The sequence below is a fragment of the Streptomyces sp. R-07 genome (genome assembly GCF_049913175.1).
Taxonomy (GTDB): domain Bacteria; phylum Actinomycetota; class Actinomycetes; order Streptomycetales; family Streptomycetaceae; genus Streptomyces.
In genome coordinates this window covers 7,571,166-8,477,495 of record NZ_CP183978.1, presented here as the reverse complement: position 1 = coordinate 8,477,495, position 906,330 = coordinate 7,571,166, and the positions used below count along the sequence as shown (strand labels likewise).

768 protein-coding genes, 69 pseudogenes and 1 riboswitch (2 of these 838 running past the window's edge) are annotated in these 906,330 nt (G+C 71.6%); of the genes and pseudogenes, 391 read left to right on the top strand and 446 right to left on the bottom strand.

Annotated elements, in window-relative coordinates; all coding sequences use genetic code 11:
- Positions 1-465 carry the 3' portion of an Acg family FMN-binding oxidoreductase gene (locus tag ACN9M0_RS38700; RefSeq protein WP_366041214.1) on the top strand. The gene continues 534 nt to the left of window position 1, outside the view, so only the last 465 of its 999 coding nucleotides appear in the window; its start codon lies beyond the left edge, outside the window; it ends in the stop codon at positions 463-465.
- 230 nt (positions 466-695) lie between these two features.
- On the opposite strand, the gene ACN9M0_RS38695 is transcribed toward ACN9M0_RS38700, so the two are convergent.
- Positions 696-1,274 (bottom strand): TetR/AcrR family transcriptional regulator, encoded by a 579-nt coding sequence (locus ACN9M0_RS38695; RefSeq protein WP_426405189.1) that lies wholly within the window; start codon positions 1,272-1,274, stop codon positions 696-698.
- Positions 1,275-1,474: 200 nt separating this feature from the next.
- On the opposite strand from ACN9M0_RS38695, the gene ACN9M0_RS38690 reads away from it, so the two are divergent.
- Positions 1,475-2,125, top strand: a complete 651-nt coding sequence (locus ACN9M0_RS38690; protein ID WP_426405188.1) for a CatB-related O-acetyltransferase — start codon at positions 1,475-1,477, stop codon at positions 2,123-2,125.
- Between the two features lie 21 nt (positions 2,126-2,146).
- Here the strand turns inward: ACN9M0_RS38690 and ACN9M0_RS38685 are convergent, their stop codons facing one another.
- Positions 2,147-2,554: a hypothetical protein gene (locus ACN9M0_RS38685; RefSeq protein ID WP_426405187.1), complete on the bottom strand. Its 408-nt coding sequence runs from the start codon at positions 2,552-2,554 to the stop codon at positions 2,147-2,149.
- Positions 2,555-3,032: 478 nt separating this feature from the next.
- Entirely contained in the window at positions 3,033-3,347 is a 315-nt protein-coding gene (locus ACN9M0_RS38680; protein ID WP_399694752.1) for a hypothetical protein, read from the bottom strand.
- Between the two features lie 254 nt (positions 3,348-3,601).
- Between ACN9M0_RS38680 and ACN9M0_RS38675 the strand changes: the two genes are divergently transcribed.
- The gene (locus ACN9M0_RS38675) at positions 3,602-4,441 is read left to right on the top strand and encodes a slipin family protein (protein ID WP_366041219.1); all 840 of its coding nucleotides are present in this window, start codon (positions 3,602-3,604) and stop codon (positions 4,439-4,441) included.
- Positions 4,442-4,672: 231 nt separating this feature from the next.
- On the opposite strand, the gene ACN9M0_RS38670 is transcribed toward ACN9M0_RS38675, so the two are convergent.
- The 3 genes from ACN9M0_RS38670 to kdpF (ACN9M0_RS38660) form a co-directional block, all read right to left on the bottom strand.
- Positions 4,673-4,819, bottom strand: a complete 147-nt coding sequence (locus ACN9M0_RS38670; protein WP_426405186.1) for a hypothetical protein — start codon at positions 4,817-4,819, stop codon at positions 4,673-4,675.
- Between the two features lie 232 nt (positions 4,820-5,051).
- Positions 5,052-5,201, bottom strand: a complete 150-nt coding sequence (locus tag ACN9M0_RS38665) for a hypothetical protein (RefSeq protein WP_426405185.1) — start codon at positions 5,199-5,201, stop codon at positions 5,052-5,054.
- 238 nt (positions 5,202-5,439) lie between these two features.
- The gene (kdpF, locus tag ACN9M0_RS38660) at positions 5,440-5,529 is read right to left on the bottom strand and encodes a K(+)-transporting ATPase subunit F (protein ID WP_426405184.1); all 90 of its coding nucleotides are present in this window, start codon (positions 5,527-5,529) and stop codon (positions 5,440-5,442) included.
- A 501-nt stretch (positions 5,530-6,030) separates the two neighbouring features.
- Here kdpF (ACN9M0_RS38660) and ACN9M0_RS38655 point away from each other — a divergent pair.
- Positions 6,031-6,555 carry a hypothetical protein gene (locus tag ACN9M0_RS38655; protein ID WP_426405183.1) on the top strand — a complete coding sequence of 175 codons (525 nt, stop codon included), beginning with the start codon at positions 6,031-6,033 and terminating at the stop codon, positions 6,553-6,555.
- Positions 6,556-6,958: 403 nt separating this feature from the next.
- Here the strand turns inward: ACN9M0_RS38655 and ACN9M0_RS38650 are convergent.
- Positions 6,959-7,720 (bottom strand): annotated as a pseudogene (locus tag ACN9M0_RS38650) (collagenase); the annotation flags it as partial.
- A gap of 1,364 nt (positions 7,721-9,084) precedes the next feature.
- Between ACN9M0_RS38650 and ACN9M0_RS38645 the strand changes: the two are divergent.
- Both ACN9M0_RS38645 and ACN9M0_RS38640 read left to right on the top strand, forming a co-directional pair.
- Positions 9,085-10,578 (top strand): hypothetical protein, encoded by a 1,494-nt coding sequence (locus tag ACN9M0_RS38645; protein ID WP_399694759.1) that lies wholly within the window; start codon positions 9,085-9,087, stop codon positions 10,576-10,578.
- A 23-nt stretch (positions 10,579-10,601) separates the two neighbouring features.
- Positions 10,602-10,716, top strand: a pseudogene (locus ACN9M0_RS38640) (IS5-like element ISNeu3 family transposase); the annotation flags it as partial.
- 315 nt (positions 10,717-11,031) lie between these two features.
- On the opposite strand, the gene ACN9M0_RS38635 reads toward ACN9M0_RS38640, so the two are convergent.
- Positions 11,032-11,631 carry a hypothetical protein gene (locus tag ACN9M0_RS38635; RefSeq protein ID WP_426405409.1) on the bottom strand — a complete coding sequence of 200 codons (600 nt, stop codon included), beginning with the start codon at positions 11,629-11,631 and terminating at the stop codon, positions 11,032-11,034.
- A gap of 16 nt (positions 11,632-11,647) precedes the next feature.
- On the opposite strand from ACN9M0_RS38635, the pseudogene ACN9M0_RS38630 reads away from it, so the two are divergent.
- A pseudogene (locus ACN9M0_RS38630) lies at positions 11,648-12,046 on the top strand (DUF4232 domain-containing protein); the annotation flags it as partial.
- Between the two features lie 15 nt (positions 12,047-12,061).
- Here the strand turns inward: ACN9M0_RS38630 and ACN9M0_RS38625 are convergent.
- Both ACN9M0_RS38625 and ACN9M0_RS38620 read right to left on the bottom strand, forming a co-directional pair.
- A pseudogene (locus ACN9M0_RS38625) lies at positions 12,062-12,292 on the bottom strand (integrase core domain-containing protein); the annotation flags it as partial.
- Positions 12,293-12,436: 144 nt separating this feature from the next.
- A pseudogene (locus ACN9M0_RS38620) lies at positions 12,437-12,607 on the bottom strand (IS481 family transposase); the annotation flags it as partial.
- A 169-nt stretch (positions 12,608-12,776) separates the two neighbouring features.
- Here ACN9M0_RS38620 and ACN9M0_RS38615 point away from each other — a divergent pair.
- Complete coding sequence (locus ACN9M0_RS38615) at positions 12,777-13,235, top strand: hypothetical protein (protein WP_366041223.1); 459 nt, start codon at positions 12,777-12,779, stop codon at positions 13,233-13,235.
- Here ACN9M0_RS38615 and ACN9M0_RS38610 read toward each other — a convergent pair.
- A pseudogene (locus ACN9M0_RS38610) lies at positions 13,230-13,670 on the bottom strand (transposase); the annotation flags it as partial. The gene ACN9M0_RS38615 and the pseudogene ACN9M0_RS38610 sit on opposite strands and share 6 nt — an antisense overlap.
- Before the next feature lie 141 nt (positions 13,671-13,811).
- Here ACN9M0_RS38610 and ACN9M0_RS38605 point away from each other — a divergent pair.
- Entirely contained in the window at positions 13,812-14,306 is a 495-nt protein-coding gene (locus ACN9M0_RS38605) for a DUF3237 domain-containing protein (RefSeq protein WP_366042768.1), read from the top strand.
- A gap of 160 nt (positions 14,307-14,466) precedes the next feature.
- Here the strand turns inward: ACN9M0_RS38605 and ACN9M0_RS38600 are convergent, their stop codons facing one another.
- The 3 genes and pseudogenes from ACN9M0_RS38600 to ACN9M0_RS38590 form a co-directional block, all read right to left on the bottom strand.
- Positions 14,467-14,880, bottom strand: a complete 414-nt coding sequence (locus ACN9M0_RS38600; RefSeq protein WP_399694765.1) for a DUF6193 family natural product biosynthesis protein — start codon at positions 14,878-14,880, stop codon at positions 14,467-14,469.
- A 366-nt stretch (positions 14,881-15,246) separates the two neighbouring features.
- Positions 15,247-15,859, bottom strand: a pseudogene (locus tag ACN9M0_RS38595) (SOS response-associated peptidase).
- Between the two features lie 316 nt (positions 15,860-16,175).
- On the bottom strand, positions 16,176-16,499 hold the full coding sequence (locus ACN9M0_RS38590) for a hypothetical protein (RefSeq protein WP_426405182.1): 324 nt from the start codon (positions 16,497-16,499) through the stop codon (positions 16,176-16,178).
- Positions 16,500-16,870: 371 nt separating this feature from the next.
- On the opposite strand from ACN9M0_RS38590, the gene ACN9M0_RS38585 reads away from it, so the two are divergent.
- Entirely contained in the window at positions 16,871-17,455 is a 585-nt protein-coding gene (locus tag ACN9M0_RS38585; RefSeq protein ID WP_426405181.1) for a DinB family protein, read from the top strand.
- A gap of 83 nt (positions 17,456-17,538) precedes the next feature.
- Here ACN9M0_RS38585 and ACN9M0_RS38580 read toward each other — a convergent pair whose 3' ends face one another.
- On the bottom strand, positions 17,539-17,769 hold the full coding sequence (locus ACN9M0_RS38580) for a hypothetical protein (protein ID WP_426405408.1): 231 nt from the start codon (positions 17,767-17,769) through the stop codon (positions 17,539-17,541).
- 315 nt (positions 17,770-18,084) lie between these two features.
- Between ACN9M0_RS38580 and ACN9M0_RS38575 the strand changes: the two genes are divergently transcribed.
- From ACN9M0_RS38575 to ACN9M0_RS38565, 3 genes are all read left to right on the top strand, one after another.
- Positions 18,085-18,375, top strand: coding sequence for a hypothetical protein (locus ACN9M0_RS38575; RefSeq protein WP_426405180.1), 291 nt, complete (start codon positions 18,085-18,087; stop codon positions 18,373-18,375).
- Between the two features lie 218 nt (positions 18,376-18,593).
- Positions 18,594-20,102, top strand: a complete 1,509-nt coding sequence (locus ACN9M0_RS38570; protein WP_399694770.1) for an APC family permease — start codon at positions 18,594-18,596, stop codon at positions 20,100-20,102.
- Position 20,103: 1 nt separating this feature from the next.
- The gene (locus ACN9M0_RS38565) at positions 20,104-20,541 is read left to right on the top strand and encodes a universal stress protein (protein ID WP_426405179.1); all 438 of its coding nucleotides are present in this window, start codon (positions 20,104-20,106) and stop codon (positions 20,539-20,541) included.
- A gap of 54 nt (positions 20,542-20,595) precedes the next feature.
- Here ACN9M0_RS38565 and ACN9M0_RS38560 read toward each other — a convergent pair whose 3' ends face one another.
- Complete coding sequence (locus tag ACN9M0_RS38560; protein WP_366042774.1) at positions 20,596-21,636, bottom strand: LacI family DNA-binding transcriptional regulator; 1,041 nt, start codon at positions 21,634-21,636, stop codon at positions 20,596-20,598.
- A gap of 141 nt (positions 21,637-21,777) precedes the next feature.
- On the opposite strand from ACN9M0_RS38560, the gene ACN9M0_RS38555 reads away from it, so the two are divergent.
- The 4 genes from ACN9M0_RS38555 to ACN9M0_RS38540 are packed head-to-tail and all read left to right on the top strand — an operon-like array spanning position 21,778 to position 25,318.
- Positions 21,778-22,683 (top strand): ABC transporter substrate-binding protein, encoded by a 906-nt coding sequence (locus tag ACN9M0_RS38555; protein ID WP_366042775.1) that lies wholly within the window; start codon positions 21,778-21,780, stop codon positions 22,681-22,683.
- A complete protein-coding gene (locus ACN9M0_RS38550; protein WP_426405178.1) occupies positions 22,683-23,792 on the top strand; it encodes an amino acid ABC transporter permease in 1,110 nt (369 codons plus the stop codon). Before ACN9M0_RS38555 ends, ACN9M0_RS38550 begins: the two co-directional genes overlap by 1 nt.
- A gap of 6 nt (positions 23,793-23,798) precedes the next feature.
- A complete protein-coding gene (locus ACN9M0_RS38545) occupies positions 23,799-24,542 on the top strand; it encodes an amino acid ABC transporter ATP-binding protein (RefSeq protein WP_399694779.1) in 744 nt (247 codons plus the stop codon).
- A 26-nt stretch (positions 24,543-24,568) separates the two neighbouring features.
- The gene (locus tag ACN9M0_RS38540) at positions 24,569-25,318 is read left to right on the top strand and encodes a type 1 glutamine amidotransferase (protein ID WP_399694781.1); all 750 of its coding nucleotides are present in this window, start codon (positions 24,569-24,571) and stop codon (positions 25,316-25,318) included.
- A 241-nt stretch (positions 25,319-25,559) separates the two neighbouring features.
- Here the strand turns inward: ACN9M0_RS38540 and ACN9M0_RS38535 are convergent, their stop codons facing one another.
- From ACN9M0_RS38535 to ACN9M0_RS38515, 5 genes are all read right to left on the bottom strand, one after another.
- Complete coding sequence (locus ACN9M0_RS38535) at positions 25,560-26,291, bottom strand: dienelactone hydrolase family protein (RefSeq protein WP_399694784.1); 732 nt, start codon at positions 26,289-26,291, stop codon at positions 25,560-25,562.
- Positions 26,292-26,445: 154 nt separating this feature from the next.
- The gene (locus ACN9M0_RS38530) at positions 26,446-27,381 is read right to left on the bottom strand and encodes a GNAT family N-acetyltransferase (RefSeq protein WP_366042718.1); all 936 of its coding nucleotides are present in this window, start codon (positions 27,379-27,381) and stop codon (positions 26,446-26,448) included.
- A gap of 115 nt (positions 27,382-27,496) precedes the next feature.
- Positions 27,497-27,844: a YciI family protein gene (locus tag ACN9M0_RS38525; protein WP_389674950.1), complete on the bottom strand. Its 348-nt coding sequence runs from the start codon at positions 27,842-27,844 to the stop codon at positions 27,497-27,499.
- Complete coding sequence (locus ACN9M0_RS38520; protein ID WP_399694787.1) at positions 27,841-28,776, bottom strand: virginiamycin B lyase family protein; 936 nt, start codon at positions 28,774-28,776, stop codon at positions 27,841-27,843. The genes ACN9M0_RS38525 and ACN9M0_RS38520 overlap by 4 nt, the downstream gene beginning before the upstream one ends.
- Positions 28,773-29,450 carry a CatB-related O-acetyltransferase gene (locus ACN9M0_RS38515; protein ID WP_399694789.1) on the bottom strand — a complete coding sequence of 226 codons (678 nt, stop codon included), beginning with the start codon at positions 29,448-29,450 and terminating at the stop codon, positions 28,773-28,775. Before ACN9M0_RS38515 ends, ACN9M0_RS38520 begins: the two co-directional genes overlap by 4 nt.
- A gap of 291 nt (positions 29,451-29,741) precedes the next feature.
- On the opposite strand from ACN9M0_RS38515, the gene ACN9M0_RS38510 reads away from it, so the two are divergent.
- Positions 29,742-30,671 (top strand): LysR family transcriptional regulator, encoded by a 930-nt coding sequence (locus tag ACN9M0_RS38510; protein ID WP_426405177.1) that lies wholly within the window; start codon positions 29,742-29,744, stop codon positions 30,669-30,671.
- Here ACN9M0_RS38510 and ACN9M0_RS38505 read toward each other — a convergent pair.
- Both ACN9M0_RS38505 and ACN9M0_RS38500 read right to left on the bottom strand, forming a co-directional pair.
- A complete protein-coding gene (locus ACN9M0_RS38505; protein ID WP_426405176.1) occupies positions 30,644-31,702 on the bottom strand; it encodes a hypothetical protein in 1,059 nt (352 codons plus the stop codon). The genes ACN9M0_RS38510 and ACN9M0_RS38505 overlap by 28 nt on opposite strands.
- A 284-nt stretch (positions 31,703-31,986) precedes the next feature.
- Entirely contained in the window at positions 31,987-32,610 is a 624-nt protein-coding gene (locus tag ACN9M0_RS38500) for an MFS transporter (RefSeq protein ID WP_426405396.1), read from the bottom strand.
- A gap of 456 nt (positions 32,611-33,066) precedes the next feature.
- Here ACN9M0_RS38500 and ACN9M0_RS38495 point away from each other — a divergent pair, with 456 nt between their 5' ends.
- Both ACN9M0_RS38495 and ACN9M0_RS38490 read left to right on the top strand, forming a co-directional pair.
- Positions 33,067-33,603 carry a 2'-5' RNA ligase family protein gene (locus ACN9M0_RS38495; RefSeq protein ID WP_426405175.1) on the top strand — a complete coding sequence of 179 codons (537 nt, stop codon included), beginning with the start codon at positions 33,067-33,069 and terminating at the stop codon, positions 33,601-33,603.
- Between the two features lie 431 nt (positions 33,604-34,034).
- A pseudogene (locus ACN9M0_RS38490) lies at positions 34,035-34,211 on the top strand (FAD-dependent oxidoreductase); the annotation flags it as partial.
- Between the two features lie 490 nt (positions 34,212-34,701).
- Here the strand turns inward: ACN9M0_RS38490 and ACN9M0_RS38485 are convergent.
- The 9 genes from ACN9M0_RS38485 to ACN9M0_RS38445 form a co-directional block, all read right to left on the bottom strand.
- On the bottom strand, positions 34,702-36,168 hold the full coding sequence (locus ACN9M0_RS38485; RefSeq protein ID WP_426405174.1) for a non-reducing end alpha-L-arabinofuranosidase family hydrolase: 1,467 nt from the start codon (positions 36,166-36,168) through the stop codon (positions 34,702-34,704).
- Positions 36,168-36,911 carry a cupin domain-containing protein gene (locus tag ACN9M0_RS38480; protein WP_426405395.1) on the bottom strand — a complete coding sequence of 248 codons (744 nt, stop codon included), beginning with the start codon at positions 36,909-36,911 and terminating at the stop codon, positions 36,168-36,170. The genes ACN9M0_RS38485 and ACN9M0_RS38480 overlap by 1 nt, the downstream gene beginning before the upstream one ends.
- Entirely contained in the window at positions 36,908-37,768 is an 861-nt protein-coding gene (locus tag ACN9M0_RS38475; protein WP_366039857.1) for a PmoA family protein, read from the bottom strand. The genes ACN9M0_RS38480 and ACN9M0_RS38475 overlap by 4 nt, the downstream gene beginning before the upstream one ends.
- Positions 37,765-38,811 carry a Gfo/Idh/MocA family protein gene (locus ACN9M0_RS38470; RefSeq protein WP_366039856.1) on the bottom strand — a complete coding sequence of 349 codons (1,047 nt, stop codon included), beginning with the start codon at positions 38,809-38,811 and terminating at the stop codon, positions 37,765-37,767. The genes ACN9M0_RS38475 and ACN9M0_RS38470 overlap by 4 nt, the downstream gene beginning before the upstream one ends.
- The gene (locus ACN9M0_RS38465; RefSeq protein WP_366039855.1) at positions 38,808-39,866 is read right to left on the bottom strand and encodes an endo-1,4-beta-xylanase; all 1,059 of its coding nucleotides are present in this window, start codon (positions 39,864-39,866) and stop codon (positions 38,808-38,810) included. The genes ACN9M0_RS38470 and ACN9M0_RS38465 overlap by 4 nt, the downstream gene beginning before the upstream one ends.
- A gap of 26 nt (positions 39,867-39,892) precedes the next feature.
- Positions 39,893-41,242 (bottom strand): glycoside hydrolase family 30 protein, encoded by a 1,350-nt coding sequence (locus ACN9M0_RS38460; protein ID WP_426405173.1) that lies wholly within the window; start codon positions 41,240-41,242, stop codon positions 39,893-39,895.
- 104 nt (positions 41,243-41,346) lie between these two features.
- A complete protein-coding gene (locus ACN9M0_RS38455; protein ID WP_426405172.1) occupies positions 41,347-42,177 on the bottom strand; it encodes a carbohydrate ABC transporter permease in 831 nt (276 codons plus the stop codon).
- Positions 42,174-43,070, bottom strand: coding sequence for a carbohydrate ABC transporter permease (locus ACN9M0_RS38450; protein WP_399695655.1), 897 nt, complete (start codon positions 43,068-43,070; stop codon positions 42,174-42,176). The genes ACN9M0_RS38455 and ACN9M0_RS38450 overlap by 4 nt, the downstream gene beginning before the upstream one ends.
- 205 nt (positions 43,071-43,275) lie before the next feature.
- Positions 43,276-44,568: an extracellular solute-binding protein gene (locus tag ACN9M0_RS38445; protein WP_366039851.1), complete on the bottom strand. Its 1,293-nt coding sequence runs from the start codon at positions 44,566-44,568 to the stop codon at positions 43,276-43,278.
- Between the two features lie 234 nt (positions 44,569-44,802).
- Between ACN9M0_RS38445 and ACN9M0_RS38440 the strand changes: the two genes are divergently transcribed.
- The 4 genes from ACN9M0_RS38440 to ACN9M0_RS38425 all read left to right on the top strand — a co-directional run bounded on the left by ACN9M0_RS38440 (position 44,803) and on the right by ACN9M0_RS38425 (position 51,232).
- A complete protein-coding gene (locus tag ACN9M0_RS38440; RefSeq protein WP_366039850.1) occupies positions 44,803-45,816 on the top strand; it encodes a LacI family DNA-binding transcriptional regulator in 1,014 nt (337 codons plus the stop codon).
- 9 nt (positions 45,817-45,825) lie between these two features.
- Entirely contained in the window at positions 45,826-48,045 is a 2,220-nt protein-coding gene (locus tag ACN9M0_RS38435) for a glycoside hydrolase family 3 N-terminal domain-containing protein (protein WP_426405171.1), read from the top strand.
- Positions 48,042-49,511, top strand: coding sequence for a glycoside hydrolase family 43 protein (locus ACN9M0_RS38430; protein WP_426405170.1), 1,470 nt, complete (start codon positions 48,042-48,044; stop codon positions 49,509-49,511). Before ACN9M0_RS38435 ends, ACN9M0_RS38430 begins: the two co-directional genes overlap by 4 nt.
- A 272-nt stretch (positions 49,512-49,783) precedes the next feature.
- Positions 49,784-51,232 (top strand): endo-1,4-beta-xylanase, encoded by a 1,449-nt coding sequence (locus ACN9M0_RS38425; RefSeq protein ID WP_426405169.1) that lies wholly within the window; start codon positions 49,784-49,786, stop codon positions 51,230-51,232.
- Positions 51,233-51,289: 57 nt separating this feature from the next.
- On the opposite strand, the gene araD is transcribed toward ACN9M0_RS38425, so the two are convergent.
- The 4 genes from araD to ACN9M0_RS38405 all read right to left on the bottom strand — a co-directional run bounded on the left by araD (position 51,290) and on the right by ACN9M0_RS38405 (position 56,907).
- Positions 51,290-52,003 (bottom strand): L-ribulose-5-phosphate 4-epimerase AraD, encoded by a 714-nt coding sequence (gene araD / locus ACN9M0_RS38420; protein WP_399694813.1) that lies wholly within the window; start codon positions 52,001-52,003, stop codon positions 51,290-51,292.
- Between the two features lie 26 nt (positions 52,004-52,029).
- Positions 52,030-53,538 (bottom strand): L-arabinose isomerase, encoded by a 1,509-nt coding sequence (gene araA / locus ACN9M0_RS38415; protein ID WP_426405168.1) that lies wholly within the window; start codon positions 53,536-53,538, stop codon positions 52,030-52,032.
- Between the two features lie 73 nt (positions 53,539-53,611).
- Positions 53,612-55,318: a ribulokinase gene (gene araB / locus ACN9M0_RS38410; RefSeq protein ID WP_399694816.1), complete on the bottom strand. Its 1,707-nt coding sequence runs from the start codon at positions 55,316-55,318 to the stop codon at positions 53,612-53,614.
- Positions 55,319-55,860: 542 nt separating this feature from the next.
- The gene (locus ACN9M0_RS38405) at positions 55,861-56,907 is read right to left on the bottom strand and encodes a LacI family DNA-binding transcriptional regulator (RefSeq protein ID WP_366039843.1); all 1,047 of its coding nucleotides are present in this window, start codon (positions 56,905-56,907) and stop codon (positions 55,861-55,863) included.
- Between the two features lie 228 nt (positions 56,908-57,135).
- Here ACN9M0_RS38405 and chvE point away from each other — a divergent pair, with 228 nt between their 5' ends.
- The 3 genes from chvE to mmsB are packed head-to-tail and all read left to right on the top strand — an operon-like array spanning position 57,136 to position 61,126.
- Entirely contained in the window at positions 57,136-58,245 is a 1,110-nt protein-coding gene (gene chvE, locus ACN9M0_RS38400) for a multiple monosaccharide ABC transporter substrate-binding protein (RefSeq protein WP_399694819.1), read from the top strand.
- Positions 58,242-59,885 (top strand): multiple monosaccharide ABC transporter ATP-binding protein, encoded by a 1,644-nt coding sequence (gene mmsA / locus ACN9M0_RS38395; protein ID WP_399694821.1) that lies wholly within the window; start codon positions 58,242-58,244, stop codon positions 59,883-59,885. The genes chvE and mmsA overlap by 4 nt, the downstream gene beginning before the upstream one ends.
- Positions 59,882-61,126: a multiple monosaccharide ABC transporter permease gene (gene mmsB, locus ACN9M0_RS38390; RefSeq protein ID WP_366039841.1), complete on the top strand. Its 1,245-nt coding sequence runs from the start codon at positions 59,882-59,884 to the stop codon at positions 61,124-61,126. The genes mmsA and mmsB overlap by 4 nt, the downstream gene beginning before the upstream one ends.
- Positions 61,127-61,201: 75 nt before the next feature.
- On the opposite strand, the gene ACN9M0_RS38385 is transcribed toward mmsB, so the two are convergent.
- The 5 genes from ACN9M0_RS38385 to ACN9M0_RS38365 form a co-directional block, all read right to left on the bottom strand.
- Positions 61,202-62,260 (bottom strand): aldose epimerase family protein, encoded by a 1,059-nt coding sequence (locus ACN9M0_RS38385; protein WP_426405167.1) that lies wholly within the window; start codon positions 62,258-62,260, stop codon positions 61,202-61,204.
- 126 nt (positions 62,261-62,386) lie between these two features.
- Entirely contained in the window at positions 62,387-63,394 is a 1,008-nt protein-coding gene (gene yjfF, locus ACN9M0_RS38380) for a galactofuranose ABC transporter, permease protein YjfF (protein WP_399694825.1), read from the bottom strand.
- Entirely contained in the window at positions 63,391-64,506 is a 1,116-nt protein-coding gene (locus ACN9M0_RS38375; protein ID WP_426405166.1) for an ABC transporter permease, read from the bottom strand. Before ACN9M0_RS38375 ends, yjfF begins: the two co-directional genes overlap by 4 nt.
- Complete coding sequence (locus ACN9M0_RS38370) at positions 64,503-66,065, bottom strand: sugar ABC transporter ATP-binding protein (RefSeq protein ID WP_426405165.1); 1,563 nt, start codon at positions 66,063-66,065, stop codon at positions 64,503-64,505. The genes ACN9M0_RS38375 and ACN9M0_RS38370 overlap by 4 nt, the downstream gene beginning before the upstream one ends.
- Positions 66,066-66,131: 66 nt before the next feature.
- Complete coding sequence (locus tag ACN9M0_RS38365) at positions 66,132-67,133, bottom strand: ABC transporter substrate-binding protein (protein WP_366039834.1); 1,002 nt, start codon at positions 67,131-67,133, stop codon at positions 66,132-66,134.
- Between the two features lie 810 nt (positions 67,134-67,943).
- On the opposite strand from ACN9M0_RS38365, the gene ACN9M0_RS38360 reads away from it, so the two are divergent.
- Positions 67,944-68,108, top strand: a complete 165-nt coding sequence (locus tag ACN9M0_RS38360; protein ID WP_426405164.1) for a hypothetical protein — start codon at positions 67,944-67,946, stop codon at positions 68,106-68,108.
- Positions 68,109-68,248: 140 nt separating this feature from the next.
- Here the strand turns inward: ACN9M0_RS38360 and ACN9M0_RS38355 are convergent, their stop codons facing one another.
- Both ACN9M0_RS38355 and ACN9M0_RS38350 read right to left on the bottom strand, forming a co-directional pair.
- Positions 68,249-68,770, bottom strand: coding sequence for a universal stress protein (locus ACN9M0_RS38355; RefSeq protein WP_366039832.1), 522 nt, complete (start codon positions 68,768-68,770; stop codon positions 68,249-68,251).
- A 3-nt stretch (positions 68,771-68,773) separates the two neighbouring features.
- The gene (locus ACN9M0_RS38350; RefSeq protein ID WP_426405394.1) at positions 68,774-70,072 is read right to left on the bottom strand and encodes an SLC13 family permease; all 1,299 of its coding nucleotides are present in this window, start codon (positions 70,070-70,072) and stop codon (positions 68,774-68,776) included.
- 172 nt (positions 70,073-70,244) lie between these two features.
- Here ACN9M0_RS38350 and ACN9M0_RS38345 point away from each other — a divergent pair, with 172 nt between their 5' ends.
- From ACN9M0_RS38345 to zapE (ACN9M0_RS38325), 5 genes and pseudogenes are all read left to right on the top strand, one after another.
- Positions 70,245-70,829: a non-reducing end alpha-L-arabinofuranosidase family hydrolase gene (locus ACN9M0_RS38345; protein WP_426405163.1), complete on the top strand. Its 585-nt coding sequence runs from the start codon at positions 70,245-70,247 to the stop codon at positions 70,827-70,829.
- Positions 70,787-72,943, top strand: a complete 2,157-nt coding sequence (locus ACN9M0_RS38340; RefSeq protein ID WP_426405162.1) for a glycoside hydrolase family 9 protein — start codon at positions 70,787-70,789, stop codon at positions 72,941-72,943. Before ACN9M0_RS38345 ends, ACN9M0_RS38340 begins: the two co-directional genes overlap by 43 nt.
- Positions 72,944-73,282: 339 nt before the next feature.
- Positions 73,283-73,453 (top strand): 50S ribosomal protein L32, encoded by a 171-nt coding sequence (rpmF, locus tag ACN9M0_RS38335; RefSeq protein ID WP_366039830.1) that lies wholly within the window; start codon positions 73,283-73,285, stop codon positions 73,451-73,453.
- A gap of 73 nt (positions 73,454-73,526) precedes the next feature.
- Positions 73,527-73,832, top strand: a pseudogene (locus tag ACN9M0_RS38330) (GTP-binding protein); the annotation flags it as partial.
- A gap of 109 nt (positions 73,833-73,941) precedes the next feature.
- The gene (zapE, locus tag ACN9M0_RS38325; RefSeq protein ID WP_426405161.1) at positions 73,942-75,063 is read left to right on the top strand and encodes a cell division protein ZapE; all 1,122 of its coding nucleotides are present in this window, start codon (positions 73,942-73,944) and stop codon (positions 75,061-75,063) included.
- Between the two features lie 111 nt (positions 75,064-75,174).
- Here zapE (ACN9M0_RS38325) and ACN9M0_RS38320 read toward each other — a convergent pair whose 3' ends face one another.
- Complete coding sequence (locus ACN9M0_RS38320; protein WP_426405160.1) at positions 75,175-76,278, bottom strand: PP2C family protein-serine/threonine phosphatase; 1,104 nt, start codon at positions 76,276-76,278, stop codon at positions 75,175-75,177.
- Positions 76,279-76,530: 252 nt separating this feature from the next.
- On the opposite strand from ACN9M0_RS38320, the gene ACN9M0_RS38315 reads away from it, so the two are divergent.
- A complete protein-coding gene (locus ACN9M0_RS38315; protein ID WP_426405159.1) occupies positions 76,531-77,349 on the top strand; it encodes an SDR family NAD(P)-dependent oxidoreductase in 819 nt (272 codons plus the stop codon).
- Positions 77,350-77,539: 190 nt separating this feature from the next.
- Here the strand turns inward: ACN9M0_RS38315 and ACN9M0_RS38310 are convergent, their stop codons facing one another.
- The 3 genes and pseudogenes from ACN9M0_RS38310 to ACN9M0_RS38300 all read right to left on the bottom strand — a co-directional run.
- Positions 77,540-78,013 (bottom strand): transposase family protein, encoded by a 474-nt coding sequence (locus tag ACN9M0_RS38310; RefSeq protein WP_426405158.1) that lies wholly within the window; start codon positions 78,011-78,013, stop codon positions 77,540-77,542.
- A 245-nt stretch (positions 78,014-78,258) separates the two neighbouring features.
- Positions 78,259-78,687, bottom strand: coding sequence for a hypothetical protein (locus ACN9M0_RS38305; protein WP_366039824.1), 429 nt, complete (start codon positions 78,685-78,687; stop codon positions 78,259-78,261).
- 230 nt (positions 78,688-78,917) lie between these two features.
- Positions 78,918-79,161 (bottom strand): annotated as a pseudogene (locus ACN9M0_RS38300) (transposase); the annotation flags it as partial.
- A 128-nt stretch (positions 79,162-79,289) separates the two neighbouring features.
- Between ACN9M0_RS38300 and ACN9M0_RS38295 the strand changes: the two are divergent.
- The 8 genes from ACN9M0_RS38295 (at position 79,290) to ACN9M0_RS38260 (ending at position 87,672) form a co-directional block, all read left to right on the top strand.
- Positions 79,290-79,868 carry a hypothetical protein gene (locus ACN9M0_RS38295; RefSeq protein ID WP_426405157.1) on the top strand — a complete coding sequence of 193 codons (579 nt, stop codon included), beginning with the start codon at positions 79,290-79,292 and terminating at the stop codon, positions 79,866-79,868.
- A gap of 23 nt (positions 79,869-79,891) precedes the next feature.
- Positions 79,892-80,722, top strand: coding sequence for a DUF5995 family protein (locus ACN9M0_RS38290; RefSeq protein WP_426405156.1), 831 nt, complete (start codon positions 79,892-79,894; stop codon positions 80,720-80,722).
- 555 nt (positions 80,723-81,277) lie between these two features.
- The gene (locus ACN9M0_RS38285) at positions 81,278-82,576 is read left to right on the top strand and encodes a sulfatase family protein (protein WP_426405393.1); all 1,299 of its coding nucleotides are present in this window, start codon (positions 81,278-81,280) and stop codon (positions 82,574-82,576) included.
- Positions 82,570-82,821, top strand: coding sequence for a hypothetical protein (locus ACN9M0_RS38280; RefSeq protein WP_426405155.1), 252 nt, complete (start codon positions 82,570-82,572; stop codon positions 82,819-82,821). Before ACN9M0_RS38285 ends, ACN9M0_RS38280 begins: the two co-directional genes overlap by 7 nt.
- The gene (locus ACN9M0_RS38275) at positions 82,818-83,615 is read left to right on the top strand and encodes a sulfatase (protein ID WP_426405154.1); all 798 of its coding nucleotides are present in this window, start codon (positions 82,818-82,820) and stop codon (positions 83,613-83,615) included. Before ACN9M0_RS38280 ends, ACN9M0_RS38275 begins: the two co-directional genes overlap by 4 nt.
- Positions 83,543-85,006, top strand: coding sequence for an MFS transporter (locus ACN9M0_RS38270; RefSeq protein WP_426405392.1), 1,464 nt, complete (start codon positions 83,543-83,545; stop codon positions 85,004-85,006). Before ACN9M0_RS38275 ends, ACN9M0_RS38270 begins: the two co-directional genes overlap by 73 nt.
- A gap of 37 nt (positions 85,007-85,043) precedes the next feature.
- Positions 85,044-85,943 (top strand): alpha/beta hydrolase fold domain-containing protein, encoded by a 900-nt coding sequence (locus tag ACN9M0_RS38265; RefSeq protein ID WP_426405153.1) that lies wholly within the window; start codon positions 85,044-85,046, stop codon positions 85,941-85,943.
- Between the two features lie 271 nt (positions 85,944-86,214).
- Positions 86,215-87,672 carry a cellulose binding domain-containing protein gene (locus ACN9M0_RS38260; protein ID WP_426405152.1) on the top strand — a complete coding sequence of 486 codons (1,458 nt, stop codon included), beginning with the start codon at positions 86,215-86,217 and terminating at the stop codon, positions 87,670-87,672.
- A 183-nt stretch (positions 87,673-87,855) separates the two neighbouring features.
- Here the strand turns inward: ACN9M0_RS38260 and ACN9M0_RS38255 are convergent.
- Positions 87,856-87,999, bottom strand: a pseudogene (locus tag ACN9M0_RS38255) (helix-turn-helix domain-containing protein); the annotation flags it as partial.
- 1,080 nt (positions 88,000-89,079) lie between these two features.
- Between ACN9M0_RS38255 and lanKC the strand changes: the two are divergent.
- Positions 89,080-91,680 carry a class III lanthionine synthetase LanKC gene (gene lanKC / locus ACN9M0_RS38250; RefSeq protein ID WP_426405151.1) on the top strand — a complete coding sequence of 867 codons (2,601 nt, stop codon included), beginning with the start codon at positions 89,080-89,082 and terminating at the stop codon, positions 91,678-91,680.
- 712 nt (positions 91,681-92,392) lie between these two features.
- Here the strand turns inward: lanKC and ACN9M0_RS38245 are convergent.
- From ACN9M0_RS38245 to ACN9M0_RS38235, 3 genes and pseudogenes are all read right to left on the bottom strand, one after another.
- A pseudogene (locus ACN9M0_RS38245) lies at positions 92,393-92,647 on the bottom strand (ATP-binding protein); the annotation flags it as partial.
- 233 nt (positions 92,648-92,880) lie between these two features.
- On the bottom strand, positions 92,881-93,309 hold the full coding sequence (locus ACN9M0_RS38240; protein WP_426405150.1) for a nuclear transport factor 2 family protein: 429 nt from the start codon (positions 93,307-93,309) through the stop codon (positions 92,881-92,883).
- On the bottom strand, positions 93,306-94,427 hold the full coding sequence (locus ACN9M0_RS38235; protein ID WP_366039815.1) for a M24 family metallopeptidase: 1,122 nt from the start codon (positions 94,425-94,427) through the stop codon (positions 93,306-93,308). The genes ACN9M0_RS38240 and ACN9M0_RS38235 overlap by 4 nt, the downstream gene beginning before the upstream one ends.
- A gap of 144 nt (positions 94,428-94,571) precedes the next feature.
- Between ACN9M0_RS38235 and ACN9M0_RS38230 the strand changes: the two genes are divergently transcribed.
- Positions 94,572-96,614, top strand: coding sequence for a hydantoinase/oxoprolinase family protein (locus ACN9M0_RS38230; protein WP_426405149.1), 2,043 nt, complete (start codon positions 94,572-94,574; stop codon positions 96,612-96,614).
- Positions 96,611-98,296: a hydantoinase B/oxoprolinase family protein gene (locus tag ACN9M0_RS38225; RefSeq protein WP_366039813.1), complete on the top strand. Its 1,686-nt coding sequence runs from the start codon at positions 96,611-96,613 to the stop codon at positions 98,294-98,296. Before ACN9M0_RS38230 ends, ACN9M0_RS38225 begins: the two co-directional genes overlap by 4 nt.
- 54 nt (positions 98,297-98,350) lie before the next feature.
- On the opposite strand, the gene ACN9M0_RS38220 is transcribed toward ACN9M0_RS38225, so the two are convergent.
- The 3 genes from ACN9M0_RS38220 to ACN9M0_RS38210 are packed head-to-tail and all read right to left on the bottom strand — an operon-like array spanning position 98,351 to position 102,392.
- Positions 98,351-99,910, bottom strand: coding sequence for a PucR family transcriptional regulator (locus tag ACN9M0_RS38220; protein WP_366039812.1), 1,560 nt, complete (start codon positions 99,908-99,910; stop codon positions 98,351-98,353).
- On the bottom strand, positions 99,907-101,031 hold the full coding sequence (locus ACN9M0_RS38215) for a DUF917 domain-containing protein (RefSeq protein WP_366039810.1): 1,125 nt from the start codon (positions 101,029-101,031) through the stop codon (positions 99,907-99,909). The genes ACN9M0_RS38220 and ACN9M0_RS38215 overlap by 4 nt, the downstream gene beginning before the upstream one ends.
- Positions 101,028-102,392 carry a hydantoinase/oxoprolinase family protein gene (locus tag ACN9M0_RS38210; protein ID WP_426405148.1) on the bottom strand — a complete coding sequence of 455 codons (1,365 nt, stop codon included), beginning with the start codon at positions 102,390-102,392 and terminating at the stop codon, positions 101,028-101,030. Before ACN9M0_RS38210 ends, ACN9M0_RS38215 begins: the two co-directional genes overlap by 4 nt.
- Positions 102,393-102,991: 599 nt before the next feature.
- Between ACN9M0_RS38210 and ACN9M0_RS38205 the strand changes: the two genes are divergently transcribed.
- The 3 genes and pseudogenes from ACN9M0_RS38205 to ACN9M0_RS38195 form a co-directional block, all read left to right on the top strand.
- Positions 102,992-104,356: an MFS transporter gene (locus ACN9M0_RS38205; RefSeq protein WP_366039808.1), complete on the top strand. Its 1,365-nt coding sequence runs from the start codon at positions 102,992-102,994 to the stop codon at positions 104,354-104,356.
- Between the two features lie 157 nt (positions 104,357-104,513).
- Positions 104,514-105,047: pseudogene (locus ACN9M0_RS38200) on the top strand (cation:proton antiporter); the annotation flags it as partial.
- Between the two features lie 46 nt (positions 105,048-105,093).
- Positions 105,094-105,306, top strand: a pseudogene (locus ACN9M0_RS38195) (hypothetical protein); the annotation flags it as partial.
- Positions 105,307-106,061: 755 nt separating this feature from the next.
- Here the strand turns inward: ACN9M0_RS38195 and ACN9M0_RS38190 are convergent.
- The 4 genes and pseudogenes from ACN9M0_RS38190 to ACN9M0_RS38175 all read right to left on the bottom strand — a co-directional run.
- On the bottom strand, positions 106,062-107,153 hold the full coding sequence (locus ACN9M0_RS38190; protein WP_366039807.1) for a MarR family winged helix-turn-helix transcriptional regulator: 1,092 nt from the start codon (positions 107,151-107,153) through the stop codon (positions 106,062-106,064).
- 131 nt (positions 107,154-107,284) lie between these two features.
- Positions 107,285-108,262, bottom strand: a complete 978-nt coding sequence (locus ACN9M0_RS38185) for a hypothetical protein (RefSeq protein WP_366039806.1) — start codon at positions 108,260-108,262, stop codon at positions 107,285-107,287.
- 86 nt (positions 108,263-108,348) lie between these two features.
- Positions 108,349-108,723, bottom strand: coding sequence for a peptidase inhibitor family I36 protein (locus ACN9M0_RS38180; protein ID WP_366039859.1), 375 nt, complete (start codon positions 108,721-108,723; stop codon positions 108,349-108,351).
- Between the two features lie 515 nt (positions 108,724-109,238).
- Positions 109,239-109,643: pseudogene (locus ACN9M0_RS38175) on the bottom strand (transposase); the annotation flags it as partial.
- A 14-nt stretch (positions 109,644-109,657) separates the two neighbouring features.
- Here ACN9M0_RS38175 and ACN9M0_RS38170 point away from each other — a divergent pair.
- The 7 genes and pseudogenes from ACN9M0_RS38170 to ACN9M0_RS38140 form a co-directional block, all read left to right on the top strand.
- Positions 109,658-109,999 (top strand): annotated as a pseudogene (locus tag ACN9M0_RS38170) (TolB-like translocation protein); the annotation flags it as partial.
- 365 nt (positions 110,000-110,364) lie between these two features.
- On the top strand, positions 110,365-111,348 hold the full coding sequence (locus ACN9M0_RS38165) for an ABC transporter permease (protein WP_366039805.1): 984 nt from the start codon (positions 110,365-110,367) through the stop codon (positions 111,346-111,348).
- Between the two features lies 1 nt (position 111,349).
- On the top strand, positions 111,350-112,249 hold the full coding sequence (locus ACN9M0_RS38160) for an ABC transporter permease (RefSeq protein ID WP_366039804.1): 900 nt from the start codon (positions 111,350-111,352) through the stop codon (positions 112,247-112,249).
- Entirely contained in the window at positions 112,246-114,348 is a 2,103-nt protein-coding gene (locus ACN9M0_RS38155; RefSeq protein ID WP_366039803.1) for an ABC transporter ATP-binding protein, read from the top strand. Before ACN9M0_RS38160 ends, ACN9M0_RS38155 begins: the two co-directional genes overlap by 4 nt.
- Before the next feature lie 76 nt (positions 114,349-114,424).
- Entirely contained in the window at positions 114,425-116,122 is a 1,698-nt protein-coding gene (locus ACN9M0_RS38150; RefSeq protein ID WP_366039802.1) for an ABC transporter family substrate-binding protein, read from the top strand.
- A gap of 441 nt (positions 116,123-116,563) precedes the next feature.
- Positions 116,564-116,836 (top strand): annotated as a pseudogene (locus ACN9M0_RS38145) (SDR family oxidoreductase); the annotation flags it as partial.
- 328 nt (positions 116,837-117,164) lie between these two features.
- Positions 117,165-117,674 carry a GNAT family N-acetyltransferase gene (locus ACN9M0_RS38140; RefSeq protein WP_366040160.1) on the top strand — a complete coding sequence of 170 codons (510 nt, stop codon included), beginning with the start codon at positions 117,165-117,167 and terminating at the stop codon, positions 117,672-117,674.
- 624 nt (positions 117,675-118,298) lie between these two features.
- On the opposite strand, the gene ACN9M0_RS38135 is transcribed toward ACN9M0_RS38140, so the two are convergent.
- On the bottom strand, positions 118,299-118,760 hold the full coding sequence (locus ACN9M0_RS38135; protein WP_366040159.1) for an SRPBCC family protein: 462 nt from the start codon (positions 118,758-118,760) through the stop codon (positions 118,299-118,301).
- Between the two features lie 233 nt (positions 118,761-118,993).
- Here ACN9M0_RS38135 and ACN9M0_RS38130 point away from each other — a divergent pair, with 233 nt between their 5' ends.
- Positions 118,994-119,632 carry a hypothetical protein gene (locus tag ACN9M0_RS38130; protein ID WP_366040158.1) on the top strand — a complete coding sequence of 213 codons (639 nt, stop codon included), beginning with the start codon at positions 118,994-118,996 and terminating at the stop codon, positions 119,630-119,632.
- On the opposite strand, the gene ACN9M0_RS38125 is transcribed toward ACN9M0_RS38130, so the two are convergent.
- On the bottom strand, positions 119,629-122,097 hold the full coding sequence (locus ACN9M0_RS38125) for an FUSC family protein (RefSeq protein WP_366040157.1): 2,469 nt from the start codon (positions 122,095-122,097) through the stop codon (positions 119,629-119,631). The genes ACN9M0_RS38130 and ACN9M0_RS38125 overlap by 4 nt on opposite strands.
- Before the next feature lie 283 nt (positions 122,098-122,380).
- On the opposite strand from ACN9M0_RS38125, the gene ACN9M0_RS38120 reads away from it, so the two are divergent.
- Both ACN9M0_RS38120 and ACN9M0_RS38115 read left to right on the top strand, forming a co-directional pair.
- On the top strand, positions 122,381-123,877 hold the full coding sequence (locus ACN9M0_RS38120) for an MFS transporter (protein ID WP_366040156.1): 1,497 nt from the start codon (positions 122,381-122,383) through the stop codon (positions 123,875-123,877).
- Complete coding sequence (locus tag ACN9M0_RS38115) at positions 123,874-124,515, top strand: TetR family transcriptional regulator (RefSeq protein ID WP_366040155.1); 642 nt, start codon at positions 123,874-123,876, stop codon at positions 124,513-124,515. Before ACN9M0_RS38120 ends, ACN9M0_RS38115 begins: the two co-directional genes overlap by 4 nt.
- Positions 124,516-124,648: 133 nt before the next feature.
- On the opposite strand, the gene ACN9M0_RS38110 is transcribed toward ACN9M0_RS38115, so the two are convergent.
- From ACN9M0_RS38110 to ACN9M0_RS38055, 12 genes are all read right to left on the bottom strand, one after another.
- Positions 124,649-125,635 (bottom strand): aldo/keto reductase, encoded by a 987-nt coding sequence (locus ACN9M0_RS38110; protein ID WP_366040154.1) that lies wholly within the window; start codon positions 125,633-125,635, stop codon positions 124,649-124,651.
- Positions 125,636-125,773: 138 nt separating this feature from the next.
- Entirely contained in the window at positions 125,774-126,085 is a 312-nt protein-coding gene (locus ACN9M0_RS38105; RefSeq protein WP_366040153.1) for a hypothetical protein, read from the bottom strand.
- Between the two features lie 4 nt (positions 126,086-126,089).
- The gene (locus ACN9M0_RS38100; RefSeq protein ID WP_366040152.1) at positions 126,090-127,007 is read right to left on the bottom strand and encodes an ATP-grasp domain-containing protein; all 918 of its coding nucleotides are present in this window, start codon (positions 127,005-127,007) and stop codon (positions 126,090-126,092) included.
- Positions 127,004-127,840 (bottom strand): hypothetical protein, encoded by an 837-nt coding sequence (locus ACN9M0_RS38095; RefSeq protein ID WP_366040151.1) that lies wholly within the window; start codon positions 127,838-127,840, stop codon positions 127,004-127,006. Before ACN9M0_RS38095 ends, ACN9M0_RS38100 begins: the two co-directional genes overlap by 4 nt.
- Positions 127,837-129,681 (bottom strand): M6 family metalloprotease domain-containing protein, encoded by a 1,845-nt coding sequence (locus ACN9M0_RS38090; RefSeq protein ID WP_366040150.1) that lies wholly within the window; start codon positions 129,679-129,681, stop codon positions 127,837-127,839. Before ACN9M0_RS38090 ends, ACN9M0_RS38095 begins: the two co-directional genes overlap by 4 nt.
- 236 nt (positions 129,682-129,917) lie before the next feature.
- Positions 129,918-130,907, bottom strand: coding sequence for a nucleotidyl transferase AbiEii/AbiGii toxin family protein (locus ACN9M0_RS38085; RefSeq protein WP_426405147.1), 990 nt, complete (start codon positions 130,905-130,907; stop codon positions 129,918-129,920).
- Positions 130,904-131,515, bottom strand: a complete 612-nt coding sequence (locus tag ACN9M0_RS38080) for a hypothetical protein (RefSeq protein ID WP_366040148.1) — start codon at positions 131,513-131,515, stop codon at positions 130,904-130,906. The genes ACN9M0_RS38085 and ACN9M0_RS38080 overlap by 4 nt, the downstream gene beginning before the upstream one ends.
- Positions 131,516-131,657: 142 nt before the next feature.
- Positions 131,658-132,740 (bottom strand): hypothetical protein, encoded by a 1,083-nt coding sequence (locus ACN9M0_RS38075; protein ID WP_426405146.1) that lies wholly within the window; start codon positions 132,738-132,740, stop codon positions 131,658-131,660.
- Positions 132,741-132,800: 60 nt separating this feature from the next.
- On the bottom strand, positions 132,801-133,361 hold the full coding sequence (locus ACN9M0_RS38070; protein WP_366040146.1) for a hypothetical protein: 561 nt from the start codon (positions 133,359-133,361) through the stop codon (positions 132,801-132,803).
- Between the two features lie 106 nt (positions 133,362-133,467).
- Entirely contained in the window at positions 133,468-135,102 is a 1,635-nt protein-coding gene (locus ACN9M0_RS38065) for a HEAT repeat domain-containing protein (protein WP_426405145.1), read from the bottom strand.
- A gap of 235 nt (positions 135,103-135,337) precedes the next feature.
- Positions 135,338-136,714, bottom strand: coding sequence for a pyridoxal phosphate-dependent decarboxylase family protein (locus ACN9M0_RS38060; RefSeq protein WP_399694902.1), 1,377 nt, complete (start codon positions 136,712-136,714; stop codon positions 135,338-135,340).
- A 164-nt stretch (positions 136,715-136,878) separates the two neighbouring features.
- Complete coding sequence (locus ACN9M0_RS38055) at positions 136,879-137,754, bottom strand: FadR/GntR family transcriptional regulator (protein WP_366040143.1); 876 nt, start codon at positions 137,752-137,754, stop codon at positions 136,879-136,881.
- A 157-nt stretch (positions 137,755-137,911) separates the two neighbouring features.
- Between ACN9M0_RS38055 and ACN9M0_RS38050 the strand changes: the two genes are divergently transcribed.
- The 5 genes from ACN9M0_RS38050 (at position 137,912) to ACN9M0_RS38030 (ending at position 145,515) form a co-directional block, all read left to right on the top strand.
- Positions 137,912-139,330: an MFS transporter gene (locus tag ACN9M0_RS38050; protein ID WP_426405144.1), complete on the top strand. Its 1,419-nt coding sequence runs from the start codon at positions 137,912-137,914 to the stop codon at positions 139,328-139,330.
- 63 nt (positions 139,331-139,393) lie between these two features.
- Positions 139,394-141,034, top strand: a complete 1,641-nt coding sequence (locus ACN9M0_RS38045) for an amidohydrolase (RefSeq protein WP_399694907.1) — start codon at positions 139,394-139,396, stop codon at positions 141,032-141,034.
- A 271-nt stretch (positions 141,035-141,305) separates the two neighbouring features.
- Positions 141,306-141,398, top strand: a complete 93-nt coding sequence (locus ACN9M0_RS38040) for a putative leader peptide (protein ID WP_352028280.1) — start codon at positions 141,306-141,308, stop codon at positions 141,396-141,398.
- A gap of 127 nt (positions 141,399-141,525) precedes the next feature.
- Positions 141,526-142,929, top strand: a complete 1,404-nt coding sequence (locus ACN9M0_RS38035) for a sulfatase (protein WP_399694909.1) — start codon at positions 141,526-141,528, stop codon at positions 142,927-142,929.
- A gap of 486 nt (positions 142,930-143,415) precedes the next feature.
- On the top strand, positions 143,416-145,515 hold the full coding sequence (locus ACN9M0_RS38030; protein ID WP_399694911.1) for a SpoIIE family protein phosphatase: 2,100 nt from the start codon (positions 143,416-143,418) through the stop codon (positions 145,513-145,515).
- Between the two features lie 14 nt (positions 145,516-145,529).
- Here ACN9M0_RS38030 and ACN9M0_RS38025 read toward each other — a convergent pair whose 3' ends face one another.
- The 4 genes from ACN9M0_RS38025 to ACN9M0_RS38010 form a co-directional block, all read right to left on the bottom strand.
- Positions 145,530-146,396, bottom strand: coding sequence for a hypothetical protein (locus ACN9M0_RS38025; protein ID WP_399694913.1), 867 nt, complete (start codon positions 146,394-146,396; stop codon positions 145,530-145,532).
- Entirely contained in the window at positions 146,396-146,818 is a 423-nt protein-coding gene (locus tag ACN9M0_RS38020) for a hypothetical protein (protein ID WP_399694915.1), read from the bottom strand. The genes ACN9M0_RS38025 and ACN9M0_RS38020 overlap by 1 nt, the downstream gene beginning before the upstream one ends.
- A 13-nt stretch (positions 146,819-146,831) precedes the next feature.
- A complete protein-coding gene (locus tag ACN9M0_RS38015; protein ID WP_399694917.1) occupies positions 146,832-149,741 on the bottom strand; it encodes a CHAT domain-containing protein in 2,910 nt (969 codons plus the stop codon).
- 116 nt (positions 149,742-149,857) lie between these two features.
- Positions 149,858-150,637 (bottom strand): NAD(P)H-dependent oxidoreductase, encoded by a 780-nt coding sequence (locus ACN9M0_RS38010; RefSeq protein ID WP_426405143.1) that lies wholly within the window; start codon positions 150,635-150,637, stop codon positions 149,858-149,860.
- Between the two features lie 140 nt (positions 150,638-150,777).
- On the opposite strand from ACN9M0_RS38010, the gene ACN9M0_RS38005 reads away from it, so the two are divergent.
- Positions 150,778-151,626, top strand: coding sequence for a helix-turn-helix transcriptional regulator (locus tag ACN9M0_RS38005; protein WP_366040134.1), 849 nt, complete (start codon positions 150,778-150,780; stop codon positions 151,624-151,626).
- 208 nt (positions 151,627-151,834) lie between these two features.
- Positions 151,835-152,458 carry a phosphoribosylanthranilate isomerase gene (locus ACN9M0_RS38000; RefSeq protein ID WP_366040133.1) on the top strand — a complete coding sequence of 208 codons (624 nt, stop codon included), beginning with the start codon at positions 151,835-151,837 and terminating at the stop codon, positions 152,456-152,458.
- A 40-nt stretch (positions 152,459-152,498) separates the two neighbouring features.
- Here the strand turns inward: ACN9M0_RS38000 and ACN9M0_RS37995 are convergent, their stop codons facing one another.
- A complete protein-coding gene (locus ACN9M0_RS37995; protein WP_366040132.1) occupies positions 152,499-153,014 on the bottom strand; it encodes a hypothetical protein in 516 nt (171 codons plus the stop codon).
- Positions 153,014-153,259, bottom strand: a complete 246-nt coding sequence (locus tag ACN9M0_RS37990) for a helix-turn-helix transcriptional regulator (RefSeq protein ID WP_055639523.1) — start codon at positions 153,257-153,259, stop codon at positions 153,014-153,016. The genes ACN9M0_RS37995 and ACN9M0_RS37990 overlap by 1 nt, the downstream gene beginning before the upstream one ends.
- 362 nt (positions 153,260-153,621) lie before the next feature.
- Between ACN9M0_RS37990 and ACN9M0_RS37985 the strand changes: the two genes are divergently transcribed.
- The 11 genes from ACN9M0_RS37985 (at position 153,622) to ACN9M0_RS37935 (ending at position 170,527) form a co-directional block, all read left to right on the top strand.
- Positions 153,622-154,491, top strand: coding sequence for a D-alanyl-D-alanine carboxypeptidase family protein (locus ACN9M0_RS37985; protein WP_366040163.1), 870 nt, complete (start codon positions 153,622-153,624; stop codon positions 154,489-154,491).
- 543 nt (positions 154,492-155,034) lie between these two features.
- Complete coding sequence (locus ACN9M0_RS37980) at positions 155,035-155,274, top strand: hypothetical protein (RefSeq protein ID WP_366040131.1); 240 nt, start codon at positions 155,035-155,037, stop codon at positions 155,272-155,274.
- Positions 155,275-155,395: 121 nt separating this feature from the next.
- Complete coding sequence (locus tag ACN9M0_RS37975; RefSeq protein ID WP_366040130.1) at positions 155,396-156,202, top strand: HlyD family efflux transporter periplasmic adaptor subunit; 807 nt, start codon at positions 155,396-155,398, stop codon at positions 156,200-156,202.
- A 155-nt stretch (positions 156,203-156,357) separates the two neighbouring features.
- Positions 156,358-158,475, top strand: coding sequence for an NHLP family bacteriocin export ABC transporter peptidase/permease/ATPase subunit (locus tag ACN9M0_RS37970; protein WP_399695663.1), 2,118 nt, complete (start codon positions 156,358-156,360; stop codon positions 158,473-158,475).
- A 1-nt stretch (position 158,476) separates the two neighbouring features.
- Positions 158,477-161,434, top strand: coding sequence for an NHLP bacteriocin export ABC transporter permease/ATPase subunit (locus tag ACN9M0_RS37965; RefSeq protein WP_426405142.1), 2,958 nt, complete (start codon positions 158,477-158,479; stop codon positions 161,432-161,434).
- A gap of 86 nt (positions 161,435-161,520) precedes the next feature.
- Positions 161,521-162,471, top strand: coding sequence for a class A beta-lactamase (gene bla, locus ACN9M0_RS37960; RefSeq protein WP_426405141.1), 951 nt, complete (start codon positions 161,521-161,523; stop codon positions 162,469-162,471).
- 830 nt (positions 162,472-163,301) lie between these two features.
- The gene (locus ACN9M0_RS37955; RefSeq protein WP_426405140.1) at positions 163,302-164,696 is read left to right on the top strand and encodes a rhodanese-like domain-containing protein; all 1,395 of its coding nucleotides are present in this window, start codon (positions 163,302-163,304) and stop codon (positions 164,694-164,696) included.
- A gap of 102 nt (positions 164,697-164,798) precedes the next feature.
- Entirely contained in the window at positions 164,799-165,383 is a 585-nt protein-coding gene (locus ACN9M0_RS37950; protein WP_426405139.1) for a rhodanese-like domain-containing protein, read from the top strand.
- Complete coding sequence (locus ACN9M0_RS37945) at positions 165,380-166,294, top strand: sulfite exporter TauE/SafE family protein (RefSeq protein ID WP_426405138.1); 915 nt, start codon at positions 165,380-165,382, stop codon at positions 166,292-166,294. Before ACN9M0_RS37950 ends, ACN9M0_RS37945 begins: the two co-directional genes overlap by 4 nt.
- A 78-nt stretch (positions 166,295-166,372) precedes the next feature.
- Positions 166,373-166,615 carry a metal-sensitive transcriptional regulator gene (locus ACN9M0_RS37940; RefSeq protein WP_366040162.1) on the top strand — a complete coding sequence of 81 codons (243 nt, stop codon included), beginning with the start codon at positions 166,373-166,375 and terminating at the stop codon, positions 166,613-166,615.
- Between the two features lie 264 nt (positions 166,616-166,879).
- On the top strand, positions 166,880-170,527 hold the full coding sequence (locus tag ACN9M0_RS37935) for a hypothetical protein (protein ID WP_426405137.1): 3,648 nt from the start codon (positions 166,880-166,882) through the stop codon (positions 170,525-170,527).
- A 54-nt stretch (positions 170,528-170,581) separates the two neighbouring features.
- Here the strand turns inward: ACN9M0_RS37935 and ACN9M0_RS37930 are convergent, their stop codons facing one another.
- Together ACN9M0_RS37930 and ACN9M0_RS37925 are read right to left on the bottom strand one after the other, a co-directional pair.
- Positions 170,582-171,250, bottom strand: coding sequence for a DUF4232 domain-containing protein (locus tag ACN9M0_RS37930; RefSeq protein ID WP_366040122.1), 669 nt, complete (start codon positions 171,248-171,250; stop codon positions 170,582-170,584).
- 257 nt (positions 171,251-171,507) lie between these two features.
- Entirely contained in the window at positions 171,508-171,903 is a 396-nt protein-coding gene (locus ACN9M0_RS37925) for a hypothetical protein (protein WP_399694936.1), read from the bottom strand.
- Between the two features lie 87 nt (positions 171,904-171,990).
- Between ACN9M0_RS37925 and ACN9M0_RS37920 the strand changes: the two genes are divergently transcribed.
- The 7 genes and pseudogenes from ACN9M0_RS37920 to ACN9M0_RS37890 form a co-directional block, all read left to right on the top strand.
- Complete coding sequence (locus ACN9M0_RS37920; RefSeq protein WP_426405136.1) at positions 171,991-172,332, top strand: carbamoyltransferase C-terminal domain-containing protein; 342 nt, start codon at positions 171,991-171,993, stop codon at positions 172,330-172,332.
- The gene (locus ACN9M0_RS37915; protein ID WP_426405135.1) at positions 172,329-173,384 is read left to right on the top strand and encodes a hypothetical protein; all 1,056 of its coding nucleotides are present in this window, start codon (positions 172,329-172,331) and stop codon (positions 173,382-173,384) included. The genes ACN9M0_RS37920 and ACN9M0_RS37915 overlap by 4 nt, the downstream gene beginning before the upstream one ends.
- Positions 173,385-173,480: 96 nt before the next feature.
- Positions 173,481-173,993, top strand: coding sequence for a topology modulation protein (locus tag ACN9M0_RS37910; protein WP_426405134.1), 513 nt, complete (start codon positions 173,481-173,483; stop codon positions 173,991-173,993).
- Between the two features lie 31 nt (positions 173,994-174,024).
- Positions 174,025-174,774: a class I SAM-dependent methyltransferase gene (locus tag ACN9M0_RS37905; RefSeq protein ID WP_426405133.1), complete on the top strand. Its 750-nt coding sequence runs from the start codon at positions 174,025-174,027 to the stop codon at positions 174,772-174,774.
- Positions 174,775-174,870: 96 nt separating this feature from the next.
- Positions 174,871-174,942, top strand: a pseudogene (locus ACN9M0_RS37900) (hypothetical protein); the annotation flags it as partial.
- A gap of 45 nt (positions 174,943-174,987) precedes the next feature.
- A complete protein-coding gene (locus ACN9M0_RS37895) occupies positions 174,988-175,320 on the top strand; it encodes a hypothetical protein (protein ID WP_426405132.1) in 333 nt (110 codons plus the stop codon).
- A gap of 22 nt (positions 175,321-175,342) precedes the next feature.
- Positions 175,343-175,777, top strand: a pseudogene (locus ACN9M0_RS37890) (IS5 family transposase); the annotation flags it as partial.
- Positions 175,778-175,918: 141 nt separating this feature from the next.
- On the opposite strand, the gene ACN9M0_RS37885 reads toward ACN9M0_RS37890, so the two are convergent.
- Together ACN9M0_RS37885 and ACN9M0_RS37880 are read right to left on the bottom strand one after the other, a co-directional pair.
- Positions 175,919-176,338 carry a hypothetical protein gene (locus tag ACN9M0_RS37885; RefSeq protein WP_426405131.1) on the bottom strand — a complete coding sequence of 140 codons (420 nt, stop codon included), beginning with the start codon at positions 176,336-176,338 and terminating at the stop codon, positions 175,919-175,921.
- A 70-nt stretch (positions 176,339-176,408) separates the two neighbouring features.
- A complete protein-coding gene (locus ACN9M0_RS37880; RefSeq protein WP_426405391.1) occupies positions 176,409-177,365 on the bottom strand; it encodes an SDR family NAD(P)-dependent oxidoreductase in 957 nt (318 codons plus the stop codon).
- Positions 177,366-177,493: 128 nt separating this feature from the next.
- On the opposite strand from ACN9M0_RS37880, the gene ACN9M0_RS37875 reads away from it, so the two are divergent.
- Both ACN9M0_RS37875 and ACN9M0_RS37870 read left to right on the top strand, forming a co-directional pair.
- Positions 177,494-178,084 carry a TetR/AcrR family transcriptional regulator gene (locus ACN9M0_RS37875; RefSeq protein ID WP_366040115.1) on the top strand — a complete coding sequence of 197 codons (591 nt, stop codon included), beginning with the start codon at positions 177,494-177,496 and terminating at the stop codon, positions 178,082-178,084.
- A 1,143-nt stretch (positions 178,085-179,227) separates the two neighbouring features.
- The gene (locus tag ACN9M0_RS37870; RefSeq protein ID WP_366040114.1) at positions 179,228-181,264 is read left to right on the top strand and encodes a SpoIIE family protein phosphatase; all 2,037 of its coding nucleotides are present in this window, start codon (positions 179,228-179,230) and stop codon (positions 181,262-181,264) included.
- Between the two features lie 94 nt (positions 181,265-181,358).
- Here ACN9M0_RS37870 and ACN9M0_RS37865 read toward each other — a convergent pair whose 3' ends face one another.
- Complete coding sequence (locus tag ACN9M0_RS37865) at positions 181,359-182,006, bottom strand: alpha/beta hydrolase fold domain-containing protein (protein ID WP_366040113.1); 648 nt, start codon at positions 182,004-182,006, stop codon at positions 181,359-181,361.
- A gap of 703 nt (positions 182,007-182,709) precedes the next feature.
- Here ACN9M0_RS37865 and ACN9M0_RS37860 point away from each other — a divergent pair.
- Positions 182,710-183,015: pseudogene (locus tag ACN9M0_RS37860) on the top strand (hypothetical protein); the annotation flags it as partial.
- Position 183,016: 1 nt separating this feature from the next.
- Here ACN9M0_RS37860 and ACN9M0_RS37855 read toward each other — a convergent pair.
- Positions 183,017-183,422 (bottom strand): annotated as a pseudogene (locus ACN9M0_RS37855) (IS701 family transposase); the annotation flags it as partial.
- 396 nt (positions 183,423-183,818) lie between these two features.
- Positions 183,819-184,199: a hypothetical protein gene (locus tag ACN9M0_RS37850; RefSeq protein ID WP_426405130.1), complete on the bottom strand. Its 381-nt coding sequence runs from the start codon at positions 184,197-184,199 to the stop codon at positions 183,819-183,821.
- 886 nt (positions 184,200-185,085) lie between these two features.
- Between ACN9M0_RS37850 and ACN9M0_RS37845 the strand changes: the two genes are divergently transcribed.
- Both ACN9M0_RS37845 and ACN9M0_RS37840 read left to right on the top strand, forming a co-directional pair.
- A complete protein-coding gene (locus ACN9M0_RS37845) occupies positions 185,086-185,481 on the top strand; it encodes a hypothetical protein (protein ID WP_426405129.1) in 396 nt (131 codons plus the stop codon).
- A 668-nt stretch (positions 185,482-186,149) separates the two neighbouring features.
- Positions 186,150-186,829, top strand: a pseudogene (locus ACN9M0_RS37840) (IS110 family transposase); the annotation flags it as partial.
- On the opposite strand, the gene ACN9M0_RS37835 reads toward ACN9M0_RS37840, so the two are convergent.
- From ACN9M0_RS37835 to ACN9M0_RS37825, 3 genes are all read right to left on the bottom strand, one after another.
- Positions 186,787-188,382 carry a GAF domain-containing protein gene (locus ACN9M0_RS37835; RefSeq protein ID WP_366041095.1) on the bottom strand — a complete coding sequence of 532 codons (1,596 nt, stop codon included), beginning with the start codon at positions 188,380-188,382 and terminating at the stop codon, positions 186,787-186,789. The pseudogene ACN9M0_RS37840 and the gene ACN9M0_RS37835 sit on opposite strands and share 43 nt — an antisense overlap.
- 113 nt (positions 188,383-188,495) lie before the next feature.
- On the bottom strand, positions 188,496-189,860 hold the full coding sequence (locus ACN9M0_RS37830; protein ID WP_366041094.1) for an MFS transporter: 1,365 nt from the start codon (positions 189,858-189,860) through the stop codon (positions 188,496-188,498).
- 106 nt (positions 189,861-189,966) lie between these two features.
- Entirely contained in the window at positions 189,967-190,761 is a 795-nt protein-coding gene (locus ACN9M0_RS37825; protein ID WP_426405128.1) for a 3-hydroxybutyrate dehydrogenase, read from the bottom strand.
- Between the two features lie 400 nt (positions 190,762-191,161).
- Here ACN9M0_RS37825 and ACN9M0_RS37820 point away from each other — a divergent pair, with 400 nt between their 5' ends.
- From ACN9M0_RS37820 to ACN9M0_RS37790, 7 genes are all read left to right on the top strand, one after another.
- Positions 191,162-192,655 (top strand): extracellular catalytic domain type 1 short-chain-length polyhydroxyalkanoate depolymerase, encoded by a 1,494-nt coding sequence (locus ACN9M0_RS37820; protein WP_426405127.1) that lies wholly within the window; start codon positions 191,162-191,164, stop codon positions 192,653-192,655.
- A gap of 170 nt (positions 192,656-192,825) precedes the next feature.
- Positions 192,826-193,629, top strand: coding sequence for a CoA transferase subunit A (locus tag ACN9M0_RS37815; RefSeq protein ID WP_366041092.1), 804 nt, complete (start codon positions 192,826-192,828; stop codon positions 193,627-193,629).
- Positions 193,629-194,288 carry a CoA transferase subunit B gene (locus tag ACN9M0_RS37810; protein ID WP_426405126.1) on the top strand — a complete coding sequence of 220 codons (660 nt, stop codon included), beginning with the start codon at positions 193,629-193,631 and terminating at the stop codon, positions 194,286-194,288. Before ACN9M0_RS37815 ends, ACN9M0_RS37810 begins: the two co-directional genes overlap by 1 nt.
- Positions 194,289-194,465: 177 nt before the next feature.
- Positions 194,466-197,279: a class IV lanthionine synthetase LanL gene (gene lanL / locus ACN9M0_RS37805; protein WP_366041090.1), complete on the top strand. Its 2,814-nt coding sequence runs from the start codon at positions 194,466-194,468 to the stop codon at positions 197,277-197,279.
- 205 nt (positions 197,280-197,484) lie between these two features.
- Entirely contained in the window at positions 197,485-197,640 is a 156-nt protein-coding gene (locus ACN9M0_RS37800; RefSeq protein WP_366041089.1) for a VenA family class IV lanthipeptide, read from the top strand.
- A gap of 130 nt (positions 197,641-197,770) precedes the next feature.
- Entirely contained in the window at positions 197,771-198,904 is a 1,134-nt protein-coding gene (locus ACN9M0_RS37795) for an ATP-binding cassette domain-containing protein (protein ID WP_366041088.1), read from the top strand.
- Complete coding sequence (locus ACN9M0_RS37790) at positions 198,901-199,755, top strand: ABC transporter permease (RefSeq protein WP_366041087.1); 855 nt, start codon at positions 198,901-198,903, stop codon at positions 199,753-199,755. The genes ACN9M0_RS37795 and ACN9M0_RS37790 overlap by 4 nt, the downstream gene beginning before the upstream one ends.
- 14 nt (positions 199,756-199,769) lie before the next feature.
- Here ACN9M0_RS37790 and ACN9M0_RS37785 read toward each other — a convergent pair whose 3' ends face one another.
- Positions 199,770-200,114 (bottom strand): hypothetical protein, encoded by a 345-nt coding sequence (locus ACN9M0_RS37785; RefSeq protein ID WP_366041086.1) that lies wholly within the window; start codon positions 200,112-200,114, stop codon positions 199,770-199,772.
- A gap of 247 nt (positions 200,115-200,361) precedes the next feature.
- Between ACN9M0_RS37785 and ACN9M0_RS37780 the strand changes: the two genes are divergently transcribed.
- Positions 200,362-201,402, top strand: a complete 1,041-nt coding sequence (locus tag ACN9M0_RS37780; RefSeq protein WP_366041085.1) for a vWA domain-containing protein — start codon at positions 200,362-200,364, stop codon at positions 201,400-201,402.
- A gap of 70 nt (positions 201,403-201,472) precedes the next feature.
- On the opposite strand, the gene ACN9M0_RS37775 is transcribed toward ACN9M0_RS37780, so the two are convergent.
- The gene (locus tag ACN9M0_RS37775) at positions 201,473-202,084 is read right to left on the bottom strand and encodes an HAD-IA family hydrolase (RefSeq protein ID WP_366041084.1); all 612 of its coding nucleotides are present in this window, start codon (positions 202,082-202,084) and stop codon (positions 201,473-201,475) included.
- 245 nt (positions 202,085-202,329) lie between these two features.
- Here ACN9M0_RS37775 and ACN9M0_RS37770 point away from each other — a divergent pair, with 245 nt between their 5' ends.
- Positions 202,330-203,637, top strand: a complete 1,308-nt coding sequence (locus tag ACN9M0_RS37770) for an MFS transporter (protein ID WP_366041083.1) — start codon at positions 202,330-202,332, stop codon at positions 203,635-203,637.
- 158 nt (positions 203,638-203,795) lie between these two features.
- On the top strand, positions 203,796-204,698 hold the full coding sequence (locus ACN9M0_RS37765; protein WP_366041082.1) for an NAD-dependent protein deacetylase: 903 nt from the start codon (positions 203,796-203,798) through the stop codon (positions 204,696-204,698).
- A 69-nt stretch (positions 204,699-204,767) separates the two neighbouring features.
- Here ACN9M0_RS37765 and ACN9M0_RS37760 read toward each other — a convergent pair whose 3' ends face one another.
- From ACN9M0_RS37760 to ACN9M0_RS37750, 3 genes are all read right to left on the bottom strand, one after another.
- On the bottom strand, positions 204,768-205,241 hold the full coding sequence (locus tag ACN9M0_RS37760; protein ID WP_399694973.1) for a hypothetical protein: 474 nt from the start codon (positions 205,239-205,241) through the stop codon (positions 204,768-204,770).
- A gap of 9 nt (positions 205,242-205,250) precedes the next feature.
- Complete coding sequence (locus ACN9M0_RS37755) at positions 205,251-205,499, bottom strand: hypothetical protein (protein ID WP_366041080.1); 249 nt, start codon at positions 205,497-205,499, stop codon at positions 205,251-205,253.
- A 106-nt stretch (positions 205,500-205,605) separates the two neighbouring features.
- Entirely contained in the window at positions 205,606-206,442 is an 837-nt protein-coding gene (locus ACN9M0_RS37750; protein WP_426405125.1) for an SDR family oxidoreductase, read from the bottom strand.
- Positions 206,443-206,537: 95 nt separating this feature from the next.
- On the opposite strand from ACN9M0_RS37750, the gene ACN9M0_RS37745 reads away from it, so the two are divergent.
- The 6 genes from ACN9M0_RS37745 (at position 206,538) to ACN9M0_RS37720 (ending at position 211,207) form a co-directional block, all read left to right on the top strand.
- Positions 206,538-207,275 carry a VOC family protein gene (locus tag ACN9M0_RS37745; RefSeq protein ID WP_426405124.1) on the top strand — a complete coding sequence of 246 codons (738 nt, stop codon included), beginning with the start codon at positions 206,538-206,540 and terminating at the stop codon, positions 207,273-207,275.
- Positions 207,276-207,700: 425 nt separating this feature from the next.
- The gene (locus ACN9M0_RS37740; RefSeq protein ID WP_366041077.1) at positions 207,701-208,543 is read left to right on the top strand and encodes a hypothetical protein; all 843 of its coding nucleotides are present in this window, start codon (positions 207,701-207,703) and stop codon (positions 208,541-208,543) included.
- A 232-nt stretch (positions 208,544-208,775) separates the two neighbouring features.
- Complete coding sequence (locus ACN9M0_RS37735; protein ID WP_399694980.1) at positions 208,776-209,216, top strand: DUF6086 family protein; 441 nt, start codon at positions 208,776-208,778, stop codon at positions 209,214-209,216.
- A gap of 230 nt (positions 209,217-209,446) precedes the next feature.
- On the top strand, positions 209,447-210,175 hold the full coding sequence (locus ACN9M0_RS37730; protein ID WP_399694982.1) for an SDR family oxidoreductase: 729 nt from the start codon (positions 209,447-209,449) through the stop codon (positions 210,173-210,175).
- 190 nt (positions 210,176-210,365) lie between these two features.
- On the top strand, positions 210,366-210,884 hold the full coding sequence (locus tag ACN9M0_RS37725) for a DUF7639 domain-containing protein (RefSeq protein WP_426405123.1): 519 nt from the start codon (positions 210,366-210,368) through the stop codon (positions 210,882-210,884).
- 38 nt (positions 210,885-210,922) lie between these two features.
- On the top strand, positions 210,923-211,207 hold the full coding sequence (locus ACN9M0_RS37720; RefSeq protein ID WP_366041074.1) for a cupin domain-containing protein: 285 nt from the start codon (positions 210,923-210,925) through the stop codon (positions 211,205-211,207).
- Positions 211,208-211,336: 129 nt separating this feature from the next.
- Here ACN9M0_RS37720 and ACN9M0_RS37715 read toward each other — a convergent pair whose 3' ends face one another.
- A complete protein-coding gene (locus ACN9M0_RS37715; RefSeq protein ID WP_366041073.1) occupies positions 211,337-211,558 on the bottom strand; it encodes a DUF6458 family protein in 222 nt (73 codons plus the stop codon).
- 215 nt (positions 211,559-211,773) lie between these two features.
- Here ACN9M0_RS37715 and ACN9M0_RS37710 point away from each other — a divergent pair, with 215 nt between their 5' ends.
- Together ACN9M0_RS37710 and ACN9M0_RS37705 are read left to right on the top strand one after the other, a co-directional pair.
- Positions 211,774-211,923, top strand: a complete 150-nt coding sequence (locus tag ACN9M0_RS37710) for a hypothetical protein (protein WP_366041072.1) — start codon at positions 211,774-211,776, stop codon at positions 211,921-211,923.
- Between the two features lie 571 nt (positions 211,924-212,494).
- The gene (locus ACN9M0_RS37705) at positions 212,495-213,544 is read left to right on the top strand and encodes a mechanosensitive ion channel family protein (RefSeq protein ID WP_426405122.1); all 1,050 of its coding nucleotides are present in this window, start codon (positions 212,495-212,497) and stop codon (positions 213,542-213,544) included.
- 34 nt (positions 213,545-213,578) lie between these two features.
- Here the strand turns inward: ACN9M0_RS37705 and ACN9M0_RS37700 are convergent, their stop codons facing one another.
- From ACN9M0_RS37700 to ACN9M0_RS37690, 3 genes are all read right to left on the bottom strand, one after another.
- Positions 213,579-214,019, bottom strand: coding sequence for a VOC family protein (locus tag ACN9M0_RS37700; RefSeq protein ID WP_399694986.1), 441 nt, complete (start codon positions 214,017-214,019; stop codon positions 213,579-213,581).
- Positions 214,020-214,600: 581 nt separating this feature from the next.
- Positions 214,601-214,951: a hypothetical protein gene (locus ACN9M0_RS37695; protein ID WP_399694988.1), complete on the bottom strand. Its 351-nt coding sequence runs from the start codon at positions 214,949-214,951 to the stop codon at positions 214,601-214,603.
- A 590-nt stretch (positions 214,952-215,541) separates the two neighbouring features.
- Entirely contained in the window at positions 215,542-216,486 is a 945-nt protein-coding gene (locus tag ACN9M0_RS37690) for a MurR/RpiR family transcriptional regulator (RefSeq protein WP_366041068.1), read from the bottom strand.
- Between the two features lie 125 nt (positions 216,487-216,611).
- On the opposite strand from ACN9M0_RS37690, the pseudogene ACN9M0_RS37685 reads away from it, so the two are divergent.
- Positions 216,612-216,825, top strand: a pseudogene (locus ACN9M0_RS37685) (SAM-dependent methyltransferase); the annotation flags it as partial.
- 85 nt (positions 216,826-216,910) lie between these two features.
- On the opposite strand, the gene ACN9M0_RS37680 reads toward ACN9M0_RS37685, so the two are convergent.
- Entirely contained in the window at positions 216,911-217,300 is a 390-nt protein-coding gene (locus tag ACN9M0_RS37680) for a hypothetical protein (protein ID WP_426405121.1), read from the bottom strand.
- 539 nt (positions 217,301-217,839) lie between these two features.
- Here ACN9M0_RS37680 and ACN9M0_RS37675 point away from each other — a divergent pair.
- Positions 217,840-218,991 carry a hypothetical protein gene (locus ACN9M0_RS37675; RefSeq protein WP_366041065.1) on the top strand — a complete coding sequence of 384 codons (1,152 nt, stop codon included), beginning with the start codon at positions 217,840-217,842 and terminating at the stop codon, positions 218,989-218,991.
- A gap of 141 nt (positions 218,992-219,132) precedes the next feature.
- Here the strand turns inward: ACN9M0_RS37675 and zapE (ACN9M0_RS37670) are convergent, their stop codons facing one another.
- From zapE (ACN9M0_RS37670) to ACN9M0_RS37660, 3 genes and pseudogenes are all read right to left on the bottom strand, one after another.
- Positions 219,133-219,489, bottom strand: coding sequence for an AFG1/ZapE family ATPase (gene zapE / locus ACN9M0_RS37670; protein ID WP_399694993.1), 357 nt, complete (start codon positions 219,487-219,489; stop codon positions 219,133-219,135).
- A gap of 221 nt (positions 219,490-219,710) precedes the next feature.
- Positions 219,711-219,788, bottom strand: a pseudogene (locus ACN9M0_RS37665) (hypothetical protein); the annotation flags it as partial.
- A gap of 270 nt (positions 219,789-220,058) precedes the next feature.
- On the bottom strand, positions 220,059-221,276 hold the full coding sequence (locus ACN9M0_RS37660) for an alpha/beta hydrolase family protein (RefSeq protein ID WP_426405120.1): 1,218 nt from the start codon (positions 221,274-221,276) through the stop codon (positions 220,059-220,061).
- Positions 221,277-221,558: 282 nt separating this feature from the next.
- Between ACN9M0_RS37660 and ACN9M0_RS37655 the strand changes: the two genes are divergently transcribed.
- Entirely contained in the window at positions 221,559-222,221 is a 663-nt protein-coding gene (locus tag ACN9M0_RS37655) for a hypothetical protein (RefSeq protein WP_426405119.1), read from the top strand.
- 108 nt (positions 222,222-222,329) lie between these two features.
- Positions 222,330-223,070 (top strand): ATP-grasp domain-containing protein, encoded by a 741-nt coding sequence (locus tag ACN9M0_RS37650; protein WP_399695667.1) that lies wholly within the window; start codon positions 222,330-222,332, stop codon positions 223,068-223,070.
- Positions 223,071-223,115: 45 nt separating this feature from the next.
- On the opposite strand, the gene ACN9M0_RS37645 is transcribed toward ACN9M0_RS37650, so the two are convergent.
- Positions 223,116-224,006 carry an oxygenase MpaB family protein gene (locus tag ACN9M0_RS37645; RefSeq protein ID WP_399694997.1) on the bottom strand — a complete coding sequence of 297 codons (891 nt, stop codon included), beginning with the start codon at positions 224,004-224,006 and terminating at the stop codon, positions 223,116-223,118.
- A gap of 242 nt (positions 224,007-224,248) precedes the next feature.
- Between ACN9M0_RS37645 and ACN9M0_RS37640 the strand changes: the two are divergent.
- The 3 genes and pseudogenes from ACN9M0_RS37640 to ACN9M0_RS37630 form a co-directional block, all read left to right on the top strand.
- Positions 224,249-224,443, top strand: a pseudogene (locus tag ACN9M0_RS37640) (12-oxophytodienoate reductase); the annotation flags it as partial.
- A gap of 373 nt (positions 224,444-224,816) precedes the next feature.
- On the top strand, positions 224,817-225,212 hold the full coding sequence (locus ACN9M0_RS37635) for a hypothetical protein (protein ID WP_366041059.1): 396 nt from the start codon (positions 224,817-224,819) through the stop codon (positions 225,210-225,212).
- 110 nt (positions 225,213-225,322) lie between these two features.
- Positions 225,323-226,801 (top strand): glutamate--cysteine ligase, encoded by a 1,479-nt coding sequence (locus tag ACN9M0_RS37630; RefSeq protein ID WP_366041058.1) that lies wholly within the window; start codon positions 225,323-225,325, stop codon positions 226,799-226,801.
- Here the strand turns inward: ACN9M0_RS37630 and ACN9M0_RS37625 are convergent.
- A pseudogene (locus tag ACN9M0_RS37625) lies at positions 226,789-227,253 on the bottom strand (dihydropyrimidinase); the annotation flags it as partial. The gene ACN9M0_RS37630 and the pseudogene ACN9M0_RS37625 overlap by 13 nt on opposite strands.
- Positions 227,254-227,265: 12 nt before the next feature.
- Between ACN9M0_RS37625 and ACN9M0_RS37620 the strand changes: the two are divergent.
- Positions 227,266-227,562 (top strand): annotated as a pseudogene (locus tag ACN9M0_RS37620) (hypothetical protein); the annotation flags it as partial.
- Between the two features lie 16 nt (positions 227,563-227,578).
- Here ACN9M0_RS37620 and ACN9M0_RS37615 read toward each other — a convergent pair.
- Positions 227,579-228,388 carry an alpha/beta fold hydrolase gene (locus tag ACN9M0_RS37615; protein ID WP_366041057.1) on the bottom strand — a complete coding sequence of 270 codons (810 nt, stop codon included), beginning with the start codon at positions 228,386-228,388 and terminating at the stop codon, positions 227,579-227,581.
- Positions 228,389-228,470: 82 nt separating this feature from the next.
- A complete protein-coding gene (locus ACN9M0_RS37610; RefSeq protein ID WP_366041056.1) occupies positions 228,471-229,364 on the bottom strand; it encodes an RNA polymerase sigma-70 factor in 894 nt (297 codons plus the stop codon).
- A 180-nt stretch (positions 229,365-229,544) separates the two neighbouring features.
- Here ACN9M0_RS37610 and ACN9M0_RS37605 point away from each other — a divergent pair, with 180 nt between their 5' ends.
- Positions 229,545-230,024 carry a carboxymuconolactone decarboxylase family protein gene (locus tag ACN9M0_RS37605; RefSeq protein ID WP_399695003.1) on the top strand — a complete coding sequence of 160 codons (480 nt, stop codon included), beginning with the start codon at positions 229,545-229,547 and terminating at the stop codon, positions 230,022-230,024.
- 127 nt (positions 230,025-230,151) lie between these two features.
- Here ACN9M0_RS37605 and ACN9M0_RS37600 read toward each other — a convergent pair whose 3' ends face one another.
- From ACN9M0_RS37600 to ACN9M0_RS37580, 5 genes are read right to left on the bottom strand one after another with little or no spacing between them, the layout of a single operon-like run.
- A complete protein-coding gene (locus ACN9M0_RS37600; RefSeq protein WP_399695005.1) occupies positions 230,152-230,820 on the bottom strand; it encodes an HAD family hydrolase in 669 nt (222 codons plus the stop codon).
- Entirely contained in the window at positions 230,817-231,902 is a 1,086-nt protein-coding gene (locus ACN9M0_RS37595; protein WP_426405118.1) for an ABC transporter ATP-binding protein, read from the bottom strand. Before ACN9M0_RS37595 ends, ACN9M0_RS37600 begins: the two co-directional genes overlap by 4 nt.
- Before the next feature lie 3 nt (positions 231,903-231,905).
- The gene (locus tag ACN9M0_RS37590; protein ID WP_426405117.1) at positions 231,906-232,829 is read right to left on the bottom strand and encodes an ABC transporter permease; all 924 of its coding nucleotides are present in this window, start codon (positions 232,827-232,829) and stop codon (positions 231,906-231,908) included.
- A complete protein-coding gene (locus ACN9M0_RS37585) occupies positions 232,817-233,710 on the bottom strand; it encodes an ABC transporter permease (RefSeq protein ID WP_426405116.1) in 894 nt (297 codons plus the stop codon). The genes ACN9M0_RS37590 and ACN9M0_RS37585 overlap by 13 nt, the downstream gene beginning before the upstream one ends.
- The gene (locus ACN9M0_RS37580) at positions 233,710-234,855 is read right to left on the bottom strand and encodes an ABC transporter substrate-binding protein (RefSeq protein WP_426405115.1); all 1,146 of its coding nucleotides are present in this window, start codon (positions 234,853-234,855) and stop codon (positions 233,710-233,712) included. Before ACN9M0_RS37580 ends, ACN9M0_RS37585 begins: the two co-directional genes overlap by 1 nt.
- A gap of 263 nt (positions 234,856-235,118) precedes the next feature.
- Here ACN9M0_RS37580 and ACN9M0_RS37575 point away from each other — a divergent pair, with 263 nt between their 5' ends.
- The 5 genes from ACN9M0_RS37575 (at position 235,119) to ACN9M0_RS37555 (ending at position 238,990) form a co-directional block, all read left to right on the top strand.
- Positions 235,119-235,868 (top strand): GntR family transcriptional regulator, encoded by a 750-nt coding sequence (locus tag ACN9M0_RS37575; protein ID WP_399695010.1) that lies wholly within the window; start codon positions 235,119-235,121, stop codon positions 235,866-235,868.
- A gap of 70 nt (positions 235,869-235,938) precedes the next feature.
- On the top strand, positions 235,939-236,322 hold the full coding sequence (locus ACN9M0_RS37570; protein WP_366041051.1) for a VOC family protein: 384 nt from the start codon (positions 235,939-235,941) through the stop codon (positions 236,320-236,322).
- A 105-nt stretch (positions 236,323-236,427) separates the two neighbouring features.
- Entirely contained in the window at positions 236,428-236,955 is a 528-nt protein-coding gene (locus ACN9M0_RS37565; RefSeq protein ID WP_366041097.1) for an NUDIX hydrolase family protein, read from the top strand.
- Positions 236,956-237,040: 85 nt separating this feature from the next.
- Positions 237,041-237,709, top strand: coding sequence for a HEAT repeat domain-containing protein (locus tag ACN9M0_RS37560; protein ID WP_426405114.1), 669 nt, complete (start codon positions 237,041-237,043; stop codon positions 237,707-237,709).
- Between the two features lie 6 nt (positions 237,710-237,715).
- On the top strand, positions 237,716-238,990 hold the full coding sequence (locus tag ACN9M0_RS37555) for a HEAT repeat domain-containing protein (RefSeq protein ID WP_426405113.1): 1,275 nt from the start codon (positions 237,716-237,718) through the stop codon (positions 238,988-238,990).
- 58 nt (positions 238,991-239,048) lie between these two features.
- On the opposite strand, the gene ACN9M0_RS37550 is transcribed toward ACN9M0_RS37555, so the two are convergent.
- The 3 genes from ACN9M0_RS37550 to ACN9M0_RS37540 all read right to left on the bottom strand — a co-directional run bounded on the left by ACN9M0_RS37550 (position 239,049) and on the right by ACN9M0_RS37540 (position 241,373).
- On the bottom strand, positions 239,049-239,567 hold the full coding sequence (locus ACN9M0_RS37550) for a dihydrofolate reductase (RefSeq protein ID WP_366042166.1): 519 nt from the start codon (positions 239,565-239,567) through the stop codon (positions 239,049-239,051).
- Positions 239,564-240,361 carry a thymidylate synthase gene (locus ACN9M0_RS37545; RefSeq protein WP_399695016.1) on the bottom strand — a complete coding sequence of 266 codons (798 nt, stop codon included), beginning with the start codon at positions 240,359-240,361 and terminating at the stop codon, positions 239,564-239,566. The genes ACN9M0_RS37550 and ACN9M0_RS37545 overlap by 4 nt, the downstream gene beginning before the upstream one ends.
- Positions 240,362-240,425: 64 nt before the next feature.
- Positions 240,426-241,373, bottom strand: a complete 948-nt coding sequence (locus tag ACN9M0_RS37540) for a nitrilase-related carbon-nitrogen hydrolase (protein ID WP_399695019.1) — start codon at positions 241,371-241,373, stop codon at positions 240,426-240,428.
- A gap of 181 nt (positions 241,374-241,554) precedes the next feature.
- Here ACN9M0_RS37540 and ACN9M0_RS37535 point away from each other — a divergent pair, with 181 nt between their 5' ends.
- Positions 241,555-243,105 carry a serine hydrolase gene (locus ACN9M0_RS37535; RefSeq protein ID WP_366042169.1) on the top strand — a complete coding sequence of 517 codons (1,551 nt, stop codon included), beginning with the start codon at positions 241,555-241,557 and terminating at the stop codon, positions 243,103-243,105.
- Positions 243,106-243,129: 24 nt separating this feature from the next.
- Here the strand turns inward: ACN9M0_RS37535 and ACN9M0_RS37530 are convergent, their stop codons facing one another.
- From ACN9M0_RS37530 to ACN9M0_RS37515, 4 genes are all read right to left on the bottom strand, one after another.
- Positions 243,130-243,732: a hypothetical protein gene (locus tag ACN9M0_RS37530; protein WP_426405112.1), complete on the bottom strand. Its 603-nt coding sequence runs from the start codon at positions 243,730-243,732 to the stop codon at positions 243,130-243,132.
- A complete protein-coding gene (locus ACN9M0_RS37525) occupies positions 243,729-244,667 on the bottom strand; it encodes a hypothetical protein (RefSeq protein WP_426405111.1) in 939 nt (312 codons plus the stop codon). Before ACN9M0_RS37525 ends, ACN9M0_RS37530 begins: the two co-directional genes overlap by 4 nt.
- A 271-nt stretch (positions 244,668-244,938) precedes the next feature.
- On the bottom strand, positions 244,939-246,537 hold the full coding sequence (locus ACN9M0_RS37520) for a TROVE domain-containing protein (RefSeq protein ID WP_426405110.1): 1,599 nt from the start codon (positions 246,535-246,537) through the stop codon (positions 244,939-244,941).
- 230 nt (positions 246,538-246,767) lie between these two features.
- Positions 246,768-248,300 (bottom strand): hypothetical protein, encoded by a 1,533-nt coding sequence (locus ACN9M0_RS37515; RefSeq protein WP_426405109.1) that lies wholly within the window; start codon positions 248,298-248,300, stop codon positions 246,768-246,770.
- A 118-nt stretch (positions 248,301-248,418) separates the two neighbouring features.
- Here ACN9M0_RS37515 and ACN9M0_RS37510 point away from each other — a divergent pair, with 118 nt between their 5' ends.
- Together ACN9M0_RS37510 and ACN9M0_RS37505 are read left to right on the top strand one after the other, a co-directional pair.
- Positions 248,419-249,603, top strand: coding sequence for a sensor histidine kinase (locus ACN9M0_RS37510; protein WP_399695025.1), 1,185 nt, complete (start codon positions 248,419-248,421; stop codon positions 249,601-249,603).
- A complete protein-coding gene (locus ACN9M0_RS37505) occupies positions 249,600-250,271 on the top strand; it encodes a response regulator transcription factor (protein ID WP_366042174.1) in 672 nt (223 codons plus the stop codon). Before ACN9M0_RS37510 ends, ACN9M0_RS37505 begins: the two co-directional genes overlap by 4 nt.
- A 94-nt stretch (positions 250,272-250,365) precedes the next feature.
- On the opposite strand, the gene ACN9M0_RS37500 is transcribed toward ACN9M0_RS37505, so the two are convergent.
- Complete coding sequence (locus tag ACN9M0_RS37500) at positions 250,366-250,866, bottom strand: MarR family winged helix-turn-helix transcriptional regulator (RefSeq protein ID WP_426405108.1); 501 nt, start codon at positions 250,864-250,866, stop codon at positions 250,366-250,368.
- 39 nt (positions 250,867-250,905) lie between these two features.
- Here ACN9M0_RS37500 and ACN9M0_RS37495 point away from each other — a divergent pair, with 39 nt between their 5' ends.
- The 6 genes from ACN9M0_RS37495 (at position 250,906) to ACN9M0_RS37470 (ending at position 257,369) form a co-directional block, all read left to right on the top strand.
- On the top strand, positions 250,906-252,177 hold the full coding sequence (locus ACN9M0_RS37495) for an MFS transporter (RefSeq protein WP_426405107.1): 1,272 nt from the start codon (positions 250,906-250,908) through the stop codon (positions 252,175-252,177).
- A gap of 100 nt (positions 252,178-252,277) precedes the next feature.
- Positions 252,278-253,753 carry a hypothetical protein gene (locus tag ACN9M0_RS37490; RefSeq protein ID WP_426405106.1) on the top strand — a complete coding sequence of 492 codons (1,476 nt, stop codon included), beginning with the start codon at positions 252,278-252,280 and terminating at the stop codon, positions 253,751-253,753.
- 355 nt (positions 253,754-254,108) lie between these two features.
- Positions 254,109-255,185, top strand: coding sequence for a peptidoglycan-binding protein (locus tag ACN9M0_RS37485; protein WP_426405105.1), 1,077 nt, complete (start codon positions 254,109-254,111; stop codon positions 255,183-255,185).
- Positions 255,186-255,455: 270 nt separating this feature from the next.
- Positions 255,456-255,818 carry a hypothetical protein gene (locus tag ACN9M0_RS37480; RefSeq protein WP_366042179.1) on the top strand — a complete coding sequence of 121 codons (363 nt, stop codon included), beginning with the start codon at positions 255,456-255,458 and terminating at the stop codon, positions 255,816-255,818.
- A gap of 101 nt (positions 255,819-255,919) precedes the next feature.
- Positions 255,920-256,501, top strand: a complete 582-nt coding sequence (locus ACN9M0_RS37475) for a hypothetical protein (protein ID WP_426405104.1) — start codon at positions 255,920-255,922, stop codon at positions 256,499-256,501.
- A gap of 142 nt (positions 256,502-256,643) precedes the next feature.
- Entirely contained in the window at positions 256,644-257,369 is a 726-nt protein-coding gene (locus ACN9M0_RS37470; protein ID WP_399695035.1) for a Type 1 glutamine amidotransferase-like domain-containing protein, read from the top strand.
- On the opposite strand, the gene ACN9M0_RS37465 is transcribed toward ACN9M0_RS37470, so the two are convergent.
- From ACN9M0_RS37465 to ACN9M0_RS37440, 6 genes are all read right to left on the bottom strand, one after another.
- A complete protein-coding gene (locus ACN9M0_RS37465) occupies positions 257,350-257,955 on the bottom strand; it encodes a hypothetical protein (protein WP_426405103.1) in 606 nt (201 codons plus the stop codon). The genes ACN9M0_RS37470 and ACN9M0_RS37465 overlap by 20 nt on opposite strands.
- Positions 257,952-259,592 (bottom strand): serine/threonine-protein kinase, encoded by a 1,641-nt coding sequence (locus ACN9M0_RS37460; RefSeq protein WP_426405102.1) that lies wholly within the window; start codon positions 259,590-259,592, stop codon positions 257,952-257,954. Before ACN9M0_RS37460 ends, ACN9M0_RS37465 begins: the two co-directional genes overlap by 4 nt.
- A gap of 205 nt (positions 259,593-259,797) precedes the next feature.
- Entirely contained in the window at positions 259,798-260,997 is a 1,200-nt protein-coding gene (locus tag ACN9M0_RS37455; protein WP_366042184.1) for a S8 family peptidase, read from the bottom strand.
- A 240-nt stretch (positions 260,998-261,237) separates the two neighbouring features.
- Entirely contained in the window at positions 261,238-262,395 is a 1,158-nt protein-coding gene (locus ACN9M0_RS37450; protein WP_426405390.1) for an RNA polymerase sigma factor, read from the bottom strand.
- Between the two features lie 8 nt (positions 262,396-262,403).
- Complete coding sequence (locus tag ACN9M0_RS37445) at positions 262,404-262,811, bottom strand: YciI family protein (RefSeq protein ID WP_366042189.1); 408 nt, start codon at positions 262,809-262,811, stop codon at positions 262,404-262,406.
- A 140-nt stretch (positions 262,812-262,951) separates the two neighbouring features.
- Positions 262,952-263,599, bottom strand: a complete 648-nt coding sequence (locus tag ACN9M0_RS37440) for a GNAT family N-acetyltransferase (protein WP_366042185.1) — start codon at positions 263,597-263,599, stop codon at positions 262,952-262,954.
- Positions 263,600-263,801: 202 nt separating this feature from the next.
- Here ACN9M0_RS37440 and ACN9M0_RS37435 point away from each other — a divergent pair, with 202 nt between their 5' ends.
- A complete protein-coding gene (locus ACN9M0_RS37435) occupies positions 263,802-264,563 on the top strand; it encodes a MerR family transcriptional regulator (RefSeq protein WP_366042186.1) in 762 nt (253 codons plus the stop codon).
- 290 nt (positions 264,564-264,853) lie between these two features.
- Here ACN9M0_RS37435 and ACN9M0_RS37430 read toward each other — a convergent pair whose 3' ends face one another.
- On the bottom strand, positions 264,854-266,956 hold the full coding sequence (locus tag ACN9M0_RS37430) for an AAA family ATPase (RefSeq protein ID WP_426405101.1): 2,103 nt from the start codon (positions 266,954-266,956) through the stop codon (positions 264,854-264,856).
- 485 nt (positions 266,957-267,441) lie between these two features.
- Between ACN9M0_RS37430 and ACN9M0_RS37425 the strand changes: the two genes are divergently transcribed.
- Together ACN9M0_RS37425 and ACN9M0_RS37420 are read left to right on the top strand one after the other, a co-directional pair.
- Positions 267,442-268,308, top strand: a complete 867-nt coding sequence (locus ACN9M0_RS37425) for a terpene synthase family protein (RefSeq protein WP_366042906.1) — start codon at positions 267,442-267,444, stop codon at positions 268,306-268,308.
- Positions 268,309-268,705: 397 nt separating this feature from the next.
- On the top strand, positions 268,706-269,323 hold the full coding sequence (locus ACN9M0_RS37420) for a hypothetical protein (protein ID WP_366042387.1): 618 nt from the start codon (positions 268,706-268,708) through the stop codon (positions 269,321-269,323).
- Between the two features lie 45 nt (positions 269,324-269,368).
- Here the strand turns inward: ACN9M0_RS37420 and ACN9M0_RS37415 are convergent.
- Positions 269,369-270,213, bottom strand: a protein-coding gene (locus tag ACN9M0_RS37415) for an IS5 family transposase (RefSeq protein ID WP_426405100.1) whose coding sequence is annotated in 2 segments (ribosomal slippage) — positions 269,369-269,854 and positions 269,857-270,213 — 843 coding nt in all. Because the reading frame shifts where the segments join, the coding sequence is not laid out codon by codon here.
- A gap of 36 nt (positions 270,214-270,249) precedes the next feature.
- On the bottom strand, positions 270,250-270,540 hold the full coding sequence (locus ACN9M0_RS37410; protein WP_366042389.1) for a hypothetical protein: 291 nt from the start codon (positions 270,538-270,540) through the stop codon (positions 270,250-270,252).
- A gap of 154 nt (positions 270,541-270,694) precedes the next feature.
- Between ACN9M0_RS37410 and ACN9M0_RS37405 the strand changes: the two genes are divergently transcribed.
- The 3 genes and pseudogenes from ACN9M0_RS37405 to ACN9M0_RS37395 all read left to right on the top strand — a co-directional run bounded on the left by ACN9M0_RS37405 (position 270,695) and on the right by ACN9M0_RS37395 (position 272,471).
- Complete coding sequence (locus tag ACN9M0_RS37405; protein WP_366042390.1) at positions 270,695-271,291, top strand: hypothetical protein; 597 nt, start codon at positions 270,695-270,697, stop codon at positions 271,289-271,291.
- 39 nt (positions 271,292-271,330) lie between these two features.
- Positions 271,331-271,612, top strand: a pseudogene (locus ACN9M0_RS37400) (helix-turn-helix domain-containing protein); the annotation flags it as partial.
- A 39-nt stretch (positions 271,613-271,651) separates the two neighbouring features.
- A pseudogene (locus ACN9M0_RS37395) lies at positions 271,652-272,471 on the top strand (IS5 family transposase).
- On the opposite strand, the gene ACN9M0_RS37390 reads toward ACN9M0_RS37395, so the two are convergent.
- Entirely contained in the window at positions 272,461-272,817 is a 357-nt protein-coding gene (locus ACN9M0_RS37390; RefSeq protein WP_426405099.1) for a hypothetical protein, read from the bottom strand. The pseudogene ACN9M0_RS37395 and the gene ACN9M0_RS37390 overlap by 11 nt on opposite strands.
- Positions 272,818-272,864: 47 nt before the next feature.
- On the opposite strand from ACN9M0_RS37390, the pseudogene ACN9M0_RS37385 reads away from it, so the two are divergent.
- A pseudogene (locus ACN9M0_RS37385) lies at positions 272,865-273,353 on the top strand (transposase); the annotation flags it as partial.
- A 64-nt stretch (positions 273,354-273,417) separates the two neighbouring features.
- Here ACN9M0_RS37385 and ACN9M0_RS37380 read toward each other — a convergent pair.
- Positions 273,418-273,996 (bottom strand): TetR/AcrR family transcriptional regulator, encoded by a 579-nt coding sequence (locus ACN9M0_RS37380; RefSeq protein ID WP_426405098.1) that lies wholly within the window; start codon positions 273,994-273,996, stop codon positions 273,418-273,420.
- A 91-nt stretch (positions 273,997-274,087) separates the two neighbouring features.
- Here ACN9M0_RS37380 and ACN9M0_RS37375 point away from each other — a divergent pair, with 91 nt between their 5' ends.
- Both ACN9M0_RS37375 and ACN9M0_RS37370 read left to right on the top strand, forming a co-directional pair.
- Positions 274,088-274,483, top strand: a complete 396-nt coding sequence (locus tag ACN9M0_RS37375) for a nuclear transport factor 2 family protein (RefSeq protein ID WP_399695055.1) — start codon at positions 274,088-274,090, stop codon at positions 274,481-274,483.
- A complete protein-coding gene (locus ACN9M0_RS37370) occupies positions 274,483-275,625 on the top strand; it encodes an NAD(P)-dependent alcohol dehydrogenase (RefSeq protein ID WP_399695057.1) in 1,143 nt (380 codons plus the stop codon). Before ACN9M0_RS37375 ends, ACN9M0_RS37370 begins: the two co-directional genes overlap by 1 nt.
- Positions 275,626-275,678: 53 nt before the next feature.
- On the opposite strand, the gene ACN9M0_RS37365 is transcribed toward ACN9M0_RS37370, so the two are convergent.
- On the bottom strand, positions 275,679-276,470 hold the full coding sequence (locus ACN9M0_RS37365) for a DUF4239 domain-containing protein (protein ID WP_426405097.1): 792 nt from the start codon (positions 276,468-276,470) through the stop codon (positions 275,679-275,681).
- A gap of 374 nt (positions 276,471-276,844) precedes the next feature.
- Here ACN9M0_RS37365 and ACN9M0_RS37360 point away from each other — a divergent pair, with 374 nt between their 5' ends.
- The 3 genes and pseudogenes from ACN9M0_RS37360 to ACN9M0_RS37350 all read left to right on the top strand — a co-directional run.
- Positions 276,845-277,219, top strand: a complete 375-nt coding sequence (locus ACN9M0_RS37360; protein ID WP_366042396.1) for a hypothetical protein — start codon at positions 276,845-276,847, stop codon at positions 277,217-277,219.
- Between the two features lie 429 nt (positions 277,220-277,648).
- Positions 277,649-278,459, top strand: a pseudogene (locus ACN9M0_RS37355) (IS5 family transposase).
- A gap of 11 nt (positions 278,460-278,470) precedes the next feature.
- A pseudogene (locus ACN9M0_RS37350) lies at positions 278,471-279,220 on the top strand (Tn3 family transposase); the annotation flags it as partial.
- On the opposite strand, the gene ACN9M0_RS37345 reads toward ACN9M0_RS37350, so the two are convergent.
- Both ACN9M0_RS37345 and ACN9M0_RS37340 read right to left on the bottom strand, forming a co-directional pair.
- Positions 279,217-279,402 (bottom strand): hypothetical protein, encoded by a 186-nt coding sequence (locus ACN9M0_RS37345; protein ID WP_366042397.1) that lies wholly within the window; start codon positions 279,400-279,402, stop codon positions 279,217-279,219. The pseudogene ACN9M0_RS37350 and the gene ACN9M0_RS37345 sit on opposite strands and share 4 nt — an antisense overlap.
- Before the next feature lie 243 nt (positions 279,403-279,645).
- Positions 279,646-280,656, bottom strand: coding sequence for a quinone oxidoreductase family protein (locus ACN9M0_RS37340; protein ID WP_426405096.1), 1,011 nt, complete (start codon positions 280,654-280,656; stop codon positions 279,646-279,648).
- Between the two features lie 245 nt (positions 280,657-280,901).
- On the opposite strand from ACN9M0_RS37340, the gene ACN9M0_RS37335 reads away from it, so the two are divergent.
- The 3 genes from ACN9M0_RS37335 (at position 280,902) to ACN9M0_RS37325 (ending at position 283,399) form a co-directional block, all read left to right on the top strand.
- Positions 280,902-281,819, top strand: coding sequence for a recombinase family protein (locus ACN9M0_RS37335; RefSeq protein ID WP_366042399.1), 918 nt, complete (start codon positions 280,902-280,904; stop codon positions 281,817-281,819).
- A 257-nt stretch (positions 281,820-282,076) separates the two neighbouring features.
- Complete coding sequence (locus tag ACN9M0_RS37330; protein ID WP_426405095.1) at positions 282,077-282,451, top strand: hypothetical protein; 375 nt, start codon at positions 282,077-282,079, stop codon at positions 282,449-282,451.
- A gap of 417 nt (positions 282,452-282,868) precedes the next feature.
- Positions 282,869-283,399 carry a hypothetical protein gene (locus tag ACN9M0_RS37325; protein WP_366042401.1) on the top strand — a complete coding sequence of 177 codons (531 nt, stop codon included), beginning with the start codon at positions 282,869-282,871 and terminating at the stop codon, positions 283,397-283,399.
- 891 nt (positions 283,400-284,290) lie between these two features.
- On the opposite strand, the gene ACN9M0_RS37320 is transcribed toward ACN9M0_RS37325, so the two are convergent.
- On the bottom strand, positions 284,291-285,121 hold the full coding sequence (locus ACN9M0_RS37320) for an IS5 family transposase (RefSeq protein ID WP_426405389.1): 831 nt from the start codon (positions 285,119-285,121) through the stop codon (positions 284,291-284,293).
- A 66-nt stretch (positions 285,122-285,187) separates the two neighbouring features.
- Between ACN9M0_RS37320 and ACN9M0_RS37315 the strand changes: the two genes are divergently transcribed.
- Positions 285,188-285,817 carry a class I SAM-dependent methyltransferase gene (locus ACN9M0_RS37315; protein ID WP_399695069.1) on the top strand — a complete coding sequence of 210 codons (630 nt, stop codon included), beginning with the start codon at positions 285,188-285,190 and terminating at the stop codon, positions 285,815-285,817.
- Between the two features lie 43 nt (positions 285,818-285,860).
- Here ACN9M0_RS37315 and ACN9M0_RS37310 read toward each other — a convergent pair.
- A pseudogene (locus tag ACN9M0_RS37310) lies at positions 285,861-286,416 on the bottom strand (IS5/IS1182 family transposase); the annotation flags it as partial.
- Positions 286,417-286,426: 10 nt separating this feature from the next.
- On the bottom strand, positions 286,427-286,750 hold the full coding sequence (locus tag ACN9M0_RS37305) for a hypothetical protein (RefSeq protein ID WP_366042404.1): 324 nt from the start codon (positions 286,748-286,750) through the stop codon (positions 286,427-286,429).
- Between the two features lie 206 nt (positions 286,751-286,956).
- On the opposite strand from ACN9M0_RS37305, the gene ACN9M0_RS37300 reads away from it, so the two are divergent.
- Together ACN9M0_RS37300 and ACN9M0_RS37295 are read left to right on the top strand one after the other, a co-directional pair.
- Entirely contained in the window at positions 286,957-288,531 is a 1,575-nt protein-coding gene (locus tag ACN9M0_RS37300) for a carbohydrate-binding protein (RefSeq protein ID WP_366042405.1), read from the top strand.
- Positions 288,532-288,740: 209 nt separating this feature from the next.
- Positions 288,741-289,600, top strand: a protein-coding gene (locus ACN9M0_RS37295; RefSeq protein WP_399702165.1) for an IS5 family transposase whose coding sequence is annotated in 2 segments (ribosomal slippage) — positions 288,741-289,083 and positions 289,083-289,600 — 861 coding nt in all. Because the reading frame shifts where the segments join, the coding sequence is not laid out codon by codon here.
- Positions 289,601-289,621: 21 nt separating this feature from the next.
- On the opposite strand, the gene ACN9M0_RS37290 is transcribed toward ACN9M0_RS37295, so the two are convergent.
- Entirely contained in the window at positions 289,622-289,918 is a 297-nt protein-coding gene (locus ACN9M0_RS37290) for a barstar family protein (protein ID WP_399702163.1), read from the bottom strand.
- A gap of 55 nt (positions 289,919-289,973) precedes the next feature.
- Positions 289,974-290,792 (bottom strand): hypothetical protein, encoded by an 819-nt coding sequence (locus ACN9M0_RS37285; protein WP_426405094.1) that lies wholly within the window; start codon positions 290,790-290,792, stop codon positions 289,974-289,976.
- 252 nt (positions 290,793-291,044) lie between these two features.
- Between ACN9M0_RS37285 and ACN9M0_RS37280 the strand changes: the two genes are divergently transcribed.
- Positions 291,045-293,528: a SpoIIE family protein phosphatase gene (locus tag ACN9M0_RS37280; RefSeq protein ID WP_426405388.1), complete on the top strand. Its 2,484-nt coding sequence runs from the start codon at positions 291,045-291,047 to the stop codon at positions 293,526-293,528.
- Positions 293,529-293,610: 82 nt separating this feature from the next.
- Here ACN9M0_RS37280 and ACN9M0_RS37275 read toward each other — a convergent pair whose 3' ends face one another.
- From ACN9M0_RS37275 to ACN9M0_RS37205, 15 genes are all read right to left on the bottom strand, one after another.
- Positions 293,611-294,354 carry a 4'-phosphopantetheinyl transferase family protein gene (locus ACN9M0_RS37275; protein ID WP_426405093.1) on the bottom strand — a complete coding sequence of 248 codons (744 nt, stop codon included), beginning with the start codon at positions 294,352-294,354 and terminating at the stop codon, positions 293,611-293,613.
- 7 nt (positions 294,355-294,361) lie between these two features.
- Positions 294,362-295,654 (bottom strand): MFS transporter, encoded by a 1,293-nt coding sequence (locus ACN9M0_RS37270; RefSeq protein ID WP_426405092.1) that lies wholly within the window; start codon positions 295,652-295,654, stop codon positions 294,362-294,364.
- A gap of 183 nt (positions 295,655-295,837) precedes the next feature.
- On the bottom strand, positions 295,838-296,227 hold the full coding sequence (locus ACN9M0_RS37265) for a hypothetical protein (protein WP_426405091.1): 390 nt from the start codon (positions 296,225-296,227) through the stop codon (positions 295,838-295,840).
- A complete protein-coding gene (locus ACN9M0_RS37260; RefSeq protein WP_426405090.1) occupies positions 296,224-297,561 on the bottom strand; it encodes a glutamate synthase-related protein in 1,338 nt (445 codons plus the stop codon). Before ACN9M0_RS37260 ends, ACN9M0_RS37265 begins: the two co-directional genes overlap by 4 nt.
- Complete coding sequence (locus tag ACN9M0_RS37255; RefSeq protein ID WP_426405089.1) at positions 297,558-298,562, bottom strand: asparagine synthetase A; 1,005 nt, start codon at positions 298,560-298,562, stop codon at positions 297,558-297,560. The genes ACN9M0_RS37260 and ACN9M0_RS37255 overlap by 4 nt, the downstream gene beginning before the upstream one ends.
- 222 nt (positions 298,563-298,784) lie before the next feature.
- Positions 298,785-300,098, bottom strand: a complete 1,314-nt coding sequence (locus ACN9M0_RS37250) for a methylaspartate mutase (protein WP_366042901.1) — start codon at positions 300,096-300,098, stop codon at positions 298,785-298,787.
- The gene (locus tag ACN9M0_RS37245) at positions 300,095-300,505 is read right to left on the bottom strand and encodes a cobalamin B12-binding domain-containing protein (protein WP_366042900.1); all 411 of its coding nucleotides are present in this window, start codon (positions 300,503-300,505) and stop codon (positions 300,095-300,097) included. The genes ACN9M0_RS37250 and ACN9M0_RS37245 overlap by 4 nt, the downstream gene beginning before the upstream one ends.
- A 163-nt stretch (positions 300,506-300,668) precedes the next feature.
- Complete coding sequence (locus ACN9M0_RS37240) at positions 300,669-300,884, bottom strand: MbtH family protein (protein WP_426405088.1); 216 nt, start codon at positions 300,882-300,884, stop codon at positions 300,669-300,671.
- Positions 300,881-308,026: an amino acid adenylation domain-containing protein gene (locus ACN9M0_RS37235; protein WP_426405087.1), complete on the bottom strand. Its 7,146-nt coding sequence runs from the start codon at positions 308,024-308,026 to the stop codon at positions 300,881-300,883. The genes ACN9M0_RS37240 and ACN9M0_RS37235 overlap by 4 nt, the downstream gene beginning before the upstream one ends.
- 558 nt (positions 308,027-308,584) lie before the next feature.
- Positions 308,585-314,140, bottom strand: a complete 5,556-nt coding sequence (locus tag ACN9M0_RS37230) for a condensation domain-containing protein (protein WP_426405086.1) — start codon at positions 314,138-314,140, stop codon at positions 308,585-308,587.
- A 95-nt stretch (positions 314,141-314,235) separates the two neighbouring features.
- Positions 314,236-316,194, bottom strand: coding sequence for a non-ribosomal peptide synthetase (locus ACN9M0_RS37225; protein ID WP_426405085.1), 1,959 nt, complete (start codon positions 316,192-316,194; stop codon positions 314,236-314,238).
- Between the two features lie 8 nt (positions 316,195-316,202).
- The gene (locus ACN9M0_RS37220; RefSeq protein ID WP_366042744.1) at positions 316,203-317,237 is read right to left on the bottom strand and encodes a TauD/TfdA family dioxygenase; all 1,035 of its coding nucleotides are present in this window, start codon (positions 317,235-317,237) and stop codon (positions 316,203-316,205) included.
- 48 nt (positions 317,238-317,285) lie between these two features.
- Entirely contained in the window at positions 317,286-318,074 is a 789-nt protein-coding gene (locus tag ACN9M0_RS37215) for a thioesterase II family protein (protein WP_366042745.1), read from the bottom strand.
- Positions 318,071-327,592 (bottom strand): amino acid adenylation domain-containing protein, encoded by a 9,522-nt coding sequence (locus ACN9M0_RS37210; RefSeq protein ID WP_426405084.1) that lies wholly within the window; start codon positions 327,590-327,592, stop codon positions 318,071-318,073. Before ACN9M0_RS37210 ends, ACN9M0_RS37215 begins: the two co-directional genes overlap by 4 nt.
- Before the next feature lie 263 nt (positions 327,593-327,855).
- A complete protein-coding gene (locus tag ACN9M0_RS37205; RefSeq protein ID WP_426405083.1) occupies positions 327,856-329,199 on the bottom strand; it encodes a helix-turn-helix domain-containing protein in 1,344 nt (447 codons plus the stop codon).
- A gap of 338 nt (positions 329,200-329,537) precedes the next feature.
- Between ACN9M0_RS37205 and ACN9M0_RS37200 the strand changes: the two genes are divergently transcribed.
- Positions 329,538-329,759 (top strand): hypothetical protein, encoded by a 222-nt coding sequence (locus ACN9M0_RS37200; RefSeq protein ID WP_366040514.1) that lies wholly within the window; start codon positions 329,538-329,540, stop codon positions 329,757-329,759.
- A gap of 47 nt (positions 329,760-329,806) precedes the next feature.
- On the opposite strand, the gene ACN9M0_RS37195 is transcribed toward ACN9M0_RS37200, so the two are convergent.
- Positions 329,807-332,857, bottom strand: a complete 3,051-nt coding sequence (locus ACN9M0_RS37195) for an AfsR/SARP family transcriptional regulator (RefSeq protein WP_426405387.1) — start codon at positions 332,855-332,857, stop codon at positions 329,807-329,809.
- A 185-nt stretch (positions 332,858-333,042) separates the two neighbouring features.
- On the opposite strand from ACN9M0_RS37195, the gene ACN9M0_RS37190 reads away from it, so the two are divergent.
- The gene (locus ACN9M0_RS37190; RefSeq protein ID WP_366040513.1) at positions 333,043-333,441 is read left to right on the top strand and encodes a nuclear transport factor 2 family protein; all 399 of its coding nucleotides are present in this window, start codon (positions 333,043-333,045) and stop codon (positions 333,439-333,441) included.
- A 104-nt stretch (positions 333,442-333,545) separates the two neighbouring features.
- On the opposite strand, the gene ACN9M0_RS37185 is transcribed toward ACN9M0_RS37190, so the two are convergent.
- Positions 333,546-334,115 (bottom strand): histidine phosphatase family protein, encoded by a 570-nt coding sequence (locus ACN9M0_RS37185; protein WP_399695095.1) that lies wholly within the window; start codon positions 334,113-334,115, stop codon positions 333,546-333,548.
- A gap of 97 nt (positions 334,116-334,212) precedes the next feature.
- Between ACN9M0_RS37185 and ACN9M0_RS37180 the strand changes: the two are divergent.
- Positions 334,213-334,532: pseudogene (locus ACN9M0_RS37180) on the top strand (helix-turn-helix domain-containing protein); the annotation flags it as partial.
- Positions 334,533-334,715: 183 nt separating this feature from the next.
- On the opposite strand, the gene ACN9M0_RS37175 reads toward ACN9M0_RS37180, so the two are convergent.
- On the bottom strand, positions 334,716-335,126 hold the full coding sequence (locus ACN9M0_RS37175; protein WP_426405082.1) for a DUF3995 domain-containing protein: 411 nt from the start codon (positions 335,124-335,126) through the stop codon (positions 334,716-334,718).
- Positions 335,127-335,287: 161 nt separating this feature from the next.
- Between ACN9M0_RS37175 and ACN9M0_RS37170 the strand changes: the two genes are divergently transcribed.
- Both ACN9M0_RS37170 and ACN9M0_RS37165 read left to right on the top strand, forming a co-directional pair.
- Positions 335,288-335,914, top strand: a complete 627-nt coding sequence (locus ACN9M0_RS37170; RefSeq protein WP_366040510.1) for a hypothetical protein — start codon at positions 335,288-335,290, stop codon at positions 335,912-335,914.
- A 130-nt stretch (positions 335,915-336,044) separates the two neighbouring features.
- Positions 336,045-336,875 (top strand): alpha/beta fold hydrolase, encoded by an 831-nt coding sequence (locus tag ACN9M0_RS37165; RefSeq protein WP_366040509.1) that lies wholly within the window; start codon positions 336,045-336,047, stop codon positions 336,873-336,875.
- 84 nt (positions 336,876-336,959) lie between these two features.
- On the opposite strand, the gene ACN9M0_RS37160 is transcribed toward ACN9M0_RS37165, so the two are convergent.
- Both ACN9M0_RS37160 and ACN9M0_RS37155 read right to left on the bottom strand, forming a co-directional pair.
- Positions 336,960-337,943 carry a GNAT family N-acetyltransferase gene (locus ACN9M0_RS37160; RefSeq protein WP_426405081.1) on the bottom strand — a complete coding sequence of 328 codons (984 nt, stop codon included), beginning with the start codon at positions 337,941-337,943 and terminating at the stop codon, positions 336,960-336,962.
- Positions 337,944-337,985: 42 nt separating this feature from the next.
- Positions 337,986-338,156: pseudogene (locus ACN9M0_RS37155) on the bottom strand (IS256 family transposase); the annotation flags it as partial.
- A gap of 129 nt (positions 338,157-338,285) precedes the next feature.
- Here ACN9M0_RS37155 and ACN9M0_RS37150 point away from each other — a divergent pair.
- A pseudogene (locus tag ACN9M0_RS37150) lies at positions 338,286-339,019 on the top strand (transposase family protein).
- A gap of 58 nt (positions 339,020-339,077) precedes the next feature.
- Here ACN9M0_RS37150 and ACN9M0_RS37145 read toward each other — a convergent pair.
- Entirely contained in the window at positions 339,078-340,586 is a 1,509-nt protein-coding gene (locus ACN9M0_RS37145; protein ID WP_426405080.1) for a right-handed parallel beta-helix repeat-containing protein, read from the bottom strand.
- A 247-nt stretch (positions 340,587-340,833) separates the two neighbouring features.
- On the opposite strand from ACN9M0_RS37145, the gene ACN9M0_RS37140 reads away from it, so the two are divergent.
- Positions 340,834-341,391, top strand: coding sequence for a hypothetical protein (locus ACN9M0_RS37140; protein ID WP_399695101.1), 558 nt, complete (start codon positions 340,834-340,836; stop codon positions 341,389-341,391).
- Between the two features lie 23 nt (positions 341,392-341,414).
- Here the strand turns inward: ACN9M0_RS37140 and ACN9M0_RS37135 are convergent, their stop codons facing one another.
- The 3 genes from ACN9M0_RS37135 to ACN9M0_RS37125 form a co-directional block, all read right to left on the bottom strand.
- Positions 341,415-341,798 carry a hypothetical protein gene (locus tag ACN9M0_RS37135; RefSeq protein WP_366040504.1) on the bottom strand — a complete coding sequence of 128 codons (384 nt, stop codon included), beginning with the start codon at positions 341,796-341,798 and terminating at the stop codon, positions 341,415-341,417.
- Between the two features lie 194 nt (positions 341,799-341,992).
- The gene (locus ACN9M0_RS37130; RefSeq protein ID WP_399695104.1) at positions 341,993-343,390 is read right to left on the bottom strand and encodes an APC family permease; all 1,398 of its coding nucleotides are present in this window, start codon (positions 343,388-343,390) and stop codon (positions 341,993-341,995) included.
- 373 nt (positions 343,391-343,763) lie between these two features.
- Positions 343,764-344,699, bottom strand: coding sequence for an AraC family transcriptional regulator (locus ACN9M0_RS37125; RefSeq protein ID WP_426405079.1), 936 nt, complete (start codon positions 344,697-344,699; stop codon positions 343,764-343,766).
- 89 nt (positions 344,700-344,788) lie between these two features.
- Here ACN9M0_RS37125 and ACN9M0_RS37120 point away from each other — a divergent pair, with 89 nt between their 5' ends.
- The 7 genes from ACN9M0_RS37120 to ACN9M0_RS37090 all read left to right on the top strand — a co-directional run bounded on the left by ACN9M0_RS37120 (position 344,789) and on the right by ACN9M0_RS37090 (position 351,930).
- The gene (locus ACN9M0_RS37120) at positions 344,789-345,736 is read left to right on the top strand and encodes an NADP-dependent oxidoreductase (RefSeq protein ID WP_426405078.1); all 948 of its coding nucleotides are present in this window, start codon (positions 344,789-344,791) and stop codon (positions 345,734-345,736) included.
- Between the two features lie 91 nt (positions 345,737-345,827).
- The gene (locus tag ACN9M0_RS37115; RefSeq protein WP_366040500.1) at positions 345,828-346,262 is read left to right on the top strand and encodes an ester cyclase; all 435 of its coding nucleotides are present in this window, start codon (positions 345,828-345,830) and stop codon (positions 346,260-346,262) included.
- Positions 346,263-346,437: 175 nt separating this feature from the next.
- Positions 346,438-347,085 carry a hypothetical protein gene (locus tag ACN9M0_RS37110; protein ID WP_426405077.1) on the top strand — a complete coding sequence of 216 codons (648 nt, stop codon included), beginning with the start codon at positions 346,438-346,440 and terminating at the stop codon, positions 347,083-347,085.
- A gap of 114 nt (positions 347,086-347,199) precedes the next feature.
- The gene (locus ACN9M0_RS37105) at positions 347,200-347,682 is read left to right on the top strand and encodes a MarR family winged helix-turn-helix transcriptional regulator (protein WP_426405076.1); all 483 of its coding nucleotides are present in this window, start codon (positions 347,200-347,202) and stop codon (positions 347,680-347,682) included.
- Positions 347,679-348,125 carry a MarR family winged helix-turn-helix transcriptional regulator gene (locus ACN9M0_RS37100; RefSeq protein WP_399695115.1) on the top strand — a complete coding sequence of 149 codons (447 nt, stop codon included), beginning with the start codon at positions 347,679-347,681 and terminating at the stop codon, positions 348,123-348,125. Before ACN9M0_RS37105 ends, ACN9M0_RS37100 begins: the two co-directional genes overlap by 4 nt.
- 472 nt (positions 348,126-348,597) lie before the next feature.
- Positions 348,598-350,601 (top strand): ATP-binding cassette domain-containing protein, encoded by a 2,004-nt coding sequence (locus ACN9M0_RS37095; protein WP_426405075.1) that lies wholly within the window; start codon positions 348,598-348,600, stop codon positions 350,599-350,601.
- Positions 350,602-350,862: 261 nt separating this feature from the next.
- A complete protein-coding gene (locus ACN9M0_RS37090) occupies positions 350,863-351,930 on the top strand; it encodes an NUDIX hydrolase (protein WP_426405074.1) in 1,068 nt (355 codons plus the stop codon).
- A gap of 53 nt (positions 351,931-351,983) precedes the next feature.
- On the opposite strand, the gene ACN9M0_RS37085 is transcribed toward ACN9M0_RS37090, so the two are convergent.
- Positions 351,984-352,952: a hypothetical protein gene (locus tag ACN9M0_RS37085; protein WP_426405073.1), complete on the bottom strand. Its 969-nt coding sequence runs from the start codon at positions 352,950-352,952 to the stop codon at positions 351,984-351,986.
- Positions 352,953-352,966: 14 nt separating this feature from the next.
- Between ACN9M0_RS37085 and ACN9M0_RS37080 the strand changes: the two genes are divergently transcribed.
- The 5 genes from ACN9M0_RS37080 to ACN9M0_RS37060 all read left to right on the top strand — a co-directional run bounded on the left by ACN9M0_RS37080 (position 352,967) and on the right by ACN9M0_RS37060 (position 359,729).
- Complete coding sequence (locus ACN9M0_RS37080) at positions 352,967-354,169, top strand: CapA family protein (RefSeq protein ID WP_426405072.1); 1,203 nt, start codon at positions 352,967-352,969, stop codon at positions 354,167-354,169.
- Positions 354,170-354,339: 170 nt separating this feature from the next.
- Entirely contained in the window at positions 354,340-356,583 is a 2,244-nt protein-coding gene (locus tag ACN9M0_RS37075; RefSeq protein WP_426405386.1) for a HAMP domain-containing protein, read from the top strand.
- 7 nt (positions 356,584-356,590) lie between these two features.
- A complete protein-coding gene (gene pgsB / locus ACN9M0_RS37070; RefSeq protein ID WP_426405071.1) occupies positions 356,591-358,078 on the top strand; it encodes a poly-gamma-glutamate synthase PgsB in 1,488 nt (495 codons plus the stop codon).
- A gap of 64 nt (positions 358,079-358,142) precedes the next feature.
- Complete coding sequence (locus tag ACN9M0_RS37065) at positions 358,143-358,628, top strand: poly-gamma-glutamate biosynthesis protein PgsC/CapC (RefSeq protein WP_366040491.1); 486 nt, start codon at positions 358,143-358,145, stop codon at positions 358,626-358,628.
- A gap of 30 nt (positions 358,629-358,658) precedes the next feature.
- A complete protein-coding gene (locus ACN9M0_RS37060) occupies positions 358,659-359,729 on the top strand; it encodes a C40 family peptidase (RefSeq protein WP_366040490.1) in 1,071 nt (356 codons plus the stop codon).
- Positions 359,730-359,801: 72 nt separating this feature from the next.
- Here the strand turns inward: ACN9M0_RS37060 and ACN9M0_RS37055 are convergent, their stop codons facing one another.
- From ACN9M0_RS37055 to ACN9M0_RS37045, 3 genes are all read right to left on the bottom strand, one after another.
- Positions 359,802-360,533, bottom strand: a complete 732-nt coding sequence (locus ACN9M0_RS37055; RefSeq protein WP_426405070.1) for a hypothetical protein — start codon at positions 360,531-360,533, stop codon at positions 359,802-359,804.
- Positions 360,530-361,237, bottom strand: coding sequence for an HAD family hydrolase (locus ACN9M0_RS37050; RefSeq protein WP_399695127.1), 708 nt, complete (start codon positions 361,235-361,237; stop codon positions 360,530-360,532). The genes ACN9M0_RS37055 and ACN9M0_RS37050 overlap by 4 nt, the downstream gene beginning before the upstream one ends.
- Before the next feature lie 98 nt (positions 361,238-361,335).
- Entirely contained in the window at positions 361,336-362,364 is a 1,029-nt protein-coding gene (locus tag ACN9M0_RS37045; protein WP_366040487.1) for a helix-turn-helix domain-containing protein, read from the bottom strand.
- Positions 362,365-362,471: 107 nt separating this feature from the next.
- Between ACN9M0_RS37045 and ACN9M0_RS37040 the strand changes: the two genes are divergently transcribed.
- Positions 362,472-363,368, top strand: coding sequence for an alpha/beta hydrolase (locus ACN9M0_RS37040; RefSeq protein WP_366040486.1), 897 nt, complete (start codon positions 362,472-362,474; stop codon positions 363,366-363,368).
- Between the two features lie 202 nt (positions 363,369-363,570).
- A complete protein-coding gene (locus ACN9M0_RS37035; RefSeq protein WP_366040517.1) occupies positions 363,571-364,689 on the top strand; it encodes a serine hydrolase domain-containing protein in 1,119 nt (372 codons plus the stop codon).
- 89 nt (positions 364,690-364,778) lie between these two features.
- Here the strand turns inward: ACN9M0_RS37035 and ACN9M0_RS37030 are convergent, their stop codons facing one another.
- From ACN9M0_RS37030 to ACN9M0_RS37005, 6 genes are all read right to left on the bottom strand, one after another.
- Positions 364,779-366,056, bottom strand: coding sequence for an alpha/beta fold hydrolase (locus tag ACN9M0_RS37030; RefSeq protein ID WP_426405069.1), 1,278 nt, complete (start codon positions 366,054-366,056; stop codon positions 364,779-364,781).
- Between the two features lie 91 nt (positions 366,057-366,147).
- Entirely contained in the window at positions 366,148-367,533 is a 1,386-nt protein-coding gene (locus tag ACN9M0_RS37025; protein ID WP_426405068.1) for an aldehyde dehydrogenase family protein, read from the bottom strand.
- Between the two features lie 108 nt (positions 367,534-367,641).
- Positions 367,642-368,550, bottom strand: a complete 909-nt coding sequence (locus ACN9M0_RS37020) for a dihydrodipicolinate synthase family protein (protein WP_399695135.1) — start codon at positions 368,548-368,550, stop codon at positions 367,642-367,644.
- 77 nt (positions 368,551-368,627) lie between these two features.
- Positions 368,628-370,208 (bottom strand): FAD-dependent oxidoreductase, encoded by a 1,581-nt coding sequence (locus ACN9M0_RS37015; protein WP_426405067.1) that lies wholly within the window; start codon positions 370,206-370,208, stop codon positions 368,628-368,630.
- Positions 370,189-370,503, bottom strand: coding sequence for a (2Fe-2S)-binding protein (locus tag ACN9M0_RS37010; protein ID WP_184930662.1), 315 nt, complete (start codon positions 370,501-370,503; stop codon positions 370,189-370,191). Before ACN9M0_RS37010 ends, ACN9M0_RS37015 begins: the two co-directional genes overlap by 20 nt.
- Positions 370,504-370,537: 34 nt before the next feature.
- Positions 370,538-371,695 (bottom strand): NAD(P)/FAD-dependent oxidoreductase, encoded by a 1,158-nt coding sequence (locus ACN9M0_RS37005; RefSeq protein ID WP_426405066.1) that lies wholly within the window; start codon positions 371,693-371,695, stop codon positions 370,538-370,540.
- 206 nt (positions 371,696-371,901) lie between these two features.
- On the opposite strand from ACN9M0_RS37005, the gene ACN9M0_RS37000 reads away from it, so the two are divergent.
- The 6 genes from ACN9M0_RS37000 (at position 371,902) to ACN9M0_RS36975 (ending at position 378,920) form a co-directional block, all read left to right on the top strand.
- On the top strand, positions 371,902-373,647 hold the full coding sequence (locus ACN9M0_RS37000; protein ID WP_426405065.1) for an ABC transporter substrate-binding protein: 1,746 nt from the start codon (positions 371,902-371,904) through the stop codon (positions 373,645-373,647).
- The gene (locus ACN9M0_RS36995; protein ID WP_366040479.1) at positions 373,644-374,591 is read left to right on the top strand and encodes an ABC transporter permease; all 948 of its coding nucleotides are present in this window, start codon (positions 373,644-373,646) and stop codon (positions 374,589-374,591) included. The genes ACN9M0_RS37000 and ACN9M0_RS36995 overlap by 4 nt, the downstream gene beginning before the upstream one ends.
- Complete coding sequence (locus tag ACN9M0_RS36990; protein ID WP_366040478.1) at positions 374,588-375,574, top strand: ABC transporter permease; 987 nt, start codon at positions 374,588-374,590, stop codon at positions 375,572-375,574. Before ACN9M0_RS36995 ends, ACN9M0_RS36990 begins: the two co-directional genes overlap by 4 nt.
- Entirely contained in the window at positions 375,574-376,578 is a 1,005-nt protein-coding gene (locus ACN9M0_RS36985) for an ABC transporter ATP-binding protein (RefSeq protein WP_399695144.1), read from the top strand. The genes ACN9M0_RS36990 and ACN9M0_RS36985 overlap by 1 nt, the downstream gene beginning before the upstream one ends.
- A complete protein-coding gene (locus tag ACN9M0_RS36980) occupies positions 376,575-377,564 on the top strand; it encodes an ABC transporter ATP-binding protein (protein WP_366040476.1) in 990 nt (329 codons plus the stop codon). Before ACN9M0_RS36985 ends, ACN9M0_RS36980 begins: the two co-directional genes overlap by 4 nt.
- Positions 377,565-377,654: 90 nt before the next feature.
- A complete protein-coding gene (locus ACN9M0_RS36975; RefSeq protein WP_426405064.1) occupies positions 377,655-378,920 on the top strand; it encodes an NAD(P)/FAD-dependent oxidoreductase in 1,266 nt (421 codons plus the stop codon).
- 65 nt (positions 378,921-378,985) lie between these two features.
- Here ACN9M0_RS36975 and ACN9M0_RS36970 read toward each other — a convergent pair whose 3' ends face one another.
- From ACN9M0_RS36970 to ACN9M0_RS36960, 3 genes are all read right to left on the bottom strand, one after another.
- The gene (locus tag ACN9M0_RS36970) at positions 378,986-379,882 is read right to left on the bottom strand and encodes an ornithine cyclodeaminase family protein (RefSeq protein ID WP_399695683.1); all 897 of its coding nucleotides are present in this window, start codon (positions 379,880-379,882) and stop codon (positions 378,986-378,988) included.
- A 146-nt stretch (positions 379,883-380,028) separates the two neighbouring features.
- Entirely contained in the window at positions 380,029-380,988 is a 960-nt protein-coding gene (locus ACN9M0_RS36965; protein ID WP_366040473.1) for a proline racemase family protein, read from the bottom strand.
- 83 nt (positions 380,989-381,071) lie between these two features.
- Complete coding sequence (locus ACN9M0_RS36960) at positions 381,072-383,432, bottom strand: collagenase (protein ID WP_426405063.1); 2,361 nt, start codon at positions 383,430-383,432, stop codon at positions 381,072-381,074.
- 403 nt (positions 383,433-383,835) lie between these two features.
- Here ACN9M0_RS36960 and ACN9M0_RS36955 point away from each other — a divergent pair, with 403 nt between their 5' ends.
- Positions 383,836-385,221 carry a sensor histidine kinase gene (locus ACN9M0_RS36955; RefSeq protein ID WP_366037690.1) on the top strand — a complete coding sequence of 462 codons (1,386 nt, stop codon included), beginning with the start codon at positions 383,836-383,838 and terminating at the stop codon, positions 385,219-385,221.
- Between the two features lie 7 nt (positions 385,222-385,228).
- Complete coding sequence (locus ACN9M0_RS36950; RefSeq protein WP_366037691.1) at positions 385,229-385,909, top strand: response regulator transcription factor; 681 nt, start codon at positions 385,229-385,231, stop codon at positions 385,907-385,909.
- A 30-nt stretch (positions 385,910-385,939) separates the two neighbouring features.
- On the opposite strand, the pseudogene ACN9M0_RS36945 reads toward ACN9M0_RS36950, so the two are convergent.
- Positions 385,940-386,201: pseudogene (locus ACN9M0_RS36945) on the bottom strand (phosphatase PAP2 family protein); the annotation flags it as partial.
- Between the two features lie 243 nt (positions 386,202-386,444).
- Here ACN9M0_RS36945 and ACN9M0_RS36940 point away from each other — a divergent pair.
- Positions 386,445-387,149: an esterase/lipase family protein gene (locus tag ACN9M0_RS36940; RefSeq protein ID WP_366037692.1), complete on the top strand. Its 705-nt coding sequence runs from the start codon at positions 386,445-386,447 to the stop codon at positions 387,147-387,149.
- 10 nt (positions 387,150-387,159) lie between these two features.
- Here ACN9M0_RS36940 and ACN9M0_RS36935 read toward each other — a convergent pair whose 3' ends face one another.
- Positions 387,160-388,224 carry a C45 family peptidase gene (locus ACN9M0_RS36935; protein WP_366037693.1) on the bottom strand — a complete coding sequence of 355 codons (1,065 nt, stop codon included), beginning with the start codon at positions 388,222-388,224 and terminating at the stop codon, positions 387,160-387,162.
- Between the two features lie 119 nt (positions 388,225-388,343).
- Between ACN9M0_RS36935 and ACN9M0_RS36930 the strand changes: the two genes are divergently transcribed.
- Positions 388,344-389,357 (top strand): LacI family DNA-binding transcriptional regulator, encoded by a 1,014-nt coding sequence (locus ACN9M0_RS36930; RefSeq protein ID WP_426405062.1) that lies wholly within the window; start codon positions 388,344-388,346, stop codon positions 389,355-389,357.
- Here the strand turns inward: ACN9M0_RS36930 and ACN9M0_RS36925 are convergent.
- From ACN9M0_RS36925 to ACN9M0_RS36915, 3 genes are read right to left on the bottom strand one after another with little or no spacing between them, the layout of a single operon-like run.
- Complete coding sequence (locus ACN9M0_RS36925; protein WP_426405061.1) at positions 389,314-390,936, bottom strand: FAD-dependent oxidoreductase; 1,623 nt, start codon at positions 390,934-390,936, stop codon at positions 389,314-389,316. The two genes, ACN9M0_RS36930 and ACN9M0_RS36925, sit on opposite strands and share 44 nt — an antisense overlap.
- A 57-nt stretch (positions 390,937-390,993) precedes the next feature.
- Positions 390,994-391,953, bottom strand: a complete 960-nt coding sequence (locus ACN9M0_RS36920; RefSeq protein WP_366037696.1) for an AurF N-oxygenase family protein — start codon at positions 391,951-391,953, stop codon at positions 390,994-390,996.
- A gap of 54 nt (positions 391,954-392,007) precedes the next feature.
- Positions 392,008-393,519 carry a flavin-containing monooxygenase gene (locus ACN9M0_RS36915; RefSeq protein ID WP_366037697.1) on the bottom strand — a complete coding sequence of 504 codons (1,512 nt, stop codon included), beginning with the start codon at positions 393,517-393,519 and terminating at the stop codon, positions 392,008-392,010.
- A gap of 152 nt (positions 393,520-393,671) precedes the next feature.
- Between ACN9M0_RS36915 and ACN9M0_RS36910 the strand changes: the two genes are divergently transcribed.
- From ACN9M0_RS36910 to ACN9M0_RS36885, 6 genes and pseudogenes are all read left to right on the top strand, one after another.
- The gene (locus tag ACN9M0_RS36910) at positions 393,672-394,427 is read left to right on the top strand and encodes a TetR/AcrR family transcriptional regulator (RefSeq protein WP_426405060.1); all 756 of its coding nucleotides are present in this window, start codon (positions 393,672-393,674) and stop codon (positions 394,425-394,427) included.
- A 117-nt stretch (positions 394,428-394,544) separates the two neighbouring features.
- A pseudogene (locus tag ACN9M0_RS36905) lies at positions 394,545-395,331 on the top strand (MMPL family transporter); the annotation flags it as partial.
- An 11-nt stretch (positions 395,332-395,342) separates the two neighbouring features.
- On the top strand, positions 395,343-396,290 hold the full coding sequence (locus ACN9M0_RS36900; protein WP_426405059.1) for a helix-turn-helix domain-containing protein: 948 nt from the start codon (positions 395,343-395,345) through the stop codon (positions 396,288-396,290).
- Positions 396,291-396,295: 5 nt separating this feature from the next.
- Positions 396,296-396,946 (top strand): helix-turn-helix transcriptional regulator, encoded by a 651-nt coding sequence (locus tag ACN9M0_RS36895; RefSeq protein WP_399695166.1) that lies wholly within the window; start codon positions 396,296-396,298, stop codon positions 396,944-396,946.
- Complete coding sequence (locus ACN9M0_RS36890; RefSeq protein ID WP_366037701.1) at positions 396,946-397,584, top strand: DUF4255 domain-containing protein; 639 nt, start codon at positions 396,946-396,948, stop codon at positions 397,582-397,584. Before ACN9M0_RS36895 ends, ACN9M0_RS36890 begins: the two co-directional genes overlap by 1 nt.
- Positions 397,581-399,680, top strand: coding sequence for an ATP-binding protein (locus ACN9M0_RS36885; RefSeq protein ID WP_426405058.1), 2,100 nt, complete (start codon positions 397,581-397,583; stop codon positions 399,678-399,680). Before ACN9M0_RS36890 ends, ACN9M0_RS36885 begins: the two co-directional genes overlap by 4 nt.
- 79 nt (positions 399,681-399,759) lie before the next feature.
- Here ACN9M0_RS36885 and ACN9M0_RS36880 read toward each other — a convergent pair whose 3' ends face one another.
- Both ACN9M0_RS36880 and ACN9M0_RS36875 read right to left on the bottom strand, forming a co-directional pair.
- Positions 399,760-400,206, bottom strand: a complete 447-nt coding sequence (locus tag ACN9M0_RS36880) for a hypothetical protein (protein ID WP_426405057.1) — start codon at positions 400,204-400,206, stop codon at positions 399,760-399,762.
- Between the two features lie 241 nt (positions 400,207-400,447).
- The gene (locus ACN9M0_RS36875) at positions 400,448-401,377 is read right to left on the bottom strand and encodes a hypothetical protein (RefSeq protein WP_426405056.1); all 930 of its coding nucleotides are present in this window, start codon (positions 401,375-401,377) and stop codon (positions 400,448-400,450) included.
- Between the two features lie 429 nt (positions 401,378-401,806).
- Between ACN9M0_RS36875 and ACN9M0_RS36870 the strand changes: the two genes are divergently transcribed.
- The 5 genes from ACN9M0_RS36870 to ACN9M0_RS36850 all read left to right on the top strand — a co-directional run bounded on the left by ACN9M0_RS36870 (position 401,807) and on the right by ACN9M0_RS36850 (position 404,786).
- Positions 401,807-402,064 carry an eCIS core domain-containing protein gene (locus tag ACN9M0_RS36870; protein ID WP_426405055.1) on the top strand — a complete coding sequence of 86 codons (258 nt, stop codon included), beginning with the start codon at positions 401,807-401,809 and terminating at the stop codon, positions 402,062-402,064.
- A 64-nt stretch (positions 402,065-402,128) separates the two neighbouring features.
- Complete coding sequence (locus tag ACN9M0_RS36865; protein WP_366037704.1) at positions 402,129-403,709, top strand: phage tail sheath family protein; 1,581 nt, start codon at positions 402,129-402,131, stop codon at positions 403,707-403,709.
- A gap of 65 nt (positions 403,710-403,774) precedes the next feature.
- Positions 403,775-404,218, top strand: coding sequence for a phage tail protein (locus ACN9M0_RS36860; RefSeq protein ID WP_030693830.1), 444 nt, complete (start codon positions 403,775-403,777; stop codon positions 404,216-404,218).
- Positions 404,218-404,637 carry a hypothetical protein gene (locus ACN9M0_RS36855; protein WP_366037705.1) on the top strand — a complete coding sequence of 140 codons (420 nt, stop codon included), beginning with the start codon at positions 404,218-404,220 and terminating at the stop codon, positions 404,635-404,637. The genes ACN9M0_RS36860 and ACN9M0_RS36855 overlap by 1 nt, the downstream gene beginning before the upstream one ends.
- Positions 404,634-404,786 (top strand): DUF6760 family protein, encoded by a 153-nt coding sequence (locus ACN9M0_RS36850; protein WP_366037706.1) that lies wholly within the window; start codon positions 404,634-404,636, stop codon positions 404,784-404,786. Before ACN9M0_RS36855 ends, ACN9M0_RS36850 begins: the two co-directional genes overlap by 4 nt.
- 1,037 nt (positions 404,787-405,823) lie before the next feature.
- Here ACN9M0_RS36850 and ACN9M0_RS36845 read toward each other — a convergent pair.
- A complete protein-coding gene (locus tag ACN9M0_RS36845; protein ID WP_399695174.1) occupies positions 405,824-406,177 on the bottom strand; it encodes a hypothetical protein in 354 nt (117 codons plus the stop codon).
- 697 nt (positions 406,178-406,874) lie between these two features.
- Here ACN9M0_RS36845 and ACN9M0_RS36840 point away from each other — a divergent pair.
- From ACN9M0_RS36840 to ACN9M0_RS36805, 8 genes are read left to right on the top strand one after another with little or no spacing between them, the layout of a single operon-like run.
- On the top strand, positions 406,875-407,591 hold the full coding sequence (locus ACN9M0_RS36840) for a hypothetical protein (RefSeq protein ID WP_426405054.1): 717 nt from the start codon (positions 406,875-406,877) through the stop codon (positions 407,589-407,591).
- Between the two features lie 44 nt (positions 407,592-407,635).
- Complete coding sequence (locus ACN9M0_RS36835) at positions 407,636-408,073, top strand: phage tail protein (RefSeq protein ID WP_189801457.1); 438 nt, start codon at positions 407,636-407,638, stop codon at positions 408,071-408,073.
- 1 nt (position 408,074) lies between these two features.
- On the top strand, positions 408,075-408,815 hold the full coding sequence (locus ACN9M0_RS36830) for a LysM peptidoglycan-binding domain-containing protein (RefSeq protein ID WP_426405053.1): 741 nt from the start codon (positions 408,075-408,077) through the stop codon (positions 408,813-408,815).
- Positions 408,812-410,626, top strand: a complete 1,815-nt coding sequence (locus ACN9M0_RS36825) for a VgrG-related protein (RefSeq protein WP_366037710.1) — start codon at positions 408,812-408,814, stop codon at positions 410,624-410,626. Before ACN9M0_RS36830 ends, ACN9M0_RS36825 begins: the two co-directional genes overlap by 4 nt.
- Positions 410,627-410,656: 30 nt before the next feature.
- The gene (locus tag ACN9M0_RS36820; RefSeq protein ID WP_366037711.1) at positions 410,657-411,055 is read left to right on the top strand and encodes a GPW/gp25 family protein; all 399 of its coding nucleotides are present in this window, start codon (positions 410,657-410,659) and stop codon (positions 411,053-411,055) included.
- A 10-nt stretch (positions 411,056-411,065) separates the two neighbouring features.
- Positions 411,066-413,054 carry a putative baseplate assembly protein gene (locus tag ACN9M0_RS36815; RefSeq protein ID WP_366037712.1) on the top strand — a complete coding sequence of 663 codons (1,989 nt, stop codon included), beginning with the start codon at positions 411,066-411,068 and terminating at the stop codon, positions 413,052-413,054.
- On the top strand, positions 413,051-413,620 hold the full coding sequence (locus ACN9M0_RS36810; protein ID WP_426405052.1) for a phage tail protein: 570 nt from the start codon (positions 413,051-413,053) through the stop codon (positions 413,618-413,620). Before ACN9M0_RS36815 ends, ACN9M0_RS36810 begins: the two co-directional genes overlap by 4 nt.
- A 5-nt stretch (positions 413,621-413,625) precedes the next feature.
- Positions 413,626-414,903, top strand: coding sequence for an NADase-type glycan-binding domain-containing protein (locus tag ACN9M0_RS36805; protein ID WP_426405051.1), 1,278 nt, complete (start codon positions 413,626-413,628; stop codon positions 414,901-414,903).
- 72 nt (positions 414,904-414,975) lie between these two features.
- On the opposite strand, the gene ACN9M0_RS36800 is transcribed toward ACN9M0_RS36805, so the two are convergent.
- Positions 414,976-417,015, bottom strand: coding sequence for a calcium-binding protein (locus ACN9M0_RS36800; RefSeq protein ID WP_426405050.1), 2,040 nt, complete (start codon positions 417,013-417,015; stop codon positions 414,976-414,978).
- A 287-nt stretch (positions 417,016-417,302) separates the two neighbouring features.
- Here ACN9M0_RS36800 and thpR point away from each other — a divergent pair, with 287 nt between their 5' ends.
- Positions 417,303-417,920 (top strand): RNA 2',3'-cyclic phosphodiesterase, encoded by a 618-nt coding sequence (thpR, locus tag ACN9M0_RS36795; protein WP_366037716.1) that lies wholly within the window; start codon positions 417,303-417,305, stop codon positions 417,918-417,920.
- Here the strand turns inward: thpR and ACN9M0_RS36790 are convergent.
- Both ACN9M0_RS36790 and ACN9M0_RS36785 read right to left on the bottom strand, forming a co-directional pair.
- Positions 417,881-418,804, bottom strand: coding sequence for a GNAT family N-acetyltransferase (locus ACN9M0_RS36790; RefSeq protein ID WP_426405049.1), 924 nt, complete (start codon positions 418,802-418,804; stop codon positions 417,881-417,883). The genes thpR and ACN9M0_RS36790 overlap by 40 nt on opposite strands.
- Positions 418,805-418,930: 126 nt before the next feature.
- The gene (locus ACN9M0_RS36785; RefSeq protein ID WP_426405048.1) at positions 418,931-419,494 is read right to left on the bottom strand and encodes a hypothetical protein; all 564 of its coding nucleotides are present in this window, start codon (positions 419,492-419,494) and stop codon (positions 418,931-418,933) included.
- A 312-nt stretch (positions 419,495-419,806) separates the two neighbouring features.
- Between ACN9M0_RS36785 and ACN9M0_RS36780 the strand changes: the two genes are divergently transcribed.
- On the top strand, positions 419,807-420,364 hold the full coding sequence (locus ACN9M0_RS36780) for a DinB family protein (protein WP_366037719.1): 558 nt from the start codon (positions 419,807-419,809) through the stop codon (positions 420,362-420,364).
- Between the two features lie 79 nt (positions 420,365-420,443).
- On the opposite strand, the gene ACN9M0_RS36775 is transcribed toward ACN9M0_RS36780, so the two are convergent.
- From ACN9M0_RS36775 to ACN9M0_RS36750, 6 genes are all read right to left on the bottom strand, one after another.
- The gene (locus tag ACN9M0_RS36775; protein WP_426405047.1) at positions 420,444-423,254 is read right to left on the bottom strand and encodes a hypothetical protein; all 2,811 of its coding nucleotides are present in this window, start codon (positions 423,252-423,254) and stop codon (positions 420,444-420,446) included.
- A complete protein-coding gene (locus ACN9M0_RS36770) occupies positions 423,251-424,372 on the bottom strand; it encodes an ATP-binding protein (RefSeq protein ID WP_366037721.1) in 1,122 nt (373 codons plus the stop codon). The genes ACN9M0_RS36775 and ACN9M0_RS36770 overlap by 4 nt, the downstream gene beginning before the upstream one ends.
- 68 nt (positions 424,373-424,440) lie before the next feature.
- On the bottom strand, positions 424,441-425,820 hold the full coding sequence (locus tag ACN9M0_RS36765; protein ID WP_426405046.1) for a VWA domain-containing protein: 1,380 nt from the start codon (positions 425,818-425,820) through the stop codon (positions 424,441-424,443).
- Positions 425,817-427,211 carry a hypothetical protein gene (locus ACN9M0_RS36760; RefSeq protein WP_426405045.1) on the bottom strand — a complete coding sequence of 465 codons (1,395 nt, stop codon included), beginning with the start codon at positions 427,209-427,211 and terminating at the stop codon, positions 425,817-425,819. The genes ACN9M0_RS36765 and ACN9M0_RS36760 overlap by 4 nt, the downstream gene beginning before the upstream one ends.
- Entirely contained in the window at positions 427,211-427,714 is a 504-nt protein-coding gene (locus ACN9M0_RS36755) for a hypothetical protein (protein ID WP_426405044.1), read from the bottom strand. The genes ACN9M0_RS36760 and ACN9M0_RS36755 overlap by 1 nt, the downstream gene beginning before the upstream one ends.
- A 189-nt stretch (positions 427,715-427,903) precedes the next feature.
- Entirely contained in the window at positions 427,904-428,626 is a 723-nt protein-coding gene (locus tag ACN9M0_RS36750; protein ID WP_426405043.1) for an ArsR/SmtB family transcription factor, read from the bottom strand.
- A gap of 129 nt (positions 428,627-428,755) precedes the next feature.
- Here ACN9M0_RS36750 and ACN9M0_RS36745 point away from each other — a divergent pair, with 129 nt between their 5' ends.
- Positions 428,756-429,274, top strand: coding sequence for a GNAT family N-acetyltransferase (locus ACN9M0_RS36745; protein WP_426405042.1), 519 nt, complete (start codon positions 428,756-428,758; stop codon positions 429,272-429,274).
- Between the two features lie 6 nt (positions 429,275-429,280).
- On the opposite strand, the gene ACN9M0_RS36740 is transcribed toward ACN9M0_RS36745, so the two are convergent.
- Entirely contained in the window at positions 429,281-430,414 is a 1,134-nt protein-coding gene (locus ACN9M0_RS36740; RefSeq protein ID WP_426405041.1) for an FAD-dependent monooxygenase, read from the bottom strand.
- Positions 430,415-430,613: 199 nt separating this feature from the next.
- Here ACN9M0_RS36740 and ACN9M0_RS36735 point away from each other — a divergent pair, with 199 nt between their 5' ends.
- Both ACN9M0_RS36735 and ACN9M0_RS36730 read left to right on the top strand, forming a co-directional pair.
- Positions 430,614-430,907 (top strand): hypothetical protein, encoded by a 294-nt coding sequence (locus tag ACN9M0_RS36735; protein ID WP_366037728.1) that lies wholly within the window; start codon positions 430,614-430,616, stop codon positions 430,905-430,907.
- Between the two features lie 93 nt (positions 430,908-431,000).
- On the top strand, positions 431,001-431,699 hold the full coding sequence (locus tag ACN9M0_RS36730) for a nucleotidyltransferase domain-containing protein (RefSeq protein ID WP_366037729.1): 699 nt from the start codon (positions 431,001-431,003) through the stop codon (positions 431,697-431,699).
- 72 nt (positions 431,700-431,771) lie between these two features.
- On the opposite strand, the gene ACN9M0_RS36725 is transcribed toward ACN9M0_RS36730, so the two are convergent.
- From ACN9M0_RS36725 to ACN9M0_RS36710, 4 genes are all read right to left on the bottom strand, one after another.
- Positions 431,772-431,906, bottom strand: a complete 135-nt coding sequence (locus ACN9M0_RS36725; RefSeq protein ID WP_426405040.1) for a hypothetical protein — start codon at positions 431,904-431,906, stop codon at positions 431,772-431,774.
- A 102-nt stretch (positions 431,907-432,008) separates the two neighbouring features.
- A complete protein-coding gene (locus ACN9M0_RS36720; RefSeq protein ID WP_366037731.1) occupies positions 432,009-432,230 on the bottom strand; it encodes a hypothetical protein in 222 nt (73 codons plus the stop codon).
- A gap of 115 nt (positions 432,231-432,345) precedes the next feature.
- Positions 432,346-433,287: a M48 family metalloprotease gene (locus ACN9M0_RS36715; RefSeq protein ID WP_399695204.1), complete on the bottom strand. Its 942-nt coding sequence runs from the start codon at positions 433,285-433,287 to the stop codon at positions 432,346-432,348.
- The gene (locus ACN9M0_RS36710; protein ID WP_366037733.1) at positions 433,284-433,658 is read right to left on the bottom strand and encodes a BlaI/MecI/CopY family transcriptional regulator; all 375 of its coding nucleotides are present in this window, start codon (positions 433,656-433,658) and stop codon (positions 433,284-433,286) included. Before ACN9M0_RS36710 ends, ACN9M0_RS36715 begins: the two co-directional genes overlap by 4 nt.
- Before the next feature lie 227 nt (positions 433,659-433,885).
- On the opposite strand from ACN9M0_RS36710, the gene ACN9M0_RS36705 reads away from it, so the two are divergent.
- From ACN9M0_RS36705 to ACN9M0_RS36695, 3 genes are read left to right on the top strand one after another with little or no spacing between them, the layout of a single operon-like run.
- On the top strand, positions 433,886-434,554 hold the full coding sequence (locus ACN9M0_RS36705) for a DedA family protein (RefSeq protein ID WP_399695206.1): 669 nt from the start codon (positions 433,886-433,888) through the stop codon (positions 434,552-434,554).
- A complete protein-coding gene (locus ACN9M0_RS36700) occupies positions 434,554-435,159 on the top strand; it encodes a phosphatase PAP2 family protein (RefSeq protein WP_426405039.1) in 606 nt (201 codons plus the stop codon). Before ACN9M0_RS36705 ends, ACN9M0_RS36700 begins: the two co-directional genes overlap by 1 nt.
- Before the next feature lie 31 nt (positions 435,160-435,190).
- A complete protein-coding gene (locus tag ACN9M0_RS36695; RefSeq protein WP_426405038.1) occupies positions 435,191-435,847 on the top strand; it encodes a phosphatase PAP2 family protein in 657 nt (218 codons plus the stop codon).
- Positions 435,848-436,116: 269 nt separating this feature from the next.
- Here the strand turns inward: ACN9M0_RS36695 and ACN9M0_RS36690 are convergent, their stop codons facing one another.
- From ACN9M0_RS36690 to ACN9M0_RS36670, 5 genes are all read right to left on the bottom strand, one after another.
- Entirely contained in the window at positions 436,117-440,166 is a 4,050-nt protein-coding gene (locus ACN9M0_RS36690) for a tetratricopeptide repeat protein (protein WP_426405037.1), read from the bottom strand.
- A gap of 99 nt (positions 440,167-440,265) precedes the next feature.
- Complete coding sequence (locus ACN9M0_RS36685) at positions 440,266-440,595, bottom strand: trypco2 family protein (RefSeq protein ID WP_366037738.1); 330 nt, start codon at positions 440,593-440,595, stop codon at positions 440,266-440,268.
- A gap of 54 nt (positions 440,596-440,649) precedes the next feature.
- Positions 440,650-442,299 carry a hypothetical protein gene (locus tag ACN9M0_RS36680; RefSeq protein WP_366037739.1) on the bottom strand — a complete coding sequence of 550 codons (1,650 nt, stop codon included), beginning with the start codon at positions 442,297-442,299 and terminating at the stop codon, positions 440,650-440,652.
- A 237-nt stretch (positions 442,300-442,536) separates the two neighbouring features.
- Complete coding sequence (locus ACN9M0_RS36675) at positions 442,537-443,961, bottom strand: DUF4157 domain-containing protein (protein ID WP_399695684.1); 1,425 nt, start codon at positions 443,959-443,961, stop codon at positions 442,537-442,539.
- Positions 443,962-444,608: 647 nt separating this feature from the next.
- Positions 444,609-445,040, bottom strand: coding sequence for a subtilase-type protease inhibitor (locus tag ACN9M0_RS36670; RefSeq protein WP_366037740.1), 432 nt, complete (start codon positions 445,038-445,040; stop codon positions 444,609-444,611).
- A 344-nt stretch (positions 445,041-445,384) separates the two neighbouring features.
- On the opposite strand from ACN9M0_RS36670, the gene ACN9M0_RS36665 reads away from it, so the two are divergent.
- A complete protein-coding gene (locus ACN9M0_RS36665; RefSeq protein WP_399695216.1) occupies positions 445,385-445,723 on the top strand; it encodes a thioredoxin family protein in 339 nt (112 codons plus the stop codon).
- Between the two features lie 129 nt (positions 445,724-445,852).
- Positions 445,853-446,089, top strand: a complete 237-nt coding sequence (locus ACN9M0_RS36660) for a HutD family protein (RefSeq protein ID WP_366037742.1) — start codon at positions 445,853-445,855, stop codon at positions 446,087-446,089.
- A 504-nt stretch (positions 446,090-446,593) separates the two neighbouring features.
- Here ACN9M0_RS36660 and ACN9M0_RS36655 read toward each other — a convergent pair.
- Positions 446,594-446,944: a hypothetical protein gene (locus ACN9M0_RS36655; RefSeq protein ID WP_426405036.1), complete on the bottom strand. Its 351-nt coding sequence runs from the start codon at positions 446,942-446,944 to the stop codon at positions 446,594-446,596.
- A gap of 188 nt (positions 446,945-447,132) precedes the next feature.
- Here ACN9M0_RS36655 and ACN9M0_RS36650 point away from each other — a divergent pair, with 188 nt between their 5' ends.
- Genes ACN9M0_RS36650 through ACN9M0_RS36635 form a run of 4 tightly spaced genes read left to right on the top strand, consistent with a single transcriptional unit; the run spans position 447,133 to position 451,374 of the window.
- Positions 447,133-448,350: an MFS transporter gene (locus ACN9M0_RS36650; protein ID WP_426405035.1), complete on the top strand. Its 1,218-nt coding sequence runs from the start codon at positions 447,133-447,135 to the stop codon at positions 448,348-448,350.
- A 32-nt stretch (positions 448,351-448,382) separates the two neighbouring features.
- On the top strand, positions 448,383-449,162 hold the full coding sequence (locus tag ACN9M0_RS36645; RefSeq protein WP_426405034.1) for an aldo/keto reductase: 780 nt from the start codon (positions 448,383-448,385) through the stop codon (positions 449,160-449,162).
- The gene (locus ACN9M0_RS36640) at positions 449,138-450,505 is read left to right on the top strand and encodes an APC family permease (protein WP_426405385.1); all 1,368 of its coding nucleotides are present in this window, start codon (positions 449,138-449,140) and stop codon (positions 450,503-450,505) included. Before ACN9M0_RS36645 ends, ACN9M0_RS36640 begins: the two co-directional genes overlap by 25 nt.
- A gap of 5 nt (positions 450,506-450,510) precedes the next feature.
- Positions 450,511-451,374 (top strand): carbon-nitrogen hydrolase family protein, encoded by an 864-nt coding sequence (locus ACN9M0_RS36635; RefSeq protein ID WP_426405033.1) that lies wholly within the window; start codon positions 450,511-450,513, stop codon positions 451,372-451,374.
- A gap of 15 nt (positions 451,375-451,389) precedes the next feature.
- Here ACN9M0_RS36635 and ACN9M0_RS36630 read toward each other — a convergent pair whose 3' ends face one another.
- The 3 genes from ACN9M0_RS36630 to ACN9M0_RS36620 are packed head-to-tail and all read right to left on the bottom strand — an operon-like array spanning position 451,390 to position 454,581.
- Complete coding sequence (locus ACN9M0_RS36630; RefSeq protein ID WP_426405032.1) at positions 451,390-452,502, bottom strand: PP2C family protein-serine/threonine phosphatase; 1,113 nt, start codon at positions 452,500-452,502, stop codon at positions 451,390-451,392.
- A gap of 1 nt (position 452,503) precedes the next feature.
- Entirely contained in the window at positions 452,504-453,985 is a 1,482-nt protein-coding gene (locus ACN9M0_RS36625; protein WP_426405031.1) for an MFS transporter, read from the bottom strand.
- Positions 453,982-454,581, bottom strand: coding sequence for a TetR/AcrR family transcriptional regulator (locus ACN9M0_RS36620; protein WP_366039654.1), 600 nt, complete (start codon positions 454,579-454,581; stop codon positions 453,982-453,984). Before ACN9M0_RS36620 ends, ACN9M0_RS36625 begins: the two co-directional genes overlap by 4 nt.
- 323 nt (positions 454,582-454,904) lie before the next feature.
- Between ACN9M0_RS36620 and ACN9M0_RS36615 the strand changes: the two genes are divergently transcribed.
- The 6 genes from ACN9M0_RS36615 (at position 454,905) to ACN9M0_RS36590 (ending at position 460,670) form a co-directional block, all read left to right on the top strand.
- On the top strand, positions 454,905-455,489 hold the full coding sequence (locus tag ACN9M0_RS36615; RefSeq protein WP_426405030.1) for a TMEM165/GDT1 family protein: 585 nt from the start codon (positions 454,905-454,907) through the stop codon (positions 455,487-455,489).
- 186 nt (positions 455,490-455,675) lie between these two features.
- Positions 455,676-456,194, top strand: a complete 519-nt coding sequence (locus ACN9M0_RS36610; protein WP_426405029.1) for a hemerythrin domain-containing protein — start codon at positions 455,676-455,678, stop codon at positions 456,192-456,194.
- A gap of 73 nt (positions 456,195-456,267) precedes the next feature.
- Complete coding sequence (locus ACN9M0_RS36605) at positions 456,268-456,885, top strand: TetR family transcriptional regulator (RefSeq protein ID WP_426405028.1); 618 nt, start codon at positions 456,268-456,270, stop codon at positions 456,883-456,885.
- Entirely contained in the window at positions 456,869-458,527 is a 1,659-nt protein-coding gene (locus ACN9M0_RS36600) for an acyl-CoA dehydrogenase family protein (protein ID WP_366039659.1), read from the top strand. The genes ACN9M0_RS36605 and ACN9M0_RS36600 overlap by 17 nt, the downstream gene beginning before the upstream one ends.
- 114 nt (positions 458,528-458,641) lie before the next feature.
- Positions 458,642-459,172, top strand: coding sequence for a VOC family protein (locus tag ACN9M0_RS36595; RefSeq protein WP_426405027.1), 531 nt, complete (start codon positions 458,642-458,644; stop codon positions 459,170-459,172).
- 181 nt (positions 459,173-459,353) lie between these two features.
- Positions 459,354-460,670 (top strand): M20 metallopeptidase family protein, encoded by a 1,317-nt coding sequence (locus ACN9M0_RS36590; protein ID WP_426405026.1) that lies wholly within the window; start codon positions 459,354-459,356, stop codon positions 460,668-460,670.
- A 10-nt stretch (positions 460,671-460,680) separates the two neighbouring features.
- Here the strand turns inward: ACN9M0_RS36590 and ACN9M0_RS36585 are convergent, their stop codons facing one another.
- Positions 460,681-461,565: a LysR family transcriptional regulator gene (locus ACN9M0_RS36585; RefSeq protein WP_426405025.1), complete on the bottom strand. Its 885-nt coding sequence runs from the start codon at positions 461,563-461,565 to the stop codon at positions 460,681-460,683.
- Between the two features lie 130 nt (positions 461,566-461,695).
- Here ACN9M0_RS36585 and ACN9M0_RS36580 point away from each other — a divergent pair, with 130 nt between their 5' ends.
- The 3 genes from ACN9M0_RS36580 to ACN9M0_RS36570 all read left to right on the top strand — a co-directional run bounded on the left by ACN9M0_RS36580 (position 461,696) and on the right by ACN9M0_RS36570 (position 464,034).
- Entirely contained in the window at positions 461,696-462,949 is a 1,254-nt protein-coding gene (locus tag ACN9M0_RS36580) for an MFS transporter (protein WP_426405024.1), read from the top strand.
- Complete coding sequence (locus ACN9M0_RS36575; RefSeq protein ID WP_366039726.1) at positions 462,949-463,266, top strand: cupin; 318 nt, start codon at positions 462,949-462,951, stop codon at positions 463,264-463,266. Before ACN9M0_RS36580 ends, ACN9M0_RS36575 begins: the two co-directional genes overlap by 1 nt.
- Positions 463,267-463,413: 147 nt before the next feature.
- Entirely contained in the window at positions 463,414-464,034 is a 621-nt protein-coding gene (locus ACN9M0_RS36570) for a TOPRIM nucleotidyl transferase/hydrolase domain-containing protein (RefSeq protein ID WP_366039665.1), read from the top strand.
- Positions 464,035-464,172: 138 nt separating this feature from the next.
- Here ACN9M0_RS36570 and ACN9M0_RS36565 read toward each other — a convergent pair whose 3' ends face one another.
- A complete protein-coding gene (locus tag ACN9M0_RS36565) occupies positions 464,173-464,940 on the bottom strand; it encodes a cache domain-containing protein (protein ID WP_426405384.1) in 768 nt (255 codons plus the stop codon).
- 175 nt (positions 464,941-465,115) lie between these two features.
- The gene (locus ACN9M0_RS36560; protein ID WP_426405023.1) at positions 465,116-465,967 is read right to left on the bottom strand and encodes a FadR/GntR family transcriptional regulator; all 852 of its coding nucleotides are present in this window, start codon (positions 465,965-465,967) and stop codon (positions 465,116-465,118) included.
- Between the two features lie 129 nt (positions 465,968-466,096).
- On the opposite strand from ACN9M0_RS36560, the gene ACN9M0_RS36555 reads away from it, so the two are divergent.
- The 4 genes from ACN9M0_RS36555 (at position 466,097) to ACN9M0_RS36540 (ending at position 470,170) form a co-directional block, all read left to right on the top strand.
- On the top strand, positions 466,097-467,134 hold the full coding sequence (locus tag ACN9M0_RS36555) for an ABC transporter ATP-binding protein (RefSeq protein WP_426405022.1): 1,038 nt from the start codon (positions 466,097-466,099) through the stop codon (positions 467,132-467,134).
- 64 nt (positions 467,135-467,198) lie between these two features.
- The gene (locus ACN9M0_RS36550; protein WP_426405021.1) at positions 467,199-468,398 is read left to right on the top strand and encodes an ABC transporter substrate-binding protein; all 1,200 of its coding nucleotides are present in this window, start codon (positions 467,199-467,201) and stop codon (positions 468,396-468,398) included.
- Between the two features lie 10 nt (positions 468,399-468,408).
- Entirely contained in the window at positions 468,409-469,332 is a 924-nt protein-coding gene (locus tag ACN9M0_RS36545) for an ABC transporter permease (RefSeq protein ID WP_426405020.1), read from the top strand.
- A gap of 22 nt (positions 469,333-469,354) precedes the next feature.
- A complete protein-coding gene (locus ACN9M0_RS36540) occupies positions 469,355-470,170 on the top strand; it encodes an ABC transporter permease (protein ID WP_366039670.1) in 816 nt (271 codons plus the stop codon).
- 579 nt (positions 470,171-470,749) lie between these two features.
- Here the strand turns inward: ACN9M0_RS36540 and ACN9M0_RS36535 are convergent.
- From ACN9M0_RS36535 to ACN9M0_RS36525, 3 genes are all read right to left on the bottom strand, one after another.
- A complete protein-coding gene (locus ACN9M0_RS36535) occupies positions 470,750-471,124 on the bottom strand; it encodes a CU044_2847 family protein (protein ID WP_426405019.1) in 375 nt (124 codons plus the stop codon).
- Between the two features lie 79 nt (positions 471,125-471,203).
- The gene (locus tag ACN9M0_RS36530) at positions 471,204-472,559 is read right to left on the bottom strand and encodes a L,D-transpeptidase (protein WP_366039673.1); all 1,356 of its coding nucleotides are present in this window, start codon (positions 472,557-472,559) and stop codon (positions 471,204-471,206) included.
- Between the two features lie 136 nt (positions 472,560-472,695).
- Positions 472,696-473,181 carry an SRPBCC family protein gene (locus tag ACN9M0_RS36525; RefSeq protein WP_366039674.1) on the bottom strand — a complete coding sequence of 162 codons (486 nt, stop codon included), beginning with the start codon at positions 473,179-473,181 and terminating at the stop codon, positions 472,696-472,698.
- Between the two features lie 181 nt (positions 473,182-473,362).
- Between ACN9M0_RS36525 and ACN9M0_RS36520 the strand changes: the two genes are divergently transcribed.
- Both ACN9M0_RS36520 and ACN9M0_RS36515 read left to right on the top strand, forming a co-directional pair.
- Entirely contained in the window at positions 473,363-473,956 is a 594-nt protein-coding gene (locus ACN9M0_RS36520) for a PadR family transcriptional regulator (RefSeq protein WP_366039675.1), read from the top strand.
- Between the two features lie 102 nt (positions 473,957-474,058).
- Positions 474,059-474,508 carry a peroxiredoxin gene (locus ACN9M0_RS36515; protein ID WP_426405018.1) on the top strand — a complete coding sequence of 150 codons (450 nt, stop codon included), beginning with the start codon at positions 474,059-474,061 and terminating at the stop codon, positions 474,506-474,508.
- Between the two features lie 390 nt (positions 474,509-474,898).
- On the opposite strand, the gene ACN9M0_RS36510 is transcribed toward ACN9M0_RS36515, so the two are convergent.
- Entirely contained in the window at positions 474,899-475,339 is a 441-nt protein-coding gene (locus ACN9M0_RS36510) for a DUF6325 family protein (RefSeq protein WP_366039677.1), read from the bottom strand.
- A 206-nt stretch (positions 475,340-475,545) separates the two neighbouring features.
- On the opposite strand from ACN9M0_RS36510, the gene ACN9M0_RS36505 reads away from it, so the two are divergent.
- From ACN9M0_RS36505 to ACN9M0_RS36490, 4 genes are all read left to right on the top strand, one after another.
- Positions 475,546-475,947 carry an SHOCT domain-containing protein gene (locus ACN9M0_RS36505; protein WP_366039678.1) on the top strand — a complete coding sequence of 134 codons (402 nt, stop codon included), beginning with the start codon at positions 475,546-475,548 and terminating at the stop codon, positions 475,945-475,947.
- A 341-nt stretch (positions 475,948-476,288) separates the two neighbouring features.
- Positions 476,289-476,915, top strand: a complete 627-nt coding sequence (locus ACN9M0_RS36500) for a hypothetical protein (protein ID WP_426405017.1) — start codon at positions 476,289-476,291, stop codon at positions 476,913-476,915.
- A 36-nt stretch (positions 476,916-476,951) separates the two neighbouring features.
- Positions 476,952-477,401: an RrF2 family transcriptional regulator gene (locus ACN9M0_RS36495; protein WP_366039681.1), complete on the top strand. Its 450-nt coding sequence runs from the start codon at positions 476,952-476,954 to the stop codon at positions 477,399-477,401.
- Positions 477,402-477,472: 71 nt separating this feature from the next.
- Positions 477,473-478,660 carry a globin domain-containing protein gene (locus tag ACN9M0_RS36490; protein WP_426405016.1) on the top strand — a complete coding sequence of 396 codons (1,188 nt, stop codon included), beginning with the start codon at positions 477,473-477,475 and terminating at the stop codon, positions 478,658-478,660.
- Between the two features lie 210 nt (positions 478,661-478,870).
- On the opposite strand, the gene ACN9M0_RS36485 is transcribed toward ACN9M0_RS36490, so the two are convergent.
- From ACN9M0_RS36485 to ACN9M0_RS36465, 5 genes are all read right to left on the bottom strand, one after another.
- Positions 478,871-479,659: a polysaccharide deacetylase family protein gene (locus ACN9M0_RS36485; RefSeq protein ID WP_366039683.1), complete on the bottom strand. Its 789-nt coding sequence runs from the start codon at positions 479,657-479,659 to the stop codon at positions 478,871-478,873.
- A 190-nt stretch (positions 479,660-479,849) separates the two neighbouring features.
- Entirely contained in the window at positions 479,850-480,293 is a 444-nt protein-coding gene (locus tag ACN9M0_RS36480; protein WP_366039684.1) for a hypothetical protein, read from the bottom strand.
- Positions 480,294-480,344: 51 nt separating this feature from the next.
- Positions 480,345-481,892 (bottom strand): ATP-dependent DNA ligase, encoded by a 1,548-nt coding sequence (locus ACN9M0_RS36475; RefSeq protein WP_426405015.1) that lies wholly within the window; start codon positions 481,890-481,892, stop codon positions 480,345-480,347.
- A 49-nt stretch (positions 481,893-481,941) separates the two neighbouring features.
- Positions 481,942-483,072: a DUF6397 family protein gene (locus tag ACN9M0_RS36470; protein WP_426405014.1), complete on the bottom strand. Its 1,131-nt coding sequence runs from the start codon at positions 483,070-483,072 to the stop codon at positions 481,942-481,944.
- 154 nt (positions 483,073-483,226) lie between these two features.
- Positions 483,227-483,640, bottom strand: coding sequence for a roadblock/LC7 domain-containing protein (locus tag ACN9M0_RS36465; RefSeq protein ID WP_366039687.1), 414 nt, complete (start codon positions 483,638-483,640; stop codon positions 483,227-483,229).
- A gap of 167 nt (positions 483,641-483,807) precedes the next feature.
- On the opposite strand from ACN9M0_RS36465, the gene ACN9M0_RS36460 reads away from it, so the two are divergent.
- Complete coding sequence (locus tag ACN9M0_RS36460) at positions 483,808-484,233, top strand: PPOX class F420-dependent oxidoreductase (protein WP_366039688.1); 426 nt, start codon at positions 483,808-483,810, stop codon at positions 484,231-484,233.
- Positions 484,234-484,382: 149 nt separating this feature from the next.
- Positions 484,383-486,980: a rifamycin-inactivating phosphotransferase gene (rph, locus tag ACN9M0_RS36455; protein WP_426405013.1), complete on the top strand. Its 2,598-nt coding sequence runs from the start codon at positions 484,383-484,385 to the stop codon at positions 486,978-486,980.
- Positions 486,981-487,062: 82 nt separating this feature from the next.
- Here rph and ACN9M0_RS36450 read toward each other — a convergent pair whose 3' ends face one another.
- From ACN9M0_RS36450 to ACN9M0_RS36425, 6 genes and pseudogenes are all read right to left on the bottom strand, one after another.
- On the bottom strand, positions 487,063-487,680 hold the full coding sequence (locus tag ACN9M0_RS36450; RefSeq protein WP_366039690.1) for a GTP-binding protein: 618 nt from the start codon (positions 487,678-487,680) through the stop codon (positions 487,063-487,065).
- Positions 487,661-488,077 (bottom strand): DUF742 domain-containing protein, encoded by a 417-nt coding sequence (locus ACN9M0_RS36445; protein WP_366039691.1) that lies wholly within the window; start codon positions 488,075-488,077, stop codon positions 487,661-487,663. The genes ACN9M0_RS36450 and ACN9M0_RS36445 overlap by 20 nt, the downstream gene beginning before the upstream one ends.
- A 13-nt stretch (positions 488,078-488,090) precedes the next feature.
- Positions 488,091-488,525: a roadblock/LC7 domain-containing protein gene (locus ACN9M0_RS36440; protein WP_366039692.1), complete on the bottom strand. Its 435-nt coding sequence runs from the start codon at positions 488,523-488,525 to the stop codon at positions 488,091-488,093.
- Positions 488,522-490,432, bottom strand: a complete 1,911-nt coding sequence (locus tag ACN9M0_RS36435; protein ID WP_426405012.1) for an ATP-binding protein — start codon at positions 490,430-490,432, stop codon at positions 488,522-488,524. Before ACN9M0_RS36435 ends, ACN9M0_RS36440 begins: the two co-directional genes overlap by 4 nt.
- Before the next feature lie 58 nt (positions 490,433-490,490).
- Positions 490,491-491,159: pseudogene (locus ACN9M0_RS36430) on the bottom strand (nitrate- and nitrite sensing domain-containing protein); the annotation flags it as partial.
- 494 nt (positions 491,160-491,653) lie between these two features.
- A complete protein-coding gene (locus ACN9M0_RS36425; protein WP_366039694.1) occupies positions 491,654-492,487 on the bottom strand; it encodes an MHYT domain-containing protein in 834 nt (277 codons plus the stop codon).
- 161 nt (positions 492,488-492,648) lie between these two features.
- Here ACN9M0_RS36425 and ACN9M0_RS36420 point away from each other — a divergent pair, with 161 nt between their 5' ends.
- From ACN9M0_RS36420 to ACN9M0_RS36400, 5 genes are all read left to right on the top strand, one after another.
- On the top strand, positions 492,649-493,254 hold the full coding sequence (locus tag ACN9M0_RS36420; RefSeq protein WP_366039695.1) for a class I SAM-dependent methyltransferase: 606 nt from the start codon (positions 492,649-492,651) through the stop codon (positions 493,252-493,254).
- Between the two features lie 226 nt (positions 493,255-493,480).
- A complete protein-coding gene (locus ACN9M0_RS36415) occupies positions 493,481-495,310 on the top strand; it encodes a bifunctional serine/threonine-protein kinase/glutamate ABC transporter substrate-binding protein (protein ID WP_426405383.1) in 1,830 nt (609 codons plus the stop codon).
- Positions 495,311-495,442: 132 nt separating this feature from the next.
- A complete protein-coding gene (locus tag ACN9M0_RS36410; RefSeq protein ID WP_426405011.1) occupies positions 495,443-495,778 on the top strand; it encodes a hypothetical protein in 336 nt (111 codons plus the stop codon).
- A 99-nt stretch (positions 495,779-495,877) separates the two neighbouring features.
- The gene (locus ACN9M0_RS36405) at positions 495,878-496,741 is read left to right on the top strand and encodes a hypothetical protein (RefSeq protein ID WP_426405010.1); all 864 of its coding nucleotides are present in this window, start codon (positions 495,878-495,880) and stop codon (positions 496,739-496,741) included.
- A 140-nt stretch (positions 496,742-496,881) separates the two neighbouring features.
- Entirely contained in the window at positions 496,882-498,258 is a 1,377-nt protein-coding gene (locus tag ACN9M0_RS36400; protein ID WP_426405009.1) for a tannase/feruloyl esterase family alpha/beta hydrolase, read from the top strand.
- A 61-nt stretch (positions 498,259-498,319) separates the two neighbouring features.
- Here ACN9M0_RS36400 and ACN9M0_RS36395 read toward each other — a convergent pair whose 3' ends face one another.
- The gene (locus tag ACN9M0_RS36395; protein WP_366039699.1) at positions 498,320-498,865 is read right to left on the bottom strand and encodes an MOSC domain-containing protein; all 546 of its coding nucleotides are present in this window, start codon (positions 498,863-498,865) and stop codon (positions 498,320-498,322) included.
- 88 nt (positions 498,866-498,953) lie between these two features.
- Positions 498,954-500,042 carry a fatty acid desaturase family protein gene (locus ACN9M0_RS36390; RefSeq protein WP_366039700.1) on the bottom strand — a complete coding sequence of 363 codons (1,089 nt, stop codon included), beginning with the start codon at positions 500,040-500,042 and terminating at the stop codon, positions 498,954-498,956.
- A gap of 260 nt (positions 500,043-500,302) precedes the next feature.
- Here ACN9M0_RS36390 and ACN9M0_RS36385 point away from each other — a divergent pair, with 260 nt between their 5' ends.
- Together ACN9M0_RS36385 and ACN9M0_RS36380 are read left to right on the top strand one after the other, a co-directional pair.
- Positions 500,303-503,341: a DEAD/DEAH box helicase gene (locus ACN9M0_RS36385; protein ID WP_366039701.1), complete on the top strand. Its 3,039-nt coding sequence runs from the start codon at positions 500,303-500,305 to the stop codon at positions 503,339-503,341.
- Positions 503,338-504,708, top strand: a complete 1,371-nt coding sequence (locus tag ACN9M0_RS36380) for an SWF or SNF family helicase (protein WP_426405008.1) — start codon at positions 503,338-503,340, stop codon at positions 504,706-504,708. The genes ACN9M0_RS36385 and ACN9M0_RS36380 overlap by 4 nt, the downstream gene beginning before the upstream one ends.
- On the opposite strand, the gene ACN9M0_RS36375 is transcribed toward ACN9M0_RS36380, so the two are convergent.
- Together ACN9M0_RS36375 and ACN9M0_RS36370 are read right to left on the bottom strand one after the other, a co-directional pair.
- Positions 504,689-505,552: a hypothetical protein gene (locus ACN9M0_RS36375; protein ID WP_426405007.1), complete on the bottom strand. Its 864-nt coding sequence runs from the start codon at positions 505,550-505,552 to the stop codon at positions 504,689-504,691. The two genes, ACN9M0_RS36380 and ACN9M0_RS36375, sit on opposite strands and share 20 nt — an antisense overlap.
- A gap of 65 nt (positions 505,553-505,617) precedes the next feature.
- Positions 505,618-506,472: a bifunctional 5,10-methylenetetrahydrofolate dehydrogenase/5,10-methenyltetrahydrofolate cyclohydrolase gene (locus ACN9M0_RS36370; RefSeq protein WP_366039704.1), complete on the bottom strand. Its 855-nt coding sequence runs from the start codon at positions 506,470-506,472 to the stop codon at positions 505,618-505,620.
- A 28-nt stretch (positions 506,473-506,500) separates the two neighbouring features.
- A riboswitch (ZMP/ZTP riboswitch) is annotated at positions 506,501-506,608 on the bottom strand.
- A gap of 103 nt (positions 506,609-506,711) precedes the next feature.
- Here ACN9M0_RS36370 and ACN9M0_RS36365 point away from each other — a divergent pair.
- From ACN9M0_RS36365 to ACN9M0_RS36355, 3 genes are all read left to right on the top strand, one after another.
- Entirely contained in the window at positions 506,712-508,031 is a 1,320-nt protein-coding gene (locus ACN9M0_RS36365) for a GAF domain-containing protein (protein ID WP_426405006.1), read from the top strand.
- A gap of 44 nt (positions 508,032-508,075) precedes the next feature.
- Positions 508,076-509,599, top strand: a complete 1,524-nt coding sequence (adh, locus tag ACN9M0_RS36360; protein WP_426405382.1) for an aldehyde dehydrogenase — start codon at positions 508,076-508,078, stop codon at positions 509,597-509,599.
- A 606-nt stretch (positions 509,600-510,205) separates the two neighbouring features.
- Positions 510,206-510,736, top strand: a complete 531-nt coding sequence (locus tag ACN9M0_RS36355; protein ID WP_426405005.1) for an NUDIX hydrolase — start codon at positions 510,206-510,208, stop codon at positions 510,734-510,736.
- 68 nt (positions 510,737-510,804) lie between these two features.
- Here ACN9M0_RS36355 and ACN9M0_RS36350 read toward each other — a convergent pair whose 3' ends face one another.
- Positions 510,805-511,776, bottom strand: a complete 972-nt coding sequence (locus ACN9M0_RS36350) for an ArsR/SmtB family transcription factor (RefSeq protein ID WP_426405004.1) — start codon at positions 511,774-511,776, stop codon at positions 510,805-510,807.
- A gap of 56 nt (positions 511,777-511,832) precedes the next feature.
- Between ACN9M0_RS36350 and ACN9M0_RS36345 the strand changes: the two genes are divergently transcribed.
- The 5 genes and pseudogenes from ACN9M0_RS36345 (at position 511,833) to ACN9M0_RS36325 (ending at position 515,276) form a co-directional block, all read left to right on the top strand.
- Positions 511,833-512,654 carry a class I SAM-dependent methyltransferase gene (locus ACN9M0_RS36345; protein WP_426405003.1) on the top strand — a complete coding sequence of 274 codons (822 nt, stop codon included), beginning with the start codon at positions 511,833-511,835 and terminating at the stop codon, positions 512,652-512,654.
- Positions 512,655-513,264: 610 nt separating this feature from the next.
- A complete protein-coding gene (locus ACN9M0_RS36340; protein WP_366039711.1) occupies positions 513,265-513,609 on the top strand; it encodes a DoxX family protein in 345 nt (114 codons plus the stop codon).
- Between the two features lie 831 nt (positions 513,610-514,440).
- Positions 514,441-514,782: pseudogene (locus ACN9M0_RS36335) on the top strand (helix-turn-helix domain-containing protein); the annotation flags it as partial.
- A 76-nt stretch (positions 514,783-514,858) separates the two neighbouring features.
- The gene (locus ACN9M0_RS36330) at positions 514,859-515,026 is read left to right on the top strand and encodes a hypothetical protein (RefSeq protein WP_366039729.1); all 168 of its coding nucleotides are present in this window, start codon (positions 514,859-514,861) and stop codon (positions 515,024-515,026) included.
- Between the two features lie 16 nt (positions 515,027-515,042).
- On the top strand, positions 515,043-515,276 hold the full coding sequence (locus ACN9M0_RS36325) for a hypothetical protein (protein WP_366039713.1): 234 nt from the start codon (positions 515,043-515,045) through the stop codon (positions 515,274-515,276).
- A 191-nt stretch (positions 515,277-515,467) separates the two neighbouring features.
- Here ACN9M0_RS36325 and ACN9M0_RS36320 read toward each other — a convergent pair whose 3' ends face one another.
- Both ACN9M0_RS36320 and ACN9M0_RS36315 read right to left on the bottom strand, forming a co-directional pair.
- Positions 515,468-516,193 carry a peptidylprolyl isomerase gene (locus ACN9M0_RS36320; protein ID WP_426405002.1) on the bottom strand — a complete coding sequence of 242 codons (726 nt, stop codon included), beginning with the start codon at positions 516,191-516,193 and terminating at the stop codon, positions 515,468-515,470.
- A gap of 303 nt (positions 516,194-516,496) precedes the next feature.
- Positions 516,497-516,676: pseudogene (locus ACN9M0_RS36315) on the bottom strand (LLM class F420-dependent oxidoreductase); the annotation flags it as partial.
- 516 nt (positions 516,677-517,192) lie between these two features.
- Between ACN9M0_RS36315 and ACN9M0_RS36310 the strand changes: the two are divergent.
- Positions 517,193-518,035, top strand: coding sequence for a PP2C family protein-serine/threonine phosphatase (locus ACN9M0_RS36310; RefSeq protein ID WP_366039715.1), 843 nt, complete (start codon positions 517,193-517,195; stop codon positions 518,033-518,035).
- A 115-nt stretch (positions 518,036-518,150) separates the two neighbouring features.
- Complete coding sequence (locus ACN9M0_RS36305; RefSeq protein WP_426405001.1) at positions 518,151-519,170, top strand: MASE1 domain-containing protein; 1,020 nt, start codon at positions 518,151-518,153, stop codon at positions 519,168-519,170.
- A 404-nt stretch (positions 519,171-519,574) separates the two neighbouring features.
- Here ACN9M0_RS36305 and ACN9M0_RS36300 read toward each other — a convergent pair whose 3' ends face one another.
- From ACN9M0_RS36300 to ACN9M0_RS36285, 4 genes are all read right to left on the bottom strand, one after another.
- Positions 519,575-519,859: a helix-turn-helix domain-containing protein gene (locus ACN9M0_RS36300; protein WP_426405000.1), complete on the bottom strand. Its 285-nt coding sequence runs from the start codon at positions 519,857-519,859 to the stop codon at positions 519,575-519,577.
- Positions 519,860-520,211: 352 nt separating this feature from the next.
- Positions 520,212-522,674, bottom strand: coding sequence for a GH92 family glycosyl hydrolase (locus ACN9M0_RS36295; protein ID WP_426404999.1), 2,463 nt, complete (start codon positions 522,672-522,674; stop codon positions 520,212-520,214).
- Between the two features lie 1,312 nt (positions 522,675-523,986).
- The gene (locus tag ACN9M0_RS36290; RefSeq protein ID WP_426404998.1) at positions 523,987-526,146 is read right to left on the bottom strand and encodes an alpha-galactosidase; all 2,160 of its coding nucleotides are present in this window, start codon (positions 526,144-526,146) and stop codon (positions 523,987-523,989) included.
- 37 nt (positions 526,147-526,183) lie between these two features.
- Complete coding sequence (locus ACN9M0_RS36285) at positions 526,184-528,523, bottom strand: discoidin domain-containing protein (protein WP_426404997.1); 2,340 nt, start codon at positions 528,521-528,523, stop codon at positions 526,184-526,186.
- A 388-nt stretch (positions 528,524-528,911) separates the two neighbouring features.
- Here ACN9M0_RS36285 and ACN9M0_RS36280 point away from each other — a divergent pair, with 388 nt between their 5' ends.
- The 5 genes from ACN9M0_RS36280 (at position 528,912) to ACN9M0_RS36260 (ending at position 534,582) form a co-directional block, all read left to right on the top strand.
- Entirely contained in the window at positions 528,912-530,057 is a 1,146-nt protein-coding gene (locus tag ACN9M0_RS36280; protein ID WP_366039721.1) for an ROK family protein, read from the top strand.
- A 66-nt stretch (positions 530,058-530,123) separates the two neighbouring features.
- Positions 530,124-531,404 (top strand): ABC transporter substrate-binding protein, encoded by a 1,281-nt coding sequence (locus ACN9M0_RS36275; protein WP_366039722.1) that lies wholly within the window; start codon positions 530,124-530,126, stop codon positions 531,402-531,404.
- 147 nt (positions 531,405-531,551) lie between these two features.
- On the top strand, positions 531,552-532,409 hold the full coding sequence (locus tag ACN9M0_RS36270) for a carbohydrate ABC transporter permease (RefSeq protein ID WP_426404996.1): 858 nt from the start codon (positions 531,552-531,554) through the stop codon (positions 532,407-532,409).
- Positions 532,406-533,251, top strand: coding sequence for a carbohydrate ABC transporter permease (locus tag ACN9M0_RS36265; RefSeq protein WP_366039724.1), 846 nt, complete (start codon positions 532,406-532,408; stop codon positions 533,249-533,251). The genes ACN9M0_RS36270 and ACN9M0_RS36265 overlap by 4 nt, the downstream gene beginning before the upstream one ends.
- Positions 533,248-534,582 carry an alpha-L-fucosidase gene (locus ACN9M0_RS36260; RefSeq protein ID WP_426404995.1) on the top strand — a complete coding sequence of 445 codons (1,335 nt, stop codon included), beginning with the start codon at positions 533,248-533,250 and terminating at the stop codon, positions 534,580-534,582. Before ACN9M0_RS36265 ends, ACN9M0_RS36260 begins: the two co-directional genes overlap by 4 nt.
- Positions 534,583-534,736: 154 nt before the next feature.
- On the opposite strand, the gene ACN9M0_RS36255 is transcribed toward ACN9M0_RS36260, so the two are convergent.
- From ACN9M0_RS36255 to ACN9M0_RS36200, 12 genes and pseudogenes are all read right to left on the bottom strand, one after another.
- On the bottom strand, positions 534,737-534,967 hold the full coding sequence (locus ACN9M0_RS36255; RefSeq protein WP_426405381.1) for a hypothetical protein: 231 nt from the start codon (positions 534,965-534,967) through the stop codon (positions 534,737-534,739).
- Between the two features lie 225 nt (positions 534,968-535,192).
- Positions 535,193-535,471, bottom strand: a pseudogene (locus ACN9M0_RS36250) (TatD family hydrolase); the annotation flags it as partial.
- Positions 535,472-535,525: 54 nt separating this feature from the next.
- On the bottom strand, positions 535,526-536,221 hold the full coding sequence (locus ACN9M0_RS36245; protein ID WP_366040907.1) for a FadR/GntR family transcriptional regulator: 696 nt from the start codon (positions 536,219-536,221) through the stop codon (positions 535,526-535,528).
- Positions 536,222-536,309: 88 nt separating this feature from the next.
- Positions 536,310-537,209, bottom strand: a complete 900-nt coding sequence (locus tag ACN9M0_RS36240; RefSeq protein ID WP_426404994.1) for an amidohydrolase family protein — start codon at positions 537,207-537,209, stop codon at positions 536,310-536,312.
- Positions 537,206-537,517, bottom strand: coding sequence for an L-rhamnose mutarotase (locus tag ACN9M0_RS36235; RefSeq protein ID WP_366040909.1), 312 nt, complete (start codon positions 537,515-537,517; stop codon positions 537,206-537,208). Before ACN9M0_RS36235 ends, ACN9M0_RS36240 begins: the two co-directional genes overlap by 4 nt.
- Positions 537,514-538,164 carry a LutC/YkgG family protein gene (locus tag ACN9M0_RS36230; RefSeq protein ID WP_426404993.1) on the bottom strand — a complete coding sequence of 217 codons (651 nt, stop codon included), beginning with the start codon at positions 538,162-538,164 and terminating at the stop codon, positions 537,514-537,516. The genes ACN9M0_RS36235 and ACN9M0_RS36230 overlap by 4 nt, the downstream gene beginning before the upstream one ends.
- Positions 538,161-539,618 carry a LutB/LldF family L-lactate oxidation iron-sulfur protein gene (locus ACN9M0_RS36225; RefSeq protein WP_426404992.1) on the bottom strand — a complete coding sequence of 486 codons (1,458 nt, stop codon included), beginning with the start codon at positions 539,616-539,618 and terminating at the stop codon, positions 538,161-538,163. Before ACN9M0_RS36225 ends, ACN9M0_RS36230 begins: the two co-directional genes overlap by 4 nt.
- Positions 539,615-540,355 carry a (Fe-S)-binding protein gene (locus ACN9M0_RS36220; protein WP_366040912.1) on the bottom strand — a complete coding sequence of 247 codons (741 nt, stop codon included), beginning with the start codon at positions 540,353-540,355 and terminating at the stop codon, positions 539,615-539,617. Before ACN9M0_RS36220 ends, ACN9M0_RS36225 begins: the two co-directional genes overlap by 4 nt.
- Positions 540,355-541,353: an aldo/keto reductase gene (locus ACN9M0_RS36215; RefSeq protein WP_426404991.1), complete on the bottom strand. Its 999-nt coding sequence runs from the start codon at positions 541,351-541,353 to the stop codon at positions 540,355-540,357. The genes ACN9M0_RS36220 and ACN9M0_RS36215 overlap by 1 nt, the downstream gene beginning before the upstream one ends.
- The gene (locus ACN9M0_RS36210) at positions 541,350-542,111 is read right to left on the bottom strand and encodes an SDR family NAD(P)-dependent oxidoreductase (RefSeq protein WP_366040914.1); all 762 of its coding nucleotides are present in this window, start codon (positions 542,109-542,111) and stop codon (positions 541,350-541,352) included. Before ACN9M0_RS36210 ends, ACN9M0_RS36215 begins: the two co-directional genes overlap by 4 nt.
- Positions 542,108-543,472, bottom strand: coding sequence for an enolase C-terminal domain-like protein (locus ACN9M0_RS36205; protein WP_426404990.1), 1,365 nt, complete (start codon positions 543,470-543,472; stop codon positions 542,108-542,110). Before ACN9M0_RS36205 ends, ACN9M0_RS36210 begins: the two co-directional genes overlap by 4 nt.
- A gap of 11 nt (positions 543,473-543,483) precedes the next feature.
- Positions 543,484-544,335, bottom strand: a complete 852-nt coding sequence (locus ACN9M0_RS36200) for a fumarylacetoacetate hydrolase family protein (RefSeq protein ID WP_426404989.1) — start codon at positions 544,333-544,335, stop codon at positions 543,484-543,486.
- A gap of 439 nt (positions 544,336-544,774) precedes the next feature.
- Here ACN9M0_RS36200 and ACN9M0_RS36195 point away from each other — a divergent pair, with 439 nt between their 5' ends.
- The 4 genes from ACN9M0_RS36195 (at position 544,775) to ACN9M0_RS36180 (ending at position 549,345) form a co-directional block, all read left to right on the top strand.
- The gene (locus tag ACN9M0_RS36195) at positions 544,775-545,815 is read left to right on the top strand and encodes a sugar ABC transporter substrate-binding protein (RefSeq protein ID WP_366040917.1); all 1,041 of its coding nucleotides are present in this window, start codon (positions 544,775-544,777) and stop codon (positions 545,813-545,815) included.
- Positions 545,816-545,938: 123 nt separating this feature from the next.
- Positions 545,939-547,504 carry a sugar ABC transporter ATP-binding protein gene (locus ACN9M0_RS36190; RefSeq protein ID WP_426404988.1) on the top strand — a complete coding sequence of 522 codons (1,566 nt, stop codon included), beginning with the start codon at positions 545,939-545,941 and terminating at the stop codon, positions 547,502-547,504.
- Positions 547,488-548,519, top strand: a complete 1,032-nt coding sequence (locus tag ACN9M0_RS36185; RefSeq protein WP_366040919.1) for an ABC transporter permease — start codon at positions 547,488-547,490, stop codon at positions 548,517-548,519. Before ACN9M0_RS36190 ends, ACN9M0_RS36185 begins: the two co-directional genes overlap by 17 nt.
- A gap of 118 nt (positions 548,520-548,637) precedes the next feature.
- On the top strand, positions 548,638-549,345 hold the full coding sequence (locus tag ACN9M0_RS36180; protein ID WP_426404987.1) for a FadR/GntR family transcriptional regulator: 708 nt from the start codon (positions 548,638-548,640) through the stop codon (positions 549,343-549,345).
- 70 nt (positions 549,346-549,415) lie between these two features.
- Here ACN9M0_RS36180 and ACN9M0_RS36175 read toward each other — a convergent pair whose 3' ends face one another.
- From ACN9M0_RS36175 to ACN9M0_RS36165, 3 genes are all read right to left on the bottom strand, one after another.
- Entirely contained in the window at positions 549,416-552,268 is a 2,853-nt protein-coding gene (locus tag ACN9M0_RS36175; RefSeq protein ID WP_426404986.1) for a glycosyl hydrolase family 95 catalytic domain-containing protein, read from the bottom strand.
- A gap of 409 nt (positions 552,269-552,677) precedes the next feature.
- A complete protein-coding gene (locus ACN9M0_RS36170; protein WP_426405380.1) occupies positions 552,678-553,886 on the bottom strand; it encodes a glycosyltransferase in 1,209 nt (402 codons plus the stop codon).
- Between the two features lie 439 nt (positions 553,887-554,325).
- The gene (locus tag ACN9M0_RS36165; protein WP_426404985.1) at positions 554,326-554,856 is read right to left on the bottom strand and encodes an SRPBCC domain-containing protein; all 531 of its coding nucleotides are present in this window, start codon (positions 554,854-554,856) and stop codon (positions 554,326-554,328) included.
- A 139-nt stretch (positions 554,857-554,995) separates the two neighbouring features.
- Between ACN9M0_RS36165 and ACN9M0_RS36160 the strand changes: the two genes are divergently transcribed.
- The 11 genes and pseudogenes from ACN9M0_RS36160 (at position 554,996) to istB (ending at position 570,201) form a co-directional block, all read left to right on the top strand.
- Complete coding sequence (locus tag ACN9M0_RS36160) at positions 554,996-555,403, top strand: winged helix-turn-helix transcriptional regulator (protein WP_366040922.1); 408 nt, start codon at positions 554,996-554,998, stop codon at positions 555,401-555,403.
- Between the two features lie 103 nt (positions 555,404-555,506).
- Positions 555,507-556,131, top strand: a pseudogene (locus ACN9M0_RS36155) (integrase core domain-containing protein); the annotation flags it as partial.
- Between the two features lie 317 nt (positions 556,132-556,448).
- Positions 556,449-560,141 carry a S8 family serine peptidase gene (locus tag ACN9M0_RS36150; protein WP_426404984.1) on the top strand — a complete coding sequence of 1,231 codons (3,693 nt, stop codon included), beginning with the start codon at positions 556,449-556,451 and terminating at the stop codon, positions 560,139-560,141.
- A gap of 514 nt (positions 560,142-560,655) precedes the next feature.
- Positions 560,656-562,929 (top strand): hypothetical protein, encoded by a 2,274-nt coding sequence (locus ACN9M0_RS36145; protein ID WP_426404983.1) that lies wholly within the window; start codon positions 560,656-560,658, stop codon positions 562,927-562,929.
- A 463-nt stretch (positions 562,930-563,392) separates the two neighbouring features.
- Positions 563,393-563,690 (top strand): annotated as a pseudogene (locus tag ACN9M0_RS36140) (IS21 family transposase); the annotation flags it as partial.
- 312 nt (positions 563,691-564,002) lie between these two features.
- Positions 564,003-565,235 carry a tyrosine-type recombinase/integrase gene (locus tag ACN9M0_RS36135; protein ID WP_426404982.1) on the top strand — a complete coding sequence of 411 codons (1,233 nt, stop codon included), beginning with the start codon at positions 564,003-564,005 and terminating at the stop codon, positions 565,233-565,235.
- Positions 565,235-567,958, top strand: coding sequence for a tyrosine-type recombinase/integrase (locus tag ACN9M0_RS36130; protein ID WP_426404981.1), 2,724 nt, complete (start codon positions 565,235-565,237; stop codon positions 567,956-567,958). Before ACN9M0_RS36135 ends, ACN9M0_RS36130 begins: the two co-directional genes overlap by 1 nt.
- Complete coding sequence (locus ACN9M0_RS36125; protein WP_366040930.1) at positions 567,915-568,229, top strand: GNAT family N-acetyltransferase; 315 nt, start codon at positions 567,915-567,917, stop codon at positions 568,227-568,229. The genes ACN9M0_RS36130 and ACN9M0_RS36125 overlap by 44 nt, the downstream gene beginning before the upstream one ends.
- 36 nt (positions 568,230-568,265) lie before the next feature.
- Positions 568,266-569,081: a Mu transposase domain-containing protein gene (locus tag ACN9M0_RS36120; protein WP_366040931.1), complete on the top strand. Its 816-nt coding sequence runs from the start codon at positions 568,266-568,268 to the stop codon at positions 569,079-569,081.
- 26 nt (positions 569,082-569,107) lie between these two features.
- Positions 569,108-569,413 (top strand): hypothetical protein, encoded by a 306-nt coding sequence (locus ACN9M0_RS36115; protein ID WP_366040932.1) that lies wholly within the window; start codon positions 569,108-569,110, stop codon positions 569,411-569,413.
- Positions 569,410-570,201, top strand: coding sequence for an IS21-like element helper ATPase IstB (istB, locus tag ACN9M0_RS36110; protein WP_426404980.1), 792 nt, complete (start codon positions 569,410-569,412; stop codon positions 570,199-570,201). The genes ACN9M0_RS36115 and istB overlap by 4 nt, the downstream gene beginning before the upstream one ends.
- A gap of 26 nt (positions 570,202-570,227) precedes the next feature.
- Here istB and ACN9M0_RS36105 read toward each other — a convergent pair whose 3' ends face one another.
- A complete protein-coding gene (locus ACN9M0_RS36105) occupies positions 570,228-570,752 on the bottom strand; it encodes an SMI1/KNR4 family protein (protein WP_366040934.1) in 525 nt (174 codons plus the stop codon).
- 750 nt (positions 570,753-571,502) lie between these two features.
- On the opposite strand from ACN9M0_RS36105, the gene ACN9M0_RS36100 reads away from it, so the two are divergent.
- Positions 571,503-572,132 (top strand): hypothetical protein, encoded by a 630-nt coding sequence (locus tag ACN9M0_RS36100; protein ID WP_426404979.1) that lies wholly within the window; start codon positions 571,503-571,505, stop codon positions 572,130-572,132.
- 76 nt (positions 572,133-572,208) lie between these two features.
- Positions 572,209-572,634, top strand: coding sequence for a hypothetical protein (locus ACN9M0_RS36095; RefSeq protein ID WP_366040936.1), 426 nt, complete (start codon positions 572,209-572,211; stop codon positions 572,632-572,634).
- Between the two features lie 621 nt (positions 572,635-573,255).
- Here the strand turns inward: ACN9M0_RS36095 and ACN9M0_RS36090 are convergent.
- Complete coding sequence (locus ACN9M0_RS36090) at positions 573,256-573,453, bottom strand: transposase (RefSeq protein WP_426404978.1); 198 nt, start codon at positions 573,451-573,453, stop codon at positions 573,256-573,258.
- A gap of 121 nt (positions 573,454-573,574) precedes the next feature.
- The gene (locus ACN9M0_RS36085; RefSeq protein WP_426404977.1) at positions 573,575-576,424 is read right to left on the bottom strand and encodes an AAA family ATPase; all 2,850 of its coding nucleotides are present in this window, start codon (positions 576,422-576,424) and stop codon (positions 573,575-573,577) included.
- 117 nt (positions 576,425-576,541) lie between these two features.
- On the opposite strand from ACN9M0_RS36085, the gene ACN9M0_RS36080 reads away from it, so the two are divergent.
- The 4 genes from ACN9M0_RS36080 (at position 576,542) to ACN9M0_RS36065 (ending at position 583,408) form a co-directional block, all read left to right on the top strand.
- Entirely contained in the window at positions 576,542-579,394 is a 2,853-nt protein-coding gene (locus ACN9M0_RS36080; protein WP_426404976.1) for an AAA family ATPase, read from the top strand.
- A 49-nt stretch (positions 579,395-579,443) separates the two neighbouring features.
- A complete protein-coding gene (locus tag ACN9M0_RS36075) occupies positions 579,444-580,439 on the top strand; it encodes an alpha/beta hydrolase (protein WP_426404975.1) in 996 nt (331 codons plus the stop codon).
- A 384-nt stretch (positions 580,440-580,823) separates the two neighbouring features.
- Positions 580,824-582,191, top strand: a complete 1,368-nt coding sequence (locus ACN9M0_RS36070; protein WP_426404974.1) for an FAD-dependent oxidoreductase — start codon at positions 580,824-580,826, stop codon at positions 582,189-582,191.
- A 65-nt stretch (positions 582,192-582,256) separates the two neighbouring features.
- Positions 582,257-583,408: a low temperature requirement protein A gene (locus ACN9M0_RS36065; RefSeq protein ID WP_426404973.1), complete on the top strand. Its 1,152-nt coding sequence runs from the start codon at positions 582,257-582,259 to the stop codon at positions 583,406-583,408.
- A gap of 157 nt (positions 583,409-583,565) precedes the next feature.
- On the opposite strand, the gene ACN9M0_RS36060 is transcribed toward ACN9M0_RS36065, so the two are convergent.
- Positions 583,566-584,537, bottom strand: coding sequence for an alpha/beta hydrolase (locus ACN9M0_RS36060; protein ID WP_366040942.1), 972 nt, complete (start codon positions 584,535-584,537; stop codon positions 583,566-583,568).
- 394 nt (positions 584,538-584,931) lie between these two features.
- Here ACN9M0_RS36060 and ACN9M0_RS36055 point away from each other — a divergent pair.
- Positions 584,932-585,290, top strand: a pseudogene (locus tag ACN9M0_RS36055) (GNAT family N-acetyltransferase).
- Positions 585,291-585,430: 140 nt separating this feature from the next.
- On the opposite strand, the gene ACN9M0_RS36050 reads toward ACN9M0_RS36055, so the two are convergent.
- From ACN9M0_RS36050 to ACN9M0_RS36030, 5 genes are all read right to left on the bottom strand, one after another.
- Positions 585,431-586,225, bottom strand: a complete 795-nt coding sequence (locus ACN9M0_RS36050; protein WP_366040943.1) for a helix-turn-helix domain-containing protein — start codon at positions 586,223-586,225, stop codon at positions 585,431-585,433.
- Positions 586,226-586,478: 253 nt separating this feature from the next.
- Positions 586,479-586,643, bottom strand: coding sequence for a hypothetical protein (locus ACN9M0_RS36045; protein ID WP_366040944.1), 165 nt, complete (start codon positions 586,641-586,643; stop codon positions 586,479-586,481).
- A gap of 19 nt (positions 586,644-586,662) precedes the next feature.
- Positions 586,663-586,899: a helix-turn-helix domain-containing protein gene (locus tag ACN9M0_RS36040; RefSeq protein WP_426404972.1), complete on the bottom strand. Its 237-nt coding sequence runs from the start codon at positions 586,897-586,899 to the stop codon at positions 586,663-586,665.
- 947 nt (positions 586,900-587,846) lie between these two features.
- Positions 587,847-588,701, bottom strand: coding sequence for an alpha/beta fold hydrolase (locus ACN9M0_RS36035; RefSeq protein ID WP_366040946.1), 855 nt, complete (start codon positions 588,699-588,701; stop codon positions 587,847-587,849).
- A gap of 73 nt (positions 588,702-588,774) precedes the next feature.
- On the bottom strand, positions 588,775-589,500 hold the full coding sequence (locus tag ACN9M0_RS36030) for an alpha/beta fold hydrolase (RefSeq protein WP_426404971.1): 726 nt from the start codon (positions 589,498-589,500) through the stop codon (positions 588,775-588,777).
- A gap of 440 nt (positions 589,501-589,940) precedes the next feature.
- Between ACN9M0_RS36030 and ACN9M0_RS36025 the strand changes: the two genes are divergently transcribed.
- The 4 genes from ACN9M0_RS36025 (at position 589,941) to ACN9M0_RS36010 (ending at position 593,266) form a co-directional block, all read left to right on the top strand.
- A complete protein-coding gene (locus ACN9M0_RS36025) occupies positions 589,941-590,366 on the top strand; it encodes an SsgA family sporulation/cell division regulator (protein ID WP_366040948.1) in 426 nt (141 codons plus the stop codon).
- Between the two features lie 163 nt (positions 590,367-590,529).
- Positions 590,530-590,796: an SsgA family sporulation/cell division regulator gene (locus ACN9M0_RS36020; RefSeq protein ID WP_426404970.1), complete on the top strand. Its 267-nt coding sequence runs from the start codon at positions 590,530-590,532 to the stop codon at positions 590,794-590,796.
- Positions 590,797-591,245: 449 nt separating this feature from the next.
- Positions 591,246-592,277, top strand: coding sequence for a helix-turn-helix domain-containing protein (locus tag ACN9M0_RS36015; protein WP_426404969.1), 1,032 nt, complete (start codon positions 591,246-591,248; stop codon positions 592,275-592,277).
- A gap of 74 nt (positions 592,278-592,351) precedes the next feature.
- A complete protein-coding gene (locus tag ACN9M0_RS36010; protein WP_426404968.1) occupies positions 592,352-593,266 on the top strand; it encodes an alpha/beta hydrolase in 915 nt (304 codons plus the stop codon).
- A gap of 76 nt (positions 593,267-593,342) precedes the next feature.
- Here ACN9M0_RS36010 and ACN9M0_RS36005 read toward each other — a convergent pair whose 3' ends face one another.
- The 16 genes from ACN9M0_RS36005 to ACN9M0_RS35930 form a co-directional block, all read right to left on the bottom strand.
- Positions 593,343-594,011: a DUF4232 domain-containing protein gene (locus tag ACN9M0_RS36005; RefSeq protein ID WP_426404967.1), complete on the bottom strand. Its 669-nt coding sequence runs from the start codon at positions 594,009-594,011 to the stop codon at positions 593,343-593,345.
- Between the two features lie 84 nt (positions 594,012-594,095).
- The gene (locus ACN9M0_RS36000; RefSeq protein WP_366042791.1) at positions 594,096-594,716 is read right to left on the bottom strand and encodes an FMN reductase; all 621 of its coding nucleotides are present in this window, start codon (positions 594,714-594,716) and stop codon (positions 594,096-594,098) included.
- On the bottom strand, positions 594,713-595,798 hold the full coding sequence (locus tag ACN9M0_RS35995; protein ID WP_366042789.1) for an LLM class flavin-dependent oxidoreductase: 1,086 nt from the start codon (positions 595,796-595,798) through the stop codon (positions 594,713-594,715). Before ACN9M0_RS35995 ends, ACN9M0_RS36000 begins: the two co-directional genes overlap by 4 nt.
- A gap of 221 nt (positions 595,799-596,019) precedes the next feature.
- Entirely contained in the window at positions 596,020-596,856 is an 837-nt protein-coding gene (locus tag ACN9M0_RS35990; protein WP_366042787.1) for an alpha/beta fold hydrolase, read from the bottom strand.
- 320 nt (positions 596,857-597,176) lie between these two features.
- Complete coding sequence (locus ACN9M0_RS35985; RefSeq protein WP_366042786.1) at positions 597,177-599,489, bottom strand: helix-turn-helix domain-containing protein; 2,313 nt, start codon at positions 599,487-599,489, stop codon at positions 597,177-597,179.
- Positions 599,490-599,572: 83 nt separating this feature from the next.
- Complete coding sequence (locus ACN9M0_RS35980) at positions 599,573-600,298, bottom strand: alpha/beta fold hydrolase (protein ID WP_366042740.1); 726 nt, start codon at positions 600,296-600,298, stop codon at positions 599,573-599,575.
- Positions 600,299-600,348: 50 nt separating this feature from the next.
- Entirely contained in the window at positions 600,349-600,675 is a 327-nt protein-coding gene (locus tag ACN9M0_RS35975) for a GNAT family N-acetyltransferase (protein ID WP_426404966.1), read from the bottom strand.
- Positions 600,676-600,718: 43 nt separating this feature from the next.
- Positions 600,719-601,483 carry an acetate uptake transporter family protein gene (locus tag ACN9M0_RS35970; RefSeq protein ID WP_426404965.1) on the bottom strand — a complete coding sequence of 255 codons (765 nt, stop codon included), beginning with the start codon at positions 601,481-601,483 and terminating at the stop codon, positions 600,719-600,721.
- Between the two features lie 16 nt (positions 601,484-601,499).
- Positions 601,500-603,365 (bottom strand): amidohydrolase, encoded by a 1,866-nt coding sequence (locus ACN9M0_RS35965; RefSeq protein ID WP_426404964.1) that lies wholly within the window; start codon positions 603,363-603,365, stop codon positions 601,500-601,502.
- 38 nt (positions 603,366-603,403) lie between these two features.
- A complete protein-coding gene (locus tag ACN9M0_RS35960; RefSeq protein WP_426404963.1) occupies positions 603,404-604,357 on the bottom strand; it encodes an alpha/beta hydrolase in 954 nt (317 codons plus the stop codon).
- 35 nt (positions 604,358-604,392) lie between these two features.
- Positions 604,393-604,761, bottom strand: coding sequence for an alpha/beta fold hydrolase (locus ACN9M0_RS35955; RefSeq protein WP_426404962.1), 369 nt, complete (start codon positions 604,759-604,761; stop codon positions 604,393-604,395).
- Positions 604,758-604,913 (bottom strand): hypothetical protein, encoded by a 156-nt coding sequence (locus tag ACN9M0_RS35950; protein ID WP_426404961.1) that lies wholly within the window; start codon positions 604,911-604,913, stop codon positions 604,758-604,760. The genes ACN9M0_RS35955 and ACN9M0_RS35950 overlap by 4 nt, the downstream gene beginning before the upstream one ends.
- 65 nt (positions 604,914-604,978) lie before the next feature.
- Positions 604,979-606,406: a dihydrolipoyl dehydrogenase family protein gene (locus ACN9M0_RS35945; protein ID WP_426404960.1), complete on the bottom strand. Its 1,428-nt coding sequence runs from the start codon at positions 606,404-606,406 to the stop codon at positions 604,979-604,981.
- A complete protein-coding gene (locus tag ACN9M0_RS35940; protein ID WP_366042731.1) occupies positions 606,406-606,990 on the bottom strand; it encodes a Dps family protein in 585 nt (194 codons plus the stop codon). Before ACN9M0_RS35940 ends, ACN9M0_RS35945 begins: the two co-directional genes overlap by 1 nt.
- An 82-nt stretch (positions 606,991-607,072) precedes the next feature.
- Positions 607,073-607,594, bottom strand: a complete 522-nt coding sequence (locus ACN9M0_RS35935; RefSeq protein ID WP_426404959.1) for a DoxX family membrane protein — start codon at positions 607,592-607,594, stop codon at positions 607,073-607,075.
- A gap of 5 nt (positions 607,595-607,599) precedes the next feature.
- Positions 607,600-608,262, bottom strand: a complete 663-nt coding sequence (locus ACN9M0_RS35930; protein ID WP_366042729.1) for a hydrolase — start codon at positions 608,260-608,262, stop codon at positions 607,600-607,602.
- 659 nt (positions 608,263-608,921) lie between these two features.
- Between ACN9M0_RS35930 and ACN9M0_RS35925 the strand changes: the two genes are divergently transcribed.
- Positions 608,922-609,212, top strand: a complete 291-nt coding sequence (locus ACN9M0_RS35925; RefSeq protein ID WP_426404958.1) for an alpha/beta hydrolase fold domain-containing protein — start codon at positions 608,922-608,924, stop codon at positions 609,210-609,212.
- A 9-nt stretch (positions 609,213-609,221) separates the two neighbouring features.
- A complete protein-coding gene (locus ACN9M0_RS35920; protein ID WP_426404957.1) occupies positions 609,222-610,181 on the top strand; it encodes a helix-turn-helix domain-containing protein in 960 nt (319 codons plus the stop codon).
- 412 nt (positions 610,182-610,593) lie between these two features.
- Here the strand turns inward: ACN9M0_RS35920 and ACN9M0_RS35915 are convergent, their stop codons facing one another.
- Positions 610,594-611,916 (bottom strand): NB-ARC domain-containing protein, encoded by a 1,323-nt coding sequence (locus tag ACN9M0_RS35915; RefSeq protein WP_426404956.1) that lies wholly within the window; start codon positions 611,914-611,916, stop codon positions 610,594-610,596.
- Positions 611,917-611,938: 22 nt separating this feature from the next.
- Positions 611,939-612,601 carry an AfsR/SARP family transcriptional regulator gene (locus ACN9M0_RS35910; RefSeq protein WP_426404955.1) on the bottom strand — a complete coding sequence of 221 codons (663 nt, stop codon included), beginning with the start codon at positions 612,599-612,601 and terminating at the stop codon, positions 611,939-611,941.
- A 149-nt stretch (positions 612,602-612,750) separates the two neighbouring features.
- On the opposite strand from ACN9M0_RS35910, the gene ACN9M0_RS35905 reads away from it, so the two are divergent.
- Positions 612,751-613,395, top strand: a complete 645-nt coding sequence (locus ACN9M0_RS35905; protein WP_426404954.1) for a L,D-transpeptidase — start codon at positions 612,751-612,753, stop codon at positions 613,393-613,395.
- 178 nt (positions 613,396-613,573) lie between these two features.
- Here ACN9M0_RS35905 and ACN9M0_RS35900 read toward each other — a convergent pair.
- The 6 genes and pseudogenes from ACN9M0_RS35900 to ACN9M0_RS35875 all read right to left on the bottom strand — a co-directional run.
- Positions 613,574-613,812: pseudogene (locus ACN9M0_RS35900) on the bottom strand (IS630 family transposase); the annotation flags it as partial.
- A 189-nt stretch (positions 613,813-614,001) separates the two neighbouring features.
- Positions 614,002-614,832 carry an SGNH/GDSL hydrolase family protein gene (locus ACN9M0_RS35895; protein WP_426404953.1) on the bottom strand — a complete coding sequence of 277 codons (831 nt, stop codon included), beginning with the start codon at positions 614,830-614,832 and terminating at the stop codon, positions 614,002-614,004.
- Positions 614,833-614,867: 35 nt separating this feature from the next.
- The gene (locus ACN9M0_RS35890) at positions 614,868-615,710 is read right to left on the bottom strand and encodes a formylglycine-generating enzyme family protein (RefSeq protein ID WP_426404952.1); all 843 of its coding nucleotides are present in this window, start codon (positions 615,708-615,710) and stop codon (positions 614,868-614,870) included.
- A 161-nt stretch (positions 615,711-615,871) separates the two neighbouring features.
- Positions 615,872-617,212: an MFS transporter gene (locus ACN9M0_RS35885; protein ID WP_426404951.1), complete on the bottom strand. Its 1,341-nt coding sequence runs from the start codon at positions 617,210-617,212 to the stop codon at positions 615,872-615,874.
- A 113-nt stretch (positions 617,213-617,325) separates the two neighbouring features.
- A complete protein-coding gene (locus ACN9M0_RS35880) occupies positions 617,326-619,092 on the bottom strand; it encodes a sulfatase (RefSeq protein WP_426404950.1) in 1,767 nt (588 codons plus the stop codon).
- Positions 619,089-619,682: a PadR family transcriptional regulator gene (locus tag ACN9M0_RS35875; protein WP_426404949.1), complete on the bottom strand. Its 594-nt coding sequence runs from the start codon at positions 619,680-619,682 to the stop codon at positions 619,089-619,091. The genes ACN9M0_RS35880 and ACN9M0_RS35875 overlap by 4 nt, the downstream gene beginning before the upstream one ends.
- An 848-nt stretch (positions 619,683-620,530) precedes the next feature.
- Here ACN9M0_RS35875 and ACN9M0_RS35870 point away from each other — a divergent pair.
- Positions 620,531-621,313: a hypothetical protein gene (locus ACN9M0_RS35870; RefSeq protein ID WP_426404948.1), complete on the top strand. Its 783-nt coding sequence runs from the start codon at positions 620,531-620,533 to the stop codon at positions 621,311-621,313.
- Positions 621,314-621,432: 119 nt separating this feature from the next.
- On the opposite strand, the gene ACN9M0_RS35865 is transcribed toward ACN9M0_RS35870, so the two are convergent.
- Positions 621,433-621,624: a hypothetical protein gene (locus tag ACN9M0_RS35865; RefSeq protein WP_426404947.1), complete on the bottom strand. Its 192-nt coding sequence runs from the start codon at positions 621,622-621,624 to the stop codon at positions 621,433-621,435.
- A gap of 625 nt (positions 621,625-622,249) precedes the next feature.
- On the opposite strand from ACN9M0_RS35865, the gene ACN9M0_RS35860 reads away from it, so the two are divergent.
- Positions 622,250-622,783 (top strand): EF-hand domain-containing protein, encoded by a 534-nt coding sequence (locus ACN9M0_RS35860; protein ID WP_366042106.1) that lies wholly within the window; start codon positions 622,250-622,252, stop codon positions 622,781-622,783.
- A gap of 67 nt (positions 622,784-622,850) precedes the next feature.
- Here the strand turns inward: ACN9M0_RS35860 and ACN9M0_RS35855 are convergent, their stop codons facing one another.
- The 5 genes from ACN9M0_RS35855 to ACN9M0_RS35835 form a co-directional block, all read right to left on the bottom strand.
- Positions 622,851-623,810, bottom strand: coding sequence for an SAM-dependent methyltransferase (locus tag ACN9M0_RS35855; protein WP_426404946.1), 960 nt, complete (start codon positions 623,808-623,810; stop codon positions 622,851-622,853).
- Positions 623,807-624,919 (bottom strand): NAD(P)-dependent alcohol dehydrogenase, encoded by a 1,113-nt coding sequence (locus tag ACN9M0_RS35850; protein ID WP_426404945.1) that lies wholly within the window; start codon positions 624,917-624,919, stop codon positions 623,807-623,809. The genes ACN9M0_RS35855 and ACN9M0_RS35850 overlap by 4 nt, the downstream gene beginning before the upstream one ends.
- The gene (locus ACN9M0_RS35845) at positions 624,916-626,325 is read right to left on the bottom strand and encodes an aldehyde dehydrogenase family protein (protein WP_426404944.1); all 1,410 of its coding nucleotides are present in this window, start codon (positions 626,323-626,325) and stop codon (positions 624,916-624,918) included. The genes ACN9M0_RS35850 and ACN9M0_RS35845 overlap by 4 nt, the downstream gene beginning before the upstream one ends.
- Before the next feature lie 8 nt (positions 626,326-626,333).
- A complete protein-coding gene (locus ACN9M0_RS35840; protein WP_366042101.1) occupies positions 626,334-627,089 on the bottom strand; it encodes a (5-formylfuran-3-yl)methyl phosphate synthase in 756 nt (251 codons plus the stop codon).
- A 614-nt stretch (positions 627,090-627,703) separates the two neighbouring features.
- Entirely contained in the window at positions 627,704-627,976 is a 273-nt protein-coding gene (locus ACN9M0_RS35835; protein WP_366042100.1) for a hypothetical protein, read from the bottom strand.
- Between the two features lie 92 nt (positions 627,977-628,068).
- Here ACN9M0_RS35835 and ACN9M0_RS35830 point away from each other — a divergent pair, with 92 nt between their 5' ends.
- Positions 628,069-628,221 (top strand): hypothetical protein, encoded by a 153-nt coding sequence (locus tag ACN9M0_RS35830; RefSeq protein ID WP_366042099.1) that lies wholly within the window; start codon positions 628,069-628,071, stop codon positions 628,219-628,221.
- Positions 628,222-628,255: 34 nt separating this feature from the next.
- On the opposite strand, the gene ACN9M0_RS35825 is transcribed toward ACN9M0_RS35830, so the two are convergent.
- Together ACN9M0_RS35825 and ACN9M0_RS35820 are read right to left on the bottom strand one after the other, a co-directional pair.
- Positions 628,256-629,842, bottom strand: coding sequence for a phospholipase D-like domain-containing protein (locus ACN9M0_RS35825; RefSeq protein WP_426404943.1), 1,587 nt, complete (start codon positions 629,840-629,842; stop codon positions 628,256-628,258).
- A gap of 198 nt (positions 629,843-630,040) precedes the next feature.
- A pseudogene (locus ACN9M0_RS35820) lies at positions 630,041-630,167 on the bottom strand (IS5/IS1182 family transposase); the annotation flags it as partial.
- Positions 630,168-630,378: 211 nt separating this feature from the next.
- Between ACN9M0_RS35820 and ACN9M0_RS35815 the strand changes: the two are divergent.
- Positions 630,379-633,036, top strand: a complete 2,658-nt coding sequence (locus ACN9M0_RS35815; RefSeq protein ID WP_366042097.1) for a WD40/YVTN/BNR-like repeat-containing protein — start codon at positions 630,379-630,381, stop codon at positions 633,034-633,036.
- Between the two features lie 683 nt (positions 633,037-633,719).
- Here ACN9M0_RS35815 and ACN9M0_RS35810 read toward each other — a convergent pair.
- From ACN9M0_RS35810 to ACN9M0_RS35800, 3 genes are all read right to left on the bottom strand, one after another.
- Complete coding sequence (locus ACN9M0_RS35810; RefSeq protein ID WP_426404942.1) at positions 633,720-634,301, bottom strand: DUF6529 family protein; 582 nt, start codon at positions 634,299-634,301, stop codon at positions 633,720-633,722.
- 5 nt (positions 634,302-634,306) lie between these two features.
- Complete coding sequence (locus tag ACN9M0_RS35805; protein WP_366042094.1) at positions 634,307-634,852, bottom strand: COG4315 family predicted lipoprotein; 546 nt, start codon at positions 634,850-634,852, stop codon at positions 634,307-634,309.
- Between the two features lie 302 nt (positions 634,853-635,154).
- On the bottom strand, positions 635,155-635,871 hold the full coding sequence (locus tag ACN9M0_RS35800) for an MFS transporter (protein WP_366042093.1): 717 nt from the start codon (positions 635,869-635,871) through the stop codon (positions 635,155-635,157).
- 367 nt (positions 635,872-636,238) lie between these two features.
- Here ACN9M0_RS35800 and ACN9M0_RS35795 point away from each other — a divergent pair.
- Positions 636,239-636,892 (top strand): annotated as a pseudogene (locus ACN9M0_RS35795) (transposase family protein).
- On the opposite strand, the gene ACN9M0_RS35790 reads toward ACN9M0_RS35795, so the two are convergent.
- Both ACN9M0_RS35790 and ACN9M0_RS35785 read right to left on the bottom strand, forming a co-directional pair.
- The gene (locus tag ACN9M0_RS35790) at positions 636,880-637,524 is read right to left on the bottom strand and encodes a hypothetical protein (RefSeq protein ID WP_366042092.1); all 645 of its coding nucleotides are present in this window, start codon (positions 637,522-637,524) and stop codon (positions 636,880-636,882) included. The pseudogene ACN9M0_RS35795 and the gene ACN9M0_RS35790 overlap by 13 nt on opposite strands.
- Complete coding sequence (locus tag ACN9M0_RS35785; RefSeq protein WP_426404941.1) at positions 637,508-637,705, bottom strand: zinc finger domain-containing protein; 198 nt, start codon at positions 637,703-637,705, stop codon at positions 637,508-637,510. Before ACN9M0_RS35785 ends, ACN9M0_RS35790 begins: the two co-directional genes overlap by 17 nt.
- Positions 637,706-637,954: 249 nt before the next feature.
- On the opposite strand from ACN9M0_RS35785, the gene ACN9M0_RS35780 reads away from it, so the two are divergent.
- The 6 genes and pseudogenes from ACN9M0_RS35780 to ACN9M0_RS35755 all read left to right on the top strand — a co-directional run.
- Positions 637,955-638,380 carry a hypothetical protein gene (locus tag ACN9M0_RS35780; RefSeq protein ID WP_366042091.1) on the top strand — a complete coding sequence of 142 codons (426 nt, stop codon included), beginning with the start codon at positions 637,955-637,957 and terminating at the stop codon, positions 638,378-638,380.
- 101 nt (positions 638,381-638,481) lie between these two features.
- A complete protein-coding gene (locus ACN9M0_RS35775) occupies positions 638,482-638,892 on the top strand; it encodes a hypothetical protein (RefSeq protein WP_366042090.1) in 411 nt (136 codons plus the stop codon).
- 522 nt (positions 638,893-639,414) lie between these two features.
- Positions 639,415-639,810 carry an ML domain-containing protein gene (locus tag ACN9M0_RS35770; RefSeq protein ID WP_366042089.1) on the top strand — a complete coding sequence of 132 codons (396 nt, stop codon included), beginning with the start codon at positions 639,415-639,417 and terminating at the stop codon, positions 639,808-639,810.
- Positions 639,811-640,115: 305 nt separating this feature from the next.
- Positions 640,116-640,635 (top strand): annotated as a pseudogene (locus ACN9M0_RS35765) (IS5 family transposase); the annotation flags it as partial.
- A gap of 165 nt (positions 640,636-640,800) precedes the next feature.
- Positions 640,801-641,736, top strand: coding sequence for an MBL fold metallo-hydrolase (locus ACN9M0_RS35760; protein WP_426405379.1), 936 nt, complete (start codon positions 640,801-640,803; stop codon positions 641,734-641,736).
- A 260-nt stretch (positions 641,737-641,996) separates the two neighbouring features.
- Positions 641,997-642,536: pseudogene (locus ACN9M0_RS35755) on the top strand (IS5 family transposase); the annotation flags it as partial.
- A gap of 304 nt (positions 642,537-642,840) precedes the next feature.
- Here the strand turns inward: ACN9M0_RS35755 and ACN9M0_RS35750 are convergent.
- The 3 genes from ACN9M0_RS35750 to ACN9M0_RS35740 all read right to left on the bottom strand — a co-directional run bounded on the left by ACN9M0_RS35750 (position 642,841) and on the right by ACN9M0_RS35740 (position 646,845).
- On the bottom strand, positions 642,841-644,871 hold the full coding sequence (locus ACN9M0_RS35750; protein ID WP_426404940.1) for a serine/threonine-protein kinase: 2,031 nt from the start codon (positions 644,869-644,871) through the stop codon (positions 642,841-642,843).
- A 275-nt stretch (positions 644,872-645,146) separates the two neighbouring features.
- Positions 645,147-646,100 carry an IS481 family transposase gene (locus ACN9M0_RS35745; protein ID WP_366042240.1) on the bottom strand — a complete coding sequence of 318 codons (954 nt, stop codon included), beginning with the start codon at positions 646,098-646,100 and terminating at the stop codon, positions 645,147-645,149.
- Between the two features lie 85 nt (positions 646,101-646,185).
- The gene (locus ACN9M0_RS35740) at positions 646,186-646,845 is read right to left on the bottom strand and encodes a hypothetical protein (RefSeq protein WP_366042239.1); all 660 of its coding nucleotides are present in this window, start codon (positions 646,843-646,845) and stop codon (positions 646,186-646,188) included.
- Positions 646,846-646,933: 88 nt separating this feature from the next.
- Here ACN9M0_RS35740 and ACN9M0_RS35735 point away from each other — a divergent pair.
- Positions 646,934-647,269 (top strand): annotated as a pseudogene (locus tag ACN9M0_RS35735) (transposase); the annotation flags it as partial.
- Between the two features lie 16 nt (positions 647,270-647,285).
- On the opposite strand, the gene ACN9M0_RS35730 reads toward ACN9M0_RS35735, so the two are convergent.
- Entirely contained in the window at positions 647,286-648,248 is a 963-nt protein-coding gene (locus ACN9M0_RS35730) for a DUF1206 domain-containing protein (RefSeq protein ID WP_366042238.1), read from the bottom strand.
- Between the two features lie 227 nt (positions 648,249-648,475).
- Here ACN9M0_RS35730 and ACN9M0_RS35725 point away from each other — a divergent pair, with 227 nt between their 5' ends.
- The 6 genes and pseudogenes from ACN9M0_RS35725 to ACN9M0_RS35700 all read left to right on the top strand — a co-directional run bounded on the left by ACN9M0_RS35725 (position 648,476) and on the right by ACN9M0_RS35700 (position 651,975).
- Positions 648,476-648,631 carry a DUF6131 family protein gene (locus ACN9M0_RS35725; RefSeq protein WP_317595294.1) on the top strand — a complete coding sequence of 52 codons (156 nt, stop codon included), beginning with the start codon at positions 648,476-648,478 and terminating at the stop codon, positions 648,629-648,631.
- 50 nt (positions 648,632-648,681) lie between these two features.
- Positions 648,682-648,918: a hypothetical protein gene (locus ACN9M0_RS35720; protein ID WP_366042237.1), complete on the top strand. Its 237-nt coding sequence runs from the start codon at positions 648,682-648,684 to the stop codon at positions 648,916-648,918.
- A gap of 917 nt (positions 648,919-649,835) precedes the next feature.
- Positions 649,836-650,276: a hypothetical protein gene (locus ACN9M0_RS35715; RefSeq protein ID WP_426404939.1), complete on the top strand. Its 441-nt coding sequence runs from the start codon at positions 649,836-649,838 to the stop codon at positions 650,274-650,276.
- A gap of 111 nt (positions 650,277-650,387) precedes the next feature.
- Positions 650,388-650,756, top strand: a pseudogene (locus tag ACN9M0_RS35710) (ATP-binding cassette domain-containing protein); the annotation flags it as partial.
- Between the two features lie 90 nt (positions 650,757-650,846).
- On the top strand, positions 650,847-651,536 hold the full coding sequence (locus ACN9M0_RS35705; RefSeq protein WP_366042235.1) for a class I SAM-dependent methyltransferase: 690 nt from the start codon (positions 650,847-650,849) through the stop codon (positions 651,534-651,536).
- Positions 651,537-651,609: 73 nt separating this feature from the next.
- Complete coding sequence (locus tag ACN9M0_RS35700) at positions 651,610-651,975, top strand: MazG-like family protein (RefSeq protein WP_426404938.1); 366 nt, start codon at positions 651,610-651,612, stop codon at positions 651,973-651,975.
- Between the two features lie 215 nt (positions 651,976-652,190).
- Here the strand turns inward: ACN9M0_RS35700 and ACN9M0_RS35695 are convergent, their stop codons facing one another.
- From ACN9M0_RS35695 to ACN9M0_RS35685, 3 genes are all read right to left on the bottom strand, one after another.
- The gene (locus ACN9M0_RS35695; protein WP_366042233.1) at positions 652,191-652,337 is read right to left on the bottom strand and encodes a hypothetical protein; all 147 of its coding nucleotides are present in this window, start codon (positions 652,335-652,337) and stop codon (positions 652,191-652,193) included.
- Between the two features lie 102 nt (positions 652,338-652,439).
- Complete coding sequence (locus tag ACN9M0_RS35690; RefSeq protein WP_366042232.1) at positions 652,440-652,736, bottom strand: IclR family transcriptional regulator domain-containing protein; 297 nt, start codon at positions 652,734-652,736, stop codon at positions 652,440-652,442.
- Positions 652,737-653,270: 534 nt separating this feature from the next.
- Complete coding sequence (locus ACN9M0_RS35685; protein ID WP_366042231.1) at positions 653,271-654,605, bottom strand: M64 family metallopeptidase; 1,335 nt, start codon at positions 654,603-654,605, stop codon at positions 653,271-653,273.
- Between the two features lie 177 nt (positions 654,606-654,782).
- Between ACN9M0_RS35685 and ACN9M0_RS35680 the strand changes: the two genes are divergently transcribed.
- Both ACN9M0_RS35680 and ACN9M0_RS35675 read left to right on the top strand, forming a co-directional pair.
- Complete coding sequence (locus tag ACN9M0_RS35680; RefSeq protein ID WP_366042243.1) at positions 654,783-656,123, top strand: helix-turn-helix domain-containing protein; 1,341 nt, start codon at positions 654,783-654,785, stop codon at positions 656,121-656,123.
- 795 nt (positions 656,124-656,918) lie between these two features.
- Positions 656,919-658,042 (top strand): annotated as a pseudogene (locus tag ACN9M0_RS35675) (IS110 family transposase); the annotation flags it as partial.
- 148 nt (positions 658,043-658,190) lie between these two features.
- On the opposite strand, the gene ACN9M0_RS35670 reads toward ACN9M0_RS35675, so the two are convergent.
- Positions 658,191-658,439, bottom strand: a complete 249-nt coding sequence (locus ACN9M0_RS35670) for a hypothetical protein (protein ID WP_366042229.1) — start codon at positions 658,437-658,439, stop codon at positions 658,191-658,193.
- A gap of 176 nt (positions 658,440-658,615) precedes the next feature.
- On the opposite strand from ACN9M0_RS35670, the gene ACN9M0_RS35665 reads away from it, so the two are divergent.
- Positions 658,616-659,071: a hypothetical protein gene (locus tag ACN9M0_RS35665; RefSeq protein ID WP_366042228.1), complete on the top strand. Its 456-nt coding sequence runs from the start codon at positions 658,616-658,618 to the stop codon at positions 659,069-659,071.
- A 129-nt stretch (positions 659,072-659,200) separates the two neighbouring features.
- Here ACN9M0_RS35665 and ACN9M0_RS35660 read toward each other — a convergent pair whose 3' ends face one another.
- Positions 659,201-659,671 carry a DUF6326 family protein gene (locus ACN9M0_RS35660; protein WP_426404937.1) on the bottom strand — a complete coding sequence of 157 codons (471 nt, stop codon included), beginning with the start codon at positions 659,669-659,671 and terminating at the stop codon, positions 659,201-659,203.
- Positions 659,672-659,854: 183 nt separating this feature from the next.
- Here ACN9M0_RS35660 and ACN9M0_RS35655 point away from each other — a divergent pair, with 183 nt between their 5' ends.
- The 4 genes from ACN9M0_RS35655 (at position 659,855) to ACN9M0_RS35640 (ending at position 663,196) form a co-directional block, all read left to right on the top strand.
- Positions 659,855-660,997 (top strand): sensor histidine kinase, encoded by a 1,143-nt coding sequence (locus ACN9M0_RS35655; RefSeq protein WP_426404936.1) that lies wholly within the window; start codon positions 659,855-659,857, stop codon positions 660,995-660,997.
- A complete protein-coding gene (locus tag ACN9M0_RS35650; RefSeq protein ID WP_366042242.1) occupies positions 660,994-661,650 on the top strand; it encodes a response regulator transcription factor in 657 nt (218 codons plus the stop codon). Before ACN9M0_RS35655 ends, ACN9M0_RS35650 begins: the two co-directional genes overlap by 4 nt.
- Positions 661,651-662,266: 616 nt before the next feature.
- Positions 662,267-662,533, top strand: coding sequence for a DUF6087 family protein (locus ACN9M0_RS35645; RefSeq protein WP_366042225.1), 267 nt, complete (start codon positions 662,267-662,269; stop codon positions 662,531-662,533).
- A gap of 165 nt (positions 662,534-662,698) precedes the next feature.
- Positions 662,699-663,196 carry a TnsA-like heteromeric transposase endonuclease subunit gene (locus tag ACN9M0_RS35640; protein WP_366042224.1) on the top strand — a complete coding sequence of 166 codons (498 nt, stop codon included), beginning with the start codon at positions 662,699-662,701 and terminating at the stop codon, positions 663,194-663,196.
- 158 nt (positions 663,197-663,354) lie between these two features.
- Here the strand turns inward: ACN9M0_RS35640 and ACN9M0_RS35635 are convergent, their stop codons facing one another.
- Positions 663,355-663,780: a hypothetical protein gene (locus ACN9M0_RS35635; RefSeq protein WP_366042223.1), complete on the bottom strand. Its 426-nt coding sequence runs from the start codon at positions 663,778-663,780 to the stop codon at positions 663,355-663,357.
- Positions 663,781-663,992: 212 nt separating this feature from the next.
- Here ACN9M0_RS35635 and ACN9M0_RS35630 point away from each other — a divergent pair, with 212 nt between their 5' ends.
- The 4 genes from ACN9M0_RS35630 to ACN9M0_RS35615 all read left to right on the top strand — a co-directional run bounded on the left by ACN9M0_RS35630 (position 663,993) and on the right by ACN9M0_RS35615 (position 666,681).
- A complete protein-coding gene (locus tag ACN9M0_RS35630; protein WP_366042222.1) occupies positions 663,993-664,376 on the top strand; it encodes a sigma-70 region 4 domain-containing protein in 384 nt (127 codons plus the stop codon).
- Positions 664,373-664,978, top strand: a complete 606-nt coding sequence (locus ACN9M0_RS35625) for a hypothetical protein (RefSeq protein ID WP_366042221.1) — start codon at positions 664,373-664,375, stop codon at positions 664,976-664,978. Before ACN9M0_RS35630 ends, ACN9M0_RS35625 begins: the two co-directional genes overlap by 4 nt.
- Before the next feature lie 157 nt (positions 664,979-665,135).
- Entirely contained in the window at positions 665,136-665,315 is a 180-nt protein-coding gene (locus tag ACN9M0_RS35620) for a hypothetical protein (protein ID WP_366042220.1), read from the top strand.
- A 1,027-nt stretch (positions 665,316-666,342) separates the two neighbouring features.
- Positions 666,343-666,681, top strand: a complete 339-nt coding sequence (locus ACN9M0_RS35615) for a MerR family transcriptional regulator (RefSeq protein WP_366039363.1) — start codon at positions 666,343-666,345, stop codon at positions 666,679-666,681.
- Positions 666,682-666,889: 208 nt separating this feature from the next.
- On the opposite strand, the gene ACN9M0_RS35610 is transcribed toward ACN9M0_RS35615, so the two are convergent.
- From ACN9M0_RS35610 to ACN9M0_RS35600, 3 genes and pseudogenes are all read right to left on the bottom strand, one after another.
- The gene (locus tag ACN9M0_RS35610; protein WP_426405407.1) at positions 666,890-667,204 is read right to left on the bottom strand and encodes a hypothetical protein; all 315 of its coding nucleotides are present in this window, start codon (positions 667,202-667,204) and stop codon (positions 666,890-666,892) included.
- A gap of 336 nt (positions 667,205-667,540) precedes the next feature.
- Positions 667,541-667,672 (bottom strand): annotated as a pseudogene (locus tag ACN9M0_RS35605) (transposase family protein); the annotation flags it as partial.
- 357 nt (positions 667,673-668,029) lie between these two features.
- Positions 668,030-668,590, bottom strand: a complete 561-nt coding sequence (locus ACN9M0_RS35600; protein WP_426404935.1) for a TetR/AcrR family transcriptional regulator — start codon at positions 668,588-668,590, stop codon at positions 668,030-668,032.
- Positions 668,591-668,701: 111 nt separating this feature from the next.
- Between ACN9M0_RS35600 and ACN9M0_RS35595 the strand changes: the two genes are divergently transcribed.
- From ACN9M0_RS35595 to ACN9M0_RS35580, 4 genes are all read left to right on the top strand, one after another.
- Entirely contained in the window at positions 668,702-669,388 is a 687-nt protein-coding gene (locus tag ACN9M0_RS35595; protein ID WP_426404934.1) for an SDR family oxidoreductase, read from the top strand.
- A gap of 126 nt (positions 669,389-669,514) precedes the next feature.
- Positions 669,515-670,519: an NADP-dependent oxidoreductase gene (locus tag ACN9M0_RS35590; protein WP_426405378.1), complete on the top strand. Its 1,005-nt coding sequence runs from the start codon at positions 669,515-669,517 to the stop codon at positions 670,517-670,519.
- A gap of 174 nt (positions 670,520-670,693) precedes the next feature.
- Entirely contained in the window at positions 670,694-671,512 is an 819-nt protein-coding gene (locus ACN9M0_RS35585; protein ID WP_426404933.1) for an alpha/beta fold hydrolase, read from the top strand.
- Positions 671,513-671,576: 64 nt separating this feature from the next.
- Positions 671,577-672,140: an Imm21 family immunity protein gene (locus ACN9M0_RS35580; protein ID WP_426405377.1), complete on the top strand. Its 564-nt coding sequence runs from the start codon at positions 671,577-671,579 to the stop codon at positions 672,138-672,140.
- A gap of 79 nt (positions 672,141-672,219) precedes the next feature.
- Here the strand turns inward: ACN9M0_RS35580 and ACN9M0_RS35575 are convergent.
- Positions 672,220-672,415, bottom strand: a pseudogene (locus ACN9M0_RS35575) (MarR family transcriptional regulator); the annotation flags it as partial.
- Positions 672,416-672,570: 155 nt separating this feature from the next.
- Positions 672,571-673,308: an alpha/beta fold hydrolase gene (locus ACN9M0_RS35570; RefSeq protein WP_426405376.1), complete on the bottom strand. Its 738-nt coding sequence runs from the start codon at positions 673,306-673,308 to the stop codon at positions 672,571-672,573.
- Between the two features lie 268 nt (positions 673,309-673,576).
- Between ACN9M0_RS35570 and ACN9M0_RS35565 the strand changes: the two genes are divergently transcribed.
- From ACN9M0_RS35565 to ACN9M0_RS35555, 3 genes and pseudogenes are all read left to right on the top strand, one after another.
- Positions 673,577-674,086 (top strand): GNAT family N-acetyltransferase, encoded by a 510-nt coding sequence (locus tag ACN9M0_RS35565; protein ID WP_366039357.1) that lies wholly within the window; start codon positions 673,577-673,579, stop codon positions 674,084-674,086.
- Between the two features lie 253 nt (positions 674,087-674,339).
- A pseudogene (locus tag ACN9M0_RS35560) lies at positions 674,340-675,233 on the top strand (sigma factor).
- A gap of 607 nt (positions 675,234-675,840) precedes the next feature.
- Positions 675,841-676,368: pseudogene (locus ACN9M0_RS35555) on the top strand (hypothetical protein); the annotation flags it as partial.
- Between the two features lie 254 nt (positions 676,369-676,622).
- Here ACN9M0_RS35555 and ACN9M0_RS35550 read toward each other — a convergent pair.
- The 8 genes from ACN9M0_RS35550 to ACN9M0_RS35515 all read right to left on the bottom strand — a co-directional run bounded on the left by ACN9M0_RS35550 (position 676,623) and on the right by ACN9M0_RS35515 (position 682,117).
- Entirely contained in the window at positions 676,623-677,318 is a 696-nt protein-coding gene (locus ACN9M0_RS35550) for a DUF6766 family protein (RefSeq protein WP_426404932.1), read from the bottom strand.
- 83 nt (positions 677,319-677,401) lie between these two features.
- Positions 677,402-677,782, bottom strand: coding sequence for a hypothetical protein (locus ACN9M0_RS35545; protein ID WP_426404931.1), 381 nt, complete (start codon positions 677,780-677,782; stop codon positions 677,402-677,404).
- Positions 677,783-677,835: 53 nt separating this feature from the next.
- Positions 677,836-678,312 (bottom strand): hemerythrin domain-containing protein, encoded by a 477-nt coding sequence (locus tag ACN9M0_RS35540; RefSeq protein ID WP_426404930.1) that lies wholly within the window; start codon positions 678,310-678,312, stop codon positions 677,836-677,838.
- Between the two features lie 14 nt (positions 678,313-678,326).
- The gene (locus tag ACN9M0_RS35535) at positions 678,327-678,602 is read right to left on the bottom strand and encodes an isoamylase early set domain-containing protein (RefSeq protein ID WP_366039353.1); all 276 of its coding nucleotides are present in this window, start codon (positions 678,600-678,602) and stop codon (positions 678,327-678,329) included.
- Positions 678,603-679,184: 582 nt separating this feature from the next.
- Positions 679,185-679,550: a cytochrome P450 gene (locus ACN9M0_RS35530; RefSeq protein WP_366039352.1), complete on the bottom strand. Its 366-nt coding sequence runs from the start codon at positions 679,548-679,550 to the stop codon at positions 679,185-679,187.
- 174 nt (positions 679,551-679,724) lie between these two features.
- The gene (locus tag ACN9M0_RS35525; protein WP_426404929.1) at positions 679,725-680,345 is read right to left on the bottom strand and encodes a hypothetical protein; all 621 of its coding nucleotides are present in this window, start codon (positions 680,343-680,345) and stop codon (positions 679,725-679,727) included.
- Positions 680,346-680,541: 196 nt separating this feature from the next.
- Positions 680,542-681,522 carry an NADPH:quinone reductase gene (locus ACN9M0_RS35520; RefSeq protein ID WP_366039350.1) on the bottom strand — a complete coding sequence of 327 codons (981 nt, stop codon included), beginning with the start codon at positions 681,520-681,522 and terminating at the stop codon, positions 680,542-680,544.
- A 22-nt stretch (positions 681,523-681,544) separates the two neighbouring features.
- On the bottom strand, positions 681,545-682,117 hold the full coding sequence (locus tag ACN9M0_RS35515) for a PadR family transcriptional regulator (protein WP_366039349.1): 573 nt from the start codon (positions 682,115-682,117) through the stop codon (positions 681,545-681,547).
- A gap of 113 nt (positions 682,118-682,230) precedes the next feature.
- On the opposite strand from ACN9M0_RS35515, the gene ACN9M0_RS35510 reads away from it, so the two are divergent.
- Both ACN9M0_RS35510 and ACN9M0_RS35505 read left to right on the top strand, forming a co-directional pair.
- Positions 682,231-682,650, top strand: coding sequence for an ester cyclase (locus ACN9M0_RS35510; RefSeq protein WP_366039348.1), 420 nt, complete (start codon positions 682,231-682,233; stop codon positions 682,648-682,650).
- Between the two features lie 793 nt (positions 682,651-683,443).
- Positions 683,444-685,660 carry a molybdopterin oxidoreductase family protein gene (locus ACN9M0_RS35505; RefSeq protein WP_366039347.1) on the top strand — a complete coding sequence of 739 codons (2,217 nt, stop codon included), beginning with the start codon at positions 683,444-683,446 and terminating at the stop codon, positions 685,658-685,660.
- Here the strand turns inward: ACN9M0_RS35505 and ACN9M0_RS35500 are convergent.
- Positions 685,652-686,206 carry an isochorismatase family cysteine hydrolase gene (locus tag ACN9M0_RS35500; RefSeq protein WP_366039346.1) on the bottom strand — a complete coding sequence of 185 codons (555 nt, stop codon included), beginning with the start codon at positions 686,204-686,206 and terminating at the stop codon, positions 685,652-685,654. The two genes, ACN9M0_RS35505 and ACN9M0_RS35500, sit on opposite strands and share 9 nt — an antisense overlap.
- Positions 686,207-686,410: 204 nt before the next feature.
- On the opposite strand from ACN9M0_RS35500, the gene ACN9M0_RS35495 reads away from it, so the two are divergent.
- The 5 genes from ACN9M0_RS35495 (at position 686,411) to ACN9M0_RS35475 (ending at position 691,515) form a co-directional block, all read left to right on the top strand.
- Positions 686,411-687,211: an SDR family NAD(P)-dependent oxidoreductase gene (locus tag ACN9M0_RS35495; protein ID WP_426404928.1), complete on the top strand. Its 801-nt coding sequence runs from the start codon at positions 686,411-686,413 to the stop codon at positions 687,209-687,211.
- An 87-nt stretch (positions 687,212-687,298) separates the two neighbouring features.
- Entirely contained in the window at positions 687,299-687,928 is a 630-nt protein-coding gene (locus tag ACN9M0_RS35490; protein WP_366039344.1) for a flavodoxin family protein, read from the top strand.
- A 38-nt stretch (positions 687,929-687,966) separates the two neighbouring features.
- Positions 687,967-688,860 carry an SDR family oxidoreductase gene (locus ACN9M0_RS35485; RefSeq protein WP_426404927.1) on the top strand — a complete coding sequence of 298 codons (894 nt, stop codon included), beginning with the start codon at positions 687,967-687,969 and terminating at the stop codon, positions 688,858-688,860.
- The gene (locus tag ACN9M0_RS35480; protein WP_366039342.1) at positions 688,857-689,858 is read left to right on the top strand and encodes a PHP domain-containing protein; all 1,002 of its coding nucleotides are present in this window, start codon (positions 688,857-688,859) and stop codon (positions 689,856-689,858) included. Before ACN9M0_RS35485 ends, ACN9M0_RS35480 begins: the two co-directional genes overlap by 4 nt.
- A gap of 604 nt (positions 689,859-690,462) precedes the next feature.
- On the top strand, positions 690,463-691,515 hold the full coding sequence (locus tag ACN9M0_RS35475) for a MerR family transcriptional regulator (RefSeq protein WP_426404926.1): 1,053 nt from the start codon (positions 690,463-690,465) through the stop codon (positions 691,513-691,515).
- A 66-nt stretch (positions 691,516-691,581) separates the two neighbouring features.
- Here the strand turns inward: ACN9M0_RS35475 and ACN9M0_RS35470 are convergent, their stop codons facing one another.
- From ACN9M0_RS35470 to ACN9M0_RS35450, 5 genes and pseudogenes are all read right to left on the bottom strand, one after another.
- Positions 691,582-692,160 carry a sigma-70 family RNA polymerase sigma factor gene (locus tag ACN9M0_RS35470; protein WP_426405375.1) on the bottom strand — a complete coding sequence of 193 codons (579 nt, stop codon included), beginning with the start codon at positions 692,158-692,160 and terminating at the stop codon, positions 691,582-691,584.
- A 330-nt stretch (positions 692,161-692,490) separates the two neighbouring features.
- Entirely contained in the window at positions 692,491-693,864 is a 1,374-nt protein-coding gene (locus ACN9M0_RS35465) for a cryptochrome/photolyase family protein (RefSeq protein WP_426404925.1), read from the bottom strand.
- A gap of 340 nt (positions 693,865-694,204) precedes the next feature.
- On the bottom strand, positions 694,205-696,280 hold the full coding sequence (locus tag ACN9M0_RS35460; protein ID WP_426404924.1) for an MMPL family transporter: 2,076 nt from the start codon (positions 696,278-696,280) through the stop codon (positions 694,205-694,207).
- Positions 696,281-696,802: 522 nt separating this feature from the next.
- On the bottom strand, positions 696,803-698,335 hold the full coding sequence (locus tag ACN9M0_RS35455) for an SDR family oxidoreductase (protein ID WP_426404923.1): 1,533 nt from the start codon (positions 698,333-698,335) through the stop codon (positions 696,803-696,805).
- Between the two features lie 297 nt (positions 698,336-698,632).
- Positions 698,633-698,734, bottom strand: a pseudogene (locus ACN9M0_RS35450) (fasciclin domain-containing protein); the annotation flags it as partial.
- A 686-nt stretch (positions 698,735-699,420) separates the two neighbouring features.
- On the opposite strand from ACN9M0_RS35450, the gene ACN9M0_RS35445 reads away from it, so the two are divergent.
- The gene (locus ACN9M0_RS35445; protein WP_366039336.1) at positions 699,421-700,512 is read left to right on the top strand and encodes a PP2C family protein-serine/threonine phosphatase; all 1,092 of its coding nucleotides are present in this window, start codon (positions 699,421-699,423) and stop codon (positions 700,510-700,512) included.
- Between the two features lie 509 nt (positions 700,513-701,021).
- On the opposite strand, the gene ACN9M0_RS35440 is transcribed toward ACN9M0_RS35445, so the two are convergent.
- The 4 genes from ACN9M0_RS35440 to ACN9M0_RS35425 form a co-directional block, all read right to left on the bottom strand.
- Positions 701,022-703,418, bottom strand: a complete 2,397-nt coding sequence (locus tag ACN9M0_RS35440) for a SpoIIE family protein phosphatase (protein ID WP_426405374.1) — start codon at positions 703,416-703,418, stop codon at positions 701,022-701,024.
- 443 nt (positions 703,419-703,861) lie between these two features.
- Positions 703,862-703,990, bottom strand: a complete 129-nt coding sequence (locus ACN9M0_RS35435; RefSeq protein WP_366039333.1) for a hypothetical protein — start codon at positions 703,988-703,990, stop codon at positions 703,862-703,864.
- Complete coding sequence (locus ACN9M0_RS35430; RefSeq protein ID WP_426404922.1) at positions 703,972-706,206, bottom strand: hypothetical protein; 2,235 nt, start codon at positions 706,204-706,206, stop codon at positions 703,972-703,974. Before ACN9M0_RS35430 ends, ACN9M0_RS35435 begins: the two co-directional genes overlap by 19 nt.
- Positions 706,203-707,033 (bottom strand): hypothetical protein, encoded by an 831-nt coding sequence (locus ACN9M0_RS35425; RefSeq protein ID WP_366039331.1) that lies wholly within the window; start codon positions 707,031-707,033, stop codon positions 706,203-706,205. Before ACN9M0_RS35425 ends, ACN9M0_RS35430 begins: the two co-directional genes overlap by 4 nt.
- Positions 707,034-707,401: 368 nt before the next feature.
- Here ACN9M0_RS35425 and ACN9M0_RS35420 point away from each other — a divergent pair, with 368 nt between their 5' ends.
- The 4 genes from ACN9M0_RS35420 to ACN9M0_RS35405 all read left to right on the top strand — a co-directional run bounded on the left by ACN9M0_RS35420 (position 707,402) and on the right by ACN9M0_RS35405 (position 711,970).
- Positions 707,402-708,286, top strand: a complete 885-nt coding sequence (locus ACN9M0_RS35420; RefSeq protein ID WP_426404921.1) for an alpha/beta hydrolase — start codon at positions 707,402-707,404, stop codon at positions 708,284-708,286.
- Positions 708,287-708,514: 228 nt separating this feature from the next.
- The gene (locus ACN9M0_RS35415; protein ID WP_366039329.1) at positions 708,515-709,249 is read left to right on the top strand and encodes a D-Ala-D-Ala carboxypeptidase family metallohydrolase; all 735 of its coding nucleotides are present in this window, start codon (positions 708,515-708,517) and stop codon (positions 709,247-709,249) included.
- Between the two features lie 187 nt (positions 709,250-709,436).
- Positions 709,437-711,188, top strand: a complete 1,752-nt coding sequence (locus ACN9M0_RS35410; protein ID WP_426404920.1) for a glycoside hydrolase domain-containing protein — start codon at positions 709,437-709,439, stop codon at positions 711,186-711,188.
- Between the two features lie 446 nt (positions 711,189-711,634).
- A complete protein-coding gene (locus ACN9M0_RS35405; protein ID WP_426404919.1) occupies positions 711,635-711,970 on the top strand; it encodes a hypothetical protein in 336 nt (111 codons plus the stop codon).
- Between the two features lie 20 nt (positions 711,971-711,990).
- Here the strand turns inward: ACN9M0_RS35405 and ACN9M0_RS35400 are convergent, their stop codons facing one another.
- From ACN9M0_RS35400 to ACN9M0_RS35380, 5 genes and pseudogenes are all read right to left on the bottom strand, one after another.
- Positions 711,991-713,043: a polyprenyl synthetase family protein gene (locus tag ACN9M0_RS35400; RefSeq protein WP_366039371.1), complete on the bottom strand. Its 1,053-nt coding sequence runs from the start codon at positions 713,041-713,043 to the stop codon at positions 711,991-711,993.
- Positions 713,044-713,162: 119 nt separating this feature from the next.
- Positions 713,163-714,314, bottom strand: coding sequence for a tetratricopeptide repeat protein (locus ACN9M0_RS35395; protein ID WP_426404918.1), 1,152 nt, complete (start codon positions 714,312-714,314; stop codon positions 713,163-713,165).
- A gap of 147 nt (positions 714,315-714,461) precedes the next feature.
- Entirely contained in the window at positions 714,462-714,695 is a 234-nt protein-coding gene (locus tag ACN9M0_RS35390; RefSeq protein ID WP_426405406.1) for a hypothetical protein, read from the bottom strand.
- Between the two features lie 222 nt (positions 714,696-714,917).
- Positions 714,918-715,642, bottom strand: a pseudogene (locus ACN9M0_RS35385) (response regulator).
- 146 nt (positions 715,643-715,788) lie between these two features.
- Positions 715,789-715,983 carry a hypothetical protein gene (locus ACN9M0_RS35380; RefSeq protein WP_426404917.1) on the bottom strand — a complete coding sequence of 65 codons (195 nt, stop codon included), beginning with the start codon at positions 715,981-715,983 and terminating at the stop codon, positions 715,789-715,791.
- Between the two features lie 292 nt (positions 715,984-716,275).
- Between ACN9M0_RS35380 and ACN9M0_RS35375 the strand changes: the two genes are divergently transcribed.
- Positions 716,276-718,966, top strand: coding sequence for an ATP/GTP-binding protein (locus ACN9M0_RS35375; protein WP_426404916.1), 2,691 nt, complete (start codon positions 716,276-716,278; stop codon positions 718,964-718,966).
- Here ACN9M0_RS35375 and ACN9M0_RS35370 read toward each other — a convergent pair.
- The 6 genes and pseudogenes from ACN9M0_RS35370 to ACN9M0_RS35345 form a co-directional block, all read right to left on the bottom strand.
- Positions 718,942-719,070, bottom strand: a pseudogene (locus ACN9M0_RS35370) (TIGR03842 family LLM class F420-dependent oxidoreductase); the annotation flags it as partial. The gene ACN9M0_RS35375 and the pseudogene ACN9M0_RS35370 overlap by 25 nt on opposite strands.
- 386 nt (positions 719,071-719,456) lie before the next feature.
- Positions 719,457-720,329: a MurR/RpiR family transcriptional regulator gene (locus ACN9M0_RS35365; protein ID WP_426404915.1), complete on the bottom strand. Its 873-nt coding sequence runs from the start codon at positions 720,327-720,329 to the stop codon at positions 719,457-719,459.
- Between the two features lie 164 nt (positions 720,330-720,493).
- Positions 720,494-721,708, bottom strand: a complete 1,215-nt coding sequence (locus ACN9M0_RS35360; protein ID WP_426404914.1) for a M20 family metallopeptidase — start codon at positions 721,706-721,708, stop codon at positions 720,494-720,496.
- Entirely contained in the window at positions 721,705-722,457 is a 753-nt protein-coding gene (locus ACN9M0_RS35355; protein WP_366039369.1) for an amino acid ABC transporter ATP-binding protein, read from the bottom strand. Before ACN9M0_RS35355 ends, ACN9M0_RS35360 begins: the two co-directional genes overlap by 4 nt.
- A gap of 8 nt (positions 722,458-722,465) precedes the next feature.
- Entirely contained in the window at positions 722,466-723,431 is a 966-nt protein-coding gene (locus ACN9M0_RS35350; RefSeq protein ID WP_366039320.1) for an amino acid ABC transporter permease, read from the bottom strand.
- A gap of 2 nt (positions 723,432-723,433) precedes the next feature.
- Positions 723,434-724,381 (bottom strand): ABC transporter substrate-binding protein, encoded by a 948-nt coding sequence (locus ACN9M0_RS35345; protein ID WP_366039319.1) that lies wholly within the window; start codon positions 724,379-724,381, stop codon positions 723,434-723,436.
- Positions 724,382-724,888: 507 nt separating this feature from the next.
- Here ACN9M0_RS35345 and ACN9M0_RS35340 point away from each other — a divergent pair.
- Positions 724,889-725,191, top strand: coding sequence for a hypothetical protein (locus ACN9M0_RS35340; protein ID WP_366039318.1), 303 nt, complete (start codon positions 724,889-724,891; stop codon positions 725,189-725,191).
- Positions 725,192-725,308: 117 nt separating this feature from the next.
- Here the strand turns inward: ACN9M0_RS35340 and ACN9M0_RS35335 are convergent, their stop codons facing one another.
- The 5 genes from ACN9M0_RS35335 to ACN9M0_RS35315 form a co-directional block, all read right to left on the bottom strand.
- Positions 725,309-725,737, bottom strand: coding sequence for a tyrosine-protein phosphatase (locus tag ACN9M0_RS35335; protein ID WP_426404913.1), 429 nt, complete (start codon positions 725,735-725,737; stop codon positions 725,309-725,311).
- On the bottom strand, positions 725,734-726,057 hold the full coding sequence (locus tag ACN9M0_RS35330) for a tyrosine-protein phosphatase (RefSeq protein ID WP_426405373.1): 324 nt from the start codon (positions 726,055-726,057) through the stop codon (positions 725,734-725,736). The genes ACN9M0_RS35335 and ACN9M0_RS35330 overlap by 4 nt, the downstream gene beginning before the upstream one ends.
- 556 nt (positions 726,058-726,613) lie before the next feature.
- Positions 726,614-727,771 (bottom strand): PP2C family protein-serine/threonine phosphatase, encoded by a 1,158-nt coding sequence (locus ACN9M0_RS35325; protein WP_426404912.1) that lies wholly within the window; start codon positions 727,769-727,771, stop codon positions 726,614-726,616.
- A 206-nt stretch (positions 727,772-727,977) separates the two neighbouring features.
- Entirely contained in the window at positions 727,978-728,337 is a 360-nt protein-coding gene (locus ACN9M0_RS35320) for a DoxX family protein (protein ID WP_426404911.1), read from the bottom strand.
- A gap of 154 nt (positions 728,338-728,491) precedes the next feature.
- The gene (locus ACN9M0_RS35315) at positions 728,492-728,986 is read right to left on the bottom strand and encodes a cupin domain-containing protein (RefSeq protein ID WP_426404910.1); all 495 of its coding nucleotides are present in this window, start codon (positions 728,984-728,986) and stop codon (positions 728,492-728,494) included.
- Between the two features lie 81 nt (positions 728,987-729,067).
- Between ACN9M0_RS35315 and ACN9M0_RS35310 the strand changes: the two genes are divergently transcribed.
- From ACN9M0_RS35310 to ACN9M0_RS35300, 3 genes are all read left to right on the top strand, one after another.
- A complete protein-coding gene (locus ACN9M0_RS35310) occupies positions 729,068-729,919 on the top strand; it encodes a LysR substrate-binding domain-containing protein (RefSeq protein ID WP_426404909.1) in 852 nt (283 codons plus the stop codon).
- A 627-nt stretch (positions 729,920-730,546) separates the two neighbouring features.
- Positions 730,547-731,449, top strand: coding sequence for a GNAT family N-acetyltransferase (locus ACN9M0_RS35305; protein ID WP_426404908.1), 903 nt, complete (start codon positions 730,547-730,549; stop codon positions 731,447-731,449).
- A 37-nt stretch (positions 731,450-731,486) separates the two neighbouring features.
- Positions 731,487-731,903, top strand: a complete 417-nt coding sequence (locus ACN9M0_RS35300) for a transposase (protein ID WP_426404907.1) — start codon at positions 731,487-731,489, stop codon at positions 731,901-731,903.
- A 106-nt stretch (positions 731,904-732,009) separates the two neighbouring features.
- On the opposite strand, the gene ACN9M0_RS35295 is transcribed toward ACN9M0_RS35300, so the two are convergent.
- Positions 732,010-732,501 carry a DUF6221 family protein gene (locus ACN9M0_RS35295; RefSeq protein ID WP_426405372.1) on the bottom strand — a complete coding sequence of 164 codons (492 nt, stop codon included), beginning with the start codon at positions 732,499-732,501 and terminating at the stop codon, positions 732,010-732,012.
- A 63-nt stretch (positions 732,502-732,564) separates the two neighbouring features.
- Here ACN9M0_RS35295 and ACN9M0_RS35290 point away from each other — a divergent pair.
- A pseudogene (locus ACN9M0_RS35290) lies at positions 732,565-732,736 on the top strand (GntR family transcriptional regulator); the annotation flags it as partial.
- A gap of 345 nt (positions 732,737-733,081) precedes the next feature.
- Positions 733,082-734,098, top strand: coding sequence for a LacI family DNA-binding transcriptional regulator (locus tag ACN9M0_RS35285; RefSeq protein WP_366039308.1), 1,017 nt, complete (start codon positions 733,082-733,084; stop codon positions 734,096-734,098).
- A 174-nt stretch (positions 734,099-734,272) separates the two neighbouring features.
- Here the strand turns inward: ACN9M0_RS35285 and ACN9M0_RS35280 are convergent, their stop codons facing one another.
- From ACN9M0_RS35280 to ACN9M0_RS35240, 9 genes are all read right to left on the bottom strand, one after another.
- The gene (locus ACN9M0_RS35280) at positions 734,273-735,355 is read right to left on the bottom strand and encodes a LacI family DNA-binding transcriptional regulator (protein ID WP_426404906.1); all 1,083 of its coding nucleotides are present in this window, start codon (positions 735,353-735,355) and stop codon (positions 734,273-734,275) included.
- 16 nt (positions 735,356-735,371) lie between these two features.
- Positions 735,372-735,524, bottom strand: a complete 153-nt coding sequence (locus tag ACN9M0_RS35275; RefSeq protein ID WP_426404905.1) for a non-reducing end alpha-L-arabinofuranosidase family hydrolase — start codon at positions 735,522-735,524, stop codon at positions 735,372-735,374.
- A gap of 91 nt (positions 735,525-735,615) precedes the next feature.
- On the bottom strand, positions 735,616-738,282 hold the full coding sequence (locus ACN9M0_RS35270) for an NACHT domain-containing protein (RefSeq protein WP_366039306.1): 2,667 nt from the start codon (positions 738,280-738,282) through the stop codon (positions 735,616-735,618).
- A gap of 266 nt (positions 738,283-738,548) precedes the next feature.
- Entirely contained in the window at positions 738,549-739,022 is a 474-nt protein-coding gene (locus ACN9M0_RS35265) for a hypothetical protein (RefSeq protein ID WP_426404904.1), read from the bottom strand.
- 245 nt (positions 739,023-739,267) lie between these two features.
- Positions 739,268-739,765 (bottom strand): GyrI-like domain-containing protein, encoded by a 498-nt coding sequence (locus tag ACN9M0_RS35260; protein WP_366039304.1) that lies wholly within the window; start codon positions 739,763-739,765, stop codon positions 739,268-739,270.
- Between the two features lie 99 nt (positions 739,766-739,864).
- On the bottom strand, positions 739,865-741,052 hold the full coding sequence (locus ACN9M0_RS35255) for a low temperature requirement protein A (protein ID WP_426404903.1): 1,188 nt from the start codon (positions 741,050-741,052) through the stop codon (positions 739,865-739,867).
- 398 nt (positions 741,053-741,450) lie between these two features.
- A complete protein-coding gene (locus ACN9M0_RS35250) occupies positions 741,451-742,656 on the bottom strand; it encodes a M6 family metalloprotease domain-containing protein (RefSeq protein ID WP_426404902.1) in 1,206 nt (401 codons plus the stop codon).
- 73 nt (positions 742,657-742,729) lie between these two features.
- Positions 742,730-742,864 (bottom strand): hypothetical protein, encoded by a 135-nt coding sequence (locus ACN9M0_RS35245; protein WP_426404901.1) that lies wholly within the window; start codon positions 742,862-742,864, stop codon positions 742,730-742,732.
- 479 nt (positions 742,865-743,343) lie between these two features.
- Entirely contained in the window at positions 743,344-744,501 is a 1,158-nt protein-coding gene (locus tag ACN9M0_RS35240; RefSeq protein WP_426404900.1) for a M6 family metalloprotease domain-containing protein, read from the bottom strand.
- A gap of 139 nt (positions 744,502-744,640) precedes the next feature.
- Between ACN9M0_RS35240 and ACN9M0_RS35235 the strand changes: the two genes are divergently transcribed.
- From ACN9M0_RS35235 to ACN9M0_RS35205, 7 genes and pseudogenes are all read left to right on the top strand, one after another.
- On the top strand, positions 744,641-745,609 hold the full coding sequence (locus tag ACN9M0_RS35235; RefSeq protein WP_366039298.1) for a LysR family transcriptional regulator: 969 nt from the start codon (positions 744,641-744,643) through the stop codon (positions 745,607-745,609).
- Between the two features lie 535 nt (positions 745,610-746,144).
- Positions 746,145-746,288: pseudogene (locus ACN9M0_RS35230) on the top strand (SDR family oxidoreductase); the annotation flags it as partial.
- A gap of 482 nt (positions 746,289-746,770) precedes the next feature.
- Positions 746,771-747,331 carry a hemerythrin domain-containing protein gene (locus tag ACN9M0_RS35225; protein WP_426404899.1) on the top strand — a complete coding sequence of 187 codons (561 nt, stop codon included), beginning with the start codon at positions 746,771-746,773 and terminating at the stop codon, positions 747,329-747,331.
- A 187-nt stretch (positions 747,332-747,518) separates the two neighbouring features.
- Positions 747,519-748,022 carry a hypothetical protein gene (locus ACN9M0_RS35220; RefSeq protein ID WP_366039296.1) on the top strand — a complete coding sequence of 168 codons (504 nt, stop codon included), beginning with the start codon at positions 747,519-747,521 and terminating at the stop codon, positions 748,020-748,022.
- Between the two features lie 953 nt (positions 748,023-748,975).
- On the top strand, positions 748,976-750,205 hold the full coding sequence (locus tag ACN9M0_RS35215) for a chitosanase (RefSeq protein ID WP_426404898.1): 1,230 nt from the start codon (positions 748,976-748,978) through the stop codon (positions 750,203-750,205).
- 209 nt (positions 750,206-750,414) lie between these two features.
- A pseudogene (locus ACN9M0_RS35210) lies at positions 750,415-751,197 on the top strand (Tat pathway signal sequence domain protein); the annotation flags it as partial.
- A complete protein-coding gene (locus tag ACN9M0_RS35205; RefSeq protein ID WP_366039365.1) occupies positions 751,180-751,905 on the top strand; it encodes a discoidin domain-containing protein in 726 nt (241 codons plus the stop codon). The pseudogene ACN9M0_RS35210 and the gene ACN9M0_RS35205, both read left to right, overlap by 18 nt.
- Before the next feature lie 406 nt (positions 751,906-752,311).
- On the opposite strand, the gene ACN9M0_RS35200 is transcribed toward ACN9M0_RS35205, so the two are convergent.
- The 4 genes from ACN9M0_RS35200 to ACN9M0_RS35185 form a co-directional block, all read right to left on the bottom strand.
- Positions 752,312-754,201 carry an NAD-binding protein gene (locus ACN9M0_RS35200; RefSeq protein ID WP_426404897.1) on the bottom strand — a complete coding sequence of 630 codons (1,890 nt, stop codon included), beginning with the start codon at positions 754,199-754,201 and terminating at the stop codon, positions 752,312-752,314.
- 139 nt (positions 754,202-754,340) lie between these two features.
- A complete protein-coding gene (locus tag ACN9M0_RS35195) occupies positions 754,341-754,802 on the bottom strand; it encodes a hypothetical protein (protein ID WP_426404896.1) in 462 nt (153 codons plus the stop codon).
- 282 nt (positions 754,803-755,084) lie between these two features.
- Positions 755,085-755,684: a hypothetical protein gene (locus ACN9M0_RS35190; protein WP_426404895.1), complete on the bottom strand. Its 600-nt coding sequence runs from the start codon at positions 755,682-755,684 to the stop codon at positions 755,085-755,087.
- A 164-nt stretch (positions 755,685-755,848) separates the two neighbouring features.
- Entirely contained in the window at positions 755,849-756,382 is a 534-nt protein-coding gene (locus ACN9M0_RS35185; RefSeq protein ID WP_426404894.1) for a hypothetical protein, read from the bottom strand.
- Between the two features lie 686 nt (positions 756,383-757,068).
- On the opposite strand from ACN9M0_RS35185, the gene ACN9M0_RS35180 reads away from it, so the two are divergent.
- Positions 757,069-757,272, top strand: a complete 204-nt coding sequence (locus tag ACN9M0_RS35180; RefSeq protein WP_356153383.1) for a cold-shock protein — start codon at positions 757,069-757,071, stop codon at positions 757,270-757,272.
- A 293-nt stretch (positions 757,273-757,565) separates the two neighbouring features.
- Here the strand turns inward: ACN9M0_RS35180 and ACN9M0_RS35175 are convergent, their stop codons facing one another.
- Positions 757,566-758,381: a VOC family protein gene (locus ACN9M0_RS35175; protein ID WP_426404893.1), complete on the bottom strand. Its 816-nt coding sequence runs from the start codon at positions 758,379-758,381 to the stop codon at positions 757,566-757,568.
- Positions 758,382-758,538: 157 nt separating this feature from the next.
- Positions 758,539-759,150, bottom strand: coding sequence for a type III effector protein (locus ACN9M0_RS35170; protein WP_426405371.1), 612 nt, complete (start codon positions 759,148-759,150; stop codon positions 758,539-758,541).
- Between the two features lie 239 nt (positions 759,151-759,389).
- Here ACN9M0_RS35170 and ACN9M0_RS35165 point away from each other — a divergent pair, with 239 nt between their 5' ends.
- From ACN9M0_RS35165 to ACN9M0_RS35155, 3 genes are all read left to right on the top strand, one after another.
- A complete protein-coding gene (locus tag ACN9M0_RS35165) occupies positions 759,390-759,824 on the top strand; it encodes an Hsp20/alpha crystallin family protein (protein ID WP_366039288.1) in 435 nt (144 codons plus the stop codon).
- Positions 759,825-759,929: 105 nt separating this feature from the next.
- Positions 759,930-760,313, top strand: coding sequence for a DUF2267 domain-containing protein (locus ACN9M0_RS35160; RefSeq protein WP_366039286.1), 384 nt, complete (start codon positions 759,930-759,932; stop codon positions 760,311-760,313).
- Between the two features lie 363 nt (positions 760,314-760,676).
- Positions 760,677-761,090: a DUF5133 domain-containing protein gene (locus ACN9M0_RS35155; RefSeq protein WP_426404892.1), complete on the top strand. Its 414-nt coding sequence runs from the start codon at positions 760,677-760,679 to the stop codon at positions 761,088-761,090.
- A gap of 281 nt (positions 761,091-761,371) precedes the next feature.
- Here ACN9M0_RS35155 and ACN9M0_RS35150 read toward each other — a convergent pair whose 3' ends face one another.
- Complete coding sequence (locus ACN9M0_RS35150) at positions 761,372-761,533, bottom strand: hypothetical protein (protein WP_426404891.1); 162 nt, start codon at positions 761,531-761,533, stop codon at positions 761,372-761,374.
- 345 nt (positions 761,534-761,878) lie between these two features.
- On the opposite strand from ACN9M0_RS35150, the gene dnaK reads away from it, so the two are divergent.
- Entirely contained in the window at positions 761,879-763,732 is a 1,854-nt protein-coding gene (gene dnaK, locus ACN9M0_RS35145; protein ID WP_426404890.1) for a molecular chaperone DnaK, read from the top strand.
- A 29-nt stretch (positions 763,733-763,761) separates the two neighbouring features.
- Entirely contained in the window at positions 763,762-764,715 is a 954-nt protein-coding gene (locus ACN9M0_RS35140; protein WP_366041708.1) for an NmrA/HSCARG family protein, read from the top strand.
- Between the two features lie 136 nt (positions 764,716-764,851).
- Here ACN9M0_RS35140 and ACN9M0_RS35135 read toward each other — a convergent pair whose 3' ends face one another.
- Positions 764,852-765,310, bottom strand: coding sequence for a GNAT family N-acetyltransferase (locus tag ACN9M0_RS35135; RefSeq protein WP_426405370.1), 459 nt, complete (start codon positions 765,308-765,310; stop codon positions 764,852-764,854).
- A 220-nt stretch (positions 765,311-765,530) separates the two neighbouring features.
- Between ACN9M0_RS35135 and ACN9M0_RS35130 the strand changes: the two genes are divergently transcribed.
- Together ACN9M0_RS35130 and ACN9M0_RS35125 are read left to right on the top strand one after the other, a co-directional pair.
- Complete coding sequence (locus tag ACN9M0_RS35130; RefSeq protein WP_426404889.1) at positions 765,531-766,376, top strand: thiamine pyrophosphate-binding protein; 846 nt, start codon at positions 765,531-765,533, stop codon at positions 766,374-766,376.
- Positions 766,377-766,378: 2 nt separating this feature from the next.
- On the top strand, positions 766,379-766,669 hold the full coding sequence (locus ACN9M0_RS35125; RefSeq protein WP_426404888.1) for a hypothetical protein: 291 nt from the start codon (positions 766,379-766,381) through the stop codon (positions 766,667-766,669).
- Positions 766,670-766,968: 299 nt separating this feature from the next.
- Here the strand turns inward: ACN9M0_RS35125 and ACN9M0_RS35120 are convergent, their stop codons facing one another.
- From ACN9M0_RS35120 to ACN9M0_RS35075, 10 genes are all read right to left on the bottom strand, one after another.
- Positions 766,969-767,991: a hypothetical protein gene (locus tag ACN9M0_RS35120; protein ID WP_426404887.1), complete on the bottom strand. Its 1,023-nt coding sequence runs from the start codon at positions 767,989-767,991 to the stop codon at positions 766,969-766,971.
- A gap of 125 nt (positions 767,992-768,116) precedes the next feature.
- Complete coding sequence (locus ACN9M0_RS35115) at positions 768,117-770,657, bottom strand: DUF4118 domain-containing protein (protein WP_426404886.1); 2,541 nt, start codon at positions 770,655-770,657, stop codon at positions 768,117-768,119.
- Between the two features lie 54 nt (positions 770,658-770,711).
- Positions 770,712-771,410: a response regulator gene (locus ACN9M0_RS35110; RefSeq protein WP_426404885.1), complete on the bottom strand. Its 699-nt coding sequence runs from the start codon at positions 771,408-771,410 to the stop codon at positions 770,712-770,714.
- Positions 771,411-771,537: 127 nt separating this feature from the next.
- Entirely contained in the window at positions 771,538-772,209 is a 672-nt protein-coding gene (locus tag ACN9M0_RS35105) for a potassium-transporting ATPase subunit C (RefSeq protein ID WP_426404884.1), read from the bottom strand.
- Between the two features lie 6 nt (positions 772,210-772,215).
- Complete coding sequence (gene kdpB, locus ACN9M0_RS35100; RefSeq protein WP_426404883.1) at positions 772,216-774,366, bottom strand: potassium-transporting ATPase subunit KdpB; 2,151 nt, start codon at positions 774,364-774,366, stop codon at positions 772,216-772,218.
- Positions 774,363-776,027, bottom strand: coding sequence for a potassium-transporting ATPase subunit KdpA (kdpA, locus tag ACN9M0_RS35095; protein ID WP_426404882.1), 1,665 nt, complete (start codon positions 776,025-776,027; stop codon positions 774,363-774,365). The genes kdpB and kdpA overlap by 4 nt, the downstream gene beginning before the upstream one ends.
- Before the next feature lie 8 nt (positions 776,028-776,035).
- The gene (gene kdpF / locus ACN9M0_RS35090) at positions 776,036-776,125 is read right to left on the bottom strand and encodes a K(+)-transporting ATPase subunit F (protein ID WP_366041700.1); all 90 of its coding nucleotides are present in this window, start codon (positions 776,123-776,125) and stop codon (positions 776,036-776,038) included.
- 412 nt (positions 776,126-776,537) lie between these two features.
- Positions 776,538-777,290 (bottom strand): DUF4118 domain-containing protein, encoded by a 753-nt coding sequence (locus tag ACN9M0_RS35085; RefSeq protein ID WP_366041699.1) that lies wholly within the window; start codon positions 777,288-777,290, stop codon positions 776,538-776,540.
- A 184-nt stretch (positions 777,291-777,474) separates the two neighbouring features.
- Entirely contained in the window at positions 777,475-777,954 is a 480-nt protein-coding gene (locus tag ACN9M0_RS35080) for a hypothetical protein (RefSeq protein ID WP_366041698.1), read from the bottom strand.
- A gap of 201 nt (positions 777,955-778,155) precedes the next feature.
- Complete coding sequence (locus ACN9M0_RS35075) at positions 778,156-779,949, bottom strand: protein kinase domain-containing protein (RefSeq protein ID WP_426404881.1); 1,794 nt, start codon at positions 779,947-779,949, stop codon at positions 778,156-778,158.
- Between the two features lie 517 nt (positions 779,950-780,466).
- Between ACN9M0_RS35075 and ACN9M0_RS35070 the strand changes: the two genes are divergently transcribed.
- A complete protein-coding gene (locus ACN9M0_RS35070; protein WP_426404880.1) occupies positions 780,467-781,753 on the top strand; it encodes a lipase in 1,287 nt (428 codons plus the stop codon).
- A gap of 131 nt (positions 781,754-781,884) precedes the next feature.
- Here ACN9M0_RS35070 and ACN9M0_RS35065 read toward each other — a convergent pair whose 3' ends face one another.
- On the bottom strand, positions 781,885-782,472 hold the full coding sequence (locus tag ACN9M0_RS35065; RefSeq protein ID WP_366041695.1) for a GNAT family N-acetyltransferase: 588 nt from the start codon (positions 782,470-782,472) through the stop codon (positions 781,885-781,887).
- A 103-nt stretch (positions 782,473-782,575) separates the two neighbouring features.
- On the opposite strand from ACN9M0_RS35065, the gene ACN9M0_RS35060 reads away from it, so the two are divergent.
- Positions 782,576-782,710, top strand: coding sequence for a hypothetical protein (locus tag ACN9M0_RS35060; RefSeq protein WP_426404879.1), 135 nt, complete (start codon positions 782,576-782,578; stop codon positions 782,708-782,710).
- Positions 782,711-782,808: 98 nt separating this feature from the next.
- On the opposite strand, the gene ACN9M0_RS35055 is transcribed toward ACN9M0_RS35060, so the two are convergent.
- From ACN9M0_RS35055 to ACN9M0_RS35025, 7 genes and pseudogenes are all read right to left on the bottom strand, one after another.
- Positions 782,809-783,168, bottom strand: coding sequence for a hypothetical protein (locus tag ACN9M0_RS35055; protein WP_366041693.1), 360 nt, complete (start codon positions 783,166-783,168; stop codon positions 782,809-782,811).
- 72 nt (positions 783,169-783,240) lie between these two features.
- Positions 783,241-783,432, bottom strand: a pseudogene (locus ACN9M0_RS35050) (IS5/IS1182 family transposase); the annotation flags it as partial.
- 31 nt (positions 783,433-783,463) lie between these two features.
- Complete coding sequence (locus ACN9M0_RS35045; protein WP_426404878.1) at positions 783,464-784,153, bottom strand: DUF6445 family protein; 690 nt, start codon at positions 784,151-784,153, stop codon at positions 783,464-783,466.
- 229 nt (positions 784,154-784,382) lie between these two features.
- The gene (gene rpsR, locus ACN9M0_RS35040; protein ID WP_366041691.1) at positions 784,383-784,619 is read right to left on the bottom strand and encodes a 30S ribosomal protein S18; all 237 of its coding nucleotides are present in this window, start codon (positions 784,617-784,619) and stop codon (positions 784,383-784,385) included.
- A gap of 43 nt (positions 784,620-784,662) precedes the next feature.
- Positions 784,663-785,814, bottom strand: coding sequence for a CobW family GTP-binding protein (locus ACN9M0_RS35035; RefSeq protein ID WP_366041690.1), 1,152 nt, complete (start codon positions 785,812-785,814; stop codon positions 784,663-784,665).
- The gene (locus tag ACN9M0_RS35030) at positions 785,814-785,948 is read right to left on the bottom strand and encodes a 50S ribosomal protein L31 (RefSeq protein ID WP_426404877.1); all 135 of its coding nucleotides are present in this window, start codon (positions 785,946-785,948) and stop codon (positions 785,814-785,816) included. The genes ACN9M0_RS35035 and ACN9M0_RS35030 overlap by 1 nt, the downstream gene beginning before the upstream one ends.
- Positions 785,949-786,169: 221 nt before the next feature.
- Positions 786,170-786,349: a BBE domain-containing protein gene (locus ACN9M0_RS35025; protein WP_399702090.1), complete on the bottom strand. Its 180-nt coding sequence runs from the start codon at positions 786,347-786,349 to the stop codon at positions 786,170-786,172.
- A 710-nt stretch (positions 786,350-787,059) separates the two neighbouring features.
- Here ACN9M0_RS35025 and ACN9M0_RS35020 point away from each other — a divergent pair.
- A pseudogene (locus ACN9M0_RS35020) lies at positions 787,060-787,365 on the top strand (IS5/IS1182 family transposase); the annotation flags it as partial.
- Positions 787,366-787,380: 15 nt separating this feature from the next.
- Here the strand turns inward: ACN9M0_RS35020 and ACN9M0_RS35015 are convergent.
- Positions 787,381-788,988, bottom strand: a complete 1,608-nt coding sequence (locus ACN9M0_RS35015; protein ID WP_366041687.1) for an amidase family protein — start codon at positions 788,986-788,988, stop codon at positions 787,381-787,383.
- A 434-nt stretch (positions 788,989-789,422) separates the two neighbouring features.
- Here ACN9M0_RS35015 and ACN9M0_RS35010 point away from each other — a divergent pair, with 434 nt between their 5' ends.
- Both ACN9M0_RS35010 and ACN9M0_RS35005 read left to right on the top strand, forming a co-directional pair.
- Complete coding sequence (locus ACN9M0_RS35010) at positions 789,423-789,674, top strand: EF-hand domain-containing protein (RefSeq protein ID WP_366041686.1); 252 nt, start codon at positions 789,423-789,425, stop codon at positions 789,672-789,674.
- Between the two features lie 181 nt (positions 789,675-789,855).
- Positions 789,856-790,199: pseudogene (locus tag ACN9M0_RS35005) on the top strand (response regulator transcription factor); the annotation flags it as partial.
- A gap of 15 nt (positions 790,200-790,214) precedes the next feature.
- Here the strand turns inward: ACN9M0_RS35005 and ACN9M0_RS35000 are convergent.
- On the bottom strand, positions 790,215-790,415 hold the full coding sequence (locus ACN9M0_RS35000) for a hypothetical protein (RefSeq protein WP_366041685.1): 201 nt from the start codon (positions 790,413-790,415) through the stop codon (positions 790,215-790,217).
- A gap of 106 nt (positions 790,416-790,521) precedes the next feature.
- On the opposite strand from ACN9M0_RS35000, the gene ACN9M0_RS34995 reads away from it, so the two are divergent.
- Together ACN9M0_RS34995 and ACN9M0_RS34990 are read left to right on the top strand one after the other, a co-directional pair.
- The gene (locus ACN9M0_RS34995; RefSeq protein ID WP_426404876.1) at positions 790,522-792,666 is read left to right on the top strand and encodes a glycoside hydrolase family 3 C-terminal domain-containing protein; all 2,145 of its coding nucleotides are present in this window, start codon (positions 790,522-790,524) and stop codon (positions 792,664-792,666) included.
- Positions 792,667-792,974: 308 nt separating this feature from the next.
- Complete coding sequence (locus ACN9M0_RS34990) at positions 792,975-794,273, top strand: extracellular solute-binding protein (protein ID WP_426404875.1); 1,299 nt, start codon at positions 792,975-792,977, stop codon at positions 794,271-794,273.
- A 143-nt stretch (positions 794,274-794,416) separates the two neighbouring features.
- Here the strand turns inward: ACN9M0_RS34990 and ACN9M0_RS34985 are convergent.
- Positions 794,417-794,512, bottom strand: a pseudogene (locus ACN9M0_RS34985) (transcriptional regulator); the annotation flags it as partial.
- Between ACN9M0_RS34985 and ACN9M0_RS34980 the strand changes: the two are divergent.
- A pseudogene (locus ACN9M0_RS34980) lies at positions 794,507-795,167 on the top strand (SDR family NAD(P)-dependent oxidoreductase); the annotation flags it as partial. The pseudogenes ACN9M0_RS34985 and ACN9M0_RS34980 overlap by 6 nt on opposite strands.
- A 33-nt stretch (positions 795,168-795,200) precedes the next feature.
- Here ACN9M0_RS34980 and ACN9M0_RS34975 read toward each other — a convergent pair.
- A complete protein-coding gene (locus ACN9M0_RS34975; RefSeq protein ID WP_366041683.1) occupies positions 795,201-796,466 on the bottom strand; it encodes a PP2C family protein-serine/threonine phosphatase in 1,266 nt (421 codons plus the stop codon).
- Between the two features lie 297 nt (positions 796,467-796,763).
- Here ACN9M0_RS34975 and ACN9M0_RS34970 point away from each other — a divergent pair, with 297 nt between their 5' ends.
- The 3 genes from ACN9M0_RS34970 to ACN9M0_RS34960 all read left to right on the top strand — a co-directional run bounded on the left by ACN9M0_RS34970 (position 796,764) and on the right by ACN9M0_RS34960 (position 797,926).
- A complete protein-coding gene (locus ACN9M0_RS34970) occupies positions 796,764-797,219 on the top strand; it encodes an SsgA family sporulation/cell division regulator (RefSeq protein ID WP_366041682.1) in 456 nt (151 codons plus the stop codon).
- A 68-nt stretch (positions 797,220-797,287) separates the two neighbouring features.
- Positions 797,288-797,548 carry a WhiB family transcriptional regulator gene (locus ACN9M0_RS34965; RefSeq protein WP_399697125.1) on the top strand — a complete coding sequence of 87 codons (261 nt, stop codon included), beginning with the start codon at positions 797,288-797,290 and terminating at the stop codon, positions 797,546-797,548.
- Positions 797,549-797,626: 78 nt separating this feature from the next.
- Positions 797,627-797,926: a YkvA family protein gene (locus ACN9M0_RS34960; RefSeq protein WP_366041681.1), complete on the top strand. Its 300-nt coding sequence runs from the start codon at positions 797,627-797,629 to the stop codon at positions 797,924-797,926.
- A gap of 106 nt (positions 797,927-798,032) precedes the next feature.
- On the opposite strand, the gene ACN9M0_RS34955 is transcribed toward ACN9M0_RS34960, so the two are convergent.
- Positions 798,033-799,835 carry an ATP-binding SpoIIE family protein phosphatase gene (locus tag ACN9M0_RS34955; protein WP_366041680.1) on the bottom strand — a complete coding sequence of 601 codons (1,803 nt, stop codon included), beginning with the start codon at positions 799,833-799,835 and terminating at the stop codon, positions 798,033-798,035.
- 243 nt (positions 799,836-800,078) lie between these two features.
- Here ACN9M0_RS34955 and ACN9M0_RS34950 point away from each other — a divergent pair, with 243 nt between their 5' ends.
- Positions 800,079-800,942 carry an SCO6745 family protein gene (locus ACN9M0_RS34950; RefSeq protein ID WP_399697127.1) on the top strand — a complete coding sequence of 288 codons (864 nt, stop codon included), beginning with the start codon at positions 800,079-800,081 and terminating at the stop codon, positions 800,940-800,942.
- 84 nt (positions 800,943-801,026) lie between these two features.
- Here the strand turns inward: ACN9M0_RS34950 and ACN9M0_RS34945 are convergent, their stop codons facing one another.
- The 19 genes and pseudogenes from ACN9M0_RS34945 to ACN9M0_RS34855 all read right to left on the bottom strand — a co-directional run bounded on the left by ACN9M0_RS34945 (position 801,027) and on the right by ACN9M0_RS34855 (position 835,412).
- A complete protein-coding gene (locus tag ACN9M0_RS34945) occupies positions 801,027-801,569 on the bottom strand; it encodes an NADPH-dependent FMN reductase (RefSeq protein ID WP_366041965.1) in 543 nt (180 codons plus the stop codon).
- Complete coding sequence (locus ACN9M0_RS34940) at positions 801,566-802,300, bottom strand: 4'-phosphopantetheinyl transferase family protein (protein ID WP_426404874.1); 735 nt, start codon at positions 802,298-802,300, stop codon at positions 801,566-801,568. The genes ACN9M0_RS34945 and ACN9M0_RS34940 overlap by 4 nt, the downstream gene beginning before the upstream one ends.
- Positions 802,297-803,118 carry a thioesterase II family protein gene (locus ACN9M0_RS34935; RefSeq protein ID WP_366041967.1) on the bottom strand — a complete coding sequence of 274 codons (822 nt, stop codon included), beginning with the start codon at positions 803,116-803,118 and terminating at the stop codon, positions 802,297-802,299. Before ACN9M0_RS34935 ends, ACN9M0_RS34940 begins: the two co-directional genes overlap by 4 nt.
- Before the next feature lie 5 nt (positions 803,119-803,123).
- Entirely contained in the window at positions 803,124-803,744 is a 621-nt protein-coding gene (locus ACN9M0_RS34930; RefSeq protein ID WP_366041968.1) for an NADPH-dependent FMN reductase, read from the bottom strand.
- A gap of 57 nt (positions 803,745-803,801) precedes the next feature.
- Positions 803,802-805,403, bottom strand: coding sequence for an MFS transporter (locus ACN9M0_RS34925; RefSeq protein WP_426404873.1), 1,602 nt, complete (start codon positions 805,401-805,403; stop codon positions 803,802-803,804).
- A gap of 59 nt (positions 805,404-805,462) precedes the next feature.
- Positions 805,463-810,808 carry an SDR family oxidoreductase gene (locus ACN9M0_RS34920; RefSeq protein WP_426404872.1) on the bottom strand — a complete coding sequence of 1,782 codons (5,346 nt, stop codon included), beginning with the start codon at positions 810,806-810,808 and terminating at the stop codon, positions 805,463-805,465.
- Between the two features lie 21 nt (positions 810,809-810,829).
- A complete protein-coding gene (locus ACN9M0_RS34915) occupies positions 810,830-812,386 on the bottom strand; it encodes an acyltransferase domain-containing protein (RefSeq protein ID WP_426404871.1) in 1,557 nt (518 codons plus the stop codon).
- Between the two features lie 54 nt (positions 812,387-812,440).
- Positions 812,441-813,634 (bottom strand): cytochrome P450, encoded by a 1,194-nt coding sequence (locus ACN9M0_RS34910; protein ID WP_366041973.1) that lies wholly within the window; start codon positions 813,632-813,634, stop codon positions 812,441-812,443.
- On the bottom strand, positions 813,631-815,352 hold the full coding sequence (locus ACN9M0_RS34905; RefSeq protein WP_366041974.1) for a thioester reductase domain-containing protein: 1,722 nt from the start codon (positions 815,350-815,352) through the stop codon (positions 813,631-813,633). The genes ACN9M0_RS34910 and ACN9M0_RS34905 overlap by 4 nt, the downstream gene beginning before the upstream one ends.
- A 20-nt stretch (positions 815,353-815,372) precedes the next feature.
- Complete coding sequence (locus tag ACN9M0_RS34900) at positions 815,373-823,595, bottom strand: amino acid adenylation domain-containing protein (protein ID WP_426404870.1); 8,223 nt, start codon at positions 823,593-823,595, stop codon at positions 815,373-815,375.
- 585 nt (positions 823,596-824,180) lie between these two features.
- Positions 824,181-824,639: a DUF5990 family protein gene (locus ACN9M0_RS34895; protein ID WP_366041981.1), complete on the bottom strand. Its 459-nt coding sequence runs from the start codon at positions 824,637-824,639 to the stop codon at positions 824,181-824,183.
- Positions 824,640-824,681: 42 nt separating this feature from the next.
- Positions 824,682-825,020: pseudogene (locus ACN9M0_RS34890) on the bottom strand (alkaline phosphatase); the annotation flags it as partial.
- 36 nt (positions 825,021-825,056) lie between these two features.
- Positions 825,057-825,758, bottom strand: a complete 702-nt coding sequence (locus ACN9M0_RS34885; RefSeq protein WP_366041976.1) for an HAD family hydrolase — start codon at positions 825,756-825,758, stop codon at positions 825,057-825,059.
- Between the two features lie 43 nt (positions 825,759-825,801).
- Entirely contained in the window at positions 825,802-828,861 is a 3,060-nt protein-coding gene (locus ACN9M0_RS34880) for an alpha-mannosidase (RefSeq protein ID WP_426404869.1), read from the bottom strand.
- Positions 828,862-828,939: 78 nt separating this feature from the next.
- Complete coding sequence (locus tag ACN9M0_RS34875) at positions 828,940-830,877, bottom strand: glycoside hydrolase family 5 protein (RefSeq protein WP_426404868.1); 1,938 nt, start codon at positions 830,875-830,877, stop codon at positions 828,940-828,942.
- A gap of 95 nt (positions 830,878-830,972) precedes the next feature.
- The gene (locus ACN9M0_RS34870) at positions 830,973-831,818 is read right to left on the bottom strand and encodes a carbohydrate ABC transporter permease (protein ID WP_366041979.1); all 846 of its coding nucleotides are present in this window, start codon (positions 831,816-831,818) and stop codon (positions 830,973-830,975) included.
- Between the two features lie 7 nt (positions 831,819-831,825).
- Positions 831,826-832,824 (bottom strand): carbohydrate ABC transporter permease, encoded by a 999-nt coding sequence (locus tag ACN9M0_RS34865; protein WP_426404867.1) that lies wholly within the window; start codon positions 832,822-832,824, stop codon positions 831,826-831,828.
- Positions 832,821-834,104, bottom strand: coding sequence for an ABC transporter substrate-binding protein (locus ACN9M0_RS34860; RefSeq protein ID WP_426404866.1), 1,284 nt, complete (start codon positions 834,102-834,104; stop codon positions 832,821-832,823). The genes ACN9M0_RS34865 and ACN9M0_RS34860 overlap by 4 nt, the downstream gene beginning before the upstream one ends.
- Before the next feature lie 117 nt (positions 834,105-834,221).
- Entirely contained in the window at positions 834,222-835,412 is a 1,191-nt protein-coding gene (locus ACN9M0_RS34855) for an ROK family protein (RefSeq protein WP_426404865.1), read from the bottom strand.
- A 180-nt stretch (positions 835,413-835,592) separates the two neighbouring features.
- On the opposite strand from ACN9M0_RS34855, the gene ACN9M0_RS34850 reads away from it, so the two are divergent.
- Together ACN9M0_RS34850 and ACN9M0_RS34845 are read left to right on the top strand one after the other, a co-directional pair.
- Positions 835,593-837,719 (top strand): alpha-galactosidase, encoded by a 2,127-nt coding sequence (locus ACN9M0_RS34850; RefSeq protein ID WP_426404864.1) that lies wholly within the window; start codon positions 835,593-835,595, stop codon positions 837,717-837,719.
- 139 nt (positions 837,720-837,858) lie between these two features.
- Positions 837,859-838,704, top strand: a complete 846-nt coding sequence (locus ACN9M0_RS34845) for an alkaline phosphatase family protein (RefSeq protein WP_426404863.1) — start codon at positions 837,859-837,861, stop codon at positions 838,702-838,704.
- Between the two features lie 4 nt (positions 838,705-838,708).
- Here the strand turns inward: ACN9M0_RS34845 and ACN9M0_RS34840 are convergent, their stop codons facing one another.
- Together ACN9M0_RS34840 and ACN9M0_RS34835 are read right to left on the bottom strand one after the other, a co-directional pair.
- Positions 838,709-839,590, bottom strand: coding sequence for a diacylglycerol/lipid kinase family protein (locus ACN9M0_RS34840; protein WP_426404862.1), 882 nt, complete (start codon positions 839,588-839,590; stop codon positions 838,709-838,711).
- Positions 839,591-839,719: 129 nt separating this feature from the next.
- Complete coding sequence (locus ACN9M0_RS34835) at positions 839,720-841,315, bottom strand: FAD-binding oxidoreductase (RefSeq protein ID WP_366041476.1); 1,596 nt, start codon at positions 841,313-841,315, stop codon at positions 839,720-839,722.
- Positions 841,316-841,389: 74 nt separating this feature from the next.
- Between ACN9M0_RS34835 and ACN9M0_RS34830 the strand changes: the two genes are divergently transcribed.
- Together ACN9M0_RS34830 and ACN9M0_RS34825 are read left to right on the top strand one after the other, a co-directional pair.
- A complete protein-coding gene (locus ACN9M0_RS34830) occupies positions 841,390-841,995 on the top strand; it encodes a TetR/AcrR family transcriptional regulator (RefSeq protein ID WP_366041477.1) in 606 nt (201 codons plus the stop codon).
- Positions 841,992-843,560 carry a glycerol-3-phosphate dehydrogenase/oxidase gene (locus ACN9M0_RS34825; protein ID WP_366041478.1) on the top strand — a complete coding sequence of 523 codons (1,569 nt, stop codon included), beginning with the start codon at positions 841,992-841,994 and terminating at the stop codon, positions 843,558-843,560. The genes ACN9M0_RS34830 and ACN9M0_RS34825 overlap by 4 nt, the downstream gene beginning before the upstream one ends.
- A 67-nt stretch (positions 843,561-843,627) precedes the next feature.
- Here the strand turns inward: ACN9M0_RS34825 and ACN9M0_RS34820 are convergent, their stop codons facing one another.
- From ACN9M0_RS34820 to ACN9M0_RS34800, 5 genes are all read right to left on the bottom strand, one after another.
- Positions 843,628-844,419 (bottom strand): DUF4239 domain-containing protein, encoded by a 792-nt coding sequence (locus ACN9M0_RS34820; RefSeq protein ID WP_426404861.1) that lies wholly within the window; start codon positions 844,417-844,419, stop codon positions 843,628-843,630.
- A gap of 162 nt (positions 844,420-844,581) precedes the next feature.
- Positions 844,582-845,442, bottom strand: a complete 861-nt coding sequence (locus tag ACN9M0_RS34815; RefSeq protein WP_366041481.1) for a hypothetical protein — start codon at positions 845,440-845,442, stop codon at positions 844,582-844,584.
- Positions 845,439-847,214 carry a GMC family oxidoreductase gene (locus tag ACN9M0_RS34810; protein WP_426404860.1) on the bottom strand — a complete coding sequence of 592 codons (1,776 nt, stop codon included), beginning with the start codon at positions 847,212-847,214 and terminating at the stop codon, positions 845,439-845,441. Before ACN9M0_RS34810 ends, ACN9M0_RS34815 begins: the two co-directional genes overlap by 4 nt.
- Positions 847,211-847,597, bottom strand: a complete 387-nt coding sequence (locus tag ACN9M0_RS34805; RefSeq protein WP_426404859.1) for a hypothetical protein — start codon at positions 847,595-847,597, stop codon at positions 847,211-847,213. The genes ACN9M0_RS34810 and ACN9M0_RS34805 overlap by 4 nt, the downstream gene beginning before the upstream one ends.
- A gap of 300 nt (positions 847,598-847,897) precedes the next feature.
- Complete coding sequence (locus ACN9M0_RS34800) at positions 847,898-848,227, bottom strand: TfoX/Sxy family protein (RefSeq protein WP_366041484.1); 330 nt, start codon at positions 848,225-848,227, stop codon at positions 847,898-847,900.
- A gap of 140 nt (positions 848,228-848,367) precedes the next feature.
- On the opposite strand from ACN9M0_RS34800, the gene ACN9M0_RS34795 reads away from it, so the two are divergent.
- Both ACN9M0_RS34795 and ACN9M0_RS34790 read left to right on the top strand, forming a co-directional pair.
- Positions 848,368-849,855 carry a SulP family inorganic anion transporter gene (locus tag ACN9M0_RS34795; RefSeq protein WP_426405369.1) on the top strand — a complete coding sequence of 496 codons (1,488 nt, stop codon included), beginning with the start codon at positions 848,368-848,370 and terminating at the stop codon, positions 849,853-849,855.
- A 157-nt stretch (positions 849,856-850,012) separates the two neighbouring features.
- Positions 850,013-851,074 carry an NAD-dependent epimerase/dehydratase family protein gene (locus tag ACN9M0_RS34790; RefSeq protein ID WP_426404858.1) on the top strand — a complete coding sequence of 354 codons (1,062 nt, stop codon included), beginning with the start codon at positions 850,013-850,015 and terminating at the stop codon, positions 851,072-851,074.
- Positions 851,075-851,652: 578 nt separating this feature from the next.
- Here the strand turns inward: ACN9M0_RS34790 and ACN9M0_RS34785 are convergent.
- On the bottom strand, positions 851,653-852,765 hold the full coding sequence (locus tag ACN9M0_RS34785; RefSeq protein ID WP_426404857.1) for a sensor histidine kinase: 1,113 nt from the start codon (positions 852,763-852,765) through the stop codon (positions 851,653-851,655).
- A complete protein-coding gene (locus ACN9M0_RS34780) occupies positions 852,762-853,613 on the bottom strand; it encodes a response regulator transcription factor (protein WP_366041487.1) in 852 nt (283 codons plus the stop codon). The genes ACN9M0_RS34785 and ACN9M0_RS34780 overlap by 4 nt, the downstream gene beginning before the upstream one ends.
- A 116-nt stretch (positions 853,614-853,729) precedes the next feature.
- Between ACN9M0_RS34780 and ACN9M0_RS34775 the strand changes: the two genes are divergently transcribed.
- The 3 genes from ACN9M0_RS34775 to ACN9M0_RS34765 are packed head-to-tail and all read left to right on the top strand — an operon-like array spanning position 853,730 to position 855,728.
- Positions 853,730-854,431 carry a glycosyltransferase family 2 protein gene (locus tag ACN9M0_RS34775; RefSeq protein WP_366041488.1) on the top strand — a complete coding sequence of 234 codons (702 nt, stop codon included), beginning with the start codon at positions 853,730-853,732 and terminating at the stop codon, positions 854,429-854,431.
- Positions 854,428-855,066, top strand: coding sequence for a TIGR04282 family arsenosugar biosynthesis glycosyltransferase (locus tag ACN9M0_RS34770; RefSeq protein ID WP_366041489.1), 639 nt, complete (start codon positions 854,428-854,430; stop codon positions 855,064-855,066). The genes ACN9M0_RS34775 and ACN9M0_RS34770 overlap by 4 nt, the downstream gene beginning before the upstream one ends.
- The gene (locus ACN9M0_RS34765; protein ID WP_366041490.1) at positions 855,063-855,728 is read left to right on the top strand and encodes a class I SAM-dependent methyltransferase; all 666 of its coding nucleotides are present in this window, start codon (positions 855,063-855,065) and stop codon (positions 855,726-855,728) included. Before ACN9M0_RS34770 ends, ACN9M0_RS34765 begins: the two co-directional genes overlap by 4 nt.
- 90 nt (positions 855,729-855,818) lie before the next feature.
- Here ACN9M0_RS34765 and ACN9M0_RS34760 read toward each other — a convergent pair whose 3' ends face one another.
- Both ACN9M0_RS34760 and ACN9M0_RS34755 read right to left on the bottom strand, forming a co-directional pair.
- Positions 855,819-856,292: a hypothetical protein gene (locus ACN9M0_RS34760; protein ID WP_426404856.1), complete on the bottom strand. Its 474-nt coding sequence runs from the start codon at positions 856,290-856,292 to the stop codon at positions 855,819-855,821.
- Positions 856,289-857,455 (bottom strand): molybdopterin-dependent oxidoreductase, encoded by a 1,167-nt coding sequence (locus ACN9M0_RS34755; protein ID WP_366041492.1) that lies wholly within the window; start codon positions 857,453-857,455, stop codon positions 856,289-856,291. The genes ACN9M0_RS34760 and ACN9M0_RS34755 overlap by 4 nt, the downstream gene beginning before the upstream one ends.
- A 113-nt stretch (positions 857,456-857,568) precedes the next feature.
- On the opposite strand from ACN9M0_RS34755, the gene ACN9M0_RS34750 reads away from it, so the two are divergent.
- The gene (locus tag ACN9M0_RS34750) at positions 857,569-858,972 is read left to right on the top strand and encodes a glycosyltransferase 87 family protein (protein WP_426404855.1); all 1,404 of its coding nucleotides are present in this window, start codon (positions 857,569-857,571) and stop codon (positions 858,970-858,972) included.
- Between the two features lie 31 nt (positions 858,973-859,003).
- Here ACN9M0_RS34750 and ACN9M0_RS34745 read toward each other — a convergent pair whose 3' ends face one another.
- The gene (locus ACN9M0_RS34745; RefSeq protein WP_426405368.1) at positions 859,004-860,251 is read right to left on the bottom strand and encodes a geranylgeranyl reductase family protein; all 1,248 of its coding nucleotides are present in this window, start codon (positions 860,249-860,251) and stop codon (positions 859,004-859,006) included.
- Between the two features lie 831 nt (positions 860,252-861,082).
- On the opposite strand from ACN9M0_RS34745, the gene ACN9M0_RS34740 reads away from it, so the two are divergent.
- Together ACN9M0_RS34740 and ACN9M0_RS34735 are read left to right on the top strand one after the other, a co-directional pair.
- Complete coding sequence (locus tag ACN9M0_RS34740; RefSeq protein ID WP_426404854.1) at positions 861,083-862,717, top strand: ABC-F family ATP-binding cassette domain-containing protein; 1,635 nt, start codon at positions 861,083-861,085, stop codon at positions 862,715-862,717.
- 79 nt (positions 862,718-862,796) lie between these two features.
- Entirely contained in the window at positions 862,797-864,425 is a 1,629-nt protein-coding gene (locus tag ACN9M0_RS34735; RefSeq protein ID WP_426404853.1) for an ABC-F family ATP-binding cassette domain-containing protein, read from the top strand.
- 231 nt (positions 864,426-864,656) lie between these two features.
- On the opposite strand, the gene ACN9M0_RS34730 is transcribed toward ACN9M0_RS34735, so the two are convergent.
- Together ACN9M0_RS34730 and ACN9M0_RS34725 are read right to left on the bottom strand one after the other, a co-directional pair.
- Complete coding sequence (locus ACN9M0_RS34730; RefSeq protein WP_366041496.1) at positions 864,657-865,844, bottom strand: amino acid aminotransferase; 1,188 nt, start codon at positions 865,842-865,844, stop codon at positions 864,657-864,659.
- Positions 865,837-866,856 (bottom strand): DMT family transporter, encoded by a 1,020-nt coding sequence (locus ACN9M0_RS34725; RefSeq protein ID WP_366041497.1) that lies wholly within the window; start codon positions 866,854-866,856, stop codon positions 865,837-865,839. Before ACN9M0_RS34725 ends, ACN9M0_RS34730 begins: the two co-directional genes overlap by 8 nt.
- 201 nt (positions 866,857-867,057) lie before the next feature.
- Here ACN9M0_RS34725 and ACN9M0_RS34720 point away from each other — a divergent pair, with 201 nt between their 5' ends.
- Positions 867,058-867,555 carry an Lrp/AsnC family transcriptional regulator gene (locus tag ACN9M0_RS34720; RefSeq protein WP_366041498.1) on the top strand — a complete coding sequence of 166 codons (498 nt, stop codon included), beginning with the start codon at positions 867,058-867,060 and terminating at the stop codon, positions 867,553-867,555.
- A gap of 152 nt (positions 867,556-867,707) precedes the next feature.
- On the opposite strand, the gene ACN9M0_RS34715 is transcribed toward ACN9M0_RS34720, so the two are convergent.
- Together ACN9M0_RS34715 and ACN9M0_RS34710 are read right to left on the bottom strand one after the other, a co-directional pair.
- Complete coding sequence (locus ACN9M0_RS34715) at positions 867,708-868,307, bottom strand: hypothetical protein (protein ID WP_366041499.1); 600 nt, start codon at positions 868,305-868,307, stop codon at positions 867,708-867,710.
- A gap of 650 nt (positions 868,308-868,957) precedes the next feature.
- On the bottom strand, positions 868,958-869,539 hold the full coding sequence (locus tag ACN9M0_RS34710) for a TetR/AcrR family transcriptional regulator (RefSeq protein ID WP_366041500.1): 582 nt from the start codon (positions 869,537-869,539) through the stop codon (positions 868,958-868,960).
- A gap of 202 nt (positions 869,540-869,741) precedes the next feature.
- Between ACN9M0_RS34710 and ACN9M0_RS34705 the strand changes: the two genes are divergently transcribed.
- Positions 869,742-869,948 carry a hypothetical protein gene (locus ACN9M0_RS34705; protein WP_366041501.1) on the top strand — a complete coding sequence of 69 codons (207 nt, stop codon included), beginning with the start codon at positions 869,742-869,744 and terminating at the stop codon, positions 869,946-869,948.
- 214 nt (positions 869,949-870,162) lie between these two features.
- On the opposite strand, the gene ACN9M0_RS34700 is transcribed toward ACN9M0_RS34705, so the two are convergent.
- Complete coding sequence (locus tag ACN9M0_RS34700; RefSeq protein WP_366041503.1) at positions 870,163-871,764, bottom strand: M4 family metallopeptidase; 1,602 nt, start codon at positions 871,762-871,764, stop codon at positions 870,163-870,165.
- Positions 871,765-872,024: 260 nt separating this feature from the next.
- On the bottom strand, positions 872,025-873,005 hold the full coding sequence (locus ACN9M0_RS34695) for a LysR family transcriptional regulator (RefSeq protein ID WP_366041504.1): 981 nt from the start codon (positions 873,003-873,005) through the stop codon (positions 872,025-872,027).
- Positions 873,006-873,658: 653 nt separating this feature from the next.
- Here ACN9M0_RS34695 and ACN9M0_RS34690 point away from each other — a divergent pair.
- The 4 genes from ACN9M0_RS34690 to ACN9M0_RS34675 all read left to right on the top strand — a co-directional run bounded on the left by ACN9M0_RS34690 (position 873,659) and on the right by ACN9M0_RS34675 (position 878,327).
- Positions 873,659-874,279, top strand: coding sequence for a carbonic anhydrase (locus tag ACN9M0_RS34690; RefSeq protein ID WP_366041505.1), 621 nt, complete (start codon positions 873,659-873,661; stop codon positions 874,277-874,279).
- A complete protein-coding gene (locus ACN9M0_RS34685) occupies positions 874,276-874,932 on the top strand; it encodes an L-threonylcarbamoyladenylate synthase (protein ID WP_399697205.1) in 657 nt (218 codons plus the stop codon). The genes ACN9M0_RS34690 and ACN9M0_RS34685 overlap by 4 nt, the downstream gene beginning before the upstream one ends.
- Positions 874,933-875,152: 220 nt before the next feature.
- Positions 875,153-876,700, top strand: coding sequence for a FadD3 family acyl-CoA ligase (locus tag ACN9M0_RS34680; protein ID WP_426404852.1), 1,548 nt, complete (start codon positions 875,153-875,155; stop codon positions 876,698-876,700).
- Between the two features lie 13 nt (positions 876,701-876,713).
- A complete protein-coding gene (locus ACN9M0_RS34675) occupies positions 876,714-878,327 on the top strand; it encodes a flavin-containing monooxygenase (RefSeq protein ID WP_366041508.1) in 1,614 nt (537 codons plus the stop codon).
- A gap of 88 nt (positions 878,328-878,415) precedes the next feature.
- Here ACN9M0_RS34675 and ACN9M0_RS34670 read toward each other — a convergent pair whose 3' ends face one another.
- The 10 genes from ACN9M0_RS34670 to hsaA (ACN9M0_RS34625) form a co-directional block, all read right to left on the bottom strand.
- Positions 878,416-879,330, bottom strand: a complete 915-nt coding sequence (locus ACN9M0_RS34670) for an alpha/beta hydrolase (protein WP_426404851.1) — start codon at positions 879,328-879,330, stop codon at positions 878,416-878,418.
- A gap of 160 nt (positions 879,331-879,490) precedes the next feature.
- Entirely contained in the window at positions 879,491-880,255 is a 765-nt protein-coding gene (locus tag ACN9M0_RS34665) for a glucose 1-dehydrogenase (RefSeq protein ID WP_426404850.1), read from the bottom strand.
- The gene (locus tag ACN9M0_RS34660; protein WP_426404849.1) at positions 880,255-881,037 is read right to left on the bottom strand and encodes a glucose 1-dehydrogenase; all 783 of its coding nucleotides are present in this window, start codon (positions 881,035-881,037) and stop codon (positions 880,255-880,257) included. Before ACN9M0_RS34660 ends, ACN9M0_RS34665 begins: the two co-directional genes overlap by 1 nt.
- Positions 881,038-881,045: 8 nt before the next feature.
- Positions 881,046-882,725 carry an FAD-dependent oxidoreductase gene (locus ACN9M0_RS34655; RefSeq protein WP_426404848.1) on the bottom strand — a complete coding sequence of 560 codons (1,680 nt, stop codon included), beginning with the start codon at positions 882,723-882,725 and terminating at the stop codon, positions 881,046-881,048.
- 176 nt (positions 882,726-882,901) lie between these two features.
- Entirely contained in the window at positions 882,902-883,771 is an 870-nt protein-coding gene (locus tag ACN9M0_RS34650; protein WP_399697214.1) for a MaoC/PaaZ C-terminal domain-containing protein, read from the bottom strand.
- The gene (locus ACN9M0_RS34645; RefSeq protein WP_366042680.1) at positions 883,771-884,259 is read right to left on the bottom strand and encodes a flavin reductase family protein; all 489 of its coding nucleotides are present in this window, start codon (positions 884,257-884,259) and stop codon (positions 883,771-883,773) included. The genes ACN9M0_RS34650 and ACN9M0_RS34645 overlap by 1 nt, the downstream gene beginning before the upstream one ends.
- Entirely contained in the window at positions 884,247-885,140 is an 894-nt protein-coding gene (locus tag ACN9M0_RS34640) for a VOC family protein (protein ID WP_426404847.1), read from the bottom strand. Before ACN9M0_RS34640 ends, ACN9M0_RS34645 begins: the two co-directional genes overlap by 13 nt.
- Positions 885,141-885,165: 25 nt before the next feature.
- Positions 885,166-886,038: a 4,5:9,10-diseco-3-hydroxy-5,9,17-trioxoandrosta-1(10),2-diene-4-oate hydrolase gene (gene hsaD / locus ACN9M0_RS34635; RefSeq protein WP_426404846.1), complete on the bottom strand. Its 873-nt coding sequence runs from the start codon at positions 886,036-886,038 to the stop codon at positions 885,166-885,168.
- 12 nt (positions 886,039-886,050) lie between these two features.
- Complete coding sequence (gene hsaA / locus ACN9M0_RS34630; RefSeq protein ID WP_426404845.1) at positions 886,051-887,217, bottom strand: 3-hydroxy-9,10-secoandrosta-1,3,5(10)-triene-9,17-dione monooxygenase oxygenase subunit; 1,167 nt, start codon at positions 887,215-887,217, stop codon at positions 886,051-886,053.
- Positions 887,218-887,336: 119 nt separating this feature from the next.
- Positions 887,337-888,506, bottom strand: coding sequence for a 3-hydroxy-9,10-secoandrosta-1,3,5(10)-triene-9,17-dione monooxygenase oxygenase subunit (hsaA, locus tag ACN9M0_RS34625; RefSeq protein WP_426404844.1), 1,170 nt, complete (start codon positions 888,504-888,506; stop codon positions 887,337-887,339).
- Positions 888,507-888,688: 182 nt separating this feature from the next.
- On the opposite strand from hsaA (ACN9M0_RS34625), the gene ACN9M0_RS34620 reads away from it, so the two are divergent.
- Complete coding sequence (locus tag ACN9M0_RS34620; RefSeq protein ID WP_426404843.1) at positions 888,689-889,570, top strand: IclR family transcriptional regulator; 882 nt, start codon at positions 888,689-888,691, stop codon at positions 889,568-889,570.
- A gap of 53 nt (positions 889,571-889,623) precedes the next feature.
- Here the strand turns inward: ACN9M0_RS34620 and ACN9M0_RS34615 are convergent, their stop codons facing one another.
- From ACN9M0_RS34615 to ACN9M0_RS34570, 10 genes are all read right to left on the bottom strand, one after another.
- Positions 889,624-890,400 carry an SDR family oxidoreductase gene (locus ACN9M0_RS34615; protein ID WP_426404842.1) on the bottom strand — a complete coding sequence of 259 codons (777 nt, stop codon included), beginning with the start codon at positions 890,398-890,400 and terminating at the stop codon, positions 889,624-889,626.
- Positions 890,401-890,422: 22 nt separating this feature from the next.
- Positions 890,423-891,469: a 2Fe-2S iron-sulfur cluster-binding protein gene (locus tag ACN9M0_RS34610; protein ID WP_426404841.1), complete on the bottom strand. Its 1,047-nt coding sequence runs from the start codon at positions 891,467-891,469 to the stop codon at positions 890,423-890,425.
- Positions 891,462-891,764: a hypothetical protein gene (locus ACN9M0_RS34605; RefSeq protein WP_426404840.1), complete on the bottom strand. Its 303-nt coding sequence runs from the start codon at positions 891,762-891,764 to the stop codon at positions 891,462-891,464. The genes ACN9M0_RS34610 and ACN9M0_RS34605 overlap by 8 nt, the downstream gene beginning before the upstream one ends.
- A 1-nt stretch (position 891,765) precedes the next feature.
- A complete protein-coding gene (locus tag ACN9M0_RS34600) occupies positions 891,766-892,920 on the bottom strand; it encodes a Rieske 2Fe-2S domain-containing protein (RefSeq protein ID WP_426404839.1) in 1,155 nt (384 codons plus the stop codon).
- Positions 892,921-892,946: 26 nt separating this feature from the next.
- On the bottom strand, positions 892,947-893,969 hold the full coding sequence (gene dmpG, locus ACN9M0_RS34595) for a 4-hydroxy-2-oxovalerate aldolase (protein ID WP_399697231.1): 1,023 nt from the start codon (positions 893,967-893,969) through the stop codon (positions 892,947-892,949).
- A 9-nt stretch (positions 893,970-893,978) separates the two neighbouring features.
- Entirely contained in the window at positions 893,979-894,890 is a 912-nt protein-coding gene (locus ACN9M0_RS34590; RefSeq protein WP_426404838.1) for an acetaldehyde dehydrogenase (acetylating), read from the bottom strand.
- A 7-nt stretch (positions 894,891-894,897) separates the two neighbouring features.
- On the bottom strand, positions 894,898-895,683 hold the full coding sequence (locus ACN9M0_RS34585; protein WP_426404837.1) for a 2-keto-4-pentenoate hydratase: 786 nt from the start codon (positions 895,681-895,683) through the stop codon (positions 894,898-894,900).
- Positions 895,684-895,922: 239 nt separating this feature from the next.
- Entirely contained in the window at positions 895,923-896,471 is a 549-nt protein-coding gene (locus tag ACN9M0_RS34580) for a YceI family protein (protein ID WP_426404836.1), read from the bottom strand.
- Entirely contained in the window at positions 896,468-896,908 is a 441-nt protein-coding gene (locus tag ACN9M0_RS34575) for a YybH family protein (protein WP_426404835.1), read from the bottom strand. Before ACN9M0_RS34575 ends, ACN9M0_RS34580 begins: the two co-directional genes overlap by 4 nt.
- Positions 896,909-896,983: 75 nt before the next feature.
- Positions 896,984-897,454 carry an allene oxide cyclase barrel-like domain-containing protein gene (locus ACN9M0_RS34570; RefSeq protein WP_366041300.1) on the bottom strand — a complete coding sequence of 157 codons (471 nt, stop codon included), beginning with the start codon at positions 897,452-897,454 and terminating at the stop codon, positions 896,984-896,986.
- Between the two features lie 142 nt (positions 897,455-897,596).
- Here ACN9M0_RS34570 and sigJ point away from each other — a divergent pair, with 142 nt between their 5' ends.
- Complete coding sequence (gene sigJ, locus ACN9M0_RS34565; RefSeq protein ID WP_426404834.1) at positions 897,597-898,535, top strand: RNA polymerase sigma factor SigJ; 939 nt, start codon at positions 897,597-897,599, stop codon at positions 898,533-898,535.
- A gap of 111 nt (positions 898,536-898,646) precedes the next feature.
- Here sigJ and ACN9M0_RS34560 read toward each other — a convergent pair whose 3' ends face one another.
- Both ACN9M0_RS34560 and ACN9M0_RS34555 read right to left on the bottom strand, forming a co-directional pair.
- Positions 898,647-899,561 carry an SDR family oxidoreductase gene (locus tag ACN9M0_RS34560; RefSeq protein WP_366041298.1) on the bottom strand — a complete coding sequence of 305 codons (915 nt, stop codon included), beginning with the start codon at positions 899,559-899,561 and terminating at the stop codon, positions 898,647-898,649.
- 28 nt (positions 899,562-899,589) lie between these two features.
- The gene (locus ACN9M0_RS34555) at positions 899,590-900,366 is read right to left on the bottom strand and encodes an SDR family oxidoreductase (RefSeq protein WP_426404833.1); all 777 of its coding nucleotides are present in this window, start codon (positions 900,364-900,366) and stop codon (positions 899,590-899,592) included.
- Between the two features lie 78 nt (positions 900,367-900,444).
- Here ACN9M0_RS34555 and ACN9M0_RS34550 point away from each other — a divergent pair, with 78 nt between their 5' ends.
- The 5 genes from ACN9M0_RS34550 (at position 900,445) to ACN9M0_RS34530 (ending at position 904,618) form a co-directional block, all read left to right on the top strand.
- Positions 900,445-901,230 (top strand): enoyl-CoA hydratase family protein, encoded by a 786-nt coding sequence (locus ACN9M0_RS34550; protein ID WP_426404832.1) that lies wholly within the window; start codon positions 900,445-900,447, stop codon positions 901,228-901,230.
- A gap of 14 nt (positions 901,231-901,244) precedes the next feature.
- A complete protein-coding gene (locus tag ACN9M0_RS34545; RefSeq protein WP_366041303.1) occupies positions 901,245-902,093 on the top strand; it encodes a CoA transferase subunit A in 849 nt (282 codons plus the stop codon).
- Positions 902,090-902,875 carry a CoA-transferase subunit beta gene (locus ACN9M0_RS34540; RefSeq protein WP_366041295.1) on the top strand — a complete coding sequence of 262 codons (786 nt, stop codon included), beginning with the start codon at positions 902,090-902,092 and terminating at the stop codon, positions 902,873-902,875. Before ACN9M0_RS34545 ends, ACN9M0_RS34540 begins: the two co-directional genes overlap by 4 nt.
- Entirely contained in the window at positions 902,872-903,972 is a 1,101-nt protein-coding gene (locus ACN9M0_RS34535) for an NAD(P)H-dependent flavin oxidoreductase (RefSeq protein ID WP_426404831.1), read from the top strand. The genes ACN9M0_RS34540 and ACN9M0_RS34535 overlap by 4 nt, the downstream gene beginning before the upstream one ends.
- A 100-nt stretch (positions 903,973-904,072) precedes the next feature.
- Complete coding sequence (locus tag ACN9M0_RS34530) at positions 904,073-904,618, top strand: VOC family protein (protein ID WP_426404830.1); 546 nt, start codon at positions 904,073-904,075, stop codon at positions 904,616-904,618.
- On the opposite strand, the gene ACN9M0_RS34525 is transcribed toward ACN9M0_RS34530, so the two are convergent.
- Together ACN9M0_RS34525 and ACN9M0_RS34520 are read right to left on the bottom strand one after the other, a co-directional pair.
- Positions 904,602-905,759, bottom strand: a complete 1,158-nt coding sequence (locus tag ACN9M0_RS34525) for an acetyl-CoA C-acetyltransferase (protein ID WP_426404829.1) — start codon at positions 905,757-905,759, stop codon at positions 904,602-904,604. The two genes, ACN9M0_RS34530 and ACN9M0_RS34525, sit on opposite strands and share 17 nt — an antisense overlap.
- Positions 905,760-905,792: 33 nt before the next feature.
- A protein-coding gene (locus ACN9M0_RS34520; protein WP_366041291.1) for a TetR/AcrR family transcriptional regulator crosses the window boundary here: on the bottom strand, positions 905,793-906,330 show its 3' portion. Its footprint extends 50 nt past the window's final position; the window shows 538 of its 588 coding nt (coding positions 51-588); the start codon falls outside the window, past its right edge — the gene reads right to left on this strand; its stop codon occupies positions 905,793-905,795.

Below are 906,330 nucleotides of genomic sequence, written 5' to 3'. Positions count from 1 at the left end.
GAAGCCGTACGGGCCGAGATGGCTGCCTGGATACGCACAGGCGCGGCCGGGGAAGGCCCGGCCACCGAAGGCATCCCCGCGTACGCCTTCGGCCCGCGGCAGTACGACGTGACGTCCCCCGTCAGGGACTTCGACAGTCCCCGCCAGGTGCCCGGCCGGACCTCGGCGCGCTTCGAGAAGAGGCCTCAGATCGCGCTGCTCGGCACTGCCGAGGACTCCCCGGAGGATTGGCTGAGGGCCGGACAGGCCATGCAACGGGTCCTCCTGCGGGCCACCCTCGACGGCCTCGCCACCTCTCTCATGTCCCAGCCGCTGGAATGGCCCGAACTCCGCTCCGACGCGCGCGATCCCGGCTCGACGATCAGCTTCGTCCACATGGTGATCCGCCTGGGCTACGGTCCCCAGGGGAGGGCCACGCCCCGCCGACCCGTCTCCGAGGTACTCGCCTTCGACCCACGCGCGTGAACATGGCGCGCCTGATCAGCGTGCAGCGGCGATCACCAGGATCTGCGGATCACGATGCCGGGCTCTGTCCGGCCGCCGGTGGACTTGTCCGGCCGCCGGTGGGCTGTCCGGCCGCCGGTGGACTGTCGGAGGGGCCCGCGAGCGTCACCTCGGGCAGTGATCGGGCGAGCGGAGCGGGCAACCGCCAGGCCCACCTGGTGAGCGTCAGGGCGTCCTGCTGAAAACGCAGTTCACGGCCGTGGTCCCATCCCTGTGAAGAGGGCGTCGAGAATCCGGTCGACGTATTCGTGGGTCAGTGGTTCCTGCGTGATCAGCAGACGGAAGTACAGCGGTCCGGAGAGGATCGCCATCGCCACGTCCAGGTCGAAGTCCGGGGACAGTTGGTCCTGGTCTCGTGCTGCCTTCAGGCGTGCGACGGTCTTGTCCGCTTGTGGAGCGATGAAGCGCTCGTTGAGCGCCGCGGCAACGCCGGGGTCGTGCTGAGCCTCGCCGACCAGGGCCTTGAAGAAGGGGCTGAACGGCGCCCCGGCCAGCAGGTCGACGGCCTCGTAGATCTGCGTGCGCAGGTCCACGAGGAGGTCGCCCGTGTCGGGATAGTCCAGGGCTGACTCACTGAGCGACAGCAGCGAGTCGAGCAGCAGGGCGCCCTTGGAGGGCCATCGGCGGTAGATGGTGTGTTTGCCGACACCGGCCCGGGCGGCGATCGCTTCGATGCTGAGCTTGGCGTAGCCCAGCTCCTGCCCGAGCTCCAGTGTGGTTCGCATGATGGCTTCGGTCAGCTCGGGGCCGCTACGACGGGCATTGGTCATGCCTCCACAGCAGCGGCACGGCACGTGCCGTGCCTTTGAGAGCGAGGCGCGTGAAGGCTGCTGTGCCATAGCGGGTGCGGGGCCGACGGGCCTGACGCCCGCCGGAGAACGGCACACGCCGGCGTGCGTCCCCTGCCATCCACACCAGGCAACCACCGACCACACACTGAACCCCGTCACACGCCATGAGGGAGCCCGTCATGCCCGTCCCTGCCGACCCCACCGTTCTCCACCCGATGCCCGACCAGCCGAGGGTGGTACTGCTCAAGCCGTTGGTCACGTCCCCGCTGATCGAGGTCGGGGAGTACTCCTACTACGACGACCCCGACCACGCGACCGCGTTCGAGACCCGCAACGTCCTCTACCACTACGGACCGGAGAAGCTGATCATCGGCAGGTTCTGCGCGCTCGGCACGGGAGTGCGGTTCCTCATGAACGGCGCCAACCACCGGATGGACGGCCCCTCGACCTTTCCCTTCCCCACCATGGGCGGCTCCTGGGCCGAGCACTTCGACCTGCTCACCGGACTGCCCGACCGCGGGGACACCGTCGTCGGCAACGACGTCTGGTTCGGCCACAGTACGACCGTCATGCCCGGCGTACGCATCGGACACGGCGCGATCATCGCCAGCGGCTCCGTGGTCACCGCGGACGTCCCCGACTACGGCATCGTCGGCGGAAACCCGGCCCGCCTCATCCGTACCCGGTACGACGCGGAGGACATCGCCCGACTGCTCGCACTGGCCTGGTGGGACTGGCCCGCGGAGCACATCACCACGCACGTACGGACACTCATGTCCGGCAGCGTCGACCAGCTGCAGAAGGCGGCGGCCTCCCTCCCGCACCCGTGATCCACCCGCGTACCCACGCCCTCACCATTTCCCTCGCGGAAGTGCCACCAGCATGCCCCCTGCAAGCGACCGAACGCCCTTCACCGACTGGCTCCGCGGCCATGCCACCCCGCTCAGCCACCTCGACCCGGCAGCCCCCCCCTGGACGACCTGGAACCGCTGCGCGACATCCTCGACGGTGCCCGGGTGGTCGCCCTGGGCGAACACTGCCACTTCATCGACGAGTTCGCCGCCATGCGCCGGCGCATCCTGCGGTTCCCCATCGAACACTGCGGCTTCACCGTCCTCGCCTTCGAGTACGGCTTCTGCGAAGCCATCCCCCTCGACGCCTGGGCGCAGGGCCAGGGCGCGGACGACGACCTCTCCGCACTTCTGGCGACTGCGCTCCCCATCGGACTCCAGGAGGCGGCGCGCCTCATCCGTCGGCACAACCGCACTGCCGCGGCACCGGTCCGCTTCGCGGGGATCGACATCCCGTTCGGCCGGCGGGTCGCTGCTCCCCGCACTGACACCTGTCGCCGACTATCTCCGCCGGATCGATCCGGAAACCCTCCCGACGGTCCAGAGCGCGAACACGATCGCCGCATCCTTCGCCGGAGACTCCGCAGCAGTGGCCGCTCCCGCATGGGCGCGTCTGCCCACCACCGACCGGGACACCCTGACTGCCGTACTGCCGGCGGCTTTCTGCCACGGTCCGCGCCCACGTCGCTTAGTCGTCGGCCGGCTGCCAGTACGCCATGAGGGCGGCGATCTCGCCAGGGTCGTCGGTGAAGGAGTCCAGCTCGACGGCCGTCAAGGTTCCCCCTCGGCGCGGTGGCGATCTCCGGGGCCTGCCATGGGAGGAGAAGGCGGATGACCAGCCTGGGAATATCACGGCCATCCACACCACGTGTCGCCGGCGGCTCCTTCAGGACGTACCGCCGGGCTTTCGCCCACCGCTCATCACTTGGCCCGCGATCATGACGCCCAGGCCGGCCAGGAGCATCACGCCACCGGTCGACGTGCCCCACATCCGGACGTCGGGGTCGCCGGCCGGCATGCCGAAGACCAGCTGCCAGAACAGGGCGAAGGCCACGAGCAGTTGGCCCCAGCCGTACAAGTGAGGGCGGCGGATGTGGCGTCGGTTCATCGGAAGCACCCAGCCGCGCGTGACCGCCGCGATGCCTGCGGCGGCGATCAGCAGGGCCACGAGGACAAGAGGTATCGCGAGGTAGGGGTTCATGGGTGCTCTCTCTCACGCGTCGGACCCGCTCCGGACGCCGGCGTGATCACGGCAGCGGCCGTGGTCCGCGTCCAGCCGGTGTCCCCCCCGGTACCTCTCACGGAGTTGTGGCCCGCCGAGCGGCTTCTGCGGCGGCGCAGTCGGCGAAACCGCCGCCGAAACCTTGACCTGTTCCTGACGCGGAGAACGCATCCAGGGGGCCCGTTCGGCCGTCCTGACCAGTGCCGAACCAGTTTCACGAAGGAGGCGTTCCCATGGAGAGCGCGGTTGCCGGAGTCGTCGTCGTGGTCGTCTTCCTGCTGCTGTTGTTGCGCAGCGGGATGCGTGTGATCAATCAGGTCGAGCGGGGCGTCGTGTTCCGCTTCGGAAAGGCGCTCCCCGGCCATCGACAGCCCGGCATCACCTTCCTGATCCCCGTCGCGGACCGCATGCGGAAGGTGAACGTCCAGGTCGCGACCCTGCCGATCCCGACGCAGGAGGGCATCACCCGGGACAACGTCTCGGTGAAGGTCGACGCGGTCGTCTACTACCGCGTGACCGATCCCGCTCGCGCCACGATCGAGGTGCAGGACTACGCCTTCGCCGTCGGCCAGGTCGCACAGTCCTCCCTCCGCTCGATCATCGGCAAGAGCGACCTGGACGACCTCCTGTCCGACCGGGAACGGCTGCACGAAGGGCTCGCGTTGATGATCGACAGCCCGGCGGCCGGCTGGGGCGTCCACATCGACCGGGTCGAGATCAAGGACGTACAGCTGCCGGAGTCGCTGAAGCGGTCGATGTCCCGGCAGGCCGAGGCAGAACGCGAACGGCGGGCCCGCGTGATCACCGCGGACGGCGAGTTCCAGGCGGCACAGCAGCTCGCCAACGCCTCGCGGATCATGTCCGACACCCCGGAGGCGATGCAGCTGCGGCTTCTGCAGACCGTCGTCGAGGTGGCCGCCGAGAAGAACTCCACACTCGTGATGCCCTTCCCGGTGGAGCTGCTCCGCTACTTCGACCGGGCCGCCCGCCAGTTCGACGCCGCCCCGACATCGACGCCGGACACTCCCACGGGCGCCGTGCCGGAGCAGCCGGACGCGACGGACGCCTCCTGACCGACGGCGGCCGGGCCGGCCGGTGAGTGCGTCCTTGGGCCGACGGGTGGCCGGGCCGACCCGTGGCCGGAGCGCAGTCGACGAGGACCGCCGCCCCGGGCCGGCTCCGGCCGCCGTACGAGCCGTTCCATCCGTATCCGCGTGGTCACGTCGTCCCCGTCGTCGCTCCCGGGAGGGAAGGCAGCGCTTCGGCATCCATGCGCAGGCTGAAGCACACGGCGTCGTCCCGGATCAGTCGGCTGCCTCGCCTACCGACCCCTTCAGCAGTCGGTTCAGCTCGTTCTCGGCGTCGCCGTATCCGGCGTCCGAGATCCTTTGCAGCTCGCGCAGGTCACCGGTCGCAACGGCCCGTCGCGTGAGCAGGAGCCCGGCTCTCATGGACCCCTCGTCCAGCAGCTCGCTCAGTTCCTCCAGGCCGCCGGCAGCGTCGACGAGGTCGGCCAGCCGGTCCAGAGCCGTCTCGGCGCCTCGACACGCTCATCCGCACGCGCCTGAACCAGTGAATCGGCATGGCGGAAGCACCCGATCCGGCTCGCTCACCGAGCCGCCCTCGTGGCTCCGCCGGCGCAGCGCGTCTCCAGCCGTACGCAGGGCAGGCCGATGACCATGGTCAGGCCGCCGCCCGGTGCGTGGTGATGACGTCTATACCGGCCGCGAGAAACTCGCCCACGTCCTGCCGACGACGCGCGATTCTGCAGCCGAGGTCGTTGGGGTGGGCGAGGTCGTCGACCAGGACGACCTCGGGCCGCCGGCGCAGCACCGCGTCGAGATCCAGTGCGCGGCCCTGTGACGCGACCTGTCCAGCCTTCGAGGAGGGTGACGGTGTACGGGCGTCCGTGGCACTCCACGAACCCGGCAACCACGTCCGTTCCCCGTGCGGCCCTGCGGCGGCCCTCCTCAAGCATCCGGCAGGTCTCGCCCACGCCCCTTCGCGACCCCGAGGTGGACCTTGGGCCGGCCGACGCGACCACGGGCCGCCTCGGCAGGGTGGTGGGCGTTCAAAACTTCTCAGGTTCGATGAAGGCTGCCACCAGGTACCCGACCAGGGCGACCGCGACGATCAGTCCGACGACGTTCTCAACACTCATGTCCCACACTGCCCCTTCGCCTGCGCGGCATTTCCTCGGAGTTGCGCTCGTGTCGCACGCGCCCTTGGAGGAGACGCCTCCCGCCGGGTATCGCGCAGCCACTTTGACGGCCCTCTGGCGTGCCGGGCCGCGATGCTGACAGCCCCTTGACGCGATCCCTACGGGCGTTGCCCGCGGTCCGAACGGACCGTCCGGCAGGCGGCAAGGTCGAGAACGGGCCGGGGTGCCGTTCCAGGAGTGCGTGTCAGAACTCCCGGGACACCCCGGCCCGCGGCCGGCCCGACCCGCGATCCCCCTCAGGGTCACGGGTCGGGCGGGGCCCCTGGCCGGACGGCCGTCGCATGGCGTTGGGCTTCAGTCGGCGGCAGGGTGCCGTCCCTCTCGTTCCCGTTCCTCTGTCCGCTTGTCCGTCCGACGCACCCGGACCTCCTGGTGCGTCCTGCCGGTCCAGCCGTCGCCCGCCGTCCCGGGCGGCGGCTCCTTCATGAAGGTCCTGACCCCATGAATCCCCCCGCTCCAGTCCAGCAGGCGCCTTCCTTCCCGCCCACCGCACATCGACCACGGCGCAAACGCGGTGTGGAGGGCGGGCTGCTCGACCCCGCCCAGACGCTCAGCTCGTTCCCCGACGCCCTCCGGAAACTTCATCCACGGCACCTGGTCCGTAACCCGGTGCTGTTCGTCGTCGGGGTCGGATCGGTCCTCACCACCCTGTCCGCGGTCGTCAACCCGTCCGTGTTCACCTGGGTGATCAGCGTCTGGCTGTGGCTGACGGTCGTCTTCGCCCACCTGGCCGAGGCGGTCACCGAAGGACGAGGCCGGGCACAGTCCGAGTCGCTGCGGAAGGCCCGTACGGACACGGTGGCGCTGAGGCTGACGCACTGGCGCTACGGAACGAATCTCGACCGGGCCGAGACGGAAGCCGTGGCCGCCACGGATCTGAAGATGTTCGACTTCGTGCTCGTCGAGGCGGGCGAGCTGATCCCGAACTCTTCGCGTCCGCTCTCGCCGTCCTCGGAACGCTGTTGAGTGCCGGCGTCGCGCACCGCTACCAGGAGAAGCCCACCGTCCGGTCCGCAGCCCGCGCCGAACGCGAGCGAAGCCAGCAGCTCCTCCTCGACGCGTGTGCCGACTTGAGCCGAGTCGGAGGCGGCCCTCGCGGCCCGGGCGGAGTAGCACCGCCTCTACGCCGAGGTCCGCCGCCGCTCCGTGGCGGCGGCGGACCGAATCGAACGGATGGAACGGACGAACGGTCGGGGAGAGGCCGACGGCAGGGCGGCCGCCGGCCTCTCCCTCATTCCTGGCCGGCTGTGCGACGACGAGGGCTTCGGGCTAAATCGTCGCCGTCACACGTGACTTCTGAGAGTGCGCCTCGGTGGAGCCTTCCTGCAGCCGACGGGGAAATCGGCGTCAGCGGGCGCGCGGGTCAGGCGCCCGCCGCCACGTCCGTCAGCCAGGCGTTCCAGTCGTTCTCGTAGTCCAGCGAGGTGAGGAAGGAACGAGCGGCGGTCCAGTTTCCGGTGCGGTAGTAGCCGAGGACGGTGGCGACGTCCGCCGGGTGGTTCTCGGTCATGTAGCGGGCGGCGAGGTAGCCCCAGTTGTAGGTGCGGTTGACGTCGCTGTTGGCGTAGGTGGTGTCGAACAGCGTGCGCAGGGAGTACGTGTGGTTGCCGGCCTCGGCCAGCGCCTTGGAGTAGGTGACACCGCGGTAGGAGTAGGAGACGTACTCCGCGATGCCCTCGCCCCACCACACGGTCGGGGTGGTCTGGCTGGCGTTGAAGTCGCCGTACAGGTCGAATCGGCCGTCGAGGTAGTGGGTGTACTCGTGGTTGAGGTTCCAGATCTGCCAGCCGGGGCTCACGTCGGTGCGCTCGTAGCATATGAACCGGGGCTGGTTGCCCGCCTTGGCGGGGTCTCCCTCCAGATACATGCCGCCGTTGTTGGTGTCGATGCCGTAGATCCTTCCCGCGTAGGCCTTGTAGTCGGCGCTGGAGTTGAAGACATCGACCTCGAGGGTGGTGTTGTAGTCGTTCGCGACCGGACCCGAGTCCCCCACCACACCGTGGAAGTAGGCGTCCTGGCCGGCCAGGCTCGCGCAGGTGGCCGTCAACTGGGCCGCGGTGATCTCCTGGGCGCGAATCCGCAGTGACGGGCTGCAGTCGTGGACGATCGGCAGGATGCGTGATTCGAGCCTGCCGCCGGTGGTCCCGGTCGCGTTGAGGGTGTCTTTGGCGTTGCCGTGGGCCGGGCGCTGGCCGGGGTCCGCGGAGACGTGGGGCGGCTGGGGGTCGGCCTGGGCGGCCTGGGCGGCGGGAGCGGCCGCTACGGCGGCGAGGAGCAGAGCGGTGGCGATGGCCATGGCGCGCAAGATGCACTCCTGAGAGGGGGAATGGGGTTCCGTCAGCAACGGACTGCGCAGTAAAATGGCACATGTCACATAGCTTTTCAATGGTGTTCACAAGAACACCCCCCGGAGCCCGATGTCGTGGCCGGGCGCCGAGGCCGGCATGTGGCACACGCCTGCGCGTCGGCGACCTCGCCGTCGTCGGGCTTGCGGATCACGGTCGCGCTCCGGGCGAGAGCCCACTCGTGTCGGCGTGCGGCCGAGGCCGCGCCGGTCGATGACCGACGAGCCGTTGCGCGCCGGCCGCGACCGCGAGCATGCCCGCCGTGGACGTCTTCCCGTGCGTCCCGAGCACGCCGTCGCGGGGGTGCCGGCCATCGCCGCGTTCAGCGCCGTGGACCGGCGGGCGAGCGGGATCCCGCGGAGTCGAGTCTCCCGGATCTCCGGGTTGCTCGCGTCAACCGCGTACGCGAAAACGACGGCGTTCGTGCCCTGCGGCACGTTGCTCGCGAGGCGGCCGCGGTGGAGGGCCACTCCCCACTGGCCGAGCTCGTTCGAGCGAGGCGCGCGAAGGCCTCCACGGCCAGGACGCGGGCGAGGGGCAGCATCCCCGCGCCACCGACGCCGACGAAGTGAACCCTTCTCAGGTCGGGCGCCGCGTCCAGCACGGTGGGCGCGATCGTGGGTACCGCAGCCTCCATGGACAGCCTCCTCCGGGCGCCAGACCCCGCCTCCAGCGGGACCGGCACCGTCATGGACAGGCATGTCGGTCATCTACGCCTTCTGGGGGCGCGGGCCCCATTCGCACCCCTCGCATACGGCGCGACACCTCGGAGGCCCGGGTCGGCCGATGGATCCGGTTGGGAGCAAACCCGCGACCTCCGGTACCTGTGCTCCTGGCCGGCCTTCCGACGGTCCAACTCGAGAAGCAGTGCACTCGGCCTCTCCAAGCCCTGTGACTTGCAGGTCCATCTGGAAGCGCCGAGCATCAAGCCCTGCTTCTCAGCGCGAGGCACGCCCGCCTGCCACCGGACAACTTCGCGGCCCGTCTCCCCAACAGCGCGACACAGATCCCACTGCCCCCCCCGCATCGCCCATGTGACTGCCCCGCCCTCGCTCCAGTGGCGCGAGGCAGTCCGTCCCCGCACGTCGAACCATTACCTTGAACTCCGGCGGAAATCACAAGCGGCCATCAAGGCATGGGAGTTGACTCAATGGCGACAGACCCGGCAGATACGGCGTCCGTCAGCGGGGTCGGGTTCGAGGACTACTACCGGGCGCATGCGGGGCCCCTCGTCGCCCTGTCGCTGCTGCGGGGCGCGGACCTGGTGGAGGCGGCGCGACTCGCCCAGGACTCGATGACGGTGGCCCGGCGGTGGATGGACCTGCTGGGCGCGAACGCGGCCGGGGCCGCGAAGGACACCAGGGCCCCCACGGTCACCGCGCAGGCGCTGCGGACCTGGACGTGCCGGATGACCGTCGGCGGTGGCTGCGGGGCGCTCCGCCCTGTGCACGGGACGGTGCCCGCCCTCCTGGGGAAGGGCAGCACCGACGCCCTGGTGCAGGCCCGGACGGTGGTGGCGCTCGCCCCGCTGAGAGAGTTGAACGAGCGCCAACTCAACGTCACCGCCTTTCGGTTGGCCGGCTGTGCGCCGGGAGCGATCGGGTACGAGCTGGGCCTGTCGATGCCGAAGGTGCACCGCACCCTGCGCCACGTCGGCAAGCTGCTCGGAGCGGAGACGGGCGCACGGCAGGCCGGAGGTGCCGAGGCGCCGGGGGAGGCCGAGAGGTCCGGGGCGGCCGAGGGGTCCACCGAGGCAGACGTCAGGTTCGCGGAACTGCTGGGCGAGCTGGCCGCCGCGCTGGATCCCGTACTCGACCTGCGGGCCGGGCTGGACGAGGTGAGCGGCTCCACTGATGCGGACGGGGCCCCCGCTCCCCGCGCCCCCGTACCGCCGCTGTGGAACCTCGACCCGTCGCTCCCCGTGCCGCCCTTCGGCGCACCCGTACTGCACTCGTTCGCCGAGCCCGCGCCGTCCGGGGTACGGGCGTACGCGGCCGGCCTCGCCCGGTGCGACGCACAGGGCCGCGAGGCCGCGCTCGGCGGGTTTCCCGCGGCCGAACTGGCGGCTGTACGGCTCGGAGCGGTGCTCGCCCTTCAGGTGGAGCGGTTCCGGCGAGAGGCCGAGAGGTCCTGGACACGGGCCACCAGGGACGAGTTCCGGAGGGAGGACGCCCGGGCGTTCGCGGTCGCACTGGCGCAGGACGCCGCGCTCGCCGCGCCGATGTTCGACGCGGTGAAGGACCTCGACGTCCCGCGCCGCGTCGGCTTCCTGGCGTCGGGCCTCGCCCATGACGACCCCTGGACCAACGAGGTCTCCTACGACGGGATCGAGGCGTCCCTCGCCCTGGCCCGGTTCCGGCGCGCGGCGGTGCAGGCGGCGCTGCGCGCGTCGCACCGGCCCGGTGCGGACACCTCCCCTCGGTCCGGCGGCCCGCTCGCCGAGGCCCTCACACAGTCCCTGAGCGACACACACCGGATGATCCACCAGCTCGACGAACTGAACGGCGACCTCTCGCGTGCCGAGTCGACCCTGCCGGACGGCTACTACGTCGACATGACCCGGGACTTCGACCTCCACCAGAGCTTCCACGCGGACCTGGCCCTCGGCATCGACGCCGTCCGGGAGGCCCTGTCGCAGCTCTAGGGAGAGTCTTTCCGATCACCGGCCTCAGACGCTCCCGCGGCGGACTGACCAGCAAGATCCACCTGGCCTGCGACAGACAGGGCAGGCCGCCGGCCTTCACCCTGACCGGCGGGAACGTCAGCGACTGCACCCAGCTCGAACCCGTCCTGGCCCGGGTCCGGGTCATCCGGCCCGGGCCGGGACGCCCCCGCACCCCCACCGGCTCGTGGCCGACAAGGGCCACTCCGCCCGCAAGAGCCGCGCATACCTGAGCGGACGCGGCATCGCCGCCACGATCCCCGAACGCATCGACCAGATCGACGGACGCCTCCGGCGAGGTGAGAGCCTGTGCCGGCTCAACCGCGCCGTCTACCCGGCGACGCAACGTCGTCGAACGCTGCTTCCACCGCCTCAAGCAATGGCGCGGCATCGCCACCCGCTACGACAAACGACCCGACCGCCACCCGGCCGCCATCACCCTCCCCAGCACACCCTCATCTGGCTCGACCAGTGATCGACAAGACGCCCCCCTAGTACGGCAACGACGCCAGGCCAAGGCGGTGCTACAAGCTCGGGGCCGCCGGCCAGGACGAGGCCCGGGCTCTGGTGCCGAGGGACCGGGCGGGCGTACCTTGAGGGCATGGTCGAGGCACGTTCGAGCCTGCCCGGCGGTGCAGGGGCGGGCGAAGTGGAACCGCGTGGGCGCGGACGACGCGGGAGGCCGCCATGGTCGGCCTCCCGTGGATGGAACGCGGCCGACCCGAAGTCTTCACGGCCGAGGGCGTGGAAGAGCAAGGCCGCACTTCCGGTCGTCGTCCTCGCCGCCGCGTCGCTGGCGTTGACGGCCTGTTCGTCCTCCTCCACCCCGAGCGCCCCCACCCCGGCTCCGTCGACGTCGTCGGCCCCGTCGAACCCGTCGGCTCCATCGACCTCGTCCGCGCCGCCCAGCGGTACGAGCTCCTCGCCGTCGTCGCCTTCATCGCCTTCATCGCCGTCGTCGCCGTCGTCGCCGTCGTCGCCGTCGCCGTCGTCGGGCGGGAGTACCCGGACGACCCACCCGAGCGGCCCGCCCAAGGAATGCAGGACCAGCCAGCTCTCGGCTGCCCTGACGAGTCCCGAACCCGCCGCGGGTTCGATCTACGCGACCCTGGTGTTCACCAACAGCTCCACCGTCACGTGCACGATGACCGGCTACCCGGGCGTGTCCTACGTGGCGCAGAACGGTGTGCAGTCCGGCAACGCCGCCGTGCGGGAACCGGGGACGGTCACCACTGTCACTCTCGAGCCCGGCGGACGGGCGAGCGCCAAGCTGCGCGACGCGAACGGCATCAGCGGTTACGACCCGGCGCAGTGCAAGCTCTCTCCCGCCGAGGGCCTGCGGATCTACCCGCCGGATCAGAAGGCCGCGCTCTTCGTCCCGTGGAAGACGGAGCACTGCGCGGGACCGACCGTGCACTCGCTGACCATCGGGCCCGTCCAACCGGGCTGACCTGATGGACACAGCCTAGGTGTATCGACCGGCAGGGTTGTTGGCTCGGCTGAAGGGTGCGTGTCCGTCGAGGGCGGTGTGGCGACGGTGGTGGTTGTGGGTGTGGAGGAGGTCTGCCAGGGCCGCTGTTCGCTCGTCGTTCCAGGTGAAGGGCCGTAGGGAGGCCCACTCGTCGAGGTGGGTGCGGTTGAAGCGTTCGACCTTTCCGTTGGTCTGCGGCCGGTAGGCACGGGTCAGCTTTCCGGTCGTGTCGAGATCGGAAGGACGGCCTTCCAGGCCAGGCCGTTGCCGTAGGCCCAGGCATTGTCCGTCGGCACCCGCTCGATCCGGTCGATGCCGCAGGCGTGGGAGAGCGCGGCCGCGCGGGCGGCGGATCACGGTGCCGGTCGCCCAGTCCAGCCGGTTCAGCCGGTGGCGGGTCAGGGTCCGGGTCCGGTGAACGGTCGAGGCGGGCAGGCGCAGGATCGGGCTGATCCTGGCAGGCCCGACCTTGCGGTCCGTCCGCAGCCGGCAGACCCGGGCTTCGATGTCGGACGCGGTCCGGTGCGGGCGGGGTCGTGGGCCGTGCATCGAAGACGCCATAGCCGCAGAGTTGAACGCGTTCAATAGGTCTGGCAATGTACCTCTCCACGGCCACTCCTATCGGTTGGCTGATGCGGGCTGAGGGTGGGAGGTCCTGGTGGCGGGCGGAGGCAGGCTGCGTTCGTGGGGGTCGGCCCTCGGTGTCTTGATGGCGGTTCTGGCTGCGCTGACGGCGTGCGCCGGCCCCTATCAGTACTACGAGGGAACAGGGACCCACGACGCCACGGCGGCCGAAGTCGCTGGAGGCTGGGACAACGTCGAGGGGACCCGCATGGTGCTTCGTAAAGACGGAACGGCCCTTCTCGAAAAGCTCGACGGGCAGGACTTCGACTTCGAGGACGGCTGGCGCCTCTCCGGTACGGGAACCTGGCAACTGACCGACGACGACGGCGGACAGGTCGTCCGACTCGCACTGACAGCCCGGACCCGAGTCGAGAGCCGCTCCCCCGCGACGGTCACTGACACCTCGACGCCTGAACCCCCATCGACATACTCATGGCTCTTCTACGTGGACCGCGATCAGCATGACGAGTTGAAGCTGTTCTTCTTCTTCGGCGATCCTGACGTCGGGAACATGTACGTGATGACGCGCGAGACAGCGTCATAGCCAGTCGCTGATGGCAGCGATGAGGACGGTCACCTCGTAGCGGACCGCCGGCTTGTCGTAGCGTGTGGCGACAGCGCGGTTCCTCTTGCGGCGGTTGATCCCTCACTCGTCCGCATGACGCTCGCGGTAGTCGACCGGACCGAAGCGCGGCGGCCGGCCGCCGCGGGAGCCGAGCTTCTGGCGGTTGCGGGCCTCGTCGGCCTTGTCCGGAATGGTGCAGAGCGGATCCCGCGGCGGCGCAGGTAGGCCCGGTTCTTGCGGGAGGCGTACGCCATGTCAGCCCGCACGCGATCAGGGCGGACGCGCGGCCGGCCCGGCCCGATACCAAGCACGTGGACCTTCCCCGGCACGGGCTCGAAACTGCGGTGAGTCCCCGCGCTGCCCACCCGTCGCCACGATCGACATGGGCTTCTGCCCCGGCTCGACGGCCAGGTGGGGGTTCCGCCTGTGTGCTTGGTGGCCGCTGAGCTGCAACGGCGCAGAGCTGCGTTATGTCAACGCCGTTGACCGGGTTGGGTGTGGCTTGTTTAGGATCTGCCGTACCGCCGCGCCAGCCCTGCAGCCTTACGGAGTGCCGTGATTGCCTCAAAGCCGCAGACCGTCGTCGGGCCGGGTTTCACTCCCGCTCTCGACTTCGCTTTCGAGGTCCGTGTCTTCCTCGCCCCCTCTTTGCACGTCGGGCATGGTGCCGGCGAGATCACCGAGTACGTCCCCATCACCGGGGGCACTGTTGATGGACCCCGCCTGCGCGGCACTGTCCTGGCCGGCGGCGGCGACTGGTGCGACAGACGCCGCGGGGTCTACCAGCTCGATGCCCGATACCTCCTTCAAGCCGATGACGGCGCGGTCATCGACATCACCAACCGCGGCTATTACCACGAGGACGATCCCGCTGTCCCTGCCCAGTACGACGGCGTCCTGCAGGTGGCCGAGGCGGGCGTGTACTACCGGACCTCCCCCGTCTTCCGCACCGACGCCCCCGCCCATCTCTGGCTCGCCCGCACCGTCTTCATCGGTCTCGCCCGCGGCGACGACTCCGAAGTCGCCATCCGCTTCTATTCCGTGGCCTGACCGCCGTCGCGACCACTCCCCACCCCGCGTGGCCGCACCACGAGAAGTGGACCAGAGCCGGTTCTCTCGCGAACAAAACCAGGTGGGGAAATTCAAGGCTCTGACCGTGGTTCCGTGAACGACCTCGGGCGCTGGTGTCGATGGCTGTCGTCGCGCGTCGTCACGCGTGTTCGTCTGCGGATGCAGTGACGGCTGGATCGGAGTCGTCGGGCAGGAGTTCAAGCACTAGGGTCACGGCTTCCTCGGCGGTGTCGACCTCGCCGATCACGGCGGAGGGAGAGCGTCGGCGAACCTTGAAGCGTCCGTTGTGCAGGGGCTCGATCGATCCGGCCTGCATGCTCCAGGGGTAGCTGATGGAGCTGCTGAAGAGCAGGGTGAAGTGGCTGGTGAACGGGTACAGCCGCCGGAGTCGTGGTTGGGCGGCAGCAGCCTCCATCAGTGGGACGACGCCCGGATACGGGCACCCGGGCGAACGAACCTGATGTACTGCCTGCATCCACCGCCAGCTGAGTCGTAGGGACTCCCAGCGGGCCTCGACTGCCTCAGTCAGCCCGCGACTGCGTGCTGCGGCCATGTCCGGCAGAACAGGTCTTGGAGGCAGCGGTAGGTGTCGGCTGGAGGTCTCTTCGGTCGCGTCCACTGCCACAGTTTCGCGGATGGAGCCTGAAAGCGGTGCTCTGATGACGGAGATCACGACCGGGTAAGGACGCGTATCCGGAGGAGCCGAAATGACACTTGGCCACACATGGCTCTCTTGCCCGTTTTGATGTGGTTGACGTTGCCCTCGACCTTCCCGAAGCTCCGTTCCAGGGTGAGGCCGGCGGTGCCGGCAGCGAGGTCCTGGCAGAGGAAGCCAGCGAAGGAGCGCACCGGTGCGGGGCTGCCAAGCAGAAGAGGCGGCTCGCCACGTGGTCCCCCCCGCAAGGTGCGGGGTGGCCGGTCAGGTCGCAGCGTCGAGGAGGTGGGCTCCGTTGTTGCGGACGTTGTTGACGGCTGTGGAGACGGGCCGGGCGTTGAGCCTGCCGTCTGCGGGCCGGGTGAGCAGGGCGTGGAGGTCGTCGGTGTCGTGGTGGTGGGGGTCGAGCCAGGTGTCGTAGTGGTCCGGGGTGAGGGCGAGTGGCATGCGGGGGTGTACGCGGCCGGCTTCGTCGGTGGCCTCGGTGGTGATGATCGTGCAGGTTGTCAGCCAGGCGTCGGGGTCGTCGTCGCTCGTGACGTCGGGGTTGCGCCAGTACTCGTACAGACCCGCCATGGCCATCACCTGACCGTCGGAAGGATGGATGACGTAGGGCTGCTTGCGGGTCTTGCCCGTCGCCTCGTCCTTCACCGGTTCCCAATTCATAGAACCCGTCGGCCGGCAGCAGGCAGCGGCGCTTGGCGAAGGCACGCCGGTACGCGGGCTTCTCGTGCACGGTCTCCACCCGGGCGTTGATCATCCGGGCGCCGACTCCCTCTGCCTGCCCTGGACCACCTGGCAGCACGGCGCGCACAGGGGGTTCTCTGGGGCGCCAGATGTAGTGCGGGACGTCGGTAGAGGCGTCTGCCCAGGTCAGCGCCGGTGTCTTCGACTTCTTGTCGTGCAACAGGTGTGTGGCGCCATCGCTGAAGCGAGCGGCAACCCGGGGCACGCCGTGTCCTCGACACCGGAAGCCGTGTGGCATCCGCCGGGCACCGGGGCGGGAGGCCGCGGAGGTGGCACCAGACCACCTCGGGGCGGCGGGAAGACGCGGGCCTGCCACAGTGGCGCAACCGCGGCGAGGACCATGCGGTGGAGGCGGAGCGCCGGGGCTGGCTCCAGGCCCCGCAGCAGATCCTCGTACTTCTCCCGTGTCGACTACAGCTCGGTGCCGACGGACCGTGGAGCCGGGTCTACGACCTGCTCCGTCGATGGCAGCGGAACGGCACCTGGCAGAGGATCCTCACCCAGCTCCAGTCCCTGGCCGACGCTGAGGGTGCGATCACATGGGGGCACTGCTTCTTGAGGCGCCGCCAGCCGATGATTGCGCAGCCGAGGGTGAGGATGGTCTGGTGGATGTCAGCGCGGATTTCCCAGCGGATGCGCAGTCGGCGGAAGCAGCGCGGAATCACGAAGGCCGCTTCGACGACCCAGCGGTTCTTGCCCAGGCCGCTTCCATGCTCGGTGCCGGGCCGAGCGATGAAACACGATCCCGCACATGGCTCTGCGCTGGTCAAGCCGTTTACCTCCGGGATAGCGATAGCGCCGCTTCACTACCGGCAGCAGCGGTTCAACTCGCCCCCACAGCCCGTCCTCGACCTCCCACGGCTTGTGCTTCATCGCCCCGGAAATCTGTCGCACACCCCCACACCCCGCCGATATCGATACGAGGAGATCGCAAGCTGACAGATAGTCATTCCCAGGAGCTCATGGTGTGAGGAGTCCTAAAGAGAGGGACGACCTGAGAGGTTGTTTCACCTGGCACGTTTCGCGAGATTCTTACAGCAGGTCAGGGCGGGTCCCATGGCCAGTCCTCGGCTCTGGCGGTCGTTGCGGAGCACCTACGGGATCTTGAGAACACGATCATCCCATGGCAGGCTCATGCCTCATGATCGATGAATTCGCGAAAGACACCCTGCACGGGAGACTGCGGCGGGACCGTGAGGCGCTGCTCTGGAAACTCGACGGCTTGTCCGAATACGACGCCCGCCGACCTTTGACAGCGACCGGGACCAACCTCCTCGGCCTGGTCAAACACGTGGCCACCGTCGAGGCCAGGTACTTCGGCGAGGTCTTCGACCGCCCTTCCCCGGAACCGCTGCCCCGGTGGCAGGACTCCGACGGCAGCGATCAGTGGGCGGCCGAGGACGAGACCCGCGATCAAATCATCGGGTTCTACCGGCGCACATGGGAACACTCGGACGCGACGATCAACGAGCTTCCCCTCGACGCCCCCGGCCACGTGCCGTGGTGGCCGGAGCCTTATCCCGACACGAACCTGTTCGCCATCATGGTCCATGTCCTCGGCGAGACCATCCGGCATGCCGGGCACGCCGACATCCTGCGCGAGGGCCTCGACGGCCGGACCGGGCTGCGCGCCGAACACGAGAAGCAGATCGACGAGGAAGCCCGCGCAGCTCACCGCGCGAAGATCGAGCAGGCCGCCAGGACGGCCGCATCGATCAAGGCTTAGTTCGACATACCAAGCAGCCTGACATCAGCTCCCCTTCCGGCGCTTGCGATTTCCGAGCACCCCGGCCACCCGCTATGCCCGCGTCACCCGATGTGGGCGTTCGGTCCACGCCTTCGTCGGACCTCGTCCAGCTCGGGCGCGTCCGGGTCGCGCGGCGGGCGCAGCGCGCCGGCGGCCGGGGTCGAGACGGTAAAGCTGTAGGGGCCGAGCAGGTTCAGGTTGCGGTGCTTGCCGCCGGTCTGGCGGGCGGTGTCGAGGACTCCGCCGCCGGAGCCCGGGCGTTCGGCCAGCACGTTCTTCAGGAGCAGGGCCACGGAGCTGTTCCGCCGCAAATGGAGGTGACGCCGCGACGCTGTCGGTGGGGCCATACCGGCGCGGCGGAGGCCGTGCGCCGGCACCGAGGCCACGATGGTCTGCTACGAGCCGCCTGACGACGGCCGCATCCCAGCGGCGGCAGGCACAGGACACCATGACCGAGGACCTGCAACGGCTGTGGGACACCCCCGCCGGGCCGGTCCTGGACGCGCCGGGCCATCTCGGGCCGCCCCCGGCAGGCGCCGACTGGCCGCAGGTGTGGTGGGCACCAGGTGGACTGCTGGGGCTGCTGCCCCTCCACGCTGCCGCCTACCGTGCCGACCCGCCGGCGCCCCCACCGGCGCCCCATCATGGACCGGGTCATCTCCTCCCACGCCTCCACCGTCCGCGCCGTGCGTTACGTCCGCCGGCACACCCGGGAACACAACCAGCACCCGGACACGATCACCCAGGGGGATCGTCGCGATGCCCACCGTCCCCGGCCTCCCTCGCACGGCCGGCTGTACCACGTCAGTTCCGAGGGCGAGATGGTGTGGCGTCATCTGCCCCGCACCGTACTGCTGCGCGCGTCCTGTGGGCCGCCCCACCTCCACGCCGGGGCCTGACAGAGGACGACAAGCAGTGCCCGGAGTGGACAGCCGTTCCCCGCGCCGGCGAGGGCGCCGCGTACGGCCCTCGGTCGTGCATGGACAGGTTCGTCAGCTCGTCGGTGACAACGTGAGTGGGGCGCCGCCCGCTCCTGCGCATGCACGCCTGATCCAGCCTCCCTACGCTGAAGGCATAGGTCTCGCTGTTCTGTCCGGCTCGACGGGAGCGAGAGAACATGGCCACAGAGGACTCGGCGCCCGCCGGACGACCCGTGGGTTTGAAGGCCAACGCCATTGGTTTCGTCGATGCCCTCGTCATCGGGCTCAACGCCACCTCTCCGGCCTACTCCCTCGCGGCCGTGATCGGCCCCGTCGTCGCCTTGGTCGGGATCTACGCACCCGGCGTCATGGTCGCGTCCTTCGTCCCGATGCTGCTCATCGCGTCTGCGTTCTACTACCTGAACAAGGTCGACCAGGACTGCGGCACCACCTTCTCCTGGGTGACGCGCGCCATGGGCCCGTGGGCCGGCTGGCTCGGCGGATGGGCCATCACGATGACCGGAGTCCTGGTCGTCGGCTCGCTCGCCGACGTGGCCGTCAGTTTCGCCCTGCTCGCCTTCGGCCTGGACGGCTGGGTGGACAACACCTTCGTCCGCCAGCTGCTCACCGTACTGCTCATCCTCGTCATGACGGCCGTGTGCGTCATCGGCACCGAGCTGTCGGCCAAGGTGCAGAACGTCCTCATCCTGGCCCAGGTCGCCTGCTTGCTGATCTTCGTGGGCGTGGCGCTCCACAGCGTCTACGGTGGCACGAGCAAGTACGCCGCTGTGGAGCCTGCCCTCAGCTGGCTGAATCCGTTCGGCGCCGGTGGTGCGGCGCTCACAAGCGGGCTGCTTCTCGGCGTCTTCATCTACTGGGGCTGGGAATCGGCGGTCAATCTCACCGAAGAGATCGAGGACTCCGCGACCGCCCCCGGCAAGGCCGGGCTCTGGTCGACCGTCATCCTGCTGGTGACCTACGTGTCCGTGGGATTCGCCGTCGTGGCGTACGCCGGTCCCACGTTCCTGGCCGAGAACGCGGACGACGAGGAGTTCGTCTTCGCCCGCCTCGCCACGGACGTCCTCGGCGGCTGGGACTGGATCCTTCTCCTGGCCGTCTCCACCTCCGCCATCGCCTCCACCCAGACGACGATCATCCCGGCCTCGCGTACGGCGCTGTCCATGGCCCGCCGCCGGGCGCTGCCCTCCCCGTACGGCCACATCAGCCCGCGCTTCCGCACCCCCGACGTGAGTACGTGGTGGGTCGCCGGCATCGCCATCGCCTGGTACCTCGCGGTGAGCCAGATCAGCTCCAACGCCCTCTTCGACTCGCTCACCGCGCTCTCTCTGCTCATCGCGTTCTACTACGCACTCACGGGAGTCGCCTGCGTCGTCTTCTACCGTCGCCACCTCTTCGCGAGCGTCCACAACCTCCTGTTCATCGGGCTGGGCCCGCTGGTCGGATCCGGACTGCTCGCGTGGCTCCTGGTGCGGTCGGTCACCGACATGGCCGATCCCGCCAACTCGTACAGCGGAATCTCGTGGTTCGGCCTCGGCCCCCCGCTCGTCATCGGTCTCGGCATCGCCCTCACCGGAGTGATCATCATGATCGCGTGGCGTCTGCGGGCTCCCGCGTTCTGGCGGGAGCGCCCGAGCGTGGCCGACCCCGCCCTGGTCCACTCCCACGGCGCGCGCGAGGAGTCCTGAGATGTCGGTCGTCCTGGGCTGCGACGAATCCCCCGGCGCCGCCCGGGCACCGCGCATCGCGGTCGAGGTGGCGGCGGCCTTCGACGAGCGGCTCGTGCTCGTCGACGGGGCAGCGGCCCCCGGCCCGGTCGGTGAGGAGTGGGCGTCCCCCTACCAGGCCGTCCGTCAGGCCGGCCGCGCCGGTCTGGAGCACGCGGTCACCGAGGCCGATCGTGCGGGTGTGCCGACCGTCCCCGAGGTGATCGACGACCAACCCGCCCCGGGCCTCATCGACGCGGCGACCCGCCACGCCGCGCGAATCACCCGCGAACCCGCCGTCCGTGCCCGTACCCCCGCCGCCGGCACTGACGCGGCCGGCCGGACGGACTCGGGCGGCGGCAACTGCGACAGGCCATGGCTCACGGGAGGATCCTCTCCCCGGCGGACGGGCACGGGCTAGGCATCCTCGGACGGCACACGGCACACGGCACACGGCACACGGCGCGCTTACCGCTCAGCCCCGCTGCGTCGACTCCCCCGGGACGAGTCGGCACGGCACCGTGATCGGTTCGGGTTCGGTGCCTGTCAGGCGGTCGATGAGGGCCGCCGCGCAGACCGAGCCGACCCGCCGGGGGTCCAGGCTGAGGGTGGTGAGGGCCGGCCGGGTGCCCGGTTCGGCCTCGTCCATGACGGTGACCATGAGGTCCCCCGGGATCGAGAGGCCAAGCTCCCGGGCCGCGGCCAACACCGCTTCGCCGTACGTGCGGTTGAGGGCGTGGACGGCGTCGGGGCGGGTGGCGAGAAGCCGGCGGGCGGCGTCGCGGGCGGGCTCGCCGGGGGCGGTGCGCTCGACGGCGGCCGGGAGGTGCCGGGCGGTGCACCACTCCGCGTAGGTCTGCTCGCTGTCGAGGGTGAACGAGTCGAGCTCGGATCCGCTGAGCAGCCCGATCCGCCGGGCGCCCGCGTCGTGCAGATGGTCCATCACCAGCCCGATGCCCGTGACGATGTCGCTCTGTACGTACGGGAGTTCGGCGTGCGACGGGTCGATCGGGCGGCCGTCGGTGACGACGGCGAGGCCGCGGCGCAGGGCCTCGTCGATGACGGGGTCACCGGCGATGGGGTCGACGACGATCAGGCCGTCCATCGGGATGCGGGTCCACAGGTCCGTACCGGGGCCGACGGGCACGACGACCAGGGCGTAGTCGCGGTCGACGGCCTCGACCATGGCGCCGGCGGTGAACGCCGCGTAGTAGGGCCGGTAGGTGCGCTCCCAGGGTTCGGAGCTCTGGTGTCCGGCGGCGAGGCCGATCACTCCCGTGCGGCCGGAGAGCAGGACCTGGGCGGCGGGGTTGGGGCGGTAGCCGAGCTCCTCGGCGACCTGCTGGACCCGCTCGCGGGTACGGGTGCTGACCTGGCCCTTGCCGTTGAGGGCGTGCGAGACCGTGGTGATGGACAGACCGGCCGCCCGGGCCACGTCCTTGATGCCGACGGTGCGTCCGCCTTCGACACCCCGCCCCGCCCCGGCCGTCCGGCCGGTGTCCTTGCGCCCGCCCATCGCCGGGACCTCCTCACCCTTGACTCCCAAAACCTTTTGGGTCAGCATACTCGACATTCCGCCACCCAAAAGGTTTTGGGAATCCCCTCCCCTCCCCGCCTAGCCCCCTTCTTCCTCCCTTCTCCGACCCCGGGAGCCCCCGTGCGCCGTCCCCTTCCCGCCCTGCTCCGATCCCCCGCCCGCGCCGCCGCCCTGCTCGCGGCCGCAGCCCTCACCCTCACCGCCTGTTCCTCCGGCCCCGGCGGTGACGCCACCAGTGCCGACACCAAGGCGCAGGGCAACCGTTACGGCGACTGCACGGTCAGCGGCAAGCGGGGCGAGCTGAAGCTGAAGACCGTCACCCCCGGCGCCCTCACCGTCGCCGGCGATCTGCCCTCCGCCGGATGGTGGAACGGCAACACCGTCGCCGACATCAAGAGCGGCTTCGAGTACTGCCTCGCCGCCGAGATCGCCCACCGCGCCGGTCTCGACACCCTCACCATCCGCAACGTCTCCTTCGACGCGATGGTCGCCGGCAAGGCACAGGGCTACGACCTCGCGCTCGCCGAGGTGTCCATCACCGACGCACGGCGCAAGGTGGTCGACTTCTCCACCCCGTACTTCGACTCCAACATCGGCGTCCTCGCCAAGCCGGGCTCCGTCACGTCCGCGAACATCCGCGGGTTGCGTCTCGGCGTCAAGCAGGCCACCTCCGGCGCGGCCTTCGTCAAGGACGAACTCAAGCCCGAGAAGCCGGTGTCCGTGTTCCCCGGCGACCCCGAGATGCTCGCCGCGCTCCAGTCCGGGCGCATCGACGCAGTTCTGACGGACACCGCGATCCTGCTCGGGCAGGCGGCGAAGTCCAAGGGCGCGTTCTCCGTCGTCGGCCAGTACGCGACCGGCGAGTCGTACGGCGCGATCCTGCCCAAGAACGGCCCCGACACCGCCGCCCTCGACGACCTCCTCGCCGCCCTGAAGCGCGACGGCACGCTCGACCGCCTCTCCCGCGAGCACCTCGCGAAGGCGTTCGGCGGCGACCCGGCCACCATCCCCGTCTGGAGCCTGTGATGAGCGCCGCCACCACCACCGCCAAGCCCCCCGTCACCGCTCCCCCGCCCTCCGTCCGGCTCCCGCGCACCCTGCCGCCGGCCGCGCTCGCCGTCGCCGTGCTCGTGTGCCTGGGCGCCGCCTGGACCGCCGCGGTCCTGTGGCAGGCCGCGCCCGCCGACGGCGCCTGGTCCTGGACGCTGCGCGCCGTGGCCGTCGCCGGCGGGCTCGGCGCGCTGGCGGTGCTGAAGCCGGCCGGTCAGGCGGTGCGTGCGGCCAACAGGGCCCGCAAGGCGGCCGTCGACCGCGCACGGCTCGCCGAGGCGCGCGCCGAGGCGGCCGACGCCCGCGAGTCGGCCTGGGTCACGGTGGGGGCGTCGGCAGCCGTGCTCCTGCTGACCTCGCTCACGCTCTTCCTGCTCGCCAACGACCACGCCGTCCAGGCCACGTTCTTCAGCCCCGAGGCGATCGCGTCGAGCGCCGCCGACGTCGCCCGCGCCTTCGGCACCAATGTGTTCATCGCCGTGGCCGCCGAGGTCCTGGTACTCGCCTGGGGTCTGCTGCTCGCCGTCGCCAAGCTGGCCCCCGGCCGCGCCGGGCGCCCGCTGCGGCTGCTGGCCACCGCGTACATCGATGTCTTCCGCGCCGTGCCGAGCATCGTCGTCATCTACCTCATCGGCTTCGGCCTGCCGCTCGCCGAGATCCCCGGACTGAGTGCCCTCACCCCCACCTGGGCGGCGATCCTCGCGCTCACACTCACCTACGGCGCGTACGTCGCCGAGGTGTACCGGTCCGGCATCGACTCCATCCACTGGAGCCAGACCGCGGCCGCCCGCTCGCTCGGTCTGTCCCACTCCCGCACGCTGCGGCACGTCGTCGTCCCGCAGGCGGTGCGCCGGGTCGTGCCGCCGCTGCTCAACGACTTCATCGGGCTGCAGAAGGACACCGCCCTGGTCACCGTCATCGGCACCATCGACGCCTTCAACCAGGCGCGGATCTACGCCTCCAACGACTTCAACCTCTCCTCCGTGACCGTCGTGGCCGCGCTCTTCGTCGTGATCACGATCCCGCAGACCCGGCTCGCCGACCGGCTGCTCGCCCGGTCCGGCACGGCTTCGAAGGGCGACTGAGACCCCATGGCATTTCTCGAGATCGAAGGCATACGGAAGTCCTACGGCGCCCACGAGGTGCTGCGGGGCCTGGATCTGACGATAAATCAGCACCAGGTGGTCACCCTCATCGGGGCTTCCGGCTGCGGCAAGTCCACCCTGCTGCGCTGCGTCAACGCCCTGGAGACCATCGACGCCGGACGGATCGTCCTCGACGGGGACCCGGTGTCCGGCCGCGGCGTCGACGTGGACGGGCTGCGCCGGGACGTCGGCATCGTCTTCCAGCACTACAACCTCTTCCCGCACATGGACGTCCTCCACAACATCACCCTCGCGCCGACCGTGCTCGGCGTCCTGGGCGAGGAGGAGGCCGAGGAACGGGCGATGGAGCTGCTGCGCCGGATCGGCCTCGCCGACAAGGCGAAGGCGCTGCCCGACCGGCTGTCGGGTGGACAGCAGCAGCGTGTCGCGATCGTCCGGGCGCTCGCGATGCGGCCCCGGCTGCTGCTCCTGGACGAGATCACCTCGGCGCTCGACCCCGAGCTGGTCGCCGAGGTCCTGAACATCGTGCGCGACCTCGCCGAGGACGGCATGACGATGCTCCTCGCCACCCACGAGATGGGCTTCGCGAAGGAGGTGGCGCACCAGGTGTGCTTCCTCCACCAGGGCACCGTCCTCGAACAGGGCCCACCGGAACAGATCTTCGGCGACCCCCGGGAAGAGCGCACCAAGGCGTTCCTGCGACGCATCGTGGAGGCGGGACGACTGTGACGCACCTGTCCGCACACCCTGTCCTGGTGGTCCAGCACGAGGCCGACACCGGTCCCGGCCTGGTCGGCGAGCGGCTCCGCGAGGCCGGGCTCGATCTGCGGGTCCACCACCCGTGGCGTGGCGAGGAGTTGCCCGCCGACCTGTCCGGCTGGGCGGGCATGCTCGTCCTCGGCGGCGCGCCCAACTGCGAGGACGACACGGCCGCACCCTGGCTGCCGCGCCTCAGGGAGCTGATGAGGGAGGCCGTCGACGCCCGCCTCCCGGTCCTCGGCATCTGCCTCGGCGGCCAGATCCTGGCACATGCCCTCGGCGGCCGGGTCGTCCGGCGCCCGCAGGGCCCCGAGGTCGGGGCCGTACCGCTGCGCCGGCTGCCCGCCGCCGACGCCGATCCGGTGCTCGGCGAGGTGCCCGAGGGGGCGCTCGCGGCCCAGTGGCACTGGGACGAGGCCGAGACGCTGCCCGTCGGCGCGGTGCCACTGCTGACCGGGGACGACTGCCCCTACCAGGCCTTCCGGGTCGGGCCCCGGGCGTGGGGCGTGCAGTTCCACCCGGAGGTCCTCGCGGACGTGATCGCCGACTGGGCGGAATCGGACGGGCCGGCCGTACGGGCGGCCGGCGGCGACCCGGACGGTGCCGTCACCTCCGTACGGGAGGCGGAGCCCGGGCTGCGCGCGGTCTGGGGCGCGATGGCCGGGGCGTGGGGCGCCGTCGTACGGGAGGCCGCGGAGGCGGAGGGCGTCCGTATCCCGGTGCCGGTGCCCGGCGCGCGCGAATGAGGGCGCGCCCGGGGGCGCGGGAATGACGGGACGGTCCGTGCGCAGCCGTTCGTGTGCGCACGGACCGCAGTCAGTCCGCGGTCTCGGTCCCCTTGAAGGGCCGGGCGTCGTCGTTCCAGACCTCGATCCAGTTCTCGTGCCGTCTTGAGGTCGTCGAGCGAGCAGAACACTCCCACGACGTCACGGACATAGGGCTGCCCGGCGGCTCTTGGCCTGACAGCCCCGTGCGCGTTCAGGACGGTTAGAGGTGCGCGTCCAGGGCGGCGTAGACCTTCCGCCAGGCGTCCGCGCCCGCCTGGGGGTCATAGTCGGCCGGGCGGTCCGCGCAGGCGAAGCCATGGACGGCGCCCGGGTAGCTCACCAGTTCGTGCGGCACCTTGGCCTCGGTCAGCCGCTGCTCGGCCTGCTCCCATTCCTCGGCCGGGATGATGTGGTCCAGCTCGCCCCGGAAGCCCAGCAGGAAGGCGCCGCCCTCGGCGATCCGCTCGCTGGTCTCCAGCGGGGGCACGGGGCCGACCAGCGGGAAGCCGCTGTTCAGCAGCCAACCCGGGTAGAACACCGCGGCCAGCTCGAAGCGCAGCTCGGTCGCCGCCCGCACCGCGATGTGGCCCCCCATGCTCAGCCCGAGGAAGGCCACGCCCCGCTCCCCTGCTTCGGCACGCGCCGCCGCCAGTGCCGCCGTGGCGTCGGCCACCAACTCGTCGCGGTCCAGCGCACGCATCAGCACCAGGCCGTCTTCGCGCTCCTCGGCCGAGTACCCGAGCTCGGTGCGGCGCGCGCTGCGCCAGTAGTAGTCGGGGGCCAGCGCGACGTAACCGGCCGCCGCCAATTCCGCGCAGGTGTCGCGGGCGTAGGCGTTGACTCCGTACAGCTCGGAGCAGACCACCACCGCACCCCGGACCTCACCCACCGGACGGTGTACGTACGCCTCGATGCCGCCCGGTTCGCCGAGCGTCTCCCACTGACCAGTCATCAGATTCCCCCACGCCTCGATTGCTCAATGCTGCCTGAATCATAGGCTCAAGCTCACCCATAGCCTGGTCACGGGATTCGGCTGACGCTTACGTGAAAGTCGCGCGGGGCGACGGCCGTTGGGGGCCGGAATCGCGGCGGAGGAGCTGGGACGGTCAGTCCCAGACCAGATTGAGGGAGCGCTCGAAGTCGGCGTATCCGGCGCGGGAGAAGGCTTGTGCCATGGGGACATTGCCGAGGTCCGTCGATGCCCTGATCCGGTCGACGCCCTCGGCGGCCAGGATGCGGGTGCCCTCGGCGAGGATCTCGTCGATGTAGCCGTTGCCGCGGTGTGCGGGCAGGACACCGATGTACGCGATGATCGGGTGGTAAGTGTTGCGGGCCGGGACTACGAAGCCCACCGGATCGCCACCGTCGGCCAGTTCGGCGATGCGCCACCACTTGTGCGGGCTCTTGAAGTTGGCGAACTCGCCGTCGTAGTGCCGTTCGGCCGCCTCGCGCGGGGTCAGACCGGATGTCAGGTCAGCCTGACCGTGGGCGTCGAGGGTGCCCTCCATGACCGGGGCCATCAGGGCGAGGAGGTCCTCGCGGTCGACCACCGGGCGGAAGACGAGACGTTCCCTGAGTTCCGGGAGCTGGGACGAGGGGGTCCACTGCAGCCGCAGTCGCTCGACCAGGAGCCGTGCGCCCGTGCTCTCCAGCACGCGCGTGCGGGATTCCACCACCTCGCGGGCTGCGGGGTCCTCATGCCAGTTGGGCGGGACGAAGCGGCCGTACTCCGGCAGCTTCGCGCCCGCCGGGAAGACGGCCGCCGTCGCCGTCTTGAACAGCCGCAGGCCGATCTCGTCGCGGTCGGCCCTGGACAGCGTGTCGTCGATGTCGAAGAAGTCGAACTGCAGCGGCATGTCACCGCCCGGGGTCGTCCACCAGGCGAGCCGGGCGAGGAGACGGTCGCCGTCCAGGGCCACCCAGGTCCACTCGGGGCGGCGGCATCCGTTGGCGAAGTCTTCGGGCAGTTCGTGGTCGAGGACGTAGGAGAGCCGGCAGAAGAGGTCGATCTCCTCCGGGCCGGTCAGAGGTCGATAGCTCATCGATGTCGGTATCAAGTCAACTCCTGGGAAAGGGTGGTGCGTTGGAGCCCCTCAGGTCCGTGCTGCTCAGGCACTCGGGGCGTCAGGGCAGAGGATGGCGAGGGCCACCCGCCGTTCAGGCCGACTCGAGGACCGGGCGGATTTCGAGCGCCTCCGGGGTGGGGAAGCCGCGGGCCAGCTCGATCGCCTCGGCGTGGTCGGCCACCTCCAGCACGAACCAGCCGCCGAGGGTCTCCTCGCCGCTGTGCACGGGCCCTTCGGTCACCGCCACGGATCCGTCCGCCGTCTTGCGCACGGTGACAGGGCCCTGGTGCTCGGTGTCGAGGGCGTCGCCGCCGGCCAGCTTGCCCGCTGCCGCGAGCTCGCCGATCCATGTCTCGTACGCCTTTCGGTAGGCGTCGCGGTCGGCCTGGATCCGGGCGCGTGACGCGTGCGTCTCGAAGATCACGAGGGCGTATTTCATGAGGTGTTCCTCTGTTCGGTGTTCCTGATGGTGCTGCCGGTTCTGGTGGAGGTCGGTTCGATGCGGGCCAGTGCGCCTGTCTCCAGGGCCGCCCACAGGGCGCCGTCCGGGCCCACCGTGATCCCGTGCGGCTCGGAGGCCGGGGTGGGCAGGTCGTGGACGGTGATCGTGCCGTCGGAGGTGATCGAGCCGACGCGGTTGCCGCCCCACTCGGTGAACCACGCGGTGCCGTCGGCGTCGGTGGTGACGGCGTGCGGCCTGGCCGTGCGGTCGGGCAGCGGGTACTCGGTGATCCGGCCGTCGGGTGCTCGGCGGCCGATCTGGCCGGCCGCGATCTCGGTGAACCAGACGCCGCCGTCCGGCCCCGCGGCGATACCCACCGGCGCGGCCGCCTCGGTGGGCAGCGCGTGGATCGTGATGCAGCCGTCCATGCCGATGCGGCCGATGGCGTTGGCCTGGTTCAACGTGAACCACATCGCGTCCTCGGCCGCGGCGATCGCCGAGGGGAACGCGCCGGTGCACGGCAGCGGGTACTCCGTGACCGACCCGTCGGTGGAGAGACGGCCGATGCGGTCGGCGGCGGTCTCGGTGAACCACAGCGCGCCGTCCGGCCCCGCGGCGATACCGAAGGGACCGCACCGCGCGGTCGGCAGCGCGAACTCCGTCACCTCGCCGGCCGTCGTGATCCGGCCGATCCGGTGCGCCCGGTACTCGGTGAACCACAGGGCACCGTCCGGCCCGTTGCTGATGACCGTCGGGCCGCTGTCCGGGGCGAGCTGATGACTGGTCGGCTCCTGCCCGGGGACGAGCCGGCCGATCTGGCCGCTGTGCACCATGGTGAACCACAACGCACCGTCCGGTCCCGTGGTGAGCGCGTACGGGCCGCTGTCGCGACCGGACACCGCGTGCTCCTCGACGGCCCGGGGCGTCACCGCTGCTCCAGACCTTCGGCGGCGGCGATGCGCGCGATGTCCTGCGGGGAACCGGACATGATGACGCGGGCGTGCGCCGTCACCAGCTCGACGGGCCAGTCCCACCAGGCGGCGCGCACGAGCCGTTCGATGTCGACGTCGTCGAAGCGCTGCCTGATCGTTCTGGCCGGGTTCCCGCCCACGACGGTGTACGGCGGGACGTCGGCGGTGACCACCGCACCGGCCGCGATCACCGCGCCGTCGCCGATCCGTACTCCCGGCATCACGGTGGCTCCGTATCCGAACCACACGTCGTTGCCGACCACGGTGTCCCCGCGGCTGGACATGCCGGTGACGATGTCGAGAGTCTGCTCGGCCCACTGGCCACCGAACATGGTGAAGGGGAAGGTGGACACTCCCATCGAAGGGTGGTCGGCGCCCGCCATCAAGAACCTGGTGCCCGTGGCGATCGCGCAGTACTTGCCGATGATCAGCCGTTCCGGGCCATAGGCGTACAGCACACTGCGCTGCACGAAGTCGGTCGCGCCGTCCGGGTCGTCGTAATAGGTGAAGTCACCTGCCACGACGTTGGTCCCGGCGACCAGTGGCTTGAGGAAGACGACTCGTTCGTGGGCAGGCAGCGGATGGAGGGTGGCCGGGTCAGGTGTCCGGCCGGCGCTCGGGACAGATGTCATGCGGGAATCACTCCGTGGGGGTTCGTGCGCGGCGGGCAGAGCCCTGGGTGGCGAGGATCCGGGCCGATGAGGCAAGCGCCTCCCGCGCGGTCCGTGTCTTTCGGGCCGTCAGCTGAATCGAGCGGGTCGATTCAGCAGTCTCGTACGGTTCATGTCGCCCACCTGCGGAAGGCGGCTCCGTGTTCGGTAACCAGCATGCGCAGCGAGCAGCACGGGAACAACGGCCGATCTTGTTAGGGTCGTTAACCCAGAGGTTCACGAATTCAAGGGCCACGAGGGGACCGGGACGGGATGGAACTGCGGGACATAGAGATCTTCCTGACGCTCGCGGAGGAGCTCCACTTCGGCCGCAGCGCCGAACGCCTGCATGTCTCCCCAGCCCGTGTCAGCCAGGCGATCAAGAAGCAGGAACGCGTCATCGGCGCTCAGCTCTTCGAGCGGACCAGCCGCCACGTGCGGATGACCCCCGTCGGAGAGGTGCTGCTCCGGCGGCTGAAGCCGGCATACGAGGGCATCCAGGAAGCCATCGCCGAGGTGACCACCATCGCCCGCCACTCGGCCGGCACACTGACGCTGGGGGTCATGGGGGCACAGATGCACGACATGCGCCCGGTTCTGAGCCACTTCCGCGCCCGGCACCCGTCCGTCGAACTCCGCTTCAAGGAAGTGTTCTTCAGCGATCCGTTCGGAGCCCTGCGGGCCGGTGAGGTCGATGCGGTCACCACCTGGCTGCCGGTTCGCGAGCCGGACCTGACCGTCGGCGTGGTGCTGCGCGAGGAACCGCTCCACCTGATGGTGGCCGGGGACCACCCGCTCGCCCGGCGGAAGTCGGTGAGCATGGAGGTGCTCGGCGACCACGTCGTACCGCGACTGGCCGGCCCTCTTCCCGCCTACTGGGAAAGCGCCGTCCTGCCGGCCCGCACACCGGCTGGCCGCCCCGTCCGCCGCGGCCCGGCCGCCTCCACCTTCTACGAGATCCTCGCCCTCGTCGCGGCAGGCGACGCGGTGTGCACCGTCCCCGACGAGGGACGGCGCTACCACGCGCAACCCGACGTCGCCTTCCTCCCCCTCCACGATGCCCCGCCCGTCCAGTGGGCCCTCATCTGGCGCACCGACCGCGCGACCCCACTGGTACGCGCACTCGCCGAGGCGGCGACGGACTGCGGAGACCCGACGGGGCGCCAGGGAGGCGGTCAGCCGGTCGGCAGGCCCAGCCCGTAGTAGGTGACGTCGTAGCCGTCCACGTACCCCGCTTCGCCGCCGACGATCAAGTCGGTGGGATCGCTCGCGCCCGCCGCCCTGGCCGTGGCCACGAGCATCTCGGCGAGGGCGTGGCCCTTCGGCTCGCCGGGGCCGCCCGCGTCCACACGCCAGACCGGATCGTCGTCGCCGAAGACCGACGCCGTGTGCGGGAATTCGGCGACCGTGCCCCAGCCGAGTGCGGCCGGATCGACGTCGTCCGGGGCGAAGCAGGCGATCGAGAGCCGGTCGCCGCACACCACGTCGAAAAGAAGGGGCGCACTTCGGCCGTTGCGCCCGTAGAACGGCATCCCGATCCGGACCCCCAGGGCGGTGGTCTCGGCAGGCAGCGCTCCCAGGAACCCTCCCAGCGACCGGGTGACGGTTTCCCAGCTACGGGCGGTCCACCCGCCCGGGAATCCGAGGCCGACGTTGGCCCGATCACGGTTGCTGCCGAAAAAGCCGCTGATCGCGTGCTCCTCGCCAACGCCTTGGCGCCAGAACCAGTTCTCCGCGGGGTCGGTGGGCTGCAGGACCAGCTCCGGCCCCGACTTCCCGGCACGCAGTTCCAGCGTGTCCGGCCTGCCGCGCCAGCGCAGGAAGGGAGCGCCCCAGAGCGGCTCGCTGTCGTAGAACGGGCCCATGTCACCGTGCGAGCCCATGATGGACGGCTTGCCCAGTGCGGCGGTCACTTCTTCCTTCGCAGCGCGGAAGGCCGCCGCCTGCGCTGCGGCGTCCGGTGCGGGATCCGCTACGGGGACCGCGAGCTCCACGTACGACTCGCCGTCGACGTAACGCTTCTCGTAATCGCCGACCGGGCGCAGGCGAGCATCGCCCGAGGGCCGACCAGTGATCAACACAGGAGCGTCCGACGTGCCGCCCCAAGCCCACCCCAGCTCGGCCGCAAGAACCCTCACGCCCTCCGGCGTCCAGCCGCCGGTGTCTGCCGCGACGAGTCGCCGGGCGAGCTCCCCGATGGATTCCTGTGCCGTGCTTCCCTGTTGTGCGTTCATCGGGCCATCGTGCCGTATCCCAGGCTGGATCCCTGCAGGGGTGCGCACCGGCAGCCCCCTGCACAGGCGACGGCTCACCTCCTGCAGATGGTCGGCAGCAGGCGCAGGACTTCCGGGCTGTCCTCTTCACCCATCGAGCCCTCTCAGCCGCGGGTGAAATTGGGCCGGCTACCTCAGGAACCGGGCAGTCGCGGTCTCTGCTTCCGCGGTCGCCATCGCTTCGGCGATCGTGCGTGACTCGTCGGCGCCGCTGGCGGCCCGGGTCCCGACACAGGACGAGCGGATCAGGCGGCGCGCCTGTCCGAGTCCATGCCGGCGGTCAACAGGCCGCAGGTGACCACGGCCGCCACCGCGGGGACCATCAGCCGACGGCGCGGACGTGTCCTGCCGCACCGGTCCGCCAGGTTGCCGAAGGCGACGGCCCCGACGATGCCGGCGAGGATCACCCGAGCGGCCTTCGCGCCTGACTCCGCCGTGGACAGGCCGTAGGCGCGGCCCAGGTAGCCGGGAAGCCAGGAGTACAGGGCGGACAGCACGATCAGGTTGAGCGCCCCGCCCAGGTAGCACCAGGCGGCGGTCCGGGACCGGAACAGCTCACCGAAGGTCGCGCGCAGTCCGAGGGGCGCGGCCGGAGCGGAGGCCGCAGGAGCCGCTTCGCTCCGGTCCGCCGCTGCGGGCATGCGGTAGTCGCGAACCACCAGGAAAAGCAGTGCCGGCAGCAACCCGGGCACACCGAAGGCGCCCGGGGTCACCCGCCAGCCCCATCGCTCGGCCATCGCGCCACCGACGACCACTCCCAGTACTGATCCCAGCGGACCGGCCGCCATCACCAGGCTGAGCACCGTCGCCCGCAGCCTCTGAGGGAAGTAGCTGGACACCAGAGCGCCGCCGGCCGGTGCGAACCGGATTCGCCCACCCCGAGCGGGCCCCGGGCCACGAAGAGCTGCGCGTCGTCCTTCTCCCGCTGGTTCCGCGAAGAGTTCGGCGCCAGCCCCACGGCGTGGCGCGCGGCCCAGCGACGCGAGTCCAGCTGACCTGCGTCAGCACTCTTCGCGGGCCGGCACGTGCGGCTGCAAGGAAGCGGGCATCAGCGCGAAGCGGCAAGCGCGCAGGGGAAGGCGTCTCCCAAAGCCCCCGGAGAGCGTGTGGAACCACCACGGCCTCACGCTCCACGAGCGGGCGGCCCCGTCAACACCTCGAGCGGCGCTCGTTGAACCCTCCCACTCCGTTGAGCTCCGGATCGCATGAGGTCCGACCGCTCCCTGAAACCGGTGTCGCAAACGGAAGCCGTCCGAGATCATGCAGCCGTGTCCCAAGACGAGTCAGGACGTTACCGAGCAGGGCAGACCGCTTTGCTCGCCCCCGTGGCAGAAGCCGAACCGCTGGTCGAGCACTGGCGTCGGCGATTCGACGCCTCCGCGGCGGCCGGGATTCCCGCCCACGTGACGGTGCTCTTCCCGTTCCTCGACATTGATCTCATCAGTGCCGAGGTCATCGGCGATCTCACGGCCCTGATCGCCGGGCACGGCCCTTTCACGGTCCGGTTCGACGAGTGCGGACGCTTCCCCGACGTGCTTTACCTGGCGCCGACCCCAGACCAGCCGTTTCGCGCGCTGACCGAGTCCATCGCCGCGCGATGGCAGGAGGCGCCGCCCTACGGGGGACAGTTCGCCGAGATCATCCCGCACCTGACCGTCGCCCACGAGCAGCCACCCCGAGTCCTCGACGAGGTGGAGGCCGCGCTGGCCACCCGACTTCCCGTCCTCGCGACGATCTCGTCGGTCGGCCTGTTCGTGAGTGACGGTCACAGCTGGAGGCGCCACGCGGAGTTCCCGATGCGCGGCGCGTCGAGCAACACGTCACCCCGTCAGCCTGGCAGCCGCTCAATCCACAGCTCTTGACAGTTGCTCCACCAGGGGGGCGTGCGAGACGGACGGAGCGCGGATCGCGGCGATCAAGCCGGCCTCGTCGCGTGCGTGAACTGGAGACGGCCGGGATCACCAGGGGCTACCGCGCGGACGTCGGTGCCCCAGCTCCGGGATACGGGTTCGAGGTCCTGCTCTTCGCGACAGCCCCGCCGTGCTGGCGACGCACGGCGGGGCGGAGGTGCGATACCGGTCGTTTGCCGACGATCAGGCGAGCGTCGTGACGACGTCGACGGGGCTGATCAGGGTGTCGCGGATGGGCGAGCGGTTCTCGACGAGGGCGACGAGTTCCTCGATCTGCTCGCGCGGGATGTCCGGCGCGTCGACGTGGAGGCGGACGCGGACCTGCTGCAGACCGGGGCGGATGGTGGGGTCGATGCCGAGGATCGCTCTTCGGCCACCGTCTCTACCAGCGGCCGACCCTCCACGGCCGCCTGCACTGGGCGTCGACCGAGACGGCGACCGAGTACGCCGGACACATCGAAGGTGCTCTCGCCGCCGGAGAACGCGCGGCGCGGGCCGTCCTCGCAGCGCCCGCCGACGCGAACGACACCGCTCTGGGCGCCACCGCCCCCAGCAGGTAGGCCACCGGCCCGACGCCCGAAGCGGCCGTGGATCGGCGCGCGGGTTCCGTACGGCTCACCGCATGCAGCACCGCGCTCCTCAGCCGTGCCCGGCTTCTTTCCCCATCCCGACACCGCGGTCCCGGAAGAGGCCAGAGGCCGCCGCCCGGGCCTGGCCGCCGGCTGTCTCGCCGGGGCGATCGGCTCGGTCGGCGTCATCACCGCCGCCGGCGGAGCGCCATGCGCGCGCCCACGTACGTCGTCCAAGTGACGGTCGGGGAGACGCCGGAGGCGGACATCCATCGCCCCGAAGGAGCCGGCCGTATGCCTCGCGAATTCCGGGGGCGTCGGAGCGGCAGCTCCTGAGGTCGATGGTCTGGACGAGGGCGGCGCGGCGCTCGGCCCGGACGCGGCTGCGCGGGTTCCAGACGAAGAGCGGGGTGTGGCGGGCTCGGCCGCCGACGAGCCCGCCGGCCCGGCTCCACACCGGAGCCGGGCCGGCGGCACGTCGTCAGCGCTGCAGCGTCAGCAGGCCTGGCCGGTAGGGCCACTGGCCGTAGTCGCCGCCGGAGCTGGGATCGCGTCCCTGGTAGAGGAACCGGAGGCTGCAGGGATCGACGGTCATGGTCTGATCGGGGCTGGTGCGGATCAGTTCGCCATGGCTGATGTCGTTGGTCCAGGTGGCGCCGCTGTTGGCCTTGCCGGCGAAGGGGTTGCTCTCGGTCGCGGCCTGGGGTGTCCATGAGCCGTTCAGGCTGGTGGCCGTGAACGAGCGGAAGTACCGGCCCTGTGAGCCGATCGCCTCGACGATCATGAGGTAGCGGTCCTGGCCCTGGAGCTTGTAGACCTGCGGGGCTTCGAACAGGTTGTTCGTCGTGTCGCTCATGACGACGGTCGAGGTCGTGCCGAAGCTGCCCGGGAAGTTCCCGATCGGCATACTGGCCCGATAGATCTTGCCGTTGTCACCGGCGAAGAACAGGTACATGTTCGTCCCGTCACCGATGAGGGTCTGGTCGATGGGGCCCGTCCCGGAGTCGGCGATGGTTCCGGAGAAGAGTTCCTTCGGTGACGACCAGCCATTCGGGTTGGTGGGGTCGCTCGACGTCCGGTAGGAGAAGGCGCTCCCACCCCACTGGTAGGCGAGCACCCAGATGTTCTTCGGCGCGAAGTAGAAGAGCGTGGGTGCGACGGCGGAACTCGACATCGTGTTCTGGCCGGCCGAGGCCATCTCCGACCAGTCGGTGAACGGGGTGAAGTTCATCGAACCCCAGCCCGTTCCCGCGGCGCCGTGCGTCGTCGCGTAGACGAGTTGCTTGCCGTTGTAGGGGGCGACGGTGAAGTCCTTGAGCGAGGCCCATCCCGCCTTGGGCTGCGCCAGCGCGCCCGTCGACGTCCAGCGGTATGTCGCCGGAAGGGCGCACGCGCCGGGGGTGCCGCCGCCGACCTTGACGAGCTGCCACTGCTGGTTGGCACCACCCCAGTCGTCGTACTGGACGATGTTCGCGCCGTCGGCCGTGGAAGCGCCCTGCACTTCGAGGGCCTTGCCGCTGTGGCGCGCGATCAGCCTCACGTAGCCGTCCGAGCTGTCGGCCAGCCGCCACTGCTGGTTGTCAGCGTTCAGGTCGGTCCACTGGACGATCGGACCGCCGTTGGCGGTGGACCGGTTCTGGACGTCCAGCACCTTGCCGGAGTGGCGGGACTTGATCCGGTAGTAGCCGCCGCCGGAGTCGACGAACTGCCACTGCTGCTGGTTCTGGTCGTTCCTGGTCCACTGGGTGATCCGGGCGCCGTCGGTGGTCGCCAGGTTGTAGACGTCCAGGGCCTTGCCGCTGTTGCGGTTGACCAGTACGTACGCGGCGTCGGGCTCGACGGTGGCCGCGGCGGCGGGCGGGGCACCGAGGAGAGCGGCCCCGAGCAGCAAGGACGACAGGACCGCGAGTACGAGACTCACGACCAGGGATGGATGGCGAAACCGCATCAGAGGAGCTCCTTAGGGGGACGGAGGTGAGGTGCCCCCGACGAACCGCGGGGCGGCCGCGTCGGGAGGGCGGGGACGGGATAGGGGTGAAGCAGGCCGCACATGCCGAAGAGGGGGTGCTCCGGGCGCTCGAGTCGCGACACTTCGCCGTGACCGAGGTGGGAGAGGTCGCCGGCCTTCAGCCGTTCCAGCTGACGGCCGGTCGTGACGGCCGCGGCCAGGGCGCCGTCACGCCAGCGGATCCGCCAGTCGTCGAGGAGCTCACTCTTCAGGCGGTGGGCCGCGATGTGGAACTCCTGCAGTCCGCCTTCGCGCAAGGCCTGGAATCCCTCGAGTGCGAGGTCGCGGCGGCGGCGCGCCGCCGCGGCGTGGTCGCCGGTCAGGGCGGCCGCCGCATGGTAGGCGTGGGGGTCGGCCAGCACGGGAGCGGGGAAGGTGAAGACGGCGTCGCCTGCCTCGGGGAGTCCGCTGTTCTGCATGAGCACCACGAGGCGCAGGCCGCCGGCGTTGACGAGGCGGTGGATCGTTCCGGGGGTGAACCAGACGACGTCGCCGGGGTGCAGCGGGGTGTCGGCGAAGCCGGTGGTGGTGAGGGTCTGGACGCTGCCCGCGCCGCCTGTGACGACGTAGGCTTCGGAGCAGACGAGGTGCATGTGGGGCGTGCCCCCGCACAGCCCGTCGGCGGCCTCCCAGTCGTACACGGTCAACCCGGAGATGCCCACGCCGCCGGGGAGCGGGGTCACCACGAGTGTTCCTCGACGTGGCGGGACAGGCGCGCGGGGGTCCAGGCGCCGTCGGCCACGACGATCCGGTAGCGGCGCGACAGCGTGTCGCCCGGGGCGAGCGGCAGTTCCCTGTCGAACGCCAGGGACGGGTTGACGGCGGGGATGGGCTCCCTGCGGACGAACCACTGGCAGGGGGCGTCCGGATCGTCCAGGAACAGGAGCGTGGAGGAGCGGTCGACCTCGTCATGCGTGCCGATGAAGGCCAGCCAGTCGCCCTTCTCGCCCATCGCGGGGCCGATCACGTCGCCGCCGGTGAAGTCGCGCGGACCGCGCCAGAACAGACCGGAGTATCCGGCGAGCTCCCTGCCCTGGGTGCCGGGGCTGCCGAACATCAGGGCGGCGTCGTGGACGTTGGTCAGCGCGGTGGTGACGTCCAGGGTCCAGGAGTCGGCCTCGACGTCGTGGGCGGTGAGGGTGCGGCGCTCGTCGATCCAGTGCTCCCCCGCCATCGTGTGCCAGGCCAGGTCCTCGGTGATGACGGCGCGGTCGTGGCCCGCTTCGGCGGATACGGTGAGGCTGCGCATCGTGCCGAGGTTCGGCAGGTCCACGTAGCCCTGGCCGCGCAGGTAGGTGCCGCCGCCCCAGAAGTTCTGCCCCGACACCCACGACGCCGTGATCTGGAGCCCCTTGTGCCAGCGGTGGTCGTGCGGCCGGTACCCGGTGACCACGTCGCCGGCGAGCGTGCGCACCGGATGCAGATAGGGCTTCGGCGCCTCGAAGGGGTCCATGACCGGCCGGTGCACATACCGGAAGAGGTCGACGCCGCGCGCTCGGACGATGAGCGAGTCCTCGTTCTCGATGAGTCCGAAGGTCATCGGAACACCCCCGGGAGCCCTCCGTTGAGCGAGCCGTAGAACGGGTCGGCCGCGTCGATCTCGCCGCGCCGGACCGGCAGTCCGGTGATCGCGGCCTTGTACAGGGCGGTCACCAGTTCCATGGTGGGCCTGCCGAGGTCGGGCCGGTTGCCCGCCTCGTAGCCGTCCAGGAAGTCCGCGAGCTGGGCGGTGTGCGAGCTGGGCAGGTCCCCCGGCGGGTCCCACTTCACGCCGGACGACCTGGCGGTGAACGTCCAGTCCGCGTTGGAGTAGCCGTACAGATGACGCAGCTCGACCGTGGCCTCGGTGAGGTCGAACCGCAGGTAGCTCTCCTCACGTGGGGAGAGGACGCTGTTGACGACCGTCGCGATGGCGCCGTTCTCGAACCGGACCAGGGCCGTGGACACGTCCTCGGTCTGGACGTCGCGCTCCAGGCGGCCGGCCATCGCGCGTACCTCGGCCCATTCGCCGAGCACCGCGAGCATCAGGTCCATCTGATGGATGCCGTGGCCCAGTGTCGGGCCACCTCCCTCGCTCTCCCATGTGCCGCGCCAGGGCACGTCGTAGTAGGCGTCGTCGCGGTACCACGCCGTGACGCACTGCGCGACCAGCGGGCGGCCCAGCGTCCCGGCGGCGATCCGGTCGCTCAGGTACCGGGCCCCCGTGCCGTACCTGTGCTGGAACACCGCGCCCGCGACGGCGGGCCCCTCGGCGGCACGGATCCGGTCGAGCTCGGCAAGGGACAGCGCCACCGGCTTCTCGCACCACACCCATGCCCCCGCCTCCAGGCAGGCCACCGCCTGGTCGGCATGGAGGAACGGGGGCGTGCAGAGGTGGACGAGGTCCGGCTGCTGCTCCTGGAGCATCGTGGAGAGGTCGGTGTAGACCGCGGGAATGCCGTGTTCGGCCGCGAACGTCTGGGCGCGCGTGGCGTCCACGTCGACGGCCGCCACGATCTCGGCCCGGTGTGCCTGGGCCCGGAGGGCGGGAACGTGGCAGATGCCCGCGATCCCGCCCGTACCGACGATCGCCGTTCGGATCATCCGCCCAGCACCTCCCTGATCGCCTGATAGGCGGGCTTGGGCCGCAGGTTCTCGTCGTAGGGCAGGGCCGCGCCCTCACCGGGGAAGACGGAGGGGATCCACGAGTACTTGTCCGTGTAGTCCCAGATGGTGATGCCGACGCACTTCTCGACCGCCAGGCAGGCCTTGACGTAGTCCGCGTACCAGGTGGCCTGGGTGGCGAGCTGCTCCGGGGTCGCGGGGAGGGCCATCCGGATGTCGAGCTCGGTGACCGCGACCTCGACACCGAGGTCGGCGAAGCGCTGCATGTTCTGCTGGACGTCGGCGGGGAAGCCGTACTGGAGCGCCAGATGGCCCTGGATGCCGAGGCCCTCCACCGGGACGCCGTCGGCCTTCAGCTGCTTGATCAGGGTGTAGTAGGCGTCGCTCTTGGGGCCGATGCCGTCGACGTTGTAGTCGTTGAGGTACAGCTTGGCGTGGTGGTCGGCTTCGTGGGCCCAGCGCAGGGCGTCGGCGATGTAGCCGGGGCCGAGCGTCTTGTAGAAGAGGGACTCGCGGTAGGTACCGTCCTCGTTGAAGGCCTCGTTGACGACGTCCCAGTGGATCACCTGGCCCTTGAAGTGCCGGACCACCGTCTGGATGTGGTTCTTGAGGACGGCGCGCAGCTCGTCGGCGGTCCAGGTGCCCTCGGTGAGCCAGGCGGGGAGCTGGTTGTGCCAGAGGAGCGTGTGGCCGCGGACCTTCTGGTGGTGGGCCTTGGCGAAGGCGACGACCTGGTCGGCGGCGGTGAAGTCGAAGACGCCGCGCTCGGGCTCGGTGGCGTACCACTTCATGGCGTTGCCGGGGGTGGTCTGCCCGAACTCGCTGCCGAGGAGCTTCAGATAGGCGGCGTCGGTGAATTCGGGGTTGTCGGTGGCGGATCCGAAGTACTTGTGGTGCTTCTTGGCCAGTTCGCCGAGCGTCGCGGGACGGGGATCGGCGGCTGCGGGCACGGCGGCGAGGCCGGCCGCGAGGCAGGCGGCGGCGGACAGGGCGGTGAGCATCCGGGACGCGGTGAGAATCCGGGACTTGGGCATGGCGGTCTCCTCGTGGGGTGGGCGGTTCAGTCGAGGACGATCGTGGTGAGCGCGCGCGGGGCGAGCTCGGCCGTGAGGGTCGTGCCGTGGGTGGAGACGATGTCGGCCGGGGTGATCGAGCGGGTCTCGTCGGTGACGTAGGCGTCGGGGTGCCCGTCGTGGCCGCTGTGCAGAGAGAAGTCGGCGGAGTTCTCGGTGGACGCGGTGTTGAGGATCTCGATCACGCGGCTGCCGTCGGTGTTGCGGAAGGCCGTGATCCGCAGTGCCGGGTCGGCGTTCGTGACGGGTACGCGGACGGCGCCGGGGCGGATGAACCGGCTGAAGGCGGCCAGCGCCCAGTACCGCTTGGACACCCGGTAGTCGTCGCCGGGGTTGGCGAGCTGGATGAGTCCTCGGGTCGCGCCGAGGGACGCGCCGGTCCAGTAGACGTAGGCGTTGGCGTTGCCGACGGTCAGGGTGTTCTGGATGTCGGCCGCGACGGTGAGACCGTCGTAGCCGCTGCCGTCGTCCCAGTTCTCGTTCCAGGTGGAGCCGTCCGGCGACCATTCCGACATCCACACGCGCTTGTCGGTCGGCTGGGGGACGTCGGTCGGACCGCTGTAGCGGTGGCCGGTGATGGTCCGTACGGCCTTGTCGGCCGCGGGGTCCGCCTCGACGGCCTGCGTGTAGGCGACCTGGCGGTCCCAGCCGGCGACGTCGCAGCAGACCAGCTGGGTCTTCAGTCCGGATGCGCGGACGGTCGGCCCGAGCACCTTGAGGAAGTCGACGGCCTGCCGCGGGGTGAAGCGCATCGAGGCGTAGGTCGCCGTCCAGTCGGGTTCGTTGGTGAACCCCAGGTCGGTGATCCCGATGCCTTCCTGGCGGTAGAACTTCGCGTACTGGACGAGGTAGTTCGCGTAGGCCTGACGCCATTCGGGCCGCAGCTCGCCGCCGTCGTTCTCGCTTCCGTTGGTCTTCATGAAGGCCGGGGCGCTCCACGCGTCGGCGAAGAACCGTTTCACGCCGTAGGCCTTGGCCTCCTTGGCGAGCCAGACCTGGCCGCCGTCCCAGCCGTCCCAGACGTACTTCGGCGTGGCGTCCGGCCCGCCGGGATCGGCCGGCAGGATCGTCGGCATGTGGTCGTAGGCCCTGTCGGTCGACGATCCGATGCCCAGGCGCAGGATCGAAAGGCCCGCACCCCTTTCCTTGCTGAGCAGCAGGTCGAGCACCTCGCGTCGCTTGGCCGGGCTGAGGCCACGCGCGCCGTGCAGCAGGTCGGCCCGCTGGAAGGCCATCGAGAATCCGAATCCGTCGATGGGCTGGAGTGCGGTGCGGAAGTCGATGGCGGGTCGGGCGGGGTCGGCGACGGGCCGGGCCGGGCCGGCCGCGGGTTGCACGGGATCGGCCGCCGCCTGTGATGTGAGCGCTAACATCATGACGGCCGTCAGTGCGGTAAGGCGTTTCACAAGGTCTCCTCGGGGTGGAGCTGACGCGGGGCGGGTCAGCCCTTGGTGGCGCCCGCGGTGAGGCCGCCGATCAGCTGGCGCTCGGCGACGGCGTAGAAGGCCAGGGCCGGGACCATGGCGAGCACGATGTAGGCGAGGACGAGCGCGTAATCGGTCGAGTACTGGCCCTGGAACTGCTGGACGCCGACCGGGATCGTCTGCCATTTCGGGTCGTTGAACACCAGCAGCGGCAGGAAGAAGTTGTTCCAGCTCGCGACGATCGCCAGCACCGAGACCGTGCCGAGCGCCGGACGTGCCATCGGCAGCAGGATCTTCCAGAAGAAGCGGAACTTGCCGCAGCCGTCCATGATGGCCGCCTCCTCGACCTCCGCCGGGATCGTCCGGAAGAAGCCACGAAGAATGATGATCGTCATGGGGAGCCCGAAGGCTGCCTGCGGGAGGATCACTCCGAGCGGGTTGTCGAGCAGGCCGAAGGTGCGCAGCAGCAGGAACAGCGGCAGGACCGCCACCGCGAACGGGAACATCAGCCCGATCGTGAAGAGCATGTAGAACAGTTCCCTGCCCCGGAAGGCATAGCGGGCCAGCACGAACGCCGCCATGGCGGAGGCGGCCACCGTGCAGAATGTCGTGCCGATCGCGATGCCGGCGCTGTTGGCGATCTGCCGCCAGAACGTTCCGTCGCCGAGGATGCCGGTGTAGTTGCCGGTCTTCCAATGCTCCGGCAGCCCGAACGGATTGGTCGTCAGCTCGCCGGTGCTCTTGAACCCGGAGATCACCGCGTAGATCAGCGGTACGACGACGAACGCGCCGATCAGCCAGACCACGGCGTGCAGCGACAGACCGCGTGCCGCCCTGCGGGCGTTCATCGGCCACCTCCCGTGGTGACGGCCCCGCTCAGGTCACGGCGGAGCACGTAACGCTGGTAGAAGAGGGAGAAGACCAGACTGATCATGAACAACACCACGCTGATCGCACTGGCGTAGCCGACCTGGTAGCGCTTGAACCCGAACTGGAACATCGAGATCGCCATCGTCTCGGAGGAGTGGTTGGGACCGCCCGCGGTCATGACCCAGACGAGGTCGAAGAGCTGGACGGCCCCGATGACCGAAAGGAAGACGCTGATCCGGATCGTCGGGCCCAGCAGCGGCAGCGTCACGTACCGGAAGCGCTGCCAGGCGCCGGCGCCGTCGATGGAGGCGGCATCGAGGATCTCGCGCGGGATGCTCTGCAGCCCGGCGAGGAAGAGCATCATGTGGAAGCCGAAGTACTTCCAGGTCATGACCACGAACAGGGTCGGCATGACCGTCGAGGGGTCGGCGAGCCACTTGCCCTGCAGCCCCTCCAGACCGAGGGCGCCGGCGAGATGGTCGGCCATGCCGTCGCCGGGCAGGAAGATCATGGCGAAGAGGACCGCCGTGACCACTTCGGACAGGATGTACGGCGCGAAGAACAGCATCCGGTAGACGGCCCGGCCGCGCAGCTTCTGGTTGAGCAGGACGGCGGTGAACAGCGCGAAGGGCAACTGCACCGTGATCGACAGGATGATCAGGTACAGCCCGCGCCCCATGTCGCCGAGGAAGACCTGATCGGCGAACAGCCTGGCGTAGTTCTCGAAGCCGACGAAGTCGTCCATGGGGCCGATCCCGCCCCACTTGAAGAAGCTCGTGTGGACGGCGACGACGATCGGGGCGAGGACGAAGACGAGGAAGAGGACCAGAGCCGGGACGAGGAACCAGGCGATCGACGCCCAGCTGCCCAGCTCGCGCGGGAGGGACCGGGCCGGGGCCGGCGGGCGCGCCCGTACGGCGTCCTGCGGCCGCTCGTCGTCCGGCTCGTCGGTCGGACCCTTGCCCGGGTCCTTGGTCGAGCCTTTCCCCGAGTCTTTGGTCGGGTCCTTGTCCGGGTCCTTGTCCGGGTCCTTGGTCGGGTCCTTGCCCGGGTCCTTGGTCGGGGTGGCCACGGAGCTAGGCACTCTTCGCAGCCTCGGTGATCGACTGGGTGACCTGCTCGGGCGTCTTCTTGCCCGCGATGAGGTCGGCGACGCTGTCGTTGACCTCCTGGCCGACCGCCGGCGGGTAGGCCTGGTCGAGGAAGAGCTGGAAGCCCGTCGCCTTGACCAGGCTGTCGGCCACCACCTTCTTGTTCGCGTCGGTGAGCTGGCTCTCCGCGCCCTTGACCACCGGCAGGTAGCCGTTGGAGGCCAGCAGCTTGGACTCGTTCTCCAGAACGAAGAACTTCAGGAAGTCCAGCGCCTCCTTCGGGGCGCCCTTGCGCAGCGCGAAACCGCCGCCTCCGCCGAACACCTCGCCGGCCTTGCCGACTCCGCCGTCGACGGTCGGGAAGGGGAAGAAGCCGAGGTCCGCTCCGAGGTCGGCGCCCGCGTCCTTCTGCACCGACGGTGCCCACTGCCCCATCAGCTCCATGGCGGCCTTGCCGTTGCCCATGGTCGCGGCCTGGCCGCCCGGGGTGGCGTAGCCGGCGCCGAGGAAGGCCGCCTGGAAGGGCTGGAGGTCGACCAGCTCCTTGAGGTGGGCACCGGCCTGGACGAAGCCGGCGCCGGTGAAGTCCTTGGCGGTCGCGGCCTGTTGCAGTGCGGGAAGGCCCGCGACGCGCATCGCGAGGTAGGCCCAGTAGTAGTGGCCCGGCCATTTCTCCTTGCCCGCGAGGGCGATCGGGGTGACGCCCGCCGCCTTGAGCTTCCTGACGACGTCGAGGAACTCGGCCCAGGTGGCCGGCGGCGCGGTGATCCCGGCCTTGGCGAAGAGCTTCTTGTTGTACCAGAAGCCGACCATGCCGATGTCGTAGGGAACCCCGTAGGTCCGGCCCTCGATCTGATAGGCCTGCAGCGACACCGGGGTGAGTTCGGACGACCAGCCGAACGCGTCGGTGAGGTCCTCGACCAGCCCCGCGTCCACCTGCTGCTGCAGCACTCCGCCGCCCCAGGTCTGGAAGACGTCGGGGAGCCTGCCGGACGAGGTGGTGGCGGTCAGCTTGGACTTGAACGCCTCGTTCTCCAACGAGGTCGTCTCGATCCCGATGTTCGGGTGAGCGGCCGTGAACGCCGAGGCGATCTGGGGGAAGAGGGACTTGCCCGGTTCCGTCGTGGCGATGTTCCACCACGAGAAGGTCACCTTGCCGTCGGCCGCCGGCCTGCCGTCGGAGTCGCCGCCGCCGCAGGCCGCGGTCAGCGAGACGGACAGTGCGGTCAGGCCCGAGAGCGCAAGGAAGCTTCGTCGGCTCGGGGGGATGCTGGCCATGGGACCTCCGGGGTGGGGAATGCCGATTCGAGCCCGAAAAGTTTTCGTAATACTCTCGAATTCTGTGCTGCCACAAACTAGGAACATGAGGCTTCTCGGTCAAGACCTCGTGCCGAACTCTCCTTAAACAACCGGCCCTTCCAGGGTTGACAGGCAGGTCACGCCGATCCGAAACTCTTCGAAACGTTTGCGGTATCTGTCGCCGACCCAAGGCGTTCGCACAGAGGAGAGAAGTTGAGCGAGCAGCGCCCGACCCTGGCCGTCATCGCCGCGGAGGCAGGGGTCTCCCAGGCCACCGTGTCCAAGGTGATCAACGGCCGCTCCGATGTCGCACCCTCGACACGCGAACGGATCGAGACGCTGCTGCGGTCCCACAACTACCTGCCCCCCGGCCGGCAGGGCAGGGCCCGCAGGTCGGGCCTGGTCGACTTGATCATCGGCGGTCTGGACAGCGCGTGGGCGGTGGAGATACTGCGCGGCGTCGAGGCCGAGTGCGCCCAGCGGAGCGTCGGCACCGTCGTGTCGCTCGTCCCGCCGGGCGAGGCCACGCCGTCGAGCTGGGCCGCACTGCCGGTCCTGCACCACAGCGACGGCGTCATCCTCGTCACCGCCTCGGTCACCCAGGCCCAGCGCGCCCAGGTCGAACGGGCCGGGGTGGCGCTGGTCGTCATCGACCCGATCGACCTGCCGGGCAACGGTGTGCCGAGCATCGGCGCGACCAACTGGGCCGGCGGCCTCGCCGCCACCGAACACCTGCTGGAGAGGGGGCACCGCCGGATCGCCGCGATCGGCGGGCGCAGGGAGATGCTCTGCAGCCAGGCCCGCATCGACGGGTACCGGGCGGCGCTGGAGCGGGCCGGGGTCGAGGTCGACCGCGACCTGATCCGGTTCGGCGACTTCCAGCACGAGGGCGGCTTCCGGCGCGCCCAGGAACTGCTCGCCCTCCCCGACCCGCCGACCGCCATCTTCGCCGGCAGCGACCAGCAGGCGATGGGCGTCTACGAAGCCGCCCGGCAGGCCGGGTTGAGCATCCCGGAGGACCTCAGCGTGGTCGGCTTCGACGACCTGCCGATGTGCGAATGGCTGTCACCGCCGCTGACGACGGTCCGTCAGCCGCTAGAGGAGATGGGCCGGCTCGCCGCCCGCACACTGTTCCAGCTTCTGGAGGACCAGCCCCTGGTCAGCCCCCGGATGGAGCTCTCGACCGAGCTCAAGGTCCGGCTCTCCACCGCCCCGCCCCGTCACTAGGAGAACCCCTTGACCGAGCCCTGGCGTGACCCCCTCCTGCCCGCGTCCGTGCGAGTCGCCGATCTGCTGAAACGGATGACGATGGAGGAGAAGGCGGGGCAACTCGCCGGCTTCTGGGCGTTGCCCTCGAATCCGGGAGCACCCGTCGCGCCGATGGAGGACGATTCCGGCGAGTCCGCGCCCGGCTTCGACGACCTCGTCGCCCACGGCCTGGGCCAGCTCACCCGTGTGTACGGCACCGCGCCGATCACCGCGGAAGCCGGGATGGAGCGGCTCGCCTCGCTCCAGCGGCAGGTGACCGGATCCGGCCGGTTCGGGATCCCTGCGGTCGCTCACGAGGAGTGCCTGACCGGGTTCATGACGTTCGGGGCGACGGTGTTCCCCGGGCCGCTGGCCTGGGGTGCGTCCTTCGATCCCGGGCTCGTGCGCCGGATGGCCGCCGCCATCGGCGCGGGGATGCGGCGGGTCGGCGTCCACCAGGGGCTGGCTCCGGTGCTCGACGTGGTCCGCGACTACCGGTGGGGCAGGACCGAGGAGTGCATCGGCGAGGATCCCTACCTCGTCGGAGCGATCGGCACCGCCTATGTGCAGGGCTTGGAGGGCGCCGGGATCGTGGCGACGCTCAAGCACTTCGCCGGGTACTCGGCCTCGCGCGGCGGCCGGAACATGGCACCCGTCTCCTCGGGGCCGCGCGAGTTCGCCGACGTGCTCGTCGAGCCTTTCGTACGGGCGTTGCGCGAGGGGGGCGCCCGGTCGGTGATGAACAGTTACACCGACGTGGACGGTGTCCCGGTGGCCGCCGACGAACGGCTGCTGACCGAACTGCTCAGAGGTGAGCTCGGTTTCAGCGGTGTGGTCGTCGCCGACTACTATGCCGTCTCCTTCCTGGAGACCCGGCACGGCGTCAGCGGATCGCGCGGCGCGGCCGGCGCGCTGGCGCTGACCGCCGGGATCGACGTCGAGCTGCCCACGGCCCGCTGCTACGGCGAGCCGCTGACCGAACTCGTACGGGCAGGAGCCGTACCCGAGGAGCTCATCGACCGGGCCGCGGAACGGGTCCTCCTCCAGAAGGCCGAGCTCGGCCTGCTCGACCCCGGCTGGGAACCCGTCAAACCCGAGCCGGTCGAACTCGACCCGCCGGAGAACCGTGCACTGGCCAGGCTCCTGGCCGAACGGTCCACCGTGCTGCTCGCCAACGACGGCACCCTGCCGCTGCGGCCGTGCCGGGTCGCGATCAGCGGGCCGTACGCCGACGACCCCCAGTCCTTCCTCGGCTGCTACTCCTTCCCCAACCACGTCGCACTGCCCGGCGACCTCGGCCTTGAGATCCCGACGCTCGGCGAGGCGCTCACCGCTGCCGGGTTCACGGTCACGGCGGACGATCCGGACGTGAACGTGCTGGTCCTCGGAGACCGGGCCGGCATGTTCGGCCGGGGCACCTCCGGAGAGGGCTGCGACGCCGAGACCCTCGACCTGCCCGGCGACCAGGCCGCGCTCGCCTCCGCCGTGCTGGACTCCGGGGCGCCGACCGTCCTGGTCCTCGTCTCCGGACGGCCGTACGCGCTCGGCACGCTGGCGGAGCGCGCATCGGCCGTGGTGCAGGCCTTCTTCCCCGGCGAGGAGGGCGGGACGGCGCTCGCCCGGATCATCAGCGGGGCCGCGGAACCGTCCGGGCGGCTGCCCGTCTCCATTCCCCGCCAGGTCGGCGGCCAGCCCGGCACCTACCTGCGCTCCAGGCTCGGCGGGCACACCGACTGGAGCTCGGTGGACCCGACCCCGTTGTTCCCCTTCGGACACGGGCTGAGCTGGACCAGCTTCACCTGCTCGGAGCTCGCGGTGGATCCCGTCGCCGCGACGGACGGAACCGTCTCCGTCTCGGTCACCGTACGCAACGTCGGCGAGGTGGCCGGGACGGAGGTGGTGCAGCTGTACCTCTCGGACCCCGAGGCGTCCGTCGTCCGGCCACAGCGGTGGCTCGCCGGATTCGGCAGGGTCGAGCTGCAGCCGGGCGCGGCCGCCCGGATCACCTTCTCCGTCCATGCCGACCGGACCTCTTTCACCGGGATCGACCTGCGGAGGAGGGTGGAGCCCGGGGAGATCGGTGTGGCCGTCGGACGGTCCAGCGGCGATCTTCCGCTCCGGGGCTCCTTCACTCTGCACGGCCCCGTACGTCACCCGGGGGCCGACCGGGTGCTGTCCGTGCCGGTCGAGATCGTCCGCGTTCCATGACCACGTCGTTCGGGGATCCCGTGCTGCCGGGGTTCCGCCCCGACCCGTCCGTCTGCCGAGTGGGAGCGGACTACTACCTGGTGACGTCCAGCTTCGAATGGTTCCCGGGCCTTCCCGTGTTCCACAGCCGCGATCTGGTGAACTGGCGGCGCCTCGGCTCCGCGCTCGACCGGGCGTCTCAGCTCGACCTCGACGGGTGCGGGCCCTCACGGGGCCTGTTCGCACCGACGATCCGGCACCATGACGGGGTCTTCCATCTCGTCTGCACGCTGATGGACGGCCCCGGCCATTTCGTCGTCACGGCGACCGACCCGGCGGGGCCGTGGTCGGAACCGCACTGGCTGGACGGCGAGGGCTTCGACCCGTCGCTGTTCTTCGACGACGGGCCGGACGGCGGCGACGGCCGGGCCTGGTTCACCGCCGCCCGCGTACTGGACGAGGCCGCCGGTCGCACCGAGATCTGGATGCGTGAGTACCTTCCCCGCGAACGACGACTCACAGGACCCGAGCACGTCCTGTGGTCGGGAAGCCATCCGGGCGCCCGATGGTCGGAGGCTCCGCACCTCTACAGGGTCGACGGCACCTATCTTCTGCTCACGGCCGAGGGCGGCACCGATGTGGACCACAGCGTGGTCGCCGCCCGCGCCGACCACGTGACCGGCCCCTACAAGGGCACCGCCGGCAACCCGGTGCTACCACCCTCCGAGGGCCCGGTCACCTGCACCGGGCACGCCGACCTCGTCCAGACCCCGTGCGGCGACTGGCGGGCCGTGCTCCTGGGCGTCCGCCCGGGCTCCGCCATCGGCCGCGAGACGTTCCTCAGCCGGATCACCTGGGACGACGGCCGGCCGGTCTTCACCCCCGTCGTCCACACCGGCCGTCGCCGCCCCCTCCACGACGACTTCGCCACCCTCTCCGCCGACTGGAGCACGCTCCGCACCCCGACCGCGCGGTTCTGGACCACCGGCGACGGGCTCCGCCTCCAGCTCCGCCCCGAACGCCTCGGCGAACGCACCACCCCGTCTCTCCTGGCCCGCCCCCAGGAAGAGCCCGACTGCGACGTCTCCACGGAGCTGCACTTCACCCCGGGGGCGCCGGGTGAGGAGGCGGGCCTCGCCGTAGTCCTCGACGACGACAGACACCTCGTCTTCCTTCGCACCGCGGAAGGGCTCACCCTCCGCCACGGGACCGAGGTCCTGACCGGTGTACCCGTGCCCCCGGGCCCCATCCGCTTGGGGGTCCGTATCCGCGGTTTCCGCCACACCTTCGCCCATGCGGCGCCCGACGGCGCCTGGCAGGACCTGGCCACCGTCGAAGCGACCTTTCTCGCTCCGCTGTTCACCAGCGTGCATATCGGTCTCTACGCCACCTCCAACGGCCGCCCGTCCACCAGCCAGGCGCTTTTCACGTGGTTCGACCTCGCATATCCGCGTACATCCGCGTCAGGCCCGGATTTCTCGCTGTGAGTGGCGGCTTTCGCAGCGAGGCTCATCGATAGGCGCAGATCAAGGGCGCTCCGCATCGAAAGAATTTCGATGCGGAGCGCGCTCTCGAAATCGTTTCGAAACTCTTGACATGTATCCGCCGAGTTTCCACACTGAATCCTGAGGCGGCGTCTCCCCATTCCGGTAAGCCCTGATGGCGCACGTCATTTGTCGAATCGACAGATACGTCACCGACGCGGATTCGTTCTGCCGCCCTCACTTCCTTCCGCGATTTCCATCCTGGAGGTTCAGTCATGCGCTCATCCGCCATTCCCCCGTCCACGGTCCGCCGGAAAACAGGCGGCCTGTGCGCGGCGCTGATCGTCGGCGTCCTCGGCTGCGCCACCGTGCTGGTGGCGCAGCCGACCTCACACGCCGCCGAGAGCACGCTCGGCAGCGCGGCGGCGCAGAGCGGACGGTACTTCGGCACCGCCATCGCCTCGGGCAGGCTCGGCGACTCGACGTACACGACGATCGCGTCCCGCGAGTTCAACTCGGTGACGCCCGAGAACGAGATGAAGATCGACGCCACCGAGCCCCAGCAGGGCCGGTTCGACTTCACCGCCGGCGACCGCGTCTACAACTGGGCCGTGCAGAACGGCAAGCAGGTGCGCGGCCACACCCTGGCCTGGCACTCCCAGCAGCCCGGCTGGATGCAGAGCCTCAGCGGCAGCACGCTGCGCCAGGCGATGACCAGCCACATCAACGGCGTGATGGCCCACTACAAGGGCAGGATCGGCCAGTGGGACGTCGTGAACGAGGCCTTCGCCGACGGCAGTTCGGGAGCCCGGCGCGACTCCAACCTGCAGCGCACCGGCAACGACTGGATCGAGGTCGCCTTCCGCACCGCACGCGCCGCCGACCCGGCCGCCAAGCTCTGCTACAACGACTACAACATCGAGAACTGGACCTGGGCCAAGACCCAGGCCGTGTACGCCATGGTCCGGGACTTCAAGCAGCGCGGCGTGCCCATCGACTGCGTCGGCTTCCAGTCCCACTTCAACAGTGACAGCCCCTACAACAGCAACTTCCGCACCACCCTGCAGAGCTTCGCCGCCCTCGGCGTCGACGTGGCCGTCACCGAACTCGACATCCAGGGCGCCTCGCCCACGACCTACGCCAACGTGACCAACGACTGCCTGGCGGTCCCGCGCTGCCTCGGCATCACCGTGTGGGGTGTGCGCGACACCGACTCGTGGCGAGCGGAGCACACGCCGCTGCTGTTCAACGGCGACGGCAGCAAGAAGCCGGCCTACACCTCCGTACTCAACGCGCTCAACGCCGTCTCCCCCACCCCCACTCCGACCCCCTCCCCCGGCTCCGGCTCCGGACCGATCAGGGGAGTCGCCTCGGGCCGCTGCCTGGACGTGCCCGGAGCCGTCACCACCGACGGCACCCAGCTCCAGCTGTGGGACTGCAACAGCCGCACCAACCAGCAGTGGACCTACACCGCCGCCGGTGAGCTCAGGGTCTACGGCGACAAGTGCCTGGACGCCGCCGGAGCCGCCAACGGCGCCAAGGTCCAGATCTACAGCTGCTGGGGAGGCGACAACCAGAAGTGGCGCCTCGACTCCGACGGATCCATCGTCGGCGTGCAGTCCGGCCTCTGCCTCGACGCCGCCGCCAACGGCACCGCCAACGGCACCCTGATCCAGCTCTACTCCTGCTGGAACGGCGGCAACCAGCACTGGACCCGCAGCTGACCCACTGCGGCGCACCATGGAGGGGAGCCAGGATGATCCTGGCTCCCCTAGGTGTGGTCAGGCAGAGGGAGGGTTGCCGTAGTAGGCGTCCGGGCCGTGCTTCCGTGTGAAGTGGCGGTCCAGGACGTGCTGCGGGGGTTCGACCGAGCCCAGGGCGATGGTGTGGAGAGCCATCTCGGCCACCGCCTCGCAGATGATGGCGTGCTCCAGGGACGTGGTGGCGTCGATGCCCCAGGTGAAGGGGCCGTGGTGGGCGACCAGGGCGCCGGGCACTTCCCTGGCTCGGGTGTCGTCACGGCCCAGCAGGTCCACGATGACCTGGCCGGTGTTGTACTCGTAGTCCGTGGCGCACTGCTGGGGGGTGAGGGCCGCGGTGACGGGGACGGGGCCGTTGAAGGTGTCCGCGTGCGTCGTACCGAGCACCGGTATCGGACGCCGGGCCTGGGCGAAGGCGACGGCGTGGGTGGAATGCGTGTGCGTCACGCCTCCTATGGAGGGGAAGGCCAGGTAGAGACTGCGGTGCGTCTCCGTGTCGGTGGACGGGCGCAGGTGGCCGTCCACGACGCTCCCGTCGGACAGGGAGACGACGACCAGGTCCTCCTCCCTCAGGACGTCGTAGGCCACACCTGAGGGCTTGATGACGAAGACTCCGGCTTGTCGGTCCACACCGCTCACGTTGCCCCAGGTGAGGGTGGCGAGCCCGGCTCGGGGGATGCGGAGGTTGGCCTCCAGGACCTCTCGGCGCAGCTCCTTGGAAACGGTGGTGATCACGGAGGACTCCGTCCTGGTGGGGGTGTTCACAGGCTCTGGGCCAGACGGTGGTACGCCTGGTTCCAGCGCAGCTCACGCGTGAAGCGCCGGATGGTGGTGTCTTCGTCGATGACGGCGAGTTCGGTCCGCAGCATCTCGGCGAGGTCCTCGAGCTCCTCGCCGCCGAGAGCGGTGGTCAGGACGGTGTGGTGCGGTGCTCCGGCCGTCAGCCAGGCCTCGGTGGAGGTACGGAGGTCGGGGCGGGGTCGCCAGACGGCGCGGGCGACGGGAAGCCGGGGAAGCGGCTCGGGCGGGGCGACGACGTCGATGTGGTTGGCGACGAGGCGGAACCGGTCGCCCATGTCGGCGAGACCGACGACGACGGCCGGACCGGGGGCCGCGTCGAAGACGAGGCGGACCGGGTCCTCGCGTCCGCCGATGCCGAGCGGATGGATCTCGCAGGTGGGCGTGGCCGTCGTGAGGGAGGGGCAGACCTCGAGCATGTGGGCACCGAGGATGAGCTCCTGGCCGGGCGTGAGGTCGTAGGTGTAGTCCTCCATGAAGGAGGTGCCGCCGGGCAGCCCGTGGGCCATCGCCTTCAGCGTGCGCAGCAGGGTGGAGGTCTTCCAGTCTCCTTCGCCGCCGAAGCCGTAGCCGTCCGCCATCAGGCGCTGCACGGCGAGGCCGGGCAGCTGGCGCAGGCCGCCGAGGTCCTCGAAGTTGGTGGTGAAGGCGCGGAACCCGCCTTCCGTGAGGAAGGTGCGCAGGCCGGCTTCGATGCGAGCGGCGTAGCGCAGGGAGTCGTGGCGCTCGCCGCCGGGCCGCAGCTCGGGCGCGAGGGCGTAGAGGTCCTGGTACTCCTTGACGAGGGCGGTGACGGTGTCGTCGGGGGTGGCGTCGACCGCGGCGACGAGGTCGTTGACGCCGTAGGTGTTGACCGAAACCCCGAACCGGAGCTGTGCCTCGACCTTGTCGCCTTCGGTGACGGCGACGTCGCGCATGTTGTCGCCGAACCGGGCGAGTTTGAGGGTGGTGAGTTCGGATCGGCCGACGGCGGCGCGGGCCCATCCGGCGATGCGGTCGACGACGTCCGGGGTGGAGACGTGGCCGGCCACGGTCTTGCGCGGGACACCGAGGCGGGTCTGGACGAAGCCGAACTCCCGGTCGCCGTGGGCGGCCTGGTTCAGGTTCATGAAGTCCATGTCGATGGTGGACCAGGGCAGTCGGCGGTTGGACTGGGTGTGCAGGTGCAGCAAGGGCTTGCTCAGGGCGTCGAGGCCGGCAATCCACATCTTGGCCGGGGAGAAGGTGTGCATCCAGGCGATCAGGCCGATGCAGCGGTCGTCGGCGTTGGCCTCCAGGCAGACCGCGCGGATGGCGGCCGCGTCGGTGAGGACCGGTTTCCACACGAGGCGGACGGTCATCTGGGGCTGGTCGGCGAGGGTGTCGCGGATGACGCGGGACTGGTCGGCGACCTGGGCCAGGGTGTCGTCGCCGTAGAGGGCCTGGCTGCCGGTGAGAAACCAGATCTCGCGGTCGGGCTGGGCGAGCGTCATGTCGGGTGTGCTCCTCGGAGGTGCTGGGGCGGAGAGGTCGGGCCGATGGAGGCTGCGGGGGGAGATGGTCCGGTCAGCCGGTGGTGGTGACGCGTGCGGTGTTGCGCATCCGTCGCAGGCGGTGCAGGAGGAGGTCCGCGCCGGTGCCGAAGTGCTCGTGGAGGGCGCGGTACTCGCCGAACAGCGCGTCGTAGGCGTCCGCCCGTGCGGGGTCGGGCAGGTACGCGTGGCGCTGGACGCTTCCCATGACGGACGCGGCGGAGCGGACGTCGGGGTAGGCGCCCGCGGCGACGGCGGCGTGGATGGCCGAGCCGAGCGCCGGCCCCTGTTCGGAGGTCCCGAGGGAGACGGGGCGGCGGAGCACGTCGGCGTATATCTGCATGAGCAGCGCGTTCTTCTTCAGGCCCCCGGTGACGATGAACTCCTCGACGGGGATCCCGCCGTCCTCGAAGGTCTCGACGATCATCCGGGTGCCGTAGGCGGTGGATTCGAGCAGGGCCCGGTAGACGTCTTCGGGGCGGGTGTCGAGGGTGAGGCCGGCGATGACTCCGGAGAGGTGGTGGTCGACCAGGGGGGAACGGTTGCCGTTCATCCAGTCCAGGGCGACCAGACCGTGCGCGCCGACCGGCTGATCGGCGGCCTTGCGGGTCAGGAGTTGGTGCAGGTCCTCCCCCGATGCCTCTGCCTCGGCGCGGTAGTGGTCCGGGACGCCCTGGCGGAGCCACCAGGCGAAGATGTCACCGACCGCGCTCTGGCCGGCCTCGTAGCCGTAGGCACCCTCGACGATGCCTCCGTCGACGACCCCGCAGATGCCGGGGACCTCGGCGAGGGCGGCGCCGTTGAGGACGTGGCAGGTGGAGGTGCCCATGATGGCGAGCATCCGGCCGTTCTCGACGGCGCCCGCCGCGGGCGCGGCCACGTGGGCGTCGACGTTGCCGACGGCGACGGCGATGCCCTCGGGGAGGCCGGTCCAGTGCGCGGCCCGGCCGCTCAGTCCGCCGGCACGGGAGCCCAGGGCTGACAGCGGGTGCTCCAGGCGTGTGGCGGGGAAGTCGGCGAATTCCGGGTGGAGTCGGGCGAGGAAGCCGGGCGAGGGGTAGGCGCCGTCCTGGTGGATGCCCTTGTAGCCGGCGGTGCAGGTGTTGCGGGACTCGGTGCCGGTCAGCTGCCAGACGATCCAGTCGGCGGCCTCGATCCAGCGGGCGCAGGCGGCGTAGACGGCCGGGTCCTCTTCCAGGACCTGCAGGGCCTTCGCGTACTGCCACTCGGAGGAGATCTTGCCGCCGTACCGTGCGATCCACTTCTCGCCGTGGGCGTGAGCGAGCGCGTTGATCCGGTCGGCCTGCCCCTGGGCCGCGTGGTGCTTCCACAGTTTGGGCCAGGCGTGCGGGCGGTCGGCCCACTCGGGCGTCAGGGCGAGCGGGGTGCCGTCCGGGGTCGTCGGCAGGACCGTGCAGGCGGTGAAGTCGGTGGCGACGCCGATGACGCGGGCCGGGTCGACTCCGGCGTCTGCGAGCGCCGCCGGAACGGCGGTACGCAGGACGTCGCGCCAGTCCTCGGGGTGCTGCAGCGCCCAGTCGGGGGGCAGGGGGGCGCCGGTGGAGGGAAGGCGTTCCTCGATGACTGCGTGGCGGTACTCGTGGACCGACGAACCGAGTTCGGCGCCGTCCCGGACCCTGACCACGACGGCGCGCCCGGAGAGGGTGCCGAAGTCGACTCCGATCGTGCAGGCCTCGGGATGGTGACGGACTGCGGGGTCGGAAAGGGCGTGTGTGGTCACGATGCGGTCTCTCTCGTCATGAGCAGGGGTCGGAGGAGCATCCTGATTGTTAACGCTCACAATTGTGTTGGACAAGAGCTGGGTGCAGTTCTGTCGAACATTCGGCAAGAAATGAGGCCTCTGAAGTGAGCGCTCACTTCTGCGTCAGAGGTGTCCCACGGCGCCGCGACCGGTCCGGCAGGAGGTGGGGCGGTCGGGCAGGGAGGAGCCGGGCGGCTGGTGGAGGGAGAGCGGCCGGTAGGGGGCGGCGGGGGCCCTGCGCAGGCGGACCGACGCGCGTGCGCCGCCGGACGCCGCACGGCTGACGACCGGCGCCCGACGGTAGGCGGGAGGGCACCGACGGAAGGCGGGAGGCGAGAGGCCACCGACAGAAGGCGGGAGGCCACCGACAGAAGGCGGGAGGCCACCGACAGAAGGCGGGAGGCCACCGACAGAAGACGACCGACGACCTACGACCGACGGGAGGCCACCGGCGGGGAAGGCGACCAGCGGGAGGCCTGTCACCGGCGGCCGGCAGGCGGCGGCGAGAGCCGCCCGCCGCGTCAGCCCTCGTCCGAAGGGCGCGTGCTCGCCCGCATGATGAGCTGCGGTTCCACCAGGAGATGCTCGGCCTTCCGGGCGCGACCCTCGATGTGGTCCACCAGGAGCCCGATGCTCCGCCGCCCGATGGCGGCGAAGTCCTGGCGGACCGTCGTCAGCGGCGGAGGGAAGTACTCGGCCTCCGGGATGTCGTCGAAGCCGGCGACGGCCACCTGTCCGGGGGTGCGGATCCCGCCCTCGCGCAGCGCCCGCAGGACGCCGAGCGCCATCTGGTCGTTGGCGACGAAGACGGCCGTGACCGGTGTCGCCCCGCGGCGGGCCAGGGCGAGTCCCGCGAGTTCCTGTCCCGCCCGGTACCCGGACAGCGGGCTCCAGTCCCCCGTCAGTACGCGGGGAGGCCGGATGCCGCTCTCCTCCAGGACGGCGCGCCAGCCCGCGGTGCGGGCCTCGCTCTCCAGCCAGTCCTCGGGGCCCGCCACGTGCCAGACGGTGCTGTGCCCGGCGGCGAGCAGGTGCTCCGTGACCATGCGGGCGCCGAGCTCCTGGTCGAGGGAGACGCCGGGCAGGTCGAGCTGATGACCCCCCTCCACGGTGACCACGGGGAAGGGCGCGTCCAGCTCGGCGAGCGCCTGCACGTGCGAGCGTTGCGGGGTGATGGCGACGACACCCTCCACGCCCCAGGACGCCAGGTGGTCGATGGCGTCCTTGAGCCCCTGTCCCTCTCCGGTGCGCAGATTGACGGTCGAGACGAGGTAGCCCTCTTCCCGGGCCGCCTCCTCCAGGCCGGTCAGGGTGCTGGCAGGGCCGTACAGGGCTGTGTTGACGGCGATGACACCCAGCGTCCTCGTACGGCGCGTCACCAGGGCGCGTGCGGCGGAGTTGCGGCGGTAGCCCAGCCGCTCGATGGCCACGGTGACCTGTTCCCGGGTGGCCGCGCGCACGTTGGGGTGACCGCTCAGCACCCGGGAGACGGTCTGGTGGGAGACCCCCGCCTCTCGTGCGACGTCGGCCATCGTCGGCGGGCGGACGTCTTCCGCAGGATGCGCCACGTTCGCCTCCCTTCTCCCTGCTTACGGCTGTGTATCGATGCGAGAAAAACCTTAGCGCCTCTTGTATCACGCCGTTGTGAGCGCTAACAATCTACCTCGACCGGGGCGCCGACGCCCCTGGCCACCCAGCCGGAACGGCGCCGTCCCGGTGGTGCGAGGACACGCGCTGCCATCGAGCCCGTCCCCGGTCGGAGCCGCTCTCGACGACGGGATTGCCAGGTAACGCCCATGAAGAAGTTCCGATCCGTATCCGCCCTCCTGGCCGTGACCACCGGCTGCGCCCTGCTCCTGACCGCCTGCGGGCAGAACAGCGAGGGGGGCAGCCAGGAATCGAAGGACAAGAAGGACCTCACCATCGGCATCGCCATGCCCACCAAGTCCTCCGAGAGGTGGATCGCCGACGGCCGGAACATGACCGCGAGCCTGAAGAAGGCCGGCTTCTCCACGACCCTGCAGTACGGGGAGGACGACCCCGACCAGCAGGTCGCCCAGATCGAGAACATGATCACCCAGGGCGTCGACGCCCTGGTCGTGGCCGCCATCAACGGCGAGGCCCTGTCCAACGTCCTGCAGCAGGCGGCGGACGCCCACATCCCGGTCATCTCCTACGACCGGCTCATCCTGGGCTCCTCCCACGTCGACTACTACGCCTCCTTCGACAACGAGAAGGTCGGCGAGCTCCAGGCCACGTACATCGTCGAGAAGCTGGGACTCAAGGCCGGCGCGAAGAAGGGCCCCTTCAACATCGAGCTGTTCGCCGGGTCCAACGACGACAACAACACCAAGTACTTCTTCAACGGCGCCATGAAGGTGCTGAAGCCCTTCCTCGACAAGAAGCAGCTGGTCGTGCGCTCCCAGCAGACCCGGCTCAACCAGGTCACCACGCTGCGCTGGGACGGAGGGACGGCGCAGAAGCGCATGGACGACCTGCTGACCTCCTCGTACTCCACGGCCCGGGTCGATGCCGTCCTCTCCCCCTACGACGGCATCTCCATCGGCATCCTCTCCGCCCTGAAGTCCGACGACTACGGCAGCGCCGCCAAGCCGCTGCCGGTCGTCACCGGCCAGGACGCGGAGGTCGCCTCCGTGAAGTCGATCATCGCGGGCGAGCAGACGGAGACCGTCTACAAGGACACCCGTGCACTCGCGCAGGTCGCCGCGGACATGGTGACCGCCGTCCTCGCCGGCAAGAAGCCCGAGATCAACGACGACACCACCTACGACAACGGCAAGAAGGTGGTCCCGGCCTTCCTGCTCGACCCGGTGAGCGTCGACAAGTCGAACTACCGGAAGGTCCTGGTCGACTCCGGCTACATCGACGCCGGGGAGCTGCGGTGACCCCCGCCGCGGCCCACTCCCCCGACGCTCCCGCCCCGGTCTCGCCCCCGGCCGGCCCCGTCCTCGAAATGCGGTCCATCGTCAAGACCTTCCCCGGAGTCAGGGCGCTGTCCGAGGTGACCCTGTCCGTGGAGCGCGGCGAGGTGCACGCCCTGTGCGGAGAGAACGGTGCAGGCAAGTCGACCCTCATGAAGGTCCTGTCCGGCGTCCACCCGCACGGGACCTACGAAGGCGAGATCCTCTTCGACGGCGAGCCGTGCCGTTTCAAGGACATCAGGGCGAGTGAGCAGCACGGCATCGTCATCATCCATCAGGAGCTCGCACTCGTTCCCTACCTGTCGATCGCCGAGAACATCTTCCTCGGCAACGAGCCGTCACGGCGGGGGATCATCGACTGGCGCGAGGCGCTGCGCCGGGCGTCCGAACTGCTCAGGCGGGTCGGTCTCGACGAACACCCGGAGACCCGAGTCGCCGACATCGGTGTCGGCAAGCAGCAGCTCGTGGAGATCGCGAAGGCGCTGGCGAAGGACGTCCGGCTGCTGATCCTGGACGAGCCCACCGCGGCGCTCAACGACGAGGACAGTGCGAAGCTGCTGCGGCTGATGCGGGAGCTGAAGAGCCAGGGCATCACCTCGATCATCATCTCGCACAAGCTGAACGAGATCGCCCGGATCGCCGACTCCGTCACCATCCTGCGCGACGGTCGCTCCATCGAGACCCTCGATGTCAGGGACCCGGCCACCACCGAGGAACGCATCATCCGCGGCATGGTGGGGCGGGACCTCGACAGCCGTTTCCCCGACCGCACGCCGTACGAGGGCCCGGCCGACGCCGACCCTGTCCTGGAGATCCGGGACTGGACCGTGCGCCATCCGCTCGACCGCGGCCGCAAGGTCGTCGACGGGGTCTCGCTCCGGGTCCGCCGCGGGGAGATCGTCGGCGTCGCGGGACTCATGGGGGCCGGCCGGACCGAACTCGCCATGAGTGTCTTCGGCCGTTCCTACGGTCACTACGAGCGGGGCGCCGTGTTCAAGGACGGCCGCGAGGTCCGCACACGTACGGTTCCCGACGCTGTCGCCCACGGCATCGCGTACGTCACCGAGGACCGCAAGCACTACGGGCTCGACCTCGGGGACTCCGTGAGCCGGAACATCTCGCTCGCGTCCCTCGGCACCCTCGCCCGTCGCGGAATCGTCGACGGGCACGAGGAGCGCAAGGTGGCCGAACGGTACCGGCGGACCATGAACATCAAGGCTCCGAACGTCCTCGAACCGGTCGGCCGCCTTTCCGGCGGCAACCAGCAGAAGGTCGTTCTCAGCAAGTGGATCCTCGCCGGACCGGACGTCCTCATCCTCGACGAGCCCACGCGCGGAGTCGACGTGGGAGCCAAGTTCGAGATCTACACCGTGATCGACCGGCTCGCCGCCGAGGGCAAGGCGATTCTCTTCATCTCCTCCGAGCTGCCCGAACTGCTCGGCATGTGCGACCGCATCTACACCATGGCCGCCGGACGGCTGACCGGCGAGGTCACCCGTGAGGACGCCACGCAGGAAGTGCTGATGCGGCACATGACGCAGGACTCCCCCGCACCACCGGCGGTCACCGCAGGCGCCGCCTCCAGCGAAGGACACCAGGCATGAGCACCGACGTCAGCACGAAGACGACCACCCCGGCGCCCCCGGGCAACGGGTTCCCTGCCACCGGGAACTCGATGGCCCGGGTGCTCCTGGACGGCGTCCGGCGGAACATGCGCCAGTACGGAATGCTCTTCGCACTCGGCCTGATCGTGCTCCTGTTCCAGATCTGGACCGGCGGCGACCTCCTGCTGCCGCGCAACGTCTCCAACCTGGTGCTGCAGAACAGCTACATCCTCATCCTGGCCATCGGCATGATGATCGTCATCATCTCCGGGCACATCGACCTGTCGGTGGGTTCTCTGATGGCCCTGGTCGGCGGCATCGGGGCGGTGCTCATGGTCGAGCACCATGTCTCCTGGCCGGTAGCGGTGCTCCTCACCCTGCTCCTCGGAGCCGTCGCCGGCGCACTGCAGGGATTCTTCATCGCGTACGTCGGCATACCGTCGTTCATCGTGACCCTCGCCGGCATGCTGCTGTTCCGCGGGCTCACGGAGATCTTCCTCAAGGGGCAGACGCTCGGCCCGTTCCCGGACGGACTGCAGAAGGTCGCCAACGGCTTCCTGCCGAAGGCGGGGCCGCAGACCAACTACCACAACCTGACCCTGCTCCTCGGCGTGGGACTGATCGCCTACGTGGTCTTCCAGGAGGTGCGGGACCGTCGCCGTCAGCGGGAGTTCTCCCTGGAGACGATCCCCACCGGCCTGTTCGCGCTGAAGGTGACGGCACTGGTCGCCGCGGTCCTGGTCACGACCCTGCTGCTCGCCAGCTACAAGGGCGCCCCCGTGGTCCTCCTGATCCTGGCCGCGCTGCTGGTCGGCTTCGGCTACGTGATGCGCAACGCGGTGATCGGCCGCCACGTGTACGCGATCGGCGGGAACCTGCCCGCCGCGAAGCTGTCCGGGGTCAAGGACAAGAAGGTGACCTTCGCGGTGTTCCTCAACATGGGAATGCTCGCGGCGCTCGCCGGACTCGTCTTCGCGGCGCGCTTCAACGCGGCCTCGCCGAAGGCCGGCGTGAACTTCGAACTCGAGGCCATCGCCGCCGCGTTCATCGGCGGGGCGTCCATGAGCGGCGGCGTCGGGACCGTACTGGGAGCCATCATCGGCGGCCTGGTCCTCGGCGTGCTCAACAACGGCATGAACCTGGTGGGGGTGGGCACCGACTGGCAGCAGGTCATCAAGGGCCTCGTGCTCCTCGCGGCGGTCGGCTTCGACGTGTGGAACAAGCGACGGGCGGGCGCCTGACACCGCTCCGGACACGGCTGTGCCCGCCGGTTCCTCCACCGGCGGGCACAGCCGTGTCGACGTGTTCGTACGCGGTCAGCCGCGGGTACCGAACCGCAGGACCGTCCTCGACCGGTACTCGTCGCCGGGGCGCAGCACCGGGGACGGGTCACCGGGGCGGTTCGGGGAGTCGGGGAAGTGCTGGGTCTCCAGCGCGATGCCGGCGCCCGCCCGGTAGGGCGTACCGCTCTTGCCGAGGACCGATCCGTCGAATTGCCCCGCGGTGTAGACCTGGAGGCCGGGCTCCGTGGTCAGCACCTCCATGCAGCGGCCCGTTGCCGGCGCGTGGAGGAAGGCGGCGCGGTGCAGTGTTTCGTTGCCGTGCGCACTCAGGACGAAGTTGTGGTCGTAGCCGCCGCCCGCGTCGGGGCGGGCCAGGGCCTCACCGATCCTGAGCGGCCGGCGGAGGTCGAACGCGGTGCCGGACACGGGGCGGTGGTCCCCGTGGGGGATGAGATCCCCATCGACCGGTGTGTAGTGGGCGGCGTCGACGGCCAGTTCGTGGTCGAGGATGTCGCCGGCGCCCTCGCCTTCGAGGTTGAAGTAGGCGTGGTTGGTCAGGTTGACCGGGGTGGGCGCATCGGTGACCGCGGCGTACGAGAAGGAGAGTTCGTTGCCGCGGCCGATGAGACAGCTGACCGTGACGTCCAGGTTTCCCGGAAATCCCTGGTCGCCGTCGGGGCTGCGGAGGTGCAGAAGTACACCGGTCCACTCCGGGGTGTGCACGCTTTCGGCTTCCCAGAGCCGGGTGTCGAAGCCGTCCGTTCCGCCGTGCAGGCAGTGGCCGTCCTCCTGCGTGGTCAGCTGGTACGGCTTCCCGTCCAGGGAGAACCGGCCTTGTGCGATGCGGTTGGCGTAGCGGCCGACGGTGGCGCCGAAGTATCGGGCGGCGGCCGTCCGGGCCGGGTCGCGGGGAGCGAGGACGATGTCTGCCGGGGTGCCGTGCCGGTCCGGCACCCACAGCCCGTGGAGTCGGGCACCGCGGGTGTGGACCTCCGCCGTGAGTCCGCCGGGAAAGCCGAAGGTCCAGCGTTGCCCGGCATCCGTGCCGGGGTGGCAGACCGGTGGGCCTCCGGTGAAAGGGGAAGGGGTCATGGGAGTTCCTTGTTCGGAGTGCGGCACGGCCGGGAAAGGGGGCTCAACGCCCCGCGTTCCCGGCCGCTGTCGTGAGGGTCGGTGGTCAGTGGTCTGTCCGCTCGGGATCCGGGCTCGGCCGGGAGGTCATTCCGTCGGGCGGGACCCTCCGAAGAGGCGTTGGAGGAGGATGAAGACGAACAGCAGACCGCCGATGACGATGCGCGTCCACCACGAGCTGAGCGTGCCCTGGAAGCTGATGATGGTCTGGATCAGGCCGAGGACCGTCACGCCCAGCGCGGTGCCCAGGACGAAACCGGAGCCCCCGGTCAGCAGTGTCCCTCCGATGACGGCGGCCGCGATGGCGTCGAGTTCCATGCCGACGGCGTGCAAGGCGTAGCCGGACAGCATGTAGAAGGTCAGCAGCAGACCGCCGAGGGCGGAGCACAGACCGCTCACGGCATACACCGCGACCTTGGTGCGTCCCACGGGCAGGCCCATGAGACGGGCCGAGGACTCGTTGCCGCCCAGGGCGTAGACGCTGCGGCCGAAGCGGGTGTGGTGGAGGACGACGAAGGCGAGCGCCAGTACGACCAGGGCGATGACCACGGCGGGTGAGACGAACAGTCCCCCGGGCAGGAGCACCCGTGTCTGGGCGATCCGCGTGGTCGTCGGGTCGGTGAGGGAGATGGACTCCGTGCTGATCATGTAGCAGAGGCCGCGGGCGAGGAACATGCCCGCGAGGGTGACGATGAAGGGCTGGATCTCGAAGGCGTGGATCACCCAGCCCATGAGGGCGCCGCCCCCTGCTCCGACCAGCAGGACCAGCGGCACCGCCAGGGCGAGCGGCACGCCGTTCTGTTCGACGAGCCAGGCCGTCAGCATGGTCGACAAGGCCACCATGGAGCCGACGGACAGGTCGATTCCACCGGTGAGGATGACGAACGTCATGCCGATCGCCACGACGAGCAGGAAGCCGTTGTCGATCAGGACGTTGAGCAGGACCTGCGCGGAGAAGAAGCCTTCGTACTGCAGGGAGCCGAGCGAGAACATCGCGATCAGCAGAGTGGCCGTCACCATGAGCGGCAAGCGGGTGGCATGCCGTACCGAGAACCGCTGGAGCGGCCTGGTGAGGGAGCTGAGGGGGGTACTCACGGGTGGACCTCCTGCTGGCGGGCTCCCACGTCGCCGGCCGCGGGGGCCGGGTCCGGGGCGGCCGGTCGGCGACGGCGTGGGAGTCGCGCGCGGAACGCGGGCGACTGGACGAGACACACGACGATGACGACCAGGGCCTTGAAGACGAGGGTGGTCTCCGGCGGGACGCCGAGGGTGTAGATCGTGGTCGAGAGGGTCTGGATGACCAGCGCGCCCAGGACCGTCCCGCCGAGGGAGAAACGGCCGCCCGTGAGAGCGGTGCCGCCGATGACCACGGCGAGGATCGCGTCCAGCTCGATCCACAGGCCCGCGTTGTTGCCGTCGGCGCTGGACACGTTGGAGCTGATCATCAGGCCGGCCACCGCGGCGCACACGGCGCTCACGACGTAGACCATGACCAGGAGCCCGGCCGCCCGGATGCCGACGAGTCGGCTCGCGACCGGGTTGCCGCCCACCGATTCGATGAGCATGCCGAGCGCGGTCCGCCGGGTGACGAGGGAGGTCACCGCGACGAGGGCAGCGGCAAGCAGGACGGCGAAGGGGAGGGTGAGCCAGTAGCCGCCGCCGATCATCTTGTAGGCGCTGCTGGACACGCTGATGATCTGGCCGTCGGTGATCAGCTGGGCCACACCGCGCCCTGCGACCATGAGGACCAGCGTGGCGACGATGGGCTGGACGCCGAGCCGGGCGACGAGGAAGCCGTTCAGCAGTCCGATCGCGGCGGCCACGCCGACCGCCACCGCGATCGCCGAGATGACGGTGGGCAGACTTCCGGGGTCCTTCGCGGTGGCGATGTGCTCGCACGCGAGGGCGCCGGCGATGGCGACCGTCGAGCCGACCGAGAGGTCGATGCCCCGGGTCGCGATGACCAGCGTCATGCCGAGCGACACCAGGATCAGGGGGGCGCCGAACTGGAGGATGTCGATCAGGCTGCCGTACAGGTGCCCGTTCTGGACGCGGACGGCGAAGAAGTCATGGGTGAGCGCGACGTTCCCCAGCAACAGGGCGGCCAGGACGGCGGCGGGCCAGAACAGGCGGTGCTCGGTGAGCCGCCGGCCGCCGGGCGCCCGGGCCGGACGCACCCCGGCGCCGGTGTCGTCAGGTGGTGTCATGAGGTGGCTCCGGTGGCGATGGCGCCCAGGATCCGGTCGGGCGTCAGGGTCGTGTCGTTGGAGAGGGTGGCGACGAGCCGGTGGTCGCGCAGCACGCCGACCCGGTGGCTCAGCCGCAGCACCTCCTCCAGTTCGGCGGAGATGAAGAGGACTGCGGTGCCCTCCGCGGCCAGGCGGGTGACCAGCTTCTGGATCTCCGTCTTGGCGCCGATGTCGATGCCCCGGGTGGGCTCGTCAAGGATCAGCAGCTCGGGGTCGGTGAGCAGCCATCGGGCGAGCAGCACCTTCTGCTGGTTGCCTCCGCTGAGATTGCGGACCTGGGCCTCGGGGTTGGCCGGACGGATGTCCAGGACCTCGATCCACCGGGCGGCGATCTCGTCCTGTCGGGTGCGGGAGAGGGGTCTGGTCCAGCCGCGTGCGGCTTGCAGGGCCAGCACGATGTTCTCGCGGACCGTGAGTTCGCCGATCAGGCCCTCCGCCTTGCGGTTCTCCGAGCAGAAGGCGATCTTGTGGGCGATCGCGGCGCGCGGCGAGCGCAGGACGGCGCGCCGGCCGTCGATCCGCAGTTCGCCTCCGTCGGCGTGGTCGGCGCCGAAGAGCAGCCGGGCCGCCTCGGTACGTCCGGATCCGAGGAGTCCGGCCAGGCCGATGACCTCGCCGCGGTGGATGTCCAGGTCGTACGGCTCGATGGAACCGGCCCGGGCGAGTCCGCGGGCGCTCAGGAAGGGGGCGTCCGTGGAGTCGGGGACGTCGACGGTGCCGGTGTGGGACGTCTCGGCCAGTTCGTCCAGGGTGCGCAGTTCGCTGCCGACCATGCGGTGGACGAGGGTGACGGGTGTCAGCTCGTCGATGCGGTACTCGCCTTCGAGGCGGCCGTTGCGCAGGACGGTCACGCGGTCGCACAGGTCGAAGACCTGGTCGAGGAAGTGAGTGACGAAGAGGATCGCGACGCCCCGGTCACGGAGTCGGCGTACCAGTGCGAACAGTTGGGCGACTTCGTCCCGGTCGAGGCTGGAGGTGGGCTCGTCGAGGACGAGCACCTTCGCCTCGATGTCCACGGCACGTACGATCGCGACGAGTTGCTGGACGGCGAGGGAATGCGCGCTCAGCGGCAGGCGGACGTCGAGGTCGAGTTCCAGCTCGGTGATGAGCTGTGCCGCGCGCCGGTGGAGAGCCGACCAGTGGACGAGTCCCAGTCGCCGGGGTTCACGGCCGATGAGGATGTTCTCGGCGACGGAGAGGTTGGGGCACAGGTTCACCTCCTGGTAGACCGTGCTGATTCCGGCGTGCTGTGCTTCCAGTGGTTCGGCGAACCGCTGGGGGGTGCCGTCGACGGAGACCGTTCCCGCGTCGGGCGGGTGGACCCCGGTGAGTACCTTGATGAGGGTCGACTTGCCGGCGCCGTTCTCGCCCATCAGCGCATGGACCTCGCCCGGGAAGAGGCGCAGGTCCACGCCGTCGAGGGCGAGGACGCCGGGGAAGGCCTTGCGGATGCCGTGGGCCTCCAGGACCGGCCGGTCGGTGCGTGTGGGTGTGCGGGGGGTGGGTGGGGCTGCCATCCGCCCTCCTCTCCTGAGGGATCGGGGGCGGCGCGAGGCCGCCCCCGGTCTGCTGCGGGCGGTGGGTCAGTACTGGCGGCCGGGCAGGGCGGCCGCGGCCTGGTCCTGGGTGAAGACGCCCTCCTTGACCTCGACCCGTCGCGGGACGCTCTCCCCCGCCGCGACCTTCTTGGCGAGTTCCATGAGCTGGTCGCCGAGGAGCGGGTTGCACTCGACGACCACGTTGATCTTCTTCTCCTGCATGGCGACGAAGGCGTCCTTGATGCCGTCGACGGAGATCACCTTGATGTCGACGCCCGGCTTCTTGCCCGCCTCCTCGATGGCCTGGATGGCGCCGAGGGCCATGTCGTCGTTGTGGGCGTACAGGACGTCGATGTCCTCGTGGGACTTGAGGAAGGCCTGCATGACCTCCTTGCCCTTGGCTCGGGTGAAGTCCCCGGTCTGGGAGGCGACGACCTTGAACTTGGGGTCGCCCTTGATGACGTCGGCGAAGCCCGCCTTGCGGTCGTTGGCGGGTGCGGAACCGGTGGTGCCCTGGAGTTCGACGAGGTTGACCGGCGCGGAGGTGCCCTCGTACTCCTTGACCAGCCACTTGCCGGCCTCCTGTCCCTCCTTGACGAAGTCGGAGCCGAGGAACGTCCGGTAGAGGGAGGTGTCCTGCGAGTCGACCGCACGGTCGGTGAGGATCACCGGGATGCCGGCGTTCTTGGCCTCCTTCAGGACGGTGTCCCAGCCGGACTCCACCACCGGCGAGAAGGCGATGACGTCCACCTTCTGCTGGATGAAGGTGCGGATCGCCTTGATCTGGTTCTCCTGCTTCTGCTGCGCGTCGGAGAACTTCAGCGTGACACCGGCCTTCTCGGCCGCCTCGCGTACGGACTTGGTGTTGGCGGTGCGCCAGCCGCTCTCGGCTCCTACCTGGGCGAACCCGAGCACCAGCTTGCCGTCGGAGGAGCCCTTGCCGGTGCCGCCGGTGCTGCCGGTCGTCGCGGGCTCGGTGGTGCAGGCGGTCAGCACACTGCCGGCCAGGGCGGCGGCGGCGATGACGCGGAGGGCTCTGTGGGCCATGTCGTGGTTCCTCTCGGGACGTGCGTCGGACCAGGCGGAGCCCTGAAGGAGATGGGCCCGGTGAAGGCGTGGCTGCGCAGGGGTGGTTGAGCCGGGCGGAGGCAGAACGAAGCGTCTGCCTCGACGATCGGCGCTGGCGAATGCGTCACATTGTGAGCGCTAACAGAGTTGTAACTCAAGGGCTCGTGCGGCCGTTACCCGTTCTTGATACGCAGGAGCGAGTCGGCGATGGAGTACGGGAAGACCCGCAAGCCAGGAGGAGCACGCAGTCAGCGAGGGCACCTTGGCCCTCCGAGTGGGCCCGTACGATCCCCCTCGGATCGAGACGCCTCCTCCGCCGCCTACAGACCCGATGCAGCGACCTGACATGGGAAATCGACCCAGAGTTGTGAGCGTTAACACTCATGGTCACCCCTTCCGTGCACGCAAGCCGGAGGAGCCGTCGACATGCGTGCCGCTCGCGCGCGTGCCACCGGCCGAACGGTCGCCGGGGGATCGCCACGAGCTACTCAAAACCCGCCGGAGTGAGGACCGTTGACACGTTCACACCACACTTCATATCGTCGCGACACAATCTCGAACATCGTCCGAGATGTCGAACAGCGGGAGTCTTCCCATGGGTTCCACTCGGTTCAGCACCCATGCGAGGGGACCCGACGACGAGGCGGCCGACCGGAACAAGGCCGGCGGCTCTCCGAGCCCGGCTCCGACCTTGCCGTCGCCGCCCGAAGCCGAGGCCGACCCCGACCGCTTGTTCGCTTCCCACCGACGCGGCCCCGGCACCGAATTCGTTCCTGAGACCACCGCCGGATGCCGCCCGCGACAAGCCCCTACGCCGTACGCGCCTTCTCCGCGGCACGGCTGACGCCACTCGAACTCCTGACGCACCAGCTGGGCATCGACGAATTCGAGCGGGCCGTGGAACTCATGGGCGGCGGCGATCCCCGCGTCGGGAAGGTTCTGCTGCACCCGTAGAACTCCGTGCCCGATCGCACGACCGCGAGTCTCCCGGGCGCCGCGAGATCCGGCGGTCCGTCGACGTCCCGGCGCCGCACGGCCCCCGCCGGGGGGCCGGCGGACCTCGGCGCCTGGGGCGCGTGGGGCTTCGTCGCCCGTCAGGTGGTGTGATGAGGGGGAGGCGCCGGCATGGTGGGCAGCCCCGGCGGCGGTTCGGGCCAGACCAACAGCACCGGACAGGGAGCGTGGTCCACGACGAAGCGTGCGGCCGGGCCGAGGCTGTGCGGTCCGAGGTGGGTGCGGTCGCCGTCGCGGGCCAGGATCAGCAGGTCGCAGCCTTCGGCCGCGGCGACGACCTCGCGTTCTACGCGTCCGGTGCGCTCGTTGCGGGCACAGGGTCGGTCCAGGCGGTCGGCGGCGTCCTGGAGCAGCTGCTGTGCGGAGGCGGCGGCAAAGTGTTCCAGGCGCGTGCCGGGGTCCCTCCCCCAGCCTTCGGCCGGGCGGTGCCCCGCGGGGTGGCCGCGGCCGAGGAGACCGGCGAAGGCGCCGTGTGCCGCGCCCGGGACGTCTGCCGGGGTGACGTGCAGGAGGACGATGTCGGCGTCCGCCGGGGTGTGCGCGCGGGCGGCGTCCACGCAGGCGTGCCATGTGCCCTCGACGATCCAGACGACCACGGCCATGGGTCAGCCTCCTCCGATGACGGTCAGGGAAAGCCACAGTGCCAGTACGGCGACGGCCAGGCTCGCGGGAACCGCGTACACGCCGAGCCGGGTGAACTCCTTGAGCTCCACCTCGCCGTCGTGGGCGTGGACGATGCGTCGCCACAGCAGGGTGGCCAGCGAGCCGGCGTAGGTGAGGTTGGGTCCGATGTTGACCCCGATCAGCACGGCGAGGACCGCGCCGGGCCCCGACGGAGCGGTCAGCGGCAGGAGTACCAGGACCGCGGGCAGGTTGTTGATGACGTTCGCGAGGACGGCGGCCAGTCCGGCGAGAGCGAGCAGTTCCGCCAGTCCCGCGCCCTCGGGGATCAGGTGTCCCAGCGCGTCGTCGAGACCGTTGTCCACCACCGCCAGGACCACGATCCCGAGGGCCAGGACGAAGGCGAGGAAGGGCACGGAGGCGGCGCGGACCAGCGCCAGGGGCGTGGTGCGGCGCCGGATGAGAGCCCGTACGGCGAGGGCCAGTGCCCCTGCCAGGGCGGCCCACGCCGGGTCGATGCCGACCGCCGAGGTCAGCACGAAGCCGACGAGCGTGCATCCCACGGTCACCAGGGCGAACAGCGGCAGCGGCGGGGGTTCGACGGCGGCGGGGGCCTGCGCGCCGGCGTCCAGGTCGGTGGCGAAGAAGCGCCGGAAGACCAGGTACTCGACGCCGATCGCCGCCGCCCAGGGCAGGGCCATCAGCGCGGCGAACCGGGTGAAGCTCAACCCGCTCGCCGTGAAGGCCAGCAGGTTGGTGAGGTTGGAGACGGGCAGCAGCAGGGAGGCCGTGTTCGACAGGTGGGTGCAGGCGTACACGTGTGGTTTGGGGCGGGCGCCGATCCGGGCCGCGGTGGCGAACACCACCGGGGTGAGCAGCACCACCGTGGCGTCCAGGCTGAGCACGGCCGTGATCACCGACGCGGCCAGGAACACCTGGACGAGGAGACGACGTGGCCGGCCCGCCGCCGTACGCCCCATCCACGCCCCGCACGCCTGGAACAGCCCTTCGTCGTCGCAGAGCTGAGCCAGCACCAGTACGGCTGCCAGGAAACCGATCACCGGACCGAGTCGTTCCGCCTCGGCCAGCGCGTCGTCGAAGGAGAGGGCCCCGGTGGCGATCACCAGTGCCGCAGCCGGAACGGCCACGACCGCCTCCGGCCATCCGAAGGGGCGGATGACCGCACAGGCCAGCACGAGGACGAGCAGAGCCACGGACAACGTCTCCGCGAGCTGGGGGTTCAGGATCCGGTCCTTCCGTGGCGGCGGACAGGCCGCCCGCATCATCACGCCGAACGCTACCTCCTCGTGAATCGCCCCCCGCGCATTGACCGGAGGCCGACGTCCCGTCGTGTGGTGGAGCCCGTTGACGGTGGCGGCAGGCGTGATTACTGTGCGCTCCAGATCTCCCGACCTATCGACCAGGTTCGACACTTCGCCGTTTGGGAGCGCTCCCATGCACGGTCACGATCGACGAAGGAGAAGACGGGATTGGCATGCGCACTACATCCATGAGTGCCCGGTGGCAGCCCGACAGGCGGACTGCGGCGCTCGCCACGACGGCCGCCCTGCCGGCCGCACTTCACGGCGGACGCGGAGTCACGGGCACGGCTCGGGCGGCCACCGTCGACACGAACGCCCGGCACGCCCTGGTCGACCGCGACAGCGGAAAAGCCGTCGAGGTCCAGGGCGGCTCCACCGCAGACGGCGCCAAGGCCAGCTGGGCGCCTCTAGGGGGTGTCCGGCGGACGAGCCCTTCGCCGGCCGCGCCGACGTCACTTTCCCCGGTGGCGCCTGGACGCAGGACATCAGCCACGGCGCACTCGTCCGCGCCGGAAACGACCAGACCCTGACCATCGATCCATGCCGCCTCCCGTACGAGTACCAGGACATGGACCCCACCGCCGAAGGCGACCACCTCCGCCTGCCCGGCGGATGGACCTGCTCGCCCAGACCGACTCCCCCTGCTGATCCCCCACCGACACACAGGAGCCGCTCATGCCATCCTCTCGGTCGTTACGCCTCTCCACCGCCCTGCTGACGGCGGCCCTCCTCCTCGGCGGCCTCACGCTCGCACCGGCCGCCGCGGGCGTCCCTGCCACCGCGCCCGCCGCCGCGGCGGCGACTACGGCCGTCCGCGTCAACCAGGTCGGCTACCTGCCTGACGGCCCCAAGCGCGCCACCGTCGTCACCACGGCGACGCAGTCGCTCACCTGGCAGCTGCGGAACGCGGCCGGGACGGTGGTCGCCTCCGGCTCGACCGTCCCTCACGGCGCCGACACCCCCTCCGGAGAGTCCGTCCAGACGGCCGACTTCTCCTCGTACCAGACCACGGGCTCGGGATACGTCCTGGCGGTGGACGGCAGCAGCAGCGCACCCTTCGACATCCGCGCGGACCTCTACGACGCGCTGCGCTCCGACAGCATGGCGTTCTTCCACCACCAGCGCAGCGGCATCGCCATCGACGCCTCCCTCGTGGGCACCGCGTACGCGCGCCCGGCGGGCCACCTCGGCGTCGCGCCCAACCAGGGCGACATCTCCGTCCCCTGCCAGGCCACCGTGTGCGACTACACCCAGGACGTCAGGGGCGGGTGGTACGACGCGGGCGACCACGGCAAGTACGTGGTGAACGGCGGCATCTCCACCTGGCTGGTCGTCAACTCCTTCGAGCGGGCCAAGCAGGCGGGCAAGGACGCGGCGCTCGGCGACTCGACCCTGCGGATCCCCGAGCGCGGCAACGGAACGCCGGACGTCCTGGACGAGGCGCGCTGGGAGCTCGACTTCCTGATGCGGATGCAGGTGCCCGCGGGCAAGCCGTACGCCGGCATGGCCTTCCACAAGGTCCATGACGCGGCCTGGACCGGCATGCCCATGCGCCCCGACCAGGACACCCAACCCCGCGAGCTGCACCGCCCGTCCACGGCGGCGACGCTCAACCTCGCGGCGGCCGCGGCCCAGTGCGCCCGGGTCTTCCGTCCGTACGACTCCGGGTACGCCGACCGCTGCCTGTCCGCCGCCCGCCGGGCCTGGGCGGCGGCCCTGGCCAACCCGACCCTGTACGCGCCGGATTCGGACAGCACAGGAGGCGGGGCATACGGCGACTCGCAGGTCACCGACGAGTTCTACTGGGCGGCTGCCGAGCTGTACGTGACGACCGGCGAAAGCACCTACCGGGACGCGGTCACCTCCTCGTCCTGGCACACCTCCGCCGACGCCTTCACCCCGTACGGCTTCGGCTGGGCGGACACGGCCGCGCTCGGCCGGCTCACCCTCGCCACGGTCCCCAACGGGCTGCCGACCGCCGAACTGACCCGTATCCGCTCCTCGGTGACCGCGGCCGCCGACGGCCACCTGTCCAGGATGGCCGCCCAGGGCTACGCGGTACCCGTGCCGGCGGACGGCTACTTCTGGGGATCGAACGGCGAGGTCGCCAACGACGCGATCGTCATGGCCGTCGCCGGTGAGCTGACCGGCGACAGCCGCTACCGCACCGGAGCGCTGGAGACACTGGACTACCTGCTCGGCCGCAACGCCCTCGGCCAGTCCTACGTGACCGGCTACGGCGAGACGTCCTCGCACAACCAGCACCACCGTTTCTGGGCCCACCAGTACGACGCCTCGCTGCCGAATCCGCCGGCCGGTTCGCTCGCGGGCGGCCCGAACAGCGGCCTCCAGGACCCCGTGGCGGAGGAGAAGCTGCCCGGCTGCGCCCCCGCCGCCTGCTACGTCGACGACATCGGCTCGTACTCCACCAACGAGGTGGCGATCAACTGGAACGCCCCGCTGGCCTGGCTCTCCGCCTACGCCGCCGAGCGGACTTCCACCGACGGGCCACCCACGGCGGCCTGCGCGGTGACGTACACCACGAGTGCCGTCTGGAGCACCGGCTTCACCGCGACCGTCACCGTCAAGAACACCGGTCCGACCGCCGTGGACGGCTGGCAGCTGGCCTGGACCTACCCGGCCGGCCAACGCGTCACGAGCGCCTGGAACGCGACCGTCACCCAGAACGGCACCACCGCCGTCGCCCGCAACGCCGACTGGAACCGGACGATCGCCCCGGGTGCGACCGCGAGCTTCGGAGTCCAGGGGACGTACAGCGGAACCAACCCCTCCCCCACGGCCTTCACGCTCAACGGGAGCGCGTGCGCCTGATCCACTGCGGGCCGGGCCCGGGCGGACGATTCCACCCGGGCCCGAGCCGCCGTGGCATCACCGCCGCACGTTCCCCATGCCGGCTCCTCGCCTGCTTGACAGCGGCTGCTGCCGGCGGTGTCCCTCCGCCATGACAGGGGCCCTGGCCCCGACTTGTCAGGGAGGCGACCCGGGCCCGCACCGACAAGCTGCCGGCTGGATCACCCGGGCCGACCCTCTCCTCAGCCACATGGAGAAGCACCGGCACCCGGACCCCCTCTACGGATCGGATCGAATTGATAATGACACCCATTTTCATATAGCCTCAGGGCGTCATCCCGCGAGACCGAGGAGCTCCCCATGGCCGTACCCAAACGGAAGATGTCCCGCAGCAACACCCGCCACCGCCGCGCCCAGTGGAAGGCGACCACGACACAGCTCGTCCCCGTGACCGTGGACGGCTCGGTGCACCTCGTGCCTCAGCGTCTGGTGAAGGCGTACGAGCGCGGCCTCATCCACCCCGAAGGCTGACCGTGACGTCGTACGACCGCCTGCCGGTGACCGTTCTCTCCGGCTTCCTCGGCGCGGGGAAGACCACCCCCGCGGCACGTTCGGGCGCGTCCTGCGCTCCAAGGGGTTCTTCTGGCTCGCCAGCCGGCCCCGGGTGACCGGCCAGTGGTCGCAGGCGGGCGCGGTGGCCCGGTTCGAACCCTCGGGCGCCCGCGGCCCGGAGACCGCGCAGGGACAGGAACTGGTCTTCATCGGCACGGGCCTGCGCACCGAAGCACTGCGCGCGGCCCTGAACTCCTGCCTGCCGGCCCCGGACGAGCCGGTCCCCGCCGACGACGACTTCCCCGCCTGGGAGACGTACGGCATCGAGGACGCCTGCGCGCACGAACACGCGGCCTGACCCCAGGCCGGAAGACTCCGGGCCGGGAACAGCTGCCCGTCTACCGCGCCCCGCTGGTGACGTGATGGGCACCCTGAGAGATGATCATCCTCCATACACGGGGGGCACGATGCTGGGCGACTTCGAACGGGCGGCGGAACGCGACGGATTGGTGCTGGACAGTGCCCAACTGGCGGTCGCCGCCCGGCTGGCGAAACTCGGCCAGGCGGTGGAACGGGAGGGGCCCCGGCGCTGGTTCCGGCGGTCAGCGCCCGAGCCCGCGCGCGGTGTGTATCTGTGGGGGTCGGTGGGCCGCGGCAAGAGCTGGCTGTCCGACACGCTGTACGACCTGGTCCGGGTGGAGAAGCAGCGGGTGCACTTCCACGAGTTCTTCCGCCAGTTCCACGCCGCCTACGCCCGTCACCGGCAGCGGCCCGGGGCCGTGGAGCACGCCGTGGCGGAACTCCTCGGGGAGTGCCGGTTCCTCTTCTTCGACGAGTTCCATGTGCACGACGCGGGCGACGCGATGCTGATGGGGCGGGCGGTCAGCGGGCTGTTCGAGCGCGGCACGACCCTGTTGGCCACCTCGAACTACCCGCCGTCCAGGCTGCTGCCCAACCCGGTGTTCCACGAGATGTTCCAGCCGACGATCGCGCTGCTCGAACGCTCCCTGGACATCGTCGAGATCCCGGCCGGCCCGGACTACCGTACGTCCGGTACGGCTTCCCGGCGCCGGTCCGGTTTCTCCGCCGGCCGCTACCTGCGGCCCGGGGCGCCGTCCGCCCCGGTCCCGCCGGCCCCCGGCGAGGAACAGGCGGTGCCGGTGGGCAGCGGGCAGGTCAGGGCCCTCGCCGTACGTGACGACCTCGTCTGGTTCGACTTCGCCGACCTGTGCGACCGTCCCCGCTCGACCATCGACTACCTCACCCTCGCCGACGCCCACCCCCGCTGGGTGGTCTCCGGACTGCCCCGCCTCACCGAAGCCGGTCCCGACGCGGCCCAGCGCTTCGCCAACCTCGTCGACGTCCTGTGCGACCGCGACGTCCACCTCACCCTCATGGGCCGGTCCACCCTGGCCGACACCCTGAGCGGCACCGGCCTGCCACCCGACATCAACCGCACCGCCAGCCGCCTCGCCCTCCTCACACAGGAGCCCGCCACACCCCGGGCCGCGGAGACCCGCACCGGCGCCTGGGCCGAGGCGGACGTCCCCGTCGCGACCCCGCTCCCGCGCGGGGGCCTGGAGGCGTGATGGCGCGACCTCACGCACGTGGCCGAGGCCCGGGCCAGTGCCTCCGCGCGGTGACGCGGCCCGGTGCCGGGGCTCCCTGCCGGTCGGACGCGGCGCCGGGGCTCTGTCCCGTCAGCCCGGCCCGGAGGCGTCCAAGGTGAGGATCAGGAGGGTGACGTCGTCCTGGATCTTGGGGGCGAAGCGGCTCAGGTCGGCCCAGATCTCGTCGGGCAGCTGGTCCAGGCCGACATCGGCCATGCGGGCCAGACGCTCGACGAAGGGATAGAAGGCGCCAGAGCCGTCCCGCGCCTCCATGACACCGTCGGACGCCAGGAGCAGCCGGTCCCCGGGCAGCAGCTGCGCCGTGGCCGCGGTTCCGGGCATGGCGTCGGCGAGGCCCAGCCCCAGGGGCGGTCCGGGGTCGAGTTCCAGGGTGCTCACGGCTCCGCCGCGCAGCAGGACCGGCGGCGGGTGGCCGCAGGTCAGGACGCGGACCTCCCGCCCGTGCGGCGCGAAGTCCAGGAGGACGGCCGTGGCGAAGAGTTCCGCGTGCTCCGCCCCTGCCGAATCGACCACGAGCCTGCGGTCCAGCCGCGCCGCGATCGCCTCCGCGTCCACGTCGTCCAGCACGGCCTCGCGGAACGCCCCCAGGACGGAGGCGACCGTCGCGACGGCGGACAGACCGTGCCCCTGCACGTCGCCGAGGACTGCCCGCACCCCGTGGGGGCCGGGCCGGACGTCGAAGAAGTCGCCTCCCACCAGCGTGCCGCGCTCGGCGGCCCGGTACAGGCTCGCGCAGCGCACCGGTCCGACCCGCCGCCGTACGTCCGGGACGATGGCCCGCTGGGCCGTCTCGGCGACCGTACGTTCCAGGTCGAGCTGCTCGTCCCGGCGCCCGCGGACGAAGGAGACGAAGACGCTCAGGGTCGCGACGAAGCCGAGGGTGAAGAGGTCGGTGTTGCCGGGCTGGTTCAGATGGAAGAAGGGAACGGTCAGCAGCACGATCGTCGCGGCGCCGAGGAAGGCCGTGGCCAACGGTCCGTAGGCCAGGACGGCCAGCGGAGGCACCGCGCCGAGCAGAAAGCCGATGTCCGACGGAGCGGAGTCGGTGAGGGAGGCCGCTCCGACCCCGACGAGCAGCAGCACGGGCAGGACCCGCACCCACCAGGGCGGCGGGGCCCCACGCAGCCAGCTCCGCCGGTACGCGCCGGTCGCCGACTTCCTTGGCTTCACCACACCACCAGGCTCCTATGCCGGAGCGCTCCGCGCACTCCCCAGCCGGCGCCGCCGGGAGCGGGAGCACCGCAGTCCCCGTACGACAGTCGCCCTTCGACGCGGCCTACGGTCGCCGACCCTTGTCGTCCCGGCCATCGGCATCGGGCGCGCCAAGATCCGGACCATTCCCGGACCAGCTCCCTCCAAGGAACGGCACCGCCTAAGATCGCCGGGACGGGGGGCGGCGGACGAGAAACAGGAGAGGCGGCGGACATGACGGACGAGCGCGTGTACCTGGTGACCGGCGGCGGAACGGGGATCGGGGCCGCGACCGCGCAGTCACTGGCCCGGGCGGGGCACAAGGTGGCGGTGTCCGGGCGCCGCCCCGAGCCGCTGCGGCTGGTCGCCGAGGAGACCGGCGCCCTGCCCGTACCGTCGGACATCGGGGACCCCGCCGCGGTGGCCTCGCTCGTCGAGACGGTGCTCGGCACGTACGGGCGGCTCGACGGTCTGGTGCTCAACGCCGGCATCGGGCGGGGCGGCGGGGTGGGCGAGGTGACCCTGGAGGACTGGGACGAGGTCATGCGGACGAACCTCACCGGTCCGTTCCTGCTGCTGCGCGCCGCCCTCCCGCACCTCCTCGACGCCCGCGGCGCCGTGGTCGCCGTGGCCTCGGTGTCCGCCCTGCGCAACGGCGTCGGAAACGCTGCCTACGCCACCTCCAAAGCGGCTCTGCTCCAGCTGTGCCGCTCACTCGCGGTCGACTACGGGGGCGCGGGGCTGCGCGCCAACACCGTGTGCCCGAGCTGGGTGCGCACCGACATGGCGGACCGCCGGATGAACCGGTTCGCCGACGAGGCGGGCCTGGGCGGGGACGGTCTGGAGGCGGCGTACGAGGAGGTGACCCGGGTCCTGCCCGCCGGGCGGCCCGGCGAGCCGCACGAGGTCGCGGAGGCCATCGCCTGGCTGCTGTCGCCCGCCGCCTCGTTCGTGAACGGTGCGGTGCTCACCGTCGACGGCGGCGCGACCGCACTCGACCCGGGCACCCTCGGCTTCGAGTTCCGGCTGGAGCCACGCACCCCGCGGGCCTGACCGACCGCCACGGCCCAGGCCACCGGCCACCTACAACCGACCCGGCCACGCGTCCTCCCGCACGGCCGGGGGCAGTCGCGGTCATCCCGCACTGTCGGGACGGCCAGCCGGGCGCCGTCCGAAGGCTCGCGCCGCTGGTGACGGAGGCACCAGACGACCACGATCAGCGGCCAGAGCGACTGGAGACAGGTCACCATGCGTTCGGCCACGCCCATGACACCGTGCGGGTCGGCCTCCACCACGAACCGAACAACTGCCGCGCCCCTCGACGCCGTCGCCGCGACGGCGTCGGCACGCTCGGGAGCGAGCCACAGGGCATGGACCTCGGCGCGGATCCAGCAGGCGCCGCGGGGTACGGGGCAGCCAGCGGCGAGAACCGCTCAGCAAACGTCCGACGCGGACAGTCCGCCGAGCCACAGATGGAACGCCGGACCACCAACCGGATCACTAAGCCCTGCTCAGCCAGCGGAAGAACTTTCAACCTGCGGCGATAGCGGTCGTGCACCCGGTCCGAGAAGCGGCCGCAGTCCGGACACTCCGCCCCGGCCACCCGGCCCCGCGCCACCACCTCGACCGTACCGAACAAGGCGGTCACCGCCTCGACGCCCACGTCGTGGATCCCGTCGAACACGAGTGAGTCCCAGAACGATGCGTTGGTCTGCATGACCGGCACGATCACCGCCCACGGCCGACCACGGCAGGGACCATCAGGGAGTTGATGGAGCGTCACTTTCGGCTGCCGGGCATCCAGGCGTACGCGGTCTCACGCGACCCAGCCCCTCACAATCGAACACCAAGGTGACGCTCCGAGACCGCTCCCCAAGATCTGCGCCAGATCCCGGTTCCGACTTATGCAGCCATGGGAGTTGAGTGCCAGACCCGTCCCCTCATCACCCGGTTCCCGGCTGATCACCAGGAGAACCAACCGGGAGTGGCCGAGTAGACCTGCGGCGTGTAGTCACAGGTGCGCTCGTTGAAGGGTTCGGCGGCCATCGTCGCTGCCAGCCGTTCGCCGCTGGCGTCCACCTTGTCGGCTGCCACCACGAGGGCCAGGGCGGCCACCATGCAGGCAATGAGGAACGGAGGGCGGGAAGGCTTGCTCCTCATTGTCGCTGTCGCCGCGCCGACGACGGCCGCAAGGAATGCGCCTGCTACCAGTACGAGAGCCACGAGTGTGAGGTGGTTCAGATCCGGCGACTCGTGGCACAGCACGTATTGGCGGCCCGACCGGAAGCCCTGCACCCGCTCGAAGAGCGCGACCAACCCCAGCGCCGAGCCGAACGTCATGGCGTGCCACGGTTGCATGGCAGCGTGCTGATCAGCCTTGATGTCGCTCACAGCGCCTCGCCCCCAGTAGCCACCTCACCCAAATCTGTGCCGCACCTTACAGAGCGGGAGGCACAGTGGCTCCAACTGGGAGCCGCATACCTCGGAAGTGCAGGAGGCCCCGGATCTCTCCGTGGCCTCCGATTGTGCGCCCTCGGCAGGACTCGAACCTGCAACCTTCTGATCCGTAGCTCTAACGGCAACGGTCAGCGAGGGTTATACCGGGCGCGTCGAGGCCCCGGACGGCTCCGGCCCCACCGGGCGAACCGGCGGTAGAACGTGGGCAGGCCGGGCCGAACACCGGCAGAATCTGCCGCCACGTGCAGCCCGACGTCGCCACGAAGATGATCGCGGCCAGGGCCTCTTGGTCGCCCGCCCGACGCCGGCCCCCGCCCTGCGGACGCGTGACCACCGTCGGCGCGGCACCACCCGCCTGAACAACACCCACAACTCGTCCGGCACCAGCCGCTCAATGAGATCAGCCATGCACAGCTCAATGACCGATCGCGCCATAAGGAACGCCGTAAGAACCTCATTCTGAAACGATCAGTAAGTGGCTGAGCCGCCCAGGGCCATCATTCACAGTGCGTGATGATATGCTACACACTGTGACAATGGAGCCCGAGGGCATCCCTCGACACCACACGACCGCGCCCAACCGCGTCTATTACTTCGACATCGGGACCGGCACCTGGCATGGAAAAGCCACCTTCCGCGTCACTTCCTGGCGTCGTCTCATGCGCAGCCGCATCGGATTGGCGAACAAGCTGCTCGCGACCACCATGCACACCATCGAGCTGCTCACCGGTGCGCCACGGCAGAGTTCGACGATCGTGGCGAAGCCGGACGAGGGCGAGTTCGGCCAGGCCGACAATGTGGTCAGGATGTCCAAGTTCGGCGTGACCCTGTACCTCTTGGAAGAGCAGTACGTACTGGACAGCAACGGAACCGGAGTCACTGTCCACGCGAACGAGAGGCTCGGCCCCGTGCCGGGCCTGCTCACGCGGACCTTCACCTACTCTGCGGAAATTCGCGACGAAGGCATGGCCGCGACCTACCACATGCCGTTGCTCGAAACCCCTTGGACGGCGGACTATCAGGTCGCACCCGACCGCCAGAGCCTCTTCGCGGAATTGGTGTGCGACTGGGGCAGGGCGACCGAGGAAACCCGCCGAATCAGCGCGCCGGCTTAGCGGGCGGCAGGAACATACTCCCGATGACCGCCGAGCCCACACTCCCCGCCGAAAAGGTCACCCTGGTCGCCGGATTGCTTGCCGACCGGGTCAGGCAGTACGACACCACACACGATCGCCGGGCCGCGTTCGCCTACACCTACTACCGCCTCACGACGACGCTCGCCACAGCCCTGGATACGGTCACCCCCGCGTTCAACGACCCGCCGTGGGTCGCCGAGCTGTGTGAGACGCTCGCCTCGGCCTACTTCACCGCGATGGACAGCATCGACGAATGGCTGGCAGGACGACCCGGTGGCTCCGCAGACGAAGTTCAGCCCAGTGATCTGCCGGACTCCATCCCCCAACCATGGCGAGATGTCTTCGCCGCTTCGAGTGTCCGGCGCTCCTACACGCTGGAAGACGTTCTCTTCTCCATGATGGCGCACATGTCATACGACTTGCCGGAGGCATTGCGGCGCATGGCGACATCCATGGACGACCGCAGCCACATCGCGGACTTCCACCGCATGAACGACGTGCTGGGGTCCTGTATCGACAGGGTCCAGGACGACCTTTCGTCCAGGTACATTCACGGGCTCAGCTCTTTGGACAGGCTGTTCACCCGTAGTGACGAACTGTTGACCAATTACGGGATCCGGGTCGCACGGGGCTTGGCCTGGTACAACTGCGACAGACTTCTGGACCCGGATGCGACCAAGGAAGCGTCGCGGTCGATCGGCAGGAGCACCGGCGCGCTCATCTCCGAAATCCGCTCCCCCGGCGACTGGAAACTGCGCGCCGGCTTGTGGATCCTGCGCCGGTTGATTCCCGAACGCAGGCACTGGCCCGAAGCGACTACGCCCCTCGCGTAGAAGCCGAAGCCTGTACGGACCGGGCCCGCTGCCAAGCCGGCCGGCATCGCCAACCTCACGGAAGCCCTGCGCGCCAACCTCGAACGCGCTGGCAGCCTCAACGTCGCAGGAGGCCAAGTCACCGCCTCCGGCTTTCGACGGGCCCGGCGGTGTGCCGATGAGCCCGGACGATCGTGGAGTCGACCGCGACGACCCGGTCGAGATCGCCTTCGGCGTCGGCCTGGGCGAGCAGGGCGGTGAAGGCTTTCTCCGAGGTGCCGTCGGCGGCTCACTCCGCAGGCGGTTTTGGGCGCCTTTCCACGAGCCGAAGTGCTCCATGCCAGGCAGCTCGGCTTCGGCACGTGCTTCCCGTCCCCGCTCGTCGCCTCGATCGGGATGGCCTGCCGGTCGAAAGCCGTGCCCCATATCGGACAGCGGGAACGGTCGCCGCACACGCGCAACGCCCGGGACCAGGCTCACCCCGCTTCCGAGCCGGGTCTCCGCGCCGCCCGCATGCGCGGCTCGACGATGTGCGGTACTCCTCGGAGGTGAGGGACGGTGAGCCTCGGCCGATAGCTGCCGACGTCCATTGTCCGTTCAACGCCCCACCTCCAGAAGCTCGCCGACAAGTCGGTCGTCTTCGACCGCTACTACTGCTCCGACTCGCCCTGCTTGCCGTCCCGGACCGCCCTGACCAGCGGACAGTTCGGGATCACCAACGGCGTCATCGGCCACTACGGCGCGGACGCGCAGTTCCGGCTCGACTCCGGCCACGGCCCCGAGCCCGACCGGCCGCTCCTCGGCCAGCGGCTCCAGCTCGACGGCTACTACACTGCGGCCGTCTCCGTCTTCGCCGAGCGCCACCGCGCGTACTGGTTCCACGGCAACTTCCGCGAGTCCGTGCGCGCCACCGGGAACTGGGGCGACGAGGACGCCGCCGACGTCAACCGCGCCGCCCTCGACTGGATCCGCAGGCACGCCGAGGACGACAACTGGTACCTCCACCTCACCTACTGGGACCCGCACACCGACTACACCCAGCCCGCCGAGTGGACCGAACGCATGGCGGCCTCCGCCCCCGTGCAGTCCTGGCCGGACGAGGAGACGATCCAGGAGCATGCCGAGATCTACGGCCCGCGCAGCGCCCTGGACCTGCACTACTCGCTCACCAGCGGCGGCGGCACCTCGCCCGTGCCACACAACATGCCCGACGCGATCCGCTCCCGCGCCGACTTCGAGCACCTGATCAACGGCTTCGACGGTGCCATCGCCTACTGGGACCACCACTTCGGCCGGCTCCTGGCCACCTTGGAGGAGCTGGGCATCGCGGGCGAGACGGCGATCGTCGTCAGCGCCGACCACGGCGAGGCGTTCGGCGAACACGGCATTTACGCGGAACACGGACTGGCCACCGAATCCGTCCAGCGGATCCCCCTCGTCGTGTACTGGCCCGGGCTCACCGACACACTTCCCGACGACGCCCGCCGCAACGACGCCCTGCTGTACAACATCGACCTGGCGCCCACCCTGTGCGACCTGCTCGGCCTCGACGCGCCCGAGGGCTGGCAGGGCGCCTCCTTCGCGGACGCGGTGCGCGGCGAGGAGACCGGCTCGCGACCGTACCTGGTCCTCGGCCACGGCGCGCACACCTATCAGCGTGCCGTCCGCACCCGCGACCACCTCTACATCCGCACCTATCACCCCGGGTGCTTCAAGACGGCCTGGGAGCAGCTGTACGACGTCACCGACGACCCGTACCTGACCCACGACCTCCTGGGCGAGGAGCCCGCTCTCGCCGGGACGATGCGCTCCCACCTGGCCGAGTGGTGCACGAGCACGCCGGCCACCCCGGCTGTCTGCCCGATCCGATGCTGAGCAATCTCCAGGCCGGCCCCGTCTACTACGCCGGTCCCACCCGGTACGCCCGGCATCTGCGCGACACCGGCCGGGCCCACCTGGCCGAGGACCTGGAGCAGCGTCTGGCCGTACCCCGCGCCTCGGTGCCGGTCCCCTGGCACGCACCGGCACCACCGCGTTCCGCGGAGCTCTTCGGGCGGTGGATGGAGATCTTCCAGGAACGCGCCACCAAGAAGGCTACGGAAGGGAAGTCCGTCCGATGAGGGCGATCATGGTGATGTTCGACAGTCTCAACCGGCGCATGCTGCCGCCGTACGGAGGAGACTGGACGCACGCCCCGAACTTCGCGCGGCTCGCCGAGCGCACGGTGACCTTCGACAGGGCGTACGCGGGGTCGATGCCGTGCATGCCGGCCCGCCGCGAACTGCACACGGGGCGCTACAACTTCCTGCACCGCAGCTGGGGACCGCTGGAGCCGTTCGACGACTCGATGCCCGAACTGCTCAAGCAGAACGGCGTGTACACGCATCTCGCCAGTGACCATCCCCATTACTGGGAGGACGGCGGCGCCACCTACCACGGCCGGTACAACTCCTGGGAGTTCTTCCGCGGCCAGGAGGGCGACCCGTGGAAGGGGCAGGTGGCCGACCCGGAGATGCCCGAGGACCTGAAGGGGATGCGCTCCGCCGCGTACCGGCAGGACTGGGTGAACCGCCCCCACATGGCGACCGAGGACCGGCATCCGCAGACTCTCACCTTCGACGCCGGCCTGGAGTTCATCCGCACCAACCACGCCGAGGACCGCTGGTTCGTGCAGATCGAGACCTTCGACCCGCACGAGCCGTTCTTCAGCCACCAGCGGTACAAGGACCTCTACCCGCACGCGTACGACGGGCCGCACTTCGACTGGCCCGACTACAGCAGGTGGTGGAGACGGACGAGCAGGTCGCGCACGCCGGCTACGAGTACGCCGCCCTGCTGTCCATGTGCGACCACTCGCTGGGCCGGGTCCTCGACGCCATGGACGAGTACGGGCTGTGGGACGACACGCTCCTGATCGTCAACACCGACCACGGCCTGCTCCTGGGCGAGAGGGGCTGGTGGGGCAAGTCCGTCCAGCCCTGGTACAACGAGCTCGTCCATGTGCCGCTGTTCGTATGGGACCCGCGGTCCGGCGGCGCGGGCGAGCGGCGCGACACCCTCGTACAGACCATCGACCTGGCGCCCACACTCCTGGAGTACTTCGGCGTCGAGCGCCCGGCCGACATGCAGGGCGCGCCGCTGCCCACCGCCCGGGACACGCCGCTGCGCGAGGCCGGCCTGTTCGGTGTCCACGGCGGGCACGTGAACGTCACCGACGGCCGGTACGTCTACATGCGCGCGCCCGTCGCCGCCTCCAACACCCCACTGGAGGAGTACACGCTGATGCCGACGCACATGCGCGGCCGCTTCACCCCCGCCGAACTCGCCGACGTGGAACTGGCCGAGCCGTTCGGCTTCACCAAGGGCGTCCGCACCTTGCGGACGGCCGGCCGCACCTTCGTCAACCCGTACCACCACGGCAGCCTGCTCTTCGACCTGGAGAACGACCCCGCGCAGCTGAACCCGCTCGTCGACGACGCCACGGAACTGCGCCTGGCGACGCTCCTCGGGGAGCTGATGCGACGCACCGAGGCCCCACCCAGCCAGTACGAACGCCTCGGACTACCCGCCGAAGGCCCGGTGACTGACACGCACCTTCTCGTCCGGCCGCAGCGCGAGCAGGCACGGCGGGCCGCGCTGCCGCTGCCGCGCGCCGAGGACTATCCGGAAGGACGGCTGTCCCTGCGTACGCCGGTCGCGACGCTGATCGGCGATCCGGTGGCGGTGGAGATCCTCAAGCGGCACCTGCCCGGGATCACCGACTCGGAACTCCTGCAGTTCCTGGGGCCGACCCCGCTCATCGACATCGCCGCGATGTCGGGCGGAATGATCCCGCTCGGCCGGCTGCGCCTGGTCGCCGAGGAACTCACTTCAGGAAGCCTCGTCTTCCTCGTGACGCTGCCCCTGTTCGGCACCCTGTCCGACCGCGTCGGACGCAAGCCCGTCCTGTACGGCTCGTACATCGGCGGAGCCGTCCTGGCCTTCCCCCTGAACTGGTTCATCCAGGACCAGGTGTGGCAGCTGGCCGTGTCGATGACGACGGCCATGCTCTTCATGTCCGCCGGCGCGGCGATCACCCCTGCGGTGTTCGCGGAGATGTTCCCCACCCGGCTGCGCACGACGGGTGTGGGCTTCCCCTACGCGATCGCCGTGGCCGTCTGCGGCGGCAGCGCCCCGTACCTTCAGACGTGGCTCACCAGCAACGGGAAGGGCGACCTCTTCCTCGGCTACACGGTGGTCCTGCTGCTCCTCGCTCTGGCCGTGGTGCACCGGATGCCCGAGACGAAGAACACCGACCTGACGTGACACCGAAGAACACGGACTGTGGGAACGGAGCCGTACCGTGCCGAGCCTGACCAGCAGAGCGATGCCGGCCGTCGTGCGGCTCCGCGGGGCCAAGAAGGTGTTCAGCTCGGCGGAAGCCGTCAGGGAACAGGTCCTCGCCCGTTCCCTGCGGCCGACCGGGTACGCGCCGCCGGCCGGACTGGGGCGCACGGTCGACCTCGCCGTACGCCGGGTGGCCGGATGGCCCGTCTACGAGGTCACCCCGCGCGGCACTCCCGACCCCCGACGGCGGGCCGTCTATCTGCACGGCGGCGCGTACATCAACGAGATAGCGCCCCAGCACTGGAAGCTGATCGCCCACGTGGCCGCCGAGACCGGCACCCAGGTCACGGTGCCGATCTACCCCCTCGCTCCCCTGGCGACCGCAGCCGAAGTGGTACCGGCCGTCACCGACCTGGCCGCCCAGCTCCTCGACGACGCGGCCAACACAACCGTCACTCTCATCGGAGACTCCGCCGGCGGCGGGATGGCCCTCGCCGTCTCCGTCCACCTGCGGGACCGAGGACTGCCCGCACCCGCCCGCACCATCCTCGTCTCCCCGTGGCTGGACATCAGCCTGACCGACCCGCGCATCGCACTGCTCGAGGACCGCGACCCCTGGCTCGCCGTCCCCGGCGCGCGCTACGCCGGGGACCTCTACCGCGGCGCACTCCCCGCCGACCACCCTCATGTCAGCCCCCTCCTCGCCGACTTGACGGGGTTGAACCCGATCACGCTGTTCAGCGGAACCCGCGACATCGTCAACGCCGACGCCCGACGGCTGGCCGCCCGCGCCACGGCCGCGGGCGTCGAGCTGGACTTCCACGAGGCGCCGGAGATGCTGCACGTCTACCCCCTCCTGCCGATCCCCGAAGGCAGAGCGGCCCGCGCCGCCCTCTGCACCGCCCTGCGGAGCTGACGCACACCGTCAACGGCCGTCCGGACAGATCGGTATGCGCGGCGCATCCATCGGGGTTCCGCAGCTGCGCCGGATGATCGGGCACGTCGTCGTCCATCGCTGTCCATGGGTCACGTCTTCCGGTCGCCGGGCCGGGGGTTGACGCCACCATTGGTCTATGCCAACTTCTCCTCGGCGCATGATCAGCCTTTCCCCACAAGGGTGTTGAAACATCGGACTTCGCCCGCGGCGCCGTGCTGCCTTCCCCCATCACCTCCCCGAGAGGAACCCCATGCGCAACGGAACGAACCGCCGGAAGCCCGGCATGCGCACCGCGCTCGCCGCCGCCGTGATCGGTCTCGGCGCCACCGCGCCGACCGCCCTCCCGGCCGCCGCCGCGGACGAGAGCATCGCCGTCCAGTACCGGCACGGCGGCACGGGCAGCGACCAGGCGGCGCCCTGGTTCACCGTGGTCAACACCGGGACGACAAGCGTCCCGTTGAGCCAGGTCAAGCTGCGCTACTACTTCAAGTCCGACCCCGGCGCCTCGTACACCTACGCGTGCGACTGGGCCGTCAAGGGCTGTACGCACCTCACGGGCACGTTCGGCACACCGACCGCCCCCACCGCCACAGCGGACCGGTACCTGGAGGTCGGGTTCACGACGGGGGCAGGCTCCCTGGCGCCGGGCGCCGACACCGGGGACGTACAGCTGCGCTTCCACCGTTCCGACTGGCAGCCGCTCGACCAGTCCGATGACTACTCGTTCGGACCCGCGCAGACCACGTACGGGAACTGGGCCAAGGTCACCGCCACCATCGGTGGAGTCCAGGTCTGGGGCACCGCCCCGGCCGGCAACGAGGCGACCCCGACTCCGACCCCGACCCCGACCGCGACACCTACTGATCCCTCCCCCACGGCCCCGACCACTCCCCCGGCCGAACAGGGTGTCCTCTTCGACGACTTCGACTACACCGGCCACACCGACCCTGCGATCACCGCACACGGCTGGACCATCCGTTCCGGCGGAGGCGGCCCCGGCGTCGGCGACGCGACCTGGGCGCCCGAGAACGTGACCTTCGCCAAGGAAGGCACGAACTCCTTCATGACGCTGCGCATGTCGACCGCCGGCACCGGCGCGTCGACCCGGCAGACCGAAGTCCACACCGCCGCACGGAAGTTCGAGAACGGCACCTACGCCGCCAGGGTTCGCTTCGCGGACACCCCGACCAGCGGCCCGGACGGCGACCACCTGGTCCAGAGCTTCTTCAGCATCAACGACCTCACCGCACCGATGGCGGACGACTACGCCGAGTACGACTTCGAGTACCTCCCCAACGGCGGCTGGGGCGAGACGGCGAACGTCCTCTACACGACCTCCTGGGAGACCTTCCGCCCCGCCCCCTGGGAGGCGGTCAACCAGCACACCGAGGCACGCACGAGCCAGGCCGGCTGGCACGACCTCGTCCTGACCATCGACGACACGGCACTCGTCTACTACATCGACGGCAAGGAGTTCGCCCGGCACGACACCCGCTACCTGCCCGAGCGACCCATGTCGATCCACTTCAACCAGTGGCTGATCGACTTCGCCGGACTGAGCTCCACCGCCACCCGCGCCTACGAGGAGCGGGTCGACTACATGCTCCACGTGAAGGACGAGGTCCTCACCCCGGCCCAGGTGGCCGCGAAGGTCGCCGGCTTCCGCACGTCCGGGACCGTCTTCGAGGACTCCGTACCCAGCTCCTGAACGAACCGGCCGGCGCCGGACTGTGGCGGCGCGACCGACCGCGGGGTCGGCCGTCGTCGTTGTCGGCCCCGTCATGGGCAGCGCCTGTGAACCGACCGGTCCACCGGGCCGGGGCAACGGAATGCCGGCCGGGAAGGGGGCCTTCGCGATGGGCTCGCCGTTCACGGCCAAGCGCAGCTGAAGCATGGAGACGAGCCGCTGATCGGGGTCGTCGATGCTGATCCCACTCAGGGCGACCGCCTTGCGGACCCGGTAGCGCGGAGTGTTCGGGTGGACGTTGAGCGCCTCAGCGGTCCATGTCACATCGCCGAATCCGTCCAGGTACGCAAGGAGGGAGCGTGCTGCCCCTCACGAAGATTCGGACCATACGCGGTCCAGCGCCCCAACAATGACGCGACAGACCATCATTCCCGCTGGTCAGGCGGATGCCTGCCCTGTGCCACCAGCAGACGAAGAATCTACTGGTCAGCTACTCGCCGAAGAACCTCGGGTTCTTCTAGAAGCACGACAAGAGACGCCGCCGTTCCCACGATCGCTGACGGGCTCACCGCGGCAGCACTCAGGCGCCGTTGGCGCGACGCGCCATCTGAGCTGCACACATGCGGATCAGGGTTGTAGGCATGGTCCGGCATGGGCGTCTTCAGAGCACATCGACGGGCTCGGCAGCAACGTCATGAAGGACCAGCAGGCCACGAACAGGATGACGAAGCGGATCGCCAACCTGGACGTCCATGTTGACGCGTTGAGCGTCCGCCGACCGCGCGAGTGAATTCACGGTACGCCCGTCACCCGCCACCCCGACCGGGAACCCGCCCGCGAACTGAAGCGCCTCGGCGTCGACGGCACGGCGAGCATCGGCTGTTCACAGGCCTTGGGCTCCGCCGTTCGCAGCTGTTCCCGCTCGGAAGCGGACAGCCGGTCCAACAGGCTCATGCCGAGTCCTCCTCCGCGGCGACCGGTTTGAGCGTCCGCCCGCCGCCCGGTCGGGCGTGCCCCCACGTGCGGTGTGGCCGCGAATGGCCAGCAACCGACGGGGATCACACCAGCTCACAAGGGCATCCGGCGACAGTCCTTCCCCGTCGGCTGCCGGCCGGAGCCCGTTCACTCACTGCCCCTCCCCAGTCAGCCACCATCACCCCTCCGCGGCACGCCAGATCCTGGTGCGGAGGGTGGCTCCCCGCCCTCGTACCCGAGGAAGGCCTTCTCTCTCATCGGCGAACACGGCGAGGACGTCGACCGGCTCGCCGGACGTGCGACGGCCCACAAGATCTTGTGGGTTGCCCCGGAGGTGCTCTCGCCCGATGCTGGTCGCACACCGCCGTCCGAACCGCCGCCCTACCTGCCGGTTCTGGCGTCCGGCGCGCGAGACCCTTGTGGCGGCCCACTACCACCCTGTGAGGAGATCCCGTGCTCGAAGGCTTCGGCGAGGCGCTCGCGGACCGGGAGTACTACCTGCCGCTGCCCAGCGTGGCCGACGCCGGGCCGCGCTTCGCTCCTGGCGAGGTGCCGCCGGGCCTGCGCGGCTCCGCCCAAGGCATCTGGACGGTCTGGGGCAGTCCGCGGACCGGGCTCGCCGAGCAGGGCTGGAAGATCCACGTGTCGGCACGGCTGGACCGGGCGCAGCACGTGCTCGACACGGTCGCCGGGATCTGCTTCTCCGAAGGCGTGCCGTTCAAACACCTGAGCGCCCGGCTCTTCTTCCTGTTCCTCCATCACAAGCACGCCGGGCGGGCCCAGTCGGGCAAGTTCTGCGCCGTCTACCCACCGGACACGGCGACCGCCCGCCGGCTCATGGAACGCCTGCGCGACGCACTCGACGGGGAGGAGGGGCCGTACGTCCTCACAGACCGGCGCTTTCGCGACTCGCGGACGGTCCACTACCGCTACGGCTCCTTCGACGGCGCCCGCAGCCGGCTCCGGGCCGACGGCACCCGGGAGGGGATGATCCGCGACGGCTCCGGCCGCGAGGTCGTGGACTCGCGGCTGCCCACCTTCCATTTGCCCGCGGGGATCACGGACCCCTTCGTCGAGCAGGAGGAGCAGCCGCACGCGGGCCCGATCCTGATCCGCGACTACGAGGTGACCCGCGCGGTGTGCCTGAGCAACGCGGGCGGCGCCTACCAGGCCCGCGACCGGCGGACCGGCCGCACCGTCTTCCTCAAGGAGGCCCGCGCCCACAACGGCCTGGTCTTCGACGGGACCGACGCTCAGCATCGGCTTCGGCACGAGTACGACGTGCTGCGCGAGCTGCACGCGGCGGCCCCAGGGGTGGGTCCAGAGCCGCTGGACCACTTCACGGAGTGGGAGCACGACTTCCTCGTCACCGAGTACGTCGCGGGGCAGTCGCTGGTGGGCTGGCTGAGCCGGTCCTCCCCGCTGGCCCGCGCCGACCGCACGGCCGACTCCGTCGCCGCGTACTACGAGGCGGGCCGGCGGCTGCTGGCTGCGCTGGACGTCTCGCTCGAGCGCCTGCACGCCGCCGGCTACCGGTTCGGTGACCTCAGCCTGGGCAATGTCCTGGTCACGCCGTCGGGCGGGGTCCGTCTTGTGGACTTCGAGGCGGCCTCGGCGCTGTCCGCGGCCCCGTCCGGGATGGGCACTCCGGGGTTCACGCCGCCGCCCGGCCTGCGCCGGGCCGACACCGATCCGCTCCTGCAGGACCGGTACGGCACATCGGCAGTCGCGCTCGCCTTCCTGGCGCCTTTCAACGAGATCGCCGAGCACGCGCCCGCCAATCTCGCACTGCTGCGCCGCGATCTGGCGGACGTGGCTCCGCCGCAGGACCTGTGGCAGCGGGCGACCGCCTTCCACCTGACGGAGAACAGGGCGCAGGAGCACGACGGCTCCTACCGCCCGCCCTCCCCCGTCGAGCTGGACACCGATCCGCGCGGCTGCCTCACCCGGCTGGCCGAGAAGGTGGCCGCGGGGCTGCTGGAGATGGCTGACGCCGACCGGCCGGACTGGGCCTTCCCGCCCTCGCCCGAGGCGTTCCGGACCAACAACGTGTGCCTGGCCTACGGCACAGCCGGGGTGGTGCACGCCCTGCACCGCGCCGGGGCTGCGGTGCCGGAGGAGATCCGCGAACGGCTGCGCCACGACACGCTGACGCTGCGCGACTCACTGCCCCCCGGACTGCTCGTCGGCTCCGCAGGCATCGCCCAGGTGCTGGCAGGCCTCGGCCGGCTGGACGAGGCCTTCGACCTGCTGCGGGACGCCGACGGCCACCCGCTCACCGCATCCTGCGGCACGCTGGCCGGCGGACGGGCCGGGGTCGGCCTGGGCTGGCTCGCCCTGCACCGGCTGACCGGCGAGGCCGGCCACCTGGAGCGAGCCGCCGCGGCGGGGGAAGCCCTGCTGCGCACCCCCGACCTGCCGGCCGTCCTGGGCGAGCACGACGCCCGCGGCCTGCTGCACGGCCGCTCGGGGGTCGCCCTCTACCTCCACCGGCTTGCCCGCGACACCGGCGATGCCCGCTTCCTGGAGGCGGGCCGCCTGCTGCTCCACCAGGAGCTGGACCGGACCTTTCCGCTGGACGACGGCGCGCTGTCCATCTCCGACAACGCACAGCTCACCCGTGCCATGCCGTACCTGGCCACGGGCGCGGCCGGTCTCGCGGCGGTGCTCACCCGCTACGTGGCCACCGCGCCGGACGAGCGCTGCGCCGCGGCACTGCCGCGGCTGGTCGCCGGCATCCGGGTCTCCTGCGCCACGAAGGAGGCGGGCCTGTACCGGGGGCTGGCCGGACTGACCTGGTCTCTGACCGAGCACGCCGAGCTCACCGACACGGACGCCGCCCGCAAGGACGCCGTGCGCGCCGCAACCGGCCTACTGAAGTACGCCGTCCCGTACCGGCGCGGTGTCCGCTTCCTCGGAGCGGGTTCGCAGCGGTTCACCGCCGACCTGTCCAGTGGCGGGGCCGGTGTCCTGCTGGCCCTGCACCGCCTGCTGGCCGGACCGCTCCTGACGGAGCCCCACCACGCGCGTCCCCGGCTCCCGGCAGCCGCCTGACGCCACCGGACGGGCCTCCCATGAACCCCTCGGCACGGCAGCGAACACCCCCGTGCCGAGGTATGCAGTGACCAACCGATACAACCCTGACCGGAAAGAGGAGATCACCATGAGCCAGATCCTCGCACTCCAGGCCCTGGACACCGAGCAGGAGGCCGACGCCTTCCTCCCCCCCTGCTTCAGCGTCGCCTGGAGCATCACCGACATCTTCCCCGAGCCGATGTAGCAAGCCGGTACCCACGAGGGCCGGAACCGGTGGTCCTGCCACCGGTTCCGACCCGCTCCGTTCGCCTGCCGAGAGGTCCTGCGGGTTCGGCCCCTGGGCCCGGGTCGCCGCAGGCTTTGGAGAAGGCTCAAGGTGAGTGACGTCAGCGCCGCCTCCCTGCGCCGCCGGGAAACCAACCGCCGCGCTCCTCTACGAGGGGGCGTTCGTCGCCGCGCGGTTCACGGCAGGGGCGCCTTCGTGGACCAGCACCCGACCAAGGGCTCCCCCGGTCTGGATCCGACAGTGTTCGGCATCGTCTCGCGCGCCGGCATCCCGCTCACCGGCTCTTCGCCAGGGCTACTGCCGGGGCCCAGGCCAGCAGGGAGGCGGCGTCAGGTCCGCTTTGTCCGTCGACCGGTGGGGCCGGCCGCTTACGCCCAGGTCGCCTCTGCCAGTACGTGCCCCCGCCGGACCGAGCCGTTTTGCCGTTGCGGGCTGTCAGGGCGCTCACGATGTCGAGCCCTCTTCCGCGCTCGTCCGAGAGGGTGTCTCCGGTCGGCCGGGGCCGGGGCCGCTGTCAGCCACGGCGCCCCTGAGACTGCCTCCTCGTGGGGCGAAGGACAGTTCCAGTGCCACGGCGAGGGGAAGCGCGTGCACCATCGCGTTGGTGACCAGCTCGGAGACCACCGGGAGGATGTCGTCGACGGAGTCCTGCGGCACATGCCGCTCCACCAGCAGCGCGCGGATGCGAGCGCAGGCGGGGGAGGTGCTCCGGTCCGCCGGTCACCGACCATACGAGCCGGCCGTCCGCGGCCGCCACGAAGGTACGAGGCTTTCGGCGTCGCAGGTGAATTCGGTCGGGACGGGTGGCCGTGTGGGGGGCATGGCTGCGCCTCCGGACAGGGGCTGGGTCGTGGTGGTGTGTGGCTCATTGGGGATGTGCGTGCGCCCCAGAGTTCCTGGATCCGGCTGTGGGGGCGAGGCCGGTTCGGGTGTCAGCCGGCGTGCCCGCCGGTCTGCACGACGTCCTCGTGGAGGTGGAGGATGCGCCAGCGCCCCGAGGCGCGGATCAGTACGGCAGTGTTCCGCACCGTTTCCGGCACGAGCGACCGCCCTTGACTGTCGGGGCGGAACGTCACGATCAGCCAGTACCGGACGAGGGCGAGCTCACCGAAGACGTCGATGACCGGGCGGACGGCTTCCACCGATTCCTCCACCGGGCCTTCTCCTGGAGCCGGGCGGGCACGGCGGACCTCGTCCAGTTCCGCCTTCCCTCGGATCAGGTCCGGCCGGGCGGAGTCGAAAATGGTGGCAGCGGGGTCGAGGAACGTGTCGACGGCCTCCGGTTGTCCTGCCATGTAGGCGTCGTACATGCCGGTGAGGCAGGCCCAGAGCTCGTCGCGCTCGTGCGACGCCGCGGTCATCGGACCACCGCCAGGTCGCGCGGGCTGTGGTTCAGGCGTCGTGCGCCGTCCTCGGTGCAGACGACGATGTCCTCGATCCGTACGCCGAATCGGCCCGGCAGGTAGATTCCGGGTTCGATCGAGAAGCACATTCCCGGCTCCAACGGCTGCTTCTCACCCGCCACGAGGTACGGCGGTTCGTGCGTGGTGACGCCGATGCCGTGCCCGGTGCGGTGGATGAAGTACTGCCCCCAGCCGGCCTCCTCGATGACGGTGCGCGCCGCCCGGTCGACGGCCTCGCACGTCACACCGGGGTTCACCGCCTCGAATGCGGCCTGCTGCGCGGCCAGCACCACGGCGTGCACCTCTTTTTCGAGGGCGCCCGGTTCTCCCACGTGCACGGTGCGGCTGATGTCCGAGCCGTATCCGGCGACGAGCCCGCCGAAGTCGAGCACCACGGTGTCACCGGTCCGTATGAGACGCTCGCCCGCCTCGTGGTGGGGGTTCGCCCCGTTGGGTCCCGAGCCGACGAGGGTGAAGTCGACCCGGCCGTGTCCGTGCCGGGTCAGCAGCCGGGCGAGATCCTCCGCCACGTCCGACTCCCGTCGGCCGGCGAACCGCACCTGGAGGATGTCGGTGTAGGCCGCGTCGGCGGCGGCTCCGGCAGCCGCGAGCCGTCCCGTCTCGTGCTCCTCCTTGACCGCTCGGAGCATGGGAAGGACGTCACCCGTCGCCACGAGCCGGACGCCCGTCGCCGCGCCTTGGAGTCCCAGTACGTGCAGGGCCCAGGCCTCGTCGGACACGGCGTACCGCCCCGGCCTCAGCAGACCGGCGGCGGCCTCGTGGGGGTTCTCGCCGTCCTGCCAGGCCACCATGCGCACTGCGGCCGCCGCCGGGGCGGCCTCCGCGTCGGCCCGTTCCAGGAGGGGGACCAGCAGTCGGGGCGTCTCCCCGGTGCTCAGGGCGAGCGTCGTCAGACGCTCGGTCGGCGGCGGGAGGTATCCCGTCAGCCAGGTGAGATCGGGGCCGGGCAGTACGACGAGCCCGGAGAGCCCCGCCGCCTCCGCCGCCGCGGTCGCCCTCGCCATGCGTGCCGCGTACACGTCGCTCCCGAAGGCCGTTTCGTTGGGTTCGCTCATGTCTCGAATGATCGGCATGCACCCGCGGAGCCGGCTGTGCGCCGTGCACTGCCGCACGCGCCGGGAGGGTGCGAGACGCACACGACGCGTCGACGCCGCGTGGCTAGCGTCCCTGCCAGTTCCTGTGAGAAGCCGGGAGGCACAATGACTTTTCGAGTGGCCATGGACATCGGTGGAACGTTCACCGATGTCGTCGCCTATGACGAAGACCGCGGCACTTTCCATGCCTCGAAGGCACCGACCACACCAGGTGATCTGGCAGAGGGCGTGTTCTCCGCGCTTTCGCTTGAGGTCGATTCCCCGCAGCGCATCTCCTTCTTCGTGCACGGCACGACCCAGGGACTCAATGCGCTCCTTGAGCGCAAGGGTGCGAAGGTGCTGCTCCTGACGACCGCCGGTATGCGCGACGTCCTGCACATCGCCCGCGGCAACCGGAACGACATGTTCGAGTTGCACTACCGCAAGCCCACGCCGCTCGTGGACCGGTCCGCGACCGTGGAAGCGGCCGGCCGCCTGGACTGGCGCGGCACCGAGGTCGAGCCGCTGGACGAGGACGCCGTGCGGCAGGCCGCCCGGAAGGCGCGTGCCGAGGGCTACGACGTCGTCGCGGTCTGCTTCCTGTTCGCCCACGTCAACCCGGAACACGAACTGCGGTCGGGCGCCATCCTGGCCGAGGAGCTCGGAGAGAACACCATGGTGGTCCTCTCCCACCAGGTCGCCCGGGAATGGCGCGAGTACGAGCGCACGTCCACCACGGTGCTGGAGGCCTACACCGGCCCGGTCGTACGCCGCTACCTGAGCCACATCGAGGAGCGGTTCGCCGAACGGGGCCTGACCGTCCCCGTACAGGTCATGCAGTCCTCGGGCGGCATCGTCAACGCCGCCTTCGCCCGGCGCAGTCCCCTGCACACGCTGCTGTCCGGACCGGTCGGCGGCACGATGGGCGCGGCCGCCGTGACCGCGACGCTGGGGCGTCGCAACGCGGTGTGCGTCGACATGGGCGGCACGTCGTTCGACGTGTCCCTCGTCCTCGACGGACGCCCGGACATCTCCAGCGAGGGCACGGCCGACGGTTTCCCCGTCCTGATGCCCCTGGTCAACCTGCACACCATCGGCGCGGGCGGCGGCTCCATCGCGTACTCGGAGGCCGGCGGCCTTCGGGTCGGTCCGGAGTCGGCGGGCGCCACGCCCGGCCCGGCCTGCTACGGACGCGGCGGTACGCAGCCGACCGTGACGGACGCCAACGCCGTCCTGGGGCGGGTCGACCCCGAGTGGTTCGCGGGCGGCCGGATGACGCTCGACGTCGACGCGGCGCGGCGCGCGGTGGGCAAGCTCGCTGACGAGCTGGCCATGAGCGCGACCGAACTCGCCGACGGGATCTGCGACGTCGCCAACGCCAAAATGGCGCAGGCGATCCGTACGCTCACCGTCGAGCACGGTCTCGAACCGCGTGAGTTCACCATGCTCGCCTTCGGTGGTGCCGGTCCCCTGCACGCCGTGGCCATCGCCCGCGAACTGGGGATCGGCGAAGTGGTCATTCCCCGTATGCCCGGTGCCTTCTCCGCCTGGGGGATGCTCGGCACCGACGTGCGTCGCGATCTGTCGCGCCAGTTCTTCGTCTCCGGCGCGGCGCTCGACGGTGCGGCGATGTCCGGTGCGCTGGCCGAGCTGGCGCGGGAGGCACTGGCGGAGCTCGCCGACCAGGGCGTTCCGGCCGCGGACTGCCGTGTCGAGCACAGCGTCGACATGCGCTACGAGGGCCAGGACTACACGCTGCCCGTGCCTCTGTCCGGATCGGACGAGCCGCTCGGCGAGGGATTCGCCGCCGAGATCGCCGAGCGTTTCGCGCAGCTGCACGAGGCCCGCTACGGCCACGCCACTCCGCACGCGCCCGTGGAGTTCGTGACGCTGCGCACCACGGGGCTGGGTGGGCTGTCCCGGATCGCGCCCGGCCCGTACCCGACCGAGGCGGCCCCCTCCCGGGACGCCTCGATCCGCCAGGTCGTCTTCGACGGCCAGGTGCATGAGACGGCCATCCTGCGCCGTGAGCACCTTCCCGCCGGCCACCGGCTCGCCGGACCCGCCGTCGTGGTGGAGGACACCTCCACCACGGTCCTGCCCCCCGGCTCCTCCGCACTGGTGGACGCGAACGGATTCCTCGTCATCACGGTTGGAGCATCGGCATGAGCGCCATCGACCCGGTCACCACGGAAATCATCCGCTGCGCCCTGCTGCAGGCCGCCGAGGACATGAACACCACCCTGATCCGCTCGTCCTACACACCGACGATCTACGAGGCCAAGGACTGCGCGGTCGCCCTGCTCGACCACGAGCACAACGTCCTGGGTCAGTCCTCCGGCCTGCCGATCTTCCTGGGCAATCTGGAGGAGTGCACTCGGGCCACCGAGCGCGTCCACGGCCGTGACGTGTGGCAGCCGGGCGACGTATGGGTCCTCAACGACTCCTACATCGGTGGCACCCACCTCAACGACGTCACCGTGTACGCGCCGATCTTCTCCGAGCCCGCGGAGCCCGACGAGGCACCCGCGCTGATCGGGTTCGCCGCCTCCCGGGCGCACTGGATCGACATGGGCTCCAAGGACCCGGGCGGGTCGATGGACTCCACCTCCATCTACCAGGAGGGCCTGCGTCTGGGACCGATCAAGATCTACGAGGACGGTGAGCCCTGCGATCAGGTGCACTCCCTGATCGCGCGCAATGTGCGGTTCCCCGAACCGACGCTGGGCGACATGCGTGCCCAGGTCGCATGTGCTCGTACCGGCGCACAGCGACTGACCGAGATCGTCGGACGCTGGGGCCTGGAGACCGTGCTGGCGGCACGGGACGCCGTGTTCGCCCAGACCGAGCAGATGGAGCGGCAACGGATCGCGGTCCTGCCGGACGGTGTCTACGAGGCGAGTGGCTGTCTCGACAACGACGGGATCGACCTGAGCACCCCGCTGCCGGTGACCGTGCGGGTGACCGTCTCCGGTGATCGCATGGCCGTCGACCTGACCGACTGCGCCGAACAGGCCACCGGCCCGGTCAACTGCGGCGCGGCGCAGACCGTGGCGGCCTGCCGCGTCGCGTACAAACTGCTGGTCAGCGGCGACGTCCCGCTGAACGGCGGCTCGTTCAAGCCGCTGGACGTCGTCACCAGGCCCGGAACCATGGTGGCTGCGGTCGAACCCGCTGCCTGCCAGTACTACTACTCCCATCTCGGTCTGATCATCGATCTCGTCGTCAAGGCCCTCGCTGCCGCGCTGCCCGACAAGGCGGCGGCCGCGAGCTACGGCGATTCCATGATCGTTCAGTTCACCGGGACAGACCCGCGAAGCGGCCGCCCGTTCGTCTCCCAGGAGGCCACGGTCGGCGGATGGGGGGCTTGGCGCACCGACGACGGCGAGAGCTGCCTGATCAACAACGTCAACGGATCGCTGCGGGACATGCCCGTCGAAGTCCTGGAGACGCTCTTCCCCGTCCGCGTCACCCAGTACGCCATCCGGCCCGACTCCGGGGGCCCGGGCCGCACCCGGGGCGGCAACGGCGTCATCCGCGAATACCGCTTCGAGGCCGATCAGAAGCTCTCGCTGTGGTGGGAACGCTCCACCACCCCGGCCTGGGGTCTGTTCGACGGCGCCGACGGCGCTCCTCCGCTCGTACGGCTCAACCCCGGAACGCCGCGCCAGCGCACCCTGCTGAAGGCCAACGCGGTCGACGTACGGGCAGGGGACGTCCTGCGCTGCGAGAGCGGCGGGGGCGGCGGCTTCGGTCCCGCGGCCGAGCGTCCGCGCGCGGCGGTCGTCGAGGACGTCCGCGAGGGCCTGGTCAGCGACGACTGGGCGCGCACCGCGTACGGCCTCGTCTGACCTCGCCCGCAGGAGGCCGCTCCCCCGCGCCCACGAGGGGAGCGGGCCTTGCGCTCAGTGCGGGGGCGTGCCGAGCACGTGGCAGGCCAGATGCAGTGCGAGGCGCTGCTGCGGATCGTCGATGTCGTAGCCCAGCGCGCGGATCCTGTCCATGCGGGCCGCGACCGTGTTGCGGTGCACACCCAGGCGCACCGCCGCGGCGGACGGCGCCGCTCCGGTGTCCAGGACGGCCGTGAGCGTCTGCCGCAGGCTCCCGTCGGGATCGACGGCGAGCAGCCGTGCCATGACCGCCTCGGCGGTGCCGCGCAGTTGCGCGGCCGGTACCGCGGCCAGCATCTGCGCGGGACCCAGCTGATCGGCCCGGACGACGGTGCCCGCGCCTGCCGCCGCCGCGACCTGCGCGGCGGCGTCCGCCGATTCCAGCAACGGCGTCAGCTCGGCGAGGTCCCCTCCCGGACCGGCGACGGCCGCGGCCAGCGGCGCGTAGCCGGCCAGCACCGTCACGACCTTCCGCACGTCCTTGACCGCCTGGCGCAGGCGTGATTCCTCCTCCGCCCTGGTCTCCTCGCCCTCGGTCCCCTCGTCCCCGGGCTGCCGGGCCGGGGTACGGGGCCCCTGCCACGCCACCCACGTGTCGTCGTGGACGACGAGCGGCCCGTGGCCGCGCGACGGCCACACGGCGCGCAGTGCCGCGTCGATGTCGCTGCGGTCGGTGTCGGATTCACCGGCCTGCCGGATCGCGAAGGCGACGAGCGGACCGGAGACCGGCCACCCCAGGGCGACCGCTTCGGCGCGCAGGGCGGGGTCCGGTGCGCCGTCGGCGAGAAGGCGGCGCAGCAGTGCTCCGGCGAAGCGGCTGTCGCGGTCCGCCAACAGGCGTCGCTCGGCCGCCCAGGCGGTCAGAGGGGCCACGGCGAGCCTCAGGACGTCCTCGACGGTCCCTGGCCAGCCCGGTGCGTCCCCTCGCACGGTCGCCACCAGGCGTCCCAGGACACGGCGGTCCGGGCCGGGGACCTCGACGGTCACCCTGGTCACCGGGGGCGGTGAGGAACGGTCCTTCGAGGCGTCGAGTGCCGCACGGCGGCCGGCGAGCAGGTTGCCCGCGCCGTCGGTCAGCGCCACGGTGGTGGCGGAGAGCACCGCGTGGAGCGTGGAGAGCACGGCGTCCGCGCGCGGGCCCGCGTCGGCCAGTTCCTGCGCGGCACGAGCCAGCAGCGCCGTACGACCGGCTTCCGGGCGCGCGACGGCGGAAGCGATCCGTACGGCGGCGGCCAGCGTGTCCTCGGAGGTCAGGAGCAGAGGGACGGCCAGCCGTTCGGCGAGCGTTCCCACCGACTCCTCGTCGGTCGCGAGGTCCGGCACGACGACACAGGCGGCCGCGTGTTCCCACGCCTTGCGGAGCGCCATCTCCACCGTCCAGCCCGTACGGGCGACGGTCCCGGCGAGCACGACGGCGGTGTGCGGGCGCAGGGTGTCGAGGGCGTCGAGCTGGTCGACGATGCGGACGTCGTGAACCTCGCCGCCCGTGCCTGCGGCTCCGATGATGCGCACGCCGGGCAGCGGCCCGTGCGCCAGCTCGGCCACGGTCAGGGCGGCGGAAGCGGGGCGGTTCACCTTCGGGTACCTCTCGTGGGGCCGGCTGAACGAGCCGGACTCATCGGTGCCGGCACTACTCCCTCGGCCGCGAGAGCGAGGCCTTCCGGGGTGTGCCAGGCGGGGTGGGCGTCGATGGCGACGACCTCGACCTGAACGCCGGGGGCGAGATGCTCGACTCCCAGCACTCGCCGGTCGGCGGCTGACAGGGTGAGGATCTGGTCGGGAGACTCGGCGATGACGGCGCCGTCGGCCAGGACCAGCAGGATCTCGTTCTGGGCCTCCAGCCGGACATGACGGCGCAGTCCTTCGGTCTCGGTGACGACGACGCTGGTCCGGCGTGAGGGCAGGGCGCCCTGGCGGCCGGTGAACCCGGCCGGGCCTCTGGCAAGCGCATGCTCGGGGTGTTCGACGGCGGCGATCCGTCCCCGGCACAGGGCGCGCGGTCGCCAGGGGGCGAAGCGGGCCGCTCCGGTGGCGCGTCCCGCGGCCAGCAATCGGGTGAACGAACCGGGCACCGCGCCCCGCGCCACCGCGTCACCCGGCATGGGGTAGCAGACCACCAGCGCCCACCCTCCGGCCGCCATGACGAGCGGCCGCACGAGATTCTCGATGCGGGTGCCCGCGTGCTCGATGACGACGACGTCACCGGTGGAGGTCGTCATGGCCAACGGCAGCGGCGCATGGCCGTCCAGCGTGAACGTGGTCTGCTCAAGCAGGGGAAACACCCGGCCACAGGCATCGCCGTCCACGAGGGAGGTACCCGAGTCGGCCGCCGCTGCCGCCGCGAGCATCGCGTTCTCGGCCGCACTGTTCAGAGCGACGAGGGCGTCGGGCCGTCGCCCGGTGCAGCGGGTAAGGGCCTCGAGGGCGCTCGCGGCCTCCCGTCCGGACGGGAGCTGTTCGGCCAGGGCAGCCGAGGACCCGACGAGCGTCACGGTGGCACACGCCAGATCCGCCGGCAGCCGGGACGGTGCGAGGAGAGGGACGCGTCCCCGTTCCCGGACCGCTGCCCGGGCCCAGTCACGGGCGACGGCAAGGGCCGACTCCTCCGATCCTTCGGCCAGGACGGTCGATCCCTCGGCCAGCGCGTCGACGTCTTCGGCGTCCAGGTACGCGTCGCCCGGCGTCTGCGGTGTCATTCCGCCTCCTCGCCGGCGGTGCCGACCGCGCGGACACGGATGCGGTGGACGCCACCGGGCAGATACGACACCGGCGCGTGGGCGACGCTGCCGATACGGGCGCTGACGGGCTTCGCCCCGGCCGCGATCACTGCCGCCAGAGCTCTGCCGCTCACGGATTCCACAACGCGCTCCAGCTCTGTCCTGCCTGCGGCCACGGCGACCTGCGCCACCTCGGCGGCGATGTCGGAGGCCGCCGCCTCGTACGCCGCGGCGGTCTGCTGCTGCCAGGGTTCCAAGGTCGTCTCCGGCAGCATCCAGGCGGCACCGCCGGCGGCGATCACGGGGGCGCCGGGAGTCCGCTCCCTGACGCGAGCGACCAGGCGGCCGATGTCTTCGCGTGCCTGTCGCAGCAGCTCCGCAGGAACCGCGGCCGCGGAGCCGCCGCGGCTGTCGAAGGACAGCGTCTCGATCTCCGGGGCGTCCACTCCCAGCCGGATGCCACCCGGTCCCGAACGGCTGTCGCGGACCGTGATCTCGGAGTCGTCGACGGTCCCGCACCTGACGTGTTCCGCCGCCATGTCGAGGACGACGGCGCGCTGCGCCGCGGCGTAGCGGGCGGCGCCGCGCAGGACGGCGGCGGTCGTGGAGTCGCTCGCGATGACCGGGAAGCGGCGGAAGTACTCGGCCGACACCCGACCGCCGGTGTCACGGCCGAAGAACAGTGGGGCCGCGACCCCCACGGCGGCCAGGGAGCGGCGGGTCTCGTCCACGACGCGCGTGGCTTCGTCCCGAAGGGCCGCGTTGACGACCGTCGCGTTCTCGCGTTCCCGCAGCCCGATACGGCCGATGTCCCGGGAGAGACTGATACGGGCACCTGGGACCGTCTCGACGATGATCTCCGCCGCGGCCGCTTCGATCTCGGGACGGGTGACCGCCCCGGCCGCCGTCACCGCGAACGCGGTGACGCCCTGCTCAGCGGCTCGCGCGGCGAAACGAGCGACATCGTCACGTGCCAGGGGCTCCAGGTGCAGCCCGGTCAGCGAAGCACCTCCGTCGACGATCGCGACCACCGACCCCACGGCGGCGGCCAGGGCCTCGGGCCAGCCCGCCAAGGGCGCCAACGCGGGATGGCACGGAGGGGAGATCCGCAGGGCCGCCACACCGGCCAGACCGGTCGGGCGCGCGGACAGCTCCGCCGTCGTCACGCCCACGGCGGCCACCGAGCCCAGCAGCGGGCGCGGCAGGCCGACGAGCACCGCGTCCAGGCTGCTGGCGTAGGCGGCCCTGGTGGCGACGACAGCATGATCCGCGATCGTGCCGTCGGATCGGACGAGGACCGCCACGGTCGTACACCGGCCGACGTCGACTCCAAGCCTCACGCACTTCATGCTGGTCCCTCCGCCCGCGCCGTGCCACCCCGCTCCGACGGCCCCGCCGCCGTGCGGAGCCCCGGCGTCACCCGGCCCTCCCTGCTCGGCGGCGACCGGGGCGGGAGATCGGGCCCATGCTAGGGATCCGATGTCCGGCGGGGTCGTGCGCGACGCACGCCCCGCCAGGACCCGGCAGTGCCGCCGGCACTGCGCGTCGCGCGGGGCGTCCGGAGCAGCTTCCTGGCACACGGTGTTCTGGGGAGGTCTGTGACGGCACCGGCACCGCACCCTGTCCGGGTTACCCTGCAATCGCTGACGAAGGCGGTGACGGTCTTCTCTTGGTGGCCCGGCTCGGACACCTCCTGCGGGCAGAGGCAACCGCCCGCCCCCGAGGTCGCCTCGGTCCCACGGCTGTCGACCTCGGCACCGAGATACCGGGGCAGCCGTTCGAAGCGCGGGACGTTCTTGTCAGTGCCTGGTCTCTCCGCACGGTCACGACCGAGCCGACTGTGCGATCGGCACAGGTTGCCGACGAGCGGGTCTGTCTACTGTGCCGGTCAATCGCCGAGCCGGTTCGGCGTGATCGCCCATTGGGAGACGAGGTATTCATGGACGCAGTGTCCGCCAGAGCAGGTGGCCCGGGTGCGGAGACCGACGATGTCCGTCCGGTCGACGCTCCGCAGCAGGTCGGTGCGTTCTTCGAGCGGATGGCCTTCGGCCGTGTGCACGTCGGGATCATCGCAGCGCTGTTCATCGCCTTCGTGATCGAGTCCTGGGAGCAGCTGGCTCTCGTCTACATCTCCGACGACCTCGGCACCGCGTTCCACGTCGACAGCGGCCGGATCGGCTGGGCGCTGTCGGCCGTCGCGCTCGGCATGATCCCCGGCGCACTGGTCTGGGGCCCGGTCTCGGACCGGGTGGGCCGCCGGGGAGTGTGCGTCTGGAGCCTTGCCGGCTACGGCGTGGCAGCCATGCTCACGGCGTTCGCGCCGAACTTCGGCGTGCTGATGGCAGGACGTGTCCTCTCCGGCCTGGCGCTCGCCGGGGTGTACACGATGACGTTCCCCTACTTCCTGGAACTGATGCCGACGCGACTGCGCGGCAAGGCCGCCGTCTATCTCTCGATCGGCTGGCCGATCGGTGTGCTCGCGGCCGTGGGTGCGACGCAGGCGCTGCACGGGCTCGGCTGGCGTGTCGTGGTGATCGCGAGCGGGCTCGCGTGCCTCTGGGTCCTCGCGATCCGCGCCTGGGTGCCCGAGTCCCCCTACTGGCTCGTGGCGCAGGGCCGGCACGACGACGCCCGTCGCGTGCTGCTGCGACTGGGGGCACAGGTGCCCGACGGAACGAGGTTCGCCCACTCCGAGCACGAGGAGAAGGCCGGCAAGCCGCTGGAGCTCTTCCGCGGTGGACTGGCCCGCATCACCGTGCTGATGCTGGTGCTGAACTTCGCGTTCAACTGGGGCTACTGGGGCCTGCAGACCTGGCTGCCGACGCTGCTTCAGGAGAAGGGTCTCAGCCTGTCCAGCAGCCTGGGGTTCGTGGCCCTGAGCGCCCTGTTCATGATCCCCGGGTACGTGTCGGCCTCGCTGCTGACCGCGCGCTTCGGACGTAAGAAGGTCTTCCTGCCCTACGTCGCGGCCGCTGCCGTCGCGGGCGTCGCCTTCGCCTACTCGGGCACGCTGACCGAGCTCTACATCGCGAACTTCGCTCTCGCCTTCTTCAGCCTGGGCGCGTGGGGCGTCTGGAACACCTGGAACGGCGAGTTCTACCCGACCGCGCTGCGCGGCACCGGCTACTCGTGGGCGACCGCCGCCCAACTCGCCGCGACCACGTTCGCCCCCTCGGTTGTCGGCTTCCTGCTCGCGCGTGCCACCGGCTTCTCCAGCACGGTGCTCTTCATCACTGCTTTCCTGGTGGTGACGCTCCTGGTCGCGATCCCGCTGCCGGAGACGGAGGGGCGCGAGTTGGACTGAGCCCGGCCGAGAGACCACACCCCCCTCTTCCTTCCGGACCGTTGTCCGGGACGCGCTTTGGACCGCCGCTTCACGGGCGGGCCTCTGGGCGTCCCTGGGCGCGAAGGCCGTCCGTCGGCGCCGAGCGCGGAGGCCGGGACAACCGGAGAGTCTGCTCATGACGGGTTCTTCCACCTCGGGTGCCGGAGGCGAGAAAACGTTCATGAGCAGCGTGTGGCAGGCCGCGAGTGCGGGGAAGGACGGGCCGTGCCGTGGCAGGACGGGCTGCGCTGTCACGGGGCACCCCACAAACCTTCCGCGGAGCTATAGAGCGGGACCGCCGAGGAGAGGGTCGACCCCGGTGCTCCAGCCGGCGGGGGGCGTGCTGCTGGGATTCGTGCCCTGGCCACGGGAGACGGAGCTGCCGCCCGACGTCCTGCTGCTCGTCTTCCTCCCGGTGCTCCTGTACTGGGAGAGCGTGACGACCTCGCTGCGGGCGATCCGCCGGGACCTGCGCGGCATCGTGCTCACCGGCACAGTGCTCGTCGCCGTCACCGCGTGGGCGGTGGCGGCCGTCGCCCACGCCCTCGGACTACCGTGGGGCCCGGCCCGGGTCCTTGGGGCGGCCGTCGCCCCGACAGACGCCACCGCCGTCGGAGTGGTCGCACGACTCCTGCCGCGCCGCAACGTCACTCTGCTGCGCGCCGAGAGCCTGATCAACGACGGCACGGCCCTCGTCATCTACAGCCTGGCCGTCGGTGTCACCGTCACCGCCGAACACCTCAGCGTCCCGCACGTCGGGGGCAAGCTGCTGCTCTCGTACGGGGGGAAGCATCGCGGCCGGAGTCGTCACGGCGTGGCTGGGCATCCAACTCCGCCGTCGGCTCCGTCACCTGGACGACGCCCTCCTCGGCAACCTCGCGATCACCCTGCTGCCCTTCGCCGCCTACCTGCTCGCCGAACTCGTCGACGCATCCGGGGTGCTCGCCGTGGTGGTGTGCGGGCTGATCATGAGCCAGGCCGGACCGAGCCTGGGCCAGGCGGACGCCCGCCTCCAGACCCAGGCGTTCTGGGTCGCTCGCGATGTACCTGCTCAACGGCGCCCTGTTCGTCCTCGTCGGCCTGGAGGCACAGGCGGCCGTACGTGGCCTGTCCGCCGCGGGCCTGGGCAGCGCTCTCGTCCTGGTGGCGGCGGTCGTCGTGGCGCTGGTCGTCGTCCGCTACGCGTTCCTCGTCGTCTCGGTGTACACGATCCGCATCGGGGACCGGGGACCGCAACAGCGCGAACGTCGCATGGGACCCCGCGTACGCGTCGTCAGCGCCCTCGCGGGCTTCCGGGGCGCGGTCTCTCCGGCCCTTGCCTCTCCGTGCCGTACACGGTCGACTCGGGTGCGCCCTTTCCTGATCGTGACACGATCGTCTTCGTCACCGCCGGCGTCGTGGTTGTCACCCTGGTGGTCCAGGGACTCGTCCTGCCCGGGGTGGCACGCTGGGCACGGCTCCCAGATGACACGGACGGAGACCGAGAACTTCACCTGGCCCAGACCACCGCCACCGAAGCGGCCCTGACGGCACTCCCCGACGCCGCGGCCGAACTGGGCACCGACCCGGACGTCGCAGAGCAGCTGCGTACCGAGTCGTACCCGATCAGCAGGCCCTCCGGCTCCCCAGCCACCTCAGCGACGAACTCGGAGATCATCTACAGGACAGCCCTTAGCCAGGCAGGTCAGGGCCGTCCGGAGGGCGCGTTAAGCACCGCGATGCCCGTGGGGGTGGCGACATGGGCGGTCGTCCGACGGTCCCGGTGGGTGTCGATCAGGCCCGCGTTGCGCAGTGTCGTGGCGTGCTCGCTGGCGCTGGCCTTGGCGATGCCGACGAGCGCGGCGAGTTGCTGGGTCGAGCAGCCCGGATGACGGGCGATGGTGCTGAGCACCGCAGCCCGGGTGTGGCCCAGCATGGATCCGACCACGTCGACCGCCGGCGCCGCCCGGCCACCGCCGGACGGGAAAGCCGCGAACAGCGGCGTGGGCGTGCCCTCCTGGAGCTGAGCCACCGGATAGGTGAGGACGGGTTGCGGCACCGCGTCGAGGTCGACGATCGGGGCCTCGACGGCGAACACCGACGGCTGGAGCAGCATCCCCTGTCCGGCCAGGTGCACGTCGGCGTCCAGACCGGAGACCATCGCGATCTCCAGCACGGGCGCCCGCCAGCGGACCCGCCGCGGGTTGATGCGGGCGAGAAGGGTCTCGACGCCGCCGCTGAGCATCTGGCGGGAACGCATCGCGGCGTCGGCCGCCGTCATGGCTTGGATCTCCTGCCAATGAGGGTTGAGGGCGTGGCCGGCCACGTGCTCCAGGCTGTCGCACAACTGCTCCAGTAGCAGCGGGTCGTCGGGCAGCCGGTGGGCCCATGAGGGCAGGGGCTGGTGCTGAGCCGTGTGCTCCAGGCTGGCCCGTAAGCGGCTGCGGGGCGTGGAACGGATCTGTTCGAGCAGCTCGGTGGGTGTCGCGCCGTTCGCGCCGCTCAGGAAGTCCGTTGTCCGCCCGCGACTTGGCATGAGCGCGAAGACCATGCGCGAGGCGGGATGCAGGGCTGACAGGGTGCGGTGGCGCCAGGCCCCGAGCCGTACCAGATGCGTGCGTTCCTGCAGTTGCCGTGCCGCGGTGCTCAGCTCGATGCAGGGTGCAGGCCCGTCGGCGATGCGGGTGCGCGCGAGATCCCCCACGGTGAAGTGAATGCGTAACGGCACGTCGTCGCCATCTCCCGAAGCCCGACCGGCCTCTGCCGGTGCTGCCGTCGTCCTGCGCTCGACGGCCATCCTCGTCGAGAGTGGGCGCGCGGGCCAGTAGGGATCGAGCCGACGGCCGAAGGGGCGGTCGGCTCTGCGGGGAAGAGCCGAAGGGGCTACGTGCCGCCGATGACGACGAGCTGACGACGGGCGCGGAAGGCTCAGCGCCCTGCCAGTCGGGCTGCGGCCTGCTCACGCAGTGTGCGGTAGCTCGCGATCTGCTCGGCGTGTTCCTGGGTGACCTGGCGTCGGTACTGGGCTTCGAGGCCGCGCAGGGTACGCGCACGGCCGGCGCGGGCGTCGCATGTTGCGTCGGCGACGGCGACGGCGATCTCCCGGCGCCTGAGCCGGTCAAGGTCCTCAGGCCGAGCGCCGGGCCCGCCGGTGACGGCCTCGTACGCGGAGAACACCGCCGCTCGTGATTCCGCCGGGTCCCTGTAGGGGAATCCACGGGCCTTCATGCAGTCGCGCCACAGGGGCAGGGTCCGCGCGGCACGGTTGTCGTCGGCCGCCTTGCGGCTGACCTCGCCGGCCAGGTTCATCACGGTCATCTGGGCCTTCAGCCACAGGGTCAGGTCGCCGTACAGCTGCCGCTCGGCGTGCGCGACGCAGCCGTCCGCGTTCATGAAGGCCACGCCGTCGGCGAGGTTCACCTCGATCCGGTGGGATGGTGTCCCGAACAGTGCCGCGCCGTAGGCCTTCGCCTCGTCCGGGGGCAGTGTCCGCACGTAGTCGCCGTTGGGGTCCGCGGCCCGTGCCGGCCTGATCACCGAGGGGCCGCCGTACCCCTCGCGCCGGCGCGCCGCGACATCGTCCCCCTGGGTGTCGTCGCCGTCGCCCGGCTCTGGCGCGTGCCAGGCCAGGGGTTGGTACGGCCGGCCGCGACCGCGCATGCAGGCGGCGACCAGGCGTTCCTGGGCCTCGAACAGGAGCCGCTGTTCCGCCGGGTCGCCTTTGGGGTCGCTCCGGGGGTCGGGTGCGGAACCGTACACCGGTGAGGTCACCGTTGATCTCGTCGCTCGTGACGACGCCCCAGGGGCCGGGCGGTCGTCGGACGGCGTGCAGGAGGCCAGGAGAAGCAGCACGGTCGTCCCTCCGAGCAGGAGGGCCGTACGGCGCGGCAGGCGGGACCGGAACATGCGGGGCACCTCGTCGTCGGCTCGAGGACGGTCCCCGAGCGGCGTGGGCCGCTCGGGGACCGTCAGGGTGGGGCAGGGGAGCGGTGTCAGCAGCTCCAGGTCCACTTGTTGCCTTCACCGTCGTCGTTGGGGCGGTGCTGGGTCCAGCCCCGGCCGGCCGGCAGGCATCCCAGGGGGCGGCTGTAGCCCTCGTCGCCGTAAAGGATGACGCCCATGCCCGACGTACCGCCGTTCCAGGACGACGAGTCGTCGTTGAAGATCGCCCAGCTGGCCCAGCTGGAGTTGTTCCCGCCGAACAGGTACTCCCGGCCCTCGTAGTTGGCGTCCCAGTACACGCAGTAGTAGCCCGGGTCGCAGGTGTTCGCCGCGGTGGCTCCTGCGGTCGTCTCGGCCGCTGCGGCGCCCGGCGCCCCGAAGAGACCGGCTCCCAGAAGGACCGTTCCTGCCAGTGCGGTGAGCATGCGCTTCACGATGTGCTCCTTGTCTGCCGTGCTGTCCGCTTCGAAAGGCGCGGGCAGCGTCGCTGCGTTCCAGGCTGGCCGGGCCGAGCCGGCCGATCGAGACGATTCGGCGTGGCCCGAACACCTCGACGGCTGCGATGAGGAGGGTCGCCTCGTAGCGGACCGCGAGCTTGTCGTAGCGGGTAGCCGCAGCCCGGTGGCGGTCGGGTAGCCGGGTCACGTCGCCGTGACCCGGCCCCCTCGGAACCGGACGTGCCTGTTTCCGGGCATCACGGCTCAAGCAAGCCCGAAGACTCCACAGGTCCTGCGCTTTTCCGGTCGCCATCGCCTGAGTGGTGCCGGCGATGGCATTCCGAGTGGACGAGCCGAAGATTCTTGCTCTCATCGGAGCCGCCATGCCGCCGGCAGGTGAAGACGGCCAGGTGCAGCTTGGCGGTGAACCCGCCTCGCGAGCGTCCCGGCGCGTGGTCACCGGGCTCGGTGAACACGCCGCCCGCCCCGCCGCGGAACTCCGGTCCGCCCGTCACGGACACGACAAGCGGGTTCCGTGCCGGTCGACGATCAGGTGATGTCTGGAGCCGGGGCGACCGCGGTCGACCGGCGATGGCCCGACATGTTCCCCCCCTTGAGGGCCCTGACATGGGAGCCGCCGCCGACGTTGCAGTCGTCCATCTTCAGCAGGCCCGCCTTGCGTAGTTCGACGAGGAGTTCGGTGTGCATCCGGGGCCAGACACCGGCGTCGGTCCAGTCCCGCAGGCGGCGCCAGGCGGTCACGCCGGAACAGCCCACCCCCGGTGCGGGTCCATCCCGCCAGGCCACACCCCTGCGCAGCACGTAAACCATGCCCGCCAGTGCAACCTGGTCAGGCACCCGAAGCCGGCCTGGGTCCGGCGACTTCGCTCGGGCTGCGATGGCGGCAGTGGGGCTGTGCGCTTCCACGGGTCATCAGACCTACCTCGCGCGGGGAGACCTCGGCGCGCGCACCGTCACTGCCTCCACCAGAACGTCGAGTGCCCGTCGCTCTCCCCCGACGAGACCCGGAGCGTCTACAAGAAGCGCGTCCCGGGCGCACCCGCCGACGCGCCCCGGCGGCTGTCCCCCCCTGGACCTGGCCACGCTGCGCGAGACCCCGCTCGCCGACCGTCGCAGCGTCGGCGACCAGGCGGTCTGGCTGGACGGCCACCCGGTCGCCCACTCGCTCCCGGGCGGCTACGGCGCCGGCCTCTACACGACCCCCGCCGACGGCACGGGCACCCCGAACCGCCTTCTGACGGCCGGGCCCGGTACCGATCGTGCTGGGCGGGACGGAGGTGGTAGGGACGGCCCAGTAGGAGCGCGAGCGGGCGATTGTGACGTGCGCCTTTCAATCGCATGTCAGCCACCTGTGATTGCTTCCAGGGGAGCGGATCGCGGCACAAGATGATGCGAAACCGGGTCTCGTTCCCCTCCGATTCAGAGGGGAACCGGGGTCCGGCGTCACGTCGTCCGCACCGCGCCGCCCGATCGGCCGCGCGTGTCCGCCCCTCAGAAAGCCACGTCGAGCATGCGCAGAACCGGCACACACCCGCCGGCCCCCCGAACGGCCTCCCCCGCCGCACCTCGTCACGCCTCCGTCACCGCGGCGCGCGGGAAGGCGGGGTCATGCTCCGCCACGTGATGCGCAGGACGGCCGGCTGGCTGGCCATGATCGTGGTCGCCACCAACGTCACGTACGTACTCGCCGCCTGGTTCCTCGACCCGAGGTCCAACTACAAGGACACGCGCCCGGTGCGCTCCGAGGCGGAGATCGACCAGGCGCTGGCGCCCTACAACCTGGACCCGCGGGTGCCCCTGGTGGAGCGGTGGTGGCAGTGGTTCGGTGACGTCGTGCTGCACTTCGACTGGGGGAAGTCCCCGGTCGGGGCGCCGGTGAACTCCGAGATCGGGTTCCGGGTGCTGGTGAGCGGGCAGCTGGTCACCGCCGCCACGCTCCTCTCGGTGCTGATCGGGGTCGGTCTGAGCGTGTCCACGGCGTCGCGGCAGTACGGCTGGTGGGACCGGATCACGCAGCTGGTGTCGGTGTTCCTGTTCAACATCCCCACCGCCGTCGCCGCGTTGGGCGTGGTCCTCGTCGGGATCTGGCTCAACCAGAGCCTCGGGCTGCGCTTCCTGTACGTGGCCGGGGAGCAGTCCCCGACCGTCGAGGGCCTGCTGCCGACGGTGGTCGACCGGGTGCAGCACCTCGTCCTGCCGACGCTGAGCCTGACCCTGCTGGGGTACGTGGGCTATCACCTGACACAGCGCACGCTGCTGCTCGACGCCATCGGCTCGGACTTCGTGCGCACCGCGCGCGCCACCGGGCTGACCCGCTCCCAGGCGATCCGACGGCACGCGCTGCGCGCCTCGCTGATCCCGACCGCCACCTCCGTGGCGTTCGGCATCCCCGCCATCTTCACGGGCGCGGTCATCACCGAGACCGTCTTCGGCTGGAACGGCATGGGCCAGTACTTCATCCAGACCATCGGCAAGAACGACGTGCACGGCGCCGTCGCGGTGGCGGCGTTCGGCGCGGCCATGACCGCGGTCGGCGCGATCCTCGCCGACATCGCCGTCGTCCTCCTCGACCCCCGGGTGCGGGTGAGCTGACATGACCGCCCTCGTGACCTCCCCGCCCGAGCCCCGTGCCCCCGGCGCCGGGCGGCTGTACCTGCGCCGGTTCGCCCGCAATCGCGCGGCCCTGCTCGGTGTGGCGCTCTTCGTGCTCCTGGTGCTGTTCAGCGTGCTCGGCGGTCTCCTCACCCCGTTCGCGTACACCGACGCGGACTTCACCGCGCTCACCCAGCCGCCGAGCGCGGCCCACTACTTCGGCACCAACCAGGGCGGGAACGACGTGTACGCCGAGGCGGTGCACGGTCTGCAGCGTTCGCTGGTGATCGCGGTGAGCGTGTCGGTGCTGACGATGGTGCTGGCCGCGGTGATCGGCGCGGGCGCCGCGTACCTCGGCGGCCGGGTGGAGAAGCTGACCCTGGTGGTCATCCACTTCCTGCTGGTGGTCCCGTCGTTCCTGATCCTCGCGCTGGTATCGCACCGCCTCGCGGGCGACTGGCGGGTGCTGATCCTCGTGCTCACCGTCTTCGGCTGGATGACCACGGCCCGCGTCGTCTGGTCGCTGTCCACCTCGCTGCGCGAGCGCGACTATGTGCTGGCCGCCGAGTTCATGGGGGTGCGGCCGTGGCACATCGTGCTGCGGCACATCATCCCGAACCTGGGGTCCCTGCTCGTGGTCAACCTGACCCTCGGGGTCGTCGCCACCGTGCTCAGCGAGACGGCCCTCTCGTTCCTCGGTTTCGGGGTCCAGACCCCGGACGTGTCGCTGGGCACCATGCTCGCCGACGGCTCCGGCAGCATCACCAGCGCCCCGTGGCTGTTCGCGTTCCCCGCCGGCCTCGTCGTGCTGCTCACGGTGTCGATGACGCTCGTCGGCGACGGGCTGCGCGACGCCCTCGACCCCACCTCCGTATCGGCGGCCTCGGGAGGCGCGCGATGACGTTCACCCTCCTGCCCGCCCCCGAGTCGCCGTCGCACGGCACCGGGCCCTCCCCGGTCCTGTCGGTGCGGGACCTGCGGATCTCCTTCCCGTCCGAGGCGGGTGCCGTCGAGGCCGTGCGCGGCATCGACTTCGACCTGCTGCCCGGCCGGACGCTGGGCATCGTCGGCGAGTCCGGGTCGGGCAAGTCGGCGACGGCGATGGGCGTCATGGGGCTGCTGCCGCCGACCGCCCGGGTGTCGGGCGAGGTGCTGCTCGGCGGACGCGACCTGGTCGGTCTGAACGACGCCCAGCTGTCCCGGGTGCGCGGCAAGTACATCGGCATGGTCTTCCAGGACCCGCTGTCCGCACTGACCCCGATCTTCTCGGTGGGCCGTCTGCTGTCCGACGCGCTGCGCGTCCACCAGGACCTGACGAAGCAGGCCGCGTGGAAGCGCGCGGTGGAACTCCTCGACCTGGTCGGCATCCCCGAACCGCAGCGCAGGGCACGTTCGTTCCCGCACGAGTTCTCCGGAGGGATGCGCCAGCGCGTCGTCATCGCCCTGGCCATGGCCAACGCCCCGTCCGTCATCGTGGCCGACGAGCCCACCACCGCCCTCGACGTCACCGTGCAGGCGCAGATCCTGGACGTGCTGCGGACCGCGCAGGCCGAGACCGGCGCGGGGGTCGTGCTGATCACGCACGACCTCGGTGTCGTCGCCGGGTACGCCGACGACGTCGCCGTGATGTACGCCGGGCGGATCGTGGAACGGGCCGGAGCCGACGCGCTGTTCCGGCGCCCCACCATGCCGTACACGATCGGTCTGCTGGGCGCGGTGCCCCGCCCCGACGCCCCGAAGGACCGCCCGCTGGTGCCGATCGGGGGCGAACCCCCGTCACTGGTGGCGCTTCCGGCCGGATGCGCCTTCGCCGACCGGTGCCCCGCCGTGCTCGACCGTTGCCGGACGCACGAGCCCGCCGAGACTCCCGTCGCCGGGCACGGGCACGTCGCCTGCCTGCGCGCCGACGAGATCGCCGACGGCCGACTGGAGGCGAGCACGCTCTTCCCGGCTCCGGACGACACCGCCGCCGAGGGCGGCGCGCACGGAAGCGGTGCGCCGGGCGAGACGGTGCTCAAGGTGTCGGGCCTGACCAAGACCTTCCCCGTCACGAAGGGCGCGTTCCTCAAGCGCCGCGTCGGCACGCTCCACGCGGTCAGCGACGTCGGGTTCGAGCTGCGGGCCGGTGAGACTCTTGGTCTGGTGGGCGAGTCCGGCAGCGGCAAGACCACGACGCTCCTGGAGATCCTGCGGCTCAGGCCGCCGGAGGGCGGCCGGATCGAGGTCGCCGGCACGGACGTCGCCGACCCCGGCTCCGCCGAGCGGCTGCGGGAGCTCCGCGGCGCGGTGCAGATCGTCATGCAGGACCCCATGAGCTCCCTCGACCCGCGGCTCCCGGTCTTCCAGCTGCTCGCCGAGCCGCTGCAGGCCGTGGGGGTCGACCGGCCGGCGATCCGGGCCCGGGTGTCCGAGCTCCTGGGCCTGGTGGGCCTCGACGCCTCGCTCGCGGACCGTTTCCCGGGCGCCCTCTCCGGCGGGCAGCGCCAGCGTGTCGGGATCGCCCGCGCCCTGGCGACCCAGCCGCGGATCGTGGTCCTGGACGAGCCGGTGTCGGCCCTGGACGTGTCCGTACAGGCGGGCGTCGTCAACCTGCTCGCCCGGCTCAAGCGCGAGCTCGGCCTGGCGTACCTGGTCGTCGCGCACGACCTGGCCGTGATGCGGCACTTCGCCGACCGCATCGCCGTCATGTACCTCGGGCACATCGTCGAGACCGGCAGCACCGAGGCACTCTTCGAGAACCCCCGGCACCCGTACACCGAAGCCCTGCTCTCGGCGATCCCGGTGCCCGACCCGCGGCTCGAGCGCTCCCGCGAGCGGATCGTGCTCCAAGGCGAGCAGCCGAGCGCGTCGAACCTCCCTCAGGGCTGTGTCTTCGTCGCCCGCTGCCCGCTGTACCGGCTGCTCGACGACACGGCTCGGGAGCGCTGCCGTACGGAACGGCCCACCCTCGGCCCGGTGACGCCCGGCTCCGGACACCGGCACGCCTGCCACGCCCGCTGACATCGGGCCCCAACCCGGCGGCACCGCACCCCATGGTGCCGCCGCACCCCATGAAGGAATGAGGATCCACCCCGCCATGCGATCGAGAATCGCCGTCCCCACCGCCGCGCTCACCGCGGCCCTCGCGCTCGCCGTCTCGGCGTGCAGCGCCTCCGGCTCCGGCACCACGGACTCCGGCAAGGCCCCCGGGAAGGGGGCGACCCCCGCCGCGGCCTCGGCGAAGGTCGACTACAACCCGCAGCCCTACGACAACGTCAAGGACGGCGGCACCTACACCACCGCGGGCACCATCGACGACCAGGGCAACCCGTTCAACGCCAACGCCACGCTCACCGCCAAGCGCGTCTGGTTCTGGTACAACCCGGATGTCATCACGTACTCCCCCACCGGTGAGGCGCAGTACAACCCGGACTACCTGAGCGACGTGAAGGTGAGCGTCACCGGCGGGAACCAGCGCGTGGTCCTCACCCTCAACCCCAAGGCCACGTACAACGACGGCACCCCGATCGACTGGACGGCCGTCAAGGCGACCTGGCAGGCGAACAACGGCACGGACAAGAAGTACAACGCGAGCGACACCGAGGGCTTCAGCCACATCACCTCGGTCACGCGCGGCGCGGACGACAAGCAGGCCGTCATCGACTTCAAGGGCGCCGCGCCCTGGTGGTCGAGCCTGTTCACCACGTTCCTGCACCCCAAGGCCGCCACCGTCGCCGGCTACAACGACGCCTACGTCAAGAAGGTCCACCCCGAGTGGGGTGCCGGGCCGTACACCGTCGGCGCGTTCGACGCCAAGGGCGGCGACCTCACCTTCGTGCGCAACCCCAAGTGGTGGGGCAAGAAGGGCAAGCTGGACAAGCGCGTCTACGTCAACCTGGAGTCGGACGCCGCGGCCAACGCCTTCAAGAACGGCCAGATCGACTACACCTCGGCCGGCGACGCGGAGGGCCTGAAGCGCCTCTCCGGCGTCCAGGGCACCGAGATACGCCAGGGCGGCAGCCCCTTCGCGTACTCCTTCTACGTCAACGCCAAGTCCCCCAACCTGCAGGACATCCAGGTGCGCAAGGCGCTCCTGGAGAGCATCGACCGGACCCAGATCGCCAAGATCCAGTTCCAGGGCCTGGGCGACTACAGCGAGCCGCTGCCCGGCTCCCTGCTGCTCTTCAGCTTCCAGAAGGGCTACTCCGACAACGTCGGCGCCGTGATCAAGCACGACCCGGAGAGCGCCAGGAAGACCCTGGACGCGGCCGGCTGGAAGCCGGGCGGTGACGGCATCCGCGAGAAGGACGGCAAGAAGCTCACCGTCACCTACACACTGCGCGGCGGCGACCCGCTGGAGAAGGCCACCGCCGGCGCCCTCGTGCAGATGCTCAAGCCGGTCGGCATCCAGGTGGAGCTCAAGACCTCCACCGACGCCGACTTCGCCAAGATCCTCACGGAGCGCAGCTTCGACATCTTCCTCGTCGGCAACCGCTCCCCCGACCCGTTCGGTGCCCGCTACCTGTGCGAGTTCTACTGCACCGACAGCGGCTCCAACATCGTGAGTATCGGCAGCCCCGCACTCGACAAGGAGATCCGCGCCGTCTCCGCGATCTCCGACCCGGCCCAGCAGACCGACCGGGCCAACGCCGTCGAGCGCAAGGCACTGGCGCAGTACGGCTACCTGCCGCTGTTCAGCGGACCGTCCATCTACGGCGTCAAGAACGGTCTGGCCAACGTCGGCGCCACCATCTTCGGCACCCCGCTGCCGGAGACCGTGGGCTGGCAGAAGTAGCCGTCGGGGCGGTCCGCGTTCCGGCCGCACACGCCACAGCGCCGCACCGGTCGCCCACCGGTGCGGCGCTCGTGTCGTCCAGCCCCGGGCGGGGCCGCCCGTGGGCGGGAGTTGCTGGGGGAACGCGGCCAGCAGCTCCCTGGTGCAGGGCGCGGTCGGCGCGTCGAAGACGGCGAGGGTCTGCTCCACCGTGCGGCGCGGGTTGAGCGGCGCGTAGGGGTCCTGGCAGACCAGCTGGACGTCCCGGCTCAGCTCTCGGCGCAGCCGCGGGCTCGTCGCGGCCCCCGAGATGTCCCTGCCGTCGAAGCCTCGCCGCCGGTGGGGACCCCGAGCGGGCCGTGGGACCGTTCTCCTCCCCGGCTGAGTGCTCGACCGCGTGCCCGGCGCCAGACCCCGCCCTCGGCTCCGCTCCCCCGACCGATGCGCCCTGCCGTGTGGTTCGATATGGCGGACCGCCGGATGAACCGGTTCGCCGACGAGGCGGGCCTGGACGGGGACGGTCTGGAGGCGGCGTACGAGGAGGTGACCCGGGCCCTGCCCGCCGGGCGGCCCGGCCAGCCGCACGAGGTCGCGGAGGCCATCGCCTGGCTGCTGTCGCCCGCCGCCTCGTCCGTGAACGGTGCGGTGCTCACCGTCGACGGCGGCGCGACCGCACTCGACCCGGGCATCCTCGGCTTCGAGTTCCGGCTGGAGCCACGCACCCCGCGGGCCTGACCGACCGTCACGGCCCAGGCCACCGGCCACCGGCCACCTACAACCGACCGGCCACGCGTCCTCCCGCACGGCCGGGACGGCCGGCCGGGCGCCGTCCGAAGGCTCGCGCCGCTGCCGCGCCTGCATGGCCAGTGCGCTTTGCCGCCATGGGAGGGGCCTGGGGGGCGACGCCGGTGCCAGGGGTCGCGTCCCTGGTCCCGCTGGGAGCTCGGCTGGGCCCCTCGGGGCCCGTGTCGTGCGGACCCTCGCCGCCGGCCTTGGCCTGCCGCTCGCCGCGGCGGCCCGGGGTCCTCACGTCACGGCATCCCGGGAACCGTAGGCTCCGGACATGACAGTGCTGTGCGGCAACGCCCTCGAACTCCGACCTTCCGAGACCCACGACGTCCCCGGGCTGGCCGCGATTCGCGCCACCCCCGAGGTACGGGCCCGCTGGCGCGGCGGCCCCGACCTTGAAGCCGAGGTCGCAGAGGAGCTGGCCGATCCCGGCACCCACTGCCTGACGATCTACCAGCAGGACCGGATCATCGGCATGATCCAGTGGCACGCCGAGGAAGAGCCCGACTACCGGCACGCCGGCATCGACCTCTTCCTGGACCCTGCGGTACACGGCCGGGGCCTGGGCACCGACGCCGTGAGAACCCTCGCCCGGCACCTCGTCCACGAGGCCGGTTTCCACCGGCTCGTCATCGACCCGGCCGCCGACAACGCCGCCGCCATCCGCTGCTACGCGAAGGTCGGTTTCCGGCCCGTCGGCATCATGCGGAAATACGAACGAGGCGCCGACGGAACCTGGCACGACGGCCTGCTCATGGACCTGCTCGCCGAGGAACTCACATGACCGAGGTCTCCCGGACGCCGTGACGCGGGCAACCGCCGCAGACGTCAGGAATCGGCGCGGCGCTGGTGTACACCGTCGCAGCAGAGAGTCACGGGCGGCTCCTGTGACGGCCGCGCCCGTCGGATCCCGGCGACCGCGGCGGGAGGGCATCCGACGGACTCCGGGTACAGGCCGACGCGAGCGGCCGACCTGATCACCCGGGACCTTCGCGTCGGGCTCCGGCGTCGCCCGCATGCATCAGCGAGCGGCGGGCGGGCGCGGTCACGGGCTGTTCCACAGCTCGTTCAGTTCGGTCCAGTCGGGTGGGCTGACGGGCTGATCGTTCGGCGTTGAGGGGTTCTGAAGGCCGATCAGGGCGAGGTCCAGGTAGCACAGGTGCAGCTCGACCGCGCGCCGGCCGGTCGTGGGCAGGCGGGGGCTGAGGTGAGCGAGCCGCAGCAGGAGGTCCGCCGAGCCGAAGTCCTTGCGCAGTGTCCGCGTATTTCGACTCGCGCCGCAGCCCTGCCCCGTCCCCTCCCTGTCCCGTGCGCCGCACCGGGGCAGGTTGATCGGGACCGACGCGCGACGGGCCGGCCAAGGATCGGGCCGAAACGCGAGATGCGCGATGCATCACCGGCCGAAGGTCTATGACGGGACTTCAGCAGTGCTGCGGTGCTGCTCCTGAACGGCGATCCTTGCGAGTTTCGTCAGCATCATGCCGTTGCGGATGGAGACGATGTAGTCGACGGGGAGCCCGTGCATGCGGGTGCCTGGGCCCCGCAAGGGATGCCACTCGAGAAGGAAGAGTGTGTTCTCACCCCAGGGAATGAGGTTCATGGCAATGCGGGCAGCACCGAAGGGCTCTGCCTTGGCCTCCAGTTCCAGACGGCGCTCGGGCTCGCAGATGCGGACGACGCAGGTGTCGTCGAGGGTGAGGGGACCGACGCCCACCCGGACACGGAGCCGGGCGCCCACCTGGGGCCAGTGCGGGTCGGTGGTGATGACCTGTTGGGTTCCCGAGACCCACTCCCCGTAGCGATGGCCCTCGGACAGCAGGCTCCACACTCTGGATGGCGGGCTCAGGATCAAGCGGCGATTGCGGGACACTGCGACCGCCTTCTTTCGTCTCGTCGGGAGCGGCGACCGTGGTCCAGACCGACGCTATCCGCAACGCGCCTCCCCGGCACGCGCAGCGGGCCGTATGTCGGCCGCCCGGGGCACAACCACGACCTGACCGACGAGCTCGGCGAGAAGAACCCGTCGGCCGACAGCTCTCATGGAAATATGCCCCTGACGGAGGGGTGCCGACCACCCCGGACGAACCAGGGAAGGGTTCTCACATGGGGGACATATCAGCCGAGCGGCGTCGCATCCTGCAGTCACCTCCACCCGCGCTCGTCGCGGAAGCTGCTGCGAATCCGGGCGGGTCGGTGGCGGCGATCGATCCCGACCTCATCGGAGACCCCGACGGCTACGTCCCGGGAGAAGCCGTCCAGGGTGTCTGGGTAGTCGATAAGGACGGAAAGCTGACCGGCGAGTTCGTGGAGAATCCGAACTACGGTCCGCCTCAGGACGACTTCGCCAAGCTCGCCGATTCCGAGCACTGGCTGGACTGGCTCGGTGAACAGCCCAGCGTGGCGGTCCGCGACTCGATCGTGGGGATCCTGGACGAACAGGTCCCGGGAGCGGTTCTGGAGTGGATCAAGATCCTCGCCACTCCGCGCTACCTCACCGGAGGCCGCCCCGACCCGAACGACGCGAGCCACCTGATCGTCACCCGGGCCGGCATCGCCTTGTCCTTCGCGCTCTCCGTCACCAGCCCCGGACGCAGCCGAGAGACCCTGCAGGGCGCGTTCTCCTGGGTCGCCGTCGGCCTCGACCAGCCCGGCGAACGCAAGGACCAGGTCTGGCTCGACCTACGAGTCGACCTGGACCAGGCCGAGACGGAACTCCGCGAGCGGATCTATCGCGTCGGTTAGGCCCCGGCGGCACGCGAGTCCCGCCTCTTCCGGCTTTCGGCCGTGGAACCCGGTGGCGACCGGAAGATGCTGCGCGTGCGGCGCGAACGCCGCACGCCAGGAGGCGCGTTGGCACTGGTGTCGGGGGCATCGGTGCCGGGGTCGGGGACTGTGCCGGTGCCGGGGACTGTGCCGGTGCCGGGGACTGTGCCGGTGCCGGTGCCGGTTTCGGGGTCGTGCGCTGTGCCGGCGCCGGTGTCGATGCCCGTGTCGCCTGTGAGCCGTACCAGGTCCGTCGTCAGTGAGGCCAGCCAGGACACCGTCGCGTAGTACACGCGCGGTGCGCCCGGCGGGTCGTCGGCCATGGTGGTGGAGGCCGTCGGGGCGTGGCGCGGGACCGTCGTCTCCACCGTGTCCCCGGCGGGGTCCAGGCGGGCGGAGGTCAGCAGCATGCCCGCCGCGACCCGGTCTCCCGTGCGGATGACGGACTCCGCGGCTTCTCTCCCCAGCGGTGGAACCACGACCGGCTCGGGAGGCACGAGAAGCCGGTCGGCGCCCCACAGCGTGTGGTGCCCGGCGATCAGCGCGGCCTGCCAGTCCTGCCCGACCGGTGGCGGGGTGGGCCCCGTGGGTTCGCTCTGGTACTGCGCGTACGCCGACTCCGCCATGACCAGGGCGTGCTGCAGCGAACGGTGCCCCGGTGCGGTGGCCACCGGCACCCGCCGCCCGCCCGCCGTGATCTGCGCCGTCGTGGCCACGACGATCTCCGCGGCGTTCCGCAGCAGCACCGCCACCGACCGCCGCAGCTCGTCATGGGCGCCCCGCGGCCAGGCCAGCAGACCGAACACAGCGCCGATCGCGCTTCCCGCCAGTACGTCGAGGAGCCGGAACTCGGCGAGCTGCCAGGTGGCCGGCGCCAGCTGGGCGAAGACCAGGGCGACCACCACCGTGAACAGCGCCTGCGCCCACCCGACGCCCTTCAATGGCCCCAGCGTGAAGGTGACCAGCATCAGCGGCGGCAGTGCCACCGCGTAGACCTCGATGTCGGTCCCGACCAGCGCCAGCAACGCCGCCGCGACCAACGCACCGACAAGAGTGCCGGTCAGCGCCATCCGCTCCGTCGTCCGGGTCTCCCGTACCGTCGTGCGCGTCAGCGTCAGGGTGGCAAGCAGCACCCAGAAGCCGTGCGGGAGCGTGTCGAGGCCCGCGATCAACCGGGCCGCCGCCAAGGCCAGACTGATCCGTACGGCGTTCTGGAAGAACACCGACCTGCCGCCGACGTGGCCCGACAGGCGCCGCCACCACAGCCCTGGTGCCCGCATCCGCGCGTACCAGAACCGGCCCGGCGCCGGTGCGTCGGCCGCTCTGCCCCGTACCGCGATGTCGGCCGCGGTGGACATCGCGAGTGCAGCGTCCGCCACCTCCAGGAGCGCCGCATTGCGGCGCAGCACCGCGGGAGAGCCGTCCTCGGCCGCCGTCAGCGCCTGCCGGACCTGCCGCAGACGGGCATGCGCCCGGCCGTCGGGGATTCCGCCCCGTAGCCGGGCAGCGGTCTCCCTCGCGACATCCGCGACCGTCCGCAGCGGGTCCGGGCCCCCTGTCTCCGACACCTCGGCCGCCCCGGCCTGGCCGTCCCGGCCCGCACCTCCCCCTGCCGCAGTTGCTGCTGCCCCCGTTCCCCCTGCCGCGCCCGCCCCGGCTCCGGCCGCCCGGGGCCCGACCGCGCCAAGGGGAGGTGGCGGCAGCACCGTCAGCCGGCCGAGCAGGGTGCGTGTCGCCAGGCCCGTGTGCGCCAGCGCCCTCGGCCGTAGACCCGCTCCGGCCGGCCGTTCCGCCTCCGGGACCTGGGAGGAACGAAGCCCCGTGCTCCATGCGCGGGCGGTGCGCAGCGTGGCCTCCGTCAGCGTGTACGGGGCGGAACGCAGCCGGTCCGCGCAGAGTGCCGCACCGTCGGCGGCCCGGGCTGCCCGTTCCCGGTAGGGCAGGGCCGCCGGCTCGGGCAGCAGCGTCATCTCCGCGGTGATCAGCAGGACGAGCCCGAAGGTCGCCCCCGCGAGCCGTTCGCCCAGCGACCCGGGGTCGTAGGGCGGGAACGACGGCAGGATGTACATCAGCTGCAACCCCGTGGCCGCGCCCGCGAATCGTGGTCCTCCGACGGCCGTGAACGCCAGCGCGAACCCGACGACCAGCATGCCGACAACGGCACTCCACGTCCGCACGGACAGGTATGTGCCGAGGGTGATGAGGACCCAGCACACCGGCACCGCGCCCACCAGCAGCAGGGCCCGCTGAAGCCCGGAGCCGGGGAGGTGCGACAGCCCGGCCATGGCGATCGCGCCGAACAGTGCGTACGTCGCGCCGACCGCCGAGCCGAAGCCGTAGAGAAGCACGTAGAACCCGGCCGAGGCGGCGATCGTGACGCGCAGAGCCCGCCGCGCCGCCGCCCGGTAGGCGGGCGGCGGCCGTCGCAGGTACGGGCCACCCATGCCCCCAGCATCACCCGCCCCGCCGCACCCGGCACGACGGGAGGTGTGCGGATGCACGGCCCGGCAGCTGTCCGTCCCGGGACGGACACCACGGTTCCGAAGATGCCGTCTCCCCGGTATCGCTCGTCGGCCACGGCCACCGTCACAGCCACGGCCGGCGGTGCAGCGCTTGGCGAGTGCAGGGGCCACCGGTCTTGGCAGGGGGTGTACGCATGTTTACCCTGGGGGTGAACATGCGTACACCCCTGCCTCTTCCCCGCTCTCGCACCGCCTCTGGAGCACGATGACCTCCGCGATATCCGCGCCCGGCACGACATCCGGACCCGCCCGCTCCCGGCTGGTCGTCCCGGTCCTCGCCTTCTGCGGCACAGTCGTCGCCGTCATGCAGACGCTCGTCGTGCCGCTGCTGCCGCACGTGCCCGAGCTGACCGGGGCGAGCGCGGGCGCAGCGGGCTGGCTCGTGACCGTCACCCTCCTCACCGGCGCGGTGTTCACTCCGGTGCTCGGCCGGGTCGGCGACATGTACGGCAAGCGGCGGGTCCTCCTCGCGTCGCTCGGGGTGCTCACCGTCGGTTCCGTACTCTGTGCGGTCAGCTCCGACATCGGCGTACTGATCACCGGCCGGGCCCTCCAGGGCGCGGCTCTCGCGGTGATCCCGCTCGGTATCAGCATCATCCGCGACGAGCTCCCCGCCGAGCGCGTACTGCCGTCGATCGCGCTCATGAGCTCCTCCCTCGGCATCGGCGCGGCGATCGGACTGCCCCTGGCCGCCGTCGTGACGGAGAACTTCGACTGGCACACCATGTTCTGGGCATCCGCCGCACTCGGCATGCTCGACCTCCTGCTCGTGCTGTGGATCGTGCCGGAGTCGGCCGTGCGCTCCCGGGGACGCTTCGACGTGCCGGGCACGCTGGGCCTCGCCGTCCTGCTGGGCGGTGTGCTTCTGGCGATCACCCAGGGCTCCGTCTGGGGCTGGGCCTCCGCACTGACGCTCGGCCTGCTCGGCGCCTCGGTGGCCGTGGGTCTGCTCTGGGGCTGGTACGAACTGCGAACCCCGTCCCCGATCACGGACCTGAGGGTGTCCGCCCGGCCCGCCGTGCTGCTGACCAATGTCGCGGCTCTGCTCATCGGCTTCGCCTTCTACGCCAACTCCCTGGTCACCGCCCAGCTCGTACAGGAGCCCACGAGCACCGGCTACGGCCTCGGCGCCTCCATCGTCGTCAGCGGACTCTGCCTGCTGCCCGGCGGAGTCGCGATGGTGGCCCTGTCTCCGCTCTCGGCGCGGATCTCCGCCACGTACGGGCCCCGCACCGCGCTCGCCGTCGCGGCTGTCGTCATGACCCTGGGCTACGTGGTGCGCTTCTTCACCAGCCACAGTCTCTGGCTGATCGTCGCCGGCGCCACCGTGGTCGCCTGCGGCACGGCCGTCGCGTACTCCGCGTTGCCCGCCCTCGTCATGAGGGCCGTTCCGGTGAGCGAGACCGCGTCGGCCAACGGGCTCAACACCCTGATGCGGTCGGTGGGCCAGGCCTGCTGCAGCGCCGTGGTCACCGCAGTGCTGGCCCGGGTGACCTTCGTGGCCCACGGCCACACCGCACCGACGCTCCACGCCTACCTGCTGATCTTCCTGATCGCCGCCGGCGCGGCCCTCGCCGCCCTCGTCGCCACCCTCCTCCTGCCGTCCGACCGGCCGGGCCGGGACACCCCGCGCGACGGCGACCGGCGGGGCGGTACGGTCGCTGCGTCACCACCCACCAGCGCCGCCCGAGGGAACGCATGAGCACCGCCGAAGAACCCACCTCCCTGACCACGGCCGACGCGGATCGAACCGTCCGTGGGGAAGCGGAGGGCTCCCCCGCGGACGGAGGGGAAACGGGCCCGGAGACCGGGCGCGAGGCCATCATCCGCGCCGCGCGGCGGGCGTTCACGCTCAAGCCGTACGCCGAGGTCACCATGCGCGGCATCGCCGCGGCGGCCGGGGTGAGCCCGTCCTTGATCGTCAAACGCTTCGGCACCAAGGAAGCCCTGTTCAACACGGTCCTCGACTTCCGCCCGGCCGCCGCCGAACTCTTCGGCGCCCCGCCGGCCGAGCTCGGCCGACACCTCGTCCTGACCATGGTCGACCTCCGCGACCGGCTCCGCGGCGACCCGCTCCTGCGCGTGGTCTTCTCCCTCGGCATCGAGGACGAACGCACCCTGCTGCGCGCCCGCTTCCGCGAGCAGATCACCGATCACCTCACCGACGTCCTCGACGGCCCCGACGCCCGGCTGCGCGCCGAACTCATCGCCGGCCAACTCCTGGGCCTGGGCGCCACCCTGAGCCTTCATCGCCCCGACGGCGCCACCGCCGGCACGACCGCCGAACGACTCGCGGACCTCTACGCCCCCGGCATCCAGCACCTCGTCGACGGGAGCTGAGCAGCGGCACCTTCGCCACGACTGCAGGACCCGCCTGGCCGGCGCCAGAGGCCGGAAAGGGCCTTCAGCGCTTGGCCCGTCCCGCGATGCAGGGGGCCGACCTCGCAAGCCCGGGTGGTGAGCCGCGCCAGGCTCAGCCGTCGACGAAGGTGAGGCTGGTCGCGTCGTATCGGGTGCCCGCGATCTGCTCCGGCGGGGCGGCTACCTCGATGGCGGCGAGGTCCTCGGCCGACAGATCCACGGCCAGGGCCGCGAGGTTCTCCTCCAGGTAACTCTGCCGCCGGGTGCCCGGGATCGGCACCACGTCGTCGCCCCGGTGCTGCACCCAGGCCAGGGCGAGCTGTCCGGTGGTGATTCCCTTCGCCTCGGCGAGCTCGTCCAGCTTCGCGACGATCGCCAGGTTGCGTTCGAGGTTGCCGTCGGCGAAACGCGGCTGGCTGCGCCGCACGTCGGTCTCGGCCAGACCTTCGACCGAGTTGTACCTGCCGGTCAGGAAGCCGCGCCCGAGCGGGGAGAAGGGGACGAGGCCGATGCCGAGCTCGCGGCAGACCGGGGCGATCTCCGCCTCCAGGTCGCGGGTCCACAGTGACCACTCGCTCTGCAGCGCGGCGATCGGGTGCACCGCGTGCGCCCGCCGGACGGTGTCCGGGCCGGCCTCGGAGAGCCCGAGATGGCGGACCTTCCCGGCCTGTACGAGTTCGGCCATCGCCCCGACGGTCTCCTCGATCGGCACCCGAGGATCGACCCGGTGCTGGTAGTAGAGGTCGATGTGGTCGACCCCGAGCCGCCGCAGCGACGCCTCGCACGCCTGACGCACATAGGCGGCGTCGCCGCGGACCTCGGTCGGCTCGCCCAGCCGGTTGGCGAAGCCGAACTTCGTGGCCAGCACCACCTCGTCGCGGCGCCCGGCGACGGCCCGGCCGATCAGCTCCTCGTTGTGCCCGGCGCCGTAGAAGTCCGCGGTGTCGAGGAGCGTCACGCCGAGATCGAGAGCATGGCGCAGGGTCGCGAGGGACTGCGCGTCGTCCGAGGCGCCGTACCCGTGGCTCATGCCCATGCACCCCAGGCCCTGCGCGGAGACCGCCAGGGCGCCCAGATGGCGGGTGGGAAGGTCGGTCATGCTGTTGCCTCCTGAGCTCGTCGTCATCACTCAGGACGCTAGGTGTTGGAGCACACTCCAAGTCAACCGGGCACCGCCGACCGGTGATCGCGTGCCGGGAAGCGGTCCTGTGACGCGCCGTGCGTACGGCCGGGTTCGTCATGAGGGCCGCTCGACGCGGAAGTCGCCGGTGGCCGGGTGGGGTTCCGCCAGGATGTCGCCCGAGGAGCCGAGTCTGGCCCGGAGGTGGAGTGTCGCCCCGAGTACGACGTCCTGGAGGAGCTCGCGCCGGATGCCGAGACTCAGCCGGGAGCCCGTGAGGTTGGGGGAGATCAGGTCGGCCATGCCCGGTACGGGGACGGAGGCGAGTACCTGGCAGGTGGCGAGGTCCCAGTCGTCGAGCCGTGGGTGGGCTGTCCGGGCCAGGAGCCGGAGGGTGAGCGCCGTGAGGTTCTCGACGGCCTGGACCACGTGTTCACACCCCCGCGGGAACCGCGGCCTGGCGGCCGTCGAGGTACGCGACGAGCGCCGAGGAGATGGGCAGGCCGGTGTGTGCCTCGTAGTAGCTGTAGGCCGGCATGGGATTGACCTCGAAGCACACCCACGCGCCGTCGGGAGTGCGGCGCAGGTCGATGCCCGCGAGCGGCAGGCCGAGCGAGGCCGCGAGGTCGACGCAGCGCCGGGCCGTGTCCGGGGGCAGGTCGTACGGGGCGAGCCGGGCGGACCTCCCGTCCTGGTCGGCGTAGCGGTAGTCGATCGCGTCGCTGTCGACGGCGGCGGCGTAGGTGTCCTCGCCGACGACGTGGACGCGCACGTCCTGACCCGGGACGTAGGCCTGGAACTGCGTCGGGAGCCCACGGACGAGGGCGAGACGGCTCTCGTCGGCGTCGGTGAACTCCCTGACGATGGAGCGGATGCCGCTGACCGACTTGTAGACGATCCGGCCGTGCCCGGCGCGGAAGGCGAGGATCTCGTCGGGGTCGTCGCTGACCAGGGTCTCCGGTACGGCGAAGCCGGAGCGTCCGATGAGCTGGGCCTGGTACGGCTTGGAGGAGTTGGACTCCATGGCGCGGGGCCGGCTGACCACGACGGCCGGGGCCGTGTCGAGCCAGCCGACGAACCACTCCTGGAACGCCGCCGCCCGCGCCCGGGCGGCCGGGTCCCCGTCGGCGGGCGGCTCCAGCGGGCGGGCGTACACGGCCGACACGTCGCCGAGCGGGACCCGCATCCCCTCGACGGTCAGCCGGGCGTCCAGCGCGTCCGTTCCGACGACGAGGTCGTACCGGGCGATGTGTGCCTGGTCGATCACCAGGTGCCGCAGGCCGGCGTCCCGTGCGGCGCTGATCGCGCGGGTGAGGGGCGGGTCGTCCGTACGGCCGAAGAACAGGATCACTCGGGCCTCCTCGTGGGACCTTCGGCGACGGCCACCATGAAGGAGGCCGTGGCCGCGACGTGCAGCGGATCGTCCAGGCGCGGGCACAACCGCACGTCCGTCACGACGGCGCCGGTCGCGCGGGGCGCGAACCGGAGCTCGAAGTGCCGTGTGCCGAGCGCGTCGGCGAGGCGTCGGCAGCGCTCGCCGTGGTCGTCTGCACGGGGGCCGATCACGCGGTCCCCGGCGACGAGCAGAGTGTCGCGGTACGCCGCCGGCGCCGTCGGCAGCACGTCGACGGGGACCGGCGATGCGGGGCCGCCCGGCCACGCGAGCCGCGGCACGTGCCGTTCCCCGGGTGCGGGCGGGCCCACCAGGCCGCCGCGCGTCGCCCCGCCCCGCCGGGCGACCGGCAGGCCGCACTGTTCGGCGTGGACGAGGGCCGTCGTCGGGGAGACGGTCCCGTTGGCGGTTCCGTACGCGCTGATCAGGCCGATCACCCGGGGCGCGAGGGACAGCAGCCAGCTGGCGACGAGCGCCTGCCGCTCGCTGTGCCTGTACAGGGCGTCCTTGGCGCGGGGGCCGTTCGCGGCGTCTGCGGCGAGCGGCATGCCCGGCAGGCGGTGCAGCACCGCGCCGATGGTCCGGTCGTCGAGCACCTGACCGGAGGGCAGGGTGATCCGGGTGGACGCCTCTCCCCCGCCGGTCACCCGGTGGCTCCACCGGGCGCGGGCGAGGTCGGCGGGCGTGAGGGTCAGGACGCCTCCGTGGCCGCCCCTGGCCGACAGCGCGCGGGCCACCGCCGCCGCGCCGCCGTCGCCGGGTGCGGCCAGGAGCAGCAGGGTTCCGCTCACTGCGGGGGGAGGCTGTCGTACGAGCGCTTGGCCTGTGCGTCGCCTGCCTCGACGGCTTCCCGCAGCGCGTCGGTGCCCTGTCCGTACTGCGGTCCGCCGATCAGGTCGGGTCGCAGTTCGGCGCCGATGAACGGCTCGCCGGGGTCGTCGGAGCCGCCGGCGCCGCCCACTGTCTGCTCCAGCGCGGCGAGCCGGGTCTGCAGGTCCACGATGGCGGCGGCGGTGGCGTCGCCCTCCCCGCCCGTCGGTCGCGCCGTCCCGCTCGGAGGGTTGTCGAAGTCGTCCTTGATCTCCTTGAACGGCGGCTTGCCCTCCCTGCGGTCCTTCAGGTCCTTGTGCTCCTTGAACGGTTCCTTGGTCTTCACCTCTCCGTCCTTGCGGTCCTTGAAGTCCTTGACCTCCTTGGACGGTTCCTTCGCCTCCTTGAACGGTTCCTTGATCTCCTTGTGCTCCTTGATCTCCTTGATGGGGGCCTTTCCGCAGGAGACCGCCACGGAGGCCGTCATGGTGGCCGCCGACGGCGAGATCCGGGTGACGGAGACACAGGAACTGGCGCCCGCGTAGGACTTGGAGTCGGGTGCGCTGGTGGAGGTGAAGGTGGTGTTGCCGCTGCTTCCGGGGTACGGATCACCGTCGTCGCCGCGGTTCTGGTTCAGTTCGAGGTTGCGGTGGTTGTCGGCCTGCACCAGGCCGACCTTGTAGTGGTTCTCGTCCCGGTTGTTCGGCTGGTTCTCGTCGATGTGCCAGATCAGCAGCCCGTCTCCCGGCAGCGAGGAGTCGTACCCGGTCCGCTGGCGGTTCTCGAGGAGGAAGTACTCGCTGCCGCCCGCGCCGTTCTTCCAGAGCCGGTGGACGGTGTGGCTGGATTTGACGTCCGGGAAGGACTCGCTGCCGCTGGTGGTGATGACCTTGGTCGTGGCCCAGCCCTGATTGACCTTGCACCAGGCGGACGGGTGCGTGGGGATGTCTCCGCCGCCGCCCCAGGAGCCGGCTCCCATCAGGCACCACGAGCCGACACCCTCAGAGCTGTCGTCCGTGTCGTAGAGGTCGGGGAAGCCGAAGAGCAGATGTCCGAGTTCGTGTGCGCAGACGCCGATCCGCGCGTTCTCGGAGATGGTCAGATAGCCGTAGACGTTGGTGCCGTCGCTCTGGTGCACTTCGGGCAGGGTCGACTTGTGCGACCAGATGTGGAAGGGCTTTCCGGTCTCGTCGGCGGCGGGCCCGGCGTGCACCACGATGAAGGCGTCGACGTAGCCGTTCCCGTCGTTGTCGAACGGCGCGAAGTTCACACTCGGGTCCGCGGCCTCCACGGCGGACTTCGCCATCTCCGGTGACCTGAACGGCCCGCTGGGCCTGCCGATGCCGAAGTTGCCGGCCGCGTACCAGTCCATGGTCTCGGGCATGCGGTACGGGCCGTGGACCTCGCCGACGAGGTCGACCAGGCCGTTCGTGACCTCGCGGTAGTACTCGCGCACGCTGCCATGCGGCATCGCGCCGAGCGAGAAGAACAGCTTGTCGAGGTCCGCCGCCGTCTTCGTCATCGGCTTGTCGGAGAAGTCGACCAGGACGACGACCGCCCGGATGGTGCCGCGCAGCGGCGCCCGGTCGGCTGCCGCCGCGCTGATGGCGGCGCGAGGGGTCCCCGGCGGAAACTCCTCCGGCGGGAAGATCGTTCCGTCGTCGAAGCCCAGAGGCGTGGGCGTGCTCGTGAAGCCGAGGAGGTTCGTGAGCTCGCCGGGACCACCGCGCACCTGGTCGAGTTCCTCCAGCATGCGGCGGCGTAGTTCCGGGCTGGGGGCGACGGCACAGAACGAGGAAGGGGCGGCGGCACGGTCGGCCATGTCGACTCCAGAGAGTGATCGGATGTCGCTTAACGTAGCCACGGTAATCCTCGCCGGTTACGGGGGCGCGTCGAGTGACCGAGCCGCCGAGAGATGCGCTCCCCTGGGCGGCGTGCGCGGCACACGGGAACGCGCCGATGTGCGCCCCCCTGCGCGACCGCCATCGAGGGCCACCGCTCAGAACGTGCCCGCATGCCGGCCCGTCACCGGTCGCGGCCAGGGGCACGGGACAGCCCTCAGGGCGTCCCGAGCACCGGAGCGAGGGCCGCCAGCAGACGGGCGCCGAGGTCCCGCCGCGCGGCCAGCGTGTCCGGGTGGGTGTCGTCGAAGCCTGTCCAGTCGACCTCGCGGACGGCGTTCTCGAACATCCCGAGGTTCAGCGGCTCGTTCAGGTGGCCCGGCCACTCGTCCGCCTCGCTCAGCACCGTCTCCAGGAGGGCGAGGGGCAGGACGCAGCTCTCGGCGAGGAGGACCGCGTCGTACAGGTCCTTGGCCTGCGGATACATGTCGCAGCTCAGCCACATGAGCTTCCAGGCCAAGGACAGCTCCCGGTCCGCGGCCGGCACGCGGACGCCGGCGACCTCGGTCGGCCGGGGCGGGGTCGGGAGGTTCTCCTGGAAGACGAAGTCGAGCTGGACCTGACCGCCGGGCAGCCCGGGGGCCGTCCACGGCAGGACCAGACGGTGACCGGGCACCCGCTCGTACGTCCAGATGTACTCGGAGACGGCGCCGGCCGCCGAGATCGACAGGTCCGAACCGCTGACCTCGGCAAGGCGCTCCGCCGCCTCGGCGATGCCGTCGAGCATGGCGCGGGTGCGCGGCTCCTCGATGCGCCAGGTCCCCGGGACGACGACGAAGTCGATGTCCTTGGGGGCGCGGGCGGCCTCGCCGAACCAGGCGGACATCAGCATGCTGCCACGCAGTACGAGGGAGTCGGCCCACGGCGAGCCGGCGACGGCCGCGAGAACGAGCTCCAGGGCCGCACGCCGGGCCACCCGCCACCGTGCCCGCAGCTCCGGGTCCTCGACGACGCCGTCACCGGGCCGGTAGGCCTCGTCGAAGTGCTTGAGGGCCGGGTCGAAGACCAGGTGCCGGACGGCCGCGTCGCCGATGCCGGCGGTCAGGGTCTGCGGGTGCCCGTCCTTGCGGCGCACGTGGTCGGCGCGGGGCTCCGCGCCGGTGCCCGGCCCGTCCGGGATCGACGGCGTCCACGGCTTCTCGTTCATACGGCCTCCTCCAGCCAGCCCTCGTCCCACGACAGGTCGCTGTCGGAGAGGACGAACTCCCGTTCCTGCGCGAGCAGATCGTGTCCGGCGGCGACCAGCTCTGCGACGAGCGCGTCGCAGGCGCGTCCAGCCGCGTCCGCGGGCCCCGGGTGCCGCTGGGTCACGAAACGCTCGTGCCGCCCGCCCGGACCGGGCAGAACCCTGCGGGCGTTCCACGAGACGTGGGCACCGTGCGGCATCACGAGGACCTCCAGCGCGGCCCGGTCGTACGCGGCGGGCAGCCCCAGCTTGAGGTGGTGCTCGTAGTAGCCCCCGCCGGGACCTGCGGGCTCCCTGCTCCACGGCACCGTCTCGACCTTGACCCGCACCGGCTCGAAACCGGCCGCCCGCAGCCCGGCCACGACCGCCGGGTGACCGGTCCGATCGGGCAGGGTCAGCATAGGCTGGACCGGCGTCCGGCCCCGGGCGAGGACGATCGTGGTGGCCTTCAGACCCCGGTCCGCCGCCCACTCGCCGAGTCGGGCCCGCTCCCCCTCGGTCCGGCAACGGACCGTCACATGCGTCTCGTAGACGTCGTCGACCTCGTACATCTCGAACCCCTCGTACACCGCAGCGATTCTGGCAGACAGGACGGCGGGGGCTCATCCGGGTTTCCGGCCCGAGCGGACGTGCGCGCGGCGGACGGCAGGCTTCTCGACGACTCGGGCGGCTGTGAAGCACGGCGCAGGGGCGGCCCGGAGGCCGGTCGGGTCACTGGAAGCTGAGCCTGTGCGGGTGGGTCGGGTCGGTCGGGCAGGTGTGGATGCGCATGAGGCCGCGGCCCAGGTAGACGCCGACCGGGTCGATCACCCGCGGGTCGTCCGCCGCGTCGCGGTCCTCGACCGGCAGCCAGCTCCGCGAGGCGCCGTCGCATTCCACCGTGGCGACCGTGAGCAGGGGCGGCATCGGCGTCCCGCACGCGGGGCAGCCCATCGGCCTGGGGTCGGTCAGGTGCCAGGAGGCGAAGCCGCCGGCCTTCCAGCCCGGGGCGATCGAGAGGTCGCTCATGTAGTCGATCTCTTCGGGCTCCTGCGCGCGGGCGGCGGCCATGGCGGCCTCGTACTCCTCGTACGTCGCGTGGTTCGCGGGCGGGGACGAGTCGTACGCGCCTTCGTCGTCGACCTCGTCGAGGAGGTCTTCCTCCCACTCGGCGATCTCGTCCTGGAGGTCCTCCCCCAGCAGCCCGAGGTACTCGTGCTCGACGACCTGCTCCGGGTGGAGGACACAGGACGTGGGGACGCACTCCTCACGGCCCGCGACAGGTGGTTCGGGCTGCGGGGCCAGTACCGCGCCGACATCGGCCGCGCGGCGCCACCGCAGTTCCACGTCGATGGACCGCTCCGGGCCGTGGACCTCGAAGGGGCACCAGAACACCTGGAGCAGGTCGGGGCCCTCGGGGCCGACGAGGTCCGGCACGTCCCGGACGTAGAGCTGGGCGACGGCCAGCATCGGCAGCGGGTCCTCGTCGCAGAGCCCCGGGACGTGCCTCCTCCGTGTCATTCCGTCGAGGAGCCGCCTCTCCTCGTCGGTGAAGTCCCGCCCCCGGGCCTCGTCCTGGACGCGTCTGCGGAGCCGCACGTCGGACAGGAGGTGCCCCTTGGCCTTGGGGTGTACGGAGGTGCACACCGGCCACGGCTCGTCGGCGGGCCACAGCAGCGGCCCCGCCACCGAGCTGTCCTCCGGCTTCGCCGTGCCCTGCCGGGGGTGCAGCCGCGTCGTCGTCCGCCGGTGCCGGGCGAGGGCGGGGAACACCGCCTCGATGTCGACGGGGCGCGGGGGCGTGGTGCGGGTCATCCGCGGCTCCTCCAGGGGCGGTTCGGATGTGAGCTGTCGGCCCCGTGGGGCGCGCCGGTGTCAGCGCCGGGACGCTCCAAGGGTCTGGTCGGCCGACGAGAACCGGTGCTCCGTCGGCTTCAGTACTTCGTAGAGGTAGCCGAAGTACGCCGTATCCGCAGTTCCGGTGAGCACCGCCTGCAGGAAGGCCAGGCACCCCATGTCGTGGTGCTCCCACAGCGGGCCGCGCCCCTCGTTGTAGAGCACGGTCCACTCGTCGGGCTGCTGATGGGGCCGTGCGAGCCAGTACAGGAACGCCCCTGTGCCCTCCTCGAACGCCCACGGCAGGACCCTGGCCCCCGCCTCCAGCAGGCCGGCGGGCTTCGCCTCGAACTCCCACAGGTCGGCCAACTCCTCGTCCCGTTCCCTCACCTGCGTCTGCAGGTCGCATTCGCTGTAGGCGGAGTCGGGGACGAGCAGCCAGATCGTGTCGTCGAAGATTCCGTCGCCGTATGCGTCGACGAGCCGCTTGTAGTCGGTCGGCAGAGGCGAACCCAGGGCCCGCTCGGCCTGCGCCCAGTCCACCGGCGACGGATCGGCGGGCGGCGGGCAGAGACGGACGAGGGCATCGAAGGCGGTCACGGGTAGGACGCTACTCGACCCGCCCGTGCGCGTCGGGGGCCCCGCGATGCCTACGGCGTTGCGCACGACGGCGAGCGGCACCGGTCGACCGTCCGCGGCGCTGCCGTCAGCCCCGGCAGCCATACGCCGCGGACACCTCCGCCAGTCCTTCCAGACCGCCGTCAGCGCCGCCGCCCATGCCCACGCGGGCGAGCAGGAGCACCCGGGCCGGCACGCCTGCGGCCGCGTAGGCGGCGAGCCGGTGGTGGCCGTCCAGCACCACGCCGATCAGCCACCGCTCCTCGTGCCGGGCCTCCACGTACCGGTCGTCGATCCAGCCGAGGGCCACGGCGGCGGGCCGCTCCCCCGCCGCGATCGCGGCCGCGTGCCGGGCGACGGTCGCCGCATCGAGCGCCTCCGGCGGCTGCGAGGGCAGAACGGCGCCGTATGTGTGGGGCACCCGGCCGCCGGGGACGGGCGCGGCGAGCTGGAAGTGCGCGACGCCGGGCCAGTGATCCTCGGGGCTGTCCTCGGCGTACTCGGAGACGTCGTCCTCCTCCGCCCCGGCCGCCACACGCCGGAACCACCACGACCGGGCCGGCTCGGTCACCCGCTCCAGCGGGAGGTCGAGCAGCAGAGCGCGGTAGTGACCGGTCTCCAGCTCGCCGAGCACGGGGCTGAATTCGGCGAGCAGCGCGGCGTCGATCCGGTCCAGGCGAGCCAGCCGCCCGCGCATGCGGGCGGCGATCCGGGCCGCCTCGTCGTCCGGCCAGTCCAGCAGTGTCAGACCCAGCTCGCACGTGTCGCACAACGAGCCGACCCCGTACAGCGGCTTCCCGTCGAACGTCAGGGACCGGTCCCAGCGTGGCCAGGCGCCGCCGGGCGACGGCGGGTCGAAGTCGCCCCGGATCCGGCCGGCGCCCCCGTCGACGGAGAACCGGGCCAGAGCGGCGGACTCGACGACGAGGTTGCGCACCGTCGCGGGCGCGCGCTCGGTGCGGCCGTCGGCCCAGGCGGCGCGTACGGCTGCCGCGTACGCCGCCCGGTTCGCCCCCTCCGGCAGGAGCGGGTCGCGTCCGGTGAGCCGTACGAGCGCGTGGTGGACGTCGTACACCCGCTCCTCGCCGCTCTCGGCCAGCCATCGCAGCAGGTGCGGTACGGCGGCGGGATCATCCATCAGCTCCAGGGCGACGACGAACGCGGTGTGGCCGAGCCCGGTCACCTCGGACAGCCGCCCGGCGATCTGCTCCGTCCACTCGCGGGCACCGAGGCGGCCCAGCGCGAGCGCGGCCCGGTCGCGCGGCGCGGCGGGGTCCCCGAGGAGGGCGCCGAGGCGCGGCAGGAAGGACGGATCGCCGGAAAGGCCCATGGCGTCGACGAGCTCGGGGGCGGGCGCGACGCCGGCCCGAGCGCCCTCCCCACCGGAGGCCGGGGCCTGCCCCGCGTACGCGTGCAGCAGTTCGGCGGGCAGCCGCAGGCCGCGCGAGACGGCGGTCGTCAGCAGGTCCCGGCGGTCGTCGGCGGGGAACTCGGGCTCGGCGAACAGCCGCAGCAGCACCGCGTCGCCGGGCTCGCCGAGGGTCCGAAGGAGCCAGGTGAGGTACGGGCGGGAGGCCCGGTCCGTGTCCGACCGGTACAGCTCCTCGACCGCCTCGGCGAGACCGCCGGGTCGGTCGGCGTTCGGCGCGAACAGCGCGGTCCACGGGTCGTCGGCGCACAGGGCGGCGCGGAGACGTTCCTTGACGGTGTCGTGATCCCCCATGCAGGCAGTATCCGCCACGAACGGCTCGGCAGCGGTGGCTGCTGGACGGCAGCGGGTAGGGGGCTCTCCGGTGACCTCCAGGTCCAGCGGGGCACCGGCCTGATCGACACGGCACCCCCCAGGACCCGTTCGGCGGTCACCGGGTCGCCGGCGAACTCGGCGAATCGACCACCGGTGGTCGGCGCAGGCCCTCGCCGGGACGGCCGAAGAGTCCCCGGTCCGGTCGCCGAGGTCGTCAGGCGCCCTGGGTCAGGGAGTTGATGATCGACTCGACCGTCTCCTCCGTGATGCCGGGGTGGAGGAAGGCCAGGCGGGCGACCGTCTCCCCTTCCCAGACGCTCGGGGTGACGAAGGCGAGTCCGGAGGCGAGGAGCTGCTTCGACCAGGCGTAGTAGTCCTCCGGGTTCCAGCCGGCGCGGCGGATCAGGACGACCGTCAGCTCCGGCTCCCGGAGCAGTTCGAGGCCTTCGTTCGCTTCGACGAGGCGGGCCGTGTGCTGGGCGATCTCGGCGCCTCGGGCCACGGCGTCGCGGTAGGCGTCGGTGCCGTGGACGGCGAGGGAGAACCACAGGGGCAGGCCGCGCGGGCGGCGGGTCAGGTGGTAGGCGTAGTCGCTGGGGTTCCAGTCCGCTTCGTGGTCCTCTCCGTCCGCTCCGTGGATGGCGTCGAGGTAGGACGCGTCCTGGGTGTGCACGGCGCGGGCGAGGCGCGGTTCGCGGTAGAGGAGGGCCCCGCAGTCGAACGGCGCGAACATCCACTTGTGCGGGTCGACGACGAGGGAGTCCGCGTGTTCGATGCCGCGCAGGCGCGCGCGGAGCTCCGGTACGAACAGGGCCGCACCGCCGTAGGCGGCGTCGACGTGCAGCCACAGGTCACGGGTCCGGGCCTGTTCGGCTGTGCCGGCGAGGTCGTCGATGATGCCGGCGTTCGTGGTGCCGGCGGTGGCGACGACGGCCACGACCGGCGCGCCGCCGTCGGACGCCGCCGTGTCGAGCGCCTCCGCGAGGGCTGCGCCCGTGAGCCGGTGGTCGGCGGTCGGAACGACCAGCGGTTCGACGCCGATGATCCGCAGCGTGTTGCCGACGGAGGAATGGACCTGGTCGCTCACCGCGATCCTGACGGGAGCCGTCGCGGCCAGGCCCAGCCGGCGCCTGCCGGTGTCCCGCGCCACGACCAGCGCGGAGAGGTTGCCGGCCGAACCACCGCTGACGAAGCACCCACCCGCGCTCTGGGGCATTCCGGCCAGGTCGGCGAAGAGCCGCAGGACCTGGTTCTCCGCGGCGACGGCGCCCGAGGCCTCCAGCCAGGACACGCCGTGGAGCGAGGAGGCGGAGAGGACCATGTCGAACAGGGCGGCGGCCTTCGTCGGTGCCCCGGGGATGAACGCGAGGAAGGCGGGGTGATCGCAGGAGACGACCGTCGGCTCCAGCGCGTCCGTGTAGGTCCGCAGCACCTCGGCCGGTCGGCGCGGCCCGCTGCCGATGGCATCCTTCAGCGCCAGGGCGAGCTCCTCGTGCTCGCCGAGCCGGCCCAGCGGCGGAGGGTCGAGGCGGAGCCGGTCAAGGAGATGGCCCATGACCTGCTGGGTGAGGTCCTCGTCGTAAGCGTGCACGGAGGGCTCCTGTCGGAACGAGCGAATTAATGGGTCTGTAGCAAACCCAATTCGGACCCTAGGCGTCCGCCCCCGCGCTCGTCAACCGCTTCGCCCGTCGCAGCCGATCGCGAGGCGGGCGGTGCCCCCGGAACCAGATACCGCCGCCGCGCCCGGGACGCCCGTCAGTCGGAGGCCGAGGCGAACTGGTCCAGGAGGGCGAGGAACTGCCGGTGGGACTCCTGGAGGTGCTCGCGCATCCGGCGCTCGGCGGTCTCCCCGTCGCCCGACAGGACCGCCAGGGCGATCGCCTCGTGCTCCTCCCGGAAGGCGCGCCCGAAGTCCCGGTCGGTCGGATAGACCGGCGTCCAGTCGGAACCCAGCCAGAGCGCGTTGCCCGCCACGAACATCTCGGTACGCGCCCGCGTGACGGCCTCCGCGAGCACCTCGTTGCCGCCGGCCTCGGCGACGCCGAGGTGGAAGCGGGTGTCCGCGCGGTGGTACTCGCCGAGGTCGGCGACCTTCGCGTCCAGCATGTCGACCAGCCCCCGCCGGCCCGACGCCGCGCCGCGCTCGGCCGCGAGACGGGCCGCGAACGGCTCGATGGCCTGGCGGTACTCCATGTAGTCACGCAGCGAGGCCCGGATGCCGGCAGCGATCACCGCCCGGCCGTGGCGGCCGCCCGGGGGTGCCGGGGCGACCCGCGTACCGCCGGAGCGGCCCAGGGTGGTGACGACGAGTCCCTCCTCGGCCAGTTCCCGTACGGCCTGGCGGACCGTGTTGCGACCGACCCCGAAGACCGTCGCGAGGTGCCGCTCGGTCGGCAGCTTGTCCCCGGGGCCGAATCCGCCGAGCGCGATCCGCTGGCGCAGCGCCTCGGCCACGACGGCGTGCGAGGGCGCCTGCCTGGCCGCGGCGCCGCTCACCCCTGCGGCGCCGTTCGTCCCTGCGGCGCCGTTCGCTCCCGCCGCACCCCGCTCCCCTGCCCCGTCCCCCTGCTTGCCCGGGCCCTCGTTCCGCTTGCCCGCGCCGTCGTTCCGGCTCACGCTCGTGCCGCCCATGGCCTGCCCCTCGACTCTCGATTCCGTTCCGCTCCGCCCGGTCAGTCTATTGGGATCGGACCGAACCCTATTGACAGCCCACTGGGAGGGACCTAGCGTCGCCCCATCGTTTTTGGGTCCACACGGAACCCAATCGATGTCCCCCAAGGAGCCACGTATGAGTCAGTCCACGGGCGCCGCAGCCCCCGCCGCCGCGGCGCCACGCCGCTCCGGGCCCTGGAAGATCGCCACGGCCTCGATGATCGGCACGACCGTCGAGTGGTATGACTTCGGCATCTACGCCACCGCCGCCGCACTCGTGTTCCCCGAGCTCTTCTTCCCCGAGATGAACCGGGCGCTGGGCACCGTGATGTCCTTCGCGACCCTGTTCGTGGGGGCCCTCGGCCGCCCGCTGGGCGCCGTCCTCTTCGGTCACATCGGCGACCGGCACGGCCGCAAGAAGGCGCTCATCTGGTCGATGACGCTCATGGGCGCCGCCACCGTGTGCATCGGCCTGCTGCCCACGTACCACCAGGCCGGTGTCCTCGCACCCCTCCTCCTCGTGCTGATCCGCATGATCCAGTCACTGGCCGTGGGAGGCGAGTGGGGCGGAGCGGTTCTGTTCGCGGTCGAGCACGCGCCGCCGCGCCGCAAGGCCTTCTTCGGATCCTTTCCGCAGGTGGGCGATGGTGTCGGCTACTTCATGTCGACCGGTGTCTTCGCCCTCATCGCACTGCTCGGGCACGACGCCCTGGCCGACTGGGCGTGGCGCCTTCCATTCCTGCTGTCCGCGGTGCTCGTCGTGGTCGGTCTCGTCATCCGCCGCTCCATGGACGAGTCGCCCGAGTTCGAGGCAGCCCGGCGTGCCCAGGCGGCCGCGGGCCCCGGCGGCCGGGACAAGGAGAGCGCCCCCGTGGTCGGCGTACTGCGGCACGCCTGGAAGACGTGGCTGCTGGCCACGGGCGCGTTCCTGATCACCGTCGGCGGCTACTACGTCGTCGTCACCTTCATGTCGACCTACGCCGTCACGGAGCTCGGCTTCACCGACGCCCAGGCGGCCGGGGCCGGAACCGCCGCCTCCGTCGTCGTCATCGTGTGCACCCCGCTCAGCGCGCTGCTCGCCGACCGGTACGGCCTGCGGCGCGTCACGCTCATCGGCGTCCTGCTGCACCTGGTCGCGGCCTTCCCGATGTTCTGGCTCGCCGACACCCGCTCGATCGCCGGCCTGTGGCTCGCCATGTGCCTGCCCATGCTCGCCAGCACGATCGCGTACGCCTCCCTGGGCACCCTCGCCGCGGGCTGGTTCGCGCCGCGAGTCCGCTACACGGGCCTGTCCATGAGCTTCCAGACCGCGGGCCTGCTCGGCACCCTGGCCCCCGCGGCGACGACCTGGCTGTACTCCGCCTTCGGCGACTCCTGGGTTCCCGTCGCGCTCGCCTTCGCGGGCATGGCGGCCGTCAGCGCCGTGTGCCTGATGGCATGCCGCCCGGCACCGGACGCGGGGCCGTCCCCCGACGCGACCGCCACGACCGCCACGACCGCGGAAGACGCGCTCTCCGGCGGTTCGGCCGATGCCGTGGGCGTCACCCGCACCTGACGGGCGCACACCCTCCGCCCCCGCTTCTCCCCGACCCTCACCCGCTGATCCGAAGGAGCCTCCGTGAGCCCCGCACCCGATCTCATCCTGACCCGGGCCCGCGTCCACACCGTCGACCCCGACCTCCCGCGCGCCGAGGCCGTTGCCGTGACCGACGGCCGGATCAGCGCCGTCGGCACGCACGCCGAGGTCTGCGCGCTCGCCGGACCGGCGACGGAGGTACGCGACCTCGGCGGGCGCATGCTGCTCCCGGGCTTCGTCGACGCGCACAACCACGTGCGCCTCGGCTCCGACTCCGACTCCGTGCAGCTCGCCGGAGCCCACACCCTGGAGGAGGTGCACGCCCGCATCGGGGCATGGGCGGCCGCGCACCCCGACGCAGAGTGGATCGAGGCGGAGGCCTTCGACTACGGGGCGATCCCCGGCGGCCGCATGCCCACCGCCGCCGACCTGGACCCGGTCACCGGCGACCGGCCCGCGTTCGTCTTCACGTACGACGTCCACAGCGTCTGGCTCAACACCGCCGCTCTCCGGCGCCTCGGCATCACCCGGGACACCGGCCGGCTGCCGTGGGGAGTCGTCCAGAAGGATCCCGCCACCGGCGAGCCGACCGGCTTCGTCACCGGGTTCGCCGTCCTCGGTCTCGCCCGCCGCGGCCAGCGCGCGCTGGCCGAGTTCCTGCCCTGGGCGAGCGAGGAGCGCCGCTACAAGCGCCTGTGCGCCTCGCTCGACATGGCCGCGGAGAACGGTCTGACCACCGTCGTCGAACCGCAGAACTCCCCCGACGACCTCTTCCTCTTCGAACGGGCCAGGAGCGAGGGACGGCTGCGTTCGCGGATCATCGCCGCGCTGTTCCATCCGCACGGGACCACCGCCGAAGAGCTCGACGAGTTCCAGGGGTGCGCCAAGCGGTTCGACGACGACCGGTTCCGTGTCGGTCCGCTCAAGCTCTACATCGACGACGTCATCGAGCCCCACACGGCCGCGCTGTTCGAGCCGTACGCCAACGAGCCCGGCAACCGGGGCCGTACGTTCTACGAGCCCGGGGAGTTCGCGGACGTCCTGACCGAGCTGGACCGGCGCGGGTTCCAGACGTTCACGCACGCCACCGGTGACCGTGGCATCCGCACCGCCCTCGACGCCCACGAGGCCGCACGCGCCGCCAACGGGCCCCGCGACGCCCGCCACCAGCTCGTCCACGTCGAGTGCCTGCACCCCCAGGACGTCGGCCGGTTCGCGGCCCTCGACGTCGTGGCCTGCATGCAGCCTCGGCACTGCGCCCCGGACGTCGCCGGCCCCGGCAAGGACTGGGCCGAGGGCGTCGGCGAACACCGCTGGCCGCATGCCTGGGCGTTCCGCAGTCTGCGTGAGGCGGGCACGCGGCTCGCCTTCTCCAGCGACTGGAACGTCGCCGAGATGAACCCGCTCGCCCACCTCTACACCGCCGTCACCCGCCGCGCCCCCGACGGCGGGGACGCGTGGGTGCCCGGCCAGACGATCGACCTGGCCGCAGCGATCGAGGCGTACACGATGGGCAGCGCCTACGCCAACTTCGTGGACGGGGACCGCGGTTCGGTGGCCGTCGGCAAGTACGCGGATCTGGTCGTGATCGACCGGGACCTGTTCGCCGTCCCCACGGAGGAGATCAAGGAAGCGTCGGTCGACGAGACGATCGTCGAGGGGGTCACCGTCTTCCGCCGCTGAGCCGACGGCCGCGCGCCGACGCCCCATACCTGTCGTATCGTCGCCGCCCGCCCGCCTCGGCACTCCCTGCACTCTCCGCTCTCTGCCCTCCCTGCACACCGAACGGCCCCGTCCGCGCCCTGGTCGCCGACGGGGCCGCGGACCGTCGGGAGCGATGTCGCCCCACGCTGCTCCCCGGGTTTGCGAGGGCGTTTCGATCATGCGAACTACGCGCGTCGACCAGCCCGTACGCCGTTGACGCCCCCGTCCGCCCCGACGAGACTCCTGCCTCATGCAGCCCCCGCGTGACCGCTCGGTCACCCTCGTCCAGCGCCGGCACGTGGACCTCGTCCGTGTCGCGAGCGCGGTCTGTCGCTGCGCCTGACGGCTCGGCTCCCGCTCACCGCGCCGCACCCTCACGGTCCTCCGCCCGCCCCGCCCGCGGCGCCGTCCCCCGCCCGCCGGGCCCCGGAGGCACGCCCGTACGTCCGCACGCCCTTCTGGAGATCCGTATGTCCACGCCCCTGTCCCGCCGCGCCCTCGGCGGGGCCGCCGCCGGTGCCGCCGCCGCGGCCGCCCTCGGCGCCAGCGCGCCCGCCGCACAGGCGACGCCCTCGACCCACCCGCAGGAGCGTCCCTTCCGGGCCGCGCACCCGCGCCGCCACTCGCGGCGCCCCAACATCCTCTTCATCCTGGGCGACGACCTCGGCTGGGCCGACCTCTCCTCCTACGGCTCCCCGCACATCCGCACCCCCCACCTGGACCGTCTCGCCCGCGAGGGCGTCCGCTTCACCGACGCCTACTCCGGTTCCGCGACCTGCTCCCCCACCCGCTTCAGCCTCTACACCGGCCGCTACCCGGGCCGTACGAAGGGCGGTCTCGCCGAGCCGATCGCCGACAGGTCCGCCGGCCTCGAGCCCACCCATCCCACGCTCGCCTCGCTGCTCCGGGACTCCGGCTACGCCACCGCCCTCATCGGCAAGTGGCACTGCGGCTACCTGCCCGACTACTCCCCCACCCGTTCCGGCTGGGACGAGTTCTTCGGCAACTTCGGCGGGGCCCTGGAGTACTACTCCAAGCTCGGTCTGGGCGGCGAGTACGACCTCTACGAGGGCGACGCCGAGTACAAGGACCTCCGCTACTACACGCGGATCATCACCGAGCGCGCGGAGGAGTACGTCAGCCGCGAGCACGAGAAGCCGTGGCTGCTCAACCTGAACTTCACCACCCCGCACTGGCCCTGGATCGCCGACGGCGACAAGGAGACGAGCGACGAGATCGTGCGCCGCATCAAGGCCGGCGACCGCTCCGCCCTCTGGCACCAGGACGGCGGCTCCGTCGAGAAGTACAAGGAGATGGTCGAGGACCTCGACCGCTCGATCGGGCAGGTCCTCAAGGCGCTCAGGCGCTCGGGCCAGGAGCAGGACACCCTCGTCTTCTTCGCCAGCGACAACGGCGGCGAGCGCTTCTCCTACAACTGGCCGCTCGCCGGGAACAAGGGCTCGCTCCAGGAGGGCGGCATCCGCGTCCCCTCGATCCTGCGGTGGCCCGCCCGGATCGACGGCGGCCAGGTGAGCGACCTGCCGGTGTTCACGCCCGACTGGACGGCGACCCTGCTCGACCTGGCCGGGGCCCGCCCCCACCCCGCTTACCCCCTCGACGGCACCAGCCTCGCCGGGCACCTGCTGCGCGGTGCCGAGGTCCCCGAGCGGGACCTCTTCTGGCGGGTGCGGGGCGAGCGGGCGCTGCGCCGCGGCGACTGGAAGTACTACCGGGGCAAGTCCGGCCGCGACCAGCTCTTCCACCTGTCCGAGGACTCCCGCGAGCAGGCGGACCGGGCGCCGTACGAGCAGGCGCGGCTCGACGGGCTGCGGGCCGCCTGGGAACGCATCGACGCGGGGCTCCTCCGCTACTGAGATCCCCCCTTTCCGAGGCGCTGAACAACACGGTCCGGCACGCGCACGCGGACCGGGCCGAGGCCGCGGTGATCCTGGCCGGTGACGCGGTCACCGTCGAGATCCGCGACAGCGCGGACGCCGTCCCGGCGGAGCGCGGCAAGGGCGTCGGGCTCCGCTCGACGGCGGAGCGGGCCGAGGATCTCGCGGCGCGTTCGAGCTGGTCGACACGGGTGCGGGCACACTCGTACGTGCCGTCATGCCGGGCGGCCGAGCCGGAACACATGTGGGACCTGAGGATCAGGCGCCTGGGACAGGCACCTGAGGAGACTGAGGCATGTCCGTACGGCCCGCCCGGCCGCGCCCGCCTTCCGGGGCCCGTCGACCCAGCCGGACGAGCCCCGGTCGCGGCCACGCGACGGAGTCCTCCGCTCGTGAGGTGCACGGTGGAGAGGGCACCATGGAGGGTGGCCGGTCCTCGGGCGCCGCCATGGAGGGAGCCGGGAGATGGAGCTGGATGGATCCGACGGGGCCGACGTGCAGGCCCGTGAGACCGGGCCCCTCCCACCGGGCGGGCTCCTCGATCTGCTGAGCGTGTCCGCGGTGGTCCTGGACAGCGGCGGACGGATCGTGTTCTGGAGCCCGCAGGCCAACGACGTCTTCGGCTACACCGCCGAGGAGGCGCTGGGCCGGCACGCGGCCCGTTTGCTGGTCCACGAGGAGCACAGCGATCTGGTCAGCCGGCTGTTCGCCGAGGTCATGGCCACCGGGGCGAGCTGGGCGGGGGCGTTCCCCGTACGGCACAAGGACGGCAGCACGCGGCTCGTGGAGTTCCGCAACATGCGGCTGACGGACGATCTCGGTGATGTCTACGCCCTGGGCATCGCCGCTGATCAGGTCGCTCTGGAGGGGATCGAGGCCCGGCTCGCGCTCTCGGACCGGCTGGTGTCCCAGTCGCCCATCGGTGTCGCCTTCCTGGACACCGACCTGCGCTATTCGATGGTGAACCCGGCCCTCGAGCGCATCAACGGCGTTCCCGCCGCCGATCACATCGGCCGCCGCCCCAGGGACATCCATCCGTTCTCCGGCATCGACACGGTCGAGTCCGCGCTGCGGCAGGTCCTGCTCACCGGCACTCCGCTGATCGACCAGTACGTCGTCGGCCGCACCCTGGCCGATCCGGACCGCGATCACGCCTGGTCGGTGTCGTACTACCGGCTGGAAGGAGCCAACGGGCGGGTGCTCGGTGTGGCGAACTCGGTGGTCGACGTCAGCGAGCGCCACCGGGTCACCATCGAGGCGGACCGGGCCCGGCGCCGTCTGTCGCTGATCGCCGAGGCCTCCGCCCGCGTAGGGACCACTCTGGAGGTGGACAGGACTGCTCAGGAGCTGGCCCAGGTCGCCGTACCGGACCTGGCCGACCTCGCGGCGGTCGACGTCCTCGACGCCGTCCTCGCCTTCCGCCGCACCAACGGCCCGCATGACGGGACGGAGCTGTTCCGGGCGCTCGCCGTCGCCTCCGCCCACCCCACCGAGGCCCTCGCCGCGGCGGACGCGGTGGGGGATCTCGCCGCCTACGGGGCCGACCGGCTCATCACCCAGTGCGTCCACACCGGCCGGCCCGTCGTCGTCGCCCACACGGGACCGGACGACCTGCTGCGCATCGCCCGCGACCCGGACGCCGCCAACGCCTTCGCCCGGGCCGGCGTGCACTCCTACCTCGCGGTGCCGCTGATCGCCCACCACGAGGTTCTCGGCGCCTTCGACCTGATGCGCACCCGCAATCCCCTGCCCTTCGACGACGACGATGTGATCCTCGCCGGGGAACTGGCCGCCCGTGCCGCGGTCGCGATCGACAACGCGCGCTGGTACCAGAGCGTGCGCAACTCCGCCGAGACCCTGCAACGCAGCCTGCTGCCCGGCCGGCACCCCCGTCTCGCCGGCCTGGACGTGGCCTCGCACTACCAGCCGGCCCAGGCCTCCAGCGAGGTGGGAGGCGACTGGTACGACGTCATCCCGCTGACCGGCGACCGTACGGCCCTGGTGGTCGGCGACGTGATGGGCAGCGGCATCGACGCGGCCGCGGCCATGGGGCGGCTGCGGACCGCCACCTGCGCGTACGCCGACCTCGACCTCGCTCCGGACCAGGTCCTGCACCATCTCGACAAGATCACCAGCGGGCTCGAGCACTACATCGCCACGTGCCTCTACGCCGTCTACGATCCGCACCGGCGCCGGTGCGACATCGCCAATGCCGGACACCTCCCGCCGGCCGTGGTCCGTGCGGGGCGGCCCCCCGAACTCCTCGACCTGCCCACGGGCGCGCCCCTGGGTGTCGGCGGGGTGCCATTCGTCACCACCGCCTTCGATCTGGGTCCCGGCGACCGGCTCGTGCTGTACACCGACGGTCTCGTCGAGACCCGCTTCCACCCGATCGACGAGCGTCTGGACACCCTGCTGGAAAGCCTCGGCGGACCGCATCGTCCCTTGCAGGACCTCTGCCGGTGGCTCCTGGAGGCCCTGCGGCACCCGGACGACCACGACGACGTCGCCCTCCTCATCGCCCAGGCCCGGCCCCTGACCCCGGCGGACACCGCCGCGTCGTAACCCGTGCCCGTACGTCAGGGTGGCGGCGGTGTGCCTTCGTCCGGGCGGGGCATGTAGGCGCCTTTGGCGAGGATGCCGTCGATCTGCCGGCCTTCGGCCGTGGTCACGCGCTGGTGGGGCAGCGGGACCCCCACGATGTGGGCCAGGCGCCGGAGTTGGACGTCGATGGCGGCCTCGCAGCTGACGCAGAAGTCGTCGGCGCCGCGGCGCCCCTGGGACCAGCCGAGGAGCACCAGTCCGAGGGCGAGGGGGGCGGCGGGCCACCAGAAGAGGGAGACGAGCAGGTAGGGCACGGCCCAGGCGACACGGACGGTGGCGGCGGCGTAGTCGTCCCAGGCGGCGGAGACGACCTTGGGGGTGCGGTCGTCGCGGAGTTGCCAGAGGCGGGGCCACACCCGGGCGAGGGACACGCCGTACTGGGCGGCGACCCGCTCGTCCACGAGCGCGAAGCGGTCGCCGATCCAGGTGGCGCGGTGGGGCAGATAGCGCTCGGGCACGGCGTAGCCGCCGCGGCGGGCGGTGTCGAGGGCGAGTCGGCGGCGCCGCCGGATGCCGGCGCGCATGAGCCGGCAGAGGGCGGCGGACCTGCCCAGCCAGAGCCGGTTCACGACCAGGCTCAGTTCCCTGACGAGGACGGCGACCACGGTGACGGCGGCGACGAGCAGGCAGCCGATGACGATGCCCTTCGTGGTCCGGGCGGTGGCGGCGAGGGTGTCCAGGCGCCGGACCAGGACGTCGAGGTCGAGTGCGTGGGCGGGGCCGGAGGGGGCCATCGCCCACGCGACGATCACGGCTGCGGCGAAGGGCACGCCGGGCAGGATCAGGAAGGCGAACCAGCGGTCGGCGATGCGCTTGCCGAGGTCGGAGAGGATGCCGTCCATCAGCCACCGTCCTCGGCGAGCATCGGGGTCCCGTCGAGGTGGCAGCGCGGTTCGGTGGCGTCGGCGTTGCGCCCCCGTGCGGGGCAGCGGCCGTGCGGGCAGCGGAACCGCTCGATGACGGGCCGCTCCTGCCAGGTCTCCTCGGCCGGGAGCCCGGAGGCGCGGGATCCCTCGCGCCGAAGTCGGAGTTCGCGCAGGGCTTCGGTGGCGGCCTTGCCCGCGCGGACCTCGGACAGTTCCCGGTCGAGGTCCGCCCGCCATCCGAACCTGTCGGCCTTCTGCCTGAGGTCGGGAAGGTTGACACAGAGCCAGCCCAGGGCGGCCTGTTCCTCGGTGACCTCGGCGGCTCGCCGGTCTTCGGTGTCCGGGGCCGTTCGGCGCGGCCGTCGCTGCCAGGGCCAGCGTCGTGCGGGGCTGGGCACGTGATGCACTCCTCTACGGTCCGATGTGCAGGAGGGAAGACCAGACGTCGACGTCGCGCGGGGCCGCGCGACGCAGCGACTGTGCGGCGTTGTGGACGGCCTGTGCGGCGCGCGTGCTGTCGGGTGCGCCCTGCTCGGTGAGCGTCCGGTACACCTCCCGGGCCGCGTGCCGGGCCTTGTCGCTGTCGACCTCCCACAGGGTGCCCACCACGTGGACGAACGACTGCAGGTGGAGCAGTGCGGCCAGGTGCACGGATTCGTCGTAGGCGCGTGGGTCGGGGGCGGCGGTGCTGCAGGCCGACAGGTAGCAGAACTCGGCGTCCGCCAGGCGGAGGTCGGCCAGCTGGTCGAGGGTGACCACGCCGTCGGTGACGGCGAGTCCGGAGGCGTCGGCGTGGCAGGCGAAGTGGACCCAGTGGGCGCCGCGCAGCTGTGCGAGGACGTCGGCGACGTGTGCGGGGTTGAGCGGCACGGCGTCGGGGAAGTGCCGCAGGAACTCCCCGGCCTCCTCGTCCACGGCAGGCAGGTCGGGCCTGCCGGGAGTGTGGCGTGCGGCGACGGCGAGGCTTCCCCGGGGCTCCACCACACGCTCGCCGGATCGCAGGAGGGCGCTGATCGTGGGGGTGTAGGAGGAGACGACCTCGTCCAGCAGGGCGGGCCCGTCGGGCCGGGTGTGGTGTCCGGCGGCGTGGAGGGGCAGTGCGGCCAGCGGTCCGGTCGGGCACCAGCGGATGCGTCGCTCGTCCCCCAGGTGGGGGGCGACGACACGCAGGACGGGAACCGCGAGGTCGTCCCAGAGGCGTGGAGCGATCACGTTGAGCATGGCCTGATGCCGGCCGTCGGGGTCGACCGACTGCTGGGCCCATGCGACGAGTTCGGCGTGGTCGAGCCTGTCGAGGGGTACGAGCACGGGCTTGGCGTCCGGGAGGAGGACGATCGCGTCGCACCGTGACGGGCTGACGTTGATCACCACGACGGGCCCGTCGGCCGCTGCTGCGGAGAGTTCCCGGTAGTCGCGCCGTCTGCTCATGCCGAGGGACGCGGACAGTTCGTTCCACTCCCGGCCCAGGCGGATGCGTCGCTCCACGTCGGCGCCCGCCTGGTTGAATCGCCACCCCGGCTCGTCGGGTACGTCGAGTTCGGCTCGGATCTCGTCGAGGCGGCGGGCCAGTTCGGGATCGGAGGCCCGGGTGGCCTCGACGCCGCCTCGCAGTCGGGCGAGCTGCCCCCACATCACGGCGCGCCCGTGTTCCAGGATCTCGACCGCCTCTTCCACGTGGCCGGCGGTGATCGCGGCCGCGGCGGCGGCTGTGGACGCGCCCTGCCAGCGGCTGAGCAGCCACCGTTGGTCGTCGCGGCGCAGCCCGACCCAGGCCAGCTGGGGCAGGAGCTCGACCGCTGTCCCGTAGCCCTCGGCGGACAGGGGTCCTCCGGCGCCGAGTTCACCGAGGCTCATCGCGGCGGCCAGCCTCTCCTGCAGGGGGGAGGAAGGGCTGTCGGCCGCCTCCCGCAGGCAGCGAGCGGCCTCCTCGGTGGCGCCTGACGCGGCGAGCGCCTGGGCGTGGACCGTCAGGCAGACGGCGTGCCCCGGGCTGCCGAGTCCGTTCTCCCGTACGAGGCGCCGGGCCAGGTCCTGTGCCTGGACGAGGTCGTCGTGGTCGCCGTGGGCCGTGAACCGTTCGAGGAGGGCTCGGACCATGTGGGGGTCGGGTTCGGCGCGCCGTCCCGTTCGGACGGCTTCGGTCAGTGCTGCCGGGTCCCCTGTTTCCCGGTAGTGCAGGAGATGGAGCTCAAGAAGGTGGTTGGCCGCCGTGGACGGGTACCGCCGCCTGACTTTTCGTACGAGGGCGAGGGCTCGGTCGAGGTCGGCGGGGTCCCCGCGCAACTCGTACCGGGCCGTCAAGGCGCGGGCCGTGGTGCGGCAGACGGAGTGCCATTGGGCCAGGGTGAACCAGAACCAGGGGCGGGGTCGGGCCGCGAGGGGGGTGAGGAGGGTGATCGCTCGTTCGAGATCGACCACCGCCCCGGTCCATTCGTAGCGGAGGATGAACGCCCGCGCCACGGTGTGCTGGATTCCCGGTCGGCCGATCGTGGCGAGGATCCGCTCGAAGGTGTGTTGCGGAGCACCCAGCGCCGAAGGGCCGTCCCCCAGCAGGCGGTCGAGGACGTCGGTGTCGTTTCCCCGCTCGGCCATCAGGTCGATCAGCGCCTCGGTCCGCCATGCCCAGGCCAGCGAGGAGAGGTCGTGGGAAGCGGACAGCCGGAACCGGTCGGCCTGCTGCGCCACTCCCCGAAGGGCTTCCTGTCTGGCGGTACCGGCGGCGACGCGGTCTGAGCGTGCGGCCTGGATGGCCAAGACGACCTCCACCAGTCCGAACAGCCGGTGCGCCGCCCACGGGGCGTACACCAGCAGGAGCGGGACCGCCATCTGGCCGACGCAGACGGCGACGAAGATCGCGGTGGGCCGGTCGGCCAGGAGGTCGTCCAGCTCCTCGCCCTTGCCCAGGAAGGGCAAGGCCAACGCGATCCAGGTCAGGCCCAGGAACAGGAGGTACCGGAGCAGCATCGCAAGGGGCCGCCGCACGAAGGCGAGCCAGGACTCCCCCACCATCCGGCGGTGCTTGACGGTCCAGCTCACCGCGACCACGGTGAGCGCGAAGCAGCCCGCGCCCACGAGCGGCACGACGTACGGCATCTGAGGTGGGTCGGGCGTGTACCACTGCAGTCGGTACGAGTCGAGATCGCGCCACGCGCCCGACCCCGGTTCGTAGAGCGCGTTGCGTTCGGCGTCGTACACCGGCTGGTCGTGCGGGCCGAACCGGAAGAGCCGGTGCTGTACCAGCCATATCCCCCAGGTCGCGCCCGCCAGTGCGGCGAGCGCGGTCAGACCCCACACGGCGAGCCGCCGTTTCCCCCGTTTCATCGCACAGAGGATACGGCCGCGGAAGCAGCCGTACATCTCCGGGAGTTGGAAGGGAGCGGCTCGCGGTCGGCCTGGTTCCGGCCGGGGCGGGAACTCGGCGTGTGGTCGGGCGGCGGTCAGCCGTCCACGTGCAGCCCGAATCCGGTGCGGCCCGCCGGCTCCAGGCCCTCCTTCAGGTGCAGCGAGGGGATCTCGTAGTCGCCGAAGTTCTGCTTCCGGAAGGCGATCGGCTCGGTCGACTCCAGGGTGAGCAGGCGCTGTTCCCAGGCCTTGGCGACGTCGCCGTAGTCCTCGTCGCTGATCCGGTCGGTGCCGTACAGCACGAACGGCGGAAGCACCTCGATGCCCGGGTAGTAGAGGATGCCGTGGTGGATCGGGAACAGCAGGTCGTCGATGGGGCCGTTGATCCCGCGGGCGGAGTAGTGCGACTCCGGGCCGCCGACGGTCACCGACAGGAGCGCCTTCCGGCCCGCGAGGGTGCCTTCGCCGAAGCGCTCGCCGTACTTGGTGTCACTGTGCTCCCCGACGCCGTACGCGAAGCGGTACGTGAACACCCGGTCCACCCAGCCCTTGAGGATCGCGGGCATCGTGTACCACCACAGCGGGAACTGGAAGATGACGGTGTCGGCCCACAGCAGCTTCTCCTGCTCGGCGCGGACGTCCTCGGTGAGCGTCCCGGCGTCGAAGGCCCGGCCCGAGTCCAGGGCGACCTTCAGCCGGCCTTCGACCGCGGGGCCGTAGTCGGCGGCGTCCACGACCGCCTTCCAGTTCATCGCGTACAGATCGCTCACCCGTACCTCGTGCCCGGCGGACTCCAGTGTGGACACGGCGAGGTCCTTCAGGGAGTTGTTGAGCGACTGCGGCTCCGGGTGGGCGTGGACGATCAGCGTCTTCATGGGGACTCCTTCAGGTCGGATGCCTTCGATCCTGGGCGCCACGGCGCCCGGTGTTCAGGGGCGCGTCTTCCGTCGGACCGGGCTTCCTGGTATCCGCAGGGCCACCCTCGCGGGGTGCCGCCGAGGCCATACTGGGGGGCATGGACGATCTTGCGGGCTTCCTGCGGACCCGGCGTTCCCGCATCGACCCGGCGGCCGTCGGTATCCCGACCGACAGCCGCCGCCGTGTCGAAGGGCTGCGCCGCGAAGAGGTCGCGCACCTGTCCGGAGTGAGCGTCGACTACTACGTACGGCTGGAACAGGGCCGCGCGACGCAGCCGTCCGAGCAGGTCCTCGACGCGCTCGCCCACGTCCTCGGCCTCGACGAGACCGAACGCGGGCACCTCTACCGGCTCGCGCGGCAGCGCCGTCGCCCCGTGAAGACGCCAGGCGGGCGCCTCCGGCCGGAGGCGCTGCGCGTCCTCGACCTGGTCGCCGACGCACCCGCGCTGATCATGAACCACCGTCTGGACGTCCTCGCCGGGAACCGTCTCGCCCGACTCCTCTACGGCCGGCCGATACCCGGCCTGAACACCGCCCGGCACATCTTCCTCGAGGAGGCCGAGCGGGGCCTCTACGCGGACTGGGAGAACTGCACCCTCGACGTCGTCGGGCATCTGCGCCTGGCCGCCGGCAAGCACCCCGACGACCCCCGCCTGGCCTCACTCATCGGCGAACTCGCGATGGGCAGCGAACGCTTCCGCCGGCTCTGGGCACGCGCGGACGTGCGCGCCCGCACGCATGGACGCAAGACGTACCGGCACCCGCTGGTGGGCCGTCTTGAACTGCACCATGAGAACTTCGCGCTGCCCGAGGAATCGGGCATGGAGCTGCTGGTCCTGTCCGCGGCCCCCGACAGCCCGGCCGAGGACGGACTACGACTGCTCGCGAGCCTGGACCAGAAGAGCGGAGACGCCCGGCGGAGGGCCAGGGACCAGGTCCACGAGTGAGGCGCGGGGCTGAGGCGACGTCGGACACCAGAAGCGGACCCTTCGGCACCGGGGCCCACTGGGAGCCGGTGCCGACATGTGCAGGACCGGCAGGACTCGTCGTACGCCTCAGAACACCGCGGCCACAGCGCCCCTGGTCCCCGTCGCGGTTGGTCCCGGGGTGGGTAGGCTCGGGGCTGACGTGCCGGGTTCAGTGGAGGAGAAGCACGTGTTCGTGAAGGTGTGTGGGCTCGGGACGGTCGCCGACATCGATGTGTCGGTCGCGGCCGGCGCGGACGCCGTCGGTCTGGTGATCAGCGGCACCAGTGTGCGGGGCCTCGACCGGGACCGGGCCGTGCGGCTCGCCGCACACGTGCCGCCGGGTGTCCTGTCCGTTCTCGTGGTCAACGACACCCCGGCCGCCGACGCCGCCCGCATCGCCCGTGAACTCGGTGTCGGTGCGCTGCAGTTGCACGGCACCGCGTATCACGCGGAGGACTTCACGGCCGCCGCGGAGATCTTCCCGCGCCTGTGGCGGGCCACGTCCTTGAGCGACCGGCCCGACACGCGCGTCGGCGCCTACGGCGAGGAGGTCCTCCTCCTCGATTCGCCCCGGGCGGGTTCGGGTGAGCCGTGGGACCTGTCCCTGCTCGAGGCGGCCCGCCCCGAGGGCACCTGGCTGCTCGCCGGCGGACTCTCACCGCACAACGTCGGCGAGGCGATCGGCCGGGCGCGTCCCTGGGGGGTCGATGTGTCCAGCGGCGTCGAGTCCGCCCCGGGCGTCAAGGACCACGAGCTGGTCCGTGCCTTCGTCACCGCCGCGAAGCGGGCCGCCGCCCCGCAGGAGGCCTGATCCCGGCCGGGCGCGGCCGGTCGACGGCCGCGCCCGGGCTTCAGGACTCGTCGCCGACGTCGTCGCCCAGGTCGTCCTGGACCCGCAGCCCCGCCACCCACAGCGGCATGATCCAGTGCACGGCGATCACGCCGACGAGGACCGGGGTCGCGGCCGCCCGGAGGGGTGCGTCCACCAGGACGCCGTAGGCGCCGGTGCCGAACGCGACGGCCAGGAGCAGCCACAGGGTGATGCGGTGGGCCAGGGCGCGGACCCGGTCGCGTTCGACCAGCTGGCGCTCGTCGAGCATCCGGCCACGCAGTTCGAGGAGTCCGCGTGTGGAGCCGTTGAGCATGCCGGTGAGCAGGATCCAGGGGAGCAACACCACGGCAACCACGACGGCGGGTCCGTATCCGGGCCCGAAGACCGTGGCGATCCAGGCGCCCACTCCGGTGACGGTGAGGGCGACGTGCGCCCCCACGAGGAGCCGGCGCCGGGTCACGGTGGCGTAGGCGGCTGCCGCCCGGCGGTCGTTCATCACGGCGTACATCCGCCGGTCGTAGCGCGTCGCGGTCATCACTGCTTCCTCCCGTAGACCTCGTCGGTGAGCGGCTGGAACGGCTCCAGGGAGAACAGCGCCTCCACCGGCAGCCCGAAGAACCGGGCCACCTTCAGGGCCAGGTCGAGGCTGGGGTTGTACTGGCCGCGCTCGATGTAGCCGATGGTCTGGTAGTGGACTCCCACTGCCTCGGCCAGTGCCTGGCGCGACACTTTCCGCTCTGCCCTGACAACGGCCAGCCTGTTGTGCACCTGCTCGCTCATGTATAAGAAGTACTACATCTCGCCGTAGACGCACAACATTGCTGGGTCGGGTTGACGCGCTCACGGTCGTCGTTCGCTCAAGGCGCGGTACGGAACGAACGTCCGGCGGTCACCCCGAAGTTGCGGTCCTCCGGCCGGCCCCTCGGAGCGCCGCCGAAACGTGTGGAAGGAAACAGCCCTCACCGCGCATCCCTTGAGCCCTTTCGTACGTCTTCCATGCGCCGGGTCCGTGTCCGGCGCCGTCGCAGGACCCTGCTGCACCTGGGCCGGCTCTCCCGCGCGACCCGTGTCGGGCCCCTGCGGACCCGGAAGACATCGATCTCTACCAAGGGCAGAAGACTTTGCTGACTCCGACACTCGGCCTGCGCAGTGCCGTGACCGTCTCGCTCACGGCCTCGGCCGTACTGGCCGGCGGCCTCTTCGCCGGCCAGGCGCACGCCGCCGCGCCGCCCACCCCGTCGATCACCGCCCCGGGCGGCTTCGTCATGAACAACGGGACGGGTACGACGCTGTTCGGGAAGGCCGCGGACACCCGCCGGTCGACCGGGTCCACCACGAAGATCATGACCGCGAAGGTGGTGCTGTCCCAGCCGAACCTCAACCTGGACGCCAAGGTCACGGTCCAGAAGGCCTACAGCGACTACATCGTCTCCAAGAACGCCTCCTCGGCCCGGCTCATCGTCGGGGACAAGGTGACCGTCCGGCAGCTCCTCTACGGCCTCATGCTGCCGTCGGGGTGCGATGCCGCCTACGCGCTGGCCGACAAGTTCGGCACCGGCACGACGCGGGCGGCCCGGGTCAAGTCGTTCATCGGGAAGATGAACGACGAGGCGAGGCGGCTCGGCCTGCGCAACACCCACTTCGACTCGTTCGACGGGATAGGGAGCGGGCAGAACTACTCGACTCCGCGCGATCTGACGAAGATCGCGAGCAGCGCGATGAAGAACTCCACGTTCCGCACCGTCGTCAAGACGAAGTCCACGCAGCAGAAGGTGACCACGAAGACCGGCGGTTACCGGTACATGTCGTGGACGAACACGAACAAGCTGCTGAGCACGTACAGCGGTGCGATCGGCGTGAAGACCGGTTCGGGTCCGCAGGCCAAGTACTGCCTCGTCTTCGCGGCGACCCGCGGCAGCAAGACGGTCATCGGCGCGGTGCTCGCCTCGCCGTCCGAGACGAACAGGGCTGCCGACGTCAAGAAGCTGCTGGACTACGGCTTCGCGAGGTAGGGGTAGAGGCAGAGGAACGACCACCGGCGGCCGGCGCTCCACCGCGCCGGCCGTCACCGGCTGCCTCCCGTTCGACGGGAGGCAGCCCGGCACCGGCGACACGCACCTTTCCGCACCACACGGACGCCACGACGGCCGCGCGATGGCGCGCCGGGCGGGGGCCACGCGGGCGCGCGCCGGGCGTCGGCGCCTGACCCGCCCCGGTCGGAAGCGCACCTTCCGGAAACCTGCACAACGTGAGCGTGTGGAGGGGCGGCGCCTTCACCGTTTCCCGACACCACGGGGGCCCGGGCCGCCCGGACAGCACCCTTCTGCCCCTTTAAGTTCCCCGCGCGAGGCGGGGCGGCCGAATCTGTTACTCGGATCCGAGGAGAAGGTGTCGGCGTTCGGTGAAATTGAATGCACGGCCGCTTCCCGGCGTGCAGAGACACCCGCTCCCGGGCGTCAACCGAGTTTCTCCGGTCGGCCGTTCGCGTGATTGGATCAATCTCGCTGCGGCCGCAGAAGACGGATTCCCCCCCCCATGAACGAAGGGTGCGCATCATGCGTCACGACCTTGAGACCGTTGAGATCTCCGACGCCGACCTCGACGCCGTTTCCGGCGGTCTCGTCACCGTCTCGGGCGGCCTCGTCGGCGCTGTGACCGGCGACGTCACCACCATCCTCGGCACCGTCGGCTCCCTGCAGACGGTCCAGGGCGTCGAGGGCCTCGTCGGCGGCGTCCCGGGCCTGGCCTCCGGCATCACCGGCGTCCACGTGAACGCGGGCATCGCCGGCATCTGAGCCGTGCATCGGCCGTGAACCCCGGAACCATCCCGGTTCCGGGGTTCACGGCCACCCTTGAGACCGGCCGCGGAAAACCCGACCGCGGAAATGCGAGAGAATGCAGCCGAGGGAATAGTCCGTGCAGTTCCGCCGCAATGCGCTTTCCAAGCTGCAATCACCCGAAGAACTCGACGTGCCCGTGCGTTTCGCGCGCCCCCAGGGCCGCCTCGTGCTCGCCGTCACCGTCGTCGTCATGGCCGCCGCGGGCTTCTGGGCCCTCACCGGCACCGTGACGTCCAAGGTGAACGCCCCCGGCCTGCTCACCCACGCCGAGGGCACCTACCTGCTGCAGAGCCCCGTCGCCGGACAGGTCACGGATGTCCTCGTCGAGGAAGGCCGTCCGGTCGCCGCCGGCGCGCCCCTGGTGACCGTCCGCACGGACCGGGGAGACCGGCCCGTCCGCGCCGTCGCCGGAGGTCGCGTCACCACGCTGTACGCCAGGCTGGGTTCGGTCGTCACCACCGGTGCCGACGTGGCGACCGTCGAGCGCGTGACCGACCCCGACGCCCCGCTGAGGGCCGTCCTGTACCTGCCGGGCGACACCGCCGCCACGATCCGTGTGGGCGCCCCGGTGGACCTCGGTGTCCAGTCCGTGCCGCGCGACCGCTTCGGCGTGCTGCGCGGCCGTGTCGCCGCCGTCGGCCGCACCCCCCAGACACAGGCGCAGCTCGGTTCCTTCCTCGGCGACGCGGGGCTCGCCGCACGGTTCTCCCGCGAGGGCGATCCGGTCGCGGTGCTCGTGACCCTGGACCGCTCCCGCGCGACCGCCTCCGGATACGCCTGGTCCTCCACGGACGGTCCCCCGCACGCCCCCGCCTCCGGCACGCCCGTCAGCGGCGCCGTCCATCTCACCGCGCAGCGCCCCGTCGACTGGCTGCTGCCGTGAGCGCGTCGAGGGCGGCCGCCCCGTCCCGGGCCCGTTCCGGCGGCAGGTCGCGGAACACGTCCCGCGGGCTCCCGCCCGCCGACGGGCCCCGACGCCGTACGCCCGCCGCCAAGGGCCGACGGCCGAGGACCGTCCGCACTCCCACCGTGCTCCAGATGGAGGCGGTCGAGTGCGGCGCCGCCGCCCTCGCGATGGTGCTCGGTCATCACGGCCGCTTCGTCCCGCTGGAAGAGCTCCGCATCGCCTGCGGCGTCTCCCGCGACGGATCCCGGGCCGGCAACCTCCTCAAGGCGGCCCGCGGTTACGGTCTCCAGGCCAAGGGCATGCAGATGGACCTGGCCGCGCTCTCCGAGGTGGCCGCTCCTGCAGTCCTGTTCTGGGAGTTCAACCACTACGTCGTCTACGAGGGCACGGGCCGCCGTCTCGGCCGGCCCGGTGTGTACGTCAACGACCCCGGCAGCGGACGCCGGTTCGTCCCCATGGACCAGTTCGACACCAGTTTCACCGGCATCGTGCTCACCTTCGAACCGGGCCCCGGGTTCCGCGGCGGCGGCAGCCGGCCCGGTGTCCTCGCCGCCCTCCCCTCCCGGCTGCGCGGCACCTCCGGGACGATGGCCGCCGCGGTCGTCGCGAGCCTGCTCCTGGTGGCCGTCGGCGCGTGGGTGCCGGCCCTGAGCCGTACGTACATCGACATGTTCCTCATCGGGAACCAGACGTCCCTGCTCGGTGTGGTCTTCGCGGCGATGGCGACCGCCCTCGTCCTCACGGCGACGCTCACCGCTCTCCAACAGGCCAATCTGCTGCGCGGCCGCCTCATCGCCTCCACCCTGGGCAGCGCCCGCTTCCTGCGGCACCTGCTCCGGCTCCCGCTCGCCTTCTACGCCCAGCGGAACCCGGCGGACCTCGTCCAGCGCCTCCAGACGAACGACGCCGTCGCCGAGACCCTCGCCCGCGACCTGGCCGCCGCGGCCGTCGACGCCGTCGTCGTGCTGCTCTACGCGGTGCTGCTCTGGACGTACGACCCGCAGCTCACCGTCGTCGGCGTACTGATCGCCCTGCTCAACGTCCTCGCCCTGCGCATCGTCGTCCACGTACGGGCCACGGGCACGCAGAAACTGCGCGCCGAGAGCGCCCGGCTGACCAACACCGCGTACAGCGGGCTCCAGCTCATCGAGACGATGAAGGCCACCGGCGGCGAGGACGGATTCTTCCGCCGCTGGGCCGGACAGCACGCCACCACCCTCGACGTGCAGCAGCGGCTCGGCGTGCCCAGCGCCTGGCTCGCGGTCGTCGCGCCCACCCTCGCCGCGCTCAACAGCGCGCTGATCCTCATGATCGGCGGGTTGCGGGCCGTCGAGGGGCACCTCACCGTCGGCCTGCTCGTCGCCTTCCAGGCGCTCGTGACCGGCTTCACCGCGCCGATCACCCGGCTCAACGGAGTGGCCGGCCGCATCCAGGACTTCGCCGCCGACATCGCCCGTCTCAGGGACGTCGAGAACTTCCCCGTCGACCCGGTCCACACCCGGCGCGCCCCGCAAGCCGCCGCCCGCCGGCTCACCGGTCACGTCGAGCTGGAGGGCGTCACCTTCGGCTACAGCCCGCTCGACGCCCCGCTGCTGAAGGACTTCTGGCTTTCCGTCGGCCCCGGGCAGCAGGTCGCCCTGGTCGGCGGCTCCGGCAGCGGCAAGTCCACCGTCTCGCGGCTGATGTCCGGCCTCTACACCCCGTGGGAGGGCGCCATCCGCATCGACGGGATGCGTCTGGAGGACATCCCGCGCAGCGCCCTCGCGGCCTCCGTCTCCTTCGTCGACCAGGACGTCTTCCTCTTCGAGGGCACCGTCCGCGACAACGTGGCGCTCTGGGACCCGTCCATCCCCGACGAGGCCGTCGTCGCCGCCCTCCAGGACGCCGCCGTGTACGAGGAGGTCGCCCGCCGTCCCGGCGGCATCCGCAGCCGCGTCGAGCAGGACGGCCGCAACTTCTCCGGCGGCCAGCGCCAGCGGCTGGAGATCGCCCGTGCCCTGGTGCGCCGCCCCAGCGTCCTGATCCTCGACGAGGTGACCAGCGCCCTCGACGCGGCGACGGAACAGATCGTCATCGACAACCTGCGCAGGCGGGGCTGTGCCTGCGTGGTCATCGCCCACCGGCTGAGCACCGTGCGCGACAGCGACGAGATCGTCGTCCTCGACCGGGGCACGGTCGTGGAGCGGGGGCGCCACGAGCAGCTCGTCGCGGCACAGGGCCACTACGCCGGCCTGGTCAAGGAGCACTGAGGTGAACTTCCCCCACCCGTCCGCCGAGTTCGCCGGCGCACGGCACGGCGGCGGCGCCCCGGACCCGGTCGTCGCGGCCCTGGGCGCCCTGGGCACGGCGGTCGACTGCGCCGGCCTGGGCAGCCTCGCCCTCGAAGGACCGCACGTCCTCTGGCTCGTCGTCGACGGCGCCATGGACCTCTTCGCCGTCGACGCGGCGCGGCTCGGCCCCTGGCACTTCCTGGGCCGCCTCGAAACGGGCACGCTGCTGCTCGGCCCGGTGGACGGCCCCGCGCACACCCTGATCGGCCGGCCCGCGCAGGGATGCCGGCTGCGCCGCGTCGAGCTGCGCGAACTGCCGTACGTGGCCGTCGAGGAGTACGGGACGCACGGGTACGGGGAGCAGGGGTACGGCGGCCGGTGGTACGAGGGCCAGTGGTACGAGGACCAGAGCACGTACGGCATGCCGGCCGAACCCCCGCTCAGCCCCCTGGAACACGCCTTCGCGCTCGGCATCGGGCGCGGGCTGCGCGTCCTGTACCAGGCCGCCGTCGACGACAGCCCTGGCGGAGCCTCCGGCGCGGCCGACGACGACGTCCTCTGGATGCGGATCACCCCCGGCAGCATCGCGTACGGAGCCGCCTACGCCACGGGCCATCAGGGTCACGGGGCGTACCAGGGCGACGGGTCCGGCACCCTCCTCGTCGACCCCGCGACCTGGCAGGGCATGGTCGACCAGCAGTACCGGCTGCTGTACGCCCTGGACGGCTGGATCGAGCAGCTCGAACGCGATCACGAGGACCGCGCGGCCGCCGGGATCGAGGCCGGACGGGCTGCCAGTACGCGGGCCGACCGCACCCTGCTCGCCTCCATCGGCCGCTCCGGCGACCGTGCCGGCGGCTCCTCGCGGGACCGCACCGACGACGCGGTCTACGCCGTGTGCCGGGCCGTCGCCGACGAGGCGCGCATCATCCTCGCGGAGCCCGCCGACACCGGCGCGGACCCCGGCCACCTCGACCCCGTCGAACGCATCGCGCTCGCCTCCCGGATCCGCACCCGCGGCGTCCGGCTCGGCGACCGCTGGTGGCGCGAGGACAGCGGACCCCTCGTCGGCCATCGCGCGGCGGACGGGACGCCCGTCGCCCTGCTGTGGCGGCGCGGCCGGTACGTGGCGTTCGACCCCGCCACCGGCGAGCGGGAGCCCCTCGGTCGGACCGGCGCCGCTGCCTTCGCGCCGCGCGCCGTCATGTTCTACCGGCCGCTGCCCGACCGGTCCCTCGGCCTGCTGCGGCTGCTCCGGTTCAGCGCCCGGGGAACGCGCGCTGAGCTCCGTGACCTGCTGCTCGGCGGGCTCGTCGCGGTCGCCCTCGGCGCCCTCGTGCCCGTCGCCACCGGCAAGGTGCTCGGCACGTACGTACCGGCGGGCGAGACCGGACTCATCGTCCAGGCCGGCTTCGCGATCATCGCCACCAGCGTCGTGTCGGCCGCGTTCATGCTGCTTCAGAACACCGCGATCCTCCGCATGGAGGGTCGTATCGAGGCCACCCTCCAGCCGGCCGTCTGGGACCGCCTCCTTCGCCTGCCGACGACGTTCTTCGCCGGGCGGTCGACGGGCGAACTGGCCGCTGCCGCCATGGGCATCAGCTCCATCCGCCGGGTCCTGTCCGGCATCGGCCCGGTCGTCGTCCAGGCGGGCACCGTCGGCACGGTCAACCTGGTGCTGCTCCTCGTCTACAGCGTGCCCCTGGCCCTCGTCGCCCTCGCCCTGCTGCTCGCCACGGCCGTGGTCTTCCTGGGCCTCGGGCTCTGGCAGCTGAGGTACCAGCGACAACTGATCCGGCTCGGCAACAAGCTCGACAACCAGGCCTTCCAGACCCTGCGCGGCCTGCCCAAGCTGCGCGTCGCGGCGGCCGAGAGCTTCGCGTACGCCGCCTGGGCGGGACAGTTCGCCCGCACCCGCGAGCTGCACCGGCGCGTCGGGCGGATCAAGAACATCCTCGCGGTCCTCGGCGCGGTCTGTCTGCCGCTGTGCACGCTCGTGATGTTCGCGCTCCTGGCCGGTCCGGCCCGCGGCACCCTGTCCGCGAGCGAGTTCCTCACCTTCAGCACCGCCGTCACCATGATGCTGTCCTCGGTCACGCAGCTGACCGGCGCGCTTCTCTCGGCCGCCGCCGTACAGCCCATGTTCGAGCAGATCAGGCCGGTGTTCCGGGAGACGCCCGAGGTGCGCGGCTCCAGCGCCCGGCCCGGCGAACTGACCGGGGCGATCGAGGCCGAGAACCTGTCCTACCGCTATGCGGAGGACGGTCCGCTGGTCCTCGACGGGGTGAGTCTCCGGGTGCGTCCGGGCGAGTTCGTCGCGATCGTCGGGGCCAGCGGCTGTGGCAAGTCGACACTCCTGCGGCTGCTCATCGGCTTCGACCGGCCGGCCTCCGGCACCGTGCGGTACGACGGTCAGGACCTCGCGGCGCTCGACCAGGCGGCCGTGCGCCGCCAGTGCGGCGTCGTCCTTCAGAACGCGCAGCCGTTCTCCGGCTCCGTCCTCGACTGCATCCGCGGCGCCGGGACGTACCCGCTGGAGGACGCGTGGGCGGCCGCCGCGATGGCAGGCCTGGCGGAGGACATCAAGGCCATGCCGATGGGCATGCACACGATGCTGTCCGACGGCGGAGGCACCGTCTCGGGCGGTCAGCGCCAGCGGCTGATGATCGCTCAGGCGCTCATCCGCAGACCCCGCGTCCTCTTCTTCGACGAGGCGACCAGCGCCCTCGACAACGAGGCGCAGCGGACCGTCATCGAGTCGACCCGCGCACTGAACGCGACGCGGATCGTGATCGCGCACCGTCTGTCCACCATCATGGACGCGGACCGGGTGATCGCCCTGGCGGACGGCCGGGTCGTCCAGGAGGGCACCCCCGCCGAACTCCTCGCCGACACGACCGGGCTCTTCCACGAGCTGGTCCGGCGCCAGCTGGGCTGAGGTGGCCCGAGGCGCGCGTGGCGGAACCGGACGGATGGTCGTGGGGGTGTACACGTACGACAGTGATCGCTGCGGAAGGAAACACCTTGCACTCCCCCGGATCAGATCCGTCCCGCCGTACCGCCCTGGCCCTGGGCGTCGGCACGGCACTCACGGCCGCGCTCGCCGCGAGCGGCGGAACCGCACAGGCCTTACCCGAGGCGGGGGGCATCGTCGCCCGGCTCAGGCACCTGGAGCGCGAACACACCGCGCGACTGGGCGTGTTCGCCCGTGACATGCGCACGGGCAGGACCGTGGCCCACCGGGCGCACGAGCGCTTCCCGATGGCCTCCGTGTTCAAGACGCTCGCCGTCGCGGCCGTGCTGCGCGACCTGGACCACGACGGGGAGGTCCTCGCCCGGCGCATCCACTACACGGAGGCGTACGTCGCCAGGTCGGGCGCCTCACCGATCACGGGTCTCGCCGAGAACATCTCCGGCGGCATGACCGTGTCCGACCTCTGCGACGCCGCCATCCGCTTCAGCGACAACACCGCCGCCAACCTGCTCCTCAAGGAGCTGGGCGGCCCCACCGCCGTCACCCGCTTCTCCCGCTCGATCGGCGACCGCGTCACCCGGCTCGACCGGTGGGAGCCCGAGCTCAACTCGGCAGAGCCCTGGCGGGTCACCGACACCACCACCCCGCACGCCATCGGCCTGGGCTACGCCCGTCTCGTGCTCGGCGACGCGCTGGAGCCCCGCGACCGCGAGCGGCTCACCGACTGGCTGCTCCGCAACACCACCAGCACCGAGAAGTTCCGCCGCGGCCTGCCCGCCGACTGGCTCCTCGCCGACAAGACCGGCTCCCCGCGCCACGGGGGCGCCAACGACGTGGGCATCGCCTGGCGACCGGACGGCACGCCGATCGTCCTGGCCGTCCTCACCACCCAGCCCGAGGAGGACGCCCCTACGGACAACGCGCTGGTGGCCGGGACGGCCGCGCTGCTGGCGGAGGAGTTCGACCGAGGGGCCGTACGGGACGCAAGCTCCGGCGGCTGATCGGTAGAACCACACCCCGGAGGGGGTGGTCGTACGGCCGGCGGCAGCCGCTCGGGGGGCGGATCGGACGGGCGGCGCGCCGGCGAGCGGAGGACGCGCCGGTCTGTCTCGACGCCCGGCGGGCGGACTGCCGCTCCCCCGCCCGCTGCAGTCGCGCTTCTTCGGCGCCCGGCACGGGCGGGCCGTGCGCGAACTGCCCTGGACCCCGCCGAACGGGGCCACCCACGATGTCGCGGTGCGAGAGCTCCCACGCGAGGACTGCCGCGACGAAGCGACGCCGATGAGCTCCGGGACGGGGCGCAGGCCGTAGCTGGCGGCCAGGTAGCCGACGAGCAGGGCGTTGGCGCCGAACGCGGTGTATCCGGCGGCCTCGGCCCCGGCGTGGTGACAGTGGGCGTGACGTCCACGAGCGGTCGCCTCCGCGCCAGTGAAGCATGTACTCCCAGGTCGAAATACCCCACGGGGTACCTCTCTCGCACCGCCGAGCACGCTTCCACCTGGGATCCACAATACCCTGGGGGGTATTTGACTTTCCCGGCGACGCCACCTTACGGTCGAGTACGTAAATACCGGTGGGGGTATTCGAGAGGCACCCATGACGACCGGAGCAGGCCACCGAACATCTCGCGGTCCTCAACCCGGACGCCGCCTCCACCGGGGCCGGCACCACCCGCTCGCACACGGTCCGGCCGCCCGCGCCGCCCGAGCATCCGGGGCCACCGGACCTCGGCCCGTCACACCCCTCACACCTGTCACACCCGGCGCGCGACCGCCCCGCGCCCCAGCACCTCCGCACCCACCCGGTGCGCGCTCCTGATGAAGGGACTGCCGTGTTCTTCGCCCAGTACTACCTCGACTGCCTCTCCCAGGCGTCGTACATGATCGCCGACGAGACCACCGGTCAGGCCGTGGTCGTCGACCCGCGCCGCGACGTCTCCGAGTACCTGGCCGACACCACCGCGCACGGGTTCACCGTCGTCGGCGTCATCAACACCCACTTCCACGCCGACTTCGTCGCCGGCCACCTGGAGATGGCGGACGAGACCGGTGCCTGGATCGGCTACGGCCGGCGCGCCGAGACCGAGTACCCCATCCGGAAGCTCGCCGAGGGCGAGCGGATCTCCCTCGGTGACGTCACCCTGGAGATCGTGGAGACCCCCGGACACACACCGGAGTCGATCAGCGTCCTCGTGTACGAGCGGGCCGAGGACGAGGTGCCGTACGGGGTCCTGACCGGCGACGCGCTGTTCATCGGCGACGTCGGCCGTCCCGACCTGCTCGCCTCGGTGGGCGTGACCGCCGAGGAGCTCGGCGCGATGCTGTACGACAGCGTGCAGCACAAGCTCATGGGGCTGCCGGACGAGGTACGTGTCTTCCCCGCGCACGGCGCCGGATCGGCCTGCGGGAAGAACCTGTCGACGGAGAAGCAGTCGACCGTCGGCGAACAGCGGGCGACCAACTACGCCTGCGCCCCGATGGACCGCGAGGAGTTCGTCGCGCTCGTCACCGCCGGCCGGCCGGCCGCGCCCGGCTACTTCGCGTACGACGCCGAGCTCAACCGCAAGGACCGGGCCCGCTACGACGGATCGGCCCCCCGTCCGCTGCCGCTAGCCGAGTTCACCGGACTGCGGGCCGGCGGCGCGATCGTCGTGGACGCACGGGACCCGCAGGAGTTCGCGGCCGGGCATCTGCGCGGCGCGGTGAACGTGCCCGCCGACGGCCGCTTCGCCGAGCAGGCCGGCACCGTGCTCCGCCCGACCGCCGAGCTGGTCGTCATGGCGCCGCAGAACCGGGAGGAGGAGGTCGTCACGCGCCTCGCCCGGATCGGCTTCGACCGGGTCGTCGGCTACGTGCGCAACCCCGAGGACGCCCTGGAGGCGCTGGCCGACGAGGTCGCCCCGGCGAGCCGGGTCACCGCCGCGCACCTGCGCACCGCCCTCGCGGGCGAGCAGCCGCCGGTCGTCGTGGACGTGCGCACCTGTGGCGAGCGCGAGGCGAACGGCTTCATCGGGTCCGCCCTGCACATCCCGCTCAGTGAACTCCCGGACCGCGCGGACGAGTTGCCCGGCGACCGGCCCCTGGTCCTGCACTGCGCCGGCGGCCACCGCTCCTCCATCGCCGCGAGCCTGCTGCGGCAGCGCGGCTTCCAGGACGTCTCCGACATCCTCGGCGGATACGCCGCCTGGGCGCTGATGGAGTCGGCGGCCGGGGCCGTCGGCGCCTGACCGCCACCGCGCCCCTCCCCCGGGCCCGCGGCCGACCTGGGCCCCTCACCCTCTCGCATATCCCCCCCCGGTATCTGCCCACCCGACTCGAAGTGGAATCCCATGAGCCCCACCCCCTCCCCTGCCACCTCCCTCACCCCGGCCGCGCTGCACAGGCTCGTCCAGGAAGGGCGCGCGCCGCGCCTGCTCGACGTGCGGACGCCGGGTGAGTTCCGTACGGCGCACATCCCGGGCTCGTACAACGTGCCCCTGGACACCCTGCGCGAGCACCGCGCCGAGCTGCTGACCCACCTCGACGAGGACGTCGTGCTCGTGTGCCGCTCCGGGGCCCGCGCCTCCCAGGCCGAGAAGGTCCTGGCCGAGGCCGGGCTGCCGAACCTCCGCGTGCTGGAGGGCGGCATCGTCGCCTGGGAGACGGCCGGCTCGCCCGTCGACCGGGGACCGGAGCGATGGGACATGGAGCGCCAGGTCCGGCTCGTGGCCGGCTCGATCGTCCTGGCCACCGGCCTCGTCGGGGTGCTCGTTCCCGGCGCCCATCTGATCGGCACCGCGGTCGGGGCCGGCCTGACCTACGCGGCCCTCAGCAACTCCTGTGCCATGGGCGTACTGCTGTCGAAGCTGCCGTACAACCGCGGGCCCCGCCCCGACGTCCGCACGGTGATCGCGGAGCTGCGGAGCGCCTCGTGACCGCCCTGATCGTCGCGGCATCCCTGCTCGTCGGCGTCAGCCTCGGCGCCCTCGGGGGCGGCGGCTCGATCCTGACGGTGCCGATCCTGGTCTACCTGGCCGGACAGGACACCAAGGAGGCGATCGCCACCTCCCTGTTCGTGGTCGGCGTCACCAGCCTCGCCACGCTGGTCCCCTACGCCCGGGCCCGCCGGGTCCGCTGGCGGACCGGCCTGCTCTTCGGCGGGTTCAGCATGGCCGGCGCATACGGCGGCGGACGCCTCGCCGAGTACATTCCGGGCACGGCGCTGCTCGTCGCCTTCGCCCTGGTGATGCTGGCCACGGCGGTCGCGATGCTCCGCAAGCCACGGCACGGCCGGGAGAAGGCGCGCCGGGTCCATGCCGACCTCCCCGTGAAGCACATCGCCGTGGAGGGTCTCGTCATCGGTGCGGTGACGGGCCTGGTCGGCTCGGGCGGCGGGTTCCTCGTCGTCCCGGCGCTCGCCATCCTCGGCGGGCTGCCGATGGGCATCGCGGTCGGCACCTCGCTCCTGGTCATCGGGATGAACTCCTTCGCCGGGCTCGCCGGGCACCTGTCGGGCGTCCAGATCGACTGGAGCCTGGCCCTGACCGTGACCGCCGCGGCGGTGGTCGGGAGTCTCGTGGGCGGCCGGCTCGCGGGCCGCATCCCGCAGGACGCGCTGCGCACGGCGTTCGGCTGGTTCGTCGTCGTCATGGGCGTCCTCGTACTCGCGCAGCAGCTCGACAGCGCCGTGTGGACCCATCCCGCGACATGGGCGGTACTCGGGACCGCACTGACCGGCGCGGCCACCGTCCGGCTGTGGCGGACGTCGAGGGCGCCGCGGGCCCATCCGCGACGAGCCGGTCGCGGGGCTCCGCGCCCGTGGAGGGACATGAGGGGCACACCGTGACGTCCTGATTTATACCCCACGGGGTATTCTTGCCAGCAGGGGGTGAAGGAGGTTTCCGTGCAAGTGGACGAAGAATCGATGCGGCCCGTCCTGAACCGCCTGCGGCGGGCTCAGGGACAGCTGGCAGCCGTGATCACGATGGTCGAGTCGGGCCGCGACTGCAAGGACGTCGTGACCCAGCTGGCAGCCGTCTCCCGCGCCCTGGACCGGGCCGGATTCAAGATCGTGGCGAGCGGGATGCGGCAGTGCCTCACCGACGACTCCGACACCCCGCCCATGACGCAGGAGGAGCTGGAGAAACTCTTCCTCGCCCTCGCCTGACCCTCACCCCGGCCCCCGTCCGGTCGGCAGCGCTCGCGTGCGGCCGGACAGGGACGTTTGAGACGCGGAGAGGATCTGCGGTGCGGCCGACTCAGTAGCGGTGGTCGGGCCCATGCGGGCCTTCCCAGCATGATCCGTGAGGTCTCACGGCCGGTGGGACCTGAGCGTCACTGGAGCGGAGCGTCGGTGGGGCGGAGTGTCGGCCGTGCGACCGGTCCGAAATTCTCTGGGGGTGAGGCCGGGACGTCAGGCACAATGCCCGCGATGATCTCCACTGCCGAACAGCTGCTCGCCGCCCTCGAAGCCCTGCCGCACGCCGCCCGGCTCCGGTTCACCGCCGTCACCGCTCATCGGCTCGCCGCCGCAGGCGGACTCCGCCCCCTCCTCACCGCTCTGGACGCGCTCGGCCCGTACGAGCGCCGGCTCGCGGCGCTGGCGGCCCTGACCGCCGGGGAGTCGGACCACCTGGGAAGCCGGCTCGGCGATCCCGACCCGGTGGTCCGCCGCTACGCGCTGCGCGGCGCCCGGCGCCTGCCCCTCGCGGACGCCGCCGTCGAGGCCGCCTACGACGACGCGCCCGCCGTGGTCCGCGCCGACCTCGCACGGCTGCTGCGTGACGGACGGCGGCCCGCACTCGCCGAGCGGCTGGTGCTGCGGGTACGCACCGAGTACGGCGAGGAGGACGCGGCCCGCCTGCTGCCGGGTTGCTCGACGGAGTTCACCGCGCGGCTGCTGCCCGAACTCGCGGGGGCGCTCGCGTTCGAGGACTGGAGCACGCTGGCCGTGCGCCATCCCGTCGCCGTCCTCGACCACGTGGAACGGGAACTCACGGCCCTCCCCGAGCGGTTGCGCGAGCTCTGGTGGAGGCGGCACGCCACCGGAATCGCCGCCGCCCTGCCCGCCGCGCCGGGCCGCGTGCTGGATCTGCTGGAGCGGTACGGCCCCGACAACCTGCCCGGCCCGGTGTCCGACCGGCTTGCCGAGCTCGTCGCGGTCGACGCCGAGCGCGTGACGCGCTGGATCGCCGACCCCGGCCGGGCGGCCGCACGATGGGAACGGACCCCCGGCAGGGCGGTCGTGCGGCAACTGGTCGCGGCGGATCCGCCGTCCCTGCCCAGGCTCGGGGCCCGGTGGTTCCACAGGGCGGCCTTCGGGGTTCTGCTGCGGTCGATGCCACCGGCGCGCCGGTCCGACTTCGTGGACGCCGTCGTCGCCGCGGGACATCCGCACAGGAATGTCCGTGCGCATGAAGGGGTGCTCGCCCTGCTGCCGGCCGGCGAGCGGCACGCGCGGGCCCGCACCGCGATCGAGGCGGGTCGCGCCGAGCGCCACTCGGCCTGGGACCTCTGGAATCTCCTCGCCCTGCTGCCGCCCTCCGAGGCCCGCCCACACCTGCTGACCGCCCTCGCCACTGGTGACGCCGAGGAGCGCGGCACCCTGTGGGACCGGCTGGTCGCCAACGCCGGCCTGGCCCGTGATCCGGAGCAGGTCGCCGAGGTCCTCGCGCTGGCGGCCGGCCGACTGACCAACGAGCGCGACCCCGTACGCGGGGAGGCCCTGTCCGCCTTCACCGAGCTGCCGGCGCCCTTGCTCGCGGCAGCCCTCGGGGCGCGCGCGTCCGCCGGGGGGCGTGCCGGATCCGGGTCCGGCTCCGCGGTCGGCGGGACGGACGCACCCGCCGTAGGCCGTACGGGAGCCGACTCTCTGGAGCGGCTGTGCCTGGACGCGCTGAGGGCCCGGGACTGCTCGCCCGGGACCCGGGACACGATCCGTGACCTGGCCGTGAACCTGCTCTCCACCGCCGGGCAGGAGGACGCAACGGGCGATGCGACCGCCACAGCCGCACCCGTCGGCGACGACGTCGGTTCCACCGCCCTGCGGACGGCCGTACGCCTCGTCGAAGCGCTGACCGCTCACACCGGAACGATGGAACTCGGCCGCCTGGGCGACCTGCCGCGCGGCCGCGGGGCAGGCGCCTGGCTCGAGGCACTCGGACCGTGGCTGGACCGTGCCACCGGCGGCGGCGACGTCGGGCCCCTGCTCGCGCTGGTACGGTCCGGCGGAAGTCGCGCGTACGGGATCCCGGAACTCAAGGACCGTCTCGAACAGGCCCTGCGGACCTGCCCGGACGGGGTCTTCGGCGAGGTCGCCGCGGCCTGGCTGGCCGACCCCGCGACCCGGGGCGACCGCGCGGCCGAGTTGCTGGCAAGGGAGCCGTCCGCGGCCTTCGTCCCTCAGGTGCTCGCCGTACTCGCCGCGGAGCGCACGGACCTGCTGGACAGCGCCCTGGCCGAGATCCCGGTCCCGGGTGGCCGGTTCCCCACGGCCGGCGCACCCCGGCCGTTGCCGCCGTTCCGGTACGCCGACCGGTGGCTGCCCCGGCAGCAGGAGGCCGCGGTCCGGCTGGCCGCGGCCGCCGTCGCCGACGCCGGCCGGGGTCTCGACGAACGTGCCGCCCTGCTCCGTGCGGTGGCGCCGGTGCCGGAGCACGGGAGGGCCCTGCTCCAGCGCTACACCGCCGCGGCGCCGACCGGTGCCGGAACAGAGGACGCGCCGAGGACCTCCGTCGACCGTGTGGGGACTGAGGAGACTACGGAGCCCTCTGCCGACCGCACCGGCCCCGAGGTGACAGCGGGGACCTCCGCCGACCACGCCGAGTCCGCGCTGACGGCCGCTGCTCTGGACGCGGCCGCCCACACCGACGACCCGGCCTCGGCCCTCGGTGCCCTGCTCGACCATGCGGGCGACGACCGGGCCGCAGCCGCCTGGTCCGCCGCTGCCCGCGCCGCCTCCCACGCCCGGCCCACCCAGGTCGCCGCCCTGCTCCATGACGTCCTGACCCGCGAGACCGGGGTGAAGGTCACCGTGAGGAAGGCGGCCGCCCGGCTCGCCGCCCGCCGTCTGCCCCCGGGGGCCGCCACCGCGCTGCTGTCCGCCGTCGGCCGCACCCCGGGCGTCCATCCGGACGTGCACGCCACCGTCGTCGGTCTGGCCACGACGCTGCTGCCGGCCGAGGAGATGTGGACCCTCCTCGAGTCGGCGACCACCGAAGGACCCGAGGCCGCGCGGCGCACGCTCCTGGACCTGAACCCGGCGGACCTGGCCCCGGCGCACCGGTCGCGGTACGGGGAGCTCGTCGCGCGATTGGTCTTCGTCGCCGAGGAACAGGTGGCGAACCAGGCCCTGTTCAGCCTGCGCGACTGGGCGCAGTACACGCCCGCGGCGGGCACCGCGCTGGCCCGTGTCTACACGGACGTCTCCTCGCCGCTGAGGCCCTGGACGGCGAGCCACGCCCTGACCGAGCTCGCCCAGTCCGAGCTCGCCCACCCGCTCGGCGGCGTCGAGCCCGGCAGCCTGCTGCACGACGTCGTGGACCGGCTTGTGGCGCTCATCGCGGCCGGGGAACCGGAAGGCGGTGGGCACGGTGGGGATCTGCCGGCCCGACGTCGCCTGCACTCCCTCCTCAGCTCGTCGCTCCGGGACCACCGGATGTGCGCCGTCCTGGCCCGGCGGCTGAAGGCCGAGCCGGACCTCACCGCCACCCGTACCGCCCTCCTCGTACGGGCGATCGACCTGGAGGCGGCAGAGCCCGAACTACTTCACTCGCTGGGCGAGTTGACCGCCGCGATCGAGGGCCGACCCGTCCTCGCGGCCCGGGTGGCCGAGGATCTGGAGGAAGCGCACCGGTACGGCAGACCGCTCGCCGACCCCGCCGCCGCGCTGGCCGCGCTCCGTGTCCTGAACAGCGACGGCGGTCTCGTGGAAGGCCTCCTCGCCGTCGGCCTCGCCACGACCCTCGGAGCCCGGCTGAGCTGGCCGGAGACCTGCCGCGCAGCCGTTGTGGAACTGCGCCGCCACCCGGAGCGGGAGGTCCGGGAGACGGCGTACGACACGGTCCTGGGCGAAAGCTGAACCCACGACGATCGGAACGGGATCGACGCGGGACGCTCACCGGCCGGGGCCTGGCTACAGGCTGAGCGCGTCCTCGGCGTTGTCCATCCACGCGGTGACGGAGTTCTCGGTGGAGACGTTCAGGCCGGGCGTCGAGGCCTTGAGCGGCACCTGCGTCAGGTCGGACTCGGTGTCCATGGTCATCGCGATCGAGGAGACCGTCTTGCTCTTGGCGTCCTTCAGGCCGCCCATGAGCCCCGCGTAGGCGGTCTGGCCCGGGGCGAGCCGGATGGCCTCCTCGATGCCGGGGGCGGCGCCGCGCTCCGTCGCGTGACCGTCCAGGTCGCCGAAGGTCACGATGGGGTGGCCGAGCACACGACACGGCTTGCCGGTCTTGTTGGTGACCTTCAACAGGTAGCTGCTGGTCGTGGGCTCGGCCAGGCTCGCGGTGAACGTCAGGTCATAGGTGCTGCAGGGGAAGACGTCGTAGTCCGGGTCGGTCGACGGCGAGGCGGTCTTCGCGGGCGTCGGCGGCTTGACCGGCTTCGAGGGCTTGGCGGACTCCGTCGGCTCGGCGGCGGGCGTCGAAGGCTTGACCGGCGCGGTCGGGGAGGTGGAGGCGGGGGGAGTCGTGGTCGGCACGTCGACACCTCCGGCGGCTCCGTCCTCGGAAGGCCCGCAGGCGGTCAAGCCCAGCGCGGACACGGCGACGAGGACGACGGCGACTCTGCGAACGGTACTCATGGCGGTACTCCCCCCGATGACAACGCACTCACTGCGCTGTGGTGACCACCAGGTTCGCGCGCGTGCTTCACGGTTCTGTGACGGCCTCTTTCCGAATTCACCACGGTTCGCCACAGGAGTCCTGCGACAACGGGCTCGACAAAGTCGGGACCGGGTCCCCCCATAACGCCGAACCGCGGTACGTGCGCGGCGGCGGCGCTCCCGTCTCGCGCCCAGGCCCCCGCGCCGTCCAGGGTCCGAGCGGAGCTGGTCCCTGGTCAGAGTGTGTATGGGTAAAGCATGGTCCTCTCGCGATCGATGAAGATTTCCACCCATCGATCGGCGACATCTTCAGGGAGCGGATCAGCAAGGTCCAGCAGGATGTTCGTGCCGTCGAGGCCGAGCACGGCGGCCCCATCCTCGGTGAGGCTCAATCGTCCCCGCAGAACCACGTCGTGCCCGTCGGTCCGAAGTCCAGGACCGATGCCGGCAGCCGGCTTGGCGTTCTGACCCCAGACGATGTCCTCGTCGATCGTCCACTCGACGCGGTACTCACCGGGCTCCGCCGCACGATCCCCGCACCATCGGACCAATATGCGGCCGAGCGGGGTTCGGACCTCTGCAAGGCACAGATGTCCGGAATCCTTTGCAACCTTCACGAGTTCGATCAGCACCGCTCGATCATGCAGCACCGCGTGCCTGCCGGAACCGGCCCGCTCCGGGCGCCATGGGCCGCGAGTCCGTTCCGTCCCTTCGCCCCCATGGTGCTGGCCGAGCGGGCTTCGGAGTTCTTCACCCTCGGCCAGGAGGCGCCGTACATGTCGATGGCGTCCGGTGTGACCGACAAGGCGCGCGAGCTGGTGCCGGTCATCGTGCACGCGAACGGCACCTCCCGCCTGCAGACCGTCACGCGCTCGCAGAACCCGTTCGTGCACGAGGTCCTCCGCGCCTTCGCCCGGCGCACGGGCGTGCCGGTGTTGATCAACACCTCCCTCAACGTCAAGGGCGAACCGATCTGCGGGACACCGGAGATGGCCCTCGATTGTCTGGTCAACTCGGGGTTGGACGCCCTGCTGCTGGAAGGGCGGTGGATCACCAAGTGAGGATCGGATACAGCTTCTGGGGTTTCCTGGGCAACGGAATCACCGACACACCGGACGGGGGCCGCAGCCACCGCCGCCCCCTGATCGACGCCCTCCTCGACCGGGGCCACGAGATCGTCTTCCTCCAGGCCAACCGCGACCTGATCGAGGCCGGAGACGGCCTGGGCAATGTCTACACCTTCCACAGCGGCAGCCCGGACATCGACGCCCTGTTCCTGGAGTGGCGCTGGGCGATCCACGGACGCAACACCACACCGTGCGGCGCCGAAGGGCACATGTGCGACCTGCATCGCCAGGCCGAACTGGTCACCCGGTACACCGTGCGCAGGAAGACGCCGACCGTGATCTGGGACAAGGACCGCAAGCTCCGGGGGGGCGAAAGCGTGTGGCGGCGCGTCCCCCATGCCACCGTCTACGAGGCCGCCCTCGAACCGACGCCTGGAGCGCAGCGCCTGCTCTTCCCAGTCGACGACCGTCTGCTCGCCGAGGCGGATCCGGTCGCGCTCGCCAAGAGGCCTCGTGACCTCGTCCTCGGGTACGTCGGCAACCAGTACGACCGCGACGAGCACTTCGACCGCTTCTTCGCACCGGCCGCAGCGTGCTTCGATCACCTGGTCGGGGGCAAGTGGACCAAGACCGGCCGCTGGCCGCATGTCCGGTTCCTCGGCAGGCTCCCCTTCGAGGCGGTCCATGGCGTGCACGGCAGGTCGTTGGCGACGATCCTCATGGTCCCCGAGACGTACGCGGCCGTCGGGCAGATGACGCAGCGGATCTTCGAGGCCGTGCTCGCAGGCTGCCTCCCGCTCGCACCTGCCGACATCGTGCACGCCGACCGCTTCGTGCCCAAGGAGCTGATCGTCAGCTCCGGGAGCGAGGTGATCGAGCGCCTGGCCCATCTCCAGCGGATCTCCGGCACCCAGCAGCACGCGGACTTGATCGCGTCCTGTCTGGACCGCCTGGACCTGTTCCGGCTGAGCCGACAGGTCAACGTGCTGGAAGCCGTCCTGGACACGGCCGCCGGCCCCCTCGCGATCGAACGCGGGGCGGCCTGATGCAGCTGAGCAGCCAGGCCACCGTGTCTGGATCATCCGAACGTGCCCAGGTGTCCGGTCCGACCCGGCATCCGAGCACCTCTACGCTGGAGCATCATGAAGAAGGTCGCCATCGTCGGCTGCGGAGGCAGCGGCAAATCGTACCTGGCGCGGGAGTTGGGCAGGATTCTCGACGCCCCGGTGACGCACCTGGACGCCGCGTTCTACGACGACGAGTGGAACGAGCTGCCCATCGAGAAGTTCGCCGACCTGCAGCGGGAGCTGGTCGCACAGCCGAGGTGGGTGATCGACGGGAACTACAACTCGACCCTGCAGACCCGACTCGAAGCCTGCGACACCGTGGTCCTGATGGACGTCTCGACCGTGGCCGCACTGTACGGGATCTTCTCCCGGCAGATCCGGCACGGGGCCGGGCACAAGGGCAACGGGGTGCACAACCGCATCCACTGGGGCGTGGTCAAGTACGTAGCGACGTACCGCCGCAAGATGCGCCCGCGGGTCATGGCCAAGATCGAGCAATTCGCCTCAGGTCGTGCCGAGGTGGTGCTGCTGCCCAGCCGACGGCAGACGCGCCGCTGGCTGCAAAGGGTTGCCGCCGAGCGCCGCTGATCGTCCCTTGCCCCCGAGAGGAGGGCGCGGCGTGAGCGGCACCAACCCCTTCCTCGACCCGACGCGCCAGGCGGAGCTGTACGGGCACGCCTCTCGACTGGCCGGGCGCTCCAACGCCTTGATGCGAGCGAAGACCGCCGGACGCCCCGTACCGGAGGCGTTCGTCGGGCTGGTGCGTGCCCATCACGAGCGGCCGGACCGTCTCGGCCTGGCTCTGGACCTCGGCTGCGGTCGCGGCACGAGCAGCCTGACCCTCGCGGAGGGACTCCGGCCCCGGCGCGTCGTCGGTCTCGATGCCTCCCCCGCCCTGATCGAACAGGCCCGCCGGCGCACCCGGCGGCTGCCCGACCTCCCGGTGACCTTCCACCAGGGCGACTTCCACCGTCTCCCCGTGACCGCCGGGTCGTGCGATGTCGTCGTCGCCGCGTTCTGCCTGTACCACTCATCCAATCCGCTGACCGTAGTCGCGGAGATCGGTCGCGCGCTGGCTCCTGGCGGTCTGGCCGTGCTCGTCACGAAAGGGCTCGACAGCTATCGGGAGATGGACCAGCTGGTTGCCGCCGCCGGCCTCGACCCGCGAGCCGAACAGCACGAGAGCCTGTACATCTCGGCGCACAGCGGCAATCTCGCCGACCTGGCCACCGCGTCGCTCGATGCCACGGATCGCGAGCGGCTCGACGACTTCCTGGCCCTGCACGCCGTCCTCACTGCTCCGTATGCCGGGCGCAACGGCTATCGCGACTGCTGGACAGTCCGACCCTGCCCCCGAGGTTCCGCATGATCACCACAGAACTCGTCTTCGTCCGCCACGGCGAGGCTCAGTGCAACGTCGACGTCCTGGCCGGCGGCCCGCGCACACCGTGCCCTCACGGCAGCCCTGACCGGTCAACCGCTCCGTCTGTACGGTGACGGTCACCAGCGCCGGCACTTCACGTACATCGACGACGCAGTCTCGGCCACCATCGCAGCAGCCACCGGCCCGACGGCGCAGGGCGTGATCAACGTGGGCGGCGGTTCGGGTGCCTCCCTTCTCGAAGTGATCAACATCGCGCGCAGCCTCACCGGGCACGAGGTCCAGGTTCACCAGGAGCACCCGTGCAGCGGCGACGTCCTCACCACCCGTGCCAACCGGGGCCGCGCCCAAGAAGTCCTGGGCTGGCAGCCCCAGGTCAACCTTCACAACGGCATGCACGCCCACATGAGGGCTCTGGCCACCGAACTGCAGGCCGAAGAACCGAGGAGCCACGGGTTGCACGCGTTCGACGGCTCCGCCCCGTCGGCCGCCCTCGCCGACCTTGCCCTCCTCCCTCGTCCCACCCATTCCTGACACCCACCGACGGGAGTACGCCCGCGCCCGTCCCGGGTCCAAGCACCACCTGATCGTCGACCGTCATGGAACCCCGGTCGCTGTCACGCTCACCGGCGGGAACCGCCACGACGTCACGCAACTCCTGCCCTTGTTGGACGCGATCCCTCCGATCCGCGGACTGCGGGGACGTCCCCGCAGAAAGCCGCGGCGGGTGTACGCCGATAGGGGCTACGACTTCGACAGGTACCGTCGCCTGCTCTGGAAACGCGGCATCAAGCCGATCATCGCCCGCCGCGGTGTCGCACACGGCTCCGGTCTCGGCAAGGTGCGCTGGGTGGTCGAGCGTGCCTTCGCCTGGCTGCACCAGTTCAAGCGTCTTCGAGTCCGCTACGAACGCCGAGCCGACCTCCATCAGGGCCTGCTCGACCTCGCCTGCAGCATCATCTGCCTCCGACGCCTCCGTAGATCATTCTGAAACGATTAGTAAGCCGTGGGGACGAGCATCGACGAAACATCGATCAGCACGTACTGTCACGTTGGCGATCTTGTGGCGGGGTCCTGTCGCCTCGCTGACTGGCGAGCGCACCGCGGGCGACCGCGCGGGCAATGTGCTTCGTCAGCTGGCCAGGATCACGGAGGCGACCGTCCGCCATCCCGCGTCGGTACGGGCGGCCAGGTAGAGCACACGGACACGCTGGAACTCCCGCCCCTGGCTGTCCTGGCGCGCCCAGGTCACCTCGAATTGCGCGGCCCGCTCGTTGAGCACGCGTACCACCGGGTCGAGGGCCTTGCTGCCCCCGTAGTCGGCGTCGCGCAGTGCGCGCAGCTCGTGTGCGAGTCCCTGGGAGAGCGCCTCGGCGGAGGTGAGAGCGGTGTGGGCCGTGCCCGTGGTCATGCTGATCGGCACCGAGAAGTAGCCGAGGAGCGGCGCGGGATCGGTGCTCCCCTTTGCTGCCAGTCCGATGAACGTCTCGACGTAGCTGTCGAACCATGCCTGTGCTTCGTTCGCGACGGCGGCCAGATCGGTGTGCGTCATGATTTCGTGACCCTTCTTGCAGAGATTTCAGGTGCGGGCTTCTTGGAGGGGAGTGCGCTATGCCGTCGTGTCACCGGTTCGCGAACGCGTTGGTGCCGGTCAGCTGGGCGGACAGGGTCCACAGGCGTGCGGCCTGTTCGGGGTCGACCGCGTAGGGCCGTACTCCGGGTGCGTCGTCCTGGGAGAGCGGGGCGATGTCGCAGTCGTTCAGGTAGACGCCGCCGGTGTGGGCCAGCTGCGGGGAGGCGGCCGCCCAGACCTGGGTAGCGGCACCCTGTTCGGGGGTCTTGAAACTGGGGGCCGTGTTGCCCTGGTCGTCGATCCAGCCGAAGGCGATCATCTCCTCGCGGGTCATGTGCCGCTGGAGCGGGGTCATGACGGCACCGGGGGCGACGGCGAAGGCCCGCACCTGGTGCTCGCGGCCGAGGGCGTCGAGGTGGACGGCGAACAGCGCGATCGCGGTTTTGGACTGTCCGTAGGCGACGGCCTTGTCATAGTCGTTTGCGAACATGACGTCGTCCCAGCGGATCGGCGAGTAGCGGTGTCCGGCAGAGCTGAGCGCGACCACGCGCGCGCCGCCGTCGGCTGCCAGGGCGGGCCACAGCCGGTTCGTGAGTGTGTAGTGGCCCAGGTGGTTGGTGGCGAACTGCGCCTCCCAGCCGGGTCCGAGGCGGGTCTCGGGCAGGGCCATCACGCCGGCGTTGTTGATAAGGATGTCGATGCTGCGGCCGCTTGCCAGGAACTCGTCCGCGAAGGTGTGCACGCTGGCCTGGTCGCCCAGGTCGAGACGGCGCACCTCGACCCCGTCCACTGCGGTGAAGGCTTCCGCGGCCGCTTCCGGGCGGCGGACGGCTGCGACGACAGTCGCGCCAGCGCCCCGCAGGGCGCGTGTGGTCTCCAGCCCCAGTCCGGAACTACCGCCGGTCACGACTGCGAGCTTTCCGGTGAGGTCGAGGCCGGCCAGGACGTCGGCCGTGGGGCTGCGGGCCCCGAAGCCGGAACCGATGGGCTGCTGTGCTGTCACGATCGCCATTCCTTGCGCGTGGAGCGTCACGGTCAACGCCGTAACCGGGGAGTTCCCCGGTTGGTCGTGACGGTAAGCGGGGAACTCCCCGGTTGTCCAGTTAGAATGGTCCCTCGATGAAGGGACCAGCCTTGACCACCAAGCCGAGCGTGTTGCGCGCCGATGCCCGCCGCAACCGGGAGCGCATCCTCGAAGCGGCCGTACGCGCCTTCTCCGAGAAGGGCCCGGACGTCGCGATCGACACGATCGCTAAGGCCGCGGGCGTCGGCTCGGCCACGCTCTACCGCCACTTCCCCACGCGCGAGGCGCTTGTCGAGGCGGCCTACCGCAACGAGCTGGCCCGCGTCTGCGACAACGCCGCGAAGCTGCTGGCCGACAACCCGCCCGACCGGGCGATCCGCCTGTGGATGGACGACTTCATCGACTACCTGGCTGCCAAGCAGGGCATGGCGGACGCGCTGCGAGCCGCGGTCGCATCCGGTGCGGACCCCTTCGCCGAGACCCTCGACAAGCTCGCCACCGCGCTGGGCACCCTGCTGCACGCCGGCGCCGACGCCGGTCTCCTGCGCCCGGGCATCGACCCCTTCGATGTCGGCTTCAGCCTGGCCGGCATCGGGCTGATGACCAGCGCTCCCGACCAGCGCGAACGGGCCGGACGCCTCCTCGACCTGCTCCTCGACGGCCTCCGGTACGGAGCGGACGGATCGGCGTCCAGCTCGTGACCCGGCTTTGGCCGCAATCCTCGCCGGCTTTGTGACGTCAGCGGTCCAGCAGCCCCGACCGCGTTGCGGAGCGCGAGCCACTGGCACGGGTCAGGAAATGCGAAACAGGCACTGAATCGGTTTCGGACCCATCGGACAGGCCCTAAGGCTCGTCCCGCAAACGAACGGACAGCCCTGCTACGCGCTTCCGGCGGTTGCGGACGATCCGCGGAACGGTTACCGACCGCTCGCACAATGGAACTTCTGCGGCGCGTTCAGGGGAGCCGTCCCGTGCCTGTCGCCCCCCTGTCGGAGGCGCCGTACCCGATCTTCGACTCCGCCGGTCCCGCCCTGAGCGTGCTGTAGGGCATGACCGGTTTCGAGATCGACGTTGAAGCCGGGCATGCGGGCGAAGGCGAACCCGGCGATGGAGGCGCCGTGCGTGTCGGTGTACACCGTGCTCGTCCTCCTCGAGGCGCAGGACACCGACCGCTTCCAGGGCGACGGCGTCGTCGAACGCGGCCACGGGTCCTGGTCGGCGAGTGCGGAGGCCGTGGCAGGCGGCGCGGTGAGGCCCAGGACCACGACGGCGCGGGCGAGTGGCAGAGCGGTGGCTGGCGGTCGTGTCATGAGCAGAGTGACGATCCGGAACACGACTTGTGGTCCCAGCTCGGGGACCAGCCCGGCGTTGGCGGCGGTCGCCTCCAGTCGCTGCGCGGATACGGTCCAGGTGAATTCCCGCGGGGCAGCGGGTTGCCGGCGGTCGCGTCGTAGCACGAGTCCGCTCAAGCCCGTGAGGCCCGGCCAGGCGTCACGCCCCTCCTGGGACACAGAGCCCCTGATCTCCTCCCCGGCGGTGAAGGATCCGGCAGCACGACGGCAGTGGCCGCTTCCGAACTGGTCCGACTCAGCCGGCCGTGCAGCACCCTCTTCGACACCGGTCTCGCCCTTCGCAGCCCGTATCACCCCACGCACAGCGCACAACCCGCCAGCTGCCGTCGTGATGTCCGAACCCCGGACGGCGGGCAGAATTGACGTGAGGTCCCCGACCGCGACGAGTGGCGCACTCGGCTTCCGCGTGTGCGCCTGAAAGGGCACCTGGTGTCATCGAATCCAAGGGGGGAAGTGCAGGCTCCCGGGCCGCTCTGGTCGGAGCCGGGAACCTTGCTGGAGCACGTGGCCGTCGCCGTGCTCGGGATGGATGACGAGGACCGGATCTGCTACTGGGGACCCGGTGCGCAGAGACTTTTCGGATACGAGGCCGGGGACGTCCTGTCCAAGCCCGCCGCAACGCTCTTCCCCGCCGCCCCCGTGGACGGGACCAGTGCGGCAGAACGGCTCGCGGAACGCGGCCGCACCTTGGGTTACTGGCGGGTAAGAATGCCCGCCCTGCACCAGGACGGAAAGGTCTTCGACTGCGGGTTTCGGGTCTTTCCGGTGACGGGCGACCAAGGCCGCACCGTCATCGTCGGCCTGGCCAGCAGGGGCGACGAACTCGACCGGGTGAAGACCAACCTCACCTTCCTCGACGCGCTTTTCGAGACGTGCCCGATCGGCCTCGTCATGCTCGACGAGGAGCTGCGGTACGTCCACCTCAACCAGGCCCTCGCCGACATGGACGGCATCCCGATCGAGGACCACATCGGGAGACGCATGGAAGATTTCATGATCACGTCCGACGGCGGCGAGTACCAGCGCATGCTGCACGCCGTCGCCGACGGGGGGCAGCCCGTGGTGAGCGCGCTGGTCGTCCTTCGCACGCCGGGCCGTCCCGACCGGGACCAGGTGCGGTCGGTGAGCTTCTTCCCGTTGAGCCAGGCGGGCGATACGCGGCCGGGGCTGGGCGGTCTCCTCGTGGACGTGACCGACCGCGAGCAGGCCATCGTGGAAGCGGCGGCCGGACGGCAGCGGCTGGCTCTGCTGGACCGGGCCGCGGCCCGGATCGGCACCACTCTGGACGTGGACGTCACCGCCCGTGAGCTGGTCGAAGCAGCTGTTCCGGAGTTCGCCGACGCCTCCGTCGTGGAAGTCGTGGAGTGGATGGACGAACCCGAGGTGTTCGACCCCGACATGCCCCTGGTCACGCGACGGATCGCATCCGGTACCAGTCTGCCGCCTCCGGCCCCCGAACTCGTCGGCGGACTGGAACGCGTGACGTACCCACCGGGCTCCACGATCCACGAGACACTGAGAACGGGGCTGCCCGTCTGCGTCCCCGTGAACGAGGAGTTCATGACACGGACCGTGATCCACCAGGCCCGGAGTCGGTTGCTGATCGACAGCGGCCTGACCTGCCTCCTCATCGCTCCCCTCATCGCCCGGGGCACGGTCCAGGGAATCACCATGTTCGGCCGCTCCGCCGCCCGCCCCGTCTTCACCGAGCAGGACCTCAGCCTGGCCGGCGAACTCGCCTCGCGCGCCGCCCTGTGCCTGGACAACGCCCGCCTCTACAGCCAGGTCCAGGAGATCGCGCTCACCCTCCAGCGCGCGCTGCTCCCCACCGCCCTGGCGACCAGCCCGTCGCTGCGCATCGCTCACCGCTACCTCCCCGGCAGCCACGTCACGGAGGTCGGGGGCGACTGGTACGACGTGATCGACCTGCCCGGCGGCCGGGTGGCCCTCGTGGTCGGCGACGTCATGGGACACGGCGTACCGGCGGCCGCGGCGATGGGAAGGCTACGGATCACCGCCAAGGCACTGGCTCGCCAGAACCTCGAACCCGACGACCTCCTCATGGAACTCGACGCCTGCGTCCAGGAAGCGGGCATCGAGCTGGCAACCTGCCTCTACATCCACTACGACCCCGCGACGGGCCGCGCCCACATCGCGAACGCCGGCCACCCCCCACCCCTCGTACGCGAACCGAACGGCACGGTGAGGATCATCGACAACGTGCCGGGAGTTCCCCTCGGTGTCGGCGGCTTCCCCTTCGGCACGATCGAGATCGCACTCCACGAGGGAGACGTCCTGGCCCTCTGCACCGACGGCCTCATCGAGGCGCGCGGCAAGGACATCGACGAGGGCATCGAAGCACTCCGCACCCAACTGGCCGGTGTTACGGGTACGTTGGAAGAGATGGCGGACAGCATCCTCACACACCTGCTACCGACCGGCCCGACCGACGACACCGTGCTCCTCCTCGCCCAGGTCACTGAGCATCGCCATCCGCCGGCCTCGACACCGACGGACGACGACGCCTGAGTCCGGGCGGGTCGAAGACGCGTGGGACACGACGGCTTCGGCACCGAGTACCGGGCACCGGGCACCGGGCCTTACGTGGATTGCGTCGCAGAGGTCAGCTGCCTGCACGGCCAGTTGACGCCGGCCGTCCGGGCCTCGGGTGCGAGTACCGACTGGGGCAGCAGCTGCTCGAAGCCGTGGAAACCGCCGGACCACACGTGCAGTTCGGCGTCACCGCCCGCCCGCCAGAGTCCGTCAGCGTACGCGACGACCTCGTCGCGAAGGTGTCGACGGAGCCGACGTCGAGGTAGGCCGGTGGGAGGCCGGAGAGGTCGCCGGCCAAGGCCGGGGAGGCGTACGGGGAGACGCCCACACCATGGTCGCGCCCGGGCAGGTACGCGGCCCAGCCGGTGTCGTTGGCATGGCGGTTCCGGAAGCTCTGGCCCGCCATCTGGTGGCTGGAGGAGGTGCTGTTGCGGTGGTCCGGCATGGGGCAGATCAGCATTTGCGCCGTGATGGCGGGGCCTTGTCGGTCGCGGGCCAGCAGGGCGGCCGCGGCCGCCAGTCCGCCGCCGGCGCTCGCGCCACACAGGAGAACCCTCCCGGAGTCGCTGCCGAGTTCCGCCGCGTGGGCCGCGGTCCACTCCAGGCCGGCGAAGCAGTCGTCCACCGCCGCCGGATAGGGATGCTCGGGTGCGAGCCGGTACTCGACGGACGTCACCACCAGGCCGGCCTCCTGGGCGATGTCGAGCACGGCCCTCATGGACGACCGGTTGCTCCCGGCGATCAGCCCCCCGCCGTGGATGAAGTACAGGACGGTTGGCCACGGCACGCAGCACGGCGCGCAGCTCGAAGCCGTCGTCGGCGAGCGTCAGGCCCTCGTGGGGTTCCGCGCCGACCGCGTACGTCAGCACCTTCCCGTCGGGCAGTGCGGTGGCGAGAGCGTCGACGAGGCTGACGACACGGCCGGAGAGGACGGTGGCCGAGCCGCCGACCTGGATCCGCGCATCCCTGACCGCACCGCCGATGAGCGCGATCCGGCCGCCGGCCGCCGGCCGCCGGGGCGAGCGGCAGCACACTGTCCGGGTTGCGCAGCAGGACGAACGAGCGGGCGGCGATCTCCTTCGCCAGCCGCCCGCCATCGACGGGGGCGGGCAACGCGTCGGCGGGCACGGCGGGTTCAGCACCGCCCAGCAAGCCGGCGCGCGCCGCGAGCCGCAGCACCCGCCGTACGGCGTCGTCCACCATGGTCTCGGGGACGTGGCCTGCCGTACGGCGTCGGCGAACACCGGGCCGAAGACGGTCACCAGTCCCGGCATGGCGACGTCCAAGCCGCCGACGATCACCCCCACGGTGTCCCGGACGGCCAGCCAGTCGGCCGTCCCCGGTAAATGCCGGTCGGGCACCCGAGGGGTTGTATCGGCGTCTCCCCTTGAGATTGCTCGTGTACCACCGGCCGCGAACCCACTGTCGCGCGGGCCGCGGCCCGCGCGGACCGGGAGCTCCCGGAACAGCTGGTGGCCACGCTTGCGGTGCCGAAGGGGAAGCGGTTCTCGGAGCTGTAGCGGCTGCGCCGTCCGCCGACGCAAACGACGGGCACGGCGTTCGCCCGCGCGCTGGAGCGGGTGGACGAGATCGGTGCGTTCGGCTTGGGCCGGGTGAAGCTGAACAAGATCCCGCCGAACCGGCTGGCGGCGCTGGCGCGGTACGGGCTCGGCTCGAAGCCGGCCGGGCCGAAGCGCACCGCGATGCTGACGGCGGTGATGCGGCACTGTGCCTGTGTCGGGCTGTTGCCTGGTGTTGTCGGCGCCAGGTTGACCAGTGCAGCAGTCTGGCCGCGGTCAGGGCTGGTGGGTCGAAGGCGGCGGCGAGTAGGTGGCAGATCTCCGGGACGGTCAAGGGGATCGGTTCGCTGCTGCGGGCTGGGCGGTGTGGATCAGTGGGCCGTTTCGGTGCCGCGTCGGTGGCGATGGCGGTCAGAAGGCCAGGGCGAGCACGGCGAGGGTGATGTGCCGGCGCCATGAGGTCCAGTTGCGGACCTGTTAGTGGTCGAGTCCACCCTGACCTTAGCGGCTGGAAGCATTTCCCGACGCTCCAGCGGACCCCTGCGACGCGGACCAGTTCCGCGAGGGTGACCGTGGTGAGGGACCAGCAGGTAGAAGGCCAGTTCACCACTGGTGCCGACCTTGGGCCGCCAGGGCCGCCCGAGGGCCCGGTAGATCCACCCGGCGTCGCGCCAGTCGTCGGCGATGAGGGTGCCGCGGGCGTCGATCACCTTCGGGTTCGCGACGCGGGAGGCGAGGCGGACGGAGTCGATGTGCCGGTACGCGGGCCACCCGCCACCCGCCCCGCCGTACGCCCCTGGCCGGCGGGCCCACCACCTGGCGGGCACGGGCCTGACGGCGTATCTGCCGCCGCACGATAACCGGCCTGCCACGTTCGCAGATGTCCACGCAGAGGGGCCAAGCCCAGCACGATCCGTACCCAGGGGCCCGGGAGCCTGCGCCCCCACCGGGCCGACCCCCAGACGGCGTTGCGGGCCTGGGTACGAAATCGACGATACCGAGATCAGGGACTATTCGTAAATGTACTCCCATTCGGAGCAGGCAACCGGAGTCGTGTCCGAGGCGCCATCCACCGTGCACACCCGCATCTTGTAGGTGTAGATGCTGTAGAGGTTTCCGTCGGTCTTGTAGACGCCGCCGGCGTCAGCCCCCTTGCCGTTATACCAGGAGGCCCACGGCGACTCGCTCTTTTCTACATAGGAACGCACGCCGTGACCGTCGGCAAGGTAATCAAAGAGGCCGAAGTCATCGCCGTCGTCGTAGAAGTGCAGAGCTCCGGCGAGCTTGCCGCCACTGTAGAGGTATACGGCCTGGTCCGTAGCGGAGGCCGGAGTGGCGATGCCCACCAGGAGGGCGGGTACGGCCAGGAGAGTAAGCCATTTCTTGGACATGGAGACATCCTTGATTCGTTTCAGTGGACAGATCGCACTGCACGGCAAGCGTTCCATATGGGACATGGTGGAAGGTCGCAACTGACAGCCACTTCAAGGGAGTGCGGAAATAGCCGACCCCCCGAAATATCTGTGCGAGCCGTTGCTCTCGCCGACAGGCCAAGAACGTACACCGACCCGAACCCTCGCGCTACGGGTTTGCACCCAGGAATCGGCAATGATCATTTTCATGTTTTCCGTGCAATTTCAGACAACTATTCACCGCCCTATCGTGGGAGTTCAAGCGGGGGTGCGGACCGGACCCTGCGCCGACCGTGGCGCACCGAGCGTACCTCCCTCCTCGGGGAATTGACGGCCCATGCGGTTCAAGTCGCCTGTATCCGGCGGTAGTTCACGCGAACCACCCACCCATAGCAGGGTCCGCGCACGGTGCTCGAGTACACGGCCGCCAGCCACCCAGTGCCGAAGTCCATGCCCACGCAAAGGAGATGGCCGTCATCCGCGGCGGCGCCACGGCGTTGGCTCGCGGACGCCCGCAACATCCCCAACACTTGCAGAGCCTGGCGATCAACCAGTCCTGTTGCGTGATTTATTGAGGTTTTCTTGAGCTTTGGCGGGCTGACAGTGAAGGGAAGTCCGAAATTTCCCGGAAAACATGAAAATGATCATTGCCGATTCCTGGGTGCAAACCCGTAGCGCGAGGGTTCGGGTCGGTGTACGTTCTTGGCCTGTCGGCGAGAGCAACGGCTCGCACAGATATTTCTGGGAGTCGGCTATTTCCGCACTCCCTTGAAGTGGCTGTCAGTTGCGACCTTCCACCATGTCCCATATGGAACGCTTGCCGTGCAGTGCGATCTGTCCACTGAAACGAATCAAGGATGTCTCCATGTCCAAGAAATGGCTTACTCTCCTGGCCATACCCGCCCTCCTGGTGGGCATCGCCACTCCGGCCTCCGCTACGGACCAGGCCGTATACCTCTACAGTGACGGCAAGCTCGCCGGAGCTCTGCACTTCTACGACGACGGCGATGACTTCGGCCTCTTTGATTACCTTGCCGACGGTCACGGCGTGCGTGCCTACATCGAGGTGAGCGCGGGCACTGAACATTGGTATGAGTGGGGCAGCTTCTACAACGGCAAGGGAGCAGACGCCGGTGGCGTCTACAAGACCGACGGAAACCTGTACTCCATCGACGTTTACAGGATGAAGGTGTGCACGGTGGATGGCGCCTCGGACACGACTCCGCTCAAGTGCTCCGCCTGGCAGAAAATCTACGAGTAAATCGCCCACGCAGATGTGGCGTCCACTGCCGCTTGGCTTCGGCTGTTCTGACTGCCGAGCCTGACGGATAGGCAGCCCCTCGAACGCCGCCGGGTCGCGGCTATGCCGAAGGCGCGGACCGGTCACTCGGTCCGCGCCTTCGGCACACCTTCATCCCCGGTTCCACAGCGGTGCGCACCCTGCCCTGCGGCTGGCGCAGGACGGGCGCCTGGATGCGCCCTTCGGCCGCCCGACGGCACCCGGCTGACCATCGACCCGGCGGAGTACTTCTTCCGCCTGGAGTCCCACACCTGGCTCGTCGCCGACGGGCAACTGGTCACCGAGCAGTTGCTCGGCGCGCAGGAGACCGCTGAACAAGGTCGAGCTGGACGGGCACATCTCGAACGTCGGCACCTGCTGGTTCTTCCCCGCCGCCACCTCCGTCGTCTTCGACCTGGGGGCACGCCTGCCAGGGGCCTGCGGGCATTCCGAGAGTGCGGCGTGCAGTGCTCACGGAACCGGCTGCCGGCCGTTCACCACACGGATGCCGTTCGGGTGTTCCAGCTCGCCGTCGAGCGCGGTGCCCGCGCCGGCCGCTAAGACCGGGTCCTACATGGTCAGTTTGAGGAGCCGTTTGTAGCAGCAGAGTGCGGCGGCGAGGCCAAGAAAGGCGGACGCCGCAGGTGGGTGGGGCCGCTCTGACCCGTCACCTGCGGGCCGAGGGCATCGAGGTGACCGAGGTCAACCAGCCTGACAAGGCCGCCCGACGCCGTCACGGCAAGACCGACGCCATCGACGCTGAGGCCGCCGCCCGCGCAGTGCTGACCGGACGCGCCACCGCCGCGGCGAAGACCGGCGACGGACCAGTCGAGATGCTCCGGCTGTTCAAGCTGGCGAAGGGGTCCGCGATCAAGTCCAGGACCCAGGCGATCAACCAGCGCAAAAGCGTCCTGGTCTCAGCTGACTCCGCTCTCCGCGAGTCGCTGGCCGGGCTGAGTAACCCGCACCTGTTCAAGCGGTGCGCCGACCTGGACCCCCAGCACGCGAGAGGGCCGGCCGGGGCCGCCCGTTACACCTTGAGGCTGCTGGCCCGCCGCATCCAGCACCTGGCCGAGGAGATCGACGACCTCAACAAGCGGATAGCCGAGGCCGTCGAAACCAGTACGCCAGGTCTGCTGGAAGTCCGCGGCGTCGGCCGGACAGCGCCGCTGCCCTGCTCATCTCGACTGGCGACAACCCTGAGCGACTCGTCAGCCAGGCGTCCTCCGGGAAGACACAGCGACGCAGGCTGAATCGAGGCGGCGACGGCCAGGCGAACGCCGCTCTCTACCGTATCGTCCTCAGCCGTCTGCGCTGGGACGAGCGCACGACGTGGCCGTGCCGGATGCCCGCCAGACCGCCGAGCCGGCGGGCTGTGCGGGCGGTCTCGGCGGCGAGCCGCGGGCGGAGGGCCGGCTCGCTGTCGAGGACGGCGACGGCGTGCGGGTGCGTCAGGTCGACTCCGAGGCGACGGGCACGCAGCGCGAGGTTTCCGCCGTCCCAGCGCGGCGAGGCGGTGGGGTCGGCGAGGAGGTCGTCGAGCAGTTCGCCGCGTACCCGGTCCTCGGTCTCGGCGACGGACCGCCGCATGAGGAGCAGCATCGCGGTGACCAGTGCGGCGCGTTCGTACAGGCGCCGGTCGGCCTCGGGGAGGTCGGCCCGGCCGGTCAGGACGATGCTCCCCAGTGATTCCGTACCGGCCAGCACGGCGCAGGTCCAGACGCCTTCGGCGTGGATCGCGCGGCCGTCGGTGCGCGACGCCGCCAGGGTCTCGGCGGAGGGCGTGACCGGTCCGGTGCCGGACCGGGCCAGCTCGCTGCCGTCGGTGTCGTGGACGGCCACTCCCCCGCGGAGCAGCGCCGCGATCTCCGCCGCCACGTCGTCGATGCCCGCGCCGCGCAGGACGAGTCTGGTGAGGCGGTCGTGGGCGTCGGAGGCCAGGTGCAGCGCCTCGCCGTGGGCGCGGGCCGTCGCGTTGGCGGCTTCGAGCCGTGTGAGGGCGTTGCGGGTCTCCTCGAGACGGCGGGCGCTGTCGATCGCGACGGCGGCGTGGTCGGCGAGCGAGCCGAGGAGGGCGATGGCGTCGGGGGTGAACTCGCGCGGGGTGCGGTCCGCGGCGAAGAGGACGCCGATGATCTCCTCCCCCAGCCTCAGGGGGACTCCCAGGATGCCGCGGAGGCCTTCTTCGGCGACGCCGTCGTCGATGGTTCCGGTGTGGCGGTAGCGGTGGTCGGTGCGGTAGTCCGTGCTGGCGTACGGGCGCGCGGTCTGCGCGACCAGTCCGCCCAGGCCTTCTCCCATGCCCAGGCGGAGCTGCTGGAACGCCGCGGACACGGATCCGTCGGTGACGCGCATGAACGTGTCGTGGGCGAGCGGGTCGTTGAGGGTGAGGTAGGCGATGTCGGAGCCCAGCAGGGTTCTCGCCCGGCGGACGATGGCCCGGAGCACGGCATCGAGGTCCCGCAGCCCGGCCAGGTCGCCCGCGGTGTCGAACAGTGCCACGAGCTCCGCCTCCCGGCGGCGGTACTGGTCGAGTACGCGCCGGACGGCGAGGGCGGTGTCGGTGGTCTCCTCGATCCACGGGATGTCCGGCGCGGTGACGCCGGCCGCGCGTGAGCGGGCGGCTTGGGAGGCGAGTTCCTCGGCGGGCGCGTCGGCGGCGAGGAGGTCGAGCAGACGGCGGGCGGCCCCCTCGGCGGGGGCAGACGTCCGAACAACCGCCGGTACGGACGTCCGGACCTCCGCGTCGACAAGGGCAGGTGACCGGGCGGCCCTGCCGGTGCGTACGGACCCCTGGCCTTCCGCCTCGGCAGGTACGGACGTCTGACGTGCCGACTCGGCTGATGTGGACGTCTGGGCGTCGGCTCGGTGGCCGGCGGTCATGGGGCCTCCTCGCGGCCGTGTACGGGGGAAGGCGGTGGTCCACCGCTTGGCCCGGTCCGCCGCGTTCATGCCCGTCAGGGCGGCGGACCGGGCTGCTCACGGTTGCTGCGGTGCTATGCGCGGTCCCCCGCGGGGACCGCGGGCGCGCCCGCCGGCTCCTCGTCCCGCGAGCTGCGGAGATCACGGCCCCGGGTCTCCCGGGTGACCGCCACGGTGATGGTGGTGATCACGGCGGCCACGCAGAGGTAGACGCTGATGGGGGTCGAGGAGTCGTAGTCCTTGAGGAGTTCCACGGCGATGATCGGGGCGAGGGCGCCGGCGACGATCGAGGCGAGCTGGGAGCCCATCGAGGCGCCGGAGTAGCGGACCTTGGTGTCGAACATCTCGGAGATGAACGCGGCCTGCGGCCCGTACATCGCGCCGTGCAGCAGCAGCCCCGCGGTGACGGCCAGGGCGATCACGGGGAACGACTTGGAGTCGAGCAGTCCGAAGAACACGAACGCCCAGGCGGCCATGCCCACGGATCCGATCAGGGTGACCGGCCGCCGTCCGACGCGGTCGGACAGCGCGCCCCACAGGGGGATGGTGACGAAGTGGACGGCGGAGCCGATGAGGACGGCGTTCAGGGCGGTGCTCTTGGGCAGTTCCAGGTGGACGGTGACGTACACGAGGAGGAAGGAGGTCAGGATGTAGTACGAGATGTTCTCGCCGAAGCGGGTGCCGATGGCCGACAGCACCTCGCGCCAGCTGCGCCGGAACACCTCGACGACCGGGGCCTTCTCCTTCACGCCCTGGGCGGCAGCGGCCTCGGCCTGGGCCTGGGCGGCGAGGAAGACCGGGGACTCGGACACCGACACGCGGATCCACAGTCCGATCAGGACGAGGACGCCGGACAGCAGGAAGGGGATGCGCCAGCCCCAGGCCTGGAAGGCCTCCTCCGACTGGAACGCGGCGAGCAGCGCCAGTACGCCGGTGGCGAGCAGGTTGCCGCCCGGGGCGCCGGCCTGCGGCCAGGAGGCCCAGAAGCCGCGGTTCTTGTCGCCGCCGTGTTCGGAGACGATCAGGACGGCGCCGCCCCACTCGCCGCCCAGTGCGAAGCCCTGGACGAGGCGCAGCACGGTCAGCAGGATCGGGGCTCCGGCGCCGAGGGTCTCGTAGGTGGGCAGCAGGCCCATCGCGAAGGTCGCGCCGCCCATCATCAGCAGGCTGACCACCAGCAGCTTCTTGCGCCCGATCTTGTCGCCGAAGTGGCCGAAGACGATCCCGCCCAGCGGTCGGGCGGCGAAGCCGATGGCATACGTGATGAACGCGATCAGCGTGCCCACCAGCGGGTCGGCGCTGGGGAAGAACAGGGTGTTGAACACGAGGGCGGCGGCCGAGCCGTACAGGAAGAAGTCGTACCACTCGATGGTCGTGCCGATCAGGCTGGCGGCGACGATGCGGCCGATGCCGCCTCTCGGCGTGGTGGTGTCAGACATGGGTTCACCGGGTTTCACGAACGGGACGGGGCGGAGGAAGGGGGTGGTTCAGGGGTGCACCGGGGTACGGGCGTGGTGCGGGTCGGTGCGTGGCGACCGCGGTGGGTCAGCCTGCGGTCCAGCCGCCGTCGAGCGGCAGGGAGGTTCCGGTGAGGTAGCCGGAGTGCGGGCCGCACAGCCACAGGACGGCGGCGGCGACTTCTTCGGTCTCCAGGAGCCGCTTGACGGGTGAGCGCGCCAGCATCACGTCGGAGAGCACGTCGCCCTCGCTGATGCCGTGGGCGGCGGCCTGGTCCCGTACCTGGCCCTCGACGAGGGGGGTACGGACATATCCGGGGTTGACGCAGTTGCTGGTCACGCCGTGCGGGGCGCCTTCGATCGCGGCGACCTTGCTCAGCCCCTCCAGGGCGTGCTTGGCGGCGACGTAGGCGGACTTGTAGGCGCTGGCCCGCAGCCCGTGGACGCTTGAGACGTTGACGAGCCGGCCCCAGCCCCGGTCGTACATGTGCGGCAGGACGCGGCGCATCAGCAGGAACGGAGCGGTGACCATCACCTTCTGGATCAGTTCGAAACGCTCCGTGGGGAACTCCGTGAGCGGGGCCACGTGCTGCAGGCCGGCGTTGTTGACCAGGATGTCGACCTCGGTCGGCAGGAGGTCGATGGCGGCCGCGTCCGCGAGATCGGCCACATGGGCCTGGCCGCCGGCGATCTCCGCGACCGCCTTGGCCGCCCCGGCGTCCCGGTCGACCACGTGGACGGCGGCTCCCGCCTGTGCCAGGGCGAGCACACTGGCCCGGCCGATGCCGCTGCCGCCGCCGGTCACCAGGGCCGTACGACCGCTCAGATCGAGCGCCGCGGCAGGTGGCGGCAGCGGAATCGGCGTGGGAAATGTGTTCGTCATGGCCGGAAACAGTAGGGAGAGCCCCCGGCTCGTCCCATGTCATCAGCCGCCATAAACCACTGCCCAGGGGTGGTGGTTTCAGCCATGAGCCGCGCCATGAGCCCTGCGATGGGACACGCGATCGGACCCGCGATCGGACCCGCGATCGGACCCGCCATGAACCATGTCATGGCCCAAGCCATGGGACCGGGTGGGGCGGGCGCTCGCGGTACCCGGGTCGTCTCCGGGGCGGCCATGGATCGCTGTCACACAGGGCCGCCGCCAAGCCTGTTTGCCCCGCCCATGTCAGCGTCGGCGCGGGCGCCCCGATGATTCACGCCACACCGACCGCCACACCGACCGCACGGTCGCAGGCCGACATCGGTGCACCCCGTGTCCACCACCACAGGAGGCAGTCGTCATGGGACAGCCGCACCCTCCGTTCCGCTTCACGAAGAGCCGCCGCCTCGTCAGCGGCATCCGCCGCTGGGTCACCGCCGCCGCGGGGGCGCTGGCCCTGACCGGCGGCCTGGTCGCCGTCGGCCCGCAGGCGTCCGCCGCCGGTCTGACCCAGGTCTCCGGCTTCGGCTCCAACCCGGGCAACCTGTCCATGTACGCCTACGCGCCCGACGGGTTGCCGTCCGGCGCTCCGCTCGTGGTCGCCCTGCACGGCTGCACGCAGAGCGCGAGCGACTACTACGCGCACTCGGGCTGGCCGACGTTCGCCGACCGCTACGGCTTCGCGCTGGTCCTCCCGCAGACGAGCAGCGGCAACAACTCCAACTCCTGCTTCAACTGGTTCGAGCCGGGCGACAGCGCGCGCGGTCAGGGCGAGGCGCTGTCGATCAAGCAGATGGTCGACAAGGCCGTCGCCCAGTACGGCAGCGACACCCGGCGGGTGTACATCACCGGTCTCTCCGCCGGCGCCGGCATGACCGCGAACATGCTCGCCGCCTACCCCGACGTCTTCGCGGGCGGTTCCATCGACTCCGGGCTGCCCGCGTTCTGCGCGAACAGCGTGTCCACGGCGTACACCTGCATGTACAGCCCGCCGGACAAGAGCCCGGCGCAATGGGGTGCCCTGGTGCGCTCGGCCGCCCCCGCCGGCACCACGTCCTGGCCCCGGGTCGCGGTCTGGCAGGGCACCGCAGACACCACCGTCAAGCCCGCCAACGCCACCGAGCTGCGTGACCAGTGGACCGACGTCTGGGGCATCGGCCAGACGCCCTCCCGCACCGAGAGTCTCGCCGGGGGCACCACGCTGAGCGAGTACGACGACGCCTCCGGCGCGCCGGCCGTCCAGGTCTACTCCGTCTCCGGCATGGCGCACGGCCTCGCGGTCGACCCGGGCAGCGGCCCGGATCAGTGCGGCAGCACCGGCACGTACTACCTCGACACCATCTGCTCCAGCTACCACACCGCCCGCTTCTGGGGGCTCGACGGCGCCGGCCAGGAGCCGGGCCCCGGTTCCCTGCCCGCCCCCACCGGTCTCGCGGTCGCCGCGGTCACCGACACGACCGCGTCCCTGAGCTGGAATTCGGTGGCCGGCGCGGCCTCGTACCAGGTCTACCGCGGCGGTACGAAGACGGGCACCACCACCTCGACCGGCTACACCGACACCGGCCTGGCCACCGGGACGGCGTACGGCTACACCGTCGCGGCCGTCGGCGCCTCGGGCGCGGCGGGCCCGGTCTCGGCGGCCGTGACCGCGACCACCACCGGTTTCACGCCGACGTGTCACACGGCCACCAACTACGACCACACGGTCGCCGGACGCGCCTACCAGAGCGGCGGCAACACCTACGCCACGGGCTCCGGTCAGGCCATGGGGCTGTGGAACACGTTCACCACGCACACCCTCGAGCAGACCGCGCCCGGCTTCTACGTCGTGGCGGATTCGGGCTGCCCGGCCTGACCTCACGCCCCCCGGTGGAGGTGGTGGTCACCACCTCCACCGGGGGTGATGTGTGGATGGCAGCCATGGTCCCGCCTCCGGCGCCTGCCTAGGCTCGCTGCCCGTCGGTTGTGGTGGCACCGGCCCTGACCAGCACGGTCGGCCCGGCTGCCCGAGGGAAAGGGACCTGAATGGGTCTGGACAAGACAGTCGCGAGCACCGCGGAGGCGGTGGCCGACATCCCCGACGGCGCCTCGCTCGCGGTGGGCGGCTTCGGGCTGTGCGGCATACCCGGCTCGCTCATCGACGCTCTGTGGCAGCGTCAGGTGCGGGACCTCAGGATCGTGTCGAACAACTGCGGCGTCGACGACTGGGGCCTCGGGCTCCTGCTCGCGGCCGGGCAGATCTCCCGCATGACGAGTTCGTACGTGGGCGAGAACAAGGAGTTCGCCCGCCAGTACCTGAGCGGAGAGCTCGAGGTCGAGCTCGTGCCGCAGGGCACCCTGGCGGAGCGGCTGCGGGCCGGCGGCGCCGGGATCCCCGCCTTCTACACCCCCGCCGGAACGGGCACCCAGGTCGGCGAGGGCGGACTGCCCTGGCGGTACGACACTGGGGGCACCTCCCGGACGGAGTCTGGGGGAGGGTCGGTCGCGGTGGCCTCACCGCCCAAGGAGACACGGGAGTTCGACGGTCGCCCGTACCTGCTCGAACACGGCATCACCACCGACTTCGCGCTGGTCCGCGCGACCATCGGCGACCGGCACGGCAACCTCGTCTTCCGCTCCTCCGCCCGCAACTTCAACCCGCCGGCCGCCATGGCCGGCCGCATCACCATCGCCGAGGTGGACCACCTCGTCGAACCGGGCGAACTCGACCCCGACGAGGTCCACCTCCCCGGGGTCTTCGTCCAGCGCATCGTCCGGATCACGCCCGGCGATCCCGCCGCCGAGCGGCGCATCGAGCGCCGTACCGTCCGACAGGAAGGCGACGTCTGATGGCTCTCACCCGTGTGCAGATGGCGGCCCGCGCCGCCCGCGAACTGAGGGACGGTTCGTACGTCAACCTCGGCATCGGGCTGCCCACCCTCGTCCCCAACCATCTGCCGCCCGGGATCGAGGTGGTCCTGCAGTCCGAGAACGGCATCCTGGGCGTCGGCCCCTACCCGGCGGAGGACGAGCTCGACGCCGACCTCATCAACGCCGGCAAGGAGACCGTCACCACCCGGCGCGGTGCCTCGTTCTTCGACTCCGCCCTGTCGTTCGGCATGATCCGGGGCGGCCACATCGACACCGCGATCCTCGGCGCCATGCAGGTCTCCTCCGGCGGCGACCTCGCCAACTGGATGATCCCCGGCAAGATGGTCAAAGGCATGGGCGGGGCGATGGACCTCGTCCACGGCGCCGGCCGGGTCATCGTCCTGATGGAACACACCGCGAAGGACGGCACCGCCAAACTCGTGGATGCCTGCTCCCTGCCGCTGACGGGCCGGGCCGTCGTCCACCGCGTCATCACCGACCTCGCCGTCATCGACATCACCCCGGGCGGCTTCGTCCTCGCCGAACTCGCTCCGGGCGTCACCGTGGAGGAGGTCCGGGCCGCCACGGCCGCGGACCTGGCCGTAGCGGCCGACGTCGGCGGCGTACGGGCGGGCTGAACGGACACGAGCGACGGACACGAGTGTGCGCCGCCCGCTGCGCCGGGCGCGCCTCTCGGGAGAGGTACCGCGTCGCGCGCTCGCTGGATGAAGTGAATCCGGAGGGGTGTGTGTTGGTCCGCTTATGTCACCGGGCACGTTCCCGCCAGCGGTTCTCACCGTTGAGAGGGACACGCAATGACGAGCCACGCTACCGAAGTCGAGTTGGAAGGCCTCCTCCGCGAGGCGCTGCACGCCACGGGTACGGGTGCGCGCTGGGCGGTCGAGGCGGACGAGATGTGGTGCCGGGTCGCTCCGCGCTCCGGGACGCGGCGTGAGCAGGGGTGGAAGCTGCACCTGTCGGCGACGGCCGCCTCCGCACCGGCCGTCCTCACGAAGGCCCTGGGCGTGCTGCTGCGGGAGGGATCGGGGTTCAAGTTCGCCCGGTCCCTGGAGCAGGTGAGTGCGCTCAACTCCCGTGCGACGCCGCGCGGAAGCTCGGGCAAGTTCATCACCGTCTACCCGCGCTCCGACGCCGAGGCGGCCGGGCTCGCGCGTGAGCTGCACGGGGCGACGGCGGGGCTTGCCGGGCCCCGCATCCTGTCCGATCAGCCCTACGCCGTGCGCAGCCTGGTGCACTACCGCTACGGGTCCTTCGTCGGCCGGCGGCGGCTGTCGGACGACGGTCTGCTGGTGTGGTTCATCGAGGACCCCGACGGCAATCCCGTGGAGGACAAGCGCACCGGCCGGTACTCCCCGCCGCCGTGGGCGGTCTGTCCGTTCCCCGCCGCGGTGCCTGTGGCGGTGGCGGGGAACGGTGGGGACGCGACGAGTCGTCCGGTGGTGCTCGGTGGTCGCTTCGCGGTACGGGAGGCGATCCGGCAGACGAACAAGGGCGGCGTGTACCGGGGCGGCGATGCCCGTACGGGTGCGGGCGTCGTGATCAAGGAGGCCCGGCCACATGTGGAGGGCGACGCCTCCGGCGGCGATGTCCGGGACTGGCTGCGCGCGGAGGCCCGGACGCTGGAGAGGCTCAAGGGCACGGGGCTGGCTCCGGCAGCGGTGGCCCTGTTCGAGCACGGCGGGCACCTGTTCCTGGCCCAGGACGAGGTGCCGGGCGTGACGTTGCGTACCTGGGTGGCCGAGCACTTCCGTGACGTGGGAGGCGAGCGCTACCGCGCCGACGCGCCGGCCCAGGTCGCGCGCCTGGTGGACCTGGTCGCGGCGGCACACGCCCGCGGTCTGGTCCTGCGGGACTTCACGCCGGGCAATGTCATGGTCCGCCCGGACGGCGAACTGTGCCTCATCGACCTGGAGCTCGCCGTGCACACGGATGAGCCCGCGCTGCCCACACGTGTGGGGACGCCCGGGTTCAGTGCACCCGAGCGGCTGTCCGACGCGCCGGTCTGTCCGACGGCCGACTACTACAGCCTCGGCGCCACCGCCTGCTTCGTCCTGGCCGGGAAGGTGCCGAACCTGCTGCCCGAGGAGCCTGCCGGCCGGGCGGCCGAGCAGCGGCTCGCGACGTGGCTGTCCGCCTGCAGCGGGCCGCTCGGGCTGCCGGACGGCATCGTGGACATGATCCTCGGGCTGATGCGGGACGATCCCGCGGAGCGGTGGGACCCGCTCAGGGCCCGCGAGGCCCTGCGGAAGGCGGAACCGGCGGCGCGGCCAGGAGACGCGGCGAGGTCCGCGGTGCGATCGGGAGGCGAGGGCACGGAGGAGGCCGCCGTGACGCCGGGGCCCGACAGCGCGGCGGGGGCCGCCGTACAGCCTGGCGCCAGGAGCACGGCGGAGGCTGCCGTACGGCCCGGGGCCTCGACCGTCGCCCACCCCGTACGGGACAGCGGGGCGCAGGATGACCTGGTGGCCCGGTTCGTGGACCACCTCATCGGCTCGATGACTCCGTCGGACGACCGGCGGCTGTGGCCCGTCTCCACCCTGGCCGGCGAGAGCGGCCCCTGCACCGTGCAGCAGGGCGCGGCCGGTGTCCTGGCCGTACTCACGCGGTACTTCGAGCTCACCGGCGACCCGCGACTCCCCGGGCTGCTCTCCACGGCGGGCCACTGGATCGCGGACCGCACCGACATCCGGTCCACCCGCCCCGGCCTTCACTTCGGCGGCCGCGGGACCGCCTGGGCGCTCCACGACGCCGGATGCGCCATCGACGACCGGCGGCTCACCGACCACGCGCTGGCTCTGGCGCTGGCACCGCAGCAGGTGACGCTCCATCACGACATCACCCACGGCAGCGCGGGCAGCGGGCTCGCCGCCCTCCACCTGTGGCAACGCACCGGTGATACGCGCTTCGCGGAACTGGCCGTCGAAGCGGCCGACCGGCTGACCGCCGCCGCCCGGCGCGATGCGGCCGGGGTGGGCTGGCCGGTTCCCGCCGAAGCCGATTCCCCGGAGGGCGGCAAACGCTACCTCGGCTTCGCCCACGGCGCGGCGGGCATCGGCTTCTTCCTCCTCGCCGCCGCGGACCTCTCGCGGCACCCCGCTCACCTGGCGCCGGCCATGGAGGCCGGCGAGCAGCTGCTGGCCGACGCCGTACGCGTCGGCGAAGCGGCCCAGTGGCCCGCCCAGGCCGGTGACGTGCCCACGGCCCCGTACTGGTGCCACGGCGCGGCGGGCATCGGTACCTTCCTCGTCCGGCTGTGGCAGGTCACCGGGGACGACAGGTTCGGCGACCTCGCCCGCCGCAGTACGCACGCCGTCACGGAACGCGCCTCCCGCGCCGCGCTCGGCCAGTGCCACGGACTGGCGGGCAACGGCGACTTCCTCCTCGACATGGCCGACGCCACGGGCGATCCGGTCTACCGGACGAGGGCCGAGGAACTGGCCCGCCTCGTCCTGGCCGAAAGGGCCCATCGCCACGGCCAGGTGGTCTTCCCCACCGAGTACGGGGACGTCTCGACCAGCTGGAGCGACGGGTCCGCCGGGATCCTCGCCTTCCTCCTGCGGATCCGTCACGACAGCCCCCGGCACTGGACGGTCGATCCGGCGGTCTGAGCCACGGAGGCACGCGGGCACGGTCACACGCCCTTCCCCAGGAGTACGCCGGAGGCCTCGACCGGCCGGCACGACGCGTCCTGCGTCGTCCCCTCGGCCCGCCTCCCGCGGACCCGTCCCACAGACTCCCGGCGCTGGACGGTCCAGATGCCGGGCCGAGCGGCAGAAGAGTGCTGCCGCCACCTCACAGTAGAAGGAGAATCCCATGGAGAACCAGGACCTCGAACTGCTGGCCCGCCTCCACGCCCTTCCCGAGACCGACCCCGTCGGCGTCGACGGAGTGCCGTTCGCCGCGACGTGCGAGTGCGTCGGCCTGCTGACCCTCCTCAACACCGTCTGCGTCGGCATCAGCTGCGCCTAGGACAGGCGGCAGCACACCATCCGGCCGGCGGCTGTCCCGGGCAGCCGCCGGCCGGTACCACCAGGGGAACGGCCGCCTGCTCCGCAACGTGGACGCGGGTCGGCGGACCCGGAGACGAGGACCAGAGCACATGCAACGACACGCCGATGACGACGATCTCGCCCCACCGGCCCCGAGAGCGGCCGCCCCCGCGCGTCCGCACGCCGCACAGTCCTCTCCGGAGCCCGCGTACGCCGTGCGTACGCGAGGTCTGGTCAAGAGCTACCCGGGGCCGGAGGGCACCGTCACCCACGCCGTACGCGGCCTGGACCTGGAGGTGCGACAGGGCGAGACGTTCGCCTTCCTCGGCCCCAACGGCGCGGGGAAGTCCACCACGATCGCCCTGCTGTGCGCCCTGGCCCGCCCCAACGCCGGTCACGCCACCGTGGCCGGTGCCGACGTCGTCACCCAGCCCCACGAGGTGCGTCGACGGGTCGGCATGCTCTTCCAGCACAGCGCCGTGGACCCGGATCTGACGGCCGAACAGAACCTCTACATCCACGCGCGTCTCTATGGTCTGTCCCGCCGTCACGCCCGCCGGCGCGCCGCCGAGGTACTGGAGACGGCCGGGCTGACCGACCGGCGCCGCTCCCCCGTACGCACCCTGTCCGGTGGCATGCGGCGGCGTCTGGAGATCGCCCGCCAGCTGCTGCACGCACCCGGCGTGCTGTTCCTGGACGAGCCGACCACCGGGCTCGACCCCCATGCCCGCGCCCAGGTCTGGGAGCACCTGCGCGCCCTGCGGGAGCGGCACGGCAGCACGCTGTTCGTCACCACCCACTACCTGGAGGAGGCGGAGAACTGCGATCGCATCGCCATCATCGACCGCGGCCGGCTGGTGGCACAGGGCACGCCTCGTGCGCTGAAGGCCGCGATCGGAGACGACCGGGTCGTGCTGCGCACCGGCGACGACGCGGCGGCACAGGAGGTCGTACGCCGCGTCGCGCCGGCCGACAGGGCCGTCACCGTCGAGGCGGACGGCATCTGGCTGCGGGTTCCGGGCGGCAGTGCCTGGATCCCCCGCCTGTGCGCGGCGCTGGAGGCACACGGCATCGCGGTGCGCGCGGCTTCCGCGACCCCGCCCACGCTCGACGACGTCTTCTTCCACCACACCGGCCGCAGCCTCGACGCGACGGAACCGGACCGGACGCGCGTCACGCCTGCGCCCACAGCTACGCCTGCGTCTGCGTCTCGGGCCGCGGCAGAGACCGGCGGCGGCCGATGACCAGCCTCACCGGGACGTCCTCGGTCACGCCCCGCCCCGAACGGGCCACCCGCCTGCGGCACGAGCTGCGCGCGGTCCACGCGCTGATCCACCGCGATCTGCTGCGCCTGGCGGGCCAGCGCACCCACACCGCGCTGATGCTGCTCCACCCCGTGCTCTACCTCTTCATCCTCGGAGGCGGACTGGCCGCCCTCATCCCCCGCTCCTCCCTGGGTGTCGGCTATCAGACGTACCTCTTCCCGGGCATGCTGATGATGACGGTGCAGACCCCCGCCATCATGGTCGGCATCCGGCTGATCACCGACCGGGAGAGCGGCTACCTGCGAGAGCTCCTGATGGCCCCGGTCCACCGGTCCACCCTGCTCCTGGGGAACTGCGCGGGCGGCACCCTGACCGCCGCCGTCCAAGGCTCCGTCCTGCTCAGCCTGGCCGGCGTGGTCGGTCTGCCCTACGACCCGCTCCTCCTCGTGCTGCTTCTCGGCGGCATGATCCTGGCATCCTTCACCATCACCGCCCTCGCCCTGGCCCTGGCCGTGGGCCTGCGCCGAGCCGAGACGTTCCACACCCTGCTCGGCCTGGTGATGATGCCGCTGCTGTTCCTCTCGGGCGGGTTCTTCCCCCTCACGGCCCTGCCCGGCTGGGCCCGCACGCTGTCCGACGTCAACCCCCTCGCGTACGCGGTGGACCTGCTGCGCCGCACCATCGCCCTCCGGGTACCGGACCAGGCGGCCGCCGCCGGCCTCGAATGGGCCGGCCGGCAACCACCCCTCCTCCTCGAAGCCGTCCTGCTCCTGACGAGCGGCACCATCGCCCTGCTGTGGGCCGCGCATCGCTTCGGCCACCCAGAATGACCCCCTGAGACGCGTCAGAGGCGGTCGAACCTGCTGAGCCACCGCCGGAGCACCTGGTGTGTGGTGTCGTCCAGCGTGCACAGGGCTTCGACGGCGTCGCGGTCGCCCGGCAGGGGCGCGATGCCCGCCGTGGTGAGAGCGGCGTGAAGCTCCAGCCGGCGGCGGTCGGCCGGCGCCAGGTGAACGGCCGGGTGGCTGGAAAGCGCGGTCACCGGCGGCGCGTCGACACGGCGGGCGACGGCCTCGCGGACCGTAGGCGGCTCCTCCTGCCGATCGTCGATGTACACGGCGGGGAATCGGTACGGGTCGAGGTCCACCAATGCCGCCGGAGTCGCGGTGACAGCCTGGAACACGGTCATGAATGCCTCCTCAGTCGTCGTGCAACCTGAACAGGACGACGGCAGTGTGGCCGGGAACAGTTGCGGCACGGGAGCACATCCACCCGGTTGTCCCCTACGCCATCTCGTCACAAGACAGATGACCTGACGAGTCGCCAGGCTAGGGCGGAGAACCGCGCCTTCGTGGCCGCCCACCGGCGGCCGAGGTCGATTGTCAGTGGTGGGTGAGACGGTAGGAGCATCACGTCGGAAAGAGGGGGAAGCTGTCTTGTCCGGAGCGCAGAACTACATCAATCACGTCGCCCTTGTACTGGACGCCAGTTCGTCCATGTCGCACCTGAGCCGCAAGGTCGTCGAAGTCGCCGACCAGCAGATCGCCTATCTCGCCCGCCGGTCGAGGGAACTGGACCAGGAAACCCGCGTCACGGTGTACGTCTTCGCGGACAAGGTGGAGTGCGTCATCTACGACAAGGACGTGCTGCGAATGCCGTCGTTGAAGCAGTTGTACCGGGCCGGTGGAATGACGGCTCTGCTGGCGGCCGCGCTGAAGTCGCAGGGCGAGCTGGCGCAGACGGCCCAACTGTACGGGGACCACAGCTTCCTGACGTTCGTACTGACCGACGGACAGGAGAACGCCAGTCACCGTTGCCCGGACGCCCCGGCCGGAAAGCCGAGTGAACTGGTGAAGGCCGTGGCCGACATGATCGCGGCGCAGCAGGACAACTGGACGCTGGCTGTCCTCGTGCCGGACCAGATGGGCAAGCGCGAGGCGATGAACTGCGGTTTCCCGAAGGAGAACATCGCCATCTGGGACGCCACGAGCACCCAGGGTCTCGAGGAGGCCGGGCAGGTCATCCGGGAGGCCACCGAGAAGTTCATGGTGGGCCGCACCCAGGGGATCCGTGGATCGCGGGCGGTGTTCTCCACGGGGGCGGAGGCGGTCAACAAGGACACCATCAAGGCGGCCGGTCTCACGCCGGCGAAGCCGTCGGAGTACCAGTTGATTCCGGTGGCCCGTGACGCGGCGATCCGCGAATGGGTCGTCGAATCCGGGCACACGTACCGCACGGGTTGCGCGTTCTACCAGCTGAGCAAGCCGGAGAAGATCCAGGCGCGGAAGCAGATCGCGGTACTGGAGAAGAAGACGGACCGGGTGTTCACGGGGCCGCAGGCCCGGGCCCTGCTGGGCCTGCCGGACGTGGAGACGCGAGTGAAGCCCGACCACAACGACGACTTCACCATCTTCGTGCAGAGCACCAGCGTCAACCGGAAGCTCGTCCCCCAGACGCGGCTTCTCCTCATGGTCTGACACGAAACCCGCCCAGCCACGGAATTCGGACGAGCGCCGACCACCTGGAATGCGGGGGTCGGCGCTCGGCTCAAGGGCGGCTGTCGAGATGGGCAGCGATACGTGCGATGGTGCGGGCATTGTCCTCGAAAAGGTGCGCCTGCATGCCCGCCGCCCGTGCCGCCGCGACGTGGACCGCCGCGTCATCGATGAAGAGGCAGTTCTCCGGACGGACGTCCAAGGTGGTCCATGCGGCCTCGAAGGCAAGCAGGTCGGGCTTCTCGATGCCTATTTCATGCGAGTAGACGATCTGCTCCACGAGCTCGTCGAATCGATAGAGCCCCGTCTCCCGTTCCCGGGCGCCGACGAAACTGTTGCTCAGGATGCCCAGCCTGCACCTACCGTGCAGTCCTCGCACATAGTCGATGAGCTCTTCGTTCGGGGTCCCGAGATACTCCGTCCAGAGATCGTCCATGAAAGCGTCGATTTGGGGGCCGGAAAGACCCAGACGGGCCGCCACCTGCGCGTGCACCTCTTGCTCACTGATGTTCCCGACACTGCCGGCCTGCCACACATCGCGCATCCGCTCGTTCACGGTGCCGCGTGGCAGGGAGAGTCGCTCTTCCCACCGTTGCACCCATCCCGTTTCCGGCGTCATCTCCAGCACGCCGCCGATGTCGAGAATGACGCAGGTCGCGGTCACGCGAACTCCCCCTCTTCGTCCTGACCCGATCTGCGAGCACCCTGCCGGCTCGCATGATCGGCAGGGACACTGTCATCTCTCCCTCCGGGGCGTGGTCAAGCGATCTTCGAAGCCTGTGACAGCCCTGTCGCAATCCGACGGCCCGGCCCGACAAAGCCGGATGACTCCGGACCGCGGCTCACGAATCGGGAAATGGTCCACACCGCTCGGAGGGTCCTGAAAGGGGCGCTGCCAGCCTGCACCCCGTGATCGGGACGGGCTCCAAGCAGCGGACATCCAGGGCAGTGGCGCCGTACGGTCCGCAGCGTGCTCTGATCATCGCGAGCTTCGTCAGTCGGGTGGGCAACGGGCTGTTCAACACCGCCGCGGTGCTCTGCTTCACGCTGGTGGTGCACCTGCCCGCCGCGCAGGTCGGTGTCGGCCTCACGATCGCCGCGGTGACCGGGTTGCTGGCCGGTATCCCGGCAGGGAACCTGGCCGACCGATACGGGCCGCGCACGGTCTGGCTCGCCTCTCTCGCGATGCAGGTCGCGACGATGGCCGCCTTCGTCTTCATCGACAGCTGGGCCACGTTCACGCTCATCGCCACCCTTGACCGGTTGGCGGCAACGGTGGGCGGCGCCGCAGGCGGTGCGCTCATCGCCCGTGCCGGTGGCGAACGCCCGGCCGCGTTCAGGGCGAGACTCCGTACCTTCGTCAACCTCGGCGTGGTCCTGGGCACGCTCGGCGCCGCCTTCGCCGTCTCCGTCAACACCCGCCCTGCCTACACCGCGCTCATCCTCGCCAATGCCGTCAGCTTCGCCTGCGCCGGACTGATCGCCCTGATCGGCGTCCCGAACTACCGGCCCCTGCACCGTCCCAAGGAGCACCGCAGCTGGGCCGTCCTGGCCGACCGGCCGTATGTGTCGTTCGTCGCGCTCTACGGCGCCATGGGCCTGCAGTACCAGACCGTCTCCCTGCTCCTGCCGCTCTGGCTCTCCGCTCACACCGACGCGCCCCGCTGGACCGTGGCGGCCGTCTACGCGGTCAACAGCGGGGTGTGCGTGCTGCTCCAGAGCAGGATCGGCTCCCGGGTGGAAACGCCGCGCCAGGGCGGCCGGGCCTTCCGCGTCGCCGGGCTGCTCTTCCTGGTCAGCTGCCCCTTGATGGCGCTGACCGCGGACGTTCCGTCCTGGGTCGCGCCGGGGGCTCGCCATCCTCGCCGTCTGCGTGCACAGCCTCGGAGAGGTGTGGGAGTCCTCGGCCGGCTTCGCGCTCGGCTTCGGTCTCGCCCCCGACCACGCCCAGGGGCAGTACCAGGGCCTCTTCGGCATCGGCTTCGACGCAGCTCAGGCCTTGGCCCCGGTGATCCTCACGGCGGTGGTCCTCGGGCTCGGGCACACAGGCCGGCTGCTGCTGGGCGCGTTCTTCGCGGCTCTGGGGCGGGAGGCCCGCTGGTCGCCGCGTGGGCGGAGCGCACCCGTCCCGCGGGCCAGGATCCTGCCTGCGCTGCACATGGCGGGTCGAGCGAAGCCCCGCTGCTCGACGCCGAGGAGAACCGTTCCAGCAGGTGACCCCAGACACCGGCGCCAAGCGGTCAGGGCCGGCGCTCGCAGCGCCTCCCGCCGGAGAAGCCGGGGCCCGGCAGGACGACCGCTCGCCCGCTGCGGGGCGGCCCCGCCGGGGGCTTGCTGGGAGGCGGTTCTCGGCGGGTGTTCCGTACCCTGGCGGCATGCGTATGCGGCCCACTCTGACCTGGACCCCCGACGAGGACCTGCCACCGGGTACGACGGACCTGGGGCCGGTCGCCGACGCCCTGGGCGCCGGCGGTGCGCTGGTGCTCAGTGGCGCCGGCATCTCCACGGAGTCGGGCATCCCCGACTACCGGGGCCGGGGCGGGAGCCTGAGCCGGCACACCCCGATGACGTACCAGGACTTCACCGGGAGCACTCAGGCCCGGCGCCGGTACTGGGCGCGCAGCCACCTCGGCTGGCGCACCTTCGGCCGCGCCAGGCCCAACGACGGACACCGGGCCGTGGCCGCCTTCGCCCGGCGCGGCCTCCTCTCGGGCGTGATCACGCAGAACGTCGACGGCCTGCACCAGGCAGCCGGCAGCGGAGGGGTCGTGGAGCTCCACGGCAGCCTGGCGCGGGTCGTCTGCCTCGCCTGCGGCACGTACAGTCACCGCTCCGAACTCGCCCGGCGGCTGGAGGAGGCCAATGCCGGCTTCGAGCCGGTGGCGGCCGGGATCAACCCCGACGGTGACGCCGACCTGACCGACGAGCAGGTCGGAGATTTCCGGGTGATGCCCTGCGCGAACTGCGGCGGCGTCCTCAAGCCCGACGTGGTCTTCTTCGGCGAATCCGTCCCGCCCGAGAGGGTCGAGCACTGCCGTGCACTGGTCAGTGAGGCGGCCTCACTACTGGTTCTCGGCTCCTCGCTCACGGTGATGTCAGGGCTCCGGTTCGTCCGCCAGGCCGCCCAGGCCGGGACACCGGTACTGATCATCAACCGGGACCCGACCCGCGGCGACCGGCACGCCCTCACCCGCATCGCGCTCCCTCTCGGCACAGCCCTCACGGCCCTCGCCGAGCGGCTGGGCGTCCCGGCCGACGACGGGGCACGACTGGACTGAATGTCCGCCGGCCGCGCAGGGGCCACCGGATCCTCGGTCCGGGGGCCTTCTCCTCTGGCCGGTCGGCGCTCAGGGAGACGCCGCGATCCAGGCGTCGAGCTGTTCCTGCGTCGTGGCCGGGTCGGCCACCAGTTCGGCCAGGGTGTCGTCGGCGCGATGGCGGGTCGAGACCGCCGGGCAGCGCAGGCAGGCGGCGATGCCGGTCTGGGTCCACCACTGGCACCGGGTCCGCAGGTGACACCGTGGGACGGAACCGTCCTCGCGCGCGACCGGCCGCGACAGTACGCGCTCGACCAGCGTGCAGTCGGCGCCCCTGCGGTTCACGCAGTCGCTCACGCAGTGCGAGGCGAAACGCAGGATGCGGCGCGGTTCGATGCCCTCGGGCACCTCGCCGAGCACCTCGGACGCCGGCACCGGATCGGCCAGGTAGACCACGCCTCCGTCCTGCCCGGACCGTACGCCCAGGACGACGGACTCCGGCGTGTGCGCGTCTCCGCTGGGACACCACGTCTGCATCGGCTCGCTCCCGCCCACGGTGGTCACCTCCCCGCCTCAGCAGGCAGCGCGGTTCGGGAGCCGCGTCGCCTGGCCGCCGGTGTTGCCGCCGATCTCGGCGGCCCCGTCCTGCCGCTCCAGCTCGGCGGCGACGCCGATGCTCTCCTTGAGCTGGGCGACCGTCGTGATCCGATCGGACCTGGCCGGCGCCGACTCGCTCTCCGCGCCGGCCACCACGGCCACAAGGCCGGCGGCCAGCAACGCGGCAGCCCCGGCCGCAGCCGCCCTACGCGTCGGACTCTCCATGACGTACTCCTGTCTCGCGGTGGTTGGGAGTCAGGAGCGTAGGTAGGCCGAACACCCGCGAACGGCACTCGACGGCGGCAACCTCCCGGCAGTTCCACCGACAACATCAGTCGTCGGCGGCTTCGGGGCGGAGGAATTCCCTGACTCCCCGGAGCAGGGTGGCCAATTGGCGCTGGGTCTTGCGGCCGTCGAGGACTACTCGGAGTCCCCCGGACAGGTCGGTGTCGGCGCGGCGCCCGGTCACCAGACGGGAGGCGTCGAGGCCGTCGCGCTGCGCGATGAGCGTGCCGAGTTCGTGGCGGGTGACGGCCTCCGGCCCGGCGAGGTGGAAGACGCCGACCGTGTCGGACCGGGTGAGTTCCCAGAGCGCGGCGGCCAGGTCGCGCACGTGGACGGGACAGCGGACGTCATCGGTGAACAGGACACCGCGCCGCGTGCCTGCCGCGAGCTCGTGCACCCGGCGCTCGTGCTCGGACCGGCCGTCACCGATGATCAGCGAGGTCCGCGCGACGACCGCGTCCGCGCACCACAGCCGTACGGCGGTCTCGACCGTCGCCTTCGCCGCCCCGTACGGGCTGACCGGGTCGGGGAGGCACGTTTCGTCGTACAGGTCGCGGCGCCCCGAGAACACGGCGTCGGTGGAGACGTGAACCAGCCGGACGCCGCGCTGCGCCGCGGCCTGGGCCAGCCGCATGCCGCCTTCGGCGGTGACCGCCCAGTCGGCCCCGCCGCTGCTCGCGTTGATCACCGCGCTCGGATCCACGGCATCCAGGACCTCTCGCAGGCGGGCGGGGTCACGCAGATCGAGGCGGTGCCACGACGCACCGGCGGCTTCACCGGGATGAGAGCGGAAGGTTGCGGCCACATCCCCACCCGCTGAACTCCCCTGGTGGGCCAGCTCGGTGCCGAGGTAGCCGCTGCCGCCGACAATCAGTACCGTCATGCCGTCCGAGGCTATGCCGGCGAGCGCGGTCCGGGGAACGGTCAGGTCGCCCTCTCGCCTGAACGCCGATCCGCGGCAGATTCTAAGATCTGCGCATGGCGACACGACTCGTGCAGATCACCATGAAAGCCCAGGACGACGCGCTGCTCGGTCGGTTCTGGGCGGAGGCACTCGGCTGGGAGGTCGGCAGCGAGGCCCCCGGTGTGACCAACCTCGAACCCGTGGGCTTCACCTACCCCGACCCCGTGGCCGTCTGCGTCGACATCGTGCACAGCCCGGAACCCAAAACGGTGAAGAACCGGGTGCACCTTGATCTGGCCACTGACTCGGCCTCTCATCACGCGGAGTTGGTCGCTCGCCTGCAGGATCTCGGCGCGACGCTCGCCGACGTGGGGCAGGGTGACGTCCCGTGGACGGTCATGGCCGACCCGGAGGGCAACGAGTTCTGTGTCCTGGAGCCGCGTCCGGTCTACCGCGGCACCGGACCGATCGCCGCTGTCGTGGTCGACTGCACCGACCCACGAGCGATGGCCCGATTCTGGGGAGAGGCCATGGACTGGACGGTGCACGAGGTCACCGACGGCCACGCGACCATGCGTTCCTCCAAGGGTGTCGGCCCCTACCTGGAGTTCCTCCGCACTCCCGACACCAAGCACGTGTGGAACCGCGTCCACCTCGACGTCCGCCCCTACCCCGGTGACGACATGGCCGCGGAGGAAGCCCGGCTGCGCTCCCTGGGCGCCACCGACCCCGGGATCGACCAGTCCGTGCTCTCCTGGACGGTACTTACCGATCCCGAAGGCAACGAGTTCTGCCTCCTCACCCCTCGCTGACCTTGGGCAACGGCCCTGCTCGGTCGCAGGCCGACGGCGAAGGCCGTGCGTCCTTCGCTCCGCTGCGGCCGCACCGCAGGTCTCCCACGGCCTTCCGCCCAAGGGCCTCGCACGCGATCTGCCAACCCCCGGGCACGCAGTGGCCGGCCCCGATCAACGTCGCCTCGGACCGCTTCCCGTCCCGCAGAGAGGGCAGATACCGGGTCGCGGGAGGCATCATCCACAAAGACAGGGTGCTCAACAGCCGTACGGAGATCGGCGACGCGATCAGAGTCACGCCATGAGGAGGTCCAGCCCGGACGCGGCAGCTTGATGTCAGCAGTCCTGGTAGGAGACCTGCGACGGCGCCGACGCCGAGGACGCTTTCGTCGTCCCGGCGGCGTTGCACTCGGGCGGCGTTCGGCGGGACGTCTAGTCTCCGGCCTGTGGAGCAGCCCTACCAGCGTGCCGAAGGCGCCGGACCGTTCACCACCCGCCTCACCTGGCAGCCGCCCGGCGGCGGCACCGCCGTCTGGGAATCCCGACCCGCCCGGCGCCGAGGTCTCCTCGCCGTCCACCCGCCCGGCGCGGCCGGCTCCCGTCACGCCAGCGCCGACGACACCGCCCTCGCTCGGCTGCGCAGGCTCAACGCGTTGGCGGCCACCGCCTTCATCATCGGCGGAGCACTCTTCGCGGCCGGTGCCGCCGTGGCTCAGTTCGGCTCAGGCGACGCCACCACATGCGCCTCGATCTACTTCGCCGGTGGGCTGTTCTTCAACACGGGCGGCTACGTGTCCCTGCTCCAGGTCGTCAACGCGCCGCGCCACGTACCCGGTGGAGACGCTGCCCTCGTCACCCGACGGTGGCGGTGGTGGAGCTACGAGCCGATGCGGGTCGACTGGCTGAGCGCCTTTGTCCTCTTCGCCGGCACCCTGGTGTTCGCGGTCGATCTGTTCGACTCCTTCCTGCAAGGTCTGACCGTCCAGCAGACCAACCGGCTCGTCTGGGCACCCGACGTGATCGGTTGTGCGCTCTTCCTGATCTCCGGGCATCTCGCGTTCGCCGAGCTCTGCCATGGCCGGCGCTGCGTCCTCCGGCGCAACCTCGGATGGTGGATCGTCGCGGTGAACCAACTGGGCTCCGTCCTCTTCATGGTCTCGGCCCTCGCCGCCTACACCCGCCCCGCCACCGGCAGCCTGATCAACGCGGACATCGCCAACTGGGGCACTCTGACGGGCGCCCTCTGCTTCTCCGCGGGCGGCATCCTCCAGCAGTACGAACGTCCTTGACCAGGTCTCCAACCGCGAAGGCGTACGCACCCCGGCGGGTAGCGTGCCTGGACGCCTCCACGGCGCGGTTCTCCGTCGAGAACGCGTAGTGGCGCAGCCCTCCGCGCCGCAGCGCGACATGGACCGCAGGTCGGAAGTCTGTGCGCTTCGTCCGTGGCACGCGCGTACGGCTGACGACGGCATCGGCTCGGCCGGATACGCTGGTCTGTCATGACCAGTTGAAAGGGCCGCGATGAGCCAGTACTTCGACCTGGGCGACGAGACGTTGTGGAACCCGTCCAACGGCGCGTCGCGCTTGTTCCAGCGCCAGGTAGCGGTCTTCGAGGCGGAGCTGGACCTCTCGTCGGGCATCGGGCCGATGGAGAACGACGAGTGCCAGATCAGCCTCGACTCGTTCGAGACCTTCGTGAACGCCCTCCTCGCGAAGCACCGGACAACGAGCCACACCATCTGGCTCGCGCTCTCCGACGGCTTCACTGCCACAGTTCTGGTTCTTGCAGAGCGCGCCGGGATCACGGTGGACTGGGCACGGCATGGAGCCGCCCCGGAAACACCGTTCGAGGACGTGCAGGTCTCCGCCCTCACCGGGATGTCCGTCCCCGCGGACGCCGAAGCCTGGGCCGCGGGCCTGCGCGCGAGGGCCCGGGAGCTGGCACGGCGCATGCCTCGCTGACCCGAGCCCCAGCGTGCGACGGCGATCGACCGCCATCTCCTCCTGAGGAGTTCGGGAGGCGTTCGGCTCGCACTCGGAGGAGTCCGGGAGGCGTTCGGCTCGTACTCGGAGGTGGCCTCCCGCCTGCTCACTCGTCCTCCCATGGGACCGCTCCGTCAGGGCGAGACCAGAAGTCGGCGCGCCACGGGGCTAGGGTCGTGTTGCTCATCGTGGAGTGGAGGGGGTACACCATGGATCTCACCGGGCGGAGAATGGTCATCACCGGGGCGGGACGCGGGTTCGGGCGCGCGTTGGCGTTGCGGGCCGGGCGGCTGGGCGCGCAGGTGTTCGTGTCCGCGCGCTCGCTGGAGACCGCCCGGAAAGTGGCCGACGAGGTGGCGGGGGACAGCGGTGCGCCTGCTCACCCGTTCGTCTGCGATCTGGCGGACCCTGCCTCGATCCAGGGCTTCGCCCGAGGTGTGGCGGGCCACACCGACCGGGTGGACGTACTGGTCAACAACGGCGCCCGCTACCTTGACGGTCCCGACCTCTTGGACGCCGACGACGACGCGATCGGCGACACCGTCGCCTCGGGAGTCACCGGCACACTGCTGACGAGCAAGCACTTCCTGCCGCTGCTGCGTGCCTCCGCCGGCGCGGACGTGGTCAACCTGGTGTCCTCGGCCGCAGAGCCCCGCGATCACCGCTCTCAGGCGCACCCCGCGTTCTACGCTGCAAAAGCGGCCCAGGCAGGATTCGCCGACATCGTTTCGCAGCGGCTGCGCCCCGAAGGCATTCGCGTCATCTCCCTCTACCCTCCCGACTTCAGCGACGGCGACCCGCTGGCCTCGTCCTGGGACGATGCTCCCCGGACCGCCGACGATCCGTTGACCGCCCAGTCCGTCATCGACTGCGCCCTGTTCGCGATCGGCCAGCCGAGGGACTGCTTCATCCGTTCCTTCCATTTCGAGCAGCTGTGACATCCGGCCTTGTGCCGGCCGGCTGGAACCGACGCGGGCGCCGTTCGGCGATCCGTCCCGCAGAGAATCAAGGTCGACTCGACGCACCACGGACGGCGTCCGTATACCCCGGACCTGGTGGCCCACTTTTATCCGGAACGGCCGTTACTTCCTCACCGAGCTGTTCATCCCCGGCGGGGCACAGGCGTCCGTGCACGGCTTGGTGCGCTGGAAGTTCAGCGAGGTGCGGAGTCAGCTCACTGCTCACCAGCTGATCGCCGAAGTCCGCGACACCATCGACCAAGCTGCGCCCCGTGCCGCGTTCCTGGCCACCCCGGCCCTCCAGGCGCCGTACTCGCTGGTCGACATGGACAGCAAGGACTGGCCGCTACGCGTCCTGGTGGCCCCCGGAGGCCGGACCTATCTGCCGAGCGACCCTTGCCTCAGCACGCGAACTCGCGGCCGGTGCACCTCTCCGCGACGGCTGGGATCACGTACGCACCGCCGTCATGACCAGCCTGCTGCGCGCCAAGTACCACCAGTGGCCTGCTGCAGAGCACGGCCCCATGGTGTCGACGACCCGAGCGGACTCGAACCCAGCATGCTCCTGCGCCTCCGTCGAACCCGTCGACGCCTCAGGGTGGGCCATGAACCCTGGTTCAGGGGGGGCGGGTCCCCCTCATGGCGAGCGAGGCGAGCGGCTAACCTGCAGATCAGGGCGTCGGCCTGACGCGGCGCCCGGAACCGACGAAGGCGAAGAGAGCGACCATGCCCACCACGGCCCGCGCGACGAAGCAGTACGAGGACGACCGGGTCCGGGTCACCCGCTGGGACTTCGAGCCGGGTCAGTCCACCGGCCGTCACGTTCACGCATACGACTACGTCGTCGTCCCCGTCACTGACGGGCGGACCCACGTGATCACCCCCGACGGCAACGTCACCGTCTCCGAGCTCAGGGCGGGTGAGTCCTACGCTCGTCCGGCCGGCGGCGAGCACGAGGTCGTCAACGCCGGCACCGCCCCGCTGGCTTTCGTCGAGATCGAGTCGAAGTAGCACCTTCGCAGGCTCCGGGGCCAGTACCTCGCGAACAGCCGACAGCCCCGCACCGGAGGAACCACGGTGCGGGGCTGTCGCATGGCCGCCGGCCCGCATCGGAGCCTGCGACCGAACGTGCCGGCCGAGTCAGAGCAGGCCGCGCCGGTCGTCGGTGACCGTCGGGTCCACTGGCGGGACCACCACCCGGCGACGCCGGAGAACGCTCGTGTAGACGGCGGTGCCGAGGAAACCGACGGCCATCAGGATCAGTCCGACCAGATCGAGGTCGACCGATTCGAGTTCCCAGTCGGTCGCGAACGTGAGAATGGCACCGACAGCGATCATCATGATGAACAGTCCCAGACGCATGGTTGCTCCCTCCAGAGCGGGGTTGCACCGTCCGCCTACCCGGGTCCCCGGGGATCACGCCGCCTCACCCTGGCGCCGTTCGACACATGCCGAGGAGCTTCTGGGTGGTGTGGGACGGCCTCGACGGGCAACACGGAAATGGCAGGGCACAACGCCCAGTGGCACTGCTCGCCCCATGGAACGACGTTCCATACCTCCGGTCGAAGGAGAATCCCATGACCGCACTGCTGGCCCGCATCAAGCGATTCACCCGAAGCCCTCAGGGCCGCAACGCGGCGGCGTCCCTCCGTCGGGCTGCCGCCGACCCCCGAAGGCGCGCCCAAGCCCAGCGCCTCCTCGGCAAGCTGCGCGGCAACCATCGCTGACGGCTGCTCAGGCCGGGCCGGGATCCGCGTGGCTGCTGTTCGAGGAGGGGAGGACCGCGCTCGTTCGAGGCGCACCTGTCGAACCTGTATCTGACCCAGGCGCTCGCGGCGGGTCCGGCGCTCCTGGTCGGCCCACCGGCCGAGCACGTGTTCCGCCTACGGAGTGACCGGCACCCATGCGGCCACCTGAGCCCCGTCATAGGGCGTCTTCCGGTCTCGGGGCTGGTAGGCGGGTCGGGGACTGATCGGTCTGGGGGTCGACGGGTCGGGATCCGGCGTCCAGGGTCCAGATCGGTGCGCGGCCTCACAGAGCCCCTCGTCCGTGCACTCGCCGAGGGCCTCCCTGCGCCCGAAGCCCAGCGCCGCCTGATCCACCGGATCCTCGTTCACCAGGACCGCCGTCTGCATGACGACGCCACCATCCTCCGGGCCGATGACACCGTCGGCGCACGGGCTCGCTCCCGTGCCACGGCCCGGGGCGGCCTCCCGGGCATGACCACCCTGTGTTTGCCGACCGCCCTCGTGGTGAGGCGAGAGGGACGACCACGTTTCCTTCGTCGAGTGGGGAGTCATGGAAAGCGTTGTTCGACTGGCGATCGTCCTCGGCTGCTCGGTGCTGGTAGCACTGGCCGTCGGCAGGGCGGCGGAGCTCTTCGCGCGGTACGCGGACGCGCGCCACCCCGACACTCCGCTCTGGGGGTTGCTGAGGCGCTGTCGTACCCCGCTCTACACCGTCCTGCTGTGCGCCGTGTTCCGGTGGTCCTACCGCGTGACCGATTGGCCACCGCTGCTGGATCGTGCCGCAGTCCTGGACCACGCCCTCCTGCTGTGCCTGATCGGGGGCGGCGCCTGGCTGACCGTCTGCGTGGTCTCGGCCGTCGTCGAGTCCGCGTACGCGCGGTACGCGGGTCGTACGCGCGACACCGCCCGGCTGCGCCGCGTCCGGACGCAGGTCACGCTGCTCAGCCGGGTCGTGTCGGTGGCCGTGGGGGTGATCGCCGCCGCCTTCGCACTCGTCACGTTCCCCACGTTCCGCGGGCTCGGCACGTCGCTGCTCGCCTCCGCCGGCATCATCGGCATCGTGGCGGGCGTCGCGGCGCAGTCGACGCTCGGCAACCTCTTCGCGGGTTTCCAGATCGCCTTCGGCGACATGGTCCGCATCGGGGACACGGTGGTCGTCGACGAACAGTGGGGCACCGTGGAGGAGGTGACGCTCACCTTCCTCACCGTCCGGACGTGGGACGAACGCCGCGTCACCCTGCCGGTCTCCTACTTCACGTCCCGGCCCTTCGAGAACTGGTCGCGCGGCGGCACCGAGCTGACGGGAACGGTCTTCCTCCACTGCGACCACTCCGCGCCCGTCGATCTGATGCGCACCCACCTGCGCAAGTTCCTCGGCACGTGCCCCGGTTGGGACGGCCGGGCGTGGGACCTCGCCGTCACCGACACTTCACCGACCGGCATCACCGTCCGCGCCCTCATGACTGCCAAGGACCCCGACGATCTGTGGACGACCCGCTGCGCTGTTCGGGAGGAACTCGTCGACTGGCTCGTCAGGGAGTACCCTGGCGCGCTCCCCCGCATCGTCACCGCCCGGGCGGCCGACACCCCACAGCCCTGACACCCGTCCGACGTGACAGCGGCCCTGCGGGATCTCAACCGATCTGTTCGGCCAGGGCGACGATGATGCCCGAGGGGCCGCGGAGGTAGCAGAGTCGGTAGATGTCTTTGTACTGCGCCACCTCGCCGATCAGTTCGGCGCCGTGAGGGCGCAGGCGGGCGAGGGTGTCGTCGAGGTCGTCGACGGCGAACATGACGCGGTGCAGGCCGAGCGTGTTCGGCTGTGGGTTGCGCGATCCGTCGCGCACGGCGGCCGGCGCCTGGTACTGCGCGAGTTCCAGTTTGCTGTGGCCGTCGGGGGTCCGCATCATCGCCATGTCGCTGCGTACCCCGTCGAGTCCGACGGCCTGATCCGCGAAAAGGCCTTCGATCTGTGCCTTGCCCTCGACCTCCATGCCCAGTTCGGTGAAGAAGGCCACGGCGGCGTCCAGGTCCTCGACGACGATGCCGACGTTGTCCATCCGCTGAAGCGTCATGACGGTTCTCCCTGTGTGTTGCGCGGCCCCGTGAGGCCACCGGTATACCGGGGACGGAGCCGGCGGCCCCTTCTCGACACCGGTGAGTGGACCGAGTTCCGAAATCCCGCGTCCGGCCCCGCATCAGAGTGCCCCAACCATCGGAGCCGACCCTGGCCAGACACACGAAACCAGTGGGCAGGAAGCCGATGGGTGGTCTGCTCGTCCAGGACGGCGAAGACTTCCTCGACGAGCCGCTCGGCCGTCCCCGGTGCCTCTCGGGGTCGCGGGTGCGGCTCAGGTGCGCAGCAAGGCGGCGGTGTCCGAGGGGAGGGTGCCGGCGGGGTCGAGGGGGGCCGCTGGCGAGGAGGAGTTCGTCGTGGGCAGGGAAGGCGGCGGGGCCGTCGGAGAAGTCGACCACGCAGGTCAGGCCGTGTGCGCAGACGGCGAGAGCACCGACTTCTTGCCGAACGCGTGGCAGTCCGTGCGCAACTCTCGGAGCTAGAGCTCGCAGCGACCCGGCCGGCGGCCGCCTCCACGGCCCACGAGGCGGCCAGTCCGGCGGCTCCCTGTCACGCGGGAACAGCGGGGCGACCGCTCGCTCACGCTCCTGGAAGATATGCGTCCTGGGACTGAGGGTCCCAGATGACCAGGCGGAACTCCGATGCGAGCTCCTCAATGACCTTGAGTGCCGCGTCGCTCCGCGAGGAAAAGCTCAGGTTCATGACTACGTGATCGATCCCGATCGCCAGCGGCGTCGATGTCCCTGGCGACTCCGTGGAGTAAGGAGGGCGGTCCGGGAACTGATCACGCAGCCGTTCATGGAACCCGACCACCCGCTCATCCAGCTCCCCCTCGCCGTGCCGGCCAGAGGTGCACCGCTCGAACATCGCGCGCGCCGTCGCAGCGTCGGCCGATTCGTCCATCGCAAGAACCGCAAGATCGAAACTCACGGGGCCATCCTTCACCCCGTCGTCATCGACGCGACGCACAGGGCGAACGTTGGCTGATGCGGAACTGGTCGACGACGTTCGGAGGGGATCAGGCTAGTGGTCTGGAGGTCTCCAGCCATTCCGTGGTCGGAGATGGGCGGACAACGCCGGATGGCGGTCGTGATCCATCCCGCCCGGTCGTCGTGGGCATGTGCCTTTCGACCGTCCGGTGCCTTCGAGATTCCGCTGCCTTTCGAGTCTCCGGCAGCAGTGCACCGCCCATCACGAGAGCTGGGCTGTCCGGCTGTGCTCTGTGCGGCGGCTCCGACCCAGGGGTTGATCGGAGCCGCCACAGAGCGTCCGCGAAAACGCGGCGCGGACCGCCGAGAACATCGGGGCCGTCTGAGGAGGAGGGGGCGACCTTCGATGTTCCGTTCGGGCCCGTGGGGGCTCCTTTAGTAAATATATATACCGTCAAGTAGGCAAGGGCATGAAAATTTTCATTCCAAACGATCACGCGGAGAGGCCAGAACCCGGCCCGGCCGCCTCGGTCGGCTTCAGCCGGTCAGTCGGTTTCGAGCGATTTGTCCGGTTCAGCCGGTTAGTCGGTCTCAGTCGTCCAGGAAGAAATCGTGCTGTTCCGCCGCGTGCTCGTACTTCTCGAGCCGACCCTGCGTACGCTCCGGGTCCGCGTCCGCCATGGCCTGCAGAATGCCCGCGGACAGCACCCCCGGCGCCGCGTACGAGTCGAAGACGAGCCGCGAGCCTGTGCCCGCGGTGAACACCTCATCGGCCTCGTCGGCCAGCGGCCCGAGCGCGAGGTCCGTGATCAGCGCGACACGCAGCCCGACACCGCGGGCGGCACGCACGACGGCGAGGGTCTCCTTGGCGTGCCGAGGCATCGCGAAGGCCAGCACCCACGTGCCGCCCGCCTCGCGCGCCTGCAGCAGCCCGTCGTAGGCAACGCTGCCACCGCGCGTCACCACCCGGACATCGGGGTGGATGCGCCGCGCGGCGTACGCGAAGTACTCGGCAAGGGAGACCGAGATCCGCAGGCCGACGACCGTCAGGGGGACCGAACGGGCCAGCTCGCGGCCGATGCCGACGATCCGGTCAGGGTCGGCGAGGGCGCGACGCAGGGACGTCAGGTTCTCGATCTCGGCGTCGATCGCCGACTGGAGCTCGTTGCGGTGCCGCTCCTCCCCCTCGCCAGGCGCGCCGGCGACCGCGCTGAGCGCGATGGGCTGGAGCGCCTCCCGGAGCGCGGGGTAGCCGCTGAATCCCAACGAGGAGGCGAACCGGGTCACGGACGGCTGGCTGACCCCCACGCGCTCCGCGAGCTCGGTGATGGACAGGAACGCGGCCTCGGTGAGGTGATCGGTCAGGAACTGGGCGATACGCCGCTGCGCGGGAGACAGCCGGTGCCCTCCGAACAGCGCCCGCACCCGGTCGGCAGGAGAAGCCGCCACCGCCTCGGCCACCGCCTCCGCCTCGGACGAGCTCCTGCCCGGCGTGATCGCAGCTGCCTGTGCACGCGCCTGCTGCCCGGATGCCACGGGTATCTCCTTCTCGTATCGCTGCCGCCCAAGATAGTTCACCCGCGCCCGGCCCCCACGAGCCCGAGTCATGAGCAGCAGGCGCAAACGGGTGACAGCGACCCGCATCGCGGACCACCCCCGAAGCGGCGCGTCACCTCGTACCCGGCGGCCGATTCGTCAGCGAACTGGGCGTGCCACCCCTGTGGTTCCTGCCATCCGGCCAGATCACGGTGCCCTTCGACGCCTCTCTCCGAGCGGCTCCTCGGCTTCGTCACCTTCGACCTGGTCGTGCGGATCCTCGTCTCGTACCCATGCACGAGCGACAGCGCAGACGGCGGCTACCGCCGGAGCAGCTCCGGCAACGCACCCGCAGGGCGGAGGGTAGGTCGGGGCCCAGGAAGCCGTCCGACCACTCACACGGTCTCGCCCGCGCAGAAATCACCTAAGGGCGATCCAGTCGGCTGAAGCCCGCCTGAAGGGTATGGACGGTGACGGACGCGCCGCCGAGGTACTCGGCCTTCTGGCGGAGCCGGTCGACGACCGCTGGGCTCGGCTGTCCGTACACGTCGATGGAGCGCATACGGATCAGCGCGCCGAACGCGCGGAACTTCGGCCCACCGAGCTCCAGGTGTCGCTCCATCGACGCGGAGTCGGGATGCACGGCGACGACACTCATCGTGGACTCGGCCTCGTCGAGATAGCAGTGGTACGCCATGAGTTGCGGCTCGCGCTCCGCCACGAACGCGGCCAGGTCCAGCATGCCGGCCCTGGCCTCTTCGATCCTGCCTTCCAGGATCGAAGAGCGGTCGACGTAGAAGAGGGGTTCCGTCATGGCCCGAAGCTAGCGCGCGGCCTTCTCCGCGCCTGCGCGACGCGCTCCGCGTCCTGGTGCCCGCGTCGCCCGCCCCCGTCCACGGCGCCGCCGCACGAGCGCCTGGGTCGAGCGGGCGAGCTCGTCAGCCGGCGCTTCGGTTCGCGGCGAGCAGCCACATCCAGCGGCGGCGTTCCGTGACCACGGTCGCGGCGGCCAGTACGGTCCCTTTTTTTGTGGCTCCGCACTGGCGTGAGCGACGGTCTGCTGGGCTCGTCGAGCGCGACGGCACTGTCCAGGTCCACGTCGGCCGCTGCCGGCACGCCCACGGCCCTTGCTCCTCCGCGTGAGAGGCACCGTTCCCCGCCCGCGGGCGGGGGCGGCGCCCGGACATGATCCGCTGCTGTGTGAAGTCGGCCGACTCGGATTTCCGCGCGGTCGTCGTGCGGTCGTCCCGCGGTCTCGGCGGACGAGTGCGCCGCCGGGCCGGTGCGGCCTGGTGGACCCGCCCACCCGCGGACCATACTGGGCGTGCCCTGATCACCCCAATGAACGGTTCCATGGCCAAGAACAGCATTCCATCGACCACGGCCCCCGCCACCGCGTGGCTCGGGCGTGGACGTCATCTCGGGCCCGAGGCGGAGCGGGACGTCCGGCGTAACCTGATCGCGCTCAAGACGGCCCGTGTCATCGACGACTTCCTGGACCTCGACCCCGTCGAGGCGGCCCGCTCCACCGATCTGTTCCCTCGGGACGAGTCCGCCGACCCCGGTCCGTCGGCCCGCCGCCTCTTCGAGGCCCGCTGGCGCGTGGCCGAGGGTGTCACCGTACGCGCTCAGTTGACCACGTACGAGCCCGAGTCCCGTCGTACCAAGGGCGAGGGCACCACGTGGGTCCTCGCCGCCGAGGCGGAGCAGGCGTGGGAAGCGGACTGGCCCTCCCCCGCCACCATGTTCTGGCCCGACAGCGACCAGATCGCCTGGGACCACGCGAAGGTGCCGGGCGTGCGTCTGCGGACGACGAACCACCTGCCCAAGGACGACGGCGAGCTACGCCGCCTGCTGCGGGAGTGCACCCAGCAGAGCTGGTTGATCCACGTCGTGGTGCACGAGGCGATGACGCCGGACGCGCCGGGGAGGCGACCGGTCACGTCGTTTCTGCCACCGAGCCTCAAGCACCGGGTCGTCGAGCACCGGGCGACGCCGGATCAGGCACTGATCGCCGACTTCGCGATGAAGCGTGAGCTGGGTGTGGGGCTACCGCGCGGCGGCGCCGTCATCCTGCCCCCACTGCCACAGGCGCCGGACTACGACGCGGAGCACTTCGCAGTTCGCGATGTCTTCCTGGACGGCACGGAACCGACCAAACTCCTCGCAAAGATCAAGGAGTTCGCCTCTCTGCCACGGCAGCTGCCGGCCGACGCCGAGCAGGCCCTGACACGGCTGCGCCAAGGCTGGCACCTGCTCACCCCGGACGAGGAGCTGGTCCACGCGCGGGCCATGGTCACCAAGTACGCCAAGGCGCTTGAAGCCATGACGGAGTCCTGCAACCTGTATCAGGAGGCGGCCGAGGCGGCGCTCGCCGCGCTGGCCGAAACAACCGGCGGCGCCCAGCCGCCCCGGAGCCCCACGCCGACGGCGGCCCAGCAGGACGCCTCCCCCATGAAGGCCCTCACGAAGACACTCAACGTCTTCCGGCGCCCGAACCGGTAGAGCCGGATGGGGGATCCGGTGGCGTCCGCCCCGGCACCAGATGCTCGCGGTCGCTGCCGGGGCGGGCGGTCCGCACCCGGGAGGGCCTGGGGGTGCCGGACGGGCAGGCCGGGGCGTCGGAGGCTCATCGCGCCGCCGCCCTCAGTGCGCCGCCGGTTCGGACTCCTCGGTCAGCAGTGCGAGCCGGCTCGCTGTGCGGTCGACGTCGGTGGGAAGGCCGTCGCCGGTGAGGGCCTCGGCCGGCGACGTGCGGCCGATCAGCGTGAGGTGGACATCGCGGTCGCACAACACGTCGACGAGGTTGGCGAAGCGCTGGGCGGCGTCACGGCCGGCCTCGGCGAGGCGGGGCAACCCTGAGAGCACCCGGCGCGGATGGGCCTCCGCCAGCGCGAGGTGGTCGATGGTCGAGTTCGGCCGGTCACACAGGTCGGTGAAGTCGAACCGGACCAAGTCGTCCCGTACGGCGAGGGCCTCGACGGTCCCATGGCTGATCGGCACCGGCCGCCGCTCCTCCGGCCGCGGCGGTGCCGGCGCCGGCGACGGCACCGGGGCCGCGCCGCGCGCGTTGAGGTCACCGCTGCGCCGGAGGTACCGGCCCACGGCGAATCCGGTGCGCTCCCGTCCCCGAGCAGTTCGGCCACCGCGAGCTCGCCCGCCCACTCGTCGCGATGCCGGGCGTAGGCGGCGTGGAACTGACGGAAGAACTCGTGGAAGTGCGGCCGTTTCTTCTCCTCGACGCGGACGGTCTCGAACAGCGTGTCGGACAGCCGGCTCTTGCCGCGGCCGACCGATCCCACAGGTACACCCCGCGCACCGGCTCGGCCGCGGCCCGGCCGAACCGGCGCCGTCGTCCGCCACGCTCCAGCGCCTCGCCCAGCTCGGCGAGGCGTGCGGCGACCGAACGCTGTCCGGCGTCCAGCACCAGGCCGTCACGTTCCGCCGCCTGCTCGAACCGATCCACCACGCCCCCCGGGGCCGCCCGGGCCGGGGCTGGATGTGCAGGGCATCGGCCGCGGCGGATGCGCTCCGCACGACAGACCTCGGCGTCACGTCACGGGCTCAGGTCCTCACGGGAGGAAGGTGACTGCCGGGAAGGCCGGGGACGGACCGTCGAGCAGGTGCCTGTGACGGTGGCGCAGGTGCTCGTCGAAGAAGGCGAGTGGGTAGGCCTGCTGGATCTTCACCGCCTGGTCCGGATCGAGGGTGCCGATCACGTCCTGGAGCTGCCGGCCACTCCAGCCGAACAGCTTCGCCACCTGTGGAAACAGCGCCTCGTTGTCGCCGTAGGAGATGTGGGCGGCGCCTTGGGCCTGAAGGTTGAGGCGCCAGCCCCGCAAGTGCGACCAGAACGCGGCGACCTGCGGATCGGTGGTGCGGGTGAACTCGGCGGACATCATCATGAACGGCCTTTCCAAGTCGCCGGTCAGCGGCGGGTTCATCTGCATCGGCCCGTCGAGGCTCAGCCCGGCCCGGATGCGCTCGTCGGCGAGCGTGGCGCAGGCGGTGGCCGTCCCGCCCTTCGACCAGCCGAACGCACCCATGCGCCGCGGGTCGAGGGAGCCGAGCAACCCGGCCGGCAGTGCCCGCCGGTCGACGTCCGGATTGCATCCGGCGGCGAGCTGTTCGACGCAGTCGAGAACGAAGCGCAAGTCCGCCGCGAAGTCTCCGGGCAGAGTCGGTGCCTTCCGGTCGTAGAGCGGGACGGTGACCCGGCCGTCCGGGAAAACGGTGTAGGTGTCGTACGGGTGAGCGACCGTCACCACCGCGTATCCATGGCTGGCGAGCTCCTGGACCACGATGGTGTGGTCGCCCTGGTGGCTGTGCGCACCGTGCGAGAACACGACGACGGGAAGCCGCCGGTTCGACCGCCGCACCGGTGCGCCCACGTGGCCGGAGGTGGACGGCGCCAGAGGGGCCAGGGCGCTGAACCCCACGTCGGCGAGGAACGCCTGGAGGGCACCGGCCGGCATCCAGGGCGCCACCGGGAATCGCTCGACGTCCCGGGCGGGGTACCAGACAGTGGCCATCAGCTCGCGGAAGCGGCCGGGGCCCGCGATGTCGTCCGGCCGTGCCCTGTCGACGAGGCGCAGTTCGACTCTGCCCACCGGGTACGGCCCGGTCGGCGAGGGCAGCACGAGCCGCGTCGGGGCGGCGTCCGCGGCCGGGTCGGCCCAGGCGGGGCCGGCCACAGTGGCGAGTGGCACGGCGGCCCCGGCGGCCAGCGCAGCCCCCAGCATGCGACGGCGCGTCATACCCCTCCGGCTGATGAACGGTGTGATGGTCATGGCCCTCCCTGGCTCAACGGATCGTCAACCGCGTTGTGACGACCAGTCCGTGAATGCACCAGAACGGTGCCACCAGCCCCTCCCCTGCGGCATCAGCCCAGCGGCTACACCGTCAAGACGGGCATCGGCCCACGGGCTTACTACCCGGGTCGCACGATCAGCGATGGATGGCTTCCCCAGGATGACCGGCGCTGCTGAGCACCTGCGGAACCGTCGGAGCCACGAGCCCGTGACAGACACCCGGTGTGGGGAGAGGGTTCCCGCGTCCGTACGGTGGCCGTCATGACGATCAACCGTCCGGGACTGCCGGAGGACCTTCCGCCCGCCGAGAGGCTGTGGGCCCGCTGGGCCCTGCTCGCCGCGCTCGGGGCGACCGCCGACGACGAACGCCGCCCCAGCGCGCACCGCACCGGTCGCTGGATCGACGACGACGGGCTCCACTGGGACGACGCCGGCTGCACCTGGTGGGTGATGTCGAGCATGGGCGAAGGCCGTTACGTGCTGTACGGCGAGGACGAGTCGAGCGGCGTGAAATGGCACGAGCCGCCGGTCGACATGCTCGCCGGTGGCCCGGCGTGGCTGCCATGGGACGAGCTGCGCGACCGCTTGTCCGGCTACGAGCTCGGCTGCGTCTACTGGTACGAGAACGGGGTCTGGGCCCGCGCGCCCTACCCGGACACCCTCGACGACGACGGCCTGGATTGTGGAATGGGCACGCTGGCCGACCGTGCGGAGGCGGTGGAGCTGCTGGCCGAGCGCCTCGCGCCGGTGGACGGCGGGCCCGACGCCGACACTTTCCTCGCCCAGGCGGAGGCCGGCCGGCTCCGGGACGTGGACGCGCTGCTGGCGCGGGTGCGCGACCCGGACGACGACGAGCCGGACCCGTCCGCCGTGGCCCGCTCCCTCGTTCGCTCCGGCCTGGCGAGCGAGAGCATCACCGGCTGACCAGAACTCGGGTGTGACGGGGACCGGGGTGGAGCTGGCGTGGCGGCCTCGTACATCGTGGACAAGGGGGGTGCGGTGCTCGTCATGCCCGGTCGGCGGACGTCGACGATGGAACTGTTGGCCGGTGAGGCGGCGCAGCGGGGGATGGTGGTCCTGGCGGCGGAGGAGACCGGTGAAGCGGTGGGACCGGCGTACTGGTACGGCGGTCCGGTCGCGGGGGCGCGATTGGCCGGACGGCTCGGGTTCGCGTTGCTCGAACCTGCGGACGACTGGCTCCCCCGGCTGCCGGAGGAGTTCACCGGGCGCAAGGTCCGTGCGGCAACCCTCGCGGACGCGTGGGCGGTCGACCGGCCGACGTTCGTCAAGCCGCCGCGGGACAAGTCCTTCGCGGCGGACGTCTACGACGATGGCTCACGGTTGCCCACGGATCTGGACCCGGCGACGCCGGTGCTGCTCTCCGAGGTGGTGACGTTCGCTGCCGAGTACCGACTGTTCCTGCTGGACGGGCGGATCGCCGCGGGCAGTCGGTACGCGGTGTTCGGCCGGCTTGACCCCCGCCCGCTCGACGGGCACGGGGCGGTCGCAGGGGAGCTCGCCGAGTTCGTCGACCATCTGCTCGCCGGGGCCGGGCCCGCCCTGCCCAGCGCCGTCGTCGTGGACGTCGGACAGCTGGTCGACCCGTACCGTCCGGGCCACCGGTGGGCCGTGGTGGAGGCCAACATGGCGTGGTTCTCCCACGCATACGCCGCTGAGCCGGCGCGCGTGCTGGACGTGGTGCTGCGGGCGGCGGGGCCGCACGAGGGGGTGCAGCCGGAGGATCTGGCCTTCGTGCGGCACGGCGCCCCTTGACGGGCCTCGCGTTGCGCCGTACCGGGCGGTCCGGTCGGAGAGCGGTCAGGGCGGCGCGGTGAGCTCCTCGCGGGAGGGAAGGGCACCCATCGCCCAGCGGATCGTCCCCGTCAGGGCCTGCCCGGACAGGCGTACGAGACCCTCCGGGAGGTACGGCGCCACGTGCAGGCCCAGCAGCGAGCGGGCCCACGGCGGCAGCAGACGGACCGCGTTCGAGGCGAGTACGGCGTAGGGCCCACGGGCGACCCAGGGAAGCGGGGGCTCGCGGAGTACGAAGCGGGCCGCGTCCCGGGCCTGGGGTGTGGCACGCAGTTCGGGCCGGTAGCGGGCCAGCCGGGCCGCAAGGGCCTCGCGGTCGCGGGGCGGATCGGGAACGCCCAGGGCGCAGGCGACCAGAGCCGTGTCGGCGATGTACGCGTCGCAGCCCGCGCCGTCCAGGGGGCGGGCCCCGAAGCGCTGGTGTGCGCGCAGGAAGCTGTCGACCTCCGCCACGTGCACCCAGCACAGCAGGTCCGGGTCGGCGGCATGGTAGGGATCCCCGGCGGGGGTGGTCCCCCTGATCCGCTCGTGCACCTCGCGGACGTGGTCCACGGCGCGCTGGGCGTCCTCGGCGGTGCCGTAGGTGGTGAAGGCGAGGAAGGTACTGGTGCGCTGCAGGCGGCCCCAGGGATCGCCCCGGAAACCGGAGTGCGCGGCGACCGCGGCCATCGCGCGCGGGTGCAAGGACTGCAGGAGGAGCGCGCTCAGGCCGCCGATGAACATCGACGCGTCCCCGTGGACGGTCCGGATCGGCCGCTCGGGGCCGAACCATCGAGGGCCGGGGGCGCCGTGGATACGGGCCCGGTTCTGCGCTCCCGCGGGCCCGGCGACGTGGCTGAACAGGCTGGAGCCGACCCGCTCACGCAGGCCGTGGCCCGGCTTCTCGGGCATGCTCATGCTTCCATCCTGCCGCGCGGCCCGGACGGGACGCGGAGTCCCCGGTCCGCGGGGGGCGTGTCACGGGTCGGTGCATCGGCGCCCGGGTGCCCCGCGAAGGGGCGGCGGTGAGCTGGTCCCCGACGTCAGGGACGGCGGCGGGCGCGCGCCCGCCGGGCGCGGACCTCGGCGCCCTCGACCGACACGATGCATCCTGGACCTATGGACAGCACCCCGACAGTCGCCCATCAGCCCTCCCCCACGGTTCGGTCGGTCTCGACGGCGACTTCATCCACGCCTTCGCGGGCGAGGGCGCGCCGGTTCAGGGCATCGACAGCCTCCTCGACCGCCTGGAGCGCGACGAGTTCGACATGGTCGCCGTCGGCGGCGCGCTGCTCCAGGACCCGGAGTGGGCGGCGACGGTCCTCGCGGGCCAGACCGACGGACTGAAGCCGTACGCGTCGTGTTGCCCCTTGGGCGGGGAGTGCCCTGCATGTGGGGGGGGAAGGCGACCGCATCACGGCGTCGCCGCCGCCATCAGGCTCGCGAGCCGAACCAACTCGGACCTGCGCCTCTCCTGGGTACTCGAACCCGCACCGACAGCGGATGGCAGACGAACATGCCACACTGGGAAAAAGGTGTGGCACACGGCCATTTCAGTGATCCGGGTACTGTTTCGTCCAAGCCGCCGCTGCTTCGCACCCCCGACGAAGTGCACTGCGTCGCTCACTGCTTCCCGCAAATCGCCGCGCGAGTCGGAACGTCTCCTCCTCCCACGTCGGCTGTCGCCCCCGCATTCCCCTTCCGGCTCGCTCGAAGGAGGTGCGTTCCATGTCCAGGACCATGCGAGTCCGCCGACTGGTGGCGGGTGCCGCCGCGTCCGGCCTGCTGGCGGGCGGTGCCGCACTCGGGATGTCCGGCTCGGCGGCGGCTGCCCCCGCCCCGACGTCCGTCGCCACGACTGTCGTGACCAGTGACCACGGCGACCGGCACGACCATCACGACCGGTGCGAGTGGAAGAAGGGCCACTGGGAGAAGACGTGGGTCAAGGGTCACTGGGAGAAGAAGCGGGTCAGGCACGACACCTGGCACCAGGGCCGGCACGGCGACCACGGTACGTCGCACCACGGCCACTGGGAGCACACCAAGTCCTACAAGTGGGTCTACGTTCCCGGGCACTGGGACCACGTCTGGGTGAAGGGGCACTGGGACTGCCACCACCGGTGACATGGTCGCCGACCAGGGCGCCTGGTGGGGGTGGCCGGCTCGGTGGTTGGGTCGTCCCTGAAGTGGGACGCTGAAGAGAAGGGTCTGCCGACGAGTCCCGGGAGGACCGAATGGGACGCGACGTCCCGGCGCTGGAGTTCACCCGTGACGACCGTCGCCGGTTCCGGAACAAGATGCACACGTGCCTCGACGTGTTCGCTCAGATGCTGAGGGAGTCACGGTTCGACTTCGAGCGACCGCAGGTCGGGTTGGAGATCGAACTGAACCTCGTGGACGAAGCGGCGGAGCCCGCCATGCGCAGCTCGGACGTCCTCGAGGAGCTGGCCGACCCGTCCTGGTCGACCGAGCTGGGGCGGTTCAATCTGGAGATCAACATCGATCCGCGGCAGCTCACCGCGGGCGGCCCCGGATCGTGGGAACAGGAGATCCGGGACGCGCTCAACCACGCCGAGGAGAAAGCTGCGGCGATCGGGGCGCACCTGGTCATGATCGGAATTCTGCCGACGCTGGATCTGAAGGACGTGGGTGCTGCGTCGCTTTCCGAGAACCCGCGGTACCACCTGCTGAATGAGCAGATCTTCGCCGCGCGGGGCGAGGACCTGTTGATCTCGGTGGACGGGGTGGAGAGGTTGCGCACCTACGCGGACACGATCACGCCGGAGGCGGCCTGTACCAGCACTCAGTTCCACCTGCAGGTGTCGCCGGACGAGTTCGCGGACTACTGGAACGCCGCGCAGGCCGTCGCCGGGGTACAGGTGGCCCTGGCCGCGAACTCTCCGTTCCTCTTCGCCAAGGAGCTGTGGCGCGAGACGCGCATTCCGCTTTTCGAGCAGGCCACCGACACCCGGCCGGAAGAGATCAAGGTGCAGGGAGTCCGCCCCCGGGTGTGGTTCGGCGAGAGGTGGATCACCAGCGTCTTCGATCTCTTCGAAGAGAATGCGCGGTACTTCCCGGCGTTGCTGCCACTCTGTGAGGACGAGGACCCCCAGGAGACTCTCGACCGCGGAGGGATCCCCGATCTTGCCGAGCTCACCCTGCACAACGGGACGGTCTACCGGTGGAACCGCCCCGTCTATGCCGTCGTCGACGGCGTACCGCACCTGCGGGTGGAGAACCGCGTACTGCCCGCAGGTCCCACGGTGGCCGACGTTCTGTCGAACGGCGCCTTCTACTACGGCCTGGTCCGCGCTCTGGTCGACGAGGACCGACCGGTCTGGTCGCGGATGTCGTTCTCGGCGGCCGAGGACAATCTGTATGCGGCAGCCCGGCATGGAATCGATGCACAGCTGTACTGGCCCGGGATGGGTGAGGTCCCCGCGACCGAACTGGTCCTGCGCCGCCTGCTGCCGCTTGCAGAACGTGGTCTGGAGCGGTGGGGTATGGACAGTACCTGGCGGGAGCCGCTGCTGGGGATCATCGAGCAGCGGTGCGTCAGCGGTCGGAACGGCGCGGTATGGCAGTCGGAGATGTTCCACCACATCCAGGACATCGACCACGTGGACCGGCATCAGGCGCTGCGGCGGATGACGCAGCAGTACCTCGACTACATGCACATGAACGCTCCGGCGCACACGTGGCCGGTCGATTGAGCAGCGGCGAAACAGAACGGGCAGTGGTCGGTGGACACCATCTGGAGGTCGTTCGTCCGCACGCCCCGCCACAGCGCCGCCTGGTGCTCCTTCGGCTCAGCGGGGTCGAGCGCAGACGTACTTGGCGCGCCCTCGAAGTCCGGCTCGGCCAGGTCGTCCGTCGGCAGGTAAAGGTACTGCGGACAGGTCTCGCCGAAGACAGGCAGGCCCGTGTCCCGGGCCACCGCCAGTTCCGCCACGGCCTCCTCGTCCGAGACGTGGACGACGACGACATAGAGCGGCGCACCGGCCACCCGGGCGAGCTGGATCGCCCGGTGCGCGGCCTCCGCCACCAACAGCGCCTTGCGGACCTCCCCGTGATAGCGCGGATCGGTCTCGCCCCGGGCGAGAGCCTGCTCGACGAGGACGCCGATCGCGATGCCGTTCTCCGCGTGCATCGTGATCAGACCGCTCGTGTCGCCGGCCACGACAAGGACGTGATCGAGTACGTGGTCCCCAACCTCGTGACCGCCATGCGCCAGATGCCCAGGAGCATCCGCCCCGAGGCCATCCCCACCATGGCCGGGCTGCTCATCGCGGCCGGCACCGGCCTCGGCACCGGCCTGTGGCGTCAGCAGTACGGGGACTGGACCCGGGAGAAGATGAACCCGCTGGACGCCACCGCCTTCCTCCTCGCGGAGGTCATCAACCGGATCACCGACGACCACGACTTCGCCACCCGCCTGGTCACCAACGCCCTGTCCAGAGCGGACGAGCACTGACCTGCCCCCGGGGGACTCATGTGCGGTCGGCCATGAAGGCGGTCAGGTCGCGGAGTACGCGGTCCGGGTCCTCCCAGTACGCGACGTGCCCCACGCCCTCGTAGACGAGGAGCCGGGAGTCCGGGATCGCGTCGAGGATCGTCTGCTGGTCCTCGCGGGTCAGGACGGGGTCCCGGTCGCCCCAGACGACGAGGGTGGGGACGAGGATGCCCGACAGGGTGGCCCGGAGGTCGGTTTCCAGCAGGCCGCGCAGGGTTTCCCGCCAGACATGGGCCGGGGCCTTGAGGTTCTCGTCGACGATCGTCTTCAGGAAGCCGCGCCCCACGGGCGTCGCCGTCAGACCGACGGCGAGGTCCTCGGCGAGCGCACGGTCCACGGGGTCCCGCAACTCCCTTACCAAGTCCCAGAATTCGGCGGCCTGTGGTTTGTCGGAGAGGGACGCCGGGACGCCCAGGAGGACGAGCCCGGCCACCCGGTCCGGTCGACGGCCCGCGACGATGCGGGCCTGCACTCCGCCGCTCGATCCGCCGACCAGTACCGCCCGCTCCATGCCCACGCTGTCCATGAACGCGATCAGGTCGTCGGCGAAGTCCTCCGGCAGATACCCGTCGGGCGGCTTGTCGGCGTCGCCGTGGCCGCGCTGCGTGGGAGCGTACGCGTGCAGACCCGGGGGCATGCCGCGCAGCATCGGCTCGAACGTCCACCAGGAGTCCAGGTAGCCGTGCACCAGGACGAGCGGTGTGCCCCCTGGACGGCCCGACTCCGCGTACGGGAGCGTCGGGCGCCCCTCCCCCAGGTCGGCGCTGTGCACGGCGACGGTGGCCATCGCGGCCCTCCTCACCTCTCCTTCTCCAGCATAGGAAGGAGGGCGGTGGGGGGACAGTCGGGGCGTTCGGCGGGGGCCGGGCTCAGCGGCGCAGGCTGGTCTCGCGGTCCAGGTGCGACAGCTTCTCGGGGTTGCGCACGGCGTAGAGACCGGTGATGAGGCCGTCCTCGATGCGCATCGCGAGGACGGTGTCGATCGCTCCGTCCAGCCGGACGATCAGCGCCGGATCGCCGTTGATCCGCGCGGGCTCCAGCGCCGTCGTGGGGGCGATCCTGCCCAGGAGCCCCGCCACCTGGTCGGCGCCGACGACGGGTGTCAGTGCGGCTTGTACGACTCCCCCGCCGTCGGTCAGCAGGACGACGTCCGGCGCGAGGACGTCGAGCAGGCGTTGCAGGTCGCCCGTTTCGACCGCTCGCCGGAACGCCTCGACGGTACGGCGGGTCTCCGCGTGGGAAGCGACCGCACGCGGTCGGCGCGCGGCGACGTGGGCCCGTGCCCGGTGTGCGATCTGGCGGACCGCGGCCGGGGTCTTGTCGACGGCTTGGGCGATCTCGTCGTACGCCAGGTCGAACACCTCGCGCAGGACGAACACCGCCCGCTCCGTCGGGGTGAGGGTCTCCAGGACGAGGAGCATCGCCATCGAGACGCTGTCGGCCAGCTCGGCGTCCTCGGCCACGTCGGGCGTGGTCAGCAGCGGCTCGGGCAGCCAGGGGCCGAGGTAGGACTCCCTGCGGCGGCCGAGCGTGCGCAGGTGGGTCAGTGCCTGGCGCGTGGTGATCCGGACCAGGTACGCGCGCTGGTCCCGTACGGTGCCGGGTTGGACGCCCACCCATCGCAGCCAGGTCTCCTGCAGGACGTCCTCGGCGTCGGCGGCCGAGCCGAGCATCTCGTACGCGACGGTGAAGAGCAGTCTGCGGTGGGCGACGAACGCCTCGGTGATGTCACGCATCGCGTCGTTCCTCGTTCGGTCGGTCATCTCCGGCTCCTGCCCGTCGCGCTCGAGTGCGCCCTGCACCAGACGCCGGCCGCCGCCGTTCTGTGACACGCGTGACCGGTGACTCACGCCACAGCGCCCCGCCGTCACACGGACCGGGCCGCCGGTGTCTTGTGTTCGCCCCGTGCAGGAGCACACGACATCACGAGTGAGGACGACGTCATGGAACACCGTTTCGACCTGTTCGACAGCCCGACCGCCGCGAAGGTGGCCAAGCGCTTCTACAACACCTCCCTGGTGCTTGAGGAGTCGACTCTGCCGAGGTCCCTGCGGGAGCTGGTGCAGCTGCGGGTCGGCCAGATCAACGGCTGCGGATTCTGCGTGGACGCCCACGCCAAGGAGGCCGCGGCCGAGGGTGAGTCCGCGGTCCGGCTGAGCCTGGTCGCCGCCTGGCGGCACAGCACCGTCTTCACCGAGGCCGAGCGCGCCGCGCTGGCGCTCGCCGAGGAGGGCACGCGGCTCGGCGACCACGGCGTGTCCGACGAGACCTGGGCCGAGGTGCGCAAGCACTACGACGACGACCAGGTCGGTGCGCTGGTCTGTGTGGTCGCCCTCATCAACGCGGCCACCCGGATGGCCGTGATCGTGCGCAACCCGGGCGGCTCGTACGAGCCCGGGCTGTTCGCCCGTACGGCCGGCTGACCGACGAACCGGCTGACCGGCTGACCGGCTGACGAGGTGCGGGCCCGTCCCTGGATCGTTCGATCCCGGGGCGGGCCCGCTGCGCGCGGGGCGCGTGGAGGTTCCGTGTCCTCCGCCCGGCTGCGTGTCAGGCGCCGGCCCCCCTGGCGCGGACGTGGCGGCGCAGGCCGTCGAGGGTCACGTCCTCCAGGCTGTCCGCGAAGACGCGGTCCGGGCCCGGTGGCACCGGGAGGAGGGAGGGGACGACGAGGACGGTGCACCCCGCGGCGTCGGCCGAGGCGGCTCCGTCCGGCGAGTCCTCGACGGCCACGCACGCCGCGGTCGCGACCCCGAGGCGCTGGGCGGCCGTGCGGTACGGGTCGGGGTGCGGTTTGGTCCGGGGGGTGTCGTCGGCGGAGAGGGTGAGGGCGAAGGGGACGTGCGCGAGCGCGCCGCCGATCACCGAGTCGACCACCGATCGGGGTGACGCACTGACCAGGGCGAACGGCAGCCCTGCCCGCTCCAGTTCGGCCAGCAGCCGATCGGCTCCCGGGCGCATCGGCGCCCCCTCGTCGACGCGCCTCTGGAAGGCGGTGGTCAGTGCCGTCGCGACGCCGTCCGTGTCGGGGGCGCCGGTGGCTCGTACGAGGTGGGCGGCGGTGTCCTCGACGGCTCGTCCGACGACCTCGGGCGCGTCGGCGTCCGAGAGCCGGTGGCCGAGGCGGGCGGCGACCTCCTCCGTGGCCTCCCACCAGAGGACCTCGGTGTCGACGAGGGTGCCGTCCATGTCGAAGAGGACGGCGGCGAGTCCGCTCACCGCTCCGTCCTCGGTACGACGAGGGCGGGGTGCGGGGCGAGGCCGAGGGTGGCGCGGGAGCCCGGGGTCAGTTCGCCGGCGTCGCGGGACGGGAGGTCGGCCTTGACCGTCGTACCGCGGTGATCGAGGTGGACGCGGGTGACGGAGCCGAAGAACGAGGTGGAGACGATCACGGCGTCGCCGTCGGCGTCGGCGGTCACGGTGACGTTCTCGGGGCGGACGAGTACGTCGACCTCGCGGGTGTCGGGGACGTCTCCGTCGACGGGGAGCCGGCTGCCCGCCGCCTCCACGAGTCCGGAGTCCGTGAGGTGGCCGGGCAGCCGGTTCATGGTGCCGACGAACTCGGCGACGAAGGCGGTCGCCGGCCGGCGGTACAGCTCGGCGGGGGCCGCGCACTGCTCCAGCTTCCCGGCGTTGAGGACGGCGACGCGGTCCGCCATGGACAGCGCCTCCTCCTGGTCGTGGGTGACGAACACGGTGGTGATGCCGAGGGAGAGCTGGAGCCGTCGGATCTCCTCGCGGAGGCTGAGCCGGACCTTGGCGTCGAGCGCGGACAGGGGTTCGTCCAGGAGCAGGACGCGGGGCCGCAGGGCGAGGGCCCGTGCCAGGGCCACGCGCTGCTGCTGGCCGCCGGACATCTGGTGCGGGTAGCGGTCGCCGTGCTCGGGCAGGCCGACCAGGTCGAGGAGTTCGGCGGCGCGGGCGTGGCGCTCGGCCGCCTTGGCCTTGCGTACGCGGAGGCCGAAGGCGACGTTGTCGCGGGCGGTGAGGTTGGGGAAGAGGCTGTACGACTGGAAGACCATGCCGGCGTCGCGGCGGTTGGCCGGGACGCGGGTGATGTCCGCCCCGTCCACGAGGACCTCGCCGGCGTCGGGGCGTTCGAAGCCGGCGAGGACGCGCAGGGCGGTGGTCTTGCCGCAGCCCGACGGGCCGAGGAGCGCGAGGAGTTCACCCGGCTCGACGGTGAGGTCGAGTCCGTCGAGCGCCACGGTGGTGCCGAACGCGCGGCGCAGGCCGCGGAATTCGACGCGGGCGCCGGTGGCGGCGGTGGGCTCTGTCCGTTCCGCTGTTGCAGAGGTCATGGGTCAGGACTCCTTGCGGGAGGTGCGGGGGGCTCCGGGCGTGCCGGCCGACGCCGTTCCGGCCCGGGACAGGACGAGCAGCAGCAGCCAGGTGATGAGGAGGCTCAGGAGGGAGACGGCCACCGACATGCGGGCCTGGGCGCCGGAGATGGAGACGATCCACACGGCGAACGGCCGGAAGCCGAGGACGGAGGCGATGCTGAACTCGCCGAGGACCAGGGCCAGGGTGAGGAAGGCTGCGCCGGCGAGCGAGGAGCGCAGGTTGGGCAGGATCACCCGGAGCATGACGTACGGCCAGGAAGCCCCGCAGTTGCGGGCGGCCTCGACGAGCGTGGGCACGTCGACGGCGCGCAAGCCCGCGTCGAGGGAGCGGTGGACGAACGGCAGGGCCATGACGGTGTACGCGAGGACCAGGACGACGGGGAAGTCCTCGTTCTGGACGGCGAGGAACGTCTGGTAGAGCGGGGTCCGCGACAGGTGGTCCGGGCCCCAGCGCAGTACGGTGCTGATCCCGGTGACGAGCGCGATGGGCGGCACCACCAGCGGCAGCATGCACATCACCTCGACGACCGGCCGCAGGCGCGGTGCGCCGAGCCGGACCGCGACCAGGGCGGGCACGGCGAGCAGCAGGGAGAGCGCGATGGTGGCGGCGGCGAGCCCGAGGGACAGCAGCAGACTCTCGGTGAAGCCGTCGGCGGAGAGCAGCGCGGTGTACGCCTCGAAGGAGAGGCCCTGGCCGGGGGTGTGCACGGTGAACACGAACGAGGCGACGAGCGGGACGAGGAAGTACGCGCCGCCGAGGCCGAGGACGAGACCGCGCCACAGGCAGGGCCGGCGCCGGGTCCGTACGGGGGTGGTGGGCGCGGCCGCCGCGCGTGCCCCGGACTCCGGGGTGACGTCCGGGGCGGTGGGGGTCATCGCAGCCATCGGGCGCTCCTGCGCTGGAGGGGGAGGTAGACCGCCATGACCAGGCCGGCGATCAGGATCATGTCGAGGCCGAGGGCGAGCGCCACGTTCTCCTGGCCGACCATGACGTTGCCGGAGAGCGCGTCCGCGATCTTGAGGGTGACCAGGGGTACGGAGCCGCCGACGAGCGCCGCGGCGGTCGCGTGGGCGGCGAAGGCGCTGCCGAAGAGCAGCACGAACCCGCCGAGCAGCGAGGGCGCGAGGACCGGGATGCCGACGTGGCGCCAGTACTGCCATCCGCCGGCGCCCGCGTTCTGCGCGGCCTCCCGCCACTGGGGGCGCAGGCCGTCGAGGGCGGGCAGGATGACCAGGACCATGAGGGGGATGAGGAAGTACAGGTAGACGACGGCGAGGCCGCCGAAGGAGTACAGGTTCCAGCCGAGGCTGGTCAGGTCGGCGAGCTGGGTGACCACGCCGGAGATGCCGACGGTCGCGATGAACGCGAACGCGAGGGGGACGCCGCCGAAGTTGGCGAGCACGCCGGAGGCGGTGAGGACGGCGCTGCGCAGGGCCTGGGACCGGGAGGTGACGACGGCCTGGGCGATGAGGACGCCGAGGACCGAGCCGATCAGGGCGGTGAGCGCGGAGAGCTGCACGCTGCCGAGGAGCGAGCCGAGGTAGGGGCCCTGGAGCGAGCGGCTCAGGTGCTCGCCGGTGAGGGCGGTGGCGCCGGTGGCCGGGTCGGTGTGGGTCACGGCGCCGAACAGGAGGGCGCCGAGGGGCAGTCCGAAGGCGAGGCCGGTGAAGGCGATCAGCGGGAGGGCGGCGAGCCAGGTGCGCGGGCCGCGCCGCCGGCGGCTGCTGCCGCCGGCGGTTCCCTGGGTGGGGGTGGCTGAGGACATCAGGAGAGGGCCTTGTCCCACTTCTCGGCGAGGGTGGCCTTGGCCTTGTCGAGCTCGGCGGAGGCCGGGAAGGCGGGGGTGCCCTCGACCTTGGGGAGCTTGGCCACGAAGGTCTTGTCGGCGCTGCCGTCGGTGGTCATGGCCGGCAGCAGGACGGGCCGGGCGTAGCCCTTGAGCCAGAGGTTCTGTCCCTCGGTGCTGTAGAGGAACTCCATCCACAGGCGCGCGGCCGCGGGGTGCGGGGCGTCCTTGTTGAGGGCCTGGGAGTAGAACTGCGCGTACACGCCGTCGGTGGGGACGGCCACCTGCCAGTCGACGCCCTTGCCCTTGAACTGGTCGGCGTAGCCGGCGTTGAGGTAGTCCCAGTCGATGCTGATGGGCGTCTCGCCCTTCTCGACGGTGGCCGGGGTGGACTCGACGGGGATGAAGTTGCCGCTCTTCTTCAGGGTGCCGAAGAAGTCGATGCCGGGCTGGATGTCGGCGAAGGAGCCCTTGTTGGCGAGGGCGGCCGCGTAGACGCCGCCGAAGGCGGAACCGGACTTGGTCGGGTTGCCGTTGAGGGCGACCTTGCCCTTGTACTCGGGCTTGAGGAGGTCCGCGAAGGTCTTCGGGCAGTTCGGGATGCGCTTGGCGTCGCAGCCGATGGAGACGTAGCCGCCGTAGTCGTTGTACCAGCGGCCGGCCTCGTCCTTCTGGGCGCCGGGGATCTTGTCCCAGGCCTCGACCTTGTAGGGGGCGAACAGGCCCTCCTCGGCGCCGCTGCGGGCGAAGGCGATGCCCAGGTCGAGGACGTCGGGCGCGCGCTTCTGGCCCGTGCGGGACTTGACGGCGGCGATCTCGTCGGCGCTGGCGGCGTCCGGGTTCTCGCTCTCGACCTTGATCCCGTACTTCGTCTCGAACGCCTTGATCAGCTCACCGTAGTTGGCCCAGTCCGGCGGCAGAGCGATGACGTGCAGCGCGCCCTCCTGCTTGGCCGCCTTGACGAGGGCGTCCATGCCGCCGAAGTCCTTGGCCGACGCCGCGGTGGCCGACTTCGCGCCCTCGGCACCGGTCGCACCCTCGGGAGCGGCACCACAGGCGGTGACGGTGGTCAGGACGACGGCGCCGAGCAGGATGGCGGCGCCGCGGACGGGGGTTCTGCGCACGGGTTCTCCCAGAAGCGAGTGACGGAACTTGTCTGAACAAGCCGCCCCTAGTTCGCCCGCGCTTCCTGTCCGGAAAATGAACGGCACATGGCGAGATTCGGGCGCCTCCCGGAAGAGCCGGGTGCGGTGAACCTCAGGTGACGTCCCTGGACTTGAGGTGAACCGGCGGGGCCGTACGGCGTCGGATCGGCGGGTTAGGGTGGGGCGTCGGGAAGCACACCCCGTGACCGGGTGCGCACAGCCAAGTACCAGATGGGGGCATTGTGACGGCGCTCTACGTGGAGATCGCGGAGGCACTCCGCCGCTCGATCCTCAGCGGCGAGTACGCCGTCGGTGCCCGTCTGCCGTCCGAGAGCGACCTCGCCGACCGCTGGTCCGCCTCACGCGGCACGGTGCGCCAGGCCGTGGCCCTGCTCACCTCGGAGGGCATCATCGGCTCGCGCCAGGGCGCCCGCCGCATCGTGCTCCGCAGGGAGCGCCGGCACAGCTTCGCCGAGCTGCACAGCTTCGCCCAGTGGGCGCGGACCATGGGCTACCGGTCGGCGAGCCGGTTCCTGCGGCGCGAACGCCGCCGGGCCACCACCGACGAGGCGCGGCGCCTCGCCCTGCCGGAGGGAGCCGTGGTCCTGGACGTCCTGCGCCTGCGCTGCCTGGACGACGAGCCGGTGATGGTGGAGCGGACGGCGTACGCGGAGTGGGTCGCACCCACCGTCGAGTCCCTGCCGGTCGACTGCGCCTCGATCATGGACAGCATGGCCGAGGACGCGGGGATCGTCGCCCACTACGGCGAACACCTCATCGACGCCGTCCCCGCCGGGAGCGACGACGCGCGCCTGCTCCGCGTCCGCCGCGGCAGCCCCCTCCTGCGCCAGCGGCATCTCACCAGCAACCAGGACGGCCGCCCGATCGAATGGACGGAGGACCGCTACCGAGCGGGGAGCGTCACGTTCAACGTGAGCAACTCGGTGGGCACGGCCCCCCTGGTACGGGACCCCGGCTCGCTGCTGATGTGAGGGCCAACACGGGCCCCCGGATACGTATCTGACGGTGTGTGATCATCCGTCCCCACGTACACTGACGGGCATGGCATGCCGCATCAGCGAACTGATCCTCGACTGCGCCGACCCCGAGCGGCTCGCCGCGTTCTGGAGCGAGGTCCTCGGGTACGTCGAGATCGGCCGGGAGGACGACGGCAGCATCCAGATCGGGCCGCCCGGCGCCGCCTGGGGCGGACCGCAGCCCACCCTGCTCCTCAGCTTCAGCAGCGACCCGCGGGCCGGGAAGCTACCCCTGCACATCGACGTCAACCCCACCGACCGCGACCAGGACGCGGAGCTGGAGCGACTGCTCGCCCTCGGCGCCAAGCCCGCCGACGTCGGCCAGGACCCGACCGTGACCTGGCACGTCCTGGCCGACCCGGAAGGCAACGAGTTCTGCCTCCTGCGGACCCGGATCCAGCCCCTCTGACCCACCTCCCCTCTCGCGGAGACCGCACCGAACTCCCACCCGGCTGGCAGACACGCGGCCTGGGCCGAAGCGCAGACCGGAAAGTATGATCAAGCGATGTCTGACATGACCGAGACCACGCCCGGCTGGCTGACCACCGACGAACTGGACACGGCCAGGGCCCGGATGCCGATCCTCTACGTCGAGGCCGTCCCCGTGCGCGTGGACGCCAGCGGCGAAGTCACCAGCATCGGACTGCTCCTGCGGATCGGAGCGGAGGGAATGATCAGCCGCACCCTGGTGTCCGGCCGCGTCATGCACCACGAACGGGTCCGTGACGCGCTGCTGCGCCACCTGGAGAAGGACCTCGGGCCCGTGGCCCTGCCCCGCGTCCCCGCCTCCCTGCAGCCCTTCACCGTCGCCGAGTACTTCCCCACGGCCGGCATCACGCCCTTCCACGACCCGCGTCAGCACGCCGTCTCCCTCGCGTACATCGTCCCGGTCACCGGCGACTGCCGGCCGCGGCAGGACGCCCTCGACCTCGTGTGGTTCAGCCCGCAGGAAGCGGCCTCCCCGGCCGTGCAGAACGAGATGCCCGGGGGTCAGGGAACGCTCCTCAGGCAGGCCCTCGCCCACGTCGGACACGCCTACTGAACCTCGCTCCCCCGCGGTGCCGCCCGGCTCCGGTTGACCTTGACACGGTGACAAGGTCTTCACTGTCGCCGAGGAGGTGGTCCCGATGACCATGGCGAACGAGGACACGAAGGCGATGCGGGCTCTGCGGGGGCTCGAGAGCGACAACGCGTCGGTCCGGCTGCGGGCGGCGCTGGCGGTGGGAACGGAACCCGACCCGCACCGCGTCGACGAGCTCGTCGGACGGTGCGCGGTCGAGCCCGATTTCCAGGTGCGGGAGATGCTCACGTGGGCACTCACCCGCCACTCCCCGGCGCTGACGCTCCCCCGGCTCGTCGATGAGCTCCGCTCGGAGCGGGCCCAGGCACGGAGCCAGGCCCTGCACACCCTGTCCAAGATCGGGGACGGGCGTGCCTGGCCGGCGATCACGCGGGAGCTCCTGACGGACGCCGACGACGAGGTGGCCCGCAGCGCCTGGCGAGCGGCGGTCGTGCTCGTACCGGAAGGCGAGGAGTCCGAGCTGGCCGGAGCCCTCGCGACCCAGCTCGGGCGGGGTGGGCGTGAGACGCGGTTGAGCCTCAGCCGGGCCCTGATCGCGCTCGGCGAGGTCCTGACGCCGGCCCTGCGCACCGCGATGTCCGATGCCCGCCCTCACGTACGTCAGCACGCGATCGCCACGGAGCGGCTGTCGCGCGACCCGGACGCCGGGTTCGACTTCGCCGTCGAGGAGGCGAAGCGGATCGTGGCCCTCGGCACGACCGGCCAGGAGGAGTGACAGGCAGTGTTGATCGGTGACGTGGCGCGGCACTCCGGGGTCAGTGCCCGCATGCTCCGGCACTACGACTCGCTCGGCCTGGTGCGGCCGACGGGTCGTACCGGCGGCGGCTACCGGGAGTACTCCGAGGAGGACATCCGGCGGATCTTCCACATCGAGAGCCTGCGGTCCCTGGGCCTTTCGCTGCGCGAGGTCGGACGCGCGCTCGACGATCCCGGCTTCGCGCCCTCGGAGCTCGTCGACGGCCTCATCCGCCAGACACGGGAACGCATCGCGGCCGAGACGGAGCTGCTCACCCGGCTGCGCCGGATCGGTTCCGCCGAGCCCGCCGGCTGGCAGGACGTCCTCCAGATCGTCGCGCTCCTCCAGGCGCTGGGGTCGACGAGCCCCGGGACGCGCCAGCGCGCTGCCCTGTCCTCGGCGGACGAGGCCCCGGTGCCGGTGGAGGCGCTGGTGGAGGCGGTGCTGAGCGAGACGGACCCGAACGTCGCGGGAGCCCTCCGCTGGGCGCTGGCGCGCTCGGGCGAGGGGGGACTGCCGCTCCTCGCTCGGGGGCTCGGCTCGCCGGTGGCCGAGGTGCGGAATCGTGCCGTCCAGGCCGTCGCCGAGATCCCGGGCGGCCAGGCGACCGCCTTGCTGCGGGAGGCCCTCGCGGACCCCGACGTCGCGGTCCGCCGGTACGCGGCCCTGGAGCTGGGGGCGCGTGGTTCTGCCGACGCGGTCCCTACGCTCATCGACATGATCGTCGAGGAGGCGAACGACGTCGCCGCGGCGGATGCGCTCAGCACCCTTGCGAGCGGTCCCGCACCGGCGGACCGCGTCACCGGTCGTCCGTCGTCGGAGGACCGCATCACCGGTCGTCCCACGTCGGAGGACCCCGTCACCGGCCGTCCCACGTCGGAGGACCGCATCACCGGCCGTCCCACGTCGGAGGACCGCATCACCGGCCGTCCCACGTCGGAGGACCGCATCACCGGCCGTCCCACGTCGGAGGACCGCATCACCGGCCGTCCCACGTCGGAGGACCGCATCACCGGCCGTCCCACGTCGGAGGACCGGAACACCGCTCGTGCCACCGCTGCGGACCGCATCACCGGCCTGCTCGTCGACCGCCTCGCCCACGGCACAACCCCGCCGTCCGCGCGTCGACGGCTCGCACAGGCCCTCGCGGACATCCCGGGACACGCGGCGTCACGCGCCCTCGCGAAGCTGTCCCGGGACGAGGACCGTGGCGTGGCGCTGACCGCGACGTACATCCTGGGGATGCGCGAGGTGCGCTGAAGGACGTCGCCCCGGCACGGCCGGGGGCGACGCCCGAGGGCTGTTCGGAGTCGGTCGTCTACGGCCGGGTGTAGCGGCGGATGCGGTAGCGCAGGCCGGTCGTGGAGTCCCGCCAGCCGGTGTCCTCCGAGACCTGCCAGTCAGGATCGACGGACGGGGCGTAGGTGTCGCCCACCACCGGGGTGTCGACCTCCGTCACCGACAGCGTCGTGGCGTGGGACAGGGTGGCCCGGTAGATCTCGCCACCGCCCATCACCCAGGCGGCGGCCTCGTCGGACGGCTCCGGCGATCCGGCCGCCAGCTCCAGCGCCGCGTCGATGGATCCCGCGCGCTCCGCGCCCTCGGCCGTCCACTCCGCGTCCCGGGTGACCACGATGTTGCGGCGGCCCGGCAGGGGACGGAAGCGGGCGGGCAGCGAGTCCCAGGTCTTGCGGCCCATGATCACGGGGCGGCCGAGGGTGGTCGCCTTGAAGTGGGCCATGTCCTCGGGAAGGCGCCACGGGATCGCGTTGTCGGCGCCGATCACGCCGTCCGTGGTCTGCGCCCAGATGAGACCGATGTTCGTACGGTTGCTCATACGGCGACCGGAGCCTTGATGGCCGGGTGGTGCTGGTAGCCCACGACCTCCACGTCGGAGTACGCGTAGTCGAACAGCGACTCGGCCTTGCGGAGGCGCAGCTCGGGGAAGTCGTACGGGGTGCGGGTGAGCTGCTCGGTCACCTGCTCGACGTGGTTGTCGTAGATGTGGCAGTCGCCGCCGGTCCAGATGAAGTCGCCCGGTTCGAGGCCGGTCTGCTGCGCCACCATGTGGGTGAGCAGGGCGTAGCTGGCGATGTTGAACGGGACGCCGAGGAACAGGTCCGCGCTGCGCTGGTACAGCTGGCAGGAGAGCTTGCCGTCGGCGACGTAGAACTGGAAGAAGGCGTGGCACGGGGCGAGCGCCATCCGGTCCAGCTCGGCGACGTTCCAGGCGGACACGATCATCCGGCGGGAGTCCGGGTCGCGGCGCAGCGTGTCGAGGATCTGGCTGATCTGGTCGATGTGGCTGCCGTCGGGCGTGGGCCAGGAGCGCCACTGCACGCCGTAGACGGGGCCGAGCTCGCCCTTCTCGTCGGCCCACTCGTCCCAGATGGAGACGCCGTTCTCCTGGAGCCAGCCGACGTTCGAGTCGCCGCGGAGGAACCACAGCAGCTCGTACACGATGGACTTGAGGTGCACCTTCTTGGTGGTGACCAGCGGGAAGCCCTGCGAGAGGTCGTAGCGGAGCTGGTGCCCGAAGACACTCCGGGTGCCTGTGCCCGTCCGGTCGGCCTTGGCCGTCCCCGAGGTGAGCACCATTTTCAACAAGTCTTCGTACTGGGTATCCGCCACGGTCGCCGAGTCTACCGCCGGCCACGCAGCGACCTCGACGTGGGCGGGTGGGGCGCCGCGGCCTTCACCCGCTGGTCACGGTGGTGCGGGCGGTCTCGTCGACGTGGAGGGTGAAGACGTCGGGGCGGGCGTAGTGGCCGGTGACGTCGAGGTCGAAGCGGGCGCGGTCCAGCTCGTCGAGGTCGAGCTCGGCGGTCAGGATGCCCTCGCCGTCGCGCAGCGGCCCGGCGAGGACCTCGCCCAGCGGGGAGACGATGACGGAGCCGCCACCGATCAGTACGGTCTCGGGCGCGTCGCCCTGGACGGGGTGGAGGTCGGCCGGGAGGGCGTCGCGGCGCAGGTACTGGCAGGCGCTGAGGACGAAGCAGCGGCCCTCCAGGGCGATGTGCCGCATGGTGGCCTGCCAGGCGTCGCGGTCGTCGACGGTCGGCGCGCACCACAGGTCCACGCCCTTGGCGTACATCGCGGTGCGCAGGAGCGGCATGTAGTTCTCCCAGCAGATGGCCGCGCCGATGCGCCCGGCACCGGTGTCCACGACGGGCAGGGTGGATCCGTCGCCCTGGCCCCACAGGTAGCGCTCGGCGGCGGTGGGCATGAGCTTGCGGTGGAGGCCCAGGTAGCCGTCGGGACCGAAGAAGAGAGCGACGCAGTACAAGGTGCCGCCCTGGCGTTCGACCGCGCCGATCACGGCGTGGCAGCCGAGTTCCCGGGTCACGGCGGCGAGCGTCTCGGTCTCGGGGCCGGGGACCTCGACGGCGGCGGCACGGTAGCGGCGGAAGAGGTCGCGTCCCGCCGGAGTGCGGCTGCCGACGGTGATGCCGAAGTCCAGCCCCTTGGGGTAGCCGCCGATGAACGCCTCGGGGAGGACGACGACCTCGGCGCCCCGGGCGGCGGCCTCGCGGACGAGTTCCTCGGCGCGGGCCACGGCCGCCGGGGTGTCGAAGAGCGGAGCGGCGGCCTGGGCGACGGCGACGGTCACGGTGCGGCGGGGTTCGGCAGAGATCGGAGTCATGCTCCGACGCTACGGGGTCGCGACCGCCCGCCGGGCAAGCCCCACCTCGCAACCCGCCCGCCGGGCAAGCCCCACCTCGCGATGGTCGGCCTCGCGGGTTTCGCACCGGACGTGGCAGGCGGAGACGCGGGCGGCTCCGGCAGCGCGCGACAGACGTCGGGGCAGGCCTTTGAATGGAGATATGAGCACCGTTCGATGGCTTGCCGCGGCAGGACTGGCGGCGGCGCTTATCGGCGCCGCAGCTCCCAGCCCCACGCCGCCTCCCCCGCAACCCCCGCCCCAGCTCGACGACGCCGATGTGCAGCGCGCCGTCGACCAGCTCGACGGAGTGGTCAAGGACGCCATGAAACGCACCGGAGTGCCGGGCGTTGCCGTCGGCGTCGTCCACGACGGCAAGGTGATCTACCTGCAGGGGTACGGCGTACGGAAGGTCGGCGAGAGTGCAGCCGTCGACGCCGACACCGTGTTCCAACTGGCCTCCGTGTCCAAGCCGGTGGCCTCCACCGTCATGGCCGGAGCCGTGGGCGTCGACGGCTGGGCCAAGCCGGTCGCCCCGAACCTGCCGGACTTCGCGCTCAAGGACCCGTGGGTCACCTCCCACGTGACGGCCGCCGACCTGTTCGCGCACCGCAGCGGTCTCCCCGACCACGCGGGCGACCTCCTCGAAGACCTCGGCTACGACCGCGCGTACGTCCTGTCGCATCTGCGATACGAGCCCCTCACCCCCTTCCGTGCCAGCTACGCGTACACCAACTTCGGCCTCACAGCAGCCGCCCAGGCGGTCGCCAACGAGAAGGGTGTGTCCTGGGAGAAACTCTCCGCCGACACGCTCTACAAGCCGGCCGGCATGAACTCGACCAGTTCCCGCTTCGACGACTTCGCGAAGGCCACCGACCGGGCCTGGGGCCACGCCAAGGTCGACGGCGCCTGGAAGGCCGAGTTCGTACGGAATCCGGATGCCCAGTCCCCCGCCGGCGGAGTCAGCTCCAGCGCCCGTGACATGACCACCTGGCTGAAGCTCCAGCTCGGCAACGGCAAGCTCGACGGCAAGCAGATCATCGCCGCCGACGCCCTGGAGCGCACCCACTGGCCCGAGGCGGTCTCCAACCCGCCGCACGCCGCGGCCGGCCGGACCGGTTTCTACGGCCTTGGCTGGAACGTGAGTTACGACGACGAGGGCCGGCTCAGGCTCTCGCACACGGGAGGGTTCGAGCTGGGCGCGCACACCAACGTGACGATGCTGCCCGGCGAGCAGCTCGGCATCGTCGTCCTGACCAACGCCTCACCGGTCGGCGTCGCCGACGCCGTCGCGCTCGACTTCTTCGACATCGCGCAGACCGGCAAGGTCAGCCGTGACTGGATCCCCCTCGTGGACGCGGTGTACCAGCAGCAGACGGACGCGCTCCGGTCGAAGACCGACTACGCCAACCCGCCGTCCGGTGCCGCGCCCGCGCAGGCCGCCGACACGTACGCGGGCACGTTCGAGAACTCCTACTACGGACGCGCGAAGGTCGTCGCGGGCACGGACGGCACCCTGACGCTCCAGCTGGGCCCGAAGCCCCAGATGTACCGGCTCACGCACTACGAGGGCAACACGTTCAGCTTCCCGACCGCCGGCGAGAACGCCGTGGGCCCGACGGGGGTCACCTTCACCCCGGACGGGAACTCCTTCACTGTCGAGTACCTGAACCACGAGGGTCTCGGCACGTTCACGCGTACCGGCGGCACATGACGGCGCGGGGATGACCCACCCTCGTCAACGACGGGAGCTCTCTCGGTGATCCACCGGAGAGCCCCCGTCGTTCCTGCGACCGTAGCGTGCCCGGTGCCAGGCCACCTGCTCGGCGCTCATCGATGAAGTGATGGCGTAGACATCACCGAGACGTTTGCCGCCACGCCGACGCCTCCCCCTCTCATGAGCGCGGCACACCAGGACGGACACGTGAGAGACGGGTTGCCAGTGCAGGGTGTAGGCCGGGGCGTTGGAATCCGGGACGTCCTCCAGGCTCACTCCGCGCCTGGCCAGCAGCCGCCCGAGTCGGTCGAACGGAAGACGGCGGTCGAAGCGGCCGTACCGTTCGCGAATCGCCGCGTTGACGAAGCTGCCGCCCACGGACGAGAGCCGATGCACCTGCAGGGTGAAGTGGTGTCCCACCCACGGGTGGTCGCGCGATTCCCGGCTCCAGAAGAACTCGGCGATTCCGTAGTCGCGCCACATGCTCTGGTCGTCGAAGGAGTTCTCGGCGAAGTCGGTACCCAGGATGGCGCTGACCTGGTCGGGACCGTCCGTCGGCTTGGCGCCGAGCACCGTTCCGGTCGTGATGACGTCGATGTAGAACGCGAGGGAATGCGGAGTCAACTGGTCTTTCCTTGTGGGGTGTCGCGGTACGTGCGCAGCCGTGGGGTGCGTACGGCGGGCAGCCCGGCCAGGGTGTACTCGAAGGCACCGTGGTGGGGCGTCAGTGGGCACCAGGGGTGCGGCGGCAGGGGGTAGTCGTCGCGCAGGACGCCCTCCGGGAGCACTCCGGTCGCGGGCATCGGCGAGGTCTCGGCGGGGTGGGCGAGGTACGCCCAGACCCCGCTGTCCAGCGGCACCACAGCCCCCTCGTCGCCGGGCGGGCGCCACGGCACGCCCGTGACGGGGTGGCGGGGGACGAGGAGGACGTCACGGCGGGGCCGTGGCGTGGGGATCGTCGGGCCGGCGAGTCCCACGGACCGGCCCCCGGGTCCGGCAGGGAGGTACCGGCCGACGGCGTGGCCGAGCAGTTCGGCGACAGGGCCCGCTGGGAGGGTCGCCGGGTGGCCCTCGGTGGCCGCCACGAGGTGGGCCAGCGCGACGCCGACCGCCGCCTCCCAGCGGCGGCTCCACGACCCGTCGGGTTCGACGGGTGGGACGCGGTGCTCGGGGCGCGTCAGTTCGTCCCAGTCGGGAGAACGACCGGCCGGGGACCCTGAGGGGCGGCGAACGACCGCGTCGGGCTCCAGCCACACCGCCTGCCACTGGCCGCAGTCGTCCATGCGGGTCGCCACGGCCCGACCGCAGCCCTCGCACGCGAGGTTGGGGCCGGCCCGACCGTCCACACCCCGACAGTAGCCCTCGCACTTCTCGGGGATCAGGGTCAGGGACCGGGAGTCGCCGGGGGCGATGACGATCCTGTCCCGCGCGCCGAAGGAGACGGAGTGCACCGGCGCGTACACGCCCTGCCGGGCAGCCGCGTCCTCGCCGATCTCCTCCCACGACCGCCAGGGCGGTCCGGTGGGCCGGGGGTCGACAGCGTACGTCGCGGGCTTCATCAGCGGAGGATGGAGTTCCTCCCACCTCCCGTGGTGGGCGTGGACGGGCAGGGCGACCCGGGACACCATCGCCGTCAGCTCCCTGCCGCACCCGGCACACGCGAACACGTCAGACGTAAGCGGCTGCTCGGCCGGGCCCGGCGTGCGCCACGATGACTTCTTCATGCCGGAACCCGCCGCCTCCGCCGGCTGCCAGCGGGTGGGCAGGGAGCCCGTCGCCTTCTTCGAGCGGCACCTCGCCTGAGCCACGGCCCGTTCGGGGGCGGGCCGTTCACGGCGTCCACGGCCAGGCGGCCTCGCGGCCGGCCTCGATCAGGGCGACCATCCGGAACGCGGCGTCCGTGAGGCCGCCGAAGGTGTGGCGGTGGGGGCCCGTGGGGCCGTGGGCGGGCCGGTACCCCGCCAGGTTCCATGTGTAGACCGGGATGTCGGCCGGGACCGCTTCGGTCGGTCCGACGGGCTCGTAGGGGGCGACCTGCTCGTCGGTGACGATCAGGACCCGGTCGTGCTCCCGGTAGTGCTTCCGCACCGCCTTCGCGGTGTAGGTGCCCCCGAGGCTGCGGAAGCGTTTCAGTACCTCGAGCACCGGCTCGCCCGGCGCGAACGGCACCGCCGCGCTGCCCCAGCCGAATTCCACCAGGTCCGCCTGCTCGGCGCGCATGGCCAGCGCGGTGCCGAACACGGCCGCCGCGTCCGCCCTGGTCAGCTCCGACCGCTCGGAGACGGTGTCCCAGAACATGGAGTCGGACCGGTCCACCAGGACCAGCGTCCGGCCGGGCAGCGCCGGTACGTTGGCCAGCGAGTGGCCCAGGGCCCGCTCCAGCGCCGCGGCCCAGCGCGGCGACGGCGCGTGCTGGTGGGCGGCCAGGTAGCGGAAGGGGAACTGCCGGGACCGCGCGACCTCGGAGGCGTCCGAGAGACGTGCGGCGACCTGGCTCGCGACCTCGTCCGAGACGCCCGCCCGGTCGAAGTTCCGCAGGTTCCGCAGGAGCGCCATCGGCCCCATCGTGGGAATCACGGCCTCCCAGACGGCGGCATCCATCGGTCCGTGGAGCCAGCCCGCGAGGGCCTCCCACGTCATGCCCGCCGCGGCCAGCCGCTCGGAGCCGCCCGGCCCGGTCACCATCGCGCGCCGCTCCTCCGGCGGCGACTCCATCAGCGCACGGTGGGCGGTCAGCAGCTGGTCGGAGGCCGGCGGCACCGCTTGCTCCGGGTGGTGGCGGCGGTCCAGGGCGTGCCGGAAGAGCGCGCCCTGCCAGGGCTTGTCCGGGTCGGGCGAGGCGTGCACCAGGTTGAGCACGTCGCCGAAGCGGAAGCCCTTGGACGCGGTGTCGTACTTGAGCAGGGACCGGGACGTGTACAGCCGGCGTACAGCGTCGGCGATGCCCCGTTTCACGGGCTGCGGCACGTTGCGCCCGTACGCCGTGATCCAGTGGGCGAGCAGCTCGCCGGGCTCGTCGGCACGCTGGAGCACCGAGTCGATCACGGAGCGGTTGGACGGGCCTCCGGTCGCCCCGGCCGTGAGCCGGGCCCGCACGTACGCGGCGGCGCCCACCAGGGACGCCGTCCGCATGTTGCCCTCGCCGCGCAGCCGGCGCAGCAGGCCGGCCGTCCACTCGGGGTCCTGGACGGCGAGTTCGCCGACGAGACGGGTGTAGCGGGCGTCCCGTTGCTCGCCGCTCTCGTAGAACGTCTGCTGGGAGACGAAGTTGCCGACCGCGAGGAGGAGGAGTTCGTCGCGCGGTTCCCGGACGAAGGCCGGACCGCCCGCGTAGGTACGGGGGTCCGGCCCGCCGGGCCTGGGGTGGTGCCGTGGTGCCGATGGGGGCATCGCGCGGGCGGCCGCCGAGATGTGCGGGGCCACGAGCATCTCGGACCACATCTTGGAGACGCGTGGGGTGTGACGAGGCAGTGAATCCCCCCGGATTCAAAGGATCGGACGGCCCCGGCCACGACGTCCGGCGGGGCGAAGCGCCCGCGCCTTCCGAGATCGAAAAGGGCGGCGGCACTTGGTTTCAGAAGGAAGTAGCCGCAGCCGAGCGCATCGGAGGCGCGGTCGCGACGCCAACGTACAAGCCACACCGGCCCGCGTACCAGCGATTATCGCGGGTCGGGCCTCCAGGCGTCGCTCTTCGGCAGCCGGCGCAGCGCCAGGCCCAGGAGAATCGCCGTGTACGCGCCCAGTACGCCGACTCCGGCCCACCAGGGAAGCGGGAAGTAGCCGGTGGAAGGAGCGTAGTGCGCGATCACCTGCGGATACTCGACGAGGGTCTGCTGGGTGGCGAAGCCGGCGGCCGGGGTGAGGCGCAGCAGCCACTGTGACGGGCCGTCGGCGAGCAGCGGGACGGAGGTCGCGGCGTACGGGACGACAACGGTCAGGACCGCGACGGCGATCGCTGCCCAGGCGCGGCGCAGCAGGGCACCGAGTGCGAGGGCGAGCACAGCGGCGAGGGCGAGCACGGCGGCCGTGCCGACGACGACGCGCACTTCGGTGACCGCGGACACCCCGATGACGGGAATGCCGTTGCCCTTCAGGACCGCCGCTCCGACGGGCACCACGATGCCGACGGCGAGCAGACCGGTCGCGAACGCGACGGCCGCGACGACGCCCGACTTCGCCGCGAGTTCCGTGCGGGTGACCGGCGTGCCGCCCGTGGCCGCGCGGCGGTACGCGGAGGTGCCGAGCCGCACCGCGACCACCAGCACGAACAACAGCCCGAGGGCCAGGCCGCCGAGGGTGCTCTCCACCGGTCGGGCGCCGTCCTCGGCACCCGCCGGACCGATGTCACCCGCTCCGGTGACCGTGATCGTGCCGTTCCTCTCCACGGCGCCGGATGCCTGGTGGTACTTCTCCCAGTCGGTCCGGTTCATCTCGCCGACCACATCGCTCCTCCAGGCCGCGGCCCCGGCCGTGCCCTTGAGGCCGACGTGGTCGAAGACACCACCGGCCTGGGTCCAGCGCACCTGCTCCGTGACGCCGCCGAGGCCGACGGGCCGCAGTGTCAGGTCGCCGGGAGAGGTGGCGAACAGCCCGACCTGCACGTTCTCGGGCAGTTTCGGCAGTCGTACGGCTCCGACCACGGCCCACCGCTCGCCGTCGGCGGACTCGTGGCCGGTGATGGTGTCGCCCGAGCGGGTGAGCCGCAGCCAGCGCGGGGTCCGGGCCGAGGCCCCGCCGCCGCTGCCCGCGATGTCATGGCGGTAGTCGTACTGCATGCGCACGCCATGGCTGCCGGTGACCATCAGCGCCGCGTACGTGGATCCCTGGCGGACCCCGTCCTTGATGATGATCCCGGCCTTGGCCCACGGCACGAGGCCCGGGACGATCTGGTCGTGGTGCGGCGGCGGGTAGGTGATCGTGCCCGCCATGGACGTCATCCTGACGGTGATGCTGCCGTTCCCGCCGAGGTCCTGGTGCAGGAAGGCGAACTGGTCGTGGACGAGGGAGCCGTCCGGTCCGGTCGGCTCGGCGGCGCACAGGCCGTCGCAGGAGGCGTGGTTGCCGAACGCGTAGAGCAGGCCGAGGGCGAGGACGGCCAGCGCCGCGGCCGCGATGGCGATCAGCCGGCCCGGACGCCGGAACGCGGTCCACTCCCGGCGGACCGCGGGGAGCATGTCGTGGGTCGAAGTCATGACCACGGTTCTACGGACGTCGCCGTGACAGGGGCCGAACCGCGCCTGTCACCTCGTTGTTAGGTGCGGCGGGGCATGCTGGGTCCGGCCGGACACGAGCGGGAAGAGGAGCATGGGCATGCTGCGGGGCGGGACTGTCGGACGGCGCTTCACGATCTTGTACGCCGCGGGGTTCCTCGGGTCCGGGATCGTACTGCTCTCCCTGACCTACCTGATGTCCGGTGTCCGGCTGTCCACACGCGCCCCCGAGGACCTCCCCGCGCACGTCCCGGGCGGTCCGTCCGGTCTCGCCGCCGCCGAGCAGCAGATCCGGGATCTGCAGAGCCGGCTCTCGGACGCGCACGGGCAGCAGGAGCAGCGGTTGCTCGTCGCCTCCCTCATCGCGCTGGCGGTGACGGCGGGCCTCTCGCTCCTGCTCGGCCGCGCCCTCGCCGTCCGGGTCCTGCGCCCGCTGCGGCTCATCACCGCGGCGACACGGCGGATCTCAGCGGAGAACCTGCACGAGCGGCTCGCGGTCACCGGCCCCGCCGACGAGGTCAAGGAGCTCGCCGACACGGTCGACGGCCTCCTCGAACGCCTCGAAGCCTCCTTCGCCGCGCAGCGCCGCTTCGTCGGCAACGCCTCTCACGAACTGCGTACGCCGCTGGCGACGATCCGGGCGTCGCTGGACGTGGCCGTCGCCAAGCCGGAACCCGCCGCGCAGACCGTGGCGTTGGCCGGTCGGCTGCGGACCGAGCTGGACCGTGTGGACCACCTGCTCGACGGCTTCCTCGTCCTCGCCCGCGCGCAGCACGGCGCCTTCACCGACCGGACCCTGGTGTCGCTGGGCGAGCTGACGCGGGAAGCGCTGGGCCACAGGGCCACCGACTTCGCGGCGAAGGCCCTGGTCCTCGACACCGAGGTGCGGCCGGCGGCCTGGACGCGGGGCAGTGCGGTGCTGCTGTCCCGGATGGTGCAGAACGTGCTCGACAACGCGATCGTGCACAACCAGGAGAGTGGTTGGATCCGGGTCACCACCGACGGCGACGGCTCCGAGGCGCGCCTCGTCGTCGAGACCGGCGGGCGCGTCCTGGACCAGGGCCAGGTGGACCGGCTCGGGCAGCCGTTCGAGCGGCTCGGGGTCGCCCGTACGGGGCCGGAGGGGAGTTCGGGCCTCGGGTTGTCGATCGTGGCGGCGATCGCCGCCGCGCACGGCGGCCGCCTCGCACTCCTGGCACGCCCCGAGGGGGGCCTGCGCGTCACCGTGACGCTGCCGGCGGCGGCGCCGGAAGGTGACGCGATGAGGGCGGGGATGGTGGCGTGAGGATTCTTGTCGTGGAGGACGCGCGGTCGCTCGCCGAGGTCGTCGCCGAGGGACTGCGGGATCAGGGGATGGCCGTCGACCTCGCGCACGACGGTCTGACGGCCGCCGCCAAGCTCGACGTGAACGCGTACGACGTGGTGCTCCTGGACCGCGATCTGCCCGGCATCCACGGGGACGTGCTCTGCCAGATGGTGACCGGGCGGGACGACCGCCCGATGGTACTGATGCTGACGGCGGCCGGGACGCCCGGCGACCGGGTCAGTGGTCTCACCCTCGGAGCCGACGACTACCTCGCCAAGCCCTTCCACTTCCCCGAGCTGGTCCTGCGCGTCAGGGCCCTGGCCCGCCGCAGACCGGCCGCCCGGCCCCGTACGCTGCGCGCCGCCGGTCTCGAACTCGACCCGGTACGCCGCACCGCGCTCCGGGACGGCCGCCCACTCGCGCTGTCCGTCAAGGAGTTCGCCGTCCTGGAGGCGCTCCTGCGCGCCAGTCCGGGGTTCCTGAGCGCCGAGGACCTGCTGGAGCAGGTGTGGGACGAGCACGCCGATCCGTTCACGAACACCGTGACGGTCACCGTCGGGCGACTGCGCCGCAAGCTGGGCAGCCCGCCGGTCATCACGACGACGACCGGCGTGGGCTACCGGATCGCCGACGCGCAGCCCGACTGACGGGTTGACGGGCCGACGGGCTGAACGGCTGACACGCTGACGTGCAGACGTGCAGACGTGCAGACGTGCAGACGGTGCTCACCGCTCCGGAGCCTCAGTCGTCGCCCGTCGGCAGCGTGCGGGCGAGCCGTTCCAGCAGGTGCGCCAGCTGCGCCTGCTCGTCCCCGTCGAGCCCGTCGAGGAGCCGGCGCTGGTTGTCCAGGTGGACGGCGATGAGTTCGTCGGTCAGGGCGACGCCTTCGTCGGTGAGGGTGATGAGGCGGCCGCGCGAGTCGGCCTCGTCGACGGTCCTGGCGACCAGGCCGCGGGCTTCGAGCCGGTCGACGCGCTTGGTGATCGCGCCGGTGGTGACGAGGGCGGTACGGCTGAGTTCGCCCGCGGACAGGGCGTACGGCTCGCCGGCCCGGCGCAGCGCGGCGAGCAGGTCGAAGTCGCCGCTGCCCAGGCCGGCGGCGGCGAACGGCGGTCGCAGGCGCTGGTCGAGCGTGTGGGTGAGCCGGAAGAGCCGGCCGATGACGAGCATCGGCGACGCGTCCAGATCGGGGCGCTCGCCCTTCCACTGATCGACGATGACTGCGATGGCGTCGGGCTGCATCCCTTCACTCTATCTTCCACGGATGATAAATTATCTTCCGTGGAAGATACTCGCGTTGTTCAGGTCGCCCCCCAGACCGCGCACCCCTCCGGCACCGGCGTCCCCGCGCGCCGCCGTCTCATCGCCTCCAGCCTCGCCACGTCGATCGGCGACGGCATCTACGTGCCCCTGACCATGCTGTTCATCCATGGACTCACCGGCCTGTCCCTCACGTCGATCGGCACGGGACTCACGGTCGCCGGGCTCAGCGCCCTTGCCTTCATGCCTGCCGCGGGCATCCTCATCGACCGTTTCGGCGGCCGCCGCGTACTCATCGGCGTGCTCGCCCTGCGCGCGATCGGCTTCGCCGCCTACCCGTTCGCCGACTCCTACCCCGCCTTCCTGACGATCGCCCTGGTGGTGGCGGTGGGGATGTGGGCCTCGTCCCCCAGCCAGCAGTCACTCATCGGGGACATCGCCCAAGGCGCCGAGCGCGACCGGCTCCTGGCGTGGGACCGCAGCCTGCGCAACGCCGGAATGGGCTTCGGCAGCCTCGCCGCGGCCGGCATGCTCGCCTGGAACGGAACCGCGGGCTTCATCGTCGCCGCCGAGGCTCTGGCGGCGGTCTTCGCCGTCGCCGCGGTACTCGTCGCCCGGATCCCCCACGTCCGCGGCGTCGCCGAGCGGCCGGACACGCGCGGCGGGTACAAGCAGGTGCTCGCCGACCGGCCGTATCTGCTCATCACCACGGCCAACTTCCTCATCGCCTTCGGCTACACCACCCAGGCCATGGCCCTGCCGGTCTTCCTCACCCGCGACCTCGCCATGCCCGACGCCCTGGCCGGGGCCGTCTTCGCGGTCAACACCGTACTGATCGCCGCACTCGGCGTCCTCGCCGCCCGCCTGACCTCGCGCGGCAGACGCACCCGTACGGCGGCGCTCGGTGCGGCCACCTTCGCACTCTCGTTCGCCGCCTTCGCCGTCCTCCCCCAGCTCGTGCGCGGCGCGGACGCCCTCATCGCCGTCCTGGCGGTCGCCGCGCTCTACACCGCCGGCGAACTCGTCCACTCCGCACCCTCGCAGAGCCTGTCCGTCCAAGCGGCCCCCGACCACCTGCGGGGCCGGTACCTGTCGGTCTACCAGCTGTCCTGGTCGGTCTGCCGCACCATCGCGCCCATGCTCCTGGGATTCCTTCTCGACGCGGGACCGTGGCACCTGTGGACGGTGCTCGCGCTGCTGGTACTGACGGGCGCGGCGATCCTCCTGTACGCGGAGCGGTCGCTCCCGGCACACGCGAACAACACGGGCCACACTCGTACGCTGACGATATGAGGTGGACTCACCGGCCGGCCTTGCTGTTGCATCGTCCCGTGGTCGGCACCCACGAGCGGTGGCGCCGGGATCGACACCGTATTCCGCCGGGGAGGACCGTGTGCGGGACGCACTGCTGGGGCTGGCCGAGAACCCGGCTCTGAGCGGCGACCTGTTCGCCCGGCTCGTGGCATGCGGCGACGAGGACGTTCTGTACGCGCCGGCCACGCGCGAGCGCCTGACGCCCTCGCAGGTCGACGCACTGCTCGCCCTCGGCGATACCCCGCTCACCAGGCATCTGGTGCGGAGCGGGCCGGTGCCGTGGCCCGACGTTCCCGAAGACCATCCGGGACGGACACTCGACGCAGTACTCGGCGGGGTGGCGCCGGGCGCCGTCTGGTGGGAAGCCGCCCGCGATCCCGATCCGGAAACCCGCCAGGAGGTCGGCTGCGAAGACCTCGACGCGCCCGCCGACGTCATCGCCACCCTCGCCCACGACCCGGACCCGCGGGTCGTGGCGAGCGCCGCCGGGAACCCCCGCCTCCCTCCCGTGCTGCTTCCCCGACTCGCCCGCCACCCCAGCACCGTCGTACGAGAGGCCGTCGCCGGCAACGAGAACGCGCCCGCCGCCCTGCTCTCCGCCCTTCTCGCCGACGGCGGTCACCCGGCACCGACCCGCTGCGGCGCCTGCCACCGGCGCGAAGCGGCCTGCCCCGACCACGCTCCCGGCGTCCGGCGCGTCCGGCTGGCGGCGGCCGGTCACCCTGCCGTGCCGCCCGCGGGACTCGCCGCGTTCCTGGACGCTCCCGAGGTCTGGACGGTCACGACGTTCGCGGCCCGCACGGACCTGCCGACCGAATTCCTCGACCGGCTCGCCGCACACCCCACCGCCGACGTCCGCGCCGTGATCGCCGCCAACTCCGCCGTCCCCGAAGCCCTGCTGCGTACCCTCGCCTCCGACCCCGCTCCTGAAGTCCGCCGTGCGATCACCGAGAACCCTGCCGTCCCGCTCGACCTGCTCGTCACCGTCGCCACCCACGAACGGCTGCCCGGCGAGCCGGCGCCCCGCGTCGAATCCGCCACGGAGCTCGAACTCCGCACCCTGGCCTCCAGCCGGGTGGCCCAGGTCAGGGCGCTCGTCGCCGACCGAACCCAACTGCCGGGCGACCTCGTCGAGCGACTCGTCGCCGACCCGGACCCCGGGGTGGCCCGACGGATCGCCGCGCGCCCGGAACTGGCGCCCGATCAGCTCGCCGAACTGGTGGACCGGCACGGTCCGCACGTCTTCAGCTCTGTCGTCGCTCACCCCGACTGCCCCGCCGCCCTGTTGCACCGCATGGTGACGAACCCGGCCACCGGCTGTCGCGTACGGCGGCAGATCGCCCGCCACCCGGCCGCACGCCCCGAGACGCTGCTGCTCTGCCTGGCCGCCGAAGACCCGGACGTACGACGGTACGCGGCCGCCCACCCTGCTCTCCCGGTCCCGGTCCTGGAGTCGCTGATCGCCGGCCCCGACGAGACGCTCGCCGGCGCCGCCGCGGAGAACCCGGGGCTGCCGACGCCGCTGATGGAACGGATCGCCACGCACGCACGGTGAGAGGCGAGCCGCCGGCCTCGTGATGCCGCCGGGTCCTTCCTCCGGGTGAGTCGGTCCTTCAGTGCCCCGCCGTCCGGGCACTCGTACGGGTGAACCCGGGTCGTCCACCAGGGTCGCCGCTCCAGCCGTCCCCGAGTGCGGGGGCGGGCGTGGCCTCGCGGTCGAGGACCCTGCCGGGGCTTCGGGCGGGCGGCATGTGACCGTACGGGAGGGCCGGACGGCCTCGTTACGATCAGCGCCGCTGCCGCCGATGCATCGGCGCCTGCCGTCATGCACAGACCTGACCTGCTGTTATGCCGCCATGCAGGCGGTGCGGAGGCCGGCTGTTCCGCGTGACGACAGGGAGGACACGTACATGGAGCAGGCACAGAGCGCCTCGGCGCAGCTGGCGCGGCTGTTGCGCCGCTGGTGGGAGGAGGCCGGGAGCCCGACCGGTGGCACCCGGCCCACACAACAGGCCCTGGCCGCACGGTTGGGCGTCGATCAGACGACACTGTCGCGCTACCTCAACCCGAAGCACCTCTCGACCGCTCCCCTGAGGGTGGTGGAGACACTGCACACCCAGTTACGTGCTCCGGCGGCGGAACTCGAGGAGGCGCGGGCGCTGTTCCGGGCCGCCCTGCGGGAGAACGGCCGCCAGCGGTCCGCCGACGGCGGCCATGCTCCCTCCGCAACCGCCTCTGCGGCAGGCGACGACCCTCCCGTACCCGACGCGCTCGATGTACCCGACGTACCCGACGAGCTCGACGGGGAACACTCACCTGGCCGAGCCGGCCCGCACGGCCCAGGCGCCACCGGCCGGCAGCGTTCTCCGTGGCTGCGGCCGGTCCTGGTCACGGCGGCCATGGTGCTGGCGTTCACCGCGGGTGTCGTCGTCAACGAACGGCTCTCCGCCCGGGACCGCGAGGCCACGACCGGCGGTACGGCCGGTGCCGTCTCCGCGAGCGAGGCGCCCTACCAGTGGCCCTTGCTGGTCATGGGCGAGGAGGACCAGTTCACCCGCGCCCGCGCCCTGCAGCACCTGCTCAACGCGCACGGCTACAAGGTGCGGGCCGACGGGTTCTTCCGGGAGGACACCCGGGAAGCCGTGATGGACTTCCAGCAGCGGCACGACCTGCCGGTCGACGGCAAGGTGGGCGCGCTGACCTGGCCGGAGCTGGTGAAGGTGATCGGCCACGAGTCAGGGACCTCCGAGGTGCGCGCCGCGCAGGAACTCCTGAACAACGTGGGCCAGGGCGGTACGGCGGTGTCGGGGAGGTTCACCGCGGCCACCGTCCAGGACCTGAGGTTCTTCCAGCGCACGCACCGCCTCGCCGAGACCGGCCGGGTCGACGTGGACACCTGGCTGGCCCTTCTGGTGGAACAGCGCCCTCCCGTCAGGGCACCCGCCTATCAGAGGGGCGCGAGCCCGCTGCCCTCCGCCTCGGTGTGAGGGAGGGGCGGAGAGCGCGCCGCCCGAGCATGCGGTGAGCCTCGGGCAGCCGTCATGCACCGGGACATGACACCAGGTCAGAGCCCTGCCATGCAGGCTGCATCGATGCGCCTCGGCAAGCGGACGGGATCGTCTTCCCGCACCCGGCCGCCCCGGCGATGCTGGTTCGGCGGCCGGCACTCCCGGACGGTCCGCCCCTTCGGCGGGCGACTCGTCCGGGTCCGCATTCCGGTCCGCTTCCTGTCAGCACGCTGCCCGAAGGGGTCCCCCATGTCCGCTGTCCTCAAGACCATCACCTCCGTCGTCTCGGCCTCCGTCCTCGCCGGTGGGCTGGCGCTCGGCACCGCCGGCCCGGCGAGCGCGGCCGCCTGTTCGACCTCCGCGTCCCCGGTGATCGGCGGGGCGTCGGCCGGCTGGTCCATCCGCTGCACGGGCGACCAGCTGACGGTGTCCGGCTGGCTCCAGGACACCCGCGCCGACGGGAAGTGCGCCCTGGTCCGTATCAACGCGAGCAACGGCGTTTCTCGGCGGAAGAGCGCGTGCGGCACCGGGGTCCGGGAGCAGTTCTCCTTCACGTTCAGGGGCGGGTTCGGCGGAGAGAAGAAGGCGGAGGTACGCCTGGCCGTCGCCTGACCGCGCACCGGGGGCGGGCCGCACGGCCCGCCCCGCCCAGCGTCACCCCCAGACATGCGCGGCCTGGGCACCGGGCCGTGCGGAGAGCACGAGGGAAGCACATGAACAGCAACGGACGTCACCTGCGCGGGACCCTGATCGCCGGGGCCTTGGCGACCGTCCTGGCCCTGGCGCCGGGCGCCGCCGCACAGGGGCCCGCCCCGGTACCGACGCCGACCGGTCCGACGACGCTGGTCTTCGACAAGAACCCGGAGGACCCCACCGACTCGCGGCTCCTGGTCTACAAGGGCAGGACCGACAAGCCGTGGGCCGTCTACCGAGCCGGATCGGGCCTCGGCTTCACGGACGACTGCAAGCGGGCCAAGGGCTGGCTGCCGAACGGCAATTGGAAGATCAGGCTCAAGTCCACCACGTACAACGGCAACCTCGTCAAGGGCTACGCCGTCTACCTCCAGGACATGAAGTGCTCCAAGGGCACCCTCACGCGGACGGAGATGCTCATCCACTCCGAGATGAACCGCGACGGCAGCCAGGGCAGCACCGAGGCCCGCCGCTGGGACGGCGCCCGCGACTACAAGTCCAACGGCTGCGTGAAGCTGAGCCCGGACGACATCAAGAAGATGTTCCGCCTCTTCAACCGCGACGGCTTCGGCTGGCCGACCCACCTGCGCGTGGTGTCCTGACGGCGGGAGGGTCGCGGCCCGCACGGGGAAAGCGATGAGCGCCGGAGCCCTCCCGGCTCCGGCACAGCTCTTGCGCCGGCGGTCCGTCCGGCGAAAGGATCAACCCGTCGCATCGTGTCGGAGTTGTGTGAGGAGGCACCCCGTGGCTGCCGTTCCCGAGCGTCGGCTGGCTCTTCTCGGTGGCGGTTTCTCCACCGACGACGACGGTCTGCTGGACGATTGGGTACTCGATCAGGTGCGCACCGCTCGGCCCAGGGTCTGTTTCGTCCCCACGGCGAGTGGTGACGCCCCCGCCTACGTCGAGCGGTTTCTCGCGGCGTATCGGTCGCGCAGCTGTGAGCCCAGCGTCCTCTCCCTCTTCCGCCGCGAACTCGACGACGACGCCCTGCGAACGTTCCTGCTCTCGCAGGACGTCGTGTACGTGGGTGGGGGCAACACCGCGAACCTGCTCGCGGTGTGGCGGGCGCATGGTGTGGACCGCCTGCTGTGCGAGGCGTACGACCGAGGGACCCTGCTCTGCGGGATCAGCGCCGGCGCCAACTGCTGGGCCGACGGCTCGCACACCGACTCCTTCGGGCCGCTGACGCATCTGTCCGACGGACTGGGCCTGCTGCACGGCTCGGTCTGCCCCCACTACGACAGTGAGCCGGGGCGGCGCGCTTCCTACCGGGCGGCCGTGGCGACGGGTGCGCTTCCCGCCGGGTGGGCGGTGGAGGACGGGGTCGGTGCCCTGTTCACGGGCGGTGTGCTGTCGGACGCCGTGAGCCGCGTCCCGGAGGCCCGGCTGTACCGCGTGGAGGCGGGGCCGGGCCGCGACGTCAGGGAACGTGTCCTGTCCTGCCGTCTTCTCACCCGCAGCGGTACGTGAAGGTGCCCTCGGCTGTGTGGGGGGTGGGGGACGTGAGTACCAGGCGAGCCACGGCGCGGTGGGCGCCGGGGCCCTGGAAGGTCCACAGGAGGTGGAGCCGGGCCTCCTTCTGGCCGGCCGACAGCGTCTCGCGCAGGGGGGCGGAGTGGGTGCCGTCGCTGCGTTCCCAGTGGTACGTGAGGGTGCCCGGGCGGCCGTCGGTGCGTACGACGCCCACCACGTTCGCCGTGCCGTCGCAGCCGAGCGTCCCCTCGGGGGCGGTGACCGCGACGTCCCGGACCGAGACCCGGGGGCCGTACTCGCGCCAGGCGAGGAAGGCCAGGACGGCGAGCAGCACCACGGCCGCGGGCGCGTACCGCAGCGGCCACCGCGAGCGGGGCCGGCGGGGTGGCGGGGTGCCGGGCAGGGTGCCGTGCCAGATCTGTGCCGCGGTGGGGGTGTTCTCGGCGCGTCGCGCGGCGGCCGCGGTCACCCCCGGGCCGAAGCGCAGCACTTCGCCCTCCACCCGGTCGGGCGTCGGCTCCGGTGTCGGGCCCTCGAACCAGTGGCTGCCGAGTTCGGTGGCGCTGTAGGCGTCGTCGTTCATGTGATCACACACCGCCTGATGAAGATCTGTTGCAGGGAGCCGCCGTTCGCGGCGGCGGGGTCCGTGGTCGCGCGCACGCCCCAGTAGCAGCCGGCGCCCCCGACCACGTGCGGAAGCGTCAGGGTGTACCGGCCGGCCCCCTCGCGCCGGAGGGTCTCGGAACCGTCCGGCGTGCCCGGCGCGCCCTTCTCGTCGCCGGTGAACCACTCGACGAGGAGTGTCACCGGCCCCGTTCCGTCCGTCGTGATGTCGATGGTGGCCTCGGCTGCCGTCGGCCCGGTCTGGCGCAGGCTCGTGACGGAGACGTCCGTGACCGAGGCGGGCGGCCGCGTCGGGGCCGTGGTGGGCGGGGTCGTCGGTGGCGTGGTGGGTGGGGTGGTGGCGGGTGTGGTGGTGGGCGGGGGCGTCGGATCGGTGGTCGTGGGCACGGGCTCGGTCGTCGTCCCGTACGTCGGGGAGGCCTCGGGGGTGTCCGACGGAGTCGGGGGCTCCTCGGTTGTCGGAGTCGGTGTGGAGGTGGGTGTCGGGGGCGGTGTACTCGTCGGCGACGCGCTCGGGCCCGGTGACGTGTGCGTCGTCGCGAAGGCCTGGGCCGCCACGTCCCCGTCCGCTTCCTCTCCCCCGGCCCGGGCGGCGAGGGCGAGCAGCAGCGCGAGGAGCAGTGCGGCCGCTCCCGCGGGCAGCCCGCGGGGGAAGCGTCGACGGAGGCGTGGCGGCGGTCCGGTCAGGGTCGTCGTGGCGAGCGCGGTCGTGCCCTGGGCCGTACCGCCCGAGGACGGGAACAGGAGCGGCAGGAGGGCGGCGAGCGCGGCGAGCCGGCCTCGTCCCCGCTCCTCCCAGTCCGGTCCGTACGCGGCCGTGGCGACCGACTCCAGTTCGCTGACGAACGCGTCGGCGTTCTCCGGCCGCTCGTGCGGGGCCTTGGCGAGGCCCCGGCGGATGAGCGGGCGCAGCGGCTCCGGGGCCTGTCCGTCGGGTACGGGCGCCTCCAGGTGCTGGAGGGCGAGTTCGGCGAAGTTGTGGCCCGCGAAGGGCTTGTGTCCGGTCAGGCACTCGAAGAAGGTCGCGGTCGCGGCGTAGACGTCGGCCGCGGGCGAGGCGGGAGCGCCGTTCCACTGCTCGGGTGCCATGTACGCGGGTGTCCCGGCGATGCCGGGGCGGCTGTCGCGTCCGGCGGCGATCCCGAAGTCGACCAGTTTGGAGGACCCGTCGGCGGCGACGAGGACGTTCTCCGGCTTGTAGTCGCGGTGGACGACGCCCGCCCGGTGAGCGGCGGCGAGGCCGAGGAGCGAGCCCTTGAGGACCGCGAGGGCGGCCTCGGGGCCGGTCGAGCCCTCCCGGGCGAGGAGGGCGCGCAACGCGACGCCGTCGACCAGCTCCATGACGATGGCCGCACCCTGCGGCGCCTCGACGTACTCGTAGAGCCCCACGACGTGAGGGGTGTCGAGGGTGCCGAGGAGCCGCGCCTCGGAGCGGAATCCGCGGACGAACGTCTCGTCCGAACGGAGGCGCTCGCTGAGGTACTTCACGGCGACCGGCACGCCGGTCGCGTCGTGGGTGGCCAGTGCCACGCGTCCGCTGCCGCCCGCGCCCAGCTCGCGGGTCTCCGTGTATCCCGGGACCACCCATGCGCTCATGCCCGTCCCCCTTCGGCGCCGCGGGAGCCTTCGTCCACAGGGACAGATTCTCGCCACGGCCGGTTCCCGGCGACAGGGGGCATCCTGTGGGCGTGTACGGAGGGAGCCAGCGGACCTGTACGGACGGCTGCCGCTGGGCGCGTACGAAAGGGGATGGCCCCCCACGGTGTGGAGGGCCATCCGGTGTGCGTTCAGGCGGTGCGGGTTACGGCGTCACCTTCAGCAGCTTGTTCGCCGTGCCGGAGGAGGCGTTCTTGATGGCGTCCGGCGTGGCCGCGCCGGTCAGTGCGGCGGCCGTGTCGGCGGGCGTCGCCGACGGGTGGGCCGCCAGGTAGAGCGCCGCGGCGCCCGTCACGTGAGGCGTGGCCATGGACGTCCCGGAGATCGTCTTGGTGCCGGTGTCGCTGTCGTTCCAGTCGGACGTGATGTCCGAGCCGGGGGCGTACAGGTCCACCACCGCGCCGAAGTTGGAGAAGTCCGACTGCTCGTCGTCCTTGGTGCTGGAGGCGACGGTGAGGGCCTCGGGCACCCGGGCCGGCGAGCCCTGGCCGGCGTCGGAGGACTCGTTGCCGGCCGCGACCGCGAAGGTCACGCCGGAGGCGATGGCGCGCTGGACCGCGGCGTCGAGCGCCTCGTCGGCACCGCCGCCCAGGCTCATGTTCGCCACCGAGGGTCCGGAGTGGTTCTTCGTCACCCAGTCGATGCCCGCCACGACCTGCTCGGTGGTGCCGGAGCCGTTGTCGTCGAGCACCCGCACGGCGACGATCTTGGCCTTCTTGGCGACGCCGTGGGAGGTGCCGGCGATGGTTCCCGCGACGTGGGTTCCGTGGCCGTTGCCGTCGTCGGCCGAGTCGTCGTTGTCGACGGCGTCGAAGCCGTGGGTGGCCCGGCCGCCGAAGTCCTGGTGCGAGATCCGGACGCCGGTGTCGATGACGTACGCGGTGACGCCCTCTCCCCCGCCGTCGGGATACGTGTACTTGTCGTCGCCGGCCGTCTCGGTCTGGTCGATCCGGTCCAGACCCCAGGACGGGGGCTTCTCCTGCGTCTCCTTGATGCTGAAGCGCTTGTTCTGGACGACCGTGTCGACGGCCGGGTCGGCGGCGAGCCGCTTGGCCTCCTCGACGGTGAGTCCCGATGCCGAGAAGCCGTTGACCTTCGAGCCGTACGAGCGCTGGAGGGTGCCGCCGTACTTCTTCGCGAGGTCCGCCTTGTTCGCGGATGCGTCGAGGATGACGACGAAGCTGCCGTTGACGGCGCCCGGGGCGCCGAGTCCGTACACGGTCCCTTCGGCCGGGGTGGCTGCCCCGGCGAGATTGCTCGCGAACAGCGCCGCGGTGGCGGCACCGGCCACACCTGTGGCTATGACCGCGTTGCGAAGACCGTGGGATCGCTTGTGAGTTGCCATGAAAGTGGTTCTCTCCTCGTGTTGACGTGTGGGGCGTCAAACGTTCGAGAGAACCCTGTGCGGATTGGCAGGAGCAAATCAAGAGCGAACCAGGGGTAAGGGGTTCTTCAACAAGGTTTCTCAATAGGCTCTCCGCACCGCCTCCACGGTGCACACGCCGTGTCGTGAACTCCTCCGTGAAATAGGCACGTTCGCCGGAGAACCGAGTGAGGTGGGGCCGGGCAGCGAGAAGGTGTCCCGTCAGTGAGCCCGATGGGCGTTGAGGCGGGTGTTGAGCCGCGCGGCCTGACGTGTCAGGTGGTCGCGCTCCAGGATGTCGGTGGCCTTCTTCGCCGCCTCCGCGTACAGATGCGCCGCCGTCGTGAGGTCGCCGGCGCGTTCGTGGAGGTACGCCGCCACAGCCGCGTACCGGGGCAAGGAGTCGTCCAGTTGCGCGAGCGCCGCCAGGCCGGCGCGTGGTCCGTCGGCCTCGCCGACGGCGACCGCCCGGTTGAGCCGGACGACCGGACTGTCCGTCAGGCGCGCGAGTTCGTCGTACCACTCGACGATCTGCACCCAGTCGGTCTCCTCGGCCGTGGGCGCGTCGGCGTGGAGCGCCGCGACGGCGGCCTGCGCCTGGAACTCGCCCAGGCGGTCGCGGGCGAGGGCCGTCTGCAGGATCTCGACGCCCTCGGCGATGGCGCCGGTGTCCCACCGGCCGCGGTCCTGCTCGGCGAGCGGCACCAGACTGCCGTCGGGCGCGGTCCGCGCGGCGCGGCGGGCGTGGTGGAGCAGCATGAGGGCGAGCAGTCCCGCCACTTCGGGGTGGTCGATCGCGGCGGCGAGCTGCCGGGTGAGCCGAATGGCCTCGGCGGCGAGGTCGACGTCACCGGAGTAGCCCTCGTTGAAGACCAGGTAGAGGACGCGCAGCACGGTGGCGACGTCGCCGGGGCGGTCGAACCGGACACCGGAGATCGTGCGCTTGGCCCGGCTGATGCGCTGCGCCATGGTCGCCTCGGGCACCAGGTACGCCCGGGCGATCTGGCGGGTGGTCAGCCCGCCGACGGCGCGCAGGGTGAGCGCGACCGCGGACGACGGCGTCAGTGACGGGTGGGCGCAGAGGAAGTACAGCTGGAGCGTGTCGTCCACCGCGGGGGCGGGCCCGGGCTCCGGCTCCTCCTCCACGAGGTCCTCGCGTCGTCGCCGAGCGGTGTCCGCGCGAGTCGCGTCCAGGAACTTGCGCCAGGCCACCGTGACCAGCCAGCCCTTCGCGTCCCGGGGAGGATCGGCCGGCCAGACGCGGACCGCCTCCACCAGGGCGTCCTGGACGGCGTCCTCGGCCGCCGCGAAGTCGGCTCCGCGGCGGACGAGGACGGCGAGCACGCCCGGGGTGAGGCTCCGGAGCAGGGCCTCGTCCATGGAGGTGGTCACTCCGTGATGGTGGGCGGCGCGGACAGGAACGGGCGCAGCTCCAGCCACTCGTGGATCGGCTTGCCGCCGGCCCCGGGCGCGGCCGAGAGTTCCCCGGCCAGCGCGACGGCGCGCTCGTAGCTGTCCACGTCGATCACCATCCAGCCGGCGATGAGGTCCTTGGTCTCGGCGAACGGGCCGTCGGTGACCGGCGGGCGGCCCTCTCCGTCGTACCGGACCCACGTCCCCTCGGGCGCCAACGCCTGGCCGTCGATGAACTCGCCGGTCTCCTCCAGCCGGGCCGCGAAGTCGTGCATGTACTGCATGTGCGCCGAGATCTCCTCCGGCGTCCATTGGTCCATGGAGACGTCGTTCGCCGGTGCCGGGGCGCCGCGGTAGTGCTTCAGCAGCAGGTACTTCGCCATGGTGTTCTCCTCGGTGCTGGTGCGACCCATTCTGGTCGCTCTCACATCGGGGACGGAGCGGACCACGCGTTCTCGACATCGCCGCCCGAAGTTTTTCGGTACGAGTTCCTCGGCGCCGGAGCGCACGTCGGCGGTGGCTCTTACGGGCGTCCGCCGGAGGCGGCTGACGGTGCCGTCGTGGGCCTGCCCAGGTACCAGACGGGGCCGGGGTCGTCCACGGGCAGCAGCCGGAAGCCGAGACGGTCGTAGAAGGCCCGCGCCGGGGTGTTCGCGCGCACCATGCAGAGGTGCACGGCGGGGACCCCGTGCCGTCGCAGGGCCTCCAGGAGGGTCCGGACGAGGGCGCGGCCGTACCCCCGGCCCTGCCACGCGGGCAGCAGGTCGATGTGGAGGTGGGCCGGGAACCCGGTCAGTTCGTCCCGGACCATCCGTTCCGGCGTGTGCAGCAGCCCGGTCATCTCCTCGGCGGGCGTGCGGGCCGCTCCCGTGGGCGCCGGATACCGGTCCGTCACGCCGGGCAGCCACTCGGTGCGGAAGCGTCCGGCGAAGACCGCCGTGTCCGCGGCGCCGAGGACGTAGCCGACGGCGTTGCCGGCGCCGTCGTCCAGGACGAAGGCGAGGTCGGGTTCCAGCTCGACGTAGGGGTACGCGAAGATCGTCGGCATCAGCTCCGGGTCGGGGTACAGGGACGACGAGTCGCCGCCCTCGTGCGCCGTCCTGACGCAGATGTCACCGAGCGCGGCGCGGTCCGAGGGCCGGTACGGGCGGATGAACGGTTCGGTCGTCACCCGCCGCACCCTGCCAGCTTGGGAGCGCTCCCGCAGGGTTTTCCGCCGGTTGGAAGCCCCGCCGGAACCGGTCCACCGGCGTCTGTCCGCGGGCCGGTAACGTCCCGGACCGTGGGGTTGTAGTTGCCGTTGCGGCAGCTTCTACCGTCCTGACCAGGGCCGGAGAGACCGGCCCTGCGACGCACTCGTGTGGGAGGCGGCGATGGACTGGCCGATCGCGGAGGTCGCCCGGATGTCGGGCGTGACCGCCCGCACCCTGCGGCACTACGACGAGATCGGGCTGCTGCCGCCGGCCCGGATCGGCGCCGGCGGCCACCGCTACTACGGGGAGCAGCAGCTCCTGCGGTTGCAGCAGGTCCTCGTTCTGCGAGCCCTGGGCCTGGGACTGCCCGAGATCGGGCGGATCCTCGCCGAGCAGGTCGACGAGGTGGAGGCCCTGCGCGGCCACCACCGACGGCTGCTCGCCGAACGGGACCGGCTCGACGCCCTGGCCGGCACCGTCTCCCGCACGATCAGCGAACTGGAGCAGTCCAGGAAGGACGGCACATCCATGACCGCGATCAACCGACCCGAGAACCTGTTCGAGGGCGTGCAGCCCGCCCAGTACGAGGAGAGCCTGCGCGACTTCCCCGAGCACGCCGAGGCGGTCGCCCGCCGGGTGACCTCGATGACCCCGCAGGACGTCGAGGCCGGGCAGCGCGAGCGCACGGCCCGGATGGTCCGGCTCGCCGAACTGATGGCCGCGGGCCTGCCGGCCGACGCGGAAGCCGTACAGGCCGAGACGGACGCCCAGTACCGGGCCCTGACGGAACTGCGTACCGTCTCCGTCGAGGAGTACCGGGCCATCGGGCGCTCCTGCGTGGACAACGAGCAGTGGCGCGCGGCGTACGAGGCGATCGCCCCGGGCCTCGCCGCGTACCAGCGCGACGCGATCGAGGCGTACGCCGCGGCCGGGCTGAGCTGAGCTGAGCCGAATCAGACAGCTCACGGAGCGGGGCTGGGCTGACTGGCTGGCTGGCTGGCTGGCTGGCTGGCTGGCTGGCTGGGCCGAACGAGGCGTACGGCGAGTCCGGGCCGAACTGAATCAGGCGTCCGCCGCGTTCAGGCTGAGCTGAACGAGGCGTACGCCGCGTCCGGGGCGGCCCGGGCCGGGACAGGGTCGCCGCTGTGGGGGGACGCCCCCTCGGTGGCGGCCCTTGCCTTCGTGGCCCTTGCCTTCGTGGCCGGCCGGGGCCGTCCTGACTCCGAAGGTGCTCACCTCTGGGCCAGGCTGGCCGCGGCCGGAGGGGTCTGCGCTCCCTCGCGGGGCCCGGGGACATGCGGGCGGGGGTGCCGCATCGACGCGCCGGTCGCCGTCGCTTCGAGGTCCAGGGCGGCAAGGAGAAGGCGCAGGGCACGGCGGGCCTGCGGCGCGTCCAGCCGGGCGTCGAGGTCCGCCAGAGCGCGCCGGGCGCGGTGCCGCGCGCGGCCGGTGCGCCCGGCGCGGTGGTCGGCGAAGGCGCGGGCGTAGTGGGCCAGCGCCGTGGCCCAGGCGTCGTTCGCGCAGTTCGGCTGCGCGAGCGCCCGGCGGGCGGTGCGCGCCGCCGCCCCGGGGGCGTGGTGGGCCTGGACGACGGCCAGGGCGGCCAGGCTCACGGCCGCCGGCGGGCCTCCGGGCGCGCCGCTGGGCGTGGTGTCCGCCGCCTGCCGGTAGTGCTCGGCGGCCGCTGCGGGATCCTGCCGCTGCCACGCCAGGGTTCCGTGCACGTGGGCGATCCGGCCGAGGAGGGCGTCGTCGCCGGCGAGCACGGCCGCCGGCCAGGCGAGGGACAGCAGGTGGTGCGCCCCGCGGGGGTCCCACGCCGCGCTGAGCCAGGCCGCGAGCCATCGGGCCCGGGCCAAGAGCGGGCTGTCGGCGGGCAGTCGGGGCAGCAGTACGTGCAAGTGGGCGCTGCCTTCTCTGGCGTGGTCGTGAACCGCCCACCAGAACCAGAGGTGCAGCAGGATCTCCAGGGCCGTCTCGGCGTGACCGGCCCCGTCCGCGGCGCGATGCACGAGCGAGGTGAGTTCCTCGTGCTCGTCCTGGACGGTCTGGAGCGCCTGTCGTTGGAGGCCCGTGTTCCACAGGGTCTCGGCGACGGCCGCCACACCGCGGAAGTGGACGGCGTGCCGGTCGCGCGTCATCGGCCGCTCGCCCGCCGCCGCGAGCCGTTCCGTACCGAAGTCGCGTGCGGCCCGGGCCATGCGGTAACGGGGCGGGCACACCGCGCCCGGGTCCCCTGGCGTCTGCAGCACGCCCGTGGCGCTCAGCGTCGCCAGGGCGGGGGGCACCTCGTGCGGTGCGAGGTCGGAGCCCGAGCACACGAACACCGCCGCCGCCTCGGTGAAGGGCCCGGCGAAGACGCTGAGCCGGCGCCAGACCTTGCGCTGCGCCGGTTCGCACAGGGCGTGGACGGCGCCGATGGAGGTGCGCAGGGTGCGGTGCCGCAGCAGGAGCGGGGCCGGGTCGGCCAGCCGGCACTGACCGGATTCGAGGTGGGTGGCCAGCTCCTCCATCGTCCACTCCCCGAGCCGGCCCGCTGCCAGTTCGAGGGCCAGGGGTACGCCCTCCAGGAGGTGGCACACCCGGGCCACGGCCGCCGGGTCGTGTTCCTCGCTCCATCCGCGCTCCCGGGCGCGGGAGACCAGGAGTTCCGCGGCGGGGGAAGGTCCCGCCCGGCCCGGTGCCGTCTCCACCGGCAGGGGCTCCAGCCTGATCACCTTCTCGTCGCCCAGCCCGAGGGGCCGCCGCGCGGTGACCAGGACCCGTACCTCGGGCTGGGCCATCAGCAGCGTCTGGACGAGGCCGATGCTTTCCGTGTGCACGGGATCGACATCGTCGAGGAAGAGCAGCATGGCACCGGCCGGACCGGCGTGAGCGGGCGCGGCGCGACCCGTACGAGCCGGATCGGGGTGAGCGGGCACGACGAGGTCCGTACGTGTCGGATCGAGGTGAGCGGGCACGACGAGGTCCGTGCGTACGGGACCGGCGTGAGCGGGCTCGGCGCGGTCCGTACGTACGGGACCGGCGTGAGCGGGCTCGGCGCGGTCCGTGCTGCGTACCGGCTCCCAGGGCAGGCCGGCGCTGCTCAGCGCCCGGGCGACCCGCGCCGTCAACGCCCGGCGCCCCACGGGAATCCCGTCGTGCCACCGCACCCGGACCACCGTCTGCCAGGGGCCGTCGAGGGGTGACGTGACGGCGGCGAGGGCCAGCCGGCTCTTCCCCGTCCCGGCAGCTCCGGTGACGGTGACCAGCCGGTGCCGGGACACGGCGTCCCGAAGCCCGGCGAGCTCCCCGTCACGTCCGACCAGGGCGTGAGCGTCCCGGAAGCAGTCCACGAACCGGGCATCGTGTCCCTCGCCCCGAGTCCACATCTCCGGCACCGCGCACCATCCAGATCTTCGCTCTCGTCACCGACCCACCAAGACCGGGGGTCGACGCAGAACCCGCAGGTCCCGAATGCAGAACCGTCACTGCACCGGGTGTCACGGCAACCCCAACGCGCTCCCCCGCCCACGGTTGCGCGGACACCGGACGAACCACTCCCGACGACGAACGAGGGAACATGCGACCGACACCACGCACCCGTTACCCGGGAGCCGATCCGGAGGCCATTCCTCCGTTGGCTTGAAAGCTATCTGCGTGACGCTCCTGGCAGTTGATGATCAATTCAAGTACTCTTCGATCGCGCCGGGGGTGTTCGGTGATCACCCCCGGATCAGAACTTGGGGGGTTGATGTCCAACGCCGCGTTGCTCGATCTACCGTTCCCGCCTCGCAGCAATCCGCACCAGATGTCCATAGGGCCGCGCCACCAGCGGTGGTTGCTCCACCACGAAGGGCTTGCGGCCACCATCGACCTGCCCGCGTACGGCAGGTGGGACGTACCGCGGCTCGCCGCCTTCACCAGCCCCGACGTCGCCGCGGACGACCTCGTCCTCGCCGCGGACCTGCTCAGCTTCTACTTCCTCTTCGACGACCGGTTCGACTCCGACCTCGGCCGGGCGCCCGCCCAAGTGGCCGAGATATGCACCCGCCTGACGGGCCTTCTGCACGGGGACGGCCCCGCGCCCGACGTCCGTACCCCCGTCGAGCAGGCCTTCGCCGACCTCTGGGAGCGCAGCGTCCGCGGCATGTCGGCCCGGTGGCGCGCCCGGTCCGCCTACAACTGGGAGTGGTACTTCGCGTGCCACCCCGCCGAGGCCGCCGGCCGGCTCTCCGGCCGACTCCCGGACCGGGAGGGCTATCTGGCGCTCCGCCGGGGCACGGCCGCCATGGAGACGCTCTTCGACATGGTCGAGCGGCTCAACCGGTTCGAACTGCCGCAGGAGATCCTGCACCACCCGGCCTTCCGACGGATGCGCCAACTGGCCGCCGATATACCCTCGTTCACCAACGACGTGCACTCGTACGCCCAGGAACTCGCGCGGGGTGACGTCGCCAACCTGGTGATGATCGTCCGCGAGGAACGCGGCGGGACCCCCGAGGAGGCGGCCGTCCAGGTGATGCGCGAGGCGCAGATGATGGTCGACCGTTTCGTGGAGCTGTCGTCCGAAGTCCCGGAGATCTGCGACGTCCTCGGCCTCACCCCGGCCGGACGCGAGGCGGCCCGCCGGTACGTCGACGGCCTCGCCGCCTGGATCGCCGGCTACCACCGCTGGGAGATAGACACGGGCCGCTACGACCACTGAGTCGCACTCCTCCGCCATCACCCGCGTACCGCCCCGCCATCGGGAGCGGACGAGGCGGGTCTGCACGGCGGGGGGGACGCCTCGTCATGCCCGGCCTCGGGGGGATGAGGACGACCTTGCCGAGGTCACGGCGGGACTCGACCGGCTGACCCGGGCGCACGAGGCGTAGCGCCGCGCTAGGCCGTTTCGTTCGGATTACATGCCGTCGGCTTCGGTCACAACCGTGTACACCGGGACCGCGGTCGGAGCCGCGGTTCATGCACTGGCAGGAAGGCCCCGTCTGGGTGCAGCGCGCCGCTCCTCTCCGCAGGCCCCTCTGGCCAGGCAGCCCACATGTGCGCAGGTCGTCGATCCGGTGCAGACGAAATCAGTTGACGGCGTCGGCAGAATGCCTGGCATGGGTACAGACATAAGCGGCTTCCTCGAATATCGGGCGCCGCGGGACAATCAGGAGCCGACCTGGTACACCGCACACGACCTCAGCTCCCTTTACGGGGGCCGTGACTACGACGCTTTCGGTTGCCTCTTTGGGGTCCGCAACTACGCGAACTTCCGTCCCTTGGCCGCATACCGGGGTCTGCCCGCCGATGCCTCGGCCGCTGCGACTGCGCGGTTCGCCCAGCTGACCGAGTGGTACGGCGAGGATGGCTTTCACGGCACCACGTGGATCACGTGGGCCGAGGTGAAGGCCGTCGACTGGGACGAGCCCGCCGAAAAGCCCGACAGCCGGCTTCACGAGTACCGCCAGACCCCGAGCGGGCTCAGGATGACAGGCAAAGCCTCCTGGAGTCGCGCATTCGCCGAAGCTGTCGGTCTCAGAGCGGGCGAGGTACGGGAGTGGCCCGAAGGAAGTGAGTGGCTCGTTCGGGACACGCTCTACAGATCAGTCATCATCCGCCGCAGAGATGCGGTCTCCGAAACCGGCGAGTGGCAACCTGTTTGGAAAGCCATGAAGGAACTCGCAGCACAGCATGGGGATGGCAACGTGCGCCTCGTCGTGTGGTTCGATGACTGAGCAGGACACTGCGATCGCGCATCGCCGCTGGGCGCCCCTTCCGGATCATCTCGCCGACCAGAGAAAGATGCCCGCGACGTGCAGTCCGACCAGGTAGATGGCCGCTGACTTCTCATAGCGGGTGGCGATCCCGCGCCACTGTTTCAAGCGGTTGATGCAACGTTCGACGGTGTTGCGCTGCTTGTATGCCTCGCGGTCGAAGGCGGGCGGTCTGCCACCCCTGCTGCCGCGTCGCAGACGGTGGCCGCGTTGATCGGCTGGAACGGGGATGACCGCGCGGATGCCTCGCCGCCGAAGGTGTTCACGGATGGCCCGTGACGAATACGCCTTGCCGGCCAACCCGGCCACTGGCCGGGTCCGAGGTCGTCCACGCCTTCGCGGAACTCGCAGGCGGGCCATCACGTCAGCGAAGGCAGGTGCATCACCGGCCTGTCCGGCAGTGAGGTGGAAGGCCAGGGGCCGGCAGTTGCCGTCGGCCACGAGATGGATCTTCGTGGTCAGCCCGCCGCGGGATCGCCCGATGGCGTGGTCGTCCGGCTCACCAACCGGGGCCCCTTTTTACGGGCCCCGGCCGCGTGCTGGTGGGCCCGCACAATCGTGGATTCCACCGAGACGACCCAGTTCAGCTCCTCGTCGACGTCCGCCTGGGCCAGAAGCGCGGTGAACACCCGCTCCCAAGTACCGTCGACGGACCACATCCGCAGCCGGTTGTATACACCCCGCCAGTTGCCGTACTTCTCCGGCAGCCGCATCCACTGTGCCCCGGTCTGAAACTTCCAGGCGATGGCGTCGATGACCTCTCGGTGGTCCCGCCACCGGCCACCCCGCTTCGGCGCCCGGTCCGGAAGCAACGGCTCGATCCGCGCCCACTGCGCGTCAGTCAACGGCACACCCGGACAAACGATCAGACGATCTGGAAGAAGCGGCTACACACAGCCGGCGCCATCGGCCCTGCCGACAGATGTCCACCAGGCGATCAATCGGCCGGCCATTGCGTCTGGCCTCAGGCCCAGTGGGTCGAGACCGAAGTGATCCTCCAGCTCGTACCGCAGGAACTCCCCGATTTCCGCCTGGTCGGCGCCACCACGGAGGCGCTGGAGCAAAGGGGCGAGCATGCAGTCGTACTCGTCCTGCACGTCGTCACCGACGCCGATCGGATCCCACTCATTGAGCAGGTGCCGCAGGTCGTTCTCAGTGACGTCGGTTCCAGATCCCATCGCTCCAGGGTGCCACCCGAGAACCACCACCATCACTCACCCCCACCTTGATCCAAACGAAACCGCCTAAGGGCTGTCCCGCAATGACCTGGAGGCTCGAGTCAGGGCTCGAAAAGATGTGATGCCGTGCACGCAGCGTGTGTACGGTGCCGGAGTGATCGACTTTGATGGCGCTTGGTTGGGTGCGGAGGCCGCGCGGCGGTTGGCGGAGGCGGACTGCTGTGAGATAGCTCCAGGGCTCACGGAGGAAGAGTTCAGCCGGATCGAGGCGACCTATGAGCTCGAGTTCTCCCCGGAGCATCGTGCTTTTCTAGCGGCAGGGCTGCCGGTCGCTTCACCTCCCGAGGAAGGCGCGACGTGGCAGCAGCCCTGGCCCGACTGGCGTCACGCTGATGAAGACGACCTGCGCCATCGGCTGGAGTGGCCGGTACGAGAAATGCTGGGCGACGTCGCTCATGGCAGCTGGCATCCGGCCCTGGGAGCGCGTCCCACCTCCAAGGAAGAGGCTCTGGAGGTGGCCCGAGCGGTACTTGCACGAGCGCCACGACTCGTTCCCGTCTACGCGCACCGCTTCATACCCGCAGGTCGTGACACTCCGGGACATCCGGTCCTATCGGTGTGGGGAACCGACATCATCTGCTACGGCCACGATCTGGCCGACTACATCGACCGCGAGTTCGGCGAGATCGACGAGGACGCGCCCTGGAATCCGCAGGCATCCGTCCCGCTCTGGAAGGACTTCCTCGGCTGAGATTGCCCCCGGCTGATGCCGATGTAAATGATCTCTGTCGTGCCTGGTGTGATCACGGCCTCGGAGCCGTCCTGGATAGTCCCGTTCACCGGTGTGGCTCCGCGCCAGTTCAACCGGGTGGTGCGTGCGCTGCGGCGCGAAGGCGCCGACATCGCTCGGCGCGGCCGGCCGTGGGGGATTCCGCTGGAAGACCGGTTGCTCCTGGTGGCCGCGTACTGGCGCACCAACCTGACACTGCGCCAGCTCGCACCGCTCTTCGGCGTCTCGAAGTCCGCGGCCGGCCGCATCGTCGGCCACCTCGGCCCCCGGCTCGCGCTTAAGACGTCGTTTCTTATGGCGTGATCGCTCGTTGAACCGTGCATGACGGATCTCGTTGAGCGGCTGGTGCCGGACGAGTTGTGGGTGCTGTTCAGGCGTGTAGTACCGCCCACGCTGGTGATACGTCCGCAGGGCGGTGGTCGGCGCCGGGCAGGTGACCGCGAGGCACTGGCCGCGATCATCTTCGTGGCGACCTCGGGCTGCACCTGGCGGCAGCTGCCGCCGGTGTTCGGCCCGGCCTGGCCCACGGTCTACCGTCGGTTCGCCCAGTGGAGCCGGGACCGGGTCTGGGCCCGGCTCTACCGCGTGATCCTCGACGAACTCGGAGCGCGAGGCGAGCTGGACTGGTCGCGGTGCGCGATCGACTCGGTCAGCCTGCGGGCCGCAAAAGGGGGCCACTGACGGGACCGAATCCGACCGATCGCGGCAAACTGGGATCGAAGATTCACCTCATCACTGACAGGAACGGGGTGCCGCTGTCGCTGGCATCTCCGGGGCGAACATGCATGACAGCCAGGGCCTGGAGCCGCTCGTTCGCGGCATCCCACCGATCCGCTCCCGACGAGGCCCACGCCGTCGGCGCCCGGCAAAGCTGCATGCCGACAAGGGTTACGACTACGACCACCTGCGCCGATGGCTCCGCCGACGGGGAATCCGCCACCGCATCGCCCGCAAGGGCGTCGAGTCCTCACAGCGGCTGGGCCGGCATCGCTGGGTGGTTGAGAGAACCGTGTCCTGGCTGGCAGGCTGCCGCCGGTTGCACCGCCGCTACGAACGCAAGGCGGAGCACTTCCTGGCCTTCGTCGGCATAGCCGCATCCCTGATTGGCTACCGGCGATTGATCACGCCGCTCAGGGCCTGAGTCGGTCCTGCTGCACGTCGAAACAGATCAGCCCCATCTTGTCCGCCAAGACTGCTGCGTAGGCCGACGCTTCCTCGGCCCTGCTCCAGCCCATCCCGAAGTAGATGAGCGGACCGCTTGCGCCGCTGATCAGCGGCCCGACTGACCAGGGCGAGGTCCCTTCTTCATCCTCGGTGATGTCGCACCACCGCTCAAGAAGCGTGGTCACGTAGGCCGCGATGAGTTCGGACGGAGACTCCAGGTCCTCACCGTCGAGGTAGCGGTCATACAGGTCGCTGAAGACCTGGCCGGCGGTCTTGTCATCCGCCGGCCTCTCGCCTTCCCAGACAGCCAGGTCGTAGCTCATGACCGGAGACTCTCATGCCGCTCTGACAGCCATAAGAAACGACGTCTAAGCCCCGCAGACGGTTCCGCAAGGACACCGTGCTCATCGTGGACGGAACCCTGGTCCCCACCCGCGACCACACGGTGGCCGAGCGCCAAGAACTACCGGTACTCCACCAATCACCAGGTCGTCATCGACGCCGACACCCGGCGCGTCGTCGTGGTCGGCCAACCGTTGCCCGGCAACCGCAACGACTGCAAGGCATGGGCACTGTCCGGAGCCGAGGAGGCCGTCGGCCGCACCACCGTCATCGCCGACGGTGGCTACCAAGGCACCGGCGTGATCATCCCGCACGTCGCGAACGCGGGCAGAGCGAACTGCCGGCCTGGAAGGAAGAACACAAATATTCCCACCGCCAGGTCCGCGCCCGCGTCGAGCACGCCTTCGCCCGCATGAAGACCTGGAAGATCCTCCGCGACTGCCGCTTGAAGGGCGACGGCGTCCATCACGCGATGAGAGGAATCGCCCACCTGCACAACCTCGCACTCGGCTGTTAGGCGAGCCGAGCGGACAGCAGCCGATCACGGCCCTACTGACTCGAAGATCTTTACGGGACAAGCCTTAGGCGAGGCCGAGGCCGGAGTCGATGATGTGCTCCGCCAGGTCGCGGGACGCGGCGGCGGGTTCGATGTCGGGGCGGGTCGCGCCTGCGGCGAGGAGGCCGTCGACGAGGATGAGCAGCTGGTCGGCGGCGAAGCCGGGCCGGGCGTGCCCGAGGGCGACGAACTCCTCCGCGAACAGGCCGTGGACGCTCCGCCGGTACTCCCGGGTGACCTCGTGGCCGGGGTGCTCCGGGTCCGTGAGCGTGAGGTCGGCGGCGAGGTACCGGCACCCGTGGAAGTCCGGGTCGGCGGCGACGCGGCCCAGCCGGTCGACGACCGCGAGCAGCCGGGCCCGGGGGTCGTCTCCCGCGGCGTCCATGGTGGAGCGGTAGCGCTCCACATCCTCGGCGGTGCTGCGGCGCAGCACCTCGGCGATGAGGCCGTCCTTGCCGCCGAAGTGCTCGTACAGCGAGCGGCGGGCGACACCGGCCTCCTTGAGCAGGGCGTCCACGCCGACGCCGACACCCTGGGCGTAAGTCAACTCCTGGGCGGCGAGGAGGAGTCGCTCGCGGGGGCCCGGCTTCACGGATGTGGTCATGACGCAATTCTGCAGCACTTGACACGGTAGATCAACCGGTCTATCTATAAAGCCAGTAGACCGAATGGTCTATCTCTTCCGAGGAGGCGTCATGTCCGTACGCACCACCGCCGAAGTCATCGATCGCTTCAACCGCGCGTTCACCGACCGCGAGCCCGGCCTGCTGGCCGACCTGATCGCCGAGGACTGCGTCATGGAGAGCGTCCAGCCCGCGCCGCGCGGGGAGCGGGTGACCGGGCGCGACGCGTGTACGGAGTGGTGGACGGCCCTCGTCGAGGACGTCACCTCGCAGTTCACGCCGCAGGAGGTGCTCGTGGTGGGCGACCGCGCGACGATCGTGTGGACCTACCGCTTCGGGGACGGCCCCGATCAGTGGGTGCAGGGCGTCAACGTCATGCGGGTGACGGACGGCCGGATCGTCGAGGCGCTCGGCTTCAGCAAGACCGCGGGAGAAGTCCCGCTGGCCGCCGAGTCCGACGAAGCCTGATGTCCGGAGCGGGCATCCACGCGGAGCAGCCGGGCCACTCCCCCATCCCCATCGCCGCGACCCGGGCCACTCAGATCACCCATGTCACCCATGCCACTCAGGTCACGCAGGTATTAGGAAGGGCACGACCGATGCGGAGCTACCACCTCTCCCACAGCGGGGCCGGACTGTCCGGTCTCACCGTCCGCGAGCACGACACCCCCACGCCCGGTCCGGGCCAGGCCCTCGTGGCCGTGCGCGCCACGTCTCTGAGCTTCCGTGAACTCATGGTCCTCGAGGGGACCTACGTCCTCCCGGTCAAGCCGGACGTCGTCCCCGTCTCGGACGGCGCCGGCGAGGTGGTCGCGGTCGGCCCCGGTGTCGACTCGGTACGCGTCGGGGACCGCGTCGCCGCCACGCTCTTCCCGTCGTGGCAGGACGGCCCGTTCGCCGTCGAGCACCTCCCGCAGCGCGGTGGCTCGTTGGACGGCATGCTCACCGAGTTCGCTCTCGTCGACGCGGACTCGCTCGTGAACGTACCCGCGCATCTGACGTACGCGGAGGCCGCGACCCTCCCCTGCGTGGCGGTCACGGCGTGGAACGCGCTGACGGGCGACGGAGCCGGTGTCCGCCCGGGCGACACCGTGGTCGTGCAGGGCTCCGGCGGTGTCTCCCTCTTCGCGCTCCAGTTCGCCGTCGCGCTCGGCGCGCGCGTGATCGCCACGACCAGCAGCTCCGTCAAGGCCGCGCGGCTGCGCGACCTCGGTGCCGACGCGGTCGTCGACTACTCGGTCACCCCCGACTGGGCCGGCGAGGTCCGTGCCCTCACCGGCGGCCGCGGTGCCGACCGCATCGTCGACGTCGCCGGGCTCCTCCACGAGTCCGTTCGCGCCGTCGCCCTGGCCGGCACGATCGCGTGCGTCGGCTTCACGGGCAGGACCGCCCCGCCGCTCGACCCGTACGCCCTCTTCGCCTCCGGAGCCACGATCCGCAGCGTGGCGGTCGGCAGCCGCGCCCAGTTCACCGCCATGAACGCCTTCATCGGGACGCACGCACTCCGGCCCGTCGTCGACCGCGTCTTCCCGTTCGACGAGGCGGTCGACGCCTATCGCCACTACGCCGACGACGCCCCCTTCGGCAAGGTGGTCATCGGGCACTCCTGACCACGGCACCGTCGCCATCCGCCATCCCCGACCTCGTGACCGCGCCCCGGCGCTCAGCCGTTCCAGTACCGGGCGAGCGCCCCCTCCCGGTACGGGGCGGGGCTGACGCTGAGTTCGCCGGCGAAGGGCCGGTCGAGGACGAACACGAGCAGGAGACTGAAGCCGATGAGTCCGGCGACCGAGGCGACGAACAGGAGCTGGATCCGGAGCTTGCGCATGCCGTAGAGGAAGGTGAGCGGGACGAGGACGATCGCGCCGCCGAAGGCCAGGACCTGCAGCAGGGGCGGGAGTTCCTGCTCGGCCATGTTCAGGCGGGCGCGGCGCTGGGCGGCGACGCCGTTGAGGTGGGTGACGGCCTGCTCGTAGAAGACCTCCTCGCGCGGGGACTTCGGGTCGTACGCCTGGAGGACCTCGAAGGCGTTCACGAGGTGCGCCTCCGTGGCCCCGTAGCTCGGCTGCCCGTCGCGCATGCGGGGCCACTGGTCCTCGACGACCGCGTGGACGTAACCACTGAGCGCCGAGTCGAGGTCGGCGCGGACCGGGGGCGGGAAGGCGGCGGCGTCGCGGGCGATCAGCGCGGTGTCGGTGGCCTCGCTGGCGACGATCGTCTGCGTGCCGTCCAGCTGGGTCCAGAGGGTGACGATGACGAAGGCCAGGATGATCCCGTAGATCGCACCGAACATCCCCAGCGTCACCCCGACCATGTCATTGTGCTCGCCCCGGGCCAGCGACGGATATCTGCGGCGGAGCAGCACGCTGCCGGCGACGGCGAGCACGACGGTCCCGCCGACGACGACCGCGGCGAGGGTGAAGGTGCTGAAGTGGTTGAGGAGCCAGAGCGACATGTGCGGGGAGTCTAGGTCCGGCGCACAGCCGATCTTGCACCATGGCGGCCATGACGGTGAATGATCACTCGCCCGTGTCGGCGATGGAACACGCTGCCGTCAGGGCGGCGTTCGCACCGCGGCGCTCGAGGCCGCGCGACGGATGGGCCCACAGGAGTGACGGCGGCGCCGTCGAGGGGAGCAATGTTGACGGCGACGTACAGACCGCCCTGGATGGGCGCAGCGCCCAGATACAGGAGAGCTTCCCGCAGTGCGTCCCGGGCGGTTGTGCTGGAGGCGAGGGCCGGGGCCGCCCGCGCGGCGGGTTCACAACCAGCTCCACCTACCCGTGGATCATCTTCACCGGTCTTGTGCGACCTGCATACGGTGACGGCATGACGACGATCCTGCGACACCGTCGACCTGGATTGATGTGGGATTGGTGGGCAGCGGATGCTCAGGGCTTCCTCGTACAGTTCAGCTGCGGGCCTGCTCCCGAGTGCCTGCTGGCGGATGTGGATCATGTCGACGCCGCAGCTGCGTGGGCAGAGGAGAACTGCCCCTCATGGTTCAGCGATGGCCCCCCGCCGCTACACGCCTTCAGCTGCAACAGCGAGCTGCCGACCCACACCCGCAACGGTGTCCCGGACTCCCCATTGCGGCTGTCCGACGCGCCGGCGGCCATTGCAGCCGTCGCGGCCTTGGTTGAACTGCACCGGACAGTGGGAGACACCTGGAAGGTCTACCTCGACGAGGGACGGGTTTACTGATCGTTTCAGAATGGCTGCTGCGCTGGTCGCCGCCTCACGTCAGGTGGGGTCCTTCTCCGAGTAGTTCTGCGACCTGCTGGGCGGCCTCGTCTGGTGGTAGCTCGGCCGGCCAGGGGAGTCGTTCGGTGCCGCCCTGGACTGGTTTCTCATCACGGTCCAGGGGGATGAACCGCCAGTCTCGGCCGTGCCGCCAGAACACGATCACCCCGTGAGGCCACGCAGGACGGCTGGTGGTCCACCAGAAGGCTGTCCCGCGAGCTTCCTCGTGGCGCTCGTCGGGGCCGTGACCTATTGCAATGCAAGCCGCGGCGAAAGCGGCATCGGCGGTGCGTCGATCAGGCCGGAACAAGGCCACTGGCCGATCCTATCGATGGCTTCAGCGAGTCTGCGATCTTGCGTCTGACGATCTTGATCGGCAGGGTGTTGCGGGTGCATGCTGACCTTGTGTCGGATGCCCTGTGGGAGCCCGTCGCGCCGCTGCTGCCGCCCGTTCCCGAGCGTCGTTTTCGCTACCCCGGACGTCTGCGCGTTCCGGACCGGATAGCGCTCGCAAGCGTGCTGTACGTGCTGCGGACCGGGGTTGCCTGGCGCGACGTGCCAGCAGAGACCGTGGGCTGCTCCGGAGTCACGGCATGGCGCAGGCTGCGGGATTGGACCGAGGCCGGAGTGTGGCCCCGACTGCACGCCGCCCTGCTGACCGAGCTTCGGCGAGCGAGCCTGCTGGACCTGGACGACTCCGCCGTTGACGGCTCACACGTCCGAGCCCTGAAAGGGGGGATCATGTTGGTCCCTCACCGGTCGACCGTGCCCGTCCCGGCTCAAAGCACCACCTGATCGTCGATACCGCAACGGTACCCCGCTGGCCGTTACGCTCACCGGCGGCAACCGACACGACGTCACCCAGCTCCTGCCGCTGGTAGATGCGGTCCCATTGATCCGGGGTCTGCGAGGGCGGCCGCGCCGCCGGCCCCGGCGACTGTACGCCGACCGGGGCTACGACTTCGACAAGTACCGCCGCCAGCTGTGGAAGCGCAGCATCAAGCCGATGATCGCCCGACGCGGCATTGCTCACGGCTCCGGACTCGGCAAAGTGCGCTGGGGCGTGGAACGCGCGTTCGCCTGGCTGCACCAGTTCAAGCGCCTGCGCATCCGCTACGAGCACCGGGCAGACCTTCACCAGGGGCTCCTCGAACTCGCCTGCTCAATCATCTGCCTGCGGCGGCTCTCGCGATCATTCTGAAACGATCAGTGTACTCCGACATGGTGTTCGGCCTGTTCAAGATCCTCGGCTACAACTTCAGCCCGCGGTTCCGCGACCTGGACGACCAGCGGTTCTGGCGGGCCACGATGCCCGGCGTCCAGACCGGAACGTACGGCGCGGTGGAGGACCTGGCCCGCAACCGCGTGAATCTGAACAAGGTGATCACGCACTGGCCGGACACGCTGAAGGTCGCCGGTTCCCTGGTCACCAACCAGGTCCGCGCCTACGATCTGCTGCGCATGTTCGGACGCGACGGCCGCCCGACCCCGCTTGGGGCGGCGTTCGCCGAGTACGGGCGGATCGCCAAGACCGAGCACCTGCTGCGAGTGGTCGACCCGGTCGACGACACCTACCGCCGTCAGATGAACCGGCAGCTCACCGTGCAGGAATCCCGCCACAAGCTGGCGAGGGACGTGTGCCACGGCAAGCGCGGCACCATCCACCAGGCGTACCGCGACGGCATGGAGGACCAGCTCGGCGCGCTCGGCCTGGTCCTCAACGCCATCGTGCCCTGGACCACGAAGTACATCGACGCCGCCGTCGCCCAGCTCCGCGCCGAGGGCCACGACATCCGCGACGAGGACATCGCCCGCCTCTCCCCGCTCAAGCACCGCAACCTGAACCTGCTCGGCCGCTACAGCTTCACCGCCAGCGTCCCGGCCGCTGGCGCCCTGCGCCCACTGCGCGACCCGGACGCGCCGGAGCTGGACGAGGACGACGACGGGGGCCAGCCGGACTAGTCGTGGCCGACCAGCGCGGTGATGAGCTTGCGGGCCCTCGCCTTGGTCAGCCGCTTCGCGGCCGTCGCGCACCGCTGCCGGGGAGCGCGCGGGGCGATGTCACTGCCCTTGATCACCTTGGCGAACTCGGCGTCGAACCGCTCCTTGCCGACCTTCTTGGCGAACGTGGTCAGGTACTTCACCTGCGTGGCGATCGTTGGCTCCGTCTTGTGGTGAACTAGGTGTTCTGTCCCGGGAGGTTGTGGACGGGTGAGCCAGGTCTCGGCTGAGGGATCTTGAAAGGGCGTGACAAAGATGCGCCAGAAACCCGCCAGAACTTGATCTTGGCCTGCTGAGTGCCTGACGCTGTCGGGGATCTTGGCGATGACGGTCGGCAATGCCCTCGACATCCCAGCCTCCAAGATCCCCGACCTCGTCACCCGCGATCAGCTCTGCGTTTCCTCGCGGCGTCCAAGAGCGGCCGCATCGGGTACGACGAGCAGCTTGCCGGTGGTACGCCGAGCCTCCAGATCGCTGTGGGCCTGGGCGGCCTCGGACAATGCGTAGCGGCCCGTTACGGTGACCTCAAGCGCCTTGGAGCGCACCCACTCGAACACATCGGCGGCCCGTCGGAGCAGTTCGGACCGATCGGCGATGAAGTCCCCGAGGCTGGGCCGGATCAGGGTCAGCGAACCGCCGTGAGCGAGCCGAATCGGATCAAACGGAGGCACGGCACCACTTGCCGCGCCGAAGAGCACGAGATGGCCGCGGGTTCGCAGGCTGGCGAGGCTCGCATCGAAGGTGTGCGCGCCGACGCCGTCGAAGACAACCGGCAGTCCCTGACCGCCGTTGAGCCGCCTCACCTCAGCTGCGAGATCGTCGACTGCAGAGGAAAGGATCACCTCAGCGGCCCCGGCACGCTTCGCCAGCTCGGCCTTCGCCGTGGTCGACGTCGTGCCGATCACCCTGCCGCCGAGATGGGTGATGAGCTGGGTCAAAAGCAGCCCCATGCCACCAGCAGCCGCATGCACGAGCACCGTGTCGCCCCCCTGAACCGGGTAGGCGTCCTTGACGAGATAGTGCGCGGTCATGCCTTGGAGGAGCACGGCGGCGGCTATCTCGAAGCCGATATCGTCGGGCAGCGGCACCAGCCGGGAGGAGTCCACGACGGCCCGCTCGGCATACGTGCCGGGAATCTCCACCCAACCAACCCGGTCCCCGACTGCGACGTCAGCGACGCCGGGTCCAACTTCGACGACCGTGCCGGCGCCCTCAGTGCCCGGGGTGAAGGGCAGCGGGAGGCTGTACCGGCCTTCGCGGTGGTAGACGTCGAGGAAGTTGACCCCGGATGCGGCGACCTCCACGATCGCCTCGCCCGGACCCGGCCGCGGCTGGTCCACCTCGGCCTCCTGCAGCACCTCGGGACCGCCCACTTCGTACACCTGAATCACTCGCATGGCCCTCCAATAACGGCTTTTCCCCCACCAACCCCGTTGATGGCGATCCGATTCCCGGCAAGCAGACCAGCCCGCCGCCCCCGCCGAGAGCTCGCCATCGTTTGACGACAGGCGGTCGACACGTCCAATGAACCCCCGCAATCCGGGGGTTCGCGGCGCCGCGAATCCAAACAGATCCGATGGTGATTGCTGACAGGGTTTGACGACAGATAGGGTCCGATCCTCCGTACGGAAGGGGCCCCTCGGTGGCGAACCTGGTCTACAAGCGGGGCTCGACCGACCAGCAGTCCACCGCCCGGCAGAACCTCGTCCTGGACGAGGCCGGGATCGAGGACCCGGTCGTCTTCGAGGAGGACCCCGGCACCTCCAGCCGCCTCCACCCGCTCCAGCGGCCGAGGTTCCGCGCGCTCCTCGACTACACGCGGCCGGGCGACACCCTGCCCATCTCCGAGATGTTCCGCCTCGTGCGCGGCACCGGCCACATCCTCGACGTGCTCGATGTCCTCCACCGCGACCAGGTGGCGCTGCGCATCCACGACGGCGCGTTCTCCGCGATGGACCTCACCGCCCGCCACCCGCGCACCGGCGAGCTGCTGTCCACCGTGAAGTTCATGGTGCAGACCCTCGCCGCCGCTGGCGAACTTCAGCGCGACCTCCAGCGCGAGCTGACGTACGACGGGCTGCGGGCAGCAGAGGCCAAGGGCAGCAAGGGCGGCCGCCGCCCCGCCGTGCCGGCCGACAAGACCGCCGACGTACGCACCGCGTACCTGGAAGGCCGCTCCATCGCCGCCCTCGCCCGCGAGCACCGGGTCAGCCGCGGCGCCCTCCGCACGGCCGTCGCCGACCTCCTGCCCGACCACACCGCCAACGAGGAGGACACCCCCGCCCCGGAGCTGCCGGTCACCCTCGACATGCCGGGCAAGGTCGCCGACTACCTCCGCACCACCGAGCTGGAGCCCTCCGAGCGTGCCGCGCTCGACCAGGGGACGACCGTACGGCGCGGCCAGGGCTACACCCTGCGCGTCAGCGCCGTCCCCGCCGTGCACCGAGGGCTCCTCGCCCGCTGCCAGCCGCTCGACGGCAGCCAGGGCCTTCCCGCGGTCCCGGCCCAGCGCAAGGCCCGCCGCGAGTACGAGAACAGAGTCAGCGCCCTCACACCCTGAACAAGATCGGTCTCACCGATAACCGCTGTACCGATGTTCCCCGAGGCCGTACATGCCGCGCGACGACGGCTGGGACGACAACGCCGCCGCCGGCCTCACCTGACCGCCAGCACACGAATCAGCCCCGGTCGGACCTGTTGGAGCCAATAGGTCCGACCGGGGCTGACGTGCTTCTACGGGCCCACGTCCAGGCGCTCCGGAACGCCTCCGGGCGCTCCGCGTACCGCCAGGGAGCCGTCCTTCGTCCTGCTGACCGAGTGCAGGGCCAGCTCCGGCGAGGAGTAGAGGAGGCCGCCGTCGAGGTAGAGGTCGAACCCGTAGCGGGAGCATCGTTCCAGGGCGCGGCGCTGCTCGGGATCGGCGTCGGGGAGGCACAGCTCGGCGGAGCCCCGGCCGTTCTCGTAGACGCCCTGGCAGGTGATGGCGCCGGTGGCGGTGATGGCGTCGTCGTCGAACCCAGCGGGTCAGCTCGGGCGAAGGGTTCGGAGGCAGACAGCTCCGAACCGGCTTGGCTCTACAGCGCCCTGCGCGGCGCCGCCTACGCCACCGGCGCCGGCGCCGTTGGCCTCGCCTTTTGGTGGGTGGCTCTGTTCGCGAGAACGGGGTTCTGGTTCAACTTCTGTGAATGGTGACGCTACGTCACGAAACCCGCCTTCCGGGATAGGCGGAGAGGGTTGTCAGTGGTGAGTGTCATGATCGGAGTCGTGGAGCGTTACACAGCATTACGCAGCCGATCAGATTCAGGTGATCACCCTCGGCCGGAAGCTCAGAACTGCCCTTGCCCACCCGGAACCGGCCCCGACTTCTACCGCCTCGCCAGCACCTGAGGGCGTACCGAAGAGCAGGCCCAGACCGGTTGACCGCCAGGCGCTACCTGCGTCCCCATAGGTCGGATTGATCCGGTCGGGGCGGGTCGGAAACGGACTACAGGCAACGGCAGTTGGCCGCCCTTCTCAGGCCGCGCGATAGGGTGAGCAAGGAGCCGTGACGGCTCCGGCCGCGCTCATCCATTCGCACCGGCCACACACCACGCACGGGGGAGAATGACCATGCTCAAGCACGCCACACGCATACTCGCCGCACTATCGATGACGGCTGCCGCCCTCGGCACCGGAGCCACTCAGGCCAGCGCGCAGTCCTCACCCACGGGCGGCATCTGCTACAAGGCGCACGTGCAGGACATCGGTTGGATGGACTGGAAGTGCGACGGTGAATGGGCGGGCACCCAAGGGCGCGCACTGAACATCGAAGCGGTCCGCATCCACATCAACTCCCCGAGCGACTACTTCAAGGTCTGCGCCAAGGCCCACCGGTCCAACTACGGTTGGGACGACCACTACGAGTGCGCTAGTAACAACCACGAGATCGAGATCGGCACCACCGGAACCACCGGGTACTACAACCCGATGGAAGCCATGCGGGTCTACTTCGACACGACCCCGGACACGCCGGACGGTAATGCCTACGTCAGGAACACCGGCTGGCTGTCCGGACCCAGCTACTTCGTGAACAACTGGCTGGTCATGGAGATCGGCACCACGGGTCGTGGCCTGCCGATGGAGATGTTCTGGCTCAAGTAGGCTTCGTGATCTGAGTCAGCAAGGCGGCGCCGACCTTGTTGTCATCGACCACCAGCGCCAGCAGTCGAGCCGGAGCCGAGGCCGGCTGATCTCTCCGCTGCCTGACGCGACGGCCCGCCGCCCGAAGGGCGGCTGGCCGTCCCCATGCACTGATGCTATCTCTCGGGCTCTGGCTCAACTTCTGTGAAGTCGAGCCGATCCTCACCCCTGAGGTCGGCGGTCCTGGCGAACCAGCAGGTCGGCGACTTACCCAGAGGCGGGGTGCAAGCCCGGTCGGCGTGGTTTCAGGAAATGGGAGCCAGAAGCAAAACTCGTGAACATCCAACGCCCCAGTGAACGCCCATCGCTGCCCGAAATCAGGTTCTGGTCCAACTTCTGTGGTGTGCCTACTCCCTGTGACTGTTGGTTGTGCTGGTAGGTCTCGCGCATTCGTCTGGAAACTGCCGGTGCCGACTGCGTTCGGGCTGATGGTTCTGGGCTGTGCGCGAGTTACTGCTCCGGCTGGAAGAGCTGCTCTTCCTGGCGGCTCCGGAGATCAGGGTGATGTCGGTGCAGGACGATGGCGAGGTGATCCGAGTCGGTGTCAGATGGAGGAAAGCCGGGGCTCAGTGCCCAGACTGCGGAAGCTGGTCGGGGCGGGTGCACGGCTCCTACCTGCGGTTTCCCGCTGACCTCCCTGTGTCGGGACGCGGGTGGTGCTGCGGCTTCTTGTCCGGCGCTTCACGTGCGAAGACACCTCCTGCGGACGGCGGACGTTCGTCGAGCAGGTCGTGGGCCTGACTCGGCGGCACAGCCAACGGACCGAACGAATGCGGTCGGTGCTGACCGAGGTCGGCCTCGCTCTGGCCGGGCGAGCCGGTGCCCGGCTGGCCGACGTCTTAAGCCAGAGGATCAGCGAGGCCAGTACGACTCCGGCCCGGTAACGGGTGGCGAGTTCGTCGAACCTGGTGGCAATCGCACGGAACTACTTGAGACGGGCGAAGCATCGCTCGACCACGTTGCGGTCGCGGCAGATCTCCTTGTCGAAGGCGGGTGGGCGGCCGCCGAGGTTCCCATGTCGACGGCGGTTAGCCACCTGGTCCGGCGTTCGGAATCGTTGCGATGCCCCGCCGCCGCAGCAGGTGGCGGATCCTCCGGCTGGAATTCGCTTTGTCGCCCCGTACCCGTGTCGGCGTCGTGCCCGGGCGGCCCCGTGGCGATGCGCGGGATGCGGATCTCGTCGAGAACCTGGGCGAACGCGGTGGCGTCGTTGGCGTTGCCAGGCGTGAGCACGATCGACAATGGCAGACCTCGACCATCGACGGCGAGGTGGACCTTGGTGGTCAGGCCGCCTCGGGAGCGAACCGAGGGCCTGGCACTCCTGTGAGTTTCCCGGGGCCTCCAGCTCGTCCCTGTCTGCGGCCCCGTTCTTTCTGCCGGAACCGGCAGCGTGCTGATGGGCCCGGTTGATCGTGGAGTCGACCGCGACGGTCCACTCCACCCGGCCCACCGCGTCGTCGCGGACTTGGACGTGCTCCAACAGCTTGCCCAGGTGCCGTCCGCCTCCCAGCGGGCGAACCGCTCGTAGACGGTCTGCCACGGCCCGTACCGCTCGGGCAGGTCGCGCCGAGGAGCCCCGGTCCGCAGCCGCCACAGCACACCATTACCCCCCTGCCGATGATCACGCCACGGACGGCCACGCCCGTCCGCCTGCGGCAACAGGGGCTCAATCCGCTCCCACACCACGTCCGTCACCTCACCTCGACCTGTCACAAGATCAATTATCAGACCGGCTATAGGGTCCTACCTGTGGCGAATCATCAGGACGAGACCAAGGCGGCCTATGACGGAGTCGTCGAGCTGTACGCATCGCTGTTCGCAGACCGGCTGGAGACACAGCCGTTCGCCCGGGCCATGATCGGCACCTTCGCAGAACTGGTTCGCGCGACGGGAAACTTGCGGGCAGCGGACGTCGGATGTGGGCCCGGACATCTGACGGCCATGCTGCACGAACTGGGCCTGGACTCCTTTGGACTCGACCTCTCCCCCGGCATGGTCGACCACGCCCGGCGGGCTCATCCGGCGCTGCGCTTCCAGGAGGCGCGGATGGAGTCCCTGCCGATCGAGGACGGCGCGCTCGGCGGCGTACTCGCCCACTACTCGATGATCCACACCCCTCCGCGGGAACTGCCGGAGCTGCTCGCCGAGCAGGTACGCGTCCTGGCGCCAGGCGGTCTGCTCCTGGTCTCCTTCTTCGGGACCGACGGACCAGAGCCGGTCCGGTTCGACCACAAGGTGGCACCTGCCTACAGCTGGCCGGCGGACCAACTCGCCGAACTGATGACCGACGCCGGGCTCGTTCCCTTCGCCCGGTTGCTCCACGATCCGGCCTCCGAACGGGGTTTCCTCGACGCCCATCTACTGGCCCGCCGTTCGTAGGTCCTGTCCGGCAATACCCGCCAGGTGTCGGCGCGCCTCGGGACTACCTGCTCGACGGACGCTCGCTGATTCGAAGGCAGTTGGCTGCGAGGTGGAGTGGGGTCTGGTGGGCGATGGCGAGTTGTCCGTTCGTACGGCCAGGTCGCGCCACCGCCTGAGCCGGTTGACGCATCGTGCGACCGCGTTCCGCTGCCTGTAGGTCTCGGCGTCGGCAGCCGGCGGGCGGGCGCCGGCGCGGCCCCGCCTCAGACGGTGGCCGACCTGGTCGGAGGACCGAGGAATGACGGCGCTGATCCCACGTCGGCGAAGGTGGCTCCGGATCGCGCGGAACGAGTACACGCGGTCGGCAAGGACGGCATCCGGCCGACTCTTCGGTCTTCCCGGCATGCTTCGCGGGACCCGGGTGCCGGCCATGAGGGCCTCGAAGGCTGGTGCGTCGCCCGCCTGGTCTGCGGTGACACGGACGGGCATCGGCCGTGCGTGGCCGTCGCCGGTCGGGTGGGGTTTCGTGCTCAAGTCGCCGCGGGAGCGACCGTGGTCGTCGGGCCCGGCCCGGTCTGGCGGGCCTTGCTCGCTCCGGCGGCATGCTGGTGAGCCCGGCGCTCCGGCTCAAGGGCGCCGGCGTCTGGCGCGCAGGCCGTCGATCCGGTGGCGGAGGGTCTTCCGGGCGCGTGGCGGGGAGCGGCGTGCCGCTTCGGCTCGGGTGGGGGTCCAGCGGTCGTCCGGGGAGAGGAGTGGCGCCTTGCGTGAGGCCTGTGCCTGGATCTCGTAGTGGGATTCGTACGCCGTCACGCGGAACGCCTCGTCGTGGGCGGCCAGTGCCGCCGCGATGCCCGCGCCCGCGCCGCCCCGGCGCCGCACGTGCGCGGCCAGCCAGGTGAAGAGGCCCATGACCCCGGCAAGGGCACCGACGAGGACCAGAACTGCCGTCATATCGCCTTCGCTCCTTACTTGTCGGGTGAACGTCGGGGCCCCGATCTCCGTTCCATGCCTACCTCAGTCCCGTAAATGTTCAATAGTGCGTACGGCATTCACGTACATGACCATTGACGTGTCCGCGGCAGCACCTCTAGCTTCCGGAGAAAGCGCTTTCTCGTCCAGTCCCGGAACGCCGTCCATCCCCCTCCTGGAGCCCCCAGATGCATCTGCGATCCGTCACGGCCTGCGTGAGCCTGCTGGCCGGCACGCTCGTCGCCCTGTCCGTGAACACCGCGCACGCCGCGTCCACCCTGTACGAGGCCGAGACCTCGCCCGCCGTCTGCAGCGGCACCGTGGACTCCGACTGGTCCGGCTACACCGGCAGCGGCTTCTGCAACGGCACCAACGCCGTCGGCGCCTACGCGCAGTTCACGGTGAACGCCCCCGCCGCCGGAACGGCGACGCTGGTCGTACGCTTCGCCAACGGGACCACCACGGCGCGGCCCGCCGGCCTCGTCGTCAACGGGTCGACCGTGCAGACGCCGTCGTTCGAGTCCACGGGCACCTGGTCCGCCTGGACCACCAAGGCCCTGACCGTGTCACTCAAGGCGGGCAGCAACACCGTCCGGCTCGACCCCACCACCGCCGCCGGCCTGCCCAACATCGACTCCATGAACGTCACGGCCGCCGACGCCCCGCCCCCGACGGGCGGCGCGCTGTACGTCGATCCGAACGGCACGGACGGCGCGTCCGGAACGCAGTCCGACCCCACGACGCTCGCCTCGGCCATCAGCCGCGTCGCCGCCGGCGGGACCATCTACCTGCGCGGCGGCACGTACCGGCCCTCCACGACCATCACCGTCCCGGCCGGCAACAACGGCACGGCGGGCGCCCTGAAGACCCTCTCCGCCTACCCCGGCGAGACCCCGGTCCTGAACTTCTCGGCCATGACCGAGGACCCGGCCAACCGCGGCCTCGCCCTGAACGGCTCGTACTGGCACGTCAAGGGACTCGTCGTCGAGCGCGCCGGCGACAACGGCATCTACGTCGGCGGCAGCGACAACGTCATCGAGCGCACGGTCACCCGCTTCAACCGCGACACCGGCCTCCAGCTCGGCCGCATCGCCTCCACCACGCCCCGCGACCAGTGGCCGTCCGACAACCTGATCCTGAGCGCGGAATCGCACGACAACGCCGACTCCGACGGCGAGGACGCCGACGGTTTCGCCGCGAAGCTCACCGTCGGCACGGGCAACGTGTTCCGGTACGCCGTGTCGCACCACAACATCGACGACGGCTGGGACCTCTACACCAAGACCGACACCGGCCCCATCGGACCCGTGACCATCGAGGACTCCCTCTCCTACGACAACGGCACCCTCAGCGACGGGTCCCAGGCCGGGGCCGGTGACCGCAACGGCTTCAAGCTCGGCGGTGAGGACATCGCCGTCGACCACGTGGTGCGGCGCACGATCGCCTTCCACAACGGCAAGCACGGCTTCACGTACAACAGCAATCCCGGCTCGATGACGGTCTCGAACAACATCAGCATCGACAACGCCCAGCGCAACTTCTCCTTCGACGCGGGCACTTCTGTCTTCCGGAGCAACACCTCCTGCCGCAGCACCACCGGCGGGACGAACGACCGGACCCTCGGTGACGTCGACGCCTCGAACCAGTTCTGGTCCGGCTCCAACGGCTCCCGGTGCTCCTCGTACAGCGGGGCTCTCAGCTGGTCCTACGCCTCGGACGGCCGCCTCGTCGTGGCCTTCGGCGGCCGCACGGTCACGTGGTGAGCACCCGGAGATGAACGGTCGCGCCGGCCCCGGGTCCTGTCACCCGGGGCCGGCGTCCCCATGTCAGAAACCGCCGCCACAGCTGAACCCGCCGCTGAAGCCGCCCGTGCCGCCGGTGGCGGTGCCACCGGAGGGGTTGCGCCGGGAGGGGCGCCGTTCGGGAGGCGGCTAGAGCGTGTCTCTTTGATGGGTTGATCAGTTGATCGGATATGTCTGTCCGGTTAGTGATCACTGATGCGATGTGGGACCGGATCGAGCCGCTGATGCCGGCCGATCCGGTTCGTGGCCGGCGGTGGGCCGATCACCGCCGCACCCTTGAGGCCATCGCGTGGAAGTACCGCACCTGTTCGCCCTGGCGGGATCTGCCGGACGAGCTCGGCTCGTTCCAGACCGCCCACAAACGCCTGATCAGGTGGGCCGTGGACGGCACCTGGGAACGCATCCTTGCCGCGGTGCTGGCAGCGGCCGAGGGGGCTGACGACATCGGCTGGACCGTGTCGGTGGACTCCACCGTCTGCCGGGCTCACCAGCACGCCGCCGGCGCCCGGAAAAAGGGGCTCCAGGCCGGGTCGAACCCGACGACCACGCGCTCGGACGCTCCCGCGGCGGCCTGAGCACAAAGGTCCACCTTGCCAGCGACGGCCACGCACGGCCCTTGGCCCTTCGCGTCACCGCGGGTCAGGCGGGTGACGCCCCGGCCTTCGAGACCGTCATGGCCGCCATCCGTGTTCCGCGCACCGGCCCCGGACGACCGAGAACCCGACCCGATGCCGTCCTGGCAGACCGCGCATACTCATCCCGCACGATCCGGAGCCACCTGCGTCGACGCGGCATTCGCGCTGTCATCCCTCAGCCCTCCGACCAGATCGGCCACCGTCTGCGGCGAGGCCGCGCCGGAGGCCGCCCGCCCGCCTTCGATGCCGAGACATACAAGGAACGCAATGCCGTCGAGCGGTGCATCGCCCGGCTCAAGCAGTGGCGCGGCCTGGCCATGCGGACGGACAAGCTCGCCATTGCTTACCAGGCCGCACTGCACCTTGCCGCGATCCTCATCTGGACCCGGCGCTGAGCAAGGCGTCCGAAGGGTTCGTCAGGCCGACCGATGGACGACGAGCCGGTTCTGTTCTCCGTCGAAGATGCCAGCCAGGATGTTGGCCTCCTGCCGGTGCCCGTTGAAGAGGCCCAGCTGGTCGACGTGCACGATCAGGATGTCGTACATGTCGATCACTTCAGAGATGCCCCGGGTCTGAATCGTGTCCGACCACGCGTCCAGGTTCCGGCCGAACCACTCCGGCAATCCGCACGGCTCGCTCACCGCGTCCCAGAAGTCGTCGAGTGTCTCGATCAGCCGACCGCGCAGGTCAATGATCAGCTCGCTGTCCGTCATCGCAGCAGACTAACCAGACCCACCACGAGTTACTCACCAGTCAAAGAGACAGGCTCTAGGTGAAGGTGCGGTGGTCCTCGTAGAACTGGTCCCGCCACCAGCGCCCGAAGCCGACGTCCGCCAGCTCGCGCTCCGTCTCGGCGAGCGCGGCCGCGTCCCACAGCACGTCGGGCAGTGCGAGCTCCTTGAGTGCCCGGCGCGGCCCCGGCAGGTCGACACCGGGGCTGTCCTGCGGGAGGGCCGAGGCGGGCGCCTCCGCGGGAGGGACGTCGTGACGGAAGACGTACACGGCCGTCCCCCGGGGCTCCGTCACCACCGACCAGCCCCACACGGTCCGCTCTGCGAGCCGCGCGCGCCGCAGCCTGGCCTCCTCCGCCTGCCGGACCCGTTCGCGCGCGGACGCGGCGGCTCTCTCCTCCGCCGCCCGAACGGCTTCCCGGATCGCGTGGCCGACGGGCTCGTACGCCTCGGCGGCCTCCCGCATCGCCTCCTCGTAGCGCTGTCTGGTCGCCTCCCAGTCGGCGAAGGCGCGGCGTGCGGCGAACTCCCGCCGCCAGGGGACGGATGCGGCCCGACGGTGGGCCGCCGAGAGTTCGGCGGTGACGCCGTCCACGGCGGTGACGTAGGCGACGGCGGCCCGCATCCAGCGTCGGCACTCCTCAGGCGTGCACGCGACGAGGGACCCCGAGCCGTCCCGGGGACCCGGGGCCCGCACGAGGAAGACGGAAGGTGCCCGTTCGCCGTCGAGCAACCTGCGGAAGGAGTGTTCGTAGACACGGACCGTGCCGTCGGCCGGGTCGATCCGGGTGTGTTCGTCCTGCCTGGGGTACGGCTTGCCGTGGTGGGTGAGGTACGGCAGTTTCCGGCGACTCATCGGCTCCACCCCCGCGCTTCCGCACTACCCGGCCTCCCGTCAGCGTTCCCACGGCGCCGGTCCCCCACGCTCGGACACCCCCTCGACGACGGATGGCAACCGGGTCGTCATGCACCGTGACGGACAGGTGCGGACTGTCCTCGTCCGGGCCCGTCCGGGCACCGGGGTGCGTTCTGGGCCCGGCGTGGCATGCTCAGGTGTATGGAGGGCGATTTCGTGGCCCCCGACGCAGCTGAGGGCGCGGCACCCGAGGTGCTGGCCTTGGCCAAGGTCGTTGCCAGACTGCGTGCCGAGGTCGTGGACCTGGAGAGCGGCGCCTCGATGACCGCCGTCCTCGAACGGGCCAAGGGCGTCGTCATGGCTCAGATGGGCCTGGCGGCGGAGGCTGCCCAGGAGCTCCTCCTCGACCGGGCCGAACAGCACCGGCGGACCCTCCTGGAGGAGTGCTGGATCACCCTGGGACGGATCCGGGGCGAGGCCGGTACGGGGCGCGCTCGGCCCGCGCCGAACGCACCCGGCCTGCCGAGGGAGAACGTCCTTCCTCGGGAGCGCGGCCTCCCGCAGGAGAACGGCCTTCCTCGGGAGAACGGCCCGTCGCCCTTCCGCAGCGACCGCTACTTCGTCGGCGGTGCCCGGCCGGCCGGGCACCGGACGGCCTTGGCCGTCCTGGCCAAGGGACTGACGGCCGCGCGGACCCCGGACGACGTCGCACAGCTGCTCCGGGCCGCCCTCGGCGCCACGGCAGCCGTGGGCGGGGTGATGATCTACGCCGTGGCGACGGCGGGGAGTCTGGAGCTGGTCGGCAGCGCCGGTGTCGGCGACGCGCTCGCCGAGCAGTGGAGCCACATCCCTCCCCTCAGCGGTGTCGCCGCGCTGGAGGCCGTCGGCCTCCAGGAGGCGCTGTGGCTCGACGACCCGGAGCGGGACTCCGCCCGATACCTCCTGATCGGGGACCCGCCCGAGCGGTGGCCCTCGCGGGCCTGGATCCCGGTGCCCGGCAGTCTGCCGATGACGACGGTCGTCGGCTTCTTCCGCACTTTGCCGGGTCCCTTCGACGCGCGGACCCGGACCCTGCTGCGCCGGGCCGTCAGGCTGTGCAGCGGGCCCTTGAGGGTGGACGGGGGGCAGCACGCGACCCGCCCGTCCGACGAGGACGTCGCCGCCGTCCAGACGATCTTCGACGCCCTGACGGGCCCCGCGGTCCTGCTGACCCCGCTACGGTCCGGGACCGGGGACGTCGAGGACTACCTGATCGACGCCGCGACGCCGGAGGCGGTCGACGTGGCAGGCCGGCGCGGCAAGGAACTGGTGGGCCGGCGGATCCTGGAGACGTACCCCACCATCGCGGGCACCTCCCTGTGGGAGGGATACCTGGACACGCTCGTCACCGGCGCGGTCCACGAGGGCGATCCCTTCACGTACGAGGAGGTGACCGCGGGCGTCCCGCAGAAGTCCGTGTACTCGGTCCGCGCCTCCCGGCTCGGCGGACGGCTCGTGGTCTCCTGGATCCGGCACGACACCGCCGCGCGTGAGACCCGCCGTCTCGCCGACATGCAGCGCCTGGGAAACCTGGGCTGGGCCGGCTGGAACCTGTCCACGGGCACCATCACCTGGTCCGACCAGGTATACGTCATCTTCGACCGCGAACCGGCCCTGGGGCCGATGCCCTTGGAGGAACTGCCCCGGCATCTGGTCGCCGAGGACCTGCCGCGGATCGGCACGGCGGTGCGGCGGCTGCTCGTCGAGGGCCGGGCCGTCGACGAGAGCTTCCGCATCTCCACGGCGCACGGGGTGCGACACCTGCGGATCGTCGCCGAGGCCCAGCGGGACGCGGACGGCACCCCCGTCGAGGCGCACGGCTTCTTCCAGGACCTCACCGCGCAGAAGGGCACCGAACTCGCCCTGCGCGACAGCGAACGTCACAACCTCGTCCAGCGCGGCATGCTCAAGGCCGAACGGGCGCTCGGCGCCCGCCTCCAGGACACCCTGCTGCCGATCCCCGAGCAGTCGCTGGAACTCGCGGACCTGTGCGTCGACGTCGCCTACTTCCCGGCCGACCGGGGCCTCAATGTCGGCGGCGACTGGTACTCCGCGATCGAACTGCCCGACCGGAGCGCGCTGTTCGTCGTCGGCGACGTCGCCGGCCACGGCCTGGCGGCCGTCGGCACCATGGCCCAGCTCCGGTTCACCGCCAAGGGCATGGCGATCACGGGCTCCGGGCTCCCCGACGTCCTCGACAGGCTCAACGCCCTCCTCCTGCACACGGCCGCCGACGAGCGGGCCACCACCGCGACCATGGTGATGGGGCGCTACCAGCCCTGGGACCACCGCCTGTCCTGGGTCCGGGCCGGGCATCTGCCGCCCCTGCTGATCCGGGACGGCGAGGCGAGGTTCCTGCCCCAGCCCGAGGGGTGTCTCCTCGGCGCCTCGCACGGCTCCCGGTACGAGGAGTCCGAGCTCGCCCTGCTGCCCGGGGACCACCTGCTGCTGTACACGGACGGCCTCGTGGAGGAGCCGGGCGAGGACCTCTCCCAGGGTCTCGACCGGCTCGCGGTGAAGGCCCTGCGTCTCCTGCGAGGCGGCCACCCGATGCTCGCTCGAACGCTCGCCGCGACGGGCACGGGTGCGGGAACGGGCACGGGTACGGGTACGGGTACGGGCAACCGGGACGACATCTGCGTCCTCGACATCCATCTGCCCGACGGCGCCGGCGAGGGCCCGCTCCGGGAGGCGTGAGCCCGTACGCACGTGCTCACGTGCTCACGTGCTCACGTGCTCACACCGCCCGGCCCCCCCCGGTCCAGTGCCCCGGGGGCCCTCACCGCCGGAGCGCCACGGCCGCGTGGTGACCGTCCGGGACGGCGACATCGGCGAGCAGCCATCCCGGCGGCGCGGCGGGAAGCGGTCCCGCGCCCACGTACTCGGAGGACGGATCGGCGCCCAGGCCGATGCCGAGCCCCTTCAGGTAGGCCTCCTTCCTGGTCCACACCCGCGCGAACGCGGCGGGGCGGAGGGCGGGGGTGAGCGCGGCGAGTTCCGCCGACTCGGCCGGGTGGAGGACCTCCGACGCCTCCGTGACCGTGTGCGGCGCCGGCACCCGCTCGATGTCCACGCCGACGGGGGTCGACGCGACGGCGATCAGGCTCAGCCCCTCGCAGTGCGAGAGCGAGAAGTGCAGGCGCCCGTCGGGCAGTACGGGACGGCCGTGCGGCTCGCCGCAGCACGGGCACGGCGCCCGGGCCACCGACACGGTGCGGGGCCCGACGCCCAGGTGCGCGCCGAGCAGGCGCCGGAGCCCGACGTGCGCGCACAGGTAGGTGGCGCGGTCGCCGGAACGGCGGAACTCCCCGGCGCGGGCCAGTTCGCCCGTGTCCAGGACAAGGGGCGCGTACCGGGTGACGGTGTCCTGGTGGACGTCCGTGGCCACCAGCCACAGCTGCGGCCGGGCGGGACGGAGCCCGGGCAGCCGCGGCAGGGCCGAGGTCAGGGGCGGAAGCGCGGAAGGGATCAGGAGGCCGGCCGGAGGAGCTGCCGGCGGTGGCGGGGAAACCAGCTGGATCATGTCTGCCTCACACGGAAGTGGCGGTGGGCTCCGGTGCGGTACGGGCACGGGCGTCGGCGCGCGGCGCGGCGCCGGCCGCCCCGCCGCGCAGGGCGACGGCCGCGGCGACCGGCGAGAGGAGGGCGAGGCCCGCGCAGAGCAACCAGGTCCCGGTCACCCCGAGGTAGAGCGAGACGGGGCTGAACACGGCCAGGGACAGCGGCGCCGCGCCGATGCCGGAGAGCGCGAAGGTGGACATCGCGGCGCCCATCCGGCCCTCGGGGACGGCCTGTTGGTAGGCGGTGACCAGGGCCGGTCCGTTGAGGCCGGAGAGCAGGCCGACGGCGCCGGCCGTGGCGGCCAGGACGACGGGCGAGGGGACGAGCGCCATGGCGGCCATGCCGGCCGCGAGGCCGACACCGGTCACCACGAGCTTGGTGTGCGCCGGGATGCGGTGGGCGAGGGCCGCGCCCAGGGCGGCGGAGGCCAGCGCGCCGGCGCCGAAGACGGACAGGACCATGGCGACGGCACCGACGCCCCAGCCCTCGTCGGCGGCCCGCAGGGGCAGCGCGACCTCGGCGGGCCACAGGAACGCCAGGTCCATGCAGAAGCAGGCCACGAACATCCACCGCAGGCGCGGGTGCGCGGCGAGGAGGCGGAAGCCGTCGCCGGAGCGGCGCAGCAGGGACGGCCCCTGGGGGACGCGCTCGGGCCGTGCCATGCCGTGGGTGACGTGGGTGGCGCAGGCCAGCCAGACGGCGCAGCCGGCGGCCGCTGCCGTCATGGCCACGGGCAGTCCTCCGACGACGACCAGCCAGGCGCCGAGGGGCGATCCGGCGATGGGGGCGAGGCGCAGCACCATGGAGAAGAGGGAGTTGGCGCGGCCCAGCTGTTCCTGGGGGGCGAGGCGGGGCAGCAGGACCCCCGAGGCGGGGCCGGTGAGCCCGAGCAGGACGCCGTCGACGAGGGCGACGGCGATCAGCGGCCAGAGGGTCTCGGTGGTGGCGGTCACCACCGTTCCGGCCGCGAGGACGAGGACGCGGACGCTGGTCGCGCGGAGCAGGACGGCCCGGGGGCCGAGCACGTCGGCGAGCGCTCCGCCGAACAGGAGCAGCAGGGCGCGCGGCAGGGTGGCGGCGAGGGTGACGTACGTGACGGCTTCACGGCCGCCGAGCTGGACCGCCGTCCAGCTCATGGCGATCAGGAGGGCGAAGCTGCCCGCCTGCACGGCGGCCTGGCCGATGACGAGACTGCTGACGCGGCGCCAGTCGACGGCGGACTTTTCGCCTGCCGGTGCGCTGGTCGTGGGGGTCGTTCCCATGGGGTCGGCTTTCTGTGGTCGAGGAAGGCGGAGCCAGGACGGGTGCGTGGTGGGGCCGGGTCGCGGGGCGGGCTGGGGCAGGGGTCGAGGGAGTGCGGAGTCGGCCCCGGTCAGAGGGGCGTGCGGGGGGGGCGGGTGAGGTCGCGGGGCGACGGCGGCGAGGGAGTGCGGCGACTGCCCCGGTCAGAGGGGCGGACGGACGTGGACCCGGACGCCGGCGGACTCGCCCCGGAGGGTGGCGGCGACGGCCAGGGCGACGGCGCGGTCGGCGGCCCGGCGCACGGCGCGTCGCCGGCGCGTGCCGAAGGCGCTGGGCCGGGACGTGGGAGGGGCGGGGGGCCGGGGCGTACGCAGCTCGACGCGGCCGCCGAGGTAGCCGCGGCCGGCCTCGGCGAGGGCGCGCTGCGCCGTGTGCCGGGCCGTGGCGACGAGGCCGGTCCCGTCGTGGGAGACCGCCACGGCGCCACCCGCGGTCTCGTCGTGGGAGACCGCGACGGTGATGCCCGGGGCCTCCCGGACGGAGAAGCAGGCGTGGACGGCGCGGTTCCGGCCGCGCCGCCGGTGCACGGTCATGACGTCGCTCCCGCCGGGTCGGTGACGACCGCGGGCGCCGGGTCGACGGCGCGATCGGCGTGGGTGGGGTGGCCGTCGGGCCACCACAGGTCCTCGGGGTCCAGGGCGTCGACGGTGTACTTGCCCAACGCGCTGATGAGCAGCCGCAGTTCGAGGGCGATGCTGTCGGCGAGGCGCTCCAGGCCGTGTTCGGGGTCCTCGTCGACGGCCACGAGGGCGGCGCGGCCGAGGCCGACGGCGGTGGCGCCGAGGGCGAGGGCGCGGAGGGCGCGGCCGCCTTCCCACATGCCGCCGGTGGCGAGGAGGCAGCCGTCGGGGCGGCCGATGCGGCGCAGGCATTCGGCGAGGGGCAGGCCGACGTGGTCGAGGAAGACACCGGGGGCCCAGCCGGTGCCGCCTTCGGCGCCGTCGACGGTGACGGCGTCGGCTCCGGCGGACCAGGCGGTGCGGGCGGCGCGGGCGATGTCGCGGCCGGGGTGGAACTTCACCCAGGTGCGGGCCTTGGGGAAGTTGTTGCGCATGAAGCGCAGCTGCTGGCGGAGGATCTCGTCGGTGAAGGTTCCGGGGGTGGCGCAGCGCAGCTGGCGTTCGCCCTCAGGGTCGAGCACCTCCCGCACCGTGAAGCGGCGGGCGAGCTGCTCGGCCTCGGCGCGGTCGACGACGGTCATGCCGCCGAGGCCGGGTTTGGCGCCCTGACCGGTCTTCAGCTCGAAGGCGAGACGTCCGGTCTCCAGGAGGGGCCGGAAGGCGGGGTCGCTGTAGAGGAGGTTCCAGACCTCGGAGTCGGCGTCCTCGGTGGACTGCTGGACGACGATGCCGCCGGCTCCGTCGGGTGCGGCGTCGAGGTAGGCCTCGACCCGGGCGAGGAGCGCGGAGCGGGTGGCGTCGCCGGCGCGGCGGTAGCCGTGGACGGGGATCATGTTCTCCCCGATGACCATGGGGATGCCGAGGCGCGCGGCCTGGCGGCTCGCGTGGACGGCGAGGTCGCCGCTGCCGGCACGGGTGGAGCCGAAGGCGGACAGGTAGAGGGGCAGCCGTGCGGTGAATCCGCCGACGCGCGAGCCGAGGTCGACGTCGGTGAACTCCGGTTCGCGGGCGAGGTCGATGAGCTTCTCGAGGCGCTGGGGCATGAAGACGGGCGGGACGATGCGGGCCCGGTCGAGGGAGTCGGGGACCGCGGCCCGGTCGAGGGCGTCGGCAGTGGCGGTGCCGGCGCCCGGTCCGTACAGCCTCGTGCCGTACGTGGCGGAGTCGGGGAAGACCTCGGCGGTGCCGTTGCGGGCCCGGGCGCGGATCGCGCGCTCCGGGAAGCCGGGGGCGCTGAGGGCGGTCACGGGGCCACCACCCCGGGGAGCTTCGGGTAGGCGCTGACCTGCCACAGGGCGTCGAGCCCGGTGAGGAAGCGGACCAGGCGCTGCAGGCCCATGCCGAATCCGGCGCTGGACGGCATGCCCTCGCGGGCCTCCTTGAGGTACCAGGCGTACTTGGCGGGGTTCTCCCCGCTCTCCCGCATGCGGGTGACGATGGTGGCGTAGTCGGCCTCGCGCTCGCTCCCGGAGACGAGTTCGCCGTATCCGTGCGGGGCGATCAGGTCGAAGTTGCGCAGGACGCCGGGGCGGTCGGGGTCCTCGCGGTCGTAGAAGCCGCGGGAGCCCTTGGGGTAGTCGTTGACGAAGAAGGGGCGGTCGCTCTCCAGGGAGAGGAGCCGCTCGCCGGCCCAGTCGATCTCGCCGTCGGGATTCTGCGGGTGACCGGCGGCGAGGAGGCGGGCCACGGCGTCGTCGTGGGTGCAGACGTCGTACTTGCCGGAGCGGACGTCCGTGAAGTCGCCCTCGATCCGGCCGAGTTCACCGAGGATCTCGGGGACGGCGGTCCACACGTGCTCGGTGACGTGGGTGAGCAGGCCGGCGGCGATCTCCTGGGCGTCCTCGCGGGTCCCGTCGGCGATCTCCACGTCGATCTGGTGGAACTCGACGAGGTGACGGCCGGTGGTGGCGGTCTCCTCGGGTTCGACGCGCACGTTGGGGGCGACGTAGAAGAGCCGGGGGAAGCCGCGGAGGGACGCCTGCTTGTAGAGGATGGCGCTGGTCATCAGCTTGTACGGGTGACCGTAGTAGTCGACGTCGAGGGCCTTGGCGCCGCGGCCGCCGGGGTCGGTGACGGGGCCGACGAGCGGGGGCAGCAGCTCGGTGAAGCCCTCGCCGCGGAGGAACGCGCGGGCGGCGTGGAGGGCCTCCTGCTGGACGAGCATGGCGGCGCGCAGCCGGGGCGAGCGGAGGTGCTCGCCCAGCGGGGGCGGGGTGGCCGGTGCGCCGGTGAGGTGGGGCTGGTCCATGGCGGGGCTCCTGTTCGGTGGGTCACGGGCGGTGCGGACGGCGAGCGGGCGGTGCGGACGACGAGCAGGTGGTGCGGACGACGAGCAGGTGGTGCGGACCGCGAGCGGGTGGTGCGGACGACGAGCGGGCGGTGCGGACGACGAGCAGGTGGTGCGGACCGCGAGCGGGCGGTGCGGACGACGAGCAGGTGGTGCAGACCGCGAGCAGGTGGTCCCGGGCGTTCAGACGGTCAGCGGGGTGGCCTGCGGGCGGTCGTGGTCCTCGCCGTCGTCGCGGTGCCGGGGGCTGTCGTAGTGGTCGGCGACGTGGTGGAGGGCGGCGAGCAGCCCGGCCGAGGTGAGGGGGGCCGCGTCGGCCGCCGTGTCCGGGCGGATCGGCATGGCGCCGGTGCGGGCCCAGCGGAGGCGGCCCTCGGGGTCGACGAACCCCAGGGAGCGGCCGGCGTTGTCGGGGTGGAGGCAGAAGGGCACGTCGAGCAGCCCTCGTTCGAAGGCGGCGGGCAGGGCCCGGGACAGGTCGGGGTGGAGGCCGAGGACGGTCTCGACGAGGGTGCGGGCCTCCTGGTACACCTCGCCGTCCCCGGCGTCCGTGGGGCCGGGTGCCGGGGGCCCGGCGAGCGCGGCGGCCGCGGCGGCGGTCTCCAGGGCCCGGACGTTCTCCTCGACGGTGGGGATGCGGTGGGCCTCCGCGGTGGTCTTGACGATGAGGCGGCCGGCGCCGGAGCGCACGGCGAGGCGGGCGGACGCCTCCAGGAGGCGGGTGGCGCCCTGCTCGGTGCGCGGGTAGACGCCCATGTACGTGTAGAGGACGACGTGGTGGTCGATGTCGCCGGGCAGGAACTCGGCTGCGAGCCGGTGCAGGGCGCGCAGGGCCTCCTCGTCCTGGGCCGGGTGGGTCTGCTGGGCGTAGCTGAGCGAGACGCTGCGCAGCCCGTACCGGACGAAGAACAGGCACTCCAGGAGGCTCGTGGCGACCAGCAGGGCGGGCGGGCAGAGCTGTCCGAGGAGGCAGCCGCCGAAGCTCTCCAGGTGGGGTACGGCGCCGGGGCGCGCGCCGGTGGCGAGCAGTTCGCAGGCGCGGGCCCAGGCGGCGACGGACTCCCGCAGGGGGGTGCGGCCGTAGGGCAGGCAGTAGGAGACGGGGCCGCCTTCGGTGGCGTCGAGGCCGGCCTCGGTGAGCGCCCGGACGATGGCGAGGGGGCGGGCGGAGCCATGCCGGACCTGTACGGGGAAGTCGGCGTCGTGGAGTCCGTCGAGGACGGCCCGGGTGGTGGCCGGGGAGTGTGCGGCGATCGGGTAGCCGTTGAGGCGGCTTCCCTCGGCGACGGCGGCGCGGGCGGCGGCGAGGTCGCCGACGCGGGTGTAGCTGTCGACGGTCAGGGTGCCCGCGGTGTGGGCGGTGGCGGCCCTGGTGCTCGCGAGTCCGGCCCGCATGCGGGTGGGGTCGCCGAAGCCCATGCGGGGCTGGACGACGAGCCGGCCGGCGGCTCTGGACTCCGCGACGAAGCCGCCGAAGTCGGGGGCCGGGGCGGTCAAGCCGGCACCTCCCTGCGGGCGCGGGCGGCGAGGAACTCGCGCAGGGCGTCCAGGTCCTCGCCGAGCACGGCGTCGCAGCCGGCCTCGGTCAGCCGTGCCACGTCCGCCTCCTGGCGGTGTCCGACGACGCCGAGCTTGCCCCCGAGCACCACGGGGAGGCCGGCCAGGGCGGGTTCGGCGCGCAGCCCGCGGACGGCGGCCAGTCCGTCGCGGTAGCCGTGCCCGTTGACACTGCTGAGCACGACCGCGTCGGGCGCGTGCCGCAGGCAGCCGGCGACGAGCAGCTCGGCCGGGGCGCAGGGACCGAGCCCGACGACCTCGTAGCCCTGTTCCTCGAGGAAGAGACGGAGGTACACGAGATTCCATGTGTGGGAATCCGATGCGGTTCCGCTCAGAAGTATCTTCATGTGTCGAGGATAGATTTCCGGGGATTCCGGAAGGGGAAGTAGGACCGGCAGCACGGACCGGCACTTTCGCTCCGGAATTTCCACTCCGTCACCTTGCCGGCGGGAACGGGAAAAGCGCCGTGCCCCGCATCGGCTGCGGGGCACGGCGCTCGGCCGGGGTGGGTCAGGCGTACTGGGCGACGAGGCTGCGCGGGCGGATGTCCGTCCAGTTGGTGGTGATGTACTCCAGGGCGTCGCCGCGGTTCCCGGCGCCCCAGACGCTGGTCCAGCCCGCGGGGATGTCCGCGAAGGCGGGCCACAGGGAGTGCTGTCCCTCGTCGTTCACGACGACGTGGAAGGTGCCCTCGGCGTTGTCGAAGGGGTTCACGGACTCGCTCATGACTGGCTCCTCGTTTCTTCTTTCTGAAGCGCGGAGAGTTTCTCCGCGACTATTCTTCCGATTCTTTCGAGAGGTTCCGGTTCGGCCATCTGGAGATGTCCGCATTCGACGGTGTGGTTGTCGACGACTCCGTCGGTGAAGGGAATCCAGGTGGCGGCGAGAGCGCCTTCCCGCTCCCCCGGTCTGCGGGCGGTGAAGAACACCGTGTCGGTGTCGGCGACGCCCGGCACGTGACGTGCCATGAGAGCGGCGTGGGTCTCGGAGGCGCGGAGCACCGCGCGGAGTTCCGCGTCGGAGAATCCGGCGAGGACGGGGTCCTCGCGGCGGATGTCCTCCATCGCCGTGGCGAGGTCGCCGGGATCCGCCGGTGCGGCGGCCGCCGTCCGCTGCTCGGGCGGGAGTACGGAGACGCTGCCGGGTCCGGTCTGGTGGACGTCGAGGAGCGCGAGCAGTTCGACGCGCTCGCCGGCCTCGCGGAGCCGTACCGCCATGGTGTGGGCGACGAGGCCGCCGTACGACCAGCCGAGCAGCCGGTAGGGGCCCCAGGGCTGGATCCGCCGGATCTGCTCCAGGTAGCCGTCGGCCATCTCCTCGACGCTGCGCGGCCGGTGGTCGGGTTCGCTCAGCGCGCGGGCCTGGAGCGCGTACAGCGGCTGGTCGTCGCCGAGATGACGGGCGAGGCCGGCGTAGGCCCAGCCGACGCCCGTACCGGGGTGGACGCAGAACAGCGGGCGGCGGGTGCCGCCGGTGCTGAGCGGGAGCAGGACGCCCAGGGCTGCGGCCGCGCCGTCGCCGTCGTCCTCGGACCGGCCGAGGAGTCCGGCGGGGGTGGGCAGGCGGAACAGGTCGCGGACGGTGCGCTCGATGCCGAGGACACCGCGGACGCGGTTGACCAGGCGGACGCCGAGCAGCGAGTGGCCGCCCAGGGCGAAGAAGTTGTCGTCGATGCCGACCCGGGGCACGTCGAGGATCTCGGCGAACAGCGCGCACAGCACCTCCTCGCGGGCGTTCCGGGGCCGGCGCCCGCCCTCGGCGGCGGGCCGGTGCGGGGCGGGAAGGGCCGTGCGGTCCGGTTTGCCGTTGACGGTCAGCGGCAGGGCGTCGAGGACGACGACGGCGGACGGCACGAGGTGCTCGGGGAGCGTGGCGCGCGCCTCGGCGAGCAGCCCGGCCTCGGTGACCGCCGCGTCGGCGCGGGGGACGACGTAGCCGACGAGGCTCTTCTCGCCGGGCCGGTCCTCGCGCACCACGACGAGCGCCTGGCCGACGGAGGGATGCGCGGCGAGGGCCCGCTCGACCTCGCCGGGTTCGATCCGTACGCCACGCAGCTTGATCTGGCCGTCCGCCCGTCCGAGGAACCTGAGTTCGCCGGCGGGCGTCCACAGGACGCGGTCGCCCGTGCGGTACATGCGGCTGCCGTCCCGCTCGAACGGGTCGGGGACGAACCGCTCGGCGGTCAGACCGGGCCGGCCGACGTAGCCGCGGGCCACGTGCGAGCCGGCGATGTACAGCTCGCCGGGGACGCCCGGCGGGACGGGGCGCAGCGCGTCGTCGAGGACGTGGCTGCGGGTGTTGTCCATCGGCCGGCCGAGGTGGAGCCCGGTGCCCCGCAGCGCGCGCTCGCCGGTGCCGAACCACTGGTTGTGGGAGGCGAAGGTGGTCTCGGTGGGGCCGTAGGAGTGGACGAGGACGGTGTCCGGGCAGTGGGTGAGGACCCGCTGGACGGCGGCCGGGGCGGCGACGTCGCCGCCGGTCCACACCTCGCGGAGCAGCCGCAGGGTGTCCAGGCCCTCGTCGGCCATGACGTGGAAGAGTCCGACGGTGAAGTACGCGGCGGTGACGCCGTGTTCACGGACGGCGCGGGCGGTCTCGGCCAGGTCCGTGCCGTCGCCGGGGGTGACAACGAGGCTGCCGCCGTTCAGGAGCGGCACCCAGATCTCGAAGACGGAGGCGTCGAATCCGGTCGCCGAGTGGACCAGCATCCGGTGCGGTCCGCCGGCGCGGACGTCACGGTCGGCGGCGAGCTCCACCACATTGCGGTGGGTGACGCCGACGCCCTTCGGCCGGCCCGTCGAACCGGACGTGAACATCACGTACACGAGGTCGTCACCGGTGGCACGGGGGTCCTCGCCGAGGGGCTCGCCCGCGCCGGGCGCGTCCACGAGCACCAGGGCCGGGGCGGCGACGTGCGGCGCGTGCCCCGAGTCCGTCGCGACCAGCCGCACCCCCGCGTCCTCCACCATCAGGCGGAGCCTGGCCTCCGGCAGCCGCGGGTCGAGCGGGAGGTAGGCGGCGCCGCACTTCAGGACCGCGAGTGCGGTCACCACCAGGGGTGTGCCGCGTTCGAGGAGGACGCCGACGGTGTCGCCGCGGCGCACCCCGGCGGTCCGGAGACGGGCGGCGAGAGCTCCGGCGCGGGCGTCGAGTGCTCCGTAGCCGACGGTCTCCTCGCCGGTGATCAGAGCGGGCGCGTCAGGAGTGCGTGCGGCCCGGCGGGCGATCAGCCCGTGGATCGTGTCCGGGGCGGCGGGGACCACGGATGCGGTGTCGTTGTACTCGGTGACCAGCCGGAACCGGTCGGCGGCGGTGAACAGGGCGACGTCCCCGATCCGTACCCCGGGATCGGCGGCCGCGGCCCGCAGGGTCTGCTCCAGGTGGGCGGCGAGCAGGGCGGCGGTGGGGGCGTCGAACAGGTCCGTGGCGTACTCCAGGCCGCCGGCCAGGCCGGCGGGCCGCCCTTCCGCGTCCCGCCGCTCCCCCAGGGCGAAGGTCAGGTCGAACTTGGTGGAGACGGTGTCGAGGAGCGCCGGTCCGCCCTCCTGGAAGAGGCTCTTCGCGGCGGCCGAGCCGGGGACGTCGCCCGTGTAGTCGTGGTGGAGCTGGACGACGATCTGGGCCAGCGGGTGGTGGGCGGTGGTGCGGACCGGGTTGAGGTGCTCGACGACCCGGTCGAAGGGGAGTTCCTGGTGCCCGTACGCGGCGAGGTCGGTCTGCCGGACCCGTTCGAGGAGGTCGGCGAAGGTGGGGTCGCCGGAGGTGTCGGTGCGCAGCACCAGGGTGTTGACGAAGAAGCCGACCAGGTCGCCGAGCGTCTCGTCGTCCCGTCCGGCGGTCATGGTGGCGAGCGGCAGGTCGGTGCCCGCGCCGTGCCGGGTGAGGACGGCGGCCAGGGCGGCCTGGAGGACCATGAAGAGGGTGGCGCCGCTGCGCCGGGCCAGGGCTTCGAGGGTCTGGTGGGTGGCGGCGTCGAGGGTGACGGGGGCGCGTCCGCCGCGGTGGGTGGCCTCGGCGGGGCGGGGGCGGGCGGAGGGGAGTTCGAGGACGGCGGGAGCGCCGGCGAGGTTCTTCTCCCAGAAGTCCAGGTGGGCTTCGGCGGCCGGGCCGTCGATCAGGTCGCGCTGCCAGAGGGTGTAGTCGGCGTACTGGACGGGCAGCGGGTACCAGCTGGGGTCACGGCCTTCGACGCGGGCGCCGTAGGCGGTCGCGAGGTCGGCGAGGAGGGGTCCGGTGGACCAGCCGTCGGCGGCGATGTGGTGGACGAGCAGGACGAGGACCTGTCCGCTCCCGTCGTCGGGGATGACGAGGGTGGCCCGCAGGGGCGTCTCCTCGGCCAGGTCGAAGACGTGTCCGGCGGCTTCGGCGACGGCGGCCGGCAGCCGGCCGGCGGGGACGGACCGTACGTCGAGGGCGGGCCGGACGGCGCGCAGGATCTCCTGGTGGGGTTCGCCGTCGATGGTCCGGTAGCGGGTGCGCAGCACCTCGTGCCGGTCGGACAGGTCGGTGAGGGCCTCGGCGAGCGCGGCGGCGTCGAGGGGCTGTGCCGGCCTGAGGACGAGCGGGATGTTGTAGGAGGCGCTGGGGCCTTCGAGGGTGTCGATGAACCACAGCCTGCGCTGGGCGTACGACAGGGGGATGTGTTCCGGCCGGTCCGTACGGGGGACGGGCCGCGGGCGCGCGGGTTCCGGTGCACCGGGCGTGCCGTCCGCGTCGGGGGTGGTGGAGCGGTCGGCGATGCGGCGGGCGAGGGCATCGGGGGTGGGGGCGAGGAGCAGGTCGCGGACCTGGACGTCGGCGCCGAGGCGGGCGCGGATCCGGTTGGCGAGGCGTACGCCGCTCATGGAGTGGCCGCCGATGGTGAAGAAGCCCTCGTGGGGGCCGACCTGGTCGAGGCCGAGGACCTCGGCGAACAGCTCCCGCAGGGTGTCGGTGTGGGCGGCGGGCGGCTCCGTGCCGGTGCGTGCGGTCGCCTCGTCGGCGGCCTCGGCGGAGCGCGCGGCGGTGCGGGCGCGCCGTTCGTCCAGGGCGTGGCGCGCGTCGGGGTCGACGAGGCCGGTGTCCGGGATCCGCGCCTCGGGGTGCCCGGCGGCGGCGCGCAGGGCGCGCTCCAGGGCGGCGAGCAGGATACGGGCGGTGTCCTCGTCGAGGACGTCGCGCGCGTACTCCAGGCCGCACCGCAGTCCGGCGGGGGCGCCGTCGGGGTCCCGGAGCTCCTCGAAGGCGGCGGTGAGGTCGAACTTGGTGGTGGCCGGTCCTTCGCCGGCGAAGCGGCCCTCGATCGGGCCGAACCGGAAGGGGCCGCCGTCGGGGCCCGTGGTCCGCAGGGTGAGCATCACCTGGAAGAGCGGGTGGACGCCGGGCGTGCGGGGCGGGTTGAGGTGCTCGACCAGGAGGTCGAAGGGCAGCCGCTGGTGAGCGAAGGCGGCGAGGTCGGTGTCCCGGACCCGCCGGAGGAGATCGGTGAAGGCGGGGTCGCCGGAGGTGTCGGTCGGCAGCACGAGCGTGTTGACGAAGAAGCCGACGAGGTCGTCCAGGGCCTCGTCGTCGCGCCCGGCGACGGGGGTGCCGAGGACGGTGCGCTCACCGGCTCCGGCCGCGCGCAGGGCGAGGGCGAGCGCGGCCTGCAGCACCATCAGCAGGCTGGCGTCGTGCTCCTCCGCGAGGAGGGCGAGCCGCGCGTGGAGGTCCGGTGCGAGGATGGCGGTCACCAGGCCGCCGTCGTGGTCCCGTACGGCGGGCCGGGGGCGGTCGAGGGGGAGGTCGGTCGCGGCCGGCAGGCCGTCGAGGGCGGCGCTCCAGTGGGCGAGGCCCCGGGCCACGACGGAGTCGGGGTCGTCACTGTCGCCGAGGAGGTCGTTCTGCCAGAGGGTGTAGTCGGCGTACTGGACGGGCAGCGGCTCCCGTTCGGGGGCGCGGCCCTCTGTGCGGGCCGCGTAGGCGTGGGCGAGGTCGGTCATCAGCGGTTCGAGGGACCAGCCGTCGCCGGCGACGTGGTGGAGGAGCACGGCGAGGGTCGCACCGGGGCCGTCGTCCGGCAGGAACAGGGCGACGCGCAGGGGGAGTTCGCGGGCGAGGTCGAAGGTCTCGGCGGTGAACGCGGCGACGCGCGCCGCGAGTTCCTCCGCCGGGCACTCGACCGTGCGCAGCCGGACGGCGGTGGGGGCGAGGACGTGCTGGTACGGCTCGTCCTCGGGGGCCGGGAACACGGTGCGCAGCACCTCGTGCCGTTCCACGACGTCGGCCACCGCGGCGGCGAGCGCGGCCCGGTCGGGGGCCGTGTCCAGGTCGAGGACGATCGGCATGTTGTAGGCGGCGGACGGTCCGTCGAGCTGGCCGACCAGCCACAGCCGGCGCTGCGCGTGGGAGAGAGGGACCCGGTCCTCGGCGGGCAGGGGTTCCTCGTCGACGACGGGCAGGCGCGGGTCGGCGGTGCGCAGCGCCTTGCGGTTGATCTTTCCGGAGCTGGTACGGGGCAGGGCGACGACGATCGAGACGGCGGGCACGGCGGCGGCCGGCATGAGCGCGCGCACCCGGTCGCGGAGCTCCTCCGCGCCCGTGCCGCCCTCGGTCACCACGAACGCGACGAGGCGCTTGACGCCGTCGCCGTCCTGCTGGGCGACGACGGCGGCCTCACGGACCTTCGGATGGCCGGCGAGGACGGAGTCGACGGCGGCGGGGTCGATGCGCTGGCCGCCGATCTTCACCTCGTCGTCGAGGCGGCCGTGGTACAGGATCTGGCGGTCCTCACCGATGGTGACGAGGTCGCCGGTGCGGTAGGCCCGTTCGCCGTCCAGCTCGGTGAAGCGGCGGGCGTTCAGCTCGGCGCGGTGGAGGTAGCCGCGGGTCAGGCCGCCGCCGAGGAGCCAGAGTTCGCCGTCGACCACGGCCGCGCGGACGCCGGGCAGCGGCCGGCCGATGGGGATGGGACCGGAGTCGTGCCGGCTGAGGTCGGCCACGGTGGCCACGACGGTGGTCTCGGTGGGCCCGTAGCCGTTGAGGAGGCGGACCCGGTCGCCGGCGAGGCCGCGCCACTGGGCGACGCGCTCGGGCAGCGCGGCCTCGCCGTAGATCATCACGGTGCGCAGGCTGTCGGGGAGGCGGACGGAGCCGGTGGTGAGGACGTAGACGAGCTCGTGCCAGTAGGCGGCGGGCAGGTCGAGGTAGGTCACGCCGTACCGGGAACAGCCGGCCAGGAGTTCGGCGACGTCGAGCATGTCGTCGGTGCGCAGGACGAGGGTGCCGCCGGCGCCGAGGGTCGTGAAGATCTCCTGGATGCTGGCGTCGAAGTGCAGCGGGCTGAACTGGAGGACCGCGTCGTCGGGGCCGATGCCGTAGGCGGGGGTCGCGCCGGCGATGAAGTGGGCCAGGGAGTCGTGGGCGACGACCACGCCGTTGGGGGTGCCGGTGGACCCGGAGGTGTAGATGACGTAGGCCGCGCCCTCTCCGGCGCCGGCACCGCCGAGAACGAGTTCGCCGTGCCGGGCGACGTCCGCGGGGGCCGGTGCCAGGTCGCCGCAGGCGTCCTTGAGGATCGCCTCGTTGCGGGCGGCCGGGGCCTGCACGTCGAGGGGCAGGTAGGCGGCTCCGGTGGTGAGGACCGCGAGGAGGCCGACGATCGCGTCGATGCCGCGGGGCCGGTGCAGGGCGACCAGGCGGCCGGGTCCCGCGCCCTGCGCGGTGAGCTGCCGGGCCCGTTCCCGTACGGCCGCGGCGAGCTCGGCGTAGGTCAGGCGGGCGTCGGCGTGGACCAGGGCGGGGGCGTCGGGGCGGGTACGCGTCTGGTGGGCGATCAGGTCGAGCACGGGCGGCGCGGGGGCGGGAGAGGGTCCGCCGTCGAGCAGGTCTTCCGTTCTGCTGGGGGGCATGCTGAGTTCCTCCGGTAAAGGGCCGAGAGACCGGGGCGAACGGTTCCTCTCGCCTCCGTGCCCTTCACGCTAGGCGCGCCGCCCCCGCTCCCCGGGCAGTCGGCCCGGCAGCTCGGAGCGGCAGAAGCGCCCTACCCGGAGCTGCCGGTCCGTCCCGGCCGGACCCTGCCGCGCGGGCCCGCACCCGGCGGGGCCTCGCCGCGTGCGCCCGCGCACGGAGCTGCCAGCGCCGGACCGAGCCACGCTCGACGGAGCCTCGCCGTGCGGGCTGGCCCGCGCCCGGCTGGGCGGTGCCCCCGCCCACCCGCCGTGTGGGCAATCGTCCCGCAGGGCGGGACGGGTGGGCACACGGGACGGCGCCTTCAGCGGCGCCTCCGCCCCCCCGTACCGACCCGCACCACGAGAGCGGCACACCAAGGGGTGCGGGTCAGGTCGTGGAAGCTTCTGGCGCCGGCAAGGGCGCCGTCCGTCGTGCCCACCCTCCCCCAAGCTCTCGGCTCCGCTCGAGCAGGGCGGACCCCCATCGCCCCGGCGGAACGCCTGCCCACAACGGGGGCGTCAGCCGGGTCGGCGGGCCCCCGCGGCCGTGCGGCGGCGCAGGGCCGGGGCGGCCGGCGGGCGGGCCGGCACCGCGGCGGACCCGGACCCGTCAGGGGACCCCTCAGCGGCCGCGTCGGCGTCCGCCGCGGCCAGGCGGAGGGCCAGCGCCGCCGCCGTCGGGTTGCGGAAGACGTCCCGCAGCGTGAGGTCCTGGCCGAATTCCGCGCGGATCCGGTTGAGCAGCCGCACCGCGAGCAGCGAGTGCCCGCCCGACTTGAAGAAGTTGTCGTCCCGGCCGACGGGGCGGCCGCCGAGGACGTCCCGGAAGACCCTGAGGAGGCGTTCCTCCCGCCCGTCCGGGCCCGCCTCCGCGCCCGGCGTCGCCGACTCGGGAAGGGCATCGGCGTGTTCGCCGGGTGCGGGCAGTCGGGGCACGGCGACGACGCGGGCCGGGGCCAGGTACTCGGGCAGCCGCTCGGCGGCCCAGCCGCGCAGCGTCGCCTCGTCGGCTCCCCCGGGGACGCGGGTGACGTAGGCGTGGAGCCGGTCGTCGCGGACGGCGACGGACGCTCCGGTCACGTCGGGATGCCGGCCGAGGACGTCCTCGACGTGTCGGGGCTCCACCGCGTAGCCGCCCGCGGTGAGGGTGGCCACGAGCCGCAGTGCCCCGTCGGCCGTGGCGTAGGCCCTCCGGCCGGTGGCGCGCAGGCCGCCGCCGGGGGTCCGTTCGTGGACCTCGCCGGGTACCCGTACCGGCGCGGGTCGTCCCCGCTCGTCCACGACGAGCTCGCGCCCGCCGGGGACCGCCGCGCCGCCGTACGGCGTCCCGGAGAGCGCGGCGCCGGGGTCGGCGGCGAACGCGTCGAGGGTCTCGGTCAGACGGCGGGCCAGGAGGGCGGCGGTGTCGGCGTCGTAGAGCGCGGTGGCGTACTCCAGGGCGCCCCGCAGGCCGGCCGGTCCCCCGTCGGCGTCGACGAGTTCGGTGAGGGCGAAGGTGAGGTCGGACTTGGCGCCCGCCGCGCTGAACGCGACCGGTTCGCCGTCCAGTACGGACGGGGCCGCGGTCCCGGTGGCCGCCGCGTGGACCTGGAGCATCACCTGGACGAGCGGGGCGTGGGCGGCGGAGCGGTGCGGGCTGAGGTGTTCGACGAGCCGGTCGAAGGGGAGGTCCTGGTGGCTGTAGGCGGCGAGTCCGGACTCGCGGACCCGGTGCACCAGGTCGGTGAAGGCGGGGTCGCCGGAGGTGTCGGTGCGCAGGACGAGGGTGTTGACGAAGAAGCCGACGAGCGGGTGCAGGGCGTCGTCCGCGCGGCCGGCGACGGTGGTGCCGATCGCGATGTCGGTGCCCGCGCCGTGCCGGGTGAGGAGGGTGGCGAGGGCGGCCTGCACCACCATGAAGAGGGTGGCGCCCGTGCCCCGGGCGCAGCGCAGCAGGGCGCGGTGGGTGGCGGCGCTCACCTCGAAGGGGGTGAGGGCGCCGGCGCCGTCGCTCAGTGCGGGGCGCGGCCGGTCGGTGGGCAGGGCGAGGAGCGGCGGCAGCCCGTCGAGGGCGGTGCGCCAGTGGGCGAGTTGTTCGCCGGCGACGCCGTGTTCGCCGTCGAGGAGGTCGTGCTGCCAGAGGGTGTAGTCGGTGTACTGGACGGGCAGCGGCTCCCAGCCGGGTGCACGGCCCTCGGCGCGGGCGCGGTAGGCGGTGTCCAGGTCGGCGAGCAGGCAGCCGGTCGACCATCCGTCGCCGGCGATGTGGTGGACGAGGAGCACCATGGTCTGGCCACCGTCGCCGTCCGTCACCAGCCAGGCCCGGAACGGGATCTCTGCGTCGAGGTCGAAGACGTATCCGGCGGCAGCGTCGACGGCGGCGCGCACTGCCTCCGGGCCGTCGGCCCGGACCTCCTGGAGTACGGGCGTCTCGCCGGTCAGGACCTGCTGGTACGGCTCCCCGTCCGCCGTCCGGTACACGGTGCGCAGCACCTCGTGCCGGTCGGCGACGTCCGCGAGGGCGGCGGCCAGGGTGGCGGGCTCGACGGGGTGGCGGAGCCGGGTCACCACGGGGATGTTGTACGTGGCGCCGGGGCCTTCGAGGCGGCCCACGAACCAGAGCCGGAGCTGCGCGGCGGACAGTGGGACGCGCGCGGGACGGAGCGCGTCGGGGACCGGACGCAGCGGGGGGCGGGCGGGTCCGTCGCCCCGTTCGCCGATGCGGCGGAGCAGCTGCCGGGGCGTGGGGGCGAGGAAGACGTCACGGATCGCGGCCTGGAGGCCGAGGGCTCCGCGGATGCGGTTGGTGAGCTTGCCGGCGAGCAGGGAGTGCCCGCCGAGCTTGAAGAAGTTGTCACCGGGCAGGACCTCGTCCCGGTCGAGGACCTCGGCGAAGAGGCCACGGAGGATCTCCTCGCGCGGATCCCCCACGGAGCGCGCCCCGGCCCCCTGGCCGTCCCGGGCTGAGGAGCGCCTTCCTTCGGCGAGGGCGAGAGCCGACGCGAGCGCGTCGTGACGGCGGTCGATGCCCCGGCGCTCCTCGTCGCTGAGCAGGTCGATCTCGCTCAGGGGCGTGTCGCCGGCGCGCTCGGCGAGTGCCGTCAGGGCGCGCCGGAACAGCGCCAGGAGGAGCCGCGCGGTGTCCTCGTCGTACAGGTCCGTCGCGTACTGGAGCCCGAGCAGCACTCCCCCGGACTCGCCGGCGGTGTCGTGCGTCTCGACGCAGTTGAAGGCGAGGTCGAACTTGGCTCCGGCGAGGTCGGCGCCCTCCGCCACGCCGGCGATCCCGCCGAGGCGGACGGCGGTGTCCTGTGCGGTCTGCGCGCTGACCATCACCTGGAAGAAGGGGTGCCTGCCGAGGGACCGTTCGGGGTTGAGGTCCTCGACGAGGAGGTCGAAGGGCAGGTCGTCATGGGCGAAGGCCGCCAGGTCCCCGTCCCGCACGCGCCGCACCAGTTCGGCGAGGGTGGGGTCCCCGGACAGGTCGGTGCGCAGGGCCAGGGTGTTGACGAAGAACCCGACGAGCTCGTGCAGGTCCTCCTCGGGCCGGCCCGCCACCGCGGTGCCCACGACCACGTCCTCGCCCGCGCCCGCCGCCCGCAGGGCGAGGGACAGCGCGGCCCGGACGAGCATGAAGAAGGTGACCCGGCGGCCGCGGGCGACACCGGTCAGCGCCTTGTGGACCGCGGCGTCCAGCTCGGCCGTCACCACCGCTCCCCGGTGGCTGGGTTCCGTGAGCCGGGGCCGGTCGGCGGGCAGCCGGGTCTCGGCCGGGATCCCGTCCAGGGCCTTGCGCCAGTAGGCCGACTGGGCTTCGCGGATGCCGTGTTCGCCGTCGAGGAGCTCACGCTGCCAGAGGGTGTAGTCGGTGTACTGGACGGCCGGCGGCTCCCAGTCGGGAGCATGGCCCCCGGCGCGGGCGCGGTAGGCGCTGTCGAGGTCGGCGAGCAGGGAGCCCACCGACCAGCCGTCCGTGGCGATGTGATGCACCGAGAGGACGAGCACGGCCGTTCCGTCCGCGACCGTGAACAGCCGGACGCGGAGCGGCAGTTCATGTGTCACGTCGATCGGAATCCTGGCGAATTCGGTCGCCCGCGCCCGCGCTTCCTCGCGCGCGGCGCACATCTCGACCTCGACCCGCACCTCCGGGTCGTCGAGGACACGCTGGTACGGCTCTCCGTCCCGTACCGGACAGACCGTCCGGAGCGCTTCATGACGGCCCATCACATCCCTTACGGCCGCCTCCAGGACGGTCGCGTCGGGCTGTGCGTCGAGGTGGAGCACCATGGGCGCGTTGTACGCCGGGGAGGAGCCTTCGAGGCGGTTGAGGAACCACAGCCGACGCTGGGCGTACGACAGGGGGACCGGGTCGGGGCGGCGCTCGTCCGGCACCGGCCGCAGCTCGGGGCGGCGGGGGCCGTCGCCCCGCAGGCCGAGGCGGCGCAGGAGCTGCCGGGGGGTGGGGGCGAGGAAGACGTCACGGATCGCGGCCTGGAGGCCGAGGGCTCCGCGGATGCGGTTGGTGAGCTTGCCGGCGAGTAGGGAGTGCCCGCCGAGCTTGAAGAAGTTGTCGCCGGAGCGCACGTCGTCGCGGTCCAGGATCTCCGCGAACAGGCCGTTCAGGATCTCCTCGCGGGGGTCCGTCACGGACCGGGACGCGGTCCGCTCGTTCCCGTGCGGCTCCTGCCGGTCGGCGGTGCGGGTCCGTGCCGCCTCGGCGAGAGCACGGTGGCGGCGGTCGAGGGCGTCGCGCTCGTCGTCGGTGAGGAGTGCGATCCTGCTGAGCGGAGTGGTGTCCCGCTGTTCGGCGAAGGCCGTGAGCGCGCGGCGGAACAGCGAGAGCAGGAGTCGTGCGGTGTCCTCGTCGTACAGATCGGTCGCGTACTGCAGCCCGAGCAGCACCCCGCCGGGCTCGCCCCCGGCGTCCAGCGTCTCCTGGCAGTGGAAGCTCAGGTCGAACTTGGCAGTGGCCAGGTCCGCGTCGTCGAGGACGGCGGGGACCGTCCCGAGCCGGACGGTCGCGTCCTGCTGCCGGGTCTGCGCGCTCAGCATGACCTGGAAGAACGGGTGTCGGCCGAGGGACCGTTCGGGGTTGAGGTCCTCGACGAGGAGGTCGAAGGGCAGGTCCTCGTGGGCGAACGCGACGAGGTCCGCCTCGCGGACGCGGTCCACGAGCGCGCCGAGGCCGGGGTCCCCCGAGAGGTCCGTGCGCAGGGCCAGGGTGTTCACGAAGAACCCGACGAGGTCGTGCAGGTCCTCCTCGGGGCGGCCCGCCACGGGTGTGCCCATCACGATGTCTTCGCCGGCGCCCCCGGCCCGCAGGGCGAGGGCCAGTGCGGCCCGGGCCACCATGAAGAACGTGCCCCGCCGGGCGCGCGCGACGGCGGCGAGGCCCCGGTGGGTTCGGGCGTCCAGCTTCGCCGAGACGATCGCGCCCCGGTGGCTGGGCTCCGTGGGCCGGGGCCGGTCGGCCGGCAGTCGCGTCTCGGCCGGGATGCCGTCCAAGGCCTTCCGCCAGTGGGTGAGTTGCTCGTACGCGGCGCTGTCGGGGTCCGCCGGGTCGCCGAGCATGTCCCGCTGCCACAGCGCGTAGTCCGCGTACTGGACGGGCAGCGGCTCCCAGCCGGGGGTGCGGCCCTCGACACGGGCACGGTAGGCGGTGTCGAGGTCGGCGAGCAGGCACCCCACCGACCAGCCGTCCGTGGCGATGTGGTGCACGAGGAGCACGAGGACGGCCGTCCCGTCCGCCGTCGTGAACAGCCTTACACGGAGGGGGAGTTCGCGCGTCACGTCCACGGGGAGCCGGGCGAACGCCGTCGCCCTGGTCTCCACGTCCTCGCCCGCGGAGCACTCCTCCACGTCGAAGCGCACGTCGGCGTCGTCGAGGATCTTCTGGTACGGCTCCTCGTCCCTGGCCGGGTACACGGTCCGGAGCACCTCGTGACGCTCCACCACGTCCCGTACCGCCGCTTCGAGGGCCGCCGGGTCGGGCGTCGGTCCCAGCCGGAGCACCACGGGCGCGTTGTAGGCGGAGGAGGAACCCTCGAGGCGGTTCAGGAACCACAGCCGACGCTGGGCATAGGACAGGGGGATCACGGTTGCTGCTCCTCGTGAGTGGCGGGGGCGGGCGGGTGGACCGGCGACAGGGACCGCTATGCCGACGGGAACTGTTCTGCCGTCGGGAACTGCGGTCAGGCATCCTGCGCGGCCAGCAGCTCCTCGATGTGGGCGGCGAGGTCACGCAGCCGCGGGTGGGTGTACACGGCCTTGACCGGGAGTGCCACGGACAGCTCGATCCGCACGCGGGAGACGAGCTTGATGGCGAGGAGGGAGTGGCCGCCGAGCTTGAAGAAGTTGTCGTCCGGTCCGATCGACGCGGCACCGAGGACCTGGGTCCACACGCGCGCGATCAGCTCCTCCGCGCGGCCGTCGAGGCTGTCGGTGCCGGCGGCCTGGGGCTCCTCGTCCGCCGGGGTTTCGAGGCGGGTGGGCAGCGCGGACCGGTCGAGCTTGCCGCTGGGCGTCGTGGCGAACCGCTCGACCGCGACGAACGCGCTCGGCACCATGTAGGCGGGCAGGGTGTCCGACAGCGCGGCACGCAGGGCGGTGGCGTCCCCGCCGCGGTGGTAGGCGATCAGGCAGCCGGTGCCGCCGGCGTCCTCGCCGAGGAGCACGGCCGCCTCGGCGACGCCGTCCACCCGGGTGAGGGCGGCCTCGATCTCCGGGAGTTCGATGCGGTGTCCGCGCAGTTTGACCTGGCCGTCGGCGCGACCGAGGTAGACGAGCCGGCCGTCGGGCAGGAGCCGGCAGCGGTCGCCGGTGCGGTACATGCGCCCGCCGGAGGCGCCGTCGGCGATGTCGACGTCACCGGCGATGTCAGCGACGAATCGCTCCGCCGTGAGGCCGGGCCGGCGCCGGTAGCCGCGGCCCACGCGCGGGCCCGCGAGGTACAGCTCGCCGGACTCCCCCGGTCCGACCGGAACGAGCTTCTCGTCGAGCAGCCGCATCCGGAGCCCCGGAAGCACGGCGCCGATGTGCGGCTCCCCCGGCCCGTCGATCCAGCCGGCGGTGGCGTCGACGGTGCACTCGGTCGGCCCGTACACGTTGAGCGCGCGGAGCAGGCCCGACCGGTGGGCGGCGACCAGCCGGTCCCACAGCGCCGGGCTGATCGCCTCGCCACCGACGAGGAGGGTCAGCGGGCGCGGGCCGCCGTCCTCGGTCAGCAGGTCGAGGAGCGGGTCGGCGTGCGAGGGGGTGATGTCCAGGTCGGTGAGGGCCTGTTCGTCGACGAAGGCGGCGAGCAGCGACGGGTCGCGGCGGGTCTCCTCGTCGATCACGACGAGGGTGTCGCCCCGGCAGAGCCGCGTCCACTGCTGGACGGAGGCGTCGAACGACGGGGAGGCGTTCCAGCCGACCCGGCAGCCCTCGCCGGTGGCGGCACCCGCCGCCTCCAGCTCCTTCAGCAGCAGGGAGGCGGCGGCGCGGCCGATCTCGACGCCCTTCGGGCGGCCGGTGGAGCCGGAGGTGTAGATGACGTAGGCGAGCGTGTCCGCGGAGACGGGGACCGGCGTGTACGGGGCCGGGGCACCGCTCGGGGCGGCCGTCAGCTCGGTGACCGTCACGGTGCGGGCGCCGGGGACCGGGGAGCTGTCCGTGCCGTCCACGACCACCAGGTCGGCTCCGGAGTCCTCGACGAGGTACCGGCGGCGGTCGGCGGGCAGCGACGGGTCGACCGGCAGATAGGCGGCGCCGGCGGTGAGCGTCCCGATGATCGCGGTGACCAGGGCGGCGCCGCGGGGCAGGCAGAGCGCGACGACGCTCTCCGGGCCGATGCCGAGGGCACCGAGCCGGGCGGCGATCACGGCGGCCTCGGAGCGCAGCTCGTCGAAGGTGAGGCGGTCGTCGCCGGCGACGACGGCGGTGCGGCCGCCGGGGGCGGTGGCGAGCCGGGCCAGCAGGTCTGCCGTACCGGTACCGGCGGCGGTACGGGCGGCGGCGGAACCGGCAGCAGCGACATCGGCGGCGACGCAGGAGCCGCAGACGCACGTGCCCGGGGAGCAGGGACCGGAGGCGGGCGAGGAAACGGGGTCGGAGGCCGGGGCGGGGGCGGAGGCCGGGGCGGCGGAGCGCTCGGGGAGGACGGCGGTCATGGCGGGGCTCACCTTCCGTACAGGGTGGTGGAGGGGGCGCTGGTCGGGGAGCAGTCGGACAGCTGGACCGGCTCGCCCATGGCGACGAGGATCTTCCGGTCCCCGGTGTACGACTCCCGGCCGTGCGCGCAGAGGATGTTGTCGACGAGCATCACGTCGCCGGCCTGCCAGGTCTCCCGCAGGGTGACCGCCTGGTAGACGTCGTTGATCGCGTCGACCTCGGCGTCGGTGAGGGCGGTGCCGTCGCCCAGGCGGGTGTCGAAGGGCAGGCCGTCCGCGCCGAACGTGTCGGTGAGGACCTCGCGGACGTCCTCGTCGAGGCTGCGGGCGTTCCAGAAGGCGAAGTGGTTGAACCAGGACCGCTCGCCGGTCACCGGGTGGGTGATGATCGCGGAGCGGCGCTGGCGGGTGCGCAGGGTGTCCTCGTCGAGCCACTCGTAGCCGATCGCGTGGGCGTCGCAGTACTCCTCGGCGCCCGCGGGTTCGTCCGACGAGAACGCCTTGCGCCAGGGCATGCCCGCCAGGTCGGAGTAGTTCCGTACGAGGAGCCAGCCGGCCTCGGCGAACCGGGCGACCAGGTCCTGCGGCAGCATGGCGAGGGCCTTGCGCATGTCGCCGACGGTGGTCGCGCCGCCGGTCTCGGGGGCGGTGACGCAGCCGAAGAGCAGGACGCCGGGGAAGTCCAGGGTGTAGCTGTTCTCGTTGTGGAGGCGGATCGGCTGGGCGGCCGGCAGGTCGGTGGAGGAGAACACCCCTTCGCCGAAGTCGGTGCGGGGAGTGGCCTTCTCCTTGTATCCGGCGCGCTGGGCGACGAGCGCGTCACGCGCCTCGGCGAACGTCGCCGCGTCCGTCACCGGAAGCCCGCGCAGCATGACCGCGCCGGAGCGGTGCAGTTCGGCCTGGACGGCGGGGAGCTGGGCGGACAGCCAGGCGGTGGCCTCCGCCATGGTGTCGAAGGCGGGCGTCTCGACGAGAGCCGGCTTGCCGGGCTCCCGGACGACGGTGATGCCGGCGGTGGCCGGGCTCTGGGCGTACGTGGTCATGATGGGTTCCTCGTCATCCCTCGGGTGGGTAAGTGACTTGATGACCGGTCAGGCGTTGCTGGGGGCGGAGGCGCGCAGGGTGTCCAGGACCGGGTTCAGGCGGGCGAAGAAGCCGGGCAGGTCCTGCTGGAAGTAGAAGTGGTCGCCGGTCAGCACCTCGGGCACGATCTGGTGTCCGGCCACCAGGGACCAGCCGTCGAGCAGGTCGACCGGGACGATCGGGTCGGCGTCCCCGCCGAAGACCGCGACCGGGCAGTCGAGCCGTACGGCCGGGGCGGTGCACTGATAGGCGTCGTCGATGGCGAAGTCGGCGCGGATGGACGGCAGGACGATCTCGCGGAGCTCCTCGTCGTCGAGGATGCCGTCGTCGGTGCCGCCGCGCTCCTTGATGGCCGCGACCAGCTCGTCGTCGTCGAGCCGCTCCGGGTGCACCGGGCACTGGTTGGGCAGCACCGGCGCCCGGCACGCGGAGGCGATCAGGCCCTGCGGGGTGCGGCCGACGGCCTGCAGGGCGCGGGTCACCTCGAAGGCGACCAGGGAGCCCATGCTGTGCCCGAGCACCACCAGGGCGCCGGTGTCCGCGGGGAGGGCGTCGACCACGGGCAGCGCCAGGTCGTCGACGGACTCGGGCAGGTCCTCGCTGAAACGGGCGCCCCGGCCGGGGTACTGGCCGATGAGCAGCCGCACGTCGGCGGGCAGGTGCTCGCGCCACGCGCTGTACGCGTGCGCGTTGCCTCCGGCGTGCGGCAGCACGAGCAGCGACAGGCGGTGCGGCAGGTCGCCGGGCAGGTCCCAGACGACGTCCTCGGGGGCGGGGGTCGGAGAGGAGTGGCTCATGAGCTGATCCGTTCTGTCGCTGTGGCGGTCTGCTTGGCGGTCTCGGTGACCGCCTCGGTCTGGGTGCGGCGGCGGAGGGCGGGGCGGGCCTTCCGCGCCGGCGTGGCCTTCAGGGATTCGATGTGCGCGGCGAGCCGGGCGGGGGTGGGGTGCTGGAAGACGTCACGGATGGTGAGCCGGACGTCGAGGGCACCGGCGATGTGGTTGGTGAGGCGGGCGCCCAGGAGGGAGTGGCCGCCGTGGTGGAAGAAGTCGTCGTCGACGGTGAGGTCGGCGGTGGTGTCGAGGGTGCGGGCGAAGAGGGCGAGGAGGGTCTCCTCCAGCGGGGTGCGCGGGGCACGGCCGGCGGAGGCGACCGGGGCCGGCTCGGGCAGAGCCCGCTTGTCGACCTTCCCGTTGGGGGTCAGGGGCAGCCGTTCCAGGACCACGAGGTGGGTGGGGACGAGGTGCTCGGGCAGCCGGCCGGCCACGTGCCGACGGATCTCGCCGAGGTGCGTGTCCCCGTCGGCGACGACGTAGGCGGCGAGCTGTTCGTGGTGGACGGTGACGACGGCCTGCGTGACGGCGGGATGGGTCAGGAGCGCGGCCTCGGTCTCACCGGGCTCCACGCGGAAGCCACGGATCTTGATCTGGTCGTCGGCCCGGCCGTCGTAGTGCAGCTGACCGCGCCGGTCGAAGTGGGCCAGGTCGCCCGTCCGGTAGAGACGCCCGCCCACCGCACCGAAGGGGTTCGGTACGAAGCGGGTGGCGGTCAGATCGGACCGGCCGAGGTAGCCGTGGGCGAGACCCTCACCCGCGAGATACAGCTCACCGGTCACCCCCGGCGCGCACAGCTTCAGGTGGGCGTCCAGGACGTAGGCCGCCTTGTTCACGAGCGGAGCGCCGACCGGGATGACCGCATCACCTGGATGCACGGTGTACGTGGTCGTGAACCCCATGGACTCGGCCGGCCCGTACCCGTTGACGACCCTGATCCCGGGCCTGAGCTCCTGAAGCCTGCGCACGTGTACCGGGGAGGCCGCTTCGCCGCCTGTGAAGGCGACGGTGACGGTGTCGAACGCCTCCGGGTGCTCGTCGACCAGGAAGTTGAACAGGCTCGCCGACAGCTGGAGCATCGTCACCTTGTGCTGACGGGACAGCCCACTGATCAGCACCGGCTCGGGCCGCTGCCCCGGCTGCAACACCGTCACCCCGCCGTGCAGCAGAGCACCCCAGAACTCCAGACTGAACGCGTCCCACGACACCGGCGAGCACTGCAGGAACACCTCACCCGCACCGAACTCCCCGTACGACTGCCCGCTCACCGTCGACACCAGATTCCGATGCGACGACAAGATCGCCTTCGGCCGGCCCGTCGAACCCGACGTGAACATCAGGCAGGCGGGGTCCTCGGGGCTGAGCCGCACATCAAGGTTGCCGGGGCTGCGGGACAGGAGCTCGCCCGGGGCCTCGGTGTGGGTCTGCCACGGTCCGTCGACGCGCCCTGCGAGGGCCGGCGCGGTGACGAGGTGGCTGATTCCGGCGTCGGCGGCCGCCGATCGGAGCCGCTCGTCCGGGAAGTCCGGGTCCAGGAGCGTGTAACCCGCCCCCGTCTTGACCACCGCGATCACCGCCGCCGCGAACTCCACCCCGCGCCCAAGCAGCACACCCGCCATGTCGCCGCGGCCCAGACCGTGCGCCCGCAGGTGGTGCGCCCAGCGGTTGGCCATCGCGTTCAGCTCCGCGTACGACACCTCGCGGTCGCCGTCGAGCAGGGCCGTGCTCTCCGGCCGGCGGACGACCTGCTCCTCGAAGCGCTCGACGAGAGAGGCGTCACCCACCTCCGCGACGGTTCCGGCCCACGGTCCGGTCAGCAGCTCACGCTCCGAGCTCGACAGCACCTCCAGGGACGCGAGCGGCACGGCCGGGTCGTCGAGCACCTGAGCCAGCACCTGGCCGAGCACCGACGCCATCCGGCGTATCGAGTCCTCGTCGAAGATCTCGGACGCGAAGAGGATCGCGCCGTGCAGGCGCCGGCTGTCGTCGGAGCGGAGGAGGAATTCGAGGTCGAACTTCGACGCCCCGTTCGTGAGACCGGAGATCTCGGCGGTACGGACGCCGGGCAGGGTCAGCTGCGGAACGCCGCCCACTTCGAGGCCGAGGCAGATCTGGAAGAGGGGGTGGCGCGCGAGGCTCCGGGTGGGGTTGACCGCTTCGAGGACGAGGTCGAAGGGAGCCTCCTGGTGGGCGAAGGCGTCCAGGTCCGCCGTTCGGACCCTGCGCAGGAGGTCGCGGAAGCTCGGGTCACCGGCGCTGCTGGTCCGCAGCACCAGCGTGTTCACGAAGAACCCGACCAGATCCTGCAACGACCGCTCGCCACGGCCCGCCACCGGCGTACCGATCGCCAGATCAACCCCCGCGCCCAGCCGGGTCAGGGCCGCGACCAGGGCGGCGTGCACCACCATGAACGGCGTGCACCCCTCCGAGCGGGCGAGCACGGCGACGCGCTCGAACAGATCCGCGCCGAGGTCGAGCTCGACCTGACCGCCCCGATGCGAAGCCGTGGCCGGCCTCGGACGGTCCAGATTCAGCCCGTGCTCCTCCGGCAGCCCCTCCAACGCCCCACGCCAGAAGCCCAGCTCCCGACCCAGGACACTCTCCGGATCGTCCGCCGAACCCAGCACCCGCCGCTGCCAGGCCGCATAGTCCGCGTACTGCACGGCCAAGGGCTCGAGGACCGACCCCTCGGCGCCGGCCACCCGGGCCGCATAAGCCCGCTGCAGATCACCGAAGAACACACCGTTCGACAGGCCGTCTATCGCGATGTGGTGCACCACGAGCGACAGCACCACCGAGCCGTCACCCAGCTCGAACACCACCGCCCGCAGCGGAAGCTCCACCGCCAGATCGAAGACACGCCCGGCCGGCTCCGCCAACTCCGCGGCGACGTCGGGGGCGGCGACGCGCCGGCGCTCCACCGACACCCGGGCCTGCTCGGGCGGAAGGACCCGCTGGCGCGGTTCGCCCTCGACCGACTCGAACACCGTCCGCAGCGGAGCATGGCGCTCCACCACATCGCTCAGTGCGGACTCCAGCGCCCCGAGGTCAAGGCCGCCCTCGCACCGCACCACCATCGGCACGTTGTAGGCCGCATTGTCACCGTCCAGCTGAGCCAGCAGCCACAACCGCCGCTGGGCGAACGACGCCGGGACGAGTTCGCCGGCCCCCTCCCCCGCGACCAGCGGCGGGAGGGCCCCTCCCGCACCCCGCTCGGCCACCAGCTCCGCGAGCCCCGCAACCGTCGGGCGCGCGAACACGTCCCGAATCGTCAGCCGCGTGCCCAGCACCTCGGCGATGTGGTTCGTCAGGCGTGCCGCGAGCAGCGAATGGCCTCCGTGGTGGAAGAAGTCGTCGTCGACGGTGAGGTCGGCGGTGGTGTCGACGGTGCGGGCGAAGAGGGCGAGGAGGGTCTCCTCCAGCGGGGTGCGCGGGGCACGACCGGCGGAGGCGACCGGGGCCGGTTCGGGCAGAGCGCGCTTGTCGACCTTTCCGTTGGGCGTCAGGGGCAGCCGCTCCAGGACGATGACGTGGGTCGGCACGAGGTGCTCGGGCAGTCGGTCCGCGAGGTACCGACGCACCTCCTCAGGGTCGGTGTGCTGACGGGTGACGACGTACGCGGCGAGCTGTTCGTGGTGGACGGTGACGACGGCCTGCGTGACGGCGGGATGGGTCAGGAGCGCGGCCTCGGTCTCACCGGGCTCCACGCGGAAGCCACGGATCTTGATCTGGTCGTCGGCCCGGCCGTCGTAGTGCAGACGGCCCTCACGGTCGAAGTGCGCCAGGTCCCCCGTCCGGTACAGCCGATCACCGGCCGTCGCGAAGGGGTTCGGTACGAAGCGGGTGGCGGTCAGATCGGACCGGCCGAGGTAGCCGTGGGCGAGACCCTCACCCGCCAGGTACAGCTCACCTGTCACCCCCGGCGCGCACAGCTTCAAGTGCGCGTCGAGAACGTACGCGGCCTTGTTCACCAGGGGCGAGCCGATCGGGATCAGCGCTTCACCGGACTCCACGGTGTACGTGGTCGTGAACCCCATGGATTCCGCCGGCCCGTACCCGTTGACGACCCTGATCCCGGGCCTGAGCTCCTGAAGCCTGCGCACGTGCGCCGGAGAAGCCGCCTCGCCGCCCGTGAAGGCCAACGTCACCGTGTCGAACGCCTCCGGGTGCTCATCCACGAGGAAGTTGAACAGGCTCGCCGACAGCTGGAGCATCGTCACCTTGTGCTGACGGGACAGCCCACTGATCAGCACCGGCTCGGGCCGCTGCCCCGGCTGCAACACCGTCACCCCGCCGTGCAGCAGAGCACCCCAGAACTCCAGACTGAACGCGTCCCACGACACCGGCGAGCACTGCAGGAACACCTCACCCGCACCGAACTCCCCGTACAACTGCCCGCTCACCGTCGACACCAGATTCCGATGCGACGACAAGATCGCCTTCGGCCGGCCCGTCGAACCCGACGTGAACATCAGGCACGCCACGTCGTCGGCGCTCAGATCGATCCCGAGGTTCTCTCCGCTGAGCTCGCTCAGCTGCTCGGAGGAGCAAGCGGCCGTGTCCCAGGGCCCGTTCAGACGGGCGGCAAGTCCGGGATCGGTGACCAGGACGCCGATGCCGGCGTCCGTGGCGGCCGACCGGAGCCGCTCGTCCGGGAAATCCGGGTCCAGGAGCGTGTAACCCGCCCCCGTCTTGACCACCGCGATCACCGCCGCCGCGAACCCCACCCCACGCCCAAGCAGCACACCCGCCATGTCGCCGCGCCCCAGTCCGCGGGACCGGAGGTGGCGGGCCCAGCGGTTGGCGGCGGCGTTGAGCTCGGCGTACGTGACCTCGCGGCCCTCGCCGAGCAGCGCCACCCGGTCGGGGAACTGTGCGGCCTGCTCCTCGAACCGCTCCACGAGCGTCGTGTCCACCGCGTCCGCCAGCGGGCCGGCCCACCGGCCCGTCAGCAGCTCGCGCTCCGCCTCCGACAGCACGTCCAGTGCCGACAGCCGCAGTCCCGGCTCGGCGAGGACCTGGGCCAGCACCTCGCCGAGGACGGTGGCCATCCGACGTACCGTGACGTCGTCGAACAGCTCCGCCGCGAAGAGGACGGTCGCTCGCAGCTCCTTCTCGTCGTCGGAGCGGAGGAAGAACTCCAGGTCGAACTTGGCGGATCCGCTGGAGAACTTCTCCACCGGTCCGGTCCGGACTCCGCTGAGCCCGAAGGCGGGGCCGCCGTCGGTCTCCAGGCCGAGGCTGATCTGGAAGAGGGGGTGACGCGAGAGGCTCCGGGTGGGGTTGACCGCTTCGAGAACGAGGTCGAAGGGAGCCTCCTGGTGGGCGAAGGCGTCCAGGTCCGTCGTACGCACCCGCGCCAACAGCTCACGGAAGCTCGGGTCACCGGCGCTGCTGGTCCGCAGCACCAGCGTGTTCACGAAGAACCCGACCAGATCCTGCAGTGCCGGCTCACCGCGACCCGCCGCCGGCGAACCGATCGCCAGGTCCGTCCCCGCACCGAGCCTCGTAAGGGCCGCCACCAGCGCCGCGTGCACCACCATGAACGGCGTGCACCCCTCCGCCCGGGCGAAGGCGGCGACCTTCGCGAAGAGGTCCTCGCCGAACCCGACCTCGATCTGACCGCCCTGGTGGGAAGCCCTGGCCGGCCTCGGACGGTCCAGATTCAGCCCGTGCTCCTCCGGCAGCCCCTCCAACGCCCCACGCCAGAAGCCCAACTCCCGCCCCAGGACACTCTCCGGATCGTCCGCCGAACCCAGTACCCGCCGCTGCCAGGCCGCATAGTCCGCGTACTGCACGGCCAAGGGCTCGAGGACCGACCCCTCGGCACGGGCGACCCGGGACGCGTACGCCCGCTGCAGATCACCGAAGAACACACCGTTCGACAGGCCGTCCGTCGCGATGTGGTGCACCACAAGCGACAGCACAGCCGAGCCGTCACCGAGCTCGAACACCGCTGTCCGCAGCGGGAGTTCCATCGCCAGGTCGAAGACACGACCCGCCGCCGCGGCCAACTCCCCGTCCAGCGCACCGGCGTCGACACGGCGCCAGTCGACCGAGACGCGCGCCCGCTCCGGCGGAAGGACCCGCTGGCGCGGCTCCCCGTCCACCGACTCGAACACCGTCCGCAGCGGAGCATGCCGCTCCACGACGTCACTCAGCGCGGACTCCAGCGCCGTCCGGTCCGGCACGCTCCCCAGCCGCACCGCCATCGGCACGTTGTAGGCCGCGCTGTCCCCCTCCAGCTCCGACAGCAGCCACAACCGCCGCTGGGCGTAGGACGCCGGGACGAGTTCGCCGGCCCCCTCCCCCGCGACCGGCGGCGGGACAGCCCGTACGGCACTGTGCCGGCCGAGCAGCTCGGCGAGCCCCGCCACCGTCGGGCGCCCGAACACGTCCCGAATCGTCAGCCGCGTGCCGAACACCTCGGCGATGTGGTTCGTCAGGCGTGCCGCGAGCAGCGAATGGCCTCCGAGGGCGAAGAAGCTGTCGTCGATGCCGACCGGGCCGCTCGTCTCCAGGGTCCGGCCGAACAGTGCGGCCAGGATCTCCTCGGTCTCGCCGCGCGGAGCACGGTCCGTTCCCAGGACCGTCGTCGGCGCCGGCAGCGCCCGCTTGTCGATCTTCCCGTTGGGCGTGACGGGCAGGCGGTCGAGCGCGGTCAGGTACGCGGGGACGAGGTGCTCGGGGAGCCGGTCGGCGACGTGCCGGCGGATCTCTTCGGGGTCCGTGTCCCCGTCCGCCACGACGACGTAGGCGGCGAGCCGCTTCTCGTGGACGGTGACGACGGCCTGGGTGACGGCGGGGTGGGTGAGGAGGGCGGCCTCGGTCTCGCCGGGCTCGATGCGGAAGCCGCGGATCTTGATCTGGTCGTCCGCCCGGCCCTCGTACAGGAGGCGTCCGTCCCGGTCGAAGCGGGCCAGGTCACCCGTCCGGTACAGCCGGCCGCCGGCCGGTCCGAAGGGGTCCGGTACGAAGCGGGTGGCGGTCAGGTCCGGTCGACCCAGGTAGCCGTGGGCGAGGCCCTCGCCCGCCACGTACAGCTCGCCCGTCACCCCGGGCGGGCACAGGTTCAGGCGGGCGTCCAGGACGTAGGCCGGCTTGTTGACCAGCGGGGTGCCGATCGGGATCACCGCGTGCGGCTCGTCCCCGGCCTCGATGGTGTGGGTGGTCGCGTAGATCATGACCTCGGCGGGACCGTAGCCGTTGAGGACGGTGATGCCGGGCCTCAGCTGCTGGAGCTTGTGCACGTGCGCCGGAGAGGCGGCCTCGCCGACCGTGAAGGCGGTGGTGACGGTCGCGAAGGCCTCGGGGTGTTCGTCGGTGAGGTAGTTGAAGAGGGTGGCGGAGAGCAGGAGGGTCGTGACGCGGTGGCGGCGCGCCAGCTCGGTCACGAGGGCCGGTTCGGGCTTCTGTCCCGGCTGGAGGACCGCCGTACCGCCGTGCAGGAGCGCGCCCCAGAACTCCAGGCTGAACGCGTCCCAGGACACCGGCGAGCACTGGAGGTAGACCTGGTCCGGTCCTGCGGGCAGGTAGGGCTGGCCGATCAGGGTCGACACCAGGTTGCGGTGGGAGGACAGGATGGCCTTGGGCCGGCCCGTCGAGCCGGAGGTGAACATCAGGCAGGCGGGGTCGTCCGGGGCGAGCGGCAGGCGGAGGTTGCCGGGGTGGCGGGACAGGAGTTCGCCCGGGGCCTCGGTGTGGGTCGCCCAGGGCCCGGCGACGCGCTCGGCGAGGACCGGACGGGTGACGAGGTGGCTGATGCCGGCGTCGGTGGCCGCCGAGCGCAGCCGGTCGTCGGGGAAGTCCGGGTCGAGGAGGACGTGGGCGGCGCCGGTCTTCAGGACGGCGAGCAGCGCGGTGGCGAAGCGGGTCCCGCGCTCGAAGAGGACTCCGGCCAGGTCGCCGCGCCCGAGGCCACGGGACCGCAGGTGGCGGGCCCACCGGTTGGCGGCGGCGTTGAGTTCGGCGTACGTGACCTCACCCGCCTCGTCGATGAGCGCGACCCGGTCGGGGAACCGTGCCACCTGCTCCTCGAACCGCTCCACGAGCGTCGTGTCCACCGTGTCCGCGACCGGCCCGGCCCACCGGCCCGTCAGCAGCTCGCGCTCCGCCTCCGACAGCACGTCGAGGTCGGCGACCTTGCGCTCGGCCGGTCGCTCGGTGGCGAGGACGGTGGTGAGGAAGGCGGCGAACCGGTCCTGGTGGGCGGCGACGGCGGTCACGTCGACGCCCTCGACCGGCGTGTCGAAGTCGATGCGCAGGCCGTTCGCGGCGCCCAGGTCGAGCACGGCGACGCTGAGGTCGTCGACCGGGCCGTTGCTCACGTTGTGGTTGACCGTCGGGTGGCCGCACACGGTGAGCTCCGCGTGGAAGCCCATGATGTTGAGGACGGGTGTGGCGAGGCGGCGGGAGCCGTCGATGACACCGGCGTCGCGGCACAGGTCCTCGTACCGGGTCATCTGGTGGCGCAGACCGTGCTTGACCTCGGCTCCCACCGAGCGGACCAGGTCGCCGAGCGACTCCTCGGGGCGGATCCGGAGCCTCAGCGGGACGACGTTCGACGACATGCCGGGGGTGCTCCGCGCCAGTCGGGACGTCCGGCCGGTCACCGGCAGGGCGATCACCAGCTCCGCACTCCCCGTGACGCGGTGCATGTAGACGCTGAACAGCGCCACGAGCAGGACGGACCAGGAGGCGCGCTCGCCGCGTGCGACCGTGCGGAGCCGGTCGGCGTCCGCCGGGGACACCCGTACGCTCCGCCGGGCGAAGGGCAGGCCGCCGTGCGCCGCCGGCGCCCGCCCGGTGCCCCGGACGAGACCCGCGGGGGCGTCCGGTGCTCCGGCGAGGTGCTCCCGCCAGGCGGCGCGCTCGGCGGCGGCCTGCTCGGACGTCCGGTACTCCGCGTCCTCGGCGAGCAGTTCGGCCAGACTCCCGAACGGGGTGGGGCCCCAGGGCTCGCCCGCGACGGCCCGCTCGTACAGCTCGATCAGCCGCGCCAGGGCCATCGAGACGCCCACGCCGTCGACGACCAGGTGGTGGAAACCGTAGAAGTAGAAGTACCGCTCCTCACCGAGCTTGATCAGCGCGCAGCGGACCGGCGGCTGGTCGGTGAGGTCGAAGGGGGCGCAGATCAGCGCGTCGACGGTCCGCCAGGCCTCGCGCTCCGGGTCGTCGGTGGCGCTCAGGTCGGTGTACGGCAGGCTGCGCGAGCCGGCGTCGGTGTCGACCAGCTGCCACACCTGCTCGCCGTCGTCCTCGAAGCGGCGGATGCGGAGGAAGTCCGCCTCCTCGACGAGCCTGCGCCAGGCGGCCGCCATCAGCTCCGGGTCCACCGGGCCGTTGATCTCGCGGCATTCGGCGACGTTGTACTTCACGCCGGTGGGGTCGAGTGCATGGGCCGTCCAGATGTCACGCTGGGCCACCGAGAGCGGCAACCGGACGGCAGCCGGAGCGGGTGCGACGGGCGTGTCGAACGGCATGAGGGGCTCCTGTGGAAGTCACGACAGAGGAGGGGCGGCACGGGAAGAGGGGCGCGGGTGGCGCGTTCGCGGTGGGGCGGTCGCGGGCGGGGCAGTCGCCATACAACCCGTGGGCCGGGGCCGGGAGCGGCAGTTGATCCGGCGGTACGGCAGCGGTTCGGCGGCCGGGAGGCAGTCGGGCGGCAGCGGTTCGGCGGCCGGGAGGCAGTCAGCGGCAGCGGTTCCGGCAGTCGTACCGACGCCACGGAGTACGGTGCCGCCGATCAAGGGGACGGTGTCGTCACCGCGGGCACGTCCGCCGCCAGCGCGCGGACCACGCACAGCACGCGGAACGCGGAGCGGCCGCCGTCCGTGCCGGACCGGATCACGCCGCTGACCAGCAGGTCGCGGACCAGACGGCCGCAGTGCGGCAGGGGCATGCCGGTCAGCCGGACGACGTCCTCCAGGACGAACCGGTCCTCGTTCGCGGCGCGGAGCGCGCCGATCAGCTCCCGGTGGCCCTCGGGCAGCGCGGCGAGGGTGCGGGCGACGCGCTCGCGCAGACGGGAGCCGGACCGGCCGTCGGCCAGGTGGTCGAGCAGCGGCGCCGGGTCGGACTCGACGATGCCGCGCAGCGTGGGCAGGTCGCAGACGGTGAGCCAGGAGGCCGCCGCGGAGAGCGCGAGCGGGTGACCGTCGAGCCGGTGGCAGACCCACGCGATGTCCGCGAGGACGCGGTCGTCGGGGACGATGTCGGGGCGGACGTGGCGGAGTCGGCTGAGGAAGAACCGGGCGGCGGGCGCGTCGGACCGGATGCCGTCGGACGGGTCCGGCGCCTCCAGCGGGGAGAGGAGGAAGAGGCGTTCGCCGGGGACGTTCCAGGGTTCGTCGGCGGTGACGAGCAGGCGGAGTCCGGGCAGCTCGCGCAGCAGCCGGCTCAGGCGGTGGAAGTCGAGCGCTGCGGTGTCGACGCCGTCGAGGACGAGGAGCACGGGGCGGTCGCCGAGCGCGCCGGCCAGGTCGGGGGCCAGGTCGTCGGCCGGTCCTTCGCCGTGGAGGAAGGCGGCGCAGTCGGCCGTCAGGGCGGCGAGCCGGTCGTCACCGGCCGGCAGGCAGTCGGCGACCGCGTCGGGGGCGGTGTGCCACAGCACCGGGAAGCCGGCGTCGTGCAGCCGGGCCGCCGCCTCCAGGGCGAGTCTCGTCTTGCCGACGCCGCTGAGCCCCACGACGGTGATCAGCCGTTCGGCTCCGGAGCGCAGTTCGTCCGTGAGGACGGTGGCCTCGGCGTCCCTCTCGATCAGGGGGTGCAGCGGTACGGGTGGGGCCGGCCGCTCGGCGCCGAAGTGCCGGCTGCCGACGCCGCCCCGGTGTCCGCGTCGGACCGCGTCCTCCAGGGCCGTACGGGCCCGGGGGCCCAGGCGCAGGCCGTCGGCTATCAGCCGGATCGTGTCGGGTCTCGGCCGCTGCGCCTTCCCCTTCTCCAGGTCGCGGATGGCGCGGACGCTGATGGTGGAGAGGTCGGCCAGCTCCTGCTGGGTCAGGCCGATGCGAAGCCGGTGGCCGCGGATGAGGGTTCCGATCGCGGCGGTGGCCGTCACGGTGTCCTCCGGGGAGAGACTGGTCGTCATGAGAAGCTCCCGCTCGTCGAGTTGGGGCGGGCCTCCGGCCGCCAGCCCGGTCGGGCCGCCGACCGGGGGCTGCGCCGCTCCGTCTGCTGGGATCCATCGTCCGGACGCGACTATTCAGGGGGCATCCCCGCACTAACCCTCTGCCGTCCCCTTCGGACGGGGAGGCGCCCGGGGCGGGATGGCGGGCGATAGCGGCCCGAGGCCCCGTGATAGCGGTGCGGGCGGGGGGTCGTTCCGTGATAGCGGGGTGATAAGGCAGCGAGCGGTGCCGTGAATCCGCGTGTTCCTAACGTGGTGGTCACAAGGAAACGCCGCACACCACCGAGAGGCAGAATCCGATGACGTACACCACCGCCGCCGCCCGCAACTCCGTCCGCAACTCGGTCCGCGCCGCCGTCACCGCCGCGCTGATCGTGATCCTGACCGGCGCCGGCGTCCAGGCGAGCTGGGCCGACGATGCCACGGGCACGACGACGGACACCACCCCGGTCTGCACGACCACGGTCACCGCCACCGGCACCGTCACCACGTGCAGCAGCGACAACAACCCCTGGGACTGAGCCTCGTCCGATCCGACCGGTCTGGCCGGTCCGACCGGTCCGCGCCGTCAGCAGCCGGTCGCGAGCAGCCTTTCCGCCTCGGCGAGTTCCCGCCCCATCCGCCGCTCGCGGAACACCTCGACCGCCGGGACGAGCAGCTCCCGGGAACGCCCCGGCTCCGCGTCGAGGAGACGGGCGAGGTCAAGGCGCGCCAGCGCGCCACCGCCAAAATCCATGACCCCCTCCCGCGCGGTCACCGCACGGTCGTAGAAGTCCCTGGCCCGGTCGGGCCGGCCCATCATGGCGAACGCGTGGCCCAGATCGCGGAGCAGATGCCCCTCCCCGATCACGTCGCCGGAATCCCGGCACAGTTCGAGCACTTCCGTGAACGTCAGGACCGCGAGGTCGCTCCGGCCCTGTTCGAGCAGCAGCTGACCGACGCGCCGCAGTGTTCTCGCCCGGCCGCCCGTGTAGCCGACGCCTTCGTAGATGTCGAGCGCCTCGTCCAACTGGCTCTGTGCCGCCCCGATCTCGCCCTGCCGCATGCGGATGTGCGCGCTCTGCGTCAGGACGATCGCCCGGCCCACCACGTCGCCCGCCCGGTCGAAGTCGGCCAGGGACCTCCGGTACAGCTCGAGCGCCGCGGTGTCGTCGCCGCTCGTGCGCGCGATGAGCGCCATGTCGCGCCGGCACAGGGCCTCGCCCATCGGCTCGTCGAGCGCCTGGAAGACGTCGAGCGCCGAGTTCAGTGCCTGCCGGGCCGTGTCGAACTGGTTGCGGCTCATGTAGAGCGAGCCGAGCGACGCCCGTACGGCGGCGGTGCCCCGCAGGTTTCCGGCCTTGCGGACCGCGGCGAGGGCGCTCAGATGGGTCTGTTCCCACAGGTCGTAGTGGCCGCGCACCTCGAACAGCGTGACGAGCGAGGTCGCGAGGTCCCAGCTGAGGTCGTGGAGGCCCGCGTCGGCGGTGTGCTCGACCATCCCGCACAGGGAGGCCTGTTCCGCGTCGAGCCAGGCCAGCGGGTCGGCGAGCACCTGGTCCGTGTAGGAGGCCGGGGGTTCCCAGCGGGGCGCGTCGCCGTGCAGGACGGTGAAGTCGCCCCCGTACACCGTGCGGTGGGCCTGCTGAGCCAGGTGCATCCAGCCGCCCGCCATCCGGGCGAGGGCCTCCTGCCGTACCTCGGGTGTGTGGTGGGCCGCGAGCTGTTCCCGTGCGTAGACCCGGATGATCTCGTGGAAGCGATACCGGAAGCCACCGGTCCGCTCCACTCCGGCGACGTCCAGCATCTGCACGTCGACCAGCGGTTCCATCAGGTCCGAGGGAAAGGGGCGGCGGTCGTCGAGCAGCGCTCCCGCCAGCCAGCTCGGCAGCGTCGGGGCCTGCGCCATGCTCAGGAGCCGCAGCAGCCGGCGGTCCTCCGCCGCCAGGCCCTCGTAGGTCAGCGACAGGCTGGCGCGCATCGTCATCTCGCCGTGCGTCAGTTCGTCGAGCCGGTGCCGTTCGCTGGCCAGTCGCTGCACCATGGACGCCAGGGTCCAGTGCGGGCGGGCCGCGAGGCGGGCGGCGACGATCCGCAGGGCCAGCGGGAGCCGTCCGACCGTGCGGACCAGGGCCTCCGCGGCGGCGGCCTCGCCCGCGACCCGCTCCCGTCCGATGATCCGGGAGAGGAGTTCGAGCGCTCGGTCCTCGGCGAGCACGTCGAGCTCCACGCGGTGCGCGCCGGGCAGGGCGGTGAGGCGGGCCCGGCCGGTGACGAGGACGGCGCAGCCGCGGCTGCCGGGGAGCAGCGGCAGCACCTGGCCCTCGCCGGCGGCGTCGTCGAGGACGACCAGGACCCGGCGGGAGGCGAGTCGGGTGCGGTACATCTCGGCCCGCTCGTCGAGGGATTCCGGGATCAGCTGGCCGGGGATGCCGAGCGCGCGCAGGAAGCGGCCCAGGACCTCCTCGGGGGTGGCCGGGGTGCCGGTCGTCCCGCGCAGGTCGCAGTAGAGCTGGCCGTCGGGGAAGCCGGTCTCGGACAGCATGTGGGCGACGTGCACGGCGAGGGTCGACTTGCCGGTGCCGGGCTTGCCCGTGATGGCGGCGAGCCCCACGGTGGTGCGGCCGGGCCGTCCGGTCAGCGCCTCTTCCAGTGCGGCGAGCTGGCCGGCGTCGGACACGAAGTCGGCGACGGCGGCGGGAAGCTGGTGCGGTACGGCGTCCTGCCGTACGGACTCCGGGGCGGGCGGGGCCGTGGGCGCGGGCGGCTCGGCGTCGTCCTCGGCCCGTCCCGTCGCCGTCTCCTGCTCGGCCTTGTCCTTCGGTACGCGTACGGGTACGGGGGTGGCACCGGCGGGCGCCGGGAGGCGGCCGGCGAGGATCGCCGATTCGAGCTCCCTGAGCTCCCGGCTGGGTTCCAGACCGAGTTCCTCGGCGAGGAACCGTCGCGCGGTGCGGAAGGCCTCCAGGGCTTCGGCCTGCCGTCCCGACCAGTACAGCGCCTGGATCAGCTGGCCGCGCAGCTTCTCCCGCAGCGGGTGTTCGTGGGTGAGCCTCTGCAGTTCGCCCACGAGGCCGTCGTACCGTCCGAGTTCGAGTTCGAGCTGGATGCGGAGTTCGACGGCGGTCAGGCGTTCCTCGTTGAGCTGTCGGGCCTTGTTCGCGAGCGGGCCGCTGTCGAGGCCGGACAGGCAGTCGCCCTGCCACAGGGTCACCGCGTCCCTCAACAGCGTGACGGCCTTGTCGAGTTCGCCGAGTTCGCGCAGCCGGCGGGCTCGTAAGACGAGGTTGGTGAAGAGCGCGGCATCCACGTTCGCCGCGTCGGTGTGCAGCACGTATCCCGGCGGCCGGGTCGTGATGGAGACCTCGCCGTCCGCCCCGGCGAGGAGTTTCCGCAGCCGCGAGACGCAGATCTGCACCTGGGTGCGGGCGGTCTCGGGCGGGTTGTCCTCCCAGATGAGGTCCACCAGGTGGTGGGTGCTGACCACCCGGTTCGTCTCCAGGAGCAGCGCGGCGAGGATCACCTCCTGGCGCCCGGGAGGGAGCCGCAGGGGTCCGTCGGGGCCGTGGACCTGCAGGGGTCCCAGGACCCTGAAGGCAAGGGGCGACTTGTCCGGGAGTTCCTGGGATCTGTCCCCGATGTCGTCCGTCACCGATTCCCCCACCAAAGAAACGAGTTGACACGTCAGGACCGAGTGAGGACAGTCTCCACAACCACCCCCGCCCTGTCCATGCCGTGAAGATCCCGGTCGGAGATAGAGGGGGGATAACGCGGAGTTGGCGGCTCCCCCCAGAATCCTGGCCGAGAGTGAAAGGGGCTCAGCCGTTGAACCGCCAAGATGACACGAGCACCGGGCTGCCGGGACCGGCCGATCTGGTCACCGCCGCAGGAATCGACCACGTGCGCCTGGTCTACGACTACCTCGACGCCGGTGACCTGGACTCGTGCGCGTCCCTGCTGCACGACGGCGTGGTCCTGGAACTGCCGGGGCTGCCTCCGGTCCGCGGTCGTACGGCGGTGCTGGACGCCCATTTCGGGCGCAGCCTGCCGAGGGCGCGCTACGAGATCGACCGGGTGGTGGGGCAGGACCGCAGTGTGGTCGCCACGGGGCGCCGCGTGGTCCCGGGCACCGACGGGCAGGACCTGCGGTTCGTCGACCTCTTCACGATCGCCGACGACGGCATGGTCCTGGCCTGTACCCGGTACTACCACGTGGCGCCCTGAGGAACGCCCGAGGACGGACCCCACCCGTCCTCGGCCGCATGTCTCGACGGGGCATCGGGTGATCTATGGCCGCGTCAGACGACACCACGGCACCGATCCCCGTACTACGGCACGTTCCACGCGAGAACGACCGGCAGAGTGTGCTCGTAACCCAACGTGTTGATCGTCCCCGGATGCGGGTGGCCGAACTGCCGTGCGGCTGAAGCGTCGAGTCCGAGCCAGCGCGCGGTGAGGATGCGTGACAGGTGGCCGTGCGCGACAACGGCCACGTCGCCCTTGTCCAGAACCGGCCGGACCCGGCCGAGAAAGGCGTCGACCCGCACGGTCACGTGCCCGAGGTCCTCGCCTGCGTCGACGCCGTCGCGCCACAACTCCCAGCCCGGCTTGAGCTCCTGGATCTGCTCGGCGGTCAGCCCCTCGTAGCGGCCGTAGTCCCACTCGATCAGGTCGGCGTCGGGTTCCGCGCCGCTCAGCCCCGCGAGCTCGGCCGTCCGAACGGCCCGGGTCAGCGGGCTGCTGTAGACGGCGGCGAACTCCCGTCCGGCCAGCCGAGGCGCGAGCGCACGTGCCGCTTTCTCCCCCGCCTCGGTCAGCGGCAGGTCGGTGCGGCCGGCGTGCCGGCCGGTCCGGCTCCACGCGGTCTCACCGTGCCTGATCAATATCAACTCGCCCATGGCCGGGGACCATATCCCACGGAGAGCACAGGCGAACGTTGTTTGACGCGGATCCAAAGCGTGTTGCAGAAGGCTGCGGTGCGGGCATTCTCGCTGGATGCGTGGGGTGTTGAGGGGTGGAGCCGTTGTGGGTGGGGACGTTCACGGGCCTGCGGATGTGGCAGTTCGATCGGCCGCTGAAGGTGGTCCGGGAACGGGGCGGGGACCGTCCTGGTGGTGGCCGCCCGTGGTGTCTGCCGCCGGCGGACCGGGTGCTGCCGGTGGCCGTCCACCACCGCACGAACCACACGATGCGGCAGCTCGCGCCGCTGTTCGGCTGTTCGCCGGCGACGGTGTGCCAGGTGATCAAGCGATTGCGGCCGCTGCCGGCGATCGAGCCGGCCGGCCGACGCGGTGGAGCGGTCGTGGATCGTGGACTACAAGTTCCTCCGTGACTGCCGCCAGCGCGGCAACGGCCTCCACCACGCGGTGCAAGCCGTCACCCACAAGCACGGTCTCGCTCTGGCCACATGACCAGAACGGCCACAGCCCCGACCCTGACCTACCCGGACACGGCCTTCTGCAACACGCTTTGATGTGAAGCGTGTTGCGAAAGTCGCATCACTGCGCCACGACGAGCACGCACAGTCCCAGGACCGCGCACAGCGGCGAGTAGGCGATGAGATTCCACCGGGCGAACTCGCGGCCCGCGCCCTTGCTGAGGAGCGGACCAGCGATGCCGCGCAGTAGGAGTGCCGAGGTCAGGACCCAGATCCCGACGCGATAGAGCCAGTGCGGCCCGACCTGCGGCCAGATATCGGCGACGGCGAGGACGCCGTAGGCCGCGATCAGCAGAGCGCCTCCGACGGCCAGGCACGGGGTTCGGGACGGCATCCCCGGCCCGCTGTAGACGAAGCTCGCCAGTTCGTCGCGGTCCCGTGCCGGCCAGGGGCTGAACCCCCAGACCACGTGCAACACCCCGATCGCGGCCAGAGCCACCGTGGAGATCGCCCCCACGACCTCATGCCACATGGGCCTTCTCCCCACTCCGCCGAGCTGCGACCAGCGCGAGCCCGCCGATCCCGAGGACGAGCCATCCGCCGGACACCGGCTGGAGCGCGACTATCAGTGCGCCGATGGCCAGCAGCCCCCCGGTCCTCGCCGGATGTCGAGACCGAACTAACCTTCGGGCCATGGCTTTGCGACCTGACGAGTTCTACGATCACACGCTTGCAGCTGCGGACGGCGAGCGTCGGCTCCCGCTCGCACGCATGACAGGGTGGGATATCAGCCCCTTCGAACCGGACGGATTGCGGGTCGCGCCGCTGCGCCCTCCGGTTCTGCCCGAGCCTCCACGACACGGCGAGGACCCGTCGAACTGCGACGCGTGCCGTGACCGAGGCGATGGGATCTGGTTCAACGACAGTTGGCGGCTCACCCGCATCGCGGGAGTGGGTGTGCCGCTGGTGCTCATGCTGCATCCGCTTGAGCACTATGACATGGCTGACCTGCCCGATGAGTTGGCAGCCGAGTTGGGTGTCCTGTCCACTCACATCGTCCGCCACGTGCAGGACCTGCCGCACATTTCGCGAGCCCACGTCTACCGCATCGGAGATGGAGGCGCACACCTGCACATCTGGTTCTTCGCCCGGCCCGAGGGACAGACCCAGCTGTACGGATCATGGATGCCCGTCTGGGACGATCTGCTGCCGGAATACCCAGCAGACGTTGCAGAGGCGGATGCGGCGATCGTGGCAGACGCGTTGGTCGCCTCCATCGGGGGTCGTCGCTCGGCTGCCAACGAATCGCCGCACGTCTGATCTGCCGGCAAACGCCAAAGCTCTGCCTGCCGCATGACCCCGGAGGTAATCGACCGCCGCGGGGCCCGAGGCCAGGATGGTTGTCGTACCGGACAGCCGCTGACAGCCACTGCCTGAAGGGACCCCCGCCATGCCGTACTTCGAGTCCGCCACCGACGGCACCCGCCTCCACTTCGTCGACTACGGCCCCTCGGACGGCCCCGTCATCGTCTTCGTCAACAGCTCGTACTTCGGTACCGAGATGTGGGAGTACCAGATGCTGCCGCTGGCGGCCGAAGGTTTCCGCTGCGTGGGCTTCGACCGCAGGGGACACGGTAGGTCCGAGGACGTCTGGGGCGGCTTCGACCTCGACACCCTCGCCCGGGATCTGGGCTCGCTGCTCGATCACCTGGACCTGCGCAACGTCACCTTGGTCGGGCATTCGGTCGGCACGGTCGAGGTGGTCCGGTACCTGACCCTTCGCGGTACCGAGCGGGTGGCGCGCGTCGCCCTCGTCGCCGGAATCGCCCCGGGGCCGGCCCGCTCCACGGACCACTCGGAGGGACTGGACCCGGAGCTGATCCGCGGGTTCAACGAGACCTTCCGGCAGGACCGGGCGAAGTTCTTCGCCGACGGCGCCGACGCGTTCTTCGCCCGCCACCTGCCCGGCCCGCAGGTGTCGGACGCGTACGTGGCGTACATGGTGGACCGCTGTCACGGGGCGACGGCGCGCGCCGCCACCGCCCTGGGGGACCTCCTCCCCACCCTGAACCTCGTCCCGGAGCTGGTGAAGATCGACTGCCCGGTCCTCGTCATCCACGGATCGGACGACGCCTCCGCACCCCTGGCCCTCACGGGCCGCCGCGCGGCCGACCTGATCCCGGGGGCGGAGCTGCACGTGTACGCGTACGCGGGTCACGGGCTGTTCGCGACCCACGCGGACCGCCTCAACGACGACCTGCGCGCCTTCGCCCGCGCCTGACGGCGACCTCCATGGTGCATCCCGGGCACGGGTGAGGAATTGTCAAATCCTGTGGACTGACCCGACAGCCCAATGGCCGATCGATCAAGCAAGCGGCTTGCGGTAACGGACGTACTCGTTCTGCCGCCGGAACCCCACACTCTCGTAAAGGTCGTAGGACCGGTGCGGATTCGCCGTGCCCGTGAACAGCCGAGCGGTCGTTGCACCCTGCTCGCGAAGGCTCCGCAGCCCGTCCAGCAGCAGGACCCGGCCGATTCCGAGGCGTCGCTGATCCGTCCGGACACTCAGCTCTTCCACCTCGCCCACGGTGTGGTCGTGACGGTGGATGGAGCAGAGGGCGACACCGACCATGTCCTGCCCGTTCCAGGCAGCCCTCCAGCATGCCGGGTCGGCGGTGTCGACGAAGTCCTGGAAAGGCCATCTCTGAGTGAAACCGGGGTCCGCGTACGAATCGACGACCGTCCTCCAGGCTGCACGGTAGTGGCTTGTCCCGATCGGCCCTGTCCGTATCCCGGCTGGCAGCTCGCTGCCCGGCTCGGGCACCTGCTGCAGATCGCCCAGCTCCAGCTCGACCAGGCTGAAGACACGTCGGTAGCCGGCTGCGCGCAGAAGTGCCGTGGCATCCTGCTCGGAGACCATGGCGTTCGCACCGATCACTGCCGTCCGCGCCGTTCCATGCTGTTTGACGAGCTGGCGGATCCGCTCTTCAGCCCAGCTCAGCACGGCTGAGCCGATGCCCTGGCCGCGATGCTCGGGCAAGAGGTAGCCGCGGTGCAGGTACAGCCACGTATCGTCCCGCTCTTGCCACCACCGGATCGTCGAGTAGCCGACGACGCTCCCGTCGAGCACCACCAGGATCTGGTTCTTGGACGGCTCCTCCAACTTGGCAGAAGCCTCGGCGATCTCGGCCGCTGTCGGGAGCCCTTCCACTACCGAATGGACATCGACCCGGTCCCGTTCAACACACCCCAGCCGCACCGCGGCCATGGCGCCGTGGTCTTCGTCGCCGCGATACGGCAGGAACCCGAAGCCGACCGGAAGGTCCTGTCCTGCCGTGCCATCCCACATGACCGGATGTTCTCGAACTCCGAGGCAGGTCCGCCACCCTATTCACGCCGCGGTCGTCCGCGGCCGTTCAACGAGCTGACCGCGTTCAAAGCGGGCCCCCGCGCGGACGAGGGCAACGAGGTGGGGTGCATTCACGGCTCGCCAGCGGGCCAGGGCGGACTCGACGAGCTTGAAGACCATCGCCAGGGCGGCGGCCCGGGATCCGGCGCCCCGGCCAGACCGGCCGAGCCTGGATGGCTCCGTGCAAACGAACGAACGCGGGACCTGACAGCATGAATTCGCCGCGGGCACAGTGGCCGCGATCGCTCGGCACCCGGCAAAGACGGTTGAGACGATCTTGAGGTGGCTGGTGCGATCACGGCGTCGGAGCCGTCCCGGACAGGTCCGTCTACCGGGCTGAGCCCGCGACAGTTCGGGAAGCTCGTGACAGCGCTGCGGCGGGAGGGCACCGACCCGGTGTGCAAGGGCCGGCCGTGGAGCCTTCCGCTGGAGGACCGGGCCCTGCTGGTCGCGGCGTCGGGCATTTTCCCTGCCTGCGTGGGGTGCCGGGTGATCAAGCGCTTGCGGCCGCTGCCGGCGATCGAGCCGGCCGCCCGCCCGTCCGACGCGGTGGAGCGGTTGTGGATCGTGGACGGCACGCTGATCCCGGTCCGTGACCGGAAGGTCGGCGCGTCCTCGGTGACTTCCGGTTCTCGGCAAACGTGCGGGTCATCATCGTTGCCGACACCAAACTGGTGGTTGCTGCGGCCCGCCCGGCGCCCGGCAACACCGCGGACGCGAGGGCCTGGCGGGACTCCGGCCTCGCCCGGCACTGCGACGGCGTGACCGTGCTGGCCGACGGCGCCCACATCTACACCGGGCCCGTCGCCCCACACCGCAAACGCCCCGGACGAGCCCTTCTTCCCGGCGAGGAGGAGGACAACGCCGAGCACCGCAGAGTCAGGGCCCGCGTCGAGCGCGCCTTCGCCCGCATGAAGCACTACAAGATCCTCGGCGACTGCCGCCAGCACGGCAACGGCCTCCACCACGCAGTCCAGGCCGTCGCCCACATGCAGAACCTCGCGATGGCCGCGTGAGCAGGTCAGCCCCGAAACCGGCCCTGACCTGCCCGGACACAGCCTTCTGCAACACGCTTCAGAGCCCCGGGCCGTTGTAGGCGCCGCGGTGCGGCTTCGTGGTCGCGCTCACCGGGTTCGCCCAGTAGTCGCGGCCTCCGTTGCCGCTGATCACGGAGCCGTTGTTCAGGGCGGGGGACGTGGAGCGCAGCTTGTAGCCGTCGGCGGAGTGGATCGTGTCGCCGCCGGTGCCGGGGTTCACGAACTGCGGGTCGCCGGCGATGCCGTTGGCGGTGGGCCGGGGCACGCCCTGGAAGACGTTCCACAGCCAGGAGATCCCGGCCCCGGTGGGCAGTCGGGAGTCGCTGGTCCCGACCCAGATGTTGTTCTCGACGACGCTCTCGTCGGGGAGCGTGACGCTGAACTTCTTGTCCGTGCAGTAGAGGACGTTGTTGTACATGTGCAGCGCGGAGCGTCCGGCGCTGACGCTGCTCATGCGGCAGTCGTTCTCGGAGATGTTGTAGCGGATGACCTGTTGGGCGGCGCCGATGGTGCCGCATCCGTCGCAGTCGAGGAAGAAGCCGCCGATGTTGTCGCGGCTGAAGTTGTACTGGATCAGACAGGTGCCGGTGTTGCCCCAGTCGCAGTCGAACGCCTGGCTGTCGGCGACGGACATGCGTGTGATGCCGTACACGGCGTTCTTCTGGATGGTCGGATCGTGGTCGCCGAGCACCCAGATGCCGGCGAAGTTGCCGCCGGAGAAGGGGTAGACGCCGTTGCCCATGCCGGAGGCGTTGTTGTACTGGATCACGGGCGCGTCGGCGTAGCTGGCGATGATGCCGTCGCCGCCGACGTCCTTGATCACGTTGTTCTCGATCAGTACTCCGGTGCCCTTGACGGCCATGGCGCCGACGCGGATCTTGAGGCCGCCGCCGCCCGTGTTGCTGATCTGGTTGTCGTGGACGTGGACGTCGTCGAGGGTGGAGTTCGTACCGCTCGCGCCCGTGACGACGCCGGCGGACTGGACGTAGTCCTCGGTGGTCGGGCTGTTCTTGCTCGTCTGGCCGGCCACCCGGTCGATGACGAGGCCGCCGATGTCGAAACCGCGGTGCGCGGTTCCGTCGGTGGCGGAGATCCGGAGTCCGGTGCGGCGGGCGAGCGAGGAGGCGGGGTTGGTGAGCTTGAGGTTGCTGATCCGCCAGTGGTCCTGATTGGTGAGGGAGACCGCGTCCGGAGCGCCTCCGCCGTCGATCACGGGCAGGGCGCCGGTGCCGTAACCGGTGAGGACGATGGGGGCGGCGGCGGTGCCGCTGCCCCGCGGGGCGAGGGAGCCGGTGCACGCGGTGCCGGAGGCGAAGGCGAGCGTGTCCCCGGGGCCGTACGTCTTCCCGTTGGCCTGGCCGATGCTGTTGAACGGCGCCGCCTGACTGCCGTCTCCGGCGGCCGGACGTGAGCAGTCCACATAGGTGACGCTTCCTGCGGCAGCGGCGGGTGAGCCGGGGAGTACGGCGCTTCCGCTGAACGCGAGGGCGACGGCGAGGAGCCCGCGCCCCGTCAACTGCCGTGCCGTCAAAGCTCTGATGGTCATGACGCAACAACCTTTCTGGCGGTCGGGTGCGGCCAGAAGCTAGGTGCGAGCGGTGATCGAGTCAATGCGTTCTCGTCGATTGATCGAGTTTCGATCAGTGAGTGGGCGATTGGTCGATCTGACGGGCGGCCAGCAGGATCCGGCGAAGCGTCGGCCGCCCTCCGCGCTTGTGTGCGACGCCCACGCAGGGAAGAGTTCCCTCGGTCGCCCGCCTCGGGGCGAGGTCGAGCGAGACAGGGACAGACGGATGTGCGTGGTGAATGCGGAGGCCAAGGAGGCCGCCGTCGCTCGGTTCCTTCGCGAGCATCCGGAAGCGGGGAAGCCGGCATCCGCCCATCCCGCACTTCAGAGCTGTACCGACGCCGTCTGGTCCGGAGTCGCCGGGTGTCCGGCCGGGATACCCGCCCTGTTCCACTGCCTGCCCGATCAGGCCGCCGGTCCCGAGGCCGTCGCCGTACTCGGCAACGTCCTGATGGACGACATCTTCCACGTGAGCGCGGCGATGCCGGCCGCCCTGCCGTTCCTGATCGGCCTCGCCGCGGACCCCGACATCCCGACGCGGTCCGACGTGGTGGACCTCCTGGCCCTCGCCGCGCATCTGTCCGCACCCGTCGACGCGGACGACGAGCGCAGCGTGCTGTTGCTCGGCCACGACGACGACCACCCCGAACGCGGACGGTGCAGGGCCGCGTTCCGTGAACACGCGTCCGCGCTGCGTGCCCTCCTGGACGACACGACCCTGCCCGACGGCTTCCTCAGCGCAGACGACCGCGAAGGGCTGCGGGCAGCCGGGGCGCTGCGCTGAGACCGGTACCCCGATCCGTTCCGTCAGCAGCCGGCGGCGGCCGGCAGGAGCCAGGTGCGGCAGACGTCCAGCGCGCTGTCGACGTGGACCCCCAGGCCCGGGTCGGGAGCGAGGACGGAGAGGCGGTGCATGGTCAGCATCGCTTCCCAGGCCGACGTCCTGGCCAGCGGTGACGTGCCCCATGAGACGCCTTCGAGGTGCGTCCAGAGATGGGCCCCGAAGCCCAGGTGAATCGTTCCTGCCCGGGACTCCTCCTCGTCGAGGGCGCGACGCGCGGCGGCCAGGAAGGCGACGGCACCCGAGGGGCCCAGCGCCGAGACGATGACCCGGAGGTGGGACGCGGTCAGGGACGTGACCTCCGGCCAGTCGGCCGCGTCACCGAAGCGCTCGCACAGACGTGCGTTCAACAGGTGTTCCATGTCAGTGGTCATGCATGCACAGATACGTTTCCGCTGCCCACCGCGCCCGTCACGACACGCGGGACGTGCGGTCCGACCCCCGTACGGAGTGATCGTCGGGCGCGGCGGGGCCGGCCGGGCACGGCCCGAGGGCCGGGGCGCAAGACGCGCCCCGGCCCTCGGGTGGGATGCTGGCGGCAGGGTCAGAGCTGCTCGTCCTCGGGGATGCTGACCAGCCAGCGTGTGTCCTTGCGCGGCCGCAGGTACAGCGCCCAGTAGAGGGTGGCCACCGCCGTGATGCCGCCGGTCCAGAGCAGGTACTCCACGTCCTGCATGTACAGGATGTACGCGAGCACGCCGATGAGCACCACCGGGACGGCCGGCCACAGCGGCATCCGCCACGCCGGGACCTCGCGGTGCGCGCCCCGGCGGCTGAACAGCGCCGCCACGGCGACCAGCAGGTACATGCCGGTGACGGAGACGCCGGTGACGCCGTAGAGGGTGTCGAGGTTGACGAAGCACAGGGCCGCGCCCGGCACGCCGACGACCAGGGTGGCGACCCACGGGGAGCCGAAGCGGCCCAGGCGGGAGAGTCCCTTGTTGACGGGCTCCGGCCAGGCCTTGTCACGGGCGGACGCGAACAGCACGCGGGAGTTCTGGATGACCATCACGATGCCGGCGTTGATGATGGCCAGCGCGACGCAGAGGCTGATGAAGGTGCCGACGGCGGAGTTGGACCAGGCCGCGATCATGCCGCTGATGTCGCCGCCGGTGAGGGTCTCCAGGTCTCCGGCACCGAGGGTGATGGCGACGACGGGCACCAGGATGACGGCGGTCGAGATGGCGAGGGTGGCGAGCACGGTGCGGGCCACGTTGCGGCGCGGGTTCTCCAGCTCCTCGGAGAGGTAGACGGCCGTCGAGAAGCCCTGGGTGATGAAGAGGGCGATGGCGAGGCCGGAGACGACCATGGCGCCGGTGACCAGCGAGTGCGTGCCGCCCTCGGCGGCGACCTGGCCGTGGATGAGGGAACCGACGCCCCGCTCGGAGTGCGAGAAGCCCAGGATCGCGACGAGGCCCGCGGCGATCACCTCGAGTACGAGGAAGATGCCGGTGATCCAGGCGTTGGCCCGCAGGTCGAGGAGGCCCGCGAGGGTCGCGAGGAGCATCACGCCGGCGCCGGCGAGCGGGGCCGGGATGTGCACGAGCGGCGCGAGGTAGTCGGCGGTCCCCATGGCGATCACCGGGGGCACGATCATCACCACCAGCAGGGACAGGACGAACACCAGCCAGCCGGCCAGTCGGCCGGAGAGGGTGGAGACGATGGCGTACTCGCCGCCCGCGCTCGGGATCAGGGTGCCCAGCTCCGAGTAACAGAAGGCCACGCCGATACACAGCAGCGAACCGATGGCGATCGTCAGGGCCGCGTACGTGCCGACCCCGTCGAACAGGTCCGGTACGACCACGAAGAGCGTGGAGGCGGGCGTCACGCACGACAGCGTGAGCAGCGTGCCGCCCACGACACCGATGGAACGCTTGAGCTTCTGCGGCACGGGCTCGGTCTGGGGGGCCAACGCGTGCGGCGCGCTGAGGGTGTCGGTCATCAGGCGGTTCCGATCGATGCGAGCGGTAGTTCTGAGCGGGAGCGGTATCGCCTCCGAGGCGGCTGGTGATCAGGTGGTTCCTTGAGCTCCCGGCTGAATGGAAGCGTGAGCAGAACCGCAGGTCAATGGCCCATCCGCTGCGGAATCCGTTGTTCCGACACGCCCGGGCGGCGCCACAGGGCGCTAAGAACGCGCCAAGACGGCGGAATCGCTCCGTGCGGGAACCGCAGCGCTCGGGCCAGGACTTTTCCCGCGCTTTACCGCCGCTCCACATTCCGGAACGCCCTACCCGCCGGTACCGGGAACTCCCGACCCGCCGGTACTCGGCAGGGAGCCCCCGGTCTCGACACCGAGCCGCCGGAGGTCGCCCCGCTCAGTTCCCGCGCCGATAGGCGCCCGGAGCGGTCCCATGGGTGCGTTTGAAGGCATGCGCGAAGGCGAACTCGGAGCCGTACCCCACCTGGGCCGCGACGGTCCGCAGCGGTGCGTCCGATGCCCGGAGCAGGCGCGCCGCCGTGGTCATCCGCCACCAGGTCAGATAGCCGAGGGGCGGCTGGCCGATCAACCGGGCGAAGCGTCTGGCGAAGGGGGCCCGGGAGAGCCCGGCCTCGGCGGCGAGTGCCGCCACGGTCCACGGGGCCGCAGGGGCCTGGTGGATGGCGTGGAGGGCGGCGGTGACCGCCGGGTCGTTCAGCGCGGCCGCCCACCCGGTGCTCTCCTCTCCGGCGGGGCGGCCGGTGAACCAGATCCGCAGGATGTACAGCAGCAGGGTGTCCAGGAGGGCGGGGACGACCGCGTCCGTGCCCAGGTGGGGAGTCTGCAGCTCGGCGGTCAGCAGCGTGACGGCCGCGTCCAGCTCGGGGCGGCGGTCCGGGTGTGCCGGCAGGTGGATCAGGTCCGGCAGGGTCAGCAGCAGGGGGTGGGCGCGGGTCGGGTCGAGTCGGTAGGCGCCGCAGAGCACGACGGTGACCGGGCCGCCGCTTCCGCTCCTGTCGACGCTGTCCGAGGCGTAGGCGTCGTACGACCCGGAGTCGTCGGGGCTGCAGGCGGGGGCCGTCACCAGCCACTCGGGGCTGTCCGCCAGGGTGTGCCCGCTCCCGTGGGGCAGGAACACGACGTCGCCCGTGCCGAGCCGGACGGGCTCGGTGTCCGGGGCCTGGAGCCAGCAGGAACCCTCCAGGATCACCTGGAAGCCCGCCGATCCGGGTACGGAGGCGAACTCCTGCCCCCACGGCGCGTGCCATCGGACCTGGGCCGACCGGGGCCGGCCCGTCCGCGTCACCGCGATCACGTCGCTGAGTACGTCCATGGGCCGAGCGTACGGGTGCGAGACGGATGCGCATGAAACAGGCTCTCCGGCACATGGATCGTCTTCCTCGGGCGTCCTGGATTCGCTGCATGACGACGAAGACGATCAAGACGATGACGGCCGCACGCATCCACGCGTTCGGCGACGCCTCCGTGATCCGCCACGACTCCGTGCCGCGCCCGCGCCCCGGCGCCGGCGAGGCCCTCCTCCGTGTCGCGGCCACCTCGTTCAATCCGACCGAGGCCGCGTTGCGCGCCGGAATGCTGCAGGCCTTCCTCCCCGTCGACCTGCCCTACACGCTCGGCTGGGACGTCGCCGGCACGGTGGCCGAGGTCGGTGCGGGGGTGGAGGGGCTCTGCGTCGGCGACCGGGTCGTGGGCCGGCTGGACAGTGGGGGCGCGGCCGCCGAGTACGTCCGGGCCCCTGCCGCCCTGCTCGTCCCGGCACCGGCGTCCGTTCCTCTCGCGAGCGCCGCAGCGCTTCCGGTGGCCGGCCTGACGGCGTGGCAGGCGGTGTTCGAGCACGGCAAGGTGGCCGCGGGACAGCGCGTGCTGGTCAATGGTGCGGGTGGCGGCGTCGGGGGCTTCGTGACGCAGCTCGCCAGGCACGCGGGGGCCGTGGTGATCGCCACGGCGAGCGCCCGAAGCGCCGACGCGGTCCTGCGGCAGGGAGCCGGGCGCGTGATCGACTACAACGCCGGACCGGTCGGCGCCGCGCTCGACGCGCCCGTGGACACCCTGCTCAACCTGGTCCCCCTGAGCCCGTCGGACGCCGCGGCTCTGGCACCTCTGGTGCGGCCCGGCGGGCGGATCGTGTCGATCGCTACGCCGATCGAGCCGGCGGCCGAGTCGGGGGTGACCGCCCTGCACATGGTCGCCCGCAACGACGTCGGGGATCTGGCGGCACTGGTGGAGCTCGTCGACGGGGGCGTGCTCGGCATCGACGTCAGCGCGTCACGCCCGCTGGCCGACCTCGCCGAGGTCCACCGCCTCGGTGAAGCCGGCCGCACGCGGGGCAAGATCGTCCTCTCCCCCTGAGCCCGGCCGCCGCGCGCGGCATGACACGCTCCCGGCCGCCGTGCCGTCGTACCGCGTGACCGCCCACCTCCGTACAGAGGGAGACCCCGTCATGTCGGCAACCGAGGCAGCGAGCAACATCGCGGCGCTCCACCGCTTCCACTCCGCCACGAACAGCGGCGACCCGGCTCTCGTCGCGAAGGCCGTCGACGAGTTCACCACGCCGGACCTGCTCTTCCACGCGCCGGTACCGATGGGCGCGACGGGACCGGAGGCCCTGAAGCGGGTGTGGGAGGCGCTCCTGCGCGCCTTCCCCGACATCCGCGTCACCGTGGAGGAGACGGTCGCGGAAGGCGACAGGGTCGTCTCCAGGAACACGGTGACCGGGACCCACCGGGGCGAGTACCGGGGCCTGGCGCCCACCGGGAGGACCGTGACCTACAGCGAGATCTTCGTCCTCCGTTTCGTGGACGGGCGGATCGCCGAGATCCATGGCGTCGTCGACGTCCTCACGCAGCTGCGTCAGCTCGGCGCCCTCCCGTCCTGACGAGGCCGGCCAGGAAGAGACCCGTCCAGGGTTCCGAGCGGCCCCGGGGCGGCAGCTCGGGGCCGAGCTCAGAAGTGGCTCAAGTCCCTTGTTCCGGCGGGCTCCTCGAAGGCAAGGTCAGCTCGGGCCGTCGACCAACGGCCCCAGCTTTCAGGGGGAATCGAGCATGAAGATCATGAAGACAGGCCTTACGGCGTGTGCCGTCGCCGCGCTGCTCACCGGCGCGGTCGGCTGTACGTCCGGGAGCGGAGCGGCGACCGCACGGGCCACGCCCACGACCGGAACGGCCTGCGCGGACGGCACGTACACGTGGTTCAACATCGACTCGCGGGAGGTGCTGACGGGCGTCGCCGAGAAGCAGAAGCTCGGCAAGGGGGGAGGCATGCTGACGCACGAGCTGGCACGGCTCCACCACCCGATCACCGCCGTCACCTTCGAGAAGGGCCCGCGGGTCGACACGAAGGCGACACTCCGCTCGCTCGGCGACCGCGTCGGAGAGACGGACGCCCTCGACGCCGACGCCTACGGGTTCGCGGACGTCCAGAGGGCCGTGCCGAAACTCCAGTCCCGCACCACCACCGTCGAGGGCTCCGGAACCTTCGTGGACTACGCCTGGGTGCGAGAGATCACCGGGGACTTCCGGTACGAATGCCGCGACGGCAAGCGGGCGACGGGCCGTGCGGTCGGGTGGACCACGGACGGCTCGGGCGTCCTGGAGTGCTCCACCCCGATCGAGAACGCGGGAGCGGAGGACACGGGCGCGGAAGCGGCCCGCATGTCCTGCGGGCCCGGTAGCCCCGCGGCGAAGACGAAGAAGGGCTGAAGAAGGGACCGGGGGCCGGCAGCTGCCGCCGGCCCCCGGTGGCCGCCTACCGGTCGCCGGGTACGAGCCAGAAAATAGTAGCCATGTACATGGTAGCCATGTACGGTATCTCTCATGAGTTCAGCAAACGAGAGCGCCACCGCAGGCTTCCTGGTCTGGCGCCTGTCGATGAAGTGGCGCGTGGCCGTCGACCGGGCGGTCGCACCACTGGGACTGACCCACGCCCAGTACGCGTTGATGGGGTCCCTGTACGGCATGGCGCGCTCGGGACGGCAACCGAGCCAGCGTCAGCTCGCCGACCACACCGGACTCGAACCGTTGTACGTCTCCAAGCTCGCCCGCGCGCTGGAGGCGGCCGGACTCGTCACCCGCACCCGGGACCCCGACGACCCGCGCGCCATGCAGCTGTCGCTCACCGAGCAGGGCCGCGATGTCACCCGCCGCGCCATCACGGTGGTCCAGGGCCTCCTGGATCAGATGCTGGAGCCCCTCGGCGGACAGGACAGCCCGCGCGCACGGCAGTTCACCCGCGAGCTGGCGAACCTGCTCGACGTACCTCTTGATCCGCACACCGAGAACGACGAGGAGCAGTCATGACCACCACCGCACCCACGACCAACGGCCGGGTCATCGCCCTGGCACACTACGCCGCGCGAGCCCTCCTGGAGGGCGTACTGACCCGCCACGGCGCCACGTTCGAGCAGAGCGTGACGCTCCGGGCCGTCGTGTCGGCGGGCGACTCCGTCGAACGGGACGCGCTCGTCACCGACGTCATCGGCTCGCTCAAGACCGGGGAGTCGACCGTGCTCGGCGTGATCGACGGGCTGACGGCGGCGAAGCTGCTGGAACAGGACCCGGCACAGGCCTCCCGACTGCGGCTCACTCAGGCCGGACGGGAACTGTACGAGTCCACCACCGCCGAGACCGCCGAGATCTCCGCCCGGCTGTACGCCGACATCCCGGCCGAGGACCTCGCGGTCGCGGGCCGCGTACTGACCCTCATCACGCAACGCGCCAACACCGAACTCTCCGGAGCCTGAGCCCCCGCGGCCCGCGGCCCACGACCTCACCGTGCCGGTTCCGTCCGTGCCGGTGGCGCAGGATGGTCAGGTCCGTACCGCCAGGGGGCAGGGGAGCAGCGCAGTGGCCGAGCGGAACGGAACGGACCCTGAGGCGCGTGGGGGCCGGATACGGAAGCGGGACCCCTGAGGCCCGCTGAAGCCCGGTGTCGGCGTTTCGGCCACACCCCGCGAGGCCACGACCCTTCTGGCGTAAGGATCGATGCACCCGGCACGAACGCGCTTTCGCTCTTTCTCGGGGTTCGCACGGCGTCCGAAACACATGTGTTCGACCCGCCGGGCCTTCTCGTTGAGCTCTCCGACAGCCCAGCCCCCGGCTCCCGGAGAACGCCATGAGCCCCCTTCCCGACCCTAATGACACTCCCCTTGGCCCACCCCTTCGCCGGCGCGCCGGTTCGTCTCGCTCGGTACGTCCGGATGCGAGGTGGGCCGTATGACGGCGACCACGGACGACGCGTCGTCGACGGCCCCGGCGGAGACCGTCTCCGCGTCCGAGCGGCTGCTGTTCGGCGGTGAACTCGCCTACGACCAGGGGTGGAGCCAGCACCGCGGGACCTGGGTGAAGCTCGGCATGTGGAACATGGCCGTGAGCTTTCCCCGGCAGGTCGGGATCGCCGTGCGCCTGGCCCGGCAGGCCGACCGCCGTGCCCTGTACACGGTGGCGGTCAGCGAGATCGGCCGCGGTGTGGCGCAGGCGCTCTCCCTGGTGGCGGTGAACACGCTCCTGACCGAGCTGCTGGCATCGGGCATCCTCGTCGACCGGCTCCGGGCCGCCCTGCCGTCGCTGGTGTTCGTGTCGGTCATGGCGGTCGTCTCCTCGCTGCTCAAGTCCGCGTCGACGGCCTCGACCGGAATCCTGGAGCCGAAGGTCCAACGGGTCGCCACCGAGCGGTACCTGGGGCTCGTCGCCCGGGTGGAGATGGACGCGATCGAGGACGACGCCTTCCACAAGTTGATGGACTCGGCGCAGTGGGGCGCCGACGGGGCCCGGCGGATGGTGGGCTACTGCACGGCCGTGGTCGCCTCGGCGATCTCCCTGGTCGCCGCCGCGAGCGTGCTGACGGTCCTGCACCTGGCGCTGCTGCCGCTCCTGGTCGCGATGGCGCTGCCGAGCGCGTGGGGATCCCTGACGATGGCCCGGGCTCGGTACGAGAGCTGGCACCGGTTCGTCCAGCACGCGCGCGCGGCGCAGCTGCTCAGCCGGCTCCTGATCGATCAGCAGGCGGCGGGCGAGGTCCGGGTCCACGACGTGGGGCCGTTCCTGCTGGAGCACTTCCGGGGCATGGCGGAGACCAGCGAGCGCGAACAGACACGGCTCGCGTGGGTGGGGGCCCGCACGGGGCTGTTCGCCGACGGTGCCCGTGGTGTGGCCACGGTCACCGCGTACGCCGTGCTCGGTCTGCTCCTGTGGAACGGGCAGATGGCACTCGCGGTCGGCGGCACCGCGGTCCTCGCGATCCGAGCGGGGTCGGCGAGCATCACCGACCTGGTGCTGCGGGTCGCCGACATCCAGGAGGAGTCCCTCTTCGTCGCCGACCTGGAGCGGCTGTGCACCGAGGCCGAGCGGCGGGCGATCCCGGAGACGGGCCTTGAACTGCCGGAGGACTTCGACGCGATCCGCTTCGAGAAGGTCACCTTCTCCTATCAGGGAGCCGAGGAGCCGTCGCTGCGGGAGGTGGACCTGGTCATCCCGCGTGGCAGGACCGTGGCCCTCGTGGGGGCGAACGGATCGGGCAAGACCACGGTGTCCAAGCTGCTGTGCGGCCTGCACATGCCCGCGACCGGCCGGGTGATGTGGGGCGAGGTGGACGCCGCCGAGGCCTGCCGGGCGCGGCTCTTCTCGCGGGTGGCGATGGTCGCCCAGAACTTCCAGCGCTGGCCGTTCACCGCCAGGGTGAACATCGGCATCGGCCGGCCCGGCAGCGCGATCGACGACCGCGACGTGGACGCCGCGGCGGCCTACGCGGGCGCCGACGACGTCGTGGCGAAGCTGCCCCGCGGCCTGGACACGCTGTTGGCCCGCGGCTACCGGGGCGGTCAGGAGATCTCCGGCGGGCAGTGGCAGAAGGTCGGGCTGGCGCGGGCGCGCTACCGGAACGGACAGGTCCTGGTCGTCGACGAGCCGACCAGCGCCCTCGATCCGGTGGCCGAGCAACGGGTCTTCGACCAGATCCACCGGCTCGCCGGTACGGGCCAGACCACCGTCCTGATCACCCACCGGCTCCACAGCGTCCGTCACGCGGACCTCATCTACGTCCTGGAGCGGGGCCGCGTCGTCGAGCACGGCACGTTCGAACAGCTCATGGACCCGGCCGCCGGCACCGGGGCGTTCCGTGAGGCGTACAACCTGCAGGCCCGCCAGTTCCTGGCGCCCGCCGTTCCCGGGCAGTCCGAGCGCGCCACCGCGGACAGCGCGCAGGAAGAGACGCCTGCCTAGCCCGTCGGTCCACGGAGTCCTCGTTCTTCCCGGGCGAGAAGGAGTACGAGGCGGCGCTGGAGGTGGAGTGGGCCGCCTCCTGGCGCAGCTCCTGCCGGGACCTGGGCCGCCAGGGCCGCCCCCTGGCCCTCCGGGAGACACTCGGATGCGGCCGGTGACACCGGTTGGCACTCCCGGCGCGGCGAACCACCCGCCGCCCGTCCGGCGTTCGTTCGTTCGTTCCTTCAGCGTCCCTCTGGGGCATCACGCGATCGGAGAGAGATGACCACCACATCGATGAGTGACGAGGAGTACGGGGCCGTGCGCGCCGCGGCCGCCCTGTGGGTCGGGACCTCCGTACTGATCACCGACGCGCGCGGAAGGGTGCTGATCCAGCACGTCGACTACCGCGACACCTGCCTCCTGCCGGGCGGTGCCGTCGACAAGGGCGAGTCGCCCTCCCGGGCCGCCTCCCGTGAGGTACGGGAGGAACTCAGCGTCGCGATGGCGGTCACGCGGGGACTCGCCGTCGACTGGGTCTCCGCCGACAGCGTGGACGCGCCGCCCGTGATGCGGTTCAACGGCGAGATCCTGCACGTGTACGACGGCGGCACATGGGACGAGGAGCAGATCGCCGCGATCCGGCTGCCCGAAAGCGAGGTCACGGCCGTCGAGTTCGTCGAGCCCGCCCGCCTGCCCGACCTGATGTCCCCCGGCGACGCCCGCCGCGCCCTGTCCGCGCTCCGCGCCCGTATCGACACCGCCGGCCCCGTGCTCCTGGAGAACGGCCTCCCGATCACCCCCACCGTGCTCGACAGGACCGGCGTCCTGCGCACGGCCCGTCCCCGGCACCACCTTCCGTTCCATGCCCTCCCGGCCCCCGGGAACCTCCCCGTACGGCAGTCCTGGGGCTGGCTCCTGGCGCCCGACGGCCGCGTTCTCGTCGTGCTCGATCCGGACACCGGCGGGGCGTGTCTCCCCGGGGGCACACCCGAACCCGAGGACAAGGGCGACTCCGTGGCCACCCTGCGCCGCGAAGTCCGCGAGGAGGCCGCCGCCGCGTTCGGCGAGCCGGTGTATCTGGGGTATCTCTCCGACCCGGGCCCTCCGTGCGCCCGCGTCCGCTACGCCGCCGTCCTCACGAGCGTCGGCCCGGCGGGCGTCGATCCGGCCATCGGACGCCCCTACACCCGCGTGCTGGCCACGCCGGAGCAGGCGCTGGAGCTCTTCGACTGGGGGCCGTCGGCCGCCGCACAGCTCGCCGCCGTCCATCAGGCCCGCGAACAGCTCGGCATTCCCCGGGCCGCCCACCGCCCCGTCACCGAAATCAGCGCGCCGACCACTTGGTAGCCCGCACACCGGCCCGGCTTCCGGGCATCCGGTCACCGGCGCTCCGGCCCGGGTCAGCGTTCTGCGGTCGACCAGGCTTCGAGGAGGGCGGTGAGGGCGGTTCGTGCCTGGGTTGCCTTCCGGTCGTTTCCCCTCGCCGCCGGAGACAGTTCGGCGTGGATGAAGGTCGTGTTGTGGCCTTTCGCCGTCTTTCCCTGGACGTTCATGGTTCCTTCCAGGGGGCAGCGGTCGGCCCAGCCCCTGCAGACGCGGAGGCCGCGCGTTTCCATGTGGGCCGCCAGGGACGCGGCCTCTTCGGGTGCGGTCTGCGCGGCGCCGGTGGAGAGGATGGCGTCGTAGGGGCGGTCCGACGTCCTGGCGAAGCCGTGCAGCTGAAGGCCCGGAATGCCGCGTTTTTGCAGTTCCGTGACGATCGCGTGGAAAACGCTGTCGGTGCGGTGGGCGACGTCCGCCCGGTCTCCCCGACCGGCGGTGCGGTGGGCGCCGGCGAGGACGAGGGTGCCGCCCGGCGCGTCCTCCAGCAGCCGGGCGCCGAGGGCTTCGGTGCCGCGGTCGGCCACCGGGTGGGGCACCTGCACGCTCCAGCGGACGGCGGCGTCGGCGTCGACGTACAGCCGTCCCCATCGCGCCTCGTCCCCCGGCTCGACCGCGGCGACCTCGTCGTAGCGGCGACCCGAGGCGGAGTCCGTCAGCCTGGTCACGCGGAAGCCGACGGCGGCGAGGAGCTTCTCGGCCTCGGGGAGCTCGCCGTCAAGGAGGTGGCCGACGCCTTCGGCGAGGCGCTCCCGCTGGGCGTCACTGGGGGGCGTGTACGGCGCGCGGGCTCCGGCCCGCTGTGCGTACTCGACGATCCGGTCGTGGAGGTTCACGAGCTCGCGGGCGGGCGGGCGCCCCGCTTCCGTGGCGTCGCGCGCCGTGGATCGGCAGCCGAAGAGGGACAGCGCGATTCCGATGACGGCGAGAGAGTAAAGAAAACGTGATGGTCTCGTGACGCCCCGAGTATAGTCGATCTTGGTCCTCATGTGAAGATCGGCCGGTGACATTCTGCGATTCTCTCCCCATCGGTCGTGCACTGGCAGTGACGGCGGCCCTCGCCGTACTCACCGCCGGCTGTGCGTCCACGCCCTCGGAGCCGCAGAGCAAGCCGGGCGGACGCTCGTTCACCGTCGCCGCCGCGGGAGATGTTCTCATCCACCCGGAGCTGGTGGAGCAGGCCGCCCGGGACGCGAAGGAGACGGGCGAAGGGGAGGCCGGGCTGGATTTCGGCCCGCTGATGGCCGGTGTGAAGCCGGTGATCAGCAAGGCCGATCTGGCCATCTGTCACCTGGAGACTCCCGTGGGCTCCCCCCGGGGGCCCTGGGAGGGGTATCCGGAGTTCCTGGTGCCGCCGCAGATCCTCACGACCTTGAAGGACGTGGGCTACGACACCTGCTCGACGGCCTCGAACCACACCAACGACCACGGCCTGAAGGCCATCCGCAGCACCCTGGACGCGATGGACCGGGTCGGGCTCGGACACACCGGCTCGGCCCGTACGCCCGAGGAATCGCAGAAGGTCAACATCCGCGACGTCAAGGGCGTCAAGGTGGCCCACCTGGCCTTCTCGTGGGAGTCGTTCCTCAACCCGACGTCCCAGAAGGAACGCTGGTCGTTCAACCGGATCGGCACGGACGAGATCAAGAAGGCCGAGAAGCGGGCCCGGGCGCAGGGCGCCGAGGTGGTGATCCTCTCGCTCCACTGGGGCCTGGAGCACTACAACGAGCCGAGCGTCCCCCAGCTGCAGCTCGCGGAGCGGCTCACCAAGGAGACCGGGATCGATCTCGTGATCGGCCACCACGCGCACGTGGTGCAGCCGATCCAGAAGCTGAACGGCACCTGGGTCGCCTACAGCCTGGGCAACCAGGTGGCCCGGCACTCGTCACCCACGGGGCTGACCGAGGAGGGGGCGATCGGCTGGTTCGAGTTCCGGGAGACGGCCTCCGGGTGGGATGTGTCCGCCCGCTACCGCACCACCCTGGTGGACGTCCCTCCCGAGGCCGAGCCCGGTGAGGAGCTCCCCGAGGGCGCCGTCGAGGACCACCGGCTCGTCGACGTCCGGCAGATGCTCGACGACCCGGGCGACCTGACCTCGGACCGGCTCTCCCGCTACCGCCTCGCCGCCGAACGGACGCGCGGCTTCCTCTTCAACCGAGGGGCTCCGGGGGGCGACGGCCTGGCCGAGCTCTCCCTCAAGGACTGAGCCGTTCCCCCGTCCGTTCCGTGCGTTCATGACCGCGGCCGCCCGGGCCCGCGTCAGTGGCGGCCCGCGTGTGCGGCGACCGTAGGAATCAGGAAAGAGCAGCAGTGACATCGACCAATGCCGCGTACCGCGTGCGAGGAGGGCGGCGACGGAGCCGCCGGCGCGCGGACATGCCGCTCCTGGGCGGCATCCGTCCGCCGATCGCGGTCCTCTGCGTGCTGATCCTCGCCCTGGCCGGCCTGACGGCCAAGGTGCTCGGTCCCAGCAAGGACACGGTCGTGCCGCAGGCGGTGCTGTCCTCACAGCAGTACTTCGCCGAGGACGGCGCCATCGCCCTGCGCGCCTCGATCGACGAGCGGGTCACCGACCTGGAGCGGACCGCCGCGGCGCTCAGCGCCGGGCAGCCGGTGAAGCCCGAGCGGATCCTTTCGGACCTGGGCCGGACCTACCAGAAGTGGACCGGCACCAGCGTCGTCGACCTGGAGAGCGGGGACGTGCTCGCCGAGCGGGGCGAGGCGATTCCGCTCTCCTGGCTGGACAAGGACGTGCTCACCGGGAAGCAGGCCCTGACGCCCCGGATGGTGCGGCTGAAGACCGGTGACGTACGCCTGATGACGATGGCCGTACTGGACTGGGCCGACCGGCCGCAGCAGCTGCTGCTCGCGTCGAGCAGCCTGTCCGTGCCCGCCATCAACCTCGGCCCCTTCCGCAGCATGGCCGTGGTGGCCGAGAACGGCGAGGTCCTCGGCACGGCCGGCTTCGAGCAGGCCGAGGCGCTCAACTCCGACCAGGAGCGCCAGGAGCTCTCCTTCCTCCACAAGCAGATGAACCGTCTTGCCGACCAGGCCGCGGTGCGCACCGAGCAGCACCCCGTCCGCGCGAAGGAGCCCGGCTCGCGGGGCTACCCCGGCGTCAGCGGCACCCTTCTGGGCGGCGATTACAACGGGCGCGTCGCCACGGCGGGGTACGCCTCGCTCGCCTCCGCCGACCCGGAGGAGAAGCCGAGTCAGGCCGCCGGTCTCGGGCTCACGGTCGTGGCCCTGCTGCCCGTGGTGCAGCAGCAGACCTCCGACCAGGGCCGCGAGCTGTTCGGCCTGGCGGCCGCGGGCGTGCTCGTGCTGCTCGGACTCCTCGCGGCGACCGTCCTGTGGGCGACCGTGCAGCGGCCCCTGCTGCGGCTGTTCCTGGAGTCGCGCCGGCTCGCCCGCGGCGATCTGACCCGGCCGGTCTCCGTGCCCCGCTGGGGCGAGGCCGCCCGCATCGGCGCCGCACTCGAACGCCTGCGACGGCAGCTCGCCGGTGACGGTGCGGCCCCCGGCGCCGGCCCGCGCCGGCGGATCCTGGTCGGCGGACGCGGTCCGCTCGTGGTGACGGCGGCGCTCCTGCTGCTCTGGTGCGTGCCCGTCGGCCTGCTCCTGAACCGCACGGACGACTCGGTCAGCGTGCCGACCACCATGGTCAACGACCAGCGCGACCGTACGGACCTGATCGCCGACCGCCTCCGCAGGGCGCTCAACGAGGCGCAGGCCGACCTCGTCTCCACCTCCCGGCTGATCGGCGAGGAGGACCACGAGGACACCGGCCGGCTCCTCGAGGAGACCCTCCTCAAGCACCCCCGCTACCGGGCCCTGTACGTCGTCGACGCCGGTGGTGACATCAGCGCCCGGGCGGGGTCGGATCCGCACGACTGGAGCCGTGGCGAGGACCTGCCGCTGGTCCGGGTGTCCGGGAAGGGCGGCAAGGAGCCGATCATCCAGGCCGGCGCTCCGCTGCCGGAGCGCGCGGGCGGCACCCTGGTCGGCGAGATCCGGGTGGAGTTCCTCGACTCGCTGCTGGCCCGGCCCGGACTCGGGGATGTCCGTGTGGTGGACTCCGCGGGCCTGACCATCGCCGCCGGCAACGGCTTCCTGGCGTTCGAGGAGCTCCCCGAGGGCCCCGTCACCGACCTCGTCCGGGCCGCCGGCATGCGGGTCGGCGCGGGTCCCGTCGAGAACGGTCTGCTGATCCGCGAGGGGAACGGCGTCACGGTCGCCGCGGCGGCCCCGTTCTCCGGCGGCGGCGTCACGGCCGACATCGGCTGGACCGTCGTCAGCCGGCAGGACGCCTCGCGCTTCCAGATCGCCCCCTACGAGCGCGAGGACCGCAGCGTGCTCGCCGGCATGCTCGGGCTCGCCGCGATCATCTTCTGCCTCGGCTGGATCTACCTCGTGGTCGTACGGCCGCTGCGCGCCCTCGCCGTCAGTGCCGAGCAGCTGGTGGACGGCGACCTCAAGACGGTGCTGTACCCCCGGTACCAGGACGAGGTGGGCGCCGTCGTCCGCAGCCTCGAACTGCTGCGCCAGCAGGCGCAGGCCCACAGACACAACCAGGCGCGCCGGCCGGCGGAGACCCGGTCCGGCGTCGGCGGAAGGTGACAAGGCCATGCTCTACCTCTACTTCGTGCTGCTGGTCAGCGGGGTGCTCCTGCTGATCGCGGGCATCGTGGAACAGCGCAGGCACTACGCCGCCCTCCACACCATCCAGACCCGAGTGCTCGTCAACGGCATCCGGGGCAAGTCCTCCATCACCCGGCTGTGCGCGGGGGCCCTGCGCGGCGGTGGTCTCGTCACCGTCGCCAAGACGACGGGCACGGCGGCGCGCTTCATCCACCCGGACGCGACCGAGGAGCCGGTCTACCGGAAGTTCGGCATCGCCAACGTGGTGGAGCAGATCGGCATCGTGCGGCGGGCCGCCACGTACCGGCCGCACGCCCTCGTCATCGAGTGCATGGCCGTCATGCCCGCGCTGCAGGAGGTCAACCAGAGCAAGCTGATCCGCTCCACGATCGGTGTCCTCTGCAACGTGCGCGAGGACCACCTCGCCGAGATGGGCCCCACGCTGGACGACGTGGCCCGCTCCCTGTGCCGCTCGATGCCGGAGAACGGCATCTGCGTGACCGCGGAGAAGGAACGCTTCGCCATCCTGCAGGAGGAGGCGGACGCCCGGAACTGCCGGCTCGTGTACGCCGACCCCGAGACGGTCAGCGACGCCGAACTGCGCGGCTTCAGCTGGTTCACCTTCAAGGAGAACGTCGCGATCGCGCTGGCCGTCGCGGAGCTCCTCGGCATCGACCGGCAGGTCGCGCTGCAGGGCATGTACGACGCGCCGCCGGACCCCGGTGTCCTGTCGGTGGAGCGCTACGTCACGCCCGACAACCGGCGGCTCGCCTTCGCGAACGTCTTCGCGGCCAACGACCCCGAGTCCACCCTGATGAACGTCAACCAGCTGCTCGACCTCGGGGCCGTCAGCCGCCCCCTGAACGTCGTGATCAACTGCCGTCCCGACCGCGTCGAACGCAACGGGCAGATGGGCGAGATCATCCCCGACCTGCGGCCGGACAACGTCTTCGTCATCGGTCACCCCGCCAAGAGCGCCATCGACGCCATCCCCGCCGCCTGGCGGGACCGGGCGGTCGACCTCGGCGGCGACCGGCGCCCCGCCGAGGAGTTCATGCCCGCCCTGCTCGGCCGGATGCCCGACGGATCCTCGCTCGTCGCCATCGGCAACATCCACGGCCAGGGCGAGGAACTCCTCGAATACCTCGCCGAACTCCCGGCTGACGACAGCGCCCACACCGGCGCCGACGACGCCCGTCCGCAGACCGCGGCGGGGCCCGTCCAGCCGCCGCGCCTGGACCCGTACGCCTCGTACCCCCTGGCCCGGGAGGAGCGGTACCAGACCGCCCAGACCCAGGAGATCCCGATGGTGCGGATCCCGCTCCAGCCGGCCGAACAACCTGCCGGTCCGGTGGTGCTCACGGCCCGTCGCGGCCCCGACGACGGGTGGACCGTGCCCGGACCCGAGGAGTCGTTCGGCTGGTTCCGCCAGCCGCCCCACAAGGGCGACGACCGCACGCATCCGCACCCCTGACATCGGCTGACGCACGACCGCCGACCGCCCGCCTCGCCACCCGTAACCGCGCCCGGAGCCCCCGTTGACCACCGCCGCCCTGACCCCCGAGATGGCCGCCCTGGGCATCGCCATCGGTCTGTTGTTCTCCCTGCTGTGCTACCTCACCACCAACCTCTCCCCCGGCGGGATGATCACCCCGGGCTGGCTCGCCCTCACCCTCATCGAGGACCTGCAGCGCGCGGCCATGGTCGTGGGCGTCACCGCGCTGACCTACGCGGGCACCAAGGTCATGCAGCGGCTGGTGATCCTGTACGGCAAGCGGCTGTTCGCCGCGGTGGTCCTCCTCGGTGTGCTGCTGCAGGCCACGGTGATGATCGTCCTCTCGCTCGAGTTCCCCCTGATGTACGGCAACCAGACCCTCGGGTTCATCGTGCCCGGCCTCATCGCCTACCAGCTGGTCCGCCAGCCCAAGGGGCCCACGCTCCTCGCGACGGCCTCCGTCTCGCTCCTGGCCTACATCGTCGTCGCCGCCGGCCTGCTGCTCGGCGTCATGCCCGCCGCCGCCTGAGAATCGCCGCCTGAGAACCAAGGAAGAACCATGGCAGGGAAGAAGAAGTCACGCCCGCTCCTCTCGGGCCTCGCGGTGCTCGGGCTCGTCGCGACCTCGGGGTACCTCACCCTGGAGCTGCGCAAGCAGGAGGAACAGGGCGTCACCGAGGTACGCAACGTCGGCGTGCTCAACGGCACCCGGCAGCAGACCGAGGACACGGCCGTCGAACGGTGGTCCCGCCTGGAGAACCCCGCCCGCAGCGTGCTCCGCGGCGCCGACGGCCAGGTCCAGGCCGTCCTCACCGACGGCGCCCGGACCGCGAAGCTCACGGGACCGGCCCGTACCTTCGCCGAGCCGACCGCCACGGCGTCCAAGGTCTCCACGACCGACTGGATCCGGCTCATGCCGGAGCCCTGGTCCAAGGGCGCGGAGAAGAAGAAGTGGTTCAAGGACTGGTACGCCGAGTTCGCGGACAGCAAGGAGGACGACATCTTCGCGTTCGCCTTCCAGTACGTGGCGGGTGCGCCGCAGCGCAAGGACGAGAAGGGCCTGCCCTTCGCGGGTGACGCGAACTTCGGCCCGCTGAACACCACCGGCGCCGAGGGCGGCGACCTCCGCCTGGAGCAGTCCGACTTCTACGACTACCTCGGCGTCCCGTACCCCTTCCGGGACGGCGCCGTCGGCACGCCGGAAGCCCTGCGGGCCCGATCCCTCGACTGCTCCGGCTACATGCGCATGGTCCTGGGCTTCCGCGCGCGCTACCCGCTGATGTCCTCGGACAAGTCCGGCGACGGCCTGCCGCGCACGGCCAACGGCATGGCCCGGTCCGAGCGGGGCGTGGACGTCCTGCCGCTGACCGGCATCGCCGCCCAGAACCGCCCGTCCGCCATCGACCAGCTGCAGCCGGGCGACCTCGTCTTCTTCAAGCTCGACACGCGCACAGGGCAGCGGCTCGACCACGTCGGCATGGTCCTCGGCCACGACACCGAGGGGCACCTGATCTTCGTCTCCAGCCGCGAGGAGGTCAACGGACCCACCATCGGTGACATCGGCGGTGTCTCCCGCCTGGACGGCAACGGCTACTACGCCAAGACGTTGCGCAGCGCGAAGCGCCTCTGAGGGCCGGCGGCCGGTCCCGGTCCGTCTCTCCGACCAGCCCCGACATCCGCCCCCGACTGCGGCGCCCCACCTCTACCGCCCTCGCATCAGCTCCAGGTCCTCGCCCCATGCGTCGAGCACCGCACCGTGTCCGCGCTGCCGGGCCGCTGCCTCGACCTGGGCGAAGAGTCGCCGCTGAGCCGAGACATCACCCGATCCCGAGACACGCTCCACGGCGTCGAGCAGCGCGTCGGTGTCCCAGCCGGGCAGCGGGTGCCGGGCGAGCTCCCACTCCAGGTACTTGTTGTAGGGGCGGGGGCGACGGTCGAGGGAGAAGAGCAGCTCCAGCAGGTGGCTGATGCTGTCGGCGGCGTCGAGTCGGGCCGCGAGTCCGTGTCCGTCCCTGTCGTTCTTGAGCGAGCGGTAGAGGGAGTTGGCGTAGGCGTCGAGCCAGTGGGCGGCGGCACGAGAGGCCTCGTCGGCGGTGAGCCGTGCCTTGGCCGCAAGGATCCGGGCGATGTCCCCGTCGAGCCGGTCGAGCACGACCTGGGCGCGGGCGAGGGCGTACCGCTCGAATCCGGGCATTCCCGCGGCCCGGAACTCGTCCAGGGTGAGGAGGACGAGGTCGAGTTCTCGCGTGCGGTGCCCCGCGAACCTCGTGAGGGTCGTCGGCACACCGTCGGCGAGGACGACGTACAGGTCGTGGTCGGAGTGCTCGGTGGTCATGCCCTCGTGCGCCCGGGACCCCTTGAGGACGAGTCCGACGACGGCCGTGTCGGCGGAGGCGAGTTCGACGAACGTGTCGTACGTCAGAGGGGTGGTCATCGGGAGATCCCGTTGTCGGCAGCGATCCCGCACGCTCCGAGGACCAGGTGCAGGCGCTGCTCGGTGGTCCCGGTCAGGGGTGGGAGGAGGAGGGTCGTCAGGCCGGCTTCGACGGCTCCGCCGTCGCGGGCGGAGCGGTCGCCGACCATGAGGGTCTCCTCGGGGCGCGCCCCGAGCTGGTCCAGTGCCACGCCGAAGAAAACGGGGTCGGGCTTGCACAGGCCGTGCTCGAAGGACAGGGCGTAGCCGTCGACGTACGCGTCGAGGCCGGCCTGCGCGAACGCGGGGCGGACGTCGAAGTGGATGTCGCTGATGACCGCCACCTTGAGGCCGGCGCCCTTCAGCGCCGCCAGGGTGGGTTCCACGTCCGTGGCGAACGGGTTGCCGGAGGGGTCGGAGAGGGTCGCGTACAGCGCGTCGGCCAGGGCCGCGTCGATCCCCGCGGCCCGCACCCACCTGGTGTAGCCGTCGCGGTGTGCGTCGGCCGACGCGTCGGACCAGCCCCGTGCCACGTCCGGCCGGCTGCCGGCCTCGCTCAGGGACGTGCTGAGTCGCCGTATCTCCGACTCGGACGTGTCGCGGCCGAGCAGGAGCAGGGACCGTTCGATCCACGGGGCCCCCTTCGGCCGCCCGGGGGCCGGGCCCCACTTGGGGACGACGAGTGTTCCGACCCAGTCGAGCAGCACGGCTTTGAAGTAGGGCATGTCTCCCCCGAGAGTCCCGAAGCGCGTTCAGTTCGTGATCGCCGGCAGCCTGTCAGCCGCGCACGGGGGCGTCAATGCGCTCGTGTCCGCCTGGTCGCTCAGTCATTGAGCAGTCTCCATGTGGTGAGGGCGAGTCTCGCGCGGGTCAGGCCCGTAGGGGTGGTCAGGTCCAGGGCCAGGGTCTTGCCGATGTGGTCGAGGCGGCGGCCGATGCTGCTGTGGTGGAGGTGGAGGAGGTCGGCCGCACGGCGGACGGAGGCGGTGGCGCAGTAGGTGTCCAGCGTCTCCAGGTCCTCCGGGGACAGCCGCTCGATCGCGGTCACGTCGGGGTTGTCCCGTACGGCGTCCTCGGGGATGTCCGCCAGGAGCGCCAGCGCGCCCAGGTCGGCGTGGCGGACGACGGGTTCGCGCGCGGTGGTGAATCGGAGGGCCGTGCGGGCCTGGCGCCAGGAGCGGTCGGCGCTCTCGCCGGCGCCGATCCCCGCTCGTACACCCGCGGGGAAGCCGGTCCGGTCCAGGGTGGTGGCCAGGAGGACGCCGACGTCGGCGAGCGGGGCCGCCTTCACCGGGCGGGCCGGGCAGACCAGGGTGCCGATGCGGTCGAGCGGAAGCCGGGTGCGTACGGCGACGACGTGGACGGGGAGGTCGGGGGCGAAGCCCAGGAGGCGCAGCGCCCGGGCCCGGGCGGCGTCGTCGCTGTCGGAGCTGATGGCCAGTTCGACGAGGGCGGGGTCGGCCATGGTGGTGCGGGCGGGGCCGTAACGTTCGGCGGCTGCCGCGGCGGCGATGGCGAACCGGTCGAGGAGGACCTCGTCGAGCGGGTTGGGCGGGCCGGGGCGTTCCAGCCAGACCGTGCCGATCTCCTCCTCGTCGAGGGTGACCGGCGCCTCGGTGGACGCGGGCGCCGGCGGGGTGGAGGCCTGGGTGCCGTGGGGCGAGACGCGGGTCGACCGGCCGGTGCCGTGGAGCCGTATCCCGGCGACGCACTCGGCCAGGCCCGCCGACGCCCGGGCGAGCGCCGGGAGGTCCACCCGGCGGCGCATCAGGGTGTCGTAGAACGCGACGATGCGCATCGCCCCGTCCACGTACGGATCGAGTCCCGACAGCCGTACGGCCAATGCCTCCATGCCAGAAGGATAGGAGGACGGGTGCGCGCCGATCGGCGCGTGATCGGGGCGGGATGCGCGACGGATGGCGGATGCCCGCTCGGAGGCGGGCCCGGAGGATGGTCGTCATGGATCCCGAACTCGAAGCGTTCATCCCGTTCTTCCCGAAGACCGACCTGTCCGACCCGGTCTCCGCCCGCACGTACTTCGCCGGTCTGGCGGCGGCCGTGCCGGCGCCGGACACCCCCGAGTTGGAGGTCGAGGACCGCGTGGTGCCCGGCGACCCGGATGTGGTGGTACGCGTCTACCGGCCGCGCCAGGCACAGGGAGCCGTGGTCTGGCTGCACGGCGGCGGATTCGTCATGGGGGACGTCGACACCGAGCACCCGTGGGCCACGCGCCTCGCGGAGAGCTCCGGCGCGGTGGTGATCTCGGTCGGCTACCGGCTGGCGCCTGAACACCCGTTCCCTGCGGCCCTGGACGACGCTTACACCGTACTGAACTGGACGGCCGAGCACGCGGCCGAACTCGGCGTCGACCCGGCGCGGATCGCGGTCGGCGGCCACAGCTCCGGCGGCGGGCTCGCGGCAGCGGTGGCGCTGCGGGCGCGTGACGAGCAGGGGCCGCCGATCTGTTTCCAGCTGCTCAACCAGGCGGGACTCGACGACCGGCTGGAGACGTGGTCGGCGCGGAACTTCACCGACACGCCCTGGTTCCACCGCGGCAAGGCGATCGCCGCGTGGGGCCACTACCTGGGCTCCCGGTCCGCCACGCCGTACGCCGCTCCCTCGCGGGCCGCCGATCTGTCCGGGCTCCCGCCGGCCTACGTCGCCTCCGCCGAGTTCTGCCCGAATCGCGACGAGGACATCGCCTACGCCGTCCGCCTGCTCCAGGCGGGTGTGTCCGTCGAACTCCACCAGTGGCCCGGCACGTTCCACGGGTCACAGGCGATCCTCTCCGCCGATGTCTCGCAGCGGCAGAACGTCGAACTCGGCGCCGTGCTGCGCCGCGCCCTCGCCGGATGAGCCCTGCTCCCCGATCCCTTCTCCCTTCCCTCCGTTGATCGTGAAAGGACTGATTGTCTTGAAGTTGCGACTGGTGCTGTGTGGAAGCGTGGCCGCGCTCGGTGTCTGCGCGGGCGTGGTCACCGCGGCGGCCTCTCCCGGCGACGCTGGGCCCGTTCCCGCCGGGAGCGCGCGTACCTCCGCCGGGCTCGATCCCGCGGAGCTGAAGTCCGCCCTGGACGGTGTCCACGGCGCGGGGGTGCCGGGCGTCTTCGCCGAGGTGCGGGACGACGGACGGACCTGGCGCGGCGCCTCCGGGGTCGCCGATGTCACGACCGGCCGTCCCGTCAGGTCCGACATGCGGCACCGTGTCGGCAGCGTCACCAAGACGTTCACCGCCGCCGCCGTCATGCAGCAGGTCGAGCGGGGGCGGATCGGACTCGACGCGCCGATCGCGGACTACCTGCCGCAGCTGGTGCCGGGCGAGCGGGGCAGGAAGATCACGGTCCGGATGCTGCTCAACAACACGAGCGGCATCCCCGACTACCTGCCCTATGCGTTCCCGTCCCTCCGGGCGTTCCCGTCTCTGCCGGACGTCTCGACGGAGAGTCTGGACGACAACAGGTTCCGGACGTTCCGTCCCGGCGAGCTGATCGCGATGGGGCTGTCAGCGCCTCCCGTCGGCGAACCCGGCGGGCCCACCGGGGTGTACTCGAACACCAACTGGCTGATCCTCGGCGAGCTCCTGGAGGAGGTGACCGGTGTGCCGGCCGAGGAGTACATCACCCGGAACGTGATCGAGCGGGCGGGACTGCGGCACACCGGATTCCCGACCGGGCCGCGCATCGAGGGGCCGCACTCGCGGCTGTACGAGTCCTTCTACGGTCTGATCGACCCGCCGCGTGACTACAGCGTCTACGACATGTCCTGGGTGGGGACGGGCGCCGCGCTGGTGTCGACGATGGAGGACCTCAACCGTTTTTACGCCCGGCTGCTCGACGGCCGGATCGTCAGCCGGTCCTCGCTCGCGGAGATGCAGCGCACGATCCCGGTCCGCGCCCTGGACGGATCGATGATCCAGTACGGTCTCGGACTGCACAGGGTCGAGACCCCCTGCGGCACCTTCTGGGGTCACGACGGCACCGTCTGGGGAGCAGGAACGATGTCCCTGACCCGCGCCGACGGCAAGCGGCAGATGTCCGTGGCGATCAACCTCATCAGGTGGAACAAGCCGGACGCCTCCGGGAAGCCCCAGCCCCACCCCATCGACGGCGCCATCAAGTCGCTGTACCAGCAGGCGATGTGCGGCGGGTCCTCCACGGCCGCGGAGACCGCTCCGTAGAGAGGCCCGACCTGACCGTCGCGTGAAGAAGGGCCCGGACTGACCGTCGCGTGAAGAAGGGCCCGGCCTGACCGTCGCGTGGGGAACGGTCAGGCCCTGCCGGCCGCCATCTCCATCAGGCGGGCGAGGACGCGGCCGCCCGAGGCCGACACGCCGTCGTGCTCCCACTCGTTCGTGACCCACACGCGCGTGGCGCCGACCTCGCGGGCCGTGCGCAGGGAGAGGCCCGCATCGACGTACATGTCGTCGTGGTAGACGATCGCGGCGAGCGGCACGTCGTTCGCGGCCAGGCGGCGCGGATCGTACAACGGCGGCCAGTCGGTGCGGGCGGCGAGCAGCTCCGCGGCGTCCGCGAAGGGGCGCAGGCCCCTGATGTCGCGGAACATCCAGGGGTACATCATCTCCCCGGTGAGCAGGAGGGGATCGGCGTCCTCGGTGAACTCGGGGAAGTCACCCAGGGCGCGGGCGGCGGCCCAGCCGGTCGGTCCGCCTCCCTGCCCGTACAGGGTCTCCTGCAGGACGGCGAAGAGCGGGTTGTCGGTGAAGCCGGTCAGGGACATCACCTGCTGGAGGAAGGTGTCGCTCAACTCGCCCTTGGAGCCGGAGGATTCGTCCAGGGACTCGTCGAGGAGCCAGTGGAGGCGCTCGAATCCGTCGCCCATGCCGAGCGCGAGTCCGAGCATGCGCAGGCGGCGCGGGGTGAGCCGGTCGCCGTCCGGCAGGCGGACGTCGTCGGCCGCGAGGAGGTCGGCGATCCTTCGCAACCGGGGAGCGTCCTGCCGGTAGCGGGCGTAGAAGTCGTGGACCCGGTCGCGGACGCGGGGATACGTGCGGGCGTACACGTCGTCGGCGGTGGCGGTGAGACCGGGCAGCCCGCCGGCGACGTAGCAGGCGCGCAGCCCCTCGGGCGCCCGGGAGAGATAGGTGAGGGTGAGGAAGCCGCCGTAGCTCTGCCCCAGGGTCTCCCAGGGGACGTCGCCGCAGAGTTCGCGCCGTATCAGTTCGGCGTCGGCGACGATCGCGTCCGCCCGGAAGTGCGCGAGGTGGCCGGCGAGGCGCTCCGGCGAGCCGAAGCGGGCGGCGGTGCGCGCGGTGACCGGGCTGGAGCGCCCGGTGCCGCGCTGGTCGAGGAGCAGCACCCGGTGGGTCTTCAGGGCGTGGGGCAGCCAGCCGGGCGAACCGGCGGACGGACGGGGCGACTTACCGCCGGGTCCGCCCTGGAGGTAGAGGAGCCAGGGGAGTTCCTCGCCCGCGCGGGCCGGGTCGGAGACCTCGCGGGCGAAGACCTGGAGGGTGGGCCCGGTGGGGTTCCCGTGGTCCAGGGGGACGGTGAAGGTGTGGTCGACGGTCGCGTACGCGGGATGCATGGGTTCCCTCGATGAGATGGGGCGCGAGAACAGCTGCCCGTGGTGCGTACGGTGGTGATCCCGTCGGGCCCGGCATCACCACCGTACGAAATCAGGCCGCGGGGCCCGCGGGGGTCAGGGTGTACGTCCGGCCCGACGTGTAGAACTCGAGGCCTGCCCTGCCCTGCTCGCGCGGCCCGTGGCTGGAGGCCTTGGAGCCGCCGAACGGCAGGTGGAAGTCGACGCCGGTGGAAGGGGCGTTGATCCGGATCATCCCGGTGTCGAGCAGGTCGAGGCCGTGCAGGGCCGTGTTCAGGTCGGCCGTGTGGACCGAGGTCACCAGGCCGTACGGGACGGAGTTGGTGATCCGGATCGCGTGGTCGAGATCGTCGGCGGCGAGCAGGGACGCCACCGGGCCGAAGACCTCTTCGCGCAGCAACGGGTGTCCGGGGGACACCTTCTCGACCAGGGTCGGGGCGGCGTACCAGCCGGGCCTGTCGAGCGCGGCGCCGCCGGCGAGCGTGGACAGGCCCCGGCAGGTGTCGACCAGCCGGTCGCGGGCGCTCTCGTGGATGAGCGGCCCGCAGACGGTGGCGGGGTCGGCGGGGTCGCCGACCGGCATGGCCTTCAGCGCTTCGGAGAGGGCCTCGCGCAGCGGGTCGAGGGCCGCGCCGACGGCGATGACACGGCTGGTGGCCGTGCACTTCTGGCCCGCGTACCCGGCGATGGAAGCGGCGAGGTGGCCCGCCGCCTGCTCGATGTCCGCGTCGGGCAGGACGATCGCCGCGTTGAGACCGCCCATCTCGGCCTGCGCCGGGATGCCCCGGGCGGTCGCGGCCCTGGCCACGGCCTGGCCGACGGGGGTGGAGCCGGTGAAGGAGACGACGTCGGCGGCGGAGACGAGTGCGTTGCCCTCGGTCGCACCGCCGGGAAGGACGGTGAACACCGCTTCCGGGACGGCCTGTCGGACGATCTCGGCCAGGCGCTGGGCACACGCGGTGGCCTCGGGGGCGGGTTTGAGCACGACCGTGTTGCCGGCCGCGAGCGCCGGGGCGGCCTTCCAGGTCGGGATCGCGAAGGGGAAGTTCCAGGGCGTGATGAGCCCTGCCACGCCGTGCGGGCGGCGCCGGGTCAGGAGGAGTCCCGCCCCGGCCGCGGTCTCGTGGACGGCGCCGGTGGGCTCGTACGGGGCCTGGGCGTAGTAGCGCCAGATCGCGGCGGTACGAGCCACCTCGGCCCGGGCCTCGGCGAGCGGCTTGCCCACCTCGCGTACGGCGAGCTCGGCCAGTTCGCCGGCCGCGGCCTCGACGGCGTTGGCGATCGCGCCCAGGGCGGCCGACCGGGCGGCGGCTCCGGCCAGCAGCCAGCCGGGCTGCGCGGCACGGGCCCGTTCGACGGCGTCGACGACCGCGAACGCGCCGGGCGCGGGGATCCGCAGGAGCACGTCGGCCGGGTCGGCCGGATTGCGGGACGTGAGGGTGGAGAGTGCGTCGGTCACAGGAGGAGGCCTCCAGGGGAAGGGATCGTCCGGGGGGGGACGGATCGTCCAGGGGAAGGAGCGTCCGGGGGAAGGATCGTCCGGGTCGGCGAGAGGGGGCGGCGCGCGTCAGCAGTGGCCGTCGGCGACGGCCTTCTCCGTGGCGGTCCGCACCGCGGCCTCGATCGCGCCGGTGAGCGGGTGACGCGGCGGGCGGGTGGGGCCTCCGGGGCGGCCGGCGATGTCCATGGAGAGCTTGATGGACTGGACGAACTCCGTCTTCGAGTCCCAGCGCAGCAGGGAGTGCAGGGACTTGTACAGCGGGAGGGCCGTGGCCAGGTCGCCCGCGACGGCGGCGTGGTACAGCTCGGTGCAGCTCGCGGGGAAGGCGTTGGGGTAACCGGCGATCCACCCGACGGCGCCGGCCACGGCCAGCTCCAGGAGGACGTCGTCGGCTCCGATCAACAGATCGAGTTCCGGGGCGAGTTCGGCGATCTCGTACGCCCGGCGGACGTCGCCGCTGAACTCCTTGACAGCGACGATGCTGCCGTCGCCGTGCAGGCGCGCGAGGAGGTCGGGGGTGAGGTCGACCTTGGTGTCGAAGGGGTTGTTGTACGCGACGATCGGGATCCCGACGCCGGCCACCTCGGTGTAGTGGGCGCGGACGGCCGTCGCGTCGGCGCGGTAGGTGTTGGGCGGCAGGAGGAGGACCGAGCCGCAGCCGGCCTCGGCGGCCTGCTCGGCCCAGCGGCGGGACTCGGCGCTGCCGTAGGCGGCGACGCCGGGCATGACCCGTGCCCCGTCCCCGGCCGCTTCGACGGCGGTACGGACGACCTGGGCGCGCTCCGCGTCGGTGAGGGTCTGGTACTCACCGAGGGAGCCGTTCGGGACGACGCCGTCGCAGCCGTTGGCGATCAGCCAGGCGACGTGCTCGGCGTAGGCGTCGTGGTCGACGGAGAGGTCCTCGCGGAAGGGGAGGGTGGTGGCGACCATGATGCCGCGCCAGGGTCGGTCGGTGTTCCAGGTGGTGGCGGTCATGTCGATGACCTTTCTATAGTGTGTGACATTTTATAGGTGGGTAAGAGGAAAGGCCCGTCTGGGCCTCTCCCCCGGCTCTAGGAAGCTTCGGGGTGCGGATCGGGCGGGCCGGCCGGGTCGTCGCCGAGCGCGGCCAGCGTCGAGAGCCGGACCGGTACGGCGAACGGGCGCCGCTCCGCGGGCGGTTCGGCGGTTCCGCCGCGCGCGGCGAGGCAGGCGACGGCCGTCCCGCACATCCGTCCCTGGCACCAGCCCATCCCGGCCCGGGTGAGGAGCTTGACGGTGCGCGCGTCCCGCGCGCCGAGCTCGACGACCGCCTCGCGGACGCGGCCGGCGCCGACCTCCTCGCAGCGGCACACGTCCGTCTCGTCGGTGAGCCAGTCCTGCCATCCGGGGCCCGGGGCGTGGGCCGCGGACATCACGTCGGCGAAGGCGCGCATCCGGTCCCGGCGGCGCCGCAGTTCGCCGGTCCGGCCCTCGCCGGAGCGGCCCTCGCCGGAGCGTGCCTCGCCGGGGCGGCTGCCGAGGAGTCGTGCGGCGATGGCCCGGGCGGCCAGCTCGCCTTCGGTGCGGGCGAGTTCGGCGCCTCCTACGCCGCCGGTCTCGCCCGCCGCCCACAGGCCGGGTTCCGAGGTCTCCTGGAGGTCGTCCAAGGCGAGGCCCAGGGTGCCGTCGGGGAGCCGTCGGGTGGCGCAGCCGACCGTGGTGGCCAGTTCGATCTGGGGGACGAGGCCGTGACCGACGGCCAGGGCGTCGCACGCGATCCGGCGACCCGTCCCCGGCACGGGACGCCAGTCGGCGTCCAGGCGGGTGACGGTGACCGCCTCCACCCGGTCGGTGCCGTGCACCTCGGTGACCGCGCTGCGCGCCTGGACGCGCACGCGGTGCCGGAGCAGTCCGGCTCCGTGCAGCAGGGCTTCGGCCGCTTTCCCCGGGTTGCCGACGAGCGCCCGGGGGCTGCGGGCGTACCGCAGGTAGCCGGCGGCCTCGACCACGGCCGGCACCCGCGCGCCGGCGGCGGCGAGGGAGGTGGCGACGGCGAGCAGCAGCGGGCCGCTGCCGGCCACGACGATGCGGCGACCCGGCAGCACGAGGCCGGACTTGAGCATGGCCTGCGCCCCTCCGGCTCCCACGACGCCGGGCAGGGTCCAGCCGGGGAAGGGCAGTTGACGCTCGTACGCTCCGGTGGCGAGCAGCAGGGTCCGGGCCCGGACGCGGACGGGACGCTCGTCGGCTCCGTCGGCCCCGGTGACGGCGTGCACCGTCCAGGTCCCGTCGCTCTCCCGCACCGTGGACCACACGTGGTGGCCGGCCAGGTGGGCGATGTCGCTCGTGGCGAGCCGTCGCCTCAGGTCGGAGAAGGCGGACCAGTCGTGGTGCAGGGCCTCGGGCCGTACGGCCCCCAGCGCGGGCGCCGGGTGCCGGTAGAACTGCCCGCCGGGCTGGGTGGAGGTGTCGAGGAGCGCGACGGAGAGGCCGAGTTCGGCGGCCGTGACGGCGCCGGAGAGTCCGGCGGACCCCGCTCCGACGACCGCGAGGTCGAACGGCTCGGGCCACGCCTGCGGCTCGGAAAGTGAGGCGGTCTCGGGCCGCGCCTCCGACTCAGACGGTGAGTCGGTCCCGCGCCACGCCTGCGGCTCAGACGGTGAGGCGGTCATGGCCGTGTCCCTCCTGGGTGGTGATCGCGTCGCCGGGGCGGGCCGGGACCAGGCAGGCGCGCCGGTTGGGTTCGCCGTTGACGGTGGCGAGGCAGTCGTAGCACTGGCCGATGCCGCAGAAGGCGCCGCGCGGCCGGCCGCCGTCCCGGGTGGTGCGCCAGGCCAGGATGCCGGCGCCCCACAGGGCGGCGGCGACGGTCTGGCCCGGCAGGGCGGTGACGCGACGGCCGTCGAAGGTGATCTCGAACGGCGGATCGGGCTGTGCGCCGACGAGGTCGGCGGGGGTGCGGGCCACGGGCCCTCCTCTCGTGACGGTGGGTGCGCGCACCTCAGGGTGCGGTGTCGCCGAAGCGCTCGGGCCGGAACGGGTGGATGTCGAGGGGTGGTTCGCCGCCGGTGAGGCAGGCGGCGACGATCTGCCCGGTCACGGGGGCGAGTCCGATGCCCGCGCCTTCGTGGCCGCAGGCGTGGAGCAGGCCGGGGACGCGCGGGTCGGGTCCGATCGCGGGCAGGTGGTCCGGCAGGTACGGGCGGAAGCCGAGGTAGGTGCGGATGGCGCGTACGGTGCCGAGGACGGGGAACAGCGCGGTGGCTCCGGCGGCGAGCCGGCTCAGGACTTCGGTGGAGAGGGTCCGGTCGAAGCCGACGCGTTCCCGGCTGGCGCCGATCAGGACCGGGCCCGCCGGGGTGCCCTCGACGACCGCCGAGGTCTGGAGTGCGGCGGAACCGCTGGCGACGTCGGCCACGTAGTCGGCGGCGTACACCTTGTGGCGGACCACGCGCGGGAGTGGTTCGGTGACGAGGACGAAGCCTCGGCGGGGCAGTACGGGCAGGTGCGCGCCGGCGAGGTCGGCGAGGGCGCCGCCCCAGGTGCCGGCGGCGTTGACCACGTACGGGGCATGGATCTCGCCGGCCGTGGTCCGCACGCCGCGGATCTCTCCGGCGCCGCCGGTGAGCAGGCCGGTGACCTCCTCGCCGAGGCGCAGCCGGATCCGTTCGCCTCCCGTGCGCAGCAGCTGGGCCGCTGCGTGGGCGGGCATCACCTGGGCGTCCTGGGGGTAGTGGAAGCCGCCCGCCAGGGTGGGTGCGAGGTGGGGCTCCAGGTCGTGGAGCCGGTCCGCGGGCACTTCCTGGCTGGTGACGCCCGCCTTCTCCTGGCGGGCCGCGAAGTCGCGCAGGGCGCGCATCCCGGGCTCGCCCGAGGCGACGACGAGGCCTCCCTTGGCCTCGTACTCGACCTCCGGTGGGAGGAGTTCGGCGAGCTCCCGCCACAACGCGGTGGCGATGAGGGCGAGTTCGAGCTCGGGCCCTGGTTCCTTGTCGGAGACCAGGAGGTTTCCCTCGCCGGCTCCCGTGGTTCCGCCGGCGACGGAACCGCGGTCGACGACGGTGACGGAGAGGCCGGTCCGGGCGGCGTAGTGGGCGCAGGCCGCGCCGACGACGCCGGCGCCGACGACGATGACATCCGAGGTGTTTCTCGTGGGCACGGCAGTAATATTTCACATGGCACTGGAGTTGCCAAGACCCGGAGGGAGCTTCTCAGTTGCCTCGCGGCCGCCGCCTCCGCCGCATGGACACGGATGAGTAACGGAGCGCCCGACACCTTGTCAGTACAATTTCACATTACTATGTTACCGGTCACATTCCAGCCGACGCCGGCTGTCCGACTGCTGCTCTCCCGGAGTGACCACCCATGAACAAGCACACCCGCACCTTGGCCACCGCCCTGGTGACGACCCTCGCCCTCGGCGTGACCGGCTGCTCCGGCGGAGGGAAGTCCGGCGGCTCCCCGGACCGCAAGAACCCCGCGGCCTCCACCAACGGCGCGATCGTCGGAGGGACTCCGCAGAAGGGCGGCACGCTGACGGTCCTGTCCAACCAGGACTTCACCCACCTCGACCCGGCCCGCAACTGGGTGATGGGCGACATGGACTTCGGCACCCGGCTGCTCTACCGCACCCTCCTGGCGTACAAGGCGGAGCCGGGCGCGAAGGGCGGGGAGCTCACCCCCGACCTCGCCGAGGACCTCGGCACCTCGTCCAATGGCGCCAAGACGTGGACCTTCAGGCTCAAGCCGGGGCTGAAGTACGAGGACGGGTCGCCGATCACCGCCCAGGACGTCAAGTACAACGTGGAGCGGTCCTTCTCCCCCGACCTGCCGGGCGGCCCCGACTACGCGGCCCGCTACCTCGTCGGCGCCGAGGGCTACCAGGGCCCGGCGAAGGGCAAGCACCTGGACTCCGTGAAGACCCCGGACGCCCGCACGATCGTCTTCGAACTCCGCAAGCCCTTCGCCGAGTTCCCCTACGCGACCGTGCTGCCCACCTTCGCGCCCGTGCCGGCGTCCCAGGACAAGGGGCCCCAGTACGACAACCGTCCCTTCTCCTCCGGCCCGTACAAGATCGACTCGTACGCCAGGGACAAGCAGCTCGTCCTCGTCCGCAACACCCACTGGGACCCGAAGACCGACGCCGTGCGCAAGGCCTACCCGGACCGGATCGTCGTCACGATGGGCCTCAAGGCCAACCAGATCGACGACCGGCTCATCGCCGCCGCCGGCGCCGACGCCTCCGCGGTCGCCTGGGACAAGCTCCGCCCCGAGTCCACCCCCAAGGTCCTCACCAGGCCCGAGGTCAGGGGGCGGCTCCTCGCCGAGTCCAGCAGCTGCACCGAGATGGTGCAGATGCACACGGGCCGGGCACCCTTCGACGACGTCAGGGTCCGGCGTGCGGTGCAGTACGCCCTGGACCGCGAGGCGATCCTCACCGCCTCCGGCGGCCCCGCGCTCAACGACCCCGCCACCGCCCTGATGCCCGCCTCCCTCTTCGGCGGCAAGCAGCCCGACACGCTGAAGATCCCGCTCACCGGTGACCCGGAGAGGGCGAAGCAGCTGCTGAAGGAGGCCGGGAAGGCCGGCGGCTTCTCGACGAGCATCACCGTCTCCAACGGCGACAAGTCCGTGGGCGAGGCGATCCAGCAGTCCCTGGGCCGCGCCGGGATCAAGGTCACCATCGAGACCGTCGACCCCTCCGCCTTCTACGACACGATCGGCGACACCAAGAACCGCACGGACCTCGTCTACACCGGCTGGTGCCCCGACTTCCCCTCCGGCTCGACCTTCCTGCCCTTCGTCTTCGACGGCCGCTACATCAAGGAGAAGGGCAACTCCGGCAACCACTCCCTCTTCCGCGACGACGCCACCATGAAGCGGATGGACGCGATCGCCGCGATGACCGACGCCACGCAGGCGAACAAGGCCTGGCAGGAGCTGGACGGCCAGATCCTCGCCAAGGCACCGACCATGCCGGTCGTCATCGAGCGCCGGCCCCTGCTGCTCGGCACCAACGTCGCCGGCGCCTTCGGCCACACCTCCTTCGGCGGGCAGATCGACTTCGCGACGGTCGGCCTCAAGGACCCCGCGAAGAGCACGCGTCGATGACCGGGACGACCATGACCACGACCCCGACCGCCCCGCCGGAGACGGCGGGCAGCGGGCCCTGGCAGCTCGCCCGGGCGGAACTGCGCCGCCGTACCTCCGTGAAACTCTCGCTCGCCGTCGTCGCGTTCTTCGCCCTCCTCACCGTGGCCGCCCCGCTGATCGGCTCGCTGGGCGGCTGGGGCCCGGAGGAGTTCGACAAGAGCGCCGTCGATCCCTACCTCGGCGGCCAGCCCATCGGGCCGCTCGGCGGCGTCTCGGCTCAGCACTGGCTCGGCGTCGAACCCGTCACCGGCCGCGACCTGTTCGCCCGGGTCGTGCACGGCGCCCAGGTCTCCCTCCTCATCGCCTTCTCCGCGACGGCGATCGTCGTCGTCGCCGGGACGGCGGCCGGCATCGCCGCCGGCTACTTCGGCGGCCGCACGGACACCGTCCTCTCCCGGCTGATGGACCTCACCATGTCCTTCCCCTCCCTCATCTTCATGATCGCGATGATGTCGGTGGCGAGGGACGTCAACCGGATCGTCCTCATGACCGCCGTCATCGGCCTCTTCGGCTGGCCCGGCATCGCCCGCGTCGTCCGCGGCCAGACCATGTCCCTCAAGCACCGCGAGTACGTCGACGCCGCCCGCGTCGGCGGCTCCGGCCCCTGGCGGATCCTCGCCCGCGACATCCTCCCGGGCGTCGCGGGGCCGGTCATCGCGTACACCACCCTGATCGTCCCGGGGATGATCGCCACCGAGGCCGCCCTCAGCTATCTCGGCGTCGGCGTCCGCCCGCCGACCCCGTCCTGGGGCCAGATGATCGCCGAGAGCGTCGCCTACTACGACACGGATCCCATGTACTTCGTCGTCCCGAGCCTCTGCCTCTTCCTCACCGTGCTCGCGTTCACGCTCCTCGGCGACGCGCTGCGGGACGTCCTCGACCCGAGGGGGAGCAGCGCGTGATCCTCTACCTCGGGCGCCGGCTCCTGGGCGTGCTCGGCGTCCTCCTGGCCATCGCCGCCGTCACCTTCACCATCTTCTACGTCCTGCCCTCCGACCCGGCCGCCGCGGCCTGCGGCAAGTCGTGCAGCACCGAACGCCTGGAGGCGATCCGCGCCCACATGGGCCTGGACGCCCCGCTGTGGCGGCAGTTCACCGACTTCGTCACCGGCATCTTCACGGGCCGCACGATGGGCAGCGGCCCGTACGCCCTGCACTGCGACTTCCCGTGCCTCGGCTACTCGTACGAGAACAGCCAGAGCGTGTGGGACCTGCTCGTCGACCGGCTGCCGGTCTCCGCCTCGCTCGCCCTGGGCGCCGCCGCGATCTGGCTGGTCCTCGGGCTCTCCGCGGGGGTCACGGCAGCCCTGCACAAGGACACGCTCACCGACCGGGCCCTGATGGTCGGCGCGGTCGCCGCGGCCTCGCTGCCCGTCTACTTCACCTCGGTGCTGCTGATCTACGGGCTCATCCGGGTCTCCGGACTCCTCCCCTACCCGCAGTACGTGCCCTTCGGCTCCGACCCGGTCTCCTGGGCCACCAACCTGCTGCTCCCCTGGCTCGCGCTCGCGATCCTGTACGCCGCGATGTACGCGCGCCAGAGCCGCAGCTCGATGATCGAGTCCATGGCGGAGCCGTACATCCGCACCGCGCGCGCCAAGGGACTGCCGCGCCGCACGGTGGTCGTCAAGCACGGGCTGCGCGCGGGCATGACGCCGATCCTGACCATCTTCGGGATGGACCTGGGCGGTCTCCTCGCGGGCGCGGTCATCACCGAGTCCATCTTCGGGCTGCCCGGCATCGGGCGCCTCTTCTACGGGGCCCTGTCCACCGGCGACCAGCCCGTCATCCTCGGCGTGACCCTCCTCGCCGCCACCTTCATCGTCGTCGCCAACCTGGCCGTCGACCTGCTCTACGCCGTCGTCGACCCGCGAGTGAGGTACTGATGGGCGACTCCGCCCCCCTGCTGTCGGTACGGGACCTCACGGTCACCTTCCCGACCAAGCGCGGCCCCGTCCGGGCGGTCGACTCCCTCTCCTTCGACGTCCGGCCCGGGCGCACCCTCGGCATCGTCGGCGAGTCCGGCTCCGGGAAGTCCGTCACCTCGCTCGCCGTGATGGGCCTGCACACCGGCGCCGAGGTCACCGGCTCCGTCGCCCTGGACGGCCGCGAACTGATCGGCCTCCCGGAGCGCGAGCTCAACCGGCTGCGCGGCCGGCGGATGGCCATGATCTTCCAGGACCCGCTGTCCAGCCTGCACCCGTACTACACCGTCGGGGAGCAGATCGCCGAGCACCACCGGGTCCACTTCGGGTCCCGTCGGGCGGCCGCCCGCGAGCGGGCCGTCGAGGCGCTCGGCGAGGTCGGCATCCCCGAACCCCGCCGCCGGGCCGGCGAGTACCCGCACCAGTTCTCGGGCGGCATGCGCCAGCGCGTGATGATCGCGATGGCGCTCGCCTGCGAGCCCGATCTGCTCATCGCCGACGAGCCGACGACGGCCCTCGACGTCACCGTCCAGGCCCAGATCCTGGAGCTGATCGCCCGGCTCCAGCAGGACCGGGGACTCTCCGTCGTCATGATCACGCACGATCTGGGGGTGGTCGCCCGGGTGGCCCACGACGTCCTGGTGATGTACGGCGGCCGGGCCGCCGAGCACGCCCCGGTGGACGGCCTGTTCGCGGCCCCGGCCCATCCGTACACCCGGGGCCTGCTCGACTCGCTGCCCCGGCTCGACGACCCCGACGACGCACCGCTCCGGGCGATCCCGGGCAGCCCGCCGTCCCTGCTCGATCCCGCACCGGGCTGCGCGTTCGCTCCCCGGTGCCCCCGCGCGGCCGCCGGCTCCGCGGAGGAACGGGCCCGGTGCGCGGGCGAACGCCCGCTGCTCGGCGGCCCGGACGGACACCCGGCCGCCTGCCACTTCCCCGCGTACGAAGGCGTCGCCTCATGACCACCACACCTGCGCCCCTGCTCCGCGTCCGGGACCTGACCGTCACCTTCCCGGGCCGCCGCGCCCGCTCGGCGCCCGTCCGGGCGGTCGACGGCGTGTCCTTCGACGTGGCGGCGGGCGAGACCCTCGGGCTCGTCGGCGAGTCAGGCTGCGGCAAGTCGACCACCGGCCGCACGATCGTGCGGCTCCTGGAACCGACCGCCGGCTCCGTCTCGTACGACGGGCGCGACATCAGCCACCTGTCCCAGCGGGAGCTGAAGCCGCTCCGGCGCGATCTGCAGATGGTCTTCCAGGACCCGCACTCCTCGCTCAACCCCCGGCAGACCGTGGCCCGGATCATCTCCGATCCGCTGCTCGTCCAGGGGAGTCCGGCCTCCGAGGCGCGCAAGCGGGCCGCGGAGCTGATGGAGCTCGTCGGACTCATCCCCGAGCACATCGACCGCTATCCGCACGAGTTCTCGGGCGGGCAGGCCCAGCGCATCGGCATCGCCCGCGCGCTGGCCACCGGCCCCCGGCTCGTCGTCGCCGACGAGCCGGTCTCCGCCCTCGACGTCTCCGTCCAGGCGCAGATCGTCAATCTCATGGAACGACTCCAGAGCGAACTCGGCCTCGCCTACCTCTTCATCGCGCACGACCTCTCGGTCGTGAAGCGGGTCTGCGACCGGATCGCCGTGATGTATCTCGGCCGGATCGTGGAGATCGGCGAGAAGGAGCGGGTGTACGCGGCGCCCGCCCATCCCTACACCCGGGCGCTGCTCTCCGCCGTGCCCCTGCCCGACCCGGCGGCCGAGCGGGCCCGGGAGCGGATCACGCTGCTCGGGGACCCTCCGAGCCCGGCCGCTCCCCCACCGGGCTGCACCTTCCACCCGCGCTGCCCCAAGGCACAGGAGATCTGCCGCACCGAGGCGCCGCTGCTGCGGATCGCCGCACCGGGCGAGGCCCGGCAGGTCGCCTGTCACTTCCCCGAGGGTCCGCAGGGGAGGTGAAGGCGCACGGGAGGTCTTGACAACTGCTCATGTTCCTCGTCCTCATGTTCCTGACAGAAGTGGCACCACACCACGGGGGACGATCAGCGCATGACCAAGCCTGAGAGCGCGGGGCTCGACTACGACGTCGTCATCAGCGGGGCCGGCCTCGCCGGCAGCGCGGCAGCGATCCTGCTCGCCCGGCGCGGCTCCCGCGTGGCACTCCTCGAACGCCGCTCGGACCCGGCGGCGTACAAGGCGCTGTGCACCCACTCGATCACGGCCAACGCCACCCCGGTCCTTGCGGAGCTCGGCCTGCTTCCCGCGCTGGAGAAGGCCGGGGCCGTCCGCAACGAGGCCCGCTGGTACACCCGTTGGGGATGGATCGAGCCGAGTGCCGCGCCCGGCCCCGAGCTGCCGTACGGCTACAACGTCCGGCGCAGCACCCTCGACCCGTTGATCAGGTCCCGCGCGGCCGAGACCCCCGGGGTGGATCTGCTCCTCGGGCATCAGGTGACCGGGCTCGTCCAGGAGGCCGGTCGCACGGTGGGGGTGCGCGCGTCGACACCCGAGGGCGAGCGCGAGATCCGGGCCCGCCTGGTGGTCGGTGCCGACGGGAAGGACTCGCCCGTGGCCAAGTACGCCGGGGTGCCCTCCCGACAGCACGAGAACGCGCGGTTCGGCTATCTCGCGCACTTCCGGAACCTTCCGCTGCGCGACGGGATCAGTCACGCGTGGTTCCTGATACCCGACATGGCCTACGCGTTCCCGAACGACGACGGGGTGACGGTCGTCGCGGTGCTCCCGGACAAGAAGCGGCTGCCGGCCTTCCGGGAAGACCTGGAGGGCAGCTTCCTCGACTTCGTGCGCGGTCTGCCCGAAGCGCCGGACATCGATACCGCCGAGCGCGTCACGAAGATCACCGGAACGGTCGACTACCCGCTGCACACCCGCAAGGCGACCGCACCGGGCCTCGCCCTCATCGGCGACGCCGCCCTGACCGGCGACCCCTTGTGGGGTGTGGGATGCGGGTGGGCCCTGCAGTCCGCGCGGTGGCTGGCGGAGGCGGTCGGCCCGGCCGCGGCCGGGCGGGGCGACCTCGACCGCTCGCTCGCGGTGTACGCGCGCCTGCACCGGCGCCGGCTCGCCGGTCACCAGTACCTGGCCGCCGACTTCGCCAAGGGCCGGCCGTTCAACCCGATAGAGCGGCTGATGTTCTCGGCGGCGGCGCGCGACGGGGCCCTGGCCCGGCACATGCACATGTTCGCGTCCCGCCTGATCGGTCCGCTGCGCTTCCTGAACCCCGCGGTGGTGGCCAGGGCCGCGGCCGTCAACCTCCGGCACCGAGGGGCGGCCGGGCGGCCCACGCAGGCGTGACGGGCTCCCTCAGGACACGGCGACGCCGGCACCGCATGCGAGGAGCGGTGCCGGCGTCGGCGTGTTCAGGCCTCGCGGGCCGCCCGGTACAGGGCACTGGCGACGGCCAGGTCTTCCCAGGCCATGCCCACGCTCTTGAAGAACCGCGGTCGCCCGCCGGGGGCACGGCCGTTCACCAGGTCGGCGAGGGTGCCCGCGACGGGGTCCTCGCCGACCGCCCCCTCGCCCATCGGAACCAGCAGGTCGCCCGCCTCGCGGAGCGCCGCGGAGCGCGCCTCGACGTACACCTCGGCGCGGGTCACGAGAGCGGTGTCGGTCTCCCTCGCCGTGGGCTCGTGCGAGCCGACCGCGATGACGGTGGCGCCGGGGGCCACCAGAGTGCCGTCGAAGAGCGGTTCGCGGGCCGTGGTGCAGCAGACGACGAGGTCGGCCCCCGCCACGTCGTCGGGCGCACCGGCGCGGGCGGACACGTCGAGGGACCGCGCGTATCCGGCGAGGGCCCGCGCGCCGACGGGGTTGCGCCCGACGACGACGGCCTCGGCGACCTCGCGGGCGGCGAGAACGGCCTCCAGGTGACCGTACGCCTGGGGCCCGGTGCCGAAGAGGACGAGGCGCAGCGGCCGGTCGTCCGGCGTCAGGTGGCGCACGGCGAGCGCGGAGACCGCCGGGGTGCGCAGCTCCGTGAGCGCGGCGCCGTCGAGGAGCGCGAGGGGCTGGAGGTGCGCGCCGTCGAGGAGCAGGTAGGAACCGGTGATGCGGGGCAGGCCTAGGGCCGGATTGCCGGGGGCCACGCCCGCGATCTTCACTCCGGCGTGGGAGCCGAAGGCGGCGGGCATGAGGAGGAGCTCACCGGCGGGGACGGGGACGGCGGTGCGGGCCGGGGCGGTCTCGGGGTCGAATCCGGAGCGCAGGACGTCGGCGAGGACGTCGGCCGTCGCCGCCGGGGTCAGCAGGCGGGTCATGGTCGCGGCGTCGATCCGGAGCAGATCGGGCACGGCGGCCGTCGTCGTCAGAGTGGTCGCAGAGGGCACAGCAGTCAGGGCGGTCGCAGGAGTCACGGCAGTCATGGCGGTCTCAGAAGTCACAGCGGTCCCAGAAGTCGCAGCAGTCACAGCAGAAATCCTGTCCCCAGCTCGTCGTGGGGGTCGAGGACGAAGGTGTGGGTGCCGGTGCGGTGCGTGGCTCCGGTGACCTCGGTGACGCCGCCGGGCAGCAGCCGGCCGGTGAACACCGTGTCGGCCACGGACTCGTGCGTGAGGGTGTCCCCGGGGGCGAGGAGCCCGTCCTCGCCGAGCAGGGCGAGCCGGGCGGAGGTGCCCGATCCGCAGGGCGAGCGGTCGATCTGCCCGTCGGCGAAGACGGTGACGTTGCGCTGGTGCGGGCCGGTGGGGGTGTCGGGCAGCTCCTCGTACAGGATCACGCCGTAGACGTCGTGCTCCGGGAACGCGGCGCGGATCTCCCGTCCGGCCCGGACGAGCGCGGGCAGGGAGGCCCGCGTGGTGTCGAGGCCGAGGGCCCGTGCGGGGACGGAGACGTAACAGGCGCCGGAGTCGGCGAGGTCGACCTCGACGGTGCCGTACGTGGTGGTGACCGGGACCTTGCGGGCGAGGACGCGCGTCGGGACGTTGCGGAAGGTGACGCCGGTGGTGCGGCCGCCCGCGCGGTGCACGGTGGCGGTGACGCGCCCGGAGGGCACGTCGATGCGGACGGGGACGTCGCCGTCGTCGGGCGCCGGGACGCGTCCGGTGTCGACGGCCCAGGCGCCGAGCGCCATCGTGCCGTGGCCGCAGGCGGTGGAGTAGCCGTCCTTGTGCCAGAACAGCACGCCGAAGTGGGCGCCGTCGTCGTCGGGGGGAACGATGAATCCGCCGTACATGCCGGAGTGTCCGCGGGGTTCCCGGACCAGCAGGCGGCGCAGCTCGTCGAGCGGTCCCAGCCGGAGGGCGAGGGCGCGGCGCTCGGCGACGGTGTCGCCGGGGATCGGGGGCAGGTCCTCGTCGACGATCCTGAAGGGCTCGCCTGCGGTGTGGTAGTCGGTGGTGCGGACCGGGTGCGGGGTGGTGCTCACGGAGTACGGCCTCCAGAAGGGGAGTCTGCGGTGCCGGGCCGGCCCCTCCCCAGTGGAGGGACCGGCCCGGTCGGTGGGGCGGGTCAGCTGCGGAGGGGGCCCTCACAGCTGTAGCTGGACGTGCCCGCGACCTTGGTTGACCAGATCTCGACGGCGCCGAAGCTGCAGTTCATGTCGGCCAGGTTGTTCGAGGCCGCGCCGGCACGGTCGAGGATGAAGTAGTCGACCGTCTCGGACATGTCCTTGAAGTTCTGGTCGTCGCTGGCCCAGTTGGACAGGTTGGCGGTGATCCGCCCGGTGCAGAGGAAGCGGCGCTTGCCGGGCTCGCCGTTCTCCACGCAGTCGGGGGTGTTGTAGGTGGCGGTGGCGAAGGTGGACTTCACGGACGCGAGGTCCGCGTCACGCAGCTGGGCGTTGGGCGTGAACGTGGTGTTCGGGACGTACAGCTGGTCGACCTTGGCGATCTGCGTGTCGAGGAAGCGGTCGTAGTCGCGCTGGAGGCCGGCGTCGGAGCCCATCCGGTTGCGCCAGGCGTCGTACGCCGCCACGTCGTTGGCCCGCAGGTGGGTGTACATCTCGCGGAGCAGCGAGGGCTTCTCGGTCCAGAGGAACTCGAAGAACGTACCGGCGTAGTTGTAGAAGCGGAAGCCGTCGCCGTCGTAGGTGGCGTGGAGGATCTGGTTGAGGTTCATCCGCGGGCCGCCGCCGGCGGTGTCGTTGATGATGCCGCGGACGAGGGACTTGCGGACGGCGATGCCGTTGTCGCGGGTGGCTCCGTCGAAGAACTCGGCGGTGCCCTCGTCCATGGCGGTGGTGCGGTCGCCCTGGTACCAGGGGCCCTCGCCGAAGAAGCCGGGGACGGCCCAGCGGCCGTTCAGGTAGTGGGTGTACTCGTGGCGGAAGAGCTCTTCGAGCGTCAGCGAGGAGTCCTGCGGGACGCGCCGCTGGTACGTGTAGAAGGTGGCGCCGCGCTCGATGTAGATGCCGCCGTTGTTGGTGCCCATGCCGGTGAGGATGGGGTGGTAGTTCTCGTAGTCCGCGCGGGAGGCGTAGAGCACGATGTTGAGGGTGGTGTTGTTGTCGCCCGCGAGCGGCTGCTCGGTGCCGAGGACGCGGTGGTACTGCGCCTTGACCTGCTTGCTCGCGTAGTAGAGCTGGTCCACGGTGGCCCGGTCGAGCGCGGTGCGGACCTTGATGGCCCCGTTGTCGTAGGTGTACGTGTACGGGAAGAGCTGCTTCTCGATGTCCTCCTTGCACACGCCGTACGGCTGGCAGGCCTCGTAGGTGTTGAGCCAGGAGACGACCTTCGCCCACGGCTCGCTGCCGCGGCCGAAGGTGTCGACGACGGTGGTGAGCATGGCGCCGAGGTCGGCGACGACGCCGTCCTTGAGGCCCTCGACCTGGCCGAAGCGGCCGTACTCGCTCACGGCGTCACGGGCGACCCAGGCGTTCGCGGTCCCCTTGAGGTGGCCGTAGCGCGCGAAGGCCTTGAAGGTCGCGCGGTAGGCCGGGTCGGCGGCGACGGCCGCATGGAAGGCGCTGTCCTGGTTGCCCGGGTAGACGCCGAGGTAGTTGACCGAGAGACCGGCGAGTGCGGCACCCGCCCAGGCAGGGTCGAGGTTCGTGGCGGTGTGCGAGGGGTCCATGGTGGCCAGGACCCGCTGGATCAGGCCGAGCTGGTGCTGGCGCAGTCCAGGTGCGCTCGCCGCGTAGAGCGCTTCGCGCAGGGTGTTCGCGTTGGTCTTGGTGACGTCGAAGGCGTGGGCGGCGGCGCCGAAGTCGGCGACGGCCCGGCGGACGGCGTCCACGGTCGGGGCGTCGGTGGTGTCGATCTCGTCCCGCGCGTAGTCGTGGTAGGCCACGGCGTGCAGGTACGTGAACATCTCCTCCAGGTGGGAGGAGTTCCGTCCGTCGTGGGCGGCGGACAGGCTCGATATGCGGCGGGCGACGGCCTGGACGTGGGCGTCGGACATGACCGGAGCGAGCCGGGCGTCCCAGGTCCAGATGAGACCGCGGAGACAGCCGTCGGCGGTGACCGCCGGGTCGGCGAGGAAGTCGGCGAACTGCTCCGGGGCGAGGCCCGTGATCCCGTCGAGCGTGCAGGGGACGCCGGCCGCGGTGGTGCCGGTGGCGGCCACGGCGAGCGACCGCGCGGTGGCGGCGGCCGGTGCCCGGCCGGGCACCCGGCCCGTGGCGTGGCCGCCGGGGGCGGGGGCCGGTCCGAAGGTGGTGCGCGGGGCGGAGGCCCGGTGCTCGACCTCGTCGAAGGGGTTGGCTCCGGGCTGCGCCCGCGGGGCCGGCGCGCCGAGCGCGGGGGCCGGGGCGGGGGCGGGCTTGTCGTCCGTGCCCGCCGCGGAGGCGCCGGCCTGGCCGGCGGAGCCGAGGAGGGTGACCGCGATGGCGGAGGCGAGCAGGGACGAGCGCACACGTCTGTGGAGGGACAACAGAACTCCTGCTGGTGAGGGGGGTAAGTGCGGGGATGCGTTCGCGAACTGGTCTGGTTCGCACGGCGTATGACGGAGGTTCATCGAACCGTGTGCGCTGTAACATAGTAATGTGAAATTGCACTGACAACCCCTGGGACGGCATCACTTCCCCGGCGGTGCGGGCAGGCCTGCCGCGAAGAGGGCCAATCCGTCACACAAGCCTCAGGATTCGGCTGCCTCCCACAGCAACGGCTCCGCCTCGGGGTTCGGTGCTCGCCGGTCACCGGCGCAGAAATGGGACTTTCGGCAGTGTCGGAGGGCGCCCCATGTCCGTACCGTCACCTCCGTGGACAGCACAATGACCAACGGCGAGACTGCGACCGGAACAGCTGTGTTACGGCGGGGATTTGATCCTGGGACCATGCTCACGGCGGCCACCGCGGTGGCTGCCGGTCTGAGCGTGATGAACCTGTGGTGGGCTGCCCCCACCGCCATCGCCGCGTTCCTGACAGGGCGACGGCCCGGGCGGACGGCGCCGACAGTGCTCGCCCTCGTCGGGATTCTCGCGGTCGGTGTGATGGCGTTGTCCGTCGTTCCTGCGTGGCTCCCTCTGGCCGGCCGGTTGGTGACGGTGGTGGTTGCCGCCACGATGCTGCCCTGGTTCGCGGGCCGGTTCTGGTGCCAGTATCAGCAGCTTGTCCGGGCCGGGTGGGAGCGTGCCGATCAGCTGCAGCGGGAGCGGCAGCTGATCGCCGATCAAGCCCGGCTGCGCGAACGGACACGTATCGCCCAGGACATGCATGACGTACTCGGCCATGACCTCAGCCTGATCGCCCTGTCGGCCGGCGCACTCAAACTGGCGCCGGACCTTGAAGAACACCACCGAGAGGCCGTGGGGGACATCCGAGCCAGAGCCGCGGCCGCGGTGGAGCGTCTCGGGGAGGTGATCGGTGTTCTGCGTGAGGAGACCGACACAACGCCGATGGACCCCGACGACTCCAGCCTCACGCGTCTGATCTCCGAGGCTTCCGGGGCCGGCCTCACGGTGGAGTTGCGCATCGACGGCGAGGCGGACGACCTGCCGCCCGTGGTCGAACGGGCGGTCCACCGGGTCGTGCGGGAAGCTCTGACCAACGTTGCCAAGCACGCGTCCGGCGCGACCGTGACGGTCCATGTGACGCATACGGCGGCAGAGACACAGGTCGTGGTGGAGAACGGCCCGCCCTCGTCTGCGGCCGACCAGCGGCCCCGGCTCGGGAGTGGAGGGCGTGGCCTTGTCGGTCTCGAAGAACGTATGCGGTTGACCGGCGGCTCTTTCGACCACGGCCCGCGCGACGGAGGCTACGCAGTCGTCGCGCGGATCCCGCACACACCCTCGCCACCACTGTCGCTCGCGCCCTCAGCCTCTCCCTCTCCCTCTCCCGGTGACGAGCTGCCGCAGGAACATCTCCGTGCTCGGCGCCGGGTCGGCCGGGCCCTGGTCGCCGCGGTCATGGTGCCCCTCGTCACGGGAGCTTTGCTGAGCGGAGCACTCATGGGATGGGAGATGCTGTCGGCGTCACAGTCGCTCCTGGACCCACGCGCCTATGCCCGCCTGCACGTGGGGCAAGATCGCTCCGAAGTGGAGCGTCACCTGCCGGACCGGCAGACGAACCATCGACCGCCGGCTGCCGAGCCGACAGGAGACGGCATAACGTGCGAGTACTACGCGATGACGGCCGACCGGTTCGACGACCGGTCCGGCGACGCCTATCAGCTCTGCTTCCGGAAGGACACCCTGGTGTCCCTGGAAACGATCACCCCGTGAGCGTTCGATGATCCGGGTGCTGATCGCAGACGACGAACCGATGATCCGCGCAGGGGTACGCGCCGTTCTCGCCACGGATCCGGACATCGAAGTCGTCGCCGAAGCCGTCGACGGGCACGACGCCGTGGAACTGGTCCGGCGCCATCGTCCCGCGGTGGCCGTACTCGACATCCGCATGCCGGGAATCAACGGCATCGACGCCGCCGCGGAAATCCGCAACACAGTGCCGACCACGAGTGTCGTCATTCTGACGACCTTCGGGGAGGACGACTACATCCTCAAGGCGCTCGGCGGTGGTGCGGCAGGCTTCCTGATCAAGTCGGGCGAGCCCGAGGAACTGATCACCGGGGTCCGAGCGGTGGCCGAAGGCGCCGCCTACCTGTCACCGAAGGTCGCGGCCCGGGTCATCGCGCACCTCGCCGCGACGGGCGCGGGCACCCTGGCCGGTCGGCGCTCCGCCGCCCGCGAACGGGTCGCCGCCCTCACCGCCCGGGAAAGGGACGTACTGGCCTTTCTCGGAAGCGGCCTGTCCAACGGGCAGATCGCCCGGCGGCTCCATGTGGTGGAGGGAACGGTCAAAGCCCACGTGAGTTCCATCCTGGCGAGGCTGGGCGTGGACAACCGGGCCGCTGCCGCGGTCGTGGCCCACGAGGCCGGGATCGTTCCACCTCAACCTTCCCAGCCGTGATGCAGCCGACTGAGCAAGGGGCGTGAACGCGAGCAGCACGGCAGCCACGACAGCGCCGCCGAGCGTCGCGCCGGCGAGCACGTCGTGCGGGTAATGGACTCCCACCAGCACCCGCAGTAGCGCAGCGGCCCCGGCCGGCGGCAGCGTGATCGCGGCGAGGCGGGGCCGCAGCACGGCGAGACCGACGGCCGGCCCGGCGGCCAGGGTGGCGTGATTGCTCGGGAATGACCAGTCCCCGGCTCCCGGGGCATTCCGTGGCAGGTTCGGCGCCTGCGCGCAACGCACGGCAAGAACACCGGACCTCGACGATCGTCAGGGTTGACGGCCGCATCCCCGAGTTCATCCGCGAACTCATCGTCCAGGGCACCCGCGAGGGCCTGGCTGCGCCGCCCGCGCCCGCAGCCGGGTCGGCGGCCGCCCGAGCGTCATCCGACGGACCCAGGGTCGGCGAAGCCGCGCAGGGGGCTGGAAATCCGCCCCCTCAGCCCCCACCATGCTCCTGACTACTCGTGCGTAACTCACCTTAGGGGGAAGCGTGTTGAGACTCCGTGGCCGAATCGCCGTTCCGCTGCTCGCCGTCGTCGCGTCCCTGCTCCTGCCGGCCGTGCCGGGCCACGCCGACGCACCGGCGCTCGGCGCGTCCTCCCGTACCCCCGTCGTGTTCGTCCACGGCTACAACGCCGACCCCGGCGTCTGGGGCGGCCTGCGGGCGGACTTCAAGGCCGACGGATACACCGACGCCGAGCTGTTCTCCTTCGGATACGACACCCATCGGTCCGTCAACGAGTTCCTCTCCGGTGAACTCGCCGCGTACGTCGAGGGCGTCAAGCGGCAGACCGGGGCGAGCCGGGTCGATCTCGTCGCCCACTCCTTCGGCAGCCTCGTCACCCGCTGGTACGTGAAGTTCGACGCCGCCGGCCAGTCCTCCGTCGCCCACTGGGTCTCCCTCGCCGGCCCCAACCACGGCACCGGTACGGCCTGGGCGTGCGCGCTGTGGGACCAGGCCTGCCGCGACATGACCCCGGGCTCCTACGTCCAGAAGAAGCTGGCGGAGGGCGACGAGACCCCCGGGGCCGTGCGCTACGCCACCTGGTGGTCGAACTGCGACGAGGTCATCGATCCCGACAGCAGCGTGCCGCTGGCCGGCGCCGTCAACAACGGCGCCGGCTGTCTGGACCACAACGCACTCCTCGGGGACGACGCGGTCTCCCAGGGGGTCCGCGCCTTCCTCCGTACCTAGGTGGAGCGGGTCAGAAACGCGCGAGGCCCGTCGTCGGGGCCTCGTGCGGCGCGCCGGCCAGGTAGTCGATCGCGCAGTGGGTGACGTCGAGACCGATGGTGAGCAGGGTGCCCCACTGCTCGTGCGTCGGCTTGTGCTCGTCGGGCCTCATGCAGACGACGGCCTCGGCCCCGCCCTCGCCGCAGAAGGCCTTCGCCCGCTCGGCGGGATTGAGCCCCGGCATCGCGGCGCGGACCGCGCGCAGGTGGGCGAGCCGCTCCGCCGTCATCGAGTCGGCCGGTCCGGTGTCCGCCGCCGCGAGGCCGGCGTCGAGGAAGTGGTTGGTGTGCAGCAGCCAGCCGTCCTCGGCCGCCGGGACCACCGCCAGGCCGGCCGGGGAGAGCTCCAGGCTCGCGGCACGGGAGTCGGCGGTGACCACGGTCAGCGAGGTGGAGGCGCTGACGCGTGCCGTCGAGGCGATCTCGACGGCCTGGTCGAGGGTGTCCGCCTCGTCGAGGATGCGGCGGGCGACGGCGTGCACGGGCACGCCACCGCTCGCGGAGTCCGACGCGTGGAAGAGGATGTTGAAGTGCACGCCGAGGCCCGCGCTGTTCACGCCGATCTTGCCGGGGGCGCCGAACTCGGTGAAGAGCTTCACCTTGCGGCCCTGGCTCGGCGTCAGCTCGTGCAGCAGCGCGTCCGGGACGAGCAGGTCGTGCCAGTCCCAGGTCTGCACCGTCTGCGGCGCCGCTCCCCCGGGCGCGAACACGGCGGTCGAGCACTCGCCTTTCCCGGGCGACGGGCAGCCGGCGAGGATCTCGGTCCGGGCGCCGACGGCGGCGACGGTCCAGCGTTCGACGCCGGCCGCGTCGGCGCAGGCGTCCGACTCCTCGGCGAGGGACGGCGCCCAGGCCCGGAGCGCCTCGTGGCTGCGGGTGGCGATGTCGCGGACCCGGTCCGCGGGCAGGCCGAGGACGGCGAAGTGCTCCCGGTAGAGCTCCGCGACGCGCCGGACCCGGTCGCCGAATCGGGTGCCGAGGAGGGTTCCGCGCTCGCGGGGGTCGGTCGTCCCGGTGGTGAGGGTGTGCAGTTCCACGCGTGTTCCTTCGGGGCTGGTGAGGCCGCGGGCCAACGCGGCGGCACACGTCAAGCTAGGAACGTAAAACGTTTTATGCAACGCTTGGCGGAGGAATTCCTTTCACGACGGGCGGCGCGGTGGCACGGACGCGGGGCATCACGATCAAGGACGTGGCGCGCAAGGCGGAGGTCTCCATCACCGCCGTCTCGCACGCCCTCAACGACAAGGGCACCCTCAGCACGGCCACCCGCGCGCACATCCGGCGCGTCGCCGACCAGATGGGGTACGAGGCCGACGCCCTGGCCCGCGGGCTGCGCCGCTCCACGATGGGGGCGGTCGGTCTCGTGCTGCGTTCGCTCGACGCCCTGGGCGACTACGCGCCGGCGGGCGTGGACGTCTTCGAGCGCTTCGTCGGGGCGGCCGCCTCACAGGCCCTGGCCCGCGGCCTCAGCCTCATGCTGGTGCCGGACCTGACACGGGCGCCGGTGCCGCCGCTCGCCTTCTCCCTGGACGGCTACATCGTCACCAACCCGCACGTGGACGACCCGGTCGTCGCCCGCCTGGAGGAGCGCGGCATCCCCTACGTGACCTACGGACGCCCGCCCGGACGCCCTGACTTCACGCACTGGGCCTCGGAGGACGACAGCGCCTCCGCCCGCCTGGTCCTGGCCCACCTGGAGGCCGCCGGGGCCCGCTCCGTCGCCCTCGTGCGGGGCACCGACCCGAACTCCTGGAACCTCGAACACCAGGAGGTCTACCTCCGCTGGTGCGCGGAGCGCGGCAGCACGCCGCGGCTGTACGAGCTCCCCGAACGCGCGGGCGTCGAGGGCGGTGTGGCGCTGGCCGGCCGGCTCGCCGACGACGGGCTGCCGGACGCCGTCTTCTGCCTCACCGGACGGCACGCGGCCGGCGTCCAGCGCGGCCTCATGGCGCGTGGCGTGCGGGTTCCCGGTCAGACGATGGTGGTCGCCGGCTCCGACTCCGAGCACGCCCGGAACAGCCGCCCCGCCATCTCGGCCCTGGAACTGAACCCGGTCGACAGCTCGGCGGCCCTCCTCGACATCCTCCAGTCGCTCATCGCGGGACGCCCCGCCGACTCCCCCCGCCTCACACGGGCCCGCTTCCACCCGAGGGCCTCGACCCGGCGTTAGGGGAACGGAGCGGGCGGCGCCCGGCGGCGGAGCGTGCGGCGGCGAGCAGGTCCTCCCGGTCGACGAGCTTGACGCGGGGGCGTCCCTGGCGTCGGCCCGCGGCACGTTCCGCCTCGTCGATCGCCCGCCAGCCGTCGAGGCCGACGGCATCCGGGTGCGCGCCCGGCACCGGACCGCCGGCGGCGGGGGCGGTGAGCAGGCCGGCTTCGAGATCGTCGAGGAGTACGGAAACGGTCTCCTGGGCGCAGGACTTGTTGGTGCCGATGAAGCCGTTGGGGCCGCGTTTGATCCACCCGGCCACGTACACGCCCGGCCGGACCCGGCCCCGGTCGTGGGGCACCGTACCGGTCGTCTCGTCGAAGGGGAGGCCCGGGACGGGCCGGGCGCGGTAGCCGATCGCGCGCAGGACGAGTGACGCCTCGACGGTCTCTGCGGTCTCTGCGGTCTCGACCGTCAGGCCGGTCACCCGGTCGTCGCCGAGGATCCGTGTCGGGCGGGTCCGGAAGCGCAGGACGATGCGGCGGCGCCCCGGTACGGGCGTGCGGGCGGCGAGCTCGGCGAGCACCCGGGTCTTGGGGGTGGCGTCCGCGGGCTCGTCCTCCGGCCATCCCTCGACGAGGACGTCGACGCCGTCGAGGGCGGCGAGCGCGAGCAGTTCCGGCAGGGTGAACGCGGCCTCGGCCGGTCCACGGCGCCCGAGGACGAGGACCTCGCGCACGCGGCTCGCCCGCAGCGCGGCGAGCGCCCGGTCGGAGATGTCGGTACGGGACAGGGTGTCGGGGTCGGCGGTCAGGACGCGGGCCACGTCCAGGGCCACGTTGCCGTTGCCGATGACGACGGCCCGTTCGCCGTCCAGGGCGTAGGAGGCGGAGCCGTGGTCGGGGTGGCCGTTGTACCAGGCCACGAAGTCGGTGGCGGAGGCGCTGCCGGGCAGGTCCTCGCCGTCGATGCCGAGACGCCGGTCCGTGGCCGCGCCCACGGCGTAGATGACGGCGTGGTGGTCGCGGAGCAGGTCCTCGTGGTGCAGGTCGCGGCCGATCTCCGTGTTCAGCCGGTACGAGAAGCCGGGCTGGCTCTCGACGGCGCGGAAGAGCCGGGCGACCTGCTTGGTGTCCTCGTGGTCGGGCGCCACGCCCGCGCGGGCGAGCCCGTACGGGGTGGGGAGCCGGTCGTGGACGGTCACGGTCACGCCCGGGTACCGGAGCAGCTCGTCGGCGGCGAACAGCCCGGCGGGCCCGGCGCCGACGACGGCCACCCGCAACTCGGTGGCGGAGGTGCGGCGTTGCGGGGGCACGACGGCCATCGGCGTGCGGTCCTCGTGCGGATGGGTTTCGTAGTAGGCGCGGTTGAGTTCGAGGAACGGCAGCTCCGCGTCGGTGAGCCGGGTGTGCGGCTTGAGCGCGTCCACCGGGCAGGCCGTCGTGCAGGCGCCGCAGTCGACGCAGGTGCGGGGGTCGACGTACAGCATCTCGGTCTGCCCGAAGCCCGGTTCGCCGGGGGCGGGGTGGATGCAGTTGACCGGGCAGGCGAGGACGCAGGAGGCGTCGGCGCAGCACGACCGGGTGACGACGTAGGTCATGGGGAGGGCTTCTCCGTTCGCGGGACCGGTGGGACGCCGGACTCTCGGTCGGCTCCGTCAGGCGGCGTGCGGGGCGGGTTCGCCGCGGTGGCGGGAGGGGCGGCCGTCGATGCGCAGGGCCTTCCACACCCGCCGTGAGGTCCTGTTCATCAGGCCGATGTCCTCGGCGAGCATCCGCACGTCGGAGAAGAGGTCGCGGAGCATCTTCTCGCCGTCGGGCGACTTCCAGAAGATGTCCTTGATCACCCAGTGGGGCACGCCTATCGTCTCGGCGGTCTTCCGGTCGGGGACCATGATGACGTCGCCGAGCACCCGCATGATCACCGGGAAGGCGACCGACAGCGCGCCCCTGCGCGCCCTGCCGTAGCCGGGGACCTTGACGCGCAGGAACTCGTGGGCGAAGGAGATGTGGCGGGCCTCCTCGGCGACATGGATCTGCATGAGCCGGCGCATCAGCGGATGGATGTCCTCGCCGCCGCGCAGGATCGCCTTCTGGAGGTGGTCGATGGGCTCCTCACCGGCGAGGACGCCGGTGAAGAACGACTCGGGGATCAGTGAGCCGGCCAGCGGCAGGAAGCGGCTGAGCACGCGGAAGGAGCGCCGGCCGCCGGGCACGTCGGCGCCCGCGCGGTTCACGAACTCCTGGAACATCTGGGTGTGGTGGCACTCCTCCGTGACCTCGTGGGTGAGGTAGCGGAACTCGGGGTTCTGGTTGCGCAGGGCGAAGACGTAGTCCATCACCCCGCGGATGAGGACGTTCTCGAACTGCATGCCCACCTTGACGATATTGGCGTACCGCCACAGTCCGATGCGCGTCCGGACCTCGAGGGGCTGCTCCTGGTACCACGGGTGGCCGCCCAGGGGGTCGGCCGCGGGGAGCACCCAGCGGGGGTCCGCCGGATCGATGGCGAAGTCGGGGTGGTCCCAGTCGATGTCGGTGAACGCGTCGAAGTGGATGTGCACCGAGGCCTCGGACAGGGTCCGGAGCCTCTCGTGATAGCTCTGCACGCTGGTCATCGTCGTCCTCGGTCTCTCGCGGTCGGCTGTCCGGAGGCGCTGTTCTCGGGGGCGTCAGGCCGCGGGGGTCCGGTCCTGTCGCGCGGCGGGGCGATCGTCGGGGGCCGCGCGGTCGAAGCGGAGCGCGGGGTCCTGGATCGGGGACCGGCGCAGCGCGCGGCGGTCGCGGTAGTAGTTGTTCCAGATCCGCCACGGGTCCCGGGTGCCCTGGCGGGGCATGATCGCGTCGCCGCGCGCGATGTAACCGGACGTCAGCGACTCGCCCATGACGGAGACGGAGGAGCGGTCGGCCTCGGTGGCGACGGGGGTGACGGCGGTGTGACCGTGCCGGTCCATGTGGGCGATGAGCCGGCTGACGTAGGCGGCGGCGAGGTCGGCCTTGAGCGTCCAGGAGGCGTTGGTGTAGCCGATGATCATCGCCAGGTTGGGGACGCCGTCGAGCATCACGCCCTTGTAGAGCAGGTGGTCGCGGGTGACGACGGGCTTCCCGTCGACCGCCAGCTCCATGCCGCCGGCGAGCTGCATGCGCAGGCCGGTGGCCGTGACGACGATGTCGGCGGGGATCTCCTCGCCGGACCCGACCTTGACGCCGGTCTCGGTGAACGTGTCGATGTGGTCGGTGACCACGGAGGCCCGGCCGCTCCTGAGCGTCGTGAAGAGGTCGCCGCCGGGCACGACGCACAGCCGCTGGTCCCAGGGCTTGTACGAGGGGGTGAAGTGGCGCATGTCGACGCTCTTGCCGAGCCGGGCCCGTACCGAGCCGAGCAGCACCTTGCGCATGAGGCGGGGTGCCTTGCGGCACAGGGCGTAGAGCCCGCGCTGCATCGCGATGTTGCGGGCGCGCCCGACCCGGTGGACGAGCGCGGCCGGGACGCGCAGGCGGCGCAGGAGGACGGAGAGGGGGTCGTCGGCGGGGAGCGCCAGGATGTACGTGGGCGAGCGCTGGAGCATCGTCACGTGCGCGGCTTCGGGGGCCATCGCGGGGACCAGGGTGACGGCGGTGGCGCCGCTGCCGATGACGACGACGCGCTTGCCCGTGTGGTCGAGGTCCTGGGGCCAGTGCTGCGGGTGCACGAGGGTGCCCCGGAAGCGCTCCTCGCCGGGGAACTCCGGGCGGTGGCCGGCGTCGTAGTCGTAGTAGCCGGTGGCGCCGACGAGGAAGCGGGCGGTGAGGACGCGGGTCTCGCCGGTGGCCTCGTCGCGGGTCTCGACGGTCCAGCGCCCTTCGTCGCTCGACCAGTCGGCCCGGACGGCCCTGCGGCCGAAGCGGATGTGGTCGGCGACGCCGTGCTCCTCGGCGGTGGCGCGGATGTAGCGGCGGATGTCCGTGCCGCCGGCGAGGACCTTGGTGCCGTGCCAGGCGCGGAAGCCGTAGCCGAAGGTGTACATGTCGGAGTCCGAGCGGATGCCGGGGTAGCGGAACAGGTCCCAGGTGCCGCCGATCCCGCTGCGCCGCTCGATGATCGCGTACGTGGTTCCGGGGTTCCCGGCGAGCAGGTGGCAGGCGGCACTGATCCCGGACAGCCCCGCGCCGATGATCAGCACGTCGACGTGCTCGTTCTCCATGTCCATCCCCTCCGCGACCGGTCGTACCGGTGGGCATTCTTCCTCAGGCCCCGGAATTTACCTGTGTCACCGCGTCCAAGATACTGGCGGTAACGTGACCTGCGCCACCCCTTGCGGTCGCCCCGTCACAGCTGCCGGGTACGATCCACGCCGTGGCCGAGGACAGACACACACGCAACGACGGGCGCCCCGACGGCCGCGACACACGCTGGACCGGCCACCGCGCCGAGCGCCGGGACCAGGTCCTGACCGCCGCCCTCACCGTCATCGGGCGCGAGGGAACGGCGGTCAGCGTGGCGGCGATCGGCGCCGAGGCCGGGATGCCCCGGTCCGTCGTCTACCGGATCTTCCGCAGCCGCGAGGACCTCGACGAGCAGATCCGCGCGCGCATCACCGACGACCTGATGGCCGCCCTGTCCCCCGCCCTCGACCCCAAGGGCACGATCCGGGAGGCGATCGAGCTCGCCGCGGCCACCTACGTCGGCTGGGTGGCGCTCCACCCCCACCTCCACCGGTTCCTCGGCACCGGCTCGCCGGGAGAGCCCGCCACCGGCTCACGCGCCGTCGCGGGGACCCGTACCGCCGTCGCCCTCCACCTGGCCCGACTCCTGGACACGTACGCCGAACGGCTGCTCGACGGCGAGCCGGCGCCCACCGGCTTCAGCTCCAACCTGGCCTTCGGCATGGTCGGCCTGGTCGACGGCGTGGTGAACCAGTGGGCCGCCCACCCCGGGTCGAGGAGCTCCCTCGACGACCTGACCCACTTCCTGAGCGACTCCCTCTGGGGGGTCCTCGCGGGCGCCACCCCGCGCCTCGGCATCAAGCTCGACCCCGACCAGCCGATCGGCCCTGCCCCGGAGTCACCGCGGCTGGGCTCCGCGTACCGCATGGAGAGCGACGGCCCCTGACCCCGCGTACGGAGAAACCGGCCGCGCCGAACGCCCTGTTGTCCACCGGTCGGTGGACAACGGGTTCAACCGGCCGAGCCTGTCGGCGGGACCGCTCCGCCGACGAGTCTGGGACGCATGACGAACCCGACCGTACGCATGGCCCGCCTCAGCGCCCCGCACCCCTGGCGCGCGCTCCTCGGCCGGCTCCTCTTCGTGGCCCTCTGCCTGGGCGCGGGCATCGCCCTCGGCGCCCGCCCCGCGACCACGGAGGACTTCCGCATCGGCGAGGCCGGCCGTGCCGAGGCCCTCGCCGCCGAGGGCGGGCTCCAGCAGAAACCCCTCGAACGCGTCCTCATCACGGCCGCGCCCGGCACCGGCCCCCTCGACCGGGCCGACGCCGCGGCCGCCGCACGCGAGATCGGCACCCGGATGCGGCAGTTGCCCGAGGTGCTGTCCGTCTCCGACCCGGTCGCCGATCCGCCGTACACCGCCCCTGCGCGTCGACGTCACCATGAGAGGCGCCGAGTTCGACGGCAAGAAGCACGTCGACGCCCTGCTCGCCGAGACCGCCGAGGTCCGGGCCGCGCACCCGGGGCTGCTGGTCGAGGAGGTCGGAAGTCCCTCCATCGGCAAGGGCGTCGACGAGCTGCGCGGCGACGACCTCTCCCGTACGGAAGTCATCGCGCTGCCCGTCACCCTGATCACCCTGCTGATCGTCTTCGGCTCCGTGGTGATGGCCGTCGCGCCGCTGCTGCTCGCGCTCTCCTCGATCGTCGCCGCCGTCGGCCTGTCGATGGTCGCCTCGCACGTCTTCCCCGACGCCGGCGTCGGCACCCACGTCATCCTGCTCATCGGGCTCGCCGTCGGCGTCGACTACACCCTCTTGTACCTGAAGCGGGAGCGTGAGGAACGGGTGCTCGCGCCGGCGACTTCGTGCTCTACACCGGCGCGCGGCCGTTCCGGCTCGAACTCGGCTCCTCGCACCGGTACTTCGTGCTGTCCCTGGACGCCGGTACGGCCGGGCAGCCGGCGCGGGCGGACGGTGCGGTGACGGCCGACGCGGAGCTGCCGCGGTCACCGAGCGGGCGGAAGCTCCTCGCGGTGCTCGGCGAACCGGCCGAGCGGGCGACCGGGTTCGGTCCGCTGGCGCGCCGGGACACGGGCGAGCACGTGTCGGCGATCCTGCGGACGCTGCTGCGCGAGACGGGCGGCCCGGGACCGGTCCCGGGCGCCGGGTCCGCGGGCGCCCTGGAGCGGATCCTCGCGTACGTCGACGAGCGGCTCGCGGAGGACCCGTCGCCGGGGACGATCACGGCGGCGCACCACATCTCCGTACGGCATCTGCACGCCCTGTTCCGGGAGTCGGGCGTGACGGTGAGCGATCATGTGCGGCGGCGGCGCCTGGAGCGGATCCGCCGGGACCTCGTCGACCCGTCGCTCGCCCGCCTGCCCGCGTACGTCCTCGCGGGGCGCAGGGGTCTCGGCGAGGCGAGTCACTTCAGCCGGGTGTTCCGGGCCGAGTTCGGTCTGTCGCCGCGCGGTGCGGGAGCAGGCGCGCACCCGCCCCGAGCTGCGACGACGGCCCGCCCGGCCGTCCGTCCTGTGCACCAAGTGGCGGGCGCCACACGGGAAGAGAGTTGTCGCGGGACCGGGCACGAGGTTCCGAAGTGCGGCAGCGGGGCGTTAGCGAGACGTGAGTACCGCGCGGGAAGCTGGCGGGGACCATCGTGGCCGGTGTACCGGCCACGGACCAGCAGACCACGGGGAGCCTCACCGTGCGTGGCGGGCACCGGCCGGGAGGCCGCTGCCGTCGCCGCGCCGGCCGCTTCCGGGCGCCTGACCACGCCCGGACGGTCGAGGCGCGCGAGAAGGAGCAGGTAGCGGAAGTGCTCACCACACGGGTGACGGTGACCGTCCACGCGTCCGATCCGCTCAGCCGGGCCGGGCTCATCAGCCATTTGCGGCACCAGCCGAGCATCGACTTCGTGCCCGAGCACGACGACGGGGGCCGCGAGGCACCCGCGGTGGCCGTGATGCTCGCGGACCGGATCGACGAACCCACCACCGCGGAACTCCGGCGCCTGCTGCGCGGCCGCGACCAGCGCGTCGTGCTCGTCGCGCGCGAGCTGCGCGAACCCGACCTCCTGACGGTCGTCGAGTACGGAGTACGGGCCATCATCTGGCGCCACCAGGCCACCGAACAGCGGCTGTTGAGCGCCGTGCACAGTGCGGCACGGGGCGAGGGCGAACTACCGCCCGACCTCGTGAGCCGCCTCCTGAACCAGGTGGGGCGGCTCCAGCGGGCGACGGCGGCGGGAACGGGCACCGGCGGGGCGGTGCCGCTCTTCGGGATGGCGCCGCGCGAGGTGGACGTGCTGCGGCTGCTCGCGGAGGGTCTGGACACCCGGCAGATCAGCGAGAAGCTCGCCTACTCCGAGCGCACCGTGAAGAACATCCTGCACTCGCTCATGACCCGTCTCCAGCTCACCAACCGGGCGCATGCCGTCGCGTACGCGCTCCGCGAAGGCTACATCTGATGATCCACGAGATAGACGAGGCGCTGCGCCGGCTGCTCTCCCCCGCCGTCACGGGCGACGTCGCCTTCGACGCGCCGACCCGCGACTGGGCGGCCCGCCGCAACGCCCCCACCCTGAACGCCTACCTGTACGACATCCGCGAGGACGTCGCCCGGCGCGAGCGCGGCCCCGTCGCCGAGCGGGACGCCGCCGGGATCGTGACGCGGAGGCGACAGCCGCCGCGCTGGTTCCGGCTCTCGTACCTGGTGACCGCCTGGACCTCCCGGCCCGAGGACGAGCACCGGCTCCTCTCGGGCGCGCTGGCGCTGCTCCTGCCGCACGAGACGCTCTCCGGCGACGCGGTGCCGGAGTCCGTGCGGCCGATCGCCGCGACCCTGCCCCTCTCCGTCGCGGTGCCGCCCGCCGAGTCGCGCTCGCTCGCGGACATCTGGTCGGCGCTCGGCGGCGAGCTCAAGCCCTCGCTCGACGTCGTGGTCACCACACCGTTCCCGGTCACGCCGGTGTACGAGGTGGCGCCGCCGGTCACCGAGGCGGAGGTCCTCGTGCGCGGGATCGACGGCGTGCCGGGCGACTCCAGGCCCCGGCTGCGGCGACGCGTCGGGGGCGTGTCCGAGGCGAAGCGGGAGGACGGCGCGTGAGCGAGGACGAGGACCGTACGGGTCCGGGCGGCGTGCTCGGCCTGGTCTCCGCGCTGCGGGTCCGGGTCGCCGCGCTCGTGGACGCCCGGAGCGCCGGGGACCCCACGGCGGGCGATCCGCTGCGCGGTCTGTACGTCACCGGGGAGACGGCCCGCCGGATCGCGGCGGAGCCGGTGCCGTCGGCGGCTCACGACGACGGCGTCCCGCTCCCGGACACCGGCGGAACGGACCGGCTCGCCGGCCTGGCGCGGGCCTTCGGGCTCACGGCGCTCGACGCGCACATCCTCGTCGCGGCGCTCGCGCCCGATGTGGACCGGGGCTTCGAGGCGCTGTACGGGTACCTCAACGACGACGTGGGCCGGCGCCGCGCCACGGTGGCGCTGGCCCTGGACCTCGCGGGCACGGGCCCCTTCGACCCGGCCGCCCGCGACCGCTTCCACCCGGCCGCGCCGCTGCGGTCCGGCGGCCTCGTCGAGGTCGAGGACGAGGACCGTCCGCTGCCCGGGCGGGCGCTGCGCGTGCCCGAGCGGGTGGTGGCGCATCTCCTCGGCGACGACGGACGTCTCGACGCGCGACTCCTCGGAGTGGGCGTGGAGTTGCTCCCGCCGCGCGGGGCGGGCGCGGACACGACGGACGGGGCCGCGGACCCGGTCGACGTGGACCCGGCCGACGTGGACGCGAACCCAGCCGACGCGAACGCGGCCGACGCGGACCCGGCGGCCACGCCGCTGGGTGCGCGGGTCGTCGCCGCCGGGCCCGTCACCGTACATCTGCGGGAGCGCGTCCCCGGGGCCGCCGCCGACGGAGTGGTGGCGGCGCTGCGGGGCGCCGGGCGGCCCGTGCTGCGGTACCGGCCGGAGTGCGTGGACGAGGGGGCGGCCCGGGCGCTGCTGCGTGAGGCCCGGCTGCGCGGCGCCGCCGTGGTCGTCGAGCCGCTGCCCTCGGCTCCGGGGCCGCTGGTGCGTGCCCTCGCCTCGTCGGGTGCGACGGTGGTCCTCGCCGGCACCGAGGCGCCCGATCCCCGGTGGGCGCCGGACGCGGAACTGATCGCGCTCGACGCGCCGGGCGAGGCGGCCGGCCCCGGCGACCTCTGGCATCGCGAACTCGAGGGGACGGACGTCGACTTCGACCTGGACGCGGCCACCGCCCCGTACCGTCTCAACGGCGACCAGGTGCGCCGGGCGGCGCGTTCCGCCCGGGCGTTCGCCGCGTTCGAGGGCTCGGCGCTGACCCTCGCGCAGGTGCAGCGCGGCGCCCGGCTGGTGTCGGCCCCACTCCTCGACAGCCGTGCGCGGCGGATCCGGCCGGCCGTCGGGTTCGCCGATCTCGTGCTTCCCGAGGAGCCGCTGGGGCTGCTGCGCGAGCTGACCGGCCGGGCCCGCGACCGGGACCGGGTGCTCGGCGAGTGGCGGCTTCGGACGGGGGGCGGGCGCGGGCGCGGTGTCGTCGCGCTGTTCGCCGGGGAGTCGGGCACGGGCAAGACGCTCGGCGCGGAGGTCGTCGCGGGCGAACTGGGCCTGGACCTCTACGTGGTGGACCTGTCGTCGGTCGTCGACAAGTACGTCGGCGAGACCGAGAAGAACCTGGAGCGGATCTTCGCCGAGGTGGACCGCACGGACTGTGTGCTCCTCTTCGACGAGGCCGACGCGATCTTCGGCAAGCGGTCGGAGGTCAAGAGCTCGCACGACCGGTACGCCAACCTGGAGAGCGCCTATCTGCTCCAGCGCCTGGAGGCGTTCGACGGGATCGCGGTGCTCACGACCAACCTGCGGGCCAACATCGACGAGGCGTTCACCCGCCGGCTCGACCTGGTCGTGGACTTCCCGTTCCCCGACCCCGGACAGCGCGTCTCGCTCTGGCACTCCTGCCTGGCGGGCACGCCGAAGGCGGAGGGCCTGGACGGGGAGATCGCGCGATGCGCCCAGGAGTTCGAGCTGGCGGGCGGCGCGATCCGCTCGGCGGCGGTGACGGCGGGCTATCTGGCGGCGGCCCGCGGCTCGGCGGTGACCGGCGCGGACGTACGGGCCGGGGCACGGCGTGAGTACCAGAAGGCGGGACGCCTGGTCCTGGACGCGGGCGCGCCCTGGGCTCCGTGACGTCACTGTCAGGTGAACGGCCGAGGGGGCCACCCGTGCGGGTGGCCCCCTCGGCCGTTCGTGTTTCCTGCCCGGCAGGTCACATCACGCTGCCGCCGATCATCTTCTTGAGCGTCTCCCAGTCGACGGTGCCGGTCGCGCGCAGTCCGACGGCCGTCTGGTACGAGCGGATGTGGTCGGCGACACCGCCGCTGTACGTGGTGGTCTTCTGGGTCCCGCTGCGGAAGTGGTCGATGCCGTACTGGGCGTTGGTGCGGGCCACGTCGAAGTCGTGGTCGTCGAAGCTGCGGTTGAACGCCATCCAGTAGGCCGCCATCAGCTGGGTGGTCTCCCAGGTGGTGGCACCGGACTTCACCTTGTCGGGCGTGATTCCCTGGGCCCACAGGGAGGTGAGGGTGGCCCGGCCGAGGGTGCCTTCCTTGTCGGTCTTGAAGATCGCGGCGGAGTTCTTGCCGTTCTGGAGTCCGTCGGCGACGACGGCACGCTGGTAGCAGACGAGGGAGGCCCTGGTCGGTCCGTCGATCACACCGCGGGACCAGCCGGGCTTGAGGTCGCAGCTGTTGTCCAGGGCGGCCAGCCGCTCCTGGGCGAACTCGACGACGAGGTCCTTCGGGTCGCCGGGGTACCACGGCGGAAGGGTCCTCTGGGCGGCGGGCGGAGGCGGGGGCGGGGCGGGCTGGTTCCCTCCGTTGCCGGGGTCCGTCCCGCCGCCGGGGGGCGGGGCCGTGGTCGCGGCGCCGCCGCCCGGCTGGTCGCCCGATCCGCCGTCACCGCCGGCGGGCGGAGGCGCGCCCCCGTCTCCCGGGGGGCGGGGTCCCGCCGGGCGGCGGGTCGCCTCCGGGCGTGGGTCCGCCGCTCCCGCCGGGCGGGGGCGGTGCGTCGGGAAGCGCGTCTCCGCTGCCCTGCGGCGCGGGCCTGGGCGCGCCGGTCGCCTGGATCTCCTTGGCGGCGCTGACGATCTTCGGGGAGAAGCCGAACCAGAGCACGGCGAAGGCGATCGCGGCGGTCACCAGGAGTCCGCCCACCACGACCAGCCAGTTCCCGAAGACGGGCCGCTGGTCGTACGTGCCCTCCAGGTCGAGGGCGGTGTCGTCGCCCGCCCGGCGGACGGCCACGGTGAACCGGTGCGACTCCTCGGCGCCGGTCCACCGGACGGCCTGGGGCCGTACGACGAGTTCGCCGAAGGCGGCGCGGCCGGGGGCGATCTGCACGGCGTTCGGGCGTACGTCGAAGGTGAGCCGGTTGGCCTCGTCACGGGCGATCAGGGACGCCGTGAGCGGGGTGTTGCCGAGGTTGTCCACGGCGACGCGGGCCCGGCCCCGGAAGCGTCCGACGAGCGCGGGCGGCAGCAGCTCGGCCCGGGTCTCGGCGAAGGGCGTGACGGTCAGCCGGCCCTCCACCACGTCGCGGGCCGCGGCGTTCTCCCGGGGGTCGACCCGGATGCCGTACGCGAGGGGTCCGGCCTCCACGTCCGAGGAGCGGGGAGGGGCGAAGGTGATCTCGGCGGTCCCCTCGCTGCCCGGGTAGAGGCGGAGGACGTCCGGCTCCACCCGGGACCAGCCCGAGGGTTTGCCGACGAGGGAGAGCCGGTACTCCTCGACGGTGTCCCCGGTGTTGCGCACCCGCAGCCGGGCGGAGGTCCGGGCCCCCGGCTCGATGGTCACATCGGCCGGGTCCAGAGAGGTCCACATGGTCATGACCGCAGGCTAAGGCGGCGGGGGTGGGTTCCGGCTGCCCGAAAGTGCCGGTGCGGGGGCAACACGGCCTGCCCCCGCGCCCCTCGGGAGGCGTTCGGGGCGGGCGGTGGGCCCCGGGGCCGGTCACGGCCGGGAGTACGTCTCCGGCCCTACCCTCGCACGCCCGGGCGCCGTGTCAAGGGGTACGCGGGTCCCCCGCCGTCGTACGGCCCCGGGAGCCTCGACCGGACCGGCGCGGGCTGGACCGGCCCCGCGAGCGTGACCGTTGGGGCAGCCCCGGCTGCCCTCGCGAGCGCCCCTTCTTCCCTGGTCGGGACGGCCGGGGCTCGGCGAGAGTCGGAGCGTTCGACCGCTGTCCACCAGCGGGTTCGACCTCTGTCCACAAGCGGGATCGACCGCTGTCCACGAGCCGAGGGGAGGGCAAGCACGATGGAGCCGAAGCACCACGACAGCCCGGGAGCGGACCGGATCGCCCACCCGGCGCCGCGCCCGGCCCGTCAGTCCCCGCCGGCGGGCGCGGCACGGCTCGCCGCCTCCGGCGGGACGGCGCACCCGGCACCGGAGGCCGCGGCCCGGGCCTCGGCGGCCGAGGTGGGTGCCCGTGCGTACACCTCGGGTTCCCCTGTGGTCGTCGGCGGGGGCGGCGGCGACCGGCACACGCTCGCGCACGAGCTCATGAACCCCTGACACGGCCCCGTGACCGGTTCGCCGGCCCCGCACGACCCACCCTCTCCGAAGGAGCACTCCGCGCATGCCCACCTACCTGTCCCCCGGCGTCTACGTCGAGGAAGTCGCCAGCGGCTCCCGTCCCATCGAGGGCGTCGGCACCTCCGTCGCCGCCTTCGTCGGGCTCTCGCCGGCCGGGCCGCTGAACGAGCCGGTGCTCGTCACCAACTGGTCGCAGTACGTCGCGTCGTTCGGTGACTTCACGGACGGGTACTACCTGGCCCACTCCGTGTACGGCTTCTTCAACAACGGCGGCACCGCCGCGTACGTGGTGCGCGTGGGCGGCGGGGACGCCCAGGGCGCCACGGAGCCCGTCGGGGCCGGCGACGCCGCGCCGCGGGAGCTCGCCGCCGGTGAGGCCGTCGCGCTCGGCACCTTCCGTGTCGCCGCGATCGCCGCCGGCTCCGAGGCGGGCGGGGCGCTCACCGTGGAGGTGCAGGACGTCGAGGGCGAGGCCGAGCGGTTCAAGCTGGTCGTCAAGGACGGCGAGAAGGTCGTCGAGAGCTTCGACGCCTCCGCCAAGAAGAGCGCCCGCAACTACGTCGTCGCGCAGGTCAAGCAGCGCTCGAAGACCATCGTGCTCGAAGAGGCCGTGGCCGGCGGGCAGCTCGCCAGGCCCGACGCGCAGACCGTGACCCTCGCCCCGCCCGCGCAGCTCCCCGCACCGGTCGCGGCGCGGGCCGACGCGTCCGCCGCGATGGAGTCCGGGCAGTTCATCGGCGACTCCGCGGACCGCACCGGCTTCGGCGGCCTGGAGGCCTTCGACGAGATCAACATGGTCGCCGTGCCGGACCTGATGGCCGCCTACCAGCAGGGGCTCATCGACCTGGAGCAGGTCAAGGCCGTCCAGCTCGGTCTGATCGCGCACTGCGAGCTCATGGGCGACCGGATGGCGATCCTCGACCCGCCGCCCGGTCTCAACGCCCGGGACATCCGCAAGTGGCGCCAGGACGTCGCCGGTTACGACTCCCGGTACGCGGCGCTCTACTACCCGTGGATCAAGGCGTTCGACCCGGCCGGCGGCCAGACCCGCACGGTGCCGCCGTCCGGCCACATGGCCGGCGTCTGGGCGCGCAACGACTCGGAGCGCGGTGTCCACAAGGCCCCCGCCAACGAGATCGTGCGCGGCGCGGTCGACCTGGAGCTCCAGATCACGCGCGGCGAGCAGGACCTGCTCAACCCGATCGGCGTGAACTGCATCCGTGCCTTCCCGGGCCGGGGCATCCGGGTGTGGGGCGCGCGGACGCTGGCCTCCGACCCGGCGTGGCGCTACCTGAACGTCCGCCGCTACTTCAACTACCTGGAGGAGTCGATCCTCGTCGGGACGCAGTGGGTGGTCTTCGAGCCCAACGACCAGTCGCTGTGGGCCCGCATCCGCCGCAACATCTCCGCGTTCCTGGTCAACGAGTGGCGCCAGGGTGCCCTGTTCGGCCAGCGCGCCGAGGACGCCTTCTACGTGAAGTGCGACGCGGAGACCAACCCGCCGGAGTCGGTGGACCTCGGCCGGGTGGTCTGCGAGATCGGCATCGCCCCCGTGAAGCCCGCCGAGTTCGTGGTCTTCCGCCTCGCGCAGTTCCAGGGCGGCGGCGGCGAACTGGAGGAGTAGTCCTCCGCCGCCGCCCCCGACCCCTCCCCCGATCCACGACCCCCTCATGAACAGGAGTGAACCGCATGTCCCTCGACACCGGTGACGCCCTCACCACCCACAATTTCGGCCTGCAGATCGACGGCGTCATGGTCGAGACCCTGCAGGAGATCAGCGGCCTCACGATGGAGCAGGACGTCATCGAGTTCCAGCAGGTCTCGGCGGACGGCAAGCCGATCATCAAGAAGCTGCCCGGTGTGAAGAAGGCCGGCGAGTGCACGGTGACCCGCGGGGCCACCCAGTCCGCCGCCTTCACCGAGTGGATCTCCGCATCCATCGCCGGCGACATGGGCTCGGCCCGCAAGGACGCGTCCATCATCTTCCTCGACTACCAGCTGACCGAGGTGAAGCGGTACAACCTCCGCAACGCCTGGTGCACCAAGGTCGAGCTGAGCTCGACCAAGGCCGGTGACGCCGCCGCCCTGACCGAGCAGGTCACCATCACCTTCGAAGAGCTGACCCTCGGCTGATGCGACGCGAAGGATCGGCGGGATCGCAGCCGGACCGCCAACAGGAGCCGCTGCGCACGGAGTTCGAGTTCGAGCTGCCGCGCGGGTTCGTCGACGAGGCGGGCACCGTGCACCGCCGCGGGGCGATGCGGCTGGCCACGGCCCGGGACGAGCTGCTCCCGCTGCGGGACATCCGGGTCCGCGAGAACCCGGCCTACCTGTCGGTGGTGCTCCTCGGCCGGGTGATCACCCGGCTGGGCACGCTCCCGTCGGTCCACGACGGGACGGTGGAGAACATGTTCGCCTCCGACCTGGCGTTCCTCCAGGACTTCTACCGGCAGATCAACGCGGAGGGCCACACGAGGGCCGCCGTCGCCTGCCCCCACTGCGAGGAGTCCTTCGAGGTCGAGCTGGCCGGGAGCCGCCTGGGGGAATCGTGACGTACGCGGCCGACCGGATCGAGGAGGAGACCGCGTACCTCGCCTACCACTTCCACTGGGGCATGGACGACATCCTCGACCTGGAGCACGCGGACCGGCGCAGGTACGTGGCACAGGTGGCCTCGCTGGTGGAGCGGTCTCAGGCGTAACGGCAGTACAGGGAAGGGAGGTTGGAGAAGGTGGGGATGTTCGAGAAGTGGCGGGCGCGGAAGTCGTCCGGAGCGGACGCCGGCACGCCCGCGGGGAACACGGCGCCCGACGCCCCGGCCGCCGCGCCCGGGGACGCGTGGCTGGCGTTGCCGCCGGTGCAGCGTGTCCTCGACGGTGGTCCGCGCACCATCACGGAGCACGGCTTCGCCACGTCGCTCGCGACCCACTGGAACCCCTCCTTCCAGACCGACCTCGGCCATGGCGCGGTGCCGGACGCGCCCGGAGGCGTACTGCTCGACGCGGTGCGGCCCGTACGACAGCCGTCGGGCGCGCCGGCACCGGAACTTCCGGGCCTGCGGCTGCCGGTGGCCGGGACGACGTCGGCGGACGGCCAGGCGACAGCCGGGCAGTCCGCAGGCGCCACGGCGCCGTCACCCGTACAGCGTGCGATCGCGACGCCGGGCGTTCCGCGCGTGGGGCAGGCGCCTGGTGTTCAGCGCGTGGGGCGGACCCCCGATGTTCAGCGCGGGACAAAGACGCCGGGCGCTCCGCGCGCGACCGACGCGCCGGGCGTTCCGCGCGCGACGGAGGCGACCGGCGGACGGAGCGCGGAGGTCGCTCGACGGGGCCGGAGCGAGGCGGCGGCTCCGGTACGGACTGACATGGCTGCCCGGGGACGGGCGCAGGCGACCGGCGCGGCGCCGACGGACGGTCACGCGGCCGTACGGGGTGACGCGGCGGCTCCGGTACGGAGTGCTGCACCCGCTCCGGAACGAGGCGAGGCACCCGCTCCGGTACGGGGCGACGCGGCCGGTTCCGTACGGCCCGGCACTGCGGCTCCGGTACGGGACAGCGCCTCCGCGCAGGTTCGGGACAGCGCGCCGTCGGCAGTAGGGGGCGGCGCGGCGGTGCGGGGTGGCGACGCCTCTCCGGTACGGGCTGACGCGTCCGCGTCGGTGCGGAACAACGCGCCCGCGCCGGTACGGGGCAGCAGCACCCCGCCCGCAGCTGCGCCCCGCTCCACACCTGCCCCCGTTCAGCGTGCCGCCGCCGCGCCCGCGAGCGCTCCGGTCCGGCCCTCCGGACCGTCCGTGAGCGAGACCGTCGGCACGCCGCGCGCCGGCACGTCGACCGCGCGTCCGACACCCCCCGGCCCGGTCCGGCCCGCGTCCGCCCGGCGCTCGCCGCTGGTCTCGGCCCGGCCCGTACAGGCGCCGCGCCGCCTGGCTCCTGCCGGTTCCGCACGGGCGGACGGCACACCCGCGCCTGGCACCGCTTCCGTCCAACGGGCGGCAGCCCCCGCGCGTACGACCGCGAGCGGTGCCACGACCCCGCCCGCCTCGGCACCCACGACCGCACCCGACACCGCCGCGCCGGAGCCCTCGGCCACCGGGCGGTCCCAGAACGTCCCGGGCCCTGCTTCCCCCGCTGGGCCCGGGACTCCCGTCGGCGCGCGCGACGCTGCTGTGCAGCGCCGTCCCTCGGTACGGCGTTCACGGCGCGCCCCGGGTGCCGACTGGCGCACGGCGTCGACTCCGGGGACGGAGCCGGGACCTGCGGCCGTCCCCGTACCGCCGGCACCTGCCGGGAGTCCGTCGGCTCCCGCCGCAACACCCCCGGCCCGGCCGGGACTCGGCGCGCCCGTGCAGCGCTCCACCGGCGACTCCCCCGCGCCGTCGGCCAAGGCCGCACCCCGCCGGTCCCCGATCGGGGCACCGATCACGCGGACGTCCGCCACCCCGGACACCGCCGCTTCGCCCACCCCCGCGGCGCCCGAAGCCGCGGGGCAGCGGGCGAAGGCGCCCCAGCCATCGACCCCGGCATCACGCGCGGCCGATCCGGGCACCCCGCCGGTCCAGCGCGCCGCTGCTCCGCTCCCGGTCACCCCCTCGTCGCAGACACCGACGCCGACGCCCCCGTCGCCCTCTCCCGTACGGGCCGAGCCGAGCCCCGCCGTACAACGCGCCACGGCGACGCAGCGCCCTCAGAGCTCCCCCCATCCCCCGGCGCCCGGGACGTCACCGACCACGCCGGCATCGGCATCGGCATCGGCATCGGCATCGTTCAAGGCGCCCGCGCCCCTGCCCGTGGTCACCGTCACCGACGTCCCCCGCGCCACCGCGCCCACCGTCCAGCGGCGTTCCGCCCTGCCCCTCGCCACCACCCGGCCGCTCACCCCGAGCCTCCCCGGCACGGCGAGCGAGCCCACCGGCCCCCGTGCGTCCACCGGCTCCGCCCCGGCCCCGGCGACCGTCCCCGTCGCCACGCCCGGCGCCCCGGCGGTACCGCTCTCGCGCCCTGCCCCTCAGCCCACCGCCGCCGTCCCGCCCGCCCGCACAACCCCGCACCCCGCCCCCGCCGTCCAGCGTTCCACCGCCCCGGCACCCGCCGGCGGCGCCCGTCCCGTCGTCGTCCCCCTCTCCCAGCCGTCCGCCGCGCGGCCCGTCGCCCGCCCGGTGGTCGTCCAGCGCCAGAGCGCGCCCGGGCCCGTGTCCGCCCCCGCGGCCGTTCCGGTCGTCCCCGTTCCGATCCAGCCGACCGCCGCCCCTCCCAGCCCGGCTCCCCGAGCCCCGCGCGCCACCACGGTCGCCCGTACCACGCCCGGCTCGCCCCCCGTGCAACGCAGTGCCGAAGCGCCGCCCGCACCGGCCTCCACCCCCTCGACCCCCGCCGCCCCCGGTGAATCACCCACCCAGCTGGACGAGTTGGCCCGTCGGCTCGTCACCCCGCTCTCGCGTCTCCTGCGCGCCGAGCTGCGTGCCGACCGCGAGCGCGTGGGCCGGCTCCGCGACCACGGCCACTGACCAGTACCCGCACCCCGACCCCGCCTACCCGAGAGACCCGCCTCATGCCCACGCAGCTGGACCCCGCATCCACCGTCTTCTTCAAGCTCACGATCGACGGCCAGGACCTCGGCCTGTTCAACGGCTGCGACGGCCTCTCCTCCGAGGTGGAGGTGGAACAGCGCCGCGAGGGCGGCAACAACGGCTTCGTCTGGCAGCTCCCCACCCGCGTCACGTTCTCGACCATCCGCCTGACCCGCCCCCTCACCCCCGACACGGCGAAGGTCGCCGCCTGGATCTCCTCGCTCGCGACGGGCATCACGCGCCCGACGGCGCAGATCGCGGCGTTGCGCGCGGACGGGTCGACGGTGGCCCAGTGGGGTCTCGTCGAGGTGCTGCCGGTGCGGTGGACGGGGCCGACGCTCGACCCGGCGAGTCCGGCCGTCGCCACCGAGACCCTGGAGATCGCACACCACGGCTTCACGGACGCGGGGGGCGCCTGAGATGGCCGGGATCATGGGCGCGCTCGCGGCCCGCGGACTGTCCCGTGCCTCGCTGTCCATCCACCAGCCGCCGACGGACCTCGGTGGCTCGATGGGCGGCCGGATGGGCGAGGTGAGGTTCCAGTTCAACCCGGACCAGCTGCAGCTGAGCCGGTCCGCGAACTGGCACACGGAGCCGGCCGTCGCGTACACCCGTGGCGCGCCGCCGAAGTTCACCGGCAGCGAGCCCGCCCGGCTCCAGCTGGAGGTGTTCCTCGACCGTTCCGACGATCCGTCCTCCAACGACGTGCAGCAGCAGGTGGAGCTCCTGCTGTCCTGCTGCGAGGTGACCCAGCAGAGCATCAGCGCGAAGGCGCCGTCGCCGCCGTGGGTGGAGTTCTCGTGGGGTTCGTTCTCGACGGTCCGGTTCGTCTCGTACGTGACGTCCGTCTCCGCGACGTACACCCTCTTCAGCCTCAGCGGCATCCCGATCCGCGCCACGTGTTCGCTCTCCCTCACCGAGGTCGCCACCGCGACCAAGAAGCAGAACCCGACGTCCGGGGCGCTGTCGGCCCGCAAGGCGCACCGCACGGTCGCCGGGGACTCCCTCGCCTCGCTCGCCTGGCGGGAGTACGGGGACGCGACGCGCTGGCGGGTCATCGCCGAGGCGAACGGCATCGACGACCCGATGCGGTTGCGCCCGGGCACGGAACTGCTGCTCCCGTCCACCACCGACATGCCGGAGACCGAGGGCGCCTCATGAGCGAGAAGACCTTCACCACCGTCCTCCACGTGCAGCTCGACGGCACGCCCCTCCCGGACCCGCTGGCGGTCCGGCTCACCGAGGGCTGGGTGGACGCGAGTGTCAACGTCCCGTCCGCCTTCCAGCTGACCTTCAGCGACAAGGACGGGACGCTCACCGAGAAGTTCCCCTATCTGAAGGTCGGGGCCATGGCGGTGCTGTCCCCGTTCACCGACGGGCGGCTCGGCGAGCCGATGCTGACCGGCGAGGTCACCGCCGTGGAGGTGGACGCGGCTCCCGGCCACGGGCGGTATCTGATCCTGCGCGGTTACGACCCCGGCCACCGCCTGCTGCGCAACCGGCGTGTCGAGGGCTATCCGAACATGACGGCGTCGGACATCGTCCGGAAGCTCGCCGCGCTCAACCGCATCCCGCTCGGCAAGGTCGAGGCGACGCCCACCGTCTACGAGCTGGCGACCCAGCCCAACATCACGGACTGGGACTTCCTGTCCCGGCTCGCGCGGGAGAACGACGTCCGGCTCTCCGTCGACGCCGCGGGCCGGCTCGTCTTCGCCGCGCTGCCGCCCGCCTCCTCCGCGCCGGCCGACACCACGCCGGCGGCGGCCAGTCCGTACGTGCTGGACTTCGGTGCGAACACCCTGCACAGCCGGGTGTCGGTGACGGCCGCCGGGCAGGTGGGGAAGGTCGACGTGCGGGGCTGGGATCCCCGTACGAAGCAGGCGCTGTCCTCGCCGACGCCGACGGTGGCGAGTCGGGACATCGTCTCCGACATCACCCCGGCGCAGCTGTCGGCGCCTTTCGGGGCGGCCGAACTCGCCGCCACCGGTACGCCGTTCACGACGCAGTCGGAGGTGACGCAGGCGGCCGCCGCTCTCGCCGACGACGTCACCGGCTCGTTCGCGGAGGTGGAAGTCGCCGTCACGGGCAATCCCTCGCTGAAGCCGGGACAGCCGGTGGCCGTGAAGGGCGCGGGCTTCCCGTTCGAGGGGCGCTACACCGCGACCGGGGTGCGTCATGTCTTCGCGTCGGGGCGGCAGTTCACGACCTGGCTGACGGTGTCGGGGCGGCAGTTCCGTTCGCTGTACGGGACGGCCTCGGGCGGCGGGGAGCCGGCGCCGCCCATGCCGGGTGTCGCGGTCGCGCTGGTCACGAACACCAAGGACCCGCTCGCGCAGGGCCGCGTCAGACTGCGGTTCCCGTGGCTCTCGGCGACGTACGAGAGCGGCTGGTGCCGGGTCGCCCAGCTCGGCGGGCGCGGCGGGGGCGGTCTCGTGCTGCCCGAGGTGGACGACGAGGTGCTGTGCGCCTTCGACCGGGGATCGCTCGAACATCCCTACGTGCTGGCGGGTTTGTACAACGGCGTCGACCGGCACACGCCGGCGACGGACCGGGTGGCGCCCGTCGATCCGACGAGCGGGCGTGTCCAGTGGCGTGCCCTGACCTCGCGCACCGGGCACACCGTGGAGCTGCGCGAGGAGGGCGGCCGGACCCGCGCCTCGCACGGCATCCGGCTGCGGACGTCGAAGGGCGGGCTGAGCGTCGAGCTGAACGAGGCCCGTACGACCCTGACCATCGACAGCGACGGCACGGTCACGATCACCGGGGCCCGGGGGGTCACGGTCGAGTCGGGGATGGATCTGACGCTCTCCGCCGCCGGGAAGATCCGGCTGAGCGCGGGCCTCGGCGTGGACATCAAGGCCGGGGCGAAGTTCAAGGTGTCGGCGCTGACCCAGGCCGTCGTGAACGCGCCGATGTTCGTCACCTCGACCGTCCCGATGCCCAACCCCGTCGCGGCGAACCTGCCGTTCTGATCCCGCCGTTCCGAGCAGAAGGAGGAAGCGATGAGTGAGCACTTCGTCGGTGCCGGCTGGGCCTTTCCCCTGCGCACCGGGCCGAGTGGCTCCATCGCCCTGGTCCGGCGCGACCGCGAGATCGAGGAGTCGATGCGCCTGGTCCTGGCCACGGCGCCGGGCGAGCGGCCGATGCGGCCCGAATTCGGGTGCGCGGTCCACGAGTTGGTGTTCGCCCCGGTGAACGACGCGACCATGGGCCGGGTCCGGTACGAGGTGATGTCCTCGCTGGACCGCTGGGAGCCGCGCATCGAGGTGGAGGAGGTCACGGTCGCCCCCGCACCCGGGGAGCCGACCACGCTGTACATCGACGTCCGTTACCGGGTGCGCGGCGCGAACAACCCGCGCAACCTCGTCTTCCCCTTCTACGTCATCCCCTCCGAGGACTGAAAGAGCCGCCATGGCCCTGCCCGCACCCCATCTCGACGACCGCCGCTTCCAGCAGTTCGTCGACGACGCCAAGCGCTACATCCAGCAGGCGTGCCCCGAGTGGACCGACCACAACGTCTCCGACCCGGGCGTCACCCTGGTGGAGGCCGTCGCGCACATGGCGGACCAGCTGGTCTACCGGCTCAACCGGGTCCCGGAGAAGAACCACCTGGCCTTCCTCGACCTGCTGGGCGTGACGCTCTTCCCGCCCGCCGCCGCCCGCGCCGACGTCACCTTCCGGCTCTCCGCGCCGCAGCCCGAGCCGGTGCTGCTGCCCGTCGGCACGGAGGTGTCCACCGGGCGTACGGAGACGGAGGAGGCGGTCGTCTTCGCGACGACGGCCGATCTGACCGTCGTCCCCTGCGAGCTGACCCGCCTGCTGCGGCAGGAGGCCGGGGGCACGCCCGAGGACCGCTCGCACGACATCGTGGGCGGGGAGGACGTCCCCGCCTTCTCCCCGATGCCGCGCGTCGGCGACGCGCTGCTCCTCGGGCTCTCGGCCGCCGTGCCCGACTGTGTGCTCGTCCTCGACCTGGACAGCAGGGTCGACGGCGTCGGCGTGGACCCGCGCCGGCCGCCGCTCGTGTGGGAGGCGTGGTCGGCGGCCGAGGGCTGGGTCGCGTGCGAGGTGGACGAGGACTCCACGGGCGGACTCAACCGGCCGGGCGAGGTGGTGCTGCACATGCCGTCCGGGCACGCGGTGTCTCGGCTCGGCGGGCACGAGGCGGGCTGGGTCCGCTGCCGGGTCGTGGACCCGGTCGAGGGCCTGCCGTCGTACAGCGAGTCGCCGACCGTACGGGCGGCGGGCGCGTTCACCATCGGCGGCACGGTGCGGGCGGCGCACGCCGAGGCCGTGCGGGACGAGCGCCTCGGCGAGTCCGAGGGCGTCCCGGGACAGCGGGTTCGGCTCGCGCACGCGCCCGTCGTGGACCGGCCGCCGCTGCTCCTCCAGGTCGCCGAGCGGGCGGACGGCGGCGGTGACGAGGAGGACCCGGAGGCCGGCTGGCAGGAGTGGACCGTCGTCCGCGACTTCGCCTCCTCGCGCCCCGGCGACCGGCACTACACCCTGGACGCGACGACCGGCGAGATCGCCTTCGGCCCCTCCGTACGCCAGCCGGACGGCACCCTGCGGCAGTTCGGTGCGGTGCCGCCGAAGGGCGCGGCGATCCGCGCGGTCCGCTACGGCACCGGCGGCGGCCGCGCGGGCAACGTGGCCCGGTCCACGATCACCGTCCTGCGCAGCTCCATCCCGTACATCGCGCGGGTCGAGAACCGCGAGGCGGCGCGGGGCGGGGTCGACGGGGAGACCGTCGAGGAGGCGAAGTCCCGGGCGCCCGTCACCCTGCGGGCGCAGGAACGGGCCGTCACCGCCCGCGACTACGAGGAGCTGGCCCGGCGGGCCGCGCCCGAGGCCGCGCGGATCGCCTGCCTGGCCGCGGACGGCACCGAGGCGGGCGAGAACGCGGTGCGGGTCCTCGTGGTGCCGCAGGCGGTGCCGGACCGGGGCGGGCGGCTGCGGTTCGAGCAGCTGGTCCCCGGCGACGAACTCCTGTCCCGGGTGACGGGTTTCCTCGACGAACGGCGTCCCCTCGGCACCCGGCTGGCCGTCGGCCCGCCGTTCTACCAGGGGGTGACGGTCGTCGCGACGCTGCACTCGTTCCGGGCGGCCGAGGCGGAGCGGGTGCGCGCCGAGGCGCTGAACACGCTCTACGCGTACCTGGACCCGCTGACGGGCGGGGCGCACGGCGAGGGATGGCCGTTCGGGCGGCCGCTGCGCGCCGGTGAGGTGTTCGCGGCGCTCCAGCGGGTGCCGGGTGTGGAGCTGGTGGACGAGGTCCTGCTGCACCCGGCCGATCCGCTGACCGGCCGGCGGGGCGACACGACGGACCGGATCGAACTGGCGCCGTCCGCGCTGCTGTTCCCGTTCGACCACCGTGTCCGTGTGATCGAGGCGCGGTGAGCGGCTCCGCGAGGGGTACGGTCCCCGGGCTCGCGACCCCCTACCCGCTGGGGGCGGCGCTGCCGGCCGTCTACGCCGAGGACGATTTCGGGCAGCGGTTCGTGTCCGGTCTCGACGTCGTCCTCGCTCCCCTGTTCAACGTCCTGGACTCGCTGGAGGCGTACTTCTCGCCCGCGCTGGCCCCCGCCGACTTCGTGGACTACCTGGCGACCTGGGTGGGTGCGGAGCTGGACGGCAGCGAGCCGCTGCCGCTGCGGCGGCACGCGGTCGCCTCGGCCGTGGTGCTGCACCGGGTCCGCGGCACCCGGCAGGGGCTGGCGGCTGCGGTACGGCTCGCGTTCGGCGTCGCCCCGGAGATCACCGAGAGCGGCGGCGCGAGCTGGTCGGCCCGTCCGCTCGGCCCGTTCCCCGGGGCGCCCGTGGCCGGGCTGCACGTCGTCCTCCGGGTCGCCGACCCCGCCGCCGTCGATCCGCACCGGCTGCGCGCGGTCGTGGCCGCGGCCCGCCCCGCGCACCTGCCGTTCACGGTCGCGGTGACCTCTTCCCGTACATCCGAAGGAGCTTGACCCCCATGAGTGACGCGCCCCAGTCCCGTCCCTGCCCGGACTGCGCGAGCCCGGTGCGGACGACGGACCAGTCGTTCTGCGACAGTTGCGGAGCGTTCCTGCGCTGGGACACCCCGGCCGGAGCCGCGCCGGCCGCCGGGCGGTCCGCGCCTGAGCCGAGCCGCGCGCAGGGTCCGCCCGAGCCGACCGGGGAGGCACCGGAGGCCTCGGCCGCGCCGGAGGTCATGGCCCCTGCCGAGTCCGCGCCTGCGACCGGGTCCGCTGCCGGATCCGTGTCCGAGGCCGGGTTCCCTGTCGGGTCGGAGGAGGTCACCGCCCCGCTGCCCGCCGTGCCCTCGTCCGCCGAGGCACCCGCGCCCGTGCCCGTGACGGAGACGACGGCCCCGGTCGAACCGGCCGCTCCGGCGGCCGTGACGGCCCCGACCGCCCCCGCCGCCGGGCCCTCGGAGACGGTCGCGCGCTCCCTCCTCGTCCCGGTCCCCGAATCCCGGCCGGCGGAGCCCGCCGTCGTCGCTCCCGTGCTCCCCGCGCGTCCGGAGGCGGCGCGTCCGGCGGTACGGGCCGCCGCGGCGCCCGCCCCCGTCGAGGGCGGCACCCCGTGCCCGGCCTGCTCGCTCGCCAACACGCCGGGCCGTCACTTCTGCCGCTTCTGCGCGACCCCCATGGCCCCGGAGCGGCTCTCCACGGCCGAGGGCCCGTACGCGGGGCGTCGGCCCGGGCTCGCCCGTGACCGGAGCCGTGTGCTGGTCCGCGCCCTGATCGCCGCGGCGGTCGTGGTCGTGGTGGTCGGCGGTGTCTTCGGCGGCCCGCCGGCCGCCCGCGCGGTGCAGGACCACTTCGCCACGCGCGTCCCCGTCCACCCCGTGGCCTGGGTGGCCTCCCACTCCGCGCCGGGGCGGGACCCCAAGTTGGCGGGCGACGGGTACTCCAACACCTGGTGGGGCACGGGGTACGCGGGCGACTCGGCCGGACAGTACCTGGAGGCACGTTTCGCCGAGCCGACCGATCTGCTCAGCCTCCTCATCACCCCCGGCAGCGCGAAGAACACCACTCAGGCGGACGGCCAGGCGACCCCGCAGACCTTCGACCTCGTGGTCAAGGACGCCGCGGGCGAGCTCCACGTCTCGCACCACCGCATCAACGACGGCGGCACCCAGCGCGTCGACCTGCGCGTCCGGGACGCCCTGTCGGTCCAGCTGGTCCTGCGCACGGCCTGGCGCGCCGACCCGCGCAAGCAGGTGGCGGTCGCGGAACTGGAGTTCTTCGGCAGGTCCGTGTCCTGAGCCCCGGACGGCCGGCCACGGACGAGTGCCGTCGGCGCGGGGGCGGCGACGGCACTCGGAGGCGGGGCGGGGTCAGGGGCAGCTGATGCGGATGTCGCCCGGGTCGGTGGTGCAGGTGTCGGTTCCCATGCCGCCGTTGGCGGTGTCGTTGCCGGAGATCCCGTCGGTGGTGGTGAGGCGGTCGTTGCCGTAGTAGCCGGTCAGGGTGTCGTTGCCCGGGCCGCCGTTGAGGGTGTCGTCGCCGAAACCGCCGTCGATGTTGTCGTCGCCGTAGCCGCCGTGGACGGTGTCGTTGCCGTAGCTCGCGCGGATGGTGTCGTTGCCGCCGAGTCCGCAGATGACGTCGTTGTAGTAGGTGCCGTTCAGGGTGTCGGCGCCGCTGGTGCCGATGATCGTGCAGCCGCGGGCGTTGTTCACCGAGGTGGTCGCGGTGGCCGTGTTGCCGGAGGTCACGGGGTCCGGCTGGGTGGCGCTGACACTGGCCGTGTTCGTGAGCGTGCCGGTGGCCCGGGGTTCGGCCGTGACCGTGACGGTCGCGCGGGCGCCCGGGGCGAGGGAGCCGAGGGCGCAGGTGGCGCCCGTCGCGGTGGTCGTGCAGGTGCCCTGTGAGGGGACCGCCGAGATCAGGGTCGCACCGGTGCCGGAGAGCGTGTCCGTCAGCGTGACACCCGTCGCGGTGGCGGTGGAGGAGGCCGCGTTGGTGACCGTCACCGTGTAGGTGGCTCGGTCGCCGATGCTCACGGTGGTCGTACCGGACTTCGTCACCGACAGGTCGGCGTACGGCGGGGGCGGGAGCGTGCCGTCGCCGCCCTGGTAGCGGGCGAGGGCGAAGGCGAAGCCCGCCCCGTAACCGGCCGCGACGATCTTGCCGTCCGGCTGGACGAGCACCCCTCGGGCCTCGTCGAAGTCGTTGAAGCCGGTGACCACGAAGCCGTCCCCGCCGAAGCCGGTGTCGACCGTGCCGTTCGGCTGGAAGCGGACCAGGCCGAAGTCGTTGGCCTCGGAGCTGTTCGGGTCGTCGGCCCGGCCGGCGAGCACGATCTTGCCGTTCTGCTGGAGCGCCATGGCGTACGCGAAGCCGCCGTCGCCCGGGGAGTTGACCGAGGTGCGTCCGGCCGTGCCGAAACCGGCGTCGGGACTGCCGTCGGCGTTGTAGCGGAGCAGGGCGTATCCGGCGCCGCCGGCGCCCGCGGCGAGGATCTTGCCGTCGGGCTGCACCGCGACGGCGTTGCCGAACTCGGTGCCGCCGAAGTCGGCGGTGACCATGCCGTCGCCGCTGAAGGTGGTGTCGAGGGTGCCGTTGCTGTTGTAGCGGGCCACGCCGATGTCGAAGGCGGTGTTGCCCACGTAGCCGACGGAGACGATCTTGCCGTCGGACTGGAGGGCCATGCCCCGGGCGGTGCCGCCGGCGTCCTGGGGCGAGGTGGGCGTGAAGCCCGCGACGACGGCCCCGTCGCCGCCGAGGCCGGGGTCGAGGTGCCCGTTGGTGTCGAGGCGGACCAGCGCGAATCCGCCGCCGGCGCCCTTGCCCGCGGCGACGATCCGGCCGTCGGGCTGCACGGCGACGTCGGAGCCGTCCGCGGAGCCGCCGAACTCGTCGACCCGCACGAGGCCGCCGTCGCCGAAGCCCGTGTCCGGGCTGCCGTCGGTGTTGTAGCGGGCCACCGAGAAGAAGCAGCAGCCTCCGCCCTCCTCGGCGATCACCTCGGTGGTGCCCGCCACGACGATCTTGCCGTCCGAGGGCTGGATCGCGACCGCGTTGGCCGAGTGGGTGCCACCTCCGAAGTCGCTGGTCGCGATGCCGTCGCCACCGAAGGTGGGGTCGAGGCCGCCGCCGGTGTCGTAGCGGGCGAGCGTGAAGCCGGCCTCGCTCGTCCCCGCCACGACCAGCTTCCCGTCGGCCTGCCGTGCGATGTCGTGGCCCTCCGCGTACCCGGTGATGGGGGTCGTCACCCGGCCGTCGGGCCCGAAGGTCGGGTCCAGGTCGCCGGGGGCCGCGAAGGCGGTACCGGGCAGGGCGAGAACGAGCGCGAGACCGAGCGCGACCGGTACCCCGGCCCTCCCGCCCGGTCTGCGGCGCCGCGCCGCGGGTCTGAGAAGTGCGTGGGTCATAGAGGGAGGAACCTCCGTCTTCGCAGGTGAACAGGGAACGGGCCACAGCTTCGACCCGGAGCCCTCCGCGCCCGCGCGGACCGGGCCGCGCTGCGCCCCACTGGCCCCCGGGGAACCACCCCGGCGGGGGAGCGCGTGGGGGCGCGCGGGCTGCGGGGCGCCCCCGAGTCGGCGACAGGAAGGGTTCGGGGTCGGGTCGGGGTGATCCCCGGCGCCGGTCCCGTCGCGCCCACCGCGTACCCTCGCCTCCGACGGTGGCGGGACGGACGGTGGGCAGGGAACGGAAGATGGCTGAGGCGCCCGGGCAGGGTACGGAGTCCGGTGACGGCGGCAGGGCACGAGCCGCGACCGTGCGCGTGTTCGTCGCACTCGCCCCGCCCGATGACGCGAAGGACGAGCTGGCGCGCGAGCTGGGCCCGGCGTACGAGGCGTACCCGCGCATGCGGTGGAACCGGATCGAGGACTGGCACATCACCCTGGCGTTCCTCGGGGAACTCCCGGTGGAGACCGTTCCTCTGCTGCGGCCGCCGCTGGCGGAGATCGCGGCGGCGCGACGTCCCGTGGAGCTGGCGCTGCGCGGTGGCGGGCACTTCGACGACCGGGTGCTGTGGAGCGGGATCGACGGCGACCTCGACGGACTGCACCGGATCGCCACCGAGGTGCGGACCGTCGTCAAGGAGTGCGGCATCCCCTTCGAGGACCGGCCGCTGCGCCCCCACCTGACGCTCGCCCGGGCCCGCCGCGACGATCCGACGTCCGTCCTTGAGGCGGCCGCCGGGCTCGCCGGCTTCACGGGCCGCCGGTGGGCCGCCGAGCGCCTCCATCTCGTCGGCAGCGACTACGGCCGCGGTCCGGGCCCGATCCGTTATCGCGACATCGAGTCGTGGGCCTTCGCCCGGCGGTAGCCGTGGGTGCGGCACTCGACGGTGAAGCCGAGGGAGCCGTACAGCCGCGCGGCCGGGGCGTTCTCGGCGTCGTGGTTCACCGTCACGCGCCGGAGACCGAGCTCGGCCATGCGCCGCATCGACTCGGCCATGACCGCGCGGGCCAGGCCGCGCCGGCGGAAGGCCTCGTGGGTGCCGACGGGCTCGAAGTGCCCCAGACCGTTGCGTCGGTCGACCCAGTAGACGGTGTAGGCGCCGATGCGTCCGTCCGGGGCCTCGGCCACGATCTCGCGCGCCGGGTCGTACCCCGGCCGGGTCATCATGCCGTCCCGATAGGCCGTGCCCGTCCAGTCGGAGCCGAACGAGGCGTTGCGCGCCTCGGCCAGGGCTTCGGCGTCGTCGAGGGTGGCGGCCCGGACGGTGAATCCGTCGGGCACCACTACGGGAGGGAGATCGGTCAGGTCGCGGGTGTTCACGTCGTCCCAGACCCGGAAGCGGGTGAAGCCCAGTTCGTACAGCAGACGTCCACGGGTCGTGTCGGTCTCGAAGAGGTCGCTGAGGACGTACTCCTCGTCCTCCGCCATGTACCGGGTGGTGGTGTCGGCGGCGAACGTCAGCATCGTGCGCTCGGTGTCGCCGCCGCGCAGTTCCGGCGCGCAGAACGCGTCGAAGGCCGAGCCGAACCGCAGGCAGATCGTGACGCCCCCGATCCGGCCGTCGTCCTCGTCCTCCCAGACGTGCACGAGGTCACCGACGGGCGGGCCGCCGCGCAGGTTGTCGTACACGCGGTGCGGCAGCTCGCCGACGTGGTCGTAGGCGTCGCGGCCTGCGGTGGCGATCCACTCCGCCACGGTCTCCTGAAGACGGGGCATGTCGGTGGGGCGGAACGGACGCGGTGTGAACATGATCGCCTTATATCCGGCCCGATCCGGCAGGTACAAGCGAGTTTCCGCTCGGCCGGAGGGCGGTCGAGGGCCTGCCTTTCGGATCAGCCCCCGCCAGCCCGGCCTGATCGACAAGACACCCCTCGGTCAGCGGCCGTACAGACCGCGGCAGAGGCCGGCCGCGCCCATGGGGGCCTGGATGTCCTCGGCCTGGCGGCAGAGGCGGCGCATCTCCGGCGGCCGGGCGTCCGTCCGCGCGTGCGGGCGGGCCGGGACGGACCGGTTCTTGTACGGGGAGCGAGGTGTACTCCTCGTACCCGAGCTCCGCTTGGCCGGCCTGCGGTTCGTGGGCTTCCTGTTCGCGGGCTTCCGGGGCTCGGCCGCCGTGGTGTGCGGGCGACCGTTCGCGGGCGCCCTGCGAGCGTGCGGCCTCCGGGCGGCCGGTTCCCCGACGGCCGGGTCGGCGGCCTTCCGGCCGGGGGCCCGGGACGGCGGGGACGCCGGGCGGGGGTCGGTGGCCGTGAGGGACTCACGAGGGGCGGGTTCTGTCGGCGCGGGCCAGGTCGGGAGCGGGGCGGGGGCCCGGTCCGCAGCCGGCGCGAGGCCGCCGGGGCGGGCCGGTGGGGGCGGCGCGGAGCCGTGCGGGACGGCCACGCATCCGGTGGCGAGGAGCGCGAGGAGCAGGAGGAACGTCGTGCGGCGGGCGTGCATGGGAGTCACGGTGCCCGAGCCTCGGCGGACACGGACGGCGGCTCGGCCCGAGTCCACCGTGACGAGTGAACCGCCGCCGTGCGTGGACGGGCGGTGCGGCCGTGTGAGACCGGGTCGTGTAGCCCTCCGCCGACGCCCTCCTCGGTAGCGACGACGAGACCATGGGCGGCTCCGTTCAGACCCTGCCGTTCTGCGCGACCTGGCCCGGATCGCGCGAGGGTGCGGCCGGCCCTGTCCCCGGGCCGCCGCACAGCCCGGAGGGGTCGGAGAATCCCCTGGCGAGTCCGCGCTCTCGTGCATGAGGATGAGCGCATGAATGATCAACCCGAGCGTTGGGGCCGGGCGACCGTCTACCCCGACATGTGGGCGGACCCTGCCGACGACCCCCGCGACCACGACGGCGAAGGGCCGGAGGGCGAGCTCGCCACTCTCCAGGACTTCCTCTCCGGCTACCGTCTGACCCTGCGGATGAAGTGCGAGGGGCTGGACCCGGAGCAGCTGGCCCGCCGTTCGGTCCCGCCGTCGACGATGTCGCTGCTCGGCCTGATCCGGCACCTCGCCGAGGTGGAACGGGACTGGATCACCTGGATCACCGGTGAACCGCTGCCGAAGGTGTACGGCAGGCGTGACGCGGACTTCGACGAAGCCGTCGCCGACCAGGCGGTGGTCGACGCCGCGTACGCCGATCTGGAGCGCGAGCAGGCCGCGGCCGACGCCGCCCTCTCCGGGCACCCCGACCTGGGCGAGCGGCTCCCGAAGGACGGGATCGCGGTGCGGGAGCTGATGGTGCACCGGATCGAGGAGTACGCCCGCCACTGCGGGCACGCCGACCTGTTGCGCGAGTGCGTCGACGGAAGGGTCGGCCAGTAGCAGGTCCCCGCCGTCAGGGACGGGCCACGGCTCACGCGGGCCGTGAACCGTCCCTGTTCCGCCGGCCGGACCAGCGTGGTCATCGGGCCGTGAGGACGCACGCCAGTGCGTCGACGGTGGCCGGATGAGTGGCGAGGAGTGCCGCGCGCGGTCCGGCCGTAGCCGATACGTCCGCCGCTTTCCAGCCCTCCGCGCAGCCCAGGAGCTCCGCGAGGGCGTCACAGGTCGTCGGGTGCGCGGGAAGGAGCGCCGCTCCCCGCGGGGCGGCGGCCGCGGTGACGGCGCGCGGGGTGGCCGGTTGCCGGTGCCACGGCGGGACCCAGGTGTCCAGGGCCTCGAGCCGGGCCGGGAAGATCCGTCCCGCCTCGCGGATGAGCAGCGGGGCCAGCTCCGCCGCGTGGGAGCGGAGGGTCGTGATGAGCACCGGGAGCCACGGCAGCAGGACGGCGTCCGGCAGGCGGCCGAAGGCGTTCGACACGGCCTCCACCACCACGTCCGCGAGGCCCGGCACCGGCTCCAGGGCGTGGACGAAGCCGCTGAGGTAGCGCGGGTAGGAGGGCACGACCAGCGGGTTGGCGAGGAGTGCGTCGCAGCGCGCCCGCAGCGCGCCCCGGGAGAGGGTGCCCAGCTGCACCTGCGCCGCCCACAGCAGGGCCGTCTTCGCCGGGTCCTTCGGGTGCGCCTGGGCGACCGCCAGTTCCAGCTGTGTCCTGTCGCAGCCCAGGGAGAGCGCCAGGCTCTCCATGCTGAACAGAAAGCCCAGCATCGCCGCCACCTGGCCCACCGTCGCGTCCTCGTCCCGGAACGCGGTCGGCAGCAGCGTGCAGTAGTGCGCGTACCCGGTTCTGACGAAGGACTCGATCCACGGCGGCAGCACCGGCTCGCTCGTGCGGTAGTACGCGAGGAGCCCGCGCACCCGGCGCAGTACCTCCGGCGCCCCGTCGACCGTGCGCTCGCCGGCCAGGACGTCGAGGGCGCGGGTGCCGAGTTCGTCGGCGAGCCGCCGGCCGCCCAGGTACAGCGTGGCGTCCTCGACGGCCGCGAGGACCTCGGCGGTCGTCGCCCGCGGCCCGTACGCGGTGCGGCGCAGGCGCTGCTCCAGGACCTGTTCGAGGCTCACCCCCTCGTAGCCGAGCTCGATGAGCGCGCGCTGGTGGGTGCCGAGGGCGAGGTCCCAGGACTCCTGGATCGACCGCTCGCCGAGCCGCCGCTCCCCCATGACGGGCCGGGCGGCGCCGTGCGGCATCAGGCGGCGCAGCATCCACAGGACGTCCGAGCAGGCCCGCAGTTCCGGCCGGGAGGTCATGTCGAGCAGGGCCCTGCGCACCCCGCGCTGCTGGAGGTTCAGCTCCAGGGGTGCCAGCCGGTCGTGGACGTCCCTGGCGAGGGGCGGCAGCGCTTCGTAGCCGACCTGCCCGATCCGGTCGCCGCCCATCATGTTCTCGACGAGGCGGCGCACGTCCCGGCGCCCGGGCACGCTGTCCTTCTCGATGCAGGTGACCGCCGCGTCCTGGAAGTCGTACGGCGTGGGCTTGGCCCGGTCCCGCATCCCGGCGAGCAGGATCGACGTCTCGAAGACCGCGATCGCGTCGGCGGTGGAGGCCAGGTAGCCGTTGCGGCGGGCGGCGCGGACGATGTCCACGGACCAGCCGAGCAGTTCGGTCTCGTCGAGGGTGTCGAGGACGGGCGGCCGCTGGAGGAAGCCGGAGAGGCGGTCCTCGGCCGGCGTCGCCGTGGGGAGCGCGGTCGCCGCGGTGGCCTTCGTGCCCGTCTTCTTCGTGCCGGCCTGTCCTTCCAGGCGGTACGGCTTCACCCCGGTCCGCTTGAGGTTCTTCGCCCACTGCGTCGCGGCGATCGACACGGAACCGGACGCGAGGCCGAACTGTGCCTCGATCGCCGTGTTGCTGGAGGGGATCAGACCGTACTGCCAGGTCGTGGCCGTACGCGGCGAGATCTCGAAGCCGTCGCCGCCGTGCACGCCGAACTCGTCGACGCGGCTGGCCGCGTGGAAGGCCCCGCAGACGTAGAGGCAGTCCGCCGGGTCGGTACCGGTCGCGGCCAGGTGTTCGCGCATCCGGGTCCACATGTAGCGCTCGCGGTCCTCGTCGACGCGGACGCGGTCCCCGTCGCCCGGGGCGAGCCGGCGGAACAGGCTGCCGATCAGGAACATGACCTGGCGGTAGGTGTCGTGGTCGCTGTCGCCGAGCGGAACCTCGACGTACTGGTGCCACCACTCCGACCAGTGCCGCACCTTGCCGTGGCGCAGCAGGTGCTCCTCCAGTTCGGCGAAGCGCGGCCGCAGGTCGCCGATCTCGACGCCGACGGCCTCGCCGTGGAGCGCGGCCTCGGCCTCGGTGCCGGTCGCTGTCCCGGTCTCCGTCGCGTCCTCTCGGACCGGGTCGTCGGCACGGTCGTGCCGGGCGTCCCACTGGAAGACGTGGTCGGAGGAGCGGTCGACGAGGACCAGTTCCACACCGGGGGTGTCGAGGGCGTACGCGACGGCCTGGTACTCGGCGGAGGCCTCCGTGAGGGGGGCGACGACGGACAGCGGCGCCCAGCCCTGCGGGAAGCCCTCGATGTCGCTCGCGAACGCCTGCACCGCGACCGGCAGCCGGCAGTTGCGCAGCTCGGTGAGGAGCGGCGCCATGTCCTCGCACAGCTCCAGGTAGACGACCTTGGGCTGCTTCTCGCGCAGCCTGCGGGCCATGGCGAGGGCGGAGGCGGGCGAGTGGTGGCAGACGGGGAAGATCTCCAGCGGTTCCGCGACGGCGCGGTCGACGTCGTCGACCAGGCCGAGGAGGATGCCTTCCAGGGCGTCCGCCCCGCCGGCGAACTCGGCCGCCGCCTCGTGCAGTTGACCGCGCAGGGCGGTGAACGGGGTGCCGGTCACGACAGCTTCGCGATCGCTTCGCGGCCGCCTTCGAGGAACTCGGGCCAGGAGCCGCCCTCCTCCTTGCCGCGCGGCTCGACGACGCCGTGCAGGTACTTGTTGAGGATGGCGAGGTCCTCCGGCTCGCGCCGGGCGAGCGTGCCGACCAGTGAGGAGGCGAGGGCGCGGGCGGTCAGGGTGCGCTCGCCGAAGAAGTTGCTGTGCAGGATCGAGTCCTCCAGTACGCCGATCTGCTCGGCGGTCGAGAGGGCGGACTCCAGCTTCTCGTCGTCGCTGCCGGCCGCGGCGGCGGAGGCCCGCAGGTCGGCGAAGCTCTGGAGGAGGACGTCGAGGAGGGTGGGCGGCACGTCCAGTTCGATGGCGTGGCGGCGCAGCAGCTCCTCGGTGCGGAAGCGGACGATCTCGGCCTCGCTCTTCTTGTTCGTCACGACCGGGATGCGGACGAAGTTGAAGCGGCGCTTGAGCGCGGAGGAGAGGTCGTTGACGCCGCGGTCGCGGCTGTTGGCGGTGGCGATGACCGAGAAGCCGGGCTTGGCGAAGACGATGTTCTCGCCGTCGGCGCCGTCGAGCTCGGGGACCGAGATGTACTTCTCGGAGAGGATGGAGATCAGCGCGTCCTGGACGTCGCTGGTGGAGCGGGTCAGCTCCTCGAAGCGGCCGATGGTGCCGGTCTCCATCGCGGTCATGATCGGCGAGGGGATCATCGACGCGCGGGACTGGCCCTTGGCGATGACCATCGACACGTTCCAGGAGTACTTGATGTGGTCCTCGGTCGTGCCGGCCGTGCCCTGGACCACCTGGGTGGAGTTGCGGCTGATCGCGGCCGAGAGGAGCTCGGCGAGCCAGCTCTTGCCGGTGCCGGGGTCGCCGATGAGGAGCAGGCCGCGGTCGGAGGCGAGGGTGACGATGGAGCGCTCGACGAAGCTGCGGTCGCCGAACCACTTCTGCGCCACCTCCCGGTCCAGACCGTCGGCGCGCTCGGAGCCGAGGATGAAGAGGCGGACCATCTTCGGGGACAGGCGCCAGGAGAAGGGCTTGGGGTTGTCGTCGATCGACTCCAGCCAGTCGAGTTCCTCGGCGTACTTGATCTCGGCGGGAGCGCGGAGCAGGTCGGACATGTGACGGGGCCTTTCGGTCTCGGGACTGAGGTCTGAGGTCTGAGGTCTGAGATCTCAGGACTCAGGGCTCAGGTGAGGAAGGTCTTGAGTTCGTGCACGAGCTTGGCGATGTGGCCGGAGACCACCGGGGTGCCGAGCGCCTTGAACCGCTCCCGGAACCAGGGGTTGACCTCCTGTCGTCCGGAGCTGGTCACCGAGCCCACGGGGATGAACCGGACCCCGGAGCGGTGGACCTCCTCGATGCCCTCGAACAGCGGCTGGGAGCGGCTGAACTCGTAGAAGTCGGAGATCCAGACCATGACGGTGTTCTTGGGCTCGGCGATCTTCGGTCTGGCCATGGCCATCGCCACCGGACCGTCGTTGCCGCCGCCGAGGTTGGTGCGCAGCAGCACGTCGAACGGGTCGTGCACCCACGGGGTGAGGTCGATCGCACGCGTGTCGTACGCGACGAGGTGGACGTCCACCTTGGGGAGACCGGCGAAGATCGAGGCGAGGATGGTGCAGTTGACCATCGAGTCGACCATGGAGCCGGACTGGTCCACGACGACGATCAGCCGCTGGGGTGTGGTCCTGCGGACGGTGTGCCGGTAGTAGAGGCGGTCGACGTAGAGCCGCTCCTCCTCCGGGCTCCAGTTGGTGAGGTTCTTCCAGATGGTGCGGTCGAGGTCGAGGTTGCGGAAGACCCGCTTGGGCGGGACCGAGCGGTCGAGCTCGCCGACGGTGGCCTTCTCGACCTGGGTGCGGAGCACCTCGGCGACCTCGTCGACGTACCGCCTGATCAGGGCCTTGGCGTTGGCCAGTGCCACGCCGGAGAGGTTGCCCTTGTCGCGGAGCAGCTGCTCGATCAGGGACATGCTGGGGGTGAGCTGGGCGGCAAGGGTGGGATCGGCCAGGACTTCGCGCAGGTGCATGCGCTGGACGAGGTCGGCCTCGATGGCGCCGAGTTCGGCTCCGAGACCTCCGCCGGTGAGGGCCGCTCCGGCCGTCTTGCCGCCGCGCAGTCCGCCGGGCGGGCAGCCGTGAGCGCGCTCGAGCCAGCCCGCGTCCGACTGCCAGCGGGCCAGTTGTCCGGCGGAGACGGTGCCGGAGCCGGTGGCGAAGACGTTGAGCAGCAGCTTGGACGCGAGCGCGGCGCGCCGTACTTCGGCGGCCCGGTCGCGCGTGCCGTCCGGCTCGGGCTCGGGGGTCATGAGGCCGTCGAACTCGTCGGCCAGGTCGGGGTGGCGCTGGACGACGGAGTCCACGGAGGCGCCCGGGTCGAGCAGCGCGGACGGCAGGCCGATGTCCTCGACGACGGCGAGGCTCGCCGCTTCCAGGGCGACCTGCTCCTCGGGGTCGAAGAGCCGGGCGAGGAGCCGCCAGTAGAGGACCTGGCGCCGGTTGTCGTCGGGGTCGGGCCCGGCCGGCGCGGACGGGGTGGGGCCGACGGGGAAGGTGGGGTCGGTCATGAGCGCAGCAGCTTTCCGGCTCGCTCGCGCAGGACGGCGACCGAGTCCGTGGCCGCCTTCTCCGCACGGACTCCGGCCTTGTCGGTGGTGCCGCCGGCCCACGCGCCCGCGTGGACGGCGACGGTCTTCTTCCGGACGGTCGTCTCGACGGCGAGCGGCTGGAGGAGGAACTCTCCGGCGTCCCACCGAAGGAGACCCAGACACGCGCCGGACGCGGCGATCGCCTCCGCTGTGAGCGGGCCGGCGGCGGGCACGCGGTCGCTGTCGACGGCCAGCCGGTGGCCCGCGACCGTGAACGTCAGCGGCCCGTCGTCCTCGCGCTCCGCCGCGTACCCCTCCAGGAGGACGGGCACGGCGATCCGGACGGGGTGCCGGTCCAGCGGCGCGGTGATCGGGTCGGTCGCGGTCGCGAGGACGACCCGGGCCGTGGCGAAGGGGTCGGCGGGCGCCCCCGCGCGGGCGCGCTCGTCGTCCCAGACGAGGTCGCCTTCGGCGGTGACGGGCATGGCGTCGAGTTCCATGGCGCGGCCCTCGCTCACGGCGGCGAGGAGGGACATGCGCGGCCGGAGCAGCTGCCAGAGCCCGGCGCCGACGACGGTGTCCGGCTTGGGAGCGGACACGGCCGCCCGGACCAGGCGCGGCGGCGTGCCGTCGGCCGGCTCGAACACCGCGTGGACCTGGGCCTGCACGGCGGTCGCGTGCTCCTGCACGTCGACGCCCAGGGGCAGCAGACGGCCGGTCGCGGTGGAGACGGCGGGCGTGCGGGCGGCTCCGGGCAGGGTCAGCAGCAGGGCGCGCGACCACAGGTCGGCCCAGCGGCGCACCGGTACGCGCTCCAGGGTCGCCCCCGGGCAGGACGCGGCGAGTTCGGCCGAGAAGCCGTCGAGGAGCGTCGCCTGCCGGCGCAGCAGCGGATCCGGAAGCATCGCGGAGACGACGGGCGCGGCGCCGCCGACCAGCTCGTGGTCGATGCCCTGCCAGCCCGTACGGGCGAGGTCGCACAGCCAGGCGCGGGCGGCGGCGAGCACGTTCGCGGCGGGTTCCTCGCCACCGGTGGGCCGCTCGGACTCCTCGGCGGCCGGGCGGCCGGTGACGTCCCCGACGCGGGCCGTCAGCGCGTCGTGGACGGAGCCCATGAGCGCGGTGCGGGCGGCGGCGAGCGCCACGAAATGGTCCTCACCGGCAGCGCCGGCGGCCACCTTGTCGGCGGCCTCGGCGACGAGGGAGGCGAGGGGCGTGCCGGCGAGGGCGTCCGCGAGCGCGGCGAGCCCGTCGGTCTGCCCGGGCTGCGGACGGAGCAGCCCGGCGACGAGGGCGTCGTCGAAGGCGTCCACGGCGGCCAGCGCCTCGTCGAGTCCGTCGATGGGGTCGTCGAGCAGGTCCGTACGCATCAGGCGGCCGCCCTCGTCGGCGGGAACCACTGCATCTCGGGCAGCGGCGCGGTGACCGGCTCCAGTTCGAGGTAGGCGAGGTGCCTGAGGAACCGGCTGAACACGGGGGCCGCGGCCGAGGTGTCGCCCTGCGGCGGGCGCGTGGCGGTCATCACCGGGACGAGCGCGTGGGCGTCGGGCTCCCCGCCGGGCGTGTCGACCTTCAGGGCGCGGGCGACGCGCTGCGCGCCGTACTGCAGGACCGCCTCGGTGACGAGGGCGCGGATGTGGTTGCAGAACGAGCCGCGCGCGCCGCCGCATGGGCGGTTGTTGTTGGTGCTGCACGCGAACGCGTACGTCCCGGCGGCGATCGAGGACACGTACACGCGCCCGATGTCCGACCCGCTGGACACGACACCCTGCAGGCGTCCGTCGGCCAGCTCGACGAACGGCACCTTGGCAAGCTTCCGCGGCCGCGCGGGCGGTACCACCCGCGCCGAACTCGACCTCTCCCAGACCGACAACGCACTTCTCCCATGCACGTCAAAGGGGATGTTCACGCCGGAGCGGCGGAACATCGACAACGTATCCCCGCCCACTGACAACGCCTCGGATCGCCGTCGCGCGAGGACAGTTGGCGATGCGTCACGTCGGCCCCGGAGCGGGTGTCCGGGCCCTCGGAGGGAGTCGACGGGAAGTCGTGCCGGGCAGGGTCAGAGATCGGCCGGTGACAGGCCCAGGTGGTCCTGGAACGCCCGGCGACCGGCGGCGGTCACGGCGAGCGCGCGGGTCGTGCCGATCCGCGTGACCCAGCCGGCGGTGAATGCGTGGCCGGACAGGGCGGCGCCCACGGCGCCGGCCAGGTGGGGGCGGCGCTCGGTCCAGTCCAGGCACGCGCGCACCAGCGGCCTGCGCGAGCCGTTCGGCACGGTGATACCGGTCTCGGCCAGCCAGGCCGTGCCCCGATCGGTCAGACTCGGCTCGGTCCCCCAGGCCAGCAGCTCGCGTCCGACCATGGCGTCGGTGATCGCCAGCGCGACGGATCCGGCCAGGTGGTCGTAGCACAGCCGCGCCCGTGCGAGTGCCTGCTGCCGGCCGGAAGCCGACAGGGATCGCGGTCGGGGGGCGTTCCGCGGGGCCAGCTCGGCGAGGCTCTCGATCAGCTCGATCACGCGGCGGTCGGCCAGGCGAAGGTAGCGGTGGCGTCCGTGCCGCTCCTCGACGAGGAGTCCGCCGCCGACGAGGCGGTTCAGATGCGATGTCGCGGTGGAGGGCGCGATCCCGGCATGCCGTGCGAGCTCGCTCGCCGTCCACGCCCGGCCGTCGAGCAGCGCCAGACAGAAGGCGGCCCGGGTCCCGTCGGCCAGCAGTCCGGCCACGGCCGCCAGGTCCACGCCGACGTCCTGACCTGCGCGCTCGATGTCCATGTCCCCCATTGTCGCCGTCCTCGGTTCGACGTCCGTCGAAGCGTCCGCGCCTTAGCGTCGCCGGACGCACAGGGCACACCCGGACGCCCTGCGACCGCACCGGGGGCGCGCCGCCTCCGCTCACACCCTGGAGGAACCATGCCCGCATCCGACACCACGGCCGGCGTGCCACCGCGTCCCGGACCCCGGACGGACCTCGTGGTCACCGATGCCCCGACGCCCGCGGACATCGCGGTGATCTCCGGAGCACTGGACCGGTTCAACGTCGAGAAGACGGGAGTCGACGACCGCAGACCCCTCGCCGTCCTCGTCCGTCATCCCGGGACGAAGCAGGTGATCGGCGGACTGACCGGCCGCACCTCGCTCGGGCTGTTCTTCCTCGACCTCCTCTTCCTGCCGCCCGAGCTGCGCGGCGGCGGGCTGGGCGCGGAGCTGCTGCGACAGGCCGAGGACGAGGCCCGCGCCCGCGGCTGCCGCGCGGCCGTGCTCTACACGATCAGCTTCCAGGCCCCCGGCTTCTACCGGAAGCAGGGGTGGGAGCGCATGGGCGAGGTGCCCTGCGATCCGCCGGGCACCAGCCGCGTCTTCATGACCAAGGAACTCACTGCGCGGAGCGGCGGCGGAGTCCGATCGGGCGACGCGGCGAACGTCGCCTGACACGCCCTAGTAGGGCTTCACCAGGACGTGGGCGGCGCCGGGGATGCCGATCTCGAGGAGCGCGTCCTCCTCGGGGGTCGTCGGTGCGCCCATCTCCTGCTTGAGGACGGCCCGTGACATGGCCTGCACCCACAGGGCACGGGGCCGGCGCCGCGCCTCCCAGGCCTCCAGGGCCTCGGGAACGGAGCCCGCCGTGTCCAGCGACTCGGCGAGGACGAGGGCGTCCTCGACGGCCATCGCCGCTCCCTGGGCGAGGTGCGGGGTGGAGGCGTGGGCGGCGTCACCGGCCAGCACCACCCGGCCCACGTGCCACGGCTCCTCGACCGTCACCTGGGAGATACGGGAGTACACCACGGCCGACGGGTCGGTGACCGCGCCGAGTGCCTCGGCGACGGGGCCGGAGAACGCGGCGAGCCGCTCGGCGAGCTCCTCGTGGGCGCGGGCCGGGTCCGGACGGTGGTCCTCGGCCTCCGCGAACACGGCGCCCAGGTACATGAGTTCGTCCGTGATCGGGGTGAGCAGGGCTTTCGCCTCCTTGCCCGCCGTGGCCATGACCACGCCCCGTACGTCGGGGTGACGGGGCACGGTGGCGCGCCAGTTGGCGAATCCGGTGTACGCGGGCGCGTACCGGTCGCCGTAGAGGCGGGCACGCAGCGGGGAGCCGATGCCGTCGAAGCCGACGACCAGGTCCCAGCGGTCGGTGGATCCGTCGGAGAGCGTCACGGTGACACCCGTACCGTCGTCGTCGAGTCCTGTGACGGTCACGGCGAAGCGGACCTTCGCGCCTGCGGCGACGGCGGCGTCTCCGAGCACGCGGGCGAGGGCGGGCCGCGGAATGCCGTTGGCGGCCGGCAGGTCACCCATGCGCGGCTGGGGTATCCGAGCCAGCGTGTTCCCCGCGGGGTCGGCGATGGTCAGCGCCTCCCACTCGAACCCCGCCGCGAGGCAGTCGTCGAGGACTCCGAGCTCCCGCATGACGTGCAGGGCGTTGGACGGCTGGATGATGCCCACGCCGAGGCCGTCGAGCTCCTCCCGGACCTCGGCCACCTCCACGGTGTGGCCACGCCGGGCGAGCGCGGTGGCGAGCGCGAGGCCGCCGATGCCTCCGCCGTGGATCAGAACGCGCAGGGGTGATGCCATCTCGAAAGTCTCCAGTACGTGATCGAACAGGGCGGTGGAGTGTAACCCCCGGGTGCGGACGGGGGGTTGCACGGCGGGCCACCGCCCCCGAGTCCGGACGGGACGAGCCATCGTCGCTCTGCGAACTCGCCCGATCACATACGGCTAGGATCGCGGGCGTTGCCGCAGTCATGCGGTGGACCGAGAAAGGGGCATACCGATGGCCATCATCGTCACGTTCGACTTCCCCGGCGCCGGGCAGGAGCTCTACGACGCCGTCATCGACCGCATCACCGACGGCCGGGGCTTCACGCGGTTCGCAGACCTGCCGGTCGTCGGTCTCGTCTCTCACGCGGCCGGGTCGGCCGACGGCGTGTTCCGCGTGACCGAGGTCTGGGAGAGCATGGAGGCCCTCGAAACCCACGCGAAGACCTTCGGCCCGATCCTGGCCGACCTCGGCCACGCCGACGTGCAGCCCACGATCATCCCGGCGCACAACGTCGTCGTCCGGTAGGAGCACACGGGTTCCGGCTCGACCTCCGGTGTGGCAGTGGGCGAGGAAACCGACCGGCACGGCCTCGTGACGCGGGCACATACGCTGGTGGTCATGAACGACCCCTTGCTCACCGCCGGCGAACTGGTGCGGGAACGGTTCCCCGCCGCCCTGGCGGCCTTCCTGGCCGGCAGCGTGCTGACGGACCGCCGGACGCCGACCTCCGATCTGGACATCGTGGTGCTCCTGGACGGGCCGCCGGCGCCCCACCGGGAGAACCTGCTGTACCGCGGCTGGCCGGTGGAACTGTTCGTGCAGACCGAGGAAGTCTGGCGTCGCTTCGTCGACCAGGAGACCGAGAAGCGGAATTCCCCGTTGCTTTCGATGTGTTCCGACGGCGTGCTCCTCGTGGACACGGAAGGCCTGGGCGCGTCCCTCCAGGCCGAGGCGCGAAAGCGCTGGGCTGCGGGCCCGCCGCCGCTCTCGGACCGTGAGCGGGACTACCAGCGTTACATCCTGACCGACCTGCTCGACGACCTCCGCGGCTGCACGGACCCTGCCGAGCGGGTGCACCTGGTCGCGTACACGCTGCAACGCGCCTCTGAGCTCGCCCTCCTGGTCGGCGGCCACTGGCTCGGCGGAGGCAAGTGGCTGTCGCGTCGGCTGGCCGCGGCCGACCCCGGGCTGCACGGCGCGCTGACGGAGGCCGCCACTCACGCAGTCGCCGGGCGGACGAGCGCCTTCGCCACGGCCGTGTCGGAGGTACTGGACCGGGCCGGCGGGCCGTTGTGGGACGGGTACGCCATCCGATGAGCCGCCGGCGACAGGGGGGTGGGGCGGCGGTCCTGTCGCCGTTGGGCCAGACGTAGAGCCACCCGCGAGCTGCTACTGCCGTTCGGACAGGTACCGTACGTCCACCTCGTGGGACCGGAGCCATTGGACGGCGTCGTAGACGTCCTTCGCCGTGGACACGGCGCCCACGACCGGGATCGCCTTGCTGTCGACGAAGTCGACGACCACCTTGGTGCCCTTCCAGGCGAGCTCACCCGCCCCTCCGCAGGTACTTCAGCACCCTCTCGCCGGTCATCCCCTTGCTGGGCTTGATCCCGACGGCCTGCATGGTCAGCCGGCCGCTTGTCGGGGAAGGAGCGCGGTGAGTGCGGCGTCGACCATGCCCGCCCGCTCGCCCGGAACTCCGTCGTACAGCGGCGGCAGCTGGGGTGTGAGACGTTCGATCGCCGCCTGCAACTGCTCCCTGGGGCCGAGCCGCTGGACCAGGACCGGGTCGGGCAGCGTTCCGGCGCGCAGGGCGGCGGGTTCGGCGCCGAGCAGCCCTGATCGCACGCCCCGGCGGCCCGGACGCGGTCAGGCCGAAGGACGCGACGGGCGGGCACGTTCATGAAAGTGCGCCCCTACAACTCCCAGCCTGACCAGGAGCCCGTCACGGGCGAGCCGTGCCTCAGTCCCAGGGGTGTTCTCCTTGCGCGATCTCCACCTCGCCGTGCAACCAGACCGCGCCCGCCAGGGAGGAGGCGCCGGCGGTCGTGCAGACGAGCAGCATGACCAGGAGGGGCAGGGCGATTCGCCGTACCGGTGACTGGACGAGGAGGGCCCTGACCCGGGCCGGCACGGGCCCTGTCGTCCCGCCCGCGGCGACGGCCGGGCGCCGGGACCCCGCATCGCGGGAGGTGGCCGCGAGTGCGGCGCGACCGACGGCCCGCGCGGCCAGTCGCCGGTCTCCGCAGGCTCGGGCGGCGGCCTCGTCCGCGGCGCGTTCGGCGGCGTAGGAGACGTCCGGGACGACGGCCGCCAGGGCCGGGTGGCACCAGCCGGCGAGCTGCGCCGCCGCGAGGAACAGGTGGTGGCGGGCGGCCAGGTGGGCCCGTTCGTGCCCGAGGAGCGCCTCGCGTTCGCGGACGTCGAGCGCGCGGAGCATGCCCGCGGTCACGACGATCCGGTCGGCGCCTCGCGGGCCGCCGGGCAGCGCGAAGGCGTCCGGCCGGTCGTCGTCGAGGACACACAGGCCGTCGGACTCCGGCAGTCCCGCCACCCTCGCGTGAGCACGGCGCAGGCGCGCCGCTTCGGCCACCGCGCCCCTCGCTCCCACGGTCACGGCCACGGCGAGCGCGGCGGCTGCCAGCGCGGAGGCGCCGAGCGTGAGAGCCGGAGGCCCTGCCTGGACGGGGTGGATCAGTTCGGCGAGACCGGCGACCAGCGGGAGGTGGAGGGCCAGCGGAAGGAGGAGTACGCCGAGACAGGCGACCACGCCGAGGGCCAGGGCGGCCGTGGCGGCGGTGACGGCCGCGAGGGCGATGTCCGGACGGACGCGGTCCACGGTCCGCCGCGCCAGTGGCGGGAGGGCCCAGGGCAGCAGGAGAGGGATGAGGAGCAGGGTGATCACTCGCGGTCTTCCTCCAGCAGACGGCGCAGCTCGGCCTCGTCGTGCGGGGTCAGTCCCTCGACGAAGCGGGCCAGCACCAGGCTGCGATCGTCGCCGACCTGGTCGAGTGCGCGGTGCATGCGCCTGGCGGTCAGGCCGTGCGCGTCCTCCACCGCGAAGTAGACGAATCCGCGCGTGCCGGGCCGCCGCCCGATGACTCCCTTGTCGTGCAGGCGGGCGAGCAAGGTCGCCACGGTCGTGCGCGCGAGGTCCTGGGGTATCGCGGCTCTGACCTGCGCCGCGGACTGTGGCGCGCCGGCCGCCCAGAGTGCCGCCAGCACGCTGGCCTCCAGCTCGCCGGCGGGCCTGCGCTCACCCTCGGAATCCGTCATGGAACCCCCGTCCACCACGTTGCGTCTACAGCCGCGTAGACCGACTACTGTTCTGTAGACAGGATAGGCGCTCACCGCCGGTCCGCGCCCTCCGAGCACCCAGCCCCGCCCCCGACGGCGTCTCCACTGCGGCAACGTCTACAGTCAAGTAGACTGTCTACAGCCTTGTAGTCATCAAGCTGTTCACATGCCTTCGCCCAGCACCCCTCCCCTGAGAGGCCCCTCGCATGGCCCCTTCCGTGAACGCCGCCACCGACCTCGCCGTCAACGTGCTCGACGCCCACTCCCTCCTGGCCGCGTTCGGCGTGCTCGGCATAGCGGTGGTGATGTTCGCGGAGACCGGACTGCTGATCGGGTTCTTCCTGCCCGGCGACTCACTCCTGTTCACCGCGGGCCTGCTGTGCGCCGGAAGCGCGGACCAAGGGGCGACGCTCTCGCTTCCGATGGTCCTGGTCGCCTCCGTGGCCGGGGCGCTGGCCGGGGCGCAGGTGGGATACGTGATCGGGCGCCGTGCGGGCGGGGCCCTGCTGACCCGCAGCCGGTCCAGGCGCCTCCACGAGGGCGCCGAGCGCGCGGGGGAGCTGCTGGAGAAGTACGGACACGCCAAGGCGATCGTGCTGGCGCGCTTCGTGCCGGTGGTCCGCACCGTCCTCAACCCACTCGCCGGCGCGCTCGACGTCCCGGTGCGCGTCTTCACGCTCTGGCAGGCCGTCGGCGGTCTGGTCTGGACGGTCGGGCTGGTCCTTGCGGGATACGCACTGGGGTCCTCCGTCCCGAACGTCGACCGCTACCTGCTGCCGATCGTCGGCCTGATCGTCGCCGTGTCCCTGCTGCCTCTGGCGATCGAGGTGCTCCGCTCGCGGCGGGCCGGCAGGCACCAGAAGGGTTCCGTCTGATGCCTCCCGCGTACGACGGTTCGCACGTCGACGGCTCCGCCTACACCGAGGTGATCGATCTCGCCCAGCGCACTCCGAGCTGGCTGGACAGCCTGATCACCGCCTGGTCGACCTACGGCCTCGCCCTGTTCGCCGTACTGATGGCGGTGGCATGGTGGCGCGCCCGGCGTTCGGGCACATCCCGCGTGCTCGTCGCACTCACGGTCCCGCTGATCACACTGCTGGCCTTCGCCGTGGACGCCCTGGTCAAGCTCGGCGTGCGCGAGGACCGGCCGTGCCAGACCCTGCGGGTGGCCACCCTTGAGGCCTGTCCCGCGCCCGGCGACTGGTCCTTCCCCAGCAACCACGCCGCGCTCGCGGCGGCGGCCGCCGTCGCGCTGTTCTTCGTGTCACGGCGGCTCGGCGCCCTCGCCCTGGTCGCGGCGGTGCTGATGGCCGGCTCCCGGGTCTGGGTGGGCGTGCACTACCCGCACGACGCTCTCGCCGGGTTCCTCGTCGGCACGGTCGTGGCCTGCGTCTCGGCCTGGGCGGTCCGGCGCCACCAGGACGCGCTCGCGAGGCGGTTGAAGCAGGGTCCGCTGCGTCCCCTCCTGGCCGGCACGTGACCCGGTCCGGGGTCGCCCGCCCGGCCGGTACGTGACCCGACGCCGGGTCGCCCGCCTTGCCGGGTGGGCGGCCCTGACCGCCGCGGCGCTCTTCGCCCTGCTGGCCGTCCGGGTCGTACGGGCCCCGGGCCGGCTGCTGCCCGCCGACGAGGTCCTGCACCGCTGGTCGGTGGAGCACCGCCCGCCGGTCGCCGAGGCGCTGGCGCGCGCGATCACCGGTACCGGCACGGGGGTCGTCCCGTACGCCCTCCTCGTCCTGGCGGGCCTGTACGCGGGCCGCACCGCCCGGCAGCGCGCCTGGACGGTCACCGCGTTGACGCTCTGCCTCGGGGCGGGCCAGGCGCTGCGGTACGCGACGATGACGGCGATCGCACGTCCGCGCCCCGAGATCGGCGACTGGGCGGCACGCGCTTCGGGCTGGTCCTTCCCCTCGGGCCACGCCGCCACCGCCGCGATGACCGCCGGACTCGTGATCGCAGCACCGCTCCTGCGAGGCCCCCGCATGCCCGGGACCGCGGTCGTGCTGATCGGCCTCTGGGGCGCGGCCGTCGGTCTCACCCGGGTCTATCTCGGGGTGCACTGGTTCACCGACGTCCTGGGCAGCTGGCTCTTCGCCACCGCCTGGCTCTGCCTCCTGGCGTCCACGTACGCGAGCATCAGGCGCGCCCCGCTCCCGCAAGCACTCTGACCTGCGACGACGCGGCTCACCCCTAGGTATCAGTCACCACTCGAGTGCTTGGTCTCGCCGGTGAGGAGGTCGACGAACAGGCCGCGCGGTTGCACGGCGATGTCGCCGGTGAGCAGTCCGTCCGGTCCTGGGCGAGAGAGCTGGAGTGAAAGCCGGTGTGGACCAGGGGCTTGTCCCGGCCGCTGGTCGCCGGCCTGGAGGAGACCCACCGCAAGGACCTCCAGTGCGGTACGGGCTGGAGGGCCTGCGCAGCCCGACATCGGCCGCCGTCAGGTGGGGCGACGCCGACGTGAGCGCGTAGACCTTCTCCTTCCGCCGGCCCTCGGTGCCTCGTACGGCCCGTCTCGCCGTCTGCCCGGCCGCCTCCACGACGGACGGTCACCGTCGTGGCCACCGCGGTCGGCGTCGCGGGCGGGGGGCGTTCCGTTGGCTGCCGCCTCGACGATGGCCTTCCTCAGGGTGGCGCAGTCCCGCATCTCCGCTTCGTACAGCTGCGGATCCAGCGGCGCCAGTGCCGTGAGGCAGCGCTGCGTCTCCTCGACCTCGTGCAGCGCCTCGTCGAAGGCACCGCTGCTCGCCAGGGTGTCGGCCAGGTTGTGGTGGCAGCGGGCCATGACGAGCGCGAACTCCGCGGGGTCCGCGTCCGGGGCCGCTTGTGTCGCGACGGCGAGGGCCTCCCGCAGGTGCGGCAGGAGCTCGTGGCGACGGCCGTCCCGGGCGAGGGCCCGGCAGTATGCGGCGAGGGCGGAGGCCAGCCGCAGGTGGTCGGCTCCGCGGCCGCTGATCCGTACCAGGTGGCGTCGGACCCCCACCGCTTCGGCCCGCAGGGAGAGGGCTTTCGACCTGCGTCCTGCCTCTTCGCATGCCTTGGCGCACTCATCGAGGGTCGACACCAGCTCGTCCACATGGAGTTTCGGGTCGTGACGGGTCAGTACACGTTGTACCGCCAGCAGCTGTCGGCGGTGCGCGCTCGCCACGCGTGGGCGTCCCATGAGCAGGGCGACGTCCACGGAGGAGGACAGAGCGTCGGCATAGTCGCGCAGATGATCTCCCGGGAGGGCCTTGAGGTTCCTTCCGTAGAGCGGGACGGCGCGGCCGAGAAGCTGCTCGGCCCGGCCCAGCTCGGAGGCGGGGACGGCGCCCGTCATTTTGCCGGTAGCGATGATCGCCAAGGCCAGCGAGCTGCTCGTACGGGCTTCCAGGAGCGGGGGCGCCAGGCCGAGGCGTACCAGCTCGGAGCAGACGGCAAGGCATTCCTCGGCCGCCTCCCGTGCCGGACCGAAGTGTTCCAGCCAGGTCAGGACGTGTGCCTGGTTGCGCAGGGAGCTCGCCAGCTCCTCGGTGGGCCGTCCGGCCTGTGCCGCCAGTCGCCGGCGGATGTCGAGTGCCCTGCGGATCGGGTCGGCGCCTTCCTCGGGCCGCCCCAGGCCGGTGAGCACAGCGCCGAGGTTGTTGAGCACGGTGGCGAGCATTCTCGCGCCGAGGGCGGTGGACAGGCTTTCCGGCCGGTCGACGACCTGGAGCGCCTCCCCCAGGAGCGCTGCCGCCTCCTCGAGTTCACCGACGGCGCGCAAGCGATTGGCGCGTCCGACCAGGCCGCCGAGGGCGTCGTGGTCCAGCGCGTCGGGGTGTTCACCGGTGATCCGCAGGAGTTCCTGCCCGGTCGTGTCCGTGAGCGTGTTCGCGGCTTCGCTGAAGCGTCCCCTCCGCGCGTGGTTGAGGGCGAGCTCCGCCTCTGCGTCGGCGAGACGTTCCAGCGCACCGGGCCGGCCCGCGTCCGCGAGAGTCGAAAGGATCGACACCCTGCGCTCCTGGAGTGGCAGCGCGGCATCGTGTTCGTCCCGCAGTGCGTGGACGCGGGCGCGCTCGCCGAGGGTTTCTGCGGTCGTTCGGGCGCCGGCATCGGAGCGGGTCACCGGTGGCAGCTCGCGGATCAGTGCATCGGCTGCGTCCAGGGCCGCGATCGCCTCGTCGAAGGAGGCCGCCCAGCGGTGCGCTCGGGCCAGGACCGTCAGGGCCCGGATGCGGTCTTCGCGCACCGCGGCCGGATCGGCCTCCTCAAGCAGGCGGAGGGCCTCCCGGCACCGACGGACGGCGGCGGCGGGATCGCCGGCCGACTGGCGCCAGACGGCTTCGTGCACGAGTGCGGCGGCCCGCCTGGTCGACGGGAGCGCCCGTGCGGCGGTGGCCGCGGTGCGGGCGGCCCATGCGGACAGCACGCGGCTCCTCCCTTCTCCCAGCCCGTCCAGCAGCTCCAGGAGGAACTCGGGGGCGGTGGAGGGGGCCTCTGTGAGCCGGTCGAGAGCTTCCACGAGGGGCTCTGGATTGTCTGTGACGGTCGCGGCTCGCGCCATGTGCGGGGCGAGGGCGGGGGCGAGGGCCAGGGCGCGGTCGAGGGCGCGTGCGCAGGGTTCCCAGTGCCGGGGCCGCGAGGCGGCGCGTGACAGGGTGACCAGAGCGGCGAGCAGGGATCCGCTCGTGTCGGTGGCCTCACGTGCTCTCCTGGCTCCCAGGGTCGCGAGGACGACCAGGGGCAGGGTGGCCAGGTCCGGGGAGACGCGGGTGCGTTCGCCGACGTGGTGTTCGCCGAGGAGGTCCGGCTGAAGGGCGCCCCAACAGGTCCTGCCGACGGCCGGATACATCTCCGCGAGCCATGAGGTGCCCTGTTCGACGACGGGGGCCGAGGCGCCCCGGAAGCCCGGGGTGGAGCGGAACAACGGCCGGGCCAGGGCCGTTCCGGCTCCCGCGGTGATGACCGCCATGCCGACCGCGTCGGCCAGGGCGACGGTACCGGTGGCGGCGAGTTCCGGTCGACCGGCGGTGCCGTCCTCCCAGTAGGCGCGCTCGTGGAGGAGCAGCTGTTCCTCGACGAGGAGGTTCGGATCGTGGGGACGTGTCGCCGGATGCGTCGCGAGGAGATCCGTGAGCGCCGTCATGTGGAGGGTGAGGGGCAGGCCGTAACGGGGGCCGCTCACGTCTCGCTCCGGCACGAGCCGGACGCGCGGCATCCAGTCTCCCGTCGCCTCGCGCAGGGTGGCGGGGAGGGCCTGTGGGAGCCGCTCCGCGAGGTTGGCGAGGGCGTTTCGGAAGTGGATGCTCCGGTCGGCCGAGCCGTTGAGCGGGGGCAGTTCCCGGTGGAGGGTGTCGTAGGTGAGGGCACGTGTCTCACGTGTGCGGGTCCGCAGTTGGTCCCACCATCCGCCGGTGTTCTGGCCCAGCCCCCGCGCGGTGAGCAGCAGCCGCACCGGAGGGCGTCCCGGGGGGCGTCGGTCCATGAGGGTGAGGAGGGCGACCAGCTGCGGAATCCGGAGTTCGGCGTAGTCCGACACCAGGAGCAGCGGCCGGTCCACCTCGGCCAGGACGCTGAGGTCACTGTCCGGGTCTCGGTCGTCGAGCCAGCCGCAGACCCAGCCCGGCCCGTCACGCAGCCGAGCGGACAGCTCCCGTGCGAGACGGGACTTCCCCACGCCGCCCGGACCGGTGATGACGGCGAGCCGGATCCCGTCGCCGGCGCACCAGTCCTCCGTGAGTTCCCGGAGCAGTTCCTCGCGTCCGTGGAAGCCGACCGTTTCGGCGCGTTGGTCGAGGAGGGTGGCCGGGGAACGAACGCGCCATCCGGTCGCGGGGGCGATCAGGCCCTGGAGGTCGACCGGTTCTCCGACCGGGGGTGCTCCGGTGTGCCGGGTGATCAAGTCGGTGAACTCCGCGTCGGCGAGCAGCGCGTAGACGGGAACGGCTTCCCAGCGGGGCAGGCCCCAGCCGGTCACGTCGGTGACGACGACGCCGGTGAGCAGGGCTGCCGTCCCTCCGGGGGCTCCGCAGAACAGCGCGGCGCCGGACTGCCCGCTCCAAGGTGAGGGGGCGGGCCCGGCCCCGTCACGCGGTGGTGCGCTGGCCAGCTCCACCGTGTACCGGTGGGAGAGCGCGGCGGTGCCGGGAGAGAGGGTGGCGCGGGGTTGTTGCAGGTCCAGGCGCCCATCGGGGCGCCGGCCCGCGTCGGGGTATCCGGCGACCTGGCAGGGCTGGTGCCGGGCGGTCACGAGCCGTCCCCACCGTACGGGTGCCACCTGTTCCCGTACGTCCTCCTCGGCGAGGAGCAGCGCGGCGTCCACGTCGACGCCGTCGCCGGATCGGCCCTGCCAGACCGTGGTGCATCGGACGGGCGCGCGGCCCGGTACCTGCACCACGCAGGACGGGTGACCTTCCAGCACGTGGCGGGCAGTGAGGACCAGTCTTCCGCTCAGCAGGTACCCACTGCCGTTGCCCCGGTACCCGGACGTGCCGGGCAGCAGGATCGCGGCGATCCGGCCCAGTTCCATGACGTCCCCCGTCCCCCGCGCGGAACGGGCGGCGCATCTGGTGGCCGACCGATTCCGGCTCGTCGTCCTGTGCCTTGCCGTGCCCTACCGTGCCGTGCCCTACCGCGTCAGCGTGCCGCCGCCTGCCAGACCCTCGGTCGGGGCGGCGGAATTGGCGATCCTGATGCCCTGGCCGTCCCCGTCCACGGCGCGCAGGGTGAAGGCGATGCGATGGGTGGCCGTCTCGGCCCGGGTGGCTCCCGCCTCGCCGGAGGCGACCCATGCCTTGATGGCGCCCTTGGCGACCTTCTCGCGCCGCAGTTCCACGGTGAACTCCAGTGAGATGTCACCGAGCTCGAACCGGAGTCCTTCGTCCGCGGCGCGGCGCTGAGCGGCGGAGAGCTCCGCCCGCAGATGGTCGATCGCTTCTCCGATCGTGATCTCGTCCATACGGCCACGGTAAGGGTAAATGGCCTGAGCAGAACGGGAGTTGCCGGAACTGGTTCAGTTCCGGCCCATGCCCGGAACGACGTCGAGCTGTACGTGGCGCACGTACTCCTGGAGGGCTTGCCAGTGCGCCTCTTCGTCTTCGTGCCAGGTTCTGAAACCCCACGCCCGTGGGAGGTGGCGGCGCTTGATCCCGAGCACGAACTCGCATACGGGCTCCCGTCGTTCGGCGACGGCCTCGAGCCCTCGCGCGAGCCCGGTCAGGCCGTCCGCCCTAGCCGAGGCGGCGAGAATGTCCGCGACCGCGTAGTACGAGAGAAGGGCCTCCGTGGTCCGGTGCATGCACCGGACGAGCAGGTCCGCGTCCTGCTGGGCACGTTCGTGGAGGCGTCGGTTCCGCGCGAACACGGAACCTGCGCGGGGTTGGAGGTGGCGTTCGATGTTGTCGAAGTCCGGAATATACGGTTCCCTGTCGCCGCTCCGAAGTATGAGCGCATTCATCGTGAGCATGTACGCCTTGCAGTCCGTCCACACCTCCTGTCGGACCTCTCGCGGCAGACCCGGCGCGAGGAACGACTCGAATGCGCCGACGCCGCCCTCGGAGCGGTCGGGAAGCAACGGAACCAGCTCGCGGGCGAGCAGGAACATGTTGCAGGCGTTGAACACGACGAAGGGGTCGCCCGGGCCGTAGGGGGCTTCTCCGTCCGCCATGCTCATCGGTATCAAGGGGCGTGGCGCGGGCAGCGGCTCCGACGAGTGTCTCGGCCGCCGGTTGCGCAGGTAGGAGGCCAGGCAGTCGTCGACCTCGCTCCACATCTCGTGCCGTCTCGGCCCACGGGCACCGTCCCGCGGTCCACCCCAGCTCTCCTGTCCGGAAGCGAGGCCGATGAGTGCGGGGATCACCCAGGACAGATTGGCCATCATCTCCGAGGTGATGGCCGGGAGCCCGAGGGCGAAGCCCCTGTCTCCACCCGAGAGCGGGAGGGTGAGCCTCCTGCTCTCGACAGCAGTGGACAACAGGAGGAAGACCTCCACCCTCGAAGCCACCTCCGCGGCCGCCGTCATACCGACGGCGGGTGACATTCCGTGAGCGAGCAGAAGCATGTCCAGCACGTCGCGCGGCCCGGAATTCGCCGCGGCGAGCCGGGCCGGGTCGGCGAGTCGATCGCTGTTCGGGTCCGCCCTGCCGACGAAGTCGGGATCGGCGAACACACGCATGAGCCGCACGGCCTGGCCGGCCAGCTCCGTGTTCTGCGCCCCGTCGAACATCGCACTCGCCGCGTACGGAGCTCCCTCCCGGACCACTGCCGTCCGAGCGGCTTCCTCGAGTGCGTCGGACAACGCCCCGTGCAGTCCCGCGGCGTCGCGGGCCCGGAGGGCTCGGCTCCGGAGGCGGACGAGGACCAGGCCCTGCGGGACCTGTCCGTCGTTGCGGATGACCAGCTCATCCGGTCCGCTCGAGCGTACGAGCAGGCCCTGACGCAGAGCGTCGCGCAGGGCGAGCAACGTCCGAGCCAGGAGCGCGCCCTCGGACGTTCCGGTGAGCAGCCCCTCGACGCAAGGCGCGTCGGCTTCCGGCTGCAGTGAGGTGAAGACGATGCCCGAGGCGCGCAACGCGGCTTCGACAGCCTCCCGCTCTCTCGCGAGGACACCCGTGAAGAAGTGAAACCGTACCGGCTGGTGCGCGCGTGCTGTCGCCTCCCCCACGAGGGGACAGGATGACACCCGGCCGTATGACAAGCAATGGTCGCGGAGATCGCCTGCAGTACGACGCTCCGTCCGGTAGCCCGACGCCCTCGGGCGGGACGGGACCGCCCCCGCGCGAGCGGGGAGCGGTTCGGTCTCGACTACCGGGCTACCGCGCGGCCGCCCCGGTTCGGCGCTCGGCCCCGTCGGGAGGATGCACGACGTGAAAGCGGTTCGCGCGCAGCTTGGATTACAGGGTCAGATCAGGCCGGATGACGTTTCCTTGCCCAGCCGTACGTCCAGCGCCTCCTCGGCAAGGTGGCCCGGAAGCAGACCGGCGTCCACCAGGCCGTACAACTCCGCGGAGATGTCGGAGGAGATGGGCGTGAGGCCGCCCTCGTTCGCGAAGTAGCCCGCATCGAACTTCTTCCCGATGCCACTGTTCAGACCGGAGGCGCCGAAGCGAAGATTCCTCTCGTTGTTCGAAACGTCGGAGACGATTTGACGGAAGCCGTTCCGCACTCCCTGCGCGTTCCCTTGATTCACTTGAATCCCGGCGATGGTGAGGAAATCGCGCGAGACGTCCTCGACCCGGTAGCTCGGAACGCAGGACCGAATGAAGTTCACCACGCCTGCCTGGTGCTGCTGATTCGCGTGGTTGTAATTCTGCAGGACTTTGTTGAGGACTTTCGCGACGTAGTGATCGGAGAGTCGGTGGTTCCGGGACATCGAAACACCGTTCGGATCCGCCCCGATGTTGCCGGTGGTGGTGAAATTCTGATGTCCGGCCACATCGAAAGGATTGAGGTTCCCTCCCATGTTCGAGATTTCACTCGCCCGCACACCTGCGCGAGGGGAAGGCGCGCCGCCGGTTTGATAGCCGAATATGTTCCTTGTGGCGGGATCAGGTATGCCCATCCTGGTGTAGCCGGCACCGAAGTCGAAATTGGCGTTGACTCCGGCCGTGTAGCCGGGCTGCATCTGCTGCTGCTGCATGAATGCCAGCTGCCGTTGGTAGTCCTGCATTGCCTGTTGTTGGGGGGTCAGAGGCTGACCGCCTTGGTTGGGTTGGTTGAACATGCGTTGCACCGAGGCGGATGCGGAGACGGACGGTGTTCCCTCACTGGAGGGGATGGCACTTTCTTCTTTCTGCTGCACGGGGGTCTGCGACATGACCCGTTGCGCGTTGGCTTCGGCTTCTTGTTCGTAACGGTCCGAGGGGTCGGAGATACTGAGGCCCGCACCGTTGTCGGTGCCGGCCACGGGGCCTTGGCGTTGTTGGATGACGTGGGTGAGTTCATGGGCGAGGGTGTGTTTGTCGGTTCCCCCCTCGCCGAGGGCGATGTCGTTGCCGCTGGTGTAGGCGCGGGCGCCGATTTCGGCGGCGGAAGCCCGGGCGGCGCTGCCGTCGTGGATGCGGACGTCGGAGAAGTCCGCGCCGAGGCGGGACTCCATCTCCTCGCGGAGCGGGACGTCGAGCGGGCGGCCGGGGCCCGCGAGGACGTCGTGGACGGCGGAGCGCTGCACCGCGGGCCGCTCAGCCTGACGATGGCCGCAGCTCGCGCCGTGCTGGTGCAGCTCCCCCTCGTTCCCCTGGACGGGGGGCTGGGCGTAGGGATGGCCCGAGAGCTGGAGCATGCGCAGGACCGCGGCGTTGCCCGCGGTGCGCTGGAGTGCGAGCATTCCGGACGCGTTCAGGGGAGCCGGCGTGCGGGATGGGGAGGCCTTGGCGCTGGGGGCCTGGTCGTGGTGGTGCGCGTGCTGTGCCAACTGAGTGCCTTTCGAGGGGCGGACAAAGCCCACGAGACCCGCTCACGACTCCGGCTCACCAGGTCTGAAGGGGCAGTCTCCGGGGCACGGATGCCGGCCTTCCGGTCACGGGGGCTCTCCCCCGGCGCCCGACGGGATTCGGCCGGGCCGCGCCCAACACGACCGACGTAGCCGCAAAATCACCCGTCTGTGCTCCAGGGCCGGTACGCGCACGGGCTGTTTCCAGCAGCACGGCCGCCCGGTGGCGCGGGCGCTCGTAGACCGGAACGTCCATGACGCGGAAGGCGTGGCGGGCGCGGGCCGCTTCGAGTGAGCCCCAGCCGGAGATCCCCGGGTCGCCGGGCATCTCCGACTGGGCGACTTCGAGCAGCCAGGAGAGATCGACCGTGGGAAATCACGCGCGGGGCGGCCGGGCTCAGGCCGCGTCGGCGCCGGCGGAGCGGCCGCGCGGCATCGGGGCCGGGTGCGCCCATCGGGTGGCCCGCTTCTCGTCCGGCGACGACGTCTCGGCCTTCAGCCGGAGAGCCGTCGGCCCTGGCGCGGCTCCGCTCGGGGGCCGATCAGAACGAGAAGGCCGCTCCCGCGTTCAGGCTGACGCCCATGGTGCAGGCGTTGGCGAAGGTGTACGCCCAGGAGGTACGGGAGCCCTCCCACACTCCGTCCACGGTGACGGTGACGGGGTCGAAGTGCTGCGGGCACATCCGGTCCGGGTCCGGGGCGGCCAGCAGCCCCTCGAAGGCGCCGCCCTCGGAGCCGGCCTTGAGCTCCGCGCAGGCGGCCTCGGGCGCGGGGTGCGTGCCGCCGGCGGTCGGCGCGCAGCTGAGCGTGACCGCTCGCAGGACGGTGGCCGAACTCGCGTCGGCGCCCTTGCTGATGCTCAGCACGACGGCGGAGGGCGTGTACAGACTGTCGGCCTGGGCTTCCGCGACGCCGGCAGTCCCGACGAGACAGAGGAGAGCGGACGCGGAAACCGCGGCGAAACGACGAAGCATGACAGAGACTCGCTTTCGATTCGAAGAGCCAAGGTGGTGTCTGCCTTCGGATCACCACCCCGTTTGCGCTTCGGAGTGTGTCTGACACACAGAGCGACCGCACCTTCGCGGTCAGTATCCGGACACACACCCCCACATGTCGGTGATCGAATGAATGTCCAGCAGGTCAGCCCTGGTGCCGGACCGCTCCGCCACAGGCCCGCACCCGCTCGCTCCAGCCCCGCGGCAACCTCTGGCCTGCGCAAGGACGCGTCAGATTTACCGACCCGTCGTTCAGTACGACCGATAAACGACGCCCGAGGGATGATGGAGTGCAACGACGGAACACCAGGCCAGGAGCTTGCATGGCGAAGCGGGTTCACCAACCCCGTGAGGACGCGGAGTTCGACTTCATCCTCAGGATGAGCGCGGTCCCGGTCCTCGCGTACTTCACCGGGACATGGCCCAAGGCCATCGACCCCTGCCGGGCGATGGACCTCGTCATCGGGGGCATCGCCGACGAGTACACGGGCCGCCTCACGGCCGTCCGGACCGACATCACACGCTGTCCGGCGGCAACCGAGCGGTACGGGATCACTGGAGCCGCCTCCTACATCCTTCTCAAGGACGGGGAGCCGGTGGCACAGGGAACAGGGCCCTCCACCACCGCCGAGATCCGGGAGATCCTCGACGGCCACCTCTGACCGCCGGCACCTCCGAGACCCCGCCACCTCTGCCACGGCAAGCGGCGCCTTCCCACAGCATCCGGCTCCGGCTCTGATACGAGAGGGCCGGACGCGGCCGACGTCCTTCGCGCACGTGCCACCGACCCGGTGGCGCCGCTCCAGAGCAACGGTGTCCTGCCGACCCGCAACGGGGCATTCGAGCGGCTGCCCGCACGCCCAGGCGACCCGGTCGCGTTCTCCGGCGACCTCATCCTCTCCGCCGAACTCCCCGCCGGGGCCTGCCAGGTGCTCAACATCATGGTGCGGCACGGACACTGGACGGCTCGGGTGGAGTGCGTCGCCGGCCGGATTGCGCCGCCGGCCGGGCACGCCGGATTGTTCTAGGTCCCGCGAGGCCATGGGCAGGCGCGCGAGGACGGGCATGTGATGGCGCCCGGCCAGGGCATGTGGTGGAAGCACGGCGACGCGCCAGGCGAACTGGTCGTCACACCACTCCCCCCCCGATGTTGAGGCTCTGTGGGCGGATCTCACGCCGACGGGCCGACTCCGTCCGGCGGCCGACACCGCCATCGATCTCCGCCACGCCATGGCGGCTTCGTCCGGGCCGGCAGCGTCGACCATCCAGGGCCGCGTACCTGGCTCGACGGGATCGTCTCGGCTGCGCCCGGATCGGGCGCGCCGGCGCATCTGTCCCGTGCAGCGGGGACAAAAGACCGAACGGCCGGGACCCTCGCTCTGCTGAGCCCGGGCCGACCGCGGCTACCACCCGGCGACGCGGACGCTCGGCGGCGCGTGGAGGACCGCGGTTCCTCCTCGGACTTCGAGCAGGCCGCTGTCGGCCAGGCCCTGCACGACCTTCACGGCCGTCCCCACAGCGATGAAGTCCCCTCACGTGGGCAGCGAAAGCCAGCCGACGTCGCGGTAGGTCACTTCCCTGTGCGCGGCTGAGGCCCACGCCAGGTGGGCGAGAGCCCGCAGTTTCAGAGCGGGCGCATCCTGCTCCCTCGGCCGGGCCGAGGAGCTCCCTCCGGGGCGCCAGGTCGACCTCTCCCAGGTGAGGGTCAGCTGCTGGGCGGGCGGCGTGGGCCCGGGCCGGCTCGCCTTGGCCGCGTTCCACTCCATGCGGAAGTGCGCCGGCAGTACGGCGCGCTCGCGGCGGACCGGTGGCGGCCTCGCCGACCGGATCGGCCGCCCGCACCGGCCGAGGGAGAGCAGCACCTGACGGCAGCGTGCAGTCACACCGAGGTGCCTGGCATCGCCGGGCACCTCGCCCTAGCAGGCCCCGCCGTTCCGGAGCCCAAGGGCGAGCTCCGCCCCCTGGCTCGGCCAGAGCGCAGCACCACCCGCATTTGCACATATAGCGCGCCTGCAATTATTGTGGACGCCGATAAGGGGATCACTCAAGCAACCATGGAAAGGGGCGAGACATGCCGCTCGCGCTAGTCGCTCTTGCAGTCGGTGCCTTTGGCATCGGGACGACCGAGTTCGTCATCATGGGCCTGCTGCCCGGGATCGCCGCCGACTACGGCGTCTCCATCCCCACCGCCGGCCTGCTGGTCACCGGCTACGCGCTCGGTGTCGTCCTCGGCGCGCCGCTGCTGACCGTCCTCGGCAACAAGGTGAGCCGCAAGAAGATGCTCATGGTGCTCATGGGCCTGTTCGTGCTCGGCAACATCCTGTCCGCCCTCGCCCCGAGCTTCGGGATCATGCTGACCGGACGCGTGATCGCCTCGCTCGCCCACGGTTCGTTCTTCGGCATCGGCTCCGTCGTCGCCGCGGGCCTCGTCGCCCCGAACAAGAAGGCCGGCGCCATCGCCACCATGTTCACCGGCCTGACCGTCGCCAACATCGTCGGCGTGCCGCTCGGCACCTTCATCGGGCAGACGGTCGGATGGCGCACCACCTTCGCCGTCGTCGCCGCGCTCGGTGTGATCGGCCTGCTCGGCATCGCGAAGCTCGTACCCGCCATGCCCCGCCCCGAGGGCGCCCGCCTGCGCCGGGAGCTGACCGCGTTCCGCAACCCGCAGGTGCTGCTCGCGATGGCGATGACCGTCCTCGGCTTCGGCGGCGTCTTCGCCGCCATCACCTACATCGCCCCGATGATGACCCACGTCGCCGGCTACTCCGAGGGCGCGGTCACCTGGCTGCTCGTCCTCTTCGGCGTCGGCATGTTCCTCGGCAACCTCCTGGGCGGCCGGTACGCCGACCGCGCGCTGATGCCCCTGCTGTACGTCACCCTCGGCGGGCTCGCGGTCGTCCTCGCGCTGTTCACGGTGGCCGCCCACGACAAGGTCCTCTCCGCGATCGCGATCTTCCTCATCGGGGCCCTCGGCTTCGCCACCGTGCCGCCGCTGCAGAAGCGCGTCCTCGACCAGGCGCACGGCGCGCCGACCCTGGCCTCCGCCGTCAACATCGGCGCGTTCAACCTCGGCAACGCGATCGCCGCCTGGCTCGGCGGCCTCGTCATCGCCGCCGGCCTCGGCTGGACCGCCCCCGACTGGGTCGGAGCCCTCCTCGCCGCCGGCGCCCTCCTCCTGGCCTTCCTCTCCGCCCACCTCGACCGGCGCGGCCGCGCCGCGTCCACCTCCCCCGAGGCCCCGGCACCGGCCGAGCGGCCGCTCACCGCCGCTGCCACCCCCCACTGATCAAGCACCTCACGACAGAAGGCCGCACCATCATGTCCCTCCCCCACGTCCCCACCGTCACCCTCGGCAACGGCACCGCGATCCCCCAGCTCGGCTTCGGCGTCTTCCAGGTCCCCGACGACGAGACCGCCGCCGCCGTCACCCACGCCCTCGAAGCCGGCTACCGCTCCGTCGACACCGCCGCGATCTACGGCAACGAGGCCGGGGTCGGCCGGGCGCTCGCCGCCTCCGGTCTCGCCCGCGAGGAGCTCTACGTCACCACCAAGCTGTGGAACGCCGACCAGGGGTACGACTCCACCCTCCGCGCCTTCGACGACAGCCTCGCCAAGCTCGGTCTCGACCACGTCGACCTGTACCTCATCCACTGGCCCGCCCCGGCCCGTGACCTGTACGTCGACACCTGGCGCGCCATCGAGAAGCTGGTCACCGACGGGCGGGTCCGCACCGCCGGTGTCTCCAACTTCCAGCCCGCGCACCTGGAGCGGCTGCTCGACAGCAGCGACCTCGTCCCGGCCGTCAACCAGATCGAGCTCCACCCGGCGCTCCAGCAGCGCGAGCTCCGCGAGCTGCACGCCGTCCACGGCATCGTCACCGAGGCGTGGAGCCCGCTCGCCCAGGGAGCAGTCCTCGCCGACCCGGTCCTCACCGCCCTCGCCCGCCGGCACCCCGCGCATCCGACACGCCACCCTCTTCGGCACCACCCCTCGGAAAGGGGCTCCGGGGCGATTCCGTCGGCCTCCTCGCCACGACCGCCCTCGGGCTCGCCTCCGTCGCCCCCGCCTACAGCATCGCGATCACGCTGGGCCTGGTGACCCTCGTGGTCGGCGACCAGGCCCCCGCGGCCCTGCTCCTGGGCTTCGTGCCGATCCTCCTCACGGCCTTCGCGTTCCGGGAGCTCAACCGGCGCATGCCGGACTGCGGCACGACCTTCGTGTGGAACACACGGGCGTTCGGCCCGGCCGTCGGCTGGGTGGCGGGCGGCTGGACCGTCCTGGTCGCGACCGTCCTCGCGATGACGGCGCTCGCCGAGGTCGGAGCCTCCGCGCTCCTCGCCTTCCTCGGGCTCGACGCGGCGGCCGACAGCACCTTCGCCGTGACCGCGGTCGCCGTCCTGCTGATCGCCTTCGTCGTCACCGTCGCCTACCGGGGCATCCAGCTCGCCGCCCACGTGCAGTACGCGATGGTCGGCCTCCAGCTCCTCGCGCTGCTCGCCTTCGGCGTCGCGGCCTTCGCACGGGACGGCGCCGCCGCCCCGTCCCTGAGCTGGGTCGACCCCTTCGCCTTCGACGACTTCGGCTCCTTCGCCGAGGCCGTGCTCCTCTGCCTGTTCATCTACTGGGGCTGGGACGCCCTGATCACCTTCAACGAGGAGACCGTCGACAGCGGCCGCACCCCCGGCAGGGCGGCGATCGCCTCCACGCTGATCCTGCTCGTCACCTACCTCTTCACCGCGTTCGCCGCGATCACCTTCGCCGGGACCGGCACCGGCGGGCTCGGACTCGGCGACGAGGAGAACGCGGCCGACGTCCTCACCCACCTCGCCCCCACCGTGCTCGGCGGCGCCGCGAGCCGGCTCGTCACGCTCGCCATCGCCGTGTCGGCCGTGGGCGCCCTCCTGACCTGCGCGGGCTCCACCCCGCGGAGCACGCTCTCGATGAGCGCGCACGGCGCCCTGCCCGCCGCCTTCGGACGCATGCACCCGCGCTTCCGCACTCCCGCCTTCGGGACGGTGTTCTGCGGAGCGGTCGCGGCCGTCGCCCTGGTCCTGCTCACCCTGGTCTCCGCCGACTTCCTCGGCGACGCCATCCTGTCCATAGGCCTGCTGATCGCCTTCTACTACGGCGTCACCGGCTTCGCCTGCGCCTGGTACTTCCGCCGGCAGCTGCGGAACTCCCCGCGCGACCTGCTGGCCAAGGGCGTCCTCCCGGCGGCCGGCGGACTGATGATGCTGGCGGCGTTCGTCCGCAGCGCGTACGACATGGCCGACCCCGCCTACGGCTCCACGTCGATCGGCGGAGTCGGCGGAGTCTTCCTCCTCGGCGTCGGCTCGATCGTGCTCGGCGGCGTCGTGATGCTGCTCGTCCGCACCCGCCACCGCCGCTTCTTCCAGGACGGCCGCACGGCCGTCACCGCCCTGTCCGTCACGGAGAACTGACACCCATGCGCACCCTCGCCATCGCCGCCGTCCAGACCACCCCCGTCGCCCACGATCCGAAGGCGAGCTGGGACCGGTTCGCCGACCAGGTCCGCGCGGTACGCGACACCTTCCCGCACGTCCAGCTCGTCGTCGTCCCGGAGCTGCTGCTCTCCGCGGAGGCACCGCTGCTCCAGGCCCGCGCGGGCTGGATGCGGGAGGCCGCCGTACGGATCCCCGGGCCGCTGACCGACCGGCTCGGCGCCCTGGCCCGCGAGACCGGCCTCTGGCTCGTCCCGGGCAGCGTCTACGAGCAGTCCGACGACGGCCACGTCTACAACACGGCCCTCGCCGTCTCCCCCGCGGGCGAGATCGTCGCCCGCTACCGCAAGGTCTTCCCCTGGCAGCCGTACGAGCAGACGCGGCCCGGCAGCGAGTTCGTCGTCTTCGACCTGCCCGGCATCGGCCGCGCGGGACTGGCCATCTGCTACGACGGCTCGTTCCCGGAGACGGCGCGCCAGCTGGCCTGGCTGGGCGCCGAGGTCGTCCTCCAGCCGACGCTGACGACCACCCGCGACCGCGAGATGGAACTGGTCTGCGCCCGGGCCAACGCCTGGACGAACCAGCTGTACGTCGTCAACGTCAACGCCGCCGACCCTGCAGGTGTCGGCGCCAGTGCCATCGTCGACCCGGAGGGAATCGTCCGGCAGCAGGCGGGCACCGGCGAGGAGGTCCTCGTCGACGTCCTCGACCTCGACACCGTCACCCGGGTCCGTACGTACGGCTCTGCCGGCATCAACCGGCCCTGGGCGCAGCTCGCCCGCCACGGCGACCGGATCGAACTGCCGATGTACGGAGGCACGTTCCGGCCGGTGCCTTCGCGCGACTGAGCGGGCGCGGCCTCGTCAGGCGCTTTCGGGCGGGCGGACCACGAGGACGGCGGCCACGTCGTCGTCGAGGCCGTCCGCCCCGTAGGCGGCGAGGTCGCGGTGGAGGAGCGCGGGCAGCTCCGCGGCGGGCTCCCGGGCCCAGCCGCGCAGGCGCAGCTCCAGTGGGTAGAAGGTGCCGGCACGGTCGCGTGTCTCGCTCACGCCGTCGGTGTAGAGGAGCAGCCGGTCGCCCGTGCCGAAGGGCACCTCCTCGATCCGGTGGTGGCTGTCGGCGAGGCCCGCGAGGTTGACGGGCAGCGAGGGGTCGGCGAAGTGCACGGGCTCGACGCCGGTCGCGCGCTGGAGCAGCGGGGCGGGGTGGCCGCAGCTGAGGAGCCGTACGACGTCACGGCCGTCGGGGAGCTCCACCAGGACGACGGTGGCGAAGCGTTCGGCGGCATCGGAGTCGGGGTCCCAGGCGCCGTAGCGGGCGAGGCCCTCGTCGAGCCGGTCCGCGAGGTCCGCGAGGTCGCGGGCCTCGTTGACGGCGGCGCGGAAGGAGCCGAGCAGGACGGAGGCGGTCTCGACGGCGCCGAGGCCCTTGCCCTGGACGTCGCCGAGCATGACGCGCACCGCGCCGGGGATCCTGACGGCCTCGTAGAAGTCGCCGCCGATCCTCGCCTTGGCCGCGGCCGCGACGTACAGCAGGTGCAGGTCGAACCGGCCGAGGCGTTCGGGCAGCGGGCGCAGGACGACCCGCTGGACGACCTCGGCGACGGCGGTGACCTCCTGCAGGTCCCGCTCGTAGCGGGTCCTGACGTGGCTGACCCAGGCCGCCACGGCGGTCACGACGACGATGACGGCCTCGCTGCCGAGGAGCTCGGAGAGGGACGTCACGTCCCGGGTGGGGGCGAGGAGCACGCGGGCGACCAGGGCGAGGAGCCCGATGCCGACGGTCCCGCGCACGCTCCAGGTGACGGCGGCGAGCGCGGGCGCGGCGACCAGGAGACGGTCGAAACGCTCCCGGTCGGGGGTGACCAGGTCGGCGACGACCGTCAGGACCAGGACCAGGAAGGGCAGGGCGCGACCCAGGTTGAACTGGGTGCGCGCCGCCGTGCCGGGAGGGCGACGGTGACCGGCGGCGGGCATCTCATGATCGTACGCAGCGCCGTCGGCCGGGCTCGGGTGCCGCCGGCTCCGGGCGTGTCCTCCGGTGGCCCGCGCGGCCGGGCAGGGCGAGGGCGGCGGGGACGGCGAGCGCGGCGATCAGCGCCAGGGCGGGGAGGGCGGCGCCCCGGGCCGGTACGAAGCCGCCGTCCGGGACGAGGGCCACGAGCAGGGTCGCGGTGGCGACGCCGAGCGCCGGTCCGACGTTCATCACGGTCTGCTGGAGGCCGCCGGCGACCCCGGCGTGCGCCTCGGGGGCGCGGTGCACGACGACGGAGGTCGCGGTGACCATGAGCGTGACGAACCCGGCTCCGAGCAGCGCGGCGGCGGCGCCGACGGGGGCCGCGCCGGCCGTGGCGTCGAGCCGGGAGAGCAGCAGGACCCCGAGGGTGAGCAGCGCGGCACCGGTCGTCGCGGTGCGCCGGGGCCCGAAGCGGCGCTGGAGCGGCGGACAGAACGGCGCGCCGAGCACCATGAGGACGGCGAGGGGCAGGACGCGCAGCGCGCAGTCGAGGGGGTCGAGCCCCTGGACGTCCTGGAGGAAGTACGTCGCCACGAAGAGCGAGCCGAACAGGGCCGCCGAGGCCGCGAGGAGCGCGGCGAGCCCCGCGACGACCGGCACGCTCCGGACCAGTTCCGGAGGCAGGAGGGGACGCGCGACCCGCCGCTCGTGGAGGGCGAAGGCCACACCGGCGCAGAGCGCCGCGCCGCAGGCGAGGACGGCGGCCCCGGTCCCGCCGGGGCGGGACGCCTCGTCGAGCCCGTGCACGAGCAGGCCGAGCGTGGCGGCGAGGAGGAGGGCGCCGAACGGGTCGAGCGCGACGAGGCCGCGCGCAGGGCGGTCGGCGGGGTCCGTCCGCGGGTGCTTCGGCGGGGCGAGCGCGGTAAGGCCGGTCGTCGGACGGTCGGCGGGGTCCGTCCGCGGGTGCTTCGGCGGGGCGAGCGCGAGCAGGCCGATCGCGAGGGTCGGGGGCACCCCGAGGAGGAAGACCGCGCGCCAGCCGTACGAGGAGACCAGCGCGCCGCCGACGACGGGGCCGGCCGCGGCGGCGAGGCCGATGGCGGCGGTGCGCACCGCGATCGGGGTCGCGAGCCGTTCGGGCGGGTAGGCGGTGCGCAGCATGCCGAGGGTGGCGGGCTGGAGGAGCGCCCCGCACACGCCCTGGAGCACCCGCAGCGCGATCACGGTGCCGATGCCGGGGGCGAGGGCGATTCCGGCGGAGGCGGCGGCGAAGCCGAGGGCGCCGACGGCGAACACCCTGCGGTGGCCGTAGCGGTCGCCGAGGCGGCCCGCGAGGACGAGGAGGCTCGCGACGGCGACGAGGTAGCCGGTGCTGGTCCACTGCACCTGGCCGACCTCGGCATGCAGGTCGCGCTGGAGGGCGGGCTGGGCGACGGTCAGGACGGTGCCGTCGAGAGCGACGACGGCGGCACCGACGACGCTGCAGGCGAGGGTGCGGTTCACAGGGCGGCGATCCCGAGGTGGGCGTCGAGTGCCGCGGCCAGCAGCGGGCCCGGGTCGTCACCGCCGGTGGCGAGGCGGAGGCTGCCCCAGTGCCAGAGCTGGGCGATGCCGTGCAGGTTGGCCCAGAGGGCGCCGGCGACGACGGCGGGTTCGGCCTCCGGGCGGACACGGGCGACGAGCCCGGTCAGGTGGGCGAAGAGCGGCAGGCTGGTCTCGCGCAGCCCGAGCCGGCCGCTCTCCAGCAGGTCGTGCCGGAACATCAGCTCGTACATGCCGCGCCGGGTGTCGGCGTAGTCGAGATAGACGCGGGCGAGCGCCCCGATCCGCTCGCGCGCCGAGGCCCCTTCGGGGTCCTCGTCGGCCACGCGGACGGCCAGTTCGGCGAAGCCTTGGCGGGCGATGGCGGACAGCAGGTCCAGGCGCGTCGGGAAGTACCGGCGGGGGGCTCCGTGGGAGACGCCGGCCCGGCGGGCGATCTCGCGCAGCGAGAGGGCCTGGGCCCCCTCGGCGTTCACCAGCTCGACGCCGGCCCGGACGAGCCGGACACGCAGCCCGTCCTCGTGATCGTTCTCGTGATCGTTCTCGTGCAGGGACATAGACACTGTCTACCAAGAGTGAGTAGACAGTGTCTACTCATCGGCGGACAGACACCGCCCACCGGCCCTCGCGCCCCGATCCCTTACACTGGGCGACAGCGAAGGGGAGTAGCCCCGCGAACCGGTCGTCGACACACTGGAACCCGCGGGTTCCCGGTGACCGGGTCCGCGTATCACGCGGACGGGCGAGACCTTCGGCCAGGCATTAGCCGTGTCCGCGTTCCCGTGGGCGTGGTCCGTCATGCCGGGCCGAGTGGTCCTCCTGTCGCCCACCGAGGTGTCATGCGGAGCCATGGGGCCCGGACCCAGCAGAGAGCCCCGGTATGCACCTCGACCCCTTGGCGATCCTCACCGCCTTCGGGCTGATCTTCCTCGCCGAACTTCCCGACAAGACGATGTTCGCGTCCCTCGCCATGGGCACGCGCATGCGTCCGCTGTACGTCTGGATCGGCACGTCCACCGCCTTCCTGGCCCACGTCGCCATCGCCGTGGGCGCCGGCAGCCTGCTCGGGCTGCTCCCGGGCTGGACCGTCAAACTGGTGTCGGCCCTGATGTTCGGCTTCGGCGCGTTCATGCTGCTGCGCGGCGGGGGCGACGACGACGCGGCCGACGAGGGCGGCCGGACGGTCAGCGGCTTCTGGCCCGTCTCCTCGACCGCGTTCATGGCCGTCTTCATCAGCGAGTGGGGCGACCTGACCCAGATCACCACCGCCAACCTGGCCGCCACCAACGGCACCTGGTCGACGGCGATCGGTTCCTTCGCCGCCCTGACGACGGTCTCCGCCCTCGCGCTGCTCGCCGGCCGCTTCATCGCCAAGCGCGTCCCCCTCAAGACCGTGCAGCGCATCGGCGGCGTCTGCATGGCGGGGCTCGCGATCTGGTCCCTGACCGAGGTCTTCACCGGCTGAGCACGCCCCCGGCGCGACGCACGCCCCTTCCCGCTCCGGGAGGGGGCGTGCGGCGTCCCATCCGGAAGGAGCGGCGCCGCCCCGGGCCAGGAAGGGGCGTGCGGCGTCCCGCTCGGGAAGGAGCGGCGCCGTCCCGGGCCAGGAAGGGGCGTGCGCCGTCCCGGGACCGGTGGAATCATGCGGCGCATGGCCACCACCTCCGAACCGGCCGACCGCCTCGCGGCGTTCGGGAACCAACTCGTCGACGTGCACCTCTGGCTCCGCGAGGAGCTCGCCCGCCTCCGCGAGGAGCTGGACTCCTTCCTCTCCGGCGGCGGCACCCGCCCCCGCAACCTGCGGGCACACTGCCTCGCCTTCTGCTCCGCGCTCACCCGCCACCACACCGCCGAGGACCGAGGCGTCTTCCCCGTCCTCGCCGAGGCGCATCCGGCGCTGCGGCCCGTGCTCGACGAACTGGCCCGCGACCACGTACAGGTGGAGGAGATCCTGGTCCGCCTCCAGGAACTCCTCGACACCCTCCCGGCCGAGCAGGCGACCGACCCGGACCCGGCGGAGATGCGCCGGGTGCGCGGCGAGCTGGACGGTCTCATCGCCCTGGTGGAGTCGCACTTCACGTACGAGGAGAAGAAGCTCGTCACGGCCCTCAACGAGCTCGGCACCCCGCTGCCGGACGACTTCACGCTCCGCGACCTGACCGGCCGCTGAAGCTCGCGATCCCCGGGCGCGCGCCTCCGTCCGGCCTCTTGATGAAGCAGTGAATCACTGCTTCACTCCTTCCATGCCCTACCGACGCACCCCCGCCGTCCAGGCCCGGCTGGACGCCCAGCGCGCCTCGGTCGTCGACGCCGCCCTCGGGCTCCTCGCCGAGCAGGGGTACGCGGGCTGCACGATGGCCGCCGTCGCCGCGCGCGCCGGAATCGCCACGGGCAGCGTGTACCGCCACTTCCCGAGCAAGGCCGAACTCGCCGTCGAGCTGTTCAGGACCGTGGTGGGCCGGGAGGTCTCGGCCGTCTCCGAGGCGGCCGGGCACCCCGGGCACGGTTCGGCGGCCGAGCGGGTGGTCGCCGTGATCGAGACCTTCGCCCTGCGCGCCCTGAAGTCGCCGCGCCTGGCCTACGCGCTGCTCGCCGAACCGGTCGACCCGGCCGTGGACGCCGAGCGGCTCGTCTTCCGGCGCGCGTTCCGGGACGTGTTCGCGGCGCGCGTACAGGAAGGCGTGCGCTCGGGCGAACTGCCGCCCCAGGATCCGGTCCTGACGGCCTCGGCGCTGGTCGGGGCGGGCGCCGAGGCGCTCGTCGGGCCGCTGGCGGAGGGGGCCGTCGGGCCCGAGACCGTACCCGCACTCGTCACTTTCACCCTGCGAGCACTGGGAGTTCCCGATGCCGACCACGCATGAGGTCACCAACCAGGCACCGCCGCTGACCGGTTACGACGTCTCCGCCGACCCCGCGCTGCTGGAGGCGCTGCGCCGGGAGGGCGCGGGCTGGGCCGAGGCCGAGGTCCGCGAGCTCGGCGCCCGGGCGGGTGGCGAGGAGGCCCAGGAGTGGGGACGGCTCGCCGAGCGCCACTCCCCCGTCCTGCACACCCACGACCGGTACGGGCACCGGATCGACGAGGTCGAGTTCCACCCGTACTGGCACGAGCTGATGGACGTGGCCGTCCGGCACGGGCTGCACGGCGCGCCCTGGCGCGACGAGCGGCCGGGCGCCCACGTGGCGCGCGCGGCCAAGGTGTTCGTGTGGGGGCAGGCCGACGCGGGACACCTGTGCCCGGTCTCCATGACGTACGCGGCCGTGCCCGCCCTGCGCGTCCAGCCGGAGCTCGCCGAGGTGTACGAGCCGCTGCTCACCTCCTCCTCGTACGACTTCGGGCTGCGGGTGCCGACGGAGAAGCGCGGGATCATCGCCGGGATGTCGATGACCGAGAAGCAGGGCGGCTCGGACGTCCGGGCGAACACGACCCGGGCGGTGCCGGCGGGTGAGCCCGGTCTGTACGCGCTGACCGGCCACAAGTGGTTCACCTCGGCGCCGATGTCGGACGTCTTCCTCACCCTGGCGCAGGCTCCCGGCGGCCTGTCCTGCTTCCTGGTGCCCCGGGTGCTGCCGGACGGCAGCCGCAACGCGATCCGGCTCCAGCGCCTCAAGGACAAGCTGGGCAACCGGTCGAACGCCTCCTCCGAGATCGAGTACGAGGGCGCCCTCGGCCGGCTGGTCGGCGAGGAGGGGCGCGGGGTGGCCACCATCATCCGGATGGTCAACATGACGCGGCTCGACTGCGCGATCAGCTCGGCCTCCGGCATGCGCCTCGGGCTCGTGCAGGCCGTGCACCACGCCACGCACCGCGAGGCGTTCGGGGCGCGGCTCGTGGACCAGCCGTTGATGCGGAACGTCCTGGCCGACCTGGCCGTGGAGGCGGAGGCCGCGACGGTCGCGGCACTGCGCCTCGCGGGGGCGGTGGACCGGGCGGCGCGCGGTGACGCCGAGGAGGAGCAGCTGCGGCGGCTCGGGCTCGCGGTCACCAAGTACTGGGTGTGCAAGCGGGCGCCCGCGCACGCGGCCGAGGCGCTCGAATGCCTCGGCGGCAACGGCTATGTCGAGGACTCGGGCCTTCCGAGGCTCTACCGGGAGTCGCCGCTGCCGTCGATCTGGGAGGGTTCCGGGAACGTCGCCGCGCTCGACGTGCTGCGGGCGATGGGCCGTCAGCCGGAGGCGGTGGAGGCGTACTTCGCGGAGGTCGACCGGGGCGCGGGCGCCGACCGGCGTCTCGACGCGGCGGTCGCGGGCCTCCGCAAGGACCTCGCGGGTCTCGGCGACCCGGACGCGGTGGCGTACGGGGCACGACGGCTGGTCGAGCGCCTCGCCCTGGTCCTGCAGGGTTCGCTGTTGGTCCGGCACGGCCACCCGGCGATCGCCGACGCGTTCTGCGCCTCGCGCCTCGAGGGCGACCGGGGTCTGGCCTTCGGCACGCTGCCCGCGGGCGTGGACACGGCGGCGATCATCGCGCGGAGCGGCCCGGACGCGGTGAGCACGCCGGCCTGACCGGTCCCACGGCGACCTCTCCCGTGTTCCTCCATGTCGGACAGGATCTGGCCTACTTCGCGGCTAGCGTCGTTCGTGTCCGGCAGTCAGGGACACATCGACGGAGGGATCGAGATGTCCGAGCAGAGCAGCACCCCGAAGGGCTACACGACCGTCGCACCGTGGGTCGTCACCGACGACACCGGAGCCTTCCTCGACTTCGTCGCCCAGGCGTTCGGCGGCGAGGAGCTCGCCCGGGTGACCACCGAGGACGGTGCGGTCGGGCACGGGGAGATCCGGGTCGGCGACACCGTCGTGCTGGCCTTCGACCGGCGCGCGGACTGGCCGGTGCTGCCGAGCCTGCTGCGCGTGTTCGTCGCCGACGCGGACGAGGCGTTCGCCAGGTCCGTCGCGGCGGGCGCCCACGTCGTCACCCCGTTGGCGGACGACGCCTTCGGGCAGCGCGGCGGTCGGGTACGTGACCCCTTCGGCAACATCTGGTGGGTGACGTGCCGTGTCGAGGAGGTCGGCGAGGACGAGATGTGGCGGCGGCTGCAGGACCCCGTGTACGCCGAGACCATGCGCGTGGCCCAGGCGACGCTCGACGCCGAGCTCAGCGGCCGGGACCACGGGCGCAGCAGCGCCCCGGTCGGCCCGACCGGCTGACGCGGGCGGTGACGGTCCGGCCGGCCTGAGCCGCTGACCCGGGCGGTCGTGGTCCGGCCGGCTGACGCGGGCACTCTCGTTCCCGGCGCGCCTGTGTCGTGCCCCGTCCCCTCCCGGATGGCAGGCTGCTCGTGCACGGTTCCCCGGCCACGGCGTCAGCCGGTACGAGAAGGAGTCCGCGTTGGGCAGCGAGGCGATCCACGACGAACTGGACGAGCGGGCGGCCAAGACAGCCGAACGGGTCGTGACCTGGCGGCGCCATCTGCACCGGTATCCGGAGCTGTCCAACCGGGAGGTCGAGACGGCCCGCCTGGTGGCCGACCACCTGCGCTCCCTCGGCCTCGACGAGGTCCGTACGGGCATCGCCGGGCACGGGGTCGTGGGCGTCCTGCGCGGGACGGCGCCGGGCGGCGGCGAGCGGGTCGTGGCGCTGCGGGCGGACATGGACGCGCTGCCGGTGAAGGACCTCTGCGGGGCGGACTTCGCCTCCCAGGTGGTGGACGCCGACTACCCGGGCGGCCCGTTCCCCGTCTCGCACGCCTGTGGGCACGACTGCCACACGGCGATGCTGATGGGTGCGGCGACGGTCCTGGCGGGTGTCCGCGACCGGCTTCCCGGCACGGTGCTGTTCGTCTTCCAGCCCGCCGAGGAGGGCCCGCCGGTCACGGAGGACGGCGGGGCGCGAGCGATGGTCGACGCGGGCGCCTTCAGCGACCCGGTGCCGACGATGGCCTTCGGGATGCACGTGACGCCGTATCCGAAGGGGTACGTGGGCTACCGGATCGGCAACCAGTACGGCGCGTCCACCCTGGTCCGTATCGTCGTCACCGGCGAACAGGTCCACGGCTCCACGCCGTGGGAGGGGATCGACCCGATGCCGGCGGCCGGCGCGGTCCTCACCGGCATCGGCCAGCTGTACCGGCAGGTGTCGGCCTTCGACCCGGTCACCGTCACGATCGGGCACGTCGAGGACGTGGGCCGCTTCAACATCATCGGCCAGACGGTGACCCTGTGGGGCACGGTCCGCTGTGCCGTGGAGTCCGACATGGCCGAGGTCCAGCGGCGCCTGACGACGCTGGCCGAGCACTCCGCGGCGGCGTACGGGGCGACGGCCTCGGTGGAGTACCTGCAGTCCGTGCCGCCCGTGCACAACAGCGGGGCGTGGGTGGAGGCCGGACTGCCGACCTTCCGCCGGGTGGTCGGCCGCGAACGCGTCGTGGAGACGGGCGCGACGCTCGGGTACGACGACGTCTCCGAGTTCGTGAGCCGGTTCGGCGGCCTGTACGTGATGCTCGGCGTCCAGGACGCGACGCTGAACGCCTCCGGCCGGCCGGTGCCCGTGGAGGGCGGGCGCGGTCTGGTCACGAACCACAACCCGCACTTCTACGCCGACGACGACACCCTCGTCACCGGTGTCCGTCTCCACGCGCACGTGGCCCACGACCATCTGACGGGAGCCCTGGTCGCCCGCGACACCGACCGCCCCGACGGCGGCTGAGGCCCCGTCGTCAGGGAGTGGTGACGGCCGCCGCGACGAAGGCCCTGAGCAGGGCGGAGTCGGCGGCGGTCGGCCACACGAGGCCGTATTCGAGGGGCGGGGCGTCGCGCAGCGGGACATAGGCGATGCCGGGGCGGGGGTGGTAGCGGGCGCCGAGCGCGGCGCCGGGGGAGGCGCCTCGGCCGGCACTCACATGGGAGAGGACCTCCTGCCAGGTGGCGACGGCCGGTCCACGGCCCACGGGGGCGCCGGACGGGGTGCCGCGGGGGTAGTGGTGCTCGACCCAGTGGCGGGGGACGTCGCCGCCGGGGGCGATCAGGTCGAGGCCCGCGAGGTCCTCCATCCCGAGGGACGTGCGGCCGGCCAGCGGGTGGGCCGCGGGCAGGAGCAGGACCCGTGCGTCGGTGAAGACGACGGGGCCGGTGGTGAGGTCCGGCTCGCGGACGGGGAAGGCGACGCACTGGACGTCGAGCGTCCCCTCCCGGAGGGGGCGGACTCCCCCGTCGAAGGGCACCTCACGGACGGTGATCTCACAGCCTGGGTGGAGCGCGAGCAGGGCGTCGGCGGCGGCCGTGAGCAGTTCGCCGCCCCAGGGGGTGCCGAAACCGGCGCGCAGCCTGCCGTGGACGCCGCGCCCGGCGGCGGTGGCGCGTTCGAGGGCGGTGCTGATCTGCCGGTAGGCGGGCAGGAGTTCGTCGTGGAGGGCCTGGCCGACGGGGGTGAGCCGGACGCTGCGGCTGGTGCGGGCGAAGAGCGGGGTTCCGACGCGGCGCTCCAGCTTCTTGACCGTCTGGCTGATCCGGCCGGTGGAGACGCCGAGACGCTCGGCGGTGCGCCCGAAGTGCAGTTCTTCGGCGAGCGTGAGGAACGCCTCCAGTTCGTACCGTTCGAGCACGGGACCCGCCCTTCTACGTCCACTGATCGTTGAGTGTGACTCAACGCCGGTTTCATGATGACACCTTGATCCGCCGGGGTGGCGGCGAGGAGCCTGTAGACGTCCCCCTCCCCCGTACGGAAGAGCCTCCGTGGTCCCACGCACCCCCGTCCCCGCCCGTCCCGTGAACGTGCTGCTCCTCGCCGTGGCGGGAGCGGTCACCGTCGCCAACATCTACTTCCCGCAGCCGCTGCTCGCCGCCGTGGCACGCGGTCTGGACGTGTCGGAGCGGACGGCGGGGCTGATCGCCTCGGCCGCCCAGATCGGGTACGCGCTCGGCATCCTGCTGCTCGTGCCGCTCGCCGACTCCGCGCGGCTGCGCCGCCTCACCTCGGTGCTGCTCGCCCTGACCAGTACCGCCCTGCTCGTCGCCGCGGCGGCGCCCGACGTCGTCACGCTCACGCTCGCGACGCTCGCGCTCTCCACCACCACGGTGCTGCCGCAGATCCTCACCCCCGTGGCGGCGGTCCTCGCGGGCCCCGGACGACAGGGCCGGGTCGTGGGCCTGGTGGGCCTCGGCCTGACGCTCGGCTCGACCCTGTCCCGTACGGTCTCGGGCGCCGTGACCGACGCGAGCGGCAGCTGGCGGGTGGCCTACGCGGTGGCGGCCGCCGCGACGGCCGCGCTGCTCCTCGTCCTGCCCCGCCGACTGCCCGAACGGCTGGGTTCGCGGGGAGACGCCTCGTACGCCCGGGTCCTGGCCGGGCTTCCCCGGCTCCTCGTGGTTCACCGGGAGCTGCGGATCTCGGCGCTGATCGGGGCGTGCGCCTTCGCGGCGTTCAGCGTCTTCTGGGCCGTGCTCGCCTTCCACCTGTCGGCCCCGCCGCTCGGGTACGGGCCGGGGGCCGCGGGTCTCTTCGGGGTGCTGACCCTGCCCGCGGCGCTGCTCTCGGCGGCCGCCGGGCCGCTCACCGACCGGTACGGGGCTTCGGCGGTGAACGCCGGGGGTCTGGTGTGCGCGGGGCTCGGCCTCTCGGTCGCGGGGCTCGCCCCGTACTCCCCCGCGGGCCTGGTGGCCGGGGCGAACCTGCTGGTGGTCGGGGTCAGCTCGTGCCAGGTGGCCAACCAGGCACGGATCTTCAGGATCGGCCGGACGGTGGCGGCCCGGGTCAACACGGTCTTCATGCTGGCCACGTTCGGCGGCGGGGCGCTCGGCTCCCTCGCCGGGTCCTGGCTGTACGCGGCGCACGGCTGGGCGGCCGCGCTGCTCGCCGCGGGGGCGTGCGTCGCCGCCGCCGGGCTCGTGGTGCCGGTCGCGGCGCGAGCGGCGGTCCCGAGTTGCGTCCGGGACGTCACACGGGAGGCTGGGGGTATCCGTCCGCGCATCCCGCAGGGAGAGTCATGATGCTGGACCTCACCGCCCTCGCCGACGAGCACCTGGCCGCGGCCCGTACGGCGCCGCACGGGCGCAGCGCCCACCTGGTGATGCACGACGGGGTGCTGCGGCAGACCGTCATCGCCCTGACCTCGGGCACCTCCCTGGACGAGCACAACGCGCCCCCGGCCGCGAGCCTCCAGGTGCTGCGGGGCCGGGTGAACCTGACGGCGGCCGGCTGGGCGGAGGAACTGTCGGCGGGCACGCTGCGGATGCTCCCCAAGGAGCGGCACGGGCTGACGGCCCTGGAGGACGCGGCGGTGCTGCTGACGGCGGTGAACGACTGAGCGACGGGCTTGGCGGCCCACTCCTCAGCTGCCCGGCTGCCCGGCTGCCCGGCTGCCCGGCTGCTCGGCTGCTCGGCTGCTCGGCTGCTCGGCTGCTCGGCGAATATTCGCTGCCCTGCCGGTCCGTGGGCGTGCAGACTCGCCCCCATGGCAGACATGAGGGCGTTCCAGGACGAGATGGGCCGTTGGGCAGCGGGCGATTCCGGCGGAGACACGGCGAGGGAGCTGGCCGTGAGCCTGGGGCTGCGGACGGCTGTGCTCCTGGAAGGGCCGAGTGACTTCGCGGCCGTCGGGACGCTGGCCGCTCGGCGCGGCCGGGACCTGGCCGCGGACGGCGTGTGCGTGGTGTCGATGGGCGGGGCGATGAGCATCGCCCGCTACGCCGAACTGCTCGGACCGCCCGGCCTCGACCTGCGCCTGACGGGCCTGTGCGACGAACGCGAGCGCGGCTTCTACGAGCGCGGCCTGCAGCGGGCCGGAGCGCCCCGGGAGGACTTCTTCGTCTGTGTGGCGGACCTGGAGGACGAGTTCATCCGGGCGCTGGGCCCGGCGAGGGTCGAGGAGATCATCCGGACGGAGGGCGACCTGCGCCCCTGGCAGACCTTCCTGAACCAGCCCGCCCAGCACGGCCGGCCCCGGCATCAGCAGCTGCGGCGCTTCCTCGGCACGAAGAAGGGCCGCAAGATCCGCTACGGCACGCTCCTCGTGGAGGCCCTCGCCGCCGACCAGGTGCCGGAGCCGCTGGACGCCCTCCTGGCGAGTCTCTGAACACCCGGCCTGAACTCCGGTCGGCCGGTCAGCTGTTCGCGGGTACGGAGGCCAGGCGGGCCGTCACCACGGTCAGACGGGCGGGCCCGGGCACGAGACGCGAGGCGGCAGCCCGGCCGCCCAGGCCTCCGGCGGCGATCAGGCGTCGGCCGTGACCAGGACGAGCGGGGTTCCGCCGCAGGGCAGCAGGCGCAGGCCGTCGGTGCGGTGTTCGGTCGGCGGGCCGGCGAGGACGGCGGCGAAGTCGGGTCCCTTGGTGAGCGATCCGGCGAGATGGGCCGGGTCGGTGGAGGCGGCGACCCGGCCCCGCGCGTTGACGAGCCGGGCCGGTGCGGGCAGCCGCTGGAGCACCGGCAGCACGGCCGCCTCGAAGTGCCGCAGGTAGACGTCGGCGGCGGCCACGCCCACGAACCGGCCGCCGAGGACGACCGGCGCGGAGAGCGTCAGGCTGTACTCGTCGGAGCACAGGTAGTCCACGTAGGGCCCGGCGACGGCCCGGCGCCCGGTCTCGCGGGGCAGGGTGTACCAGTCCCAGTGCGTGTAGTCCGAGTACGCGGAGTGCTCCGGGTCCAGGTCGAGCAGCAGCGGCCGGACGGCTCCGTCGGGGCCTCGCTGCCACCACTCCAGCCAGCCGGGTACGTCGGCGAGGAGGCCGGGTGCGGCGACGAACCCCACGCCGGAGACGAGGGGGTGGCCGGCGAGCCGGGCGCGCAGTCCGGGGCGCAGGGCCGCCAGGTCGGCGGCGAGGGGTTCGCGGCCGGGCCCGGACACCTCGTCGAGCAGGGCGCCGGTGTCGGCGGAGGTCTCGGCGACGGCACGGAAGACCTCTTCGAGGGTGTCCCGGACACGGCGGACGACCTCGCGGACCGGGTGGTGCGTGTCCTGGTCTCCCGCGCGGCCGGCGATCTCGGCGACCGGGTGGTCCGCGTCCTGATCACCCGCGCGGCGGACGACCTCACCGGCCGAGCGGTCCGCGTCCCGGTCTCCCGCGCGGCTCGCGGCCTCGCCGACCGGTGCCGTCCTCCCGCCTCCCACGCGCCCGCGTGCGACCCGGGTGTCCCCGCCGTCCTCGCGCGTGGTCTCAGTGATGGCCCCCGCGGGGCCCGCGAGCCCGGTGCTCCTGCCCATGCGTGTCCTCCTCGGGACGAGCCTCGGTTGCGGCGGGGGTGCCGAGGCGCAGCGCGATCAGCCGCCCCACCGACTCCCGTACGCACGTCTCGGCGAGCGTTCTCGCCCGCTCGTCGGCCTCATCCTGCACGGCGGAGATCACGGCGCGGTGACGATCCGACACATTGCCGAGATGGACGGGGTCGTCGAGGACGAGGCAGAGGAGCGCGCCCAGGTCCGTCTGGAGGGCGATCTCCTCGCGGGTGAGGCGGGCGGACTGGGCGGCGGCGGCGAGTTCGACGTGGAAGCGGCCGTAGAGCCTGCTGCGGGTCGCCGGGTCTCCGGCGGCGGCGAGTTCCTCGACCGTACGGGTGAGGGGGCGGAGGTCTCCGGGCTGGGTGCGGCGGGCGGCGAGCAGGGCGGCGGCACCGGAGACGGCGGCCCAGTGGTCGCCGAGGTCGCGCAGTTCCTCGGTGGACCAGTCGTCGAGGCGGGCGCGCAGCCGCTCCTCCGGCGGGTCGTCGGGCAGGGTGACGAAGCTGCCGCCGCCACGGCCCCTGCGGGTGGTGACGAGGCCTTGCTGCCGCAGGGCCATGAGGGCTTCGCGCAGGGTGACGGTGGAGACGCCGAGCTGTCCGGCGAGTTCGGTCTCGCCGGGCAACTGCTCCCCGTCGGCGAGGAGTCCGAGTTCGATGGCGTCGCCGATGCGGCGGACGACGGTGTCCACCCGGGCGCGGGTGTCGACGGGGGTGAAGACGGCCCTTCGGGCGGCGCCCGGCCCGGCCGCGCCGCCGCCGTCGTCGTCCGGCCTGCCGTTCGGTCTCACGGTTAACCACCTCGCGCGTCGAGCGTTGACTCAGGCTTTACCTTAAAGGGGTCTTGAGATTTGAACTATGACTTCATATGTTTACGCACACCCGAGCAACGCTCCACCGCACCAGAAAGGTTCCCGCTCATGGAGGGAATGGCGATCCGGCTGACGGGACTGCGCAAGACCTACGGCCGGACCGAGGCCGTGGCGGGGGTGGACCTGGAGATCGCGGACGGCGAGTTCTTCTCGATGCTCGGCCCCTCCGGTTCCGGGAAGACGACCGTGCTGCGGATGATCGCCGGCTTCGAGGCGCCGAGCGCCGGCACCGTCGAACTGGCCGGCCGCGACGTCACCCGGCTCGCGCCCTTCGAGCGGGACGTGCACACCGTCTTCCAGGACTACGCGCTCTTCCCGCACATGACGGTCGAGCAGAACGTCGCCTACGGCCTGAAGGTCCGCGGGGTGCCCCGCGCCGAGCGCCTGGTGCGGGCCCGGGCCGCCCTCGCGCAGGTCGGCCTGGAGGGTCTCGGCCGGCGCCGGCCCGCGGAGCTCTCCGGCGGCCAGCGCCAGCGCGTCGCCCTGGCCCGCGCGCTCGTCGGCCGCCCCCGCGTCCTGCTGCTCGACGAACCCCTCGGCGCGCTCGACCTCAAGCTCCGCGAGCGGATGCAGGTCGAACTCAAGGAGATCCAGCGGGAGGTCGGCATCACCTTCGTGTTCGTCACCCACGACCAGGAGGAGGCCCTCACGATGAGCGACCGGATCGCCGTCTTCCACCAGGGCCGGATCGAACAGGTCGCCGCCCCCGCCGAGATCTACGAGCGCCCCGCGACCCCGTTCGTCGCCGGTTTCGTCGGCACCTCGAACCTGCTGAGCGGCGACACCGCCCGACGGGTGGTCGGGGCGCCGGGCACGTACAGCATCCGGCCGGAGAAGATCCGGATCCTCACCGACCACAAGGCACCCGGCGACCGCGGGCACGCCACCGCCGCCGGCACCGTCGCGGAGGTCGTCTACCTCGGCGACTCCACCCGCTTCCTGGTCGACCTCGACGGGGGCGGCCGGCTCACCGCCCTCCAGCAGAACCTGGAGACGTCCTCCGCCGACCTCGCCGCCTTCCGGGGCGCCCGGATCGGCCTCCAGTGGCACCCGGACCACGCCGTGCGCGTACCTGAAACCCCGTAGGCGACCGCGGGGTCGACCCCGTACGCACCACTCCCCCCGTCCCCTTCACGCAACGGAGAACAACGTGCGCCCGCACCGCTCCCTCCTGACCGCAGCCGCCGTCTCCGGGCTGCTCCTGCTCACCGCCTGCGGATCGGCCGACCCGGCGGGTTCCGGGAAGTCCGGCGGCCTCAACCCGCCCGACCTGAAGGCGCCGACCGCCCTCGGCAAGGCCGAGGGGGAGGTCAACCTGATCGCCTGGGCCGGATACGTCGAGGACGGCACCAACGACCCCAAGGTCGACTGGGTCAGCGCCTTCGAGAAGCAGACCGGCTGCCAGGTCAACACGAAGACCGCCGCGACCTCCGACGAGATGGTCTCGCTGATGAAGACCGGCGCGTACGACGCCGTCTCCGCCTCCGGCGACGCCTCCCTCCGCCTGATCGCCTCCGGCGACGCCGCCCCCGTGAACACCGCGCTCGTGCCGAACTACGCCGACGTCTTCGCCGGGCTCAAGAACAAGGACTGGAACTCCGTCAAGGGCGTCGCCTACGGCATCCCGCACGGCCGCGGCGCCAACCTCCTCATGTACGACACGGAGAAGGTGAAGCCGGCCCCCGACTCCTGGTCCGCCGTCTTCGACAAGGCCTCGGCGCACAACGGCAAGGTCACGGCCTACGACTCCCCCATCTACCTCGCGGACGCCGCCCTCTACCTCAAGGCGACCAAGCCCGAGCTCGGCATCAAGAACCCCTACGCCCTCGACCAGAAGCAGTTCGACGCCTCCGTGGCGCTGCTCAAGGAGCAGAACGCCCACATCGGCGAGTACTGGAGCGACTACCTCAAGGAGATCTCCGCCTTCAAGAGCGGCGACTCGGTCGTCGGCACCAGCTGGCAGGTGATCGCCAACCTCGCCAAGTCCGAAGGCGCGAAGGTCGAGGCGGTCCTGCCGAAGGAGGGCTCCACCGGCTGGTCCGACACCTGGATGGTCTCGGCCAGGGCCAAGCACCCCACCTGCGCCTACAAGTGGCTCGACTGGATCATCTCCCCGAAGACCAACGCGCAGGTCGCCGAGTACTTCGGCGAGGCCCCGGCCAACGCGAAGTCGTGCGCCGAGACCGCCGACAAGGCGCACTGCGCCACGTTCCACGCCAGCGACGAGGCGTACTGGAAGCAGGTCCACTTCTGGACCACTCCCATCGAGCAGTGCCTGGACGGCCGGACGGACACGCACTGCGTGCCGTACGCCAAGTGGGTCCAGGCCTGGACCGAGATCAAGGGCTGATCCCGACGCCATGACCGCACTCTCCCCCGGGCTCTCCCCCGAGTCCGCGACGCGAGCCGCCGGCTCCGGCCGCACCGCCGTCCGGCGGTTCGCCGGGGCCCTGCACCGGCGACCCCGGCTGCGGCTGGCGGCCCTGCTCACCGCCCCGCTGCTCTGGCTGGTCCTCGCCTATCTCGGCTCCCTCGCGGCCCTGTTCCTGTCCGCCTTCTGGTCGACCGACAGCTTCACCTCCGAGGTCGTCCGGGTCTGGACCTCGCAGAACTTCGAGGAGCTGGTCAGCTCCCCCGTCTACCGGACGGTGGCCCTGCGCACCGTCGGCGTCGCGCTCGCCGTGACCGCGCTCTGCGCCGTCATCGCCTTCCCGCTCGCCTTCTACACGGCGCGCGTGGCGCACCCGCGCCGCCGCCCGCTCTTCGTGGTGGCGCTGCTCATGCCCCTGTGGGCCGGCTATCTCGTGAAGGTGTACGCATGGCGGCTGATCCTCTCCGAGGGCGGCCCGCTCGACTGGGCGCTGCGACCGCTCGGCCTGAGCGGACCCGGGTACGGACTCACGGCGACGGTGTTCGTCCTGACGTACCTCTGGCTGCCGTACATGGTGCTGCCGATCCACACCGCGCTCGCCCAGCTCCCCGACAGCCTGCTGCACGCCTCGGCGGACCTCGGGGCGCGGACCTGGCGGACCTTCGTCTCGGTGGTGCTGCCGCTGGTGTGGCCGGCGGTGGCCGCCGGGTCCGTCTTCACCTTCTCCCTGAGCCTCGGCGACTACATCACGGTGCAGATCGTCGGCGGCAAGACCCAGCTGATCGGCAACCTCGTCTACTCCAACGTCACCCTGAACCTGCCGCTGGCGGCCGCGCTCGGCACCGTACCGGTCGCCGTCATCGTGGTGTACCTGCTCGCGGTGCGGCGCTCCGGTGCGCTGCGCAGCCTGTGACCGGCCGGAAGGACCGCGACCGATGAACCTCTCCCGTCCCGCGCGGATCGCGCTGCGCACCGCGGCCGCTCTCGGCTTCGCCGCGATCTATCTGCCGCTGCTGCTCGTCCTGCTCGGCTCGTTCAACCCGGACCGTTCGGCGAGCTGGCCGCCGCCCGGCCTCACGCTCGACTGGTGGGCGGCGGCCTGGGACAACGAGGGCGCCCGCGCGGCGCTGTGGACCTCGGTCCAGGCAGGGCTCGCGGCGACGGCGGTGGCGCTGGTGCTCGGCACGCTCATCGCCTTCGCGGTGCAGCGGTACTCCTTCTTCGGGCGGGAGGCCGTCTCGTTCGCGGTCGTGCTGCCGATCGCGCTGCCCGGCATCGTCACGGGCATCGCGCTCAACTCGGCCTTCGGCACGGTCCTGCAACCGCTCGGCGTGGGCCTCGGGATGTTCACCGTGGTCGTGGGCCACGCGACCTTCTGCATCGTGGTCGTCTTCAACAACGTGGTGGCGAGGCTGCGACGGCTGCCCGGTTCGTACGAGGAGGCGGCGATGGACCTGGGGGCGCACACGTTCCGCGTCTTCTGGGACATCACCTTCCCGCTGCTGCGCTCGGCGCTGCTCGCGGGCGGGCTGCTCGCCTTCGCGCTGTCCTTCGACGAGATCGTGGTGACGACGTTCACGGCGGGCCCCGGGGTGCAGACCCTGCCGGTGTGGATCTTCGACAACATGACCCGCCCTCAGCAGGCCCCGGTGGTGAACGTGGTGGCGGCGGCGCTCGTGCTGCTGTCGGTGGTGCCGATCTACGCGGCGCAGCGGCTCTCCTCGGACACGCCGGGCGGCGGACGGGTGTGAGGGGCGCCAGGACCGCAGGACCATCCCCATCCTGCCAGCTTTTCCGAATGCGCCTTTGCCCCGTCTTGACGTGCGTGCCCTCGCCCGGTGGGCCGCCGCGCTGAGGCCACGGCGGCGCGGCGGAGACACGGTCACCGTGCCGGAGGCCGACAGCGCCGGGCGCGAACGGCTGCGGGACCTGGCCGCGTTGCTGTGCGAGCTCGGCGACGGAGTTCGCCGGGCCGACCTTCGGTGCCTTCGCGGCGGGCATGCTCCTGCCCCCGATGGCGACCTGGGTCGAGCGGCGCTCGCACACCCCGGACCAATTGGTGTTCCTGCCTGCTTCTGGCTTCTCGTGCCCGGCGCTGTCGGCCTCGCCAGCGTCTCGGAGATCATCGTGCAGGGCGACACGGCCGGCGGTCCGGACAGCCTGGTGACGATGATCATCACGGTGGCGTCGATCGCCCTGGGCGTGCTCGTGGGTGCCGGGCTCCAGCGGCGGCCACGGCTGGGTCTCGGCGAACCCGCCCCCGCGACGCCGCCGCCCGCGGCGGAGGACGCGCCCGGAGCCGGCGGAGCCCGGACCCGGCCGCTGATCGGTCAGCGGGGCGACTTCACCCATTCGAGGGTCACGCGCAGGCTCGCGTTCGCGCTGCCCTGGACGACCAGCGCGGTGAGCTTGCCCGCGTCCAGGCCGAGCTGGCAGCCGAACTCGACGGTCGCGCGGTCCGGGTCCGCCCGGTGGAGCGCCTCGCCGATCTGTCCGGCGAAGGAGGTGAGGGCCTCGGTGACGCCGGCGAGGTCGGGGAGGCGGCCGCCGAGCCCTTCGAGCTCCGCGTCGGGCCCTTCGAGAGCGGCACGGTCGAGGCCGGTGCCGTCGAAGTCGGTGCGGTCGAGGTCCGAGCCGGGCCCGAGGTGTCGCGCCTCCACGAAGAGCGTCGCGTTCCCGACCTCGACCTTGGTGATGTCCGGCATCGAAGCTCCGTACGGTCGGCGGGAACGGGCAGGACGTCAGTATCACCGAAGGCTGTGCGGGAGACCCGGATCGGGCCGTTCAGAGTGTCGGGTTCAGCGCGCCTGCGGCGGACGCGGACCCGGCCGCGGAGCCGGTGGCCTCGGGGGCGAGGGCGCTGCCCCGCAGCCACTCGGGCCAGCTGACGTTCCAGTCGCCGAAGCCGTTGCCGAAGGGCGTCATGAGCTCGCCGTACCCGTTGACGACCCGTACGAGGTCCCCCTCGCGCACGGTGCCGAAGAACCAGGCGGCGTCCTCGGTGCTCATCCCCGTACAGCCGTGGCTGACGTCCTCGCTGCCCTGGGAGTCGAGCGACCACGGCGCGGCGTGCAGGTATTCGCCGCTCCAGGTCACCCGGGTGGCCCAGCGGACCTTGAGGTCGTAGAAGTCGGTGCTGCGGCGGGCGATGCCGATGGAGTCGCCGCGCATGCGGACGAGGGGCTCCTTGCCGAGGACGACCTTGATGCCGCCTCTGGTGCGGTAGCCGGCCTTGCCGGTGGTGACCGGGACGGTCCGCAGGAGCTGTCCGTCACGGAACACGGTCATCGCATGGGCGGAGACGTCGGTGACGGCCTCGATCCGGTCGCCGGTGGTGAAGGTGAGGGGGCGTGAGGGGCCGCCGAGGAGGCCACCGCCGATACGGGCCCCGTCGAGGCCGCTGTGGACGCGGACCGTGGCGCGGGACGGCCAGTACGTGCGGGGCCGGTAGTGGAGGGTGGAGGAGTCGACCCAGTACCAGGCACCGTCGACGTGGGGTTCGGACCGCACGTCGAGCGCCTGTTCCACGAGGCGGCGGGCGCCTGGATCATCGGCCGGTACGGGACGGCTGAGCTCGGCGGTGACCGGCATCCCGACCCCGTACGTGCCACCGTCCTCCGGCCCGAAGGCGACGGTGAGCCGGTCCCCTGCGGGAGCCGGAGCGGTCCGGAAGTCGACGCGGGCGCGGCGCGGGCCGCCCGCCCCCGATCCGTCGACGACGAGCCGGGCGGCGTACCGGGCGCCGGCCGGCAGGGGTGCGGCGCTGGTCCACCGGGTGTGGTCCGCGCTCTGTGCTCCGGCGATCCGACGGCCGCGCTGGTCCGTGACGTTGACGTCGGCGAGTACCCCGGGGGTGCGGAGCGCGAGCTCCACGTGCCCGGACTCCTTCGGGCCGAGGGCGAACGGCGGGCCCGTGAGGACGCGGTCGCCGCCGAGCGCGACCGCGTGGCGGGGCGCGGTGCAGAGGCTTCCGGCGGCGACACAGCCGTCCACCGAGACGACGGTGGTGGAGTCCCGGGCGGCGGAGCGCCGCTCGCGTTCGGGGTCCGGGTCCGGCGACTGGGCCGCCGTACTGACGAGGACGGCCCCGACGGCCAGGGAGAGCGCCCCCCATCCCCGTGCGTATCTGCGTGACGACACGTCGGACATCCTCCCCTTCCGTGCGGTGACGTCGGCGGACGGTGCCGACCGCAGCATCAAAACGGATGAGAGGAGAAAAAGATGATCAAGACGCCGGGCGTGGCGGCGGACTGGGGGGCGAGACGACTCGAATGGGTCAGCGGGCCGGCTCCGGAAGTTCCTCACCCGTCTCCAGAAGGGACTTGAGGCTGGAGATCAGCGCGGGCCAGCCCTCGCCGATCAGTCCCTTGATGGTTCCGTCGGGCTCCAGGTCGCCATGGGTGACCGTGAGCTTGACCATGTCGCCGGACGGTTCGATCACGAAGGTCACCCGGGACCGGCGCTCGCGGGCGAGGCTCGCGTACACCTCCTGTTCGAGGCGGACGGCCTCCGCCCAGGCCGGGGTGAAGGTGTGCCAGGTGTACGAGAGGAGGCGGCCCGGCTCGGCCGCGAGGACGACCTGCTCGGGGTCCTCGGTCCTCCGTCCGCCCTCGTCCCAGACCATCGACGCGCCCGGGGTCCACTCCGTCTCGAAGGCGACGCCCCAGTAGCGGCGGGTGAGCTCCGGGTCGGTGAGCGCCTGCCAGAGCTCCTCGGGGGTCGTCCGGATGTAGGTGGTGTAGACGAACGTGTCGCTGTCCATCGCGCTGCCCCTCGGATCTGCTCCCCCGCGGCCTGCCCCTCTCCAGCCTAGGCAGGCGCCGGACGGACGTGCCAGCGAAGTACCCCCGTCCGGCCCCCGAAGGAGGGTGTCCGGTCCCTGGATGCTGGAGCGGTTGAATAGGTGCGGAGGAAATTAATCAACGTGCTGCTAGCGTGCCGGTATGTCGCTCAAGCACGCCGTCCTCGCAGCTCTCCTGGAGGGCGAGGCCTCCGGATACGACCTGGCCAAGATCTTCGACGTGTCCGTCGCCAACTTCTGGGCCGCCACCCCGCAGCAGCTCTACCGCGAGCTGGAGCGGCTCGCCGGGGCCGGTCTGATCACGGCCCGTGTGGTGGAGCAGGAACGGCGCCCCAACAAGCGGATGTTCAGCCTCACGGAGCCGGGCAGGCAGGATCTGGTCGCCTACACGGCGACGCCGCCGCGCCTGGGTGCCATCCGTGACGAGCTGATGGTGCAGGTGCAGGCCTGCGACGAGGGCGACACCACGGCTGTCCGCGCGTTCGTGGCCCAGCGGATGGAGACGGCCCGGGCGAAGCTGGCGCGTTACGACCGGCTGCGGGAACGGATGCTGGGCGGCAGGGACGAGGACACGTACCTGGACGAGGCGGAGCGGGTCGGTCCGTATCTCACGTTGATGCGCGGCCGGTTCTTCGAGGAGGAGAACCTGCGCTGGGGCGAGCGGGCCCTCGCCGTGCTCGACCGACGCGTCGCCGCACGGGGCGCGGCAGCACCCGGCGTCGCGAGCCCGGCCTGATCGACCCCAGGGGTGACGCCGGTTCTACTCTGCGGTAACGTCACCGGCCGGCCACCGGAGGCACCGGTGGCGCCACAGGGACGGATCGGGGACGGGCCTGCAATGAACGTCGGTGACCTCGTCGAGGACTTCAGCCTTCCGGACGAGACGGGCGCCGCGCGCTCGCTGACCGGCCTGCTCGCCGAAGGGCCGGTCGTCCTCTTCTTCTACCCGGCGGCCCTCACCCCGGGGTGCACGGCCGAGGCCTGTCACTTCCGTGACCTCGCGGCCGAGTTCCACGCCGTCGGCGCGACGCCCGTCGGCATCAGCTCCGACGACGTGGCGCGGCAGCAGGAGTTCGCGGAGCGGCACTCGCTCGGCTACCCCCTGCTGTCCGACCCGGACGGTGCCGTGCGGGAACGGTTCGGCGTGAAGCGCGGGTTCTCGCTCGCGCCGACGAAGCGGGTCACCTTCGTGATCGGCCAGGACCGGCGGATCCGGGAGGTCGTCCGCAGCGAGTTGCGGATGAGCGCCCACGCGGACCGCGCACTGGCCGCCCTGCGCCGCGCCTGACCAGGTCGGACCTGCCGCGCTGCCGGGCAATCGTTCAGACGCCGAGCAGTTCGGCCTTGGCCGCCGCGCACTCCTCGGGCGTGAGCAGGCCCTGCTGGGCGAGCTCGCCGAGCCGGGCCGGCTGGTCGGTGATCGACGGTGCACCGCCGGAGGCGGGCGGCGCGGCGGCCGCCGGTGGTGCGCTCGGCGCCGGCGGAGGGGGTGCCGGGGGCTGTGCTGGGCCTGGAGTTCGGCGATGGCCTGCTCCTGGTCCTCCTCGCGGCACGCGGCACGGGCGGAGCTGCGGCCCTCCGCGTGGGCCGCGCCGCCCACGAGGGCGCCGCGCAGCAGGGGCGCGCCGACGGGCCGGACGACCGGCCGTACGAGTGGGCGTCGCCGCAGGAACATCGTTCAGCCCCTTCCGACCGCGACGGCGGCCGCGGCCTCGCGGTAGGTGTGCCGCGCCTGTTCGACATGGTCGGGCGGTACGCGCACGCTCCCGGCGATCCGGCCGCCGGCCTCACGGATCGCGTCCACCGCCCGCGCGGCCCAGACGTGCTCGACGAGCAGCATCAGCGCGCACGAGCCCGGTTCGAGCGTCTCGGCAGCCTCGGCCGCGTCCTCGGGGCCGAGCAGGTTCGCCTCGGGTCCGATCTCGGCGGTGGCCTCGTCGTACTCCTCGTACTCGACGAGTTCGGAGGTGGACACCTCGCCGGTGACGGACTTGACGACGACGAGCGAGTCGATCAGCCGTACCTGTCCGGCCCTGCGCAGTTCCGCGATGGCGGTCACCGCCGCTACTTTCAGCCGCTCTCCCGGGAAGGCGAGCACGACACATTCCACCGGGCCCATGGTGCTCCGTTCCGTTCCTCTCGCGGTGCGCGGCCCCGCTCGGGCGCGTGGTGCCGGCTCCGGCGACGGTCCGCGGGCTCCATCCGAGCACGGCCGCGCGCGGCCCGCACGCGGAGCCGTCACGACATGCGGACCCGTGGGGGCTGGGCGAGACTCGCTGCATCGCCAGGCCTCCCCCGGCCTGCGTGGGAACGGAGTGTGCAGGAATGGACGACTACCCCCTCCTCAACGTCTTCTGGACCATGCTGTGGTTCTTCATCTGGATCATGTGGCTGTTCCTGCTGTTCAAGGTGATCACCGACATCTTCCGGGATCACTCCCTCAGCGGCTGGGGCAAGGCCGGCTGGCTGATCTTCTGCATCCTGCTCCCGTACATCGGCGTGCTGGTGTACGTCATCGCGCGCGGCAAGAGCATGGGCCAGCGGGACGTCAAGCAGGCCAAGGAGAGTGAGGCCGCGTTCCAGGAGTACATCCGCAAGACGGCCGGAACGCAGGGCGCCGGTGGCGGCAGCCCCACCGACGAACTGGCCCGGCTCTCCGACCTCAAGGACAAGGGCGCCATCACGGCCGAGGAGTTCGAGAAGGCCAAGGCCAAGGTCCTGTCCTGAGGCTCCGAAGGCGGCGGGCGCGGCAGCGCCAGGCGCGTGCGGAGGGAGGCGGGCGCGACGCCGGGCTCCCGGGGTCCCTGCTGCGAGAGGTCGCGGCGGAACCCGGGAGGCTCCCGGAGGCGCTCGCCTCCTTCGCCCTGCGCCGCCTCGGCCCGGGGGCGGGGCCCGCGGTCGAGCGCCTCCGTGCGGCGCATCCCGAGGCCGACGCGACGGCTCTGCGGGCCCTCGTCGTCAGCCGCGGGCGGCGGAGGGTCACGGCGGAGGGCTCCTTCGTCGGAGGTCCGTTCCTGCTCCTCATCCCCGTCGCGTTCTGCGGCGCCCTCCTCTCCCAGGTGCGCATCGTGCTCGAACTCGCCGCCACCGAGGGGCTCGACACCACGGATCCGGAACGCGCGGCCGAACTGCTCGTCCTGCAAGGGGTGTACGAGGACACCGCGGCGGCCCGGGCCGCTCTCGCCGCCGCCCCGGACAGGCCCCGAGCGGGGGACGTAGGCGGGCGCGTGGCCGCGCTCCGGGGCCTGGTGCTGCGCATGGCCCGGCTGCTCGGTCTGCTCACGCCGTCCGAGGCACGCCTCGGCCGTTGGGCCCGGATCGGCCAGTGGGCACTCGTGGCCTCGGTCTTCCTCGTCGGCCTGGTGGCCCCGCTCGTCTGGCTGCCGTACATGGCCGTCGCGTACAACCGCGCCACGAACCGGCTGACCGACCGCGCCACCGTCTTCTACGTCGGCACGCGCGACCTGCGCTCCCCGCGCGGCGTGCGGGTCGACCCGGCCGTGGCCGTGGCAGGGCTGCGGGCGCTGGTATCGGTCCTGCTGCCGGCCGTCGCCCTCTTCATGGTCGTCGCCACGGACACCCGGATCGCGGGCGGACGGTGGCCCGTCGCCGGGATCGTGCTGATCGCCAGCTGCCTGTTCACGGGCGGCTGGTGGCTGTGGCGGCGGCGCCGGCGACGAGAACCACCCCCTTAATACGTACGCGAGATACCTCTTTGATACGGTCGGGACGTGAGGCTGACGAAGTTCACCGACCTGGCGCTCCGTGCCGTGATGCGCCTGGCGGTCACCGCACCGGAAGAGTCCGTCACCACCCGCGAGGTGGCGGAGTCGATGGACGTGCCCTACGCCCACATGGCGAAGGTGGTCACCCGGCTGCAGCACCTCGGCGTGGTCGAGGCGCGGCGCGGCCGTGGCGGCGGGCTCGCCCTGACGGAGCTGGGGCGGCGCTCTTCGGTGGGCTGGCTGGCCCGGACCCTCGAGGGCGAGGAGGAGGTCGTCGCCTGCGAGGGCGATCCGCCCTGCCCGCTGCGCACCGCGTGCCGACTGCGCGGAGCGCTGCGCGAGGCGCAGGAGGCCTTCTACCGCGCGCTCGACCCGCTGACCGTCGCGGAGCTCGTGAGCTCGCCGACCGGTCCGCTGCTGCTCACCCTCAGCCCACGCCCCGCGGGATCCCCCTGACCGTGCCCGCTCCCCCGGGAGCATCCGCACACCTTTAAATACGTAGATCATCTACCAGATTGCGAGTTCCCATGCTGTCCGAGCAGGCCGTCCCGGTCGTCCGCGCCACCCTGCCCGCCGTCGGCGGCGCGCTCGACGAGATCACCGAGCGCTTCTACGGGCGCCTCTTCGCCGCCCACCCCGAGCTCCTGCGCGACCTGTTCAACCGGGGCAACCAGGCCAACGGCGAGCAGCGGAAGGCGCTCGCCGGCTCCATAGCGGCCTTCGCCGTCGCGCTCCTGGAGAACCCCGACAGCCGCCCCGACGCCATGCTGTCCCGGATCGCGCACAAGCACGCCTCGCTCGGCGTCACCTCCGAGCAGTACAAGACCGTGCACGAGCACCTCTTCGCCGCGATCGTGGAGGTCCTCGGCGACGCGGTGACCCCCGAGGTCGCGCAGGCCTGGGACGAGGTCTACTGGCTGATGGCCAACGCGCTGATCGCCGTGGAAGCCCGCCTCTACCAGGAGGCGGGGGTGGCCGAGGGCGAGGTCTGGCGGTCGATGGAGATCGCCGAGCGGCGGGAGGAGACGGCCGACGCGGTGTCCTTCGTCCTGCGCTCGGCCGACGGGACCCCCACGACCCCCTTCCGGCCGGGCCAGTACGTGAGCGTCCGGGTCGCCCTGCCCGACGGAGCCCGGCAGATCCGCCAGTACAGCCTGTCCGCCGCCCCCGGAGACCCGCAGTGGCGGGTCACGGTGAAGCGGGTCGACGGCGACCCGGCGGGCGAGGTCTCCTCCTGGCTGCACGCGCACGCCGCCGCGGGCGACACCGTGGAGGTCTCGGCCCCGTTCGGCGACCTGGTCCTGCCCGAGGGCGAGAGCCCCCTGCTGCTCGCTTCCGCCGGGATCGGCAGCACCCCGATGCTGTCGATGCTGAACCACCTGGCCGCCACCGGGTCGACCCGCCCGGTCGTCGTCGTGCACGCCGACCGCACCCCCGCGTCCCACGCCCACGCCGACGAGCTGCGCCGACTCGTGGACGCGCTGCCGCAGGGCACGCTGCACCTCTGGTACGAGGAGCCGGGTGACTCCGATGCCCGCCCCGGCCTCGCGGACGTCACGCTCGTCGAGCCGCCGGCGGGCACCACCGCGTACCTGTGCGGGCCGCTACCCTTCCTGCGCGCGGTGCGCGGCGACCTGATCGGCCGGGGCACCGCCGCGGCCGACATCCACTACGAGGTGTTCGGTCCCGACCTCTGGCTCGGCACCGAGGGCTGACCCGCCCCGGGGAACGACAGAGCCCCGGTTGGACGGGGGATTCCAACCGGGGCCGATCGCCGTGACGGACGAAGGGCGGTCACCTCTGGGGGGGACCTTGGGGACCGGACCCCTTCGCAGTCACATACGTATGAACGGTAAACCTTTCCGGAATGTTCCGGGGAATCCCGGGTGGGCGATGTGAGTCACCTCACCCGGTTTCGGCAGGTCTCAGTCGTCCTTCTCGGGGCGGTAGACGGTGCCGGGCTCGGCCTTCCCGGGGGCGAGGAGCTCCGGAACCGTCACGAACGTGAACCCCCGCCGCTTGAGCTCGTCGATGATCGACGGCACGGCCGGGACCGTCCCGTCGTAGATGTCGTGGAGCAGGATGATCCCGTCGCGGTGCGCGTTCTCCAGAACGCGCTGCCGTATGAGCGCCGAGTCGGTGGTGGAGTAGTCCTTGGCCGTGATGCTCCACAGGACCTGCGCGAGTCCGAGCTCGCGGCTGACGTCCGACACCGTGCCGTCGGTGCGGCCCTGCGGCGGGCGCATGAGCGTGGGCTTCCGACCGGTGATCTTCTCGATGGCGTCCTGGGTCCGCGACAGCTCCTCGCGGACCTCGGACTCGTCGAGGTCCGTCAGGATCCGGTGCGACCAGGTGTGATTGGCGACCTCGTGACCCTCGTCGGAGATGCGTTTGACCACCTGGGGGTAGCGGTCGACGTGCTTGCTCCCGAGGAGGAAGAAGGTGGCGGGGACCTGCTTCTCCTTGAGGACGTCGAGGAGATGGGGGGTGTCCTTGCCGGGGCCCGCATCGAAGGTCAGGGCGATGCACTTGACCTTGGCGCAGTCGACGCGGCGCGCGGCGGCACCCGCCTTGTCGTCCGTTCCGGCCTCTGCCCGGGCGTCCTGCGGGGTGACCGGGTCGACTCCGCAGCCACCCAGCGTCAGCATCAGCGACGCTGCGACGAGCAGAGCCGCGGTCGTCGCCCCGCGTCGGCCAGGCCTGGATCGGAACATGGTGGACCCGCTTTCCCCGTGGTGTCTTCGGTACGGCCGTCACCGCTGGTCAGGGCGGTGCACACGACCGGAAGGCACTCTACATACGGTGTATACCGGGGATGTCAGCGGGGTCCTTCGACCGTTCACGGGCACACGAGAACCCCGGGCGGCGCCCGTCCGCGCCGCCCGGAGCGTCCAGGCCTTCCGCTCAGCGGGACGCGAGCAACAACCGGGCCTCTGTCTCCTGGTCACCGGAGACGGACTGCAGCGACTGGATGTCGAAGCCGGTGGCGAGCACCTTCTCGACCTCGTCGACGGCTCGGTAGCCACCGGTGAGTGTCGCTCCCACCAATGCGGACAGGTGGGTGGGGCCCACGTCCTCGTGCCGTCCGCCGGCCGTGTCGAACGTGGCGGTCCAGACGGTGGGGGCCGGTCCTGTGGCGGCCTGCGGGCTTACCGTCTCCATGTCCTCCAGCTGGTAGAACCGGTCGAGGACGCCGAACACGGCCTGGGCGTCCTCCTTGCAGCAGTCACTGAGCTGCACGGTGACGTCGGTGTCGATGTGCAAGTCGTACACGTCGCTCATCTCCTCGCGGCCCGCCGGCCGCTCGTGGTGCCACGCGCTCCTCGTACCGGGCGCTCGTCGTGCCACGTCTCCAGCATCCCTCTCGGAAGGCCGCCCCGCGAGGCCCGTCGCCCGTGCTCAGCGCCCTTCGGTGATCCGCTCGACGGTGTCGGCCTCCGAGGCCCGTTTGTCCGGGCGGTGCCGTACGACCCGGGCGAAGCGGAGCGTGACTCCCGCCGGATAACGCGTCGAGGCCTGGAGTCCGTCGTACGCGATCTCCACCACGAGCTCGGGCCGTACGCGTACGGTGAATCCGTCGTCCGACACGGCGAGTTCGCCCAGCCGCTCGGTCTGCCAGCGCAGCATCTCGTCCGTGAGTCCCTTGAAGGTCTTCCCGAGCATGACGAAGCCGCCGTCGGCGGTCCGTGCGCCGAGGTGGAGGTTGGAGAGCAGCCCGGTCCGTCGGCCGTGGCCCCGTTCCACGGCGAGCACGACGAGATCGACGGTGTGGACGGGCTTCACCTTCAGCCAGGTGCGTCCCCTGCGGCCGGCCACGTAGGCCGCCTCCAACGCCTTGACGAGGACGCCTTCGTGTCCACGGGCCAGGGTGTCCGCGTAGAACCGCTCGGCGGCCTCGGTCTGCCCGGGATCGGTCGGGTCGGTGACGACCGTACGGCGGACCCGTTGCGACTCCGGCAGCAGACGGGCGAGGACGGCGTGACGCTCCAGGCCCGGCCGGTCGATCAGGCCTTCACCCGCCACCGCGAGGACATCGAAGAAGACGGGCGTGAGCGGAAGGGCGGCATGCGCACCGGCCACGTCGGCGCGGGAGCCGACCCGGCCGGCGATCGACTGGAAGGACACGGGGCGCCCCGTTCCCGGGTCGACGGCGATGACCTCGCCGTCGAGGATGAACGCGTCGGCGGCGACCGCGCGGGCGGTCGCGACCACCTCGGGGAGGCGGTCGGTGATGTCGTCGAGCGAGCGCGTGTACACCCGGACGTCGTCGCCGCGCCGATGCACCTGGATGCGGATCCCGTCGAGCTTCTCCTCGACGGCGCACGACCCCAGGTCGGCGATCGCCTCGGCGACGGACGCGGCGGTGTGCGCCAGCATCGGCTGCACCGGGATGCCGACCCGCAGGGTGAACCGCTCCAGCGCGGAGGCTCCCTCGGCCAGGACGGCCTGGGCGACCGGGGGCAGCGAGCCTTCGAGCATCACGGCGCGCCGCAGTTCGCCGGCCGGCACCCCGGCGGCCCGGGCGACACCCTCCAGGGCCACGGCGTCGAGAGCCCCCTGCCGTACCTCACCGGCCAGCAACCGCAGCAAGAGCTCCTGTTCGTCCTGGGTCGCGGCCGCCAACAGCGCGTGCACGAGCCGGGTCCGCTCGGCACGGGCTCCGGCGCCGGACACGGCGGCGAGCTCCGCCATCGCCTCGTCGACCTGCCCGAGCGTGAGGTCCGGTAGCCCGGCGGGCGGTACGGCCGGCGGGATGACGTCCTTGAGGATGCTCCACCCGACCCCGATCCGCCCCTGTGGCAGCCGCCCGGACAGGTAGGCGATGACGAGCGGGCTCTCCTCGGGCCCGGCCTCCGCGAACAGCTCCGCCAACAGCGCGATCTTGCGCGAGCGCGCCGAGGTGGCGGCGACCTCCCGGGACACTTCCGCGACACGCGCCAGCAGCATGCGCCCATCCTCTCCACACCCCGCCCTCACCGCACGTCCGAGCGCCACGTCAGGGCCAGGCCACCGGCCGCCTCCGCCGCCGGGGCCGCGCCGCACCCGTCGCCCTCCCCCGGCGCAGCCGCTCCAGAAGCCTCCCCCGCACCGAACGGCCCGGCGGACGGCCGGTCACCACAGGCCGACCCGCCGGACCCGCCGCCGTCGGAACGGGCTCTGGCACCACGGGAACCGGTACAGCCGAAGCCGCTGCCACCGGAGCCGGCACCGCGCGGACCGGCAGCCCGCCGACAGGCAGCCCTCCGGCAGGCAGCCCTCGGACCGGCAGCGCGCGAGCCGGCACAGCCCTGGGCATCGAAAGCTTCGCCGGCACCGTCGGTACCGTCGGCACCCGCGCGCCGACACCGACCCGACTCGTCTCGCCGGCATGGGGTGCCTGCCGATCCGCGCGTGCCTCGTCCAGGGCCAGCGCCAGGCTCAGCCGGTGCCAGAGGATCTCGTCCGGGTCGTCGGCCCGCGTCAGCCGTTCGGCGATCTCCCGCGCGACCGCCGCCACCGGCATCCCGCCCGGCGCAGGCGGTCGCAGCCGGTCGAGGTGGGTGCGCTCGTACGGATCGTCGACGACCTCGGCCACCTGGACCGGGTCGAGGAGGGAGGCGATGGCGGCCGCGCGCCTCCATGGGTCCTCGGTGGCGCGCAGCAGCAGGCCGAGCCGCCGCGCCCGCCAGTTCCTGGGCCGCCGGTCCTCGTGCGCGGCAAGACGCTCGCGGAGGTCCAGCGGCAGCCGCCCGGTGAGGAGGGCGGGACAGGTGAGGCCGAACTCGAGCACCTCCTGCGCCAGATACATCCACACCACCGCCCGGTAGCGGTTCAGCGAGAACCGCACGGGACTCAGGTGCCCCGTCCGGGCCAGCCTGGTGAACCGGTCGGCGGTGATCCCGAGGAGCGCGGCCGCCTCCCCGGTGTTGACCGCGCGCACCCGCTCGCGCAGGCCGGCGGGGAAGTCCGGGGCGGCCCTGAGGCGGTCGAGCTCGCACCGCTCGACCCGCCGCCGCTCTCCCTCGCCGGCCGGCACCGTCCTCACCAGGCCGAACTGGACCGCGAGCCTGAACTCGTCGCGCCTCAGTTCCAGTTCCTGCGCGGCCCGCCCCGGCGTCACCGTGCGTGCTCCCTCGTCCACCGTCATTCGGCGGCCCTCCCCCTGTGTCCGTGTCTTCCGGGTCGCGGGCCTCGCGGACCCACGAAGAAAACGTAACGCAGAGTGACGAAGGTCGCACGACCTGTGGACAACCGCCTGTGGACAACCGCCCGGCGGCATGGACGACCGCCCGGCAGCAGCGTCAGAGCACGCCGCCGCCCGGGATTCCGGGCTGTCGCGCCGCCACCCCGAGGTGCTCGCCGACACGGTTGACCAGCAGCGTCATCTCGTACGCCACCTGGCCGACGTCCGCCTCCGCCGCGCTCAGGACACACAGGCAGCTGCCTTCGCCCGCCGCCGTCACGAAGAGCAACGCGTCGTCGAACTCCACCATCGTCTGTCGTGCGCGCCCCGCCCGGAAGTGCCGGCCCGAACCCCGTGCCAGGCTGTGCAGGCCGGAGGAGACCGCCGCGAGGTGCTCGGCGTCCTCCCGTACGAGTCCGCTGCTCGCTCCCGTCACCAGACCGTCGTTCGACAGCACCAGCGCGTGCCGTATGTATCCGACCCGCTGGGTCAGGTCGTCCAGGAGCCAGTCAAGTCCCTTGTCCAACGCCATCAGTGGTCCTCCCCCTAGCAGGTGCGTCCCCCACTGCCAGGAACCTGGTGGTCCTCTGGGCCCTCGTGGTCCGCACCGTAGTTGTCCGCGTATCGCCGCAAGCCTTACGCACTGTCGTGGACAGGGCAAGCACCGCACCACGCCCGCGCGTGCCGCAGGATGGGGGCATGACGAGGATGAGCGAGGAACAGTGGCGGGCCTTCGTGTCCGAGGGGACCCGTACGGGCAAGCTGGCGACCGTGCGCGACGACGGCAGTCCGCACGTCGTGCCGGTCTGGTTCCTGCTCGACGGGGACGACTTGGTGTTCAACACGGGCAAGGACACGGTGAAGGGCCGCAACCTCGCCCGGGACGGCCGGGTGTCCCTGTGCGTCGACGACGACACCCCGCCCTTCGCCTACGTCTCGCTGCGCGGCCACGCCGAACTCAGTGAGGACCCGGTCGAGTTGCGCCACTGGGCCGCCCGGATCGGCGCCCGCTACATGGGGGAGGACCGGGCGGAGGAGTTCGGGGAGCGCAACGCGGTCCCCGGTGAACTCCTGGTCCGGGTGAGCATCGAGAAGGTCATCGCCGAATCCGGCGTGGCCGACTGAGGCCGAACGGCGGCAAAAGAGAAAAGGCAAGGAGACCTCTCCCTGCCACTCTCAACGTATAGCGCACCGGGGGGCTTGTGGCAAGGCCCGGGTGGTGTCGCAGAATCATCGGCCGAAGCCACAACCAGGACTGCCTCAGGGGTGCCTCAGTGATCGAGCCGTACGTGTTGGACCTCCAGGAGATCGACGAATCCCAGCTCGCGGTCGTCGGTGGCAAGGGCGCGCACCTGGGCGCGCTGTCGCGGATCGAAGGCATCCAGGTCCCGGCCGGCTTCTGCGTGACGACGGACGCCTTCCGGCGCGCCCTCGCACAAGCGCCGTCGATCGACGATCAGCTCGATCAGCTGTCGCGCCTGGACCCGGAGGACCGGGAGGCGATCCGTACGCTCAGCGCCGAGATCCGGAGGACCATCGAGGGAATCGCGGTTCCGGACGATGTCGCGTCGGCGATCACCGGCGCGCTCGCCCGGCTCGGCGACGAGGAGGCCTACGCCGTCCGGTCCAGCGCCACGGCGGAGGACCTGCCGACGGCCTCGTTCGCCGGCCAGCAGGACACCTACCTGAACGTCATGGGTCCGACGGCGGTCCTCCAGCACATCAGCCGGTGCTGGGCCTCGCTGTTCACCGAGCGGGCCGTGACCTACCGCCGGCGGAACGGCATCGACCACCGTAGGGTCCACATGGCCGTGGTCGTGCAGCGGATGGTCTTCCCGCATGCGGCCGGCGTCCTGTTCACTGCCGACCCCGTCACGGGCAACCGGAAGGTCGCCACCGTGGACGCCGGCTTCGGCCTCGGCGAGGCCCTGGTCTCCGGCCTGGTGAACCCGGACGTGTTCACGGTGCGGGACGGCGAAGTCGTCGCCAAGGCGATCGCCGCCAAACAGCGTGCCGTTCACGCCCTGCCCGCCGGCGGCACGCAGGAAGTCGCGGTAGACGCGCGGCGGCAGGAGCAGCCGGCGCTCACGGATGCGCAGGTCGTGCGGCTGGTACAGCTCGGGCGGCGGATCGAAACGTACTTCGGCCGCCCGCAGGACATCGAATGGTGCCTGGTCGACGACGAGTTCCGGATCGTGCAGAGCAGGCCGATCACGACGCTGTTCCCCATCCCCGAGACCGACGACGAGGAGAATCACGTCTACGTCTCCGTCGGTCACCAGCAGATGATGACCGACCCCATGAGGCCGCTGGGGTTCTCCATGTGGCAGCTGACGGCCATGGTGCCGATGCACGAGGCCGGCGGGCGGCTGTTCGTCGACGTCACCCGGCGTCTGGCCTCGCCCACGAGCCGCGCCGGTCTGCTGGACCTCATGGGCAAGGGCGATCCGCTGACCAGGGACGCGCTGGAGACCGTCATCGACCGCGGCGATCTCGTCCCGTCGCTCCCCGACGCGGCTCCCGGCAAGCCGCCGGCCGGCGGCGCTTCCGTCCCGATCGCGACCGATCCGGCCATCGTCACCGAGCTGATCGAGCGCAGCGAGGAGTCCGTCGCGGCACTGGAGCGCGACGTCCGGACGAAGACGGGGCCGGAGCTGTTCGACTTCCTTCGGGAGGCCTTCGAGGAGCACAAGCGCGTGCTCAGTGATCCGTTGAGCTTCCAGGCGATCATGGCGGGCATGGAGGCCACGTGGTGGCTCAACGACAAGCTGTGGGAGTGGCTGGGCGAGAAGAACGCGGCTGACACGCTCACCCTGTCCGCCCCCGACAACATCACGTCGGAAATGGGACTGGCGCTGCTCGACGTGGCGGACGTGATCCGCCCGTATCCGGAGCTCGTGGCGTTTCTGCAGGGTGTCGGGGACGAGGGCTTCCTGGACGAGCTTGCGAAGCTCGCGGGCGGGAGCGAGGCGCGCGACGCCATCCAGGAGTACCTCGACCGGTACGGCATGCGCTGTGTCGGCGAGATCGACATCACGAGGCCGCGTTGGGGCGAGCGCCCCACCACGCTCGTGCCCGTGATCCTCGACAACGTCAGGAACTTCGGGCCGGGCGCCGCCGAGCGGCGCTTCGAGGAAGGACTGCAGAGGGCGCGGAAGAAGGAACAGGACGTGCTGTCACGCCTGCGGGCCCTGCCGGACGGGGACGCGAAGGCCGACGAGGCCAAGCGGATGATCGACCGGGTCCGCACCTTCATCGGGTACCGGGAGTACCCGAAGTACGGCATCGTCAGCCGGTACTTCGTCTACAAGCAGGCCCTGCTGGGCGAGGCGGAGCGCCTCGTGCGGGCCGGGGTGCTCGCCGAGGCGGAGGACGTCTTCTACCTCACGTTCCAGGAGTTCGACGACGTCGTGCGCTCGCACCAGGTGGACGACCGGCTCGTCCGGCAGCGCAAGGACGCGTTCCGTTCGTACCACGCGCTCACACCGCCCCGGGTCCTCACGTCGGACGGCGAGGCCGTCACCGGGTCGTACCGGCGCGACGACGTGCCGGCCGGTGCCCTGGTCGGTCTTCCGGTTTCCACCGGGACGGTCGAGGGAAGGGCCCGCGTCATCCTCGACATGGCCGAGGCCGACCTCGAAGCGGGCGACATCCTGGTCACGACGTTCACGGATCCCAGCTGGTCGCCGTTGTTCGTCGGCGTCGCGGGCCTGGTGACGGAGGTGGGCGGCCTGATGACCCATGGCGCGGTGATCGCCCGGGAGTACGGCTTGCCGGCCGTCGTGGGCGTGGAGGGGGCCACCCGGCTGATCCGGGACGGGCAGCGGATCCGTGTGCACGGCACCGACGGGTACGTCGAGATCCTGCCGTGACGCATGGCCCGGGCCGGCTCGGCCGCTCCATCCGCTGAGCCGGCCGGGGCCGGCCCCACGCCCCACCGCCCCTGTCCCTCCCTCAGCCGACCGTGTCCAGGAGCCGGGCGGTGTGTACGCGCCCTGCGTACTCGACCAGGCGGATCAGCACCTCCTTCCCCGAATCCCGGTCGCGCGCGTCGCACAGCACGACGGGCGTGCCGCGGTCCAGGTCGAGCGCCCGGGACACGTCGTGCGCCCCGTAGGTACGCGCTCCCGTGAAGCAGTTGACCGCGACCACGAACGGGATCTTCCGGTGCTCGAAGTAGTCGACCGCCGGGAAGCAGTCCTCGAGGCGACGGGTGTCGGCGAGGACGACGGCCCCCAGGGCGCCCTGCGACAGCTCGTCCCAGAGGAACCAGAACCGGTCCTGGCCGGGCGTGCCGAAGAGGTAGAGGGAGAGCCCGGAGCGGATCGTGATGCGGCCGAAGTCCATGGCGACGGTCGTGGTGGTCTTCTGGTCGACGCCCCCGGTGTCGTCGACCAGTTCACCGGCCCTGCTGAGCTGTTCCTCGGTGCGCAGGGGCCGGATCTCGCTGACCGCGCCGACGAGGGTGGTCTTGCCCACGCCGAATCCGCCGGCGACCAGAATCTTCAGGGCGAGGGCGGTGGTGTCCGCGCCGTCGCCCGCGCCGCTGCTGTCAGAGCGCTCGTAGACCATCGATTACTTCCCTCAGGATTCTTTCGTCGGGGAGCTGTGCGGGCGGTACGGGCCGGCTGACGCGCACGAAGCCCGATTCGAGGAGGTCGCCGAGGAGGACCCGGACGACGCCGACGGGCAGGTCGGCGTCGGCGGCGAGTTCGGCCACCGACTGGGTCTCGGCCCGGCACAGGGTGAGCAGGGAGCGGTGCTCGGGGCCGAGGAGGGACTCCTCCGCCGGTCCGGGCGGCTCGTCGTCCACGACGACGAGGGCGATGAGGTCGAACCGTACGTTGCTGGGACCCGGCTTGGTCCGTCCTCCGGTCATCGCGTACGGGCGTACGAGCGGTCCCGCCTCGGCGTCGTACCACTGACTGCCCGGCACGGACGGGCCGTCGCCGGTGCTGTCGTCGTTCATGGGCTTCTCCGGGTCAGCCGACGGCCGGCGGGGTCACCGTGAGCCGCGGCGGGGTGTGCAGGTGCTCGCCGACCCGCTTCACGAGGCGGGCCATCTCGTAGGCGATGAGGCCGATGTCGGCGCTGACGGAGCTGAGGACGGCGAGGCAGGAGCCGTCTCCCGCCGCGGCGACGAAGAGGAAGCCGTCGTCCATCTCGACCATCGTCTGGCGGACCCCGCCGGTGTGGAACTGGCGTCCGGCGCCCTTGGCGAGGCTGTGGAAGCCGGAGGCGATGGCGGCCAGGTGCTCGGCGTCCTCACGGCTGAGCCCGCTGGAGGCGCCCACGGCGAGTCCGTCGTTCGACAGCACCACGGTGTGGCGGACCTCGCGGACGCGCATGACGAGGTCGTCGAGGAGCCAGTCCAGTTCGCCGGACCGGTGGTGTGAGATCCGCTCGTGGTCGATCATGCGTCGTCTCCTTCGGAGCGAGGGTCGAGAGGGGCGGTGCCGTGGCCGGGGGCGTGCCCCGTGTCGGTTCCGAAACCCGGGCCGAGGGGGCGCCTGGTTCCCGGGGCGGCGCCGCCGCCCCGCTGCCAGCCGTCCCGGTACGCCGTCATGCGGTCCCGGACCTGCTCCGGAGTGCGTGAGTCCGTGCCGGGCGCGGCGGGTACGGACACCGGCGCCGGGGCCGGTGCCTCGCGCAGCTGCGGGACGAGACTCGCCTGCCGGACGCGACGGGGCAGTGCGCCCTCGGCCTCGGCCCGGTCGGTCGATGCGGCCGACGGCTGCTCTCCCGGTGGCGGCGGTACGGAGGGGCCGCGGCGGCGCAGTTCGGTGACCTCCGCGGAGGAGGGTCCGGGGACGGCTCCGGGCTCCGGTCGTGCCGCGAGTGCGGGCACAGCGGTCGGGCGTGCCAACGGCTGCGGGCGGGAGACAGGCGGGGACTGCGACGGGCCCGGGGGCCGCGATCCGTCCGTCTGCCGGGGCACGCCTCCGGGTCGCGCCCCTTCCGTCGGCTGCGGGGCGGCCCGGTGTCCGGACGCGACGCGCGAGGCCGGGTTGCCGGGGAACGCGGGGCTCGCCGGGGCGGGCGGACCGACCTGCGGGGCAGCAGGCGGGACCTGGGGCCGGCCGAACCGGCGGGCTTCGGCGCGGTGGGCCTCCTCACGCTCTCGGACGGCGCGCGCGTCGTCACCGTGCGGCACCCCGTCGCGGCGGTCACCGGTCCGACCGTCGCGTCGTTCACCTGTCCGCCCGTCGCCGACGCCCGGGCCGCCCGAGGCGTGTGTGCCGGGGTTCCCCGCGCGCGGGGTTCCGGCGTGGGGTGTGTCGGCGCCGGTCGCCGATGTGCCGCGGCCCGGGGGCAGCGCGCCCTGGAGCAGGTCGGTCGGGAGCAGGACGACGGCGGTCGTCCCGCCGTAGGGGGAGGTCCGCAGGTGGACCTTGATGTCGTGGCGGGAGGAGAGGCGGCTGACCACGAAGAGGCCGAGCCGGTCGCTGTCGAAGAGGTCGAGGGCCTCGGACTGGTCGATCCGGGCGTTCGCCTCGGCGAGGGTCTCCTTGCCCATGCCGAGCCCCCGGTCCTCGATCTCCAGCGCGTAGCCGTTGCCGACGGGTTCGCCGCTGACCCGCACCTTGGTGTGGGGCGGGGAGAACTGGGCGGCGTTCTCGATGAGTTCGGCCAGGAGGTGGGTGAGGTCGGCGACGGCTCCGCCGACGACGGCCGTCTCGGGGAGTCGGCGTACCTCCACGCGCGCGTAGTCCTCGATCTCGGAGACGGCGGCGCGGACGACGTTGGTGAGGGGGACGGGCATGCGCCAGGCACGGCCGGGGGCGGCTCCGGAGAGGATGATCAGGCTCTCCGCGTGGCGCCGCATGCGGGTGGTGAGGTGGTCGAGCCGGAAGAGGTCGCCGAGCTCGTTGGGGTCGTCGGCGCGCCGTTCCATGCTGTCCAGGAGGTTGAGCTGGCGGTGGACGAGGACCTGGCTGCGGCGGGCGAGGTTGACGAAGACTCCGGAGATGCCGCTGGCGAGTTCGGCGCGTTCGACGGCGGCGGAGAGCGCCGCGCGGTGGACGGTCGTGAGGGCCTCGCCGACCTGGCCGATCTCGTCCTGGGAGGCGGGCCCGGGCGGGGCCTCGGCCTGGACGTCGATCTCCTCGCCCGCGCGGAGCCGGCGCATGGCGGCGGGGAGTTTGCGGCGCGCGATGCCGAGGGCGGTGTTGCGGAGGCTGACGAGCTCGACGACGAGGCCGCGGCCGATCCGTACGGAGATGACGAGGGAGGCGGCGACGGCGGCCAGGCCGAGTACGACGGCCGCGCCGCCCGCGGTGAGGGGCGCCGCCGGCGAAGGGGTCGGCGCGGTCGGCGGCGGCACCGCGCGCGTCGGTCTCGATCGCGGTGAGTCCGCTCCGTACGGAGGCGAGGGTGGCGTCCCACTCGGTGGAGGTGACCGCCTGGGCGGCGGGGCGGCCCGGGCTCGCGGCACTGACCCGGTCCTCCGAGCGGGTGAGCCGGGCGTGGTCGCTGCCGGCGGAGAGCCGGGCCCACGCGGCGCGTTCGGCGGCGGGCAGGTCGGCGGTGGCCGAGGCGGTGAGGGTACGCCGGGTCTCGACGGCTCCGGTGAAGTCGCGGAGCCGGTCCGCGGTGAGCCGGCCGGTGAGGTGGGCGGAGGTGAGGAGGGCGTCCTCGCGGGACAGCATCTCGGCGGCCCGGCCGAATTCGAGGAGTACGCGCGCGTCGGACCCCTGCTCGGCGTCCTGGATGCCGCTGAGGGCGCCGCCCACCGCGAAGGCGGCGGTGATGGTGTCGGTGTACTCCTCGTACACCTGGTCCCAGTCGGCGCGCCCGTCGGCCGCGGCCGTTCGGAGCCGGGCGAGGCCCTCGGCCTTGCCGACGAAGGCGCTGACCCGACCGGCGACGTCGCCGGGCAGGTCCCCGGTGTCGCCGACGGTGTGCGTGCCGTCGAGGCGGAGCCGGCCGACGGCGTCGTCCGTCCGCCGGATGCGCTCCTTGAGCTCGGCGGCCCGGGTGGCTCCGGGCGCCGCGACCTGCCGTACGGCGGCGCGCCGTTCGGCCTGGAGGGCGGTGAGCGCGGCCGTCATGGGCTCGCGGATCTCGGCGTCGACGCGCTGGAGCTGACGGAGCCTGGCGACGTCCTGCGCGGTGGTGACGGTGGCGAAGCCCCAGAGGGCGAGGAGCGAGACGACCGGGACCATCAGGAGCGAGACGATCTTGGCGCGGACCGTGCGGGGACGAAGCCCCTGGAACGCGGGACGGGCACGGCGCGCGTCGGGGTCGTGCGGCCCCGTGGCCTCAGGCCGTACGAAGGAGTCGGTGTCGCCGGCGACGAAAGGCCCTGTGGGATGGGCGGCGGTGCCCGGCACCGTGGTGCCCGTGTGGCCCGTGGCCGGGGCGGCCTCGGGGGTCCGCTCCCCCGGCTCATCGGCGGGCGGGCCGGCGTGTGCGCGCCGCCCGCGCGCGGCCGCCGGTGGCGTGGCCGCCTCGGCGCCCTTGGTCTTGCGGGGAGTTCGCATGGCCTCCTCGTTCCGGCTGCGTCTGTGCTCGGTGCTCGGTGCGGTGTGTCGTAGGTTCGGGGTCAGGTCGTGGGCGTACGGGCCGCTTCCGCGGTGGGGAAGCCGGGGGGTGCGACGTCGACCGCGCGCTCGTCCGGTTCGGTGAGGCGTCCCGCGGAGGCGTACGCGGCGCGTTCCCTGGCCGTCGGGGAGAGGGAGACGAAGGCGGAGGTGATGAAGAGGTACGAGCCGAGGCCTACGGCGAGCGGGAAGATGAACTGCATGACCGTGGCTCCCGGCAGGGTGGCGCCGGAGGGGACGACCTCGACCCGCACCGCGAACATGCCGGTGTAGTGCATGCTGCTGACGGCCGCGCCCATCACGAGCGAGGCGACGGCCACGGCCGCGGGCGCGTGGATGTTGAGCGCCGCCCAGAGGGCGGCGGTGGCGGCGACGACGGCGATCAGCACCGAGACGGCGACGAGCAGCGGGTCGTACCTCACCTGGCCGTGGAGCCGGAGCGCGGCCATGCCCATGTAGTGCATGCTCGCCACGCCGACGCCCGTGGTCAGTCCGCCGATCAGGAGCGAGCGGGCCCGGTCGCGTCCGTAGCCGACGGCGAAGACGCCGACGCCGACGACGGCCATGGCGATGACGAGGCTGAGGATGGTGAGCGGAACGTCGTAGCGGATGTCGGTGCCGGTCACGCCGAATCCGAGCATCGCCACGAAGTGCATGGTCCAGATGCCGGTGCCGATCGCGGAGGCGGCGGTGAGCAGCCAGTTGCGACGCGACCGGCCGGTCGCGTCGAGCGCTCGTACGGTGCAGCGCAGCCCGAGGGCGGCGCCGATGCAGGCCATCGCGTACGACAGCGCGGGTGTCAGCCAGCCGAAGGTGGCGTGGTCCAGGTGTCCCATGGCTCAGGGACGCTAGTGCGCATCGGGGGGCGCACCGGGGGCGCATTTCGAAAGCTGCTGGAATATGACAGAGAGATGGTCCCGAACGATCGCACCGAGCTCGAACGTGCACACAGAACGTTCACCCCTCCGAGGACGGAATCGTGCGAGATCATGAGCGCATGAGCGATGACCCCACACATGTACGAGAGTTCTTCGGCGCCCGTGCCGCCGACTGGGACAGCCGGTTCCCCGACGACGGCCCCGCGTACGCCGCGGCCGTGGAGGAGCTCGGCCTGCGCCCCGGCGACGCCGTACTGGACGCCGGCTGCGGGACCGGCCGCGCGCTCCCGCCGCTCCGTGCCGCCGTGGGCCCCACCGGAACCGTGCTCGGGGCCGACCTCACCCCCGAGATGATCGAACAGGCCGTCAGCGCCGGACGCGGCGGTGAGAAGGGCGGGACGCTGCTGCTCGCCGACGTCGGCCGACTGCCGGTGCGCGACGGAGCACTCGACGCCGTGTTCGGAGCGGGACTCATCTCGCATCTCGCGGAACCCGTCGCCGATCTGGCGGAACTCGCCCGGGTGGTACGGCCCGGGGGCCGCCTCGCGCTGTTCCACCCGATCGGGCGAGCCGCCCTCGCGGCCCGGCACGGCCGGCAGATCACGCCGGACGACCTGCGCGCCGAGCCCCGCCTGCGCCCCCTGCTCGCCGAGTCGGGCTGGCGGCTCGTCAGCTACGTCGACGAGGACGCGCGCTTCCTGGCCCTCGCAGTCCGCGAAGGCTGAGCCACCGCCCACCGGACACCACTGGCGGGACCGGACCGTCATGGCTGAAAGAGCCGTACGCGGCGGATGCGGGTACCGGATGTGGCAGAGTCGGGCGGGGTCGACGGACGGACACCGCGGGACTCACCACGTCCCCGCCGGGGGCCGTGTCGGGGTGAGGGAGCAACGGGTGGCACGGGTGGTGGACGGCCGGTTCGAGCTGGTGGCGCGGCTCGGCGGCGGCGGCATGGGGACCGTGTGGCGGGCCAGGGACCTGGCGCTGCACCGCGAGGTGGCGCTCAAGGAGGTACGCCCGCCGGACCCGGCACTCGCCGAGTACGACCCCGAGGCCGCGCGGGAACTCCGCATCAGGGTCCTGCGCGAGGCGCGGGCACTCGCCCGCGTGGCGCACCCCCAGGTGGTGACCATCCATCACATCGTGGACGGTGGCGAGGGCACGTACCCCTGGCTCGTCATGGAACTGGTCGACGGCGGGTCGCTCCAGGACCGGCTCGACCGTGGCACCCTCGCGCCCGGCGAGGCGGCCACGCTGGGGCGCGGGATCCTCGCGGGGCTGCGCGCCGCTCACGCGGCGGGCATCCAGCACCGGGACATCAAGCCCGCGAACGTCCTGCTCCGGCCGGACGGCACGCCGGTCCTCACCGACTTCGGCATCGCGGCGATCCACGGGGCCACCGCCCTCACCGCCGCCGGCTCGATCATCGGCACACCCGACTACATGGCTCCCGAGCGCGTCAGCGGCGGGGAAGGCGGTCCGTCCGCCGACCTCTGGTCACTGGCGCTGACGCTGTACGTCGCGGTGGAGGGCCACCATCCGCTGCGGCGCGCCAACACGCTGGCCACGCTCGCGGCCGTCCTCGGCGAGGACGTGCCGCCGCCGCACCGGGCGGGGCCGCTGACACGGGTGCTGACGGACGTCCTGGTACGGGACCCGGCGTCACGGCCGGACGGCGAGACGCTGGACCGGCTGCTGGCCGAGGCGGAGAGGGAGCAGGAGACGAAGGGTGCGGGTGACACCGCCGAGGTACCCGCTGAACCGAGGGACACGGTGCCGCCCGCCGCCGTCCCCGGTGCGCCGGCACCGCCCGGCCCCACCACCTCCTACCCCCTCGCACCACCGACACCGCCCGACACCCCCGCTCCCCGGAAGCGGCGCAGCGCGCTGTACGTGGGGGCCGCCGCGGCAGTGGCCCTGGGCGGCGTGCTCGTCTGGAGCCTCCTGCCCGACGGTGGCGACAGTGGCGGCGGCTCGGGCGGCGACCGCACGGCGGCCAAGACCGGCGGCGCCCGGCCGTCCTCCCCCGCCACCTCGACGGGCACGACCACGAAGCCCACCTCCGGCGGCTCGTCCGGCATCACCATCGGGATCAAGTTCGATCAGCCCGGACTGGGGTTGAAGAAACCGGACGGCACGTACGCGGGTCTCGACGTGGACATCGCGACCTACCTCGCCCGCGCCCTCGGCCACGACCCGGCCGACGTGACATGGAAGAACGCCCTCAGCTCCACCCGCGAGTCCCTCCTCGCCCGCGGAGACGTCGACCTCGTGGTGGCGACGTACGCGATCAACGACCAACGGAAGAAGCGGGTCGACTTCGTCGGCCCGTACCTCGTGGCCCATCAGGACGTCCTGCTGCGGGCGGACTCCCCCGTCACCAAGCCGGCCGATCTGAACGGTCTGAGGGTCTGCTCGGCCACCGGCTCCACCTCCGCGCTCACCATCCGGACGCTGATCGCTCCCCAGGCGCAGGTCCAGACGTACGACACGTACACGCAGTGCATCGCCGCGCTGAACGCGGGCACGGTCGACGGCTTCACCACCGACGACGCGCTGCTCGCCGGATACGCGGCTCAGGACGGCTTCAAGGACCGGTTCAAACTCGCCGGTTTCCGCCTCACCGAGGCGCGCTACGGCATCGGTCTCCGGAAGGGCAGTCCGCTGCGGGCGAAGGTCCAGGCGGCGCTCGCGCGGATGGTCACCGACGGCTCCTGGAACAAGGCCGTCGAGAAGAACCTTCCGCTGCTGCGCGCGGACCCGCCTCCGCTCACCGAATGAACCCACCGGGACACGCCCACCCGGACGCGCCCCCGCACGATCGTCACGGATGCCAACGCACCCTTCTTTACCGGCACTTCACTGTCTACCGTGGAGATGCCGGGCAGTCGTGCCCGGGAAAGGCGGCGGGCCGTGGCACGAGTTCCGGAAAGACTGCGCAGACTCCTCCCCTCCGGCCGGAAGGCGCCCGGGGCCGCCGCGCCGGGGCCACCGCGCCCCCGGCAGGGGCACAACCTCTTCGAGGCCGCCGCCGAGTACGTGGCGGCCTGCGCCGAGGACGACCCGGCCCGGGCCGAGGAGGCGGCGAGCCGGGTCTCCCCCGGCATGCTGTCCTTCGGCGTCAACGAACTGGCCTGCCGGGCCCTGATCACCTTGGCCCGGGAACGGAACCAGTCCCCGAGCACCGTGGCCCGCTCACTGCTCGGCCTGCGGGACCAGCCGACGGCCCGACGGGCGGGTGACGCGTGACGGGCTCGACCCGATGAGGCGAGGTTCAGGGGCGGAGACCCTCGACGCGCGGGTTACCCACTGGTTAAGGTGCGCCGACGACCAGATGGGGAGGACGCCGTGGCTGGGACGGACCCGATCGCCGAGGCCGACGCCGACGCGCTTTTTGTGCTGACCGCGGCACTGCTGACGCCCGCGCGTTTCCCGAGCGTGCTCGGCGACGACTACCCGGCGGCGTGCGCCGCGCTGGGCCTGCAGCCGTACGCCGAGGGGTACGGGCTCGTGTTCGGCCAGGACGGCCACGGGGCCCGCTGGACGGTCGTCGTCGACGACGTGTCCCTCGTCGCGGTGGCCATCTCCTCCTGGGACTGCGGCATGGCCTACGACCTGTCCCCCGACGAGCGCTCGGTCGTGGCCGGGCTGCCGGGCTGGCCGCTCCCGGTGGCGACGGTCGCCCCCGGCGTCCCGGCACCGCACGACCCGGAGCCGGAGGAGGGCGATCCCGCGCTGCTGGTCCCGCCCTCGGGCGACGAGTGGGGACCGGCCCAGCGACGGCTCGGCGCCGACGAGGTGGCACTCCAGTGGGCCGCCTGGCGAGCTCGGGTGGGCGACGAGGGCGCGGAGCCGGCGGGCGCGGGAGCCGGCCGGCCGGCATCGCCTCAGGCCCCGGCCGGCACGCCTGCCCAGACCCCCGCCCCGGCCTCCGCCCCCGGCAGCGTAGCCGCCGACCCGTACACCGGGGTCAGGAAGGCGCTGGACGAGCTGCGCGGCTATCTGGAGGAGCCCCCGCCGGTGGGACGCGTGCGCTCGTCCTCCGGGATGCTGCGCGCGGACGGTCCCGGCTGGTCTCTCGTGGCCAAGGCCGACGACATGGCGTTCGTCCTCCTCGACGAGCTGCCGCGCGAGGTGCTGCCCGTGACGCGGGGCCCGCGGCTCCCCGCCCTCCTCGAAGCGCTCGACGCGATGGCCGTACGCCCCTCCTGAGCAGCCCCGCCCGCCCCACCCCTCTCTCCTCTCCATAGGACGAGGGCCTGAGGTGTGGTTCCGAACCATGGCCCGGTGGCAGGGGTGCGCCGCACGATGTGGCGCCGCACCCCATTCCGTCGTCCCACCGGAGGCTCACCATGCGCCTGTTCCCAGGCGGCCCGCTGTTCGCCGCGCTCCTCACCGGCGTCACCGTCCTCGCCCCCGCGAGCCCCGCAGGGGCCGAAGCGCCGGCCGTCCGACACTGCGCGCGTCAGGACCGGGTCCATGTGCCCGGCGCCGAGCACCAGCAGTCCGCCTGTCTGGACGACCTGACGACCACCGGGCTCGCCGGCACCCCGTACACCGACGTGGCCGACCAGGCCGGTCTCGCCGCGAAGGGGACCCGTAACCCGTCAGGGGTGCCGGGTGTCCAGATCGACGGGTACTTCCCCGACGACTCCCACCTCAACACCACCCACGGCTGGGCCCATGACGCGCAGTTCGTCATCCGGCTGCCCGACCACTGGAACGGCGGGCTCGTCGTCACGGGCGCCCCCGGCAGCCGGCGCCAGTACTCCACGGACGCCCTCATCTCCGACCAGGTGCTCGCCCGGGGCTTCGCCTACGCCGCCACCGACAAGGGCAACACCGGCCCGGACTTCTTCACCGACGGCCGGGAGCCGGGGGACGCGGTCGCCGAGTGGAACCGCCGGGTGACCGAGCTGACGCGAGCCGCCAAGAAGGCCGTACGGCAGCGCTACGGCCACACGCCGGAGCGCACGTACATGACCGGCATCTCGAACGCCGGCTATCTCACGCGCTGGCAGCTGGAGAACCGGCCCGAGCTGTACGACGGCGGGGTCGACTGGGAGGGCGTGCTCTGGACCACGCGCGGACCCAACCTCCTGACGAGCCTGCCGGTGACGGTGGCACGGTCCCAGGGACTGGCCACGGACGACGACCTGATCGCGGCGGGCTTCGCGCCCGGCTCGCGCTTCCTGTGGCCGTACCACGAGAAGGCCTACTGGGGTCTGACGCAGAAGCTCTTCCGGGCCGAGTTCGACCCCTCGTACGATCCGGCCTGCCCCGGCTCCACGGCCGGCGGGACCGTGGAACAGATCTTCGCGCCCTGTGCCTCGGACGCCGGCTACGACTACGCCTCCCGGCCGGCGTCCGTCCACCGCGCGGTCGCGAAGGTCGCGCTCACCGGGCGGATCGGCAAGCCGCTCATCACGCTCCACGGCGACCTGGACACCCTGCTGCCGATCGCCACCGACTCCGACGTGTACGCGCGGATGATCGACGGGCGGGCCCGGGGCGGGCTGCACCGCTACTACACGGTGCAGGACGGGACGCACACGGACGGCCTGTACGACACGTATCCGGACCGGCTGCGGCCGATCCTGCCGTGCTACCGCTCCGCGTTCGACGCGCTGACGCGCTGGGTCGAGGAGGGTACGGCGCCGCCCGCGGACCGTACGATCGCGCGGCCCGCGAACGGCGACCTGGTCAACTCCTGCGCTCTGGAGGGGTGAGCGGGGTCGTCGGAACGCTCGGAGCCGCCCCGGCGGGGCGAGTCTCGGCGATCCCGGACACTCAGACCCGCTCCAGCGGACGGTGCGGCTCCGCCGGCAGCTCGGCCCTGATCGGGTCTCCGGGCCGCACCTCCCCGCCGGTGCGCACGATGCCCATGATCCCCGCCTTGCGCACGATCTCGCCGTTCTCGTCGCGGCCGAGAACCTGCTTGAGCAGGCCGTGCCGGAAGTTGTCGATCTGCGCGCACGGGTTGCGCAGTCCGGTGACCTCGACGACGGCCTCCGCGCCGAGGTGCAGGAGGGTGCCGGTGGGCAGGGCGAGGAGGTCGATCCCCCGGGTCGTGACGTTCTCGCCGAGGTCGCCGGGGGCGACCTCGAAGCCTGCGCCGGCGACCTCGTCGAAGAGTTCGGCGTGGATGAGGTGGACCTGACGCAGGTTGGGCCGGGTGGGGTCCTGCGCGACGCGGGACCGGTGCTTCACCGTCACGCCCGCGTGGACGTCGCCCTCCACGCCGAGCCCGGCGAGGAGGGTGATGCCCTCCTTGTTGGGCTTGGTGAACGAGTACGTGCCGTTGCTGCTGACCGTGGTGACGGTAGCGCCGCTCATGGTGAGAGCTCCCCTTCTCTGCCGTCCGGGTGGCGGCGAACCGACTCCCCGAACCGATGATCACATCGCGCCCTGGATGTGCCCGACCCTACTCGGCGCCCTCGGCGCGGAGCGGCGCGCCCACCTCGTGCAGGTGGCCGAGGGCCTGGCGGTACGAATCCACGAAGCCGGTCTCCGTGTACGGGACGCCCAGCGCGGCGCAGTGGGCGCGGACCGCGGGCTGGGCCAGGCGGAGGTTCGGGCGCGGCATGCTCGGGAAGAGGTGGTGCTCGACCTGGTAGTTGAGGCCGCCGAGGAACCAGTCGGTCAGGGCGCCGCCCCGGATGTTCCGCGAGGTGAGCACCTGGCGGCGCAGGTGCCCCCAGCTGTCGCCGTCCGCGTGCTCGTCCGGCCGGTCCATGCCCTTGTGGTTGGGGGCGAAGGCCATGCCGAGGTGCACGCCGAGCAGCATCTGGTGGAGCAGGGCGAAGACGAGGGCCTGGGCGGGCGTCAGGAGCGTGAGGAGCAGCGTCGCGTATCCGGCGAAGTGGGCCAGGAGCAGCGCGCCTTCGGTGAGGCGCTCGCGCCGGGTGCGGCACGGGCCGTCCTTGGCGAGCAGGGCCTGGACCCCGTACACCTTGAGCGCGATGCCCTCCAGGGTGGTCAGCGGGAAGAACAGCCAGGCCTGGTGGCGGGTGAGGAATCCGCGCAGGCCCGTGCGGCCCGCCGTCTGGTGGTCGGCGAAGACGAGGATGTCGGCGGCGACGTCCGGGTCCTTGTCGAGGTGGTTGGGGTTCGCGTGGTGGCGGTTGTGCTTGTCGTTCCACCACTCCCGGCTCATGCCGAGGAGGAGGTTGGCGTGGACGAGCTGGAGGATCCGGCTCGCCTTGCGGTTCGCGGTGATCTGGGCGTGCCCGGCGTCGTGACCGACGAAGGCGGCACGCGCCGAGAACAGGGCGAGGGGGACGGCGAGGAGCAGCGCCCACCAGGAGGGGCCGGTCAGGGCGAGCCCGGCCACCACAGCGGCGACGCCGAGGAGGTTGACCAGGATGCCGCGGGCGTACCAGCCGGGGCGGTGTTCGAGGAGGCCCTGTTCCCTGACCGTCCGCAGGAGCGGGGTGAACTCGCTGCCGCCCCTGACGCGGGCGGGCGCCGCGACGGGTGCGGCGGCCGGGGGCAGGACGGTGGCCTGGGACATGTCGGGCTCCGGTTTCTGTCGGTCGGTTCTGGTCGGTGGGCGCCTACCGAGAACGTACGGATCCGTGATCGTCCGGGGCCATGGCGTCACCACCCGTCCACGGTCGGGGGCGCACCGGGGGGCGAGGGTGGGGCAGGCCCTACCCCTCCACGAGAGCCGGGATCGTGTGGCATGGATCACCTGAAGGGGGCGCGCGCCTGGCGACTTCGTGGAGTATCCTCGGCGACTCGGTCTCCAGGTAGTCAAATTTGAGGAATGCGTTGTCGCTCTCGCACGGACCCGATGATTCGGCCCGCGAACCCGCCCAGGAACCCTCCCCCTCGCACGAACTCTTCCGCCACTCCGCCGTCTTCCTTCCCGCCGAGCCGCCCCGCGCCGGACAGATCGCCTTCTGGTCGCCGGACGGTGAACCGCTGCCCGACGGCGAACCGCTGCCGGACGCCGGCGACGCTCCCCGCGACGACACCGGGATCACGGTCGTCGACGGCGACGCGCTCCAGGTCGTGACCGTCCCCGCCCGCACCCTGTCCGTACGGGACGCCCTGCCGTTGCTCGCCCGTGCCCGGTTCTCGGACGCCGCCTCCCCCGCGACCGCCTTCTGGGGCGCCGCGTCCCTCTTCGCCCTGGACCTCGTCTCGCGCGGCCTCCTGCTGCCCGGCCTCACACCCGGCGACCACGACGCGTGGCGCGCCGGGCCGCTCGGCCCCGGTGAACTGGCCGAACTCCGCACGCTCGCTGCCTCGATGCCGCCTGCCGCCCACGCGGTCCCTCTGTCCGCCCCCGTACGCGTGCCCGGCGACGCACCCGAACTGTCCCCAGACGAACCCCTGTTGCTGCCCGAGCCCGAGGCGCTGCTCCGCGCGTTCGCCGATGCGGTGGCCGACACGCTGCCCCGAACCCCGGCGGCCCCGCTCGCGGCCGGCGGGCCCGCCTTCGCGGCCGACGAACCCCGGACCGTTCCCGAGCACCGGGCGTGGGCCGCCGACGTGGCGGCCGTGCACGACGCGGGCGTCCGGCTCTCGCTCCGGCTCGAACTGCCCGGCTTCACCGCGGAAGCGCGGGAGGCACCCGGCTTCCGGGCGGTGCTCCAGCTGCACGGGGTCGCCGACCCCAGCCTGGTCGCGGACGCCGCCGAGGTCTGGGCGGGCTCCGGCCGGGCCGGGGCCGCGTTCGGTCCCCGGGCCCGGATGGACGCCCTCCTCGCCCTCCGGCGCGCCGCCCGCGCCTGGCCCCCGTTGTCCCCGCTCCTGTCCGCGGCCGTACCCGACACCGTCGAACTCGCCGACGAGGAGGTCGCGGAGCTCCTGGGCCCGGCGGCCGAGGCCCTCGCGGCGACGGGCGTCCAGGTCCACTGGCCGCGCGAACTCGCCGACCGGCTGACCGCCCGCGCGGTGATCGGCCCGGAGGGATCCGGAGTCGGCGCCGATACGGGTGTCGGTGTCGGTGTCTCAGGACTCCGTGTCGGCGCCGACGGCACGGATGAATCGGACGCTTCGGACCCCGCCGATGCCGCCCGCGCGTCCGCGCTTCCCTCCTTCCTCGCCGCGGACTCCCTGCTCGCCTTCAACTGGCGCTTCGCCGTCGGCGACCACGAGCTCACCCGCGCCGAGCTCGACCGGCTCGCCGAGGCCGGACGGCCGCTCGTTCGGCTCCGCGACCGCTGGGTCCTCGTCGATCCGGCCGAGGTGCGCCGGGCCCGTACCCAACAGGACCGCAAGGTCACACCGGTGGACGCCCTCTCGGCCGTCCTCACCGGCACGACCGAGATCGACGGACGCTCCGTCGACGTCGCCGCGACGGGCTGGCTGGAGCGACTGCGGGAGCGGCTCGCCGAACCCGAGGGCGACCGGCCGGAGATCGCTCAGCCGCCGGCACTCGCCGCGACCCTGCGCGACTACCAGCTCCGCGGACTCGACTGGCTCCACCGGATGACCTCGCTCGGTCTCGGTGGCTGTCTCGCCGACGACATGGGACTCGGCAAGACGATCACGGTCATCGCCCTGCATCTGCACCGGCAGACCGATCCGGCGTCCGCGGGGCCCACCCTCGTCGTCTGCCCGACCTCACTCATGGGCAACTGGCAGCGGGAGATCGAGAAGTTCGCACCCGGCACGCCGGTGCGCCGCTTCCACGGCGCCGCCCGTGACCTGGAGGACCTCGCCGACAGCGGCTTCGTGCTCACCACGTACGGCACCATGCGGCTCGACGCCGAGCGGCTCAACGCCCGGAACTGGGGGCTCGTCGTCGCGGACGAGGCACAGCACGTCAAGAACCCCTACTCGGCGACGGCCCGACAGCTGCGGACCATCGGGGCACGCGCGCGCGTGGCGCTGTCCGGCACTCCGGTGGAGAACAACCTGTCCGAGCTGTGGGCGATCCTCGACTGGACCACACCGGGGCTGCTCGGCACCCTCGGCGCCTTCCGGACCCGGTTCGCCGCCGCCGTCGAGGGCCGTCAGGACCCGGCCGCCGCCGAACGCCTCGCCGCGCTCGTACGCCCCTTCCTGCTGCGCCGCCGCAAGTCCGATCCCGGCATCGCCCCCGAGCTGCCGCCGAAGACCGAGACCGACCGGACCGTCTCCCTGACGCCCGAACAGGCCGGTCTGTACGAGGCGGTGGTACGGGAGACGCTGGCGGCGATCGCCGAGGCCGACGGCATGGAGCGCCGCGGTCTCGTCGTGAAGCTGCTGACCGGCCTCAAGCAGATCTGCAACCACCCCGCCCAGTACCTGAAGGAGGAACGGCCGAGGATCGAGGGCCGCTCGGGCAAGCTGGAGCTGCTCGACGAGCTCCTCGACACGATCCTGGCCGAGGGCGCGTGCACCCTGGTCTTCACCCAGTACGTGGGGATGGCCCGGCTCCTGGAGGCACATCTCGCGGCGCGGGGCGTGCGGACCCAGTTCCTGCACGGCGGCACGCCGGTCGCCGAGCGCGAGGCGATGGTCGCCCGTTTCCAGAACGGGGACGTCCCGGTCTTCCTCCTCTCCCTGAAGGCCGCCGGCACGGGCCTCAACCTCACCCGGGCCGAACACGTCGTGCACTACGACCGCTGGTGGAACCCGGCCGTGGAGGCACAGGCCACCGACCGTGCGTACCGGATCGGTCAGGACCGGCCGGTGCAGGTCCACCGGCTGATCGCCGAGGGAACGATCGAGGACCGGATCGCGGCGATGCTCGACCGCAAGCGGGAGCTGGCGGACACCGTCCTCGGGTCCGGCGGGGACACCCCGCCGGAACTGACCGAACTGACCGATGCCGAACTGGCGGAGCTGGTGCGACTGCGAGGGGACGGACGATGAGCGGGTACGGACAGAGCCACGGGCACGGCCATGGGCACGGGGACGACGAGCGGACGTTCGAGGCGCTGCCGCCGGCGGGCGGCGGCGGGTTCACCAGCACCTGGTGGGGACGGGCGTGGCTGAAGGCCCTGGAGGACACCGCGCTCGACGGGCAACAGCTCAAGGCGGGTCGCCGGCACGCGCGCGCGGGGGCGGTGGGAGCCGTCTCGGTGCGGCCCGGCCGTATCACCGCGATGGTCAAGGACCGCGACGGCACGGCGTACCGCGGCGACGTGCTGGTGCGGGAGTTCTCGGAGGAGCAGTGGGAGCGGCTCCTCGACCTCGCCGTGGACAGTGCGGGACACATCGCGGCGCTCCTCGACCGCGAGATGCCGCCGCACCTGGTGGAAGACGCGGCGGCGGCCGGGCTCGATCTCCTGCCGGGCATCGGGGACCTGGAGGCGGAGTGCGACTGCGAGGCCTGGGACCACTGCCCGCACACGGCGGCGCTCTGCTACCAGGTGGCCCGCCTCCTCGACGAGGACCCCTTCGTCCTCCTCCTGATGCGGGGGCGCGGTGAGCGCACCCTCCTGGACCAGTTGCAGGCCCGCAGCGCCTCACGGGCCGCCGCGCCGACAGCGCGTGGCGGCGCGGGATCGGACGGCGCGCCGGGCGGCGGGCCCGAGGGGGCCGGAGGGATGCCCGGCGTGTCGGCCGAGGAGGCGTTCGCGGCGGGGTTCCTCGTGCCGCCGCTGCCCGCCCCTCCGGCCGCGTCGGCCGCACCGGGCCGGTCGGCGTCCCTGGACACGGACACGCCGCCGGAGCCGGGGGTCGACCCCGCGGCCCTCGAGTTCCTCGCGGCGGACGCGGCGACCCGCGCGCACCGGCTGCTCAGCGAGGTCCTGGAGGCGGGTGACGCGCACAACGGCACGACGGATCCTGGGGAGGCCCGCCTGACGGTGGCTCAGGACGCGGTCCGGCTCGCGGCGGGCTCCCCCGTTCCCTGGCTCGCGGCGCGGCTCGCCGCCGGCTCGGGCAGGACGCGGGCGGATCTGGACCTGGCCACGCGCGCGTGGCGGTTCGGGGGCGCCTCCGCCCTCGCCGTACTGGACGAGGAATGGGCGCCGGACGCCGAGGCGCTGGAGCGTGCCGGGGTCCGGCTCGCCGAGGCCTGGGCGGACGACGAGCGGCCGGTGCTGCGACGGGCGGGGGGCGCGCGGTGGACGGTCGTGGGTGCGGAGGCGCAGCTGCGGCTCGACGAGGACGGCCGCTGGTGGCCGTACCTCAAGGCCGGGTCCCGCTGGTCCCCGGCCGGCCCGCCGGACCGGGACCCGGCGTCGGCCCTGGCGACCGCGTTCGCGGCCGGTGCTACTGGAGCCGGTGGCTGAGCGTGCTGCCGGCTGTGGCGGCCAGGCTGCAGGCGACGGTGTCCGCGCCGAGGAGGTGACTCGTCCGGTACGGGTACTGGACGAAGGTCGTCCAGCGCGTGCCGAGCGGCTGCCTCGCGGCCTTGAGGCGGAGCGGTTCGCGACAGAGCACGGTGGCCGCCTCGCGTATCGCCTCGTCGGTGGCGAAGGTGCCGATCAGGCGGGGACGGGCGACGACTTCGGCGTGGTGCGGCGTGTCGCAGGCCCCCCGGAGGGCGGTGCCCGGCGCGTCGCGGTCGATGTCGAAGCAGTCGCCGACGCGCAGCGCCTCGAAGGAGACGGGCCGCTCGGGGAGCCGGTCACGTGTCGGGGTGGGGGGGGGGGTGGCACCGGCCGAGGGTGCGCCGCTCGCGGCGCCAGCAGCCCCGGGGGCCGAGCTGCCGGACCGGGACGGCGCCGCTGACGTGCTGCCGCGCGCATGCCTCGCGCCGTCGCCGGGCTCCGGACGCGTCGGCGTGCCGCCCGTGTCCGCGGTGTCCGTCGAGGTGCCCGCGCTCGGCGTGTCGGCCGACCCCGCTCCGGTCGTCGGGGGGAGGGCGGCCGATCCCGTATCGCCGGTGACGACGGGGAACGGCACGTCGGCCGGGTCCCCGCCCGGTCGGCCGTCGGCGAGTCCGCCGCCCTCCGCGCCGCCCCCGGCGGTGAGGAAGGCGCCGGTCACCAGGGCGGCCGTGAGCAGCGGCACGAGCGGCACACCGAACCAGCGGGCGCGCCGCGCCGCGGGTCCCGGCCGGGGCGCACCGAGGCGCACGAAGCGGGCCGACCACGGGGACTCGGCGGCGGACCCGTACAGAATCGTGACCATCGTCGACCGCGCGCGTTCCCGCCGCCGCTGCTCCCCCGTCACCGCCGCCGCCCCGTCACCGCTGCCTACAGCCCGAGCTGGCGCTCCGCGCCCTCGACCGTCTGGGCGAGGAGCACGGCGATGGTCATGGGGCCGACACCACCGGGGACCGGGGTGATGAGGGAGGCGCGCTCGGCGGCCGACGCGAAGTCGACGTCGCCGACGTTGCCCGGGTTGTAACCGGCGTCGATGACGACGGCGCCCGGCTTGATGTCCTCGCCCTTGATGAAGTTCGGCTTGCCGACGGCGGCGACGAGGACGTCGGCCTCGCGGACGACCGAGGAGAGGTCCTGGGTGCGGGAGTGGCAGTAGGTGACGGTGGCGTCGCGGCCGAGGAGCAGCAGGCCGGCCGGCTTGCCCAGGATCGCGCTGCGGCCGACGACGACCGCGCGCTTGCCGCTGAGTTCGACGTCGTACGCGTCGAGCAGACGCATGATGCCGCCGGGCGTGCACGAGACGAAGCCGGGCAGGCCGAAGCCCATCGCGGCGAAGGAGGCCATGGTGACGCCGTCGACGTCCTTCTCGGGGGCGATGGCCTCGAAGGCGGCGCGCTCGTCGATGTGGGGGCCGACCGGGTGCTGGAGCAGGATGCCGTGGACCTCGGGGTCCTCGGAGAGGGCGGTGATGGCCGCGACGAGCTCCGCGGTGGTCGTCGCGGCGGGCAGCTCGACGTGCTTGGAGCGGATTCCGGCCTTGGCGCAGCGGTTCTGCTTCATCTTCACGTACGTCACGGAGGCCGGGTCCGCGCCGACCAGGACGGTCGCGAGGCACGGGGTGACGCCGGTGCGGCGGGTGATCTCGGCGGCTCGGGCGGCGGTCTCCTCGACCGTGCGGCGAGCGAGGGCCGTGCCGTCCATGAGGGTGGCGGTGCTGGTGGACATGGCAACTCCTGGGCGTCGTCTCTGACCGGTCTCTCGCCCAGGCGCACGGCATCGGAACGGTCGTGCCGCCGGGGCACGCTCCGCCGGGCCGCTCCCCGGTGGTGATCCACCTCAAGCGCCAGTCACGGCCCGGGCCCCACTCTACGTGAGGGGTCGGGGGCCGATCCCGGACAGGGTGCGTATGCCGGGGGGCGGGGGAGCTTGTCGGCTGTCCCCGGGCGCACGACGATGAGCGCGACGTGCCGGACGACCTCGACGAGGAGGCCGAGTTGAGCGATGCGTGGGTGGCCGGGGAGCCGCGGACGGAACGGACGGAACGGACGGAACGGACATCGACGGAGGGGCGGGGACCGGCCGAGTCGGGGACCCGTGAGGCCCGCCCGCTGGTGGCCGAGTCCTGGCGCCGGTCCGTACGCGCGCGCGTGAGCCCCGACGGGGCGGCGCGGGTGGAGCTGGACGAGGACGAGCTCGCCGCGTACCGGGACGGGCATCCCCTCGCCGCGGCGATGCCGGTGATCCGGGAGCTGATGGGAGCGTACGCGACGGACGGGGAGCATCTCCTCGCGGTCTGCGACGCCGCCGGGCGGATGCTGTGGGTCGAGGGGCATCCGGGCACCCTGCGCAAGGCACGGGGGATGAACTTCGTGGCCGGCGCCCGCTGGTCGGAGGCGGCGGCCGGGACGAACGCGCCGGGCACCGCGCTGGCCGTCGACCGGCCGGTGCAGGTCGTCGCCGCCGAGCACTTCCGGCGTCCGGTGCGGGCATGGACCTGCGCCGCGGCCCCCGTGCACGATCCGCACAGCGGGCGGGTGCTCGGCGCGGTCGATATCACCGGCGGGGAGCGGCTCGCGCACCCGCACAGCCTCGGCTTCGTCCAGGCGGTGGCACGCGCGGCCGAATCCCAGCTGGCCCTGCTCGGCCCGGCCCCGGAGCCGGGGCGGCTCAGGCTGTCGGCGCTCGGCCGGGACGAGGCGGTCCTGTCGGTGGGCGGGCGGCGGCTGCGGCTGAGCCGCCGCCACAGCGAGATCCTGGTGGTCCTCGCGCACCGCCCGGAGGGAGTCGGCGGCGAGGAACTCCTCACCCTGCTGTACGAGGACGAGTCGGTCACCCCGGTGACCCTGCGGGCCGAGCTGTCCCGGCTGCGCGCGCTGCTCGGTCCCGACGCGCTGCGGTCGCGTCCGTACCGGCTCGCCGGGGCGGTGGACGCCGACTTCGCGACGGTCGACCGGCGGCTCGCCTCGGGGGCCGTCGCGGCGGCGGCCGGGGACTACGCGGGCCCGCTGCTGCCCGCGTCGGCCGCGCCCGGGGTCGTACGACTGCGGGAGCGGCTCGCGGACCGGCTGCGGGCGGCGCTGGTGAACCGGGGCGATCCGGGGCTGCTCGCCGACTGGGCGTACAGCGCGTGGGGCGAGGACGACGTGGTGGTCTGGCGGGCGCTGTGCGCGGCCGTGCCGCCGCCCCAGCTTCCTCCCGTACGGGCACGACTCCACTCCCTGGAGGCGGAACTGTCCGCCGGTGCAACGGACTTGCAACGTTCGGTTCACCACACTCGGGCGTGAGCGCCGGCCAGGGACGGCCGGCGCGTCCCAGGGAGGCCATGCCGATGACCCGTTACGCCGCACCCGGCACCGAGGGCGCGCTCATGTCGTACCAGGCCCGCTACGACCACTGGATCGGCGGCGAGTACGTCGCCCCGGCGGCCGGCCACTACTTCGAGAACCCCAGCCCGGTCGACGGCCGCCCCTTCACAGAGGTCGCGCGGGGCACCGCCGAGGACGTGGAACGCGCCCTCGACGCGGCGCACGCGGCGGCGCCGGCGTGGGGACGGACGGCGCCGGCGGAGCGAGCGGCCGTCCTGCTGAAGATCGCGGACCGCATGGAGAGCAACCTGGAGGCGCTCGCGGTCGCCGAGACCTGGGACAACGGCAAGCCCGTCCGAGAGACGCTCGCCGCGGACATCCCGCTCGCCATCGACCACTTCCGCTACTTCGCGGGGGCGCTGCGTGCCCAGGAGGGCGCGCTGAGCGAGATCGACGACGACACCGTCGCGTACCACTTCCACGAGCCGCTGGGCGTCGTCGCACAGATCATCCCGTGGAACTTCCCGATCCTCATGGCGGTCTGGAAGCTGGCCCCGGCGCTGGCCGCCGGCAACGCGGTGGTCCTCAAGCCGGCCGAACAGACCCCGGCCTCCGTGCACTTCTGGATGAGCCTGGTCGCGGACCTGCTGCCGCCGGGCGTCCTGAACATCGTCAACGGCTTCGGCGAGGAGGCCGGAAAGCCGCTGGCGTCCAGCCCGCGGGTGGCGAAGATCGCGTTCACCGGCGAGACGACGACGGGCCGGCTGATCATGCAGTACGCCTCGGAGAACCTCAAGCCGGTCACCCTCGAACTCGGCGGCAAATCCCCCAACATCTTCTTCGACGACGTGTGGGCGGCGGACGACGACTTCCGCGACAAGGCCCTCGAAGGCTTCACGATGTTCGCCCTCAACCAGGGCGAGGTCTGCACCTGCCCCTCGCGCGCCCTCGTCCAGCGCGGCCACTACTCCGACTTCCTGGAGGCGGCGGTCGCCCGCACGGAGAAGATCGTCCCGGGCCACCCCCTGGACACCGACACGATGATCGGCGCCCAGGCCTCCGCCGACCAGCTCAAGAAGATCCTCTCCTACCTGGAGATCGGCCAGCAGGAGGGCGCGAAGATCCTGACGGGCGGCCAGATCGTGGAACGTGGTGGAGAGTTGGCGGGCGGCTACTACGTACAGCCGACCATCTTCGAGGGCGACAACCGCATGCGGATCTTCCAGGAGGAGATCTTCGGCCCGGTGGTGGCGGTGACCTCCTTCACCGACTTCGACGACGCGATCCGCACGGCCAACGACACCCTCTACGGCCTCGGCGCCGGCGTCTGGACCCGCGACACGAACACCGCCTACCGCGCGGGCCGCGCGATCCAGGCGGGCCGCGTCTGGACGAACTGCTACCACGCGTACCCGGCCCACAGTGCTTTTGGAGGCTATAAGCAGTCGGGCATCGGCCGAGAGACCCACAAGATGATGCTGGACCACTACCAGCAGACGAAGAACCTGCTGGTGTCGTACTCGCCGAAGAAGCTCGGATTCTTCTAGAGGCACGAAAAGAGGCGCCTGGCCCGGGCTTTCGCCCGGCGGGCGCCTCTTGCTCGCCCCGCACAGAGAGGGGGGTATTCACACCAGACCAAATCCCCGACTCACCCCGCCGGCGGGTCACCCTGGTCGACGCGTTCCACTCATCCATGGACTGCCCGATGAGGCGGTTGGCGTGCTCCCGGACGCCCTCCGATCCGGTGCTTGACCCTCACCCCAGCGGACAAGGCATCCCTGCAAGAGTGCTGCCGGGCTCAGAAGGTGCTCGGCGCCGCTGTACGGCTCTCTGCCCTGCCTCGGCTGGGCAGCGTCCCCGACGATGAGCCGCCGCTCCGCCTACGGCGGTCAGCCGCCTGGCCCGCCGGGACGGTGCCGCCCGGTGAAGGCCGTGACCCAGCAGCCCGGGCTCCTCCACCTCCTGAGCGTTCGCAAGGTCCGGCTTCCGCTCATCGAGACGGTCTCCGTCTTCGGGGACATGGCGCACCATGCCCGTTGCTCGCCGGCAGGAACGGCCGCGACCGCTCCCACTCCGGATCCGTAAGATCGCCCCGCCCATGCCCACCACCACGAAACCGACCTGCCGCGGGGGCGCTCGGCCTACGCTGTGACATGCCCACTCCCAACCTGTCGTTCACCGTTGACGACGACCTCGAAGTGCCCGATCCTGCACCGGGAGACGTCTGGACCGTCGGCGCCGTCATCCTCAACCGGGCCGGCGAAGCCTTCGCTCACAAGCGAAGCCCGGACCGACGCCTCTTTCCCGACAGCTGGGACATCGTGGGCGGCCACCTTGAGGCCGGCGAAACGATCCTTGAAGCTCTCGCACGCGAGATCGAGGAGGAGACCGGCTGGCGCCTGACCCACGTGCGGCGGTCCCTTGGCACCACGACCTGGGTTGGAGACGACGGCGGCGGAATCCGTCGCGAAGCCGACTACCTCGTCGAAGTCGACGGCGACTTGGACAACCCCACGCTGGAATGGTCCAAGCACTCCGCATACGACTGGTTCGGCCCTGACAACCTCGCCCGCCTCAAAGAGAACCGCAGGCCCGGGGAGTTCTTGATCCACGACCTTGTCGAACGAGCCATTGAAGATCGACCGCAAAGGTCCCCGCGAGGTACCCCGCGCCCGACTCGGTGATGATCGGCTCCTGTACCCCACGACGTCGTCGGCGCGATTCTGCATCAGCGTGTTGAGCCGAACGCGCCTCACGCGAGCAGTTGGTCGCCGAGAGGGCTCCGCAGGTAGAGAACGAGGTGTCCCTGGCGGGCCCGGGTGACCAGTCCCGCACGGTGCAGGACGCCGAGGTGCTGGCTCACCGTGGCGGGGCTGAGGCTCAGGCGCTGAGCCAGTTCGGTCGTGCTCGCAGGCTGTGCGAGCAGGCCGATGACACGGGCGCGGGTACGACCGAGCAGGTCGGCCAGGGCAACGGGCGGGGCTGTCGTGTCGGTGTGCCAGACCGTGGCGAGGCCTCGGGCGGGGTACCAGATCCGGGGTGGCAGGGCGAGGTCGACGACGGTGACGGCGTGGTCGCAGAACAGGGAGGGGGTGAACGTCACCCCATGCCCGTCGGCGGCCAGGTCGTGCTCCTCGGTGGGAAAGGCGTCGACAGCCAGGGTGCCGCTGCCGGGATGCCACCGCAGGCCGGGGTCGATGTCGGCGAAGAGCATGCCGGCTCCCCCGTCGGTGAGCCGCCGCGCCCGGTGGAGGATGTCGGCGCGCAGTACGGCGTACATGCGCGGCCAGTGCGGTGCCATGACCAGAAGCCAGTAGGTGTGCAGGGCATCGGCGATCCTCTGCAGCAGGCCGTGGGGATCGGTATGCACCTGCCGCAGGAGTGGGTGCAGGGGGTGGCCGTCGGCGGCCTGGAGGAGTTCGCTTGCGACGCGCCGTGTCGAAGTGGCGCGCAGCGCGGCGAACTCGTCGTCGATGTCCGTGCTCGGCGTCGGAGGGTGGGGAGTGAGGAAGTCGGGGATGAGCCGGGTGGGCCCGACCAATGCCTGCAGCAGGGGCCAGTCGACGTGACGGAGCAGCGGGGCGGACTGTCGAAGCATTGTCTGATGCGCGGCATAGCGGACGGGGCTGCGCCAGGCTCGCAGGCTCTGGACGGTCTCTTGCAGGGGTGAGCAGGCGAAGCGGACCGAGGCCAGGTCTTCCACATCGAGCCGGAGCAGCAACATTCGGCCCAGACTAAACCTCTTCCTCCCGTCATGATCGGGGTGGTGGGATCCGGCGCATGACTGCTTCTGCTTCCGGGAGTACCCCGCACATGGCGACGTATGACCGCATCGGCCGGGGGTACCGGCACGTCCGTCGGCCGGACCCTCGTCTGGCCGATCTGATTCACCAGGCACTGGCCGGGGCTCGCACCGTCGTCAACGTCGGCGCCGGTGCGGGCTCGTACGAGCCTGCCGACCGGGAGGTCACTGCGGTCGATCCGTCACAGGTCATGCTCGATCAGCACCCGGGCTCGCGCAAGGTACGGGCAGGGGCGGAGAGCCTGCCGTTCGCGGACGGTGCGTTCGGTGCGGCGATGGCGGTCATGACGGTTCACCACTGGCCCGACCTGCGACGTGGCCTGGCCGAGCTGCAGCGCGTCGCCCACCGCCAGGTCGTCTTCACCTGGGATCCGCAGCACCTGCCCGAGCTGTGGCTGATCGAGGAGTACCTTCCCGAGATCCGGCAGCTCGAGCACGCCCGCTTCACACCCCTGTCCGCCGTGGTGGAAGCCCTGGGCGCGCATACCGTGCTCCCCTTTCCCATCCCGCACGACTTCACCGACGGCTTCCAGATCGCCCACTGGCGGCGCCCGCAGTCCTATCTGGATCCCGTTGTTCGAGCGGCGAGTTCGACGTTCGCCCAGCTACCGGCTTCCGTGGTCGAGCCGGCGATCGCGAGACTTCGGGAAGACCTGGCCTCAGGAGCCTGGCACCGACGCCATGCGGATCTGCTGACCCGGGACTCCGTCGACTACGGCTACCGCTTGCTCGTCGCGGGACCGGCTCAGGGTCCGACGGGAGCCGGTGTCGATGTGCGTGCACGGTCGGCAGGTGGATGACGTCGCTTCCAGCCGCTCCACGCGTCCCTGGTGGAAGGGGCGGGGCCGTTGCCGTGCCACCCACCGTGGCGGGGACGTCGGGATACCGGCGCCACCAAGTGGTCACGGTGGCGCGCCCGCGGCCCTCGTCACCACGGGCGCACGATGACGACGTCGCCGCCCGGAGCCTTGCAACTGCCCTACCCGATCGGCGTGCGGGTTCTTCTGAAGGCCCCGCACGCCCACCACGCGGCCGAGGACGAGGCGTTGTGGCCGGGCTTGCGCGATGCCCTCGCGGGGCGGTCCAGCGAGTCGGCCCTGCTTGAGGCGACGGAAGCCGAGCGCGCCGCCCTCAATCCGCTCGTGCACGCTGTCGACGAGGGCGAGCACACACACAGCGGATCGGAACGGTCGCTGCGGAAATGCTCCCGTGGCTTCTCGACGGAGCCGGCCCGCGGACGTCCACGGCGTTGCCCTCGACCCTGCCCCCACCTTCACGGCGCGCTAGGACCAGTCATGGCAGCCCGCCTACGTGGCACTCGACCGGTGGAACACCCCGGTCCCGGCCTGAAACCTCGCACGCCCTGCACGCAGCACCCGCCTCGCGCCCAGCGAACTTTGGAGTATCCGCATGTCCATCACCGTCGTCGTCACCGTTCTGACCGCTGTCTGGGTCGGCTTCTCCGGCCTGTCCCTGATGCGCAGAGCCCAGTTCGTCGTGGAACCCCTCGTCCAGTACGAGGTGCCCCGACCCTGGTGGACCCCGCTCGCCCTGGCCAAGCTCGCCGGCGCGGCCGGCCTGCTGATCGGATTGGCCCTACCGGTGGTCGGGTTGCTCGCCGGGGCGGGCCTGGTGCTCTACTTCCTCGGCGCTGTCGTCACCGTGCTGCGGGCGCGTTCGTACAAAACCGTCGCCTTCCCCCTGCTCTATCTGGCTCCGGTCACGGCCACCCTTGCCCTGGGTCTCACTGCCTGACACCCGCACGACACGGCTCAGGCCGAGCAGATACGAGGCGTCGGACGCGAGGGCTGCCGCGTCGAACGTGCGGCTGCCTGAAACCGCGCCACGAACCACCGGCCCGCCGCTGCGCCGTAGCCCGGCCTGCCCAGTCGTCAACCACATACGAAGGAGCACACGATGCGCGCTTTCCCGCTCCTGCCCATGGCTGCCGCCACCTTGGCCACTCTCCTGATCGCCACCCCGGCGTCCGCCCACAGGGCCGCCGCCTCCCCGTGCGCACACCAGTGGGCCGCCGGCTGGAGCACGGCCGTCCAACGTCCCTCCCAGAGCTGGTACCCGACCTGGGCGGAGGCGGGATTCCACAACCGATCCGTACGTCATATCTGCCGGGGGCGCCTCTGCCCGACCCGGGACCGTCCGTACGCTGACCTTCGGCGGATCCCCCTCCCCCTCGATCCGGCCCGGGGCGCGACACGCCAGCGACCCGGTACGACTGCCGGTGAAGGCGGGTGACCGGCTCAGCGTCACCCTGTTCTTCAACGGTACCGAGGCGTTCCTGTTCCGTCGGGTACGTTGCCGTTCCGCGCCAGGGGCACGAGCGCTCTCCCCCGCCCCCACCCCGAGCGCCAAGCGCCACGCGCCACGCGCCACGCGCAGCAAGATCCGGACCGTTTCCGGACCAGCCGTCTCCAAGGAGTCGCGCGTAACACCGTTTCCCCTGGTCAACATGGGTGTCATTGCTGTACCACCAGGAGACGAAGAACCTGTTGGTCAGCTACTCGCCGAAGAAGCTCGGGTTCTTCTAAAGGGTGTCGCAGAAGGCTCGGTTCCGGGCATTTCTCCTGTATGGGTGGGGTGTTGCGGGCTGAGCCGGTGTGGGTCGAGGCGTTCACGGGCTTGCGTATCGAGCGGTTCGCGAAGCTGGTGAACGTAGTGAGGGAGCGGGGCGGGAACGGTCCGGGTGGTGGCCGGCCGTGGTGCCTGCCGCTGGCCGACCGGGCCCTGCTGGTGGCCGTCTCCTACCGGACCGACCTCATCATGCGGCAGCTCGCCCCGCTCTTCGGGATCTCTCCGGCCACCGTCTGCCGGGTCATCCACCGCCTGCGTCCGTTGCTGGCCCTGGAGCCGGCCCCGCGGCCGGTCGCCGACGTCGACCGGCTGTGGATCGTGGAGGGAACCTTGGTTCCACACCTTCGATCCGAACGACGAGATCCTGGGCGGCTGACGGGCGCGGACACACGGGGGTACGCTCTCCACCAGCGGCGTGATCGAGCCGTTGGCCAGACCTCGCTCCCTGCACAAGGCGCCCATCCAGCAGGGCGGCGCCCCGGCCGCGCGGCTCCCACTCCACGCAGCCGACCACGGCGACGAGACCGACGGCAGGGCCGATCAGGGTCGGGGCACGGACCAGCCGCGCGCCGGGGCGGGCTGAGCCGTAGGGGGTCTGCATGAGTGACAGCCAGGTCGCGATCAAGCTCACGGGTGACGAGGCACTGGTGCTGTCGCACTGGCTGGAGAAACTCCAGATGACGGACCTCAGTCGCGTTGTCGACGATCCGGCGGTCTGGGCGCCGATCCACCGGATCGCCGGAACGCTCGACAAGGCACTTCCTGAGCTGTTCGCGCCTGACTATGACCAGCGGCTTGAGGCGGCTCGTCAGCGGCTTCGGCCCGAGGGCTGATCGAGCAGTCTGGACTCTGAACCGGATCAAGGACCAGGGGCGGCTGCCGACCCGGATGTGACGCGAAGGCGACGCGATCGCTCCGACTCCATGGAGGAGCCAGGGGATTCACTGAGCCTTCGAGTGTCGCCGCAAGCCGACCCCGCACGCCGCCAGGCATGTCGTCGTGGACGCGGCGACATCGCGGTGCGTCAGGACCGACAGGACAGCCGGACGTGAAGCAGCTCTGTCCGCAGTGCGGGTGTGCCGTCGACCGGTGCCGGGTCCTCCGCCGTCGGCTCGATGCCTCCGGCGGCGACCTTGTCGAGCGTCGCCAGACCGGCGGGGCCGACCGTGCCGAACACCGTGTAGTTCGGTCGCAGCGCGGAGTCGCCGTAGACGACGAAGAACTGTGAGCCGTTCGTGTTCGGGCCGGCGTTGGCCATCGCCAGCAGGCCGCGTCCGTAGAGCCGGCGCGTGCCCGTGGGATCGGTGGCTGCGGGCGGCAGGTCCACCGGCAGTTCGTCCTTGTACTTGTACCCGGGCCCGCCCTCACCAGTGCCGGTCGGGTCGCCGCACTGCAAGACCTTCAGCGTCGGGTACGCCGTCAGGCGGTGACACACCGTACGGTCGTAGAAACCGTGCCTTGCCAGGTGCAGGAAACTCTGGACCGTGCACGGCGCCTTGGCCCGGTCCAAGCGCAGCGGAAGCGGGCCCAGACTGGTCGGAACAGCCAAGTCGACCGTGCCACGAACAGGGGTGCGCCGTGGGTCGGGCGGCAGCGGAACACGGCGCGCCGGCGGCTCGTCCGGGGTCTGGCTGTACTGGCAAGGACCGTGCGTGGTGATCGGCGGAGCAGTGTCGGAAGCGGTGGCGACGCTCCCGCCGGTCACCACTAACGCCGCGGCCGCGAATGCACTGATCAGTGCTCGTCTCATCTTGCACGCCCTCCCGATGATCTCCAGGTCTTGGAGCGGTCGCAGTCTAGGGCGTGGTGTGGCCTGTGGGAGTGGGATTTCCGGCCGTTCAGCGTGACCAGAGCCCCGTCATCCAGGCGACACGTCCTTGGCGTTGCCGGGACCGCTGGGGTCCGTACCGAATCGACGGCAACGTGGAACACCCCGCGAGTGAGGGAACAACGGTGCCCTGTCGCGGAGCCCTGGAAGGCGCCGCCGTCGGTCTGGGCCGGCACATTTCGGCATGCCCTTCGCACAGTGCCCAGTATCGGCGTACGCGTGAACGTTCAGAGCGCCGATCGTCGACCACACGAACGCGCTGTTGCCCTGGGCATCGTTCCAGGGGTGGAAGTGGTCGGAGATCGCCAGTCTCGTGAATCCGGCCTGCTGGGCTCGGCGGGCCTGGGCGATCAGCTCGTCCGGGGTGAACTGCTCACACGACAGGAAGTAGCCGTACTCGGTCATCGCGCTACCGCTCCTCTCGTCACCCCTCCCCATCGATGGGGCCACCCAGCCCGCACGCGGGAATGACCGAGCGAACCGGGCGCCGGATTTCGAACGTGTGGTCGAAGATCCGCGGGAGACTGCCGCGCTACCGGCGCTGGGTCACCTCGGATGTGTCGGCGGCGAGGACGACCGGCGCAGAACTCTTCGCGCCGGGGAACGAGGGTGTGGTTCGTGTTCATGCCCGGCGTCCTTGGGGCCGCCGGTGTCTTGCGAGTCGCGCGGCGTCGGCCTGCTCGGTCCGGACGTAGGTCAGGGGCGGGGCGATGCCTTCGATATCGCCTGACCGCTGCTCGTTTCCGGCGGTGTGGGGTGGCCCCGCTGGAATCCGCCGCGTTCTCAGCCGATGAGATGCGGACGCTGTCCCCTCCGGGCACAGTAGGAAGGACCTGTTCGTACTGAGGTGGTCCCGTGTGGTCCCGCGTGCTGGAGACGGGACGGAGTGATGCGAGGATTGTCGTGACGCCGGAGTGATCGATGTTCCGCAGACGGCCGGCCGACAGCAGCGAGGACCTTTTGGTCCGGCTCGGGTCACTGACCGCCAGGGCGCGGGAGTTGGCCGAGACGCAGCGTTCCCGTGTCGAGCTCGCCGTGGCCCTTCAGCGCGGCATGCTGCCCTCGGACCTGCCCAGTCTTCCGGGCGCCCGGCTGGCCGTCCGCTATGAGCCCGCCAACCACGGGCTCAACGTCGGCGGTGACTGGTACGACGCCTTCTCCATGCCTGGCGGCCAGATCGGCATGTCCATCGGTGACGTGCAGGGACACAACATCGAGGCCGCCGCCTTCATGGGACAGGTCCGCGTGGCACTGCGCGCGCTGGCCTCCGTCACCGGAGACCCGGGAGAGCTGCTCGGTCGCACCAACGACCTGCTCATCTCTCTGGGCGCCGACCTCTTCGCCACCTGTACCTTCCTGCGGCTCGACCCCGCTGCCGGCACCCTGGAGTGTGCCCGAGCCGGTCACATCCCCCACATCTGGGCCACCACCGACGGCCGCTCCGGCATCGACGACAGCGAGGGCGGGCCTCCGCTGGGTGTGCTGCGCGGCGTCGACTACCCGGCCACGCGCCGCCGGCTCACCGCCGACGGCGTCTTCGTCCTTCTGACCGACGGGGTGGTGGAGGGGCCCTCGCTCCACGTCGACGAGGGTCTGGACCGGGTAACGCGGCTCGCCGGGATCACCGCCGTCGCCGGGCTGGACGTCGACGCGCTCGCGACCGCCGTCATGAAGCTGGCGGCCACGGTGGGGCACGAGGACGACGCGGCCGTCCTGGTCGTCGGCCATGACGGCGGTCCGGCCCGGCCGGCGGCCGAGGAGTGAGGGGAGGGGGCTCGCCTCGGGCCGGGCCGGTCCTCGGGCCCGCCCGGGCCCGTGCCGGACGGCGGCGCCCGACACGCAGGGGCCTTCCCGGTCGTGGCGGCCCGGCCGGTGTCTGATGGCTGACGTGTTGGATACTCGGCAGTTCCGGTCCTCTACGCAGGCGGCTCTGATGTCGCTGGCCGTGGCGGTTTGCTACTACGCGGCCGGACGACTCGGTCTGATGGGCCGCCTCGTCGTCGAAGGCGTCGTGGCCACCCCCATCTGGCCGCCCACCGGCGTCGCCGTCGCCGCCCTGCTGCTGCTCGGCGCGCGGGTCTGGCCTGGGATCGCCCTCGGCTCCTTCCTCGTCATCGCCTCCCTCACCACTCCGGGGCCCACCACAGTGGTCACCGTGGTCAGCAACACCGTCGCGCCGCTCTGCGCCTTCCTGCTGCTGCGACGGGCCGGCTTCCGGCTCGACATGGCACGGCTGCGGGACGGACTCTCCCTGGTCTTCCTCGGCGGGTTCGGCGCCATGCTGATCAGCGCGACCGCGGGGGTCGGACTGCAAGTGGCGAAGGGCTCCCTGGACAAAAGCGAGTTCTGGCCCGTCTGGCTGGCCTGGTGGGTGGGCGACACGATGGGGGTGCTGCTCGTCGCCCCGCTCCTGCTCGTCCTCGCGGGTCCGGCCGGACGGTTCCGGGTACGGCGCTGGAAAGAGGCGGCCTTTCTGGGGCTGACGACCCTGATCCTCATGCCCATGGCCGTGCTCAGCCCGATGAGCATGCTCTTCCTCGTCTTCCCCCTGCTGATCTGGGCAGCGCTCCGCTTCCAGCTCGCCGGAAGCATGCTGTGCGCGCTCTTCGCCTCCGTGCTCGCCACCTTCGAGGCGACCTCCGGACGGGGCGCGTTCCTCCACCTCACGGACGTCGAGATCATGGCCAAGCTCCAGGCGTTCAACGGTTCCGCCGCCCTGACCGCCCTGCTTCTCGCCTCCGTCATCACCGAGCAGCGTGCGACCCGCCGGTCGGTGCGCCGCGCCTGCCAGGAACTGGCAGAGGTCCTGGAGCACCTCGCGGCGGGCGAGCCCTCACCGGGTCCACCCGGCACCGCCGAGAGCAGGGCAGCCCCACCCGGCGGACCCCGGAATCCGTGATCCCCGCGCCGGAACCGGCGCAGGCATCAGGAGCCGTACAACGACTGCAAGGCATGGGACCTGTCCGGCGCTATCAAGCTGGTGCGTGATGGTGTCGGAGATGCACGGTCCTGAGCCGGCGGCCTGTTCCGTGAGCGTCCGGCGGGACGCGTCGAGCTGGGCCACGGCCTGGAACTGCCCCGCGTCCCAGGAGGCGGCCGCCTGTCGGCCGGCCTCCCAGGCGGCAGCGGCCTGCCGCTCCCCCGCCGCCCACGCGGCCGCTGCCTGCCGCTTGGCGGCAGCGAGGGCGAACACCCCCGTCAGCGCTCCGCCGCCGATCGCGGCCCCCGCGGCGACGAGCGCCGTCAGCACGGCGTCGTTCACGTCGGACGCCCAGCGTCCCGCCCCGCTCGCACATCCTGCATCTACCTGGCGGGGCTCAGCGTCCATCGTCCTTCGGTGCGAACTGCTCCCGCATGGTTCTTCCGCGGGACACCCGGCCGCGGGTCGTCACACAACCCGTCCAGGCCCCGCTCGATGAAGCGACGCCGCCACGTGCGGACCGCGTCCGCAGCGATCCGCAGCCGGCGGGACACCTCCGTGATCGAGTGGCCTTCAGCGCACTCCAGCACAATCCGCGACCGCAGGGCCCAGAGCCTGATCCGTCGTACGGCGACGCAACCAGCCCTCCAGCACCGCCCGCTGGGCATCAGTGACCGACAACGGCGGAATCTTCGGACCTGGACGACTCATGCCCAACTAACGGCGAAACTTCGACTCAGGTCACTAGAGCCACCTTGACTGTTGGAGCGCACAATGTCGGTGACCCGCGCCAGCCACAGTGGACCTACCCGGTCCGGGGCGGCCAATACAGCGCTTCCCCCGCGGCCTTGACCCATCCGGAGTGCGGCCCGCCATGGCCGAGCGCTACCGCAGCAAGAGGCGTAGAGCCCGACCGCGCATGGGGCGCGGGGTAAGCGGGGCGCCGCCGCGCGGTCGCCGTGACCCGATGGCTGTCGCGGGCCACGGCGGCCGTTGCTCACGGGGCCGCCCCGGAGAGCGTCAGCGAGGCAGGCTGCCCGGGTCGGTCGCCCAGCCGGTGTCGGCCCGGTCGCTCACCACGAAGAAGAGCGAGCCGCCCCGGCGCACGAGCGAGGCATCCACCCACGACGACGCGTGGGGCGCGCCGTCCAGGGTCACCGACCGCACGTACGGGGTGGTACGGGAGGCCTCGGGTGCGTCGATGGTGATCTCCGCGCGGTCCCCCACGGCGGCGATGACGGCGCGCGGGAAGACCGGCGTGCCGAGGAGCAGGTCGCCCGAGCCCGGCGCCTTCGGGTAGACGCCGAGCGCGGCGAAGACGTACCACGCCGACATCGTCCCCAGGTCGTCATTGCCGGGGAGGCCTGCGGGGCCCGTTCCGTACACGGTGTCGACGATCTGGCGCACTGTCTCCTGGGTCTTCCACGGCCGGCCCAGCGCGTTGTAGAGCCAAGGGGCGTGGATGCCGGGCTCGTTGGTGGGGTCGTAGCGCAGCGCGTCGCCCCCGCGGACGGACCAGGAGCCGTCAGGCTTGTGGAAGAAGGCCTCCAGGCGGGTCGCTGCCTTCTCCCGGCCGCCCATGGCGGTGGCGAGTCCCTGGACGTCCTGGGGCACCATCCACAGGTAGGTGGCGGCGCTGCCCTGGGCGAAGCCGTGTTGGGAAGCCGGGTCGAAGGGGGTCACCCAGGAGCCGTCCGCGTTGCGGGCCTGGAGGTAGCCGGCGTCCGGGGTGGCGGCGGGGTTGAACACGTTCTTCCAGTAGCCGCCGCGTTCGCTGAGCACCTGGTGCTCCTCTTCGTGGCCCAGTTGACGTGCCCACTGCGCGAGGGCCGCGTCGGCGACGGAGGCCTCCAGCGTCTCGGCGGCGCCGCCCCAGCAGTAGCACTGGTCCTGCGGCGCGAAGCGCAGCTGCTTGTACGCGGTGAGGTTGGGGCGTGCGGCCTCGCACTGGCCGGGGCAGCCCGCGTAGGAGAGTTCGGAGGGGTGCGGCACGGTGGCCTGGCGGTAGAGGGAGACGAAGGCGCCCTGGACGTCGAAGTTGCGCACACCCATGGCGTAGAAGGTCGCCAGGGTCGCCGCCGAGGGATCTCCGGTCATCACATGGGTGGCTCCGCTGACGTGTACCCAGCGGTCCCAGACGCCGCCGTGCTGCTGCGCGAAGTTGTACAGCGACTGGGCGAAGTCGCCCGCCACGCGCGGCTGGAGCAGGGCGAGCAACTGCACCTGGGCGCGGTACTGGTCCCAGCCTGAGAAGTTGCTGTACTGCGCCGCCTGGCCGTCGGCGAGCCGGTGGACCTTTCGGTCCATGCCCACGTAGCGGCCGTCCCGGTCGCTGATCACGTTGGGCTGCTGGAGGGAGTGGTAGAGCGCGGTGTAGAAGGCGGTGAGACGGTCCTCGTCGCCGCCGCTGACCCGGACCTTCTTGAGGATCTGGTCCCAGGACCTGCGGCCGGCCTGCGTCACGTCCTCGACGCCGGCGGCCGGGGCGATCTCGGTTCGCAGGTTCTCCTCGGCGCCGGCCAGAGAGACGTAGGAGATGCCGAGCCGCATGTGGACGACGGGGTCGGCCGACGTGTCGAAGGAGACGTAGCCTCCGGAGCCGCGGCCGGCCCGGCTCGCGCCGGTCAGATAGCCCTCGCCGCCGCCGGCGCTGATGGACCCCGGGTTCAGCTCTCCGTCGTGCCACGTGCCCACGGTGGAGAAGGGGCGGTCGAAGGTGGCGCTGAAGTGCAGGCGGTAGTAGCTCTTGCGGTTGTTGTTGGGGCTACCGCCGTTGGCACGCCGGCCGCAGAACGCGCCGGTCTCCACCCAGCCGGTGACCTTCTGCCGCGCGGTGTCGATGTCGACGTGCGCGTCCTCGCTGCCGTTGAGGGAGTTGGAGACCCGGAAGAGCAGGCTGGCGGGCCGGTCCTGGGGGAAGGTGAAGTCGGCGACGCCGGCCCGCTTCGTGACGGCGAGGTCGGTGGTGACGCCCGAGTCGAGGCCCACCCGGTAGCGGCCGGGCTCAGCCTTCTCGTCGGCGTGCGTGAAGTTCGCAGCGTATGTGGCGTCCTTGGTGTCGGCGGTCGGCGACGAGTTCACGTCCCCGACGAAGGGCATGATCGGCACGTCGCCCGCCGCGCCCGGGTGGCAGCCCGCGCCGTTGACGTGGGTGAGGGAGAAGCCGCGCAGCCGGGTGGTGTTGTACGAGTAGCCGTTGGCGGCGGCGGTGTTGGTCTGGTCGCCCGCGGTGCTGGTCGGCGACCAGCCGATCATCCCGAACGGCATGGTGGCACCGGGGTAGGTGTTGCCGCCGTTGGCGGTGCCGATCAGCGGGTCCACGTACGCGACGGGGTTCCGGACAAGGGGCGCCGGGACGGCGGCCGCGCTCGCCGCGGGACTGCCGAGCAGCGGGAGGAGCAGCCCGACCGAGACCAGGGCTGCTCCGAGACCGGTCGCCGGACGACCCTCTGGTCTTCTTCGGATTCTTCGGAGCGCGTTCATGAGGGAGCACTTCCTTCCCATGTGTTGGTCCTGCCCGGGCTCTGGCGTCCCGGTGGCTTGAAGGTGTCGTGTCGATCAGACCCGGTCGAGTCCGGCCGTGGCGGGAACACCGTTTCGCCCGCCCTTGACCGCAGCGTCTCGTCTGCGGACACGTAGACGGCACGGCCGGGCCTGAGGTCCGCCGCACACTCGGCCGAAGCGACGGTCACCGAGCCGCCGAGGCACAGCAGGGGCTGAGGACAGCGGTGTCAGAGTGCGCGGCGCCTCTCCTCGTACGAGTGCGAGGCGGGAGGGCCGGAAGTCGTCGACGGGGGCCGGGTAGAAGTGCTCCCCAGCGGCCGCGTCGGGTAGGACGGTGACGGCACGGGCCGGATGCATGGCGAAGTGGACTGCCTTCAGGAGTTCGGGCGCGTCCACGTGCTTCTTCGTCAGCCCGCAGCGCAGGACGTTGTCGGAACGTGCCGTGACCTCCATGCCGAGGCCGCACAGATATATGTGCGCAACGCCTGTCTTACGGTGTCTGCGGGACTGGCACCTGCGAGGTCGACCCCGATGAGCGAGGCCAACTCCGGTCGGCCCGTGAGGTCGTCGAGGAGCGTCGTGACCACGGCCGTCATCTCCTCGGCCGTGCCGTGTGCCGGCGTGGCGCACTGCGCCCGAGCCGACAGGCGACGGTGATGGACGGGCCCACCGGCGATCTCGGTGCCGCCGATGTCGAGTGCTCCGTGCACGGGTGCGTCCATTCTGTCGCTCGGTACTCCGGTACGTGGGCGCATGAGTGCGCTTCGGGGCGGTACCGGGGTCATAGGGTGCTGCGGCACGAACGGCCGGAGGACGGGGGCGTGACGTGGGGTCACTTGGTGAGCGGAGACGGCCTCGGGTCGCCTGCGCAGGCTTCGGCCGCATTCTGCTCGGCCACGATGGCTGGAGGCAGGAGATAGGACGCAACGCCCTGGGAAACGTTGTCGTACGACTCCGTGTCATTAATGCGCGACCTCTCGCCATTCTGGAGTGAAGTGACCATGGCGACGGTCTAGGCGACGAACTTGCAGATGTCCTTGTGATGGTGGAGTACTACTCGCCCACCGTGATCGACTTCACCGACTCGGCCCCGGAGCCCAGGCCAACGGGAAGATCCGATTGGCCAGGTCCGTTCCCGTTCTTCGACAGAGGCGGCGCATTCCGGCAGGAACGGCGGAGCTACTTCCTGTCCACCCGCCGGTCTGACGCGACCCCGCTGCTTGTCCCGGTGGGCGTCGCGTCCGTCACGGCCCTCAGCGCGCTGCCGGTTCCGTGGAGCGGCACCCGTTGATCAGGTGTCGCCGTCGATCGCTTCCACCTCCAGGACCAGGCACCGCGCCGGGTCGAGCAGCGGGGCCGCCAGCCCCAGGTCCGCGAGGACGGCGCCCCGGGCGCGGATCACGCCGTGGGTGATCCAGGGGACGGCGGTGCTGGGGTGGGACTGGGTGAAGGGGAACTCCGGGCGGACGGTGACGGTGTAGGTCAGGTCCGGGGCGAGGCCGGGGAGGCGGAGGCGGGGTGGGACGGAGTCCGTCGACGCCGTGAGCTGGGCGAGGGTGAAGAGTGCGTGGTGGCGGTCCTGGGAGACGACGCCGTGGAGCCAGGCGGCGGGGTCCGGGTGGTCGGCGTGGACGGTGGTGCCAGTGTGGAGGAGGGGGCGGAGGCGCTTGTGAAGTCGTACCCAGGCCGTCAGTTGTGCCAGTTCGTCGTCGGGGCAGCGGGTGAGGTCCCATTCGATGCCGGCGTGGCCGTACAGGGCGGTCGCGAGGCGGGTGGCGAGGGAGGTGACGCGGCCGGTGGTGTGGGCGCGGGCCTCGCCGACGTGGCAGCCCATGAGCTCCGGAGGGACGAGCAGGCCGGTCCAGCGCTGGATGGCCTGGCGTTCGAGCGGGTCGTTGGTGTCGGAGGCCCAGACGCGGTCGGTGCGTTCCAGGATGCCGTAGTCGATGCGGGCTCCGCCCGAGGAGCAGGACTCGATCTCCAGGTCGGGGTGCCGGTCGCGGAGTTCGTCGAGGAGCCGGTAGACGGCTGCCGTCTGGGCGTGGACCCCTGCGGTTCCGTCGTGGACCGCTTCCAGCAGGTCGCGGTTGTGGTCCCACTTGAGGTAGGCGATGCCGTACTCGTCGATGAGCGCGTGCAGGCGGGCGGCGATGTGGGTGTACGCGTCGGGGTCGGCCAGGTCGAGGACCTGCTGGTTCCGGGCGGCCAGGGCGGGCCGCCCCGGGGTGGTGAGCAGCCAGTCGGGGTGGGCGCGGGCGAGGTCGGAGTCGGGGTTGACCATCTCCGGCTCGACCCAGAGGCCGAACTGCATGCCGAGTTCCCGTACCCGTTCGACGAGCGGGTGCAGCCCGTCCGGCCATACCTGCGGGTCGACGGTCCAGTCGCCGAGGCCGGCGGTGTCGTCGCGGCGGCCGGTGAACCAGCCGTCGTCGAGGACGAAGCGTTCGACGCCGACGGCGGCGGCGCGTTCGGCGAGGTCGGTGAGCGTGTCGAGGCGGTGGTCGAAGTAGACCGCCTCCCAGGTGTTGAGCGTCACGGGCCGGCGCGTGCGGGGGTGGCCAGGGCGTGCACGAAGGTGCTGGTGCAGGCGGTCGGACAGGCCGTCGAGTCCGGCGTCGGACCAGGCGAAGTAGGTCCAGGGGGTGCGGTGGGTCTCGCCTTGGGCGAGGCGGATCTCGCCGGGGCCGAGCAGTTCGCCGCCTCCCAGGACGGGACCGTGCTCGGGGAGGCGTTCCGCGTAGTGGAGGTGGTTGCCGCTCCAGCCTGTGTGGACGGCCCACACCTGGCCGTGCCGGAAGCCGAATCCGGGCTGTCCGACGGCGAGGAGGCCGGTGGCGTCGTGGCCGGTGCGGCCGCGGCGGGACTCGCGCAGGGTCAGTCCGTGGTGGAGCGGTCCGCGCTGGGGGCGGCGTTCGTTCGCCCAGCGGCCGGTGAAGTCGAGGACTTCGGTGGCCTGATCGCCGGCCGGTAGCAGGCAGGCAGCGGAGTCGAGGGTGAAGGTGCCGGGGCCGTCGTTGCCGAGGGTGTGACGGATCCGGATGACGCCGAAGGCGTCCATCTCGACATCCGTGCGGACAGTCACTCCCGCGTCCGGGTCGGCTGCGGCGATCCGGAGGTGGCCTCCCCCGCCGTCCGCGCGGACGCAGGTGACGGGCTCGGAGAGCCGCAGGCGCAGGTGGGGGTGGGCTCCGTCGCGGTGGCCGGTGATGCCAGGGCGTCCGGTCCAGCCGTCGGCCTGGTGCGGGACGAGCCGCAGGGGCACGGGCTGGTCGACGGAGGCCACGGGCCATCCCGGGGTGAGGGCGAGCAGCAGCTCCTGGGGATCGCCCAGCTCGCCCGGGTCGGCGCCCCAGTGCAGGACGGCGGGGAGGTGGGGGGCCGACGTGTCGAGGACCAGGGCGGACCCGGCCGCGGCGAGCACGGCCAGGTCCTGGTGGTGGGGCGGGGTCATGAGTGCGTTGTCTCCGGTGGGGTCGCCCGGGGGCGGGTCACAGGCCGATGACCGTGAGGTCGGCGCAGGAGGTCCACGGGTTGCCGTTGACCTCCGACAGGGCGCGGAACCGCACGTATCGGCCGGCGGTGGCGGGGAACCGTACGGTCTTCAGGGTGGCGTCGGCGGCGAACGTACCCGTGGCGACCGGGCTGCCCCAGGTCGTGCCGTCGGCGGAGACGTAGAACTCGTAGCCGCCGACCCAGCCGTTCTTGGGTCCGTCCTGCCGCGGCAGGTAGGTGAACCCGGAGACCGTACGGCTGCTCTTCATGTCGAGCTGGATCTCGTGCGGGCAGGCGGGGTCCGGGTCGGTGGCTGACCACGCCGTGTGCCAGAACGTGGACATGTTGCCGTCCAGGACGTTGGTGGCCGGGGTGCTCTCGGCGGCGGTCTCCTGGCTGTCGGTGTAGGTCACGGTCCAGCCGTCGCGGGGCAGGACGTGCGGGCCTCCGCCGTTGATCTGGACGTTGAAGTGGCTGGTCCCGTTCATGGTGAGGCTGAGGGTGAGCGTGCTGGTGGCCGCGTCCCAGGTCTGCGTCTTCGCGTACGGGCGGGTCATGCCCGCCTGATCGTCGAAGGTGATGCGCGGCTGGCCGCCGTTCCAGGTGCCGACGATGGTCAGGGTGACGTTGCGGACGTCACGGGAGGTCTGGTCCGGCAGGGTGCGGTTGCCGACCGTGGTGATCGAGCCGTCCGCATTGACGACCGGGTTGCCGGCGGCGTCGAGGCGGGGCGCCATGTAGTTCTGGCCGAAGGCGACGGTGTCGGCCTCATCGACGACCTGGGAGAGGGCGTCGGTCAGGTTGAGGCGGTAGTTGAAGACGTGGACGCCCAGGTTGGAGGGGTTCTCCTGGATGATCACGCTGGTGTGTTCGTCGGAGCTGACGGTCACCTGCGCGCCGGACACGTTGGTCAGCGGGATGACTGAGGCGGTCTTGCGCTGCTCCCACATGACGGGGTTGGTGTAGTACCACTGCTTGTTCGTGCCGTCGGAGCGCACGACCCAGCCGTTGCCGGTGCGGGCGTAGCCGGGGAACAGCCCGTCGTAGTAGCTGGTGGGCTGCTTCGAGGTGACGGTGGTGAAGCCGGATAGATCGGCGGTGGGCATCGTGGTGGGGACCAGCGAGACCATCCCGTACCGCCCGTCGACGGCCATGGCGTTGTTGACGGAACCGTTCCAGCCCGGCGTGGAGTACGCGGCGAGGCCCTTGACCAGGGCCTGCTGCTGGGCGGCGACCTGGGCGCGGGCGGGGATCTGGATCCAGCCGTTGAGGACGCTCTGGAGCAGCGGGTAGATGCCGAACTGGGCTCCGGCGTAACGGTTTCCGAGGGCACCGTTGGTGAAGTACGAGCCTTCGGCGAGGAAGCAGGTCGCACCCTGGGACAGGTCGCGGACGATCGACTGGACCTGGAGGCCCTGTGGGTACTGGAGGATGAACTTCCAGTCCTGCCAGCCCTCGCCGCCGGGGAAGACGCCCTTGTTGTCGAGGCCCCACTTCCACCAGTCGGTCGACGACCCCCAGTTGCCGATGTAGCCGGTGAGCCACAGGCCCTTGAGGAGCGCGTCGGTGGAGTCGGTGGCCCAGGACTCCTTGTTCATGAACACCAGGTTCTTGGCGTTCGCCTTCATCGTCGGCAGGAACCGGGCGTTGTTCTGCATGTAGTCCAGCATCATGCCGTGACTGCCGAAGATGTTGGTGTCGGTCCAGAAGAAGAACATGCCCTGTTCGCCGGCCAGGTTGAACAGGTCGATCAGGTAGTTGCTCTGGTCGATGCCGTTGTACAGCTCGGCCGCGTTGAGGCCGACGAAGGTCTTCGGGTGGGTCTGCGCCCAGGCACGCCACTTGCTGACGGGAATGCCCTGGTTGCCGGTGGCGCCCTGGGCGACCTGCACGGTGACCGGGATGCCGGCCGCCTCGGCGGTGTCGAGCCGGGCCTGGATCCAGTCGGTCGCGGCCGGCACGTCGTGGATCTCGCTGCCGGGAATGAGGTTGATGTAGCAGTACGGCTTGAGGCTGTCCGGGATCGTGGCCCACAGCTGGACGAGCGTGCCCTGGTACGGCTCGTCGCTCTGCCCGAGGTTGACCAGGTGCGCGGGGTGCGTCTCGTCGATGGTCGCGCGCAGTGTCGCGGCAGCCTGGGCCTCGGGGGTCGCCGCTGCGGCGGTCCCTCCGAGGCCGAAGGCGCCGAGAAGGCCGGAAGCGGCCGTGCCCGCGCCGACGGCCGCGATCGCCGCGAGGAGCTGTCGGCGTCCCGGACCGCCGGCGCCGACGGAACCGCCGGACCCGCCGGCCGTACCCGCGTCGGACCTCGCTGAGGGGTGCTCGCGATCTGCCACCGCTGCCTCCTGCGTCTGGTGGGCCCGCCCTGGGGCCACGTCCTGGTGAAGTAGCGGAAACGTAGGCGACACAGGTTCATGACTGAAAGAGTTCGGAAACCCATCCGGGCAAGCCTTTGTATCCACAGGATGAATCAGGGCGAAAGCAGGAAAACGCCCGCCCTACGCCTAGGTTCCGAAAGGTTGCCACTCTCACTTTCGGAACTGTTGCAGGTCCGGTAACGCGTCGTTTACGTTCCTGCCACCCGGTTACGAAAGCCGGATTCGAAACCTCCTTGCCATACCTTCGGGCGGGGCCCTCCCGGGACCCGACAGGAAGGGCTTCCGAAGAGAGCACGCCATGTTCACGCTCGCCTCAGGTGACAGAGCCTCCGGGCGGACGACCACCGTGGCTTGTGCCGCCGCGCTGCACTCGCTGGGCGAGGCGACGATCAGCGAGCTCGCGAACGTCACCGGACTGTCCCGGCCGACGGTCCGGGACCGACTGGCCGAACTCCCCCACCTCGTGGAGGTCATCTCAGGGGCCGAGCACGGGGAGTCCCCGACGCCCGTGGGCGGCCGGCCCGCCTCCCGGTTCCGCTTCCGGGGCCGGCACGGCTTCGTGATCGGCGCCGAGATCGGCAAGCACGACGAGCGGATCCTCGTCAGCGATGTCGCCGGCCGGCTCCTCCACGTGGGCCGTCATCATGATCCCGAGCCCCGATCCGGGCAGGACCGGGTCAGGGCGTTCAGGGGACGACTGGACCGCCTGCTGGCCTCCCTGAAGGCCACCCACGGCGACTGGCTCGGTCTCGGCATCGCGCTCACCGGCGGTGTCGGGCCGGACGGGCGGATCAGCTACGCCCCGCACTATCCCGATCTCCAGGGACTGTCCCCCGCGGAGGCCGGGCTGGTCTTCGGGGACGTGCCGCTCATCGTCGAGCACGACCTGAACGCCGCCGCGATCGCCGAGCACGCCTACGGCGCCGCCCGCGGTGCCGACACCTTCGCCCTGGCTTTGGCCTGGCACGAGGTGGCGGCCGGTCTGGTCGTGGAGGGGCGGGTCCAGCGGGGCAGCCGGAACCTGGCCGGGGAGCTCAACCTGATCGACGACGGCCCGGCCGCGCCCGCGCACTGGGCCGACGTCGAATCGTTCCTGCCGGTCGTGGACGCCGCCGACCGTGGTGACCCGGCCGCGCAGGAAGACCTGGACGCGTTCGCCGCTCGCGCCGCGCGTCACATCGCCTACCTGACCCTGGCGGTCGACCCCGAGCTGGTCGTCCTCGGCGGGCCGCTCGCCCACCGGCAAGCCCTCACCGACCGGATCGCGGCGCGCTTACACACCATGATGCGCAAGGCGTACCCGGTGAAGCTCGCGATCACCGAGAACCAGACGTTCGGCCCGGCGCTCGGCTCCCTGCAGCTCGCGCTCACGCACGCCTTCCACACCCTGCTCGGCGACCCCGCCTTCCCCGCGCGGATCGACATGAGGCCCTTGAAGTCCGGAGCGTACGAGGGCGGCCGGGACGGCATCCGTACAGCCGCCGTCTCGTAGCCGCGCACCCACCGGAGCAATCCCGCATTTTCCCTTCCCCCTGAGTAGTACCGAGAGGACCTTGTCATGCGCAGAATCCGGAGAATCGCCCTCATCGGAGCCGCGGCGCTCACCGTGTCGGCCGTCGTCAGCGGCTGCGCCGGGGACGACGGCACCAACGCCAGCGGCCATGTGACGGTCACCTACATGCTGCCGAGCTCCTGGGTCGGCGTCCCCGGCTTCAAGGAGAACGTGCGGGCCTGGGAGCGGAAGACCGGCCACCAGGTCACGCTCGCCCCGGTGCCGGACGCCAACTACGACGCGCTCGTGCAGGCCCGGATCGCCTCCAAGAACGGCGTCGACATCTTCGCCGGCCAGGACACCGCCAAGGACAAGGCCGCGATCATGCAGCCGGCCGCCGGCCCGTGGGTGCAGCGGCTCAACCCGGACGTTCGCAAGGCGATCACTTCCCCCGACGGAAAGATCTGGGGCACGCCCAGTGCCGACGGTCTCAACGCCACCGGCGTCCTCTACAACAAGGACGTCTTCGCCAAGGCCGGCATCACCGCCCCGCCCACCACCCTCGCCGAATTCCGGGCCGACCTGGAGAAGGTGAAGAAGTCCGGCGTCACGCCGCTCCACCTGGCCGGCAAGGACGGCTGGACGCTGCTCCAGCACCGCAGCTCGGTCAACGCGAGCTTCATCGGCGCGGACAAGGACCTGGTCGCCAAGCTCGACGGCAACAAGGCGAAGTGGGCCGACACGCCGGGCTTCGACCAGGAGTACCAGGCGCTGTCCGACTGGGTGAACGGCGGGCTGACCAACGACGACGCCCTCACGTCGACATACGAGGCCTCCACCGCCGCCCTCGCGAAGGGCAAGGCCGGCGCGATCATCAACGGCAGCTGGGCGCTCGGGGAGATCGCCAAGTCGAACGCGGACGCGCACATCGGGTTCTTCCTGCTCCCGGCGGCGGACGGCCACAACACCCTCGGCCTGCAGAAGCCCAACATGCTCAAGGTCGCGAAGTTCTCCAAGGTCGCCCCACAGGCCCAGGACTTCCTGAACTTCATGATCGCGCAGCCGCAGGCACAGTCCTTCCTGGACGCCAACCCCGGGGTGTCGGCGTTCACCGACGTCAAGGCCGCCAAGCCCTCCGGCGGCGTCGCCGATCTGCAGAAGCTCGTCGACCAGGGCGGGTCCGTGCTGCCCTTCGACCAGCAGTCGGTGATCCCGCAGCCGCAGGACGACATCATCGCCGCCTACCAGGAGCTGATCGGCAAGCGCGCTGATGTCGCCGAGTTCGGCGACCGCGTCCAGAAGGCGTGGCAGAGCGCGGGCGCCAAGTCCGGCGCCGCCGGGTTCTGACCCGGCCCGAGATCGGAGACACCCAGTATGAGCCTCGCCGCCACCAGACGCCGAGAAGCGTCGCCCGAATCGGGACGGAAGCAGGGACGCGGAGTACATAGGGGAGACGGAGCACGCAAGAGCTCGGGGCGCGCCGACGGTTCCGGTGTGGTCCGCACCTACCGGTACGCGTTCCTCGTCCCCGCGGTCGCCGTCTTCACCGTCTTCTTCCTTCTGCCTGCCTTCTTCGGCATGTACCTCTCGCTCACCGACGCCTCCACCTTCGTCCCGGACACACACTTCATCGGTCTGGACAACTACCGTCTGATGGCCGGCGACAGCTCAGTGCTGTGGAACGCCACCTGGAACCAGTTCGCCTACGCCGCCTGCGTGACCGTCGGCAAGACGGTCCTGGGAGTGGCGATCGCCTTCCTCCTCGACCGCACCTTCCGCGGGGCCAAGTTCCTGCGGGTCGTCGTCTACCTGCCGATCATGTTCTCCACGATCGTGGTCGGCCTGCTCTTCGGCTACATCCTCAAGGCCGACGGCCCGCTCAACGTCCTCCTGAAGCCCTTCGGGCTCGCGCAGGACTGGTTCGGCAGCTTCGACCTGGCGCTCTACAGCGTCACCGCCGTCGACACCTGGATGGGCGTCGGCTGGACCGTCGTCCTCGTCCTCGCCGCCCTCCAGGCGGTCCCGACGGAACTGATCGAGAGCGCCCACCTCGACGGCGCCGGCCCCTGGCAGGTGGCCCGGCACATAAAGATCCCGTACATCCGGCACGCCATCAATCTGGCCGCGCTGCTCACCTTCATCACCGGAATGAAGGCGTTCGACATGATCTACGCGACCACGGGCGGCGGCCCCGGCACGGCGACCGAGGTGCTCACCTCGTACGTCTACAAACAGCTCAACACCGGTGCCCTCGGTTACGCCGCCGCCGTCAACGTCTTCCAGTTCCTCATGATCACCGCCGTCGCCCTGGTGATCAACCGTTTCGTCCGCAGGATGGAGGCGACGGCATGACCCGCCGACCGGCCCGGCCCCGCGCCCGGAGGCTCCTCGCCTCCTCGGCCACGTACTCCCTGGCGGCCCTGGTCGCCCTGGTCTTCCTCGCTCCGCTGTACCTGGTGCTGATCACCAGCGTGAAGGGGACCGCGGAGTCGGGGACGATGAGCTTCGCGCTCCCCGACAGCTGGCACTTCGACAACTACCTCACGGTGATCACCACCGGCGACTCGCTCCAGGCCCTCGGCAACAGCGTCCTGATCGCGGTCGGTGTCACGGGCGGCACCGTACTGGTGTGCTCGATGGCGGCGTTCGTGATCGCGCGCCGCCCTGGCCGGGTCACCGGCGGCGTCTACAGCTATCTGCTGACCGGGCTCGTCGCACCGTTCGCGTTCATCCCGGCGATCCGGCTCCTGCAGCAGATCGGTCTGGGCGGCTCGTACCTCGGCCTCATCCTGACGGACATCGCCGTGCAGATCCCCTTCATCACGCTGACCTACGTCGGGTTCATCCGGCAGCTGCCCCGCGAGATCGACGAGGCCGCGCTGCTGGACGGCGCGGGATCCCTGCGGCTGTTCTTCACCGTCATCTTCCCGCTGCTGCGACCGGTCAGCTTCACCGCGCTGGTCCTGGTCTTCACCTATGCCTGGAACGAGTTTCAGAACGTGCTCTTCTTGATCCCCGACGCCGACCGGTGGACCCTTCCCATGACGGTGTTCACCTTCCAGACCACGCACAGTTTCGACTACGGGCTGGTGTGCGCCAACCTCGTCCTGACCATGCTTCCGGTGGTCGCCGTGTACCTCGTGGCCCAGAAGTACATCGTCAGCGGGATGGTCGCGGGAGCGGTGAAGGCATGAGCGAGGACCGTTTCGCACGCTCGGCGTGGTTCCGGCACGACCGCTTCGGGATGTTCATCCACTGGGGGCCGTACGCCGTCCCCGCCCGGGGCGAATGGCTCCGCTCCCACGAACGCGTCCCGCTCGCCGGCTACCAGTTCGCCGTCGACGGCTTCGGCGCCGAGGACTTCGACCCGCACACCTGGGCCGAACTCGCCGCCGAGGCCGGCCAGAAGTACGCGGTGCTCACGGCCAAGCACCACGACGGTTTCTGTCTGTTCGACACCGCACTCACCGACTACGGCAGCATGCACAACGGCATCGGCCGGGACCTGGTCGCCGAGTTCCTGGCGGCTTTCCGCGCCCGCGGCATCAAGGTCGGCCTCTACTTCTCGCTGCTCGACTGGCGCCACCCCGACTACCCGCACCACGGCGACTGGGCGCACCCCGAGCGCGACAACCCCGCCTTCGCCTCCCACCAACCCGACCTGGAGTCCTACCGGGCGTTCCTGCACGGACAGGTGAGGGAGCTGTGCACCAACTACGGCAAGCTCGACATCCTGTGGTTCGACTTCTCCTACGAGGGGATGGGCCCGGAGCAGTGGGGGGCCGCCGACCTCGTGGCGATGGTCCGCGAGCTCCAGCCGGACGTCATCATGGACAACCGTCTGGAGACCAGCGGCGAGGGCATGGGCTCCATCGTGACCGATGAGCCCACCTCGTACTGCGGGGACTTCGTCTCCCCGGAGCAGGTGATCCCGGTGGAGGGCTTCCACACCCCGGACGGCACCCCGGTGCCATGGGAAGCGTGCGTCACCCTCAACAACAACTGGGGGTACGCCGCCGCCGACGACCTGTGGAAGTCGCCGGAACAGATCATCACCAAGCTCGTGGAGTGCGTCGCGAAGGGCGGGAACCTGCTGCTCAACGTCGGCCCCGATGCGCGCGGCACCATCCAGCCCGAGGCCGCCGAACGACTGCGTCGGATCGGCCACTGGCTGGAGACCAACGGCGAATCCGTCCACGGGGCGGGGCCGGCCGGCTTCGGTACGCCCGAGTGGGGCTACTACACGCGCTCCGGGTCGACCCTGTACGCCCACGTCCTGCGGGCACCGATCGGACCGCTGCCGCTGACCGGTGTGCCGAAGGACGCGATCGAGCGCATCAGCCTGGTCGCCGACGGCCAGGAGCTGAAGCTCTGCGAGGAGTGGGTCGTGGCCTCGTACCCCGACATCCCCTTCGTGCAGTTCGGCGAGGTCGGCCACTTCACGTATCCGCTGCCCGATCCGGTCGACACCGTCGTGAGGATCGACCTGAAGGACGACACCGCACCCGCGGAAGGTACCTCGTGAAGCTGCTGTGACCCGGGGGGCGAACGTGCGGAGACGCAGGCCGTGGTGACGGCCTGCGTCTCCGCACGTTCGCCCTCCCGGGTCTGAACCTGGCCCCGGCGGGTGTGCCGGATGCGCTGCTCGCCTTTGACGGCGAGCCTGTCCGAGAAAGCACTCAGTCCGCGGCGAGAGACCCGCCCGGGGTGCCGGCGAGGCAGGCGAGGAGCAGCTCCTGGTGATGCCGTACTCGGAGAGCGCGACGATCGTGGCTTCCCGGGCGAGCGCGTCTCGGTGAGCAGGGGGCCAGGGCCGCGTCGAGCTCGCGGGCGGCCTCGCGGGCCTGGGGTGACTCAGGGCCGTGGCGCTGGAGGTCGTAGTCGAGGTGCGGGACGCAGACGAGGGTCAGGTCCCCGGATCGTGCCGGTCGAGGACGCGGCGGGCGGCGTCGGTGATCCAGCGCGAGGATGCGAGGCCCGACTTGGGTCCCCAGTAGCGGAAGTGGGGAAAGGTGCCCAACTCCGCGGTGAGTTCGTCACGCAGCTCGGACGGTCGGGCGGCAGCTCCTCGCCCGGGTGCACGTTGGTGCCGTAGGCGAGATGGACGAGGTCGCCGCCGCGATGTTGCAGGCGCATCAGCTGCCGCCCCTGCGCACGGAGTTGCCGGCGAAGTCCGTGGCGTCCGACGGGCGGGCCTCGGCGCCCTCGGCTTCGAGGGCGAGGCGGCCGCTCTGGGTGTAGAAGGCCACCGGGTTGTGCCAGAGGACCCGTTCGACGTCCTCCTCGGTGAACCCTGCCGAGCGCATCGCGAAGGCGGTTGCCGCCGTGCGCAGCGGGTCGCTGTGGCCCCAGTCGGCAGCCGAGTTGACGAGCATCCGGGAGGTTCCGTACTCCTGGAGGATGCGGACTGGGCGCGGTGGACCGGTCGGTCACCGCGGGCTGAGGCGCCTCACCGCCGTGGCGACACCTCAGCCGAGCGGAGACCCGTCCGCGCCGAGGGTGTCGCGCAGCCACTGCTCGACTCCTGCCACATGGACCGTTGCCCAGGAATGCGCGAGATCGGGACGACGACCGGCGATGGCCTCGAAGATGGCCCGGTGCTGCTGCCGGGTCCGCTCCACGGCGCCCTCCTCCGTCACCCCGCGCCATGTCCGCGCTCGCGCGGTCGGCCCGGAGAGTCCCTCGATCAGCGAGCAGAGCACGGTGTTGCCCGAGCCGACGGCGATCGCGCGGTGGAAGGCGAAGTCGTTGGCGATCAGTTCCTCCAGCGAGGCGTCCTCGGCGAGGTCGTCCAGCACCTCCCGCAGCGCGGCGATGCCCTCGTCGGGCATGACGCGTGCGGCCATGGCGGCGGCGGCGGGCTCCAGGATGCGGCGGACCTCCAGGAACTCCAGGACGGTGTCGTCCTGGTGGAAGTCGACGACGAAGCCCAGCGTGTCCAGGAGCAGTTGGGGCTGGAGACTGGTCACGTACGTGCCGTCGCCCTGGCGCACGTCGAGCACCCGGATGAGGGAGAGGGCCTTGACCGCCTCCCGAAGGGAGTTGCGCGACAGACCGAGCCGCTCGGCGAGATCGGCCTCCTTGGGGAGCTTCGAGCCGGGGCCGAGCTCGCCACTGACGATCATGGCCTTGATCTTCTCGATCGCCTCGTCCGTGACCGGCACCCGCCCCGCCTCCCTCGCTCCTGGTCCGTGCAGCATAGTCCTCGCTCCCGCGGTCGCCTCGCTCAGCCGGGGGCCGACAGTGCCGGACTCACCCGGGCGCGGGGCGCCCGTCGCCCACTGCTGGCCGGCCGGTCTCCTCGAGTCCGTAGACACGGATCGCGTTGCCGCGGAACACCGCGTCCTTCTCCGCCCGGTCGAACGCGTGCACGAGTGTCTCGGCGATCCCGACGACCGTCGCGTAGTCGGCCGCCAGGGTGCAGACCGGCCAGTCGGAGCCGAACAGCAGCCGGCCCGGGCCGAAGGCGTCGAACGCCGTGTCGGCGTACGGCACCAGGTCTTCGGTCCGCCAGGCTCCGGGGGCGGCCTCGGTAACGAGGCCGGAGAGCTTGGCGACCGTGTTGGGGAGGGCCGCCAGACGACCGAGGTCGGCCGCCCAGGGGCCGGGCTCGCCACCGGCGACCGGCGGCTTGCCGAGATGGTCGAGGACGAACGTCAGACCGGGGACCCAGGCCGCTGCCTCAGTCGCGGCGGGCAGCTGGCGCGGCGTGACGACGAGGTCGTAAGCGAGCCCCGCCTCCGCGACGGCGGCCAGTCCGCGCCGTACGTCGGGGCGGAGCAGCCACTCGGGGTCGGGCTCCTCCTGGACCTGGTGGCGGATGCCGACGAGACGGTCTCCGCCCGGCCCCTCGCGCAGGGCGGCGAGCGCGTCGGCGACGCCCGGCGCGGTGAGGTCGACCCAGCCGACGACTCCCGCGATCAGGTCGCTGCCGGCCGCGAGGGTCAGCAGCTCGGGCGTCTCCTCGGGGACGCAGACGGTCTGTACGAGGACGGTGCCGGCCACGCCCGCCGCCCGCGCCTCCGTCGCGAGGTCGTCCATCGAGAAGCTGCGGGCCAGTGGGGCGAGGTCGTCGCCGGTGATCCAGGGCTGCGGTCGCACCGTCAGGTCCCAGACGTGGTGATGGGCGTCGATGATCTCCCGGGACGTCACAGCCGCCACACCACCGGGAGTCCGGCCTCGGCCCCCGCCGAGGAGTAGTCGTGGACGGTGTCGAGGAGTTCGGCCATCTCCGCCTGCCAGGCGATGTTGACCGGGAGGGGTTCCAGCTCCGCCAGGAGGCGGGCGTAGTCCTCGCAGTCGAGTACGTGGAAGAGCTCGCGGTCGCTGCGCCAGATGGTCCACGACGTGACGCCCGCGGCCCTGATGGCGGCGGTGAGTTCGGCCGGTACGGCGCGGTGGGCCGCCTCGTACTCCTCGATCCGGTCCGCACGGAGGCGGGTGTGCAGGGCGATCCTCATGGCTGCTCCGTGGGCGTGGGGTCGACGATGACGACGTCCAGGGCGCGGGGACCGTGGACGCCTTCCACCCGGTCGAGTTCGATGTCGCTGGTGGCGGACGGGCCGGAGACGAAGGTGAGCGGGTGGACGGGGTCGAGGCGCGCGAGGGCGTCCGGGAGGTCGTCGGCGATCTGCTCGGCGCGGACGACGCACAGGTGGTAGTCGGGGACGAGGGTGAGGGCGCGCCGTCCCTGGCCGGGGCCGGTGTCCAGGACGATCGTCCCGGTGATCGCGATCGCCGCGGCGGCCAGGGTGATCGCTCCGTCCAGGGCGTCCAGCTCGGGGACGTCCAGGGGCTCGGCGTGCCACTTCCACGCGCCGGTCGGCAGCACGCCGGCGGGGAACCCCTGGGGCAGGGCCAGGTTCCGGGCACCGCGCCCGCCGAGCGCCGTGGCGATGGCCTCGGGCAGCCCGGCCTCGTCGGTCCGGATGACGTTCGCGCGGTAGTCCGCGACCCGTTCCGCGAACAGGGCGACAACGTCCTGTCTGGGCTCGACGTGGCTTCGGCGGTAGGCGCGGGGGACGCGTACGTCCTCGGGCCGCTCGTCCGTCGGTATGTCGGCGAGGGCGGCGCGGATGCGGGCGAGGACGGTTTCGCGGCTGCTCACGGGCGCTCCTCCTTCCGGTTCTTGCGCCACCAGGTGCGGAAGGACTCCGCGGGGGGTGCGGGGGTGTCGCGTGTGTCGGACCAGCCGCGGAGCGGTCCCGGGAGGCGGCCGATCCTGCCCTCGCGTGCCAGGACCTTGCCGCCGAGGGCGGCGGCGCGTTGCGCGGCTGCGAGTAGGCGCGGGGAGTCGAGGACGGTGGCCACCGCCTTCATGGCGACCGCTTCGGCGGACGCCTTGCCCTTGCCCTCGACGGCCTTGGCGCGGAGGTGGGTGAGGACCTCCGGAATGTTGATCTTGACGGGGCACGCGTCGTAGCAGGCTCCGCACAGGGTGGAGGCGAAGGGGAGGGAGGCGGCGTTCTCCACCCCGACGAGTTGGGGGGTGAGGACGGCGCCGATCGGCCCAGGATAGACGGAGCCGTAGGCGTGGCCGCCGGTGCGCTCGAAGACGGGGCAGACATTCAGACAGGCGGAGCAGCGGATACAGGCGAGTGCCTGGCGGCCGGTCTCGTCGGCGAGGGTGTCGGTGCGGCCGTTGTCGAGCAGGACGAGATGGAAGTCCCGGGGGCCGTCGCCTTCGGTCGTTCCGGCCCAGGTCGAGGTGTAGGGGTTCATGCGCTCGCCGGTGGAGGAACGGGGCAGGAGTTGCAGGAACACCTCCAGGTCCTGCCAGGTGGGGATCACCTTCTCGATGCCCATGACGGTGATGAGGGTCTCGGGCAGCGTGAGGCACATGCGGCCGTTGCCCTCCGACTCGACGACCATCACGGTTCCGGTGTCGGCGACGGCGAAGTTGGCGCCGGAGACGGCGACCTTGGCGGTGAGGAACTTCTGCCGCAGGTGCAGGCGGGCGGCCTCGGCGAGTTCACGGGGGTCGTCGCTCAGGTTCTCGGGTGCGGGCTGCCCCCAGTGGCCCATCCCGGCGACGAACAGGTCGCGGACCTCGGTGCGGTTCTTGTGGATCGCGGGGACCAGGATGTGCGAGGGCCGGTCGTCGCCGAGCTGGACGATGAGCTCCGCCAGGTCGGTCTCGTAGGCCGTGATGCCGGCCTCGGCGAGGTGTTCGTTGAGGCCGATCTCCTGGGTGGCCATGGACTTGACCTTGACGACCTCCGACTCGCCGGTGGCCCGGACGAGTTCGGTCACGATGCGGTTGGCCTCGGCCGCGTCTGCGGCCCAGTGGACGGTGCCGCCCGCCGCGGTGACGGAGTCCTCCAGTTCCAGCAGGTAGCGGTCCAGGTGCCGCGAGACCCGCTTCTTGATCGCGGCGGCGGACTCGCGCAGCTCCTCCCAGTCGTCCAGCTCGGCCGCCACCGCGAGCCGCTTGTCGCGGATCGTGCCGGTGGCCCGCTTCAGGTTCGCGCGCAGCTGCTCGTCCGCGAGGGCGGTGCGGGCCGCCTCGGGGAAGGCCGGGGAGCCCAGCCAGATCACGCCGCGGCTGCGGGGATCGCTCACCACGGCTCTCCTTCGGTGCTCGCCAGGATTTCGGCCAGGTGCATGCTCCGGACCCGGTGGCCCTGTCGGGAGAGACCGCCGCCGATGTGCATGAGGCAGGAGTTGTCGGCGGCGCACAGCACTTCGGCACCGCTGTCCCGGACTGCGGCGGCCTTGTCGGCGAGCATCGCGTTCGACGTGTCGGCGTTCTTGATCGCGAAGGTGCCGCCGAAGCCGCAGCAGGAGTCGGCGGAGGGCAGGTCGACGAGTTCGAGGCCGTCGACCGCGCTCAGCAGGCGCTGGGGCCGGTCGCCCAGCCGCAGGCCGCGCAGCGAGTGGCAGGTGGGGTGGTAGGCGACCCGGCGAGGGAAGTGCGCGCCGACGTCGGTGACGCCCAGGACGTCGGTGAGGAACTCGGTGAACTCATGAACCCGGGGCATCAGTTCGTCCACCTGCCGCTGGAGGGCGGTGTCCCCGTACCGCTCGGCGAGGAGCGGGTGGTTCTCCCGTACCATCCCGGCACAGGACGCGGACGGGGTGACCACGGCGTCGTACTCGGCGAAGGTCCGGGCGAAACGGGTCACCAGCGGCGCGGCGTCCCGGCGGTATCCGGTGTTGAAGTGCATCTGCCCGCAGCAGGTCTGCTCCGTCGGGAAGTCGACGGTGTGGCCGAGCCGTTCGAGGACGTTCACCACGGCCTGCCCGCTGCCGGGGAAGAGGGTGTCGTTGAAGCAGGTGATGAACAGTGCGACGCGCATCAGCCCGTCCCCTCGGGGGTCGGGACGTCGGCGGGGAGCAGCCCGCGTTCCTTGAGTTCCGCCCACAGCGCGGCCGGCACGTGGGTGCGGAGCATGGCGGCGGCGTCCTGCGCCTCGGCGGCGCTGCGCGCCCCGACCAGGACGCTCTTGACGGCCCGGTGCCCGAACGGGAAGCGCAGGGCGGCGGCGCGCAACGGCACGCCGTGGTCCTCGCACACGGTCTTGAGCGCGAGGGCGCGGGCCAGTACGTCGTCGGGCGCGGTGGCGTAGTCGAAGGTGGCGCCGGGGCGGGGGTCGGCGAGCAGTCCGGAATTGAAGACGCCTCCGACGACCACGCCGACCCCGCGCTCGGCTGCCAGGGGAAGGAGGTCGACCAGGCCGCGCTGGTCGAGGAGGCTGTAGCGGCCGGCCAGCAGGACGGTGTCGATGTCGGTCTCGCGGACGAAGCGGGCGGGGAGCTGGGCCTGGTTCATGCCGACGCCGATCGCGCCGACGACGCCTTCCGCGCGCAGTGCCTCCAGCGCGGGATACGCCTCCTCCAGTGCCTGCTCGGCGTGGTCGTCCGGATCGTGCAGGTAGACGATGTCGATCCGGTCCAGGCCCAGCCGCTCCAGGCTGGCCTCCAGACTCCCGCGTACGCCGTCGGCGGTGAAGTCCCAGACCCGCTCGTGGGTGGCGGGGACGGCGAAACCGTTGGCCAGGTCGTCGCCGGTCGCCTCCTTACGGGGGCGAAGCAACCGGCCGACCTTGGTGGAGAGGACGTACTCGTCCCTGGGCAGGCCGCGCAGAGCGGCGCCGAGGCGCCGTTCGGACAGACCGAGGCCGTAGTGCGGGGCGGTGTCGAAGTACCGTACGCCGGATTCCCAGGCAGCCGAGACGGCCTGTTCGGCCTGGGCGTCGGTGACCGGGATGAAGAGATTCCCGATCCCGGCGGCGCCGAAGGCGAGTTCGCTGACGCGCAGTGTGCCGCGGCCGAGTGGATTGTCGCGTCGGCTCATGGCTTCGGCTCCGGGCGCAGGCGCAGGCCGGCCATTCCGCCGTCGACGGCGAGTGCGGTGCCGGTGACGGAGGAGGCGGAGGGTGAGGCGAGGTAGGCGATGGCGGCGGCGACCTCGTCGGCGGTGACGAGCCGGCCGGTGGGCTGGCGGGCGTCGAGCGCCGCGCGTTCGGCGGCGGGGTCGGGCGCCTGGTCGAGGAGCCGGCCCACCCAGGGCGTGTCGACGGTGCCGGGGTTGACGCAGTTGACGCGGATGCCCTCGCGGACGTGGTCCGCAGCCATGGCGAGGGTCAGCGACAGGACGGCGCCCTTGCTCGCCGAGTACAGCGCCCGCTGCGGGAGTCCTGCGGTGGCGGCGATGGAGCAGGTGTTGACCACGGCGGCGGCTGTCGAACGGCGCAGGTACGGGAGGGCGGCGCGGGTGGTGCGGACGATGCCGAGCACGTTCACGTCCAGGACGCGGTGCCACTGCTCGTCGTCGTTGTCCTCCACGGTACCGGCGGCGCCGATGCCGGCGTTGTTGACGAGGATGTCGATGCCGCCCAGCCGTTCAGCCGCCGCCTCGACGGCCGAGCGGACGGAGGCGTCGTCGGCGACGTCGGCGGTGAAGCCGTGCAGCGGACCGTCGGCGCCGCTCGGGTCGAGGTCGAGGACGGCGACGTCCGCCCCGCGCTCGTGCAGGAGCCGGGCGGTGGCCAGTCCGATGCCGGAGGCGCCTCCGGTGACGAGGGCGGTGAGTCCGCCGAGGTCGGGGGTCATGCCGGTTCCTCCGTGTCCGCACCGGCCGTGGTCGCGGCGACGGAGGCCGCGTCGGCGGCCCAGAAGGTGCCGTGGGGATAGGTGAACGTGTCGATGGTGCTCTGGTACAGGGTGGCGGAGAAGCCGGGCGTGGTGGGTGCCCGGTAGTGACCGGCCTCGATGACGACGGGGTCGACGAAGTGCTCGTGGAGATGGTCGACGTACTCGACGACGCGGTCCTCGACCGTGCCCGACAGGGCCACGTAGTCGAACATCGAGAGGTGCTGGACGAGTTCGCACAGTCCCACGCCGCCCGCGTGCGGGCAGACGGGAACGCCGAACTTGGCGGCGAGCAGCAGGATCGCGAGGTTCTCGTTGACCCCGCCCACGCGGGCGGCGTCCAGCTGGAGGACGTCGATGGCGTCGGCCTGGAGGAGCTGCTTGAAGACGATCCGGTTCTGTACGTGCTCTCCGGTGGCGACCTTGACCGGGTGGACGCCCTGCCGGACGGCGGCGTGACCGAGGATGTCGTCGGGGCTGGTGGGCTCCTCGATCCAGTACGGGTCGAACTCGGCGAGCGCCTTGGTCCAGGTGATGGCCTCGGCGACGTTCCAGCGCTGGTTGGCGTCGATCGCCATCCGGATGTCCGGTCCCACGGCCGCGCGGGCGGCGCGGCAGCGGCGGATGTCGTCCTCCAGGTCGGCGCCGACCTTCAGCTTGATCTGGGTGAAGCCGTCGGCGACGGCCTCCCGGGCCAGGCGGGTGAGCTTCTCGTCGGAGTAGCCGAGCCAGCCGGGCGAGGTCGTGTACGCCGGGTAGCCCCGCTCGCGCAGTCGCGCGGCCCTCTCCTCGGCGCCCTGCCTGCCCGCGGTCAGGAGCTCCAGCGCCTCGGCGGGCGTCAGGGCGTCCTCGATGTAGCGGAAGTCGACCTGCCCGACCAGCCATGCGGGTTCCGCGTCGGCGAGGAGCTGCCACAGGGGCTTGCCCTCCCGCTTGGCGGCCAGGTCCCAGACGGCGTTGACGACGGCGCCGATCGCCATGTGCATCACGCCCTTCTCGGGGCCGAGCCAGCGCAGCTGGCTGTCGCCGATCAGGTCGCGGTAGAGGGAGCCGGGATCGGCGCACAGGTCGGCGACCGGCCGGCCGAGCACCTGCTCGCGCAGCGCGCCGATGGCCGCGACCTGGACGTCGTTGCCGCGCCCGATGGTGAAGGTGAAGCCGTGTCCCTCCGCGCCGTCGCCCGCGTCGGTGCGCAGGACGAGGTAGGCGGCGGAGTAGTCGGGGTCGGGGTTCATCGCGTCGGAGCCGTCGAGCTCGCGCGAGGTGGGGAAGCGTATGTCGTACGTGTCGAGGGCGGTGATCCGCGCGGCGTGTGCGCTCAACGTGGTGCCTTTCAGGCGTGTGCGAAGGTCTGGCGCTGGGTGCCGAGGCCGTCGATGGACAGCTCGACCACATCGCCCGCGCGCAGGTACGGGGTGCCGGGCAGACCGAGGGCCACGCCCGCCGGGGTGCCGGTGTTGATGATGTCGCCGGGGTTGAGCACCATGTACTGGCTCAGGTACCAGACGACGTGGGCGACGCCGAAGATCATGTTCTTGGTGTGGCCGTTCTGGCGCGTGTCGCCGTTGACGGCGAGGCGGAGGCCCAGCGCCTGCGGGTCGCCGGCCTCGTCGGGGGTGACCAGCCACGGCCCCAGCGGGTTGAACGTCTCGCAGGACTTGCCGAGGTCCCACTGCCCCGAGTACTCCAGCTGGTACTCCCGCTCTGAGACGTCGTTGCTGATCGCGTACCCCGCGACATGGCCGAGGGCCTGCTCGGGCGAGTCGAGGTACCGGGCACGACGGCCGATCACGACGGCGAGCTCCACCTCCCAGTCGGTCTTCACCGAACCGCGCGGGATCAGCACTTCGTCGTACGGCCCCACGACGGTGGCCGGATCCTTCATGAACACCACCGGCCGCTCCGGCACGGGGGCGCCGGTCTCCGCCGCGTGGTCGCGGTAGTTGAGGCCGATGCAGACGATCTTGCCGGGGCGGGCGACGGGGGCGGCGATCCGCCGTCCCTCCGTGTCGAGGGGCGGCAGAGTGCCTTCGGCGAGCGCCTGCCGGACGCGCTCGACGCCGTCGGAGGCGAGGAACGCCCCGTCGATGTCGGCGGTGAGTCCGGTGAGCGCGTGGGCGTCGCCGTCGTCGCCGAGGACCGCCGGGATCTCTGTCCCCGGGGCGCCGACGCGCAATAGCCTCATGATCCGTCTCCTGTCCTCGTGCCGGGAGGGCGAGCTGTCGCCTCGCCAACACATCGGATGAATCTGCTGCCCAGGACCATACGAGCCAGAGCCGCGCGACCGCAAGAAGACATCCGATGTCTGCAGATCGAATCCGCCCAACGCCTCCTAACGGTGCGACTCACCAGCAGACGACCGGGGCTTCAACACCCCGGCCGGGCCAGCGAGGAAGTGGTCGCGAGAGATCCGCTCCCACCTCTTGTCAGCCGGGTTTCCGACTCGTATGGTCCTCGTTACCCGGAAGTCATCGGATGACTTCAGAGGCGCGATCCACGTCGTCAGCCCCCAGAACCACCAGGTCACCCGCCTCTCTCGCGGGTCCTCCCCGTCGGGCCGGACACCCCGGCTCACGCCTGCCCCGCACGGGCACGCCGGCATCCCAGCCAAGGAGATCCCCAGCATGAAGCCCCGCTCCGCCAGAATCGCGGCCATGGCCGCCACAGTGGTCGCCGTGGCCGGCCTCGGCACCGCCTGCAACCGGGAGGGCGCCGACTCCGGCTCCGCCGGCAAGGCCGCCATCGGCATCGATCTCCCGCGGGCGGACTCCGACTTCTGGAACTCCTACGCCCAGTACATCGACAGCGAGACCAAGACCCTCGGCCTCGACGCGCTGCCGGTGAGCAACTCCCAGAACGACGTGACCAAGCTGGTCGCCAATGTCCAGGTCCTCCAGAACACCGGTGCCAAGGCCGTCGTCATGGCCCCGCAGGACACCGGCGCGATCGCCTCCACTCTCGACCGGCTCGAAGCCGCGAAGATACCGGTGGTCAGCGTCGACACCCGCCCCGACAAGGGGAACGTCTACATGGTGGTGCGGGCCGACAACAAGGCGTACGGCACCAAGGCCTGCGAGTTCCTCGGCAAGCAGCTCGGCGGCAAGGGCAAGGTCGCCGAGCTCCAGGGGGCTCTCGACTCCGTCAACGGCCGCGACCGTTCCGAGGCCTTCGCCGCCTGCATGAAGGAGAAGTTCCCCGACATCCAGGTCATCGAGCTGGCCACCGACTGGAAGGGCGACGTCGCCTCGGCGAAACTCCAGTCGACCCTCACCGCGCACCCGGACCTCAAGGGCATCTACATGCAGGCCGGCGGCGTCTTCCTGCAGCCGACCCTCACCCTGCTCCAGCAGAAGGGCCTGCTCCAGCCGACCGGAAAGCCCGGGCACATCGCCATCGTCTCCAACGACGGCATCCCGGCCGAGTTCGACGCGATCCGCAAGGGCCAGATCGACGCGACCGTCTCCCAGCCCGCCGACCTGTACGCCAAGTACGCCCTGTATTACGCCAAGGCGGCCACCGAAGGAAGGACCTTCAAGCCGGGCCCCACCGACCACGACTCCACCATCGTCGAGCTGCCCAACGGTCTGGAGGACCAGCTCCCCGCCCCCCTCGTCACCAAGGACAACGTGGACGACAAGGCGCTCTGGGGCAACACCATCGGCTAGGCCCCCTCTCTCGGAGCTTGCCGGTCAAGCCCCGCCCACAGGCCCCGTGAGCGGCGGGCTATCACTCGACGCCCCGCCCGCGCGCCCGCCGCTCACGGTCACCGCGGAAAGGAAACCCCCGCCATGGCGGACTCCAGCCCCGTCCTGGGCCCCGTCGTCGAAGCCGACGGCATCGGCAAGCGCTTCGGCGCCACGGTCGCGCTCAAGGACGCCCGCATCACCGTCGCACCCGGCGAGTCGCACGCCCTGGTCGGCCGCAACGGCGCAGGAAAGTCCACGCTCGTCTCCATCCTCACCGGCCTGCAGAGTCCGGACACCGGCACCCTGCGGTTCGGCGGGGAGCCCGCCCCGGCCCTCGGCGACACCCGTGCCTGGCGCTCCCGGGTCGCCTGCGTCTACCAACGCTCCACGATCATCCCCGCCCTCACCGTCGCCGAGAACCTCTTCCTGGACCGGCAGAGCGGCGGGGCGCTCAGCCCCATCAGCTGGAAACGGCTGCGGCACCGTGCCACGGACCTGCTCGCCGAGTACGGAGTGGACGTCGACCCCGGCGCGCGCGCCGAGGACCTGACGGTGGAGCAGCGCCAGTTCGTCGAGATCGCCCGGGCACTGTCCTTCGGCGCGCGGTTCATCATCCTCGACGAGCCCACCGCGAAGCTCGACGCGCGTGGGATCGACCGGCTGTTCGGCAAGCTGCGCGCGCTCCAGGAGCAGGGTGTCGCCTTCCTGTTCATCTCGCACCACCTCCAGGAGGTGTACGAGCTGTGCGGCACGGTGACCGTCTACCGGGACGCCCGCCACATCGTCACCGCGCCCGTCGCGGACCTGGACCAGCGGGCCCTGGTGGAGGCGATGACCGGTGAGAGTTCCAGGAGGGCGGAGCCCGGCCGGCCGGTGAGCGGCATCAGTCGGCCGGACGGGCCCGCGCTGCTCGACGTGGCAGGCCTCGGCCTGTCCGGCAGCTACCAGGACGTCTCCCTCACCGCGCACGCGGGTGAGGTGGTGGGGCTGGCCGGGGCCGCCGCCAGCGGCAACGTTCGGCTCGGCGAGACCCTCGCCGGTCTGCGCCGGCCCGACAGCGGCACGATCAGCGTGGCGGGCCGTGCGGTCCGCACCGGGCAGGTCCCCGCGGCGCTGGCGGCCGGCATCGGCTTCGTACCGGAGGACCGGCACATCCAGGGCCTCGTCCCGCAGCGGAGCGTCGCCGAGAACGCCACCCTGACCGTGACCGGCCAGCTGGGTCCGTACGGGCTGGTGCTGCCGTCGAGGACACGGGCCTTCGCCGAGCGCATGATCAACGACCTCGACATCAAGACTCCTGGCCCCGCCGCGCCCGTCACCGACCTGTCCGGCGGCAATCAGCAGAAGGTCGTCATCGCCCGCGCGCTGGCCACCGCCCCGCACGTCCTGGTTGCGATCCGCCCGACCAACGGCGTGGACGTCAAGTCCAAGGAGTCCCTGCTCGGCACCGTCCGCCGGGTCGCCGACGAAGGCCGGACCGCCGTGATCGTCTCCGACGAACTCGACGACCTGCGCGTCTGCGACCGGGTCGTGGCCATGTTCCACGGCCGGGTGGTCGCGGAGTTCGCGCACGGATGGAGCGACGAAGACCTGGTCGCGGCCATGGAAGGCATGGCCGTCCCGACCGAGAAGCCGACCGAGAAGGAACAGCATGTCCCCCACCCTTGAGCTGCGCGAGCCGCCGACCGCCACCGTCCCCGGGCCCGCCGGCCGACGCTTCGCGCCGGCACGGTTCCGCGATCTCTCGCTGGTTCCCGTCCTCCTCGTCCTGGGCGTCATCGGTTTCATCGTCTCGCCCGCCTTCCTCACGTCGGACAACCTGCTCGGCGTGGGCCAGCAGGCCACCGAGCTGAGCCTGCTGGTCCTGGCTCAGGCGTTGATCCTGATCATCGGCCGGATGGACCTCTCCCTCGAGTCCACCATCGGCCTCGCGCCGGTCGTCGCCGTGTGGCTGGTGCTGCCCGACCACGGGGCAAGGTTCACCGGCCTCGGGCTGTTCCCGGAGTGGATGTCCGTCCCCCTCTGTCTGCTGGTGGGCGCGATCATCGGGGCGATCAACGGGTTCCTCATCCTCAAGCTGCGGCTCAACGGCTTCATCGTCACGCTGGGCGGGCTCACCCTGCTCCGGGGCCTGCAGATCGCCATCTCCGAGGGTCAGTCGATCGTCAACGTGCCCGCCTCCTTCAGCTACCTCGGGCGCGCGAGCTGGTTCGGCGTCCCCGCGGCGGTGTGGATCTGCGCGGTGCTGTTCCTGCTCGGCGGCTCGGCTCTCGCCTGGCTGCGGCACGGGCGGGCGCTCTACGCGATCGGCGGCAACGCGGAGGCGGCCCGCGCCGCGGGCATCCGCGTGGACCGGATCGTCTGGACGGTGCTCGTCCTGGGCAGTCTGCTCGCCGCCTTCGCCGGCATCCTCTACACGGGGCACTACGGGTCCATCTCCGCCGACCAGGGCAGCGGCTGGATCTTCCAGGTCTTCGCGGCCACCGTCATCGGCGGTGTCAGCCTGAACGGCGGCCGTGGCACGCTCTTCGGCGCCCTCACCGGTGTGCTGACGCTCCAGCTCGTGGTCAACGTCATGACGCTGGCCGGCGTACCACCGCTGTGGAACCAGTTCCTCAACGGCGCGATCATCATCGTCGCGCTGATCATCTCCCGCTTCGCCTCCGGCGAGAAGCAGGAGTGACATCACGCCCCCCGGGGCGGTCGGCGAGCCGTCGGAGCGGCGTGTCCCCTCAGGGGCGCGCCGCTCCGCCGTCACTCCCTGCCGTCCCCCTCACCCCACCCACGAGGGAGTCCCCACGATGGCCGTGACCGACCAGGCGATCGAGAAGATCAAGGAGATGATCGTCCGCGGTGCTCTCCGGCCCGGTGCCAGGCTGCCGAACGAAGCCGATCTCGCCGACCAGCTCGGACTGTCCCGCAGCTCGCTGCGCGAGGCCGTCCGGGCGCTCACCGCGATGCGCATCCTGGTCCCCCGGCAGGGCGACGGGACGTACGTCTCCGGGCTCGAACCGCACATTCTCCTCGAATCGCTGTCCTTCGCCGCCGACGTCTCCGAGGGCCACACGGCCCGTCAGCTCCTGGAGGTGCGGCGTCTGCTGGAACCCCAGGTGACCGCGCTGGCGGCCGGCCGGCTCTCCGCGGAACAGCTGGGGACGCTGCGTACCGTCCTCGACCAGTGCGCCGCGGACATCGGCATCGAGGAGTTCGTCGAGCTGGACATGGAGTTCCACCGGATCATCGCCGACGCGGTCGGGAACCCGGTCCTCTCCACCCTGCTCGGCATCCTCTCCACCCACACCCAGCGGCTGCGCATCGTCCGGGGGACGCGCTACGCGCCCGCCCGGCAGCAGGCCCACCGCGAGCACGAGGCCATCTGGCGCGCGCTCGCCGCGGGTGACGCAGCACTCGCCGCGAGCGCCAGCGCCGTGCATGTCGCCGCCGTCGAGCACTGGCTGGCGGACGGCACGGCCGTCGGCTCCCCCGGCCTCGCCGTGCTCACCCCCTGACACGGAGACGGCGCTCCGACACACAGGAACGGCGCCCGCCGGAAGGCGGGCGCCGTTCGCCATGGGTGGCTCACTCGGCCAGGGCGAGTCTCCACTTCTGGTTGGCGGCCGTGGTGCTGCACGTCCACTGGATCAGCTGGACGCCGTCGGCGGTCGAGGCCCCCGGCACGTCCAGGCATTTGCCGCCGGCGGACACCAGCCGGTAGACATCGGGCCCGACGGACTCGAAGCGCCATTGCTGGTTGGTGCCGGTCGAGCAGCCCCACTGCCGGATGCCGGCGCCGTCGGCACCGGTCGATCCGGCCGGCACCTCCAGGCACTTGCCGCTGTGTGCGGCGGCCAGGGTGAGGGTCCCGCTCCCGGTGTCGGTGAGCCGCCACTTCTGGTTGGCGGCGTCAGCCGGCGTGTACTGGATGACCGCGGCGCCGTCGGCGGTGGAGGCGTCCCGGACGTCCGCCGCCTTGCCGCTGGACATGCTGGTCAGGGTGTACGTGCGGCCGTTCTCCGGCCTCACCGCGCGTGTCCCGGTGACGCGGTACGTGTGGCCCGCGACCGCGGCGAAGGCGATCCGGTCGCCGGAGGCGGAGACCGTCTGCGTCTGACCGGTCGTGGTGTCCACCAAGCTGTACGCGTGGGTGAACAGTGCGCTGCGGACGGCGAGTTGCCCGCTGTCGTGCGGCGTCAGGGTGAACTCCGTGCTTCCGTCGGCCTGCCAGGTGGCACCGACCGTCACGTCACCCCGCGCCTTGAGGCCGCTGACCGAGCCCGCCGGCCAGGCGGTGGGCAGGGCCGGCAGCATCCGGATCTCGCCGTTCTGGCTCTGCACCAGCATCTCCGTCATGCCGGCGGTGGCGCCGAAGTTGCCGTCGATCTGGAACGGCGGGTGGGTGTCGAACAGGTTGGTCAGGGTACTGCCCCGCAGCTGCTCGACGAGCAGCTTGTGCGCGTGGTCGCCGTCGAGGAGCCGCGCCCAGAAGTTGATCTTCCAGGCCTTGGACCAGCCGGTGCCGCCGTCGCCCCGGGCGTTCAGGGAGACCCTGGCGGCCGCCGCGGACCGGGGGTCGGTGTCGGGCGAGATCTGGTGGCCCGGGTGGAGCGCGTAGAGGTGGGAGACGTGCCGGTGGGTGTCGCCCGGATCGTCCAGGTCGGCCTTCCACTCCTGGAGCTGCCCCCAGGAGCCGACCCGCAGGCCCGGGTCGAGCTTTCCGAGCGCGGTGGTGAGCCGGCCCTGCAGCTCCGTGTCGGTGTTCAGCTGCTTCGCGGCGGCGAGGGTGTCGGTGAACAGGCCGTGGACGATCTGCTGTGCCATGGCGGCACCGGCCGTGAAGTCGCCGTGCTCGGGCGAGTAGCTGGGGGTCACGACGAGCTTGCCGTCGCGGGGGTCGGTGCGCAGGTTCGCCAGCCAGAACTCGGCCGCGCCCTTGAGCAGCGGGTAGGCCCGGTCGCGCAGGTACGCCTGGTCCTTGTCGAACTGGTACAAGTCGTAGACCTGGGAGGCGAGCCAGCCGTTGGCCTCGGGGAACCAGAAGGCGGTGGACCAGTCGTGCACGCCGGTGAACCCGAAGGGGTTGGTCTCGTTCTGCACGACCCAGCCGGGAGAGCCGAACATCTCCGTGGCGCTGACCGTGCCCGCCTGCCTCAGGTTCTCGACGAACGCGGTGAACGGCTCGGCGGTCTCGGCGAGATTGGCCTGGGCGGCCTGCCAGTAGTTCATCTGGACGTTGATGTTGGTGTGGTAATCGGCGCTCCACGGCGGTGAGGTGGAGTTGTTCCACACGCCCTGCAGGTTCGCCGGCAGCGACCCGGGCCGCGACGAGGCGATGAGCAGGTACCGGCCGTACTGGTAGAACAGCGATTCCAGCGCGCGGTCGTCGGAGGAACCGCCACCCGTGTAGGCGGCCAGGAGCTGGTTGGTGGGCTTGTCGGGCATGACCCCGCCGACATCGAGCCGTACCCGGTCGAACAGCGCCCGGTGGTCCGCGATGTGAGTGCCCCTCAGACTGTCGTACGAGCGAGCCGCGGCCGCGTCGACCGCGGCGGTCACCTTCGCGTGCGGGTCCGCCCCGCGGTAGGTCGGGTAGGACTGGGCGTAGTCGGTGGCGGCGCTCATCACGAAGGTGGCGCTGTTCGCACCGGTCACCTTGACCTGCCCGTTGCCGCCGGTGACCGTCCCACCGTCGGTCATGACGCGGACCTGGGACTCGAACGTCATGCCGTTGTCGGCGAGCCTGCCCCGGATGGTCAGCCGCCCGCCGTCCGCCGTGGCGGCGAAGTCGCTGCGGGGCGAGGTGTAGCGCAGGGTGAAGGACATCTTCCCGGGCCGGCTCGCGCTCAGCCGTCCGGCGATCACGTTGTCGGGGTGACTGGCGAAGTACTCACGGGTGTAGGCCACACCCGAGCTGGTGTAAGTGACCTGGGCGAGGGCGTCGGCGATGTCGAGCGACCGTCGGTACCCGGTGCCGGACGCGCCGCCGCCCGCCATGTCCAGGCGCAGGTCGCCGAAGGTCTGGTGCGCGCCGAAACCGGTCTTGGGCTGCCCGAGCTTGCCCGCCACCCAGCCCGGGTCCGCCTTGCCCTTGGCATCGATCTCGTCGACGACCTCCTGAAGCGCGGTCGGTCTGGGCGAGGTCCAGTTGCCGAAGTCGTAGCCGGGGGAGCCGGGGCCGCCGGTCCACAGGGTCTTCTCGTTGAACTGCAGCTGCTCCGAACTCACGCCCCCGAACACCATGGCACCCATGGCCCCGTTGCCGATGGGCAGCGCCTCCTTCTCCCAGTCCACCGCCGGCTGCGCGTACCAGAGGGTGTACGGGTCGGGTGCGGCGGCAGCCGACAGGGCGGGCGTCTCACCGGTGGCGAGGACCGCCGCCACCAGTGCCGTCGTCAGAACACCGGCCCAGGCCGGCCTCCACCATCGTCGTCTCATCTCTCAGGCCTCCTGTAGCGAACCGAGCGCGGCCGTCCGAAGGGCTCGGTTGCAGCACCGGAGTCTCCAATACATCCGATCTATAGGGCAATACCTATGTAGCGGCATTCACAAGACACCGCCCTTATGCCACTCGCGTTTCCGGCATCAAAAGAATCATCGGATCTCTTTTAGTCACGCGGCAGGCAGAACCGATGCCGCCGGAGAGGCGGCCCACCTCGGACCCGACCCGCCCCGACGGTCAAAAGCCGGGGCCGGCCGGCGTCGCGGGGTGTGCCTCTGCGAGCTGCCCTGCGAGCGGCAAGGAAGAACAGGACCAGCGCCGCACCCGCGTTCGTCGAGGTCACGGCTCGCTCGCGCATGCGCTGTGCAGTCGGTCAACCACGCCGAGGTGGCGGCGGGCAAGCGGTCAGCGTGCCACCCGGGCGAGCGCGGCGAGCACCGGCGCGACGCCGTCCTCCACGGCCAGGCGGTCGGCCAGCACGCGGGCCCGCTCCTGGTGGGAGCCGTCCTCCGTCGCCCGGCGCAGGGCCCCGGCCAGGGTTTCGGAGGTGAGCCGGCGCAGCGGCACGACCCCGGGGGCGGTGCCCAGCGCGGTCAGCCGGGACGCCCAGAACGCCGCGTCGAACTGGACCGGCACCGGCACGCTGGGCACCCCGGCCCGCAGGACGGCGCCGGTCGTGCCCGCGCCCGCGTGGTGGACGACGGCGGCCGTCCGGGGGAACAGCAGGGAATGCGGCACCTCGTCGACTGTCAGGATGTCGTCGCCCCGGGCATCCAGCCCCGCCCAGCCCCGCTGGACGATCCCGCGCACTTTCGCCGCGCGCAACGCGGTGACGATCTCGCGGCTCACCCGTTCGGGATCGGGAACGGTGGCGCTGCCCAGGCCGACGAAGACCGGTGGAGGTCCGACGGCGAGGAAGTCCTCCAGTTCCCGGGACAACTGCCCGGTCTCGTGCGGCCACCAGTACCCGGACACTTCCAGCCCGGCGGGCCAGTCCCGGGGCCTGGGGACGACGAGCTCGCTGTAGCCGTGCAGCAACGGCCGCGCCCGCCGCCCCCGGGACCGGTCCGTCGTCACGATCCCGTGCCGAGGCAGGGACCGTACGGCGTCGGAGAACAGCAGCTCCACCGTCGTCATGACGACCCGTCCGCTCAACCGGTTCCCCATCGTGCCCAGGGAGCGCGTCCCCAGGACGGGGGCGGGAAACTCCCCGGTCGGATGCAGCGGCTGGAGGTGCAGCCCCAGGGCGGGCACCGACAGGCCGTCGGCGATGGCGTGTCCGAGCGGCCCCAGCGCCCCGCCGACCAGCAGGACCTCGCCCTCCCGCGCCACCTCCACCAGGGCCGCCGTCATCTCGTCGACCGCGCCCCGGGCCATGGACGCCAGCCGTACGAGCTTCCCCGCACCGGTCCTCGCGTCGTGCAGCCGCCGGCCCCGCGCGGAGTGCAGCTCGGCACGGGGGTCCACCGGCAGTGGACGGAAGCGCACCCCGGACCCCGCCACCAGCGGCTCGAACACCCCGTGCGCGGCCAGGGTCACGTCATGCCCGGCCCGTACGAGACCGGCACCCAGACCCGTGTACGGCGCGACGTCACCCCGTGATCCCGCCGTCATCATCACGATGCGCACGCCGCCAGTGTGCCCCACCCGGACCCGTCACCACAGAAGACCTGCCCCCACCGCACGCGGTTGCCCTCCAGCAAAGCCGGCACGGCCGTACGCAGTCCTCCGGGTGCCCCGACGAGACCAGGCGTGGAGCGGGGCGGAGTCGATGGAGGCCTGACAGCACGCGGTCGCCATCGAAGGCCGGGTGATCGCAGCAAGGTGCGCCGTCGGCGGGCGCTGAGCCACGTGGAGTGCCGCGCGCAAGCCCGTGAACGCCTCCTCTTCCTCTCCTCCCTCGAAGCGGTGAGGCCTGTAGGTGCCGGAGCCGCGGCGTTCACGGTCGGGGTGGGACGCCGAATCGATTGAAGGAGACCGAAGGCACGTGATCGGCAGGCCGCGGCGCTTCGCTACCTGCCGCTGGGCGACAGGACTCCCGAAGCGGCCGGTATCACATCGGCTGCAACGCTGCCGGCAGACCGTTCAACCGCAGTCGGGTGGCGCCGCGCAGGTGGGGGAGGTCGTGCTCCGGCCGTGCGGACGGGGTCAGAAAGGCCGCTTGCTCGGTCCAACGCAGGTGGGTGCCGCCGTCCACCCGTTGCAGTTCGACAGTCACCAGCGAGGCCCACCGCGCGACGTCGTCCACGCGGGACGTGTACGTGTAGACGATTCTCGAGGCCGGCACGATGTCGAGGTACCGGGAAGCGTATGCGAGTCGTTCCGGCTCAGAGCCCGCGATCGTGAAGACACTCGATGCGGTCTCACCGCCGTTCACTGTGAAGTCGTGGTCGTAGGAAACCTGACGGCCTGGCAACGCGAACCATCGGTGCCGCGCCGGAGTGTCGGCGAAGGCCCCGAAAACCGTACCGGGGGCTGCGGCCAGGTGCCGCTCCACGGTGAAGGTGTCGTGCCGTACCTTCGGGATCGCGCCATCGACGGTCCCGTCAATGGTCGAAGCCGGTGCAACGGGTTCCAGAGGCATGCTTCCCTCACAGACATGGAGGCGGGACAGGGGAATGTCCTTGGTTACTATCCGTATGTAACGGGGGCGCGGACACTGCGATCAAGACCTCGCCCTCACGCACTTCGAAGTCAGCTACGCACTCGAAGGGAACAGACCCATGGGATCCACGCCAGGTGCGCAAGCGGAGGCCGCGGGTCTGAGCCCCGAGTGCGTGTCGACCATCGAGCTCGTACGTGATGTGCTTGCCCGTGTCGGGGACAAGTGGACCGTCCTGGTCATCACCAACCTCGCCGACGGGCCGCTGCGCTTCACGACGCTCCACGGTCGGATCGCCGGGGTGTCCCAGCGCATGCTGAGCCAGACGCTGCGACTGCTGACCCGTGACGGCCTGGTGCTGCGGACGGCCTACGCCGAAGTACCGCCTCGGGTCGAGTACGAGCTCACGCCCTTGGGCCGGTCACTGAGCGACGCCATCACACACGTCGTGCACTGGGTGCAGGACCACCAGGCCGAGATCGTCCGTAACCGCGACGAGTTCGACCTGGGCGATTCCGCGGCACGGTGAAGCGGCGGGCCGGAGGGCGCCCCGTTGCTCAGCCACCCCACCGAGGAGGCGGCAAGCGTTCTCCACCTGCTCCGCCGTCTACTGCAATCTCAAGAAGCCAGGGATGAACCGACTGCCGGCCTCCCAGCGCTACAAGCGGCACGACAAGCGCTGCACCCGCTACGAGAAGCAGCAGCCCGGCAACCGCGTCCAGATCGAAGCGAAGTTCATCGAACCGATCGGCCTTCCGGAGCAGCCCCCGCCGCAGCTCCGGTGACCGGGACCCTTTCGAAACGAAGGAAGCGGGCGAAGTTCTCCCAGTTCACCGCTATCGACGGCTGCACCCGGCTGCGATTGCTGCGGAAATATCCGAGGTGCGACCAGAAGACCGCCGTCCACTTCCTCGACTACGTGCGCGAGCGCCTGCCGTTCCGCGTCGAGGTGATCCAGACCGACAACGGCGCCGAGTTGCAGTCCGCATTCCACTGCAACGTCCTCGACAAGGCATCGCCCACACCTACATCAAGCCCGCATCACCGCACCTCAACGGCAAGGTCGAGCGCTCTCACCGCATCGACGCCGAGGAGTTCTACCGCATGCTCGCCGGCGTCGTCGTCGACGACACCGGCGTCTTCAACGACAAGCCGCGAGAGTGGGAGGACTACTACAACTACCACCGTCCCCACGGCGCCCTCGGCGGGCAGACGCCCTACGAACGCCTCAAGCAGAAGACCCAGACGCCGGTGTGATCAAGCTCCGGCAGATGCACATGCGTGGAGTTCTGTCTGGTTCCTGCCATGCCGGATTCAGGCAGCATCGGCATCTTGCTCCGGAAGGTGATCCCCCGAAGACACTGGCCCGGCACAGCCGACCGCCACTCCCGCCCCCACAGGACAACAAATGCGTTGCCTCGAGGGCGCAAAAAGGAGCTAAAGGGGATCACGTGAACAACCCAAGAGGAACTATATACAGACGACTTGCGGCGACGGGGGTGGCGCTGACCGCTGTCGCCGCGCTGCCGGGTCTGACAGCTTCCGCCGGGGCTTCGGAACAGTACACAGGACTGGTGTCGCCCGCAGCATCGGCCGACCGGGCCACCACGACCCGGATCACCCTGGTCACCGGCGACACCATCGATGTCGTCAAGGACTCAGGGGGCAGGCAGTCGGTGCACTTTGCCGACACCGAAGGCCCGAGCAAGGGCTTCAAAACGATGTCCGGCCCTGACGGGGCCATGTATGTGATCCCCGAGGACGCGATGGACGCCATCGCCTCCGACGCCGTCGACCGCGAGCTGTTCAATGTCACCCGGCTCATCAAGGACGGCTACGCCGACTCCCGCACGGACAGCCTGCCGGTGATCGTCGGCTACGCGGACAAGCCGTCGGACGCCACCCTCAAGGCCCGCGCCGAAAGACTACCCGCGGCCGGCCGCGGTGCGCTGCTGGAATCCATCGACATGGCGGCCGAGAAGGTCGACAAGAAGGACGCCGAACAGTTCTGGCAGGCCGTCAAACCGGTTTCCGAGCCGACCCGGCACGGCAGGACAGCCGTCGCCCCGAGCGCATCGAGGGTCTCCCGCCTCTGGTACGACGGGAAGGTCAAGGCATCCCTCGACAAGAGCGTGGCGCAGATCGGCGCTCCCGAGGCCTGGGCGAAGGGCGTGGACGGAAAGGGCGTGAAGGTCGCCGTCCTCGACACCGGCGTGGACCTGGGCAACGCCGACATCAAGGACAGAGTGACAGCCACCGCCAGCTTTGTGCCGGGTGTCGCCACGGTCCGGGACGGACACGGCCACGGCACCCATGTCGCCTCCACCATCGTGGGCAGCGGCGCCAACTCGGGCGGCAAGTACAAGGGCGTGGCCCCCGGAGCCGACCTCCTGGTCGGTAAGGTGCTCGCCGACCAGAACGGCGGTCAGTTCTCGTGGATCATCAACGGCATGGAGTGGGCCGCGGCCCAGGGCGCCGATGTGGTGAGCATGAGCCTCGGCGGCCTCGCCGACTCTCCCCGTGATCCGATGACTCAAGCATTGGACCGGCTGTCGGCAACCACCGGCACTCTGTTCGTCGTCGCCGCCGGCAACTCCGGTCCCGGCGCGAGCACCCTCAGCAGCCCCGGCACGGCCGACTCCGCGCTTACTGTGGGCGCGGTCGACAGCTCCGATGACCTCGCCGGGTTCTCCAGCCGCGGCCCGCGCGTGGTCGACAGCGCGATCAAGCCCGAGATCACCGCGCCCGGCGTCGGTATCGTCGCGGCTCGCGCTGCCGGCACGGCCATGGGCAGGCCCCTCGACGCGAACTACACCGCCGCCAACGGCACGTCGATGGCGACCCCCCATGTCGCGGGCGCCGCCGCTCTGCTGGCCCAGCGCCACCCGGACTGGACCGGTCAGCGCATCAAGGCGGCACTCACCGCGCACGCCAAGCCCAGCAGTGCCTACTCCGTCTACCAGCAGGGCAACGGCCGGGTGGACGTCCCCGCCGCGCTCGACCCGGCGCTGGAGCTGTCCGGTACGGCCGACTTCGGGCTGGTCGAGTGGCAGAAGGGGACGTTCGACAAGGAGACCCGTACCGTCACCGTCACCAACACCACCGACAGCGCCACCACCGTGACCCCCGCGATCGGCGGGAACATCCCGCAGGGCGCGGTCACCGTCCCGGGACCGGTCGAGGTGGCGGCGGGCGCCAGCGCCGAGATCACCGTCACCCTCGACCCGAACCTCGTCGCGACCGGCCAGACCAGCGGCACCCTCACCCTGACCAGCTCGTCGGGCGCCACCGCGCACACCGCCGTCGGCCTGGACAAGGAGATCGAAAAGTACAATCTCACCGTCCACTTCAAGGACCGCAGGGGCCAGCAGCCGAGCCTGTTCAGCTACCTCCTCAACGGGATGAGCGCCGGCAGGACCAAGTCCGGGGTCGGCAACACGGACAAGCTCGAACTGCGCCTGCCCGCACAGCGCTACAGCATGATGGGCGAGGTGGCCACCCAGAGAAGCGGGCGGGACGACATCACGTACTACGCCACCGATCTCTACGCCCTTCCGGCGATCGACCTCACCTCCCATGACGTCGAGGTGACCGTCGACGGCACCAAAGCCACCGACTTCAAGCTGGACGTGCGCGACGAAGAGCGGCCCCTGGAGACCTCGGACTACTCACACACGCTCTACCGCGCGAGGGAGGACAAGAGCCTCCTGCAGGGCTATACCGCGACGAGATTGACCATGAGCGAGCAGCACGCGGGCGCCATCCCGGTCGAGGCACCGGAGAAGGGTGACGGCGAGCTGTGGGCCTCGTTCTACGAGACCCGCCGCGAGCCGCTGATCCGGGCATCGGTGACCCGGCCGGACTCCTATGCACTGACGGCCATGACCTCCATCTATCTCAGCCGGTTCGACGGCCACAGCAGCTATGACCTGATGGACGTCGGCGCCGGAACCGAGGAGGACCTGGCGGGACTCGACCTCAAGGGCAAAGCGGCCCTTCTGCACCTGGACAACTTCCTCCGCAACGGCCCTGTGATCAAGCGCGTGGAGGCGGCCGGCGCCGCCGCGATCGTCCTCGCCCCCACCGACGACGAGTTCCTCAGCCTGTGGCTCGACGGAGTGAACGTGCCCTACTTCGCCGTCCCCTACGACGAAGGCCGCAGGCTCACCTCCGATGTCGCGGCCGGCCGGACCACGATCGCCGTCCGGGGCGTCAAGGAGTCGCGCTACCAGTACGCGGGCGAGTACGACTGGAACACCGGTATCCCGGCGAACCTGTCCATCCCGAGCACGAAGGACGACTACGCCAAGGTCCGCAACTCGTTCCACAGCAACGGCGCCAAAAAGACCACCCATTACGTCACGGACTCCTGGGGGCCGGCCCCCTGGACCCCCGCCCGGTGGTGGCGCACCATCCAGCTGGGCACCGAACGCGACGACTACAGGCTGGCCCGTCCGGACCTCACCTACCGAGCCAGTGTCTCCTCCTCCCGCCTCAGCCCCTCGGCAATGCGCATGAGAGAGACGGCGCGCAGCTACCAGCCCGGGACCTCGGTCGCCGCGCACTGGTGGGCACCCGTGCAGCATCCGTCCGTCGCGCCCAGCTCCGCCTGCTCGTTCTGCCGTTCCGACGTGGGCTCCAACTTCGATCCGGGTCTCGGCGGCGACAGCGACCCGACACACTCGACGGAATTCGGCCTGCGCCGGGCCTGGACGTATTACCGCAACGGTGAGCAGATCACCGACACCTCCAGGATTCTCGTGCCGGAGAAGGCCGACTACGCCTTCGTCTCCACCGACACCCATACCGACAGCGAAGTGAGACTCGGCGGCAGGGTCGTCACCGAGTACCGCTTCACCTCCGCGGCACCGACGTCGATGGAGGCGCCCGACTGCACGTCGGTCATCCCCCAGGCGACCGTCTGCGAGGCGCTGCCCGTCATCCAGCTCGACTACCGGATGAACGCCTCCCTGTTCAACGAGGTGGCCGCGGGCACCCACTCCACGATCACCGTGGACGCCTCCCGCGCCATGGGCTTCACCGGCGACAGCCGGATGGCCGGGGCGAAGTTCTCCGTGAGCTACGACGACGGCGCCACCTGGAAGGGTGTCGATGTCGACCGGGCCGACGAGAACTCCTTCAGGGCACGGTTCACCAACGCGGAACTGTCCGGCTCGAACGGTTACGTCAGCATCAAGGCCGAGGTCTGGGACGAGGCGGGCAACCTCACGGTCCAGACCGTCACCCGGGCGTATGCACTGAAGTAACGCGACCCGCCAGCAGTTGGGGCGCCGCACGGGACTCCCGTGCGGCGCCTTTCGCGGCACTGGGACCTCACCAATTCACCAGCCCCGAGGACATGCAATGGAACACGGAGGTTGGAAGAAGGACCCGCGGCCGACTCTGATTTATCACGTTGCGTAGTCGACTCGGCCGCCCGGCGCACACCTGCGGACCAGTCACGGACCAGATTTCCGTCCGGTGAGCCAGGCGGCAACCCTCTGACAGGCGTGGTAGCACGACGTAGCGGGACGGTGCAGGTTCCACAGCACGGTGCCGCGGAAGTAGGTAAGCGCTTCACGTATCGCCGCTTCTGTCGCATGGCCCTCCACTGGTCCCAAGACCATCGCGCTGGCAGCGGTCAGCTGCCGTCCTGCGTCCACTCGCTGCGGGGAGAGGAGACCGCTTACCCGGCGGACTGTCAGTGCCCGTAGAAGACAACTCTTGAGGAGGTTCACAAACCAGGTCTCGCTGCTCGCGCCGAAGCGCGAGAATCGTCGCATGGCTCGCTCGTCCTTCCGCAGTTCTGTCTCCGACCACAGGGATGCAGTGCGCCTGCGCAGTCAAGCGGCCGAAGCCAAGCACACCGCCGCGATGCAGGCGGCCGGATACGAGCCGCTGGAGCCGTACCCCGGGAGCGGGAAGCCGTGGCGGTCCCGGCACCTGACGTGCGGAAGCATCGTCTTCCCGCGACCGGCGTACCTCAGCGCCGGCCGGGTCGGGTGCACGGAGTGCGCGAAGGAGAGCCGCCGGGCGATCTTCCAGGAGCGCGCCGGTGGGGCCGAGCGAGCCGAGGCAGACCTGCGGTCCGTCGGTCTGGAGCCGCTGGACCCCTACCCCGGTAGCGGTAAGCCGTGGCGCTGCTGCTGCACCGCGTGCGGGACCGTAGGCACACCACGGCTGTCCGCGGTCCGGAACCTGATCAAGGCGGGGGTCACGTCGGGCTGCGCCACGTGCAACCGCAGGGCCCGCGGTCGGCGGCAGCGCGAGGCCAACGCCGAAAAGGCGGAGGCCACGATGCGCGGGGCGGGGTACGAGCCGCTGGAACCGTATCTGTCTGCCGCGACGCCGTGGAGCTGCCGTCACGCGGCGTGCGGCGAGGTGGTGCGGGTGAAGGCGTCGAGCATCCGCAGCGGTTACGACCCGTGTCCGATCTGCCGGGCGGAGGGGTGCAAGCAGCGGGCTGCCGCCCGCCGTACCGATGCGGCCGAGGCCACCGCTCTGATGCGGGCGCACGGCTTCGAGCCGCTAGAGCCGTATCCCGGCTCTTCGGTGGGCTGGCACTGCCGCTGCACCACGTGCGGGAAGGAGTCGAAGCCCCTGTACTCCGGCGTCAAGGGCCGCGGACACCGTTGCGGCCACTGCGCGGGAAGCGCGCCGCTCGACCCTTCCGCGTGCGCGGCCGAGATGCGGGCGGCCGGATTCGAGCCGCTGGAGCCTTACCCCGGCAGTGACAAGCGGTGGCTGTGCCGCTGCCCGATTGGGCACGACGTACATCTTCGGCTGACCGGAGTCCGTACCGGCAAGGGTTGCCGGATGTGCGCCACCCACGGCATCGACCTGGCCGGGCCGGCGAAGCTCTACGTGATCACCCACCGGGAGTGGAACGCGGTCAAGGTCGGCATCGGCGCATGCACCGGCTACAACTCCCGCCTCCTGCAGCACGAGCGCCAGGGATGGGATCTGTACCGGGCCCGCGACTACACGACCGGCGCCGCCGCCTACGACGTCGAACAGGCCGTCCTGGACCGCCTGCGCGGTGCCAAGCTGTGTCCGTTCCTCACCAAGGACGTCATGCCGAACGGATGGAGCGAGACCTGCTCCACCGACCGCGTCACCGCTGGCGAGGTGTGGACCATGGTCGAGGAGGAGACCCGCCGCTCACCCGGCGCCTACGCTCCGAGGGCGGGTACCCGGGCCCGGGCCGCCTTCATGTTCGACGCGGAGGCTGCCGCCGAGGAGATGCGCGCCCGCGGATACGAGCCGCTCGTGCCCTACCCGGGACGTACGAACGCGACCTGGCCCTCCCGGTGCACCACGTGCGGGCACGTAGGCCGACCCACCTTCAACGCCGTACGCAACGGGGGCCAGGGCTGCCGCATCTGCCGCACCAGAGCGGCCCAGGCCAAACGTGCCGCCGCGACCGCCCCCAAGGCGGTTGAAGTGATGCGCGCGGCCGGGTTCGAACCACTGGAGCCCTACCGCACCAGTCAGACCCCCTGGCACTGCCGCTGCACCACATGCGGCCGCGAGAGCACCCCCACCTACTCCAACGTCAACAACGGAGGGAGCCGCTGCCGCTTCTGCTCCTCCAAGTCATCGAACCCCGAGCAAGCCGAGACCGAGATGCTCGCGGCCGGGTTCCAACCGCTGGAGCCCTACCCCGGCCGGGCCACGGACCCATGGCCCTGCCGCTGCACCTGCGGGAACGACGTCCTGACGCGTCTGTCCTTCGTCCGGTCAGGAACGACGGGGTGCAAGAAGTGCCCCCGGGCCGGCGGCCGAACTGATCCGGCGAAGGCCGCTGCCGAGGTCCGCCAGGCCGGGTTCGAGCCCCTGGAGACCTACCCCGGCAAAACCACCGATCGGTGGCGCTGCCGCTGTGCGTGCGGGACCAAAGCCACGGTGACCTTGGCCAACCTCCGACGAGGCCGAACCAGGTGCGGGACCTGCTCCAGGGACGACACCCCACCTGCGACCGGCGCACCGCCTGGATCGGAAGCCTCCACACAGACACCGACGGCAATCTGTGGGACGCCGCGCCAGGCCAGCTGACTCTCCCCAACAGCAGGGAGGCACCGTTCATGGCAACGCGCGGGTCACCCGGCCTTGTCGGCATCTCCGGCCTGGGCCCGGCACCATTCGGTCCGGTTCACGACATCGAGACAGACTCGGAACCCCCGAACTCGCCTTCGATGACGCGCCGCCCCCCGATGGGCTCGGGCCGGATGCCGAGCAGCAGGAACGCGCGCAGCGGCGGGGCATGCCCGCCGACGATCTCCAGGCGCGCTACCGCATGCGATAGATCCCGGACCGGCCTATGCCTACCCTCGCCCCGCCCGCCGATGCGCTCCGGCAGTTCGGGCGGATGGCTATGTCGATGATTGCGGGAGGCGTTTGTTGGCGGTTGCGGGAGGCGATCCTGACCGACCCTGGTGATGTTGCTTTGTTTTGACGGCAGTTGAAGTCTTGTGGTGGGACGCTGGGTGTGCTTCTCCCACTGGGGGCTCCCATGCCCATGCCGAAGTCGAAGGTCGAGCTGTACGCGGCGATCCGTCGTGACCACCGTCTGGGCGGCATTTCGATGCGTGCGCTGGAGCACAAGTACGGCGTGACCTGGCGGACGGTTCGTAGGGCTCTGGACGCGCAGTGGCCGGAGCCACGCAAGAAACACCGCCCCCGGACGACCCGGCTGGACCCCTACAAACGGATCATCGACGGCTTCCTGCAGGCGGATCTGGACGCGCCGCCGAAGCAGAAACACACCGCGAAACGGATCTTCGACCGGCTGGTCGACGAGCACGGGGCTTACGAGATCTCGTACCAGATGGTCCGTTCCTACGCCGCCGGCCGCCGCAAGCAGATCCAGCTGCTGGCCGGCCGGGGCCCGGAGGTGGCGTTCATCCCGCAGTCCCACATCCCCGGCGCGGAAGCGGAGGTCGACTTCGGGGACGTGCACATCATGCTGGCCGGGGTCCCCACCCGCTGCTACCTGTTCTCCTTCCGCCTGTCGTACTCGGGCAAGGCGGTCCATCGACCCGTTGACCGCACTATCGGCGTGTCCTACGTGTCGGCTTGGTGAGGGCGAGGAGTCTCCGTTCGGGAAGTTCCCGATGAACGGAGACGCAATGGATCACCGTGTGGTGTTACCCGAACGCGAGGTGTCCGGCCTGGTGGTGCCCCGGGTCGGCAGGGTGGAGTCGACCACTGCCGCCACCCTGCCCTGGGCGGTGCTCGACGGCGCGGGGCGGCCGATCGCACCGGCAAGCGAGTTCCTGCGGGAGCTGCTGGCCTGCGGCAACACTCCGGCCTCCTGCCGTTCCTACGCCTTTGACCTGCTGCGCTGGTTCCGATTCCTCGCCGCAGTGGACGTCGAATGGAATCGTGCGAAGCGTGCGGACGTCCGCGACTTCGTCCTATGGCTGCGGACGGGCCACAACCCGGCGCGGGACCGGCGCCGGCCGGACGCGCCCGCTCCGGGGTCGCTGAACGCGCGCACCGGCAAGCCGTACCTGAGGTCGGGCTATGCCTCGGCGACCATCAACCACGCGGTGTCGGTGCTGACGGTGTTCTACGACCACCATCTGCAGACTGGGCAAGGTCCGCTGGTCTCCCCGGTGCCACCGCAGTCCCGTGACGGGCGCCGGCTGGAGGCACATCACAACCCGTTGGAGCCGTTCCGGCTGCACCGTCGCGGCGCTTACCGGCAGAAGCAGGTCGACCGCGAGCCCCGTGCGGTCCCCGGCGATGTCGTCGAGGACCTGTTCACCTCGCTGGGCTGCCACCGCGACCGGGCGCTGTTCTCCATGTTCTTGTCCAGCGGCGCACGCGCCGCCGAGATGTTGGGTACGACGATCGGCGACGTCCACCCGGGCGAGGGCCGGATCTATGTGCAGACCAAGGGCCTGGGCGGGGCAAAGGAAGCCTGCCCGGCCTCCCCGGAGGCCTTCTCCTGGCTGGCGCTCTACCTCGGCGAGCTGGCTCAGGACGGCCACCGGCCCGCCCCGGAGGAGCCGGTGTGGTGGACCCTGCGCGGACCGACGCGCCCGCTGACCTACACCGCCCTGCGGGCGGTGCTGAACCGGATCAACGCCCGGATCGGGGCGAACATCACGCTGCACGACCTGCGGCACACCCTGTGTCTGCGCCTGATCGAGGACCCGGCCATCACCCTGGTCGACGCCCAGCAGGTGATGCGCCACCGGCGCATCACCACGACCAGCACCCACCTGCGGCCCAGGATCGACGAGGTCATCGCCAAGGTCCACGAGCACTACACGCGCCCCAAGCCGCCAGCGCGGCCGCTGACCGGCTGGACGTATGACCCGGACGACCTTGCCGACGTTTTCGGGAACCGCTGATGACCCGGCACGGACGCGTGGCCCGCACCCCGGTCAGTCCACGCGACCCCGCCCTCCTCACCGCCGCGTTGCCGGAACCGCGGAGTACAACCGGCAGCATCGAGCAGTCGCCCGCGCATCGTGACGAACTTGCCTGCCTGGCCGAGAACTTGCTGAGCGAGCCCACTGTCCGCAACCTGTGGCGCCAGCAGCTCTCGCTGACGCGTATCTTCGACTGGCTGGAGGGGTTCCCCGCCGACACCTGGCAGGACCGCTGGCTGCTGAGCGGTTCCGATGACCTGGGTTCTGGCTGGGGACCGCAGGGGCTCAGCGCGGGCACCCGATCGCGCTTCCCCGCCGGTCTCGGCACCCTGATCGTCCTCCAGGTGATTCGGCCCTCCTACGGCTGGCTCTTCGGCAGCCGCCTTCTGGGCGTCTACGACGCCTACCGTCGCCACAACCAGCCGACGCTGTTCGCGGCACTGGGGCAGCTCGTCGGCGAACAGCGCTGCGACGAGCACGCGACCGAGGCCCTGAACGTGCTCACCCGCATGAGCATCGTCACCGGCAAGGACCTGCTTACCTTCGACCTGGAGGACTTCGCCGACTACGCCCAGGCCCGTCGGGACAACGGCCGCACGGTGATGGCGCTGCCCCTCGCCTACGACATCCTCCACACGGTCGGCGGTCTCAAGGACTCGCCACCGACCCTGCGCGAGGCCCGGGCCCGCGGCCAGCTCACCCCCGCCGAGCTGATCGACCGCCACCCGATCGCCAACCGCGCGGTCCGCGACGTGCTCGTCCACTACATCGCCGAGCGATCCTCCGTCCTGGACTACGGCTCCCTGGTCAACCACGCCCAGACGCTGGCCGACCTCTTCTGGGGCGACCTGCAACGCCACCACCCGGCGATCTCCTCGCTCGATCTGCCCGACGAGGTGGCCCAGGCATGGGAGCAGCGCGTCCGGGTCCTGCCCGACGGGCGACCGCGCCGCACCGCCCACGCCGTGTTCCTGGCCGTCCGCTCGTTCTACCTGGACCTCTCGCAGTGGTCGATGGAGGACCCGGCGCGCTGGGCGGCCTGGGCCGCCCCCTGCCCGATCAGTGAGGCCGACATCCGCGGCTACATCAAGGAGACCCGGCACCGGCAGGGGCGGATGCAGCAGCGCACCCGCACCCTGGTCCCCGTCCTGCCGCGGCTGGTCCGCGCTGCCGAGGCCCGGCTGCAGCGCGCGACGCTCCTGCTGCAGGCGGCCCGCTCCGCGACACCGGGAGACGAGTTCACCGTCGAAGGGACGCGCTATCGACGCACCGGCCGCAACGGCAGCAACTGGCGCCCCACCGCGCTGTTCCTCGCCCCCGTCGACGAGCCAGGTCCCCGGTTCGATGCCGAATGCGAGGAGAACAATGCGTTCTGGACCTGGGCGAGCATCGAGGTCCTGCGACGCACCGGAGCCAGGATCGAGGAACTGCTGGAGCTCACCCACCTGAGCTTGCGTCAGTACCAGGCACCGACCGGCGAGACAGTCCCGCTGCTGCAGATCAGCCCGTCCAAGACCGACCGCGAGCGCGTCATCCCCGCCGACCCGGACCTGGTCGCGGTCCTCGCCCGGATCATTCGCCGCGTCAAGGGCACCGGCGACCGGGTGCCGCTGCTGACCCGGTACGACGGCTACGAGCGGGTCTTCGGCCCACCGATGCCCCACCTGTTCCAGTGCCCCTCCCAACACCGACTGCAGGTCATCTCCCCCAACCGGATCCGCGAGCTCCTCACCGACCATGCACTACGAGCTGGCACCGTCGACGTCGACGGGACACCGCTGACGTTCACGCCGCACGACTTCCGCAGAATCTTCTCGACCGAGACGGTCAACGGCGGCCTGCCCATCCACATCGCTGCGAAGCTCCTCGGACATCTGGAACTCAACACCACTCAGGCTTACGTCGCCGTCTATCCCGAGGAGGTCATCCGCCACTACCGGCAGTTCGTCGACCAAGCCGGACCCACCGCCCCAGCGAGGAGTACCGCGAGCCCAGCGACACCGAGTGGCAGGACTTCCGCGACCACTTCAGCCTCCGCAAGGTCGCCCTCGGCACCTGCGACCGGCCTTATGGGACCCCTTGCCAGCATGAAAACGCCTGTGTCAGGTGCCCCATGCTCCGCCTCGACCTGGCCCAGGAACCCCGATTGTTGGAGATCGAGACCAACACCCGCCAGCGCCTCGGGGAGGCCCAGCGGATGCAGTGGCTCGGCGAAGTCGCCGGCCTGCAGGAGAGCCTGCGACACATCGCCGACAAGAAACGGCAGGCCGAACGCATGCGAGCCCAAGCCGGTCACGGGGAAGCCGGCGTTGGAGCACTCAGTTGAAGTCCCCGCCCAACGACATCACGCCAACTGCGGCCACGTGAGACCGATGCCCCGGGCGTGGGATCTGATCGCGGGCATAGGCGAGAGGCCGCTGACAGGGACCTCCACCCTTCTGATGAGAACGCGATGGGTAACCTGCCGGGATGGGAAAGACTGTTACCTACCTGGAAATGAACCACCGCAGCGACTTGCGACGCGGCGAGGTAGTGCCGGCCCTCCAACTTCAGCGCGTCGAGGGGACCCTGCCGCTGATGCACTCTGCCCATGCCCTGGTCGGAGGGTCCTACGGGTGGGGAAGCGCGTCCCGCTCCGAGAAAGGGTGGAGGGAGCTAATGCTGGCGCGTCCGCTGCGTCAGTTCTGGCTCATCACTCTTGAGAACGAGACCGCCGGGGTCGCCTCGATAGAGCCCCAGCCTGGTGGGGACGTGGAGATCACCACCTTTGGGCTGTTGCCGGAGTACATCGGCAAAGGGCTCGGTGGTCCTGCACTGACCCTGACCATCCAACAGGCATGGGCGAGCGAGGCAGTGGAGGCTGAAGCAGTACGCCGGGTCTGGCTGCACACGTGCTCGCATGACCATCCGAATGCACTGCGCAACTATCAGCGCCGGGGCCTGAAGGTCTATCGCACCGAAGATCAGCAGTAGCCGCTTCGGCATCATCGACGTTTCCACCCTCTTTTAGTGCAGAGAAGGGTCTTCGCCTCCTGCGGCCAGGAGGCGTTCATCGAAGGCCACGTCCACGCGCTGAAAACCCTGGGAGGCGTCCCCCGCGGAAGGGTTCGTTACGACAACCTGAAGGCCGCGGTCTCCCGGGTGATCGGTCTGGGCCGGATGCGGGTGGAGGCCGAGCGCTGGACCCAGTTCCGCTCGCACTGGGGCGTCGACGCGTTCTATTGCCGGCCCGGGATCGATGGCGCCCACGAGAAGGGCGGAGTGGAGGGCCAGGTCGGGTACTTCCGGCGCAACCACTTCGTTCCCGTGCCCGTCGTCGAGTCGTTGGCCCAGCTCAACGCGATGGTCGACCAGTGGGACATTGACGACGAGGCCCGCCGGATCAGCTCCCGCCCCCACACGATCGGCGAGTACTTCCGCTCTGAACAGTCACGACTGAAACCTCTGCCGGAGGAGCCGTTCGAAACGGGCCGCTGGTTCACCCCGCGAGTGGACCGCTACAGCCAGGTCACAGTCCGCTCCAACCGCTACTCGGTCCCCGTCAGGCTGATCGGCCAGTCGGTCCGGGTGCTCCTCAACGCCAACGACCTCATCGTCTACGACGGCCGGAATGAAGTCGCCCGGCACGAGCGCCTCAGCACCAGAGGCGGCTCCCAACTGGTCTTGGACCAGTACCTCGAAGCTCTCATCCGCAAGCGGGGGCCTTCCCCGGCTCGATCGCACTGGAGCAGGCCCGTTCGGCCGGCAGGTTCACCCCCGTCCATGACAACTGGTGGGCCGCGGTCCGGTCAGCTCATGGGGACGCCGAAGGCACCCGGGCACTGATCCAGGTGCTGCTTCTGGGGCGCCATATGCGCCACGAGCACGTGGTCGCCGGCCTGGCAGAGGCCTTCCGGGCCGGCGCTCTGACGGCGGACGCGGTCGCGCTGGAGGCCCGCAGGGCCGCCGACGGCGACGCCCCCGCGCCCCAGGCTCCCGCACCCGAGGTGCCTGCCCCACCCGTCGAGGAGCACGCGACGGTGACCTTCCTCGCCGACTACCGGCTGACCCATCTGCCGCCTGACACCCGGCCTCTGCCCTCGGTGGCCGCCTACGACCAACTAATCAACCGCCGCCGGACCGTCGGCCAGGGCACCAGCCAGGGAGAAGCCACATGACCGTCCCCCGCCAGCGCGAACTCACTGAAGAAGCTGCTACCACCGCGATCGACCAGGCATGCCGCATGCTGCGGCTGCCCACCATCCGAAGCCAGTTTCCCGACCTCGCGGCCGCGGCCTCCCGAGAGCAGATGTCCTACAGGGGCTTCTTGGCCGAGCTCCTGATGTCCGAGTGCGACGATCGGGCCCGGCGCAGGTCCGAGCGTCGGATCAAGGCCGCAGCCTTTCCCCGCGACAAGTCCTTGCGGGCCTTCGACTTCGACGCCAACCCGAACGTCGACCCGGCGGCCATCCACACGCTGGCCAAGTGCGAATGGGTCCGCAAAAGCCAGCCGCTCTGCCTGATCGGAGACTCCGGAACCGGCAAGTCCCACCTGCTGATCGCGCTGGGCACCGCGGCTGCGATGAAGGGCTACCGAGTCCGCCACACCCTTGCCACGAAGCTCGTGAACGAGCTCGTCGAGGCAGCCGACGAGAAGCAGCCGACCAAGACGATCGCCCGCTACGGCCGCGTCGACCTGCTCTGCATCGACGAACTCGGCTACATGGAACTCGACCGCCGCGGCGCCGAACTCCTCTTCCAGGTTCTGACCGAACGCGAGGAAAGGAACAGCGTGGCCATCGCTTCGAACGAATCGTTCGGAGGGTGGACCAAGACCTTCACCGACCCCCGGCTCTGCGCGGCCATCGTCGACCGCCTGACCTTCGGCGGCAACATCATCCAGACGGGCACCGAGTCCTACCGCCTCGCACACACCAAGGCTCAGACGGACTCAGTCGCGAGCTGAAGAGCAGGATCAGCCGAACCGGGTCATCACGCTGGCGGATTCTCGTCTGGACCGTCGGCATCGAAGGACGCAGCAGACGTGAGGCCCTCCACGAATGCTCTGAAGTCCGCAGCCAGGGTGAGTTCCGACTTCCCGTCCGCGTCGAACCACGCTACCGACGGCTCACCCTGCCGGCCGCAGACCCGATAGTCGAGTGCGATCCAGCAATGCCCATCGCCCGAGAGCAAGACGAGCGGGGACGGCAGTCCCCACTCTTTCACCAAGTAGGGCGAGTCCAGCAACGACTGATCATCGTGACGGCCGATGCCCATCACCATGTCGAGCGGGACATGGTCCTCGCTCCATGAAGTCGGCACATCAGTCGGGAACGCGTCCCATCGGTCCGCCACCAGGCCGCCGTTCTGGCCCCGAAGCAGCTCCAGGAACGAGGACGGCAAACGAACCCCCAACTCAACCTCAGCGTCCCGGACCGCCACGTCGGTCAACGGCGGCTGAACTCCATAGAGGCCGTCGCCCCAGAACGTCGCTTTAACCTCATTGAATCGCGCCACAAACGCATCCTACGGCCCATCCGGACGGGCGATCGAACGTCTGGACGACTTCAAAACGCGTCGATATTCAAGGCTCCCAGGCACCTCGAGTGACACCTCAACTCATCGACAAACGCCTCCCACAGCCATTGGCATAGCCAGGCGGACCTGGCGGCGACCGCCGCCAGCGCGATGCGATGCTCCCCCAACGACGTGGACACCTGGCACGGTAGCTGGGCGTCGAAACCCGGTGGCCGTAGCCACGTGCGGGGGGGCAGTGGCCACCTGCAGCGTGAGGCAAGATGCTCTCACGTGGCGATTTCCGCTGCCGCGTTCGTTCAGTCAAGGGGGCAGCGGTGTCCGGTGGCGGGGCCACGCATGCGTTCGACTGGTTCAGCATCCGTTCGTGGGCTGGCAGTCAGGATCGTGCCTTCGAGAAGCTGTGCTTTCAGCTGCGGGGCGCTGCCCCGCCTGGGTGGGTGACGGTCAAGACCGCTGCGCCCGACGGGGGTGTGGAGTGGTACGACAAGGCCTCTGATGGGCGGTGCCACGGCCACCAGGTCAAATTCGTTCATGACGTCCAGCGGCTATTGCCCCTCGCTTGCGAGAGCGTCGCAGCGGTGGGCCGAAACCGCGGGGTGCGGAACGTCGTCCGACTGACGTTCTGGGTCCCGTTCGACCTGCCTGACCCGGCACACAAGGTCAAGGGCAGGCCGGTACGAGGGGGCCAGACAGCGCTGGAACGACGAGGTCGCCAAGTGGAAGCGCGATTTGCCTGGCGTTGGGGACATCGACATCGACCTATTGGATGGTGGCCACCTGCTGGAGCACTTGTTGGAACCGGGCAACGAAGGGCGTCAGTGGTTCTTCTTCGAGCAGCGTGCGCTGGGCTCGGAGTGGCTGCGTGAGCGACACCGAGTTGCAGAGCACACCGCCCACGACCGCTACACCCCCCAGCATCATGTGGCGTTGCCGATCGCATCAGTCATCGACGGCTGCGCCTTGTCATCGACGTTCCGTGCGCGCCTGGAAGCGTGTGCGCAGGATCTCGTGGACGCTATGCCTGGAGTGCCCTCGCTGACACGAGTCCTACCTGCCGGGCTGTATGAAGCGGGCAGAGCACCATTCAACGAGCTGTACGCGCAGATGTCCGACGCGGTTGCCGAGGCGACCGAAGGTGCCCTTGATTTGCTCTCGGTAGTACGCGAGGTTGGCCCGGGGTGGATGCCGGCCTCGGCAATGGCCAATGCGGCTGCGCACGTGGCCCGACTTCTGTCAATGGCTCAGGAGGCGGGCCGACAGATGCAGGATATGTCCAACGAGGCAGCACATTCGGCGACCCCCCGAGGAGAAGGAGGCCGGCTCCCGACGTTGGTCGCGAGAGGACACCTCATCCATTGACGGAGCGCGGCGGCGGGCGGAGCAACTGCGGACGTTCTGTCTCAACGACGCGGCCCGAGCAGCTGAAGGTGGGCGCTTGGTGCTGCTGGGCGAGGCGGGACAGGGCAAGACCCATCTTCTGGTGGATGCCACCCGTCGTGCGCTGGAACAAGGGCGCCCCTCGCTGACGATCTTCGCTGAACAGTTGTCGGCTGTGGACCCTTTGACGCAGATTGCCCAGCAGTTGGGGCTCGGGGCGCTTCCACACGAGGTCCTACTGCAGGCAATGGATGCTGCGGGCGCGGCAAGCGACGCGCGCTTCACGCTGTTTATCGATGCGCTCAACGACCAACGACGACCGGATTGTCCGCGCCATGCTGGATCAGCACAGAGAAGATCTAGAGCCGGCGAAGGCATCGGGTGTCTTGCAGGCCGGATCGGCATTGCGGGCGTGGCTGGCCGGCGCCTCGGGCAACCTCATCGACGCCGCCACCGTCCTCCTGCCGGAGATCACTGGCCATGAACTGATCGACCTGCTTGCTCAAGGGGAGGAGGCAAACGAAGAGGGACGTCCTCACAGCCATGCCTACACGCTTTACCGAAGCGTGGTCCACACACTAGCTCGGCTTCTTCTAGAGGCAGGACTTGAGGCGTCTGACCAGCCGAAACATGCGTCAGGCCCCCTCTCGGCATGGGACGGGATCGCCAGTCGAAACGCACCCTCACTCCCGATGCAACCCACCGGCATCCCGTACGAGCACCGGGGGTATGGCACCGACCTCGCAGCCCTCGCAGCTCGGCGTTTCAGAGAGTGAATCTCATGGACACCGCCGTCATCGGTCCACGCTTTGCCGACGGCACACCCCGCCTCAGGTTCAAGAGACCCCACCCGTCAACAGGTAGACGACACTGCGAATTCTGCAGGTGAACCTCAATCGTCGTCCCCGCCGGCGGCAACGACAAGGACGCCCGGGGACGCGCGGTTCCGGGACGTCTCTTCCCCGGGCAGGGAACCAGCGGCCGGGATCCGGACCGCGTCCGACCGCCTCGCGCCGCTTCTGCGCGACGCGGCGGCTCCACCCCCCCTCCCCCGGTCCCCGCTGCAACCAAAACGAGATGCCTGCGCCTGAGATCGTCGGGCCGCCTACTGCTCGTTTCGGAATGCCGTCCTGCGGAGAGTCAGGCCGCAGGCCATCTCCAACAAGTCCTGGTGGAGATCGGCGCGTCGTTCGTACCGGGTACGGAGGCGTTTGAACTGGTGCAGCCGGGCGAAGGCGCGCTCGGCCACCCAGCGCACCTTGCCCGGTCCGGAACCGTGGCCCCCGCCGCGTCGGGCGATCATGGGTTCGAGTGGTCCTCGCTGACTCCGCCGACGAGCGCGGTGGGGCAGCGGGGCCGAGGGGATCCAGGCCTCCGCGTGCTGTCGAGGAGGCGGCGCGTCCCGCCCTGTGCCACGTTGCCGCTCACGGGCCGAGGATGTCCCTCAGTTGGGCGCGCCCCGTGATGCCGAGCTTCGGGAAGATCTTGTGCAGGTGGAAGCCGATGGTGCGAGGGGACAGATAGAGCCGGGCACCGATGTCCCGGTTCGTCAGGCCCTCCGCGGCCAGTTGGGCGATCTGCAGCTCCTGTGGCGTCAGGCCGGCCACCGCCTCCGGTGCCCTGGAGTCCGCCACGGACACGCCCGCCGCCCTGAGCTCGGCGATGGAGCGTGCGATCCAGGGCCGTGCGTCGAGCCGTTCGAAGATCTCCAGGGCGGTGCTGAGCAGGGGGCGCGCCTCCGCGGCCCTTCGGTGGCGGCGCAGCCACTCGCCGAAGTCCAGCAGTGTGCAGGCGTGTTCGAAAGGCCATCGTGCGCTCGCCGGGTCGGCGAGCGCCGTGCGGAAGTGCGGCTCCGCGCCGTCGGGCTCACTCAACAGGGCCGAGGCACGGGACACGATGGCGTCCAGGCGGGCGGAGCGGGTTGTACCCAGGGATCGCTCGGCGGCGCGGAGCACGGCTCGGGCGTCGTTCGTCTGGCCGGCGCGAACGGCGGCCGCCGCGAGGTCGGCGAGGTAGTAGAACGAGGCGTGGTGGTGCACGGGGGCGGGGTGGAAGTCCTGGGTGAAGGCGCGGCGGAGGTGCTCGTACGCCGTCGTGTGGTCGCCCTCGGCGAGCGCCGCCATGCCGAGCGCGTGGCAATGACGGACGTAGAGGCTGCGGGACTTGCGCAGGTCGGTGCCGCGTACGGCGTCGGCGGCCTGTGCCCGGGCGCCCGCATGGTCGCCGCGGGCGGCTCGCAGCGTGGACTGGAGGATCAGCGATCCCACGGACACGTTGTCGGCCCCCGCCTCGGCAGCCAGGCCGAAGGCGTCTTCGGCCATCGACTGGGCCGCCGTCCAGGCTCCGCTCTCGAACAGTGCGAGTCCGAGCGCCTGTGCGACCGTGCAGTTGGTGCCGGCCGTCGCGGCGCGGAGGTGATGGTCCACGGCCTGGCCGAGGAGGCGCACGGCGGTCTCGCTCTCGTCCAGGATCCAGGCGGTGGCGCCGAGCACGACGAGGTCGGGGAGTGAGGCCTCCCGCAGGATGTCGACCTTGTGGTTCAGGTGCTCCAGCGCCGCCTCCCGGCCTGCGAACGGCTGGCTGACGAGTTGTGTCCAGAGACTGTCGCTCCTGTCGGGCCGCGGCGCGATCAGGGTGCGGATGCGCTCGAGTTCCGTACGGTAGAAGGGGTCGCCGGAGTTGTAGGCAGGAGTGGACGCCGTACCCAGGGCGTCGAGTGCCAGCTCGGGTGCCGCGGCGGCCATGGATTCGGCCACGGGCAGCAGGAATCCGAGCGCGTCGTCATGCCGGAGCGTCACGGCCAGTGACCAGCCGCCGCGCAGGGAGGCCTCGGCGAGCTTCTGGGGGTCGTCCGTCAGCGTGGCGACGCGGGCCGCGATGTCGCCGACCCACTGCGGGTATCCGGCGTACATGGCGGCGGCGGAGGCCGCGAGCAGTCGCCCGGCACGGTGCTCGCAGTCCGGGGTGAGTTCCGCGGCACGTTCCCACGCTGTGGCCGCGGCCGCGTATCCGCCGCGGCGCCGGGAGCGTTCGGCACTCTCCGCCAGGGCGTCGGCGACCGCTTCGTCCGGCCCGAGTGCGGCGGCGGCGAGGTGCCAGGCCCGACGGTCGGGTTCGTGGGCGAGCGCCGCGGCGAGCGCCAGATGGGCCTCGCGACGGTCGGCGAAGGAGGCGGCCTGGTAGATCGCGACGCGGACCAGCGGATGACGCAGCCGGATGTCGCCGCTCTCGACCCGTACGAGACCCGCCTGCTCGGCCGGCCGCCACACTTCCGGCTCGTCCAGGCCCGGGGCCGCGTGCAGGACGTCGGAGAGCCGGTCCGTGCCGGCGGCTGCCGCCAGGAGCAACGCACGCCGGGTGGGTTCCGGAAGGTCGGGCAGGCCGGCGGCGAACAGGCGCTCGAGTCGCGCGGTGAGGGGGAGCGAGTCGATCGAGTCGGAACCAGGGTCCCCCGCTTCATCGGCGTAGGCCCGCGCGAGTTCGATGAGCGCCAGCGGGTTCCCGGACGCCTGCTCGAGGATCCGCGCGCGGGCCTTGCCGCGCGGCGGGCGCGGCTGCTCGTCCAGCAGGAGGCCCGCCTCGGCCCGGTCCAAGGGCTCTGCCGTCAGATGGGGGAAGTCGCGGTCGAAGCGCACGGGCACTGCTTCTTCCCGGGCGGCCAGCAAGAGGGCGATGCGTTCGCCTTCGAGGCGCCGTGCGACGAACGCCAGCACGTCCAGCGAGCCGACGTCCAGCCATTGGGCGTCGTCGACGACGATGAACACCGGTCGTTCCGTCGCCGCTTCCGAAAGGAGTGTCAGCACCCCGGTCCTGATCACGAGCGGGTCGGGCGTCTGCTGTTCGTCACCGTCGTCCTCGCCGAACGCGTGCCGCAGGGCGTTGCGCTGACGCGCGGGGAGACGTTCGGCGTCGCGGAGAACCGGGCGCAGCAGCTGATGCGCTCCCGCGAGGTCGAGGCCAAGCTCGCCCTCGCAACCCCGAACCCGGAGCACGCGGCGGCCACGTGCCTCGGCCTCGGCGGCGGCGTGGTCCAGCAGCGTGCTCTTGCCGGTCCCGGGCTCACCGGTCAGCACGAGCACCTTCGGGCCAGGGCCGTCCGCGGCGTCGACCAGCTTCCCGATCCACTCCAGTTCGCGATCCCTGCCCCGGATGCCGCGCGTGCGTGCGTCTATGGAGCCGACGTCCATGCTCTCCCTTGTCCGTCCCACGGCCGACCGGTCCGCCCAGTGGACCGTGATGGCCGCGAACTGCCTGTTCACAGCGTTGGGGGCCATCCTGCCAGGCCCTCCTTCGGCATGACTGGTCACATGACAGAAGCAGCCGGGACGGGGCTCCTGGCAGGATCTCCGCAGGGGCGGGAACGAGCGCCCCGTACGGGGAATCGGAGTGCGATGACGGAGTTCGAAGCAGGTGGCACAGCGGTGCCGATCGGCCGCGAGAAGGAGGCCCACCGGATCCTGCGGTGCCTCGACGAACCTTCCGGTCCGCCTCGGTCTCTGCTCGTGCTCGGGGAGACCGGCACGGGAAAGTCCCAGTTGCTGCGGTTCGCCGCGGAGACGGCCGCGGCGCGTCGGATCCGGGTCCTGTCGGTGCGGGGCTGGGACGCCGAGGAGCCGCAGGCCTTCGTCTCGCTGCGTCGGCTGCTCCTGCCGGTGCTCGATACGACGGAGACTCTGTGGGAGGACCGGTGGCCCGCGCTCCGAACCGCCTTCGCACCGGGTGCGGGCACCGGTCCGCGGGAGCGACATGCGGCCTGTGCCGACGTCCTGACCCTCATGAGCCGTCTCGCTCGGGCGAACCCGCTGCTGGTGACGGTGGACGATGTGCAGGACTGCGACCGTAACTCCCTGGACGTCCTCTTCTCCGTGCAGCAGCAGCTCACCCACCAGGGCGTGACCATGCTGTTCAGCGCGCACGGCGAGACTCCCCCGGCCGCGGTCCCCGGGGATCTCCCCGTCGTACGGCTCGGTCCGTTGTCCCCCGTGGCGGCGGCCCGGCTCCTGGACGCGCAGCCCGAAGCCCCCGGGGGACGGCTCCGACTGGAGCTGCTCCGGCAGGCAGAAGGCAATCCGCTGGCGATCGTCGAGCTGAACCGGACGACACGCACCGGTACCGGATCGCCGCCGGTCGCCGCCGAAGCGGGCCGGACCATACGGATCCCGCGGATGTTCGCCGCGCGTCTGGACGCACTTCCGGAGAACACGCAGCGTGCGCTGCTCTACGCCGCGGCCGCGCTGCGGGAGGAGGAGCTTCCCACCGTGATGGCCGCCTTGGGCACCGACGACCTCACCGTATGGGCCCCGGCGGAGAAGGCCGGTCTGATCGGCATCGCCGACGGCCACCTCGCGTTCGGCAACCCGCTGATGCGCACGGCGGCGTTCCACCGGCAGTCCGCGAAGCTGCGGCAGCAGGCACACCGGGATCTGGCGGCGGCACGGGGGCAGAACCCGGCACGCCGGGCCTGGCATCTGGCCGCCGCGGCGGTCGGCCCCGACGAGGCGGTGGCTTCCGCCCTGGAGGAGGCCACCGCCGTACAGGCCCGGCTGGCGGGAGACCCCTTCGTCTCGGCTCAGGCTCTGGAGCAGGCGGCGCGGCTGAGCGGGAGCGACGAGGACCGGTCTCGTCGCCTCGCCGCGGCCATGGTGGCGGCGAGCGACCTCGGGGATGCGGACTGGGTCCGCGACCTCTACACGGAGTTCTCCCGGCTGAACCGCGACCCGGAGCTGCGCTGTATCGCGGCCTGTGCCATGGGAAGCGCACTGGCACTGCTGTCGTTCCAGCGGGAAGCCTTCGGCCTCCTGCTCGACGTGTGGCGCCACTCGCCCCCGCGCACGCCCACCGCCTCGTTCGCGCTCACCGCGCTCGCGACGGCGATCGCCCACCAGTCAGGGCTGCCCGAGCACCGGCGGGAGCTGCCGGGCATGCTCGACCACGCCCGGCGGACCGCCCACGGGACACCGCAGTCACGAGACGAGCACGCCGAGCCCACCACACCCGCACGGCGCACCGAACCCGGGGCCCGAGGCGTGTTTCCCGAGCTCGCCGGACCCCGGGTCCTGGCGGCCCTGGAGACCTATGTGTCGGTGGGCGTCGACCCCGACGCCCACGCCGGCCCGGCCCGCCGGGCGCCCGTCCAGCTCGACGGACCGCTCGACGGACCGGGTGCGCTGACCCGTCTGCTGGCCGGCGCATCAGTGGCCTACTACACCGACGAGTCGGAGTCGTGTGCCGAGATGTACCGGCGGGCGCGCACCCAGCACGATGCGCCCGGAGCCTGGGGCCCCCGGGTCTGGAGTCTGCCGGCCCAGGTGGACACCCTCATCGCCATGGGTCGGTGGCCGGAGGCCCAGGCCCTGATCGGGGAAGGGCTCTCCGACGCCGTCGTCCACCGATTGCCCCGAGTCGACATGGATCTCCAGGCCCTGGAGGTGACGCTGCGCGCGCTGCGCGGCGACAGTGTGCCGGACATCCCCTTCACCGGCCCCCACTGGTGCTCCGTCAACCTGGGTGAGAACCGCGCCACCCGGGCCAGGATGCTGCGCGCCTGCGGCCTGACCGCGCTGGCCCGCGGTGACGCGGACCGCGCGTTCCACCACTTGCGAGCCTTGTTCCGGGAAGACGGCTCGCCCTTCGCTCCCTTCTTGTCCGCGCGCTCCGTCGGCGAACTGGCCGCCGCCGCACAGCGCGTCGGCCGGCAGGAGGAAGCGGCGCGCGTCCTCGGTGAGGTGCGGAGAAGCCAGGGTGACCGGCCGACGACCCGAATGACCCTCCTGATGCATCACGCGGCTGCTCTCGTCGACGAGGACGCGGATCCCGAGCACCATTTCCGGCTCGCCCTGGTCAACCCCGAGGGAGACACCTGGCCCCTGGAGCGGGCCCAGGCCCGTCTGCACTACGCGATCTGGCTGCGTCGGCGCAGGAGGTCCGTGGAGGCCCGCGCCCAACTGACCGCGGTACTGGAGGTCGCGGCCCGGCTCGACGCCCGGGCCCTCGCCGACGCGGCGCGCGGCGAGCTGCGCGCGGCGGGAGTGGCGGATGCCTCCGCCTGGGGCGACGGGCTGGCCGAACTCACGGCCCAGCAGGAGCAGATCGCCCGGCTCGCCGCACGCGGCCTGTCGAACCGCGAGATCGGCGAGCGGCTGTTCCTTTCACCGCGTACCGTGAGCTCGCACCTCTACAACGTCTATCCCAAGCTCGGCATCAGCAGCCGCCACCAACTTCGGGACCTCCTGCACGACAGCTGACGTGCCACGAACCAACATCCAGCGGGGCACGAGCGAGAGGCAAGACCGAATGCAGCCGGACCCCGGTGCCGACGATCGGGAGCCGCGCGCCGAGCCGCCGTCGCCCGTGATTCTCGATCCGCTCGTACGACGGCTCGTCGACGCCTCGGCGGTGCCTCCCTTTTTCCACGAGCTCGAACCCGACACCGCCCGGCAGGCGTTGCGGGAGTCCCAGGTCGATCGGGTCGAGGACTTCGAGGTGGACGCCACCTTCCACGCGGCGCCCGTGGGCCCCTCGGGTCTCGTGGGCTTCTGGATCTTCCGGCCGACCGGTGTCACGGGCCCGCCACCCACCGTGCTCTACGTCCACGGGGGCCGCTGGATGCTGGGCGACGGGCAGACCCACGCGTGGCTCGTCAGCGAACTGGTGCGCCGGGCGGCCGTGGCGGCCGTGGTCCCCGAGTACAGCCGCACGCCCGAAGCCCGCTATCCCGTCGCCCTCGAGGAGTGCTACGCGCTGCTGAGCTGGACGGTGCGGCATGCGGCGGCGTTCGGACTCGACGCCGACCGTCTCGCGGTCGCCGGCGACTGCGCGGGGGCGACGCTTGCCACGGCGCTCACGCTGGTGGCGAAGGAGCGCGGGGGTCCGGGAATCCGCGCCCAGCTCCTGTACTACCCGCTCACCGACGCCCGCTGTGACAGCCCGTCGCAGCGGCAGTTCGCCACGGGGTATCCGCTCCCCCGGGAAGCCGTGCGCGCGTACTGGCGTCAGTACGTCGTCGATCCCCGGCAGTGGAACGAGCCGACGGCGGCCCCCCTGCGGGCGAGCTCAGCCGAACTGGCGGGGCTGCCACCGGCGTTGGTCGTCACGGCGGAGGCCGACGTGACGCGGGACGAGGCGGAGGAGTACGCGAACCGGCTGCGTCGTGCCGGCGTCGCCGCGATCGCCACCCGATTCCAGGGCACGGTTCACGACTTCGCTTCACTGACCGCGCTGCGGACCAGTCCGCCGACGCTGGCGGCGGTGCGGCTGGGTGGCGAGTTCCTGCGCGCTCATCTCACATGAGGGCGGCTGTCGGGCGCACCCCCGCGGCCATCGGCACTCGGATCGCCGTGAGACGGAAGTCGTCCGAATGTTCCCTCCGGTTGGGCAGACCGGAGTCGGAACAAGTGAAGGGGCCGGGCTGGACGAGGGCCTCCCGTCCGTCCTGGCTGAGCCGCGCGGTGCCTCGCTGCTGCAGGGTGCGAGCGGAAGCTGTGACGCAACGTGTCGACGAAGGGGGTCGTTGCCCCTCGGCGCATGGGGGAGTGCCGTGCAGCGCACGACGATGGCGGCACTGCCCAGGCGTTCGTTCCTGAGCAAGCCCCCGTGCGCCGACGCGCACAAAGTGGCGCCTTTTCCCCTCTAGTTTCGGCGGGCGGCAAGAGCCGGTGAACCCGAGGGAGGGAGATGAGCGTGGACGAGCAGGCCGACGTGGTCGTGCTGGGCCTGGGACACACGGGCGGATACATCATGAGGGCCTTGTCGGAGGCCGGCCTGGATGTGGTGTGCATCGGGCCCCGGCTTGTCGTCGGCGAGCGCGGGCACTCGGGACACATCGACGATGCGATGACGCCCGGGGCCGGATACCTCCTGTCGGCATCAAGGCCGACTGCTCCCTTCGCCCTGGGAGCGGGCTGGGCCACCGGCCGAAGCCGTACTGTCGACGGCGTCCGGGGCCGGGCCACCGGCGACCGTGTCGATCGAACAGCCGCCGACCTCCTGGCAGTGAAGCGCGGCAGGTTCGTGCACGGCAAGGGGCGGCTCACCGGGCCGTACCAGGTGTCGGTCGGCGAGCGCACCTTCCACGCCCGGCGAGGTGTCGTCCTGGCCACCGGCGCGCAGCCTCGGCTTCCCGCCGTACGGGGGCTGTCCGGGACGCCGTACTGGACCGACGAGAACGCGCTGGCGGCCATGGAGTTGCCTGCGTCGTTGATCGTGCTGGGCACCAGTGGGCTCGGCGTGGAGACGGCTCAGCTCTTCGCGCGCTTCCGGTGTGCCGTCACCGTCGTGGAGCGGCAGCCTCGGCTGCTGTCGTGGGAGGAGCCCGAGGCGAGCACCTTGACCGAGAGGGCTCTGCTGCGGGACGGCGTCACCGTCCTCACCTCCACCGGGGCCTCGGAGGTCGCCTACGACGGCACGGGCTTCACGGTCCACCTCGACGGCGGAACGGAACCGCTGCGTGCCGAGCGGATGCTCGTGACCACGGAGCGGCAAGCCGACCTGACGGGGCTGGGGCTCGACACGGCGGGGCTTGTCGCTTCCTCTGCGGTGGTGCCCACGGACGGGCAGATGCGTGCCGGGAGAGGACTTTGGGCGGTCGGTGACGTCACGGGCCGGGGCCTCTCGTCCGATGTCGCCCTGTACCAGGCCGAGGTCGCCGTCCGGGACATCCTGGGGTGGCCCGGTCCTGACACCGACTACCGGAGGCTGGCCCGCCTGGTCTATACCGATCCCGAGATCGCCGCCGTGGGCCTCACGGAGCGGCAGGCGCGGAACCAGCGGCTGCGGGTGCGCACGAGCCTGCTGCCGATCAACTCTTCCGACCGTCGCGGACCTCAGGGCCGACGGCGTGAGGGCTTCGTCAAGCTGGTCGAGGACGCCGACCGCGGCGTACTCGTCGGAGCGACCTCCGCGGGACCGGCGGGAGCGGAGGTGCTGTACGCGCTGAACGTCGCTGTCCATGCAGAGATGTCGGTCGAACGCCTGCGGCACGCGGTCCCTGCTTGTGTTCCCTTTCACCGGACGGTGGAAGCTGCGCTGGGGGGCCTCCGTTGAGTCGTCCTTCTTCTGTGAACCTGCGGCGGCCGGGGCGAGGGCTCGGAGGAATCCGGGGCCGCAGCATGCCGGGCCGCAACCCTGGTGAACCGCACAGGACGGCCACGTCGCTGGAACTCCTCTTCGACCTCTGCTTCGTGATCGCGGTGGCCCAGGCCTCCGCCGGCCTGAGCACGGCGGTGACGGAGGGGCACTACACCACCGGCAACCTGCGATTCGCCGTGGTCTTCTTCGCGATCTGGTGGGCGTGGATGAACTTCACGTGGTTCGCCTCCGCCTATGACCCGGACGACGTTCCCTACCGCTTGTGGGTGCTGGTCCAGATCACGGGTTCCCTCATCCTCGCGGCTGGCATCCCGTCGGCTTCCGAGACCGGTGATCTGACGGTCGTCACATGGGGATACGTCGTCCTGCGCACGGCTCTGGCCGTCCTGTGGCTGCGGGTGGCCCGATCGGATCCGCGCGGACGCCGGACGGCCCTGCGGTTCGTCGTCGGAGTGGCGGGCTGTCAGATGGGGTGGGTCTGCACGCTCCTCCTTCCGGGCGCGGCCCGTCTTCCGGTCATCGTGGTGCTGATCGCCGCCGAGGTCGCGGTGCCGGTGTGGGCGCAGTCCGCCGGGATGACTCCGTGGCATCCTCACCACATCGCCGAGCGGTACGAGCTCTTCGTCCTCATCGTGCTCGGCGAGTCCGTCGCGGCCGCCTCGGAAGCGGTTCGCGACGCCTTCGGGCGGAACCACAACGCAGCCGCGCTGTACCTGTTGGCAGGTGGTGGGCTGCTCATCGTCTTCGGCATGTGGTGGCTGTACTTCGCCAAGCCCGCTCACACCCTGCTCGCCACGACGCATCAGGGTCATCGCAAGAGGTTCACCTGGGCATACGGCCATTACCTGATCTTCGCCGCGGCGGCTGCCGAAGGGGCCGGCCTGGCGGCGTACACCGAGCTGGTCACCCACCACTCCGTCGACCCGTTCTCGCCGTCGGTGTCAGGTGCCGCGATCACCCTGCCCTTGGCGGTCTTCCTGATCACCGTATGGACCGTCCATGTGCGGCCGCATCCCCACGGCCGGGTCGAGCGCTTCGCCTTTCCCGCGGGGACGTTCGCCGTTCTGGCGGCCGCCTGGTCCCCCGCGCCGGCCTTGACGGCCGGCCTGTTCACGGCAGCTCTGGTCACCGCCGTCACCTTGGCCGACAAGACCAACCGCGTCCGACGCTGAAGGGGAACATCCCGGCAAGGACGGAACCGCGCGGACGAACCGGGTTCGTCCGCGCGGCTGGTTCCGCTCGGTATCAGCTTCTGGCCCGCACCGCCTTGCGCATGGCGACGCCGGCGCGCTTTCCGCGAAAGCGGCCGCGTGGTCGTTTTCCCCTGGGTCAGGCGCAGTGCAGGGCGACGTGCAGAGTGTCGGCGGCCAGTGTGATGGCGGCCTCGGCGGCGTGGGTCCCGCGCAGGGCGTCGAGCATCACGAAGTCGTGGATGATGCCCTGGAAGCGCACGGCGACGACGGGAACGCCGGCCGCACGGAGCTTGCCCGCGTATGCCTCGCCTTCGTCCCGGAGCACGTCGGCTTCCGCCGTGACCACCAGGGCGGGAGGGAGGTCCGCGAGCTGAGCGATGGTCGCCCGCAGGGGGGATGCCGTGATCTGCCCGCGTTCCGCCTCGTCCGTCGTGTACTGGTCCCAGAACCACCGCATGCCGTCGCGGCGCAGGAAGTAGCCCTCGGCGAACTGGTGGTACGAGCCGGTGTCGAAGCCGGCGTCGGTGACCGGGTAGAACAACACCTGCTGCACCAGCGGAACGCCACCGCGCTCCTTGGCCATCAGCGTCAGCGCGGCGGCCATGTTGCCGCCGACCGAGTCGCCCGCGACCGCCATGCGGCCGGCGTCCAGGCCCTTCGTCGCTCCCTGCTCCACGACCCACCGGGCCACCGCGAAGTTCTGCTCGATGGCGACCGGGTAGCGGGCCTCGGGCGAGAGGTCGTACTCGGGGAAGACCACCGCGGCATCGGCGCCGACGGCGAGCTCGCGGACCAGGCGATCGTGCGTGTGGGCGTTGCCGAACACCCAGCCCGCGCCGTGGATGTAGAGGATCACCGGGAGCGGGTCCGTGGTGTCGGCCGGTTTGACGATCCGCGCACGGACGCTGCCCGTCGGCCCGCCCGGGACGGTGATCCACTCCTCGTCGACGGACGGCTTGTCGACCGGGCCGGACTGGACTTCGTCGACGGCCTTGCGGCCTTCCGCGGGAGGAAGGTCGAACAGATAGGGCGGGTTGGCGGTGGCCTCGGCGAAGGCGGCTGCCGCGGGTTCCAGCACCGGCTGAGCGGGCTCGACTGCATCGGACACGAGGGCTCCAGGGGGTCAGGTCATGCCGGCACTCCCGGCACGGTGGGCCGGACGCCGCCTACGGCGCCCGGAGACACTTTCCCCGACGCTATTTCCTTCGATCACCATCATTTCTCCGGGAGCGCACTGGTCCTTTCCCCGCCGTGCACTCGTCGCCGGGGCTTCGTGTCCTGGACGTCGTCGCGTCGTGGTCCGAGCATCTCGCTCAGCACAGCGTCCGACTCACCCTCACCGACCGGCGCCACGAGGACCGGGCCCGCCTTCTCCTCGTCCCCGGCACCCGCCCGGACGTCACCCACGCGTTCGACACGTCCAGAGGTCCTGTCGTTCGGAGGACGTCCCCGGGCCCCGTGGAAATCGACCCCGCCACTGACCCACAGCAACCGAAAGGACCATCAAGACCGACACACCCACCACGCCGACCGTCGAACGCGTCGACGCCCGGCACCGCTACGAGATCCGCGTCGACGGAGAGCGGCCGGCTTGACCGGCTATCGTGACCGCGGCCGGCAGCGGATCTTCTTCCACACGGAGATCGACCCGGCGTACGCGGGCCGGGGCCTGGCCGGACAGCTGATCCGGCAGGCGCTCGGCGACGTGCGTTCGTCGGGCCGGCGCATCGTGCCCGTCTGCCCCTTCGTGGCAGCCCACCCGTCGAAGCACGACACGTACGACGACCTCACCGACCCCGTGACCCCGGAGGTCCTTCAGTGGCTGGACACGGAACTGAAGCGCGCGACGAGCCGGTCGTAGGACGGCGCGTGCGGGCCCGTGTCCGTGGCCGGCCCGCACGGGCATGAGCGACCCCGCACAGCGGACGTGCTGACGGACACGAGTGAGGGGCGGCGCCGCAGATCGGCGCCGCCCCTCACGTGTCCGGTGACGATCGGCTGTCAGGAGGCCAGGGCCTGCCACTCCCGAGGGGACATCCCGTACGCGTCCTTGAAGGTACGGCTGAAGTGCGCCGGGCTGCTGAAGCCCCAGCGGTGCGCCACCGCCGCCACGGTGGTCCGCCGGTTCGGGGTCCGGCTCAGATCCCACTTGCAGGAGTCGAGTCTCCGCCGCCTCACCCACTGGCTCACCGTGATGCCGTCGTCCTGGAACAGCTTGTGCAGGTAGCGCACGGATATCCGGTTGGCTCGCGCGATGGACTGTGGTGACAGGTCCGGGTCCTTCAGGTGCTCGTCGACGTAAGTCTTGATCCGGTCGAGGATCTCGCTGCCCGGGGACGTCTGGTCCGGGATGTCCTCCTCCGCCTCGGTCTGCAGGAGCTCCATGACGAGGACGACGAGCAGATCCGCGGCGCTGCGTGTCAGCTGGCCGATCATTCTCGTTCCGTGGGCCTCCGCCTCGGTGGCCAGTGTGATCAGCAGGTCCGATACGAGCGCTCCCACGCCCTCACCACCCGGCACGGTCATGCCCGTGACGCGGTCCAGGTCCGCTTCCGAGAGCGCCAGGTGGCGGCGGGGCAGGCGGAGGACCGTCATCCGGCAGTCGGCGGTGAACCGCGGAGAGCGGTGCCGGGCCGGATCGCAGAAGACGAGGTCACCCGGTCTGAGCCGGAGCTCGTCTCCGTGTCCGGTGGTCGCGACCGAGTCGTCGAACACTCTCCCCAGGTGGAGGAATTCGCGGTCGCCTGCGGCCGGCAGTTCGGAGACGATCTGGATGTGACCCGTGGGCGTGGTCATCGGAGCTTCTCCGCTCGGGGAAAGAGGGCGGTATGGAAGGCCGGCGCGGCACGTCGGCGGCGCGCGTCTTCGCAGGCCGCGCCTTGCCCTTGACGTACCGGAGGCACCCCCGGCCGGCGGTCCGTGGCTTCGAGGACCAGTAGGGCGATAGGCATGGTGTCTTCCCAGGTGACAGTGCATGTGGCCGTCAGAGGCCTCGTGTCTTCACTCTGCCAAGAGCCCGTTCCGAAGGCATCAGTAACTTGACTGTGGATTACTGACGCCAGCACCACTCGACGGCCGCGCGCGGCGTGAGGCAGCCGTACTCGAACTGCTCTCGGGACTCGGTGTCGCAGTCCGGGTCGGTCGCCGGGGCCACCGTGCGGGTGCGGAACCGCACCACGACGTATGCGGAGGCGCGAAGGAAGCGCCTCCGCACTGCTCCTCACCACGTCGGGTCACGCGTCCTCGAAGAGACCGCGGAGCTGATTGCGGCTGCTGACGCCCAGCTTCGGATAGACCTGGTAGAGGTGGGAACTGACGGTGCGGGGCGACGGCCTCAGCCGCTCGGCGATCTCCTTGTTGCGCAGTCCCTGGGCCGCCAACCGCACGATCTCGCGTGGCTGGGCGGTCAGCTCCGTCAGCGGGCCGGCCAGGGCAGGCCCGCTGGGCGCGCCGCTGGCCCGCAGCTCCACTTGGGTCTCCTCCGCCAGCGCCGCCGCGCCGAGCCGGGTGAACGACTCCAGCGCTGTGGTCAGGAGAGGACGGGCCCCCCGAGGACGCCGCTTCCTGCGCAGCCACTGCGCGTAGTGCAGCCTGGCCTGCGCCCCGGGCGGCCGCGGCCGTGCCGGCTGCCCGCAGGAGGCGTACGTGGGTGGCCCGGTTCTCCGCCATCGCCACAGCGCTCCAGGCGGGGTCGGCCGGCGTGTCGACGGGGCGGCCACGCAGGGCGGCCAGGGTCGCCCGGAGCGCCGAGACGTCGATCTCGATGTGCCTCAGTTTGTAGACGGCCGCCACGGTCGCGGCCTCGTCCAGCTGCTCCTCGGTCTCCGCCCACCGTCCGGTGTCCATCAGCGCCTAGGCCGGCGCGGCCCGCAAGACCCTGGTGGGGCCCACGGAGCCGTACGCGGTGAGCACGGTGCAGGCGCGCTGGTAGTACTTCCACGCAGAGCTCCGACTCGTCCGCGTACCAGGCGAGCCCGCCCATCGCGAGCACGAGGGGCATGTGTCCCGCCTGTGCGGAGGAGCCATGGGCGGTCGGCCACCGGCTCATCCGCTGCCGCAGCAGTTCGGCTGCCTTGGTCGGGTCCGCACCGGCCAGGGTCCCGGCCCGCTCGGCGCCGACCGCGCTGGCCGTCTTCAGTTCGGTGCAGGTCGTGTCACCCGCACCGGTGCCGATCAGATCGGCGAGGGCTACAAGGGGACGTCTGGCCTCGGGCAGGCCCGACTGGAAGGCGACGGCGTGGAGCATGGACGTCAACGCCAGCACGGGCTGCGCGTCCGCGCTCCGCCACTGAACGGAACGGGCGCCGCCGGGCCGGGCCGGTGGAACGCGAAAGCGCCCCGCGAGGCCGGACGGCCTTGCGGGGCGCTGTCTGCCGCTCGGGCGACGGCCTCGGAGCGGGGAGAGGCGGCGATCGGGTCAGTGACCGAAGCGAACGGTCCGGGCGGCGCGCAGGATCAGGTCGGCGACCGGCCCGGGATCGCTGACGGACACCGCGTGCGGGGCGCGGACGGTGACGGTGCGGGCGCGGGCACGCTCCGCCATCCACCGCTCGGCGGCCGGCGGGATGTTCCGGTCCTCGCTCGCGACGAGGTACCAGCTCGGGATCTTCGTCCACGCCGCGGCCTTGGCGGGCTCCTGGAGCGCGGCAACGGTGATCGGTCGCTGCCCCGCGGCCATGACCTGCGCGGTTCGGACGGGGACGCCGGCCGCGAACTGCTCGCGGAACAGGTCCTTCTTGATGACCAGTTCCTCACCCTGCCCGCCGTCGGGCAGCGGGTAGTACCGGGTGGCAGTGGCCTGTCCCAGAGTGCTGCCGGGGAACATGCCCGTGAGCTGCAGGGCGCTCTCGCCGACCTCGGGCACGAAGGCGGCGATGTATACCAGGGCCTTGACTTGAGGAGCGTCGGCCGCGGCCTGGCTGATGACCGCCCCGCCATAGGAGTGCCCGACCAGGACGATCGGGCCGGCGACGCTGTCCAGGACGCTGCGGATGTAGGCGGCGTCGCTCGTCAGTCCGCGCAGGGGCAGAGCCGGTGCCAGCACGCGCAGGCCGTGCCTCTGGAGGCGCTCGACCACACCGCTCCAACTGGAGGCGTCGGCGAACGCGCCGTGGATCAGGACGACGGTGGGGCTCTCCGGGTGGTGGTGCGGTCCGCGGGGACGGCCGGCCGCCGTCGCCGGCACGGGGTTGGTGAGTCCCGTGGCACCCAGTGTGGCGACGCCGGCCAGGAGGGTCGCCGTCACGGCACGGCGTGAGAAAAGTGAGTTCATCGTTCGCTCTCTGCGGAGGGGAAGGGCCGCCAGGGGGCGGCGGGGTGGGCGGGCGTGGTCCGTGACGGGTGCCTCAGGCGGAGGTGGCCCGGATGGCGTCCTCGATCAGCTCGACGACGCTCTCGGGCCGGGAGAGCATGACCAGGTGCGAGGAGTCGACCTCGACGGTGGTCATGCCGGCGCGCTGGTAGCCGTAGCGCTGGACGTCCGGGTTGATGGTGTGGTCGGAAGAGGCGACCAGTCCCCAGGAGGGCTTCGTCTTCCAGGCGGCGGCCGGGGCGGTGTCCGCGAACGCCTGGGCGGCGAGCGGGCGCTGGGAGACGGCGAGGACCTCGGTCAGGCGGCGGTCGACGTCGGCCGCGAAGATCGGCGGGAACTTGTCGGGCTGAACCGACACGTCGGTGCCGGTCCCCACCGGGCCTTCGAGCGGGAAGGGGGTGTAGACGAGTGCGGCGGCGAGGTCGGAGTCCGGGAAACGACCCTGCAGTTCACCGAGACTCTCGCCCTTCTCCAGGGCGTAACCGGCGAGGTAGACCAGCGCCTGGACGTTGTCCTCGTTGCCGGCGACCGTGATGACGGCGCCTCCGTACGAGTGGCCCACCAGGACGACGGGGCCGGGGATCTGCCGGACGACGGAGGCGATGTAGGCGGCGTCGCCGATCAGGCTCCGGTTGGGAACGGCCGGCGCGACCACGTCCAGGCCGCGGGCGATGAGCCGCGGGATCACCTGCGCGTAGCTGGAGGCGTCGGCGAACGCGCCGTGGACGAGGACGACGGTCGGCTTGGGGGAACGGGACATGGGCGAACTCCTCTTGATGTCATGATCTGTGTGCGGGGCGGCGGACTTCCGCTTCAGGAGGTGCCGCGCGGGCGCCGGTGCGCCGCGACGACGGGCATGACCGGTCCACGGCCGCCCCGGCGGGGGGTACGCGGTCCGCTGCATTTCGTTTGCGGAGCACGTAAGGCGAAATGCCGCCGGCACACGAGGAACGGTAATACCGGACGGCGAGGGGCACTTGTCTGTCAGCGCCCTGATCGTGTTCTGTCCGTGCCCATCAGCCGCGTACCGGGCGGCCGTGTCCGGTCGTGTTCACGGCACAGGTACCCGGCTCTCCGGCGCGCGTCGGACAGAAGTGCTTTCCTGGGCAAAGCCCCATGCACGCCTCGACAAACCCCCTTGCCACCGCGGCCCTAGGCTCACGATCGGAATACGCGTCCGTACTATTTCGGGGGGCCATCATGGAACAGAGTCTCAGCGCGGTCGCATGCGCGGTCACGGCATACGTCAGTACCCCGAACGGGCCACGGCTGCCCCTTCCTGCGGAGCTCCACTACGGGGTCCTCGACCCCTATGCCGTCCGGCTTTCCCTCATGTCGCCCGTGCAGCCGCCCGTCACTTGGGTCTTCGCCCGTGAACTGCTCATCGAAGGGACCATGCGTCCCACCGGGTCCGGCGATGTCCTCGTGGTTCCCGGGGATGGGCACCATTCCCGCTCCTTGCGCGTCATCCTCAGGAATTCGACCGGAACCGCGCTGATCGATCTGGAGGCCGCGAGGGTGGCGCTATTTCTTCAGCAGACGTTCGATCTGGTTCCGGTCGGGACGGAGAGCAATCATCTGGATCTCGACGGGGCCATTCATGCGCTCACGGGAAGAACCCACTGACCGTCGTTCCGGCCATAGGGCCGGAACGACCGGCCGCGGCAGGGACGGCTCGGTCTTCCAGGAGTGGTCGCGTGCGTTCCGATGCTCCCGGTCGGCCGCTTTCTCGCTTCCCGAGCCCGACGGCCTCCCCAGTGCCCGATCCCGCGGGTGCGGGCACCGCGCGATGGTCCTTCGCCCGGGAGCTCCTCCAGTCGGCCTGCACCTGCCGTCCGGAGAGGGCGACGTACGCGTCTGGCCGCCGTGCCGCTGTAACAACAGGCCCGACGTACGGCTCCTTCTCGGGGCCGGTACCGGCACGGTTCTGCTGGACGTCCCCGTTCGGCCGCTGAGCGAGTGGCTGATACGCACGTGGGAGGCCGTCCCGCCCGGGAAGGAGAGCGCGTGGATCGACTGGGACGCCATCCTGGAGAAGCTCCTCGACGACCGCTGATCTCTCTCCCCCACCCCCCCCGGCAGGCAGATCCTGTCGGCCGTACGGATGGATCGACCGAGGTCCCGCTCCGCCAGTGCGCCCCTTCCGGCGCGCAGCGGGCGGGACCTTCCTGGTGCACCATGCCGGCCGCCGGCCCGGCCGGAGATCGTCCACTGCCCCCGCTCGGGGGACGGTGGAACGGGGAGGCCGCGGCGCCCGTCGATAGAGGCGCCATCGGGGCCAACGGGCAGAAACTTCTGCCTGTACTTCTGCCTGGGCCCCCTGTCCAACGACTGTTTGACTGTTCCTGCGAGCGAGAAACCGCAGGTCAGAGCAGCAATACACGGCCCGCGTCGTCGACACGGTGCCGACCGGCCCTGTCGGCTTCTGCCCCGCTTCTTGGAGAAGCACTGCCCCTCGAGCCTCCTCGCAGACGTCCTCATGACCTGTCCCGAAGGGAGGCCCACGTGAGCGTGGTGCTGTCGACCGACTCCGTGCCCGACCGGGAGAAGGTGGCGTATTGGAACGAGGTGGTGAGCAGGACGCTCGTGCCGATGTCCGTGACTCCTCGGAGCACCGGACCGTTCGACGGCAGAATCGCCACCCACCGCATCGGGTACCTCCAGGTCTCGACCGTTGAAGCCGACGCGAAGCGGGTCAGCCGCACACCGGCGCTCATCACCCCGTCGTCCGAGGCACTGGTGGCGGTCGGGGTCCAGGTGTCGGGCACGGCCACCTTCGTGCAGGACGGCCGGATGGCGGAAATGAGCGAAGGCGACCTGGTGGTGTACGAGACGGCACGGCCGTACTCCTTCGACTACCCACAGCGGTTCGCCACGCACGTCTTCCAGTTGCCCCGGCGCAGCGTGGCCGTGCCGGACAGCGACATCCGCCGGATCACGGGCAGCCCCATCGCCACGAGCGGCGGCGTCGGGGCGATGCTCTTCCTCTTCCTGTCCGCGCTCGCCTCCCTGGCCGGCGGCCACCCCCCACTCCTCGGGCACAGGCTGGCCGACGACTTCGTCGACCTGCTCAGCACCCTGATCACCGAGCGGACGCGACCGAACGGCACGGATCCGAACACCGGCGGCGAGGCCCTGCTGTCGCGGGTCCGCGAGCACATCGAGCGCAATCTGGGTGCCCCGGACCTGTCGCCGGAGAGCATCGCCCAGGCACACGGCATGTCGGTGCGCTACCTCCACCGCCTCTTCGAAGGCGAGGAGACCACCGTCTGCCGACTCATCCAGCGACGACGCCTGGAGGAATGCAGCCGGGAACTGGCACGCCGCGGCAGGGCGACCCCCACCGTGGCGGCGGTCGCCCACCGGTGGGGCTTCACCAGCCCCGCCCACTTCAGCAGGGTGTTCCGCGCCGCCTACGGCGTCCCCCCTCGCGAGTGGCGCGCACTGCACACCCCCCAGCGCCAGGGCTTCACGGCGCCGGCCCCGGTGACCGACCGCACGGGACACCTCAGCGGTTCCCAGCTGGAGAGCAAGTGAACGCCCCCTCGCCTCGCCCCCGTCCGGTCCTCGACCGTCCCACCCAGGAGTTCGTGGATCGGTGCTCCCTCTCCTTGGCGCCGTACCCTCTCGAACCGCCGCCTGAGCGGGCGGACTCCGATCTCGACGAGAACGGCACGTTCACGGAGTGGTTCGCGCTGCCTGGCGGCGCCACCGGTCACGTACGGGTAGAGGTGATCAGGCCCGTGGGTGTCACGGGGCCGATGCCCGTCGTCCTGTTCCTGCGCGGCCTGGGCGGCGTCCTGGAGGATGCCGGTGTCCGTACGTCGCCTCGGGCGCCCCACACCGGGCGCCTGGTGCACGCGTTCGCGCTGGGCACGGACGCGGCCGTCGTCCTGGTCCACCACGCGAGCGCACACCAGGCTCCTTGCCCGGTCGCCGTCGAGCAGTGCTACGCCGTCGCGAGATGGCTCGCGGAGCGGGGTGGCGAGATCGGGCTGGACGGAAGCCGGATGGCCGCCGTGGGCTATTCGACGGGCGGCAATCTGGTGGCGGCGCTGACCCTCCTCGCGAAGGAACGGGGCAAGGTGCGGCTGGTACAGCAGGTGCTGTTGTGTCCCGTCACGGATGCCGGACTCGACGCGCCCTCCCACCGGGAGTTCGCCGAGGGTTACGGCGTCGGTCGCGACGCCCTGCTCCGGTTCTGGGACCGGTACGTCCCCGATGTGCGGCGGCGCGGCCTGGCCACCGCCTCGCCGTTACGGGCGACGCCGGAGCAACTCGCCGGCCTCCCGCCCGCTCTGGTGGTCACCGGTGAAGCCGACGTCGTCCGGGACGAGGGCGAGGCGTACGCGGCCAAGCTCCGCGCGGCAGGCGTGGAGGTGGTCGCGGTGCGGTACCTGGGTACGATCCACGGTTTCATGGTCCTCGACCAGCTCCATCACACGAGCTCCGCCCGGGCCGCGCTCACCCAGACGCTCGACATCGTGCACACGGCTCTGCACAGCCGTCGCGGCCGGCCCCACTGAAGCCGCCGCCCGGCCCGAGCGGGTCGCGCGCACCCGTTGCACCGCGACCGGCCTCACCCACGTCGACGGCTGAGCGTCAAGCGCCGTCTCCCGCTCGGAAGGGGCTCAGTCGGGGCACCGACGCCTTGCCCGTGTTGGAGACCCGGCCACCGGTCCAGCGGACCGAGATCCATTCCGTCTCGTCGGACGGCGTGACGCGCAGAGCTTCGGGGGTCACAGTGGTGACGCCGGTGAGGGCCGGGTTGGCGTACGTCAACGCCGACCAGACGCTGGCTCCAGGAGCGAGCGTCACGGTCTGGGGCTCCTCACCGGCGCCCCGTTCGGGATCCGGTGTGACCGCCTCGCCTTCGCCGTTGACGAACGCCACTCCGGGGAAGCCGTGGATCGTGCAGGGCCGGCGGGAGGCGTTGGTCAGCACGAGGGCGAAGTTCGACTGACCGGCTCCAGGGCGGTCGGGGCCGAGGGACGCCTTCAGTTCAGAGGTGCGGCAGCGGCGGGCTGTCGCGGGTGAGGCGGGGCTCGCCGACGCCGTACCGGCTCCATGGGACGGAGTCGAGGCCGGCGCGTCGGATTCGCCGGAGCGTTCGTCGTGGGCAGCCCCGGGAACGGTGGGGCTCGCCGTTGGCGACGAAGTGCCGGCCGCAGGCGGGCTGCCCCCCGCCGTGCCGTCGGTGTTCCGACCGACGCAGCCGGCCAGCAAGGCGCATCCGAGAAGGACGCCGGGGAGGAGCGGTCTGTGGGTCATATCGCTTTCCAAAGGGGAGTGGTGCCGCAGCGCGCGTACTCGTGCCGTCGAACCGGCCCGAGTACGCGCGCTGCGGGGGGGGCGTCAGTCGAACCGGAGGTCGGAGAGCTGACGCTCCAGCGCGGTCACTTCGTCCTCGGGCGCCTCCGCCTCCGCGGGCGGACGGGCGGCCATCAGCACGGCGAGCTCGGCGCCCGCCCTCCGTATGCGGGCGGGCAGGCCGTCGGTGTACTCGTCGCCGCCGGCCCCCCAGTCCTCCGAGGCCGCGTAGACCGCGGTGGGCACCACGGCCGCCCTCAGGTAGGCGAAGAGCGGGCGCAGCGCGTGCTCCAGGACCAGGGAGTGGCGGGCCGTTCCTCCGGTCGCCGCGACGAGGACCGGCTTGCCCGTCAGGGCGGCCGGATCGATCAGGTCGAAGAAGGACTTGAACAGCCCGCTGTAGGAGGCGGTGAACACGGGGGTCACGGCGATCAGGCCGTCCGCTCCCGTCACCGCGTCGATGGCGTAGGCGAGTTGCGACGCGGGAAACCCGGTCACGAGGTTGTTGGCGACAGCCAGGGCGAGCTCACGGAGCTCGATGACCTCCACTTCCACCTCGTGCCCCTGGGTTCCGAGGTCGTCGCGGACGGACTCGGCGAGACGGTCGGCGAGCAGACGGGTGGAGGACGGGGTGCTCAGCCCCGCGGACACGGTGACCAGCTTCATGCCACGACCCCTTCCCGGGCTGCGCGCAGGGACTCGTGGGTGGGGGCGTCCGGCACGTCGGCCGGGCGGCCGACGGCGAACTCCTTCCGCAATACGGGCACCACTTCCTCACCGAGGATGTCGAGCTGTTCCAGAACGGTCTTCAGCGGCAGGCCGGCGTGGTCCATCAGGAACAGCTGCCGCTGGTAGTCGCCGACCGTCTCCCTGAAGGACAGCGTCCGCTCGATCACCTGCTGGGGGGAACCGACCGTCAGCGGGGTCTGCTCGGTGAACTCCTCCAGCGACGGGCCGTGCCCGTAGACCGGCGCGTTGTCGAAGTACGGGCGGAACTCCCGTACCGCGTCCTGGGAGTTCTTCCGCATGAAGACCTGTCCCCCGAGGCCGACGATGGCGTCCTCCGCCCGACCGTGGCCGTGGAACGCGTACCGCCGCCGGTACAGCTGGACCATCCGCCTAGTGTGGTCGGCCGGCCAGAAGATGTTGTTGTGGAAGAAGCCGTCGCCGTAGAAGGCGGCCTGCTCGGCGATCTCCGGAGACCGGATCGAGCCGTGCCAGACGAACGGCGGGACCCCGTCCAGCGGACGCGGCGTGGACGTGAACCCCTGCAGCGGAGTGCGGAACTTGCCCTCCCAGTCCACGACGTCCTCGCGCCACAGCCGGCGCAGCAGCGCGTAGTTCTCCCTCGCGAGGTTGACACCCTGCCGGATGTCCTGCCCGAACCAGGGGTAGACCGGCCCGGTGTTGCCGCGGCCCATCATCAGGTCCACACGCCCGTCGGCCACGTGCTGGAGCATCCCGTAGTCCTCGGCGATCTTCACCGGGTCGTTGGTGGTGATGAGCGTCGTGGCGGTGGACAGGATCAGCTTCTCGGTGCGGGCGGCGATGTACCCGAGCATCGTGGTGGGCGAGGACGGCACGAACGGTGGATTGTGGTGCTCGCCGGTCGCGAACACGTCGAGTCCGACCTCCTCCGCCTTCAGCGCGATGGCGATCATCGCCTTGATGCGCTCCCGCTCCGAAGGGGTACGGCCATGGGTCGGGTCGGGGGTCACGTCCCCCACGGAAAAGACTCCGAACTGCATATACGCCTCTTTACTCGTACACAGGTGCTGTTTCCCGAAATCTAGGCTCTTCCAGGTGGCCGTCATGCTCCTGCGCGCAAGGGGTCTTGTCCCTCAGCGCCCGGCCCGGACCTCGGTGGGGACCGCCCGCGGAAAAGGCACCTGCCCGTCCGGACGACCGGACGGGCAGGTGCGCATGCGGGCCCTCCCTCTCGTTGGAAAGGGCGACGGACCGATGATGGCTACTTCCGCAGGAAGGCCAGGAGAGCCTCGTTGACCTCTTCCGCGTGCGTCCACAGCAGGCCGTGCGGGGCACCCTCGATCTCGACGTAGTCGGCGGAGGGCAGCGCCTTGTGGAAGGGGCGGGCGGTGTTCTCGGCGGGCAGGATGCGGTCGGCCGTGCCGTGCAGGATCAGGGCGGGCACGTCGACGGCCGGGATGTCGGCGCGGAAGTCGGTGTACCAGGTCGCAGGCGCGGCGGACGCGGCGAAGGAGCCGCCGCGGGCCGCGGTGTTCCAGCTGTTGCGGACGGCCTCCTCGCTGATACGGGTGCCCAGGTTCTCGTCGAGGTTGTAGAAGTCGTTGAAGAAGGCAGTGTAGTAGGCGTAGCGGTCGGCCTTGACGGCGGCGACGACTCCGTCGAAGAACTCCTTGGGGGCGACGCCGTCCGGGTTGTCGTCGGTCTTGAGCAGGCAGGGCTCCAGGGAGGCCAGGAAGGCGACCTTGGCGACGCGGGCGGAGCCGTACGTGGACACGTAGCGGGCGACCTCGCCGGTGCCCATGGAGAAGCCGACGAGGACGGCGTCGTTCAGGTCGAGGGTCTCCATCACGGTGTTCAGGTCGGCCGCGAAGGTGTCGTAGTCGTAGCCGGTCGTCGGCTGGGAGGACTGGCCGAAGCCGCGCCGGTCGTACGTGATCACGCGGTAGCCGGCGTCGAGCAGCGCGGCGCTCTGGCGCTCCCAGGAGTGGCCGTCGAGCGGGAAGCCGTGGATGAGCACGACCGCCTGCCCGGCGCCGTGGTCCTCGTAGTAAAGCTCGATGGGGGTGGTGTTCTCCTGGCCCACGGTGATGTACGGCATGGGGTGTCTCCTCGATTCGAAGGGGCTGGTCCGCGCCTCGGCGCGGTACGGAATGCCGCCACGCTACGACCGGGGAAGCGCCACCTGTTGTCGCGCCACGCACTGCGTCTTGCCCATGCGTGCAGCGTTCCGCCGCATGCTGGGCGTGCCGGACGGCGACTGCTCTCCATGCGCTGCCCCGGGACGATCCACGGCTTCATGGTGCTCGATCCGCTCCGCGACACGGCCGCCGCCCACGCCGCCCTCGTCCGGGCCCTGGACACCGTGCGCGTCGCCTGCACCGGCACCGCGGCGGAGTCTCCGGCGCCCCGGTGGGCCGTTCACTCGGCGGGGAGCGTGTCCAGGAGCTTCTGTGCGGCCTTCAGCTCCTTGTCGTCGGCCGCGTCGCCGAGAGCAAGGACCTGGTGCAGGCAGTAGCGGGCTTCCTCGGTCTCTCCTAGTTCGATCAGGGCCTCAGCCAGATGGAGGAGCTGCTCGGCCTCCCTGTGGGAAATGCCGATACGACTCGACTCCGCCTGGGCACGGCGAAAATGGTCGGCCGCCTCCCGCCACTGCCCCAGCGCGGCGTAGTCGACACCGAGTGCCTGGGTCGCGTGAGTACGGAATATGTCGGCGACGTGCCCGCTCACCGGACAGTCGGGCGCGTCGAGGAAGGTGATGACGCGCTGGTGCTGGGTCAGGGCTTCCTCGGCGCGGCCCAGGAGGCGCAAGGAGGTTCCGTAGAGGCGCGTCGCTTGGGGCCAGACCTCGTAATGACCGGTGTCTTCCGACAGACGGACGGAGGCGAGAGATCTGTCCGCGACCGCCTGGGCCTCGCCGAGTTGAAAGTGCGCGCTTGCCCCGAGCATCAGTGCCGAGGTCTGCTGGTGGACGTCCTGTGCGCGGCGGGCGTGTTCCAGCGCCTCGTCGGCCCATTCGATGGCCTCGCGGAAACGGCGCTCGCACGTGTTCAGGGCCCAGGAGTAGCAGTTGAGATGGAAGGCCCGCATGTACGGGTCGTCAAGTGCGGCAGCGGACTCGGCGGCCAACCAGAAGACTTCGGGCCAGTGCCCCCAGTAGACCCACAGGTCACAGAACCACTCCATGGCATGGGCGGTCTCCACGACCTGGGTGTGCTCACCGCGGTGGGCGGCGCCGCGCAGCGCCGCGAGCCAGGAGGGGGCTTCGTTCTGAAGCCAGGCACGGGCCTCTTCGGCGCTCTCCAGCGGGGTCAGGCCCTGCCAGGACACCTGCGGCGCACCGTGTTTGGGCTTGTACCAGCGGCCGGCGACCACCGCCGTCTCAAGCAGCCAGGCGCGCAGCCGGTCGTCGGCCGCTTCCCGCTCGCCGTGTTCCTCCTCGCGGGAGAGCCGGGCTCGGGCGAACAGCCGCAGCAGGTCGTGCAGCTGATAGCGGCCGGTGAAGGTGGCCTGCAGCAGCCCGGCCTCGACCAGCTCCTCCATCACGTCCTCGGCGTCGAAGACACCAGTCGCGGTCAGAGCGGCACCGTAGGCAGCGGTCATGTCCGGCCCAGGAACCAGACTCAACAGCCGCAGCATCCGCGCGGCCTGGGCCGTCAGCTGACGGTAGGACAGTTCGAACGCCGCCTCCACCCGCACGTCGCCGGCGGCGAGCGCACCCAACCGGCGCTCTTCGTCCGCCAGGCGCCGGACCAGGTGGCCGACGGTCCATCCCGAGCGGACCGTCAGCCAGTTTCCCGCCACCCGCAAGGCCAACGGCAGTCGCCCGCACAGCTCCACCACGCGCCCCACGGCCTCGGCTTCCGCGTCCGCCCGCTCCTCGCCCAGGATCCGGCGCAGCAGAGCGACCGCCTCGTCCCGCGCCATCTCCCTCAGCGCCAGGCGGTCGACGTCCTCAAGCCCGGTCAGGGGCCGCCGGCTGGTGACCAGCACCAGACTCCGCCCGCCCGCGGGCAGCAGCTCACGGACCTGCCCCTCGTCGCGGGCGTTGTCCAGGACCACCAGGCACCGACGGTCGCCCAGCAGCGCCCTCAGCAGCCCGGCGCGGCCCTGTGCGTCCTCGCGCACCAGCCTGCCGTCCGACACGCCGAGGGCCTTCAGCAGCTTCAGCAGCGCCTCGCCCGTATCCACGGGGCCTTCCACCCCGTGCAGGTCCACCACGAAACACCCGTCGGGGAACTCCTCCGCCAGATCCGCCGCCGCCTTCAGCGCCAGCGTCGTCTTCCCGCACCCCGGAGGACCCGAGACGACCCACACGGACACCTCCCCGCCGGCACGGGACCGGTCCGCCGCCTCCCGCAGGAGCGCCAGCTCCGGTTCGCGCCCCGTGAAGTCGCCCACCGATCGCGGCGGCACAGCCGTCCCCGCGACTGCTACCGCACGCGTCGGACGCGGCGCCCGCGCCGCCGCCAGCAGCGCCTCCCGCTCCGCGTCCTCAAGTCCAAGCCCCTCCGCCAGTGCCACCACCGTGCGTCGCTGCGGAACACGACTGCGCCCCCGCTCCATGTCGCCGATGGCGCGGACACTCACACCCGACGCCTCGGCCAACTCCTCCATCGTCAAACGGCCCCGCTGCCGCAGACCACGTAGAACGGCACCGAACGACTTCTCCCCGAACACAACGCCTCTTTCCTCCCACCCCGAGGAAAGGATACGGCGTGCCAGGTCTGGCAAAGGTGCAGGCCAACGGCACCAAACGCCGTGCCGAGCCCACCCCGAGGGGTGGGCTCGGCACGGTCCCCCAGTCCGGCACCAGGTCAGTGGGCGGTGGACCGGACCGCGTTCTGGATCAGTTCGGCCACGGCCTTCGGCCGGGCGAGCATGACCAGGTGCGAGGAGTCGACCTCGACGATCGTCATGCCGGCACGCTCGTAGCCGTAGCGCTCCACATCGGGGTTGATCGTTCGGTCGGAGGACGCGACCAGGCCCCACGAGGGCTTGGTCTTCCACGCGGCGACGGGCGCCGCCTCCGCGAAGGCCCGTGCGGCCAGAGGCCGCTGGGAGACGGCGAGCACCGCGGCGAGCTCGGGGTCGACGTCCGCGGCGAACAGAGCGGGGAACTTCCCGACCTCCACCGAGACGTCGGTGCCGGTCTCGTCGGAGCCCGGTACGGGGAACGGCGTGTACACGAGCGCGTCGGCGAGGCCGGAGTCGGGGAAGCGCCCCTGCAGCTCGCCGAGGCTCTCGCCCTCCTCCAAGGCGTATCCGGCCAGGTAGACCAGCGCGCGGACGTTGTCCTCCGTGCCGGCGAGGGTGATGACGGCGCCGCCGTAGGAGTGCCCCACGAGGATCACGGGGCCGTCGACGGCACGTACGACCGAGGCGATGTAGGCGGCGTCGTCGACGAGGCTGCGGTTGGGCACTGCCGGGACCACCACCTTCAGGCCGGCGGCGGTCAGTTCGGGGATGACACTGGCGTAGCTGGAGGCGTCGGCGAAGGCGCCGTGGACCAGCACGACGGTGGGGCGGGCATGTCGGGACATGCGGGAACTCCTCGGGGCGTGGGTGGGGGTGGAAGGCGAATCGCCGTGCTTCAGAGGCCGAACCGTGCGCGCCGCGTCTCGGGCACCAGGTCGGTGTACTCGGCGTGCTTGCGGATCCACCCCCGGATGAAGGGGCAGTACGGCAGGACATGCAGCCCGCGTGCACGGGCGTCGTCGAGGGCTCCCTGGGCGAGCAGCCCGCCCAGGCCCCGGCCTGCGAAGCGCGGATCGATCTCGGTGTGGATGAACGCGATCTCGCCCTCCGACTCGTCCTCCGAGAGGAAGTACTCGGCGAAGCCCGCGGTCTCCGTGCCGTCGTCACCGGCGAGGATCTCGTACCGGGACTTCTCGGGGCGGTCCACTACCTGCGGTTCCATGGATGCTCCTGTGCGTTTGCGGTGTACAGGGTGTCGGTGGTGTTCAGAGCGTGCGGCGCACGCCCGCCTGGCGTTCCAGGTTGCGGAGCTGGACCGCGAGGTCGCCCTCCACGGCGGCGTGGGCGGGGCCACTGCGGCCGATGGGCAGGACCTCCTCGCTGCGCATGTCCTCCAACATCAGGGCGAACGCGGCGTACATCGCGACGAGCGCCACCAGGAGTCCGAGGACCCCGGACGTGCGCGTGAGCCATTCGGCGCCGGTGAGACCCGACAGGCCGGTGGCGGCCCAGCGGGGCAGGGAGACCGCCAGGACGAGCCACAGCGCGCGCTTGGGCCGGGTCACGGCGGTCATCAGCGCCCCGAAACAGAGGAGCGCCAGGTTGAAGACGCCCAGCACGCGCAGGCCGTCGGCCGCGCCGCTGAACATGACGAGTGCGTAGGCCAGCCAGCTGCCGGCGAAGACGGCCATGAGCGTCGCCGCGATCACGTCACGGGCGCCGAAGGCCAGGATGCTCACCAGGAACTGCAGGGCGAAGGCGGGCAGTACGCACAGGGCGACAGCGCCGCGGGCCGAGGCCTCGAAGAGCCCGAGCTGCATGCATCCCGTCATCACGGAGGCGATCGCCACCGTGAAGAAGCCCAGCGGCATGGGTGAGGCGATGGGGCGCAGGTTGATCCGGGTCATCGACCGGAGGTCCGGCTCGAAGCGGCGCCCCGGGCCGGCGTCCGGCCCGGAGACAGGCTTGGCGTCCCTCCGGCTGTCCGGACCGTCGTCGGCGCCGCCGACGGAGGCGGAGTCAGTACTCATCGTGGGGATCTCTCGTTCAGTGCTGGAAGCAGGGGTCGAGGAACGGCGGAGGCGTGTCGGGAGTGGAGCCACGGGCGACGCGCCAAAGACGGTGCTGCTCGGACTCGGCGACGGCCTCGGCCACGAGCGACGCCTGGCGTGCACCGCTCTGATAGCCGCCGAAGTGGGCCACCGGGCTCCACTCCGGACTGACCGGCGGGACGGCCTCGTCGAGCCCTTCGTACTCCGCGGTCGCGTAGACGATGCGGCCGCCGACGACGGTCAGCACGGACTCGATCTCGGGGATGGCGTCCTCGGACACGGTCAGGAAGTCGTCGGACAGGATCGCGAGGTCGCCGTACCACCCTTCCCGCAGGCTTCCCTTGACGTCCTGCTCGCCGGTGAGCCGGGCTCCGCCGCGCGTGTAGAGGTCGAGGGCGGTCTCGCGGTCGATCCGGTTGCCGGCCGGGTGCAGCGCGGTGCCACCGACGGTGCGTCCGGTGATCAGCCAGTGGAGTGCGACCCACGGGTTGTACGAGGAGACGCGGGTGGCGTCGGTCCCTGCGGCGACGGTGAGGCCCCGGTCGAGCATGGCCCGGACCGGCGGGGTGTGGGCGGCGGCCTCGGCGCCGTAGCGGTCACGGAAGGCGGCGCCCTGGAAGGACATGCGGTTCTGGACGGATACGGCGCCGCCGAGGGCGGCGATCCGGTCGAGGCTGTCGGCGGAGACGGTCTCGGCGTGGTCGAAGAGCCAGCGGTTCCCGCCGGGGAAGAGCCCTTCCGCGGCGAGCTTCTCGAAGACGGCCAGGTCGCGGCGGATCGTCTCGTCGTACGTCGCGTGGAGCCGGAAGCCCCAGCCGTTCTCCATCAGGAGCCGGACCGCCTTCTCGAACTCGGCCTCGTATCCCTCGGCGAGTTCGGGCCGGGGTTCGGAGAAGTTCTCGAAGTCGGCGGCGGCCCAGGTGAGGTTCTCGCCCGCGCCGTTGAGCCGGAGCCACTCGTCCCCGTCACCGGGCTTGACCATCTCGGTCCAGCGCTTCAGGTCGGCGAGCTCCTGCCCGGCCGTCTGCGGGAAGAGGTGGTAGGCGATCCGCAGGGACAGCTCCCCCGACCTGGCGAGGTCGACGACCGTGGCGTAGTTGTCGGGGAAGTTCTGGAACCCGCCCGCGGCGTCGACCGCGGAGGTCAGTCCGAAGCGGTTCAGCTCACGCAGGAAGTGACGGGTCGATGTGCGCTTGTCCGCCTCGTCGAGGGCCGGTGCCTTGGCCAGGGTCGAGTAGAGGATGAGGGCGCTGGGCGCCGCGAGGAGGACGCCGTTGGGTTCGCCGTCCCTTCCGCGTACGATGTGGCCGCCGCGCGGGTCAGGGGTGTCGCGGGTGAATCCGGCGGCCCGCACCGCTGCCCGGTTCATCAGGGCCGACTGGTACAGGTGCAGGACGAACACCGGGGTGTCGGGGGCGGCGGCGTTCAGCTCGGCGACGGTCGGCATCCTGCGCTCGGCGAACTGCTCGGCGGTCCAGCCGCCGACGACCCGGATCCACTGCCCCTTGGGGGTGCGACCGGCCTGCTCGCACAGCATGGCAAGGGCGTGGCGGAGGCTGCGCACCCCGTCCCAGCGCAGTTCCAGGACGTAGTTCAGGCCGCCCCTGATGACGTGCAGGTGCGAGTCGTTCAGGCCGGGGATCACCCGGCGGCCGAGCGCGTCGACGACCTTCGTGCCCGGCCCGACCAGGTGGGCGAGGTCGTGGTCGTCGCCGAGGGCCGCGACCCGGCCGTCGCGGATCGCGACGGCGCGGGCCTCGGGACGGTCGGGGTCGCCGGTGAACACCTTCGCGTTGCGGACGAGGAGGTCGGCCTGCGCGTGTGCCTGGCGCGGGGCAGGCACAAGGCCTGCGACGGGCATGCTCGGAGACGGGCCGTCCATGCGAGTCGACGGCCCGGTCATGCGAGGGCCTTGCGCAGGGTGTCGACGGCGAGACCGATGGCGAGTTCCGCGCCCTGCGTCTCGCGCAGCGCGTTCAGCATGACGAAGTCGTGAATGACCCCCTGCACGCGAAGGGCGGTGACGGGGACTCCAGCGGCGCGGAGCTTCGCCGCGTACGCCTCGCCCTCGTCGCGCAGGACGTCGGCCTCCGCGGTGATGACCAGGGCGGGCGGCAAGCCCGTGAGCTGCTCGGTGGTGGCACGCAGCGGCGAGGCGGTGATCTGCGCGCGCTCGGCCTCCTCGGTCGTGTACTGGTCCCAGAACCACTTCATGGCGTCGCGGCGCAGGAAGTAGCCCTCGGCGAAGGCGTGGTACGAGTTCGTGTCGAAGCTCGCGTCGGTGACCGGGTAGAAGAGGACCTGGTGGGTGAGGCGGACGTCGCCGCGCTGCTTGGCCATGAGGGTGAGGGCGGCGGTCATGTTGCCGCCGACCGAATCGCCCGCTACGGCTATCCGGGTGCCGTCGAGGTCCTTGTGGTGTCCCTCGCGGGCGATCCACTGGGCGACGCTGTAGTTCTGCTCGATGGCGACGGGGTAGCGGGCCTCGGGCGAGAGGTCGTACTCGGGGAAGACGACGGCCGCACGGGTGCCGACGGCGAGTTCGCGGACGAGCCGGTCGTGGGTGTGCGCGTTGCCGAAGACCCAGCCGGCGCCGTGGATGTAGAGGATCACGGGGAGCGGGCCGGTGGCGCCGCGCGGGCGGACGATCCGGGCACGGACGTCGCCGGCCGGGCCACCGTGGACGGTGACCCATTCCTCGTCGACGGCGGGCAGCGGGACGCCTTCGCCGCTCTGGACGCCGTCCACGGCCTTGCGGCCGTCCGCGACGGGGATCTGGTACAGGTACGGCGGCTGGGCGGTGGCGTCGGCGAAGGCCCGGGCGGCGGGTTCGAGAGTCGGTGTGTTCGGCATGAGGGTTCTCCTTGGTGGGACGTACGGGTGGGTGCTCAGCGGGTGGCACGCGCGGCGTCGAGGATCACGTCGGTGACCTCCGCCGGGCGGGAGACGGCCACGGCATGCGACGCGTTCACCTCGGTGGTGTGGGAGCCGGCGCGCCGCGCCATCCACCGCTCCGCGGCCGGCGGGATGTTCTTGTCGGCGGTGGCGATGAGCGCCCAGGACGGGATCGTCTTCCACGCCGCTTCCCCGGCCTTCTCCTCCAGCGCGGCGGTGGCGACCGGGCGCTGGGTGGCGGCCATGACCGCCGCGTCGGCGGCGGGGACGTCGGCGGCGAACTGACGGTGGTACGCGGCCTGGTCGATGACGAGTTCGGTGCCGGTGCCACCGCCGGGCAGCGGGTACGGCTGCGGGTTCACCGTCTCGCCGAGGGTGGAGCCGGGACACTTGGCGGCGCGTGCCGGTCGGTGCCTGCGGCAGGCGAGCTGGTCGTGGGTGCGGCGCCGATCAGGGTGGCCAGCGTCGCGGGCAGGGCGAGGGCGAGCGTGAGGGTGCGCTTCCTGGGAAGCATCGGCGGGTCCTTGTCAGGTGCTTGTCGGGTGCTTGTGTGGGTCGGCGGTGCGGCCGGCGGCCGCCTCACAGGCCGTACGCCTCAAGCAGCCGCAGCCAGACCTCACTGACCGTTGGGAAGGAGGGGACGGCGTGCCACAGACGTTCGAGCGGGACTTCTCCCACGATGGCGACGGTGGCCGTGTGGATGAGCTCCGTCGCCATCGGGCCGGTGAGCGTGCAGCCGACGACGACGCCCCGCGTCTCGTCGACGACGAGTTTGGCGTGACCGCGGTAGTCGTCCGCGTACAGCGCGGCTCCCGCGACGTCGTCGATCCGGTACTCCACCGCGCGTACGGCGATCCCCGCCTCGCGTGCCGCGCGTTCGGTGAGACCGACGCTCGCGATCTCGGGATGGGTGAACACGGCCTGCGGGACGGCGATGCGATCGGCCTCCGCGCTCCAGGCCTGCCGGCGGCCGGTGTCGGCGGGGCGGCCCGCGGCCCGCTCGGCGATCGCCGCGGCGCAGGCGCGGGCCTGGTACTTGGCCATGTGGGTCAGCGGGGCACGGTGGTTCACGTCGCCGACGGCGTAGAGCCAGTCCCCGGCGAGGGCGGTGACGCGGCACGTGTCGTCGACCGGGAGCCCGCCGCCGGCCGGCAGCCCGACGGTCTCCAGGCCGAGGTCTGCAGTACGCGGGCGACGGCCGACAGCGGCAAGCACCTCGTCGCAGACGAGGGTGGCGCCGTCGTCGGTCTCCACGGTCACGGCGCGGGTGTTCTCGTCACGGGCGACCCGGGTCGCCGAGACCCCGAAGCGGATCGTGACGCCCAGAGCGGTCAGACCGCGGGTGACCTCTTCTCCGGCACACGGCTCCCAGCCGGTCAGCAGGGCCTGGTCGCGGACGAGCAGGGTGACGGAGGCGCCGAGGGAGCGCCACGCGGTGGCCATCTCGCACGCCACCACTCCCCCGCCGATGACGACGAGCCGCTCGGGCACCGCGTCTGCCGTGGTGGCCTGCCGGTTGGTCCACACACCGATCCGGTCGAGCCCTTCGACCGGCGGCAGCGCGGGTTCCGTGCCCGGGCTGAGGACGACCGCGAGCCTGGCCCGCAGGGTGCGGACCGTGCCGTCGGCGCCGGTCACCTCCACCCGGCGCTCTCCGGCGAGCCGGCCGTGCCCTCGTACGAGGGGTATGGCGGCGCTGCTCAGCCAGTCGACCTGGCCGGTGTCGTCACCGCGCCCGGTGAACCGGTCGCGGCGGGCCAGCACCCGCGCCGGGTCGAGCGCCGCCGTGACCGCCTGCCGGGCCCCGTCGACCGACCGCGCGGCTTCCCGGGCCGCGCCGGGACGCAGCAGGGCCTTGCTCGGCACGCAGGCACGGTAGGAGCACTCGCCGCCGACCGCCTCGGCCTCGACGACGACGGCGGTAAGACCCGACCGGACGACTCGGTCGGCGGCGACCTCGCCGCCCGGCCCGCCGCCGACCACGACGACGTCGTACGTGTCCTCCATCAGCCGTGCACCAGAGGGGTGTCCACCAGGTGTTCGGCCAGGAACCACACCTGCGCCTCGCCGGTGCGGACGACGTCGGAGACGAGCAGGTCGGTGCTGCCCTCGTCGCCCTCCGCCGAGATCCGGGCGGCGGCGTCCCGGGCGTCGATCAGGATCCGCTCGTGCGCGTCGAGGAGCCGCGACAGCATGACGGGCACCGGCTCGACGCCGTCCGGCGGCCGGGGGATCGACGTCAGCTCCGCGACGTGACGCGGGTCTCCGACGGCGACGCCGCCGAGGCTCTGGATCCGCTCGGCCAGGGCGTCCACGATGGCCAGTTGGGCCTCCGCGTGCTTGTCGAGCATGAGGTGGAGCGAGTAGAAGGTCGCCCCGCGCATGAGCCAGTGGTGCTTCTTGTAGAGGGAGTACAGGATCTGCGTGTCGGCGAGTACGCGGTTCAGCCGCTGGCAGGCGTACATGCGGGTGTCGTGGCCGAGGCCGATCGGCAGCTGCTTGAGCGTGCCGAACGCCTGGGTCTCGGCGCCCTTCTGGTGCAGCAGCGGCTGGCCACCGCCGTGCGGGGGTGCGGTGATGTTGGTTTCCATCGAGTTCTCCTGGAAGGTGGGAGGGCCCGGCCGTCCGGTCGGGGGGCGCGGAGCGGCCGGACCCGGTCTGTGTGGCTCGCGGTCAGCGCTCGCCGCGGGCGGCGGTCTGCGGCGCCGCCGGCGCCCGCCGGTGCAGGACGAGCCGGGTGAGGAGCCCGCTGCCGAGACCGGCCACGAGCGCGGGGGCGGCCCACCACAGCGGGTACGGCGTGAGGCCGAGGACCGCGTCGAGGGACCAGGCGCCGGGGCCGGTGGCGGCGATGGCGGCGGCGGTGCCGATGAGGACGAGCGGGTACTCGTACCCGTCGTTCTGCACCCAGAGCCCGTGGCGCCACTTCACGGTGAGCGCGACCGTCATGACCCCGATGGCGCCAGTGGCGGCGAGCGGGGTCAGGAGGCCGGCGGCGAGCAGCAAGCCCGAGCCGATCTGACCGCCGCCCGCCGCCAGGGCGGTGAGGGCACCGCCGCGGAAGCCGTCACCACGGAACTCCTCGGCACCGCCCTCGAGTCCCTTGCCGCCCAGGTGCCGGCTGACCTTCTGCACACCGTGGCCGGCGACGAGCAGTCCCACCAGCAGACGCAGGATCAGAATGCCGGTGTCCACAGGGCTCAGCCGGCCGCGTGCGCGCCGATGACGCTCTGCGCGTACACGACACCCAGGCCGTACGCACCCGCGTGGGCCTTGACGATCTCCATGACCGCGCCGTACGACTCCTGGCGCGCCCAGTCACGCTGCAGCTCCAGGAGGACCTGGACCCAGGTCACGGGGACCGCGCCGGCGGCGATCATCCGCTGCAGCGCGTGCTCGTGGGCGGCCGGGCTGACGCCACCGGAGGCGTCGGAGACCACGTACACCTCGTACCCCTGCTCCAGCGCCGAGAGGGCGGGCAGCACCAGGCAGACCTCGGTCCACAGACCCGACAGGATGATCTTCTTGCGCCCGGTCGCCTTGACCGCCGCCACGAGCGCCTCGTCCTCCCAGGCGTTCATCGTCGTACGGTCGATGACCTCGTTCTTGGGGAACACCTCGGCGAGCTGCGGCAGCAGGGGGCCGGAGAACGACTCGGCGGCCACCGTGGTCAGGACGGTCGGCACGTCGAAGGCGCGGGCCGCCTTGGCGAGGCCCACGGTGCTGTTGATGATCGCCGTACGGTCGCCGCTGCCGGTGCCGAAGAACATCTGCGGCTGGTGGTCCACGAAGAGCATGACGGCGTTGTCGGGCGTGAGCAGGTCCGCGCTCGGGGCGGCCTGCACCTTGGCGATGTCGAACATGAGGGGTCCTTTCGGAGCAGTCGGTACCGTGCCGTCCGCGTTTCGCGGCTCGGCACACCCGAAAAACTACGACCGGTCCGACCGACCGACTTTTCTCCCCGTGCCCAGGAGTTGGCACGAGAGCGCACTACCCGCGCAAAGCCCGAAACGCGCCGGGGGTCGGCGGTTCGCCGGGCCCAGCGGGGTTGCCCCGCCTGTTCGACCACGCCCGCCGGGTGGCCGGGGCCACGTCCGCGAGCGGCCGACGACCGCGTGACGCTCCTGATGCACCACGCGGCGGCCCTCGTCGACGACGATGTGCCCACCGGCCCGGTGGGCTTCTGGGTCGTGCGGCCGGCCGAAGCCACGGGCCGGCTCCCCACCCTGCTCTATGTCCACGGGGGCGCCGGATGCTGGGCGACGGGCATAGGCACGCCTGGCTCATCAGTGAGCTGGTGCGCCAAGTGGGTGTCGCCGCCGTCGTTCCCGAGTACAGTCGCACGCCCGAGAGCCGCTATCCGGTCGCCCTCGAAGAGTGTTAGGGCCTGTTGACCTGGTCGGTAGGAAAGGGCGAGTGGCTCGGGCTCGACACCGACCGGCTCGCGGTCGCCGGGGACTGCGCGGGAGCCGCTCAGCGGTAGACCCCCGGCAGCGGGACGAGCCGACTGCCGCCCCGCTGCGTGCGAGTACGGCCGCACTCGCGGGACTGCCGCCGGGCACTGGTCGTCACGGCGGAAGCCGACGTCGCCGGGGACGAGGCGGAGGAGTACGCGGACCGGCTGCTCCGGGCCGGTGTCGCCGCGATCGCGGCTCGATTCCAGGGCACGGTCCACGACTTCGTGTCACTGACCGCACTGCGCAACAGCCCGTCGAGCACCAGTCGGGTGACTGATGACGACGACGGCGGATGGTTCGAGACTGGGATTTCCTGCTGTTCCGACGCTCTTCAGGGAGCGTCCGCACGACCATGACAAGAGGTCATGATGTCCGTTGTACTCTCCGTCCTGCCGCTGCCTCCGTCCGAGCGGGCCGACTACTGGCAGAGCATCGTCTCCGACACCTTGGTTCCGATGGACGTCACGCTGCACGAGCGCGAGCCCGCAACGGGGACGATCACCGTCGATACTCTCGGCCCCCTCCAGATCTCGGTGGTCGAGGCCGGCCCGGCGCGCGTGTCGCGCCACGCCCCCCTGATCTCCAGGGGCGGAGCCGAGTACATGACCATCACGCTCCAGCACCAGGGAACCGGGCGGCTCACCCAGGACGGGCGCCAGGCCCTGGTCCGCCCCGGTACCTTCACCTGCTCCGACGCCGGCCGACCCTACGGCAGGGAACAGCCGGAGAACTTCCGGTTCACATCGATCCGGGTGCCGAAGGACGTGCTGGCCGTGACGGACACCGAACTGCGGGCGATCACAGGGACCGTCTTCGACAGCCGCTGCGGCACGTCCGGAGTGGTCGCCGGCCATCTGGAACGTCTGGCGGACCAGGCGGCCGGGTTCGACCCGTACACTGGCCGGCAACTCGCGATGACCGCCGTCGATCTGCTGAGGGTGCTGGTGCGCGAGCGACAGGGGCTACTGAACCCTCACGCGTCGGACGTGGCCCGCGGGATGCTGGCCCGAATCAAGGAGTACATCCTGCGGCACCTGGCCGATCCGGGTCTCTCTCCGGAGATGATCGCGGGCGCACACCACATGTCCGTCCGGTATGTGCACAAGATCTTCGAGGCGGAGGGAACCACGGTGAGCCGTTGGATCCATCGCGAGCGCCTGGAGACGTGCCGACGGGAGCTGTCCAGGCAGTCGAGGTCCGCACCTACCGTCTCGGCGGTGGCTCAGCGCTGGGGCTTCGTGAACCCGTCCCACTTCAGTCGGGCCTTTCGCACCGCGTACGGGATGTCGCCCCGGGACTGGCTGTCCGGCACGCGCGGCGTGTGAACCACCGAGGCGACGCTCCGTCGGGCCGCGTCGAACGGTCGGGCCGGCCGCCCCGGCCGGGTCCGTGAGCCCGGTCGGGTGAGCGGATCGCCATCGCGGCCTGCCTGGCGGATCCGGTTGCGTGACACCTGCCCTCGGGCGCTGCGCAGGCGTGTCACCGGCACACGCTCCGTGGCGGTCAGCCCACGGCGCGTCCCGCCACAGTCGTCTGCGACGGCAGAACGTCGGCTCACACGCTCCGTGCCGGGCGACCCGACACGGTCAGGAGTACCAGTCGGCCTCCCCCGGCCGCGCCCGTCGGGGCACCTCACGGGCAGGTATGGGCCTGCGTTCGCCACCCGCGATCAGGGTGCTTGCCGGAGCACGCGCGAGATGACCGTCCGCTTCGTCATGGCTGCCGACCTCGTTGTAGTCACAGCCGAGTTCCCGGTGGGCCCGGGCCTGTTCGGAGAGATCGCCGAGAGTGGTCGCCGCCTCGAGTGCGGCCGTCTGGGTGGCGATCATGTCGTGCCATTTGCCCCGTCGGCCGTAGTACGTGCTCAGCGTCCAGGCCAGCTGACACGTGTGGCGGAGCAGTCCGCCCCGGTGCGCCTGCTCGACCATCGCCAGCGAGCACCGCGTGCTCGGTCTCGAACCACCGCAGTGCCTCACGGTCGTCCGCGTGCCGCACGGGTGTCGCGCCGGGGGCCACGGCGGCCAGGGTGATCGGGTCGCGGTGCGGCCACAGCAGCCGGTCGCAGGCGTGCGCCGTGTGCAGGTAGTGGTCGGCACCGCGCAGGAGGGCCTGGGGCGTTTCGGGTTGGTCGGCGGACAGTCCGACGGCGTAGTCGCATAGCAGGTCGTGGAGTGTGTAGCGGCCGGGAGTCTGTTCCGACACCAGGTGAGCACGGACGAGTTCGGCCAGCAGGAACCGTGTCTCTCGCGTGCCGAGGCCCGCCACGGCGGCCGCGGCGGGGGTGGCGATGTCCGGCCCAGGGTGCGTCCCGAGCAGCCGGAAGAGCCGGCGCGGGCCGGCGTCGAGTGCCACGTACGACCAGGAGAAGACGGCCCGCAGGTCGGCCGACCGGTCTCCGCCGTCGAAGGCGTCGAGGTTCTCCCGGGCGACGTCCAGTTCCGATGCCAGGGCCTGGAGTGGAAAGGAGGGGTTGGCCGCGGCGCGGGCGGCCAGAATGCTGAGAGCCAGCGGCAGACCGGCGCAGCGGTCCAGGATGCGGGCCGTGTCCCGGGGGGCGGCGCCGACTCGCTCGGGTCCCCACTGACGCGTGAGCAACCGCCAGGCCTCGTCGGGCGTCAGGGCGCCAAGGGCAACCGGCCGAGCGCCGTGTGAGCACGTCAGCCCGGTGAGCTGCCGACGTCTGGTGACGAGCACGGCGCAAGAGGAGCCGCCCGGCAGCAGGGGCAGCACCTGGTCGGTGTCGTGGGCGTTGTCGAGCAGGATCAGCATCCTGCGGCCCGATGTCAGGGTGCGGTACAGACCGGCCTGCGCATCGGCGCTGGCCGGGATCGCGCCCGGTTGTATGCCGAGCGCTTCGAGAAAGGCGCGGAGCACCTCGTCCGGGGGTGTGGGGCGGCCGCACGCATCGAAGCCGCGGAGGTTGGCATAGAGGTGCCCGTCAGGAAACCTGTCCAGGTTGTCGTGGGCCCACCGCAGGGCCAGACAGGTCTTACCGACTCCTCCCGTGCCGGTGATCGCAGCGATGCCGAGGGGGGCTTCCCCGTCGCCGTCGGCGCTCACCAGGGCGTCCAGACCGCGGAGTTCATGCCAGTCTGTCGTGGATCTCCTGGTAGACGCCGAGCGCGCTGGAGGGGCGGCCGCTTCGGTACAGGGCGAGCATGTACTGGCCGGCGAGGCGCTCGTCCAACGGGTGGGCCGCCAACGCGATGAGCCCCGCGATCAGTTCGGCGTGGCGACCGCGACTCAACTGAATTTCGTTGAAGTCGAGTTGGGCCGTGACCCGCTCCTGGGACAGGACGCTGCGCAGATCGCTCAGCCAGGGAGTGTCAAGCGTGCCGAACGCCGGTCCCCGCCACAGTCCGAGCGCGCCGTCGAACAGCGCCGCGGCGGTGACCTTGTCGGCGGCGGCACGCGCCCGCGCGACCAGGTCCCGGAACCGGTGCAGATCCACGGCTCCCGGATCCACGGTCAGGAGGTAGCCGCCCGCCTGCCGGTCGAGGCTCACGTCCTGGGCTCCGTCGAGGACGCGGCGTAATCGGGAAAGGTAGCTGTACAGGCCGCCACGGGGATCACCTGGAGGGCTGTGCCCCCAGACCCGGTAGGTGAGTTCGTCCACCGGGACGTGACGGTTGGCCTCGACGATCAGAACCGCGAGGACGCACCGCTGGCGGGCCGGACCGAGGTCGACCGGCTTGCCCGACGAATGTGCCTCGACGGAGCCGAGCACGCCTAACTCAGTGCCCATCCTTTTCTCCTCCCCCGGCCGCACATGCTATCCAGCGCGCAGCGTGACCTGCGGGCCAGGAATTCGCCAAGGTTCGCGCAGGGTCAGCCATCCAGGATCGAACTGCTCCCCCGAGCACGGGGGATTCCGAGACCTGGAGGAGCAGAACGATGAACCGACTCACGAGCGCGGCCCTGACGGGCGTCCTGCTGGCAGGCGGCGCCATGGCCGTCGCACCGGCCACCCAGGCGGCGCCGGCACCGGCCGGTGTGGGGGCCGCCGCCGCACCCGCCGTGGCGAACGCAGCCGCGGGCAAGACCAGCCAGTACTACTTCCTCTTCGACAAGAACTGGTCCGACCCCACCAAGTCGCGGCTGTACTACATGAAGAGCCGGCCGGGCAAGGACCAGAAGATCGGTGACTTCCGGGCCGGATCCGGCAACGGCAGCACGAGGGAATGCGCCAAGAACGCGGGGTGGCTGCCGACCGGGACGTACAACGTCGGGATCCAGACGAAGAGGAAGGCGGGCGGCCCCAAGGGCATCAACGGGTACGCCATCCCCCTCTCGAACAAGTGGTGCAAGCCGCAGGGCAAGGAGCGCAAGGTCGTGCGCGACGCGCTCTTCATCCACAGCGAGATGCTCTCGAACGGCAAGCAGGACAGGCAGACGAAGGGCGACAACCCGTACCGCTGGGACGGACCCGGGGACTACTACTCCCTGGGCTGCACCAAGCTCTCGCCCAAGGACATCCAGGCGCTGTTCCGCCTCGCCGACAAGCACGGCTGGCCGAAGCAGCTGAAGGTCGTCAACTGAGCGCCACCGCAACCCCGGACAGGGCGACGTCGCCCTGTCCGGCCCCGTGCACCCATCCGGCAACCCGGACATCCGGAAGGAACCACAGCGCATGAAGCCCACCAGGCTCCTGGCCTCCGTCGCCCTCGCATCGTCGCTCACGGCCGTCGCGGCCCTGCCCGCCATGGCCGACCCCGCCGCAGGTCAGGCCGATCTCGTTGAACCGGTGGATCAATCGCGCGCGGTGTCCTCGTCGGCCTGGACCAGCTGGGCGATCACCGGCATCCGGTTCCCGCCTGCCGAGGCGAGCAGCATCATCGCGCGCCGGTAGCGCACCGAACTCGTGCTGCCCCGGCGCACGATCTGCTGCAGCTTCTGCCCCTCCTGGTCGGTCAGTCCGCGTACACGGACAGGCTCAGCCTCCGCGCCTCCAGCGATCGGATCGGACGTCACCGCACATCCAGCCGTCGCGACCACCAACCCGGCGAACCTTCCCGGTCACAGCACTAGCCGGCCACACAGAGCCGCTGACCTGACACAGGCCGGACGGCCACCGGCCCGGGCCCCGCAGGAGGCGGGTCCCGGGCCGTCAGTACGCCCGCGGCGGAGCTGGTGGCCCGCTCGCGTTCAGGCGGCGTTCTGGAGGGCGGGCAGGTAGGCGCCCGACTGGCCGGCCGCGTTGGGGTGGAAGGACTGCCCGATGGGCCAGTTGAGGGCGTGGAGCCAGGGTGTGCTGTCGCACAGTTGATGGCCCGTGAAACGTTCGGCGACGTCTTCGTAGACGAAGCCGCTGTGCTGGGCGACCTCGTCGCGGATCACGCTGTTGAGGACGTCGGCCCCGTTGTTGAGCGCGGTGCGCTTGGTGGCACTGATGCCGGGGCAGGACGGGACGTCGAGGTCGTAGAACCTCGGGTAGCCGAGGATCACGACGCGGGCCTGTGGGGCGCGGGCGCGGACGGCGTCGTAGACGGTGTCGAGCTCGCCGGGGAGTTCGGCGTGTGCGGTGGTCTCGGCGGTGGCGATGGCGTCGAGGCAGGCGCTGTCACTGCCGAACAGGCAGGTGGCCATGACCGTGCCGAGACCGATGTCATTGCCTCCGATGGTCATGCTGACCAGAGTGGTGGTATCGCCCAGCGGAGCCAGCTGCTTGCCGAGGACGTCGGTGGTCTTCGCGGCGCCGCACGCCTGGAAGTCGAAGGTGGCGGGGGCGGTGAGCCGCGCGTAGAGGTAGGGGTACGAGTTGACGCTCTGGTTGCAGTCGTTGAGGTAGGTGGTCGAGGAGCCGCCGCCGGCGGAGTAGGAGTCGCCGAGGGCCACGTAGTGGACCCCCGTGGCGGGGGCGGCGTGTGCGGAGTCGGTCGTGGTGAGGCAGAGGGCCGTGGCCGTCAGCGCTGCGAGGACGGCGGCGAGGCCACGGACGCGGGTTCTGGGCATGCCGTAGGTACGGCTCTTGCGCATGGGGGTCTCCTGGCGTTGCGTACGGGACGGGGTGCTCAGACGCTGCGGGCGCAGCGGAATCCGGCGTGGCCGCTGGTGCTGTCGGGGGTGTTCGCGGTGCGGGCGGCGACGCGGTAGCGGTTGCAGTACGAGCGGTGGCACAGGTGGGATCCGCCGCGGATGACCTTCGCGGTTCCGGTGGCCGGGCCGGCCGGATCGTCCGGCGGGCGCGGGGCGGGATGGCCGGTGGTCCACCAGTCGGCGCACCACTCCCATACGTTGCCCGAGGTGTTGTACAAGCCGTATCCGTTCGGCTCGAAGGCGTCGACCGGCGCGGTGCCGCGGAAGCCGTCGGCGGCGGTGTTCGTCGTGGGGAAGGTTCCCCGCCAGATGTTGCAGCGGTGGATGCCGTCCGGTTCGAGTTCGTCGCCCCAGGGGTAGCGCTTCTGCTCCAGGCCCCCGCGGGCGGCGTACTCCCACTCGGCCTCGGTCGGCAGACGTTTGCCGGCCCAGGCCGCGTAGGCGGCCGCGTCGTTCCAGGAGACGTGCACGACCGGGTGGTCTCCGCGCCCTTCCAGGGTGCTTCCGGGTCCCTCGGGCCTGTTCCAGACGGCCCCGGACACTCCGCACCACCACGGGGTGCGTTCCGGGCGTGGTGCGCCGCGCCGCAGTGTGGCGGGCAGAAAGCCGGCGAACACGTACGACCAGCCGAAGCGTTCGGCTTCGGTGACATGACCGGTGTCGGCGACGAACCGGGCGAAGGCATCGTTGGTGACGGCGCAGGTGTCGATGAGGAACGGTTTCAGCCGCACCCTCCTGATGGGTCCCTCACCGTCGCCGGGGAAGCCCTCCGAGTCGTCCGTGCCCATGAGGAACTCGCCTCCGGGCAGCTTCACCATTCCGACCGCCGAGGTGTCGTGCCGTGACCTCGGTGCCGAGAGCGGCCGAAGAGGTGCGTCAGGCCGGCCGGGCGGCTGTCCCGGTGCGCAGCAGGCGGCCGGGGTGCTGGGGGCGTACCGTTCCGCCTCCTCTCCCTGAACCGGCGCGAAGGGTCCCTGGTTCATGACAGGGCCTGCTCGCGCCGCTGGTCGAGCTCGGTCTGCAGTCGGACGGTGTCGCGGGCATACGTGTGGTGCAGCAGGGTCAGGAACGCCCCGTTGACCAGCATGAGGATCACCAGGACCCACAGGAAGACGGGCCGCAGCCCGATCGCGTCGCCCAGGAAGCCGGCGCCGAGGCCGAACAGCGCCCAGGCGATCGCCTCGAAGGCGGAGATGTAGAGGGTGAAGGCCGCAGGCCGCAGCTCGGGCGGAACCACAGCCATGATCATCGGCCGGTTGATGCCCGGGTTGACGCCCTGCGCCACGCCCATGAGGCCGAAGAACAGCGCGTACGGCCCGATGCCGCCGTAGTGGAACTGGGTGCCGAAGAAGGCGAGGGCGGCGAAGAGGATCTGGGCCGCCTGGAGCACGCCGGGCAGGCCGTGGCGCGGGCTGAGGCGGGCGGCCCGGTCGGCGGCCAGACCGCCGAGGATCGTTCCGGCGAAATAGCCGATCCCCAGGGGCATGAGGACGACGGACGCGGTCTGGGTGGTGAAGCCGTAGACCTCGACGAGGAAGACCACGGCGAAGGAGAAGACGAGGAGGTGGCCGGAGAGGAGCCGGGAGACGAGGAGGACCACCAGAGTGGGGATCTTCAAGAGGGAGGCGACCTGGCGTCGGTTCACCAGACCGGTGGCGTTCCGGGTGGCGTGGTCGAGGTCGGCGAGCTGCGGCTCGGAGGCGCCCCGGCCCGGGTCGCGCAGGAACCGCCACAGCACCAGGCCGAAGAGGATGCTGAACGCTCCGATCGCCCACAGGCCCCAGCGCCACCCGTCCTCCACGCCCGCCAACTGGCCCTTGAGCGCGGCGAAGACCGACGACGCCAGCGCGGTCGCCCCGAAGAGCATGCCGACGGCCCGGCCGCGGGACGAGCTGTCGAACAGGTCCCCGACGAAGGTGGTGATGATCGGGTGGGCTCCGGCGTATCCCGCGGTGAGCAGGGTCGAGAACAGCAGGAGCTGGGTGAAGTTCTGCGCGAAGCCCGCGGCGATGCCCCATACGCCCCACATGCCGGCGCAGAGGACGAGCACCGCCTTGCGGGACCAGCGCTCTGCGGCCCACACCCACAGCGGTGCGGTGATCACGCCGATCAGCTTGCCCGCGGCGGTCAGGACTCCCAGGGCGCCGAGCGAGAGCCCGAGGGCCTGCCGGATCACCGGGAACAGGCCGCCGATCATGCCGGCCTCGGTGTTGTCGACGAGCATGGCACCGCCCAGGAGCGACAGCTGCCGCCACCGGCCGGGAACTCTGGTGTTCGGGGTCTGTCCGGTCCTGGCGGGATCGTGGATAAGCTCGGGCATGGCGCCTCTTCTCCTCTAGGTGTGTGGTCTCTTTTGCGGGAGATACCGGGGAAATGGGGTGTGTCGGCTGGTGACGGGGCGGCCACCCCGTCACCAGCCATTCCGGTGATGACTCAGAGCGCGGCGAGTTCCTCGGCGACCGCCATGAGCGCGTCGCGGGGCATGGCCCCGGCCGCCACCGCCGCGACGTCGATCAGCGGCATCGGTCCCAGGAGCTGAAGGAGCTCGGAGTCGAAGAGGCCGGGCAGATGCCGGCGCAGTACGACGGAGGTGACCGGGTCGGACATCAGCGTCCGCATCGGTGTCCGGACCGACACCCGCCCCACGGGGAACTCCTCGAGGCGCGGCAACGGCTCCACAGCACGCTCGGCCTGCTCCCGCTGGGCACGTACCAGCAGGTGCTTCTCGGTGACCGGCCCGTCGGCGGGCAGCCCGAGCCTCTCGTACTGGCTCGGCGGCGCGTCACTCTCTCGCAGCAGGCCGACCAGCAGGGAGGCCATGCGCAGCTCGGCCTCGTCGTCGACCAGCGGGGCCTGCTGCTCCGGATCGCTCTCCAGGTCGAACAGGAGAGTGCCGTGCTGATAGGGGTTGAGGAGGCTGCGTCCGGGCGTGCGCAGGGTACGGATGCCCTTGGTGAAGCCGAACGGCTCGGCCAGCTCCGCGTCCACCAGCTCGGCCGGGCTGAACCGGCCGCGCATGTGGGTGGGCATCAGCGTGTGCTCGTACAGCGGGGTGTTGTCGGGTGAGACGGGCGCGCGCATGTACACGTACCGGCCGTCGGTGACGTTGACGTGCCCGCCGTGCGCGCCGAAGAGACCGGCTTCTCGTACGGGAGTGTCGTCGGCGACCGACAGCGGGACGCCCTGCATGTCGGCCGGGCGGTCGACGCCGAAGTACTCCAGGATCGTGGGCGCCAGGTCGATCGTCTGCACGAGCGCCGAGCGCCGCTCGCCCGCCGCCCCCGGATGCCGCGGGTCCCAGGCGAACAGGGGCAGATGGACGAGCTCGTTGTACCAGGGCTGCACCCACTTGGCCCACCATCCCTTCTCGCCCAGCAGGAACCCGTGGTCGGTGTTGACGATGAGCAGGGTGTCGTCCCACAGTTCCAGTTCGTCCATGGTGTCCAGGACGCGGCCGAGCGAGCGGTCGCACATGGACAGCAGCGCCGCGTACTCGAAGCGGGCGTGCGCCACCTGATCGTCGGTCTCGGTCACCCGCTTGTAGTCGGGCCAGTCGAAGTGCGGCCCGTCGTACTCGTGCGGGTAGAGGTCCTTGTACCGCTGGTGGGAGAAGAAGGGCTCGTGCGGGTCGAAGGTCTCGATCTGCACGAACCAGCGGTCGGCGTCCTTGTTGGTACGGATGAACTCCAGGCCGGCGTCGAAGGTCAGCGTCTGCGGGTGCCGGTCCTCCGTCTCCATGTACGAGCGGTTGATCCAGTCCTGCCGGTACGCGGGGGTGCGCATCCGCTTCAGCCCCTCGGGCATCTCGGGGTCCGCGACGTGGCCCTTCCACGGGTCGCCCTCCTGACCGCGGAAGAACTCCCAGGTGTTGTACCGGCCGTGGTAGGTGGCCCCGCCGTCCTCCCAGTAGTGCGGATGGTCGCTCGCGAGATGGGTGTAGACGCCGTTCTGCGAGAGGAGCTCCGGCATCGAGTCGTCGAACGGCTCCAGTGGTCCCCAGCTGCGGTGCAGGAAGTTGTGCCGGCCGGTGTGCAGTTCCCGGCGGGCCGGCATGCAGGGCAGCGAACCCGCGTACGCGTTGTCGTACGTGACCGCTCGTTCGGCGAGGCGCGCGAAGTTGGGCGCGTGCGTCCAGTCGGCTTCGTACGGCGGCAGCATGCGCCGGTTGAGGCTGTCGAACATGACCATGATGGCCTTCATACGGAGGAATCCCCTCTCTCGGTGTCCGGCGTCCGGTGGTGTTCGAGGCGGTGCCGCATGCCCTCCAGCCAGGCCACCCAGGTGTCGACCGCCGATGCGCCGTACGCGTGCAGCTCGTCGAACACCTCCTGTGCCAGCTCCCGGTCCATCTCGGGTGGTTGGCCCTCGAAACGAAGCGTGCGGTCCCGGTCGCGGTTGCGGGCGATCTGGGTGCGCCGGTAGGCGAGTTCGGTGTCGATCAGCTCGATCGCGGCTTGCCGGTCGAGGGGTGCGGTGAAGGCGAACCGGGCCAGGAAGTCCGGGTCCTGGAACCGGCTGGTCGGTTCGTACGGCGAACGCACCCACTCCCACAGCACCTCACGCCCACGCGGGGTGAGGCGGTACACCTTCGCGTCCGGCCGCCCCTCCCGCGGATCGACGTCGAACGCCACCCAGCCGTCGGCCGTCATCCGGCCGAGCAACCGGTAGATCTGGCTGTGATGCGCCCGCGACCGCAGGAACTGCCCCTCCGACTCGGCCCAACGTCCCAGATCGAAACCGCTCCGCGGACGCCCCGCGATCAACGCGAGCAGCACGTACTCGAACTTCACCGACCCACCACCCCTATGTGCAGTGTCACCTATGTGTCTAGTGTTGTAGGGCCTGCAGAGGGAGGCGTCAACGGATCCGGCACGCACTTATCAAGGCCGTATCGAGCCGTTCATGTTCAGAACCGGCCGATCCCGACAGGCCAACGGGCGAACGGAGCCCGCAGATGCCGACACGCGATGAACTGCGAGCGGGAGCCCGTTGGCACATCCCCGACCAGCTCACCTGGCACGTCGCCGGCCCCGTCCCCGGCTTCGTCGTCAGGCACCTCCGGTGTGCCGGGGCGCCCAACGGCTGGGACCCCTCCCAGCCGACACACCGGAGCCTTGTTGTGGATCGTGGACGGCGCACTGATCCCGACACGAGACCGGAAAGCCCGGTGCTCTGTTACGCCAGCAGCATCGATCGTTCGCGACGGTCCATCGGATTCTTGAGTCCTGGTGGCCCTCGCAACACCCCAGCTCCGGGGATGCTGTGGACTTCCCCACTGCGGGCCGAGTCCGGGCCGCCCGGTCACTCCGAGGGTCTCGCTGAAGTCTGCCGGCCGCGGCTCGCGCCAGCGGCTGGGCGACGCGCTGTGCGCCGCTTGGAATGCGTTGCTGAAGTGTGCCGGGCTGCTGAAACCCCATCGAACGGCCACCGCGGCGACGGGGAGGATCTCGTATCCTCCGCCTCGGCCCGTCAGGGCACACGCTGGCCCTGACCGCTCAGCGGTCCGGGCCCCCGGCGTTCCACTGGACCCTGGGTCGGAAGGAACCGTTCCTCCCGTCCACCCGTCATCTCGACGGGCCGCACCCTCACCGAAGTGGCGGCCGCCTTCGCTCTTCACCGTCCAGGACCGAGGAGATCCATGGCCGACACCGTCCACTCGCTGATCAACCGCCTTCACGAGCTGCTCGTGACGCACCTGACCGACGGGGCCGTCGACATCGCCCCGGGCCTCCACGACGTCGTGGATCGGGGCGCGGCGCTCGGAGCCGACGGGGCGTGGATCGCCGCCGGCGCTCACCCGAACCTCAGCGGCATTGCCCTCGTGCAGGGGCAGGCGGACCGGGCGGTCGCCCACCTCGAAGCCGCGGTGGCGGCCGGCTACAACGATTGCCTGGCGCTGCACGCCGGCCCCGTGCTCCCACTGCACCAGGATCCGCGCTTCCGGACCCTCTACCAGCGGATGCGCATCACCGAGGGCGACTTCGAGGAACTGTTCTGGCTGCACCAGGAGATGCGGACCGCGGTGAGGGACGCGCAGGACGCGATGGTCGACAACATCGGCCGCCTCGACACCGGGGTGTCCCCACTCCCACAGGCCCCGCTGCCCACCCGCCTGCCCACCCGCGAGCCGCACACCCAAGGCGTCCTGGCCACCCGCGTCGACCTCGCCGCGCTCCAGACCGCGCTCCAGCGGGCCGCCCTCAAGGCGGAGTTCCAGCGCAGTTCCGGCAACACCAGCCTCGATCTCATCGACGGCTCGTGGGACTACCCCAGGGCCAGGCGCGACGCCTGGCACGCCGACGCGTCGGACACCCGGCGCCAGCGGGCCGCCGAGGCCCGGGCCTTCGTCGAACGCCCCAGCGCCGGGTCGTCCCTCCTCGCCCCCTGCCCTCCGCTGGGCTCAATCACGTACCCGGCCTGATCCCAAGGAGGTCCGGGCTGGACGGAGGAGGGCCAGCACTCGGGGGCCTGCAGGAGAGCCTCCTCCTCCAGGAGACGGAGCCAGACCTCGCTCACCGTCGGGAAGGCGGGCACGGCGTGTCACAGGTGCTCCAGGGGGCCCTCGCCCACGATGGCCACGGTGGCGGTGTGGACGAGTTCGGTCGCCAGGGGGCCGGTGAGCGTGCAGCCGACGACGACTCCCCGGGTCTCGTCGACGACGAGCTCGGCGAGGCCGCGGTAGTCGTCCGCGTGGAGCGCGGCGCCGGCGACGTCGTCGATGCGGTACTCCACCGCTCGTACCAGCGAGCCCCGCTTCGCGTGCCGCGCGTTCCGTGAGACCGACGCTCACGACCTCGGGACGGGTGAAGACGGCCTGGGGGACGGCAATGTGGTCGGCCTCCTCGCTCCACGGCTGTCGGCCGCCAGTGACGGCCGGGCGCCCTGCTGCCCGCTCGGCGATCGCCGCCGCGCAGGCACGGGCCTGGTACTTGGCCATGTGGGTCAGCGGGGCACAGTGGTTCACGTCGCCGACGGCGTAGAGCCAGTCGCCTGCGTGCTCGGTGACGCGGCAGGTGTCCTCGACCGCGAGCCAGTCGCCGGCCGGCAGTCCGACGGCCTCCAGGCCGAGGTCCGCCGTGCGCGGGGGCCGGCCGACGGCGACCAGTAACCCCACGAAGGGCCGCCGCAGCAGCGGAGACGCTGCCAGGAAGCTCGTCTCCTACCGCAAGTGACGCGGAGACATCACCCTGGATCGCAGGTGACCGGTCCGAGCCGCCGGGACTGATTGTCGGTGAACTCACTCCTTCCGGTAACGGCGACCGCCTCACCGTCACGGCACTCCCCCCAGCACGGTTACGTGGAAGCACTCATTGAGCCAGGCCCGGGACCGACGGGCCGCACGAGACAGGTGACGGACATGCGTACTGAGGCCGCCAAGCGGGTCGAGCTGGTCTTCTCCCTCTTCGACGCCAACGGCAACGGAGTCATCGACTCCGGCGACTTCGACCTCATGACGGGACGCGTTCTGGAGGCGGCGGTCGCATCGGACGCCGGCGCCAAGGAGGCCATCCGGACCGCGTTCCGCCGCTGGTGGACGACGCTGGCCACCGAGCTGGACGCCAACGGTGACGGCGTGATCAGCGTCGACGAGTTCCGCCCCTTCGTACTCGACCCCAAGCGTTTCGGCCCCACGGTCACCGAGTTCGCCGCGGCTCTCTCCGCACTCGGCGACCCGGACGGGGACGGCCTGATCGAGCGCCCGCTCTTCGTGTCGCTGATGACGGCGATCGGCTTCGAGGAGGCGAACATCCACGCGCTCTTCGACGCCTTCGACCCGGACGCCGAGGATCGCATCAGCGTGGCCACGTGGGCCGCCGGCATCGAGGACTACTACGCACCGGACCTGGCCGGGATTCCCGGCGACCGGCTGGTGGGTGCCCCGGCCATGTGACACGACCGGGTCGCGATCGTCCCGGGGCGGCGTCGGCCGCCCCGGGACACCGTCGGCCCGAAGGACGTCACGGCCCGGGCTTGTGGGCGAAGACCCACCGGTTCCCTTCCAAGGCGTCGTTCGGCTCGGGGAGGGGGCCGCGTCCGTGTCGGCGGGTGAAGTCAAAGGGCGTGCGCATCGACGTGGACCAGCCCTTGGCCGTCAGGTGAGCCGCCGAGTCGGGGCGCGGTCCCAGGTCGAAGAGGTCGAGCAGGTCGATGCCGATCTGTTCCCGAGTGGCCGTGTAGATCGCGCTGTCGCGGTACGCCAGCAGGTCCTTCTCCAGCTTGGCCTCGAAGGCCAGGGCGCCGCCCACGGTGGTCAGCCGGTCCACCGCGTCGATGAGGTACGTCTCGGCGGGGCTCGGCAGGTAGAAGAGCAGCCCCTCGGCCAGCCAGACGCTCGGTACGGCCGGGTCGAAGTCGGTGGAGGTCAGCGCGGTGACCCAGTCCGCGCGCAGGTCGACCGGTACGGGGACGCGCTTCACCCTCGGCGCGGCCGACAGGTCCGAGAGCACCTGGTGCTTGAAGGCCAGCACACCCGCCCTGTCGATCTCGAAGACCACGCAGTCGGACGGAAGGTCCAGCCGGAAGGCACGCGTGTCCAGCCCCGCGCCCAGCAGGACCACTTGACGGACACCGTCGAGGACCGACCCGAGGACGAAGTCGTCGAGGACCCGGGTCCGCAGCCCGAAGTAGCGGGCGAACCTGCCCCACAGCGGGTTGTCGTCCCCCTCCGGGACCTGCCCGATCCGTACCGGCCAGTCCGCGCACGCCGGGGCCGCGCGTACGAAGTGTTCGGCATGGACGTCCTGGGCCAGGCTGTCGTGACGGTGGGTCTCGATCGCCCGGGCCGCGGCGACCAGGAGGGCGGTCAGCCCCACACCTCCGTCCACGCCTTCCGCATCGGCCTGCCGAGTCGACGTGGCGGCCGTGTCTCCTCCGGTGGCGGAAGGGGAGGACTCCCTGGTGGTGAAGGCTTCGCTCATCGGTCTCTTCTTTCCGGCAGCAGGACGGGTTTGACCACGCGGCCGGCGTCGCAGTCGCGTTCGGCCTCGTTGATGTCGGCCAGCGGGTAGGTGCGGATCAGCTGGTCGAAGGGGAAGCGGCCGGCCTGCCACAGGCCGGTCAGCCGGGGTATCAGCAGTCCGGGTACCGCGTCGCCTTCGCAGATGTGGCGGATGCCGCGGCCCCGGTCGAGGGTGCCGGGTTCGAGCGGTAGCGGGGTGTGGAGGCGTGCCACGAGGCCGAGGGTGCCGGTGGGGCGCAGTGCGTGGAGCGCGTCGTTGATGAGCGGGGCCGAGGCTGTGGTGTCCAGGGCGTACTGGGCTCCGCCGTCGGTCAGTCGGCGGATCCGCTCGGGCAGTCCGTGCGATCCGGCGGACAGCGGGGTCGCACCGAACCGTTCGGCCAGGTCCAGCCGCTCGGGATGCCGGTCGACGGCCACGGTCCGCATGCCGGCGGCAGTGGCCGCCATCACGGCGGCGAGGCCCACCGCTCCCGCGCCGAGGACCGCGAGGGTGTCGCCGGGTCCTGCGGCGAAGGTGTTCAGTACGGCTCCTGCACCGGTGAGGAAGCCGCAGCCGAGGGGCCCGAGCAGTTCGAGCGGCAGGGCGGGGTCGACCCGGACGGCGTTGCGGGCCGGGACGAGCGCGTACGCGGCGAAGGAGGACTGGCCGAACCAGCGGGGAGCCAACGCCTTTCCGGCCGCGTCGGTGAGGCGCGTTGGTTCCTCCTCGCGCCCGCCGAAGAGGTTGAGGGAGGCGAAGGAGTCACAGTAGGCGGGGGCGGCGGCGCGGCAGTTCCGGCAGTGTCCGCAGGAGTCGAAGCTCAGCACGACGTGGTCGCCGACGCCGAGCGCGATGCCGGGGCCGCCGCCCGTCGCCACCACGACCCCGGATCCCTCGTGGCCGAGGACCGCAGGTAGCGGGCTGCGGCCGGCCGATCGCCGTACCGCGAGGTCGGTACGGCACATCCCGGCTCCCGCGATCTCGACCAGGACCTCGCTGGGGCCGGGCTCCGTACGAAGGGCCACCTCCTCCACCGTGAACGGGTCCTCGTACGAGCGCAGTACGGCCGCCCGGAACCTCCTCGTCACGCTTCCTCCTCCTGCGGGCGGTGCACGACGAACGGCCTGAGGTTGCCGTAGAGGCCCCACGGTCCGCCCGCGACACCGACGCCGCTGCCCTTGACGCCCGCGAAGGGCTGGGCGAGGGAGAGTTCGGCGTGGTGGTTGATCCAGGCCGTGCCGCATTCGAGCCGGTCGGCCACTGCCTCGGCCCGGTCGAGATCGGTGCCCCACACGGATCCACCCAGTCCGAAGCCGGTGCCGTTGGCCGCGTCGACAGCCTCGTGGAGGTCCCGGTACGGCAGGACCGGCAGGACCGGTCCGAACTGTTCCTCGGTCACCACCGGGCTGTCGGGCGGGACGTCGGTGAGGATCGTGGGAGCGAAGAAGTAGCCCGCTCCGTCGAGTCGGTGACCGCCGGCCGCGGCCCGGGCGCCGGCCGCCAGGGCCTGTCGCGTGACCTGCTCGACCCGGGCCAGCTGGGGTGCGTTGTTGACCGGACCGATCCGGGTGTCCGGGTCGAGTCCGGATCCGACCGCGACGGCCTTCGCGCGCTGGGCGAGGGCTTCGACGACCTCGGTGTGGAGCCGGGCGGGGGCGTAGACGCGTTTGACCGCCATGCAGACCTGCCCGCAGTTGCGGAACGCGGCCCAGAACAGCCGGTCCGCGATCCGGTCCACGTCGACGTCGTCCAGGAGGACGGCGGCGTCGTTGCCGCCCAGTTCCAGGGTGACCCGGGCGAGCGAGGCCGACGCGGCCTCGGCGACGGCCCGACCGGTGGGCACCGAGCCGGTGAAGGTGACGTGACGGATGCCGGGGTGGGCGGAGAGACGGGCACCGAGGGGTTCGCGACCGGTGACGACGCTCAGGACGTCCTCGGGCAGGACGGAGGCGAGGACGGAGCCGAGCAGCCGGGTGGCGAGCGGGGTGTGCGGGGACGGTTTGAGGACCACGGTGTTGCCGGCCGCGAGCGCGGGCGCAAACTTCGCCGCCGCGAGCTGGAGCGGGAAGTTCCACGGCACGATCGCGGCGACGGGCCCGACGGGCAGCCAGCGGACCTCGCTGTGCACGGGTCGACCGTCGTCGATCTGGCGGGTCCTGGGGGCCAGGTCTGCGAAGTAGCGCAGCCGGGCCACCGTACGGACGATTTCGGCGCACGACTCGGCCAGGGGCTTGCCCTGTTCCCGTGTGAGGAGTCGGGCGAGGTCGTCGCCGGCTGTTTCCACGGCGTCGGCAGCGGCCCGCAGGGCGGTAGTGCGGACCGCGGGGTCGGTGCGCCAGACGTGCCAGGCCCGGTGGGCCCGGGCGACCACGTCGTCCAGCTCGTCCGGCCGCTGGTCGGGGGCCTCGTCGAAGGCCTTCCCGGTGGCCGGGTCGAGGACGGCGAGGCGTGCGGCACGACGCCCAGGTACGCGGCCGGCTTCTGGTGTCGGCATCCCGGTGGTCAGTTCACGGCCGAGGTGCCGACAGCGTGCTCTCGGGCCTGCCGGTCCATCTCCGCCCGGAAGGCGGCGACCAGATGCGGCTGGATCCTCCCGGCATTGCGGTCCCCGCCCGCGCAGACCGCTCCCCGCACGCCCACGATGTCCGTGCCGATGCGGGTCAGCGGACCGAGATCGGCCTGCTTGACGCTGCCCGCGAGGGCGGCGAGCAGACCGGAGGCGTGGGCGCGCCGGACGAACTCGGCGCAGGCGTCGGGCGGGACGTGTTCGAAGAGCCGCGTGCCGTCCTTGATCGCGGTGTCCAACATGGCCGCGTCGGCACCGGCGCGGGCGGCGATGTCGGGCAGGGCGAGCGGGTTGACGCAGCCGATGCGGTGGGCGTCGGCGTAGCCCGAGGCGACGACGAGCGCTTCGGGGCGATGGTCCTTCACCGCGCGGACGACCGCCCTCATGACCTCGACGCCCTGCTCGGGAGTCGTGCATCCGTACAGGCCGACCTTGATGTACGTGGCGCCGGAGACGACCGCGCCGAGCGCGGCTTGCGCCACCGTGCCAGGCTTGTACGGCACGTCCCCCACGGTGGCGGACACCGGCTTGTCCGCCGGCACCGCGTCGCGGATCTCCCGGATGACCCAGGGGAAGTTGGCGCCCAGCGAGCCCTCGTCGGGCTTCTTGACATCGACGATGTCGAGGTGTTCCGCGGCCTTCGCACAGTCGAGGGCTTCCTCGACACCGTCCGGGGAGATGAGAAGCAACACCGTGAGCTCCTTCCGCCCGCATGTCCACCTGGCCGAGGACAGGGGTGCGGATCACCTGGTTCATGTGCGGTGCGCTCATCCTTCCGTCGCCCCTTGGGCATCGGTAGGGCGCGCGTGGCTCCCCTGAGGCTCGTGAAGGCACGCGCATCACGCGATGTGCACCGGGCGTGCACCGGCGTCCGCCGCACCCCGCCAACCGCCCCCGATGCGCACTTGTGTACTCCGGTGTCTCCGTCTGCTTCCTGCCCGGTCACCAGGCACGCATGATCCCGCAGGTGGCACGCTCCCGTCCCGCGGGAATCCGAAGAGGCCGGTGATCGCGCCAAGATCCGGACCATTCCCGGACCAGCCTCTTCGTCCAAACCGTCAGTTGCACCGTTCTCGCTGGTGAGCATGGATGCGACTGCTGCACCACCAGCAGACGAAGAACCTGCTGGTCTCGTACTCGCCGAAGAAGCTCGGGTTCTTCTAGGGGCACGAAAAGAGGCGCCTGACCTGCCCTTCTGCCCGCCAGGCGCCTCTCACTCGCCCCGCTCAGGGAGGGATCGCGTTTACACCGAAGCTCCCACTTCGTCTCACCGGTATCCCGCTCCTGGCCAGCTCTTCCGGACCAGTCACGGACCAAAACCCCGGTTCACCTCCCCGGGCGTCTCGCCCCGGCTGACACGATCCCACTCGTCCATGGACTGCTCGATGAGACGGTTCGCCTGCTCTCGAACGCCGTTCAGGAACTTGGTGTAGAAGCGGAAGAGGACCTCGATGCTCTGACCGGCTCTGCGAGCGCATTCAGCCGGGTCCAGACCGGAGTACGGCCAAAAGGAGATGCCGGCATGGCGAAGGCCGTAGGGCCGCTCGGCCAGGCCTGAGGCAAGTTCCACACGCGTCAAGGCATGCTTCCTCGCCCGCACCCACGTCAGACCGCAAGCCGATGCCTCCACATGGTTCGCTTCCCGGTTCCGGAACAGCGGAGGCGCTCAGCGTGCTCGACCCGCTGCTGCCGCTGTTGGTGTTCGCCGTGCTCCCCGCCGGCGTCGGCGCGATGCTCACCGCCCGTGTCGACTACGAGATCCACTACGCGAACATCGCCGACCGCAACAGCAGGTGTGCACCTCGGGGCAGGGGTGTCCGCTGACCCGAGGTGCGCCGAGGTGCCGGTCGGGCGGGCGTCAGCCCTGGCAGACGCCGCGCGTGTAGTCGTACGTCGCCGTCGCCTGCGAGTACTTCCACTGCGGCGCGAGCAGCCCGTCCGCCAGCCGGTGTGCGGCGGCGGGGCTTTCGATCACGTAGCCGAAGTCCTGGAGCCAGGAGGGGTACAGGTTCTTAGAGCCGATGTAGAAGGCCGAGTCGTCCACCGAGATCAGCTTGTGGTGCTGGGCGTACGGCTTGCCGTCCGCCCACGTCGGCTTGTCGGAGGCGCGGAAGGTCGCGAGCTGCAGGTTCTGGCACATCGCGGCCCTTGCCTTCGGCTCGTCACCGGTCAGGGCCGTGAGGCGGCCGCGCAGGGCGTCGCTCACCTCGGACAGCGACTTGATCTGCGAGTAGCCGCCGCTGCCGATGGTGCCCCGGTTGGCCGGGTCGCTGACGACGATGCGCACCTTCACACCGGCGGCGAGTTTCGCGGCGAGGGTGTCGTAGAGCCGGATGTCGTAGCGGGGCAGGGGCGGGCAGGTCGCGTTCAGGTCCTGCTGCGAGATCTCGACGTGCTCGGTCGCGCTCGCGACGAGGGCCCGCAGGGCGCTCTCCTCCGGGTTGACCGTGTCGTAGTCGCGGTGGGCGTTGGTGTGGTCGTGCACGCCGAATCCGCAGGTGGTGTCGGAGGCCGTCGGCAGGACGGGCCGGAACGACGAGGACGGGTCGCTCTGTCGGATCCCGATGCCGAGGCCGCCGACCGCGAGGGCGGGGATGTCGCCGCCGGTGGGCGGAGCGGCGGGCCGGGGCAGGGTGGGCAGGCAGCCCGCGCCGTTGGAGGAGGCGAACCAGACGGCGGTCCAGTTGTTCTTGTTGCGACAGGTCCAGTCCCACAGCGTGTCGAGGTAGCGTCCGGCGGAGCCCGCCGCCGGGCCGGACAGCGCGAGGTCGACGTCGTTCACCGGGTGGGTGGTGTCGAGGTAGTCGTCCTTCCAGCTGTTGATGCCGCCGGTGATCACCGAGTTCCCGTCCACCACCACCAGCTTGGAGTGGTTCCAGGAGAAGCCGGTCTTCGACGTCGTCATCGAGGCCACGTCGAGAGTGACGCTCGCGGCCGCCGGACCGAGCTTGTCCACCAGCTCGTCGCGGTAGGTGGACGGAACCACGTTGGCGTGGTAGATAGGTGCGGCGCCGACCAGGATGCGAACCTGAAGCCGGTTGCCCTTCTGCGCGGCCTCCTTCAGGCCGGCCACGATCGCCTCCTGGAAGGCTCCGTCAGGGAACGGGGCCAGAGTGGATATGTCCACGCTGTACCGGGCGTTCGCGATGTCCTCGCGCACCTTCTCCAGCAGGCGCCGGGAGCCTGAGCGGTCGGCGCAGGTGGGATCGCCCCAGCAGCCCGGGGTCTGGAGCAGCCAGTCGGAGGCGCCGGGGGTGGAGGCACCCAGCGTGTTCCCCGTCGTGCGCTCCCAGACGGAGCCCTCCAGGCCCGGAGAGACCTGACGCAGGGACTTCTCCACCGCGTCCAGGTGCGGAGTGGGCGCGTCGGCGAACGCCGGGGCAGCGGACAGCAGGAGGGCGGAGAGGGCCAGTGGAAGGGCCGTCGTGCGGATGGTGCGGGCCAATGCGGTTCCTTGCTTTTTTTGGGGGGGGGTGGCTCGGGCCGAGGGCTCCGCGGAGGGGTCATCGGCCTTGATCAACTCACGTAAGTTACCAGCGCGTATCTCCTGGTTCCCCCCAACCACGCTGCTTTCAGCCGTAATCGCGCCCTGTACCGTCGTCGAGGCTTCTCAGCCATGGCCTGGCGTAGCCCCCGATGGGGACAGTCCGACCGCGTCCGACAAGACGTGCGTCGTGGAACCCGGCTTGCCCCGGTCCACAGGGCTCGGACTTGCGAGTTCGCCCCCCTTTTCTTCGCCTCACGTGTGCGGAGTCGAGCACGACACGGGAGCGACCGTCGCTTCGGGACCGGCCACGAAGTGGAGCCGGCGATCGTTTCGTTGAGTCTCACCACTCGCGAGCGACCAGGTGATCGTAAAGTCGCCGCAAACCCCTGGGGTCACGGTGACGTACAGGAGTACGGTTCCGGCGCTCGGCAGTAGGAGATCGCGTGCAGCCGCAGGGGCAGTGCGCCTTACGTCGAAGAAGCCGGAGACAGTCCATGCGTGAGTATTCCGCACGGCGCAGATCGCGCCGCGGAGCGGAACGCGGCGGCAGAACGGCGCTCGCCGTCGTCGCCGCCGCATTCCTGATAGCGGGGGCGGGACCCGTCGCCGCGTACGGGGAGGGCGACCCGGGCTCCAGCCGCCACGAGGAGGCGGGTGAGGAGTCCCATGAACTGATGGAATCCCTCGACTCGTTCAACGAGCCGAGGCTCTCCCCCGCCGACCAGGTCGCGCCGGGCGCGTACGCCGGTGCCTGGTCGCACATCAGGAGCATGCCCGTCAGGGCCGGGAGCTGGTCCGAGGTCACCACCTCCCCCTACAACGAGGACGCGCTGCACTACCGTGACCAGTCGGCATCCAACTCCGGTGCCGGTACAGGCCGTTCGGCGGGTCGGATCGCCGCCCTGGCCACCGATCCGACGCACCGCGGCGTGGTCTACGCCGGCGCGGCCGGCGGTGGCGTGTTCCGTTCCACCGACGACGGCAAGACGTGGACGCCGATAGCCGACCGGCTGCCCGCGCTGTCCGTGGGCGCCCTCGCGGTCGCGCCGGACGGCGCGCTGTGGCTGGCGACCGGCGAGGCCACCACCGCGTCCGACAACTACCTGGGCAGCGGCGTGTACCGGCTCGCCGACCCGGTCACCGGCACCTTCGGCGAGAACGACAAGGTGGGCGGTACGGAGCTGGACTCGTCCTCCGTCCACACGCTCACCTTCGACAAAGCCGCCGGATACGTCTTCGCGGCCTCCTCGCACGGCGTCTTCCGGCGCCCGCTCGCCGCTGGGCAGTCCGCCGCCTGGACGAAGGTCCTCGCGCCCTGCGCGGGCGTCGGCATCAGCGGCGTCGGCTGCGGGGTGGACGCGCACTACGCGGACATCGCCGACGACATCGCCGTACAGCCTGGCACCGACGGCAGGAAACTGCTGGCGAACGTGGCCTGGCGCGGCGGCGCCGACTACAACGGCTTCTACTACTCCTCCGACGCGGGCACCACCTGGAAGCGCGCCAACCCGACGGGCGCGATCAACCCCGCCGAGATCGGCAACGCCGCCTTCGCGTACGCAGCGGACGGCAGCAAGCTGTACGTGTCGATGGAGTCGCCCAAGCTCCTCAACAAGTCCACCGGCTCCGGCGTCTACTCCGTCCTGGCCGGGGTGTACGTGAGCGGGAGCGGCGACGCGAACGGGCCGTTCAAGCAGATCGCGACCTCGTCGGCGCTGTCGGCATCCGGCTCCGCGATGAAGCTCACGGAGATCGGCTCCGGCTACCAGCCAGGCTCCCAGGCCTGGTACGACCAGGTCATCGCGGTCGACCCGAGCAACCCGAACCACGTCTACCTGGGCCTTGAGGAGATGTTCGAGTCCCGGGACGGCGGCGCCACCTGGAAGGCGATCGGGCGTTACTGGAACTTCGGCATGCCCTGCTTCTCGTACGACGCGGCCGCGAACTCCTGCGACGGCGACGTGATGCACTCCGACCAGCACGCCCTCGCCTTCTCGCAGTGGCAGGGCGGCACCCCGCAGGTGTACGTCGGCAACGACGGCGGAGCCTACGCCCGGCCCACCACGCAGACCTCCGACGGCTGGCGCAACCTCAACGAGTCCGGCACCCTGCGCAACCTCCAGTACTACTCGGTACGCGCGGGGAATCTGCCCGACGGCAGCGGCGAGGCGGTCTGGGGCGGCCTGCAGGACAACGGCGTCTCCCTGCTCGCGCCCAAGGGCGCCACGTACCAGGGGCAGCAGCTCAACCCGAACGGCGAGATGGTCGCGCCGTTCGGCGGTGACGGCGGCGACCAGCTGGTCAACCCTGACAACGGCTGCCAGACGGTCGGCGAGTACGTCGACCTCGCCCTGCAGATCACCGACAACTGCGGCTTCACGGCGAGCGACAACGGCGCCGAGGACGTGATCACGGACATCGCGCCGGGCGACCCGGGTGCCCGCTTCATCGCCCCGTTCGCCGCGGACGAGACCGACCCGAACGGCCTGTGGGTCGCGGGCGGCCAGTACGTCTGGGGCAACACGAAGACCTGGCAGAGCACCTCCGGCGCCGACTGGACCCAGCTGTACGACCTGGGTGCCGGCCGCTCCGCCTCGGCGGTCGCCAGCCGCCACCACGTCACCTGGGCGGCCTGGTGCGGCCCCTGTTCCAAGACCGACGGCACCTTCGGACGCGGAATCGCCACCAACTACGGTGGCACCTGGCACCAGGTGGATCTGCCCGCCGCCTTCCCGAACCGCTACATCTCCGGCGTGACCATCGACCCGTCCGACGCCTCCGGCAAGACGGTGTACGCGATCGTCAACGGCTTCTCCCGGCACTGGAACGAGGGCCCCGGCGCCGGCTACGGCCACGTCTGGAAGACCGCGGACGGTGGCGCGACCTGGACGGACATCAGCGGCGACACCACCGCCGCGGACTCCTTCCCGGACGCCCCGGCCAACTCGGCCCTGGTCACCAAGGACGGCACCCTCGTCGTCGCCACCGACCTGGGCGTCTTCACCAGCTCCACGGTCGGCACCGGCCACTGGGCGCGCCTGGGCACCAACCTGCCCACCTCGCCGGCGGTCTACCTCTCGCCGAGCCCGGACGGCAGCCAGCTGTATGTGGCCACGCACGGCCGCGGCATCTGGCGGACGCCGACGCCGTAACGCCCGCTGCTCCCGCCTTGTAGGAGCGAGGCCCCCGGGATCCGCCTTCGGGTTCCGGGGGCCTCCGCCGTTCCGCGGCGCACGGTGGCCGGGCCCGGCCTGCGCCCCGGACTCCAGGTCGCGGAGGGCACGGGCGGAGTGGGTGGTGTCAGGACGCCGGACTCCGTGTGCGACGCCGCGGAGAAGGCGTCCGCGACCGTGAGGGCGGCGTCGTCGTCGAACTCCCCCAGGGTGCTGACCACGTGGCGGATGCCGTCGAGTGGGAAGGCCGTCGCCACTGCCAGACGGATGCCTACGACTGGAACGAGTCGATACGGGTCGATTCGGTACGGACGGCTCGACCTTCCCGGCAGGCCCACCGGCGTCTACGCCTGCCTGCGGCCCGAGATCATCGACGCGAAGAGGGGCACGGAGGCCGGCAGGCCCAAGCCGCTGCGCCTGGCCTGGCACAACCTCGTCACGCAGACCCAGACCCGGACCAACTCCAGGACCTCAAGGTCGGCGTCGAGCATCCGCGGGCCTGGAAGCGCATCGCGCCGGTCACCGATCTCGACTGGACGACCCGTCTCGGCGCGTTCTTCGGCCGGATGACGCCCGGCGGGACGAAGATCTTCCCGCTCGCGAGGAGGCGCTCGCCCGGGTCGCCGGCCGAGCGCCCGGCCAGGGCCTGGACGCCCGGTCGGCTAGAGGCCGGGCGCGTTCAAGGTGTTGAGGTACCAGAAGGCCGCCGAGTACCAGAGCAGTGCGATCGTCAGGACCAGGGCGCCGCCGGCCACGGGCAGGACCCAGCCGGGCAGCCGGCGGTGGCGGACGACGATCACCTTGGCGACGAAGGCTCCGTAGAGGAAGCAGCCGCTCAGCGAGTGCAGGGCGGTGCGGGCGTCGGTCAGCTCCACCCCGTAGCCGACCAGGCAGTGCCGGGCGATCGGCAGGGAGATCAGGAAGGCCGCGAGGCCGACGAGTCGGTGGATCCGCCCGACCGGCTGTGGCGCCGTCCCCAGGCCGGGCAGCCGGCCGTACAGCCAGAGCGCGAGCAGCAGCTGGATCAGCGCGAGGCCGAGGAGAGCGGTACCGAGCTCGGCCTTCAGCTGCTGGGCGTCACCGAAGCGGGTGCCGAAGAGGCTGGTGGCGTAGGACGGAGTGTGCGCGCGTCCGAACCAGTACACGCCGACCACCGTCGCGACCGGCAGAAGCGCCCAGAGCGCGACCCGTACCGCCCGCCCGCGCCGCGTCCCTCCTCGCATCGGGCGTTCGTCGCCGGCCATGCGGATCAGTCGCCCTCGACCTTGTCGCCGGCCGGGTTGACCACGTACCACTTGGCGCCGAAGGCGCTGGATTCCTCGCCGTTGGTGTCTCCCTGGGCTTTGTCGCCCTCGAAGGAGTACAACGGGTGGCCGTTGTAGACGATCTGGGTCTTGCCGTCGGTGCGTGTGGTGGTGGACAGCTTGGCCTGGTCGGCGCCCTTGACGGCGGTGGGAGCGCCCGTGGTGAGGGCGGGTGGCCAGGCCGTGGCGCAGGCGTCGTAGCAGGTGGAGGTGGACGAGGTGTCCTTCTCGAAGAGGTAGAGGGTCTTGCCCTGGGAGTCGATCAGGATGTCGCCGAACTTGCCGACGGATGCCACCGCGACGCTCGCCCCTCCGCCCGCACCGGCGGAGGCGCTGGGCGAGGCGCTCGCGGACGTCATCGCCGACTGCGTGGCCGCGGGGGACGAGCTGGCCTGACCGGTGGTCTTCGTGCTGCTGGAGCAGCCGCCACACACCGCGGTGCACAGGGTGACGGCGCCGAGCGAGATGGCTGCGAGGCCGCGCTGATGCATGGTGTTCTCCGACGGATCGGGAGCTTCCTGTCCCCCTCACTAGGGCCGGTGCCGCCCGGCGCGGCCACGGCGGCGCGCCGCGGGGTCAGCGCGACGGGGGACGCGGTTGAGACCGTCTGGGCGATGGCGTGTGCCGGATGGACGGGCACGGCTGCCGGGCTCCCGGCGGACGCGGGCCCCGCGGCATCGACGGGATCAACGCCGCGGAGCGCGGGTGACGATCAGCAACACCACGGCGAGCACCTGAACGGAGACGACCACGGTGATCAGCAGGGGAACCGAGTAGCCGTACAAGCCGCCGATCAGTGCACCGCCGGCAAGGCGATCAGAACGCGGGGGCCGTGGCGGTCGTACAGCCATCCGGTGGCCATCGCCGCCGCGTACAGCAACGGCACCCAAGCGACGAGCAGCAGGTGCCGTTGAACCAGGTGGAAGGAGAGGACGCCGAAGGTGGCGAGCCCGGTCGTGGTGGTGGCCGTGAACACGGCGTACGTCCAGAACGCCCTCGGCAGACGTCGGTCCCCCGCCTGACGATCCGACGCCGGTACGGCCGTGGCGGCCGCCTCGCGCTCGTAGGCTTCCGGCTCCGACACCCGTGCCCGCAGCCGGTACAGGAGCCACGGCACCGCGAGGCCGGGCAGGGCGAGCACGCCGAGCGCCGGACCGTAATCGCCGCCGGTCAGCGCCATCACTCCGGCCACGAGCAGGGGACCGATCAGGGCGCCGACCTGGTCCATCGCCTCGTGCACGGCGAAGCCCCGCCCCCGTCCCGTCGCCGCCGCGGCGTGGGACAAGAGGGTGTCCTTCGCCGGGGAGCGGATGGCCTTGCCGACCCTCTCGGCGATCACGAAGGCACACGCCACCCACAGCACCCCGGCCGCGCCCAGGAGCGGCACGGAGGCGACGGTCAGGGCGTATCCGGCGATGGTCAGGCCCCAGAAGCGGCGGGTGCGGTCCGCCAGCGGGCCCGACACCAGCCGCAGCCCGAGCGCCGCCGCCTCACCGGCGCCCGTGACCACACCGACGACCAGCGCCGAGGCCCCCAGCGACGCCAGCAGCGGCCCGGTGACCGAGCGGGCCCCTCGTACACGATGTCGGCGAGCAGACTGACCGTGCCGCACATGCAACCGAAGAACGCCTCCAGATGAGGGCCGCGCCCGCGCTGCTGAGCAACTGCCGCGAGGAGCCGCGCAACCTGTGCCGGATTGGGGAACGGCAGCCGGGTCAACCTCCCTCGTTGACCGCCGGAGCGTTCCACCGAAGAGGCCATTGAGGGGGTTCTCCGCGAAGCATCCTTTCCCCACTGAGCCTCTTTCATCCTGTGCTGGAGGGCGAAATGGGCTGATCAGTGGGTGTGGTGACGAGGCAGGGCCCCTCGTCACTGGCGTGGTGATTCCACTCAACACGCCGGCGACCGAAGGGGCCCCGTTGGTTCCGTACCCTGCCACGCTCGACGTCCCGCATAAGCTCGTCGAGCATGTCGCCTGGCTGCTGTACGAGCACCGCCGGGCCCGCAACACACGTTGGCGCAAGCTCGGTTGATTCGACCAGGCACTTCTCACACTGGTGCACCTGCGGAAGAACGAGACGTTCTCGCAGCTCGGAGCCGGGTTCGGGATATCCCAGGCCACCGCCTGGCGGTACGTCGACGAGACCTTGGACGTGCAGGTCATCGCCCGCCCCGACGGCACACCGCTGTGGTTCTCCCGTGCGACGCCAGGCCGCACCCACGACCTGACCGCGGCCCGGGCCCACGGCATCGTCCAGGCCTGTCCCACCCGGCAGATCCTCGTCCTCGCCGACCGCGCCTACCAGGGCGCCGACGCCACCTTCCGCACCCCGTACTACCACCACCGCGAACAACCCCCGCATCACCAGCAGTTCAACCGCGATCACGCCCGACTGCGGGCCCCCGGCGAACGCGCCTTCGCCCTGCTGAAGTCCTGGCGGCCACTCCGGCGGGCCCGATGCTCCACCCGCCGCGTCAGCACCATCATCCAAGCCATCCACACGCTGCTGACCTGCAACTATCCAGGATGAAAGAGGTTCACTGCCGTATTGAGCACTTCATTGAAGGCAGCCCTCTTGCGCCGTGCCGTCTTGGCCGCAGCGGCCTTTCCGTCCAGCTTGCGGCACAGGGCGTCAAGCGCCCGTCGCAGCACATCGGCTTCCGCGAGATCGACGACAGGCAAGGAGTTCCGCTTCATCCAATCCAGGGCCTTCCGCCACTCCTCCGTCGGCTTCTCAGCCCATGCGATCTTGTTGAACGCCCACGAGTGCAAGGCGCGCCGCAGCACCCGCGGCTCCGAGTAGGTTGCACTCGGGGGCACCAGGGCAGTCGCGATGGTGGCCAATGCACCGGCCAGGGAGCGGCGAGTGCTCCCCGGCGTGCGGTCCCATCGCTGATCGACGTACTCGTGGGCGAGGTCGTACCACGTCGTCCGCTGCTTGATAGCTCGCAGCTCGGACACCGGCAAACCCGTGTGCAAGTCGAACAGCTCGCCCTCACGCGCCGCGGTCACAAGCTTCGCTCGCCTGCTCTCAGCGAGCGCGGCCGTCATAAAGGATCCTGACTTCTCGCGCCCATCGACCGTCCACCGGACCATAAACGGCTTGCGCCGGTCGGGGCGCTCCCGTGTGTCCCAGAAGCGGACGTCATAACTCAGCGCCATTTGTCAGGATCCCTTTCACACACCTCCCACCAGGCGTCCAAATCTGCACGACGACACCGATCGCGCCGCCGCGCGAGCGGCAGGGTGAGCCGGGCTGTGCGTCGCACTTCGGGCAGGCGTGCTGTTCGACGTCGTCGGCGTCCGACCGGTCGGAGGGGGAGGGCTCCTGAGTGTCCGTCATAGGTCCGGATTTCGCACATTGCAAGTCTCAGAAGGGGCCCCGCCCCACTCTTGAGCGAGAACGGGTTCTGAGAACTGATCGGGGGTCAGGCAGGGTCGACGACCTGCTCTTGATCTTGCTCGCACAGAGGGCCGTTTCTGATGCGTTCGAGTGAGTGATCCACCTGCGGGCTGCTCGGCACTCTGTGTATCCGATTGCATTCTCTGTGTGATCAGGCCAGTTCGGCGGTCACGCCTAGGGAAGGAAACCATGTTCAAGACCATCAAGGCGCGCCGGGGAATCGTCGGGACGGCTGCCGCGCTGAGCCTCCTGGCCGCGGGAGCGGTCGCGGGCGTCGCCATCGCGGATGACGCGGCCGTGACGGCCAAGGCCCCGTACGCGATGGCGTCCGCTCAGATCAACGCGGACGGAACCCGCGCACAGTCCAAGGGAATCAAGTCGTCCACAAAGGCCGGCACGGGCATCTACTGCGTGACGTTCGACGACGCCACCAGGATCGACGTGAGCCGCAGTACCCCGGTCGCCACCCTCATCACGACCGGCGGCCCGGAGTACGCGATCAACCTGCGCACCACCCCGTCGCCTGAATGCGGCGACGCGGCAGACACGTTGACCGTCTACACCGGCGAGCGCAATCTGATGGCCGACGCACCTTTCATGCTGCTCGTCCCCTGACCTTCCCGCCTCGAATCCGGGAGGCGGGACCACCCGCTCGCCGGGATGACCCGGCCGCCCCCGTACACGGGTGACGCGGCCGAGAAGAAGGAAGACCCCCCATGTCTCACAGCATCACCGGGCGCGCCCGCGCCATCGCCCTGACCGTCGCCGCCCTGGTGTCGGTCCCCGTCCTGGCCAGTACGGCAGTGGCGGCGCCCGCTGACATGTACGCCCCCTACGCCCGCGCCGCCGCCAAGGTCTCAGCCGGCGGCACCCTCACCGACAGCAAGAACGTCACCTCCGTCAGTCGGCCTCGGGCAGGCGTCTACTGCGTCAAGATCACCGACCCGGACATCGACCTGCGCAAGGCCGCCGTCTTGGCCACCGTCAACGGCATCAAGATCAGGATGATCAGCGTCAACAACGCCCCGGACCCCGCCTGCGGCAACGCCGCCGACGCCGTCACGGTGTACACGTTCTACGCGGACGGGACATCCAGCGACGCCCCGTTCACGCTGACCGTTCAGTAGCTGCGAACCCCGAACCTTCGCCGCGACCTGGCCAGAGAGCCGGGCCCGCGGCGAAGGGCTCTACGATGTCACCTCATCTGGCTCGGAGGGCTGTTGGACGCAGAAGGGCTCGTTGAGCGGCCGCTGCCGGACCAGCTGCGGCAACTGCGGCAACTGCGGCAGCGTCTGGAACCGGCAGCCGGCATCACCAGTCTGCGCCGACTCCGGAGATCAATGCTCACACCCGGCTTCCGGGGCTGGGCTGGACGGCAGTGCAGGTCGCGGAGTGGAGCCTGCAGAGGGACGGCTACCTCCAGACAGCAACCGGCGGTCACGGCCGAGAGCGTGCCAACGCCCACTGATGGCTGTGTGCCTACGGCATCGACCGGGAACCCGGGGAATCCGACTCCGAACGCTCTAGGGCAGAGAACACCTGGTCGAATGAAGTAGTCGAAGTTTCACCGATGGCTCAGGGCCCGGTCGGCGATTGTGGCGCCAGACCCGCCACCGGTTCACGGTGGCCTCACCTTTGGGATGTGCAGCATGGCCAGCTGGATCTACGAAGACCGCGGGACTCCGGAGGATGCCCTCCTGATCGGCGCCATCAAGGTGTCCCCCGATCCGCCGGCGCCGGGCAGGGACTTGGTCGTCCAGGTCCGAGGCGACCTCCAGAAGCTCCTCGACGACGAGGCGTACGTCGAGATCACGATGAAGCTCGGACTGATCAAGCTCCTCCAGAAGCGGAACACCTTGAAGGAGTTCTTCGCCGAGTGGGGTGCGTCGGTGCCGTCGGAGACGGGACCGTTCACCCTCGAATTCTCCAAGGCACTGCCGAGGGAGATTCCGAGCGCCACGTTCACGATTCGGCTCGATGCCTACACCGGGGGCGAGGAGGACGTCTTCTGCCTGGAGTTCAAGGTCAACTTCAAGACGTCCTGACCCGCAAGGGCGCCCATCCGGGTGCCGCGGGAGGCAGATCCCCCGTATGACCCCTCCCCGTTGACGGGCCGTCTAGCGTCGTCTCCGTCGGGATCAGCGGTGAGTGACGCCAAGCTGCCCCGGCAGCCTCGGAGCTGTGAGCAGTGGTCTGCACCCTTCCGCGGGTTCGGTGACCGAGCCTCGATGCCAAGGACCCACACACGCATCGCAGAGATTCCCCGTCGAACATGAGCCGGCGGGGAATCTGCTGTTGAGAGACTTGCTAAGACCGTGTCCTATGTGGTGAGGCGGCCGTTGAGGTCGTCATGGGGCGGGGTACGTGGAGTTGGATGGTTCCGGACGGCCTGTGGGAGATCGCGAAGCCACTGATCCCACCGTCCAGGGTGCGGCCGCAGGGCGGCGGGACACAGGACACGCCTGATGAGACGCTGTTCGCCGCGATCATCTACGTGCTGGTATCCGGCTGCGCCTGGCGGGCTCTGCCGCCGTGCTTCGGGATATCGAAGTCCACGGCCCACCGTCGGTTCCTGATCTGGTCGCGGGCCGGCGCGTGGGGCCGGTTGCACGAAGAGAACCTGCACCGCCTCGAGGACGCCGGCCTGCTCGACCTGTCCCGCGCGGTCCTCGACTCCGCCCACGTGCGGGCGAAAAAGGGGGCGAACTCACCGGCCCGAGCCCCGCGGACCGGGCCAAACGGGTTCCAAGATGCACGTCCTGTCGGACGCGAACGGACTGCCCCGCGTCGTCGGTCTCTCCGCGGCCGACGTCCACGACAGCCAGGCCCTGAAGCTCTGGTTCGCCGGCTACGCATCCGGTGGGAGACCCGCGCCTGCACCACCACGCCTTCCTCACCCTCGGCTGCATGATCATCTGCTGGCGACGCCCCAGAAACACGTCACGCGGAAGCTGAAGCGAAAGGATGCGACCCGGCATGCGCCATCACAATTCGGAACATACAGTGACAAGCGGCCGTGTACGGCCGGGTCATCCATGAGCGCCTCCGCCGTCACCGAGTGGGAGAGCCGCAAAAGCGTCTTCGTCAGTCGTCACAGCCCTGGAAGGGAACACATCATGACGGCGCCCGCATCAACACTGCGGTACGACACACTGTGCCTACGCCGACCGGGCCTCACGCGCGACTTGCCGCCCGGCAAGGAAGACCTCCAGTGGGTCTCCAACACCGCCACGCTGATTTACGGTGAGCGCGACGCGGTAGTGGTCGACACGTTCCTCACCATCGAACAGAACCAGGAACTCGTCGACTGGGTGAAATCCCACAACCGCAACCTGGCCTACATCTACATCACGCACGGGCATGGCGACCACGCCTTCGGCGTGAAGCAGCTCCTTGAGGCTTTCCCCCAGGCCAAGGCGGTCTCCACCGCCGCAGTCGTGGCCAAGGCGAGGTCCGAGGGCACGCCGCCCTACTTCGACACCTTCTGGACCGCGCGCTTTCCGGGGCAGGTTCCGGCTCCGCAGGTCTTCCCGGAGATCCTGGACGGCGACACGTTCACCCTCGAAGGGCACCCACTGCGGGTGATCGAGACCGGTTTCACCGACTGCGAGGGCAGCACCGCGCTGTGGGTGCCGGACCTGCGGCTCGTCGTGGCCGGCGATGTCGCCTACAACGGCATCCACCAGTACATGGGCGAGACCACCACCGCGTCGCGCGAGGAGTGGATGCGCGCCACCGACACGCTCGCCGCGCTCGACCCCGCCTTCGTCGTCGCCGGACACAAGAAGCCCGACCTGCCCGACGACCCGAAGATCCTGGCCGAGACCAAGAAGTACCTGGCGGACTTCAACCGGCTCGACGCCGAGACTGAGACCGCGGCCGAACTGTTTGAGGCGATGCTCGCGCTGTACCCGAACCGTGCCAACCCGGGCTCACTGTGGGGCGGAGCGAAGAGGGCCAAGAGTCTCTGACGAAATAGCGTTGGCGGCCCGGCGCTTCGTGCAGGCTCGGCCGGTGGGTCGGTGCGGCATGAACCACCGACCCGCCGACAACACTTCAGGCACCGCCGAGAACCGGCCGTGGACCAGGCCGCCACCGCCAAGGGCGCCGGCGGCGCTGTCACAGTCCTGGCCGAAGGCGTGGTCCTGGAAGCCAGCGCGCTGTCGCGGCCGGGAGAAGGTCACGTGGGTGATGGGGATGGCCAGCGGCGTCCACCGCTCGCTGGTCTTCACCCAGCCGGCCGTCCAGGACCCACGCGACACACCGTGAATGGGAAAGGGGGCTCCGCGACCCGGCCCTCGGCCGCTCCAGAGGCGGCCTGACCAGCAAAATCCACCTGGCTTGTGACGGCCGGGGCCGGCCGCTCGCCTTCGTCGTCACGGGCGGCAACACCAACGACTGCACCCGGTTCACCGCCGTGATGGAAGCGACCCGGGTGCCCCGAATCGGACCGGGCCGTCCCCGGGTCCGGCCCGATCACGTCCTGGGCGACAAGGGCTACAGCTCGAAGGCCATCCGCACCTGGCTGCGGCGCCGCGGCATCCCGCACACGATCCCCGAGCGGGCAGACCAGGCCCGCAACCGGGCCCGGCGAGGCAGCCGCGGAGGCCGCCCGCCGGCCTTCGACCGCGAGGCCTACAAGCACCGCAACGTCGTCGAACGGTGCTTCAACCGCCTCAAGCAGTGGCGCGGCATCGCCACCCGCTACGACAAGACCGCCCAGTCCTACGAAGCAGCCGTCACCCTCGCATCACTCCTGATGTGGGCGTGACATTTGACGACAGAACCTAGTCTAGGGGCCAGGAGTGAGCCATTACCTCCCCCACCTGCGGCTGCACGCCCCGTGATGTGGCCTTTGGAGTGGATGGAGGCCACGACGATGTCGAGCCCGCCCAGCAGGTCCTCGTCCTGGTCGAGCGAGCCGTCGTCGAGGATGTCGCACTGGGACATGGTCCAAACCGTCGCGAGCCTGCTCTCCCGCCAGCAGACGGCAGATCTGATGACCACACGGCAGACGTGAACACCATGCCTCGCAGGGAACCTGGACGTCTCACCGCTAACCGTGCACGAGCTCGTCAGGTGCCCGCGGCGGTCAGCTCTCCCACCCAGTGCTTGGCTTCGATGAGGGGTGTGTCGGCGCCGCGGAGGGGCCCGGACGACAGCTTCCGTTTCCCCTTTTCCTCGCTCTCCCAGAACGTCAAGGAAGGGGTGCTCTTGGCGCAGCCCGATGGCTGCTTACTGTCGGCGAGCTCCGCGGGTGCGGTGCGGAGCCGGGCCGACTCCTGGGAGAACACGTCCGCCTTGTACACGCACCTCTCCCCCATCACGTTGATGGACACGAGACGGATGTCGCGTTTCGTCGCCCCCTCGCCCATCGTGACTTCGAAGCGGTAGGTGCCGTCCTCTCCCCGGCCGCCCCACGAGCCCCGGAAGTTCTCCGGCAGCGCGCCCTTGGCGGGCGGTACCTTCTCGAACATCGCAGCTTCGTAGGATGTGCTCCCGTCGTTGTGGTGGTCGTAAAAGCCCGGGTCGTGCGCCCACTCGTACGCCCCGGTCCATACGGCTACGAACGCCCCCGTACCGTCCGGGGCGGGGGAGCCGTAGTCATCGGTGTTCTCCTCGCAACGATCCGCCTCGGACTTGGGGCTTGCCCTCTTCAGCCGGCTCGAGCCGAGCGCGATCGCGTCGCTCTTGGAGCTGGTGATGGTGCTTTCCCAGACGCACAGCCGCTCCTCGTTCAGCAGCGAGTACTCGGCGGCGCCCTTCGTGTCGATGAGCAGGCGCGCGAACAGCCCGTCGTTGGGGTCGAGAGCCGCCTCCCAACTCCCCTGCAATGCCTTCGGAGCACTCAGCGACGGTGATTCCCCCGCCCCGCCCTGCCACGGGCGGAGCGCGAGCAGGCCGCCAACGGCGACGAGCACCACGACGGCTGCCGTCCCCGCCACGACGGCTGGGCGACGCGGCCGGTCCGGGGTCTGCGCCGGACCGTGCGAGCGTGCCGTTTCGTCGTATCCCGGCCCCACCGTGGGCGCGTACGCGAGCGCGTCCGACGGTGACGCGGCAGGCGCTTGCACGGGCTGACGCTCGGGGGGCGTTTGCACGGGCTGAGGTGCGGCGGGCGCTTGGGCGGGCCGGGGTGTGGGCGCGAGCCGGGCAGGCGCCGGCGGAGTGGGAGCCTGGCTCGGCACGAGGGCCGTGTGCGGGCGCAGCGGGTCGAAGTCCAGCAACTGTGCGGCGTGCCGACCCAGTTGACCGAGCAACGCGCCTGGCAGCCATTCGTCGGCGCCTTCTGTCGCGGTGCGGGCGGCGACCTGCTCCGGCGTGGGGCGTCGTGCCGGGTCCTTCTGCAGGCATTCCCGTACGAGTCCGAGGAGCGCCTCCGGCAGCCCGTCCAGGTCCGGCTCCTCCTCGGCGACCCGGAACAACTGGGCGTGCAGCCCGTTGCCGGTCGCCCCGAAGGGCTGGCGCCCCGTGGCGGCGTAGGCGAGGACCGAACCCAGGCAGAACACGTCGGAGGCGGCGGTGACGTGGAGCCCGCGCACCTGTTCCGGCGACATGAAGCCGGGCGATCCGATCACCATGCCCGTGCGGGTCTGCAGGCTGTCCCCGCTGATGCTGTCCAGCGCCCGGGCGATACCGAAGTCGATGACCCGGGGCCCGTCCACGGTGACCAGGACGTTGGACGGCTTGAGGTCGCGGTGGACAAGGCCTGCCTCGTGGATGGCCTGCAGGGCGAGCGCGAGCCGGTTGGCCAGGACCCGTACCGACTCCTCGGGCAACGGTCCGTGCTGCTCGGCCACGACGGCGTGCAGGTCGGGTCCGGGAATGTACTGGGTCGCGACCCAGGGAGTCGCCGCGTCCGTGTCCGCGTCGAGCACGGCCGCGGTCCAGGCCCCACCGACCCGCTTCGCGGCGGTGACCTCGCGCGCGAACCGCGCCCGGAATTCGGTGTGCTGGGCGAACTCGGTCTGCACGACCTTGACCGCGACAGTGCGCCCGCCTTCGGAGCGGGCGAGGTAGACGCGGCCCATGCCGCCGGCGCCTAAGCGGGCGATGAGGCGGTAGGGGCCTATGTGGGGCGGGTCTTCGGCGGTCAACTGGTCCACGAGGAAGGAGGGTAGCCCAACTGCCCGACAGCGATGGGTCCGACGGCTTCGTTCCGGAACAGTTGCCGTGGGCCCGGGTGTGTCGTCGACTGAAGTGCAGCCGGCGCGAACCGCCCCCTGCTCGGCGGGGAATGGCTTGCGAAGGATGGCCGTCCCAGCCGAGTACGGACTCGATGGCGTCAACGAGCTGGTGCTGTGCTGCACGTGTCCTCAGGGTCGTGCGACGGGCCGGGCCCGCCCCTTGGTGCGGCGGGGCAGGTTCGGGAAGCGGCGGCCTAGGTGTATTGACCCGCAGGGTTGTTGACGCGGCTGATGGGCGGGTGTCCGTCGAGTGCGGTGTGGCTGCGGTGGTGGTTGCAGGTGTGGAGGAAGTCTGCCAGTGCGTCGGTCCGCTCGCGGTTTGAGGTGTAGGGCCGCTGGTAGGCCCATTCGTCGAGGAGGGTGCGGTTGAAGCGTTCGACCTTGCCGTTGGTCTGGGGCCGGTAGGGCCGGGTGAGTTTCCCGGTCGCGCCGAGGTCGGCCAGGACGGTCTTCCAGGCCAGGCCCTTGCGGTAGGCCCAGGCGTTGTCGGTCAGGACCCGTTCGATGCGGGTGATGCCGTGGGCGTGGAAGAACGCGGCCGCGCGGGCGAGGAAGGCCGCGCAGGTCGCGACCTTCTCATCCGGGTGGATCTCGCTGTAGGCGAGGCGGGAGTGGTCGTCGACGGCGGAATGGACGTAGTCGAAGCCCATGCCGCGGATCGCCCTGCCGGCCTCGCGGCCGTTGGTCTTGTGGGCGCCGCCGTCGGGGATCCGGCCGAGCTTCTTCACATCGACGTGGACGAGTTCGCCTGGACGTTCGCGTTCGCAGCGGCGGATCACGGTGCCGGTCGGCCGGTCCAGCCAGGCCAGCCGGTTCAGCCGGTGGCGGGTCAGGATCCGGTGGACGGTCGAGGTGGGCAGTCCCAGGATCGGGCCGATCCGGGCCGGCCCGAGTTTGCGGTCCTGGCGCAGGTCACAGACCCGGGTCTCGACCGCCGCCGGGGTCCGGTGCGGGGTCCTGTGCGGCCGACTGGATCGGTCGGCCAGACCCGCATCGCCTTCGGTCTTCCAACGCCGGACCCATTTGTGGGCCGTGGGCCGAGATTTCCCCATCTCCGCGGCGACATGCGCGACCGGACGGCCGGAACGGACACGTTCGACCAGCAGCCGCCTGCCATGAACGGTCAGCCGGGCATTACGGTGGGACACGAAGACCTCCGTGCGGTGTAGTCCTAGACACCTCCACTTAACAACGCTCGTGATCAATACACCTAGGGCCTATTGCGAAAGTGGATCAAGAGGTGGTGTCGGCCTCGGAGGTTGTCTGATCTGGCCAGCCTCGTGACAGTGCGAGGCGGCCGGATCGGAGAGCCTCGCGTTGTCCGGCGATCCATTGCGTGACCTGGTCTGCGGAGTCCGTGATGGGCTGGTCCGTGGTGTCGATCAGGTGGGTGGACCATCGCCGGTCGTCGGCCGTCCACTCGGTCCAGTGTTGCCAGGCCATCTCCGGCCAGCTGTCGTTGATGATGACGTCGGGCCGGAATCGGGGGTCCCGCGCGTGCTTGCGGTGCCAGTCGGCCCATCCGAGAAAGGCGTCGACCGCCGGCGGGTCCCACCGGCCGGGGTCGCGGTGGGTGAGTCTCCGGCGCCGGATCTCGTCGGACACATCGACCAGGCATACCGCGATGCCGTCCAGCAGTGGTGCCGAAGGCACCGCCAGGACTTCCCCGAGCGGGGACTGGCCGGTCAGCAGGAGATCGAGTCCGTGGTCCTGGTACTCCAGCGCGCGACGCACCCACATCTCGGTCATGCGGTTACGCCATTGCCGGTCGGCGCCTTCCGGCACGCCGAGTTCGTCGAAGTCGTGCACGACGACCTGTCCAAGTCGTTCGCCCACGGCGTTGGCGAGCGTGGTCTTGCCCGAGCAACTGGAGCCGGTCAGTTTGAGCAGCATCCTGCCAGCGTGGCAGGTGAGGCGGATCCTCCCCAACTTGTTTCTCCGGTGTCTTCTGCCCGCCGCCCGGACTGGTCAGAGCCATTCGTTGCCCCGAATCGGACCGGGCCGTCCCCGGGTCCGGCCCGATCACGTCCTGGGCGACAAGGGCTACAGCTCAAGAGCCATCCGCACCTGGCTCCGACGCCGCAGCATCCCGCACACGATCCCCGAGCGGGCCGACCAGGCCCGCAACCGGGCCCAGCGAGGCAGCCGCGGAGGCCGCCCGCCGGCCTTCGACCGCGAGGCCTACAGGCACCGCAACGTCGTGGAACGCTGCTTCAACCGCCTGAAACAGTGGCGCGGCATCGCCACCCGCTACGACAAGACCGCCCAGTCCTACGAAGCCGCCGTCACCCTCGCCTCACTCCTGATGTGGGCGTGACATTTGACGACAGAACCTAGGGCTCACTGGGGCGTGGCCCCGAGTTTGAAGCCCCGGTCGGCTCTTCCGCCGGATCCCCGTGTTCAGCGGCTTTGCGCCAGCGGGCTTCGCAGAACGAGTAGAGGCCGAACAGTACGAGGCCCACCGCGGCGGCGATCAGCAGTACGGGCCCGGCAGGGGTGGTGGCAAACGAACGCAGCGTCTCGTCCAGGCCCTTGGCCTCGCTGGGGTCGAATCGCACCGCGGCCAGCAGGACGAACAGACCGGCTACTGCCGCAAGCGCGCCGCACGCCACGCCGCCGACGGTTCCCAGCACCGCGACGACCCGCCGCGTCGCCGTGCTCATCTCGTTCGTCCGGAGGTTCTTCTCGAATTTCCGCATCAGGCCACGCACCAGGATCACCACGCCCACGATGACCAGGACGGCCCCGAACACGCCGACGATCACTCGCCCGCCGGGCCAGTTCAGCACCCTCGCGGTGTACTCCTTCGACGTCTCGTCGCCGGGGCGGCCCCCGGAGGAACCGCCGGCCAGCACAGTTTGCGCGACACCGATACAGATCACGGTGTAGAAGACGGCCAACCCCAGAGAACCCAGGCGACGAGTCCACTTGTCCCCGCCTTCCCCCGTCTGCCCGAACATGGCCTCCGACAGTCGCCACAGCGCCATCGCCGCCAGCCCCACCACCAGCGCCCACAGCAGTACCCGGCCGAACGGCTGCTCGCCGATGGTCCCCACCGCGCCGGACCGGTCGGCCTCCTGGCCGCTGTCGCTGCCGAGGCCGATCCGCACGGCCAGAACCCCCACCAGCACGTAGATCACTCCCCGGGCGCAGAGCCCGACCCTGGACGCGACCTCCACGGCACGGCTGTCAGCCAGGCGTAGACCCTGGGACTTGGGCTGGGCGGCACTGTCGCCCTTCCTGATGGCCATATCTGGCACCTCCACGTGCCGGATCAAACCGAACAGCACGCCCATGGGGAGGGGCGGACGGTGGTCAGTGGTCGACGGCGTCCTGACCTTCGCCCACGCCTGCTTAGTGCCGCCCCTGGCCCGGTCGCCGCGGGCCTTCGGCCCCAGGGCGCATTTCAGGTCTGTTCCCTGTCTCTCCACGGTAGGGCTGTCCCGTCCCTGAAGTCACCACCCGAGGGCGGACCTACCTGGAATCAGGGATCTGGAATCACTCCGGGAGATCGGCGGACATCATGATCGTCCTCGGAATCATCCTGCTGGTCATCGGCTACGTGGCCGGCTTCACCCTCCTGTGGACCATCGGGATCATCCTGATCGTCATCGGCGCCGTCCTGTGGATCCTGGGATCCGTCGGACATCAGGTCGGCGGACGCCGGCACTACTGGTAGCCGCCCCTGACCCCGCGCGGGAGCCAACCCGCCCTCACACCCCTCCGACGATGGCAGCGCGTGCACCGCAGCCGTCGTACCACACCCCCGACACGCACATCCGCGAACCGAGGCATCACGCCATGACCCTCTTCTACCTCCTGCTGATCGCCGCGATCGCACTGATCGTCGTCGGCGCGACCGTCGACGGCACCATGTACCTGCTCTCCGCCGGCGTGCTGCTCCTCATCGCCGACGTGCTCTACCTCGGCGCGCGCTCTGTGGCCCGTCGCCGCCCGGCCCACTGACCCACTCGTCACCACCCACATACACCACGCGCCGCACACGACATTGGTGTGCAGTCCCTCCGCGTGCACGATCAGGAGGACGCGGATGCCGCGGCCGCCGGCCCGAGCAAGGTCGAACGCGATCGCCGAGACGGCCAACCCGGAGGATCGTAGAAGGACCGTCCGTGACGCGTCGGTTCGAACGGAGATGCGGTGGGACTCCACGAAGCGCCGCCCGCCCTTTGGGTCCCACAGGTCCGGTGGTCTGATCCTCTCCTGGGACCGGACCTCCGCGGCCGGTCTCGGGCTGGCTGCCACATTACGTAGTCGGATTCGCATGGCAGTGCGGCCCCCACTGCCAGCGGATCGGCCCTCATGCAGCAGCACTCCTGGGGAGAATCTGGGGAGAATTAGCGCCGCTGGGGAGCGGCCGGGGAGAATCGACCGCGCAAAATGACGTCACAGTGAAAGCCCCGGAAATGAGCAAACTTGTAGGTCAGCAAGCCTCACACGGCCATTCGTGCAGGTCAGCGGGTTGAGGACGAGGACTTCAAGAAGATCTCCTCACTCTCTGAGTATCAGGAACCGGGCCGCCACGGCCGCCTATGGCCCACCAACGCCCCCCGACACGGTCGGCGAGCAGCGCAGCGTCTACGGCCTGCACGTAAGCCGCTCGATGCCCACCAACGTGCACCCGGGAGCCCTTGTGCCAGCCTCGCTCAGCGCCCCTGCACTCGCGGAGCGCGCTCTTTCCTTTCCGCCGTTCGCAGCAGCTCCTCTTGCTGAGCACGACCCGCTTCGGCGACGGCAGCGAGAGCCGGGACGCGGATGGAGAGGTCGGTGAAGTAGTTGATGAGATGTTGGTGTCTGGCCGGATCCTCTCCCCACCATGAGTCGACCCAGGCGACGTCGGCCGCGATGTGTGCGGCAGGTACGCCGTGGTCGAGAAGAAGTGGTCCGAGGCTTTCCAGTGTTTCGTTCCGCTGGCCCACGAGGGCTTCGAGGAGCTTGTCGGGGGTGACCACGTTGTGACTGATGAGCTGCTCTGCCAGGTCACGGTCGGTGCCTATCAGCTGGACAAGTGGGCTGTGGCCGATGTGTGGAAGGTCGACACAGCGGACGGCAAGGCGGTAGCGGTGGCTCTGTGGGAGGCGGTCCAAGTGCAGGTCGCACCCGTGGGGCTCGGGCGCGGCGAAATAGCCCTGATCGGCCATTTCGTCGAGGCGCTCGGCATACCACGCTTCCAGCAGATCGGGGTCGTGCTCAGCAGGGTGAGCAAGGAGCTGGCCGGCACGCCACTGGTCATGCTGGGGCAGACCCTCAGGGCGGATGCGGCGTACGGCGTCACACCAGGTAGCTCGCCATGTGCCCGGAAGTGAGGGGCCATGGAGTTGTCCGATGGCGAAGATCACCGCCGTGCTGCCGGCTACGACAGCGTCCGGGTGACGCAGCAAACGGTGTAGCACCTCGTGCGGCTCGTCACGGAGGAAGATCGCCTGCCCGCCGGCCTCGACACCCTCCTCGCACGTGAGATCTTCGGCGGCGCGGAACTCTCCGGCGGGCAGTGGCAACGCCTCGCCTGCTCCCGAGCCCTCTACCGCCGGCCCGGCCTGCTGATCCTGGACGAGCCGACCTCCCAGATGGACCCGCGCGGCGAGCACCAGATCTTCGAGCAGATCAAGGCCATCGCCGCAGACCGGATCACCATCGTCATCACCCACCGGCTGGAGAACACCAAGATCGCCGACCACATCGTCGTGATGGAGCACGGCCGCATCACCGAACAGGGCCGCTACGACGACCTCGTCCACGCCGGTGGCACCTTCGCCGAACTCCTCGCGCTTTCCCATGACCGCTGACCTTCGCCTGCGCTTCTTCGCCACGGCGGGCCAGGCACTGACCATGTCCGCCCCTACGCCCTCCGTCCCCAAACCGCCTGTGGAGCAGACTTGTTGGACATCGAACGCCGGACGCTCAACGCTTGGAACGCCTACGGCACACACCATCTGGCCCGCGGCACCGACATTCCCGGTGTCGAGCGGCTGACCTGGGGATACTGGCCCGGCCATGGTCCCGGCGAAGAGGTACTCGGCGACCTCGCCGATCAACGCGTCCTGGACCTCTGCTCCGGGATCGGCAAGTTCCCCGCCCACCTCGCACGCAGGGGCATCCGCGTCGACGCCGTCGAGGGCGCACGCACTCAGCACGAGCGAGCCGTCGCCCGCTACCAAGGCCAGAGGGGCCTTCGGTTGATCCATGCGGACGCGGGCGAGTACCTGACCCGGGCGGAACCGTACGACCTCATCTACTCCATCCACGGCATCCCCTACATCGATCCACACCGGATCCTGCCCGCCGTCGTGCGGGGACTCCGGCCCGGTGGCCGACTGGTCTTCTCCGCCCTGCACACCAACTCCACCGGTGACGGCCCTTCCAGATCCGTCGCCGCGAGGCCGGAGACTCTCCCTCTCGCGGGAGGCGAGCCCTTGACCGTTCAGATGTGGGTACTCACCCCCACCCTCTGGGAAAACCTCCTCGTCGAACACGGCCTGCTCGCCGAAGTGATCGACGTCCTCAGCGGGCCCGACGAGGACAGCCCGCTGTCCTGCACGCTGGTCCGCGCCTGCCGCCCAGCCTGACGATGGCGCCCACCCGCCTGCGCTGGTCATCGCCTATGCCACTGCGCCCATACCCAACCGAGGAGACGACCTCGTGCACGACACGATCTGGAAGACCATCGAGAAGCTCGCGCGCCGATTCAACGATCACGACGAGCAACGCGGCCTCGCCCCGCAGGAACAGTGGACCATGCAGGTCCTGAAGATCGCCGAGGAGACCGGTGAGGCGTCGCAGGCCGTGATCGGCGCGCGTGGCACCAACCCGCGCAAGGGAGAAAGTCACGACTGGAGCGATGTCCACGCCGAGGTCGCGGACGTGGTCATCACCGGTCTGGTCGCCCTGTACCGGATGCGGCCCGACGACGCTGCGGAGTACCTGCACCGGCAGCTGGCTGACAAGGCCGGGAAGTTTTTGCTGACCGTCCCCACCGATCCCGGAGAGCCGTCAGAGACACCCTGATACGAGCGCCTGCCGCCCCGCGACGTCCACAGGCGGAAGGAGTACGTCGAGGATGCGCTGTATTCAGCACGTGCCGTCGGCTGCGAGGCCCAGGCCGGGTCGGCACGATCGCGGATGAGGTCGAGGCGCTGGCCGGGTGTTGTCGTCTCGACGGCCCATCGGTCGCGCTCGGGTGCCGCCCACCAGACCTCCGTGTGTTCCGGGTCGAGAGTGAGTCACACAGGGCCCAGGTGATGGGCCGGCGCGTCGAGGTCGCGAACGTTGCCGCCGGCGAGGTCAGCGATCAGCTCGCCGGCCTCGTCTGCAGTCTGGACGTGAGCGATGAAGGTCATGGTGTCCTGTGCTTTCTTGCGGTCAAGCAACGAGCTGAGGGTTCCGAGCCCCTCGGGTGGCCGCCAGGCTGATCAGCTGTGCTGCACCGAGGACCTGGTCGATGCAGTCGGTGATGTCGTTCGGGATGTCACTCAGGGGTTTGAGGAGCAGGACGACGCCGAGTGCCGTGTCGCCCACAGGGCCGGGGCCGCGACAGAGTCCCAGCCGGGCAGGCATTCCTCGCGTCCGACGGCGTAGCCCCGCACGCGGATTCCGTCGAGGGTCACGAGGAGGTCGTCGTTGCTGAGTGCGCCCGGGCCGGCGCTCTCAGGGATGGGCTCGGCGAGGGCGATCTCGCGGAGGCTCTCGGGGACGTAGGCGAGCAGCGTACGTCCGGAGGCGCCCGTGCGGAGAGAGCAGCCGGCGGTGAAGATGTCGTAAGCCGTCATGCCGAAGTCGTCCGGTCAGTAGTTGCCGATCGCGTAGTCGGTGAAGACGCGGCGTGCGCCGACGGTGGCGAGGCTGTAGAAGAGGACGAGGCCGCCGCAGTCCGCTTGCAAGCCCTGGAGGTGCTCTGATCGGCCGCGCCAGGCCGAGGGACGAGCCTCCGGAGCTCCGCACCCTCCAGTTCTTGCCCCGATCAGCAGATGCACCACCCTGCCTATGTGACCGATGCCCGCTGGTCCTTGATCGCCTATAACCGGCGATGGCGGACTGGCACCCCTGGGTCCTTGAGCCGGGCGCCAACCTGATGCGCTGGGCCCTGCTCCACCGGACGCTCGCAAGCAGCCTGCGCTGGGAAGATCATGCCCGCGTGTACCTGACCATGGTCCGCATGTTCCTGGCACGCCACAAGGCCGACCGCTTCATGACCTCCTGCTGCGCAAGATCTACGAGGACCCGGACTGCCGCCGGCTGTGGACGAGAACCCCCTTGTGGTCGCCCATCGCGACGGCAACCGGTTCCGCATGCGCCTGCCGCGGTCAGCGCACGCGCCAGGTCAGCGAGTTGCTCGTCGCCGCGCGGACCTCGGGGTCACGGACGGCCGCCGTGGTGTCGGTGACCGTGGCTGTGACCCGCTGGCCGTTGCGGACCGCGCCGAGCTCGGCGGGGGTCACCGACGGGTCGCCGGTGGCCCAGGTGACCTGCTTCCCATCGACGTACCAGGTCAGGACCGGGTTCGCCAGGCCGGACACCGGGGCGAGTTGGACACTGAGCGCCTGGGTCGCGCCGACCCGCGTGCCGGTCGGCACGGTCGAGGTCACGGCGTCCGCATAGGCGTAGAACCCCTTGATCATCGCCTCGCGTCCGACGTGGTTGAACTGCGTGGAGGCCAGGGTCCGCATGAGGGAGGTGCTGGTCGGGCGGTAGACGCCCGTCTCGTAGTAGTCGCCGCCCTCGTAGGTGCCGATGACGGAGCCGGTCGGGTCCTGCTCTCCCAGCCAGCGGTACCACTTGCTCGTGCCGAGGTCGGCGGTCACGGAGATGTTGGCGCTGTCGGACGAGGGGTACGGGTAGGTGCCGTAGCCGGCGTACTGGTACTCGTCGGCCAGCAGGCCTATCGAGTGACCGAGTTCGTGGGCGCCTATGAGGTACGACTGCGGGTTGTCGGAGGACATGGTCGCGATGCCGTGGTACGACGCCCCGGCCGGTGGGGTGGAGAAGCTGTAGCCCGCGCCGCCGTATTTGGTGGAGTTGGCGATGACGAAGACGATGTCGGAGGCGGGCGCCTGGTCGGCATACGTGGTGACCTTCGACGTGTCGACGCAGAGCAGCCGCTCCGTGTCCCCGCAGAAGAAGTAGGAGCTGAGGGCGGTGTTCTTCACGACCCCTGCGGTCGGGTCGCCGGAGACGCCGGACTCGGCGGAGGCGGCGTCCACCAGCCAGATGTTGAACAGGCCGCGGTAACTGGCGTACGGCTCGATGGCGAAGACCGCGTCGAGCGTGGCCTGCGCGTCCGCATGGAAGTCGGCCTGCTGCCCGGCGGTGTAGCCGTCGCCCATGACCACCAGGTCGAGCCGTCCGGAGACCGGTCCGGTCTCCTGGACGGGCGTGACCGCGGCGGCGGTCGGGGCGGGCGCGGTCGCCGACCGCTGGCCGGTGATCCTCGCCGGGGCCTGGGCCGGGACCCTCTTGTGCCGGGGCTCGGCTCCGGGGCCGTCGAAGTACTCGACCTCGTGCGTCGCCACCGTGCCGGGGCCGGCGACGGAAACGGGCTCCGCGCCGGCCGCGTTCGCGCCGGCGAGCAGGGTGGCGGCAGTGACAGCGGCGCCGACGGCGACGATCCAGCGGGTGCGGGTAGATCCGTGTCTGGGCACGACGACCTCTCTCAAGCGATGACGTAACTGTGCTTAACTGGCCGCTTAAGCTAGGGGGTTGAGAGTCCGGGACACAAGCCCCGGGAGGGAAGAGCAAGGTGAGCGAGCAACGTGGAAGCCGTCACGGCCGCGCACTCACCGGCGGCGACAGGGGGAGGCACTGGCATGATGGAGCGCATGGCGAAGCGGGACGACCCCGAGACCATCGGCCGCAGAGTGCAGCGGCTACGGCGCGATCGGGGACTGACACAGCGACAGCTGGCCGAGCCCTCCTACACGCCCGCCTACGTCTCCACCCTTGAGGCCGGCCGGGTCCGCCCCTCCGACGAGGCGCTGCACCATCTCGCCGACCGGCTCGGCGTCGCCTTCGAGGAACTCGCCACCGGACGGCCCGCCCACCTCGCCACCGACCTGCGGCTCCGGCTCACCGAAGCGCAACGTGCCCTCGCCGTCGGCGAGGCCGAACAGGCCGCCCTCCAGTACGCCGAGCTGCTCGCGGAGGCCGTGACGCACGGGCTCGTCGAGGAACAGGCCACCGCACTGCTCGGACTCGGCGAATGCGGTCTCGACACCGGCGACCTCACGGCCGCCCGTGAGCACTTCGAGCACGCCGAACAGGCCCTGGTCGAGGCCTCGCTGCCCGCCCGCGTCCCGGCCCGACGTGGCCGCGCCGTCACCCACTACCTGGCCGGCGAACTCCGCTACGCCGTCTACCTCCTGGAGTCCACGCTCGACGAGATCAACCGCGCCGGACTGCACGACCCCGACGCCCTGCTCCTGCTCCACACCGCCCTGATCAGCCCCTACATGGACATGGGCGCGCAGGCCCGCGCCGCCCAGGCCGCAGAGCTGGCGCTCGCCCTCGCCCCCCAGGCCGGGGACCCGGCGCTGATCGCCCGGATGCACCGCTCGGTCGCCCGCACCCTGCTCGCCGAGGGCAGGGTCGCCGAGGCCGATGCCTCACTCGCCAAGGCCGCCGAGATGTACCACCAGCTGAAGATCCGTACGGAGCTCGCCAACTGCCGCTGGATGCGGGGGTACGTGTACGCGCAGAACGGCGAACTCTCCCGCGCCGAGAGGGAGTTGCGCGCTGCGCTGGCCATGCTCGCCTCTCGCCGCGCCACCCTCTACAGCAGCCAGGTCGCCGTCGAGCTCGCCGACGTGCTGCACCGGCGCGGCGAGTCCGAGGAGGCATCGAACCTCCTCCGGGGGGTGCTCGGGGACCTCTCCCCGGAACGCGGCGCGGTCCACGCGGCCGCCGCCCACCGGCTGCTGGGGATCATCGCCGAGGACGCCCACGACACCGAGGCGGCCGAGGAACACTACGTCCGCGCACTGGGCCTCCTGGAACGGGCGGGCGCCGCGGGCGACCTCGCCGACCTGTGCCGGCTTCTCGGCGACCTGCTGCGCCGCACCGGCCGGGTGGAGGCGGCCCTCGACGCGTACCGTACGGGCCTCGGCCACCGTACCGCCGGCACCACCACGCTCGGTCCGGCACCCGCGCAGCCACTCCTGTAGAGCGGCACCAGGCCCGGCGTCCGTCGTGAGAGGACCAGGGTCGTGACCCTCGGTCTCACCTGGGGCTCAATGAGCAGCGGGGCTCAGGAGGCGCTGCGCCTCCTACGAGCTCAGCGGCAGCACGCGGGTGCGGCCGACCGCACCAAGCCGGGCCGGGCCGGGCCGGGCCGGGCCGCATCGGGGTGCGGACGAAGATCTGCCGGGCGACGGCGACGGGGTCGAACGTGGGCCGGTGACTGCCCATTCCCAATCCGTGGGCGTGCCGGTGGGTTAGACGATCCGGCGGTCGTCGCCGGCCGAGGAGGCACCGAGGCCTGCGGGTCGTACCCGCACCCGGCGAAGGGACGCTCGATGTCCTCCGGCACAGGACGTCCCGACTAGCCTTCGCGCGGATTTTCGGCCAGGTCTCCTGATGCCGGTGCGCAACGGCCTCGGGGCCTGCTCGACAGCACGCTTGTCCGGACGCTGGAAGGACTGGCCCCGCCGCTTCCGGTACGTGCCCACCCCCGGCTCGGTCAGTCTTCCACCCGGTACGGCTTCGCGATCAGCTCCCCCCGTTACCTTTTCGTGGCTCCGCAATGGGGCCTCCGGCCTTCGGGTCCGGCATGACTTTCCCCCCTTGTCACGGTTGATGATCCGGGGCGTGGTGTCACCGGGTCCGGAGGCATCGACGGACCGCTGATGAGGGGCTTGAGCACCGGCTTCACCCAAGGCCGGAAGAGCTCTCCGTAACGTGGATGTGGCAGCTCGGTGCCGAGGCAAGGCCGCACGAGAGCGTGATGGAGGGGCCTGCACGTGATCGACACCGGCGACATCGACGTCTTCCTCGGCCTGGACGTCGGGGCGAACACCACGCCACCGCCGTCACCCCGGCCGGGAAGAAGGCGTTCGACAAGCGCCTGCCCAACACCGAGCCCAGGCTCCGCCAACTCTTCGCGAAACTCCAGGCCAAGCACAGGACGGTGCTGGTCGTGGTCGATCAGCCGGCCTCGATCGGCGCCCTGCCGCTGGCGGTCGCGAGGGACATGGGCTGTCCGGTCGCCTACCTGCCCGGTGTGACGATGCGGCGGATCGCCGGCCTCTACCCCGGTGAGGCGAAGACCGGCGCGAAGGACGCGTTCATCGTCGCGGACGCGGCCCGCGCGATGTGGCACACACTGCGGGCGATCGACGGCGAGGACGAGACGATCGCCGAGCTGGAGATGATCGTCGGATTCGACGACGACCTGGCCGGCGAGGCCACCAGGGTCGCGAACCGCCTGCACGGCCTGCTGACCCAGATTCATCCCTCGCTGGAACGGGTCCTGGGGCCGCGGTTGCAGCACCCAGCCGTCCTCACGCTGCTGGAACGGTTCGGGTCACCGGCACAGATCCGCAAGGTGGGCCGTCGGCGGCTGGCCTCGCTGCTCCGGCCGAAGGTGCCGCGGATGGCCGAGCGGCTGGTCGAGGACATCTTCGCCGCGTTGGACGAGCAGACCGTGACCGTCCCGGGGACCGAGGCGGCCGCACTGATCGTCCCGAGCCTCGCCGGGTCTCTGGCCGCAGTCCTCGACCAGCGCAAACTGCTGGCCGGGCGGATCGAAGAACTCCTGGACGCCCACCCTCTTTCGAAGGTCCTGACCTCGATGCCGGGAGTCGGCGTCAGGACCGGAGCCCGCATCCTGATCGAGGTCGGCGACGGCAGCACCTTCCCAACCGCCCGCCACCTCGCCGCCTACGCCGGTCTCGCCCCGGCGACCCGGAGCTCAGGCTCATCGATCCGGGGTGAACAGCCGTCTCGGAGAGGGAACAAGCAGCTCAAACGGGCTTTCTTCGTCTCCGCGTTCGCCGCCCCGGGCGACCCGGCCTCCCGGGCCTACTACGACAAGAAGATCGCCCAGGGCAAGCACCGCACCCAGGCCCTGCTCTGCCTCGCCCGAGGACCCCTGCCGCACCGCGGCCTGCTCCGCCTCCCCCAGCACTTGGTCCACACCTAACCCGCTCGCCGCGAGGACGCATGACCAGCACCTCACGCCCTCCGGCCGACCACTTCGACGCAGACCCCTCCGGCGATGCCGAGCTCGCGCATCAGGCGTTCGACGGCGCAACGGCTTCGTGGCCAACTATTTCCACATCGTCGAGACGACGGCCAACGGCCGGCTGCAGCACTGGCTGCGCCGGATCGAGACCAGCAACGCCGCCATCGGCAACGGGGAGGCGGGAGAGTTCGGACGCCCGATCGAGGTCCGGCTGCTGAGCGGCGAGGTCCCCCTGAACTACCTCATCAACTTCCGCCGAGACCGATTCGCCCAGGCTGTGGAACTCGGAGTCCAGCATGCGCGCCGCTGGTGCACGGCCCAGGGGATCCCCTGGAAGCCCGGTGAACCTCTTGGCCGCCCCGACGACCCGACCCGCATGCGCGCCACCGAACGCATGGTCGGCCGTGTCGTCTTCGGGGAGGACGACGCCCTGAAGGCTGCCTCGTCGGCGGCGGAGTCGCCGCTGACATCGCCGTGCACACGACCGTGGACATCCGGGGAATGGACCGCTTCCTCGCGGGCCCGGAGCACGAGGCCGAGCTGCGCGGAGAGATCCTCTGCCAAGAACTGGGCGGGCGCCTTCCGGTTGAGCGCGGAACCTTCCAGCTGTTCGTGGAGCATTCCGACCGGCAGCACCTGCGGATGCGCTACCGCCTGTTCTTCACCGACCGGGCCGGTCACCGGCTCACCCTCATCGGGTACAAGGATGTCGACGAGGAGTCCGGAGCCGAGTCGGTGGCCGCGGGAAGCGTTCACATCCGCCTCGCCGACTTCCTGAAGCACCTCCGGAACTGGAAGCTCAGCGAGGTCGCGGACACAGAGGGCGTGGAGAAGCGGCCGGTGACCGAGCCGCCGCCGACCGTGCGGCTCATCGAGGAGCCCGTCGTGGTCGCGCGGCACGGTCAGGTGTGTGCGCATCCGATAACCTGACGTGCCGGTAGGGGCCTTGGGAAGGCCCCTACGCGACGTCCCAGTGGTAGTCGGTGTCCCACCGCCGGGCGGCCACCACCGCGGCACCGACGCAGATGGCTCCGAACAGAACGGGGACTGCTCTCGGGTTCACGCTTGCTGCTGGGCGCGAACGGTTTCATGGTCCGGGCTGGTCGCCGTGGTCGCCGACGGTGTGGTGCGGGGCCAGGTCCAGGCGTACCGCAGGATGAGGGCGAGAACGATCACTTCCAGTGCGACGCCAAGGCCGTAGAAGTACGTCCAGGACTCGCCCACCGCGTTGAATGCCGCGAAGGGGACCTGTACCGAGGCCACGATGAGGTTCGTGATGCGGTTCGCCCGGGCGGGCAGCGTCATCGACAGCACGACCATGAGGATCGGGATCGCCATGAGCACGAGGAAGACGGTCAACAACGTCTGGCTGATGTTGAACTCCCAGACGATGCCGCCCTCGATGTCATCGATGACGCCGGGCTTGAAGAAGGCGAGAATGTCCACGTAGACGTACAGGAACACGAAGCTTGTCCACGCTGCGGCGAGCTTGGCTCTCACCGGGATCCGCTGGTTTTCCAGCGCGGTCATGGTGGGTTGACGCGTTCTCATCGTAGGCTCCGTTGTCGTGGTGAGGACTGGTAGGCCCACGATCGCTGAGCCCGGCGGCGGGCACATCGACGTCGAGGCCGGACCCGCCTCGGCCGTTGGGAGGAGCGGCGTCTCGTTCTTTCGGTCGGTCCCCGACGCCTCGGCGGTCTCTAGGCTGGGTATGTGAACACCAACGCCCTGAGCTCGCTGTGGGCCGAGCCCCGTGCCACGGACGCTCCCGAACGGGTGCCGCGCGACTGGGTGCTGGTCGGGGTGTTGATGGTGACGGCGCTGCTGGAAGGAGTCCTCCGGGACGACGTCGCCTGGCGGCCGTTTGCGACGATCGTGGCGGTCGGACTCGCGCCGGTGCTGCTGTGGCGGCGTACCCACCCGTTGGCCTGTGTCGTGGTGGCCTGGGGCACCGCTATGGCGTTGGGACTGACGAGCCTGCTGGGCGGGGCCCCGAGGGTGGGCCTCGACACGATGATCTACATGCTGGTGCTCGTCTACGCGCTGGTCCGCTGGGGCTCAGGGCGCGAGATCGTGATCGGGCTGGCTGTGGTGGCGGGCGCTGCGGGAATCGGTACGGTCGCCGACTACACCGGGCCGGCCGACGTCATCGGCGGGTTCGCCGTCCTGGCGGCGGCGGCGGCGGCCGGAGCGGCCTTCCGCTACCGCGCCGAGAGCTGGCGCCGGGCGTTGGAGCAGAGCCGCACCCAGGAGCGCGTCGGCCTCGCGCGCGAGCTGCACGACATCGTCGCCCACCACGTCTCGGCGATCGCTGTGCAGGCGCAGGCGGGCCGGGCGATGGCCGGGCAGCGACCTGAAGCGGCGCTCGAGGCGCTGGTGGTCATCGAAGGGGAAGCGTCGCGGACGCTCGCGGAGATGCGGGCGATGGTCCGGGTGCTGCGCGACGGAGCGCCGGCGGAGCGCGCCCCCCAGCCCGGCGTTGCCGACCTGGTGTCCCTCGCCCGACGCGCCCCGGCCCCGGTCGTCGACGTAGAGTTGCCAGATGACATGGACGAACTTCCGCCCCAGGTCGACGCGGCGGTCTACCGGCTGGCGCAAGAGGCGCTGACCAACGCCCTGCGGCACGCCCGCAACGCCTCGCGTGTGGAGATCCGGGTCGTAGAGGGCGCGGGAAGGCTGCGACTACGCGTGACCGACGACGGACAGATCGACCCGGCACGGTCGGTGAACCACGGCTTCGGGCTGCTGGGGATGACCGAGCGCGTGCAGCTGCTCGGCGGCACGCTGCGTGCCGGGCCAGCGCCCGAGGGCGGGTGGACGGTCGACGCCGAAATGCCGACGAAGGTACGCCGATGACGGTACGCGTGCTGGTGGCCGACGACCAAGATCTGGTGCGCACCGGCCTGTCGATGATCCTTGACGCGCAGCCCGACATCGAGGTCGTCGGCCAGGCCGCCGACGGCCACGCCGCCGTCGAGCTGGCGCATCGGCTCCGCCCCGACGTGTGCCTGGTCGACATCCAGATGCCCGGGCTCGACGGCATCGAGGTCACCAAGCTCCTCGCAGGGCGGGGCGTCCCGGACCCGATCGCCGTAGTGGTGATCACGACATTCGACCTCGACGAGTACGTCCACGGCGCGCTCCGGGCCGGCGCCCGAGGCTTTCTGCTCAAGGACGCCGGGCCGGCGCTGCTCGTCCAGGCCGTCCATGCCGCCGCCGTCGGCGATGCCCTGATCGCGCCGAACATCACCCGACGGCTGCTGGCCACCCTCGCCGCCAGGGAACCGTCGAGCCGACGGACCCAACCGATCGAGCCGCTCACCGAACGCGAGGAGGAGGTGCTGACGCTGGTCGCCCGCGGCCGCACGAACGCCGAGATCGCCGCCGAGCTGTTCATCGGCTTGACGACCGCCAAGACCCACGTCGCCAGCCTGCTGACCAAAATCGGCGCCCGAAACAGGGTCGAGATCGCGATGTGGGCGTACGACACCGGCCGGGTGGGGGCCTGAACCTGGATCCGAGTCGCACGCCGGGCAGGGCGCCATGTGGACCTGGTTGCAGGTGCAGTCGTCGTTGTCACAGGTGGCCGGGCCAGGGCGCTCGTACGGCTTCCTCGGCACCACCGGCCGAGGGAGGCGTTCCTTGGGCGGCAGGGTGTCCACGTAGGCGCGGTAGTCCGGCCGCTCGCGGGTCGGGCATCCCTCGGGGCATGGTCCCGCCAGCCAGGGGTCGTGGCCCGAGATCGCGTCGTCGGCCTCGCACCGGGGAGCCACCCAGGGGTCGAAGACGGGCCGGTAGTAGCGCTCGCGGCGCAGGACCTTGGCGGCGTCGGTGTACGACTCCCCGGTCTCGGCCTTGCGGCGGCGGGTGGAGCCCTTGCGGGCGTGATGAGCAGGCATACGGCAACTCCATGAGCATCCAGATCATCTGAATGCGCCGGTGCCGTGCACCTTGTCCGAGCGCGCCAGCAGAGCTGGCAACGCGGGCCTGCGCAGGGCCCACCTCATGAAGAGGTTCACTGACCGTAGCAGCCCCCAGCCCACATGCCAGCTGGCTCGGGCGCAGTTCACTCCGCGGGGTGAAGCGGGGCCCGGGGGTCGCGCGTGACGAGGCACGTCCGGCACGATGCCGCACATGAGCGACCCCGAGGAGCCGCTGGCGGACTGGGCTCGGCGCCGCGAGGAGCGTCTCGCGGAACGGAGAGGGCGCCGACGCGCCGTTCCCTTGGCCGATGGCCCGCTTCGGGGCAGCCACCTCGCTCCGTGGGCGCCCCGCGCGATCGGGGAGTACGACGGACTGACCTGGAAACCGGTCACCGTCGCGGCGAACTCGGCCGAAGCGCAGGCGGCGTTTACTCAGCGAACCCAGTCGTTCGGCCTTCCATCTCAATGAACCTAGTCGTGCGGGCAATCGCACTGGGGGTTCTGGGTGGTCGTACCGGCTGGGGTGGATCTTGACGGTCTCTACGTCGAGCTGTCTTACGTGGACGCAGTATGCGAGCGACAGCGGCGTCCGCTGCTGGACTGTGCGACGGCCCGTTTCGAGGACGTAGCCCCCGTGCGGCCGTTTCGGTGGTCGCGTGGTGAGCGTCACTTCTCGGGCTGGTACTGGACGGCGACGACCGGGCAGCATGTCGGCTTCGAGTCGTGGCTGGAACGGGACCGGCTTCTGCTCATGGACTTCGACCTGAAGGTGACAGGGATCGCCTCGCAGCCCTTCCGGCTGCACTGGCACGACGGCCAGCGGGAGCGTCGGCACGCTCCGGACTACTTCGTGCGCTGCTTGGACGGCTCGGCAGTAGTGATCGATGTCCGCGCGGATGGACGGATCGAGCCGAAGGACGTGGAGGCGTTCGAGGCCACACGGGTGGCCCGCGCCCAGGCGGGATGGGGATTCCAGCGGGTCGGAGTGCCGGAGGCGGTGTTGCTGGCGAATGTCCGCCGGCTGTCGCGCTACCGGCATCCTCGTTGTCTTCACCACGCCACTGCGGACCACCTGCGTGAGGTCTTCGCGACGCCGGGGGCCGCTACTGCCCGGGGCAGACACGGCGGGTGACCGGCTCGCGACGCTGCACCGTCTGCTCGACCCCCCTCACGCACAAGGGCAGCGGACCTCGACGCCGGACGTGTTCCACGACCTGCCGCCAGGAGGCACTCCGCCTGCGCAAACAGGATCCGGTCCGCATCGCGACCAGACCGGCGCTTCAGTCTCACTCAATCCACAGTCCGTGAGGCGACCGCGTCAATCCCGGATGCCCGCAGCTTGCGGGCCAGGAGCTCCATCTCGGGCAGCGTCCCTGAGTACTGCCCGCTGAGGACCTGCTTCAGCACGACCTTGACGCCGTCCAGGCCGATGCCGAGTTCCGCCCGCAGCACGCGCATGACGGTGGCGTTGCCCGCCGGCCCGTTCACGCGCAACCTCGCGCGCCCGCGCTCGGAGAGCAGCCGGCTCCGCATTTCATCCGGCAGGTCACCGCCACAAACGGCCAGGGCGAACCCACAGGTCGAACACGTCGACTCAACATCCCACCGCAGCGTCTCGCCCACCAGCGCCTGCACTCCGCACCACTCCGCCGCGGCACCGCACCCCTGGCACACAGCGAAGTACCTGATGGACTCGACCAAGATCGACTGTTCCATAATTCCACCCCTCCCCAGAGAAGAGGCTAGGGGACAAGCCGAACGTCATTCGTGCCACCAGCACTCGGCATCCAACCTCGCCCTGCGCTCCACGGCCGCATCGATGCCTCACGAACCTGTCTCACCCCATCCAGTCCATGCAGGTCCACGCGATCCGGGCGACTGACTTCGCTGAGACAGGACAGCACCATTTCCTGGCCTCGCGGGAAGGCTTGCTCCAGGAGGACGAGCCGGAGCGCCGGACCCTCGCCGTGCTGCACCGGCACGTCGCCAAGCGCCTCGCCCGGGAAGGCCGCGACCCCGCATACATCATCAACGGACCGATCGGCCGGAACCTGCGCGCACTGCGCGGCGAACTGGAGTTCGTGCCGAGCCAGCTCGGTCTGTACGAGGCGATCTCCGAGCTGCCGGTGCGCCCGTACACGGTGATCGTGATGCGGTTCCTGATGGGGTACTCCACCAAGCAGGTCGCCCGGTACATGCACATCGACGAACGCACCGTGAACCACCACTGCCGCCGGGCCAAGGAACGCCTGGGCAGGAAGCTGGGCCTGCCCACCCATGCCGCCACCCGGCAGAAGGAAGGCCAGCAGTGACCCGCACCATCGACGACCTCCTGGAAGACGCCGCAGTCCCCGTCACAGGCAACCCCCGCTTCGATGTGGGCGCCGCCCTGCGGCGCCTCGCCGCCGACGCCGGCCGCAACTCGACACCGCCCTCCACCCACCTCGTCGGCGCCGCAAGGGCAGGCCGTCAGCCGTCGACCGTATGCCGGTGGGCGATCAACGCCCCCAGCGCCCCGGCCGACATCAGCCGCCTCGCCGACGCTCCCACCCGCGGCACCAAGGGCGAGTTCGACGAGGCCGGCGCCGCCGTCTTCGCCTGCCTGCTCTTCCTCACCGGCCATCCCGAGAGCGCCCAGTTCTGGTGGCAGCTGTCGGCCGGAGCCGGGAACCGGATCGCCGCCTACTGCCTCCACCTGCACCACCTCGCCCTCGGCGAGCACCGCGAAGCCGCCCACTGGCGCCACGAGGTCACCGCCACCACCACCGAAGGCGGCGGAATGGACGATGTCCTCCTGGACTGCCTGAGCGCCGCGGCCTCCTACGTCAGGAAGAACGGCTCTGTCGGCAGCACTCCCCCACCGGTCAGCTGGAAACGGAAGTCGATCGGCTCGCCGACGACGATGGCGGCATAACCGGCCCGTCCGACCGGCGCCTCGCCGATCGGCTACGCGAGTTCGCCAACCGCTGACCCCGCCGAACCACCCACACGTCACCACACCGAAGGGAGCCCTGCGGGCACCGCAGTGCCCGCAGGGCTCCCTTTCGCATCCCCGAGAAAGGACCCGCCCCATGGCCATCACCCACACCCCGTCCCCGCGCCCCCGTACGACGCGCGCCCGCCGCGGCCTGTTCCGGTGGGGGCGGCGCCAGCGCCGCGCCGCCGCTGGGTACTTCGTACGCGGCCTCGCCTACGGCTCCGGCATCACCACTGCGAGCGCCGTCGGGTACTGGCTCCAGCAGCTCCTATGACAGCCTCGTGCACCCGCTCCGCGCCGGCACGGATACGCGGTACGCGGTACGCATCAGCAGAGCCCCAGAATCCTCACGCTGCACGCGGGACCCTCACTCGGCGCTGGTCGGCTTTCAGTAGGTCCGCGCATTGCGTTCTCACGCCCATTCGCCCCGGCCGCTTCGTCTGCCCTGGCATGCGGTGCTCGCCCTGAACGACCGCCACGCACCCCGCACGACTCACTGCCCGCGGTCGATCACCTCATTCCCCCACACGCGAAAATCTATATCAGCCAGAGTAGACATTGAAGGCTCGTGGGGCTACGGTTTCTCTCGTAACCAAGAAGGACAGCAGGGCCTGGCAGAGATGAACTGCCGGCAAGCGGTATCAGCAGTACCCGCAGTTGCAGGACGGTACGGCGGTGGAGTTCCGAAGCCAGGGTTGTTGCAGAACGGCGACGGGACTGACGGCCGGACCGGGCGGCCCGCAGTGATCAGGGGCCGCCGCAGCGGGACCGCGGTCATGGCAGATGCGGTACCCGTAAGTGCAGTACGCAGTACCCAGCAGTGAAGCAAGCGAGCAGTACCCCTGGTGAAGGCGTCGGCTGCGGACGCGCGCACCGGGAGGTTCGGCAGCGGGGTTCCAAGCCAGAGCATGCAGGACGGGCAACAGGGCCGGCCGCCGAAGAGTGGTGCTGACACAGACCACGGAGCAGTTCGTACCACCAGCAGTACCCGCAGTAGATCAGTACCAACAGTGCAGTACCCCAGTGTTAAGCAGTTGATCACCGAGGAATGAACGGAGGGGCGAAGCACCATCGGATCGCCCGGACGCAAGCAATGAGTCCGGGTACCGCAGGACATCGATAGTGAGGTGGTCTCCGGTCAAGCAACTGCGATCCCCGCATCCCCGACAGCAGCCAGGTCGGGGCGGCGGACACAGAAGGCCGGCGCAGTATCAGGGCCGGCAGATGGTGTAGTAGTTCCTTCGGGGCCCTGGTGCCGTACGGCACCAGGGCCCCTCCACGCGTTCCAGAGAGAGGTGCCAATGACAGCAGACGACTCGCACGACCGTCTCGACGACGACGACTACCCCGCCTACACCATGGGCCGGGCCGCCGAGATGCTCGGCACCACCCCCGCCTTCCTACGTGCTCTGGGCACACACCGACTGATCACCCCGCTGCGTTCCGAGGGCGGCCACCGCCGCTACTCCCGCTACCAGCTGCGCATCGCCGCCCGCGCCCGCGAACTCGTCGACCAGGGCACCGCCGTCGAGGCCGCCTGTCGCATCATCGTCCTCGAGGACCAGCTCGAAGAGGCCCAGCGCATCAATGCCGAATACCGCCGCGCCGCTGAAGCGGCTGAGCCGCCGCCCGCAGCCTGAGACGGTGCCACGCCCGGCCGGATGCCGGGATGGGCTACGGCACCGGCCTGAGCGCCGCCAACCTGCTCGGCGACTGGATCCAGCAGCTGCTGTGACCACCCGCCTCCAGGACTGGCTGGCACCACCCGGCCGGGCCCGCTCATCTACGCGACCCGCAAGACACCCGCTGAGCAAGAACCCTGGCGAAGCGCCAGCTCACCCCACCGGGTTATCGAGGTGCCGCAGGAATCATGATCGCCTCTCTCCACACGTTCAGCTGCGCCGCGTCCACGGGTTTCATCTCGCCCTGATACAGCTGCGCGTGACCGCCCTTCACGGCGTCAGCCCACGCGTTGGTGGCGAAGACGTACGTGCTGCCCTCCTTGAGCGGATGGGTGCTTCCCTCGTCCAACCCGTAGGTGACCCGCACGGTGCCGTGCAGGTTCCCCCGCAGAACCGAGGCGACCTCGACTCGGCAGACGTCTCGAGTCCACCCCTCGATGCTCCGTTGCTCCTCGAACTCCACCACGCGCCCGGTGAACACGTTCTCGGTGTGGGGCGCCGTGCTCGCCGGGCTGGTGGCGTCGTAGCTGGGGGGCCCACTTGCCATAAACGTCCCGCCACTTGTCCGTGACGCTGTTGGCATCCCGCCACTCCACGTCGGCGTACGACGTCGCCCCGTCGGCCTTCTCAGCAGGGTGTTTCGGCTGACTCGGACTCCGAAGGCGTCCGACATTCGGGCGTCGGCCCGAACCGCGAGCGCGAGACCGACCGAGAGGAGCGTCGATCGCAGCCGTTCCGTCCGGCGAGCGAATCGACGGGTGAGGCCGGGCACCTGCTCGGTAAACGTCCTACGCGGGCAGGAGCCCTCAGCGCAGACGAACCGGCGCACCCGCAACGACATGACGACGAGCATGCCCGACGTGGGTAGATCTCGGGGAAAGCGCAGGTAAGAGCCGTGTATCCGACTCGACCAGCACCCGCAGCCCGGACAGGCCGCCCGCCTGGCCACAAGAAGTGGACCAGAGCCTAAGTTTTGAGAGCGCCTGGATGCTCGCTTCGGGACCCTGGTTGTGCTCAAAAACACCTACTCAGGCGTGCCCGGTGGTCGGCTCCCACAGCGGGCGGGCAAGCCCAGTCCCGTCGCAGTGGAAGCACCGGCCACCCCCTGGTGTGCTGCGGGCGCCGATGGTGCCGGTGGCGTCCTGGAAGAGCCGGGTGAGGCCAGCGGTGGGTCGGCGGCTGCGGCGAAGGACAGGAGTCCAGCGGAAGGGCGAACGCGGGAGAGCCGTTCACGAGAAGTGGATGGCGAGAGGGTGCAAAGAAGCGCGCCCTTCCTGCGGCGTGCCGCCGTGCACCGTCTCTGCGGTCAGTTGGTGCCGATCAGTGCCGTGCGTGCGGCGGTGAGGATCTCGTCGGAGAGCGGGGTGCCGTTGGTGGCTCGGGACAGGACGAGTGCGCCGAGCATGGTGCACAGCCGGGTGATGCCGTCCTGGTCCTTGGTGGCGAGGAAGTCGGCGAAGTCGCCCACCCCCTGGGTATAGACGCGGCGGGCCTCGGTCTCTCCTCCGTCGCGGGCCATGTCGGTGGCGAGTGCGGCGGCGGGGCAGCCGTCAGCCGGGCTGTCGCGGTGCTCAACGGAGAGGTAGGCGTCGATCAGCGCCCGCTGGGCGGCGTCGCGCTGCCCGGCGTACTGATCGAGCCCGTCCTTGTGGTGCTGGGCCAGTTCGGCGAACGCATGGGCGGTGGCTTCGTCGATGAGGGCCTCCTTGGAAGCGAACTGCTTGTAGAAGCCGCCGTGGGTCAGGCCGGCCGACTTCATGAGGTCGGCGACGCTCAGGTGGGTGCCCTGCTCCCGGAGCAGCCGGGAGGCGGTCTCCACGACCCGTCGGCGGTTCTCCTGTGCCTGTGCCTGCGATACGCGGCCCATCAGTCACCCCTCCCAGTTGGATGTCGAGTGAAATCTATTCTAGACTGAGATTTAGATGACGGATGCAATCTATCGTGCGGTTCGTCGCCGCCCTCAACGCTGGGAGTGCTCATGGAACTGAAGGACGCGGTCGCGGTGGTCACCGGCGCCAACCGGGGGCTCGGGCGGCATCTGGCCGCCCAGCTCGTGGAGCGCGGGGCCAAGGTGTACGCGGCGGCCCGCCGCCCCGAGATGGTGGACCTGGCCGGGGCCGTCCCGCTGCGGCTCGACGTGACGGACGCGGAGTCGATCCGGGAGGCGGCCCGCACCGCTTCCGACGCGACGCTGCTGGTGAACAACGCCGGCATCTCCACCGGCACGCCGCTGATCGCGGGCGGCTTGGACGCGGTGCGCCTGGAGATGGAGGTGAACTTCTTCGGCCCGCTCGCCGTGACCCGGGCCTTCGCCCCGGTCATCGAGTCCAACGACGGCGGCGCCGTGCTCAACGTGCTGTCCGTCCTGTCCTGGCTGCACCCGGCCGGCCTCGGCTCCTACGCCGCGGCGAAGGCCGCCGCCTGGGCGCTGACCGGTGCGGTCCGGGAGGAGCTGGCGCCCCGCGGCATCGCCGTGACGGCGCTGCACGTCGGATACATGGACACCGACATGGCCGCCGGTGTTCCCGCCGACCAGAAGACCGACCCCGCGGAGGTCGCCGCCCAGGCCCTGTTCGGCATCGAGACGGGCCTGCCCGAGATCCTCGCCGACGAGACCACCCGGCACGTGAAGCAGAGCCTGGCCGCCGCGCCGAATGCGGGGTGAGGCGCCCCGCCGCATCGGCGCGGAGCCCTCTGAATCAGCAGTACACAGGAGAAAGTATCTCGTACCGGAGCAAGCCCGGAGCGAGCGGAGATCCCGTCCCTCTGCGGGCGGAAAACGGAGATGACGATGAAGGCGTATCTGATCGAGAAGTACGGTGACCAGTCCGCGGTGCGCGCCGCCAAGATGCCCGATCCGAAGCCGGGCGCCGACGACGTGCTGGTCAAGATCCACGCGGCGAGCGTCAACCCGCTGGACTTCAAGATCCGCGACGGCGACTTCAAGCGCATCCTCCCGTACCGCCTGCCTCTCGTACTCGGCAACGACCTCGCCGGAGTGGTGGTCAAGGTCGGCTCGGCCGTCACCCGCTTCGCGGTGGGCGACGAGGTCTACGCCCGGCCCGACAAGGGCCGCATCGGCACCTTCGCCGAACTCATCGCCGTCCACCAGAACGACCTGGCCCACAAGCCGACCACCCTCACCATGACGGAGGCCGCCTCCCTTCCCCTGGTCGCCCTCACCTCATGGCAGGCACTGGTCGAGAAGGCACAGGTCCGGCCGGGCCAGAAGGTCCTCATCCATGCGGGCTCCGGCGGAGTGGGCACCATCGCCCTCCAACTGGCCAGGCACCTGGGCGCACACGTGGCCACCACCGCGAGCGCGGCCAACACCGCCCTGGTCAAGGAACTCGGCGCGGACGTCGTCATCGACTACCGCGCCCAGGACTTCGAGGAGGTCCTGGACGGCTACGACGTCGTCCTGGACACCCTCGGCGGCAAGACCCTGGAGAAGTCCCTGCGCATCCTCAAGCCCGGCGGGAAGGTCATCAGCATCGCCGGGCCCCCCGACGCGGCCTTCGCCCGCGAGCTCGGCGCGAACCCAGTCCTGCGCCAGGCGATGAACGCGCTGAGCTTCACGACCCGGCGCCACGCCAAACGCCGGGGCGTGACGTACTCCTTCCTGTTCATGAAGGCCGACGGCGAGCAGCTGCGCGAGATCACCCGGCTCGTCGACGCCGGGAAGATCCGCCCCGTCGTCGACCGTGTCTTCCCCTTCGAGCAGACCCGCGAAGCCATGGAGTACGCCGAGAAGGGCAGCGCCAAGGCCGGCAAGGTCGTCATTGCGATGGCGTGAGGGCCGGGGACTCGCCACACCACCGACAGGCCCCGGGCAGCGAGAGGATCCCGCCCCCCACCACCACCCCTCCCTTCACACCCCCAGGAACCGATCATGAGCGCACCGCGCAGTTCCCCCACCCCCACGCCCGCCCCGTCGTCGTCGTCGTACAAAGATGCACCGACCCGTTCGGTGTCCGTTCGCGGCGTCGACTTCGTCTACCGGCAGCTCGGCCCGGAAGGAGACGACGTACCACTGATCCTGCTCCACCACCTGACCGCGGTCCTGGACAACTGGGACCCCCGCGTCGTCGATGGACTCGCCGCCCGGCGCCAGGTGATCGCCTTCGACAACCGCGGAGTCGGCGCGTCGGGCGGCTCCACCCCCGACACCATCGAAGCGATGGCCCGCGACGCGGTGCTGTTCATCCGAGCCCTGGGCTTCGAGCAGGTCGACCTGCTCGGCCTGTCGATGGGCGGCTTCATCGCCCAGGTCATCGCAGCCGAGGAACCGCAGCTGGTGCGCAGGATCGTCCTCGCGGGCACCGGCCCCGCCGGAGGTCCCGGCATCGACAAGGTCACCGCACTCACCCTCCGGGACATCCTGAAGGGTTTCCTGACCCGCAAGGACCCCAAGCAGTTCCTCTTCTTCACCGACACCGAACACGGTCGACGCGAAGCACGCGCCTTCCTGGAACGGCTGAAGGAACGCACCAGCGACCGCGACAGGGCCATCTCGCTGACCTCGTTCCGTGCCCAGCTCAAGGCCATCCATCGATGGGGCCTGCAGGCGCCGGCGGACCTGTCCCGCATCCACCAGCCAGTCCTGGTGGCCAACGGCGAGAGCGACAGGATGGTGCCGAGCGAGAACACCCTTGACCTCGCCGCACGCCTGCCCCGGAGCGAACTCATCCCCCTCTACCCGGACGCCGGACACGGCGGGATCTTCCAGTTCCACAACGAGTTCGTGGCCAGAGCCCTCGCATTCCTCGAAGCACGGCCCGACGCCTGACGCCACCTCCCTCCGCCGCCTCGCCCCGGGCGCAAGGGGGCAAGGCGGGCCCGGGCGAGCCAGCCTGCCCCGATCAGACGCCTCCTGTACGCCGGCATTCCCATCGGCACCTCTTGATCGTCGTTCCGGAGCCTCGGTAAACGCCTGGGGTGGATGCACGGAGGACGGTTCCGTCCTTGGTGATGCCGATGGCCGTGATGACTACGACCGCGCCTGCGAGGTGGAGGACCGGGCCGGCGTGATCGCCGTGAGTGCGGGTGCCGTCACTGCGCTTGTCCTGGCCGACGAACCTGCAAAGACGTGCTTCCTGCCGGAGAAGCTTCTGTTCGTGCGGTGGCTGGCCGCGCACTCCGAGGCCGAGTTGTTCACGGCAGCCGAGGTGGTCCTGGCCGATCCGGACGCCGCTTGGGAGGACGGCGGACTGTGGGTCAACGATGGCCCGGCGGTCTTGATGGATTCGGCCGAAGCGGGCGCCGATCTGGGAGTGGACTATCCCCACGGCGGCCAACCGGACCAGGCACCAGTGCAGCTCCCAGCAGGCCAGTGGAGAGTGCGTGCGGTCCATAAGAGCGGCAAGTTTCCATGGGTCGGCTTGGTGCAGCTCGTCGCCGAGGACGGTCGCTCCTGACGCTCAGCACCCTGCCACTCAAACTTCGGTGGCAATCGGTCAAAGTTCGGAGGCCGGCGTGTACCGGCCGGTCGGGCGGTCAGACGGTCAGGGCCGCAAGCTCCGCGTTGGCGCGCTCGGTGACCAGGGCGAGGACGCGGCCGGCGGCGGCCAGGTCCTCGGCCGGTATCCCGCCCCAGACGCGGGCGCCGATGGGGGGCGGCCTCCGCGACGACGGCGGCGAGCAGTTCGCGCCCCGCATCCGTGGGGCGCAGGTGCGCGCCGTCCGCGACGAGCCAAGCAGGGCGCGGTGGGCGCCATCATGTGGACGACGGAGGCCGGCCACGCCACGGAGAACGCTCTCCTGGCCGGCGTATGGCACGCGAGAGTCGAGAGGCCCAGGCAGAGGACAACCCCCAGGTCGCTGACCTGGGGCATGGATGAACGTCGGTTAGCGTCCGAGGAACCTTTCGAGCACTGTCGCCAGGGCCTCTGGGCTCTCATCCGGGGCGAAGTGGCCGGCGTCGTCGAAGACCTCGAGCTCGGCGTTGGGATACCACTGCAGCCAGGTGGACCGCATGGTTTCAGGGCTCATCGCCGGGTCGTTCGCACCGGCCACGACAAGCACCGGGATGGGATTTCCCTCGACCCGCTCGTGGATGTCGGGGCCGCGTGTCCAGGATTCGAGGTATGAGCGCAGGGCCGCCTGCGAGGAGCGTTCCGAGCCGTTCACTCTGGCGTCCAGCCACGCGTCGTCGTGCTGACCGCCGGTGGTGACGTCGAAGATCGTCCTGCGGTTGCCGGACTCCTCCACGGCCCCGGCGAACAGCTCCCACATCTCTCCTTCGAGCGGGAACCCGGACGCGGGCACCGGCGAGATGCCGACGATCGAGCGGATCCGCGAGGGGGCGTCCAGCAGCATCTGCTGGGCCGCCTTGCCGCCCATGGAGTGGCCGATGACCGAGAAGGTGTCCCAGCCGAGGTCGTCGGCCACAGCGAGGGCGTCCGCCGCGATCTCCTCCATCGTGTACGTGCCAAGGGTCTCCAACGCCTCGCCGTACCCGCGGCAGTCCACGAACGCGTAGCTGAATGCGCCCCCGTCCAGGTGCTGCCGCAGACGGACGAAACTCGACCTGTCACTGAGCCAGTGGTGAAGCGCCAGGACTCGTTTCGGACCGCTGCCCTGCACCTCGTACGGAATGACGAGTCCTGCTGCTTGATTAGTCACAGCGTTGGGCCTTCCCCTCCCGGCCATGCCCGGAATCCTGTCGACTCGAGGCTTCGCCCCAGCGGCGTACAGGCAGTCGACGGTGATCAGGCCCCTACCCCCAGGCAGGCGGCGAGGACCTGTTCCGGGATGTCGAGATCGTGGGCGACCTGCACCTGTCGGTCGGATCTCGTGACCCTGCGGCGAAATCCACTGGTGTGAACGTTCCTCGGATTGCTGGGATGGGGACATGAGTCTCTTGCCTACGGGGCCGACCGAGGTCGTCGTCCCCGTCATCGTCCGCGATCTGACGTCCGCCGATCTTCCGGCCTGCTCATGGTCCGGCTCGGCGACCCATATGGTCCAGGTCGCCCGGGAGTTGGAGCGTGCGGCGGCCGGGGAGGTGGACTACCTGGCGGTCTGCACCCCGGCCGGTCTGCCGGTGGCGATCGGCGGCGTCGACTACCAGGTGGCGGTCGGCGCCGGCACGCTGTGGCAGCTCGGGGTGCTCCCGGCCCTGCAGTCGTGCGGTCTGGGCACCGTACTGATCCGGGCCGCGGAGGAACGCGTCAGGTCACGCGGCCTGCGGCGGGCCGAGCTGGGGGTGGAGGAGAGCAACCCGCGGGCCCGGGCGCTGTACGAGCGCTTGGGGTACGTCGCCTATGGCCGTAAGCCGGACGCCTGGGATGTGGAGGCGCCGGACGGCACGCTCCGCCGGTACGAGACCATGTGCACCCTGATGCGCAAGGACTTGCCGTAAGGGGGACGGGCCATGGCCTTGGAAGTGTGGACCTCGGTCTTCTCACTCACCGGTGTCGCGATGGGCGGTGGTCTGACGGCCCTCTCCCAGCGGTCCGCGGAGCGAGCTGAGGAGCGACTCCGCGTGGAGGCCGCGGCGGAGAGCCGTCGAGCGGAACACAGCTCGACGCCCTCAAGGAGTTCATCGCGAGCGCGGCCGAAGCCGAACGGGCCGCCTGTCGCCGTCCTGAGCGTTGGGGTGACGCCCAGGACGGCTGGATGACGCAGACGCAGGCGGGCGCCACCTGATCAATCTCGCGTACCCGGCTTCTGGGCTCGCCGGCCGAGGCCGAGGACGCCGTCCAGGAGACCCACACCCGCTGGTACGCCATGTCACGGCAGGAGCAGGACGCCATCGAGAACCCCGGAGCCTGGCTGACGACGGTCGCCGGCCGCATCTACCTCAACTTGCCCGGCTCGGCACGGGCCAGGCGGGAGACCTACGTGGGCGAATGGATCCCTGAGCCAATGCCCGCGCATTCGGAGTGGATCGGCGGTCGGGCGGACGGCGCGACGGCCGATCCGGCCGACCGGATCACCCTGCACGAGTCGGTCAACCTGGCCTTCCTGGTCGTGCTCGAATCGATGACCCCGGCCGAACGCGTCGCGTTCATCCTGCACGACGTCTTCTGCCACTCGTTCGCCGAGGTGGCCGAGGTCGTCGGCCGTACCCCGGCGGCCTGTCGTCAGCTGGCCTCCTCGGCCAGCCGACGCATCCGGGACGCTCGGCTTCCACGACTGCGGCAGCCCAACGTCCCGCCGTCGTCAGGGACTTCAAGCAAGCCTGGGAGGCGAAGGACACCGACGCCCTGATCGGCCCGCTCGACCCCGACGCCACGGCGATCGCCGACGGCGGCGGCCGCGCCATCACCTTCCCGCACCCCATCGAAGGCGCTGAGCAGATCGCGCACGCCTGGCGAGAGACCGCCCGCCACAAGCCCGACACCATGACGTTCCTTGAGCGTACGGTGAACGGCCAGCCAGGTCTGGTGGCTCAGCAGGACGGCGTCGTCGTGTCGGTATACGCGTTCGAGGTCGCGGACGACCGGATCAAGCACATCAGGGTCGTACGCACCCCTGAGAAGCTCCATCGCTGGAGGACGGGTTGAGGCGCGCCCCAGAGCCTCGTCTCGGCCGCGACGCCGGGAGGGCCGAGACCCGTACGTTCCGGGCGCCCGCAGCTCGCGGTAAGTGCGCAGACTCGGCGAACGGCGCGGACACGTTCTGAACTCAAGGAGTGAGGAGTTCGATGATGCCTGCTTCACCCGCTTCGAGGCTGTGTCAGCCTGCGCATGCCCCACGGGGGCCACGCAATGATCCGCCACGCCCGCCAGTGGCAGCGCATCGCCGCCGAGGCGACCACCGGACTTCTCGGGCTCACGCCTCTCCCCGCCCCACTCGCGCAAAGCGACACCTGGGCAGGCACTCCGACCCTCTGGACACCCTGACCTGTGCCGGCCACCGGCAGGCTCTCAACAGCGGCCACCCAGGCACCGCGCAGCTCCGGCGAGAGGCCGAACTCCGGGCCCAGACCGCACTGGCGGCAAAGCGTCGTACGGCGGGCTCACATCCGCCACAGGGCCGCCGAAGGACCCAGACTCGCCAGGAACGCAATCCGCAGCAACGACGGCACCGAATAGGAGGTGAAAGAGACAAACCAGCCGATAACGATCCGGTGCTCTGCCGGTGAGCTTCCCCGGAAGGGGATGCATCGCGATGACTGTCAAGCGCTCCACCCGTCTGACCAGCCTCGTGACCCTGCCCGCGGCCCTCACGCTCACCGTGGCGGCCCCGGCACTGGCCCATGACACGAACGACGCGGGGCAGCGTACGCAGCACGGCCGGAGCTACCAGGTCGACCTGCGGCAGCTGAACGACTCGGGTGTCCGCGGCACCGCTCAGCTCACCCTGCAGGGCCGCCGGCTCACGGTGAAGATCGACGCCCAGGGCCTGGTCCCCGGCCAACCGCACGCCCAGCACATCCACGGGTCCACCACCGGGCACGACTTCACCTGCCCTGACGCCAGTGCCGACAAGAACGGCGACGGCATCGTCACCACCGCCGAGGGACTGCCCGCCTACGGAGACATCAACATCTCCCTGACCACCAAGGGCGACACGACGAAGGCCAGCGGCCTGGCCGTCGACCGGATGCCGGTCGCGGACAAGAACGGCAACCTGTCCTACTCGCGGACGATCACCGTCTCCCAGGCCGTCGCCGACCACATCACCTACCTGCACGTCCGAGGCCGTCACCACGTCCCCCGAAACCTCGACTGGTCTTGACGATCGCCGCGTTGCACCGCGATCCGACTCATGGGGACAACACCCTGGAAACCGCGCACCCTCGCCCGTCTCGGGCCGCAGCCAGGTACCGTGCGCCGGCATCAGCGGTTCGGCGGCGAGCGACCGCCGGACTCGACTGAGGAGTAGTCAGCCGACGGTCCGGCCGCCCGGTCATTCAGGCCGACTGACGGTCGCCGTTCTCGAAGTCGGGGTCAGCCTTCGATGCCCGTGGTGGTGTGGGACGCGCCGACCGGTTTGGACTCCGGGGAGCCGCGCTGGCGGAGGTAGATGGACAGGACGACCATGGCGGCGACGGCGAGGAGTTCGGACTGCCAGTTCTGCAGGGTCCGGTTCCAGAAGTCGGGGCTTGCCACGTAGCCGGCCCAGCTGACGGGATCCTCGAGCTGGCGGAGCTGCTGGTCGTTGTAGGCGGCGGTGCCGGTAATGGACTGCGCCAGCCAGGACAGGACGAACAGCGCACCCATGACGGTGCCGAGGGAACGGGCGTAGAGGGTCTGGCGCCAGTCCTTCGTACCGGCCCAGCGGGGCGAGTCGGGTCGTGCGTGGGCGCCCATGCGCTGCTCCTGCTCGCTCTCCGTACCGGCCTTGTGAACCTTCTTGGACTCCGGGGAGCCGCGCTGGACGAGGTAGACGGTGCCGAAGATGTAGAGGAAGAACTGGAGGAACTCCGACTGCCAGTTCTCGGTGACGTCCACGGCGAAGTCCGAGGACGTCAGGTATTCGCCGAAGCCGAGCGGCTGGAGGCCGTCGACCGTCATCTGTTCGTTGAACTCGGCGTGCCCGGCGATGGCCTGGCACGCGAGGACGATCAGGAAGCCGATGCCGAAGGCGAGAGTCAGGCTGTTCTCCCGCCAGAACCCTCTGCGCGGTTCGCGGCTGTCGGTCATCGTTGGAGCACCCCGATGGTGATGAAGTAGCCGAGGCCGCCGAGGATGACCACCAGCGTGGTGCTGAACAGGGTCCGCATGCCTCAGGCCCCCTTGATCAGGCACTTGTAGGGCTGGTTCGGCCTTGGTGTGCAGCCGGCGGCAACCACCTTCCAGCCGCCGGTGAACAGGGACAGGAACAGGGTGTCGCCGTCCGTCCGTACCATCGCCTGCCGCCCGTACGCCTCGACCCCCTGGATCCCGCGCGTCTTGGGCAACCCCTGCGACGCGAATGCCGTCGGGCAGGCCTTCTGTTCGTCCTGCTCCAGCTGCTGACGGGTCTGCGGGGCCAGCAGCCGGCAGGCCCGGACGTGGTCGCCGGTGGCGACGGCCGCTTCGAAGCCGGCCCCCACGGCGGCCGCGGCGTCCTGCCGTGCCGCCGGACCTCCGCACCCCGTCGCTCCGAGCGCCACCGCGGCCGCCAAGAGCAGCCCGCACCAGGGGCGTCCGGCCCCGGCGGAGCAAAGCCCCGACCGGGTCACTTCGAGTCGGCGCTGGGAACGGCCAGCGGATCGCGCGGCGCCTGCTTCTTCCCGGCCTCCAGCTCGCCGCCCAGCTCCACGAGCCGGTTGCGGCCCATCACCTTGCGGACTTCCGGGAACCAATCCTGTTCCTCCTCCTCGACGTGGTGGCGGACCTGTTCCATCAGCACGCTCATCTTCGCCTTGAACCGCTCGTCGCCCGGGTCCATGTCCTTGATCTCCGACAGCGTCCACACCACCGCGTGGTGCTCCTCGATGCTCTCCAGGATGTGGTCCGTCGTGTCCGGTGCGGCCTCGCGGGCGGCCGGGTAGAAGAACTTCTCCTCGATCCAGGCGTGGACGGTGAGCTCCTCGACCACCTCGTCGGCGATCCGTCGGCGCTCGGCCGTGTCGTCGTCGGAGGTCTTCTCGAAACGCTTGAACAGCTTCTCGCCCGTCTTGTGGTCCTCGCGCAGCAGCACGATCGCATCCAAGCGGGCGCGCCTCGTCAGGTGTTGACGCGGCTGTTGGTGCCGTCATGGCCGTCGGCCTGGTCGTCGTCGAACCAGTAGTCGCCGGCCGCCAGGTAGCGGAAGGAGTGGCCGCTGTGCGCGGGCAGGACGACCGTGGCCGCGCGCATGCCGTCGCCGCGTACCTGGAGCGGGTGCGTGGCGGGGTTCCAGTGGTTGAAGTCCCCCACGACGCTCACCGGCCCGTCCGGGCTGTCGGCGGGAAGGACGAAGGTGACCTGTGTGCGGCCCTTGAGCCGTTTGCGTTCGAGCACGTGGACGATCCTGACGAGTGAGAGCGGGCAGAGGCCCAAGCACCGTCGCACGGCGCCCTCCGCCGCCGCTCCGCACACGCCGCCGGTCGTGGCACTGTCACTCACCTGGAGGCCGGGGCGAACCCCTCCCCCTCCCCCGCCGGACACTTCATGCGAGTAGTTGTCCTTCGCCTCCCGGGAGGACGCACGCAGACACGAACAGCTGCTGATCCTCCGGCAGCCCACTGCTGCTGGCGGCGCTCAGAGGGACAGTCCCACGGCGGCCTACGCCTTCCTGACGGACTGCGTGGGCGATGCCCGCGTCCATCTGACCGCTGAACGACCGGAACAGCTGGAGTACCGAAAGCTCGTCGCCCAAGTGGGCTGAGACCGCCGGACGGAGGCGGCGGATCAGAGCAGCGGCGCCCGAATCACAGCCACCTCCCGTCCAGGATGACCCGGACTTCGCGCCGGCCTCCGCCCTGGCCTTGGTGGGAACGTGCGGGCGACCGGAGTCAGTGGCCCAGGGCGTTCTTCAGTTGCTGCTTGGTCATGGTCGAGAGGCCCTCGATGCCGCGCTTCTTCGCCTCCTGGTACCCGGTCCTACCCTCCGCCCTGGGCGATGAGCTCCCCAGGGCGGGGCTCTCTGCCGAGGAAGCGGCGCGGGTCGAAGCGGAGACGCTCGGGCCAGAGGTCCGGGTCGCGGTGGTGACCGGGTACGTCAAGGAACACCAGCGTGCCTTCGGGCACGTCTTGGGAAGAGAATCGCAGGTCGCGGGCTGCGAGGCCGCCGACGAACGGCACGAACGGACAGCAGCGGCGCACCTCGTGGGCGAAGGCCCTCAGGTAGGCGCCGTCGTCCCCGCGGAGTTCCTCGCGGACAGCGGGGAAGCGGTGCAGTGCGTGTGCGGCGGAGGTGGTGAACGAGGTGATGGCCAAGGTGGGGCGAAGGACGTTGAGCAGTTCCACGGCAGCCGTCACCGTGCCGTCGGCGCAGGCCGGGGGCCCAGGCTCAGCCGCGGGCCAGAAGCGCGAGCGGGTTGTCAGCGAACGGACGCGTGCCGATCGCCGACCCGGTTGCCCGCACGAACGCCGCCGAACGGCTGGCGCCGTACCAGTGCGCCCGACCTGAAGCGGCGCCGATCACAGTTCTGGACGTTCTCCGGGCTCGGTCCCCCGGCGAACCGAGTCGGCGCGGGGGCCGGGACGTCCCACGGGGAGGATGGGGCGGTGCCGGGTGTCTTCAAGGGCGAAGGCGGCGGCTGCGTACAGAGCTGCTGCCGTCAGGATGAGCCCGATGACGCCGGCGGTGTCCTCCCAGCCAGGTGCCCCGGTCAGCTCGTGCAGCCCAGCCGCGCACAGCCGCATCGCGGCACAGGCGATGACCGCGGTGGCCGCGATCTTGTCCGTACCGGCGGCGACGATCGGCACGAGCAGACTGACGGCGATGACCAGCAGGAACAGGCCGAGGACGTGCCGCGTACCGGGCACAGGACCGGTGCTCAGAAGGGCTCCCTGGATCAACCAGCTCCCACCCAGGATGGCCATGGCCGTGCCGAATCCGGTATCCCTGGCGCGGAAGCCCAGTACGGACGCCAGGAGCTGCAGCGGGAAGGCAAAGGCGATCATGACTGCGGCCACCGCGTGCCGTTCGGCGGGCGGCGCCCACCTGAGCTGGAGGCCTGCGGTGGCGAAGGCTCCTCCGGCCAGCGCCAGGAAGCCCAACTGGCTCTGTCCATGAGAGCCGACGATGGCGGCGAGCATCAGCACCGTGCCGGTGACGACTGCTCTCTGGGGTTGTCTTCCTGATCTCGCAGGTCAACGCGAAATCAGACGTTCTGTCATAGGAGGCACGCTCAGGTCTTGTCTCGGCTGAGAACGTCGCGCGCCCCTGGTACCGCTCGGCTGCTTCCTCGGCTGATCAGGACGCACCCGTGGGCGTGTTGAACGACGGGCGGGGTCACTGGGGGAGGGTGACCAGGACGCGGCCGCGGCTGCCGGCGTCGACGCGGTCGTGGGCCTTGGCGATGTCCGCCAGGTCGTAACGGTCGCCGACTTCGACGGTCAGGGCGCCCGCGGCGGCCGCGGCGGTCAGATCGCGTGCTGCCTGGCGTTTCGCCTCTTCGGGGAAGTCGTCGCTGCCGATCAAGCGCAGGATGACATTGTTGAACAGCAGGGGCCAGAAGGGGATCTCGGTCCGGTCCGCGCTCGTCGCGTAGGCGGCGATGACCGCGCCGTTCGCGACGACGGCGTTGTCGAGGTCGGCGTTGTCGGACAGGGACACCTCGACGATCCGGTGCACGCCCTCGGCCGCGTACGCGCGGATCGCCGAGGCCGGGTTCCCCTGGTCCAGGGCCACGGCGTGGGACACGACAGCCGGATCGACCTGTGCGAGATCCGCGCCCCTCCGGACAGTGGCGAGCACCCTGGCCCCGCCCCAGCGGGCGAGCTGCGCGGCCAGGGAGCCGACCCCGCCCAGAACGCCGTGCACCAGCACGAGCTTGCCGTCGACCGGTCCGTCGGCGAACACGGCGCGGTGGGCGGTGATGCCGGGGATGCCCAGGGCCGCGCCGACTTCGTCGCTGAGGTGGTCGGGCAGCGGAACAGCCAGATCGGCGGGTACGACGGTGTACTGGGCGGCCGTGCCGAAGGGCCGGTAGGACTGGGCGCCGTAGATCCACACCCGCTGTCCGGCCCGACGCCCGTCGACCCCCTCGCCCACGGCGTCGACGACTCCGGCGGCGTCGCTGTGCGGGATCACCCGTGGGTAGGGCATCGAGGAGCCGAGCCAGCCGCGCCGCTTCTTGGTGTCGCCGGGGTTGACACCGGAGACGGTGACGCGGACGCGTACCTCGCCCCGGCCGGGGGTCGGGTCGGGCAGCTCGCCGACGCGCAGCACGTCGGCGGCGGGGCCCTGTCGGTCGTACCAGGACGCAAGCATGAGCGGCTACCTCCGGGGCTGGTCAGCGCACAGGTTGTCCGAGCGTAGAGGGGTCCGTCTCGGTGCGCGCGGTGACTGGCTCGTCACCGTCCAGAACCTGGTGCAACCAGGCCCGTTCGGCGCTACTGATGGCGCGGGCGGTCAGCAGCATGCCGCGCCGGTAGGGGTCGGCCAGGTCCTCGGCACGCAGCGGCCGGTCGCCGTCGTAGAAGAAGCTCGCCGGCTCCTCCAGGAACTCCAGTCGCCGCCGCAGCACCGCGTGCTGTTCGGCGACGTCCGGCAGGAGGGACAGGAACGCCAGTACGGTGAAGAACCGCGTGAAGTCGCTGATCTCGTGGTCGGCGGGCGCGCGCAGCCGCTTCAGCAGGTCGGTGCGTCCGGCGTCGGTCACACTCAGTATGTAGCGGGCCGGGCCCGCGGCCGGGTCCGCGCGCCGTTCCAGCAGGCCCGCCGCGGCGAGACGCTTGATCGCCGGGTACAGACTGCCGTCGCTCACCGGCCGGGTGTAGCCCGTCAGCTCCGAGAGTCGGCGTCGCAGTTCATGTCCGGGCAAAGGCCGCTCGGCCAGGAAGCCCAGTATCGCTAGGTCAAGCATGTCCCTATCATCCCACACCTACATCGATTCGATGTGCACATCGAATCGATGTACTGTGGTTCTTCCGCTCGCTCGTTGCGAGGGGCAGTGCCAGAAGAGAGAGGCTGACGGACATGTCGCCGCAATCCACCGAAGCCGTGATGAGTCGCTTCGTCGAGTTCATCAACACGGCCGACGAGGACCTTGCCCGTGAGGTCATCGCCCCGGATGCCGAGTTTCATGCGCCGAGCCACGCGGAACCGCTGCGGGGCCCTGAGGGCTACCTGGAGCTGATCGCGATGATGCGCGCGGGGTTCCCGGATGTCCGGTGGACTCTGGAAGAGATGGTCACCGAGGGCGACACGGTGGCCGCCCGGTTCACCATGCGCGGAACGCATCAGGGCGAGTTCTTCGGAATCCCGGCCAGCGGAAAGACCATCTCGGTCCAGGCCATGAACTTCTATTACCTGGCCGACGGAAAGATCATCAAGGAGCGGGGCCAGCCCGACCTCCTCGGGGTGATGCAGCAGATCGGTGCCGCGCCTGCGCCTTGAGAGCACAGGTCCGTCGGCGGCAGCGCCGGACGTCTACCGGCTTCCGGCGGTGCGAGGGTGGCGTGCCAGACCATGGTCCTGGCGCACCATCCTCGTCTCATGTCACCTCGCCGGTGGTCAGCTCTTCGCGTCCGGTCGCGGTTCGGCGGCCGCGAGGCCGGCGATGGCCACGAGCATCAGCGCCGTGCCGACGACCGTGGCCGCGGTGAGCCGCTCGCCGAGGAGCGGGCCCTCTCTGCGGAGCTGCGGCCCACCGCTGTGCCGCCGCAGTGGCCCCAGGAATCGAACACGGGGCGACCGGGGTGCTGTCCGAAGTCATGAACAACGCTGTCGAATCTCGTGAACAAAGCCACCCAACGGTACGGGTGTGCCCAGGGGGCGCACGACGGTCGCGGTGACGTAGCGCGGCGGGGTGGGCTCGGCCATGGCTCGTTCTCCTTCCGACCGACGACTGTCGCGGTGAGGACATGCCTGCCTTCAGCACCTGCCCCGGTCCTCGTTTGTCACGCCTGCCCGGCGAGAGCGGTGTCAGGTGGTGCGCTCCGGGTAGGCGCCACTCGTCGAGCGTCAGGCGGCGACCGCGCCGCATGGATGCAGAGGAGCGGCTGTGAGACGCAATCCGGCGAATGTGTCCGGCGATCGGATCGCCGATCCGTGGGGGCGCCGCACCCCGTACGGCCGGGGCGGGCAGTGGCCGGTACGCACGGACACCTGCCTGGCCGAGGGAGTGGCCGAGGGTGAAGTCGAGGCGTGGGTGCGAACGGCTTCGCTCCTGCATTCCGATGGTGACGCGATGGACATCGCCGTCCGGGACGGGCGGATCGTGGGGGTCCGAGGCCGGGCCGGCGACCGCGTCAACCGGGGCCGGCTGGAGCCGAAGGACCTGTACGCGTGGCAGGCGAACGGCTCGGCGGACCGCCTGACCCGGCCGCTCATCCGTGACGGCGGACGCCTCGTCGACAGCGACTGGCCCACGGCGATGGACCGCATCGTCACCAGATCACACGAGCTCATCAGCTCCCACGGCTCGAAAGCGGTGGCGTTCTACACCTCCGGGCAGCTTTTCCTGGAGGAGTACTACACCCTCGCGGTCCTGGCCCGTGCCGGGATCGGCACGCCGCATCTTGACGGCAACACCCGGCTGTGCACCGCGACGGCGGCGGAGGCGCTGAAGGAGTCCTTCGGCAGCGACGGCCAGCCCGGCTCGTACGAGGACATCGACCACGCGGATGCGATCGCCCTGTTCGGGCACAACATCGCCGAGACGCAGGTAGTGCAGTGGATGCGCATCCTGGACCGGCTGCAAGGGGACGAGCCGCCGCGGCTGCTGTGCGTGGACCCGCGGCTCACCCCGGTGGCCCGTCGGGCGACGGTGCACCTCGCGCCCCGGCTCGGTACGAATGTGGCGCTGCTCAACGCCCTGCTGCACGAGGTCGTCCGGCACGGCTGGACCGACCCCGCGTACATCGCCGGGCACGCGGTCGGCTTCGACGCTCTGCGCGAGCAGGTCGAACCGTGCACGCCTCGGTGGGCCGCCGGCATCTGCGACGTGCCGGCGGCCGCGATCGAGGAGGCCGCCGAGCTGGTCGGTACCGCGGACCGCCTGCTGTCGACCGTGTTGCAGGGGTTCTACCAGGCCAATCAGGCGACCGCGGCGGCCGTCCAGGTCAACAACCTGCACCTGATCCGCGGCATGCTCGGCCGCCCTGGGGCGGGTGTGCTTCAGATGAACGGCCAGCCCACCGCCGAGAACACGCGCGAGTGCGGAGCCGACGGAGACCTGCCGGGGTTCCGGAACTGGCAGAACGAGGCCCACGTGGCCGACCTCGCGCGCGTCTGGAACGTGGAGCCGTCGGTCATCCCGCACGGCGGACCGCCGACCCACGCCATGGAGATCTTCCGGCTGGCGGAACAGGGCAGGGTACAGATGCTGTGGATCAGCGCCACCAACCCGGCCGTGTCCCTGCCCGAACTGGCGCGGATCCGCACCGTCCTGGCCCAAGAGCGCCTGTTCACCGTCGTCCAGGACCTCTTCCTGACCGAGACCGCGCAGTTCGCCGACGTAGTGCTGCCCGCGGCGACCTGGGGCGAGAAGACGGGCACCTTCACCAACGCCGACCGCACCGTCCACCTGTCCGAGAAGGCCGTGGACCCACCCGGCGAGGCCCGCCCGGACCTGGAAATCTTCCTCGACTACGCGGCCCGCATGGGCTTCCGGGACAAGGACGGCGGCCCACTCGTCCACTGGAGCGGCCCGGAAGAGGCCTTCGAGGCGTGGAAGCGGTGCAGCGCCGGACGCCCCTGCGACTACACCGGCCTGAGCTACGAGAAACTCCGCGGCCCCAGCGGCATCCAGTGGCCGTGCACCGAGCACGCCCCAGAGGGCACCGACCGCCTCTACGAGGACGGCGTGGCCTGGGCGCACCCGGACCTGTGCGAGTCGTACGGCAAGGATCTGGTGACCGGCGAACCGCTGGGCGAGGCGCGGTACCGGTCGATGAACCCGGACGGGAAGGCCCTCATCAGGCCCGCCCCCTACGTCCCGCCGAAGGAATGGCCGGACGAGAGCCATCCCTTCCACCTGACCACCGGGCGCACCCTCTACCACTTCCATACCCGCACCAAGACCGGCCGGGTGCCCCGACTCGCGGCCGCGGCACCGGACGTGTGGGTGGAGATCGCCGACGCCGACGCCGCCCGCCTCGGCTTGGTGGAAGGCGACCTCGTCGAGGTCACCACGCGGTGCGGTGCCTTGCGCGGGCGCCTGCGGATCGGGTCCATCCGCCCGGGTGTCCTGTTCGTCCCCTTCCATTACGGCTACTGGGACACCCCGGCCGGCAGCGCCCCCGCCCCGGGGACACCAGGGCGTGCCGCGAACGAGCTGATCGCCCCCCTCTGGGATCCCGTCTCCAAGCAGCCCCAGTTCAAGACCGCCGCAGCCGCCCTCAGCCTCGTCGAACACGCCGGCGGCCCGACCCAGACCCTGACGCCGGCGCCGCCGTCAGCCTGAGGGGGCGTCCTCGAAGGTGACTTCGTGGCTCGGGCGGAGCTCGGCCGACATGTTGCGTTCCATCATGCGCAGGGCCGCGTCGGCGAGGCCGGCATCGATGTGGGCGACCGCGTCGAGGGCCACGACGACGTCGAGGTGGCGGATGTGGGCGTCCAGGGCCGAGTACAGAACGCACTGCTCGGTCACCTGCCCACACAGCACCACCCGCTGGACATCGAGCTGGCCCAGCAGGTAGGCCAAGGGGGTTTCGTAGAAGACCGAGTGCCGTGCCTTGACGACGAACAGGGATTGCTCGTCCGGTGCGATCGGCTCCACGAGGTCGCCGTAGCGGCCGGCCAGGGCGGCTTCGAGGATCTCGCCGTGGTGGGAGCGCCAGCGGCCGAAGTTGTCGTTCACGTAGATGACCGGTGCGCCGGCGTCCCTCGCCTGCTCGAGCAGCGTCCCGATGCCCGGGAGGGCTTCGCGGACGCACCGCACCAGCGCATCGGCGTCCTCGTGCTCGTAGGTGTTGAGCATGTCGATCACGATGAGTGCCGTGCCACCCACGCCGTCTCCTTCCTCCAAGCGGCCCCATGGGCGGGGACCCTCGGAGCGCGGCCGCCCTTCACGGGCGTGGACCGGTCCCCGTCGGGGCGGCGGTGCAGGCAGTCTGCTGCCTCGGTCGAGGTCTCGCGCGTCGGCCACGCCGTGCACCACTCGGGCGACGCATACACCTGGACATGTTGTGTCCAGGAGGGGTAGGCGCGGAACATGACCCAGAACCGAGAACTTGCGGTAGTGACCGGCGCGTCCAATGGGATCGGCTTCGAGCTCGCCCGGCAGCTCGCCGATCGGGGTTTCGACCTGATCGTGAACTCCGCCGACGAGGAGCGCCTCCTCTCTGCGGCCGACGACATCGGGCGGCAGACCGGGGCGAACGTGCAGCCCTTACGGGCGGACCTGCGCAGCTACGAGGAGGCCGAGCGCTTCGTCGGGGCGGTGGCCGCCACCGGACGTCCGGTGGCCGTAGCCGCGCTGAACGCCGGCGTGGGACGAGGAGGAGCGTTCCTCGATACCGATCTGGAGGACGAGTTCGAGATCATCGACCTGCACGTACGCTCCACGGTGCACGTGGCCAAGCGGCTGCTCCGCTCGATGGCCGCGGTGGGCGGAGGACGGATGCTGATCACCTCCTCGATCGCGTCCACCGTGCCGGGCTCGTTCCAGGCCGTGTACAACGCCTCGAAGTCGTTCCTGCAGTCGTTCTCGCAGGCGCTCCAGAACGAGCTCAAGGACACGGACCTGACCGTCACCGCCTTGATGCCCGGCCCCACCGATACGGACTTCTTCCGCCGCGCCGACATGGGCGACACCAAAGTCGGCCAGAGCGGGAAGGATGACCCCGCCCAGGTGGCCGAGCAAGGGCTCGACGCGCTCTTCGCCGCAAAGAACAAGGTCGTCGCCGGATCGCTGAAGACCCGCGCCCAGGGCATGGCCGACAAGGTCCTGCCCGACAGCCTCGAAGCAGAGGGACACCGCCGGATGGCCGAGCCCGGATCCGCTGACCGGTAGCCGCCCGCCGGGGCGGACCCAGCTCCGCTGGCGGGTCCCCGTGAAGGACGGACGGATACGGCCTGACCATCGGGGTAGCCGGACCCCATGGACACCACAACCGAAACCCTGCCGCTGCGTGCCGTCGCGCTGGTCTGCACGCTCTCGCCGTCGCCGAAACCGTCCAGTTCGCAGTTGCTCGCCGAGCAGACCATGGCCGCCCTCGCCGACCACGGCGTCACCGGGAAGGTGATCCGGATCGCCGATCACGACGTCAAACCCGGGGTCGAGGTCGACATGGGAGACGGTGACGCCTGGCCGGAGATCCGCGACACGATCCTCGGCTGCGACATCCTGATCCTGTCCACGCCGATCTGGCTCGGCCACCCCTCCAGCATCGCCCAGCGCGTCCTGGAACGGCTCGACGCCGAGCTGGGCGAGAGCGACGAAGAGGGCCGCATGCTCACCTACGGAAAGGCCGCAGCCGTGTGCGTCGTCGGCAACGAGGACGGCGCCCACCACGTCAGCGCCGAGCTCTTCCAGGGCCTGAACGACGTCGGCTTCTCCCTGCCCCCGAACGCCGCCACCTACTGGGTCGGCGAAGCCATGCAGGGCACCGACTACCAGGACCTCGACAAGACCCCCGACAAGACCGCGGCCACGACCGAAACCCTGGCCACGAACACCGCGCACCTCGCGCGCCGGCTCAAGGCCGCCGCCTACCCGCCCTCCACCTGACATCCCGCCTCACCCGACCGAGTCGGAAGGAGACCGCGATGCCCTCCCACGACCAGCCCCGCCTCACCGATCCGGTGTCCCTCCACGCCCGCCCCCCGTTCCCCGCGCAGGACCAGGACCATCCAGGCTCGACCGAGGCCATGGACCCCCGCCCCGACCACGGTGAGGACTCCTACCAGGGCCACGGTCTGCTGCGCGGCCGCAAGGCGCTGGTCACCGGAGGGGACTCCGGGATCGGCCGGGCCGTCTGCCTGGCCTTCGCACGGGAAGGCGCCGACGTCGTCTTCACCCACCTGCCCGAGGAAGCCGACGAAGCCGACGAGACCGCCCGCCTGATCCGCGACGCAGGCCGCACGGCAGTGGCCGTCGCCTGCGACATCCGGCACGAAGGCGAATGCACCGCCCTCGTCGACAAGACAGTGGGCGAGCTGGGCGGCATCGACCTGCTCGTCAACAACGCCGCCTACCAGATGGCCCAGCCGGACGGGATCGAGGCGATCACCACCGAGCAGTTCGACCGGGTGATGAAGACCAACCTGTACGGAATGTTCTGGCTCACCAAGGCCGCGCTGGCCCACATGCCGCGCGGCGCCTCGGTGATCAACACCGCCTCCGTCCAGGGCTACCAGCCCAGCCCGCACCTCCTTGACTACGCCATGACCAAGTCCGCGATCATCTCCTTCACCCACAGCCTCGCCCAGATGCTCGCCGAGCGCGGCATCCGTGCCAACGCCGTGGCCCCGGGGCCGGTCTGGACACCGCTGATCCCCGCGACGATGCCCGACCCGACCGAGTTCGGCGAGCAGTCGCCGCTGGGCCGGCCCGCACAGCCGGCGGAGATGGCACCCGCCTACGTCTTCCTCGCCTCCGACCAGGCCTCCTACATCACCGGCGAGATCGTCAACGCCACCGGCGGAACCCCCCTGCCGTGACCCCGGACGAAGCCCTGCGCCGGATCGCCTTCCTCCTGGAATGGCGCGGGGCGTCGCCGTACCGGGTGCGGGCCTTCCACACGGCGGCCGACGCCGTCCGCGGCCTGCCACCGGGACAGGTGGAAGCAGCGCAGGTCGAACGGCTGCGCGGGGTGGGTCCGGTCACCGCCGAGGTGATCTCCCAGGCGTCGACCGGGGTGGTGCCGAGCTATCTCGCCCGCCTGGAGGCCGAAGCCGACCCGGCCGCTCGCGTCGGCTGGGACCTCGCGGCGGCGAGCACCGGGGACTGCCACCTGCACTCCGACTGGTCGGACGGCGGTAGCCCGATCGAGGACATGGCCGGCGCGGCCCGCGCCCTGGGCCATCAGTGGGCCGTCCTGACCGATCACTCACCGCGGCTGACGATCGCCCACGGGCTGAGCCCGGCCCGGCTGAGGGGCCAGCTGGAAGCCGTGGCCGAAGTGAATTCCCGGATGGGCCCGGACTTCCGGCTGCTCACGGGCATCGAGTGCGACATCCTCGACGACGGCTCACTCGACCAGGACGACGATCTGCTCGACCGGCTCGACATCGTCGTGGCGTCCGTGCACTCCAAGCTCCGCTCGGAACCCGAACCCATGACCGCCCGCCTGCTGGCCGCGGTACGCAACCCCCGCGTCGACGTCCTGGGCCACTGCACGGGACGGATCATCACCGGCCGCGGCCGCCCGCAGTCCCGCTTCGACGCAGAGGCCGTCTTCGCCGCGTGCGCGGAGGCCGGTACCGCGGTGGAGATCAACTGTCGGCCCGAACGACGCGACCCACCGGACGACCTGCTCGTGCAGGCCGCCGCCGCGGGCTGCCGCTTCGCCGTGGACACCGACGCCCATGCCCCCGAACAGCTCCACTGGCAGAGCACGGGCTACGCACGCGCGGCCCGGATCGGCCTGGGACCGGACCGGCTGATCACGACCTGGCCCCTCGGACGGCTACTGACTGCCAGAAGTGGCAGGCAGTGAAGCAAACACCCTCCTCATGCCCCCGCGCGCCGTCCCGGCGTCGGCCAGTTGACAGGCGGGCATCGCGTACGCCGTGGGCGATCAGGTCGCCTACGGCGGAACCGGCCACCGCTGCCGGCGGGGCCCACACCTCGCAGGTCGGCTGGGAACCGCCCACCGCCCCCGCCCTCCGGGAACGCTCGGCCTGACCCGGCCCGTACGGCGTGACGCGCGAGACCTGCTGCCCGACCGCACCGCGGAGCCGGTGGCTGCCGACTCGCCGCTCACCCGGGCATCAAGGCGATCTGCCGGGACCGGTGCCGCACGATCAGCCAGACCGCCGCCCGCGCGACACCCGACGCGATCGAAGTCGCGGGACGGCTGCGACCGCACCACCGACACCTAACCCGGTGTCGTCGAGCGGCAGCTCGCCGAGTTCCCGCCGGGCAGGCCCGTCCATCCGACCGACGTCAGCTGCGGCAACGCCACGCTCGCCCACATCACCAGGGACAAGACGGGGTGGTCACCCGCCTTCCGGCGGCCGCCGGGACATGGCACCCCTGATCATGCTTCCCCGCACGCGACGAACCGGCTCGCATCGTTTCCGCATCGTACTGTGGTGAACATGTACGACTCCGTGCACGGCATCACCACGGGCGCCGTCGCCCGTCGTCTGGGGGTCTCCCCCGTGACCGTGCGTTCCTGGGACCGGCGGTACGGGATCGGCCCCGCCGTCCGCGCGGAGGGGCGGCACCGGCGGTGGAGCCCCGCGGACGTCGCGATGCTGGAGGAGATGTGCCGTCTCACGGCGTCGGGCGTCCCGCCCGCCGAGGCGGCGCGGGCCGCCCGGGAGGTGCGGTCCTCAGCGGTGCCGGGCGGAGGCCGCGCGTCCGTCGGCCCTCCGGCCGAGGCCGTCACCGAGCCGGTCGTGTCGTCGGCTGAACCGCATCCCACGCCGGCCCGGCGTGCGGTGGCCGGCAGCGGCCTGCCGCTGGGCGACGTGCGGCAGGAGTGCCGCGGGCTCGCCCGTGCCGCCGTGCGCCTCGACGGACCTGTCATGGAGGCAATGCTCCAGGCGGCACTGGCGGAGTACGGGCTGGTCACCACCTGGGAGGACATCATGGCCCCGACGCTGCACGCGGTGGGCCGGACCTGGGAATCGTCCGGCGACCGCTACGTCGAGATGGAGCACCTGCTCTCCTGGCACGTCTCCACCGCCCTGCGGCGGGTCGCCGTCACCGGACCGGCAGTCGTCTCCAAGGCCCCTCCGGCCGTGCTGGCCTGCGTCCCCTCGGAGCAGCACACGCTGCCCCTGGAGGCGCTCGCCGCCGGCCTCGCCGAACGGGGACTCCCGACCAGGATGTTCGGCGCGGCCGTGCCCGCCGAGGCCCTCGACGCGGCGGTGCGACGGTCCGGGCCGACCACCGTCGTCCTCTGGTCCCAGGCCCGCTCCACCGCGAACCACGCTCTGGCCCGGCACGTCGCGGGGACGGCGTTCGGAGTACGGGGCGCACGCACCGCTCCTCTGGTCCTCCTCGCGGGCCCCGGCTGGCTCGGCCGGACACCCGCTCCCGGCACGTCACGTCCCACCGATCTGCGGGAGGCGCTCGGCGTGATCTCCCGGCTGTACGAGGAGATGGCCGGGTACGAGGAGCGGGCCGGAAGCACCGGAGCCTGAGCGGCCGGACCCTCACGGACGAGGCTGGCTCGCCGGCCGGTGCCGGGGCGCCCGGACCCGGGCCGGTCAGCGACCGGCGCGGACACCGGCGAGTTCGAGGCTGTGCCGCATGCGCCGGAGGCCGCGGCGGGCGTGGCTCTTGACCGTGCCGAGCGGAATGCCGGTGCGGTCGGCGATCTGAGTCTGGGTCAGGTCGGCGAAGTAGGCGAGTTCCAGGACGTCGCGCTGGACGCGGGGCAGCCTGGACAGCTCTTCGGTGACGACCATCCGGTCGAGGACCCGCTCGGGCTCCTCGTCCATCCGGTCCTCGTGCTCCAGAGAGGCGCCGAGGGACGCCGTGAGCTCGGTGCGGCGGGTGCGGGCGGTCAGGGTGTCGGCGATCCGGCGTCGGGTGATGCCGGTGAGCCAGGCCGGCAGGGTGCCCCGCTCGGGACGGAAGTTGGCCCGGCCTCGCCAGGCGGCGACGAACACCTGCTGGGTGACGTCCTCCGCCTCGCGGGCGTCGCCCAGGGCGCGGGCCGCCAGCGTGTGGACCAGGCGGCCCCAGCGCTGGTACGCGGCGGCCAGGCACCGCTCGTCGCCGCCGGCCAGGCCGCGGGCGATCCGGTCGTCGGCATCGGCGTCGGCGGCGGCAACGGCCGCCATGGCCGCGGCGGTCGCTGTGGGGACGCGCACGGCCGCGGTCGGCGCATCGGTGGCGGCAGGCACCCGCAGGGCGGCGGTGCCGACTGTCTGCGCATCGGTGCCGGCGGGCGCGAGGACTCCGGTCGTCCGGTGTGCGGTCATGACGCTTCCTCCTCCGGGTGGTGGCACGAACTCCCACCGGGTGTGCCGCCGTCGCTGCGAGAGCGTCGGCGCCGGGACCTCGGTGACGCCGTGCCTCCTCACGGTCCGTCCGGCACACACCCCGGCACAACTCGCATCGCTTTCGCATCGAAAGCTCCCCGGGACAACGATGCGAGGGTTCGCACCGGATCAGGAAGAGCCTCGGAGCCGGCGGAAGCGCGCCAGACCCTCGGAGAGCTCGATCAGCGGCTCCGGATAGTCGACGGCCGCCCGGTCGAGTCCGGTGAGCCGCCAGGGCTCGTGGACGGCCGGACCGTCGAGGGCCGCCAGTTCCGGGACCCAGCGGCGGACATAGCTGCCGTCGGGGTCGTACCGCTTGGCCTGCGTGACGGGGTTGAGGACGCGATGGGGCCGGGTGTCCGTGCCGGTGCCGGCCACCCACTGCCAGTTGAGCTGGTTGTTCGCGACGTCGCCGTCCACCAAGAGGCCGAGGAAGTGCCGCGCGCCTTCCCGCCAGTCGATGCAGAGCGTCTTGGACAGGAAGGAGGCCGTGACCAGCCTGCCCCGATTGTGCATCCATCCCTCGTGGGCGAGCTGCCGCATGGCGGCGTCGACGAGGGGATAGCCGGTACGTCCCTCCCGCCAGGCCGCGAGGTCGGCCTCCGCGTCCGCGCCCACCCGCCAGCGGCCCGGCCTCGGCCGGTAGTCGGCCTCGGCCGACGCGGGGCGCGCGGCCAGCACCTGGTGGTGGAAGTCCCGCCAGCAGAGCTGCCGTAGGAACGCGTCGGCGCCCGCCCCGCCCCGCTTGCCCGCCCGGTGCACCGCCTCGGTGGCGGAGAGGGCGCCGAAATGGAGGTAGGGCGAGAGACGGGAGGTGGCGTCGCCCGCCAGGTCGTCGTGGCGCTCCTCGTAGGTGTCGAGACGATCGGCCAGCCACGAGCCGAGCCGCTTGCGGGCCTCGCTCTCCCCTCCCACGGGGAGGGCCGGCGACACATCCGCGACGGCGGAGCGCCGCGGGATGCGCTCGGAGCGCACGTCGGACGGCACGCGCAGCTTCCTCGGGGCGGCGAAGGGGGTCCGGAGCGGCTCGGCGGCCCAGCGCCGGTGATAGGGCGTGAAGACGGCGTAGTGGTCCGAGCCCTGCGGGACGACGTCGCCGGGCGGGACGACGGTGACGACACCGTCGTGCACGTACAGGCGGCAGCCGTCCTCCTCCAGCGCCCTGCGGAGACGAGTCTCCCGCCGCCGGGCGAAGGCCGTCACGCCGGCGGCCATGTGGACCTCGTCGGCGTCGGTCTGCCGCACCAGGGCCCGCACCTCGGAGACCGTGTCGCCCTCCCGCACCACGAGACGGCCGCCCCGCTCCTTCAAGGACCGGTCGAGGTCCTCCAGACAGTCCGCGAGGAAGGCCAGCCGGTTGGGCGCCGCGAACCCCGTGCGGGCCACGGCCGGGTCGCGGACGAACACCGGCACCACCTCCTCCGCCCCCTGGGCCGCGGCCCTGAGCGGCGGATGGTCGTGAACCCTGAGGTCGGAGGTGTACAGAACGACGGACACGGTCATCGCGCTCTCCCTGCTCGGCCGCCGGTCACGGACGCGCGGCGCCGCGCCGGGGTACTGGTGTGGAACTCCTGCATCCGCGGTTCCCCGTTTTCCGGGGTGCCGGATGCACGCGGACCGGGCCACCTCGGCGGGGCGGAGGACGCCGGCCCGCGACGGGGTGCCGGACCGGGCGTGCGGCTCCGGCTGCTCGCCCTCCCCTCGTCCGGTGCCTGATGCTCGTGACACGATCTGTCCGGGCTCTGGTGCTCAGCCGCTTCCACGGGATCGCCGGCGTCTCCAGCGGGCCGCCGGCGGCTGGACGCGCGCGGCTTCCACGCGGAAGCGCCCGATCGCGGGTCGGTCAGGGACGGTGGCGGAGCGGGCCCGGCCACCAGACCATGGGGCCGATGTCCCGGACGAGGGCGGGCACCAGGAGCGAACGGACCACGAGGGTGTCGAGCAGGACGCCGAAGGCCACGATGAACGCGATCTGGACGAGGAACGCCAGCGGGATCACGCCCAGGGCCGCGAAGGTGGCGGCGAGGACGACGCCGGCCGAGGTGATGACCCCGCCCGTGGCGACCAGTCCCCGGCGCAGGCCCTCGCGGGTGCCGTGCAGCTCCGTCTCCTCGCGCACCCGCGACATGAGGAAGATGTTGTAGTCGACGCCGAGGGCGACCAGGAAGACGAAACCGTACAGGGGGACGGCGGGGTCGGTCCCGGTGAAGCCGAGGACGTACTCGAAGACGAGGGCGGAAACGCCCAGCGTGGCGAGGAAGTTGAGCGCGACGGTGGCCACCAGGAGCGCGGGCAGCAGCAGCGAGCGCAGCAGGCCGACCAAGATGACCAGGATGATGGCCGACACGACGGGAACGATGAGCCTCCTGTCCCGGTCGGCGGTGACTTGGGTGTCGTACTTCTGGGCGGTGGATCCGCCGACCAGGGCGTCGGCACCGGGGACCGCGTGGAGGGCGCTGCGCAGGGCGACGACGGTGTCCCTGGCGGCGTCGGAGTCCGCGGCGTCTGCGAGAGTGACGTCGATCCGGACGCGCCCGTCGGCGAGGAGCGGCCGCGAGGTGCCGGGGGCGGCGAAGAGGGTCGCGGAGTCGACCCCGTCGACGTCCGCGGCAGCCGTCCGCGCCTTCTCCGCGGCGGCGGCGTCGGCGATGACGACGGCGGGGTTGCCGGCGCCGCCCGGAAAGTGCTCACTCAGGCGTTCCTGGGCGGCGACGGAGGGGGCGTCCTTGACGAAGATCTCGTCGAACGGGACACCCCTGGAGTCAAGCGTGAAGGAGAAGGCAGCGCAGGCGAGCAGGGCCGCCAGGGAGCCGGCCCAGACCTTGCGGGGCGCACGGTCGACGAGCCCGGCGACCCTGCGCCAGGCGGGGTGGGCCGGCTCGCCGTCGACGGTGGCCTTGGGGCGGGCCGGCCAGTACGCGGCACGGCCGAGCAGCATCAGGGCGGCGGGGAGGAACGTCACCGAGCTCAGGACGGCGCAGACGATGCCGATCGCGCCGACTGGGCCGAGGGCCCGGTTGTTGGTGAGGTCGCTGAACAGCAGGGCGAGCAGGCCCAGCGCGACCGTGGCGGCGCTTGCCACGATCGGCCCGAAGGACTGCTTGAGTGCGGCACGCATGGCCGGCACCCGGTCGCCGTCGCGTCGGCCCAGCTCCTCCCGGTAGCGGGCGGCCAGCAGCAGGGCGTAGTCGGTGGCCGCGCCGATGACCAGGATGGACAGGATGCCCTGGACCTGGCCGTCCACCCGGACGACGTCGTGATCGGCAAGGACGTAGACGACGGCGCAGGCCAGGCCGAGGGCGAAGACGGCCCCGACGATGATCAGCAGCGGCAGCAGGAGGCTCCGGTAGACCAGGAGCAGGATCACCAGGACCGTCACCAGCGCGACGACGAGCAGGAGCCCGTCGATGCCGACGAACGCATCACCGAGATCCGCCCGGGTCGCGGCGGGACCCGCCAGCCACACCTCGGTCCCCGGTACGGCGGAGACGGCGGCCTCGACCTCCCCCAAGGTGACGGCCAGTTCGTCGCCGAGGTCGGGGCGGAGCTGCACGATTCCCCGCAGGGCCTCTCCGTCCGCGGAGGGGAAGGCCGGGCTGGGTGCGCCCACCACCCCGTCGGTGCCCGTGAGGGAGGCCAGGGACCGGGTGGCGGTCGCCTGCGCGGTCGGGTCGACAGGGCCGCCGCCGTCGGCGGACCAGACGACCAGCGCGGGGAGGGTCTTCTCCTGACGGAACGCCTCCTGGGCCCGGAGGACCCGGGTCGACTCGGCGCTGCGTGGCAGGAAGGCGGCCTGGTCGTTGGTGGCCACCTCACCGAGCCTCCCGGCGTAGGGACCGAGCCCTCCTCCGACACCGAGCCAAAGGACGAGCACCAGCAGCGGCAGCAGTCTGCTCGCCCAGCGCGCAGGTGCGGACATGGAGGCCTCCCCGGAGATGGTTCGACCACCTCAACGATCGAGATACAGGACATCGTGGAGCAGCCGGGCTTCCGTGGCCCCACCCTCCCCGCGCGACGGAACGGGTCCGCCCGACACCCTCCCTTCCGCACACCGGTATGACACGGATGCGGTCGACCGGGGAACGGGGCGACGGTCGGACCACTCGCCCGGGCGACCCCGGGACACGCCGGCCCGTATCGGCCCGGAGGGCAGAGCTTTCGGCACGGCAGCCGACCTCGACAGCGCGTGCGACACCGTCTGCCGGCCGACCACGCTCACGGACCCTCACGCCACCGGAAGCCCGCCACGCCGATGGCGACGAGAACGGTGTCCAGCCCTCCGAGGGCTTGAGCGGCCCCGCTGTCAGGGGCGGCTCAGGCCCTCGGAGCGGCCCCGCTGTCAGGGGCGGTTCGCGCCGGGCGAGCAGATCCACGCTCCGCCGCCACGGAGGAGGCGCGGACGGCCCGGTCGGCGCCGCGCGCGCCGTTCACGCGACAGGGGTCACCCGCGGCCCGGTGCCGCGCCCGTCCGCCCCCTCTCCCTCTCCCTCTCTGCGGTCCGGGCGATGTTCCTGGCCATGCCACCGAAGACCACGGCGTGGAACGGGGCCACGCCCCACCAGTACGCCTGCCCGGCAAGGCCCCGGGGGTGGAAGAGCGCCCGCTGCCGGTACGACGTACGGCCCCGCTCGTCCCGGTCCACTGCCATCTCCAGCCAGGCGAGACCGGGCAGGCGCATCTCGGCCCGGAGGCGCAGCAGGCGCCCGCGATCGATCGCCTCCACGCGCCAGAAGTCCAGCGCGTCACCGACCCGGAGGTGCTCCGCGTCCCTGCGGCCCCGGCGCAGTCCCACTCCCCCGGCGAGCCGGTCGGCCCATCCTCGGACGGACCAGGCAAGCGGGAAGGAGTACCAGCCGTTCTCCCCGCCCACCCCCTCGATGACCCGCCACAGCGCCTCGGGGCTCGCGTCGACGATGCGGGAGCGCTTGTCCGTGTAGAGGCTGCCGCCCGCCCAGTCCGGGTCGGTCGGCAGCGGGTCGCTCGGCGCCCCGGGCGGTGAGGCGGACGACCAGCGGGTGGTGACCCGTGCCTCCCGCACGCGACGGAGGGCCAGCCGGAGGGCCTCGGCGAAGGGGATGGGCCTGCCGGGGCCGTCGGGGACATGGCGGGTGATGTCGTTCTCGGTGCAGACCACCTCGTGCCGGAGCGATTCGGTGAGGGGGCGGGCCAGGGAGGCCGGCACCGGTGTGACGAGGCCGATCCACTCGCTGGACAGCCGGGGGGTGAGGACCGGTACGGGGACGATCAGACGCCTGCGGAGCCCCGCGGCCTCCGCGTACCGCACCATCATCTCCCGGTAGGTGAGCACGTCGGGACCCCCGATGTCGAAGGTCCGGTTCACTCCGGCGGGCAGTCCGGCGCTCCCGGTCAGGTATCTCAGCACGTCACGCACCGCGATGGGCTGGACGCGGGTGCCGACCCAGCTGGGGGTGACCATGACGGGGAGTCGTTCGGTGAGGTACCGGAGCATCTCGAAGGAGGCCGATCCGGAGCCGATGACGACGGCGGCCCGCAGCACGGCGGTGGGGACGCCCGAGTCGAGGAGGATGCGGCCCACCTCGGTGCGGGAGCGCAGGTGCGGCGAGAGCTCGCCCTCCGGCACTCCGCTCGGGACCAGACCGCCCAGGTAGACGATGCGCCGCACCCCGGCGGCACGGGCCTCGGCCGCGAACGTGCGGGCGGCGAGCCGGTCGGCGTCCTCGAAACGCGCCGTCGAACTCATGGAGTGGACGAGGTAGTAAGCGACGTCGACGCCGGCGAACGCCCCGCGGAGGCTCTCGGCGACCGTGACGTCACCACGTACGGTCTCCACCCGGTCGGCCCAGGGAAAGTCGCGGAGCTTGTCCGGGTGCCGGGCGAGACAGCGCACACGGTACCCCGCGTCGAGCAGCTCCGGTACGAGGCGGCCCCCGATGTAGCCACTCGCGCCGGTGACCAGGCAGAGGGCGTCGTTGGCCGGGGTGGGGAGGTCCATGCGCTGATCCCTTTCACGGACTGCCATGGCGTACACGTGCCATGAGGTTCTCTCGTCGTCGTGGGGGCACGCGGATGCGGGCCCGGGGCTCGGCCGAGGCCGGGCCTTGCGCGCCCTCGCTTCGGCATGAGCACGGGTGCCGATGACGTGCACGGTCGTGTGGGACGTCCGCCCGGTGCCGCGGACGCCGGAGGCGGTGTCGTTCACCATGCACGTGTCCCCGGACCCGGCGGTGCTCGGCATGCCGCCCTCCAGGGTCTTGCAGGAGCCGTCGGCGAGGTCGGCCTCGTCCAGGTCTGCTTTCGAGATCTCGGCGAAGGCGTCGTTCGTCGGCGCGAAGGCCGTGAGGGCCTCCGCGTTGTTCAGGGTGTCGACGAGGCCGGCCTTCTGAACGGCGGCGCTGAGGGTGGACGGTGCGGGACGAAGCCGCCGTCCTCGGCCGACGCCTGCGGCCCGGGGCCTCCGAACGAGACCGCGAGGGCCGTCCCGGCCAGGACCGCCGGACGCGGCGCCGGGTGAACGTGGTGTTCATGACGTGCTCCTCCCACGGCCGCACGCCGAGGGCCGCGGCTACGGATCGATGGACCTCTCACCTGGACATTCGGCGCGAAGCCGCCCTACGGATGAGTACGACGGCACTTCTTTTCTCGTAGGTCGATCCTCCGCCTCCCCCGCCCTCCCACCGGAGCACGTCCCGCCGTTCGGAAGTCTTGGCCCGTGTACGGCGCTCTCCAGGTCCGGGGAGGGCGCCGTCCGCGTGGCCTCGGCCGGGATACCCCGGGCCAGGCACCCTCTGGGAGCGCCCGGCCCTTCCCATGGGGGAGGTGTCGAACCACCCTTCTTCTCCCAGTTCATCCCACCCATGTCCCAGTCCTGACCAGCGGTTCCGGGCCATACACGGGCCGGCTTCGGCGAAAGGGATACTCTTGGTGTCCGGTCTTCACCGTCCGTGACGTTTCCTGGGCCCTACGAGCCACTGGCACATCACGCGGTCGCGCTCCCGCAAGCCGGCAGGCGTGCTCTGCCCTACCCGTAGCCCGCTCGTCACGTCGCTGAGCGCGCCCCTCGCGGATACTCTGGGATTCATGATCGAGTCCGGACGGCCGCGGCTCCGTCAGAGCTACCGCTACGGCAGGCTTGTGCGGCTGTCACCGGTGATTCTGACCGTCGTGATCGCCAGCCTGGCTTACGCCACCCCGCCGGAGATGGCCTTCAGCCGCCTCCTGCCCGCGGCGCCGGCTCTGGCCGCCGCCATGTGGCCGGTCCTCCCGACCGTCCTGCTCGGGACCGTCTGCCTCTTTCTGATGGTCGGCCTCAGCTTCGTCTTCCCCGATCTGGGGACGTGGTGGACGTGCGGGGGGATCGTCGCGGTCACCGTGGCCGCAGCATACGGAAGCCACGTCCGGCTTCAGCGGGAGCGCACCCTCTTTCAGGTACGGCTCGTCGCCGACGCGGCCCAGCAGGTGGTGCTGCGGCCCCTGCCGCACCGTTTCCGGAACGTCGAGATCGAATCGCTGTACCTCGCGGCCGCCGCGGAAGCCCGCATCGGCGGGGACTTCTACGAGGTGGTCGATACGCCGTACGGGGTACGGCTGCTCATCGGCGACGTGCGGGGCAAAGGCCTGCCGGCAGTCGGGGCGGCCGCGGCGATCGTGAACGCCTTCCGGGAGGCGGCACACGGCGAGGCCTCCATGGCCGACATCGCCCGCAGGCTCGACGCCAGCTGCACCCGGCACAACGCCGCCCATCCACCCGAGGCACCGATGGAACGCTTCGCCACCGCGCTGCTCGTCGAGATCCCGCATCAAGGCAGCCGCATCACCATCGTCAACTGCGGACACCCCCCACCGCTGATCCACAGCCTGAACAACGTGCGCATCCTCGAGCCGTCCGCCCCGTCGCCCCTGCTCAGCCTCGCGGAGTTGATCGGTGACCAGTACCGTGCGGACGCCTTCGACTTCGCTCCCGGCGAGCTCCTCCTCCTCTATACGGACGGGATCGCCGAAACCCGCGCCCGGGACGGTGAGTTCTTCCCGTTGACAGAATGGATGCGTCGACAGCTCCCCACGCCTCCCCGTGATCTGCTCACGGCCCTGCACCACGACCTCCTCCGTCACAGTAGAGGCAGCCTCGACGATGACATCGCCGCCTTGGCCGTACGCCTGCACACTCCATGAGCCATGCGCACGGAGAGGCCGTGAGCTCCCAGGCCGCTCAGCCTTGAGCCAACCGTCCTCTCCCGATCCGGCGGTGTCTCGCGAGGGAGGAACTCGCTCACGCCAGTGACGGTGGGCAGCAGAAGCCGGTTGTCGCCGATCTCGGGTCACCGCGTGGCCCCATACGATCCGGCGTTGAACGCTCCCGTCACGCTCCACGCTGCCGCAACGCCACCGCTCCCCCTCTCCGTCCTTCGACCCTGGTGCGCGGACGACGTTGCTGCACTGGTTCAGGCCCACCAGGACCCCGTTCTGCGGCGTTGGACCAGCTCTCCCCTGGAGAGTGCGGACGACGGGCCTGCGGTGGATGCGAGCTCAAGAGCAGCGCTGGGCGACACGGGGGCCGGTTCGGCTTCGCCGTACTCGAGCAGGCGCTTGATGCGGCACCGCCCCGGATCCGGGCAGGGGCGATCGGCCGATGGGAGCGGCACCGGGATCCGAGCCACCCGTGGGAGGGCGGCGCGCGGCCGTCAAGCCACGGGCAAGGCCTGCTCCGCCCAGATCGTCTTCCCTGCCGGCATGTAGCGCGTCCCCCAGTGCTCGGTGAGCTGGGCGACCATGAACAGTCCACGTCCGCCCTCCTCGTCGCTGCCGGCGTAACGGGCATGCGGTGAGGTGTGCTGCGAGTCGGAGACCTCACATATGAGAGAACGGTCCCGGATCAACCGCAGACCGATCGGGCCGGAGGCGTGGCGGATCGCGTTGGTGACCAGTTCACTGACCACCAGTTCCGTGGTGAAGACCAGATCGTCCAGTCCCCACCGCCCAAGCTGTTCCGCGGCCATCGCACGTGCGCCCGCGACGAGCGCGGGGTCCGAGGGCAGCTCCCAGGTCGCCACCTGACGTGACCCCAGCACACGGGTGCGCACGACGAGCAGCGTCGCGTCGTCCTGCACCCGGTCCGATGCCAGCTCCGCGACGATCTGTGCGCACAATCGGTCGGACGACGATCCCCGCTGCTCGCCGAGTACCGCCGCCAACCGGTCCAACCCCACATCGATGTCCTTCCCCCGGGCCTCCACGAGGCCGTCGGTGAACAGGACGACCAGACTTCCCTCGGCGAGCTCCACTTCCGCGCCCTCGTAGGGAAGCCGTCCCACACCCAGAGCAGGCCCCGGCGGCAGACGAAGGAAGCTGACGGGGCCGTGCGGCTGCACCACAGCCGGCGGCAGGTGTCCCGCCGCCGCCCAGGTGCTCGTCCGGGAGGCCGGGTCGTAGATCCCGTAGACGCACGTCGCTCCGACGGCGCCACTGTCGTCTGCGCCTTTCCCGTCCTGGTCCGACGCGTCCTTGCCGACTTGATCGTTCAGCCGGGCCAGGAGTTCGTCGGGTGCGAGGTCCAGCTCGGCCAGGGTACGCACCATCGCGCGCAAGCGCCCCATGGTGGCAGCGGCCCCGAGTCCGTGACCGACCACGTCCCCCACGACGAGTCCGACACGTGCCCCTGAAAGCGGAATGACGTCGAACCAGTCTCCGCCGGCGCCGAGGTGGCTGTCGGCCGGCAGGTAGCGGCTCGCCGCCTCGACCGCACTCAGCTCGGGCAGCGATCGTGGCAGCAGGCTGCGCTGGAGCATGAACGCGGCGGTGCGCTCCCGGCGGTACCGCCGGGCGTTGTCGATGCATACGGCGGTCCGCGACGCCAGCTCCTCGGCCACTGCCCGATCGCCGTTGTCGAAGGGTTCCGAGTCGTCGCCCCGCACGTAGGTGACGAGGCCCAATGGCGTCTCCCGCACCACCAGCGGGACGTAGAGCCGCGTCGGCGCGACCACGGCGTCCGTGGTCGACCGGCCCCTCGCCAGGCTCTCGGCCTGCGACGATCCGGCAGCGTACGCAACCCGCCGGGCCACCCGGGAGGGTTCCCCGTCGGAATCCGCCACGCGTACGAGGTCCCATGCCGTGACGGGCTTCGGTTCCTCTCCCTCGAGCACTTCTGCCACCACGTCGACAAGCAAGGCGTCGGCGTACTGCGGCACGGCGATCTTGGCGAGCTCCGCTGCCGTTTCGGACGGGTCCAGCGTCGACCCGATCCGCGCGCCGGCCTCCGCGAGGAGCGCGAGGCGCTGCTGCGCACGGTAGTGCTCGGTGACGTCGATGGACTGTTCGCACACGCCCACCGGCTCTCCCCGGCCGTCCAGCAGTCGGAAATAGGACGAGGACCAGACGTGCTCACGCCGCGGGTCGGCCGGAGAGCGCCCCCGGAAATGCACGTCGATGACCGGCTCACCGGTCTCGAGTATCTGTTGGATGAGGTCCTCCGGCGGCTCCAGATGCTGGGTGGTGAGGACATCTCCGGGAAAGAGTTCGGTCATGGAGCGGCCGAGCAATCCTGTGAGGTCGCCGCCGAGCTCCCGGACGCTGGATGCGTTGGCCCACAAGAGGCGCGCGTCGGGACCGTAGATGGTGAGTGTCACCGGCGACTGGGTTACGAGCCCTTGCAACATCGCCTGTCGGGTCTCCCACCAGCGAAGCCTCTCCAGCTCAGCCGCCATGAGGACGGCGGAGGGGGCCTGGCCGGAGGAGACCCCGACGGAGGCGGGGGTCAGGGGATGCAGAGTCACTGCCACCCGTACGGTGCCTCCGCTACGGTGGCGCACGTCCACGACGGCACTGCGTGTCCCATCGAGCCGCAGCCGCTGATCCGACCGCGGCTCTTCCGATCTGTCGCGATCGCCGTGCGAGGGTGCGATCAGGTCCACCGCCCGGCGTCCCAGTACCTGTGAAGCCGGATATCCCAGGAGGGCCTCGGCCTCACGACTCCACCCGACGAGCACTCCGTCCGCGGCGAGCAGGGCGAAGGCGGCCGGGGGCGGGCTGAGGTGCCCCCCTTCGTCCGCCCCGGCAGAAGGAATGAACGGTAGCCCTTCCATGCCCCCATCATCCTTCCGAGCGGTCGCGACCGCAGTGCGCTCGAGCCCACCGAACACCGCGCGCACCCGGATCCTCACCGTTCTCGGACCAGCACGCTCCGAGCAGCGTCGGACAAGGCGTGAGCAGCGATGTCATGTCGGGGCTGCCGCTGAGCTGGACGGTATGGGCGACGAGCTCGGTCGCGACGCCTCGTGAAGAGCCTCGTTCCGCGTCCCGCCGTCGTTCGGTGAGCATGCCCCACCTACGAGTGAGCCGATTCGTGATCTGATGCGGTCAGACCGAGCCGCTGTCGAATCCCCACTCGGGTGGCCCGATGAGCGCTCCGCACGCCCCCGCGCCGTTGCCCTCGCCCACGTCGGAACCGGAGCCGGAGCCCCGACACGCCGGATGGCTGGAACTCTTCTTCGATCTGGTCTTCGTCGCCGCGCCCGCCGCCGCGTCGTCATACGGCGGCGATCTGGGCAAGGGGGAGGGTGCGGTCGAAGACCTTGCCGGGGTCGATGCGGCCGGTGAGGACGCGGTCGATGACCACGAGGCCGAGGCGCGCCAGGATCAGAACTGCTCGTCCCACGTGGTGACGGCGACCTCCACGTCGTAGCGGCCGTCGTCCACGTCTATCCGGAGAAAGCCGCGTAGCCGACCGGGTGAGATCCGTTCCGTGACGGTGAATCGGTCGAAGGACTCCAGCGCGGCGAAGGGTGGCAGCGTTTCTCGGCCGATGTCGTCGTGGCCCACGTCGTCGAGCTCTTTGACCATGAACTCGATGTCCCTGCGGTAGGGAAGGAACTCGGGGACCCATTGGTTGAGGTCGCGGATGGCGTCCTGCTCGAAGTCGCCGATGGTGTCGTTGTCGATGTACGCGGTCTGGACGCCGTCCGTCGTGATGCCGAGCTCGATGTCGTCGGCGCCCCATCCGCCGGTTTCTGTGGTGCAGGTCAGCCGTGGTGCGCCGCGGCCGGCGCCGAGGACGAGGGTCACGTCGACGGTGGCGGTGACGACGAACTCCAGCTCTCGTTGGGACGGTTGATCCCATCGGGTGACCTGGACGTAGAGCCGGTCGCCCGTGGAGAGAGAGGCCTCGAGGCCGGCCAGCGGACCGCCGCTGGACTGCGCCAGCAGCTGCCAGGTGCCGCTCGGTGACTCGCGGACCAGCGAGGCGGCGAAGGACGCTTGACCGACTCTGCGCCAGACCGTGATGTGGGCGTGCAGCGGGGAGTCGAGGGGGATGGTCGGGCCGTCCAGGCGGAACCACTTGGTGTCCGAGTCCTCCCAGTCCGTGTCCTCGAAGTCGGTGTTGAGGAGCTGACCCACCGGGAACGATTCGGGGACGCCCTCGCCGTACGGGAGTTGGATCGCGTCCCATGGACCGACGCCCTGGTGGCGGTGGGCCCGGAACACGAACCAGTCTCGTTCCGACGTACGCGACGTGGGGAACACCTTGACCAGGAAGGGCGGGGCGGGGATGACGTACTTGTCGCCGCGCCGGGGGTCGGACTCGTCGTGGTACTGGCGGCGCGGCCTCGACAGGTCGGTGTCGAGGTAGACCTCGTAGGCGATCCCGTCGCCGGCCTGGCTGAGGCGGAGGTCGTACGTGCCCGCCACGTCGAAGCGGAACCACATCGCCTGGCCGTCGGACAGCCACTCGGGGCTGCTGTCGAACTGTGGCGTGTTCGGCACCGCCAGCGCCGTTGCCGGGGTGGAGTGCGGGCGGGGCCGGGTCAGCTCCACGCGCAGGGGGCGATGGTCGCTGAGGTAACTCACCTCGGGGTGGCCGGGCGGGACGTTCGCCAGGTCGTAGTCGATCATCACGTGCTGCGCGGCGAGCGAGTTCGTGGTGGCGGCGACGGCGTAGTCGAGGCGCTGTTGGCGGGGCTCGTACACCACCGTGGCCGAGAAGCCCCGGTCGCGCAGTCCCGGCAGGTCGCCGCTGCACTGTCGGCGGCCCCACAGGTCGGCGGCGCGGTCCGTGAGCAGCCGACCCGAGGAGTCGTGGAAGTAGCTCCGCCACTCCCCGTCCGGGTCGGCCTTCGCGTCGGGCTCGCCGACGATGTTGAGGTCGCCCAGGAAGAAGACCTCGCCGTCGAAGAGGCCCGGACCGGCGCATGTCCCGATGAAACGCTCGACGTCCGCGATCTGATGGGAGCGGGTGCCGCGATTCTCCTCCGGGGTGTGCGAGTCGGCCTGGGTGTGGCTCAGGAAGAAGTGGTAGACCTGCGCCGGCGCGCGCTCGATGCGTGCGTATGCGATGCCCTTGGCCGCGTGCCGGTCGTCGCTCACGGCATTCCGGTAGGGCAGGAAATTCACCGCCGGCACCACGGCCGGGACGGGGTAGCCCAGGAGCGCGGAGACCTCGACCACCGTCACGTCAAGTCCGCCGGTGCCGAGTTGCGCGAACGGCCACCTGCTGAAGAGCATCAGACCGCTGTCCTCCAGCCGCCAGGCGCCTCCGACGTCCGGGATCCCGAACAGTGCGCACTGGGCGTACCGGCCGCAGGTCTGCCGGGCACCGGCCTCCTCGACCTGGAGGTAGTCCCAGTCGCACTTGGTGACGACGTGCGGGAAGCGGGGGCGGAGCCGGTCACGGAGGATCTCGCGAGCGTCCTCGTCGAACACCTCGCAGAGGCCGACCACGTCGTAGTCGAACGGGCTGCCCAGGATGTTGTCGGCGATGAACCCGGCCCGTTCGGCGGCAGTGTCCACCGGCGGGATGCTCGGCGGGATCCCGACCTCCATCGCCCAGGACCGCAGCTGTGTGTTGTACGACAGGATGCGCAGGCTCTCGCTCATGACACCGCCAATCCGCTCAGCCGGGTGAACTCCGGTCCGGGCAGGGCCCTGGGAATGCCGACCAGTCGTTCGGTCACCACCCAGCTGCCGCCGCCGTCGGCCGACCAGCGGGTGACCTGGGCGGCACCGGCGTCGGCGACCAGGACGGTCGCACCGTCCATGGCCGCGGCGATGGGGGCGATCAACTCGTCCGCGCCGTCGATCAGCACGCTCATCGAGGCGTCCGGGTGCAACTGCAGGACCGACCTCGTGGCGAGCTCGGTCACCAGGGCGCCTCCGGTGCCCCAGCGGACGGCGTAGGGCCTGGCCGACCCGGCGGGCAGCGGCAGCTCGGTCCAGTTGCGACCGGTCAGGCCGTCGAACCGGACCAAGCGGCGGGCGGCCGGGTCGGCGACCACGATGCGTCCCACGTCGTCGACCGTGACCCCGGTCGGCGCGAGGAACTCATCCGGTGCGGCCGTGCCGGGTGAGCCGTAGCTCTCCCAGGTCGGAGCGTCGACGTCGGACGCCCGTACGATGCGGTGGTTGCCGGTGTCGGCGATGAGGACGGCGCCGGTCGCGTCGACGGCCACCGCCGTCGGGCCGTTCAGCGGTCCGACCTGGGTGGCCGACGGATCGAGGACCTCCCCCTGTGAGCCGTCGGGCTCCATGACCATGACCACTGAACCGACGCGGTCCGCGAAGACGAGGCGGCCGTCGGCAGTCAGTGCCAGGCCGGCGGGCACAGGGGGTGTGGCGACCGGGGGAAGCCGGGTCTCCCAACCGCCGCCGTCGAGACCGGCCAGCTCCACGATCGCGTGCTGCCGCTCGTCGCTGAGGTAGATCATCGCTGCCCCTTGATCGGTGCGCAGCGGACGATTTCAGCATCGCACGGGGGTGCAGCCGGCGCAGCCGGGGCCCGCCCGGCGACGGCGACGGCGACGGCGACGGCGCGACGGCGACGGCGCATCAGCCGGGCGTGAGCGAGCGTCGGCGCACCGCTCCGAGCGACGGACGCGGTGGACGCGTACTGGAGGCCCCAATGAGTGAGCCAGTTACGGCTGTTCGCCAGATCGAGCGCTCAGTCTGCGGCATCCTTCAGCGGGAGGCCGTCTCGGAAGTACTGCGAGTCCAGCCACTCCTCCTTTACGAAGAGCGGAAGCACAGGGCGTGCTTCCCCGACCCGCAGGAGACCGAACACATGGGAGAGGTCCGCATGACCACGCGTACTCGACAGGAACTCGCCGTCCCCGTACGAGGAGGCGACCTCGCCGTGACCCGCTGGCCCGGCGAAGGGCCCGCGGTCATCGCCCTGCACGGCATCACGGGCAACAGCCTGTCCTTCGGCGCCGTCGCCGAGCAGCTCGACGACATCGATCTGTACGCCCCGGACCTGCGCGGCCGGGCCGGCAGCGCAGGTCTGCCGGCTCCCTACGGCATCCCCGCCCACGTCGAGGACGTCCTCGCCGTCCTCGATCACCTGGGCCTGCGTCAGGCGCTGCTCGTCGGCCACTCCCTGGGGGCCTTCACCACCGCGGTGGCCGCCGCGCGGCACCCGGACCGCTTCCCGCGCGTGGTCCTCGTCGACGGTGGCCTCGGATTCCCGATTCCGGGCGGCGCGGACATCGACGAGGTGATCGAGTCGGTCATCGGCCCGGCGATGCGCCGGCTCAGGATGACCTTCCCGGACGGCGACGCGTACCGCGCGCTCTTCCGTGAGCACCCGGCCTTCACGGCCCACTGGGGCCCGCACATCCAGGCGTACGTGGACCGCGACCTGGCCGGCGAGCCTCCGGAGATGCGCAGCAGCTGTGTCCTGGACGCGATCCGTGCCGACGGCGCGGGCCCCATCGGCGACCCCGAGACGCTGGCCGCCATCCACCGGCCGGAGGTGCGCGGCACCATGCTGTGGGCGGAGCGAGGAGTGATGGACGAGCCTCAGGGGCTCTACGACGAGGGGCGTCTGGCCGCTGGCGGCCTCTCCCCGGACCGGATCACCACCCGCCGGGTCGACGACACCAACCACTACACGGTCCTGTTCGCGGAGAACGCGACGGCAGCCATCGCGGAGGCGGTGCGCGCGGAGTTGAAGCTGATGTAGCACCGGACCCGATGCGACACACCGGGCCGAGCGTGCGTCCGATTCTGCGGAACGGCGCCGTCCGGGCCCGGTGTGCGACCGGCGTCACCACGGCCGTCGACCTGCAGAAGGGTTGTTCCGAAGGTCTGGTCCTGTGGCGGATGGTGATGGTGTGGACACGTACCGCTAGCACGCATCACACTCGCCTCAGCCCCTCGACGGGGAATTCAGAACTAGGACGGAGACGCGATGCTTCGGCGCACGATCCAACTCACCCTCTCACTTGTCATGGTCATGATGGCAACGCTGGGCGGGATGCTGGCCACGGCCGGATCCGCCCAGGCCGACGAGTGCTACACCTGGGGCCGCACCCTGTCCGAGGGCATGTCGGGCTCCGACGTGACGCAGCTGCAGATCCGCGTGGCCGGACACGCGGCGTACGGCGAGGTCATCGCCATCGACGGCGCCTTCGGCCCGGCCACGAAGGCCGCGGTGACCCGATTCCAGCAGGCGTACGGTCTGCCCGCGGACGGCATCGCGGGTTCCCAGACGTTCAGCAAGATCTACGCCCTGCAGGACCCTGACTGCACCCCCGTCCACTTCACCTACGCCGAACTGAACAAGTGCAACTCCGACTGGTCCGGCGGCGCGGTCAGCGCCACGACGGCCAAGTCCAACGCCCTGCGGACGATGTGGAAGCTGGAGGCCATGCGACACGCCCTGGGTGACGTGCCGCTGACCGTGACCAGCGGATTCCGCTCGTACGCCTGCAACAGCGCGGTCGGCGGCGCCTCGAACAGTCGGCACCTGTACGGTGACGCCGCCGACCTGACCGGCAGCCCGTCGCTGTGCACGCTGGCCCAGCGGGCCCGCTACCACGGCTTCGGCGGCATCTTCGGCCCCGGCTACCCCGACCACGACGACCACACCCACGTGGACGGACGCACCAGCCGATCCTGGTCCGCGCCCAACTGCGGCGTCTGACCCGTACGTACGACACGGACAGCGGGCTCTCCCCCGGACCGGCTCCGGCCCTGGGGAGAGCCCGCACCGCCCGCGAAGCGCGCTGCCGACAAGGCTCCGGCCCTCCGGCCGGGCATCACTCATCCCTGCCCCGAGCAGACCTGCCCCACCGCTCTCTCCCCTCCCCGCATCGAGTAGGAGTGCCCTGATGTCCTCCCGCAACCCCTGGCGCGTTCGTGCCGGAACGGCCACGCTGGCGGTGCTCGCCGGTATCGGGGCGCTCGCCGCACCCGGATCCGCCACGGCTGCCTCCCCGCCCGGGGCCGGCCGACAGACCGTCAGCTACCACGGCTACCGCATCGAGGTCCCCGCCGACTGGCAGGTCGTCGATCTGGCCGAAAGTCCTCAGGCCTGCCTCCGGTTCGACAGACCCGCCGTCTACCTGGGCGAGCCCGCCGAGCAGAGCGACTGCCCCTCACACCTCGTGGGCCGTACGGCAGGCATCGTCGTGGAGCCCCTCACCGCGCGCTCCGCCGGACAGGCGACGGCGGCGACCGCACGGACCCCACGCGGCAAGGCCACCGCTCCGACCGCCGTGTCCAGCAACGACACCATCCAGATCGCGGTCGAGGACGCCGGTGTACTCGTCACCGCCGCCCACACCCCGGCGACCGAGAATCTGGTGCGGGACGTCCTGGCCTCGGCCGAACTCACCCCGGGTGCCAGGCGCACCGAGCTGCCCCGCGCGGCCCACCGGCCCGACGCCACTCCCCTGACCGCGGCCGGGCCGCAACCCGGCAGCTACCTGGGCAGGGGCCTCGACACCTGCGCCGCGCCCTCCCAGACCGCCATGAACGCCTGGCAGGCCGGCTCACCGTACAGCGCGGTCGGCGTCTACATCAGCGGCTCCTTCCGCGGCTGTGCGCAGCCGAATCTGACCGCGAGCTGGGTGACCAGCCAGACCGGCAACGGCTGGCGGCTGATCCCCATCGACGTCGGCCGCCAGGCCCCGTGCACGAGCTTCTCGCTGAAGATGTCCACCGACCCCGCCACGGCCAAGTCCCAGGGCGTCGCAGCGGCGGCCGCCGCCCTCACCGCCGCGGCGAACCTCGGCATCCCCGCGGGCAGCGCCGTCTACAGCGACATCGAGGGATACACCTCCACGGCCTCCTGCAAGGCGGCCGTGCTGTCGTACCTGTCCGGCTGGACCGAGCGGCTGCACAGCGGCGGCTATCTGTCGGGCTTCTACTCCAGCGCGTCCTCCGGCATCAAGGACGCCGCGAGCGAGTACGGCAACAGCGCCTACACGCGGGTCGACGACATCTTCTACGCCTGGTGGAACGGCGCCGCCGACACCAACACCGGTTCCTACGTTCCGTCCACCTACTGGGCCGGGCACCAGCGCATCCACCAGTACGCGGGCAACGTCACCGAGTCCTACGGCGGCTACTCGATCAACATCGACCGCGACTACCTGGACGTGGGCACCGGCACACCGCCCGCGCCCGACTGCGCGGGGACGAACCTCGACTTCACCACGTACCCCACCGTCCAGGGCGGATCGACCGGCGACCAGGTCAAGGCCGCCCAGTGCCTGCTCAAAGCCGCCGGATACGACCCCGGCACCCCGGACGGTACGTTCGGCGCCTCCACGACCACCGCCACCAAGAACTTCCAGAGCGGCACAGGGCTCACCGCGGACGGAGTGATCGGTCCGAAGACCTGGACCGCCCTGCTGTCCCGCGGATCCACCCCCACCGTCCAGAGCGGCTCGACGGGGGAAGCCGTCACCCGACTCCAGCGTGCCCTGACCGCCGCGCTCGGCCGGACGGTGGCCGTCGACGGCGCCTTCGGGCCGGGCACCGACCAGGCCGTGCGCGACTACCAGTCCTCACGCACTCTGACGGTCGACGGCATCGTCGGCTCCGGCACCTGGGGCGCCCTCCAGTCGGGAAGGTGAGGAAGACCTGATGAGCCCACTCGGGGCTGCCGTCGGAACCGCGACGACGGCCTCCGGCCCGCGGACGGGCCTGTTGACCGTACGAGGCCGGCACCAGTACGAGCGGAGTGACGGTCAACACCTCAGCGAGCGGGATGTTCAGGGTGAAGCTCTTCCGTACGAAGACCGATGTGCGGCTTGTGAACCTGGCAGCTTGCTCAAGCGTCTCTGGCTCATCGAGCAGCACACGGTCACTCTCCTGGGCGTTCCGGTGCCCGGCCTGCCGCCACCTGCCGACCAGACCCTGCTCGCCCCAAGGACGGTGGTCGGCGCCCTCTTCTTCCATCGCCGGGCACGTCACGACCGGGCAGCTCCTCTCCACCGTCCTGTGCCGTGCGCTCGCCGAGCCCGGGGTGTGGCCGCGCACCGCCCATGACGAGGGCTTAGCCAGGGCGTGGGTCGAGGACGTGCTGCGGCGCGAGCTACCCGTCGCCTCGTGGCGCCGGGTCACCGCACCCCCGCTGGAGCTGTGCGGCGGTGCGGAACTCCCCGCCGGTGCCGAGCTGCTGCTGATGCTGATGCTGATGGGCAGCGGCTCGGACCCGGACGTCTTCGCCCCCCCCTGGGCAGATGGTCCCCAGCCGCGCGAACAGCCGCCACCACCTCGCCTTCGGCGTGGGGCGCCACCGCTGCCCGGGCGCGCCCGGCTCGCACCCGATGCGGCGGCGGCGCCCACGCCCGGTCTGCTGTCCTTCCGCACTCCGCTGCGGGTCCCCGTCGTCGAGCCGTCACCGCCGGGGTGATCACCGAGGCGGAACGATGATCACCTGGTCCGGTCGAGCACGTACGTGAACAGCCTGTCCAATTGCCGTGCGGCGGTGTGTGTGAGGGGCGCGTCACGCAGCGCGCGGCTGGCGGTGTCCAGGTGCCGGCGCGCTTCGTCGCGGGTCGCGGTCCGCCCGCCCAGCTCCTCCACGAGTGCCGCGACGTGTGCGGCGGCCTCGTGGTCGAGCGGCTGAGGAGGGTCGAGCAGCGCCGCCAGTTCGTGCGCGGCCCTGCCTCCGCCGGCCAGTGCAGCGAGCATCGGGTAGGTCTTCTTGCCCCTGCGCAGGTCGGCGTGGACGGGTTTGCCGGTCACGGCGGGGTCGCCCCAGATGCCGAGGATGTCGTCCACCGCCTGGAAGGCGAGGCCGAGATGGCGGCCCGCCCGTTCGAGCGTGGTCACGGTCCTGTCGGGGGCGCCGCCGAGGACCGCGCCGAGCGCAACGGCGCAGCCCAGCAGGGCGCCTGTCTTGTGTTCGGCCATCGACCGGTACTGCTCCGGTCCGACTGCGCCGGGGCCGTACCACGGACGGTGTTCAAAGCGCAGGTCCTGCGCCTGGCCGGACACCAGCGCGTTCAGGGTCCGGCAGAAGCAGCGGACCGCGGCCGCCGCGTGCCGGCCCGGGGCCTCGGCCAGGGTGGTCACGGCCTGGGCGAGAAGCGCGTCGCCGGCGAGAACGGCAGGGCCGGTCCCGTATGCCTTCCATACCGCAGGCCGCTGCCGGCGCAGGGCGTCGCCGTCCATGATGTCGTCGTGGAGGAGCGAGAAGGTGTGCACGAGTTCGACGGCCACGGCGCCGGGAACGGCCTCCGCGCCGTCAGCCCCGACCGCCTCCGCCCCGAGCACGGCGAGCGCCTGGCGCACTCCCTTGCCCTCGGACCCGCCGGCATCCGGAGTACCGGCCGTGTCGGACCAGCCCAGCGCGTACGCCGCCATCTCACCGGTCCACGGATGGAGGCTGCCCACTGCCTCCACCAGCGCGGGCCGGACGAGTTCACGACAACGCTCCAGGACACGGGTCGGCGCTGCGTCGTGATCGACGTCGTGATCGATCTCGCGATCAATGTCGCGATCAATGTCGCGATCAATGCCGTGATCACGAGAGGAACGCACCGTGGACACGACTGCGGCGCCCGGCGAGCGCACCGGCGAGAACGGTGTCGGGACGGCGCTCACCGCAGGACCTCCACATCGGCGGCCTGAAGCGCCTCGGCCCCGACCGCAGGCAGCACGGGCCGCGCGGCGCCCTGCTCGTGGCCGCCGTGGGCCGGCAGCGGCCCGACCCCCAGTTCGGCCGCTGCCTTGTCCACCATGTCCCGGGCATGCCGCAGCCCGATACGGTCCAGCGTCGAGCGCAGTTCGGCCAAGTCCGCGGCAGTGTGCGCGGCGTCGCGGCCCAGGTGGGCGGAGGCCTTGACCAGCCCCAGTCGCGACAGCGCCGTCCCGCGCGGCTCGTCCATCTCCTGGAACTCCTCAAGTGCCAGCGCGTACATCTCACGGGCCTGCTCGTAGCGACCCGCCCGGTACAGCACGTTGCCGCGCATCTTGTGGTTGTAGGCGAGCGCGCTGGACAGCCGCATCTCCCGGCATGCCTCCTCCGCCTGGGACAGCAGCGACAGGGCGCGCTCCACGTCGGCGTCGCGCACGGACACCACGTCCGCGATGCCGCGCAGCGCCCATGCCCACCCGCGCCGGTCCTCGGCTCGGGACGCCGTGTCGGCCGCCTCCTCGAACAGGGCCAGGGCCTCGTCGTATTCGCCGGTGTTGCGGTGCATCTGGGCGATGCCCTCCAGCGCCCACACCGTGTGCCGGGCCTCGCCTCGGCGGCGGGCCTCGGCAAGCAGTTGCTCGTGCAGCCTCCTCACCGCCGCGTAATCGCCCTGGATGCGCCCGGTCTCGGCGAGCCCCGCCAGCGAGTAGCCGCGCACGACGACGTCACCGCCCCGCTCGCCCGTCTCGGCGGCCAGCCTCAGCAACCGGTACGCCAGCCTGAACGCACCGCGCTGTCGGGCCAGCGTGCCGCCGCTCCACAGAGCCCACGCCATGGCCCCCTCGTGACCGGCCGAACGTGCCGCCCGATAGCTCGCCTTCCACGCCCGGTCGGCCTCCTCGATGCGCCCGAGTCTGCGGCAGGCCTCCGCCACGGCCAGCCCGCAGCGCGCCTCCTCCCACCGGTCCCCGGCGCGCTCCGCCGTCCGCAGCTCCTCCCTGCCCCGGGCCAGCACCTCGGGCAGTGAGGCGTTCACCGACAACGATTCGAGAGCACCCTGGTACTCCGGCGCCGATGCCTTCGCCCGCCTCGTCCTACGCACCTGACCTGCCATCACACCCCTCCTCGTGTCGACTCGACGATCAAGTCGACACGAGGACCAAGACGGCTACCGCGGGCCGGGGTTCCCTCTCGGTCGCGAAGTCCGCCTCCCTACGGACGCGGGATCGTCCTCAAGTGCTACGCGGCCGTCGACGACTCCTCAGCGAGATGTACACCGGGGCTCCCGGACCGGCAGGTCCGGCCAGCACGGGGTGAGGCTCGAACGGCGGACGACCAGTTCCGGCCGGAGCACCACCTGGTCGTGGCGGTGGTCGTCCGCCTGGTCGCCGGTCTCCTCCAGGAGCAGCTCGGCCGCTCGCGTGCCCAGGGTGACGGCCGACCGCGACCGGCCGATCGCGAACCCGTGCAGCAAGGACACCCGGATCCAGGGCATCCACAACGCCCGCCACTGCCCCGGCGACCGCCTCGGCCGTGTAGATCACGCGCCCGGTGGTCATTCCCGCCGGCAGCCGCATGGCTTGCCGGCTGTCCAGAAGGTCACTGTCGGCGTTCATGAGCGTCATCGTCGCCCACGAGGGACCGGCGGGGTCAGGGCCGCATGGGCCCTACAGCGGGCCCGATGTGCCCCGGACGGCGACGACTCACGGCCAGGTCGTCAGGCTCGGGGACGACCCGCGCGGGAGGTGCCGCCCGTCTGATGATGATCCCCTCGCACCACTTGGGTGACGATCACCGCCGCCTGGACCCGGCGGGTGACGCCGAGCTTGGTCAACATCCGCGAGACGTGGTTCTTCACCGTCTTCTCCGCGAGGAAGAGCCGTAGCCCGATCTCCCGATTGGTCAACCCTTCACCGATCAGGGCGAGGATCTCGCGCTCCCGGTCGGTCAGCAGTGAGAGCTCATCGGGCTGTTGCTCCGGCTCGGCGCCGCGGCGTACCCGCGCCATCAGGCGGCCGGTCGTTTCGGGGTCCAGCAGCGATTGCCCCGTGGCCACCGTGCGGACCGCCTTCACGAGGTCGGTGCCGCTGATCTGCTTCAGGACCTAGCCGGCCGCCCCGGCCATGATCGCGTCCAGCAGAGCGTCCTCGTCGTCGAACGAGGTCAGCATCAGGCACACCAGTCCGGGAACGCGCGAGCGCAGCTCGCGGCAGACGGTGACCCCGTCCCCGTCCGGCAGTCGTACGTCCAGCACCGCAACGTCCGGGCGCGCCGCGGGAACCCGGCCAGGGCCTGCTCAGCGGTGCTCGCCTCGCCGACCACTTCCAGGCCGGGCTCGACTTCGAGCAGGTCGCGCACCCCGCGCCGTACCACTTCGTGGTCGTCCAGGAGGAAGACCCGGACCGGACGCCGCGCATCGGCCTCGGCAGTGCTCTGCGGCATCACCACTCCTTGTCCGTCGGAAACGCGAGCGCCTGCATCCTCGCCGCTCTCTTCCCTCAGGACCAGGGCCGAACGGCCCTCATCGGCCGACAGGGCCCTGCCGGACCGGGCTCACAGGCAGGTCCGGGGAACGGCGGTGTGCAAGCTCAGAGTTGTGTGACGCGGTGAGGAACGGTTCGTTCGGCCCAGAGCGACTTGCCGCGTCCTGAGGGCCTCACGCCCCAGCACTGGGTGACTCGGGCGGTGATGAACAGGTCCCGGCCGTTCTCGTCCCTGTCCAGGGCGCCCCAGTCGATCTGGACTCCGGCGAGGTGGCCGACGAGTCCGGAGAACGAGTTCATGGCGATGCCCCGGAGGGAGGTGCCGACGGCGATGACCGGGGGCAGCCCGCCGAGCCGGGCGAGGGTGGGGATGACGAAAACTCCGCCCCGGAACCGACCAATCCCGGCCTCGGCGTCTCACCGCCTACCGTGCACGAGCTCGTCAGGCGTGTTGGCTGTCCCTGTTCCTGGCTGAGACAATGCCCACCGGCCGGGTGGGCTGCTGGAAGAAGGCCGACGGCTGGGCGCCGGCGCACAGGTTGCTCCCGGCAGTGATCATCCTTTGGGGGCGGGTGTGGCGCGGGATCTGCGGATGCTGTTCGGTTCGAACGACCAGGAGTTGAGTGCCGACGAGGCGTTCACCAACCGACAGGCGCAGTGGGCTCACGTCAGCACCGCGCTCACCACTCACCTGCAGCAGGTGAGTGCGCCGGGGTTCGATGTCGAGGACCTGGAGGCGCCACGTCGCAACGTGCTGCACTTCCACGGCGTCGGGGGGATCGGGAAGTCCACGCTGTCGCGGAAGATCGAGACCGCGCTCGCCGGTTCCGGCCGACCCGCGCACTGGCCGGAGGCCGCCCCGCCCGGCATCCGTGTCGTGCCCGTGCGCATCGACCTGGCCCGCTCGGCCGGTATGGACTTCGAGCAGATCGTCCTCACTCTGCGCCTGGCCCTCACCCAGATCGGGCGGCCTCTGCCCGCCTTCGACATCGCCCTGCGCCGCTACTGGGAGGCCGTCCACCCGGGCGAGCCGCTCGAGGAGTACCTGAGCCGTGGCGGCCTGGCCCGCGCGTTCGGGCAGGCACTGCCGCAGCAGATGAAGTCCGCGCTCGCCGACGTCGCCCAGGCGCTTCTGCTGCCCGGCACGATCGGCACGGTCGTCGGCGACGTCGTCGGCTCACTCGTCGGCGCACTGCGCGAGCGACGCCAGACGGTACGCGCGCTGTCGGGTTGCCGCAGGCTCGCCGACCTGCTGGAGGCCGAACCCGGCCTCGACACGCTCTCCTACTACCCGCACCTGCTCGCCTGGGAGATCGCCCGGCTGCCGGGCGAACGCGTCGTGCCGGTCGTCCTGTTCGACACGTTCGAGGACACCGGCGACCGCACCCGCCGCGAGATGGAGCGGCTTCTGCAGCGCGTCGTGTGGCTGATGCCCAACGCCCTGTTCGTCCTCACCGGTCGCTCCCGCCTCGAATGGGCCGAGGACGCGCTCGCCGGCCAGCTCGACTACACCGGTCCGGCCGCCTGGCCGGACCTCACCGATCGCGCCACCGGGGTGCCCGCCCCGCGCACCGCCGGCTCGCCCTGGGTGCCCGAGCGCCAAGTCCTCATCGGCGACTTCAGTCCCGAGGACTGCGACGGCTACCTCGCCCGCCGCCTCACCCGCAACGGCCGGCCTCTCATCGACGCCGGCCTGCGCCACGTGATCAGCGACCGCTCGCACGGGCTGCCGCTCTACCTCGACCTCGCGGTCATGCGTGTCCTGCAGCTGCACCGCACCGGACAGACGCCCACCCCCGCGGACTTCGACGCCGACTTCCCCGCACTGATCTCCCGCACCCTGCAGGACCTCACCCCTGACGAGAGGCACGTCCTGCGCTCGGCCACCCTCTTCGACTCCTTCGACATCCCGCTCGCGACCAAGGCCTCCGGCCTCGCCCACGAGGCCGCCGCCCTGCGCCTGACCGAGCGCCCCTTCATCCGCCACCACCCCTTCGGCCTGTGGCCCTACCACCTCCACGCGCTGATCCGCTCCACCCTGCGCACCGCCGACGACCCCACCGACGACCGGTGGAGCCCCACCGACTGGCAGCAAGCCGCCGAGCGCGCGTTCACCGCGCTCGGCGAGCAGTGGCACACCAACACACGCGACCGGCTGCTGCTGGTGGGATGCCTGCGCCAAGGCCTCGCGCTCGCCCGTGACTTCCACCTCTCCCCCGGCTGGCTCACCGACGCCGCCTTCGCCTACGTCGGCGACTCCGTGTGGGAGCCCATCACCCTGGCCGCCCCGATCACCACCGGCCCCGAAGGCCCCGAGCACTCCGAGGGCGTGGGCGCGGCCACGCCGGCCGACGTGATCGTCGACATGCTCTCCACGCTCGCCCGCCGCCAGCGCGAACACCGCAGGCACACCGTCGAAAAGCTCACCCGCCTCATCGACGCGGGCCTGCTGGGCGACGACCTCACCGAGATGGCCGTCTACTACCGGGCGAAAGCCGGGCGGGACATCGGACACCCGGAGGCCTCGCGCCGCGACTACCAGTACGTCGCCGACCGCGGCGGCCGCCTGGCTGCCGCCGCCCGCCGCGGCCTCGCAAAGGCCGCCCACCTGGCCGGCGACTTCCCCACCGCCCACGTCGCAGCCCAGCAGCTCGGATGGGAAGGCCGCCACCAGCGCGTCCTCGGCGGCCTGTACTGGCTCCAGGGCGAGCCAGAACGCGCCGCCGCCGCCTACCTCGCCGGACGCACCGAGGCCGAACAGCACGCCGTCCGCGGCGAAGCAGCCCACAACCAAGCCAAACGCGCCATGGCCATCGCCTTCACCGACCCCCGCCTGGCCGACGACGAACTCGACCTGGCATGCCACCTCCTGACCGGACTCGACCTCCGCGCCACCACCATCAACACCGAGATCGCCGCACTGGTCCGCGACGCCGGCCACGACACCGTCGACGACCGCGTCCGCACCCTGCGCGCGGAACTCGACAGCGCGGGCCTGATCTCGAAACTGCCCACCCTCGAGATCGCCGCCGCTTTCCACCAGGCCGTCCTCGACGACGACCAAGCCCTCACCGACACCCTCGGCCGGCTCCGCGAACAGACCCGCGGCGGCATGCACGCGTACGCCATCGACATCGTCCACTTCATGGCCGACCTCCCCCTCTCCCGCGACCACACCCCGCCCCGCTGGCTCGACGACGAACAGACCACCCGCAACCGATGGCGACGACTCGTCACCAGACGGCAGAACCTCCTGCGCACTCGCCCGTCCACATCGGGGTGAAGACGGCGACCACCGCGGTCCGCTGTCGCCTCACGCCCCTCCGCCAGGTCTCGGATGACCTCGATGGCCTCGCCTAGGCGGGCCAGGGTGTTGGGCCTGCGGCCCCGGCGCATCAGCCCCACTACCTGCGAGGCGGACGGGTCGGTCTGCAGACGCGTCCGAAGTCCACCTGGGGGGCGACGTGCTGATGGTCGCTCAGCGCGTGTTGCCGGGGATCTTGGCTGCGAGGATGCTTTGTGTTGGATCGTCGGCGGCTGCGCGAGCGGCTCAGGAGCGGGGCCGGTGCCCTGCACCGCCTGCTCGCCGGACCGCTCCTGACAGGGCCCCACCACGCGCGTCCACGGCTCCCGGCAGCCGCCTGACGTCACGGGACGGGCCTCCCGTGAACCCCTCAGCACGGCGGCGAACACCTCCGTGCCGAGGTACGCAGTGACCGACCGATACGCCCCTCGACAGGAACGAGGAGAGTATCCATGTTCGGTGCCGCGGGTCACTGCAGTCCGAGGCGTCGGGCGATCTCCTCGGTGTGCCGCAGGCGTGCGGGGGCATCGTCGCCGAGTGCCGTGACGACTCCGGCGACGACCGTCTCGATCACGGCGAGGGTGGGGACGAAGCTGTCGTACGGTGAGGGTGTCGTGACCAGGCTGGGAAGGACGACCTCGGCGTGCGCGGAGACCGGGGAGAGCCATCGGTCGGTGAACAGGATGACCTTCGCGCCTTGTTCGAGGGCGAGTTGGGCCATGGTGACCTTGTCCTGCTCGTAGCGCCGGTAGTCGAAGACGACCAGGACGTCGCGGCGGCTGAGCGTACCGAGTGCCGCGGTCCGCTCGACGTCGCCCGCGGGCAGGAGCCGGATGTCGCCGCGCAACTGCATGAGGTGCAGTCCGAGGTACTGGGCGAGGAGATGGGTGAAGCGGCCACCGGTCAGGGTGATGCGCCGTTTGCCGTCGGCCAGGAGTGCGACGGCGTGTTCCAGGTCGTGCGGCGGGAGTTCGGTGAGGGTCTGCGCGACGGCACCGCTGAACAGTCTGCTGCCCTGTTCGAGCAGGGATGCTTCGCCGTCCGGTGCCTTGTCGGCGCGGGTGCGGTCGGCGGATTCGTACAGGGACAGGGGCGAGGCGTTGCGTTCGTCGAGTTCCTCGCGCAGGGCGGTCTGGAAGTCGGGGAAGCCCCGGTAGCCGAGCCGGTTGACGAAGCGGATGACGGTGGGGGCGCTGACGCCCGCCCGTTCGGCGAGGACGGCGACGGTCTCGAAGCCGGCGGAGGGGTAGTTGGCCAGAAGGACGCGGGCGACCTTGCGCTCCGCCGGGCTGAGGTCGCCCAGCCTGTGCCGGATCACGTCGGCGAGTACGCCGGAGGCCATCGCGGGTTCCTTTCTCGGTCGTCGGCGGACGTGCGGCCCGCGTGCCGAGCCTAATGCCGATCGTCTGAGCCGCGTTCGCGGCCCCGCGGCCCGATGGGGGCGGTGGGTGCTCCCGCACCGGGCAACGGCGCGGTGAACCGGTGCGGGAGCGTCGGGGGGCAGCGTCAGTCGCTGCGGCTGTCGCCGAGGTCGGCGATGAGGGAGGCGAGCAGGGCGACCCTGGCCGGGACCGTACTGACGTCGAGCCACTCCTCGGGGGTGTGGTCGGCGCCGCCGACCGGTCCCAGACCGTCCAGTGTCGGGACTCCTGTGCCGGCGATGGTGTTGGCGTCTCCCACGCCACCCGTCGCCGTGCCGCCGAAGGTCAGGCCCAGGCGTACGCCGATGTCCTGGGCCCGGTCGAGCATCCGGCGGGACACGGCGGTGTCTTCCATCGGCGGGCAGGACGCGACTTCCTCGACGGTGGCGCGGGTGCCGGGGACGACAGGCCTCGAGGCGGCCTCCTCGAGGGCGACGGTGGCCGCGCGCATGCCACTGTCCGTGGCCGAGCGGACCTCGACGAGGAGTTCCGCCTCGGGGCAGACGATGTTGAAACGGCTGCCCGCGCGCACGACGCCGACGTTGAGGGTGACGCCCTCCCACACGCCGTTCAGCGCTTGGATGGCGATGACGAGGTGGGCGGCTGCCAGGGCGGCGTTCGCTCCGCGTTCGGGTTCGATGCCCGCGTGTGCGGCGCGGCCGGTGACGGTGAGCCTGAAGTCGGCCACACCCTTGCGGGCGATGACCAGGTCGCCGTTCTCCCGGGCGCATTCGAGGGCGAGGGCGTAGTGCGCCCCTTCTGCCGCCCGCCGGGTGACCGGCCTGCTGGCGGGTGAGCCGATCTCCTCGTCGGGTGTGGCGAGGAAGACGAGTTCCGCGTAGTCCTCGATGCCTGCCGAGGCGAGGATCTCGAGGGCTGCGAGGCCGGCGATCAGGCCTCCCTTGTCGTCGCTCACGCCGGGTCCGTGGGCGAGGGATCCGCGCAGGGAGAAGGGGCGTTCGGCGGCTGCCCCGTCGTCGAAGACGGTGTCCATGTGCGCGGCGAGGAGGATTCTGCGGCCTCCGTCGGCGACGGCGAGGCGACCTTGCTTGCGGCCGATGAGCACATCTCCGGTGCGGTGTCCCTGGGCCGGTGGCAGCGGGACGCGTTCCACGGAGAAGTCCAGACGCTCGAGGTGGGCCCGGACCAGGTCGGCGACCCGGTTGACGCCGTCGGCGCTGTACGAGCCGGAGTCGATCGTGACGAGTTCGGCCAGGTCTTCCAGGTACCGGGCCCGGTGTGCGTGGGACAGGGACAGCAGCACTTCGTCGAGGGGCTGCTGCCGGGACGGGGCGCTCACAGGACCTTCGACAGGAAGGCGCGGGTGCGTTCCTGCTCCGGTTCGGCCAGGACCCGTCGGGGGTCACCGGATTCGACGACGACGCCTTCGTCCATGAAGACCGCCAGGTCCGCGACTTCGCGGGCGAAGCCGATCTCGTGGGTGACGACGACCATGGTCATGCCGTCGTCCGCGAGCCGGCGCATGACGTCGAGGACGTCGCCGACGAGTTCGGGGTCGAGCGCCGACGTCGGCTCGTCGAACAGCATCAGTTTCGGCTTCATGGCGAGGGCGCGGGCGATGGCGACGCGCTGCTGCTGGCCGCCCGAGAGCTCGGCCGGGTAGTGACCCTCCCGGTCGGCGAGCCCCACCTGCTCCAGCAGGGTCCTCGCCTCGTCGCGGGCCCGGTCCCTGGCGACGCCGGCAACCTTGACGGGGGCCTCCATGACGTTCTCCAGGGCGGTCATGTGCGGGAAGAGGTTGAACCGCTGGAACACCATGCCGATGTCGCGCCGCCGGGCGGCGACCTCGCGCTCACGCAACTCGTGGAGGCGGGTGCCCTGCGGCCGGTATCCGACCGGTTCGCCGTCGACGGCGAGCCGTCCTCCGTCGATCTTCTCCAGATGGTTGATGCACCGCAGGAACGTGGACTTGCCGGACCCGGAGGGCCCCAGCAGGCAGCACACCTGACCGCGTTCGACCGTCAGGTCGATGCCCTTGAGGACCTGGAGCTTCCCGAAGTGTTTGCGCACGCCCTCGGCGTGCACCATGGGCGCGTTCAACGGCCCTCCTCCTTGTGTGTGCGGCCGCGCAGGGCGGTGAGGGGTCCGGCGCACAGGCGTCGTAGGGGGGAGATCTCGACGCCGCGGGCCGTGCCGCGCCCGTAGCGGCGTTCGAGCCACGCCTGCGGGACGCCCAGGGCAGTGACCAGTGCGAGGTACCAGAGCGACGCCACCACGAGCATCGGGATGACCTGGTAGTTCTGCCCGTACACGTCCTGGATGTTGGACATCAGGTCGTGCGCCGCGATCACCGACACGAGGGCGGTCATCTTGAGCATGTTGATCGTCTCGTTGCCCAGCGGGGGGATGATCACCCGCATCGCCTGGGGCAGCACGATCCGCCGCATGGTGAGTGCCGGGCGCATGCCGAGCGAGTGGGCCGCCTCGGTCTGCCCCGGGTCGACGGACCGGATCCCGGCGCGGACGATCTCGGAGGCGTACGCGGCCTCGTTCAGGCCGAGCGCGAGCAGGGCCGCGACGGACGGGGTGAGCAGGGTGTTGGTGTCGGCCTGGAAGAAGGTGACGCCGGTGAACGGGATGCCGATCATCACGTGCTGGTAGAGGGCTCCGGCGTAACCCCAGAAGATGATCTGTACGAGCAGCGGGGTGCCGCGGAAGACCCAGACGAACAGCGACGAGAGGCCGTACAGGACCGGGTTGCCGGAGAGCCGCATGACGGCCACGAGGGTGCCGAGGACGAGGCCGAGGGTCATCGCGGCGGCGGTCAGCCACAGGGTGGTGGCCAGTCCGTCGAAGATGAGCCCGGCGAACAGGTAGTGGCCGACCACGTCCCAGTGCAGGTTGCCGTTCTTCGCGAGCGAGCCGATGAGGCCGGCCAGCGCGGTGACGGCGGCCACCGCGGAGATCCAACGGCCCCAGTGGCGGACGGGGACGATCTCGAAGGTGTCGGGTGCGAGGGTCTCGCCGGTGTGCGGTGTGCCGACGTGGGTGGTGGTGGTCATCTCTAGTCCACCGCCGCGTTCTTGGTGGCTTCCTTCACGGCGATGGAGGCGACGCCGTACTTGTCGCAGATCTTGGTGAGGGTGCCGTCGTCGATCAGCGCCTGGAGCGCCCGCCTGATCGCCTCGGTCAGGTGCGGGAGCCGTTTGCTGACCGCGATGCCGTTGGGCGAGGCACGGTAGCCGGCCGGCGCCTCAGGGTCCTCGGCCAGGTCGAAGGCCTTGCCGCCGTCGGCGGTCTTGGCCGACCAGCCGGCGGCGGGCTTGGTGACGACCTCCGCGGCCACCTTGCCGGAGCGCAGGGCGAGCTGGGCGTCGGAGTCCTTGGGGAAGGTCTGGATGTCGGCCACCTGTCGGCCGGTCGCCCGGCATGTGGCCTGGTGGGCCATGAGCAACTTGTACTGGTTGGTCGCCGCCTGGACGCCGACCTTCCGGCCGCAGAGGTCGTCCAGCGTGCTGATCTTCGCCGGGTTGCCCTCGGCCACCAGGATGCCCGAGCCGGAGCGGGAGTAGTCGACGAAGTCGACGACCTTCTGCCGCTCCTTGTTGTCGGTCAGTGCGGACATCGCGGCGTCGAACTTGCCGGCCTGGAGGGCGGGCACGATGCCGTCGAACTTCGTCGCGGTGAAGGCGAACCTCACGCCGAGCTTCGCGCCCAGGGCCTGGCCGAGATCGTAGTCCAGACCGGTCAGTTCGCTCTCCCCCTCGGTGACGAACATCGCGAACGGGGGGTACGGGACGTCCGTCGCCACGCGCACGGCGCCCGCCTTCTTGATCTGCTCGGGCAGGGCCTCGTGGAGGGCCGCGTCCCGCGTGACCGTGACCCCGGCGATCTTGCCCCCGGCCACGGGCTCACCACCGCCGGCACCGCTCGCACCGCAGCCGGAGACCACCGCCAGAGCCGTGCAGGCCAGTACGGCCGTCGCCCCGCGGCGGGGCGCAGAGATGTACATCAACGTCGTTCCCTCTCGGACGTCCGAAGCGAGCGGAATCATCTCCGCCGACGTCCCAGAAGTTACACATCAATGCCTGTAATGGCTAGATGTAATGCCTGTTACATGCGGGCGCCGGTCAGGGGCCCGAGATCCCGATCAAGGGTTGCCGTGGTTCAGGAGAGGCGCCGGCCCCGCCGAGGCCGCTGGCCTGGCCCCACCCGCTGGATCACCGAACACACCCCCGGAAGCGATACCCCGCCCGTGAGTGGCGGAGGATGCGATCCCGGTGGCGCCCACCCCTGTCGCGGCGTCGCGGAGCGCCCCACCGGTGTGCACTCGCCGGGACACATCGCGGCCACTGACGAGGAGGCGATCGAGCAGACTGGGCGTACTTCAGGACCTACTCGAAGCCCGGTACGAACAGGGCTTCCCGCCGATCACCCGCTAGTTCTACGAGCACGAGTTCGGGCACGGCTCCTGTACGTCGACTCAGCGGCCACGGTCGCCGCGAACGTGGCACGGACGATGAAGGACCTGCGCGCTTCGCGCCTCGACCTGAAGTACGGGATGGGGCCGATGCCGTACAGCCGGCTGCTGGAGTCCATCCGGCTGTACGGCACCGAAGTGGTCCCGAGCGCCGAGTCGCGGACCTCTCTCGCCTTGTCGACGGCGAACCGGAAGCGGCCCTCGGCCTGCTCAACGCCTCGCGCTTCACTGGCCCGTGGGCCCGGCTGCCCGGGCGATGTGGACCTGCGCTGGAACCCCTGCGCTTCTCCCCCGGCGCTACCGGCCCAGCTTGAGAAGCGCGGCTGCGTCGTCCTGCGGTGAGGCGTGCGTGGGGCAGGCCCCTGTGTGGGGCCTGCCCGAATGAGGTTGCCGATGGTCAGTCATGGTGGCGCTGCGAAAGCCCGCTTCCGACTGCCCGCCTTGGACCATGCCCCGGGCTCAGCCGATGAGGAGGTCCTTCCGCAGGTGCTTGAGCTCGCGGAGGTCGATGCCGAGGGCGTCCTTGAGGTAGCGGTCGAAGGAGCCGTACTTCGCCTCGCCTTCGTCATGGCCGGAGTTGAGGTACTCGGCGCGGACGTCGAGCAGCGGCTTGTAGACGGCGGCCTGCTGGGGCGGGAGGTGGCCGAGCAGAGCGTCGTTGGCGGCCTTGCGGTAGGCGTTACTGGCGAGATAGTCGGCCATGACGGTGTCCCGCGGAACGCCGAGGGCGGTCAGCAGGACGGCGTTGGACCACCCTGTACGGTCCTTGCCCGCGGTGCAGTGGAAGAGCACGGAGCGCGCGTCGTCCTCGCGTATGCCGTCGAACACCTGGCTGTACGCCTTCTCGCCGCCGTCGCCGCTGACCATGGCCTTCTCGGCGTCGATCATCGACTGCCCGGCCTCGGCAGAGTCCTCGGCATGCCCCGGAAGGCGCCCGAGCCCGCGAAGACGTCGGCGACGACGTAGTCGGCGCCGGCGGGGACCTTGTCGGGGGCCTTGGCGCGCTCGTCCGCCACGCGCAGGTCGAAGACGGTCCTGATGCGCAGGCGCCGGAGCGTGGCCTGGTCCTCGGCGGTCAGCTTGTCGAGGGCGTCCGAGCGGTAGACCTCACCCATCTTGACCCACTGGCCGTTCTCGGTGCGGTAACCGCCGGCGTCCCGGAGGTTGACCGTTCCGGAGAGCTTGACGAGCCGGTCGGCGAGCCTCAGGCCCCAGACCGAGAGCGAGAGCGGAGACGACTGCGGTCGCGGAGAGACTTGCCTTGTTCATGGCCGTGAGACTGAGCGGCCGGGGCGAACGTCGTATGAACGCGACACGGCTGGATACCGCCCCACCGAAGATCGGTGGCAAAACATGCCACCTATGCAAACCGCGCAGGAAAAGGACGACCCCCTCCGGGCGGGTGCGGATATGCCGCAGCCACGGCTACGGGCACGGGCCGCTTCCCGGGCGCGTACGGTCGTCGGTTCGGCGGTGTCGGTGCCGTGCTCTCCACCGGGCGAGGACCTCACCGGGTGTGCCGGCGGGTGGTGTCCCTTCCACCGGACCTCGCCCCTCCGGGGGGGTGAGCGCGATATGGGGCACGAGGCAACGATCCGGGGACGGTGGACGGAGCCGCCCGTCCTCGTCCTTGCTGATCGCCACGCCGATGTGGAGCGGATCAGGTCCGGCTGAGCTCCGCGGCGGGCGATAGGTGTGTCGAACCGGTCGCACCTGATCGTCACGCTCGTGTACCCGTCGAGCCGGCCCGAAAGGTCACTGGACCTACGCCTCCGGCGCGATCCTCTGTACCGCGACAAGCGCCGCGTCATCGCCGAGATGGCCGCCGGCGTACGCCTGGAGGTCGGCCCGCAGCCGGTCGAGCAGGATCGCCGGGTCGTCACTCGGCCAGGCGGCGAGCCGCTCTGTCAGGGGATAGAAGGCGCGCGAGTGGTCACGTGCCTCTGTCACTCCGTCCGTGTGGAGAAGCAGCACGTCCTCGACGCCGAAGGGGAACGTCTCGACCGTCGCGTCCGCCGCGAGGACGTCCGAGAGCCCGAGCGGCGGACTCGTGTGCGCCGTGTCGAGGAGGATCACCCGCCCCTGGCTGAGGAGCAGCGGCGGGGGGTGCCCGCAGTTCACGAGCCGTACCACCGGCTCGTGATCGGGGATGTCGAGCACCAGCGCGGTGACGAAGGCCTCGTCGGCGCCGTCGAGAGGGGCCGCCGTCACCCCGTGAGTCCGCTCGACCGAGCCGATTCCCGCTTCCAGTTGTCCGACCAGTCCCGGCAGCCCCTGTTCGCGGCGGGCCGTGACCCGGAAGGCGCCCAGGACGAGCGAGGCCTCGCAGATCGCGTCGAGTCCCTTGCCGCGGGCATCGCCGATCAGCAGCCGGGTCCCGGACGCCGTTCGGGCCGCCGCGTACAGGTCGCCACCCATCTGCGCCTCCTCCTCGGCCGCCAGATAGACCGAGGCGATACGCAAAGGCCCTGCCCGCTCGGGAAGCGGCGGCAGAACGACGCTCTGGGCGGCATGGGCGATCGAACGCAGGCGTGCCACCCGATTCTCGTCCCGTTCGCGCAAGTGGGCGAAGAAGGTCGCGATGATCGAGATCAGGACGAGGGCGACGATCTGGTACGTGTGGTTGAGGTCCGAGACGCTCGTCCGCGCGACGGCCACCACCGTCTGCGCGACGACCGCGACCGCCCCCACGAAGGCCGTCGCCCGGGGACCCGCGAAAGACGCGGTCACCGCGGGCGCGGCGATCAGGAACGGACCCAGGTGCACGTCGGGCGGGACCAGGACGTCCACCACCGTGACCGCCACGATCAGTGCGAACGGCGCGGCCAGCAGCAACCGCCGCCCACCACGCCGTGAAGGACGGGGAACGAAGTCTCGCCTGAGGGAGTGCACGTAAAAGGCATACCTCAGACGCCAGGGCATGTCCTCTCGGCCCCTCTCCGACGCGCCAGGCACGGAGGCGGACAGCAGCCGTGGACCAGTGATGGCGATTCTCGAAACGGCCGCCGGCCCTGCTCGTGTTCCCCGCGGCGGCAAGGACGGGCAGCACGTTACGCATCGCCTGTGCGGTCTGGGCCTCGATGCCGTCGCGCGGTGTTCCGGTGTGGTCGGTGCCGAGCCGGCCTCGATCACGGCGCGGTGGACAGCCAGACGGTCACGACCGCGGTGACCAGGAGCCCGACGTTGAGTGCGATCCGGCGGTCTTCGCCGGTCAGGTGAACGGCGATCGCACCGGTCTGCAGGAGCACGAAGCCGATGGCGGCGGCCCGTACCAGGGAGGGCGCGATGCCGGTCAGGGGTGGCAGGACGAGACCGATCGCGCCGAGCACTTCTAGCGTCCCCAGAGTCCTGACCGCGGGCAGGGGTACACGGTCGACCCAGGCCATCATCGGTCGGAGCTGATCGCGGTCGCGGGTCACCTTCAGCGTGCCGGCGTAGAGGTAGAACAGGGCGAGAAGTCCCGCGGTGATCCAGTAGGCGATGTTCATGTCTTCCGTTCATGGGTCACCGGTTCACGAGAGCCCGTCGAGCCCTGTAGTGAGACCGGTCCGTTGTCGAGGGGGCGCATCCGCGGGAGGTCGGGCGCCACCGCCGCGGTTCCGCGGCCGAAAGTGGGCGGCCGGGCTGTGCCGGCCGTCGGCTTCAGGTGAGGTCGGTGGCGGGCTCGGTCGCGTAGTGGCTCATCGCGTCGATGTTGGCCTGTCGCGTCAGCGGCCGATCGGCCGCCAGTACCTCCTGGAGGTCCCGGAAGTACTGCACGTACAGGTCGGGGGTGAAGGTGCTGAGCATGACGGCGGGCTGGTCGGCGGGGTTGGCGAAGGTGTGCGGGGTGCCGGGCGGGACCATGACGAGCGTGCCCGCGGTGGCGTCGTGGTCCTCGTCCCCGACGGTGAACCGCACGGTGCCGGAGAGGATGTAGAAGCCCTCGTCGTGTTGGCGATGGAGGTGCTGCGGCGGCCCCTGGGTGTGCGGGGCGAGGACGGATTCGGCGATCGCGAGGCGGTGTCCGGTGTGGCTGCCGTCCTCCAGAACGCGCATGCGCGTGGTGCCCAGAATGATCGTCTCGCCGTCTCCGGGACCCACCACCGACACGGCGGGGTCGGTCTGCTGCTCGCTGCTGCCGGCTACTTCGCTCATGCTCACGAGTGCACCGCCAGGGCCCTGCCGGTGTCCAAGACCTGTCCCGCGGCGCCGATACCTCGTGGGTATCGTTGCAGTGTGGAGCTTCGTACCTTGCGCTACTTCGTGGCGGTCGCCGAGGAACTCCACTTCGGCCGGGCCGCCACCCGACTGCACATGAGTCAGCCACCGCTGAGCCGGGCCATCAAGCAGTTGGAAGCAGAGGCCGGGGCCCTGCTGTTCGCCCGTTCGCCCAGCGGCGTCACGCTCACTCCGGTGGGCATGGTGTTGCTCGACGAGGCGCGAGCTCTGCTCGAGCATGCCGATCGCGTACGGGTACGCGTGAGCGCAGCAGCGGGCGTCGCGACCATCACCGTCGGCATCCTGGGCGACGGCACCGACCCCGGAGTGTCCCGGCTGGCGGCCGCCTACCGCCGCAGGCACCCCGGCGTCGACATCCGCATCCGCGACACCGATCTGACCGACCCGACCTGCGGGCTTCGCGCCGGGCTGGTCGACATCGCGCTGACTCGGGCGCCGTTCGACGAGACTGCCTTGACGGTGCGTGCGCTGCGGACCGATCCGGTGGGCGTGGTCCTGCGCGCCGACGATCCACTGGCCCGCCGCCGCAGCCTGCGGCTGGCCGAGTTGGGCGACCGCCGCTGGTTCCGGTTCCCGCTGGGCACCGACCCTGTCTGGCAGTCGTACTGGAACGGCGGCAGACCGCGGGAGGGTCCCGTGGTCCGTGCCGTCAACGAATGCCTGCAGACCGTGCTGTGGAACGGCACGGTCGGCCTGGCCCCGCTCGGTCACGACCTGCCCCCGGAGTTCACCGTGGTACCGCTGGCCGACATGGCACCGAGCCCGGTGGTCGTGGCGTGGAACGACGGTGACATCAACCCGTTGATCCGGTCCTTCGTCGAGATCGCGACAGCCGCGTATCGCTACTGATGAACCGGCCCCCGGCGCTGCCGCTTCGCGTGAGCAACCCGCACGCCGCAGCCCTGGGAAACGTCTTCCGAATCGGGGCCGCTGACACAGCTTGCGGGATGCGGCCACGCTGAGTGACGGTTGAGCTTCTCAGGGCGGAGGACGCGTACGAACTGCGGCGGGATGGGCACAGCCGGGTCACAGTGGCCGCACCGCGTTTGAGCGAGTGCACCTCGTGCACCGCGTTTGCTCGAATGCACCTCGTGCACCGCGCCGTCGTCCGTCGAAGGATCTTGCCGAATGACCCGGGGCGTCGCGTGTGGTGCGTCGCAAGGCGGAGAGGCGCCCGTGCACTGGGCGTACTTGGGGCCCCGACAACGCGCCGAGGTGCCGTGCTGGGCGGGCCGGGCTCATCCGGCAAGACCGGAAAGGGCCGACCTCGGGGCTTCGTCGGCACGGTTCGCAAATTCCGTGGACGGACCTTCGGTGATCAAGTAACGTCTGGCTCCGGACCACGCCGCGTGAGACGAACGGAAGGAGGCGAGTGCCGTGCAGTTCTCAACCATCCAGCGCTCCCTCCCCGCTACCCCGGTGTGGCACCACTGATCCGACGGGAGCGCTCCTGCAGTACGCATCCCGGAGGAACCCATGACCGACACGGTCATCCGCGCGCTCGACGAGAGCGACGCCCATCTGTTCGACGCACACCCCGACCCGCTGAACGCCCGTGCCGCGCACCAGCGGACCACGCACCGCCCCCGCTGGAAGCGGGTGGCCCTGCGGGACGGCGCCGTCGTCGCCCGCGGCGCCTGGTGGGGCGGCCCCGATGACGAGGAACCCGTCAACCTCAACTGGTTCGACGTCGCCGAGGGAGAGGTGGACGCGGGGGCCGAACTCCTGCGCTCCGCCCCGTGGCAGGTCGAACTCGAGCTCAACCTGCCCGGCGACTGGCGAGAGCACCCCGCCCTGGTCGCTGCCGCCGAGACGCGCTTCGCCGCCGCCCGGGCCGCCGACTACGAGCTCCTGGCGGAACGCTTCCTGTACCGCTGGACCCCGGAACGCGGGCTGCCCGAGCGGCCCGGACGCCTCGTCTTCGGCCCCGAGCCCGACGACGCTGTCTTCTTCGACGCGCTGCGCCGCATCCACGCGGCCACGCTGGACGCCCACGCGCTGAAGGCCGTCGAGGAGGGCGGCCTCGACCAGGCCGCGCGGGAAGAACTGGAATTCTTCCACTGGTGCCCGTCCCCGCGGGAATGGTGGCAGCTCGCCCGCACCCCGGAAGGCGAACTGGCCGGCATCCACATCCCGGCGCACAACCCCTCCGGACCGACCATCGGTTTCATCGGCGTCCTGCCGGAACACCGCGGCCAGGGTTACGCCTACGACCTCCTTGCCGAGTGCACCCACTTCCTGGTGGAACAGGGCGCGGAGGTCGTCACCGCAGCCACGGACCGGGGCAACTTCCCCATGGCCGCGAACTTCACCAAGGCAGGATTCCCCGTGGTGCGCGAGCGCATCAACTTCCATCCCGTCGCCCGTACCGCCTCATAGGCTGTTTCCTTCGGATCATCCGGTCGTTGGTTGATGTGTGTCGTTGACTGACGCCCAGTGGGCACGCATCGAGCCGTTGTCGTCGGACACACCGAAGCGGGATGGGCGGTGGCGTGATCACCGACAGGTGATCGACGCGATCGCGCCGTGGATGGACCTGCCTGAGCATTTCGGGTCGTGGAAGGGCGCCCACAACCGGCTGCGGAAGTGGGCCGCCGACGGCACCCGGAGAAGGTCTTCACCGCTCCGCTCACCCAGGCCGATGCGGAAGGTGACCTCGACCTGGTCGTCGCGGTCGACTCGACCATCGCCCGCGTCCACCAGCACGCCGCCGGGGCCCGTCAAAGGGTCCCGGCCGGCGAGCCGGACCACCGGGTCCTCGGCCGGTCCCGCGGCGGGCCGACCACCGAGATCCACCTCGCCACGGACAGCCGCTGCCGCCCGCGGGCTCTGAGGTTCGGCGGAAGTCCTTCGGGTGACAGATGGCGCCGCCACAAGCGGACGGCCCGGTCGAACGGACAAGACCTAGTCGTCATCATCCTCAGGCTCGTCGGGGGTAGTCAGGGTGATCGGCGTGACGCGAGGTCGAGCAGGTCGTCGCATGGCCAGGTGTCACCGTCGTACTGGCAGTCATCGCGGTTGTCCCACGGTAGTTCGGGGTCGCCGGTGGCTGGACTGAGCACATGGCGGGCGAGCACGCGTCGCTTGGCCTCGACCTCCCGCAGGACGCGAGCAGGGTCGTGCAGTGCCACGTGCAGGGCGATCGTGGGGTGGAAGCCGGGGAGTTCTCCTCGGCAGAAGTCGACCGTGTGCCCGTGAGCGGTCCACTCTCCGCAGCCGTCTCCGTCGCAGCGCCGTGCCTGGTGCTCGGCTTCTTCCCCGAGTCGGAATCCGCGCGGCGTCGACAGGGCTTCCTCGTACGGGGCGACCCTCGGGACCGCTCTCCCGCGACCGGCCCGCCGAGGGCATGACGTACGACCACCAGGCGCGCCGCCGGCTCTCGTCGCCCGAGCTCGGGCGATCGCCGAGGTCTGTGCGGCGCACAGGACCATCCTGCCCACCGCCGTGATCGCCTCGCCGTACACGCATCCCAGTACGGGCCTGGCCGCGCAGCTGGACTGTCCCGCAACCTCGCTCGGGAAGCGGTCGAGGCGCTGGCCGTCGCGCGGGTCCTGGATGTTCGACGGGGCGACGGCACGTATGTGACCAGCCTCCAGCCGAGTGGAGGGGCTCGGCGGAGCGGTGGAACTGCTGCAGGGCGACTCGGTCGCCCCGCAGGACCTCATCTACCGGACATGCACCCGACTCCCTCGGACGCGTCAGGAGCACCGGAGGCCGCTGTCCACGCCCGGTGCGGAGCCCTCGTCAGCGCTGCGCCGCCAGTCCCCGGCGGCTGCGGATCACTCCGGACGCGGTCCGCACCTGGTGGCGCCGTTTCACCTGGACGGCTCACCCGCGTCGTCGAGGTGGGCCGCCCTAGCGACCAGCCGTCCACAATGGGGAGAGCGGAGCATCGAAGCGCATCGACGTACCGTGGACACGCGCCCAGGCTGACACTAGGGTTAGCGTGCATTTCACGCGGAAGCCATACGCACACACTATCGAAGCGCTTGATCGATCTGGGAGAGCTGGATGGCCACCCTCGCCGAAGTCGCCCGGCACGCCGGCGTGTCGGCGAGCACGGTGAGCTATGTCCTCAGCGGCAAGCGGCCCATTTCCGGGACCACCCGGCTGCGGGTCGAGCAGAGCATCCGCGAGCTGGGCTACCACCCGAACGCGGGCGCGCGGGCCCTGGCCAGCAGCAGGTCGAACATCATCGCGCTGATGGTCCCGCTGCGCACCGACATGTATGTGCCGGTGATGATGGAGATCGCGGTGGCGGTTGCCACGACGGCCCGGACGCACGGGTACGACGTGCTGCTGCTGACCGGCGAGGAGGGCCCCGACGCCGTCCGCCGCGTCACCGGCAGTGGACTCGCCGACGCGGTGATCCTCATGGATGTCGAACTCCACGACGAGCGGCTGCCGTTGCTGCGCGGCACCGCCCAGCCGTCCGTGCTGATCGGACTGCCCGCCGACGCCTCAGGACTGACCTGTGTCGACCTCGACTTCAAGGCGACCGGCGCGTTGTGCGTCGAGCATCTGGCGATGCTCGGCCACCGCGACATCGCCGTCATCGGCGAGGCCCCCGCGGTCTACGAACGGCACACCGGCTTCGCCGAGCGCACCCTCGACGGACTTCGGTCCCGGGCACAGGAGTTGGGCGTCAGGGTGCTGCACCGGCCGTGCGAAGGAGGCTACAACGCCATGGCCGTCACCCTCGGTCGCATTCTCGACGAGCGCCCGGGCACCACGGGGTTCGTCGTGCAGAACGAGCAGGCGGTCGAGCCGCTCCTCGCCCTGCTGCGCCAGCAGGGCCGCGCCGTGCCCGAGGACGTGTCGGTGGTCGCGGTCTGCCCGGACCAGGTGGCCGTACAGGCCTCGGTGCGGCTGACCTCGGTCTCGATCCCCGCACAGGAGATGGGCCGGCACGCGGTAGAGCGTCTGGTCGCCAAACTCGACGGCCGCGGCACCGACGAAGTCGTGCTCATCGCACCCAAGTTGACGGCGCGGTCGAGCACCGGATCGGCGCCCTCCGCCGGCGCCTGACCCGACTGCCTCAGGTTCTGTCGTCAAATGTCACGCCCACATCAGGAGTGAGGCGAGGGTGACGGCTGCTTCGTACGTCTCGATGGTCTTGTCGTATCGGGGGGCGATCCCGCGCCATTGCCGGTCCACTTCGACTGGTTCGACTACGCACCACGATCGGCCTGATGACCCAGGTCAGTGCACGGTCTTGGGCGGAGCCGTGCTCTCCCGGACGGTGAGAGCGGTAGCGATCTCCAGTCCGACCTGAGGCACCGCCTCACCCCGGCCGAGCGCCAGGGCGAGCTCGGTGGCAGCCACCGCCATCTCGGCCAGCGGCTGATGGACGGTGGTCAGCGGGGGATCCACCCAAGCCACGGTCGGGACGTCGTCGAATCCCACCACGCTTAGGTCGTCCGGGATGCGCAGGCCCAGCTCGCGCGCGGCCTGGTGGACCCCGAGGGCCTGCATGTCGTTCGCGGTGAACACGGCGGTGGGGCGAGCGGGGCGGGACAGCAGCTGACGCGCGGCGGCGTACCCGTGTTCGCGCGTGAGCTGCGTCTTGACCACCAGCTCCGGCTCCATCGGCAGGCCGGCTTCGGCGAGGGCGGAGACGTAACCGGAGAGCCGGGCGCGGCAGAAGGAGTGATCCGGCCCACTGATCATGGCGACGCGCCGGTGCCCCAGGTCGAGCAGGTGCCGGGTGGCCGCCTGACCGCCGCGCCAGTTCGTGGTCCCGACGAACGGCACGCCGTCGGGCAGTTCGTCGACGGGGTCGAAGACGACGAACGGGATGCCCTTCGCCGTCAGCTGTGTCCGCTCCGCTTCGGACAACTGCGCCACCGACGGCACGCACCGGGGACGCCGCTCCACGGTGTCGTCGAAGGTCCTGCCGACCGGCTCACGGAGTCCGAACTCCGACACCAGCACGCCGACGCGGTTCCTGCGGGCCACGCGCTCCACACCGCGGATGATCTCCACCGCCCACATGCTCTCGAACTCGCGGAACACGAGCTCGACGAGGTTGCTGCGACTCTTGGGAGGCTTGCGGTAGCCGTACTGGTGGATCGGCCCCTCGACGCGGGCACGGGTCTCGTCCGAGACTCCGGTGCGGCCGTTGAGCACCTTCGACACCGTGGGCACCGAGACGCCCGCGGACTCGGCGATGAACGCGTCACCGATACGGGTCCGCTGCCGCGCTCCTCCTGGTCCCCCACCGAAGGCTCCCCCGCTCGATCGTCCGCCCCGGCCCTCCACCGCTCCCCTGCTGCCGACCGCCATTCCGACAGGGCAGCGATCAACGATCCCACGGGCCGCACAACTGCGGGTTTCTCGGGTCGACGGTCACGGTCTGATCGGCGCTGGTGTGGACCAGTGCGCCGTGGCTGATGTCGTCGGTCCAGGCGGAGCCGCTGGTTACGCAGGGGACCGCACCCCGCGCGCCCACCATGGCTGAAGCGGGACCGGCCCGTTCCGGGCGGCGCCACGGTGGGCGACGAGAGTGCCGCTGCGCCGTTCCTTGCCGATCATCCGGGCACATGTCATCGACGGACCCGGTACAGGTCGAGAGTGGTCAGCGAGGTCGCAGCGTTGGTCCGATGCGCCTTGTCGGCCAGGGGGTCGTTGGCCAACGCGGCCAGGAACCGCAAGCCTGCGGCACGGTGGACTCCCAGCATGGCCAGGGAACGCGCGGCAAAAGCCCTGTCGTTCGAGGGAATCGTGGGGTCCGCCGAGAAGGCCGAAAGGAGTTCGGCCGAGCGTTCTTCTCCGAACTCGGCCAGTTTGGAGGCCGCGGTGATCCGGTCCCAAACCTGGACGCCGCCGTCCCGGGCGATGCCGAGGAGCAGGACGACCGCTTCCTCGCGGTGCCCGTCCAGCTCGGCCAGCGCCGCAGCGGCGTCTATGCGGCGATGCGCCTCTTTGGTCCTGTCGGCTGCGATGCCGGCGAGCGGTCGAGCAGCCTCGCCCTGGTGGCTGGTGGAGCGTGTCAATAGCCGGAGCGCGCGCAGCCGGTTGTCCGGATGGAGGCTACGGCCGGTCAGGACGGGCAGGATCAGTTCCGCGGCCGCTTCGGGGTCCACCTCGGCCAGTCTCTCGGCGGCCGTCAGACAGGAGTGGCTTCCGGGCAGCGACTCCCGGGCCAGCTCGGTGAGCAGGCGGACGGCGCGGTCCTGGTAGCCGGCCGCCCCGGCCAGTGCCACGGCAGCTTTCGCCCGGTCATCCGGTGTCGTGGCGCTGTCTCCCGCGATCGCGGTGAGCAGGCCCACTCCGTCCTCCCGGTGGCGCTCGCCCATCTCGGACAGGTAGCGGGCAGCGGTGACGGAACCGTACTGGGCGAGGTCGAGCAGCAGAGCGGCACCGGACTCGCGGTGCCCGTCCAGCTCGGTGAGAGCGTGGGCCGCCATGCAGCGAAGGGTGTCCCCGCTCCCGGGGTCCATGGCGCACTCGGTCAGCAGCTGCACCCCGAGGAAGCCATGGCTGTCGAGCCGGGCCAGCACCCGGGCTGTGCCGAAAAGGCTGTAGGGATCGTTGTCCGGTGCCAGGTCCTCGATGAGCTGGAGGAGCAGCGTGACACCGGCCGTCTCGTGGCCCTCCAGCCCGGCCAGGATCTCGGCGGCCCAACTGCGGTGGTCCGGTTGCAGCGCGCGGTCACCGGCGAGACGGGTCAGCAGCCGCGCGCCGTCATCGACGTGTCCCTCCAGCTCAGCGAGGTCCCAGGAGGCCTCCACCCGACTGCGGTCGTCCACGGCGGGGTTGTTCGCGAACGCGGTCAGCCACTGTGCGGCCTTCGGCCGCGGGATTCCGCTACCGAGCTGGAGTTGCGCCTTGAGCAAGTGGTATCCGGTGATCTCGGCGGATCCGAACAGGTCCTCCATGGCTCGCAGCGTGGCCGTCGCCAGCGGCCCCTGCGAGGCCAGCAGAGCGTCGAGAAGGAAGCCCAGGTAGGACGGTTCCAGGCCCAGCGGATCCAGGGGCTTGATGCCGGACGTACGCCGCCTCGCCCGGCGCAGTCTGTCGCGCAGCCGCTGTGCGGGAAACAGTCGGTCGAAGAGCAGCGTGCGGGCCTGAGGGTCGCGGGTGGCATGACGCGCGGCGTGGTACTCCAGGAGCGTGCGGTGCAGGAACTCGACGTCGCCGCCCTGGCCGGCCAACAGGCCGCAGGAGCGCAGCAGCGAGGCCAGTAGCGCGTCCCACAGCGGTGGTTTGACCTTGTCCGGCCGGCGGGCGTGCGGGTGCGCGGTGAGGATCGCGGTGGCCGGAGCCCCGTTCCCGCTGATCCTTTCGTGGGCCAGGTGATCGATGAGGACCAGCAGGTGTTCCCGGGTGTGCTCCGCGGCCTTCTCGACGGTGCGGCGGTCCTCCGGGATCTGATAGCGGCTGACCAGGGTGTGGATGGCACGGTCGTGCAGGTCGCTGACGCCCTTGTGGACGTTCTCCTCGTAGAGCAGTTCGACGAAGGACCGGAAGACTCCGGCCCGGCCGTCGGGCAAGGGGCTATCGGTGTCGGCCTCGTACAGATGGCACAGCATCGCGGTCATCAGCGGGATGCGGGCCAGTTCCTCCAGCCGGGTCCGGCGGACACTGTGCAGGAACGCCCGGACGTGACGGTCGGCATCAGGCAGAGCGTGCAGACGTTTGTACACGTAGGTGCGCACGTCGTCGTCCGTGAAGGGCTCCAGCGTGAAGCGGCCCGCGGTGCGGGGCAGCCGGTCGAGTTCGCCGCCGGGCAGGGGGCGGGTCGCAACGAGGAACCGGTAGGGCGTGTCCGTCTGCCCGGCTTCGCGGGCGAGGCGGTCGAGGAGGGACAGCCGGGACGTCCGGTCGGGCACTTCATCAAGGCCGTCGACCATCACGAGCCATCGCGCGCCGAGACGTGGAGGGCAGCGGAAGAAGTCCTCGGTCAACGCCTCGCGCAGCCCGAAGGGTCCGTACTCCTCGGTCACCGCGTGCGCCAGGGCGGGCGCCAGCAGGGGCGCACCGACCAGGTCGCCGGCCCGGATCAGCACCGGGAAGGCGAGTGCCGAGGAAGCGGGTTCGGCCTCCGTCGCGAGCAGGTGCCGGGAGGCGGACAGCAGGTGCTGCCGCAGCAGCGTCGACTTGCCGTGGCCCGGTCCGGCCAGCAGGACCCGGATCGGGCCGTCGCCGGTGAAGACCTGTTCGGCGGCCGCGGGAGCCCGCGCGTCGCGGGCCGAGGTGCGCCGCGGCACGTAGACATCGGCCAGTGACGGCGCGTCGAGCTCCGGCGCCAGCCCAGGATGCGGAAGTTGATCGGCTGCCGACCGGACGGCTCGCAGGTACGAGCCGAGCCGGTGATCGGGGCCGCCCGTTCGCGTGGCACGGTGACCGTCCCCGGGCTCCGGTGCGGAGGCGTAGTACGTGATGTTGTCGGCGTGCCCGACCGCGAATCCACCCGTGGTGGCCGAGATGACGACGCCTGCCGTGACGTGCGGGGCCTGACCGCCTCCGAGCCCGCTCAGCCCTGCTGCGGACCCGGCTGCGGAGGGGTTCCGACGGTGACGTCACGCATCTGCACCGCTGCCGCGGAACCGTGATCGGCCCGGATGTCCACGTTGCCGCGGATCGTCGGGCCGTCGGCGGGCGCCTCCGCTCCGTCCGCCGGGGCGTGGGTCTGCAACAGGGCCCGCAGGATCTCGGCGGCCTCCTCGCGCTCTGAGTCGCTCAGGTTCTCCAGCGCCTGCTCGAAGCGGGCCTGCCAGGCTCCTTGCTGGCCGCTGCGCACGCCGACCCGTTCGTCGTCCTGTGCGGTTTCGAGCGCGGCCGCACTTCGGTCGAGCCGTTCCAGCTCGACGCGCTCACGCTCCCCGTCGCCCCGGGCGAACCACTGCGCGACCGACTCCTGCAAGCCTTGCCAGGCGCTGGTCCCGGCCGCCTGGACGACCGCCACGCCTCCGGCCGCGGCCAGCGCGACCAGCCCCTCCGCCAACATCCCACCGTCCCCGTTCGTCACCGTGTTCGACACACGAGACCGTAGTGCACCGCGCGGCACGCCACCTCGCGTTCCACAGGATTGACACCGGACGCGCGGCCCGCGCCGCGGAGCGCCGTCAAGACTGGCCCGGTGGGTCGGCGACGGCCCCGTACCGTCACTACGCGGACCGCGACGCGCTCGGCGTCGGCGGGCGACGACTCCCTCCTGTGGCGGTGAGAACGGTCGTGCCGCACAGGGGAGGATCAGTCCACCACCGGCCAGTTGAGCTCGGTGCGCAGGTCGCGTGGGTCCATGTCCGGGGTGGGCTGAGTGACGTACGTTTCCCATCTGTCCTCGCCGGCGGTCATTCCGCGCTCCCGCATCCAGGAACCGAGGCGTTCCCAGGACGTCCCGAGGCCGTCGAACGATCCGAAGTGCGTCAGACGGGCGACCCGGCCTCCGGGCAGCCGGCCGGCCACGACCCCGGCCTCCGGCCGCACCGGCCGCTCCGTGACGAACCCGACCTCCAAGTTCAGCGTCTCGCCGGATGCACCGTGGTAGAGACCGAAGGCCGGGCTCAGCACGCCGATCCGCTGGGCCTCGAGGGTCCTGGCCAGGGCCCCGAACGACGTATCGAAGAAGTCCCGCAGCCCATCCATCGGAACAACCCCTCGAACGACCGCCGTCGTCTTCGGTTCCAGAAGGACCACAACGGGCTCCGAAAACACGCTCGTCGCGCCGTCCCGTCCGCGATTGCTCATGCCTCTCCTCTCCGTCCCCCACGCGTGCTGTGGCTGTGAACCTACAGACCGTCGGTGCGCGGACGGCCCGGCGCCATGCCGCACATCCGGACGGACTCGCTAGGAGGTGCCGGCGGGCGCACGGCGGGACAGGGCGGCCTTCGCGTACAGCAGGTGAGCGATGGCCTCCGCCGCGAGGAGCAACACCACGAGCCACGGCGCGAGTACGTCCGCGCCGAGGACCACCAGGAGAGGGACCACGATCCCGGGCAGGGCCCAGACCGCCACCTCACGCGGCGGCCGGCCGAACCGCAGCGCGATCAGGGCGTGCGCTCCGTGATAGACGGCCAACCCGCCGGCGAGGGCCCACACCGCGCCCCTCGCCAGGTGGTCAAGGCTGGACTCCTCCACGGCCGTGGCGAGTCCGGCGGCCATGGAGATGACGGCGGCGGTGACGAAGAAGTGCAGGAAGCCGCCCACGTCGCGGGCGAGGAGATAGGCCTCGCGGGTGCCGGCGGTGCCGATGACGCGCTCCGCCGCGGTCGAGGCGAAGTCGAAGTAGGACCACCACAACGCGGCCAGCAGGACGAATCCGAGCACGGCCACGATCCCGGCCCGGGCGGTCCAGGTGTGGTCCGTGGCGGTGATGAGGGCCAGCACCGACTCGCCGAGGACGATGATCACGAAGAGGCCGACCCGTTCGACCAGGTGCCCGGTATGGACCCGCCCCGGGATGCCTCGCCCGCGCGCGGTCAGCAACAGGACCATCTCCGCCAGGAGCAGGGCGGCCCACACCCCGTAGCGCCAGGGAGCCGGAACCGCCGCCGAGCCGGCCCAGAGCAGCCCGGAGAGCAGACAGTAGGTCAGCGGCCGCCAGCGGGGCAGCGTGCGGGGCGCGGGGAAGCGGGTGGCGGGCCACCACAGGGCGAGCAGCACGAGGCGGGTGCCCGCGTAGCCGAGGGCGTAGGCGGGGGCCCGGTCCCCGTCGGCCTCGGGCACCGCGGCGGCCATCACGGCGAGGCACAGCATCGCGGTCAGCATGACGACGCGGCGGCGGGCACTGTCGTCCTGGAAGAGGTTGGCGGAGACCGTGAGGTTCGCCCACATCCACCAGGGCGGGAAGTAGAGGCCGAGGAACACACCGAACTCGCGCCACCCGGGGTCGCCGTGGAGACCGTGCGACAGCTGGGCGACAACGGCGACGAAGACCAGATCGAAGAAGAGTTCCAGCCATCCGGCGTGTCGGGGCTCCGGCTCCGGTTCCGACGTGGGCGAGGGCAACGGCGCGGGGGTGTGCGGAGCGCTCATCGGGCCATCCGAGTGGGAATTCGACAGCGGCACGGTCTGACCGCATCAGATCACGAATCGGGTCACTCGAAGGCGAGGCATGCTCACCGAACGACGGCCGGACACGGAACTCGACCCCTCTTCGCGCTGCCGGCCGCCGCACTCACCCTCCAGCCGGGCACCGGCTACTCCCCTGCACCCCGCCCCGCCCGGCCCGTACAGCTGGGCGTCGACGCATTCCTCATGCGTGGGCGGGTGTGGGGGGCCAAGCCGCTGCTGGGCAGACGTACGCGAAATGCCCGCTGCCGACGCATCTGACGCTGCTGGTTCCCGGGGGACCTGGAACGCCCCGGGCTCGCTGTGCACTACCGGCCGAACCGTCGAGAATGCCGCGGGCAGGCCGCGCGGGCCGGTGGCGCTCAGGTGGCGCTGAGCGTGACCACGTCTCCTGACGGGCCGCCCGCGCGGACGTCGATGCGGACCCCGGTGTCCGGGTCGGTGAAGGTCTGGCCCGGCGTGTACGCCGCAAGGTCGAGCGGGGTGCAGCCGGCCGGCGGAGCCGCTGCCGGGTTGCCGTTCATGATCCTGACCGGGCCCTCTCCGGTCAGGGCCGCGGAGTCGACCTTGTAGATGAGGACCCCGCTCGAACAGGCGGAGGCGTCGTTGTGCTCGGGGCGGCGGGACTCGGCGACGTAAGCAGTGGTCTCGCCGGTGCGCAGGACGGCGATCTTGGTTCCGCCGGGGCGTTCCACCGGGGTCAGGCGTACGGTGCGGCGTCCTGGTCCGGCGAGGCAGGCGACCTGGTGGTCGCGGATCCAGCCCAGTTTCCACGAGTGCCAGCCGAGGAACTGCGGGGCCGCGCCCGCGATGTCGCCCATGACGTCCCAGCCGCCGACGTACTGGTGGGTGGGGCCGGTGAAGGAGTAGAGGTCGGGCAGGCCGAAGGTGTGGCCGGTCTCGTGCGCAACGACCTTGTGGCCCCAGCGCCACATGTCCTGACCGAAGGTCACGGCCCACTTGATGCGGGTCCCGTCGGCGGTCACTCCCGGCGTGGTGGGGTCGTACAGGTAGGTGGGGGAGAACGGGATCGCTGCCGCGGTCCGGTTGGGGACGACGTAGACCATGTCGTAGCGGGAGAAGTCCGCGTACGGGTCGGCGGCGGCGATCGCGTCGCGCACGTACTTCTCGTGCGCCTCGAAACTGAGGCCGCGTGCGAACCCGTACGTGGTCGAGTCCGCGGGCATACGGATCCACTGGTGCAGCGCGTCCATCGAGAGGTGCAGGCGGCCATGGCCGGCCCTCCGCATCCAGTCGGCGGCGGGGGCGAGGTGGGCGGCGTACGGCTCGGTGGCGTCGGTGGCCGGCGCGTCGGGAAAGTCGACGAACAGGCTGAGCACACGCCGGGTTCCGGTGGCCGGCTGAAACTGGACACGGTCGGTGTCATGGCCTTCGTCGGTCCAGCCGGTCCGGCCGGGCAGCGCGCAGTCGGCGGCTCGGCCGGCCGTGGCGGACGAGGGAGTCGTGGGGGCGGGCGGGGCGGCGTGGGCCGCGGGAGCGAGGGCGAGGCACGAGGCGAGGGCGACAACCGCGGCGAGGGGACGCTGTCGGGGGCTCAGGGCGGGCATGTCTCTCCTGTCGGAGCCAAGGGAGGGGGACGGGGTGCGGAAGCGGGTCACGCGAGGCCGGCGACGAGGCCCATCAGGCGGGCCGGCACGCGGCCGCCGGAGGCGGGGAAGCCGTCGTGTTGTCGAGGACCCGCTCGCGAACGCGGGGGTAGGTGCGGGCGTAGACGTCGTCGGCGGTGGTGGTGAGACCGGGAGGGCCGTCGGCCACGTAGCAGGCGCACAGTCCCTCGGGGGTCTGAGAGAGGTGGGTGAGGGTGTGGTGGGTCTTCTGCCGTGGAGCAGCCAGTCGGGTGAACCACCGCTCGGACGAGGCGACCTACCGCCGGGTCCGCCCTGGAGGTAGAGCAGCCAGGGGAGTTCGTCGTGCACGCGGGCCGGGTCGGTCACCTCGCGGGCGAAGATCTCCAGAGCGGGTCCGTCGGACACCCGGTGGCCCAGGGGAACGGTGGAGGTGTGCTCGACGGTCGCGTAGGCGGGGTTCACGGTTCCCTTTCTCGGTTCACGGGTGACCGGTTGTGCGGTGTGACATTGCAGTGCAGTGTGCGCCCTGGCGCCGGGGACGAGCAGCCCTCGGCCGCCCATAACTCCGCGCTATGCCCCGGCCTGCCGCTCATCCCTCTCGCCCCAGGCGGGAAGCGGGCGGGCACGACCGAGCGGTCCTCCCGGGGCACACGTCTCACCGACGGGCTACCACTTGGTGACCCGGACGGTCTCCCCGTACCCGTCGGCTCCGAGCACTTCGATGCGGACACGGGCGGTCGGGTCGGCGAACGACTCACCGACCCAGAAGGGGGCGTCGTCCAGGGGCCGGCAGCCGGTCGCGGGCACGGCGTCCGGCTTCGCGTCGAAGACCTGGACCGGCCCCTGGCCGGTAGGGACGGAGGTGTCCACCTTGTAGACCAGCGCACCGGTCGAACAGGCGCCGCTGTCCGCCTGGACCGCCCGTCTCGACTCCACCACGTAGGCGGTACGGGGACCGGTGGGGATCACCGCCATCTTGGTGCCGGCGCCGTACTCGACCGCGGTGAGGTACACGGTGTCGCTGCCCGCCGAGGCACGGCACACGACCTGGCTGTCCGCGGTCCAGCCGAGTTTCCAGGAGTGCCAGGCCAGGTACTGCGATCCGGGTCCGCCGATGAGTCCCATGACGTCCCAGCCGGCGACGAAACGATGCGGGTCGGTACCCGTGAAGCCGTACAGGTCGGGCAGTCCGAAGGCGTGGCCGGTCTCGTGGGCCACCAGCTTGGGCCCCCAGTGCCACATGTCCTGGCCGAAGGTCACGGCCCACTTGAGCAGGGTGCCGTCGGCACGGACGCCCGCCGTCCCGGGCTGGTACACATAGGTGGGCGTGAAGGAGATCGCCGAGGCCTTACGCGTCGCGACGACGTACACCATCTCGTACCGCGAGAAGTCGACCTGCGGGTCAGCCGCGGCGACCGCGTCCCTGACGTACGCCTCGTGGGCCTCGTGGGTCAGTCCGCGTGCGAAGCCGTAGTCGGTGGAGTTGCGCGGCATCCGCACCCACTGTCGGTGCTGGGTGATGGAGAGCCAGACCCTGCCGTGGGAAGCGTTCCAGAGCCAGTCGGCCCCGGGCGTGAGCTGCGCGGCATCGTCGGCGGGAGCTTCGACGGCGGGCGCGTCGGGGAAGTCGACGAAGATCATGCCGACCCGGACCGTTCCCTCGGGGCGCTTGAAGACGGACCAGTCCGTGCCGTGCCCCTCGTCCGTCCAGCCGGTGGTGCCGTCCAGAGCGCAGGCGGATACGGGGTCCGTGGCCGCGCGGGCCGGGGGCGCGGTGCCGGCCAGGAGCAGCAGCAGCGTCGCGAGGAGGGGCGCCCAGTGCACGACACGCGGGGAACGGAGGGAAGGGTGCGTTCTCACGCGATCACGACCTCTCGTGGATTGATTGACGTGTGACATTTCACATAGCTTGTGGTGACGCAGGGGTGTCCGGAAGCTGTCGTCGGTCCATAACATCCGCGCCATGGATCTGGAGGTGCGTCATCTACGCGTGCTCTGCACGATCGCCGAGGCGGGTAGCCTCACCCGCGCGGCTGCCTCGCTCGGGATGACGCAGCCGGGGCTCAGCACCCAACTGCGCCGTATCGAGGCCATGCTGGGCGGAGTGCTGTTCACCCGTGGACAGGCAGGGGTCGTCGCCACCCCGTTCGGTGAGCTGGTGCTCGACCGGGCCCGTGCCGTCCTCCCCGGCATCGACGGCCTGATGACCGACACCGCCCGGATGGTCCGCCGGATGTCCGCCTGCGACCATGTCCGGGTCGGCTCGGTCGGTGCGCCCCTTCTCGGCCAACTCGTCCTGGCCGTCAAGGCCGTCCTGCCGGACGCGCAGGTGTCGACGCGCTGCCAGCACTCCCCCGTCACGCTGCTCGACGAGCTGGCGGCGGACCGGCTGGAGGCGGCGGTGCTCGGTGACCACCCCGACCAGCGACTGCCGCACCGCGACGGAGTAGTGCTCCAACCCGTGATCACCGAACCGGTGTTCGCCCTGCTGCCCTCCTCACATCCGCTGGCCCGACGGGAGGAGGTCCCGCTGGCCGCCCTCGTGGACGAGGACTGGGTGGTACCCCGGCCGGACGGCGACCGGACCCGCGAGTACTGGTGGTCCGTGTGCGCGGCGGCCGAGCGCCGTCCGTACGCCCCGTACGAGGCGGACGGACGACCGTTGATCGAGCTGGTCCGCGCGGGTCTGGCGGTCAGCCTCTGCCAGGCCACCTTCGCCGAGGCCCCTGGCACGGCCGTACGCCCCCTGGTCGGAAACCCGCTGTGGTACCGCCACGTGCTCGCCTGGCACCGCGACGGCCCACTCGCGCGCCATGGCGAGGACATTCTGCGCCGGGTCGCGGCCGGCTACCGGGACATCCGCGCCGCCACCCCCGCCTACGCGCGCTGGCACGCCCGGCATCCGCACACGACCGGCCCGACGGTGACCTGAGCCATCGGCCGTCGCGTTCTCGCTGGGTCGTCGTCGCCCCGAGGCGGCAGACGCCGACTCCGTGCGGGGACGCCCGCCCGGCGCATGTGCCGAGGTGGCGGGGCCACACGCGGCGGGTGGTGGCCGAGGCGGCCGTCGCAGACGGATCAGGCGAGCCGGTGGCGTGGCTCCGGGATACCGAGACTCGTTTCGAGGAGGACGGGCACCGGCGGGTGGCAGCCGCCTGCCGCAGCGAACGCCTCGAAGTCGTTCCTGCAGTCGTTCTCGCAGGCGCTCCAGAACGAGCTCAAGGACACGGACCTGACCGTCACCGCCTTGATGCCCGGGCACAGGGCATGGCCAACAAGGTCCTGCCCGACAGCCTCGAAGCAGAGCGACACCGCCGGAAATGGCCGAGCCCGGATCCGCTGACCAGCAGCCGCCCGCTGGGGCAGACGCGGTATCCCCATGGGGGGCGGGATGCGGCCAGACCATCGGGGTAGCCGAACCCCGCCTACCAGATGGCCCAGCCGGACGGGATCGAGGCGATCACCCGACCAAGTTCGGCGAGCAGTCGCCGCCGGCCCGGCCCGCACAGCCGGCGGAGATGGCACCCGCCTACGTCTTCCTCGCCTCCGACCAGGCCTCCCACATCACCGGCGAGATCGTCAACGCCACCGGCGGAACCCCCCTGCCGTGACCCCGGACGAAGCCCTGCGCCGAATCGCCTTCCACACGGCAGCCGACGCCGTGCGCGACCTGCCACCGGACCCGGTGGGCGCCGCCCATGCCATCCGACTGCGCGGGGTGGGCCCGGTCACCGCTGAAGTGGCCTCCCAGGCATCGACCGGTGCGGTACCGCGGTACCTCGCACGACTGCGGCCGGAGGCCGATCCGGAAGCCCGTGCGGGCTGGGACCTCGCGGCCGCGAGCACCGGGGACTGCCGCCTGCCCCCGACTGGTCGGACGGCGGCAGCCCGCTCGAGGAAATGGCCGAAGCGGCCCGCACGTTGGGCGGTGAAACATCCTCCTTATGCCTCGCGCGCCGTCCCGGCTCGGGGCCTCTGCCTCCTCCGAGCGGGTGAGACTCCCGGTGCGGCCGGGCGCCCCCGGGTCGGGCGGGGAACCGATCGGGGCGGGTCGGAGCGGCCCCACCACCCCACGAAGACGCACGGAGAAGACATGGGACACGGCGGAAACGTGATCGACGAGCTGATGGCCGACCACCGGGAGGTGGAGCAGATGTTCGCCCGGGTGCAGGCCATGACCGGTACCGGGCAGGAGCTCCGCGATCTCATCGACGAGCTCACCATCGAGCTGGTGCGGCACTCGGTCGCCGAGGAGCAGTATCTCTACCCGGCCGTGCGCGAGCACGTGGAGGGCGGCGGGCCGGTGGCGGACAAGGAGATCGAGGACCACGGCCGCGTCGAGAAGATGCTCAAGCGGCTGGAGAAGATGGGTACCGACGACGCGCAGATGAGGCCGCTTCTGCAGCAGCTCATGGAAGAGGTCACCGCCCATGTACAGGACGAGGAGAGCAACCTGTTCCCGATGCTGAAGCGAGCCTGCACTCCGCAGCAGCTGGACGATCTCGGTGACAAGATCCGTCGCGCCAAGGCCATGGCGCCCACCCGGCCGCACCCTGCCGCACCGAGCAGCCCCATGGCCAGCAAGCTCCTCGCACCGGGCGCCGGCCTGGTGGACCGGGCTCGCGACTTCGTGACGGGCCGCGGCAAGTCCTGAGCCCCGGGCCAGGGCGGCGGACCCGCGTACGGATCCGCCGCCCTGGATGGACGGTGACGTGCGTCATGCCGCACGCCTGCCGCTCCGGGCTACGCTGGTCGGCCACCAGCGGAGCGGCGCAGCTTCGCGCCGCAGCTCGCAGGCCCGGGTACGGGCCGGGGCGAGCACGCCCCCCGAGGAAGCCGCTGTGTCCGCCGATCTCGCACCCGTCATAGCCGCCGGCACCCGCTGGCTACTGAACGCCTTCCCACCCGCCCCGGGCGCATTCAGCCGGGCCCTGGCCGAGGCCCAGGCCCAGCAGGCCGTCACCCTTGCCGCCGCGCTGCGGTACCCGACCGCGATCGACGCCGAGATCCTGTGCCTCCTCGGCCCGGGCGGAAGCGCGCGGCTGGACTGGCTGACCGGCGCCGATCACGGCGACGACGCCGACGACGCCTGGCGCACCTGGGTGGACGAGACCGTCGTCAGCTGGGCCGCCTGCCTCCTCGCCGCCCCCGCCCTCGCCGCCGACGCCCACCACCTCGCCGACCGCGGCCAGGCCGGCGAGCTCACGCGGCTCACCAGCCCCAGCAACCACGAACACGACGCCGCGCCCCTGCTGCGCCACCCCGACCTGCTCGAACCCATCGCCGCCCTCCATCGGGCACCGCTGCTGGACCTGCTGGACGACCAGACCGCGGCCCTGGGATAAGGCACACACGGCGACACACGGCGACAGCAGAGGCTGCGCAGCCGTCGAGCGAACCGGCCACCGGCGTCCGTCGGCCGTTGACCAGAAGGCCGTCAGGGTTCCACTGCCGGCGGACGGCGGCCGCCCCCCTTCGGGCACATCCAGCACGCCCACGGTCGGAGTCGGGAGCCCTGTCCTCAGCCGCTCCACAAGATTGTCCGGCGTCCCAGCGGTGGAAAGCCGGTCCGTGCTCGCTCCGCACGGTGCCGCCGAAACGCCGTGCGCCCATGCAACGGCTCATCGACCGGCATGTCCGTGACATCGAAGATCACCCGGCTGAACTTCGCGCCACGAAGGCGGTCCTGCTCGAACTGGCGGAGCGGGCCGCGGTGCCCCATCCTGCCGGTGTCACGGACACCGAGGCGTTCCGCGTGGTCACGGCCCCTGCCGGGTCTCGTGGACGATGAGCGCTCGCTGAAGTGCCGCCGGCATCGCCGTCAGCATCTGAGGCCGTCGGGCGGGGCGCCATGCCGAGCGCAGCGCGGCACCGGTCACGCTCTTCGAGAAAGTCAGCGTGAGCGGCAGCCCAAATGCAGCAGGACATGCGGCTTCCGCCAGGGCCGGCGCTCCTTGCACGGCTGCATCAACTCCCTTTTTCAGTAAGGGTCTTGCGCCCTGCGCGACGACAGCCCTACTGTCACACCAGCCGGTCTGTTAGGAAGCTTTCCTAATCTTTCAGCCCGAAGGAGCCGCCCGTGCAACGAGAGGACCAGGCCGAATTCCGGTTCTCTGCCCTCCCGTTCGGGCCGGCGTCCGACGCCACCTCCGTCGCCACCCCTTCCGGTCGAGTCGAGAGCCCCTCTGGGGACCGTTCGGCAGCCGCCCCCAGTACGGCGTCAGGCAGGGACCCCGCCGCACCATTGCCCCCCCGCCCCTCCCTCCAGGCCTACTCCCTGAACAGAAAGGGCACAGTCATGCGCAGAAATACCTTGCTCTGGCAGGCGATCGCCGCGACCGCCCTCGCCGGCGGTCTGGCTGCCGGCTTCATCGGGCTCACACCCGCGTCCGCCGCCGGTACGAACCTCGCCCTCGGCAAGCCCGTCACGGCCTCCTCCGTGGAGGGCGTCGGCCTCGAGCCCGCCAAGGCCGTCGACGGCTCCACCTCCACTCGTTGGGCGAGCGCCGAAGGCGTCGACAACCAGTGGATCCGGATCGACCTGGGTTCGGTGACCGACGTCGGCCAGGTCGTGCTCAAGTGGGAGGCGGCGTACGCGAAGTCCTACCGCGTCGAGCTGTCCGACGACGGCTCCACCTGGCGGCAGGTCTACAGCACCACCACCGGCGACGGCGCCACCGACGACTTCGCCGTCAGCGGCTCCGGACGCTACCTGCGCGTCTACGGCACACAGCGCGGCACCGCGTACGGCTACTCCCTCTACGAGATCGGGGTCTACGGCGGCTCGACCACGACTCCCAGCCCCACCACACCCCCGCCGTCCGCCACCGCACCCCTGGACGACCCGTACAAGAAGGAGATCGCCATGAAACTGGTGTCCTCCTTCGAGAACTCTTCCCTGGACTGGCACGCGCAGTTCGCCTATATCGAGGACATCGATGACGGCCGTGGCTACACGGCGGGCATCATCGGCTTCTGCTCCGGCACCGGCGACATGCTCGACCTCGTCGAGCGCTACACCCAGAAGAAGCCCGGCAACCCGCTGGCCCCCTATCTGCCGGCGCTGCGCGAGGTCAACGGCACCGATTCGCACGACGGGTTGGGCACGTCCTTCGAGAATGCCTGGCGCACCGCCGCCCAGGACGCCGTCTTCCGCCAGACCCAGGAGGAGGAGCGCGACCGTGTCTACTTCAATCCGGCCGTCGGCCAGGCCAAGACGGACGGCCTGAAGACGCTCGGCCAGTTCGCCTACTACGACGCCGCTGTCATGCACGGCGAGGACGGCTTCCGCGCCATCCGCTCGCGGGCCGTCTCCCGGGCGAAGCCGCCGTCCCAGGGCGGGAACGAGGTCACGTTCCTGAACGCCTTCCTCGACGAGCGCGAGGCGGAGATGCGCAAGGAGGAGGCGCACAGCGACACCACACGGGTCAGCACCGCGCAGCGCAGGTTCCTCAACGAGGGCAACCTCTACCTCAACACCCCGCTGTACTGGAGCGTCTACGGGGAGTCCTTCTCCATCACCGCGTGACGGCGACGCGCACCTTCTTGTCCGCCCGGGGCGCCCTCCTCCGCCCCGGGCCGCCCACGGCGGCCCGGGGGCCCGGGGCCCGGCCCGCACAACCCGGCACGCCGGGGACCTGCGGCAAGCACGCCGCCGCGGCGGCCGCCGGACGGCGGCACCTGCTGACGTACCCGCGCGCGTGGCCCGTACCAGACGATCTCGTTGAAGGGTGACACATGACACGCCGGCGTTCGATGGCCGCTCTTCTGGCCGCACTGGCCCTGGGGCTGTTCGGTCCGGGCCTCCCCTCCACCTCCGCCGAAGCGGCTCCGACCTGGGCGCTCCGCTGGGCCCCTGATCCCGCCGTCCAGGGTCTCGGCGCCTTCGAGACCATCGAGGACGACCGCGCCGACTCGCACCCGGAGGGCGGGCCGCACATCAAGGTGGCCGGCGACGCCTACCGCTTCGACATGCACATGGTCGACAGAGACACCTCCACCGACCGGCAGCGCCACGAGGTCACCGGAAACCGGATCTCGTCCTCCTCCTCCCTCCAGTGGAAGCTCGGGGAGACCTGGCGGGTGACGTACTCGATGTACATCCCTGGTTCGCTGATGGCGACGACCAGCTTCACTCACATCATGCAGACCAAGCAGCCCGGTACGGGCTCCTCCCCGATCACCGTGACCTCGCTGCGCAGGGTCGACGGCGTGCAGACCATCGAACACAAGGTCATCGCCGGGGACGTCCTGGTCGGCCGTACCAACCTCGAACCGCTGCAGAACAAGTGGATCGACATCGAGTACGAGATGAAGATCGGCGACGGCACCGCCGGATCCGTCCGCTGGGTGGTCAAGAGCGCGGGCACCACGATCGTCGACGCGACCCGAACCGGCGTCGACACCTTCCTCGACGACCGCGTCCGCCCCAAGTGGGGTATCTACCGCTCCCTCGGCGACACCTCCGGCTCCCTGCACGACACCTACCTGCTGCTGCGGAACATGCGCGCGTATCAGCTCACCGCCGGCACGCCGGGAACCGACACCCAGGCACCGACGGTCCCGGACGGTCTGCGGACGGTCGGCACCACCGCCGGCAGCGTCTCACTGGTCTGGAACGCGGCCACCGACGACACCGGCGTGACCGGGTACGAGGTCTACCGCGGCACCGCCCTCGTCGGCTCGGTCACCGGCACCACCTACACCGACACCGGCCTCGCCGCCGCCACCGCCTACAGCTACACCGTCCGGGCCAAGGACGCCGCCGGCAACCGCTCCGCCCCCTCCACGGCCCTCTCCGTCACCACTGCCGCGGCGCCGGGCACCGAGACCCTGCTCTCCCAGGGCAGACCGGCCACCGCCTCCTCGACCGAGGGCACCGGCTACGAGCCCGGCAGGGCCGTCGACGGCCAGACCGGTACGCGCTGGGCATCCGCCGAGGGCATCGATCCCCAGTGGCTCGCCGTCGATCTCGGCACCACCGCAGCGCTCTCCCGAGTACGGCTCGACTGGGAGGTCGCGTACGCCTCCGCGTACAAGATCCAGTCGTCTGCCGACGGCACGTCCTGGACCGACCTCGCCACCGTCGCGAGCGGCGACGGCGGGACCGACGAACTGACCGTGAGCGGCAACGCCCGCTACGTGCGGATGTACGGCACCCAGCGGGGCACTCCGTACGGCTACTCGCTCTACGAACTCAAGATCTACGGCACCGCCGCCGCCTCGTAGCCGTCTCCCACCTCTACTCCTCCCCCTGCGGCGTCGGCCAGTTGGCAGGCCGGCATCGCATAGGCAGTGGGCGATCAGGTCGCCTACGGCGGAACCGGCCACCGCTGCCTGCAGGCCCAACCTCGCAGGTCGGCTGGGAACCGCGGACCGGCCCACCGCTTCCATCCCCTGGCCGGAGGTCACCGCCCCCGTCGGGCCGCATGGGAAGGGGACGGTCACGCCTCACCTGCCACAAGAGTGATCGCCACCGCGATGGTTCTCTGCAGCTGCTGGGTGCCGAACCCCGCCCTGTGCCTGCCGCTGCCCATCCGGGTCGTGCCCGGGTGGCTGGGCAGGACGTGGTAGCGGGGGCCGCACGGCCCGCAGCGGCGCGGGTCGACGGCCGTCCCTCCCCTGCCCGCGACGCTCAGGTCCTCCGCCCCGGAGGGTGCGGCCGCACCCCTGTCATCAGGAAGTCCAGCCCCCGCCGGGTCGTCGCCAGGACGACCCGGTCCGCCGCGCGCAGGACCCGCCCGTGCGGCGGGCGCCAGTCGAGGCCCTGCGGGTCGAGCCGCAGACCTGCGAGCGTGTCCATCGAGGACGAGGAGAACCGGGCGCCCGCGGCGCCGACGGCCAGGACGCGCCACTCGTTCTCACGGAACGCGTCGTGGATCGAGCGCCCCTCCAGCTCCGGGTGGCCGGCCACGTCGACCACCGTGAACAGCAGCGAGCCGCGCTCGACCGGCATCACCCCCAGCACGTGCCGGCCCATCATCGCCGCGGCGAAGGACGCGGCGGCCAACGCGGACACGCTCCGGCTGCGGGTCAGGGCGGCGGGGTACGAGGCACGCATCGTCCGGGAGACGGTGGCCGCGAAGTCGTCGTCGTACAGCCGCATCACCACCCGGATGCCCGGGTTGATCTCGCGGGCGGCCATGACGATGTCCAGGTTCTCGCTGTCCTCCCGGGTGAGGACGAGCAGGGACTTGCTCCGCCCGATGCGGGCCTGGTCGAGGACACCGGGCGCGGCGGCGTCCTCCAGGAGGAGGGGTATCCCGAGCTCGCGGGCGAGTGCGACCCCGCGGGCGCGGGGATCCCGCTCGACGGCCACGATCTTGTGATCGGTGGTGCCGAGGCGGGCCAGGACCCGTGTGCCGATCTTGCCGAGTCCGACCAGCACGATGTGGTCGCTCAGGTCCTTGGACGGCGGATGGTTCGCGGAAGCGGCGCGGAAGGCCTCCGTGGCGTGCATGGTGGCGGCCACGACCAGCGGGAGGATCGCGAGTCCGACGAAACCGGCGACAAGCTGCAGGATCCGGCGGGCCGGCTCCTCGTCGGTCGCCGGGTCCCCCATGGTGAAGATGTCGAGCAGCGGCAGGTACACGGCCTTCCACAGCGGGCCGTCCACGACGAGGGCCGTCACCACGGAGAGCAGGAGCACGATCGCGGCCAGCGCCCCGTAGACGGCGGTGACCTCCTTGGACACGAAGACCTTCCACGGCAGGTGGGTCAGATGCCCGAACAGCAGGTCCCGGTAGGCACGGGAGGCCCTCGGGGTCTCGGGGGCGTGGTGGTGGGTGACCTCTTCGAGCATGAGCCGGCCATGGGTGAACTGGCGGTGGTAGGCCGTGCGGGTGTCCGGCAGCAGCTGGGTGCCCTCCTCGCCGGGCGTCTCCGCACTGTCCTCGCTCGCCGGGTCGTCCTGGTGCGCCCCGGACAGCACGGCGAGGGTGGCCAGATCGGTCGGCCGGCCAGGGGCCCCGGCTGGGCGTACGACTCCTCGGAAGACCTTGCCCTCGACCTGGAGCGTGTGGCCCTGGCCGACGGCGGCGGCCGAGACCAGCTCCGGAACGGCGGTGTCGGCGTCGGAGAGGACGGTGGTGGAGGCGTCCAGGGACGCGTCGTCCGCGTGTCCCCCGACCTCGGCGGCCCGGTCGAGGAGCCGCTCCAGATGGCGCCCGCGTTCGCGGTGGTACATGCGGATGACCAGGCGTATGGACGGATTGATGCTGCGCGCGAGGAGCGCGGCGGTCATGTTGACCTGATCGTCTCCGTACGTCAGCGCGAGGGCGGCGGCCCGCTCGACACCGGCCGCACGCAGGGTCTGCTCGTCCGGCCTCGCCGACACCAGCAACTCGACCGGCGACCGCGGGTCACGGTGCAGGTCGGCGATCTCCGCCACGTACGCGTCGCGCCGCGAGGGCAGGACCACGGTCACCGTCTCGCCGCATACGGCGTCGAGTTCGATGGCGAGTCGGTGGGCGAGACCGTCGTCGCCGCAGATCACCATGTGCTGGGAGCGCTGCCCAAATGGCACGCGGAGATGGATGGTTGACGTCACATGAACCAAGATTGCCGATCGGGGTCCGCCCGGTTCCCTGTCGTACGGGAGTTCGGCGTCAGGGTTTCGTATGGATCGGGTTCCGGAGCGCGGAGAGTTGCGGTCGGGTGTCCGGTCAACGGAACTCGGCGAGGCGGGGGCGCAGACCGAGTACGACGAGGACGCCGGCGGCCAGCAATGCCCCGACCGCCCAGGGCAGCCTGTCGGCCTCGGCGTCCCGTCCGTCCCGTACCGCACGGTCGAACGCGGCCTGGTTGATGCCGGTCACGTCGTCCAGCGCCTTCATCCAGGCTCCGAAGTGGGCGTTGGACTTGTCCGGTTCCCAGCAGATGCAGAAGACGATCGCCTCTCGCTCCTTGCCTTGCGCGACCAACGACCGGATCGTGCGGTCGTCGCGCTGGTAGACGGAGTAGGTCTCGACCGTCCGTTCGGCGGCGGTCCGTTCGCCCGTGAAGGTGATGTTGTCCAGCTCCCGGCCGAACTCGCCCGTGAAGACCCGGTCCTCGTCGTCGGCCCGGTATCGCGCCCAGGTCGCGCCGAGTTTCGCGTCGTACGACGAGAGGTACGCGCCCTTCACTCCGTACAGCTGCTGCGACTTGGCGAGGAAGCTCTGCTCGTAGGCGGAGCGCCGGGTCGGGTCGAGGAGGTAGCGACTCTCGTCGGCGTTCGCGTCGTACGCGAGGGCGCGGGCGCGGGAGAGGGCGGCGACCGAGTCGAAGGCGTCCCGTCGGGCGATCTCGAACTGCCCGGCGGAGGCGGTGAGCAGGTGAAGGCCGAGGACGAGGGCGGTGAGGCCGCAGGCCGTCGCGGCCAGCAGGGCCGGGTTGAGGATGCGGTGGAAGCGGCGGGCGAGGTACCGCTACAGCAGGACGAGCAGGGCTGCCAGCACGAGACCGACCGCCGCGAGGACCACGGACTGCGTGGCGAGGTCGGAGCGTTCGGCGACGTACGTGATCTCGAAGGCGTGATCGTTGACCTCGACCAGACCGCGGGCCTCCGGAAGCAGGCGAGCGGCAAGGAGATCGGTCGCGTCGCGGTAGTCGGCACGCGCGTCCGTCTTGCCGCCGGCACGGTCGTCGTTCTCCAACGCCCGCCCCAGCAGCTCCTGGTACCGGGCGAAGTCCTCGGTGAGGGTCTCCACTGCGCGCTCGTCCTTCGCGTCGCCCTCCGCTGCGACGGCGAGCGTGCGCAGTTCCCCGCTGATGGTGTGCCGTGCCTGCTCGTAGAACTCGAAGGCCTTCGCGTACGGGACGCCCATACGCCCTCGGCCCGCGTCCCCGCTGGAGAGCAGGATGCTGGCGGCCTGCGCGTCCATGTCGTTGAGGGCGAGGTTGAGCCCGGCGGCGCTGACCGTCTGCGGGGCGTGACGCTCGGCCGTACTGTCCCGGGTGCGGGACGCGGCGAGCGCGGCGACCAGGAGCAGGGCGACGCAGGCGGCGACGAGCAGGAGCACCGTCATGCGCAACAGACGTAACCGCGCGGGCAGAGTGTCCCAGTGGCGGCGGCGCAACGTTCCCGCCGTATCGACGGTACGCCGCCGCAGACGGTGGAGACCGCCCGGCCCGTGCCCCCGGCCGGCACTTCGGGTGCCGGCCGGGGTCCCTTTCGCGAACCGCCCGGCGGTCAGCGGTCCGGGTTGATGCCGTTCGAGACGGACTTCACGCGGGCGACCTGGACCTTCGCCGCATACTCCACGTTGCCGAGCTCGGCGTCGCTCGCGTGAAGGTGCGCCACGACGGCGCCCATGCGCATGACGACCTCGAAGGAGTCGCCGTCCTGCATCGCCTCGGTCTCGTCCGCGCCGGCGTCCACCGACACCGGCTTCGCCGGCTCGCCGTACTCCGCGCTCTCCTTGCGCTCGTGCTCCGCCAGGTCCTTCATCGTCGTGGACGCGTCCTTCGCCGTGGCGAAGGTGAAGAGGGTGAACTCCACCCGCGCCTCGTCCGCGGAGCCCCGGGCCTCCATGTCCCTGTTCCCGATCGCCTGGACCCCGGCACACGGCGACTTCGTCAACTCGGAGCAGCCCTTGACCACATCGTCGCCCTGGACCACGACGGGATCACCGCCGACCATGACGTCGCCGATGCTGCCGTCGGACGGGAGCGCGGAGTACAGGCCCGTCGCGTCCACCCAGACCGGCGGAAAGTGCGGCGTCACGCCCTCGCCGTCGGCGGGTGCCGATGCCCCTCCACCGCCCTTGGCGGACGGCTTTGCCGTCGCCCCTCCCGCGGTCGGGCTGCTCTTCGCCGCGCCTTCCGCCGGGGTGCTCCCGTCCTTGCACCCGGTCAGGGCAAGTGCCATTACCGCCGCGACGGCGGCCCCCCGTATTACAGCCTTCACCCGGACTCCTCCGATGCCCTGATCACGCCCGGAGACGACCGGACCATGATCGAACTCATTGACATGCACACCCAACCCCATCGGTCGGCGACCGGCAAAATTCGACGGCAGCTTCACGCTGTCGCGGAACCGCGCAACAGCGACCTTGTCCGCTCCCCACGCTCTCGGTACCCAGGACCTACACCGCGATCGCGGCCTCCACGCCGAACGCGTCCCTGACCGGGACGAGCCGGAGGCGGAGACGAGGGATGGGTTGAGCGCTCGCGGACAGACAGCACTCCCATCGCGCCCGTGCACCGGCCGCAAGGCCGTAGCGCTTCCGTCCGCCCTTTGCGAAGGCCGGCGTCTGGGACGACCGTCCGTAGAGCCGTAACCGGTGACGGTGACCCTCCGGCCGGCCACCGCGTTTCTCCTTCTCATCGCGCGGGTGGGGAGCGATGATCGAGCCTGCGGCCGTGTGGCACGGTGCCACGCAGGCCGCTTCTGGAAGAGGGAGATTCGATATGGCCACCGGCACGGTGAAGTGGTTCAACGCGGAGAAGGGGTTCGGTTTCATCGAGCAGGACGGCGGTGGTCCGGACGTGTTCGTCCATTACTCGGCGATCGCCGGCGGAGGCTTCCGGGAGCTGCAAGAGGGCCAGAAGGTCCGTTTCGATGTCACGCAGGGGCAGAAGGGGCCGCAGGCCGAGAACGTCACACCGGCCTGAGCACCACACCACGGAGCCGGCCGGTCAGGCGGTCCTGACGGCGTGGGTGAGGGGTTCGATGTCTCCGCACCGGGCGGCGCGCAGCGCGGCGGCCAGTTCGCGGGCCCGGTCCTCGGTCGCCACGTCGTAGAGCACGAAGTAGACCGGCCCGGCGGGTGAGTCCGGGCCGGATCTCGCGGGTGCGGATCAGGTGGATGACTGCGTCTACTTGAAGGCGGCGTCGACGCCGGTGGCGTCGGGGACCTGGTCGGGGGGGGCAGGGCCGTGGCAGGGGCTGCATGGGCGGCATCGTGTCAGCCGGGACCCGGCAGCGCGGGTGTTGGCGCGCTCGGCGTGCGGTCGAGGGTGAACAGTCCGCCGTCGGGGTCCCGAAGGGTCACCTGGCGTCCGTCGCCCCATTCGGGGCCGGTGACCGTGCTGCCGCCGTTCTCCAGAGCCCGAGCGACGGCCACGTCCAGGTCCGGGACCTTGAAGTGGACCAGCCAGCGCGGCCGGAACTGCGGTTTCGGCGCGGCTTCCTCGACCGGGCCGCTGTTCAGCCGGGCGACGGGAAGCCCGTCGCGCCGGAGCACCACCTGGTCCTCCTCGTACGACGTGTCACAGCATCCGCCGCTGCCGCCCTCGCCCCAGCCCAGCACCTCGCCGTAGAAGATCGCCGCGTCGAACGCGTTCCTCGTATGGAGCTCGATCCATGCGGGCGACCGCTCCGCACCCGTACTCCACTCGGCCAGTACGTCTCCGTCCCAGACGCCGAACACGGCGCCCTCCCGGTCGGCCACCAGGGCCGCCCGACCGCCGGCCGGGTACGCGACGGGTCCCACGCCGACCGTGCCGCCCCTTTCACGCACGCGCGCGGCCGCACCGTCCGCCTCGTCGACGGCGAAGAACGGCGTCCACGCCACCGGCACGGCGAACTCACCGGCGACCGCTCCGATGCCGGCCACGGGCACACCGTCGACCTCGGCCACCGAGAAGGCCCGGCCGAACCGGCCCTGCCGGAACGACCAGCCCAGGACCGCTCCGTAGAAGCGCTCCGCAGCCTGACGATCGCGGGTCGCCAGGCTCAACCAGCAGGGAGCGCCGATCACATCCGCTGCCACGAGAACCACGGGACTCACTCCTCCGTTCCTTTCCGGCGTACAGCATGGCCGCAGGCCTCTCCGACGGGGGCATGGCCGCAGGCTTCTCCGCGCGAATGCCCTCGTCCCCGCCCGCCATGCGACCGGCCGCGGTCGACGCGCCCGGCCGTCTCAGGCAGCCGTGCCGTCAGGGCGTGCCGCGCTGGGCCGTACTGTCCCGGCGCAGCCGGTCGGTCTGGTGGACGAGGTGGTCGACGCCCTCGGCCAGGTCGGGGCGGGCGGCCCGCAGGTGATCGCTCACGCCCACCAAGGGGTCGACGAGCGCGGCGGCGTCGTTGTCGGCGAGGGCGCGGTTCAGCTCGGCGAAGGATGCGCGGGCCGCGTCGGGGAGATCGGTGAGGGCGGCGATCTGTCCGGCGAGTCGGCGCAGGTCGGCCGCGTGGTCGCGGGCCCAGGTGGTGACGGCCCGGTCGGCGGCGCGCCGGTCGCGGGTCGCCTGGACGCGCTGCTCGGCGGTGCTGCCGTGGGCACCGGGCCGGAGTCTGAGGTAGCGCCGCTCGGCGGCCTGACGGCTGGCGACGCCGAGAGGGTGGGCGAGATCGGCCCAGCTGGCCCCGGCCGCCCTCGCCACCTCGATCAGCGCCGACTCCCAGCTCCCGAGCTCGTCGCGTACCTCCCGCAGCAGGAGCAGCGACGCCAGCGCCTGCTCAGGGCTCCGCTCCTCGCCCTGCCCGGCGGGCGCGGATTCCTCCGGGTCACCGGTACGAGCGGCACGGAGGGCCGTGCTGATGGTGTCCAGTGCCGCCTCGGCGGCGAGGGAGGAACGAGGGCCTGTCCGTCGGTCACCGGACGGCCCGTCCGAGGGCTCCGGCCCGCTCGGACGGACACTCTCCCGGCTCCGGTCGCTCACGGCCACACCCCTTCTCCCAAAGGGTCATCTTTCGGACGACTTATCTGTTGTCATCATTTGGATGACATGTTACAACGGTGTCAGGTGAAGCGCATTGGCTCTGTTGCCTGAACTGGAGGTGTTTCGCGATGTTGATGCGCACCGACCCGTTCCGTGAGCTGGACCGGCTCGCCCAGCAGCTCCTGACGCCGGGCACCTGGTCGAGGCCCTCCGCAATGCCGATCGACGCCTACCGGAAGGGTGACGAGTACGTCGTCGCCTTCGACCTCCCCGGTGTCTCCTCGGACGCGATCGACATCGACGTGGAACGGAACATGCTGACCGTGAAGGCGGAGAGGCGCCCCGCGGCCGACACGAACGCCGACGACGTCCAGATGGAGCTCTCCGAGCGCCCGCTGGGTGTCTTCTCCCGCCAGATCATGCTGGCCGACACACTCGACACGGAGCGCATCGCCGCCGATTACGACGCGGGCGTCCTGACCCTGCGCATCCCGATCGCCGAGCGTGCCAAGCCCCGCAGGATCAGCATCGGCACGACCGAGCACAAGGAGATCAGCGGCTGACGTGAGCCGCCCGGCCGGATGGGCGACGGAGGACCAGGGGGCGCTCAACTCCCCTTCCCGGCCCCTGTCCTCCGCCCGCCCGTCCCTCACGAGGAGATCGCAGCGATGCACAAGGACGTGTTCCTCACGGAGGTCCAGGAACGCGGAGAGTACGCCACCACGCACGAGGCCGACCGCGCGGCCCGCGTCGTCCTCGCGCTGCTCGGCGCGCACCTGGTCGGCAACGAGCGGGCCGAGCTCGCCGCCCGCCTCCCGGACGCCTACGCGTTGATCCTGCTCAATCCGTTGCAGTCCGCGGAACCGCTCCCTCCCGAGCGCTTCGTGCGGGCGACCGCCGCGTGGATCGAGGGAGCCACCGACGAGACCGCCCGCTGGGATGTCAGCGCCGTCCTCAGCACGGCCGCGGACGCCGCCGGCCAGGAGCTCACGCACCGCATCCTGACGCAGCTCCCACCGGGCTACGACGAGCTGTTCGGACGCCCCGTCTGAAGATCACCGACCGGTACGGGATCCCCCTGCTCGCTGCGGAGACACACGTCCCGCCGGACCCTTCGGGTCCGCCCACGGAGGAGCAAGCCGAGTACGACGACACGAGGCTGTACGGCCCTGGTGGTGGCCCTGCCGGCCAGAAGCCCGGGTGGTGGACGTCGCATAGGCCCAGGAAGATGGGCATACCTCTCGTACTCCTGCTGTCGTGCGTGCGCCCGGCCAGAGACGAAGGGACGACACATGGCGATGCCTCCCGCGACGGAACCATCCGAACCCTCCGGGCTCGAACCGTCACCGGCCTCTGAAGCCGCCATACGCGGGCCAGGTGCCTTCGACGCTCCCGCGGACGGGGTGGCGGTCGGCATGCTGATGGCCCTGACACCATGCGCCTCCCATGCGGCCCGCGACATCCTGGCCGCCGCCGCCCATGCCGCCGGCGTCACCACAGCCGGCATGGCCCTCGCGTACGCGGACAGCGCACGCGGCGTTCCTCTGCCCACCGCGATCGAACGCGCACTGCGGAACGCGGTGGCAGCCGCCCGCTCCCCTTCTCGCAGCGCGCCGTGTGGCCTGCTGCCCGGCACCGACCGAACGGCAGACGCCCTGACGCGACTGCGCGAGTACCAGACGCGGCTCCGTCGGTCTCCAGGCGACGCGGCGCTCCGCCGAGCCATGGACGACGTCGCCTACACGCTGTGCGTCCTGATGGCCAGGCGCACCCTGCACGAGGCCGTCACAGCAGCCGAACTGCGTCTGTCGCTGCCTCCGAGCACCTAGCGGCGCCGGGAGCCAGGCAGTCCGCGCAGCACGACGCACCCTCATGCTCACCAGCGGGCGGAGAACAGCTCACCCATTCCAGGCGACCCGGGGCTGCGCTCACCTGCCCGTCACCGTGCGCACCGGTCTCGACGGAGGTCACCCCAGGCGTCGGCGACGCCGTACCCAGCCGGCGCACGAGGCCGGATTCCACGCGGGTTCTCAGGAGGTCGGGAGAGCAGCGAGAGGCGCACCCGCCAGCAGATTACGGGTGCGCCTCCAGAGATGAACCGTGGACCTGCTCAGCCTTCGCTGTAGACCGGCCCGGTCTCGTCCCGTTCCGCCGGGGCGGCCCCAGGGCCGCGAGCCGGACGCGTCTCCTGGGCATTCATACGCTTGTTGCCCTTGGGCGCCATCTTGGCCTGACGGCTGGCCCTGTCCTTCGGCGAAGTCTTCTTGGCCACAGTCGCTCACTCCTCGTGAGTATGGGGGGTTGGACACCGACAACCGTGACATCGACGAGCACGGAATGCATGTCGATCAGTTACACACAGTAATGCCGGCGCGTACGCCTGACGCCTGCCGGCTCCCGACCGGATGGCCGTGCGGGCGACCCGGGCGCCGAAACCGTCAGGCTCGCGGGGCCCCAGGAAGCCGTGGCGATCGGGTGCCCCGTCCCGACGCGTGCGCCGGCCGCGATCTGGTCCTTCCTGGGGAACGGGGAGAAGGACGCATGGCCGAGAAGGACGCATGGCCGCGCGTGGGTGGGGCAGTCGCTGGGGCAGGTCTACGGATGGCGGGAGGCCGCCATGGCTCGGTCGGTCGGTATTGATCTGGGGACGACGAATTCGGTGGTTTCCGTCCTGGAGGGCGGCGAGGCGACCGTCATCGCGAACGCGGAGGGTGCGCGGACCACACCGTCCGTGGTCGCTTTCGCCAAGAGCGGGGACGTGCTCGTCGGCGAGCTGGCGAAGCGGCAGGCGGTGACGAACGTGGACCGCACCATACGGTCGGTCAAGCGGCACATGGGCGAGACAAGTTGGCGTTTCCCGTCGAGCGGCGACGTGGACGGTCGGCGCTTCACGGCGCAGGAGATCTCGGCGCGGGTGCTGCAGAAGCTGAAGCGCGACGCCGAGGCGTACCTGGGCGAGGACGTCTCGGACGCGGTGGTCACCACCCCGGCGTACTTCGACGACGCGCAGCGCACGGCCACGAAGGAAGCCGGTGAGATCGCGGGTCTGAAGGTGCTGCGGATCGTGAACGAGCCGACCGCGGCAGCGCTGGCCTACGGGCTGGACAAGGAGAACGACCAGACGGTCCTGGTCTTCGACCTCGGTGGCGGCACCTTCGACGTGTCCCTGCTGGAGATCGGCGACGGCGTCGTCGAGGTGAAGGCCACCAACGGTGACACGCATCTCGGTGGTGACGACTGGGACCAGCGTGTCGTGGACCATCTGGTCACGCGGTTCAAGAACGGGTACGGCGTCGATCTCTCGAAGGACCGGATGGCGGTGCAGCGGCTGCGCGAGGCCGCGGAGAAGGCGAAGATCGAGCTGTCGTCGGCGACGGAGACCACGATCAACCTGCCCTACGTCACGGCCTCCGCCGAGGGCCCGCTGCACCTGGAGGAGAAGCTCACCCGGGCGCAGTTCGAGAAAATGACGGAAGACCTGCTGGAGCGCTGCAAGGCCCCGTTCCACCAGGCGGTGAACGACGCGGGCATCGACGTCGCCGGCGTCGACCACGTGATCCTGGTCGGCGGTTCGACCCGGATGCCCGCGGTGACCGAGCTGGTCAGGTCCCTCACCGGCAAGGATCCGCACAAGGGCGTGAACCCGGACGAGGTCGTCGCCATCGGCGCCGCGCTCCAGGCCGGTGTCCTCAAGGGTGAGGTCAAGGACGTCCTGCTCCTCGACGTGACCCCGCTGTCCCTCGGCATCGAGACCAAGGGCGGCATCATGACCAAGCTGATCGAGCGCAACACCACGATCCCGACCAAGCGGTCCGAGATCTTCACGACGGCCGAGGACAACCAGCCCTCGGTGACGATCCAGGTCTACCAGGGCGAGCGCGAGATCGCGGCGTACAACAAGAAGCTCGGCATGTTCGAGCTGACCGGTCTGCCGCCGGCCCCGCGTGCTGTCCCGCAGATCGAGGTCGCCTTCGACATCGACGCCAACGGCATCATGCACGTGACCGCGAAGGACCTGGGCACGGGCAAGGAGCAGAAGATGACCGTCACCGGCGGCTCCTCGCTGCCGAAGGACGAGGTCGACCGGATGCGCCAGGAGGCCGAGCAGTACGCGGACGAGGACCACCGTCGCCGCGAGGCCGCCGAGTCCCGCAACCAGGGCGAGCAGCTCGTCTACCAGACGGAGAAGTTCCTCAAGGACAACGAGGACAAGGTCCCCGGTGACGTCAAGGCCGAGGTCGAGGCCGCGCTCGTCGAGCTGAAGGACAAGCTCAAGGGCGAGGACACCGCCGAGATCCGCACCGCCACCGAGAAGGTCGCGGCCGTCTCGCAGAAGCTCGGCCAGGCGATGTACGCCGACGCCCAGGGCGCCCAGGCGGCCGGCGGCGACGCCGGTCAGGCCAAGGCCGAGGACGACGTCGTCGACGCCGAGATCGTCGACGAGGACAAGCCGCCCAAGGAGCGCGACTGACAGCGCACACCCCACGAGGCGATCCAGTCATGACGGAGAAGAAGATCATCACGGTGTTCGGTGCCACCGGTCGACAGGGCGGCGGGCTGGTCAGGGCTGCTCTGGCCGACCGGGACGAAGACTTCGCGGTCCGCGCCGTCACGCGTCACCCGGACTCGGAGCCGGCGCGTGAGCTGAAACGGCTGGGCGCCGAGGTCGTCCAGGCCGACATGGACGACGAGGCCGGCCTCGCGGCGGCTTTCGAGCACGCGTACGGCGCCTTCCTGGTCACGAACTTCTGGGAGCACATGTCCGCCGAACGGGAGAAGACCCAGGCCGACGCGCTGGCCCGGGCGGCCTCCCATGCGGGAGTGCAGCACGCCATCTGGTCCACGCTGGAGGACACCCGCGAGTGCGTCCCCCTCGACGACGACCGGATGCCGACCCTCCAGGAGCACTACAAGGTGCCCCACTTCGACGGCAAGGCGGAAGCCGACCACTACTTCACCGAGGAGGGCGTACCGACCACCTTCCTGCGCTCGACGTTCTTCTGGGAGAACCTGCTCGGCGCGTTCGCCCCGCGACGCGGCGACGACGGCTCCCTCCAACTGACGTACCCGATGGGCGAAAGCCGCCTCTCCGGCATCGCGGTCGACGACATCGGCAAGACCGCCCTGGCCGTCTTCCGGCGTGGCACGGACATGATCGCCGCCACCGTCAGCATCGCCGGCGAACACCTCAAGGTCGCCGACATGGCGGCGGCCCTCACCGACGTCGTCGGCGAGCCGGTGCGCTACCGGCCCCTCACCCCCGACCAGTGGCGTGCACAGGGCTTCCCCGGCGCCGACGAGACGGGAAACATGTTCCAGTACTACGCGGAATGCGAGCACCGCTTCACCGCGGCCCGGGACCTCGTCGCCGTCCGCGACCTCAACCCGGCCCTTCAGGACTTCGCCACCTGGCTCGCAGCCCACCACGAGAAACTCCGCATCGCCTGGGCATGACGTACACCCGAGGAACACGCGAGACGGCCCGGCAAGCTGCTCCCCTGCCAAGCCCGCCCATCGTCGTTGGCGGCTCCGTGACCGCGGACACATCACACCGGTGGCAGCGATCAACGAGCGTCTGTGATCAGCGTGTCTACGACTCGCGCAAGTGTGGCGAGTCGGTCAGAGACTTGAACAGGTGCACGTCTGCGTGGCCGCCAGGGACACCCGGTGTCCGACCGGTCTCGACGAAGCCATGGCGCTGATAGAAGCCGGGAGCTTGGAATGTGAAGGTGGAGGTGGAGAGGCGGTCACAACCACGCCGCCGTGCCTCAGCCTCGGCTGCCTGCAAGATCCTGCTCCCCCAACCATCCTTGCGACTGTCCTCCCGCACCCACAACAGCTCGATGCCGCAGAGGCCACCCCAGGTTCGTGCGGTCAACCCACCGACCAGTTCACCTGCTTCATCGGTGACCTTGATCGAGAACGTGCCACGGTCGGGAGCGCCTGTGGCGGCACTGTTGTAGGCGATCAACGCTTCGGTCAATCGGTCGTCGAGCTCGGAGTCACGCTCGCTGACAGTCAGGGCCGGGCCGGAGCTGTGGTCAGTCATCACGGCGCGGAGTATGTCAGTCAACCCGGCGCCGAAGCGTGTGATGACTCACGTCTTTGATCTGCTTCCGATACGCCCTGGCGGATCTGCGTGCGGGTTCATGGGGCGTCGTGGGGGTTGCTGCGCTGCGTGGTTTCATCCCGGCGCCAGCGGTTAGCCGCGCCGGTAGGCCCGCCCCGAGGCTCGAACGGCCAGAACCGCGTAGGGAAGGAGTCGGGTGATGAAGGTTTCCGACCATGTGCTGGAGCGGCTGCGTGACTGGGAGGTGGAGTACGTGTTCGCCTACCCGGGCGACGGCATCAACGGCTTGCTGGCAGCCTGGGGGCGCGCCGAGAACCGGCCCTGGTTCGTCCAGGCGCGGCACGAGGAGATGTCGGCGTTCGAGGCGGTGGGGTACGCGAAGTTCTCCGGACGGACCGGGGTGTGCGCGGCCACATCGGGGCCGGGGGCCATTCACCTGTTGAACGGGTTGTACGACGCGAAGCTCGACCACGTCCCGGTGGTGGCGATCGTCGGTCAGACCGATCGCAGCGCGATGGGCGGTTCCTACCAGCAGGAGGTCGACCTGGCCGTGCTCGCCTCCGGCACCCGGGTGCGCTCCACGATGGTGCAGATGCCCGCCGTGAACACCCCGCAGTTCGACTGGGTCAGGTCCCGCCTCCCGGAGCGGGCGCAGCCGGTGCCCCCGGTCTACCAGCCGGAGGTCGCGGCCCGCGCGGTGCTGTACGCGGCCGACCACCCCCGGCGTCGCGAGTACTGGGTCGGTGGCAGCACCGTGGCCACCCTGGTCGCGAACGCCGTCGCACCCGGGCTGCTCGACCGGTACCTCGCCAGGACGGGGTTCGACGCGCAGCAGGACGGGAGCATGCGCCCCGCCGGGGAGCCGGACAACCTTTTCGCCCCGGTGGACGCCGGGCGGGACTTCGGCGCGCACGGCCGCTTCGACGAGCGGGCCCGCCGACGCAGCCGTCAGCAAGTGGCCGCGCACGCTCTCGGCACCCTCGCCGGGGTTCTTTCACGGATGTGGGGTCCAAGCGCCCCGCGACCAGGGGGAAGGAGGATGTGACCATGCGGTACGAACACATCGGGATGCCCGCGCAAGAGCACCGGGCCCCGCTGATCATGGGCACCGTTCCCGTGCCGCCCGACCCCGACACCACGCCCGTGCCCCTGCCGGAGCCGCCGCGACCGCCCGGCCCGCCGGACCCGGTCGAGCCGCCGGTGCCGCCGGAGCCTCCGGCACCGCCCGGGAGGCCCGCCCCGCCCCCCGAGCCGCCCCGTCCCGGGCCACCGGGTCCCGAGCCTCCCGGTCCCGAGCCGGAGCCCGGCGAGCCCCGCCCGAAGGAGCCGCCCGACTGACGGCTACGCCGGGGAGCCGGACCGATGGAACGAGCCGTGGCCGCGCGGACGGTGCGCGGTGAACGCCTGGGCGGCGCCGGCCCTGGTCCTGCTGGCCGGGCGGCACTCGTTCAGCACCTAACGCCGAACCTCCCCCCGCCTCCCGGAGCTTGGCCCGCGATCACACTCCACCCCAGAGCGGCAGGCGCCGCCCGGGGTGGAGACGCCCAGGCCCGGACGCCCACGGTCCACGCCGACCACAGCACCCGGCTCCTGCCGGCGCCCCGGAGTGTGCCTGAACGTCCGTACGCCGTGCCGGCTCACGCGGGGCAGCCGTGGCGGGCCGTCGACGCGGCCTCGAAGCGGCCCAGTAGCTCCTGGACGTCGGCGGGCCCGAGGTCCTGCCGGCCGTTCTGGCCGCCGGGTGGGCGGACCAGCTTGACGTAGGCGGTACCGAGGGCGCCCTTGCAGGTGGTGGCGCGCATGGTGGCGCCGTCGACGCTGCCGGGGTAGCGGCCGTCGAGGTACATCTCCTGTTCGGCGGAGGCTCCGTAGTAGGCGGTCAGGTCGGCGAGCGTCTTCTCTCCGCGTTTCAGCGCGCAGGCCTCGGTCAGCGCGCGGCCGGCCGGCTTCTCGGAGACCGCCGTGACGCCCAGCCGGGTCGCGGTCGCGGTGGGGACCACGTCCCGGCAGGTCCCCACCGCCCGGACGGGCGGCACATCGCGCCATTCGCTCAGGTCCACGCCGGACGGACGTCTGCCGAGCGCTCCCTCGCAGTGGAAGCGGCCGACCGTGTTCCTGGCCGTCTCCGTGGCGAGCCGGGCGACCTGGAGGAGCTGCTCCTTCGTCAGGTCCTCGGTCTTCGCCGTGGCCTCGGCCAGTACCAGAAGACCCTTACCCGGCAGCGCGGCGCAGTCGACCAGGACCGCCGCCTCGGGCCGGCTCCGGCCGACGAACGAACCGTTCCATCCGTATCCGATGGGCGTCGCCGAGGCCTCCTCGGCCGCACCACTGGCCCGGTGTGCGGCGACGGGGCGGATCTGCAACCTCAGGGTGGGACCCGAGTCCCGGCCGCGCGCCGTGACCGAGCACCACTCCGTGTCGTATCCGACCCATTCACCGGTGTGCCCACGCGCCTCCAGCTCAGCACCCACGAAGAACGTGCGGGCCTCCTCTGCCGCCAGCGACCCCCGGCAGCTGTCCCCCAGGTCGTCGCCGGACGCCGTGGCCCCTCCGAGTCCGAACCAGACCGCCCCGCCTGCCGCCGCCACCGTCAGGACGGCGGCGAGCGTCTTCACCCCGACCGTGAGCGCCTTCCCACGCGAATGCCCGGTGTCCGTCACCAGTGCTCCTCCCCCCTTTTTTCTTTCTGTCCGCTCGGACGGACACACCGCTCCCCCGCGCCGAGCTCTCTCCCTTGCGATGCGCAAACACGGTTGATCCAACCGTACGGTTCCCCACCGACAGGTCACGTCGTCTCGGTCGCCGCGTCGGTGGGGAGAGGCGGTGCGTCGTCCTCCATGCGGAGGCTGATGGTCATGGTCAGGCCGCCCCCGGGCGTGTCCTCCGCCGTGACCGTGCCGCCCATGGCTTCGACGAAGCCGCGGGCGACCGCGAGGCCGAGGCCGACGCCCGCGCCGCGCGGAGCGTCGCCGTAGCGCTGGAAGGCGCCGAAGATGCGGTCCTTCGCCTCGTCGGGGACGCCCGGGCCGCGGTCGACGACGCGGACTTCGACCCGGTCGGCGATCGCGCTGGCGGCGATGAGCACCGGCATTCGGGCGGGACTGTACTTCACGGCGTTCTCGACGATGTTGGCGACGGCCCGTTCGAGCAGGCCGCGATCGACGACGACCATGGGCAGCGTTTCGGGGATGTCGAGCTCGACGCTGTCGTCGGGCACGCCCACGAGCGCCATCGGCACGACCTCGTCGAGGTCGGTCTGCCGGAGTACGGCGGTGACGGTGCCGGTCTCCAGGCGCGAGACGTCCAGGAGGTTGCCGACGAGGTGGTCGAGCCGGTCGGCGCCCTCCTCGACGTTCGCGAGGAGCTCGGCACGATCCTCCTCCGACCATTCGACGTCGTCGGAGCGCAGGGACGAGACCGAAGCCTTGATGCCGGCCAGCGGGGTGCGCAGGTCGTGGCTGACAGCGGCCAGCAGCGAGGTGCGGATCTTGTTGCCCTCGGCGATCCGGCGGGCCTCCTCCGCCTCGTCGACGAGACGCTGCCGGTCGAGGACGACCGCGGCCTGGGCGGCGAAGGCCCCGAGGACGCGCCGGTCCTCGCCCGGCAGGACGCGTCCGGTCAGGGCGAGGGCGAGGTGGTCGCCGACGGGCATGTCGACGTCCGCGTCCTCGGGGCGGCCGACCGGGCGGGTGCCGACGAAGGCGACGCACGACCAGGGGTCGGTGTCGTCGTGGCGTTCGAGCAGGGCGACCGACTCCATGGCGAAGGTCTCCCGGAGCCGTTCGAGGAGCGCGTCCAGGCTCGTCTCGCCGCGCAGCACACTGCCCGCGAGGAAGGAGAGCGTCTCCGCCTCCGCCCGCAGCCGGGCCGCCTGATGGGTGCGCCGGGCGGCCAGGTCGACCACGGAGGCGACGGAGATCGCCACGCCCACGAAGATCACCAGTGCGACCACGTTCTTCGGGTCGGCGATCGTGAGTTCGTGGACCGGAGGGGTGAAGTAGTAGTTGAGCAGCAGCGATCCCACGGCCGCTGAGGCGAGGGCCGGGCGCAGCCCGCCGAGGAGGGCGGCGGCGACGGTGAGGGTGAGGAAGAGCAGGACGTCGTTCGCGAGGCCCATCTCGGGGAGGGCGCCGCTGAGCAGCAGGGTGAGCAGGACGGGTCCGGCGATGCCGACGAGCCAGCCCCAGATGGTGCGGGACCGGCCCAGTTTCGCGCGGCGCGCGACGGGCAGGTTTCGGCCTTTCGCCGCTTCGTCGTGGGTGACGATGTGGACGTCGAGGTCGGGCCCCGACTCGCGGGCGACGGTGGCGCTGACGCCGGGGCTGAAGGCGTACTGCCAGGAGCGGCGGCGGCTCACGCCGAGGACGATCTGGGTGGCGTTGACGCCGCGGGAGAAGTCGAGGAGGCCGACGGGGATGTCGTCGCCGACGATGTGGTGGAAGGTGCCGCCGAGGTCCTCGACGAGGGTCCGCTGGACCGCCAGTTCCTTCGGGGAGGCGGCGGTGAGTCCGTCGCTGCGCGAGATGTACACGGCCAGGACCTCGCCGCCGGCGCCCTTCTCGGCGAGCCGGACGGCGCGGCGGATGAGGGTGCGGCCTTCGGGGCCGCCGGTGAGGCCCACGACGATCCGTTCCCTGGAGCCCCAGATCCTGGAGACGCGGTGCTCGGTGCGGTACTCCTGGAGGTATTCGTCGACCCGGTCGGCGGTCCACAGCAGCGCGAGCTCGCGCAGGGCGGTGAGGTTGCCGGGGCGGAAGTAGTTGGAGAGGGCCGCGTCGACCTTGTCCGGCTTGTAGACGTTGCCGTGCGCCATCCGGCGCCGCAGTGCCTGCGGCGACATGTCGACCAGTTCTATCTGGTCGGCGCGGCGTACGACCTCGTCCGGGACGGTCTCCCGCTGCCGCACCCCCGTGATCGACTCGACGACGTCGCCGAGGGACTCCAGGTGCTGGATGTTGACCGTGGAGACGACGTCGATGCCGGCGGCGAGCAACTCCTCGACGTCCTGCCAGCGCTTGGCGTTCCGCGACCCGGGCACGTTGGTGTGGGCCAGCTCGTCCACGAGCGCGACGGCGGGCTTCCTGGCCAGCACCGCGTCCACGTCCATCTCGGTGAACACCGTGTCCCGGTACTGGATCTCGGCACGCGGCATCGTCTCCAGGCCGTGCAGCATCACTTCCGTACGCGGGCGGCTGTGGTGCTCGACGAAGGCGACGGCGCAGTCGGTGCCGCGCTCCACCCGGCGGTGTGCCTCCGAGAGCATCGAGTACGTCTTGCCGACGCCCGGCGCCGCGCCGAGGTAGATCCGAAGCTTTCCGCGTCCCATGGTGCCGTTTCTCGTCGATGTCGGTCGGTGCTTGTACGTGTGCGGGCGGGGGTGTCAGTCCTCGAAGCGGTATCCCATGCCTGGCTCGGTGATCAGATAGCGCGGGTGTGACGGCTTCGCCTCCAGTTTGCGGCGCAGCTGGGCCATGTAGACCCTCAGGTAGTTGGTCTTGGTGCGGTAACTCGGCCCCCACACCTCTTGAAGGAGGCGCTGCTGACTCACGAGGACGCCGGGGTTGCGGACGAGGATCTCCAGCAGATGCCACTCGGTCGGGGTGAGCCGGACGTCGCGGTCCCCGCGCCGGACCTTCCTTCCCGCGAGATCGACCGTGAACTCCTCCGTCGTGACCACCGCGCCCGCCGCGCCGGCACTCGGCGCTCGCGCGGGCGACTCCTCGATACGGCGGGTGGCCGCCCTCAGTCGGGCGAGGAGTTCGTCCATGCTGAACGGCTTGGTCATGTAGTCGTCCGCACCCGCGTCAAGGGCCCGGATCTTGTCCTCGGAGCCGCTGCGGGCGGAGAGCACGAGCACCGGGGCACGGTTCCAGCCGCGCAGCGCCCTGATGAGGTCGATGCCGTCCATGTCGGGCAGCCCGAGATCCAGGAGGATCACGTCCGGTTGCTCGGCGGCGGCGAGGCGGAGCGCGGTGGCGGCGTCGTAGGCCGCCTCCACGTCGTACCGGCGTGCCTTGAGGTTGATCGCCAGAGCACGCGCGAGCTGCGCGTCGTCCTCGACGACCAGAACCCGGGGCATCGGCGTACTCCCTTTCGTCTTGAGCAGGGCGTCGGATTCGCGTTGAGCATGGCGTCGGATGCGCGTCGGGAGCCGGCGGCCTGGGTGTTCCCCGGCTGCCGGCTCCCTTGCGTCGGGCGTAAGGCCATCAGCCCTTGGCCACCAGGCCCTTGAGGGCGATGTTGAGCTGGAGGACGTTGACGCGGGGCTCGCCGATGAAGCCGAGGATGCGGTCGTCGGTGTGGTCGGCGACCAGCTTCTCGACCTCCCGGACGTCGAGGCCGTTGTTCTCCGCGACACGGTGCACCTGGATCTCCGCGTACTCGGGGGAGATGTGCGGGTCCAGGCCCGAGCCGGAGGAGGTGACCGCCTCGGCGGGGACGTCGGCGGGCTTCACCGGGTAGTCGGCGGTGGAGTTGTCCTTGACGACGGCCGCCTTGGCGTCCGTCACCCACTTGATCAGGTCCTCGTTGTCGCCGGACCGGTTGGTCGCGCCGGACAGCATGATCGAGTACCGGGTGTTGACGCTGTTGCTGCCGAGGCCGTTGGAGGGGCGCGGCTGGAACCACTTCAGGTCCGGGGCCGCCGTCTCCTCGCCTTCCTTGAGCGGCAGGTCGTAGGTCTGGCCGATGAGTTCGGAGCCGACGACCTTGCCGCTCGCGTCCTTGAGCTCGGAACCGTTCGCCTTGCCGGGGAAGGCGAGTTGGGCGATGCCGGTGACGGCGAGCGGGTAGAGCACACCGGTGATCACGGTGAGGACGAGGAGGGCGCGGAGTCCGGCCCAGAGCAACCGTCCTGCGTTTCCTGCTGAGTTGTTCATCGTGGGTCAGCCGATTCCGGGGATGAGGGTGAGGAGCAGGTCGATGAGCTTGATGCCGACGAACGGAGTGATCAGGCCGCCGAGTCCGTAGATCCCGAGGTTGCGGCGGAGCATCGAGTCGGCGCTCGACGGCCGGTAGCGGACACCCTTGAGGGCGAGCGGCACCAGGGCGACGATGATCAGCGCGTTGAAGATGACGGCGGACAGGATCGCGGACTCGGGCGAGGCCAGACCCATGATGTTGAGCTTGTCCAGGGACGGGTACGCCACGGCGAACATCGCGGGGATGATCGCGAAGTACTTCGCCACGTCGTTGGCGATCGAGAAGGTCGTCAACGCTCCCCGGGTGATGAGGAGTTGCTTGCCGATCTCGACGATCTCGATGAGCTTGGTCGGGTTGGAGTCGAGGTCGACCATGTTGCCGGCCTCCTTCGCGGCCGACGTACCGGTGTTCATCGCCACGCCGACGTCGGCCTGGGCGAGGGCGGGGGCGTCGTTCGTGCCGTCACCGGTCATCGCGACCAGCTTCCCGCCCGCCTGCTCGCGCTTGATGAGGGCCATCTTGTCCTCGGGCGTGGCCTCGGCGAGGAAGTCGTCGACGCCCGCCTCTTCGGCGATGGCCTTCGCGGTCAGCGGGTTGTCGCCCGTGATCATGATCGTCTTGATGCCCATGCGGCGCAGCTCGTCGAACCGCTCCCGCATGCCCTCCTTGACGACGTCCTTCAGGTGGATGACACCCAGGACGCGCGCGCCCTTGTCGTCCTCGACCGCGACGAGCAGCGGGGTGCCGCCGGCCTGGGAGATCGCGTCGGTGAGCGCCTGCGCGTCGTCGGCGACGGTGCCGCCCTGCTCCTCCACCCAGGCCACGACCGAACCGGTCGCTCCCTTGCGGACCTTGCGCCCGTCCACGTCCACGCCCGACATGCGGGTCTGGGCGGTGAACTCGATCCAGGTCGCGTGGGCCAGCTCGCCCTGGTGGCGCTCGCGCAGGCCGTACTCCTCCTTCGCGAGGACCACGATCGAGCGGCCCTCGGGGGTCTCGTCCGCGAGGGACGAGAGCTGGGCGGCGTCGGCGACCTCGGCCTCCGTCGTCCCCTTGACCGGAACGAACTCCGAGGCCTGCCGGTTGCCGAGGGTGATCGTGCCCGTCTTGTCCAGGAGCAGGGTGGAGACGTCTCCTGCGGCCTCGACCGCCCGCCCGGACATGGCGAGGACGTTGCGCTGCACGAGCCGGTCCATGCCGGCGATGCCGATCGCGGAGAGCAGCGCGCCGATCGTCGTCGGGATCAGACAGACGAGGAGAGCCGTGAGGACGATCATCGAGGTCTGCTTGTCGGCGCCCGCGTAGATCGCGAAGGGCTTCAACGTCACCACGGCGAGCAGGAAGACGATCGTCAGCGAGGCGAGCAGGATGTTGAGGGCGATCTCGTTCGGGGTCTTCTGCCGTGCGGCGCCCTCGACCAGATTGATCATCCGGTCGATGAACGTCTCGCCGGGCTTCGTGGTGATCTTGATGACGACCCGGTCGGAGAGCACCTTCGTACCACCCGTGACCGCGCACCGGTCGCCGCCGGACTCGCGGATCACGGGGGCGGACTCGCCGGTGATCGCGGACTCGTCGACCGAGGCCACTCCCTCGACGACGTCACCGTCGCCGGGGATGACGTCGCCCGCCTCGCAGACCACCAGGTCGCCGATCTTGAGCTCGGTGCCGGGGACCGGTTCCTCGCCCTTGCCGTCCTTGTCGAGGCGGCGGGCGACGGTGTCGGTCTTGGCCTTGCGCAGGGTGTCGGCCTGGGCCTTGCCCCGGCCTTCCGCGACGGCCTCCGCCAGGTTGGCGAAGATCGTGGTCAGCCACAGCCAGGCGGTGATCGCCCAGCCGAACCAGTCCCCGGGGTTCTTCACGGCGAGCCCGGTGGTGACCACCGAGCCGACGAGGACGACGAACATCACGGGTGACTTGACCATCACGCGAGGGTCGAGCTTCCTGATCGCGTCCGGGAAGGACGTGACCAGCTGCTTCGGGTCGAACAGACCCCCGCCGACGCGCCCGGGGGCGTGATGTCCGGCGGACAGGTCGTCGTGCGGCACCTTGCTCGCCGCGGCGGGAGACGGCTGGTTCACAGCGTCCTCTTGCTTCTTTACGTCGATGTTCATGCCGCGAGCCCTTCGGCGAGCGGGCCAAGGGCCAGGGCCGGGAAGTAGGTGAGACCGGTGATGATCATGATGGTGCCGACCACGAGGCCCGTGAACAGCGGCTTCTCGGTGCGCAGCGTGCCCGCGGTCTCGGGGACGGGGGTCTGCTCGGCGAGCGAGCCGGCGAGAGCGAGTACGAACACCATGGGCAGGAACCGGCCGAGCAGCATCGCGATGCCGATCGTCGAGTTGAACCACTGGGTGTCGGCGTTCAGGCCCGCGAAGGCGGAGCCGTTGTTGTTCGCGCCGGACGTGTAGGCGTAGAGGATCTCGGAGAAGCCGTGCGCACCCGAGTTCGTCATCGAGTTCACCGGAGTGGGCAGGGCCATCGCCAGGGCGGTGAAGCCCAGGACCAGCGCCGGCGTGACGAGGATGTAGCAGGCGGCGAACTTGATCTCGCGGGTGCCGATCTTCTTCCCGAGGTACTCGGGCGTGCGGCCGACCATCAGACCGGCGATGAACACCGCGATGACCGCCATGATCAGCATGCCGTAGAGGCCGGAGCCGACGCCGCCGGGCGCGATCTCGCCGAGCTGCATGCCCAGCAGGTTGATCCCGCCGCCGAAGCCGGTGTTCGACGAGTGGAACGAGTTCACCGCTCCGGTGGAGGTCAGGGTCGTCGCGACCGAGAAGATCGCCGACGCGCCGATCCCGAACCGGGTCTCCTTGCCCTCCATCGCACCACCGGCGATCTCGAACGCCGGGCCCTTGCCCGCGAACTCGGTCCACATCATCAGCGCGGTGAAGCCGAGCCAGATGACGGCCATCGTGCCGAGGATCGCGTACCCCTGCTTCAGGGATCCGACCATCCGGCCGAAGGTCCGCGTCAGCGCGAAGGGGATCACCAGGATCAGGTAGATCTCGAAGAGGTTCGAGAGCCCGTTGGGGTTCTCGAAGGGGTGGGCCGAGTTGGCGTTGAAGTAGCCGCCGCCGTTCGTGCCCAGCTCCTTGATGACCTCCTGCGAGGCCACCGCCCCGCCGTTCCACTGCTGCGACCCGCCCGCGAACTGGCCGACCTCGTGGATGCCGGAGAAGTTCTGGATGGCGCCGCAGGCGACCAGGACGAGCGCACCGACCACCGAGATCGGCAGCAGGATGCGTACGACGCCCCGGACCAGGTCGGCCCAGAAGTTGCCCAGCTCACCCGTACGGGACCGTGCGAAGCCGCGTACGAGGGCCACCGCCACGGCGATCCCCACCGCCGCCGAGACGAAGTTCTGTACTGCCAGGCCACCGGTCTGCACGACGTGGCCCATGGCCTGCTCGCCGTAGTACGACTGCCAGTTGGTGTTGGCGACGAAGGAGGCGGCGGTGTTGAACGCCTGGTCCGGGTCGATGGAGACGAAGCCGAGCGAGCCGGGCAGCGAGCCCTGGAGGCGCTGGAGCAGATAGAGGAAGAAGACGCTCACGGCGGAGAAGGCGAGCACCCCGCGCAGGTAGGCGGGCCAGCGCATCTCGACGTTCGGGTTCGCACCGATCGCCTTGTAGATCCACTTCTCGGGTCGGTAGTGCTTCTCCGAGGAGTACACGCGCGCCATGTAGTCACCCAGCGGCCGGTACGACAGACCCAGGGCGACGACCAACGCCAGAAGCTGGAGGATCCCAGCCAGGACAGGACTCATATCCGTGCTCAGAACCTCTCCGGCTTGACGAGGGCGAGGACGAGGTATCCCAGCAGGGCGACGGCGACAGCCAGACCGATGATGTTCTCGACAGTCACAGCTTCGCCACCCCCTTGGCGATGAAGGCCACCAGCGCGAAGACCGCGATCGTGGTGGCGACGAAGGCCATGTCGGCCATCGTGAGCTCCTGAGGTAAGTGGATGAGATGACTGGCCGTACGGACGGATCCGTACGGCGCCGGACAAGAGCAAACCGTCTTTCAGCCACCTCACCGCCGCCGTTGACGGCCCCCTAACGCCCACTCCGGCGGTTTTTACGCCTCCCGTACGGACACGGTGGCCTGCGCCTCAGGCACGGGCGGTACGGGACGGATCTCGACCGGGCCGAGTCGGAGGCCGTGGCCGCCACGGACCCCGCCCACCCCGTTTTCCGCGTCTCGGGACTCGACCGACGGCCGACCGAAGGCCGACCGAAGGCCCCAGGCGGCATGCATTGCCACCGCTCGTTCGTTCAGGCCGGCGTACGGTCCCCGGGCGAAGCTGCGAGCGCGGCCGCGGCCTGCACCGCGAGGTCCACGGCGACCAGCCGGGCTTCCAGCGACGGCGGCCGGGCGTCGTCCCGGGGGGTCAACATGAACCGGCCCTGGTCGCGCCCCCAGGCCACGACGGGGAGCTCGATCTCCCCGTCCGGCCAGCCCTGCCGGTCCACGTCCCAGATCCAACCGGGCACCGCCAGTCCTCCGTCGGGCTCCAGCCTCGACGGACCGCCGACGGGGACTCCGCGCTCGAACCGGCAGTCCTTCAGTTCGAGCACGTCGACGAGGTCGCCGCGGACCCGCTCGACGAACTCGTCCGCCGACGCGGAGACCCGTGCCCGGCGCGTGGTGGTGTGAAGTCGTTCCAGATGCGTGGCGTCGGTGACCGCGACCGTGCCGAGGAGGCGGGCGCGGGCGGCGAGCTGGGAGACGACGAGGCCGACCAGCAGGAGCAGGACGGCGGTCTCGATGTCGGCCCGGTCCCGGATGTGGAAGGTCTGGTACGGCTGGGTGTGGAAGAAGTCGAACCATGCGGCTGCCGACAGCGCGGCCAGCGCGCCGGCGTACCGGTTGCCCAGCGCGGAGACGGCGACGACCACCACGACGAGCAGCAGCGCGAGGTTCGTGGGCGAGAGGCTCGTACGCCAGGGCAGCAGCGCGAGCGCCGCGAGGAACGGGGCGAGGAGCCCGGCCGCCAAGGCCGCCGCGTCCCGGAGCGGTGTCTTCATGCCCCCACCTCCGGAGGTCGGCACACCCGTTCTCGTACACCTTCAGGCTGCGCCCGGTGTGAGGCGGCTGACACCCGGAGGGGGGATCTTGACGCTTCCCTGACGCGCTGCCCCCGGACCGGCCGGCTCCGGCTGCTCACGAGTCCGCCTCAGCGCCGGCGAGTGGTCCGGAGGCCGGCTCCTGTCACTTCGCCCGGTACTTCACGTCGGCCACAAGAACCGACGTGAAGCAGATCGGCAGGCCGTTCTCGTCCCGCGGTACCTCCTGGGAGGTGTCCCGGGTGAAGGCCAGGGTGACTCCCGGGACGTACGGGGCGCGCGGGTCGTCGTTGTCGACGTGCCAGCCCTTGCGGGCGGTGTGCGCGAGGATCTCGACGGCGGGGATACGGAAGACGTCGAGGCCGTCCAGGAGGACCTGGACGTCGGGGTCCTCGTCCTCGTCCGGTCCCCAGATCGTGACGGCGGTGGCCTGGTGGTCGCGTTCGAGGGCCACCTGGAAGCCGATGCCGTCGTACTCGGTGGACACCAGGTCGAAGGCGCGCACCGCGTCGGCCGGGTACACCCGCGGCGCGCCCCATGCCGACACCGCGGCGACCGTTTCGTCGAGCGTCATTCCGAGCCGGACGGGAGCCACGCCGCGGGGCGGGTCGAGGACGAACTGCATGAGAGGGGCCTTCTGGTCGGTTGCGTGCCGTCGGGCGCGTGCCGTCGCGCGCGTGCCGTCCGGTGTCTGGCGGTGCGACGGCCCAGCGGGTCGTACGCGTAGCCACGTGAACGACCCCGGGCGATGACGCCCGTACGGCTGCCCCGGACACCGCCCCCGCTGCGATCCGCGACTCTCCCTCGGGTGAATCGCGGATCGGTCTCAGCAACGGGCGAGTGTGCCGCTGTCCAGCGTGGATTTGTCGCCGAACACCCAGCCTTCGGTTTCCGTGCCCGCGATACGGGCGTAGATCCACTTGTTGGCATAGGCATTGGTGACATAGCAGTGGTAGTAGAGCTTCACGCCGGAGTTGACCGCGCTCACGGCCGAGCACTCCGCGTACGGCCCGGTGTAGAGGTGGGTGTTCTGGGACGCGTGGCCGTAGCCGTCGCTCCGGTTCGAGTGGGCCCATCCGGTGCACGCCGTCGACACCGGGGCCGGCTCCTTCGCCGTGGCGCTCGGCGTGACCTTCGGGGAAGCGGACGGGGTCCCGGCCGGCTCTCCGGAGGCCGGCGGGGCGGACGGACTCCCGGTCGGCTCGTCACCTCCGCCGCTGGGCGCCGACGTGGGACCTGTCTCCCGGTCCTCGTCCTTCTTCGAGGGAGTTCCGGACGGCGTCTCGCCGGGGTCGAGGGACGTCAGGTCCCCCGGGGAGGTCGGGTCGTCCGACATGCCGCCCGCGTCGGCGGGCTTGTCGCCGTCGGCGGAGGTACTCGCCCCGGGAAGCGCCGAGTTCGACTCGTCTCCGCCCCCGCCGTCCCGCATGTCCATCAGGGCGTAGGCGACTCCACCGCAGGTGAGGACGGTGGCGACCGCCACCGCGACGATCGTGCGGGTACGGCGACGCCGCGCGCGCACGATCGTGGCGCGGGTCTCGGAACGGCCGTTGTGACCGGCGGGCACCCCCGGCGCCATACCGGGCTGCGCAGAGCCCGGCGGCATGCCCGGCTGCGCGGCGCCCGGCGGCTGAGGTGCTGCGTACGCACCGGCGGGCATGTAGGGGGCGACGGGCTGGGGGGCGGGCTGGAAGAACGGCTCGACGGGGGGCCCGAAGGTCGGCGGAGTGACGGGCCGGGAGTCCGGTGCCGCCGCGAGGTTCGTACGGTTGCCCCCGGCGACCGCCTCCAGCATCTCGCGCGCCTGCGCGGCGTCGGGCCGCTGCCGCGGGTCCTTGGCCATCAGCGCCCGCAGCACCGGGGTGAGCGGTCCGGCGAGCCGGGGCTCCGGCAGCGGTTCGCCGACGATCGCCGCCAGCGTGGACCACACCGACGTACGGCGGAAGGGCGAAGCGCCCTCCACGGCCGCGTAGAGCGTCATGCCGAGCGCCCAGATGTCCGACGCGGCACCCGGCACCTGGCCCTGTGCGCGCTCCGGCGGCAGGTAGTCGAGAGAGCCGACGATCTGACCGCTCTGGGTCAGCTTGGCCAGGGCCTCGTCGCCGGAGGTCTCCATGCTGGCGATGCCGAAGTCGGTGAGTACGACCCGGCCTCCGCGCTCCAGCAGGACGTTGCCCGGCTTGACGTCCCGGTGGAGGACTCCGGCCCGGTGTGCCGCGTCGAGCGCGTCCATCAGCTTGGCACCGATCGCGGCTGCTTCGCGCGGATCCAGCGGGCCGCGCTCCGTCAGCACATCGTCGAGGGAGGGCCCGTCGACGAGCTCCATGACGATGACCGGCAGCCCCTGCTCCTCGACCACGTCGTGCACGGTGACCACACCGCTGTGGCGGATCCGGGCGGCGGCCTGCGCCTCCCGCTGCATCCGGACCCGCAGATCGGCCAGTTCGACCGGGGAGGCATCGGTGTAGGCCCGCAGGACCTTGACGGCGACCTCTCGGTTCAACAACTGGTCCACCGCTCGGGCGACCACGCCCATGCCGCCGCGGCCGATCGTCGCGGTCACGCGATAGCGCCCGCCCAGAACCACGCCGACCAGATCCGAGCCGTTCGCCCCCGTCACCTGTCACATCCCCTTCGTCACACTGTTCGAAATCCGCCACTTGGCGGGCACCAGAGTAGGGGTTCACGCGTGTGCGAGTGCGCACGGCCCACCCCTCTGCACGCAGGTGCGTCGTCCAACAGCCGTGATCGTCAAGACATCTCACCTGAGGTCAGGACACTCGTGCGTTCCACCGACGACCGGCGCGTTCGATCCGTGAGGAGCCCGCCGGGGCCGTCGCGACTGCGGCGGCCGACATGGCGACGCTCCCGCCCGGCCGTGGCAGGAGGGCGAGCGACCGTACCGGCTGACGGCGTCGCCCCCCATCCCCCACCCCCAACCCACCGCGGGCAGACCGTCCGCTGCCCCGCAGGGAGGCGATGGCCGTCTCTGGCGATGGCGCAGAGCTGGGACAGGGCTGGCCCCAGGCTGGGACAGGCACCAGGAAGCCCCGGGGGCATGCACCAGTGCGTCGAAGATCGCAAGGCATCAGGCTGAACGGGCATTCGTCGAGCCACATCTGGGGGAACTCATGGCCATGTCCGCCTCACTGTCGTCGCGCCGCGGAACCCGCTACCGCAGCGGCCTGAAGGTGGCAGCCGTCTGCTGTGGACTGCTGCTGTTCGGGCCGGCCGTCGCCACCGCCACCCCTTCTCCCGCCGGCCGTCCGCAGGCCCGGCAGGAGCAGAGCGGGCGGGGCACGCTCGTCTCCGCCGAGAAGCTGTACACGCTCACGACCCCGCAGGCCGTGGCCGCCGAGCTCGGGGCGGCAGGGTTCGAGGACGACACCGTCCGGTACGGCGTGGTCGCGTACCGCCTGGTCTACCGGACCGTCGACGCGTACGGTCGGCCCACCACGGCGAGCGGGCTGTTCGTGCTGCCGCTCGACGGCAGCGGACGGTTGCGGGCGGTCTCCTTCGCACACGGCACCGGCAGTCACAAGGACGACTCCCCGTCCATGCAGCGCGGCAGGTTCGTGTCGGCGCCGGTGATCGCGCACGCGGCGGCCGGTGCGGCGGGGGTCGCGCCGGATTATCTGGGGATGGGCAAGGGGCCCGGCCTGCATCCCTGGATGGACATCGACTCCGAGACCACGGCATCCCTGGACATGCTGCGGGCGGCCCGCGCCTTCGCGCCCCGCACCGGACACGTGCTGGAGCGCGAGGTCATGGTCACCGGCTTCTCGCAGGGCGCCTCGGCGGCACTGGGTCTGGGCCGGGCTCTGGAGGCGGGTGAGGACCGGTGGTTCAGGCTGGGCGCGCTGGCGCCGGTCAGCGGCGCGTACGACTTCGGGGGCGCGGAGTTGCCCGCGCTGCTCGAAGGCAGGCTGGAACCCAAGTCCAGTGTGCTGTACGGGGCCTACACCCTGGTGGCGTTCAACCGGCTCCACCACGTCTACGAGAGCCCTGGCGAGGTCTTCCGGTCCCCCTATGACGCCACGGTCGAGGCGCTGTTCGACGGCACCCACACGGGGGAGCAGCTGATGCGGGGCACCCCGGGCACGCTGGAGGAGCTGCTCACCGAGCACGGCCGCGAGCTGCTCGCGCATCCGACGGGGCCGCTGGCGGATGCGCTGCGCACGACCGACGCCGTGTGCACCGACTGGGCCCCTCGTGCTCCGGTACGGCTCTACATGGCGACCGGGGACGAGCAGGCCGTCACCACCAACACCGAGCACTGCCAGGCCGCTCTGCTCAGGAACGGCGTGCACGCTCCGATCGTCGACCTCGGCGCTGCCGACTACCACGGGTCCCGTCACCTGGGGTCCAACGTCGCGGCCACGTCGGCGATCGTGCGGTGGTTCGGCGAGTTGCGCGAGCAGTGACGGGAAACGACCCGGCTTCGGGTTCTCGACGCAATGTCGATGGCCGGCATCTCAACGTCCTGGACACCCGACGACGTAAACGCGCCGGTGGCGAAGAGGCATCTGCCGGAGACTGAACGTCTACCTCAGGGTCAGATGTCGCCCTGGACGAGAGCGTGCAGGTGCTCGTCGTGCCATCCGTCCGCGTGCAGCAGAGCGCTGCGCATCGTGCCTTCGAGGGAGAATCCGGCTTTCTCCGCCACACGGCAGGACGCCGGGTTGGCCACCGAGTGACACAGGCGCAGGCGATGGAGGCCGAGGTCGTTCAGAGCCCACTCGCTGACGCGTTTCGTCGCCTCGACCACCACGCCACCACCACGAGCTGAGGGGAGAAGCCAGTAGACGACTTCGGCGCTGCCGCCGCTGAGGTCGATGTCGCCCCACCCGATCAGTCCCACGGCCTCCCCACCCGGTCGCGCGATGGCCCAGATCGCGCTCGCCTCGGCCCGCCAACGCGCGTGCATGCGCTCAATCCTCTGCCGCGCGTCTTCCGGCGTCTCCACGAGCAGGCGGTTCCACTGGCGAACCCCGGGATCCTGGCTGGCCGCTACCAGGACGTCGGCGTCGGAGATACGCCAGGGACGCAGTTCTCGGCCGCTTGGAAGGCCGAGAACTGGCTGATCCCTCGTGGCCATCCGACCCGCAGGAACGACTGCTGGTATGCGTGAGCTGGAGATCATTTCGGCATCCTGTCACAGCTCCAGCCCCGCAAAGCCGGTCGTCCGACGCCGCCCGACCCGGCGAACCGATGCGGTCACGGCACCAGGTCCTGTCTCCCGGACCATGGAATGTGATCGCGGCAGTACTTTTCTCTCCACCGATCCGTACGACCTCAACGGCGTCGCCGCGCACAGCGTCGTGGAGTTCACCCCGGTGCTGGTCGCGGCCGGTTTGGAGGACCTCGAGTCCCAGGAGTGAACGAGCCAACTGATCGGAGAGACACTCCTTGGGTTCTGTCCGGCGGATCTTGGGCAGCGGCTCCCTCCGGCCCTGGAAGGCCGTTTTTGTTGCAAGAGTCAGCAGAGCCGGTCCGGGGAGGGAAGCCGGGTGATCTGTTCATCGCCCCAGGCGTAGACCTCCAGGTTGGACAGGTAGCCGCCGTAGGCGAAGACCAGCGCGCCACCGACGGCCTGTCCATCAGGACCGAGCACCGTGGCATCGGCGACGGGATTCTCGGTGACGGGCGCACCGGGCACCGACGACCTGTCCAGACCGAAGTCGATGCTGGCGCAGGAACATGTGCAGTGACCGGTCAACCGCAGGTGGGGGATCTGTGCACGCAGAGCGTGATGGACAGGCTTGTCGCCCATGAGAAGCGCCTCAAGGAGCGCGGCCGCTTCTGCGGGTATTCGATCACTGGTCGTGCTGGTCTCCATAGCCTGACCCGACCATCTGACCAGGCGGAAGGTCGAACCGGAAATCCGGCGTACGCCGGTGCCCGGGACCTGTCACGGACGCAGCCAGAGGCGGATCGCGGCGACGATGGTGCCATGGAAGACGTAGGCGCGCGTGTCGTACCTGGTGGCCACGGCCCGGGAGTGTTCGAGCGCGTTGATCGCCCGCTCGACTTCGTTCCTCCTTCTGTAGATCGACTTGTTGACGCCGGTCGGCCGACCGTACTTACTGCCCCTGCTCTGGCGGACGATGGTCACATGATCCGCCGGACAGAACCTATGCCATCCAGAAGAAAACAGCCGTCATCCGCTTGTCTTCCAGGGTGCTGCCCGTGTAGTTGGTCGCGGTGTGGATGAGGTTGGCCGAGTACAGCAGCAGGCGGTTGTAGCGGGGCGGGACGCTCAGGTCCTCGGTGAAGGAGTCGCCCGGCACGAAGCGGGTGCCGAGGGCGTCGACCAGGTTGTTGTGCGGGGCGAGCACCTGATTTCCGCCGAGCAGTCCGCCGGGCAGGCTCTGGCGGTAGAAGCTGGTGCCGCAGTCCTTGGGCAGGTTGGGGCTGAGGTACAGCACCGCCGCGTAGCGGCACAGGCTCCGGGAGTCGGTGTGCGGGCGCGGTTCGCACTCGTCCTTGCCGACGACCTGGACGCAGTTGTGGTTGAAGGTGCCGCCGCCGGTGGGATCCACGGTCCAGAGCCTCTGCGCCCCGGTGGCCTTGCGCACCAGCTTCTCCACGTGCGCCAGCTCCGACGGTTCGAGGCCGGGCATGGTCCGCAGCCCCGGCCACGGCTCGGGCTTGTGCGGGTAGCCCTCCACCCAGTCGTCACGGTCGAGGATGCGGGTCCGTACGGCGTCGGGGTCGGGCAGGACATCGTCCAGGATCCAGTAGTCCCGACCGCGCGTCGGCTTGCGATACGGCAGGACCCGGAGGGCGCCCTGACGTGGGGGGTGTGGGGGGAGAAACGGCATGACGGGAACGCTAAGCGCCGGGGCGAGTGCCACCGCCAAAGCGCCGCCAAGACTGCGGCAAGAGATCGTCATGACGGCAATCCGCAGGAAAAGCCGCCCGAGCGGTCGGGATTTCGTGTCCCCATGACACCCGGTCCGCTTCCACCGCCGCTTGCCGCCGGACCTCACCGCCCTCCGCCCTGTGTCGGCCGCCTCGGCAGGTGGCCGGCCAGGTCTCCGTCAGCTGCTGTCAGCGGCCCGCGTACGGCAGCAGGGCCATTTCGCGGGCGTTCTTGATGGCCGTGGCGAGGGCTCGCTGCTGCTGGACGGTCACGCGGGTGACGCGCCGGCTGCGGATCTTGCCCCGGTCGGAGATGAACTTCCGCAGCAGGTCGGTGTCCTTGTAGTCGATGTACGTGATCCTCGCCGCGTCGAGCGGGTTGGGGCGGGACTTCACGGGTGTGCGGGGGTCGGGGCGTCGGGCCATGTCGGCGTCTCCTTGGGTGGGCGTTCTTCGGTTACGGGGCTGGTCAGGCGGCGTCGAGGAGGTGGGCGAAGGCGGCCGGAAGTCGTTTCCAGGCCTCCCGGCCGGACGCGTACTCCGTGTCCGTGAGGAGGCAGGAGTCCAGGAGGCGTTCGAGGCCGTCCCGGTCGAGGCCGGGCGAGGTGAAGACGAGGTGCTGGCAGCAGTCGCCGTGATCCGGATGCCAGTCGAGTGCTGCCGCCGCCCGGCGCATCGGCGGGACCATCTCCCAGGCCGCGTCCGGCAGCGATGCCAGCCACGGGCCGGCGCTCTCCACGCACAGGGCCCCGCCGGCCGCGTCCCACGCGAGCAGCGTGTCGGGGCGGTCGGCCAGCCAGAACCGGCCGCGGCTACGGGCCGCCGCGCAACACAGGTCCTCGAGTGCCTCGTAGAGCCGTTCGGGATGGAAGGGCCGTCGGCGGCGCCAGACGAGCGTGGTCACGCCGGCGTCGTCGGCGTCCTGGGGCAGCAGCGCGCACGCGGGGTGCTGGGCGGCCGCGGCGGCCTCGACGTCGAAGCCGCCGAGCGCGGCCCGGGCGAGTTCGACGGAGGCGACCGGGACGCGACGTGCGGTGGGGTGGAGTTGCGCGAGGAGGGCGCGGTCCTCGTCGTCGGCCTCGTCGTTGTCGACGACGGCGAGCACGGGCGCGTACTCCAGCTGGCGGGCCCAGGTGTCGCCCACGGTCCGCTGGTCGGTGGGGGCCGCGGCGAGCCCGGCCTCGGCCAGGTCGTCGCCGTTGCCGAGGTACGGCAGGACGAGGGCGGGGTCGACGGCGGTGATCACGCCGGTCAGGGCCAGGTGGTCGCCGCCGTGGGCGGCGATGACCTCGGCCATGGCCCTCGGCTCGACCGAGTCCCACAGCTCGACCACGGCGAGGCGGGTCAGGCCGCCGTCCGCCAGGCGGGTCAGTTCCGGCACGAGGTCCTCGCGCAGCGCACAGCACGCGCAGTCGTTGACGAGGGGTGTCTCCCCGCAGGCGATGGTTCCGGAGGCGTCGCGGACGGTACGGAGCACGGTGCCGTCGGGGGCATCGGTGAGGTCGTGGTGCAGCGCCACGCTTCCGGGGACGGTCTCCAGGAGCCGCTGGACTACCTCTTTGCGGGCGTCGGCGTGGAGTCCGGCGACGAGGGCGACGGGCAGCTGGTGTTCGTGGTCCATCAGCGGGCTCCGTAGCGGCGCTCGAAGCGTTCGACGCTGCCGGAGGCGTCACGGTCGCGCTGCGCGCCTGTGGAGAAGGGGTGGCCGGCGGTGGGGTGGAGCCTGATGGCCGGGCGGATCTTGTCGTGTGGCATGAGGCGAGTATATGACAACGGTTTTCATTTCCAATACCGGCCGAGCAACTGCTTGAAGGACCACCAGGACTCCCGTTCGCGGAGGGCGGGCTGCTGTCGGCCTCCTACGCGTAGGACCGGACCGCGAGTCGAACCCCGCAAGCCCCCGGTCGTGTGCGGGAGAACCGCGTGCGACTGGGGGCTTTTCGGACGACGTCCTCCGTGCGGCAGGGCCGGCGGGCTCAGGCTCGGGGGCGACCGACGGCTTGTTGGTAGCGGAACAGACCGGCGGGGTCGTAGCGTCGCTTGACGGCGACCAGGCGGTCGTAGTTGCGGCCGTAGTAGGCGTGCTGCCAGTCGTGCAGGTCCGGGTCCGGGAAATTGACGTAGGCCGCGCGGGTGGAGAGGCGGCGGCTGAGCATGTGGTGGGCGGTGCGCGTCTGTTCCAGGGGGCGCGTACCTCGCCGGGCGGGGTGCCGGGCTTCCAGTGGGTGCCGATGTCGATCACGAAGGTCGCGCCGCGGTGCGGGTAGGCCGTCTCGTCCGGATGGGGCGCGGCGCTGTCGCCGCCCATGGCGAACAGGGTGATGTAGCCCGTGGCCCGGCCGGGTCCCGGCCGCCAGCCGCGGGTCCAGTCGGCGACGGCGGCCACCGTGTCGGGAGCGGGCCACCGGTCGGGGACGAGGGACTTGGAGGCGTAGGTCCCGCCGCGGGGTTCCATGAGGTAGTCCTGCGCGTGCCGGAATCCGCGTTCCTCGATGAAGGTCCGCGTCGGCCGCAGGTGCAGGAGCGGCGTGAACAGGCGTCGCAGGGCGCGCTCGTCGCCGAGGCGCTGCCCCGGGAGCCAGAGCGTGGTGGTGCCGTGGCCGGCGTGCTTGAAGCCGACCCGGACGTCGAAGTCGTCGGCACGGTCGGCGTCGACGATGTGCCGCAGTTCTTCCATCACCTGGACGCCCGCGTCCAGGGCGAAGGTCAGGTCGATGACGGTGGCGCGCAGGCGCGCGACGGACACGGCGTCGAAGACGAAGCCGGTGTTGATGCCGAAGTTGCCGCCGGCTCCGCCCCGGCAGGCCCAGACAAGGTCGGCGTTCAGGTCCAGGCCGCGGCCGACGCCGCAGGCGAGATCGACTGGCCCGACAGCGTCGCCGCCGACAAGGCCTACAGCAACCGACCCTGCTGTGAGTACCTGCGACGCCGGGGCATCAGGCACACCATTCGGGAGAAGACCGACAGCCAGGCCGCCCCGCTCCGTAAAGGCTGACACGGCGGCCGGCCACCCGGCTTCGATGATGAGCGGTACAGGAAACGCAACACCGTCGAACGGGCCATCAACCGACTCACGCAGCACCGAGCCGTGGCCACCCGCTACGACAAGCGCCGGTACGTCTACCTCGGCACCGCAACCGGCGCAGCCCTCACGACCTGGCTCCGCACGTGATCGCCCGGACATGTCCTATCGGGTGGTGCCGGACAGCGACGGTAGGTACCGCGGTGCGCGCCAGGCGACCAGCCGTTGTTCCACCGCGGCCCCCACCGCCAGAAGTTCGGCGTCCTGGTGGTCGCCGGCCATCAGGAGCAGGCCGACCGGCAACTCGCCGACGAATCCTGCGGGCACGGACAGTGAGGGGTACCCGGCGACGGCCGCCGGGGTGGAGGACGGGATCACGTCGTTGTCGCCCCGCGCGCAATCGGTCGTCCAGGCGGGCGGGTTCGCCGGGGAGGCGATGGCGTCCAGGTCGTGGGCGGCCATGGTCTCGTCGATGGACCGCCGGGACAGGTCCTTGAGCTCGGCGCGCATGGCCCGGTAGCGCGGGTCCGTGGTCGACGGCGCGGCCAGGGCCTGCTCGAACAGTTCCTGACCGGCGAAGCACGTCTGTTCGGCCGGGTGGGTGCGGTTGAAGTGGATCAGCTCGGCGAGGTCGCGAGGCCCCTTGCGCGTGGACAGGTAGGCGTCGATGTCCCGGTGGAACTCGCTCAGCAGGGCCGGGAACTCGAGTTCGGCAAGCCTGTCCTGGTACGGCGGTGTCACCTCGACGACCTGGGCGCCGGCGGCACGCAGCCGTGCTGCGGTACGGGTCATCAGGGCGTCCACGTCGGCACCGAGCGAGGGGAGCCGCCACAGGCCGATGCGCTTGCCGCGCAGGCCGCCGGGGCGCGAGACCGCCTCCGTGAGACCGAAGGCGCCGTCGGTGCCCTTGGCGTCCTGGCCGCTGAGCACCGCGAGGGTGATCGCGGTGTCGACGACGTTGCGCGCCATGGGGCCGGCCGTGTCCTGCTCGGCGGAGATGGGAACGACGCCGGACTGGCTGACCAGTCCGAGGCTGGGCTTGTGGCCGACGACCCCGTTCATCCCGGCCGGACACACGATGGAGCCGTCCGTCTCGGTACCGATCGCCACCTGTGCCAGCGACGCGGCGAGCGCGGCGGCCGAACCGGCGGACGAGCCGCACGGATTGCGATCCAGGACGTACGGGTTGTGCGTCTGCCCGCCCACCCCCGACCAGCCCGACGTCGGCTTCGCCGCACGGAAGTTGGCCCATTCCGACAGGTTGGCCTTGCCGAGGATCACCGCGCCTGCCGCACGCAGCCTCACGACCAGCTCCGCGTCCGTGTCCGGCGGACTTCCGGCCAGCGCCAGCGACCCGGCCGTCGTCGGCATGTCGCGGGTGTTCACATTGTCCTTGAGCAGGACGGGGATGCCGTCGAGCGGGCCGCGGACCTTCCCGAGGCGATGCCTGACGTCGCTGGCGGCCGCCTGGCTCAGGGCCGTGGGGCTGGTGCGCAGCACCGCGTTGATCTTCGGGTCGATGGCCTTGATCCGCCGGAGGTAGGCCAGGGTCAGGTCCGAGGAGGTCAGGGATCCGCGCTTCATGCGTGCCTGTAACTCGGGGATCGTCACCGTATCCAGGTCCACTCCGCGCAGGAGCGCCGAATCGACGGGGGACGAGGGACCGGCGGTGCCGGAGTCGGCGGCCACCGCTCGCTGCCCCGGCACGCCCGCCGCCAGCAGGGGTGCCACGGCCAGGGCCGCGGTCAGCGCCGCAACGCTTCGCTTCTTCATGGGGAACAGCCCACTGCAGGAGGCCCGACGGGCGCAAGAGCCTTCTGCGCCTGCCCCACGGCGGCACGCGGCACGGGGCGGGCGTGCGGCACATCCCCCACGTCCGGTGCCGGTTCGTCCGCTCGGTCGACCCGGCGGTCGTCCGGGCGGGCCGGGACGACGAGCCCGCCGGGCCGACCGGTGCGCACCGCCCTCGCCGACGGCGCCGGCACCGAGGCCCACGACACACGCCACCGCACCCGGCTCCTGCCCGCCGTGCTCGGCGACCACGTCGCGACGCTCAGAGCCGTCTCGTAGTCGCTCCGTCGCTCCGCCTCGCCGTGGCCGCTCGTCCGTCGCGGTCGGGGAGGCAACCCCGCAGGTGGCCCGTGCGTCCTCTCCGACACGACGTGCCGGCCGCACCCGCGCCCCGGCCCCATGCGACAGGACACGTGATGAGCGACAAGGCCCGCATCCTCTTCGATGCGCTCGACCTCGACCAGGACGGCACGCTGACCCGTACCGAGGTCATCCGGGCGCTGCGGGAGAAGGGGCCCACCTTGGTGGCGCAGGGCGTGATTCCCCCGTGGGGAGTCGGGGACGTCGACGACTCCGCGGCCCTCTTCGACACGGCCGACCAGAACGGCGACCGCGTCCTGAGCGTCGAGGAGTTCGCCGCGGTGGTCGACCGCCGCTTCGGCTGGTGACCTTCGCCTGACCCTCGGGTGACCCCTATGTGTCCCCCGTGCCCGGGCGTCAAGGCCGACGGGCCTCCGCGCGGCCGCGCGTGGGCCCCTGGGGCGGAACCGACTGCCCGTCATATCTGAGAGCTACAAGCAGGGTTGGCTCCCGGGGCGGGCCGCCGACCCCACAGCGCGCTGGCTACCTTCGGCACCGGAACTCGCCCAGGCGGTACGGGTGGTGGCGCGCGGCGACGCGCTGCTCGCCCCCAAGGTGGCCAAGCGGCTCTTCGCCGAGTTCTCCCGGCTCAGCCCCTCCCCCCGTGTCCCGCTGATGGACCGGGTCGGCGCCCTGACCGAGCGCGAGACCGAGGTGCTCACCCTCATCGCGCAGCGGCTGTCCAACGCCGACATAGCGGCCCGTCTCGTGGTGGCCGAGCAGACCGTGAAGACACATGTGGGCCGCATCCTCAGCATGCTCTCGCTGCGACACGCACCCGGGCCGCCGTGCACGCCTACGAGACGGGTCTGGTCCGACCCGGCGGGTTCTGAAGGCCGGAGGCCCGCTCAGGGCGCCGTCGCCTCCGCCTCGGAGAGTTCGGCGGCGATGGCGTGCAGGCGTGCGGTCGGCAGCAGGCCGACGGCGAAGGCGGCGATCTGGAGGAGGGAGAGGTCGGCGGCGCCGTACGGGCGAAGGGCCCGTCGAGGAGGCCCGCGAAGTGCTCGCGCAGGACGGCCGCCGCCCCGGGGTGTGCGAGCAGCTCGCACAGGGGGACGTGCACGCTGAGCGGCCCGGTGGGGAAGTCCCCGGGGCACGGCGGGGACTGCCGGCTCGGCCTGTGCCTGCTGTGCCCGTACGAGCAGGTGCTGGTCGGTGACCGGCCCGGTCGCCGGAAGGCCGAGGCGTTCGTACTGGTCGAGGGGGGGCGTCGGCGGCGCGCAGTCGCTCGGCCAGCAGGCCCGCCATGCGCAGTTCGAGCGCGTCGTCGACGAGCGGGGACTCCTGTCCCGGGTCGGTCTCGAGGTCGAAGAGCGGCGGGCGTGCCGGGGGCGTCAGGTCCCTGCCGGGGGCTCCGCGCGCGCCCTGCGCGAGCTGTACCTCGCGCCGTTCGAGGCGATCGTCCGGGACGCCCGTCCGTGGGCGCTGATGTCGGCGTACAACGGGGTCAACGGCACGACCATGTCCGAGCACCGCGCCCTTCAGATCGGGGTGCTGCGCGAGGACTGGGGCTTCGACGGGGTGATGGTGTCCGACTGGCTGGCGGCCCGCGACACGGTCGGGGCGATCGAAGGCGGTCTGGACGTGGCGATGCCGGGGCCGCTGACCGTGTTCGGTCCGGCGCTGGCCGCAGCCGTACGGGACGGGCGGGTGGCGGAGTCGACGGTGGACACGGCCGTACGGCACGTCCTGCTGCTGGCCGCGCGTCTCGGGCTCCTCGAGGGCGCGGCCCCGGTCGTGCCCCACGACCGGTGTCCCGCTCCCGTGGACGGTCCGGCGGTCGCCCGTGAGATCGCCGCCCGTTCCTTCGTCCTGCTGCGCAATCCGTCGGGGACGCTCCCGCTGGACGCGTCGGCCGTCCCGAGCATCGCGCTCATCGGCCGTGCGGCCCGCGACGCCCGCTTCCTGGGCGGTGGTTCGGCGACCGTCTGCCCCGCCCGGGTCGTCTCGCCGCTCGACGGCCTGACCGGGGCACTGCCCGAGGGCGTCGCCCTGACGTACGCGATGGGCGCCGATCCCAATGACCAGCTGGAGGTCGCCACCGGGGGATTCGAGCTGCGGGCGCTCCTGCGCGACGCGCACGGAACCATCCTCGCCGAACAGCCCCTCACCCTGGGCCGCGTCCGCTGGATGGACGCGGCCCTGCCGGACGGCGTCGACCACGACACCCTGGCGACGGTCGAGATCACGGGCACGTTCACCCCGCGCGACAGCGGGAGCCACCACTTCGGCACCGGCGGCACCGGCGATTTCCGGCTCACCGTGGACGGTGGCGTGCTGCACGACGAGGCGGATCCGGAGGGCGGCGACCCGATGGAGGTGCTGACGGGCCGGGTGATCCCGCGCGGGACGGCCGAGCTGGAGGCGGGGCGCACCGTCGAGGTCAGCCTTCTCCACCGGAGCCCCAAGGTCGCGTACGGGCCGATCCGTGGCGTCACGTTCGGTCTCACCCACCGCGATCCCGAGCGTGACGGGGACGCGCTGATCGAGGAGGCCGTCGCCGCCGCCCGCGGCGCCGACACGGCGGTCGTCGTGGTCGCCACCACGGAACGCGTCGAGTCCGAGGGCTTCGACCGGACGGACCTGCGGCTGCCCGGCCGCCAGGACGAGCTGGTGGCCCGCGTCGCCGCCGCCAACCCCCGTACCGTCGTCGTGGTGAACGCCGGGGCCCCGGTCGAGATGCCCTGGCGCGAGGACGTGGCCGCGGTCCTGCTGACCTGGTTCCCGGGACAGGAGGGCGGCGCGGCCCTCGCCGACGTCCTGCTCGGCCGTGAGGAGCCGGGCGGTCGCCTCCCCACCACCTGGCCGGCCCGCCTGGAGGACGCGCCCGTCACGCGCGTCACCCCCGAGGACGGGGTCCTGCCGTACGACGAGGGCATTCTCGTCGGCTACCGCGCCTGGCAGGAGCAGGACACGGCACCCGCCTACCCCTTCGGCCACGGACTCGGCTACACGCGCTGGACGTACGAGCACATGGAGCTCGACGAGGACCGCACCGTCCGGGTCCGCGTCCGGAACTCCGGGGACCGTCCCGGCCGCGAGGTCGTGCAGGTCTACGTGGCGCCGACCGCGACCGACCAGGCCGTGGAGCGGCCCCGGATGTGGCTCGCGGGCTTCGCGAACGTCGCCGCGGAGCCCGGTGAGACGGTCACCGCGGAGATCGGCCTGCCGGAACGCGCCTTCCAGGTCTGGGACGAGTCGCGGAGCGCCTGGAGCACCCTGCCGGGCGGCTACACCGTCCGCGCCGGCTCCGGCCTCGCCGCCCTTCCGCTCACCGCGACCATGGACGTCACGAGCTGACCCTCTCCCCCCGAGAACCGCCCGGGACCGGGCCCTGACACCCGGTCCCGGGCTCCCGGCCGTGCGCTCGCCGACCCGTCCACAGCGGGTGCGGTCAAGCCTTCGGCCGCACGCGGACTCCTTCCGTCAATGCTCCTCAAGGGAATTGTCCTGGACATCGTGGAAGGTTCTACGCGCGTCGGAATCAGCGTCGGCATATCGGAAAACACCAGTTGCAACCGACGCGGTTGGAGCAATAACCACAACCACGGGTCAGGGGGCGCAATACCCCCACCCCCGGGAGAGAATTCCGGACGCACTGTCCACATATGCAAGAGGAAAGATCCGTGCGACCAAGAATTTTCGCCACGACAGCCTCCGTGGCCGCACTCGGCCTCCTGGGCTCCCTCGTCACCGCCTGCGGCTCGTCCCCGGGCGGCGGGGGGACGACGCTGCGTCTGGTGGCCGCCGAGTACGGCGACGGCCCGGCGAACAGCTCCAAGGCGTACTGGGACAGACTGACCGCGGCCTTCACCGCCGCCCACCCCGGCACGAAGGTCGAGGTGACGCTCTACCCGTGGGCCGATGTCGACCGTGAGGTCACCCGCATGGTCAAGGAGGACGACGCCCCGGATGTGGCCCTGATGGGCGCGTACTCCGACTTCGCCGCGCAGGGCCGCCTGTACGCCGCCGGCGAGCTGCTGTCGATCAGAGCGGAGGCGAACTTCCTGCCTTCGCTCAAGAAAGCGGGTTCGGTCGACAACACCCTCTACGGACTGCCTTTCGTGGCCAGCAGCCGGCTGCTCTTCTACAACGAGGAGCTGTTCGACAAAGCGGGAGCGAAGCCGCCGAAGACCTGGTCGGAGCTGAAGGACGCGGCCGAGGCGCTGAAGAAGGAGGGCGTGCTCTACCCGTACGCCCTGCCGCTCGGCCCCGAGGAGGCGCACGCCGAAGCCATGATCTGGGAACTGAGCAACGGCGGCGGGTACACCGACCCGAGCGGCGCGTACAGCATCGCCTCCGAGCAGAACACGGAGACGTTCCGCTGGATCAAGAACAACCTGGTCACGCCCGGCCTGACCGGCCCGGTCCTGCCCGCCGAGCTCAACCGGCAGGACGCCTTCGCCGCCTTCCTCCGCGGTGACGTCGGCATGGTCAACGGCTACCCCTCGCTCCTCCACGAAGCGCGGGCGAAGGGCATGAAGGTCGGCACCCTGAGCATGCCGGTGTCGGACGGTCTGAGCGACGACGAGACCCCGCCGTCGGCAGGCGTCGCCGACTGGATGATGGCCTTCAAGCACGACGACAACCGCCAATTGGTGGGACAGTTCCTGGACTTCGTCTACGAGGACAAGAACCTCACCGAATTCGCCGGGCGTTACCACCTGCTGCCCTCGACGGTGTCCGCGACCGAGGCCTCCCAGGACGCGGCCGCGGACCCCAGCGCCGAACAGTTCCTGACGGCACTGCGGGTGAGCCAGCTCTACCCGGTCAACGAGCCGTCCTGGCTGCAGGTCAGCGACATCATCAAGCGGAACATCGGCAAGGCCGTCGCGCCGTCCGCCGACCCGAAGGCCGTGCTGGAGGACATCTCCGAGCAGGCCGAGGAGATCGCGAGACAGAGCTAGAGGCTCCTGGATTCCGTGGGGACGACCTCCTCCGCTCCCCCGTCACCCGCGAACCGCCCACAAGGCGTGCGGGGCGACGGCCGCACTTCCCCTCCCCCTCTCCCCCTCCCCCTCCCGCACGGTCGCGCACGACGAGCGGGCCTTCAGCCGATCGGGAGCTCCTGGGTGCCGAGCACCGTCAGCAGCGCGAGGCGTTCCGCGTCCTCGGTGCCGGGTTCGGCCGTGTAGACCATGGCCGCCTCGTCGCCGCGGGCCACATCGTCCATGTCGGCAGCCGGGATGCCGCTCGCGGCCTGCGCGCGGCCCGACGTCTGGGCCCGTGGGCGCGGGCCGTGCAGCTCGACGTCACCGACGACGCGTCCGTCGCGGCCGCGGTGAGGACGATCGAGGCCGCCGGCGGACTGGACGTGCTGGTCAACAACGCCGGCATCGAGGCGCGGGGCGCGGACAACGAGGTGGCCGGAGCCGCCGAGGTCACCGCCGACCTGATGCGGGAGGTCTTCGAGACCAACGTCTTCGGCACGGTACGCATCACGCACGCGTTCCTGCCGCTGCTGCGCCGGTCCGCCGCCCCTGTCGTGGTCAACCTCAGCAGCGGCCTCGCCTCGATCACCCGCGCGGCCGAGCCGGGCCACCCGGCCGCCGCCTACCCCGGCGTCGAGTACCCGGCGTCGAAGACCGCGGTCAACATGAACACCGTGCGGTACGCGAAGGCGTTCCCCGACATGCGGATCAACGCGGTGGAGCCCGGCTTCACCAGGACCGACCTGAACGGGAACACGGGCGTCCAGACCGTCGAGGAAGGTACCGAGATCATCGTCCGCATGGCGCAGGTGGCGGGGCTGGACGGTCCCACCCGGGGGGTGATTCGACGCGGAAGGGCCCCTCCCCTGGCAGCCGTCCGGCAGGCGTCCGGAGGTCCGGGGATCAGGCCCCTGGCTCTTCTCCCGGCTCCGGGTCGAGCCGGTGCGTGTCCGCGTGCGGCGCGGACATCGGGGCCCGCCCTCGTGCCTCCGTACCGCGGCCGGCCGGATGCCATTCGGTGAGCAGGATGGTCGCGTCGTCGCGCAGCTTGTGGTCCTGGTGCTGCCGCAGGCCCTGGACCAGGCGCCGGAGCGCTTCGGGGGCGGGGTCGCCCGCCGCGGTGGCGCGGATGACGGTGTCGGCCAGCCGCTCCTCGCCGTACAGGTCCCCGTCGGGCGAGCGGGCCTCGGTGACGCCGTCGCTGTAGAGGAGGATCCGGTCACCGGGCTGGAGGCGTTCGGAGTGCTCGGTCGGCGGTGACGCGGCGACGAACCCCCAGCCGAGCGGCAGGTCGGGCTCCCGGGCCAGCGCCTGCGGCAGCACCCTTCCCCGGCGGATGAGCAGGGGCGGCGGGTGTCCGCAGTTGATCCAGGTCAGTCGTCCGTCGGTGGTGTCCAGATGGGCGACGACGGCGGTCATGAGCCGGTCGGTGAACCACTGGTCCAGGATCCGGTCGATCGAGGTGACGATGTCGGACAGCGAACCGCCCGAGCGGCGGGTCGCCCGGCAGGCGGCGAGCCCGGCGGCGCTGGCTCCGCCCGAGGCGAGGTCGTGGCCCATGGAGTCGATGACGGTCAGGTGCAGGCCGTGTTCGTCCAGGGTGTGGTCGAAGGTGTCGCCGCCGATGTCGTACGCGGGCTCCAGCACCGCCGAGGAGGTCACGTCCGCCGTGCCGATGGTCCGCGGCGGCAGGAAGGCCCACAGCAGCTCGGCCTGCACCGTCATGGTGCGCACGCGCTCCGCCTCGACCAGCAGGTCGCTGTGGGACGACTTCGACACCACGAGCAGAGCCGCCACTCCGGCGAGCGTCTCGCTGCGTCTGAGCAGCGCGTCGTCCAGCGAGGGCGCGGTCACCATCAGGACGCCGATGCGCTCGATGCCGTCGATCATCGGCAGCCAGGCGGTGCTGCCGTCCCGGGAGCGCTGCACCCGCTCCGTACGGTAGGCCAGGCCCGCCAGCGACGTGTCGACGTCGAACGTCCCCTGCGTCGGGGCGCCGGGCTGGGGCAGGGCCACAAGCCTGATCTGCTGCAGGTCCGCGACGTACATGGCGGTCGCCCGGAGCCCCATGCTCCGGCCGGCGTCGTGCACGAGACCCGCGAGTTCGCGCCCGGACAGCAGGTGGGAGCGGGCCAGCAGATCGGCCAGGACATCCTCGTACGTCGGCACACGACCTCCGCGGCTCTCCTCGGGCGTCTTGCGGCGCGGCGGCAGCGGCTCTCAGGCTACGCAGCCCCTCGGGTGATCGCCTCCCCACGGCCCTCACCCTTACCGGACCGAGGCCGAGGAAGGGTCCGAACGCGTCGAGCCCGGACCCTGCCCGCGCGGGGACTCAGATCCAGGCGATCTGCCCGGCGTCGACGTCCGAAGGTCCGTTCGGATGCGTGAAATCCGTGTCCGGGGTTACGAGCGGAGGTACGGCGCCACTCAGACAGCGGCGCGACTCCCCCGACGGAACGGGTGACGATGTCCGAATCGAGCCGGCACAAGACCCCTCAGCCGCCCCCGACACCCCCGGTGCGGTCCTGGCACACCACCGTCCGTCAGGTCCGGGGAGCGCTCGGCCTGCCCGTCGCGGCCACGTTCCATTACGACCGCGACGATCCCTGGGCGGTGCGCGTCACCTTCCGGCTTCCGCCGGGCAGGGTCGTCGACTGGACGTTCTCCCGGGACCTGCTGCGCTCGGGCACCCGCGTCCTGAGCGGCGAGGGCGACGTACGGCTGTGGCCCTTGCGTCGCGGTGGCAGGGAAGGGCGCGTCCGCACGCGGCTGGGCACGGCCGGGGAGTTCGCCGTGGTCGACGTCGACCGCGCGGGCCTGCGGCGCTGGCTGGGCGAGACGTACGTCGCCGTCCCCGAGGGCGGGGAGGCCGCGCGGATCGACTGGGCGGCCGAGACCGCCCAGCTCTTCGCGCGGCCGTAGGCGCGGAACGCCGCGCGAGGTACCGACGAAGGCGACAGACAGACGAACGCAGGTGACAGGAGGAACCGATGCTGGACAGCTGGCGTGCACGGGCGGCCTGCCAGGACGTCGATCCCGACCTCTTCTTCCCGGTGGGGACCGGCGCACCGGCGCTGGTCCAGGCCGAGGAGGCCAAGGAGGTCTGCCGGCGCTGCCCCGTCCGCGAGGAATGCCTGCGCTGGGCGATGGACGACTCCCGGCAGGTGACGGGCGTGTGGGGCGGTCTACGGGACGACGAACGGCAGTCGCTGAGGCGAAGGTCGCGGCGCCGGGCGGACACGGCGAAGTGAGACGTGGGTCTGACGTCGTAGCCTCGTAGTGCCGCGGACGATCGGCGCGGCCGGTGCGTGACGGGGTAGGAGAGCGGCATGGACGGCACCCTCTGGCTCATCCTGGCCGTGGTTCTCGTGCTCGTGGCGGCGGGATACGCGGCCGTACTGCTCGTCCGTGTCTTCCGGGCGCGCAAGCTGCTGCTCGACGCCGGTGTCCCCTTGCAGTCCAAGGCCCTGTTCTGGGCGGCGGTGATCTACACGGTCTCGCCGATCGACCTGATCCCGGACCCGGTCTACCTGGACGACATCGGCGTACTCCTGGTCGCCCTGCGAGCGCTGCACGCGGCGGCGGCCAGGGGCGGGGCGGATGCGGAGAAGGGCCGGCCTGTCCTCTGATGCCGCCGTGTGGTGGATTCCTGGTTCCCGGTAGGGACGTGCCCCAGATACTCCTGCCCGCCCGGCCGGCCGGGCAGGACAGCGGCGGCCCGGTGAGTCACACGCCTCAGGAGGGCAGGTTCTGTTCCGCCCAGACCACCTTGCCTGTCACGGTGCGGCACGAGCCCCAGCGGCGGCACAGCATGTTGATGAGCTGGAGGCCCCGGCCTCCCTCGTCGCTGAGGTCCGCGTGCTGGATCTGGGGCAGGTCGGGGCCGGTGTCCGAGACCTCCACGACGAGGCGCTCGCCGCGCAGCAGCCGCAGCCTGCCGGGGCCGTTGCCGTAGCGCAGCGCATTGCCCACCAGCTCCGAGACGACGAGTTCGAAGACGTCGGCGAGCTCGGTCAGATCCCACGCGGCGAGCTGGTCCGTGACCAGGTCCCGCGCGACGGACGCCGCGCGCCCTTCCTGCGGCAACGGCCATTCGCACAGATCGGCCGAGTCGTCCGGGGCGGCCGGGACGTTCGTCGCGACGAGGAGCACCGCCTCGTCGAACCGGGCGGCGCCGGCCGGGGCGCACTCGATCAGGCCGCCGCCTTCGAGAGCCTCGGGTGCGAGGCCGCGCGCCGCCGCGCGCAGACCGTCCAGCTGATGGTCCAGGTCCACCTGCCGGGACTTCACGAGACCATCCGTGTACATGACCAGATTGCCGCCCGCCGGGACTTTCAGCCGGATGGGGTCGTACGGGATCACTCCCGCGCCGAGCGGGGCGCCGATGGGTACGTCCACGAACTCGGCGGAGCCCTGCCCGTCGAGCAGCAGCGGGGGCAGGTGCCCCGCGCTGGCCAGGGTGTAGGTGGAGTCGGCCGGGTCGTACACGGCGCAGAGGAAGGTGGCGACCTGCTCGTCCTCCAGGTCGCGGGTGGCGAGGTCGAGCCGGGCCAGGACGCGCTCCGGAGCCATGTCCAGGGTCATGAGGGTGCGGGCCACCGTCCGCAGGCGCCCCATGGTGGCGGCCGCGGGCAGCCCGTGGCCCATGACGTCGCCCACCATGAGGGCCGTACGTCCGCCGGGGAGGGCCATGACGTCGTACCAGTCGCCGCCGACCCCGTGGTGGGCCGTCGCGGGCGCGTACTCGGCCTGTACGCGCAGCCCCGGCGTCACCGGGGTCGCGCGGGGCAGCAGGGTGCGCTGCAACGACACGACGTGCTCGCGTTCACGTCCGTACAGGCGGGCGTTGTCGATGTAGACGGCGGCCTGGGAGGCCAGCTGTTCCGCCAGTGCGAGGTCGGTCGAGGAGAACGGCGGCGTGCCGGGGCCCCGGACGAAGTCCGCGCTGCCGAGCAGCAGCCCGCGGGCGATCAGCGGCACGGCGAGATAGCTGTGCACTCCGGCCGCCCGCATCTTCGCCGCGGCGCTCTCCGTCGGCGCGACGTTGGCGAAGTCGTCGTTCCTCATCCGGCTCACGAGGACCGGTCTGCCCTGTCGCAGACAGTAACGGTGGAGCAGCGTCTCGTGAGCCTCCTCTGCGCGGGTGAAGGTCTCGCCCACCGGGGTCGGCTCCAGGGAGGACAGCTCCTCGACCGCGCACAGCGCGGTGGCCCGCATGAGCGGGAGGCCCGTGCCCGTCCACCGGGAGCCCTCGTCGCCCCGCAGGACGCTCTCCAGGATGTCGACGGCGGCTCCGTCGGCGAAGTCGGGCACGGTGAACTCGGCCAGCTCCTGGGCGGTTCGTTCCAGGTCGAGGGTGGTACCGATCCTGGAGCCGGCGGAATTCAGCCAGGCCAGTCCGTCGCGCGTGACCCGGTCGAGCGCCTTGCCGCCGGTGCGGCCGAGCCGCCCGCGCGCACCTGCCGAGCGGTGCGCGGCGGCGCTCCTCTGGGCGGAGGCTCGGCCCGCCAGGCGCCGCCTCCCCTTGCCGTCGTTCACTCGTTCGGCCTCCCAACAGGAACTCGACCGCTGTCGGTGCCCAGCATGCACCTCTTCCCGGCCGTTTGGCTCGCTCTACCCGTGCTTCCGGCCGGTCGGAAGGTCGGCCGGTGCGACGTCAAGGGGAATGACCGGCTCGTCGCCCCGCTCGCCGGCCGGCTTTTCGATCAGGGTCGGGCCTGCGGGCGGGCAGCACGGGCGTTGTGGGCTCCCGGCGACCGTCCGGCACGTAGCGTGGGGGCCATGACGGCGATATCCCCGCGCGAGGCCCGGCGCTGCTTCAACGCCCACCACCCCATCCACGCGGCGTACTACTTCTCGTCCGAGCACGACGAGACCTACGCGGAACTCGGGCTGGAGAACGGCCCCATGGCGTACCTCGCCGGGCGCGCCGCTCCCTTCGGGGCGGTCGGCGCCGGCGTGGTCACCGCGGCCTTCTACAACTTCCACCCGGAGCTCGTGGCACGGCACCTTCCCCGCGCCTGGGACGTCACCTCCCCCGCCGCCGTCCTGGAGTCCCGGCTGCGGATCACGGACACGTATCTCGCCCGGCTGCTGGGACGCGAGGCGCTGGCTTCCCCCGAGATGGCGGAGGCCGCCGGTCTCGCACTCCGCGCGGCCGAGGGATGCCGCCGCCCCGGCCGGCCCCTGTACTCGGCCAATGCCGACCTGCCGGTGCCCGAGGCACCGCACCTGGCCCTGTGGCACGCCGCGACGCTGCTGCGCGAGCACCGCGGGGACGGTCACGTCGTCGCGCTCTCCGAAGCCGGTCTCGACGGGCTGGAGGCCCTTGTGTCCCACACGGCCACCGGTACGAACTGGCGGCCCGCGTACCTGCAGTCCGCGCGGGGCTGGTCCCCCGAGGAGTGGGCGGCGGCACGGGAACGGCTGGTGGAACGCGGGATCCTCGGCGCCGACGGCGAGCTGACCGGCCAGGGGGCGGAGCTGCGCCGTGCCGTCGAGGCCGACACCGACCGCCTCGACGTGGCTCCGTACGAGCATCTGGGGGCGGAGGGAACCCGGCGGCTCACCGAGTTGGCGGGGGCCTTCTCCAAGGTGGTACTGGCCGGTGGCGGGCTGCCGCTCGAGAACATCGGCAAGCGCTGAAGGCCTGCCGGAGCGCCGTGTCCGGACGTTGCCGTCTCCGGAGACGGCAACGTCCGGACACGGCGACGTCCGGCCGCCGCCCGCTCACCCCTCGGCGCCGTGCTCCTTCGCCGCCCGGGCCATCGCCGCGAGCACGTCCTTCAGGGCGCCCAGGGTCCCTTCGTCGCTGACCCGGCCGTCCGCGACCTTGGCGCTCGCGAGCGGGATGGGGAGCGACTCCGGGAGGACGTTCGCGCCCATCACCTCCAGGGTCTCCTTGACCCAGGCCTGGGCCCGGTCGCCCCCTGTCATCGACGGCGACGCGGTGACCACGGCGACGGGCTTGCCCACCAGTTCTCCGCCGCCGACCACCCACTCAAGGCCGTTCTTCAGCACCCCCGAGGTGCCGTGCGCGTACTCGGGGCTGGAGATGAGCACCGCGTCGGCGGACTCCAGGAGTGCGCGGAAGGCCATCACCTCGGGGGGCGGGCACTCGCTCTCCACGTCCTGGTTGAAGAACGGGAGCTCTCCCAGCCCTTCGTAGACCGTCATCGACATCGGGGGCAGACACAGCTCGGCGGCCGTGCGCACCACCGCGGTGTTCAACGACATGGCCCGCAGGCTCCCGGAGAAGGCGACGAATTTCATCTGATTCCTTTCCTGCTTTCAACAAATCCCAGGCTTCGCAGCCGGATCGAGGGCTGTCGCCGGTCTCCCGGTAGCGCGAGCGCCGCGACCGCTCCGGCACCGACGTCGACATCGGTCACCGTCCATGAGCTCGGGCCCGTTCCCGTACCGCAGCGGACGCTGACGGTCCCGAGCCGGTCGGGGCTCACCTCGACGGTTCTCAGGTCCATCGCGATCCCGACGCCGACCGCCTTGGTGACCGCCTCCTTGCGGACCCAGGCTCGGTGGAAGGCGTTCAGCCTGTCCCCCGGAGCAAGCCCGAGCACGTACGCCGCCTCGGTCGGTGACAGGCACTGGCCCGCCGTCGCCGGGACGTCGAGGGGACGTACTGTCTCGATGTCCGCCCCCACCGGTCCGGACGCCGACACGGCCACCAGCGCACGCCGCCCCGAGCGGGAGAAGCTGAAGGCCGCCGGCATCGGGGGCGAGACGACGCGCGGGGGTCCGTGGAGGTCGCTGCCGCATCCGGGGCAGGGGGTGCGTCCCCATACGATCGTGGTGGCTCCCACGCCCAGGTGCTCTGCGAGGACCCTCCGCAGGGCGGCCCGTCCGCCCACGAAGGACGCCCTGTCCTGAGCCCGCCGGTACCGGTCGGCCCTGGTGCGTTCGGCCTCGTCCAGCAAGGCGAGATCGCTCTCGCTCACCGAGGGAAGGAGCGGCACCGTCCAGACGTGGGCTACGGGTGCTGTCACGCGAAGTGCCCTCGCGCCGTCCGGCGCGCCGCGGCCACCGCCGCGGTGATGCGTCGGGCGACCGAGCGGCGGTGCTCCGACAGGTAGAAGTGTCCGCCGTCGAACATGTTCAGGCCCAGGAAGTGTTCCGTCCGGCCCGCCCAGGCGGCCAGCCGCTCCCTCCCGACCACGGAATCGTCGTCACCGCCGAACGCGGAGACGGGAACACGCAGTGGTACGGCGTCCGCCGCCGGCCGCCAGGTGTCGACGAGGGCGAAGTCGTTGCGGAACGTGGGGCCGAAGTGGCACCACAGCGCGTCCTCGTCAAGCACCACGTCAGGTGTGCCGCCCACCGAGCGGAGCCAGTCCCTCAGTTCGCTGTCGGTGAGCAGGTGGCGTGCGCTCGGCGTCCTCGTGTCGCCGCCGGGCCGCGGCGCGGCACCGCAGGCGGACACGCCCAGCCAGACGGGAAGGGGGCGTCCCTCGGCCGCCAGCTGCCGCGTCAGCTCGTACGCGACGAGGGACCCCATGCTGTGCCCGAAGAAGGCGAAGGGGCGGTCCGTCCAGGGCAGGAGCTCCCTGGCGAAGAAGGCCGCCAAGGCGTCGCTGTCGTCGATCAGCGGGGTGTTGCTCAGCCGTCCCCGGCCGGGGGCGTCGAGGAGGCACACCTCCCAGTCGGCCGGGAACTCGTGCTCCCAGCCCCGGTAGAGGAGGTGCGAGCCGCCGGCGTGGTGGAAGAGGAACAGTCGCAGCGCGGCCCCCGGCACGGGCCGCGGGCAGGTCACGGCGCCGTGGGTCAGCGGACGCCCGGCCGGCCGGGTGGCGATGTGGGTCACCACGTGTGTCACTTCCCCGCCGGCGACAGGGCCTCGGCGCCGGCGGCGTCCCGCGCGGGCGACGCGAGGACGGTCATCCGGGCGAAGTCCACCACCTGCGTCGCCATGGTCTCCAGCTGGCGCTGCAGGTGCGGATCGGTGCAGTCGCCGTCCGGGCCGAAGCCGGCCGTCCCTGTGTTGACCACGACACCGAGCGGGGTGGGCCAGCCGCGCAGCGCATGGGTCACGTCGCGGAGTGCGGCCAGCGTGGACACACCCCCCTGCCAGCCCTGGGCGACGGCGAGGCTGCCGACGGCCCGCCCGCTGAAGTACGGGCGGGTGTCGTCGCGCAGTTCCTCGACGTGGTCGAGGGCGTTCTTCACGAGTCCCGAGATGCTCCCGTGGTAGGCGGGGCTCGCGAGGACGAGGCCGTCCGCGGCGGCTATCTCGGACACCAGCCGGAGCGCCCGCGCCGAGCGGAGTTCGTCCCGTGGGTCGTAGAGCGGCATCACCAGCTCGGCGCCGCCGATGAGCGACACCTCCGCTCCTTGCCGCTCCGCTGCGGCCAGGACGACGCGGAGTGCTCGCTCGGCTGTCGAATCCGGCCGGGGCGAACCCCCGATTCCGACCACCTTCACGGTCTGTCGCATAGGGATTCGCCCCAATTCCTCTCGTCAGGCTTGCGGGTGTGCGCAGGTGCGCGGTGGTCAGGCGGTGGCCGATTCCGGTGTGGGCGCCACGGGCTCGCTCCGCGCGCTCTCGTGCAGGTCACGGCTGCGGATGCTGAGGAAGGCGATGGCCGCGCCCACGGCGGCGACCACGGCGCAGACGACCATGACCTCCCCGAGGGCGTCGACGAAGACGGAGCGGGCCGCCGCCGTCACCTGATCCAGTACTGACGGGGACACGGCGTCGGCCAGTCCGGAGGTGCCGCCGGTGGCGACCTGCTGCGCGACGCCCTCGGCGTCTCCGCCGAGCTGCGTGCCCGTGGCGGAGGAGGCGAAGGCGTCGACCACCTTGTGGTGGAAGAGCGCGCCGAAGGCGGCGACGCCGACGGCGACGCCGACCTGCTGGAAGGTCTCCCCCATGCCGGAGGCCATGCCGGCCTTCTCGGGCCGCACCACGCCGATGGTGACCGCGGCGCGCGGCGGGTTGAAGAGACCCATGCCGATGCCCGTGACGATCATGCTGGGCAGCATCGCCGTCCACGAGTCGTCCGGGCCGACGAGCACCATGAGGCCCATGCCGACCGCGATGAAACCGATGGACAGACCGATCAGCAGGCCGGGTGCCACCTTGGCGAGGAGGCCTCCGGTGACGCCGGCGACGATGAAGAGGGTGATCATCATCGGCATGAAGCGCAGTCCGGTCTCCCAGGGCGAGTACCCCAGGACGTTCTGTACGTAGGAGATCTGCAGGAAGACGGCGGCGAGGCTGGTCGCGTTGGACAGCAGCGTGGCCAGGCAGACGCCGGTGAAGGTGGGCGTGCGCAGCAGGGAGAGGTCGAACATGGCTCGTTCGCCGCGGACCTTCTCGATGACGACGAAGGCCACGAGCAGAGCGATGCCGCCCGCGAACGCCCCGAGGATGGGGGCGCTGGTCCAGCCGGAGGACTCGCCCCGCAGGAAGCCGAGCACGAGGAGGCTGAGTCCGAGTCCGAAGCTCAGCATGCCCAGCCAGTCGATGCCGTGCGCGGCCGGTTCGCGCGACTCCCTCAGGCGCAGGGCGCCCACGATCAGGGCCACGACGCCGATCGGCACGTTGATCAGGAAGATCCAGCGCCAGCTGAGCGCGTCGGTGAGGAAGCCGCCGATCAGGGGGCCGAAGGCCAGGGCGAGTCCCGCGACGGCGCCGAAGAGCCCGAAGGCCTTGCCCCGGTCGGCGCCCCGGTACTCGTTGCCGATCAGGGCGGGCCCGACGGAGAACAGCACCGCCGCACCGGCGCCCTGGACGCCCCGGGCGATGTTCAGCGCGAGGACGTCCTGCGCCAGGCCCGCGGCCAGCGAGGAGAGCGTGAAGAGGACCAGGCCCGCGGTGAAGACCCGCTTGCGGCCCAGCCGGTCGGCGAGCGAGCCGCCGGTGAGGAGGAAGGCCGCCAGGGTCAGGGTGTACGAGTCGATCACCCACTGCAGGTCGGAGAAGTCCGCCCCGAGCGAGGTCCGCAGGTCCTGCAGTGCGACGTTGACGACGGTCACGTCGAGCATCAGCATGAACATCGCGACCGAGGCCAGCGCCAGGGTCCATGTCCTGGCGCGGTCGGCCGACGGCCCGTTCTCCGCCTTGCTGCCGACAGCTGCTTCGGCTGACATCACGTTCTCCTCATGGTTCCGCGGCACCGTGGTGCCGCTGTTGTCGGTCTCTTTCGAACTCAGTGCGCTGCGGGCCCGGAACCCCACGTGCGGGTGCCCGGGTCGTACGTGCCCTTCTCCGCTCCCTGTATGCCGGTCACCTGGATGAGGGCGCGGCCGTCCGGTCCGGCCACGGCGCAGCGCTCCTCGCCGGACGCGGGGTCGAACCAGTGGCGGAGTGCCAGCCCGTCCGGCCACTCGGCGGCCAACTCCCGGTCGTTGGCCGGGGTGTACAGGTCCACGGAGGCCAGTCGCGTGGGCACCATCACCGGCACGTCTCCCGGCTGCCTGCCGTCGAGTACGGAGGTACGCAGCAGGCAGTCGAGGGCGACGCTCGGCAGGATGAAGCGGGAGAACACGCCGCCGCCCGGCGGAAGGGTCAGGCGCAGTTCCGCGGAGCCGCCGTCGGCCGCGAGGCGCGGGCGGTGCAGGGCGCCGAACACTCCGCTCAACTCCACCGGAGTACCGGGAAGTTCGTAGGTGTTGGGCGCGTCCCGGCCGCCGGAGGGGGTGGGCGGGACCTGGGGGCCGTCGGGGAGCGCGCGGGCCAGGTGCACCACCATGCGGGAGTGCTCGCGCTCGGGCACGGGGCTGGCCGCGGGTGACGTGATCCGTACGTGGACCCGGTCGCCGTCGCGTACGGCCGACACGCACAGGGTCCGCGGCCAGCGGTGCCGGGCCGCCCGGATGAACTGGGACAGGACGACATCGGTGATGCGCCTCGGGAACAGGCCCGGGGCCAGCTCGGCCGCGGCTTCGGCGGCCATTTCGAGGATGAAGGTCCCGGGCACGGTCGGCCGGCCGTCGACCAGGTGCTCCAGGAGGTACGGGTGCTCGTGGAGGGCGACCTCGAACGTCCACGCCGCCGACGCGCCGTCGTACCGCGGGGTGCCGGTCAGGAAGGCCCGCCGGGCGGTGCCCGGTGCCGGGGAACGCCGCCGTTCCGGTGCGCTCTCGGCGGCGGCCTCGCAGGCCGCGCGGAACCCGGGTGCCCCGCGCTGCAAGGTCGCCCAGTCCGCGTCGCCGATCCAGGTGGTCGCCAGGCCGTGGCTGCCGCGGCCGCGGAGCTCTGTGCGGAAGAACTCCCGGCCCTGGACGTCGGTCAGCTGGCCGATCTCGCCCTGCCGGGCCAGGAAGGCACCGCTCGGGGTGTCCGCCGACGCCATGCCCGATTCGACCCACAGTCCGGAGGCCAGCGCGACCTCGTCCGCACCCTCGGTCGCCCGCGTGTGAGCGGCGGCGAGCAGCAGGAACTCGTTGGCGGCGCCGTAGTCGGGCTCACCGCGCAGTCCGGTGAACGCGGAGACGGAGCTGACGCTGCACCACAGGGCGGGGCGCCGGTCTCCGAGGGCGGCACGCAGGTGCGCGTATCCGCGTACCTTCACGTCCCGTACCGCCCGGAAGTCGTCGAGCTTCTTACGGGCGATGCCGGCGGAGCGGGCCAGGCCGGCACCGTGCACGAGCACGTCCACCCGGCCCTCCGCGGCCAGGATCTCGTCGATGACCGCGCGCACGGCGGCCTCGTCGAGGACGTCGCACTGCCGGTAGTGGACCCGCGCGGCGCCGCAGGAGCGTTCGAGGTCCTGGAGCGTGCCCGCGCGTTCGAGCTGCTGGACGGCGCGGTCGTAGCGACGGCTCAGCGCCGCGGGGGTCTCGGCCGGGTACTGCACCATCAGCTGCCGCAGGGCGTCGGCGCGCGGCAGACGGGCCAGGGCCGTCGCTGACGGGTCGGGCGCGGGGCCCGTGCCGAGCAGCCAGACGGCGCGCGGCGTACGGTCGGCCACCAGTTCGTGCACCAGGTGGGCGGTGAGTCCGCGGGCACCACCGGTGGCCACGATCACCGGCTCGTCCGGCAGGCCGAGCTCCATGTCGGCCTGCGGAGCCTCGACGGGCAGCAGCATCAGCTCGTGCCGCACGCCACCCGCGTCGTAGGCGACCGGGATGGAGCGGTGTGCGGCGGATTCCTCGGCCAGCCGCGCCAGGCCGGCCCGCGCGTCCCGGCCGTCGGTGACGAGCGCGAACACCAGGCAGCCGGTCAGCTCCTGCGACAGGCTGCGTACCAGGCCGCCGAAGAGGCCCACGGCGGGGACGGGGGTCGCGCCGTCCACGGCGTTCAGCGCGAGCGCCGCGAGGCAGCCGCCGTCATCGAGCGGTGCGGCGCAGTGCTTGGCCGCCACGAAGGCCAGGTCGTGGAGGTCCAGGACACGCTTCGGCACGTCCCAGCCGGACGGGGTGGCACGCGATCCGGTGACGATCACGCGAATCTGGCCGAACGGCCGGCCGTCCGTGACCAGCAGCCGTTCCAGTTCCTCCGGCTCGTCGAGGTGGACCACCGGGAACGGCAGAGCGGCGTCGCGCGGTGCGGTCCCGGGCGCGACGACCAGGCAGTCCGCCGGAACGCCGACGTCCCTCAGCGCGCCCGGCTCGTCGGTCAGCACCAGGCTTCCGGCGGGCAGTGCCGCCACGCCGGGGCGGACGGTCCGAACCGGTACGGGCCGCAGCGCGAGCGCGTGCCGCGCGAGGTGACCGCTCAGGGAACCCGCGTCCTCCGTCACGGGGGCCTCGGCCGACGGCCGGGGCGTCACCACGAGGGCGGGTGTGTGCCCGTCCTCCAGCGGCCGGACGACCGTCCGCTCCCGCGAGGAGTGCAGGGCGTGCAGGACGGCCACGGCGCCCTCGGCTCCGCGGTAGTTGCGTTCCCGTACGTGCCCCTCGGACTCGGCGTCGCCGGGGGTGTCCCCGGTCGCCAGCTCCACCCGTCCCAGGACGGTCATGCCGTGCTGCTGGGCGACGCTGAGCCGTGTCAGTACGAAACCGACGGCGGCCTCCGCGTTCTCCTTGCTCCCGTGGGTGGGCACGTGGTCCGTCGTGGCGTTGACGCCGATGACCACGGCCAGGTCCATCTCGCCGTCCCGCAGGTAGCGGACGGCGGTGGCCAGGGCCGAGTTGGTGGAGTCGCGGCCCGCGTCGAGCGTCATGTTCGGCCCGTGCAGGTCCAGGCGTTGCACCACCCGGGCCGCGATGACGTTGGGCATGAGCCCGGGATAGGCGTCCTCGTTCATGGGGCGGGACAGGGCGCGCACGGCGTCGTCGAGCGTCTCGGGCGGTATGCCCGCGGGTCCGGTCAGCTTGCCGAGCAGGTCCTCGCGGTAGCAGCGCAGGTCGGCGCCGAGAGCCGCCCGCGTCGGCCCGCTGTGGCCGACGAGTACGCCGGTACGCGCGGACAGTGCCTCGTCCTTCGCCCAGTCCCCGGCGAGGAGGTCGGCGCAGCGCACGGCCATCAGCTGGCTGCGGTCCATGGCCGCGATCGCCGAGGGCGCAAGCCGGAGTTCCACGGGGGAGGGCAGGGGGTAGCTGTCGCCGAAGGACGACGGCCAGTCTGCGTCCCCTCCCGAGAGCCAGCGCGCGACGCGCTCCTCGTCCGGGTCGCCGGGGAGGTGCGTGCCCGTGGCCACGACGACGACCGGGTCGTCCTCCGCCGGCCGGGCGGCGGAGGTCACCCCGCGGGCCGGGGGCCGGTCCGTGAGGACGAGATGGCCGTTCGTGCCGCCGAAGCCCATGGCCGACACCCCGACGGTGCGACGGCGCCCGGCCGTGGCGACCCACGGCACGTCGTCGACCGGCACGTGCACGGCCGTCGACACGCCCTCGGGAAGCTCACCGAACTGCCTTTGCGCCGGGATGACTTCGTGTCGCATGGCGAGCAGCGCGTGGATCGCGGACACCGCTCCCGCCGCCCAGCCGGCATGCCCGACGAGCGACTTGTTGGACGTCATCGTCCACGTCTTGTCCGGGCCCGCGCTCCGGGTGAGCGCGCTCATCTCGGTACGGTCACCGGTCGGCGTACCGGTGGCGTGCGCGACGATCCAGTCCACGTCCTCGGACGTGACGTCGGCGGAGCGCCATGCCCGGTCGAGGGCGATCGTCTGACCCGCGGCGTTGGGGGCGTAGATCGCCTTGCCCCGCCCGTCGGACGATCCGCCGAACCCGGCGACGAACCCGAGGACGGGGTCGCCGTCGGCGAGCGCCCTGGCATGGGTCTTCAGGGCGAGGACCGCGGCTCCGTCGCTGAACAGCACGCCGTCGGCCTCCCGGTCCAGGGCACGCACCCGGCCGGACCGGGACAGGCCGCGGAGCTTGGAGAACAGCACGAGATTCTGGGCGCTCAGCGCGAACGCCCCGCCGCACAGGGCCACGTCCGTCTCACCGGCGCGCAGCGCGCGTACGCCCAGGTCGACGGTGTACAGGGAGGAGGAACAGGCGGTGTCCACCACGACGATCTCCGCGGAGTCGGGCAGATCGGGGGCGGCCATGCGGGCGATCCGGTAGGGCAGTACCTCCTCCGGGGACGCGGCGGCCAGCGGGTAGAGGGCGTCGAAGGTGTCCGGCACCTTCGTCCCCGCGTCGGCGAGGATCCCCCGCACCCCGGCCGAGACGAGGCTGTGCTCCAGGTGGTGGCTGCCGTCGGGGGTGAGGCCGACCGCGAACAGCTGCCGGTCACCGGGCCGGATGGTGACCTTCTCGGTGGCGCCGAGCAACGAGTGCCGCAGCCACAGCGCCGTGTACTCCTCGCTGTCGAAGGCCCCGGATTCCAGTTCGTCCCGCAGGCGCGGGTGGGGTTCGAAGCCGGTCATGAACCCGGACACGCGCGAGTAGGTCTTGTCCTCGGCGCCGGCGTCCGCCGACCAGATGGTGTCCAGGTCCAGCCGGTCCCCGGGTTCGCCGAAGACCGGCTCGCCACTCTTCAGGAGCTCCCAGAAGCGCTCGGGCGAACTGACTCCCGGAAGGGCGAGTCCCATGCCCACGACGACGACCGCGTCGTCTGCGGGTGCCGTCCCGGCCGGCGCCCCGTCGACCGCCTGCGTCCCGCCCTCGACGGCCAGCGTTCTGCCGTCGACGGACGACGCGTCGTCGGACACCAGGAATCCGACGAGTTGCGCGACGCCCTCCGCCCCGGACGACTCCGCGTCCTCCGGCATCACGACGGCGTTGACGCGGATGCCGGCCCGCGTCCCGGCATCCGGTTCGCGTACGAGGTCGGCCACGGAGTCCTGTGTCGGCGGCGCGGTGACCACGTGCACGATCGCACCGCCGTGCTCGTGCGGTGCCATGAGGGCGAGGGCCGCGGCCGTCGCCGTACGGGCGTCGCTGAGCCCTCCCTCACCGGCCACCGCGTTCACGAGCGCGTCGATCCGGCCGGGCCGGCCTTCGGCCCGGCCGAGCGCGGCCTGGATCCCGGGCTCGTCATACGCGTCGCAGGTCACGACGTGCGCGCCGAGCCGTGTGAGTCGCCGGGTCAGGGACGCGGCGAGCGGCCGGCCGGCGCCGGTGACCAGGACGGTGCGGCCGGAGAGGTCGAGGGACATGCTGGCTCCCGTTCTTGTGGTTCAGCGCGCGGACGGCTGGACGGAGGTGATGAGGTCGGCCAGGTCGGCCAGGGTGGGCTGGGCCACGAACCGGCCGTCGACGGCCGACTCCCCGAGCCCGAAGTGAGCCGACACCTTCCCCAGCATCTCCGCACGCTTCAGCGAATCGATCCCGAGATCCGCCTCCAGATCCGCGTCCCCGGTGATCACCTCCACCGGATACCCGAGCGCCGACGCGTACAACTCCCGCAACTCGTCCAGCACTTCGGCCACGGAGGGACCGGCGGGTGCTGCCGCCTCGGCCGCCTCCTCAGCGGGAGCCGTGCCCTGGACGGAGGTGATGAGGTCGGCCAGGTCGGCCAGGGTGGGCTGGGCCACGAACCGGCCGTCGACGGCCGACTCCCCGAGCCCGAAGTGAGCCGACACCTTCCCCAGCATCTCCGCACGCTTCAGCGAATCGATCCCGAGATCCGCCTCCAGATCCGCGTCCCCGGTGATCACCTCCACCGGATACCCGAGCGCCGACGCGTACAACTCCCGCAGCTCGTCCAGCACTTCGGCGACGGAGGGACGGGATGCCGTCGCCGGAGCGGGTACGGGTACGGGTACGGGTACGGGTACGGCCGGAGCGGACTCCGCGGGCGCGGGGGCCGCGGCGGTCTCGGCGCCTCGCGTCCGTGCCGTACGGGTCGTGTCGACCTCCGGCACGCTGCGCCGTACGAGTCCCGACAGGCCGGCCCTGCCGCACTCGACGAACCGCCGCGCGCCGTCGGCGTGCAGCTCGCGCACGGCCGCCATGAACTGCACGGGCGCGGTGAGCTGCCGGACGAGCAGCGCCTTGAGGTCGGTGTCGTCCTGGAGGTAGCCGCCTGCCACCGGCGAGTACACCGCCCTCCGCAGCGGATGCTGCCGGATGCCGGTGATCGCTTCGCCGAAGGCGTGCGCGGCGACGCCCAGCATCGGGCTGTGGAAGGGGAAGGGAGCGTTCAGGCGCGTGGCCTGGACGCCCATCGCACCGGCCAGCCGCGCGACGACTCCGACCGCTTCGTCGGGCCCCGACACCACCGTCTGGCGCGGCGCGTTGGACACGGCGACGGCCAGTCCCCGATCGGCGACGGCGCCCACCAGGTGTGCCGCGCGGGCGGCCGGGAGTTCAAGGGCCACCATGCCGCCGTCCGCCGGGCAGTGCGCCAGGAGGGCTTCCGAGCGATGGCACACCAGCCGTGCCCCGTCGGCCAGGCTGAACGCCCCGGCCACCGTCAGCGCGGCTATCTCACCCATGCTGTGCCCGACCACGACGTCCGGCGTGTCCTGTCGCTCCGCGATGCGGAAGCTGCCGACGGCCGCGGTGAACACGGCGAGCTGCAGGGCGAAGGAGTCCGCGCGCACCAGGTCCGCCGCGGAGGGCGCGTCGGGACGGGTCAGGAGGTGCGAGACACCGTCGCGCCCGAACTCGGCCGCGATCCGGTCGGCCGTGTCGAGGACCTCGCGGACCTCGGGCGAGCCGTCGTCGGCGAACAGCCCCGGGGTGTAACCCCCTTGGCCGGGCAGGAGGAAGACCGTTTCAACCGCCATCATGCGTCCTTTGCGTCCTTCGTGAGGTGAGTGGCATGGCCTGGGGGCACCGGGAGGTCACCAGGTGACGGGCAGTCCGCGGACGCCGTAGAGCACCATGTCGTGCCGGAACGGCAGGTCCTCGAGGCGGCCGCCGAGCTTGAGCGTGGGCAGCCGGTCGAAGAGGCCGGCGAACACGGTGCTCAGCTCGACGCGGGCGAGCGTCAGTCCGATGCACTTGTGGAAGCCGTGGCCGAACGCGACGTGCGCCTGCGGGTCCTTGCGGTGGATGTCGAAGCTGTCGGGCGCCTCGAAGACCGCCGCGTCGCGGTTGGCGGCGTTGATCATCACCAGGAGGCCGTCCCCGGCCCGGATCTCCTGGCCTCCGACGGTGAGGTCCTCGGTGGCGGCGCGGGGCAGTCCCGCGTGGTTGATGGAGAGGTACCGGAGCAGCTCCTCGATGGCCTGCGGGTACAGCGACGGGTCCGCCTTGAGGTCGTCGAGCTGGTCCGGGTGCTCCAGGAGCGTGGCGGTCCCCAGGCCGATCATCTGGGCCATCGTGTCGTAGCCGGAGAGCATCAGCAGCGCGGCCAGGCCGACGAACTCGTCGTGGCTGAGCTTGCCCGCCTCCTCCTGCGCCACCAAACGGCCGAGCATGTCGTCGGTCGGCTGCTGCTCCCGGGCCGTGACCACGCCGTCGAAGTAGGCCATGAGCTCGCGGGCGGCGCCTTCGGCCTGTTCGGGCGTGCTGCTGCGGTCGAGGATCGTGTCCGTGAGGCTCACGAAGATCGTGTGGTCCTCGTACGGGACGTCCAGCAGCTCGCACATCACGGTGGCGGCCATCGGGAGGGCCAGCTGCTTCACGAGGTCGGCGGTGTTCCCCTGGCGCACCAGGTCGTCGAGCAGCGTGTCGAGGATGGCCTTCATCCTCGGCCGCTTCGCCTCCATCTGGCTGATCAGGAACTCGCGGGTCACCAGGCGCCGCAGCCGCGTGTGGTCCGGGGCGTCCTGGTTGAGGAAGAAGCCGGGCGGGAGCGGGGTGTCGCCGGAGATGTAGGAGGGGTAGCCGGGGGTCTTCGGATCCGAGCTGAACCGGGTGTCGGTGAGCACGGCGCGTGCGTCCGCGTGGCGGGTCACCACCCAGACGGCTTCGCCGCGCGGTGTCTGCACCTGGAAGACGGGCTGCTCGGCGCTGAGTTCGCGGTACTGGGGCGGCGGGTCCAGCGGGTGCCTGCGCGGCATCGGGAAGGCGGGTACGGCAGGAGCGGTCATAACGAGACTCCACTCTGGGTGTGGGGGCGGGCGGTGCCACCGGAGGGGGCGGGCAGGAAGCCCGTCGAGACGAAGTAGTCGAGGTAGAGGTCGAACAGGGCGCGTTCGACCGGCCGGCACTCGATGCCCGAACCGTCGAGTGCGGCGCGCAGGTTGTCGGTACGGAAGTCCGGCCTGCTGCCCAGGTAGCCCACTTCCTCGGCCGGCTGGTCGGCGCCGAACAGCGGAAGGTACACGGCGAGTTCGTTCTCCTCGCCGCGCTCCACCGCGGCGGCGAGCTCGCGGTACCAGTCCCGGTAGTCCAGGCGGCGCAGCGGATAGCCGTAGGCCACGATCAGCTCGAAGATCTCGTTCATGCTGACGGATCTGGCGCTGGGGACGTTGAAGACGGCCTCGGCGCGGCCTCCGGAGAGCGCGGTGTGCACGACCGTGGCCGCGCAGAAGTCGACCGGCACGAGGTCGAGGAGCAGGTCGTAGTCCAGATAGGCGCCCAGCTGGACGCAGCCCTTGATCAGGTGGTTGATGAAGGTGTCGGGAGAGCAGGCGCCGGTGGTCTGCGATCCCGTGATGGCTCCGAGGCGGTACACGTGGGCCGGGACGCCGCGGTCCCGGGCCTGGAGCATCAGGCTGTCCGCGACCCACTTCGACTGCCGGTAGCCGCCGACGACGTGGTCGGCCTCGGTGAGCCGGGTCTCCGCCCAGCTGCGCTCCCCCTCGTGTCCGGGATACACGCCGATGGTGGAGACGAAGTGCACGGCCTTGACCCGCTTCCGGCAGGCGAGCCGCAGCACCTCCAGGGCGCCGAAGACGTTGACGGGCTTGATCTTGGCGTAGGGGACGATCCAGCTGGAGATCGCCGCGTTGTGGATGATCAGCTCCACTTCCGCGGCCAGCCGGTGGTACAGCCCCTTCGTCAGCCCGAGGTAGGGACGCCCGGTGTCGCCCGGGACGCCGACGATGCGCTCCTCGTCCCCGTCCCGGAGCAGCCCGTACTCGGCCAGGTTCCCCCGTACCCGCTCGCCCGCCTGTTCCGGCCCGTCGGCGCGCACGAGGACGTGCACGGTCGCGGCCGAGCGGTCGAGGAGTTCACGGAGGAGGAAGGCCCCGGTGTATCCGGTGCCGCCGGTGAGCAGGACCGTGCGGTACGGCCCCGTGGACGCCGGTACGGCCCCTTCCTCGGGCACGATGTCTGCCGGCAGCACGGCATCGGCGGTCATCGCCTCGCTCGCGACGCCCCGGGGGTTGCCGGCCCCGGTCACGGTCGGATCGGCCTGGGAGCTGACCATCCGCGCCAGCTGGGCGACCGTGGGGTCCTCGAACATCCGGCGCAGGTCGAGGCGTACGTCGTAGATCTCCCGTACCTGGGCGGTCATCTGCAGCACCGTCAGGGAGTCGCCGCCCAGGTCGAAGAAGCTGGTCTCGACGCCGACCTTCGGCAGGCCGAGCAGGTCCTGCCAGATCCGGGCGAGTTGGGTCTCGACCGGTGTGCGGGGCGCGACGAAGGTGGTCTCGGGGGTCTCCTCGGCCGTCAGCGGGGGCAGACTGCCCCGGTCCACCTTGCCGTTGGGCAGCTTCGGCAGGTCCGGCAGCACGACGAAGTGTGCGGGGACCATGGCGTCGGGGAGGTGCGTCCTGGCGTAGGCGCGCAGGGAGGAGCGCAGTCCTGCCGCCCAGGCCGAGGTGAGCGGGTCGTTGGCGAGTTGTCGTGTCGGGCTCATGCCTTGTCCTCGGGTCGGGCTCATGCCTTGTCCTCGGCGTCGTCGTGGGCGGTGACCGGCTTGTCCTCGGCGTCGTCGTGAGCGGTAACCGGCTTGTCCTCGGCGTCGTCGTGAGCGAGGACCGGCTTGTCCTCGGCTTCGTCGTGGGCAGGGGCCGGCTTGTCGAACTCCACGTCGAACGTGGACAGTCGGCCGTCCTGGGGCGCCAGGATCCTGACCTGTCGTCCTTGCTCGGCGGCCAGGTCGAAGAGGTCCTCCGGATGGACCCCGGTCTCGTCGTCCAGGTCCCACAGCAGCCGCTCCAGGTCCCAGGCGGTGGCCGTGCCGTCGGTCTCCTCCAGTGCGCGCACCGCGGCCGTGGTCCGCAGCAGCCTGCGGTTGGGGATGCCGGTCACGCGCAGGCCCTCGGCGCTGCCGATCAGCTGGTTCCGCACGCCATCGACGCCGTTGTCGAGCGCGTCCCAGGAGAGCCGGCGCCCGGGCGTGCCGGGCGTCGCCCGGTCGCCGATCAGCAGGGTCACGTCGTAACGGAAGAGCGAGAGCTCGTTGTCCGCCCGGCCCCGCTTCAGCTCGACGCGGACCTCGCCGACGCCGTCGAGATCGGCGGCCAGCTGGTGGAAGAAGGCCGGGGACAGACACAGCTCCCGTTCCTCCTGGAGCCGGCGGGAGATCGCGGACCGGATCTCCTCGACCGTCTGGAGCGGTCCGGCCCTGTGCAGCGTCACGGCCGTCTGGAACTCGGGCAGCATCTCGACCGAGCGGACGTCGCCGACGAAGACCGCGCCTCCCGGCCGTACGGCGCGCGCCGCGTCGGTGAGCACGGTGCGGAGGTAGTCGGTCCCGGGGAAGTACTGCGCCACCGAGTTGATCACCACGGTGTCCAGGCTTCCCGGTGCCAGGCGTGCCAGGTACTCGGGACCGGACTGCTCCAGGTGTACGTGTTCGGGGAGCGGTCGTCCCAGGGAGGCGGCCGCGGCCGTGAGCGCGGCGGGCGAGACGTCCACGCCGTGGTACTCCCCCACCCGGTCGGCCAGGTTGCGGAGCACGAGTCCGACGCCGACGCCGATGTCGGCGACCGCTGTCGGACGCAGTGCGCGGATCCGGTCGACCGTGTGCCCCAGCCACTCCCGCATCTCGGGGACGGGGATGGGGTCGCCGGTGTAGCTGCTGAGCCAGCCGGCGAACTCGGCGCCGTCCTCCGGGACCTCGTCCGAGGCGGTGTAGGCGCTCTCCCAGACCTCGCCCCAGCGCCGGACGTGCGCGTCCTGCACCGAGGCGTCGGACAGGGAGTCGGCGGGCGACACGTAGGCCACGAGTTCCGTGCCGTGGGCTCCTTCGATCGCGGTGACGGCGACCGCGTCGAGCTGGGCGTGGCGCGAGAGGACGCTCTCCACCTCGTCGGGCTCGACCCGGTGGCCCAGGATCTTCACCTGGCGGTCGATGCGGCCCAGGAACTCCAGGCCGCCGTCGGCGCGCCGGCGTACTCGGTCACCGGTCCGGTAGTACCGGCCGGCGCCGTCCGCGCCGGTGACGAACCGCTCCGCGGTCAGCTCCGGCCGTCCGATGTACCCCGCCGCGACGCCGTCGCCGCCGATCCACAGTTCGCCGGAGACGCCGACGGGGAGCGGCCGGCCGCGGCCGTCGACCACGAGGACCTCGGTGTTGGCGATCGGCCGGCCGATGGGAATGGTGTCGGCCGTCGCGTCCCGTCGCGCGTCGAGAGCGTGCACCGTCGACCAGATGGTCGTCTCGGTGGGGCCGTACATGTTGTGGATCCGTACGTCGGGCAGGGCCTGGAGCAGGCGCTGCGCGAGGCCCGAGGGGAAGGCCTCGCCGCCGACGAGGAGGGCGCGCAGGCCTCGCAGGGAGTCCAGGGCGGCGGGTTCCGCGGCCACGGCGGTGAAGAGCGAGGGGGTGCCCTGTACGAGGGTGACCCGGTGCCGTTCGCAGAGTTCGGCGAAGGAGTGGGCGCCCTCGGCGACCTCGGTGGCGTGGGCGTCGCGGAGGCGGTCGACCCAGGTGAGGCTGTCGAGGACTGCCTCCGCTTCGACGCCGAAGTCGATCAGGCAGGCGATCTCGTCGACTCCGGCGGCGGCCAGCGCCCGGACGAGTTCGGCGCAGGTGTCGGGGGAACCGAAGAGGCCGGAGGTCTCGAAGTACCGGTTGATCGCCATGTCGATCACGGCGTCGATCTGCTCCTCGGCACCCATCTCCGGGAGGTCCTGTCCGGTGGAGGCGAAGAGGGTGCGCCACAGCTCGGTGGAGCTGCGGAGGTAGTCGCGGAAGGGCTCCCGCGCCTGCTGCCTGGCCTGCTCCGTGTCGTCCGACATGAAGGTGTGGACCATGACGGTGACCTGTCCGGGGCCCTCGTGCCCGGCGGCCTCCCTGGCCTGCCGGTACGCCTTGATCTTCTCCGCCAGGTCGTCGGGGCTCTGCCCGAAGAGGTGGGTGAGCAGGTTCGCTCCGGAGGCGCCGGCCTTCTCGAAGGTCTGTACGGTGCCGACCGAGGTGAGCCAGATCGGCGGCTCGTCCTGGACGGGCTGGGGGAAGATCCGTACGTCGACGGTCTCGCCGCTGCCGCCGACGCGCTGCACGGGCTCACCGCGCCACAGCTTGCGGAACTCCTCCAGCTGTTCGGTCATCCGCTCCTTGCGCACGGGGAAGTTCTCCGGGCGCAGCACGAAGTCGTTGGAGTTCCAGCCCGCGGCGAAGGCGAGGCCGACCCGGCCGTCCGAGAGGTTGTCGACGAGCGACCACTCCTCGGCGATGCGCACCGCGTCGTGCAGCGGGGAGACCACGCTGCCGCAGCGCAGGGCTATCCGGTCGGTGATGGTGGCCAGCGCGGCCGACATCACGGAGGGGTTGGGGTAGAGCCCGCCGAACGCGTGGAAGTGCCGCTCGGGCGTCCATACGGCCTCGAATCCGTGGGTGTCGGCGTAGCGGGCCGCGTCGAGGACGAGCTGGTAGCCCTCGCGATGGGACACGCCCGCGGAGGCGGCGAAGAAGAAGAGGCTGAACCCGAGGGCCCGCTCCCTCGACTCCGACCGCGGTACGAGATTGCCGATGACGCGCTCGCCCGCGACGACGACCTTGGCGCCGTGGGTGAGGGGCCACAGCAGTTCGAGGACCGAGATGTCGAAGGAGACGCTGGTGACGGCGAGCACGACGTCCTCGCCGTCGCAGCCCACGCGCTCGTCCATGCCGGCGAAGAAGTTGACGGCGTTGCGGTGCCGGAGGGCGGTGCCCTTGGGCTTGCCGGTCGAGCCCGAGGTGTAGATCACGTACGCCGTGTCGTCGCCGGAGACCCCGGCCTCCGGCGGTGCCGCGGGCGACCGCTCGATGGTCCTCGCGTCCGCGACGACGTCCACCACATGCGGTGCGGTGATCCCGTCGGGTGTGCCGGGTCCCTTGACCAGGCAGCCGATGCCGGCGTCGGCGGCGATGTCCGCGAGCCGGCCGCTGGGGAACGACGGGTCCATCGGTACGTACGCGGCGCCGCTCTTGAGCACTGCGAGGAGGGCGACGACCAGGTCGGTCCCGCGCCGCAGGCTCACGCCGACGAGGTCTCCGCGTCCGACGCCCTGGCCGCGCAGGTGGTGCGCGAGGCGGTTCGCCCGCGCGTCGAGGTCCGCGTAGCTCAGCTCGTCGAAGCGGTGCGCGACCGCGATCGCGTCCGGGCGGCTCAGCGCCTGCCGCTCGAACTGTCCGTGCACGGTGTCCGAGGGGTCGTACGCGACGGCCGTGTCGTTCCACGCGACCAGCTGGGCGTGCTCGGCCGGGGCCATGAGGTCGACGGAGGTGAGCCGCTCCTCGGGCTGCCGGGCCACGGCCGTCAGGGCACGCTCGTAGTAGCCGGCGAGGCGCGCGCAGAACTCCTCGGGCAGGACGGCGAGGTCGCAGTCGAGCCACAGCTGGAGCCGGCCCTCCTCGGGGTCGATCAGGAAGTTGGCGGCCAGCGGGTAGTTGGTCTCCGCGACGCCCGCCGTGACGGTCATGAGAGCGTCCGCCGACCGGTGCCGGTCACGGTGGAAGTCCATGAAGTTGACGTAGCTGTCGAGACGGAGGCCCTCGCCCACGTCGTGCTGCATCTGCGCGAAGGGGTAGCGGCGGTGGGCCGCCGAGCCGCGCTCGTGGTCGAAGACCCGTCGCGCGGTGTCCAGGAGGGTGTCGGAGGACAGGTCCAGGCGCAGCGGGAGCGTGTTCAGGAAGACGCCGATCGTCTCGTCGCCGCCCTCCTCCTCCAGGCGGGCGTTGGCCACGACGCCGGTGAGGACTTCGTCGTCCCCGCCGACCAGGCGCAGGACGGCGAGGTGCGCGGTGGTCAGCAGCGATTTCAGCGGAAGTCCTTCGCGACCGGCGAGGGCGCGCAGCGCGGCGGCCACGTCGCCGTCGAGCGGCACGTCGTACCGGTGGTTCGCGGCCGGCCGGGGGCCGTCGGGGCGCTCCTGTCCGGTGGAACCTTGGGGCACGAGCCGGGTGGGCTCGGCGCCTCGCAGCAGTCCGGTCCAGTAGTCGCGCGCCCGCTCGTCCGCCAGGGCACGGCGCTCCGCGGCCACGAAGTCCCGGTAGGCCGAGCGGACCGGCGTCAGGCCCAGTTCCCGGCCGGTGAGGCGCGCCCGGTAGTGGTCGACGACCTCTTCGAGCATGCGCATGTCGCTCCACCCGTCGAGGACGACGTGGTGCTCGATCACGGACAGCTCGAACGCGTCCGGGCCGCAGGGGTGCGTCACGAACTTCAGCAGCGGCGCGACCTCGGGGTCGAATCGGGTGAACTTGGCCTCCTCGACCCAGTCCGCCACGGCCCGCGACCGGGCCTCTTCGTCCAGGCCGGCGAGGTCCCGGCCGGTCTCCAGCGGGATCTCGACCCGGCTGTGCACGAGCTGCAGGGGCTCGGAGAAGCGGGCCAGTTCGAAGGAGCAGCGCAGGGAGGGGTGGCGGGCGGCGGTGTCGTCGATCGCGGCCCGCAGGGCGTCGGGATCGAGGCGGGTCGCGACACGGACGCTGGTCACGACGCGGTACACCGAGGAGTCCTCGGCGTAGGCCGCGTGGTAGAGCATGCCCGCCTGCATGGCGCTGAGCGGGTAGGCGTCGTCGAGCCCGTCCGGCAGGAGCAGCCGGTCCTGCGCGGACAGCAGCCCGAACGGCGCGCGGTCGGCGGCGCTCTCCCGCCGCTCCAGCGGCCTGACGATGCGGGCGAGTTCGCGGATCGACGGCCCCTGGAACAGGTCGGAGACCTCGAAGGTGTGGCCGGCTCGCTCGACCTCCGCCCGGACCCGGATGGCGTGCATGGAGTCGCCGCCGAGGACGAAGAACGAGTCGTCCACGCCGATCTCGTCGGTCTCCAGGACGGTGCGCCACGCCTGGTGGAGCAGCCTCTCCTCGACGGTCTCCGGCGGCGTCACGGTCCGTACGGTCCGCGTCTCCGGCATCGGCAGGGCCTTGCGGTCCAGCTTGCCGTTGGACAGCAGGGGCAGGGCGTCGAGGGTGACGAAGTGTGCGGGGGCCATGTAGGCGGGCAGGCGCTCCCGCAGCCAGTCGAGGAGCTGTGCCGGTTCCGGGGCGTCGCCGTCGGGCACGACATGGGCGATGAGGCGGCGCTGCCCGTCGTCGCCGAGCGGTGCCGTCACGACCGCCTGCTCGACGGCCGGGTGGCCGAGCAGCACGGACTCGATCTCGCCGGGCTCGATGCGGAAGCCGTGCACCTTCACCTGGTGGTCGAGCCGGCCGCGGTAGAGGACGACGCCGTCCTCGCGGAGCACGGCCAGGTCTCCGGTGCGGTAGAGCCTGCCGGGGCCGAAGGGGTTGTCGATGAAGCTCGCCGCGGTGAGTTCCGGGCGGTTGAGGTATCCGGTGGCGACCTGGACGCCGCCGATGTGCAGCTCGCCGGCGATGCCGTGCGGCAGCGGGCGTCCTTCGCGGTCCAGCACGTACAGGCTGGTGTTGGCGACCGCCCGGCCGATGGGCACGGGCCGGTGGGCGTCCTCGGGCGTACAACGCCAGTGGGTGACGTCGATGGACGCCTCGGTCGGACCGTAGAGGTTGTGGAGTTCGGGGCCCGTGCCGTGGTGCGCGAAGAAGCGGCCCACGGTCTCGGAGCGGAGGGCCTCGCCGCTGCAGACGACCCGGCGCAGGGCCGGCAGGTCGCGGCTCGTGGGCTCCGCGAGGAAGAGGTCGAGCATCGAGGGGACGAAGTGGACCGTGGTGACCCGGTGCCTGCGGATGACGTCCGCGAGGGCGCGCGGGTCGCGCTGGGCGCCGGGGGCCGCGAGATGGAGCACGGCGCCGGTGAGCAGCGGCCAGAAGAACTCCCACACCGAGACGTCGAAGGTGAAGGGCGTCTTCTGCAGGACGCGGTCGTCCGCTCCGAGGCCGTACTCCTCCTGCATCCACAGGAGCCGGTTGACCACGCCTCGGTGCGGTACGGCGACGCCCTTGGGCCGGCCGGTCGACCCCGAGGTGTAGATGACGTACGCGGTGTCCTGGGGGCCGGCCGTGTCCTGGAGCGGACCGGACTCGGGCAGTGTGGGGAGCAGTTCGTCCACGGCGACGGCCTCGGCACCGGTGCCGGCGAGCCGCTCGGCGAGATCCGATCGCGTCAGGACGATCCGCGCTCCGGAGTCCTCGATCTGGAACGCCAGGCGTGAGGTGGGGAGTTCGGGGTCCAGGGGCAGGTAGGCCGCTCCGGACATGAGCACGGCGAGCAGCTCCACCACCAGGTCGAGCGAGCGCTCGTCGTGGACACCCACCACCTGGCCCGCGGCCACCCCGTCGGCGCGGAGCCGGGCGGCGAGGGCGCGGGCCCTGCCGACGAGCTCGCGGTAGGTCAGCGTGCCGTCCTCGGTCTCGGCGGCGACGGCGTCGGGGGTGCGTCCGGCCTGCTCCTCGATCAGTTCGTGGAGGGGCCGGCTGAGGTCGAATTCGCGCGCGTGGGCGTCGGCTTCGGCCTCTACCAGGGAACGTTCGGGGGCGGTCAGTACCTCGATCTCGCCCAGGGACAGCTGCTCGTCGGCTCGGACGAGGGTGTCCAGGAAGGCGGCGAACCGGTCGCGGTGGGCGGCCACGGTCGCGGCGTCGTGCAGCTCGGGGGCGGGGTCGAACGACAGCAGGAGGTCCGCGCCGTCGGCACCTCCGAAGAACTCGATCGAGAGGTCGCGCACGGGCCCCGAGGACACCTGGCGGACCGTTCCGTCGAGGCCGCCGAAGCGTAACCTCCCGTCGAACGAGACCACGTTCACGACCACGCCCGAGGGTTCTCCGGCGCCGCCGGTCCGCCTGAGCTCCCGCTGCAGGGCCTCGCCGCGGAACCGCTGGTGCGCCAGCACCTCGCTCGTGGCCTCGGAGACGTGCCGGACGAGTTCGCGGAACGGCATGTCGGGGCGTACGGACAGGCGTAACGGCAGCACGTTGGCGAGCATGCCCGGTGTCGTCAGCGCGGTACGCGTGGTCCGGGCCCGCACCGGCAGACCGATGGCGATCTCGTCCTGCTGGGTGATCCGGTGGAGGTAGGCCGCCGTCGCCGCAAGCACGACGACCGCCCATGGCGTCCCGTACCGGGCGGCCATCTCGTCGATCCGTGCGATCCGCACCGGGGACTGGAACCGCTCGGCGGGACGGGACGTTCCGGCCCCGCCGTCACTCAGGCTGATGCGGTCGGGCCATTCGGCCACGCGGCTGAGCCAGTGGGCGCGGTCGCTCTCATGGGCCGGGGACGCCTGGTACGCGGCTTCTTCGTCGAGCAGGTCGCTCAGCGTGGCCGCGTTCTTCTCGCGGACCGGCGTCCCCTGGTCGAGGGCCGTGTAGATCTGCGCGAGCCTGCGCCAGTAGAGAACCTGGCCGTATCCGTCCAGCACGATGTGGTGGTAGCGGAGATGGAAGAGGAAGTGGTCCGGGGCCAGGCGGAGCAGGGTGTGGGTGAACAGCGGGTCCTTCGCGAGGTCGACCGGGGTGGTCAGGTCCGACCTCACCCACGCCTCCGCGGCGCGGAACGGATCGTTCTCGGCGCTGAAGTCCCTGACGTGCAGCGGGGCGTCGACATCGGTGGGCCACTGCCACGGGTGTCCGTTTTCATCAGCAACGAATCGGACGCGTAAGGCGTCGGTCTCACCGACGGCCCGCCGAACCGCTTCGGCCAGATGTCCCTCGTCCAGCCGGCCCCGGATCTCGACGTATCCCGCGCAGTTGTGGCGGGCGCCGCCGGTGTCCAGCTGGTGGGCGATCCACACTTCGTGCTGCGCGGTGGACACACGTAAGCGCCCGGCAGAACTCTTCACGAGTCACTCCATCATTCGGTTCCAAGAAGGCGCACGACTCGAACCCGCCCCGGCACCCGACGACATGGGGCAGGGCAGGCGAGAAGGATGCGCACTGAGTGCTTGCAGCCTGTGGAGACGGTGGCGGCGCGGCCGCCCTCAGCGAGCCGCGAGGGCTCGGAACCAGCCGCTACATACGACGCCGAGCCGAGGACGCCGAAGCGAGCCAGCTGCGCGTGAACATAGACATCCCCCGTACGTGCCGACTGAACGGCACTCCCCGTTGACCCGGCGCCCAAGACGCCTGGCAGAACGTCACGCCCGGGGACCCGCCCTCTCGAACGGCCCCGCCACATGACTGGACCCCAGCCAGCCATAGTGCTCAAGCCATGTCAAGCCGTTGCAGTCGGGAAGAGTTGCCGGCCGCTCTCGGCGTTTACCCGACCCTCAAGGGGACTTGACCATTCCATCACCCAAGGGCGGCTCCGACGGGGAAGCCCTCCCCCTCGATGATCACCCCGTGAGCACGAGTTCCCACAGTGGGTGACCTTAAAGGTTGTGCCAAGCGGCGGTCGCGTCTCACACGTCGGGCTCCGCGCTCCACGAGACGCGCGGAGGCACGACCCCGGCGCACAGGGGGCGGCCGCACGCGTCGGTCAGGCCGAGGCGTCCCACCAGCAGTCCGCTCCGGGCGGCGGCCGCGAGCACCGGTTCGGGGACGGCGTCGAGCATCAGCTTGGCGCGCCGGAACATGGTGAAGGCCCCGGCGTCGTCGACGGTCCCCCATGACAGGTAGACGAACCGGTCTCCCGGCCGGCCCTGGACGTAGGGCCCCGTGATGTCGGCTCCGGCCGCCGTGGCGGCCCTGGTGCACTCCAGGGACCACGTGGCGGCCTCGGCGTCGCCGGGCTGCGGATCGAGCAGCTCGGCGGGCCGACCGCGGCGCTGGACCGCCACATGGACGTTCCGGTACGCCGTGCCGTCCCCGGACGGGCAGGTGCGGCCGGGCAGGTCGGTGGCGTCGATACGGATACGCATCCGGCCATTCTTCCGCTCGCCGCCCTCGCGGCGGGGCACGCCGACGCTGCCGGTGGCGTACCCCTTCTTCTGGGCGAGCTCCAGGAGGGTGGGCACGGCCTTGTCGCCGCCGGGCGCCGTGGAGATGCGGGCCGTTGACCGTCTTCACACCGGTGGCCCAGCCGCTGCCGCCGGCCGCGGAGTCGATGACGTGGTCGGGAGTGCCGTCCTCGTGCACGGCGTACGTGGTGTACGCACCGGTCAGCGGGAACCTGTCCATGTTCAGGCGTCCGTTGGCGCCGGCGGTGTGGTCGCGGGCGAGGGTGATCTCCGAGTCGCCCATGCCGTCGCCACGAGCAGGATGACGTTCTTCGCCTTGCCGCCCTTGATCGCCGCCTTCGCCTGCTGGGCGCGGTCCACCAGGCGGTGGCCAGCGCCTCACGGCTCCGCGACGAGTCGTCGGAGCAGGGCGAGGTCCACCTCCAGGAGAGTCCTGACGATCCTTCGGCGCGGGGCCGGGGGGATGACGGTGAGCGACGGTACGGCGAGGACCGCGCAGCCGGCCGCTTCCGCCGAGGCCACGCCGGTGGGTGTGTCCTCGACGGCGACGCAGGCCGCCGGGGTGACGCCGAGGGTGGTCATGGCCTCTCGGTACGGGTCGGAGAACGGCTTCGTGCGCGGGGTCTCGCCCTCGGCGATCGAGGTGGTGAACCAGTGCCGGCCGAAGGCGTCCAGGACGGTGTCCACGACGGGGCGCGGCGAAGCCGAGACCAGGGCGGCCGGGAGGCCCTCGGCCGCGAGGGCGGCGAGCAGGTCCACCGCACCCGGCAGAGGAACGACCTCGCGGCGTACGAGTTCCGTGAAGCGCCGTTCGAGGGACTCGCCGAGCGCGACATGGTCGGCACGGCCGGCGGCCCGCGCGGCCGGGCGGGAGGGACGGTCGGCCAGGTGGGCGGCACGGTCGGCGAGGTGGGCGGCGCTGTCGGCGATCGCCCGGCCGAGGACGAACGCGCGGTCCTCGTCCGTGAGGACGAGGCCGAGCCCGACCGCCTCCTCCTCGACCGCCCGAAGCCAGAGTCGCTCGGTGTCGACGAGTGTGCCGTCCATGTCGAGGAGGACGGCCTGGAGTTCGATGCTCACGGAGACTCCCGGGTGGGTCGATCGGGTCGGCCGGTCTTTCGGGTCACGCACTGCCCCTGCGTGCGACACGGAGGGTGCGGATCTCGAAGGGGCGCAGGGTGAGGCGCGGCCCCGTGCCGTCCGTCGCGTCCGGCCGGACGGGTACGGCTCCGGCCAGGGGGCGCTCCAGGAGGTCCGTCTCGGTGACGGCGCTCCACGGGAAGGCGAGGGTCAGCTCGGTCCTGGCGCGTCCGCCGTGTGCTTCGTAGAGGCGGACCACGACGTCACCGGACCGGTCGTCGGCGAGCTTGACCGCTTCGACGACGACCGCGTCGCTGTCCGTCGCGACCAGGGGTGGCACGGCCGCCGAGCCGGGCACGGCGCGCTCGGACAGGTTGAGGTGGTAGCCCTCGCGGACGGCGTCCGGGACGTCGGCGCCGATCACGAGCCCGTACCGCAGCCGGTGCCGGCCCTGGTCGGCGTCCGGGTCGGGGAAGCGGGGTGCGCGGAGCAGCGTGAGGCGGACGGTGGTGGTGGTGCCGCCGTCGGGGCGGACGTCGCGGGTGACGTCGTGGCCGTAGGTGGAGTCGTTGACGAGGGCCGCGCCCCAGTCGCTCTCGCCGACGTGCAGGAAGCGGTGGGCGCAGATCTCGAACTTGGCGGCGTCCCAGCTGGTGTTGGTGTGGGTGGGGCGCTTGACGTGGCCGAAGGGGATCTCGGCGGAGGAGTGGTCGGCGCGCAGGTCGAGCGGGAAGGCGGCCTTGAGGAGCTTCTCCCGCTCGTGCCAGTCGATCTCCGTGTCGATGTCGAGTCGCCGGGAACCCGCGCGCAGCGAGAGGAGCTGCTCGATACGGGAGTCGCCGAAGGTCCGGACGATCCGGACGCCGCCCGGCTCGGCGCGCACCGCGTCGGCCTCGGTGAGGTCGCGGACCGTGTTGCGGTAGAACTCGTCGATGTCCCATGCGTCGTACTCGTTGGGGAAGTCCTGGTGCAGCTGGAGAAGGTTGGCCGCGGCGCCCGGGACGACCGCCTCACGGCCGGTGGCCGGGTCGAGGGCCGAGGTGACCAGGCCGCGGGCGTCGATCCCGATCCGGACGAGGCCGTTGTCGAGGACGAAGCCGCCGCCGGACGGTGCGGGGGTGATGGTGGGGTGGGTGGGATCGGTGGTGCCGGTGGGCGTGCTCCGGACGGCCGCGCCGAGGGCGGGGACGTCGCCGCGCGCGTACGGGGAGGAGTTGAAGACGACGGTCCGGTCGCCGTCGCCGGCCAGGGCGCGCTGGGCCGAGGCGACGATCCCCTGCAGCTCGTCGAGGACCTCGGTGTACGTCCGCTCGGCCTCGCGGTGCACCCAGGCGATGGAGGATCCGGGCAGGATGTCGTGGAACTGGTGCAGCAGGACGGTCTTCCAGAGCCGGTCGAGCGCCTCGTACGGATAGGGGAAGCCTGCCCGCGCTGCCGCCGTGGCGGCCCAGAGTTCGGCCTCGCGCAGCAGGTGCTCGCTGCGCCGGTTGCCCTGCTTGGTGCGCAGCTGGCTGGTGAGGGTGCCGCGGTGGAACTCCAGGTAGAGCTCCCCCAGCCACACCGGGGCGTCGGGGTACTCGGCCTCGGCGCGGGCGAAGAAGTCCGCGGGCCGCTCGACGGCCACCCGGGGCGATCCTTCGAGGTCGCCCAGTCGCGCGGCCCGGGCCAGCATCTCGCGGGTGGGGCCGCCGCCGCCGTCTCCGTAGCCGAACGGGAGGAGCGAACTGTTCGCCGGGCCCTTGTCCTGGAAGTTGGCGACGGCGTGGGCGAGCTCGGCGCCGGTCAGTTCCGCGTTGTACGTGTCGACGGGCGGGAAGTGGCTGAAGATCCGGGTGCCGTCGATGCCCTCCCAGCGGAAGGTGTGGTGGGGGAACCTGTTGGTGGTGTTCCAGGAGATCTTCTGGGTGAGGAACCAGCGGATGCCGGCCAGCTTCATCAGCTGCGGCATGGCCGCGTTGTAGCCGAAGGTGTCGGGCAGCCACATCTCCTCGGTCTCGACGCCGAACTCGTCGAGGTAGAAGCGTTTGCCGTGGATCAGCTGCCGGGCGAGGGCCTCGCCGCCGGTGATGTTGGTGTCGGGTTCCACCCAGAGGCTGCCGGTCGGCAGGAACTGGCCGCTTCTCACCTTCTCCTGGACGCGGGCGTACACCTCGGGGCGCCGCTCCTTCAGCCAGGCCAGTTGCTGGGCCTGGGACATGGCGAAGAGGAACTCCGGGTGGTCGTCCATGAGGTGGGTGACGTTGGACAGGGTGCGGGCGACCTTGCGGACGGTCTCGCGCAGCGGCCAGAGCCAGGCGGTGTCGATGTGGGCGTGTCCGACGGCGGAGACGCGGTGGGCGCTCGGGACGGCGGGGGCGGAGAGCGCCGGCCGGAGGACCGCGCGGGCGGCGGACGCGCAGCCGGAGATGTCCTGGAGGTCGAGGGTGTCCAGGGCGCGGTCGATGGTGAGGAGGAGCTGCCAGCGGCGGGGGTCGGCCTCGGGGAGTCCGAGCATCAGCTCGCCGAGGACGTCGAGGTCCTGGGCGAGTTCCCAGACCTGGGTGTCGAAGACGGCGAGGTCCAGACGGAGCAGCCGGTAGAGGGGGTCGCCGGCGTCGCCGGTCCCGGTGGTCCACGGAGGCGGGTCGCCGAGCGGGGTCGGTCGGTGGCTGTCGCAGAGGGCGGGGTTGGCGGCGGCTTCGATGTAGTACGTGAACTCCTCGCCGCCCCGGGCGGGATCGGCGATCGGTATCCAGCCGTTGCGGGGGTTGAGGGCCTTGACGACGGTGCCGTCGGTGCGGTGCACCAGGCCCTCGGTGGAGAAGCCGGCGCCGGTGACGTCGAAGCCGAGGTCGACGACGGCTTCGACGCGCCGGCCGGCCCATTCCTCGGGGACCCTGCCGGTGATCCTGAACCAGCTGGTCGACCAGGGCGGCCCCCAGCGGTGACCGAGCTCGACCGGCCGGTACCGCGCGGCGAGGCCGTCGGCGACCGGCACCGGCTCGCCGGGCACGTTCCAGACGCCGGCCCGGAGCGGGACGGTCCTGGCGTGCACGGCGGGCCGGATCCGCTCGGTGAGCACCCGCTTCAGGCGCTGCTCGATGAGGCGCTGCTTGCTGTGCATGGTGTCTCCGGGCGGATGATCGGTCCTGGGCGGGGCCCAGGACCGGGCCGGTCCCGCACCTCTACGGTGCGGGGGTGATCAGACGAGCGGGCGGCAGAGCAGGGCGTCCGGGACGCCGTAGTGCAGCCACTTCCAGGTGAAGGCGACGCCCGCGAGGTACTCGCCGTCGGCGCACTGGCCCTTGTAGTAGCCGGGTGCCCAGTCGCTGGCGTTCGAGCCTCCGGTGGCGGGCCGGTTGTCGCCGTGGTCGAACCAGAGCACACGGTTGGTGGTGGGCAGGGCGGTGGCCGCGGGGGCGCACAGGAGGGCTGCCATGGCGTTCCCGTTCACGCTGTAGCCGACGGCGAAGGTGCGGTCGGGGCACTGGAGCTTGTTGTAGCCGCTCGCCCAGTCGCCTCCGGTGACGTACCGCTCGTCGGTGACGACGGTCCAGGCTCCGCTCGCCTTCGCCGGCTGGCCGGCGTCGGTGCACAGGCCGCGGCTGTCGCTCCGGCCGAGGCCGACGAGGCGCTGGGTGTCGGGGCAGTTGCCCTTCCGGTTGCCGGGTGACCAGTCCGGCTTCGCGAGCATGGTGGAGGAGACGTCCTGGTGGCCGTAGTCGAGGTCGAGCATGTTCCAGCGGGGGGAGGGAGCGATCCGGCCGGTGGTGCCCGGGGCGTTCACGAGCTTGTTCCAGTCGGTGGCGCGCCAGTCGCCCGGGTCCATGGCGCCGAGCCGGGTGCCGTCGGCGCTGTAGTTGACCATGGCCCAGTTGTCCTGCGGCTTGCCGGTGGCGTCGGTCCAGCCGACCAGCGGCCAGATGGCGAAGTCGCTGTCGTTGCGTACCAGGATGTCGGTGAAGTTGCCGAACCAGGCGCGTTCCCTGGAGTCGATGTCGCCGCGGCCGGCGGCGCCGAACTCGCTGATCCACACGGGTGCGGTGAAGTGCTGGCCGGACCGGGTGACGAACAGGGCCTCGTCGTCGACGGCCTGGGCGAGCTGTTCGGGGGTGAGCTCCTCGTAGCGCGGGTCGTGCGTCTCGCCGGTGCCCGTGGCGCCGGTGTGGTTCGGGCCGGTGTAGCCGTAGAAGTGGGCGGCGTAGACCAGCTTGTCGGAGCGGATCAGGGTGTTGGAGAGGGTGGCGACCGGGGTGAGCATCGGGCGGCCGTGGCTGGTCAGGTCGGTGGGGATGCCCTGCCAGTTGATGCCCTCCATGACGATCAGCAGGTCGGGGGCGGCCTGCAGGATCTCGTTCCCCGCCTCTTCGAACGCCTTGTTGAGGTCGTGGTCGTCGCCCCAGCCCCAGTTGGAGTCGTTCCAGGTGTCGCGGCGGACCTCGTTGCGCAGGTCGGCGCCGACGACGCGCTTGTTGTCCCGGTAGCGCTTGGCCAGGAAGACCCAGTCGTCGATCCACTGCCGGGTGGTCTGGCCGCTGTTCCAGCGCTCGTTGCCGTCCAGGCCGCAGCAGAAGCGGTAGCTGGTGGTGTGGTTGTTGAGGATGACGGCGAATCCGTCGGCGGTCAGGGCCGCGATCACGGCGTCGAGGACCTGGAGCGGGGTCTTGCCCTTGAGCTGCGGGTTGGCGGCGACCGCCGCGTCGGGGACGGGGGTCGTGTCGTGCACCAGCGCGTTGGCGAACGGCAGGCGGATGCTGTTGAGGCCGAGGGTGTGGAAGTCGGCGAGGATCCGGTCGATCGGCGTCCGGTCCAGGCCCAGGGGGATGTTGTGGGACATCTGGTCGGCCTGGTGGTTCGTGACGTCGTTGACGTCGCCGCTGCCCTCCCAGGTGCCCTGGGCGCCCGCCCAGTTCCCGGACTTGAGCTTGAAGCGGTCGCCGTCGGCGTCCACGACGTACCGGCCCCGGGTGGAGAGGGGGGCGGTCCAGGAGGCGGCGAGCTGTTCGCCCGTCAGGGGGGTGGGCGCGGACGCGGCGGCCGCCTGTGGGGCGGCGTCGGCTCCGGGGACGGTCACGGCGAGCAGTGCCGCGGTCGCGAGCAGCGCGGGCAGGCCGCGTGTCACGGATCGTACGAGTCTCATGTGTTTCCCTCCGGATGAGGTGGGGGTGAGGGCTCGGGCCGGTGCGGGCCCCGGACCGGTGGTCCGGGGAGTCTGGGGGCCGGTTGTCGTCCGCGTCAGCCCTTGAGGCCGCTGGTGGCGATGCCTTCGACGATGTAGCGCTGGGCGACGAGGAACATGACGACCAAGGGCGTGATGGTGACGACGGCGCCGGCGAAGAGTCCGGGCAGGTTGATGGTCTGCGAGGTGAGGAAGGTCGACAGGGCGATCTGGGCGGTCCAGGCGGACGGGTCCTGGCCGATGACCAGCGGCCACAGGAAGGAGTTCCAGCTGTCGATGAAGGACAGCGCGCCGAGCGAGGCCAGCATCGCCCCGGAGCTCGGTAGGGCGACCCGGCGGTACAGGCCGAGCCAGCCGAGGCCGTCGAGGCGTCCGGCGTCCTCGATCTCGCTCGGGAACTGCAGGTAGAAGTTGCGGAAGAGCAGCACCGCGAAGGGGTTGAAGAGCCCGGGCAGGATGATGCCCCACAGCGTGTTGACCCCGCCCATGGAGCCGACGACGACGAACGTCGGTACGAAGGTGACCGAGCCGGGGATCATCAGCGTGGCCACGACCAGGGCCAGCACCACACCGCGTCCCGGGACCGGGATCCTGGCGAGGGCGTATCCGGCGGCGGAGGCGAGGAGCGTGGACACGGGTGCGGTGACGGCCGCGATGAGCAGCGAGTTGCCGAGGGCCGGGCCCATGGAGACGGCGGGGTCGTCGAACAGGGCGGTGAAGTTCTCGAAGTGCATCGTCGAGGGCCACCACGTCCACTCCGGTGCCGTCAGGCTCCTGGAGTCCATGAGGGAGTTGCGGAGCATCAGGTAGAACGGCGCCAGGAAGGCCGCGGTCAGCAGGCCGACGAGGAGGCCGCGGGCGAGGAGGCGCGCGGCGCGGGCGAGTCCGGGCAGGGTGGTCATGCGCTTCTCATTCTCCGCTCCTGCCGAAGCCGGTGAACCGTCCCTGGATCAGGGTCACTCCGACGACGAGGGCGGTGAGCACGAAGGCGCCGGCGGAGCCGAGCCCGTAGTCCTGGCTGCCCATGGCGGTGTTGTAGAGGTGGACCAGCGGGGTCCGCACGGGGGCGGTGCCGGTGCCGGACTGCCCGCTGTTGAACAGGTTGTAGAACTCGTCGAAGGCCTGGAAGGCGGCGATGAAGAGGAGCATCAGCACGGCGACGGACGTGTTGCGCAGCATGGGCAGGGTGATCCTGCCCAGCAGTCGCCGGCCGGTGGCGCCGTCGAGTGCGGCGGCCTCGTACAGCTCCTTGGGGATGGTCTGGAGCCCGGCGAGGAAGAGCACCATGTAGAAGCCGACCTGGAGCCAGAGGCGCAGGGTGACGAGGACGATCCAGTAGAGCGGTGGCGAGGTGGTCTGCAGCCAGGCCACCGGCTCCGCGCCGAACCATCCGCCGATCGTGTTGGCGATGCCCGCCGGCAGGCCGTTGAACAGGGACATCTTCCACAGCAGGGACGCGGCGACGTACGAGACGGCCGCCGGGATGAGGAAGGTGGTACGGAACAGGGCCCGGCCCCGGCGGATCCGGTGCACCAGGAGGGCGAGCCCCAGGGAGGCGGCGAAGGTGACCGGCACGATGAAGGCGGTGAACAGCAGGATCTGGACCAGGGAGTCGCGGAAGGCCTGGTCGGACAGGAGGGTGCGGTAGTTCTCGAGTCCGACCCAGTGGCCGAGCCCGATCGTGCCGCGCGCGTCGCTGAGGCTGAGCAGGAAGCTCCAGCCGATCGCGACGTACTTGAAGACGCCGAGGCCGATCAGCATGGGTGCGGTCAGCAGCAGGAACGCGGCCCAGCCGGACCGGCCGGCACGGGGCCGGCCGGTCCTGGCGGTCCCGGCGGCGCCCCGCGGGGTGACCGCGGGGCGCCCGGCACGCTCGGGCTTGAGCGTGAGGTCCGTCGCCGGGTTCATCGGCCGAGCTGCTTGTCGATCTGACTCTGGGCCTTCGTCACCGCGTCGGCGAGGAGGGCGGCCGGATCGCCCTGACCGGCGACGATCTTCGCCGCGGCCGCGTTGAAGGTGCTGCTCACGGCCGTGTCCCAGGTGCCCGGGTTGTGCTTCCCGTGCTTCGCCGCGAGTGCCACGGTCTCCTTGGCGGTGCCCTCGGAGAGCTTCTTCGCGGTCGCCGCCACGGACGTGCGCGGCGGGACGTGGAAGCCGTAGCTCTCGGCGAAGTCCTTCTGGAGGTCGGTCTGCTGGACCCACAGCCACTGCACGAACTTCTTCGCCGCGGCCACCTTGCCGCCCTTGGCGTTGACGCAGCCGGTCCATCCGCCGACGCGGACGACGGGAGTGCCGCCGGCTTTGGAGGCGGGCCACGGCAGCACGCCGAAGTCGTCGCCGAGCGCGTCCTGGACGGCGGGCATCGCCCACAGGCCGCACCACTGCATGGGCACGACGCCCTGGGTGAAGGCGGAGGGGTCCCACCAGTCGGTGGTGAAGCCGAGCAGCAGCGACTTGTCGTCGTGCAGGCGCTTCAGGGCGGTGATCGCCTCCAGCGCCGGTGCCGTCCCGAAGGCCACCTTGCCGTCGGCGGTCACGAGATCGCCGCCGCTGGACCAGACGGCGTTGCTCGGGGAGTCGCCGATGCCGTCGTTGCCGACGAAGAGGCCCTTGCCCTTCTTCGTGGTCAGGGCCTTCGCCGCGGCGGCGAGCCCGTCGAAGGTGGTGGGCGGGGTGATCCCGGCCTTGGCCAGGACGCTCTTGCGGTAGTAGAGCACGATGACGTCGTCGATCATCTTGACGCCGTAGAGCTTGCCGTCGACGGTGACCGAGCCGAGGGCGTTGGTGTTGAAGTCGCTCCTGGCGCTGCCGTAGACGTCGTCGAGGGCGGCGATCTGACCCCGCCGTGCCATGGCCTCGCTGAAGTCGCCGATCTCGAAGACGTCGGGGGCCGCGTCGGTCAGCAGGGTCGCGTTGAGCTTGCCCGAGTAGTCGCCGGGCACCCAGGTCACCTTGACGGCTATGTCCGGGTTGGCCTTGGTGAAGGCGGTGGCGTAACGGATCACCGCCTGCTGGGTCCCGGCCTCGCCGTAGGCGTGGTACCAGACGTTGAGGGTGGTCTTCGCTCCGGAGGAGGAGGCGCCCGTCGGGTCGGTGCTGCAGCCGGTCGTCAGGACCGTTCCGGCGGCTATGAGCAGCGATCCCGTGAGGAAACCGCGTCGGCTAAGCTCGGCTGTGCGTGCGCTCATGTCGCATCCTTCTCTGAGGGTGTGTACGGCGGATGTACTCCCTGGCCTGCGCCTTCGTCAGTGCTTGCCGGCAGAGGAGGGCGGTGGCCAGGGAGTGGTACGCGACGGCCGGCGGGGTCAGCCGACGCCGGTCGTGGGGGTGGCGGCGTACTGCGGGAAGAGCGCCTGGATGGCCACGGCCGCACCGCCACGGGCCCATTCCTCCCAGGGGAGCGGGCGCAGCGACAGCGGGCACCGGGAGGCCGCCCCGAAGACGTGTCCGGCGTACCCCTCCTGGATGTGACGGCCGAACAGGTCGTAGGTGTCGACCCCCTCGCCACTGACGACGACCCGCTCCGGTCCGACGAGGTTGACCAGTGCCGCGATGCCGACTCCGATCGCCCGCCCGGCCCGGGCGAAGGCCTCGCGGGCGGCGGGGTGGCCCTCGCGTGCCATCGCGACGGCCTCGTCGAAGGTGAGCTGAGCCGTCCCGGTGTCCTGGCGGACGGCCGCGAGGATGGCTTCGGTCGAGGCGATCGCCTCGACACAGCCGCGTGCTCCGCAGCGGCAGAGCGGGCCGGCCGGGTCGACGCAGATGTGTCCGACCTCGCCGGCCACGCCGTAGGCGCCGGTGAGCAGTCGTCCGTTGACGACGAGGGCGGAGCCGATGCCCGCGCCGATGGTGACGAGCGCGAAGTAGCCGGTGCCGATGCCTTCGCCGAACCAGTGCTCGGCGACCGTCAGCGCCCTGACGTCGTTCTCGACGGTGACGGCCAGGCCGGTGGCGGCGGTGAGGAGTTCGGCCAGCGGCACGTCGCGCCAGCCGAGGAGGCCGGAGTGCCGGAGACGGCCGCTGTCGCGGTCCACGTCGCCGTTCATGGCGACGCCGAGGTGGCGGGTGCGCTGCCGGAACGCGGGGTCGGCGTCGAGGAGTTCGTCGACCAGCTCGGCGACGAGGCGGGTGACGGCCTCGGGGGTGCACTCGTCGAGCGCCCGGACGGCCGTGGCCCTGACGCCGGCCCGTAGATCGCATACGGCGCCGAAGACCTGGTCGGAGATGATCTTCAGCCCGATGAAGTACTCCCGGTCGGGAGCGACCGCCAGCGGGTTGACCGGCCGTCCGGCACCGGGTGCGGTGCGTTCGGGCGGGAGTTCGTACAGATAGCCGTCGTCGATGAGCGGTCTGGCCGCCTTGGTGACCGCCGTCGAGGAGAGTCCCGTGCGTCGGGCGAGTTCCACCCTGCTGAGCGGGCCCTCCGCGAGGAGCAGGGCGAGGACCGCGGTCTCGGCGGGTGCACTGACCAAAGGCTGGGAGCGATGTCGAAACACGGGAGCAACGTAGAGCAAATAAATAACTTCTTCCAGTATTGATTTGGGAGTTGGGGCCGTCCTACGCTCGAGCCCGCCTCGTGCCCTTCCCGAGGCACGACCGCGACGTCGACCTGATGATCCGTCATGTCGCCCTGGATACGACCCTGTTCCTCTCCGCACCGTCAGGGGCCCCCATCCGTGCACGCCACACCTCCGCTCGTCACCTTCGACCCCGACCTCGGCCACGCGGTCCTGCGCACACCGAACAGCGTGTACACGCTCCGCCTCGGCTCCGACGGCAGCCCTCGCCACCTCCGTTGGGGCGCGCCGCTCGACGACGCCGACCTCGGCGCGACGCCCGACGCGGTCTCCCGCGCCGCCAGCAGCTTCGAGACCGAGGCCGCCGCCGACGAACTCGCCCCGCAGACCGGTGCTCGGTTCGGACCGGCCGGCCTGCAGGTGCGTTTCGCCTCCGGGACCCGGGGTGCCCAGTGGCGCTTCACCGGTCACACGGTGGAGGGCGGTGAACTGCGACTGCGTCTCGACGACCGGCACCACCCGCTGCGCACCGAACTCTGCTACCGCGTCCGGCCCGGCAGCGACGTCGTCGAGCGCTGGACGGAACTCACCCACACCGGTCCCGCGGACGGCCCGCCGGATCCGATCACCGTGGACCGGCTCGACTCCGCCTCCTGGACCGCTCCCCCGCTGGCCGACTACCGGCTCAGCCATCTGACCGGAGGCTGGAACAGCGAGTTCCAGCTCCAGCGCGACCGGCTGCCCGTCGCCGAGACCGTCCTGACCAGCCGCCGGGGACTCACCAGCCACCATGCCAACCCCTGGCTTGCCCTCGACGACGGCACCGCGACCGAGGAGCGGGGCGAGGTATGGAGCACCGCCCTCGCCTGGAGCGGAAGCTGGCGCGTCACGGTCCACCGCGATCCGGCCGGCCGCACCACATGGACCGGCGGCTTCGGTCACGAGGGCCTCAGCTGGACCCTGCGGCCGGGCGAGAGCCTCCGCACCCCGGTGTACGCCGGGCTGTACACCCCGCACGGATTCGGCGCGGCCAGTCGCGCCTGGCACGAACACGTACGCCGGCACGTCCTGCCACAGCCGGACCGGGACCGGCCGGTCCTCTACAACTCGTGGGAGGCCACCGGATTCGACGTCGACGAGGCGGGTCAGATCCGGCTCGCACAGCGGGCGGCCCGCCTCGGCGCCGAGCTCTTCGTCCTGGACGACGGGTGGTTCGGCACCCGCCGCGACGACCGGTCCGGGCTCGGCGACTGGACCCCCCGCCCCGAGGCCTTCCCCCGGGGGCTGCGTCCGCTCGCCGACGAGGTCCACCGGCTCGGCATGGACTTCGGGTTGTGGGTGGAACCCGAAATGGTCAACCGTGACAGCGAGTTGTACCGCGCCCACCCGGACTGGGTCATCCATTCCCCACGGCTCGACGCGACCGAGCTCCGCAACCAGCTGGTGCTGAACTTCGCCCGTCCCGAGGTCGAGGCCTGGGCCGGGGAGACCCTCGACCGCCTGGTGCGCGAGAACGCCGTCGACTGGTTCAAGTGGGACGCCAACCGGGCGTTCACCGAGGCGGGTTGGGACGGCCATCCGGACCCCGACCGCCTGTGGATCGACCACACGCGGGCCGTCCACCGCGTCATGGACCGGCTCCGCGCCGCCCACCCCGGACTGCGGATCGAGGCGTGCGCGGGCGGCGGCGGGCGCGTCGACCTCGGCATCCTCGCCCGCACCGATCAGGCCTGGACCTCGGACAACACCGACCCGGTCGACCGGATCGGCATCCATTACGGCTTCGGTCAGCTCTTCCCCGCCCAGGCCATGGCCGCCTGGGTGACCGACAGCCCCAACACCGCCACCGGCCGGCGCACCCCCCTGCGCTTCCGCTTCCACGTCGCCATGGCGGGCGCGCTGGGGCTCGGCGGAGACCTGACGGCCTGGTCCGTGGAGGAACTCGCCGAGGCCGCCGAGCTCGTGGCCGCGTACAAGGGAATCCGCCCGCTCGTACAGCGCGGGCACCTGCACCGCGCCACCACGGGTGGAGCGGTCACGGCCGTCCACTACGCGGCACCGGACGACAGCGAGCACGTGCTCCTCACCTGGCGCCCCACCACCCGCTTCGGCCACCCGCCCGACCCGGTGCGGCTGCCCGCGCTCGACCCCGGGGCGCGCTATCTGGACCGGGACCTGAAGCAGGTCCACAGCGGCGCCGTCCTCGTACGTCACGGCATCGACCCCCGACTGCCCGCCGGGGACTACGCGAGCAGCCTGATCCGGCTCAGGCGTGTCGAGTCCTGAACGACCCTCCGGCTCCACCGCGTCGTGTCCTGAACCTCGGTCCGGCCCTGCGACTTCGCCCCCGAACTCCCGTCCGGCCCCGGCCCGTCGGCTCCTGAACGCCACCTCCACAACCGCCCACGACTCCCCTGGAGCGCCCATGGACAGCGCCCGTGCACTGGTGATCGGCATCGACGGCGTACGCCTCGATCTCCTCCCCGAGCTGGACACCCCCCACCTCGACGGGATCGCCCGCGCGGGCTTCCTGGCCCCCGTCGAGGTGGACTCCGGGACGCCCACGATGTCGGGCCCGTGCTGGACCACGATCGTCACCGGCGTCGGTGTCTCCAAGCACGCCGTCTGGGGCAACCGCCTCGACGGCAACCGGCTCGACGTCTTCCCCGACTTCACGACGCGCCTCGCGAACGACTGCGGACGGCGGACCTTCGCCGTCGGCGGCTGGGAGCCGCTCTTCCTCGCCCGCCAGGGCGGCCCCCTCTTCGTCTCCCCCACCCGGCTCCGCTACGTCGCTCCCCGCGAGGACACCCCCGAGGCATGGGAGGAGGTCGACGACCGGGTGACCGGCGACGCGGTACACCTCCTCGGCCTGGACGAGGAGCTCCACGCCGGCTTCGTCTACCTCGGCGCCGTCGACGAGACCGCCCACTACCTCGGCTGCGGCAAGGAGTACCGCCAGGCGATCGAGGCCGCGGACCGGCGGCTCGGACGGCTCCTGAGCGCCGTACGCGACCGGCCCGGGCACGCGGCGGAACAGTGGACGGTCATCGTGGTGACCGACCACGGCCACCGCGACGAAGGGGGCCACGGCGGGCGCAGCCCGCAGGAGCGCACGGCGTGGATCGCCGCGTGCGGCCCCGGGCTGTCCGCCGACACGGTCCGGCGGGGCCCCCTTCACCACGCCGACGTGGCCGCCCACGTCTACACGGCCCTCGGGGTCACCCCCGACCCGCACTGGACCCTGGACGGCGCCGCGTTCACCGCGTGAGCGGTCAGGCCAGCACGGTGAGGGCGGCGGGCCGCACCCGGACGGTCACCGGAAGCGTCGCGTCGACCTCGCCGTCCGCGCCGTACGGCAGGGGGCGGTCGGCCTCGATCCGTATCTCCTCGCCGCGCAGGATCTCGACCTCGGGACGGTCGAGGTGCGCGCCGGTCTTCAGCTCGTTCATCATCGCGAAGAACAGCCGCTGCGGGGCCGTCTTGATGACCACGACGTCCAGGAGGCCGTCGTCGAGCCGCGCGCCCGGTGCGACGTTCCTCCCGAAGCCGTAGAAGCCGGAGTTCGCCGCGACCACCGTGTAGCCGGTGCGCTCGTGGCGTACGCCGTCGATGGTGAGCCGGTACGCGGCGGGTTTCCAGGCGAGGACCGCCCGGAGGCCTCCCGCGTAGTACGAGGCCGCGCCCCTCAGCAGCCGGGAGGCGTTGGCGTGGCGGTTGGCCACCGCGTCGACGCCCGCGTACACGCTGCCGAGGACGCAGATCCGTCCGTGCGCCTCGGACTCCACCTCGATGGTGTCGACGGCGCGCGGCTCGCCTTCGAGCAGCACCTTCGCGAGGCCGGGGGCGTCGGTGGGCAGTCCGAGGGCGCGCGCGAAGTCGTTGCCGCGGCCCGCGGGCACCAGGCCGAACACCGTGTCCGTGCCGCTGAGCGCGCCGCCGACGCAGCCGGCCATCCCGTCGCCGCCGACGGCCAGGACGACGTGTCCCCGCTCACCGGCGGCACGGGCGAGCTCCTGGGCGTGGTCCAGGCTGCGGCTGTAGACGGTGTCGAGTCGCGCGCCCGCCTCCCGTAGCAGCCGGGCCAGCGGGAGCAGGCCCGCCGTGCCGCTGGAACCCCCTGCGGTGGGGTTGACGACGGCGGTGAACTGTCGCATGGGTCAGGCCTCCGGGCGGCAGAAGAAGCGGCGGAAGAAGGGGTTCAGCGGAGGTGCTCGGGGTTTCGGCCGAGGTGTTCAGGTGTTCGGCCGAGGTTCTCGGAGGTTCGGCCGAGGTGCTTCGGATGTTCAGCGGACGGGGACGAGCACTCCGGGGCTGAGCACGCCGGACGGGTCGACCTCGGCCTTGACGGCCTGCAGCATGCGGATGCCGAGGGGGCCGATCTCCCGGGCGTACGCGTCGCGGTGGTCGGTCCCGACGCCGTGGTGGTGGCTGATGGTGCCGCCCGCCGCGAGGATCGCGTCGTTGGCCGCCGCCTTCACCGGCGCCCAGTGCGCGACGGCGTCCTCGCCCTGTGCCGAGACGACGGTGAAGTACAGCGAGGCGCCGTTCTCGTACGTGTGCGAGATGTGGCACATGACCAGCGGCGGGGTGCCGGCCTCGGTGAGCGTGCTCGTCAGCGCGTCACGCACGGCCGCGTACAGGCCGGGGATCGCGGACCAGAAGGCGGCCGTCTCCAGCGTCTCGGCGAAGGCGCCGGCGTCGAGCAGCGCGTCGCGCAGGTACGGCGCGTCGTAGCGGCCGTGCTCCCACTTGTCGCCGGGCTCCTCGCCGAGGTACTCGCCCTCGCAGGCGAGGAGGACCTCGCGGGCCCCGGCGCGGCGGACGGCGGTCTCCTCCTCGGTGCCTTCGAATCCGACGATCGCCATGCAGCCCGGGTTCTGCGGGAGTTCGGTGCTGCCGATGGCGTCGGGCTGCGCGAGGCCGATGAAGGTCTCCGACTCGTCGGACAGGCGCAGCACCGTGGGCCGCGGGCCGTCCTGGGCGAGTCGGCGGAGTGCCGCCGTGCCGGCCTCGAAGGAGGTGAAACGCCAGCCCTCGTACACGCGCTTCGCCGGCAGCGGCCGGACCCGCACGGTCACGGCGGTGATCACGCCGAGGGCGCCCTCGGAGCCGAGGATCAGCTGGCGCAGGTCGGGGCCGGCGGCGGAGCGCGGTGCCCGCCCCGCTTCCAGCGTGCCTTCGGGGGTGGCGACGGTGAGGCCGAGGACCATCTCGTCGAAGCGGCCGTATCCGGCGGAGGCCTGGCCGCTGGAGCGGGCCGCGGCGAAGCCGCCGACGGAGGCCCATTCGAAGGACTGCGGGAAGTGTCCGAGGGTCCAGCCCCGCTCGTTGAGCAGCGCCTCGCACTGCGGGCCGCGCAGGCCGGGCTGCAGCGTCGCGGTGCGGGACACCTCGTCGACGGCGAGCAGCTGGTCGAGACGGCGCAGGTCGAGGGCGACGAACGGGCGCTTCGTGGTGGGCGCGAGACCGCCGACGACGGAGGTGCCGCCGCCGAACGGAACGGCGGCGAGGCCCTGTTCGGCACAGGCGCGCAGCACGGCGAGCACCTCGTCGTGGCTGCCGGGGAGCACGACGGCGGCCGGGACGTCGTCCACCTCGCCGGCGCGGATGCGCAGCAGGTCGGGGGTCGACTTGCCGCGGGTGTGCCGGATGCGGCTCTCGGCGTCCTCGCGCAGGCCGTCCTGTGCGGCGACGGCCGTGCGGAGCGCGGTGCGCGCCTCGTCGGTCAGCGCGGGGGCGGGCGGTGCGATGTCCGCGAGGCCGGCGGGGCCGCTCTCGCGCGGGGTGACGCCGAGCAGGTCCCGCAGCAGGCCGGTCACCGCGTCGGGCAGCGGGGCCGCCTTGGCCGGGTCGCCCCAGCCGCTCCACAACATGTCCACTTCGAAAGGTTCCTCACGGTCTGTTTCACGGATGGCGCTGCCGCTCGACCCGCACTGGCATTACACTGTGACAGATGACGCCCATTCGTCACAACCACTCGGACGCAGATCCCGTGCTGGACGCCGCACGCGACTGCGTGCTCGCCGTCGGCGTACGGCGCACCACCCTCACCGACATCGCCCGGCGCGCGGGCGTGTCCCGGATGACGCTGTACCGTCGCTGGCCGGACGTCCGCACGCTGGTCGGCGACCTGATGACCCGCGAGTGGATCGCCGTCGCCGCCGACGCCATGCCACCCGACTCCGAGGACGACGGCCGGCCCGTACGGGCACAGATCGTCGACGGCCTCGTCGCGGGAGTCGCGGCCTTCCGGGCCCACCCGCTGTTCCACAAGATCCTCGACGTCGACCCCGAACTGCTGCTGCCGTACGTCCTCGACCGCCGGGGCGCCAGTCAGGACGCCCTCCTCGGGCTCCTCAGCACGGCGCTCGACGACGGACACGAGGACGGCTCCGTACGCCGTGCCCGGACGGACCTCCAGGCCCGGTCCCTGCTCCTGGTCGCACAGTCCTTCACGCTCTCGCTGCGGACCATGACCGACGAGGCCGATCCCGAACTGACCGAAGCCGCCTTCCTCGACGAGCTGCGCACCCTCCTTGAGAGGACCCTCACCCCATGAACCCCACGAGCAGCCCCGCCCTGCCCGGTTCCTCGCTCAACGCCGAGCGGCGCCGCCGCGAACTGGACCGGCTCACCGAAGGGGCCGACGGCACCGTCGACGTCCTCGTCGTCGGGCTCGGCGCCACCGGAGCCGGAGCCGCCCTCGACGCGGCCACGCGCGGGCTCACCGTCGCCGCGATCGACGCCCACGACCTCGCCTTCGGCACGTCCCGCTGGAGCTCCAAGCTGATCCACGGCGGACTGCGCTACCTCGCGTCCGGACAGCTCGACGTCGCCCACGAGAGCGCTGTCGAACGCGGCATCCTGATGGAGCGCACGGCCCCCCACCTCGTCCGCCCCCAGCCCTTCGTGCTCCCCCTCACCCCGCTCGTCAGCCGCGGCCAGGCCGCCCTCGCCCGCGCCGGCTTCGTCGCGGGCGATCTCCTGCGCGTCTCCGCCCGCACCTCACGCGGCACGCTGCCCCGGCCCCGTACGCTCTCCGCCGTCGAGACCCGCCATCTCGCCCCGGCCCTGCGCCCCACCGGACTGCGCGGCGGGCTGCTCTCCTGGGACGGCAGGCTCTCCGACGACGCGCGCCTGGTCACCGCGATCGCCCGCACCGCGGCAGCCCACGGCGCCCGCATCCTCACCCGCACCCGCGCCCTCGAACTCCACCCCGACGGTGCGGTGGTCCGCGACGAGACCACCGGCCAGGAGCTGCGCATCCGCGCCCGCGCGGTCGTCAACGCGGCCGGAGTATGGGCGGGCGGCCTCGTCGACGACGTACGCCTGCGGCCCTCCCGCGGCACCCATCTCGTGCTGCGCTCCGAGGACCTCGGCCGGCTCTCCGCCGGGCTGCACATCCCGATCCCCGGCGAGACCAACCGCTTCGTGCTGGTCCTGCCCCAGGGCGACGGGCGCGTGTACGTCGGCCTCACCGACGAACCCGTCGACGGCGACATCCCCGACGTGCCGGACGTACCCGAGACCGACATCGGCTTCCTGCTCGACGTCCTGGGCTCCGCGCTCGACGTCACCGTCCGGCGCGCCGACGTGGTCGGGGCCTTCGCCGGTCTGCGTCCCCTGCTCGACACCCGGGGAGCCGACGGCCGTACGGCGGACATCTCGCGCAAGCACGCCGTGCTCACCTCGCCCGACGGAGTCGTCACGGTCGTCGGCGGCAAGCTGACCACGTACCGGCGCATGGCGCAGGACGCGGTCGACGCAGCGGTCGCCGCCCGCGGCCTCACCTCCGGCCCGTGCCGCACCGCGTCCGTCCCCCTCGTCGGCGCCGCCCGGCCGAAGACGCTCGCGGGTCTGGACGTCCCGGCACGCCTCGTCCACCGGTACGGCTCCGAAGCACCGGCCGTGCACGCACTCGGGCTCACCGACCCCGATCTCGCCCGGCCCGTGGTGCCGGGCCACCCGGTGACCGGCGCCGAACTCCTGTGGGCCGTCCGTCACGAAGGCGCCCTGGACGTCGCCGACCTCCTCGACCGCCGCACCCGCATCGGCCTCGTCCCCCAGGACCGCGCCGCGGCGGAGAAGGCGGCCCACGAGGCCCTCGCCCGTACCACCGCCTGAGGAAAGAGGAAACAGGCGCGGGCGGGCAGCGACGCCGGCACCCCCGGCATCGCCCCGCCCCCGCGGGTCAGCGGCTCCAGTACTGCGCGAGCGCTCCCTCCCGGTACGGGGCGGGGCTGACGCTGAGTTCGCCGGCGAAGGGCCGGTCGAGGACGAACACGAGCAGGAGACTGAAGCCGATGAGTCCCGCGACCGAGGCGACGAACAGCAGCTGGATCCGGAGCTTGCGCATGCCGTAGAGGAAGGTGAGCGGGATCAGGACGATCGCGCCGCCGAAGGCCAGGGCCTGGAGGAGGGGCGGGAGTTCCTGACCGGCCACGGTGAGACGGGCGCGACGCTGGCCGGCGACGTCGTTGAGATGGTCGACGGCCTGCTCGTAGAAGACCTCCTCGCGCGGGGTCTTCGGGTCGTACGCCTGAAGCGTCTCGAACGCGGCCCGGAGATGGCCCTCCGTGGCCCCGAAGCTCGGCTGCCCGTCGCGCATGCGGGGCCACTGGTCCTCGACGACCGCGTGGACGTAACCACTGAGCGCCGAGTCGAGGTCGGCGCGGACCGGGGGCGGGAAGGCGGCGGCGTCGCGGGCGATCAGCGCGGTATCGGTGGCCTCGCTGGCGACGATCGTCTGCGTGCCGTCCAGCTGGGTCCAGAGGGTGACGATGACGAAGGCCAGGATGATCCCGTAGATCGCACCGAACATCCCCAGCGTCACCCCGACCATGTCATTGTGCTCCCCCTGGGCGAGCGACGGATGTCTGCGGCGGAGCAGCACGCTGCCGGCGACGGCGAGCACGACGGTCCCGCCGACGACGACCGCGGCGAGGGTGAAGGTGCTGACGTGGTTGAGGAGCCAGAGCGACATGTGCGGGGAGTCTAAGGAGCGGATTGATCACCGGAGACGGCGCCGCACAGCAGAACGCCAGGTCATCGCCCTGACCGCCGCCCGGTCACCACACCTACGGGTGACGGGGCGTCAGCTTGCTCCCCTTGTCCGCACCACTCGGCGAACACACACTCGACACCGTCACGTCCGGGGTGCTCCGCCCAGGTAGTAGGGCCGGTTGTGCGCTGCCACCGGGGGCGTCTGACAGGTCCAGGCGCCGGCCGCCGGGGTGTCGGCGAGGAGGGTCCGGACGTCACGGCCGAGGTCGCCGTCCGCGGGGTGGACGGTCATGCGCACCCGGTCGGCGTGCTCCGCGGCGCCCAGGTCGTACCAGCGGTAGGGCTGGTAGACGTTCATGGGTCCGGCGAGGAGCCGTCCGTCCGGGTCGGTGCCGTAGCCCGTGACGGGGGCGGTGTTGGCGGGGACGGACGTGAGGCCGTCCAGTGTCGCCGTGAAGCCGAGCAGCGGCGTCTTGCTCCGTTCCAGGGTGTCGTCCGGGCCGATCCCGGCCGCGTTGCACGCCACGGTCCAGGTCTCGCCCGCGGGGCCGTTGAGGGACGGCAGGTCGACCTCGAACCAGCCCGGGAACTTCGGTTCCGCGTACAGCTCGCGCCCCGCCCTGATGGCGAAGGGGTTGTCGCACACGACGTGGATTCGGGCGATGCCGAGCAGGTTCGTCTGGTCCCAGCCCTGCGCGTACTGGGCGTAGTCGAGTCGCGGAAGGCGGCCGCGGTCGGCGGTCGGGAAGGCGATGACGCTGTACTCGATCTCCTGCGTGACGCCGCCGCCGAACGGGTACTGCGCGAAGTACAGCTGGTAGTTGAGCGAGACCAGCGCCCGTCCGTCGAACTCGGCGGCGGTCAGGTCGGGGTGGTGCGCCGAGAGCAGCTCGTGGACCGGGCCGGGATCGACCAGCCAGTCGAGGCCGATCTGGTGCAACGCCCCGTAGTGGAAGGGCAGTCGGAAGGGGTGGGGTACGGGCGGCAGGGGCAGCGCGGTCATGCGGGGGCTCCTGGGGTGCGTAGGACGAGGGACGCCGGGCGGTCGCGGGCGACGAGGTCGGCCTCGATGCGTTCTGCGCTGCGCAGGGCGAGGGCGGCCATGGTCAGGGTCGGGTTCGAGGTGGCCACCGAGGGCATGCTGCCGCAGCCGACGGCGTAGAGGCCGGGATGGTCCCAGCAGCGTTGCCATCCGTCGACCACCGAGGTGGCCGGGGAGTCGCCCATGATGTGGGTGCCGGCGGCGTGGCCGGCTCCGCGGTAGCCGTACGTACGGCCGGCGTGCTCGAAGCGGCCCGGCCAGGCCTCGACGGGCGTGTAGTCCGTGTGGTCCTCGGCGCCGAGCAGCGCGAAGATCTGCTCGGAGACGGCCCGTGCGGCGGCCATGCCGTCCTTGACGTGGTCGGCGAGGTCGTAGGTGACCAGGGGCCGCGGCAGCCCGAGGGGGTCGCGCTCGGTCGGGTGGAGGGTGACGCGGTTGGCCGGGTCCGCGCCCTGTTCCATCTCGAACTGGAGGGTGAACTGGCGGCGGATCCGGTCGCCGACGGCGCGGCGCAGTTCCGAGCCTGACAGCCCTTGCCCGGTGATGAGTTCGGCGACGTCGTGGTCGACGGGGCCCTTGGCCCAGACCCAGCCCCAGTTGCCGATCTCGATGCGGAAGGGGGCCCGGCGCCGGCGGGCCGGGCCGGCCCGGAATCCTTCGAATCCGGAGGTGGAACCGGGTCCGCGGTACGGGCCGGCGGACTGCGGCAGCAGGCCCCAGGTCAGCAGGACCGGGTGGTCCATCAGGTTGCGGCCCACCTGGCCGCTGCGGTCGGCGAGCCGGGACAGGAGCAGCAGCCGGGCGTTCTCGACGGCGTGCGCGGCGAGCACGACGACGTCGGCGTGGGCGACGGACACCGCTCCGTCGTGGGCGCGTACTTCCACCCCCGTGGCGCGGCCGTCGCCGTCGACGAGCACGCGGCTGACGACCGACCGGTCCCGGAGGGTGACCGAACCGCTCCATGTGCCCTGGGTCTTGAGCGGGGTGTACTTGGCGTACGAGGGGCAGTGCGGGATGCAGCTCGCGTGGCCGCGGCAACGGCTGTCCGGGTCCGGCCGGCCGTGTGCCCCGCGGGGCACGTAGCCGCGGCCGTCGTCGTAGCGGGGATCGGGGACGCCGTTGCGGGCGTGCGGCGTGCCGACGACCCGCAGCTCCACCTCGCGCAGGGCGACGGGGTCCTTGACCTGGACTCCGTCGAGGCGCGCGGCGAGGATCCGGTCCAGGTGGGTCGGGGGGATCGGCCGCATGGGGAAGACGTGTCCGTCGGGGAACGGCAGTCCGACGTGGGCCCGCTGCTCGGCGGCGTCGGCGGCCACTCCCATCTCCTCCTCGGCCGCCCGGTAGTAGGGCTCCAGTCGGTCGTAGGTGAGTGGCCAGCGCCGCCCGTAGCCGAACGGTTCGGTGTCGAAGTCCTCCGGCAGCATGCGCGGGGTCAGCCCGGTCCAGACGTTGCCGGTACCGCCGTTGGCGCGGACGTAGCCGCTGGCGTACGGCAGCGGGCCGTTCTGGAGCAGGTACCCCGCCGCACGGAAACCAGGCGCCTGGTCCGTGCCCACGAGGTCGGTGACCTCGGGCCCGGGCGCGGCCGGCTGCGGTTCGCCGTGTCCGGCCTCGGCACTGCCGGCCGCTCCGGCCTCCAGGACGAGGACCCGTCGGCCGTGCCGCCCGAGCCGGTGCGCGACGAGCGTCCCGGCGACACCCGCGCCGACGACGATCACGTCGTACCGGGTCACCGGCCGTTCCCCTCGAAGGGCGGCTCGCTCCAACTCCCGTGGACTTGCGGCTCGGTGGCGGGGGCGACGAGCCCGGCCGCCTTCCATACGAGACCTTCGGCGTGTGCGCGCGGTGACACCACGAACGGCGGCGGTCCGGGCCAACTGCCGGTGTACCAGAGGTACGTCACCGCCCGGGCCGCCTCGAGGAGGTCGCCGGTCGTCCGCTCGTCCAGAAGTCCTTCCTCGCGCAGCAGCCGCTCGAACCGCCTCGTACCGAGCTGCTCCGAGGCCACCGTCCGGTACGCCTCGGCGAGCCCGGTGCCCTCCAGGGCCGCCTCGTCGAAGCCGGTCAGCCGCGCCGACAGGGCGGCGAACCGACGCGTGTCATCTGTTCCGGTCACCCGGACAGCCGTGCCCGTCACGGGTCGGGCTCATGCACCCCCCAGGCATTGGCTTGATTGCCCGAGGCCGGGTCAGCTCCCGGACCGGTCCACCGCCCTGAGGCCGCACGACGGCCGTTTCCGCTGGCAGAAGCGCTGCGGCTCCCGTCTCACCGGCGGCCGGCGAGGTCCGAACGGGCGGCGGCCGTCAAGGTGCGGATGGCTGCATCCAGGCGTCCGGGCCGAGGTCGCCGCGCCATCGGCCCGTACCGCCGGCCGGGCGACGCTTGCGGCCCGCCGCGTCGGGGTGAGCGGAACGGGCTACTTCGGCGGAAGGGTGCCGGCGAACGCCATCGACGCCGTCACCCAGTGCCCCAGGACGGAGTCCTCCGCGAGCGCCGGTCCGGAGACGGTCACCCAGCCGCGCATCGGCCGGCCGGTGAAGTCCATCGGCCGGGCCTCGGGGCGAGCGAGCTCCTCCTCGGCCCGGTCCGGGCCCACGCGGGCGATGAGCTCGTCGCCGACCACGCCCACGGTCATGTTGCCGCTCCGCAGGAAGGACAGACCGCCGAACATCCGCTTCTCGGTGATGTCCGACCGCTCGCCGAGCTGCTCCCTGATCCGCTGGGCCAGGCCTTCGTCGTACGTCATGCGCCCACTGTCCCGCAGGGGGCCATGATCCGCCCGGCGTGTGGCCGGTACCCTGGAGGGTCGTTCCGTCCCCCGTACGCTCGCCTGCCCGCCGGCGGTGTGCCCGCCCGACAGGTCTGCTCGCCTTGCCCGAATCCGCTGTGTCCGTCCGTACCCGGCTGCGCTCCTTCCGCCCGTCCTGGCTGTCACCGAAGGTGCTGCGCACCGAGGTGCTGGCCGGCCTGGTGGTCGCGCTGGCGCTCATCCCGGAGGCGATCTCCTTCTCGATCATCGCCGGGGTGGATCCGGCGATCGGCCTGTTCGCCTCCTTCACGATGGCGGTGACGATCGCCCTGGTCGGCGGCCGATCCGCGATGATCTCCGCCGCCACCGGGGCGGTGGCCCTGGTCATCGCGCCGCTCAACCGGCAGCACGGCTTCGGGTACCTCGTGGCAGCCGTCATCCTGGCCGGCGCCTTCCAGATCGTGCTGGGCGCGATGGGCGTGGGAAGGCTGATGCGGTTCATCCCGCGCTCGGTGATGGTCGGTTTCGTCAACTCCCTCGCGATCCTGGTGTTCATGGCCCAGGTGCCGCAGCTGTGGAACGTGCCGTGGGCCGTGTATCCGCTCTTCGCTGCCGGACTGGCGCTCATGGTCCTCTTCCCGAAGATCACCACCGCGGTCCCGGCTCCGCTGGTCTCGATCGCGATCCTCACGGTGATCACCGTCGCCGCGGGCATCGCCGTGCCGACCGTCGGCGACAAGGGCGCGCTGCCGTCCTCGCTGCCCGTTCCCGGACTGCCCGACGTGCCCTTCACGCTCGACACCCTGGCCACCATCGCCCCGTACGCCTTCGCCATGGCCCTCGTCGGGCTGATGGAGTCCCTGATGACGGCGCAGCTCGTCGACGAGATCACCGACACCCGCTCGTCGAAGACCCGGGAAGCCGTCGGGCAGGGCATCGCGAACATCGTCACCGGCTTCTTCGGCGGCATGGGCGGCTGCGCCATGATCGGCCAGACCATGATCAACGTGAAGGTCTCCGGCGCACGGACCCGCCTGTCGACCTTCCTCGCGGGCGCGTTCCTGATGGTGCTCTGCATCGTCTTCGGACCGGTCGTCTCCGACATCCCGATGGCCGCGCTGGTCGCCGTCATGGTCATGGTCTGCTTCGCGACCTTCGACTGGCACTCGGTCGCGCCCAGGACCCTGAAGCGGATGCCCAAGGGCGAGATCACGGTCATGGTCGTCACCGTGGCGTGCGTCGTCACCACCCACAACCTCGCCGTCGGCGTGGTCACCGGGTCCGTCACCGCGATGGTCGTCTTCGCCAAGCGCGTCGCCCGGCTCGCCGACGTCACCGCGGTCACCGACCCCGACGGCGGCCAGGTCGTGTACGCCGTCACCGGCCAGCTGTTCTTCGCCTCCTCCAACGAACTCGTCGGCCGCTTCGACTACGCCGGCGACCCCGACAGGGTCGTCATCGACCTCTCCGCCGCCCACATCTGGGACGCCTCCTCTGTCGCCGCGCTCGACGCGATCGAGCACCGCTACGCCCAGCGCGGCAAGACCGTCGAGATCACGGGCCTCAACGGGCCCAGCGCGAACCTGCACGACTCCCTCAGCGGCGAACTCACCACGGCGGGCTGACACCGGAGCCCGACCGCGCCCGGCAAGGCTGCGAGCCGCCCGGACGGGGCGCCGTCGGGCGCGGTCGGGCTCCGTCGGGCTCCGTGAGTATGACGGAAGTCTTACGGCGCGGCCCGGTCGGTGCCGTGCGGGACGCCGTGTCCGTAGCGTGCCGGGCATGCGCGTACTCGTCACAGGCGGAGCCGGGTTCATCGGCTCGCACATCGTCACCGCACTCACCGGGGCTGGACACGAGCCGGTGGTTCTGGACTCCCTGCTGCCCGGTGCCCACCCGGTCGCCCCCGCGCTGCCGGCCGTGGAGTTCCTGCACGTCGACGTCAGGGACGCGACGGCGGTCGGAGCCGCCCTGCGCGGCGTCGACGCGGTGTGCCACCAGGCCGCCATGGTCGGCCTCGGCAAGGACTTCGCGGACGCCCCCGCGTACGTGGGCTGCAACGACCTCGGCACGGCCGTGCTGCTCGCGCGGATGGCCGAGGCGGGAGTACGCCGACTGGTCCTCGCCGGGTCGATGGTCGTGTACGGGGAGGGCCGGTACGAGTGTCCCCGCCACGGGCTCGTCCGGCCGGGCCCCCGCCGCCCCGACGACCTCGCCGCGGGGCGCTTCGAACCGCGCTGCCCGGCCTGCGGCGCCGACCTCGTGCCCGGCCTGGTCGACGAGGACGCGCCGGCCGATCCCCGGAACGTGTACGCGGCCACGAAGCTGACCCAGGAGCACCTGGCGTCGGCCTGGGCCCGCGCGGCGGGCGGGACCGCGGTGTCGCTCCGCTACCACAACGTCTACGGCCCCGGGATGCCGCGTGATACCCCGTACGCCGGCGTGGCCTCCCTCTTCCGCTCGGCGATCGCCCGCGGCGAGGCACCCCGCGTCTTCGAGGACGGCGGTCAGCGCCGGGACTTCGTCCACGTGCGCGACGTGGCCGCCGCGAACGTCCTGGCCCTGGAGGCCGCCGGCGGGCTGCCGGTCGGCGCCCTCGCCCCGTACAACGCCGGCAGCGGCGACCCCCACACGGTGGGTGAGATGGCCGCGGCGCTGGCGCGGGCGGACGGCGGCCCGGAGCCGGTGGTGACCGGGGAGTACCGTCTCGGGGACGTCCGGCACATCACCGCCGACTCGTCCCGGCTGCGGAGGGACCTCGGCTGGCGCCCGGAGGTCGGCTTCACGGAGGGCATGACCGAGTTCGCCCGCGCGGAACAGCGCGCCCCGGCGGCGCTCCGCTGACGGGGGTTCAGCCGGCAGCGGCAGGCCGCGACGTCGGGATCGGCGGCCGCGACCGCCAGGGTCAGGGTCAGGGTGAGCGTGTGCGGCCGGCCCCCCGTCACCAGGTCCGGCATGTTCAGCCTCCCGGCGGGGGGCCGGGGCTTCGGGATCGCCCGTCCGCGGCGGCCAGAGTCAGCGTGAGCGTGTTCGCCCGGCCGCGGTCGGCAGGTTCAGCTTGAGCGTGTGCGGCCGGCCGGGCTGTCAGGGCCGTCAGGGCCGTCAGGGCCGTCAGGGCCGTCAGGGCCGTCAAGGCCGTCAAGGCCGTCAAGGCCGTCAAGGCCGTCAAGGCCGTCAAGGCCAGCGTGTTGAGCCCGCAGGGGCAGGACGGGCATCGGGATCGGCCGGCCGTGGCCGGCAGGGGCAGCGTGAGCCTGTTCACCCAGCCGCAGTCGGCCAGGGTCAGCCTGAGCCTGGCCAGCCGGCCGGCCCGTCAGGGCCAGCATGTTCAGCCCGCAGAGGCAGGCCGCGGCATCTGGATCGGCGGCTGCGACCGCCACGCGCGTACGGTGCAGCCGTCGCTGCCGGGAGGCGCGCCCGGTTCAGCCCGCCGCTGCCGGGAGGGTGACCTCGAAGCGGCAGCCGCCGGGGACGTTGTGCACCGCGGCACGCCCCGCGTGGGCCTCGACGATGCCCCGGACGATCGCCAGGCCGAGCCCCGCGCCGGCCGGTGGGGTACGGGCCTCGGTGCCGCGCCACCCGGTGTCGAAGACCCGCGGCAGGTCCTCGTCGGGGATCCCGCCGCAGCCGTCGGTGACGGACAGCACCACGGCGTCGGCACGGCGTTCGGCCGCCACCGCGACCGTGCCGTCGGCCGGGGTGTGCCCGATCGCGTTGACGAGGAGGTTCGCCAGGACGCGGGTCATCTCCTTGCCGTCCACCTCGATGGGCACGGCCGCGACCTCCTCCCCCACCAGCAGGACCCCGCGCTCGCGGGCGAGCGGGTCGGCGCCGCTCAGTGCGTCGCCCACCAGGTCGTACACGGAGACGCGGCTCGGGCTGAGGGCGAGCGCGCCGGCGTGGATGCGGGACAGTTCGAAGAGGTCGGTGACCATGGCGGTGAGGCGCTCGACCTCGGTGCGGATCTGCCGGTGGTAGCGGGCGGGGTCGGCGGCCATGCCGTCCTCCAGGGCCTCCGCCATGGCCCGCAGCCCGGCGAGCGGCGTACGCAGGTCGTGGGAGATCCAGGCGACGAGCTCCCGGCGGGATGCCTCCAGGGAGCGCTCGCGTGCCCGGGAGGCTTCGAGCTTGGCGCTGGTGGCGGCCAGTTCGCGGGTGAGCGCGGCGAGCTCGGCCGTGGCGGCCCCGTCGGGGGCGGAGAAGCTGCCGCCGTCGCCGAAGTCCCGCGCGGCGCGGGCGAGGGCCCGGCTGCGGGCCACCACCCAGCGGCCCAGGACGAGGGCGGTGCCGAGCGAGACGAGGGCCGCCATCGCGACGACGACCGTCACCACCCACAGGTCGTGGGCCGACAGGAACATCGCCTGGGCGACGGCGAGCGTCCCGGCGAGCATGGCGGTCACCGTGACGGACGCGACGACCGTAAGGGAGACCGCGACGGACCGGTGCCGTACGAGCCGCAGGACGACCGCTCCGGCCATGCCGGCGCACACGGCGCCGGCCAGGGCGAACGCGGCGATGAGGAGAACGTCCTTCACGCCGCACCCTCCTGACGGTTCGCGGGGAGCACGTCCTTCACGCCCGCCCCCTCCTGACGGCTCGCGGCGAGCACGTCCTTCACGCCGCCCCGTCCCGACGGCTCGTGGGGAGCCTGTCCTTCATGCTGCCCCTCCTCCCCGCCCGCTTCGAAGCGGTAGCCGACGCCCCACACGGTCTGGATGAGCGTGGGCCGGGCCGGGTCGTCCTCGATCTTCGACCGCAGCCGGCGGACGTGCACCGTCACGGTGGACAGGTCGCCGAAGTCCCAGCCCCACACGCTCCGCATCAGGCCCTCCCGGGTGTGCGCCGTGCCGGGGTGCTCCAGGAAGTACGCCAGCAGGTCGAACTCCCTCAGCGTGAGGGCGATCTCGGCCCCGTGCCGGGTGGCCCTGCGGGTGGCGGGGTCGACGGAGAGGGCACCGGCCTTCAGCACCGGCCGCACGACGGCCCCGGCCGCCGACCGGCTGCGGCGCAGGACGGACTCCACGCGCAGCACCAGTTCGCGCGGGCTGAACGGCTTCGTGACGTAGTCGTCCGCGCCGACCTCCAGGCCGGTGATCCGGTCCTCCTCGTCGCCGCGCGCCGTCAGCATGATCACCGGAACCGGCCCGGCGGCGCGCAGCCGTCGGCACACCTCCAGACCGTCGGGCCCCGGCAGCATCAGGTCGAGCACGACCAGGACCGGCCGGCGTTCCGCGGCCCGGCGCAGGGCGTCGGTTCCGTCGGCCGCGTGCTCGACATCGAATCCGGCACGCTCGAGGTAGCCGGTGACCACCTCGGCGACCGTCGGGTCGTCGTCCACCACCAGGATCCGTGGCCGGTCCGCCGGTCCACCGTTCTCGCTCATGCCGCACAGCGTCGCACCCGCGCGGCTCGTGCGGCCACGCCCGCCGGGGGCGCCCCGGGTGATGTCCGCGTTTCGTAAGGAGTTCTGCGGCCCCGATCCGCCGCGCGCTTCCTACGGTGGGGTCCGTGACCCCCGTGACCGTAGATGTCGTCCTTCCCTGTCTCGACGAGGCCGAGGCCCTGCCCTGGGTGCTCGCCCGAGTCCCCGCCGGCTGGCGGGCCATCGTCGTGGACAACGGCTCCACCGACGGTTCCGCCGCGCTCGCGGCCCGCCTCGGTGCCACCGTCGTCCACGAGCCCCGGCGGGGCTTCGGTTCCGCCTGCCACGCCGGGCTGCTCGCCTCCGACGCCGAGTTCGTCTGCTTCTGCGACTGCGACGCGACGCTCGACCCCGGCCTGCTGCCGGGCCTCGTCGCGACGGTGGAGGAAGGCGGGGCGGACCTCGTCCTGGGCCGCCGTCGTCCCACCGCGCGCGGCGCCTGGCCCGCTCATGCCCGGGCCGGGAACCTGGCGCTGTCCTGGCTGCTCCACCGGCGCACCGGGCTGCGGCTGCGCGACCTCGGTCCGATGCGGGCCGTCCGACGCGAGGCGCTTCTCGGTCTCGGACTCACCGACCGGCGCAGCGGCTACCCCCTCCAGATGGTGGTGCGGGCCGCCGACGCGGGCTGGCGGGTGAGCGAGGTCGACGTGCCGTACCTGCCCCGCTCGGGCCGGTCCAAGGTCACCGGCACCTGGAAGGGGACGTGGCAGGCCGTGCACGACATGCGCGGAGTGCTGGACGAGCCGGCGTTCGCGCCCGTGGGCGGTGTCCGTCCGTGACCACTCTCCTCGTCATCGCCAAGCAGCCGCTGCCGGGCCGGGTGAAGACCCGGCTCACCCCTCCGTTCACCCCGGCGGAAGCGGCCTCTCTCGCCGAGGCGGCCCTCGCCGACACCCTCGCCGCCGCGGCCCGGGTCCCGGCCGCACGGCATGTGCTGGTCCTCGACGGCGAGCCCGGGCCGTGGCTGCCGCCCGGCTTCGAGGTCGTCCCCCAGGCGGCGGGCGGGCTCGACGAGCGGCTCGCCGCCGCGTTCGCCGCCTGCTCCGGGCCCGCGCTGCTCATCGGCATGGACACTCCGCAGGTCACCCCGGAGGTGTTGGCCCCTGCTCTCCGATGGGGCGCGTACGAGGCCTGGTTCGGCGCCGCCGCGGACGGCGGCTTCTGGGCCCTCGGCCTCGCCTCCCCCGACGCCGCCCCCGCCCTCCTCCTCGGCGTGCCGATGTCGCGCCCGGACACCGGCGCCGTCCAGTACCGGCGACTGCGCGCGGCCGGGCTGCGCGTCGGCACCCTGCCGGTGCTGCGCGACGTGGACACCGCCGGGGACGCGCGGCAGGTGGCGGCGGAGGCTCCCGGCACCCGTTTCGCCACCCGGCATGCCGCGTTGACGGCCGTGGTGTCGGGGGCGGGCGCGTGACGGCGGCGACGGCCTGGCGCGCCGATCCGTACACCGACGCCTTGCGGGCCGGCCGGGGCCCGCTCTTCCTGCGCCGCGACGACGGATGGCTGCTGCCGCTGGAGGTCGAGCGCTGGTGCGAGGCGCCCGACGAGGCCGACCGTTCCGTCCTGGAGCGCTGCCGGGGCGCCGTCCTCGACGTCGGCTGCGGCCCGGGGCGGCTCGTCGCCGCCCTCGCCGCCCAGGGGCGGCGCGCCCTGGGCATCGACATCAGCCCGGAGGCGGTGGACCGCACCACACGCGTCGGCGGAACGGCCCTGTGCCGTTCGGTGTTCGCCCCGCTGCCCGGGGAGGGCCGCTGGGACACGGCGCTGCTGATCGACGGGAACATCGGGATCGGGGGCGACCCCGCCGCCCTGCTGCGGCGGCTGCGGGAGGCCGTCTCGCCGGCGGGGGCCGTGATCGTCGAGTGCGCGCCCGTGGACGTCGACGAGCGCTGCGAGGTGCGGGTCGAGGACGGCCGGGGCGGCAGCGGGGCGCCGTTCCCCTGGGCCCGGGTGGGCACGCGCGCCCTGGCCGCGCACGCCGGCCGGGCCGGGTGGGTCGTGTCCGCACGGTGGACGGTGGCGGGCCGCCCCTTCCTGGACCTGGTCCCCCGCCCGTTCCCGGCGGTGCACCGCTGACCTCACCCGCCCCGGCGGTGCACCACCGACCTCACCCGTCCCGGCGGTGCGCCGCCGGCCAGGCTCGCATCCGGCCGCGCGCGCCTGCTCTCAGCCCTCCCCCGCGGTGCGACCCTGGCCGCGGTCGGCCTGGGCGGTACGTCTCCGGGGCCGTGCCCGCCCCCTCCGTACGAGATCCCTCCGGCGCCGTACGAGATACAGCGCACCGGCCACCACGGCGACGGCCGCCAGCACGATCGCCAGGTTCCGCCCGTACGGCAGGGGCAGCGCCGACGGGTTGGGCGGCTCCCCCGGCCGTACGAGCAGCGGAAGCGTCACCAGGATCACGCTGCCGGCCACCACCGACGCCGCGCGCAGCAGTCCCCGTCGGCTCCGTCCGACGAACAGCAGCCCCACGGCGAGGACGAGCGGCGCGAGGATCCCGTCGTGCAGGACGAGTGCCCCCGCCAGCCACACCAGCACGCCCGTCGGGTCCGGTTGGTCCGCCACCAGCCACGCCCCGAGTCCGATGAGGGCGAGCCCGAGCCCGCCGACCGCGTGGCGCAGCACCTGCGTGCTCCTCACAGCACCTCCAGCCGGTGGACCCACTTGGTCTGCAGTACCCCCGGGCGGCCGGGGGCGATGATCCGCGCCGGGAAGCCGTGGTCCAGGGAGAGTGGCTGCCCGTTGAGCGTGAGCGCGAGGAGGGTGAGCGGGTCGTCGGCGTACCCGGCGCCCATCTCCATCACCCGGTAGGCGCCGCCGACCTCCAGTGAGGTCACCCGCAGCGCGGCCGTCCCCGGCCGTCCGCCGGCTCGCGCCAGGAGCTCGCGCACCCGCACGCCGCCCCAGTCGGCGTCGACGCTCCAGCCCTCGACGCAGGCGATCGGCAGCCGGACGCCGACCTGTGGCATCGCCCGCAGTTCCGCCAGGGTGAGCGCGTACGGACGCGGGCCGACGACGTCGAGGCGCCACTCCCCCAGGCGGCCCGCCGACACGCCGGCCGCCGCGGCGGTCCGGTTCACGGGCAGTCCCTGCGGGCCGTGGTCCGGGTGCCGGGGCGCGAGCAGGTCGAACGCCTTGAGCGGGGTGAAGGACTGACCGACCGTCGTCAGCGTCACCACGCCGATCGCGCCGCCCGTGGCGAGGAGCAGCGAGCGCCGGTCGACGGCGTCCTCGGCCGGCAGCGCGCGCGTCCCCGTCGACCGCCGTCCCCAGTGGTCCCTGATGTCCGGGGCCTTGACCGCGATGTGCAGCAGGATCGAGCCGGTCGCCACCCAGGCGACGGCGAAGTGCACCGGGACGAAGGAGAAGGGCCACGGATACCACTCGACGATGTTGAGCAGCCCCGTGAAGAGTTCGAAGACGGCCGCGGCCACCAGCACCGCGACGGAGAGCCGCTCCAGGGCGTGGCGCACCGACCGGACCGGCGGCCAGACGAACAGGCGGGGGTACACCCCCCACAGCTTGACCAGGAGCAGCACGATCGCCGCGAGGCCGGTGGCGACGTGCAGGCCCTGGGTGAAGGCGTATCCCCACACCGGCCGCCCGGGCAGCCGGTCCGCGAGCCAGTCGGGCGGACGCTGGAGGTAGTGGCTGACGAGCCCGGTCGCGAAGCAGACGGCGAAGGCGAGGCCGAGCCACCGGCCGACGGTCGTCGCCGTGCGGGCGTCGTGCAGCCGGCCGCGGAACGCGGGCGGCCGGACCGCGGGGAGCGCGAGGCGCGGCCTGGGCATGCGGAAGGTCATGCCGTCCATGACACCGCCGCGGCGGGGCGCGTGGGCGATCCGACACCTTACGAAACCCGAACGCCCCGACGGGTCGCCCACCGGCCGGCCGCGCGCGCTGCCAGGCTGCGCCCATGTCCCGTACCCGTACTCGCCCGTTCACCCGTCCCGTCCTGATCACGTCCCTGGTCCTCGTCGTTCTGGCCGCCGCGCTCACCGACCTGCTGGGCGGAGACGCGACCGGTGTCGGGTTCCTGGCCGGGTACGCGGTCGCCTGGGGGCTGTTCGCGGTGGCCGTGCTCGTCCTGCGCCGCGTCCCCGCCCGCGCCGTGGCGCCCCTGGTCCTCGCCGGGGCGGTCGCGGTCGCGGTCACCGGGCTGGTGGCGCCGCCGCGTACGAGCACGGACTCCTACCGGTACGCGTGGGACGGCAGGGTGCAGGCCGCCGGCATCTCCCCGTACGACCACGCACCCGCAGATCCGGCCCTCGCCGGGCTGCGCGACAGGTGGCTCTTCCCCGACCGCGCCGGCTGCGCGCGGGGCCATGACCTGTCCCGGCTCGCCGACGGCCGGTGCGCCCGGATCAACCGGCCGGCCGTCCACACCATCTATCCGCCGGTCGCCGAGGGCTGGTTCCTCCTCGTCCACGCCGTCTCGCCGTCCGGTGTCCGTCACAAGGCCCTCCAGGCCGGGGGTGCCGTCCTCTCCCTGGCGGTCACCGGGCTGCTGCTGCTCGTCTTCCGGCGGCGGGGCGATCCTCGCCGCGCGGCGTGGTGGGCCTGGTGTCCGGCCGTGCCCGTGGAGGGGGTGAACAACGCCCATGTGGACGTCCTCGCCGTCCTCTTCTCGGTCGCCGCGCTCGTCGTGGTGGCCCGGCGGCGCGCGGCGGGCGGGGTGCTGCTCGGCCTGGCGATCGCCGCGAAGCTGCTGCCCGTGCTGCTGGTGCCCGGCGCGCTGTCCGGCGTACGGCGGCCGCGTACGGCGCTCGCGGTCCTCGGGCCCGCGGTCCTCACGGTCGCGGCCGTGTACCTGCCGTACGTGCTGCTCTCCCGCGGTTCGGTCCTCGGCTATCTCGGCGGCTACGCCGAGGAGGAGGGGTACGACGATGCCGGCGCGGGCGGCCGGTACGCCCTGCTGCGGCTGGTGCTCCCCGACGCGTGGGCGCTGCCCGCCACCCTGCTCGGTCTCGCCGCGGTGTCGGTCCTGGTCGTCGTGCGCGGAGATCCCGAACGCCCCTGGCGCGGTGCTCTGGTGACCACCGGGACGGCGTTCCTGCTCCTGACTCCCGGCTATTCCTGGTACGCCCTGCTGCTCGTGGCGCTCGTGGCGCTCGACGGCCGCTGGGAATGGTTCGGCGTCGCCCTCGCCGGTGCGGTCGCCTACCTCACGGTTCCGGTCGCGGGGGCGGACGTCGTGACGGCGTCGTACGGCGCTGCGGCGGTCCTGCTGTGCGCGGGCGCGTGGACGCGGCGGCGCCCCGGACCGCGCGGGGCGTGTTCCGGGGCGCCGTCGGCCAGAGCTGAAGCGAACTCTCCGTGAACGCGGGCGCGTTCCGCGGTGCGGGCGCGCTCTATCGGCGGGGTGCGGGAACGAGGCGCAGGAGTCCGTGGAGGACCGCGTCGATCGTGTCCTTCGCGGGCTCGTCGCTCACGTGGGTCAGCAGGCGGGCCAGGACGTTCAGCAGTTGGGGCGAGGCCATCACGCGGGGGTGGAGGATCGGCCGGAAGCCGAACCGGGAGAAGAACAGGTCTCCCGCGATGTTGCCCAGCCGGTAGTAGCGCGCCCAGCGGCGCTGGATCTCGACCGGGTACTGGTGCAGCGCGTGTTCCCGGCGCGGCCCGGCCGGCCGGGCCAGCGCCAGGGCGATGATCTCCGCCGCCACCTCGGCGGCCTCCATGGCCTGCGCGATGCCCTCGCCGCTCCACGGGCTGACCATGCCGGCGCTGTCCCCGACGAGCAGCACGCCCCGGCGGTACTGCGGACGCCTGTTCAGTCCCATCGGCAGTGGCGCGCTGCGGAAGGCGGACTCGGCGTTCTCCTCGTGCAGTCCCCACTCCTCGGGCAGGCGGCGCAGCCAGTACTCCATCGCCGCCCGCAGGTCCACGGGGCGGCGGTGCCGCTGCTGCGGGAGGGCCCCGAGGCCCACGTTGACGCGCCCGTCGCCCATGGGGAACACCCATCCGTAGCCGGGCAGGTCCCGTCCGGTGCGGGGGCAGCGCAGGTCGGCCCACAGCTCCAGGTACGGGTCGTGGGTGCGGGCCTCGCTGCGGTAGTACCGGCGGCCGGCCGCCGCGACGGGCCTCTTCGCGTCCCGTACGAGTCCCAGGCCGAGAGCCGTACGCGCGGAGGCGCCGTCGGCCGCGACCACCAGCGGGGCCCGGTAGTGGACCGGCTCCGCTCCCGGACCGCGCGTGGCCGTCACGCCGGTGACGTGCCCCGCCCGGTCGGTCAGGGTGCCCGTGACCTTCACGTGGGTGCGCAGGCGCGCTCCGGTGGCGCTCGCGTGCGCGGCGAGCAGGTCGTCGAAGTCGTGCCGGCTGCGGGTGAGCCCGAAGTCGGGAAGGGCGCCCAGGCGCGGCCAGTCCAGCTCCACCTGGTGGCCTCCGCAGACCCAGCGCATCCCCTTGTTGCGCATCCAGCCCGGCGCGTCGATGTCGATGCCCATCCGCACCAGCTGGTTCACGCCGCGCGGTGTCAGGCCGTCGCCGCACACCTTCTCGCGCGGGAAGCCGCTCTTCTCCAGGAGCAGCACGTCCACACCGGCCCGCGCCAGGTGGACCGCGGCGGCGGAACCGGCAGGTCCCGCCCCCACGACGATGACCTGTGCCTCCTCGTCACCGACGCCTGCAGATCCCCCGGAGTCGCCGTCACGACCGCCGCCGAGCCCATCGCTTTTGGTGATCACCCCCTCACTATGCCCTTCGGCCGGGCCCCGCAGACCCCGCGGCACGGCCGAAACGGCGGCGCCGGACGGACGGCTCACCCCGGTGACGCGCGTCGCATCAGGCCCCTGTCAGGAATCGGGGCGCCATCTCGTTCAAGGGACACGCGAACGAGACAGGAGCAACGCCATGAAGCACCGCATCGTCGTCCTCGGCGCCGGATGCGCCGGGGCCTTCGCCGCCGGAAACCTGGCCCGCACGTGGGCGGCCGGACCGCCTCGTGGCTCAAGTCGGGCGTGCCGAAAGGGGCCGGCTGGAGCATCGCCCACCCGACCTTCGGCATGCCGAAGCGCAGGCGCCGCCTGAACGCCTGGCCCGAGCGGGCCGGTGTCGGGGTCGGACCGGCTCGCGCGTCTCGACGCGGCCTGGCGGCAGCACGCACCCGAGGCTCCCGCCATCGCAGCGTGGTGACCCGATCCGCCGAAGTCCGGTGACCGGGCCGGGGTGCCGACGGCGCCCCGCGGGAGCGGTAATTCCGGGTGGGCGGCGAGACGGATTGCTACGCTTGCGATGACGTTGACCGTGTATCGAGGAGTCGCAGACGTGGTGGGTGACGACGACATCTCCGGGTGAGATCCGGATCTGACGGCCACTGGCAGCGCTGAAGAAGCGCCGACGGAGTGGCCCGTTTCGTCGTACCCCCTTTCCGTACGTCTGCCCGTGGCAGAGCTCTCTTCGCTCGCCCCCAGCCTCTTGAGGTCATTCCCATGTCCGACGTCACCGTCGTCTGCTCGAACCTGTCCTTCGCCTGGCCCGACGACACCCCCGTCTTCCACGACCTGTCCTTCGCCCTGACCGCCGGCAGCACCGGCCTCGTCGCCCCCAACGGCTCCGGCAAGAGCACCCTGCTCAAGCTGATCGCCGGGGACCTCCGCCCCTCGGGGGGCTCGGTGTCGGTCGGCGGCACGCTCGGCCATCTGCCGCAGAGCCTCCCCCTGACCGGTGACCTCACCGTCGCCGAGGTGCTCGGCGTCGCCGCGGTGATCCGTGCCCTCGACGCCGTCGAGTCCGGTGACGTGAGCGAGGAGCACTTCACCACCATCGGCGACGACTGGGGCATCGAGGAGCGCACCCGCGCCCAGCTCGACCGTCTCGGACTCGCCGGTCTCGCCCTCGACCGCAGTCTGAGCACCCTCAGCGGCGGCCAGGTCGTCTCGCTGGGCCTCGCCGCACAACTGCTCAAGCGTCCCGACGTGCTGCTGCTCGACGAGCCGACCAACAACCTCGACCGGGACGCCCGGCACAGGCTGTACGACGTCCTCGCGGACTTCAACGGGCTCCTGCTGGTGGTCGCCCACGACCGGGCCCTGCTCGACCGCATGGACGGCATCGCCGAACTCGGCAGCAGCCGACTGCGATTCCACGGCGGCAACTTCACCGCCTACGAGGAGGCCGTGCGGGCCGAGCAGGAGGTCGCCGAGAAGAACGTCCGCAATGCCGAGCAGGACCTGAAGCGGGAGAAGCGGGAGCTTCAGCAGGCCCGCGAGCGCGCCGACCGCCGCGCGAGCAACGCCGCCCGCAACCTCAAGAGCGCCGGGCTGCCGCGCATCTTCGCCGGCAACATGAAGCGCGGCGCGCAGGAGTCCGCGGGCCGGGCCGGCCAGATGCACGCGTCCCGGGTCGGTGAGGCGAAGGCCCGCCTCGACGAGGCCGGGCGGGCGCTGCGCGAGGAGCAGCGCATCACCCTGGACCTGCCCGACACCCAGGTGCCCGCCGGGCGCAACCTCTTCCTCGGCGAGGGGATGCAGGTCCGGCACGACGGACGGGACGTGTTCGCCGAGGGCGGTGTCGACCTGTCCGTACGCGGGCCCGAGCGCATCGCGCTGACCGGGCCCAACGGCTCCGGCAAGACCACGCTGATGCGGCTGATCACCGGTGAACTCACCCCGGAGAGCGGGGAGATCAAGCGCGGTGACGGCCGCGTCGCCTATCTCTCGCAGCGCCTGGACCTGCTGGACCTGGACCGTACGGTGGCGGAGAACTTCGCGGCGTTCGCTCCCGAGCGGCCCGAGCCGGAGCGGATGAACCTGCTCGCGCGCTTCCTGTTCCGCGGCCCCCGGGCACACCTGCCCGTCGGCGTGCTCTCCGGCGGCGAACGCCTGCGCGCCACCCTGGCCTGCGTCCTGTGCGCCGAACCGGCACCGCAGCTGCTGCTGCTCGACGAACCGACCAACAACCTCGACCTGGTCAGCGCGGGCCAGTTGGAGAGCGCGCTCGACTCCTACCGGGGCGCGTTCATGGTGGTCAGCCACGACGAGCGGTTCCTCGCCGAGATCGGGGTGAACCGCTGGCTGCGGCTGGCCGACGGAACGCTGGAGGCGACGGGGGCCCCGGCGGTGTGAGCCGCCGGAGTGTCCAGCGGCCCGCGCCCGAGGCACCGTGCCCGGCGGGCCGACCAGCGATCCCCTTGGACGGTTCCCTGTGCCCCGACCCGCTCTGCTCGCCCACGACCTCGTCCGCGACCTGGGTGGCCGTCGCGTCCTCGACGGTGTGTCCCTGACCGCGTCCCCCGGCCACCGCATCGGCCTGATCGGGGAGAACGGCGCCGGCAAGTCCACGCTGCTGCGTGTGCTCGCGGGCGTCGACGAACCCGATGCCGGGAGCGTCTCGCGCCCGGCCGGCCTCGGCTTCCTCCCGCAGGAGATGCCGTACGACGCCGAGTCCACCGTCGCCGCGGTGCTGGACGAGGCGCTGCGCGAGGCCCGCGAGGACCTCGCGGAGCTCGACCGTCTCGGCGAGGAACTGGCCCGGGTCCCGGAGGACGACCCGGGCCACCCGGACCTGCTCGACGCGTACGCCCGGCGCCTCGACCGGGCACGGGACCGGGAGGCCTGGGACGCCGACCGCCGGGCGGCCCTGATGCTGGACGGCCTCGGCCTGGGCTCGCTCGGGCACGACCGGACGCTCGGCTCGCTGTCCGGCGGGCAGCGTGGCCGGCTGGCCGTGGCGGCGCTGCTCGTGCGGCGGCCACCGGCGCTGCTGCTCGACGAGCCGACCAACCACCTCGACGACGCTGCCGCCGCCTTCCTGGAGGAGCGGCTGCGTGGCCTGCCCGGGGCCGTGGTCCTCGCCAGCCACGACCGGGCGTTCCTCGACGCCGTGTGCACCGATCTGATCGACCTCGATCCGGCCGTGGACGGGCCGGTGCGGTACGGCGGCGGCTACAGCGCCTACGTGAGCGAGAAGCACGCCGAGCGGGAGCGCTGGGAGCGGCGGTACACCGAGGAGCGGGAGGAACTCGACCGGCTGCGGCAGGAGGCGGGCACGACCGCCCGCCGGGTCGCGCCGGATCGGGGGCCGCGCGACAACGAGAAGATGGGCTACGGCCACCGGGCGGGCCGCGTGCAGAGCCAGATCTCCCGCCGGGTGCGCAACGCGTCCCGACGGCTCGCGGAGCTGGAGCGCACCCGGGTCGCCGAGCCGCCGCCCCCGCTGCGGTTCGCGGCGCCGCCGCCGGCGGTGCGTACGGCGGACGGACCGGAACACGTGGTGTCCCTGCGTGGCGTGCGGGTGCCGGGGCGGCTCGCGCTGTCCGGTCTCGAGGTCTCGGCGACCGAGCGGCTGCTGGTCACCGGCGGCAACGGGGCGGGCAAGTCGACCCTCCTCGCGGTACTCGCGGGTCGGCTCGCCGCCGAGGGCGAGGTGTGCAGGCGGCCCGCGCTGACGGTGGGGCTGCTCGCGCAGGACACCGTGTTCGAGCGGCCCGAGCGCACGGTCCGGGACACCTACGCGCTGGCGCTGGGGCCGGACCGCGCCGAAAGGCTGCCGCTGGTCCGCCTGGGGCTCCTGGCCGAGGCGGACCTGGACAAGCCGGTCGGGCAGGTCTCGGTGGGGCAGCGCCGCAGGCTGGCCCTGGCTCTGCTGATGGCGCGGCCACCCGAGCTGCTGCTGCTCGACGAGCCCACGAACCACCTCTCACCACGCCTGTGCGACGAACTGGAGGAGGCGTTGGGCAGCGGCCCGGGCGCGATCGTGGTCGCGAGCCACGACCGCTGGCTGCGCCGCCGGTGGCAGGGCCGTGAACTGCGGCTGGAGGTGGGGGCCGGGTAGGGGCAGGCGGAGGGGGAGGGACCGGGCGGGGGTGAGCCTCGCGGCTCTCGCCGGCCGCCTCCGCGTGTCGTCACCGAACTCCGGTCGGCTTCTGCCGTGTTGCCGTGTGAAGCCGTACCGACCGGCGGGTCGACCGGCGGGTCGACCGGCGTCGGCGGCGCGAGGGGCGCCTGGTGTCGTCACCAGCCCGCTCGGCGCCGGCGGTTGCCTGACGCCCCGGCGCCGCCCCCGTCAGACGGCGCCCGCCTCGCTCGGTGTCCGCAGGGCGTCCGCGATGCCCTGGGCCAGGAACGGGATCCGGTGCGCGGGGACGCCCGCGATGTTGATGCGGCCCGCGGTCGTGCCGTAGATGCCGGACCGGTGGCGCATCCGGCGCATCCCCTCGGGCGTGAGGGGCAGCATCGAGAACATGCCCTTCTGCCGGGCGAGGGCCCTCGCCCGCTCCTCGTGGCCGAGGGCGCCCAGGTGGGCGACCAGGTCCTCCCGGTTGGCCGTGATGCGGTGGCGCATCACGTCGAGCTCGGCGAGCCAGGCGGCCCGCAGGCGCTCGTCCTCCAGGACGGTGGCGACGACGGCGGCGCCGTGGTCCGGCGGCATCGAGTACAGGGTGCGCGCGGCGTTCTGCAGGGCCGTCTCGACGTGCCGGAGCGCCCGCGCGGACGAGCCGAGGACGATGGCGCACCCGGTGCGGTCGCTGTAGAGACCGAAGTTCTTGGAGCAGCTGACGGCGATGAGTACCTCGGGGAGCCGTTCGGCGAGCATCCGGGTCGGACGCAGGTCTTCCTCGAGTCCGTCGCCGAGGCCGTGGTAGGCGAGGTCGACGAAGGGGACCCAGCCGTTCTGCGCGGCGAGTCCGGCCAGCTCCTCCCAGGTCTCGGCGGAGGGGTCCGCTCCGGTGGGGTTGTGGCAGCAGCCCTGCAGCAGGACGACGTCGCCGGGCCCCGCCTCACGGAGGTCCTCCAGCATCCCCGAGGCGTCGAGCCACCGGAACGTGCGGACGGTGAGGCCCGCGCCTTCGAGGATGGGGCGGTGGTTGACGTACGCCGGGTCGCTGATCCACACCGTGGCGCCCGGGCGGGTCTGCCGTACGAGATCGGCGAGGAGGCGCAGGGCGCCGGTGCCCGCCACGGTCTGGACCGCCGTCGCGCGTGCGGTGAGGGCTTCGGTGCCGAGGACCGTGGTGAGCATGGCGCGGTTGAAGGCGGCGTTGCCGGACAGGCCGAGGTACTCCTTGGAGCCGGACCGTTCCGCCAGGCGCATCTCGGCCTCCTTGACCGCCGCCATGACGGGGGTCACCCCGGTGTGGTCGCGGTAGACGCCGAGGACGAGGTTGAGGCGCTCGGGGCGCGGGTCGGCGGCGTACTCGGCGGTCAGGTCCCACAGCGGGTCGACGGGCGGGGCGGGGAGGAGCTCAAGCATCGGCGGAAACCTTGGTTCGGGAGCGTCGGTTGGCGAGTGCGACGCCGAGGGTGATGAGGGGGACGCCCACCACGACGGGCAGGGTCGGCGACTCGTCGAGGAGGGGCACGGCGAGCAGGACGACGGCGACCGGGCTCAGGCTGCCGACGACGGAGCTGCGCTCCGGGCCGAGCCGGCGGATGGCGAAGGCGTACAGCAGTCCCGCGCAGAGGCCGACGCCCAGGCCCTGGACGACGAGGAAGAGCGCGATGTCGGCGCCGGCCGCCCGGGCGATGCCGGTGGGCAGGACTCCGGTCAGGGTCAGCAGCGCGATGACGGCGAAGGACGGCAGGCACAGCAGGCCGATGGACCCGACGGGGTCGAGGTCCACTTCCCGCAGGCCGACGGTGTAGAGGGCCCACAGGCCGCTGGCGACGAGCAGCGTTCCCACGCCGAGCAGGACGTCCGCGTCGAGGGCCGCGGTGTAGCGCCACACCAGGGCCACGACGCCGGCCACGATGAGGGCGAGGCCGGCCGCCTGCGTACCGCGCGGAGCGCTCTTGCCGCCCGCGACCATCAGGGCGGAGACGAACAGCGGGACCATGCCGGGCACGATCGCCCCGACGAAGGCGGCGGACGTCAGGGAACCGCCGTACATGGCGGCGAGGAAGAACGGGACCCCGGCACCGCAGATGATCTTGGCCGCGGGGCCGAACCGGACGGCGACCAGCCGGCGCCTGCGCCGCCACAGTGCGGGGGCGAGGACCACCAGGGGCACGCCGAAACGCAGCAGCGCGGCGTCGGCCGGCAGCAGCGTGGAGGTGCTCAGAGCGCGGGCGCTGAGCGCGAACGCGGCCCAGATGGCCACGGTGAACAGGAGCGCGATCATGCCCACGGCCTGCGGGGAGAGCCCCCGGAACGGGCCGGTACGGGGCTCCGCGTCGCGCCCCGCGGGCGGGGTCTCGGTGTGCGGCGTCCGCGCGTCCGGGGTTCCTGCCGTGCCCTGCGGAGTCTCCGTGGCCGGCGTCCCCACCGTGCCCTCCCCCATCGATCCCAGAGATTGTGTTGCTGCCACCGGCCGTTCCTCCCGATCGGAGCCGTTCGGGCGGAGCCGACGTCCGGCTGTGCCCCCGGTAGGCAACGGTAGAGCTTGGGCCGGGGCAGACGATTGCCAGTTCTGCCCTCCAGACATAGCGTGGGGGCAGGATCTGCCAAGCTCTGCCAAGGAGACCCGATGGACGCCGTGGACTTCCAGATCATCCACGAGTTGCAGGCGGACGGCCGCCTGTCGAACCAGGACCTCGCCGACCGGATCAGACTGTCCCCCTCCCCCTGCCTGCGCCGGGTGCGCCGCCTGGAGGAGTCGGGCCTGATCGGCGGCTACACGGCCACCGTCGACCAGGTCGCCTTCGGCCTGCCGATCACCGTCTTCGTACGGATCCGCCTGGAGCGCCACACGGCCGAGGCGGTCAACGTGTTCGAGCAGCACGTCGGCCTCATCGACCACATCCAGGACTGCTATCTGATGGCCGGCAGCAGCGACTACCTGCTCAGGGTCGTCATCGAGAGCCTGGAGGCGTACGAGGCCTTCGTCCGCACCCGGATCCACGCCATTCCGGGCATCGCGTCGATCGAGTCCAGCTTCGCCTTCGGCAGCGTCAAGCAGTCCAGGGTCTACCCGCGCCCGGGCGTCCCGTCGCGCCCGCGCGCGGGCGGCGGCACAGCCACGTAACCCTCGCGGGGGCCCGAGAGGACCCGCCGCCACCGCCACCCTGGCCGCCACGGCCCTCGGCGGCGGGACCGTGGTCCTGCCGGACGTCGCCCTGGCCGGCACGGCGGCTTCGTCCCGCGCGATCCGATCGCGTCTCCGTCGATGCCGTTGAGCTACTCGGCGAAATCCCTGGTCAAGACGACGGGGTTGCTGGAGGAGGACCCTGGCGCTCGACGAATGGCTTCCTCGTCGGCGTCCGCGGCGACGCCCAGATCACGACGCATCGCATCCCTCGCGACCCGAATCAGAGACCAGAGCGCGTGCTGCGCTTCAGCGGCCGACTGCAGAGTCTCGTCCGGGCGGGGGTTTCCCTGTTCCAGGCGCTTGATCTGTCCATAGACCCCGGTCAGCGCTCCGTTGAGTTCGTAAGCAGGAGCGAGCACCGTATCGGGGGCGATCATCAGCGCCTCGGACCACCGGTCACGGTAGGCGTCCTTGGTTCCTTCCAACGCCGATACGTCCTCCTGCGCGGGCGTGCGATCCCGCATGACGTACAAGTGCCGGCTCAGCGCCGTGGTGAACTGCCTCGCATCCCTGTGCAGTTGTGTGTAGCAGGCTCGGCGCAGCTCACGATTCTCGCGAGCCTCCTGGATGGCATGGGCCATCTCCAACTCGCGCTTCTTGGCCCGGTCGGCGCCCCGCTGGGTAAGCAAGGCACCCCCGAGCGTTCCCGCTACGCCGGTGATCGCGATCAGTACCGCCCCCACGTCCATGCGATCACCCTAGACGGGGGCATGCGCCGGCAGGATCGAGACGAGGATCAGGACTCGCCGCCTCGATCGCCGCGAGTGCCGACCCGAAAGATAGGCCCTACGGCGCCTCGCAGCCGGCGACCCGCGCGAGGCACCTTCGCCATCGGCGTCACGTCGTCGAGCATCGACCGAGCCGACTACGACCCTCGCGAAACCGGCGCCACCGCGCCGCAGTTGGGGCTCCGGGTGCTGAGGCCACGGGCGGCTTCCACGGTGTCCCTCACCGAACCGTCAGGCCCGCGCACCGTCACCTTGCAGCGGCTGCGACCGCGCCTCCGCGGCGAGCGGCACCACCGCCTGCATGACGCCCGCGGGGGCACTCAGCGGCCCGAAGATCCGCTGCGGACCCCGGCGCACCGTCCCGCTGACCGGGCCGGCGCGTGGCCGTCCTCGACCTGGTGACCCTCCGCCCGCACGGAGCCGGCCGAGATCCGGGACGTGGGCGACCATGCGGCCTGGTTCGACGACGCCAACGACGCGTACGGCATCCCGCGCGCCGACGGCACCCGCGACGTGTGGGCCGTCCGCCGACGCCTCCGGCATGCCCCGCCTCCTGGTACCCGGGCCGGCTGCCCGCCCGGCGCCCGGCTGAGGCGGGAGTCTTCGGGGCCCTACGGTTGCCGCAGCCGGGCCAGCTCCACCTCGACGGCCTCCGCCAGGAGGGTGCGTGCGTGGCCGATCGCGAGGCCGCCGCTCAGCCAGCGCATGCTCAGGCCCTCCAGGAGGGCGGTGAGCCGTTCGGCCGCCGCGGCCAGCCCGGCCGCCGGCGCCATCGGCTGCACCTGCCCGAGCAGCGCGGCCACCTCCTGCACCCAGACCAGGGTGGCCCGGGCGAGGTCCTCGCGCAGGACGGGGTCGAAGACGGCGCTCGCCCGCAGCTCCCCCCAGGCGGTGCTGTTCTCCCGTACCTCCTGGGTGTCCTGGAGTTCCAGGAGCAGGACCTGGTCGAGCTCCTCGCGGGGGCTCAGCGGTTCCGCCTCGGGGTCCTGGGCCGTGGTGTAGCGCTCGGCCCGGTCGTTGATGAACTCCAGCGTGTGGCGCAGGACTCCGGTGCGGTCCTTGAAGTGGTAGTAGATCAGGCCGGTGGAGACTCCGGCCTCCTCGGCCAGTTCCTCCACGCGGAGGCCACGGACTCCGCGCCGGGCGATGACCCGGGCGGCCGCTTCGAGGATCTGAGTACTGCGAGACGCCATGTCACGAACCCTATCCGGACCGCCGGGCGCGGGGCTCGCCTCGGTCCCGTCCGTGGCACCGCTCCATGGCCCGCCGCCCTGCCCGTCGAGCCCGTGACCGCCACCCGCGTGAAGCCGGGGCCCGTGGCACCCGCCGCCGTGCCGCGTCACCGCGGTGCGCCCGCCGCCGGTTAGTCTCGCCAGCCCAGGATCGGAGCAGAGCATGCCCCTCCTTCCTTCCTCCCGCCGCACCGCCCTGCGCGCCTTCGCCGCGATCGGCGGCGCCCTGGCCGCCGGGGCCGGTGCCCGCGGTCCTGGGGAGTCCGTGGGCAGCGGGGCCACCACCGCGCCCGCCCGCACGTCGCCCGCGGCCTCGGCCTCGGGTGGCGAGCGGCGCTTCGGTGCCGAGTGGGAGAGCCCCGCCGCCTGACCGTCTCCGGGAAGCGACGCGCGGCCGGGAGCTGATCCTGCGGACCCAGGTCACCCCGCGTGGGGGCGCTCGGGGACGCCGGCGACCTCTCGCCCACGGAGGACCTGACGCTGCAGACGAGCTCGGGCCCCGCCGTCACGGCGGGGCCCGAGGGGTGATCCGGGGCGAACCCCGCGGATCAGGTGGTGCGTCGGTGCGTCGGTGCGTCAGTGCGTCAGAGGACGTTGACCCCGGTCCAGGCCGCCGCCACGGTGGCGTACTCGGGGCTGGTGGCGCCGTAGAGGTCCTTCGCCGCGTTCAGGGTCGCGGCGCGGGCGCCCTTGTAGTCCGTGGTGGAGGTCATGTAGACGGTCAGCGCCCGGTACCAGATGGCGGAGGCCTTCTGGTTGCCGATGCCGGTGACGGTGGATCCGTTGTACGTCGGGCTGTTGTAGGTGATCCCGTTGATCGTCTTGGTGCCGCTGCCCTCGCTCGCGAGGTAGAACCAGTGGTTGCCGACGCCCGAGGAGTTGTGCACGTCGAGCCGGCCGACGGACTTCGACCAGTAGTCGGCGGAGCGGCCGTCGAGGGACGGCTTGTCGAAGCGGCGCAGCCACGGCGGGGTGGACTGGTCGCTGAAGAGGTAGTCGGGGGTGTCGATCGCGTTGTTGGCGTACCACTCGACCATCGTGCCGAGGATGTCGCTGGTGGCCTCGTTCAGGCCGCCGGACTCGCCGCTGTAGCGCAGGTTGGCGGTGGCCGAGGTGACGCCGTGGGTCATCTCGTGGCCCATGGTGTCGAGGTCGACCTGCTCGGGGTCGGTGGTGCCGTCGCCGTCGCCCGTCATCATGCAGAAGCAGGCGTCCGACCACTGGGCGTTGTCCCAGTTGGTGCCGACGTGGACGAACACGGTGGCGCCGCGGCCGTCGTTCTTGATGCCGTTCCGGCCGAAGGTGCTCTTGTAGTAGTCGTACGTCTTGGCGGTGTTGGCGTGCGCGTCGACGGCGGCGGTGGAGCGGTCGGTGGAGAACTTCCTGCCGTCGCCCCAGATGTTGTCGGCGTCGGTGAACAGGGTGCCGGAGGAGCTGCTCAGGGACGAGGACGAGACGTTGTGCGCGTCCTTCGTGATGTGGCCGCGCACCGGGTCGATCAGGGCGAAGGTGCCGTTGGCCTGCAGGGTGGTGTCGAGGGAGATGTCACCGGTGTACTCGGAGTGGCCGGTGCCGGTCGCCTCGCGCTCGGTGTCGTAGTTCTCGATCGCGGCGCCGGTGTTGGCGTCGGTGACGAAGACCTCGCCGTGCGGCTGACCCTTGTCGCCCAGGCCCTGCACCGTGGTGCGCCAGGCCAGGCGGGGGGTGCCGTCGGCGGCCCACACGATCAGCTCGGGGGTGGACTTGGCGTTGCTGACCACTCCCTGCGAGCGCTTCAGGGCGCCGGCCGCGGTGCCCTTGGCGTCGGCGACGGGAGTGACGGACTTGAGCGCCACCTTGTGGGCCTTGGCGTGGGTGGATCCCTTGAGCGCGCCGTCGGCCTTCTGGTGGACGACGAAGTCGCCGCCGACGACGGGAAGACCGTGGTAGGTCCGCTCGAAGCGGACGTGCTGGGTGCCGTCGGCGTCGATCACGACGTCCTTGACCTGGAGGGCCTGGCCCGCCCCGAAGCCGAAGGTGTCGGCGTGCCGGGTCACGTTCGCCTCGGCCCGGGCTATCGCCGTGTCACGGGCGGAGGTTCCCTGCTGCGCGCCGTAGGGCTGCGAGTACGCCGGTACGGCCAGAGCGCCCGTGGTGATGACACCGGCGGCGACCATCGTGGAGAGGGCAAGAAGAGGACGGAGCATGACGGGGTGTTCCTTCGCTCGTCGTGGGGGGTGACGACGTCCTGGGACGTTGACGCGAAGTGTTCACCAGGTGACATGTTCCTGACGCGATCCCATGTGGGATACAACACCGGAGTTATATGGGGGTGGGGAACCACGGCCCGGCGGGGAAGCGCAGCCCGGCGGGGGAACCGTGGACAGGCGGGAACCTCAGCTTGGCGCAGTGAACCGCGGCCCGGCGGGGAACCGCAGCCCGGCGGGGAGAACCGCGCCCCGGCAGGTCACCTGTCCGGGCCGAGGGCGAACTCCTCGCCGCCCGCCTCCCACCAGGCCAGGTACTGCGGCCGCTGCCGCACCAGCGCCAGATACGCGGCCAACAGCCGCTCACCGACCGCGTCGGCGAGTTCGGAAGGAACCGAATCCGTGTTCCACGCCAGCTGCAGCCGCCGGTGGAACGGGACGTCCGCGAGCGGCCGCTGGACGGTGCCCTGTGCGGGGACGTCGGCGCTCGGCCACACACCGCAGACGGCACGACGGCCGGCGACGAGGATCTGCGCCACCGACAGGTCGGGCGTCACGTGCGCGATGCGCGGTGTGAACCCCGCCTGCTGACAGGTGAGGTGGAGGTAGGCGTGCACACCGCTCTCGTCCGCCTCCGGCATGACCCACTCCTCGTCCCGCAGTTCGTGCAGACCGACCTTCTCCTGACGGGCCAGCGGATGGTCCTCGGCGAGCAGGACGAAGACCGGCTCGCGCAGCAGCGTGCGCGTCACCACCGCGTCGCCGACCGGGAGGGGGAATCCGGGGAACTCGCCGAACACCGCGATGTCGCATTTCGACAGGCTCAGCGCTTTGATCAGGGTCTGCACCGAACGGCGGGCGTCTATGCCGAGCCGGCGTTCCGGGACGAGCTCGAAGAGGGCGGAGATCAGCAGCGACACCAGGGGGCCGGCGGTTCCGCCCGCCCGCAGCGGCGAGGCGGTCTCCCGGTCCGCCTCGGCGGCCGAGCGCGCGTGCTCGCGCAGCCGGTCGAAGCCGACCACGAGGTCACGTGCGCAGCGCAGGACGTACTGGCCGTTCTCGTTCGGTTTCACCCCGTCGGCGCTCCGGATGAAGAGCGGTCCGCCCAGCTCGTGTTCGATCCGCTTCAGCTGGGCGCTCGTGGCGGGTTGGGAGAGCTGCAGGCGTGCGGCGGCTTTGCGGATGCTGCCGGACTCGGCGACGGTGAGCAGGACACGGAGGTGCCGGAACTCGAGGTGCATGTACATTCCCCGCTCAGGGCGGAGGGCCCCTTGCACCCCCCGTGACCAGCAGTACCAGCTGCCCGGGGGCATGGTGACCAAGACTCTGACGGACCTGTCGGGGCGGCAACCACGGGAGGGCAAAATTTACGTGCGCACGCCACGGCTTTGCAGCGGCATCGCGCTGTGGGCCACGAGTCGATTCAGTGCAGAACCCCCAACTCGTGGTGCCTGTCGCCGGGGTCGCCGAAGAGGGCGGTGGGCCGTCGCTTCAGGTGGGGGTCGAAGGATGCGGTGAAGGTGGCGCGCTGGGCCGCGAGGGACCGCCGGAGGTCGATGGTGCCGATGAACTCGGGCGCCGCGCCGTGAGAGCCGCCGTCATGTGGCCGGCGAGTTGCGGCAGTATGCGATGAAGATCCGCGTATACGCCACGTTGGGCGTTCTTCGGACCGGCCGAACTTGCCGCCCGTCCGAGAAAGGTCCATCGCCTTGGACAGTCCGGCAGAAAGGGGCTCATCCTGGGCATCGGGATTACGGCCGCCCGCCGCGGCCTCCCCGCCGGCACCCGCGCCGAGGTCCGGGGCTCCTGCCTCTCGCGGGCCGTCGCGTCTGTGATCGGGCTCCGGACCGGCACCGGCCTGGGTCGGCCGAAAACCGCTCGTTACAGTGAGGGCATGCCTCGAACCTCTCCGTCGGTCGCCCTCGACGCCATGCTCGCCGGCAACCGGCGTTTCGTCGCCGGGACCCCGCACCACCCCAATCAGGACGCCGCGCGGCGTGCGCAGCTCGCGCCCGGGCAGGAGCCGTTCGCGGTCATCCTCGGGTGCTCCGACTCGCGGCTCGCGGCGGAGATCATCTTCGACCAGGGGCTCGGCGACCTGTTCGTCGTACGGACCGCGGGGCACGTCCTCGGGGCCGAGGTGCTGGGCAGCGTCGAGTACGCCACGAGCATCCTCGGCTGCCGACTGGTCGTCGTCCTGGGACACGACTCGTGCGGCGCCGTCGCCGCGGCCCGCGCCGCTGTGGAGGACGGGCTGCCGGCGGCCGGATTCGTCCGGGACGTGGTGGAGCGTGTGACGCCGAGCGTCCTGGCGGCCCGTGCGGCCGGTCTGACGGAGGACGGCGACATCATCGACGAGCACATAAGGCACACGGTGCAGCTGCTCATGGACCGGTCCCGCGTCCTGGCGGACCAGGTGACGACGGGCGAGGTCGCGGTCGTGGGCCTGGCCTACCAGCTGGCCGAGGGCAGCGCCCGGCTCGTGACGTCGCACGGCGTCGAGGAGGCGAAGTGAACGCCCGTACGCCACGGCACTTCGACTGCGCGGACCCGTCGGCCCGCTCGGCCGGGATCGACGCGGCGGTGACCGCTCTCGGGCAGGGGGATCTCGTCGTCCTCCCGACGGACACCGTCTACGGCATCGGCGCCGACGCCTTCGATCCGCGGGCCGTCGCCGGCCTGCTGGCCGCCAAGGGGCGGGGCCGGCACAAGCCGTCCCCGGTGCTCGTCGGCTCGAAGGACGCGCTGGACGACCTGGTCGCGGACCTGCCGAAGACGGCGGAGGACCTGATCGGGGCGTTCTGGCCGGGCGGTCTGACGCTGGTGCTCCGCCACCGGCCCTCGCTCTCCTGGGACCTGGGCGAGACCGGCGGCACGGTGGCGGTGCGGATGCCCGACCATCCCCTCGCACTCGACCTGCTCGCCGCGGCCGGTCCGATGGCCGTCTCCAGTGCGAACCTCACCGACCGGCCCTCGCCGGAGGACTGCGACGCCGCCTTCCGGATGTTGGGGGACTCCGTCTCGGTGTACCTCGACGGCGGCCGGACCTCCGGGCCGGTGTCGTCGTCGATCGTCGACCTGACGGGCGACACCCCGGTCCTCGTACGGGAGGGTGTCCTGTCCGCCGCGGAGCTGCGCACGGTCGTACCCGGTCTGCTCGCGCGCTGACCTCCCGCTCCTGGGCTCCCGTTCCTGGGCTCCCGTTCCCGGTCTCCCGCTCCTGATCTCCCCCGTCGACCTCCCACGCGAAGAAGTCCCGCCACCTTCCCGGTGAGCGGGAACCGCGCCCTGCGCCGGGGCCCCTCGCCCTGCCAGGCTCCGACCTGCTGTGTTTCCACCGCCCGCGCCCCGCCCGGGGGGCGGGGCAGCAGGGAGGACGTGACAGATCATGAGGGGCGCGCAGACCATCGCCCGGCTCGCGGACTGGGCCGCGGAGCGGTACGGGGATGAGGAGGCCCTCGTCTTCGGCGAGGAGCGCTGGACGTTCGCGGAGCTGCGCGACCGGGTCGACCGGGGGGCGCGTGCGGTGATCGCGCAGGGGGTGCGGCCGGGGGACTCGGTCGCCGTGTGGGCGCCCAACAGCGCGCGCTGGGTGGCGGCCGCCCTCGGCGCCGTCGCGGCGGGCGGGGTGCTCGTCCCGGTGAACACCCGTTACAAGGCGGCCGAGGCCGCCGACATCCTGCGCCGCTCCCGTACCCGGCTGCTGTTCACCGAGCACGACTTCCTGGGTACGGACTACCGGGCGATGCTCACGGCCTCGGGCGAGGAACTCCCGCTCCTGGAGCGGACGGTGACCCTGCATTCGGCGGACTGGGCGCGTTTCCTGTCGGAGGGGGCAGGGGTGGCCGGGGAGGACCGGCTCGCCCGCACCGCCGCCGTGCGCCCCGGCGACACCGCCGACATCCTCTTCACCTCCGGCACCACCGGCCGCCCCAAGGGCGTGCCCACCACCCACGGCCAGAACGTGCGCGTGTACGACGCCTGGGCCCGTACGGTCACCCTCCGGCGCGGCGACCGCCACCTCCTCGTCAACCCGTTCTTCCACACCTTCGGCTACAAGGCCGGCATTCTCGCCTGCCTGCTCCACGGGGCCACGATCGTCCCGGAGCAGGTCTTCGACGCCGAGGCGGTCCTCGGGCGGATGCGGGACGAGCGCATCTCCGTCCTGACCGGGGCGCCGACGGTCTTCACCTCGCTCATCCACCATCCCGAGCGCGAGGCGTACGACCTGACCTCGATGCGGATGGCGGTCACGGGGGCCGCGAACATCCCCACCGCGCTCATCGAGCAGATCAGGACGTCGCTGGGCGCGCGGAGCGTCAACACCGCGTACGGGCTGACCGAATCGACGGGTGTGGTCGCGATCTGCCCGCCGCACGAGTCCCCGGAGACCCTGGCCCGCACCTCCGGAACGGCCCTGGAGGGCACGGAGCTGCGCGTCGACGCCCCGCCCGGGGAGCCCGGCGAGATCCTCACGCGCGGCTATCACGTCATGCACGGCTACCTCGACGACCCGGAGGCCACCGCGCGGGTCGTCGACGCGGACGGCTGGCTGCACACGGGGGACGTCGGGGTGCTCGACGCGCGCGGGTTCCTGCGGATCACCGACCGGCTCAAGGACATGTTCGTCGTGGGCGGGTTCAACGTGTACCCGGCGGAGGTGGAGCAGGTGCTGCGGGGCCACCCGGCCGTCCTGGACGCGGCGGTCGTGGGCGCGCCCGACGCGCGGCTCGGGGAGGTCGGCGTCGCGTACTGCGTACCGGCGGCCGGGGCTTCCCTCGACGCGGCCGAGCTGACCGCGTACACGCGTGAGCTGCTGGCCAACTTCAAGGTCCCGCGCGCCTTCCACGCCCTCGCGGCCCTCCCGCACAACGCGGCGGGCAAGGTCGACAAGAAGGCGCTGCGGCGGTCGGCGGACAACACCCCCACCCGATGAGGAGAGTAGGAACGTGAACGACAGCAAGATCCAGTCCGTCGATGTCGTCGTCGTCGGAGCGGGCGTCACCGGTCTGTACGCCGTGCACAAGCTGCGCGGCCTCGGCCACAGCGTGCGCGGCTTCGAGCGCGGGGACGACGTGGGCGGCGTCTGGTACTGGAACCGCTATCCCGGCGCCCGCTGCGACGTGGAGTCCGTGGACTACTCGTACTCCTTCGACGAGGAACTGCAGGAGCAGTGGGACTGGAGCGAGAAGTACGCCACGCAGCCGGAGATCATCCGCTATCTGCGCCATGTCGCCGACCGCTTCGACCTGCGCCGCAGCTACGCCTTCGGCACCTCGGTGGTCTCGGCGGAGCTCGACGAGGAGACACTGCGCTGGACGGTCCGCACGGACGGCGGCGAGGTGGTGTCGGCCCGGTTCTGCGTGTTCGCCGTCGGCTGCCTGTCCAGTACACACGTACCGGACATCCCGGGGGCCGGGGAGTTCGCCGGCGCCACCCACCACACCGGCGCCTGGCCGCACGAGGGCGTGGACTTCGGCGGTCTGCGCGTCGGCGTGATCGGCACCGGCTCCTCCGGCATCCAGGCCATCCCCCTGATCGCCGAACAGGCGGCGCACCTCACCGTCTTCCAGCGCAGCGCCAACTTCAGCATCCCGGCGGGCAACAAGCCCCTGGACGAGGAGACGCGCCGTCGGCAGAAGGCCGGCTACGCCGAGCGGCGGCGCCTTTCGCGGCTCAGCGGGGGCGGCTCGCCCCACGCGGCGCACCCGTCGGCGACGTTCGCGGTGTCGCCCGAGGAGCGGCGGGCCGCGTTCGAGGAGCGGTGGGAGCTCGGCGGCGTCCTGTACTCCAAGACGTTCCCGGACCAGCTGACCGACCGCGCGGCGAACGACGCGGCGCGCGCGTTCTGGGAGGAGAAGGTCCGTGCCCTGATCGAGGACCCGGCCGCCGCCGACCTGCTGGTCCCCACCGACCACCCGATCGGCACCAAGCGGATCGTCACCGACTCGGACTACTACGAGACGTTCAACCGCGACGACGTGCGCCTCGTGAGCCTGCGGGACAACCCGATCGAACGGATCGACGCCACCGGGATCGTGCTGGCCGACGGCACCCGGGTCGAGCTGGACGCGATCGTGTTCGCGACCGGTTTCGACGCGATGACCGGCGCGATCGACCGGGTGGACATCCGCGGGCGTGGCGGCCGGAGCCTGAAGGAGGACTGGAGCGCGGGTCCGCGCACCTATCTGGGCCTGGGCGTCGACGGCTTCCCGAACCTGTTCAACCTCACCGGTGCCGGCAGCCCCTCCGTCATGGCCAACGTCGTGCTCTGCGCCGAGCAGCACGGCGACTGGCTCGCCGACTGCCTGCGGCATCTGGACGAGCACGGCTACCGCGCGATCGAGGCGAGCCGCGAGGCCGTCGAGGAGTGGGTCGCGCAGTGCCGCGACCGGGCGGCGGCCACGCTGTTCCCGGCGGCGAACTCCTGGTACCAGGGGGCGAACATCCCTGGGAAGCCACGGGTGTTCATGCCGTTCATCGGTGGCTTCGGGGTGTACGGGGAGATCATCGCGGACGTCGCGGCCTCGGGGTACAAGGGGTTCGCGCTGATACGGGGCTGACGCGGGCCCCGCGTTCAGTGAGACGTCAGAGCGCCCCGCCCCCACCGGATCGATCGGGTGGGGGCGGGGCCGCAGGCGTGTGGGACGGTCAGCGTGCGGCGAGGGCCTCGCGCAGGGCGGCGAAGGCGGTCTCGCGGGCCTCGGCCGCCGCGGGCAGGGCGCCCGCCATGGAGAGGAAGCCGTGGAACATCCCGGCGTGGTGACGGGCCTCGACCGCAACCCCCGCCGCGGCGAGCGCCTCCGCGTACGCCAGGCCGTCGTCCCGCAGGGGGTCGAAGCCGGCGGTGACGATGTGGGCCGGCGGCAGCCCGGACAGGTCGGCGCCCGCCAGCGGGGCCGCGTACGGGCTGGTGCGGTCCGCCGGGTTCGGCAGATAGCCGTCCCAGTACCAGCGCAGGTGGTCGGAGGTGAGGAAGTAGCCCTGGGCGTTCTCGCGGTGCGAGGCGCGGGAGCGGGTGGGGTCGAGCATCGGGTAGTAGAGCGCCTGGCAGGCGATCTCGGGGCCGCCCCGGTCGCGGGCGAGCAGGGTGAGGACGGTGGCGAGGTTGGCGCCCGCGCTGTCACCCGCGACGGCGATCCGGCGGCCCGGGAACGTCGCCGCGGCCCAGCGGAGGGCCCTGTAGGCGTCCTCGGGGGCGGCGGGGAAGGGGTGCTCGGGGGCGCGGCGGTAGTCGACGGAGACCACGATCGCCTCCGTGGCGCGGGCGAGGGAGCGGCAGAAGCCGTCGTGGCTGTCGAGGTCGCAGAGGACGAAGCCGCCCCCGTGACAGAACACGATCACGGGGGCGGTCTCGTCGGCACCGGGGTCGTAGACGCGTACGGGCACGCCGTCGGCGTCCTCGTCCGCGACGCGGGCGACGGGGGGCGGGGGGACGGCCGGCCGGGGGCGGGCGGCGAAGAAGGCGCGCACCTCGGCGATGTCCGTCATCTCGGTCGCCAGCGGGGGAAAACCGGCGGTGGCCAGATCGATGACGGCCTGGACCTCGGGGTCGGGTCGGTTCACGCGTCGCTCCGTTCGGGGTCGGGTCGGTTCACGCGTCCGCTGGTGTCGGGCTCCGGTCGGTTCACGCGTCCGCGCCTATCGGGCTCCGGTCGGTTCACGCGTCCGCGCCTATCGGGCTCCGGGCGGTTCACGCGTCCGCTGGTGTCGGGCTCCGGGCGGTTCACGCGTCCGTCTCCTTCGGGGTGAAGACCGGCATGCGGCCCGCCGACGCGCCGCCGTCCACGGCGAGTTCGGCGCCGGACAGGTAGGAGGAGTCGTCGGAGGCGAGGAAGGCGACCAGGCGGGCGACCTCCTCCGGCTCCCCCACTCGTCCGAGCGGTGTGCCGGGATGCTCCTTGGTGCCCAGGTGGGCGGTCATCGCCGTGGCGATGGCACCCGGGTGGACGGAGTTGACCCGGATGCCGTCCGCTCCGAGTTCCAGCGCGGCCGTTCGGGTCAGGCCGCGCAGCCCCCACTTCGCGGCGCCGTACGCGCCGTGTCCCCAGATGCCCTGGAGGCCGGCCTGCGAGGAGATGTTGACGATGGACCCGCCGCCGCTCGCCCGCATGGCCCCGGCGGCGGCGCGGACGCCGAGGAACGGGCCGATCAGGTTGACGCGGAGGATCGCCTCCAGGCGGGCCGGGTCCTCCTCGGTGATGAGCGCGGTGGAGTAGATCGCGGCGTTGTTGACGAGGACGTCGAGCCGGCCGAAGGCGTCCAGGGCGGCGGCCACGGCGGCCGCCCAGGACTGTTCGTCGGTCACGTCGTGGCGTACGAAACGGGCGGCGGAGCCGAGGGAGGCGGCCGTCGCCTCTCCCTCCGTCTGCAGGACGTCGGTGAGGACGACGTTCGCCCCGAGGGCGGCGAACAGGCGGGCCTCCGCCTCGCCCATGCCGCGTGCCGCGCCGGTGATCAGCGCGACCTTTCCTGTGAGGTCGACGGGCATCAGCGGTTCTCCTCGATCGGTCGGAGGGTCGGGCGGAGGGTCGGGCCGGTCGTCCAGCCGCCGTCGACGGCCAGTTCCGCTCCGGTGACGTACGAGGCGGCGTCCGAGAGCAGGAAGGCGACCGCGTCCGCGATCTCCCGGGGCTCCCCGACCCGGCCCATCGGTGTGTTCGGGTACTTCCCCTCTCCCCGTTCGATGCCCACATGGGCGGTCATCGGGGTGTGGATCATGCCGGGGTGGACGGAGTTGACGCGGATCCGGGCGGCTCCGAGCTCCACCGCGCCGAGCTTGGTGAGCCCGCGCACGCCCCACTTGGCCGCGCCGTAGCCGGCGGTGAGGGGCAGGCCCATGAGGCCGGCCGCGGACGAGATGTTGACGATGGAGCCGCCGCCGTTCTCCCTCATGGCCGGGATCACCGCCCGCATGCCGAGGAAGACGCCGGTGAGGTCGATGTCGAGGACGCGCCGGAACGCCTCGGCGCTCTGCTCCTCCAGGAGGTGTGAACCGCCCGAGATCCCGGCGTTGTTGACGAGGCCGTCGACCCGGCCGAACGTGGCGGCCGCGAAGTCGACGACCTCGCGCCAGTCGTCCTCGGAGGTGACGTCGTGGCGGACGAAACGCGCGTCGCCGCCGAGTTCGCCGGCCAGGGCCCGTCCCTCCTCCTCCCGTACGTCCGTGAGCACGACCCGGGCGCCGGACCCGGCGGCCACCCGGGCGGTCTCGGCGCCGATCCCCCGCGCCCCGCCGGTGACGATCACCGTCCTGCCCCGCAGATCCGTCATCGGACTCCTCACCGCGTCTCGGCGGAGCCCGTACGGGCGATGTGGTCGACCGCGAGCCAGCTGAAGGTCATGGCCGGGCCGATGGTCGCGCCGGGTCCCGGGTAGGTCTCCCCCATGACGGCGGACGACACGTTGCCGGAGGCGTACAGGCCGTCGATGGCGCTCCCGTCCTCCCGCAGCACGCGGGCCGTCGCGTCGGTGACCAGGCCGCCCTTGGTGCCGATGTCGCCCGGGTGGACGGGGATCGCGTAGTACGGTCCCTTCTCCAGGGGTGCCAGGTTCGGGTTGGGCAGCGTCGGGTCGCCGTAGTAGCGGTCGTAGACGCTGTCGCCGCGGTGGAAGTCCTCGTCGCGGCCCGCCCGGGCGAAGCCGTTGAAGCGGTCCACGGTGACGCGCAGCCGCTCCGGGGCCACGCCGGTGCGCGCCGCCAGTTCCTCGACGGTCGCGGCCTTCTTGACGAAGCCGCTCTCCAGCCACGGCTTGGGGAACGCCTGGCCCGGGAAGAGGCCCATGAAGATGTAGTGGGCCTTGGCGGTGGCGTCGAGGATCAGCCAGGACGGCACGGTGGTCGCACCGGGCCTGTCGTTGGCGTACATGGCGTCGACGAACTCGTGATACGGGGCGGCCTCGTTGGCGTAGCGTTCGCCCGCCTGGTTGACGATCACCATGCCGGGGATGCCGCGGTCGGCGACGAGGAAGAACGGCTTCCCCTCGGGAGGCACCACCGACGGCGCGCCCCACACGCGGTCCATCAGGTCGGTCGCGGCGCCGAGGGCCACGGCCGGTTCCAGGGCGTCGCCGGTCTGTCCGTCGGAGGCGGAGCTCCACGCGGTGGAGGTGGGCGCCGGGAGGTGCTTCTCGCGGAGCCGCTGGTCGTGGGAGAAGCCTCCGGAGGCGAGGACGACGCCGCCGTTCGCCCGGACGGTGAATTCCCTGCCGTCCCGGGTGACGCGGACGCCGGTGACCCGGCCGTCCTCCTCGACGAGCCCGGTCAGCGGGGCGGAGAGCCACAGTTCGGCGCCGAGGCTGTCGAGCGAGTGCCGCATGCGGGCGATCAGCGCCTCGCCGAGGGAGAGCAGTTCCTGGCCGGAGAGCCGGGCCTTGACCGCCTGGGCGCCGACCTTGACGGCGGTCCGGCGGCCGGCCCAGGTGCGTCCCACCATGTTGAGCTGCCGGAAGTCCTTGGAGGTGATGGTGAGGCCGTACGTGGGAAGCCCGGCACGGCGCATGGTGGCGCGCTGCTCGGGGCCGAGCTTCCTGAAGTCGAAGACCTGCGGTTCGACGGAGCGGCCCTGCGGGTAGCCGCCGAGCCGCTCGGGGTAGTAGTCGGAGTAGCCGGGGGTGTAGACGAACCTCACGGCCGTGCGGTCGTGGAACTCCCGTACCATCCGGGGTCCGTGGGCGACGTAGGCGTCCTTACGCTCGGCGGTGACCCGGTCGCCGACCGTGGCGTCCAGGTAGGCACGGGCCTTCTCGGGGGTGTCGCCGAGCCCGGCGGCGTCGAGGTGGAAGTTGTCCGGGACCCAGATCGCGCCGCCGGACAGGGCGGTCGAGCCGCCGTAGACGTCGGTCTTCTCCACCACGAGGGCGGTGAGTCCGCGCAGCCGGGCGGTGATGGCCGCGGCCATGCCGGCGGCGCCGGAGCCGACGACCACCACGTCGTACGTGTGGTCCCACGTGTCGTTCATCGCGTTCTCCCTGGTCGTGACAGGGCCTGTCCGACGGACGGGCCCTGGGGGGGTGTCTTGCCGGTCGGGCCGGGCTCGCGACGTCTGGCACCGCGCCCTGATCCGGCCTGATCGGCAGGACACCCCGTAGGTGGGTCGACGGCCGGGGCGGGCCGTCCCCCGCCCCGGCCGCCGGGTCATCGTGCGGTGATCCGCGCGTCGGTGAGGACCGGCGCGTCGCCGCGGTCCGCGGACGTGGCCGTCAGCCGGTAGCCGTCGGGGGTGTCCCAGACGCGCAGCCGCAGGGTCTCGCCGGGGAAGAAGACCCCGGCGAAGCGGGTGCGGCAGGCGGCGACCGCGCTCGCGTCGCCGCCGAGCAGCCGGTCGGTGACCGCCTTGACCGCCATCCCGAAGGTGCAGAGTCCGTGCAGGACGGGGCGGTCGTGGCCCGCGCGGCGGGCGGTGGCGGGGTCGGCGTGCAGCGGGTTCCAGTCCCCGGTGAGCCGGTAGAGCAGGCCCTGCTGGCGGAGCGTCGGGATCTCGGCCACCAGGTCGGGTTCCCGGTCGGGTGCGGGGAGGCGCTCGGAGGGGCCGCGGTCGCCGCCGAAGCCGCCCTCCCCGTGGACGAAGATCTGGTTGCGCTGGGTGATCAGCGGCTCGCCGTCCTCGCCGAGGAGGGTGGACTCCTGGACGATGACGGCGGCCTTGCCCTTGTCGTGCACGGCCGTGGCGCGGGTGACGGCGGTCGCCCGGGCGGCGGCGGGCAGGGGGCGGTGCACCGTGATCTCCTGGCCGCCGTGCAGCACCTTCGCCAGGTCGATGTCGACGCCCGGCAGGTCGAAGACCTGGAAGCCGACGCCGCCGGTGCCGCCCGCGACCACGCCGAAGGTGGGCAGCACCTGGAGGCCCCGCTCGTGGCCTTCGTAGACGTAGCGCAGCTCGCGCGGGTCGGTCTCGGGGGCGCCCGCGCCGAGCGCCAGGTGGTAGAGCCGTACGTCGCGCTCGTCCCACGTGACCTCGGTGCGGACCGGCGGCGCGGAGGTCGCCTTCTCGACGTCGAGGGGCATCAGAACGCGCCCACGGCGTAGCGGCTGCGGAAGAACAGCAGCGGCCGGCCGTCCTCGCCGGCGTCGAGCGCCACCACCTGCGCGGTGACCAGGTGATGGTCCCCGGCCTCGTACACGGCGTGCAGTGCGCACTCCACGTACGCCAGGGCTCCGTCGACGCGTACGGTGCCGTGCTCGCCGACGCTCCAGGGCACCCCGGCGAACTTGTCGGGGCCGCTGCGGCCGAGCGCCGCGCAGGTGGCCTGCTGGTCCTCGGCGAGGATGTTGACGCAGAAGCGGCCCGACCGCTCGATCCTCGGCCAGCTGCTGGAGTTCTTGCCGACGGCCAGCATGACCAGCGGAGGGTCGAGGGACAGCGAGGCGAAGGACTGGCAGGCGAAGCCGACGGGCTCCAGGGCGTCGGCGTCGAGCGTCGCCACCACCGTGATGCCGCTGGCGAAGCGGCCCAGGACGTCCCGGAACTCCGAGGGGGCGATCAGCCGTTCCACCGGTGTCCCCAGAAGCTGTCGGCGGTGATCTCCTTGGCGACCCAGGTGGCGGGGTCGACGACGAGGCCGTCCCAGCCGTACTCGACCTGGAAGCCGCCGGGGGCCTGGGCGTAGAAGGAGACCATGCGGTCGTTGGTGTGGCGGCCGAGGCTGGAGGCGATGGGGATGCCGGCGGCCTGCGTGCGGTCGAGGCCCCGGCCCACGTCGTCGAGGGTCTCCAGCTCCACCATGAAGTGCACGATGCCGGGGGGCAGGGCGCCGGGGTAGAGGCCGAGGCTGTGGTGGCGCCGGTTGGGGCTGAGGAAGTGCATCCAGTGGAAGTCGCGCTGTTCGGCGGCGGTCGGGACGGCCTGCGGGGGAAGCTTCATCGAGTCGCGCAGCTGGAAGCCGAGCAGGTTCTCGTAGAAGTCGAGCGCGGCCTCTATGTCCGGCACCGGGAGCACGACGTGGCCGAGGCCCAGGTCTCCGGTGACGAAGCGGTTGCCGTACGGGGTGCCGAGCGCGGTGTGGTCCTGTGCCTGGCCCCAGTAGATCTCCAGCGGGTTGCCGCCCGGGTCCGTGACGTGGATCAGGCCCTGGACGCGGCGCTCGGTGAGTTCGGCGGGGTCGGCAGCCTTGACGGCGACGCCGGCCGCCTCCAGCTCCTCGGCGGCGCGGGCGAGTTCGGCCGCGTTCGCCACCTCCCAGCCGGCGGCGAGGAGCCGGTCGCTCTCGCCGGCCTGGATGACGATGCGGTAGGCGCGGTCGTCCAGGCGCAGGCAGAGGGTGTCCTCGGTGGTGCCGGATGCCTCCACCATGCCGAGGACGTCGAGCGCGTAGCGGCGCCATTCGTCCAGGGTGGTGGTCTCCAGGCGCAGGTAGCCGAGAGCACGGATGTCCATGGTGTGCACCCCTTCTGTGGAGGGTTCAGTGGGAGAAGAAGTCGACGGCGAGGCGGTTGAACTCGTCGGCCTGCTCGGTCTGGGCCCAATGGCCGCAGTGCGGGAAGACGTGCAGCCGGGCGTCGGGGATGGTCTTGAGGGCGACAAGGGCGCCGTCGAGGGGGTTGACGCGGTCCTCGCGGCCCCAGGTGAGGAGCACCGGCTGGGTGATCCGGTGGGCCTCGCGCCAGAGCATCGTGTCCTCGGCCCAGGCCGGGTCGGCGAAGGAGGCGCCCATCCGGGCGCTGCCGAGCCGGGTGTCGGGGTCGGTGGCGGAGGCCCAGCGCTCCTCGACGAGTTCGTCGGTGACGATCGACTGGTCGTACGCCATGACACCGAGGAACGCGCGCAGTTGCTCGCGGGTGGGCCCGGGTGAGGCGTTGAACTCGAAGAGCCGCTTGATGCCCTCGGTCGGGTCGGGGGCGAAGAGGTTGACGGAGACGCCGCCGGGGCCCATGAGAAGGAGCTTGCCGACCTTGTCCGGGTGGTTCAGGGCCATGCGGACGGCGGTGCCGCCGCCCAGGGAGTTGCCGATGAAGTGCGCCCGTCGGATGCCCAGTTCGTCCATCAGGGCGGCGACGGCGTCGGCGCTGAAGCTGAAGTAGTCCTTGTCGAGCTCCGGCTTGTCCGAGCGGCCGAAGCAGGGCTGGTCGACGAGCAGCGTGCGGAAGTGCTCGGCGAGGACGGGGAGGTTGCGGCCGAAGTTGCTCCAGGCGGAGGCGCCGGGGCCGCCGCCGTGGAGCATGATCACGACGGGAGCTTCGGCCGGCGGGCCGGTGGGGGCGGCCTCGTGGTAGTGGAGGGTGAGTCCGGCCGCCTCGGCGGTGCGGGAGGTCGACTCGTAGGTGAGCTCTGCCATCGTCGGCGCCTCTCAGGCCATGGTGTCTTGGATGTCGATGCCGAGCGCGCTCTGTCCGTACATGACGAGGGCCCGCTCGGGGTCGTTGGCGGCGTGGCCCCGGCCGGTGTGGGCGTCGCGCCAGGCGCGCTGGACGAGGCCGGGGCCGGTGCGCATGGCGCTGCCGCCGGAGTTCTCCATCAGCAGGTCGACCGCGGCGACCGCGCGTTCGGTGGCGAGCACCTGGTCGCGGCGGGTGCGGGTGCGCAGCTCCATCGGGAGCTCCTCGCCGCGCTCGGCGAGGGCGTACATCTCGCCCATGTTGCGGGTCAGTTGCAGCCAGCTCGCGTCGATGTCGCTGGCGGCGCGGGCGATGCGGACCTGTGCGAAGGGGTCCTCGGCGACCTTCTGCCCGTACGAGACGCGGAACCGTGCCCGGGTGGCCTCGGCGTAGGAGTCGAAGGCGCCCTCGGCGATGCCGACGATCGGGGTGGAGATGGTGGTGGTGAACACCCCGGCGTAGGGCAGCCGGTAGAGCGGCTCGGGGTTGATCTCGTGGCCGGGCACCTGGAGGGCGGTGACGGGGCCGAAGCTCAGGGCGCGGTGCTCGGGGACGTGGACGTCCTCGACGACGACGTCGTTGCTGCCGGTGCCGCGCAGGCCGACGGTGTCCCAGACGTCGTCGATCCGGTAGTCGGTCCGGGGGATCAGGAAGGTGCGCATGTCGACCGGCTTGCCCTCGCCGTCCGTGACGAGGCAGCCGAGGAGCGCCCATCGGGCGTGGTCGCAGCCGGAGGAGAAGTGCCACCGGCCGGAGAGCCGGAAGCCGCCGTCGGCGGCGGTGGCCTTGCCGGTGGGCGCGTACGAGGAGGCGATGCGGGTCTTGGGGTCCTGCCCCCACACCTCCTGCTGGGCGCGGGGGTCGAACAGGGCGACGTGCCAGGGGTGGACGCCGACCACGGAGGCGACCCAGCCGGTCGATCCGCACGCCTTGGCGATCTCCTTGACCGCCGAGTAGAAGACCACCGGGTCGGCCGCGCGGCCGCCGAAGGCCTTCGGCTGGAGCAGCTGGAAGAAGCCGGTGTCCTCCAGTTCCTTGACGGAGGTGTCGGGCACCCGGCGCAGCGTCTCGGCCTCGGCCGCGCGGTCGCGCAGGGCGGGGGCGAGGTCACGGATCGCTGCCAGGACGTCATCGGCCATGGGGGCATCCCCTTTCGGGTCGTGGTGGGGGAATGCCAGGACCGTACGGCGTGGCGTACGGCAGTGAAATGCGCGGCTCCCACTGAGCGGGAACCCTCGTGCGGGAGGGTCCCGTCCGGTCAGAGCATGGGGTCGTGGACGTCCATGCCGAGGGCGTCCTGGGCGTAGAGGACCAGTGCCCGTTCGACGTCGTTGGCGGCCTGGCCGCGGCCCGTGTGCAGGTCGCGCCAGGCTCGCTGGAGGACGTCGTCGCCGACGCGCAACGGGCCCCGGCCGGCGTTCTCCATGAGCAGGTCCACGGCGGTGAGGGCGCGTTCGGTGGCGAGGGCCTGGTCGCGGCGGGTGCGGGCGCGCAGTTCCATGGGGATGGGGGCGCCGCCGCGCGCGAGCGCGTACAGCTCGGTCATGTTGCGGTGGAGCTGGAGCCGGGCGGCGTCGATCTCACCGGCGGCGCGGGCGATGCGTACCTGCGCGAAGGGGTCCTCGGCGGCCCCTCGGCCCTGCGGGGCCTTGAGGCGCTCGCGGGCCGCGGCGACCTGGTCCTCGTGGGCGCCCTCGGCGATGCCGACCATCGCGGTGGAGATGGCGGTGGTGAAGACGGCGGCGTACGGCAGGCGGTAGAGCGGCTCCGGGTGGACCTCCTGTCCGGGGCAGCGCAGCGTCGTCACCGGGCCGTAGCCGAGCGTCCGATGGGCGGGGACGAAGGCGTCCTCGACGACGAGGTCGTTGCTGCCGCTGCCGCGCAGGCCGACGGTGTCCCACACGTCGTCGACGCGGTAGTCGGCGCACGGCACGAGGAAGGTCAGCATGTCGACCGGCCGGCCGTCACCGTCGGTGACGAGGCCGCCGAGCAGCGCCCACCGGGCGTGGTCGCAGCCGGCGGAGAAGTGCCACCGGCCGGAGAGCCGGAAGCCGCCGTCGACGGGGGTGACCTCCCCGGTGGGGGCGTGCGAGGAGCAGATCCGGGTGGATCCGTCCGCGCCCCAGACCTCCTCCTGCGCTTGCGGGTCGAACTGGGCCACGTACCAGGGGTGGACGCCGAGGACCGCCGCCGCCCAGCCAGTCGAGCCGCACGCCTTGGCGATCTCGTGCACGGCGGCGTAGAAGACGGCCGGGTCGGCGGCGAGTCCGCCGTACGTCCGGGGCCGGAGCAGCCGGAAGAAGCCGGCGTCCTCCAGCTCCTCGACGGAGCAGTCGGGCACCCGGCGCAGCGCCTCCGCCTCGGCGGCGCGCTCGCGCAGGGCGGGGGCGAGGGCGCGGACCGCCGCGAGCACGTCGTCGTCGCGCATGCGCGTCCCTCCCGGTCTTCGGTCTCGGCGAGTCGTGACGACAGGGAACCTACGCGTTACTGTTCCGAGACGGAACTCCCTCTTCCCAGCGCCTGTCATCCTCTGGCAATCTCCACGCAATACCGGAGATTACGGACCCTGCCTGGAGCTCGTCGGCTGTGCTGTCCGTGTGGGAGGTGCCGATGACGACCAGTGCTGTCGAGGCTGTCGAGGCCGGGATGCCGCCTCTGTCCCTGCTGGAGAAGGCGGCGAAGGTGCTGAGCGCCTTCGAGAGCGCGGGGCCCCGGCTCACCCTCACCGAGGTCGTGCAGCGCTCGGGCATCCGCCGCTCCTCCGCGCACCGCATCCTCGACCAGCTGGTGCAGCTGCGCTGGCTGGAGCGCGAGGGCCGCGACTACCGCCTCGGCATGGGCATGCTGGAGCTCGGCGCCATGGCCTCGCACCACAACCGGCTGCGCCGGGCGGCGCTGCCCCACCTGCACGCGCTGCACGAGTCCACCGGCCATCTGGTGCACCTCACCGTCCTCGACGGCTCCGAGGTGGTCTATCTGGAGCGGATCGGCGGGTCGGACGACTCGGTCGTGCCGTCGCGCATGGGCGGGCGGCAGCCGGCGTACTGCACGGCGTCGGGCAAGGCGATCCTGGCCTTCGGCGACGACGCGCCGGTGGAGGAGGTCATACGGGACGGGCTGCGGCCGCGTACCCCGCGCACGATCACCCGCCCCGAGTCCTTCCGCCGCGAGCTGGCCATGACGCGCGAGCGTGGTGTGGCCTTCGACCACGAGGAGGGGTACCGGGGGGTCTTCTGCGTGGCCGCTCCGCTGCGCGGCGCGGGCCGGGCCATCGCCGCGATCTCGGTGAGCGGCCACGGCGTCCACCGGGAGATGGAACGGCTCGCCCCGGCCGTGCGCGGCTGCGCGCGATCGGTGTGGCAGTCGATGTTCGGGCCGGGGCGGCAGCCGGAGAAGCGGGCCCAGCCGGTCGGCGCGATGACGTCCACGGGCCTTCCGCAGCCCTCGATGGACAACATGATGGCCTGGCTGCGGTTCAGCGACTGGATGTGACGACGCCGTCCCCGGAGTCCGTAGGGGCTCCGGGGACGGCGGGCTTGCCGTGACTACCAGACGCTGTCGCCGCGCAGGACCGCGTCGGCGCCGCCGTCGGCGAAGACCACCTGCCCGGTCACGAGGGTGTTCTCGGGCGAGGTCAGCCACGCGATCAGCGGGGCGACCTGCTCGGGACGGGCGTGGCCGTGCAGGGGCATCGGCACGCTCCGCTCGACGAGCCCCAGCATCTCCGGGTCGTCGAGCAGCGGCCGGGTCAGGGGCGTGAGGACCACGCCCGGGGCCACGGCGTTGAGCGGGACGCCCGCGCCGGCCCACCCGTCGGTGGGGGCGGCGCGGCGGACCCAGCGGGAGATCGCCGCCTTCGACGAGGAGTAGACGAGGTGCCCCTCGCCGCGGTCGACGGCCGCCCGTGAGGCGGCCACCGCCGCCGTCTCGTCCCCGGCGAGCGCCGCGTCCACGATCGCGGGGTCGGTCGGGTGGACGGAGTCGATGGATCCGACGACCACGGCCCGCGGATCGGTCCCGGCCGCGAGCAGCGGACGCAGACCGTCGAGGGTGGCCGCGGCACCGAAGTGGTTGACCTTGACCGTGAGCGGGTCGAGGTGGGCGACGCCCGCGCAGGAGACGACGGCGTCGAGACGGCCGCCGGTCAACTCGCGGGCCCGGTCGACGAGTTCGGCCCGATCCTCGGGCGTGGACAGGTCGGCACGGATGTCGCCCTCCGCGAGGTCGGCGGCGATGACGGTGTGGCCCTGCTGCCGCAGGAGGGCGGCGGTGGCCTTGCCGATGCCGGAGGCGGCTCCGGTGACCAGGCAGGTTCGGGACATGGCGGTCTCCTCGTCGGAGGTGTCAGGAGTAGGTGATCTCGACCCGGTCGGTGAGGGGCAGGGCCTGGCAGGCCAGCACGTACCCCTCGGCGATGTCCTGGTCGTCCAGGGCGTCGTTGCGGAGCATCTTGACCTCGCCCGCCACGACACGGCAGGTGCAGGCGCTGCAGGCGCCCTCCCGGCAGGAGTACGGAGCGTCCACGCCCGCCGCCAGGAGGATGTCGAGCAGGGGTGCCGCCGCCGGCCAAGCGAGGGTGTGGGTCTCGCCGTCGAGTTCGACCTCGGCCGTGCCGCCCCCCTCGGCCGCCGTGCCGCTCGGCACCGCCGGGGCGTCGAAGACGTCCGCGCCGAGGGAGAAGAACCGCTCCCGGTGGATGCGGTCGCCGGGCGCGCCGAGCGTGCGCAGGGCCTGCTCGACGGCGTCCATGAGCGGCTGCGGGCCGCACACGAAGGCCTCACGGTCGGCGTACGGGGTGAGCACGGCCGCCAGCCGGTCCACGGAGGGCAGGCCCTGGAGGGACTCCAGCCAGTGGACCACGAGCAGCCGGTGCGGGTGGTCCTGGGCCAGCGCCCGCAGTTCGTCGCGGAAGACGACCGAGGACTCGTCGCGGTTGGCGTACAGCAGCACCACCCGGCCCCGGCCCTCGGCCAGCGCCGATTTGGCGATCGACAGGACCGGCGTGATGCCGCTGCCTCCGGCGACGAGCAGCAGGTCATCGTCGAGGGAGTCCGGGGTGAAGGTGCCGGCCGGGGGCAGCACCTCCAGCTCGTCGCCCGCCGCGAGCCGGTCGCAGACCCAGTTGGAGCCGTACCCGCCGGCGACCCGCTTGACGGTGATCTTCAGGGGTTCACCGGTGTGGGGCGAGCTGGCGAGGGAGTAGCAGCGGGCGGCCGGCCTCCCGTCCGCGCCGGGCAGTCTCAGGGTGAGGAACTGCCCGGGGCGGTACGTGAAGCGGTCCGCGCTCTCCGGTGGCGCCTGCAGCACCAGGGAGTGCGCGTCGGCCGTCTCGGCGACGACCTCGACGACACGCAGCCGGTGGGTGCGAGAGCTGGTCGAGGGCTCAGACATCGACGGCCTCCGTGGTTGCGGTGCCCGCCGTACCGGACTCCGCGGTGCCGGACTCCGGGCCGCCCGGGTCCAGCGTGCCGATCGTCAGCCGGCCCTCCTCGACCTCGCGGTCGATGCTCGACCGCAGGCCCCGGCAGGTCCGTATCCGGGCGGTGGTCCCGCCCTGGCTCACCCGCTCGCGGAACTCCGCGCAGACAGCGGCCGCGTCAGCGGTCCACTGCACGGAGGTGTGGGCGACGCTGAACTTCTCGCACAGGACCTGGTTGCCGCAGGCCGCGCACTCCACCGCTCGCATGTCAGGCTCCGGTTCCGGTCTCCGCCACGCGGCGCGCCAGGTTCTCCTCGACCTCGGCGCGCCACGCCGTGTTGGCGCGCCGGGTGTCGATCTCGAACTCGAAGCGGCGGGTCATCTCGTCCTTGACGTCGGCGACGTCGATGTAGAACTGCTCGTACCAGCGGCGCAGTTGGTAGACGGGACCGTCCTCCTCGGTGAGCAGGGGGTTGTCGATCCTGGTCTTGTTCTGCCAGATCTCCACGTCCTGCTCGAAGCCGACGGTGGCTCCCTCGGCGGTGAGCCGCGCGGCCTCGGCGGCCTGTTCGTCGGTCATCCCTGGCAGCCGCTTCACGATCGCCCCGTACTGGAGCAGGAAGCTGTTCTCGTCTATCGGGTAATGGCAGTTGATGAGGACGATCTCCATCTCCACGCCGCCGCCGACGTCGCTGTAGAGGTGGTCGATCATGTAGGAGGGGCCGAAGTAGGAGGCGTCGGAGCGCAGGCGGCCGGAGCTGAGGGTGCCCAGTTCCATGTCGCCGCGGGGGCTGCTCTCCATGTACTGGGTGGCGACGTGGCCGTCGAAGACGTTCTTGAAGTACTCGGGGAACGCGTAGTGCACGTAGTAGAAGTGCGCCATGTCCACGACGTTGTCGACGATCTCGCGGCAGTTGGCGCCCTCGACGCGGAGGGTCTTCCAGGTCCAGTCGCTCCACTGGTGGGCGTCGGGGCCGTGGATGCCCGCGATCTCAGGGACGGTCACCTCGGGGGGCGGCGGGTTGCCCTCGGGGTCGTTCCAGACGAAGAGCTGCTTGTTCCGCTCTACGGTGATCCAGGCGCGGGTCCTGGCGCGCGGCGGGACCCGGCGGGCGTACGGGATGCCGGCGCAGCGGCCGTTGCCCGACCAGCGCCAGTCGTGGAAGGGGCAGGCGACGGCGTCGCCCTTGACGGTTCCCTGGGCGAGGTTGCCGCCCATATGGGGGCAGTAGGCGTTCAGGACGTGCAACTGTCCGTCGTCCTGCCCCTGGAAGACGACCAGTTTGGTGCCGAAGGCCTCGATCTCGTGCGGCTGTCCGTCCTTGAAGCCGTCGGCGAGGCCGAGGCAGTGCCAGCCCCGGGCGAAGCGCGCCGGCGGCGTGCCCGTCTCGATGATTCTGACCTCGTCGTTGAGAGCAGTCATCTGGTCCCTCCTCATTTCCTGTCGGTTCAGTTCTGTGCGGCAAGTTCCACGGCGATGTCGATGAGCTGGTCCTCCTGGCCGCCGACCAGCCGGCGTTCGCCCGCGCGCAGGAGGATTTCGGCGCCGGAGACGCCGTAGCGCTCGGCCTGCCGGTAGGCGTGCTTGAGGAAGCTGGAGTAGACGCCGGCGTGGCCCATGAGCAGGGCGAGCCGGTCGAGCCTGCATTCCTCGTCCATGACGGGGCGGACGACGTCCTCGGCCGCGTCGATGATCTTCAGGACGTCGATGCCGGTACGGATGCCCATCTTGGCGCAGACGGCGACGAGGGCCTCGACGGCGGTGTTGCCGGCGCCGGCGCCGAGCCGGCGGGTGGAGCCGTCGATCTGGAGGGCCCCGGCCTTGATGGCGGCGATGGAGTTGCCGGTGCCGAGGGCCAGGTTCTCGTGGCCGTGGAAGCCGACCTGGGCGTCGCCGCCGAGCTCGGAGACCAGGGCCTCGACGCGGGCGGTGACGTCGTCCATGACCATGGCGCCGGCGGAGTCGACCACGTACACGCACTGGCAGCCCGCGTCGGCCATGATGCGGCCCTGGCGTGCCAGCTTCTCGGGGGTCGTGGAGTGGGCCATCATCAGGAAGCCGACGGTCTCCAGGCCCATCTCGCGGGCGAGTCCGAAGTGCTGGTCGGCGATGTCGGCTTCGGTGCAGTGGGTGGCGATGCGGCAGATGCTCGCGCCGTTGCCGTGGGCGGCCCGGATGTCGTCCTTGACGCCGAGTCCGGGGAGCATGAGGAAGGCGATCCGCGCCCGCCTCGCGGTGTCCACCGCGACCTTGATGAGCTCCTGTTCGGGGGTCTTGGAGAACCCGTAGTTGAACGAGGATCCGCCGAGTCCGTCGCCGTGCGTCACCTCGATCACGGGGACGCCGGCGTCGTCGAGGGCGGCGACGATCGACCGTACGTCCTCGGCGGTGAACTGGTGGCGCTTGGCGTGCGAGCCGTCGCGCAGCGAGGAGTCGGTGATCCGGATGTCGAGGGTGTCCGAGTACGGCATGGGTGCTCCTTACGCGCCGGGGGCGAGGATCGCCTTGGCGAACTCCTCGCCGACCTTGGTGGCGGCGGCGGTCATGATGTCGAGGTTTCCGGCGTAGGGCGGCAGGTAGTCGCCGGCGCCCTCCACCTCCAGGAAGATCGCGACGCGGGCCATCCCGCCGTTCTCGGGGCTCGGATCGTCGAACTGCGGCTCGGCGCGCAGGCGGTAGCCGGGCACGTAGGCGGTGACCTGGTCCACGATCTCCTTGACGGAGACGGCGATGGCGGTCCGGTCGGCGTCCTCGGGGATGGCGCAGAAGACGGTGTCGCGCATGATGACGGGCGGCTCGGCCGGGTTGAGGATGATGATCGCCTTGCCGCGCTCGGCGCCGCCGATGGTCTCGATGCCGCGTGACGTGGTGCGGGTGAACTCGTCGATGTTCGCCCGGGTTCCGGGGCCGGCCGAGACGGAGGCCACCGAGGCGACGATCTCCGCGTACGCCACGGGGACGACGCGCGAGACCGCGTACACCATGGGGATGGTGGCCTGTCCGCCGCAGGTGATCATGTTGACGTTGGGCTGGTCCAGGTGCTCGTGGAGGTTGGCGGGCGGTACGACGGCGGGGCCGACGGCCGCCGGCGTCAGGTCGACCGCCTTGATGCCGAGCTCGGCGTAGCGGGAGGCGTTGGCCCGGTGGACGTAGGCGCTGGTGGCCTCGAAGACGATGTCGGGCTTCTCGTCCTGCGCGAGCAGCCAGTCGACGCCTTCGTGGCTGGCCTCCAGGCCGGCGCGGGCGGCGCGGGCGAGGCCCTCGCTGCCGGGGTCGACGCCGATCATCCAGCGGGGTTCGACGTGCTCGGAGCGCAGCAGCTTGTACAGCAGGTCGGTGCCGATGTTGCCGGAGCCGACGATGGCGGCGGTCGCCTTTGTCTTGATGGTCATGATCACCTCAGATGAACGAGAGGGAGACGGAGCCAAGGCCGGTGAACTCGACCGTGTAGGTGCCCCCGGCCGCGACGTCGACGGCCCGGGTGCAGGAGCCGGGCAGCACCACGTGCCCCTTCTTCAGGGGCACGCCGAAGCGGGCGACGGTACGGGCGAGCCAGGCGACGGAGCGGGTCGGGTCGCCGAGCACGGCGTCACTGCCCCCCTCGGCGAGCGGTGCGCCGCCACCGCTGCTCAGCCGGGCGTCGATCGCCTTGAGGTCGAGCTCGCGGGGGTCCCGGCCCTCTCCGATGACGTACCCGGCGGAGGAGGCGTTGTCCGCGATGGTGTCGGCGATGGTGATCCGCCAGTCGCGGATCCTGCTGTCGATCAGCTCCAGGGCGGGCACGACGCGTTCGGTGGCGGCGAGGACGTCCGCCGGGGTGCAGGTCTCGCCCGGCAGATCGTCGCCGAGAACGAAACCGACCTCGACCTCGACGCGCGGGTGGCAGTAGCGGGCGACGGACACGGGAACGTCGGGCCGCAGCTCCATGTCGTCGAGCAGATGACCGTAGTCCGGTTCGTCGACGCCCATCATCCGCTGCATGACCTTCGACGACAGGCCGACCTTGTGACCGCGCACCTCGGCCCCGGCCGCGAGGCGGTGCCGGATGTTGACGAGCTGGATCTCGTACGCGTCCTCGGTCCCGATACCGGGGAACGCCTCGGTCAGCGGGGCGATCGGCGAGACGTGCTGTTCGGCGGAGCGGAGCAGCTCGGCCCCCTCGAGTCTCTGGCGGTCCGTGAGCATGGCGGGTCCCTCCTGCGGGCGGTTGGGGCTGTCCGGCGAGGCTAGGCCGGGGCGGCGCGCAGGAGGGAGCGCCCGTTCCCGGTGAGCGGGAAAGGGCCACGGGGGCCGGGGCGCTCGCCCCGGCGGCGGGCGGGCGGCCTTGCCGCCCTGTGTACGGTGCCCCGATTCCGCTCGGTCGAACTGGGGAATCGGGGCACCGCGCGGCCGGTGGACGGGCGCCTGGGCGCCCGTCCTGGGGGTCACTCGTGGAGTACGGCCTGGATCTCCAGGCTGATCGACACCTTGTTGCCGAGCGCGACGCCCCCGGCGTCGATGCCGAAGTCGCGCCGGTTGATCTCCGCGGTCGCCCAGAAGCCGGCCCGATGTCCGTCCCGCTGGTCCGGGCTGAAGGTGTGCACCTCGAGGGTCAGCGGCACCTGCCGTGTGATGCCGTGCAGGGTCAGCTCACCGTCGACGGCCCAGCCGTCGGCGGTCCGGCGGATGCCGGTCGAGCGGTAGTTCACCGTCGGGTGCGTGTCGACGTCGAGGTATGCGGCGGCGTGGAGGTGGTTGTCGCGCCTCGCGTTGCCGGTGTCGATCGATGCGAGGTCGATCGTCGCGGTGACCGATGAGAGCAGGGGGTTCTTGTCCGTGACGAGCGTGACGTCGTGGGTGGTGAACCGGCCCCGCGTCGTGCTGATCCCGAGGAGGCGGACGGAGAAGGCGATCTCGGAGCGCGCCGGGTCGGCCTTCCACGTGCCGGCGAGATAGCCCGGGATCGCGGGGGTGATGCTCGTGGTCTCGTTCACGGCTCGAGGCCGATCGCTCCGTCGCCGCTCGCGATGTCGAGCGGCACCGAGACGTGGTCGTGCGTGATCGACCAGGTCCCGTCGATCTTCCGGAAGCAGTACGTGACCCTGACCCACATGCCGCTCATCGCCGTCCCGTCCTTCAGCGTGCCGCCGAGACGGGCGAAGGCGTGCCCGAAGGCCACGTGATCGCCCACGGTGAGGGTCAGCTCGCGCACCTCGTAGGTCACGCTCTCGAAGAACGCGAACACGGGCGCCCAGTTCTTGAGTTTCTCCTCCACGCCCACGCTCCGGAGCGGCGGCTCGATGTCGAAGGACACGATGTCCGTCGCGTACAGCTTCCTCAGGCCCCCGGGATCCTTGGCCCGGAGTCCCTCGGCGATCATGCCGACCTGCCGGCGGATCTCGGCCTCGTCCCTCTCGCGTTGCGTAGGCATCTCGACTTCACCTTCCCTTTCGTGGTGGAACCTCGGCTTCTCGCACGCTCCGCTCTGCGGATCGTGCTGCACCTGTCAATGCAGAATTTCGGCCCGCACCCGCTCGTCCGGCGTTGCGATGTCCCAATAGCGCACGGTGCCCCGCGCGCTGCTGAAGTCGCCCGTACCGCCGGTGATGGCCATGTCGAGCCGGCTCGTTCCGCTCACCCAGAGCGACTGCATCGTCAGAGAGCCACGGTCGATCTCCATCGTGACCAGGCACTGTGTCGTGAGTTCTTCGCCCTTGATGTCGATGACCTGGCACGACCCGCCCCCGCGTCCGACACCGCGGCCGTCCTTCATCGCGGTGCCGGAGTAGACGTACGTATCCCCCAGGCTCGGCCCTTTCGGGTCGAGATCGGTGTACGCGTACTGATCGTTCTGGACCTTGAGTTCGAGGACCTCGACCCGTCGTGCTTCCGGGGTGTCGGCGTCTGCGCTGTTCACGGCGAAGAAGCCGACCAAAGCGATGACCAGCGCAATGGAGACCAGCTTTCTGGTGACCACGGTGGAACCTCCTCATCTGCTCTTCTCAGCGGTTCGACAGCACAGCCCCGTGGAATGTGAGGTGGGTGCGTCGCCTCACATTCCACGGGGCTGTGTTGTCGAACCGGTGAGGGCAGCTACGACGAAGGGAGCCGTCGGCACCATGAGGACCCGATCCGAGCCAGGAACCGGTCGGCCCGATCCGGGCCTGGACGCGCTCATGAGCGAGCGGCGCCACCTGATCAATCTCGCGTACCGGCTCCTGGGTTCCCTGACCGAGGCCGAGGACGCCGTCCAGGAGACGTACACCCGCTGGTACGCCATGTCACGGCAGCAGCAGGACTCCATCGAGAACCCCGGCGCCTGGCTGACGACGGTCGCCGGCCGCATCTGCCTCAACCTGCTCGGCTCGGCACGGGCCAGGCGAGAGACCTACGTGGGCGAATGGATCCCCGAGCCGATGCCCGCGCACGCGGAGTGGACCAGTGGTCGGGCGGACCGTGCGACGGCCGATCCAGCCGACCGGATCACCCTGGACGAGTCGGTCGACCTGGCTTTTCTGGTCGTGCTCGAATCGATGACGCCGGCCGAACGCGTCGCGTTCATCCTGCACGACGTCTTCTGCCACTCGTTCGCCCAAGTGGCCGAGGTCGTCGGCCGCACCCCGGCGGCCTGCCGCCAGCTGGCCTCCTCGGCCCGCCGTCGCCTCCGGGCCGCGCGGCCCTCCACGACCGCGGCGGTCCGACGTGCCGCAGTCGTGAGGGACTTCAAGCAGGCCTGGGAGGCCAAGGACATCGACGCCCTGATCGGCCTGCTCGATCCCGACGCCACGGCGATCGCCGACGGCGGCGGCCGCGCCGTCACCTTCCCGCACCCCATCGAGGGCGCGGAGCAGATCGCGTACGCCTGGCGGGAGATCGCCCGCCACAAGCCCGACGCGATGACGTTCCTGGAGAGTACGGTCAACGGTCAGCCCGGTCTGGTGGCTCAGCAGGACGGCGTCGTCGTGTCGGTGTACGCGTTCGAGGTCGCGGACGACCGGATCAAGCACATCTGGGTCGTGCGCAACCCCGAGAAGCTCCGTCGCTGGACGACGGGTTGAGGTGCGTTCACCTACCGTCCGGTCCGCTCACAGCGCCCCCTGGTCGACGGCTCAGGACGTCGAGATCGTCCAGGGGGCGCGGAACGACCGGCCACCACGGGTAGGCGTCGGTCAGCGGGAGCCGTAGACCGGGTGCGGGGGTTCCGAGGCCGCCAGGAGCTTCAGGGTCGTCTCGCCCGCCTCCGTCGGCGTCCAGCGGGCGCCCTTGTCGGCCGTCGGGCCGGGACGCCAGCCCTCCATGACCGTGATCCGCCCGGCCTCCGCCTCGAAGACGCGGCCCGTGACCCCGGCCGAGGCGGCGGAGCCGAGCCAGACGACGAGCGGGGAGACGTTCTCTGGGGCCATGGCGTCGAAGCCGGCCCCCTCGGATGGCGCGGCCATCGTCTCGGCGAACGTCTGCTCGGTCATCCGGGTGCGGGCCGCGGGGGCGATCGCGTTGATCTGGACCCCGTACCGGCCCATCTCGGCCGCCGCGACGAGCGTGAGGCCGACGATCCCGGCCTTGGCGGCGGCGTAGTTGCCCTGGCCGACGCTGCCGAGCAGCCCCGCACCGGAGCTGGTGTTGACCACCCGCGCGACGGGCTCGCGTCCGGCCTTGGCCTCGGCGCGCCAGTGCGCGGCGGCGTGCTTGAGGGGCAGGAAGTGGCCCTTGAGGTGGACCCGCATGACGGCGTCCCAGTCGTCCTCGTCGAGGTTGACGAGCATGCGGTCGCGCAGGAAGCCGGCGTTGTTGACGAGGGTGTCGAGGCGGCCGAAGGTGTCCAGCGCCGTGGCGACGAGTGAAGCCGCGCCGTCCGTCGTCGCGATGTCGCCGCCGTGGGCGACCGCCTCGCCGCCCGAGGCGACGATCTCGTCGACGACCTGCTGGGCGGGCCCCGCGCCGCCTCCGGTGCCGTCGAGGCCGACGCCGAGGTCGTTGACGACGACCTTGGCTCCCTCGGCGGCGAAGGCGAGCGCGTGCGCGCGGCCGAGCCCGCGGCCGGCCCCGGTGACGATCACGACGCGTCCGTTGCAGAGTTCCGTCATGGTGGGTGCCCTTCAGTGAGTGGGGTGTTCAGTGGTTGGCCGTGGCCGCGTCCAGGAAGACCGGGCGTTCCCCGCCTCCGTGCACGAGCAGGCTGGCGCCGCTGATGTACGCGGCCCGTTCGGAGGCGAGGAAGACGCAGGCGTCGCCGATGTCGGAGGGCTCGGCGAGCCGCCCGAGCGGCACGGTGCGGCCGACGGAGGCGATGCCGTCCTCGTCCCCGTAGTGCAGGTGGGACAGTTCGGTGCGCACCATGCCGGGGACGAGCGTGTTGACCCGCACCAGCGGGGCCCATTCCACGGCCATGGACCGGGCGAGGTTGTCCAGGCCCGCCTTGGCGGCTCCGTACGCGGCGCTGCCCGGTGAGGGGCGGGTGCCGCTGACGCTGCCGATCATGGTGATGGATCCGCCGCCGGGCTGATGGCGCATCACCTCGTACGCGGCGAGGGAGGCGGTCAGCGGGGCGACGAGGTTCAGTTCGACGACCCGCGCCTGTTGCTCGGCGCTCCCGTCGCCGAGCATCCGGAAGGGTGTTCCTCCCGCGTTGTTGACCAGGACGTCCAGCCTTCCGAGGTCCTCGCGGACCCGGGCGAAGAGGTCCGCCACCGCGGCCGGGTCGCGCAGGTCGACGGGGAGGAAGCGGGCCGTGCGCCCGCCCGCCTCGACGGGCTTGTCGGGGGCGCGTCGCGCGCAGGTCACGACCTCCGCGCCGGCTTCGAGCAGAGCGCCGGCGATCCCGGCGCCGACGCCCCGTGTGCCGCCGGTGACGACGGCGACGGATCCCGACAGATCGATGGTGACTGGCAAGGGACACCTCCCGCAGCGCGCGAACCGCTGCTATCTTCCACCTAACAAACGTTTGGTGGAAAGGTAGCTGATCTACTCATGGGTGTCTCCACCTCCGCCCCGGACAAGGGCATCGCCGTCGTCACCGTCGACTACCCCCCGGTCAACGCCCTCCCCGTACAGGGCTGGTACGACCTCGCCGCCGCGGTACGCGCCGCGGGGGCCGATCCCGACGTGCGCTGCGTCGTCCTCACCGCGGAGGGCCGCGGCTTCAACGCCGGCGTCGACATCAAGGAGATCCAGCGCACGGCCGGGCACGACGCCCTCCTGGGCGCCAACCGCGGCTGTTACGAGGCCTTCGCCGCCGTCTACGACTGCGAGGTGCCGGTGGTCGCCGCCGTACACGGCTTCTGCCTCGGCGGCGGCATCGGCCTGGTCGGCAACGCCGACGCGATCGTCGCCTCCGAGGACGCGACCTTCGGCCTCCCCGAGCTGGACCGGGGCGCGCTCGGCGCGGCCACCCATCTGGCCCGGCTCGTCCCGCAGCAGCTGATGCGGGCCCTGTACTACACCTCGCGCACGGTCACCGCCGAGGAGCTGCACCGGCACGGCTCGGTCTGGCGGGTCGTCCCGCGCGAGCGGCTGTACGAGGCGGCGCTCGAACTCGCGCGGGAGATCGCCGCCAAGGACGGGCAGCTGATCCGGCTCGCCAAGGCCGCGATCAACGGCATCGACCCGGTGGACGTCCACCGCAGTTACCGCTTCGAGCAGGGCTTCACCTTCGAGGCCAACCTCAGCGGTGTCGCCGACCGGGTCCGCGACACCTTCGGCAAGGGCGAAGCCGACGAGGACACCACCCACACGGACAAGGAGCAGCAGTCGTGAGCAGGGACAAGACGATGACCGCCGAGGAGGTCGTGGGCCGGCTCCGGAGCGGGATGACGATCGGCATCGGCGGCTGGGGCTCGCGGCGCAAGCCGATGGCGCTGGTACGGGCGCTGCTGCGGTCCGACCTCACCGACCTGACCGTGGTCTCGTACGGCGGCCCGGACGTCGGGCTGCTTGCCGCCGCCGGGAAGATCCGCAAGCTGGTCGCGGCCTTCGCCACGCTCGACTCCGTACCCCTGGAGCCGCACTTCGGCGCCGCCCGGCAGCGCGGCGACTTCGAGCTGGTGGAGCTGGACGAGGCGATGGTCATGTGGGGCCTGACCGCCGCCGTGCACCGGCTGCCCTTCATGCCCATCCGGGCCGGGCTCGCCTCGGACGTGATGACCGTCAACCCCTCGCTGCGGACCGTGACGTCCCCGTACGACGACCGCGAGGAGCTCGTCGCCGTCCCCGCGCTGCACCTGGACGCCTCCCTCGTGCACCTCAACCGCGCCGACGCGCACGGCAACGGCCAGTACCTGGGACCCGACCCGTACTTCGACGACCTGTTCTGCGAGGCCGCCGACGCCGCGTACGTCTCCTGCGAGCGGATCGTCGAGACCTCGGAGCTGCTCAAGGACGCGGGACCGCAGTCGCTGCTGCTCAAGCGTGCGTTCGTGGACGGTGTCGTGGAGACCCCGAACGGCGCGCACTTCACCTCCTGCGCCCCCGACTACGACCGGGACGAAGACTTCCAGCGCGCCTACGTCAAGGCGGCCCGGGACCCGGAGGCCTGGCGGGACTTCACCGCCCGGTTCCTGTCCGGCGACGAGGACGCCTACCAGGCCGCCGTCGCGGCGTTCCACGAGGAGGAAGCATGAGCGGCACCGAATCCACCACGACGGCGGCCGTGACGGCGACCCGGGCCGATCACTGCGTCGTCGCCTGCGCCGAGGCGTGGCGGGGCGCGGGCGAGGTCCTGGCCAGTCCTATGGGCACCGTCCCGATGATCGGCGCCCGCCTCGCGAAGCTCACCTTCTCCCCCGACCTGCTGCTGACCGACGGAGAGGCGCTGCTCATCGCCGACGTGCCGGCGGTCGGCGCCGCGCCCCGGGTGGTGGAGGGCTGGCTGCCCTACCGGCAGCACCTGGCCATGGTCGCCACCGGGCGCCGACACGTCATGATGGGCGCGAGCCAGCTCGACCGGTACGGCAACCAGAACATCAGCTGCATCGGCGACTGGGCGCGGCCGAAGCGCCAGCTCCTCGGCGTGCGGGGCGCGCCGGTGAACACCCTGAACAACCCCACGAGTTACTGGGTCCCCAAGCACTCGACGCGCGTCTTCGTCGAACGGGTCGACATGGTCTCCGGCGTCGGCTACGACCGGGCCGCCGCGGCCGGCCCCTCCGCTAGCCGCTACCACCGCCTCCCCGGCGTCATCACCGATCTGGGCGTCTTCGACTTCGAGACCCCGGACCGCACCATGCGGCTGCGCTCGCTGCACCCCGGCGTCACGGTCGAGCAGGTCCTGGAGTCCACCGGCTTCGCGCTGACCGTCCCCGACGAGGTGCCGTACACCCGCGATCCCACCGCCGAGGAACTGCGGCTGATCCGCGAGGAGATCGACCCGAAGGGGCTGCGCGACCGGGAGGTCCCCTCATGAGCGACGCCACGATCGCCACCCGGCTCACCGAGCTCGTCGGGGTGCGCCACCCCGTCGTGCAGACCGGCATGGGGTGGGTGGCCGGTCCCCGCCTGGTCTCGGCCACCGCCAACGCCGGGGCGCTCGGCATCCTGGCCTCGGCGACGATGACCGTCGACCAGCTCCGCTCCGCGGTGCGCGAGGTCAAGTCCCGTACGGACGCTCCCTTCGGCGTCAATCTGCGCGCGGACGCCGGGGACGCGGCCGAGCGCGCGCGGATCATCATCGACGAGGGCGTGAAGGTCGCCTCGTTCGCGCTCGCGCCGTCCCGCGAGCTGATCGCGCGGCTCAAGGACGCGGGGGTCGTCGTCATCCCCTCCGTCGGAGCGAGGCGGCACGCCGAGAAGGTCGCGGCGTGGGGCGCCGACGCGGTGATCGTGCAGGGCGGGGAGGGCGGCGGCCACACCGGCAGCGTCGCCACCACCGTCCTGCTCCCGCAGGTCGTGGACGCCGTGGACATCCCGGTCGTCGCGGCCGGCGGCTTCCACGACGGGCGCGGCCTGGTCGCGGCGCTGGCCTACGGCGCGGCCGGGATCGCCATGGGCACGCGCTTCCTGCTCACCTCCGACAGCACGGTCCCCGACGCGGTGAAGGCCCGCTACCTCGCCGCGGCGGTCACGGACGTCACCGTCACGACGAAGGTGGACGGACTGCCGCACCGCATGCTGCGCACGGAGCTCGTCGACGCCCTGGAGCGCTCGGGCCGGGCCGCCTCGCTGCTGCGGGCGGTCCGGCACGCGGCGGCCTTCCGGCGCGAGTCCGGGATGAGCTGGCCGCAGATGGTCCGCGACGGCCTGGCGATGAAGCACGGCAAGGACCTCACCTGGAGCCAGATCCTGCTGGCGGCCAACACCCCGATGCTGCTCAGGGCGTCCATGGTGGAGGGCCGGACCGATCTCGGCGTGATGGCCTCCGGGCAGGTCGCGGGGCTGATCGACGACCTGCCGTCCTGCGCCGAACTCGTCGACCGCCTCATGGCCGAGGCGCGGGCCACGCTCCAGGCCCTGCCGGGCCCCGAGGCGCGGGCCACGCTGCAGGCCCTGCCGGGCCAAGACTGACGCACCCGCCCGATACGCGCATGTCCGCCGGGGTACCTTCGCCCCGGCGGACATGTGTCTCCACCCACTCTCTTCCACACCGACCACGAACGGAATCGCCATGCCCGTCCAGCGGCTGAACCACGCCGTCCTCTTCGTCTCCGACCTGGAGCGCAGCCTCGCCTTCTACCGCGATGTGCTCGAATTCCGGCCGCTGCCACAGGCGTTCCCCGGGGCGGCCTTCCTCCAGGCGGCGGGCTCGGCCAACGACCACGACCTCGGGCTGTTCCAGTCTCCCGAGCCCGGCTCCGGGCAGCGCACCGGGCGGGTCGGCCTCTACCACCTGGCATGGGAGGTGGACACGCTGGCCGAGCTGGGCCGGATGCGGACCCGGCTCGCCCAGGCGGGGGCCCTGACCGGCGCGAGCAACCACGCCTCCACCAAGGCCCTGTACGCCCGCGACCCGGACGGCATCGAGTTCGAGGTCTGCTGGCTGGTCCCCGACGCGGCCGTCGCCGGGGAACTCTCGGCGATGACCTCGCCCACCCGCCCGCTCGACATCGAGGCGGAGATCGAGGTGTACGGCGCGGAGACCCCTGGAGGCCCCCGCACCGATCACGCCGTGTGGCGCGAGATCTTCACCAGTGGCGTCACAGACGCTCGATGATCGTCACGTTCGCCTGGCCGCCGCCTTCGCACATGGTCTGCAGGCCGTAGCGGCCGCCGGTGCGCTCCAGTTCGTGCAGGAGGGTGGTCATCAGCTTGGTGCCGGTGGCGCCGAGCGGGTGGCCGAGGGCGATGGCGCCGCCGTTGACGTTGACCTTCTCCGGGTCGGCGCCGGTCTCCTTCAGCCAGGCCAGGACGACCGAGGCGAAGGCCTCGTTGATCTCGACCAGGTCGATGTCGTCGAGCGTCATCCCGGCCTTCTTCAGCGCGTACGCCGTGGCCGGGATCGGGGCGGACAGCATGCGGATCGGGTCCTCGCCCCGTACGGACAGGTGGTGGACGCGGGCGCGCGGCGTCAGGCCGTGTTCCCGTACGGCGCGCTCCGAGGCGATCAGCATCGCCGAGGCCCCGTCGGAGACCTGCGAGGAGACCGCGGCGGTCAGCCGGCCGCCCTCGACGAGCGGCTTCAGGCCGGCCATCTTCTCCAGGGTGGTGTCGCGGCGCGGGCCCTCGTCGGTGGTGACGTCCCCGTACGCGACGATCTCGCGGTCGAAGCGGCCCTCGTCGATGGCGCGGGCGGCCCGCTGGTGGGAGCGCAGAGCGAACTCCTCCATGTCCCGCCGGGAGATGTCCCACTTGGCGGCGATGAGCTCGGCACCGTGGAACTGGTTGACCGGCTGGTCGCCGTAGCGGGCGCGCCAGCCCTCGGAGCCGGCGTACGGGCCCTCGGCCAGGCCGAGCGGGTCGGCGGCCTGGCGGCTGGCGAAGGCGATGGGGATCATCGACATGTTCTGTACGCCGCCGGCCACCACCAGGTCCTGGGTGCCGGACAGGACGCCCTGTGCGGCGAAGTGCAGGGCCTGCTGGGAGGAGCCGCACTGCCGGTCCACGGTCGTGCCGGGCACCTCCTCGGGCAGTCCGGCGGCCAGCCAGGCGGTGCGGGCTATGTCGCCGGCCTGCGGGCCGACGGTGTCCAGGCAGCCGAAGACGACGTCCTCGACGGCGGCCGGATCGGCGCCGGAGCGCTCCATCAGCGCCTTCAGGACGTGTGCTCCGAGGTCGGCCGGGTGGACGGCGGAAAGGCCGCCGTTCCGCCTGCCGACGGGGGTGCGGACCGCTTCGACGATGTAGGCCTCGGCCATGACGGCTCCTTCTTCGATGTCCATTTTGTCATGTCATGTACGGAGGGCGACGCCCTCAAGCACCATCGACAGGTACTGGCGGGCGATCTCCTCCGGGCTGTGCTGTCCGCCCGGCCGGTACCAGGACGCGGCGACCCAGACGGTGTCGCGCACGAAGCGGTAGGTGAGCCGGACGTCGAGGTCGGTGCGGAAGACCCCGGCGGCCACGCCGCGCTCCAGGGTCCTGAGCCAGGCCTCCTCGAATCTCCGCTGGGAGCCCGCGAGGTAGCCGAAGCGCGGCTGCTCCCGCAGGTGCCTGGACTCCTTCTGGTAGATGGCGACGGCGGCGCGGTGCCGGTCGATCTCCCGGAACGATTCGGTGACGAGGGCCTCCAGGGTCTCGCGGGGGCCGAGCACCGCGGCGAGCACGGCGTCGTACCGGGCCCACAGCTCGTCCAGGAAGGCGCGGAGGATCTCGTCGAGCATCGACTCCTTGGAGTCGAAGTGGTAGTACAGGCTGCCCGCGAGCAGGCCGGCCGCGTCGGCGATGCGGCGGACGGTGGTGGCGTCGTACCCCTGGGCGGCGAACACC

Excerpts from the sequence above, each read along its gene's own strand:
- ACN9M0_RS38695 (WP_426405189.1), bottom strand. The coding sequence starts at position 1,274 with ATGACCAATGCCCGTCGTAGCGGCCCCGAGCTGACCGAAGCCATCATG.
- ACN9M0_RS38690 (WP_426405188.1), top strand. The coding sequence starts at position 1,475 with ATGCCCGTCCCTGCCGACCCCACCGTTCTCCACCCGATGCCCGACCAG.
- ACN9M0_RS38680 (WP_399694752.1), bottom strand. The coding sequence starts at position 3,347 with ATGAACCCCTACCTCGCGATACCTCTTGTCCTCGTGGCCCTGCTGATC.
- ACN9M0_RS38675 (WP_366041219.1), top strand. The coding sequence starts at position 3,602 with ATGGAGAGCGCGGTTGCCGGAGTCGTCGTCGTGGTCGTCTTCCTGCTG.
- ACN9M0_RS38670 (WP_426405186.1), bottom strand. The coding sequence starts at position 4,819 with ATGAGAGCCGGGCTCCTGCTCACGCGACGGGCCGTTGCGACCGGTGAC.
- kdpF (WP_426405184.1), bottom strand. The coding sequence starts at position 5,529 with ATGAGTGTTGAGAACGTCGTCGGACTGATCGTCGCGGTCGCCCTGGTC.
- ACN9M0_RS38655 (WP_426405183.1), top strand. The coding sequence starts at position 6,031 with ATGAATCCCCCCGCTCCAGTCCAGCAGGCGCCTTCCTTCCCGCCCACC.
- ACN9M0_RS38645 (WP_399694759.1), top strand. The coding sequence starts at position 9,085 with ATGGCGACAGACCCGGCAGATACGGCGTCCGTCAGCGGGGTCGGGTTC.
- ACN9M0_RS38615 (WP_366041223.1), top strand. The coding sequence starts at position 12,777 with ATGGCGGTTCTGGCTGCGCTGACGGCGTGCGCCGGCCCCTATCAGTAC.
- ACN9M0_RS38600 (WP_399694765.1), bottom strand. The coding sequence starts at position 14,880 with ATGGCCGCAGCACGCAGTCGCGGGCTGACTGAGGCAGTCGAGGCCCGC.
- ACN9M0_RS38585 (WP_426405181.1), top strand. The coding sequence starts at position 16,871 with ATGATCGATGAATTCGCGAAAGACACCCTGCACGGGAGACTGCGGCGG.
- ACN9M0_RS38570 (WP_399694770.1), top strand. The coding sequence starts at position 18,594 with ATGGCCACAGAGGACTCGGCGCCCGCCGGACGACCCGTGGGTTTGAAG.
- ACN9M0_RS38565 (WP_426405179.1), top strand. The coding sequence starts at position 20,104 with ATGTCGGTCGTCCTGGGCTGCGACGAATCCCCCGGCGCCGCCCGGGCA.
- ACN9M0_RS38560 (WP_366042774.1), bottom strand. The coding sequence starts at position 21,636 with ATGGGCGGGCGCAAGGACACCGGCCGGACGGCCGGGGCGGGGCGGGGT.
- ACN9M0_RS38550 (WP_426405178.1), top strand. The coding sequence starts at position 22,683 with ATGAGCGCCGCCACCACCACCGCCAAGCCCCCCGTCACCGCTCCCCCG.
- ACN9M0_RS38545 (WP_399694779.1), top strand. The coding sequence starts at position 23,799 with ATGGCATTTCTCGAGATCGAAGGCATACGGAAGTCCTACGGCGCCCAC.
- ACN9M0_RS38535 (WP_399694784.1), bottom strand. The coding sequence starts at position 26,291 with ATGACTGGTCAGTGGGAGACGCTCGGCGAACCGGGCGGCATCGAGGCG.
- ACN9M0_RS38530 (WP_366042718.1), bottom strand. The coding sequence starts at position 27,381 with ATGAGCTATCGACCTCTGACCGGCCCGGAGGAGATCGACCTCTTCTGC.
- ACN9M0_RS38525 (WP_389674950.1), bottom strand. The coding sequence starts at position 27,844 with ATGAAATACGCCCTCGTGATCTTCGAGACGCACGCGTCACGCGCCCGG.
- ACN9M0_RS38515 (WP_399694789.1), bottom strand. The coding sequence starts at position 29,450 with ATGACATCTGTCCCGAGCGCCGGCCGGACACCTGACCCGGCCACCCTC.
- ACN9M0_RS38510 (WP_426405177.1), top strand. The coding sequence starts at position 29,742 with ATGGAACTGCGGGACATAGAGATCTTCCTGACGCTCGCGGAGGAGCTC.
- ACN9M0_RS38505 (WP_426405176.1), bottom strand. The coding sequence starts at position 31,702 with ATGAACGCACAACAGGGAAGCACGGCACAGGAATCCATCGGGGAGCTC.
- ACN9M0_RS38485 (WP_426405174.1), bottom strand. The coding sequence starts at position 36,168 with ATGCGGTTTCGCCATCCATCCCTGGTCGTGAGTCTCGTACTCGCGGTC.
- ACN9M0_RS38475 (WP_366039857.1), bottom strand. The coding sequence starts at position 37,768 with ATGACCTTCGGACTCATCGAGAACGAGGACTCGCTCATCGTCCGAGCG.
- ACN9M0_RS38470 (WP_366039856.1), bottom strand. The coding sequence starts at position 38,811 with ATGATCCGAACGGCGATCGTCGGTACGGGCGGGATCGCGGGCATCTGC.
- ACN9M0_RS38465 (WP_366039855.1), bottom strand. The coding sequence starts at position 39,866 with ATGCCCAAGTCCCGGATTCTCACCGCGTCCCGGATGCTCACCGCCCTG.
- ACN9M0_RS38455 (WP_426405172.1), bottom strand. The coding sequence starts at position 42,177 with ATGAACGCCCGCAGGGCGGCACGCGGTCTGTCGCTGCACGCCGTGGTC.
- ACN9M0_RS38445 (WP_366039851.1), bottom strand. The coding sequence starts at position 44,568 with ATGGCCAGCATCCCCCCGAGCCGACGAAGCTTCCTTGCGCTCTCGGGC.
- ACN9M0_RS38430 (WP_426405170.1), top strand. The coding sequence starts at position 48,042 with ATGACCACGTCGTTCGGGGATCCCGTGCTGCCGGGGTTCCGCCCCGAC.
- ACN9M0_RS38425 (WP_426405169.1), top strand. The coding sequence starts at position 49,784 with ATGCGCTCATCCGCCATTCCCCCGTCCACGGTCCGCCGGAAAACAGGC.
- araA (WP_426405168.1), bottom strand. The coding sequence starts at position 53,538 with ATGACGCTCGCCCAGCCCGACCGCGAGATCTGGTTTCTCACCGGCAGC.
- chvE (WP_399694819.1), top strand. The coding sequence starts at position 57,136 with ATGAAGAAGTTCCGATCCGTATCCGCCCTCCTGGCCGTGACCACCGGC.
- mmsB (WP_366039841.1), top strand. The coding sequence starts at position 59,882 with ATGAGCACCGACGTCAGCACGAAGACGACCACCCCGGCGCCCCCGGGC.
- ACN9M0_RS38385 (WP_426405167.1), bottom strand. The coding sequence starts at position 62,260 with ATGACCCCTTCCCCTTTCACCGGAGGCCCACCGGTCTGCCACCCCGGC.
- ACN9M0_RS38375 (WP_426405166.1), bottom strand. The coding sequence starts at position 64,506 with ATGACACCACCTGACGACACCGGCGCCGGGGTGCGTCCGGCCCGGGCG.
- ACN9M0_RS38370 (WP_426405165.1), bottom strand. The coding sequence starts at position 66,065 with ATGGCAGCCCCACCCACCCCCCGCACACCCACACGCACCGACCGGCCG.
- ACN9M0_RS38365 (WP_366039834.1), bottom strand. The coding sequence starts at position 67,133 with ATGGCCCACAGAGCCCTCCGCGTCATCGCCGCCGCCGCCCTGGCCGGC.
- ACN9M0_RS38360 (WP_426405164.1), top strand. The coding sequence starts at position 67,944 with ATGCCGCCCGCGACAAGCCCCTACGCCGTACGCGCCTTCTCCGCGGCA.
- ACN9M0_RS38355 (WP_366039832.1), bottom strand. The coding sequence starts at position 68,770 with ATGGCCGTGGTCGTCTGGATCGTCGAGGGCACATGGCACGCCTGCGTG.
- ACN9M0_RS38350 (WP_426405394.1), bottom strand. The coding sequence starts at position 70,072 with ATGCGGGCGGCCTGTCCGCCGCCACGGAAGGACCGGATCCTGAACCCC.
- ACN9M0_RS38345 (WP_426405163.1), top strand. The coding sequence starts at position 70,245 with ATGCACGGTCACGATCGACGAAGGAGAAGACGGGATTGGCATGCGCAC.
- ACN9M0_RS38340 (WP_426405162.1), top strand. The coding sequence starts at position 70,787 with ATGCCATCCTCTCGGTCGTTACGCCTCTCCACCGCCCTGCTGACGGCG.
- rpmF (WP_366039830.1), top strand. The coding sequence starts at position 73,283 with ATGGCCGTACCCAAACGGAAGATGTCCCGCAGCAACACCCGCCACCGC.
- zapE (WP_426405161.1), top strand. The coding sequence starts at position 73,942 with ATGCTGGGCGACTTCGAACGGGCGGCGGAACGCGACGGATTGGTGCTG.
- ACN9M0_RS38315 (WP_426405159.1), top strand. The coding sequence starts at position 76,531 with ATGACGGACGAGCGCGTGTACCTGGTGACCGGCGGCGGAACGGGGATC.
- ACN9M0_RS38310 (WP_426405158.1), bottom strand. The coding sequence starts at position 78,013 with ATGCAGACCAACGCATCGTTCTGGGACTCACTCGTGTTCGACGGGATC.
- ACN9M0_RS38295 (WP_426405157.1), top strand. The coding sequence starts at position 79,290 with ATGGAGCCCGAGGGCATCCCTCGACACCACACGACCGCGCCCAACCGC.
- ACN9M0_RS38290 (WP_426405156.1), top strand. The coding sequence starts at position 79,892 with ATGACCGCCGAGCCCACACTCCCCGCCGAAAAGGTCACCCTGGTCGCC.
- ACN9M0_RS38280 (WP_426405155.1), top strand. The coding sequence starts at position 82,570 with ATGCTGAGCAATCTCCAGGCCGGCCCCGTCTACTACGCCGGTCCCACC.
- ACN9M0_RS38275 (WP_426405154.1), top strand. The coding sequence starts at position 82,818 with ATGAGGGCGATCATGGTGATGTTCGACAGTCTCAACCGGCGCATGCTG.
- ACN9M0_RS38270 (WP_426405392.1), top strand. The coding sequence starts at position 83,543 with ATGTGCGACCACTCGCTGGGCCGGGTCCTCGACGCCATGGACGAGTAC.
- ACN9M0_RS38260 (WP_426405152.1), top strand. The coding sequence starts at position 86,215 with ATGCGCAACGGAACGAACCGCCGGAAGCCCGGCATGCGCACCGCGCTC.
- ACN9M0_RS38240 (WP_426405150.1), bottom strand. The coding sequence starts at position 93,309 with ATGACCGCGGCGTCGCACGAGCGCGACGAGCTCTGGGCCTGCCTCACC.
- ACN9M0_RS38235 (WP_366039815.1), bottom strand. The coding sequence starts at position 94,427 with ATGAGCGAACCCAACGAAACGGCCTTCGGGAGCGACGTGTACGCGGCA.
- ACN9M0_RS38230 (WP_426405149.1), top strand. The coding sequence starts at position 94,572 with ATGACTTTTCGAGTGGCCATGGACATCGGTGGAACGTTCACCGATGTC.
- ACN9M0_RS38225 (WP_366039813.1), top strand. The coding sequence starts at position 96,611 with ATGAGCGCCATCGACCCGGTCACCACGGAAATCATCCGCTGCGCCCTG.
- ACN9M0_RS38215 (WP_366039810.1), bottom strand. The coding sequence starts at position 101,031 with ATGACACCGCAGACGCCGGGCGACGCGTACCTGGACGCCGAAGACGTC.
- ACN9M0_RS38205 (WP_366039808.1), top strand. The coding sequence starts at position 102,992 with ATGGACGCAGTGTCCGCCAGAGCAGGTGGCCCGGGTGCGGAGACCGAC.
- ACN9M0_RS38190 (WP_366039807.1), bottom strand. The coding sequence starts at position 107,153 with ATGGCCGTCGAGCGCAGGACGACGGCAGCACCGGCAGAGGCCGGTCGG.
- ACN9M0_RS38185 (WP_366039806.1), bottom strand. The coding sequence starts at position 108,262 with ATGTTCCGGTCCCGCCTGCCGCGCCGTACGGCCCTCCTGCTCGGAGGG.
- ACN9M0_RS38180 (WP_366039859.1), bottom strand. The coding sequence starts at position 108,723 with ATGCTCACCGCACTGGCAGGAACGGTCCTTCTGGGAGCCGGTCTCTTC.
- ACN9M0_RS38165 (WP_366039805.1), top strand. The coding sequence starts at position 110,365 with ATGCTCCGCCACGTGATGCGCAGGACGGCCGGCTGGCTGGCCATGATC.
- ACN9M0_RS38160 (WP_366039804.1), top strand. The coding sequence starts at position 111,350 with ATGACCGCCCTCGTGACCTCCCCGCCCGAGCCCCGTGCCCCCGGCGCC.
- ACN9M0_RS38155 (WP_366039803.1), top strand. The coding sequence starts at position 112,246 with ATGACGTTCACCCTCCTGCCCGCCCCCGAGTCGCCGTCGCACGGCACC.
- ACN9M0_RS38150 (WP_366039802.1), top strand. The coding sequence starts at position 114,425 with ATGCGATCGAGAATCGCCGTCCCCACCGCCGCGCTCACCGCGGCCCTC.
- ACN9M0_RS38140 (WP_366040160.1), top strand. The coding sequence starts at position 117,165 with ATGACAGTGCTGTGCGGCAACGCCCTCGAACTCCGACCTTCCGAGACC.
- ACN9M0_RS38130 (WP_366040158.1), top strand. The coding sequence starts at position 118,994 with ATGGGGGACATATCAGCCGAGCGGCGTCGCATCCTGCAGTCACCTCCA.
- ACN9M0_RS38125 (WP_366040157.1), bottom strand. The coding sequence starts at position 122,097 with ATGGGTGGCCCGTACCTGCGACGGCCGCCGCCCGCCTACCGGGCGGCG.
- ACN9M0_RS38120 (WP_366040156.1), top strand. The coding sequence starts at position 122,381 with ATGACCTCCGCGATATCCGCGCCCGGCACGACATCCGGACCCGCCCGC.
- ACN9M0_RS38115 (WP_366040155.1), top strand. The coding sequence starts at position 123,874 with ATGAGCACCGCCGAAGAACCCACCTCCCTGACCACGGCCGACGCGGAT.
- ACN9M0_RS38110 (WP_366040154.1), bottom strand. The coding sequence starts at position 125,635 with ATGACCGACCTTCCCACCCGCCATCTGGGCGCCCTGGCGGTCTCCGCG.
- ACN9M0_RS38090 (WP_366040150.1), bottom strand. The coding sequence starts at position 129,681 with ATGGCCGACCGTGCCGCCGCCCCTTCCTCGTTCTGTGCCGTCGCCCCC.
- ACN9M0_RS38085 (WP_426405147.1), bottom strand. The coding sequence starts at position 130,907 with ATGAACGAGAAGCCGTGGACGCCGTCGATCCCGGACGGGCCGGGCACC.
- ACN9M0_RS38075 (WP_426405146.1), bottom strand. The coding sequence starts at position 132,740 with ATGACCCGCACCACGCCCCCGCGCCCCGTCGACATCGAGGCGGTGTTC.
- ACN9M0_RS38065 (WP_426405145.1), bottom strand. The coding sequence starts at position 135,102 with ATGGGGGATCACGACACCGTCAAGGAACGTCTCCGCGCCGCCCTGTGC.
- ACN9M0_RS38055 (WP_366040143.1), bottom strand. The coding sequence starts at position 137,754 with ATGGGCGGCACGAGCGTGAGCCGGAACGACGGCGCGGGCAAGCGGAAC.
- ACN9M0_RS38050 (WP_426405144.1), top strand. The coding sequence starts at position 137,912 with ATGAGTCAGTCCACGGGCGCCGCAGCCCCCGCCGCCGCGGCGCCACGC.
- ACN9M0_RS38040 (WP_352028280.1), top strand. The coding sequence starts at position 141,306 with ATGCAGCCCCCGCGTGACCGCTCGGTCACCCTCGTCCAGCGCCGGCAC.
- ACN9M0_RS38035 (WP_399694909.1), top strand. The coding sequence starts at position 141,526 with ATGTCCACGCCCCTGTCCCGCCGCGCCCTCGGCGGGGCCGCCGCCGGT.
- ACN9M0_RS38030 (WP_399694911.1), top strand. The coding sequence starts at position 143,416 with ATGGAGCTGGATGGATCCGACGGGGCCGACGTGCAGGCCCGTGAGACC.
- ACN9M0_RS38025 (WP_399694913.1), bottom strand. The coding sequence starts at position 146,396 with ATGGACGGCATCCTCTCCGACCTCGGCAAGCGCATCGCCGACCGCTGG.
- ACN9M0_RS38015 (WP_399694917.1), bottom strand. The coding sequence starts at position 149,741 with ATGAAACGGGGGAAACGGCGGCTCGCCGTGTGGGGTCTGACCGCGCTC.
- ACN9M0_RS38010 (WP_426405143.1), bottom strand. The coding sequence starts at position 150,637 with ATGAAGACGCTGATCGTCCACGCCCACCCGGAGCCGCAGTCGCTCAAC.
- ACN9M0_RS38005 (WP_366040134.1), top strand. The coding sequence starts at position 150,778 with ATGGACGATCTTGCGGGCTTCCTGCGGACCCGGCGTTCCCGCATCGAC.
- ACN9M0_RS37995 (WP_366040132.1), bottom strand. The coding sequence starts at position 153,014 with ATGACCGCGACGCGCTACGACCGGCGGATGTACGCCGTGATGAACGAC.
- ACN9M0_RS37990 (WP_055639523.1), bottom strand. The coding sequence starts at position 153,259 with ATGAGCGAGCAGGTGCACAACAGGCTGGCCGTTGTCAGGGCAGAGCGG.
- ACN9M0_RS37980 (WP_366040131.1), top strand. The coding sequence starts at position 155,035 with ATGCGTCACGACCTTGAGACCGTTGAGATCTCCGACGCCGACCTCGAC.
- ACN9M0_RS37970 (WP_399695663.1), top strand. The coding sequence starts at position 156,358 with ATGGAGGCGGTCGAGTGCGGCGCCGCCGCCCTCGCGATGGTGCTCGGT.
- ACN9M0_RS37950 (WP_426405139.1), top strand. The coding sequence starts at position 164,799 with ATGAGCCCCACCCCCTCCCCTGCCACCTCCCTCACCCCGGCCGCGCTG.
- ACN9M0_RS37940 (WP_366040162.1), top strand. The coding sequence starts at position 166,373 with ATGCGGCCCGTCCTGAACCGCCTGCGGCGGGCTCAGGGACAGCTGGCA.
- ACN9M0_RS37935 (WP_426405137.1), top strand. The coding sequence starts at position 166,880 with ATGATCTCCACTGCCGAACAGCTGCTCGCCGCCCTCGAAGCCCTGCCG.
- ACN9M0_RS37930 (WP_366040122.1), bottom strand. The coding sequence starts at position 171,250 with ATGAGTACCGTTCGCAGAGTCGCCGTCGTCCTCGTCGCCGTGTCCGCG.
- ACN9M0_RS37920 (WP_426405136.1), top strand. The coding sequence starts at position 171,991 with ATGGTGCTGGCCGAGCGGGCTTCGGAGTTCTTCACCCTCGGCCAGGAG.
- ACN9M0_RS37910 (WP_426405134.1), top strand. The coding sequence starts at position 173,481 with ATGAAGAAGGTCGCCATCGTCGGCTGCGGAGGCAGCGGCAAATCGTAC.
- ACN9M0_RS37885 (WP_426405131.1), bottom strand. The coding sequence starts at position 176,338 with ATGACGCACACCGATCTGGCCGCCGTCGCGAACGAAGCACAGGCATGG.
- ACN9M0_RS37865 (WP_366040113.1), bottom strand. The coding sequence starts at position 182,006 with ATGAGGGCCGTGCTCGACATCGCCCAGGAGGCCGGCCTGGTGGTGACG.
- ACN9M0_RS37850 (WP_426405130.1), bottom strand. The coding sequence starts at position 184,199 with ATGTCCAAGAAATGGCTTACTCTCCTGGCCGTACCCGCCCTCCTGGTG.
- ACN9M0_RS37845 (WP_426405129.1), top strand. The coding sequence starts at position 185,086 with ATGTCCAAGAAATGGCTTACTCTCCTGGCCATACCCGCCCTCCTGGTG.
- ACN9M0_RS37835 (WP_366041095.1), bottom strand. The coding sequence starts at position 188,382 with ATGACCGCCGGCCACCGAGCCGACGCCCAGACGTCCACATCAGCCGAG.
- ACN9M0_RS37830 (WP_366041094.1), bottom strand. The coding sequence starts at position 189,860 with ATGTCTGACACCACCACGCCGAGAGGCGGCATCGGCCGCATCGTCGCC.
- ACN9M0_RS37825 (WP_426405128.1), bottom strand. The coding sequence starts at position 190,761 with ATGACGAACACATTTCCCACGCCGATTCCGCTGCCGCCACCTGCCGCG.
- ACN9M0_RS37820 (WP_426405127.1), top strand. The coding sequence starts at position 191,162 with ATGGGACAGCCGCACCCTCCGTTCCGCTTCACGAAGAGCCGCCGCCTC.
- ACN9M0_RS37815 (WP_366041092.1), top strand. The coding sequence starts at position 192,826 with ATGGGTCTGGACAAGACAGTCGCGAGCACCGCGGAGGCGGTGGCCGAC.
- ACN9M0_RS37810 (WP_426405126.1), top strand. The coding sequence starts at position 193,629 with ATGGCTCTCACCCGTGTGCAGATGGCGGCCCGCGCCGCCCGCGAACTG.
- lanL (WP_366041090.1), top strand. The coding sequence starts at position 194,466 with ATGACGAGCCACGCTACCGAAGTCGAGTTGGAAGGCCTCCTCCGCGAG.
- ACN9M0_RS37800 (WP_366041089.1), top strand. The coding sequence starts at position 197,485 with ATGGAGAACCAGGACCTCGAACTGCTGGCCCGCCTCCACGCCCTTCCC.
- ACN9M0_RS37795 (WP_366041088.1), top strand. The coding sequence starts at position 197,771 with ATGCAACGACACGCCGATGACGACGATCTCGCCCCACCGGCCCCGAGA.
- ACN9M0_RS37790 (WP_366041087.1), top strand. The coding sequence starts at position 198,901 with ATGACCAGCCTCACCGGGACGTCCTCGGTCACGCCCCGCCCCGAACGG.
- ACN9M0_RS37785 (WP_366041086.1), bottom strand. The coding sequence starts at position 200,114 with ATGACCGTGTTCCAGGCTGTCACCGCGACTCCGGCGGCATTGGTGGAC.
- ACN9M0_RS37765 (WP_366041082.1), top strand. The coding sequence starts at position 203,796 with ATGCGTATGCGGCCCACTCTGACCTGGACCCCCGACGAGGACCTGCCA.
- ACN9M0_RS37755 (WP_366041080.1), bottom strand. The coding sequence starts at position 205,499 with ATGGAGAGTCCGACGCGTAGGGCGGCTGCGGCCGGGGCTGCCGCGTTG.
- ACN9M0_RS37750 (WP_426405125.1), bottom strand. The coding sequence starts at position 206,442 with ATGACGGTACTGATTGTCGGCGGCAGCGGCTACCTCGGCACCGAGCTG.
- ACN9M0_RS37745 (WP_426405124.1), top strand. The coding sequence starts at position 206,538 with ATGGCGACACGACTCGTGCAGATCACCATGAAAGCCCAGGACGACGCG.
- ACN9M0_RS37735 (WP_399694980.1), top strand. The coding sequence starts at position 208,776 with ATGAGCCAGTACTTCGACCTGGGCGACGAGACGTTGTGGAACCCGTCC.
- ACN9M0_RS37730 (WP_399694982.1), top strand. The coding sequence starts at position 209,447 with ATGGATCTCACCGGGCGGAGAATGGTCATCACCGGGGCGGGACGCGGG.
- ACN9M0_RS37720 (WP_366041074.1), top strand. The coding sequence starts at position 210,923 with ATGCCCACCACGGCCCGCGCGACGAAGCAGTACGAGGACGACCGGGTC.
- ACN9M0_RS37715 (WP_366041073.1), bottom strand. The coding sequence starts at position 211,558 with ATGCGTCTGGGACTGTTCATCATGATGATCGCTGTCGGTGCCATTCTC.
- ACN9M0_RS37710 (WP_366041072.1), top strand. The coding sequence starts at position 211,774 with ATGACCGCACTGCTGGCCCGCATCAAGCGATTCACCCGAAGCCCTCAG.
- ACN9M0_RS37705 (WP_426405122.1), top strand. The coding sequence starts at position 212,495 with ATGGAAAGCGTTGTTCGACTGGCGATCGTCCTCGGCTGCTCGGTGCTG.
- ACN9M0_RS37700 (WP_399694986.1), bottom strand. The coding sequence starts at position 214,019 with ATGACGCTTCAGCGGATGGACAACGTCGGCATCGTCGTCGAGGACCTG.
- ACN9M0_RS37680 (WP_426405121.1), bottom strand. The coding sequence starts at position 217,300 with ATGACGGAACCCCTCTTCTACGTCGACCGCTCTTCGATCCTGGAAGGC.
- ACN9M0_RS37675 (WP_366041065.1), top strand. The coding sequence starts at position 217,840 with ATGGCCAAGAACAGCATTCCATCGACCACGGCCCCCGCCACCGCGTGG.
- ACN9M0_RS37660 (WP_426405120.1), bottom strand. The coding sequence starts at position 221,276 with ATGACCATCACACCGTTCATCAGCCGGAGGGGTATGACGCGCCGTCGC.
- ACN9M0_RS37655 (WP_426405119.1), top strand. The coding sequence starts at position 221,559 with ATGACGATCAACCGTCCGGGACTGCCGGAGGACCTTCCGCCCGCCGAG.
- ACN9M0_RS37650 (WP_399695667.1), top strand. The coding sequence starts at position 222,330 with ATGGAACTGTTGGCCGGTGAGGCGGCGCAGCGGGGGATGGTGGTCCTG.
- ACN9M0_RS37645 (WP_399694997.1), bottom strand. The coding sequence starts at position 224,006 with ATGAGCATGCCCGAGAAGCCGGGCCACGGCCTGCGTGAGCGGGTCGGC.
- ACN9M0_RS37635 (WP_366041059.1), top strand. The coding sequence starts at position 224,817 with ATGTCCAGGACCATGCGAGTCCGCCGACTGGTGGCGGGTGCCGCCGCG.
- ACN9M0_RS37630 (WP_366041058.1), top strand. The coding sequence starts at position 225,323 with ATGGGACGCGACGTCCCGGCGCTGGAGTTCACCCGTGACGACCGTCGC.
- ACN9M0_RS37615 (WP_366041057.1), bottom strand. The coding sequence starts at position 228,388 with ATGGCCACCGTCGCCGTGCACAGCGCCGACCTGGGGGAGGGGCGCCCG.
- ACN9M0_RS37610 (WP_366041056.1), bottom strand. The coding sequence starts at position 229,364 with ATGACCGACCGAACGAGGAACGACGCGATGCGTGACATCACCGAGGCG.
- ACN9M0_RS37605 (WP_399695003.1), top strand. The coding sequence starts at position 229,545 with ATGGAACACCGTTTCGACCTGTTCGACAGCCCGACCGCCGCGAAGGTG.
- ACN9M0_RS37595 (WP_426405118.1), bottom strand. The coding sequence starts at position 231,902 with ATGACCTCTGCAACAGCGGAACGGACAGAGCCCACCGCCGCCACCGGC.
- ACN9M0_RS37590 (WP_426405117.1), bottom strand. The coding sequence starts at position 232,829 with ATGGCTGCGATGACCCCCACCGCCCCGGACGTCACCCCGGAGTCCGGG.
- ACN9M0_RS37585 (WP_426405116.1), bottom strand. The coding sequence starts at position 233,710 with ATGTCCTCAGCCACCCCCACCCAGGGAACCGCCGGCGGCAGCAGCCGC.
- ACN9M0_RS37570 (WP_366041051.1), top strand. The coding sequence starts at position 235,939 with ATGGCATGCCGCATCAGCGAACTGATCCTCGACTGCGCCGACCCCGAG.
- ACN9M0_RS37565 (WP_366041097.1), top strand. The coding sequence starts at position 236,428 with ATGACCGAGACCACGCCCGGCTGGCTGACCACCGACGAACTGGACACG.
- ACN9M0_RS37560 (WP_426405114.1), top strand. The coding sequence starts at position 237,041 with ATGACCATGGCGAACGAGGACACGAAGGCGATGCGGGCTCTGCGGGGG.
- ACN9M0_RS37550 (WP_366042166.1), bottom strand. The coding sequence starts at position 239,567 with ATGAGCAACCGTACGAACATCGGTCTCATCTGGGCGCAGACCACGGAC.
- ACN9M0_RS37540 (WP_399695019.1), bottom strand. The coding sequence starts at position 241,373 with ATGACTCCGATCTCTGCCGAACCCCGCCGCACCGTGACCGTCGCCGTC.
- ACN9M0_RS37535 (WP_366042169.1), top strand. The coding sequence starts at position 241,555 with ATGAGCACCGTTCGATGGCTTGCCGCGGCAGGACTGGCGGCGGCGCTT.
- ACN9M0_RS37525 (WP_426405111.1), bottom strand. The coding sequence starts at position 244,667 with ATGAAGCCCGCGACGTACGCTGTCGACCCCCGGCCCACCGGACCGCCC.
- ACN9M0_RS37520 (WP_426405110.1), bottom strand. The coding sequence starts at position 246,537 with ATGCTCGTGGCCCCGCACATCTCGGCGGCCGCCCGCGCGATGCCCCCA.
- ACN9M0_RS37515 (WP_426405109.1), bottom strand. The coding sequence starts at position 248,300 with ATGACTTCGACCCACGACATGCTCCCCGCGGTCCGCCGGGAGTGGACC.
- ACN9M0_RS37510 (WP_399695025.1), top strand. The coding sequence starts at position 248,419 with ATGCTGCGGGGCGGGACTGTCGGACGGCGCTTCACGATCTTGTACGCC.
- ACN9M0_RS37500 (WP_426405108.1), bottom strand. The coding sequence starts at position 250,866 with ATGCAGCCCGACGCCATCGCAGTCATCGTCGATCAGTGGAAGGGCGAG.
- ACN9M0_RS37485 (WP_426405105.1), top strand. The coding sequence starts at position 254,109 with ATGGAGCAGGCACAGAGCGCCTCGGCGCAGCTGGCGCGGCTGTTGCGC.
- ACN9M0_RS37480 (WP_366042179.1), top strand. The coding sequence starts at position 255,456 with ATGTCCGCTGTCCTCAAGACCATCACCTCCGTCGTCTCGGCCTCCGTC.
- ACN9M0_RS37475 (WP_426405104.1), top strand. The coding sequence starts at position 255,920 with ATGAACAGCAACGGACGTCACCTGCGCGGGACCCTGATCGCCGGGGCC.
- ACN9M0_RS37465 (WP_426405103.1), bottom strand. The coding sequence starts at position 257,955 with ATGAACGACGACGCCTACAGCGCCACCGAACTCGGCAGCCACTGGTTC.
- ACN9M0_RS37460 (WP_426405102.1), bottom strand. The coding sequence starts at position 259,592 with ATGAGCGCATGGGTGGTCCCGGGATACACGGAGACCCGCGAGCTGGGC.
- ACN9M0_RS37455 (WP_366042184.1), bottom strand. The coding sequence starts at position 260,997 with ATGGCAACTCACAAGCGATCCCACGGTCTTCGCAACGCGGTCATAGCC.
- ACN9M0_RS37450 (WP_426405390.1), bottom strand. The coding sequence starts at position 262,395 with ATGGACGAGGCCCTGCTCCGGAGCCTCACCCCGGGCGTGCTCGCCGTC.
- ACN9M0_RS37445 (WP_366042189.1), bottom strand. The coding sequence starts at position 262,811 with ATGGCGAAGTACCTGCTGCTGAAGCACTACCGCGGCGCCCCGGCACCG.
- ACN9M0_RS37435 (WP_366042186.1), top strand. The coding sequence starts at position 263,802 with ATGGACTGGCCGATCGCGGAGGTCGCCCGGATGTCGGGCGTGACCGCC.
- ACN9M0_RS37420 (WP_366042387.1), top strand. The coding sequence starts at position 268,706 with ATGGGTACAGACATAAGCGGCTTCCTCGAATATCGGGCGCCGCGGGAC.
- ACN9M0_RS37410 (WP_366042389.1), bottom strand. The coding sequence starts at position 270,540 with ATGGGATCTGGAACCGACGTCACTGAGAACGACCTGCGGCACCTGCTC.
- ACN9M0_RS37390 (WP_426405099.1), bottom strand. The coding sequence starts at position 272,817 with ATGAGCTACGACCTGGCTGTCTGGGAAGGCGAGAGGCCGGCGGATGAC.
- ACN9M0_RS37380 (WP_426405098.1), bottom strand. The coding sequence starts at position 273,996 with ATGACCACATCCGTGAAGCCGGGCCCCCGCGAGCGACTCCTCCTCGCC.
- ACN9M0_RS37375 (WP_399695055.1), top strand. The coding sequence starts at position 274,088 with ATGTCCGTACGCACCACCGCCGAAGTCATCGATCGCTTCAACCGCGCG.
- ACN9M0_RS37370 (WP_399695057.1), top strand. The coding sequence starts at position 274,483 with ATGTCCGGAGCGGGCATCCACGCGGAGCAGCCGGGCCACTCCCCCATC.
- ACN9M0_RS37365 (WP_426405097.1), bottom strand. The coding sequence starts at position 276,470 with ATGTCGCTCTGGCTCCTCAACCACTTCAGCACCTTCACCCTCGCCGCG.
- ACN9M0_RS37360 (WP_366042396.1), top strand. The coding sequence starts at position 276,845 with ATGACGACGATCCTGCGACACCGTCGACCTGGATTGATGTGGGATTGG.
- ACN9M0_RS37340 (WP_426405096.1), bottom strand. The coding sequence starts at position 280,656 with ATGCGAGTGATTCAGGTGTACGAAGTGGGCGGTCCCGAGGTGCTGCAG.
- ACN9M0_RS37325 (WP_366042401.1), top strand. The coding sequence starts at position 282,869 with ATGCTCAAGCACGCCACACGCATACTCGCCGCACTATCGATGACGGCT.
- ACN9M0_RS37305 (WP_366042404.1), bottom strand. The coding sequence starts at position 286,750 with ATGACGGCAGTTCTGGTCCTCGTCGGTGCCCTTGCCGGGGTCATGGGC.
- ACN9M0_RS37300 (WP_366042405.1), top strand. The coding sequence starts at position 286,957 with ATGCATCTGCGATCCGTCACGGCCTGCGTGAGCCTGCTGGCCGGCACG.
- ACN9M0_RS37290 (WP_399702163.1), bottom strand. The coding sequence starts at position 289,918 with ATGACGGACAGCGAGCTGATCATTGACCTGCGCGGTCGGCTGATCGAG.
- ACN9M0_RS37285 (WP_426405094.1), bottom strand. The coding sequence starts at position 290,792 with ATGAGTCGCCGGAAACTGCCGTACCTCACCCACCACGGCAAGCCGTAC.
- ACN9M0_RS37275 (WP_426405093.1), bottom strand. The coding sequence starts at position 294,354 with ATGATCCAGCTGGTTTCCCCGCCACCGCCGGCAGCTCCTCCGGCCGGC.
- ACN9M0_RS37270 (WP_426405092.1), bottom strand. The coding sequence starts at position 295,654 with ATGGGAACGACCCCCACGACCAGCGCACCGGCAGGCGAAAAGTCCGCC.
- ACN9M0_RS37265 (WP_426405091.1), bottom strand. The coding sequence starts at position 296,227 with ATGACCGTGCACCGGCGGCGCGGCCGGAACCGCGCCGTCCACGCCTGC.
- ACN9M0_RS37255 (WP_426405089.1), bottom strand. The coding sequence starts at position 298,562 with ATGGACCAGCCCCACCTCACCGGCGCACCGGCCACCCCGCCCCCGCTG.
- ACN9M0_RS37245 (WP_366042900.1), bottom strand. The coding sequence starts at position 300,505 with ATGAAGATACTTCTGAGCGGAACCGCATCGGATTCCCACACATGGAAT.
- ACN9M0_RS37240 (WP_426405088.1), bottom strand. The coding sequence starts at position 300,884 with ATGAGCGAGTCCGTGAACCCCTTCGACAACGCCGAGGGCACCTTCCAC.
- ACN9M0_RS37235 (WP_426405087.1), bottom strand. The coding sequence starts at position 308,026 with ATGCCCCCCAGCAGAACGGAAGACCTGCTCGACGGCGGACCCTCTCCC.
- ACN9M0_RS37225 (WP_426405085.1), bottom strand. The coding sequence starts at position 316,194 with ATGACCGCCGTCCTCCCCGAGCGCTCCGCCGCCCCGGCCTCCGCCCCC.
- ACN9M0_RS37220 (WP_366042744.1), bottom strand. The coding sequence starts at position 317,237 with ATGACCACGTACGCCCAGAGCCCGGCCACCGCCGGCATCACCGTCGTC.
- ACN9M0_RS37215 (WP_366042745.1), bottom strand. The coding sequence starts at position 318,074 with ATGAGCCACTCCTCTCCGACCCCCGCCCCCGAGGACGTCGTCTGGGAC.
- ACN9M0_RS37210 (WP_426405084.1), bottom strand. The coding sequence starts at position 327,592 with ATGCCGTTCGACACGCCCGTCGCACCCGCTCCGGCTGCCGTCCGGTTG.
- ACN9M0_RS37205 (WP_426405083.1), bottom strand. The coding sequence starts at position 329,199 with ATGACGACCAGTCTCTCCCCGGAGGACACCGTGACGGCCACCGCCGCG.
- ACN9M0_RS37200 (WP_366040514.1), top strand. The coding sequence starts at position 329,538 with ATGACGTACACCACCGCCGCCGCCCGCAACTCCGTCCGCAACTCGGTC.
- ACN9M0_RS37185 (WP_399695095.1), bottom strand. The coding sequence starts at position 334,115 with ATGGGCGAGTTGATATTGATCAGGCACGGTGAGACCGCGTGGAGCCGG.
- ACN9M0_RS37175 (WP_426405082.1), bottom strand. The coding sequence starts at position 335,126 with ATGTGGCATGAGGTCGTGGGGGCGATCTCCACGGTGGCTCTGGCCGCG.
- ACN9M0_RS37170 (WP_366040510.1), top strand. The coding sequence starts at position 335,288 with ATGGCTTTGCGACCTGACGAGTTCTACGATCACACGCTTGCAGCTGCG.
- ACN9M0_RS37165 (WP_366040509.1), top strand. The coding sequence starts at position 336,045 with ATGCCGTACTTCGAGTCCGCCACCGACGGCACCCGCCTCCACTTCGTC.
- ACN9M0_RS37160 (WP_426405081.1), bottom strand. The coding sequence starts at position 337,943 with ATGTGGGATGGCACGGCAGGACAGGACCTTCCGGTCGGCTTCGGGTTC.
- ACN9M0_RS37145 (WP_426405080.1), bottom strand. The coding sequence starts at position 340,586 with ATGACCATCAGAGCTTTGACGGCACGGCAGTTGACGGGGCGCGGGCTC.
- ACN9M0_RS37140 (WP_399695101.1), top strand. The coding sequence starts at position 340,834 with ATGTGCGTGGTGAATGCGGAGGCCAAGGAGGCCGCCGTCGCTCGGTTC.
- ACN9M0_RS37130 (WP_399695104.1), bottom strand. The coding sequence starts at position 343,390 with ATGACCGACACCCTCAGCGCGCCGCACGCGTTGGCCCCCCAGACCGAG.
- ACN9M0_RS37125 (WP_426405079.1), bottom strand. The coding sequence starts at position 344,699 with ATGGACGTACTCAGCGACGTGATCGCGGTGACGCGGACGGGCCGGCCC.
- ACN9M0_RS37120 (WP_426405078.1), top strand. The coding sequence starts at position 344,789 with ATGACGACGAAGACGATCAAGACGATGACGGCCGCACGCATCCACGCG.
- ACN9M0_RS37115 (WP_366040500.1), top strand. The coding sequence starts at position 345,828 with ATGTCGGCAACCGAGGCAGCGAGCAACATCGCGGCGCTCCACCGCTTC.
- ACN9M0_RS37110 (WP_426405077.1), top strand. The coding sequence starts at position 346,438 with ATGAAGACAGGCCTTACGGCGTGTGCCGTCGCCGCGCTGCTCACCGGC.
- ACN9M0_RS37105 (WP_426405076.1), top strand. The coding sequence starts at position 347,200 with ATGAGTTCAGCAAACGAGAGCGCCACCGCAGGCTTCCTGGTCTGGCGC.
- ACN9M0_RS37100 (WP_399695115.1), top strand. The coding sequence starts at position 347,679 with ATGACCACCACCGCACCCACGACCAACGGCCGGGTCATCGCCCTGGCA.
- ACN9M0_RS37095 (WP_426405075.1), top strand. The coding sequence starts at position 348,598 with ATGACGGCGACCACGGACGACGCGTCGTCGACGGCCCCGGCGGAGACC.
- ACN9M0_RS37090 (WP_426405074.1), top strand. The coding sequence starts at position 350,863 with ATGACCACCACATCGATGAGTGACGAGGAGTACGGGGCCGTGCGCGCC.
- ACN9M0_RS37085 (WP_426405073.1), bottom strand. The coding sequence starts at position 352,952 with ATGAGGACCAAGATCGACTATACTCGGGGCGTCACGAGACCATCACGT.
- ACN9M0_RS37075 (WP_426405386.1), top strand. The coding sequence starts at position 354,340 with ATGCCGCTCCTGGGCGGCATCCGTCCGCCGATCGCGGTCCTCTGCGTG.
- pgsB (WP_426405071.1), top strand. The coding sequence starts at position 356,591 with ATGCTCTACCTCTACTTCGTGCTGCTGGTCAGCGGGGTGCTCCTGCTG.
- ACN9M0_RS37060 (WP_366040490.1), top strand. The coding sequence starts at position 358,659 with ATGGCAGGGAAGAAGAAGTCACGCCCGCTCCTCTCGGGCCTCGCGGTG.
- ACN9M0_RS37055 (WP_426405070.1), bottom strand. The coding sequence starts at position 360,533 with ATGACCACCCCTCTGACGTACGACACGTTCGTCGAACTCGCCTCCGCC.
- ACN9M0_RS37050 (WP_399695127.1), bottom strand. The coding sequence starts at position 361,237 with ATGCCCTACTTCAAAGCCGTGCTGCTCGACTGGGTCGGAACACTCGTC.
- ACN9M0_RS37045 (WP_366040487.1), bottom strand. The coding sequence starts at position 362,364 with ATGGAGGCATTGGCCGTACGGCTGTCGGGACTCGATCCGTACGTGGAC.
- ACN9M0_RS37040 (WP_366040486.1), top strand. The coding sequence starts at position 362,472 with ATGGATCCCGAACTCGAAGCGTTCATCCCGTTCTTCCCGAAGACCGAC.
- ACN9M0_RS37030 (WP_426405069.1), bottom strand. The coding sequence starts at position 366,056 with ATGCATCCCGCGTACGCGACCGTCGACCACACCTTCACCGTCCCCCTG.
- ACN9M0_RS37020 (WP_399695135.1), bottom strand. The coding sequence starts at position 368,550 with ATGACCGCCACCACCTGGAACACCGACCGACCCTGGCGCGGCATCATG.
- ACN9M0_RS37015 (WP_426405067.1), bottom strand. The coding sequence starts at position 370,208 with ATGACCGCCTCACCGTCTGAGCCGCAGGCGTGGCGCGGGACCGACTCA.
- ACN9M0_RS37000 (WP_426405065.1), top strand. The coding sequence starts at position 371,902 with ATGAACAAGCACACCCGCACCTTGGCCACCGCCCTGGTGACGACCCTC.
- ACN9M0_RS36995 (WP_366040479.1), top strand. The coding sequence starts at position 373,644 with ATGACCGGGACGACCATGACCACGACCCCGACCGCCCCGCCGGAGACG.
- ACN9M0_RS36985 (WP_399695144.1), top strand. The coding sequence starts at position 375,574 with ATGGGCGACTCCGCCCCCCTGCTGTCGGTACGGGACCTCACGGTCACC.
- ACN9M0_RS36980 (WP_366040476.1), top strand. The coding sequence starts at position 376,575 with ATGACCACCACACCTGCGCCCCTGCTCCGCGTCCGGGACCTGACCGTC.
- ACN9M0_RS36975 (WP_426405064.1), top strand. The coding sequence starts at position 377,655 with ATGACCAAGCCTGAGAGCGCGGGGCTCGACTACGACGTCGTCATCAGC.
- ACN9M0_RS36970 (WP_399695683.1), bottom strand. The coding sequence starts at position 379,882 with ATGACCCGCCTGCTGACCCCGGCGGCGACGGCCGACGTCCTCGCCGAC.
- ACN9M0_RS36955 (WP_366037690.1), top strand. The coding sequence starts at position 383,836 with ATGCTCACGGCGGCCACCGCGGTGGCTGCCGGTCTGAGCGTGATGAAC.
- ACN9M0_RS36950 (WP_366037691.1), top strand. The coding sequence starts at position 385,229 with ATGATCCGGGTGCTGATCGCAGACGACGAACCGATGATCCGCGCAGGG.
- ACN9M0_RS36925 (WP_426405061.1), bottom strand. The coding sequence starts at position 390,936 with ATGACCTACGTCGTCACCCGGTCGTGCTGCGCCGACGCCTCCTGCGTC.
- ACN9M0_RS36920 (WP_366037696.1), bottom strand. The coding sequence starts at position 391,953 with ATGACCAGCGTGCAGAGCTATCACGAGAGGCTCCGGACCCTGTCCGAG.
- ACN9M0_RS36915 (WP_366037697.1), bottom strand. The coding sequence starts at position 393,519 with ATGGAGAACGAGCACGTCGACGTGCTGATCATCGGCGCGGGGCTGTCC.
- ACN9M0_RS36890 (WP_366037701.1), top strand. The coding sequence starts at position 396,946 with ATGATCCACGAGATAGACGAGGCGCTGCGCCGGCTGCTCTCCCCCGCC.
- ACN9M0_RS36875 (WP_426405056.1), bottom strand. The coding sequence starts at position 401,377 with ATGACCATGTGGACCTCTCTGGACCCGGCCGATGTGACCATCGAGCCG.
- ACN9M0_RS36870 (WP_426405055.1), top strand. The coding sequence starts at position 401,807 with ATGGAGCCGAAGCACCACGACAGCCCGGGAGCGGACCGGATCGCCCAC.
- ACN9M0_RS36865 (WP_366037704.1), top strand. The coding sequence starts at position 402,129 with ATGCCCACCTACCTGTCCCCCGGCGTCTACGTCGAGGAAGTCGCCAGC.
- ACN9M0_RS36860 (WP_030693830.1), top strand. The coding sequence starts at position 403,775 with ATGTCCCTCGACACCGGTGACGCCCTCACCACCCACAATTTCGGCCTG.
- ACN9M0_RS36855 (WP_366037705.1), top strand. The coding sequence starts at position 404,218 with ATGCGACGCGAAGGATCGGCGGGATCGCAGCCGGACCGCCAACAGGAG.
- ACN9M0_RS36835 (WP_189801457.1), top strand. The coding sequence starts at position 407,636 with ATGCCCACGCAGCTGGACCCCGCATCCACCGTCTTCTTCAAGCTCACG.
- ACN9M0_RS36830 (WP_426405053.1), top strand. The coding sequence starts at position 408,075 with ATGGCCGGGATCATGGGCGCGCTCGCGGCCCGCGGACTGTCCCGTGCC.
- ACN9M0_RS36825 (WP_366037710.1), top strand. The coding sequence starts at position 408,812 with ATGAGCGAGAAGACCTTCACCACCGTCCTCCACGTGCAGCTCGACGGC.
- ACN9M0_RS36820 (WP_366037711.1), top strand. The coding sequence starts at position 410,657 with ATGAGTGAGCACTTCGTCGGTGCCGGCTGGGCCTTTCCCCTGCGCACC.
- ACN9M0_RS36815 (WP_366037712.1), top strand. The coding sequence starts at position 411,066 with ATGGCCCTGCCCGCACCCCATCTCGACGACCGCCGCTTCCAGCAGTTC.
- ACN9M0_RS36805 (WP_426405051.1), top strand. The coding sequence starts at position 413,626 with ATGAGTGACGCGCCCCAGTCCCGTCCCTGCCCGGACTGCGCGAGCCCG.
- ACN9M0_RS36800 (WP_426405050.1), bottom strand. The coding sequence starts at position 417,015 with ATGACCCACGCACTTCTCAGACCCGCGGCGCGGCGCCGCAGACCGGGC.
- thpR (WP_366037716.1), top strand. The coding sequence starts at position 417,303 with ATGGCTGAGGCGCCCGGGCAGGGTACGGAGTCCGGTGACGGCGGCAGG.
- ACN9M0_RS36790 (WP_426405049.1), bottom strand. The coding sequence starts at position 418,804 with ATGTTCACACCGCGTCCGTTCCGCCCCACCGACATGCCCCGTCTTCAG.
- ACN9M0_RS36785 (WP_426405048.1), bottom strand. The coding sequence starts at position 419,494 with ATGCACGCCCGCCGCACGACGTTCCTCCTGCTCCTCGCGCTCCTCGCC.
- ACN9M0_RS36780 (WP_366037719.1), top strand. The coding sequence starts at position 419,807 with ATGAATGATCAACCCGAGCGTTGGGGCCGGGCGACCGTCTACCCCGAC.
- ACN9M0_RS36770 (WP_366037721.1), bottom strand. The coding sequence starts at position 424,372 with ATGTCCGACCTGCTCCGCGCTCCCGCCGAGATCAAGTACGCCGAGGAA.
- ACN9M0_RS36765 (WP_426405046.1), bottom strand. The coding sequence starts at position 425,820 with ATGACCGACCCCACCTTCCCCGTCGGCCCCACCCCGTCCGCGCCGGCC.
- ACN9M0_RS36760 (WP_426405045.1), bottom strand. The coding sequence starts at position 427,211 with ATGCGTACGGACCTGCTCGACGACCCCATCGACGGACTCGACGAGGCG.
- ACN9M0_RS36750 (WP_426405043.1), bottom strand. The coding sequence starts at position 428,626 with ATGGGGGACATGGACATCGAGCGCGCAGGTCAGGACGTCGGCGTGGAC.
- ACN9M0_RS36745 (WP_426405042.1), top strand. The coding sequence starts at position 428,756 with ATGCCCGCATCCGACACCACGGCCGGCGTGCCACCGCGTCCCGGACCC.
- ACN9M0_RS36740 (WP_426405041.1), bottom strand. The coding sequence starts at position 430,414 with ATGGCATCACCCCTGCGCGTTCTGATCCACGGCGGAGGCATCGGCGGC.
- ACN9M0_RS36735 (WP_366037728.1), top strand. The coding sequence starts at position 430,614 with ATGGCCATCATCGTCACGTTCGACTTCCCCGGCGCCGGGCAGGAGCTC.
- ACN9M0_RS36730 (WP_366037729.1), top strand. The coding sequence starts at position 431,001 with ATGAACGACCCCTTGCTCACCGCCGGCGAACTGGTGCGGGAACGGTTC.
- ACN9M0_RS36710 (WP_366037733.1), bottom strand. The coding sequence starts at position 433,658 with ATGACGGATTCCGAGGGTGAGCGCAGGCCCGCCGGCGAGCTGGAGGCC.
- ACN9M0_RS36705 (WP_399695206.1), top strand. The coding sequence starts at position 433,886 with ATGGCCCCTTCCGTGAACGCCGCCACCGACCTCGCCGTCAACGTGCTC.
- ACN9M0_RS36700 (WP_426405039.1), top strand. The coding sequence starts at position 434,554 with ATGCCTCCCGCGTACGACGGTTCGCACGTCGACGGCTCCGCCTACACC.
- ACN9M0_RS36690 (WP_426405037.1), bottom strand. The coding sequence starts at position 440,166 with ATGGAACTGGGCCGGATCGCCGCGATCCTGCTGCCCGGCACGTCCGGG.
- ACN9M0_RS36685 (WP_366037738.1), bottom strand. The coding sequence starts at position 440,595 with ATGGACGAGATCACGATCGGAGAAGCGATCGACCATCTGCGGGCGGAG.
- ACN9M0_RS36675 (WP_399695684.1), bottom strand. The coding sequence starts at position 443,961 with ATGCTCGCACTCCAGCGCACCGCGGGCAACGCCGCGGTCCTGCGCATG.
- ACN9M0_RS36670 (WP_366037740.1), bottom strand. The coding sequence starts at position 445,040 with ATGCTTCGTCGTTTCGCCGCGGTTTCCGCGTCCGCTCTCCTCTGTCTC.
- ACN9M0_RS36665 (WP_399695216.1), top strand. The coding sequence starts at position 445,385 with ATGGCGAAGCGGGTTCACCAACCCCGTGAGGACGCGGAGTTCGACTTC.
- ACN9M0_RS36650 (WP_426405035.1), top strand. The coding sequence starts at position 447,133 with ATGCCGCTCGCGCTAGTCGCTCTTGCAGTCGGTGCCTTTGGCATCGGG.
- ACN9M0_RS36645 (WP_426405034.1), top strand. The coding sequence starts at position 448,383 with ATGTCCCTCCCCCACGTCCCCACCGTCACCCTCGGCAACGGCACCGCG.
- ACN9M0_RS36635 (WP_426405033.1), top strand. The coding sequence starts at position 450,511 with ATGCGCACCCTCGCCATCGCCGCCGTCCAGACCACCCCCGTCGCCCAC.
- ACN9M0_RS36630 (WP_426405032.1), bottom strand. The coding sequence starts at position 452,502 with ATGCCCGCCGCCGGTCACCGTCGCCCTCCCGGCACGGCGGCGCGCACC.
- ACN9M0_RS36620 (WP_366039654.1), bottom strand. The coding sequence starts at position 454,581 with ATGTCCCTGCACGAGAACGATCACGAGAACGATCACGAGGACGGGCTG.
- ACN9M0_RS36615 (WP_426405030.1), top strand. The coding sequence starts at position 454,905 with ATGCACCTCGACCCCTTGGCGATCCTCACCGCCTTCGGGCTGATCTTC.
- ACN9M0_RS36610 (WP_426405029.1), top strand. The coding sequence starts at position 455,676 with ATGGCCACCACCTCCGAACCGGCCGACCGCCTCGCGGCGTTCGGGAAC.
- ACN9M0_RS36605 (WP_426405028.1), top strand. The coding sequence starts at position 456,268 with ATGCCCTACCGACGCACCCCCGCCGTCCAGGCCCGGCTGGACGCCCAG.
- ACN9M0_RS36600 (WP_366039659.1), top strand. The coding sequence starts at position 456,869 with ATGCCGACCACGCATGAGGTCACCAACCAGGCACCGCCGCTGACCGGT.
- ACN9M0_RS36595 (WP_426405027.1), top strand. The coding sequence starts at position 458,642 with ATGTCCGAGCAGAGCAGCACCCCGAAGGGCTACACGACCGTCGCACCG.
- ACN9M0_RS36575 (WP_366039726.1), top strand. The coding sequence starts at position 462,949 with ATGCTGGACCTCACCGCCCTCGCCGACGAGCACCTGGCCGCGGCCCGT.
- ACN9M0_RS36570 (WP_366039665.1), top strand. The coding sequence starts at position 463,414 with ATGGCAGACATGAGGGCGTTCCAGGACGAGATGGGCCGTTGGGCAGCG.
- ACN9M0_RS36555 (WP_426405022.1), top strand. The coding sequence starts at position 466,097 with ATGGAGGGAATGGCGATCCGGCTGACGGGACTGCGCAAGACCTACGGC.
- ACN9M0_RS36545 (WP_426405020.1), top strand. The coding sequence starts at position 468,409 with ATGACCGCACTCTCCCCCGGGCTCTCCCCCGAGTCCGCGACGCGAGCC.
- ACN9M0_RS36540 (WP_366039670.1), top strand. The coding sequence starts at position 469,355 with ATGAACCTCTCCCGTCCCGCGCGGATCGCGCTGCGCACCGCGGCCGCT.
- ACN9M0_RS36535 (WP_426405019.1), bottom strand. The coding sequence starts at position 471,124 with ATGCCGGACATCACCAAGGTCGAGGTCGGGAACGCGACGCTCTTCGTG.
- ACN9M0_RS36525 (WP_366039674.1), bottom strand. The coding sequence starts at position 473,181 with ATGGACAGCGACACGTTCGTCTACACCACCTACATCCGGACGACCCCC.
- ACN9M0_RS36520 (WP_366039675.1), top strand. The coding sequence starts at position 473,363 with ATGTCGCTCAAGCACGCCGTCCTCGCAGCTCTCCTGGAGGGCGAGGCC.
- ACN9M0_RS36515 (WP_426405018.1), top strand. The coding sequence starts at position 474,059 with ATGAACGTCGGTGACCTCGTCGAGGACTTCAGCCTTCCGGACGAGACG.
- ACN9M0_RS36510 (WP_366039677.1), bottom strand. The coding sequence starts at position 475,339 with ATGGGCCCGGTGGAATGTGTCGTGCTCGCCTTCCCGGGAGAGCGGCTG.
- ACN9M0_RS36505 (WP_366039678.1), top strand. The coding sequence starts at position 475,546 with ATGGACGACTACCCCCTCCTCAACGTCTTCTGGACCATGCTGTGGTTC.
- ACN9M0_RS36490 (WP_426405016.1), top strand. The coding sequence starts at position 477,473 with ATGCTGTCCGAGCAGGCCGTCCCGGTCGTCCGCGCCACCCTGCCCGCC.
- ACN9M0_RS36485 (WP_366039683.1), bottom strand. The coding sequence starts at position 479,659 with ATGTTCCGATCCAGGCCTGGCCGACGCGGGGCGACGACCGCGGCTCTG.
- ACN9M0_RS36475 (WP_426405015.1), bottom strand. The coding sequence starts at position 481,892 with ATGCTGCTGGCGCGTGTCGCGGAAGTGTCCCGGGAGGTCGCCGCCACC.
- ACN9M0_RS36470 (WP_426405014.1), bottom strand. The coding sequence starts at position 483,072 with ATGACGGTGGACGAGGGAGCACGCACGGTGACGCCGGGGCGGGCCGCG.
- ACN9M0_RS36465 (WP_366039687.1), bottom strand. The coding sequence starts at position 483,640 with ATGGCGTTGGACAAGGGACTTGACTGGCTCCTGGACGACCTGACCCAG.
- ACN9M0_RS36460 (WP_366039688.1), top strand. The coding sequence starts at position 483,808 with ATGACGAGGATGAGCGAGGAACAGTGGCGGGCCTTCGTGTCCGAGGGG.
- ACN9M0_RS36450 (WP_366039690.1), bottom strand. The coding sequence starts at position 487,680 with ATGGTCTACGAGCGCTCTGACAGCAGCGGCGCGGGCGACGGCGCGGAC.
- ACN9M0_RS36445 (WP_366039691.1), bottom strand. The coding sequence starts at position 488,077 with ATGAACGACGACAGCACCGGCGACGGCCCGTCCGTGCCGGGCAGTCAG.
- ACN9M0_RS36440 (WP_366039692.1), bottom strand. The coding sequence starts at position 488,525 with ATGATCGACCACGAGCGGATCTCACACCACCGGTCCGGCGAACTGGAC.
- ACN9M0_RS36425 (WP_366039694.1), bottom strand. The coding sequence starts at position 492,487 with ATGGGACACCTGGACCACGCCACCTTCGGCTGGCTGACACCCGCGCTG.
- ACN9M0_RS36420 (WP_366039695.1), top strand. The coding sequence starts at position 492,649 with ATGAGCGATGACCCCACACATGTACGAGAGTTCTTCGGCGCCCGTGCC.
- ACN9M0_RS36415 (WP_426405383.1), top strand. The coding sequence starts at position 493,481 with ATGGGGACCGTGTGGCGGGCCAGGGACCTGGCGCTGCACCGCGAGGTG.
- ACN9M0_RS36400 (WP_426405009.1), top strand. The coding sequence starts at position 496,882 with ATGCGCCTGTTCCCAGGCGGCCCGCTGTTCGCCGCGCTCCTCACCGGC.
- ACN9M0_RS36395 (WP_366039699.1), bottom strand. The coding sequence starts at position 498,865 with ATGAGCGGCGCTACCGTCACCACGGTCAGCAGCAACGGCACGTACTCG.
- ACN9M0_RS36390 (WP_366039700.1), bottom strand. The coding sequence starts at position 500,042 with ATGTCCCAGGCCACCGTCCTGCCCCCGGCCGCCGCACCCGTCGCGGCG.
- ACN9M0_RS36380 (WP_426405008.1), top strand. The coding sequence starts at position 503,338 with ATGAGCGGGTACGGACAGAGCCACGGGCACGGCCATGGGCACGGGGAC.
- ACN9M0_RS36375 (WP_426405007.1), bottom strand. The coding sequence starts at position 505,552 with ATGGTCACGATTCTGTACGGGTCCGCCGCCGAGTCCCCGTGGTCGGCC.
- ACN9M0_RS36370 (WP_366039704.1), bottom strand. The coding sequence starts at position 506,472 with ATGTCCACCAGCACCGCCACCCTCATGGACGGCACGGCCCTCGCTCGC.
- adh (WP_426405382.1), top strand. The coding sequence starts at position 508,076 with ATGACCCGTTACGCCGCACCCGGCACCGAGGGCGCGCTCATGTCGTAC.
- ACN9M0_RS36355 (WP_426405005.1), top strand. The coding sequence starts at position 510,206 with ATGCCCACTCCCAACCTGTCGTTCACCGTTGACGACGACCTCGAAGTG.
- ACN9M0_RS36350 (WP_426405004.1), bottom strand. The coding sequence starts at position 511,776 with ATGTTGCTGCTCCGGCTCGATGTGGAAGACCTGGCCTCGGTCCGCTTC.
- ACN9M0_RS36345 (WP_426405003.1), top strand. The coding sequence starts at position 511,833 with ATGACTGCTTCTGCTTCCGGGAGTACCCCGCACATGGCGACGTATGAC.
- ACN9M0_RS36340 (WP_366039711.1), top strand. The coding sequence starts at position 513,265 with ATGTCCATCACCGTCGTCGTCACCGTTCTGACCGCTGTCTGGGTCGGC.
- ACN9M0_RS36325 (WP_366039713.1), top strand. The coding sequence starts at position 515,043 with ATGAGTGACAGCCAGGTCGCGATCAAGCTCACGGGTGACGAGGCACTG.
- ACN9M0_RS36320 (WP_426405002.1), bottom strand. The coding sequence starts at position 516,193 with ATGAGACGAGCACTGATCAGTGCATTCGCGGCCGCGGCGTTAGTGGTG.
- ACN9M0_RS36310 (WP_366039715.1), top strand. The coding sequence starts at position 517,193 with ATGTTCCGCAGACGGCCGGCCGACAGCAGCGAGGACCTTTTGGTCCGG.
- ACN9M0_RS36305 (WP_426405001.1), top strand. The coding sequence starts at position 518,151 with ATGGCTGACGTGTTGGATACTCGGCAGTTCCGGTCCTCTACGCAGGCG.
- ACN9M0_RS36300 (WP_426405000.1), bottom strand. The coding sequence starts at position 519,859 with ATGCCCAGCGGGCGGTGCTGGAGGGCTGGTTGCGTCGCCGTACGACGG.
- ACN9M0_RS36295 (WP_426404999.1), bottom strand. The coding sequence starts at position 522,674 with ATGAACGCGCTCCGAAGAATCCGAAGAAGACCAGAGGGTCGTCCGGCG.
- ACN9M0_RS36290 (WP_426404998.1), bottom strand. The coding sequence starts at position 526,146 with ATGACCCCGCCCCACCACCAGGACCTGGCCGTGCTCGCCGCGGCCGGG.
- ACN9M0_RS36275 (WP_366039722.1), top strand. The coding sequence starts at position 530,124 with ATGCGCAGAATCCGGAGAATCGCCCTCATCGGAGCCGCGGCGCTCACC.
- ACN9M0_RS36265 (WP_366039724.1), top strand. The coding sequence starts at position 532,406 with ATGACCCGCCGACCGGCCCGGCCCCGCGCCCGGAGGCTCCTCGCCTCC.
- ACN9M0_RS36260 (WP_426404995.1), top strand. The coding sequence starts at position 533,248 with ATGAGCGAGGACCGTTTCGCACGCTCGGCGTGGTTCCGGCACGACCGC.
- ACN9M0_RS36235 (WP_366040909.1), bottom strand. The coding sequence starts at position 537,517 with ATGAGGATCGCCCTGCACACCCGCCTCCGTGCGGACCGGATCGAGGAG.
- ACN9M0_RS36220 (WP_366040912.1), bottom strand. The coding sequence starts at position 540,355 with ATGCGCGTCGCACTGTTCATCACCTGCTTCAACGACACCCTCTTCCCC.
- ACN9M0_RS36215 (WP_426404991.1), bottom strand. The coding sequence starts at position 541,353 with ATGAGCCGACGCGACAATCCACTCGGCCGCGGCACACTGCGCGTCAGC.
- ACN9M0_RS36210 (WP_366040914.1), bottom strand. The coding sequence starts at position 542,111 with ATGACCCCCGACCTCGGCGGACTCACCGCCCTCGTCACCGGAGGCGCC.
- ACN9M0_RS36200 (WP_426404989.1), bottom strand. The coding sequence starts at position 544,335 with ATGAGGCTATTGCGCGTCGGCGCCCCGGGGACAGAGATCCCGGCGGTC.
- ACN9M0_RS36195 (WP_366040917.1), top strand. The coding sequence starts at position 544,775 with ATGAAGCCCCGCTCCGCCAGAATCGCGGCCATGGCCGCCACAGTGGTC.
- ACN9M0_RS36190 (WP_426404988.1), top strand. The coding sequence starts at position 545,939 with ATGGCGGACTCCAGCCCCGTCCTGGGCCCCGTCGTCGAAGCCGACGGC.
- ACN9M0_RS36185 (WP_366040919.1), top strand. The coding sequence starts at position 547,488 with ATGTCCCCCACCCTTGAGCTGCGCGAGCCGCCGACCGCCACCGTCCCC.
- ACN9M0_RS36180 (WP_426404987.1), top strand. The coding sequence starts at position 548,638 with ATGGCCGTGACCGACCAGGCGATCGAGAAGATCAAGGAGATGATCGTC.
- ACN9M0_RS36175 (WP_426404986.1), bottom strand. The coding sequence starts at position 552,268 with ATGAGACGACGATGGTGGAGGCCGGCCTGGGCCGGTGTTCTGACGACG.
- ACN9M0_RS36170 (WP_426405380.1), bottom strand. The coding sequence starts at position 553,886 with ATGACGGCGGGATCACGGGGTGACGTCGCGCCGTACACGGGTCTGGGT.
- ACN9M0_RS36165 (WP_426404985.1), bottom strand. The coding sequence starts at position 554,856 with ATGCCTCTGGAACCCGTTGCACCGGCTTCGACCATTGACGGGACCGTC.
- ACN9M0_RS36160 (WP_366040922.1), top strand. The coding sequence starts at position 554,996 with ATGGGATCCACGCCAGGTGCGCAAGCGGAGGCCGCGGGTCTGAGCCCC.
- ACN9M0_RS36145 (WP_426404983.1), top strand. The coding sequence starts at position 560,656 with ATGGCTCGCTCGTCCTTCCGCAGTTCTGTCTCCGACCACAGGGATGCA.
- ACN9M0_RS36135 (WP_426404982.1), top strand. The coding sequence starts at position 564,003 with ATGGATCACCGTGTGGTGTTACCCGAACGCGAGGTGTCCGGCCTGGTG.
- ACN9M0_RS36130 (WP_426404981.1), top strand. The coding sequence starts at position 565,235 with ATGACCCGGCACGGACGCGTGGCCCGCACCCCGGTCAGTCCACGCGAC.
- ACN9M0_RS36125 (WP_366040930.1), top strand. The coding sequence starts at position 567,915 with ATGCTGGCGCGTCCGCTGCGTCAGTTCTGGCTCATCACTCTTGAGAAC.
- ACN9M0_RS36115 (WP_366040932.1), top strand. The coding sequence starts at position 569,108 with ATGCGCCACGAGCACGTGGTCGCCGGCCTGGCAGAGGCCTTCCGGGCC.
- istB (WP_426404980.1), top strand. The coding sequence starts at position 569,410 with ATGACCGTCCCCCGCCAGCGCGAACTCACTGAAGAAGCTGCTACCACC.
- ACN9M0_RS36090 (WP_426404978.1), bottom strand. The coding sequence starts at position 573,453 with ATGATCGCCCGACGCGGCGGGGGCCACGGTTCCGGACCGGGCAAGGTG.
- ACN9M0_RS36085 (WP_426404977.1), bottom strand. The coding sequence starts at position 576,424 with ATGGCCCCCAACGCTGTGAACAGGCAGTTCGCGGCCATCACGGTCCAC.
- ACN9M0_RS36080 (WP_426404976.1), top strand. The coding sequence starts at position 576,542 with ATGACGGAGTTCGAAGCAGGTGGCACAGCGGTGCCGATCGGCCGCGAG.
- ACN9M0_RS36075 (WP_426404975.1), top strand. The coding sequence starts at position 579,444 with ATGCAGCCGGACCCCGGTGCCGACGATCGGGAGCCGCGCGCCGAGCCG.
- ACN9M0_RS36070 (WP_426404974.1), top strand. The coding sequence starts at position 580,824 with ATGAGCGTGGACGAGCAGGCCGACGTGGTCGTGCTGGGCCTGGGACAC.
- ACN9M0_RS36065 (WP_426404973.1), top strand. The coding sequence starts at position 582,257 with ATGCCGGGCCGCAACCCTGGTGAACCGCACAGGACGGCCACGTCGCTG.
- ACN9M0_RS36050 (WP_366040943.1), bottom strand. The coding sequence starts at position 586,225 with ATGACCACGCCCACGGGTCACATCCAGATCGTCTCCGAACTGCCGGCC.
- ACN9M0_RS36035 (WP_366040946.1), bottom strand. The coding sequence starts at position 588,701 with ATGAACTCACTTTTCTCACGCCGTGCCGTGACGGCGACCCTCCTGGCC.
- ACN9M0_RS36030 (WP_426404971.1), bottom strand. The coding sequence starts at position 589,500 with ATGTCCCGTTCCCCCAAGCCGACCGTCGTCCTCGTCCACGGCGCGTTC.
- ACN9M0_RS36025 (WP_366040948.1), top strand. The coding sequence starts at position 589,941 with ATGGAACAGAGTCTCAGCGCGGTCGCATGCGCGGTCACGGCATACGTC.
- ACN9M0_RS36020 (WP_426404970.1), top strand. The coding sequence starts at position 590,530 with ATGGTCCTTCGCCCGGGAGCTCCTCCAGTCGGCCTGCACCTGCCGTCC.
- ACN9M0_RS36005 (WP_426404967.1), bottom strand. The coding sequence starts at position 594,011 with ATGACCCACAGACCGCTCCTCCCCGGCGTCCTTCTCGGATGCGCCTTG.
- ACN9M0_RS36000 (WP_366042791.1), bottom strand. The coding sequence starts at position 594,716 with ATGAAGCTGGTCACCGTGTCCGCGGGGCTGAGCACCCCGTCCTCCACC.
- ACN9M0_RS35995 (WP_366042789.1), bottom strand. The coding sequence starts at position 595,798 with ATGCAGTTCGGAGTCTTTTCCGTGGGGGACGTGACCCCCGACCCGACC.
- ACN9M0_RS35990 (WP_366042787.1), bottom strand. The coding sequence starts at position 596,856 with ATGCCGTACATCACCGTGGGCCAGGAGAACACCACCCCCATCGAGCTT.
- ACN9M0_RS35980 (WP_366042740.1), bottom strand. The coding sequence starts at position 600,298 with ATGTCCCGACATGCCCGCCCCACCGTCGTGCTGGTCCACGGCGCCTTC.
- ACN9M0_RS35975 (WP_426404966.1), bottom strand. The coding sequence starts at position 600,675 with ATGGAACCGCAGGTAGTGGACCGCCCCGAGAAGTCCCGGTACGAGATC.
- ACN9M0_RS35970 (WP_426404965.1), bottom strand. The coding sequence starts at position 601,483 with ATGAGTACTGACTCCGCCTCCGTCGGCGGCGCCGACGACGGTCCGGAC.
- ACN9M0_RS35965 (WP_426404964.1), bottom strand. The coding sequence starts at position 603,365 with ATGCCCGTCGCAGGCCTTGTGCCTGCCCCGCGCCAGGCACACGCGCAG.
- ACN9M0_RS35960 (WP_426404963.1), bottom strand. The coding sequence starts at position 604,357 with ATGCCGAACACACCGACTCTCGAACCCGCCGCCCGGGCCTTCGCCGAC.
- ACN9M0_RS35950 (WP_426404961.1), bottom strand. The coding sequence starts at position 604,913 with ATGCTTCCCAGGAAGCGCACCCTCACGCTCGCCCTCGCCCTGCCCGCG.
- ACN9M0_RS35945 (WP_426404960.1), bottom strand. The coding sequence starts at position 606,406 with ATGGAGGACACGTACGACGTCGTCGTGGTCGGCGGCGGGCCGGGCGGC.
- ACN9M0_RS35940 (WP_366042731.1), bottom strand. The coding sequence starts at position 606,990 with ATGGAAACCAACATCACCGCACCCCCGCACGGCGGTGGCCAGCCGCTG.
- ACN9M0_RS35930 (WP_366042729.1), bottom strand. The coding sequence starts at position 608,262 with ATGTTCGACATCGCCAAGGTGCAGGCCGCCCCGAGCGCGGACCTGCTC.
- ACN9M0_RS35920 (WP_426404957.1), top strand. The coding sequence starts at position 609,222 with ATGATGTCCGTTGTACTCTCCGTCCTGCCGCTGCCTCCGTCCGAGCGG.
- ACN9M0_RS35910 (WP_426404955.1), bottom strand. The coding sequence starts at position 612,601 with ATGGGCACTGAGTTAGGCGTGCTCGGCTCCGTCGAGGCACATTCGTCG.
- ACN9M0_RS35905 (WP_426404954.1), top strand. The coding sequence starts at position 612,751 with ATGAACCGACTCACGAGCGCGGCCCTGACGGGCGTCCTGCTGGCAGGC.
- ACN9M0_RS35895 (WP_426404953.1), bottom strand. The coding sequence starts at position 614,832 with ATGCGCAAGAGCCGTACCTACGGCATGCCCAGAACCCGCGTCCGTGGC.
- ACN9M0_RS35890 (WP_426404952.1), bottom strand. The coding sequence starts at position 615,710 with ATGGTGAAGCTGCCCGGAGGCGAGTTCCTCATGGGCACGGACGACTCG.
- ACN9M0_RS35885 (WP_426404951.1), bottom strand. The coding sequence starts at position 617,212 with ATGCCCGAGCTTATCCACGATCCCGCCAGGACCGGACAGACCCCGAAC.
- ACN9M0_RS35880 (WP_426404950.1), bottom strand. The coding sequence starts at position 619,092 with ATGAAGGCCATCATGGTCATGTTCGACAGCCTCAACCGGCGCATGCTG.
- ACN9M0_RS35870 (WP_426404948.1), top strand. The coding sequence starts at position 620,531 with ATGGCCGACACCGTCCACTCGCTGATCAACCGCCTTCACGAGCTGCTC.
- ACN9M0_RS35860 (WP_366042106.1), top strand. The coding sequence starts at position 622,250 with ATGCGTACTGAGGCCGCCAAGCGGGTCGAGCTGGTCTTCTCCCTCTTC.
- ACN9M0_RS35855 (WP_426404946.1), bottom strand. The coding sequence starts at position 623,810 with ATGAGCGAAGCCTTCACCACCAGGGAGTCCTCCCCTTCCGCCACCGGA.
- ACN9M0_RS35845 (WP_426404944.1), bottom strand. The coding sequence starts at position 626,325 with ATGCCGACACCAGAAGCCGGCCGCGTACCTGGGCGTCGTGCCGCACGC.
- ACN9M0_RS35815 (WP_366042097.1), top strand. The coding sequence starts at position 630,379 with ATGCGTGAGTATTCCGCACGGCGCAGATCGCGCCGCGGAGCGGAACGC.
- ACN9M0_RS35810 (WP_426404942.1), bottom strand. The coding sequence starts at position 634,301 with ATGGCCGGCGACGAACGCCCGATGCGAGGAGGGACGCGGCGCGGGCGG.
- ACN9M0_RS35805 (WP_366042094.1), bottom strand. The coding sequence starts at position 634,852 with ATGCATCAGCGCGGCCTCGCAGCCATCTCGCTCGGCGCCGTCACCCTG.
- ACN9M0_RS35790 (WP_366042092.1), bottom strand. The coding sequence starts at position 637,524 with ATGGCGCTGAGTTATGACGTCCGCTTCTGGGACACACGGGAGCGCCCC.
- ACN9M0_RS35785 (WP_426404941.1), bottom strand. The coding sequence starts at position 637,705 with ATGACGGACACTCAGGAGCCCTCCCCCTCCGACCGGTCGGACGCCGAC.
- ACN9M0_RS35780 (WP_366042091.1), top strand. The coding sequence starts at position 637,955 with ATGTTCAAGACCATCAAGGCGCGCCGGGGAATCGTCGGGACGGCTGCC.
- ACN9M0_RS35775 (WP_366042090.1), top strand. The coding sequence starts at position 638,482 with ATGTCTCACAGCATCACCGGGCGCGCCCGCGCCATCGCCCTGACCGTC.
- ACN9M0_RS35770 (WP_366042089.1), top strand. The coding sequence starts at position 639,415 with ATGGCCAGCTGGATCTACGAAGACCGCGGGACTCCGGAGGATGCCCTC.
- ACN9M0_RS35760 (WP_426405379.1), top strand. The coding sequence starts at position 640,801 with ATGAGCGCCTCCGCCGTCACCGAGTGGGAGAGCCGCAAAAGCGTCTTC.
- ACN9M0_RS35740 (WP_366042239.1), bottom strand. The coding sequence starts at position 646,845 with ATGCTGCTCAAACTGACCGGCTCCAGTTGCTCGGGCAAGACCACGCTC.
- ACN9M0_RS35730 (WP_366042238.1), bottom strand. The coding sequence starts at position 648,248 with ATGGGCGTGCTGTTCGGTTTGATCCGGCACGTGGAGGTGCCAGATATG.
- ACN9M0_RS35725 (WP_317595294.1), top strand. The coding sequence starts at position 648,476 with ATGATCGTCCTCGGAATCATCCTGCTGGTCATCGGCTACGTGGCCGGC.
- ACN9M0_RS35720 (WP_366042237.1), top strand. The coding sequence starts at position 648,682 with ATGGCAGCGCGTGCACCGCAGCCGTCGTACCACACCCCCGACACGCAC.
- ACN9M0_RS35690 (WP_366042232.1), bottom strand. The coding sequence starts at position 652,736 with ATGACGGCTTACGACATCTTCACCGCCGGCTGCTCTCTCCGCACGGGC.
- ACN9M0_RS35680 (WP_366042243.1), top strand. The coding sequence starts at position 654,783 with ATGGCGAAGCGGGACGACCCCGAGACCATCGGCCGCAGAGTGCAGCGG.
- ACN9M0_RS35670 (WP_366042229.1), bottom strand. The coding sequence starts at position 658,439 with ATGCTGGACTCCGAGTTCCACAGCCTGGGCGAATCGGTCTCGGCGGAA.
- ACN9M0_RS35660 (WP_426404937.1), bottom strand. The coding sequence starts at position 659,671 with ATGACCGCGCTGGAAAACCAGCGGATCCCGGTGAGAGCCAAGCTCGCC.
- ACN9M0_RS35650 (WP_366042242.1), top strand. The coding sequence starts at position 660,994 with ATGACGGTACGCGTGCTGGTGGCCGACGACCAAGATCTGGTGCGCACC.
- ACN9M0_RS35645 (WP_366042225.1), top strand. The coding sequence starts at position 662,267 with ATGCCGCACATGAGCGACCCCGAGGAGCCGCTGGCGGACTGGGCTCGG.
- ACN9M0_RS35635 (WP_366042223.1), bottom strand. The coding sequence starts at position 663,780 with ATGGAACAGTCGATCTTGGTCGAGTCCATCAGGTACTTCGCTGTGTGC.
- ACN9M0_RS35620 (WP_366042220.1), top strand. The coding sequence starts at position 665,136 with ATGGCCATCACCCACACCCCGTCCCCGCGCCCCCGTACGACGCGCGCC.
- ACN9M0_RS35615 (WP_366039363.1), top strand. The coding sequence starts at position 666,343 with ATGACAGCAGACGACTCGCACGACCGTCTCGACGACGACGACTACCCC.
- ACN9M0_RS35600 (WP_426404935.1), bottom strand. The coding sequence starts at position 668,590 with ATGGGCCGCGTATCGCAGGCACAGGCACAGGAGAACCGCCGACGGGTC.
- ACN9M0_RS35595 (WP_426404934.1), top strand. The coding sequence starts at position 668,702 with ATGGAACTGAAGGACGCGGTCGCGGTGGTCACCGGCGCCAACCGGGGG.
- ACN9M0_RS35590 (WP_426405378.1), top strand. The coding sequence starts at position 669,515 with ATGAAGGCGTATCTGATCGAGAAGTACGGTGACCAGTCCGCGGTGCGC.
- ACN9M0_RS35565 (WP_366039357.1), top strand. The coding sequence starts at position 673,577 with ATGAGTCTCTTGCCTACGGGGCCGACCGAGGTCGTCGTCCCCGTCATC.
- ACN9M0_RS35550 (WP_426404932.1), bottom strand. The coding sequence starts at position 677,318 with ATGACCGACAGCCGCGAACCGCGCAGAGGGTTCTGGCGGGAGAACAGC.
- ACN9M0_RS35525 (WP_426404929.1), bottom strand. The coding sequence starts at position 680,345 with ATGCTCGCCGCCATCGTCGGCTCTCATGGACAGAGCCAGTTGGGCTTC.
- ACN9M0_RS35520 (WP_366039350.1), bottom strand. The coding sequence starts at position 681,522 with ATGCTTGCGTCCTGGTACGACCGACAGGGCCCCGCCGCCGACGTGCTG.
- ACN9M0_RS35515 (WP_366039349.1), bottom strand. The coding sequence starts at position 682,117 with ATGCTTGACCTAGCGATACTGGGCTTCCTGGCCGAGCGGCCTTTGCCC.
- ACN9M0_RS35510 (WP_366039348.1), top strand. The coding sequence starts at position 682,231 with ATGTCGCCGCAATCCACCGAAGCCGTGATGAGTCGCTTCGTCGAGTTC.
- ACN9M0_RS35505 (WP_366039347.1), top strand. The coding sequence starts at position 683,444 with ATGGACATCGCCGTCCGGGACGGGCGGATCGTGGGGGTCCGAGGCCGG.
- ACN9M0_RS35495 (WP_426404928.1), top strand. The coding sequence starts at position 686,411 with ATGACCCAGAACCGAGAACTTGCGGTAGTGACCGGCGCGTCCAATGGG.
- ACN9M0_RS35490 (WP_366039344.1), top strand. The coding sequence starts at position 687,299 with ATGGACACCACAACCGAAACCCTGCCGCTGCGTGCCGTCGCGCTGGTC.
- ACN9M0_RS35485 (WP_426404927.1), top strand. The coding sequence starts at position 687,967 with ATGCCCTCCCACGACCAGCCCCGCCTCACCGATCCGGTGTCCCTCCAC.
- ACN9M0_RS35475 (WP_426404926.1), top strand. The coding sequence starts at position 690,463 with ATGTACGACTCCGTGCACGGCATCACCACGGGCGCCGTCGCCCGTCGT.
- ACN9M0_RS35470 (WP_426405375.1), bottom strand. The coding sequence starts at position 692,160 with ATGGCGGCCGTTGCCGCCGCCGACGCCGATGCCGACGACCGGATCGCC.
- ACN9M0_RS35465 (WP_426404925.1), bottom strand. The coding sequence starts at position 693,864 with ATGACCGTGTCCGTCGTTCTGTACACCTCCGACCTCAGGGTTCACGAC.
- ACN9M0_RS35460 (WP_426404924.1), bottom strand. The coding sequence starts at position 696,280 with ATGTCCGCACCTGCGCGCTGGGCGAGCAGACTGCTGCCGCTGCTGGTG.
- ACN9M0_RS35455 (WP_426404923.1), bottom strand. The coding sequence starts at position 698,335 with ATGGACCTCCCCACCCCGGCCAACGACGCCCTCTGCCTGGTCACCGGC.
- ACN9M0_RS35445 (WP_366039336.1), top strand. The coding sequence starts at position 699,421 with ATGATCGAGTCCGGACGGCCGCGGCTCCGTCAGAGCTACCGCTACGGC.
- ACN9M0_RS35440 (WP_426405374.1), bottom strand. The coding sequence starts at position 703,418 with ATGGAAGGGCTACCGTTCATTCCTTCTGCCGGGGCGGACGAAGGGGGG.
- ACN9M0_RS35430 (WP_426404922.1), bottom strand. The coding sequence starts at position 706,206 with ATGAGCGAGAGCCTGCGCATCCTGTCGTACAACACACAGCTGCGGTCC.
- ACN9M0_RS35425 (WP_366039331.1), bottom strand. The coding sequence starts at position 707,033 with ATGATCTACCTCAGCGACGAGCGGCAGCACGCGATCGTGGAGCTGGCC.
- ACN9M0_RS35420 (WP_426404921.1), top strand. The coding sequence starts at position 707,402 with ATGACCACGCGTACTCGACAGGAACTCGCCGTCCCCGTACGAGGAGGC.
- ACN9M0_RS35415 (WP_366039329.1), top strand. The coding sequence starts at position 708,515 with ATGCTTCGGCGCACGATCCAACTCACCCTCTCACTTGTCATGGTCATG.
- ACN9M0_RS35410 (WP_426404920.1), top strand. The coding sequence starts at position 709,437 with ATGTCCTCCCGCAACCCCTGGCGCGTTCGTGCCGGAACGGCCACGCTG.
- ACN9M0_RS35395 (WP_426404918.1), bottom strand. The coding sequence starts at position 714,314 with ATGGCAGGTCAGGTGCGTAGGACGAGGCGGGCGAAGGCATCGGCGCCG.
- ACN9M0_RS35390 (WP_426405406.1), bottom strand. The coding sequence starts at position 714,695 with ATGCCCTGGATCCGGGTGTCCTTGCTGCACGGGTTCGCGATCGGCCGG.
- ACN9M0_RS35380 (WP_426404917.1), bottom strand. The coding sequence starts at position 715,983 with ATGAACTCGTTCTCCGGACTCGTCGGCCACCTCGCCGGAGTCCAGATC.
- ACN9M0_RS35375 (WP_426404916.1), top strand. The coding sequence starts at position 716,276 with ATGCTGTTCGGTTCGAACGACCAGGAGTTGAGTGCCGACGAGGCGTTC.
- ACN9M0_RS35365 (WP_426404915.1), bottom strand. The coding sequence starts at position 720,329 with ATGGCCTCCGGCGTACTCGCCGACGTGATCCGGCACAGGCTGGGCGAC.
- ACN9M0_RS35355 (WP_366039369.1), bottom strand. The coding sequence starts at position 722,457 with ATGGTGCACGCCGAGGGCGTGCGCAAACACTTCGGGAAGCTCCAGGTC.
- ACN9M0_RS35350 (WP_366039320.1), bottom strand. The coding sequence starts at position 723,431 with ATGACCACCACCACCCACGTCGGCACACCGCACACCGGCGAGACCCTC.
- ACN9M0_RS35345 (WP_366039319.1), bottom strand. The coding sequence starts at position 724,381 with ATGTACATCTCTGCGCCCCGCCGCGGGGCGACGGCCGTACTGGCCTGC.
- ACN9M0_RS35340 (WP_366039318.1), top strand. The coding sequence starts at position 724,889 with ATGAAGGACCTGCGCGCTTCGCGCCTCGACCTGAAGTACGGGATGGGG.
- ACN9M0_RS35335 (WP_426404913.1), bottom strand. The coding sequence starts at position 725,737 with ATGATCGACGCCGAGAAGGCCATGGTCAGCGGCGACGGCGGCGAGAAG.
- ACN9M0_RS35325 (WP_426404912.1), bottom strand. The coding sequence starts at position 727,771 with ATGCCCTGGCGTCTGAGGTATGCCTTTTACGTGCACTCCCTCAGGCGA.
- ACN9M0_RS35320 (WP_426404911.1), bottom strand. The coding sequence starts at position 728,337 with ATGAACATCGCCTACTGGATCACCGCGGGACTTCTCGCCCTGTTCTAC.
- ACN9M0_RS35315 (WP_426404910.1), bottom strand. The coding sequence starts at position 728,986 with ATGAGCGAAGTAGCCGGCAGCAGCGAGCAGCAGACCGACCCCGCCGTG.
- ACN9M0_RS35305 (WP_426404908.1), top strand. The coding sequence starts at position 730,547 with ATGACCGACACGGTCATCCGCGCGCTCGACGAGAGCGACGCCCATCTG.
- ACN9M0_RS35295 (WP_426405372.1), bottom strand. The coding sequence starts at position 732,501 with ATGGTCCTGTGCGCCGCACAGACCTCGGCGATCGCCCGAGCTCGGGCG.
- ACN9M0_RS35285 (WP_366039308.1), top strand. The coding sequence starts at position 733,082 with ATGGCCACCCTCGCCGAAGTCGCCCGGCACGCCGGCGTGTCGGCGAGC.
- ACN9M0_RS35280 (WP_426404906.1), bottom strand. The coding sequence starts at position 735,355 with ATGGCGGTCGGCAGCAGGGGAGCGGTGGAGGGCCGGGGCGGACGATCG.
- ACN9M0_RS35275 (WP_426404905.1), bottom strand. The coding sequence starts at position 735,524 with ATGGTGGGCGCGCGGGGTGCGGTCCCCTGCGTAACCAGCGGCTCCGCC.
- ACN9M0_RS35265 (WP_426404904.1), bottom strand. The coding sequence starts at position 739,022 with ATGTTGGCGGAGGGGCTGGTCGCGCTGGCCGCGGCCGGAGGCGTGGCG.
- ACN9M0_RS35260 (WP_366039304.1), bottom strand. The coding sequence starts at position 739,765 with ATGAGCAATCGCGGACGGGACGGCGCGACGAGCGTGTTTTCGGAGCCC.
- ACN9M0_RS35255 (WP_426404903.1), bottom strand. The coding sequence starts at position 741,052 with ATGAGCGCTCCGCACACCCCCGCGCCGTTGCCCTCGCCCACGTCGGAA.
- ACN9M0_RS35250 (WP_426404902.1), bottom strand. The coding sequence starts at position 742,656 with ATGCCCGCCCTGAGCCCCCGACAGCGTCCCCTCGCCGCGGTTGTCGCC.
- ACN9M0_RS35235 (WP_366039298.1), top strand. The coding sequence starts at position 744,641 with ATGGATCTGGAGGTGCGTCATCTACGCGTGCTCTGCACGATCGCCGAG.
- ACN9M0_RS35225 (WP_426404899.1), top strand. The coding sequence starts at position 746,771 with ATGGGACACGGCGGAAACGTGATCGACGAGCTGATGGCCGACCACCGG.
- ACN9M0_RS35215 (WP_426404898.1), top strand. The coding sequence starts at position 748,976 with ATGCGCAGAAATACCTTGCTCTGGCAGGCGATCGCCGCGACCGCCCTC.
- ACN9M0_RS35205 (WP_366039365.1), top strand. The coding sequence starts at position 751,180 with ATGCGCGCGTATCAGCTCACCGCCGGCACGCCGGGAACCGACACCCAG.
- ACN9M0_RS35190 (WP_426404895.1), bottom strand. The coding sequence starts at position 755,684 with ATGACGGTGCTCCTGCTCGTCGCCGCCTGCGTCGCCCTGCTCCTGGTC.
- ACN9M0_RS35180 (WP_356153383.1), top strand. The coding sequence starts at position 757,069 with ATGGCCACCGGCACGGTGAAGTGGTTCAACGCGGAGAAGGGGTTCGGT.
- ACN9M0_RS35165 (WP_366039288.1), top strand. The coding sequence starts at position 759,390 with ATGTTGATGCGCACCGACCCGTTCCGTGAGCTGGACCGGCTCGCCCAG.
- ACN9M0_RS35160 (WP_366039286.1), top strand. The coding sequence starts at position 759,930 with ATGCACAAGGACGTGTTCCTCACGGAGGTCCAGGAACGCGGAGAGTAC.
- ACN9M0_RS35155 (WP_426404892.1), top strand. The coding sequence starts at position 760,677 with ATGCTGATGGCCCTGACACCATGCGCCTCCCATGCGGCCCGCGACATC.
- dnaK (WP_426404890.1), top strand. The coding sequence starts at position 761,879 with ATGGCTCGGTCGGTCGGTATTGATCTGGGGACGACGAATTCGGTGGTT.
- ACN9M0_RS35140 (WP_366041708.1), top strand. The coding sequence starts at position 763,762 with ATGACGGAGAAGAAGATCATCACGGTGTTCGGTGCCACCGGTCGACAG.
- ACN9M0_RS35135 (WP_426405370.1), bottom strand. The coding sequence starts at position 765,310 with ATGACTGACCACAGCTCCGGCCCGGCCCTGACTGTCAGCGAGCGTGAC.
- ACN9M0_RS35130 (WP_426404889.1), top strand. The coding sequence starts at position 765,531 with ATGAAGGTTTCCGACCATGTGCTGGAGCGGCTGCGTGACTGGGAGGTG.
- ACN9M0_RS35125 (WP_426404888.1), top strand. The coding sequence starts at position 766,379 with ATGCGGTACGAACACATCGGGATGCCCGCGCAAGAGCACCGGGCCCCG.
- ACN9M0_RS35115 (WP_426404886.1), bottom strand. The coding sequence starts at position 770,657 with ATGGGACGCGGAAAGCTTCGGATCTACCTCGGCGCGGCGCCGGGCGTC.
- ACN9M0_RS35110 (WP_426404885.1), bottom strand. The coding sequence starts at position 771,410 with ATGCCCCGGGTTCTGGTCGTCGAGGACGACGCGCAGCTCGCGCGTGCT.
- ACN9M0_RS35105 (WP_426404884.1), bottom strand. The coding sequence starts at position 772,209 with ATGAACAACTCAGCAGGAAACGCAGGACGGTTGCTCTGGGCCGGACTC.
- kdpB (WP_426404883.1), bottom strand. The coding sequence starts at position 774,366 with ATGAACATCGACGTAAAGAAGCAAGAGGACGCTGTGAACCAGCCGTCT.
- kdpA (WP_426404882.1), bottom strand. The coding sequence starts at position 776,027 with ATGAGTCCTGTCCTGGCTGGGATCCTCCAGCTTCTGGCGTTGGTCGTC.
- ACN9M0_RS35085 (WP_366041699.1), bottom strand. The coding sequence starts at position 777,290 with ATGAAGACACCGCTCCGGGACGCGGCGGCCTTGGCGGCCGGGCTCCTC.
- ACN9M0_RS35080 (WP_366041698.1), bottom strand. The coding sequence starts at position 777,954 with ATGCAGTTCGTCCTCGACCCGCCCCGCGGCGTGGCTCCCGTCCGGCTC.
- ACN9M0_RS35070 (WP_426404880.1), top strand. The coding sequence starts at position 780,467 with ATGTCCGCCTCACTGTCGTCGCGCCGCGGAACCCGCTACCGCAGCGGC.
- ACN9M0_RS35065 (WP_366041695.1), bottom strand. The coding sequence starts at position 782,472 with ATGATCTCCAGCTCACGCATACCAGCAGTCGTTCCTGCGGGTCGGATG.
- ACN9M0_RS35060 (WP_426404879.1), top strand. The coding sequence starts at position 782,576 with ATGGAATGTGATCGCGGCAGTACTTTTCTCTCCACCGATCCGTACGAC.
- ACN9M0_RS35055 (WP_366041693.1), bottom strand. The coding sequence starts at position 783,168 with ATGGAGACCAGCACGACCAGTGATCGAATACCCGCAGAAGCGGCCGCG.
- ACN9M0_RS35045 (WP_426404878.1), bottom strand. The coding sequence starts at position 784,153 with ATGCCGTTTCTCCCCCCACACCCCCCACGTCAGGGCGCCCTCCGGGTC.
- rpsR (WP_366041691.1), bottom strand. The coding sequence starts at position 784,619 with ATGGCCCGACGCCCCGACCCCCGCACACCCGTGAAGTCCCGCCCCAAC.
- ACN9M0_RS35035 (WP_366041690.1), bottom strand. The coding sequence starts at position 785,814 with ATGGACCACGAACACCAGCTGCCCGTCGCCCTCGTCGCCGGACTCCAC.
- ACN9M0_RS35030 (WP_426404877.1), bottom strand. The coding sequence starts at position 785,948 with ATGCCACACGACAAGATCCGCCCGGCCATCAGGCTCCACCCCACCGCC.
- ACN9M0_RS35025 (WP_399702090.1), bottom strand. The coding sequence starts at position 786,349 with ATGCTCAGCCGCCGCCTCTCCACCCGCGCGGCCTACGTCAATTTCCCG.
- ACN9M0_RS35015 (WP_366041687.1), bottom strand. The coding sequence starts at position 788,988 with ATGAAGAAGCGAAGCGTTGCGGCGCTGACCGCGGCCCTGGCCGTGGCA.
- ACN9M0_RS35010 (WP_366041686.1), top strand. The coding sequence starts at position 789,423 with ATGAGCGACAAGGCCCGCATCCTCTTCGATGCGCTCGACCTCGACCAG.
- ACN9M0_RS34990 (WP_426404875.1), top strand. The coding sequence starts at position 792,975 with ATGCAAGAGGAAAGATCCGTGCGACCAAGAATTTTCGCCACGACAGCC.
- ACN9M0_RS34970 (WP_366041682.1), top strand. The coding sequence starts at position 796,764 with ATGTCCGAATCGAGCCGGCACAAGACCCCTCAGCCGCCCCCGACACCC.
- ACN9M0_RS34965 (WP_399697125.1), top strand. The coding sequence starts at position 797,288 with ATGCTGGACAGCTGGCGTGCACGGGCGGCCTGCCAGGACGTCGATCCC.
- ACN9M0_RS34960 (WP_366041681.1), top strand. The coding sequence starts at position 797,627 with ATGGACGGCACCCTCTGGCTCATCCTGGCCGTGGTTCTCGTGCTCGTG.
- ACN9M0_RS34950 (WP_399697127.1), top strand. The coding sequence starts at position 800,079 with ATGACGGCGATATCCCCGCGCGAGGCCCGGCGCTGCTTCAACGCCCAC.
- ACN9M0_RS34945 (WP_366041965.1), bottom strand. The coding sequence starts at position 801,569 with ATGAAATTCGTCGCCTTCTCCGGGAGCCTGCGGGCCATGTCGTTGAAC.
- ACN9M0_RS34930 (WP_366041968.1), bottom strand. The coding sequence starts at position 803,744 with ATGCGACAGACCGTGAAGGTGGTCGGAATCGGGGGTTCGCCCCGGCCG.
- ACN9M0_RS34925 (WP_426404873.1), bottom strand. The coding sequence starts at position 805,403 with ATGTCAGCCGAAGCAGCTGTCGGCAGCAAGGCGGAGAACGGGCCGTCG.
- ACN9M0_RS34920 (WP_426404872.1), bottom strand. The coding sequence starts at position 810,808 with ATGTCCCTCGACCTCTCCGGCCGCACCGTCCTGGTCACCGGCGCCGGC.
- ACN9M0_RS34915 (WP_426404871.1), bottom strand. The coding sequence starts at position 812,386 with ATGATGGCGGTTGAAACGGTCTTCCTCCTGCCCGGCCAAGGGGGTTAC.
- ACN9M0_RS34910 (WP_366041973.1), bottom strand. The coding sequence starts at position 813,634 with ATGACCGCTCCTGCCGTACCCGCCTTCCCGATGCCGCGCAGGCACCCG.
- ACN9M0_RS34905 (WP_366041974.1), bottom strand. The coding sequence starts at position 815,352 with ATGAGCCCGACACGACAACTCGCCAACGACCCGCTCACCTCGGCCTGG.
- ACN9M0_RS34895 (WP_366041981.1), bottom strand. The coding sequence starts at position 824,639 with ATGCGTATCCGTATCGACGCCACCGACCTGCCCGGCCGCACCTGCCCG.
- ACN9M0_RS34880 (WP_426404869.1), bottom strand. The coding sequence starts at position 828,861 with ATGCACAGCAAGCAGCGCCTCATCGAGCAGCGCCTGAAGCGGGTGCTC.
- ACN9M0_RS34875 (WP_426404868.1), bottom strand. The coding sequence starts at position 830,877 with ATGAGACTCGTACGATCCGTGACACGCGGCCTGCCCGCGCTGCTCGCG.
- ACN9M0_RS34870 (WP_366041979.1), bottom strand. The coding sequence starts at position 831,818 with ATGACCACCCTGCCCGGACTCGCCCGCGCCGCGCGCCTCCTCGCCCGC.
- ACN9M0_RS34865 (WP_426404867.1), bottom strand. The coding sequence starts at position 832,824 with ATGAACCCGGCGACGGACCTCACGCTCAAGCCCGAGCGTGCCGGGCGC.
- ACN9M0_RS34860 (WP_426404866.1), bottom strand. The coding sequence starts at position 834,104 with ATGAGCGCACGCACAGCCGAGCTTAGCCGACGCGGTTTCCTCACGGGA.
- ACN9M0_RS34845 (WP_426404863.1), top strand. The coding sequence starts at position 837,859 with ATGGACAGCGCCCGTGCACTGGTGATCGGCATCGACGGCGTACGCCTC.
- ACN9M0_RS34840 (WP_426404862.1), bottom strand. The coding sequence starts at position 839,590 with ATGCGACAGTTCACCGCCGTCGTCAACCCCACCGCAGGGGGTTCCAGC.
- ACN9M0_RS34830 (WP_366041477.1), top strand. The coding sequence starts at position 841,390 with ATGACGCCCATTCGTCACAACCACTCGGACGCAGATCCCGTGCTGGAC.
- ACN9M0_RS34825 (WP_366041478.1), top strand. The coding sequence starts at position 841,992 with ATGAACCCCACGAGCAGCCCCGCCCTGCCCGGTTCCTCGCTCAACGCC.
- ACN9M0_RS34820 (WP_426404861.1), bottom strand. The coding sequence starts at position 844,419 with ATGTCGCTCTGGCTCCTCAACCACGTCAGCACCTTCACCCTCGCCGCG.
- ACN9M0_RS34815 (WP_366041481.1), bottom strand. The coding sequence starts at position 845,442 with ATGACCGCGCTGCCCCTGCCGCCCGTACCCCACCCCTTCCGACTGCCC.
- ACN9M0_RS34800 (WP_366041484.1), bottom strand. The coding sequence starts at position 848,227 with ATGACGTACGACGAAGGCCTGGCCCAGCGGATCAGGGAGCAGCTCGGC.
- ACN9M0_RS34790 (WP_426404858.1), top strand. The coding sequence starts at position 850,013 with ATGCGCGTACTCGTCACAGGCGGAGCCGGGTTCATCGGCTCGCACATC.
- ACN9M0_RS34780 (WP_366041487.1), bottom strand. The coding sequence starts at position 853,613 with ATGAGCGAGAACGGTGGACCGGCGGACCGGCCACGGATCCTGGTGGTG.
- ACN9M0_RS34755 (WP_366041492.1), bottom strand. The coding sequence starts at position 857,455 with ATGACCTTCCGCATGCCCAGGCCGCGCCTCGCGCTCCCCGCGGTCCGG.
- ACN9M0_RS34750 (WP_426404855.1), top strand. The coding sequence starts at position 857,569 with ATGTCCCGTACCCGTACTCGCCCGTTCACCCGTCCCGTCCTGATCACG.
- ACN9M0_RS34740 (WP_426404854.1), top strand. The coding sequence starts at position 861,083 with ATGTCCGACGTCACCGTCGTCTGCTCGAACCTGTCCTTCGCCTGGCCC.
- ACN9M0_RS34730 (WP_366041496.1), bottom strand. The coding sequence starts at position 865,844 with ATGCTTGAGCTCCTCCCCGCCCCGCCCGTCGACCCGCTGTGGGACCTG.
- ACN9M0_RS34720 (WP_366041498.1), top strand. The coding sequence starts at position 867,058 with ATGGACGCCGTGGACTTCCAGATCATCCACGAGTTGCAGGCGGACGGC.
- ACN9M0_RS34715 (WP_366041499.1), bottom strand. The coding sequence starts at position 868,307 with ATGGACGTGGGGGCGGTACTGATCGCGATCACCGGCGTAGCGGGAACG.
- ACN9M0_RS34710 (WP_366041500.1), bottom strand. The coding sequence starts at position 869,539 with ATGGCGTCTCGCAGTACTCAGATCCTCGAAGCGGCCGCCCGGGTCATC.
- ACN9M0_RS34705 (WP_366041501.1), top strand. The coding sequence starts at position 869,742 with ATGCCCCTCCTTCCTTCCTCCCGCCGCACCGCCCTGCGCGCCTTCGCC.
- ACN9M0_RS34700 (WP_366041503.1), bottom strand. The coding sequence starts at position 871,764 with ATGCTCCGTCCTCTTCTTGCCCTCTCCACGATGGTCGCCGCCGGTGTC.
- ACN9M0_RS34695 (WP_366041504.1), bottom strand. The coding sequence starts at position 873,005 with ATGCACCTCGAGTTCCGGCACCTCCGTGTCCTGCTCACCGTCGCCGAG.
- ACN9M0_RS34690 (WP_366041505.1), top strand. The coding sequence starts at position 873,659 with ATGCCTCGAACCTCTCCGTCGGTCGCCCTCGACGCCATGCTCGCCGGC.
- ACN9M0_RS34680 (WP_426404852.1), top strand. The coding sequence starts at position 875,153 with ATGAGGGGCGCGCAGACCATCGCCCGGCTCGCGGACTGGGCCGCGGAG.
- ACN9M0_RS34665 (WP_426404850.1), bottom strand. The coding sequence starts at position 880,255 with ATGCCCGTCGACCTCACAGGAAAGGTCGCGCTGATCACCGGCGCGGCA.
- ACN9M0_RS34660 (WP_426404849.1), bottom strand. The coding sequence starts at position 881,037 with ATGACGGATCTGCGGGGCAGGACGGTGATCGTCACCGGCGGGGCGCGG.
- ACN9M0_RS34655 (WP_426404848.1), bottom strand. The coding sequence starts at position 882,725 with ATGAACGACACGTGGGACCACACGTACGACGTGGTGGTCGTCGGCTCC.
- ACN9M0_RS34650 (WP_399697214.1), bottom strand. The coding sequence starts at position 883,771 with ATGCCCCTCGACGTCGAGAAGGCGACCTCCGCGCCGCCGGTCCGCACC.
- ACN9M0_RS34640 (WP_426404847.1), bottom strand. The coding sequence starts at position 885,140 with ATGGACATCCGTGCTCTCGGCTACCTGCGCCTGGAGACCACCACCCTG.
- hsaD (WP_426404846.1), bottom strand. The coding sequence starts at position 886,038 with ATGGCAGAGCTCACCTACGAGTCGACCTCCCGCACCGCCGAGGCGGCC.
- hsaA (WP_426404845.1), bottom strand. The coding sequence starts at position 887,217 with ATGGCCGATGACGTCCTGGCAGCGATCCGTGACCTCGCCCCCGCCCTG.
- hsaA (WP_426404844.1), bottom strand. The coding sequence starts at position 888,506 with ATGCGCGACGACGACGTGCTCGCGGCGGTCCGCGCCCTCGCCCCCGCC.
- ACN9M0_RS34620 (WP_426404843.1), top strand. The coding sequence starts at position 888,689 with ATGACGACCAGTGCTGTCGAGGCTGTCGAGGCCGGGATGCCGCCTCTG.
- ACN9M0_RS34615 (WP_426404842.1), bottom strand. The coding sequence starts at position 890,400 with ATGTCCCGAACCTGCCTGGTCACCGGAGCCGCCTCCGGCATCGGCAAG.
- ACN9M0_RS34610 (WP_426404841.1), bottom strand. The coding sequence starts at position 891,469 with ATGTCTGAGCCCTCGACCAGCTCTCGCACCCACCGGCTGCGTGTCGTC.
- ACN9M0_RS34605 (WP_426404840.1), bottom strand. The coding sequence starts at position 891,764 with ATGCGAGCGGTGGAGTGCGCGGCCTGCGGCAACCAGGTCCTGTGCGAG.
- ACN9M0_RS34600 (WP_426404839.1), bottom strand. The coding sequence starts at position 892,920 with ATGACTGCTCTCAACGACGAGGTCAGAATCATCGAGACGGGCACGCCG.
- dmpG (WP_399697231.1), bottom strand. The coding sequence starts at position 893,969 with ATGCCGTACTCGGACACCCTCGACATCCGGATCACCGACTCCTCGCTG.
- ACN9M0_RS34590 (WP_426404838.1), bottom strand. The coding sequence starts at position 894,890 with ATGACCATCAAGACAAAGGCGACCGCCGCCATCGTCGGCTCCGGCAAC.
- ACN9M0_RS34585 (WP_426404837.1), bottom strand. The coding sequence starts at position 895,683 with ATGCTCACGGACCGCCAGAGACTCGAGGGGGCCGAGCTGCTCCGCTCC.
- ACN9M0_RS34575 (WP_426404835.1), bottom strand. The coding sequence starts at position 896,908 with ATGCCTACGCAACGCGAGAGGGACGAGGCCGAGATCCGCCGGCAGGTC.
- sigJ (WP_426404834.1), top strand. The coding sequence starts at position 897,597 with ATGAGGACCCGATCCGAGCCAGGAACCGGTCGGCCCGATCCGGGCCTG.
- ACN9M0_RS34560 (WP_366041298.1), bottom strand. The coding sequence starts at position 899,561 with ATGACGGAACTCTGCAACGGACGCGTCGTGATCGTCACCGGGGCCGGC.
- ACN9M0_RS34550 (WP_426404832.1), top strand. The coding sequence starts at position 900,445 with ATGGGTGTCTCCACCTCCGCCCCGGACAAGGGCATCGCCGTCGTCACC.
- ACN9M0_RS34545 (WP_366041303.1), top strand. The coding sequence starts at position 901,245 with ATGACCGCCGAGGAGGTCGTGGGCCGGCTCCGGAGCGGGATGACGATC.
- ACN9M0_RS34540 (WP_366041295.1), top strand. The coding sequence starts at position 902,090 with ATGAGCGGCACCGAATCCACCACGACGGCGGCCGTGACGGCGACCCGG.
- ACN9M0_RS34535 (WP_426404831.1), top strand. The coding sequence starts at position 902,872 with ATGAGCGACGCCACGATCGCCACCCGGCTCACCGAGCTCGTCGGGGTG.
- ACN9M0_RS34530 (WP_426404830.1), top strand. The coding sequence starts at position 904,073 with ATGCCCGTCCAGCGGCTGAACCACGCCGTCCTCTTCGTCTCCGACCTG.
- ACN9M0_RS34525 (WP_426404829.1), bottom strand. The coding sequence starts at position 905,759 with ATGGCCGAGGCCTACATCGTCGAAGCGGTCCGCACCCCCGTCGGCAGG.